The sequence below is a fragment of the Bradyrhizobium sp. BEA-2-5 genome, from assembly GCF_032918025.1.
Taxonomy (GTDB): Bacteria; Pseudomonadota; Alphaproteobacteria; order Rhizobiales; family Xanthobacteraceae; genus Bradyrhizobium; species Bradyrhizobium pachyrhizi.
Genome location: NZ_CP136629.1, coordinates 6,269,108 through 7,191,853, shown reverse-complemented (window position 1 = coordinate 7,191,853; position 922,746 = coordinate 6,269,108). Strand labels below are relative to the sequence as shown.

At 59.7% G+C, this 922,746-nt stretch carries 715 protein-coding genes, 3 tRNA genes, 74 pseudogenes and 1 riboswitch (2 of these 793 only partly in view); of the genes and pseudogenes, 481 read left to right on the top strand and 311 right to left on the bottom strand.

Annotation, left to right across the window (positions count from 1 at the left end; translation table 11 throughout):
- From RX327_RS33515 to RX327_RS33455, 13 genes and pseudogenes are all read left to right on the top strand, one after another.
- On the top strand, nucleotides 1-23 hold the final stretch of the coding sequence (locus RX327_RS33515) for an MFS transporter (protein ID WP_317248440.1). It extends 1,312 nt beyond the left edge of the window; only the last 23 of its 1,335 coding nucleotides appear in the window; its start codon lies off the left edge, out of view; it ends in the stop codon at nucleotides 21-23.
- Between the two features lie 226 nt (nucleotides 24-249).
- Nucleotides 250-1,164: a P-type conjugative transfer ATPase TrbB gene (trbB, locus tag RX327_RS33510; RefSeq protein WP_317251385.1), complete on the top strand. Its 915-nt coding sequence runs from the start codon at nucleotides 250-252 to the stop codon at nucleotides 1,162-1,164.
- A gap of 1 nt (nucleotide 1,165) precedes the next feature.
- Nucleotides 1,166-1,492: a TrbC/VirB2 family protein gene (locus RX327_RS33505; protein WP_074124994.1), complete on the top strand. Its 327-nt coding sequence runs from the start codon at nucleotides 1,166-1,168 to the stop codon at nucleotides 1,490-1,492.
- Nucleotides 1,492-1,755: a VirB3 family type IV secretion system protein gene (locus RX327_RS33500; RefSeq protein WP_317248439.1), complete on the top strand. Its 264-nt coding sequence runs from the start codon at nucleotides 1,492-1,494 to the stop codon at nucleotides 1,753-1,755. Before RX327_RS33505 ends, RX327_RS33500 begins: the two co-directional genes overlap by 1 nt.
- Before the next feature lie 10 nt (nucleotides 1,756-1,765).
- Nucleotides 1,766-4,207 carry a conjugal transfer protein TrbE gene (gene trbE, locus RX327_RS33495; RefSeq protein ID WP_317248438.1) on the top strand — a complete coding sequence of 814 codons (2,442 nt, stop codon included), beginning with the start codon at nucleotides 1,766-1,768 and terminating at the stop codon, nucleotides 4,205-4,207.
- The gene (gene trbJ, locus RX327_RS33490; RefSeq protein ID WP_317248437.1) at nucleotides 4,204-4,935 is read left to right on the top strand and encodes a P-type conjugative transfer protein TrbJ; all 732 of its coding nucleotides are present in this window, start codon (nucleotides 4,204-4,206) and stop codon (nucleotides 4,933-4,935) included. Before trbE ends, trbJ begins: the two co-directional genes overlap by 4 nt.
- Complete coding sequence (trbK-alt, locus tag RX327_RS33485; protein WP_317248436.1) at nucleotides 4,932-5,303, top strand: putative entry exclusion protein TrbK-alt; 372 nt, start codon at nucleotides 4,932-4,934, stop codon at nucleotides 5,301-5,303. Before trbJ ends, trbK-alt begins: the two co-directional genes overlap by 4 nt.
- Nucleotides 5,300-6,451, top strand: coding sequence for a P-type conjugative transfer protein TrbL (gene trbL / locus RX327_RS33480; RefSeq protein WP_317248435.1), 1,152 nt, complete (start codon nucleotides 5,300-5,302; stop codon nucleotides 6,449-6,451). The genes trbK-alt and trbL overlap by 4 nt, the downstream gene beginning before the upstream one ends.
- A gap of 182 nt (nucleotides 6,452-6,633) precedes the next feature.
- Nucleotides 6,634-7,317, top strand: coding sequence for a conjugal transfer protein TrbF (gene trbF / locus RX327_RS33475; protein WP_317248434.1), 684 nt, complete (start codon nucleotides 6,634-6,636; stop codon nucleotides 7,315-7,317).
- Nucleotides 7,314-8,348 carry a P-type conjugative transfer protein TrbG gene (gene trbG / locus RX327_RS33470; protein ID WP_317248433.1) on the top strand — a complete coding sequence of 345 codons (1,035 nt, stop codon included), beginning with the start codon at nucleotides 7,314-7,316 and terminating at the stop codon, nucleotides 8,346-8,348. The genes trbF and trbG overlap by 4 nt, the downstream gene beginning before the upstream one ends.
- Nucleotides 8,345-9,556 (top strand): TrbI/VirB10 family protein, encoded by a 1,212-nt coding sequence (locus tag RX327_RS33465; protein ID WP_317248432.1) that lies wholly within the window; start codon nucleotides 8,345-8,347, stop codon nucleotides 9,554-9,556. The genes trbG and RX327_RS33465 overlap by 4 nt, the downstream gene beginning before the upstream one ends.
- 4 nt (nucleotides 9,557-9,560) lie before the next feature.
- Nucleotides 9,561-9,800 (top strand): DUF2274 domain-containing protein, encoded by a 240-nt coding sequence (locus tag RX327_RS33460; RefSeq protein WP_283088487.1) that lies wholly within the window; start codon nucleotides 9,561-9,563, stop codon nucleotides 9,798-9,800.
- Nucleotides 9,801-11,614: 1,814 nt separating this feature from the next.
- A pseudogene (locus RX327_RS33455) lies at nucleotides 11,615-11,805 on the top strand (IS5/IS1182 family transposase); the annotation flags it as partial.
- Between the two features lie 375 nt (nucleotides 11,806-12,180).
- Here the strand turns inward: RX327_RS33455 and RX327_RS33450 are convergent.
- Complete coding sequence (locus tag RX327_RS33450) at nucleotides 12,181-13,728, bottom strand: acyl-CoA dehydrogenase family protein (protein WP_317248431.1); 1,548 nt, start codon at nucleotides 13,726-13,728, stop codon at nucleotides 12,181-12,183.
- A gap of 788 nt (nucleotides 13,729-14,516) precedes the next feature.
- Here RX327_RS33450 and RX327_RS33445 point away from each other — a divergent pair.
- Both RX327_RS33445 and RX327_RS33440 read left to right on the top strand, forming a co-directional pair.
- The gene (locus RX327_RS33445; protein WP_317248430.1) at nucleotides 14,517-15,182 is read left to right on the top strand and encodes an FkbM family methyltransferase; all 666 of its coding nucleotides are present in this window, start codon (nucleotides 14,517-14,519) and stop codon (nucleotides 15,180-15,182) included.
- A gap of 111 nt (nucleotides 15,183-15,293) precedes the next feature.
- Complete coding sequence (locus RX327_RS33440; RefSeq protein ID WP_317248429.1) at nucleotides 15,294-18,386, top strand: multidrug efflux RND transporter permease subunit; 3,093 nt, start codon at nucleotides 15,294-15,296, stop codon at nucleotides 18,384-18,386.
- A gap of 180 nt (nucleotides 18,387-18,566) precedes the next feature.
- Here RX327_RS33440 and RX327_RS33435 read toward each other — a convergent pair whose 3' ends face one another.
- The 3 genes and pseudogenes from RX327_RS33435 to RX327_RS33425 form a co-directional block, all read right to left on the bottom strand.
- Entirely contained in the window at nucleotides 18,567-19,223 is a 657-nt protein-coding gene (locus RX327_RS33435; protein ID WP_283088482.1) for an anthranilate synthase component II, read from the bottom strand.
- A pseudogene (gene pabB / locus RX327_RS33430) lies at nucleotides 19,220-20,604 on the bottom strand (aminodeoxychorismate synthase component I). Before pabB ends, RX327_RS33435 begins: the two are co-directional and overlap by 4 nt.
- A 101-nt stretch (nucleotides 20,605-20,705) precedes the next feature.
- The gene (locus RX327_RS33425; RefSeq protein ID WP_317251384.1) at nucleotides 20,706-21,065 is read right to left on the bottom strand and encodes a Dabb family protein; all 360 of its coding nucleotides are present in this window, start codon (nucleotides 21,063-21,065) and stop codon (nucleotides 20,706-20,708) included.
- A gap of 968 nt (nucleotides 21,066-22,033) precedes the next feature.
- Between RX327_RS33425 and bioD the strand changes: the two genes are divergently transcribed.
- Both bioD and RX327_RS33415 read left to right on the top strand, forming a co-directional pair.
- On the top strand, nucleotides 22,034-22,675 hold the full coding sequence (gene bioD, locus RX327_RS33420) for a dethiobiotin synthase (protein WP_317248428.1): 642 nt from the start codon (nucleotides 22,034-22,036) through the stop codon (nucleotides 22,673-22,675).
- Complete coding sequence (locus RX327_RS33415; RefSeq protein ID WP_317248427.1) at nucleotides 22,666-23,931, top strand: adenosylmethionine--8-amino-7-oxononanoate transaminase; 1,266 nt, start codon at nucleotides 22,666-22,668, stop codon at nucleotides 23,929-23,931. Before bioD ends, RX327_RS33415 begins: the two co-directional genes overlap by 10 nt.
- 210 nt (nucleotides 23,932-24,141) lie before the next feature.
- Here the strand turns inward: RX327_RS33415 and RX327_RS33410 are convergent.
- Nucleotides 24,142-25,144, bottom strand: a pseudogene (locus tag RX327_RS33410) (GDP-L-fucose synthase family protein).
- On the bottom strand, nucleotides 25,125-26,210 hold the full coding sequence (gene gmd, locus RX327_RS33405) for a GDP-mannose 4,6-dehydratase (protein WP_317248426.1): 1,086 nt from the start codon (nucleotides 26,208-26,210) through the stop codon (nucleotides 25,125-25,127). Before gmd ends, RX327_RS33410 begins: the two are co-directional and overlap by 20 nt.
- A gap of 1,070 nt (nucleotides 26,211-27,280) precedes the next feature.
- On the opposite strand from gmd, the gene RX327_RS33400 reads away from it, so the two are divergent.
- The 3 genes from RX327_RS33400 to glmS all read left to right on the top strand — a co-directional run bounded on the left by RX327_RS33400 (nucleotide 27,281) and on the right by glmS (nucleotide 32,240).
- Entirely contained in the window at nucleotides 27,281-28,597 is a 1,317-nt protein-coding gene (locus RX327_RS33400) for an MFS transporter (RefSeq protein ID WP_317248425.1), read from the top strand.
- A gap of 88 nt (nucleotides 28,598-28,685) precedes the next feature.
- Nucleotides 28,686-28,901, top strand: a complete 216-nt coding sequence (locus RX327_RS39420; protein WP_410712217.1) for an alpha/beta fold hydrolase — start codon at nucleotides 28,686-28,688, stop codon at nucleotides 28,899-28,901.
- Nucleotides 28,902-30,413: 1,512 nt separating this feature from the next.
- Nucleotides 30,414-32,240, top strand: coding sequence for a glutamine--fructose-6-phosphate transaminase (isomerizing) (glmS, locus tag RX327_RS33395; RefSeq protein ID WP_317248424.1), 1,827 nt, complete (start codon nucleotides 30,414-30,416; stop codon nucleotides 32,238-32,240).
- Nucleotides 32,241-32,348: 108 nt separating this feature from the next.
- On the opposite strand, the gene RX327_RS33390 is transcribed toward glmS, so the two are convergent.
- The 9 genes from RX327_RS33390 to RX327_RS33350 all read right to left on the bottom strand — a co-directional run bounded on the left by RX327_RS33390 (nucleotide 32,349) and on the right by RX327_RS33350 (nucleotide 44,142).
- Nucleotides 32,349-32,729: a response regulator transcription factor gene (locus RX327_RS33390; protein ID WP_283088474.1), complete on the bottom strand. Its 381-nt coding sequence runs from the start codon at nucleotides 32,727-32,729 to the stop codon at nucleotides 32,349-32,351.
- A 93-nt stretch (nucleotides 32,730-32,822) separates the two neighbouring features.
- Entirely contained in the window at nucleotides 32,823-33,500 is a 678-nt protein-coding gene (locus RX327_RS33385; protein WP_317248423.1) for a response regulator transcription factor, read from the bottom strand.
- On the bottom strand, nucleotides 33,497-36,166 hold the full coding sequence (locus tag RX327_RS33380; RefSeq protein ID WP_317248422.1) for a PAS domain S-box protein: 2,670 nt from the start codon (nucleotides 36,164-36,166) through the stop codon (nucleotides 33,497-33,499). The genes RX327_RS33385 and RX327_RS33380 overlap by 4 nt, the downstream gene beginning before the upstream one ends.
- 395 nt (nucleotides 36,167-36,561) lie before the next feature.
- On the bottom strand, nucleotides 36,562-37,644 hold the full coding sequence (nolL, locus tag RX327_RS33375; protein WP_317248421.1) for a nodulation factor fucose acetyltransferase NolL: 1,083 nt from the start codon (nucleotides 37,642-37,644) through the stop codon (nucleotides 36,562-36,564).
- A gap of 792 nt (nucleotides 37,645-38,436) precedes the next feature.
- Entirely contained in the window at nucleotides 38,437-40,320 is a 1,884-nt protein-coding gene (locus RX327_RS33370; protein WP_317248420.1) for a TRAP transporter large permease subunit, read from the bottom strand.
- 5 nt (nucleotides 40,321-40,325) lie between these two features.
- A complete protein-coding gene (locus RX327_RS33365) occupies nucleotides 40,326-41,351 on the bottom strand; it encodes a TRAP transporter substrate-binding protein (RefSeq protein ID WP_283088469.1) in 1,026 nt (341 codons plus the stop codon).
- A gap of 169 nt (nucleotides 41,352-41,520) precedes the next feature.
- Entirely contained in the window at nucleotides 41,521-42,531 is a 1,011-nt protein-coding gene (locus tag RX327_RS33360; protein ID WP_317248419.1) for a transketolase family protein, read from the bottom strand.
- The gene (locus tag RX327_RS33355; RefSeq protein ID WP_317248418.1) at nucleotides 42,528-43,373 is read right to left on the bottom strand and encodes a transketolase; all 846 of its coding nucleotides are present in this window, start codon (nucleotides 43,371-43,373) and stop codon (nucleotides 42,528-42,530) included. Before RX327_RS33355 ends, RX327_RS33360 begins: the two co-directional genes overlap by 4 nt.
- Nucleotides 43,374-43,392: 19 nt before the next feature.
- Nucleotides 43,393-44,142 (bottom strand): glucose 1-dehydrogenase, encoded by a 750-nt coding sequence (locus RX327_RS33350; protein WP_317248417.1) that lies wholly within the window; start codon nucleotides 44,140-44,142, stop codon nucleotides 43,393-43,395.
- A gap of 138 nt (nucleotides 44,143-44,280) precedes the next feature.
- Here RX327_RS33350 and RX327_RS33345 point away from each other — a divergent pair, with 138 nt between their 5' ends.
- The 3 genes from RX327_RS33345 to RX327_RS33330 all read left to right on the top strand — a co-directional run bounded on the left by RX327_RS33345 (nucleotide 44,281) and on the right by RX327_RS33330 (nucleotide 47,368).
- Nucleotides 44,281-45,171, top strand: a complete 891-nt coding sequence (locus RX327_RS33345; RefSeq protein ID WP_317251383.1) for a LysR substrate-binding domain-containing protein — start codon at nucleotides 44,281-44,283, stop codon at nucleotides 45,169-45,171.
- A gap of 624 nt (nucleotides 45,172-45,795) precedes the next feature.
- Nucleotides 45,796-46,101: a helix-turn-helix transcriptional regulator gene (locus tag RX327_RS33335; protein ID WP_317248415.1), complete on the top strand. Its 306-nt coding sequence runs from the start codon at nucleotides 45,796-45,798 to the stop codon at nucleotides 46,099-46,101.
- On the top strand, nucleotides 46,091-47,368 hold the full coding sequence (locus RX327_RS33330; RefSeq protein ID WP_410712216.1) for a type II toxin-antitoxin system HipA family toxin: 1,278 nt from the start codon (nucleotides 46,091-46,093) through the stop codon (nucleotides 47,366-47,368). The genes RX327_RS33335 and RX327_RS33330 overlap by 11 nt, the downstream gene beginning before the upstream one ends.
- Nucleotides 47,369-47,899: 531 nt before the next feature.
- On the opposite strand, the gene RX327_RS33325 is transcribed toward RX327_RS33330, so the two are convergent.
- The 5 genes and pseudogenes from RX327_RS33325 to rpoH all read right to left on the bottom strand — a co-directional run.
- On the bottom strand, nucleotides 47,900-48,472 hold the full coding sequence (locus RX327_RS33325; protein ID WP_317248413.1) for a hypothetical protein: 573 nt from the start codon (nucleotides 48,470-48,472) through the stop codon (nucleotides 47,900-47,902).
- A gap of 404 nt (nucleotides 48,473-48,876) precedes the next feature.
- Nucleotides 48,877-49,074, bottom strand: a pseudogene (gene groEL / locus RX327_RS33320) (chaperonin GroEL); the annotation flags it as partial.
- Between the two features lie 38 nt (nucleotides 49,075-49,112).
- A pseudogene (gene groES / locus RX327_RS33315) lies at nucleotides 49,113-49,425 on the bottom strand (co-chaperone GroES).
- Nucleotides 49,426-49,682: 257 nt separating this feature from the next.
- A complete protein-coding gene (locus tag RX327_RS33310; RefSeq protein WP_317248412.1) occupies nucleotides 49,683-50,798 on the bottom strand; it encodes a glycosyltransferase family 4 protein in 1,116 nt (371 codons plus the stop codon).
- A gap of 73 nt (nucleotides 50,799-50,871) precedes the next feature.
- A pseudogene (rpoH, locus tag RX327_RS33305) lies at nucleotides 50,872-51,741 on the bottom strand (RNA polymerase sigma factor RpoH); the annotation flags it as partial.
- Nucleotides 51,742-52,374: 633 nt separating this feature from the next.
- On the opposite strand from rpoH, the gene RX327_RS33300 reads away from it, so the two are divergent.
- The 5 genes from RX327_RS33300 to RX327_RS33280 all read left to right on the top strand — a co-directional run bounded on the left by RX327_RS33300 (nucleotide 52,375) and on the right by RX327_RS33280 (nucleotide 55,663).
- The gene (locus RX327_RS33300; protein ID WP_317251382.1) at nucleotides 52,375-52,827 is read left to right on the top strand and encodes an Hsp20 family protein; all 453 of its coding nucleotides are present in this window, start codon (nucleotides 52,375-52,377) and stop codon (nucleotides 52,825-52,827) included.
- A gap of 99 nt (nucleotides 52,828-52,926) precedes the next feature.
- Nucleotides 52,927-53,412, top strand: a complete 486-nt coding sequence (locus RX327_RS33295; RefSeq protein ID WP_317248411.1) for an Hsp20/alpha crystallin family protein — start codon at nucleotides 52,927-52,929, stop codon at nucleotides 53,410-53,412.
- A 115-nt stretch (nucleotides 53,413-53,527) separates the two neighbouring features.
- On the top strand, nucleotides 53,528-53,890 hold the full coding sequence (locus RX327_RS33290; RefSeq protein WP_317248410.1) for an SPW repeat protein: 363 nt from the start codon (nucleotides 53,528-53,530) through the stop codon (nucleotides 53,888-53,890).
- A gap of 775 nt (nucleotides 53,891-54,665) precedes the next feature.
- The gene (locus RX327_RS33285; protein WP_317248409.1) at nucleotides 54,666-55,304 is read left to right on the top strand and encodes a MarC family protein; all 639 of its coding nucleotides are present in this window, start codon (nucleotides 54,666-54,668) and stop codon (nucleotides 55,302-55,304) included.
- A gap of 227 nt (nucleotides 55,305-55,531) precedes the next feature.
- A complete protein-coding gene (locus RX327_RS33280; protein WP_317248408.1) occupies nucleotides 55,532-55,663 on the top strand; it encodes a hypothetical protein in 132 nt (43 codons plus the stop codon).
- Between the two features lie 244 nt (nucleotides 55,664-55,907).
- Here RX327_RS33280 and RX327_RS33275 read toward each other — a convergent pair.
- Nucleotides 55,908-56,151: pseudogene (locus RX327_RS33275) on the bottom strand (hypothetical protein).
- Between the two features lies 1 nt (nucleotide 56,152).
- Nucleotides 56,153-56,369, bottom strand: a pseudogene (locus RX327_RS33270) (hypothetical protein).
- A gap of 155 nt (nucleotides 56,370-56,524) precedes the next feature.
- Between RX327_RS33270 and RX327_RS33265 the strand changes: the two are divergent.
- Genes RX327_RS33265 through RX327_RS33255 form a run of 3 tightly spaced genes read left to right on the top strand, consistent with a single transcriptional unit; the run spans nucleotide 56,525 to nucleotide 57,923 of the window.
- Entirely contained in the window at nucleotides 56,525-57,454 is a 930-nt protein-coding gene (locus tag RX327_RS33265) for a Ku protein (RefSeq protein WP_317248407.1), read from the top strand.
- A gap of 20 nt (nucleotides 57,455-57,474) precedes the next feature.
- Nucleotides 57,475-57,729, top strand: coding sequence for a hypothetical protein (locus RX327_RS33260; RefSeq protein ID WP_283088456.1), 255 nt, complete (start codon nucleotides 57,475-57,477; stop codon nucleotides 57,727-57,729).
- Between the two features lie 47 nt (nucleotides 57,730-57,776).
- Nucleotides 57,777-57,923: a hypothetical protein gene (locus RX327_RS33255; RefSeq protein WP_317251455.1), complete on the top strand. Its 147-nt coding sequence runs from the start codon at nucleotides 57,777-57,779 to the stop codon at nucleotides 57,921-57,923.
- Nucleotides 57,924-57,998: 75 nt separating this feature from the next.
- Here RX327_RS33255 and RX327_RS33250 read toward each other — a convergent pair whose 3' ends face one another.
- On the bottom strand, nucleotides 57,999-58,226 hold the full coding sequence (locus RX327_RS33250; protein ID WP_317248406.1) for a hypothetical protein: 228 nt from the start codon (nucleotides 58,224-58,226) through the stop codon (nucleotides 57,999-58,001).
- 446 nt (nucleotides 58,227-58,672) lie between these two features.
- Here RX327_RS33250 and RX327_RS33245 point away from each other — a divergent pair, with 446 nt between their 5' ends.
- Together RX327_RS33245 and RX327_RS33240 are read left to right on the top strand one after the other, a co-directional pair.
- Nucleotides 58,673-58,894, top strand: a complete 222-nt coding sequence (locus tag RX327_RS33245; protein WP_283088455.1) for a hypothetical protein — start codon at nucleotides 58,673-58,675, stop codon at nucleotides 58,892-58,894.
- 83 nt (nucleotides 58,895-58,977) lie between these two features.
- A complete protein-coding gene (locus RX327_RS33240) occupies nucleotides 58,978-59,202 on the top strand; it encodes a PRC-barrel domain containing protein (RefSeq protein ID WP_283088454.1) in 225 nt (74 codons plus the stop codon).
- Nucleotides 59,203-62,053: 2,851 nt separating this feature from the next.
- Here RX327_RS33240 and RX327_RS33235 read toward each other — a convergent pair.
- Together RX327_RS33235 and RX327_RS33230 are read right to left on the bottom strand one after the other, a co-directional pair.
- A complete protein-coding gene (locus RX327_RS33235) occupies nucleotides 62,054-62,296 on the bottom strand; it encodes a hypothetical protein (RefSeq protein ID WP_317248405.1) in 243 nt (80 codons plus the stop codon).
- A gap of 2,163 nt (nucleotides 62,297-64,459) precedes the next feature.
- Nucleotides 64,460-64,915, bottom strand: a complete 456-nt coding sequence (locus RX327_RS33230) for a hypothetical protein (RefSeq protein WP_317248404.1) — start codon at nucleotides 64,913-64,915, stop codon at nucleotides 64,460-64,462.
- A gap of 188 nt (nucleotides 64,916-65,103) precedes the next feature.
- Here RX327_RS33230 and RX327_RS33225 point away from each other — a divergent pair, with 188 nt between their 5' ends.
- The 5 genes from RX327_RS33225 (at nucleotide 65,104) to RX327_RS33205 (ending at nucleotide 72,118) form a co-directional block, all read left to right on the top strand.
- Nucleotides 65,104-65,304 carry a hypothetical protein gene (locus tag RX327_RS33225; RefSeq protein WP_283088449.1) on the top strand — a complete coding sequence of 67 codons (201 nt, stop codon included), beginning with the start codon at nucleotides 65,104-65,106 and terminating at the stop codon, nucleotides 65,302-65,304.
- A 212-nt stretch (nucleotides 65,305-65,516) separates the two neighbouring features.
- Nucleotides 65,517-66,788 carry a Wadjet anti-phage system protein JetA family protein gene (locus RX327_RS33220; RefSeq protein ID WP_283088448.1) on the top strand — a complete coding sequence of 424 codons (1,272 nt, stop codon included), beginning with the start codon at nucleotides 65,517-65,519 and terminating at the stop codon, nucleotides 66,786-66,788.
- The gene (locus tag RX327_RS33215; protein WP_317248403.1) at nucleotides 66,778-67,419 is read left to right on the top strand and encodes a DUF4194 domain-containing protein; all 642 of its coding nucleotides are present in this window, start codon (nucleotides 66,778-66,780) and stop codon (nucleotides 67,417-67,419) included. Before RX327_RS33220 ends, RX327_RS33215 begins: the two co-directional genes overlap by 11 nt.
- Nucleotides 67,416-70,916 carry an SbcC/MukB-like Walker B domain-containing protein gene (locus tag RX327_RS33210; RefSeq protein WP_317248402.1) on the top strand — a complete coding sequence of 1,167 codons (3,501 nt, stop codon included), beginning with the start codon at nucleotides 67,416-67,418 and terminating at the stop codon, nucleotides 70,914-70,916. Before RX327_RS33215 ends, RX327_RS33210 begins: the two co-directional genes overlap by 4 nt.
- Nucleotides 70,913-72,118, top strand: a complete 1,206-nt coding sequence (locus RX327_RS33205; RefSeq protein WP_317248401.1) for a Wadjet anti-phage system protein JetD domain-containing protein — start codon at nucleotides 70,913-70,915, stop codon at nucleotides 72,116-72,118. The genes RX327_RS33210 and RX327_RS33205 overlap by 4 nt, the downstream gene beginning before the upstream one ends.
- A 121-nt stretch (nucleotides 72,119-72,239) precedes the next feature.
- Here the strand turns inward: RX327_RS33205 and RX327_RS33200 are convergent, their stop codons facing one another.
- Nucleotides 72,240-72,680 carry a metalloregulator ArsR/SmtB family transcription factor gene (locus RX327_RS33200; protein ID WP_317248400.1) on the bottom strand — a complete coding sequence of 147 codons (441 nt, stop codon included), beginning with the start codon at nucleotides 72,678-72,680 and terminating at the stop codon, nucleotides 72,240-72,242.
- 231 nt (nucleotides 72,681-72,911) lie between these two features.
- On the opposite strand from RX327_RS33200, the gene RX327_RS33195 reads away from it, so the two are divergent.
- Both RX327_RS33195 and RX327_RS33190 read left to right on the top strand, forming a co-directional pair.
- The gene (locus tag RX327_RS33195) at nucleotides 72,912-73,433 is read left to right on the top strand and encodes an arsenate reductase (azurin) small subunit (RefSeq protein WP_283088443.1); all 522 of its coding nucleotides are present in this window, start codon (nucleotides 72,912-72,914) and stop codon (nucleotides 73,431-73,433) included.
- A gap of 15 nt (nucleotides 73,434-73,448) precedes the next feature.
- Entirely contained in the window at nucleotides 73,449-76,061 is a 2,613-nt protein-coding gene (locus RX327_RS33190) for an arsenate reductase (azurin) large subunit (RefSeq protein ID WP_317248399.1), read from the top strand.
- A 38-nt stretch (nucleotides 76,062-76,099) separates the two neighbouring features.
- Here the strand turns inward: RX327_RS33190 and arsH are convergent, their stop codons facing one another.
- From arsH to RX327_RS33170, 4 genes are read right to left on the bottom strand one after another with little or no spacing between them, the layout of a single operon-like run.
- Nucleotides 76,100-76,816: an arsenical resistance protein ArsH gene (arsH, locus tag RX327_RS33185; protein WP_283088442.1), complete on the bottom strand. Its 717-nt coding sequence runs from the start codon at nucleotides 76,814-76,816 to the stop codon at nucleotides 76,100-76,102.
- Nucleotides 76,809-77,210 (bottom strand): arsenate reductase (glutaredoxin), encoded by a 402-nt coding sequence (arsC, locus tag RX327_RS33180; RefSeq protein ID WP_283088441.1) that lies wholly within the window; start codon nucleotides 77,208-77,210, stop codon nucleotides 76,809-76,811. Before arsC ends, arsH begins: the two co-directional genes overlap by 8 nt.
- On the bottom strand, nucleotides 77,207-77,908 hold the full coding sequence (locus RX327_RS33175; protein ID WP_317248398.1) for an MIP/aquaporin family protein: 702 nt from the start codon (nucleotides 77,906-77,908) through the stop codon (nucleotides 77,207-77,209). The genes arsC and RX327_RS33175 overlap by 4 nt, the downstream gene beginning before the upstream one ends.
- Nucleotides 77,908-78,435, bottom strand: coding sequence for an arsenate reductase ArsC (locus RX327_RS33170; protein ID WP_317248397.1), 528 nt, complete (start codon nucleotides 78,433-78,435; stop codon nucleotides 77,908-77,910). Before RX327_RS33170 ends, RX327_RS33175 begins: the two co-directional genes overlap by 1 nt.
- Nucleotides 78,436-78,567: 132 nt before the next feature.
- Here RX327_RS33170 and RX327_RS33165 point away from each other — a divergent pair, with 132 nt between their 5' ends.
- The 12 genes and pseudogenes from RX327_RS33165 to RX327_RS33110 all read left to right on the top strand — a co-directional run bounded on the left by RX327_RS33165 (nucleotide 78,568) and on the right by RX327_RS33110 (nucleotide 91,576).
- Nucleotides 78,568-78,885 (top strand): ArsR/SmtB family transcription factor, encoded by a 318-nt coding sequence (locus RX327_RS33165; protein ID WP_283088437.1) that lies wholly within the window; start codon nucleotides 78,568-78,570, stop codon nucleotides 78,883-78,885.
- Nucleotides 78,886-78,936: 51 nt separating this feature from the next.
- Nucleotides 78,937-80,307, top strand: coding sequence for an NAD(P)-binding domain-containing protein (locus tag RX327_RS33160; RefSeq protein ID WP_317248396.1), 1,371 nt, complete (start codon nucleotides 78,937-78,939; stop codon nucleotides 80,305-80,307).
- A gap of 64 nt (nucleotides 80,308-80,371) precedes the next feature.
- Nucleotides 80,372-81,553 carry an MFS transporter gene (locus RX327_RS33155; RefSeq protein WP_283090675.1) on the top strand — a complete coding sequence of 394 codons (1,182 nt, stop codon included), beginning with the start codon at nucleotides 80,372-80,374 and terminating at the stop codon, nucleotides 81,551-81,553.
- A 21-nt stretch (nucleotides 81,554-81,574) separates the two neighbouring features.
- Nucleotides 81,575-81,977: pseudogene (locus RX327_RS33150) on the top strand (MFS transporter); the annotation flags it as partial.
- Between the two features lie 147 nt (nucleotides 81,978-82,124).
- Nucleotides 82,125-83,168: a nucleotidyltransferase domain-containing protein gene (locus RX327_RS33145; RefSeq protein ID WP_283088435.1), complete on the top strand. Its 1,044-nt coding sequence runs from the start codon at nucleotides 82,125-82,127 to the stop codon at nucleotides 83,166-83,168.
- A gap of 426 nt (nucleotides 83,169-83,594) precedes the next feature.
- Nucleotides 83,595-83,969: a hypothetical protein gene (locus RX327_RS33140; RefSeq protein ID WP_317248395.1), complete on the top strand. Its 375-nt coding sequence runs from the start codon at nucleotides 83,595-83,597 to the stop codon at nucleotides 83,967-83,969.
- Nucleotides 83,966-85,180 (top strand): Wadjet anti-phage system protein JetD domain-containing protein, encoded by a 1,215-nt coding sequence (locus tag RX327_RS33135; protein ID WP_317248394.1) that lies wholly within the window; start codon nucleotides 83,966-83,968, stop codon nucleotides 85,178-85,180. The genes RX327_RS33140 and RX327_RS33135 overlap by 4 nt, the downstream gene beginning before the upstream one ends.
- A 190-nt stretch (nucleotides 85,181-85,370) precedes the next feature.
- On the top strand, nucleotides 85,371-86,690 hold the full coding sequence (locus RX327_RS33130; RefSeq protein WP_317248393.1) for a metallophosphoesterase: 1,320 nt from the start codon (nucleotides 85,371-85,373) through the stop codon (nucleotides 86,688-86,690).
- Nucleotides 86,690-87,766 (top strand): GTPase-associated system all-helical protein GASH, encoded by a 1,077-nt coding sequence (locus RX327_RS33125; protein ID WP_317248392.1) that lies wholly within the window; start codon nucleotides 86,690-86,692, stop codon nucleotides 87,764-87,766. Before RX327_RS33130 ends, RX327_RS33125 begins: the two co-directional genes overlap by 1 nt.
- Nucleotides 87,766-88,776, top strand: coding sequence for a TRAFAC clade GTPase domain-containing protein (locus RX327_RS33120; RefSeq protein WP_317248391.1), 1,011 nt, complete (start codon nucleotides 87,766-87,768; stop codon nucleotides 88,774-88,776). The genes RX327_RS33125 and RX327_RS33120 overlap by 1 nt, the downstream gene beginning before the upstream one ends.
- Complete coding sequence (locus RX327_RS33115) at nucleotides 88,776-89,642, top strand: hypothetical protein (RefSeq protein WP_317248390.1); 867 nt, start codon at nucleotides 88,776-88,778, stop codon at nucleotides 89,640-89,642. The genes RX327_RS33120 and RX327_RS33115 overlap by 1 nt, the downstream gene beginning before the upstream one ends.
- Entirely contained in the window at nucleotides 89,639-91,576 is a 1,938-nt protein-coding gene (locus RX327_RS33110; protein ID WP_317248388.1) for a hypothetical protein, read from the top strand. The genes RX327_RS33115 and RX327_RS33110 overlap by 4 nt, the downstream gene beginning before the upstream one ends.
- A gap of 335 nt (nucleotides 91,577-91,911) precedes the next feature.
- Here RX327_RS33110 and RX327_RS33105 read toward each other — a convergent pair.
- Nucleotides 91,912-91,987: transfer RNA gene (locus tag RX327_RS33105), tRNA-Ile, on the bottom strand.
- A gap of 378 nt (nucleotides 91,988-92,365) precedes the next feature.
- Between RX327_RS33105 and RX327_RS33100 the strand changes: the two genes are divergently transcribed.
- The 4 genes from RX327_RS33100 to RX327_RS33085 all read left to right on the top strand — a co-directional run bounded on the left by RX327_RS33100 (nucleotide 92,366) and on the right by RX327_RS33085 (nucleotide 96,029).
- Nucleotides 92,366-92,647 (top strand): helix-turn-helix domain-containing protein, encoded by a 282-nt coding sequence (locus RX327_RS33100; protein WP_317248386.1) that lies wholly within the window; start codon nucleotides 92,366-92,368, stop codon nucleotides 92,645-92,647.
- 584 nt (nucleotides 92,648-93,231) lie between these two features.
- Nucleotides 93,232-94,281, top strand: a complete 1,050-nt coding sequence (locus RX327_RS33095) for an aromatic ring-hydroxylating dioxygenase subunit alpha (RefSeq protein WP_317248385.1) — start codon at nucleotides 93,232-93,234, stop codon at nucleotides 94,279-94,281.
- 3 nt (nucleotides 94,282-94,284) lie between these two features.
- Entirely contained in the window at nucleotides 94,285-95,037 is a 753-nt protein-coding gene (locus RX327_RS33090; RefSeq protein WP_283088425.1) for a GntR family transcriptional regulator, read from the top strand.
- An 11-nt stretch (nucleotides 95,038-95,048) separates the two neighbouring features.
- Nucleotides 95,049-96,029, top strand: a complete 981-nt coding sequence (locus RX327_RS33085) for a PDR/VanB family oxidoreductase (RefSeq protein WP_317248384.1) — start codon at nucleotides 95,049-95,051, stop codon at nucleotides 96,027-96,029.
- Nucleotides 96,030-96,140: 111 nt separating this feature from the next.
- Here the strand turns inward: RX327_RS33085 and RX327_RS39415 are convergent, their stop codons facing one another.
- Nucleotides 96,141-96,245, bottom strand: a complete 105-nt coding sequence (locus RX327_RS39415; RefSeq protein WP_410712106.1) for an NEL-type E3 ubiquitin ligase domain-containing protein — start codon at nucleotides 96,243-96,245, stop codon at nucleotides 96,141-96,143.
- A gap of 676 nt (nucleotides 96,246-96,921) precedes the next feature.
- Between RX327_RS39415 and RX327_RS33080 the strand changes: the two genes are divergently transcribed.
- From RX327_RS33080 to RX327_RS33010, 14 genes and pseudogenes are all read left to right on the top strand, one after another.
- The gene (locus RX327_RS33080) at nucleotides 96,922-98,022 is read left to right on the top strand and encodes a hydrogenase small subunit (protein WP_317248383.1); all 1,101 of its coding nucleotides are present in this window, start codon (nucleotides 96,922-96,924) and stop codon (nucleotides 98,020-98,022) included.
- An 8-nt stretch (nucleotides 98,023-98,030) separates the two neighbouring features.
- Nucleotides 98,031-99,821 (top strand): nickel-dependent hydrogenase large subunit, encoded by a 1,791-nt coding sequence (locus RX327_RS33075; RefSeq protein WP_317248382.1) that lies wholly within the window; start codon nucleotides 98,031-98,033, stop codon nucleotides 99,819-99,821.
- Between the two features lie 22 nt (nucleotides 99,822-99,843).
- Nucleotides 99,844-100,563 carry a Ni/Fe-hydrogenase, b-type cytochrome subunit gene (gene cybH / locus RX327_RS33070; protein ID WP_317251381.1) on the top strand — a complete coding sequence of 240 codons (720 nt, stop codon included), beginning with the start codon at nucleotides 99,844-99,846 and terminating at the stop codon, nucleotides 100,561-100,563.
- Nucleotides 100,564-100,575: 12 nt separating this feature from the next.
- Nucleotides 100,576-101,160, top strand: a complete 585-nt coding sequence (locus RX327_RS33065; RefSeq protein WP_317251380.1) for a HyaD/HybD family hydrogenase maturation endopeptidase — start codon at nucleotides 100,576-100,578, stop codon at nucleotides 101,158-101,160.
- Nucleotides 101,161-101,190: 30 nt separating this feature from the next.
- Nucleotides 101,191-101,481: a HypC/HybG/HupF family hydrogenase formation chaperone gene (locus RX327_RS33060; protein WP_317251379.1), complete on the top strand. Its 291-nt coding sequence runs from the start codon at nucleotides 101,191-101,193 to the stop codon at nucleotides 101,479-101,481.
- Nucleotides 101,482-101,889: 408 nt separating this feature from the next.
- A pseudogene (locus RX327_RS33050) lies at nucleotides 101,890-102,751 on the top strand (hydrogenase expression/formation protein).
- Between the two features lie 109 nt (nucleotides 102,752-102,860).
- On the top strand, nucleotides 102,861-103,958 hold the full coding sequence (locus RX327_RS33045) for a nickel-dependent hydrogenase large subunit (protein WP_317248379.1): 1,098 nt from the start codon (nucleotides 102,861-102,863) through the stop codon (nucleotides 103,956-103,958).
- The gene (hypA, locus tag RX327_RS33040) at nucleotides 103,951-104,292 is read left to right on the top strand and encodes a hydrogenase maturation nickel metallochaperone HypA (RefSeq protein WP_283088418.1); all 342 of its coding nucleotides are present in this window, start codon (nucleotides 103,951-103,953) and stop codon (nucleotides 104,290-104,292) included. The genes RX327_RS33045 and hypA overlap by 8 nt, the downstream gene beginning before the upstream one ends.
- Nucleotides 104,292-105,236 carry a hydrogenase nickel incorporation protein HypB gene (gene hypB / locus RX327_RS33035; protein ID WP_317248378.1) on the top strand — a complete coding sequence of 315 codons (945 nt, stop codon included), beginning with the start codon at nucleotides 104,292-104,294 and terminating at the stop codon, nucleotides 105,234-105,236. The genes hypA and hypB overlap by 1 nt, the downstream gene beginning before the upstream one ends.
- A complete protein-coding gene (gene hypF, locus RX327_RS33030) occupies nucleotides 105,233-107,512 on the top strand; it encodes a carbamoyltransferase HypF (protein ID WP_317248377.1) in 2,280 nt (759 codons plus the stop codon). Before hypB ends, hypF begins: the two co-directional genes overlap by 4 nt.
- 49 nt (nucleotides 107,513-107,561) lie before the next feature.
- Nucleotides 107,562-107,750 carry a HypC/HybG/HupF family hydrogenase formation chaperone gene (locus tag RX327_RS33025; RefSeq protein WP_317248376.1) on the top strand — a complete coding sequence of 63 codons (189 nt, stop codon included), beginning with the start codon at nucleotides 107,562-107,564 and terminating at the stop codon, nucleotides 107,748-107,750.
- A complete protein-coding gene (gene hypD, locus RX327_RS33020; RefSeq protein ID WP_317248375.1) occupies nucleotides 107,747-108,886 on the top strand; it encodes a hydrogenase formation protein HypD in 1,140 nt (379 codons plus the stop codon). Before RX327_RS33025 ends, hypD begins: the two co-directional genes overlap by 4 nt.
- Entirely contained in the window at nucleotides 108,886-109,932 is a 1,047-nt protein-coding gene (gene hypE / locus RX327_RS33015) for a hydrogenase expression/formation protein HypE (protein ID WP_317248374.1), read from the top strand. The genes hypD and hypE overlap by 1 nt, the downstream gene beginning before the upstream one ends.
- Before the next feature lie 548 nt (nucleotides 109,933-110,480).
- A complete protein-coding gene (locus RX327_RS33010) occupies nucleotides 110,481-111,533 on the top strand; it encodes an MFS transporter (protein WP_410712215.1) in 1,053 nt (350 codons plus the stop codon).
- A 181-nt stretch (nucleotides 111,534-111,714) separates the two neighbouring features.
- Here the strand turns inward: RX327_RS33010 and RX327_RS33005 are convergent, their stop codons facing one another.
- Nucleotides 111,715-113,028 (bottom strand): DUF2130 domain-containing protein, encoded by a 1,314-nt coding sequence (locus RX327_RS33005; protein WP_317248372.1) that lies wholly within the window; start codon nucleotides 113,026-113,028, stop codon nucleotides 111,715-111,717.
- A 582-nt stretch (nucleotides 113,029-113,610) separates the two neighbouring features.
- Here RX327_RS33005 and ald point away from each other — a divergent pair.
- The 16 genes from ald (at nucleotide 113,611) to RX327_RS32925 (ending at nucleotide 130,014) form a co-directional block, all read left to right on the top strand.
- Nucleotides 113,611-114,723 (top strand): alanine dehydrogenase, encoded by a 1,113-nt coding sequence (gene ald, locus RX327_RS33000; protein ID WP_317248371.1) that lies wholly within the window; start codon nucleotides 113,611-113,613, stop codon nucleotides 114,721-114,723.
- Nucleotides 114,724-115,063: 340 nt separating this feature from the next.
- Entirely contained in the window at nucleotides 115,064-115,258 is a 195-nt protein-coding gene (locus RX327_RS32995; protein ID WP_317248370.1) for a 4Fe-4S dicluster domain-containing protein, read from the top strand.
- A gap of 201 nt (nucleotides 115,259-115,459) precedes the next feature.
- On the top strand, nucleotides 115,460-116,956 hold the full coding sequence (gene sufB, locus RX327_RS32990; protein WP_317248369.1) for a Fe-S cluster assembly protein SufB: 1,497 nt from the start codon (nucleotides 115,460-115,462) through the stop codon (nucleotides 116,954-116,956).
- A gap of 67 nt (nucleotides 116,957-117,023) precedes the next feature.
- On the top strand, nucleotides 117,024-117,776 hold the full coding sequence (gene sufC, locus RX327_RS32985; RefSeq protein ID WP_317248368.1) for a Fe-S cluster assembly ATPase SufC: 753 nt from the start codon (nucleotides 117,024-117,026) through the stop codon (nucleotides 117,774-117,776).
- 18 nt (nucleotides 117,777-117,794) lie between these two features.
- Nucleotides 117,795-119,132 (top strand): Fe-S cluster assembly protein SufD, encoded by a 1,338-nt coding sequence (gene sufD / locus RX327_RS32980; RefSeq protein ID WP_317248367.1) that lies wholly within the window; start codon nucleotides 117,795-117,797, stop codon nucleotides 119,130-119,132.
- Entirely contained in the window at nucleotides 119,129-120,376 is a 1,248-nt protein-coding gene (locus RX327_RS32975; RefSeq protein ID WP_317248366.1) for a cysteine desulfurase, read from the top strand. The genes sufD and RX327_RS32975 overlap by 4 nt, the downstream gene beginning before the upstream one ends.
- A gap of 469 nt (nucleotides 120,377-120,845) precedes the next feature.
- Nucleotides 120,846-122,348 carry a nitrogenase molybdenum-iron protein alpha chain gene (nifD, locus tag RX327_RS32970; RefSeq protein ID WP_317248365.1) on the top strand — a complete coding sequence of 501 codons (1,503 nt, stop codon included), beginning with the start codon at nucleotides 120,846-120,848 and terminating at the stop codon, nucleotides 122,346-122,348.
- A gap of 67 nt (nucleotides 122,349-122,415) precedes the next feature.
- The gene (gene nifK / locus RX327_RS32965) at nucleotides 122,416-123,972 is read left to right on the top strand and encodes a nitrogenase molybdenum-iron protein subunit beta (protein ID WP_317248364.1); all 1,557 of its coding nucleotides are present in this window, start codon (nucleotides 122,416-122,418) and stop codon (nucleotides 123,970-123,972) included.
- Between the two features lie 90 nt (nucleotides 123,973-124,062).
- Entirely contained in the window at nucleotides 124,063-125,736 is a 1,674-nt protein-coding gene (gene nifE / locus RX327_RS32960) for a nitrogenase iron-molybdenum cofactor biosynthesis protein NifE (protein WP_317248363.1), read from the top strand.
- A 9-nt stretch (nucleotides 125,737-125,745) separates the two neighbouring features.
- Nucleotides 125,746-127,152, top strand: coding sequence for a nitrogenase iron-molybdenum cofactor biosynthesis protein NifN (nifN, locus tag RX327_RS32955; RefSeq protein ID WP_317248362.1), 1,407 nt, complete (start codon nucleotides 125,746-125,748; stop codon nucleotides 127,150-127,152).
- Entirely contained in the window at nucleotides 127,149-127,544 is a 396-nt protein-coding gene (gene nifX / locus RX327_RS32950) for a nitrogen fixation protein NifX (protein WP_317248361.1), read from the top strand. The genes nifN and nifX overlap by 4 nt, the downstream gene beginning before the upstream one ends.
- A gap of 7 nt (nucleotides 127,545-127,551) precedes the next feature.
- Nucleotides 127,552-128,022, top strand: coding sequence for a NifX-associated nitrogen fixation protein (locus RX327_RS32945; RefSeq protein ID WP_317248360.1), 471 nt, complete (start codon nucleotides 127,552-127,554; stop codon nucleotides 128,020-128,022).
- A 9-nt stretch (nucleotides 128,023-128,031) separates the two neighbouring features.
- Complete coding sequence (locus tag RX327_RS32940; RefSeq protein ID WP_317248359.1) at nucleotides 128,032-128,232, top strand: CCE_0567 family metalloprotein; 201 nt, start codon at nucleotides 128,032-128,034, stop codon at nucleotides 128,230-128,232.
- A 15-nt stretch (nucleotides 128,233-128,247) separates the two neighbouring features.
- Nucleotides 128,248-128,574, top strand: a complete 327-nt coding sequence (gene fdxB / locus RX327_RS32935; RefSeq protein WP_317248358.1) for a ferredoxin III, nif-specific — start codon at nucleotides 128,248-128,250, stop codon at nucleotides 128,572-128,574.
- Between the two features lie 370 nt (nucleotides 128,575-128,944).
- Nucleotides 128,945-129,148: a hypothetical protein gene (locus RX327_RS32930; protein ID WP_317248357.1), complete on the top strand. Its 204-nt coding sequence runs from the start codon at nucleotides 128,945-128,947 to the stop codon at nucleotides 129,146-129,148.
- A gap of 449 nt (nucleotides 129,149-129,597) precedes the next feature.
- Nucleotides 129,598-130,014 carry a Rieske (2Fe-2S) protein gene (locus RX327_RS32925; protein ID WP_317248356.1) on the top strand — a complete coding sequence of 139 codons (417 nt, stop codon included), beginning with the start codon at nucleotides 129,598-129,600 and terminating at the stop codon, nucleotides 130,012-130,014.
- Nucleotides 130,015-130,024: 10 nt separating this feature from the next.
- Here the strand turns inward: RX327_RS32925 and RX327_RS32920 are convergent, their stop codons facing one another.
- Nucleotides 130,025-130,615: a hypothetical protein gene (locus tag RX327_RS32920; protein WP_317248355.1), complete on the bottom strand. Its 591-nt coding sequence runs from the start codon at nucleotides 130,613-130,615 to the stop codon at nucleotides 130,025-130,027.
- A 393-nt stretch (nucleotides 130,616-131,008) separates the two neighbouring features.
- The gene (locus tag RX327_RS32915; RefSeq protein ID WP_317248354.1) at nucleotides 131,009-132,739 is read right to left on the bottom strand and encodes an ATP-dependent Clp protease adaptor ClpS; all 1,731 of its coding nucleotides are present in this window, start codon (nucleotides 132,737-132,739) and stop codon (nucleotides 131,009-131,011) included.
- 267 nt (nucleotides 132,740-133,006) lie between these two features.
- Here RX327_RS32915 and RX327_RS32910 point away from each other — a divergent pair, with 267 nt between their 5' ends.
- The 13 genes from RX327_RS32910 (at nucleotide 133,007) to RX327_RS32850 (ending at nucleotide 141,480) form a co-directional block, all read left to right on the top strand.
- Nucleotides 133,007-133,327, top strand: coding sequence for an iron-sulfur cluster assembly accessory protein (locus tag RX327_RS32910; protein ID WP_317248353.1), 321 nt, complete (start codon nucleotides 133,007-133,009; stop codon nucleotides 133,325-133,327).
- Between the two features lie 17 nt (nucleotides 133,328-133,344).
- Nucleotides 133,345-133,632: a hypothetical protein gene (locus RX327_RS32905; RefSeq protein ID WP_317248352.1), complete on the top strand. Its 288-nt coding sequence runs from the start codon at nucleotides 133,345-133,347 to the stop codon at nucleotides 133,630-133,632.
- Nucleotides 133,633-133,643: 11 nt separating this feature from the next.
- Nucleotides 133,644-134,837: a cysteine desulfurase NifS gene (gene nifS / locus RX327_RS32900; protein WP_317248351.1), complete on the top strand. Its 1,194-nt coding sequence runs from the start codon at nucleotides 133,644-133,646 to the stop codon at nucleotides 134,835-134,837.
- On the top strand, nucleotides 134,834-135,058 hold the full coding sequence (gene nifT / locus RX327_RS32895) for a putative nitrogen fixation protein NifT (RefSeq protein ID WP_317248350.1): 225 nt from the start codon (nucleotides 134,834-134,836) through the stop codon (nucleotides 135,056-135,058). Before nifS ends, nifT begins: the two co-directional genes overlap by 4 nt.
- Entirely contained in the window at nucleotides 135,055-135,918 is an 864-nt protein-coding gene (locus tag RX327_RS32890; RefSeq protein WP_317248349.1) for an SIR2 family protein, read from the top strand. Before nifT ends, RX327_RS32890 begins: the two co-directional genes overlap by 4 nt.
- Before the next feature lie 337 nt (nucleotides 135,919-136,255).
- Nucleotides 136,256-137,803 carry a nitrogenase cofactor biosynthesis protein NifB gene (gene nifB, locus RX327_RS32885; protein ID WP_317251378.1) on the top strand — a complete coding sequence of 516 codons (1,548 nt, stop codon included), beginning with the start codon at nucleotides 136,256-136,258 and terminating at the stop codon, nucleotides 137,801-137,803.
- 11 nt (nucleotides 137,804-137,814) lie between these two features.
- Complete coding sequence (locus RX327_RS32880; RefSeq protein ID WP_317248348.1) at nucleotides 137,815-138,039, top strand: 4Fe-4S binding protein; 225 nt, start codon at nucleotides 137,815-137,817, stop codon at nucleotides 138,037-138,039.
- 428 nt (nucleotides 138,040-138,467) lie between these two features.
- Nucleotides 138,468-138,791, top strand: a complete 324-nt coding sequence (locus RX327_RS32875) for a nitrogen fixation protein NifZ (protein ID WP_317248347.1) — start codon at nucleotides 138,468-138,470, stop codon at nucleotides 138,789-138,791.
- Nucleotides 138,788-139,027: a nitrogen fixation protein NifZ gene (locus RX327_RS32870; protein ID WP_317248346.1), complete on the top strand. Its 240-nt coding sequence runs from the start codon at nucleotides 138,788-138,790 to the stop codon at nucleotides 139,025-139,027. The genes RX327_RS32875 and RX327_RS32870 overlap by 4 nt, the downstream gene beginning before the upstream one ends.
- A 15-nt stretch (nucleotides 139,028-139,042) precedes the next feature.
- Nucleotides 139,043-139,402 (top strand): DUF3024 domain-containing protein, encoded by a 360-nt coding sequence (locus RX327_RS32865; RefSeq protein WP_317248345.1) that lies wholly within the window; start codon nucleotides 139,043-139,045, stop codon nucleotides 139,400-139,402.
- Nucleotides 139,403-139,433: 31 nt separating this feature from the next.
- Nucleotides 139,434-139,703, top strand: a complete 270-nt coding sequence (locus tag RX327_RS32860) for a DUF6129 family protein (protein WP_074124719.1) — start codon at nucleotides 139,434-139,436, stop codon at nucleotides 139,701-139,703.
- Complete coding sequence (locus RX327_RS32855) at nucleotides 139,703-140,902, top strand: DegT/DnrJ/EryC1/StrS family aminotransferase (protein WP_317251377.1); 1,200 nt, start codon at nucleotides 139,703-139,705, stop codon at nucleotides 140,900-140,902. Before RX327_RS32860 ends, RX327_RS32855 begins: the two co-directional genes overlap by 1 nt.
- 356 nt (nucleotides 140,903-141,258) lie before the next feature.
- The gene (locus RX327_RS32850; RefSeq protein ID WP_317248344.1) at nucleotides 141,259-141,480 is read left to right on the top strand and encodes a hypothetical protein; all 222 of its coding nucleotides are present in this window, start codon (nucleotides 141,259-141,261) and stop codon (nucleotides 141,478-141,480) included.
- 125 nt (nucleotides 141,481-141,605) lie between these two features.
- Here RX327_RS32850 and RX327_RS32845 read toward each other — a convergent pair whose 3' ends face one another.
- The 3 genes from RX327_RS32845 to RX327_RS32835 form a co-directional block, all read right to left on the bottom strand.
- A complete protein-coding gene (locus RX327_RS32845; RefSeq protein WP_410712214.1) occupies nucleotides 141,606-142,358 on the bottom strand; it encodes an OmpW/AlkL family protein in 753 nt (250 codons plus the stop codon).
- A 355-nt stretch (nucleotides 142,359-142,713) separates the two neighbouring features.
- Entirely contained in the window at nucleotides 142,714-143,127 is a 414-nt protein-coding gene (locus tag RX327_RS32840; protein ID WP_317248343.1) for an arsenate reductase family protein, read from the bottom strand.
- 7 nt (nucleotides 143,128-143,134) lie between these two features.
- Nucleotides 143,135-143,551 (bottom strand): hypothetical protein, encoded by a 417-nt coding sequence (locus RX327_RS32835; RefSeq protein ID WP_317248342.1) that lies wholly within the window; start codon nucleotides 143,549-143,551, stop codon nucleotides 143,135-143,137.
- Between the two features lie 434 nt (nucleotides 143,552-143,985).
- Between RX327_RS32835 and nifH the strand changes: the two genes are divergently transcribed.
- The 8 genes from nifH (at nucleotide 143,986) to RX327_RS32795 (ending at nucleotide 151,643) form a co-directional block, all read left to right on the top strand.
- A complete protein-coding gene (gene nifH / locus RX327_RS32830) occupies nucleotides 143,986-144,870 on the top strand; it encodes a nitrogenase iron protein (RefSeq protein ID WP_317248340.1) in 885 nt (294 codons plus the stop codon).
- Nucleotides 144,871-145,026: 156 nt separating this feature from the next.
- Entirely contained in the window at nucleotides 145,027-145,743 is a 717-nt protein-coding gene (locus tag RX327_RS32825; protein ID WP_283088356.1) for a nitrogen fixation protein NifQ, read from the top strand.
- A 169-nt stretch (nucleotides 145,744-145,912) separates the two neighbouring features.
- Complete coding sequence (gene nifV, locus RX327_RS32820) at nucleotides 145,913-147,283, top strand: homocitrate synthase (RefSeq protein WP_317248338.1); 1,371 nt, start codon at nucleotides 145,913-145,915, stop codon at nucleotides 147,281-147,283.
- 199 nt (nucleotides 147,284-147,482) lie between these two features.
- The gene (nifW, locus tag RX327_RS32815; RefSeq protein WP_317248337.1) at nucleotides 147,483-147,839 is read left to right on the top strand and encodes a nitrogenase stabilizing/protective protein NifW; all 357 of its coding nucleotides are present in this window, start codon (nucleotides 147,483-147,485) and stop codon (nucleotides 147,837-147,839) included.
- Nucleotides 147,840-148,297: 458 nt separating this feature from the next.
- Nucleotides 148,298-148,852, top strand: a complete 555-nt coding sequence (locus tag RX327_RS32810) for a hypothetical protein (protein ID WP_317248336.1) — start codon at nucleotides 148,298-148,300, stop codon at nucleotides 148,850-148,852.
- A 14-nt stretch (nucleotides 148,853-148,866) separates the two neighbouring features.
- On the top strand, nucleotides 148,867-149,976 hold the full coding sequence (locus RX327_RS32805; protein ID WP_317248335.1) for an electron transfer flavoprotein subunit alpha/FixB family protein: 1,110 nt from the start codon (nucleotides 148,867-148,869) through the stop codon (nucleotides 149,974-149,976).
- A 9-nt stretch (nucleotides 149,977-149,985) separates the two neighbouring features.
- Nucleotides 149,986-151,293, top strand: a complete 1,308-nt coding sequence (locus tag RX327_RS32800; protein WP_317248334.1) for an FAD-dependent oxidoreductase — start codon at nucleotides 149,986-149,988, stop codon at nucleotides 151,291-151,293.
- Between the two features lie 50 nt (nucleotides 151,294-151,343).
- Nucleotides 151,344-151,643 carry a ferredoxin family protein gene (locus RX327_RS32795; protein WP_317248333.1) on the top strand — a complete coding sequence of 100 codons (300 nt, stop codon included), beginning with the start codon at nucleotides 151,344-151,346 and terminating at the stop codon, nucleotides 151,641-151,643.
- A gap of 1,362 nt (nucleotides 151,644-153,005) precedes the next feature.
- Here RX327_RS32795 and RX327_RS32790 read toward each other — a convergent pair.
- From RX327_RS32790 to RX327_RS32725, 14 genes and pseudogenes are all read right to left on the bottom strand, one after another.
- Nucleotides 153,006-153,554 (bottom strand): carboxymuconolactone decarboxylase family protein, encoded by a 549-nt coding sequence (locus tag RX327_RS32790; RefSeq protein ID WP_317248332.1) that lies wholly within the window; start codon nucleotides 153,552-153,554, stop codon nucleotides 153,006-153,008.
- Nucleotides 153,555-153,560: 6 nt separating this feature from the next.
- Nucleotides 153,561-154,115 (bottom strand): peroxiredoxin, encoded by a 555-nt coding sequence (locus tag RX327_RS32785; protein WP_283088347.1) that lies wholly within the window; start codon nucleotides 154,113-154,115, stop codon nucleotides 153,561-153,563.
- Nucleotides 154,116-155,300: 1,185 nt separating this feature from the next.
- A complete protein-coding gene (locus RX327_RS32780) occupies nucleotides 155,301-156,167 on the bottom strand; it encodes a terpene synthase family protein (RefSeq protein ID WP_283088346.1) in 867 nt (288 codons plus the stop codon).
- On the bottom strand, nucleotides 156,164-157,708 hold the full coding sequence (locus tag RX327_RS32775; RefSeq protein ID WP_317248331.1) for a hypothetical protein: 1,545 nt from the start codon (nucleotides 157,706-157,708) through the stop codon (nucleotides 156,164-156,166). Before RX327_RS32775 ends, RX327_RS32780 begins: the two co-directional genes overlap by 4 nt.
- Before the next feature lie 150 nt (nucleotides 157,709-157,858).
- On the bottom strand, nucleotides 157,859-158,860 hold the full coding sequence (locus tag RX327_RS32770) for a polyprenyl synthetase family protein (RefSeq protein WP_317251375.1): 1,002 nt from the start codon (nucleotides 158,858-158,860) through the stop codon (nucleotides 157,859-157,861).
- A gap of 99 nt (nucleotides 158,861-158,959) precedes the next feature.
- Nucleotides 158,960-160,297, bottom strand: coding sequence for a cytochrome P450 (locus RX327_RS32765; protein ID WP_317248330.1), 1,338 nt, complete (start codon nucleotides 160,295-160,297; stop codon nucleotides 158,960-158,962).
- A 5-nt stretch (nucleotides 160,298-160,302) separates the two neighbouring features.
- Entirely contained in the window at nucleotides 160,303-161,145 is an 843-nt protein-coding gene (locus tag RX327_RS32760; protein WP_317251374.1) for an SDR family oxidoreductase, read from the bottom strand.
- 168 nt (nucleotides 161,146-161,313) lie between these two features.
- A pseudogene (locus tag RX327_RS32755) lies at nucleotides 161,314-161,439 on the bottom strand (ferredoxin); the annotation flags it as partial.
- A gap of 13 nt (nucleotides 161,440-161,452) precedes the next feature.
- On the bottom strand, nucleotides 161,453-162,742 hold the full coding sequence (locus RX327_RS32750) for a cytochrome P450 (RefSeq protein ID WP_317248329.1): 1,290 nt from the start codon (nucleotides 162,740-162,742) through the stop codon (nucleotides 161,453-161,455).
- An 87-nt stretch (nucleotides 162,743-162,829) separates the two neighbouring features.
- A pseudogene (locus RX327_RS32745) lies at nucleotides 162,830-163,300 on the bottom strand (cytochrome P450); the annotation flags it as partial.
- A gap of 481 nt (nucleotides 163,301-163,781) precedes the next feature.
- Nucleotides 163,782-163,979: a hypothetical protein gene (locus RX327_RS32740; RefSeq protein ID WP_283088341.1), complete on the bottom strand. Its 198-nt coding sequence runs from the start codon at nucleotides 163,977-163,979 to the stop codon at nucleotides 163,782-163,784.
- Nucleotides 163,980-163,996: 17 nt separating this feature from the next.
- A pseudogene (metE, locus tag RX327_RS32735) lies at nucleotides 163,997-166,349 on the bottom strand (5-methyltetrahydropteroyltriglutamate--homocysteine S-methyltransferase).
- A 107-nt stretch (nucleotides 166,350-166,456) separates the two neighbouring features.
- Nucleotides 166,457-166,677: riboswitch (cobalamin riboswitch) on the bottom strand.
- A gap of 543 nt (nucleotides 166,678-167,220) precedes the next feature.
- On the bottom strand, nucleotides 167,221-168,018 hold the full coding sequence (locus tag RX327_RS32730; protein WP_283088339.1) for a glycosyl hydrolase: 798 nt from the start codon (nucleotides 168,016-168,018) through the stop codon (nucleotides 167,221-167,223).
- Nucleotides 168,019-169,248: 1,230 nt separating this feature from the next.
- Nucleotides 169,249-169,410, bottom strand: coding sequence for a hypothetical protein (locus RX327_RS32725; RefSeq protein ID WP_317248328.1), 162 nt, complete (start codon nucleotides 169,408-169,410; stop codon nucleotides 169,249-169,251).
- A 316-nt stretch (nucleotides 169,411-169,726) separates the two neighbouring features.
- On the opposite strand from RX327_RS32725, the gene RX327_RS32720 reads away from it, so the two are divergent.
- From RX327_RS32720 to RX327_RS32685, 8 genes and pseudogenes are all read left to right on the top strand, one after another.
- Entirely contained in the window at nucleotides 169,727-171,817 is a 2,091-nt protein-coding gene (locus RX327_RS32720; RefSeq protein ID WP_317248326.1) for a hypothetical protein, read from the top strand.
- Between the two features lie 868 nt (nucleotides 171,818-172,685).
- The gene (locus tag RX327_RS32715; protein ID WP_317248325.1) at nucleotides 172,686-173,075 is read left to right on the top strand and encodes a cytochrome c family protein; all 390 of its coding nucleotides are present in this window, start codon (nucleotides 172,686-172,688) and stop codon (nucleotides 173,073-173,075) included.
- A gap of 411 nt (nucleotides 173,076-173,486) precedes the next feature.
- Nucleotides 173,487-174,080: pseudogene (locus RX327_RS32710) on the top strand (inner membrane-spanning protein YciB); the annotation flags it as partial.
- 757 nt (nucleotides 174,081-174,837) lie between these two features.
- Nucleotides 174,838-175,026: a hypothetical protein gene (locus tag RX327_RS32705; RefSeq protein WP_317248324.1), complete on the top strand. Its 189-nt coding sequence runs from the start codon at nucleotides 174,838-174,840 to the stop codon at nucleotides 175,024-175,026.
- Nucleotides 175,027-175,230: 204 nt separating this feature from the next.
- Nucleotides 175,231-175,401 carry a hypothetical protein gene (locus RX327_RS32700; protein ID WP_317248323.1) on the top strand — a complete coding sequence of 57 codons (171 nt, stop codon included), beginning with the start codon at nucleotides 175,231-175,233 and terminating at the stop codon, nucleotides 175,399-175,401.
- A gap of 121 nt (nucleotides 175,402-175,522) precedes the next feature.
- Nucleotides 175,523-175,675, top strand: coding sequence for a hypothetical protein (locus RX327_RS32695; protein ID WP_317248322.1), 153 nt, complete (start codon nucleotides 175,523-175,525; stop codon nucleotides 175,673-175,675).
- Nucleotides 175,676-176,035: 360 nt separating this feature from the next.
- Nucleotides 176,036-177,049, top strand: a complete 1,014-nt coding sequence (locus tag RX327_RS32690) for a hypothetical protein (RefSeq protein WP_317248321.1) — start codon at nucleotides 176,036-176,038, stop codon at nucleotides 177,047-177,049.
- A 12-nt stretch (nucleotides 177,050-177,061) separates the two neighbouring features.
- Complete coding sequence (locus RX327_RS32685; RefSeq protein ID WP_283088329.1) at nucleotides 177,062-177,427, top strand: hypothetical protein; 366 nt, start codon at nucleotides 177,062-177,064, stop codon at nucleotides 177,425-177,427.
- Nucleotides 177,428-177,600: 173 nt separating this feature from the next.
- Here the strand turns inward: RX327_RS32685 and modC are convergent, their stop codons facing one another.
- The 3 genes from modC to RX327_RS32670 all read right to left on the bottom strand — a co-directional run bounded on the left by modC (nucleotide 177,601) and on the right by RX327_RS32670 (nucleotide 179,849).
- Nucleotides 177,601-178,767: a molybdenum ABC transporter ATP-binding protein gene (gene modC / locus RX327_RS32680; RefSeq protein WP_317248320.1), complete on the bottom strand. Its 1,167-nt coding sequence runs from the start codon at nucleotides 178,765-178,767 to the stop codon at nucleotides 177,601-177,603.
- On the bottom strand, nucleotides 178,764-178,946 hold the full coding sequence (locus RX327_RS32675; protein ID WP_317248319.1) for a hypothetical protein: 183 nt from the start codon (nucleotides 178,944-178,946) through the stop codon (nucleotides 178,764-178,766). Before RX327_RS32675 ends, modC begins: the two co-directional genes overlap by 4 nt.
- 582 nt (nucleotides 178,947-179,528) lie before the next feature.
- Complete coding sequence (locus tag RX327_RS32670; RefSeq protein WP_317248318.1) at nucleotides 179,529-179,849, bottom strand: hypothetical protein; 321 nt, start codon at nucleotides 179,847-179,849, stop codon at nucleotides 179,529-179,531.
- A gap of 1,615 nt (nucleotides 179,850-181,464) precedes the next feature.
- On the opposite strand from RX327_RS32670, the gene RX327_RS32665 reads away from it, so the two are divergent.
- From RX327_RS32665 to RX327_RS32650, 5 genes and pseudogenes are all read left to right on the top strand, one after another.
- A complete protein-coding gene (locus RX327_RS32665) occupies nucleotides 181,465-182,253 on the top strand; it encodes a nodulate formation efficiency C protein (RefSeq protein ID WP_317248317.1) in 789 nt (262 codons plus the stop codon).
- Between the two features lie 1,252 nt (nucleotides 182,254-183,505).
- A complete protein-coding gene (locus RX327_RS39410) occupies nucleotides 183,506-183,820 on the top strand; it encodes a transposase (RefSeq protein WP_128929707.1) in 315 nt (104 codons plus the stop codon).
- An 84-nt stretch (nucleotides 183,821-183,904) separates the two neighbouring features.
- A complete protein-coding gene (tnpB, locus tag RX327_RS32660; RefSeq protein ID WP_317248316.1) occupies nucleotides 183,905-184,225 on the top strand; it encodes an IS66 family insertion sequence element accessory protein TnpB in 321 nt (106 codons plus the stop codon).
- Nucleotides 184,226-184,871: 646 nt separating this feature from the next.
- Complete coding sequence (locus RX327_RS32655; protein WP_317251373.1) at nucleotides 184,872-186,023, top strand: TlpA disulfide reductase family protein; 1,152 nt, start codon at nucleotides 184,872-184,874, stop codon at nucleotides 186,021-186,023.
- 54 nt (nucleotides 186,024-186,077) lie between these two features.
- Nucleotides 186,078-186,212 (top strand): annotated as a pseudogene (locus tag RX327_RS32650) (IS5/IS1182 family transposase); the annotation flags it as partial.
- 32 nt (nucleotides 186,213-186,244) lie between these two features.
- On the opposite strand, the pseudogene RX327_RS39405 reads toward RX327_RS32650, so the two are convergent.
- Nucleotides 186,245-186,355, bottom strand: a pseudogene (locus tag RX327_RS39405) (transposase domain-containing protein); the annotation flags it as partial.
- Nucleotides 186,356-186,469: 114 nt separating this feature from the next.
- Nucleotides 186,470-186,637, bottom strand: a complete 168-nt coding sequence (locus RX327_RS32640; RefSeq protein ID WP_317248315.1) for a hypothetical protein — start codon at nucleotides 186,635-186,637, stop codon at nucleotides 186,470-186,472.
- Nucleotides 186,638-189,152: 2,515 nt separating this feature from the next.
- Between RX327_RS32640 and RX327_RS39400 the strand changes: the two are divergent.
- Together RX327_RS39400 and RX327_RS39395 are read left to right on the top strand one after the other, a co-directional pair.
- Nucleotides 189,153-189,563: pseudogene (locus tag RX327_RS39400) on the top strand (outer membrane protein); the annotation flags it as partial.
- Between the two features lie 69 nt (nucleotides 189,564-189,632).
- Complete coding sequence (locus tag RX327_RS39395) at nucleotides 189,633-190,697, top strand: omptin family outer membrane protease (RefSeq protein WP_410712213.1); 1,065 nt, start codon at nucleotides 189,633-189,635, stop codon at nucleotides 190,695-190,697.
- A 397-nt stretch (nucleotides 190,698-191,094) separates the two neighbouring features.
- On the opposite strand, the gene RX327_RS32630 is transcribed toward RX327_RS39395, so the two are convergent.
- The 5 genes from RX327_RS32630 to RX327_RS32610 form a co-directional block, all read right to left on the bottom strand.
- Entirely contained in the window at nucleotides 191,095-191,409 is a 315-nt protein-coding gene (locus tag RX327_RS32630; RefSeq protein WP_317248313.1) for a hypothetical protein, read from the bottom strand.
- Nucleotides 191,410-192,062: 653 nt separating this feature from the next.
- Complete coding sequence (dctA, locus tag RX327_RS32625; protein WP_317248312.1) at nucleotides 192,063-193,376, bottom strand: C4-dicarboxylate transporter DctA; 1,314 nt, start codon at nucleotides 193,374-193,376, stop codon at nucleotides 192,063-192,065.
- Nucleotides 193,377-194,751: 1,375 nt separating this feature from the next.
- Nucleotides 194,752-195,192, bottom strand: coding sequence for a VirK family protein (locus RX327_RS32620; protein ID WP_317248311.1), 441 nt, complete (start codon nucleotides 195,190-195,192; stop codon nucleotides 194,752-194,754).
- Nucleotides 195,193-195,828: 636 nt separating this feature from the next.
- Complete coding sequence (locus RX327_RS32615) at nucleotides 195,829-196,500, bottom strand: hypothetical protein (protein WP_317248310.1); 672 nt, start codon at nucleotides 196,498-196,500, stop codon at nucleotides 195,829-195,831.
- Between the two features lie 60 nt (nucleotides 196,501-196,560).
- A complete protein-coding gene (locus RX327_RS32610; protein ID WP_317248309.1) occupies nucleotides 196,561-197,310 on the bottom strand; it encodes a hypothetical protein in 750 nt (249 codons plus the stop codon).
- A 669-nt stretch (nucleotides 197,311-197,979) separates the two neighbouring features.
- Here RX327_RS32610 and RX327_RS32605 point away from each other — a divergent pair.
- A complete protein-coding gene (locus RX327_RS32605) occupies nucleotides 197,980-198,291 on the top strand; it encodes a hypothetical protein (RefSeq protein WP_317248308.1) in 312 nt (103 codons plus the stop codon).
- 23 nt (nucleotides 198,292-198,314) lie between these two features.
- Here the strand turns inward: RX327_RS32605 and RX327_RS32600 are convergent, their stop codons facing one another.
- The 6 genes from RX327_RS32600 to RX327_RS39385 all read right to left on the bottom strand — a co-directional run bounded on the left by RX327_RS32600 (nucleotide 198,315) and on the right by RX327_RS39385 (nucleotide 210,372).
- Nucleotides 198,315-199,688 (bottom strand): hypothetical protein, encoded by a 1,374-nt coding sequence (locus RX327_RS32600; protein ID WP_317248307.1) that lies wholly within the window; start codon nucleotides 199,686-199,688, stop codon nucleotides 198,315-198,317.
- Nucleotides 199,685-203,236 carry an AAA domain-containing protein gene (locus RX327_RS39390; RefSeq protein WP_410712212.1) on the bottom strand — a complete coding sequence of 1,184 codons (3,552 nt, stop codon included), beginning with the start codon at nucleotides 203,234-203,236 and terminating at the stop codon, nucleotides 199,685-199,687. Before RX327_RS39390 ends, RX327_RS32600 begins: the two co-directional genes overlap by 4 nt.
- 211 nt (nucleotides 203,237-203,447) lie before the next feature.
- Nucleotides 203,448-205,949, bottom strand: coding sequence for a protein kinase domain-containing protein (locus RX327_RS32590; RefSeq protein WP_317248306.1), 2,502 nt, complete (start codon nucleotides 205,947-205,949; stop codon nucleotides 203,448-203,450).
- Nucleotides 205,950-205,959: 10 nt separating this feature from the next.
- Nucleotides 205,960-206,604, bottom strand: coding sequence for a 4Fe-4S single cluster domain-containing protein (locus RX327_RS32585; RefSeq protein WP_317251370.1), 645 nt, complete (start codon nucleotides 206,602-206,604; stop codon nucleotides 205,960-205,962).
- A gap of 5 nt (nucleotides 206,605-206,609) precedes the next feature.
- Nucleotides 206,610-208,439 (bottom strand): AAA family ATPase, encoded by a 1,830-nt coding sequence (locus tag RX327_RS32580; RefSeq protein WP_317248305.1) that lies wholly within the window; start codon nucleotides 208,437-208,439, stop codon nucleotides 206,610-206,612.
- A 1,672-nt stretch (nucleotides 208,440-210,111) separates the two neighbouring features.
- Nucleotides 210,112-210,372 carry a hypothetical protein gene (locus RX327_RS39385; protein WP_410712105.1) on the bottom strand — a complete coding sequence of 87 codons (261 nt, stop codon included), beginning with the start codon at nucleotides 210,370-210,372 and terminating at the stop codon, nucleotides 210,112-210,114.
- Between the two features lie 21 nt (nucleotides 210,373-210,393).
- On the opposite strand from RX327_RS39385, the gene RX327_RS32575 reads away from it, so the two are divergent.
- On the top strand, nucleotides 210,394-212,178 hold the full coding sequence (locus tag RX327_RS32575; protein ID WP_410712104.1) for a PQQ-dependent sugar dehydrogenase: 1,785 nt from the start codon (nucleotides 210,394-210,396) through the stop codon (nucleotides 212,176-212,178).
- The gene (locus RX327_RS32570) at nucleotides 212,135-213,070 is read left to right on the top strand and encodes an SMP-30/gluconolactonase/LRE family protein (RefSeq protein ID WP_317248303.1); all 936 of its coding nucleotides are present in this window, start codon (nucleotides 212,135-212,137) and stop codon (nucleotides 213,068-213,070) included. The genes RX327_RS32575 and RX327_RS32570 overlap by 44 nt, the downstream gene beginning before the upstream one ends.
- 1,535 nt (nucleotides 213,071-214,605) lie before the next feature.
- On the opposite strand, the gene RX327_RS32565 is transcribed toward RX327_RS32570, so the two are convergent.
- A complete protein-coding gene (locus tag RX327_RS32565) occupies nucleotides 214,606-215,025 on the bottom strand; it encodes a hypothetical protein (protein ID WP_317248302.1) in 420 nt (139 codons plus the stop codon).
- Nucleotides 215,026-215,923: 898 nt separating this feature from the next.
- On the opposite strand from RX327_RS32565, the gene RX327_RS32560 reads away from it, so the two are divergent.
- The 7 genes and pseudogenes from RX327_RS32560 to RX327_RS32530 all read left to right on the top strand — a co-directional run bounded on the left by RX327_RS32560 (nucleotide 215,924) and on the right by RX327_RS32530 (nucleotide 229,428).
- Nucleotides 215,924-219,118, top strand: coding sequence for a hypothetical protein (locus tag RX327_RS32560; RefSeq protein WP_317248301.1), 3,195 nt, complete (start codon nucleotides 215,924-215,926; stop codon nucleotides 219,116-219,118).
- Between the two features lie 109 nt (nucleotides 219,119-219,227).
- Entirely contained in the window at nucleotides 219,228-220,598 is a 1,371-nt protein-coding gene (locus tag RX327_RS32555; protein ID WP_317248300.1) for a hypothetical protein, read from the top strand.
- A 72-nt stretch (nucleotides 220,599-220,670) separates the two neighbouring features.
- Complete coding sequence (locus RX327_RS32550; RefSeq protein WP_317248299.1) at nucleotides 220,671-222,920, top strand: di-heme-cytochrome C peroxidase; 2,250 nt, start codon at nucleotides 220,671-220,673, stop codon at nucleotides 222,918-222,920.
- A 550-nt stretch (nucleotides 222,921-223,470) separates the two neighbouring features.
- Nucleotides 223,471-224,614: pseudogene (locus RX327_RS32545) on the top strand (IS3 family transposase).
- A 909-nt stretch (nucleotides 224,615-225,523) separates the two neighbouring features.
- The gene (locus RX327_RS32540; RefSeq protein WP_317248298.1) at nucleotides 225,524-226,423 is read left to right on the top strand and encodes a TauD/TfdA family dioxygenase; all 900 of its coding nucleotides are present in this window, start codon (nucleotides 225,524-225,526) and stop codon (nucleotides 226,421-226,423) included.
- Nucleotides 226,424-227,131: 708 nt separating this feature from the next.
- The gene (locus RX327_RS32535; protein ID WP_317248297.1) at nucleotides 227,132-228,226 is read left to right on the top strand and encodes a KamA family radical SAM protein; all 1,095 of its coding nucleotides are present in this window, start codon (nucleotides 227,132-227,134) and stop codon (nucleotides 228,224-228,226) included.
- A 341-nt stretch (nucleotides 228,227-228,567) separates the two neighbouring features.
- Nucleotides 228,568-229,428 (top strand): MaoC/PaaZ C-terminal domain-containing protein, encoded by an 861-nt coding sequence (locus RX327_RS32530; protein WP_317248296.1) that lies wholly within the window; start codon nucleotides 228,568-228,570, stop codon nucleotides 229,426-229,428.
- A 324-nt stretch (nucleotides 229,429-229,752) separates the two neighbouring features.
- Here the strand turns inward: RX327_RS32530 and RX327_RS39380 are convergent, their stop codons facing one another.
- Complete coding sequence (locus tag RX327_RS39380; protein ID WP_410712103.1) at nucleotides 229,753-229,983, bottom strand: helix-turn-helix transcriptional regulator; 231 nt, start codon at nucleotides 229,981-229,983, stop codon at nucleotides 229,753-229,755.
- Between the two features lie 138 nt (nucleotides 229,984-230,121).
- Nucleotides 230,122-230,559, bottom strand: a complete 438-nt coding sequence (locus tag RX327_RS32525) for a hypothetical protein (RefSeq protein ID WP_317248295.1) — start codon at nucleotides 230,557-230,559, stop codon at nucleotides 230,122-230,124.
- 1,042 nt (nucleotides 230,560-231,601) lie between these two features.
- Between RX327_RS32525 and RX327_RS32520 the strand changes: the two genes are divergently transcribed.
- The 3 genes from RX327_RS32520 to RX327_RS32510 all read left to right on the top strand — a co-directional run bounded on the left by RX327_RS32520 (nucleotide 231,602) and on the right by RX327_RS32510 (nucleotide 235,705).
- Nucleotides 231,602-232,462, top strand: coding sequence for an acyl-CoA thioesterase II (locus RX327_RS32520; protein ID WP_317248294.1), 861 nt, complete (start codon nucleotides 231,602-231,604; stop codon nucleotides 232,460-232,462).
- Between the two features lie 841 nt (nucleotides 232,463-233,303).
- The gene (locus tag RX327_RS32515; protein WP_317248293.1) at nucleotides 233,304-234,521 is read left to right on the top strand and encodes a Xaa-Pro peptidase family protein; all 1,218 of its coding nucleotides are present in this window, start codon (nucleotides 233,304-233,306) and stop codon (nucleotides 234,519-234,521) included.
- Between the two features lie 20 nt (nucleotides 234,522-234,541).
- Nucleotides 234,542-235,705, top strand: a complete 1,164-nt coding sequence (locus RX327_RS32510) for a M20 aminoacylase family protein (protein WP_317248292.1) — start codon at nucleotides 234,542-234,544, stop codon at nucleotides 235,703-235,705.
- Between the two features lie 68 nt (nucleotides 235,706-235,773).
- Here the strand turns inward: RX327_RS32510 and RX327_RS32505 are convergent, their stop codons facing one another.
- Complete coding sequence (locus tag RX327_RS32505) at nucleotides 235,774-237,423, bottom strand: MFS transporter (RefSeq protein WP_317248291.1); 1,650 nt, start codon at nucleotides 237,421-237,423, stop codon at nucleotides 235,774-235,776.
- A 711-nt stretch (nucleotides 237,424-238,134) separates the two neighbouring features.
- Nucleotides 238,135-238,611 carry an Lrp/AsnC family transcriptional regulator gene (locus RX327_RS32500; RefSeq protein ID WP_317248290.1) on the bottom strand — a complete coding sequence of 159 codons (477 nt, stop codon included), beginning with the start codon at nucleotides 238,609-238,611 and terminating at the stop codon, nucleotides 238,135-238,137.
- 184 nt (nucleotides 238,612-238,795) lie between these two features.
- On the opposite strand from RX327_RS32500, the gene RX327_RS32495 reads away from it, so the two are divergent.
- From RX327_RS32495 to RX327_RS32450, 10 genes and pseudogenes are all read left to right on the top strand, one after another.
- Entirely contained in the window at nucleotides 238,796-240,274 is a 1,479-nt protein-coding gene (locus RX327_RS32495; RefSeq protein ID WP_410712211.1) for an NAD-dependent succinate-semialdehyde dehydrogenase, read from the top strand.
- A 10-nt stretch (nucleotides 240,275-240,284) separates the two neighbouring features.
- Nucleotides 240,285-241,673 carry an aminotransferase gene (locus RX327_RS32490; RefSeq protein ID WP_317248288.1) on the top strand — a complete coding sequence of 463 codons (1,389 nt, stop codon included), beginning with the start codon at nucleotides 240,285-240,287 and terminating at the stop codon, nucleotides 241,671-241,673.
- Nucleotides 241,674-242,163: 490 nt separating this feature from the next.
- Complete coding sequence (locus RX327_RS32485; RefSeq protein WP_317248287.1) at nucleotides 242,164-243,288, top strand: ABC transporter substrate-binding protein; 1,125 nt, start codon at nucleotides 242,164-242,166, stop codon at nucleotides 243,286-243,288.
- Nucleotides 243,285-245,030, top strand: a complete 1,746-nt coding sequence (locus RX327_RS32480) for an ABC transporter permease subunit (RefSeq protein WP_317248286.1) — start codon at nucleotides 243,285-243,287, stop codon at nucleotides 245,028-245,030. The genes RX327_RS32485 and RX327_RS32480 overlap by 4 nt, the downstream gene beginning before the upstream one ends.
- 51 nt (nucleotides 245,031-245,081) lie before the next feature.
- Nucleotides 245,082-246,173, top strand: coding sequence for an ABC transporter ATP-binding protein (locus RX327_RS32475; protein ID WP_317248285.1), 1,092 nt, complete (start codon nucleotides 245,082-245,084; stop codon nucleotides 246,171-246,173).
- Nucleotides 246,174-247,425: 1,252 nt separating this feature from the next.
- Nucleotides 247,426-248,187 carry a hypothetical protein gene (locus tag RX327_RS32470; protein WP_317248284.1) on the top strand — a complete coding sequence of 254 codons (762 nt, stop codon included), beginning with the start codon at nucleotides 247,426-247,428 and terminating at the stop codon, nucleotides 248,185-248,187.
- A gap of 740 nt (nucleotides 248,188-248,927) precedes the next feature.
- Nucleotides 248,928-249,707 (top strand): SDR family NAD(P)-dependent oxidoreductase, encoded by a 780-nt coding sequence (locus tag RX327_RS32465; protein WP_317248283.1) that lies wholly within the window; start codon nucleotides 248,928-248,930, stop codon nucleotides 249,705-249,707.
- Between the two features lie 1,168 nt (nucleotides 249,708-250,875).
- Nucleotides 250,876-251,241: a hypothetical protein gene (locus RX327_RS32460; protein WP_317248282.1), complete on the top strand. Its 366-nt coding sequence runs from the start codon at nucleotides 250,876-250,878 to the stop codon at nucleotides 251,239-251,241.
- A 502-nt stretch (nucleotides 251,242-251,743) separates the two neighbouring features.
- Nucleotides 251,744-252,993 (top strand): annotated as a pseudogene (gene ltrA / locus RX327_RS32455) (group II intron reverse transcriptase/maturase).
- Between the two features lie 79 nt (nucleotides 252,994-253,072).
- Nucleotides 253,073-253,553: pseudogene (locus RX327_RS32450) on the top strand (IS630 family transposase); the annotation flags it as partial.
- Between the two features lie 180 nt (nucleotides 253,554-253,733).
- On the opposite strand, the pseudogene RX327_RS32445 reads toward RX327_RS32450, so the two are convergent.
- Nucleotides 253,734-254,069 (bottom strand): annotated as a pseudogene (locus RX327_RS32445) (transposase); the annotation flags it as partial.
- A gap of 158 nt (nucleotides 254,070-254,227) precedes the next feature.
- Nucleotides 254,228-255,333, bottom strand: a pseudogene (locus RX327_RS32440) (IS630 family transposase).
- A gap of 242 nt (nucleotides 255,334-255,575) precedes the next feature.
- Between RX327_RS32440 and RX327_RS32435 the strand changes: the two are divergent.
- From RX327_RS32435 to tesB, 6 genes are all read left to right on the top strand, one after another.
- Nucleotides 255,576-256,340, top strand: coding sequence for an SDR family NAD(P)-dependent oxidoreductase (locus RX327_RS32435; RefSeq protein WP_317248281.1), 765 nt, complete (start codon nucleotides 255,576-255,578; stop codon nucleotides 256,338-256,340).
- 54 nt (nucleotides 256,341-256,394) lie between these two features.
- A complete protein-coding gene (locus RX327_RS32430) occupies nucleotides 256,395-257,498 on the top strand; it encodes an ABC transporter substrate-binding protein (RefSeq protein ID WP_317248280.1) in 1,104 nt (367 codons plus the stop codon).
- Nucleotides 257,499-257,621: 123 nt separating this feature from the next.
- Entirely contained in the window at nucleotides 257,622-258,749 is a 1,128-nt protein-coding gene (locus tag RX327_RS32425; protein ID WP_410712102.1) for an ABC transporter ATP-binding protein, read from the top strand.
- Nucleotides 258,750-258,879: 130 nt separating this feature from the next.
- On the top strand, nucleotides 258,880-259,656 hold the full coding sequence (locus RX327_RS32420; RefSeq protein ID WP_317248279.1) for an ABC transporter permease: 777 nt from the start codon (nucleotides 258,880-258,882) through the stop codon (nucleotides 259,654-259,656).
- Nucleotides 259,656-260,447 carry an ABC transporter permease gene (locus RX327_RS32415; RefSeq protein ID WP_317248278.1) on the top strand — a complete coding sequence of 264 codons (792 nt, stop codon included), beginning with the start codon at nucleotides 259,656-259,658 and terminating at the stop codon, nucleotides 260,445-260,447. Before RX327_RS32420 ends, RX327_RS32415 begins: the two co-directional genes overlap by 1 nt.
- Nucleotides 260,448-260,887: 440 nt before the next feature.
- Entirely contained in the window at nucleotides 260,888-261,799 is a 912-nt protein-coding gene (gene tesB / locus RX327_RS32410) for an acyl-CoA thioesterase II (RefSeq protein WP_317248277.1), read from the top strand.
- A gap of 124 nt (nucleotides 261,800-261,923) precedes the next feature.
- On the opposite strand, the gene RX327_RS32405 is transcribed toward tesB, so the two are convergent.
- The 11 genes and pseudogenes from RX327_RS32405 to RX327_RS32360 form a co-directional block, all read right to left on the bottom strand.
- Nucleotides 261,924-262,115 carry a hypothetical protein gene (locus RX327_RS32405; protein ID WP_317251454.1) on the bottom strand — a complete coding sequence of 64 codons (192 nt, stop codon included), beginning with the start codon at nucleotides 262,113-262,115 and terminating at the stop codon, nucleotides 261,924-261,926.
- Nucleotides 262,075-263,103 (bottom strand): annotated as a pseudogene (locus RX327_RS32400) (IS481 family transposase). The gene RX327_RS32405 and the pseudogene RX327_RS32400 overlap by 41 nt, the downstream one beginning before the upstream one ends.
- A 67-nt stretch (nucleotides 263,104-263,170) precedes the next feature.
- On the bottom strand, nucleotides 263,171-263,404 hold the full coding sequence (locus tag RX327_RS32395; protein ID WP_317251368.1) for a DUF938 domain-containing protein: 234 nt from the start codon (nucleotides 263,402-263,404) through the stop codon (nucleotides 263,171-263,173).
- 556 nt (nucleotides 263,405-263,960) lie between these two features.
- Nucleotides 263,961-264,890: a TauD/TfdA family dioxygenase gene (locus RX327_RS32390; protein ID WP_317248276.1), complete on the bottom strand. Its 930-nt coding sequence runs from the start codon at nucleotides 264,888-264,890 to the stop codon at nucleotides 263,961-263,963.
- Nucleotides 264,891-265,193: 303 nt separating this feature from the next.
- Nucleotides 265,194-265,493, bottom strand: coding sequence for an AMP-binding enzyme (locus tag RX327_RS32385; RefSeq protein WP_317248275.1), 300 nt, complete (start codon nucleotides 265,491-265,493; stop codon nucleotides 265,194-265,196).
- Nucleotides 265,490-266,068, bottom strand: coding sequence for an AMP-binding protein (locus RX327_RS32380; RefSeq protein ID WP_317248274.1), 579 nt, complete (start codon nucleotides 266,066-266,068; stop codon nucleotides 265,490-265,492). Before RX327_RS32380 ends, RX327_RS32385 begins: the two co-directional genes overlap by 4 nt.
- 697 nt (nucleotides 266,069-266,765) lie before the next feature.
- Nucleotides 266,766-267,907, bottom strand: a pseudogene (locus tag RX327_RS32375) (FAD-dependent oxidoreductase).
- A 978-nt stretch (nucleotides 267,908-268,885) separates the two neighbouring features.
- Nucleotides 268,886-269,278, bottom strand: coding sequence for a Rieske (2Fe-2S) protein (locus RX327_RS32370; protein ID WP_317248272.1), 393 nt, complete (start codon nucleotides 269,276-269,278; stop codon nucleotides 268,886-268,888).
- Entirely contained in the window at nucleotides 269,275-269,433 is a 159-nt protein-coding gene (locus RX327_RS39375) for a hypothetical protein (protein ID WP_410712210.1), read from the bottom strand. Before RX327_RS39375 ends, RX327_RS32370 begins: the two co-directional genes overlap by 4 nt.
- Before the next feature lie 72 nt (nucleotides 269,434-269,505).
- Nucleotides 269,506-270,611 (bottom strand): annotated as a pseudogene (locus RX327_RS32365) (IS630 family transposase).
- Between the two features lie 515 nt (nucleotides 270,612-271,126).
- Nucleotides 271,127-272,178 (bottom strand): annotated as a pseudogene (locus RX327_RS32360) (IS5 family transposase).
- A 1,174-nt stretch (nucleotides 272,179-273,352) separates the two neighbouring features.
- On the opposite strand from RX327_RS32360, the gene RX327_RS32355 reads away from it, so the two are divergent.
- The gene (locus RX327_RS32355; protein WP_317248271.1) at nucleotides 273,353-273,853 is read left to right on the top strand and encodes a hypothetical protein; all 501 of its coding nucleotides are present in this window, start codon (nucleotides 273,353-273,355) and stop codon (nucleotides 273,851-273,853) included.
- 184 nt (nucleotides 273,854-274,037) lie between these two features.
- Nucleotides 274,038-275,330: an NAD(P)/FAD-dependent oxidoreductase gene (locus RX327_RS32350; protein ID WP_317248270.1), complete on the top strand. Its 1,293-nt coding sequence runs from the start codon at nucleotides 274,038-274,040 to the stop codon at nucleotides 275,328-275,330.
- Nucleotides 275,331-276,558: 1,228 nt separating this feature from the next.
- Here the strand turns inward: RX327_RS32350 and RX327_RS32345 are convergent.
- From RX327_RS32345 to RX327_RS39370, 6 genes and pseudogenes are all read right to left on the bottom strand, one after another.
- Entirely contained in the window at nucleotides 276,559-276,759 is a 201-nt protein-coding gene (locus tag RX327_RS32345; protein ID WP_317248269.1) for an IS66 family transposase, read from the bottom strand.
- A gap of 130 nt (nucleotides 276,760-276,889) precedes the next feature.
- Entirely contained in the window at nucleotides 276,890-277,015 is a 126-nt protein-coding gene (locus RX327_RS32340) for an IS66 family transposase zinc-finger binding domain-containing protein (RefSeq protein WP_317248268.1), read from the bottom strand.
- The gene (locus RX327_RS32335) at nucleotides 276,996-277,349 is read right to left on the bottom strand and encodes a hypothetical protein (RefSeq protein ID WP_317248267.1); all 354 of its coding nucleotides are present in this window, start codon (nucleotides 277,347-277,349) and stop codon (nucleotides 276,996-276,998) included. The genes RX327_RS32340 and RX327_RS32335 overlap by 20 nt, the downstream gene beginning before the upstream one ends.
- A 34-nt stretch (nucleotides 277,350-277,383) precedes the next feature.
- Nucleotides 277,384-277,557 carry a hypothetical protein gene (locus tag RX327_RS32330; RefSeq protein ID WP_317248266.1) on the bottom strand — a complete coding sequence of 58 codons (174 nt, stop codon included), beginning with the start codon at nucleotides 277,555-277,557 and terminating at the stop codon, nucleotides 277,384-277,386.
- Between the two features lie 110 nt (nucleotides 277,558-277,667).
- Nucleotides 277,668-278,894, bottom strand: coding sequence for a group II intron reverse transcriptase/maturase (gene ltrA / locus RX327_RS32325; RefSeq protein ID WP_128929739.1), 1,227 nt, complete (start codon nucleotides 278,892-278,894; stop codon nucleotides 277,668-277,670).
- A gap of 611 nt (nucleotides 278,895-279,505) precedes the next feature.
- Nucleotides 279,506-279,607, bottom strand: a pseudogene (locus RX327_RS39370) (IS66 family insertion sequence element accessory protein TnpB); the annotation flags it as partial.
- Nucleotides 279,608-279,794: 187 nt separating this feature from the next.
- Here RX327_RS39370 and RX327_RS32320 point away from each other — a divergent pair.
- Genes RX327_RS32320 through RX327_RS32310 form a run of 3 tightly spaced genes read left to right on the top strand, consistent with a single transcriptional unit; the run spans nucleotide 279,795 to nucleotide 282,954 of the window.
- Complete coding sequence (locus tag RX327_RS32320) at nucleotides 279,795-281,036, top strand: tyrosine-type recombinase/integrase (RefSeq protein WP_317248196.1); 1,242 nt, start codon at nucleotides 279,795-279,797, stop codon at nucleotides 281,034-281,036.
- On the top strand, nucleotides 281,030-281,944 hold the full coding sequence (locus tag RX327_RS32315) for a tyrosine-type recombinase/integrase (protein ID WP_317248197.1): 915 nt from the start codon (nucleotides 281,030-281,032) through the stop codon (nucleotides 281,942-281,944). Before RX327_RS32320 ends, RX327_RS32315 begins: the two co-directional genes overlap by 7 nt.
- Nucleotides 281,941-282,954 carry a tyrosine-type recombinase/integrase gene (locus RX327_RS32310; RefSeq protein WP_317248265.1) on the top strand — a complete coding sequence of 338 codons (1,014 nt, stop codon included), beginning with the start codon at nucleotides 281,941-281,943 and terminating at the stop codon, nucleotides 282,952-282,954. Before RX327_RS32315 ends, RX327_RS32310 begins: the two co-directional genes overlap by 4 nt.
- Nucleotides 282,955-283,081: 127 nt before the next feature.
- On the opposite strand, the gene RX327_RS32305 is transcribed toward RX327_RS32310, so the two are convergent.
- Nucleotides 283,082-283,213: a hypothetical protein gene (locus RX327_RS32305; RefSeq protein WP_317248264.1), complete on the bottom strand. Its 132-nt coding sequence runs from the start codon at nucleotides 283,211-283,213 to the stop codon at nucleotides 283,082-283,084.
- Nucleotides 283,214-283,879: 666 nt separating this feature from the next.
- Here RX327_RS32305 and RX327_RS32300 point away from each other — a divergent pair.
- Nucleotides 283,880-284,176: a hypothetical protein gene (locus RX327_RS32300; RefSeq protein WP_317248263.1), complete on the top strand. Its 297-nt coding sequence runs from the start codon at nucleotides 283,880-283,882 to the stop codon at nucleotides 284,174-284,176.
- A 216-nt stretch (nucleotides 284,177-284,392) separates the two neighbouring features.
- On the opposite strand, the gene RX327_RS32295 is transcribed toward RX327_RS32300, so the two are convergent.
- Complete coding sequence (locus RX327_RS32295; RefSeq protein ID WP_317248262.1) at nucleotides 284,393-285,355, bottom strand: class I SAM-dependent methyltransferase; 963 nt, start codon at nucleotides 285,353-285,355, stop codon at nucleotides 284,393-284,395.
- Between the two features lie 673 nt (nucleotides 285,356-286,028).
- On the opposite strand from RX327_RS32295, the gene RX327_RS32290 reads away from it, so the two are divergent.
- Nucleotides 286,029-287,198, top strand: a complete 1,170-nt coding sequence (locus RX327_RS32290) for an alpha-hydroxy acid oxidase (RefSeq protein WP_317248261.1) — start codon at nucleotides 286,029-286,031, stop codon at nucleotides 287,196-287,198.
- Nucleotides 287,199-287,469: 271 nt separating this feature from the next.
- Here the strand turns inward: RX327_RS32290 and RX327_RS32285 are convergent.
- Nucleotides 287,470-287,945, bottom strand: a pseudogene (locus RX327_RS32285) (transposase); the annotation flags it as partial.
- Between the two features lie 73 nt (nucleotides 287,946-288,018).
- A pseudogene (locus tag RX327_RS32280) lies at nucleotides 288,019-288,135 on the bottom strand (IS110 family transposase); the annotation flags it as partial.
- Between the two features lie 342 nt (nucleotides 288,136-288,477).
- Between RX327_RS32280 and RX327_RS32275 the strand changes: the two are divergent.
- From RX327_RS32275 to istA (RX327_RS32250), 6 genes and pseudogenes are all read left to right on the top strand, one after another.
- Nucleotides 288,478-288,706 (top strand): annotated as a pseudogene (locus RX327_RS32275) (transposase); the annotation flags it as partial.
- A gap of 688 nt (nucleotides 288,707-289,394) precedes the next feature.
- Nucleotides 289,395-290,567, top strand: a complete 1,173-nt coding sequence (locus RX327_RS32270) for an amidohydrolase family protein (protein WP_317251367.1) — start codon at nucleotides 289,395-289,397, stop codon at nucleotides 290,565-290,567.
- On the top strand, nucleotides 290,564-291,001 hold the full coding sequence (locus RX327_RS32265; protein ID WP_317248260.1) for a Rieske (2Fe-2S) protein: 438 nt from the start codon (nucleotides 290,564-290,566) through the stop codon (nucleotides 290,999-291,001). Before RX327_RS32270 ends, RX327_RS32265 begins: the two co-directional genes overlap by 4 nt.
- 430 nt (nucleotides 291,002-291,431) lie before the next feature.
- A complete protein-coding gene (locus RX327_RS32260; RefSeq protein WP_317248259.1) occupies nucleotides 291,432-291,842 on the top strand; it encodes a hypothetical protein in 411 nt (136 codons plus the stop codon).
- 141 nt (nucleotides 291,843-291,983) lie between these two features.
- On the top strand, nucleotides 291,984-292,235 hold the full coding sequence (locus RX327_RS32255) for a 2Fe-2S iron-sulfur cluster-binding protein (RefSeq protein WP_317248258.1): 252 nt from the start codon (nucleotides 291,984-291,986) through the stop codon (nucleotides 292,233-292,235).
- Between the two features lie 589 nt (nucleotides 292,236-292,824).
- Nucleotides 292,825-293,567 (top strand): annotated as a pseudogene (gene istA / locus RX327_RS32250) (IS21 family transposase); the annotation flags it as partial.
- 18 nt (nucleotides 293,568-293,585) lie between these two features.
- On the opposite strand, the gene RX327_RS32245 reads toward istA (RX327_RS32250), so the two are convergent.
- From RX327_RS32245 to RX327_RS32235, 3 genes and pseudogenes are all read right to left on the bottom strand, one after another.
- Nucleotides 293,586-293,957, bottom strand: coding sequence for a hypothetical protein (locus tag RX327_RS32245; protein ID WP_317248257.1), 372 nt, complete (start codon nucleotides 293,955-293,957; stop codon nucleotides 293,586-293,588).
- A 207-nt stretch (nucleotides 293,958-294,164) separates the two neighbouring features.
- Nucleotides 294,165-294,551 carry a hypothetical protein gene (locus tag RX327_RS32240; RefSeq protein ID WP_317248256.1) on the bottom strand — a complete coding sequence of 129 codons (387 nt, stop codon included), beginning with the start codon at nucleotides 294,549-294,551 and terminating at the stop codon, nucleotides 294,165-294,167.
- A gap of 359 nt (nucleotides 294,552-294,910) precedes the next feature.
- A pseudogene (locus RX327_RS32235) lies at nucleotides 294,911-295,166 on the bottom strand (hypothetical protein); the annotation flags it as partial.
- 390 nt (nucleotides 295,167-295,556) lie between these two features.
- On the opposite strand from RX327_RS32235, the gene RX327_RS32230 reads away from it, so the two are divergent.
- The 5 genes from RX327_RS32230 to RX327_RS32210 all read left to right on the top strand — a co-directional run bounded on the left by RX327_RS32230 (nucleotide 295,557) and on the right by RX327_RS32210 (nucleotide 299,798).
- Nucleotides 295,557-296,333, top strand: a complete 777-nt coding sequence (locus RX327_RS32230) for a class II aldolase/adducin family protein (RefSeq protein ID WP_317248255.1) — start codon at nucleotides 295,557-295,559, stop codon at nucleotides 296,331-296,333.
- Between the two features lie 965 nt (nucleotides 296,334-297,298).
- Nucleotides 297,299-297,880, top strand: a complete 582-nt coding sequence (locus RX327_RS32225; protein WP_317248254.1) for an SDR family NAD(P)-dependent oxidoreductase — start codon at nucleotides 297,299-297,301, stop codon at nucleotides 297,878-297,880.
- Between the two features lie 20 nt (nucleotides 297,881-297,900).
- Entirely contained in the window at nucleotides 297,901-299,004 is a 1,104-nt protein-coding gene (locus tag RX327_RS32220) for an ABC transporter substrate-binding protein (protein ID WP_317248253.1), read from the top strand.
- Between the two features lie 60 nt (nucleotides 299,005-299,064).
- Nucleotides 299,065-299,472 carry a hypothetical protein gene (locus tag RX327_RS32215; protein ID WP_317248252.1) on the top strand — a complete coding sequence of 136 codons (408 nt, stop codon included), beginning with the start codon at nucleotides 299,065-299,067 and terminating at the stop codon, nucleotides 299,470-299,472.
- Nucleotides 299,473-299,654: 182 nt separating this feature from the next.
- Nucleotides 299,655-299,798, top strand: coding sequence for a hypothetical protein (locus tag RX327_RS32210; protein ID WP_317248251.1), 144 nt, complete (start codon nucleotides 299,655-299,657; stop codon nucleotides 299,796-299,798).
- 81 nt (nucleotides 299,799-299,879) lie between these two features.
- Here RX327_RS32210 and RX327_RS32205 read toward each other — a convergent pair whose 3' ends face one another.
- The 3 genes from RX327_RS32205 to RX327_RS32195 form a co-directional block, all read right to left on the bottom strand.
- Nucleotides 299,880-300,764 (bottom strand): 3-keto-5-aminohexanoate cleavage protein, encoded by an 885-nt coding sequence (locus RX327_RS32205; protein ID WP_317248250.1) that lies wholly within the window; start codon nucleotides 300,762-300,764, stop codon nucleotides 299,880-299,882.
- 1,098 nt (nucleotides 300,765-301,862) lie between these two features.
- Complete coding sequence (locus tag RX327_RS32200) at nucleotides 301,863-302,309, bottom strand: integrase core domain-containing protein (protein WP_317248249.1); 447 nt, start codon at nucleotides 302,307-302,309, stop codon at nucleotides 301,863-301,865.
- Entirely contained in the window at nucleotides 302,294-303,040 is a 747-nt protein-coding gene (locus tag RX327_RS32195; protein ID WP_317248248.1) for a helix-turn-helix domain-containing protein, read from the bottom strand. The genes RX327_RS32200 and RX327_RS32195 overlap by 16 nt, the downstream gene beginning before the upstream one ends.
- Nucleotides 303,041-303,664: 624 nt before the next feature.
- Between RX327_RS32195 and RX327_RS32190 the strand changes: the two genes are divergently transcribed.
- Nucleotides 303,665-306,181 carry a CoA transferase gene (locus RX327_RS32190; RefSeq protein ID WP_317248247.1) on the top strand — a complete coding sequence of 839 codons (2,517 nt, stop codon included), beginning with the start codon at nucleotides 303,665-303,667 and terminating at the stop codon, nucleotides 306,179-306,181.
- A 564-nt stretch (nucleotides 306,182-306,745) separates the two neighbouring features.
- On the opposite strand, the gene RX327_RS32185 is transcribed toward RX327_RS32190, so the two are convergent.
- From RX327_RS32185 to tnpC (RX327_RS32175), 4 genes and pseudogenes are all read right to left on the bottom strand, one after another.
- Complete coding sequence (locus tag RX327_RS32185; RefSeq protein ID WP_317251366.1) at nucleotides 306,746-308,053, bottom strand: IS5 family transposase; 1,308 nt, start codon at nucleotides 308,051-308,053, stop codon at nucleotides 306,746-306,748.
- A gap of 377 nt (nucleotides 308,054-308,430) precedes the next feature.
- Nucleotides 308,431-308,577, bottom strand: a complete 147-nt coding sequence (locus RX327_RS39365; protein ID WP_410712101.1) for a Mu transposase domain-containing protein — start codon at nucleotides 308,575-308,577, stop codon at nucleotides 308,431-308,433.
- A 380-nt stretch (nucleotides 308,578-308,957) separates the two neighbouring features.
- The gene (locus RX327_RS32180; RefSeq protein WP_317248246.1) at nucleotides 308,958-309,749 is read right to left on the bottom strand and encodes a CmcI family methyltransferase; all 792 of its coding nucleotides are present in this window, start codon (nucleotides 309,747-309,749) and stop codon (nucleotides 308,958-308,960) included.
- A 202-nt stretch (nucleotides 309,750-309,951) separates the two neighbouring features.
- A pseudogene (tnpC, locus tag RX327_RS32175) lies at nucleotides 309,952-310,914 on the bottom strand (IS66 family transposase); the annotation flags it as partial.
- A gap of 41 nt (nucleotides 310,915-310,955) precedes the next feature.
- Here tnpC (RX327_RS32175) and RX327_RS32170 point away from each other — a divergent pair.
- The 5 genes and pseudogenes from RX327_RS32170 to RX327_RS32150 form a co-directional block, all read left to right on the top strand.
- Nucleotides 310,956-311,570: pseudogene (locus RX327_RS32170) on the top strand (reverse transcriptase domain-containing protein); the annotation flags it as partial.
- 503 nt (nucleotides 311,571-312,073) lie between these two features.
- Nucleotides 312,074-312,929, top strand: a pseudogene (gene ltrA, locus RX327_RS32165) (group II intron reverse transcriptase/maturase); the annotation flags it as partial.
- Between the two features lie 180 nt (nucleotides 312,930-313,109).
- Nucleotides 313,110-313,376, top strand: coding sequence for a group II intron maturase-specific domain-containing protein (locus RX327_RS32160; RefSeq protein WP_317251365.1), 267 nt, complete (start codon nucleotides 313,110-313,112; stop codon nucleotides 313,374-313,376).
- A gap of 908 nt (nucleotides 313,377-314,284) precedes the next feature.
- Nucleotides 314,285-315,073, top strand: a complete 789-nt coding sequence (locus tag RX327_RS32155; RefSeq protein WP_317248245.1) for a hypothetical protein — start codon at nucleotides 314,285-314,287, stop codon at nucleotides 315,071-315,073.
- A 429-nt stretch (nucleotides 315,074-315,502) separates the two neighbouring features.
- Nucleotides 315,503-316,129 (top strand): hypothetical protein, encoded by a 627-nt coding sequence (locus tag RX327_RS32150; protein WP_317248244.1) that lies wholly within the window; start codon nucleotides 315,503-315,505, stop codon nucleotides 316,127-316,129.
- Between the two features lie 150 nt (nucleotides 316,130-316,279).
- Here the strand turns inward: RX327_RS32150 and RX327_RS32145 are convergent, their stop codons facing one another.
- Nucleotides 316,280-316,528 carry a hypothetical protein gene (locus tag RX327_RS32145; RefSeq protein ID WP_317248243.1) on the bottom strand — a complete coding sequence of 83 codons (249 nt, stop codon included), beginning with the start codon at nucleotides 316,526-316,528 and terminating at the stop codon, nucleotides 316,280-316,282.
- A gap of 290 nt (nucleotides 316,529-316,818) precedes the next feature.
- Between RX327_RS32145 and RX327_RS32140 the strand changes: the two are divergent.
- From RX327_RS32140 to RX327_RS32125, 3 genes and pseudogenes are all read left to right on the top strand, one after another.
- Nucleotides 316,819-316,966 (top strand): annotated as a pseudogene (locus RX327_RS32140) (IS3 family transposase); the annotation flags it as partial.
- Nucleotides 316,967-317,643: 677 nt separating this feature from the next.
- A pseudogene (locus RX327_RS32130) lies at nucleotides 317,644-318,811 on the top strand (IS3 family transposase).
- Nucleotides 318,812-319,576: 765 nt separating this feature from the next.
- Complete coding sequence (locus RX327_RS32125) at nucleotides 319,577-321,124, top strand: acetolactate synthase large subunit (protein WP_317248242.1); 1,548 nt, start codon at nucleotides 319,577-319,579, stop codon at nucleotides 321,122-321,124.
- A gap of 473 nt (nucleotides 321,125-321,597) precedes the next feature.
- Here RX327_RS32125 and RX327_RS32120 read toward each other — a convergent pair whose 3' ends face one another.
- Together RX327_RS32120 and RX327_RS32115 are read right to left on the bottom strand one after the other, a co-directional pair.
- A complete protein-coding gene (locus RX327_RS32120; RefSeq protein ID WP_317248241.1) occupies nucleotides 321,598-323,028 on the bottom strand; it encodes an aldehyde dehydrogenase family protein in 1,431 nt (476 codons plus the stop codon).
- 662 nt (nucleotides 323,029-323,690) lie between these two features.
- A complete protein-coding gene (locus tag RX327_RS32115; RefSeq protein ID WP_317248240.1) occupies nucleotides 323,691-324,845 on the bottom strand; it encodes a M14 family metallopeptidase in 1,155 nt (384 codons plus the stop codon).
- A 680-nt stretch (nucleotides 324,846-325,525) separates the two neighbouring features.
- On the opposite strand from RX327_RS32115, the gene RX327_RS32110 reads away from it, so the two are divergent.
- The 5 genes from RX327_RS32110 to RX327_RS32090 all read left to right on the top strand — a co-directional run bounded on the left by RX327_RS32110 (nucleotide 325,526) and on the right by RX327_RS32090 (nucleotide 332,594).
- Nucleotides 325,526-326,299 (top strand): hypothetical protein, encoded by a 774-nt coding sequence (locus RX327_RS32110; protein WP_317248239.1) that lies wholly within the window; start codon nucleotides 325,526-325,528, stop codon nucleotides 326,297-326,299.
- Nucleotides 326,300-326,429: 130 nt separating this feature from the next.
- A complete protein-coding gene (locus RX327_RS32105) occupies nucleotides 326,430-327,254 on the top strand; it encodes an enoyl-CoA hydratase-related protein (RefSeq protein ID WP_317248238.1) in 825 nt (274 codons plus the stop codon).
- A 611-nt stretch (nucleotides 327,255-327,865) separates the two neighbouring features.
- A complete protein-coding gene (locus RX327_RS32100) occupies nucleotides 327,866-329,065 on the top strand; it encodes an acyl-CoA dehydrogenase family protein (RefSeq protein WP_317248237.1) in 1,200 nt (399 codons plus the stop codon).
- Between the two features lie 89 nt (nucleotides 329,066-329,154).
- Nucleotides 329,155-330,318, top strand: a complete 1,164-nt coding sequence (locus RX327_RS32095) for an acyl-CoA dehydrogenase family protein (RefSeq protein ID WP_317248236.1) — start codon at nucleotides 329,155-329,157, stop codon at nucleotides 330,316-330,318.
- A gap of 65 nt (nucleotides 330,319-330,383) precedes the next feature.
- Nucleotides 330,384-332,594, top strand: coding sequence for an acetate--CoA ligase family protein (locus RX327_RS32090; RefSeq protein ID WP_317248235.1), 2,211 nt, complete (start codon nucleotides 330,384-330,386; stop codon nucleotides 332,592-332,594).
- Nucleotides 332,595-332,666: 72 nt separating this feature from the next.
- Here the strand turns inward: RX327_RS32090 and RX327_RS32085 are convergent.
- Nucleotides 332,667-333,865 (bottom strand): annotated as a pseudogene (locus RX327_RS32085) (IS256 family transposase).
- 291 nt (nucleotides 333,866-334,156) lie between these two features.
- Here RX327_RS32085 and RX327_RS32080 point away from each other — a divergent pair.
- The 4 genes and pseudogenes from RX327_RS32080 (at nucleotide 334,157) to RX327_RS32060 (ending at nucleotide 339,997) form a co-directional block, all read left to right on the top strand.
- On the top strand, nucleotides 334,157-334,342 hold the full coding sequence (locus RX327_RS32080; protein ID WP_317248234.1) for a hypothetical protein: 186 nt from the start codon (nucleotides 334,157-334,159) through the stop codon (nucleotides 334,340-334,342).
- A pseudogene (locus RX327_RS32075) lies at nucleotides 334,293-334,994 on the top strand (carbamoyltransferase C-terminal domain-containing protein); the annotation flags it as partial. The gene RX327_RS32080 and the pseudogene RX327_RS32075, both read left to right, overlap by 50 nt.
- A gap of 968 nt (nucleotides 334,995-335,962) precedes the next feature.
- The gene (locus RX327_RS32065; RefSeq protein ID WP_317248233.1) at nucleotides 335,963-336,850 is read left to right on the top strand and encodes a 3-keto-5-aminohexanoate cleavage protein; all 888 of its coding nucleotides are present in this window, start codon (nucleotides 335,963-335,965) and stop codon (nucleotides 336,848-336,850) included.
- A gap of 1,494 nt (nucleotides 336,851-338,344) precedes the next feature.
- On the top strand, nucleotides 338,345-339,997 hold the full coding sequence (locus RX327_RS32060) for a class I adenylate-forming enzyme family protein (protein WP_317248232.1): 1,653 nt from the start codon (nucleotides 338,345-338,347) through the stop codon (nucleotides 339,995-339,997).
- A gap of 1,035 nt (nucleotides 339,998-341,032) precedes the next feature.
- Here the strand turns inward: RX327_RS32060 and RX327_RS32055 are convergent.
- The 3 genes and pseudogenes from RX327_RS32055 to RX327_RS32045 all read right to left on the bottom strand — a co-directional run bounded on the left by RX327_RS32055 (nucleotide 341,033) and on the right by RX327_RS32045 (nucleotide 343,273).
- On the bottom strand, nucleotides 341,033-341,971 hold the full coding sequence (locus RX327_RS32055; RefSeq protein WP_317248231.1) for a cyclase family protein: 939 nt from the start codon (nucleotides 341,969-341,971) through the stop codon (nucleotides 341,033-341,035).
- A gap of 344 nt (nucleotides 341,972-342,315) precedes the next feature.
- Nucleotides 342,316-342,562 (bottom strand): annotated as a pseudogene (locus RX327_RS32050) (IS5/IS1182 family transposase); the annotation flags it as partial.
- Nucleotides 342,563-343,273, bottom strand: a complete 711-nt coding sequence (locus RX327_RS32045; RefSeq protein WP_317248230.1) for a hypothetical protein — start codon at nucleotides 343,271-343,273, stop codon at nucleotides 342,563-342,565.
- Between the two features lie 866 nt (nucleotides 343,274-344,139).
- Here RX327_RS32045 and RX327_RS32040 point away from each other — a divergent pair.
- From RX327_RS32040 to RX327_RS32030, 3 genes are all read left to right on the top strand, one after another.
- Nucleotides 344,140-345,309, top strand: coding sequence for a Xaa-Pro peptidase family protein (locus RX327_RS32040; protein ID WP_317248229.1), 1,170 nt, complete (start codon nucleotides 344,140-344,142; stop codon nucleotides 345,307-345,309).
- A gap of 264 nt (nucleotides 345,310-345,573) precedes the next feature.
- Complete coding sequence (locus RX327_RS32035) at nucleotides 345,574-346,431, top strand: CmcJ/NvfI family oxidoreductase (RefSeq protein ID WP_317248228.1); 858 nt, start codon at nucleotides 345,574-345,576, stop codon at nucleotides 346,429-346,431.
- An 83-nt stretch (nucleotides 346,432-346,514) separates the two neighbouring features.
- Nucleotides 346,515-347,201, top strand: coding sequence for an SDR family oxidoreductase (locus tag RX327_RS32030; protein WP_317248227.1), 687 nt, complete (start codon nucleotides 346,515-346,517; stop codon nucleotides 347,199-347,201).
- A 775-nt stretch (nucleotides 347,202-347,976) separates the two neighbouring features.
- On the opposite strand, the gene RX327_RS32025 is transcribed toward RX327_RS32030, so the two are convergent.
- A complete protein-coding gene (locus RX327_RS32025; protein ID WP_317248226.1) occupies nucleotides 347,977-348,735 on the bottom strand; it encodes an SDR family NAD(P)-dependent oxidoreductase in 759 nt (252 codons plus the stop codon).
- A 207-nt stretch (nucleotides 348,736-348,942) separates the two neighbouring features.
- On the opposite strand from RX327_RS32025, the gene RX327_RS32020 reads away from it, so the two are divergent.
- The 5 genes from RX327_RS32020 (at nucleotide 348,943) to RX327_RS32000 (ending at nucleotide 353,884) form a co-directional block, all read left to right on the top strand.
- Nucleotides 348,943-350,667, top strand: coding sequence for a thiamine pyrophosphate-binding protein (locus tag RX327_RS32020; protein WP_317248225.1), 1,725 nt, complete (start codon nucleotides 348,943-348,945; stop codon nucleotides 350,665-350,667).
- Nucleotides 350,668-350,941: 274 nt separating this feature from the next.
- Nucleotides 350,942-351,592: a GntR family transcriptional regulator gene (locus tag RX327_RS32015; protein WP_317248223.1), complete on the top strand. Its 651-nt coding sequence runs from the start codon at nucleotides 350,942-350,944 to the stop codon at nucleotides 351,590-351,592.
- A 308-nt stretch (nucleotides 351,593-351,900) separates the two neighbouring features.
- Entirely contained in the window at nucleotides 351,901-352,788 is an 888-nt protein-coding gene (locus RX327_RS32010) for a LysR family transcriptional regulator (protein ID WP_317248222.1), read from the top strand.
- Nucleotides 352,789-353,189: 401 nt separating this feature from the next.
- The gene (locus RX327_RS32005; RefSeq protein ID WP_317248221.1) at nucleotides 353,190-353,693 is read left to right on the top strand and encodes a transposase DNA-binding-containing protein; all 504 of its coding nucleotides are present in this window, start codon (nucleotides 353,190-353,192) and stop codon (nucleotides 353,691-353,693) included.
- Entirely contained in the window at nucleotides 353,690-353,884 is a 195-nt protein-coding gene (locus RX327_RS32000) for a hypothetical protein (protein ID WP_317248220.1), read from the top strand. Before RX327_RS32005 ends, RX327_RS32000 begins: the two co-directional genes overlap by 4 nt.
- Before the next feature lie 279 nt (nucleotides 353,885-354,163).
- Here RX327_RS32000 and tnpC (RX327_RS31995) read toward each other — a convergent pair whose 3' ends face one another.
- From tnpC (RX327_RS31995) to tnpA (RX327_RS31985), 3 genes are all read right to left on the bottom strand, one after another.
- Nucleotides 354,164-355,699: an IS66 family transposase gene (gene tnpC / locus RX327_RS31995; protein WP_317251364.1), complete on the bottom strand. Its 1,536-nt coding sequence runs from the start codon at nucleotides 355,697-355,699 to the stop codon at nucleotides 354,164-354,166.
- 94 nt (nucleotides 355,700-355,793) lie between these two features.
- Nucleotides 355,794-356,141: an IS66 family insertion sequence element accessory protein TnpB gene (gene tnpB / locus RX327_RS31990; RefSeq protein WP_135171112.1), complete on the bottom strand. Its 348-nt coding sequence runs from the start codon at nucleotides 356,139-356,141 to the stop codon at nucleotides 355,794-355,796.
- Nucleotides 356,138-356,533: an IS66-like element accessory protein TnpA gene (gene tnpA, locus RX327_RS31985; protein ID WP_317248219.1), complete on the bottom strand. Its 396-nt coding sequence runs from the start codon at nucleotides 356,531-356,533 to the stop codon at nucleotides 356,138-356,140. Before tnpA (RX327_RS31985) ends, tnpB (RX327_RS31990) begins: the two co-directional genes overlap by 4 nt.
- Before the next feature lie 1,428 nt (nucleotides 356,534-357,961).
- Here tnpA (RX327_RS31985) and RX327_RS31980 point away from each other — a divergent pair.
- The 5 genes from RX327_RS31980 (at nucleotide 357,962) to RX327_RS31960 (ending at nucleotide 367,507) form a co-directional block, all read left to right on the top strand.
- Nucleotides 357,962-359,497, top strand: a complete 1,536-nt coding sequence (locus tag RX327_RS31980) for a porin (RefSeq protein WP_317248218.1) — start codon at nucleotides 357,962-357,964, stop codon at nucleotides 359,495-359,497.
- Nucleotides 359,498-360,584: 1,087 nt separating this feature from the next.
- Nucleotides 360,585-361,775: a pimeloyl-CoA dehydrogenase large subunit gene (pimC, locus tag RX327_RS31975; protein ID WP_317248217.1), complete on the top strand. Its 1,191-nt coding sequence runs from the start codon at nucleotides 360,585-360,587 to the stop codon at nucleotides 361,773-361,775.
- A 168-nt stretch (nucleotides 361,776-361,943) separates the two neighbouring features.
- On the top strand, nucleotides 361,944-363,086 hold the full coding sequence (gene pimD, locus RX327_RS31970) for a pimeloyl-CoA dehydrogenase small subunit (RefSeq protein ID WP_317248216.1): 1,143 nt from the start codon (nucleotides 361,944-361,946) through the stop codon (nucleotides 363,084-363,086).
- Between the two features lie 1,022 nt (nucleotides 363,087-364,108).
- Nucleotides 364,109-365,242, top strand: coding sequence for a mandelate racemase/muconate lactonizing enzyme family protein (locus tag RX327_RS31965; RefSeq protein ID WP_317248215.1), 1,134 nt, complete (start codon nucleotides 364,109-364,111; stop codon nucleotides 365,240-365,242).
- Nucleotides 365,243-366,361: 1,119 nt separating this feature from the next.
- Nucleotides 366,362-367,507: an ABC transporter substrate-binding protein gene (locus RX327_RS31960; protein WP_317248214.1), complete on the top strand. Its 1,146-nt coding sequence runs from the start codon at nucleotides 366,362-366,364 to the stop codon at nucleotides 367,505-367,507.
- A gap of 335 nt (nucleotides 367,508-367,842) precedes the next feature.
- Here RX327_RS31960 and istB read toward each other — a convergent pair.
- Nucleotides 367,843-368,606, bottom strand: a pseudogene (istB, locus tag RX327_RS31955) (IS21-like element IS1631 family helper ATPase IstB).
- Nucleotides 368,584-370,318, bottom strand: a pseudogene (istA, locus tag RX327_RS31950) (IS21 family transposase). The pseudogenes istB and istA (RX327_RS31950) overlap by 23 nt, the downstream one beginning before the upstream one ends.
- Before the next feature lie 818 nt (nucleotides 370,319-371,136).
- Between istA (RX327_RS31950) and RX327_RS39360 the strand changes: the two are divergent.
- Nucleotides 371,137-371,460, top strand: a complete 324-nt coding sequence (locus tag RX327_RS39360; protein ID WP_410712100.1) for an aldo/keto reductase — start codon at nucleotides 371,137-371,139, stop codon at nucleotides 371,458-371,460.
- A 182-nt stretch (nucleotides 371,461-371,642) separates the two neighbouring features.
- Nucleotides 371,643-372,633, top strand: a pseudogene (locus RX327_RS31945) (IS3 family transposase); the annotation flags it as partial.
- 284 nt (nucleotides 372,634-372,917) lie between these two features.
- Here RX327_RS31945 and RX327_RS31940 read toward each other — a convergent pair.
- The 4 genes from RX327_RS31940 to RX327_RS31920 all read right to left on the bottom strand — a co-directional run bounded on the left by RX327_RS31940 (nucleotide 372,918) and on the right by RX327_RS31920 (nucleotide 376,604).
- Complete coding sequence (locus RX327_RS31940; protein ID WP_317248213.1) at nucleotides 372,918-373,238, bottom strand: 2Fe-2S iron-sulfur cluster-binding protein; 321 nt, start codon at nucleotides 373,236-373,238, stop codon at nucleotides 372,918-372,920.
- 10 nt (nucleotides 373,239-373,248) lie between these two features.
- Nucleotides 373,249-374,427 carry a cytochrome P450 gene (locus RX327_RS31935; protein WP_317248212.1) on the bottom strand — a complete coding sequence of 393 codons (1,179 nt, stop codon included), beginning with the start codon at nucleotides 374,425-374,427 and terminating at the stop codon, nucleotides 373,249-373,251.
- A 985-nt stretch (nucleotides 374,428-375,412) separates the two neighbouring features.
- Nucleotides 375,413-375,601, bottom strand: a complete 189-nt coding sequence (locus RX327_RS31925; protein ID WP_317251453.1) for a hypothetical protein — start codon at nucleotides 375,599-375,601, stop codon at nucleotides 375,413-375,415.
- 220 nt (nucleotides 375,602-375,821) lie between these two features.
- Nucleotides 375,822-376,604 (bottom strand): CmcI family methyltransferase, encoded by a 783-nt coding sequence (locus RX327_RS31920; protein ID WP_317248211.1) that lies wholly within the window; start codon nucleotides 376,602-376,604, stop codon nucleotides 375,822-375,824.
- Nucleotides 376,605-377,427: 823 nt separating this feature from the next.
- On the opposite strand from RX327_RS31920, the gene RX327_RS31915 reads away from it, so the two are divergent.
- The 3 genes from RX327_RS31915 to RX327_RS31905 all read left to right on the top strand — a co-directional run bounded on the left by RX327_RS31915 (nucleotide 377,428) and on the right by RX327_RS31905 (nucleotide 381,374).
- Complete coding sequence (locus tag RX327_RS31915; protein ID WP_317248210.1) at nucleotides 377,428-378,666, top strand: mandelate racemase/muconate lactonizing enzyme family protein; 1,239 nt, start codon at nucleotides 377,428-377,430, stop codon at nucleotides 378,664-378,666.
- 171 nt (nucleotides 378,667-378,837) lie between these two features.
- Nucleotides 378,838-380,232, top strand: a complete 1,395-nt coding sequence (locus RX327_RS31910) for an FAD-binding oxidoreductase (protein WP_317248209.1) — start codon at nucleotides 378,838-378,840, stop codon at nucleotides 380,230-380,232.
- Nucleotides 380,233-380,525: 293 nt separating this feature from the next.
- Entirely contained in the window at nucleotides 380,526-381,374 is an 849-nt protein-coding gene (locus RX327_RS31905) for an acyl-CoA thioesterase II (protein WP_317248208.1), read from the top strand.
- 353 nt (nucleotides 381,375-381,727) lie between these two features.
- On the opposite strand, the gene RX327_RS31900 is transcribed toward RX327_RS31905, so the two are convergent.
- Nucleotides 381,728-382,435 carry a hypothetical protein gene (locus RX327_RS31900; RefSeq protein ID WP_317248207.1) on the bottom strand — a complete coding sequence of 236 codons (708 nt, stop codon included), beginning with the start codon at nucleotides 382,433-382,435 and terminating at the stop codon, nucleotides 381,728-381,730.
- Between the two features lie 1,034 nt (nucleotides 382,436-383,469).
- On the opposite strand from RX327_RS31900, the gene RX327_RS31895 reads away from it, so the two are divergent.
- From RX327_RS31895 to RX327_RS31850, 10 genes and pseudogenes are all read left to right on the top strand, one after another.
- Nucleotides 383,470-385,917, top strand: a complete 2,448-nt coding sequence (locus RX327_RS31895; protein ID WP_317248206.1) for a CoA transferase — start codon at nucleotides 383,470-383,472, stop codon at nucleotides 385,915-385,917.
- A gap of 504 nt (nucleotides 385,918-386,421) precedes the next feature.
- On the top strand, nucleotides 386,422-387,711 hold the full coding sequence (gene ectB / locus RX327_RS31890; protein WP_410712099.1) for a diaminobutyrate--2-oxoglutarate transaminase: 1,290 nt from the start codon (nucleotides 386,422-386,424) through the stop codon (nucleotides 387,709-387,711).
- A gap of 42 nt (nucleotides 387,712-387,753) precedes the next feature.
- Nucleotides 387,754-388,644 carry a crotonase/enoyl-CoA hydratase family protein gene (locus RX327_RS31885; RefSeq protein WP_317248205.1) on the top strand — a complete coding sequence of 297 codons (891 nt, stop codon included), beginning with the start codon at nucleotides 387,754-387,756 and terminating at the stop codon, nucleotides 388,642-388,644.
- A 624-nt stretch (nucleotides 388,645-389,268) separates the two neighbouring features.
- The gene (locus RX327_RS31880; RefSeq protein WP_317248204.1) at nucleotides 389,269-389,979 is read left to right on the top strand and encodes a hypothetical protein; all 711 of its coding nucleotides are present in this window, start codon (nucleotides 389,269-389,271) and stop codon (nucleotides 389,977-389,979) included.
- Between the two features lie 321 nt (nucleotides 389,980-390,300).
- Entirely contained in the window at nucleotides 390,301-391,629 is a 1,329-nt protein-coding gene (locus RX327_RS31875) for an aspartate aminotransferase family protein (RefSeq protein ID WP_410712209.1), read from the top strand.
- Between the two features lie 654 nt (nucleotides 391,630-392,283).
- Entirely contained in the window at nucleotides 392,284-393,570 is a 1,287-nt protein-coding gene (locus tag RX327_RS31870; RefSeq protein ID WP_317248202.1) for an aminotransferase class I/II-fold pyridoxal phosphate-dependent enzyme, read from the top strand.
- A gap of 183 nt (nucleotides 393,571-393,753) precedes the next feature.
- Nucleotides 393,754-394,071 (top strand): annotated as a pseudogene (locus RX327_RS31865) (SDR family NAD(P)-dependent oxidoreductase); the annotation flags it as partial.
- A gap of 103 nt (nucleotides 394,072-394,174) precedes the next feature.
- Nucleotides 394,175-394,540, top strand: coding sequence for an SDR family oxidoreductase (locus RX327_RS31860; protein WP_317248201.1), 366 nt, complete (start codon nucleotides 394,175-394,177; stop codon nucleotides 394,538-394,540).
- 79 nt (nucleotides 394,541-394,619) lie between these two features.
- Nucleotides 394,620-397,085: a CoA transferase gene (locus RX327_RS31855; RefSeq protein ID WP_317248200.1), complete on the top strand. Its 2,466-nt coding sequence runs from the start codon at nucleotides 394,620-394,622 to the stop codon at nucleotides 397,083-397,085.
- Nucleotides 397,086-397,893: 808 nt separating this feature from the next.
- A complete protein-coding gene (locus RX327_RS31850) occupies nucleotides 397,894-399,237 on the top strand; it encodes an LLM class flavin-dependent oxidoreductase (RefSeq protein WP_317248199.1) in 1,344 nt (447 codons plus the stop codon).
- A 307-nt stretch (nucleotides 399,238-399,544) separates the two neighbouring features.
- Here the strand turns inward: RX327_RS31850 and tnpC (RX327_RS31845) are convergent.
- The 8 genes and pseudogenes from tnpC (RX327_RS31845) to RX327_RS31810 all read right to left on the bottom strand — a co-directional run bounded on the left by tnpC (RX327_RS31845) (nucleotide 399,545) and on the right by RX327_RS31810 (nucleotide 406,113).
- A pseudogene (tnpC, locus tag RX327_RS31845) lies at nucleotides 399,545-401,136 on the bottom strand (IS66 family transposase).
- A gap of 74 nt (nucleotides 401,137-401,210) precedes the next feature.
- Nucleotides 401,211-401,474 (bottom strand): IS66 family insertion sequence element accessory protein TnpB, encoded by a 264-nt coding sequence (tnpB, locus tag RX327_RS31840; RefSeq protein ID WP_317248198.1) that lies wholly within the window; start codon nucleotides 401,472-401,474, stop codon nucleotides 401,211-401,213.
- Between the two features lie 127 nt (nucleotides 401,475-401,601).
- The gene (locus tag RX327_RS31835; protein WP_283088156.1) at nucleotides 401,602-402,615 is read right to left on the bottom strand and encodes a tyrosine-type recombinase/integrase; all 1,014 of its coding nucleotides are present in this window, start codon (nucleotides 402,613-402,615) and stop codon (nucleotides 401,602-401,604) included.
- Complete coding sequence (locus RX327_RS31830; RefSeq protein ID WP_317248197.1) at nucleotides 402,612-403,526, bottom strand: tyrosine-type recombinase/integrase; 915 nt, start codon at nucleotides 403,524-403,526, stop codon at nucleotides 402,612-402,614. The genes RX327_RS31835 and RX327_RS31830 overlap by 4 nt, the downstream gene beginning before the upstream one ends.
- The gene (locus RX327_RS31825) at nucleotides 403,520-404,761 is read right to left on the bottom strand and encodes a tyrosine-type recombinase/integrase (protein WP_317248196.1); all 1,242 of its coding nucleotides are present in this window, start codon (nucleotides 404,759-404,761) and stop codon (nucleotides 403,520-403,522) included. Before RX327_RS31825 ends, RX327_RS31830 begins: the two co-directional genes overlap by 7 nt.
- 377 nt (nucleotides 404,762-405,138) lie before the next feature.
- Nucleotides 405,139-405,312, bottom strand: a pseudogene (locus RX327_RS31820) (transposase); the annotation flags it as partial.
- 198 nt (nucleotides 405,313-405,510) lie between these two features.
- Nucleotides 405,511-405,746, bottom strand: a pseudogene (locus RX327_RS31815) (helix-turn-helix domain-containing protein).
- Nucleotides 405,747-405,882: 136 nt separating this feature from the next.
- Nucleotides 405,883-406,113: a hypothetical protein gene (locus RX327_RS31810; protein ID WP_317248195.1), complete on the bottom strand. Its 231-nt coding sequence runs from the start codon at nucleotides 406,111-406,113 to the stop codon at nucleotides 405,883-405,885.
- 826 nt (nucleotides 406,114-406,939) lie between these two features.
- Between RX327_RS31810 and RX327_RS31805 the strand changes: the two are divergent.
- A pseudogene (locus RX327_RS31805) lies at nucleotides 406,940-407,140 on the top strand (cold-shock protein); the annotation flags it as partial.
- Nucleotides 407,141-408,088: 948 nt separating this feature from the next.
- Here the strand turns inward: RX327_RS31805 and RX327_RS31800 are convergent.
- Together RX327_RS31800 and RX327_RS31795 are read right to left on the bottom strand one after the other, a co-directional pair.
- Nucleotides 408,089-409,825 (bottom strand): ATP-binding protein, encoded by a 1,737-nt coding sequence (locus tag RX327_RS31800; protein ID WP_317248194.1) that lies wholly within the window; start codon nucleotides 409,823-409,825, stop codon nucleotides 408,089-408,091.
- Complete coding sequence (locus RX327_RS31795) at nucleotides 409,822-410,643, bottom strand: SIR2 family protein (RefSeq protein ID WP_317248193.1); 822 nt, start codon at nucleotides 410,641-410,643, stop codon at nucleotides 409,822-409,824. The genes RX327_RS31800 and RX327_RS31795 overlap by 4 nt, the downstream gene beginning before the upstream one ends.
- A gap of 421 nt (nucleotides 410,644-411,064) precedes the next feature.
- Between RX327_RS31795 and RX327_RS31790 the strand changes: the two genes are divergently transcribed.
- Nucleotides 411,065-411,334, top strand: coding sequence for a hypothetical protein (locus tag RX327_RS31790; RefSeq protein WP_317248192.1), 270 nt, complete (start codon nucleotides 411,065-411,067; stop codon nucleotides 411,332-411,334).
- 325 nt (nucleotides 411,335-411,659) lie between these two features.
- Here the strand turns inward: RX327_RS31790 and RX327_RS39355 are convergent, their stop codons facing one another.
- The gene (locus tag RX327_RS39355) at nucleotides 411,660-411,947 is read right to left on the bottom strand and encodes an ImmA/IrrE family metallo-endopeptidase (protein WP_410712208.1); all 288 of its coding nucleotides are present in this window, start codon (nucleotides 411,945-411,947) and stop codon (nucleotides 411,660-411,662) included.
- A 307-nt stretch (nucleotides 411,948-412,254) separates the two neighbouring features.
- Here RX327_RS39355 and RX327_RS31785 point away from each other — a divergent pair, with 307 nt between their 5' ends.
- From RX327_RS31785 to RX327_RS31775, 3 genes are all read left to right on the top strand, one after another.
- Nucleotides 412,255-412,773 (top strand): potassium channel family protein, encoded by a 519-nt coding sequence (locus tag RX327_RS31785; protein WP_317248191.1) that lies wholly within the window; start codon nucleotides 412,255-412,257, stop codon nucleotides 412,771-412,773.
- A gap of 914 nt (nucleotides 412,774-413,687) precedes the next feature.
- Entirely contained in the window at nucleotides 413,688-414,029 is a 342-nt protein-coding gene (locus tag RX327_RS31780; protein ID WP_317248190.1) for a helix-turn-helix transcriptional regulator, read from the top strand.
- Nucleotides 413,983-414,393, top strand: coding sequence for a HipA N-terminal domain-containing protein (locus RX327_RS31775; RefSeq protein ID WP_317248189.1), 411 nt, complete (start codon nucleotides 413,983-413,985; stop codon nucleotides 414,391-414,393). The genes RX327_RS31780 and RX327_RS31775 overlap by 47 nt, the downstream gene beginning before the upstream one ends.
- Before the next feature lie 109 nt (nucleotides 414,394-414,502).
- Here RX327_RS31775 and RX327_RS31770 read toward each other — a convergent pair whose 3' ends face one another.
- The 4 genes from RX327_RS31770 to RX327_RS31755 all read right to left on the bottom strand — a co-directional run bounded on the left by RX327_RS31770 (nucleotide 414,503) and on the right by RX327_RS31755 (nucleotide 416,960).
- Nucleotides 414,503-414,748, bottom strand: coding sequence for a hypothetical protein (locus tag RX327_RS31770; protein ID WP_317248188.1), 246 nt, complete (start codon nucleotides 414,746-414,748; stop codon nucleotides 414,503-414,505).
- Nucleotides 414,749-414,999: 251 nt separating this feature from the next.
- Nucleotides 415,000-415,506, bottom strand: coding sequence for a hypothetical protein (locus tag RX327_RS31765; protein WP_317248187.1), 507 nt, complete (start codon nucleotides 415,504-415,506; stop codon nucleotides 415,000-415,002).
- Between the two features lie 9 nt (nucleotides 415,507-415,515).
- Entirely contained in the window at nucleotides 415,516-416,664 is a 1,149-nt protein-coding gene (locus RX327_RS31760; protein ID WP_317248186.1) for a helix-turn-helix domain-containing protein, read from the bottom strand.
- The gene (locus tag RX327_RS31755) at nucleotides 416,664-416,960 is read right to left on the bottom strand and encodes a type II toxin-antitoxin system RelE/ParE family toxin (RefSeq protein WP_317248185.1); all 297 of its coding nucleotides are present in this window, start codon (nucleotides 416,958-416,960) and stop codon (nucleotides 416,664-416,666) included. Before RX327_RS31755 ends, RX327_RS31760 begins: the two co-directional genes overlap by 1 nt.
- 108 nt (nucleotides 416,961-417,068) lie before the next feature.
- Here RX327_RS31755 and RX327_RS31750 point away from each other — a divergent pair, with 108 nt between their 5' ends.
- Both RX327_RS31750 and RX327_RS31745 read left to right on the top strand, forming a co-directional pair.
- Nucleotides 417,069-417,953: an IS1 family transposase gene (locus RX327_RS31750; RefSeq protein ID WP_317248184.1), complete on the top strand. Its 885-nt coding sequence runs from the start codon at nucleotides 417,069-417,071 to the stop codon at nucleotides 417,951-417,953.
- A 59-nt stretch (nucleotides 417,954-418,012) separates the two neighbouring features.
- Nucleotides 418,013-418,333 (top strand): HipA domain-containing protein, encoded by a 321-nt coding sequence (locus RX327_RS31745; RefSeq protein WP_317248183.1) that lies wholly within the window; start codon nucleotides 418,013-418,015, stop codon nucleotides 418,331-418,333.
- Nucleotides 418,334-418,436: 103 nt separating this feature from the next.
- Here RX327_RS31745 and RX327_RS31740 read toward each other — a convergent pair whose 3' ends face one another.
- Nucleotides 418,437-419,483 carry a Glu/Leu/Phe/Val dehydrogenase gene (locus tag RX327_RS31740; RefSeq protein ID WP_317248182.1) on the bottom strand — a complete coding sequence of 349 codons (1,047 nt, stop codon included), beginning with the start codon at nucleotides 419,481-419,483 and terminating at the stop codon, nucleotides 418,437-418,439.
- Nucleotides 419,484-419,868: 385 nt separating this feature from the next.
- Nucleotides 419,869-420,651 (bottom strand): GntR family transcriptional regulator, encoded by a 783-nt coding sequence (locus RX327_RS31735; RefSeq protein WP_317248181.1) that lies wholly within the window; start codon nucleotides 420,649-420,651, stop codon nucleotides 419,869-419,871.
- Nucleotides 420,652-420,953: 302 nt separating this feature from the next.
- Here RX327_RS31735 and RX327_RS31730 point away from each other — a divergent pair, with 302 nt between their 5' ends.
- The 5 genes from RX327_RS31730 to RX327_RS31710 all read left to right on the top strand — a co-directional run bounded on the left by RX327_RS31730 (nucleotide 420,954) and on the right by RX327_RS31710 (nucleotide 425,955).
- The gene (locus tag RX327_RS31730) at nucleotides 420,954-421,601 is read left to right on the top strand and encodes an amino acid ABC transporter permease (protein WP_317248180.1); all 648 of its coding nucleotides are present in this window, start codon (nucleotides 420,954-420,956) and stop codon (nucleotides 421,599-421,601) included.
- On the top strand, nucleotides 421,601-422,263 hold the full coding sequence (locus RX327_RS31725) for an amino acid ABC transporter permease (RefSeq protein ID WP_317248179.1): 663 nt from the start codon (nucleotides 421,601-421,603) through the stop codon (nucleotides 422,261-422,263). Before RX327_RS31730 ends, RX327_RS31725 begins: the two co-directional genes overlap by 1 nt.
- 15 nt (nucleotides 422,264-422,278) lie before the next feature.
- Complete coding sequence (locus tag RX327_RS31720; protein ID WP_317248178.1) at nucleotides 422,279-423,034, top strand: amino acid ABC transporter ATP-binding protein; 756 nt, start codon at nucleotides 422,279-422,281, stop codon at nucleotides 423,032-423,034.
- 651 nt (nucleotides 423,035-423,685) lie between these two features.
- Nucleotides 423,686-424,855 carry a Xaa-Pro peptidase family protein gene (locus tag RX327_RS31715; RefSeq protein ID WP_317248177.1) on the top strand — a complete coding sequence of 390 codons (1,170 nt, stop codon included), beginning with the start codon at nucleotides 423,686-423,688 and terminating at the stop codon, nucleotides 424,853-424,855.
- A 92-nt stretch (nucleotides 424,856-424,947) separates the two neighbouring features.
- A complete protein-coding gene (locus RX327_RS31710) occupies nucleotides 424,948-425,955 on the top strand; it encodes a succinylglutamate desuccinylase/aspartoacylase family protein (RefSeq protein ID WP_317248176.1) in 1,008 nt (335 codons plus the stop codon).
- Between the two features lie 314 nt (nucleotides 425,956-426,269).
- Here the strand turns inward: RX327_RS31710 and RX327_RS31705 are convergent, their stop codons facing one another.
- Entirely contained in the window at nucleotides 426,270-426,686 is a 417-nt protein-coding gene (locus RX327_RS31705) for a ParB N-terminal domain-containing protein (RefSeq protein ID WP_317248175.1), read from the bottom strand.
- A gap of 897 nt (nucleotides 426,687-427,583) precedes the next feature.
- Between RX327_RS31705 and RX327_RS31700 the strand changes: the two genes are divergently transcribed.
- Nucleotides 427,584-429,092: an MATE family efflux transporter gene (locus RX327_RS31700; protein ID WP_317248174.1), complete on the top strand. Its 1,509-nt coding sequence runs from the start codon at nucleotides 427,584-427,586 to the stop codon at nucleotides 429,090-429,092.
- 69 nt (nucleotides 429,093-429,161) lie between these two features.
- On the opposite strand, the gene RX327_RS31695 is transcribed toward RX327_RS31700, so the two are convergent.
- The 5 genes from RX327_RS31695 to RX327_RS31675 all read right to left on the bottom strand — a co-directional run bounded on the left by RX327_RS31695 (nucleotide 429,162) and on the right by RX327_RS31675 (nucleotide 433,400).
- Nucleotides 429,162-429,878 carry a GntR family transcriptional regulator gene (locus tag RX327_RS31695; protein WP_317248173.1) on the bottom strand — a complete coding sequence of 239 codons (717 nt, stop codon included), beginning with the start codon at nucleotides 429,876-429,878 and terminating at the stop codon, nucleotides 429,162-429,164.
- A 392-nt stretch (nucleotides 429,879-430,270) separates the two neighbouring features.
- Complete coding sequence (locus RX327_RS31690) at nucleotides 430,271-431,275, bottom strand: cysteine synthase family protein (RefSeq protein ID WP_317248172.1); 1,005 nt, start codon at nucleotides 431,273-431,275, stop codon at nucleotides 430,271-430,273.
- Between the two features lie 281 nt (nucleotides 431,276-431,556).
- Complete coding sequence (locus RX327_RS31685; protein ID WP_317248171.1) at nucleotides 431,557-432,048, bottom strand: GNAT family N-acetyltransferase; 492 nt, start codon at nucleotides 432,046-432,048, stop codon at nucleotides 431,557-431,559.
- 642 nt (nucleotides 432,049-432,690) lie between these two features.
- Nucleotides 432,691-433,032, bottom strand: coding sequence for a helix-turn-helix transcriptional regulator (locus RX327_RS31680; RefSeq protein WP_317248170.1), 342 nt, complete (start codon nucleotides 433,030-433,032; stop codon nucleotides 432,691-432,693).
- Nucleotides 433,032-433,400 (bottom strand): type II toxin-antitoxin system RelE/ParE family toxin, encoded by a 369-nt coding sequence (locus RX327_RS31675; protein WP_317248169.1) that lies wholly within the window; start codon nucleotides 433,398-433,400, stop codon nucleotides 433,032-433,034. The genes RX327_RS31680 and RX327_RS31675 overlap by 1 nt, the downstream gene beginning before the upstream one ends.
- Before the next feature lie 150 nt (nucleotides 433,401-433,550).
- Between RX327_RS31675 and RX327_RS31670 the strand changes: the two genes are divergently transcribed.
- From RX327_RS31670 to RX327_RS31655, 4 genes are all read left to right on the top strand, one after another.
- Nucleotides 433,551-436,238 carry an AAA family ATPase gene (locus RX327_RS31670; protein ID WP_317248168.1) on the top strand — a complete coding sequence of 896 codons (2,688 nt, stop codon included), beginning with the start codon at nucleotides 433,551-433,553 and terminating at the stop codon, nucleotides 436,236-436,238.
- A 96-nt stretch (nucleotides 436,239-436,334) separates the two neighbouring features.
- Nucleotides 436,335-436,586 (top strand): hypothetical protein, encoded by a 252-nt coding sequence (locus RX327_RS31665; RefSeq protein WP_317248167.1) that lies wholly within the window; start codon nucleotides 436,335-436,337, stop codon nucleotides 436,584-436,586.
- A 298-nt stretch (nucleotides 436,587-436,884) separates the two neighbouring features.
- Complete coding sequence (locus tag RX327_RS31660) at nucleotides 436,885-437,073, top strand: type II toxin-antitoxin system ParD family antitoxin (RefSeq protein WP_317248166.1); 189 nt, start codon at nucleotides 436,885-436,887, stop codon at nucleotides 437,071-437,073.
- A gap of 86 nt (nucleotides 437,074-437,159) precedes the next feature.
- Nucleotides 437,160-437,282, top strand: a complete 123-nt coding sequence (locus RX327_RS31655; protein WP_317248165.1) for a type II toxin-antitoxin system RelE/ParE family toxin — start codon at nucleotides 437,160-437,162, stop codon at nucleotides 437,280-437,282.
- A 78-nt stretch (nucleotides 437,283-437,360) separates the two neighbouring features.
- Here RX327_RS31655 and RX327_RS31650 read toward each other — a convergent pair.
- Nucleotides 437,361-437,582 (bottom strand): annotated as a pseudogene (locus RX327_RS31650) (IS110 family transposase); the annotation flags it as partial.
- A gap of 156 nt (nucleotides 437,583-437,738) precedes the next feature.
- A complete protein-coding gene (locus tag RX327_RS31645) occupies nucleotides 437,739-438,848 on the bottom strand; it encodes a hypothetical protein (RefSeq protein ID WP_317248164.1) in 1,110 nt (369 codons plus the stop codon).
- 131 nt (nucleotides 438,849-438,979) lie between these two features.
- On the opposite strand from RX327_RS31645, the gene RX327_RS31640 reads away from it, so the two are divergent.
- From RX327_RS31640 to RX327_RS31630, 3 genes are all read left to right on the top strand, one after another.
- Nucleotides 438,980-440,725 (top strand): phospholipase D-like domain-containing protein, encoded by a 1,746-nt coding sequence (locus tag RX327_RS31640; protein WP_317248163.1) that lies wholly within the window; start codon nucleotides 438,980-438,982, stop codon nucleotides 440,723-440,725.
- 70 nt (nucleotides 440,726-440,795) lie between these two features.
- Nucleotides 440,796-441,731 (top strand): S1/P1 nuclease, encoded by a 936-nt coding sequence (locus tag RX327_RS31635; protein WP_317248162.1) that lies wholly within the window; start codon nucleotides 440,796-440,798, stop codon nucleotides 441,729-441,731.
- A gap of 5 nt (nucleotides 441,732-441,736) precedes the next feature.
- Nucleotides 441,737-442,705, top strand: a complete 969-nt coding sequence (locus RX327_RS31630; protein ID WP_317248161.1) for a hypothetical protein — start codon at nucleotides 441,737-441,739, stop codon at nucleotides 442,703-442,705.
- A gap of 795 nt (nucleotides 442,706-443,500) precedes the next feature.
- Here RX327_RS31630 and RX327_RS31625 read toward each other — a convergent pair.
- From RX327_RS31625 to RX327_RS31600, 6 genes are all read right to left on the bottom strand, one after another.
- Nucleotides 443,501-444,247: a Crp/Fnr family transcriptional regulator gene (locus tag RX327_RS31625; RefSeq protein ID WP_317248160.1), complete on the bottom strand. Its 747-nt coding sequence runs from the start codon at nucleotides 444,245-444,247 to the stop codon at nucleotides 443,501-443,503.
- A gap of 107 nt (nucleotides 444,248-444,354) precedes the next feature.
- Nucleotides 444,355-445,548 carry a trans-sulfuration enzyme family protein gene (locus RX327_RS31620; RefSeq protein WP_317248159.1) on the bottom strand — a complete coding sequence of 398 codons (1,194 nt, stop codon included), beginning with the start codon at nucleotides 445,546-445,548 and terminating at the stop codon, nucleotides 444,355-444,357.
- A 76-nt stretch (nucleotides 445,549-445,624) separates the two neighbouring features.
- Entirely contained in the window at nucleotides 445,625-446,503 is an 879-nt protein-coding gene (gene ehuB, locus RX327_RS31615; RefSeq protein WP_317248158.1) for an ectoine/hydroxyectoine ABC transporter substrate-binding protein EhuB, read from the bottom strand.
- Nucleotides 446,504-446,631: 128 nt separating this feature from the next.
- The gene (locus RX327_RS31610) at nucleotides 446,632-447,450 is read right to left on the bottom strand and encodes a hypothetical protein (protein WP_317248157.1); all 819 of its coding nucleotides are present in this window, start codon (nucleotides 447,448-447,450) and stop codon (nucleotides 446,632-446,634) included.
- A 997-nt stretch (nucleotides 447,451-448,447) separates the two neighbouring features.
- The gene (locus RX327_RS31605; protein ID WP_317248156.1) at nucleotides 448,448-449,038 is read right to left on the bottom strand and encodes an Lrp/AsnC family transcriptional regulator; all 591 of its coding nucleotides are present in this window, start codon (nucleotides 449,036-449,038) and stop codon (nucleotides 448,448-448,450) included.
- Nucleotides 449,039-449,331: 293 nt separating this feature from the next.
- On the bottom strand, nucleotides 449,332-450,867 hold the full coding sequence (locus tag RX327_RS31600) for a porin (protein ID WP_317248155.1): 1,536 nt from the start codon (nucleotides 450,865-450,867) through the stop codon (nucleotides 449,332-449,334).
- Nucleotides 450,868-451,918: 1,051 nt separating this feature from the next.
- Between RX327_RS31600 and RX327_RS31595 the strand changes: the two are divergent.
- The 8 genes and pseudogenes from RX327_RS31595 to RX327_RS31560 all read left to right on the top strand — a co-directional run.
- Nucleotides 451,919-452,379 (top strand): annotated as a pseudogene (locus RX327_RS31595) (IS5 family transposase); the annotation flags it as partial.
- Between the two features lie 91 nt (nucleotides 452,380-452,470).
- A complete protein-coding gene (gene tnpA, locus RX327_RS31590) occupies nucleotides 452,471-452,866 on the top strand; it encodes an IS66-like element accessory protein TnpA (RefSeq protein ID WP_317248154.1) in 396 nt (131 codons plus the stop codon).
- Nucleotides 452,863-453,210 (top strand): IS66 family insertion sequence element accessory protein TnpB, encoded by a 348-nt coding sequence (gene tnpB / locus RX327_RS31585; protein ID WP_317248153.1) that lies wholly within the window; start codon nucleotides 452,863-452,865, stop codon nucleotides 453,208-453,210. Before tnpA (RX327_RS31590) ends, tnpB (RX327_RS31585) begins: the two co-directional genes overlap by 4 nt.
- Before the next feature lie 205 nt (nucleotides 453,211-453,415).
- Complete coding sequence (locus tag RX327_RS31580; RefSeq protein WP_317248152.1) at nucleotides 453,416-454,093, top strand: IS66 family transposase; 678 nt, start codon at nucleotides 453,416-453,418, stop codon at nucleotides 454,091-454,093.
- Between the two features lie 166 nt (nucleotides 454,094-454,259).
- On the top strand, nucleotides 454,260-454,394 hold the full coding sequence (locus tag RX327_RS31575) for a hypothetical protein (protein ID WP_256436599.1): 135 nt from the start codon (nucleotides 454,260-454,262) through the stop codon (nucleotides 454,392-454,394).
- Between the two features lie 214 nt (nucleotides 454,395-454,608).
- Nucleotides 454,609-455,862, top strand: coding sequence for a group II intron reverse transcriptase/maturase (ltrA, locus tag RX327_RS31570; protein ID WP_317248151.1), 1,254 nt, complete (start codon nucleotides 454,609-454,611; stop codon nucleotides 455,860-455,862).
- 19 nt (nucleotides 455,863-455,881) lie between these two features.
- Nucleotides 455,882-456,755, top strand: a pseudogene (tnpC, locus tag RX327_RS31565) (IS66 family transposase); the annotation flags it as partial.
- A 56-nt stretch (nucleotides 456,756-456,811) separates the two neighbouring features.
- Nucleotides 456,812-457,151: pseudogene (locus RX327_RS31560) on the top strand (hypothetical protein); the annotation flags it as partial.
- 190 nt (nucleotides 457,152-457,341) lie between these two features.
- On the opposite strand, the gene RX327_RS31555 reads toward RX327_RS31560, so the two are convergent.
- From RX327_RS31555 to RX327_RS31540, 4 genes are all read right to left on the bottom strand, one after another.
- Nucleotides 457,342-458,178: a Crp/Fnr family transcriptional regulator gene (locus RX327_RS31555; protein WP_317248150.1), complete on the bottom strand. Its 837-nt coding sequence runs from the start codon at nucleotides 458,176-458,178 to the stop codon at nucleotides 457,342-457,344.
- 718 nt (nucleotides 458,179-458,896) lie between these two features.
- Nucleotides 458,897-459,373 carry an Lrp/AsnC family transcriptional regulator gene (locus RX327_RS31550; protein WP_317248149.1) on the bottom strand — a complete coding sequence of 159 codons (477 nt, stop codon included), beginning with the start codon at nucleotides 459,371-459,373 and terminating at the stop codon, nucleotides 458,897-458,899.
- 316 nt (nucleotides 459,374-459,689) lie between these two features.
- Entirely contained in the window at nucleotides 459,690-459,959 is a 270-nt protein-coding gene (locus tag RX327_RS31545; protein WP_317248148.1) for a hypothetical protein, read from the bottom strand.
- Between the two features lie 1,302 nt (nucleotides 459,960-461,261).
- Nucleotides 461,262-462,023, bottom strand: coding sequence for an amidohydrolase family protein (locus RX327_RS31540; RefSeq protein WP_317248147.1), 762 nt, complete (start codon nucleotides 462,021-462,023; stop codon nucleotides 461,262-461,264).
- A 139-nt stretch (nucleotides 462,024-462,162) separates the two neighbouring features.
- Here RX327_RS31540 and RX327_RS31535 point away from each other — a divergent pair, with 139 nt between their 5' ends.
- Nucleotides 462,163-462,315, top strand: a complete 153-nt coding sequence (locus tag RX327_RS31535; RefSeq protein ID WP_317248146.1) for a hypothetical protein — start codon at nucleotides 462,163-462,165, stop codon at nucleotides 462,313-462,315.
- A gap of 501 nt (nucleotides 462,316-462,816) precedes the next feature.
- Here the strand turns inward: RX327_RS31535 and RX327_RS31530 are convergent.
- The gene (locus RX327_RS31530; RefSeq protein ID WP_317248145.1) at nucleotides 462,817-463,098 is read right to left on the bottom strand and encodes a helix-turn-helix transcriptional regulator; all 282 of its coding nucleotides are present in this window, start codon (nucleotides 463,096-463,098) and stop codon (nucleotides 462,817-462,819) included.
- A gap of 580 nt (nucleotides 463,099-463,678) precedes the next feature.
- On the opposite strand from RX327_RS31530, the gene RX327_RS31525 reads away from it, so the two are divergent.
- The 3 genes from RX327_RS31525 to RX327_RS31520 all read left to right on the top strand — a co-directional run bounded on the left by RX327_RS31525 (nucleotide 463,679) and on the right by RX327_RS31520 (nucleotide 464,927).
- Nucleotides 463,679-463,993, top strand: a complete 315-nt coding sequence (locus RX327_RS31525) for a DNA -binding domain-containing protein (RefSeq protein ID WP_317248144.1) — start codon at nucleotides 463,679-463,681, stop codon at nucleotides 463,991-463,993.
- 168 nt (nucleotides 463,994-464,161) lie between these two features.
- A complete protein-coding gene (locus tag RX327_RS39350) occupies nucleotides 464,162-464,338 on the top strand; it encodes a transcriptional regulator domain-containing protein (RefSeq protein ID WP_410712098.1) in 177 nt (58 codons plus the stop codon).
- 58 nt (nucleotides 464,339-464,396) lie between these two features.
- Nucleotides 464,397-464,927: a DUF2285 domain-containing protein gene (locus RX327_RS31520; RefSeq protein ID WP_317248143.1), complete on the top strand. Its 531-nt coding sequence runs from the start codon at nucleotides 464,397-464,399 to the stop codon at nucleotides 464,925-464,927.
- 323 nt (nucleotides 464,928-465,250) lie between these two features.
- Here the strand turns inward: RX327_RS31520 and RX327_RS31515 are convergent, their stop codons facing one another.
- Both RX327_RS31515 and RX327_RS31510 read right to left on the bottom strand, forming a co-directional pair.
- The gene (locus RX327_RS31515) at nucleotides 465,251-466,159 is read right to left on the bottom strand and encodes a LysR family transcriptional regulator (RefSeq protein ID WP_317248142.1); all 909 of its coding nucleotides are present in this window, start codon (nucleotides 466,157-466,159) and stop codon (nucleotides 465,251-465,253) included.
- Nucleotides 466,160-466,545: 386 nt separating this feature from the next.
- Nucleotides 466,546-466,827, bottom strand: a complete 282-nt coding sequence (locus RX327_RS31510) for a helix-turn-helix transcriptional regulator (protein ID WP_317248141.1) — start codon at nucleotides 466,825-466,827, stop codon at nucleotides 466,546-466,548.
- A gap of 168 nt (nucleotides 466,828-466,995) precedes the next feature.
- Here RX327_RS31510 and RX327_RS31505 point away from each other — a divergent pair, with 168 nt between their 5' ends.
- Nucleotides 466,996-468,534, top strand: a complete 1,539-nt coding sequence (locus RX327_RS31505) for a porin (protein WP_317248140.1) — start codon at nucleotides 466,996-466,998, stop codon at nucleotides 468,532-468,534.
- Between the two features lie 264 nt (nucleotides 468,535-468,798).
- On the opposite strand, the gene RX327_RS31500 is transcribed toward RX327_RS31505, so the two are convergent.
- A complete protein-coding gene (locus RX327_RS31500) occupies nucleotides 468,799-469,641 on the bottom strand; it encodes an isocitrate lyase/phosphoenolpyruvate mutase family protein (RefSeq protein WP_317248139.1) in 843 nt (280 codons plus the stop codon).
- A gap of 1,086 nt (nucleotides 469,642-470,727) precedes the next feature.
- Here RX327_RS31500 and RX327_RS31495 point away from each other — a divergent pair.
- The 6 genes from RX327_RS31495 (at nucleotide 470,728) to RX327_RS31470 (ending at nucleotide 477,032) form a co-directional block, all read left to right on the top strand.
- On the top strand, nucleotides 470,728-471,909 hold the full coding sequence (locus RX327_RS31495; protein WP_317248138.1) for an ABC transporter ATP-binding protein: 1,182 nt from the start codon (nucleotides 470,728-470,730) through the stop codon (nucleotides 471,907-471,909).
- A gap of 107 nt (nucleotides 471,910-472,016) precedes the next feature.
- Nucleotides 472,017-472,871 (top strand): sugar ABC transporter permease, encoded by an 855-nt coding sequence (locus tag RX327_RS31490; RefSeq protein ID WP_317248137.1) that lies wholly within the window; start codon nucleotides 472,017-472,019, stop codon nucleotides 472,869-472,871.
- Nucleotides 472,871-473,713 (top strand): carbohydrate ABC transporter permease, encoded by an 843-nt coding sequence (locus RX327_RS31485; RefSeq protein ID WP_317248136.1) that lies wholly within the window; start codon nucleotides 472,871-472,873, stop codon nucleotides 473,711-473,713. The genes RX327_RS31490 and RX327_RS31485 overlap by 1 nt, the downstream gene beginning before the upstream one ends.
- Before the next feature lie 30 nt (nucleotides 473,714-473,743).
- A complete protein-coding gene (locus RX327_RS31480; protein WP_317248135.1) occupies nucleotides 473,744-475,033 on the top strand; it encodes an extracellular solute-binding protein in 1,290 nt (429 codons plus the stop codon).
- 97 nt (nucleotides 475,034-475,130) lie between these two features.
- The gene (locus RX327_RS31475) at nucleotides 475,131-475,829 is read left to right on the top strand and encodes a glycerophosphodiester phosphodiesterase (protein WP_317248134.1); all 699 of its coding nucleotides are present in this window, start codon (nucleotides 475,131-475,133) and stop codon (nucleotides 475,827-475,829) included.
- Nucleotides 475,830-475,937: 108 nt separating this feature from the next.
- Nucleotides 475,938-477,032 (top strand): PLP-dependent aminotransferase family protein, encoded by a 1,095-nt coding sequence (locus RX327_RS31470; protein WP_317248133.1) that lies wholly within the window; start codon nucleotides 475,938-475,940, stop codon nucleotides 477,030-477,032.
- A 1,352-nt stretch (nucleotides 477,033-478,384) separates the two neighbouring features.
- On the opposite strand, the gene RX327_RS31465 is transcribed toward RX327_RS31470, so the two are convergent.
- From RX327_RS31465 to aepX, 6 genes are all read right to left on the bottom strand, one after another.
- The gene (locus RX327_RS31465; protein WP_317248132.1) at nucleotides 478,385-479,566 is read right to left on the bottom strand and encodes an MFS transporter; all 1,182 of its coding nucleotides are present in this window, start codon (nucleotides 479,564-479,566) and stop codon (nucleotides 478,385-478,387) included.
- Between the two features lie 105 nt (nucleotides 479,567-479,671).
- The gene (locus RX327_RS31460; protein WP_317248131.1) at nucleotides 479,672-480,799 is read right to left on the bottom strand and encodes a PLP-dependent aminotransferase family protein; all 1,128 of its coding nucleotides are present in this window, start codon (nucleotides 480,797-480,799) and stop codon (nucleotides 479,672-479,674) included.
- Nucleotides 480,800-480,826: 27 nt separating this feature from the next.
- A complete protein-coding gene (locus tag RX327_RS31455) occupies nucleotides 480,827-481,606 on the bottom strand; it encodes a class I SAM-dependent methyltransferase (protein ID WP_317248130.1) in 780 nt (259 codons plus the stop codon).
- A gap of 19 nt (nucleotides 481,607-481,625) precedes the next feature.
- Nucleotides 481,626-482,231 (bottom strand): CDP-alcohol phosphatidyltransferase family protein, encoded by a 606-nt coding sequence (locus tag RX327_RS31450; protein ID WP_317248129.1) that lies wholly within the window; start codon nucleotides 482,229-482,231, stop codon nucleotides 481,626-481,628.
- Nucleotides 482,216-483,049: a phosphocholine cytidylyltransferase family protein gene (locus tag RX327_RS31445; protein WP_317248128.1), complete on the bottom strand. Its 834-nt coding sequence runs from the start codon at nucleotides 483,047-483,049 to the stop codon at nucleotides 482,216-482,218. The genes RX327_RS31450 and RX327_RS31445 overlap by 16 nt, the downstream gene beginning before the upstream one ends.
- Before the next feature lie 579 nt (nucleotides 483,050-483,628).
- Nucleotides 483,629-484,495 carry a phosphoenolpyruvate mutase gene (aepX, locus tag RX327_RS31440; RefSeq protein WP_317251362.1) on the bottom strand — a complete coding sequence of 289 codons (867 nt, stop codon included), beginning with the start codon at nucleotides 484,493-484,495 and terminating at the stop codon, nucleotides 483,629-483,631.
- A gap of 1,238 nt (nucleotides 484,496-485,733) precedes the next feature.
- Here aepX and RX327_RS31435 point away from each other — a divergent pair.
- On the top strand, nucleotides 485,734-487,695 hold the full coding sequence (locus RX327_RS31435) for a putative bifunctional diguanylate cyclase/phosphodiesterase (protein WP_317248127.1): 1,962 nt from the start codon (nucleotides 485,734-485,736) through the stop codon (nucleotides 487,693-487,695).
- Nucleotides 487,696-488,103: 408 nt separating this feature from the next.
- Here the strand turns inward: RX327_RS31435 and RX327_RS31430 are convergent, their stop codons facing one another.
- The 4 genes from RX327_RS31430 to RX327_RS31415 all read right to left on the bottom strand — a co-directional run bounded on the left by RX327_RS31430 (nucleotide 488,104) and on the right by RX327_RS31415 (nucleotide 492,841).
- Nucleotides 488,104-488,298 carry a hypothetical protein gene (locus RX327_RS31430; RefSeq protein WP_317248126.1) on the bottom strand — a complete coding sequence of 65 codons (195 nt, stop codon included), beginning with the start codon at nucleotides 488,296-488,298 and terminating at the stop codon, nucleotides 488,104-488,106.
- A 529-nt stretch (nucleotides 488,299-488,827) separates the two neighbouring features.
- The gene (locus RX327_RS31425; RefSeq protein WP_317251361.1) at nucleotides 488,828-489,127 is read right to left on the bottom strand and encodes an NEL-type E3 ubiquitin ligase domain-containing protein; all 300 of its coding nucleotides are present in this window, start codon (nucleotides 489,125-489,127) and stop codon (nucleotides 488,828-488,830) included.
- A 218-nt stretch (nucleotides 489,128-489,345) separates the two neighbouring features.
- A complete protein-coding gene (locus RX327_RS31420) occupies nucleotides 489,346-491,103 on the bottom strand; it encodes an MFS transporter (RefSeq protein WP_317248125.1) in 1,758 nt (585 codons plus the stop codon).
- A gap of 1,231 nt (nucleotides 491,104-492,334) precedes the next feature.
- On the bottom strand, nucleotides 492,335-492,841 hold the full coding sequence (locus RX327_RS31415; RefSeq protein ID WP_317248124.1) for an avidin/streptavidin family protein: 507 nt from the start codon (nucleotides 492,839-492,841) through the stop codon (nucleotides 492,335-492,337).
- Between the two features lie 1,239 nt (nucleotides 492,842-494,080).
- Between RX327_RS31415 and RX327_RS31410 the strand changes: the two are divergent.
- From RX327_RS31410 to RX327_RS31395, 4 genes and pseudogenes are all read left to right on the top strand, one after another.
- Nucleotides 494,081-494,396: pseudogene (locus RX327_RS31410) on the top strand (hypothetical protein).
- Nucleotides 494,393-494,828, top strand: a pseudogene (locus RX327_RS31405) (type II toxin-antitoxin system VapC family toxin). The pseudogenes RX327_RS31410 and RX327_RS31405 overlap by 4 nt, the downstream one beginning before the upstream one ends.
- Nucleotides 494,829-495,580: 752 nt before the next feature.
- Nucleotides 495,581-496,327, top strand: a complete 747-nt coding sequence (locus RX327_RS31400) for a YqcI/YcgG family protein (protein WP_317248123.1) — start codon at nucleotides 495,581-495,583, stop codon at nucleotides 496,325-496,327.
- Nucleotides 496,328-496,457: 130 nt separating this feature from the next.
- Nucleotides 496,458-498,857: an amino acid permease gene (locus tag RX327_RS31395; RefSeq protein WP_317248122.1), complete on the top strand. Its 2,400-nt coding sequence runs from the start codon at nucleotides 496,458-496,460 to the stop codon at nucleotides 498,855-498,857.
- A gap of 56 nt (nucleotides 498,858-498,913) precedes the next feature.
- On the opposite strand, the gene RX327_RS31390 is transcribed toward RX327_RS31395, so the two are convergent.
- The gene (locus RX327_RS31390) at nucleotides 498,914-499,120 is read right to left on the bottom strand and encodes a cold-shock protein (RefSeq protein ID WP_283088301.1); all 207 of its coding nucleotides are present in this window, start codon (nucleotides 499,118-499,120) and stop codon (nucleotides 498,914-498,916) included.
- An 853-nt stretch (nucleotides 499,121-499,973) separates the two neighbouring features.
- Between RX327_RS31390 and RX327_RS31385 the strand changes: the two genes are divergently transcribed.
- On the top strand, nucleotides 499,974-502,328 hold the full coding sequence (locus RX327_RS31385) for a hypothetical protein (RefSeq protein WP_317248121.1): 2,355 nt from the start codon (nucleotides 499,974-499,976) through the stop codon (nucleotides 502,326-502,328).
- A gap of 448 nt (nucleotides 502,329-502,776) precedes the next feature.
- Here RX327_RS31385 and RX327_RS31380 read toward each other — a convergent pair whose 3' ends face one another.
- The 4 genes from RX327_RS31380 to RX327_RS31365 all read right to left on the bottom strand — a co-directional run bounded on the left by RX327_RS31380 (nucleotide 502,777) and on the right by RX327_RS31365 (nucleotide 506,248).
- On the bottom strand, nucleotides 502,777-503,739 hold the full coding sequence (locus RX327_RS31380; protein ID WP_317248120.1) for a phospholipase effector Tle1 domain-containing protein: 963 nt from the start codon (nucleotides 503,737-503,739) through the stop codon (nucleotides 502,777-502,779).
- Complete coding sequence (locus RX327_RS31375; RefSeq protein ID WP_317248119.1) at nucleotides 503,625-504,200, bottom strand: DUF2235 domain-containing protein; 576 nt, start codon at nucleotides 504,198-504,200, stop codon at nucleotides 503,625-503,627. The genes RX327_RS31380 and RX327_RS31375 overlap by 115 nt, the downstream gene beginning before the upstream one ends.
- 89 nt (nucleotides 504,201-504,289) lie before the next feature.
- Nucleotides 504,290-505,666, bottom strand: a complete 1,377-nt coding sequence (locus RX327_RS31370) for a hypothetical protein (protein WP_317248118.1) — start codon at nucleotides 505,664-505,666, stop codon at nucleotides 504,290-504,292.
- Nucleotides 505,667-505,945: 279 nt separating this feature from the next.
- Nucleotides 505,946-506,248 (bottom strand): hypothetical protein, encoded by a 303-nt coding sequence (locus RX327_RS31365; RefSeq protein ID WP_317248117.1) that lies wholly within the window; start codon nucleotides 506,246-506,248, stop codon nucleotides 505,946-505,948.
- A 196-nt stretch (nucleotides 506,249-506,444) separates the two neighbouring features.
- On the opposite strand from RX327_RS31365, the gene RX327_RS31360 reads away from it, so the two are divergent.
- The gene (locus tag RX327_RS31360) at nucleotides 506,445-506,759 is read left to right on the top strand and encodes a co-chaperone GroES (protein WP_283088298.1); all 315 of its coding nucleotides are present in this window, start codon (nucleotides 506,445-506,447) and stop codon (nucleotides 506,757-506,759) included.
- A 79-nt stretch (nucleotides 506,760-506,838) separates the two neighbouring features.
- Nucleotides 506,839-508,488 (top strand): chaperonin GroEL, encoded by a 1,650-nt coding sequence (gene groL, locus RX327_RS31355; RefSeq protein WP_317248116.1) that lies wholly within the window; start codon nucleotides 506,839-506,841, stop codon nucleotides 508,486-508,488.
- 924 nt (nucleotides 508,489-509,412) lie between these two features.
- On the opposite strand, the gene RX327_RS31350 is transcribed toward groL, so the two are convergent.
- Both RX327_RS31350 and RX327_RS31345 read right to left on the bottom strand, forming a co-directional pair.
- The gene (locus tag RX327_RS31350) at nucleotides 509,413-512,094 is read right to left on the bottom strand and encodes a Ulp1 family isopeptidase (RefSeq protein ID WP_317248115.1); all 2,682 of its coding nucleotides are present in this window, start codon (nucleotides 512,092-512,094) and stop codon (nucleotides 509,413-509,415) included.
- 728 nt (nucleotides 512,095-512,822) lie between these two features.
- Complete coding sequence (locus tag RX327_RS31345) at nucleotides 512,823-514,064, bottom strand: cytochrome P450 (RefSeq protein ID WP_317248114.1); 1,242 nt, start codon at nucleotides 514,062-514,064, stop codon at nucleotides 512,823-512,825.
- 1,032 nt (nucleotides 514,065-515,096) lie between these two features.
- On the opposite strand from RX327_RS31345, the gene tssA reads away from it, so the two are divergent.
- Nucleotides 515,097-516,695, top strand: coding sequence for a type VI secretion system protein TssA (gene tssA, locus RX327_RS31340; protein WP_317248113.1), 1,599 nt, complete (start codon nucleotides 515,097-515,099; stop codon nucleotides 516,693-516,695).
- Nucleotides 516,696-517,007: 312 nt separating this feature from the next.
- Here the strand turns inward: tssA and RX327_RS39345 are convergent, their stop codons facing one another.
- Nucleotides 517,008-517,622: a hypothetical protein gene (locus tag RX327_RS39345; RefSeq protein ID WP_410712207.1), complete on the bottom strand. Its 615-nt coding sequence runs from the start codon at nucleotides 517,620-517,622 to the stop codon at nucleotides 517,008-517,010.
- Between the two features lie 179 nt (nucleotides 517,623-517,801).
- On the opposite strand from RX327_RS39345, the gene RX327_RS31335 reads away from it, so the two are divergent.
- Nucleotides 517,802-517,924 carry a hypothetical protein gene (locus RX327_RS31335; protein WP_283088293.1) on the top strand — a complete coding sequence of 41 codons (123 nt, stop codon included), beginning with the start codon at nucleotides 517,802-517,804 and terminating at the stop codon, nucleotides 517,922-517,924.
- Nucleotides 517,925-518,463: 539 nt separating this feature from the next.
- Here RX327_RS31335 and RX327_RS31330 read toward each other — a convergent pair.
- Nucleotides 518,464-518,634 carry a hypothetical protein gene (locus tag RX327_RS31330; protein WP_317248112.1) on the bottom strand — a complete coding sequence of 57 codons (171 nt, stop codon included), beginning with the start codon at nucleotides 518,632-518,634 and terminating at the stop codon, nucleotides 518,464-518,466.
- A 1,032-nt stretch (nucleotides 518,635-519,666) separates the two neighbouring features.
- Between RX327_RS31330 and RX327_RS31325 the strand changes: the two genes are divergently transcribed.
- The 4 genes from RX327_RS31325 to RX327_RS31310 all read left to right on the top strand — a co-directional run bounded on the left by RX327_RS31325 (nucleotide 519,667) and on the right by RX327_RS31310 (nucleotide 524,285).
- On the top strand, nucleotides 519,667-519,888 hold the full coding sequence (locus RX327_RS31325) for a hypothetical protein (RefSeq protein WP_317248111.1): 222 nt from the start codon (nucleotides 519,667-519,669) through the stop codon (nucleotides 519,886-519,888).
- A gap of 515 nt (nucleotides 519,889-520,403) precedes the next feature.
- A complete protein-coding gene (locus RX327_RS31320) occupies nucleotides 520,404-521,342 on the top strand; it encodes a class I SAM-dependent methyltransferase (RefSeq protein ID WP_317248110.1) in 939 nt (312 codons plus the stop codon).
- Nucleotides 521,343-521,846: 504 nt separating this feature from the next.
- Nucleotides 521,847-523,136 carry a glycoside hydrolase family 28 protein gene (locus tag RX327_RS31315; RefSeq protein WP_317248109.1) on the top strand — a complete coding sequence of 430 codons (1,290 nt, stop codon included), beginning with the start codon at nucleotides 521,847-521,849 and terminating at the stop codon, nucleotides 523,134-523,136.
- Nucleotides 523,137-523,298: 162 nt separating this feature from the next.
- The gene (locus RX327_RS31310) at nucleotides 523,299-524,285 is read left to right on the top strand and encodes a pectinesterase family protein (RefSeq protein WP_317248108.1); all 987 of its coding nucleotides are present in this window, start codon (nucleotides 523,299-523,301) and stop codon (nucleotides 524,283-524,285) included.
- 80 nt (nucleotides 524,286-524,365) lie between these two features.
- Here the strand turns inward: RX327_RS31310 and RX327_RS31305 are convergent, their stop codons facing one another.
- Nucleotides 524,366-524,653, bottom strand: a complete 288-nt coding sequence (locus RX327_RS31305) for a hypothetical protein (RefSeq protein ID WP_317248107.1) — start codon at nucleotides 524,651-524,653, stop codon at nucleotides 524,366-524,368.
- Between the two features lie 932 nt (nucleotides 524,654-525,585).
- Between RX327_RS31305 and icmH the strand changes: the two genes are divergently transcribed.
- The 9 genes from icmH to RX327_RS31260 all read left to right on the top strand — a co-directional run bounded on the left by icmH (nucleotide 525,586) and on the right by RX327_RS31260 (nucleotide 546,217).
- On the top strand, nucleotides 525,586-526,464 hold the full coding sequence (gene icmH, locus RX327_RS31300) for a type IVB secretion system protein IcmH/DotU (RefSeq protein ID WP_317248106.1): 879 nt from the start codon (nucleotides 525,586-525,588) through the stop codon (nucleotides 526,462-526,464).
- A 12-nt stretch (nucleotides 526,465-526,476) separates the two neighbouring features.
- A complete protein-coding gene (gene tssM / locus RX327_RS31295; protein WP_317248105.1) occupies nucleotides 526,477-530,034 on the top strand; it encodes a type VI secretion system membrane subunit TssM in 3,558 nt (1,185 codons plus the stop codon).
- Nucleotides 530,035-530,285: 251 nt separating this feature from the next.
- Nucleotides 530,286-531,194: a serine/threonine-protein kinase gene (locus tag RX327_RS31290; RefSeq protein WP_317248104.1), complete on the top strand. Its 909-nt coding sequence runs from the start codon at nucleotides 530,286-530,288 to the stop codon at nucleotides 531,192-531,194.
- 415 nt (nucleotides 531,195-531,609) lie between these two features.
- Nucleotides 531,610-532,344 (top strand): sulfite exporter TauE/SafE family protein, encoded by a 735-nt coding sequence (locus tag RX327_RS31285; RefSeq protein WP_317248103.1) that lies wholly within the window; start codon nucleotides 531,610-531,612, stop codon nucleotides 532,342-532,344.
- Between the two features lie 751 nt (nucleotides 532,345-533,095).
- On the top strand, nucleotides 533,096-533,302 hold the full coding sequence (locus RX327_RS31280) for a cold-shock protein (protein WP_283088281.1): 207 nt from the start codon (nucleotides 533,096-533,098) through the stop codon (nucleotides 533,300-533,302).
- Between the two features lie 2,697 nt (nucleotides 533,303-535,999).
- The gene (locus tag RX327_RS31275; protein ID WP_317248102.1) at nucleotides 536,000-536,245 is read left to right on the top strand and encodes a hypothetical protein; all 246 of its coding nucleotides are present in this window, start codon (nucleotides 536,000-536,002) and stop codon (nucleotides 536,243-536,245) included.
- 272 nt (nucleotides 536,246-536,517) lie between these two features.
- Nucleotides 536,518-542,871, top strand: coding sequence for a shikimate kinase (locus RX327_RS31270; protein ID WP_317248101.1), 6,354 nt, complete (start codon nucleotides 536,518-536,520; stop codon nucleotides 542,869-542,871).
- Between the two features lie 303 nt (nucleotides 542,872-543,174).
- On the top strand, nucleotides 543,175-544,935 hold the full coding sequence (locus RX327_RS31265) for a trehalose-6-phosphate synthase (RefSeq protein WP_317248100.1): 1,761 nt from the start codon (nucleotides 543,175-543,177) through the stop codon (nucleotides 544,933-544,935).
- 244 nt (nucleotides 544,936-545,179) lie between these two features.
- Nucleotides 545,180-546,217 carry a YopT-type cysteine protease domain-containing protein gene (locus RX327_RS31260; RefSeq protein WP_317248099.1) on the top strand — a complete coding sequence of 346 codons (1,038 nt, stop codon included), beginning with the start codon at nucleotides 545,180-545,182 and terminating at the stop codon, nucleotides 546,215-546,217.
- A gap of 359 nt (nucleotides 546,218-546,576) precedes the next feature.
- Here the strand turns inward: RX327_RS31260 and RX327_RS31255 are convergent.
- Together RX327_RS31255 and RX327_RS31250 are read right to left on the bottom strand one after the other, a co-directional pair.
- Nucleotides 546,577-547,524, bottom strand: a pseudogene (locus RX327_RS31255) (IS630 family transposase).
- Nucleotides 547,525-548,055: 531 nt separating this feature from the next.
- A complete protein-coding gene (locus tag RX327_RS31250; RefSeq protein ID WP_317248098.1) occupies nucleotides 548,056-549,897 on the bottom strand; it encodes an HrpF/NolX family T3SS translocon protein in 1,842 nt (613 codons plus the stop codon).
- Nucleotides 549,898-550,558: 661 nt separating this feature from the next.
- Here RX327_RS31250 and RX327_RS31245 point away from each other — a divergent pair.
- From RX327_RS31245 to RX327_RS31215, 7 genes are all read left to right on the top strand, one after another.
- Nucleotides 550,559-550,744 carry a hypothetical protein gene (locus RX327_RS31245; RefSeq protein WP_317248097.1) on the top strand — a complete coding sequence of 62 codons (186 nt, stop codon included), beginning with the start codon at nucleotides 550,559-550,561 and terminating at the stop codon, nucleotides 550,742-550,744.
- Between the two features lie 66 nt (nucleotides 550,745-550,810).
- Nucleotides 550,811-551,110, top strand: coding sequence for a hypothetical protein (locus RX327_RS31240; RefSeq protein ID WP_317248096.1), 300 nt, complete (start codon nucleotides 550,811-550,813; stop codon nucleotides 551,108-551,110).
- A 130-nt stretch (nucleotides 551,111-551,240) separates the two neighbouring features.
- A complete protein-coding gene (locus RX327_RS31235) occupies nucleotides 551,241-552,131 on the top strand; it encodes a hypothetical protein (RefSeq protein ID WP_317248095.1) in 891 nt (296 codons plus the stop codon).
- Between the two features lie 23 nt (nucleotides 552,132-552,154).
- Nucleotides 552,155-552,667: a hypothetical protein gene (locus RX327_RS31230; RefSeq protein ID WP_317248093.1), complete on the top strand. Its 513-nt coding sequence runs from the start codon at nucleotides 552,155-552,157 to the stop codon at nucleotides 552,665-552,667.
- Nucleotides 552,668-552,669: 2 nt separating this feature from the next.
- A complete protein-coding gene (locus RX327_RS31225; protein ID WP_317248092.1) occupies nucleotides 552,670-553,101 on the top strand; it encodes a histidine kinase in 432 nt (143 codons plus the stop codon).
- The gene (gene sctV, locus RX327_RS31220) at nucleotides 553,098-555,218 is read left to right on the top strand and encodes a type III secretion system export apparatus subunit SctV (protein ID WP_317248091.1); all 2,121 of its coding nucleotides are present in this window, start codon (nucleotides 553,098-553,100) and stop codon (nucleotides 555,216-555,218) included. Before RX327_RS31225 ends, sctV begins: the two co-directional genes overlap by 4 nt.
- A 10-nt stretch (nucleotides 555,219-555,228) precedes the next feature.
- The gene (locus RX327_RS31215) at nucleotides 555,229-555,450 is read left to right on the top strand and encodes a hypothetical protein (RefSeq protein WP_317248090.1); all 222 of its coding nucleotides are present in this window, start codon (nucleotides 555,229-555,231) and stop codon (nucleotides 555,448-555,450) included.
- Nucleotides 555,451-555,771: 321 nt separating this feature from the next.
- On the opposite strand, the gene RX327_RS31210 is transcribed toward RX327_RS31215, so the two are convergent.
- Nucleotides 555,772-558,252 (bottom strand): NEL-type E3 ubiquitin ligase domain-containing protein, encoded by a 2,481-nt coding sequence (locus RX327_RS31210; RefSeq protein WP_317248089.1) that lies wholly within the window; start codon nucleotides 558,250-558,252, stop codon nucleotides 555,772-555,774.
- A gap of 502 nt (nucleotides 558,253-558,754) precedes the next feature.
- Between RX327_RS31210 and RX327_RS31205 the strand changes: the two genes are divergently transcribed.
- Complete coding sequence (locus RX327_RS31205) at nucleotides 558,755-560,452, top strand: NEL-type E3 ubiquitin ligase domain-containing protein (protein WP_317248088.1); 1,698 nt, start codon at nucleotides 558,755-558,757, stop codon at nucleotides 560,450-560,452.
- 866 nt (nucleotides 560,453-561,318) lie between these two features.
- On the opposite strand, the gene RX327_RS31200 is transcribed toward RX327_RS31205, so the two are convergent.
- The 3 genes and pseudogenes from RX327_RS31200 to RX327_RS31190 form a co-directional block, all read right to left on the bottom strand.
- Nucleotides 561,319-561,717 carry a hypothetical protein gene (locus RX327_RS31200; RefSeq protein ID WP_317248087.1) on the bottom strand — a complete coding sequence of 133 codons (399 nt, stop codon included), beginning with the start codon at nucleotides 561,715-561,717 and terminating at the stop codon, nucleotides 561,319-561,321.
- 66 nt (nucleotides 561,718-561,783) lie between these two features.
- Nucleotides 561,784-561,921, bottom strand: a pseudogene (locus tag RX327_RS31195) (hypothetical protein); the annotation flags it as partial.
- 99 nt (nucleotides 561,922-562,020) lie between these two features.
- The gene (locus RX327_RS31190) at nucleotides 562,021-562,281 is read right to left on the bottom strand and encodes a hypothetical protein (protein WP_317251360.1); all 261 of its coding nucleotides are present in this window, start codon (nucleotides 562,279-562,281) and stop codon (nucleotides 562,021-562,023) included.
- 212 nt (nucleotides 562,282-562,493) lie between these two features.
- Between RX327_RS31190 and RX327_RS31185 the strand changes: the two genes are divergently transcribed.
- The 6 genes and pseudogenes from RX327_RS31185 to RX327_RS31155 all read left to right on the top strand — a co-directional run bounded on the left by RX327_RS31185 (nucleotide 562,494) and on the right by RX327_RS31155 (nucleotide 570,638).
- A complete protein-coding gene (locus RX327_RS31185; protein ID WP_317248086.1) occupies nucleotides 562,494-562,715 on the top strand; it encodes a hypothetical protein in 222 nt (73 codons plus the stop codon).
- Between the two features lie 1,219 nt (nucleotides 562,716-563,934).
- Entirely contained in the window at nucleotides 563,935-565,170 is a 1,236-nt protein-coding gene (locus tag RX327_RS31180) for a Fic family protein (protein ID WP_317248085.1), read from the top strand.
- Nucleotides 565,171-566,006: 836 nt separating this feature from the next.
- Nucleotides 566,007-566,404, top strand: a pseudogene (locus RX327_RS39340) (transposase); the annotation flags it as partial.
- Between the two features lie 91 nt (nucleotides 566,405-566,495).
- Complete coding sequence (locus RX327_RS31165; protein WP_317251359.1) at nucleotides 566,496-566,897, top strand: transposase; 402 nt, start codon at nucleotides 566,496-566,498, stop codon at nucleotides 566,895-566,897.
- Nucleotides 566,898-567,262: 365 nt separating this feature from the next.
- Complete coding sequence (locus RX327_RS31160; protein ID WP_317248084.1) at nucleotides 567,263-568,990, top strand: NEL-type E3 ubiquitin ligase domain-containing protein; 1,728 nt, start codon at nucleotides 567,263-567,265, stop codon at nucleotides 568,988-568,990.
- 826 nt (nucleotides 568,991-569,816) lie between these two features.
- Complete coding sequence (locus RX327_RS31155) at nucleotides 569,817-570,638, top strand: Effector protein NopP (protein ID WP_317248083.1); 822 nt, start codon at nucleotides 569,817-569,819, stop codon at nucleotides 570,636-570,638.
- 578 nt (nucleotides 570,639-571,216) lie between these two features.
- Here RX327_RS31155 and RX327_RS31150 read toward each other — a convergent pair.
- The gene (locus tag RX327_RS31150) at nucleotides 571,217-571,912 is read right to left on the bottom strand and encodes a nodulation protein NolW (RefSeq protein ID WP_317248082.1); all 696 of its coding nucleotides are present in this window, start codon (nucleotides 571,910-571,912) and stop codon (nucleotides 571,217-571,219) included.
- Nucleotides 571,913-572,117: 205 nt separating this feature from the next.
- Here RX327_RS31150 and RX327_RS31145 point away from each other — a divergent pair, with 205 nt between their 5' ends.
- From RX327_RS31145 to RX327_RS31095, 11 genes are all read left to right on the top strand, one after another.
- Nucleotides 572,118-572,630 carry a nodulation protein NolB gene (locus RX327_RS31145; RefSeq protein ID WP_317248081.1) on the top strand — a complete coding sequence of 171 codons (513 nt, stop codon included), beginning with the start codon at nucleotides 572,118-572,120 and terminating at the stop codon, nucleotides 572,628-572,630.
- Between the two features lie 9 nt (nucleotides 572,631-572,639).
- Nucleotides 572,640-573,506 (top strand): type III secretion system inner membrane ring lipoprotein SctJ, encoded by an 867-nt coding sequence (sctJ, locus tag RX327_RS31140; RefSeq protein ID WP_317248080.1) that lies wholly within the window; start codon nucleotides 572,640-572,642, stop codon nucleotides 573,504-573,506.
- Nucleotides 573,507-573,519: 13 nt separating this feature from the next.
- Complete coding sequence (locus tag RX327_RS31135; protein WP_317248079.1) at nucleotides 573,520-574,152, top strand: nodulation protein NolU; 633 nt, start codon at nucleotides 573,520-573,522, stop codon at nucleotides 574,150-574,152.
- Nucleotides 574,149-574,772: a type III secretion system stator protein SctL gene (gene sctL, locus RX327_RS31130; protein ID WP_283088260.1), complete on the top strand. Its 624-nt coding sequence runs from the start codon at nucleotides 574,149-574,151 to the stop codon at nucleotides 574,770-574,772. Before RX327_RS31135 ends, sctL begins: the two co-directional genes overlap by 4 nt.
- A gap of 44 nt (nucleotides 574,773-574,816) precedes the next feature.
- Nucleotides 574,817-576,127, top strand: coding sequence for a type III secretion system ATPase SctN (gene sctN / locus RX327_RS31125; protein WP_410712206.1), 1,311 nt, complete (start codon nucleotides 574,817-574,819; stop codon nucleotides 576,125-576,127).
- Nucleotides 576,103-576,636 carry a hypothetical protein gene (locus RX327_RS31120; protein ID WP_317248077.1) on the top strand — a complete coding sequence of 178 codons (534 nt, stop codon included), beginning with the start codon at nucleotides 576,103-576,105 and terminating at the stop codon, nucleotides 576,634-576,636. The genes sctN and RX327_RS31120 overlap by 25 nt, the downstream gene beginning before the upstream one ends.
- Before the next feature lie 233 nt (nucleotides 576,637-576,869).
- Nucleotides 576,870-577,748, top strand: coding sequence for a type III secretion system cytoplasmic ring protein SctQ (gene sctQ / locus RX327_RS31115; protein WP_317248076.1), 879 nt, complete (start codon nucleotides 576,870-576,872; stop codon nucleotides 577,746-577,748).
- Nucleotides 577,741-578,406: a type III secretion system export apparatus subunit SctR gene (sctR, locus tag RX327_RS31110; RefSeq protein WP_317248075.1), complete on the top strand. Its 666-nt coding sequence runs from the start codon at nucleotides 577,741-577,743 to the stop codon at nucleotides 578,404-578,406. The genes sctQ and sctR overlap by 8 nt, the downstream gene beginning before the upstream one ends.
- Nucleotides 578,407-578,408: 2 nt before the next feature.
- Nucleotides 578,409-578,684: an EscS/YscS/HrcS family type III secretion system export apparatus protein gene (locus tag RX327_RS31105; protein WP_283088255.1), complete on the top strand. Its 276-nt coding sequence runs from the start codon at nucleotides 578,409-578,411 to the stop codon at nucleotides 578,682-578,684.
- Between the two features lie 11 nt (nucleotides 578,685-578,695).
- Nucleotides 578,696-579,517, top strand: a complete 822-nt coding sequence (gene sctT / locus RX327_RS31100) for a type III secretion system export apparatus subunit SctT (protein WP_317248074.1) — start codon at nucleotides 578,696-578,698, stop codon at nucleotides 579,515-579,517.
- Entirely contained in the window at nucleotides 579,514-580,551 is a 1,038-nt protein-coding gene (locus tag RX327_RS31095) for an EscU/YscU/HrcU family type III secretion system export apparatus switch protein (RefSeq protein ID WP_283088253.1), read from the top strand. Before sctT ends, RX327_RS31095 begins: the two co-directional genes overlap by 4 nt.
- A gap of 332 nt (nucleotides 580,552-580,883) precedes the next feature.
- Here the strand turns inward: RX327_RS31095 and RX327_RS31090 are convergent, their stop codons facing one another.
- Entirely contained in the window at nucleotides 580,884-582,188 is a 1,305-nt protein-coding gene (locus tag RX327_RS31090) for a carbohydrate porin (RefSeq protein WP_317248073.1), read from the bottom strand.
- A gap of 1,317 nt (nucleotides 582,189-583,505) precedes the next feature.
- Nucleotides 583,506-584,840: an oxygen-independent coproporphyrinogen III oxidase gene (gene hemN / locus RX327_RS31085; RefSeq protein ID WP_283088251.1), complete on the bottom strand. Its 1,335-nt coding sequence runs from the start codon at nucleotides 584,838-584,840 to the stop codon at nucleotides 583,506-583,508.
- Between the two features lie 1,008 nt (nucleotides 584,841-585,848).
- Here hemN (RX327_RS31085) and RX327_RS31080 point away from each other — a divergent pair.
- Nucleotides 585,849-586,595, top strand: coding sequence for a hypothetical protein (locus RX327_RS31080; protein ID WP_283088250.1), 747 nt, complete (start codon nucleotides 585,849-585,851; stop codon nucleotides 586,593-586,595).
- 1,244 nt (nucleotides 586,596-587,839) lie between these two features.
- On the top strand, nucleotides 587,840-588,565 hold the full coding sequence (locus RX327_RS31075; protein WP_283090664.1) for a LuxR family transcriptional regulator: 726 nt from the start codon (nucleotides 587,840-587,842) through the stop codon (nucleotides 588,563-588,565).
- Between the two features lie 405 nt (nucleotides 588,566-588,970).
- Here the strand turns inward: RX327_RS31075 and RX327_RS31070 are convergent, their stop codons facing one another.
- Nucleotides 588,971-589,705, bottom strand: a complete 735-nt coding sequence (locus RX327_RS31070) for an outer membrane protein (protein WP_283088249.1) — start codon at nucleotides 589,703-589,705, stop codon at nucleotides 588,971-588,973.
- A 412-nt stretch (nucleotides 589,706-590,117) separates the two neighbouring features.
- Between RX327_RS31070 and RX327_RS31065 the strand changes: the two are divergent.
- A pseudogene (locus RX327_RS31065) lies at nucleotides 590,118-590,279 on the top strand (transposase); the annotation flags it as partial.
- A gap of 3 nt (nucleotides 590,280-590,282) precedes the next feature.
- Here the strand turns inward: RX327_RS31065 and RX327_RS31060 are convergent.
- From RX327_RS31060 to nodD1, 8 genes and pseudogenes are all read right to left on the bottom strand, one after another.
- Nucleotides 590,283-591,242, bottom strand: a pseudogene (locus RX327_RS31060) (IS481 family transposase); the annotation flags it as partial.
- Between the two features lie 357 nt (nucleotides 591,243-591,599).
- A complete protein-coding gene (locus RX327_RS31055) occupies nucleotides 591,600-592,073 on the bottom strand; it encodes a NolY (RefSeq protein WP_283088248.1) in 474 nt (157 codons plus the stop codon).
- 1,355 nt (nucleotides 592,074-593,428) lie between these two features.
- Entirely contained in the window at nucleotides 593,429-594,457 is a 1,029-nt protein-coding gene (locus RX327_RS31050) for an LLM class flavin-dependent oxidoreductase (protein WP_283088247.1), read from the bottom strand.
- Between the two features lie 266 nt (nucleotides 594,458-594,723).
- Nucleotides 594,724-595,827 carry a histidinol-phosphate transaminase gene (gene hisC / locus RX327_RS31045; protein WP_317248072.1) on the bottom strand — a complete coding sequence of 368 codons (1,104 nt, stop codon included), beginning with the start codon at nucleotides 595,825-595,827 and terminating at the stop codon, nucleotides 594,724-594,726.
- Nucleotides 595,828-596,524: 697 nt separating this feature from the next.
- Entirely contained in the window at nucleotides 596,525-597,238 is a 714-nt protein-coding gene (locus RX327_RS31040) for a MerR family transcriptional regulator (RefSeq protein ID WP_283088245.1), read from the bottom strand.
- A gap of 118 nt (nucleotides 597,239-597,356) precedes the next feature.
- Nucleotides 597,357-597,566, bottom strand: coding sequence for a hypothetical protein (locus tag RX327_RS31035; RefSeq protein WP_283088244.1), 210 nt, complete (start codon nucleotides 597,564-597,566; stop codon nucleotides 597,357-597,359).
- Nucleotides 597,567-598,075: 509 nt separating this feature from the next.
- Nucleotides 598,076-599,083, bottom strand: coding sequence for a LysR family transcriptional regulator (locus RX327_RS31030; RefSeq protein ID WP_283088243.1), 1,008 nt, complete (start codon nucleotides 599,081-599,083; stop codon nucleotides 598,076-598,078).
- Nucleotides 599,084-599,788: 705 nt separating this feature from the next.
- Nucleotides 599,789-600,734 (bottom strand): annotated as a pseudogene (gene nodD1 / locus RX327_RS31025) (transcriptional regulator NodD1).
- A 489-nt stretch (nucleotides 600,735-601,223) separates the two neighbouring features.
- Here nodD1 and RX327_RS31020 point away from each other — a divergent pair.
- The 12 genes and pseudogenes from RX327_RS31020 (at nucleotide 601,224) to RX327_RS30965 (ending at nucleotide 616,013) form a co-directional block, all read left to right on the top strand.
- Nucleotides 601,224-601,859 (top strand): NodA family N-acyltransferase, encoded by a 636-nt coding sequence (locus RX327_RS31020; RefSeq protein WP_317248071.1) that lies wholly within the window; start codon nucleotides 601,224-601,226, stop codon nucleotides 601,857-601,859.
- On the top strand, nucleotides 601,856-602,515 hold the full coding sequence (gene nodB, locus RX327_RS31015) for a chitooligosaccharide deacetylase NodB (protein ID WP_283088240.1): 660 nt from the start codon (nucleotides 601,856-601,858) through the stop codon (nucleotides 602,513-602,515). The genes RX327_RS31020 and nodB overlap by 4 nt, the downstream gene beginning before the upstream one ends.
- A 15-nt stretch (nucleotides 602,516-602,530) precedes the next feature.
- Entirely contained in the window at nucleotides 602,531-603,853 is a 1,323-nt protein-coding gene (nodC, locus tag RX327_RS31010; protein ID WP_317248070.1) for a chitooligosaccharide synthase NodC, read from the top strand.
- Nucleotides 603,854-603,904: 51 nt separating this feature from the next.
- Nucleotides 603,905-604,534, top strand: coding sequence for a nodulation methyltransferase NodS (gene nodS / locus RX327_RS31005; protein ID WP_283088239.1), 630 nt, complete (start codon nucleotides 603,905-603,907; stop codon nucleotides 604,532-604,534).
- Nucleotides 604,535-604,547: 13 nt separating this feature from the next.
- Nucleotides 604,548-606,258 (top strand): annotated as a pseudogene (gene nodU, locus RX327_RS31000) (nodulation protein NodU).
- Nucleotides 606,259-606,260: 2 nt separating this feature from the next.
- Nucleotides 606,261-607,181, top strand: coding sequence for a nodulation factor ABC transporter ATP-binding protein NodI (gene nodI / locus RX327_RS30995; RefSeq protein ID WP_317248069.1), 921 nt, complete (start codon nucleotides 606,261-606,263; stop codon nucleotides 607,179-607,181).
- A gap of 4 nt (nucleotides 607,182-607,185) precedes the next feature.
- Entirely contained in the window at nucleotides 607,186-607,974 is a 789-nt protein-coding gene (locus tag RX327_RS30990; protein ID WP_283088236.1) for an ABC transporter permease, read from the top strand.
- Nucleotides 607,975-608,145: 171 nt separating this feature from the next.
- Nucleotides 608,146-610,179 (top strand): carbamoyltransferase, encoded by a 2,034-nt coding sequence (locus RX327_RS30985; protein WP_317248068.1) that lies wholly within the window; start codon nucleotides 608,146-608,148, stop codon nucleotides 610,177-610,179.
- Between the two features lie 167 nt (nucleotides 610,180-610,346).
- Nucleotides 610,347-611,366, top strand: coding sequence for a nodulation protein NodZ (locus tag RX327_RS30980; RefSeq protein WP_283088234.1), 1,020 nt, complete (start codon nucleotides 610,347-610,349; stop codon nucleotides 611,364-611,366).
- A 575-nt stretch (nucleotides 611,367-611,941) separates the two neighbouring features.
- The gene (locus RX327_RS30975; RefSeq protein WP_283090663.1) at nucleotides 611,942-612,727 is read left to right on the top strand and encodes an SDR family NAD(P)-dependent oxidoreductase; all 786 of its coding nucleotides are present in this window, start codon (nucleotides 611,942-611,944) and stop codon (nucleotides 612,725-612,727) included.
- 153 nt (nucleotides 612,728-612,880) lie between these two features.
- Nucleotides 612,881-614,665 (top strand): nif-specific transcriptional activator NifA, encoded by a 1,785-nt coding sequence (gene nifA, locus RX327_RS30970; RefSeq protein WP_283088233.1) that lies wholly within the window; start codon nucleotides 612,881-612,883, stop codon nucleotides 614,663-614,665.
- Between the two features lie 505 nt (nucleotides 614,666-615,170).
- Nucleotides 615,171-616,013, top strand: a complete 843-nt coding sequence (locus RX327_RS30965) for an electron transfer flavoprotein subunit beta/FixA family protein (RefSeq protein WP_317248067.1) — start codon at nucleotides 615,171-615,173, stop codon at nucleotides 616,011-616,013.
- Nucleotides 616,014-616,178: 165 nt separating this feature from the next.
- On the opposite strand, the gene RX327_RS30960 is transcribed toward RX327_RS30965, so the two are convergent.
- On the bottom strand, nucleotides 616,179-617,525 hold the full coding sequence (locus tag RX327_RS30960) for an MFS transporter (protein ID WP_283088231.1): 1,347 nt from the start codon (nucleotides 617,523-617,525) through the stop codon (nucleotides 616,179-616,181).
- A 1,244-nt stretch (nucleotides 617,526-618,769) separates the two neighbouring features.
- Here RX327_RS30960 and RX327_RS30955 point away from each other — a divergent pair.
- Entirely contained in the window at nucleotides 618,770-619,744 is a 975-nt protein-coding gene (locus RX327_RS30955) for a GFA family protein (protein ID WP_317248066.1), read from the top strand.
- Nucleotides 619,741-620,406 (top strand): 2OG-Fe(II) oxygenase, encoded by a 666-nt coding sequence (locus RX327_RS30950; protein WP_317248065.1) that lies wholly within the window; start codon nucleotides 619,741-619,743, stop codon nucleotides 620,404-620,406. Before RX327_RS30955 ends, RX327_RS30950 begins: the two co-directional genes overlap by 4 nt.
- A 206-nt stretch (nucleotides 620,407-620,612) precedes the next feature.
- Here the strand turns inward: RX327_RS30950 and RX327_RS30945 are convergent, their stop codons facing one another.
- The 11 genes and pseudogenes from RX327_RS30945 to RX327_RS30895 all read right to left on the bottom strand — a co-directional run bounded on the left by RX327_RS30945 (nucleotide 620,613) and on the right by RX327_RS30895 (nucleotide 634,205).
- Complete coding sequence (locus RX327_RS30945) at nucleotides 620,613-621,929, bottom strand: peptide ligase PGM1-related protein (protein ID WP_317248064.1); 1,317 nt, start codon at nucleotides 621,927-621,929, stop codon at nucleotides 620,613-620,615.
- Between the two features lie 169 nt (nucleotides 621,930-622,098).
- Nucleotides 622,099-623,634, bottom strand: coding sequence for a long-chain fatty acid--CoA ligase (locus RX327_RS30940; protein ID WP_317248063.1), 1,536 nt, complete (start codon nucleotides 623,632-623,634; stop codon nucleotides 622,099-622,101).
- 180 nt (nucleotides 623,635-623,814) lie between these two features.
- On the bottom strand, nucleotides 623,815-624,084 hold the full coding sequence (locus tag RX327_RS30935; RefSeq protein ID WP_283088226.1) for a hypothetical protein: 270 nt from the start codon (nucleotides 624,082-624,084) through the stop codon (nucleotides 623,815-623,817).
- Between the two features lie 1,175 nt (nucleotides 624,085-625,259).
- On the bottom strand, nucleotides 625,260-625,715 hold the full coding sequence (locus RX327_RS30930; protein WP_283090662.1) for a flavin reductase family protein: 456 nt from the start codon (nucleotides 625,713-625,715) through the stop codon (nucleotides 625,260-625,262).
- Nucleotides 625,716-626,180: 465 nt separating this feature from the next.
- Nucleotides 626,181-626,510 (bottom strand): hypothetical protein, encoded by a 330-nt coding sequence (locus tag RX327_RS30925; protein WP_283088225.1) that lies wholly within the window; start codon nucleotides 626,508-626,510, stop codon nucleotides 626,181-626,183.
- 246 nt (nucleotides 626,511-626,756) lie between these two features.
- The gene (gene trpC / locus RX327_RS30920) at nucleotides 626,757-627,572 is read right to left on the bottom strand and encodes an indole-3-glycerol phosphate synthase TrpC (protein WP_283088224.1); all 816 of its coding nucleotides are present in this window, start codon (nucleotides 627,570-627,572) and stop codon (nucleotides 626,757-626,759) included.
- Nucleotides 627,573-627,575: 3 nt separating this feature from the next.
- Nucleotides 627,576-628,602: pseudogene (gene trpD, locus RX327_RS30915) on the bottom strand (anthranilate phosphoribosyltransferase).
- 782 nt (nucleotides 628,603-629,384) lie between these two features.
- Nucleotides 629,385-630,992, bottom strand: a complete 1,608-nt coding sequence (locus RX327_RS30910; protein ID WP_283088222.1) for an acyl-CoA carboxylase subunit beta — start codon at nucleotides 630,990-630,992, stop codon at nucleotides 629,385-629,387.
- A 4-nt stretch (nucleotides 630,993-630,996) separates the two neighbouring features.
- Complete coding sequence (locus RX327_RS30905; RefSeq protein WP_283088221.1) at nucleotides 630,997-631,497, bottom strand: acetyl-CoA carboxylase biotin carboxyl carrier protein subunit; 501 nt, start codon at nucleotides 631,495-631,497, stop codon at nucleotides 630,997-630,999.
- Nucleotide 631,498: 1 nt separating this feature from the next.
- Nucleotides 631,499-632,968 carry an acetyl/propionyl/methylcrotonyl-CoA carboxylase subunit alpha gene (locus tag RX327_RS30900; protein WP_317248061.1) on the bottom strand — a complete coding sequence of 490 codons (1,470 nt, stop codon included), beginning with the start codon at nucleotides 632,966-632,968 and terminating at the stop codon, nucleotides 631,499-631,501.
- A gap of 901 nt (nucleotides 632,969-633,869) precedes the next feature.
- Nucleotides 633,870-634,205: a hypothetical protein gene (locus RX327_RS30895; RefSeq protein WP_317248060.1), complete on the bottom strand. Its 336-nt coding sequence runs from the start codon at nucleotides 634,203-634,205 to the stop codon at nucleotides 633,870-633,872.
- A 320-nt stretch (nucleotides 634,206-634,525) separates the two neighbouring features.
- On the opposite strand from RX327_RS30895, the pseudogene RX327_RS30890 reads away from it, so the two are divergent.
- A pseudogene (locus tag RX327_RS30890) lies at nucleotides 634,526-635,724 on the top strand (IS256 family transposase).
- A gap of 1,177 nt (nucleotides 635,725-636,901) precedes the next feature.
- Here RX327_RS30890 and RX327_RS30885 read toward each other — a convergent pair.
- Nucleotides 636,902-637,786, bottom strand: coding sequence for a LysR family transcriptional regulator (locus RX327_RS30885; protein ID WP_317248059.1), 885 nt, complete (start codon nucleotides 637,784-637,786; stop codon nucleotides 636,902-636,904).
- 1,903 nt (nucleotides 637,787-639,689) lie between these two features.
- Between RX327_RS30885 and RX327_RS30880 the strand changes: the two genes are divergently transcribed.
- The 4 genes from RX327_RS30880 to RX327_RS30865 all read left to right on the top strand — a co-directional run bounded on the left by RX327_RS30880 (nucleotide 639,690) and on the right by RX327_RS30865 (nucleotide 645,673).
- Entirely contained in the window at nucleotides 639,690-641,015 is a 1,326-nt protein-coding gene (locus RX327_RS30880; protein WP_317248058.1) for a DUF3422 domain-containing protein, read from the top strand.
- 1,398 nt (nucleotides 641,016-642,413) lie between these two features.
- The gene (locus RX327_RS30875; RefSeq protein ID WP_317248057.1) at nucleotides 642,414-642,632 is read left to right on the top strand and encodes a hypothetical protein; all 219 of its coding nucleotides are present in this window, start codon (nucleotides 642,414-642,416) and stop codon (nucleotides 642,630-642,632) included.
- Nucleotides 642,633-643,446: 814 nt separating this feature from the next.
- The gene (locus RX327_RS30870; RefSeq protein WP_317248056.1) at nucleotides 643,447-644,799 is read left to right on the top strand and encodes an ISNCY family transposase; all 1,353 of its coding nucleotides are present in this window, start codon (nucleotides 643,447-643,449) and stop codon (nucleotides 644,797-644,799) included.
- A gap of 262 nt (nucleotides 644,800-645,061) precedes the next feature.
- Nucleotides 645,062-645,673, top strand: coding sequence for a hypothetical protein (locus RX327_RS30865; protein ID WP_317248055.1), 612 nt, complete (start codon nucleotides 645,062-645,064; stop codon nucleotides 645,671-645,673).
- Between the two features lie 144 nt (nucleotides 645,674-645,817).
- Here RX327_RS30865 and RX327_RS30860 read toward each other — a convergent pair whose 3' ends face one another.
- From RX327_RS30860 to RX327_RS30850, 3 genes are all read right to left on the bottom strand, one after another.
- On the bottom strand, nucleotides 645,818-646,054 hold the full coding sequence (locus RX327_RS30860; protein WP_317248054.1) for a hypothetical protein: 237 nt from the start codon (nucleotides 646,052-646,054) through the stop codon (nucleotides 645,818-645,820).
- A gap of 58 nt (nucleotides 646,055-646,112) precedes the next feature.
- Entirely contained in the window at nucleotides 646,113-647,231 is a 1,119-nt protein-coding gene (locus RX327_RS30855; protein WP_317248053.1) for a branched-chain amino acid ABC transporter substrate-binding protein, read from the bottom strand.
- 1,814 nt (nucleotides 647,232-649,045) lie between these two features.
- The gene (locus RX327_RS30850; RefSeq protein WP_317248052.1) at nucleotides 649,046-649,855 is read right to left on the bottom strand and encodes a class I SAM-dependent methyltransferase; all 810 of its coding nucleotides are present in this window, start codon (nucleotides 649,853-649,855) and stop codon (nucleotides 649,046-649,048) included.
- A 1,126-nt stretch (nucleotides 649,856-650,981) separates the two neighbouring features.
- Here RX327_RS30850 and RX327_RS30845 point away from each other — a divergent pair.
- The 3 genes and pseudogenes from RX327_RS30845 to RX327_RS30835 form a co-directional block, all read left to right on the top strand.
- Nucleotides 650,982-652,217 (top strand): annotated as a pseudogene (locus tag RX327_RS30845) (S9 family peptidase); the annotation flags it as partial.
- Nucleotides 652,197-653,096 (top strand): prolyl oligopeptidase family serine peptidase, encoded by a 900-nt coding sequence (locus RX327_RS30840; protein WP_317251358.1) that lies wholly within the window; start codon nucleotides 652,197-652,199, stop codon nucleotides 653,094-653,096. The pseudogene RX327_RS30845 and the gene RX327_RS30840, both read left to right, overlap by 21 nt.
- Before the next feature lie 598 nt (nucleotides 653,097-653,694).
- Nucleotides 653,695-654,666 carry a LysR substrate-binding domain-containing protein gene (locus RX327_RS30835; RefSeq protein ID WP_317248051.1) on the top strand — a complete coding sequence of 324 codons (972 nt, stop codon included), beginning with the start codon at nucleotides 653,695-653,697 and terminating at the stop codon, nucleotides 654,664-654,666.
- Nucleotides 654,667-654,672: 6 nt separating this feature from the next.
- Here RX327_RS30835 and RX327_RS30830 read toward each other — a convergent pair whose 3' ends face one another.
- The 12 genes and pseudogenes from RX327_RS30830 to RX327_RS30775 form a co-directional block, all read right to left on the bottom strand.
- The gene (locus RX327_RS30830) at nucleotides 654,673-655,041 is read right to left on the bottom strand and encodes a DUF3088 domain-containing protein (RefSeq protein WP_317248050.1); all 369 of its coding nucleotides are present in this window, start codon (nucleotides 655,039-655,041) and stop codon (nucleotides 654,673-654,675) included.
- A 16-nt stretch (nucleotides 655,042-655,057) separates the two neighbouring features.
- Nucleotides 655,058-656,254 (bottom strand): MFS transporter, encoded by a 1,197-nt coding sequence (locus tag RX327_RS30825; protein WP_317248049.1) that lies wholly within the window; start codon nucleotides 656,252-656,254, stop codon nucleotides 655,058-655,060.
- 310 nt (nucleotides 656,255-656,564) lie between these two features.
- The gene (locus RX327_RS30820) at nucleotides 656,565-658,805 is read right to left on the bottom strand and encodes a tetratricopeptide repeat protein (RefSeq protein ID WP_317248048.1); all 2,241 of its coding nucleotides are present in this window, start codon (nucleotides 658,803-658,805) and stop codon (nucleotides 656,565-656,567) included.
- 104 nt (nucleotides 658,806-658,909) lie between these two features.
- Nucleotides 658,910-659,065, bottom strand: coding sequence for a hypothetical protein (locus RX327_RS30815; RefSeq protein ID WP_317248047.1), 156 nt, complete (start codon nucleotides 659,063-659,065; stop codon nucleotides 658,910-658,912).
- A 1,852-nt stretch (nucleotides 659,066-660,917) separates the two neighbouring features.
- Nucleotides 660,918-662,270, bottom strand: a complete 1,353-nt coding sequence (gene hemN, locus RX327_RS30810; RefSeq protein ID WP_283088209.1) for an oxygen-independent coproporphyrinogen III oxidase — start codon at nucleotides 662,268-662,270, stop codon at nucleotides 660,918-660,920.
- 344 nt (nucleotides 662,271-662,614) lie between these two features.
- On the bottom strand, nucleotides 662,615-663,199 hold the full coding sequence (locus RX327_RS30805; RefSeq protein WP_317248046.1) for a hemerythrin domain-containing protein: 585 nt from the start codon (nucleotides 663,197-663,199) through the stop codon (nucleotides 662,615-662,617).
- A 182-nt stretch (nucleotides 663,200-663,381) separates the two neighbouring features.
- On the bottom strand, nucleotides 663,382-663,882 hold the full coding sequence (locus RX327_RS30800; protein WP_317251357.1) for a helix-turn-helix domain-containing protein: 501 nt from the start codon (nucleotides 663,880-663,882) through the stop codon (nucleotides 663,382-663,384).
- A gap of 34 nt (nucleotides 663,883-663,916) precedes the next feature.
- Nucleotides 663,917-664,519 (bottom strand): annotated as a pseudogene (gene exbB, locus RX327_RS30795) (tonB-system energizer ExbB); the annotation flags it as partial.
- A 59-nt stretch (nucleotides 664,520-664,578) separates the two neighbouring features.
- Nucleotides 664,579-665,100, bottom strand: a complete 522-nt coding sequence (hutX, locus tag RX327_RS30790) for a heme utilization cystosolic carrier protein HutX (RefSeq protein WP_317251356.1) — start codon at nucleotides 665,098-665,100, stop codon at nucleotides 664,579-664,581.
- The gene (locus RX327_RS30785) at nucleotides 665,100-665,435 is read right to left on the bottom strand and encodes an antibiotic biosynthesis monooxygenase (RefSeq protein WP_317248045.1); all 336 of its coding nucleotides are present in this window, start codon (nucleotides 665,433-665,435) and stop codon (nucleotides 665,100-665,102) included. The genes hutX and RX327_RS30785 overlap by 1 nt, the downstream gene beginning before the upstream one ends.
- 147 nt (nucleotides 665,436-665,582) lie before the next feature.
- A pseudogene (locus RX327_RS30780) lies at nucleotides 665,583-665,915 on the bottom strand (TonB-dependent receptor); the annotation flags it as partial.
- Between the two features lie 771 nt (nucleotides 665,916-666,686).
- Nucleotides 666,687-666,901 (bottom strand): annotated as a pseudogene (locus tag RX327_RS30775) (IS21 family transposase); the annotation flags it as partial.
- 226 nt (nucleotides 666,902-667,127) lie between these two features.
- Between RX327_RS30775 and RX327_RS30770 the strand changes: the two are divergent.
- Both RX327_RS30770 and RX327_RS30765 read left to right on the top strand, forming a co-directional pair.
- Complete coding sequence (locus tag RX327_RS30770; RefSeq protein WP_317248044.1) at nucleotides 667,128-667,853, top strand: thermonuclease family protein; 726 nt, start codon at nucleotides 667,128-667,130, stop codon at nucleotides 667,851-667,853.
- Nucleotides 667,854-667,864: 11 nt separating this feature from the next.
- The gene (locus tag RX327_RS30765) at nucleotides 667,865-668,608 is read left to right on the top strand and encodes a carbonic anhydrase (protein WP_410712205.1); all 744 of its coding nucleotides are present in this window, start codon (nucleotides 667,865-667,867) and stop codon (nucleotides 668,606-668,608) included.
- Nucleotides 668,609-668,713: 105 nt separating this feature from the next.
- On the opposite strand, the gene RX327_RS30760 is transcribed toward RX327_RS30765, so the two are convergent.
- Both RX327_RS30760 and nodU (RX327_RS30755) read right to left on the bottom strand, forming a co-directional pair.
- A complete protein-coding gene (locus RX327_RS30760; protein ID WP_317248042.1) occupies nucleotides 668,714-668,911 on the bottom strand; it encodes a hypothetical protein in 198 nt (65 codons plus the stop codon).
- 244 nt (nucleotides 668,912-669,155) lie between these two features.
- Nucleotides 669,156-670,847 carry a nodulation protein NodU gene (gene nodU / locus RX327_RS30755; RefSeq protein ID WP_317251355.1) on the bottom strand — a complete coding sequence of 564 codons (1,692 nt, stop codon included), beginning with the start codon at nucleotides 670,845-670,847 and terminating at the stop codon, nucleotides 669,156-669,158.
- Between the two features lie 357 nt (nucleotides 670,848-671,204).
- Here nodU (RX327_RS30755) and RX327_RS30750 point away from each other — a divergent pair, with 357 nt between their 5' ends.
- The 13 genes and pseudogenes from RX327_RS30750 to RX327_RS30690 all read left to right on the top strand — a co-directional run bounded on the left by RX327_RS30750 (nucleotide 671,205) and on the right by RX327_RS30690 (nucleotide 687,654).
- Nucleotides 671,205-672,458 (top strand): Tm-1-like ATP-binding domain-containing protein, encoded by a 1,254-nt coding sequence (locus RX327_RS30750; RefSeq protein WP_317248041.1) that lies wholly within the window; start codon nucleotides 671,205-671,207, stop codon nucleotides 672,456-672,458.
- Entirely contained in the window at nucleotides 672,445-673,275 is an 831-nt protein-coding gene (locus tag RX327_RS30745; RefSeq protein WP_317248040.1) for a phosphoenolpyruvate hydrolase family protein, read from the top strand. Before RX327_RS30750 ends, RX327_RS30745 begins: the two co-directional genes overlap by 14 nt.
- 32 nt (nucleotides 673,276-673,307) lie before the next feature.
- A complete protein-coding gene (locus tag RX327_RS30740; protein ID WP_317248039.1) occupies nucleotides 673,308-675,092 on the top strand; it encodes an FAD-dependent oxidoreductase in 1,785 nt (594 codons plus the stop codon).
- A 220-nt stretch (nucleotides 675,093-675,312) separates the two neighbouring features.
- The gene (locus RX327_RS30735; RefSeq protein ID WP_317248037.1) at nucleotides 675,313-676,938 is read left to right on the top strand and encodes an NADP-dependent glyceraldehyde-3-phosphate dehydrogenase; all 1,626 of its coding nucleotides are present in this window, start codon (nucleotides 675,313-675,315) and stop codon (nucleotides 676,936-676,938) included.
- A 16-nt stretch (nucleotides 676,939-676,954) separates the two neighbouring features.
- Nucleotides 676,955-678,367, top strand: coding sequence for a pyruvate kinase (gene pyk, locus RX327_RS30730; protein WP_317248036.1), 1,413 nt, complete (start codon nucleotides 676,955-676,957; stop codon nucleotides 678,365-678,367).
- A 572-nt stretch (nucleotides 678,368-678,939) separates the two neighbouring features.
- Nucleotides 678,940-680,325, top strand: a pseudogene (locus RX327_RS30725) (ABC transporter substrate-binding protein).
- Between the two features lie 54 nt (nucleotides 680,326-680,379).
- Nucleotides 680,380-681,336 (top strand): sugar ABC transporter permease, encoded by a 957-nt coding sequence (locus RX327_RS30720; RefSeq protein WP_317248035.1) that lies wholly within the window; start codon nucleotides 680,380-680,382, stop codon nucleotides 681,334-681,336.
- Between the two features lie 11 nt (nucleotides 681,337-681,347).
- A complete protein-coding gene (locus RX327_RS30715; RefSeq protein WP_317248034.1) occupies nucleotides 681,348-682,208 on the top strand; it encodes a carbohydrate ABC transporter permease in 861 nt (286 codons plus the stop codon).
- Complete coding sequence (locus tag RX327_RS30710) at nucleotides 682,205-683,146, top strand: ribokinase (RefSeq protein ID WP_317248033.1); 942 nt, start codon at nucleotides 682,205-682,207, stop codon at nucleotides 683,144-683,146. The genes RX327_RS30715 and RX327_RS30710 overlap by 4 nt, the downstream gene beginning before the upstream one ends.
- Nucleotides 683,143-683,913 (top strand): SDR family oxidoreductase, encoded by a 771-nt coding sequence (locus RX327_RS30705; protein ID WP_317248032.1) that lies wholly within the window; start codon nucleotides 683,143-683,145, stop codon nucleotides 683,911-683,913. Before RX327_RS30710 ends, RX327_RS30705 begins: the two co-directional genes overlap by 4 nt.
- Nucleotides 683,906-684,733, top strand: coding sequence for an HAD-IIA family hydrolase (locus RX327_RS30700; protein ID WP_317248031.1), 828 nt, complete (start codon nucleotides 683,906-683,908; stop codon nucleotides 684,731-684,733). The genes RX327_RS30705 and RX327_RS30700 overlap by 8 nt, the downstream gene beginning before the upstream one ends.
- Nucleotides 684,730-685,845, top strand: coding sequence for a sn-glycerol-3-phosphate ABC transporter ATP-binding protein UgpC (locus RX327_RS30695; protein ID WP_317251354.1), 1,116 nt, complete (start codon nucleotides 684,730-684,732; stop codon nucleotides 685,843-685,845). The genes RX327_RS30700 and RX327_RS30695 overlap by 4 nt, the downstream gene beginning before the upstream one ends.
- Before the next feature lie 129 nt (nucleotides 685,846-685,974).
- Entirely contained in the window at nucleotides 685,975-687,654 is a 1,680-nt protein-coding gene (locus RX327_RS30690) for a phosphoenolpyruvate hydrolase family protein (protein ID WP_317248030.1), read from the top strand.
- Between the two features lies 1 nt (nucleotide 687,655).
- Here RX327_RS30690 and RX327_RS30685 read toward each other — a convergent pair whose 3' ends face one another.
- Nucleotides 687,656-688,276, bottom strand: coding sequence for a hypothetical protein (locus RX327_RS30685; protein ID WP_317248029.1), 621 nt, complete (start codon nucleotides 688,274-688,276; stop codon nucleotides 687,656-687,658).
- A gap of 483 nt (nucleotides 688,277-688,759) precedes the next feature.
- Between RX327_RS30685 and RX327_RS30680 the strand changes: the two genes are divergently transcribed.
- From RX327_RS30680 to RX327_RS30655, 6 genes are all read left to right on the top strand, one after another.
- On the top strand, nucleotides 688,760-689,140 hold the full coding sequence (locus RX327_RS30680) for a nuclear transport factor 2 family protein (protein WP_317248028.1): 381 nt from the start codon (nucleotides 688,760-688,762) through the stop codon (nucleotides 689,138-689,140).
- A 616-nt stretch (nucleotides 689,141-689,756) separates the two neighbouring features.
- The gene (locus tag RX327_RS30675; protein WP_317248027.1) at nucleotides 689,757-691,271 is read left to right on the top strand and encodes an amidase; all 1,515 of its coding nucleotides are present in this window, start codon (nucleotides 689,757-689,759) and stop codon (nucleotides 691,269-691,271) included.
- A 217-nt stretch (nucleotides 691,272-691,488) separates the two neighbouring features.
- Nucleotides 691,489-692,664: a sugar ABC transporter substrate-binding protein gene (locus tag RX327_RS30670; RefSeq protein WP_317248026.1), complete on the top strand. Its 1,176-nt coding sequence runs from the start codon at nucleotides 691,489-691,491 to the stop codon at nucleotides 692,662-692,664.
- 121 nt (nucleotides 692,665-692,785) lie between these two features.
- Complete coding sequence (locus RX327_RS30665) at nucleotides 692,786-693,694, top strand: ABC transporter permease (RefSeq protein WP_317248025.1); 909 nt, start codon at nucleotides 692,786-692,788, stop codon at nucleotides 693,692-693,694.
- Entirely contained in the window at nucleotides 693,691-695,232 is a 1,542-nt protein-coding gene (locus tag RX327_RS30660; protein WP_317248024.1) for a sugar ABC transporter ATP-binding protein, read from the top strand. The genes RX327_RS30665 and RX327_RS30660 overlap by 4 nt, the downstream gene beginning before the upstream one ends.
- Entirely contained in the window at nucleotides 695,213-696,244 is a 1,032-nt protein-coding gene (locus RX327_RS30655) for an ABC transporter permease (RefSeq protein ID WP_317248023.1), read from the top strand. Before RX327_RS30660 ends, RX327_RS30655 begins: the two co-directional genes overlap by 20 nt.
- Before the next feature lie 97 nt (nucleotides 696,245-696,341).
- On the opposite strand, the gene RX327_RS30650 is transcribed toward RX327_RS30655, so the two are convergent.
- The 3 genes from RX327_RS30650 to RX327_RS30640 all read right to left on the bottom strand — a co-directional run bounded on the left by RX327_RS30650 (nucleotide 696,342) and on the right by RX327_RS30640 (nucleotide 699,538).
- Nucleotides 696,342-697,169 (bottom strand): NAD(P)-dependent oxidoreductase, encoded by an 828-nt coding sequence (locus tag RX327_RS30650; RefSeq protein ID WP_317248022.1) that lies wholly within the window; start codon nucleotides 697,167-697,169, stop codon nucleotides 696,342-696,344.
- A gap of 81 nt (nucleotides 697,170-697,250) precedes the next feature.
- A complete protein-coding gene (locus RX327_RS30645) occupies nucleotides 697,251-697,931 on the bottom strand; it encodes an HAD family hydrolase (protein WP_317248021.1) in 681 nt (226 codons plus the stop codon).
- Nucleotides 697,932-697,939: 8 nt separating this feature from the next.
- A complete protein-coding gene (locus RX327_RS30640; protein WP_317248020.1) occupies nucleotides 697,940-699,538 on the bottom strand; it encodes a hypothetical protein in 1,599 nt (532 codons plus the stop codon).
- A gap of 902 nt (nucleotides 699,539-700,440) precedes the next feature.
- Here RX327_RS30640 and RX327_RS30635 point away from each other — a divergent pair.
- Nucleotides 700,441-700,797: a hypothetical protein gene (locus tag RX327_RS30635; protein WP_317248019.1), complete on the top strand. Its 357-nt coding sequence runs from the start codon at nucleotides 700,441-700,443 to the stop codon at nucleotides 700,795-700,797.
- A 634-nt stretch (nucleotides 700,798-701,431) separates the two neighbouring features.
- On the opposite strand, the gene RX327_RS30630 is transcribed toward RX327_RS30635, so the two are convergent.
- Nucleotides 701,432-701,581, bottom strand: coding sequence for a hypothetical protein (locus RX327_RS30630; protein WP_283088201.1), 150 nt, complete (start codon nucleotides 701,579-701,581; stop codon nucleotides 701,432-701,434).
- 619 nt (nucleotides 701,582-702,200) lie between these two features.
- On the opposite strand from RX327_RS30630, the gene RX327_RS30625 reads away from it, so the two are divergent.
- Nucleotides 702,201-702,623, top strand: a complete 423-nt coding sequence (locus RX327_RS30625) for a hypothetical protein (protein ID WP_317248018.1) — start codon at nucleotides 702,201-702,203, stop codon at nucleotides 702,621-702,623.
- A 1,283-nt stretch (nucleotides 702,624-703,906) separates the two neighbouring features.
- Nucleotides 703,907-704,092, top strand: coding sequence for a hypothetical protein (locus RX327_RS30620; protein ID WP_083633112.1), 186 nt, complete (start codon nucleotides 703,907-703,909; stop codon nucleotides 704,090-704,092).
- An 831-nt stretch (nucleotides 704,093-704,923) separates the two neighbouring features.
- Here RX327_RS30620 and RX327_RS30615 read toward each other — a convergent pair.
- Nucleotides 704,924-705,400, bottom strand: a complete 477-nt coding sequence (locus RX327_RS30615; RefSeq protein WP_410712097.1) for a MarR family winged helix-turn-helix transcriptional regulator — start codon at nucleotides 705,398-705,400, stop codon at nucleotides 704,924-704,926.
- A 2,143-nt stretch (nucleotides 705,401-707,543) separates the two neighbouring features.
- On the opposite strand from RX327_RS30615, the gene RX327_RS30610 reads away from it, so the two are divergent.
- From RX327_RS30610 to RX327_RS30585, 6 genes are read left to right on the top strand one after another with little or no spacing between them, the layout of a single operon-like run.
- Entirely contained in the window at nucleotides 707,544-709,955 is a 2,412-nt protein-coding gene (locus RX327_RS30610) for a 2-aminoethylphosphonate--pyruvate transaminase (protein ID WP_410712204.1), read from the top strand.
- Nucleotides 709,956-709,984: 29 nt separating this feature from the next.
- Complete coding sequence (gene rtxC, locus RX327_RS30605; RefSeq protein ID WP_283088141.1) at nucleotides 709,985-711,043, top strand: dhydrorhizobitoxine desaturase; 1,059 nt, start codon at nucleotides 709,985-709,987, stop codon at nucleotides 711,041-711,043.
- On the top strand, nucleotides 711,040-711,858 hold the full coding sequence (locus RX327_RS30600) for a gamma-glutamyl-gamma-aminobutyrate hydrolase family protein (protein ID WP_317248017.1): 819 nt from the start codon (nucleotides 711,040-711,042) through the stop codon (nucleotides 711,856-711,858). The genes rtxC and RX327_RS30600 overlap by 4 nt, the downstream gene beginning before the upstream one ends.
- Nucleotides 711,827-712,882 carry a DMT family transporter gene (locus tag RX327_RS30595; protein WP_317248016.1) on the top strand — a complete coding sequence of 352 codons (1,056 nt, stop codon included), beginning with the start codon at nucleotides 711,827-711,829 and terminating at the stop codon, nucleotides 712,880-712,882. The genes RX327_RS30600 and RX327_RS30595 overlap by 32 nt, the downstream gene beginning before the upstream one ends.
- Nucleotides 712,879-714,165: an ATP-grasp domain-containing protein gene (locus tag RX327_RS30590; RefSeq protein WP_317248015.1), complete on the top strand. Its 1,287-nt coding sequence runs from the start codon at nucleotides 712,879-712,881 to the stop codon at nucleotides 714,163-714,165. Before RX327_RS30595 ends, RX327_RS30590 begins: the two co-directional genes overlap by 4 nt.
- The gene (locus RX327_RS30585; RefSeq protein ID WP_317248014.1) at nucleotides 714,165-715,493 is read left to right on the top strand and encodes a glutamine synthetase; all 1,329 of its coding nucleotides are present in this window, start codon (nucleotides 714,165-714,167) and stop codon (nucleotides 715,491-715,493) included. The genes RX327_RS30590 and RX327_RS30585 overlap by 1 nt, the downstream gene beginning before the upstream one ends.
- Nucleotides 715,494-716,052: 559 nt before the next feature.
- Here RX327_RS30585 and RX327_RS30580 read toward each other — a convergent pair.
- From RX327_RS30580 to RX327_RS30560, 5 genes are all read right to left on the bottom strand, one after another.
- On the bottom strand, nucleotides 716,053-716,877 hold the full coding sequence (locus tag RX327_RS30580) for a helix-turn-helix domain-containing protein (protein ID WP_317248013.1): 825 nt from the start codon (nucleotides 716,875-716,877) through the stop codon (nucleotides 716,053-716,055).
- 42 nt (nucleotides 716,878-716,919) lie between these two features.
- Nucleotides 716,920-717,078 (bottom strand): hypothetical protein, encoded by a 159-nt coding sequence (locus RX327_RS30575; protein WP_225643913.1) that lies wholly within the window; start codon nucleotides 717,076-717,078, stop codon nucleotides 716,920-716,922.
- Between the two features lie 19 nt (nucleotides 717,079-717,097).
- Nucleotides 717,098-717,820 carry a CBS domain-containing protein gene (locus RX327_RS30570; protein WP_283088134.1) on the bottom strand — a complete coding sequence of 241 codons (723 nt, stop codon included), beginning with the start codon at nucleotides 717,818-717,820 and terminating at the stop codon, nucleotides 717,098-717,100.
- A 62-nt stretch (nucleotides 717,821-717,882) separates the two neighbouring features.
- Nucleotides 717,883-718,191 (bottom strand): c-type cytochrome, encoded by a 309-nt coding sequence (locus tag RX327_RS30565; protein WP_225644107.1) that lies wholly within the window; start codon nucleotides 718,189-718,191, stop codon nucleotides 717,883-717,885.
- Between the two features lie 62 nt (nucleotides 718,192-718,253).
- Nucleotides 718,254-719,090, bottom strand: coding sequence for a universal stress protein (locus tag RX327_RS30560; RefSeq protein WP_225162992.1), 837 nt, complete (start codon nucleotides 719,088-719,090; stop codon nucleotides 718,254-718,256).
- Between the two features lie 163 nt (nucleotides 719,091-719,253).
- Between RX327_RS30560 and phbB the strand changes: the two genes are divergently transcribed.
- Nucleotides 719,254-719,979 (top strand): acetoacetyl-CoA reductase, encoded by a 726-nt coding sequence (gene phbB, locus RX327_RS30555; protein WP_317248011.1) that lies wholly within the window; start codon nucleotides 719,254-719,256, stop codon nucleotides 719,977-719,979.
- Between the two features lie 15 nt (nucleotides 719,980-719,994).
- The gene (locus RX327_RS30550; protein ID WP_317248010.1) at nucleotides 719,995-720,120 is read left to right on the top strand and encodes a hypothetical protein; all 126 of its coding nucleotides are present in this window, start codon (nucleotides 719,995-719,997) and stop codon (nucleotides 720,118-720,120) included.
- Between the two features lie 503 nt (nucleotides 720,121-720,623).
- Here the strand turns inward: RX327_RS30550 and fixJ are convergent.
- From fixJ to RX327_RS30530, 4 genes are all read right to left on the bottom strand, one after another.
- Entirely contained in the window at nucleotides 720,624-721,232 is a 609-nt protein-coding gene (gene fixJ / locus RX327_RS30545) for a response regulator FixJ (RefSeq protein ID WP_317248009.1), read from the bottom strand.
- Entirely contained in the window at nucleotides 721,229-722,662 is a 1,434-nt protein-coding gene (locus RX327_RS30540) for a PAS domain S-box protein (RefSeq protein WP_317248008.1), read from the bottom strand. Before RX327_RS30540 ends, fixJ begins: the two co-directional genes overlap by 4 nt.
- 93 nt (nucleotides 722,663-722,755) lie before the next feature.
- Entirely contained in the window at nucleotides 722,756-722,983 is a 228-nt protein-coding gene (locus tag RX327_RS30535; protein ID WP_028332746.1) for a hypothetical protein, read from the bottom strand.
- 1 nt (nucleotide 722,984) lies between these two features.
- Nucleotides 722,985-723,341, bottom strand: a complete 357-nt coding sequence (locus tag RX327_RS30530; protein ID WP_028352031.1) for a hypothetical protein — start codon at nucleotides 723,339-723,341, stop codon at nucleotides 722,985-722,987.
- Between the two features lie 343 nt (nucleotides 723,342-723,684).
- Between RX327_RS30530 and RX327_RS30525 the strand changes: the two are divergent.
- From RX327_RS30525 to RX327_RS30455, 15 genes and pseudogenes are all read left to right on the top strand, one after another.
- Nucleotides 723,685-723,877 (top strand): annotated as a pseudogene (locus tag RX327_RS30525) (BON domain-containing protein); the annotation flags it as partial.
- A complete protein-coding gene (locus RX327_RS30520) occupies nucleotides 723,874-724,074 on the top strand; it encodes a hypothetical protein (RefSeq protein ID WP_317248007.1) in 201 nt (66 codons plus the stop codon). The pseudogene RX327_RS30525 and the gene RX327_RS30520, both read left to right, overlap by 4 nt.
- Nucleotides 724,075-724,264: 190 nt before the next feature.
- Nucleotides 724,265-724,492, top strand: coding sequence for a hypothetical protein (locus tag RX327_RS30515; RefSeq protein WP_028332743.1), 228 nt, complete (start codon nucleotides 724,265-724,267; stop codon nucleotides 724,490-724,492).
- Nucleotides 724,493-724,603: 111 nt separating this feature from the next.
- Nucleotides 724,604-725,101, top strand: a complete 498-nt coding sequence (locus RX327_RS30510) for a hypothetical protein (RefSeq protein WP_283088126.1) — start codon at nucleotides 724,604-724,606, stop codon at nucleotides 725,099-725,101.
- A gap of 26 nt (nucleotides 725,102-725,127) precedes the next feature.
- Nucleotides 725,128-726,753 carry a cytochrome-c oxidase, cbb3-type subunit I gene (ccoN, locus tag RX327_RS30505; RefSeq protein WP_410712203.1) on the top strand — a complete coding sequence of 542 codons (1,626 nt, stop codon included), beginning with the start codon at nucleotides 725,128-725,130 and terminating at the stop codon, nucleotides 726,751-726,753.
- A gap of 8 nt (nucleotides 726,754-726,761) precedes the next feature.
- Nucleotides 726,762-727,496: a cytochrome-c oxidase, cbb3-type subunit II gene (ccoO, locus tag RX327_RS30500; protein WP_317248005.1), complete on the top strand. Its 735-nt coding sequence runs from the start codon at nucleotides 726,762-726,764 to the stop codon at nucleotides 727,494-727,496.
- Between the two features lie 10 nt (nucleotides 727,497-727,506).
- Entirely contained in the window at nucleotides 727,507-727,671 is a 165-nt protein-coding gene (locus RX327_RS30495) for a cbb3-type cytochrome c oxidase subunit 3 (protein ID WP_157348340.1), read from the top strand.
- A gap of 6 nt (nucleotides 727,672-727,677) precedes the next feature.
- Nucleotides 727,678-728,550: a cytochrome-c oxidase, cbb3-type subunit III gene (ccoP, locus tag RX327_RS30490; RefSeq protein WP_317248004.1), complete on the top strand. Its 873-nt coding sequence runs from the start codon at nucleotides 727,678-727,680 to the stop codon at nucleotides 728,548-728,550.
- Between the two features lie 93 nt (nucleotides 728,551-728,643).
- Nucleotides 728,644-730,101, top strand: coding sequence for a cytochrome c oxidase accessory protein CcoG (gene ccoG, locus RX327_RS30485; protein ID WP_317248003.1), 1,458 nt, complete (start codon nucleotides 728,644-728,646; stop codon nucleotides 730,099-730,101).
- A 15-nt stretch (nucleotides 730,102-730,116) separates the two neighbouring features.
- The gene (locus RX327_RS30480) at nucleotides 730,117-730,617 is read left to right on the top strand and encodes a FixH family protein (protein ID WP_317248002.1); all 501 of its coding nucleotides are present in this window, start codon (nucleotides 730,117-730,119) and stop codon (nucleotides 730,615-730,617) included.
- Between the two features lie 11 nt (nucleotides 730,618-730,628).
- Nucleotides 730,629-732,815 (top strand): heavy metal translocating P-type ATPase, encoded by a 2,187-nt coding sequence (locus RX327_RS30475; protein WP_317248001.1) that lies wholly within the window; start codon nucleotides 730,629-730,631, stop codon nucleotides 732,813-732,815.
- Complete coding sequence (gene ccoS / locus RX327_RS30470; protein WP_317248000.1) at nucleotides 732,815-732,997, top strand: cbb3-type cytochrome oxidase assembly protein CcoS; 183 nt, start codon at nucleotides 732,815-732,817, stop codon at nucleotides 732,995-732,997. The genes RX327_RS30475 and ccoS overlap by 1 nt, the downstream gene beginning before the upstream one ends.
- A gap of 1,514 nt (nucleotides 732,998-734,511) precedes the next feature.
- Entirely contained in the window at nucleotides 734,512-734,652 is a 141-nt protein-coding gene (locus tag RX327_RS30465) for a hypothetical protein (protein WP_317247999.1), read from the top strand.
- Between the two features lie 730 nt (nucleotides 734,653-735,382).
- Nucleotides 735,383-735,643, top strand: a pseudogene (locus tag RX327_RS30460) (transposase); the annotation flags it as partial.
- A 538-nt stretch (nucleotides 735,644-736,181) separates the two neighbouring features.
- Nucleotides 736,182-737,348: a sulfotransferase gene (locus RX327_RS30455; protein WP_317247998.1), complete on the top strand. Its 1,167-nt coding sequence runs from the start codon at nucleotides 736,182-736,184 to the stop codon at nucleotides 737,346-737,348.
- 254 nt (nucleotides 737,349-737,602) lie between these two features.
- Here the strand turns inward: RX327_RS30455 and RX327_RS30450 are convergent, their stop codons facing one another.
- Nucleotides 737,603-737,863, bottom strand: a complete 261-nt coding sequence (locus RX327_RS30450) for a hypothetical protein (protein WP_317247997.1) — start codon at nucleotides 737,861-737,863, stop codon at nucleotides 737,603-737,605.
- 474 nt (nucleotides 737,864-738,337) lie between these two features.
- Between RX327_RS30450 and cysD the strand changes: the two genes are divergently transcribed.
- A complete protein-coding gene (gene cysD / locus RX327_RS30445) occupies nucleotides 738,338-739,237 on the top strand; it encodes a sulfate adenylyltransferase subunit CysD (RefSeq protein ID WP_317247996.1) in 900 nt (299 codons plus the stop codon).
- Nucleotides 739,237-741,126, top strand: coding sequence for a sulfate adenylyltransferase subunit CysN (gene cysN / locus RX327_RS30440; RefSeq protein WP_317247995.1), 1,890 nt, complete (start codon nucleotides 739,237-739,239; stop codon nucleotides 741,124-741,126). Before cysD ends, cysN begins: the two co-directional genes overlap by 1 nt.
- Nucleotides 741,127-741,336: 210 nt before the next feature.
- On the opposite strand, the pseudogene RX327_RS30435 reads toward cysN, so the two are convergent.
- Both RX327_RS30435 and RX327_RS30430 read right to left on the bottom strand, forming a co-directional pair.
- Nucleotides 741,337-741,927, bottom strand: a pseudogene (locus RX327_RS30435) (DUF938 domain-containing protein); the annotation flags it as partial.
- 634 nt (nucleotides 741,928-742,561) lie between these two features.
- Nucleotides 742,562-743,491 (bottom strand): TauD/TfdA dioxygenase family protein, encoded by a 930-nt coding sequence (locus RX327_RS30430; protein ID WP_283088114.1) that lies wholly within the window; start codon nucleotides 743,489-743,491, stop codon nucleotides 742,562-742,564.
- 525 nt (nucleotides 743,492-744,016) lie between these two features.
- Between RX327_RS30430 and RX327_RS39335 the strand changes: the two genes are divergently transcribed.
- Nucleotides 744,017-744,367, top strand: coding sequence for a molybdopterin cofactor-binding domain-containing protein (locus RX327_RS39335; RefSeq protein ID WP_410712202.1), 351 nt, complete (start codon nucleotides 744,017-744,019; stop codon nucleotides 744,365-744,367).
- 317 nt (nucleotides 744,368-744,684) lie between these two features.
- Nucleotides 744,685-745,359: a 4'-phosphopantetheinyl transferase gene (locus RX327_RS30425; RefSeq protein WP_317247994.1), complete on the top strand. Its 675-nt coding sequence runs from the start codon at nucleotides 744,685-744,687 to the stop codon at nucleotides 745,357-745,359.
- Between the two features lie 437 nt (nucleotides 745,360-745,796).
- Here RX327_RS30425 and RX327_RS30420 read toward each other — a convergent pair whose 3' ends face one another.
- Nucleotides 745,797-747,209 carry an MATE family efflux transporter gene (locus RX327_RS30420; protein ID WP_317247993.1) on the bottom strand — a complete coding sequence of 471 codons (1,413 nt, stop codon included), beginning with the start codon at nucleotides 747,207-747,209 and terminating at the stop codon, nucleotides 745,797-745,799.
- Between the two features lie 5 nt (nucleotides 747,210-747,214).
- Nucleotides 747,215-753,784 (bottom strand): non-ribosomal peptide synthetase, encoded by a 6,570-nt coding sequence (locus RX327_RS30415; protein WP_317247992.1) that lies wholly within the window; start codon nucleotides 753,782-753,784, stop codon nucleotides 747,215-747,217.
- Nucleotides 753,785-754,771: 987 nt separating this feature from the next.
- Here RX327_RS30415 and RX327_RS39330 point away from each other — a divergent pair.
- Nucleotides 754,772-755,317 carry a GNAT family N-acetyltransferase gene (locus RX327_RS39330; protein ID WP_283090653.1) on the top strand — a complete coding sequence of 182 codons (546 nt, stop codon included), beginning with the start codon at nucleotides 754,772-754,774 and terminating at the stop codon, nucleotides 755,315-755,317.
- 359 nt (nucleotides 755,318-755,676) lie between these two features.
- Here the strand turns inward: RX327_RS39330 and RX327_RS30405 are convergent, their stop codons facing one another.
- From RX327_RS30405 to RX327_RS30385, 5 genes are all read right to left on the bottom strand, one after another.
- Complete coding sequence (locus tag RX327_RS30405) at nucleotides 755,677-756,987, bottom strand: type II toxin-antitoxin system HipA family toxin (protein WP_317247990.1); 1,311 nt, start codon at nucleotides 756,985-756,987, stop codon at nucleotides 755,677-755,679.
- Nucleotides 756,987-757,241, bottom strand: a complete 255-nt coding sequence (locus RX327_RS30400; protein ID WP_283090652.1) for a helix-turn-helix domain-containing protein — start codon at nucleotides 757,239-757,241, stop codon at nucleotides 756,987-756,989. Before RX327_RS30400 ends, RX327_RS30405 begins: the two co-directional genes overlap by 1 nt.
- A 765-nt stretch (nucleotides 757,242-758,006) precedes the next feature.
- Nucleotides 758,007-758,081, bottom strand: a tRNA-Val gene (locus RX327_RS30395).
- A 113-nt stretch (nucleotides 758,082-758,194) separates the two neighbouring features.
- Complete coding sequence (locus tag RX327_RS30390; protein WP_317247989.1) at nucleotides 758,195-759,478, bottom strand: hypothetical protein; 1,284 nt, start codon at nucleotides 759,476-759,478, stop codon at nucleotides 758,195-758,197.
- A 236-nt stretch (nucleotides 759,479-759,714) separates the two neighbouring features.
- Nucleotides 759,715-760,320 (bottom strand): DUF1134 domain-containing protein, encoded by a 606-nt coding sequence (locus RX327_RS30385; RefSeq protein ID WP_317247988.1) that lies wholly within the window; start codon nucleotides 760,318-760,320, stop codon nucleotides 759,715-759,717.
- 149 nt (nucleotides 760,321-760,469) lie between these two features.
- Between RX327_RS30385 and RX327_RS30380 the strand changes: the two genes are divergently transcribed.
- Nucleotides 760,470-760,934: a YHS domain-containing (seleno)protein gene (locus tag RX327_RS30380; protein ID WP_050383061.1), complete on the top strand. Its 465-nt coding sequence runs from the start codon at nucleotides 760,470-760,472 to the stop codon at nucleotides 760,932-760,934.
- Here the strand turns inward: RX327_RS30380 and cysQ are convergent, their stop codons facing one another.
- Entirely contained in the window at nucleotides 760,935-761,762 is an 828-nt protein-coding gene (gene cysQ / locus RX327_RS30375) for a 3'(2'),5'-bisphosphate nucleotidase CysQ (RefSeq protein WP_317247987.1), read from the bottom strand.
- A 256-nt stretch (nucleotides 761,763-762,018) separates the two neighbouring features.
- Between cysQ and chpT the strand changes: the two genes are divergently transcribed.
- The 6 genes from chpT to RX327_RS30345 all read left to right on the top strand — a co-directional run bounded on the left by chpT (nucleotide 762,019) and on the right by RX327_RS30345 (nucleotide 768,662).
- Entirely contained in the window at nucleotides 762,019-762,666 is a 648-nt protein-coding gene (chpT, locus tag RX327_RS30370; RefSeq protein ID WP_317247986.1) for a histidine phosphotransferase ChpT, read from the top strand.
- A gap of 202 nt (nucleotides 762,667-762,868) precedes the next feature.
- Nucleotides 762,869-765,574, top strand: a complete 2,706-nt coding sequence (locus tag RX327_RS30365; protein WP_317247985.1) for a hybrid sensor histidine kinase/response regulator — start codon at nucleotides 762,869-762,871, stop codon at nucleotides 765,572-765,574.
- Nucleotides 765,575-765,596: 22 nt separating this feature from the next.
- Nucleotides 765,597-766,067, top strand: coding sequence for a chemotaxis protein CheW (locus RX327_RS30360; protein WP_317247984.1), 471 nt, complete (start codon nucleotides 765,597-765,599; stop codon nucleotides 766,065-766,067).
- Nucleotides 766,068-766,130: 63 nt separating this feature from the next.
- Complete coding sequence (locus tag RX327_RS30355; RefSeq protein ID WP_317247983.1) at nucleotides 766,131-766,496, top strand: response regulator; 366 nt, start codon at nucleotides 766,131-766,133, stop codon at nucleotides 766,494-766,496.
- A 130-nt stretch (nucleotides 766,497-766,626) separates the two neighbouring features.
- Nucleotides 766,627-767,793 (top strand): chemotaxis response regulator protein-glutamate methylesterase, encoded by a 1,167-nt coding sequence (locus tag RX327_RS30350; RefSeq protein WP_317247982.1) that lies wholly within the window; start codon nucleotides 766,627-766,629, stop codon nucleotides 767,791-767,793.
- Nucleotides 767,790-768,662, top strand: a complete 873-nt coding sequence (locus tag RX327_RS30345; protein ID WP_317247981.1) for a protein-glutamate O-methyltransferase CheR — start codon at nucleotides 767,790-767,792, stop codon at nucleotides 768,660-768,662. The genes RX327_RS30350 and RX327_RS30345 overlap by 4 nt, the downstream gene beginning before the upstream one ends.
- A gap of 188 nt (nucleotides 768,663-768,850) precedes the next feature.
- Here the strand turns inward: RX327_RS30345 and RX327_RS30340 are convergent, their stop codons facing one another.
- Together RX327_RS30340 and RX327_RS30335 are read right to left on the bottom strand one after the other, a co-directional pair.
- Nucleotides 768,851-770,008: a glutathionylspermidine synthase family protein gene (locus RX327_RS30340; protein WP_317247980.1), complete on the bottom strand. Its 1,158-nt coding sequence runs from the start codon at nucleotides 770,006-770,008 to the stop codon at nucleotides 768,851-768,853.
- 33 nt (nucleotides 770,009-770,041) lie between these two features.
- Complete coding sequence (locus RX327_RS30335) at nucleotides 770,042-770,260, bottom strand: hypothetical protein (protein ID WP_050383755.1); 219 nt, start codon at nucleotides 770,258-770,260, stop codon at nucleotides 770,042-770,044.
- Between the two features lie 103 nt (nucleotides 770,261-770,363).
- Between RX327_RS30335 and RX327_RS30330 the strand changes: the two genes are divergently transcribed.
- Entirely contained in the window at nucleotides 770,364-770,657 is a 294-nt protein-coding gene (locus RX327_RS30330; protein WP_050383754.1) for a hypothetical protein, read from the top strand.
- Nucleotides 770,658-770,808: 151 nt separating this feature from the next.
- On the opposite strand, the gene RX327_RS30325 is transcribed toward RX327_RS30330, so the two are convergent.
- Together RX327_RS30325 and ctrA are read right to left on the bottom strand one after the other, a co-directional pair.
- Nucleotides 770,809-771,213, bottom strand: coding sequence for a DUF350 domain-containing protein (locus RX327_RS30325; RefSeq protein ID WP_317247979.1), 405 nt, complete (start codon nucleotides 771,211-771,213; stop codon nucleotides 770,809-770,811).
- A 169-nt stretch (nucleotides 771,214-771,382) separates the two neighbouring features.
- A complete protein-coding gene (gene ctrA, locus RX327_RS30320; protein WP_008138878.1) occupies nucleotides 771,383-772,084 on the bottom strand; it encodes a response regulator transcription factor CtrA in 702 nt (233 codons plus the stop codon).
- Nucleotides 772,085-772,456: 372 nt separating this feature from the next.
- Here ctrA and fliI point away from each other — a divergent pair.
- The 4 genes and pseudogenes from fliI (at nucleotide 772,457) to RX327_RS30300 (ending at nucleotide 776,041) form a co-directional block, all read left to right on the top strand.
- A pseudogene (gene fliI, locus RX327_RS30315) lies at nucleotides 772,457-773,784 on the top strand (flagellar protein export ATPase FliI).
- Nucleotides 773,785-773,892: 108 nt separating this feature from the next.
- Nucleotides 773,893-774,312: a flagellar export protein FliJ gene (fliJ, locus tag RX327_RS30310; RefSeq protein ID WP_317247978.1), complete on the top strand. Its 420-nt coding sequence runs from the start codon at nucleotides 773,893-773,895 to the stop codon at nucleotides 774,310-774,312.
- 211 nt (nucleotides 774,313-774,523) lie between these two features.
- Entirely contained in the window at nucleotides 774,524-775,069 is a 546-nt protein-coding gene (locus tag RX327_RS30305) for a sigma-70 family RNA polymerase sigma factor (RefSeq protein ID WP_317247977.1), read from the top strand.
- A gap of 3 nt (nucleotides 775,070-775,072) precedes the next feature.
- Nucleotides 775,073-776,041 (top strand): anti-sigma factor domain-containing protein, encoded by a 969-nt coding sequence (locus RX327_RS30300; RefSeq protein WP_317247976.1) that lies wholly within the window; start codon nucleotides 775,073-775,075, stop codon nucleotides 776,039-776,041.
- A 282-nt stretch (nucleotides 776,042-776,323) separates the two neighbouring features.
- Here the strand turns inward: RX327_RS30300 and RX327_RS30295 are convergent, their stop codons facing one another.
- The 4 genes from RX327_RS30295 to RX327_RS30280 form a co-directional block, all read right to left on the bottom strand.
- The gene (locus RX327_RS30295; RefSeq protein WP_016848568.1) at nucleotides 776,324-776,524 is read right to left on the bottom strand and encodes a hypothetical protein; all 201 of its coding nucleotides are present in this window, start codon (nucleotides 776,522-776,524) and stop codon (nucleotides 776,324-776,326) included.
- Between the two features lie 373 nt (nucleotides 776,525-776,897).
- A complete protein-coding gene (gene flhA / locus RX327_RS30290; RefSeq protein ID WP_317247975.1) occupies nucleotides 776,898-779,030 on the bottom strand; it encodes a flagellar biosynthesis protein FlhA in 2,133 nt (710 codons plus the stop codon).
- Between the two features lie 301 nt (nucleotides 779,031-779,331).
- Nucleotides 779,332-779,628 (bottom strand): hypothetical protein, encoded by a 297-nt coding sequence (locus RX327_RS30285; RefSeq protein WP_050383750.1) that lies wholly within the window; start codon nucleotides 779,626-779,628, stop codon nucleotides 779,332-779,334.
- Between the two features lie 101 nt (nucleotides 779,629-779,729).
- Nucleotides 779,730-779,936, bottom strand: coding sequence for a hypothetical protein (locus tag RX327_RS30280; protein ID WP_038377701.1), 207 nt, complete (start codon nucleotides 779,934-779,936; stop codon nucleotides 779,730-779,732).
- 391 nt (nucleotides 779,937-780,327) lie between these two features.
- Between RX327_RS30280 and RX327_RS30275 the strand changes: the two genes are divergently transcribed.
- Both RX327_RS30275 and RX327_RS30270 read left to right on the top strand, forming a co-directional pair.
- A complete protein-coding gene (locus RX327_RS30275; protein WP_317247974.1) occupies nucleotides 780,328-780,654 on the top strand; it encodes a hypothetical protein in 327 nt (108 codons plus the stop codon).
- Nucleotides 780,655-780,829: 175 nt separating this feature from the next.
- Nucleotides 780,830-781,999, top strand: coding sequence for an MFS transporter (locus RX327_RS30270; RefSeq protein ID WP_317251352.1), 1,170 nt, complete (start codon nucleotides 780,830-780,832; stop codon nucleotides 781,997-781,999).
- 7 nt (nucleotides 782,000-782,006) lie between these two features.
- Here RX327_RS30270 and RX327_RS30265 read toward each other — a convergent pair whose 3' ends face one another.
- Both RX327_RS30265 and RX327_RS30260 read right to left on the bottom strand, forming a co-directional pair.
- On the bottom strand, nucleotides 782,007-782,411 hold the full coding sequence (locus RX327_RS30265) for a DUF4864 domain-containing protein (protein WP_050383748.1): 405 nt from the start codon (nucleotides 782,409-782,411) through the stop codon (nucleotides 782,007-782,009).
- Between the two features lie 120 nt (nucleotides 782,412-782,531).
- Nucleotides 782,532-782,963: a hypothetical protein gene (locus tag RX327_RS30260; protein ID WP_050383747.1), complete on the bottom strand. Its 432-nt coding sequence runs from the start codon at nucleotides 782,961-782,963 to the stop codon at nucleotides 782,532-782,534.
- A gap of 139 nt (nucleotides 782,964-783,102) precedes the next feature.
- Between RX327_RS30260 and RX327_RS30255 the strand changes: the two genes are divergently transcribed.
- On the top strand, nucleotides 783,103-783,855 hold the full coding sequence (locus RX327_RS30255; protein WP_050383746.1) for a Crp/Fnr family transcriptional regulator: 753 nt from the start codon (nucleotides 783,103-783,105) through the stop codon (nucleotides 783,853-783,855).
- Here RX327_RS30255 and RX327_RS30250 read toward each other — a convergent pair.
- On the bottom strand, nucleotides 783,833-784,492 hold the full coding sequence (locus RX327_RS30250; protein WP_050383745.1) for a hypothetical protein: 660 nt from the start codon (nucleotides 784,490-784,492) through the stop codon (nucleotides 783,833-783,835). The two genes, RX327_RS30255 and RX327_RS30250, sit on opposite strands and share 23 nt — an antisense overlap.
- 54 nt (nucleotides 784,493-784,546) lie before the next feature.
- On the bottom strand, nucleotides 784,547-785,095 hold the full coding sequence (locus tag RX327_RS30245; protein ID WP_018646206.1) for a cupin domain-containing protein: 549 nt from the start codon (nucleotides 785,093-785,095) through the stop codon (nucleotides 784,547-784,549).
- Nucleotides 785,096-785,245: 150 nt separating this feature from the next.
- Here RX327_RS30245 and RX327_RS30240 point away from each other — a divergent pair, with 150 nt between their 5' ends.
- On the top strand, nucleotides 785,246-786,574 hold the full coding sequence (locus tag RX327_RS30240) for an aspartate aminotransferase family protein (protein ID WP_317247973.1): 1,329 nt from the start codon (nucleotides 785,246-785,248) through the stop codon (nucleotides 786,572-786,574).
- A 106-nt stretch (nucleotides 786,575-786,680) separates the two neighbouring features.
- Entirely contained in the window at nucleotides 786,681-787,946 is a 1,266-nt protein-coding gene (locus RX327_RS30235; RefSeq protein ID WP_317247972.1) for a D-amino acid dehydrogenase, read from the top strand.
- Nucleotides 787,947-787,969: 23 nt separating this feature from the next.
- Here RX327_RS30235 and RX327_RS30230 read toward each other — a convergent pair whose 3' ends face one another.
- Both RX327_RS30230 and RX327_RS30225 read right to left on the bottom strand, forming a co-directional pair.
- Entirely contained in the window at nucleotides 787,970-791,101 is a 3,132-nt protein-coding gene (locus RX327_RS30230) for a multidrug efflux RND transporter permease subunit (RefSeq protein ID WP_317247971.1), read from the bottom strand.
- Between the two features lie 384 nt (nucleotides 791,102-791,485).
- Nucleotides 791,486-791,689, bottom strand: coding sequence for a hypothetical protein (locus RX327_RS30225; RefSeq protein WP_016844551.1), 204 nt, complete (start codon nucleotides 791,687-791,689; stop codon nucleotides 791,486-791,488).
- Nucleotides 791,690-791,835: 146 nt separating this feature from the next.
- Here RX327_RS30225 and RX327_RS30220 point away from each other — a divergent pair, with 146 nt between their 5' ends.
- The 4 genes from RX327_RS30220 to RX327_RS30205 all read left to right on the top strand — a co-directional run bounded on the left by RX327_RS30220 (nucleotide 791,836) and on the right by RX327_RS30205 (nucleotide 793,872).
- The gene (locus RX327_RS30220; protein ID WP_050383742.1) at nucleotides 791,836-792,177 is read left to right on the top strand and encodes a hypothetical protein; all 342 of its coding nucleotides are present in this window, start codon (nucleotides 791,836-791,838) and stop codon (nucleotides 792,175-792,177) included.
- A 374-nt stretch (nucleotides 792,178-792,551) separates the two neighbouring features.
- Nucleotides 792,552-792,995, top strand: coding sequence for a hypothetical protein (locus RX327_RS30215; RefSeq protein WP_028335721.1), 444 nt, complete (start codon nucleotides 792,552-792,554; stop codon nucleotides 792,993-792,995).
- A 36-nt stretch (nucleotides 792,996-793,031) separates the two neighbouring features.
- Entirely contained in the window at nucleotides 793,032-793,220 is a 189-nt protein-coding gene (locus RX327_RS30210) for a hypothetical protein (RefSeq protein ID WP_028335720.1), read from the top strand.
- Nucleotides 793,221-793,272: 52 nt separating this feature from the next.
- Nucleotides 793,273-793,872, top strand: a complete 600-nt coding sequence (locus RX327_RS30205) for a hypothetical protein (RefSeq protein WP_050383741.1) — start codon at nucleotides 793,273-793,275, stop codon at nucleotides 793,870-793,872.
- A 15-nt stretch (nucleotides 793,873-793,887) separates the two neighbouring features.
- On the opposite strand, the gene RX327_RS30200 is transcribed toward RX327_RS30205, so the two are convergent.
- Nucleotides 793,888-794,532, bottom strand: a complete 645-nt coding sequence (locus tag RX327_RS30200) for a TetR/AcrR family transcriptional regulator (RefSeq protein WP_317247970.1) — start codon at nucleotides 794,530-794,532, stop codon at nucleotides 793,888-793,890.
- A gap of 152 nt (nucleotides 794,533-794,684) precedes the next feature.
- Between RX327_RS30200 and RX327_RS30195 the strand changes: the two genes are divergently transcribed.
- Genes RX327_RS30195 through RX327_RS30185 form a run of 3 tightly spaced genes read left to right on the top strand, consistent with a single transcriptional unit; the run spans nucleotide 794,685 to nucleotide 798,496 of the window.
- Nucleotides 794,685-795,182 carry a (2Fe-2S)-binding protein gene (locus RX327_RS30195; protein WP_317247969.1) on the top strand — a complete coding sequence of 166 codons (498 nt, stop codon included), beginning with the start codon at nucleotides 794,685-794,687 and terminating at the stop codon, nucleotides 795,180-795,182.
- Nucleotides 795,179-796,225, top strand: a complete 1,047-nt coding sequence (locus RX327_RS30190) for a xanthine dehydrogenase family protein subunit M (protein ID WP_317247968.1) — start codon at nucleotides 795,179-795,181, stop codon at nucleotides 796,223-796,225. The genes RX327_RS30195 and RX327_RS30190 overlap by 4 nt, the downstream gene beginning before the upstream one ends.
- 3 nt (nucleotides 796,226-796,228) lie before the next feature.
- Nucleotides 796,229-798,496 (top strand): xanthine dehydrogenase family protein molybdopterin-binding subunit, encoded by a 2,268-nt coding sequence (locus tag RX327_RS30185; protein ID WP_317247967.1) that lies wholly within the window; start codon nucleotides 796,229-796,231, stop codon nucleotides 798,494-798,496.
- An 80-nt stretch (nucleotides 798,497-798,576) separates the two neighbouring features.
- Here the strand turns inward: RX327_RS30185 and RX327_RS30180 are convergent, their stop codons facing one another.
- On the bottom strand, nucleotides 798,577-799,224 hold the full coding sequence (locus RX327_RS30180) for a cupin domain-containing protein (RefSeq protein ID WP_317247966.1): 648 nt from the start codon (nucleotides 799,222-799,224) through the stop codon (nucleotides 798,577-798,579).
- Nucleotides 799,225-799,406: 182 nt separating this feature from the next.
- Between RX327_RS30180 and RX327_RS30175 the strand changes: the two genes are divergently transcribed.
- The 7 genes from RX327_RS30175 (at nucleotide 799,407) to RX327_RS30145 (ending at nucleotide 807,591) form a co-directional block, all read left to right on the top strand.
- Nucleotides 799,407-800,174, top strand: coding sequence for an ABC transporter substrate-binding protein (locus RX327_RS30175; RefSeq protein ID WP_317247965.1), 768 nt, complete (start codon nucleotides 799,407-799,409; stop codon nucleotides 800,172-800,174).
- Between the two features lie 171 nt (nucleotides 800,175-800,345).
- Nucleotides 800,346-800,999 carry an amino acid ABC transporter permease gene (locus RX327_RS30170; protein WP_317247964.1) on the top strand — a complete coding sequence of 218 codons (654 nt, stop codon included), beginning with the start codon at nucleotides 800,346-800,348 and terminating at the stop codon, nucleotides 800,997-800,999.
- Nucleotides 800,996-801,727 (top strand): amino acid ABC transporter ATP-binding protein, encoded by a 732-nt coding sequence (locus RX327_RS30165; protein WP_317247963.1) that lies wholly within the window; start codon nucleotides 800,996-800,998, stop codon nucleotides 801,725-801,727. Before RX327_RS30170 ends, RX327_RS30165 begins: the two co-directional genes overlap by 4 nt.
- A gap of 14 nt (nucleotides 801,728-801,741) precedes the next feature.
- Nucleotides 801,742-803,034: an FAD-binding oxidoreductase gene (locus RX327_RS30160; RefSeq protein ID WP_317247962.1), complete on the top strand. Its 1,293-nt coding sequence runs from the start codon at nucleotides 801,742-801,744 to the stop codon at nucleotides 803,032-803,034.
- Between the two features lie 80 nt (nucleotides 803,035-803,114).
- Nucleotides 803,115-806,345, top strand: a complete 3,231-nt coding sequence (locus RX327_RS30155) for an adenylate/guanylate cyclase domain-containing protein (protein WP_050383733.1) — start codon at nucleotides 803,115-803,117, stop codon at nucleotides 806,343-806,345.
- Nucleotides 806,346-806,393: 48 nt separating this feature from the next.
- Nucleotides 806,394-806,888: a hypothetical protein gene (locus RX327_RS30150; RefSeq protein ID WP_063779892.1), complete on the top strand. Its 495-nt coding sequence runs from the start codon at nucleotides 806,394-806,396 to the stop codon at nucleotides 806,886-806,888.
- Nucleotides 806,889-806,895: 7 nt separating this feature from the next.
- Entirely contained in the window at nucleotides 806,896-807,591 is a 696-nt protein-coding gene (locus RX327_RS30145; RefSeq protein WP_082190503.1) for a class I SAM-dependent methyltransferase, read from the top strand.
- 75 nt (nucleotides 807,592-807,666) lie between these two features.
- On the opposite strand, the gene RX327_RS30140 is transcribed toward RX327_RS30145, so the two are convergent.
- Nucleotides 807,667-808,038 (bottom strand): PaaI family thioesterase, encoded by a 372-nt coding sequence (locus tag RX327_RS30140; RefSeq protein WP_050383731.1) that lies wholly within the window; start codon nucleotides 808,036-808,038, stop codon nucleotides 807,667-807,669.
- Between the two features lie 420 nt (nucleotides 808,039-808,458).
- Entirely contained in the window at nucleotides 808,459-810,048 is a 1,590-nt protein-coding gene (locus tag RX327_RS30135) for a gamma-glutamyltransferase (RefSeq protein ID WP_317247961.1), read from the bottom strand.
- Between the two features lie 105 nt (nucleotides 810,049-810,153).
- Here RX327_RS30135 and RX327_RS30130 point away from each other — a divergent pair, with 105 nt between their 5' ends.
- Nucleotides 810,154-810,927: an enoyl-CoA hydratase-related protein gene (locus RX327_RS30130; protein WP_317247960.1), complete on the top strand. Its 774-nt coding sequence runs from the start codon at nucleotides 810,154-810,156 to the stop codon at nucleotides 810,925-810,927.
- Between the two features lie 18 nt (nucleotides 810,928-810,945).
- On the opposite strand, the gene RX327_RS30125 is transcribed toward RX327_RS30130, so the two are convergent.
- Complete coding sequence (locus RX327_RS30125) at nucleotides 810,946-811,959, bottom strand: zinc-dependent alcohol dehydrogenase family protein (RefSeq protein ID WP_028335704.1); 1,014 nt, start codon at nucleotides 811,957-811,959, stop codon at nucleotides 810,946-810,948.
- A gap of 202 nt (nucleotides 811,960-812,161) precedes the next feature.
- On the opposite strand from RX327_RS30125, the gene RX327_RS30120 reads away from it, so the two are divergent.
- A complete protein-coding gene (locus RX327_RS30120; RefSeq protein ID WP_050383727.1) occupies nucleotides 812,162-813,031 on the top strand; it encodes a DUF2066 domain-containing protein in 870 nt (289 codons plus the stop codon).
- A gap of 241 nt (nucleotides 813,032-813,272) precedes the next feature.
- On the opposite strand, the gene RX327_RS30115 is transcribed toward RX327_RS30120, so the two are convergent.
- On the bottom strand, nucleotides 813,273-814,226 hold the full coding sequence (locus RX327_RS30115) for an AraC family transcriptional regulator (protein WP_050383726.1): 954 nt from the start codon (nucleotides 814,224-814,226) through the stop codon (nucleotides 813,273-813,275).
- A 455-nt stretch (nucleotides 814,227-814,681) separates the two neighbouring features.
- On the opposite strand from RX327_RS30115, the gene RX327_RS30110 reads away from it, so the two are divergent.
- The 18 genes from RX327_RS30110 to RX327_RS30020 all read left to right on the top strand — a co-directional run bounded on the left by RX327_RS30110 (nucleotide 814,682) and on the right by RX327_RS30020 (nucleotide 835,778).
- Nucleotides 814,682-815,215 (top strand): hypothetical protein, encoded by a 534-nt coding sequence (locus RX327_RS30110; RefSeq protein ID WP_050383725.1) that lies wholly within the window; start codon nucleotides 814,682-814,684, stop codon nucleotides 815,213-815,215.
- Between the two features lie 22 nt (nucleotides 815,216-815,237).
- Nucleotides 815,238-816,230, top strand: coding sequence for a formylglycine-generating enzyme family protein (locus RX327_RS30105; protein ID WP_050383724.1), 993 nt, complete (start codon nucleotides 815,238-815,240; stop codon nucleotides 816,228-816,230).
- A gap of 29 nt (nucleotides 816,231-816,259) precedes the next feature.
- Nucleotides 816,260-817,903 carry an arylsulfatase gene (locus RX327_RS30100; RefSeq protein WP_082190502.1) on the top strand — a complete coding sequence of 548 codons (1,644 nt, stop codon included), beginning with the start codon at nucleotides 816,260-816,262 and terminating at the stop codon, nucleotides 817,901-817,903.
- Nucleotides 817,904-818,096: 193 nt separating this feature from the next.
- Nucleotides 818,097-820,505, top strand: coding sequence for a fused MFS/spermidine synthase (locus RX327_RS30095; protein WP_317247959.1), 2,409 nt, complete (start codon nucleotides 818,097-818,099; stop codon nucleotides 820,503-820,505).
- Nucleotides 820,506-820,509: 4 nt separating this feature from the next.
- Nucleotides 820,510-821,544, top strand: coding sequence for an AAA family ATPase (locus tag RX327_RS30090; RefSeq protein ID WP_244481827.1), 1,035 nt, complete (start codon nucleotides 820,510-820,512; stop codon nucleotides 821,542-821,544).
- Nucleotides 821,545-821,552: 8 nt separating this feature from the next.
- Nucleotides 821,553-822,539, top strand: a complete 987-nt coding sequence (locus RX327_RS30085; RefSeq protein ID WP_050383769.1) for a DUF58 domain-containing protein — start codon at nucleotides 821,553-821,555, stop codon at nucleotides 822,537-822,539.
- Nucleotides 822,532-823,023 carry a DUF4381 domain-containing protein gene (locus RX327_RS30080; RefSeq protein ID WP_063779891.1) on the top strand — a complete coding sequence of 164 codons (492 nt, stop codon included), beginning with the start codon at nucleotides 822,532-822,534 and terminating at the stop codon, nucleotides 823,021-823,023. The genes RX327_RS30085 and RX327_RS30080 overlap by 8 nt, the downstream gene beginning before the upstream one ends.
- A complete protein-coding gene (locus tag RX327_RS30075) occupies nucleotides 823,016-824,014 on the top strand; it encodes a vWA domain-containing protein (RefSeq protein WP_050383721.1) in 999 nt (332 codons plus the stop codon). The genes RX327_RS30080 and RX327_RS30075 overlap by 8 nt, the downstream gene beginning before the upstream one ends.
- Complete coding sequence (locus tag RX327_RS30070; protein ID WP_050383720.1) at nucleotides 824,007-825,527, top strand: VWA domain-containing protein; 1,521 nt, start codon at nucleotides 824,007-824,009, stop codon at nucleotides 825,525-825,527. Before RX327_RS30075 ends, RX327_RS30070 begins: the two co-directional genes overlap by 8 nt.
- Entirely contained in the window at nucleotides 825,524-826,918 is a 1,395-nt protein-coding gene (locus RX327_RS30065; protein WP_050383719.1) for a BatD family protein, read from the top strand. The genes RX327_RS30070 and RX327_RS30065 overlap by 4 nt, the downstream gene beginning before the upstream one ends.
- 85 nt (nucleotides 826,919-827,003) lie before the next feature.
- Nucleotides 827,004-828,668: an arylsulfatase gene (locus tag RX327_RS30060; RefSeq protein ID WP_050383718.1), complete on the top strand. Its 1,665-nt coding sequence runs from the start codon at nucleotides 827,004-827,006 to the stop codon at nucleotides 828,666-828,668.
- 40 nt (nucleotides 828,669-828,708) lie between these two features.
- Complete coding sequence (locus RX327_RS30055) at nucleotides 828,709-829,731, top strand: HAD family hydrolase (protein WP_050383717.1); 1,023 nt, start codon at nucleotides 828,709-828,711, stop codon at nucleotides 829,729-829,731.
- Complete coding sequence (locus RX327_RS30050; protein WP_050383716.1) at nucleotides 829,728-829,970, top strand: DUF3302 domain-containing protein; 243 nt, start codon at nucleotides 829,728-829,730, stop codon at nucleotides 829,968-829,970. The genes RX327_RS30055 and RX327_RS30050 overlap by 4 nt, the downstream gene beginning before the upstream one ends.
- Nucleotides 829,970-830,911, top strand: coding sequence for an HlyD family secretion protein (locus tag RX327_RS30045; RefSeq protein ID WP_050383715.1), 942 nt, complete (start codon nucleotides 829,970-829,972; stop codon nucleotides 830,909-830,911). Before RX327_RS30050 ends, RX327_RS30045 begins: the two co-directional genes overlap by 1 nt.
- A gap of 15 nt (nucleotides 830,912-830,926) precedes the next feature.
- Nucleotides 830,927-831,469, top strand: a complete 543-nt coding sequence (locus RX327_RS30040) for a DUF1254 domain-containing protein (protein ID WP_082190505.1) — start codon at nucleotides 830,927-830,929, stop codon at nucleotides 831,467-831,469.
- On the top strand, nucleotides 831,466-832,482 hold the full coding sequence (locus RX327_RS30035) for a DUF1254 domain-containing protein (protein WP_082190500.1): 1,017 nt from the start codon (nucleotides 831,466-831,468) through the stop codon (nucleotides 832,480-832,482). Before RX327_RS30040 ends, RX327_RS30035 begins: the two co-directional genes overlap by 4 nt.
- 67 nt (nucleotides 832,483-832,549) lie before the next feature.
- Nucleotides 832,550-833,443, top strand: coding sequence for a DUF1254 domain-containing protein (locus RX327_RS30030; RefSeq protein ID WP_317247958.1), 894 nt, complete (start codon nucleotides 832,550-832,552; stop codon nucleotides 833,441-833,443).
- A gap of 232 nt (nucleotides 833,444-833,675) precedes the next feature.
- Entirely contained in the window at nucleotides 833,676-835,778 is a 2,103-nt protein-coding gene (locus RX327_RS30020; protein ID WP_050383713.1) for an adenylate/guanylate cyclase domain-containing protein, read from the top strand.
- 128 nt (nucleotides 835,779-835,906) lie between these two features.
- Here the strand turns inward: RX327_RS30020 and RX327_RS30015 are convergent, their stop codons facing one another.
- The 7 genes from RX327_RS30015 to RX327_RS29985 all read right to left on the bottom strand — a co-directional run bounded on the left by RX327_RS30015 (nucleotide 835,907) and on the right by RX327_RS29985 (nucleotide 841,591).
- A complete protein-coding gene (locus RX327_RS30015) occupies nucleotides 835,907-836,188 on the bottom strand; it encodes a hypothetical protein (protein WP_016846917.1) in 282 nt (93 codons plus the stop codon).
- Between the two features lie 95 nt (nucleotides 836,189-836,283).
- The gene (locus tag RX327_RS30010; protein WP_050383712.1) at nucleotides 836,284-836,877 is read right to left on the bottom strand and encodes a MarR family winged helix-turn-helix transcriptional regulator; all 594 of its coding nucleotides are present in this window, start codon (nucleotides 836,875-836,877) and stop codon (nucleotides 836,284-836,286) included.
- The gene (locus RX327_RS30005; protein ID WP_050383711.1) at nucleotides 836,874-838,187 is read right to left on the bottom strand and encodes an MFS transporter; all 1,314 of its coding nucleotides are present in this window, start codon (nucleotides 838,185-838,187) and stop codon (nucleotides 836,874-836,876) included. The genes RX327_RS30010 and RX327_RS30005 overlap by 4 nt, the downstream gene beginning before the upstream one ends.
- A gap of 38 nt (nucleotides 838,188-838,225) precedes the next feature.
- Complete coding sequence (locus tag RX327_RS30000; protein WP_028335682.1) at nucleotides 838,226-838,552, bottom strand: non-heme iron oxygenase ferredoxin subunit; 327 nt, start codon at nucleotides 838,550-838,552, stop codon at nucleotides 838,226-838,228.
- A gap of 8 nt (nucleotides 838,553-838,560) precedes the next feature.
- The gene (locus RX327_RS29995) at nucleotides 838,561-839,076 is read right to left on the bottom strand and encodes an aromatic-ring-hydroxylating dioxygenase subunit beta (RefSeq protein ID WP_050383710.1); all 516 of its coding nucleotides are present in this window, start codon (nucleotides 839,074-839,076) and stop codon (nucleotides 838,561-838,563) included.
- Complete coding sequence (locus tag RX327_RS29990; RefSeq protein ID WP_028352242.1) at nucleotides 839,076-840,449, bottom strand: aromatic ring-hydroxylating oxygenase subunit alpha; 1,374 nt, start codon at nucleotides 840,447-840,449, stop codon at nucleotides 839,076-839,078. Before RX327_RS29990 ends, RX327_RS29995 begins: the two co-directional genes overlap by 1 nt.
- A 245-nt stretch (nucleotides 840,450-840,694) precedes the next feature.
- On the bottom strand, nucleotides 840,695-841,591 hold the full coding sequence (locus RX327_RS29985; RefSeq protein WP_050383709.1) for a LysR family transcriptional regulator: 897 nt from the start codon (nucleotides 841,589-841,591) through the stop codon (nucleotides 840,695-840,697).
- A 111-nt stretch (nucleotides 841,592-841,702) separates the two neighbouring features.
- Here RX327_RS29985 and RX327_RS29980 point away from each other — a divergent pair, with 111 nt between their 5' ends.
- The 5 genes from RX327_RS29980 to ilvA all read left to right on the top strand — a co-directional run bounded on the left by RX327_RS29980 (nucleotide 841,703) and on the right by ilvA (nucleotide 848,683).
- The gene (locus RX327_RS29980; RefSeq protein WP_050383708.1) at nucleotides 841,703-843,322 is read left to right on the top strand and encodes an FAD-dependent monooxygenase; all 1,620 of its coding nucleotides are present in this window, start codon (nucleotides 841,703-841,705) and stop codon (nucleotides 843,320-843,322) included.
- An 11-nt stretch (nucleotides 843,323-843,333) separates the two neighbouring features.
- Nucleotides 843,334-844,125, top strand: a complete 792-nt coding sequence (locus RX327_RS29975; RefSeq protein WP_050383707.1) for an alpha/beta fold hydrolase — start codon at nucleotides 843,334-843,336, stop codon at nucleotides 844,123-844,125.
- An 18-nt stretch (nucleotides 844,126-844,143) separates the two neighbouring features.
- A complete protein-coding gene (locus tag RX327_RS29970; RefSeq protein ID WP_050383706.1) occupies nucleotides 844,144-845,562 on the top strand; it encodes an MFS transporter in 1,419 nt (472 codons plus the stop codon).
- A gap of 18 nt (nucleotides 845,563-845,580) precedes the next feature.
- The gene (locus RX327_RS29965) at nucleotides 845,581-846,771 is read left to right on the top strand and encodes a Xaa-Pro peptidase family protein (protein WP_317247957.1); all 1,191 of its coding nucleotides are present in this window, start codon (nucleotides 845,581-845,583) and stop codon (nucleotides 846,769-846,771) included.
- 370 nt (nucleotides 846,772-847,141) lie between these two features.
- Nucleotides 847,142-848,683, top strand: a complete 1,542-nt coding sequence (gene ilvA / locus RX327_RS29960; RefSeq protein WP_050383704.1) for a threonine ammonia-lyase, biosynthetic — start codon at nucleotides 847,142-847,144, stop codon at nucleotides 848,681-848,683.
- Between the two features lie 28 nt (nucleotides 848,684-848,711).
- Here ilvA and RX327_RS29955 read toward each other — a convergent pair whose 3' ends face one another.
- From RX327_RS29955 to RX327_RS29945, 3 genes are read right to left on the bottom strand one after another with little or no spacing between them, the layout of a single operon-like run.
- Nucleotides 848,712-849,740, bottom strand: a complete 1,029-nt coding sequence (locus RX327_RS29955) for a class II aldolase/adducin family protein (protein ID WP_050383703.1) — start codon at nucleotides 849,738-849,740, stop codon at nucleotides 848,712-848,714.
- Between the two features lie 11 nt (nucleotides 849,741-849,751).
- Nucleotides 849,752-850,621 (bottom strand): TIGR01459 family HAD-type hydrolase, encoded by an 870-nt coding sequence (locus RX327_RS29950; protein WP_317247956.1) that lies wholly within the window; start codon nucleotides 850,619-850,621, stop codon nucleotides 849,752-849,754.
- On the bottom strand, nucleotides 850,618-851,898 hold the full coding sequence (locus tag RX327_RS29945) for an FGGY-family carbohydrate kinase (RefSeq protein ID WP_317247955.1): 1,281 nt from the start codon (nucleotides 851,896-851,898) through the stop codon (nucleotides 850,618-850,620). Before RX327_RS29945 ends, RX327_RS29950 begins: the two co-directional genes overlap by 4 nt.
- A 134-nt stretch (nucleotides 851,899-852,032) precedes the next feature.
- Between RX327_RS29945 and RX327_RS29940 the strand changes: the two genes are divergently transcribed.
- From RX327_RS29940 to RX327_RS29895, 10 genes are all read left to right on the top strand, one after another.
- Complete coding sequence (locus tag RX327_RS29940) at nucleotides 852,033-853,049, top strand: sugar-binding transcriptional regulator (protein WP_050383702.1); 1,017 nt, start codon at nucleotides 852,033-852,035, stop codon at nucleotides 853,047-853,049.
- A gap of 28 nt (nucleotides 853,050-853,077) precedes the next feature.
- Nucleotides 853,078-854,517 carry an extracellular solute-binding protein gene (locus tag RX327_RS29935; RefSeq protein ID WP_028335671.1) on the top strand — a complete coding sequence of 480 codons (1,440 nt, stop codon included), beginning with the start codon at nucleotides 853,078-853,080 and terminating at the stop codon, nucleotides 854,515-854,517.
- A gap of 117 nt (nucleotides 854,518-854,634) precedes the next feature.
- The gene (locus tag RX327_RS29930; RefSeq protein WP_193395192.1) at nucleotides 854,635-855,564 is read left to right on the top strand and encodes a carbohydrate ABC transporter permease; all 930 of its coding nucleotides are present in this window, start codon (nucleotides 854,635-854,637) and stop codon (nucleotides 855,562-855,564) included.
- Nucleotides 855,565-855,578: 14 nt separating this feature from the next.
- Nucleotides 855,579-856,436: a carbohydrate ABC transporter permease gene (locus RX327_RS29925; RefSeq protein WP_018273209.1), complete on the top strand. Its 858-nt coding sequence runs from the start codon at nucleotides 855,579-855,581 to the stop codon at nucleotides 856,434-856,436.
- 4 nt (nucleotides 856,437-856,440) lie between these two features.
- A complete protein-coding gene (locus tag RX327_RS29920; protein ID WP_050383700.1) occupies nucleotides 856,441-857,544 on the top strand; it encodes an ABC transporter ATP-binding protein in 1,104 nt (367 codons plus the stop codon).
- Nucleotides 857,545-857,556: 12 nt separating this feature from the next.
- Entirely contained in the window at nucleotides 857,557-858,672 is a 1,116-nt protein-coding gene (locus RX327_RS29915; protein WP_410712096.1) for an ABC transporter ATP-binding protein, read from the top strand.
- A 2-nt stretch (nucleotides 858,673-858,674) separates the two neighbouring features.
- A complete protein-coding gene (locus tag RX327_RS29910) occupies nucleotides 858,675-860,255 on the top strand; it encodes an FGGY-family carbohydrate kinase (RefSeq protein ID WP_050383699.1) in 1,581 nt (526 codons plus the stop codon).
- On the top strand, nucleotides 860,248-861,288 hold the full coding sequence (locus RX327_RS29905) for a 2-hydroxyacid dehydrogenase (RefSeq protein ID WP_050383698.1): 1,041 nt from the start codon (nucleotides 860,248-860,250) through the stop codon (nucleotides 861,286-861,288). The genes RX327_RS29910 and RX327_RS29905 overlap by 8 nt, the downstream gene beginning before the upstream one ends.
- Nucleotides 861,289-861,305: 17 nt before the next feature.
- Nucleotides 861,306-862,034 carry a class II aldolase/adducin family protein gene (locus RX327_RS29900; protein ID WP_050383697.1) on the top strand — a complete coding sequence of 243 codons (729 nt, stop codon included), beginning with the start codon at nucleotides 861,306-861,308 and terminating at the stop codon, nucleotides 862,032-862,034.
- Entirely contained in the window at nucleotides 862,031-863,539 is a 1,509-nt protein-coding gene (locus tag RX327_RS29895) for a glycerol-3-phosphate dehydrogenase (RefSeq protein ID WP_050383696.1), read from the top strand. The genes RX327_RS29900 and RX327_RS29895 overlap by 4 nt, the downstream gene beginning before the upstream one ends.
- A 124-nt stretch (nucleotides 863,540-863,663) precedes the next feature.
- Here the strand turns inward: RX327_RS29895 and RX327_RS29890 are convergent, their stop codons facing one another.
- Genes RX327_RS29890 through RX327_RS29880 form a run of 3 tightly spaced genes read right to left on the bottom strand, consistent with a single transcriptional unit; the run spans nucleotide 863,664 to nucleotide 866,242 of the window.
- Nucleotides 863,664-864,659 carry an ABC transporter substrate-binding protein gene (locus RX327_RS29890; RefSeq protein ID WP_050383695.1) on the bottom strand — a complete coding sequence of 332 codons (996 nt, stop codon included), beginning with the start codon at nucleotides 864,657-864,659 and terminating at the stop codon, nucleotides 863,664-863,666.
- A gap of 21 nt (nucleotides 864,660-864,680) precedes the next feature.
- Nucleotides 864,681-865,490 carry an ABC transporter ATP-binding protein gene (locus tag RX327_RS29885; RefSeq protein WP_050383694.1) on the bottom strand — a complete coding sequence of 270 codons (810 nt, stop codon included), beginning with the start codon at nucleotides 865,488-865,490 and terminating at the stop codon, nucleotides 864,681-864,683.
- The gene (locus RX327_RS29880) at nucleotides 865,487-866,242 is read right to left on the bottom strand and encodes an ABC transporter permease (RefSeq protein WP_410712095.1); all 756 of its coding nucleotides are present in this window, start codon (nucleotides 866,240-866,242) and stop codon (nucleotides 865,487-865,489) included. The genes RX327_RS29885 and RX327_RS29880 overlap by 4 nt, the downstream gene beginning before the upstream one ends.
- 120 nt (nucleotides 866,243-866,362) lie before the next feature.
- Between RX327_RS29880 and RX327_RS29875 the strand changes: the two genes are divergently transcribed.
- From RX327_RS29875 to RX327_RS29865, 3 genes are read left to right on the top strand one after another with little or no spacing between them, the layout of a single operon-like run.
- A complete protein-coding gene (locus RX327_RS29875) occupies nucleotides 866,363-867,490 on the top strand; it encodes a mandelate racemase/muconate lactonizing enzyme family protein (protein ID WP_050383692.1) in 1,128 nt (375 codons plus the stop codon).
- Nucleotides 867,490-869,085 carry a GMC family oxidoreductase gene (locus RX327_RS29870; RefSeq protein ID WP_050383691.1) on the top strand — a complete coding sequence of 532 codons (1,596 nt, stop codon included), beginning with the start codon at nucleotides 867,490-867,492 and terminating at the stop codon, nucleotides 869,083-869,085. The genes RX327_RS29875 and RX327_RS29870 overlap by 1 nt, the downstream gene beginning before the upstream one ends.
- Before the next feature lie 28 nt (nucleotides 869,086-869,113).
- A complete protein-coding gene (locus tag RX327_RS29865; RefSeq protein WP_028335658.1) occupies nucleotides 869,114-869,836 on the top strand; it encodes a GntR family transcriptional regulator in 723 nt (240 codons plus the stop codon).
- 10 nt (nucleotides 869,837-869,846) lie between these two features.
- On the opposite strand, the gene RX327_RS29860 is transcribed toward RX327_RS29865, so the two are convergent.
- Genes RX327_RS29860 through RX327_RS29845 form a run of 4 tightly spaced genes read right to left on the bottom strand, consistent with a single transcriptional unit; the run spans nucleotide 869,847 to nucleotide 873,679 of the window.
- Nucleotides 869,847-871,637 (bottom strand): chloride channel protein, encoded by a 1,791-nt coding sequence (locus RX327_RS29860; RefSeq protein WP_317247954.1) that lies wholly within the window; start codon nucleotides 871,635-871,637, stop codon nucleotides 869,847-869,849.
- A gap of 1 nt (nucleotide 871,638) precedes the next feature.
- Nucleotides 871,639-871,899: an SUMF1/EgtB/PvdO family nonheme iron enzyme gene (locus tag RX327_RS29855; protein WP_050383689.1), complete on the bottom strand. Its 261-nt coding sequence runs from the start codon at nucleotides 871,897-871,899 to the stop codon at nucleotides 871,639-871,641.
- The gene (locus RX327_RS29850) at nucleotides 871,896-872,630 is read right to left on the bottom strand and encodes an SDR family NAD(P)-dependent oxidoreductase (RefSeq protein WP_317247953.1); all 735 of its coding nucleotides are present in this window, start codon (nucleotides 872,628-872,630) and stop codon (nucleotides 871,896-871,898) included. The genes RX327_RS29855 and RX327_RS29850 overlap by 4 nt, the downstream gene beginning before the upstream one ends.
- A 14-nt stretch (nucleotides 872,631-872,644) precedes the next feature.
- Nucleotides 872,645-873,679 carry a LacI family DNA-binding transcriptional regulator gene (locus RX327_RS29845; RefSeq protein ID WP_317247952.1) on the bottom strand — a complete coding sequence of 345 codons (1,035 nt, stop codon included), beginning with the start codon at nucleotides 873,677-873,679 and terminating at the stop codon, nucleotides 872,645-872,647.
- A gap of 182 nt (nucleotides 873,680-873,861) precedes the next feature.
- On the opposite strand from RX327_RS29845, the gene RX327_RS29840 reads away from it, so the two are divergent.
- The 7 genes from RX327_RS29840 to RX327_RS29810 are packed head-to-tail and all read left to right on the top strand — an operon-like array spanning nucleotide 873,862 to nucleotide 881,156.
- Nucleotides 873,862-875,160: a sugar ABC transporter substrate-binding protein gene (locus tag RX327_RS29840; RefSeq protein ID WP_317247951.1), complete on the top strand. Its 1,299-nt coding sequence runs from the start codon at nucleotides 873,862-873,864 to the stop codon at nucleotides 875,158-875,160.
- Nucleotides 875,161-875,219: 59 nt separating this feature from the next.
- Nucleotides 875,220-876,107 carry a sugar ABC transporter permease gene (locus tag RX327_RS29835; protein WP_317247950.1) on the top strand — a complete coding sequence of 296 codons (888 nt, stop codon included), beginning with the start codon at nucleotides 875,220-875,222 and terminating at the stop codon, nucleotides 876,105-876,107.
- 4 nt (nucleotides 876,108-876,111) lie between these two features.
- Nucleotides 876,112-876,939: a carbohydrate ABC transporter permease gene (locus RX327_RS29830; RefSeq protein WP_317247949.1), complete on the top strand. Its 828-nt coding sequence runs from the start codon at nucleotides 876,112-876,114 to the stop codon at nucleotides 876,937-876,939.
- Between the two features lie 7 nt (nucleotides 876,940-876,946).
- On the top strand, nucleotides 876,947-877,951 hold the full coding sequence (locus RX327_RS29825) for a zinc-binding dehydrogenase (protein ID WP_317247948.1): 1,005 nt from the start codon (nucleotides 876,947-876,949) through the stop codon (nucleotides 877,949-877,951).
- 6 nt (nucleotides 877,952-877,957) lie between these two features.
- On the top strand, nucleotides 877,958-879,031 hold the full coding sequence (locus RX327_RS29820) for a sn-glycerol-3-phosphate ABC transporter ATP-binding protein UgpC (protein WP_317247947.1): 1,074 nt from the start codon (nucleotides 877,958-877,960) through the stop codon (nucleotides 879,029-879,031).
- Nucleotides 879,028-879,987, top strand: coding sequence for a sugar kinase (locus RX327_RS29815; RefSeq protein WP_317247946.1), 960 nt, complete (start codon nucleotides 879,028-879,030; stop codon nucleotides 879,985-879,987). Before RX327_RS29820 ends, RX327_RS29815 begins: the two co-directional genes overlap by 4 nt.
- The gene (locus tag RX327_RS29810) at nucleotides 879,984-881,156 is read left to right on the top strand and encodes a tagatose 1,6-diphosphate aldolase (protein ID WP_317247945.1); all 1,173 of its coding nucleotides are present in this window, start codon (nucleotides 879,984-879,986) and stop codon (nucleotides 881,154-881,156) included. The genes RX327_RS29815 and RX327_RS29810 overlap by 4 nt, the downstream gene beginning before the upstream one ends.
- A gap of 168 nt (nucleotides 881,157-881,324) precedes the next feature.
- On the opposite strand, the gene RX327_RS29805 is transcribed toward RX327_RS29810, so the two are convergent.
- From RX327_RS29805 to RX327_RS29790, 4 genes are read right to left on the bottom strand one after another with little or no spacing between them, the layout of a single operon-like run.
- Nucleotides 881,325-881,831, bottom strand: a complete 507-nt coding sequence (locus RX327_RS29805) for a DoxX family protein (RefSeq protein ID WP_317247944.1) — start codon at nucleotides 881,829-881,831, stop codon at nucleotides 881,325-881,327.
- On the bottom strand, nucleotides 881,831-882,616 hold the full coding sequence (locus tag RX327_RS29800) for a DNA-binding domain-containing protein (RefSeq protein ID WP_317247943.1): 786 nt from the start codon (nucleotides 882,614-882,616) through the stop codon (nucleotides 881,831-881,833). Before RX327_RS29800 ends, RX327_RS29805 begins: the two co-directional genes overlap by 1 nt.
- Entirely contained in the window at nucleotides 882,603-883,514 is a 912-nt protein-coding gene (locus RX327_RS29795; RefSeq protein ID WP_317247942.1) for a DUF692 domain-containing protein, read from the bottom strand. Before RX327_RS29795 ends, RX327_RS29800 begins: the two co-directional genes overlap by 14 nt.
- 50 nt (nucleotides 883,515-883,564) lie before the next feature.
- Nucleotides 883,565-883,864, bottom strand: coding sequence for a DUF2282 domain-containing protein (locus tag RX327_RS29790; protein ID WP_317247941.1), 300 nt, complete (start codon nucleotides 883,862-883,864; stop codon nucleotides 883,565-883,567).
- 391 nt (nucleotides 883,865-884,255) lie between these two features.
- On the opposite strand from RX327_RS29790, the gene RX327_RS29785 reads away from it, so the two are divergent.
- Nucleotides 884,256-886,301 (top strand): adenylate/guanylate cyclase domain-containing protein, encoded by a 2,046-nt coding sequence (locus RX327_RS29785; protein WP_317247940.1) that lies wholly within the window; start codon nucleotides 884,256-884,258, stop codon nucleotides 886,299-886,301.
- A gap of 297 nt (nucleotides 886,302-886,598) precedes the next feature.
- Here RX327_RS29785 and RX327_RS29780 read toward each other — a convergent pair whose 3' ends face one another.
- Together RX327_RS29780 and RX327_RS29775 are read right to left on the bottom strand one after the other, a co-directional pair.
- Entirely contained in the window at nucleotides 886,599-887,753 is a 1,155-nt protein-coding gene (locus RX327_RS29780; RefSeq protein ID WP_317247939.1) for a patatin-like phospholipase family protein, read from the bottom strand.
- A 66-nt stretch (nucleotides 887,754-887,819) separates the two neighbouring features.
- Nucleotides 887,820-888,644, bottom strand: coding sequence for a 3-hydroxybutyrate dehydrogenase (locus RX327_RS29775; RefSeq protein WP_317247938.1), 825 nt, complete (start codon nucleotides 888,642-888,644; stop codon nucleotides 887,820-887,822).
- A gap of 168 nt (nucleotides 888,645-888,812) precedes the next feature.
- On the opposite strand from RX327_RS29775, the gene RX327_RS29770 reads away from it, so the two are divergent.
- On the top strand, nucleotides 888,813-889,712 hold the full coding sequence (locus RX327_RS29770) for a LysR family transcriptional regulator (RefSeq protein WP_050383676.1): 900 nt from the start codon (nucleotides 888,813-888,815) through the stop codon (nucleotides 889,710-889,712).
- Between the two features lie 33 nt (nucleotides 889,713-889,745).
- Here the strand turns inward: RX327_RS29770 and RX327_RS29765 are convergent, their stop codons facing one another.
- Nucleotides 889,746-890,453: a peroxiredoxin-like family protein gene (locus RX327_RS29765; RefSeq protein ID WP_317247937.1), complete on the bottom strand. Its 708-nt coding sequence runs from the start codon at nucleotides 890,451-890,453 to the stop codon at nucleotides 889,746-889,748.
- A 512-nt stretch (nucleotides 890,454-890,965) separates the two neighbouring features.
- Here RX327_RS29765 and RX327_RS29760 point away from each other — a divergent pair.
- The 15 genes from RX327_RS29760 to RX327_RS29690 all read left to right on the top strand — a co-directional run bounded on the left by RX327_RS29760 (nucleotide 890,966) and on the right by RX327_RS29690 (nucleotide 904,102).
- Nucleotides 890,966-891,457, top strand: coding sequence for a cupin domain-containing protein (locus tag RX327_RS29760; RefSeq protein WP_317247936.1), 492 nt, complete (start codon nucleotides 890,966-890,968; stop codon nucleotides 891,455-891,457).
- A 108-nt stretch (nucleotides 891,458-891,565) separates the two neighbouring features.
- A complete protein-coding gene (locus RX327_RS29755) occupies nucleotides 891,566-892,783 on the top strand; it encodes an MFS transporter (RefSeq protein ID WP_410712094.1) in 1,218 nt (405 codons plus the stop codon).
- Between the two features lie 659 nt (nucleotides 892,784-893,442).
- Nucleotides 893,443-894,801, top strand: coding sequence for an ABC transporter substrate-binding protein (locus RX327_RS29750; protein ID WP_028335636.1), 1,359 nt, complete (start codon nucleotides 893,443-893,445; stop codon nucleotides 894,799-894,801).
- A 71-nt stretch (nucleotides 894,802-894,872) separates the two neighbouring features.
- The gene (locus RX327_RS29745) at nucleotides 894,873-895,847 is read left to right on the top strand and encodes a carbohydrate ABC transporter permease (RefSeq protein WP_152977471.1); all 975 of its coding nucleotides are present in this window, start codon (nucleotides 894,873-894,875) and stop codon (nucleotides 895,845-895,847) included.
- Nucleotides 895,844-896,821, top strand: coding sequence for a carbohydrate ABC transporter permease (locus tag RX327_RS29740; RefSeq protein WP_038377690.1), 978 nt, complete (start codon nucleotides 895,844-895,846; stop codon nucleotides 896,819-896,821). The genes RX327_RS29745 and RX327_RS29740 overlap by 4 nt, the downstream gene beginning before the upstream one ends.
- Nucleotides 896,818-897,036: a hypothetical protein gene (locus RX327_RS29735; protein WP_028335633.1), complete on the top strand. Its 219-nt coding sequence runs from the start codon at nucleotides 896,818-896,820 to the stop codon at nucleotides 897,034-897,036. The genes RX327_RS29740 and RX327_RS29735 overlap by 4 nt, the downstream gene beginning before the upstream one ends.
- A gap of 4 nt (nucleotides 897,037-897,040) precedes the next feature.
- The gene (locus RX327_RS29730; RefSeq protein WP_028335632.1) at nucleotides 897,041-898,138 is read left to right on the top strand and encodes an ABC transporter ATP-binding protein; all 1,098 of its coding nucleotides are present in this window, start codon (nucleotides 897,041-897,043) and stop codon (nucleotides 898,136-898,138) included.
- Entirely contained in the window at nucleotides 898,131-899,156 is a 1,026-nt protein-coding gene (locus tag RX327_RS29725; protein ID WP_050383672.1) for an ABC transporter ATP-binding protein, read from the top strand. Before RX327_RS29730 ends, RX327_RS29725 begins: the two co-directional genes overlap by 8 nt.
- A gap of 21 nt (nucleotides 899,157-899,177) precedes the next feature.
- A complete protein-coding gene (gene dhaL, locus RX327_RS29720) occupies nucleotides 899,178-899,801 on the top strand; it encodes a dihydroxyacetone kinase subunit DhaL (RefSeq protein WP_028335630.1) in 624 nt (207 codons plus the stop codon).
- Nucleotides 899,798-900,190, top strand: coding sequence for a dihydroxyacetone kinase phosphoryl donor subunit DhaM (gene dhaM, locus RX327_RS29715; RefSeq protein ID WP_028163196.1), 393 nt, complete (start codon nucleotides 899,798-899,800; stop codon nucleotides 900,188-900,190). Before dhaL ends, dhaM begins: the two co-directional genes overlap by 4 nt.
- Nucleotides 900,191-900,222: 32 nt before the next feature.
- A complete protein-coding gene (locus RX327_RS29710) occupies nucleotides 900,223-900,525 on the top strand; it encodes an HPr family phosphocarrier protein (RefSeq protein ID WP_244481825.1) in 303 nt (100 codons plus the stop codon).
- A gap of 1 nt (nucleotide 900,526) precedes the next feature.
- Nucleotides 900,527-902,146 (top strand): phosphoenolpyruvate--protein phosphotransferase, encoded by a 1,620-nt coding sequence (ptsP, locus tag RX327_RS29705; RefSeq protein ID WP_050383670.1) that lies wholly within the window; start codon nucleotides 900,527-900,529, stop codon nucleotides 902,144-902,146.
- Nucleotides 902,139-902,561 carry a hypothetical protein gene (locus tag RX327_RS29700; RefSeq protein ID WP_028335628.1) on the top strand — a complete coding sequence of 141 codons (423 nt, stop codon included), beginning with the start codon at nucleotides 902,139-902,141 and terminating at the stop codon, nucleotides 902,559-902,561. Before ptsP ends, RX327_RS29700 begins: the two co-directional genes overlap by 8 nt.
- A gap of 37 nt (nucleotides 902,562-902,598) precedes the next feature.
- A complete protein-coding gene (dhaK, locus tag RX327_RS29695) occupies nucleotides 902,599-903,582 on the top strand; it encodes a dihydroxyacetone kinase subunit DhaK (protein ID WP_050383669.1) in 984 nt (327 codons plus the stop codon).
- A 334-nt stretch (nucleotides 903,583-903,916) separates the two neighbouring features.
- Nucleotides 903,917-904,102 carry a hypothetical protein gene (locus RX327_RS29690; RefSeq protein ID WP_160321714.1) on the top strand — a complete coding sequence of 62 codons (186 nt, stop codon included), beginning with the start codon at nucleotides 903,917-903,919 and terminating at the stop codon, nucleotides 904,100-904,102.
- Between the two features lie 116 nt (nucleotides 904,103-904,218).
- Here the strand turns inward: RX327_RS29690 and RX327_RS29685 are convergent, their stop codons facing one another.
- Nucleotides 904,219-904,389 (bottom strand): hypothetical protein, encoded by a 171-nt coding sequence (locus tag RX327_RS29685; protein WP_244481824.1) that lies wholly within the window; start codon nucleotides 904,387-904,389, stop codon nucleotides 904,219-904,221.
- A gap of 249 nt (nucleotides 904,390-904,638) precedes the next feature.
- Nucleotides 904,639-904,830 carry a hypothetical protein gene (locus tag RX327_RS29680; RefSeq protein WP_050383668.1) on the bottom strand — a complete coding sequence of 64 codons (192 nt, stop codon included), beginning with the start codon at nucleotides 904,828-904,830 and terminating at the stop codon, nucleotides 904,639-904,641.
- A 162-nt stretch (nucleotides 904,831-904,992) separates the two neighbouring features.
- On the opposite strand from RX327_RS29680, the gene RX327_RS29675 reads away from it, so the two are divergent.
- Nucleotides 904,993-905,790, top strand: coding sequence for a helix-turn-helix transcriptional regulator (locus RX327_RS29675; RefSeq protein ID WP_317247933.1), 798 nt, complete (start codon nucleotides 904,993-904,995; stop codon nucleotides 905,788-905,790).
- 20 nt (nucleotides 905,791-905,810) lie between these two features.
- Here the strand turns inward: RX327_RS29675 and RX327_RS29670 are convergent.
- A tRNA-Ile gene (locus RX327_RS29670) sits at nucleotides 905,811-905,886 on the bottom strand.
- Between the two features lie 192 nt (nucleotides 905,887-906,078).
- Nucleotides 906,079-907,047, bottom strand: a complete 969-nt coding sequence (locus RX327_RS29665; RefSeq protein WP_317247932.1) for a tripartite tricarboxylate transporter substrate binding protein — start codon at nucleotides 907,045-907,047, stop codon at nucleotides 906,079-906,081.
- A gap of 119 nt (nucleotides 907,048-907,166) precedes the next feature.
- On the opposite strand from RX327_RS29665, the gene RX327_RS29660 reads away from it, so the two are divergent.
- Entirely contained in the window at nucleotides 907,167-908,135 is a 969-nt protein-coding gene (locus tag RX327_RS29660) for a TAXI family TRAP transporter solute-binding subunit (RefSeq protein ID WP_317247931.1), read from the top strand.
- A gap of 83 nt (nucleotides 908,136-908,218) precedes the next feature.
- Here RX327_RS29660 and RX327_RS29655 read toward each other — a convergent pair whose 3' ends face one another.
- Nucleotides 908,219-909,430 carry an ABC transporter substrate-binding protein gene (locus RX327_RS29655; protein ID WP_410712093.1) on the bottom strand — a complete coding sequence of 404 codons (1,212 nt, stop codon included), beginning with the start codon at nucleotides 909,428-909,430 and terminating at the stop codon, nucleotides 908,219-908,221.
- Between the two features lie 185 nt (nucleotides 909,431-909,615).
- Between RX327_RS29655 and RX327_RS29650 the strand changes: the two genes are divergently transcribed.
- Complete coding sequence (locus RX327_RS29650) at nucleotides 909,616-910,737, top strand: molybdopterin-binding protein (RefSeq protein ID WP_317247930.1); 1,122 nt, start codon at nucleotides 909,616-909,618, stop codon at nucleotides 910,735-910,737.
- A 9-nt stretch (nucleotides 910,738-910,746) separates the two neighbouring features.
- Nucleotides 910,747-912,789: a molybdopterin biosynthesis protein gene (locus RX327_RS29645; protein ID WP_317247929.1), complete on the top strand. Its 2,043-nt coding sequence runs from the start codon at nucleotides 910,747-910,749 to the stop codon at nucleotides 912,787-912,789.
- Nucleotides 912,790-912,805: 16 nt separating this feature from the next.
- On the opposite strand, the gene RX327_RS29640 is transcribed toward RX327_RS29645, so the two are convergent.
- The 4 genes and pseudogenes from RX327_RS29640 to RX327_RS29630 all read right to left on the bottom strand — a co-directional run bounded on the left by RX327_RS29640 (nucleotide 912,806) and on the right by RX327_RS29630 (nucleotide 917,626).
- A complete protein-coding gene (locus RX327_RS29640) occupies nucleotides 912,806-913,651 on the bottom strand; it encodes an IS30 family transposase (protein ID WP_317247928.1) in 846 nt (281 codons plus the stop codon).
- Between the two features lie 82 nt (nucleotides 913,652-913,733).
- Nucleotides 913,734-913,823, bottom strand: a pseudogene (locus RX327_RS39325) (hypothetical protein); the annotation flags it as partial.
- Between the two features lie 744 nt (nucleotides 913,824-914,567).
- Nucleotides 914,568-917,129 (bottom strand): fused MFS/spermidine synthase, encoded by a 2,562-nt coding sequence (locus RX327_RS29635; protein ID WP_160321710.1) that lies wholly within the window; start codon nucleotides 917,127-917,129, stop codon nucleotides 914,568-914,570.
- Nucleotides 917,130-917,314: 185 nt separating this feature from the next.
- On the bottom strand, nucleotides 917,315-917,626 hold the full coding sequence (locus RX327_RS29630; protein WP_016847487.1) for a hypothetical protein: 312 nt from the start codon (nucleotides 917,624-917,626) through the stop codon (nucleotides 917,315-917,317).
- Nucleotides 917,627-918,062: 436 nt separating this feature from the next.
- Here RX327_RS29630 and RX327_RS29625 point away from each other — a divergent pair, with 436 nt between their 5' ends.
- From RX327_RS29625 to RX327_RS29605, 5 genes and pseudogenes are all read left to right on the top strand, one after another.
- The gene (locus tag RX327_RS29625) at nucleotides 918,063-918,401 is read left to right on the top strand and encodes a hypothetical protein (protein WP_317247927.1); all 339 of its coding nucleotides are present in this window, start codon (nucleotides 918,063-918,065) and stop codon (nucleotides 918,399-918,401) included.
- A 177-nt stretch (nucleotides 918,402-918,578) separates the two neighbouring features.
- Nucleotides 918,579-919,106, top strand: a complete 528-nt coding sequence (gene mobB, locus RX327_RS29620) for a molybdopterin-guanine dinucleotide biosynthesis protein B (RefSeq protein WP_317247926.1) — start codon at nucleotides 918,579-918,581, stop codon at nucleotides 919,104-919,106.
- A 54-nt stretch (nucleotides 919,107-919,160) separates the two neighbouring features.
- Nucleotides 919,161-919,430, top strand: coding sequence for a sulfurtransferase TusA family protein (locus tag RX327_RS29615; RefSeq protein WP_028332714.1), 270 nt, complete (start codon nucleotides 919,161-919,163; stop codon nucleotides 919,428-919,430).
- A 324-nt stretch (nucleotides 919,431-919,754) separates the two neighbouring features.
- A pseudogene (locus RX327_RS29610) lies at nucleotides 919,755-921,409 on the top strand (OFA family MFS transporter).
- Nucleotides 921,410-921,562: 153 nt separating this feature from the next.
- On the top strand, nucleotides 921,563-921,811 hold the full coding sequence (locus tag RX327_RS29605; protein WP_028332712.1) for a hypothetical protein: 249 nt from the start codon (nucleotides 921,563-921,565) through the stop codon (nucleotides 921,809-921,811).
- 81 nt (nucleotides 921,812-921,892) lie between these two features.
- Here the strand turns inward: RX327_RS29605 and lon are convergent, their stop codons facing one another.
- A protein-coding gene (gene lon / locus RX327_RS29600; RefSeq protein ID WP_317247925.1) for an endopeptidase La crosses the window boundary here: on the bottom strand, nucleotides 921,893-922,746 show its final stretch. It continues 1,525 nt past the right edge of the window; the window shows 854 of its 2,379 coding nt (coding positions 1,526-2,379); its start codon lies beyond the right edge, outside the window — the gene reads right to left on this strand; it ends in the stop codon at nucleotides 921,893-921,895.

Below are 922,746 nucleotides of genomic sequence, written 5' to 3'. Positions count from 1 at the left end.
TGGATGACGATGGGGAGTGGTGAGCAGCGGCTCACGGCGAGCTATCCGATCACGCAGGTCTCAAGTTTCAGCTCGCAAACTTTCTTTTTCTACGCCGGTCTACGATCGCGCGAAGCGCTCGTTGCGCCAAGCCCACGGGTGTCTTTGTAATTGTCCCCATCTGAGGGCGCTCTGTGGGGCCCTCGTTCGGTGGGGGCAGCAGTGGCAATCCATTCCATTCAATCGGAAGCGAATTCGCGCAGCGCGCGAATGCTGCGCAGCGCACTTGGCGCGGCGATCGCCGGCTACCTGGATGATGACGCGATCGTCGAGGTCATGCTCAATCCCGATGGGCGGCTTTGGATTGACCGACTGTCGAGTGGCTTGATTGACACTGGCGAAACGTTGTCTGCGGCGGACGGCGAGCGCATTGTTCGCCTGGTGGCGCATCATGTTGGGGCCGAGGTGCATACCGGCGCGCCACGGGTTTCGGCCGAACTGCCTGGCACCGGGGAGCGCTTTGAAGGTCTCTTGCCTCCGGTCGTTGCTGCACCGGCTTTTGCTATCCGCAAGCCCGCTGTCGCCGTATTTACGCTCGACGATTATGTCGCCAAGCAGATCATGACTTCCGAGCAGGCCAAGATCCTCAAGAGCGCGGTCGCCGCACGCAAGAACATCCTCGTCGCCGGGGGGACATCGACGGGCAAGACAACGTTGACAAATGCGCTCTTGGCCGAGGTCGCGAAGACTTCCGATCGGGTCGTGCTGATCGAAGATACTCGAGAACTCCAGTGCAAAGCGCCAAATCTCGTAGCTTTGCGGACAAAAGATGGTGTCGCCACACTATCGGATCTCGTTCGGTCCTCGCTGCGACTACGTCCGGATCGTATTCCGATCGGCGAGGTGCGGGGGGCTGAAGCTCTCGATCTTCTCAAGGCGTGGGGCACCGGTCACCCCGGCGGGATCGGGACCATTCACGCGGGCAGTGCGCTCGGCGCTCTGCGGCGTCTTGAGCAGCTCATCCAGGAAGCCGTCATCACGGTTCCGCGCGCCCTGATCGCCGAGACCATCAACCTCGTCGCCGTACTTGCGGGGCGCGGCGCCGATCGTCGCCTCGCCGAACTCGCCCTCGTCACGGGCCTTGGTGCCGCCGGCGACTACAGCCTTTCACCAGCAGGAGACTGACATGCGTCAGCAATTTCGAGTTCTTCAAGATACGGCTTCACTTGCCGCGTTCGGCACGATTCTCTTGGCCACGGCACCCGCATGGGCGGCCGGCTCGAACATGCCCTGGGAGCAGCCGCTCAATCAGATCTTGCAATCGGTCGAAGGCCCCGTCGCCAAGATCATCGCCGTTATCATCATCGTCGTAACCGGGCTCACCCTCGCTTTCGGCGATTCATCCGGCGGGTTTCGCAGGCTGATCCAGATCGTGTTCGGTCTGTCGATCGCTTTCGCCGCCTCGAGCTTCTTCCTGTCGTTCTTCTCGTTCGGCGGCGGCGTGGTGATCTGATGGATGAACCTGTCGTCGGCTTCCTTGTGCCCGTTCACCGTGCTCTGACCGAACCAATCCTGATGGGCGGTGCGCCGCGGGCGGTCGCCATCGTCAACGGCACGTTGGCGGCCGCCCTTGGACTCGGACTGCGGCTCTGGATCGCAGGTCTTGTCCTCTGGTTCATCGGCCACATAGCCGCCGTCTGGGCCGCCAGGCGCGATCCCGCCTTTGTGGATGTCGTGCGGCGACATCTGCGCATTCCCGGTCATCTCAACCTCTGAGTTCTCGGTCATGATGAACCTTGCCGAATATCGCCATTCCAACGCGCGTCTCGCCGATTTCCTGCCTTGGGCAGCTCTGGTGGACGAAGGCATCATCCTGAACAAGGACGGCTCCTTCCAGCGGACAGCAAAGTTCCGTGGGCCTGACCTCGACAGCGCCGTGCCGGCTGAACTCGTCGCCGTCGCCGGCCGTTTGAACAATGCTTTGCGGCGGCTAGGCTCAGGCTGGGCGGTGTTCGTTGAGGCGCAGCGCCACTTTGCGGGTGCGTACCCGCCGAACACCTTTCCGGATGTCGCCTCAGCGCTGGTCGATGCCGAACGCAAAGCTCAGTTTGAAGAGGCGGGCGCCCACTATGAGTCCAGCTATTTCCTGACCTTCCTCTATCTACCGCCCGAGGAGGGGGCCGCGAGAGCAGAAAGATTGCTCTATGAGGGCGGCGATCGCGCCGTTGGAGCCGACGCGCGCGAGCTGCTTCGTGGATTTGTCGATCAGACCAATCGCGTGCTGCAACTCGTTGAAGGATTCATGCCCGAATGTGCATGGCTCGATGATCAGGACACGTTGACCTACCTGCACTCAACGATTTCGACCAAGCGTCATCGCGTTCGAGTGCCGGAAATCCCCATGTACATCGATGCGCTGTTGGCCGATCAGCCGCTGACCGGCGGTCTCGAGCCGATGTTGGGCTCGGCCAATCTGCGCGTTCTCACCGTCGTCGGCTTTCCAGGCGCGACCACGCCTGGAATTCTGGATGACCTCAATCGCCTGCCATTCTCGTACCGGTGGTCGACGCGCGCGATCATGCTCGACAAGACCGATGCCACCAAGCTTTTGACCAAGATCCGCCGCCAATGGTTCGCCAAGCGGAAGTCGATCGGGGCCATTCTCAAGGAGGTCATGACCAATGAGGCCTCGACGCTCCTCGATACCGATGCACACAACAAGGCGCTAGACGCCGACGCTGCGCTACAGGAACTGGGTTCGGACCAGATCGGACAGGCCTTTGTCACGGCGACGATCACTGTCTGGGACGCCGATCCCAACGCTGCCGATGAAAAGCTGCGCCTAGTCGAGAAGGTCATTCAGGGCCGCGATTTCACCTGCATGATCGAGACGGTGAACGCCGTCGAAGCCTGGCTCGGCAGCCTGCCCGGCCATGTCTACGCCAATGTGCGGCAGCCGCCGGTGTCGACCCTCAACCTCGCCCATCTGATTCCGATGTCGGCTGTATGGGCGGGCGAGACGAGGGATTTGCACTTCAAGGGGGCGCCCCTCCTGTTCGGTAAGACCGAGGGATCGACCCCGTTCCGATTCTCCCTTCACGTTGGCGACGTCGGGCATACTCTTGTTGTGGGACCGACCGGCGCCGGCAAATCGGTTCTGCTCGCGTTGATGGCCCTTCAGTTCCGCCGCTATCCCGGCTCGCAGGTCTTCGCGTTCGATTTTGGCGGCTCGATCCGGGCGGCCGCGCTCGCCATGGGCGGCGACTGGCATGATCTCGGTGGTGCCTTGTCTGACGGAGGCGATCAGCCCGTCGCGTTGCAGCCGCTGGCCTGGATCGACGATCCTTCGGAGCGCGGATGGGCTACCGAATGGGTCGGCGCTATCCTGGCACGGGAAAAGGTCGAGATCACCCCGGAGGTCAAGGATCATCTGTGGTCGGCGCTCACTTCCCTCGCATCGGCGCCGAGGGAGGAGCGCACGCTCACGGGCCTCTCAGTCTTGCTGCAATCCAATTCCCTGAAAAGGGCCCTACAACCTTATTGCCTGGGCGGTCCGTCCGGACGGCTGCTCGATGCCGAATTCGAGCGCGTTGGGGAGTCCTCCGTCCAGGCGTTCGAGACCGAAGGCTTAATCGGAACGAGCGCGGCGCCGGCCGTGCTGGCTTACTTGTTCCATCGTATCGGGGACCGCCTCGACGGCCGGCCGACCCTCCTGATTGTCGATGAAGGCTGGCTTGCACTCGACGACGAGGATTTTGCGGGCCAACTCCGCGAATGGCTAAAGACGCTTCGCAAGAAGAATGCGTCCGTCATCTTCGCCACCCAATCGCTTTCCGACATCGACGGCTCGGCGATTGCGTCGGCGATCATCGAGAGCTGCCCAACACGCTTGTTGCTGCCGAACGAGCGGGCGATCGAGCCGCAGATCACCGCAATCTACCGCCGCTTCGGACTCAATGACCGCCAGATCGAGCTTCTGGCGAGGGCAACGCCCAAGCGTGACTACTACTGCCAGTCCCGCCGCGGCAACCGGATGTTCGAACTTGGACTCGGCGAAGTTGCGCTCGCATTCACAGCGGCCTCATCCAAGACAGATCAGACGGTCATCGCACAGCTCCTCTCCGAACATGGACCTGACGGCTTCGTGCCGGCCTGGTTGCAGCATCGCGGCGTCGCTTGGGCCGTAGACTTGATCCCCAATCTTGCAAATCTGGAGAAATCGCTATGAGGCGTCTTGGCCTATTGGCAGCCGCTGGCACCATTGCGCTGGTGCTTGGCGTCGCGGTGCCCGCACGGGCGCTCATCGTCTTCGATCCCAACAACTACGTCCAGAACGTGCTGACCGCCGCGCGTGAGCTGCAGCAGATCAGCAATCAGATCACCTCGTTGCAGAACGAAGCGCAGATGCTGATCAATCAGGCTAGGAATCTGGCAAGCCTGCCGTATTCTTCGTTGCAGCAACTGCAATCCTCGATCCAGCGGACGCAGCAGTTGCTGAGCCAAGCCCAGCGGATCGCCTACGACGTTCAGCAGATCGATCGCGCGTTCTCGACAAGCTACGCGCCGGTTACCGGAAGCCAGTCCAGCCAATTGCTGATCACAAACGCTCGATCGCGGTGGCAAAATACTTACGCAGCAACGCAAGACGCGCTCCGGGTCCAGGCTGGCATCGTTGGCAACCTCGATACCAATCGTATCCAAACCTCCGCGCTCGTCAGCTCAAGCCAAGGCGCCAGCGGTGCCTTGCAGGCAACGCAGGCCGGCAATCAAATTCTCGCGCTGAGCGCGCAGCAGCTCGCCGACCTCACCGCAGTCATAACCGCACAAAGTCGAGCGCAGAGTCTTGAAGCGGCGCAACGCGCCGCGGCCCAAGACCAGGGCCGAGAGCAGCTCCGACGGTTCTTGACGCCGGGCCAGGGCTATCAATCCCAAGACGTGCGGATGTTCCATCAATGACTGACGTAAACGCATTCAAGGCCTTGTCGCTGCTTACGACAATCGGCGTATTGGTCGTCGCTGCCTGCACAATTCAGCTTCGCGGTGGCAACGGTTCTCCGCCGCTGCCGGAGAAAGCGCAGACGACAGGTGCAACCAATTCCGACCTGGTACGCTGCCGCGGTGTCACCTCGGAGGAAACGGCGGGTTATCGGCATTGTAAGCAGGTTTGGGACGAGAACCGGCGTCGTTTCTTTGGCAGGAGGGATGACGCCGCAGTTGCTGGCCAGGATGATTCCGCCGCGAATTTAGTGCCCGCCCCAAAGGATCAGAGCCGCTTCGTGCATGGATATCCGCCCCTGGCAACACCTGAGGCGAGCAAGTCATGACTGGTACCGGGATTATCGACCAGTTCCTGGAAACGTTTACCCGCTACATCGACAACGGCTTCGGGCTTTTGGGTGGCGAGGTCGGGTATCTCGCGACGACCCTGGCTGCCATCGACATTACGCTTGCCGCGTTGTTCTGGAGTTGGGGCACGGACGAGGACATCATCGCGCGCCTCGTCAAGAAGACGCTCTTCGTCGGGGTCTTTGCCTACCTGATCGGGAATTGGAACAGCCTCGCACGGATCGTCTTCGAGAGCTTTGCCGGTCTTGGGCTGAAAGCCTCCGGCTCCAGCTTATCTGCGTCGGATTTCCTGCGACCAGGGAAGATCGCTCAGGTCGGACTCGACGCCGGTCGGCCGATGCTTGATTCGATCTCGAACCTGATGGGCTACATCAGCTTCTTCGAGAATTTCGTGCAGATCGTCGTTCTCCTGTTCGCGTGGGTCGTGGTGCTGCTCGCCTTCTTCATTTTGGCGATCCAGCTCTTCGTCACATTGATCGAGTTCAAGCTGACAACGCTGGCCGGCTTTGTGCTCATTCCCTTTGGCTTGTTTGGCAAGACGGCCTTCGCGGCGGAGCGGGTCTTGGGCAATGTCATGTCATCTGGAATCAAGGTGTTGGTTCTGGCCGTCATCGTCGGCATTGGCTCAACCTTGTTCTCACAGTTCACCTCGGGTTTTGGCGGCGCGCAGCCAACGATTGAAGACGCGATGACGCTGGTGCTCGCGGCCCTGTCCTTGCTGGGTCTCGGTATCTTCGGTCCGGGAATTGCGAACGGCCTGGTCTCCGGCGGGCCGCAGCTCGGCGCCGGCGCCGCGGCCAGTACGGGACTTGCCGCTGGAGGTGTTGTTGCCGTCGGTGCAGGCCTCGCCGCCGGCGGTGCTAGTCTCGCTGGCGGCGCGATTGCAGGCGCCGCGCGCGGTGGCGGTGCCGTCTTGAGTGGAGCATCCGCGGCGTATCGGAGCGGCGGCCTTGCTGGCGTCGCGGAGGCGGGCGGCTTCGGCAGCCATGAGCCCGTTGCGCCGTGCAGCGGCTACGCTCGGCGGCGGTGGGCAAGCGGGCGAGCAAGCCGCAAGCACTTCGGCAGAAGGGAAAGCGCAGCCCGATTGGGCGCGGCGCATGAAAAGTGCCCATACCATTCGGCATAGTGCGTCGACAGCCGGCCGCGCGGTCCGCTCTGGCGACCACGCTGGCAGCGGCTCCTCCGTGGACTTGTCCGAAGGAGAGCGCTGACACGCGGTAAGCGCCTTACCACACACCGCGGGCCGATGCCTCAATCCGGACACCGCACGACCCGAAACCAATCACTCGATCTCAGGGGCAACTATCCATGTTCAGACGACCTTCCGTTCACTACGGGCGCATGCCCGAGCCGGTCACGCCCTACCAAAAAGCAGCGCAGGTCTGGGACGAACGCATTGGATCGGCCCGCGTGCAGGCGAGGAACTGGCGCTTGATGGCGTTCGGCTGTTTGATGCTGTCCGCCGGCCTTGCCGGGGGCCTAGTCTGGCATTCCAGCCGAGGATCGATCACGCCTTGGGTGGTTGAAGTCGATCATCTTGGTCAGGCCCAGAGGGTTGCGCCCGCCAACATTGACTATCAGCCGACCGACGCGCAGATCGCCTACCACCTCGCGCGCTTTATCGAGGATGTCAGAGGCCTGCCCTTGGACGGTATTGTTCTGCGCCAGAACTGGCTTCGGGCCTACGATTTTACGACCGATCGTGGGGCGGCAGCACTCAATGACTATGCGCGCAACAATGACCCCTTTGCCAAGTTGGGCAAGGTGCAGATCTCCGTGGACGTCTCAAGCGTCATTCGCGCGTCGTCTGAAAGCTTTCGGATCGCATGGATCCAACGAACCTACGACAACGGCTCGTTGAGTTCGACCGAGCGCTGGACTGCAATTCTCACGATCGTGATCGAGACGCCGCGCGACGCCGAGCGCCTGCGCAAGAATCCGCTCGGCATCTACGTCCACGCCATTAACTGGTCAAAGGAGTTGAGTCAGTGACCAAGACGCCGTCCACCGCTCATTCGAAGCGTCCTATCCTGCTCAGCAGGCCCAATTCGCCTTGGTCCGAGTTCGTGACCTCGAATCGAGCAATTCTGTCCACTCTCCTGCTTTGTTCATCGGCGCTCGGCGGGTGTGCAACCTACATTCCGCCGGAGATCAGCTATGACGCGGAAGTCCCTCCGTTGCCCGCGTCTCCAGCGCCTCTCGATGAGACATCGCGACCGCTTCACGTTCCACCGCTCTGGAAACCCGTTCTCGGCGGCAAGTCGGGGGTCAAGGAAGACGTTGAACCCGTGAGCCGGGTTGAGACCGCGAACAGCGCGGCCCGCATCGAACCGCGCAAGCGGGGGTATTTCAATGCAGCGCAAATCTACGCTTACAGTCCCGGGGCACTTTATCAGATTTACGCCGCACCGGGACAGATCACGGATATTGCGCTGGAAGAGGGAGAGCAACTGACGGGATCTGGACCGATCGCGGCCGGAGATACCGTGCGCTGGGTCGTGGGAGATACCGAGAGCGGCAGCGGGGATACGCGTCGCGTCCACATTCTGGTGAAGCCAACCCGGGCCTCGATCGAGACCAATCTTGTCCTCAATACCGACCGGCGCACCTACCTGATCGAGCTCCGCTCCCGCGAGCGGCCGTACATGCCGTCTGTTGCCTGGTACTATCCGGAAACGGTCCGCGAACGGTCGCGCTCAGTCGCCCTCAGACCCGTCATTCCGGATCAGGCGCACCGCATCGCCCGTTACGCGATCGAGGGCGACAGCCCGCCGTGGCGGCCGCTCGCGGCCTATGATGACGGCCGGAAAGTTTATGTCGAATTCCCGCAAGGGATCGTCCAGGGCGAGATGCCGCCGCTGTTTGTCATCGGTCCCGACGGCAAGACCGAACTCGTCAACTATCGCGCCCACGGCAATGTGCTGATCGTGGACCGGCTGTTTGCAGCCGCAGAACTGCGGCTAGGCAGTGAGCACCAGCAGAAGGTCAGAATTGTCAGGACTGACGGGAGGCCGTCGTCATGAACACCTCAAATGGAAACGAACACGAACGAGCCATTCCGCCGCAGACACAAGACCGGCAATCCAGCAGCTTTCGGTTGAGGGCAGAGCGTCCGCGTGTGACGCGGTTGTCCCGGAAAGTCCTGGCGGGAGGGAGTGCTGTTGCATTGCTCGTTATCGGCGGAGCCGTTTTGTGGTCACTGCAGAATAATCGTCCGCGAAACCAAGCGGCCGATGAGTCCTACAGCACCGACCATCACAACGTTGCCGATGGCATTACCACGCTGCCGAAGGACTACACCGGCGTTCCACATCAACCGATACCGCAGCTTGGTCCGCCCCTTCCTGGGGACCTCGGTCGACCGATCCTCGCGGCTCAGGGGCAGTCGCCGACGATCGGCGGTGATCCGGACCAACAGCGCCGGGACCAGGAGACCGAAGCAGCCCGTATCAGCCATTTATTTGCTTCGAGCAGCGGGAGAGAAATGCGGCCGACCTCAGCTACCGCTGCGGCAAGCGACCGCGTCCTGCCACCGAGCTCAACCAGCACCAGCGGCGACGGATCTGCGCAGAGCGGTCAAGATACGAAACTCGCTTTCGTGAACGCATCCGTAGATCGTCGCACAGTGAGTCCTGACCGCATCACTAAGCCAGCTTCGCCATATCTGTTGCAGGCCGGCACTGTGATTCCCGGTGCACTGATCACGGGAATCAGATCGGACCTTCCAGGTCAGGTCACGGCGCAGGTGACAGAGAATCTCTACGATACTCCTACCGGACGGTTCTTGCTTGTGCCCCAGGGGGCCCGCTTGATCGGCATCTATGACAGCCAGGTCACCTTCGGCCAGTCCCGCGTGCTGCTGGTTTGGACCCGTCTGATCATGCCCAACGGTCGCTCGATCGTACTAGAGCGACAGCCTGGTGCGGACAACGCAGGTTATGCAGGTCTAGAAGACCAAGTCGACAATCATTGGGGCGAGTTGTTTAAGGCAGCCGCCCTATCGACCTTTCTTGCTGTCGGAACAGAGCTTGGCTCCGGCTCCGACACGAACAGCAACGACAGCGCAATTATTCAGGCGTTGCGGCACGGTGCAGGGGATTCGTTGAACCAAACTGGCCAGCAAGTCGTGCGGCGCAGTCTCAACATCCAGCCGACATTGACCATCCGTCCAGGTTTTCCGGTTCGGGTGATTGTCAACCGCGATCTTCAGCTCGAACCATACAAAGGATGATGCCGTGCCAAAGCTTAGAATCTCGGAAATTCCCAGTGACAGGCCTGTCAGAGTAACTGTCGAATTGCCCGCTGCGGTTCATCGCGATCTTCTCGCGTACGCGGAAGCGCTAGCGCGTGAGACCGCTCAGGCGATTGATCCACTTAAACTGATTGCGCCGATGCTCGGGCGCTTTATGGCCACTGATCGTGGTTTCACGAAACTAAGACGTTTATCTCAGGCACGCGATACGAGCGTTGGATAGCGTTCGGTTTGCAAGCCAATAAGTCGAGCATCGTCTTCGTTCTCTGCTCCCCAGCAAGCGAACCAGTGATTCGATTGGAGCCTGTCTCATCCGCAGCTCGCGGTAGACAAGTCCGGTGAAACTCGCTCGGTGTCTAAACCAAGCCGATCTCGAATCCTTGCTGTCGAGCCCTTTGATGGTGTCGCAGCTGATGTCATGCCGTTAGAGCGGCCGACGATCTCCTGGAAGCGAAGGTTTCCACGTCAAGAGATACTCAAGCGACGATTTGCCGACGATTCAGGTGCCCTTGATGACCCTCTCGGTGCATATCGCGCGAATTCGGTATTCGGATCGGCGAAGGCACTGGCGCGTGCGGGAGAGATCGTATCGCATTGGAGATCGGGAGATAAAGATGGCCGGAGTAGGCGGCGCCATGATCGCGGCCAATGAGGATGTTGCCGAGGCCGAGAAGACAGCGCGCCGATCGTCCCTGTCCGAACTTGAAAAGCATGCAGTCTCCACCCCACACGCATCGCAATGTATCGCTCAGGGGAGCTAGAACGCTGGGCGTCCGATTGCGAGAGCGGCAGGCGCGATGTCGTTCTCGCCCGAACCCGCCGAGAGCGCGACAAGTTTGCATATTTCCTCCACCTCGTCGTGTTTCCTACAAGCTTATCTGCCAAGCGCGGGTCTTGCGATGATCTGATGACCCATCAAGGACATTTATGGGGCCATCAGTCGAGCGAGAGAGAATTCGAACGAGGGTTCGTCGACTGCCATGGACCTATAGACAATCAAGCGAAGCCCTCTGGACGGGACCCCGGTTTCGCGCCGCGGGCGAAGGCCATTGGTATCGATACCGACAATTTTGTTCGACTCCGCCATCGCCGCACACCGCATTCCGTTACTCTGGCTCCTGCAAACAATTAGCTCCGCATTCTTGCGTGAGTCTCAATTGGTCCACGAAACCTTCAGAGAAGAAGTGTAGGAAGGCTGGCCATGACCAATGTTGAGGGATCAAGGGATGTATTTCGTTGAGTTCGCTTCGGTTACGGCAGCGGACGTTTTGCTGTCTTGTGAATTGTCGCAAGAGATGATCGAGAGGGCCGTTTTCTGCGGTCTGTCTGTTTCGTACGCCGCTCGGAGCCCGAGGCCTCCGCAGAGAGGGCAGCGGTAGCGCTTAGCTCTTCGAGGGGGAACGCCTCCCTCAAATCGAAAAAGCCATCAAACGAAAGCTTTGTTACGAATAGCGTTGAAGCCAGGACGTGTATGCTATTAAACCCTAACGCGAAAATTGTTTGCATGGTCACGTGCATATATTGGCTCGGCGTTCACCCAACCAGATTCTATCCAGCCAGCACAAGCAGATGATAGAGTTGTGAGATTGAGGGGCACTCAAATGGTCGACTCCGAATTGGCTGCCATGTTGCGTGCGGTCCTGGATGAGGTTTGTGAAGGTGTATCCCGTCACGAAATCGGCATCCGAACCCACGTCGCGTGTAAACTCCTCGAAGCAGCCACGCGTGGAGAGACATCGGTCGATGTCCTCAGGAAAATCGGCCAAGCGGCGTTGACCGGAGCGCCCACGATGTGGCGGTAACAAGTGGTTCTGATCGACGCCGCTTTCCAAGAAGTTTGTACAATGGCGTGTGGGCAACAAGGTGCATTTGTACATTCTGTGCAGAACGTTCGCCTTAAATCAGATCTCAATTCGGCCAGCTGGGCGCTTTCCTCGCCGACATGAGAGGGGCCGTGAGGCAGTGTGGATCTTAAGGAGCCTTTTTGGGCGCAAATTAGATTCAAGACGCTTCTTTTTTGGAGCGGCCTCGGGTGTGATGGATCGTTTGGTGTTGAGCGACGCGGCTCGGAAGCGAATGGCGCCGCTGATCATAGGCCGGCCGGATCAGAAAGGATCGACCGGGCGAGACAACCGAATGTTTTTGATCGCGCGTACCGTTCTCCCTGACCCGATCTTCCTGAGGCCTTCGGAGACTGGAATACTGTATTTCGGCGCTTGAGCCAATGGTGCAACCGGTCGTTTGGTAGCGGATAGAGACGCTCGCAGAAAGAACCATGACCCGGCAGTGGTCACGTTTGTCGATCGGGGCTCTAACCGTGCCAGCGATTGAGGGGTGGACGACTAGATCGTCGTTGGCGGCCTCATTTTCACCAGGGCAATCACTCCATCGACAAACGCTCTTGATCATATGGAAGTTGCCGCTGATCACACGTACTTCCTTGCCGCTCATATCCATCGAAAAATAGGACTTGATCCGCCGTCCTTGATCGTCGTTCAGCCTGAACGGGTGCATTGTATCGCCGTTGTCCGAAGCTCATCGCAGAGGAAGCAGCAAGCGATCAGCCGACAATGATCTTTCTGCGGTATCGACCGAGCAAGATGTTAGACATACTGCACCAATTTGAGGTAATCATCTGTGAGAACAGGTGAACCGATGGAAGAAGCTGCATCTTGGAGAAAGGCATTCAGAGTCCGGCTGGCGCGAATGCAACCCTCGAAAGATTGCCGTGTCGGCGCACGAGTGCGGAGAGTTGCTAACTCGGAACGGACTAGGTCAGCTGCTGCTGCGGCACAATCTGAAGGGAAGAAGCCATCAGCAGACATAATAGCTTGTGCCAGTCCTAGCGTGGTGAGCCAACCCGCATAGATTAGCACGGCGCCGTCTGTCTCGTTCAGTCCGGAAAGTTCCTCCATAATAGCAGCATGGACTTGCGCCGCACCAAGAGACAGAAAAAGATCGGCTATCTCGTCACGTGTGGCTCTAGAGAGAAGGCAACGGCCGAGATGCGACAGAAGCGCCTCGGTCGGGCCTTCGAAGATGCGTAGAATGCGAGCGTCTCGATAGATTTTAGCGACGGGTGTTCCCTCATCGTAACCACGGCCACCTAACAGTTGGACGCACTGATCTGCGACGAGGCCGCACCATTCCGAGGACAAAACCTTCGTTGCCGAAGCAAGGTGGACGTTGGGCGCACCCTGCGCTGAGACAATTCGGCAGGATGCACCCAGCATTGCCTTCACTACTTCCCGCCGGAGTACCATCCGCTCCAATAGTTGCGCGATATAGCTGTTCTCAATCATGCGCAGCTTACCTAGTCGGCGATGGCGTGCATATGAGGCTGCGACCTGGAGGGCGCGCTCAAGGGCTCCAAGGCCCATGGCAGCCACACCGATACGTCCGCGGTTCATACTAGATGTTGCTGCCCCCCAGCCATCTTGATCGCGAGAGAGCACGTAAGCGCTCGGCACCTCGACATCCTGAAACTCCAGTGTATTTTGAATGATGCCGCGTAGACCGAGTGTGCGATGCTCGTGTGTAACCTTTAGGCCCGGAGCCTGTCTATCAACTAGTACGGCAACGAGCCGGCCTTTCGCATCGGGACCAGAGGCTCGCGCAAAGCAAACGATCCAGCGAGCCCAATCGGCGAGACCTATCCAAATTTTGCGGCCAGAGATGCGAACTCTATCTTCGTGCATGAAAGCCGAAGCCTCGATATGCCGCGGGGCAGAACCAGCTTGAGGCTCCGTCAACGCGAACGCGCAAAGGTCGCCGCGTGTTGCACGGGACATGACGTGCCTCTGTTCAGGGATGTGCGGCGCCGCTTCGATGCAGGGCAAGGCCAGAAAGTTATGAATGACGAGTGTAGAGGCAGCCGAGATGTCGAAGGATGCAGTAGCGGAGATGAGGTCGATGGCCTCTTGCAAGGAAAGAGCTATTCCGCCGTGCTCTGCTGGCGTAGTGATCCCGAACAGTCCATGCCTTGCGAATATGGTGTGTAGTGTCGGAGGGAATGCTCGACGGTCATCCGCGTCTGCGAAATTCAATTGACTCAGATCATCGATTAAACTGGAATATAGGTTAGGTGCGCGACGACCGTCAGGTGTGCGTTCCCTTGCTTCCCCGAATAGGCGGTGAACTTGAGTGGACATAGCCTCGCTCGAACTATCTAGATAGTATAACGCCATATGATTGCGCTCGCGATCGTGCCAGTCATCCTCGGGGATAACTCGATTACACACCGGTATAGCGGGATGCGCGCGTAGCGTAAGGTGCGCGTCCGAGGATGGCCGCACAACGGCTCCGCGCGCATAAGGGAGGAACTATGGTCGCTGAGACGTTCAGGCGGCTGCGACGGACTTCTTATCGGAGGTTTTTTCAACCGAGCGCAGGCGTTTTCCATTCCTGGGAAGGCAACTCTGCAGGTGTAGCGCAGGCAGATCGGCGATGGGCGGCGGGGGGCTGGCTTGCGGGTCAGCGTCGTTCAAATGTGCGGTGGTGAGACGCGTCAGCAATAGCAGTGCGCTCCGCCCCGCGCCGAGGCAAGAGTCCGGTTGTGTCTTCCAACAGCGATGCCGCGCATGTTCGTTCCGTAGGGTTTCTCGTTAATGGTCAGGCAGAGTCTGCCGTCCTCAAGGAAGTGGGCGAAGTCGGCCCAGTGCTTGACATCTAGTCGATCAGCTCTCTGAACCTCAGAGGATCGCGAGAGCACTTCGCGTCGAATCCTGTATCATCCGTGCAGCTTCTTCCATCTGCAAACCTTAGTATAGGTTTTTCAACCCGTTCTATATCGCCTGCTTACCTCTGTAGAATTGAGCCACCCGTCTGGTTTTTGTATTGTCGGATTCGAAGCCGGATCTCCGAAGGCAGTCAGTGATCGGCAAAAGCCCAAGCTAACTCGATTTTGTTGCGAGCCATTGAGGCATGAGGACAGAGTTAAATGGATACACGTGAGCCCGGGTCCGCGCTGGAGGTCCATCAGCGTATTGTTTCGTTCCTTCAGAAGCCAGATCCTGTGATCTTGGACATAGGCAGCTACGACGGAACTGACTCGTTACGTTTTCTTCAGCTTTGTCCAGAAGCTCATATCTACTGCTTCGAGCCGGATCCCCGTGCGATCGCTCGCTTCAAGAAAAACATTGGTTTCAATCTCGAGAAGATTCGTCTATTCGAGGTCGCGATTAGCGACAAGAATGGTAGCGTCGACTTCCATCCAAGCAACGGAGATAGAGAAGCAAAGGATTGGGCTCTTTCTGGATCGATACGGCGACCCAAGAATCATCTTACCGAGTATGATTGGGTACGGTTCGATAGCCCGATTTTGGTTGAAACGCGACGCCTGGATGACTGGTGCGCCGAGGCCAAGCTGAACAAAATTGATTTGATCTGGATGGATGTGCAAGGAGCGGAGGCTGATGTCTTCGCTGGCGGCAGGCAGATCTTAAACAATACGCGCTTCATCTACACCGAATACAGCGACAAGGAGCTTTACGAAGGTCAGCTGACCCTTCAGGCCATGCTCAAGCTTCTACCTTCATTCGAAATGGTCGCTCAATATCCTCGCGAAGTAGAGGGTGATGTGTTGCTCAGGAACAAGAGCCTTTAGAGCAACCGAGTCCGCTTCCCTCACGCTACAGGCCTTAGCCGCAGTCCCCGCATTGATGATAGGGCGGTGACTTGCCGAATTTGCGTCTGTCTATTGAATGCGAGCGCCGCGATGGCATTTACCGAGCTTTTCATCAAACGTCCGGTGCTGTCCATCGTCGTCAGTCTGCTGATCCTGCTGATTGGCCTTCGCGCGGCCGCCGTTCTGCCGATTCGGCAGTATCCCAAGCTGTCGAATACGCTCGTCACTATCACGACGTCTTATCCTGGCGCCTCCGCGGACATGATCCAGGGGTTCATCACCACTCCACTGGAGCAGGCGGTCGCTTCGGCCGAGGGTGTCGACTACATTACGTCCTCCTCGGTTCTCGGTACCTCGACGATCCAAGTCTACATCAAGCTCAATTTCGATTCCAACGAGGCGCTCACTGAAGTGCTCTCTAAGGTCAATTCGGTCAAATATCTGATCCCGAAGGAATCGAACGATCCTGTCGTCACGAAGTCTACCGGTCAGACCACCGCTGTCATGTATATCGCCTTCTCGAGCGAAGAACTGACGGCCAGCGCGATATCCGACTATCTCTCGCGGGTGGTACAGCCCATTATGTCGACCGTAGATGGTGTCGCGGCGGCAGATATCCTGGGTGGCCAGACTTTTGCGATGCGGCTATGGCTCGATCCTGTAAGAATGGCGGGGCACGGAGTGTCGCCGGCCGAGGTTTCGGCTGCAATCGCCGCCAACAACTTCCAGGCCGCGGCCGGTCAGGCCAAGGGCTATTTCATCCTTTCTGATATAACGGTCGACACTGATCTGCGGAGTGTCGAGGACTTCAAGCGCATGATCGTCAAAGCCAATGACAGCGGCTTTGTGCGCGTGGAGGACATTGCAACGGTCGAGCTTGCCGCGCAGACCACAGACGTCAGCGTCGCCATGAATGGTGAGCACGCGATCTTCATCGGCGTGCAGCCGAGCCCGCAAGGAAATCCCCTGAACATCGTGCGAGGTGTTCGAGCGTTGTTTCCCGAACTGGAGCGCAATCTGCCGCCGTCGCTGAAGATGAAAGTGGCCTACGACTCCACCAAGTTCATTCAATCATCGATCGATGAAGTGAAGAACACGCTCATTGAGGCCGTCGTGATCGTGGTGCTGGTCATCTTCCTCTTCCTGGCCTCGTTGCGGTCGGTCATCATTCCCGTCGTCACTATTCCGCTGTCGCTTGTTGGCGTCTGCAGCATGATGCTGGCGTTGGGATTTTCATTCAATCTCCTGACCCTCCTCGCGATGGTGCTCGCGATCGGTCTCGTGGTGGACGACGCGATTGTCGTGGTGGAAAACATTCATCGCCATCTGGAAAAAGGCGCGCCGCCCATGCAGGCCGCCACGAACGGCGCGCGAGAGATTGTTGGCCCCGTCGTCTCCATGACGATTACGTTGGCCGCCGTGTATGCGCCGATCGGCTTTCTCGGCGGCCTCACCGGTGCGCTGTTCCGCGAATTCGCGCTTACGTTGGCGGGTTCGGTGATCGTGTCTGGCGTGATCGCGTTGACGCTGTCGCCGATGATGTGCTCGGTCTTCCTGAAGCGCGCTGAGGAGGGGCGCTTTGCGGCGCTTGTGAACCGTGTGTTCGGCGACATGACACGCTGGTACGGCCGTAAGCTCGACCGCTCGCTCGACTATCGCCCGATTACCGGGCTGTTTGCGCTGACCATGCTGGGCCTCGTCGGCTTTCTCTATATGCATATTTCCAAGGAACTTGCACCTGAGGAAGATCAAGGCATCGTATTCGCAATAGCCAAGGCGCCGAAATACGCCAACATCGATTACCTGGACTACTACGGCACCAAGCTCGACAACGCGTTCCAGAAATTTCCCGAGACCGATCTGCGCTTCGTTCTCAATGGCGTTAGCGGTCCGCAAGGCGGCATGGCGGGCATGTTGCTCAAGCCGTGGGACGAGCGCAAGCGGTCATCGATCGAGCTAAAGCCGTTGGTCCAGGCTGAGCTGTCAAAGATCGAAGGCATCAACTCGTTTGCCTTTAGCTTGCCGCCGCTTCCGGGTGGGTCGGGTGGTCTCCCAGTGCAGATGGTAATCAACTCGACGCGTGGTTTCCAGGTTGTTTATGAGCAGATGTCGAAGCTGAAGGATGCCGCGCGCAACAGCGGTCTGTTCATGGTCAGCGACTCCGACCTTGAATTCAACCAGCCCGTGGTACGAATCAAAGTCGATCGCTCCAAGGCTAATAATCTCGGCATCACCATGCAGAACGTCGGTAGCGCGCTCGCGACGCTACTTGGCGGAAACTACGTCAATCGCTTCAATCTGCAGGGCCGCTCTTATCAGGTGATCCCGCAGGTGACGCGCGAGAAACGCCTGACGCCGGAATCACTGGGCAGCTATTTTCTGAAGACTGCGGCAGGTTCGATGCTGCCGCTGTCAACCGTGGTTTCCATCGAGACGGCAACTGATCCGAACGTGCTCACCCATTACAACCAACTCAATTCCGCGACCTTCCAGGCTGTACCGATGCCCGGCGTCACGATCGGTCAGGCTGTTGACTTCCTGGATGGGGAGGCAAAGAAGCTACCCGCAGGCTTCAGCCACGACTTCCTTTCCGACGCCCGCCAATATGTGCAGGAGGGCAATCAACTCGCCATCACCTTTGCATTTGCACTCATCATCATCTTCCTGGTGCTTGCGGCGCAGTTCGAAAGTTTGCGCGATCCCCTCATCATCATGATCAGCGTACCGATGGCGATCGTTGGCGCGTTGATCCCGCTATTCTTTAATGCGGCGACCATGAACATTTACACCCAGGTCGGACTGTTGACATTGGTCGGGTTGATTGCCAAGCACGGTATCCTGATGGTCGAGTTCGCGAATGAGCTGCAGCTCAAGGAGAGGCTCGATCGCCGCTCGGCCATCGAGATGGCGGCGCGCGTCCGACTCCGTCCAATCTTGATGACCACGGCGGCGATGGTCATGGGCCTCTTACCCTTGTTGACCGCGACGGGGGCGGGCGCCGCGAGCCGCTTCTCGATCGGTCTGGTCGTCGTGGCCGGCATGTCGATCGGCACGCTGTTCACGCTGTTCGTGCTGCCGGCGGTCTATGTCGCGATCGCTTCCGACCACCGCGCCGACGCAAGCGCCGACCACGCCGAGCTCGCCCTCACCGGGGCAGCTGATGCCCAGCTGGCCAATCGATGACGCTGAACGCTCCAAGCGCAGGAGCCGCGAATTACGCTCCCGGTGCGCCCGCGCCACGAATTGCCGCCGTCGGTCGACCGAGGGACGCTCGATCGCGCCTCTAGAGCGATCAAGTCACTGAGGTCGCGAGCAGAACTCCTGCTAGCGGCCGGGCTGAACCAGCGGCTGCGGTGCGCGCGATCATATCCTGGATGGTGGCTCGGATGCGTCCTTTGAGAGAGTCGTTGGCAACGGTTCGCGGGCGTCGATCCTCCTGCTCGCGAAGGCGTTTGCAATTTGCAAGAAGCTCATCAGCAGCATGGAGCCATATTGGGTCAATATCGATTCCGGATGAAACTGTACGCCATAGGTTGGGTGACAGCGATGGGCGAGGGCCATGACCTCGGTTTCGTCGGAGTGCGCCGTTACCTTAAGATGTTGACTGGATGCTTCATCCAGCTCGACAACGAGCGAATGGTAGCGACCGACGCAAAGTGGGGACGGGAGTTCGCTGAACAGCCCATGACGGTCATGCGTTATGCAGGAGGACCGGCCATGCATAGGACGACGAGCGCGCACGACGCGTCCGCCGAAGACGCTGCCTATACACTGGTGTCCAAGACAAATACCGAGAATTGGGATGCGACCTGAAAGTTCGCGCACCAAGGCGGTCGATATCCCAGCCTCCAGTGGCGTGCAGGGACCGGGCGAAATGACCACTGCGCGCGGTCTAAGGCCGACAATTTCGGTAAGGCTGTGCGCATCGTTGCGGATCACCTCCGTTGCTTCACCAAGTTTACGGAAATGGCGCGCAATATTGAAGACGAACGAATCGTAATTGTCGATGATGACAATCAAGATGCACCAGGTGTTGTGGCCTGAAATGCATCAAAGATCCGCTGAGCCTTGGCGAGCGTCTCCTCGATTCGGCCTCTGGGTCCGACAGCACCGTTATTCCACCGCCGGCATGAAATACGGCCAGGTCGTCGTCGATCGTGACAGTGCGGATCGCAATGTTCGTGTCCATGTGCCCGTTGAAGCCGATCGCCCCGCAATATACCTCTCGCGCTACTTGCTCGATGTTCGCGATGATTTTCATCGCCTGCACTTTTGGAGCGCCGGTCACGGACCCGCCTGGAAAACAGGCGCGAAGCAGACTAATCGCGTCTTTGCCTGCCGCAAGTCCGCCCCTCACCATTGAGACGAGATGGTGCACTGAAGCGTAGGACTCGAGGTCGCACAACGTTGGAACCTCGACCGAATCCGCGGTGCAAACGCGCGACAGATCGTTGCGCAGGAGGTCGACGATCATGATGTTCTCGGCACGGTCTTTTTCGGATGTAAGGAGGATTTCACCGCGGCGCTGATCTTCCTTCGGGTCGGCGGAACGCGCGATCGTGCCCTTTATGGGGCGCGTTTCGACCTGTCGTCCATCAAATTTCAGGAACCGCTCCGGGGAGCTCGACGCTATGGTCAGCTCGCCATAGCGCAGGAGGGCTGCAAACGGCGCCGGGTTCAATGAGCGCAGCTGGCAGTAAAAGGTGAGCGGATCGAATAGGGGCGACACCTTTGTAATGAACCGTTGAGCAATGTTTGCCTGGAATACATCCCCTGCTAGAATCAGATCGACGATGCGTTGGACCGCCGCGATGTAGCCTTCACGGCTGAAGTTCGAATGCCATGGGCCCGCCGTGGCAGGGATTATAATCCGCGGAACCTTTGGATTGGCAAGCAGCGCCGCAAACTCGTCGGCGCGACGACGCGCGCGCTCGGCTCGTCGAGCGGGATCTTGCTCCGGCCATCCGGTTGAGACGATCCAGCACCTGCCGTGGTGGTGGTCGAAGCTGACGACCACGTCGTAGAAATGCAGAATCGAGTGGGGCAAGCGCTGACCGGGATTTGCCGGCGCCGGCAATCGCTCCAACGTCCTGTTCAGATCGTAAGCAAAAAAGCCAGCCGCACCTCCCTGGAAGGGCGGAAGATCAGGGCGATGTTCTTCCCGATATCTGGCGAGAAGGGCGCGAAGCACTATCCAAGGATCGCCGTTAACGGTCTCTCCATTCCAACTTGCATGTCCATCGGTGACCAAATAGGTACTGAACGGTTCGCACGATAGATATGAATACCGCCCAAGCGCTTCATGCCGCGCTGCGCTATCAAGAAAGGCAAGGTGTGGCCGGCGCGCAAGGCATCGCAGCGCCTTGACGGGCTCGATCCACTGCAATTCACGGACGTCCATAGTGCTAGCGATCACCGATGGTTGGCGGAGTTCGAACCGATCGTCCAGAGAAAGGTCACGTTTCGTCCGAAACGGACGAATACCTGAGTCTGATCATCAAATTAGCCCGTGTCGGCCGGTCGGCTGTACCGAGCATTTTGGCTCAACCCTCCCCTTCCAGCGAAATGGACGTCTGTTGATAGTTCATAATCGGCGGCAAAGCGCAGCTCCCGGAGTGGTCGCACGCGCTGGATCGCCTGCAGATACAGATTGTGCGCTTTGTACGCTGCGAGATCTCTCTCGCTGTCGAACTCACCATAGACAACAACATCGACATCGTTGCCGAGTTGATCGCCCTTGCGGTTACGTGCAATTTCAAGTCGGCGTGCATGGGGAATTGTAGTGAGAACTGATAGACCGTCGATGATTTGGTCGATATCGGCCTTATCCTTGGCCGTGAAGAACACGATGTGACGGATCATGGTGACCGGAAAGAGACGCTGCAACTCGGCTGCATCCTTAGCTCGGGATCAGGCTCTGCGCAATGCTGGCGCTCTTACGGCAGAAGCAAGTTTGCCGCTCGTCCGGAAGCTGGGGACCTGCGGCAGAAGCTCGCAAGAGTCTTTGATCGAAGCATTTGGACTACGAGGCGGCCAATGGTCTGAATGTGGCACGCGAGCAGGCGGAACGGCTTGATTGACGTTGCGCGCTCGCAGCGCTTTTGCACCAGGCGGCGATCCTGATTGAGCCGCGATGGCAAACCGCTAGGCGCTCGATCGCGAGTACAAATGGACGAATTTGCAAGCTGCCGTCCATCAAGGCTTGCGAGTGATCACGCCATCACGCTGGGCAGCCCTAAGGCATGGAAAAAACGTGCGACTGCTGCTGGACGCGGCAGAATGATCAACGAACGGATCGGAATCTGCAACATCGAACCGGAGCGCGGTTTGCCGCCTATGTAATGGCGCGCCCATGGAGCCGGCACGATAGGTCGGTTTTTTCACTGTTTCACTTTAGCATTGTGACGAGTCCCGGGATGTGGCAGCTCGTGCGAGAGACGATTTGCGGAAACGGCATCGTTTGCGCGCCGCTTGACCTGCAAAGAACCATGTCGGGTTGAACATTGTCCGGCGCCCCGGTTCATCTAGCATTTTTCGATAGGTCGTTCGCGGACCACTTCGAGTACGTATCGTACCGTTCTGAGACAATTAGGATACATCTTTCGGCTGCGAGCGCAGGTCAGTCCGGTTCGTACAGCGATGGCACGCCTACGGCGAGCGCGATCTGCCAGACAACCGATACGATTGACGAATGGTCGGTCGCAATTAGGTGGTTCAACACGCTAGATTGTGGGGCGCAGCCGGTCCTGCAAGTTTCAATGACGCTCTATGTCGTCGAGGATGACGTCCATGCTCGACGTTCTGTTCCAGGAGATATGAGGTGAAGCTTGATGAGGCTGCAGCAGATCGTGGTGACAGGCACGGACAGCGGAATTGGAACGACGATTTTCTGCGCGGGGCTCACCAATCTTCTCGGCGCGAGCTATTGGAAGCCGATTCAGGCGGGTCTCGCGGGAGCGACCGATACCGAGCTGGTCGCAAGGCTCGGCAGTCTCACATCCGATCGCATCGTGCCGGAAGTTTATCGCCTGCGAACTCCCGCTTCGCCCCATCATTCCGCCGAAATCGACGAGGTTCGCATCGACACGGATTCGCTCAATGTGCCCGATACCGGGGAGCGGCAGCTTGTGGTCGAGGGGGCCGGCGGGCTGATGGTACCGCTGAGTGGCAGCACACTTTACATCGACATCTTTGAGCGATGGCGGCTTCCAATCGTGCTTTGCGCGAGCACTGCGTTGGGAGCGATTAACCAGTCGCTGCTCTCCATAGAGGCTCTCCGAAGGCGTCACATCGACATTCTCGGAATAGCTTTCGTCGGTGAAAAGAACCCGGAAGCTGTGAGGGCGATTTGCGAGATGGGCAGGGTGCGTTGGTTAGGGCGGTTGCCCTGGATTGCTCCTTTGTCGGCAGACACGCTGCAGGCCGCGTTCAACGCTTCATTCCGTCGAGATGATTTCAAGCCATGGCGCTAAAGAAGAGGTCGCCGATCTGGCATCCGTTCACGCAACACGCGCTGCAAGACGAGCTGATCAAGATCGTGCGCGGAGATGGAGCTTATCTCTATACGTCAGATGGGCGCCGCATCGTAGATGCAATCTCCTCCTGGTGGGTCGTAACCCATGGCCATTGCCATCCAAATATCGTCAGAGCAATCCAGGAGCAAGCTGGCAAGCTTAATCAGATCATCTTTGCCGGATATTCCCATGATCCGGCTGAGGAGGTTGCGGCGCTGCTATTGAAAGTCGTGCCGCCTGGTCTCGACCATGTCTTTTTCTCCGATGGTGGTTCAGGCAGTGTGGAAGTCGCCTTAAAAATGGCGCTCGGCTATTGGCATAATATTGGCAAGCAGCGCATACGCATTGTCGTGATGCAACATTCCTATCACGGCGACACGGTTGGGGCGATGTCGGTTGGCGCCCGCGGCGTATTCAACGTGGCCTACGGGCCGCTGCTGTTCGACGTGACCTCGGTTCCGTTCCCAGCAAGTGGTCGTGAACAGGTGACTCTTGATGCGCTCGAAGCCGTGTGTCGAAACGAAATTCCAGCGGCGTTTATCGTCGAGCCTCTCGTGTTGGGGGCTGGCGGGATGCTAATGTACCCCGCCTGGGTGCTCAAGGAGATGAAACGGATCTGCGAAGCATCTGAAGTTCTGTTCATTGCCGATGAGGTCATGACCGGTTGGGGCCGCACCGGATCTTTATTCGCCTGTGAGCAAGCCAACATCACTCCAGATATCGTCTGCTATTCGAAGGGTATCACGGGAGGTGCGCTTCCGCTCGCGGTGACACTTTGCCGCGATGACATTTTTGAAGCACACCATTCGAAAGATCGAACGCGTACCTTCTTTCATTCGGGTTCATATGCTGCGAATCCGGTGGCCTGCGCTGCAGCGAAGGCCAACCTCGATCTTTGGCAAGACAGCGCATCTCGTGATCGTCTGGCATCGGTCGCCACTATGCAGGAGCAGGCGATCGAGCCATTCCGGAGGGATCCGCGCTTTGCAAACGTCCGCCGCACCGGGACCATCGCAGCGCTCGATCTGAAGGTGAGGGATACGGGCTATCTTGCAACCATCGGTCCGAAGCTTCAGGCTTTCTTCAAGGCGCGAAATCTGCTGCTGCGCCCGCTTGGCAACACCATCTACGTTATGCCGCCGTACTGCATTACGGCTTCAGATCTCGACGACATTTACATGGGCATTCGCGAAGCAGCCGACGCGTTGATCTGAAGGCGCCATGCGCATCGCAACGTGCGCTCTCGCAATTCCAGAGATCGCACGATGATGACGTCTTCGAATCTCATCTCGGCACTCGTTGCGGCAAATGCTCCGCGCCCGCGTCTGGACGGCTCCAAGTGCGCCAATGCAGTCAAGACGATTATGCTGGGCGGCGGATCCGCAGCGCCTTGCTGCGCTATTCCTTGATAACGCGGGATTTTGTCAAGCAATCTCGCCGCGATCGACGCAGTTGTTTTGTTCGAGACGAGCAAATCGCTTTTCGCGGCATCTCTGTTTCTCGTCGAGATACGCCCGGTAGGCGAGGGCGATGCCATCCTCGAGCGAGGTGGTGGCGCGCCAGCCGAGCCGGGCCAGCCGGCTGACATCGAGCAGCTTGCGCGGCGTGCCGTCCGGGCGCGACGTATCGAAGCTGATCTCACCACGGTAACCGACAGCAGCGGCAACCACGAGGGCAAACTCGGCGATAGTGATGTCCTCGCCGGTGCCGACATTGACCAGTTCCGGCGAGGAATAGGTCTTCATCAGATAGATGCAGGCGTCGGCGAGATCGTCGACATAGAGGAACTCGCGGCGCGGCGTGCCGGTGCCCCACACCACGACGCTGCCGGCGCCCGAAACCTTGGCCTCGTGAAAGCGCCGGATCAGCGCGGCTACGACGTGGCTGTATTCTGGGTGATAATTGTCGCCGGGACCGTAGAGATTAGTCGGCATCACGCTGATGAAGTCGCTGCCATACTGGCTGCGATAGGCCTCGGCCATCTTGATCCCGGCGATCTTTGCATGGCGTAGGGCTCATTGGTCGGCTCCAGCTGGCCTGTGAGTCCTCGCGAAGCGGCTGTGGCGCCAGCTTCGGATAGATGCAGGAGGAGCCGAAGAACATCAGCTTCTCGCAGCCATTGGCATGCGCCGCCTGGATCACATTGGTCGCGATCGCGATGTTGTCGTAGATGAATTCGGCCCGAAGCGTGTTGTTGGCGACGATGCCGCCGACCTTTGCGGCGGCAAGGAATACGGCCTGCGGGCGCTTCGCGGCAAACCAGGCGTTGACCGCGGCCTGGTCGCGCAGATCGACCTCGCTGCGTGACACGGTCAGGAGATCAGCCTGCTCACGCGCCAGCCGGCGCATCAGCGCCGAGCCGACCATGCCGCGATGGCCAGCGACGTAGACGGTTTTGCCCTTCAGCTCAAACGGAGCGCTTGCCATTCGCCGCATCCTGCCTGGCCTCGACGAGATCGCTGGCGACCATTTCCTTCACCAGCTGCGCGAACGGCGTCTTCGGCGTCCAGCCGAGCTTGGCGCGCGCCTTGCTGGCGTCGCCGATCAGAAGATCGACCTCGGTCGGGCGGAAATAGGTCGGGTCGATCTGCACCAGGGTCTTGCTGGACGCCTTGTCGACGCCGATCTCCTCGACGCCCCTGCCGCGCCATTCGATGCTGCGGCCGACCTCGGCAAATGCCAGCTCGACCATTTCGCGCACCGAGTGCGTCTCGCCGGTTGCAAGCACGAAGTCGTCGGGCTTGTCAGCCTGCAGGATCATATGCATGCCTTCGACATAGTCGCGGGCATGGCCCCAGTCGCGTTTGGCTTCGAGATTGCCAAGGTAGAGCGCATCTTCGAGGCCGACCTCGATGCGCGCGACGGCGCGGGTGATCTTGCGGGTCACGAAGGTCTCGCCACGGATCGGGCTCTCATGGTTGAACAGGATGCCGTTGGAGGCGAACATGCCATAGGCTTCACGGTAGTTCACCGTGATCCAGTAGCCGTACAGCTTTGCGACGCCGTAGGGCGAACGCGGATAGAATGCTGTGGTTTCCTTCTGCGGGATCTCTTGCACCAAGCCATAGAGTTCGGAAGTCGAGGCCTGGTAGAACCGCGTCTCTTTCTCCATGCCAAGGATGCGGATCGCTTCGAGCAGCCGCAGCACGCCGATGGCATCGGCATTGGCCGTGTATTCGGGGCTCTCAAAGCTGACGCCGACGTGGCTTTGCGCGGCAAGATTGTAGATTTCGGTCGGCCGGATCTGCTGCACCAAGCGGATCAGGTTCGTCGAATCGGTCATATCCCCGTAGTGCATCAGGAACGGCGCCTTGCCGACATGCGGATCCTGGTAAAGGTGATCGACGCGCGCTGTGTTGAACGAGGACGAGCGGCGCTTGATGCCGTGCACGGTGTAGCCGAGACCGAGCAGATATTCGGCGAGATAGGCGCCGTCCTGCCCGGTCACGCCGGTGATCAGCGCAACGCGCCGTTTTGAATCGTGAACCGTCATTGCCTTTCCAGTTTGCGCGAGCAGGCATTCTGGCAACGTCATTTGGAACTAATTTTCGAAAAGGTCCAGATAGGGCCTGCTATCACATTGAGGGGAGCGATATTTCACCTAACCATACACATCAACTAGGCAAGCACATCATATACATTGATTTATATGGCATTGCAGGGCCCGAACATCTGTTCAGGCGTTAGGAGCTAGGACATTGCGGTTAGGGCCGCAGGCAAGCATGCAACAAATGTATCTGAGTGCACATGCGTTCGAGGCCGTATCAAAGCGACGCGATCATGGCGAAGAAAGTCTCTAATACGAAGCCGGCGTGCGGCTGTGTTCCGCTGCGCCTACTGTCAGCGGTATGCCGTTCGGCAGGATATGCTGCGGGCTGCACCTCGATGCATACGGGCGTGCCGCTCTTCGATACATGCGATAGCCGTGGACCCAAGTCATTTCCGGTCATAGGCTATCATAGCCGTAGAATGTGGTCAGGGAGCTATCTGATCCGGCGTATCCGTCGTAGCGGCATTGTCGCGCGGCCAAATCCGCAGCAAACTATTCTTCAGAAGCGGGCGTGCGGCGAATTGTTTCCGCTTTTGCGACCTGCGTCTGCATTCGGTGAGGAGTGCCTTCCTGACAATTGGGGTTGGGAGTGGTGGCACGTCACGCCGGCAGTATGAGAAGTCTGCGAGACCATCAAAAAATAGCTTGAATCGGACGCAGCGTTAGGTTGTAGGCTTGAAACCATGCCTAAAGCGACGCGCGGGCGTCAACAATTCGTGGCGGATCAACACGTCTCGTTTCCCTTGCGATTCGTACCTCGAGCGCAGCAAGTGACGGCGTCGTAGCTAAGGAAAGGGGCGCGTTGCTCTCGAGCGGTTGTTGCCTGAACCGGTGGTCGGAAGCGGATTCGGACTTAACACGCGAGAAGATCTCACTAGCGAAAGAAAGCTAACGTGTTTCGTTATGTCGGGTGCCTCTGCTCGATATGCCGAACCGTTAGAATCATGGAAGCCGTCTTGGCCGACTCGGCACGAAGGTAACAATTCCACGATCAGTGAGGCAGACCGCGATGAATGCACCGTCTGTTGCGGATGAACATCTCGAAACTGTGCTGCGCTAGCTCGATGCCCATCAAGAGAAAACAGGCCTTGCTCATTCATCGCGATTCGTTCTCATGCACCTTGTTGCTGGCTCTTATGGCTTCATTGTCGGCGTTCGGCGTTGACATGATTGCCCTAAGTCTGCCGGCGACAGGAATTAGCCTCGGAGCGACGGCAGGCGACGTCGTTGTGGCGATGAGCGCCTATGTCATGAGTTTTGGAATGACGCTTCTCGTTTGCGGACCGATATCGGATTGCTTCGGCCGTAAGCCAATCGTTTTAGGCGGTTGCGTACTCCTGATATTTGCGGGTGTGGGGTGCGCTCTCTCCAACTCCCTGTCACTGTTTCTGTTCTTTCGCACGCTCCAGGGTATCGGCGCTTCTGTTGCCGGGATTGCTGCGATCGCAATTGTGAGCGACCTCTTCAACGGCGAGACCGGAAGGGCACAGATGACCAATGTCGTTTTGGCAACCTCCGTCGTTCCGATGGTGGCACCAATGGTTGACATTGTCGTTCCAGCGCATGGCTTACGGTCCCTATACGTCGTGCCTATCGCAGGAGGATTGATTTTGCTCGCGGCGATGTCCTGCTTCAGAGAAAGTGCCACAGTCCATCCAAGCGGCAGATTCGATCCTGCGACGATCGTCCGAAATTATCGTCGCGTGCTGCGTCACCCGGTCTGCTTCGGAAACATCCTTTGCAATGCGGCGGCGGCCGGAGCCGTATTCGCCTCAGTCACCGGATCATCGCTGTTCTTCTCCAACGTTTTCGGTCCCAACGCCTATGGTACGATCGTTGGTGCAAGTTCGCTGTCGATCGTGACCGGTGCCTGGCTCAACAGGAGCTTCTGTGGCCGGGGCGCATCGTCCGCGCAGCTGCTTGCGGTCGGCCTCACACTCTCGATCATCATGGGTATATCCTTGCTTCTCATGGCATTGGTGGGAGACAAATCGGCTGTTGTGGTGGTGTTGATTTTGGCGGGTGCCGGGTCGTCGTTCGGCTTGATTTCGCCGTACGTCATCAGCGAGGCAATGCGGCCAATGCCAGAAATCGCAGGATCTACGAGCGCGGCGCGAGCATTCGCGCAGATGGCAGGCGCCGCGTTGTCCAGCGCCTTGGTCGTCGAGCTCTTTGACGGGCATTCGCTGCTTTCGACCGCAGTGGTAATGCTTGCTTTCTCGCTATTGGCGGTAGCAGTCCACGTTGGTGTCGTTCTTCCCGCCAATGCGGCGCCGTGGTCGACCCAAATGCAAGCTCGCTTCAAGAGCAGAAACCGTGATCTCCCATAAGTTCATGCCGGTCTTGTTGGACCGCTACGGATGTACGTTGGGGCACGTTGAGGTCTGACCGGCCGCCGCGCAAGACCCGGCGCTCCTCCTGATCAATGGTTCGGCATCTTCTCGCCACAGCTCGTCCATTTCGTGCAGAGGCGGTGGACCGTGGCCGTCAATCTTCGGACATGGCGTCAGTGACGCCCCGAGGTGTAATACCATCGTAGGGTTTGCCGACGATATCGCTCGGCAATGCGCTGAACTTCAGCTGTTCAGGCCGGTCGTGATTGGCCACAGCACGGGAGGTCGGATCGCGCTCTAACTGTGCGGGCACTATCCCCAAGCTGGCCGCGGGTTTGTCATGATTGATGCAATTGTCAGGCCATCGCCAATCTTACGCAAATCTCGCCAGGTTAAGGCGCTCCGGGACTGTGAAGGGGATTCGTCTATCTAGCGATCTTGAGGGCGAATGCGTGAAACTGGGCTGTGATTTCCACGGGCCCGATCAGCGAAAGACGGTCTATGAGTCCCATGTGCTTCCGCGTTGCGAGAGAACGCCGTAGCATGCGGCCTATCGATGATACGGAACGCCATTTGAATTATGGCCCGATGCCGGCGGAGAAAACCTGCGGGATTCTCCTATGGCCTATATTGCCGCTGATGTTCCGCTAGTGAACATGGCGTGCTGCCTCGATCGGGGAGATCTGTCCTCAGCTGGTTACAGCGATGACGATGCTCGCTGGACGTTTCAACACGATCGAGGTTGCAGATCAGGTAAATGCCATGCTCGATCGCTTCTTTGATGTGGGTCCCCGCAGATACAGAGGTCGATTCAGAAGCCTCAAGTCCCATCTGGAAAAAGCTACGCGGTGAGGAAGCAGTGACCGTATGCCTTCAATCTCACGTCACTAGGTGAGATTGGATTTAATAGCGTCTTGCGTGTGTCTGCGAGACATACACGGCTGGCGCCTTTCCGCTAGCAACGAGAAAGAGTCCTTTGGGACGTGGCCCCTTTGCGCGGCAGCGTTGGCGTCGGTGGAAGCGGTTACAAACGCTCGTATAGTTCTTCAAACTTTTCGATATCGGGGCATTACCTCCGTACAATTGAGCGATCGTTCTCTCTTGACCTAGTCTCGCTCCTATCGAATTAACGCGGCTTGCATCGATCCTGGCATCACCCTCCTTAAGGGCCGGATCCTGCCAAAGAAGCGATTCACGATACGCATGATGAGACGCATAGCGGGTTGAGCCACGTCATTCAGTGCAGAGCATATCCGGAGATAAGATGGGACGCGGAGCGTTCTTGCGAGATCTGATGGGAGGACAATGAATGGCGCTTGACGGGGCACCAGGCAAGGTCAGGGGGCTGCGATTATGAAGTTCTACCGCAGGACAAGCGGTTCGTCGCCGTCGATCGAGTCCCGTCCATCTCAAGGGCCGGCCGACTTGCAAGATGTATCCACGCAGCCCGTTCAATGCGACCCTGGCTACCATCTTCCTTATCGCGCGAAGGGTCTGGTTACGCGCGAACTGCCTGTCACGCACGTTCGTCAGGACTTGCCTAAACGTTCGGCTCATCTGGGACCCGCTTTCGTCTGCTGTTGTACTTCCGCTTAGCCAGCGGTAGGTCGCCAAGCAGCGGTCAAGCTGATTGAGCTTAGATGGCTAGAACGTTCGATCTTGCTCGCACTTCGCGTGACGCTGATGGATGGACGCAGAACATCCAGCCCTGCTCCATCCGCGCCAGGCCTCCACAGCGAATCCGCTATCAATCAAATTGTTCTGTGGTTCTGAAATTATCGTCGTGGTTTGACGTTGGGGCGAATTGGTCGGTATGTGCGGAGTTATTGGCATCCTAGGTCGTGGTCCGGTCGCTGGACATTTGGTCGAGTCACTCCAGCGACTAGAATATCGCGGATATGACTCGGCAGGCGTCGCCACACTCGAGAACGGCGACCTCGAGTGCAGGCGTGTCGAGGGCAAGCTGAAACGCCTTGCGGAGAAGTTGCAGCACGATCCACTATCGGGTCACGCCGGCATTGGCCACACGCGCTGGGCCACCCATGGCAAGCCCACCGAGCGCAACGCACATCCACATATGGCGGATCACGTTGCAGTCGTTCATAATGGAATCATCGAGAATTTCCGTGTGCTACGTGCCGAACTGGAACAGAACGGCGCGGACTTCGCCTCCGAGACCGATACCGAGGTGGTGGCACATCTCGTCGAATCCTATTTGAAGAATGGCTATTCGCCGCAAGACGCGGTGAAGGCTTCGTTGCCGCGGCTGCGCGGTTCCTTCGCACTGGCGTTTCTGTTCAAAGGCCACGAGGACCTCATGATCGGCGCGCGCAAGGGATCGCCGCTTGCGATTGGGTATAGTGATGGCGAAGTGTATCTAGGGTCAGATGCTATTGCGCTCGCGCCATTCACCGACAGCATCATCTACCTTGAAGACGGCGATTGGGCCGTGCTTACCCGTTCGAACGGCGTCATTTATGACTCGAGCGGCAGCATTGTCCACCGCGAAGCGTCAAGCCACGGCACGTCGTCGCTCTTGGTCAATAAGGGAAATTATCGTCACTTCATGGCCAAGGAAATACACGAACAGCCGGAGGTGGTTGGGCAGACCCTGGCGCACTATGTCGATATGGCTCGTGGGCGCATTGAACTGCCTTCCAAATGGCCGTTCGACTTTAAGGCCATACAGCGCATTTGGATCACGGCTTGTGGTACGGCGAGCTACGCCGGCCAAATTGCCAAATACTGGTTCGAGCGACTGGCGCGCGTGCCGGTCGAGATCGATGTGGCCTCGGAGTTCCGCTATCGGGAGGCGCCGCTGCGCCAGGGGGATCTCGCGATCTTCATCTCTCAGTCCGGGGAGACCGCCGACACGTTAGCCGCGCTGCGCTACGCCAAGGCACAGGGGCTGCACACCATCTCTGTGGTCAACGTCCCGACGTCAACGATCGCGCGCGAGAGCGAAGTTGTGCTGCCGACCTTGGCGGGGCCGGAGATCGGCGTTGCTTCGACCAAAGCCTTTACCTGCCAGCTGATGGTGATCGCGGCGATTGCGGTCGCAGCAGGCAGGGAGCGAGGCGAACTGTCCGAAATCGATGAAATCAAGCTAGTCCGCGAGCTGATCAAAGTTCCGCCGCTGATTGCGGCAACGCTGGCTATCGAGCCGCAGATCGAGAAGCTCGCTCATGATATCGCCAAATCGCGCGATGTGGTCTATCTCGGCCGCGGCACGTCGTCTCCCCTAGCGATGGAGGGTGCGCTCAAACTGAAGGAAATCTCTTACATTCATGCAGAGGGCTATGCCGCCGGCGAGCTCAAGCATGGTCCGATCGCGCTGATTGACGAAGCCGTGCCGGTGGTGGTGATCGCGCCTTACGATCGGCTCTTCGAAAAAACGGTCTCGAACATGCAGGAAGTTGCGGCTCGAGGGGGTAACATCATCCTGATAACCGATGCGAAGGGGGCTTCGGAAGCTGCAATAGGGCCTATCGCAACCATTGTTCTGTCCGACATGGCTGCAACCTTTACGCCGATGGTCTATGCTATTCCGCTGCAGCTTTTGGCCTACCACACGGCCATCCTGATGGGCGTGGACGTCGATCAGCCACGCAATCTCGCGAAATCGGTAACGGTCGAATAAGCCGATAGTCGCCGGAAGTACTCCTGGCGGTTTGTGCATGTCGGTCGGCGTGCATGCCGGCAAACCGGCGCCCGATCAGGTGCAGCCTAGAGCGGATGGCTCGTTGGCTCAGCCGCCGCCGCGGTGCTTCTTTAGTGCGGTATCAAGGCACTTGATCAACATATGTGCGGTGAAGGGCTTCGCCAAGAACCCGACGGCTCCGGCACCCAGCGCAGCGGCACGAACCCGGTCATTGGGAAATGCCGTGATGAGGATGAAAGGCGCGTCATAATTCTGAGCTCGCATCTCCGCGACCAGATCCAAGCCGTTCATCACCGACATCTGCACATCCGTAATTACACACGACGTTTCGTCCAGCTGAGGCGACTCCAGGAACTCCTTGGCGGACGCAAATGTATGGACAATGTAGCCGCGCGACTTGAGCTGGTTCTCTATCGCAGCCCGGACTGAGGCGTCATCATCGACAACGGAAATCAAAGGCGTGGACAAGACCAGCCCTCCTGACCCTGGAAAGCGCTTGCCGTCGGCATCAGCACCTTGGACGATAAAGTGGGCATGAGGGGCGAGCTTGTAAAATCATACTTAGGTTTGTTCGCCGCGGTTGGCATTAAGTCCGAGCTTCTCAGCCATTCTGATCAAATCGGCGAGCGAGCGCGCATGCATTTTTCTCATCACGTGCCCCCGATAGATCTTGACGGTAATCTCGGCGAGCCCAAGCTCGGCAGCAATTTGCTTGTTCATCAGACCAGTAGCGACCAGCTTCAATACCGCTTGCTCGCGTGGGCTTAAGGTCTCGAACAAAGATCGCAGATTCGTGACTGTCTGCTCGGCCTCACGTCTCTTGCGATCCCGTTCGGTCGCCGCCGCCACCGCATCAAGAAGTTCCTGCTCGCGAAACGGCTTGGTGAGAAAATCGACCGCTCCTCCCTTCATGGCCCTGACGCTCATTGGAATGTCGCCGTGGCCGGTGATGAAAATAATCGGAATGCGAATATTCGACTTTGCCAGCTCAGCCTGGAACTCGAGCCCGCTCTGTCCCGGTAGTCGGATGTCAAGCACCAGACAGCTGACAACGTCCGGAACCTTGCTCTGCAGCATTTCGTGGGCTGATCCGAAAGTTACCACGTCCAGTCCAACCTGTTGAAAAAGGTTTGTGAGCGACCGACGCAGCGAGGCGTCATCCTCCACAACGAACACGGTCGCACTTGTCGGCTCCGCCACCTTCCTGTCTTCTCGCGGCGAGTCAAAGCGCCCAGTCACGATACAGCCTCCTCGTGCAATGGCAGGACAAATTGAAATGTTGCGCCCGGGCCCTGTTTGCGGACGATTGACAGGCGCCCTCCATGGGCCTCCACAATGGAACGGCAGATCGACAGGCCCATTCCAAGACCGCTCGCTTTGGTGGTGTAGAACGGATCCAAGATGTGGTTCGTATCATCCTCGGCGATCCCAATGCCGCAATCAGTCACCGAGAGTTGCACCCGGCCCATATCATCCAGGGATGACTGAATCACGAGTTCGCGCGTGCGGTCGCCAATCGTTTGCATGGCTTCGATCCCGTTCATCACGAGATTGATGATCACCTGCTGCAGTTGAACACGGTCGGCCAGAATCGCGGGAAGCGTCGGCGCCAACTCAGTCCGCAGGGCGACTTGGTGATTGGCCAACTCGCGTGTCACCAGCGCGATGGCGTCCTTGACGACATCGTTGATATCGATTGTCACCATTTCGATCTCGCCTTTCTTCGCTAGTGCCCGGATGCGGCGGATCACTTCGCTTGCCCGGATAGCGTCTTCGATGATCCACTCCACCGAGCTGCGCGCAGCAGGAAGATCAGGTGTCTTTCGACCCAGCCAACCAAGGCACGCATCGGCGTTGCTGATTATGGCCGTGAGCGGTTGGTTCACTTCGTGGGCGATAGAGGCTGTTAGTTCCCCCAGCGCCGTCAGGCGCGTCACATGCGCAAGATCCGCCTGTGCCTTCCTCAGCTCTTGTTCGGCCTGGTCTGCCCGAATCATCGCGGTGATGTCGGTGCTGACACCTCTGTAGCCAAGAAAGTTGCCGCTTCCATCAAAAAAGGGCTTGCCGCTCGTCCGGACGTAGGTCGGACAGCCGTGCCGGTTGACGGTTCGGTAGATCAGATCTCGAAATGGGAGATGTGCGTCTAGCGTCGCCTGATGTTGTCGCCACTTGTCGGGTTCTTCTTCGACGTCGCGCGCAATTTCTCGGCGGGGCAGACCGATGACCCCTTTCGCCACGACGCCCGCGGCGCTGGCGTGCTCCAAGAATTGGGTAAGCAGGTGGTCTGGTCCGGTTTCCCATAGCCAGTCGGACGCCGTTTCGGCGTAGTCGCGAAAGCGCTGCTCGCTTTCGCGCAGCGCAGCAAGGGTGTTTTCTAGACGTTCCCTGGCTGCGTGATGCTCGGTGACATCCATATGCGTTCCGATGAGCTCGACGGTGGAACCATCGCTTCCTACCACGGCGTGCGCAATGGCGTGTATGTACCTTATCGCGCCATCTGGAAGGCGGATTCGGAAGTCATATTCGAAGTTCCCTGTCTTCTGTTCGATGGCCTGACGCTGCACTTCCTGCTGCAGGGCCAAGTCGTCTGGATGGATGCGCGACCGGATGGCATCAAGCGATATAGGCTCATCCGGGTCAAAGCCAAATAGACGACTGACTTCGGCGGAGCGATAAGCAAAACAGCGACGGTTGCAGTCCCACGACCAGGTGCTCGTGCGACTGAGCTGCTGCGCGTCGACCAGATAGGCCTCGCTACGGCGCAGTTGTTGTTCCGTCTGCTTTGCTGTCGTGACGTCCGTGGCCGCCCCGACAAACTCGATATTCCCGGACGCGGTTCTCGTAGCACGTGCCACCGCGTGAATGTACTTTATCGAGCCGTCGGGCATCAGCAATCGGTATTCGTGCTCGAAATGCTCGCCTCGAAGGGCCCGATTCAAAGTGTCTTGGACAGAAGTCTTGTCTTCTGGGTGAGTGCGGTCAATGACGAACTGCGGTGTTGGTTTGGTCTCAGGGTCGTATTGGAAAAGCCGAAAAGTCTCCCTCGACCAAAAGACCTCGCCGGTGGCCACGTTCCAGCCAAAGCTGCCTGTGTGGCTCAATTCTTGCGCCTGAGCCAAATGCGCTTCGCTCCGCTGAAGAGCAAGAACCGTCCGCTTCTGTTCGGTGATATCTTCGCAGGCAATGAGGACGATGGGCTTGTCATCAGCCCACAGCATAGCTTTGGCGTTTTCGCGCACCCACAGCGCTGAGCCGTCCTTCCTCACCTTCTCGATATCCCAGGTGTGCGATTGGCCGATATTTGTAAGGCACTCTCCTATGCATTTGCGGACAACTTCGCGATCTTCGTCCCGAAAGATCTTCAGCACGGATAGGCCGACTAATTCCTCGGGCCCATAGCCGAGTTGTGTCGCACCGAAGGTGTTGACGTTGAGGACCGTTCCGGCCTCATCGAGCATGAAGTACATGACCGGATTGTGCTCAAAGATCGCGCGCCATCGTTTCTCGCGGTCACGCAAATCGGCCTCGCTGTTCCGTAGCTTGGCTGCGATATCACGCGCAGTCTCCCTCTCGCGGCGAACGTTTCGGATCAGCTGCGTTCCGACCATTGATGCGGTAAGGAAAGCGACAAGCACAAGAAGATCTTGGGGGTCGTCAATCTGGAGACTGAATGTTGGTGGTGCAAACAAGTAGGCCAAAGCCGCGACGGAGAAGATAGAGAGTGCGGACGATGCGATGAAGCTACCCATCAGCGAAAACAGCAATATCACCACCAGATAGGCAAACGCTGTCGCCGCAAAGTGGCTGTGAACGTATACGGAAGCTAGCGTCACCGTCGCCAGCGTAATGCTACCGAAAGCAAGCTGCCCTACTGAATATCCGAACTTGGTGAGCTGATTATGCATGCTTGCAGCCGTCCGCCATTCTCTGGCGGATGAGGTTAACATATTGGGCAAAAATGCGGCAATTCCTTTCGCCCCGAACAGCACTTTGGGGGCGGTGCCGAGAACGGTCGGCGGTCACTGAACTCAGCATGAGCCGAAGGAAGGCGCATCACAAACGTTCGTATAGTTCTTTTAAACCTTTCAATATCGAAGCTAGCAACCGTGCCCGAGCTATGCGCCTCAAGCTTCTTTGGCCCGCATCTCCACCCCACTCCGATCGATTGCTGGAGCGGATCGTCGTGGACTGGTCTGCTGTAAACGCGTGTTGTAGAGGCACCTAGGGCTTCGCGCAGATTGATGCGTCTGTCACAGCCGAGAAGAGTTGATCAGTTGGTCGCCGACTGGGCTTTGAGTGCTTACGAGCGTGGCGAGGTTCCGACTACAATCCGAGACAACCATCCGAAGTCCCGCACAATGAAGCAAACGGTCAGCGCGATGACAACGATTGACACCCCAAGCATTCCGGCAACGAAGAGTTTGGTCGAGATATCCCATAGTTCTCCGAACTGAACGAAGTCCATGAGGCGAAAAACGGTACCCTGGAGCAGATAAAGAAGCAGCGTGCTCTGGCCAAGATCCACCGCGATAAAACGAGCTATTCGATTTGAGGAACTGAGTTTCCAGAGCTGAGCGATTATTTCAAACGCGATCCAAGAGGCCGCTGCAGAGCCAGCGAACATCAGCAACACTTGCCCAGCCGAGGCAGTGTCGTGAATCAGGGCGAGATTGTTGTAGACGTAAGTCTCCTTGCTCCAAGCAAGAAAGCACGCGCAAGCAGTTGCAGCGAGGGGGAACATCAAGAGGAGTTTGTTGCGTGGAAGAAGGCGTGTCTGACGTTCGGTCGACTGGGAGAGCAAGAATCCGAGGCAGAAGAATGGGTAAGTGTATCTAAGCAAGGGCGCTATGGAAAACGTGACGGGCATGACTGCGACAGCAAATGCAGAGATGCCTACAATCCACATCGATAGGCGACGGAAGATCGCCAGAAGACCCTTTACGACAAGGAAAGAAGCAAATGTTGCCCATATAAACCAGTAAGAACCGACTAAATCGTTCAAAAAATCTCCGCCAACCATACTGCCCGAGGGCAAAAACACCGCAACTTTAACCGCCTCCAAAATAGTCCACCAAAACAGCGTTGGCAGCAACAATTGGCTTGCGCGCTCTTTGACGCTACGAGCGAATGATTTTCCAAGGAGGGCTCTCGAAGACAGATATCCGCTTATCGCCATAAAGAGAGGCATATGAAACATGTAGATCGATTTGAAATACGGCGAATCCCAATAGCCATTGCCTCGGTAGATGACGTATTGCAGCAAATGTCCAATGATCACCAAGATAATGAGTGTGCCTTTGGCAAAGTCAAAGCTTAGATCTCGCTTGTCTGGTCCGGCCGCGCGTGAGCCGTGGCCAGTCGATGGAGTTGCGCGATAGAGCATAAAACCTCTAGCTTCGTTGTGCCATAGCACCGTTCCGGGACTATTCGTTCCTTAAAGATGGTTGTGCGGTGCCTAGGCAGACGACCTTGCATCAAGGGGTTTACTCAGACCGTGTAGTGGTGTCCACGGCCTTGTAGGCCGGAGGGAAGCCAACGAAATCCTCGTGTGTCGCCCAAAACGTCAAGTCCGGCCGGCGCTGCGTCACGCTGCATCGTCTTAAATGATCACGCCTGGAGGCGGCGCTCGCGTCGAGCAGGCGAGGTCAATTGTGGTGGCGTGCTGATCGTCAAAGCGCGGATTACGCTTTCGTTCGTCTGCAGGTTGTCTCCCAATTCGATTGAACTAAGTTGAGCATTCCGCTCATGAAGCTGAATCGCTTCTTCCTGCCTGAATGTGCGTTCAAGGTTCCCGCGCGCCCGAGTAGGCCTATCGATCGCTTCCTCGGGCAGCAAGCTACAGGGCTCGGTAAGTCATCCACCGCGCATGAAGACAACCGCGATAGCGGCTCTACGACAGGGCTGAGGCGACCAGGCCGAGCCTTCTGAAGATCAATTTTGGTCGTGCTTCAGGAGCCGCGTGGCGATTTGATCGATGCGTGATCCATAGTCACGGATGTCCCTGAACGCGCTGCGTCGCTCCGTGCCCGGAGGAAGGCGAACCGTTGCCTCGACTAGGGTAAAGAACTGCTCTAACAGGTTGTCTAGCTCGCGAACGTTCACCTTCTATCCTTCTAAAGCTGCGGGGAACACAGAGAGGTGCGGACGACCTCCGCACCTAATGCCTTTTTTGGATTTACAAGAATCCGATGGAAATCCATGGCGCTGCAGCCACTACAATCGTGCCAAGGAGCAAGGCCAATATGTATGCAACGATCGGGCCAATGCCTTCGTCAGGATGAATCCGACTGATGGCACACGCCGCGTAGTATCCGACCCCAAATGGCGGCGCGAAAAGCCCAATTCCCATCGCCAGAACGACAACAATCGCGTAGTGGACCTCATGCACGCCGACTTGACGTGCGATGGGGAAGAGCAGTGGGCCAAAGAGCACGATGGCAGGAATGCCTTCGAGTACGCTCCCCAGGATAACGAACGCGATGATAGTGACGATCAGAAATACCGGCACACCACCCGGTAAGGAGGTCATGAACTTCGCGAGCGATGCCGAGAAGCCCGACTGGGTTAGAGCCCAGGCCATTCCTGTCGCCGCACCAATGATGAAGAGGATCGCACCGGAGAGAGCCGCGGTCTCAACCAACATCGGATAGAGGCGACGCCAGTCAAATTGGCGATAGATGAGAAGCCCAGCCAGCGCGGAATAGACAATGCCTATCGTCGAGACCTCGGTGGCGGTCGCGACCCCTTCGACAACCGCGGCGCGGATCAGAAAAGGCAGGGTGATAGCGGGAATCGCAATCAGGAAGGCACGACCAATTTCTCGGCTCGTCGCTCGCTGAACATGGGACAAGTCCTCCCCACGGTATCGCCACCACACGACCGCACACAGCCCGATTGCGAGCACGATGGCTGGTAGTAACCCGCCGGTGAACAGAGCCGCAATCGACACGCCGGTCACCGATCCGATCGTGATCAGCACCAAGGACGGGGGAATCGTCTCGGTTTGAGCGCCGGTGGCCGCCAGGAGCGCGACGAGGTCGCCACGCTTTGCGCCGCGCTTGGTCATTTCGGGGAAAAGCACGGGCGCTATTGCCGCCATGTCGGCTGCCTTGGATCCCGAGATACCCGAGACCAAGTACATTGCACCGACCAGCACATACTGGAGGCCACCCCGAACGTGGCCGAGCAGACTGGCAAGGAACCCGACCATGGCGCGGGCCATGCCGGTCATCTCGATCAGGAGGCCGAGGAACACGAACAGCGGCACCGAGAGCAGGATGAGGTGGCTCATGCCCTCGTCCATGCGACCGATCACGACCACGTCGGGCGTGCTCGTGGTAAGTGTTATGTATCCGATGGTCGCCAAGCCGAACGCGAAGGCGATCGGCACCGCCGCGAAAACCATAGCGCCGACGATGAACACGAAGAAGATCAGCAAGTTGAGATTGCCGAGCGGCTTCAAAACCGGCGCCATAAACGCGAGAATCCCGATCAGCGCCGCGACGGCGGCAACGGCTGCCACGAGATGCTTGACATTGGCCGTGGCCACCAATCTCAGAGTCGCGACGATCAGCATCAGCCCAATTCCGACGGGAAGGGCGGCGGCGCGCCAAGTGTTGACGATTCCCAGAGCGGGAGTGGTCACATACACCTCGTCGGCCGCAAACTCGTATGCCGGGTGAACGACCAGCAGCAGGAATGCCAACGATGCGGCCGTCGCGAAGACGTCCAGGAATAGCCTCGCTTCCGGGCGGATCATGCCGATGATCGCTGTCATCCGCATGTGTTCGGCTCGTTGGAAAGCAACGACCGATCCCAGCATCGCGAGCCATAGGAACAGGATGCCGGCAAGTTCGTCCGACCAGACGATCGGCGCGTGGAGCACGTAGCGGGAAATGATGCCGACAAAGACGACGATCACCTCCGCAACGACGAGGAGTGCGGCAGGGATGGCGACAACAGGTTTGAGCGCCCGGTTCACGCTCACGACAATTTTTCGCCATCCGGAGGGCGGTTCTGGCAGGGCGAGGGTCGCCCCTTCTATGTGTCCGTGTTCCATGGCGCTCACCCAAGCTTGCCAGCGGCTTTCTCGAGTTGCGCCCACGCTTCTTCACCGAATTTGGCTTTCCAGTCGGCATAGAAGCTCGTTTTAGCCAGCGCCTGGCGGAAGACCGATCGGTCGACTTCTAGGAATTGCATCCCCTTTGCGCTCAGATCGGTGCGCAGCGACTCACTGAGCTTTGCGATGTCAGCTCGCTCATTTTCGGCCGAGCGGTCGAACTCGCGCGTCACGATTGTCTGCACGTCCTTTGGAAGCTTCTCGAAGGCGCGTTTGTTGCCGAGGATCCAGTAGTTGTCCCAAACATGACCCGTCAGACTGCAGGTTTTCTGTACCTCGTACAGCCGCGCGGTTGCGATGATGGGAAGGGGATTCTCCTGACCGTCGACGACCTTGGTCTGCAACGCGGAATAGACCTCATTAAAGTTAATTGGCGCCGGTCCTGCCCTGAACGCAAGGAATAGCGAGGTCAGATTGGGTGCGGCGGGTACCCTAAGCTTGAAGCCCTTGAGGTCCTCCGGCGTCTTGATCTCTCGACCCGACGACGTGATGTGGCGGAAGCCGTTGTCCCAAGGCTTGGAGACCGTCATGATCGGTGTCTTGGCGATCTGCGCCCGGATGTAAGCACCGAGCTCACCATCCATGGCTTTCCAGACCGCATCGTAGCTCGGAAAGAGGAAGCCCAGATTCACGATCCCGGCGGCCGGCACGAGGGTGGCGAGGATTAGGGAAGACAGGTTGAAGAACTCGACGCTACCGTTGCGGACCTGCGTCAGGAGATCCGTATCCGAGCCGAGCTGATTGGCCGGAAAGAGATTGATTTCCAGGCGCCCGCCTGTCGTTTCCTTGATGCGATCGGCAGCCTCCTTGGCTCGAACGTTCACCGGATGCGTCGGATCCTGCCCGGTCGCGAGCTTGTAAGTAAACTCCGCCGCCGCAGCGGGGCGGCTGAGTACGGCGCACAACGGAACGGCAGCGCCGGCCAGGAGCAGCTTGCGACGAGTTATGGCAATCGGTTTGCGTTGGGTCATTGCTTCCTCCTTGTTGATATGAATCGGTGTGTTCACCGGCAGCGGTGTTTGTCTGCAGCTCCGGATCGGTTCTCGGGCACCGGCCGTCAGGCATTAGCCATCGTTCTCCGCAGCGATGCCGCGTAGGCGATGTTTTCCTCAGGCGAACTTAACGAATGGCGCTGCGCGCTTAGCGCAGCCAGCCCTTGACCTGCCTTGCAACTTCAGCAGTGGAAATGCCGTAGCGATCATGCAGTGTGGGGAGCGCCCCAGCGGCAAGAAACTCGTCGGGCAACGCGATCTGGCGGAAGGCCGGATGAATGCCGGAGCGCATCAACAATGCCGCAACTGCCTCTCCGAGGCCCCCGATGATGGTGTGGTTCTCTGCGACAACGACGAGGCGGGCGGGCCTGGCCGCTTCGCGTAGGATCGCTTCGTGATCGAGAGGCTTGATCGTCGGTACATGCAGCACTGCCGCATCCACGCAGTCGCCGGCGAGCTCCTTTGCGGCTTCTAACGCCCTCATGGTCATGATCCCGGAGGAGATGATCAGGACTTCCCGACCGTCGCGAATGAGGGATGCCTTGCCGAGTTTGAATTGATAGTTGTACTCGTCCAGCACAAGCGGCACCTGACCGCGCAGCAGCCGCATGTACACCGGCCCATGATGCGCCGCGATGGCAGGAACAATCTGTTCGATTTCATGAGCATCGCAGGGATCGATCACGGTCATGTTCGGCATGGCGCGAAACAGGGCGAGGTCTTCCGCCGCCTGGTGGCTCGGGCCGTAACCTGAAGTGAGGCCGGGCAAGGCGCAGACGATTTTCACGTTGCGGTCTTCCTCCGCAATGGTCTGATGAATGAAATCGTAGGCGCGCCGCGATGCGAACACGGCATATGTCGTCGCAAAGGGCATGAAGCCTTCAGCCGCCATGCCTGACGCTGCACCGTAAAGTAGCTGTTCGGCCATCCCCATCTGATAGTAGCGTTCCGGGAACTGCTTCGCGAAGATGTGCAGGTCGGTGTATTTGCCGAGATCGGCGGTCATGCCGACCACCTCTGGCCGGCTCCGTGCCAGTTCGACGAGTGCATGTCCGAACGGCGCTGGCTTCGTCTTTTGGCCCTCGGCCGCAATCGAGGCGATCATGGCAGAGGTGCTGAGCCGCGGTTTCCCGGGCGAAGCTGAGATCGTCGACTTCATGACCTGTCTCCAGCAGCAAGTTCTGCCAACGCCAGTTTCCATTCGTGCGCCTCGACTCGAATGAAATGGTTCTTTTCGCGCTGCTCCAGGAATGGAACTCCCTTTCCCATCAGCGTGTCAGCAACGATCACGCGCGGTTGCGGTTTGGTGTGCGAACTCGCCGCGTCAAAGGCCGCCACAACGGCGTCGAGGTCATTGCCGTCGACCCGGCGTACAAACCAGCCGAAAGCCTCTAGCTTTTCGACCAACGGCTCGAATCCCATCATCTGCTTCGAGGGACCGTCAGCTTGCTGGTTGTTGACGTCGATGATCGCGATCAGATTGTCCAGCTTGTGGTGTGCAGCCGACATCATCGCCTCCCACTTCGAACCCTCGTCGAGCTCTCCATCCGAGAACAGCGTGAAGACGCGGCTTTTGGAGGCCTTGCGCTTCAACCCGAGGCCCATGCCGACCGCAATACTCAGCCCAAGCCCCAGGGATCCGCCGGACATTTCCATGCCAGGCGTGTAGGACGCCATGCCGGACATCGGAAGACGGCTGTCGTCGAAGCCGTACGTCTCAAGTTCGGCTTCGGGAATAATGCCGGCCTCGATCAGCGCCGCATAAAGCGCAATAGCGTAGTGCCCGTTTGAGAGCAGGAAGCGATCGCGTTCCTCCCAGGTCGGATCCTCCGGCCGATAGCGCATCGCGTGAAAGTAAGCCACGGCGAGAACGTCGGAGATATCGAGCGCCTGAGCGATATAGCCTTGGCCCTGAACTTCCCCCATGCGCAGCGCATTGCGGCGAATGTTACGCGCGCGCTGCGAAAGGGTAGGTGCGTTAGTAAGCGTAGTCGTGGACATCCTTCTCTCCGTCGCTGCCTTAGTGAATGAGCATCCCGCCATTGACATCGATCACGGCGCCAGTGACGTAAGCGGAAAGATCCGAAGCGAGAAACGTGTAGATTCCCGCGACATCCTTCGCTTCCCCCAGCCTTCCGAGCGGAATGCCTTCCAAAATCTTCGCTTTCATTTCGTCTGTGAGCTTGCCGGACGTGATGTCGGTGCCGATCAACCCCGGTGTGACGCAGTTGACGCGAATTCCGTCGGCGCCAAATTCCCGCGCCATGGCCTTGGCAAGCCCAAGGACTCCCGCTTTTGCCGCCGAGTAGTGTGGACCGCCGAAAATGCCGCCACCGCGCTGGGCTGATACTGATGACATGCACGCAATCGATCCGGCCTTGCGCTTCTGCATATGCGGAATCACGGCCTGAGAAAGGAACAGTATGCCCTTGAGGTTGACGTCCTGGATTCGATCCCAGTCGCTCGGCTTGATGTCCAGGAGCTTCACCGGCTGGGTAATGCCGGCATTGTTGATCAAGATGTCGATCTGACCGAAGTCGCCGGCGACGATTTCGACTGCCTTCAAGCAAGAGGCCTGGTCGGCGACGTTGCAAGCCACTCCAATATGGGCGTCGCCAAGGCCTTGCGCGGCAGCTTGTGCGGCGGGCCCGTCGATATCGAGGATGGCTACCCGGGCGCCCTCTTCGGCAAACCGTCTGGCGGTCGCAAGGCCAATCCCGCGGGGCGAAGCGGCACCTGTAATAATAGCCGTTTTGCCGCGAAGCAGCATTCGATCCTCCCTGTATCTATTCTTCTAGGCGTTGCGATACGCAGCCGGTCCTCTTGACCCAATTGCTAGGTCGGAGGCGCTTCCCGGACAAACGCGCTGTTGTCTTGGATATGTGAATCTGGTTCACTTATGGGCATGATGTTGTCGAGTATCCCGATCTCGGCTATCCGAGCCTTCGAAGCGGCTGCGCGCACCGGCTCCTTCAGCAACGCGGCTAACGAATTGCATTTGACCCCGAGTGCAGTGAGCCATGCGATCCGTAAGCTGGAAAGCACGATGAGCACTACGCTGTTCGAGCGAAGTGCACGTTCTGTTCGGCTAACGCCCGCAGGCGAGAACCTGATGCGTCATGCGGGAGCGGCTTTTGACAATCTGCGGCGCGGAATCGAAGAGGTTGCCGGCCGGGGACCGCAGCTTTTGAGGGTGCATTGTGCTCCAAGTTTTGCAGCACAATGGCTAGCCCCACGCCTGACGAAGTTTCTCGCCGCCGAACCGCAGCTTGAAGTGCGGCTTGCCGCCAATACCGAATATGCTCGTTTCACCAACAACGACTTCGATCTCGACATCGTCTACGGACCGCCTCGTAGCGGGGGTGTCGATGTGATCCCGCTCGGCGAAGAGACTGTCACCCCGCTTTGCGCCCCTCAGGTTGCCAAGAGGATCCGCAAGCCAAAGGATCTATTGAGCCAGGTGCTCATCCGCTCGGACGTGAAGCAAGTGCAGTGGCATCAATGGTTCACTGCGAACGGGCTCGAGCCGCCTGCCATTCACGGGATGCGCTTTGATCGTAGTTTCCTGGCAATAGCTATGGCATGTGGCGGAGTTGGCGTAACCTTGGAATCAACTCGTTTGGCCGAACGTGAAATTGAAGCTCGTCGCTTGGTGGCGCCGCTGGTCGGTCGTTCAACTGATATCCGCTATGTCGGCCACCATCTCGTCTTTCCTCGCGCCGGGCGTCAACGTCGCGCCCTTCGCACCTTCGTGGATTGGATCACGTCAGAGCTCGCGCAGACGGACAACAAGGGTTAATTCGAATTGAGCTCCCGGTGCCGCCAGCATGCTGCGTTCGCGTTGTCCAATCCGGCGATTTCGCTTTTGGCCCGTCGAACCAATAGGCGACTCTTTCAGAGGCTCTCACGCCGAAATGAAGGGGCTGAGCGGGCGACCGCCACTAAAGCTGTCGGCCTTTATTCCGTGTCCGTATCGGCCTTTATTCCGAGTCCGTATTTGTCGATGGAATGAAATGCTTGAAGGGAAAGGTCTGTTGAGTTCCTTGAGAGCAGGTGCACCTCGACATATGGCTTTTGATCCGGCTCATTCAGCCTCGCTAGTTCTGCGTCTTCTCGGTCGAATTGCCGCGCTACGTAGATCACCATTCGGTCGGCGGCGACTATTAAAGGCAAACTAGTTCCGCAGAGGCCCGTCGGCGTACTCAGTCATGTCAGCTGGAGATACTCGGGATGGGTTCCCTGATGCCGTCGGGGGCCTTCTGGCTGCTTCGGCTTGGCGTCGGAGCCCGAGTTCAGGCAAGAGATACGTTTGGAAATCTTTTGGTGATCATATGATACGCAAACGGATCTTTGTCTTGACAAATTCGAGGAATCTTGATATCTTTAGGTATCTTTCAAGTGCTGGAAGATACGAAAACAGATCATGAAGCGGAACTCGGAAGCAACTCAACAGCTAGGACGGCTCCTCCGCGACGCAAGAAAACAAGCGGGCCTAACTCAAGAGCAAGTGGCCGAACGCGCGGGCATTTCTCGGCCCCGCTACCGGGATATAGAGCAAGGCGACGCCGCTGCACGTGCGACCACGCTGATCAACGTCGCGCGTGCGCTGGGCATGGAACTGATGTTGATCCCACAGGCAATGGTACCCGGCGTCAACGCACTACTTCGCCCGTCCGCAGACGAAGACCGGCCGGCGTTTACTACCGATATGGATGATGATGAGCGCTAGCGTCCGCGTCCCTAATACCATCCAATCCCTGGATGTGTTCCTTCATGACCTCAGGGTCGGAACGGTCGTGCGTACGCCGGGCGATTTCAATGCCTTCAGTCTCGATCCGGTCTATCGAGCCATGGTGAGACCCCCAATATTGAGTCTTTCGTTTCGCTCGGCCGATGGTGGCCTTCGCAAGGACCCGAAGCCGGCAGCGCACATGCTGCCGGCGTTCTTCGCGAACATGTTGCCCGAGGACAAGCTCCGCGAGGCAATGGAAAAGCACCACGCGGGAGCGGTGAGGCAAGGAAACGATTTCGACCTCTTGGCTGCGCTTGGCGCAGACCTGCCGGGAGCTGTGCGCGTCCTACCGAGCGACGGCAGCACCACGATTGCGGCTCAAGAAAATCCACGTGAGATCAAAGCGCGCTTTTCTTTGGCGGGAGTTCAGATGAAGCTCTCCGTAGTGAAAAACACCGGCAAGGGCGGTAGACTGACGTTGCCCATTGCCGACGAGCAAGGTCAGTACATCGCAAAATTCCCTTCGACCAATCTTGTTGGAATGTCTGAAAACGAGTTTGCCATTCTGGCACTGTCCGAAATCCTCGGAATGGACGTGCCGGAACGCGAGCTTGTCGAGAAATCTGATTTCGAGGGCATCCCCGAAGAATTTAATACCCTTTCGACTGGCAAGGTCCTGCTCGTGAAGCGCTTCGATCGGGGCCCGCAAGGCGCTCGAATTCATATCGAAGACTTCGCTCAGATCTTTGGCCGGCAGCCATCCAAAAAATACGATGACGCATCGTACCACGACATTGCATCCGCGCTGAACATGGCGGTGTCGACCGACACCGCACTCGAATTCATTCGCCGGCTGGCGCTTGCCGCGCTTGTCGGCAACGGCGATATGCACTTGAAGAATTGGTCTACGATATACCCAGGCGATGGTTGTATTCCAGCGATCGCCCCCGTTTACGATGTCCTATCGACCACCGCTTATTTTCCAAAAGACGATTTAGCCCTCTCATTTGGTGGTGAGAAGTCCTTCAAGGCGCTCACTCCGGATCGCTGGCGAAAGCTCGCCAACCGCGCACGGCTACCCGAACCCGCTGTCATCTCGACCGTCGAGGAAGTCGTTTCGTTAGTGAACGATCATTGGTTGCATCTCCCAGAAAGGGATGTCGTTCCCGCCGCCGTCCTCGAAAAGATCGATGCCAAAATCGAAGAAATGAGCTTGGTTCTAGATCCGAGTCACATTCCGAAATCTTCGGTGCCTAAACCCTAGGGTTGGCGCGTTTGGAACTAGATTCCCGCCGGCTCGTTGGTTATCGACGCTGGCCTACCTATCGAAACCGCTGCTGGCGTCGTCGCGCGCACGCTCGATGGCCAGCGACCACCTGTCACTTGGCGCGGAAGTACCGCGCCGCATTCAATTCATGACCGATTTTAATCCGTCGCATCGCTGAGCGGGTGCGCTTTAAACCTTTGCTCCGTCGAACTCGGAGAACTCGGACGATGGCTAAGTCCCCGCAACGAAAGAGTATCCCAGAGGTCAGCCCGGAATTTGCTGCTTTTGCTGATAAAATTGGCTAAGCTGCACCGGCCTCGGCATGCCGTTCATGCCGACATCCAGCGACTCAACCTGTCGAGCGCGTTTCAGCGACGCTTCCTTTTATGTATCTGTGGGCAGGCCTTTGGCCTCGGCACGAAGGCGGATTGCTTCGTCGGCAACCCGAATGGGCTTTTTCGACTTGGCGTCCTTGAGTTCATGCTTATTGCCACACAGGTGCCCATGACCTGCTACCTCTTATGTTTGTCATGCTGCGCTCTTTTCTTCCGCTTTTGCGGCTGTATTCTCGAGAACGAAGGGCGCGCGCACGCCCGCGCTGAATGCTTCTGCACATTCGAGCGCCTCTTTCACGCGCGCGGACGGGTCAGTCCATTCGCGAGTTGAGCGAAGCGAGCCGAGCGCGATCAGGTCGCCGCAGCCGCAGGCGTCAAAGCCGTGTGACGACTCCCCGACTTGAAAGTCATCAGAAATATGGAAAAGGCGGCCAGAATACCCCACCAGAAAGCTGCCGCCTTTCTCTGCCCCCTCTCTAATGCGCGCAAATCCGCCCTCTTTCATCCGCGCGCGGGCGGCGTCGATAAAGTCAGTGACCATATAGGTCATCACGTCGATACCGACGCGCCGTGCGGGCGGATGAAATTTGAATGCGAGAAGTTGGCCCATGCGGAACGACGACGTGAAGCCCATCACGAAATCGCCATTGCGAAAAACCTTGCGGTCATTGCGGACCACAAGCGCAAGACGCTCCGCGCTGACGCCAGCACTATCCCCGCCGATGAAGACTTGGCCTTTGTCAACAAGGCCGACGATGCAGGTCATTCAAAGCCCCCAGCTAGGTGTAGTGGGTGCGTGCGCTAAACGGATAAGCATGCTTGAGTTTGAGGGCTTCTTCAACCGTTTCGCTCCAATAAGCTGATCGGTCTTCGCCCGTGTACTGGACTTGAACGATCTTCCCATTCTGATTTTGTGAGCCGAAGCTCCGCGCTATCCTGTGCCACATGGTTTGGGGCTCGCCTCCCCCTTGAAATGGTAGTAGCGCGGTTCGCGTGATTGAGTATCCTGGCGTGGCGATACAACAGCGCGAGCCGTCGCCACGCCAGGCGGTTGGTAGCAAGCCACAAACGGCACAGCGCCGCCCGCTTAAAATACATACGAACGGCGCTGGCATCGCGCACCAGGAGGGAGAGCAAAATCCTGGCCCATTTGATGGGCTCAAATCACGGAAAGGATTCGGAAAGGCTACTCCGTTCAGCGACCGTGACACCGTCCTTGGGGATGCGCGGCGCGCCGAAGGATTTGTCCAGCACGACGTTGCGGCCTTTCGGCCCGAGTGTCACCTTGACGCCGTTTGCCAGCGTATCGACGCCGCGCAGCATGCGGTCGCGAGCTTCCGCAGAGAATTTTACCTCCTTGGCAGCCATGACGTTCTCTCCTTTTTCCTTCAATGACTGTCAGCACTTCAAGCGGCCTTCTTCGACGCGGAGGTCTTCTCGACCACGCCCAGCAGGTCGCTCTCCTTCACGATGAGAAGTTCTTTGCCGTCGATCTTGACCTCCGTACCGGACCATTTGCCGAACAAGACCCGATCGCCAGGCTTCGCGTCGAGCGGCACCAATTGGCCCTGTTCGTTGCGACCGCCCGGTCCACAGGCAATCACCTCGCCTTCCTGCGGCTTTTCCTTCGGTGTCCGGAATGGTGATGCCGCCGGCAGTCCTCTCCTCGGCATTGATGCGTCGCACCAGCACGGGATCGTGCAATGGATGGAAATGCACGGCACATCCTCCCTACAATTCAGCGATGTCATCAGAACCGGGGCCGTAACCGGCCCTCCGGCAAAATCGACCTAGGCGCGGCAAAGCTGAGGTCAAGAGGAGTTATGTAAATTTGTCGACAGCGCCGGCAGAAGTTTCCGCGATGACGTTGGCGCGACAACGCGGAGCCGTCGCCTGGGTGATCTCAGGCGGGACGGCGCGGATCTCCTTGCCGATTTTCCGCAGTGCCGTAGGTCCGTCCCTTCAAGTTACTCGGCTTACGCGGCCGTGGGCGATTCCGAGGCCGTGTCCGTGGAAGCCGGCCGAACACGCAGCGAGTGCCGATAGCCGGAGCTGGGCGTCGGAAGCCTGCGAACCATCCTCTGGTAGATTCGGCCGTACTCCGCCGCCATGCGGGCGGAGGAGAAACGTTCCTCGAACCGGGCGCGGACGGCCTTGCGGTCGAGCTGCAGCAACCCGGGAACGGCGCGCACCGCCTCGTTGACGTCGGACACGACGCGTCCGGTCAGTCCGTCCTCGACGATTTCCGGGACCGACCCGCAACGGAAGGCGAGCACCGGCGTGCCGCAGGCCATGGCTTCAATCATGACCAGGCCGAATGGCTCCGGCCAGTCGATTGGGAAGAGCAGCGCGGCCGCTTCGCCGAGAAATTCGCTTTTGGCTTTCTCATTGATCTCGCCGATGAACTCAATTCCTGGCTCGTTCAGCATCGGGGCGATGACGCCGCGGAAGTAGGCGTCGTCGGCCTTGTCGACCTTCGCTGCTATCTTGAGCGGAAGGCCGGCTGCCCGCGCAATCGCGATGGCACGGTCGGGACGTTTCTCCGGTGAGATCCGGCCGAGAAACGCCAGATAGCCGCCTTTCGGATTGTAGCTCGGAATGTGCAGATCGAGCGGAAGGCCATGATAGACCGTCGCTACGAAGTTCGCGCCTGGAAGCGGCGACCGTTGCGCGTCCGAGATCGAAACCAGCGGCATGTCCGCAAACCGGCGGTAGAACGGCATATGATCAGGAAGATCCTGCCTGCCGTGCAGCGTGGTCAGCGTCCTGCCGCGTTCAGATCGGAACAGCGGAAAATGCAGATAGTCGGTGTGGAAGTGGAGAATGTCGAACTCGTCGGCGCGCTCGCGCACCTTGTCGAGCATGATCATCTGGTGGGGAAGCGCGTCGCGGACGTCGGGGTCGAGGCGCAGCGCGCGAGACGTGCAGGGGTCGAGCTCGGCGGAGGTGATGGAGTCCTCGCTCGCGAACAGCGTCACTTGGTGGCCTTGTCGGACCAACTCCTCGGTCAGCCAGGAAACGACCCGCTCCGTTCCTCCATACAGCCGGGGCGGGACGCTCTCGAATAGCGGGGCTATCTGTGCAATCCTCATTTCTGTCTCTCCGCAGAAGCCGCTGCGCCAGACGGGGCCTCCATCCGCCGGGAAAGCCAGGAGGCAATCCATCCAAGTGAGCCCCGAGCGCGTCCCTGATCTTTTGTAGTGCGCGAACTTCGATCTGACGGATGCGCTCGCGTGACACGCCGAAAGTGGCGGCGAGCTCCTCCAGGGTCTTCGGCTGTTCGGCCAGGAATCGCTCGCCCACAATATGTCGCTCGCGGGGGTTAAGGAGCGCGAGCGCGTCGTTCAGTGCGCTCCATGTCCGGTTGCGATGCTCCGTTTCCGATAGCAGGGTTTCCGGGTCCGGGGCCGGATCAATCAGCCAGTCCTGGATTTCCTCGGACCCCTCCTCCCGCGTGATGGGCAAGTTGAGCGAAGTATCACCCCGAATCCGCCCGTTCATCTCGACGACCTCACGCGGAGCTACTTTCAGTTCGCCCGCGATATATTCGGCCTGCTGCGGCGATAGGTCGACTTCCTCGCTTGCAGAAATCCGATTTTTGAGTTTTCGCAGGTTGAAGAACAGCTTCTTCTGGGCTGCAGTGGTGCCTATTTTCACCAGCGACCAGGACCTGAGAATGTATTCGTGGACCGTCGCCTTGATCCACCACATCGCATACGTCGCGAGCCGAACGCCTTTCTCGGGCTGGAAGCGCTTCACCGCCAGCATCAGGCCGACATTCGCCTCAGAGATCAGGTCAGCGACGGGAAGGCCATAGCCGCGATACCGCAGCGCCAGCTTGGCGGCCAACCGGAGGTGACTTGTGACCAGGCGATACGCCGCATCGCGATCGCCGTGTTCGTGCCAGCGGCGAGCGTGCATGGCCTCGTCCGCCGCACTCAGCAGCGGAAATTTGCGAATGGTGGCGAGGTAACGGGAAAGCCCGCCGTCCGAATGGATCGCGGGCAGATTCGATAGAACCGGCAGGGTGCTCATTTCCAATTCCTCCTCAGAGCGAAGTGGGTTGAGCTACCGAGCATGGCTTGGGCCCGGAAACGGCGCCCGTCATGCCGGCGGCGTCCACAGAATGTCGAAGCCGGCGGTTTGTTCCTTCGAGATTTGAAAGTCGACGAACCAGATTGCCGGGAGCACGGGCCCTGTCGATAGGGGCGTGGACGAAGCAACTGGAGCCGCCCGGTATCGCGCGATGTTCGGCTTGTTGGCTATTGGACCGGGCGTCAGAGCGGCATCGCGGCACGACGCCCGAAGTTGTCACGGCGTGACGGTTAAAGCTTGTGCTGGCGAAGTCGTGCAGCTGTCCGCCGTAGGGAAGCCCCGCGCGGCGTCAAGAGGTGAGAGCTCGGAATGGCGGCTCGCGCGGGTTAGTTGCGCAGCGCCGAACGTGGCCACCCGCGGCCGGCGCTGATGCGGTGCGCGCGGTTCTCTCGAGGTCGGGCCAGGGCTGAGGAAAAATGCAATTCGTGCGCGGGTGTCGCCCTTGAAATCACCCGAGACCCTTCTAGTTCTTGTGGTGCCACAGGTGTGGCGCCGGATGCCGTCAGGGTCCGGCCGAGACCGCCGGAAATCCCGGCGTTGCCTCTATCCATGTTGCTCAAGGAGGATGTGGTTATGAGAACCTACGAAATGTCCCCGTTCTGGCGTTCGAGCGTCGGATTCGATCGCCTCTTCGACCTCGTCAACAACGCGACGAACGACAGCGACAATTATCCGTTTTACGATATCGCGCGTACCGGCGAGAACCAGTACCAGATCACGCTGGCGCTGGCGGGCTTCAGCCCGGAGGAGATCACCATCACCGCCGAGCCATCGACGCTGATCGTCGAGGGCCGCGAGCCCAACAAGGGTAATCGCGACTACCTGTACCAGGGAGTCTCCCTGCGGCCGTTCAGGCGCGTTTTTAACCTGGCGGACTATGTCCAGGTCAAGGATGCGACTTTCGAAAACGGCATGCTGACGATCACTCTGGTTCGGGAACTGCCGGAGGCGATGAAACCGCGTCGCATCGCGATCAAAACCGCCGGCAACAACAACCTGCAAATCGAGCAGAAGCAGACGGCCTAACGGAGTTCCGTTCGAGGTTGTCGGACCGCTTGTGCGCGGCTTGGCCGCGCGCGGCGGAGCTCTGTCCAGTGAACATGAAGAACAGAGAGGAGGACAACTATGGCACTACGCGATCTCATTCCGTGGAACGACGGCTCTCGTGATCTGAGCTTGCAGCGCAACGAGCCCAATCCGTTCCTCGCGCTTCACCGCGAGATGAACCGGCTTTTCGACGACGCGTTCCGCTCGTTCGACATCACTGCGTTCAGCTCCCAGGCGATGGGCTGGCCGAAGCTCGAGGTCAAGGAGACCGCAAAGGAAGTCAAGGTTATCGCTGAACTTCCCGGTCTCGAAGAGAAGGACGTCAACGTCGAACTGAGGAACGGCATGTTGACGATCAGCGGTGAGAGGAAGAGCGAGACCGAAGACAAGGAGCGCCGCTTCAGCGAGCGCTACTATGGGCGCTTCGAGCGTTCGATCCCGGTTGACGATATCGACCAGGATAAGGTCGGAGCGTCGTTCAAAAACGGCGTTCTCAGCGTAACGCTGCCGAAGCTACCTACCGCGCAGCCGAACGTGAAACGGATCGCCATCAACGGCAAGTAACCGCGGGGCGGGCGGGAGTCTTGTGCTCTCGCCCCGTCGAGGCCATTGCCAATCAACAATGACAGGTCAATCGAACTCGAATGAATGAGAGGAGCCAATGTAAGGAGTTGCAACCATGAACACCGCCTGGAAAAAGGACATAATCGCTGATGTGGTCGACCTTGCAATCGGCCTGGGCTTGTTCGTATCGCCATGGGCCATCGGATTCGCCGCTGAAAGTCCCACGAACTGGAATGCCTGGCTGAGCGGCATCCTGATCGCTGCGCTGGCTGTAGCAGCGCTGGCGCTCTTCGCCGAATGGCAGGAGTGGATGGCACTTGCCGCCGGCGCTTGGGTCGCCGTGTCGCCCTGGGTGCTGCTCTTCTCGGCCAAGGCAACGGTGACACCGCTCCACGTCATCGCCGGAATCCTGGTGGCGGCTGTTGCTGCCCTGCGAATCTGGCAACTGCACCAGAGCCATCCGCGTGTGATGGCCTGATGCTCGGCGAGGGAGGTCGCTGCCAGCCTCCCTTCGCATTTTATCTGCGAGACTGCGCCAATTTGCTGGCCAAGCTTGTTGCCCGCGAGATCAACCATGATGGGTGCTGCAGTGAAAGGGAACATGCCAATAGCTTCTCAGTCGGCCCTTGCGCCAAGCAGAGAAGCCGTGCCGCTGACTTCGTGCTTGTATCACGCTTGATAAGAAGCGTCGCCGAGTGCTTGTGGGCCTTACTCCCGAGGAGACGACCGAATTCGAACTGTTGGATGCTCAGCTTCCGCTCGATGGCAAGCCGGCTTGGAGGCCTTCCGATCTACCGCTCTCTCCAAAAGAGCAGCGGTGGCTGGAGCTATTCCGAAGAATGGAGGCCGCGCGGAAGCAGACCGCTGCCTGAAATCGATTGCGCGTGGAGAGTATGGAGGGTTGGCCGAAATTAGCGTCCTTCGCAAGAATGGGATCTTGGGCAAGGAGCCTGTTCGCCGGCATGAGCGAGAAATGCCGCGCACCCAGCACAGTGAACGACGGTGCGCAGCGGCAACCAGGTCCGCAGATCCTCGCGCGAAAGGCACCGCCCGGGCCCTCAAGCGACGACGGCCGGGTGGATGATTTTTCTCTTCCGGAAGGATTGAGAAGACCGCGCATGGGACCCCTCAACAAACATACTGGCCGCAGGCCCAATCGGCGATCCGAACTTCGCCGTTGAGCACGGAAACATGGCGCTCGCCGGCTTCCCAAAAGCAGGCTGCTTTGGGGGAGGATTCAGGGTAAGCCCGTCATGCTCACTGATTTCACCATCACCGCCTTTGCAACCCTGTTTGTGGCGATCGGACCCATCGATACCGCGATCGTGTTCGGCGGCCTGACGGCGGGCGTTCACCGGCCCGAGCGGTTTCGTCTGGCCTGGCAGGCCGTCCTGATCGCCGGAATTGTCCTGCTCGGGTTTGCACTGTTCGGCAATCGGGTGCTGGCCGCCCTTCGGGTTTCTCTGGATGCCTTTCGAGTTGCGGGCGGCATCCTGCTGCTGTTGCAGGCCATCCAGATGATCTTCGCCCATCCCTCAGGTCTGTCTTCGCTCACCGCGCTCGAGCGGCGTGAGGCGATGGCGCCCGGCGACATCGCGATTTTCCCCCTGGCATTTCCGGTGATCGCGGGACCGGCCGGCCTCACGGCGGTCGTTCTGCTGATGGGGCAGGCCGCCGGTGACCCCCTCGGCTCGATGATCGTACTGGTGGCCATGCTGCTGTGCCTTCTACTGACCTATCCCGGTATGATCTTCACGGACGTCTTGCACCGGGTGTTGAGGGCCACCGGCGCCAACGTGCTGGCGAGGCTCGCCGGCATCCTGCTGGCGACCCTCGCGGTCCAATTCATTTTCGACGGTATTCGAGGCGCTCGGCTCCTCGTAACCGAGTGAAAACCTGATGCGCCCCTCGCTTTTGACTTATCTCAACGTTTGACGGCTTCCTGGTCGCACCCTCGGGGGCGGGTCGACCACCCGCAACGTCTGACGTCAAGCACCCGGAAAACTTCCCATGACGCGCTTGTGCCCGTCCGGCAAACGGCGCACTACGTAGGCCGCGGCGGGAAAGTCATCTTGCTGCTGCAGCGGTCCAGAAGCCGTGCCCTCATTCCGGGCGGCCCATGAAGCTTGTGCGCGACGAGACGGCAACGAGCCCGCAGCGCTATGTCTGCCCCGATAGCGAGGACGATCCGCTGCACGATCCTGTCGCCCGGAAGTGGATCGAGAGCTCGCTGAAGCCGCCAGCGAATTAGCTGGCCCGGAATATTCGGTGCTAATCCGGATCCCGATCAATTCTCAGGGGCTCGATGGCCACTTCCGTTTCGGATGCTTCGTGCGGTCCGTTCCACCACTCGCCGTTGGCATCCAGCTTGAGCGGCCGCTCTCTCACTCCTGAAATGTCGGCTGTTCGTACCCTCGCAGCACGACTCTCCGTTCGAACGGCTGATCCTTCAACAGTTCGATCAGTTCACAGACTTTCATGTACTTCCGCGAGGCTCACAGCGCGCTCAGATCACCCGGCACGTCGCCGAATTTCCGGATCACCTTCGCCGAATTCGCCGGTGGCGGGATTTCCGCTGCGGGCTGAACGTGACCGCGCCGGCGCAGCCGGGCTTTTACGAGAGCGCCTCGGCTCGCATCACCGCGGTGTTGGCGCTCAGGCACTCCACTGCTTCGCCGGCCGCGACCCGTCGTCGGCGGCCACGAAGGGTAGGGCGATGTAGTAGGTCACCTCGGCCATCTCAGTCGTCCTTACGATCGCGCGAGAGGTCGAACCGGCCGCGCGAGTAGCCGGCAGAAACCGAAGCGCGGAGCTCCTCGACCTGCGCTTCGAGAAAACCGTTGGCCACTATCAGCGTCCGCCTCGCGGGGATCGCCGCCGCAGGCCGCAATGGCCTGGTCGGCAGCGAGCTCCAGATCTCCGGCGGAGGGCGCGGAAGGTTCGGGCGCAGCGGCTATACCACGTTCCCTTTTTGTTCACATGGAGTCAAGCCGCCCGAACGCGGATTCGGCCGCTTCGACGCCCGGTTGACGATGAATTCGCGAGGAAGCGCGGGATGTCGGAACTGCCGGCGGCCAATCGTCTTGAATCAAATCGTAACGGAGTTCTGCGTATGGCCCCGCGCGCCAACTGGAAAGGCTTCCTTCGGCTGTCGCTCGTCACCTGTCCGGTCGCGCTCTATTCGGCCACCTCGGAGTCCGAGAAGATTTCGTTCAACCAGCTCAATCGGAAGACCGGCCACCGGATCAAGTACGCCAAGGTTGACGCAGACACCGGCGAGGAGGTCGAGAACGAAGACATCGTCAAGGGCTTCAAGGTCGACACCGACACCTACATCGAGGTCTCCAAGGAAGAATTCGAGAACGTCGCGCTGGAGTCCACCCGCACCATCGAGATCGATGAGTTCGTTGACCGCAGCGAGATCGACCCGCGGTATCTGATCCGTCCCTACTACTTGGTGCCGGATGGAAAAGTTGGCCATGACGCGTTCGCGGTCATCCGCGAAACCATCCGCGAACTGAACAAGGTCGCGATCGGTCGCGTGGTGCTGACCAATCGCGAGCACATCATCGCGCTCGAGCCGCTCGACAAGGGTCTCATGGGCACGCTGTTGCGCTACCCGTACGAAGTCCGGGATCCGCAAGAATATTTTGACGAGATCCAGGACGTCAAAATCACCAAGGACATGGCCGACCTGGCGAGGCACGTCGTGAACCAGAAGGCGGGTCGGTTCGAGCCGGAGAGGTTTGAGGACCATTACGAGACCGCGCTGATCGAGCTCATCAACCAGAAGCGCGCCGGCAAGCCGATCACGCCGAAGGAGAAGCCGGACGCCGGCAACGTCGTCGATCTGATGGAGGCGCTGCGCCGGAGCGTCGGCGGCGCGGCGGCCAAGGCCGAGGCGCCGAAGAAGCCGGCCAAGAAGCCACGCAAGGTCGCAAGCGGTCAGAAGGAGATGCTGATGCCGATCGTCGGCAAGAAGCCAGCGAAGGAGGCCGCGCCGAAGAAGCCGGCCGCCAGACCGCAGCGGAAGTCCGCCTGAAGGCAGAGCAGGAGAGCCGCATGGATATGAAAGAAGCCTCGGCGATGACGGAAGCCTCTGGGCTTGTGGACGATCAGGATGGCAGCGGGCCCGCTGCCGGCGCGATGCCGAGCGCCTCGGCGCAAGCGGGAGGAAGGCCTCGGCCATTCCAGTCTCCCGCGCCGGAGGCCGCGATGCGATGGGCCGACCAGTTGCGCAAGGTGACCACTAAGGCTCCATTGCAGTCGTTGTTCGTCGCGTTCCTGCTAGGTGTTTGGGTCGCGCGCCGGCGCTAATGGCGTCGACTCATAACGCGCGGCCGGCCATAGCCGGATAGATGTGAATGGACAAAGGCGAGGTAGTTGGTGGCGAACCTGTCGCAGCGCGTCGCCACCCGACGACATTGTTTGATCTTGTTGAGAACCGTTCGACTTGCTCCCTCTCATCCTACGCAGATTTATTAGCTCTCTTTGAGTTTTTTTATTCATGACTAGGCGCCGACAAAGCGAAGACGAAGCAATTGCCATCGCCCAGATTTGAGCTTGTTTCAAGGAGCCGGGCCTCATCATGCCCGGTCGAGCGAAAGCGCTCGGCCTTGTCCGCGATCTCTGCGTGCCCTCAGAGCTCCAAAGAGCCTGGACCCCGGAGGCCGGTTCTGGTCGTCGAAAACGAGCGCCCAGATCTGCTCGCGATACTCGGTCGGCACCAGGAAGCCCTCGCCGCTGCCGCCCTGGTTCTGCTGGAAATTGGTCGGCGCTGCGCCGAGGCGCGGATCGAGACCGCCGCCCGTCATGGCGGTCCGAACCGAAACCGCCAATTCCGCGACGCTGCGGAAACCGCCGGTCCGCTCCGGATTGATATCTTTGACGACGTCGCCAGCGGCGGACCGCCGAGCGCGGTCGAAAAGCCGAACAGGGCCGTGCGGCGCAACTTCTTTTCATCGGCCGCGATCTGCTTGTCGAGCTCGGCGACCTCGGCCTCGAGCGCGTCGACCTTGGTCTCGAGCTCGCCGACCTGCGAAGTCTTGGCGTCGGTCAGGGTTGCCTTGCCCCGCAGCGTATTGAGCTGCTCGAGCGCGGTTTTGCCTCCTTTGCCTTATTGGCGCGGGCGGAGAAAGAGCCCGCGTTCCCGCTGTCCAGGCGACGGCTCGGGTCGAGCAACTCAGGAACTGAAGAAAGAGGCGTTACACACCCCGCGCGCTTTGCGCGGTACCGGCGGTGGCTCTAGCCGGAACGATTCATGATGCTGCCGCTTCTAGAAGCGGCTGGACTTGATCCGGTAGTGTGGAAACGAAGCGACCTCGGCCTCGGCGACGCCCCCTCGCGCTCAGGCCTTTATTTGGCTCGGGCGGCCGTGGTCGGGAAAAAACAGAAGAGATTCACTTTTGCTAAAGACCTGACGAGCGAATGGTCCGAACCATTGTGCCTGCTGCTGTCAGCGATGTGCTCGTCAGCGCCGTGATTAAAAGCCGCCATCTCGGCTCGAGCCCGGCTCCGGGAAGATACCGAATCTGCCTCGCTGCAACATTAAGAGCGTCGCGCAAAATGAACGAGTTTTATGACTGCTGCAAACACGCTCTCAACATTCTGTCCGAACTTCACGCTTCCGAGAAAGAATTGGTTGGCAAGGGCGTCATCTTGTCCGATGGCAAGGCCGGTACAATTGATCACGTCTTTGTAGACGACATTCACGGGCTTCGGATTGGGATTGGGGGACATGAAGGCCGATGGCCAATCGCAACGATCAAACAACTCGAAGAGGAGCGCTGAGGGAGCGGTCAGAAATTTCTCCGGGCTGTAACCGATGCTAATGACACCGACCTGGTCGGGCTGCGAAAACTGCCTTCTATCGGGAGGATAGAGCAGTGGAACAAATGAATGGAGTGGAGCGGACTTTCGCGTCGGTCACAGCGCTGAGCTTTTTGGTTCTGGTCGCGAGCATGACCGCTGACGCGCTAACCTAGTGAACGCATCGAGAACCATTGGAGGTTCTTTCTGAATCATAACAATTGTAATTCTCGGAACTGGGCGTTTCACTGATTATCAGAGTTACTGGGCGGGATACCTTTTCATTGCACGGTTTATTTAGATCCAGTGGGTCGTCACTTATTTCCGAAGGCGGCGCAAATGCATAGTGAAGCAGGCCCCAGCGAATGCGCTCGCTGGGGTCTCTCCTGCATTGGGCACGATGGCGTGCATAAGTCCGTGGGCTCATTCAAATGCTGGTGCCGACCTGCGGCGCGAGCTCGGCCGCGTCGAGCGCTGCTGCAACATGCCGCCGACGACCTCGTCGAGCGTTGCGATCCTGTCGGCCGTCGGTGGCGAGCATATCGCCACGGGATGCTTTGCACCAAGATCGAGAGGCGCAAGAACGCCTAGCTGCCTACATCGCTGAGAAGTACAGTCCGGCGCGTCGTATCTCGCGCTGACCAAAATGAACTGGAACTCAACGCAGTTCGATCAGGCATCGCCCATTCCGATTCGCGCTGCGCGCCAAGTCGGAAGGGTGCTTAAATATGTTCCATTCGGACAGATCGAACAGCCCGACTACCGCTTCTACAGCTGAGAGACGAACGGTTGATTGGCCACCACGTGCTCAGTATGAGAAACGTGTGAGGCTGATCGAGCCTATGGGCGTTCCGTGAAGGGTAATGAATTACTATGCGATCTGAGATCGTTGAAATTTGGCCCGACGAGGTGACGGTTCGTTCCATCGATGCGCTTCTGAGAGAGAATTGGCTCTTGGATTTCCAGCCTGATGTTGCGCGGATCGGCGCAAGATATCCTGAGATCGAGACGCTTCTCCCACGTTATGACAAAGCTCATGAGCGGGCCGCACAAAAGGCGGGGGGGAGCGGTAAGGTAGCGCGATAAACGAATCGCTCAACGCCAGCGACGACAAAACTGCATCGCTCCTGACATCGCGCCTCGGTGTTTCCGAAGCGGTTGCTCGCGGCTGGATGATCGCAAACAGAAAATGGTCTGCGGCAGAAGCGCTCTCCAACGGTTTTGTGTCGGAGGTGGCATCTGAGCGTGCGCGACGGCGAAATCTATATGGTCGAGATCACTGCGGAATCGTTGCTTATATGCGAGGTGAAATCGCTGACGACTACGCCACCGCCGCCTCCGCCACCAGCGGGCGGTTTCGATGGCCCTTCGCTGAACGTCACGCTATCTAACGGGAATCTGAGGGCTGACCACATCGATGCCCTCCCAAAAGAGAGCTATCCTTCAGCAACCAGAGGGAGTGCGCAAGGGGCGGCCTAATTGCCCATGGATCGCATCGCGTTATCAGTCATCTGCCGACGATAAGATGCGCGCTCGTTGAAACGGGCGGCAGCGAACGCCCCAATCGCAATGCCGACCAAAACCAGAAAAGTCACAGCGCCAATGGTTGCCACTGCCGTCTAGCTCCGGTGATCCTTCGGAGAGTCGGAATCAACCGAAGGGTGTTAGCAAGGGTGAATTTTACTCGCCTCGGCGATTGCGTGTGCTGAACATGTTTCGAAACCCTCGTGGCAGCCTTGGGATGCTGTCTTCCGGCTTCGGTCTGTTGCACTTCGGGCAGGGCGCACCAGCGCCGCCACACCGGCACGCGTGGTTGCCGGTCCAGGGTTGATCGGGTGTCGTTCACACACCCAGCCGGTATCGTCGCAAAGGATGCATGCTGGTTCGGTCATCGCATCAGTTCGAACAGTTCGAGGACATCGGCAAGTCGAAGCTTCGCGCCCTTTTCGGCATGTGCCCTAGGAGCAGGTGCCTGGTATCCGCGGCGATTTCGTCCCGCTTGAGCGGGTCGGTACTCGGCGTGGAATGCCCGCAATCTTCTCGGCGAGTTGCCGGGCGACCTCGGGCGAGATTTCCAGCGGCCTTCGAGTGATCGGCATGCCCGGAAGATAGATATCAGTGGCAGGTTTTGCGAGTTCGGCCCACCCACACCGGGGAACGTTTCCGCTCTTTCGGTCATTTTGCCTTTTTGGGGCAGCAACGTCAGCTTTGGAGAGAGGAGCCATGAAGCGACGGCGCAGAGTAAAGCAGATGTACCCCCTTGAAGAACGCCTTACCGAGGAAGCCAGAGAGCTACGCAGACGGGCTGAGGCACTCCCCCCAGGTCGAGAGCGCGAGTCGCTACTAAGACGAGCGAGGCACGACGAAACCACTGCCCATTTGGCGGAGTGGCTTCTGTCCGCAAGCCCGCGCGCGCCGATCTAAGGAGGCCACCCCATGCCGATGGATCACCATCATTTCGACGGCGTGGAAGTCGCCTTCGTGTGCGCTGCGGCGGTGTCGTTTGCGGCCCTCGTCGCCAGCATGACTTGGCTTTTCATGCGGTGAGATGTGAACGCCGGCGCTAGGAACGGCGCTTTCGAACCGTCGTTAATTGTGCGTCGCTCGCGGCAGAGCGGCATTGGACGAATGAACGTGCCCCGGCTCTTGCCCCCGAAGATTCTGGGCACATTCATAACCCGTTATGCCGGTGGCCCCGGCTGGCACCTCGCCAGGGCCGTCGACTCGGCCTCAGCGTTTCGCTGGGGCCGTTTCTGTTGCGGGAACGAGCTGTACGATGAGTGGGACCACTGCCGTGGGTTCAGCACTCTACCCCAGGGCGTTGGGGGCCTTCTTATGAGCGATCAGAGGTCACCGGTTTGCGTGTCGCCAGGCGCCCCGCGAGAACCTCAGCCTGTTCTTTTGTGAGCTTCTCGGCGAATGCCCCGTTCTTTTCTATCTGAGCTGGTCCTTTGAGCTCGCTGTCGTAGACCATCCAACCATTGCCACCTTGCCGAACGAGGAAACGGCCTCGCATCGGGCGTCCAATAAATTCCATTGCAATCACCACCTGTGAAAATAGCTCCGCAAATAACATGTACGATGCCAGCGACAGTCATATCACGACTTCGCTGGAAGCGGCCCCAACCGGGGGGCCGCCAACCCGAATCTGACACGGGTTTTCTTCTGGCAGTCGGGGGGCGGTTGGCTGACCAGAAGCGCGAAATTATACGCTTTGCCTTCTCCATGGTTCCTAGCCCGCCGGCCCCCAAAGGTGCTGGCGCCTTTTCTATGGCTGCTAGGAACGAACGTGGCTGAAGCTTGTTCGTCCGACGAATGCGGCACATCAGCCCGACCAAGCCGCATTTGGACAGTGTGAGTGGAAAGCCTATGGCCCCAGCGTGCTCCCAAGCGCTGGGGCCGTTTCCGTTCGGGAACAACCTGCAATTAACGTGGTTTAAGATCGGTACGACGAGGAGTGGGACTAACCTACCGGCCTCAGTGCTCTCCCCAGGGCGCTGGGGCCGGTTTTTCGGACGCAGGTGAAGTCCATGCTGCTCAAGCCGGATCATTTGGTCGCGTCGGACTATGGCTTCCTCGGCTTAGCCGGAGCGTCGTTTATTGCATTCGCTTTCGCCATTGGATTGTTGCTGATCGGCTGAACTGCTGGGGCCGTTTCTTGTCAGCCGAACAGGTCTTTCCCGGCCTGCGTCATCCGCACGTAGGTCCCGCTCTCGTGGTGCTCGAGCCAGCCCTGATCCTTGGCGTACTCCAAGCTGGCCCATTACTCAGCCGGCGTCGCCTTGTCCCGGTAGAGCATCGGATAGTTGATCTTCTCGATGTAGATCCGGCCATCCTGGATCGGCTGGAACGCTCGCGCGTGCTCCATGAGCCTGCGGGCTGCTTTCTCGGGGCCGAGTAGGGGCGGTCACCGACGTCTTTCATTTCTCATCTTAGGTTGCTTTGTGGGCAGAGCATCGATTCTCCATTCGTTATAGTCGTAGAGCCCAGCCCAGTGGTGAACAAGCTCTCCGCATTGCCGACAATCGAACGTGCCGGAACTATTCGTATGGGTTGCACTGCGTTCCTGGATCGCCGAATAGACGATGCCGCAGCCGGGACAGGTAAAATGAACAGTGACGGTTGGCGCCATAATGGCTGCTCAACAATCGAGGCCAGTGAGCGTTCCTCAGATCGGCCAAACCGCCCCTTAGCCACGTCCTGGGTATGGTGCCGGAATTCGATGCTTTTCGGACTCAGGTCGGAATAGAACGCTCCCAAGCTGCCTGGAAAGCAGCCCGGGCGCCCCTCCAGATCGGGCCCGCTGCCGTCGGTATAGGGCGGCATCGGCCAGGGTTATCGCCTACGAGGCGCGTCTGTCTCCGGAGTGCTCGTCAATGGTCCTCTTTGCTGCGGCAATCGCTTCTCGCGAACTTTGATAGGTCATGGTCCTAATGATTTGGCCGCTGCGGTCGAGAGGCGCGATCTCAACCAGGGATCCGCCGCCGGGTTGCTCGACGACCACTAGCCGGTGACCCGAATATTCAAGTTCGTCTGCCACTTCCGCGGCCTCCGCCGGTGCATCAAGACAACAATTGTTCTTGTGACAGGGTTCCAACGATGCGCATTCACTTTCTTGCGGCGGGGTCAACGCGGAGATATTCGTTCCCATGCCACAAGGTGGCCGCGCTTGAACGGGTATAAGAGAGGTCTTTGGGCTGCGCGATCTTGACCGACGCCTTGCGTTGGAGTGAGCGCTAATACGCAATTTGTCGTGCTATTGCGGCCTGCACCAGCAGCGCGCTGTAATTCAGCCCATGCGAGACTATCCCGCCAAATCACGTTCGGCGAGATGCGTGAAACCGGCGCGACGCGCATCATCGTGTTCTGCAAAGACTACCGCTGTTCTCACAACGTTACGATGGATGCGGCGAGGTGGCCGGACGTAATGCGTCTGTCTGATCTCGAGCCGCGCTTTACATGCACGGTGTGCGGCCAACGAGGCTCGAGCATTCGATCGGTTGACGTATCGCCAAGGATGGGGACTGGCTAATAGAAGCCGCTAGCGAACCGCGTCCTTGCACGTTGGGTTATTGTTGCCTGGTTGCTGTTTGCACAGGCGCGCTACCTCTGCCTTGAGGTCATCTAAGGTCGCCGGCGACGATCAGAACGTCGTAATCCGGACGGGCAGCGCCGGACGGCAGGTTCCAGCCCCGCGTGAGCTCGGCATGGATGTCGGACATGACCCACAAGCGCGTGGTCAGTCCTCCTCGATTTCGAGGGAGGCGGCATCGACATCCACGAACGCGTCGGTCTCGCGGTCGTAGCGACGGCCGGTGATTTGGCGCTGCGCGCCCAAGCCGTAGCGGAGGATGTGGACGTTTTCGAATCCGGGGCGGACCTCGGCGGGGGCGCGCTCCTCGGCGTGCAAGTCGCAGCGGGTCGTCAGCCAGCCGCCGGTGCGCAGGACGCCAGCCTCGCCGCAAATCTCGCAGCTGCAAACGCTGCGGGCCTCGGCCAGGTCGATCGCCTCGTCGACGAGCGCGCTCGATTCCGGAGAACGACGGCCGGTCCAATACCGGTCAATGAGATCGCGCCAGCCGGGTCCGCACTCCGGAAGGCCCTCCGCCCCGTCACCGGTGCCCGCCGACGGGCGGAAGAGGTCGGGATGGGCCCCGATGAGCTCCAGCCTCCAATCTTGCAGCACGCTAGACATCGCGACTGACCACGAATGAGAATCAAACAAGAACATTAAGAGCAGGAAGGTCAGCTCGAGTCAAGCGGTTAGCGGCTCATTCTTATATAAGAATGGAAAACATCTTATATAAGAAAGGGCGCAAACGCTGGCGTCCTGCTGTAGGGCCTCGTATGGTTAACGAGGGGTTTCTCGCAGCGGATGGGTCGATGGTCGGAAAGAAGAAGGCGCCGAAAAGGGGCAAACGAACCCCGATCGGGGACCGGGTTACGTTCATCGCGATGATGGACAAGGACGTCATCGCCGACATCAAGCAGGTGGGCATCGACGAGCATCGGGCCGCCTGGGATATTATGGAGCAGGCTGCGAGGGAGTTTCTGAAGCGGAGGAAAGCAAGGAGAACGCCCTGAAACTCCAATGTTTTTCCTTGCGGTTGAAGGAGCGCGACGGTTCAATCCATTGGCTGAAGGACCGATAGATGAAGCTTTTTGGTTATCTTCCGGAGACCCTTTTCAAGCCTCTGTCGGGGCCGAAGAAGCACGTCTATGCCCGCCTCCTGATGCGCCTCTACGAGAGGATTTATTCGGCCCGCATCCTTGAGACGCCGCTCAGGGAGGAGGTCGTGAAGCAGATCGAGATCGGTCTCTCCGAGTTCGGCATCGGGTCGATGGGGGAGCTTTCCGAGGGCGATCCTGAAGAAGATCAGACCACGAGCCAGGCCCACTACCTCGCCTACTACAGATTGCGTGACACTGGCTGGCTCGCGGAAGAGACCGAGAAATGGCGCACCTATGTCGACATGAACCCGGACGCGTTCATGGTCCTGGGCGCGATCACCGACTTCGGTAATAGCCGCGTGCGCGTCGCCGGCGCCGTGGTGGATGTCAAGAACAACCTGGAAGCTGCGTTCCGCGAGCCGGAGACGATGGCCCAAGGCCTCGCCAACGCGCACGACACGGCTTTGCGGTTCGCTCGCAGCATGCGCCGCATCCTTGCCGGTATGCGTGAGATTGAGGACCGCATTCTGGGCAATCCGAACGCGGCGGCCATCCTTCGCACGTTCTTCCAGGACTTCGTCGACGGGCTGCTGATCGCCGACTACAAGCAGCTCAAAACGTCAAACAATCCCTACCGCCACCGCCGCACGATAGCATCGCTCGCGGGCGACATGCTTGCGGACACCGAGCGCCTCGGCAAGATCGCGCGGGCGTACATCGAACAGGGTGTCATGGCCGCGGGCGCCACGATCGCTACTGCCGAGGAACGAGTCGTCGCGGAGCTCGAGAAAATCAAGAGCGTGTTCGAGGACGTCGGCCCCTTCATGGACAAGATCGAGGATTTCAGGGATCGCCTCGAACGCCGCATCCGCACCACCGTCCACTACATGGACGTCATGGGAGAAGGCTCCGCCGAGCGGATCGTCCGGCTGATCGAGCAGATCTCGAAGATCGGCAGCGACGAGGTCGAGATCCGGCTGAGGTCGCCGGATGTCGGCCTGCCGATCACGTCGCTCGCCCTGTACACCCCTCCGCCGCCGAAGGCTCCGCCCGAGCGGACGCGCTTCAAGGTGCCGAAGCAGGATCCCTATTTGCGCGCGTATGTCCAGGCCACGACCGAGTTCGACCGGATGGTGCGCGTGTCGGACCAGAAGCTGCTCGAGTTCGCTCGTCGGCAGATGCAGGGCCGCGACGCCGTGTCATCTGCCGAGATTGAGATCGAGAGCATCCCGGATCTCTTCGCCTACCGGGCCCTGCCGAACCTGGCGGCGGTCGGCCGCTCGGTTAAGTTAGGCGAATTCACGATCACGCTCGAGGAGGGCCGCACCGCCAACGACTGGATCGACGTGACCGCCTTCCGGATCGAGAGAACGAGGGCCACGGCCGATGCTGCGTGATCTTTCCAAACTCATCGACGACGCGGACTCCGAGGGACACGACGGCGACCAGCTGCAGAAGGAGCTGCGCCAAGCTGCCCAGGCGCTCTGGCGCGCCCAGTTCATCTACGAGAACGACTGGGGCATGAAGAACTCCTACGAGGCGCTCCGCCGCCACACGGGCTACTTCGAGAACCTTTTCGACGCGCTCGGCTACCGAGTCGTGGGCAGGCCGAACGACGGTTACGTCGGCCTGGTGGCGAACGAACTGCCTCCGCGTCAGAGCATGAAGCTCGACGAGAGCCTGCTCCTGCTGGTGCTGCGGCTCCACTACGAGGAAGCCTTCACGCGGTTCGAGGCCAAGGAATTCGGCGAGGTGGAGGTCGAGAGCGAGCAGATCCTGCAGATCTACGAAGATCGGACCCATCGGGAGCGGCCGAACTTCGGGCGGGTCAAGGAAATCCTGGCCGGCTTCAGGCAGCGTGGCCTAGTGCGGATCGAGGATCGGGACGACAGGAACTTCACGCTGTTCCTGCGACCGGCGTTGCCGATTGTGGTCTCCAAGGACACGCTCGGATCGCTTGAGGAGTTCGTGTCGCGCTCCACGGCAGCGACAGCAAAAACCGACGCCGCGACCGAGGTGCAGGCGTGATCGAACTTCGTCGCATCATTCTGGTCGACTGGTATCTGTTCCGGGCGCAACAGGTCGACATGCGCGGCATGACCGCGATCATCGGTCCAAACGGGGCGGGGAAATCGGCGATCATCGACGCCGTGCAGACCGTCCTTTCAGGCGCCAGCATGGCCAGCATCCGGTTCAATCCGAGCGCCCAGAGCAACGTCAGGAGCAAGCGGACATTGCGCGACTACTGCCTCGGCGTGGTCTCGCTCGACGAGAAAGGCGAACGGTCGGAGCCTACGCGACAGCATGCCTACACCTACGTCATCCTGGTCTTCGAGGACCTGGCCGACGGCTCGGCGGTGAGCCTCGGCGTGGCGTTTGCGGCATCGGCATCGCGAAGCGAGGAGTCATGCGAGGCGCGCTTCATCGCCAAGGGAGCGCTCACCAAGGACGACATTCTCGTTTCGGTCGGCGATGACGAGGTCGAGACGCTGCAGTGGCATGCCGTGCGCAACGCGTTGCGCGCCCGGAAAATCGAAGTCGACGACGCGTTCTCGAGCGCGACTGACTTCGTGGCGGAATCGCTCAGGGCCTTGTCGCCAGCGGGTTTCCCACTCGATCCGAGGCGCTTCCAGAGGGCATTCCGCAACGCCCTGCTGCTGAAGCCAGTGGACAATCCGACCGAGTTCGTACGGAACTACGTTCTGGATGTCCAGCCTCTCCAGGTCGACAGGCTTCGGCGCGGCATCGAGCATTGGCGTTCTTTGACCCGCCGCATCGAGGAGTTGAAGTCGCAAAGCGCGAGCCTTGCCGGGATCCTCCGCATCGTCGGCCGCGCCCTCGAAAACGAACGGGTCATCACCATTACGGGATGGCAGATCGTCCGCCTGGAGTGGGAGAAGTTTCGCCGAGAGGCGAGGCGGCAGGAAGAGGCTCTCGCGCAGCTTCGTAGTGCGGCGAGTAGGGCCGAGGTCGAAGCGACGGCAGCTGCAGCCCGGCACGCAACGCTCGATGCCGATCACAAGACCGTCGAGCTATCGATCAAAACGAGCGACGGCGAACAGCTCGCCCAGATGTACGAGTCCGATAGGAACTTGACCTTGGGGCAGCGCGCCAATGCCATGGCGCCCGTCAAGGAGATCGAGGGGCTCATCTCTTCGATCAGGAAGGCGGTCGAGTTGAACCTTCTGGTTCGGCGCGACGACCTCTTGCATGCGCTGCTGAGTGCAGTCGTCGTTGCTCGGGGGCGCGCCCCACTTTCAGAGTGGGACAAGCCGCCGCCCGAAGACTGGAAGGACAGCGCCTCGTACCTGGACGCGGCCCTCGTGGCTATCGATCCGGAACGGCTCGAGGCGGCTCGAAAGACGTTTTCGGATGCCCATTTCCACGCGCGAGTAGCGACCAAGGCCCTGCAGGACCGCATCGAGTTGATCGACAGCAACTTGAAGCGGATGGAACAAGGGTTAAGCCCCATCGAGGGCGGCACCCGGGATCTGATCAGGCAGCTCGCCTCGTATGGCATCGAAGCCACCCCGCTGTGTGAAGTCGTCGAGATTCGCGACGATAAATGGCGGATGGCGGCCGAGGCCGTGCTCGGTCGCTCTCGCGAAGCCTTGATCGTCGAGCCATCGAGGGCGGTGCGCGCGCTCGAGATTTTCCGGGAAGGCGGAGAGCATTCGTACAGGGACGCCGAGGTCATCAATACGACCAAGACGGACAACACCCGACCGGCCGAAAAAGGCTCCTTGGCGCAGATCATCACCACGGAAAACCGTCACGCCAGGGCCTTCCTCAACTATCGCATCGGTCACCTCATGTTGGTCGAGGAGATGGACAGGATGGTGGCTGCGGAGAACGCCATTACCCCGGACTTGATGATGCAAGGCGGGCGCACGGTCCGGCGGCTGCAGAAGCCGCGGTACCTGAAACTCGGTCGCGCCACGCAGGACCAGATGCGCCAGCAGCTTCAAGCCGAACGACAGCAGTTGCTGCAGGAGCTTGCCGAATCGGCCGGCGGAGTGCGGCGTGCGGAAGAAGACGCCCGTTTGTTTGAGGGTATGTTCGCGCAATTCCGGTCGATGCGGGAGGCCGGCCTGACATGCCTCGACAGCGGCGCATCTCTGGTTGCCTTCGATCGGAAGCTCGATGAGATCGGGAAGAACATCGAGGATGCCAGGCGGAATCGCGATCCAAAGCTTGTCGCCGAACTGCAGCGCCTCGGCATCGAGCTCAAGACGGCCGGTCGGGTGAAGTCAGAGACGCAACAATCCTTCAATCTTGCGCAAAGCGCGCGGCATCGTGCCGAGGGCGCGTACGACGATTACATGCAAAAGAACCGCGACGTCTTGGCCGCGGCACGGCGCGCCCGCGCGCGTCAGATGCGGGACGGATTCCCACAGTCGACGGACATGCGCGATTATCGGACGAAGGTGGCCGAGATGACCACCGAGTCGATGCCGGATCGTATCACGGGCCTCACCGCGGATATGGAGGCCCGGTCCACGACTCGCCGCTCCACGCTCATGCGCGAGATGACCAATGCGATGAACAAGCACGGTCAGGACTTCCACGTCGTGCCGCCGTTCACCGCGGAGGAAGGAACGCCAGCGGCCGTGGGGCAATGGGCGACGGCCGAGAAGGAACGCCTCGATGCGCACGAGCTGGTCCAGTACGAGGAGCAATGCCGTAACGCCGCGACCGAGATGACGTCGGCGTTCCGCGACGATCTTCTTCATCGCCTCGACGATGCCTTCACCGGCATCAAGTCCACCCTGAACGAGCTCAACCGCCACCTGAAGGATCGTCAGTTCCATGGGCGCGACTACTACTCGTTCAGGGCGTTGGAAGCTCCGACCCATGTCGACATGATCGAGCTCGTCGAGGAGTCCAGGAAGCCGGAGTTCAATCTGCCGCTCTTCGGGGATCGCAGCGACGACGCGAAATCCCCCATGATGCGCGCCGTCCGCCAGATCGAGGAGATCCTGTCCAATCCGGATGCGCGGACCGAGGAGATCGAGGATCCGCGCAAATATTTCAATTTCGAGCTCTACATCCAGGACGCCGAGGGCAAGATTCGCTCGTCGCTGACGAGCCGCGCGGGCACGGGATCCGGAGGCGAAGGGCAATTGCCGTTCTACATCGCCATCGGCGCCTCGCTGGCCGCCACCTACCAGAACCGTCGCACCGGCGAGAGCGGACTGTCGCTCGCCATCTTCGACGAGGCCTTCAACCGACTGGACACGAAGGCGATCGGACAGTGCTCGGAATTCATGCGGGATCTGGGGCTGCAAGTCATGCTGGCCACCCCCGACGAAAAGCGGCACGTGTTCATGGAAGTGGTCGACACCGTCGTGAACGTGAACCGGCTCGGCAACCAGGTGATGATCGACACCGAGTTCCTGACGGAGAAGGCCCGCGACGCGATCGTTGCGATCGATCCATACCGCAAAGGCTTCGATGTGTTCAAAGCCGAGCTGATCGCCGCCGAGAAGGATGAAGCCGTCCCACAAGACCAGGCCGCGGAATGACCGATCTTCGCACGGTGGATGTCGGCGTCGAGTTTCTCGAACGGCTGCTGGAGCGGAGCGAGCGCAACCCCGATCGCTCCCGACCGGCTTCCGCGGCTCCCGAGTACGACAGGCTCTCGACCGCGCAGCAGGTGAGCCGCTTCCACGATCAGATGGCGGCGGCGGAGAGGTTCGGCGCCGTCGAAGTGCAACAGGGCAAGAGGGACCGGAGCCACCTGATCGAGCGGGTCCGTGTCCTGAACCTGGAATTGCTCGCCAGTCACCTTGGTCGCCAGACCGCGCCGGCGGTCGCGCAGCGCGTCAGGGACGAATTGCTTCCGGTTGCAGCGACCGGAGAACCATGGGTTGCCAGCCTATTGGACGAGATGACAGCCAGGTGGGCGCGCGGCGAGGCCGCCTATCGCCTGACGGCCGCCCAGGCCGATGCCGCCAAGGAGTTCTTCACGCTGTTGGGGTCCATCTCGCGGCAGGAGGCCCGGGGACTGGACGCGCGAACCTTCTCCCAAAAGGCAACGAGCGACACGAAGGCCTTCGATCGGCACGCTTCGCGGCTCGCCGCCGTTCTCGGCGTCCGGATCGGACAGCCCGACGCGGCGGCGGATGTGGTCTGGGCGCACATCGGGCTGGAGCGTTTCAGCCACCCTGTTCACCTCAGGGGACCCGTTACCGTGGAGCACGCCAGCGGCCGTCTAACCGACGGCCGCGCCAAGCCGTTCACCTCCATTCATCCGGAGATGCTCTCGCAACTGTCGGTCTTGGAGCGGCCGACGTCGGTCCTGACGATCGAGAACTACGCAAGCTTCAATCGGCAGGTTCGCGAGATCGAGGACGGCGGCCTGGTCGTCTACACCGGTGGATTTCCGGCGGCCGGGGTAGTCGAGCTTCTGTCGAAGGTCCTGACGGCAGTGCCAGTGGACGTGCCGTTCCTTCACTGGGGTGACATCGACGCCGGCGGTCTGCGTATCTTCCGGTACCTGGAGGAAAAGCTGCCCCGCAGGCCACGGCCACACCTGATGAGCAGGGAACTGGCGGAAGACTACGGTCAACCGGCCGCGGCGGACCCGAGTTTGACCTCGATCGCGAGATCCGACAGCGCGGTCCGCGAACTGGCCGAATGGCTGGCGTTCGGATCGGATGTGCGTCATTTGGAGCAGGAAGCGCTGGAGCCGGAGCGGCCATCGGCGGCAATTAGCGCCTCATGAAACGTTCATATGTGTCTTCAAGGGGCTTAGCGCTGTTCGTGCGCCGCACCGGCGGCCGCATGACGCCGAAAAGCCCTGCGAGCGTCGGACCGCCAGTCCCCAGAGCGTCCAGGTCACGGGATCAGCCCTTCCGCTTGATCGCCTTCTTCGCCGGCTTCGTCTTCGCCGGCGCGCAGCAGGCCACGGCGTCCGCAGCGACGAGGTTGCAGAGCTCGGGATGGCCGTCGCAGCAGTTGTTGACCAGGAAGGCGATCAGGGACCGCATGCCGTCGACGTCAGAGCGGTAGATGATCGTGCGGCCTTCGCGGGACGAGCGCAAAAGGCCGGCCCGCACCAGAATGGCGAGGTGGCTCGAGAGGGTATTGTGCGGCGCGCCGATCGTGTCCGCGATTACACCGGCGGTGATGCCGACCGGTTCGTGCTTCACCAGAAGCCGGAAGATCGCCAGCCGCGTCGGCTGGGCGAGTGCGGCAAGAGCGGAGATCGCGTGAGGGTCCGTCAGGCTCCCTTCGGCCGACCTCATGCTGGCGTGGCTGGCGACCGCCAGCATCGATTTCCGCATTCCGTAGTCTCCGCGCGAGTCGTCTAGGTGCGTCATCTTTAACCCACGGAGCAGGTGACAAGCCAGCACGTTTCGACTATTGAATATGTCGAGACGTCTCGACACATCGTAGCCCTTCGATGTGACGGGCATGCGACAGAATAAAGAGCGCTCCGGCCGGTAGGCGTACCGGGCCGATCTCGAGGAAACACCCGCCAGTAGGCGTACTGGCGAACCCGAGGAGCATTCACCATGTCGCGTTGCGATCGTATGGTCGATGTCGGCCGCCGTCGCTTCATGAGCGGGGCGGGTCTTGCCGCTGCCGGCGTTGCCGTCAGCTCAATAACACCTTCGTCAACCCAAGCCGCGCCGGCAGCCGCACGGGTGGACTATCCCGTCAACCGCCTGGCCAACGTCGAGGATCTCAAGCTCAACGAGCCGCTGAACGTTTCCTATCCGGACGCCAACGCTCCCGGCGTGCTTCTGAAACTCGGCAAACAGGTGCCGGGCGGGGTCGGCGCCGAGGGTGACGTCGTCGGCTTCACGACGATCTGCCCGCACAAGGGCTTCAGCCTCAATTACAGCGCGGCTGATCGGACCATGAACTGTCCCGGTCATTATTCCCGCTTCGACTGCGAGGCGGGTGGCCAGCAGATCTGGGGCCAGGCCACGCAGAATCTCCCGCAATACGTGCTGCGCGTCGATGACAAGGGCGACATCTACGCCGAAGGCGTGGACGAACTGCTCTACGGCCGCCTTTCCAACGTGCTCTAAGGGGGAGGAACGACCATGGCCTACAAACGTCAAATCGACCGGCTCCCGATCATCCCCGCGGACGCCAAGGAATCCAACGTAACGTGCCACTATTGCATCGTCGGATGCGGCTACAAGGCATACACCTGGTCCACCAGCAAACAGGGCGGGACGGGGCCCGATCAGAACAAGTTCGGCGCCGATCTGAGCAAGCAGCAGGGCGCGGAGACGGTCGCCTGGTATTCGCCTTCGATGTACAACATCGTTCGTCAGAACGGGCAGGATGTGCACATCGTCATCAAGCCCGACAAAGACTGCGTCGTGAATTCGGGCTTGGGCTCGGTCCGCGGTGCCCGCATGGCGGAGATGAGCTACTCCCAACAGCGCAATACGCAACTGCAGCGCCTCACGGATCCCATGGTCTGGCGCTATGGGCAGATGCAGCCCACAAGCTGGGACGATGCGCTCGACCTCGTCGCCCGCGTGACGGTCGCAGTCATGAACGAGATGGGCGAAGATGGCGTGTTCGTCTCGGCGTTCGACCACGGCGGCGCCGGCGGCGGATATGAGAACACCTGGGGCACCGGCAAGCTCTACTTCGGCGCCATGAAGGTGAAGAATATCCGCATTCACAATCGGCCGGCGTACAACTCGGAAGTCCACGCCACCCGCGACATGGGCGTGGGCGAGCTCAACAACTGCTACGAAGATGCCGAGCTCGCCGATACGATCGTCGCGGTTGGCACCAACGCCCTCGAGACCCAGACCAACTACTTCCTGAATCACTGGGTCCCGAACCTGCGCGGAACTTCGCTCGACAAGAAGAAGGCCGAGTTTGGCTCCGAGCCGGTGGAACATGCTAAGGTCATCATCGTCGATCCGCGTCGAACGGTGACGGTCAATGCCTGCGAGGTCGAAGCCGGCAAAGACAACGTCATGCACCTGGCGATCAATTCCGGCACCGATCTCGCCCTGTTCAACGCGTGGACGACCTACATCGCGGACAAGGGCTGGCTCGACAAGGCCTTCATCGATGCCTCGACGACCAACTTCGATCAGATGAAGGCCGCCAACAAGATCAGCCTGGAAGAGGCCGCGTCGATTACAGGTCTTACCGCCGATGAAATCCGTAAATCCGCCGAGTGGATCGCGCAGCCCAAAGCGGCCAATGCACGTCGGCGAACGATGTTTGCCTATGAGAAGGGCCTGATCTGGGGCAACAACAATTACCGCACCAATGGCGCCCTGGTGAACGTCGCGCTCGCGACGGGCAATATCGGTCGGCCGGGCGGTGGTTGCGTCCGTATGGGCGGACACCAGGAAGGCTACTCGCGGCCGTCCGATGCGCATGTCGGGCGACCCGCCGCCTACGTCGACCAACTCCTGATCGAGGGCAAGGGTGGTGTCCACCACATCTGGGGATGCGACCACTACAAGACGACGCTGAACGCGTTCAAGTTCAAGCAGGCCTACAAGAAGCGCACGGACATGGTGAAGGACGCCATGATGACGGCGCCCTATGGTGACCGCCCCGCGATGATCAACGCGATCGTCGACGCGATCAAGGAGGGCGGGCTCTTTGCCGTCGACGTCGACATCGTACCGACCAAGATCGGCGAGGCGAGCCACGTTTGGCTGCCGGCGGCGACATCGGGGGAGGCCAATCTTACCTCGATGAACGGCGAGCGCCGCATGCGCCTCACCGAGAAATACATGGACCCGCCGGGGCAGGCGATGCCCGATTGCCTGATCGCAGCGCGCATCGCCAACCACATGGAACGGGTGCTGCGTGAGCAGGGCAAGGCCGACGTTGCCGACCACTTCAAGGGCTTCGACTGGCAGACCGAAGAAGACGCCTTCATGGACGGCTATCATCAGCATGAGAAGGGCGGTGAGTTCGTCACCTATGCCCGGTTGCGCACCATGGGGACGAACGGCTTCCAGGAGCCAGCGGTCGGGCTTGAGACCACAGGGCCTGTCGCCGCTGGCACGTCGACCGGCGCAACGACGGGAGAGGTCTTGAAGGGACCGGCCATCGAAGGAACTCGCGGAAAGGAGCCGGTTCAGAAAAAAGGGGCAGCAACGTCAGCGACGGTTTCGCCCGCATCGAGCGGCACCGAGCGGATCCTCGGCACCAAGCGGCTCTATGCCGACGGCAAGTTCAACAGCAAGGATGGCAAAGCCAAGTTCATAGAGACGCAGTGGCGCGGCTTGCAGGCGCCCGGCAAGGAGGCCGAGATGAAGAAATTCCCGTTCCTCATCAACAACGGCCGCGCAAACGTCACCTGGCAGAGCTCCTATCTCGACCAGGACAACGAGTTCGTCACGGATCGGATGCCTTATCCCTACCTCCAGATGAGCCCGCAAGACATGGACGAGCTGCGGCTCAAGCAAGGCGATCTGGTCGAGGTCTACAACGACAACGGCTCGACCCAGGCCATGGTCTATCCGACGCCGACCGCCAAGCCGAAGCAAACGTTCATGCTCTTCGCCCAGGCGAACGGCGTGCAGGGGAACGTGGTCTCGCCCGGGGTGAATGAATTCATCATCCCGAACTACAAGCAGACCTGGGCGAACATCCGGAAGCTCGCGGATGCGCCGGAGGGCGTGAAGCATCTCAGCTTCAAGTCCGCGGAATACAGGGCTTGAGGGCAGCGGCCCCGAACAAGCGTCGGGGCCGGCCGGCTTTACAAAGCTCTCTGCAAGGCGAGCCGTTCCTGCAGCTTGGTCGCCTCTTCCTTGCGTTCGCTGTATCGGTCGGTGAGGTAGGCCGAGCAATCGCGCGTCAGCAGCGTGAACTTCATCAGTTCTTCCATCACGTCGACGATGCGGTCGTAGTACGGGGACGGGTTCATCCGACCCGCGTCGTCGAACTGTTCGTAGGCTTTCGCTACGCTGGACTGGTTCGGAATCGTGATCATGCGCATCCAGCGGCCGAGCACGCGGAGCTGGTTGACGGCGTTGAACGATTGCGAGCCGCCGCTCACCTGCATGACGGCGAGGGTCTTGCCCTGGGTCGGGCGCACGGCCCCGATCGCCAGCGGGATCCAGTCGATCTGGGCCTTCATGATGCCAGTGATGCTGCCGTGGCGCTCCGGGCTGCTCCAGACCTGTCCCTCGGACCAGGCCGACAGTTCCCGCAATTCGGCGACCTTCGGGTGGTCCGCCGGCGCGTCGTCCGGCAGCGGCAACCCGGACGGATTGAAGATCCGGCATTCGGCGCCGAATGCCTCCAGCAGGCGCGCAGCTTCTTCGGCCGCGAAGCGGCTGAAGGAGCGTTGACGCAAGGATCCGTACAGCAGCAGGATCCGCGGTTTGTGGGTGGACGGTACCGGTCTTAGACGCGAGAGATCGGGAAGCGATACGGCGGACGAGAGGTTCGGCAGGTTTGGTAGCTCAGGCATCAATTACTTCACCGTCTTCCTTCACGAACCGGCCGATCTTCCCGTTGGGCAGGATGTCCAACACGACTTCCGACGGCCGGCACAGCTTCACGCCCTTGGGCGTCACGACGATCGGTCGGTTGATCAGAATTGGATGCTTGATCATGAAATCGAGCAGAGCGTCGTCGGTCCACTTCGGATCGTCGAGTTCCAGCTCCTTGTATGGCGTGCCTTTCTCGCGCAGCAGGGCGCGGACCGGTATGCCCATGGCCGCGATCAGCTCCACCAGCTTCTCGCGGCTCGGAGGCGTCTTCAGGTACTCGATGACGGCCGGCTGTTCGCCGCTCTGGCGGATCATGGCTAAGGTGTTGCGGGACGTGCCGCAGTCGGGATTGTGATAGATCGTGACGGTCATCGTGGTATCTCCGCGATCGGTACCGGGCCGCGCGCCTTCGGCCGCCCCAGCATCCAGTTCATCAGGAGCATGCCTGCGAAAGCGCCGACCAGCTCGGCGAGAATGAAACCCGGCAGGTCCGTCGCGCGAATGCCCGAGAAGGTGTTCGTCAGCGAGCGGGCGATCGCCACCGCCGGATTGGCGAACGAGGTCGAAGCGGTGAACCAGTACGCCGCGGTGATGTAGAGGCCGACCAGCCAGGGAACGGCCGTCCGCTGGAAACGGATGCCGGCGAGGATGGTGGCGACCAGACCGAAGGCGGCGACGGCTTCGGCGAACCATTGCGCGCCGCCCGTGCGGACCTTCAACGAGAAGTCCATCAGCGGCAGAGCGAACATCAGGTGAGCCGCCATCGTGCCGGCGATGCCGCCGGCGATCTGAGCGATCACGTAGAGCACGGCTTCCTGCGGTGGAAGCTCGCGCTTGCCGGTGAAGACCAGGGTGACGGCCGGATTGAAGTGGGCGCCGGAGATCGGTCCGAGAATGGTGATCAGCACGACGAGAATCGCGCCCGTCGGCAGCGTGTTGCAGAGGAGAGCGAGCGCGACGTCCTTGGTCAGGGTCTCGGCCATGATGCCGGATCCCACGACGGTGGCGACGAGAATGCCGGTCCCGAGGGCTTCCGCGGCCAGCCGCCGGGAGAGATCGAACTTATCCATCAGCCTGCCTTTGGGTGAGGGGTCGTAGCTCCGTCCATGCGGCCGATCTCGCGCAGCTTGGTGCCCAGGGAGAGCTTGTCGATGCCGCGCAGCGGCAGGCTGACGAAGACACCTATCCTGTTCTTCAGATACCGGAATGCTTCGAAGAATGCAGCTTCCTTCTCGATGTCCGTGCCTTCGACCGCGGCCGGGTCCTCGATGCCCCAATGTGCGGTCGTCGGTTGACCCGGCCAGACCGGACAGGATTCACCGGCGGCATTGTCGCAAACGGTGAAGACGAAATCCATCACCGGCGCATCGGGCGCGGCGAACTCGAGCCAGCTCTTCGAGCGCATCCCGTCGGTCGGGTAGTTCTCCCGCTCGAGGACCTTGAGGGCGAACGGATTGATGCGCCCCTTCGGCTGGCTACCGGCGGAGAACGAGCAGAAGCGACCTCGCCCATCTTTCCGCATGATGGACTCTGCGAGGACCGAGCGAGCGCTGTTGCCGGTGCACAGGAAGAGGACGTTGTAAACGCGGTCGTTCATGGCGCTTCCCCTCAAATTCGACCTGTCGAGACTTATCGAAGTATTGTCCGGGGGTCAACGAAAAGGGGCTTGTATTTCGAAGATTCTGGAATTATGGTAGGAGCAGCGTAACAAATCCGTCGTGAGACCGTTATGAAGCTCGACGACGCCGCAGCCCACCTCGAAGCTCTGGGCAACCCGACGCGCCTCAAGATCTACAGGACCCTTGTCCGCGCCGGCGAGCCCGGCATGCCCGTCGGCAAGCTGCAGGATCGACTGAAGATCGCCGCATCCACGCTTTCGCATCACATCAAGACCCTGGTCACGGTGGGCCTCATCACGCAGGTCCGCGAATCCACGACGCTCGTCTGCCACGCCAACTACGGGACGATGCGCGAGCTGGTCGACTTCCTCGTCGCCGAGTGCTGCGCCGACGAGGCCGCATGCAAGGAGACGAAGAGCGCCGCGTAGTCTTCGCGGGCCCCTAATTTCGATCATTCTAGTTTCATGGGAGAATACGCCATGAGCGAAGCGAAGAGGGTAGCCATCATCGGCGCGGGTCCCGTCGGGCTCGCGGCTGCGGCCCACGTGATGGAGCGAGGCATGACGCCGGTCGTGCTGGAGGCAGGACCCGAAGCCGGCCACTCGGTGCGGCGGTGGCGGCACGTCCAGCTCTTCTCGCCGTGGGAATACAACGTCGACAAGGCGGCGGCGCGCCTGCTCGCGCCGACGGGCTGGAATTCGCCGGACCCGCACGTCTACCCGACCGGGGCCGAGCTCCTCGAGCGCTACATCGAGCCGCTGGCGACCAAGACCGCGCTGCGCGACCTGATCCGGACGTCGAGCCGCGTCACGGCGATCAGCCGCGTCGGCTTCGACAAGGCGAAGACCAGGGGCCGCGAGCAGGCGCCCTTCGAACTCCGTTATCAGAACGGCAAGGGCCCGGAGACGCTGCGGGCAGACGCCGTGATCGACGCGTCCGGAACGTGGGCCTCACCCAATCCGGCCGGCGCCGGCGGCCTGGCCGCGATCGGCGAACGCGAGGCGCAGGCGAAGATCGCCTACGACATGCCCGACGTGCTCGGCAAGGACCGCGCGCGCTATGCCGGCAAGACCGTCGCCGTGCTCGGGGGTGGTCACTCGGCCATCGGCACCCTGACCGATCTGGTCACCCTCGCGCAGCAGGGGTCGGGGACACGGCCAATTTGGCTGCTTCGCAGCGGCAATCCTGAGAAAAGCTTCGGGGGCGGGGCGAACGACAAGCTGGCAGCCCGCGGCGAGCTCGGTGCCCGCTTCGCGTCACTCGTCGCCTCGGGTCAGGTGCAGGTCGAAGCCGGCTTTCCGGTCGCGGCCGTCACGCAGGCCGATGGCCGGCTTCGGGTCGCGACGTCGTCCGCCTGCTGCGGACGCAGCATCGTCGTCGACGAACTGGTGGTCGCGACCGGCTTCCGTCCCGACTTCGGCTTCTTGAGCGAGATGCGGCTTCGGCTCGACCCGGCGATCGAGGCGCCCGTCGCACTTGCGCCGCTGATCGATCCCAACGAGCATAGCTGCGGAACGGTGCGGCCTCACGGCGCTCGCGAACTGGCGCATGACGAGCCGGGCTTCTATCTGGCCGGCATGAAGGCCTATGGGCGCGCCCCGACCTTCCTGATGCTCACCGGTTACGAACAGGTCCGCTCCATCGCGGCCGACATCGCCGGCGACAGAGAGGCCGCCGAACGCGTCGAGCTCGAATTGCCGGAGACCGGCGTCTGTACGCGCGGCGGAGTCGAGGGCAGCGTCGGCGCATCCGGATGCTGCGGAGGTCCCGCGAAGCGAGACGCATCTGCCTGCTGCGCGGCTGATGAGAGCGCGAAGAAGGCCGGCGCCGCCGGATGCGGATGTTCGTAATCGGCGGGGCGCGACGATGAGTGGCCGAAGCACTGGCCTGGAAGGCCGATCGCTGATCGTCGCGATGTGCCTCGGACAGATCGGGAATCTGCTGCCGCACGTCGCTCTCTCCGCCAACCTCGCGCAGCATCTCATGCCCGCCTGGGGGCTGAGCGCTGCGGAGGGCGGCCTCATGGCGAGCGGCTATGCCTTCGGCTACATGCTCGCCGTCCCCATGCTGACGACGCTCACCGACAGGATCGATGCGCGTCTGGTGCTACTCTGTGGCTCCATCGTCAGCGGACTGGCGACGGTCGCGTTCGGTGTGCTCGCGCAAGGCTTCTGGTCCGGTACCGTCATCTGGGCTTTGGCGGGCATCGGTTTTGCTGGCGCCTACATGCCCGGCTTGAAGGCGCTCACCGATCGCTTGCCGACCGGCGACACGTCGCGGGCGGTCACGCTGTACACGTCGAGCTTCTCACTTGGAGTCGGGCTTTCCTTTCTGGTGGCGCAGGTCATCGCGGACGGATGGGGCTGGCGCTGGGCATTCGTCGTGACGGGCGTCGGACCCGTCGCGATGGTGATCGCATGCCTCCTGATGGACGAGCGTCTGCCCGAGCCGAAGCAAGGGCGCCTCCTGGATTTCAAGCCGGTTTTCGCGAACCGCGAGGCGCTCGGCTACATCCTCGGCTACGGGGCGCACTGCTTCGAGCTCTATGGCATCCGGACCTGGTTGGTCGGATTCTGGACCTTCGTGATCGGCCATCAGGGCGCTCCTTCGTGGCTTTCGCCCGTCGCGGTCAGCTTCGTCTTCGCGATCCTCTCGATGCCCGCCAGCGTTCTTGGCAACGAGGCGGCCCTGAAGTTCGGCCGTCATCGAGCGATCACGGTCGTGATGGTTATCTCCGCCGCGGTGGCACTGCTGCTCGGAGCGAGCGTGAGCGCGCCCGCTTGGGCCCTCGCAATCCTGCTCCTTGCCTACGGACTGACGGTGCCTGCGGATTCCGGCGCGCTGACCGCCGGCATGTCGGCGGCCGCCACCCGTGAGCATCGCGGCGCCACGCTGGCGCTTCATTCCACCGTCGGCTTCGGACTTTCGGCCGCGGGCGCTTGGGGAACGGGCTTGGCGCTGGATCACGCCGGTGGGCCGCAAAGCCCGACCGGATGGCTGCTGGTCTTCGTGGTGCTCGCCGCCGGAATTTCGGTGGGGCCGCTGGCGCTCCTTTGGGCTCGCAAGGGCGAACGAAAAGCAGGCGCGGTCGCGTGATAGCAGCCGCCGAACATGGGGATGTACGTGGATCGCGGTCGATTTGGTGCCATCATCTCGCTGGGCACTGCGCAGACACTGGCGTGGGGATCTAGCTACTATCTGCCCGCCCATCCTGGCCGATCCGATCGCCCGCGATCTCGGCATCTCGAGCAACTGGTTCTTCGCCGCCTTTTCGGGGTCGCTGGTGATCTCCGGACTGCTCGGCCCTCGCGTCGGTCGCCAGATCGACCGTGTCGGGGGCCGGCAGGTGCTCTGCGCGTCAAACGTCGTTCTCGCCGCAGGGCTCGCGCTTCTCGGCGCGTCGAACTCGGTCTGGACCATGTCAGTGGCCTGGCTGCTGCTCGGCGTCGGCATGGGGCTCGGCCTCTACGCCGCCGCCATCGGCACGCTCGGGCGCATCGGCGTGCGCTTGATCGGTGGTTCGATGGAGGCGGGTCGCGAGGTGACTGCGAGTTCCCGGTTTCAACAGTTCGGTGCTATTTTAGGTGGAACTGTTGAAGCTGTTGATTTGAAATGATAAAAATCGTTTCAACACCAAGGTCAAAAATCAGGTCGGATTGTTGAAACCATGGATTTTCAAGAGCTTAACAACGACCAACGTCGCGAGGTGGTCAATAGCCAGCAACGCTTCCAGGCCTTGAGGGACGCCAAGGAGGCCTACGATGCCCATCGGGGTTCCCTGACCTGGATGGTGTCGAAAGGCCGCGAATACCTCGTCCGGAGCTACTACGACAAGGCGGGCCTCAGGAAGCAAGCCTCGCTCGGCGCGCGTTCGCCCGAAACTGAAAAGATGAAGGCGGACTTCGAAGCTAAACGTGCTGCTGCAGAAGACCGTGTGAAGAACTTGCGCGATACCATGGATCGACAAGCCGCGGTCAATCGTGCGCTCGGCTTGGGCCGCGTTCCGTTGATTGGAGCCCGGATCATGCGCGCTCTCGACGGCTTCGGAATGTTGGGTTCTGGGATTCGGATTCTCGGGACCAACGCGATCTACGGTTATGAGGCCTCTTCGGGCGTCAGACTCGATCCGGGCTTGGCCACGACGGAAGACATCGATCTGCTGTTCGACGCGCGCGGCGGGCTTACGTTCGTCGCAGACGACGACGTCTCTGAGTCATCGCTCATGAAGATACTCAAGCGAGTGGACACCAGCTTCGAACGCGCCAAGCAGACGTTCCGCGCTGTAAACCGGGACGGCTATCTCGTCGATTTGATTAAGCCGATGCATAGCCCACCCTGGAAGAAGGCTCCAGACAAAATCGGCTCGGACCCGGAAGATTTGACCGCCGTGCAAATCGAAGGACTTGATTGGCTGCAGAATGCTCCCGCGTTCGAGGCGGTCGCGATCGACGAAAAGGGCGAACCGGTACGCATCGTAGCTCCGGATCCGCGGGTTTGGGCCGCCCATAAGCTCTGGCTGTCCCGTCGGGCGGACAGGGAGGCGCTCAAACGCCAACGAGATGCAGCGCAGGCTGAAGCCGTAGGCGCTCTGGTGGCGAACTATCTTACTCACCTCCCGTTCGATGCAGAGCAATTGAGGATGCTTCCGAAAGAGGTGGTGGACAGCGCGGCGCCTCTTTTCGCCAAGAAAGATGGTGCTGCGCGAGCCTAGCGGCCAGGTCGGCCACAACGGCTCCGGCATATCCGGCGCCGCCGATCATCAGCGGCACCATGATGGTGATCAGCATGCTGCTGCTCATCGATATGACGATGATGATGCCGGCATCATCAGGGGCCGCCACCCGCCTCGATGGGGAATAACTGAGCTGCACCAGTTTATGGCCCCGGTCACCCCGGGGTCCTTTGCTTTGTTGTCGTCCGTCCGCTTTGCGCCACTCGAAATCGAGCTATTGGCTCGGGGCAGGCACGGAGCGGAGCTAAGATCCTGACCGACGGGCGCTCAATAAATCCTAGCCGCAGGCTCGGTGTAGGGCGGTCCACGCACAGTGGCCCAACGGCCTGGGCGGTCGAGCACGGATGAAATGGTTCATGGCGGCTCCGTTTTGCCCATGGAGCGGTGATTTGCGATTCGCCGTCAATGATGATTGCGATGATGTTCGCGATGGTCGTTTCGACGGAAAAAAGTTATTCAATGTCAATGGCGTTGTTCGTTGATTTATTCACAGCGCAAGCCGTTGGCATTTTACCAAAAATCGGTAATCGGCAAAAAAGCAACTTTCCAAGTGGTCAAAAACCGCCCTGCATTTTTCAGGGTATAATCGTTGCATCCAGCCGAATCGGCGTGTCGAACCACCCGAATCAGGTCATGATCGACACCGAGTTCCTGACTGAGAAGGCCCGCGACGCGATCGTCGCGATCGATCCGTACCGCAAGGGCTTTGACGTTTTCAAATCCGAGTTGATGGCCGCCGAAAAGGCTGAGGCTGCCCCGCGGGACCAGGCTACGGAATGACCGACGTTCGCACAGTAGATCTCGGCGTCGAGTTCCTCGAACGGCTGCTGGAGCGGAGCGAGCGCAATCCGGATCGCACCCGGCCGGCTTCTGCGGCTCCGGAGTACGACAGGCTCTCGACCGCGCAGCAAGTGAGCCGTTTCCACGATCTGATCGCGGCAGCGGCTAGGTTCGGCGCGGTCGAGGTGCAGGGGGGCAAGAGGGATCGCAGCCACTTGATCGAGCGGGTCCGTGTTCGCGACCCTGAACTTCTCGCCAGACATCTCGGACGTCCGACTGCGCCGGCGACCGCGCAGCGCGTCAGACAGGATTTGCTTCCGGTCGCAGCGGCCGGAGAACCGTGGGTCGCCACCCTATTGGACGAGATGACGGCCAGGTGGGCGCGCGGCGAGGCTGCCTATCGCCTGGCGGCCGGCCAGGCCGATGCCGCAAGGGAGTTCTTCACACTGTTGGCGTCCATCTCGAGGCAGGAGGCCAGAGGCTTGGACGCGCGAACTTTCTCCCAAAAGGCCGCGAACGATACCAAGGCGTTCGATCGGCACGCTTCGCGGCTCGCTGCCGTTCTCGCGGTTCAAATCGGCCAGCCGGGCGCTGCAGCCGACGTCGTCTGGGCGCACATCGGACTCGAGCGATTCAGCCATCCTGTTCATCTGAAGGGGCCGGTTGCAGTTCAGGGAGCTGGTGGTCGCCTGGTCGATGGTGGCGCCAAGCCGTTCGCGTCGATTCATCCGGAGATGCTGCCGCAACTCTCGCTGCTTGAGGCGCCGACGGCTATCCTGACGATCGAGAACTACGCGAGCTTCAATCGGCAGGTTCGCGAGATCGAAGACGGCAGCCTGGTCGTGTACACCGGCGGCTTCCCCGCGGCGGGGGTCATCGAGCTTCTATCCAAGGTCCTGGCGAACGTGCCGGCCGAGGTGCCGTTCCTTCACTGGGGCGACGTGGACGCTGGCGGTGTGCGCATTTTCAGATACCTGGAGGAGAACCTGCCCCGCGGGCCTCGTCCGCACCTGATGAGTAGGGAGCTGGCCGAGAGAGCGGGCCAGCCCGCTGATGCGGATCCGAGCTTGGCGTCGATCGCGCGATCCGACAGCGCAATCCGCGAACTGGCGGACTGGTTGGCATCCGGATCCGGTGTGCGACACCTGGAACAGGAAGCAATCGATCCAAATCCGTTGGGAGCACTTGCCGCTTCATCCGGAACGGGGTAGCAGCAATAAAACCCATAATGTCAACGGTATAGCTCCACAATGTGGTGGAAACGCAGATCGGGACCTGCGATTGCGCTTGCCGCGGAGCACAACGCGTGGGACGTTCGCAAGGTAGGCTAAAGCGAGAACGCCTGTGATTGGCGCGGCGCGAGCGCCGCCAGGTCTCGCCCAAACTGGAATCCCCACCGAAATGCTCTTTGTGCACCTCTCTGACATCCATTTCAAAAAGACCGAAATCGGGCAGCCGGACGATCCGAACCTCGCGTTGCGCAGCGACATTATCCGCGACGTGCGGCGGATGCGGAAAGAGATCGGCAGGCCGGCGGATGGCATCCTGCTGACGGGAGACATCGCCTTCGCCGGTCGTGCGGAGGAGTACGCCTTTGCCTACGCATGGCTCGAAGAGAAGCTTTGTCCGGAGGCTGGATGTAAGATCGATGACGTGTTCGTGATTCCCGGCAATCACGACGTTGATAGGAACGCCGAGAAGGACATCGCGCAGAGCATGGCTCGCGAAGCCCTCCGCGGCACGCCGGCAAAGGACGTGAACGGCTATCTCAGGCAATGGTTGCGCAGCAAGCTTGCGTCAGGCGTGATTTTTGGGCCAATTCAGGAATACAACAGGTTCGCGGCAAAGTTCTTGTGCCTGCTGAAGCCCTATATTGACAACGACGGAGCAGAAGATCTTGCCGCGCGCCCGTTCGCCCGACGCGATCTACCCCTGAACGATGGTTCGACGCTGCGCCTCTGGGGGTTCAACACTGTACTGGTGTCCGACGTCACGGATGCGAAAGAACGCATGCTGATTGATCCGGCCGCCGGTCAGATCGAGGAAGAGGACGGCGTCTGCCATATGGTGATGGCGCATCACCCGTTCGAATGGCTCAAGAACGGCCGGGACTTCCAGGATCGGTGCGAGAGGATAGCGCAGATACAACTGTTCGGCCACGAACACACGCGGCGCGTTGACGAAGGAAAATATTTCCTGAGGATCCGCGCCGGCGCGATGCACCCGGACCGGGACGAGCGCGACTGGAAGCCAGGTTACAACTGGATCGACGTGACGGTCGATGGGGCCGATGATAAGCGTAAGCTTGTCGTCAAGGTGTGGGTGCGTCAATTCGAGACGAATGATTTCCTCGCCATCCCCGATCGGAATGGAAAACCGGTCTGGGAGAATTCCTACGATCTGCCGGGTTGGAAGGCGCCGAAAATCACCGCCGAGACTGCGACAACGGAAGTGAGTGCGCCAGTGCTGGAGTCCCCGACCATGACGACGTCAGCCCCGCAGCCGCCGCCGACCATTAGGAACGTGACCATCAAGCTGTTCAAGTTGAAGGAGCACGAACAGCGGCGCGTGATCACGCTGCTGAATCTGGACAGGCCGGGCGACCGGGAAATGAAGGACTACGAACTGGTCGTCGCCGCCGTAAAAAGAAGCGAAACGCTAGGCGTCCTTTCCGAAATGGACCGCCTGATCGATAGGACATTGGCAGGGGAGACGCTCTGATGACCGCGAACTTCGACTTCATCGCATCGTACCGTGATCTCGATGCCAGCGCCTCTCGTGAAGTTATCGATCTTAGATTGAAGAGCTTCGAGAAGCTTCTTGCGGCGATCAAGACCATGGGCCACATCTATGATCTCTGCCGCTTGGCTTATCAAGTGGAACCGCTTCCCACGACTGATTGGTTCGAGGCCCCCATCAAGGAGTTTGATGCGCACTTTGTGCTGAGGAAGGACGCCGTCGATGCAGCGAGGATGGCAGCGTTGCTGCTTAGGAAAAGGATTCCGGGTCCTGGATCGTACTCGCCACTTGCGGTCATCACGGCTTCGTACTGTGGGCGACGAACATCGGCGGACGACAACATTCTCACGCGCGAAGCGAACGCCGCCTTTCACGCAGCGGTGCGGCGCCATCGCGTATCGGACGGATCCAAGTTGGCCCAGGCGCCGGAGTTGAGCACGATTGCGGAAGAGGTTGAGAAAATCAATAACGGCAATCCCCTCACCGGAGCCGCCGCCAAGCCGGTGTTCGACGCCATCATCGCGTCGACCGAAGAAGCGATCGAAACGTTGTCCGAAAACGTCAGGGCTCCGCTGGATCTAACGCGTAGCGACGTCGTTCGGCTCGCGGAAGAGGTCGATATGCTCTGGTGGTGCATCGGCGACTGGCACGAAATGCTCGGGAGGTCGCGCACGGAGATGCCGGCGGGGCTGAATATGGTCGTGTCCGGCATCGAACTCGGTGCAATGGTTCGACAGTTGCCTGGTCCTTTCGGTGCACATGGCATCTTGCGGAGAATCTCGGGAGCGGAGGCCGACGGAAAATCGAGCCTGAAGGCCGCGCTGAAGTCACTCACTCAGGAAGATGCCGGAAAGCTGTTCGTCGACATCCCCGCCACTTCCAAGCCGCTATTCCCGGTTCACGCGGCGGTCCAGTTCGTGGCTCAGTTCGGCGCGAGCTGGGAGACGGAATTCTCCAGGGTGGTTCCGCAGATCGCCAACATGAAGATGTCGCCTTACGAACTCGGCATCCAGGCGTATCGCGAGCGGGCATTGATCACGTATGGCGGTTTGAACTGATGAACGCCCCAGCGCCGATCTGCAGTCACACCGGTTGCAAGGTCCAGATTGACGGAAAGTGCGCGCTCGGCCGCGATCCGGTCGAGAGCTGCGAGAATTATGCGGCCGATGCCGAGCCGATCGAAGAACTCAACGAGCCGGAAGAGCCCAGGACCGTCCCGCCGATACAAATTTGGGCCAGCAACAAGATGTCGCTTGCGGATTACTCCGCTCTGTCGAGACGACGCCGATTGAGGACGGTGGCTCTCGTCGGGGAAGAGAAGGTCGGCAAGACGACTTTGCTGTGTTCGATCTATGCGATGTTCTGCAATGGGCCATTTGCCGAACTTACGTTCGCGGGCAGCGAGACGCTGCTCGGCTTCGCCAAGCTTCAGGCGTTCGCTATGCTGAATTCCGGCCGCGCTTCGCCGACAGTGCCCCGGACGAGTAGGCGTGACCCGCTGGCGTTCTTCCACCTCGCGCTCGCGCGCAGCCGCAGGGACGTCGTCGACCTGGTCATCGCCGACCGGTCCGGAGAGACCTATGCGGCCGCCCGGACCTCCACCGATCTCATCGGAACGCTGGATGAATTCAAATTGGCCGAGCGGGTCTGCTTCCTGCTCGATGGCGGGCGACTCGCATCGAAGGACGATCGAACCGCCTACACCCGGAATTTTCGTCAAATGATCAACGCTCTTCACGACAACGGAGCCCTCGATCGCGCCGGCGCCGTCGAGATCCTCTCGACGAAGCTGGACATTACGCGCGGCAGCGATCCAGCCGCCATAGACTTCCAGAACGACTTCCAGGCTCGAGTTGTGTCCGATTTCGCCATGAAGGGACTCGCGATTTCTTCGCATGAAATCTGCGCGCTGCCGAAGGCGGAGCGATCGGTCGGAATCGTTGGCCTCGACGATCTGGTTCAGCGATGGACGGAGCCCGAAGGGCTTCCCGACGTTGCGCCGCGGCCCGTCGCCGGCGCGCCTCGGCAGATTGATCGGTTGCTGTCGAAGATCGCGGGAGTTTCGTGATGGATACGCGCTGCATGGTTTTCGGCATCCAGGAATCCGGGAAGACCACTTTCGCGGCGGCCCTGTGGCATCTGGTCGACAGTGAGGAAATCCCAACGGCACTGATCAAAGGGAAGCACGTCGGCGACTTCACCTACTTGCAGGAGATCTCGGGATCGTGGGCCGAAGGCTACGAGGTCGAACGCACGAAGCTGCAGCAGGTCGAGAACATCCGCGTGAACCTGCTGCACGCGGCGTCGGGCGGCGAAATGACATTGGAGTTCGACGATCTGTCGGGCGAGACGCTCGAGCAAGCCTTCGCGACGAGATATTGCCCCGTCAAGTTCGTTGAACTCGTCAGGAACGCCGAGGGCATGCTGCTGTTCCTCAGCGCGAGTCGGAAGAATGAGGACGCGGTCACTATCCTGGACGCATTCGACGTGGAAGAGGAAACAACTCAACCGGCGGCGGATCCGAACCATTGGGAGCCGGAGAAAGCTCCGTTGCAAGTCCAGCTAGTGGACCTACTTCAGTGTCTGCAGCGGCCGCCTTTCGAGGCGAAGCCGATGAAGGTCGCTCTGGTGATCTCCGCGTGGGATCTGGCGCCGGACGGCGGTGCGGACGCCGAGAAGTGGTTGAAGGACCGCTATCCTCTCCTTGCGCAGTACCTGGCAAATTCGGAAGGCATCCTCGATCTGAGAGTCTACGGCGTTTCGGCACAAGGGGGGCGGCTGTCGAAGAAGAAGGATGGCCCCGGTCCTGATCGCGAGAAGCTCCTTGCGATAGTGCCAGCGAGCAATCGGATCCGTATTGTTGGACCTGAGGTCGCGGAGCACGACCTTACCCGGCCGTTGCTTTGGCTGGCAGGTCTGGAGTCCGCGGCTTGAGCGCCGCCACACGCGATAGCATCGACCAGGCTCTGTTCGGCTATGCCGACGGCCACCGACAGATCGCATCGTCTGTGCGTTTGCCGCCGAAGGACCTGTACCTTCTCAGCTCCGCGAGCGATCTTGCCAGCGGAGCCCGCCTGAGTGAACGGGACAGCTACTTGTCGGGCCTCCCGCTGCCGGAATCGCGAAAATACGCCCTGTTCCGGACTTGGGCCGCCCCAGAGATGCCGCGTCCCGGTTGCGTTTGGAGCCATGTGCTTCTGTTGGGCCCGAAGATCTCGGCTTCTATCCCGTCACTTTCGGAAGTCCTGCCGTTTTTCCGTCGCCCTGTCGCGAGCGAAACGTCCTCCTATGGAGACCCGCTGGACATCTCGTTCTCATCGTTCGTTGAGCCTGCCAGCGTCCATCTGATATCGGAAATCATATCCGGCTACTATACCGGCGGGCGAGCCACGCTCTCGCCCGACAGCGGCGAACCTGACGAGATCGAGAATGCCGTTCTAGCCGTGTGGTCCCAACAATGGCCGCGTCTCAGAGCTTCATTCTCGTTCTGCACGGCATCATTGAACGAAAATCGCCGAGCGGAGCAGAACGACTACAGCGTTCAAGTCGCTCCGCTTGACGAGGCGCCTTCGATCAGCCGCGAAAGATGGGTTTCCTTCGCGGCTGCCGACGCTGCGCTTAACAAGGTGACGCCGTTACGGCGCTTTTTGTGGCGCTACGGCCGCGACATCTCGGCTTCTCGGCGTCAGTATCGGATGATCGTAGATCTATATCTGCGTTCCGACGGCGTTGACGCCATCTCGTCGGATGCAGCCTTTGACATCTTTCGGGCTCTTCCGGACCCATCAGAGGGAGCGGTGCTCAAGCGCGACATCCTCGGAATAGGCCCGAGCTCGCCACGCCTGGTCGCGCCGATCTCCGCCGTCGATCTCTTACAGCTTCTGACTTCAGAGGCACTTCCAGAAAGTCCGACACCCGCTCAGGTGGGAGCTCGGCTCGAGGAATTGTCTTCGCGGGAGATCGGAGCCGTCGCTCACTATTACGCGGCGAACAAAAAGGCCATGTCACCGTGGAAGGATGAAATCCACGGAGCCATCGTCGCGCTGGCTGACAAGTCGTCCATCATGACGGAATACCCGAATGACTTGTTCGCTGACGTTCTGCTCGCGCGCGAAGACCTGGTCGACGCGGACACTCTCACGCTTGTCTCGAACGATGTCCTAGCGCGGCTGATGAAGGGCGATTCGTCCGTCTCTTTGGCTCGCGTCGTGATGAACGAGATGCTCCGGCGCGACATGGGCGATTTGGAAGACGCAATGATCTCCTCGCGTGCCGAGTTCGTCTTTCAATGCGCAGTCGAGGCCTACTGCGAGAACAGGCTCCATACATCGTGGCCGGGTCGCCTGTCTCATCGCGTTGCAACGATCCTAGCGACAGACTGGCTGCCTCGGCTGAAGTCTACGAAGGAACTCGCCGCCGCCCTGTCGATTCTCCGTTACCCGCGCTACCTCACGAAGGGCAGCTCAGAGATCGCGCAACGACTGTCCGAGATGGTCGACGACGCTCAAGGCGACGAGCGTACGACGATGCAGGCCGCTTTGCTCAGGACCGCGATCGACGAAGGATCCGCACAGAGCTGGAACTTGATCTCGACTGTACTGCCCGAGCTTCGTGCCGTAATCATCCGTGCGGAGCTCTCGCGAACCGCTGAGTCGATGCTCGTCAGCGACCTTCCGCATTTCTATTCGGCGGGGTATTGGGATCTCAATAAACGAATCCTTTTGAGCCTATCTAAACTGCACGCAGTGGCCGCGAACAGCGAAGTTCTACACCGCCTGGCCCTCACTCCCAGCGAGATGGAGCTCGTCTTGTTCGGCGAAGACCGCCACGCCAAAAATCCCTTCTCGAAGATCTTTCCTTGGCTTTAGCGGAACGGCGGTCCTCGGGGGAAGGCGGCCCGCCTAAGCCTCAACCCTTAAACCACACTATCAGATCCGCAACGAAATCGAGATCGGTGAAGATGTGCCGTGCGGAATTCGCTCGTCTTCGCGCTGGGCGAGTATTGATGCGAATGCAGCGCCGCCCGAAGGGAAGAGACCCCCTCGGTTTTTTCGCGCTCAGAATCAGGACAAAAAAATCGAGGCGGATTTAGTGAAACATATCAGAGAGGTATGGAATCGAGTCACTCTTAAGCCGGGGAATCGAGTCACTCTTATTCGGGAATCGAGTCACTCTATCGTAGTCCGCACATTATTGACCCTCTTGGTGGGCCCGGCAGGACTCGAACCTGCAACCAGACCGTTATGAGCGGCCGGCTCTAACCATTGAGCTACAGGCCCCGCCGCCTTCCGGGCCGCGTGGCGCGGCCGGCAACGGTGGCGGGCACCGTTTACACGGTGCGCGGGGTTCCGGCAATCTCCGACCCACGGTTCAGCAACGCAGTATCACGATTTCACAAATCCTCGTTGGTAATTCGAACACCAGGCCGCGGAAGCGTCTTCCGCCAAATCGACAGTTGATGCCGCCTCCAAGTTCGCATGCCGTTTGGACCCCTCTGGCGCGGGCGGCGCCGAGACAAATAGCCCTTCCTGTTTAGGGATGTCGAAAATTGCCTCCTCAATGTTCGCTATCCCCCTCCAAGAGCGCGCTTCTCTATGATGACCGCATGCACGCTAGCGCCGTCTTTCGCAGCGCGCTGGTCACCTTGGAGGTTTCAAATGCCTAATACGATGGGCGGCCTATCACCGCGTTTCCTGCGCACATCGGAGGCCGCGCGTTATCTTGGCCTCTCGGGGCGCACGCTGGAGAAGCACCGCACCTACGGTACTGGACCGACGTATCGGAAGATCGGCGGACGTGTCGTCTACGCCCTAGACGATCTGAAAGCCTGGGCCGACCTCGGCGCCAAGACGTCGACGTCTGACCCCGGGAAGGGGACCGTGCTGCCGGCCAAGAAGCATCCGGTGCTGCGCCCATATGCGGGCCAGGAACGTCGCTGATCGCGGCGCGCAGACGATGACATCTGGCGCGAGATGGGCACGATGCGACGCGAAACCCGTACGCGCGGGCTGTAACGCAAGTGAAGCGATTCAACCTCAAAGATAAGAATCCGCAGGCCTAGTCGTATGTGACCGGAAGGCAAAGAGTAGGTCACAGTCACAGGTGAGGTGGCCGGTAGGCGGAGCGCGCGGTGCGTTCGGAAATGCGCCGATCGCAATCGAAGCGCTCGAACAGATCGCCACGCTCTACGTGATCAAAACGACGGTCGGCGAGCTGAAGTGCGAGCCAGTCCCCGGCTCGCAAAGGACCCAGCGCCCGGGTGGCGTTGCTTACCGGCTAGCGGCTCGACGAGCGGTTTGCGCGTCTTCGCGAGAGCAAAGATCGCCAAAGGGGTGGGCCAGCTTCCCGCTTCCTGAATGCGCTCGATTGCATATTCCGGATCTATGTATACAGCGTTTTTATCAGAAGTATCAATATCACCGCTAAAATTATCAATTTCAAGGCACATTATCCTCATGCTCGTTACACACTTTCGCCAATGTATACTGTGAGTATCCACGGAGAGTAAGGGAGGAGCGAGCGAATGGGTCACTGTTTTCCGATGAATGCTTGGTACGCCGCCGCTTGGGACGCCGACGTGAAACAGGCGCTATTGCCGCGCACGATTTGCGGCAAGCACATCGTGATGTACCGCCGCAGCAACGGCTCGGTGGCCGCGCTGGAGGATGCCTGCTGGCATCGCCTGGTGCCGCTGTCCAAGGGCCGGCTCGAAGGCGACACCGTCGTCTGCGGCTATCACGGCCTGAAGTACAATGCGCAGGGACGCTGCACCTTCATGCCTTCGCAGGAAACCATCAACCCTTCCGCCTGCGTGCGTGCCTATCCTGTCATCGAGCGCCATCGCTTCATCTGGCTGTGGATGGGCGATCCGGCGCTGGCTGACCCAGCGCTGGTGCCCGACATGCACTGGAACGACGATCCCGCTTGGGCTGGCGACGGCAAGACCCTTCACCTCAAATGCGACTACCGTTTGGTCGTAGACAATCTCATGGACCTGACGCACGAAACCTTCGTGCACGGCGCCAGCATCGGCAATGCCGCCATCGCTGAAGCGCCATTCGACGTCACTCATGGCGAGATGACTGCCACCGTGACACGCTGGATGAAGGGGATTAATCCGCCGCCATTCTGGGCCAAGCAACTGCAAAAGTCGGGCCCGGTGGACCGCTGGCAAATCATTCGTTTCGCGGCGCCGTGCACGATCAATATCGACGTCGGTGTTGCGCCCGCCGGCACCGGCGCGCCCGAAGGCGATCGCTCGGCCGGCGTCAACGGGATTGTTCTCAACACCGTCACGCCTGAGACGGATACGAGCTGCCACTATTTCTGGGCATTCGTGCGCAATTATCGGTTGGGCGAACAGCGCCTGACCACCGAACTGCGCGAAGGCGTTTCCAGCATCTTCCGCGAGGACGAGTTCATTCTCGAGGCGCAGCAGCGCGCGATCGACGAAAACCCCGATCGGATCTTCTACAACCTCAATATCGATGCGGGAGCGATGTGGGCGCGCCGCCTGATTGATCGCATGATCGAGGCGGAGAATCCGCCGCAACATCGGCAGGCTGCGGAGTAGGGCATGGCTGAGCGAGACAGTGATCGCTCCGTCTCACAGACCGTGCGTGCGCAGCTCTGCCTGCGCGATCTGATCCTGTCGGGCGATTTGCGGCCTGGCGAACGGATTTCCGAATTGCAGGCGGTAGAGACGACCGGCGCCTCGCGCACCCCCGTGCGAATGGCGCTGGTTCGGCTGGAGGAAGAAGGGCTTCTGGAAGCGATCCCTTCCGGCGGCTTCACGGTGAAGGCGTTCTCCGAGCGAGATGTCCTGGACTCGATCGAACTGCGCGGCACGCTGGAGGGATTGGCCGTGCGCTTTGCCGCCGAGCGCGGGGTCTCGTCGCGCGATCTCGAGCCGCTGAAAGGATGTCTCGACGAAATCGACGGCCTAGTGCAGCAGGATCGGATCTCGATCGAGGCCTTCTCCTCCTACGTCACGCTGAATGCGCGCTTTCATGCGCTGTTGACCGAATTGTCGCGCAGCCCGCCCCTGATCCGGCAGGTCGATCGCGCGTCCGCGCTGCCGTTTGCCTCACCGAGCGGCTTTGTGATGACCCAATCAGAACTGCCGCAGGCGCACGAGACGCTCTTGATTGCGCAAGATCAACACCGTGTCGTGATCGACGCTATCGAAAACCGCGAGGGTGCGCGGGCTGAGGCGATCATGCGTGAGCACGCGCGGCTAGCGTCGCGCAATTTGCGGCTGGTGCTCAAGAATAAAACGCATTTTGACCTGCTGCCGGGGCTGGCACTCATCAGGACCGCAGGCGATTAAAGGAGGAACGCATGCGTTTCATCGAGACCTGGACTCCCGCAACCCTGATTGCGACCCGCGATCTGACTTCCTCGATCCGCGAGTTCCTGATCAGGCCGGAAATTTTTGACGGTGCGGCCTACCCGGTCGGCAGTCATATTGATGTCGCCGTCACCGTCGATGGCCGCCCCGAGACGCGGTCCTACTCGCTGATCGGCGAAGCCGACCGCGCCGGCTACCGTATCGCGGTGCGCCGCGCCGAGGATTCCCGCGGCGGCTCCCGCTACATGTGGTCGCTCGCGCCCGGGGCGCGGCTGACCATCACATTGCCAACCTCGCTGCTACCGATCGACTGGTCGCGCCGGCATTATTGCCTGATCGCCGGCGGCATCGGCATTACGCCGTTGATTGGGGCAGCACAGGCGCTCGACCGCCGCAAAGCCGAATTCTCGTTGCATTACGCGATGCGTTCGCGCGAAGGTGCTGTCTATCTGGATGTTCTGGCCACCTTGCTGAACGAGCGCCTCGTCGTCCATGCAGGCAATGAAGGGCGCCGGCTCGATCTCGACACCTTGTTCGCCTCGCTGCCGCCCGATGCCATGACCCTATTTTGCGGCCCGATGCAGATGCTCGATGCCGCGCGCCGGGCCTGGACCAGCGCGGGGCGTGCGTTGGCCGACCTGCGCTACGAGACCTTCGGTTCGAGCGGCCTGCTGCCGACCGAAGGTTTCCGGGTGCGCCTCGCGGATCGGGGTATTGAGGTCGAGATTCCGCGCGATCGCTCGATGCTGGATGCGCTCAAAGCGGCTGGTTATGAGGTAATCTCGGATTGCCGGCGCGGCGAGTGTGGCGTCTGCGCCATCGACCTCGTCCATATCGACGGTGAGGTCGACCATCGTGACGTCTTCTTCAGCGAGAATCAGAAGCGCGCTAACGAGAAGATCTGCGCATGTGTCTCGCGCGCCCGCGGCACCATCACGGTCGATATGCTGCATCGCCCGGACGCGGTCTAGGCTCGTCACAATGCCTTCTACGACAATAGTCGTGGTTTCGTCTGGACCGCCGCGGCCGGAAGCAGAGCGGGGCTTATGCTTCTGGCAGTGTTCGCCTCACAGTCGCCTGGTCTACTCCTGGCCATTGCTGTAGTTTAGGGTGTGCTGCAGCCTGTCGAGGAAGCGTGCATACTCCTGGGCGCCCGGCTTATCAGTGAAGGTCTGCCAGGCGGCCACACACCTCCACCTCGCCGTCGAACCAGTCCGCGACTGCCTCGGGCAGAGGCCGCGCCGGAGCGACGCTTCTCGAGGCCGTATTCTGCAATTTTGCCTAGCTTCAACGTCGATCCGTCAGGATCAACCGAGCAAGGCTCGTGAAGTCCTGAACAGGTGAGGTGTGCGGCATCTTCAACTGCAGCTTCTTATTTCAGCAATCGGCGTGCCGCACGTGAAAGCGTTGCAGGCCGCACCGAACGATTGACAAGTCAACCCTTCGTCCCCGGGGGGCGGGATGATCATGTTGGTTGGTGCGGTTCCGCACATCGGCGTTTCAAATCAGACATAGGTTTGGCCGGTCAGTGGCGCCGCTTATCTCGTACAGGCCTTGAACATCTGCTCGAGCATGACGTGCCTTCCCCCGAGCTCACGACCGAGTGCCTCCCATGGGGGCATTACCGGGCATTCGTGCGTTTTGTGGCATTGACCTTCGTGCAGGCGTTGGCGCTGGCGGTGAGCGCTATTATCCGGATGCGAGGTCGAATGGCTCGCCGGCTCATGCTGGGTTCAGCAATCTCAACTTAACAGAAGAACGGCTTCTATCTGTCAGACGGCAGTGCGATTGGCCTGCTTCTTGCTATCCGAACGCCAGCAATTTGTCATAGCCGTCAACTGATCACAGATCACTGGAGGGACGATGGGCGCGGCAACAGAAACGTTCTACAATGTGATCAGACGTCAGGGTATAACGCGTCGCAGTTTCCTCAAATTCTGCAGTTTGACGGCCGTGAGCCTCGGCCTCGGCCCGCTGGCGGCGAGCCGCATCGCCAACGCGCTCGAGACCAAGCCGCGTGTGCCCGTGATCTGGATGCACGGCCTCGAATGCACCTGCTGCTCGGAGAGCTTCATCCGCTCCGCGCATCCGCTGGTCAAGGATGCGGTGCTGTCGATGATCTCGCTCGACTACGACGACACCATCATGGCAGCTGCGGGCCATCAGGCCGAAGCCATTCTCGAGGAGACCCGCGCCAAGCACAAAGGCCAGTATATTCTCGCGGTGGAAGGCAATCCGCCGCTGAACGAAGGCGGGATGTTCTGCATTGATGGCGGCAAGCCGTTCGTGGAAAAGCTCAGGTCGATGGCGGACGATTGCATGGCGATCATCGCTTGGGGCACGTGTGCGTCATGGGGCTGCGTGCAGGCGGCCAATCCCAACCCGACGAGGGCTGTACCAATCGATAAGGTGATAACGAACAAGCCGATCATCAAGGTGCCGGGATGCCCCCCGATCGCCGAAGTGATGACCGGCGTCGTCACCTTCATCACCACCTTCGGCAAGCTGCCCGAGCTCGACCGCCAGGGCCGGCCTAAGATGTTCTACTCGCAGCGCATCCACGACAAGTGTTACCGGCGCCCGCATTTCGACGCCGGCCAGTTTGTCGAGGAGTGGGACGACGAGTCCGCGCGCAAGGGCTATTGCCTCTACAAGATGGGCTGCAAGGGGCCGACCACCTACAACGCCTGCTCGACCGTGCGCTGGAACGGCGGCGTGTCCTTCCCGATCCAGTCGGGTCACGGCTGCATCGGCTGCTCGGAGGACGGCTTCTGGGACAAGGGCTCGTTCTACGATCGTCTCACCAACATCAAGCAGTTCGGCATCGAGAAGAACGCCGATCAGATCGGCATGGTGGCGGCCGGCGTTGCCGGTCTTGCCGTTGCTGCGCATGCGGCGGTCACGGCCGCGAAGCGGCTCACCCGTAAAGGGGATGGCGCAGCTCAGGACAATCGTCGGGGCTAGGGGGGCAGGTGGGCGTGAAGACCCCCAATGGATTCAAGCTCGATGGGTCCGGCAAGCGCGTTGTCGTCGATCCGCTAACTCGAATCGAGGGTCATCTGCGTGTCGAAGTCAACCTCGATTCGGACAATGTGATCCGCAATGCCGTCTCGAGCGGAACGATGTGGCGTGGCATCGAAACCATCCTGCGCGGCCGCGATCCGCGCGACGCCTGGGCGTTTACCGAGCGGATCTGCGGCGTCTGCACCGGCACGCACGCGCTGACCTCGGTGCGCGCGGTCGAGAACGCGCTCGGGATCACCATCCCGGAGAATGCCAATTCGATCCGCAACCTGATGCAGCTTGCCCTGCAGGTGCATGACCACGTCGTCCATTTCTATCACCTGCACGCGCTGGATTGGGTCGACGTGGTCTCAGCACTCAAGGCCGATCCCAAGGCGACCTCGAGATTGGCGCAGTCGGTCTCGTCCTGGCCGCTTTCATCACCGGGCTATTTCAAGGATCTGCAGATCAGGCTCACAAAGTTCGTCGAGTCAGGACAGCTCGGTCCGTTCAAGAATGGCTATTGGGGCAGCAAGGCCTATAGGCTGCCGCCCGAAGCCAATCTGATGGCGGTGGCGCATTATCTGGAGGCGCTCGATTTCCAGAAGGAGATCGTCAAGATCCACACCATCTTCGGCGGCAAGAACCCGCATCCCAACTGGCTCGTCGGCGGCGTGCCCTGTCCGATCAATGTCGACGGCACCGGCGCTGTCGGTGCCATCAACATGGAGCGGCTGAACCTGGTGTCCTCGATCATTGACCGTTCGATCGAGTTCGTCGAAAAGGTATACCTGCCGGACGTTGCGGCGATCGGCGCAGTCTACAAAGACTGGCTCTATGGCGGCGGTTTGTCGGCCAAGAGCGTGATGTCCTATGGCGACATCCCCGAAAACGCCAATGATTATTCCGCGACAAGTCTCAAGCTGCCGCGCGGCGTCATCCTTGATGGCAATCTCAAGGAGGTCTTGCCGATCGATCACGGTGATCCCGAGCAGATCCAGGAATTCGTCGCGCACTCCTGGTACAAATACCCCGACGATTCCAGCGGGCTTCATCCCTGGGACGGTGTCACCGAGCCGAATTACGTGCTGGGGCCCAACGCGAAGGGCACCAAGACCGCGATCGAGCAGCTCGACGAAGGCGGCAAGTATTCCTGGATCAAGGCGCCGCGCTGGCGCGGTCACGCCATGGAGGTCGGCCCGCTGGCGCGATACATCATAGGCTACGCGCAAGGCAAGGCGGAATTCAGGGATCCGACCGACAGACTGCTCAAGACACTCGATCTTCCCGTGACGGCGCTTTTCTCGACGCTCGGCCGCACTGCAGCGCGTGCGCTCGAGTGCCAGTGGGCGGCGCATCAGCTGCGCTATTTCCAGGACAAGCTGGTGGCCAGCATCAAGGCGGGGGACACCTCAACGGCCAATACCAGCAAGTGGAAGCCGGAGAGCTGGCCGAAGGAGGCCAAGGGCGTCGGCTTCACCGAGGCCCCGCGCGGCGCGCTCGCGCACTGGATCAAGATCAAGGACACCAAGATCGACAACTACCAGTGCGTGGTGCCGACGACCTGGAACGGCTCGCCGCGCGATCCCAAGGGAAATATCGGCGCCTTCGAGGCGTCGCTGATGAACACGCCGATGGTCAATCCCGAGCAGCCGCTCGAGATCCTGCGCACGATCCATTCCTTCGATCCGTGCCTGGCCTGTTCGACGCACGTCATGAGCCCGGACGGCCAGGAACTGGCTTCGGTCAAGGTTCGATAAGGAGGCTGCCGTGCTGGACAAGATGCCGCAAGCCGCTACCACACGTATTGGCAACGATGCGGCACGGCGTGATCGCAGTGTCAAGCGTGATGTCGTCTACCTCTATGAAGCGCCGCTGCAGCTGTGGCATTGGGTCAATGCGGCAACCATTCTGGTCTTGGGCATAACCGGCTACGTCATCGGAACCGGGATACCGTCAATGCCGGGAGAGGCAAGCGATAATTTCCTGTTCGGCTATCTCCGCTTTGCGCATTTTTCCGCAGGTTATGTGCTCGCCATCGGCTTCCTGCTGCGCATCTGTTTGGCCTTGGTGGGAAACTCCCATGCGAGACAGATCTTCTACGTGCCGATTTGGCGCAGATGCTTTTGGAGCGCGTTCTGGCACGCGGTGCGCTGGTACGCTTTCCTTGCGGCCAAGCCGAAGAAACATGTCGGGCACAATCCGCTAGCTCAGCTCGCGATGTTCTTCATGTTTACGCTGACGACCTCGTTCATGATCGTCACAGGCTTTGCACTTTATGCGCAGGGCTCGGGCATCGACAGCTGGCAGTACAAGCTGTTCGGCTGGGTGTTTGCGATCTGGCCGAACAGCCAGGACGTTCATACCTGGCACCGTCTTGGCATGTGGGTCATCGTGTGCTTTGCGCTCCTCCACATCTACGCGGCGGTCTGGGAGGATATCATGTCGCGCCGGAGCACCATCTCCTCCATCATTTCGGGCGAGCGCGAATTCCGCGATTGATTGAGGATGCCGATGCTGACCCCGCAGAACCCAAAACGTATCCTGGTGCTCGGCATCGGCAACATCCTGTGGGCCGATGAAGGCTTTGGCGTGCGCGCGGTGGAGGACTTCCACCGCCGCTACGCCGTGCCTGATAATGTCACGATTCTCGATGGCGGAACGCAGGGGCTCTATCTGGTCAATTTTCTCGAGGAAGCCGATTGCTTGCTCGTGTTCGATGCCATCGATTATGGTCTGCCGCCAGGCAAGCTGAAGCTCGTGCGCGGCGACGAGGTGCCACGCTTCACCGGCGCGAAGAAGATGAGTCTGCATCAAACCGGCTTCCAGGACGTCTTAAGTGCGGCCGACCTGCTTGGCCGCTGCCCGCGAGAGCTTGCTCTCATTGGCTGTCAGCCGATGGATCTGGAGAATTGGGGCGGTCCGCTGACCGCTCCGGTGCGCACCCAGATTGCGCCTGCGATCGAATTGGCTTGCGAACTGTTGATGCAGTGGGGGGCGCCGGCAAGACTTCGGACCGCGCCGTTGCCTCCCTCGGAACGCTTGCTCGCGAACGATATCGACCGAGCAAACTATGAGACGAGGACGCGGCCGATCTAGCGGCTCGCAGGCTACGATGTGTTGGTTACGATGTGCCTTGGCCTGCCAATGACGATTATCGAGACCGACGGCATCTCGGCGCTGTGCGAGTATGGCAATGAAAAGCGGTTCGTCTCGGTCATGCTGCTCTCCAAGCCGCCGGTCGGCGCCGAGGTGCTGGTCCATATCGATACCGCGGTGCGGCTCCTGGAGGACGATGAGGCACGGCTGATCGCCGAGGCGCTCGACGGCCTCGATGCGGCCATCGATGGCCACGACTGCGACCAGTTCTTTGCGGATTTGATCGGTCGCGAGCCGCAGCTGCCCGGGCACCTCCGCTAGCAAGCGTCGCTTGCCGTCCCGCCCACTTGCCATTGTTCAACTCGCCATTGTTCATGGATAACAAGTGTCGCGCCGAAACAAGCTTGACGCCGAGGAGCCCAAGCGGGGCCTTGCACTGCTGATCGGAGCGGAAAGCAGAACTGCGACAAAGCGGTGATTGGCACACACTTTGCTATCACCCGTCCCGTGAACCGCGGCGATAGAAAGGAGCCTGATGAGCTTCCAGTCGAGAAAGCATGATTTGACACGGCGCGGTCCGTCCAAGGCCGTGATCGCAAGCAACGACGCACGGGCCGGGATATGGAGAATTTGTACGGACCACATGTTCAGACTCATTGATCACCTGCGCGCCGGCGCGTCTGTCGTCAAGAATGTCACTCCTCAGCCCGCACGAGCGAACGTCGCGTCATGAAAGCAGGCATTTCCTTTGCGCAAGGCGCCGAGCATCCGCTGCGCGTGTTTCCGACCGGCGCGGAAAGCCTCGAGGCAGGCCATAGCGGGCCGACGGCTGCTGCCGGGCTTGCCAAGCTCGCTTCGCTCGATGGCGTCGAGCTGGCAAGGAATTGTCCGAATGCCGTGGCACTGTTGTCAAATCTCGCCGCTGCCGTTGCCGGCCAGAAGAGCGCTGCACAAACGCAGCAGTTCAAGCTTGCGAACTCTCAGCGATCTTGAGCGCAAGCTGATCGCCGACGTACTTGGGACGGGCGAAATCGCCGGCGTCGCTGTGCTGCCGGATGGCTCTGTGGCACGGATCGAAGAAAGTTTGCTTGCAGGAATTTGGCGCGTGTGCATCGGCAGCGACCCGGCACAAGAATATATCGAAGTCGGCGCAATACCGCAGATCGTGCGGCGCGCGGCAACCGACCTGACGTCGACTAATCTTACGATCAATGCGGCGCCGGAAGGCGCGATGAACGTGCTACCGGTGCTCGCGGAACTTCGAGAACGGGCGCTGGGTTGGCGGCCCGGCATGAGCGCGCATATCATCAATTTCACGCTCATGCCGATGAGCCCGGTCGACCAGGCGTTTCTGCAGCAAAGCGTTGGCAACGGGCCGATCCTTCTCACCTCGCGTGGCTACGGCACGTGCCGCGTGCAGGCGACCGGCGTCCGGCATGTCTGGTCGGTGCAGTTCTTCAACGCCATGGACACCATCATTCTCGATACGCTCGAAGTCGGCGGCGTGCCGACGGTTGCGCTGGCGGCGGACGAGGATTTCGAGGATTCCGCCGAGCGGCTGCAGGAAATCATCGAGGCCTACTTCAAATGACGAGCTTCGAGACTGTTGCCGTCCGGGAGAATCTCGCAGACGACGCGCGCATGGGGTGCGGCATCTGCCGGATCGTCTACGATCTCGCAGAGGGCGCGAGGGCGTGCGCATGAGCCACGCCATTAGTAACGGAATAGAGGTCACCGTATCGCTTGCTGGCGACAAGATTGCCACGGTCGAAATCCTGCCGCCCGTCCGGCCGCCACTGGCGCGGTTATTCGCCGGAAGACCCGCCAGTTCGTTGCTCAATGCGCTGCCGCGGCTGTTTTCGTTGTGTGCTGCCGCGCATCAGGTGGCATTCCTGTCCGCGATCGAGGCGGCGCGTGGCGTAGGCATCAACCTTGCGACGAGGCAGCATCGTACGACCCGCGTCGTTGCCGAGCGGCTCGCGGAACTGCTGCGGGGCCTGTTTGTCGCCCATTTCGCAAAGGATGCCACCAGTGCTTGCGCGATCCGCGCCATGATGCAGGACGTGTCGGCGCTTGTCGGCAGCGCAGAGGCCGGCTGCGGTCCCATTCCACGCGAGGCAACGGCGCGTTTGCCGGCCGCGCTGACGGCTCTCGGCATATCAAATGAAGGTGGCGCGCCATTGTGCGGCAGCCCGCTCGCTGTTCGCATCGCCGCGCTCGACGAAGTCGTATTGAAGGGTGTGCCGATGCAGCATTCGTTCCTGTCCGTTGCCGACGACCACGACATCATTGAACGGCTGCTCGCGAATGACGTGAGAGTTTGCCGTTGCCCCGACCTAGGACGCCGTGTTCCAGAGACGGGTCCGTGGGCGCGCCAAATGATGCGTGGCCGACTTTCGCCAGGCCGATCGGCCCCGGCTGAGCGGCTGAAGGCGCGGATTGCCGAAATCGTCGCTCTGTGCGCGTGGCTCAAAGCCGGGGCTCATATTGAGACCGCGAAGGATGGGATCGCGGAAAGCTACGGACTAGGACCGCGCCGTGGTGCGGCCGCGATCGAATGCGCCAGGGGACGTCTTTATCACGCGGTTGAGCTCGACCGTCATGGGCAGATATCGCGCTTCGCATGTCTTACGCCGACCGAATGGAATTTCCACCCGCGCGGACCGCTGGTCCGCAGTTTGCAGGGCGCGGTGCTGATGGCGAGGCCGCAGGCACGAGCTGCCATTCTCGCGATGATTGAATCGTTCGACCCTTGCGCCGCCTTCACCCTCAATTTTCGCGATGTCTGCGATGCATGAAATGGCGTTTTGCGAGGGCATCATCCAGATTGTCGAGGAGGAGGCGCGCCGGCGATCGTTCTCGAAGGTGAAGAGCGTGTGTCTGGAGGTCGGAGCGCTGAGTTATGTCGCTCCGGAAGCGATGAAGCTCAGCTTTGCGGTCGTTGCTGCGCGGACCATCGCCGAGGGCGCGGTTCTTAAGATCGTCGAGCAGCCTGGCCTCGCCTGGTGCATGGCCTGTTCGACAAGCGTCGAGATTGCCCGGCGCTGCGAGCCATGCCCCCGCTGCGGCAGCTACCAGCTGCAGGTGACTGCGGGTGAAGAGATGCGGGTCAAAGAGCTGGAGATCGACTGATGTGTAGCATATGCGGCTGTAGCGAAGGAGTGCCCGCCACCGAACGCACCCACGCGCAAGGTGCGCATGCCAATGATCATCGCCATGCACACGGTCACGGTCACGACCTTGATCAGTTGCATACCGGCCACGACGTGCATCATTCTCAACGCCCTCATCATCGCCGCCATCATGATCACAACCATCAGCAGGCTCGTGGCGGACGGGCGCTTTTGGATTGCGCGGCTGACCCGGCCGGCTTGACGCTCGCGGGCATGAGCAGCGAGCGGGTCATTCAGATCGGGCGCGACATCCTCGGCAGGAACGACAGGATCGCGGCCGACAACCGCGCCCGATTCCTGGCCGATGACATGCTTGTGTTCAATCTTGTTTCAAGTCCTGGCGCGGGAAAAACCTCGCTCCTCGTCCGCGCCGTCAGCGAGCTCAAGCGGAGCTGGCAGCTTGGGGTGATCGAAGGCGACCAGCAGACCTCGAACGATGCCGAGCGCATTCGCGCCACCGGCGTGCCGGCGATCCAGGTCAATACCGGCAAGGGCTGTCACCTCGATGCCGCCATGGTCGGCGAGGCCTATCGCCGCTTGCCGCCGCTCAAGCGCGGCCTGCTCTTCATCGAGAATGTCGGCAATCTGGTCTGCCCGGCGGCGTTCGATCTCGGCGAGGCCTGCAAGATCGTGGTGTTCTCGACCACTGAGGGCGAGGACAAGCCGCTGAAATACCCCGACATGTTCGCAGCCTCGTCGCTGATGCTGATCAACAAAATTGATCTGGCGCGCCTGGTCGATTTCGATTTGGGTCAGACTGTCGAGTATGCGCGACGCGTCAATCCAGCGATTGAAGTGCTGACGGCTTCAGCGCGTACCGGCGAGGGCTTTGCCGCGCTTTACGCCTGGATTGGGAAACAAGCCGCAGGTCAGACCCGTCCTGTCGCGGGCGGCACGAGATGAACGAGGCAATCGCCGGCTCGGGAACGCGTCTGCGCCTTCGCGTCAGCGGCGCCGTTCAAGGCGTCGGCTTTCGTCCGTATGTATATGGTCTCGCTGCTCGTTATGGGCTTGCCGGGTTCGTCGCCAACGATCCCGACGGCGTCATCATCGAGGTCGAGGGTGAGGGTACGTCCAAGTTCGTGGCCGCCTTGCCGCTCGAAAGGCCAGTATTGGCGCGCATCGACCAAATCTTGGTTCAGGAGATCGGCGCGCTTGGGGTCAAAGACTTTTCGATCCGCGGCAGCGAGCAGGGCAGGGTGTCGACGCGCATCGTCGCCGATGCCGCGACCTGCCAGCAATGTTTAGATGAGTTGTTCGACCCAACAAGCCGCTATTACCGCTATCCCTTCATCAACTGCACGCATTGCGGTCCGCGCTACACCATCGCCGGACAGCTACCGTATGATCGCCGCAACACTGCGATGAAGGCCTTCGCGATGTGTACTGCCTGCGCGGCCGAATATGCCGATCCTTTGAGCCGTCGTTTTCACGCCGAGGCGATCGCCTGCCCCGCATGTGGCCCTCAGCTCAGTCATGGGATCGACGACATTGCCGCGGCGATTGCCGCGGGCCAGATCGTGGCGATCAAGGGGCTCGGCGGCTATCAGCTGCTTTGCGATGCAGCCAATCATGACACGGTGCGGCGTTTGCGTAAGCGGAAGCAGCGCGACCAGAAGCCGTTCGCGGTCATGATCGGCTCCATAGAGCAGGCCAACGAGATTGCGCAGACCAACGCCGCCGAGCTCGCATTGCTGGAAACCGTAGCTCGCCCAATCGTTTTGCTGCGCTCGCGCAACCATCTTGCGCCCGCGATAGCCCCCGGCCTGTCGCGCCTCGGCGTCATGCTGCCCGTGGCGCCGCTGCATCACCTTATCTTCCATGCGCTCGGCTCGATTGGCGCAAGGCGGAGGGATGGCGGTCCGGCCGTCGAGAGCGGTGGTCCGGTCATCGTCGCAACCAGCGCCAATCTCGCAGGCGAACCGCTACCGATCGACAACGGCCAGGCGTTGCGGCGGCTTGCCGGCATCGCCGATCTTATTGTGACTCATGATCGCGATATCCTGACGCGTGCTGATGATTCCGTGGTGTCGGTCGTGGCCGGACAGCGCCAATTCATTCGCCGCGCCCGCGGCTATGTTCCCGAACCGATCCGGCTTGCGCGCTCGGTGGCGCCCCTGCTTGCCGTCGGCGGAGCGCTGAAGTCGACGGTGGCGGTGACGCGCGGCAACGAGGCCTTTGTCTCCCAGCACATCGGCGACCTCGATACGCCTGAAGGGATTCGCGTTTTCGGGGAGACGGTCCGCCATCTCACCTCGACCCTCGACGTCAGGCCTGTCATCATGGCTCATGATCTGCATCCCGACATGGCATCTACCCGCTTTGCCGAAGCAAGCGGCTGCGCCCTGATCGCTGTCCAGCACCATCACGCGCATGCCGCTGCCGTCATCGCAGAGCATGGTCTCGCCGCGCCTACGCTCGCCCTTCTGCTCGACGGCCATGGCTATGGCTACGACGGCGGCAACTGGGGTGGCGAGCTCTTGTTGTGCGACGGCGCCCGGTTTCGACGCATCGGACATCTCGCACCCTTGCAAGTGCCTGGCGGGGATCGCGCGGCCCGCGAGCCCTGGCGGATGGCGAGTGCGATGCTTCAGATTTTGGGACGGGGACATGAAATTGCTTCTCGCTTTGCGTCGCAGCCGCAGGCTGAGCATCTGCGGGCATTGCTCGATCGGCCTTGCGGGGCCACCACGACCAGCGCGGGCCGGCTGTTCGATGCAGTAGCGGCGCTGCTCGGGGTTGCGACCCTGCAGAGCTATGAGGGGGAAGCCGCGATGAAGCTCGAGGCGCGGGTGCGGCAGACTGCCGTGCTCGAAGCGGGCTGGATGATCAATGATGGCGTTCTATCATTTCGTCCACTGTTTGCGCGGTTGGTTGCAAACGATATCGGCGCCGCCGAGGGAGCCGAGCTTTTTCATGGCACGTTTGCCGCCGGCTGCGTTGATTGGGTCGCACGCTCTGCGCAGACAACTGGCGTCACAACCGTCGTTCTGAGCGGTGGTTGCTTCCTGAACGCGGTGCTCGCAGACGAAATCCAGGGCGGCTGCATTGCGGCCGGCCTCACTGCGCTGTTGCCACGGCAGGTTCCACCTAACGACGGCGGCTTGAGCCTCGGCCAAGCGTGGATCGCCGCTCTTCAGACTGCTGAGCAGCCGCAAGCTCTGGAAGGAATAGTCTGATATGTGTCTATCGGTACCGGCTGAGGTCGCCGAACTCCTTCCCGGTGACATGGCCATTGTGTCCATCGATGGCGTCAGCTTGGAAATATCGATTGCGCTGATCGATGATCTCGCCGTGGGGGATTACGTCCTTGTCCATGTCGGTTACGCCCTGGTCAAAATCGACCCCGCGGAAGCTGAGCGTACGCTGGAGCTCCTGCAGGAACTAGGTAGCGTCGGGCAGGAGCTCGGGTCATGAAATATGCCGACGAATTTCGCGACAAGACCATTGCCCAGCGTCTCGCGCAGACGATCGGCACTGAGGCCAATCCACAACGGGCCTATCGCTTCATGGAATTCTGCGGCGGCCACACGCATGCGATCTCGCGTTATGGCCTGGAGGACATGCTCCCGGCGAATGTCCGCTTGATCCACGGGCCGGGCTGTCCGGTCTGTGTTCTGCCCAGTAGCCGGATCGACATGGCGATCCGGTTAGTCGCCCGGCCGCAGGTCACTCTCTGTGTCTACGGCGACCTGATGCGTGTGCCCGGCACGCAAGGACAATCCCTGTTACGAGCCAGGGCGCTCGGCGCTGACATTCGAATGGTCTATTCGACGCTTGATGCGATCCGGATCGCCGAGCACACGCCGGATCAGGAGGTGGTCTTTTTTGCCATTGGATTTGAGACCACGGCGCCTGCGACGGCAGTGATGATCCGGCTTGCCAAGAAGAAGCGGCTGAAGAATTTCAGCGTGTTCTGCAACCACGTGCTGACGCCGCCGGCGATGCAGAACATTCTCGATAGTCCCGATCGCCACGATGTCGGTCGGGCCGAAATCGACGGCTTTATCGGGCCTGCGCATGTCAGCACCATCATCGGTACGGAGCCTTACGGGCGTTTGGCCGAAGAATTCGGCAAGCCGGTCGTGATCGCGGGCTTCGAGCCTCTCGACATGATGCAGGCGATCCTGATGCTGGTGCGGCAGGTCAATGACGGCCGATCTGAGGTGCAGAACCAATATAGCCGTGCGGTGAAGCGTGAAGGCAACCACCGCGCCATCGAAGAGATGTCTAACGTGTTTGAGCTCCGCGACCAATTCGAATGGCGCGGGCTTGGGCTCATACCCTATAGCGGGCTGAAGCTGAAGCGCGCCTACGCCAGATACGACGCCGAGGTGCGCTTCGACATGCACGAGCTGCGCGTTGCCGACAATCCGGCGTGTGAATGCGGCGCCATCCTGCGCGGCGTGAAGAAACCGGTCGACTGCAAGCTGTTCGGCACGGTCTGCACGCCGGAAACGCCCATAGGGTCCTGCATGGTCTCGTCCGAGGGCGCCTGCGCCGCGCACTGGACCTATGGCCGCTTCCGCGACCATCAGCTGCGGCGGGCATGATGCGAGTGAAGTCCTATCAGCGCAAGCTCGATATCAAGAATGGATGCATCGACCTTTCCCACGGTTCCGGGGGACGCGCCACGACGCAGCTGGTCCTCGGCCTGTTTCACGAAGCGTTCGGCAATGAATGGCTCGCCCGTTGCAACGATCAGTCGGCCTTCGGTGTCCGCTCGGGCAGGATGGTGATGACGACTGACAGCTATGTGGTTTCGCCGCTGTTCTTTCCCGGCGGCAATATTGGGTCACTCGCGGTGCACGGCACAATCAACGATGTCGCAATGGCCGGTGCGCGCCCACTCTATCTTTCGGCAAGTTTCATCCTTGAAGAGGGCTTCCGGCTCTCGGATCTGAAGACGATTGCGGATTCGATGGGTGCAGCAGCCCGTGCCGCCGGCGTTCACATCATCACCGGCGACACCAAGGTGGTCGAGCGCGGCAAGGCCGACGGCCTGTTCATCTCGACGACGGGGGTTGGCGTTCTGGCCAACGGGCTCGAGCTGTCCGCCGAGAACGCACGGATCGGCGACCGGGTACTGGTTTCTGGCTGCCTCGGCGACCATGGGGTTGCGATCATGTCGCGACGCCATAACCTCGCTTTCCAGGTCGACATTGTCTCGGATTCCGCAGCTCTGCATGATCTCGTCGCCGTAATGGTTGCGGCCGGCGGCGCCAGCATCCGAGTGATGCGTGACCCCACGCGCGGCGGTCTTGCCGCAACGCTCAACGAGATTGCGCACCAATCCAGCCTTGGATTCCGCCTGCAGGAAGAGGCGATCCCGGTAAAGCCGGCCGTTACGGCTGCCTGCGAACTCCTTGGGCTTGATCCGCTCCATGTTGCCAACGAGGGCAAACTCGTTGCAATCGTGGCGGCAGATATGGCGGATGCCGTGCTTGCCGCCATGAAGGCCCATCCGCTCGGGTCCGATGCAGCTGATATCGGCGAAGCGGTCGCTGATCGTCACCATTTCGTGCAGATGGCGACGAGCTTTGGCGGTGGCCGGATCGTCGACTGGCTGTCGGGCGAACAACTGCCGCGGATTTGTTGAGGGCGCCAGCGCCGGCACGAAGGACTGGTTCGACTTCCGGGAAGTCTCAATTGCTCCCGCCTCTGGAGCAGGCGCAGGCGTGTCATCTTGAAATACCTAGTGATGCACGCCGCATCGCGCGACTTCGACCTGGCAACTGCGGCATGGTCCTTGTCCGCTTTGCGACATGGCCGACCAGCGTTGTTGTGCCTGCGACAGTCATGAAATGATGTGCAAACGCAGCATGGTCAATTGGGCCGCACGGACCGATCCGACATGCAAGCGGCAATGCGCTATCGAGGCCTCAGCACCGCTCTGAGGCTCACACCACGGGACGTCGCGCGTCATCTTTGGCATCACACTTGCTACGAGTGGAACGTTCAGCCCGACGTATCATCGTCCAGCCGAGCATCGCCAGTAGGCAAGCGCCCAAAGGTGGTCGGCGCCACGCTTGCGGGCTTTTTTCGCCGGAGTGCCCTGTGTTATCGTCTACCGATCGGCCAGCCGGCTCGCTCGCGACCCGATTAGCATTTTTCGTTGCCGGATTCGGCTTTGCCTCATGGGCACCTCTGGTGCCGCTCGCCAAGGAGCGGCTTGCGATCGATGATGGCGAGCTTGGTCTGGTGTTGCTCTGGCTTGGCGTTGGATCCGCCGTTGCTATGCTCGTCACCGGCGCGGCGAATGCGCGTTACGGCAGCCAGACCATCATCCTTGGTGGCGGTCTTGGCCTTGCGCTCATCCTGCCGTGGCTCGCTGTGGCCAGCACATCTCTTTGGCTCGGCGCCGTGCTTCTTGCTTTCGGGGTTTCGCTTGGCTCGATCGACATAGCCATGAATGTTCACGCAACAGAAGTCGAGCGCGCTGCTGGCCGTCCGTTGATGTCCGGCTTCCACGGCCAGTTCTGCATAGGCGAAATCGCCGGCTCCGCTATTATGACCACCTCCCTCTCGCTAGGGACTGATGCGCTTGTTTCAACATTGATCTGTTCGGCGCTGATGACGATTGCACTTGCATTGGCATGGCCGCGGTTTCTCGCAACAGGTCGGACCGAGCAGCGACTTGGGTTCGTCCTGCCCGATCGCGGCGTGTTGCTCATAGCAACGCTTGCGGCCATGACCTTTCTTGTCGAAGGCGCAATGCTCGACTGGAGCGCCTTGTTTCTCGTTGATCAAGGTCTTGTCTCGAAGGCGCATGGCGGCTTCGGTTACATGCTGTTTTCCATTGCCATGACAGCAGGCCGCCTCGGCGGAGATGCCGTCGTGACGCGGCTCGGCGATCGCACCACATTGATGCTCGGAACTCTGCCGATCATGGCGGGTTTTGCGGCGCTGCTAGCGGCGCCTGTTGGACCGATTGCCATGGCGGGATGCCTGCTTATCGGATTGGGTGCTGCGAATATCGTGCCGGTGCTGTGCCGCCGGGCCGGCAAACAGAAGACAATGCCGGCCCGCCTTGCAATCGCAGTCACCACGACGGCCGGCTACACTGGTCTGTTCGTCGGTCCTGCTATCGTCGGCTTTATCTCAAATATGGCTGGCCTTCCGTGGGCATTCGCAATGCTGGGCGTGCTCCTGTGCTCGGTCACGCTCGCGGCGCCAATTGTGATGGCGGACCGGTACTGACTTGTGGTGTGGCTGTCCTTGCAAATTCGGCTTTTGATAGGTTCATCCGCCGTCTGCGCAAGCTGCCATCTTCCAAGAGGCGACGTTCCACAAGGCCGCGGCGTGACTGGCCGTTTAGGCGGCATGGGGACGGTCTGCCGCCGCAAAGGTTCGAATATGCGTCCGGCTTGCCGGCAGTCATTCATCCTGTCTTTCGCTCCGGTTCGACGCCATTCTCGAGCAGCTGGATGTCCAAACTTGAGATCTCCGGCATGGCCTTGCCCGCGATGGCTTGAAGATCTCCGACCATCCCGACTGTCGAGTCGACGACGGCCAAAATTTGCGTTTCCCGCTTGGCCCACTGCCGCCCCATGAATTTTCGTTCCTTGTCGAGGTCATCACGCATGTCGTTGAACTTCTCAACTACGGCGTCCACCCGCTGCCGGAATTTAGTCCCCGTCAGGTAATGGTAGACCTGCTCCATCTTCGATTGCTGGCCTTGCTGCACAAGGCGCGAGCCGGTGACGTCAATAAGTGCCTGACGGAGGGCCACCGCAACCGGCAGAGCGCATCGGGGGTGCGTCACCCATATCCCGTCAATCAGGTCGAAGTGTTCGACATGTTTTGGAAGCGCCTGTGATACGATGAGCGCAACATCGGCTCCGCAGCGGCGCTGATCATCCCGGAGCTTGCCAAGCCACCCGTCGCTCCAAGCCTTGGTGCGCTTGGATTCCCAGAGGATAATGCCCGCGGCCTGCCCGATAGAGCCATTGACCTGCTGCACGACGTCTGCGCCAAGTTCGCCTTTGCCCACCGGCTCAATCAGGTCAGTTGGAAAGCGGCCGCGAAGTACACCTTCCAGCTCAAGCTCCAGGACCTCGCCCTGCGATTGTTGTGACCCTTGCTCAGCCTTACGCTTGAGCTCCTCGATTGTGCGGGCCATCGACTCGATTGTCTGGTCTTTTTCCGCGACTCGCAGTCGAGCGGCTTCGTCAGCTTCCTGCCTTGCCTTTGCCTGGATCTGTTCAGCTGAAGCCTGGACACGTTTCTCAATGGTCAGATCAAGCTCGCGCTTCTCGTCATCGAGTGCTCGTTGCTTGCGGATAAGTTCGGCCTGGGCCTGCTGCGCCTCCGCCAGCTTGGTGTTGTTCGCCTCGAGAATCTGCCGGAGCTCGGCCAATTCGGTTGTACGTGCCTGCAGTTCAGCTGCGGCCGCATCGCGCGCTTTCTTGGTCTCCATCGCGACAAGTTGGCTGCGCTCGGCCGCCAACCGTCGAGCCACCTGGTCTTCGATCAGCTCGCGATCCTTTTGCAGCTGTTCGCGCTCCTGCCGCAGCGCTTCGGTCTTGCGCGCGACCTCCACGTCCTTGCTGGCGAGTTGTTCTTGGAAGCGCTGGCGGGTTTCCGCGAGAAGCGGGGCGGCGAGCGATTCGGTCAGCCGGATCTCGTGGTTGCAATTCGGACAATGAAGGGTGGGCTCGTGGGCGCTGGTGGCTGCGGTCGCACTAAATGTCATGAACCCTCCCGATCTGCGGCTAGGGCGGGATAAACCTGATCGCCCGGCTTTGCCCCGCTTCAGGTATTGGCTTTATCGCTATTTCAACGTTCCGGTCGAATGCCGTAATCCCTCGCAGCGGCTTTTCCACTAAAACCAGCTTGAAATGCCAACGAAACAGGCTTGGACGGGCCGGGTCGCTTCATGCCGACCAGCCCAGCGGGTTCAATCTGGTCTTCTTCTCCGCCATCAGCCGCTTCACTTCAGTTGAGCAAGCGACAGCGACTTTGAGATGGTCCCCTGGCATCATTCGGCACACCAAGATCAGCGAGAAATTTGCCGAACTCCCAAGAGTTGGGTTGGCAAGGTCCTCTTTGCGCTCATCATCGGACCTTCTTCGTTGCTTTATGGATCGTTCTCGGCAGTTGCTCGACGTGGCGAGCTCCGCAAGGATGTCATATGGATCCGTCCGGGACCTGTTTGTCCGAAATCCTGCGTAACAGCTTAGATGTTGCAGAATTTCTGCGCCATCTAGCCGCCTCCTCATCAGTATTGCAGCGTCCTTCCGACTAAAAGGAACGCTGAGGCAGGGAGAATTGCAAAATGAAGCTCGGTGTTCCCAAGGAAATCAAAACACACGAATATCGCGTGGGCCTGACCCCTGGAGCTGTCCGGGAATATGTGGCTGCCGGCCACCGCGTGATGGTGGAGACCAACGCCGGCGCGGGGATTGGCGCAACCGACGACAATTATCGCAACGCGGGCGCAACTATTCTGGGGTCCGCGCGTGAGGTATTCGCCTCGAGCGAGATGATCGTAAAGGTCAAAGAACCCCAGCCGTCCGAATGGGTCCAGCTCCGAGAGAATCAGATCCTCTTCACCTATCTGCATCTGGCGCCCGATCCGGAGCAGGCAAAAGGACTGCTGAAATCGGGTTGCACAGCGATCGCCTATGAAACCGTGACTGACCCGCATGGCGGCCTTCCACTGCTGGCGCCAATGAGCGAGGTCGCGGGCAGGCTTGCCATCGAAGCGGCAGGTAGCGCCCTGAAGCGGTATGCGGGCGGTCGGGGGCTGTTGATCGGTGGCGTGCCCGGTGTTCCGCCGGCTCGCATCGTGGTGATCGGTGGAGGCGTTGTCGGGACGCATGCGGCGCGCATGGCGGTCGGTTTGGGTGCTGAGGTTACGATCATCGACCGCTCGATACCGCGGCTTCGTGAGCTGGATGAACTCTTCGAGGGGCGCGTTCGTACCAGGTTCTCGACAATCGACGCCGTGGAGCAGGAGGTCTTTGCGGCGGACGTCGTCATTGGCGCGGTGCTTGTTCCGGGCGCCAGCGCACCAAAACTTGTTAGCCGCGGCATGTTGAGTTCAATGCGCAAGGGAGCGGTGATCGTGGATGTCGCTATCGATCAGGGCGGCTGTTTTGAAACATCACACCCGACAACCCACGATGATCCAACTTACGAGGTGGACGGCATCATTCATTATTGCGTAGCCAATATGCCCGGAGCTGTCCCGCTGACCTCGAGCCAGGCCTTGAACAACGCCACGCTGCCATTCGGCTTGGCGCTCGCGAAAAAGGGATTTTCGGCCGTGCTTGAAAATCCGCACTTGCGCGCTGGCCTGAACGTCTATCGGGGCCGGTTGACCTACAAGGCAGTGGCAGAGAGTCTCGGCCTACCATTTTCACCGATCGAACAGGCTGCGGCCTGATCTCCCAGGCCCCCTAGGGGCGTTTCCTCCCTAACTTGGGCCACTCATTGGAGTGGCCTTTTTTTTGACCCCATCGATCTTTTGAGCGCGAATTGAATTGCTCTGGAACGTAGAGCCAATTCGGTCAGCAATGATAGCTGCGCGGTGCGGGCGGAGCGGCTACGTCGCTGAACAAGGACAGCATCGAAATCAAGCCTTGGGATTGCGTACTGTAGGGTTTGCGACAAGCTGTCCAAGCTGCAACATGCGACGGAAAATAGCCGATACAAATCAAGGCTCGGCGTTTGGCATGAGGCTTGAAGGGATGAAGCCGTCCCGTACCTCCTGTCCAAGGAATCGCATGGCTTACAAGATAATCGCGTCCCAGTGCACCGTCTGTGGCGCTTGTGAGTTCGAATGCCCCAACGACGCAATTAGTCTCAAGAACGACATCTATGTGGTCAATCCGGTGAAGTGCACCCAATGCGATGGGCATTTCGACGCGCCACAATGCGCGGCTGTCTGCCCGGTGCCCGACACCTGTGTGCCGGCCTAGAGGTTGGTCGATGAGTGGGTCTTCGGCGTGCATCAAGGTCAAGACGCTATTGGAGTTGGCGAATTATGTGACCGGTCGCTTGGTTTGGCCGGTTTTAAGCCCCGAACTGGCGACTCACGCACGCGCCTTTGCGGCTAGCAGAGCAGGCCGCAGCTGGCGCCGGAAGTCGTCGGAATCGTCCCTGAGCGAGCGGAGCGGGCAATGGTAGCGGCACAAGAGACGGCTGAGCGCGTCGCTCGCATCGGCGTCGATCAGTATCGATATGGTTTTGAGACGCTGATCGAATCCGACAAGGCCCCGAAGGGGCTGTCGGAGGACACCGTCCGCTTCATCTCCGCAAAGAAGAGCGAGCCGGCCTGGATGCTGGAATGGCGCCTTCAGGCGTATCGCTGCTGGCTGACGATGACTGAACCGACCTGGGCCCGCGTCCACTATCCGGGCATTGATTACCAAGACATCCACTATTACGCGGCGCCGAAGCCGAAGAAGCCTCTATCCTCGATCGACGAGATCGATCCGGCAATCCTCAAGACCTATGAGAGGCTCGGCATTCCGCTGCGCGAGGTTGCGATCCTCGAGGGCGTCGAACCCACCCCGGGCGGCGAGCCGTCGGCCAATCGCAAGATCGCGGTCGATGCCGTGTTCGACTCCGTCTCGGTTGCAACCACGTTCAAGGCGGAGCTGAAGAAGGCCGGCGTGATCTTCATGCCGATCTCGGAGGCGATCCGCGAGCATCCTGAACTGGTGCAGAAATATCTGGGAACGGTGGTGCCGATTTCCGATAATTTCTACGCGACGCTGAACTCGGCGGTGTTCTCCGACGGCTCGTTCGTCTACGTGCCGCCGGGTGTGCGCTGCCCGATGGAGCTGTCGACCTATTTCCGCATCAACGAGCGCAACACCGGCCAGTTCGAGCGCACGCTGATCATCGCCGACAAGGGCGCCTACGTCTCCTATCTCGAAGGCTGCACCGCGCCGCAGCGCGACGAGAACCAGCTGCATGCGGCCGTGGTCGAGCTCGTCGCCCATGACGATGCCGAGATCAAATATTCGACGGTGCAGAACTGGTACCCGGGCAATTCGGAAGGCAAGGGCGGCATCTACAATTTCGTCACCAAGCGAGGCGACTGCCGCGGCAACAATTCCAAGATCTCCTGGACCCAGGTCGAGACCGGGTCTGCGATCACCTGGAAATATCCGAGCTGCATCCTGCGCGGCGACAATTCACGCGGCGAGTTCTACTCGATCGCGATCTCGAACGGTTTCCAGCAGGTCGATTCTGGCACCAAGATGTTCCATCTCGGCAAGAACACGTCGAGCTGGATCATCTCCAAAGGCATCGCCGCCGGCAAATCGCGGAACACTTATCGCGGTCTTGTCAGCGCAAATCGGAACGCCGCTGGCGCGCGCAACCACACCACCTGCGACTCGCTTCTGATCGGCGACAAATGCGGCGCGCTTACCGTGCCCTATGTCGAAGCCAAGAATTCCTCGGCGACGTTCGAGCATGAGGCGACGACGTCGAAGATTTCCGAGGACGTGCTGTTCTACTGCATCCAGCGGGGAATGTCGCAGGAGGAGGCTGTCAGCCTCGTCGTCAATGGCTTCATCAAAGAGGTGCTGCAGAAACTGCCGATGGAGTTCGCAGTAGAGGCGCAGAAGCTGATCTCGATCTCGCTCGAGGGATCGACCGGATAATTACAGCTTTAGCGAGCCCAACCAAAGTGGCTCGCCGGTCCGATGATGCACGTGAGGGATAGCTCGAATGCCGTTACTCGAAGTCAGAAATTTGCACGTTTGTGTCGAGGGTCGCGAGATCCTCCACGGGCTCGACCTCACGGTCAATGCGGGCGAGGTGCATGCCATCATGGGACCAAACGGCTCGGGAAAATCAACGCTCGGCCACGTCATCACAGGCAAGCCCGGCTATCAGGTCACCGCAGGTCAGATCCTGTTCATGGGCGAAGATCTGCTCGCGCTGGCGCCGGACCAGCGCGCCGCCAAGGGTATCTTCCTTGCCTTCCAATATCCGGTAGAGATTCCAGGCGTGACCACCATGAACTTCCTGCGTACCGCGCTCAACGCGCAGCGCAAGGCGCGTGGCCAAAGCGGATATTCGACGCCGCATTTCCTGAAGAAGGCTCGCACGGTCGCCAAGCAACTCAACATTCCGCAGAGCATGCTGAAGCGGGGCGTCAATGTCGGTTTCTCCGGCGGCGAGAAGAAGCGCAACGAGGTTTTGCAGATGGCGCTGTTCGAACCCAGTCTTTGCATTCTGGACGAGATAGATTCTGGTCTCGATATCGATGCGCTGCGGATCGTGGCCGAGGGCATCAACGCAATGCGCTCGCAGGACCGATCGATGATTATGATCACGCATTATCAGCGGCTTTTGAACTACGTCGTGCCCGACGTCGTGAACGTGATGTCGAAAGGGCGGGTTGTGAAGAGCGGCGACAAGCAGCTCGCGCTGGAGCTCGAGGCCTCTGGCTACGCCCAATTCGACGACGCGGCCTGACGCGCAGGGGATTTTCGGATGGATCTGGTTTTGGCTAAGGCTATGCCGGAGGATAAAGACAATGCGGAGCGGGCGAGCAATGTCTTCGCGGCTGCGCGCGGGCGCTTGCCCGGGGTGGGTCGCATCGCCGACATTCGAGCGCGAGCATTTGAGGCTTACGAGCGGGTCGGCCTGCCACACCGGCGCGTCGAGGAGTGGAAGTACACAGATCTGCGCGTATTGATGCGCGATGTGCTGCTGCTCGCTGACACGCCAGATGCGTCCGCGCTAAGGAGGGCGCAGGCTGCGGTCCAGCAAGCGGCATTCAAAGGCGCAATCAAGCTGGTGCTGGTTGATGGTGTGTTCGTACCCAGTCTGTCTGATGTCGCCAAGCTCGGAAAAGGCGTCATCGTACGGACGCTGCGCGAGGTTTTGGAAAGTTCGGCGAGCGACGCAATGGCCGGCTTGGTGCTGTCGACGACCGCTGACGCAATGATCTCGCTCAATACTGCGATGGCAACTGATGGCGTCGTGGTGACGATCACGGAAGGCACGGCGCTGAGGCGTCCTCTTCATGTCATTCACGTCGCAACCGCCTCCGCCGCATCTCACTTTACACGCTCGTATCTGCACCTCGATGATCGCGCGCAGGGAACCGTACTGGAAAGCTTTGTCGCAGCCGAAAGCGCAGGCGGCTATCAGGCCAACAATGTCAAAATCGTGCTGGTTGGCAATCAGGCTGGCCTCTCGCATCTTCGCGTGAGGGCAGATGCGCCCGACGCAGCGAATATCTCCTCGGAGATCATAGCAGTTGGTTCCAGGGCCAAACTTAATCTGTTCGACATGGCCCGCGGCGGTGCCGTCAGCCGCTATCAGGATTTCATCACGCTGGCGGGCGAAGGGGCGGAGCTTTCCGTGAACGGCGTCAACCTGCTCACGGAGGAGCAGCACGCAGACACGACACTCGTCGTCGATCACGCCGCGCCGCATTGCGTTAGCCGTCAGAATTTTCGTGCGGTCGCTGATGGGGCCGGCCGCTCGGTGTTCCAGGGGCGAATCATCGCTCGTCCCGACGCGCAGAAGACCGACGCCAAAATGACGATGCGGGTGCTGCTGCTGTCAGACCAGGCCGAGGCCGACAATAAGCCAGAGCTCGAAATCTTTGCCGACGACGTGAATTGCAGTCACGGAGCGACATCAGGCGGGTTGGATGAGAGTCTCCTGTTTTATTTGGGCGCTCGCGGTCTGTCCGAGAACGATGCTCAAGCGCTGCTGATTCGGGCGTTCCTTGGTGAGGCGATTGACGGGATGGCCAACGATAATTTGCATGATTTTGCGACCGCGCAAACCGACCGCTGGCTCAAGGCGCGGCGATGAACACGCATCCTGCGGTCAGCAATGGTGGCTACGACGTCGATCTTCTGCGCAAGGAGTTTCCCGCGCTCGCCACGATGGTCCATGGCCAGCCGCTGGTATATCTCGACAATGCCGCATCCGCGCAAAAGCCCAGGGTCGTACTCGACCGCATGATGCAGGCATACTGCAGCGAATATGCAAATGTGCATCGCGGGCTGCATTACCTGGCCAACGCCGCGACCGAGGCCTATGAGGGCGCGCGAGCCAAGGTAGCGCAGTTTGTGAACGCACATCGAACCGAAGAAGTCATCTTTACCCGTAGCGCGACCGAGGCGATTAATCTGGTTGCTCAAACCTTTGGCCGTGAGCTCATCATGCCGGGTGACGAGATCGTTCTCTCGATTATGGAGCACCACTCGAACATCGTGCCGTGGCACTTCCTGAAGGAGCGCCATGGTGCCGTGATCAAGTGGGCGCCGGTCGACGACGAGGGCAACTTCCTGATCGAGGAGTTCGAAAAGCTCCTTAACTCGCGCACCAGAATCGTCGCGATCACCCAGATGTCGAACGCGCTCGGCACGCTGGTTCCGGTAAAGGACGTGGTCCGTCTCGCGCATGCCCGCCGCATTGCGGTGCTGGTCGACGGCTCACAAGGGGGCGTCCATCTGGACGTCGATGTCCGCGACATTGATTGCGATTTCTATGTCATGACGGGCCACAAATTGTATGGGCCGACCGGCATAGGCGTGCTTTACGGCAAATATGCCAATCTGGTGACGATGCCACCGTTCAATGGGGGCGGTGAGATGATCCGCCAGGTTTCGCGCGAAGGCGTGATCTATGGTGATCCACCGCACCGGTTCGAGGCAGGCACGCCGCCGATCGTCCAGGCGATCGGTTTGGGCGCGGCTATCGACTTCATTGATTCGATCGGCAAGGCGCGGATCCGCAAGCACGAGAGCGCACTGCTGGCTTACGCGCAGGAAAAGCTGCAGAGCATCGAGTCCCTGCGCCTCATCGGAACGGCGGCAGAGAAGGGCGCGATCATGTCCTTTGACATGAAGGTCGCGCATCCGCACGATATCGCGACCGTCATTGACCGCTTCGGGGTCGCGGTGCGCGCCGGGACTCATTGCGCGATGCCGTTGCTCGCGCGCTTTGGCTTGCCTGCGACGTGCCGCGCTTCCTTTGCTCTTTATAACACATATGAAGAGATCGATACGCTCGCGCGCGCGCTGATCAAGGCGGAGCGCCTGTTCTCCTGAGCGGCCGAGCTTGCCGCGATCTGGCTCGCTGTGCGGCCCGATGAGATTGCGCGGCGAGCGGTATGACCATGCAGGATGTGCGCAGCTCCGCGACCGACGAAGCTGAGCACTTACCGGCTTTTGGCGCCTTGGTCCTGGCAAGCCGAATGGGCCGAGCTGCGGTGCGGTTTGCTCGCCTCGCGGTGGCTCCGCTCAAGTCAAGGCGGGACACATCCCGCTAGCCATCGGCGTTTTGGTGGCCCATATCACGGCCGAGCTCGCCTTGTTTTGTTTCGAACACGGCCGAACGGACACCTGGTCTGGACGGGGCGATGTCGGGTTCGCAACAACCGTCCGTCGCTGCGCGCGCCGCACGCTAAGTCATTGGAAATAATACGAATGTTTGCGTTCACGCTCAGCTGGCACACACGTTGCAAAAGTCGTGGCCAAGAGCCGCCGTTGCAACAGGAAATCTTAAAAGGACATCAGCATGAGTCTCGCCACGACCTATAGCACCGCACAGATCAGGGCGCGCAACAAAGAGCTGATCGAGGAGGTGCTGAAGGTCTACCCGGAGAAGACCGCAAAACGACGTGCCAAGCACCTCAATGTACACGAAGCCGGCAAGTCCGATTGCGGCGTCAAGTCGAACCTGAAGTCCATCCCCGGCGTGATGACCATTCGCGGCTGCGCTTATGCCGGCTCCAAGGGCGTTGTGTGGGGGCCGATCAAGGACATGATCCACATCAGCCACGGCCCGGTCGGCTGCGGCCAATATTCCTGGGCTGCACGCCGCAATTACTACATAGGCAAGACCGGAATCGACAGCTTCGTCACCATGCAGTTCACCTCCGACTTCCAGGAGAAAGACATCGTGTTTGGCGGCGACAAGAAGCTCGCCAAGATCATCGACGAGATCCAGGAGCTGTTTCCGCTCAACCACGGCATCACCATCCAGTCGGAATGCCCGATCGGCCTGATCGGCGACGATATCGAGGCCGTCTCGAAGGTGAAGTCCAAGGAGTATGACGGCAAGACCATCGTCCCGGTGCGCTGCGAGGGCTTCCGCGGCGTCTCGCAATCGCTCGGCCACCACATCGCCAACGACGCGGTGCGGGACTGGATCTTCGACAAGGGGGGCCCACAGGGCAAGCCGACGTTCGAGCCGAGCCCCTACGATGTCGCAATCATCGGCGATTACAATATTGGCGGCGACGCTTGGTCGTCTCGAATTCTGCTCGAGGAAATCGGCCTGCGCGTGATTGCCCAGTGGTCCGGCGATGGCTCGCTGGCCGAGCTCGAGGCAACCCCGAAAGCAAAGTTGAACATCCTGCACTGCTACCGCTCGATGAACTACATCTCCCGTCACATGGAGGAGAAGTTCGGCATTCCCTGGTGCGAGTACAACTTCTTCGGACCCTCCAAGATCGCGGAATCGCTGCGCAAGATCGCGAGCTTCTTCGACGACAAGATCAAGGAAGGCGCCGAGCGCGTGATCGCAAAGTACCAGCCGCTGATGGACGCGGTGATCGCCAAGTATCGCCCGCGCCTCGAGGGCAAGACGGTGATGCTGTTCGTCGGCGGCCTGCGTCCCCGCCACGTGATCGGCGCCTATGAGGACCTCGGCATGGAGGTGGTCGGCACCGGCTACGAGTTCGGCCACAATGACGACTACCAGCGCACGGCCCAGCACTACGTCAAGGACGGCACGCTGATCTATGACGACGTCACCGGCTACGAGTTCGAGCGCTTTGTCGAGACGATCCAGCCGGATCTGGTCGGCTCGGGCATCAAGGAGAAGTACGTCTTCCAGAAGATGGGCGTGCCGTTCCGGCAGATGCACTCCTGGGACTATTCCGGTCCCTATCACGGCTATGACGGGTTCGCGATCTTCGCGCGCGACATGGACATGGCGATCAACTCCCCGATCTGGAAGAAATTGAAGGCGCCCTGGAAGGACGTGCCAAGGCCAAAGCTCTTGGCCGCAGAATGACGCGAAACAACCTGGTCTCTGCCAAGAGACGGGACGACGTTAATCACGATACCTGAAAGGCTTTACCATGGCGCAGAGTGCAGAACACGTGCTCGATCACTTCGAGCTGTTCCGAGGTCCGGAATACCAGCAGATGCTGGCCAACAAGAAGATGTTCGAGAATCCGCACGATCCCGCGGAGGTCGAACGCATCAAGGAGTGGACGAAGACATCTGAATATCGCGAAAAGAACTTCGCGCGGGAGGCTCTGACGATAAATCCGGCCAAGGCCTGCCAGCCGCTGGGTGCCGTGTTCGTCGCCGTCGGGTTCGAAGGCACGCTGCCCTTCGTGCACGGCTCGCAGGGCTGCGTCGCCTATTACCGCAGCCATCTGTCGCGGCACTTCAAGGAACCGAGCTCCTGCGTTTCCTCGTCGATGACGGAAGATGCGGCTGTGTTCGGCGGCCTGAACAACATGATCGACGGGCTTGCCAACACCTACAACATGTACAAGCCGAAGATGATCGCCGTCTCCACCACCTGCATGGCGGAAGTGATCGGCGACGACCTCAATGCCTTCATCAAGACGGCGAAGGAAAAGGGCTCGGTGCCAGTGGATTTCGACGTTCCCTTCGCTCATACGCCGGCCTTCGTCGGCAGCCACGTGACCGGCTACGACAACGCCCTCAAGGGCATCCTGGAGCACTTCTGGGACGGCAAGGCCGGCACTGCGCCGAAGCTGGAGCGCAAGGAGAATGGCAAGATCAACTTCATCGGCGGTTTCGACGGCTACACCGTCGGCAACATCCGCGAGATCAAGCGCATCTTCGAACTGATGGGGATCGAATACACGATACTCGCCGACAACAGCGACGTGTTCGATACGCCGACCGACGGCGAGTTCCGCATGTATGACGGCGGTACGACGCTGGAGGACGCCGCGAACGCGATCCACGCCAAGGCGACCATCTCCATGCAGCAATGGTGCACGGAAAAGACGCTGCCGTTCATTGCCGACCATGGCCAGGAAGTCCTGGCTTTCAACTATCCAGTGGGCGTATCCGCAACCGATGAATTCCTCATGGCGTTGTCGCGCATCAGCGGCAACGAGATTCCGGAGGAGCTCGCTCGAGAGCGCGGCCGTCTCGTCGATGCCATGGCCGATTCGAGCGCGCATATCCACGGCAAGAAGTTCGCGATCTACGGCGATCCGGACCTCTGCTACGGCCTCGCCGCCTTCCTGCTCGAACTCGGCGCCGAACCGACCCATGTGCTCTCGACCAACGGCAACAAGGCCTGGGGCGAGAAAATGCAGACGCTATTTGCGAGCTCGCCTTACGGGAAAAACTGCCACGCCTATCCCGGTCGAGACCTCTGGCACATGCGCTCGCTGCTGTTCACCGAGCCGGTCGATTTCCTGATCGGCAACACCTACGGCAAGTATCTGGAGCGCGACACCGGCACGCCGCTGATCCGCATCGGCTTCCCGGTGTTCGATCGCCACCACCACCACCGCTATCCGGTGTGGGGCTATCAGGGCGGCATGAACGTTCTGGTCAAGATCCTCGACAAGATCTTCGACGAGATCGACAAGAACACCAACGTGCCTGCCAAGACCGACTACAGCTTCGACATCATTCGTTGATGAGAAAAACGCGCGCGCCATCGCCGGATATCGGCGGTGGCAGAAGCGCAGCATGGCAAGCCTTCCAGATAGCGTGAGAGGAAAAGCCGGATGAGTTCGCTACCAGCCACGATCCAGGACGTCTTCAACGAGCCGGGTTGCGGCAAGAACGCCAACAAGACGGAGGCCGAGCGCAAGAAGGGCTGTACCAAGCAATTGCAGCCGGGAGGGGCCGCAGGCGGCTGCGCCTTCGACGGTGCCAAGATTGCACTGCAGCCGTTCACCGACGTCGCGCATCTCGTCCACGGCCCGATCGCCTGTGAGGGCAATTCCTGGGACAATCGCGGCTCGGCATCATCGGGACCGAACTTGTGGCGCACTGGATTCACGACCGATCTGGCCGAGACCGACATCGTGTTCGGCGGCGAGAAGCGGCTCTACAAGGCGATCAGGGAGATCATCGAGAAATACGACCCGCCGGCGATCTTCGTTTACCAGACCTGCGTCCCTGCCATGATCGGCGACGACATCAATGCGGTCTGCAAGGCCGCGGCGACCAAGTTCGGCAAGCCGGTCATCCCCGTCAATTCGCCCGGCTTCGTCGGCCCGAAGAACCTCGGCAACAAGCTGGCCGGCGAGGCGCTGCTCGAGCACGTGATCGGTACCGCTGAGCCCGACTACACCACGCCCTACGACATCAACATGATCGGCGAGTACAACCTGTCCGGCGAGTTCTGGCAGGTCAAGCCGCTGCTGGACGAACTCGGTATCCGCATCCTGTGCTGCATCGCAGGTGATGGCAAATACCACGAAGTCGCCTCCTCGCATCGGGCGCGCGCTGCGATGATGGTGTGCTCCAAGGCGATGATCAACGTCGCCCGCAAGATGGAGGAACGCTACGGCATCCCCTACTTCGAGGGCTCCTTCTACGGCATCCAGGACTCCAGCGATTCGCTGCGCGAGATCGCCCGCCTGCTGATCGAGCGCGGCGCGCCGGAGGACTTGATCGGACGCACCGAGGCGCTGATCGTGCGGGAGGAAGCGCGGTCCAGGGCCGCAATCGAACCGTACAGGCCACGCTTCAAAGGCAAAAAGGTCTTGCTGATGACCGGCGGCGTCAAGTCCTGGTCGGTCGTTGCCGCGCTGCAGGAAGCCGGGCTCGAATTGGTCGGAACCAGCGTGAAGAAGTCCACCAAGGAGGACAAGGAGCGGATCAAGGAGCTGATGGGCCAGGACGCCCACATGATCGAGGACATGACGCCGCGCGAGATGTACAAGATGCTGAAGGACGCGCGCGCCGACATCATGCTCTCCGGCGGCAAGTCGCAGTTCGTTGCGCTGAAAGCGGCGATGCCCTGGCTCGACATCAACCAGGAGCGCTGCCACGCCTATATGGGCTACATCGGCATGGTCAAGCTGATGGAGGAGATCGAGAAGGCGCTCTACAACCCGATGTGGGAGCAATTGCGTCGACCGGCGCCGTGGGACCATGCGGCCGACGATGGGCAGACCCGCGCGATGGCGCAACACGATGTGCAGCCGATTGAGATCGTCGCCGACCGGGCACGGACGCAGAAGACCCTGCGCGCGAGAAGGATTTGCTTCTGCAATACGGTCGACCTCGGCACGATCGAAGATGCGATTCGCGCGCACAACCTGACCAGTGTCGAAGCGGTCACACAGCATACCGCCGCGGTCGGTGGCTGCTGCAGACGGCGGATCGAGGACATCCTGGCGGGCAGGCCGATCTCCTGGTGGCCGGCCGCGCTGCAGGCCACGGGATAGGGTGGCGTCATGGTCCTTGTCACCACCTCGAAGAAAGCCTGCTCGGTCAATCCGCTCAAGATGAGCCAGCCGATCGGCGGCTCTTTCGCCTTTATGGGGCTTCGCGGAGCGATGCCGCTGCTGCACGGCTCGCAGGGCTGCACCTCGTTTGGACTGACCCTATTCGTGCGGCATTTCAAGGAAGCCGTGCCGATGCAGACCACCGCGATGAGCGAGGTCGCGACCGTGCTCGGCGGCTATGAGAACGTCGAGCAGGCGATCCTCAACATCTACAATCGCACCAAGCCGGAGATCATCGGCATCAATTCGACCAGCGTCACCGAGACCAAGGGCGACGACGTCGAGGGCTTCATCCGCCTGATCCGGCAAAAGCACCCGCAGCTCGAAAAGTTCCCGCTGGTCTATGTCTCGACGCCCGATTTCAAGGACGCTTTCCAGGACGGCTGGGAGAAGACCGTCGCGCGCATGGTCGAGGTACTGGTCGAGGCGCCCGCGAGGGAGGCCGAGCGCAATCCTACGCAGCTAAATGTGCTTCCTGGATGTCATCTCACGCCAGGTGATCTCGACGAACTGAGGATCATCTTTGAGGATTTCGGCCTGCAGCCATCGTTCCTGCCCGACCTGGCGGGTTCGCTGGATGGGCATATTCCCGATCGCTTCACGTCGACGACGACCGGCGGCATTGGGGTCGATGAAGTCGCGCGCATGGGCCGAGCCGGCTGGACAATTGCGATCGGTGCGCAGATGCGGCGGGCGGCAGAGGCCATGCAAGAGAAGGCCGGGGTGCCTTTTCGGCTGTTTGAGCGGCTCTGCGGCCTGGTTCCCAATGATGACTTCATCGCCTTTTTGAGCGAGATCAGCGGCCGCCCTGTTCCAGCGAGGTATCGGCGCCAGCGCGGGCAGCTGGTCGATGCGATGCTGGACGCGCATTTCCAGATCGGCGGCCGCAGACTTGCGATCGGTGCGGAACCTGACCTGTTGCTTGACCTGTCCAGCATGCTGCACGAGATGGGCGCACGTGTAACGGCGGCCGTGACGACCACGCAGTCGGCGGTGCTGGAGCAGATCAAGACCAAAGAGGTGCAGATCGGCGATCTGGAGGACCTGGAAGAGCTTGCCAGGACCAGGAATTGCGATCTTTTGATCACGCATTCGCATGGTCGGCAAGCCGCGACACGCCTTAAGATTCCATTCTATCGGGCGGGCTTTCCGATGTTTGACCGGCTTGGGGCAGGACACCAGCTATCCGTCGGCTATCGGGGCACGCGCGATCTGATCTTCGATATCGCCAATCTGGTGATCGCCGACCGCGAGGAGAATCATGCCCCGACGCCCGATAGCTGGCGAGGCTCGACGCTGCCGTTAGGACCCGGCCGACGAAGTCCTGTCGACTCAACAGAGAGGTCGATTGCATGAAAGTTGCATTCGCTACCCAAGATCTCAGGCGTGTCGATGCACATTTTGGCTGGGCGAAGAATATCGCCGTCTACGATGTCGGGCCAGGGGGACACGTATTTCTGAAAGCGGTTCAGTTCGACGGCGAACTGAAGGAAGACGGCGACGAGGACAAGCTGACGCCGAAGATCGAAGCGATCAAGGATTGCGCTATCCTCTATGTCGGTGCCATCGGAGGATCCGGCGCTGCGCGAGTCGTGGCCAGAAACATCCATCCCATCAGAGTCAACAAGCCCGAAAGTATCCAGGTGCTGCTCGAAAAGCTCGAGCGCGTGCTGAAGGGAACGCCCCCGCCATGGCTACGAAAAGCCGTGGCCAAGGACAAGAAGCGTACATTCGATTTAGACGAATGAGGATCACATGACCGAGGCTGCAGACGTAATGCGATCCGCCGGCGGGTTCGACGCACCGTTCGTCAAAGAGCTGGTCAGGATTTGGAGGGCTGAGGACATGAGCGGGGCCTGGGCCGGCAAGAGCGATCTCGACCTACTCGAGCCTTATATCCTGGACAAGGAGAAGCGACGCGCACTGCCGGTCCTCGGCGATCCCGATCCGGATACGGTCTGGCGGCTCGAGCTGTTCTTCAACGCCGTCGCCCTTTCGATCGAGAAGGCGACCGACGTGATGATCCAGCCGATGCTGAAAATGCACCATGAGGGCTTTGGTCGCATGGTGCTGATCGCGGGACGATTGATCGCGGTGAACAAGCAGCTTCGGGATGTGCATCGCTTCGGATTCGACAATCTCGCAAAGCTTGCCAGTGAAGGCAACAAGTATGTCCGGGATGGAATCAAGATGATCAGGAAATTCCCCGAAGTTGCGAACTATTGAGGGCCGCGCATGAGCGATCGCGAGATACTAATAGCAGAATTGAAGAAGTTGTCGTCCAAAGCGCTGCAGGCCAAAATGGATCTGCACGATCTTTCGGAAGAATTGCCCGTCAACTGGACTTCGATCATGGCGGTGGCCCAGAAGGCGCACGATGCCTATGCCGAACTCGAGCGCCGGAGCCAGGACCTCAAGGCGCTGGAAAAGGCCTGAGGCGGGATTCCGATCATGTCCTACGCAACCCGCGACGGCCGCGACTGGAAGCCGGACTATCTGGTGTCGATCGATGCCCAGAAGTGCATCGGCTGTGGGCGCTGCTACAAGGTCTGCGGCCGCGAGGTCATGACGCTGAAAGGCATCAACGAGGACGGCGAACTTGTTGAACTCGACGACGATGACGAGGTCGAGAAGAAGGTGATGGTGATGAACGACGACGGCGCCTGCATCGGCTGCGGCGCCTGCGTCAGGGTTTGTCCGACCAATTGTCAGACCCACGTTTGTGCAAACGCGGCTGGAGCGCACATGTCCGCCTCTCCATTCTTAGGCCCATCGTGAACCAGATGAATGGACTACGCAACTTTGCAGCCGGAAGTGTTAGCATAGACTGGGCCAGCCCACTCGAATGGAGCTTACCTATTGCCGAATAACGGAGCGACGGAGCGTTTGCTCGTCGTTTCGCTCTATCGGCAAGACCCACCTTTAACAATTGCAATGGAGCGCCTTGCGAAAATCGCAACACGACAAACGGCCTGGATGCTGCCCTGGGTTGGCTGGTCCGATCGAGCCTCTATCTGTTCATGCCGCGCCCTCGGATACGTTCCCAGCGACCCAAATTAGGTGGACTTACGTTCTCCGGCACGGAAGAATACAACATGTAGGAGACCGCCGGTTTTACGGTCGTCGTCGATGCGCGATGGAGCGTCGTATGAAAGCTTATGAATGTCGCGCCGTCGACGTCGCTACACCGAACTATCCTGACATGCACAAGGTCGTTTTCGACTTCGTGGAGATCAGCAGTGCGCGGCAGAAGAACCTTATGGCAAACGTGCACATCTTCGCGAACCGTCGACCCTGGACGTACAACGCATTGGTCGACAAGCCTTTTCGGACGAACGTCGATACTCAATAGAGAGCCTTGATTGCATGAAAGGGCCGTCGCATACATTCTTGCCATCGAGCTGCCCATGGTTGGTCGGTGACAATACGGATCCTTCCTGATTTCCCCAACCCATCCACGAGTTGAAAGACATTCTTGCAGGAGAGAAATCACAGTCACGCGCCTCTGGTCTGCATAACATTGAAGGCCGTATCTGGATGCCGAAGTGCTGATTTAGCTTGTCCAGCACGGACTTGGAAGAATCGGCAGGCCAGAAGAAAAGCTATTTCAGTAACCGCGGAGATGGGTCAGCGGCGCGCTACAGAACCGAATGCTCGCGCAGATTCGTCGATCTTTGTCCGTCCCCAATTGCTTGCGGACGTCGGTTGCGGCGCCGTGAGTTGGATTCCTCAGAAAGGCGGGCGATCCCGTACCGCCATGATTGTTGCAGGCCTGACGCAGGGTGATCAATGAAAGGGTGGATGATGATGACCAAGCAAGAGGTGCAGTTCAATACCGTCTATGCGATTTGCGGCTTCAATGACATTCCAAGCCGCCGGGCCATGGGCTTCCATCTCATGATCGTCGGCGAAGACGGCAAGCACAGGCCGTGGTCCATCATTGTGGTGCGTTGGGGCAAAAAGTTGCTCGGCTATCTCAACAAATGTCCACACAACGACGTCAATCTGGACTGGGAGCGCAACGAATTCCTCGATCCATTCGGAACCCGGCTAATGTGCGGCAAGCATGGCTCAACCTTCGAGCTTGGCACTGGCCGCTGTGTCGACGGCCCTTGTAAGGGCAGAGAGCTCACGCCGGTCGCGTTGACGGTTCTGGACGGCGACATCTGCATCATCGGCGTGCGACTTGCCGAGGAGGATCGCGCCGGCGAGAGCTGAAGCGGCGCGCTCAGACGGGCCGGTTTTCGTTGCGGTTCTTCACAGGCGCCATTCTCTTCAGTGCGTCTTCGTAGGAGATCTCATCATAGGACGCATCGAGCTCCTTTGCCGCGTCGAGCAGGTAGTCGAGCTTGTCGCCCGCGTCCAGCTTTTTGATGTCATCCTTGTTGATCCCGACCAGGTCCATCATCTCCTTCCAGACTGTGGATTCATCGCATGGCAGCACGTGGAAGGTGACATTGCCCAGTTTGGTGCGGTATTTAGCCAACAAGTCAATGTTGTTGCAGAATATAAAATAGCGCCCCTCCGGGCCGAGCACGCCGTCCAGCACGTTTGCGACGTCAGCAAGATATGCGAGGGAGTGCAGATAGCCGGCCAGCACCGCAATAGTGCTTTCCCCTTCCTGGGCGACCGTCAGAACCTGCTCGATCGAATAATCCGGCGGCCGCTTCTCGTCCGCGACCTGCACCTGGAACTTCAGTGCGATATCGCCGCGGAAGCCAAACCGGCCCGGCCTAGTGGTCCCGCCTTTGAGTACGGCGTTGAGCAGGCGCCCCTCCTTCTCCAGGCGGCCGAGCGGGGTGTTCTCGATTGCAGTCATGAAGATCGTCCTCAATCTGAGCTGATTGCCGGACACGTTTTCGCCGGCGAGACCATCAATGCAAAGGTCTTGCCGTTGCAAGCGCAGCGGTTCATCGGGGTATTCCTGGCGAAATGCGCAAGGAGGCTGCGATCGCCGAACAAGCGCGTCAGAAACGCGACGCGGCGTTGCCGCATCAGTGCTTCCACAATGTAAGCATTGTCGGACCGCGTGGGCTGCAGCGCAAATGGATCTGCTACTTTTGTTCGGTTCGGTCGTGCCGCTGGTCGTCTTCTAATTGCAACGCTTGGTGGTTTGGTTCGCCAAGGGCCCTCTACGAACCCTATCCAGTCCTGGCGGCAGCGCTCGGTGTCCTCCTCTTGCGAGTTTGCGGACGTGCCAATGGCACTCGGCTTAATGCCGCGCTCTCCTTGACTTTCGAGGGGGTTCGATTGCGCCAGTTGCTCCGCTTCGTGCCCCCGCGGCGATCGCCTGGGGTCCGCCGAGCAGCTTCGCGTTGAGCCGACCGCTGGCGAACAACATATCATCGAGCGCTTCGTGGACATCGGCTGTGATCACAGAATGCCCGCCATCACGCGCAACGCTTGATTGTGTGACGCGCCGCATCAGTTCCTTGATGAAGATGGCACTGACCCCTTCGGTACTGCGGACGGCTTCGGCAATGATCTCCCCCTCAAGCGGCAGGCCTCCGCTGTATAGCCTGATCAGCTTGCCGCGGCTGGCTGCGTCCGGGAGCGGTATTTCGATCGCTTGGTCGATGCGGCCGTGGCAATCGGCCAGAGTGACCTCGAATTGGTCGGGGCGGTTGGTGGTGAGCACGAAGAGGATATCGGCATCCTCCTTCAAGCCGTCTATTTCATTCAGCAGCTTGCTCAGCAAGGGCGCCTCGCATGCTGTCAAAATGCTGCTATGGCTGGCGGTCCGATCGACATCGTCGATCAGGACCATTGTTGGTTGCAGCAGGCGTGCCAATGTCATATAGCTGCCCAGCAGTTCGAGCTGTTCGGTGGTGATGATCAGCGTGGTGTATCCCGGCAGGTTAGTAGCGAGATAATGGACCGTGTGGGTTTTGCCAGTGCCGGGCGGGCCATAGAGCAGAATACCCTTGCGCGTCGACTGGCGAAGACGGCGGAGTTCATCGCGGGCATCGACGAAGCCCAGCACGCTGCGATCGAGCAAGTTGAGCACCCGTTCGGGCAAGATGACGTCCTCACGTTTGACCTTCGGCAGCCGATGTAGCGTCACACCGCTGATGCGGCCGGCGCAAGCCGCACCTTCGTCGAGCGAGATGATCTTGCCACGATACGCGCATGCAGAGCGGATGGTCTTTTCCAGTTCATCAAAGCAGCACTGCGCGAAGCTGTCGCCGGTATCGCGCGCCGGAACGATTATTTCAATGCGGATCAGAGTCTCGCGGCCAAGTTCGCGATCATGCGAGAGCACGACGGCGTATGGGAACTCGCTCGCTTGGCAAAGCCACAAGCCGTTACGCAAACATTTGGCTGGCGCAAGCTCGCCCGTATCGATCTCGTCAAATTGCGGCGGCACCAGTGAAATCGCATCAGATCCACGGCGTTTCATTCGAGCGAATGAAAGCGCCTCGTCCCAATGCCGTTCATACGCGCCGAAGAAGCGGATTGGGTCAGCAAAAAGCTTGTCGATCGCGACCTGAACATCGGCGCGCATGTAGGCCGGAAAATGCCGCGTCGTGGTCGCGAGTTCTCCCGGCAAGAAATTTGCAAAGTGCCAGTCCAGCGCATCACAGGCATATTCGAATTGCACATCGGACAGGTCGGCCGTGTCCGCCTTGCCAGCGGCTTCAGTCGTGATCAGCAAGGGAAAGCCTGCGGCGCGGATGCGCGTCTGTGCTTCCACTATCAGTGCTTTCGCAACTGAGGGTGGGTATGGGCCGCAGACGGCCTTGCCCTGCTGCCAGACGAACTCGGCAAGTGCAACAGCATCCCGCTGTTGCTTTCCGAACACCTCGCGCAGCAGGCGCACGACGAAACCGACAGGCGTGTCATCGTCATTATGAAAAACAAGCCGAATGGAGTCAGTATCTACGCAGGCCGGGTCCATCAAAACCCGCGGTGAGCATTCTGGTTCTTCGGGCGTATGTTGCATGCTAGTCGTCCTCGTCGAACGGGATCGCCGGACGGGGCCGCCGGCACAAGGCGTGATGCAAATTCGTTGCCGTGACGCACCTTATGCTGGAACAGCGCAATACATAAGGAACCAGCCGCCGCGTCGCCCCACACCCTTGTCAGGAAGCCGACATGGGTTGCAAAGCAAACGGTGCGGTTGGAAAAGGCCAATATTGTCAAAGGCGGGAGTCGCTGGCATGCGAATTGCCAATTCGCAAGCGCAGCTCAGTTAAGTGGAGGGTGAGTAATGATCAATCTGACAGACAGTGCGTTGAACGCGGTCAAGAGCGTGCTCGTAAAGTCGGCTCAGCCAGCGCGCGGCCTGCGGATTATGGTTGAGACCGGTGGATGTGCCGGGTTCAAATATGCAATGGACCTGGCTGAGCAGGCGAACCCCAACGAGATGGTGATCGAGCGCGACGGCATCAAGGTCTTCGTCGACGACATGAGTCGTGATCACCTCGCCGGCACGACGATCGACTTCGTGGTGAAGCTGGAGGGATCTGGATTTATCTTTGATAATCCGAATGCCGGCTCGATCTGTTCCTGCGGAAAATCGTTCAGCTGATGACAAGGAACCAAAGCGTGCTTGTCCCCGAGCCACTGAAGTACCCGCTGTTTGCCGAAAAGGATCGGGAGCAACTCATTCGCGACGTGATCGAGAAGACCCAGCCCCATCTGCGATGCGATGGCAGCGATGGCCGTTTCGTCGGGATGGGCCGCGGAAGGAGCATCGTCAAGCCGACTAGCGTCTCGGTGCTCCGCAAGCTGTCCGGCCGGGCGCTCGAACGCATTCAGGCGCGCCTGATCGAAAGGGTCGGCAAACTCGTCGGCCTCATCCCACTCGCCGCCGCGGCCAGGGCACGGGTTTGAGCGAGGCCCTGATGCAGATTTATCTCGATAACAATGCCACCACGCGCGCGGATCCCGCTGTCGTCCAAGCCATGTTGCCATTCTTGACCGAGCAATTCGGCAATGCCTCTTCTGCGCACGCGTTTGGCAGCGAGGTCGCGAAGGCCGTGAAACAGGCGCGCCGCAGCTTGCAGGGATTGTTAGGCAGTGCCTACGATCACGAGATCGTTTTCACCTCCGGCGGAACCGAGGCAAACAACGCTGCCATCCTGTCTGCGCTTGCAACGCAGGACGGGCGCGACGAGATCGTCACGACCTCCGTTGAGCATTCGGCAATTCTTGCCCTGGTCGAGCATTTGGCGACAAACGGCGTCACGACGCATGTGATAGGCGTGGACAAGCGGGGCCGGCTCGACATCGAGGCGTTTCGAAGGGCCCTTGGACCACGCACGGCGATTGCGTCGGTCATGTGGGCCAACAACGAAACCGGCACGATTTTCCCGGTCGAGTTCCTTGCCGGGTTGACGCGCGCGGCGGGCGCCCTGTTTCACACCGATGCGGTGCAGGCCATAGGCAAGCTGGCCATCGACCTGAGTGATAGTGCTATCGACATGCTGTCGCTGTCCGCTCACAAGCTGCACGGCCCCAAAGGCGTCGGTGCGCTCTATTTGCGCAAAGACACAAACTTCAGGCCGCTGATCTGGGGCGGATCGCAGGAGCGAGGGCGCCGCGCGGGAACTGAGAATATCCCCGGCATCGTTGGCCTCGGCAAAGCTGCAGAACTTGCGGCGGAACGGCTCGAGCCGGAGCGCGCTCGCATTGGTTCCTTGCGCGATCGCCTGGAGCAGGCCATCTTGCATAACGGTGGTTGCTCGGTGCTCGGCGATCTCAGTAGCCGGCTGCCGAACACGACAAACGTCGCCTTCGACCATCTCGAGGGCGAAGCCATTGTGCATCATCTCAATCGTGCCGGCATTGCCGCTTCCGTGGCATCGGCCTGCAGCTCCGGCTCATTGGAGCCATCCCATGTTCTGCGCGCCATGGACATGCCGGCAAGCAGCATGCGCGGGGCGGTGCGATTCTCCCTGTCGCGTGAAACCACCGTCGAGGAGGTCGCTCGGGTCGCGCACGTACTGTCTGGCATCGTGGCTCAGCTGCGCGCCATGTCGCGGGAGTATTCCAGTGCACCCCGCGATGCGCCGCAGTCCAGGGAGTTGACGTCATGAAAATCATGATCCGCCGATCTCCGGACGCGGGTCTGTCGATTTACGTGCCGAAGAAGGATCTCGAGGAGCCAATCGTCGAAGCCGAGCACGAGACGCTGTGGGGCGGGTGGATCAAGATCGCCAATGGCTGGGTGCTCGACCTGCCGCAGATGGCTGCCGATACCAACCTGCCGATCACGATCAACGCCAAGAAGCGCGGCGAAAGCGGCGGCGAGCGATGAAGGCGCCTCCGCGCATCGATTTTGCCAGTGCAGCCGATACGGAGGCGATTGTCACTGAACTCGCGGCCAGACTGAGTGCGGGCAGCGTTATTCCCTACCTTGGACCTGGCCTTGCCGAATTGTCCCGGCCGGATGTCCCGACGACACCTGAGACATTGGCCGCCTTCTTTGCCACCAAGGTTGCACTGCCGCGACGGGCCAAGGGCAATGCGTGGGCGTCGGCGCAATATATCGAGAGTAACAAACATCGTCTGACCCTGACGAGGTTAATGGCTCAGGCCTTTGCTGTACCGGTCGAGCCGACGGCGCTGCATCATCATCTTGCGTCTCTATCGCCGCCGATGATCGTCGACACCTGGTACGACGGCGCCATGCGTGCGGCGCTCGGCGAGCGCGATGGATGGGGCGAGGTGCAGGGTATCAGCCGCGCCGGCCTCTATACTGACCACTTTTATCGCTTCTATGATTCGGCAGGCCAAGAGGTCGACGGCGCCGCGGCTCGCAATTGGGCGACGGTGCTGTACAAGCCGCATGGCAGCGTAGAGCCGGCAAAGAACTTTCTGATATCAGACGCCGATTATGTCGAGGTGCTGACGGAGATCGACATCCAAACGCCGATTCCCGACATTATCAAGGAAAGACGGACCCGGCGGAGCTTTCTGTTCATCGGCTGTCGCTTCAATGACCAGCTGTTGCGCACCTATGCGCGGCAAATCACCAAGCGCTCGTCCGAGGTCCATTACGTGATTGTCGATCCGCAAGCGCTTTCGCGCAACGAACTCTGCTTTCTCGTCGAGCAAGGCTTGATGCCGCTCGCAATTGAGCTCCCGCGCGCGGTGGAGCTATTGCTCGCCAGCTAGTGGCGCTGCCAAATTCAAGCCGACCGCGCCGACTGATAGGCAGAGATGGTCAGCAAATGAGGTCGTGGGTGAGAGCGGTTTCTGCTCGCCATCAGGCCGTGAATGAATAGGTGCGCGTCTATGGCAACACTCGCGGCCAGTGATATGTGTCGGTTTTCCTACATGCGGCAACATCACTGCGGTACCTGCAACAACGCGGATCGCGCGCGCCAAGCCATTGACACTGTTCAGAAATGGCATCGTTCGCCGCGATGGCACGGAGGTTGCTAACTCCCTCCTTGTGGTTCGCTCAGGGCTCGCCCTGAGGAGCTTATTTGCCGTGCAGGGAGAACTGATGATGGACGCGGTCGCGGGGCGCGGAAGACCTACCGGAGTTGCCGAGTATATCGGCGAGATCGCCGAGCATAAGGCTTGCCGCACCTCGCACGGCGGCCCCAGCACCAACTGCGGATCGCAGGCCGGCCAAGGCGACCTACCGAAAGAAATCTGGGACAAAGTGAAGACCCATCCATGCTATAGCGAGGAGGCGCATCATCACTACGCGCGCATGCATGTCGCGGTGGCACCCGCTTGCAATATTCAGTGTAACTACTGTAATCGCAAATACGACTGCGCAAACGAGTCGCGCCCTGGCGTGGTCAGCGAGAGGCTCACTCCTGAACAGGCCGTGAGGAAAGTACTTGCCGTCGCCTCCACCATTCCGCAGATGACCGTGCTCGGCATTGCCGGCCCGGGCGATCCCCTCGCCAATCCGGAAAAGACTTTCAAGACCTTCGAGCTGATCTACAACACGGCGCCGGACATCAAGCTCTGCCTGTCGACCAACGGCCTGGCACTTCCACAGTACGTCGATAGCATCGCTCGCGCCAATGTCGACCACGTCACCATCACCATCAACATGGTCGATCCCGAGATCGGCGCGAAGATCTATCCCTGGATCTTCTACAAGCACAAGCGCTACACCGGAATCGAAGCCGCCAGGATACTCATTGATCGCCAGTTGCAAGGCCTTCAGATGCTCACCGAACGGCGCATCCTATGCAAGGTCAATTCGGTGATGATTCCTGAAATCAACGACCAGCACCTCGTCGATGTCAACAAAGCGGTGAAGTCACGGGGTGCCTTCCTGCACAACATTATGCCGCTGATCTCCGCATCCGAGCATGGCACGGTATTCGGTCTGAGCGGTCAGCGGGGTCCGACGGCGCAGGAATTGAAAGCGCTGCAAGATGCTTGTGAAGCTGGGACGAAGATGATGCGGCATTGCCGCCAGTGCCGGGCCGACGCCGTCGGTCTGCTCGGCGAGGACCGCAGCGCCGAGTTCACCACCGACAAGATCATGGCGATGGAGGTCAATTATGATGCTGAAATGCGCCGGGCCTACCAAGCCAAGGTCGAGGATCAGCGCGCGGCCAAGATCGCGGCCGGGCGGCAGGAGCTTGCGGAGCTCGCTGGAGAGAAGAGCGAGATCACGCTTCTGGCTGCGGTCGCGACTAAGGGCTCTGGTCTGATCAATGAGCACTTTGGCCACGCTGCGGAGTTCCAGGTTTACGAGCTCTCGACCTCCGGCGCCAAATTCGTCGGCCACCGCAGAGCCGAGGTGTACTGCCAGGGCGGACACGCCGAGGAGGACAGGCTTTCAAACATCATCGGCGCCATCAAGGATTGCCATGCTGTGTTCGTAGCCAAGGTCGGTGACTGCCCGAAGAGAAATCTGCTCAAGGCCGGCATCGAGCCGGTCGACCAATACGCGCATGAGTTCATTGAGAAGTCGGCGATTGCCTGGTTCCGCTGCTATCTCGACAAGCTGCGAAGCGGTGAGATCTTGCACGTCAAGCGCGATGATGCGGCAATCCGCCGGAAAGCTCTGACCTCGGCGGCGTGAGGAGATAGCGAATGCCGTTCAAGATCATCGCTTCGCAATGTACGGGCTGCTCAGCCTGCGAGCCCTTATGCCCTAATGTTGCAATCTCCGAGAAGGGCGGAACTTTTACGATCGATCCGAAGAGATGTACCGAATGCGTCGGTTATTTCGACGAGCCGCAATGTGTTGCGGTTTGTCCGGTCGACAACACCTGCATCGTCGACACCTCATGGCCGCGCCGCCAGGCGTCGGCCTAAATGGGAGAGCCCCATGAACGTTACATGTGGATCGGGCGCTGAAAAGCTTACGAGTTGGCTGCTACGCCTTGCTGGCACCCAAATTCCAAATTTCGTTCGCCATCATAGAAGGCGCTCGCTTCGGATTGTTCGCCGATATCGACGTTGCGCCGGTAAGCCAAGCCTGGCGAGCAAGTCGCCGAGCGCAATGGCCGAACATTACTTCTCAATGCCGAACGCTGCGTGCTGCGCGGCGGTGTCCCCGTGGATTTGGCCGACGCTGCTCCCTGTAATCGACCTGCCGTTCCCTGATCCAGGCATTCCGTCCGGCAATCGCACAGATCGCCCATTAGAAAAGGAAAGCTGCCGATGAAGCCGGCGCAGTGGGCAATCGCTTGGCTTGCGCTCGCGTGGCAGCTCGTCCTTAAAAATCCGTAAGGGATGGCTGCATGAGCAATATCGTCCGCGACAGCGACGTGGTCGAGCTGACGGCGCCTCCTTTCTTCAGCTTCGGCGAAAAGGTGCGCGCCAAGCGCACCATCCGCAACGACGGCACCTATGCCGGCAAGGAGATCGGCGACATCCTCGCGAAGAAGGGCGAGATCGGTTACGTGGTCTCGATCGGCACCTTCCTCCAGCAATTCTACATCTACGGCGTCGCATTTCTGGAAAGCGGCTATCGCGTCGGCATGAAGCGCAAGGAACTCGATTCGGCTGGCGCGGGCGAAGAGGTCGATGATCCGCCGTTGCCGGAAGAAGAGGGCGTATCATGATCGGGCCAGTCCTTCCGAAATATCGATCAGGCCAGCGTATCAAAACCGCGATGGACCTCATTAATGACGAATCGTTTCCCAATGCGCCGCCCGATGGGATCTTGATCGGCGCTGGACGGACCGGAGAGATCATCCGGGTCGCCATGCATACGGATGAGAACGTGCCGATCTATATCGTTGATTTTGGCGAGCAGCTGATTATCGGCTGTTTTGAGGACGAAATCAAAGCGCTTTGAAGGGAGGCGTTGGCGATGAATGCCGCGGTAATGAGAAAGGTAGTGACCGGGCCGATTCCACACCCGAACGAGCTCGATCGCAAGCGGATCGAGCGCGCCCTGAGCTCGCGCATGCGCTATCGCTTTGTCTCGCCGAATGTGACGCCGGTAAGAGGGGGCTATCTCATTGAGAGTCCCTGCTGCTCGGGCAATATCGATAGGGACGGTGGTCTGATTGATGTCGCGCTGATCCTTTACGATGTCGCGAACGGGACCTGGAAGACATTCTTCAAAAATCATGCGCAGGGAATCTGGGAATTTTACAGCATTTACCACCGGCTGTCCTCAGCACTTGACGAATTGAACGCGGATCCTGAGCGGCTGTTCTGGCAATGATGCCCGTTTCGGACCTGTTATCGGAGCCATAATGGCGCTCGGCCCTGACGAACTGATCGAAATCGAACGGCTAATTGCGGCGGCTGAGGCCGATACAGGCCCGGTCGTTGAACTGCGGCGCCGCTTTCCGCAGCTCGCCTGCGTACGCTGTGATGCGTCCGACGTGACGGAGCAGCCGTTCCGCCGTTTTCCGAGTTTTGACCTGCATCTGGTCGATGGATCCGACCACTGCATGCAGATTACGGCTGACCCGGCGCGGGCAATCGGCATAGTGCTGGCCAAAAGGAATGCTGGGCGGTGATGGGCGTTGGACTAGCAAGGGATCACAACGCGGCCACGCGCGTGGCGGTGGCGGATCAATCCTTCATCTCGCTCTCCGACCCCGATATCACCTTCGCGGAACTCTCGGCCGTGGAAACGCTGCTCTGTTCGCCGCGAATTTCCAATGGGCCGGTCACCGAGGCATTCGAGCAAGCTTTCGCCAGCTATCTTGGCCGCAAATATGCCGTTGCCGTCCCGAGCGGCACGCTTGGGCTTCTGATTGCCTTGAAAGCACTTGGCATCGGCCCCGGACAGGAGGTGGTCGCATCGCCCTATTCGATGCGTGAAACAGTCCATGCCATCCGTCTTGCGGGCGCACGGGCGGTATTTGCCGACGTCGACTATTGGTCCGGCGCATTAACTCCGGCGAAGGTGGAAGAGCGTATCACCTCCAGCACAGCAGCGATCATCGCCGGCAATCCCAACGGTCACCCGGCGCCATGGTCGGAACTGCGCGCGATCGCGCAGCGCCATCAGCTGCCGCTTTTGGAGGATTCCACCGAGGCGATCGGATCAAGATACAAGGGCGAACTCGTCGGTAGTTTCGGCGATATCGCGGTGTTCGACTTTGCCCAGCCGCTGGCCTTAAGCTGTGGCGAAGGCGGCATGGTGGTGAGCGACGATATAGAGGTGGTCGTTGGCTTGCGTCGGCATCGCGCGCACCGGCTGGATGAGCGTTCGTCCGTTGTCGTCGGCAGCGTGGCACCTTACCAAGCCGGCATGAGCGATCTCACAGCAGCATTGGGACTTGCGCAGCTAATGCGCCTCGGTGACATCTTGGAGCGACGCCGGCTGATCGAGCAGCTGTACAATGCGCATATGCAATCATTTGAGGGCATCAAGCCGCCCTATATCGGCCCCGATGTGACCGAGGTAAACTTTTTCCTCTATCTCGTCCATCTCGGGACTCGCTTCACGCGATCCGGCCGCGATGCCATTATCGATGATCTGCGCCTGGAGCAGATCGAAGCCGCCGCTTATTGCCATCCATTGCATTTGCAGCGCCAATACGTTGAACTCGGCTATCGGCGTGGCGAGTTCTTGGTCACGGAGAAGATCGCCGATCGCGCCGTCGCGCTGCCGTTTCACACCCATCTCACGAGCAACCAGATCGAATTCATCGTGGAGACGATAAAGGATGCGTCGATCAACGTCGGCGCTGGCGCTGCGATCTATTGAACATTCATCGTCCCATGCACCCAAAGGGAGATTGAATGGCCATAGTGACTGCTTGCTCTTGCGCAAGACGATTGCGCTCACCAGGTGGCACATCACTTGCGACGGTGCTGTGGCGAGAAGAGCACTGTTTTGAACGCGGGGACAGACCCTAAAAAGCGTCTGCCAGCTATTCGTCTCGGAAAGCCGCAAACGACTCTCGTAAGTCACCAGCGGAGAAGATCAGACACTCGATACCAGGGTAGACGACCGCGCCTCGTCGCGGCTTGACGCCAAAAGCCATAGTCCTCGAAGCCAGTACATGACGATCGAGCTCCTCGGCCTCGGCGCAGATTCTAAAACTCAAAAAAAGGAAACTGATGGACTCGCAGCACGTCATCATTCACGTCCGCTTCGCTCCGAACGGGACTGTGGTCCAGATCAGCGCGCGGCCGGCGAAGCTCACGCCGCACCAGTGGTTTGATGTCCTCAATGCGCGTGCCAGCCATGCCTATCGTCCGCTGGCTGGCGGCCGTGGCGTATTTCGGCTGACCCGCGCCGCGGTCGATGCCTTCAGGCAGGAAGTGGTGACGGCACGATAGCCAAGGGATGCAGCGCCGGGCCCGGCTCCCGGCACTAGGTGTGATGACCTTTACCCGAGGCGTCACCTCGCTCGATCCCTCGCCTTGGCAAACCGGCCCTTACATGTGCAGGGCGTGCTCGTTCGTCAGAACTTATATGTGACGCCGCCGCTGACCAGCCACGGGTCGATATTGGCACGGCCCGTGACGGGGATCGCGCCGTTTACGGTCGCCGAATAATCCGACCGCAACCACAGCTTCTTCACGTCAAAGTTCAAGCCCCAATGACGATCGAGCATGTAGTCGAAGCCGAATTGAACCGCGGGGCTAACTGTGTTGTTGACATGCAAATCCGTCACCGCGAGGCCGGCGAACGGCGTCTTGGCCGCGGATTGGTGAAAGAACGCAGTGTAGTTGATGCCGGCGCCGATATACGGCTTGAACGGGCCGAAATCGGTGAAGTGGTATTGAAGGGTCAGCGTCGGCGGCAACAGCGAGATCTTGCCGATATCAAGCCCACTCAGCGCGCCAGTGCCGCTGATCTGATGTCTGGTCACGGCGAGAATGAGTTCAGCGGAGATGTTGGGGGTGAAGAAATAGGTGATGTCAAGCTCCGGTACGACCCGATCGCTGATCGAGAGGCCGGAATTCGGTGATGACAGAGACGGTACGGCGCCGACATTGACCGAGCTGCCTTCGGAATCCGGCAATACGCCGAGCACGCGCAGGCGGATCATCCACGGATTGAAGGGTTCGACCAGTGGAGGTCTAGCGTAGACCCGCGCCGGTGCGAGGTCTGCGGCCTGTACCGACGACATGGCAGCTCCGTCGAACATCGCCGCAAGCACGAGCAGGGTCGCCTTCGTCAGAATTGTTCTTGCTCTCATTAAAGTCTCCATTCCAAAATTCGCGTGGATAGTCACGCGGACCCTCTGTCACATGATTGGGATGGCGATGGATTTGATGCGGATCAAATCGGGTTGGCCATCGACGTAATTAAGTCGCTAAGTCACGTCGGTCATGCGCGGTTGAAGTTTCTCAAGATCGCATCGCTCCGGCCATGTCCTGCCGCATGCGCGGAAAGTGCGCTTTTGCGCAATGGAAAGAGCCACCCCGTGGAACCCTCTACCGACTGCATCGGTGGATAGACCTCTCATCTTATTCTCAAAGCGCGCGTTGCTCGTCGCGCGCCCGAAAGAACGAAGAGAGGGAGCGTCGTCTTGTCTCCCCGCATGGCCTTAGTTGTGCAACTTCTCACTCGGACGGACAGTCCATGAACGTTCCCTCGCGCGAGCATCCGTCGAGATCATCTTGCGCGGTCCGCCCAAGCAGCGACGGCACAGGCTCACGATCAAATCCCGCGCATCTTGCGCCGTCGGCGTCGATCAGGGGGCGTCGGATCAAAAGTGGATCGCCGCGCATCAGCTCAATTGCGCCCGCCGCATCGATCGCGCCGGGATTGACTTCGCCCGACTTGATGCGCGGCGCGGAGGGGTTGAACCAGGACACGACCGGGGTATGTCCGAAGAACGAGCGCAGTTCCTCCGTACGCCACGGCTCTTTCAAGATGTCCTTGGCAATCACGTGATGCCCTGCGGCCGTCAGTGCGTTGATTTGTCTGGCGTTGGTGGCGCAACCGGGCTTTTGATAGAAGATGATCGTTGCCATGGTGCACCTATTCGAGCGCGCCTGGCTGAACGATCGGTGCGATGCCGCCGCAGCCGCGAACATCGACATTTTTGCGAACTGTTGCCAAGCTCGGTGGCCTGCCGTGCACGGCAGGGGCGGCAGCCGTGATGCGGCCGGCCGTCGTGGCCCCGCCTGATGCGTCGCAGACGATCGGGATTCCAGCGCCAGGACATTGGTCCGCCATTTCGCCGACCAGCGCCGGCTGTTCCCAGTGGCCGAACGGCACCACATCCGGTACCGGCCAATCGATGCCTTGGCCAACAGCCTTTTCCGGCGTTGCAGGTTGGTGCGCCTCGATCCGATCATGGGAGATGCACCGCAGGGCCGAGTGGGCGATGTTGTCATCGATCAGGCACATCGGCCGCTTGGCCATCCCGCCTAACATTTCGCTCTCGAGCCGCATTGTCGCATTCCACCGCCAACGGTCCATCGCAAAGGTCGATTGGCAATTCCCGTTCCACGCTTGAACGCATCGAAATAACCCGCGATAACCCGGCCTTGACCCATCTGACATTTGAGAGGCCTGTTCGGTTTCCGACAGGGTGGCTTAAGTCCTGTCAGGTAAAAAACAGCGTGGATCTGCCGCCGGATAAGCAGGGATCCTCAGTCGGCGGGTGAGTTTGCAAAACGTATTCAGACCCTTAACAAGCGCGGACGAGTGCTGGCACGGCTGTTGCTATAGGGGGGACGCAACACTGAGTGAGGGCTGAGTGCACGCAGACGCGCAAGACGAGCGATGCGCTCCTTCCCTTGAACCCGTGGACCCCGTTTCTGAGAAAGAAACAATCGCGCGCAGAGCAGCGCGCAATGTTGGCCAATCGGTTGATGGAGAGCAACATGTCTTCACTGAGGCAAATCGCATTTTACGGCAAGGGTGGTATCGGAAAATCGACGACGTCGCAGAACACGCTCGCAGCGCTTGCCGAGATGGGTCACAGGATCCTGATCGTCGGCTGCGATCCCAAGGCGGACTCGACCCGCCTGATCCTGCACGCCAAGGCGCAGGACACGATCTTAAGTCTGGCAGCCAACGCCGGCAGTGTCGAGGACCTCGAGATCGAGGACGTCATGAAGGTCGGCTACAGGGACATTCGCTGCGTCGAGTCCGGTGGGCCGGAGCCGGGCGTCGGCTGCGCCGGCCGCGGCGTCATCACCTCGATCAACTTCCTGGAAGAGAACGGCGCCTATGAGGACATCGACTACGTGTCCTACGACGTGCTCGGCGACGTCGTCTGCGGCGGCTTCGCGATGCCGATCCGCGAGAACAAGGCGCAGGAGATCTACATCGTGATGTCCGGCGAGATGATGGCGATGTACGCCGCCAACAACATCTCCAAGGGCATTCTGAAATACGCCAATTCCGGCGGCGTTCGTCTCGGCGGCCTGGTCTGCAACGAGCGTCAGACCGACAAGGAGCTGGAGCTGGCGGACGCGCTGGCGAAGAAGCTCGGAACCCAGCTGATCTACTTCGTGCCGCGCGACAACATCGTCCAGCATGCGGAACTGCGCCGCATGACGGTGCTGGAGTATGCGCCGGACTCTCAGCAGGCCGATCATTATCGCAACCTTGCATCCAAGATCCACAACAACGGCGGCAAGGGTATCATCCCGACCCCGATCACGATGGACGAGCTCGAGGATATGCTGATGGAGCACGGCATCATGAAGCCGGTCGACGAGACCGTCGTCGGCAAGACCGCTGCCGAGCTCGCGGCCTCGTAAAGGTGGCGACTCGTGGCCTCGCAAGGGCGCGCGAGCGGGTGCCGGTCTCCCCTATTTCCCCCCCATCCCGGGAGACCGGCATTCCGACGAAAGACGTCTCACCAGGATGGGATGCGGCAGGCGTAGCATATTTGGACCTGCGATAGAAAGGACCACATGTTTGAAGCGAAGTTGCGTCCGCCATTAATTGGCGGTGCGACCGCCGCGCGCGAAGGCGTGCATAAAGGTATTGCAACCTACCACTTGCTCACTGGAGTGTCCCCCGCGGACGCCGAGATAGTTGCCGACAGCGACTTCGATCGCCACGTGCTGGCATCTATTCTGGCAGCGGCCTCGATGGACGATGGCCCACTTCCCGAGAAAGCTGGCCTCGCAGCTCATGAAGTTGCAGCGCTGTTGAAACAGTACTTCCCGTCGATTGAGATCAAAATCGAACAGTCGGCCGCGTGTTTTGAGCCCAATGTGACCGACGAGGTCGCAATGGTGCGTGATCTCTTGCTCTCGCGACGGTCAACGGAAGGGGATATTGGCCGCTGGCTGGCTGCAATGATCGCGCGCCGCGCCATTGAGCCGGACCACTTATGGGAAGACCTCGGATTGCGCAACCGAGCCGAACTCTCTCGGCTTCTAAGTCGCCATTTCGCGCCGCTCGCGGCGTGCAATATCAACAATATGCGATGGAAGCGGTTCTTCTATCGCACGCTATGCGAGGACGAGGGCCTCGTGATGTGTACGACGCCGGTGTGCACCCAATGTAACGATTTCGACGTCTGCTTTGGCGATGAAAGCGGCGAGAGCCGGATGGCTGAGCGCCGGCGTGATGTTCTGTTGCAGGCGGAGAGCCAGATCGTCGCCGGCGACTGGCCCATCTGAGCCGGGCGTCGTCGGTCATCTTTCCATAGGCTTCGCAATGAGCGGGCGAGCGGGCCGAATCGCTTAATTCTGGTGGGCTTTGTCCTGACGGGCTTTGTCGCAGATAGGCTGCAAGCGAGCGCAGGCTTGTTCGCGGAGATCCCACTGTCCATTTGTAACGAAAGCCGAGATGAACGAGAGCTCGGCAGGGCAGAAAGTCAATTTTGACGCGTGCGCTCTGCAACCCTGTCGCATTTGCGACAATCCAATTGGGACGAAAAATATCTGCCAATCGGTTGATGTCATTGCCGGTGTGGCATGCCGGTTGCTGGAGCACTCCGTGGTCAAACCCAGCCAGGAGATTCGCGTGATCGCTACCGTCGCAACCGTCGCCAAACCGTCGTGGTCCGAATTGGCCACGACCAAACCGATCGTGCTCAACGACACGACATTGCGCGACGGCGAGCAGGCTCCTGGCGTTGCGTTCACGGCCGACGAAAAGCTGGCGATAGCGCGTTCGCTGGCGAGGGCGGGGGTCACCGAAGTCGAGGCCGGGACGCCCGCCATGGGCAGTGAGGAGATCGCTGCCATCCGCGGCATCGTCGAAGCGGGTCTCCCGCTCACCACCATTGGCTGGTGCCGGATGCGAGAGGCCGATGTCGATGCGGCGATCGAGGCCGAGGTATCCATGGTCAACATATCGATCCCCGCCTCCGACGTGCAGATCGCGGCCAAGATTGGCGGCAACCGCGAATTAGCGCTGGAGCGAATGAAGCGAGTGGTTGGCTACGCCTGTGAGCGTGGGCTTAAGGTCGCTGTCGGCGGCGAGGACTCTTCCCGCGCGGATATCGAGTTTCTCATCACGCTGGTCGCAACTGCAAAGGCGGCAGGTGCGCGGCGCTTTCGCATTGCCGATACGCTCAGCGTCCTTGATCCAGATTCAACTTGCGCGTTGGTCGGACATCTGCGTTCGACCACCGATCTCGAGCTCGAATTCCACGGTCACGACGATCTGGGCCTCGCGACCGCCAATACGCTTGCCGCAATCAAGGCCGGCGCGACCCATGCCTCCGTCACCGTGATCGGTCTCGGCGAACGGGCGGGCAACGCGCCGCTGGAGGAGGTTGCAGTCGCGCTGAAACAACTCTACGGACGGCAGACCAGCATCATACTGTCGGAGCTCGAGAACGTCGCTGCGGTGGTCGCGGCGGCGGCCGCTCGTGCGATTCCTCTGAACAAGGCGATCGTCGGTGAGCACGTATTCACCCACGAATCCGGCATTCATGTCGACGGTCTGTTGAAGGATCAACGCACCTATCAGTGGCTTGACCCGCATTTGCTAGGCAGATCCAACCGTTTTGTGATCGGCAAACATTCTGGACTTTCGGCTATCACAACGCTGCTCGGCGAATTGCAGCTTGCCGCCAGCCCTGATGAGGCAAGACAGATTCTGTCGCGGGCGCGGAAATATGCCGTTGAGAACAAGCTGCCGGTCGAGCGCGAGACATTGGTGGCGATTTGGCGCGACATCTGTGAACGCTCATTGAGCCATCGCGCGTGAGGTCATGTCCGGCATTGCGCCCACCGGCCGTTGCCAGCGTCCAATTGGCGCGATGCGGAGCTGCTCGGCCGCTCCGCGTTTTCTGAAGCGTTGGTTGGGCGATACGTTGGGCTCTGCGAGGTTAAAAGTGCGCTGGGATGGTGCGGCTGTACCAGTTCCCGGCTGGACGCCGGGGGCTTGAGCGAAGGGAGAGTTTTCGATGAGCGACACACCGGCGAGCGGTATCATGGAGCGGCTCAACGCGGCCGCCTCAGCAGAGGAGTTTTTTTCGCTTCTTGGCGTCGACTACGACTCCAAGATTCTCCACGTCGCACGCCTGCATATCTTGGGGCGCATGGGGCAACATCTCGCCAAGGAACAATTCGTCGGCGTTTCGGAACCAGAGATCAAGGCACGGTGCAAGGCGATTCTGGAGCAGGCCTATGCCGATTTCGTGGTGTCCTCCCCAATCGACCAGAGAGTATTCAAGGTTTTGAAGGATGCGGTCGCAGAGCCCAAGAACACAGACCCCAGGAGGCCCGCCGCCTTCGTGCCATTGAGTGTCCTGATGAAGTAGCTGCGTCGCCGCCTCGGTTTGTTCCGCGCCACGTTGTTGTTACGGCGCCCAGGCGGGCCTTCGTCTTCATTTAGCTCAACTCGCTGCGCCATTGCGCAAAGCGGCGTTGTTGGATTCGCGACCACGTCGGAAGTGTCGTGTGTTGAATCTCCACCAGATCACACCAAGCCATTGCTTTGACAGTCGATTTTCGATGGCGCCGGGACTGGTACGACACTTGCTGTTCTGCTGCTACGTCTGTCGTTGACGACGCCCTGCCGACCCTTGTTCCAGATGAGATTTGGAGGAAGAACAATGACGTCGCCTTTGCTGCTCATTCCCAGCGCCGCGATCATTTCATGGCTCATGCTCACGCGAGCGGCGTTCGGAATCGCGTTCGATACGATTGAGGTCAGGGATTGACCGGAGATGGCGATCCGAAGCTAACCCAAGCATCCAAGCGAGCATCTGGAGAAGGCATGCATACTGACGTCTGCATCAAGCAGGTCAACGAGTTCGCGCTGATCTTCCAACACCCCATGACCGTCGGCCTCATGTGTCAGGAGGACATATCGTCATGCTGGTGTCGGATTTCTTTGCGCTGGAAGACGCGTACGAATTACATGACAGGTTCGGCGGCAAGAGTGCCGCGCTCGCCACAATCAGCGCCTAGCGCCACGTCGAACGCCGCGCGCGAGTGTTGCACACAAATCGAACCTGCCTGGTCAACGGTGCTGGAAGCGATAAGCCGAGCTGGCCGCGCCGGTACGGCCGACGCGGTGAGGCCGGTCCGGGCGCCGGCCGCGATATGGAGCGCGGAGAATGCTGGAGCCAAGGACATCTTCAAACAAGACCTGTCGAAACGTGACCTGTGCGGCAACCGGCCATCGGCGAGCGCTCATTTTTGCGCCGGGGCCACGCCGGGAAGGCGAAGCCGGGGGCGGCAGTCGCGAAGCCGCTCCGGCACTAATCAACCCATCTTCAAGGAGCAATCGAAGCTAGAGCGCGATGCTGTGGCGCGGCGCTGGTTCTGAGGGGATTCATAGCTATGAGCAACGTCACCAAAGCTGCCAGGCCGGCCGTGGGCGGCCGTGCCGCAGCCAAAAGAGAATTGCCGGAGCACTTCAAGGCCTACAAGCACGTCTGGGTCTTCATCGAGCAGGAGCGTGGCCAGGTTCACCCCGTCTCCTGGGAATTGATGGGCGCCGGTCGCAAGCTCGCCGACAAGCTCAAGGTCGATCTCGCTGCAATTGTAATCGGTCCGGAGGGAGAGGCGACGCGCAATGCCGCGCTTGAATCGTTCTGCTATGGCGCGGATCTGAGCTATCTCGTGGCCGACAACATTCTGTCGGAGTATCGCAATGAATCATATACCAAGGCACTGACAGAGCTGGTCAACGCCTACAAGCCAGAGATCCTGCTGCTCGGCGCCACCACGCTCGGTCGCGACCTGGCGGGATCTGTCGCGACGACGCTTCTGACGGGCCTGACCGCCGACTGCACTGAGCTCGATGTCGACGCTGATGGTTCGCTTGCGGCCACGCGTCCGACCTTTGGCGGCTCGCTGCTCTGCACGATCTACACGCTGAACTACCGGCCGCAGATGGCAACGGTCCGTCCGCGCGTGATGCCGATGCCGGATCGCGTCGAGCGCGATGCGTCCCGGATCATTATCCACCCGCTTGGTCTCATTGAGGACGATATCGTCACCAAGGTGCTGTCATTCATTCCGGACCGCGATTCCGAAACGTCCAATCTTGCCTATGCCGATGTCGTGGTCGCCGGCGGCTTGGGGCTGGGATCGCAGGACAACTTCCACCTGGTGCGAGAGCTCGCAACGGCCCTCGGCGCCGAGTATGGCTGCTCGCGGCCGCTGGTGCAGAAAGGCTGGGTCACATCCGACCGGCAGATCGGCCAGACCGGCAAGACGATCCGGCCGAAGCTCTATATCGCCGCCGGCATTTCCGGCGCGATCCAGCACCGCGTCGGCGTCGAAGGTGCCGACCTGATCGTCGCCATCAACACCGACAGGAACGCGCCGATCTTCGACTTCGCGCATATGGGCATCGTCACCGACGCCCTGCAGTTGTTGCCGGCGCTGACGGCTGCATTCCGAGCGCGGCTCTTGCCGCAATCGCGCGCCCGGATCGCGGGCTAGGAGATTGTCATGATCGATGAGAGGTTTGATGCAATTGTCGTCGGCGCCGGGATGGCAGGCAACGCGGCGGCACTGACCATGGCCAAGCGCGGCATGAAGATCCTTCAGCTCGAGCGTGGCGAATATCCCGGGTCGAAGAACGTGCAGGGTGCGATCCTCTATGCCGACATGCTGGAGAAGCTGATCCCCGATTTCCGCGAGGACGCGCCGCTGGAGCGACATCTGGTCGAGCAGCGCTTCTGGATGATGGACGACCGCTCGCACACCGGCCTGCACTACCGCTCCGACGACTTCAACGAGGAGAAGCCGAACCGCTATACCATCATCCGCGCGCAGTTCGATAAATGGTTCTCGTCAAAAGTGCGGGAGGCTGGCGCGACCGTATTATGCGAGACGACAGCCACCGACCTGGCACGAGACGACCATGGAAGAGTGATTGGCGTTCGTACAGATCGCCGCGACGGCGAGATACATGCTGACGTCGTGGTGCTGGCCGAAGGGGTTATTGGCCTGCTTGGGACGCGTGCGGGCCTTCGCCGGCGGCCGGAGCCCGACAAGGTGGCATTGGCGGTGAAGGAAATGCACTTCTTGCCGCGCGAGACGATCGAGGCTCGCTTCAATCTCAGGGGCGACGAAGGCATGGTGATCGAGGCCGCCGGCACCATCTCCCGCGGCATGACCGGCATGGGCTTCATCTACGCCAACAAGGAGTGCATCTCGCTCGGCATCGGCTGCCTCGTCGCCGATTTCCAGCGCACCGGCGAGACGCCCTATGGCTTGCTCGACCGCTTCAAGCGGCATCCCTCGGTCGCCCCGCTGATCGAAGGCTCCGAGGTGAAGGAATATGCCGCGCACCTCATTCCCGAAGGCGGCTTCAATGCGATCCCGCAGCTCTATGGCGAGGGCTGGGTCGTGGTCGGCGACGCCGCCCAGCTCAACAATGCCATTCATCGCGAAGGATCCAATCTTGCGATGACTTCAGGCCGCATCGCCGCCGAAGCAATCTTCCAGCTGAAATCGCGCGGCGATCGCATGACCGCGAAAAATCTGTCGCTCTACAAGAAGATGTTGGATGATTCCTTCGTTATCAAGGATCTGAAGAAGTATAAGGATTTGCCAACGCTGATGCACACCAATTCGCAAAACTTCTTCCTTACCTACCCGCAACTGCTCTCAAGGGCGATGCAGAACTTCGTGCGTGTCGACGGTATGCCGAAGGCCGAGAAGGAGAAGATGACATTGAAATCCTTTGTAAAAGCGCGGTCGTGGGCAGGTCTGTTCGGTGATGCATTCCGCTTCGCTCGCGCATGGCGCTGAGCAAAGTCAGTCGAACAAACAAAGTCGATCCGAAAAAAGGAAGCTAACACATGAATGCCGAGCTACCCTCAATGCGCGTCGAGGACAAACTGTACTACAATCGCTATCTAGTCGACGTCGGCCGGCCCCACGTCAAGGTTCGCGCGCACGCGACGCCTTCGCCGCAGCTCCTTGCACTGTTAAAAGCTTGTCCCGCGCGTTGCTACGAGCTCAACGACAAGGGACAGGTCGAGGTCACCGTCGACGGTTGCATAGAGTGTGGCACCTGCCGCATCATTGCCGGGCCAACCAGCGACATCGAGTGGAGCTATCCGCGAGGTGGATATGGCGTGTTATTCAAGTTTGGGTGAGTGGCGAAAGATCGCGGTCCGACCGCCTTTGAGCAAGACGATCCCGCCACGACTTTAGTTCGCGTCTCACTCATATCCGAAAGGCAGTAAGGCCGTCGCGAGACCAGGGTGGCAGAAAATCCTTGTTACCTGCGATCCATTTTGCTCAACGCACGGTCCCATAGTTCTTCCAGCCAGATAGCGGCGGAAGACGTTTCTCAACAACGACATCAGAGCAATCACAGAGTGCTGCAAATTTGCGCGGCTCAACCAGCGGCGGCCGCAGTCCGGCTTTCAATGGCCGAGATCCAGATCGGCGAACGCGATCGAAAGCCAAGCCTGACACGCCATCGGGACCTGCTGTGGCGCCCCCTGGTAACAATCTGTGAGCTAAAAACCTGACGTAACGTGAGATTTGCATTTCGCGTTGCTGCTGTTAGGTAGTGACGGCGGGGGCCAATCTAAGGAAGTGACGCGCGAATGAAAAAAATGTTGTTTGTGACTGCGACCGCCATCGCGCTTGCAGCGACGGTGCCGAATATCGTGGCTGAGGCCACGGCACCGGTCGACACCAATACGCCGGTCGCCGGTGCGTCAGATCCTTGCAGCGCCAGCCCGGAGATGGCTTGGGTATGCCAAACCTTTTTTTGCTTATGCGACCCGGAGTGCAGAAAGACAATAATGCACTAAACAACGGACAGAACAAATTGAGCGGATAGAGGATGGGCCGCCAATACCCTGGCCGTTTGCGGGCACAGCGGCTCCGTCCTCTTGGCGTGCCGATACACACCGCCAAGATGATGGAGGGGGGCGCCATCTTCAGTGTTCTCTTGGACGACCAATCCGCCCTAGCGATTTTGCCCCTGCTCACAACGTGGGGGTGGGGCAGACTCGGCGCGAGCACCGCTTACGGATCCTGCCCTCACCCTCGACTGACGAATTCGATCACGCCGTGAGCGGTTCGGCACGTGACGCCTGCCACGCCGAATTTGCTGCGCCGCGGAGCGAACCATTGCCGTAGCCGAGGTTCGAAGCCTTCGGCGTATGTGAATACGATGGGGATTACAAGCAGGGACAGATCGCGATCAGCGTTGACTGGTATCGACTGCGATACTGTCTTGTCATCGACAGAACCGCTGGCGCTATTGAATGAGGCTAATCGGGGGGCGTGAGGCGATATTGGATTTTGCGGAGGACGGCCGAGCGACAGGCCTGTGATGGCCGTTGATTGAGAGATCCCTCCGCAGCTTCAGTTCGCCGCCCGACAATTGCGCCGAAACACGACATACGGGAAGGGATGTGCTTGGGGTGAGAACCTTCCGCAAGCGGGCGGCTCGCGTGAGGTTCTCATCCCGAATGCAAAGAACCGGCAGAGAGGATAGATCACTCCGTCGTCGGCGCGGCATCATCCCCGGCCGCTTCGATCGCAACTGCGACCGACTGTACGATGGCGGCAAAACGCGCCGCAGTCTGGATTGTTTCGGCGCTGACGCCTGCCGTACGCAGTGTCTTCTCATGGGCGTCAATACAGGCGCCGCAGCCGTTTATGGCCGACACCGCCAAGGACCACAGTTCGAAATCTGACTTGTCCACGCCGGGATTGCTGATTACGTTCATGCGCAGCCGTGCCGGCATCGTCTTGTACTCCGGGTTGGTGGCGAGGTGGACGAAGCGGTAATAGACGTTGTTCATCGCCATCACGGAAGCTGCGGATCTTGCTGCCGCGATCGCGACTGGGGTCATCGCGGCGGCGGCAGCCGATTCCATTGCGGCGATCACGTTCCGATTACGGGTGGCTATCGCGCTCGCCAACAATAGCCCATACTGGCGCTGCGGCGACAGCGTCTCGTCGGCGATCATCGACATCAGGTTGAGCCTGATGTCCTTCGCGAAGTCGGGGATCTGTTCCTTCAACTGCTCGATTGACGACATGCTGCCTCAAGCAACGTCCAGAGTTTCGCCGCCGATCTCGCGGTTGCACGGGCAGAGTTCGTCGGTCTGCAGTGCGTCCAAAACGCGAAGCGTGTCCTTGGGGCTGCGGCCGACATTGAGATTGGTCGCATAGACGTGTTGGATGGTGTTGTCAGGATCAGCGATAAAGGTATATCGGTAAGCGACGCCCTCTGGCGAACGCACGCCAAGGCCATCGACCAGCGCTCCTGTGGTATCGGCAAATTGCCAGATCGGCAGATTTTTCAGGTCCTGGTGTGAGCGGCGCCAAGCGAGCTTGCAGAACTCGTTGTCGGTCGAACCACCTAATACGATCGCGTCGCGGTCGGCAAAATCCTTGGATAGCCGGGCAAACTCGGCGATTTCGGTCGGGCAGACGAAGGTGAAATCCTTCGGATAGAAGAAGATGATCTTCCATTTCCCGGAAAAGCTGTCTTCGGTCAAAGTTTCGAATGCGCTCTGTCCGTCTTCCTGTGGCGCGTGAAAGCCAGGCTTTACGCCTGTGATTTCGAACGACGGCAACTTACTTCCAATTCCAAGCATATCGTCCTCCCAAGGTCCCCGAGCTTCCGCTATGGGCGAAGCAAGGCGTGTGCCACGTAATCTCGCGATGGAGTTGGTCGAGCAGCATACGGGATGGTTGCTGTTGGGGCATCTGATGCCATTGGTATATAAGTTGGTTTCTCGAGCATCGCCGTCGCGGTGTCTTCGCCAGCTGCTTCATGCCGCTTGGCTATTGACCGGGGAGTTCATGCACCGTTAGTCGAAGCCGACGAGCACGGGCGGCCGACAAATTTTGTTGAGTGGCGGCGGTCGAGGATGCGGGCAGAGGAGCCGCCCCTGGTGTTGGTTTCGGTGCAAGCGGATGCGCTGGCCTCGCGCTTGGTTGGGCAGCACGAGGCATACGTTTGGACAGCCTAACATTGACCGCTTTGGCGGCGAGGCTTTAGCGTGACATGCCGAATGCAATACATTCAAAGCGTCTGGTAGAGACTTCCATATATTGTTTCCAGGCTCGATGCTGATTTTTGACTTCGCGCGGTCGGCCTTGCGTTGCGACCGACGACGAGCATGAAGCGCACGACGAGAGCGCCTACTATTGTCGAAAAGTTCACAACGCGCTTCTGCCGAATTTGCAAAGATGCTTGCCGCTTGGCCAAAGCAAAATGGAAGGGCGAGGCGCATGCTTCCATTCTCCAACTTAGAGCCGACAAGCGGCAAAAATGCAGCGCATTCAGTTTTGCTCGACGCAGACAGTGGACTGGCCGCAAGCAATGACAGGCGGCGAGGGTTGGTTCGCCGCTAGGCGCAAATAGAATCACGTCCTTCCGCGCGTGTAGCGATCAGCCTGGTGAGCACGACCAGCTAGTTCCTTGGCGTGTAGAAACAGTTGTACTCACGTTTTGAGACGATTGACGGGTATTACCATGATTGAGCAGAGCGCAGCTGTTGCGGAGACGACAGTCGCAGAGTGGTGGTGAAGAAACAGCAGCAAAAGAAGCAGAGAAGAAGCCGACCGAGAAGACGTCGGATATTCAAATCACGGAGCAAGCGGCATTGATGTCGTCTTAATTACTTTGAGTGTCTCAAGGGGCGGTGTCGGTCATGCTCGCTCCATCGCTCTTATCGGGCGGCGGCATTGCGTCGGATCCAACCGACGGCAGCGCGCGTACGCCGCGATTCCAGCGAGTTCAGTCCGGCGTATGCCGGCCTCACCTCGCAGCGCTGTTACCGGTAGCGGCTGGTCGAGGTCTGGTAGTACTGCACGCGGATGGCCGTCATGGCCTCGATCAATGGTCCCCACGGCGCGGGAAAGCGTTCTTCCGCCATCACGCGGTGCAGCATGCGAGTGTAGCCGGCCAGTTCGTCGTTGAGGAACTCTACCACAGGCATACCCGGATAGCGCTGCAGAAGCAGGATGGCCGCATTGTCGACCTCGCCGGCCAACCTGTCCTTGTCGCGTCCAAAAAGATCGTTCTGCAGGCGCCCTATCGCAGAGATGAGCCGCATGACCTGGCGAAACGCCGGACGCGTACGCAAGATCGCCATGTCTAGCCCCCATAGCAACGACAGGCAACAGAACACGTTCGCGTAGCCGATCGAATCGATGCCGTTATGCAGGTACTCGGCGTAGGACCAGCGTTCCGCCCCCGCCGCCTGCGCGTGTCCGGCGCGCAGCGCCGCGCAATAGCGCCTGGTATCGTCGAGAAGCTGAGCATAGTCGCGACGATCGTAGGCGAGCGTGGCCATCGAAGCGCGCAGCACGGCGCACCCCTCGAATCCGGGAAGCTCGCACGGCATGCCGAGCCCCAGCGCCTGCTCCGCCGCGGTGAGTTGCTCCGGCGCGATCAGGCCAAGGTCGTTGCAATCGTCGAGCCAGAACAGCAGCGCCAACTCGCGACAGAACGCCACGATTAGGGTTTCGTCCTGCGGATCGCGGCCGGTGCGGGCGCTGTTGTCGCGCAGGCTCGGCTGGATGCGCTGCAGGATGTACTGGCCGCCTCTAACCGCTTCCACGGCATGCTCATCGGCGAACCCGGTCAGGGAGCGCCCCCACTCCAGCACCTGCTGCAGCGCGCTTTCGGTCTGGCTCATGGCGCCGCTCCCTCGGCCGGGACGCGCCGCCCCCAATGAAGTGCCAGCCATAACCCGGCGAGTTCGGCCACACGCACGACCCGGGTGGGGCAATAAAGCTCCTTGCCGATCCACAACGGCGTCTGCGGCAATACATGCGCCCGATGGCGGGCAAGCATCCACTCCAGCGCTCGCGCCACCGCCTGCGCGATGCGCCAGCGCGTTGTCGGCTCTTCGCTCCCGTCCATCACGTGCAACGCGAACAGCGCATATGCGGTTTCCTCGAATGTGGACGCATAACCGGCGCCCCAGCTGCCATCGTCGCGCTGCGCCTGAAGTAACGCCGCCAGCGCATACTCGTCGCGCCACTGGGGCTCGCCTTGCGCCAGCGCAGCGAGGGCATGGGCGGTGGGATACAGCCACGAGACGTGCCATTTTTCGTTGTCCCATAGACCGTGCGAGTTGCGATTGGCCTCGACGTAGGCGCTCGTGCCGGCGGCGGGTTTTCCCAGTAGTCGCAACGCATGCAGGGCATGGATGTTGGTCGACACCGAGGCATTGCGCTCGCCGGGGAAGGTGACGAACAGCTCGCCGATTTCGAAGTGGCGCAACGCATTGATCGCCGGGTCGCGGCCCGCAAGGCGCAGGACGCACAACGCAACGGCGGTGTCGTCCGCATCGGCAGCGAAGTGCAAGGCCGGGCCAAAACCGCGCACGCTCAGGCGGGTGTCGAGCTGCGCGACGATCACGCGCACCGCATCGGCGAGCGCGGGATGCGCGAACAGCCTGGCCAGATGCAGGGTGTATAGCGACCAGCTTGGCTCGAACACATTGATCGGCCAGACGTTGGGAACGACGCCTTCGATGCCGCTGCGCGTCGCCCGAGAAGCCGCCTTCAGATACGCGTCGGCGCGCCCGACCTGCGGCGTGCTCCCTTGTATTGCGGCGTGCGCACGCCACGCGGCGGTGGCCGCCGGACTGATGCCGATGCTGCCGTCGTCATCCGGGCATGCGGAGGTCGGCGACGTCCCCCAGGCTTCCCAGGAGTGCAGCAACGGATGGCCGCTCGGTAACCTCGTCACCGCCCCCAGCTTGACCTGGCACGCTTGCTGCAGCGGCAACAGCGCCGGGTGGCGCGGAAACGCCACGCCGCCCAGCAAGGATGCGGCCTCGCCGCAAAGCTGCGGCAGGATCAGCTCCACGCCGATCGGCGCGTCTTCCGGCACCACATGCGCGTAAGGATCGGGCTCTCGCCGGAGGAACCGGGTTGCAGCTTGGACTGCGTTGGCAGCGCCGAAAAGAGGATCGGCACGCTGTAATGCCAGCAACGCCGCCCATGTGGGCGTATGGCGGAACAGCGGGAAGTCCGCGCTTCCCCATCCGCCATCGGCCTGTTGCTGCGCGATGAGCCACGCGTATGCATCCTGCCGACCGGTGATGTTGCCGTGGAACTGCAGAGTTCGCGCCGTGTCGTAGACGGACGGACCGACGCTGCCGCCATCGCTCATCTCGCTCAGCAGGTGGCGCAATTCGGAAAGGATCTCTTCACACAGCGCATTCACGCGGGATGTTCTTTCTGCAGACGGTTGACGAGGCAGACAGCGCGGCCGTGCTGGGCAACCGCTGCGATCGGCCCCGTGAACTCGGTCATATGCAGCATTCACCGCTGCCGATCGCAGCGGCACTGGGGGCCTCCATGCGGACGGGCGCGCTCATGCGCATGGCGTGTACTTGAACAGAAGCGCGTTCGCACGCTGCAGGATCTGCGCCAACCGTTCCGCACGCGGCCCCAGCGGGACGATGGTCTCCCCGGCGTCGCGCAACAGATCCGACGCGAACTGGCGCGCCGCCTGCAGCCCCATGATCGACGCACAGGTCGGCTTCTGCGCCGCCGCGTCCTTGCCGGGAGTCTTGCCCAGCGTTGCGGTATCCGCTGTCGCGTCGAGAATGTCGTCGATCACCTGCAACGCCAGGCCGAAACAGTCGCCGTAGCGATTGAGCGCACCGTACAGCGCTGCGTGCGCGGCATCGTCCGAGATCGCGCATAGCGCGCCCATACGAACGGACGCGCGCACGAGCGCTCCGCTCTTCATCCGGTGCATCGCCACGATCTTGTCGAGTTCGACGTGCTTTCCAACCAGCGACAGATCCATGGCCTGTCCGCCTGCGGCACCCTCGGCTGACACCGCCTGCGCTAGTTCGCGCACGAGCGCGATACGGTGGTCGCCCGGCGTTTCCAGGCTCGCCAGGATCATGAAGGCATGCGCCTGCAGCGCATCGCCGACCAGGATCGCAGTGGCTTCGCCGAACTTGACGTGCACGGTCGGAAGACCGCGGCGAAGCACGTCGTCGTCCATTGCGGGCAGGTCGTCGTGAACCAGGGTACAGGCGTGCATCATCTCGATGGCGGCGCCGACTTCGTCGAGCACGCGTGCTGATGAGGTGCCGGCCAGCGCGCCTGCGGCCATGCACAACAAGGCGCGGGTGCGCTTCCCGCCTTGCAGCGTGGCGTAGCGCATCGCCGCCATCAGCTCGGTCTCACCGTCGTATTCGGCGCAGAGACGACGCGCCAGCGCCTGTTCGACGCGCTTTGCGCCGTCCTGCATCCAGATCTCCGGCGGCGGCCTGCCGATTTCGTCGTGCACTCGCGCGCCCAATCCGCCAAGCGCGCAAACGCCAATCCGCTGGTCAAGTAGCCTGGAACCGGTCTGCATGTTGTTCATGTCCTTGTACCCGACAGGAGACGGCCACGGCGAGCCGTGAGCCGCCGACGCCGCTGCCTCGCCACACCGGGCATGTGATGCGATTCCTGCTCATGAGAATCCGATGCGGATTGACATGGACGGATGTGCGATCGGGTAGTAGCGCCGACCTTTTTCGACCCCATTCAGCAACCGCGGGCGTACCCCTGTTTTGTGCATGGTCAGCGCCAAGGCAATGCTGAACTGCACCAGTTCCAGCCATGCCAAGTGGTAGCCGATGCAGACGTGTGGGCCGGTACCGAACTGCAGCATGTCCACCGGTCGGATCGGCTCCGTGCGTTGCAACCAGCGCGCCAGGCGGAACTGATCCGGCGCCTCGTGCAGCTGCGCCGAACTCGAGAAATGCAGCAGCGGGATGCACAGATCGGTGCCCGCGGGAATGCGCCGTTGACCAAGTTGCAGATCCTGCAGCGCGCGACGCACCAGGAGCGTGGTAGCCGGATGCATGCGCAATGTCTCGCGGAACAGCGCCTCGGCGACCGGATACCGCGCCAGCTCCGCGTGCCGGGTCGGCACCGCGCCCGCACGTTGCGCCTCCTCGACCAGGGCGTCCCACAGCTCAGGCTGTCGCGCCAGTTCGATCACCATCCAGGCCATCGTCGAGGCGGCTGTGTCGTGACCCCCAAGCAGCAGCAGGCGGATATTGGCGACCAGGACATCATCGGAGAGCGCATCGTCGCTGCGATCGAAGGCGCTGACCATGTCGTTGATCAACCCGGTGCGCGGGGCATGCGCGCGCGCGTCGCAGACGAACTGGCGCAACTGCGCGTCGATCCAGTCCCTTGCGGCGCGGCCGCGCCGCAAAGGCAATCCGGGCAGGTCGACCGGGGGCGCCACGATCAACTGCAGCAATTGCTGGTACTTGCTTTGCCATTCCGGCAGGTCGTGCGCGGGGATTCCCATCAGGCTGAAGATGAGCTTGAGCATCAGGCTGCCCGTTTCGCGCAGGATGGTTACGTTGCCGCGATCCCGCCACGCCTGCACCCGCGCCCAGATGATGGGCGCGAATAGCTCGCCGATGCCGGCCTCGGCCAGCCCCTTGGGCAGGAGCGCCGCCTTAAGGGGATCGCGCGCCTGCCGGTGAGCGCGGCCGTCCTGGACAACCAACGTTCCGCTAAACAATTCGGGCGCGATCTCTTCGATCACCACCGAGGACACGTCCTTGTGCCGGAGCAGTGCGAACGCATCCAGATCCAGACAGGTCATCAGCCGTCCAGCAGGGCCGAAATCCAGCCAGAAATGGCTGCCCAGCGTCCGTTCGGCGCGGCGCAGCAGGCGCGGCAGGTCGCAGACGATGGCGGGAAGATGTCCAATCAGGGGGAAGGCGCCGGGCGCGACCGGGATGTCGTGCCGCACCCGGTGCCGACGGTTCAGTGGGTTGAGCAGCATGTCTGTCAGCCGTGCGGCACCGTGACCGCGGCGATGTGGCCGGCAGGCCGCGCTGCGGCGCTGTTGCCACCCTCGGCGTATGTCGGCACATGCGCCAGCATGCCGCCGTCGATGCACATGACCTGGCCGGTGATGAACGCAGCATCGTCGGAGAGCAGGAACGCCACCAGCGCCGCTACGTCCTCGGGGCGGCCGACGCGCGGCAGGAGCTGGTGCTGGCGCAGATGCCGTTGCATGTGCTCGTCCAGCTTGGCGAGGAGACGCTCGGTCATAATGAGACCCGGCGCAACCGCGTTGCAGCGGATCTGCACCTGACCGTACTGAGTGGCGAGCGAGGCCGATAGCATGTTCATCGCCGCCTTCGAGGCGGCGTAGGACGTCAGCGCGGTGTCACCGCTGAGCCCCTGGCACGACGACATGTTGACGATCGCGCCGCCGCCGCGGGCGATCATTCGTGGGATGGCCTCCCGGCAGCAGAGCAGCGTGCCGCGCAGATTGGTCGCCATGGTCTGATCCCAGACCGTCAGGTCCAGGTCGAGGATCGCGCGATCGCGCGGGGTCAGATGCATGGCGCTCGCGTTGTTCACCAGCAGGTCGACCCCACCGAATTGCCGCTCCGCCGTCTCGAACAGCGCTGCCACCGCCTGCGCATCGGCGATGTCCGTGGCCAGGGCCAGCGCGTGACCAGCTTCAGACGCGATCTGCGCGGTGCAAGCGATGGCCGCCGAACCATCAATGTCGGCCGCTACCACTTTGCAGCCCTCGCGCGCGATGGCTAGGGCGCATGCCTTGCCGATACCAGCGCCGGCGCCGGTCACCACGGCCACCTTGCCTTCAAATCGTCCCATCGTGTCCTCCCGGATTGCGTTGGTCTTTCGCGGCATGCCGCTCCAGCTCGGCCGGAAAGGTGCGGGGTCGGCGCTGGCGCGCTCCTCATCGCCAGCGTCGCTTTCGATGACCCGAATGGCGGCGACCGGGCACTGACTGGCCGCGAGCCGCACGTCGGCGTGCAGTGCCTGCGGGACCGTCGCCACGCACACTTCGGCTACGCCGTCCGGTTCGCGCTGGCGAAAGGTGCCCGGTAACGTCAGCACGCACTGCCCGCTTGTTCCGCACAGATCCTGGTCGATCACGACGCGCATCTCAGCCCGCATCTCAGCCCCCCTGCGCATGCAGCCGCACCGGCAGGGCGCGAAACGTTCTAAGGAACGCGGAGGGCGCCCGGATCGGCTGCTCGGCCAAAGCGAGCGTGGGAAAGCGCGCCTGGATCGGCGGCAGGCTCTCGGCCAACTGCACCCGGGCCAGTTGCGCACCGAGGCAGAAATGGATGCCGTGGCCGAAGCTGAGCATGATCTTCCCGTCGGTCGACATGCCAGGACTGGTGCCGTAGAACCGCGCGGGATCGAAGCGGTCAGGATCGGCGAAGGCGTCCGGGTCGCGATTGCCGGCCGCAAGTAGCACGCGCACGTCCGCGTTCTTCGGGATCACCACGCCGCCCAGTTCGATGTCGCGCTGGGCAATACGCGGAATGGAGCTGAACATGGCCGGCGCGTCGCAGCGCAGGACTTCTTCGACGAATGCCTTCACCCCCTCGGTGTCTCCGTTGAGCCAGTGTCGCTGTTCGGGATACGCCAGCATCGCGAGGACCGCATGGTCGATGGTCGCGGCAGTGGTAGCAAAGCCGCCCAGCAGCATGCCCCACAGCATGCTCATCAACTCCGCATCCGACAGCGTGTCGGCATCGTCGTCGTGGGCACCGACCAGCATCGATACGATATCGTCGCGGGGATCGGTGCGCTTGCTCTGTACGAGGTCGCCGAAGTAGGCCTGCACCCTGGCGCTGGCCGCGTCCGCCGCGGCGAGCTGGTGATCGCTGGCATGCGGGCTCAGGCCTTCCAAAATGGCGCCGACGCCGGCGGCGAGCCCGAACATGTCGTCCTGCGGCATGCCAAACAGCTCGGCGAAAACCAGCATCGGCAAGGTCAGCGCGAATTCCTGATGCAGGTCCACTGCCTCCCCGCGCTCCAGCGCGGGAGTCATGCCGTCCAGACACGCTGCGACGATGCGCGCGATGCTCGGCCGCAGGTTGTCGATCTGACTCATGGTGAAATCGCGCGAGATCAGCCGGCGCAGACGCGTGTGCGTCGGCGGGTCCTTCATCGCTAGCGTGGACGCCAGTAGATTGAGCGACAGGCTGGTGGCCGCACGCGGAAAATAGCGCGCGAGTTCGCCCGGCGCCGGTCCCCGAAACGCATCGCCCGTGGCCTTGAGCGCCCAGAGGATGTCGGCGTGGCGGCTCAACAGAAAGAGGCCCGACGCTGAGCGATGCACCGGATCGTGCTCACGCAACCACCGCATGAACGGATACGGGTCGTAGAGGCACGCTGGCGACGCCAGTTCGGCGAAGGCGTCCTGACATACTGCCGTGGCTTCTTGCACGTCCATTTTGGTTACCAATTGGCTGGCTGATCTGACGGGAGCGCGCGCTGGTAAATTGCATAGAAGATCGCGATACCCGGTGGCGTCCGCGCATCACCAGAGCACCGGAAACGCCTCGAACCCACCAGTGATGATGTCCTTGAGCAACTTCAGTTCTTCGGGCGCCACGGCCAGGCGCAGCGCAGGAAAACGCTGGAAGATCGAACCGAACAAGACCTTGAGTTCGAGCCTTGCCAGCGCTGCGCCGATGCAGTGGTGCGGTCCGTAAGAGAACGCCAGGTGCGGATTTTCGTCGCGTCCGATGTCGAAGTTTTCCGGGACGCCGAAATGGCGTGGATCAAACGACGTCGCCGGCAGGTCGACCAGCACTTTGCTCTCCGCGGGAATATGCATGCCCGTGATGGTCACATCGGTCCTCGGATAGCGCATGATGCCGTCCCAGCCGGCGCCCGGCGGGTACATGCGCAGGATTTCGTCCACCGCCTTGTCCACCAGGGATGGATCGCCGACCAGGCGTTTGCGCTGTTGCGGATGGCGGAACATAGCCAAAAGGCCGAATTCACTTTCTTTCGTCGATGATATGATGACAGGCGGGGAACGCGGCCGGACCCTAGGGCCTCAATTTGGCTTTAGCCATCTACCTAATCTTGTAGTAGCCCCTAAGCCAAAAGCCTGGTGGCGCAAAATGTGCGGAAAACTCTTCGCCATGCGCTGCCAAACGGAAACCTACTTCCGATGGGGATCCGCCTATGTTGGTTGGCCGCATGCGACGTATCGCGCCCCTTCGCCGGACCACGGACTTGAAGGCGCGATGCGTTGCTCGCCGCCGGTGTTGACTAGCGTCACCTGTTCGACGACAGCGCATGCGGCGCGAAAGACTACCGCACTGGCTTAGCGCGGGCGGCAACGCCCATCTCGTCCAAATGGAGCGAATAGGTTTGCCCCACGCGATGCTGGCCTCCAGCCCGGTCGGCACCTTGAATCAGAACCCACCGGGAATACCCAATCGAATCGGCCTCAGACGATCATGCTCCAGCCCTGCGAGTCAGATGCGTTGTCCGGCAGACGTACCGATGTGAAGCGCCAGAATCTCTTCTGGCGTTTCGTTCACCTCGATGGTTTGAGCGCCGACGAATTCGAGGATCGTCTTGTCGCGCTCGCGCGACATGCCGCCAACGAGCGAGATATTGACATAGTAGGGTTCCGCGTTGCCGTAGCGGGTGCATTTGATCCAGAATTGCATCGGCGGCCTCCCTGAGATCAGCCTGCTGCCCGCAGCTCGCGCGCGGCCGCAACCATATTGGCGAGCGCCGGTCGGACCTCGTCCCATTTACGAGTTTTCAGGCCGCAATCCGGATTGACCCAGAGCTGGTCGTCGGACAGGCGCTGCCGCGCCAGCTTGAGCAGCGCGGCCATCTCGGTCACCTCAGGCACACGCGGCGAGTGGATGTCGTAGACGCCGGGTCCGATCTCGTTCGGATAGCGGTAGTTGTGGAATGCGTCCAGCAACTCCATCTTCGATCGCGATGTCTCGATCGAGATCACGTCAGCATCCATCGTGCCGATCGCGTCGATGATGTTCGTTGAATTCCGAGTAGCACATATGGGTGTGGATCTGGGTCTCGTCCCGGACACCCGACGAGCAGATGCGGAAACATTCGACCGCCCAGTCGAGATAGGTCGCCCACTCCGAGCGCCGTAGCGGCAGGCCTTCGCGCAAGGCGGCCTCGTCGATCTGGATCATGCCAGCGCCGGCGCCCTCGAGGTCTGTAACCTCGTCGCGGATCGCGAGCGCGATCTGGCGGCAGGATTGACTGCGCGGAATGTCGTCGCGGACGAAGGACCAGTTCAGGATGGTGACCGGGCCGGTCAGCATCGCCTTCACCGGCTTTGTGGTGAGCGACTGCGCATACTGCCACCATTCGACCGTCATCGGTTTCGGACGGGACACGTCGCCGAACAGGATCGGCGGCCTGACATAGCGCGAGCCGTAGGACTGCACCCAGGCGTTCTCGGTGAAGACGAATCCTAAGAGCTGCTCACCGAAGTACTGCACCATGTTGTTGCGCTCGAACTCGCCATGGACGAGGACGTCGAGGCCGATGCTTTCCTGCCAGCGCACGGTGCGTGCCGTCTGGTTTTGCAGGAAAGTCTTGTAGGCGGTATCACTCAGGTCTCCCTTGGCGTGCGAGGCGCGCGCCTTCCTGATTTCCTGGGTCTGCGGGAAGGAGCCGATTGTCGTCGTGGGGAAAGCTGGCAGGTTGAAGCGCGCATGCTGCACTTCGGCTCGTTTCTCGAACCGACTGGCGCGCCGGCGCACTGCCTCGTCGATCCCGGCAATACGGCTTGCCACCTTCGCGTCGTGAATGCGCGGCGAGGTCTTGCGCGCTAACGCGGCGGCGTCGGATGCCTTCAAGTCCTTTGCGATCGACCTGCGCCCGCTTGCGAGCGACCTGCCGAGCGCGGCCAGCTCTTCGATCTTCTGCACGGAGAAGGCCAGCCAACTCTTCACCTCGGCGTCGAGCTTGACTTCCAGCGCGAGATCGATCGGTACATGCAGCAGCGAGCACGAGGGCGCGATCTGCACGCGGTTGTTGCCGAGCTTTGCGACGACTGGCTCAAGCCGGTCGAGAATTCTGCTCAGATCGGCACGCCAGATGTTGCGGCCGTCCAGCACACCGAGCGAGACGACGCGGTCGGTGGGCAGGCGAGCGAGGTCGTCGAGCTGCTCGGGCGCGCGCACCAGGTCGAAATGCAAACCGGCCACGGGAAGCGCGAACGCCGTGTCGCGGTTCTGGCCGAGGCCGCCGAAATAGCTCGTCAGCATGATCTTGATCTGCGGCACAGCCCTGGCGATTTCGGCGTAGGCACGCCGCAGCGCGTCATGAGCTGCCTCGTCGAGATCCAGCACCAGACAGGGCTCGTCAATTTGAACCCATTCCGCGCCGCTTCTGGCAAGCTCCCGCAGCACCTCGGCATAGACCGGCAGCAGTCGGTCCAGCAGCGACAGCGGCTCGAAGCCGGCATCCTTGCTCTTGGCGAGCTTGAGGAAGGTGACGGGACCGACCAGCACAGGTCGGGTCTGGTAGCCCAGCGCCTTGGCTTCCTCATATTCCTCGATCGGCTTGCGCGAGACGAGACGGAATTGCTGATCCTTCGCAAGTTCCGGAACCATATAGTGATAGTTGGTGTCGAACCACTTGGTCATTTCTTGCGCCGGCACGCTTTGGCCATGATGGGCGTTGCCGCGGGACGCATCGTGCGGGTCGCCTTGGACATCACCCTGGGTGCCACGCGCCATTGCAAAATAGGTCGCAAGCGGTATCGAGCCGCTGGTCCAGCCATAGATCGGGGCAATCGCTCCAACCATCACCGAGGTGTCGAGCACCTGGTCGTAGAACGAGAAATCGTTCGACGGGATCACCGAGACACCGAGCTTTTTCTGCCGCGCCCAGTTGGCGGTGCGCAATCCGATCCCGGCTTCGATCAATGCCTTCTCGTCCGATGTGCCGGACCAGAAGCTTTCGAGCGCAAGCTTGAGCTCGCGGCGTGGACCGATGCGCGCCGTACCAAGAGTTGCGACCGCAAGTGAGGAGATAGATGTAGAGGACATTGGCTTAACCCCAAATGGGGGCAAAGGCCGTGGTGACACGTCTGGACTCCGCAAGGCGCGTTGAGCGCAAACGGGTCGCAACCGCACCACCGGGACACCCCGCCCGTGGACGTTAATGTTGCCGAGGCAGGTCTCCTGGCTCGCGGGTCCTAGCTATCGTCCGGCCTTCCCGAAGCTTGCGCTTCAGTGGCTGAAATGGACGATGGCTCGCCGCTTACAGTTGCGGGGGCAGCGCCGGCATTGCTTCGTTCCGAAGAACCTGCGCACCGGCTTCCCTCTTAGCTCCAGGTCAATCGTGATCTGGAGAACCTCAACGGTTTCGATTACCTGCAACGGAGGGAGTGCGTCAACCCTCAGAAACTATGGTTGTTGCGGCATCCCGACGGGAATGATGCTCGGTACAACCGAAGAATAGAGTGACTTGTAGTGGTGCAAACCCAACGATCGCATAGAGTTCTGCGCGCTTCTGCATGCTTTCGACAATCTCGTGCGCGTCGCCATCACGTGAAATAGCGGCATAAAGTCTGTTGCACCCTGCTGGCACCCCCAACGCGGACACTGGCCAATGACCGTCGCGCAACCGATGGCCTCAAACTCGGCGGCCGTGCAGAAGGGCGTCTTGCGGGCGAGAGGGCCCTATCCTGCCGATGTCGGAAGCAGTGATGGAGCGCCCGCCGGTGCTGGCGGCCTTCCCACGCCTCAGTATGAAAGCCGGACCAGCTCATTCCGAGCGGAACTAAAATTCGGCTCGAAGCGCTCGGATACGCTGTCGACCCAGAGGCGGAGTATCCAGGCAGGCTTATGTTCCATAACAAGGCGTTCGAACCGTTTGCGGCTGGTGCCCTTCAGATCATCTCCGGCACGCGGATCTTCACTTCGAGGTCACGGTCCAGTTGTTGAAATTGAAGTTCATTCCCCCAGGAGAGGAGGTGATCTCGACTCCGTATTGGACGCTACCGACGTTTATGTCGCCAAAATAGCCCGTCGACTTGATCCACTGCAGGATACTCTTGATGTCTACTGTCCCGCTGTTGGTCTTCGAAGTGCACAGGAGTGAGATGACCTTGTGACCATTGAAGCCCTCAAACACGTTCCAAGTCGCCCCGCCTGCATTGATATTGCGGTAAACCGGGATCGCTGCCCCGGAAGGGGCATAGTGATATGAAATCGGCTTTACGTTGCCGCTACCGTCCGAGTTTCCGGTGTAGTTTGTCCAGAGCATGATCTCCTGCTGGTTTGAGTTGCCCCAGATATCGTAGGCGGCGTCCCAAGCGCCACCAGCAGGAACCTCCTGATTGAAGTTCGAGCTCAGAGTGTTGATTGAACTGAGCGGTTTCCCGATATTGAAGGACTCGTGCGGATAGCTCTTGATGCCTTTCGTATTCGGCTGGTTCGACCATACGCTCCACTGGTTCGAGTCACGCACCGAAATCGTTTGATGCCCAGCGCCAGCGCCCCATACATCGTTGTTCCAGGAATACCCGTTGCGCGAGAAGTTCCCGTACGGAGCGCTCGAACTCCAAATCGGAGGCTTTGCCGCTACAGGTGCGGCGGACGATGACCTGATTTCATTCACAGTCTGGCTAAATAAGTCATGATTCTCCTGTGTGCTGACGTCCCAAAATTCCGGCCCGCGCGAGCCGGCACCGTTTATCCGATTGGATTCCATGGGGCTTTCCTTGCTCTTATAAGCGACAAAGCCTCTTGCCGATCGGCTCATCGCCTACCTGGGTTCGCGACCAAGCTCAGTCATCGCCGGCATTTGCGTCTACAGACCAAGGTCGAATGTAGGCAGGTTAGCTTTCGAGAAGCTGACTAGAACCGCGGCACTGAGCAGTTGAATCGTTGAAATTGACTTGATTTGGCTGAAGGGCTTGGACGGCGCACGCCATTTTTACGCGCGCCTTCTCGGTTGTGAGCATCCAGTTGACGCGGGCGGGCTTGACATTGCGTTCGTTTCTCCGGGCGACGAGCCGGGGAAGACTATCGATGCGCCTACCAAGTCACGCGTTGGATTCCAGTCAGCTGGAAAGCCCCGCGGGGACTTTGAGGCAGGATTTGTAAAAATGAACATTTTCGGTTGGATTTTGCATATGCCGGCGATCGTTTGGCCGCCTTACATTGAAGAATAGACGCATTCGCGTTCTTTACGTTTTTGATGTCGAAACTCCGTACCAGTCTCGCGGATTGCCTCACGTTCCAGGCGGAGGGCCGGGGCAGATCCGCGTGAACCGAAGCCATCGCGGCGCTCGGTCTTGGTGCGCGAGAAGTTTGGGGAGATCGGCGAACACGATATCGCTGTCTTGTCGCATCCCGCCGGTAGAGAAGACTGCTACGCGCTTCGGATCGATTTCGGACAAGTTAGCGATCTTGGGCTTAATCCTATTCTCGTCGCATTTCGTGCCGCTTGCCGGTCCAGCATCCGCCAATACGCGCGAAGCTGGAATGGCGTGCAGGGGCCAATCAGAGGTCGCGGCCAGGACTGTGCGTCCAGTCTCGGCGCATATGTCCATTTCATCTCATCCCTGAGCCAGAGTGCCTGAAAGGCGCTGCGCGCGATGCGCGCTAGAGTTTGTGCCGACGAATCTTCGACTTCGCGCACGTTGGCGGTCGTTGCTGCCGCACGTCCTTCAGTAATCGAACGGCCCCTCAATATCTATGGTGACGTGTTCATATTCCCACTTTCTTGGCGGGCAGCCAAACCGGTTTCAATTGACATAAAAAGTGGTTGGGCTTCTTGCGTCGAGCCGGACGGTGTCTGCGCAATCTGTAACGGCACAAATAGCTGCCTAGCAGCCTCAGGCGTCGTGGTGCGCGCGAACTGCAAGACAGGTTCCTCTTTGTCCGCGAGACCAGCCGTGCAGGTGAAATCTCAACAACGATGTTGCTTGGAGAGAGTTTAATCTGATGCATGGCGGTGTGCGAGCGCGCCAACGAGCAGCTCGGAAAAGCCGATCGCTGAGATGATGTCACTTAGATCGCGGACGGTGCCGTTCAAGGCCAGATCAACAAAAACGGCTTGAATCTCACGCAGCGTCAGGTTGTAGGCTCGGAAAATCATAAGTCATCTCGCCGGAGCGCATCGTGCCATCGGCAAGCGGAATGTGAGCGGCCACGGCGTAAGTCTCGGTGTCTCCGAGCAACAAACGATCATCGGGGGAACGTGCCAAGAGATCGGCGGATGATGTGAAGGGGGAGAATGCTCGGCGACCCAACTCTCAGTCTCATTGTCTACCTTCTGGGCGTCGCGGCCACAAACAACGCGAACTGCAAATAAATGCAGCTCCGGCTGCATGGGACTTTACATGCCCTGATGCTGGACCGTGCGGATCAGCATTCCTCTTCATAGACGCGAGCGCCTGCGGCGGAACCCAGGAATGATTATGCAGATGTCGGCACTTGACGCAGCATTAACCGAGATTGATCGTTCGCATCAGATACGTGAATTCTCAATCGCCGTGCTCAAGCACGCAAAGCAGCTTCGGCAGGCGGATCAAGCAGCGTTCCTGCAAAAGGCAGCTTTGCAGTTCCAACTTAGATTTGTAGAATGCTTCGAGGAAAACATCCTCGCTGGGAAATCGTGGGACTACGCCACCACCTGCAATGCGATAAGCCGGGCGGGCGGAGGTGAGGCTGGCATAAGAGCCTGCGAGCGCATTGCTGCTCGCGTGTCGCAGCTTGATAATGCGTTGATCAAGAAGGTCGGATTTAGGGCCATTTCGCTCCTCGCATCGTCTTTCAGTCGGCACTTCAGGGTGACGGAATGCTGTAATGGAACAGTCCGGTTGGCCGAATTCTGCGGCGATCACGGGGTTGCGTTTCAGGAATTGAACAGTCAAAGTCTGGCGTCGCTGGTGAACGGTTTCAGCAAGTGGCCGAAACAAGCAGCTTGCCGTCGGGCTGCGGTCGCAATCGCAGGTGAAGTCATCCGCCGAGCGGATCGCCCCGGTCGCCTCTCGGATTTTGCTCCGCAGGGACTCGCAAACCTGGTGAATGGTTTCAGCAAATGGGAGAAAGAGGCGGTCGCGCGCGAAGCCACAGGGATGATCGCCGCTGAGATTCTCCATGGTTCCATCGAGCTCTCTGAATATACCCAACAGCATTTGGCGAACCTGGTGAATGGTTTCAGCAAGTGGTCGGAGGACGAAAGCTCTCGGCAAGCCACAATCGCAATTGCGGGTGAGATCGATCGTAGAGCCACCCGAAGCATCAATTTCAATCAGCTGGACCTCGCGAGCCTCGTGAATGGTTTTAGCAAGTGGCCAGAAGAGGCTGCCTGTCGGCAGGCCGCGGTCGCACTTGCCCGGCAAGTCCTTCACCCCCATGATGCCAGACGCTCACAATACACTCCGCAGGCACTGACCAACCTGGTGCACGGCTTCAGCAAGTGGTGGAAAGAGGCGGCTTGTTGCCAAGCGGCAGTCGCACTTGCCGGGGAAATCGTGGCCGCTCAAATGTCCCACTATACTGAGCAGGCATTGGCCAACTTGGTGAATGGTCTTAGTAAGTGGCCGCAAGAGCCGGCTGCTCGGGAAGCAACAATCGAGATTGCGCGCGAGGTCATTCGCCGTCCCCGTCTCTCTCAATTTGGTAAACAGGCGCTAACAAACCTGGTGAATGGCTTCAGCAAGTGGCCTGAAGAGGTCGAACTTCGGAAAGCCACGGTCGCGATCGCGAGCGATCTCGTTCGCCATGACGTCTGGCCTTCCAATTTCAATCAGAAAGAGCTCGCCAAATTGGTCAACGGCTTCAGCAAGTGGCCGGAAGAGGCAGTCTTGCGTGACGCGACAGTTGAGATTGCGAGTAAGGCCCTCTGCCGTACCGGTTGGCTGTCCAATCTAGCGCCGCAGGACCTTTCGAATCTGGTCAACGGTTTGAGCAAATGGCCCAACGAGGTGGCTCCTCGCCAAGGCACGATTGCGATCGCTGAGGAGGTTCTTCGCCACTCCACCAAACTATCGGATTGTACCCAGCAAGGATTGGCAAATCTGGCGAACGGGTTCAGTAAGTGGCCTGAAGAGCAAGCCTGTCGCAGAGCGACAGTCGCACTCGCGCAAGTCGTCCTTCGCTCTGATGTTGCTCAGTTCTCTGACTATGCTGAGCAGGCGCTGGCTAATCTGGTGAACGCGTTCAGCAAGTGGCCTGACGAGGCGACCTTATGCCAAGCGGCAGTCGAACTCGCTCGTGAAGTCCTTCGTCGCGCTGATCGCCTCTCTGATTGCATTCCGCAGGATCTTGCTAATCTGGTGAACGGTTTCAGCAAGTGGCCTGAAGAAGCGACCATTTGCCAGGCCGCGCTCGCACTTGCTGGAGAGGTCACGCGTCGCGCCGCTCGTCTGTCTGATTTTACCGAGCAGGGATTGGAGAATTTGGTGATCGGCTTCTGCAAGTGGTCGAGAGAGCCGGCATGTCGCCAAGCCACAGTCGCGATTGCGACGGAAGTCGTTCGCCGCGCCCATCGCAGATAGCGGCCTCCGAGTTTACTCGCCAGGATCTGAAGGAATTCGTGCACGCTTCCAGAACCTGGCTAGACGAGCACGCGAGTTACGATGGATAGCGAAAATCGCTCAAATTCATACATTAAGCAATTCCAGCTGCGTCGGGTCAATGCGGAGCTCAACTGTGTTCAGATCACAAAATCCAAGAGACAGCGATGATCCCTTAGTCGGTAATGTCGATTGGACGGCGAGCCGCCGCTACTGAGGGGGCGGGCGCAGCTGCTTGGCGACGGGCAGCGCCGATTGATGCGAGTGGGCCCGCCGAAGTCCTGAGAGCGCGGTCTCCATTCATATTCAGAAGTGATTGCCAGTTGAGAGATGCAAGGCAAATTGTGTGCGCGAGATGGATGTTTCAGAAGTTCTCTGTGCACTCCGAAACGACCGCAAGGGCCTTCGTCGACGAGTGGAACTACTTCTGCAGGAAGTGAGAGCTCCCACACGTGGTCGAACCCGGATCGATCGACCAGTGTGATCGGCTCCAGTGCGCTACTGAACGGGCTTTGTTCGCAGCCGCTTCCTGAGCTCGAGGCAACTGTGCTCCCAAAATAGCTAGGGCGTCAGCCGTCTTTCCCCGGAGGCGCGACGGCGCGGGCCGCTCATTTTCTTTTGGCTCGGCGCAGCAGCACCAAGTCGTGGGCGCTCAGGACACCCACGTCCAGCTGAGCTCGAGCCATTTATCACGCGGGATTGTCATGGCCTGCCGGTTCTCACCTCGCTTGAGCGGGCTCAAACGACTCGTGAACGGTTAGAACAGGCTTGAATCCTACGTTGCGTCAAGTTGTAGGTTTGGCGACAAACCAGCCCTCTCCATGTCAGGCCGGTGAAGAAAGGATAAGTTATGAAAGTGATCGTTCTCGCAACTCTGCTCTTTGCCGCCGGAATTGGGCAGGTGAGCGCCCAGATGATGGCGCGCGGAGAAGTGAAGTTCAATGCCTGCAAGGCATGTCACCAGGTGGGCGACAACGCTAAGAACACCATCGGTCCAACCCTTAACGGGTTGATCGGACGGAAAGCGGGATCGGTCGAGGGCTACAACTACTCGGAGGCCATGAAGAACTCTGGGATCACTTGGACCGAGATGGACCTCGCCGAATACATCTTCGATCCGAAGGCGAAGGTTCCTGGCAATAAGATGGCTTTCACTGGACTGAAGGATAAACAGGCAGCTTCCGATATAATCGACTACTTGCACACTTTCGACAAGGCGCCTGTTAAGCTTCGTCAGTGAAGCGGCCGCCCGGTCGTGAGAACAGCTCTGAGCCAGCGATAAGTCGTCAAGTTCGCGCTTCGCGGAGCGAGACAATCATGATTATACCTCCGCTGCTGCCCGATATCGCGGGTGGCAGACTGGGGCCATCTGCGAGCCGTCGAATGCGCGGCGGCTCAGTGGATGATTGGCAGTGTCCTGTGCTCTGACGATCGAGTGCATCGATGCCGAACGCGCCGAATAGACCTCTATATCATCGGGCGACTTGGTGATGCTGTTTTGAACGAAGCAAGCACCGCCCTGAACCAAGGCTGCGGCTACCGCAAGCATGCCATGAGAGGATCGGCTTCGAAGGGGGCCTGAAGCTCACGCCGCGTCAGATTGTACATCCTCAACCTTAGCGGTCCAGAAGGTGAATAGAAGGGTCAGAGAATGTCAGCCAGCGCCGGTGATGGACAAAACGAACCGAATACGATGCTCGACTTCGCAACCGAGCTCGGTCCGCTGATCGTCCTCCATGTTGTGAACGTTAAATGTCGACTTTTTGCCGCTACCGCCGCATTCATGGTCGCAACTGTCTTAGCAGGGATCGCATCCCTCGTGGTCAAGGGCCACATGCCGATCACATCGCTGATCACCAGCGTCACCGTGTTGGCGTTCGGTATGCTGACGCTGGCGTTGCATGACGATACGTACCTCAAGGTCGAGGCAACCATCGTCAGTGGACTGCTTTCGACGCTTCTCGGTGGCGGACTTTTGTTTGGTCGCTCCTTCATCGTGGTGACATTGGATCGCATCTTCAATCTGACAACGGAGGGTTGGCGTATTCTCACCTTTTGTTGGGCAATGTTCTACGCAGTCATGGCGATCTTGAACGAGGTCATCTGGCGAACTCAGACCACGGATGCCTGGATGAATTTCAGGACGTTGGGCGTGACGACGTTGAGTCTGCTCTTCGGTTCCGTTCTGATGCCGCTGACCAGGCGCTACTATGCCGGGGCTGCATCGTCGTCCGCCCAATCATCTTTTATCCAAGTCCACGAGCAACTGCCCGAACCGGATTTCAGGAGAGATGTCGAGCACGGGCCGGCCGAACAAGAATCGAGTGATCGACGCGGCGAACGTCGCAATTGAGCGGCACTCCATTTCGGCATGATCCAGAGGCTGATCGGATCTAAACGGACAAAGAGATGAGCCGGCCGACAAACAGCAATCATCGGCATTGATTTCGCGGCAAGTTCTCGCCCGGCGCGTTCCCGCAGCTCGGAGCCCTTAACGTCGAAAGCACGTTGATCAGGTAAAGCCCTCACCGGAGCTACGAACGGCGGCATCGCCAACTCGACCGGCAATCAACTGATCCACGACGTAACGATCTGATGGTCCGTCGCACTAACGCCCGATCCTGGGCCAAGCTTGTCACCTGGCCGGGCGGACAGGATCATGCCGACCGGAAGAGGCCAACTGCATGCCCCGCACCTGACATCCGTGTCGATCATCGTCAGAGGCGACGACGTGAAACACTTAGAGTGTCAATTCAAGCCGAAATCGAGGGACGTTCTCCTCCGCCTTCGGATATAACACCGGTGGAAGAATAGAATGAAGACCACGCTGCGAAAGTTGCAAGCACTCAGGTCATTGCGTGCATTCTCGAAGATCGACAACGAAGACACGCGAAAAGCCGCGCTTGAACACGTCGAGGCCGAAGCCGAGCCTTAAGAAGAATGCCAAAAAGGAGTAAGAGCGGGACCGGATTACTTGGCGCACGCTCCTAGCCATCGTCCCCATGGTCGAGATGCTTCTCGACGTTTATCGAGGGGAGCACCAGCGGTTTGGTCTTCCGGGGCTGCTCGTACCGGGACGCAAGATCCAAGAGCCGCCGCTTGATAAACGGGTCGGCCCGATCGGCAAGCTCGCGAACCAGACGAGCCCGCTGCCTGTTAAACTCATCGTCCAGCATGGGATCACCAAATAATCTCGTTTGTACCGTGGATCGTTCAAGATAGCTAGCTGTTGAATGTGTGGTTAAGCGAGCCGGGTCTCGACGGATAGGTTGCGGCTTGGAGCGAGACGTCCAGGAGCCGGCTGACGATCGTACGTTTCGGACCGTGTGTCTGATTGCACCGTCAACGTTCGATTGTTATCAACCATTACTCAATCGTCGCTATTAGAGGACGAAATGTCAAAAGTCGCTCCCTACCACACTGACTCGCTCGAGTATCCGCCGGCCCATCGTAACGTCTATCACGACCACGACAATTGTCCCGCCGGTAAGAAGATCAAGCAAGCTCACCGCAAGGCAGGTTCGGCTGGACGGCCGCGTTGCGATGACTGCAAGGATCTCGGCTAATCCAAGGCCGCTGTTCAATTTCCATGCCGACAGGCGGACTGCAGCGCTCCGACAGGCCTAACGCGTTAACAATTCGCGATAGGCGGGTCTCTCTGCCTTTTTGACGGTGAGGAGGCAATACATGGACTGGATAATCCGCGCCTCGCCGCGAGGAGAACGCGAGGCAGTTGATCTGCCCGCCACCACAGCAAGGGAGCGCGCCGGCTGGAGCATCGTGGCCGCAAATGAGCAATTTCATAGAGAGCTGTGCATTGTGAAGTCTGTCGGCGAGTGAAGGCACTGGGGAGAAAAACGCTGGCGCCGCCTCGGAGCGAGCCAAGTCCGCCGGGGCCGTTGTCCTGGATCCGAAGTGGGAGCTCTAGTCTATGGTGAGACCTCGGCTTGTCGCAAAGAACAGGTCAGATCGGTCAGCCGCATCGCGCTTTTTGCTTACCGCTCGCAGGAGAGGGCTCACGGCTTTTCGGAGCACGGGACTTAATCCGCTAGCGTGGCCCGCTCGCTGCAACCGCGCGCGCCTGCGTTTTTGAAGGCTCGATCGATAACCTGCGGAATCGAATTTCTCTATCTTCATTTCCAAGGCGATTTTTAGCTTCAGATGCTCGGAGTTTATTCTTTGATTTGTTGCGGGGGCGCGATGAGAGTCTGGACGAAGGGCAGTCGCCCATTTTTGTTTAGTGCATTGTTTCTACTGAGCGGATGCGCCATTGCGCCGGTCACGGATGACGTCGCGCATGTTTCAGCCTCCAATATTGCGAGGCAGATTCGCTGTGAAGCACGGCAGGCTGTGATTGACGCGTTACTCGGCTATCTCACGAGCGCCGATAACAACATGAACAAGAAGAAACTCGACGATCACTCATTTGCCATCGGTAACGAGCTGAGGCGAGCCTACAACGAGAATCCCGAGGCGATCAGAGCCTTCGATCCCTCTCAGGTGACTGGTTTCGCTCATACGGTGACAAAGCTGCTCTATAGCACGGGCATTGCCTACTATTACGATCTGACGGGCCTGGAGACCAATAACATAGATCCGGCGGCGAACCTCATTCGGCCGACGCCCATAACTTCACTGGTGACCCTCGGTCTCAGTGGCAGCTTCGACAGGCAGAGACAGAACGAATGGTCGTTTACGATCACGGACAACTTTGGAAACCTCGTTCAAAAGACGAGTGGGAGCTATTGCGCGAACCATCTGGTGAGAACCGAGGACTACGTCTACCCGATCGCGGGAAAAGTCGGGCTCGCCAAGTTGATCAAGGAATTCACCCTGATGAGCCTGTTTGAGAATCTTGATGAGCTCAACAAGGACGTTGCGACGGTGAAAAAAGGGCCGCCGAGCATGGTTCAGCAGCTTCAGTTCACCACCGCCCTCGGCGGCGGGGCATCACCCAAGATCGTCTTCGCGCCCTCAGGGCCGCAGCTACAAGTCACTGACGTGAGCTTTCCCGTCACCGTGTCGCGCAAGGATACGCACCAGCTGACGGTGGGCTTGTATCTGGACAAGGGCGAGGCAAAGGTCCTCGATGCCGCCCGGGGCCCGATTTACGAAGGTTCGCTCATCACCGCCTCAGGTGGAAGAGCCGAACAAGGCGCTGCGCGGGCAGTTCAGCAATTTCTGGCACTGAAGATTTTCAAGCCAGCACTATAGGGGAGTCCTCACATGGCAAAAGTCAAGAAAGCTAAGACCCGCAAACCATCGCGGGCCAAGAAGGCGCGGAAAGCTAGCAAAAAGGCTGCTCCGCCAAAGCCTGCTCCGCCAAAGCCTGCCCGTTCGGGAGGAACCCACGTCGACTTCGGAGTGCACGGCCTGGGAAAGATCATGACTGCCATACAGAACGCCGGCCTCGGTGATCAGCTCAATGCGCACCTTGCGAGTTCCGGACAGTTCGTCAAGGTGCACCGCAAAAGCCTGGCGGCAATTAAGCACTTCGTGAAAGAGAGGCCGCAACTTGCCAATTTGGCTCAGACCATCGGCGAGTGTGACTGTCCACCCGACGATCCGGGATGCGTTTACATTCCGGGGTGAGTGGCTAAGACGCTGACGACACTTGAATGTGCGTGATCGTGTCCGCCGTGTCGTCAGTACGTTTACTGAACTTCTATTCCTGACCTCCCGTCAGACGACATCCCGGCTAGAGGCGCAGCGGCGGCCGCCTTGGATGGGGCCGGCAGCCGCCGGCTTCGTCCTTTGTCATGGCATCACCTCACAGTGCTTGTGGGTCCAGCATCTGTCGGTAGGTTCGAGGTCGAAACGGCGTGCAGCGGCCGTTCAGAGGCCGAGACCAGAGAGATGCGCGCGATCTCGGCGACTACGTCCATTCCATCCCTGAGACCCATGGCATGAAAGGCGCGGCGCGTGATGCGCGCCAGGATGTGTGCGCCTATATCTCCAGTCTCGAGCGCAAGCACCAATGTGACCTCCGCCGCGCTGAATGGCAAAGCGGCCTTGATGCGCGCCGGAAAGACGTTGAGGATGGAGCTTGCGCGCGGTGCCTCGCGAGCAATGCCGACGTCGCAGGCTGCGATGCGCAGCCTTTGACGTGCGCCAGGTTTGAGCGGTGGTCCCGGCACCAACAGGCGTGCGCCTTTGAGGCGGAGTATGATGAGCCCATAACGCCCATCATAGCCGCCGACCACGGCATCGAGGCTCATGGCGGCTTCGCTACGTGCCGCAAGCCACAGCGCTGGATCGCTTTGCAAGACATGCAACGGCCCTGCCGCAGTCACCCTGCCGTGTTTCATCATGACAAGATGATCGGCAAAGTGTTCGACTTCGGCCAGGTCGGTTCCGACATAAATCATCGGCAGCGTGAGCGTTTCATGCATGCGCTCGAGGAACGGCAGAATCTCGCGCCTGGCGGAGCGATCGAGCAAGACCAGTGGCTCATCCAGCACAAGTAATCGTGGCTGAAACATTAGCGCGCGGGCCATGGCAACGCGTTGCCGCTCGCCGGCGGAGAGATGTGAGGGAGCACGGTCAAGGAACGATGCCAAGCCGAACAGTTCGACCACTTCCTCAAAGCCGATCAGCGTTGGTCCCGATTTAGGCGCCGCATAAAGCAGGTGGGACCTGACCGACAAATGAGCAAAGGTGGTCGGATGCCGAAACACATAGCTGACGGGACGCAGATGCGCCGGCCGGAACGTGGTCGCATCCTGCCACACCTCGCCGTCGATCTTGCAGTAACCGGCCGGCAGATGCTGGAAGCCTGCGATGCAACGCGCCACCGTGGTCTTGCCGCAGCCTGGTGGGCCGAAAATAGCCGTCATGCCGCTTGCTGGTACGTCAAATTCCGCATCGAGCGGAATGTTCGCGAGGGAGCCGCTGAAGGCGACTTCGATGCGGCCCGGTTTTGCTGTCTTCACGTGCGCGTGCCCGGGCCGTATCGTTCGATCAAGGCTACGAGCAAAACGACGGCAAGCCCGAGCGTCACGATGATGCCAGTAAGGCAGCTTGTTTCGCTGGAAGGCGATCCCTCCGCCGCGGCGACGCCAACAAGTGCGCCGGCGCGATTGCAGATCGACAGCCTTTCGATGTGCGGCATTTTGTTGCTTGTCCGTGCCATTCGCTTGACGTCCGCAACCGCAGCGGTTCGAACCCGTTGATATGGCCTTCGTAACGGCCACACCGAAATCGTCGCGGTTTTATTGGGAAATGCCGCGACTCTCGACCGCACGCGACAAAAATGATGATCCAGCCATGAATTGTGAACTCGCAATGGTCACACTGTGATCCTTAAACTGATCAAGGCGAACAGCAACAAGCCTCCACTGAACTATGATGGCCCTCCACCTAGATGGAGAGGCGATTTGTTGTCACTAGAAAAGCCTCGTGTTGATGTCCGACTATCCCGGCTCCACGCATGCCGTTTTTCACTTTGCAGGCGCCGATGCGACAGCGCGTCGGCAGGTTCGTTGTTTCCACAGCCACGAATCGCTTCGCCGCTTGACGAACTGGAAGCAGATGAAGCAGCTCAGGAAGCTAATTTGCGTAGCGGCTCGCTGAATCGTCGGGGACTGGCGCGGTCTAACGATATCGCGGTCAAACTGAAAGAACGCCAGCCCGCTTCGCAGGTTGCACGTGAGTACCTCGAACAACTCCGCTGCAGCCAGGGCCCAGTTGTTGTTCAAATCTGCGGTTCGACCTTTGCGAGGGCGTTTGCGGTTTCGATCGAATAGATCAGATCTTGCGCGTTCCGCTGCGTGACGCCTTTAATCCAAGCGTGAAGAATGCCGATCTGATCGGCAGCTGAAGTTGTGGAGAAAACACTTTTGAATAGCTCCGTCAGTTGCGTCGCTTCGGATTGGATTCGTTCTTGCCAGTGCCAAAATGTCTCGAAGGATCTCTTCGAGAGCTCGGTTTGCGTTGCGAGTGCTCGCTTAGTGAGGTCCTGGAGCGCGTCAGCTGCGATGCTCGTGCTGTCGTTGGTTCCGGTTCCGCTTGTCATCACGATCTCCTTTCTAACGTTGGGTGTTCTCGACGTGCCGGCAGACCTTGTCGTCGAGATAACTTTCGATGCGGCAGTTCGGCTGACCGCAAAAATTGGATGCCTTTGCTGTTTCAGCAAGCAGCGTGCCATCGGGGATGATGCTAGAGTGAACTCAAGCGCAAGGGAAAACAGTTACTTAGCAACGTTCTCAAAAAGCTCGTGCCTCTCTAGTCGGACTGGGGACATCAAAGTATCAAACCGAACACGACAGGTTGCGATAGAAGCTGAGCGCGATGGCAGTTCCTGTGCAGAGTTGGTTACGGGGCGCCTGAAGGCAAGATCGCCAGGGTCAGATCTGCAGAAGGAAGCAGGAGCGGATAGCGCGACAGTGATGCCGGTGTCCAGCGAGGCGTTCTTCATGTCCGCACCCAATTGCCCGATGGTTCATCAGGCGATACCAGGCTCTATTTGACTAAGGCGCAAGACGTTGGGGGATCGGCAGCTTGCCGGCGAGCAGGCGCCACCAATTCCGGTAGGAGCCTCGCGGTCTGCTTTTGACCATACTAGGCTGACATCGACATGCCGAATTGGGCAACACGAGTAGCAAAATGAAAATGGTTGTTTGGAGTGCGCTTGGCGTGTTTGCGGGTAGCGTTTTTGCACTCGGTGCCTTCGTCTGGTTGGCAAAGCAATTTATGACTGAGCCAGTCAGGCGGATGCTCGCGAAATTGTTGAGCAGTTCGGTAAGGAGCTAGAACGCATCGAAGCCCATCCCACTCCGTAACGATGCAATGAGGACGCGCGGGGTTAATCATGAATAGTGAAGCGCAGGAAATGGGCGGCAGGTTTATCCGCACAATTGTGCGTGCAGGAGGTCCGAACGGTCGACCGGATAATCCGCCTGCTTTGCGCCCAAAAATCCCGTCGACATCGAAACGCTGCGCCCTGAAAACCGGCTTTGCATCGTTGCGGCCCGTCAAGCGCCGTGCACGGCCGGTGAGCGCCACCCTAAACGTCAGGAATACAGCCCGCTGTGCGGAACGCCGGCGCCTGGAAGCTTGGTCGCATGTACCAGAAGGCGCGGCCGGACTTGGACGCCAACGCCATGGCAACGCAGACTCAAGCACACTCAAATGGAGTCGATGACTGCAATCCGGGCCTTACTGTCCATGTTCGGACTCCTTTGAAAACTGCTTTCGCGCGCTATCGATGATCCCAGGTGAGGATAACGTCATCAGGCCAGTCGGCTAGTTGAAAAAATGGCACGAAAGTCGAAGAGCAGACAAAGCCGACCCAAACATGTTGCGGATTTTGGGACTTTTGCCTGGCACAGACAATGCAAGCCATCGACATACGCAGGGCGCCCTTCCTTGGGCAGGTGACCATCGCAAGTGCAGGCGGTGGCTAGCCGCCAGTGGTAGCGGCGCGCGACAAAGACGCGGGACAGGGCTGGCTTCCGACCATCAGCGGCAGCCTGGGTCACCTCGCCGCTACCTTTTAATGCTCGCGAATAGCGTTCGACGGGCGGTCCGCCTCCGGAGCGACGCGTCGATTGAGATCAGATAGGCCCGTGATGCAGAAAATGGCTAAAAGACACGTACTATGGTCATATCTCGGCCTATTGCTAATATGCTTGGCTGATCTGGTCACCATGAGCAGCAGTGTTCGCGCTCTCGACAATTCCTTTGTACACAAAGTCAAATCAACCTGGCGAGCGCAAGATGGCGAGAGTGTCGAACAGATTGTCGCTAACGTGTCGAAGGTGGCACATTTTGTCCCCCGAATGTGGGGAACCACTGCGGGAGCTGATGGAACCGAACGTGTTTTCTTTTCCTGGACCAGACACCGGGACAATAGATCACACGAAGAATACGTCATCACCTGGAAGATCGCGCCCGACGGGGTGATTAAGATCGATTCACTCTATGCAAAGCCGATAGAGCTGGGCTGGCGGGCTTTCGCGCTCTTCTTGATCGCCTCTGAAATCAGAGACGGCGAAAAGGACGTGAATCTTCGTTTCCTGCGTGATCCGTCCAATTTCAACTTCGTGACGATCACGCAAGGCAAGTTGGGCGATCTCTTGCGGCGCGGCCGATGTACCGTTGTTGAGCCGGTTGACGTGGACTACTTGCCGAAGGTGAGTGAGGAGCAGACTACAAAAGGTGATCTGTGGCGCGTCCTGCTTTTGGTGAACTGCAATATTTCAGGGCCCCACATTTTTACCCGTAATGGGGTCGTCGCGTTCGAGAAGCGCGAGGGACAGGGTTGGGAGCCGCAATCCGTCTTTGCCAGGCGTATCGCGTCACGTCCCCTGGGCTCCTGGTTCGATGACATCGAACCGAACGAACGGGATGCGCAGGGGAGGGCGCGAAAGGCCTTGGCAAATGAACGCAGAGAACGACTTCGCAGCGCGGCTCCTTGACACGAGGCGACTTGCAGAAATAGCACGCACATGCGGCCTGAAGGCTGACGTATCATACTACGTTAATGAAGCGCTTAAGGAGCTTTGGCGAACCAGGTCTCCAGAAGAGGCAAGAAGGATTGCCAAGCGCTGGGTCTTATGGGACGCGGATGCAAGGCCGTGGCCACGCATGCCTCCGTTAGACAATGTGATTCAATTCCATCGCGCCGGATCGACACAGAAATTGATTGCGAATCAGCCAAAGACACCGTTGCAAGTCATTCGGAATTGGTTCGAAAAGCAGGATGAGGAGATACGACGCGAAATTGCTGGTATGGCGACGCTTTTGCTTTTCGGAGGTGGTAGACTTCTCGACTGTGGCAGCGAAGAGTGGTGTGAGCATCTCCGGCGGTGGCTCAACGAAGCAGGATTGCCAAATCATACGGTGATCGGCCGCGCTTTGACGTTCCGGACCTGTTTTGAATATTTCGCCGAGAGCAGGTTTAGCGAGTTGGCATGGAATAGATCCGAAAAGGCGGCTCTTGAAATCCTCCTAGATGCTGAGCGAGACCCGAACTGCGATACTGCGCGCCTCGCACCAATCGCCCAAAAAATGCTTGATACATTGCCCACTCGAAGAAGCCGATGGATTGAACTCCGAAAGTCTTGGAGAGAACTGGTCCGCGCCCACCTCACAGCCGGAGCGCTCAGGGTTTGGAGCGCCACCGACAAGAATCATGGGCCTTAGTCCAGGCGAGAAGGGTGGCGGTAGAGAGCCGCAGGGATTGGCCAAACTGGTGAGCGGTTTCAGCAAGTGGTGGAAAGAGGCAGCGTTTCGCCAAGCCGCAGTCGCACTTGCCCCTGGCGGCTCGACTCCCACATTATCCCGGGAAGGCATTGCCGTACTTGGTGAATGCTCTTAGCAAGTAGCCGCAGGTCGCTTGCGAAGCCCAATCGCGATTGCGAGCAATGTCATTCGTCGTCCCTAAGTTTGCACGACAGGGCCTAACAAAATTGGTGAATAGCTTTAGCAAGTGGCCTGAAAAGGTTGAGTTCTGAAAAGCCTCCGTCGCGATTGCGAGCGATCTCGTTCACCATGACGCGTTCGCTAGGGCCGATTGACAGTGAAGATTCCCAAGTGGTTTGATAACTGATTCATAGAGTTCCGTGATTCGACACACGGAGCAGATGGTGGGTATTCCTCCGTTGAGGGCCGTCTTGTTTGACGGAGGCGAACGCTGCAGGTCCTAGGGGTAATCCTAGGAGAAGCGCTATGACGATTTCGAGGGCGGAGGTGATCACATCGGTCGAGCGGCGGCGCCGGTGGTCGCGGGATGAGAAGGAACGGCTAGTTGCAGCATCGCTCGAGCCCGGAGCCAATGTTTCCGAGGTGGCTCGCACGGCCGGCCTTCATGTGAGCCAGCTGTTCCGGTGGCGCAAAGAGCTTTGTAAGCACGGTGAAGCGAGTATAGCGGCCGTTCGTGCCGGTCGAGAGTCGGCCGTCTGTGCCGCCGCGGGAGGTTGCCGAAGCCCCTTTGGCGACGACATCGGGGCGTCGACGGAAGAGCCAAGGCATCATCGAGATTGATCTTGGTACCGGACCCCGCATCCGGATCGATGGCGAGGTTGATGGAGACGCGCTGCGTCGTGTTCTCGATGCTTTGGTGCGCCGATGATTCCGGTTCCGGCGGGTGTGCGAGTGTGGCTGGCGACAGGCTACACGGATATGCGCAGAGGCTTTCCGTCGTTGGCGCTCCAAGTGCAGGAGGTGCTGCGCAAAGACCCGCTCAGCGGTCATCTGTTCGTCTTCCGCGGTCGCCGCAGCGATCTTGTGAAAGTGATCTGGCACGATGGCCAGGGAGCATGCCTGTTCACTAAGAGACTTGAGAGAGGAAGGTTCGTCTGGCCATCGGTTGCGGGCGAAGCGGTGACGATCTCATCGGCTCAGATGAGCTACCTGTTGTCCGGGATCGTGAGTGCTTCCCATAGCTAGGACGGTTGGTCTCAAGTTGCAATCATTGGAGGAGGGGACCGGCATCATGCTAAGGCTGATCTTCTCGTGTCATCCATGTCAGGTTCAAGGCGGCCAATGAAACGTGACAAGGCGGCCCACCATTTTCAGAAGGTACGCGGATTTCACTCTCCTGAACCAAGACGGCATCAGATTCGAGAGTGGCACGCGGATTGCTGGTATGAGCAACAAAGAGTCGCGCGGCCAAAACGGTGCGACGAGTCCGCCCCAGGAGGTGCACGATGAGACGCCTGATTAATCCTGATCAACGCAACTCTTATGCCGCTTATACTCGGAAATGCGGGAGCGGCGAACAACAATGTGGCCGTGACCACGCCCCGCACCGAGCCGGCGAAGATTGCAGCGGTAAAGCTGTTAGCGTCGACGCTTCCGGTAAGACGGTGTTTAACTTTACGGCGGAACGTTCTTCTGAATCGATCCAAAGGAGGAATTGGCGGTCATTTTCATGGCGCAGATCCCCCAAGGATCTACTCGCACCTACTACTGCTGCATGATCAAGGCGCTGGTCGCGCAGGCACTGATCCCGAAACAGCGTTGTCGCCTTCGTCGAGAGCAGAACGAGTTTGATAGTGTCGGGCAACCTTTAGCAATAGCTTTGGAGAGCAACATGGTACTGCGCATGGAATCCCCGGCTCCTCCTATTAAAGTGCAGAGTTGGCTGCGTGGCCAACACCTGAAGAATTTTCAGCCCGGGAAAATGTACATCGTCGAATTTTGGGCGACTTGGTGCGGGCCATGTGTGGAGGCGATGCCCCATCTGGTGCAGCTGCAAGAGCAATACAGAGACAGGGGGCTTGAGGTTATCGGAGTCGCAGCTAGCGAAAGCGCACCAACGGCGGACGAGGCCAGAACCAAGTTGGAGGCGTGGTTGACCGAAACGTCTCCGAAACTGAACTATCGGATTGCGTTCGACTTCACAGGCGAGATGAACAAGCTCTGGATGGAGCCCAGTTTTTCTGTCGGAATTCCCACCTCCTTCGTGGTCGACCGTGACGGCCAGATCGCCTTTATCGGACACCCGACGCGACTCGATGACGTTTTGCCGAAAGTTCTCGACGGCATCTGGCGAACTAGTGATGAAGCCAAAGCTGCCGATACGAACCGGATCGACGAAGAGCAACGTATTGCCCGCGAAATAGCGGTGATCAAGCCAATCTACGCCAAACTTCAGCCGGCAATGAAGGCGAAGGATTGGAAAGCCGCGTTCTCGGCCGTTGAAGAGGGCCTTGGCTTGATGCCCAATCGACTCGAATTCCGCAGGCTTCATGTCCATCTATTGCTTCACAAAATGCGCGACATTCGGACGGGCCTGCCGGCCCTGGGTCAATTGATTCGCGACGCGATCGACCAAAGATCCCAGGAGTGGATGACTATAGCTATAAGCGAACTCTTCGATCCGGCGATTGACACATCCCATCTCCCGCGAGCCGAGCGCTTTGCGATGGGTAGGGATCTCTCCGAACACATCCTGGCGCTAAATTTCCCGCAAGATGGCTACTACAAGTTCCAGGCATATGAGGCAGTCGCTGAGTACTATTACGAGAGCGGCAACAAGGAACGGGCGATCGAGTTGATCGAACTGGCACTGACATCGGTGGAGGATCCGAAGCCTATGCAGAACGACAGGAAACAGCTCTACGCACCTCGGTTGCTCCAGGCCCTAGCCAACTACAAGGGTGAAAAGGCTTGTTACGGAGAGCGTTGTTCGGCTCCGCAAGCAAAAGCAAGCAGAGAGCCTGACCGAAAGATAAGTGAGTGATTTCGATCCGGCTGTGATTCATTCGGATTTGCAAAGATTTCGAGGGAAGGCACGATGCCGTGGACCAAAATCACTCGGGTTAAGTATCCGCGCAACGGACTGCGCTACGCAACCGATCTGACCGATGCGGAATGGGCGCTGATTGGTACGCATCCGGTCAGCACCCCGGACAGGCGCGCCGGCCAGCCGTAGCGCTCAGGCGGCAGCGACCTTGGACTGTCCTTCCAATTCCACGGGAGTAGGTCGGCGACACTGTTGATGGGGTGATCTGGAAGCCTGGCCAGCACGTCAGCGAGCCAGGCTTGCGGATCAACGTTGTTCAGCTTGCAGGTTTATGCCGATTGCCGAACTATGCCGGATGGTTTTGGGAAGAACCCGTCATTTGCGCGCACTTGCAGCTGATCGAGCAGTCGTGGTCCCGGTCCCATTCGGCATAGTCTGGTCGTTCAGAGCGCCTCCAGAAAGGCGAGCAGGCGGTCGTTCGGCTGGAAGCGGGTTAGCTTGCCGCGCTCGTACGGCTTGAGCTTCGCCAGGGCAGCTTCCTTGAGGGCGAGGTGGGCGTGCAGGTACGTCTGCGTCGTCTCGATCAACTCGCGGGGCAGGATTGCGGACAATCGGTTTTGCGGATGCGCGGCATTTTGAGCGCGTCCGTGTCATTCGTCAGCGCCGCAGCCGATTTGCGCGCCGTGCGGCCGGCGATCAGACAGGCTTGTTGCTTAGCGACGGCAGGCTCGCAACATCTGAAATGGAACGGTTTGGATACTCTGGCTGTGGAACAGTCGGCTGGCGCCGTGGCTCACCAGGGCCTCACGTTGGATCTTCGGTCTAAACGGCGCTGCAATTTTCCCGGGCGGGTAGCGTAAGCCGCGCTATGATCGATCCGTTAGTGTTCAGCGCTCCAGCGCTTCCGAGCGTGAGCAGCATCAGAGCTGCAACGATCAGAATCAACTGGGCTAGTCTTAGCTTCATCGGGAACCCCAAACGAGAACTATCGCACCGCTTTCCTTGTGGCGGCTCTTAGCTCCTCATCCCAGCAATTTGCGTGCCGCTGGAGGAATGTGCGCGTGTTGCTTGATCGTGGTGAAGTGTGTACGTCCCGCCCAGCGCAGTGTCCCGCAATGGCCGGTATCCGTCTGGAGTCCGATGTTGGTATCTTCAATCGGACACGGACAGCCGACGCGAGGCGGGTTCGATGGCGACCCCTTTTGGAGGCATCTGCATCGATGCGAGGACCGGTTCGACGGGCTAATGCCACCGTCAACGAACCTCAACGCGGACGAGGTCGTCCACCTCCTCTTTGGATCGCTAGAAGTGACCAGCTGGCCTCGATCGCTGTTGAGATTGGCACGGATCATCGGTCGGATAATGGCGCCGGATAACTGACGATCAGCCAGTTGCAGCCAAGGGAGGAGACGGTCACGATTTTTAAGTCTCTCCGTACCGTCGGTTTGAACGGTGACGCGGAACCGGACGCCCTCGCCAGTGAGCAGACCGACGTCGCCGACCGTGGGCCGCCCAAGTGCTTCGAGGCTACGAGGAAAGAATATCGTCGCGACGGCACGCAATAAGGCTTGAAGCGCACGTAGCGTCAGGTTGTATGAGATAAGGCTGGCGGCTGTCTTCTCTCGAAGCCTCACATCGGGCAGTAAAGAATTCGAATGTCACCTGGAAAGCGTAATTGGCAAGGTCCTTGGTTGTGAATAGTCCAGCATGCAAAGCGGTATTGATCGGCATAGCTGGTGCGGGTCAAGCTGCGCCGAAGCGGGGCGCGCAATGCGAGATCAGAGCGGAACGTCTTAGCGTTGACACTGCTGGATTGGAGAGCGGACGCCGGCGCGAAGTGCGGTCTTCGATGTCCCGCGCGCCGCTCTTCCGCAGATAGTCGAATTTGGCATGACAGCACGTGTCATAGACGCCCAGTGCCGACTGGGTGCACGTCTTACTCTCTTTCAAACGGTTATGGCATCATCGCGCGGTGGATTTGCTTGACGCGGGATTAGCCGGGATCGCGGCCCAGAATCGATCCTCTTCTCGGAATGTCGTTTGTCCAAATCCCACCGCGGCAAAGATGGTTAGGGTCTGCCGCGAGCCAATCGGGTCATCGTGTGATGGCCGGATTATCAACAGGCCCCAGCGGCGCTCACAGGCTGATCGTGCGCTCAGACCAGCCGCAAGAGCTTCGTATGCCAGTTTCGTGCCCGCTGCTCGGCCGCAAATCAAGTTGAGTTTGGCTGCGAATATGGGGGGCGTGAACGACCCGAGAGCGTTGCTCTGATCGGGGAAGATAAGAGAGCGCGTCTCTGCCGCCTATGCTGGAAAAGCTTTGCTTGTTCTCTGCTTGACCGGCCATGTTGCTCATTTCGCAAGGCGATAGAAGGACATCTAGCTTAAGAGAAATGTGGTGAACCAAAAGCGACGCACTTATTGGATCTGCATGGCATATCGCCTTGTAGCGGCCCTCGCTGTTCTAGCGACAATTACTGTTCATACAAAACACGCTCGAGCGCGAGATCTGAGGCCGAATGCGACATTGACGTCTTGCAGGCCGGACTTGATGCGCTTCTGCGGCCACTTTACGGGGCGTGATGACCCAGACGCCGCTATGTTTTGTCTCAGAGAGAACTTTAATACTTTGCGTGACGAATGTCGTCGCGTGGTTCCAGGCGCGGTGGAGAGAAGGGCAGGTTTGCGACGAGCTGGCATCAACAAACGGCAGCGTCCGAACGTCTTCGCTCGGAAAAGAGCGTCCGAGCTACAAGATCGCAACAGTATCGCGACAAGGCGTCGAACTGGTGCGAATCAGGCTGTCATTGCACCGAGGAAATCGAAGCAAGCAGTAGGGAGGAAAGAGGCCTCGCCCCACCAAGATTGGTAGCTGGTCCACCGAAGGGCACGTGACTACGAGCGTAGCTAATTGTCATCCGGCCATCGACAGATGGCGCACGTCGCGACAGTGGAGCTACGATGCGATCTGGAGTACGTTGTTGGGCGGCCGTCACAGTTGCGATCCTTGGAGGCGGTGCAGCCAACACCGCGGACCTTGAGCCAACAGTAAAGCTGCCATCGGCGCTGTGGAGCTGGTCCGGAGGATATGTTGGCGCGCATGTCGGCGGTGGTTACGGCCGCACGTCCTTCAGTAATCCTTATGGTCCCTCAATCTATGGCGACGTCGTCGATACCCCTGCCTTCCTGGCAGGTGGCCAAATCGGCTACAATTGGCAGAACAATAGCTGGGTTTTTGGTGTCGAGCTGGACGCTAGCCGGGCTATTTCCGACGGCACAAACAGCTGCCTCGCAGCCTCCGGCATTGTTGTGAGTGCAAACTGCAAGGCAAGCCCGGCCGTCTTTGTCGCCGGGACCGGCCGTGTCGGTTACGCGTTTGGCCCGCAGGGTCGCACCGTGGCTTACCTCAAGGGAGGCGTGGCTTGGCAGAACAATCGTGGGGACGTCGTCAACAACAATGAATATTTTGGCTTCATGTCCCAGGAGACAACCCACTTCGACTATGGTCGTGTCGGAGGCATCGTCGGCCTCGGCGTCGAGCAGGCGCTAACGCCGGCATGGTCCGTCAAATTCGAGTATGACTATTTGCAATTTGGCGGGCCGAGCGTGGCGACAGCTCCGACCGTGCAGTTTCCACCGCTTGCAATTCTTCCAGCGAACACAACCAGCCTGTCCGGCAGCTATCAGATCGGAAAGCTCGCTCTCAACTACCATTTTGGCGCCGACCCTCGGGCGACGCAATGGTTCGATCCGCCGCTGTACGCAAAAGCAACCGACACCGTACGGCCAATTGCCTACACGGCTGGTTGGTCGTTCGAGGGCGGCTCACGGCTGTGGCTCAGTCGGGGACGATTCCAATGGGACAACAGCGCTGTGCCATCAATCCCCGGAGATCCCAGCATCCTTGAATCGAGGCTCACTTATCACGAACTGGACGGGCTTTCCGGGGAATTATTTGGCCGTCTTGACAGCCCGTGGGGGATATTTTTGAAGGGTTATGTTGGCACCGGGCGTTTCAACAGCGGAAAGATGAACGACGAAGACTGGGGGATCGAAGACAGACTATCCTATATCGACACGATATCAGGTCAGGCGAACGGAAGGTTCACATACTACACGGCTGACGCTGGCTATGATCTCCTGCGCGGCACCAATTACAAGGTCAGTGGATTCATCGGCTGGACATATTACGGCCAGAACTCGGACACGCCAGGCTGCGTGCAGCTCGCCAATTCCTCATCTCCATGTTTGGCGCCCGGCGACCACCGGATCGTCGGCAACCAGGATACCCATTGGAATGCTCCGCGCATCGGCCTGAGCGGAGAGACCATGTTCGCGGAGCGCTGGCGCGTCAGTGCCGACGTCGCGTACCTGCCCTGGACCGATTTCAGTGGTCGTGACAACCATCTCTTGCGCCCGACGACCACCTTCTTTGATCAACGCGGCAATGGTGGCGGGGGAGTGCAGATTCAAGGCGTGTTCTCTTACTTCCTCACTAACAACTTCAGCATGGGCATCGGCGGCCGCTATTGGGCTATGTGGACCAAAAAGGACAGCGATTTCATGTGCAGCGGCTGCGGTGGCCCGGGCACGATCGCTGGACCTGAATTTGCGAAGTACAGCATGGAGCGTTGGGGCATATTCTTCCAAGTCGCTTATAAGCTCGACTGAAGAACTCCGATCGTTGGCAAGTCCAAAGTTCCGATAGCGATGAGACGACTGCGAAAGGCGGGAGCCATTAGGTCGCAGGCCGGAATGAAACTGCAGACGTGTTCGGTTACGAAGATCAAAGCTTGCATCGATGCGACGACGTGAAAGCCAAGCGTCACCGAAACGCTGCAGTTTGGTGCAAGGAGATCTGCAAGTCGGATCGGTTCCTTTGTTCCTTCAAACTGAGACATGCCGGACGGGTAACGCTAGGGGACCGTCTTCAGGACCGCTCGAGACGATTGGTGAACCCACATTTCGAGCCATGATTCGGAACGTGCAACCTCCAGTAACAGGCTATGGCTAGAAAGCATCCAAACATTCATCACGCGGTTTGGCGGCACCGGCCTCGAACTTTATTTCAGAGCCGGAAAGTCAAAGGAAATGTTGTCGCCAACAGCCGCTCGAAGGCAGAATGTTGTTCAAGCAGGCGCCTCTCAATGAGCTTTCGATCCGCATTCGGCAATTCTGTCTGAAGCAGCTTACGGAAATGCCAAATGTGGTTGCGTACCGATCTGATTTCACTGAGCTTGTCATCAACCGAGCTCATCGCGCAGCTTCCATCCGCATTGTCGGCCAGCTCGTCGGGGAATTCCTGCGCCCTCCTAAGGTTGGGTACAGACCACATAGCAGCAAAGGCCTTGACGCGGCGGGTGGGTCGCAGCGGAAGCCGCAAGTCCTGGGGAGTTCTTTAGCAAGTCACTCGTGGGATGATAAGGGGGGCCGATGTTTTGACGCTTCAGTGCCTCGCGAACTTGCGAGTTTTGATTGGAGACGTCATGTTCCGTGAGTGGCGGAAATCACTGTATGCAGGCTTGAAGAAGTCTGTGGCTGCGAGCGGGATGCAATCTCTATCGATTGCGAAACAAGAAAGGATACTATCGTGCAGGCATTCGCGGTTATTGTCTTGCCGGTACCCGGATGAGATGAGCGCGTTTTGAATGGATCAGTTCTAAACCGCAAGATAGCCTATCCGGCATGCTCCAGGCGTGAGTGTCGAGGCGATGGATCATCGTCGCGCCGTAGGATTTGAGTTTTCACCACGTGGACTTGATATTGAAGCCGATGACCTGACGGATCTCCCGGACTGACGTTGCATTGCTTTTAGGTGCGTGGCGTTCGAGCTTACTGCAAGATCAAGGAATGGTGTTCTCACGGAGCCATCGCCATCCGAAGGAGCTCCGCTGCTGCGACCGTCTGAGCGCTACTGTCAGCACATGATCGATCAACGCATTCAGCCGACGGCGATATCGTTGATGGCAAATCGAACGCTCATGCGCGACGCCATATTCCTTCGCCGGCCGCTGAAACACTGCCACTTACCCCGTCCTATTCGGATGTCCCGACATTGGTGGGCCGGTCTTCCTGGTTGAGGCGCTTGCGCACGCTCGCCTGGTCGAGCTCGCCTTCCCACCAAGACACAAACATAGCGGCGACACCATTCCCCGTGACGTTTGTCAGCGCACGCACCTCACTCATAAACTTATCGATCGAGAAGACGATCGCGATGCCTGGTACCAACGCAGGACTGACAACCGTCAGGGTCGCTGCGAGCGTGACGAAACCGGCGCCAGTGACACCGCTTGCGCCTTTAGACGTGAGCATCGCTACAACGATGATTGTGAATTGCTGACCTAAGGTCAGTTCAATGTCGAGCGCCTGCGCGATGAACAATGTCGCCAACGTCATGTAAATGTTGGTACCGTCGAGATTGAATGAGTATCCAGTCGGCACCACGAGGCCTACCAGCGGCTTCGAGCAGCCCAACCGTTCCAGCTTTTTCATCAGCTGCGGCAGCGCGCTTTCCGAAGACGAGGTACCCAGCACGATCAGGAGCTCATCCTTGATGTAGGCAATGAACTTGAAGATGGAAAAGCCGATCAATCGCGCAATCAGGCCGAGCACAAGCACAACGAAGAGCGCAGCCGTGGCATAGAACAGGATGATCAGTCCGACCAGATTGCCGAGCGCAGCTGGTCCGAACTTCCCGATCGTGTAGGCCATGGCGCCAAAGGCGCCTATCGGCGCCGCCTTCATCACGATGGCAATGACGCCAAATACTGCGTGTGCGGCATCGTCAATGATGCCACGCAACCGCTCACCCTTTTCGCCCAGGGCCATCAGTGAAAAGCCGAGCAGAATAGCAAACAGCAGGACTTGCAGGACGTCGCCCCGCGCCAGCGCGCCGACCACGCTGTCCGGAATGATGTTGAGGACGAAATCGACCCCCTTCTGCGCTTCTGATTTGTTGACCAGGCCAGCCACAGCTGCGGCATCGGGCTTGACCGCGAGCCCATGACCGATTGGGAACAGATTGCCTATGACCAGACCGAGTAACAAAGCGAAAGTGGAAACAACCTCGAAATAGACCAGCGCCTTAATGCCGACCCGACCGACCTTTCCGGCATCTTGAATGTGCGAAATACCGGATACGACGGTGCAAAAGATGATCGGCGCGACCAGCATTTTGATCAGCTTGATGAAGCCATCACCGAGGGCCTTTATCCAGTCATTTGTCGCAACAGAGGGCCACAAGTAGCCGACCATGACGCCAATCAGGATTGCGATAAGCACCTGGACGTAGGGGATTTTATACCAGGAGCGCGAGGGCGCTGCCGGCGGAACGGCTGCGATGATTACCATGATCGTTCTTTCCCAAGCGAACAAGGACACGCGCCGCAGCCCCACGCGGTAGGTCGTCCCCTATCGGTGAGCTTACGCGAAGCTTGCCTTTTCAGTCCGGCAAATGCTGTTCGTGGTCTTATGAGACCGAGCGAGCCGGGAGTGCCGGGTCGCATCTTACCCGGCCAAGTTGCGATTGGCGTTCCGAGCAGTCGTTTTACAAAGTCAAACAAAGCTCGAATGCGACGCCGGTGGTGCCGGCATAAAGTCAGAAGGTAGCCACGGCGGCCAGGATTTCGGAGTACGATGCGGAGCAAGCTATAGGGCAGGACGCGAGTGATTTCCGGATCGTTGCACTTGACCGCCGCTATTTCTTCGCCGTCAAAAGTCGCGACGGCGCGAGCGACAGATCTTACACAAAGCTGGCCGGATTTTGCGGCTTTCGCTCGATAGTTCACCCCCCTCCGGGTCTGTCCGTAGAGGACGATTGGAAGGCGTTTGACATTTCGATTGTGGACCGCATCGAGGTTGTACGCCGATGCCACAACGTGCGAGTAGCAATGACAGGATCCCGCGCACGGCCAACGACTGCCGGCTCGCCTTCGCGGGATCAAGATCCGTCGTATCTTCCTTAGCAACCCATCTTCGACGAATCTCTTCGCCACGTCCGACCTCCCTGACTGGCGACCGCAAGCTTCATTGATCGCCGCTTATCTTGTTCTCTCCCCATCCAGCAAATGGCATGCCGTCCAAGAAGCGTGCGAGCATTGCTCAAACGGACGAAATACCACGGGCTTTGCGACGTTCGCGTGGGTGCTTGCACCTTGGTCGGACTTGCGACATTGATGCCTCCAGCGGGTCATTGCAGAAACGCGACAAAACGTTGACGGGCCGACATGCTTTTTGTGCCGGCTCGACCCACTGGATGAGCATGTCCTCCTACGGTCTCACTCGTGGGGCTCGCCTAGCGATTTCCGCGACCGAGCCCGGTCAGAGATCTTTTCAGCACCTCGAATCTGACTCAGCCAGCGACAAAGCATTACCGGAGTGGTCGCGGCCGGGTCGAACAGGGCTTTTCCAAGTCTGCCGACAAGTGTTCGATGTCGGGCAGGCCGCTGCCTCGGCTCATCTTGATTGCCACTTCACCTTGAATCTCACGCTGCCTCTGGCGCTGGATGGCAGACGTACATCGGGCGCCGGGAACTCTTGGAGAGCGCTCCTCGACTTATAATTGATGCTGCCGCCATGGCATCGGCGGAGTCCGTGGCCTGATCGTGTGGGCGCCGATGGATCGGCTTATCGCCCGGCAAAGGTCACCAGGGAGAGCGCAGAAAGCGCGCCAGCCATCAGCAGGCTGCGCGAAACTGCAACCGGCCGATGGCTACGCTGTGCCCGATTACCAGACGAACTTCGCGCCGTCCGGCAGTTCGCAGACGAATTCGCCTTGGTTCACGGCTTCCGCGGCTCCGGCTGCCAACTTGGACGCCCGCACGGTGAGCTTGCCGTCGCGGCCGAGGCTGTGGCGAATATACTCGGTTACCGGATGGCCCGAGCCGTCCAAGGTTTGATGCGCATCGGCGAAGCTGATCCCGTTCTGGGGGGACACCCTGAACGCACGGATAGCCAGCCCACCCTGCACGGCCGGACCGGGCTTGCCGCCTTCGGGGGTGGTGCAGCGGTTCAGGTCCAGTATGACCCTCACATTCTTGCCGTCCTGCAGGGCACTGAGCACCTCGGCGTATTTCGGCGAAAGCTCATCCGCCTTGGCGATCGCGTTCACACCCGCAGCCGACAGCAGTGACAACAGGATCGACAGGCATCTGCCATTGAACTGCATATGGTATTCTCCTCGATAGAGATCAAAGTGCGCGAAAGCACCAACTTGCCCGGCGTCGTATCCTTGACCAGCTTGGCAGAATCCGAACATCCGGCGCGTTTGCCTTCCGACAACACCATGCGTTGCAACCGCTGGCTAGTCATTGCGCGGGCTAATCGAACGTCACAAACTCGTATGTGAGGTTTCCGAAATGACGCGACAAGTTCCGTATCCCTCGCTCAAAACCGAATCCCATTCCGGTTCGGCCGTAACAGGTCTGCGGCATTCCCGGGCGTGCTGGCTAACGGCTATGCGGATCTCCGTGCTCCACAATTATATTCAAGTGCACGCGCCATCATGATCTGGGCGGAGTAGGACCAGGCGATACAAACTTTAATGGGAAGACCCATGGACTGGATTATGTAGGTCGAAGCGAGTTCAGCTCGTTCTGCCATGCTCTACGCCCGGCTGGTTCGACAGTCAGCGTACCGCCCGCGCGATCGCCTATGGCGGGTTCGCGCGGTGACCACATCGCGGAGGGTCTTGGCCATGGCCGACGACCGCCCTCATAATCGGACAATTGGTGCAGTCGACCCGAGTGAGTGAGTCTGGGTCCCGCAATTGTGCGATACAGACCACCGACATTGAATCCGCGAGTTAGTATGGTCTCCGCATCTGAGCAGTCATTTCCAAGTCGCGTAGAAGGGTATAGTTGCCTCGAATCCATTGATGCAGCTCGGTCGACCAATCCTTCTCGTTGCGGAGATATCCAGTGAAGGAAAAACTCAGTCGGTCTATGTAGGCCTTTAAAAATCTCGGCAACGCGGGGATCCGGAGGACAGGCCCGTCATCCATGATGTCAGGTAGTGGGCCACGCAGAACGAATTCGTTGTGGACGGTGACCAGCGCCCCTGGAGGGGTCTGTCGCCGCAGCATCTCATAACTGCGCCAGGACACACGATCAGTGCCTGCGATGAATAGGATGATCGGGACGACATAACGGCGCACCGTCTCTTTCATGAAGCGGATCTCTTCGCAGGTCTTGAAGAATTCATCAAAGGCATGAAAGCCGAGGTCAATCACCTTGGCCACCCGATCGTGGACGACAAGGGGGTCGATCAGCTGGACCTTGCCGTAGGTATCGATCACATCTGCGGTCTCCGTGATGTGAGGAAGGTAATCGAGCAATGATGGCTCCCTCAGATTAACATCGAAAGAGAGCGCTGTGCCGTTCTTCAGCACCAGGAACTCGCTTACCAGGCGAGCGACGAGGGTTTTACCGACCTGCGGGCTAGGAGAGCAGATGATGTAGATGGGCGTTGCTAACATAGCCGGCTGTATCAATCGAGTTTCGTAGGTGGCTCGGCCCGTCGCTCGCCGAGTGTGCGGCTATTCCCCGCCGCCGCGGGCCGCCGATTTGGCGCCGGTCAATTCGGTCAAGTTGATGCGGTCATACTCCCTCCAGACATTTGCGAGCCAGTGACGGACATAGCCGCGCAGCACGAAAGAGTAGTTCGCCGGCTCGTCGCGCCGCCCCTTGTTCGCGATGAAGTCAACGAAGGGCACGGAAGCGACCTCGACCTGCTCATAGGCCATCGCGTCGAGCTTGGGTATGGTAAGCTCGGTCGCATATTTGATGCGATGGAAATAGGAATTGTAGGTCGACTGGTCCCACTGGAAGAATTGGGTATCGTTGATGAAATTCTTCACCAGGAAGTATTTCGCGCCGTTCATGAAATCGGCGGTCTCGGCGATCTCGTCCAGCGAGGCGATCGAGGGCCCCAGGATATGGAACACGGCAAATGTGATTTGGCCGGAGCGCGCGGCATCCAAAAAGCCGATGTCGCGCAAGGAACCCAGCGCTGACGACAGCAAGCCGGCGCGAGCATCGATCACGGTCACGGATAGCCCAGAATTCAAGGTGTCGAAGATCTTCATCTGATCTGCGGTCGTCGTCATGTCGACGATCTCGGTGATCTCAGGATGAAAGCGCTTCAACGTTCCCCGCGGTGACTCCGTGTCGAAAGCGCGTGTTTGCACAGTATTGTTGCTGAAGTAGTCGAGAAGCGTTCGCGATACCGTCGTCTTTCCAACACCACCCTTGTCCGCGCCGACCACAATCACAACTGGCTTCACCATGGAATTCCCTTCAGACACTCGCTATCGCGCCGGCGCGACATGCGCCAGCGGCGGGCGACTGCTTTGGATGAGAAAATGGCAGAACGAGGGACAGTTGACTCGTTGGGGCGCCATCAGAGTGTTTGGTCGACGGCAATAATCACCGAGCTATCAGGATCTGGAATGCAATGGCGATGAAATAGTAAGGCGATCAGTAGTCCCTGATGGTGGCTCCAACGGCTTGCCGCGTTGGAAATAGTTCGAGTGGTCTGAGTGTTGAGAGAGATGGCGCGCGCATAACCGATAAGTCGCGCTAATATGCATCAGTATTAAGAATCGCTTGAATCGTACGTAGCGTCAGGTTGTAGAGTTGAACAAGCGGCGACGTATGATGTAGCGCGTTCGCCCATGACCAACAGGAAAATCGAGGCACGCGCTCCCGATGAGTGAGTTTACTAAGAGGCAGTCACCTCGAAGATGAGGGGCCATCCCGGTCGAGGGTCACTGCGCATTCTCTTGATGCGAAGTGTATGATTGAAATGCCGGGATGCGTTTCGACGGAATTGGAATCGAATTTTCTCGTGTCGAACCCCGAGGCGAAGCCAGGCAATGGGTCCGCAAGCACCAAAAACGTCCAGCTGCTGCTCTCGACACGTGGAGTAACCGATGTCTAGCTGGTGCCGGACGGAGATGACGACCATCCGGAAGGCGGCCGGCGCCGCACTCGCAGAGGATAATGCGTTGCTTGATGCCGCCCTGAACGAGATTGAGTTTGCGAGCCACAGCGACTTCTCGACCGCACTGGTCAAGCACAACAAGCAGTTGCGGATAATGGCGGATCGCGCAATGTTCCTTCAGAAAGCTGCGGAGGATTTCAAGCTTAGATTTGTGGCAAGCGTCGAGGCTAGTATCCAGGCGGGCAAATCGTGGGGGGAAAAGGAGTTGTCGCAAAAAGCTCTCGACCGGGCAAAGAAGATACTTCGGCTGTGTGACCTTCGTTGACACTGCGGAATCAAGTTGTTGGGCTAGTGGCTTTTGAAGCGGTTGATTGATAGTGATTGATATGATCTTTCGGCAGCCTCCGCTTGGTGGCTCACACTTGGATCTGACACGATCTTCAGAGGAAATTGACCGACCGGCCTTGCGAATTCCATCGCAACGTTACCGCCTGCTTTAGCGACCAACGTCCTCAATCGATCGAACTCCCCGCACCAGATCGTTTCCATGTCACGATCACGATTCTCGTCGCGACCGTCAGTCGAGCTACCAATACCCACGGCCCGCACTTGGAGGAGATCTGATCTCGATCCGCCCAAGAGCTCAACTCCGTAGCCCGGATTGGCCGCCTTGCGCACGACGATCTGGCCGTTCTGGACCCAGGCGGTCGCCATTCCTTCGGATACCTCGTACCCCAGGCTGGCAAGACCTTCCAGGACCGCACGCCTGCGCTCCTCGGCGGCCATCGCCTTGAATTCTTCCTCGATGAGAAAGTCTGCGCGCTTGATGATTTTTGGCCCGTCGCTGGCCGACGGTGACGCGAGGAATCCGTCAATTTCGGTCAGCAGCGAGGTTGCCTGCGGTGATTTCATCACGGAAAGTTCGGCTCGTCGCGCCCGGAGCTCGTCCGCTAGTCGCGCCCTGGCGCGGCCATCCTTCACGGCCGCTGCCAGGTCCAACAGAAGACTATCCGCGACAAGCGATCGTCGAGCCGGCGGCTCTGATTCCAGCAGCGCGACACGATCCGAGAATGGGGAGGAATCGACGCCAAGCCCGCTCAATTCGCCAAGGACAGCATCGATGCGCGCCAGAGCAGGATCCTCCGTCTCCTGAGGTTGTCGAGCAATCCATTCTTGCAGCGTGTCACGGTCTTCGCCGGCGCCCAGTCGAGTGGCAAGCTCGCGTTGGCGGTCTGTCGCGGTATCCTGGGGCACCTGAGAAGGAACCAACAACAGCGCCTTTGCCATGGCTGCTTCCAGGCGCTCGAAAGATCCGGTCGAGCTACTGAGCTCGTTTCGAATATCGGCGGGAATCTCGACCTTCAAAGCTTGCAGCCTCTGCAGCAGTGCCTCGGCTGCGGCCTTGGATCGCCGCAAATGGCGCTTCGAACGTGCCGCCATTTCGGCAGCTCTCTCGACGCGGCGTTCGGAGTCTGCCTGAAGGAAGCCGATCTCGGCGACGACTTGCTTCTGTAGTTCGACGAAACGATCGGCAGCGAGCAGGCGACGAAGCTCGTCCCGCCGGGCTATGACCTTTTCGACGTCCTTCTGCTCGATCGTTCTGTTGAGTCTGCCGGTGGAAGCCCAGCCTTCGACCGCGGCGTCGAGCCGCGCAAGGTCTCGACGGCAGATGGCGATGATTTCGGCGCGGGTAACGATCCTGAATGCTTTGGGTCCGCTCATTGCAATCCTCCCTTGCGGAGTGCGTTTTCTACGGCATTCTTGAGCCGCAGACGTTCGGCGTCTCCGGCGTGAGTCCAAGCATACGACGAAACTCTGTGAACGTATGGGACGGCTCTTCCCAGTACCTTGGGACGCCAGATCTCGCGAGCCCGAGCTCTTTCCAGCAACCGGTGCCGTGGCGCATCACATTCCACGCCTATCGCGTAAAGGCCGGTCCGGGGATCAATCACCGCGAAATCGAGGCTGAAGGCGCCCCCATCGCGCGCTCTGGTGGGCTTCCATCCGTTGGCCTCCAGGAAAGCTTCGACCGACCTGGTGAAGCCGTCGTCCTCATATTGTCGACCCTCATGGTGCGGACGCTGTTCGGTGACCATCCGGTCCAGGAGAGTCTTTCCGGAGTTTGCAAGGCCGTCGGATACCGTCCTGGCATATTCGAGGTAACCCTGCAGATAATCGCGCGGCACCCTCGGACCGCTCCGTCTCGTCAACAGGTCCGATATCTCCGATATCGGCATGGATGTGACAATGACCACCTTCTCTCTTGCACGTGTGACCGCAACGTTCAGGCGCCGTTCGCCCCCAGCGTGCCCCAGCGCGCCAAAGCTCTTGCGGAAGACCCCGTGCTCGTTGCGGCCGAACGTCGTCGAGAAAACGATGATGTCACGCTCGTCGCCTTGCACGTTCTCCACGTTCTTGACGAAGAATCCCATATCCTCGCCATGCTCCGTTCGCTCGCGCTCACGCATCAATGCTTCGCGGAACGCCGCACCCTTTTCGGCGCGGTCTTCCAAAGCATCTTCTATGGCGTCGGCCTGCTTGCGGTTGAAGGTAACGACGCCGACCGATGGCGGCGACGGATCCTCCCAAAGTTCGGCGAGGTATTCCACGACGTCGGTCGCTTCCTTCTGGTTCGTCTGGCTCTTGTACATGCCATCCGAACGCACCACTTCGATAGGCTTGAGCTTGCGGGTTATCTCTTCGGGATGGCGCACAGGGACGCTAAGGCCGTTGCCGTAGAACGATGCGTTCGAAAACGAAATCAGCTCCCGGTACTTCGAACGATAGTGCACCTGTAGGGTACGGGTCTGGAGTACGGAGCGGGAAAGTTGGAGGAGATCGGGGCAATCCTTGATCTCTCGCCGATTCCAGGTCTCGGCAAACGCGTCGCGCTCCTCCTCTGTGGCTCCTTCCTCTGGCTCTTCGCCGTCGAATATCGCAGCCTCGTCGTTCTCGACCTTGCTCGCGAAAAACGAGGTTGGTGGCATTTGCTTTTCATCGCCGCTGACGACGACGAGCTTACCGCGGAAGAGCGAGGGCAGGGCATATTCGACGGGCATTTGCGAGGCTTCGTCGAAGATAACCGTATCGAAAAGGCTGGCACGAGGTTGAAGCACGCGGCTGGCGACGTCAGGTGTCATGAGCCAGACCGGGCGAAGAGCAAAAAGACCGAGCGCCGCGGCGCGATCGATGAATTCGCGCAACCGTAGTGCTCTCGGGCCACGGAGCTTCGTGATAGCATCCCACTCAGTCGTCGGACGCACTTTTTCAGCGTCGATATCCTGGACCAGAAGATCCCTGTTGTACTGCCGGATCTGCGCGTCGGCTTCGGCGAGCGACCTTACCTTCGCTTCTACCTCATCGCCATCGAACAGGACGTCAGGATTCTCGGCCTCCATGCCGGCCTTCCATGCCAGACGGGCCTCGCGCCCAATGGTTGCGCGAATACAGGCATCGAGGTGATCCGAAGGCAGCTCCGACAGCTCGGATTCTCGGGATCTCAGAGTGGCGAAGATGGCACGTTCCTTGTCGGCCAGCCGCGCAGATCGAAGTCGGAATTCCTGGTAATTGCTCAGCATCGGCAAGGCTTCTACGATCTGCGCGACGGCCCCCGCGTTGGAGCGCCCGTTCTCGATCGCCGAGCGTCTCGATCCGAGCCACAGTTCGTCGAAGTAAGTCCTGAGCCGGTCGAACGCGGCGCGGCTTCCTTCTCTCGTCGCATTCCTTCGGAGTGCCAGGTCGGCCCGCTCAAAAAACAAGCCAAGTTCTGCGGTGTTTCCGGTTGAGAGCGCTCGATCGAGCTCGGACCGGTTAGGACACCGATCGAGGAGCGAATTGTGGCCGCTCAACCCATCGAGGAAAGAAGCAAGGCGCGCGGCCAAATCGGCGAGCTTGCCGGGCGACAGATCCAGATTGGGCGCGCGGCCGAACAGGATCACGAAATATTGCTCGAGTTCGCGCCTGGGGTGGCGCAGGGTCAGTTCGAGTTCGACCGCATAGTACAATGAGCTGATGGCGCCGGCATCTTGCGGGAGCTGCAATGATGCAAGCAGCTCGCGTACACGGCGCGTTCGCAGCCAATGTAGCGGGTTGATCCATTGTAGGGCGCTTGCCGGCAAACGAACTTGGCCCGCGAGCTCCCCGGCGGAGCGCAGCTCGTCCTCGTTGAGGGCGATGAGCTTGGTGCAAAAGTCCGGCTTGTACGATGGGCCGTCGAGCGATGAGAAGATTTCCTTGATCTGTATTAGGCCATCCAGAATGCGCGTTGCTTCAGATGTTCCACCATCGACGTTCCGAAACAGCGGCCGCAATCGAGCGAGATTGGAGCACACCGATTCGCTGAGGCAGCGGAGCTCGTCCGCTTCGACGAGCCACGGCTGGAATTCCGTCGGATCCGATATCTTCAAACAATTGGACGTCTCAGCATCGGTCTGCTCGCGGTGGGCATCGGTCTGCAAAAATGCTTGCAGATGCGTCGCGATCGCGGCCGCCGTTCCCCGATCGGGATTGAACGGCTTGAGGGCGGACAGGGGGTTGTCTTCAAATTTCGACGCCAGCCAGAATTTCGCGAGAGGGCCGCAATTCTCCTCAATCGCTGCGACATCGCCCGGATGGTGACCCGACAGCAAAGGGCGGAGTTCAGGAACGTCGATGGGTTTCGGGCTGCCTTCTTCGATCTCCAACAGTTCGCCGAGCAGAGCTCGATAGGACAATCCGGTGCGCTCGTCCACGCAATGAAGCGCGATCTGACGACGGTCCAGTTCCGTCTCGAGAGTCTCGATGCGCGCCGCAAGGCGCTCGCGCTCTCGCTTCCAGGCCGGGGACGTCCCGGGGCGTACGTTATGCAAGGCCTGCACTTGCGAACGGATCGCTCCGACGATCGATCCGCGATCACGATTGACATCCGTGATCATGATGAAGCGATCCGCCAGGCCCTCCTTTTCAAGGCGCTTTCGTACGACGTCCAGCGCGGCTTGCTTCTGGCAGATGACCAGAAGGGACTTTCCCGTGCCGATTGCGTCCGCGACCATATTGACGATCGTCTGACTCTTGCCAGTTCCGGGAGGACCTTCGATGACCAGTCCCGGAGTCTGACGCGCTTCGATGACCGCCGCCTCCTGCGACGGATCGCTGTCCGCAGTGAAATATCGGTCGACCTCCTTCACTTGCGACGGTGCAGCAGGCTCTAGTTGCTCTTCGTTCAGACGCAATGCGGCCTCAAGTGAGGTCGCCGTCGGCGGCAAGCCCCGCAGCGTCTCGAGGTCCCTCATGACGGCCTGACCCATAAACGCCAGATGGAAGAGCACGGCAGCGGGCACGAGCTGCCGTTCTTGAGCGCCGATCTTGACGTCTTTTCCGGGAAGCGCCGCCAATTCGTTGCCGACTGGCTGAGCCAATCGGCTGAAGGCGTCCATCACTGCCTGGACGGACAGGCTCGCATGCGTAAGGAGCTCGTTCGCCGCTTCTTGCCAACGTCTGGCCTCAGGGATGCCGACCATTCCTTCGAGAGCGGGATTGACAACAACATGCTCGATCTCGGTATCCGGATTTCTCTCGCGCCCATAACCCAAAGTGACATGACCGCGGTTTCCGACCTCTGGACTGACGCGCATCGGCCACAGCAGCACTGGCGCGATCCGCGGTCTGGCATTCGGTCGATGATCGCGCATGATCAGGAACGGAAATCCCATGTACAAGCCATCGATGCCGGTATCGCGCCTGTAGAGCAATGCGTGGGAGTGAAGGAGCGTAACCTTCGCTCAATGCCGTTGTCGTCGGCGAAAGCCGCCGGATCGATATTGATAGTCCGGTTCGTGCGACCAAGCAGTTGATCGAGAATTTCGCTGCCGGTACCCTGGAAGTATCGAGCTCGGTGAGGTCGATTCTGGCTGATTTTCCGATAAGCATCCGCGTCAGCGGCCCCCGCAAAACTCCTCCAGATATCCGCTTGGCGAAGAAATCCAGGATCGTCGAGACGTAGCCTTGTTTAGGAAGAGGTCGCCATGTTTCGGCGGGCAGGGAGAGAAGGGCGAGCGCGCGCCCGGTCGGCATCCGTCTGTCCAGGCGGAACTGGTCCGCCCACTCGTCAACCTGCTTGATGCCACATCTGGCAAAGTTTTGAATGCGCTCGTCGATAGCCTGATAGATCTCGCGACGCGGGCGGCCAAGCAGTGTCGCAGCTTCCTCGGCCGAAAAGTTGCCGAGCCCTGCCGTGGACGCTTCCTTTTCTGCCTCTTCGATGACCTCGGCGACAGAGCGGAACTGGTTCGACGTCGCGCTGAGCAGGATGAGCAGGTCTTCTTCCGCCGAGATGCGGCGCTCGGTGAGCGCGGCCACGCCGGCATGGTCGGTGTCGGGGAAAAGCTTTCGCCGTTCTTCCCAAAGGGCGGCCAGGCGGGCCATAGAAGTCGACAGAAGGTGGACGCGCAAAGCGTCCTCGTCGACGGCGATCTCGAGTTGATCGAGTCGCTTTCGAACCGTGTCCGAGCGGACCTTGAGGCGCCAGAGCCAGTCGTCAGGATCGATCTTCCGTAGCAGATCAGGCGCCGGGCCGGTGATCAGATTGTAACCGTCGATCGGGTGGTCGAGGAGCCATCCCGGCGTGACGATATTGCCTCTGACGATCAGGGGCATCGACGGATTCAACGTTTTGAGAGAGAGGGAGAGCTTCAAATCCTCGGAAAGATCTTGGACTCGCAGGATTTGCCGCAGATCTGCGGCTGTCGCCGCTTCGAAGCCGGCTTCGGACGCCCAACTTGCGACGGTGCCTCTGAGGACGAGGGTCTTGGCGCCGTCCCAGTTTGCAGCTTCAGCTGCCGCCAATGCGAACATGCTTGCGGATCGATATTGCTGGCCACCCAGCGAAATCGAGGTCCGGCCCTCTGTGTGTCCGGCCATATCGGCCGCTGGAGCAGATACGGCCTCTCCGCGCAGCCACGCCTGAACTTCCTTCCACTGCCAGCGCTGGCGCCTGTCACGCGCCAGCAGGCCGCGCAGCAAGGTGTTGATCCGCTCGTCCAGACTTTCGGGCAAGTGTACGCCGTTGGTAAGGATGTGGATCAGAAAGGCCTGCTCGTTAATGCCTTGGAAGCACGCGCCTTGGGTGATCTTCTCCAGCAAGATCATCCCCAAGCTCCACCAATCGGAAGCCGGGGCGACGCCGCCGGCGATCGCTTCTGGGGCCATGTAGCGAGTGGTTTCGAGGGGAGACACAATGTCCAGGTCGAATTCGGAAAGTCGCGCGGATCCGAAGCCTCCGATGACGAGGTCTAGTGGCTCTTTGGTGCGTACGAAAATGACCGAAGGCCGCAGATCCCTGTGCCGCAACCCGGCTTCGGTGAGGGCATGAACGGCCTGTGCGAGTTCGCCGACCAACCGACTAATCGCCACCTGATCGGAAGGGTCGACGGGGAAATCCGCCAGAGTACCGCCGCTGAATTCCTCCGCGACCTCATAGGCGCGCTCTTGCCAGCGACCGGTGGCGAAGAATTCCGGGACGTGATCTCGCGGGAGCTTGGAGAGCAAATCGTAGATCGCATGGTCGGGCTCCGCGCCGACAGCATAGAGCGTGAGTATTCCCCGTCGCCCGTCCGAGCAGCGCGTCGCGACAAAGCGTTCGCGGACTGTGCCGGACGAGGCGATCCGGTCCTGCAGACGCCAACCCTCCACGATCGTTTCGCCCTCGGGCGTGGGCTCCGGCTCTGGCATGGGCTCGGCCGGCGCGGGCGATTCCTCCCGTTCGATGATCGGCTCGTCGCAGACGCTGCAAATCAGGTCGCCGGGAGAGGCTTGATGACCGTTCCGGCAGGTCGGGACGCTCGGAGGAGGACTTACCGGTGGATTCGGCTTCGGTCTCGTGGCACCGGGCGGCGTGATGTCGACCGTCGACAGGTCCCAGCCGCAGTTCTGACCGTTCCACGTACCTTCGCAGAAGATCTCGGTAACAGGCCGCTCGGTGTTGCAGTTCGGACACAGTCTAATCATCAGCTAGCTTCTAAAGAGATGGAAATCGCGTATCTTCCGAAATTCGAAGCGTCGATCCGCCGCCTTCGAGAATCGCTCGCAGACGCCGGAAATCGCCGCGAGCGGGAATACCTGCCAGCCAAACGTCTCCGTTTTCGTCGAACATGACGTCGAAGGTACGGTCTTTTTCGTCAATGCGGCGATTGAGGCCCTCGAACCGAGCGCGGCCCAAGGGTGTCATCAGGTGCAGCTCCTGATTGTCGCTGCCACGAAGCGCCAGGGTCTGCGTCTCATCGATATCGAACGGTCCGGAGACGATCGCGTCGATCAGAGATGGCGAGGTCGCGAGCGCATCGCGGATCGTGGCCCAAGGGTAGCCGGTAAAGACAAGGATGTCCGCCTTCGTTCGAGCTCGCAAGCCTGCCAGAAGATCGAACAAGGCCTCGCGCTGGTCGAAAGGCTCTCCACCCGAAATCGTAATGCCGTCGGCCGCCGAAAGCCATGGTGAAACCGCCTCGACGACGGCTCCTACCTTTGTCGTTCCTCGCCCGTGCACCCATGTGTCCATCGAGATGCATCCTGGACAACGGATTGAACAGCCTTGAAACCAGATTCCTATCCTTCGGCCGGGTCCCAAGGTCGTGACCGGGAAATGGATGCGTGACAGATTGATCATCGTGCTCATGCAGACGGCTCGCTCACGAGATCGATCGTCGTCGATGGCCCTGTTTGAACCCCTTCGATCCTGTATCTGCGTCCAGCTTCCGCTCCGCTATCGAACAGACTCCGCGACAGCGGATTGATGAGGTGAGATTCGACCTGGTTGCGGATACCTCGCCCGCCATTCGACAGATCAGCCAGGCACAGCCCGCGAAGAACCTCACGCGCAGCTCCGGTCAGAGTCACGTCATGGCCGAGCGATTTGACGTCATTGAGCAGGTTGTCGACCATCTGATCGAAGATCTCGTTCGCGACGTCGGGCCGGATGAAGTCGAAGACGATTACATTCTCTCCGATACGGTTCAATATCTCCGGCCTATTGAGGACCTGCTTGAAGTGCTTCTCGATCTCGCTTCGGACTTTTCGCCGTACCCCTTCGAAAGTCTCTTCGGGCGTCACGTTGGCAATTCTCTCTCCGGACGGTCCCGGTACATAGATGCCCAAATTCGACGTGAAGACGATGAAGGCTTCGGAGAAATAGACGCGATCGCCTCGTCCGGAGGTAAGGACACCGTCGTCGAGAACCTGCAGGAATTTGTCGAGGATCCTCGGATGCGCCTTCTCGATTTCATCGAATAGCACGACGCTGAATGGCTTCTCACGGATCGCGTTCGTGAGTTCGCCTCCGACGTCGTATCCGATATAGCCGGGCGGAGCGCCGATGAGCCGTTGATCCGAATGCTCGGCACTGAACTCGGACATATCGAACCGGATATAGGCGCTCTCGTCGCCGAACAGCAGACTAGTGATCGTCTTCGCGAGTTCCGTCTTGCCGACGCCGGTCGGACCCGCGAGAAAGACGACGCCTCTTGGTCGACCACCTCTCGGCGACTGACCGATGCCGGTCACCGCGCGCTTGACGATATCAAGCATGTGGGTGACGGCGTGAGTTTGCCCCTTGACGCGGCGTCTGACGAATTCTTCACCCGAGCTGATTTTGTCGCGGCTAATCTTGCGCCAAGGATCCTCGGTCACGCCGACCTTGAACCGCCGAACGGCGTCCCCGATCCGATCGAACTGGACCCCTTCGCTCCGGGCGAGTTGCGCGACGGCGCTCACATCCAGTAGCAGAAGGCCTTCCGTCTCGTCCACGAACTTCTGCGTACACGTCTCTAATTGCGCCTGCTCCGCGTTCTGCGCACCGAGGAGACCGCGAACTAGGGAGCGGATCATGCTTCTTCTCGCGACATGATCCGGTCGTCCGATGGGGATGTGACGTATGCGCGGGTTTCCGATCAGGAACCAGTCGGGCAAATCACCTTCTTTGTCGACGATCCAGACGACCGTATTGAAGTAGGGAAGACGCTTGTCGCCAGCCGGCCGCGCACGCGCCGAATGCGAGAGGATCAGAGACCGGGAGAAAAGCAGGTGCTCCGGAGGCGATAACGCCTCGTTTCGCGCGACCAGTCTCGAGGCGAAGTCGATGACGAGGACCGAGGGCTGCCCTTCAGCCGCGACGTGCCGCTCAAGCGTCGTCGATAAAAGGTCGATCCCACCGGGCGCTGTGCCGTTCGTCGGCGTCAAGCCCAATTGAGTGAGGTAGCTTCCGTCGGCCGGCTCGATATCTCGAAATCCGTTCAGAAGGTCGAAGCATGCAACACGCGCATAGCCCGCTTCCTTCAAAACGTCCGGAAGGACCCGGGATAGTGGCGCTGCGGTCAACTCGCTAGGTACGACCTCGTGCATCTGAAGGTCGCGGGTATTGCCCGAGAGCACGAATTGGCTACGGAGCGGCAGAAAGCGCAGCAAATCGCGGAGCCATCTGGCTCTTTCCACCGAACTGTCGTGCACCGAGAAGGCCCCCTTATACCCGCCTCGCGCGATTATAAGCCATCTCACTCGCCGATTTCGAGAATATTCCCCAAGAGTTCATAGGGAAATGGGATAAGAAGACGAGGGCGGATCGATCGAGATCAGAGGCGCGCATGCAGCGCCCCGGCGGGCGCCAATCATCTGATGCCGACGATCTGGTCAGCCATGTGAACTGTCCGCATTTGACAAAAACTCGATCTGAATCGCCACCAGTCAACTTCGAAAAAGCCGGTCATATGGGATCTGGTTCCTGCGACGCTCTCCGGGCGCCGTGGGCTGCACGTTTGGCGTACGTCGATCAATCAAGGACGGCGGTCTAGCCGTCACCATAATCGACCTCGTGGTGGTCTATGCCGATCTGGTTGGCGCGAGCATATCCGCTCTGGAGCGCGGCGATGCAGGGAGCGTTCCGGGCGCGAAGATGGAACGGCCGTACGGACGTCCTGCGCGGGTCGACCGGCCTATTTGGCGCGTTGTCGTATGAAGTGACTCGTATGAAATGACAGACACCGAGCTCGCGCGGGAAAGGACAGGCAACACCGTCCTTCAGGTTTCGCTTTACCTGCTCGTGGGAAGCGCACGGGATGCAGGCGGGTATGGCCTACGTTGTCACGGCTGCGAGCCGAGTTCGTTCCGCGAGGAGTATCAGATCGCCGACTATGCAGCCTACTCCCGGCGCGTCAGGAATGGTTTCGAAGGTTGCGTCGCCTCGCCGGGCAGCGACGAGCAGGCATATCCGAATCCATCTAGCCACGAAATGTGCAGGTGGCGCAGGCATTGCGCGCAGTCGAGCCGACATCAAATGCCGCCATGGCTGGGATTTTCGAACGCGAGGTGGTGGCGATTTAATGTCAGGTCCTCGTGCGCGCAATTGCGGTGAGGACGCGAAACCGCGGTTGTGGGGAACTGGTCCATCGAGAGACGAGCGGTCGTTCGCCGCTATCGGCGCAGCGTCATAGAGGCTCGGATCCCGATTGCACTTCGGGCCGCCACTGGGCGTGGTGCAAGTTTCGCGCCGCTCACAGCTGGAAAGGCAAATTCAAATAGGCAGCTGATTGCCTAACGTGTCCGTGTCTCCGTAGGCATTGAGGCACACATCCATCGAGGATGATCTCCGACCAGGATCGATGACAACATAAATGAGCGTGGTCGAGGTGCGCGTTTCTTGCGTTGTAAGCGGATGAGTGAAGGAAAAATGCGTGAGTTGGTTGACCTGTGGTGCAAAACACCGACATCGCGGTGTTGGTCATGCGCATCGAAAATCTCTTGACCGTCCAATAGAATACATCGATAAATCGCGCCACTACTGTAGGTTAAGTTGTCAATTTTCAACGCGCTGCCCGATAGCGTCAATTTGTTGCAGGCCGTCCGTAATCTGCGGCGTCATGCTTTCGATTGGCGCTGGTATGCGTTTCTGGAATCCTGATGTGTCCCAGCAACGCAATGTCTTTACCAGGGATCTCGGCGAGGTCGACCGCGCCTTCTCAACGTTGCGGATTTCGGGCGTATCCAGGGCTTGAGCACCGCGTGACGATCGCAAAATGCCACGCGCAGAATTGTTTGAGGACGGCGGCAGGTCACTCGTAGGTCGCTTCTATGGGCAGCGCGGTGGAAGCCGCACCATCCATTGCGGCCGGCACGGGGTCGAGATTCAGAGGGGAATATGAAGATAAACCGCGGCGGAGCCGTCATCACATTCATTGCGGGTATCGTTGCGGGCTTGTCTCTGTTTTGCGGGGTGGTCCTCGGCGCCGAACCAATCCGAAAAAGCGGCTACGCCATTGGCGCCGACCGGTGCGGACCGTTTCCCCGTATTCAGATCGACATGCAGAGGGGCTTCTGTGCCGGCCTCGTCGCCAGCGAAGATGACGGCCTGCAATTTCCCCGGTCGATCATACAGATCCCAGGCCATGACCTCTTCGTCGTCGTCGACATGGGTGGATGGAATCGCACCGACGGCCGGCTGTTGCTGCTCGATCCCCACGCCGCGGACGGCAAGCGCATTAGGGAAGCGATCGGTGGTCTGGAATACCCGTTCGGACTGGCGATCGGCCCGGACCACAAGGTCTATGCCTCAACCGCGGAGATGATCTTCCGCTTCGATCCGCTGGCGGCCAATCCTCGCAGCACGATGGAAGTTGTCATTCAGGGTCTGCCGGGCCGCAGAACAACCCTGCCGGATGGGACCAAGGTTGCCGAGAGCAGCCATGCGCTGAAACATTTCATCTTCGATCGGCTGGGTCGGATATTCGTCAACGTCGGCTCGCACAGCGACGATTGCATTACACGGCCTCCGATCACGAGGCCTTGCCTGGCGGCTGAGGGAAGCTCGCCGCTTGCCGCGATCTGGATGTTCACGCCGCCCGCCGGGGGCGTCTTTCCGGCGTTGACGCCGAGCGATCCAAACCCGCCGCGCGAAATCTATGCGCGTGGCTTGCGCAATTCGATGGCGCTTGCTGTGCATCAACGGTTCCCTGAACCCGGCTATGCCTTCCTTCAGGGCGAGAACGGCCGCGACTTGCAGGATGTCTTCAAGCCGAACGAGGAGATCAACGCGATCGAGCAGGGCCGGCACTATGGCTGGCCCTATTGCTACGATCTCTCGACGGCAAGCCCGGAGTTCAAAGCCGTGCTGCAGGCCGGTCCCTACAAGAACCTCTGCAACAACACCGCACTTTATCGCCAACCCTATTCGCTGCTGCCGCCGCACGGTGCGCCGCTCGCGATGCTGTACTATCACGGCGGCAAATTCCCGGAGCTCGAAGGCAAGCTCGTAATCGGACTGCATGGCTACCGGCCGACTGGGAGCCGTGTGTTGATCTACGACGTCGACGACCACGGCTTTCCCAAGCTCAGCCCGCCGCCGGTCCGCTACCAGGTAAGCTGCGCCTCCGAACCCACTCGCGCGTTCCAGACCGACGATGGTCCGGTGAAGGCCGCGCCCTATCAAGAGCTGATCTCGGGCTGGCACCGGGTAAATGGGGCGCGCCCGCGCGGCGCGCCGGTCGGCATGACGGTTGCGAGCGACGGTGCAATCTGGCTCGTCGAAGATAAGAACAAGACGATCATAAGGCTTGACCGCGCGAGCGGCGAGGTGCCGACTCCGTTGCCTTGCGACATGCGCAGCCAGGCCCAGATCGACGAGCTGGTTCGCTTCGTCCAGCAGGACGCGCAGAAGAGCGGCTATCTCAGCTCGGTCCGCAGCAACCTCGTCGAAAAGCGCTGCGTCGGCTGTCACGCCGATTTCGGCATCAAGCAAGGCCAAAGCGACACCGAGAAGGACGGGGCCGTGCTGCGCTTCATGCTGTCGCAAGACGGCTGGATCTATCCGGGCGATCCTGACGCCGGCAAGCTGCGCACGCGCCTGCGCGGCTTGGGCGCGGAGAAGCTGATGCCGCCGGGCGGCGAGAGCCTGCCGAAGACCGAACCCGGTTACCTCAAAGTGCTCAATTATGCCGACTACTTGGTCGGCAAAATGGTTCCGGGCACCCGCATGCGGATTAAGCCGGGGCGGCCGGAGCGGGAATTTTTCAGCAAGGATGGGAAGGTGTGTGGCGAAATCCCGACCACCAAGGTCGTCGTGGTGACACAAAGGGCCGCCACCGGTAAGGCCGGCTACAGCCGCTTCTACCGGCCGGCCGATCCGTTCCTCAATGGCGAATGCACCGACGCCGATGGCTATTACATCCAAAGCAATTTCCTGGTGCCTCTGCTGTGAGGTGTTGCTGGCCAGCACAGCCGTCCTTGCCGATCTGAAACTCTTCCAAACCAGCCAGATCACGCCGACCGGCGAGTATACGTTCGGCATCGAAGGGCCCGCCGCCGACATCGACGGCAACCTCTACGTGGTCAATCTCGGCAAGCCCGGCACCATCGGCCGGCTGACCCCTGGCGATGCACGATCGGAGAAATTCGCCGACCTGCCCGACGGTAGTGTCGGCAATTCGATCCGCTTCGACCGCGACGGCAACATGTTCGTCGCCGACTACAAGAAGCACAACATTTTTGAGCTCAGGAAGGGCTCGCTTGCGCCCGCGAGCTGGTTTCACGCCGACCAGATGAACCAGCCAAACGACATGACGATCGCCCGGGAGGGCACCATCTATGCCAGCGACCCGAACTGGAAGGGACGCAACGGTCGCATCTGGCGGATCGCGCGCGCTGCCGACGGGACGGGGCATGGCGAGGTCATGACGGCGCCGCGTGCCATGGGCACCACCAATGGCATCGATCTAAGCCCCGACGAGCAGCGACTCTACGTCACGGAGTCCAACAGCGGGCAGGTGTGGTCCTACGCGATCAAAGGCGCCGAACTCACCGATGCCAAGCTGGTCAAGACCTTCGAGCCCGATACCGTCGACGGGCTTCGCACCGACGTCACCGGCAGGCTGTTCGTGGCGCGCATTCTCAGAGGTGCGATCGCTATCATGAAGCCCGATGGCGCTGTCGAAAGGGAAGTCGCGCTTGTCGGCAAGGAGCCGACCAACCTCGCCTTCGGCGGCAGCGACGGCAAGACCGTCTATGTCACGCAGCGGCAGGGCGGCTTCATCGAAGGATTCCGCAGCGACCGCGAAGGGCGCGAGCACTGCCTGCAGAGGCCTGACTGCTAGCCCCGGGCGGGCTGCAGGATGCAATCAATCACTTAGCTCAAAGTGGGACAAGCATTCGTCACAGTGTATTCCATCGTGTTTTTTGGGTTGTTGTCCCACCGCGCGACATGGATTGGCCCGGGTGTCTTAAGAGAACGAAACAAAAAGCAATATGCAATTGTGCGTCGCTGCCGGTCACCTCGATTGGACGCGGCTACACCGCTACTAAATTCTGTATATTCCGTTTGAATGGCAACGGCACGTGCGACAAGACATGGAATTTGCTCGCGCCTTGTCTCCCCGAGAGTTTGCTCTCACTCTTGAGCAACGCCATTCGCCATTCCCGTGCGAGTTGCTGCTCGAAGCTCGCTGGAAATTTAGCTACACACCTCGGGTGGCTCACCTAGGCGCGAGGACCTTGTCGAGATCTGCGACGGAAAGTGAGCCGACAAGGAAATCACCACCTCGACCCGGCTGACCTGGATCACCCGCGTCTCCTGTGCCGCCCCTTCCGCCTGAACCTCCCTGACTGCCGTTTCCGCGACACCACGGACGAGCTTCCTGCCCGCCGGGTCCACCGTCGCCGCTCGCTCCTCCTTGGCCGCCTTGCCCACCAGAACCGCCACTTCCCGGACTTAGATCCGCTCGGACGAGGCGCGATATTACCGGGTAATTGTCAGATGAGGTTACTAGCGTCAGTGTGCCACCATTACCTCCCAGTCCGCCCGTCCCGCCCTTACCTCCGACTCCTCCTGGCCCACCCGAGCCTCCGTTTCCAGCACCGCGGTTACAGTTACAACAATTCTGTGACGCCGGATGCCCCCTCCCACCAGGCCCGCCCCTTCCGCCGATTTGGCCAGGACCACCTTGTCCGCCGGATTGACCACTTACATCTATCAACAGAGGGCTCGACATCTTCCCAACAACAAAGGTCAACACCGGACCGTCGCCGCCCCTCGCTCCCGGATGACCTGGATCGCCGGTGGGACCACCTAGTCCCCCTGTATCATCGGGGCGTCCTCCAGGAGCGCCCGCCGCATTGCCGCGGTCGGGAGGGACGCCCAACTGTGGTTCCTCCCACGTAATAAGGCCGGGCGCTTCTTGCGACAACGAAGTCACCTCTTTCACTAACATAAACAGTTGACCGCGTTGCGAGAGGGCGCGCTGCGTAAATATCAGTTTAGAATTCGGTTCAAACTCCACTTTCTCGGCTGAAAGGAAAAAACCATCCCATCTCCTCTCTCCCGAGATCCTCAATACTCCAGTGGGAACGGGCAACCTAAGCTCAGTTACGTTGTAGATTACGGTATTAAGGGTTGGAGCATCCAGATTTCTTGGCTGCTGTGCGTAAGCAGACAAAGTCATTGCGAAGCTGGCCGCCAAGCTCGTAGCGTATATCTTCAGTGACGCGTGCATGGTGCTTTTCCTCCAGACAGACTTAGCTGACAGCCCAGCAACGAGTTTCCCGGGACTATCGATTGCCTGTCGCTAAAGTGCTTCGACAGGGTGCTAGTGCGTCAAACATCAAGCATTTCAGTCTCACCTAAGACACAAGGCTACCTAAGGACGTCGCCAGGGTCACAGCGTCGCCAATCTCCATGCTCGTTTTGGGTATAAAGGCCAACCGCGTCGGCCTTTGCAGCGATCGTGTCCTTCGCGCAATCGGAAAAGTGAGATGTGAAGTCACCAACCATTGAAGAAGGATTGGTAATAATTTTCACCAATCCAATCTTTCCAGCTGATACGCTGCCGCAAGATTTTACTATATTGAGGGCTTCAGTTTCAAATCTGACATTCTTCAGATCAATCTTGCTGTACGCAACGATCCGAGCGTCTCTGCAGTAGAGTTGGAAATTTTCGATTTTGGTTTGCGTGGGCAATTTTGTCCAACCGATTTCGAAAGAAGCTTCTGTTTGCGCTTTTGCCCCAACGGGCATTTGGAGCAGCCCGGCCACCACCCAGAACAGTATCGCCACTCCGCGGCGTCCGTGCATTGTCTTCCGTCCCTACTCGGAAACATACGCGGGGCTCAAAGCGCGCGCCTGAACCCGTTCAGACGAAAACGTCGAATATTCATTGCTCACTGATAGCGCGACCACCAGATCAGCAGATGCATTTCATGGCGCGCTCACCGTACGGCGTTAACGTGGTCCCGATCCAACAAACTGGGCGCTATCTTGTCGATCTTTGATAGCCGCATGCTGTGGTGCCACTTGCGCCCGAGGACCAACAATTCGGGCCAGTATACTGGCTTGTGCCTCGCTGCTGCGTATTCTGCCGATCACGTTCAGCTTGTTGCCGTCTAGACACTTCGTCGGCATTCCTCATATTTTGACAGAACTGCGAATTGCTGGTTCGGCAATCCTCGGCACGTACAGTAGACGTGGTCGCAATGAGGACTGTGATAACCACCGGTATTGTGGAGCAGATTAAATAACGGATCGTACGCATCGAAGTTCTCCCTCTCAGCGTTCGGAATCATCCATCGATGATGATCTTCCGATCAGGATCGACAACAACATAAAGCAGCATGGCGGCGGTGCGCGTTTCTTGCGTTGTAAGCGAATGAGTGAAGAAAAAATGCGTGAGTGGGTTGATCGGAGGTGCAAAACATCGACGTCACGGTTTTGGACATCCGCTTCGAAAATCTCTTGACCGTCCAACAGAATACATCGATAAATCGCTCCACTACTGTAGGTTAAGTTGTCAATTTTCGGCGCGCTGCCCGATAGCGCATGCTTGGTCAATTCGTTGCAGGCCGTCTGTAATCTTTGGCGCCATGCTGTCGATTGGAGCTGGTACGCATTGCTGGAATTCAAGCCTATTTGACTCGCTCAGGACTATGTCCGCAGACCATATGGGGGACATGACGCGATGACTGTGCGCGAGCAGCTCTTTACTTTGTTGCGCAACCTGCGGTGGATCGTTGTTCTCTCGGTAGCCATCTCAATATTGCTATACTTGCCAGATCAGATTCAGGAGCTCTACCGGATCGCCGCTGACGATATTGGATGGGTAACCGTCAGGGAGTTTATCGCCCTTGGCGTGATCGCGATAACGATTTGGGCGGCCGCTTTTCAGCTTACCACTGCAACCCTGCCTCATATCCCGCGCGCTACCGGACGGCTGGCCCTCTATATAAAACTTGCGCCCGTGGTGCTCGGAGCGCTGCCGATCGTCGCCGCGGCGGCAGGTCAACTCGCCTCGCGGCCGGCTGAAAAGATCGGTGGGGGCGATGAAGTCGGAAGTATCTCCCGCATTCAGGACCAGGCGCTCGCCTTCGAGCGGAACATGCTGCTCATCCTCGCGTTCGCCATGTTGATCCTGCTCGTCTGCTTCGTCACATTCGCGTGGCGGATGGGATCAAGAGATCGCTCTACCGAGCTCGCGAGCCGGGCGAACAACGCCGATTTCATCCGCTACAGATTTCTCGCGCTCACGGTCGGGCTCATCGCCCTTTTGACCGCGGCGTTCGTTTTGTTTCCCGATAGGCTTGCACAATTCGTCGGATCGTTTGGCGTGATCGCTCTCTTTACGATCTGCGTGGTCGGCCTCACCATCCACTTTGCACTACTGACGATCAGGTTGAATTTTCCATTTATACCGGTCGTCTTTGGAGGCTTGTTCCTCGTTGCCTCCTTGTTTGGAAGCGACGACCATGGGCTGCGCACCGTGGCCGGAGCAGCCGGCCAACCGGAACAGATGCGCATTTCTACAGTCGAAGCATTTCGTGAGTGGCTTCTGCAAAAGCCGCGGGTGGCCGAGGCCAACAGGCTCGGAGAATATCCCGTATTCATTGTGGCTGCCCAGGGCGGAGGCATCTACGCAGCCAACAACGCGGCGCGCTTCCTTGCCAGGATGCAGGATCTCTGTCCGGCATTTCGGCAGCATCTGTTTGCGATAAGCGGCGTGTCGGGGGGAAGCGTCGGTTCGGCAATCTTCGCGGCTGCGCTTCATGCCGACAATGCACCACTTGACGCCGTCGCTCCCGACGCAAAGACATGCCCGAAAATCGCAGACTTTCTGGCCGGCGTCGGCCGGGCCGAGGATATCGATGCTTCTGGACCGGTGGAACAACGAGTTGCAAGCGCCCTGGAGACGGATTTTCTCTCACCGTTGGTTGCCGGTTTTCTGTTTACCGATTTCACCCAGTTGTTTTCTCCGCTCGCTATTCCAAGTTTCGATCGCGCGCGTTTTCTGGAGTACACGCTGGAGAATGCTGCAGACAGAATGCTCAAGACCCACAAGGGCACCGGCGATCAATCCAATCTGCTAAAGGCCGACTTTCAGTCACATTGGACGCCTTCCAACAATATGCCGGCGCTGTTGTTGAATACGACAGATGCCGGGAGCGGCAAACGCGTTGTCATCTCTCCCTTCGATATCGATCCGCTACACTCGAAAGACAAAGACCTGTGTATTCTCGCGACACTTGATCGCGCCGGCATGGGGAGCGGTCAAACCGTCACGAGCCGCTCACTGCGTATTCCGCTGAGCACAGCGGCATTTACGAGCGCGCGGTTCCCGTGGGTGACGCCGGCAGCAACGATCTCCTTGAAGAATGATTGCATTACCGCCAATCCGCAGGCGCGCTTGGTGGACGGCGGATATGTCGAGAATTCCGGAATCGAGACCGCCCTCGATTTGATTGAGCGGCTCAATAGCATCAAGGGCACCTCCGACGCGCCAAAATTCCGGATCTATCTGTTGTCGCTGGTCAGCGGTCAGTTCGGAGATCACGGTTCCTTCATGTTCGGTGAACTCATGGAGCCGGTGCGCGCGCTCTTGAGCACGCGAAGCTCTCGAACCTACGTTGCTCTCAATCACGCGACCACTATCGATCGCCGGTCCGAGAACGATGTAACTCCCAGCGTGCAACGGTTCCCGACATTCGGCCGAACGGACATTACTGGCCTATTTTACAGCCTGCCGCTTGGCTGGACGCTATCCTCGAAAACCGAGGACATCATCTCGTTGAGCAGCGGTCGCTTCTGGGATTGTGTGCCAAAGGATGATTTCGATCAATCGCGCGAGAAGCAGAGCAACGCTGATTGCTTGCAAGTGAAGTTATTTCATCTTTTGAACGGATCTGTCGCGTCCGCCTTTGAAACGCTCAAGGATGCCAAGCTTGCCCAGGCTGCTTACGCCGACGAGTTGGACAAGGAGTATCGGCCAACTCCAAAGATCAAACCGCAGCCGCTACTTGCTTGTTATGAGAGCAAGTGGTTGCAGGAGCACGGCTATCAGAAATACCAGGATAAGGTTGCTGTGTACGAGCACAAGCTGGCGGAATCGATCAAGGACCATTCGCCGGCTCCGCCACCCATGCCGCCATATCGAAAGAGCTATATGGCCTATTTTCAGGCCGAGCGGGTCAAAGCCTTGTTGCAGGAATGGGACCGCGTCGAGGAGACTGATCCGCGCATCCTGGCCTACATCCTGGGGTCAATCTCCTATGACAGCGCCGATTTTACCCGCAGCAGCGAGGATTTCTCTTATAGCGCGGTCTCGCAACTGCCGAGCAAATGGCGCGATCGAATCACCAAGAACAATGCCGACCTGGCGGCCGCGAACAAACCGCCCGTCGCCATGGACGCATTGCTTAACCATCCCAAGGAACTGGCGAACTTTGTTCTCGGCTACGAGGGCAACGCATTCGGCGACCAGCCCGGAACGGATGATGGTTGGCAATTTCGTCCGCGAGGAATGTATCAACTGGTCGGACGGGAGCAATATCAGGAAGCGCAGAACCACATGCAGCAGGTCGGAGACCTGGCGGGGCTTGATCTTCTCACGCTTCCCGACGCACTGCGGGATGCGAAGATTTCAGCCAAGGTTGCGTTCGCTCACTTCCGGCTGCATCCCTATCAGAGCCGAACGCTGTTTGAGCTGCTCAAGGATCCTTCGAAGGACTGGGGCGCGGTGCGCTCGTTGCAAACGGACATGGAGCATGCGCCGGCTGATAGAGAGCATGTCAACGCAAGAAGCCAGATGTTCCTCGGCTGCATCGAAGAGGCGTTGCATCCCACTCAACTCAAAACGTTGCAGAGCAAATTTTACGGTGAGTGAGAAGCCTGATCCGCCGGTGCGCTCCGTGATGCGTAAGAGCCGGACGCTGAAGGCGACGTTCTCTACACCTGACATTCGAGCCGTGAGACGTACAGGAGATTTGCCGACGATGGCAAAAGGTGAAATACGCCAGTCGAAGCTTCGTCGATTTTTTGCAAAACTGTTCGCAGCGGGCCTGATGTTCGCCGTTGCTTCGGGGGTAGGAACGGCCCCGGCCGAGACGCCGTCAAAGCCGCTTTCGGCGAACGACGTGTCCATCCTGTTTCCTGCACCCAGATCGCCGGGTGACCTCGTCAATCTGATCGCGGTGGCCGATCTCGCCGGTCCCACGGGGACTCCGCAACGGCTGTTGTCCGACGCGGATTTCGCACGTTTTATCGCAAATGCCGAAAATCCTGAACGTCCAGGTGTGCCGGATGCCGGCGTGCGTCACATTCAGCTGCCTGATGTCGTGAAAAAGATCGATGCCTGGTTTGTTGCCGGCATCCGGATCGACCCGGGAGCGCCGGGATTATCGGCGGACGTCATCGCCCAGTTTGGTCGGCAACCGCAAATCCGCCTGATCATTCAGCCGGTGACCAATGGACCCGACGGATTCAAGGTCCATGACACGGCCGGTCACCTTATCTTCAGCTTCAACCTCGATGGCGATCCACCTCTTGATGGTTGCGCGCCATTCCCGCGATTCAAGCCTGACGACGAAGCCTTCAAGGCGATCGTTCGTGACGTTGCGTCCTTGCGTGATCAGCTTGCGGCGGGAAAGTTTGGCAATGTGAAAGTCTCGACCGCCGGTGACATGAACGTGCATCCCGGCCTTGTAGGTGCATCCGCCAAGCCGTTTCGTGATGCGGTTAAGGCCTTGCTCGAAAAGCATCTCTCGCCGCAGCGTCTCAACACCATGGCTGTCATGGCCATTTCACCGCCTGAACCCTGGGTTTTCGTCTCGATGCTAAGGGTTCCGCAGGCCGGGTTGATAGCAGTGCCTGGTCCGACGCTCGATGGTCAGCATGCCGCGCAGATGTTCAGCATCGTCGGCGGAACGCATGTCGTCCCGCGGCCTGTCACGAACAACCAAAATCCGGTGACGTGTCGTCATGCGGCGCTGCAGAATCCTCCGTTGCCTAATGCCAATCGTAAGGGTGTTGCGACAGCCGATTTTATCGATGCCAGTGTCCCCAATAGCCGCGTACGCGAGATCGTCAATATCATTGCGGATCCCAAGAAGAGCCATTTCTTCAATACGGATTGCGTGAGCTGTCACACCGAGACGGCGCAGCCACTCGCCAGGAAAGTGCAGAACTTCGCAGTGCCTGGCGTGAACCGAGCGGTCTTGCCAAAGGAAGACTGGAATGTTCGCAATTTCGGATGGTTTCCGTCGTTCTTGCATGGTGGCCCGGCGGCCGCCACCATAACGCGGCGCGCGGCAGCCGAGACAGCTGACGTGGTCGCCTTCATCAATAGCCAGTTGCTGAACAAGTAGTGAGCGCCATTGTCGGCCAGCGCGTTCGCGCGGCCGAAAGCGTTATTTGTGATAGATTCAAGGAGTTTTGTGATGGGCGCGCGTTCGTTTTCCTCTTGGGTTGGCGGCCGGGTGAGGCGGTGGCCTCACATCATCAGCCTCTTATTCGCGATTCTGTTCGTCGCGGTGGCCTTGGTAAGCATGGCGTATTTCGTGCCGGAAAAGCTTCGCGATGCGGCCCTTAAGATCAAAAATGACGCAAATCTGGTTGCTCAATTGCTGCCCGCGACACTGCCGGAGCCGTCGAAGGTCGACAGCGCGTACTGGTTGCCACAGAACTGGACGTCGCGGCAGCGTTACTGGTTTCACCATACGTCGCAGGGGACGGCGACCATTCCTGTTCCATATCGATGGTTCCTGGCTCTGGAACGTCCTGAGTTGTCCATCCATTACACGAGCTTGACAGACGACGAGTATCTGCGTCGCCTTGGTTTCATCCCAAGTCCGAGTTCAAAGGGCTTTGCCAGCAAAGCAGCGGCATACGGCTACCACGAGGACGCCTCGCAGGACGCGAGTTCCACCTGGACGCCAAGCACGCCCGACAATCCAAATGGCTTGCCTGTAGGTTTTGCGATCCTGAAGGGTGGCGTCGACCCGACGACGGGGGCTTTGTATGAAGACCAGATCGGACTAACCTGCGCCGCCTGTCATACCGGTCATCTCGAGTACAAGAATGTCAGCATCCGCTACGACGGTGGGCCGGCGATGGTCAATCTCGGCGAGGTTGAACGGGTCATTGGGCTATCGATCGGCTATACGCTGATCCTGCCGTGGCGGTTCGAACGCTTCGCCAGCCGGCTGGAAAGCATTGAAGGTCGAAGCATTGACCGCAAGAAGCTTCGAAGCGATCTGGAGCTCGCGCTCCAAAAGATCAAGACGCAAAAGGCCGCAAGCGATAGCCTTCTGACGGGGCAGGGGGTCGCGAATCTCGACGAGGGCTTCGGCCGACTGGACGCGTTGAACCGGATCGGCAACCAGGTCTTCTATATCAATTTTCTCGACCCGGCGACCGGAGAACTGCCCGATCCCCTCCTCAAGGGCAACTTCGCGCGCAACGACGCTCCTGTGAGTTTCCCGCCAATCTGGGACACGCCGTACTTCCTTTGGGCGCAGTATGACGCCTCTGTTCTCAACGAACTCGTTCGCAATTCCGGCGAGGCGCTCGGCGTCAGCGCGAAAATCAATATGAGGGCGTCCGCGCCCGGACGACCGCTTTTTGAATCATCCATCCATCTGTCCGACATCGCGCGTTTCGAGGAACTTTTGCGTGGTGCCGATCCGTTTTCGTCAGGCGAGGCAAGCGGCAGAAAATTCAGTGGGCTTGTCGCGCCACGATGGAAGGACGCGCAGGAAAAATTCCGAGGTGACCCGGCCTGGGCCATTGACGAAAAGCTCGTCGAGAAAGGCCGCGATCTTTATCGCTCGCATTGCTTTGAATGCCACCGAGGACCGGTCAATGATCCCGCGTTCGACGCAAAGTGGCCGGAAGATTCGTTCTGGAAGCCGGAGAACCCGGATCGCGCTGCCAGGAACGAGAAGAATTGGGTGGAGATCGGCGGACGCCACTATTTCAATGTCGTTCAGCTGCCACTTGACGCGATCGGCACTGATCGCCAGCAATCCAACGTCCTGACGAGCCGGCGTGTTCACTTGCCCGCCTCACTCGGTCTCAATCCGATCGACGATCTGAACAAGGCGTGGGGTTGCGGGCTTCCGGCCGATCGGGCGGCAGATCCCTTATTTGTGCTCGCGCTGATGGACGTGGTGGGCAAGACCGTCGATCAATGGAACGTCGCGAACGACTCGTCCGAAAAAGCCAAGCAGCAGATGTGGGGGCCGAGGAAAAACTGCCAGAACCCGCGCGTATATGCTCGAGCGCGGGTGAGCCGTAACGGTCAGGACGAAGAGGTCCTTGCTCTCGAGCCTCATTACCGGGCGCGTCCGTTGGACGGTGTTTGGGCAACGGCTCCGTACCTGCACAACGGGTCCGTGCCGACGCTGAAGGACATGCTATTGCCGCAGAGCCAGCGGCCGACCTCGTTCTGCGTCGGCAGCCGCAAATTCGATCCAGTCAATGTTGGGCTTGTTACGAAAACGCGATCGAGCGACGCCTGTGCGGCTGGCCTGACGGACTTCAACGTGTCGCTGCTTGGGAATAGCAATCGCGGGCATTCATTTGAGGGCAAGGAAACCGACATCACAAAGCTGCCGCCCGGGGTCATCGGACCGGAATTGACCGACACCGAACGGCGAGCACTTCTTGAGTATCTGAAGACGCTGTAAGGAAGCCGTCGTCTGGAGCTCAACGCTCAACGCGGCGGCAGGAACAAACCGGTAGGGAATACGCTGTCGACTTACACGCGCGAATGGATTGGGGAAGTATCACTCAGTGCCCTGGACGGAAGCTGCCGGCTGACATTCCGCAGGTCGGATGACGGCGCCGGCCGTTGGTCCGATTGCCAGTTGTTGCGAGCCGCACCACGCTTTCCTAATCGGTTCAGTCAGGCGAGGCGGCAGCCTTGGTCGCCTGGAGTAGAGCACTAGAGCCTTTTCCGTTCCGATCGAGCCGGAACGGGCTCTGGATTGTTGTTTGACGCGTTTTCCTCATGCGAACCGGTATCCACTTCGCTCGAAAACGCTCTAGCATTCTCCGTTCTGCTAACCCGGGAGGTGCTCCCGCGCCTGATTTGGAAGCATCGCGCCTGACGTCGAACTCGCCGATCGTTTGATCCAGGGTGATCTGCCCCTGAGTATTTCCTCCAGATGGAGTTAGAGCCCCCCGCCTGAACAAGGACGGACGGATGGACGGGCAAGGTTCACGGAAGAGCAGGTTATCGCAGTGTTGAAGGAGCATGAGGCTGGAGCGACGACAGCAGGCCTGGCTCGCAAACACGGGTCTCCGAGGCGACGATCTACAATTGGAAGGCCAAGTTCGGCGGCATGGAAGTCTCCGAAGCCAAGCGGCTGAAGCGCTCGAGGAAGAGAACGCGAAGCTGAAGAAGCTGCTGGCCGAGCAGATGCTCGATGCGGCGGCACTGCGCGAGCTTTTGTCAAAAAATACTGGTAGGGCCCGCCGCCAAGCGCGCCGCTGTGGCGCACCTGAAGGCCGTGGGACTGTCGGAGCGACGGGCCTGCGTGATCGTCGACGCGGGTCGAAGGATGATCCGCTACCGATCTCGCCGCCCTCCGGATACGGAGCTTCGTGCCCGGCTGCGCGAACTCGCCCACGAGCGCCGACGGTTTGGCTACCGTCGGCTGTTCATCCTGCTGCGGCGGGAGGGCGAACCATCAGGGATCAACCGCATTCACCGGATCTATCGGGAAGAAGGGCTTACGGTCCGCAAACGGAGAGCTCGCCGCAAGGCGATGGGGTGCCGGGCCAGGATCCTGGTGGAAGCGAAGCCGAATGCGCGCTGGTCGCTGGACTTCGTCCACGACCAGTTCGCCAATGGACGGCGCTTCCGCATCGTCAAGATAGTCGACGATGTCACAAGGAATGCCTGGGCGCCATTCCTGGCACATCGATCTCGGGCCGGCGTTTGGCGTGGGAACTGACGATTGTCGCGCGGCGCGGCAAACCCGGCTTGTCTGCGACAACGGCACCGAACTCACGTGTAGCGCCAAGCTGGCCTGGTGCAAGGAAACCGGCATCGGCTGGCACTTCATCGTACCGGGCGAACCGATGCAGAACGGCTTCGCCGAGAATTTTAACGACCGGATGCGCGATGAGCTCCTGCACGAGGCGCTGTTCTTCTATCTCGACGACGCCAGGACCAAACTTGCCGCATGGGTCGCCCACTACAATGGCGAGCGTCCTCATTCCTCGCTGCACCACCTCACACCCGCGGCCTACGCCGCCACTCTCACCGCAACGGCCGCTCGGCTGCGCAACTCCGACCAGCTCCGCCGATCGCCCGTTGCGTCCCCCGCGCCGCAAAGGCGTACAAAACTCCGAGACTCTAACTGCCGCTGGATGAACATTCAGTGGCAGGTCACGCGCTCCACTCCCTATCTGTTGGCGCAAGGCATTCCTGCTTGGTCTGCGCAGTTTCAGGTGCAATCCGCCAGGAAGCCAACAAGCTGCGCCTCGTCCGCGCTCCCGATAAAGCAAAAGACGCGAGTCACTCCCCAGATCGATAGCCGCGGCTAACGGGCGCGGATCTCGCAATTCGAGGGATTGAGTCAGTTGTTAAACTGAAATGGGAGTTGCAGCGTTTGAATTTCGCGTCGTTCTGCGGACCAACGGAATCGGAGATTGGTCCCGACATGACAAGCTGATGAAACGTGCGCGTATTGAATAATTCGAGGAGGCGAACAAACGCTTGCACGCACGCGAAAGTCGCGTTATATATGACATGCAGCTATAGATAGAATTTGCACTATCTCATCGTCTTAAGTGCAGACCGCCAATAGTTCCATTCGTTCATTATCGTCCGGATGAGGCCATGTAGATCTTGAGTTGGCGTACCCAATCGTCATTCCAAAGATCTTCCAAGGCTTAGTTCGGCAACGAAGCGAACGTTGCTCAAGATCGGAAAGAAAGCTGGTTTCGTTTCATGGACTGGACATGGATTGCCTCTATGATTTGCGATGTCAGCGTCCGGCTGTTGATCATGCCGCAAATCGATATGGCGGTGTTATCCCCGAGTGCTCTTCATTGGACCGGAAGCGATACTGGGATGTATCCGCATCGGTTCGGAGTCACATCGTAAGATGATGGTGGACTGTATCGGAGAATGTCAGGCTTGGCTCACTGTGCGGCGACTGAAGCATGCCGAAGGCAATTGGGGCGCCTTGTGACCACAATGGCTTCGTTGGCTTCCGCCGCCAGTCTCGTCACCATCAATCGCGGAGCATTTTAGAAATTCACAGAGAGAGGCGCCGTCATGAGTAATGCGATGACCGTTGGCAACGTCATTCCACGAGCAGACATCGTCAGGCATGCGGTCCGGCTTGGCGCCGAAGTCAAGAATATCAGACTATCGGACGATTTGTCCGACGAGGTCATCGCAGCCATCAACCGGCTGCTGCTCGAGCATAAGGTCATCTTCTTCCGTGATCAGGGACATCTCGATGATGCCCAGCAGCGGCGCTTTGCCGTCCGGCTCGGCTCGCTGATACCTCATCCCGCAATGGTTGACGAAAAGGACGGCTCGACGATCCGGGAAGCGCCGTCAGATCGCGCCTGCCGTCATGTCGACAAGATCAGCATCGACGACGACTTCAGGGCCGGCGGTCCAAAAATCTCGGTGCTGCGGGGCGCAGCAATTCCGCCTTTTGGCGGCGACATTGTTTGGTCGAACACTGCGGCTGCATATCTTGACCTTCCAGATCCGCTGCGGATGTTTGCCGACAACCTCTGGGCTGTGCACGAGGCCGCATTTGACTGCACTGTGAGGGCGGGCGCCACGCAGGCCAATAAGAAACGCATGAACGACGTGGCCGCCGGAACCATTTACGAAACGACGCAGCCGGTCGTTCGCGTTCATCCCGAGACCGGCGAGCGCATGCTCTCGCTCAGTCATTCCGTGAAGAACTTTGTCGGTCTGCAGCGGTATCCCAGCCAAAAGCTGTTCGAGCTTCTGCAATCCTATCTTACTGCGCCGGAAAACACCGTGTGCTGGAACTGGAAATCAGGCGACGTCGTAATCTGGGATAATCGCGCGACTGATTGCTATCCCGTCAATAAGGCCGGCGTTCATTATCGTGGGATGGGCCGCCTTACAGTTGACGGCGGCCTGCCGCCCGTGAAAAAGCTAAAATCACGGGCCGATCAGGCTGCCTAAATCGGTTTTGCATAACACGCAGGCGTGCTCAAGGCTAAGTGGCTGCCGCGTGCCGGGCCGTCAACTGTCGGACGGAGCCGCGCCTTCGGGTCTGTTGCTAATCCGCCAGGACGGTCTACTCGCAGCCGGTGATCTACCTTCTCCTCTTGTCGATACGAATGCAGGCGGCGCTATTGCCGTGTGAGAGCGCGTAAATTGCGAGTCGGTCGTTGTCACACGATCCGCAGTTGGAAACCAGAACGGTTGAGTGGATTCGAGCCCGGTGGTGGTCGAAAATGCAATTCAAAATTAAACGCCGAATTCACGCCACTGAAACACCTTATTCAATCTGGATCCCGGCACCCACAGGTTCCTGATCGTAGATGAGGCGCTGCCAAGATCGTTTCGTCGCGGTCGGGGACTGCGCTTACCTCGCTTACGAGGAGGCGGCGGTCGCCTGCTTGTATGAGGAGCAAAGGCGGTAGGGCGCGCTTGTCGCTAGCTCCGCGTGCTGCGCGCTCCGCAGCTGGCTGGCCGCTTACTTTGCTACCGGGCCGCTATCCTCGGCGCGCCGCCACCGGGTGAGAACCAGCGCGGCTTTCTCAACTCTGGAGTCCTATAGTCCTCACCACACTAGGTAGGTATCGATCCACTGTTGATGCTGTAGGGTAAACGAGGAGCTCGTTGTACCGAATTGAACGCAGCTCTCAGGACAGATGAGATGCAGCAATGAAAACTAAGGCTAATCCGCTGGATTGCGCAGCACAAGTCTTGAAGTTCATCGAAGAAACGCGCGTCGTTAGCGAGAGCGAACTGCAAGTCAACAACATCACGCCTTATCATGTCACAAAGTTCTATCGCGAACAGATTGCCAACAGCGGTTACTACGATCAGCTTAAGTACATTGTAGAGCCTTCCGTCAAGGAGTTCGAGAGTCCCGGCACCTTGGATACGAGCGGCGAGCACGACAACACGGTCGTGCCGGGACTCCAGCACAAATACGCCCAGACCGGCTTGTTGCTGGTGACGGAACGCTGCGGTTCATATTGCCGTTATTGCTTTCGCAAACGCATTGTGGGCAAGGCTTCCGATGAAATCGCGCCGGACTTCGATCAGGTCGCGCGATACATTGGACGCCATCCTGAGATGACGAACGTACTACTATCGGGAGGCGACCCGTTCGTGCTCAGCACCGCCAAACTCAACAAGATTCTTGATCACCTGCTGCCAATCAATCATTTGGATTCGATCCGTTTCGGTACAAAGATGGTCGCCTATGCGCCAAAGCGGTTTGAGGATTCCACTCTACCGGCGTTATTCCAGCGGATCCACAAAGCGGGTAAGACTCCAATAATCGTGACACATTTCGATCACGTCGGTGAGATCTCGTCCGATGCTGCGCACAACGTTCGCTCCTTGCGAGCGCAGGGCGTGCAATTCCTAAACCAATCCGTGCTTCTCGCCAAAGTCAACGACAATCCCGAGATACTGGCAGCGACATTCGCCAAATGCCACGAAATCGGAGTGCGCCCTTACTACCTCTTTCAAGCGAGGCCGGTGAAGGGCGCGTCGCACTTCCAGGTGACACTGCGTCGCGGACTAGAGATTGTACGCGGCATCAACCAGCGTCTCAGTGGCATTGAGAAGACATTCAAATATATCATGTCTCATCGCACGGGAAAGATCGAGATATTGGACTTGGGAGACGATGGCCGCCTGTATATGCGATACCATCAGAACAAGGATCCCGAGAAGCTCGGAAAGATCTTTTTCCGGCCTGACGTCGAGGCCGCCTGCTGGTTAGACGATTTGCCCGAGCAATGAGATCTAACCGCGCGCAATGCTAAGTACGAACTCGGATGGAGTGCGGCGGCGCGCCCGCCACTTCCGGGAGCCGGCCTTCTTTGTTGAACGGACAGGGCAGCGGCCGGCATGCGCATGCCGATCGGGTACGAGGCACCCGGCGGTTTGGATGACTTCGCAGGGCCGACAGACCAGTTTCTCGCGCGCGTGTCGGATCACTTTCCATGGGAGCTCCATCGTTGCGTCACCGTTCGGCAAAAGTGAGAATCGCATTGGAGCTGAATACCAATGGACCTCCGACGCTGCCGTATACGAGGGCCGCACACACACCCTGGTGCCAACTGTAATACCAAAGGGCTCAGATGCCGATCGACTATCCCGCTGTGTTGTACTTAAGGACCGATGGAGTTCACTATTCCTGGACTGAGCGCGAGGTAATGCTCTATGCGCTCGGCGTGGGCATGGGCTCGGATCCCCTGAATGAGAAGGAGCTACAGTTTGTCAACGAGGCTTTTGCAACTGCCAAGCCCTTGAAAGTGGTCCCGACGTTTGCTTCCGTCTGCGCTTGGGGGGCGCGGCCCGGGGTCATCGACCTCAATCGCGTCATGATTGTCGACGGCGAACGCGACATCACGTTTCATAGGCCAATGCCCGTCGCGGCCAATGTTACGGCAGACGCACGTGTGAGCGGCGTCTATGATAAGGGCAAGGAGAAAGGCGCGATAATTCAGAACGAGGTGGTGGTCACAGATGGTGGCGGAGACAAGATCGTCACGATCCTTTCGTCGACCGTGGCGAGGGGCGACGGCGGATTTGGCGGGCAATCAGAGGGAATGCCCGAACCGCACCAGGTGCCCCGACGAGCACCAGACAGATCAGTCGATATCCCGATCCGGCCTGATCAAGCCCTGATCTATCGTCTCTCCGGTGATCGAAATCCGTTGCATAGTGATCCGGAATTTGCGCGTCGAGCCGGTTTTCCCAAGCCCATTCTCCATGGAATGTGCACCTATGGGCTGACCTGCAGGGCCGTCTTGCAGAGCTATGCCGACTACGACCCCTCTGCCTTCCTTCGTCATCGGGCCCGCTTTTCCGCTCCGGTATTCCCGGGTGAGATTATTACGGTCAATCTTTGGAAGGATGGCAATTCGATTTCATTCGAAGCTTACGTGCGAGAGCGCCAGGTCACCGTCGTTAGGAACGGACAAACGGAGCTCCGCTGAGCGCCTCCCGGACCGTTCCTTGCGTCCATTCGGCTGCTAGCGCACCTTGTCGCTTCCGGCGACCTGCATGAAAAGTCCATTGCAAAACGGTCTGCATAAATCGGTCGGGTGGGATTAGTTCAATCAAACTGAGGAGCAAGGAGCGCTTCAACTGCTGCCTTCAAGGCGACGTTTCGGTTGATCGGGCGCGTTTGGACGCTTTCAGGGAACAGGGCGACGTCGCCTGCAAGGCCTATACGGAGTTATCCTGTTGAACTGGACAATCTGATGGAGGCCGAAAGGGACTACCTAGGTGCCCGGCGCGCTCTCTCTTGGAGATTCACTTTAGACACTTGGGGCGACGCCAAAGCGCGCTTTGAACTGTCGAGAGAAGTGGGGCAAGCTTGCAAATCCACAAGAGCATGCGATCTCGGAAATGCGTTCCCCACCGAGAGACAATCGACGAGCCGCGAGGGACAGACGGATCTCAAGAAGCAGTTTGCCGAATGTCGCACCGCTGTCAGCGCAAGTTTTATGGATCGTGCGCGTAGAGCAGGTAAATTTCTCTTGCCGCATTTTTCGGGCGAAGACCCTCCTTGTTCACATTGCAGCACATAAACTCAATGATTTGAAGCATTCGGTTTTCAGCTGTTAGCGCTACACGCTCTCTAGGCTGGACGACTTCAATTGACTGCCGCAGGAGACTAGCAAGCATTAGAATGGCCCCTTTTGATGGGCCTCGGGCAGATTTTGCGCGTATGACTGGCGCGTCAGATGGGGGATGGCGGGTGCCGCAAAGAAAGTCCTCGGAATATAGCATTCCGCAAAAGTCATAGTCGCGCTCAGGGCCTGTTTCGCGTCGCACCCATCTAAAAAATTAATGATGAAGAAAGTTGCGTCACCTGTGATCTCAGCGTCATATTGCCGCCATCGCGTGGGAATGAAGATGTCACCTGCGAAGAGGTGTCTTGAGGTTATCCATTGACTGATACGCATGCTGCCGGTTTCAACGATCAACGCACGCATCTTCAGACAGTGTGACAGGGCAGGGGCATTGCTGAGGACGCCATAGTTGATACAGTTCGACTTGACTAGATGGATGTCGGCGATTCCACGATGCACGACCGTGCATTCCAGCCCGTTAGAGATCATGCCGCCTCGTTAGCCGTCATAATAGCCGAAACTTCTTGTAATTCGGTGATGATATTGGTTTTCGTGATGCACGTGAAGCCTCGGAAAGAACTGCCATATCTGAGGCGCCAATGAATCAAGACCCGCCGTCGCGTATGTCAGCATCGATCGAGCAAGTGTCATCTGAATTCCTGGGATGGTAACTAGGCTCGTGTTGGAGTGTTCAACGTGACCTAGCAATCGGCGTGCCGTCCTGTATTGGAAGAGCGGCAGCCTGTGCATCCTGCTCCGCTTGTAATACCGCCTTCGTATTCGAATCATCGTGAGTCGGCGGAATGGCCGCACACAGCAGGCCGGCGATGATGCTTTGTGTCGCTCTTATCACTGTCCTCCAGCCGAAGCTGCTTACGACAACCAATTTTGTTGGGATGCAGCATCGCGACGCCAAGGTATCCGGCACGTGGAGTTGGCGCCCAAGCCGATCCGAAAGGGCGAGGTAGCGAGCGCCAGCACACAGCCGACGTGCTCCTCTCAAGTATTTGCTGTGTGGTCACCAGTTGACTGATCCGTCTCGAGACTCAAAAACGCGCGCATGCATAAGTAAGACCTGTTGACCGTTTTAAAGCTATTAAATGGTCAAGGTCTAGCACGTCCCCGAAAGGTCGGAACAAGGTGTCACTTCGTCGCTTCGCCCTCGGCCTTCGTATTACAACTGTCTGGTTCATGACGGGTGTCCAGGATCGAACGCCACAGTGTCGCTATCGTCAACGTGACAAGACGCAGTGATGGGTGTTTCTTCACATAGAGTCAGGTGAAAGTGTGGGCGGCATGCCGATTGCTTGGGTGGTGAAAGATTGTCATGGCGCCTTGGCGTTCGCAGTGTAACGCAAGGCGCAAATGAAGTTGCTTGTAGTGTTGGGCCGCTAGGGGCAGAGACTGTTCAATGAATGGGCTCGAAGAGCGCCGCTATCGTGTTCCGGGCGGCTATCTCGGGCGCTTAAAACGTTTTGGTTCATGATCGTACCACTCGAGCGATGGCACGGAACAAATTGAGAGCTCTTGAATGACCAAAAGCCGGATCGATCTTGCAACCATTCTCGACCTTGAATCGATTGGAAACGACCTATTTCGCGGCGATAGTCCGAACGTCAGCACGGAACGCGTGTTCGGCGGCCAAGTCATCGGACAGGCGATGCTTGCCGCATGTCGCACAGTTAAAGACCGGCTGCCGCATTCGCTGCACTGTTATTTCATCCAGACCGGCGACCCGCAGGCACCCTTGATCTATCAGGTCGAGCGCCTGCGCGACGGCAAGAGTTATTCGACGCGGCGCGTCACGACGACCCAGCACGGTAGCGCAATTGTCTCAATCATGGTGTCGTTTCACAAGGAGGAGGAAGGCGCCTTCGACCACCAGGATGGGATGCCGGACGTTCCGGGGCCGGAGCATTTCTCCGCGGAGGAGTTGTCTAAGAAGCCAGAATATCCCGACTTGCCCGAAATTGTTCGCCGCTACTATGAACCCGGTCGTCCGGTTGAACTGCGTCCGGTCGAGATCGGCCGCTACGTTGGCCAGAAGATCGACGATGGCCGGCTCCATATGTGGATGAAGGCCGCGACGAAGCTACCCGATGATCCGGCGCTGCACATGTGCGCGCTGGCCTATGCCTCAGATTTATCGCTGTTGGACGCCGTGATGGCGCGTTATGGCCGCACTCTGTTCGACGGACGCATCTTGTCCGGAAGCCTCGACCACGCAATGTGGTTTCATCGTCCGTTCCGTGCCGATGACTGGCTGCTCTACGCCAAGGAATCCCCGAGCGCGCAGAGCGGACGTGGCCTCGCCCGCGGCCTGATCTTCAAACGAGACGGGACCCTGGTAGCTTCCGCCGCTCAAGAGGGCTCGGTACGCGAGCGACGCTGAGCCTCAACGGGTGCGAACAAAATTCTCTGGCTTGGGCGGGGAGCGGCACGCAGTTCGTCGATATTGCTCGCTAGCCCGCCTCTGGCCGGTGAAGAAACGCAAAGACTGGTTCACTTGGCCCTCTGGTCCGCGCTAGGTAGGCCTCATCTTGATCACAGCAGCGATCGGCACGACGGGCCTAAAACTCAGCGCATTTGGTTTGTCGCGAAGCCCACGCAGCCTATAGTGCGGCCGTTGCACGGAGGGAACCTTAGCGCCTACGGCAATTACAGCCGAGCGCCCCAACGCACCAGGATCATATTCGAGGGGTAGTCGACCGTATACGAAGCTGCCAGGATGAGGAAATGGCGCGCCGCCGTGGATTCATCACCCACGAAGAGCTTCAGTCTGTCGCGCCGACAGCCTTGTACTGAAGTGCGGCCGAGTTGAGATTAGCTCGCATTTGCCCAATCGCGTTCCAAGATAGTGAGTCAATTCTAGTGCCTAGCCATCGTACGATAGCACGAAGGCCATCACTGCCGAAACGGAGGTGCCAACTCAATTTACGCACCAAACCGCTTGATTGCACCTCAAGCGCTTTTTGGACGCGGACATGCTTGAATGCAAGTTCGCATGGTAATCTCTTGTGGCCTCGGCCAAACCAAACCGTAGTGGTCGAGATGGCGCGACGAGTGCGATGCGCGTTGCGCTGGCCATTGACCGAATGCGCAGTGTGGTAGTTCTGAACTACTAAACTTGGCAGTTGATACCGCCGCCTCAGAACGCTTCATTGCTAGGTGGAGCTAGGACCCTCGCGGCACAGAGACGAGCTCTGCCCGATCGATGAGCTCGACCAAAAATCATGCGTGCGACAGGAGAGCGCAGGCGCGGTATCGCCGAGCAGGTGGAGATGTTCATGGTTGCGACAATAGGTTCGGGAATTCCTTGGACAGCTGTTCCATTCCCAAAGTCGGAGTACGATCGCAGGCAGCAGAAGGTACTTGAAGCGGTAGCGCGCGCCGAACTGGATGCAATCCTGGTTACCGCGCACGGTCATCTAAGATATCTGACTGGATATCATGGATTTGGTGGGTATTTCGCGCCATTCCCGCTGATCCTAGCACCGGGACACGCGCCGATTTTTGTTGCGAGAGAGTACGATGCTGAGGCTGTACGTGCGGAGGGATGCGTCGAAGAGATCGTTCCTTATACTCACCAGCACGACGTGGCCAAAGTATGTGGCGATGTCCTTCGGCGGCATGGGTTTCAGAACCGGAGAGTAGGTCTCGAACTCGACTGCTGGAACCTCACGCCTGCTGATGTGAGTGCACTGCGAGGACAGTGTCCTGATATAAGGATCGCTGACGCATCCCGTCTGGTCGCGTCGGTAGCGGCAGTGAAAAGCGAGCTCGAGCTCGATGTGATGCGTCAAGCGATGGCGATGACCGATATCGCCGTGCGCGCGTTTCAGAACTTGGTTCGCGAAGGCGTGACCGAGATGGAAGTGTACGCGAGCATCGCAGGAGAGGTCAGCAAAGCCGGCGGCGAACTTTGGCGGTCCGTTACTCTCGTGTTCGGTGATCGGGCAAAGGTGCCGCACGGCGCTCCGACGCCTCATGCAATCCGAAGCAACGAACCCGCCATGGTAGAGCTCGGCGGCGCGAAGCACGGGTACGCTGCAGGGCTGGTTCGCAGCGCCGTGCTTGGTCGGCACCCCGAGGCCGAATCTTTGCATGCGCTTTCGGTTGAGGCTCTCGAATCCGCCCTTGCTGCGATTAAATCGGGGGTAAGCGCAAGCGTGGTGGATGCCGCCGTGCGCAAGGTGGTCGAGCGATCTGGGCGCCGGCGCGTCTTTCGCCATCGGACTGGGTACCAAACCGGTATCCATTGGACGGAACGCGGTAACCTGAGTTTGGAGCCCACCGCGGACGACATTCTAGAAGCCGGTATGACCTTGCATCTTCCTATTATTTTGTTCGGTGAAACTAAGTATCTGTTTGGCTGCAGCGAGCACGTGGTCGTCACAGGTTCTGGTGCGGAATTGCTCAGCCGTACGGACCACAAGCTCTTTCATGCATAGTTGTAAATTGTGGAAGCGCCATGGGCAGTGTTGAAGCGTTCCGATATCTGCAGAGCGAAGCAACTGCTTGGCGCCGCTATCTCCATGAAAATCCCGAACTCGATTACCGACTGCACAAAACGGCTAGATTTGTGGCCGAGAAGCTGGCTTCCTTTGGTATTGATCATATCGAAACGGGGATAGCTGAAACGGGCATCGTCGCATTGATTCACGGCAAATGCGGAGCCGGACCTACGATCGGGCTGCGGGCGGACATGGATGCGCTGCCGATCCTTGAACAGTCCGACAAGAACTGGTCTTCGAAAGCATCGGGCAAGATGCACGCATGTGGACATGACGGCCACATGGCCATGCTTTTGGGGGCCGCAAAGTACCTCGCGACGACCCGAAACTTCAAGGGCTCGGTTGCCTTGATCTTTCAACCTGCTGAAGAAGATGGATTGGGGGGTCAAAGGATGGTCCAGGCAGGCATCATGGATCGTTTCTCAATAGCCAAGGTGTTCGGTCTGCACAACGTTCCTGGGATGAAAGTTGGTAGCTTCGGCATCTGCCATGGCCCGATCATGGCTGCCCTCGACGAGTTCGACTTCATCGTGAAGGGGAAGGGCGGTCACGCGGCAAAGCCACATGAGACCATCGATCCAGTTGTCATCGCCGCACAGATCATTGTCGGCCTGCAAACCTTGGTTTCTCGCAACACGAATCCAATGGAGGCGCTCGTGATCTCCGTCACTAGATTCAACGCGGCTCAGGCCTACAACGTCATTCCGGATCAAGTGGAAATGGCGGGCAGCGTCAGAACCCTTGTGCCAGGTTTGCGAGACTTCGCCGAAAGACAGATTCTGGCGGCTGCGCGAGGCATTGCCTGCGGATTTGGCGCAGATGTCGAATTCAAGTACTGCAGATCGACCCCGGTCACCGTCAATCATCAGAAGGAAACTGATCTGGCAATCAAGGCAGCACGTAATCTCGCCGGGCCGGCATCTGTCGATGAGAAGATAAGCCCGCGGATGGGATCGGAAGACTTCGCCTACATGCTTGAAGCGAGGCCGGGCGCTGTCATTTTTCTCGGGAATGGATCGACAGCTAGCTTGCATCATCCGGCATATGACTTCAATGACGACGCCTTGCCTTATGGTATAGGCTATTGGGCAACTGTGGTCGAGACGGTGCTCCCTCCGTGAATTGTCGACTGGGTTGCACCGTGCTGGACGACTGACCTTGCGCTCTCCGCGCTCGTGCAACACGCAGTCTAGAGCTCGCTAGTGGCGTGCTCGGACACATCTCCCTTGCGCACAGATCCGAAGGGTCGCTCAAGCATGCGACGGACGCGCACGGGCTCAGGGTCGATGTGGAAAGCCATGGCTTGCTCCTCTAGCGCGCGCTCCGCCTGCGTCCAGCGGTTGCGTTGGCGCAAATAATCGAGCCACGTCGGGCAGTGATAGCGCTCGGTCCACAGCTCGGGATCGGCGATGTCACGCGCAATTGACCAACCATAGGCGCCGTTGCGTTGCCGGTACAACTGGACATCCAGCATCATCTTGTGAAACGCCCGGGCGTTTTTCGAGCTCACGCGATATTCGAGCTCAACCACCAGCGGGCCACTGCGGTAGGTGAGCGGGAGGCGCACTTTGGGATCGTCAAGCATCTCGGCGCCCTCGTCGCGCTCAGTGATGCGCGGCATAGGAATCCGACACCCAAGTAGCAGCAAGAATAGCATCAGCGCGGCAGATACGAGCAGGGTGGTATCGACACCGATGATATCGGTAAGGCGGCCCCAGCCCCAACTGCCAACTGCAATGCCCCCAGAGAACGCAGCCTGCCATGCCGCAAGGGCGCGCCCTGCGACCCAACGCGGAGCGGAGAGCTGCACGCCAATATTAAACAAAGTCCATATAATCGTCGATACGGCGCCCGCTAGAACCAGAGCAGCCATTGTCAATATTGGACTTCGACTGAGCGCGACGGCCGCGATCGCGCCGCTCATCGCCAGAGTGCAGGCGCGGACCGCAGCTTCGCCGCTCATCCGCTCACGCATTTTCCCGATGTTGAGACCTCCTACGACGGCGCCAAACCCGAATGCGCCCAGCATGATGCCGTAGGTTTGCGCGCCACCGTGCAACTGGTCGCGGGCGACCAGCGGCATCAGTGCGTGCATCGCGCTGCCGATGATGCCGGTTGCCATCGAGCGGATTACGACAATCTTGATCGAAGGGGAATTGAAGATGTAACGCACGCCCGAGACAATGGCGCGACGGAAATGTTCGCGCGGCAGCCGCGACGGCTCCGTCACAGGCTTCCAGAGCAACAAAGCCAGGATTAGTGGTAGATAGAGGAGTACGTTGGCTGCAAAGGCTGCCATCGCGCCTGCCGCCGCTACGACAATGCCGCCGATCGCGGGCCCGAAGCTGCGCGCAATGTTGTAGCTGATGCCGTTCAGCGCAACAGCTGCCGGGAGCGTGTCGACCGGGACCTGCGCGCCAACAGAGGATTGCCAAGCAGGGCCCATCAATGCCATGCCACTGCCGACGACAAGGCAAAACACCAGCAACAAATCTGGGGTGGCAAGGCCGGACCACTCGATTGAAGTCAGCGCCGTTGCACCGCTGAGCGCGATCGAGAGCGCAACCAGCATCACGCTTCGGCGGTCATACATGTCGGCGATGGCGCCGGCGGGCATCGAGATCAACATGATCGGGAGCATCAGTGCGGTCTGCACCAGCGCGACTTTATCGGCTGACGAGGTCATCTCTGTCATAGCCCAGGCCGCACCGACGCCCTGGATCAGGATGCCGAAGTTCGACAGCAGACTGGCCAGCCAGATGCGCCGGAAGGCAATATAGCGTAGCGGCACAGTAATACTGCCGACGTTTGGTGTCCGTCGGTTCGACGAATGAATCATATCGACTGCCGGTTCGCTTGCGATCGGTTGAATCTGGAGAAAATCAGCAGCGGTTCGGCAAGATGGGCGCCGGCAGGCGCTTTCGCCTGGTTTGATATCTGCAGCTTACGCGCGAAAGTCTCGCGAGGTTCGATGAACTCCGACGGGGTCCCCGGGGGATTGTACTGGGCATCAGGCGCGGAAAACGCCGGCTTTAGCGCGGTGGCCGCCAAGCCCTCCGCGCGTGGAGTTGTTGACTTGATTGTCACAGCGGCGCTGTTCCGCAGATGGGGCGCCGTGATATCCCGCCTCTGAAGCGAGTTCGCCGTACCTAAGAAGGGTGCACTATGCTCGCTCGTCGCGTCAACTTCGAAGTTGGTCGGGCTATTAAGACTGGTAAACATGATATCGACATGTGGTGCGGCCAGAAGAAAATTGGTAGTGTCTCAGCCGGCCTCCCCGCGAATGTTTCAAGGCGCGGTTCTCGTGCGCCACAGTTTCATCAGAATAGATGGGGCACTCAGTTTACCAAGCATCTCGGTGCGGAGTTGCACTCTGGCTGGCGCACTTTCCGTGGCTTGATTTTGTTGACGCCGATTGGGCAGTATCTACCGCCAATGGAAATAGCATTGCGGGAAATTACACGGACGAATGTGCGGATTTTTCGCGTTGTAGCTCGATAAGCGACGGAAAACAGCGCAAAAAAGCAGGAGCCCGGGACGCGAGGGCGTATCAATCTTGGTGCGGAAGCTCGATCGGAAGCGCAAAGGCAGCTTTGACGCGATCCATGACGACCATTGTCTTGAAGCCCTTGATGTCAGGGTTCTCGTAGAAGAAGCGTCGCGTAAACACCTCATAGTCCTCCATGGTCCGCGCGGTGATGTATAAAACGAAATCAGCATCGCCGGTGACATAAAATCCGTTGACGACTTCAGCGGACGTTTTGATAGCCTTCTTGAACCTATCTATGATGTCTGCACGCTCGCGCTCCAGGCTTACGAGCACAAGCATCTGGATAGGTCGTCCCACTGCCTTCGCAGAAACAATCGAGACATCAGCCTCGATGATGCCTTCCGAGCGGAGACGCTTCAATCGCCGTTGACAAGCAGTAGCGGAGAGGCCAGCAAGTTCGCCGATCACCTCGGAAGTCAGGCGATTGTTCTTTTGCACAATCTCCAGGATACGGGCGTCTGTTCGGTCGTATTGCATAATTGGGCTCCGGGTGAATTCCGCTGCAAACCTGCAAGGTCCTGCAGGAAACCGTCCATGCGACGGTAGAAAGGGACGTAAACCCCACTGCGATATTAGTATCCTGATTGCTCGCGGAATTTCAACAAAGGGTCCCGGGGGCTGTCAAATGGGCTTACATCTCGCTCGGGACCACAATCCGAACCTGGTTGGTCTTGCTAAGGGGTACCTGAAGGAGCTGCGCCGCCGCGACTTTGTCGCGGGGGCCGCGTTGATCGACGGCCGTTGGGTTGCGGGCGATCACCGGGATATCGTCGTCGATCCTGCGACGGGCGAAGAGGTCGCCGTTGTCGCTCGTTGTCGCGCCGCAGATATGGATCTGGCGATCGCTGCGGCTGAGCGCTCTTTTGCTGAATGGCGAGAGTTGTTGCCGGAGAGGCGTGGGGCAATCCTGAAGACCTGGGCTTCATTGATGCTTGCGCATTCGGAAGAGCTGGCCATCCTGGTGACAAGCGAGCAGGGTAAACCGCTGGCTGAGGCGCGCGACGAGATTGCGTATGGCGCTGGGTTTCTTCAATGGTTTTCAGCCGAGGCCGAGCGCGCCTATGGGGAGTCGATCCCCAGTCACAAGGCAAGAAGTCTGCTTCAGGTAAAAATGCAGCCGATCGGTGTGGCAGCGGCGATTACTCCTTGGAATTTTCCAGTTGCGATGATTACGCGGAAGGCGGGCGCTGCTCTTGCCGCCGGTTGCCCGATCATTGTGAAGCCCGCGCCCGAGACGCCGCTGTCCGCTCTGGCCTTGGCGCGCTTGGCTGAAGAGGCTGGGCTCCCGCGTGGCGTGTTCCAGGTTCTGGTAGGAAATCCCATAGAGCTTTCGGCGCCGCTCTTGCGCGATGCGAGGGTGCGGGCTCTCTCGTTTACCGGCTCTACCGAGGTCGGTCGACTGCTTCTGGAGGGCTGCGCCCATACGGTCAAGAAGGTGTCGCTCGAACTCGGAGGGCATGCTCCCTTCATCGTCTTCGACGATGTCGATCTTGATAAGGCTGTGAGCGGGGCGATGGCCGCAAAGTTTGCGACCTCGGGACAGGACTGCTTGGCGGCCAACCGTATCTACGTGCAGAGGAATATTCATGGCGCCTTCGTCGAGGCGTTTGCTGCGCAGCTCGCTAAGCTCAAAGTTGGTCACGGATTGGCAGCTGCGACCGATATCGGGCCCATGACAAAGCGAACAGTCGCCGACAAGTGCAGGGCGCACATTGACGATGCGGCAGCGCAGGGAGCGCGGGTCATTTCTTCAAAGCACGACCAGGGCCTGGGTCAAAACTTTGTTCTTCCAACGCTGCTCAGCGATGTCACTGACGATATGCTGATTGTGAGAGAAGAAACGTTTGGGCCGGTCGCGGCAGTGCTTCCGTTCGAATCCGAGGAAGAGGTCATAGCCCGGGCCAATGCCACCGAAATGGGACTAGCCGCGTACGTCTACACCGACGGCTTGCGTCGAGCGCTGCGGGTCTCTGAGAAGATCGAATTCGGCATGGTTGGCGTCAATACAGCGTCCTTCACCGGCCCGCCAATTCCATTCGGAGGCTGGAAGCAATCCGGGCTCGGCCGCGAAGGATCGCGACACGGTGTCCAGGAGTATATGGAACTCAAATACGTTTGCTTCGGCGATCTGGCGGCTTAGGAGAATCGGTATGAACGATATGAAGACGATCGCCGAAAAAGATCGCGGGACTGTTCTGCACCCCTTCACCCAACTTAAGGATTTTGCTGGGGGAAAAATTGGCGATCCAACAATCATCACGGGGGGGAAGGGTATCCATATACAAGACGCGCAGGGACATAGTTACATCGACGGTTTCGCGGGTCTTTACTGCGTCAACATAGGATATGGCCGAACCGAAGTCGCCGAAGCTATTGCACGGCAGGCGTACCAATTGGCCTACTATCATACATACGCTGCGCACACGACCGAACAGCTGGCAAATCTGTCAGATCGCTTGGTGCGAATGGCGCCTGGCAAAGCCTGTAAAGTATTCTACGGATTGTCCGGTTCCGACGCCAACGAAACCCAAGCCAAGCTCGTTTGGTACTATAATAACCTACGTGGTCAACCCAGGAAGAAGAAGATCATCTCGCGCGAGCGAGGGTACCACGGCTGTTCAGTGATCTCAGGCTCGATGACGGGTATGTCATTCTACCATGATCACATGGATCTGCCTTTTGCCGGCATTTTGCATACAGGGGCGCCTCACTATTATTGGGGCGCCGAGCCGGGCGAGACGGAAGAATCGTTTTCTCGCCGGCGAGCAGGTGAGCTTGAAGAGCTGATTGTACGGGAGGGGCCGGAAACAGTCGGTGCCTTCATTGCAGAGCCGGTGTTGGGCACGGGTGGGATTACACCGCCGCCAAGCGGCTACTGGCGCGAAATCCAAGCCGTGCTGAGACGATACGACATTCTCCTCATCGCAGACGAAGTCATTTGTGGGTTTGGTCGAACCGGAGCTGACTTTGGCAGCAGGCTCTACGAGATGGAACCCGACCTCGTAACAGTGGCCAAGGGTCTGACGTCCGGTTATGTGCCGCTCTCTGCAGCTATCGTTGGTGAGAGAGTTTATGCTGTCATGGAGGAAGCAGCCGACCGTGTCGGAGCGTTCTCGCATGGATACACCTATTCTGGTCACCCCGTTGCGGCAGCTGCCGCTAATGCGGTCCTGGATATTGTGGAGAAGGAGCGGCTAAGTGAACGCGCGAGAATTGTCGGCTTGCATTTTATGAAGCGACTGAAGGAGCGGTTTGACCAACTCGAGATTGTGGGTGAAGTGAGAGGCGTAGGCTTGCTCGGTGCTGTTGAGTTCGTAGCTGATCGCGAAACCAAACGTCGCTTTGATCCGCAGCTCAAGGTTGGTGCCCGCATCTCGAAGGCGGCCCGCGATCGGGGGCTCATTGCGCGAGCCATGCCGCATGGCGACATTCTAGGTTTCGCTCCGCCGCTCGTCGTAACGGAGTCCGAGATAGACGAGATCGTTGAACGTGCTTATCGCGCGACAAGGCAAGTGATGGACGAACTTGCGAAAGAATAGCAATTTGAAAGGTCGGGTTTTCTATTCCGACTGAACCAATCGGCTCATTAATCCACCTTCGTCAGGTTTGTTACAGCCGGAAGGAGGAGCTGCTGAGATCGCATTCGAGGAAGGTCGGCCTGAGCACTCGATAGCGCATCGCACGCAGCGGAGTTATCATGATGGTCGAGGGTGCCGGATCGTCCGCGCGGTGGTCGATCGTTGCGTCAACCGCCGCGTGTCGCGGAGCGGACATGCTGGCGTCGCCGGGCAACCCGTCGTGGGCATTGCTCGTATCTTAATTCGTGAGCGGCGTGGAGTCGCCGGCACGTGTTTTGCACGGGCTGCGATGTGCCATAGCCCGATGGTGAAATTGTGAAGGATGAACTGCTAGTTGCAGTTTTTCTCCTAGGTGGGCCGTTTTTCGTAGTGTTTGTGCGTCGACACGCCGGTCGACGCATAAATGGTGCTGCCAAACGGTGTAGTGCTGCGTCAGTTAGGGAGGAGAGCCATGATCAAAAATGGCCATCTACATCATGGCTTCACGCGGCGCTCGTTTGTTGAGTCAACGGCTGCGCTGCTGAGCGTGCCGTTCGTTGCCAAGGCGACCGCGGCCTGGGCGCAGGACAAGCTTGTCGGTAGCGGTGAAGTTGTCGTCTTCAGCTATGGCGGATCTTACACGCAGGGCGCCAGAAATTACGTTTATGAGCCCTTCACGAAGGCAACAGGGATCGCCGTGGTCGATGTGGCCGCCGACGTTGCCGAGCCCCAAGTGAGAGCGATGGCCCGCGCCGGGCGGGTCGACTGGGATGTTGCCTTGGTTGACGGGCAGAACTACCCCAACATGCATGAGGCTGGTTTCTTTCAGCCTATCGACTACGGTTTGTGGGACGATGAGGCGCTCAAGGGGGTGCCGCAAAGCGCTCGCTTTAGTGACGCGGTCGTTGCATTCCGTTCGACGACGCTGCTTACTTATGATGAGCGTTCCTTTCCAAAGGCGGCACCGCAAAACTGGGCCGACTTCTGGAATGTCAAAGCCTTTCCCGGGCCGCGTGGGTTCAGTGCGATCGCCAGGCATATGGTCTTGGCGCTTGCGGCTGACGGCTTTCCAATCTCAGATCGCTGGCCTTTGACGGACGACAAGGTCGACAGAGCCCTTAAGAAGCTCGAAGAGATCAAGCCGAATATCGCGAAATGGTGGACGGCTGGAGGGGAGCCTGTTCAAGCGTTGATCAATCGGGAATTCGTGATGACCAGCTGTTACGATGGTCGCGCATTGTCGGCCATCCGTCAGGGGGCGCCTATTCGCATGGTGTGGAGCGGTGCTAACCTCGTCTACGTCTACTGGACAGTGCTCAAAGGCGGACCCAACAACGCAAACGCTCAGAAATTCGTGGCGTTCCTCAATCGCGCCCAGAGCGCTGCTGCGTTCACGCTCGGCACCAACCTGACAGGCCCGAATGTGAATCAGCTTCAGCATTTGCCGGCCGATCTCGTTCCGCTCCTCAGCATCACAGAGGGCAATGCATCCCAAGTGGTGGCTCAGGATGACGCGTGGCTCGCCGCTAAGCGACCTGACGGCAAGACCAATATAGATCACCTCCAGGAGCGTTGGCTGGCATGGCGGGCACAATGAGTTCGATCGCAATTGACAGCCGGGCGGATTCCTCGAGAACTCGTCCGACGCCTTGGGCTTGGTTGCTGTTGCCTGGAAGCATTTTTCTCGCGGTGCTTTTTGTCGTGCCGCTCGTCGGCCTTCTGCTGCTCTCATTTGGAATGCCGAACTGGACGCTGGCGAATTTCCTGCGCATCGGCGAGACCCCTGTCTATCTCGTGGTGTTGCGCAACACGCTGGAGATCAGCGTTTCGGTGACTGCACTTGCATTCATCCTTAGCTACCCCATCGCATACGCCCTTACAACGGGTGGATTGGGGCTGCGTATCTTCCTGCTCATCGCAGTCGTGCTGCCGTATTTCACCAGTACCCTGGCTCGGACCTTTGCCTGGATTGTCCTTCTTGGGCGCAATGGCGTCGTCAACCAATTCTTGCTCGAGCTCGGCTGGGTGTCGCAACCAGTCGCAATGCTCTACAACCGGTTCGGAGTGATCCTCGGCATGACCCACATCGTCATGCCAATGATGATCCTGCCGATGTATACTGTCATGTCCAGCATTGACCAGAAGCTCATGCGCGCTGCGAGGGCGAATGGCGCGAGCCCGCTCGCCGCCTTCCTCACGATCTTTCTGCCGCTCAGCCTGCCGGGCTTGATTGCGGGGGTTCTGCTCGTCTTCATCTACTGTCTCGGCTTCTACATCACACCTGCATTGATGGGTGGGTTGTCGGATGTCATGATCACCATGGCAATCAGCTCGCAGATCTTGGAGCAACTCAATTGGAACTTCGGTGCTGCGCTCTCTGTGGTCCTTTTGGTCGCTGTCCTGGGTGTTTTGTGGATAGGCTCGCGCTTCTTCCCGATTGACCAGCTCCTGGGATTCTCCGACGGCAAGGTTGGGTCAGAAACCCTCGGCCGCCGCCAAATGGGTGCCCGCTTGTTGATGCGTGTTGGCTCGGCGGCCAACGCACTAGACCGCTGGCTACCCTCAATGGGAGGTCTAAGTGTTCCGGTCCTGGCAAGCATTCTGGCCGTGCTCCTCCTGCTGCCGGTAGTTATTGTTGCCTACTTATCGTTCAGCGCTTCATCCTACTTCGTCTTCCCGCTGCCAGGCTACTCTCTGCGCAACTACGAAGCCTATCTTTTCGATGCGTTGTGGGTGCGCGCCACCTTCACCAGCATTCGCATTGCGCTGATGGCGGCCGCCATGGCGACTGCGCTGGGCGGCATGGTTGCCTTCGGCCTGTCGCGCGGCGGGATGCCCGGTCGCGGAGCGATGGTGGCCCTCGTGCTCTCGCCGATCATCATGCCAACGGTCATCGTAGCGGTCGCGACCTATTTCCTGCTGGCGCGGCTGGGGCTACAAGGCACAGAGTTTGGCTTGGCACTTGGTCACGCTGTCCATACCATTCCCTACGTGGTGGTGATTGTAGTTGCGAATCTGCGCGATCTTAATCCGAGCTACGAGCGTGCGGCCCGCAGCCTTGGCGCCGGATCCTGGGCGACCTTCCGCACGATTATCGCACCGCTCGTCATGCCAGCGCTCATCGTCGCCAGCTTCTTTGCGTTCCTAACCTCGTTTGACGACGTCGTCTACGTACTGTTCCTTGGTATCGGAAAGATCACGACCTTGCCGATGCGCATGTGGGAGGGAATCCGGCAGGATATAAGTCCCACCATTGCTGCCGTAGCCACGCTGCAGATGATGTTTGCGACGATTGTGATCGTCGTCGGTACGGTGCTGAGGCGACACAAGACCACCTGATCGGCTAGTAGGTCAACCACAACCAATGACGAATTAGCGTAGGGAGCTGAAATGTTGATGAAGGCGAGCGTGAGCGGCACTGGTGAGAAGACCGGAGGCATTGCGCTGCGTAATCTGCAGAAGCGTTACGGTAGTGCGGTGGCCGTTGACGAAGTCAGTCTCTGCGTGAAGCCCGGCGAGTTCATCTCGTTGCTGGGACCAAGCGGATCGGGAAAGACAACAACGTTGATGATGATCGCAGGTTTCGAAATGCCCGATAGCGGTCAGATTCTGCTGGATGACGAGGACATCACACGCCTGCCGCCTCATCGACGCGAACTCGGTGTGATTTTTCAGAACTATGCGCTGTTCCCGCACATGACAGTCGCCGAGAACGTTGCCTATCCGCTTCGGATGCGACGTGTGGCAAAGAGGGAGGTCGAAGCGCGGGTTCATCGCGCTCTCGATCAGGTGGATCTTGGAGCGTTGGCCTCACGCCGCCCACACCAAATGTCCGGCGGTCAGCAGCAAAGAGTAGCGATAGCACGGGCATTGGTCTTCGAGCCGCCGGTCCTTCTTCTTGACGAGCCGCTGGGGGCGCTGGACAAGAAGTTGCGCGAGCATCTCAGAAATGAGATCAAGACCCTGCACAAGGAGGTCGGTAAGACGATGATCTACGTCACGCACGACCAGGATGAGGCGCTCGCCATGTCGGATCGGGTTGCGGTGATGCACCAGGGTCGGATTCGACAGGTCTCTGCACCTCAGGATCTCTATCGCAGGCCGGCTGACTTGTTCGTCGCGGGCTTTGTCGGTGAGGTCAATCTCATCTCGGCGAAGCTCAAATCCGGCGTTGCTTATGGGCCTGCAGGCGAAAGGTTGCCGGCCGCCCCGTGGACGGACGCGGACAGAGACGCGACGCTTTGCGTGCGGCCCGAGCATCTGCATCTCGACATGAACCCCGCTGGCTCATCAGGTGGAATGCAAGGGCGCATCACGGGTATGACCTTCGTCGGAGATGCTACCATCTTCGAGTTCCGTAGCGAGTCCGGACTGCAATTAACGTCCAAGGTGCTGAACGTATCCGCCGAAGCAATGCCTGACGTCGGGGATTCATGTGTCGCCTGGTGGGCCGCAAACGACGCAACCATTCTGATAGAATAGCTGGCGGGCTAGGTTATCCTCGTCAGGGCGCTGTACTCATTTGAAAAAGGACCGGTGCCGTGCAGCGCGGAACGCAACACTTCGATCAGGGAGACACGCTCGATACCAGGGAATGACTGATGCGATCGTGATCGGAGCTCCGCTTCCAATGAAGCGTGATCTTATGGCGCGCACGCTGATGCGATTGTAGCGTTGGATAGTCCCATTCATTTTGAGAGCTCGCCCTGGTTGATCCGCGCGCTAATGTTAAACTCCACAGGAGGCGTCCAAGCAGATGGCGGCTATTCCGCGAACTGCCACCGCTCGCCCGCTCCTGCATTCGGCGCAGAACGGACGCCACAGCCACGTGGCGAATATGAGACGCGGCGACTGACCGGTCATAGAATGGAACGCGTCGGACTATCGATAGCTTCGCAAGTCCTTTGGCCCGCCCCGACCTTTCGCGCAGCATGAACAGTCGAGGTAACCGGCAACGAGATACGGTCTGGCGGAGCGGGAAGCGATGGGCTATCGGCTGCTGAGTTTGTGAGCCGATGTGAGCTTCCATGTCTGCGCCCAGTTCTGGAACCAGAACGTTCCATAGGATCGAAGCGCGCCGACATCTTACGGTAGCGCCGGGGCAACTTCGTCGACGCTGTTCGGACGAGCCAAGGTGTAAGCCCTGACGAAGACCTGTAGCCTGGCGCGACCATTTCGGCGGTCACCCGCCGAGCCGGCATTCTCGCGTCGCAACTGTTCGCCTGGCGGTGCTCGCCTATGGTCGAGAAGGTGGTCCACGCCGACGGCCCGTAAACGCCAGACGTGGCCGGCCCTGGTTGACGCCTCCGCCACGTATCCTCGTCCGACACATAAGAAGCGGACGTGCCCGCTAATCAAACATCATCCGGCAGGTGGGGTAACCTACGCGTTCCGCCGCTTCTACCGTAGCCAATACAAATACTGCCTACTCGAGCAGGTAGTACTTCAATCCTCGCTACTGATGTACGATCAAGTGTCAACTCGACGTTAGTGCATCGTAATCAAATCCGTCGCGCCTGTCTCGATTCCTTCAGGTGGTGCACGATCAACGCCTTTGGGACTACTAAAGGATCTATAGGATGTCTCGATGAAACGGATCCGATTGTACCATAAACTGTGCGTTGCATCGTCCTGCTCGCGCCGCACATGCAAATGACATTCTTGTTCGCTTGCGGTGCGGCCGACACAACTGTCGCCGTCATGCACTTGTCTATTGCGAAAAGGATACCCACAGATGATCGATTTTCGTCACTCTCACAGGAAGCGGTTCGCCTCGTTGAAGCCTGAACAGTCGATCTACGGTGCTCCTGTAGGCATCTTGCAGCTCGATCGCGACCGCTTGCCCGGCATCCGGCCTTACATTCCGGGGAGTGTTGGCAACGCCAGTACGTGGAGCGTCCCTGTCCTCTACAAGGCGGTGCCTAACCTTCAGAATGTCGCCGAAATGACGGCGACCGTGACGCAAGCCGCAGCTGGGCTAGTACTCGAAGGTGCGCAACTGATCACCTCTAACTGCGGGTACATGATCCGATATCAAGAGGCAGTGCGCGCCGCAGTTGACGTGCCCGTGCTTCTATCCAGTCTTCTCCTCGCGCCGTTCCTCGAACGAATGCTTCCGCAAAAAAAAGCGCTGGGCATCATTACAGCGAGAGCGTCCTCGTTGAGCCCGGAATTGTTTGAAGCAGCCGGGCTGCTAGTCAACTCCAAGCGTGTGGTCGTCGCTGGACTTGAAAACGCTCCGGCGTTCGCGGCCTCTTTTCTTAATCCTAGCGGTGATATGGACGTCGCCGCAATAGAGACCGAAACGGTGGATGCGGCGGTGAGGCTACTCGATGACAGGCCGGACATAGGGATTCTGTTGCTAACGTGCTCCGAGCTGCCACCTTACGCGGCCGCGGTCCAGCGGTCGATCGGCATTCCGGTCTTCGACTACACCTCTATGGTCGAGTTCTTCATTGGCGGACTAACACGCAAACCGTTCACCGGACTCCTCTAGCGGACTCTCAACGAGTCACAAGCAGCGTGAAGATGGTGCAGCCAGAGCGGACGCGGCACCGGTTCGATGGATAGCCAAGCAACGGCGCGACGCTCAGCGTTAGGTTTCTCTGGGCATGAGCAGCGCGACGCAGTTATCTGGCGGCAACCTCCTCGAACAAGGTCCTGATTCGTCCGTTCCCGCGGGCGGGCTCGTAAACAGTATCATGTCTCCTTTGCCTCCATTGGGCTGGTCGTGATCACTATCCGTCGCTGTGATATGGTGACAGCAGATGCTTGGCTGTAGAGTGTGTGTGCGCATGAGGCGCTTGATCGTTTTGTCGCTGACGGTCAATCCTGCGCTGCAGCTGGTTGGCGTATCGCGGATACGGGACGCTATGCGAATCTCATATGTAGTACGCGCGGCGGCACCTATAGAGCTCAACCAGCGTTTGCTTGCAGCGGCTCGCGCGGCGGCGCCGGCTAGAAGAAGGCGCGTCGGACGGCGTATGATGCCAAAGTTTGCAGTTTGCAGCAACCCGTTACGTCCGCTCGTGGTAAAATCCTAGGGTCGAGATGCAGCTCACGCATCTCCGAAATGTACGCCCGTCTACCGCGTCCAGGCGTTCATGCAGCCCTCATGCACAAACGAGAAGTGCTTTCACGCGATCGTCACAAAGCGCGGTGGCCACGGGGGAGCAGATTTCTGATTTATGTTAGAACACAAGTGTCTTCGTTTGCGCGATTGGGAAAGGGAAACGAATGACCAAGAGTGAATCCAAGAGCCACGGACAGCAACACCACACGCGTGGATGGTCGCTTGAGGGGCAAGTTGCGTTAGTCACCGGGGCGTCCGGCGGGCTCGGAAGGGCCATCAGCAGCGAACTGCGCGAACGCGGGGCGGACGTATACGGTGCAGGTATTGCGAGCGAGGGGGTCTTCCACGCGGATCTCGCCACTCCAAGTGGGAATCGGGACATAGTCAACTATGTCCTAGCAGCCGCTGGACGTCTCGACATCCTTGTCTTGAATGCCGGGTGTCAATTCGTCGCACCGATCGATCAGTTTCCGGACGTTGAATGGGTGCGTCTTCGAAGCGTGATGCTGGACGGACCATTCTTCGCAATGAAGGCGGCGTGGTCGGCATTGACGAGACTCCCGGGCGGCCGGGTTGTGGTCACGGCATCTACGGCGAGCTTTGGCGGGGCGGCTGGGAAAGCTGCGTACACCGCTGCAAAGCACGGGGTTATCGGTCTGGTCCGTGTGGCCGCCTTGGAGGGCGCGGCGCATGGTCTGACTGTCAATGCAGTCGCACCGGGCTGGATGGATACCAGGATGATGCGTGCTCAGCTTGAGGTTCAGGCGACAACTATGGGCGTGAGCACGAATGAGGCCGTCGCGCGCTTCGGCGCTGCGCAGCAAGTCAAGCGCTTCGTCGATGTTCGTGAGGTCGCGGCAGTCGTTGGCTTTCTTGCGAGCCCCTGTGCCTCTGGTATCAATGGTGAGTGCGTCACCATCGACCTTGGCGCCAGCGCCCGATAACAACGCTAGCGGCATCCGCATGCTCTCGGCGCAGTTGCGGGATTCACTCCAGCATCAGCACCGCTGACAAAGGTAGCAACGGTCGGCGGCAACGATAACGGGCCACTTTATGCGTAATTTCGACCATCCGTGGACGCGCGAGAGTCATCTGGTAGTGGCAAAGATAGCCATGAACAATCCAAAGCATATCGATCGTCAACTAGGTTAAATCGTGATCAGCTGGAGCGTGTGCAAGCCTAACGCGCTTCGCTCGCGCCCGGCTAAGAAGATGCAGCCGAAGACCACTCTCCCGCTGGGTCACAGCAACGATCTCGTTATTTCCAATGCACTTAGGGTGTGGGCGCGCTATCTAGGGCATGTTGTTTTTACCAGAATCGGGATTGAACGAAGCCGCTGCCGCGGCGTAGAGCTTCATGGCGAACGGCCATCGCGCTGCCAAACTCGCCCTTTGCCTCAAACTTCTCGATCGTGAGCGGACAGCGCCAAACGATGGCGAGCCGTCGCCTGTGGATTCGGACGCTCTGACGTGGGCCAAGGTTCCCGCCTGTCCTGATTGTGGTGGCGTCATGCGCATCATCGAGCGCTTTCGACACAGCTGCAGCCGGTCCAACCCTCGAACCCCACCGTTCCGATGCGACACATCGTGAGCCAGTTCGTGCCCTGCACGACGATCATCATTCCCAGCGTCTCGATCATCGCCGACGCTGTCGAAGCCGTGCGCCACACCGCGCGACGACAACCATTCAATGCAGCGGGCCATCGATCGCGACCGCCTGCAAAACGCTCCCGGTCTCAAATTGCCGCGATGCGCAACCAGCACGTCTCCGCTTCAGATACAAAGTCTGCCGATAGCTACTTGCGATCTCAGACAATCCCCATAGCCTCACCACCGTGCCCACCCTTCGGCGCCTTCGTTCAATCCGGCTTCAATGAGGTCGCGTCATAAGCGCCTGCCGCGCCCCCGCGTGAGCGCGACCTCACAGAACCCTCCAGATTCCCAGAGGGGAAGATTTTTGATTCAAGCTCCATGCTGGGGAACGGGGGCCAGCATGGATGACGCGCCCTATTCGGAAGACATTCGCGAACGCGCACCGGCTCGGGCTGATGCGGGCGAGACCGTCCGCTCGATTGCCGAAGCGCTTCGGATCAGTCCCTCCTGTGTGACGAATTGGAAGAACCTAAGGGGGAGACTGGCGGCGTTTCGCCGGGCAAGATCGGCGGTCACAAGAAGCCGGTTTTGTCGGGCAGCAATGCCACTGGTAAACGCATTCGCTCGGGGCCGTTCACCTTGCGGAAGCTGACACAGGAACTGGCGGCGCGCGGGATCAAGACAGACGTACGGGCGGTGTGGACGTTTGTTCACGCCGAAGAACTGAGTTCAAAAAAGACGATCCGGCCGGCCGAACAAGACCGCCCCGATATCGCGCGTAACCGGACGCGCTGGAAGGTCCATCGGGGCAGAATCGACGCTTCGCGCCTGGTCTTCATCGATGAGAGTGTGCTGCAGACAGCGGAAGGAGTTCAAATGAACTAAGACCGATGGTGAAGCTGCGAGAAAGATGGGGGCGGGCCCCCGAGATCAGCTTTCAGGGGCGGGTCTCAAACCAATCCGAGCTGCTGCGGTAAAGAGCTGTGGTGGTGAGCGTCGGATCAGAAGTTCGGAATATACCGAGCAGGTGAGTGTCCGAAAGACGAACGAAAGTGAACCCTCCTGAGACGCGTCGTTATTAATTCAAGTGTCGTCAAAACCAGGACCGTCTCGTCAACCTGGGACACGTCCGCCAGATGCCTGACGACTGGGCGGGCGGCGACCGGCGTAGAGGGGGCGTGAGTCGGACACAGGCTTTCGCGTGGAACTGCAGGAACCAGGCTCTTGATGCCAAGGGAGAAGCGCAAGCGGTGCCAACCGCGAGGCGGGAGTACCGATGCAAGAGACTGGGGCGGACCGATCCGTAGGAGCGTTGAGGGCCCTGTAATGGGGACGGAGCAAAGGGATCGGGTCAGGTAGTCGTACTCTTGGACCAACTGGAAACAGGATGACTTCGAACAGTGCGATAAACAAGCCGTTCTCGATTGAGAAGCGGCGAGTGTACGAAGCGTACAAGGCGGTCAAATCCAATCGCGGAGCGGCTGGAGTGGACGGACAGACCTTCGAGATGTTCGAGAAAGACCTTGCAGGGAATCTCTACAAGATCTGGAATCGGATGTCGTCGGGGGTGTACTTTCCACCTCCGGTGCTCGCCGTCTCCATTCCAAAGAAGACCTGCGGCGAAAGGACTTTAGGTGTGCCCACTATCAGCGATCGGATGGTGGTCAAACGGATGATTGAGCCGGAACTGGAATCCATCTTCCTGCCGGACTCTTACGGTCACAGGCCAGGAAAATCGGCTCTGGACGCCGTGGGCGTCACGCGTCAGCGGTGCTGGAAATATGATTGGGTCCTGGAGTTCGACATCAAAGGACTGTTTGACAATCTCCCGCATGATCTTCTTGCTGAAGGCGGTCCGGAGACACGTGAAATGCAAATGGGCGCTGCTCTACATCGAAAGATGGCTGACGGCATCAAGGGAAAAGGACGGGAAGCTCGTTGAGCGGATCCGCGGAACCCTCAAGGGGCGTGATCAGCCCAATACTGGCCAATCTGTTCCTGCATTATACGTTTGATCTCTGGATGGCGCGGACACATCCCGACCTTCCTTGGTGTCGGTATGCCGATGACGGACTGGTGCACTGCCGGACCGAGCAAGAAGCAGAAGCCATTAAGGCGGAGCTTCAAGCGAGGCTGGAAGTGTGCGGACTTCAGATGCATCCGACGAAGACGCAGATCGTTTACTGCAAGGACAACAGGCGTCGACGAAGGTATCCGAGGATCAAGTTTGACTTCCTCGGATATCAGTTCAGGCCGCGGCAGGTGGCAACGTCACAGCGGAAGGAGTTCTTCTGTGGGTACACCCCGGCGGTCAGTCCGACAGCTTTGAAGGCCATGCGAGCGACGATCCGAAGCTTGCACATTCCTCGGCAAACGCCGGGGACGCTGGCTGAGATCGCCCAACAGATCAATCCGCTCCTCCGGGGGTGGATAGGTTATTACGGCCGGTTCAGTCGTTCGGCGCTGTTCTCTCTGGTCGACTACGTCAATCAGAAGCTGAGGGCGTGGATCATGCGAAAGTACAAGCGCTTCCGGCTCCACAAAACCGGTGCTTCGCTGTTCTTGCGAAAGCTGGCTCGGAATAATGCGGAGCTGTTCGTACACTGGCAGTTGTTCGGGACGACCACGTTCACCTGATGGGAGCGGTGTGAACCGAGAGGCTCACGCACCGTTCTGCGAGAGGCCGGGGGTGAAAATCCCCCGGCCTACTCACCCGTGGATCAAGACCAACATGGCGCCGCTGCGCGGCTGGGGGCGGGCAGCGTTTCCAAGCAGCTGCGCCTTTCGGCCATTGGAAGACCATGACCTTCATCGCAGCGCTGCGCCAGACCGGATCAGCGCGCCGTGGGTCATCGACGGCCCCGTCAATGGCGAGCTGTTCACCCTGTATGTCGAACAGGTGCTGGCACCTACCCTGGCAAAGGGCGAGCTCGTCATCCTCGACAATCTCGGCTGTCGCAAGGGCAAATCGGCGCGCAACGCCATCCGCGCCACCGGTGCCCATCTGCTCTTCCTGCCGCCCTACAGTCCCGACCTCAATCCGATCGAGCAGGTCTTCGCCAAACTCAAACACCTGATGCGAGCCGCACAGCCTCGCGACGTCGAGACCTGGCGAAAGGTCGGCCGAACTCCTCGATCTCTTCTCCAGCGAGGAGTGCGCCAACTACCTCAAAAACTTAGGATATGCTTCCGTATAAAAACAGCACGCTCTAGGATTGCAGTTGCGTTCTTGTTGCTTGGGGCGCGGCCGCGATTTTTGGGGCAGTGCCCGAGTACGGATGACCACCAGTATGGCGAAAGGCAGGCATGACGAGTGAGACATGGCGATGCCAGCCATCTGGGAGCGGGTTTCGTTGTGATCAGCACCAGATCGTTCGAAGCCGTCCTCGACTTCCAAATCCGCACGACGCCTTGCCTTGCTTCAAAAAAACACACTTGTCGATAACCACAACCGTGTCCTCACGGCAAAGCGTTTGCAGCGCGCACTCTCGTACGATATCGCGGAGCGCGTCGGTATCGCATTGTCCCCGGACAAGGATCGCTTGCTGGCGCCTGGGACCCTAATCACCGGCGGCCTCCGCCCTCATCCGGCCCGTCTTGCGCGCCTCGTTGCCCAACAATCTATCAAGAGATCGCTGCGCTAAGATCGCGACCCGCTCCTGCGTGAGCAGCAGAGGAATTCGTTGGTTGGCCTCTCGCAACAAAGGAAGCACAGCATCAACGTATCTTCGACCGAGACGCCACCAATCATCAGATCCGAATGATGTTCGCCATTGATCAGAATCCTCAAGAGAACCAACTGTAAGCTACCCACCGCGATGCCGGGTGGCCATTCGAGCCAAATATCACGCGATCGCCTAGTCACGTGAATCTAAAGTTCGCCGCATAAAGTCTGCTGGGCTTTGTGGCAGAAGCGTTTGACGGAAGCCAAGATCTGGTCTGCAGACTTGGTCCATTTGAAGGGCCTCGGGTTATTGTTGTGCAGTTCGATGAAGGTACGGATGTCGGCCTCGAGCTGTCTGACGGAGGTGTGAACACCTCGCTGGATCTGCTTTCTGGTGAGTTCAGCGAACCAGCGCTCGTTCTGATTGATCCATGACGCGGAAGTCGGCGTAAAGTGGACATGGTTGTGCGGCCGGCGAGCGAGCCACGCCTTGATCTTAGGTGTCTTGTGGGTGGCGTAGTTGTCCATGACGATGTGGACCGCAAGCCCCTCGGGGATTTGAGCGTCGATTTCCTTGAGGAACTTCAAGAACTCGACCGCCCGATGACGCTTGTAGCATTTGCCAATGACAAAGCCGGAAGCGACATCGAGCGCGGCAAACAGTGTGGTCGTGCCATGTCGCACATAACTGTGCGTGCGACGTTCTGGCATCCCAGGCATCATCGGCAAGACCGGCTGCTCGCGATCGAGTGCCAGGATCTGGCTTTCTCATCAACGCTGAGGACAACGGCTCGGTTCGGTGGGGATAGATAAAGGCCGACAATGTACCTTGTCGACGAACAGTGGATCGCTCGACAACTTGAATGTCTGGCTACGGTGCGGTTGCAAGCTGAACGCCGACCACATTCGGCGGATCGTGGTGTGGGAAAAGCCAGTTTCCGCAGCCATCGAGCGGATCAACCAGTGCGTCGCGTCGGCCGGCGTCGTACGCAATGTCCGCTCGATTACCTCAGCAACCTGATCGTCGTCGATGGTGCGAGGGCGGCTCGGGCGGGCTTCATCAAGCAGGCCATCACAGCGATCCTTCTAAAAAAACCGACGGCGCCACTTGCCAACGGTGTGTTCATGGATGCCGAGTTCAGCAGCCACAGACTTGCTTGGCAGGCCATCCGCACATCGCAGGATCGCGCGGCATCGCTCAGATAGCACCGCGCGACACGATGACGACGAACTTGCCTCTCTAGGTACGTGCGCTCCTGCGGACTGAGCACTAACGGCGCGATCGGCCGGCCTCTCACACCTGCATTCCCCACAAGCGCTCTCCTCTACAAAGATTCGAGCCATCAACTAATGTGATGAACTTGCGTTCCAGATGACTAGAGTGCGATTTCATTGAAGTGGCAGCTTCTAAACTGCAGAAGTGTCTACCTTTTGCAGAAATGCCCCGATCTCAAGCCAACTTTTAGCGTATTTATACGAGAGCGGCCTTCTACGATCGTAGATGGCGCAGACAACAATCTAAATCAAGTTGCGTCTTGAGGGAGGGGAGAAACGGATGGCCGAGCTGGTTCCGAATGGCGACGAACAGAAATCTCGAGCGGGTGGATACTCGCTCGATCGTCGTGTCGCGCTGGTGACTGGAGCGGCTGGAGGGTTGGGAAAGGCCATCGTTAGGGAATTGCGCGAGCGCGGGGCTGACGTGCACGGCGCGGACGTCGCTGGCGAGGACGTCTACCACGCGGACCTTGCCACTCCGAGCGGGAATCGGGACATGATCAGCCATGTCCTTGCCTCTGCTGGGCGCCTTGACATCCTTATCTTGAATGCCGGCTGTCAGTTCGTTGCGCCGATCGATCAATACCCGGATACTGAATGGGAGCGTCTTCGTGGCGTCATGCTCGACGGACCATTCTTCGCAATAAAGGCGGCGTGGTCGACATTGACAAAATCCCCGGCGGGGCGGGTTGTGGTAACAGCATCGACTGCGAGCTTTCTTGGGTCATCGGGTAAGGCGGCGTACACGGCCGCGAAGCACGGAGTTCTTGGTCTGGTCCGAGTGGCTGCATTGGAGGGAGCGCCGCATGGCCTCACGGTTAATGCGGTCGCGCCGGGCTGGATGGATACCGGAATGATGCGTGATCAGTTGGAGGTTCAGGCGGCAAGCATGGGTGTGAGTACCGATGAAGTTGTCGCGCGCTTCCGTGCGGCGCAACCGGCGAAGCGCTTCGTCGACGTTCGTGAGGTTGCGGCCACCATTGGCTTCCTCGTCAGCCCAGATGCTTCAGGGGTCAACGGCGTGTGTGTCCCCATCACATCGTAGCGCAACAAGAAACGGATTCCATGAGTCGTACTGACGTGATGTAGGGAGGCGTCAATGGGTAAGCATACAGTCCACATCAATCGCCGCAGCGCCGTCGGCCTGATCTCCGCAGCGCTTGCGGCGCCGTTCGTCCTCCGATCGGCGAGCGCGCAGTCCGCGTTGCCCGAGCAGACTACTGTGCCCGACATCCTCAGGGGATCGGGGGAGGTCCGGATTGCGACTTACGGTGGCGCAACGCAAGAAGCACAGCAGAAGGCTTGGTACGAACCATTCGAGAAAGCGACTGGGATCAAGGTTCGCCTCTTCCCCGGCACCAACGCTGTAAAAACGAAAGCGATGGTTGATACCGGCAATATCGAATGGGACCTGATCGACACCAGTCGCCAGGGGATCCTGCAGCTAATGAAGGTCGGCGATTACTTCGAGAAGATCGATTACTCGCTGATCGACGATGGTCTCCCCAAGGAGTTTCGCTTCGAATACGGGGTGGAGGAGATGATTTGGGCCCAGGTGATGGGTTACCGCACCGACGCGTTCAAAGGCGCTGTGCCTGCAAGTTGGGCAGATTTCTGGGACCTCGACAAGTTTCCGGGCGATGGGGCCATGTACGGTAACGCTACTAACCCAGAGTTGGAGTTCGCGCTGATGGCTGCGGGGGTGCCTGCCGACAAGCTCTATCCCATCGACGTCAGCAAGGCGCTGGCCAGTTTCGATAAAATCAAGAAGCGAGTGGTCAAGTGGTGGACCACCGGCGCTCAGCCACCGCAGATGCTGATTGATCGCGAGATTGTCATGACTTCCGTCTGGAATGGCCGCATGTCGGCGTTGATCGAGCAAGGTGCGCCGGTGGCGATCAACTGGAATCAAGGTCTATTGAGGCGCAATGCCTGGGGCGTGCCCAAGGGTGCCAAGAACAAAGGCAACGCCATGAAGCTGATCGCCTATTCGCTCATGCCCATTCCCCAGGCGCGCTTCGCGATGCTAATTCCGTACGGCGCTACAAATCCGGCGGCCAATAGATACATTCCTCCACAGCGATTGGCGATGCTGCCGAGCGCGCCGGAAATCCAGAAGCAACTCGTATTCTTCAACGAAGAATGGTGGGTCGAAAATGGCAGCGCAGTCCAGGAGAAGTTCAGTAAGTGGCTATTGGGCTAGCCATTCCTCCTGAAGAAGCTACGGAGAGGCTTCGCACGTCACGGAGATCGGTATGTTAAACACATGCTGATCTCGGCAAGTTATCATCAGCAAGGCCCCCGCTGGCCGATCTAAAGATTTTTCATGGATCAAACGTTAGAGTCTTCGATGAGGCCCCGAAATGACAATCGCGACCGGGGCGCTTCAGTATCGCTCGTCAATCTGGAGAAGAGCTATGGTCCTGTCGTCGCCGTGGCGGGGGTCTCGCTCGATATTCGGTCCGGCGAGTTCCTGACCCTGCTCGGCCCTAGTGGGTCGGGAAAGACCACAACGCTCATGATGATTGCGGGTTTCGAGAGCCCGACCAGCGGCGACATCGCCATTGACGGCAGGTCGGTTGTCGCCGTACCACCTTATCGCCGTAACATAGGTATGGTCTTCCAGAATTACGCTCTCTTTCCGCACCTCACCGTGGCCGAGAACATCGGCTTCCCATTAAAGCAGCGTGGGGTCCCGAAGGCGGAGCGGACCAAGCTGGTAGGCGAAGCACTCGAGCTGGTGCGGCTGCCTGGCTATGGTGAGCGCCATCCGCGTCAGCTGTCTGGTGGGCAACAGCAACGGGTGGCGGTGGCCCGGGCCATTGTGTTCAAGCCGCGGCTGCTATTGCTGGACGAGCCCTTGGGCGCGCTCGACAAGCAGCTGCGCGAAAACCTGCAGATCGAGGTGCGGCGTTTGCACGCCGAGCTGGGTATCACCTTCGTTCTCGTTACGCACGACCAGGACGAGGCGCTCACCATGTCCGACCGCATCGCCGTGATGAACGATGGAAAGGTGGCGCAGATCGGTCGACCAGAGGATCTCTACGACAGGCCCTGCAGTCATTTTGTCGCGGGGTTCATTGGCCAGTCCAACTTCATGCCGGCGGTCGTGTGCGGCATGGAGGAGGGTGTTGTGGTGGCCAAGTGCCAGGGCATCCTGGTGCGGGCTGTTGCCTCGCAGCCTCCTGCGATCGGCGCCGAGGTTAGTGTGACGACGCGCCCCGAACGACTGCGCTTCGCCGACACCACTGTTGAAACGGGACCTTCCGTCAACCGCATGAGTGTCACTGTGGTTGAAGCCGCCTTTGCCGGAGAACGCTGCCGTTATCTGCTGAAGTCTGACTGCGGAGCGTCGATGGTGCTAAAGGAAGCGTCGAGTGCCACAATCCGCCGCCGAGCAGTCGGAGAGCGCACAGAGATTGCCTGGTCAATTGCGGACACGATCCTTGTCTAGGAAACCCATGTCCGAGGTGATCATGACAGCCCCCTTAGCTTCTCCTATGAAGCCTAGGGACTTCTCCTTAAGGAATCGCGCGCTCCCATGGATCATTCCATGGCTGCTCGCTGGGCCCCTGTTGGTCTACATGACGGTGTTCTACGCTGTCCCCGTTGTGACCATGCTGCTGCGCAGCCTCAACGATCCGACCTGGTCGCTCGGCCATTATGCATCGCTGTTCAGCGATGCAGTCTTCCTCAGGGTCTTCTGGATCACGCTCCGCACTGCGTGGGTTGTCACGCTCGGGTGTCTGGTGCTGGGATATCCGGTGGCACTCTCGTTGTCACGCGCGCGTTCGAGCGCGCCTATTATCATGATCATTGTCCTGCTACCGTTCTGGACGTCAGTGCTGGTGCGCAGCTACGCTTGGATGGTGCTGTTGGGTCGTCACGGTGTAATCAACGAGGCACTGCTGGCGCTCGGCCTACTCGAACAGCCGCTAAGGCTGCTTAACACGACAATGGCAACACACATTGCGATGATCCACATCCTGCTGCCCTATATTATTCTGCCGATTGCCAATTCCCTGCGGCAGATCGATCCCTCGCTGGAGCGAGCCGCTTCGGGCCTCGGCGCCACACCCTTGGGTACCTTTCGCCAAGTCACTCTTCCGTTGTCGATGCCCGGCGTGGCGGCCGGTGTAATGCTGGTCTTCGTGCTGGCGCTAGGCTTCTACATCACGCCGGCATTGGTGGGAGGCTCGGCCGACATCTCGCTGTCGATCCTGATCGCGCAGCAGGTGGAATTGCTCAATTGGGGATACGCGGCCACTCTCTCGGTCGTGCTGCTTGCGACCGCATTGACCCTGATCGGCATGGCTCAGCTTGTGCCCGGCGTAGGCAACGCATTCAGGATGAGCAGGTGATGACCGCGGCCCGTTTCCTTCTTCAAGCGTTAGTGGCGCTCCTCCTGCTGTTCCTGGCGCTGCCGATCGTCGTGGTGGTCGTAGTTTCCTTCTCCTCGGTGTCTTATCTCACGTTCCCGCCGCCCGGCTTTGGCTTGAGATGGTACGAGGCCTATTTCGGCAGTGCAGATTGGCTTCAATCAACTTGGCTGAGCCTCTGGGTAGCGGCGGCTGTCGTGGCGCTTTCAACCATCCTGGGAACATTTGCCGCGATTGGTATCGCGCGCCTGCCGAGAGGCATAAGGACGGTCGCGACTGGCCTGATCCTTTCGCCAATGATCGTACCGGGCATCGTCGTCGCGATTGGCATCTACTATTCCTTTTCGCGCTACGGCCTGGTGGGCAGGCCGGGAGCCGTTGTATTGGCGCACACCTGCTTTGCCGTGCCGTTTGTCGTGACGAGTGTAAGCGTAAGCTTAGCCGGAATTGACCCCAGGCTCGAGCAAGCGGCCTTGAGCCTTGGTGCGACGCCTAGCGCTACTCTGCTGCAAGTCACGTTACCGCTTATCCGGCCCGGCGTCCTTGTCGGCGCGCTATTCGCCTTCCTCACATCATTCGATGACGTGATCGTTACTCTGTTTCTCTCCGGATCCGGCGCCGTGACTCTGCCACGACGCATGTGGGATGATCTACTCTTCCAGATCGAGCCCACGATCGCGGCCGTGTCAACGCTCACGACCATCCTCACTGCTTCGATTCTCGCCGTTGCGCACCTTCTGCGCAGGCGCGCCGAGCAGCTCAGGAACCAGTGAACCGCCTGTCCCAGTGAACGTTGGTCACCTGTGTCTCGGGCAATGATTAGCTTTACCCCACGATGGCGGGAGAGAAAGTACAATTGGGATGTCCAGACTAGGATAATGCGCTGGCCTGCCACCAATGAGCGCGATCCAGGGTCGTTTGCAAGAAGTATCGGAAACAAATGGGTTTCGTCCAGGACTACTCACGGGTCGCGCCGAGACCAGATTCCGCATTGCTTACTCGCGCCAACTCGAGGATGGCTGGTCATGTGGATGGGACTTCCATTCCTGGAGAGAGTCGAACGGCTTCGGTTCGGACTAAGCTGCAAGGGCGTGCGTTCGCGGAGCGACAGTCGAGTGTCTCCCGATGGTAGGGCCGAGAGAGAGCCGAAACTCGCTTCTTTAGCTAACTCGGTGGGGCGTCAAACTCATTTCGATATTGGCTTCCGATTTACATGACCCTTCACAGTGACTCACCTGCTTCATTGAAACATGTGCTTGACGTTCTCGAGCCCGAACGTGTCGAGACAGACCGGTTCCGCGGTCGCAGTGTGGACCTGAAGTGGGGATACGTGTTCGGTGGACAGTTCGTTGCCCAGGCGCTGGCGGCTGCCGAACAGACAGTTCGTGAGGATCAGGCCGCTCATTCGGTGCACGGCTATTTCGTGCGATCGGGCGACGAGCACCAGCCGATCATTTACGAGGTGGAACGAATTCGCGACGGAATGAGCTTCTCCACGAGGCGCGTGGACGCGGTTCAGGACGGTCGTACCGTTTTTACCATGACAGCCTCATTCCAGCACAAAGAGGTCGGATTCGAGCATCAGGACCTTATGCCGCAGACGCCCGGACCTGAGGGACTCTTGTCGCAGGCACAGATTGCTCGCAAGTACATGGATAAGATGCCGGACGCGGCTCGCGAGCAATTGTTGTTGGAAGGTGCGATCGAGATCCGTCCAGTAGATCCCATCGACATCTTGAACCCACAAGCAAAGCCGCCGCAGCGCAGCGTTTGGTACCGTGCCGTGGGCGCGCTCCCGGATCGTCCGGCCCTTCACCGGGCCCTGCTCGCCTATGTATCGGATTTGAACCTCTTGTCGACGGCCATGCGGCCGCACGCCACGACATGGGTTACTCCCGGCATCCAATCCACCAGCCTCGACCACGCCATCTGGTTCCACCGTCCCTTCCGAATGGACGACTGGCTCCTGTTTGTTATGGACAGCCCATCGGCAAACGGCGCCCGCGGCTTCGCCAGCGGCCGCTTCTACACTCGGGAGGGACGTCTCGTGGCCTCGGCCGCTCAAGAAGGGCTGATACGTGTGCGACCCAAGGCGAAGTCAGCAGTGAATAACAGATCGTCCTAGCAGAAGCGACAAATTGACCAGCAACGGACAAGGGGATCGCTATCTGCGTCGGAAGGCCGCGCTAACCACCGCAACATGAGTTAGATGCGTTTCGCTGCCGCACTTGCTGAGCTGGACCGATCACTCACAGGAACTGAACGCTCATGATTTCTTCAGGTTTGAAGCCATCCACCGACATGCTCCTATTTTGTTTCAGACGAAAGGGATGGAAACGAGTCTCTGCCAGCGCCTCAGAATGTGCATGGCCGAAGTCGCATCGCCAGCGTACCAACCCGCTAACATGAGCAGCTTTGTAGGCGTACCCGCGAAGCTTCATCGATCAACCTCGCTTTCCGCGGTATCCTGTTTAGTCCCGGCATTTTCTGGAGCGGGTTGAGTTTGAATCGTTCTGGCTGGGAAGTCCAGCATTTGCAGATGTATTCGTAAGGTGTGAGGCCCTTCAGGGTCTTCAACCGCCGAGCGTAGTTGTAGGCGTTGATGAAGTCGGCAAGGTGAGCTTCGAGCTGATCGTGTCGATCGTAATGGCAGCGTTGGACGGTCGCTTCCTTGATCGTGCGGTTCATGCGCTCGACCTGGCCATTGGTTCAGGGATGCTTGATCTTAGTCAGCCGATGCTCGATGCCATTCTCTTGGCAGCGCATATCAAACATATGCGTCACGTATCTTGCCGTCGGACCATCCGCGTAACGCGGCGGGAAAGTGAACTGAATCCCATTGTCGGTGAGAACCGTGTGGATCTTGTAGGGGACGGCCACAATCAGAGCTTCGAGGAAGGCCGAGGCTGAGGTTCTTCCCGTCTTGCTGACCAATTGCACGAAGGCGAATTTACTGGTGCGATCGATCGCGACGTAGAGGTAGAGCTTGCCTTCAGCGGTCTGGAGCTCAGCGATGTCGATGTGGAAATAGCCGATCGGATAAGCCTTGAACTTTTTCTTCGAAGGCTTGCTGCCTTCGACCTCCGGCAATCGGCTGATGCCGTGGCGCTGGAGGCAGCGATGCAGAGATGATCGCGTCAGATGCGGGATGGTCGGCTGGAGCGCATAGAGGCAATCGTCAAGCGGCAGTAGCGTATGCCGTCGGAAAGCGACGATGACTGCCTCCTCCTCGATGGAAAGGGTAGTCGACTTGGCTTCCTTTGGGCCAGTCGGAAGATCAGCGACGGTGTCGCGCTGCTTCCACTTCGCGACAGTCTTCTGGTTGATCCCGTAGCGCTTGGCGAGCGCTCTCAGGCTCTCTTGACTATTTTGTATTGCTCGACGGACCGCCTCCGTCGTGGTGGCGCAGCCGTGTAAAACTTGTCCCATAGCGCATCCTTCGAATCGTGCGATAAGGATGCACCATCAAAGCTTGGGACAAAACACCTAGAGCTGCTCACCGGCATCCGGCCAGGTTGACGGGATCAATCAGAGCGGGATCAGCACTGTTATTGTTATCGCCTTCGAGGCGCTTCCTTTTGATGGTCTCGAAAGCACTTTGGTCGTAATCGGAAGGCTGAAACCGAACGGTCGGAAAATGCGGCGCGAGGTAGTTGATATGTGATCCGGCACCCGTCGCTACTTCGAGCGCGTCACCCTTCGAAGGAAAGAGCTCTTCGAATACTTTCAGGATCGCGTCCTTGTTGCGGTTGCCGGCCCAGGCGACGTAAGGCCGAGCGGATACGGATCGATATTGGGTCTATCGTCGGACAATCGCGTACTCCTTGCTTCTATAGCGAAAGACATGGCTCGGGCTCGTCTCTCAGGGCAAGTTGGAGCGCGTGCCAGGCTCGGCCTGCCCGCCACGGTCGGCCTAAAGGGACCTATGGAGCCTTATCGGCGTCGGCTGTGCGTCGGAGCGAAAGCGTGTCGCAATTGACCAGAGGAGAATCGTCCTGATGGACGAGCCCTTCCCGGTGGTCGACGTTCACACGCCTGCTGATGTACCGAATCCTGCTTGAGCTTGGGCAGCCCCTTTCCGAAAAGGGGCCCCTAACCGCAGATCCGTACGTACGGCGGAATTTAGTCTGTTCCAAGGTAGTCCAAGGCGGCTGACGAGGTCGGCGGCGGCGACTAAAGTCGAATCTTACTTCGCCGTGCGCGCCGCTTACTGTGGATTTAGAAAGCAGCGAACGTCCGCCAAGGTAGAAGCTGCACAAGTGAACTTTCCGTGGATTCGAGTGGGGCTAGGTGGCCTCCATGGGCGGCTGCTTGGTGACCTTGAGGCGCGTCACACTGCTCCGGCCGTCGACGCTAACTGGTACATCACCATCGATGGTGGCGCGGCGGACGACGCGGTGCTGATCGCCATAATCGTTGACGGCGTAGTGCTGGGTTGCCCGGTTGTCCCAGATCGCGAGGTCACCGGCCTGCCAGGTCCAGCGTACGGTGTTCTCGGGCGCGGTGATGTGGGACTGGAAAAGCTCGAACAGCTTCTGGCCATCACGTTTGCCAATGTCAACAAAGCGCTGCACCACATCGCCGAGCACCAGCGCACGTTCACCGGTCTCGGGAAGTACGCGTACGATGGGATGCTCGGTCTCAAAGATGGTTCTGGTAAAGACCTCATCAAAATGCTTCTTGTCGATTTCGCGGACACGAGCCTTTCCGGCGTATTCGAAGCCGTTGGTATGGACTGCCCAAAGTTCATCGGCTAGCCGCTGCAGCGGCAGCGGCAAATCCAGGTAAGCAGCCGTAGTGTTCGACCAGACGGTATCTCCACCAAAAGGTGGGATCACGATGGCTCGCAGCACCGAAATTTTGGGATAGGCAGCGATGAACGTCCCATCGGCGTGCCACACATCAGCCCGGCTACCTCCGCGGGCTGAATCGAATTCGATGATTGACGTCGTTCCCTCTATACTATCGATTGTCGGATGCGGTACTAGCTTTCCCAAACGAATACCAAAGCGTTCCTGCTCCGCGTCGTCGAGATGATCCTGATCGCGGAAGAAGATCACCTTGTGGACGAGTAGCAAGCTATTGATTGCAGCAATTGTGTGGCTCGGCAAATCGCCCGAGAGCTTGATATTCCTGATTTCAGCACCGATGCGCGCGGCGCGTTTCACGACGTCGCTACACGGAATGATACGATCGATCAAAGCTGCTTCGCTCATGGTAGTACCTTCAAAGCTTCGGGGTTCTCAGTCGAACAACTTTATTCATATGATGCGAATAGGTGAGCGCCACATGCTCTCAGCTCTAAATCGCTGTTGCTGAGGCTAAAGCAATGACCATGCCAGTGCTGATAAGCACACCAAACGCCTGACCATGCTTTAAAAATTCTGGCCTTTTGTGCGCACTGTGTTCTAAACCTGACAGGACATTTATGCCGATGTCAGCATTTCACCAGCTTGCGCGGCCAATACGTGTCGGCCGGCTGGCTGGTTCAACGGATGCGGGGAACCACTCGGCGATCGCTAGGCCTTTACTGAAATGAAGGCTAGCTCCTGCTTCGCTCGATCTCGGAGAAGAATGCGTTGCACTTTGCCCGAGGCAGTCATCGGGAAGGCATCGACTGGTACGACATAGTGCCGAATCTTGAAACTGGCAATCTTACCCCTGCAGCGGGCTTTCACGTCCTCGACCAAACATTCCATGCCTGGCTTGAGCACGACATAGGCGCAGGGCACTTCGATCAAACGGGGGGCAGGGACGCCGACCATCGCGATCTGCTCGATCGACGGTTCCAGGGACATGGCGATGTCGTCGACCTTCACCTCTGCGGCGCCCCCTCGAGCTCATGGGCCGAGGCCCGTCCGGCATCGTCGAGGAAGCGCCCAGACTGCGGTCCGCCGTTCGGCGTATCGCTTATGATGACGATGTGGGCTAAATGCGGGAAGGAGTCCGTGCGCTCGAAATGCTTACCGTCGAATCCGGGAAGTCCGGCCTTCAGGATATCGACATGTCCGAGGGAACCGGAGCGCTCGACGACGAACAGCAATTTGCACTCAGCGAGGCGAAGCGCATAGGCGACGTCATGTTCACGATAGCGGGTGTTCATCGGGGCTGCGATCGCGCCGATCCGCGCGGGGGTCGCATACGGCGCGATCGTGAATTCGATCCGGTTCGTGACCCACAGGCCGACGACCTCTCCCTTGCTCACGTCGCGTGCCAGCAGTGCGCGCGCCGCACGGTCGATCTCGGCGTTGAGTTCGCCGAAGGTCAGCCGACATTCCCGAAGGTGATCGGAGTTTCCTTGTCGCAGCGCTCGGCCGCGGCCCGCGGCAGGTTGCCAAATCTCGATGCCATGGGGGATATGTATTCCGCTCCCTCGACAAACCCGCTTGGTCATTAGTGGTGATCGGTTTCTCGCCGCGCAGGTCCGGTTGGCGTCGGGCGAGGCCTACGGCGATCGCGATCGTCCAGCCCAAAACCGGCAAGCGACGTCTCGCCCGGAAAACCGATTCTTGATCAACCGCTTGGATGGTTCTTCACGGACGACGGCTCAGAGTCGCGCTCAAATGTTGCATCAATGGGATCAGCGTACGGGCACTGATGCGCGGCAGATCGGCGGCGTTCGGGCGAGGCGTGATCGGCGTCTCGACAAGATCCGTCGACGCGATCCGAACTGCCCGCGGCCGGCCGTCCGGCAGCGCGACAACGACGTAGGCGGGACCGCCCCCGACCGCTCCTTCAGCACCTCAAGCCGGTGCCCAAAAAGAAAATGATGCGGGTCAGTGATCGTGACGTGAGACACGACCCGTTCCAAAATAGGGGCACTCTGTTGTGTTTGGCGACTATGACGCTCGCCGTCATTGATCGCCCGTTCACCACGCCAACATGCCCCCGGACCGCCTCACGCTGACACACACGGCATGACTATTATGGCCGCCATGGTTGAACAGACGTTTTTCTTGGACCCTGAGACCTAAAAGACATGAGAGCCGTCCTATAATTGAACATCACATCCACATCGGCAGGCAGGGTCTCGTCGTCACCCTCGATCACAGACCTAGTCGAGGTTCGCGCCCTCGCGCTCGCCGACGAGATTAACGTTGATTACGACCCTCGCGGAACCAGCAAAGCAAGCTGTGGACGATCATAACCGCGCCTTCGCGACGGTGAGGTAAAGCTACGGCCCGTCGATCAGGTGACCGACAACTCCTCACGGCCACAGCCGCAGCGGCGAATTGCTTGAAGTCTGCGCCAGTGTCGACGATCATTGCCTTGGGTACCGACAAGCCAGCAGACAAGATACGCCCTCCAAACACGTGATCGCTAGGCTTGTTGACGCTTTCAACCGCGATCAGCTCGATCTCCCCTGTAAAGGAAAACCGAGAACGCGCCGCTCGCCACGCAGCACCGCGCTGTCGGGATCAACGGTCAGTCCGGCGATCTGCAGGTGGGCGCCGCCCTGATCGAACCAGAACCACGGCAGGCTGCGGTAAGGCGCGGGCGATCCGGTCAGCCCGACGGTGCTTGGTCGATCGCGTTCTGCACAAATTCCAGCCGTACGAGGCCGCTGCGGAACGGGTTCGGATGAGCGGCGCAGTCCGCGATCGCAGAGATTGCGGGATCGCTGGTGCGCATCAACCACGATCCCATCGTTTACCTCGAGCCTGGCGGCGGCCGCCAGCGCGTCGTTGGGCAACACGCCGACCGCCATCATGATCGCCTCCGTGTTGATCGTCGTGCTGTCGGCGAGCGCGACCACCTCACGAGCCGCATCTTTGCCGACCGATCGGATAGCATTGCGAAACCGCAAGCGGACCCCGGCCTTGGTGTGAAACTGGCGGAAGTAATCACTTATCACCGGCGACAGCACGCGGCCAATCAGCCGATCGGAGGTTTCGATCACATCGACTTCGATCTTGTGGCTTCGCAGCAGAGAAGCCACCTCAAAGCCAATGAAGCCGCGCCCGGCGATGGTGATGTGGCGAATTCGACAAGCCGCGCCGCGAGGTTGTGGGCATGGGCAAGCGTGCGAAATTCCAGTGACGTGCGAACGTCGAAGCCCGGAATGGCCGGCACTCGGCTGCGCGCACCCGTGGCGAGCATGAGATGTCGCAAGGAGAGGTGTGCCGCCGGTCAGCACAACAATGCGGGCGTCGCAATCGATGCGCTCGGCAACCGTCCCGACGCGTAGCGCGATCGAATTGGCAGCATAGAAATTCTCCGCGCGCAGTAGCATCGCGGCCCCGCTCGCCGGATCGATGCCCTTCGATAGGCGGCCCCTGATAGGGCAGAGCCAACTCTTCGCCGATGGGGATCACGGAGCCTGCGAAGCTGTGCTGTCGCAACGATACTGCTAACTCGACGGCCGCTTGTTCACTGCCGACGATAATGACGCGTTCCAGCCGCCTTCGGCTGACTGCAGCATCTTCGCTCCGGTCCGCATTGTTGCTCACCTTCTGTGTTCCTAGCTAACCCATTTTGTTGTTCGGCGCGAGATAGTACTCTGTCGCGTTATCATTTTGCTTCCGCATTATCCTCATTGGTGTAGGCTTGCGCCAAACCAACGGTGCTGATGAGACATTCAATTTAGATGCCAATCAGTAATAGGAGTTGCGCTACATTTTTTTCTTTTCGCATCAAATCATGGAACACATGTTGCCGACGGGCGAGTGGCCCTGCAGAATTAATCGACTTTTGCTACAGGCTTCTTCCAAGGAACGCCCGGCCGGACTCGCGACTCGTCAGCGATGGAGTCCTGCCAACGCCTGGATACGCAGGCCGACAGAAAACGTTCGCGGGTGGCGGGCGGAATCCGACCGTCGCCAGGACCCGAGCTCCGTCGTCGACGATCAGCTCTTCCGCTCCGTTGTGTTCAAGTTGGATTAGGTTGCCGTTGCCGTCGACAGTAACGAGCACCTCGCCGCCGGCGTCCTCGTTATCAATCCGCCACCAGCGCCACGCCAAAAACAATTCGTTCGGCCAAGCCAGCATCGCCAGCGCTCGACCTTTCTAAACACCTCAAGGCCGAGTTCTTTCTCGACCGCCCCGTCGGCACTTTGTACGAGCTTAGCAAGGTAGGCAGTCCTGCCGGCGCGCCCCTCAGCATCGATCTGGGTCTCGACGAATGACCACGAACATGAACACCCCCAATGGCAATAGTCGATACGGCACTCAGCCGGCGGCGAGGCTCACGCGAACCTCCCGTCGACGACGTTCACTTGGCATTTGCGTAGGCGAATCTCCTTTGGCGCGAGCAGCGACCCGTGGCCAGATCGAACTCGAGCCCGTGCCACGGGCAGATGAGGACCTCCCCATCCCGGCTCCAGTGGAATTTCCAACCCGTCGTGGCGTTATAGCTCATCTCGCCGCCCACCGGACCAGCACACACTGGGCCGTATTGATGTGGGCAAACAGTGATCAGGGCATGCAGATCGCCATTGACGTTGAACACCCCAACTTCCTGCGAGCCAACTTGAACGATCTTGTGCGCACCGGGCGGAAATTCGCTTGCCGGCCCGACTGGATATTCGACTGGCGTCCGAGCCGACCAGAGCGCCTTCGTCTCGGGCTCGGCGGCGTGCCCGGCCACCTCGTGATTGTCGCTCATGCTCGCTGTTTCTCCTTGTTCGTGAGACTCTCGGGCATCGGGAGCTTGAAGAGGCTGAGCGCGTTCTCACCCATGATCTTGCTGCGCTGCTCCGGCGTCAGCGGCAGCCGCGCTAGGCTCCGCGGATGATCGAAGTCGTGGTGTGGCCAGTCCAAGGCGAACAATGTGCGGTCAGCGCCGCCATATCCTCACGCACGGTCTGCTCGGCAGCCGCTAGTCACGTGAATCTAAAGTTCGCCGCATAAAGTCTGCTGGGCTTTGTGGCAGAAGCGTTTGACGGAAGCCAAGATCTGGTCTGCAGACTTGGTCCATTTGAAGGGCCTCGGGTTATTGTTGTGCAGTTCGATGAAGGTACGGATGTCGGCCTCGAGCTGTCTGACGGAGGTGTGAACACCTCGCTGGATCTGCTTTCTGGTGAGTTCAGCGAACCAGCGCTCGTTCTGATTGATCCATGACGCGGAAGTCGGCGTAAAGTGGACATGGTTGTGCGGCCGGCGAGCGAGCCACGCCTTGATCTTAGGTGTCTTGTGGGTGGCGTAGTTGTCCATGACGATGTGGACCGCAAGCCCCTCGGGGATTTGAGCGTCGATTTCCTTGAGGAACTTCAAGAACTCGACCGCCCGATGACGCTTGTAGCATTTGCCAATGACAAAGCCGGAAGCGACATCGAGCGCGGCAAACAGTGTGGTCGTGCCATGTCGCACATAACTGTGCGTGCGACGTTCTGGCATCCCAGGCATCATCGGCAAGACCGGCTGCTCGCGATCGAGTGCCAGGATCTGGCTTTCTCATCAACGCTGAGGACAACGGCTCGGTTCGGTGGGGATAGATAAAGGCCGACAATGTACCTTGTCGACGAACAGTGGATCGCTCGACAACTTGAATGTCTGGCTACGGTGCGGTTGCAAGCTGAACGCCGACCACATTCGGCGGATCGTGGTGTGGGAAAAGCCAGTTTCCGCAGCCATCGAGCGGATCAACCAGTGCGTCGCGTCGGCCGGCGTCGTACGCAATGTCCGCTCGATTACCTCAGCAACCTGATCGTCGTCGATGGTGCGAGGGCGGCTCGGGCGGGCTTCATCAAGCAGGCCATCACAGCGATCCTTCTAAAAAAACCGACGGCGCCACTTGCCAACGGTGTGTTCATGGATGCCGAGTTCAGCAGCCACAGACTTGCTTGGCAGGCCATCCGCACATCGCAGGATCGCGCGGCATCGCTCAGATAGCACCGCGCGACACGATGACGACGAACTTGCCTCTCTAGGTACGTGCGCTCCTGCGGACTGAGCACTAACGGCGCGATCGGCCGGCCTCTCACACCTGCATTCCCCACAAGCGCTCTCCTCTACAAAGATTCGAGCCATCAACTAATGTGATGAACTTGCGTTCCAGATGACTAGCGCCTGGGCCACGAATTGTCCGCCGAAGACGTAGCCCCAGTTCAGATCCGCGCCGCGGCCGCGGAACCGGTTTTTCGCGACAGGTTCGAGCTCGAGAATGTCTAGCACGTGCTTCAGTGATGCGGCTGAATCACTTCGCCGGATCATGTAAATCGGAAGCCTTATGGAAATGAGTTTGAGGGGCCAGCGAGGTAGCTAAAGAAGCGAGCTTCGATACTCTTTCGATCGTAGCATGGGGAGATACACGACTGGTCGTCCACCAGCGCACGACTTTGCAGTCACGCCCGAATAAAAGCGTTTAGGACTCTTTCTAGGAATCGAAGTTCCACCGTCGAGCTGGCGCGAGTAAGAAGGGCGGCAATCCGGCCTCGGCGCGCTCCATGAGTAGGTAGTTCTGGATGAAGGACATTTGCTTCCGATACTTCTTGCAAACGACTCTGGATCGCGCTCATTGGTGGTGGGCCAGCGCATTAGGTAAAGGCCATCCGACGCGATCACGGCCACGGAAGCGGGTTTTCTCTTGCCCCGCGATCGTCTTGATCCAGCCGAATGCCTCCTCGATCCGCTTGCGGATGCGCTGACTGACAGCATAGCCGCCGTGCCGGGTCGTTCGCCCGTCAATCGTAGAGCGGCGGCCGCTGGTGTTCTGTGCCATATGCGGCGTCACTTTCACCGAGCGCCGCTCGTTGACGAAGTCTTCCGACATCGTAGGCTTTCGGCGCCAAGCGTGATCGTTGTCGGCAGGTCGGCGCTAGGCTCGATCATGTGCGGCGCGGCCACCCGCTCGGCATGCCCGTCGGCCTGCGACAGGCAGGCGTCGATCAGCAGGCCATGGCGGTTCTCCAACAGCCCGTGGCCGATGAAGCACAGCTTCGTCTCCTTGCCTTTGCCCTCGCGATACAGCCTTGCGTCTGGCTCGGTGGTCGAAGCATGGGTGTCATTCGAGCGTTTCTGGCCGTGGAAGTCCGCATCGGCATTGAGGCCGCCGCCTTACGTCAGCGGCTCGCCGGAGCCGTCCTTCGGCTTGACGCTCTTCATCGAGGCCCAAACCTCGATCAGCGTGCCATCGACCGAGAGTGATCGCTCGACAGAAGCTTCTTCACTTTGGGCTGCGCCAGCACCGCCGCCAGGAACTCGCCGCGATGTCGCCTTCCAGCAGCCGGTCGCCGTTGTTCGAGAACACCGAATGATCCCAGGCCGCGTCATCGACGCCGATTCCGACGAACCAGCGAAACAGCAGGTCGTATTCCAGCCGCTCTTCACAAGCCGTTCCGCGCGGATCAAATAAAACGCCTGCAACAGCGTCGCCCGCAGCAGCTTCACCGGCGGGATCGACAGCCGCCCAATCGGCGAATAGAGCTCGGCAAACTCGCGCTCCAGCGCCGCCAGCGCCTCGTTCACGATCGTCCGGATCGCTCGCAGCGGATGATCACGCAGCACCCGCACCTCCAGATCAACGTAGCTAAACAGCTTGCCCGTTCGATTGTCGCCGCCGCGCACCCACCACCTCCGAATCTCATCGGAGCCAATGAATCATGCTCGCCGGTGGCCGACGAGTGCCTTTTTCAACAGCCTGCTAGAACGGTTCGCAGGCCTCTGGTGTCTGGGTGGCGACAAGACGGCGGTGCTTATCGTGGCCACAGCACTGATGCCGGGGGTACACTGCCCTCGGAGGCGCGCATCATTCTGCCTGAGCGTCGGTAGCAGATTAGCGCCTTTAGCGGGACGTGCCCGCCTTGTACCGATTTGCATGCGTATTTCTTAGTATGCGCCTCCTCAGCAGAAGCTTTTGATTTTCTTCATACCTTTACCAGCGTTATTGCGCATCAGCTCAGCTTCCTTGCGCAATTTGATGACGAACGTTCGTCCTCTGGCTTTCGGCGGCCCATGATTGATGGCCGTGCAGCCGACGGCAGCTTCGGTTTTTTTTAAGTTGGCAGAGGCGAGCGCTTAACCCTATTTGACCCCCTGACCAATTTAGCGCACTAACGCCGGATGCGCAGCAAAACACACCTTTTGGAAAGGCCCGGATTCGCGGCGGTACCGACATCGGACCGCAATGCCTGTCGGCGGTTACGTCCGTTCCGTCTGAGCTGCGCAGCGGAAGGAAATTGAGTATGTCAAGACCAGCACATAACATCGGCCCCTTTGATCACGTCGCCCGATCCTGATACCGCGATGGCCACGGTCGTTGAAATTCTTCGAAGGAAGCCCTCGAATACCGAATTTCAGCGTGAGCACGCCGCTCATTGCATTACTCAATCTTTGTAATGGTCGTAGAAGCGTACCGAACGCAACCCTTGTTTGACCCGCAAAAGTGGAAAACCGCATGACTTGCGATGCGTGGGCCCAGGCCTACAAACATTCTGGGATGATCGTCTCCGAAGTGGTGGACAAAGAAAAGCCAGCATACGTAGAGCTCGTTGCCCTTGCGGCCAAGGCCCACTGACGTCTACGACTTCGAGCCACGCCGCGCAGACGCGATGTTCCGCACGGTCTTCGCGATCTATGTTGGAGAGGGCCTGATCCATGGCACAGCAACTGCGGATAGCTCGAGCTGGTGGCGCGGCTTGGCGCCGATCATGTGATCCTGCAGCCGGACGTCCGCCCACAGCGGCTCGCAGGCTGTATTCCGCTGCTGGAAGGCTGGCGCCGCCTTTTTGAATAGGCCGGCGTGGCCGTGCATGTCGAAACACATGGCGACCGTATGACGACGGACCTGTTCTTCATATTGCAGCTCCTTGACCGCTTTCCGGACCTGCGACTGACGGCCGATCTCTCGCATTTTTTTGGCGGCCGAGAATTCGCTTGGCCTGTCGACGACGTCAACCATGCGCTGATTCATCGCATTCTCGACAATGCCTGGGGCGTGCTCGGCCGTATCGCCAGCCGCGAGCAGGTGCAGATCTCTCTGGGCTTTCCGCGGCACCAGGGCTGGATGGAGTTATTCACGAGTTCGTGGGCGTACAGCATCCCGTCCTGGAGGAGGCGCGCCGGGCCGGATGCGATACTGACATTCCTCTGCAAGCTCGGGCCGCCATCCTACGCCATCACTGGTTCCGATGGCAGAGAACTCTTTGACCGCTGGCGCGAGGCGCTGGTGATGAAGGACATGATCCGGGCGTTGTGGAATCAGATCGCTGATGAGCCGGGAAGCGGACCGAACGTCAGTTGATGTAGGAAGCCCGAAGCAAGGGTTGAGCGGTTCTGCAGGGGCAACTTACCCGAAGCAACAATGTTCCATCATTGGTTCGAGAAGGACGAATGTGGCTAGATGATCATAAGGAGCAATCATAAAGCCACTAATCGTTATTTCGAGCCGACCAACGAAATAGGCCAGTGAGGAGGACAACAAAAAAGTGAGCAACGATACGGATCGCGTTAAAGGGGCTGCCTTCAGCCGAGCGAGGGCCGAACGGATCGTTATCGTCGGCAGCGGACAAGCGGCCGTCGAATTGGCAGCATCATTGCGGCAGCGCCGCTTCGCAGGTTCCGTGATCCTCGTAGGCGACGAGCCGGATCTGCCCTATCAGAGGCCGCCGCTGTCGAAAGACTTCCATCCGGCAAGCAGGGCCGTGATGCCGCTGCGCGCGGAGAGTTTCTACGCCGCTAATTCGATCGAGCTACGCCTCGGGGTGGTTGCCCAGCGCATCGACCGTGACGCCTGCGTTGTAGTGTTGGCTGACGGCACACCTCTCCCATACGACCATCTCGTCCTAGCTACGGGCGCGCGCAACAGAGTGCCGGCCATTCCGGGGCTCAATCTCGGCACGTCGTTGGAATTGCGCACGCTTGTCCACGCCCGCAATCTCGCAACGCGGCTTGTCGAACTTCGCCACGTCACCATCGTTGGTGGCGGCTTTATCGGTCTCGAGCTCGCCTGTCTACTCCGCGGTCGCGATATCGAGGTCGACGTGATCGAAGCCGGGGACCGGCTGATGGGGCGCATGCTGTCGCCGGTCATGAGCGATTACTTTCGCCAGTTTCACACCAAGGCCGGGCTCCGCTTGCGCTTTCGCAACACTGTCCGATCGGTAGGCAGGGATCCGGCGCGCGAGGTGGTCACGCTTGCTGACGGCCCGACGATTAATACGGATGCGATCGTCATGGCAGTCGGCGTTCTGCCCAACAACGCGCTGGCGCGCGCCGCAGGGCTCAAGGTCGACAACGGGATCGTAGTCGATGCGCAGCTGCGTACCGACGATCCCACAATCTCTGCGATCGGCGACTGCGCCGCTTATCCGAACCCGTTCAGCGGCGGGCTCGTGCGATTGGAATCTGTTCAGAACGCGATCGATCAGGCGCGCTGCGTCGCAGCGCGGCTGACCGGATCACCGGCGCCTTACCGGAGCCTCCCGTGGTTCTGGTCCAATCAGGGTAGCGCCCGGCTACAGATTGCCGGACTGGCCGGTGACGGGGACCGGCCGGTGCTGCGTGGCGATCCGAAGAGTGGCGAATTCTCGGTTTTCCTCTACAGGGGAGAGCGGCTGATCGCGGTAGAGAGCGTCAACAAGCCTAGCGATCACATGTTTGCGCGGCGCATCCTGTCGGCCGGGCTGTCAGTACCGAGGTCAATGGCCACCGATATCGGCGTAGACCTCAGGGGATTGGCCGGTGCAGCTGCAGTGGCCGAGTCCACTCCGATCTCCTGACCAAGGCGCGAGCGGCGGGATGTTCGAATCTGCTGTGCCCGCTCATCCGAAAGACCATTTCGCCAATTTAGTACAACGGCGATGGCGACAGCTATGCCGCGTAAGGAGGTCTCTCTGAACGCCTTGCGGGATGAGATCGTCGTCCGTGAACAAGCGCCCCAGCTATTGAGCTGGAGCCGGTTTTTGGCACGGCCGGCGGTTTTGAGATCGCAAGCTTTCGGGAATTGAGGCGTCGAAAGCTTGCAAATGCATTGTCAAAAATTCCCTCGAATCAGCAGTCGTGATTCCGTAGTCGCAGCGGAGGGGACGTTGCGGCCGAAGAAGCCCGAGACGACAGCGGGAAGGCGATCTGTTTCGCGCCAAAGCTCGATCACATCATCAATCTGAAGCGCGAGCTGGTGCAGCTCGGCGAGAAGCTCGACTGGCGCTGAATCGATCGCGAGAACGCGCCGCTATGAAGCCGTCTGCGAGCGCCGGGTCTATGACCCGTATTTCCGTGTGCCTCGTAGCTGGTTGTCGATGGCTTTCGAGAACCGCGTAAATCTGGCGACATCGGGCGCGCGGCGCGATTGAGCGAAAAGCTCTTACGGATGGCGGAAGGCAGTGTTGCCCCAACGATGGGCTGGTAGCCGAGGCGAGGCGCGGAGCTAGCCCCGGGGTTGCGCAGCGCCCCTCGGCGGATAGGAAGGGTCGCTGAAGAGACTAACAGGCGCGGCGCCGTCGTACCTTGCAGAGTGAAGCCGGAGCCGCGCCTGTACCCAGTCCACCAGCGGTCTGCGTGATCGACAGACGGCGGATTGCTTGGCGGCAGTATAGCGGCCATCGCGCATCCGTCGAGCCTCACGTCGACCTCGTCTTCGGCGTTTGCCGGGAGCCGCCGATGCAGGCTGCGGGGCGCTTGTTCCTGCGTGCCCGTTGCCGGGGCCCAGGTGCTGATCTGTGGCCGCTGCGACCGCGGTCAGCGCTATTGCACAGCTGCGTGTTCCAGGACGATGCGGCGGGCGGGCGTGCGCGACGCCGGCCGGCGCTATCAACGCACCCGTCGCGGCCGCCATCTGCATGCGGCTCGCGCCCGACGTTATCCGCTCGGGTATCCCCGACCGTTAGCTTCAACGCTCACGACCACGCCTCTTAAGCGAAGCCGCTTGAAGTGATTTGAGACCTACTCCTGAAGGTCGATCCCGAGGGGCCTACCCTCATCGCTGCCGCAGCTTGTGCGCACAGATTGTCAGATCACCGCGATCATCCTTTCTGTGTGCTTCTGCAGAACACTGTCATCGCCGTGCAGCCGCTCGGCGGCGAGGACATGGCGCTCAATCAGAGCATGAAGCGGCTGCAGGCCCGCCGTACAGGCGCCAACCTGATCGGCCAGCGTCGAGAGGCTCAGGTCGATACCCTCCCGCCGGTAGCGCTCGCTCTGCCGGTTCAAAAGGCTGATGCTGGCCGAACTTCTCGAATAGGATCATGGCCAATAGATTGGGGCCGGCAAAGCCGCGCGGCGTCACGTGGAAGGACGCGGGCGGCTGGGTGATCGTCTCGCAGTCCTGGCACGAGACTTCTCACGCACTTGTCTGGATCACCTTCCACTGCCGCGGAATGATCTCTGGCGTCTCGGTGATATCTTCGCCCAGCTTTGATGGCTTCGACGAGCCGCAGCAGGGGCAGCTATCCGACGCGGCGACCACGACCCGCTCGCGCGGCAGATGATCGGGGAACGGTTGCGCGACGGGCGCTTGCGCTGGAAGGGCTTGAAGGTCTGTGTCTGAGCCGCCGCCCACTCAGCTGCCAGTTTGTCTTCGGTTGCGGTTGCTTCCAACTCTTCGAGCTGAAGCTCATCTGCTCCAGCAACCGTGCCTTGCGCTCCGAGCGGCTGCCGTAGATCTGGCGACACAGCTTCTCGATCTCGAGCTTGAGGTAACTGATCAGTGCTTCGGCCGCCTTCGCGCTGGCGGCTTCCGCTTTGGCACTCGCCGCAACCGCCTCCGCTTCGAGCCGCGCGGCCCGTTCGGCGATGATCATCGCATGCGCGGCAGCAAGATCGGTGGGGAGCGATTCAGGACGAGTCACGAAGCGATGGAATCACATCCATCGCCAGCCGCAAACTAAAAGCTTCAGCCAACCGACGTTGCCGCCAGGTTTCCTGTGGGTGTCGCCCGTCAATGCCGGACAACAGATAACCGAGCTGTGCCGATGAGATCGCCACCACGCCGTCGGGGGGCTCGGCCACAACAACCGGTCCCTCTCAAGTCTCTTAGTGAACAGGCATGCTCCCTGGCCATGGTGAGTCGGCCCCGGGAGTTGCACCCGGAGCCGCTCTCCGAACCGTACGTGACGCTCTCACGTCATACGGCTCTCAACAAGTAACGAAGCAGAACCTAACATCGTCCAATGAGCGAACAGCTTCGGCCTACGGCAGCGGATCAGCCTGAGCCTGGTGGAGGCCCTGACTTTTCCATTCTTCAGCCCTTTGTATTTGCGTCGCGCCCAGCGGTTTAGAGATTCGTCGACGTATCGATACAGGTTATGCATTTCTGACCGCCCATATCTGCCGTAGTACTGCATCCATCCACGAAGGACGGGGTTCAGTTCCAAGGCGATTGCGTCGATTTCCGTCTGCGAGCGAAGCCTGAGCCGGAGCTGCCGGATCGTCATCCGCATAGACTTCATTGCCGCCCTGCTGACCGCTGGCGAGAACGTACAGAAGTTTTCTTTCTTCTGATGGTTTCTTGCCCTGCGCGGTCGAAAGGTAAATCCCAGAAAGTCAAATGACTGACTGGCATGGCTACCCGGGCGATTGCTATCTTTGCAGTAGACGATCTTGGTCTTGTCGGGATGCATTTCGAGTTCGCATTCCCTGAACCTCGCCTGCAGCGCCGCCTTGATGGCTTCCGCTTCAGCCTTGGTTCGGCAATGTACGAGCCCGTCGTCCGCGTATCGACACCACGGTGACTGCGGGAAGTTTCGCGCCATCCATATATCGAACGCATAATGCAAGAACAAATTGGCAAGGACGGGACTGATCACGCCGCCTTGGGGTGTACCCCGGTCGCGAGCGGTGATCGCTCCGTCTTTGCCTTGCATCGGCGCTGTTAGCCAGCGTTCGATGTAGAGCAGAGCCCATTCGTCTTGCACATGCTTCCTGACGGCTTTCATAAGCAACTGGTGGCTGATATTGTCGAACAGGCCTTTGATGTCGAACTCCAGCACCCAGTCCATCTTCCAGCACCGTTGCCGGGTGATGCCGACGGCGTCCAGCGCGGCTTTTCCGGGCCGGTAGCCGTAGGAATCGGGAAGGAAGATTTTCTCGAGTACTTGTTCAATCTGAAGCTTGACGACCGTCTGCGCCACGCGATCTGCTACTGTCGGCACGCCTAGAATGCGTTGTCCGCCGTTCTTCTTGGGAATGGGGACAGCCCGAACGGCAGGTGGAAAGTAGCTGCCAGAAGACATTCGATTCCAGACCTTGTAAAGGTTGCCCTTGAAGTCCTTCTCAAAAGCTTCGAGCGATACCTTATCCACGCCGGCCGCGCCCGCATTGGCTTTGACCAGTTTGTAGGCCTTCATCACTGTCTGCTTGTCGATATCGTACTGCTTACGTCCGGTTACACTCACATGTCCTCCTGCTCATCACAGTTGCATATGGGCGCAACCCACTTGTTTCGGCCCCTTCGCTCCAGTTCCATTACAGCACCTTCATCACTACTACGAGCCGATCCGCCCCAGTGTTGTGCTTCGGTACTCTCGTCTCGCGGTGTGTGCCGCTTGAACTTCTCCCTTGGCATCACAACGACTGGTTCCTGCAGTTCTCTACAAGAGCCTGTATCCAGATCGCGTCCCCTAAACGCCGGTCGCCATCCGCGCAGTAATCCAGGCGTCTCACGGATTGATCTCAGGGATGGCACGCGCCCCTGATTTTGGCGACGCCTTAGTAATTTTCGACGCGTCATCGGAAGATTTGCTTTCGCTCGCCTTCTGGATACTTACCTGCCCCGTAAACCCGGGACTTTTGCAACACTTGCTGATGACCGCGCCTTTTAAACGAAGCCACAGTGTCGTGGTTTTGCACCTGCGCCTGGAACGCCGATGCAGGAGGGCCGTCCTCCATCTCTCATAAAGCTGTACGCATCAAATTCGGTTATTCACCTCCTTCATGCTCTGCAGCACACCGTGCCAGATCACTTCGGCAGATTGCCGCGACGCTCACGGAAGCAAAACAGATGGCCGCTGAGCGGATCGCGTTGCAGAATCCCCTGCGCCTGCAAGGCTAGCGACGGAAAGCCCTTCCTCTTATGTGCTGCAGCACATAAGCGGAATTATGTGGAGCACATGATTATGCAGAGTTGGCTGTAAGCTGATCGCAGTTTTTCCTTGCTATCAACAGTTTACACCGAAGCCGGAGGGTTCTGACTCAACATAATTCGAGGTTTCCCTCGCTGTCTTAATGGCAACGAGAGGATGCCGCCGATGGCCAAGCCAAAGCAAAGTCGCTGCATTTGTCAGCGCAGCATGGATGCGGGCGAACTCGCCCCGCTGGTAACGGAGTTTGTGGCCGATCTAGGGGCGCAGGGACATTCCTGCCTGACAGTGGGCGGCTACGAGGCTTCTGCTCGTCACTTCGCCTGCTGGCTCGTGAAGGCAGAACTCGCGATCGGCAATATTGATGATGGTGTCCTGCATCGTTTCGCGCGACATCGTTGCCGTTGTCCCGGCATTCGACGACTAAACCGCGTGTCAGCAAAGTATGTGAGGCGGGCGCGCAGGTTTGTCGAGTTCTTGGCAAAGCGCGGGATTGTGCAGCGTGCAGCGCACGTCGCGCCACCGGCTCCCAATCGACAGGTATGCGAGTTCCAGGAGTGGCTGCGACGGCATCGCGGCATCTCGGACCGGACGATCAATCGGCACGGTCGCATGGTCATGCGGATGCTGCCGGCGCTTGGAAGCATGCCAGGACGATACAACGCTGATCTCATCCGCGCGGTGATTGTCGCGGAGACGAAGCGAGCCTCAATGGCCTACGTCAAGACGATGGCCATGGCGTTGAGAGGTTACCTGCGTTTTCTCAGTGCGTGCGGCCTCTGCCGAGCAGGGCTCGACCACGCCGTGCCGATCATTCCGCAGTGGCGTTTGTCGGCGCTACCGCGCTACATCGATTCCACCGATGTAGATCGCCTGATCGCGACGTGCGATTCGGCCACGCCGTCCAGCCTTCGGGATCGGGCCATTCTGCTCCTTTTAGCGCGCCTGGGCTTGCGAGCCGGCGATATCGTCATGCTTTGCCTCGAAGATATCGATTGGCAACAGGCAACGCTCTCGGTGTGTGGCAAGGGTCGTCGCGAGACAAGGCTTCCGTTACCCCAGGATGCGGGCGACGCCGTGCTCGACTATTTGGATCGTGGCCGATCTCGAGCTGTCTGCGACCGACTGTTTCTGACGTCGAAAGCACCATTCCAGCCGCTCAGCGGATCAACCGTTTCCAGTGTTGTCCGACGAGCGCTCGACAGGGCCGGCATCGCCGCGCCCTCGAAGGGCACCAATCTGCTCCGGCACTCGGCGGCGACTGCCATGCTGCGGGGCGGCGCGACGCTCGACATGGTCGGAACTGTGCTCCGACATCGGTCGCCCGATATGACCGCGCACTACGCCAAGGTCGACATTCTCATGCTGCAGCAGATCGCGCAGCCGTGGCCGGGAGAAGCGCGATGTTGAGCCAAGATCTTGCCAGATACGTAGACCTGCAGCGCTCACTGGGATTCAAGTTCCGCATCCAGCATATCCTGCTTAGGGGCTTCGTCGCCTTCGCCGAGGAGCACGGCGACGGGCACGTCAAGAACGCCCGCGCGCTCGCTTGGGCTGCCCGCGCCCCGTCACCGGAACAGCGCCGCAACCGCCTGCTCACCGTGCGGCGGTTTGCTCTGGCCATGCACGCGGAAGATGGACGTCACGAAGTTCCTGCACCGGATGCGCTCGGGAACGCCGTCGTCAGACGACGATCACCTTACATCTACACGCCGAACGAGATCGATGAGTTGATCCGGGCTGCGGCCGCTCTCCGACCTGCTGGGTCGATGCGGCCGCTCACCTATGTGACCTTGCTTGGCCTGCTCGCTGCAACCGGCATGCGTATCTCGGAAGCATTGGCGCTACAGCTCGATGACGTCACGGTTGACGGCCTTCTGATCCGGCAGACGAAGTTCCAGAAGAACTGGCTGTTGCCGCTGCATGCAACGACGGAGCGGGCGCTCGACAGATATCTGGCGGCTCGCGCGAAGCTTGGGTGTAGGAACCTCGCGCTCTTCGTGTCCGGCCCCGGCGGGCAGCTCCCTTACAACACCGTGAAGGGCGTCTTCCTTCAGTTGCTCACGTCAGCGGGCCTGGAAGGCGTGTCCTCCCCGAGGAAGCCGCGCATCCACGACCTGCGCCACACCTTCGCCGTCCGCTCGCTAGAACAGTGCCAGCATGATCGCGACGCGGTCGCCCGCCATATCGTGGCGCTCAGCACCTACCTTGGCCACGCGCATGTGACCGACACCTACTGGTATCTGCAGGCGACACCAATCCTGATGAAGCAAATCGCCAGAGATGGCGAGGCCTTGCTCGTTGGAGGTGACGCATGACCACGCTCGCCCCGCACTTGACCAGTTTCCTGCGCGAGCACCTGCCAAGGGAGCGCAATGCCAGCCCCCACACATGTGAGGCCTATGCGCACAGCTTCCAGCTCCTCGTATGCTTCGCTGCAGACAGGCTGAAGGTTCGACCATCGCAGCTTGAGATCGAGCGGCTCGATGCTCCGCTCATCCTGTCGTTCCTCGAGCATCTGGAGCGCAAGCGCGGCAACTCGGCGCGGACGCGCAACGCCCGGCTAGCTGCGATCAACGCGTTCTTCCGGTTCCTGGAGTACAGGCTGCCATCATGCCTCGATCAGGCGCGCCGGATTCATGCCATTCCGATGAAGAAGGCCGACCAAGCACTCGTCAGCTATCTCATCCGCGACGAGCTGCAGGCTCTGCTCGATGCCCCAGATCCGCGCACCGCTTCCGGCGTGCGGGATCGAGCCATGCTGCACCTTGCCTTCGCCGCGGGCCTGCGCGTGTCAGAGCTGGTCAGCCTTCGCATCGATCAGATCGACCGTCATAGCCTGTCCAGCGTGCACATCATCGGGAAGGGCCGTCGCGAGCGTGTCCTGCCGCTCTGGAAGGAGACCGCTATCGTCTTGAAGGCTTGGCTCAAGGTACGCCCTGAGAGCAGCGATCCGGCATTGTTTGTAAACGCCAAGGCACAAGCAATGACCCGCTCCGGCTTCGAGTATCTCCTCGCCAAGCACGTCGCCACCGCAGCACGGAGAGAGCCGTCCATCGCCGGCAAGCGGGTGACGCCGCACGTTCTGCGTCACACCTGTGCGATGCATACGCTGCGGGCGACCCGTGACGTTCGAAAGGTCTCACTTTGGCTCGGACACGCGAGCCTGCAAAGCACGGAGGTCTACCTGCGAGCCGATCCGACCGAGAAACTGGAAGCGCTGGCCGCGATGGCGCCGCCCATGCTGAAACCCGGCCGCTTCCGTGCCTCGGACAAACTCTTGGCGATGCTCAGGACGGTCGGCCGCCCGTCCAATTATGCGGAGTGAACGCGCCCAGAGAACCGCGGCGGGCGGCCTCCACCGCCGCGGACTCCACATAATCATGTGCTCCACATAATTCCGCATATCGGTGTAGCCGGTCGCAAGCCACACCGCATGCCGGACGGAAGCGGGATCATTGCTGTCGCCCATCCGCCAGCGACGCCACCGCGGCCTTCAGCGTCGCCGCATCGACCGTGCCCGTGATCCGCATCCGAGCCCCGGCCGCAAACTCGATCTCGATGACGCCGCAGCTGCCCGAGGACACCCTTGACGCTTGCTGTTCCGGCGCAACGCAGACCGCTGCAAACGGGACTTCATCGTCCGCTCGATCCGGCGGCTTGGCACCACCCGCAAAGGCCCCCTCGGCGTGCCTGCCGGCGCCAAAACCGTGAGCAGATTGGGGTGAACATCATGCCGGCGCGCAACATCGACAACACTGCCCGCGCGCCAAACTCTCCTCGACGATCCGAAGCATCTTGGCAGCGGCCACCGCCGTCGCCGCTCCGGACCGGATAGAATCGTAACCGTCGTCACGTTTGCTCATTTGCTTGCAAATTAATGAGCAAACCATCTCATGCTAGAACACGATCCTGAAGACGGTCCTCGCGGGACGCTCACTTACGTTCGCGACCTCTGGTTTGAACGCGTGGTGAAGGGCCGGTTGCGCGGCGAAGCCCGACTGGTGCGCTACATCCGACTTTGTAATCTGTTTCCAATATCGATCGAAGGCCATTCGCGTACTTGATGCCTTGCGGCTACGGTTGGGGAAGTTCCGACCAAGACCAAGTTGGTCGAGTTTGGTCGGTTCGCGCAAAAGACACGCTGGCAAACGCGGCAGGAACCGCCCCCGAAACTATCTACTTCCTGGGTCTGACGCTGTATTGAACGCGAAGCCGAAAAGATAACTTCAAGGTTGGGATGCGGCGCAGCCTTGCGTCAAGAGCTCATGCAGCGAATACCACATCAAACAATCAGTGAACAGGTCGGCGAAATCAACGCCGTCCTTCGCGGCCACTATGCTTACTACGGCGTCGCCGGAAATCTGCGGAGCCTCGTAAAACTCTATCGGGTCGTCGAGCGTTACTGGCGCATGATGTTGTGTAGCCGCAGCTGGGCAGGACGTCGCCTCACTTGGGACGCCTTCCACCAAATCAAAGAGCGAACACCGTTGCTGAAACCAAAACTGCGCCTCCCATACGGGAAGCTGCAGGCTCTAGCAGCGCTGTGAACCAATTGCCGAAGAGCGTAGTGCGGTAAATCCGCACGCTACGTTCTGTGGGAGCGAGAGGCGGGCGACGGTGAGCGACCAGCAATGGTCGCCCTTACCGCGATACCCGACCTGTTACGCACGGATTTCTGACCTTTACGATCGCTGGGGCTGCATTTCCTTGCGTTGCGCGGGATCAATTTCGCCGCGCTACGGTCGCCGTTAGCGTCCACCGGCTTAACGCCGCCCGAGGGTAAACACCATTTGCGAGAGCCGGGCGAAGGGGGTGCGCGCAAACTCGAAGGCGGCGAAGCTCGCCCGCAATAACGGATTCAGCGGATGATGGTACGGCGGACGTTGCGCCGAGATTTCGATGAGGCCCAATCGGCGCATGGCGCCGAGCACTGACACGCTCCAGTACCCTGGGCTTTGAATATATGAGAACGACACGACGCCAAGACCACTTTGTTTCGCCAAGTCCGTAAAGCTCTGGCGGTTGAACAGTACGAAATGACGCGGCGTGTGATAGCCGGCCCACGAACAATGCCGGAACAGCCGCGCATCAAGCGCGTCGAAGTTTGGTGTCTGGATCAACACGCGGCCGTGAGCCGTGAGGAGCCCTTCGATACGGCGCAATACGAGCGCGGGGTCGCGTACATGCTCGATCAACCCGAGCGCTAGCACCAGATCAAAGCGTCGATCGGTCTCGAACTGCTCGATACGGCCGAGATGATAGGCATGTCCGCGTGCAACCGCCTGAGCTTGTGCGCCCTCGTCCAGATCGACACATTGCGTGAAGCCCACCCGCGATGAACAGGACTTGATTTGGTCGAGCATCCAACCGCTGCCGCTGCCGATATCCAGGACGCTAAGCCGATCGCCGGGGATGGAGGCCAGCACTTTCAATACACGCCGGTCGAGCGACCGCTGACGGAGTACGATACCCAGTTTTTTGGGCGCGTAGGAATAATAAGTCTTCGGATAGATCTCTTCGAGACGATCCCACAGCATGGGGACGATGAACAGGACATCGCACCTCTGGCATTTGTGGAAAGAGTAGGTGCGGTCGGACGTATGATACTCGATGTCGTGGGCATCGGCGTACCAGGTCGTGTCGGTGCAGCCTTTGATCGGGCATGCCGGTGACGAGCTATCCTTCGTCACCAGCGCCCCCGACCGGTCGTCGTCGATCTTAGCCATCCCATTCATTGGCCGCCTCCAGCTCAAAGTCTTGGTGCATGCTCCGAAAAAATGTGCGGCGGTCTTCTAAAAATGCAAACTCTCGAGCTTGACCGGAGGTCCATGCTCACTCAAGGAGCTTCTAACTGACTTCAGCCTCGTCATCTCCTCCAAAAACTGGTAGAGCCCAGGTTTTTGCAGCGCGACCGAACTTGTACCACCTAGAATTAACTGTTTAGTCTCAAGCTTTGATGGTGCATTCTTATCGCACTATGGGACTAGTATTACAGTTGGTGCGCCGGGCTGGATGGACACAGGCATGATGCGTAATCAGCTGCAGGTTCAGCGGCGAGTCTGGGTGTGAGCACCGACGAGGTTGTTGCACGTCTCGGCGACAGACAGCCCGCCAAACGCTTCGTCAAAAAGGCTGGCGGATGAAGCTGACGATTTCAGCTACCTCATCGTCCGGGCTAAGATACCGTTGAAATTCATCGGAAAAGGCCATTTGAGCGCGAGATCTAGACGCCAATATGCAGCTCGTGCACTAATCGATATTTTGAAATCTCTACACTCAGGCTCAAGGACAAACATAAGGTGTTGCGGCCGGTTCGTAGCTATTTGTTGGACAACCTGCTACGATAAGACACCCGTGAACATGGAAAATTGGGTAATCGCTCGAGGGGAACGGAAAACGATGAACGAAGTGGTGAATATTGACGACCTGCGCAAACTGGCAAAGAAACGGCTGCCCAAAGCCGCCTACGATTTCATCGAGGGCGGTACCGATGACGAGATCGGGCTGATTACCAACGAGCAAGCGTTCCGCCACGCGCGCATTGTGCCGAGGTACTTGATCGATGTCAGCGTACGCGACCAGTCGGCGATGCTCTTCGGCCGCACTTATTCCACTCCAATCGGCATCGCGCCGACTGGACTGGCAGGCGTGTTCCGCCGTGGCGCTGACGTGATGCTGGCAGAGGCGGCGCGGGACGCGAACGTGCCGTTTATCATGTCTGGCGCTAGCACGGGCTCGATCGAGGACCTCGGCAGGTTGGCACCCGACCACGGCTGGTACCAACTCTACTCGGCCAAGGACCCGTCGATTTCTGACGATATGATCAAGCGGGCGGCTGACGCCGGGCTCAAGACTCTGGTTTTCACTGTCGATGTGCCGGAAAGCTCCAACCGCGAGCGCAATATCCGGAATGGCTGGGAGTGGCCGCCAAAGCCGACCTGGAAGACCCAGTTCGAAGCGCTGCGCCATCCAGCCTGGATGATGCAGTGGCTGCAGCACGGTAGTCCTCGTTTCGACAATTGGGCCAAGTACGCCGGTCCCAAGGCTAGCGCGGAAGAGGTTGCTAATCTCGTCGCCAACAACTCAAAGGCGCCTATGACCTGGAAGAATGTGGAGCGCTATCGTAAGCTGTGGAAGGGCAATTTCGTGCTCAAGGGAATAATGCACCCCGATGATGCGGTCCGCACGCACTCGCTTGGCGTGGACGGCATCATCGTGTCCAACCACGGCGCGCGGCAGCTCGACAATGCGCCGTCGCCGCTGGAGGTGCTGCCCGCGATCCGCGACGCTGTGGGCGACAAAATGACGGTGATGCTCGACGGCGGCATCCGCCGCGGCCTCGACGTGCTGATCGCCATCTGCATGGGCGCCAAGTTCGTCTTCCAAGGCCGGCCGACTCTCTACGGCGTGACCGCCGGTGGAGTGGCCGGCGCAGCCAAGGCGCTGGCGATCTTCCGTCGTGAGATCGACATCAGCATGGCCCAAATCGGAGCCACCAAGCTCAGCGATCTCGGTCCGCATTTCCTGATGTGGAAACACGAGGAGGATTTGCGCCGCAACCGGCGCTGAAGGGATTCAGTGATCGACTGCTATCTCGGCCTCGGCGGCCGCTATTGTGTAATGGGCCGAAACGGCGAGGTTTTAATTAGGCCCAAGCCCGCCTAGCGGTAGCGTGCGACACTGGGCAACAAGCTCATTGATAGTCATGCGTCGAGAGGGCTTGTGAAGAGGCAGAGCTGGCTGAAGTGTCCCTGGACGAAATCGGCGGTGATCTGAGGTTCACGAACAAAATAGTATCAGTGCAAGCAAGCCAAGATTGACTAAGAGTCTGACTCAAAATTCATGACTTGATGTCGGCCAATCTGGCGATGCGGCGTCGGCAGTTGTCGAGTTGACGCAACAAGGAGCCATGCTTCAGCCGAGGTGACGGAGGCCTCCCAATCGTTGTCAAGACGGCAGCGGTTGAGCCATGCCAACGTGCGTTCGACGACCCAGCGTCGGGCAACAATAACGAAGCCTTTTGCGTCATCCCGGCGTTTAACAATTTCAATCGTCGATTTTCCTGAGCGCGTTTTCAAACTTTTCGCCGGCATAGCCGCCGTCAGCAAACAAGTGTGAAATAGTCGGGGGCCTCCGCGCGATTTCAACCAGGGCTTCATTGATCAAATCCAGCATCCCACTGTCGCGCAGACCGTAAAAATAGTACTGGACCGTCGTGAAGGGAGGAAAATCCTTTGGCAAAAGCGCCCATTGGTATCCCGTCGTCGCAATGTACTGGATTGCATCCCATACCGATCGCATGCAAGTCTTGCGCGGGATCGTGCCCCGAGGCGTGGTGTAGCTGAGCGGAGTTCACCACGTTCGCCGGCAGGGGCCGGATAGCTCAGCTGGCGATCGCCTTCACCTGCAACGGATTGGCGATAGTCACCCGCGCCACGAATGGCGTCAGCACCCGCGACACCGCCATGCTATTTCCAGTCGCCTCGATCACCACTTCATCACTGGCCAGAAGGGTCTTGCCAAACCCTCCAGCGCAGTCCGCATCATATCAATGCGGCCCGCACGTCGGAGCTGCTCTCCTCCCAAAACACCATCACTTCGAAAGTTCGGTGGACATCGATGCCAATCACCCGTCGCATTCGCAGCTCCTGTCAGATACATGACGGAGAACTACGGATTCGCGCTCACGGCGCAACCGGGCGAGTCGCAGAGGCGGCCAGCTACTAACACGAGCTCTCGGCTCATCGTGTGTATCGGCCTGCCCGCACCTTCGTGCTCCCGGTGCCTCTGTCCCGATGGTCGCACCATACGCCACGATGTCGAACACCGCAGCGGAACGTTGGCACCGAGAACTCTCATACCGGTTACCAATCCGCTCGAACGGGTCAATGGCGAGATCAAGCGCCGCACCGAAGTGGTCGGCATCTTCCCCAATGAAGACGCCATCGACGCCTCGTCGGTGCGATCCTGCTCGACCAGAACGACGAATGGGCCGTCCAGCGCGCCCGCCCCATGACGAAACTATCGCGCCGTTGAGCGATGACCCCGCTGTCAGCTTCCCGGCTATCGGCAGCTGAGCTATCCGGCTCCTGCCGGCGAACGTGGTGAACTCCGCTCAGCTACACCACGCCACGGGGCGCGATCTTTCCCCATCTGCCGTACATGCGCTCCGTGATATATCGTTTGCCGTTTTCCAGGCATTAAATTTCTTTCAGGCATTTGATTTTCGCCTGCCGATTTGGACCCCGCACGCGCCAGAGAAATTCGCTGCCGTCCTCCACGAGCGTCATCTCGGAGACCCGCAGAAGGCAAGAGCCTTCTGCCAGGTTGGCCATGGTGGCGCGACGATTGTGCGGAGCGCTCCGAGCAGCAAAAAGTTGAGCACAACATGGGCTTCGCTCGCTCTGCTTCCCGAAGCGCAGGCATTATAGCGCTCACCGGTTTTCACGACGAAGTTCTGCGCCGACTTGGGTAAGTTTGGCGAATTTGTGCGCCCCGAAACAGAACGTGGCGCTTTTCTTTTTAAGTAGGGTGCTAAGTTTTAGCCTGTGGTCGGAGAGTGGCCGACAAATGTGACGCGATGCACGGGCAGCGAAGGAATGAGCGTGCGCCAGCGGCGCAGAACTTCTTGCGCGGCAGTTCTCGTGCGAGCGTGACGTTCAGGAGAGGCCGCAGGCGCGGTTCAGACAACGATGATCCAATTCTGGTCAGCCGGAACGCGCTTGGCTTTGTCAATATCTGGTTTGAAATCCCCCAGTGGATTCAATGATCGAGGAGTGTGAGAAAATGATCGAGGAATGTGAGAAAACGCTTGTTCAAAGCAAGCGCGTGGCGAGCGACGGAATGATAGTTGTCGATTGTGATGTCCACGTCAATGATCTTCCGGAGTTCTTGGCTCCTCATTGCGAAATGCCTTGGCGCAAGTCGCTCGAGATCCTCGGTAAGACTCCGCGGCGCTATTTGGATATTCCAGGATACGCGCCCGCCTTCAACCAGATTCCGCCGATCCCAGGCGGCCATTCGACTAAGAGCGTCAACACCCCGCGAGCAATGCGTCACGAACTTGATGCGTTGGGCATCGACTACGGCATCCTGCTGCCGGATCATCTGCTGCTTTTTGCGACACTGCCAAATATCGAATATGCGACGGCCCTCTCGCATGCCTATAATCGCTGGCTCGTGGCGGAATGGATAGGGGAAGGCAGCGGTCTCTACGGCGCGATCATGGCATGCCCGCAGAATCCCGAAGATTCGGCTAGAGAGATCGAGAGCTATGCCGGCACGCCCGGCATCTGTGCCGTTTACCTCCCCACTGCCGGGGTCGACCCGCTGTGGGGCGCTCGCCGCTACGATCCGATCCTTGCAGCGGCGGAGGCGGCTGACCTGCCAGTGATCTTGCACAGCGTCACGGTGGTATCGCCGGTGTTTCCTGCACAGCTCCACCAGTTCGAAAATCACTGGGGCCGCCAGGTGATTGGCCATGTATTCTCGATGATGGCGAACCTGGTCAGCATCATGCATACCGGTGTCCCTGTCCGTTACCCGAAGTTGAAGATCGTCTTCACCGAAGCTGGTGTTTCCTGGGTGCCTTGCGCGATGTGGCGCATGGACCGGTATCATCAGGAATTTCGTCGCACGGTGCCGTTTCTTGAGGAGCGGCCGAGCGAATACATGCGCCGCCAGATGTGGTTTGCTACACAGCCGCTGGATGAGCCGGTCAATCCGAAACATCTAGTCGAGACGATGGAGCATTATGGCGGCGCCGATCGTACGCTATTTGCCTCAGACTGGCCGCATCACGACTTCGACCATCCGCGGGGCCTAGCGAAGCTTCCTCTGACACAGGAGCAGCGCCGCAAGATCATGGGTGAGAACGCGCTCAGCCTTTTCAAGTTTCCTATGCCAAAAAGGCTTACGAAGGAGGTGCAGCCGGTATGAGCGACGGTCGAGAGATGGCTGAACGCGCAAGTGAAGCCGAGACAAAGTCGCAGCAGCCTGCGCCGACTCCGGTCGATTATCCTGTCGGGCAGGCCAGTGACTTTCCTCCCGGTTCGCACAAGATCGTTCAGGTCCGCACGCAGGAAGTCGGAGTGTTCAACGTCAAAGGCGACTTGCATGCTGTCATCAACGTTTGCCCGCATCAATACGGGCCGATATGCGATGGCCCTTTGGGCGGCGAGATGAGGTGCAATGCCAGCACGGGTTGGAAATTTCAATGGAGTCGGGATGGCGAGATTCTCGTCTGTCCGTGGCACGGTCTCGAGTTCGACTTGACCACGGGGCGTTGTCTGGCAGTAAAGGAGATGCGCCTGCGCAAATGTAAGGTAGACGTGGTCGAAGGCCAGGTGCGTGTGAGCTTGGTCAGCGGCTGACGCCGCCGCGTCCACCGCAAGTTAGATCCGGCCTACCGTCGATGGCAGGCCGTCAGCAGGGGGAGAATGACCACGGACAGAAGTCCAGCACGTGGATCCACGACGGCGCGGGTTACGAAGGCATGGTCCCGCACCGTCCAGCATGCGGATCTTCGATCTTGCTCAGTTTAGGTATGAGCGCATGCATCCAGAGATTTGGCGAACTCAGGCGCTGAGTTATCAAAAGCGAGGCTCTGCTGAACAGCAGATAGGATCAGCGCTCATCGGTAAAGGTGCCGACGCCGATTCTATGGGAATGGGGCCCGACTACCGGCGACGTGGCGCTGAAGAACAATCGCTAATGAGGCTGAATTGCCGAAACCCAGCGGCGGACACCTTTACGGCCGCGAAGAACGTCTGACCAACCTGCCGGTCGCCATTGGGAGCAATCATGTTCGTGGTCATAGTCGAGTCCCAGGTTGATGCCGAGGAGCGGTCCGGCAGGACGGCCTATCTCGCGAAGTTCGAATACGGTGCCGGCGGGGCTGTCGGCGAAGTCCCTGGTCTCGAGGTACTTAATCACGAAAATCGCCGCGCTTTGGCGATGCTGGCGAGGCCGAACGAATTGTTCTTGGCACGGCGCTGGTGGCGGATCGGCAACGAGGACGGCGGCGGCGAGGTGCTTTTCACTGTCGACCATCACGGCAACGTCATTCCGCTCGAGCACAGCGAGGCGGAGGCGCTGCTCGTCGACGGGGGAGCTCGGAGCTTGGCAACTCTCGGGCGCCGCACGCCGCCCGGGAACGTTTTCTGCCGGCCAACGTCGCTGTCAGGGCAGTATGTGCGAGCGCCTCTGAAGTGATATTGATATTGTACGCCAAGCCGCTTTCGTCGCAGGGGGCTTTCGCGACTATCCGCAAGAGATTTGAGCTAATGCCCCTCATCCACTACGTAGCCGCAGACGGGATCCGAAGCTCTCTCGATATTGAGGACGGTACCAGTGATGCACGGCGCCGTGTTCAACGGCGTCGAAGGTATAGTGGGGGAATGTGGTGGCAACGCGATGTGCGCGACTTGTCATGTTTACGTCGACGAAAAAGATCTCGACCGGATGGAAGCGATGGATGACCTAGAGAACGCGATGCTCGATTCCACAGCCCGTCCGCGACGGGCAAACAGCCGGCTATCGTGCCAGATCAAGGTGAGCGCCGAGCTCGGGGGCCTGACCATGAACATACCTGAGAACCAATATTGACACGCAGGCATGCGGACCTCGCCGGGCTACAGCGGTCAGCCGCTCGGATGTATGCGGGAGCACAGGGCGATTGTCTCGCGGCGGGAACGCGGCCCATCTGCCGCGCGACTAGCGCTGGCCACATGGTCCGCGCAGCACGCACGCCGGACGGAAGTGCCGGCACACGCTGGCGCTTCTAATGATGGCAGCAGCGGCCCCGGGCGCGACAGGGTCCAATACCTTTACTGATCGTAACGCGGGGGTTAGGTGCAACGCGAATGACTTTGCAGATGTCCCTCGCACTTGACGTCTACAACGGTCCGCACGCCCCTAGTGTCTGGGTAGCAATAACACCGCAGTGGTTATCATGGCCACAGCACTATGCCGGAGTACGCGGCCTCGGGAGGCACCCATCATTTCTGCCTGAGCGTCGGTAGCAGATTAGTCGCGTCTGCTGATTCCCGTCGAAATCGCCCACGATTCCCAATTGAAATCGCCTACCGTTCCGAGATGAAATCGCCTGGGGTGAAGCGGCCTCTTCTGGCTCCGATAGGTCCCCTCCTTTCGGCGCTTGGAAGGAGTGGATCGGATGCCGATGGGGAGGCTTGCGATGCACTATGTGCGCGAGGTGATGAGATTAAAGGCGGCGCGGCTTTCGATCCGGGAGATCGGGCGGCGGGTCGGGCCGTCCCCTCAACGGTGCGGCTGACGATCAAGCGCTTCCAGGCGGCGGGGCTGAGCTGGCCGCTTGCGGACGAGTTGCGGATACGGTTCTGGAGGAGCGGCTGTTTGCAGGCGCCGGAGCCACACCAGGCCAGAGGCGGCGCGCGGAGCCGGACTGGGCGGCCATTCACCGCGAGCTCAAGCGCAAGCATGTGACGCCGTCGATGGGAGGAATACATCGCCAGCGAGCCGCATGGCTATCGCTATAGCCGGTTCTGTGAGCTCTACCGGGCCTGGGAAGGCCGGCTGTCGGCGACGATGCGCCAGTCGCATGCAGCCGGCGACAAGCTGTTCGTCGATTATGCGGGCGACGGCGTGCCGGTGGTGATCGACCGGTTTACCGGCGAGCGGCGCACCGCGCAGATCTTCGTCGCGGTGCTCGGCGCATCGAGCTTCACCTGCGCGCAGGCGACCTGGACGCAGGGGCTCGCCGACTGGATCGATGGCCACGTCGGCGCCTTCGAGGCGATCGGCGGCGTGCCGGCACTGCTGGTGCCGGACAACACCAAGGTCGCCGTGATCAAGGCCTGCCTGTACGATCCGCAGATCAACCGCAGCTACGCCGAGATGGCGGCACATTGCGGCGCGGCCATTCTGCCGGCGCGACCGCGCCGTCCGCGCGACGAGGCGATTGCTTCATACTGCACCTCATTCTGGTGATTGCACGGTCATCGATGTTGTCCGCGGTGGGCGCGAGCGGCGGCCGCCACGGCCCTTGAGGATAATCGTATGAGAGGCGATCTCCCAGAGGCCACGGTTGAGGCTGTCGGCGAAATATTTTTTGATGAGCCCATGGCGGCCCCACGCGTGCACGGTGGTCTTGGCGACGGCGAACTTTGCGGCGACCTCGCGGGTTGTAAGCATGCCACGTCGGCGCCGGCGCTCGTATCGACTAGCCAGTTTATAGGCACCGCGAATGAAGGCGACCTTCTTCAGGTTGAAGGACTTGCCTTCCCAGGTACGCCATCCATCACGGTTCAAGATGTCGGAAATTTCGCGATCGCAATGCTGATCGAGCAATCGGTGGACAGCCGCGACAATCTCGGGCTTGAACTTGCGCAGGCGCAGTGGGCAGCGGCCCTTCGAGTTCTAATGTCCGCGGGGCCCCGCGGGAGATATGGGCGGTGATCTTTTGTACCTTGATCAAGGTCACGTCATCGATAAGCACGCAAAATTCGTTTGCGCTCACGACAGTCGATGCCGTGGGTCGCTCCAGATTTGCGGCAGCTACTCGGCAAGACCGAGTATACGTTGACGAGCCTCGACGCTGAGCGTCGAGGCCTGCTGTTTGCTGCGGCGCTCGTATTCCGCGGCAGCTTCGTTATGCAGACGCAGCTTATCGTTCCATTCGGCCTCAAACGTATCGGCGACGAGACGGTTGTCGGGATCTACCTTCATATAGTGTCGCCGGGCAATCTCGGCATCGTAGCGCAATCGCTCGACGTGCTGGCGACGCGCGGTATCTGCTTCGTGAACCCGCATCTCAAGCTCTCGCTCAACTTCCAGAGTAACAGCGAGCGTCATCGGCGTCATCATCTCGATCAGCAGCGCCGCGACGGCCGTATCGACGACCTTGCCATGCACGGTTTGAAAGGTCTTTCCAGCACGGCGCACCGCAGTCTCCTGGCAGACATAGGTCGGGACTGTGCTGCCCGTGCTCGCGGCTGTAGCGCATGCCCATGCTTTCGCCGCACAAGCCACATAGCATGCGTCCCTGGAACAACGCCGGTCCCTCGCGCGCCGGCCCGGACAGCCGTTCGCCGCCGAAGGCGCCGGCATTGTCGGCAAGGCGCATCTGCGATAAAATGCGAAGCATCCCCCTCGTCGCGCGCGGCTAAAGTGGCAGGCCCTCGGCACTCCAAGGAGCACGGGCGAAGACGCGGCGGACCATCGGCTCGAACGCCGCGAGCGGCAACGTATCGTAGTTTGGGTCGAAGGACGTTTGGTCCCATTTGGCGCAGAACTCAACCGTTTTCTCGAAGGCGGGGTGGCCGCGGAACCGGTCGCGTCATCACCTCGCGCTCCGGCAGGTGACCGTGACGGACGACGCGCTGGTGGCCGTGCGCGGTCTTCAAATCGGCATGCTTGCCGGGAAAGTCCGCGACTCCGGCCTCGACCGCCGGGGCTAAGGGCGCGTGCTCCGTTGCGCAAGACTTCTGTGAGTTGATCGGCGACGTTTCCTGGCTGAATCAGCTCTATGCGGCAAAGTGTGGGCACGCGAGCGCGCATAACGGTTGCCTTTGAGGCCGGCCGCGACGGCTTTTGGCTGGCGCATTGGCTGCGGGCGCCTAGCGTCGAGGCCTTCATCATCCACTCCACGAGCGTCGCTGTGCCATGCGAGCACCGACGGGCCAAAACCGATCGGCTCGACACTGAGCATTTGAAGCGTCGCTTTGCCGTTCGAAACAGGTCATGTGATTAACTCTTGAGGCTTTTAGGTGCTGACGCTCTGCTAGCCCGAGCTTTTCGAGAAATCCTGCGAAGTTTTGGCTTATTTGCAGTTCGGCTGCGCCGAATGAAATAAACTCGATAGCCTTGTCGATTAGTTGCTTGATAGCGTAGCCCCGGAAGTTGATCGCCAGCTCTCACCGAGGGGCCAGGCACAGAGGGAGCACGCGCATGGGGTCTAGGGTTTCGCAAAAATCTCTGCAGGAGAGCTGCAGCGCCGAGGAATGGCAGGCGCGGGTCGATCTCGCGGCCGCGCATCGGCTCGCTTTCATCCAAGGCTTCTCCGAGGGTATCTACAATCATCTTACCTTCGTGGTGCCCGGCTGCAGCGACCGCTACTATCAGATCCCGTTCGGGATGCATTGGTCGGAGGTGACGGCGTCCTCCATCATGGAGGTCGGCATCGACGACGCCGAGGTGAAGCGCGGCGAGGGCGACGTCGAGCGCTCCTGCTATTGCATCCACGCGCCGATCCACAAGGCGCTGTCACATGCGAAAGCAGTGTTCCATACTCACATGCCGTTCGCCAGTGCGCTGACCAGGCTCGAAGATCCGCGCATCAAGGAGATCGGCCAGACCGAGGTCACGCTGTCGGAAGCGATCGCCTATGATGATAGCTACACGGGTCCTGCGCTCGATCCCGCCGAAGGCGTGCGGCTCGCCAAGGTGATCGGCAACAAGACCGTACTGTTCATGGCCAATCACGGCATCTCGACCGTCGGCGAGACCATCGCTGCGGCCTACGACAAGCTCTTCTACATCGAGCGTGCCGCGATGACGCAGATCTACGCGATGTGGACGCACCAGCCGCTGAAGCAGTTGCCGCCGCACATAGTCGAAAAGACTAAGGGGGGGGGGTACCGCTACAACGGACCGACCTCGGCGCAGCGCCACTTCGATGCGCTGAAGCGGATGCTCGATCGCAAGGAGCCGGATTACGCGACCTAGCCGGGCATTGTAGATTCCATGGGGCGGTGAGCCTGGCCTTTCCGATAGGTTTGAGTACTTGAACCATCGGAGAAGTCAGATGCAAGCATCGACCAGAGGCATGCCCACCGCCGGCTGTTGTGGCACTGTTGCGATCGAACTGAGTCAGAGGACGTGGCTAGTGACGTTGCATAGCCTGGACCGGGACCGGATTTCGCGCCACAAGCTCGCAGGGGCGATCACGCCGAACTCCTGGCGTTGATCGAGTAAACCTCGACCGGGCGGCGGAGAAGCTCGGATCGGCGCCGCGTGATGAGCTGCTACGAAGACGGCTTTTGGCTGCGTCGGCGATTGGAAGTCCGATCCGCCTTGCTTGCCCCGTCCATCGGCGAGCTCTCCTCACAGGAATGGGTGTCGAGATAGAATGTGGCCGATACTGGGGCGGCAATCTGCGTGATCATCAGTACGATTCGTTCTGAAATTCCCGACCAGCGGATGGCGCTCGGGCATCGAACGAGGCAGCTCCTCCCACCCGTGGAATCAATGCAGTCGTGCAGCTCGATCCATATGCGTTCGCCCGACTGTCGGGAAGGTCTCTGCGTTTTCCCCTGCCCAGCTATTGACAGCATCTAAACGGCAGAAGTCTCCTCCTTTGGCAGAATTTCCCCGATCTCAAGCCAACTTTTAGCGTATTTATACGAGAGCGGCCTTCTACGATCGTAGATGACGCAGACAACAATCTAAATCAAGTTGCGTCTTGAGGGAGGGGAGAAAACGGATGGCCAGGCTGGTTCCGAATGGCGACGAACAGAAAGCTCGTGCGGGTGGACACTCGCTCGAGCGTCGAGTCGCGCTGATGGGTGGAGGGGTGGGAAAAGCCATCGTGACGGAATTGCGCGAACGCGGGGGTTGAGGTGCACAGCGTGGACGTTGCCGGCGAGGGTGTCTTCCACGCGGACCTTGCCACTCCGAGCGGGAATCGGGACATGATCAGCCATGTCCTTGCCTCTGCTGGGCGCCTTGACATCCTTATCTTGAATGCCGGCTGTCAGTTCGTTGCGCCGATCGATCAATACCCGGACGCTGAATGGGAGCGTCTTCGTGGCGTCATGCTCGATGGACCATTCTTCGCAATAAAGGCGGCGTGGTCGACATTGACAAAATCCCCGGCGGGGCGGGTTGTGGTAACAGCATCGACTGCGAGCTTTCTTGGGTCATCGGGTAAGGCGGCGTACACGGCCGCGAAGCACGGAGTTCTTGGTCTGGTCCGAGTGGCTGCATTGGAGGGAGCGCCGCATGGCCTCACGGTTAATGCGGTCGCGCCGGGCTGGATGGATACCGGAATGATGCGTGATCAGTTGGAGGTTCAGGCGGCAAGCGTGGGTGTGAGTACCGATGAAGTTGTAGCGCGCTTCCGTGCGGCCCAACCGGCGAAGCGCTTCGTCGATGTTCATGAGGCTGCGGCCACCATTGGCTTCCTCGTCAGCCCAGATGCTTCAGGGTCAATGGCGTGTGTGTCCCCATCACATCGTAGCGCCACAAACAACGGATTCCATGAGTCGTACTGACGTGATGTAGGGAGACGTCAATGGGTAAGCATACAGTCCACATCAATCGCCGCAGCGCCGTCGGCCTGATCTCCGCAGCGCTTGCGGCACCGTTCGTTCTCCGATCGGCGAGCGCACAGTCCGCTCTGCCCGAGCAGACCGCTGTGCCCGACATCCTGAAGGGATCGGGAGAAGTCCGGGTCGCGACTTTCGGTGGTGCAACGCAGGACGCACAGCAGAAGGCTTGGTTCGAGCCTTTCGAGAAAGCGACTGGGATCAAGGTTCGTATCTTCCCCGGCGTCGCCGCCGTAAAAACGAAAGCGATGGTTGATACCGGCAATGTCGAATGGGACCTAGTCGACACCAGTCGCCAGGGGATCCTGCAGTTAATGAAGGCCGGCGATTACTTCGAGAAGATCGACTACTCGCTGATCGACGATAGTCTTCCCAAGGAATTTCGCTTCGAATACGGGGTGGAGGAATTGATTTGGGCCCAGGTGATGGGTTATCGCACCGACGCGTTCAAAGGCGCTGCGCCTGCAAGTTGGGCAGATTTCTGGGACCTCGACAAGTTTCCGGGCGATCGGGCCATGTACGGCAACGCTAACAACCCAGAGTTGGAGTTTGCGCTGATGGCTGCGGGGGGGCCTGCCGACAAGCTCTATCCCATTGACATCGACAAGGCACTGGCCAGTTACGATAAAATAAAAAAGCGAGTGGTCAAGTGGTGGACCGCCGGTGCTCAGCCACCGCAGATGCTGACTGATCGCGAGGTCGTCATGACCACCGTCTCGAATGGTCGCATGTCGACGTTGATCGAGCAAGGTGCGCCGGTGGCGATCAACTGGAATCAAGGTCTATTGAGGCGCAATGCCTGGGGCGTTCCCAAAGGTGCCAAGAACAAAGGCAACGCCATGAAGCTGATAGCCTATTCGCTCATGCCCATTCCCCAGGCGCGCTTCGCGATGCTAATTCCGTACGGCGCTACAAACCCGGCGGCCAACAAACACATTCCTCCACAGCGGTTGGCGATGCTGCCGAGCGCGCCGGAGATCCAGAAGCAACTCGTATTCTTCAACGAAGAATGGTGGGTCGAAAATGGCAGTGCAGTCCAGGAGAAGTTCAGTAAGTGGCTATTGGGCTAGCCAATCGTCCGGAGGCGGCTAAGGAGAGGCTTCACACGCAACGAGGTGGTCGTTTGCGGCATGCAGGAGGTGTTCTGGTGGCCAAGTGCCAGGGCATCCTTGGTGCGGGCCGTTGCCTCGCAGCCTCCCGCGATCGGCGCCGAGATTACTATGACGACGCGCCCCGTGCGACTGCGCTTCGCCGACACCACTGTTGAAACGGGACCTTTCGTCAACCGCATGAGTGTCACTGTGGTTGAGGCCGCCTTTGCCGGAGAACGCTGTCGATATCTGCTGAAGTCTGACTGCGGAGCGTCGATAGTGCTAAGGGAAGCGTCGAGTGCCACAATCCGCCGCCTGATCGCCCTCGCGGAAACGACCAGCAACAGACAACGGGGTTTGCTGTCTACGTCGAAGGGGGCGCGGACCATCGCAACATGGGATAAGCGCGTTTCGTTGCCGCGTTTTCTGAGCTGGATCGATTACTGACAGGAGGCCCGAGCGCTCATGGTGTCTCCACGTCCGAAGCCGTCCGCCAACACTCCACCTCAGACGAAAGATGATGTGGTCGAGTCTTCGCCGATGCCTCAGAATGCGCATGGCCGAAGTCGAATCGTGGCGGGGCAACCCGCTGCCGAAGCCGAGCCTGGCCTTACGTAATGAACTCGGCAATGAGCGAGAAAAAGTTCGTGTACGTGGTCAGCAATTCCTTTCATGATACTCCGGCCTCCAGTGCTGACGAAGGTGCCAAAGACTATTTGAAATCAGCTGAGATTTACGAGCCGCTTGCCGAATCCAGAAACGCGGCAGCTTAAGAAGGTACTCAGGTCGCCAGCGAGTGCAACACCGGCCTGATCGAGGATGTCGCCAATCGGGCCGTCAGTTGGCGTAAGATGCTACCCGCGCTTCACAACGCCAATAATTTCGCGGGCTTCGGTCGGGGTGGCGACGTTTGCACCCATGCGCTCGATGATTCCGACCGCATTCTCGACGAGTTGGGCGTTGGATGCCAGCACGCCACGTCGCAGATAGATGTTGTCCTCCAATCCGACTCGGACATGCCCGCCCAATCCCACCAGCTGTGCGACCGCCGGCATTTCGTCGGCACTGCAGCCAAATCCAGCCCAGATGGCCCCTGAAGGCAAAATGTCTCTCATTGCATGCATAACAATCGGCACAGCAGGAGCTCCATACCCCGTGCTGAGGCAGAATTGAAAGAGCGGGGGGCTATCAACCTTGCCTTCGGAAATTAGCTTCTTAGCGATTTCAATGTGGCCCAGCTCAAAGCACTCGAGCTCGGGCTTGACCCCGGCATCTCGCATAAGCGTTGCCATCTCTCGCAGATCGGACATGCGTGCGACATAAATGCTCTCACCGGAGCTCCATGTGCCGCAGTCCAGGGTGGCGAGCTCTGGCTGAAGGTTGACTGCGTGAATGGTGCGCTCCACAGGACTCTTGAGACTTGAAGCCCTGCCGATCGTTATCGGGGCGAGCGAATCGAGTTGCAAGCTTCCTTCCATCCCGCACGTCAGGTTGATGACGACATCGGTCGCAGCGTCCCGGAGCTTCTTGACGACCTGTTCGTATAGCGCGAACCGGTTCGATGGTTCTCCGGTTTCGGGGTCGCGGACGTGGATGTGGACGATCGCAGCCCCCGCTTTCGCAGCTTCAAGTGCCGCTTCTACAATTTGTGACGGCGTCTTGGGAATGTTGGGATGCTTTGCAAGTGTAGCAGAACTTCCACCGGTGACTGCGCACGTGACGATGACTTTTCGAGACATTAAAAACTCCTCTGTTGATACGGGGTCCGCTGGGTAGTGCCTGGAGTTCACCATGAGAGCCGCGCCTGGCGTCGAAGCCGAGGGTGCACGCCGCGACAGCTACCATGCCGCTCGCACTAATCTCGCAGGCGCAGCTGATATGGTTGTCGTCAGTGAATAGGAATCGACTTTCCTGGACACAAAGGAAGGAGTCCAAAGTTTTGATAAGCGAGATGTCTTGTGTCACAAGACATCTCGAAATGTTCAACCGCAGGCGTTTGATTGTTGATATCAAGCCAAAATGTCCGACCACTGCGGCGGTAGGTGAACAAGTTCTCCATCAGAACTTTTCCGATTGGTCGCCTTCTCAGCAAAGATGACCGTTTGCCAAATCTTAAGGGAACGCTGCGGCAAGCCGTCGGGTAGCCGAAGCGTCCGAGCCAACGACGAGGCTCTCCTTTTCGAGCGGCTGCTGCCCAGCTGCAACGCAGCGATCCGAGCCTACGCATGCAATGCATGCCTCCCGCCGCTCGAGCTCGCTTGGCGGTATCCGTCCTGCAAGTAAATCGTAAGCTCATGAACGAACGTAGCCGCAGCGTCGCCCGTTTCGTGGTGATGTCGCGTTCAGGATGATCCCAAGATAGTTTGTGCACGACGATACCATTCAGGTGCCCCAACGATGGCATGTTATCAATCCACTATAGCTCCGCTTCAAGTCGGATTTCGGCGATTTGAGCGTAGCTTCGGTCGGAATTGTGTGTCCGGGCGGCGCATTGAAGCTTTGACAGCATTGAGGAGCCAGTCCTTTGATTTGGACTAGCTCAGCAAGCGTACAACTAAACTTGATTTAGTGTGAGCGTGGCCGCGCAAGAAAACTGGCCTTTGGCTAAGCATAATAAGGTGAGGGCTCTTACTGACATTGCCAAGTCAACGCTGCGCCCCCTCTGAACAAAGCAGGTTCTTCATCGTAAGGATGGCATTCATTGCTCAACTGAGATCTAAATACGGAGTGAGGTCTCAGCGAAAACACTCAGCTCGTATCGTGCGCCACGGGGGGGCTAGGTCCGATCGGGTTGATTCCTGACATTTTGGACCGGGCTGATGCCTGACAATATTCGATCATTGTTCTCCTGTCTGCGGCGTTTCCTGCGCGATGCGGAGCCGCGCGCGCGGCGGAGCAAAGCGCAGGAAACGCCGCTCGCAATTGATCAGCCCGAGATCGCGACCGCAGAAGCGCAGGATGTGGCCACCGCTGTTGTGTTCGCAGAGGCCGATCCACTCGCCAGCGAGTGCCTCACCGACGAATACGTGCTCGCCCCGCCACTTGATCTCGCCGGTGGGACGCACGCGGCGGACCTCGTGGTCGGCGTCATACCAGGGATCATCGAGACGGCCGGGCAGAGCGCGCGGCGGCGGCTGCCAGATCTTGGCGGGCGGCAGTTGCTCGAGTGCCTCGTGCGGCCGCTCCTGGTTGAAGTGGTGGCGGAAGGCATCGAAGCGGCGTTGCTGCTCGGCGACCGTTGCCGCGGGCGGCTTCGTGGTCTGGGCCTTCAGCGTGCGGTGCATGCGCTCGTGCCGGCCGTTGTCCTGCGGGCTCGCCGGGGGGATGTAGCGCGGTTCGATACCGAGCTTGAGCCACCATACCGAGAGCGCCGAAAGGCCGCCCGCCCCCGTCGATCCAAACGGTGCACCATTGTCGGAGCGGATCGCGGCGGGAAGGCCGATCTCGCTGAAAATGCGTTCCAGAGCGCCTTGACGCCAGACCAGGTCGGATCGACGATGCGCACTTCGATAAGATAGCGGCTCGCCGCATCGGTGATGGTCAGCGGATCGCAGCGGTTGCCGTCGCGGGTTCGGAACCAGCCCTTGAAGTCGATCGCCCATTCTTCGTTGGGTGCGCTTGCCGGCGCCGCCACCTCGCCTTGCGCAATCGCCCGGCGTCGGCGCCGACGCGCCTCGACCAGGCCCTCACGCTTCAGGATGTCGCCGATCGTCGAGGCTGCCGGCCAGTCGACCTCCGGCCGCTCATGCTCAAGCCATGCCTTGATCTTCTTCGGGCCGAAATGCGGAAACCGCTGCCGCGTCGCGACGATGTGCTTGGCCAACTGTCCTTCCGTCGCGTGCGGACAACTCTTGGTTGCGTGGCTTCTCTCCTCGAACCAATGCGGCCCGCCGTTCTCCCGACGCCGCTTCCAGACGTAGAACGTCTCTCGGCTGACGCCGTGCCGCGCGCACAGCTCCGTCACCGAAAATGCCCCCGTCTCGTACTCTCGAAACAACGCGACACGCTCCTCCACAGGACTGCTCTCCCTGAAAGGCATCGCCTGATCCTCCTTCGAATCAGACGAGCCTTGCCTGTCAGGAATCAACCCGGTCTAATCTGTCAGCACTCAGCCCGGTCTGTACCCTACGAGTTTCCGTTGCCCGCCTCGGCACGTTGGTCCGCTTTCTATGGCGTCGAATAGCATCAGCCGAGTACAATGATGCTCGCCAGTCTCGACGGCCGCCTGAGCATCGAGGACAACGCTTGACCTTTACGAGCCAGCATCAACGCGGGCCGGACTGATGGAGGTGACAGCAATGGAGCTGCGCTCGAATGGCGTTGAACGTCCTGCCTTATCGACGGAGGATGCGCGCCCAACAAACAAGTAGCGGCAACAACGGCTCTTTAACGCGAGTTGGAGGTCTAGGCTGCGTTTCACCAACATCGTTATAACTGCGTTGTGCTTGCGCGATCCATTCCAAAGCGTGGAGGTCTCTCGCAGCTTGGTCGCGCAAGAGCTAAGGATAGAGAGCAAAAACTCACGTTGTAGCAAACAGGCGCCGGATTTCTGCTCCGAGACGGTGCAGATTAGCGCCTGTAGCTCGATACGGTGGCCTAATACTTCCCGTCGGACCCGAACCCAACGAAGGGGGAAAGCGTGAAGACGAAAGAACCATCGGAGATCGCGCCGCTCGCAGGTGTGCGAGTTATTGATTTCGGGCAGTACATCGCTGGACCGTTGGCGGCGATGATCTTGGCGGATCTAGGTGCCGACGTTGTTCGCGTTGATCCGCCAGGCGGACCGTCGTGGGATCATCCCGCGACCAACATGCTTAACCGTAACAAGCGAAGCATCACACTCAACCTCAAGCTACGCGAAGACGTTGAGGTCGCTCACCGGCTCATCGCGACAGCGGACGTTGTGATTGAAAATTTCCGGCCGGGAATCATGGAGCGCTTGGGACTTGGTGCTCGAGAGCTGACCGACTGGAACCCTCGACTTGTTTATTTGTCGTTGCCGGGCTTCGCCAGCACCGATGTCGAGGCGCGGGACATCTCGGGATGGGAAGGAATTATTTCCGCGGCCATTGGGCAATGGATCGACATGAGCTCCACTCGCGCGCTCATGGGAGTCGAGGCCTCTTTCTCACCGTTGCCGCTCGCATCAGCGTATGGCGCTGTGCTCGGTGCGATGGCCGTGGTTCTTGCTTTGTATTGGCGTGCCGGGAGCGGACGTGGTGATATCCTCGAGGTTCCGCTCGCGGCAGCTCTTTCGGAGGGATTGGCTGTCCGCTCAATGCAGATTGAAGGGATGCCGGCACGGTATGTCGACGGGCGCCAGCGGGAAGTGGCCCGTCGACGAGAGGCCAAGGAGCCTCTCGGCGTCAATTACGACGAGCTTCAATCGTACCGTTCCCCGCTCTACCGGAGATATCGGTGCGCAGACAACCGGCACTTCTATGTGGCGGCCGGAGCTCAATTCGCCCACCATCAACGAGCACTGGCTCTGTTGGGGGTACCTGGAGGAGCCGGAGCTGATGGCCTGCCTATCATTGACGAATACTGTTCCACCCACTTGTGGCCTACGGCTGCGCGACGCACGCTCTCTTCGCAATGGAAAGAAGGGCTGTCGGCTCAAATCGCGAATGCATTCCAGCGCGAGCCGAGCAGCTATTGGGAGGCGCTGTTCGCACAAAACAAGCTGCCGGGCGCAACTGTCCGGACGACCCAGGAATGGCTCAAGGAGTCGACGCCACTCGAGGCTGGACTTCTCTTGGACGTGGAAGACCGCCGCTACGGACTAATGCGCCAGCCCGCGAACGTGGCGTGGCTCGGCGCCGCCTCCGCGATGAGACCCGCGCCACGTCCGGCGTCAGCTCTCGACGCGGATCGCGAGCAAATATTGGAGGAGTTGCGTCAGATGGAGGGCGGTCTGCACAACGAGAGGGTCGAAACGCAGGTCGGTGGGGTCGCAGCTGGCGGCTGGCTGGATGGGATCACCGTGCTCGACCTAGCCAACGTGCTGGCCGGCCCAATGGTGAGCGGCACACTTCAGCGCTTCGGCGCCGACGTAATCAGGGTCGAGCCGGTGCGGCCGTCCTTTGGTCCCTTCACCACGATGCTCTACGGCATGCACGCAAACCGCGGCAAGCGCAGCGCGGCTGTCGATCTGAGGACAAGCCGTGGCCGGCAAGTGCTCGAAGCGCTCATTAAGCGGGCGGATGTCGTGGCCATCAATGCGACCGCGCAACAGCTCACGGACCTTGGCCTCGATACGGAGTCGATCGTGGCCCTGAATCCCGACGCCGTACTCTGCCATGTGGATGCGTTGAGCGGTCCGGCGGGAGGGCCTTGGCGCAATCGACTCGGATACGACGAGATGGCGCAGGCCGTAACCGGCGTGATGGCGAGGTTTGGCGGTGGCCCGCAAACCCCTGAGGACCACATGGACGTCGGGACGGTCGACGTACTGACCGGATACGCGGGCGCCCTCGCGACCGTGGTTGCGCTTTATGCTCGTCGCCGCGGCGTCAATACGCACCTTGCGCGGACTTCGCTGGTCGCTGTGGGGCAACTGATTCAACTCCCGTTCATGTGCGACTATGATGGCCGCCCGCCATTCGACGAGCCGAGCGGCCCTAACGTGCGCGGGACCGGTCCGCTCTACCGTTGTTACCAGGCGGCGGATGGCTGGCTCTTCCTCGCCTGCAAGCCAGGCGAGCTGCCGGCGGTTACAAGTGAGCTGGGAATTGATGCTTCGGCCGAGGATCCGCATCTTGAGCAGATCTTGGAGCGGGCATTCGCGAGCGAGAGAGTCGAAGCTGTCATCGAGCGCTTACGACCGCTAGGTGTCGCGGCGCAACGGCTGGAGAGCGTCGAGAGCGTACGTGCACGCTTCATGGCTGTGGATGACGGGGGGAGCGGAAGCGCGGATACGACCCTCATTTTCGAGCGAGACGAGCTCCACCCGAGCGGGCATCCGGTCGAGATCATCGGGCGATGCGCGGTGCGCTCCGCACGCGCGTCGATCACGGCGCCCACTGCTGCACCGAAGCCCGCAGCAGACACCCGATCAGTCGTGGCCGAGCTCGGGTACTCCGACCTGGAAATTCGCGACATGCTCGAACGTCAAGAAATTAGCGAATCGTGGGGCAAGGAGTATCTGCCGTCGTGACCGGAAATCCCCGATGCAGAATAGGTAACATGGAAAGGAAATGTCACGGGATAAAACGCAGTCAGTAACCGGAGCAATATGCGCTGTCCGGCGCAGGCAGTTAGGTGACGTCGGGTGCCCGTCAGCTCTCAAATAACGGTTCTGATCAAGATTCAAGCGATCACAAGGTCATGCAGAAGGTTCGAGAGCCGTCACGGCTGATCCCGCGCAGGTGTTTGCGACCATTTCTAAGCTCATGTTTGTGTCGATTTAGTTATCGATCTATTTCTACAGGGCTTCTCGAATTTGATGAGCTGGCAAGATGATAGAGATACAGCTACTTCAATGAAGGAATTGGTTAGGATCCTTGGGCTTAAACGAATCGGGAAAGATCCGCTGAGTGTGCGCGCTCCTGCTGGTGCACGTGCAAATCTCCTGAACGGGCGTGTGACAGAACTTCGCCGTTAGAGCTGTTTTTGCTCTATGACATGCATATTCACAATGATCCTGTGCTGATAAACAGACGATGAAAGGATATTTCTATGCAGTCGAACATTGTCTTCGTCGCCGACCTCAAGGAGTCCGTTAAGAAGCCGATTGTAGCGATGAGCGGTCGCTGGCGGCCGCGATGAAGGTGGTCAGGATCAGGCACCAAAGAGCCCTCAGCCAGGCGAGGACCCGGCGGAAGTTGTGACCGACGGCGGAGAGGATGACGTTAGCCGCATCGCCGGGGCGGCCTTTGAGGTAGCATCGGCCGAGGTGACCATCGGTCTTCAGGTGTCCGATGATGGGCTCGATGGCGGAGCGGCGGCGCAACTCGCGCTTGATGACACCGAAGACGCCGCGCTTCTGGCCGGAAATGAAGACGCGACGAGGATTTTGCGCGTCATGGCCGCGGTATCCCTTGTCGACATAGGCCCGCTCGATCGCACAGCCGGTGAGTGTCTCGGTGCGGTCGATGACGTCCCGCAAGGTGTGACCGTCGTACGGGTTATCGGGTAGCGCCCTGGCGTGCAGCACGAACAGGCCGACGGGGGCAGGCCGATTGTTGGTGAAGATGGAAGGCTTTGACGCCGAACTCGTACGGCGCGGCGGCCTTCCCTTGCCGATGCACTCGACCTCTGGAGCATGGAAGGAATACAGCTTCCAGCCGCGCTGGCGCTGCTGCTGCGAGCGGATCTGCGAGGCCCTGCCGAGCGGCAGGGCGAAGGCGTTCTCGAGCACGGCCTGACCTTCGATCTTGCGGCGGATATCGCGGATGATCCGGCCCAACCGGCTGCGCAGGATGCGCAACTGCCGCTGATGCCGCTTGAATTGCTTGGCGTGGGCGTAGCGTCCCGCCATCATCGCCGCGGTCTTGGCAATGCGAAGATAGGACTGCCGCAGCTTGACCCCGTGCTTCCTCGCCAGGCGGTTGAGCCCCTTGATTGCCGCGTGCAGCAGCTTGGCATCGGTCGGGAAGGTGATGGCCTTTGGCTGCACCGTGGTGTCGACTGTGACCCGCTTGAGGTCCTGGCTGCGTAACGCGCCGGCCTCGTGCGCCACCCGCAGGCTCTCGGCCAACAGCAGCTCCAGCTTGTCGCCGAGCCGCTTGCGCCAGTGGCTCAGGTCCGAGCGCTCGTGCGGGAAGGCGTGCTGGAAGAACTCTTCGCCGGTGAAGTACTGGAAATACGGGTCGTGGACCCAGCGCTCGCACACCCCCTCATCGGACAGGCCGTAAATGTGCTTGAGCAGCAAGAGCCCGATCATGAAGCGGGTCGCGATGCCCGGCCGACCGTTCTCGCTGTAGAGCGGCGCGATCTCGCCGTCGATCCAGTCCCAGTCGACCTTGCCGGCGAGCTGAACCAGCTCGTGCTTCATGTTGATGATCTGGTCCAGCCTGGCCCGGAACAGATCGCCCGATCCCGTCGCTTTGGGCTTCTTCGGTCGTACTCCTCCGGGGCGAACAGGGAATTATGCTTCGCCCTTCGAGGGAATCCCCAAAATAATTGCAGGGTTCCGGTGCCCAAACGACCCAAACCCTGCAATCTCAAAACAGCCTGCAGGAAGAATTGCGACTCCAACTCAGTCTCTTAGCCGTCCTTCACGGACGACGAGCATAAGGATGCCGAGGCAGGCGCGGAAGCCCTGCTCGGGGGCGAGCGCTCGTCGAGAATGAGGTCGTACAATGCTCTGGTCGCCAGCACGATCGCCGCGGCGTCCTCACGAATGCGTTCGATCCTCCAGCCGGTGTAGCGCCTATGGCATGGTGGTTTGCTTGTGATTGACAGTCATGCGCTAATGCGGGGTGATCCTCTTGCCCTGCGGAAGATGTTGACCGTGGAGGCGGTGAGCCGCACTTCGACCTCGGCGCGCGCGAAGCGACGTGGGACACTGTAGTAATGCTTTTCTACCTCGACGGGATGGTGGATGCTCACCCGACGGATGCAAGCACGTAGGGTTTTCCGGCAACGGCCTGCTGACAAGCGCGAGAGCTTCGTCTCGTTGGGATAGTGGCACGACCATTCCAGGCGAGCCCTTGCGTCGCCAGGCAATCAACTATGGATCGAGCCCGTGAGCATGCGGGATCGTCGACACGTCCGCCCAGTGCGAACGTTTCCACGATACGATCCGAGTAACCGGAGTTCGAGGCTGCAATAGCACGCGTCAGACTACCAGATCCATGCATCACTCGCTCACCGCAGGCGAGTTACCCTCGGGAAGAGCCGGGCGCCGGAAAGCCGCCGCCCCGGGCTTGTGAGGGAAAGCCGAATGGCCGACCTACTCGACCTCGGTCTGGCACCCTATCGATCCTGCCTCAAGACTTTCGAAGCCAGGCATTTGGAGCGCAAGTAACATTGGTCCCGAAAGCATCGGTGTAAAAGGTATCGACTAAGAATCCCGATTGCTCGATCAGCTGAAACCCGTCGATAATTTCCTTGTTCACTTCCGCTGGATTGTCCTCAATTACATAGTAGTCTCCTGAGACAAGAAAATTATTCAGGTAAGAAAACGTCGAGAATATTTTTCCGTGCGCATCGTCGATCACCAGCCAGGGATGAGGTAGCCTCTCCAGCAAGTGCTTATCAAGGTTGGTGACGTCAGAAAGATCAACTTGATGAAAGGTAAGTAGTGGATGCTTTCTTGCATTCTCATGGACACATTTGGAGTGAATATCAAACGAGTGAACTTCGCCGGGTTTCTCACAAAGCACCGACATGTTGTCAGCAAACCACAGTCCGCTGCCACCCTGGTATGAACCGAGCTCCAAAATTGTCCTCGGCTGAAGCTCCCAAATGAGCCTTGGGTACAGAGCCAGATCAAAAGGAGTCTTGAGAAGTATCAGTCCTCTATAGGTCTTCCCTAAAGCTCCAATCTTTGTGGAGCGCTTATCAGCAATCCATGGAAAGATGGTCGACATCCATGGTCGATCAGATGGCTTTGCAAAGCGCTCGGAATCATCAGAATTTAGGACATTTCTTATTGCTTCATACATTCCTCCGAAGAACCCTTTCCAAGCCTGGTCAATAAGCCCGCCAGGCCTCATTTGATCAGGGTAGTTCTTGTGAGCGGCATCCCAAAAAGCCTTGTATCCGGAAGCGAGTTCCATAGGTCATCTCCGTGCGGTGTCTACCACCTTTTTCTAAGCAACGGGCGTGCCATTCGCGCAATGAGGTTTGTTCACACGATGAGACCGAGAATTGTATAGCCAGCGAGCACGCTGGAAGGGCCGGCGAGCTTTGTTGAGTTCGTGACATTACGTTATCAATTGGATGGATTCCGACGAAGTGTAAGCGCCAAGCTGAGGCCGCTCAGGTTTTGAAGTGCCAGGGCATGAGAGCTTCGATTTGAGAGATCGGCCAGCCCTGCGCGATCCGCTCGAGAGTTTGCGTGAGCCAGGCGTGCGGATCGACATCGTTCATCTTAGCGGTCTGCAGAAGCGTGGCGATGGTCGCTCAGGTCCGGCCGCCGCCATGGCTGCCCGCAAAGAGCGCATTTTTTCTTGTGATGGTTTGCGGCCGGATTGCCCGCTCGACGGTGTTGGAGTCGATCCCGATACGACCGTCGCTTGGAAAGCGCTCGAGGGCGGTGCGTCTGGATGTGGCATAGCGGATCGCCTCGGCGAGTTTGGATTTGCCCGATAGGCGCGGCAGCTCCTTGTTCCACAGGTCGAAGAGCGCCGCGACGATCGCGGCGGACTTTTCCTGGCGCGCTTTCACCCGCGTCTCAGGATCCTGGCCGCGGATGTCGGCCTCGATTTCCCACAGCCCGGTCATGGTGGTGACGGTCTGGGTCGCCAGGTGCGAGCTCTCGTTGACGTGAAGCTCGTAGAACCGTCTCCTGACGTGGGCAAAGCACGCTGCCAGCGTCACGCCCTCATTGGCACCCGCTGACCTGGCGAGCCGATTGTAGGCGGCATAGCCGTCGACCTGCAGGATGCCGCTAAAGCCAGCCAGATGCCGCTCGACGCATTCACCGGCGCGACTGTCCTCATAGCGATAAGCGACCATCGGTGGACCGATGCCGCCAAATGGCCGATCGTCGCGCGCATAGGCCCACAGCCAGGCCTTTTGCGTCTTGCCGGATCCGGGAGCCAGCGTCGGCAGGGTCGTCTCGTCGGCGAAGATCCGCTCGCCCTACTTGATCTTCTCCAGCACATAGTCGGCCAGCGGCTGCAATTCGAAGCCGACCTTGCCCATCCATTGCGCCATCAACGACCGGTCGAGATCGACGTCGTCACGCGCGTAGATCGCTTCCTGCCGGTACGGCGGCAGTGTACGGACGCAAGCAGTACGATATCGACAAGCAGACAGTGATGAAGGCCTACAAACTGGTCAAAGCCAATGCGGGCGCGGCCGGCGTGGATAAGGTATCGCTCGAAGCTTTTGAGAAGGACTTCAAGGGCAACCTTTACAAGGTCTGGAATCGAATGTCTTCTGGCAGCTACTTTCCACCTGCCGTTCGGGCTGTCCCCATTCCCAAGAAGAACGGCGGACAACGCATTCTAGGCGTGCCGACAGTAGCAGATCGCGTGGCGCAGACGGTCGTCAAGCTTCAGATTGAACAAGTACTCGAGAAAATCTTCCTTCCCGATTCCTACGGCTACCGGCCCGGAAAAGCCGCGCTGGACGCCGTCGGCATCACCCGGCAACGGTGCTGGAAGATGGACTGGGTGCTGGAGTTCGACATCAAAGGCCTGTTCGACAATATCAGCCACCAGTTGCTTATGAAAGCCGTCAGGAAGCATGTGCAAGACGAATGGGCTCTGCTCTACATCGAACGCTGGCTAACAGCGCCGATGCAAGGCAAAGACGGAGCGATCACCGCTCGCGACCGGGGCACACCGAATATCGACCTCCACTATGTTTACGATCTTTGGGGCCAACGCGAGGCGAGCGACGACATGATCGTCATGCGTTACGCTGATGACAGTGCGCCACGACGGCGCGAAGGAGGTGTGATGTAGAGCACCTTTGAGCAGCCTTGCTGCACAGAAGATGGGGGTTGGCCCCTCGAACTCGGGTTGCAGGATCAGGGTTCAAACCACCGGCTGCTGCTTCGGCCCAATGGTCGAGGTGGTGAACGAGACCGGAAAAGGCAGAGCAAGACTTTGTCAGGTAGGGATCGAGGAGACGAGCGCAAGCAAACCACCGATGAACTGTCGAAAGCGTAGGGAAGACGTCAAAACCAAGGGGTAGTCGTTATCTTGGGATCAGTCTGAGCGATACCTGTTTACGGCTCAGGCGGCGTCCGGCAGGCGAGGTGGCGTGACCTCGGTTCAGGCTTCTGTGCGGAACGTGGGAACCTGTATCGCGATGCCAAGAGAATGGTTCAAGTGGAAGCCCCACAAGAGTCTGAGTACCAATGCGCGATGCAGGGACGGAGCCGTGTGTAGTAGTGACGAAGGCACTGTAATGGTGGCGGAGCGAAGGCATGGCACTGTCCCGCTTGATTGGAAGAACAACCGGAAACGGGAGGACTCTTTTGGGTCAAGCAAAGCCGTATGACATCCCCAAGCGCTGGGTTTGGGAGGCGTACAAACGGGTTAAAGCAAATCGGGGCGCAGCCGGTGTGGACGAGCAGTCGATCGAGGTGTTCGAGGCAGACTTGCAGAGCAATCTGTACAAGCTCTGGAATCGAATGTCTTCGGGCAGTTACTTTCCACCGCCGGTCAAGCGTGTGCAGATCGACAAGCGCGACGGCGGGAAGAGGCCGCTAGGAATTCCTACGGTGTCGGATCGCGTTGCTCAGGCGGTTGTCAAAGGATATCTGGAGCCGGATTTGGAGAAACACTTTCATCCAGACTCGTTCGGATATCGACCCGGAAAATCGGCGCTCGATGCCGTTGGGGTTTGCTCGCCAGCGATGCTGGCGGCATCCCTTCGTGCTCGATCTCGACATTCGGGCCTATTTTGACTCGATATCGCATGAGCTTTTGCTCAAGGCGATTCGGAAGCACACGGACTGCGCTTGGGTGTTGGTGTACATTGAACGGTGGCTTAAAGCTCCCGTTCAACTGGAAGACGGCACCCCTGAACCCCGAGACAAGGGCACGCCGCAGGGCTCGGTGGTATCACCGCTGATGGCGAATCTCTTTCTCCACTATGCGTTCGACATGTGGATGCGAAGAAATCATCCGAGCATCCCGTTCGAGCGTTATGCCGATGATATTCTCTGCCATTGCGACAGTGAGCGGCAGGCACAAGAACTGAAGGAGGCGCTTGCGAAGCGCTTTGCCGAATGCGGACTGGAGCTTCATCCGGACAAGGCGAAGATCGTCTATTGTAAGGATGACGACCGGCGAGGTGATTATCCTGAACAGAAATTCGACTTTCTGGGCTACACGTTCCGCGCCCGCCGGTCGAAGAACCGTTGGGGAAAGCACTTCGTCAACTTCAGCCCCGGTGTCAGCAATGCCGCGACGAAGGCAATCCGACAGGAAATCCGTGCCTGGCAACTACGCTGCCGGGTGGATAAGAGGATCGACGACCTGGCGAGGATGTTCAACCCGATCATTCGAGGCTGGATGAACTACTATGGTCGGTACTACAAGTCGGCGCTTTACCCGACACTACGCCATCTCGACCGATGTCTCGCGCGATGGGCGATGTCGAAATACAAACGTCTGCGGCGACATCGAAGACGGGCAGAGCACTGGGTACGGGAAATTGCTTGCCGCACCCCCACGCTGTTGGCCCATTGGCCGATGTTGCACAAGACGGCGGCTGGACGGTAAGAGCCGGATGAGCGGAGACGCTCACGTCCGGATCTGTGAGCGCCTGGGGGTGAAACTCCCCCGGGCGACTCGACCCATCGTCGGCTTCCAGCACCACCATGACGCGGAGTGGTTTCTGGGTGATCTGGAAGAGCGCCTCATAAGTTTGGGCTGAGCTTGCACCCAGAAAAGAAGCGGATGATCGAGTTCGGCAGAAAGGCGCGCGGGCAACGGAGACCGGAAGCGTTCGACTTCCTAGGCTTTACCCACATCTGTGGGTTCAAGCGGAACGGACGCGGCTTCCAGCTGTGGCGCATGAAGGCAATCAACCGGCAACTGCAATGCATGCGGACACTGGAGTATAGACAAGCAGGGACGTTGGCTGGCTTCGGTACTGAACGGGTACTATGCCTACTTTGCCGTGCCTACCAAGATCGAGGCGATGCATACCGTCAGGCATCACGCCAAGGTGCGGTGGTGGTTAAACCTCCGAAGGCGAAGCCAGCGCCACCGAACGCCTTGACGCCGAAGGCCGAACGAACTTGCCGCGATCCAGGCGCTCGGCGTAGGTCCGATGGACCAAATCAGCCGATGACATCCCTGTGGTCCATCGAGCGCTGTCGATACGATGCCCAACAAAGAACAACGATGGTGATCTTACAAACTTTCTGGGCCAGGACACTAGATCCGCATCGGGGTCTGCTCTTGACACACCTAGTCTCTTGACCACGATGCTCTCGACGCGCCGATAATATGCAGCGCATCGCCGACTGTTGCAGTATTTATCACTAGGGGCCGACTTTTCGACGCAAATGCCTCGCTGAGTCGAGATTAATCTATTGATCGTTTTACCGTGAGGAGCTGCTTAGCCCAAGTTGGTGCGACTGCCGCTGCTGTACGCTTGCCCATGTGGAAAGGAAGGCCATTGGATGAATAATCCTCAGCTCGGCCAAAGTAAGCTCCGCCTCGCTTTGCGGCGGCCGAAGCTGGCGTTCTACGGTGCGCCCGTGGGCATCTTGCTCCTTGAGCGGACGAGCACCAGCGATCCCTTCGATCGTCCCTTCATTCCCGGGAGCGTCGGGAATGCCAGCACTTGGAGTGTGCCTGTTCGCTTCAAAACCATACCTGGACTCTCCTTCACCAAGCTTATCGCATCCGACGAAGATTACGCATCGGTCGTGGTTCAGGCGGCGTCCGAGCTCGTGCGTGAAGGCGCAAGAATGATTACGGCCCATTGCGGGTTCATGATCCGATATCAAGACGCTGTCCGTGCTGCCGTCGACGTACCGGTGGTCCTTTCCCCTCTTCTTCTCATTCCACTTCTCGGACAGATGCTTCCGTGCGACAAGGCAGTTGGTATCATTACGGCAAAGTCATCTTCGTTGACGCCGGAGGTCTTAAAGGCCGCCGGGGTGCCCACCAATTTTGACCGTGTGGCTGTAGCTGGCCTCGAGCATGCGCCCTGTTTCGCCGCCGCTTTTCTTACCGCCGGCGGTGACCTCGACGTCAGCGCCGTCGAGAAGGAAACCGTTGATGCGTCGGTCGCCCTCCTCAACAGTCGCCCCGACATTGGTGTACTGCTCTTCGAGTGCTCAGAGTTGCCGCCCTATGCGGCCGCGGTTCAGCGAGCCACGGGAATTCCGGTCTTCGATTTTACCTCGATGGTCGAGTTCGTCATCGGGGGGGTGATACGAAAGCCATTCACCGGAATTTGCTAAGTTGCGTTTTCCGGATTGCGAGACAAAGGTAGGATGACAGCCGCAAGGCGCGGCAGGCGTGGTGGGTGGCTCACATGTTCCGGCGGGCTCAGGACTGCAAAGCCGCGACGCATATAGACCCATTAAGAGCCCTGCTGCAGCGCCAAGGCGAGAACGTGCTGCGCCCGCTTGTAGTGATCCGATAGTTGTGCCGCGTGCATGCGGTGTCTACTCCCAAGCCGCCGCAGTAATCCTTCGGTGGCAAGGCGCACACGCAGGATTCCGCCGATCATTGCGCGATATCTTGCTTCGGCCGTTTGAGAGACTTCGCTCTATATACCCTCATGATTCTGAAAGAGGTACCTCATGACATCGCAACCGTCACCCGCCCTGGGAATTTTGCGTCTCGAGTTCGGTCGCCATGAGCAGAGTCCTACTCCCGATCGATACATGGATCCGGCTTGGATCGGCATGCCTGTGATCTCGGAGACCGCCGAAGGAGCTTGGACCGAGAGGGTCGTCCGCGGCGATCCTGAGCTCGCCGACGCTTACGTTGCTGCCGCCCGGCGGCTGGTTGACCGGGGTGCCGTTGCGATTTGCTCGGACTGCGGATTCACACTGCGTTATCAAACGGCCGTAGCTTCCGCCGTAAATGTTCCGGTTACGATGTCAAGTCTTCTCCTTATCCCAACGCTTTTGCACCAACTGCCCAAGTTCACCAAGCTCGCTATACTGACAGCCAATGCGACTCAGCTGAGTGAAGAGTTGCTCGGGGTTCGGGACCCCGAAGACCGCTCAAGGATCGTCATCGGCGGCATAGAGGAGAGTGAAGTATGGAGGATGTGGCTTGAGCGCCCGATCCGCCGGGCAAGCGCAGAGTTGCTCGAAAATGAGGTGATCGCGTGTGTCGAGCGGCTGCGCGTCGAGCATCCTCAAATCGGCGCGTTCCTATTCGAATGCACAGCTTTTCCGCGAACGGCGCCGGCAGTCCGTCGGATCACGAATCTGCCCCTTTACGGCGTAGACACCATCACTCGCATGACGGCAGCGTCCGTCTCCTCGCGACCTCATCCCTAGAGCAAACTTAACTCACATTACGCGCCGGCCGCGGGTCAGGCGGCTGTCTAGCTCGTGCGTAGGGTACACAAATGAATGCAGCTTCTGCGGATCCAGCCGATATCAAGACCAGGTCCCAGCTGCCGTCAACGTGACGTGCTTTTCTTCGATCTATTCGTCGATGCACGTCTCTTTTCGGGAGCGGTCCGTCTCACCCTCATGTTCGGTACTCCCGGCTTGCGGTTTGCTGGCTTGAGCTTCCGCTAGGTCGATAAGTCCGGCAAGAGCCGGCATCGGCGGGTAGCGGACCACCACGCAGGCGACGCCGATGCCGGCGGACCAGGCTTCGGAGATCGCCCGATTGCGCCCGGAGAACGAATGTCTAGGCCGGAGCACGATTTTTAAGAAATTGTCCAGCATCGTAGCTCGCCTGTGGGCGCCCTGAGCGGACAAAATCCAATGCCACGCTCTTGCGATCTGGCGGGTTCATCAAGATAGCAGCGGCCGCTACGGTAATCCCGGCGTTCACGCTGTCCCTCCGGATTGCTAGGTATTCGCGCCATCATGGCGCCAACGCGCCGCGTGCGCGGCACCGACAGCCGTTACCGCCTGCCCTTCGCTCCGAACCTGATCGCTCGCTATTTCCTTGCTCCAGCCCCGAACCGCGAACCGCGGCTGAATTGCTGATATCACCTACATCTGCCTAGCCCTATCTAGCGTCCGTCATAAGTCTCTTCAGCCGAAAGATTGTCGGTTGGGCCATGCGTGGATCAAATGCAGTTGAACTGGTCTACTTCGCGGTGACGATGGCGGTCGGCCAGCAGCGGTCCGTATGCCGGATTGATCCACCACTCCGATGGCGTTGTGCAGGGAGGGGACAATCGATCGTCGCAAAACGAGACGTTTTCCCTCATGGCAGAAACTCGTCAAGCGCCTCTGCCGGCGTCTTTCGCGCCTAAGGTTTCTCTGGGTCGCGCATTGAGAGTTGCCGCCCCTTGCGGCGACTTCGTCAGCGCTGTGATGCTCAGGTCAGTGCCTCCTGGGAAGTACTAACGCAGCAAACCACTGCTGTTCTCATCGGTGCCACGCTGCCACGGGCTTTGCGGATCCCAAAAGTAGACCTTGACACCGGCATCGATTTTGAGGCGAGCATGGCTGCCCATTTCCCTCGATGATCCTAGGTCAACGGACGGCGAAGCTCTTCGGGTAAGGTGATAATGGTTCGCGTAATTGCGTCGCGCGCGGCTTCGGCCCGGGCGTCCCGCAAGCGAGGCCGTTCTTGACGCCCGGATTCTCGCCATGCCGGCGAGCCGAGGAAGATAAGCAGCATCGTGAAGCGCGTGGAACGCTCCAGCAACGTACCGATTACCGAAGCGCCAAGAAGGATGGGATCCCCGTTGTGACCTAGCGCCCGCGCGATTGGCTGCTTCGGCGGGTCATTCGCTGATCATGATCCCCGGTGAGAAAAAGCCTTTGTGAACCTCCTCCGAATGAGTGGACACCTGTAGTAGGCTCGTTGAGCCCGGAGGTGTCGAATGGAACGTCAACGTCGGTCGTTTACCGAGGAGTACAAGCGCCAGGCGGCCGAACTGGTCGCGTCGAGCGGTCGCTCGATCGGGTCGGTTGCTAAGGAGCTCGGTCTGCGGGATTCGGTGCTGCGGCGCTGGGTAGATAAGCTCCGGCAGGAGCCGGCATCGGCGGCGTGGCGCCCCACCACGCAGGCGACGCCGATGTCGGCGGACCAGGCTTCGGAGATCGCCCGCCTGCGCCAGGAGAACGAACGGCTGCGCATGGAGCGCGACATTTTAAAAAAGTCGATCGCGATCTTTGCCGGAACCCGGACATGAGCTTTCGCTTCATCGAGGACCATCGCGACACCTATCCGGTGCGGCTGATGTGCGCCGTGCTCGAGGTCTCGCCGGCCGGCTACTACGCTTGGCGCGACCGCCCCGTGAGTGAGCGGACAAAATCCAATGCCACGCTGCTGGCAGCGATCCGGCTGGTCCATCAAGACAGCAGCGGACGCTACGGCAGCCCCCGCGTCCATGCCGCCCTGCGCAGGCAGGGACGCAGCGCCAGCCGCGGCCGGATCGAGCGGACGATGCGCCGGCATGGCATCCGCGCCATCATGGCAAAGCCACGCCGTGTGCGCACCACCGACAGCCGTCACAACCTGCCGATCGCACCGAACCTGATCGCGCGCGACTTCACGGCGGAAGCCCCGAACCGGGTCTGGCTCGCCGACATCACCTACATCCCGACCGCGGAGGGCTGGCTGTATCTGGCAGCCGTCATGGACCTGTTCAGCCGAAAGATCGTCGGCTGGGCCATGCGGGATCATATGCAGGTCGAACTTGCATCTGCCGCCCTGACGATGGCGATCCAGCAGCAACGGCCCCAGGCCGGACTGATCCATCACTCCGATCGCGGTGTGCAGTATGCCTCACATGCCTATCGCACCGCTCTCGCGGGGGCCGGCATGACGGCATCAATGAGCCGCAGGGCCGATTGCTACGACAATGCCCCGATGGAAAGCTTCTTCCATACCCTGAAGACCGAGCTCGTTCATCATCGCAGTACCAGACCCGCGCCGAAGCCCGGCGCGATATCTTCGCCTTCATCGAGGGCTTCTACAACCGAACCAGGCTCCATTCCGCCATCGGATATATCCCCCCGATCGAAATGGAGCTAAAAGCCGCTTAACCCGTCCACTTTTTCGAGGGAAGATCAGTTGTTTCGCCGGCGCAGGCGTGCTCCTTGCCTCTCTTCCTGACGACCCTCACCGCTACCATCAGCGATTACTCAACGCATAAATCGGCTTCTCGACGAACGACTACATAGGCCGGGGTATTCTCAATCTTCTACAGATTCCGATTCTTGAAAGGGGCAGATGCTGAATAGTGTGGTGAACCTCCAGCGCGGGTATTGATCGACGCTGCGCCGCAACGGATCATCCTTGCGAGGTTTAATCGTGGGCTCCAATTCATTCTGTTCCGGTTCTTAAAGGTAGCCGCAACGCGATACATTGTATGAGGCTCCCAGAGCGCTCAAAGGTCAGTGCGCACGAACGGCTGTCCGGTGATCGCCGACAGGCAGATACCGTTAGGCATGAAGTAGCTCGATGTGCGATGCGGGTCGCGAGGAGGATGTTTTGAACAGCAAAGCCACTATCGTGGCGCCTCCTGCAAACCAGAGCTGGTGCAATGCAGTTGCATAACAACTTCGTATTCCTGCATCCCGCGCAGATTCTCAGCAAGAGTAGCCGTCAGGTTGGGAAAACTCGGCAGACAAGCTTGGTAGATTGGTACAGGACATTGATTTCCGCCGACCGGACTTGCGGAGTTTACGGGCTCACCGAGTTTAGCTCAATCCACGCGCAGTAACTGGATCGCGCCAAGACACATCGTGCTTTGGCACAGAGCCGACGAGTTGTGGGTGTGTTTCAGCCAACATATGGAACGGATTCTAATGAACGGCGCTGAGAGTTTGGTTCGCACACTGGTCGCTGGCGGAGTGAATACCTGTTTTGCAAATCCAGGAACCTCCGAGATGCACTTTGTTGCCGCCCTAGACCGCGTCGACGGTATGCGGTGCGTGCTTGTGCTGTTCGAGGGGATTGCTACCGGCGCTGCGGATGGTTACGCGCGCATGGCGGAAAAACCGGCAGCCACCCTGCTACACCTCGGTCCCGGTTTGGCAAATGGTCTTGCCAACCTGCACAACGCCACCAAAGCGTCCACACCTATCATCAATATCGTCGGGGATCACGCAACTCACCACCGCAACTTTGATGCACCGCTCACGTCTGACATTGAGGGCGCAGCCAAGCCATTTTCCGGTTGGGTACGCACCTCGTCAAACGCAATGCGTGTCGCGGCTGATGGCGCGGCGGCCATCGCAGCCGCGCGAACCCCGCCAGGTCAGGTCGCAACTCTTATTCTTCCCGCCGATACCGCCTGGAGTGAAGGTGGTGGCCCCGCGCCCGTGCCCGTGACGCAAGAAAGGGCGCGGGTTTCGCAGCATCGCATTAAGGATGTTGCCAAGGCGCTCCGTTCCGGAGAACCAGCGATGGTGCTGCTAGGGGGGCTCGCGCTGCGGCAGCGAGGCCTTGATCTGGCGGGACGCATATGTGCCAAGACTGGTGCGAAAATTATGGCGCAAACATTTGTTGGCCGCATCGAGCGTGGCGCCGGTTGCGTCCCGGTGGATCGCCTTCCGTACCCAGTCGACCAAGCGTGTGAAGCACTTACGGGACTTAGGCACATCGTTCTGGTGGGAAGCCGGATACCGGTCGCATTCTTTGCTTACCCCGATAAGCCAAGTTTGATGGCGCCTGAGGATACAGATATTTTGACGCTTGCAGGCCGAGAAGAAGATGCATTGGATGCGCTCGAGAGGCTTGCCGATGAAGTGGGGGCTCAATCAATTCCATGTCAGGCCGCAAAGCTAGCGCCGCCGGCGCTGGCCACAGGGGCAATTACCGGCGCCGCTCTCTCGCAGTCACTTGGCGCGCTGATACCGGAAAATGCGATCGTGGTCGATGAATCAATTTCGACTGGGCACGGCTTTTTCGCTGCGACTTGGAATTCGCAGCCACACTCTTGGCTCCAGAACATGGGCGGTTCGATCGGGCTTGGCATGCCGATGGCAACGGGCGCTGCCATTGCGTGCCCGAACCGGCCCGTGCTCAACCTGCAGGCGGACGGCAGCGCGATGTACGCTATTCAGTCACTGTGGACACAAGTGCGGGAAGGCCTGAACATCACGACCGTGCTCTTCAACAACAGATCATACGCGTGCCTCCGAGACGAACTGGCCAAGGTTGGGGCGCGAAATGTCGGACGCAAGGCTCTGGATATGCTCGATCTCAGCCGTCCCGACATCGACTTTGTTGGAGTAGCAAAAAGTATGGGTGTGGCCGCCGCTCGGGCGACCACGATCGATGAATTCAACGTTGAGGTGGCACGCGGACTTGCGACGCCGGGGCCATGTCTGGTCGAAGTGCTGATCGCTTAAACCGGCCAGCGAGTTGGTCTTGGCTCACCTTGGAACCAACCGCATTGTAAGTAGCTGACAGTAGCGAGGGATCGAGTGCCTGTGAGGGACGGATGCTTCGAGTCGAGCATTCGGCAAGCGTCGTGACTTGAGAACGAAAAAAAATCTACGGAAGGATGTTGTGGCCTTCAGTGGCCCGTGTGTCGCTGGCGAATAGGCAATTCGCGGACCACGGTGCTCGAACAAGAACCCCGCAATCGACTGCCGACAGCGTTCATGCCCCGAGTGACATCTTCACGGTGTCCGAGATCAAGGCGCGCAGTCTTACTGAACCCAAGGGCCGCTATTAAGAGACCCGAACATGCAGAGTGTTCCCGACGTGCCAGCGTTGCCACTAGGCAAACTCGATCACGAAATTGAGGCTCTCGAGAGTTCTCCAAAGACTGTTTAATCGTAAATGCTTGAATGGAGCCCAACGCCACTAGTCTTGCATTTCATCGCTCAATAGAACCCGCGATCGATTTGACTTCTAAATAGTCTTCGAGTCCGAAGCGCCCCCATTCACGACCGTTGCCCGACTGTTTGTACCCACCAAAAGGTGCAGCGCGGTCAAGAGATGCGCCCTGCAGATATATGTTGCCCGCTCGAAGCGAGCGACTGACCTTGGCCGCGCGCTCGGTCGAGCCGGCGAATACGTAACCTGCTAGCCCGTATGCGGTGTCATTGGCTATCTGGATCGCTTCGTTCTCGTCCTTCGCGCCAATGATGACAAGCACGGGCCCGAAGATTTCCTCACGAGCAATAGTCATTTCGTTTTTGACGTCCGCGAAAATGGTAGGACGAACGTAAAAGCCCTTGTCCTTGCCTTTGGGTAATCCCAAACCGCCAGCAATCAACGTGGCCCCTTCATCTATGCCTTTCTGGATTAACCCTTGGATTTTCTCCCATTGGCCGCGGCTTACAACGGGACCCATTTGGGTGCCCGCGGCGCGGGGATGGCCCACCTGGTACCTGCCGGCTAGATCACTCGCGATTGCGGTGACTTTCGCCATCCGTGAGCCTGGCACGATCAAGCGCGACGGCGCGTCGCAGGATTGGCCAGAGTTCAAGAAAAGCGTTTCGATACAGCCGGCAATAGCCCTCTCGAGGTCGGCATCGTCGAGAACAATGTAAGGCGACTTGCCTCCGAGTTCCTGGCTAACACGCTTGACGGTAGGGGCCGCTCGGCTTGCAACATCGATCCCAGCACGCGTTGACCCCGTAAACGAGATCATATCGAGCTCTCGATGCTCGCTCATCGCAGCTCCCACTTCAGGGCCCAGGCCATTGATCAAATTGAATACACCTTGCGGTACGCCAGCCTCATGAAGGATTTCCGCAAACATCAGCGCGCAAGTGGGGGCAAATTCCGACGGCTTGAGAATCATCGTGCAGCCGGCAGCAAGTGCTGGCGCTACCTTGCAAGCAATTTGGCTAATTGGCCAATTCCAAGGTGTGATCATTCCCACAACGCCGATAGGCTCACGAACCACGATTGCATTGCCAATTCGATCCTCGAAAGAGTAGTTCTTGAGAACGTCGAGCGTAGTTGCGAGATGGCCGATGGCGGAGTTGGCCTGCATTTGCTCGGCCATCGCAAGCGGAGCCCCCATTTCGTCGGAGATGGCTTCGCCGATCTCTTTCACGCGGCCCTTGTAGATCTCGATGATGTTTGCGAGCAAACCCATGCGCTGCTCGCGCGTGCTCTGGGAGAACGTCGCGAATGCCCGTCTGGCCGCGATGACAGCCTTGTCGATGTCAGCTTTTGAACCAAGCGCAAGCTTGTACATTTCCTCTGCGGTCGCAGGATTGACCGTAACCATGGTTTTCGGAAAGGCGGGATTGATCCAGGCGCCATCAATGTAGAATTGCATTCGATTGACCATGTCATCCTCTTAACGTTGACTTATAATGAGCGCGAGTCGAGCTAACTCGCGACGAAAGGGTGTAGCGCTCTTCAGCTGCGCTCGGCTTGGCATAGACTTCTAAAAAGTGGCTCGCCTGTCCTTGGATCGCGCCAAGTCGGGGCGAAACACTCATCAACGCTCTTTGACAGTGGTCTCAGGAGGATGTGGCCCAAGCTCCTTGCTGGAACGAGTTTGTTGTCTCTCTGAATCCATTGGCTGCTCAGACAGAGAAAGATATACTCGCAACGACCTATGTGTTTGCTTCAGGACGCTGTGGCACACTCGACGCCAGCGATGCTCATTTAATCCCTTTGCTCCGCTGCGCGGTGCTGATTCAGGCGCCACTTTTGCGCTGTTCCTCCCAAAAGCGATGAATAAGTGCAGATTATCCTCATCGCGCTGCGAGCGGCTTCCCTCTTTAGAGACGTCAACGAGAGGGGTGGCGCCTAGTCCTCCGGGTCTTCCAGCCGCGGCACAGTTGTGAGCTACTATCTCCGTGTCGCAACTCGCTGTGAACTGGAAGCGGTACCATTGAGGTACTTAAGGGCGGTTACTCGTGAGCTCGTTCATGACGTAGAAAGGACCTGCGAGCGAATGAGGACCGAAGCGCCGGCGCGGAGCATTATCAACAAGAAGGGCACTTACGCGAAGGCGGTGTTGGATCGCGGGCAGGTGCGCGAAACGTTTTGCAATCGCATCCCTTCCATCATCTGCCGATGAACCTGGCGGCTGCGATACAGCACCATCTCCTTCCAATCGGCTCTGTCAGGATAGTAGTGCTGCTTTACGCGCCGGCGAATGTCACGGCCGAAGTCGCTTTCAATCTGAGCGCGGCCGTAAGCATATAGCCAATGGTCAGCGCGCAGCACTGGTCTAGCAGACTCTGGAGGATAGGTTCCGAATTCTAAGCAAACGTAAACGTGACGATCGTCAAGGAGACGCTGCCAGTAGTCGTCCTGCGTGCCATTGAGTACCAAGGCAGATGAGGTGCCGAGTTCTGGTGAAGTGACTGAATGACCGAATATGTCGCGTGCCCGCTGATATCCGGTCATGCCCGACGTCTGCTCGCATTGCAGCTCACCATAGCCATACGGTCCGAGGCCTGTGTGATAGTCTACGATCAACACTAGTTGGCGCGATGCGATATCGTAGTCCGACACGATCCGTTCCAGTATTTCGCGAGCCACCGTAGGGCCAAAGCCACCAAAAAACATTCCCGTCGGATGTCGGTACTGACCGCTGGTCCGTGCCGTCCGGTAGGCAATTTCACCTTGAGTTGCCCGATACGTTTCGATTGTTGCCTCGGCGGCCGTGAAAACAGGTCCATCCAAAGCACTTGGTACTAGACTATCGGCAAGGACATCGTATCCGTCGTTTTGAGGCAGTGGAGCCATGAAATCGACGAAGTTTCTGTTGAGGTCGCATCCTTCTTGAGTAACGCGACGATCCCATGCGAATCCGTATGGATTGATGGCATGGATTAGCAACATGGCCTCATCAGAGTTCAGCCCTTCGTATCCACGCTCGGTCAGCCAGTCCAACTGGGCTGCGGATCCACAATATCCCTCGACGCCGTGCGTAGCCGATATTAGCACGCCTACCTTTGAGGCACGGCGATCACCAAACCAGACAACGTCTGTTGAGAGCTCTTCTCCATCAGGCCCATAAGCGGGTGATGGATAAACTCGCACCTCACCGAGCGCGGCTTGGCAAGCATAGTGCCGAAACTTCTGGCGAGCTTCGAAGTAGTTCGATGAGAAATGCTTTTCGGTTGCATCGAGGATGAGGTCATTCATGACAGAGCCCGATCATAGTTCATGAAAAACTTAAGGCAATCGATGGTCTATCCCAATGGGCTCAGACGCACGTCAGCTGAACGGAAACCTGTCCGCTTTGTAGATCAGAGCCAGAGTTATCTGACACAGTTCGCAGTTTTCCGGCATTTTTGGCATTCAATCCAGTGAATGAATGCAGCGGCGGCTCCCGTTTCCACCGTAGTCCGGGAAAAAGGGGGGAAGCGGGGGCCTGCTTACCCCCGGAGCTTGGTCAGCCAGAACGTCGCCTCCGCAATATAAGGTCCCGCCGCAGTGCGGCTATTTGGTTTCGAATCCGTACAAATGTTGGCCTCACTTGCAGGAATCTGTCGCCATGCACGGAGTTTTCGCAATATCGACGCTCGTGACGATGCAATATATTTGCGGTCCTGGCTTCTTGCGTGAAAGCCGCGCGATACTGCCGGCAATGAAAGTGGTATCCACGCCAGACGGCGTCCCAACTCCGGGTTTGCAGAGTGCGTAGGAGGTCATGATGAAGGCGATGGAACCTGGTCACCTCAGCAGTCTCTCGTGAGTTTTACCGATGGCTGTTGTAGTGCGCAGCGCCGGTGGCGTTAGAGGGATCTCTTCGAACGGATGGATGAAAAAACGGACTATATGCCTCGCTGGGCAGACCGCTGGATCAATAGGGGACAACGATGATGACTGAAGCGCTCTATGTAAAGAGCGAGGACATGGTATTTGCGCAGATGCAGTGCGACGCCGGTGGAGCGGCGAGTGTCTGCCAATTGGTCGGCCCAGAAATTAGCAAGACAATCAATGCCGGTGTTGCCGCCTACGACGGTTGTTCGATTGAACGTAGGGTCAATTACGACGAGACCGCCGTCGTCCTTGGTGGAACATTTCGGATTCTCACCGGCGAAGACTACAGTCGTGTCATTGAAGCGAAGTTCGGCGATGTAATTTGGCTCACCAAAGGGACACGCCTGAAGTACCAGGGCGATAAGGCGAAGGTATTCTACGCGCGTAACCCAGTTGATTGGCAGGCGCGCAGTGAGTCGATCGCGGATGAGAAGCCGCTGACCGAGGTTTATCATTTCCGAAGCACCGACATGATCTATTCACAGATGCAAATCTACTCGGGCGGCTATGCATCGACGTGCAGCTTGGTGACTCCGGAGATCAGTAAGTCGCTTGGTGCGACAATCGCGACGTTTAACGGAAGCTCGGTCGACTGGACAACGGAATATGACCAGATCTCTGTCGGGCTTGGTGGAGTGATGCGGATTCGGACCGGCGAAAAATATAGCCGTGCAATAGACGCGCGGTTAGGTGATGTGATTTGGCTGCCGAAAGGGACGCCGCTGAAGTACGAAGGCGAAAGAGGAATTATGTTTTTCGTCCCCTACCCGGTTGATTGGCGTCTGCGAAGTCAACCGGTTAGGCCGAGGCCGTGGCCTGCGTCGGTCCGATAAGCCTATCCGGTTCTGTAGGAACTCAGTCTGAACTGTGCTGCTCCCATACTCCGTACCGTCCATGTGGCCTTGCGGTCACCTCTGCCATATGGGTTGCCCAAGCGTGGCGAAATACAGTCGAGCTATGAGCATGTCAAAGACGCTGCAAATCGATTCAGGAACGGATGACCTACTTGCGGAAATCCGTGATCACGTGGGCGTTATTACACTTAATCGACCACAGGCGCGGAACGCCATTTCCAAAGGAATGAAGGCCGCTTGGAGCGAGTTGATTAGGCGCTTTTCTGACGATCCACACGTAGGCGCAATCCTTATCACGGCAGCAGGGAGCGCCTTCTGTGCCGGGGGCGATGTAAAAAGCATGGGTCAAGGTGCGGCGACAATCGAAGCAACATTCGAAAAGCGGGTGGCCGATTTGCGGGCTGACCAGCGAACGCTGATCGGTGAGCTGGTCGCAGTGAGAAAGCCAACCATTGCTGCACTTCCAGGGCCTGCTGCGGGCGCGGGCCTTGCGCTCGCGCTCGCCTGTGACATCCGCATTGCTGCACAGTCGGCCATCTTGACCAGCTCATATGCGAGAGTCGCATTGTCCGGTGATTGCGGTATAGCCTGGCTGCTGACGAGGCTGGTTGGGTTCTCCCGCGCGCGGGAGCTGATGTTGTTGTCCGAACGGATCGATGCGCGGCGGGCAGAAGAGCTGGGTCTCCTCAACCGTGTGGTGGCGGACGCCGAGTTAGCCAAAGCGGCGCTTGAGCTTGCAGCGTCGCTCGCCCAGGGGCCGATGTTTGCGTTTAGCTGTATGAAGGACAATTTGGATGACGCCGTGACGTCCAGCCTTCTGGACTCGATGGACTATGAAGCCGAAAATCTGATCAAGACGGAATTGACACTCGACCACAAAGAAGGCGTGCGGGCCTTTGCGGAAAAGCGAAGGCCCATTTTTCAGGGACGCTGAGAATCGATATCACGGCGCTGAGCAAATAGCCTTCGGAAGAGATAGAAATTGAACCATCTCTGCTGCTTTCGTGATGGCACATTGAGAAAACGAGCCGGGCGGCATCTCGGACGACGCGACTTGTTGAACCGATACAGAAGCCTTCTTTGCGCATGCCTACAAGTTGTGACCCGGATCAACCAGCTTAATGCAGGGGCTCAGCTCCGAGGTGTGCAGGGATGGCAGGTCCGTCGAGAGAGTGCTTCTCTCTAACCGAGTCGATGCATCGTACTCAGTGTTGTCTTCGATCGAGATGCTTGGCGTTAAATCTAAGCGCACGGATGGCGTGCCGCTCGCGAAACTCGGCGGGCATCAGCTCGCCGGGAGCTTTCCAGGGTGGACGTTCGATCGTCGCCGAGGTCCTGTGTTGGTAGCGAGCGCCTGTCAAGTTGACGCGGATCAGGTCGGGGACCGCGACAGTTCAGCTTTGTAATGCACGAAAGCTTCATATTTGCAGATTTGGCGCAGATTTTGGGCTGCGTACTGTGAGATTGAGGAGTTTTGGCTTCAGGCGCGTGGCTATATTGCCGATACAGGATGGGCGCGCCGTATCGCGCAACTAGGAAGCAGCAATGGACCTGAATTTTACTGCCGACGAACTTGCCTTCCGCGACGAGGTCCGGGCATTCTGCCGCTCCGCAATCCCCGCAGATGTCCGCGACAAACTGATTGCGGGCAGACATCCGAGCAAAGACGACAAGGTGCGCTGGGCGCGCATTCTGGCACAGAAGGGATGGGCGGTACCGCACTGGCCAGTCGAGTACGGCGGTAAGGGATGGACGCCGGTCCAGCAGTACATCTTCGGTGAGGAAGTGAGCCAGACGCCGGCACCGGAGCCGGCGGGCAGCGGGATCAACTTGGTTGGACCGGTTATCTATACCTTTGGCAACGAAGCGCAGAAGAAGTATTTTCTGCCGCGCATTGTAAACGTCGACGATTGGTGGTGCGAAGGCTTCTCCGAGCCTGGAGCTGGTTCCGATCTCGCCTCGCTCAAAACGCGGGCCGTGCGGAGCGGCGATCACTATATCGTCACTGGCCAGAAAATCTGGACGTCCCTGGCGCAGTACTCCAATTGGATCTTCTGCCTGGTCAGGACTGATCCTGATGCGAAGAAACAGCGGGGCATCTCATTTCTCCTGATCGACCTGACGTCTCCTGGCATTGAGGTGCGTCCGATCCAGTTGTTCGACGGTTATCCCGAAGTTTGTGAGGTATTCTTCGACGATGTGCGCGTTCCTGTCGATAACCTCGTTGGTGAGGAAAATCGCGGCTGGGACTACGCCAAATTTGTCCTTGGCAACGGGCGTGTGACGATTGCTTGTGTTGGCCTTTCCAAGGAACGCATCCGGCGTATCAAGGAGCTTGCTTCACGCACCCGCATCTGCGGCGAGTGGCTGATTGATAGAGCGGATTTCCGCAAGAAGATTGCGCGGGTCGAGGTCCAGCTCAAGGCGCTTGAAATGACGCAACTTCGCGTCGTGGCGAGCCAATCGAAGCTACAGAAAGAGGTGCAGGATCCCGCGAGCTCGATCCTTAAGATCAAGGGTTCGGAGATCCAGCAGGCGACCGCTGAGCTTCTGATGGATGTGATCGGGCCTTACGCGCTGCCCTATCAATCAGAGGAGGAGTTTCAGCACGGAGAGCCGTCGATCGGTCCCGCTTGGGCTGGACCGATCGCGCCTGCCTATTTCAATGGGCGTAAGGTGCCGATCTATAGCGGCTCGGATGAGATCCAAAGGAACATCATCGCAAAGGTTGTCCTTGGCCTCTGAGGCTTGGCAGGCAACTGGAAGAAGCTGTTTGCGCTGGGTTCTCAGGGCTTTGAGGGGGACCGATAGACCCCGTTTCAGGAGGTTTTCTAGTGGATCTTGATCTTTCGGAGGAGCAGCGGCTCCTCAAGGACGGCGTCGACCGCTTGATGCGTGAGCGTTACGGCTTTGAGGATCGCCGCAAGTACCGCACGGAGAAGCTGGGATTTAGCGAGGCGATGTGGGCGCGCTATGCCGAGCTGGGGCTTCTTGGGCTGCCTTTTCCGGAGATTCACGGCGGGCTCGGCGGCGGGGCAGTCGAGACAATGATTGTCATGGAAGCGTTCGGCAAGGGGCTGATCCTCGAGCCATATTTCGCAACTGTAGTCCTCGCGGGCGGCATCCTGAGACATGGCGCGAACGAAGCGCAAAAGGCAAATCTCATTCCCGCTATTAGTGAAGGTCGTATGAAACTCGCCTTCGCTCACACCGAACCGCACTCTCGCTATGACCTGTTCGATGTGGAAACTCGGGCGCAGAAGGACGGAGAAGGGTGGGTCCTGAACGGGACCAAGGCTCTCGTGCTCCATGGCGACGTCGCGGACAAGATCGTACTTTCAGCGCGAACTACGGGAAGCGCGCGAGACAAGGATGGCATTGGTCTGTTCCTGGTCGATGCTTATTCGCCCGGGCTTGTGCGTAGGGGCTACCCCACTCAGGATGGACTCCGTGCGGCCGAGATCGCTCTTCAGGATGTGCGAATTACAGCGGATGACGTTATTGGCGATCCGGGAGGCGGTTTTCCGATTATCTCACGAGTTGCCGACGAAGCGGCTGCGAGCCTGTGCGCCGAGGCGATCGGCTGCTTCGCTGAAATGCATGCCATCACCGTCAATTACTTGAAGACGCGCAACCAGTTCGGCACAACGATCGGCTCCTTCCAAGTGCTCCAGCACCGCGCGGTCGATATGTTCGTTGAATTGGAGCAGTCGCGCTCCATGGCGATGTACGCGACCATGATGGCGGGAGAGAGCGATGTGACCGAGCGTGAGCGAGCGATCTCGGCAGCAAAGGCACAGATCGGCCAGTCATCGAAAGCGCTGGGACAGCAGGCTATCCAGCTCCATGGTGGCATCGGTATGACCATGGAATATAGCATCGGCCACTACTTTAAGCATGTGACGATGATAGACACATTGTTCGGCGATACAGACCATCATCTTCAGCGGCTCGCCGCCCTCGGAGGCCTCTTCGGCGAGCAAGCAATTCAACGATAGGGCCTGGACCTGGTTCAACAAACCAGACGCTAGCGTTACGTAATGCAAGAACCGACGGGTTGAACATGCAAGTTGATCGTGTGCTGCAACAGGACCGCCCTCAGAACGGAACGGCGGGAAAGATCAGTCAGCTTTTTCGGCCGGAATCCGTCGCTGTTGTAGGAGCGTCCCAGAAAGGTGGATTCGCAACAGAAATCCTCACGAACATCAAAAAATGGGGTTTCTCAGGAGAAATCGTCGCAGTGAACCCGCGTTACACGCAGGTCGCGGGCGTGCCGTGCTATCCGAGCTTGACGTCTATACCTCATCCGGTTGGCCTTGCCATAGTTGCCATTCCAAGTAAGGCCATTCCCGACGTACTGGAGGATTGCGAAGCCGCTGGTGTGAAAGGGATCCAGATCATCTCCAGCGGATTTGCCGAGCAGCCGGGCGAGGGGGCAAGCAAGCAACGCTGGCTTACGGAGTGGGCCGCACGAACGGGCATCCCAGTGCTCGGTCCAAATTGCTTCGGCTTGATGAACGCGGCCAATCAGCTGATGGCGGTCCCTCTGGACTTTCACACCATGAAGGCTGGCGGAATTAGTGCCATCCTGCAGAGCGGCACTCTTGTCTATAGCCTGATCGTGCCGCTGCTGGCTCGCGGAATTGGCATCGGCCGCGTGGTTACTGTTGGCAATGAGGCATGTCTCGATGTTGCAAATTTCATTGATTATTTCGTCGATGAAGAGGACACGCGGGTCATCACCTCGTACTGCGAGCAGATTAGGCGACCGTTGGAATTCATCAAGGCCTGCGAACGGGCGGCTGACAAGGGCAAGCCCATTGTGATGATCAAAGTTGGACGCTCTGAGAGGGCCCGCCAGGCAGCCTTGGCTCATACCGGCTCTCTCGTAGGTTCAGACGAGGCGATCGATGCGGTCCTGAAAAGATTGGGTGTCATCCGGGTGGATACCGTCGATGATCTGATCGAAACTGCGGTTGCGCTGTCTTCGAAGAAGCGGCCGCGTGGCCCTCGTGTGGCATTCGCATCTTTCTCGGGTACCGCCGCTGGCATTCTGTCTGACGTCGCCGATTTCTACGGCATAGAATTTCAGCCGCTGCCCGCCCCGACAAAGGCTCGGCTGGATGCGGTCTTTCCCGAGTTCGGTAATGTCGGCAATCCGCTCGATCTCACCGCGCAAGGCGGCTATGATACGCATATTATCGATGAATCGCTGAGCACGCTTGCCACCTGCGGCGCATATGACATGGTGATCTGGGGCCGTGGTTTCCCTTCGTGCCTGGATATGCGCTCGGCTCTCGGGCAAGCTTTGACGCGGGCTGCTGCGGCAGCACCAGAGGTTGTATTCCCGATACTGAGCCTTGCGGGGGGCCATTTCTACACCTCTCTCGATCCAAAGGACCCGATGATCGAGCCGAAGGCCGATTTCGAAGGCATGCCATTTCTTCAAGGGCTGGCTCCCGGGCTGAAGGCGCTCTCTGCGCTCATTGGCTATGCCGAGTTCCTGCGCGACCGCAAACCCGGCGATCGGTTATCGTCCCAGCGCGACCGGCGCAGCGCTTGCTATTCCGAGGCATTGCGCATCATGCGCCAAGCCAAGGGCGATGTTCTGACGGAGCGTGAGGGCAAGCGTCTGCTTGCGCTCTACGGAATTCCCGTCACGCGTGAAGCGCTGGCGACGCGGGCGGATGAGGCGGCGCGTATTGCGCAGAACCTTAATTGCCCGGTGGTGATGAAAATCGAGTCGACCGAGATTGTGCACAAAACGGACGTTGGCGGCGTCGTCTTAAACATCCCGTCGGCGGAAAAAGCAGCGGAGGTTTTCGACCAGGTCATGAACTCGGTCCGGTCGCGCCGCCCAGAGGCGCATATTGCCGGGGTGGTTGTGCAAGAGATGGTCAAGTCAGGCCCCGAAATCATGCTGGGCGCGACTTTCGATCCGCAATTCGGGCCCGTCGTAGCCTTCGGTTTGGGCGGAATCTGGGTTGAGGCACTAAACGATGTGCAAGTGCTGCTGCCACCCTTCGATGCGGCCGACGTGCAATCTGCAATCGGGCGACTGCGCGGTGCGGGCGTTCTACGAGGTGCGCGGGGGGAGGCAAAGGCAAACTTGGAAGGACTAGCCGACTGCATTGTCAAGTTCGGCACGCTCTGCACGGATCTTGCCGACGAGATTGGTGAGATCGACATCAATCCTGTCATCCTTTCTGCCTACGGCGCAGGAATGACTGCTGTGGACTGCCTCATTACCAAAAAGAAGCGCAGCGGACTTTGACGGAGAGATCGTGTTCCGTGGCGTGGTGTAGCTGCGGCGGGTCACCGCGTTCGCCGGCAGGAGCCGGGCAGGTCAGCTGGCGATAGCCGGAAGGCTGACGGTGGGATCATCGCTCAACGGCGCGATGGTTTCCAGCGTCATGTAGCGGTACGCTGGACAGCCCACTCGTCGTTCCGCTCGAGCAGGATCGCTCCGATGAGGCGGACGATGGCGTCTTCATTGGGGAAGATGCCGACGACCTCGGTGCGGCGCTTGATCTTGCCGTTGAGGCGCTCGATCGGATTGGTCGAGTGCAGCTTCGTCCGGTGTTGCGGCGAGAACGCCATATAGGCGAGCACGTCGGTTTCGGCCTCGTCGAGGAAGGCGGCGAGCTTCGGGAGCTTGGGGCGGAGCTGGTCGGTGATGCGCCGCCATTGCGCCCGCGCCTCCTCGGCATGGTCCTGGGCAAAGGCGGTGGCGATGAAGGAGGAGACGACGCGCCGGCCGCTCTTGCCGGCATGCGCCAGCGCGTTGCGCATGAAGTGCACGCGGCAGCGCTGCCAGGAGGCGTTGAGCACCTTGGCCACGGTCGCCTTGATCCCCTCGTGGGCGTCGGAGACCACCAGCTTGACGCCGCGCAATCCCCGCCGCGCCAGCTTGTGCAGGAACGCGGTCCAGAACGTCTCGGCCTCGGACGGGCCGATGTCCATGCCGAGCACCTCGCGCCTTCCGTCGCTGTTGACGCCGACCGCGAGGATCACCGCGACCGAGACGATGCGGCTATTCTGGTGCACCTTCAGGTGGGTGGCGTCGGTCCGCAAATACGGCCAGTCGCCTTCGATCGGGCAGGCGAGGAAAGCCTTCACACCTTGTCTTCGATGTCACCGCAGAGCCGGCTGACCCGGCTTTTGGAGATCCCGGTCATGCCCATGGCCTGCACGAGATGATCCACCGAGCGGTTCGAGACGCCCTGCACATAGGCTTCCTGAACCACGGCGGTGAGCGCCTTCTCGGCCATCCGGCGCGGCTCCAGGAAACCCGGGAAGTAGGAGCCCTTGCGCAGCTTGGGATGCGAAGCTCGACCGTGCCGGCCAGGTCTCCCAGGTCCGGTCGAAGCTCACCGTTGCGCTGGGCCAGACGCTCGGGGTTCTTCTCGCCGTAGGCCGCTCCGGTCTGGCCGGCGACCTCCAGCTCCATCAGCCGTTGGCGGCAAAGCCAATCATCTCGCGCAACAGATCAGCATCGGGGATCTTCTCTACGAGCGTGCGCAGGTTCATCATGTCGTCGGTCATCGGTGGTTCCTCGGTTGCGTTGGCGTGTCGCAACCCGATCCTACCGGAGAACTGCCGGTGACCACCGCAAAGCCGCCCGCCCGCTACGGCGCTATTTGGGGGCGCGCGTCCGGGCGGCTTTGCTCTACCGAGCTACACCACTTCCGAGGACACGACCGACGGAGAAGCCGGCGATTAGTTGCAGCTCTTAGTTCAACCAGCAATATATTTGGCAAAGATGATATGACCGCCTGCTCGAGGAGAGAGGCGGATGGACTGACCTTTCGAGCTAGGAGTGGATCAAGCCACGCGATGACGATCGTTGCCCACTGTTTCTCCGAACACGAGCCCTTGTATTTCAGCCAAGCCTGCCAGCACCTGCTGCTGAAGCGCCGGTGCGCGGTCTACCACTTGCCGTACTCGGTCGCTACCGAGCTGCACCATCACAAGGGAAGCGACCCCTCGTCCAACCGTTTGGATACCGCCCTTTCCAAATGACAGCGCCTCCGCTACCGGCTCTGCTTGTTCAGCAATGGCGGAACACAAAGACTTCGTGCCGCCGAAATGGTCGGTCTACAGGGGCGGCTCTACTAGACAGCAAAGTGCCCCCGGATGGTAGCCGTGCAGTATGGGTGAACTTGCCATCATCCTTGCGAGCGACAGGCCCCGCGATTTCTCTTACGGGCCGTGCCGAGCTTGGACCATGAGCATTGAGCGGCAGAAGCATTCTCGCGACCGCAGCTCCGTCCCGAATGAAGGATCGTCTCAATGGCATTAAGCTTAGAGAACACTTCCGGGCAGTGGCACCGATATGTTTGGAAGATCGCGCGCCGGAAAATTTTAGGCCTAGCGCACCAGATCCATATATGCTGTTCGATCACCAGACGCGAGCGGAATGGCGAGACAAGATCCCCGCCGTTGTACATCTCGATGGATCTGCACGATTGCAGACCATTCCTCGAACGTCTCAGCAAGCAAATGCACAGCTTCTCGTTGAATACAAAACAGTTGCGAGCATTCCATCGCTTTGCACTTCGAGTGCGAACCTCCGTGGTTGTAGGTTTTTCCAGATGCTGGAGTAGCCTGCCAGTGGAAACTCGTTGAACACATATGGGCGACGGCTTGCTCTGGAAGAAATGCTCCTAGCTAGCGATTGTCCGCGGACTCGCCAAGCGAGCCTATGCTCGCCGCTGCGATCGATCTTAACGGCGTAAACAAGCGAATGGCGACAAGACCTTGCCGATGAGCTATCGCTACCGCGTAGCAGGAGAGGCTGGCACTTCAATGGAACGTGCAACAGCACGATTGCAACTCGGTGGCCATCTTGTGATGTAGAGCACGGATCGTGCTGCCGCGAACGATTATTGACGGCGGAGGCTATTGTGGCGGCGGTTGGCAAGAACTCGCCGACAGTGCGCCGCTGGCCTCGGCGCGACTCGGCGAAAGGCATGGTTGGGCTCAATCTCAATCAGCCAGACAAGGCGCTGGTCCGCTGCGTCGATGAAAAGAGCCAAATCAGGCCGCGATCGTATTCAGTCCCGTCAGCCCATGAAAAAGGGGCACGGCGGCACCATGACCCACGACTACAAGCGCAACGGCGCCACAATCTTCTTCACGGCACCCAGCACGCTGGACGGCAAGGTAAGGTGATCGGGAAACGTTGCGCGTGCATCTGGTCGTTGACAACTTATCATCGCGTCGGCCGTGAGATCGACGCCACTATGAAGCCGTCGTTCAAGCTCGGCACGATAAGCGACGCGGATCACAGGTCAACATTTTGGTCATGCTGGCCGTGTCCAATTGACTGCAGCGATGTCGTAAATGCGACAACCTGAAACGCTCATTCCTAGAGCAGGTTGCTTCCCACGTTTGATTTCTATCACAGGCTAGTTAGGCAGGAGAGTCCCTGAGTGGCACGTCGATTGCTGGGATAAAAAACTGCTGCAGCTAGGACGCTCGCAGAGCTGTGACGCTCGGAGCTTCCGAGAGTCCACTCGTTGATCTGGCCAATGCGATATTGACGCCCTGAGAATGCAAAGGCGTAAAACATCATGAGATGAAACTGTCGTAGAAGCTAGGTGGGCAGAGGTCGAGCTTAGGTGAATAGGAGATCGCGCGATGATTTCAGAGGTGTTCATTACCTGTGCGGTGACTGGCGGAGGCCCTGTGCCTAGCCAAGAGACCGTTCCAGTGACTCCGCAAGAAATCGCCGATGCCGCAATTGAGGCAGCACGGGCCGGCGCATCGGCAGTTCACCTCCACGTACGTGACCTAAAGACCCGGCGGGGCGTGCTGGATCTTGGTCTTTACCAGGAACTTGTAAAACGCGTTCGCGATTCCGATGTGAACCCAGTGATTAACCTCACCACTGGGGAGGGCTGCTATCTCGCGCTCGGTAGCCCCAACGCTCCTCTGCCGCTCGAGCCGCAGACGGACATGCTGGGGGCGCTTGAGCGGCTCGTCCACGTCGAAGATCTGCGCCCGGAGATCTGTACGTTGGATTGTGGGTCCTTGGTTAGCAAGGCGGGTGAGTTTGTCATGGTCAATACTATCGGAACCCTGAGGATGATGGCCGCCCGCCTGCAGGAGCTTGGCGTGAAACCAGAGCTCGAGGCGTTCGACATTGGTCACCTGATGATAGTGCAAGACCTGGTCAAGGAAGGGCTGATTGATCGTCAGCCGCTGATCCAGATGTGCTTGGGTGTGGGCTACGGTGCACCGCCGGACTTGATGACACTTCTGGCAATGGCGCACCAGCTACCGCCGGGTGCCGTGTATTCGGCGTTTGCGGTCGGGCCAATGCAGCTTCCGTTTGTGGCCTTGGCGCCGCTCATCGGGGCGAACGTGCGGGTGGGGCTGGAGGATAACCTGTATCTTTCCCGTGGGCGGTTGGCCAACAACGCACAGCTGGTGCAGCAAGCAACTGAGATTCTTGATCGGATCGGGGTACGGGTAATGAGTCCGAATGAGATGCGCGAAAAGCTTAAGCTAAAAGTTTATGCCTAAGAGGTCGACTGATGCTTGAATTCTAGGCCTGCTGAGAAGCGGCCGCACGTAGTCGGGGCGCTCGAAGGTGGGCATCGTCGGCGGTTGGGCCGGCCCACTTCATTCTCGACGGCATCAACGTGAGGCGCCAGCCGCCACGGGCGAGCAGATGCTGCTCACGTCGACGCCGGCAGCGGAGTAGCGAACCCACGCAGGGAATGTGCGCGACGCTCGGCTGCACGTACTCCTGCTCCAACCACAATGCGCCAGCGCAAATATCCGCCTGCGCTAAGCTACGTCGGTCGCTGGTAGTGATCTTGATGACAGCGCGTAAGGATCGTGGCTGATGAGGATTTCCGCTGCGACGACTGTCGCGCAATCGTCGAGCTCTGATCGATGTGGAAAGTCAATCAGCGAGCGTGTGCGACGGCGATCGTCAGGGACGCGCTCTAGTGCAGTGCAGCGGTCATTATTTTTGACGCTCATCTTAATGATAGGTGCTCGAGTCCGTTGCTGACGGCCTCGAAGTTGACCTCGCCGCGTGCGGCTGCAGCTCCTACGCGGGTTATCTAGGCAAACGGGACAGTCATCCTTTCTCTTGCTGCCAAAGGGCCTTCCGACGGGGCGGGCTGAACAGCAGCAGATTTGGCACCACTCGCCCTGGCCTCGCGACGAGCGCAGTTGCGCGATGTCGACGGTATTTACTCTCCTCACTGACTCGTTCGTCGGGTCACGCCTTCCATCCGGATTGTCGCGCTTGTATGAGACAATTTTGCGCAGACACACGATGTTCGGCAACGCCGCCCGGGCAGGCCTCATTGTGCGACTCAGCAACTAGCGCCGCTAATCCAGACCAATCCAACTACAGAATTGCAAGCGTTCATAGTCGGTAGGTCCCAGCCGTGCCGCTATGCGCTGCAGGCTCTTGCGATCGCCGCTGAGACCAACGCCGGAAGCGTACAGGGAAGGCAAACATCACTAGGACCCATGTAAGTGTGAACAGCGGTCTTGAGCGTTAATCCTTTGATCTCAGCTGGATCTCATGCGATTCCGTCCTCGCGGACATAGCGGGTTCCAGCGTCTTGAAATTCTTTCCGCCGTGGCGGTCCTCATCCCAATCGGCGACAACCACTAGAGTAAGTAGTGCCTCGATCCTTGTTAGTGATGTACAACGCGCTCTGTCGGCTAAGACGGTTCATCACGCGTAGACAAGTAAAGATTGCAGCTGCCAGTTGATCTGCTTCGCGCCCGATCTTCTTTTCAAGGAAAAGACCAGCACGCCGCATCCTCTTGTGTTCACGCCGTTCGAGTAGGCAACCGTGCGTTTAGCTCCGATGACTGTGTCGCCTTATCAACCCTTATCACCATCTGGCTATGTTGAGAATGAGACGCCCGAGTTCTGCGGCATGATGACGGCGGTCACACCGGTGATCTACGAACCTTTCGAGCTATCAAACGTAAAGATGTGTCCATTGTGGGCCTTCTGTCTTCCTTCAAATTGAACTGCTTTGAACAATGGCTGCTACAAACCTTATACAAACGCAACTGCAAGAGCGCGTCGCTAGCGCGTTGCGTAATATCGAGACGCTAGAATCTGCATATGAGACGATCACGATCGGACAGCTGGTTTCAATGCGGGCCAGAACGCACGGGCCAACAACCGCAATCGACGTCTTTGGACGCGACGAGCACGCGACATACTCCGAGATGGATCGTTTGTCCAACAAATATGCGCATGCGCTGCGTACGTTCGGCGTACGCAAGGGTGATCGAATAGGGGTGATGCTGCCCAATCGCATTGCATTCCCGATCGTTTGGTTTGCAATCGCCAAGCTTGGTGCGGTAATGGTTCCCATCAACATGCGCTACACGCCGAGGGAAATTGAATACGTTCTCAGCGACACGCAGGCCAAGTTCGCTGTTATCGACGAGTCTGCGACGTCTGTGTTCTTGGCCATGGAGCCTTGGCCGCAAGATCTTGCTAAGGAGCAAGTAATTCTTGTTGGACAATCTTCCAACGGGATAGCTACTCCGCTGGACGAATTGCTAAAAGGGGTCGACGACTCTCTGATGGAGGAGTACGTCCAACCCGACGATCTGTTGAACATTCAATATACCTCAGGGACAACTGGCCTTCCGAAGGGTTGCATGTTGACGCACGACTACTGGGGCGTGACTTCCTACCAAGGCGCGTGCGCGGACGGTCAACAGTTCCAGCGGTACCTCTCTACGCAGCCTTTCTTCTATGGTGATCCGCAAGGACATCTTCTGAAGTCGTATCGGCAGGCTGGCACCCTCTACCTAGCTCCGTCAATGAGCCTGACGCGATTCGTCGGTTGGCTCAAGCAGCATGCCATCGAGTGGTGCTTCTTCCCTGAGCTGATCGCGCGCCAGACCGAGGCTTCCGACGAAGATGAGGCGACATGTCTGAAGCACACTCTGACGTGGGGCTGCAGTCCTGATACGCAACGCAAACTCCGGAAGCGATTTCGAGTTCGCACACAGGATGCTTATGGGATGACGGAAATCGGGTTCGGCACACAAATGCCGATCGACCTTCTCGAGATGGCGGACTCCGGTTCGGTCGGGATTCGTGCACCGTTTCGAAATCTGCGATTGATGAATCACGACGGTAGGCCCACGCCAGTGGGCGAAGTCGGTGAGCTGTGGGTGAGTGGTCGTGGAATCCTAAAGGGCTACTGGAATACGCCGGGAGCGAATAAGGCGTCGTTCCAAGGCGAGTGGTTCAAGACCGGCGACCTACTGCGGCGCGATGAGCTAGGCTTCTATTGGCTGGTAGGCCGCGCGAAAGACGTCATTCGACGCTCAGGCGAGAACATCTCCGCGCGCGAGGTGGAGGCCGTCATTCGGGAGATTTCCGAGATCGCGGATGTGGCCGCCGTGCCCGTTCGTGACGCCAAGCGCGGTGAAGAGGTCAAAATATATGTGGAGCTAAAAGAAGGTCTCACACAAGGCGATCTGCCCGTAGATCGCATTCTCGAACATGCTCGCGCTAATCTCGCCGTGTTTAAGGTGCCGCGGTACGTCGGCTTTATTCCAGAGCTCCCGAGAACCACGTCCAGCAATAAAGTGCTCAAACGTGAGCTAGTGGCGCTGAGCGATCCGCTGGCCGGCGCCTATGACGCTGAGAAGAAGCGCTGGCGCTGAAGCGTACTATTCATCCAACTGTCCGCACGCGTGCAATTGCTGGTTCCCTGTGGTCTAGGAGCACATTGACGGCCTCTGTAGGAAGCCCAGTCTGCCATGACATCGACCAGCGACGACAAGAAGAATATCGCGTGGAGGTTGCGGGAAGCGGCGGCTGGGCATTTAGGTAAGCATCAAGTCAATGCCGATGCCCGGCTATGTTGCCACACCGTTACAGTTGAATTCACGGAGAGTTCAGAGTGGCACCGGTCGGCTGATGGATGACGAGATTGTGCGTCTGCGCAAGCTGGGGGTTGAGATGATGAGATGTCGGACGAGCGCACCTGAAAACGTTGGCGGTCGAACGCGTTCGCAGATATATTGAGGAGGCGCCGACCACGGCTGCGCAGGCCGCGACTATTAGCCTTGATGGAGTCAAGGCGGAGGAATGGCGCATCCTGATTGGCGCCGATGCGCACGAAGCTCGATGAGCGCGTGCGGCGAGATCCGGAAAACGCTTACACGCCTGAGTCACTCGGTAAGATGAATAAGTTTTCTCGTGGCAAGATGTTGACGTAGCCTGGCTGCAGGATCTGAGTTCCTGAATTATCAACAGGTGACTGGAGGCAAGCATTCTGCTGTGCCACCAAGGTCTTGCGCAGATCGTATACCAATAAGACGGAGCCAGAATTAGAGCGCGTCCTGCGGGGTCTCGACGACGACCGAGCGATGATTGAGTGCTCTCATGTACCCGTGCTCGGACTGAAGATGGTGATCGTCGCGGTGGAACTTACTGGGTGGCCGTATCGGCCCGGCGCAACAGGCAGCCTTCGTTAAAAAAGCTCTCGTAATTGTTGTAACAAACACCTTGGCTCTCGATGGGCAGGACGGCGGCGAGCGTGCTTGGAGCGCCGGCGCGAGCTGTCTCTTGCTAGAGGATGACCACCTCGCCAACCTGCAGCTCGAGGTCCGTGCTGTCAGAATGTTGTTACGCGGAAACCGCGTTAATCTTCGACAGGGTCGGATTTGAGTGCGCCCGCTTCAAAATCACACAGGCTATTTCAGCGCCTGCGGATTGACCGGCGATCCAAAGCCGCCTGTAACTTCCAATGGCGGTGCCGCAAGCATGAAGCTGTACCGTCCATCGGCGTCGCAGTCGGCGGCCAGCGCCTCCAAGTTGAACATCTCACCCAGCGGCATACCCATGTCTCGCAGTGCCAGCATGTGGAAGGCGAGCGGCATGTCTGAGCCCAGCCCGTCAGCATCCATGATTTCCACAGCCATGTTGTCGGCGGCCACAGCGGCCAGCGACTTGTCATGACCCCACTCGGCGCAGGTGTAACTGAGGCCAGGTTGCATCCCCATAAAGGTGTCCCGGTCCCCATCGGCCGTGAACCGCAGCATGTGGCCGGTGCGTACCAAAAGGATGTCACCCGCGCCAACACTTACGTCCTGCTTTTCGCACGCAGCGTTCAGATCATCGACCGTGATTGCGTAATCGAGCGGAAGCCGCTCGATCCCCTTCAACCTTGCAATATCCAGAAGCACCCCGCGCGAAACAATGCCGGGGGTTGCCATATGGTTGATACCCATCTTGAGCGCGCCGTTTTCGGTGAGACATTCGCGCGCATTGCAACCGTTGTAGAGTTGGCCATCATAGTGGACGTGACCAAGTGCGTCCCATTGAGTCGAACATTGCAGCGGCATGTGGATGACGTCGTCCGAATAACAGACACCTGGTGCCGCCGCGGGGCCCATTGGCGTGAACAGGTCGGTCGCGTAAACCATCGGGTTGAATCGCTTGCGACCCAACTGAGGACCATCGCGGTCGAACCGCAGGCCGAGGTTAAACAGCTTTCCGTCGCGCACCTCGGCGGCCGCATTCTTCAACGTCTCGGGCCCAATGTGATTTAGCGCACCACGCTGATCCGCTTCGCCCCATCGCCCCCAATTGCGCAGCTTCTCGGCTAAATAGTCAAAATTGACAGGTCGCATAGCCGCCTCCTTTCGGGTTTCGGAACGTTGAGCAGTTTCCGACTGTTTGGCAGAAATACCTCTTCTGCGCTTGGCATTGTTTGTTAGCATATCGGCCAAGCCATGACTGTGTCATCGGGAAGTGGCATCTATCGCTTCGCAACAATCCTGCCCGTCTTTCACACAAGCGCAACCCGGCCTCGCTATTGATTCAGCAACGGATTAAGTGCGCGCCGTCTAGCAAAAAAGAGGAACATTTGCGCCGTGCTGCTCGACATCCGGCCGGTGCCATGCAGCGCGCGCGCATCCTTAAGGTCGAAAGGATCTACGCACCAACTCCTGTGATAGGCGCGGCAGCCGTGTCGCTTCTCGCCTGCAGTGATCATGAAACCGTACAGGCCATCCCAAGTCCCGACGGCCATACGTATCTTGGTGCTCAGGCCACCGCGCGAACGATCGATCGCCTGAGCAGTCCCCTTTTTTGGGCCCCGGCAGCATGCTGATGGGCGCTCAAACAATGGCGGAATCGACAATTAGATATTCGAAGCCCGGATCATCAGACATCGCCTCAAACATCCGCCACCAGACGCCATTGGCACTCCATCGGCTGAATCAGGTCGTCGATGCCATGGCCAGTCGGCAGAGGTCCGTGATGCTGAAGACTGGAAGTTTCGTAATGCGGCGGATGGCCGGAGCGACAACCGGAAAAGCCGCGCATTCGAACAAAATAGTCCCGATCTGCGGATGTGCTGAGCGAAGACGCGTAATGCATGCGGCAACGTCTGCCTCGATTGCGGCTACGTCCAGCGGCGGCGCCGGCCGCTTGAGTTCGTCGTGCCAGAACTTACCTCCTTCGATGCCGCCGATTACGATCCTGGCTCGCTCGGCCCGGTTTTCAATCCCGAGCAGATGTTCAGTGCAACAGGTCGAATCATAGGTCAGGACCGCGATCATGGCGCGCGCCGGCAATTGGCGGAGCAATGTCGGTAACAGCAGTAGGCTTGACATGATAACCGGTACGTTGACCGAAGTCGCCACTGCCAGTTGATGCCGAACAGAGAAGCCGCATGTCGAGCTTATGGCGACGGCCCCTCGCTGGACTAGACGCTGAGCGGCGGCGACGAAGGCCGGCTCAAGCGCCGGATCACCACGTACAACGTTCTCGACCCAAGCTCCTGCGACGGTTTCAGATATGGTTACAAAATCGAACGTCGTCGGATTCAGCATTGAGCCGACCGCTGGGGCGGGCGGCGCGGCACCGACCGGAACTCCACGTTCGAGGTTCAGTATGCCGAGAGAGCGTGGTGGTACCTGCAAGGTCATGTATACAGCATAGCAGAATCTACTGCTGATATCCTCGAAGAAAGATCGTCATATAGCCGAAATTCTACGCCCCCTTGGACAAAATCGCTGCTTCACCAGTCAACTGCTTCCGTAGCCCATAATCGAAATTGCACGCGCCATTCGCCAAGTCCATTCGATTGGTTTTGGCGATCTCTTTTGAAGCGCTAAAGCGAGCTTGGCTCTAACCATACGAAGACGTTACCGCGGATAGCGATATGAGAGTTGCAAGCCCGGCATTTGGGATCCATGGGTTCCGCTACGCAGTCGATTCTAATTTGATGGTTTCGAAGATACTAGCGATATTTGCGCGGCTACTGTCGCAAAACAGTGGATGTCGGGCAACTCTTCGGGCGAATGATTGTGCTTTTCGTTCGCGTATGAGGGCAGTCGCTAAGAAGCGCCGGATATTCGGCATCGGGGTAAGCCTATGCAGAACGCCTTAAACCGGGTCGCTCTACCTTGCGTTAAACGGTCGACCTCAGTTGGGCGCTTTCTGACGCTGTGCACAGAGTACTGGCTCATTGTTGAAGAATTTGGGCGGAGACGAGACCAATTTAACGGAATTCACATCCGCCAGCTTCTTATAGTACTGCCGTTAAGATCTTTTCGGGCCTTGGAGGTTATGTGTATGAAGCTCGAGCAGAGGCCTAACCCACGTGGGTGCCGCTTCCGTTTGTAGGCTAGCCGACTAGGCAAAGGTGCGGAGCCCTGGGCAGTTACATCTTCGGCCGACGGCAATCGACATCAGCTTCCTCTCACATAAAGTTTCGGAAGCGACCAAAATCCGTGGGCTCGAAGTCGAGCATCTGCACACCTCAGATATCCAAGAGGCGGGAGCCAAGATAATGACCATTAGCAAGGGACCGCAAGTGTTTCCTCGCACCGAGTACTTGCGAAGACTTCAGGCGGTGAAATCGGAAATGGCCAAGCGCGAGATCGAGGCGCTCGTCGTGACCTTCGACCGAAATATCAATTATCTCACGGGCTACACAGCCCGGTCCGCTTATGTCCCCCAAGCGCTTGTCATTTCGAATCACGATGAGGAGCCCTCGCTCATTCTGCGTCTTATGGATGCTCCGGCTGGCATTCATCTCACGTACCTTGAGCGGAATAAAGTAATCAGCTATCCCGAAGCGCTCGTCGGCAACCCAGAAAAAGATGGTTACGATGCCGTAATCGATTTTCTTCGGGAGGCTAACCTTTCAAACCGCGGAGTTGGACTCGAGATGGGGCAGCTTCCAGCGCGAGCGGCGGAGAACTTCAAGAAGCGCTTGCCGGATGCGAGATTTGTAGACTGCACACACGTCGTCACATGGATCCGGGCCATCAAGTCCGAGCTCGAGATAGCTCTAATGAAGGAGGCCGCTGCCATCGCCGATGCCGGCATGATGCGCGCGGCCCAAGTAATTCGACCGGGGGTGCACGAAGCTGACGCCATCGCTGAGATATTGTCCACCTTGGCGCACGGCGCAAATGGCAAGCACGGAACAGGGATCGCGAATATCTATATGTGCTCCTCGCCGCGCACCGGAACCTGTCATATCACGTGGAGCGACGACGTCTTCCGCCAGGGCTCCCAAGTCAATCTTGAACTTGGAGGTGTGCGCCACACCTACACAGCGGCGGTCATGCGAACGTTTTCCATCGGAAAGCCGTCGGACCGTTTACGTCGTCTGCACGACGCCGAGGTTGCGGGCCTCGAGGCTGCGCTTGGAACGGTCCGACCGGGAGCAACGTGTAATGATGTCGCGCAAGCGTTTAACCAGACCATCGAGAAGCACGGCTTTCAGAAAGATTCTCGATGTGGTTACGGTATCGGGATCGATTGGAACGAGGCGGTCACGAGTTTAAAGGAGGGAGATATGACAGTTCTGAAGCCAAACATGACCTTCCATCTCATGCTGGGCAATTGGCTGGATGAGGATTTTGGCTACGTCCTCAGCGAGACATTTAGGGTCACCCGATCCGGCGCCGACGTGCTAACAGGCGTGCCACGCGAAATTTTCGAAATCTAGCTGCATGCAAGCGACGACGGGCGGCGCATGGTAGGGATTGCTCGTCGTCTAGCGCTGGCCAGGCGACCTAGTAGGCTCTCAATTGTCGTCGATCCGAGGCTCTGCCTCGCCCAATTCTGGTGGCGCGGCGTCGCAGCGAGCAGGAACTGTTGACGCCGATTTGCAGAATTTCAACGCCTCGCGCTCAATTTTGCAGCAATTCGTCCGTTAGCGTCATCTAGGTTCTTTGCTTCGTAGCTGAAGAGCTTCTATGGGAGGGGCGTGATGCAGCTTTCTTCGAGAGCGCGCGTGGAGCGCTATCAGTTGGAAAGCGTGGAGGGCCGAATTGCCTTTGCTCGGCGCTCACACGGCGAAAAGGCCTCAGAGGTTCTGGTAGCCTCATCCGATGTGCCTATGGTGAGCTACGACGTAACTATCCGCAACGCGCACCCGATCGTGGACGAGTTGTCTCTCGACAAGGAGGGGTTCACTTTCATTCAGCGTAAACTGTCCTGCGCAAAGGAGCGTGACCCGCAAAAAATTCGCGAAAGATATTTGGAAGAAATGGTCCCATTCATTAAGGACTATTTCAATGCGTCGTGGGTGGTGCCCAAGCGAGACGCGGTCATCCTCCGCTCTTCTGGCGGCGACTCTGCTCCGTCAGCAACAGAGAAGGACGATGGTTTCGTCAGGGCGTATGTGGCTGGCTTTGCACACATCGACTATGCGCCCATCGCCGGCCCCGTTATGGCAGCGCGCGAGGAGCAGCTGCGGGGCAATCCAATTCGAGCATATTCTCGATTGATGATTATTCAAACCTGGCATGCCCTTTCCGAGCCCCCGCAGGATTTTCCTTTGGCCTTCTGCGATGGCAGTTCCGTCGTGGATACTGACCTCGTCGAGTCGCTCTACGACCGGTACAACGTCAGGCATAAAACTTGGCTTCTTCACTATAGCCCCCTCTATCGGTGGTACTACTTCCCTGAAATGAGCGCAGGCGAATTCCTGCTTTTTAAGGGCTACGATTCCGACGACAACCATAATCCGAGGTCGGCACACGCTGCATTTGACAATCGCCGCACATACCCGAACGCGAAGCCTCGCAAGAGTATCGAAGCGCGCTTCTTTGTGTACTGCGAGTGAGTACCTGGCGCGATCTTACAGTGTCTGAATTCCCAATCTCTGGGTGGGAATTGCAGCTGCGACAGATGGGAGGCCTTCCTTAGATGAGAACAGTGTTGATGACGGGCGCCAATCGGGGCATCGGCCTTGCGCTTGCCCGGCAGTACGCGGCCGGGGGCGCCCAAGTCTTTGCCTGCTGTCGTAATCCAGAGCGGGCTGACAAGCTCAAGGAGCTCACAGTATCGTCCTGCGGTCGCCTACGGATTGTCCAACTCGACGTCACCGACGAGGCTTCAATTGCATCTCTCACGACCGTCCTTGGGGATCTGCCGATCGACATCCTGATCAATAATGCTGGTATCAGCGGCTTGTCGGCCGATCGCATCGAGGCTGAGGGCTATATCAAGACGATGTGGGTCAATGCGCTCGCACCAATGCTTATCGCCCAGACGCTACGGGAAAACTTGACGAGGAGTGCCGAGAAAAAGCTCGTAGCGATTACCAGTATTATGGGATCGATTAGCACTGCCGGTGGTGGCAAGTACGCTTATCGTGCATCGAAGGCGGCGCTCAACAATGGCATGCGCGGGCTCTCGCGCGATTGGGCCCAGGACGGCATATTGGTGGGATTGCTAAACCCCGGTTGGGTTCAGACGGAAATGGTCAGCGGCCAGATTGCTTACATTTCGGCTGAAGAATGCGCGCAGGGTCTTATCGAGAGAATTGCTGCGCTCACGCCTGCCACCAGCGGCGTTTTTCAGGATTACCGCGGTGTGAGGAGTCGCTGGTGAACTCTCACTTGAGGCCCAACATGCGAAAGCTAGCCGCCGGGTTTATGGCACGGGCAGGCTACCGAAATATGCGTGGTCAGAATTCCCAGAGCTCGATGCGTCTCAGAACGGATCGTGCGTGGTTCGTTCCGCATCAAAAGGCAATCGTTGATAACGAGATGTCTCCTCTGCAATTGACGGTTGGTCGGGCGTTCCGATCGATGATAACCCGAGAGCATCTCACCAGCCATCCAACGGCTCATACGGCCGCGGAGTTACGCACAAGACGTAAGCCATGAATACACTGAATTCGGACAATGTGTGAGGTTACCGCCACGGACGCCAATGTAGGAGCTACATTATTTGAAGGTCGACCATTAGCTTTCGGATGAGCCAAGAACAGCGTAGCGGGTCGGACACAGCGATTGATCGCACCTATAACGACTGACTGACGTTTTCCAACGTTGAATAAGGAGGAGAGGTCGGAAACAAATAGCGACAAGGGCAGGGACTCCAAGGCCTGGATCACGGAATCCTAGCTGCGGCCGCTCAACGATGACGTCACGCTCGCGACTGTGCGCTAACCAGATTAGATTGCGAGCGATAAAGTCGCGGTTCGCACGACTTTATCGCCGTCCCATGCAGCTTACTGCAGGGGCTTTGGTGGCTCTCAAGTACGATGATCCGCCTTTTGTCCGCTGATCGGTACGCCAAGCCGCTAGAAGGTTCGAGCGTGAACTCAAATTTGTGTATGTTTCACGCTCGCAGAGGTTGGGATTGAATCGCGCCCTAGTAGCTAAAGCGTCAGACCACCATCTATGACGATAGTCTGTCCTGTGATCATTGGTGCCGCAAAGCCCAGATACACGATCGTTTCGGCAATATCCTCGGGAGCGCATCTGCGCCGCAGAGGAGTTCGCTCGATCGAGCTTTGCCGTTGCGCTTCCGTCCACTCAATCTGCCAAGTGCTATCGACCGCGCCCGGCGCCACCGCGTTGATCCGGATCTCTGGTGCGAGACCTTGAGCAAGGTGTCGCGTGATCGCAATGATACCAGCCTTACTTGCCGCATAGGCCAAACTAGATCCTCGCGAGGTCAATGCTGACACTGAGGCCAAGCTTACGATCGCGCCTCTCGATTGCCGCAAGGATGGTGCCGCCGCCCGCGTGCATCGAAAAAGCCCAATCAGGTTCGTATCCAAGACCGCCGACCACAGCTCGTCGGTAATGAGGTCGAGATCGGAGGGCGAAATGGACTTTCGTGCTCCCGGCGTGCCAGCATTGTTAACGAGGAGGTCGAGCCCTCCCATCTTGTCAACTGCGACGCTTACGAGCTCTGCCTCATTCCCATCACCTATGGCGCCGGGTACGCCGAAGACGTTGTAACCGTCTGCGCGGAGCTTGCTCACTTCCTCCGGCCCCCTTGGATCGTCGGAGAGGTGATTTAGCGCAACAGTGCACCCCGACTGTGCCAGCCGCTTTAGAGTGGCCAAGCCGATGCCTGAGGCGGCACCGGTGACGAGCGCTCTTTTTTCGGAAAGTTCGTAGCGGATCATGGTCTCTCCTTTTGCTTCTCTCACAAGCGTTCCCTTCCGGGGCGCAGCCCATGGCCAGCCGCGCGCGGCGAACTCGCGTTGACGCGATGTTTTATATCATATAAAAAATACGCACAGCGCGAAATGCTTCGCACCGATGGGCTCCGTCGGGACGATCAGTTGCCGTGCTCTGGAACCACGCCGACCTGAGAAAGGAACAGGGTAGAGATGAACAACGTGAGGTTGTCAGCGGGTAATCCCGCGTTCGTGCCAGCTCGCCGCATGACCGGAGGGCGCTTCATTGCGGAAACCATCAAGGCGAAAGGAATATCTCACGTCTTCTTCATGGATGCCGTTCTGCGGCGGGCGCTCACCGAGATGGAGGATCTCGGCATCAAGCGGATCCTCGGACACTCGGAAAAGGGAATCGCCTACATGGCTGACGGCTATGCACGCGCATTGCGACGCCCTGCTGTTTGCATGGCGCAGTCCGTCGGGGCTGCAAATCTTGCCGCCGCTCTCCAGGAGTCCTGGTTTGCCTACTCGCCGGTCATCGCGTTGACAGGTCGCCACCCGGCCGCCTACCAGTACCGAAACGCTTATCAGGAGCTTCCACACGAGGCGCTTTACGCCTCCGTTACGAAGTTCAGGGGTCGCGTTGATGAGGTGGCGCAATTGCCCCATCTCCTCCGCCAAGCATTTCGAGAGGCGACCACCGGCGCTTCCCGTCCCGTCCATCTCGACATTGCCGGCTATACGGCCGATGTTGTTGGCGCCGCCGAACTCACGGCTACCATCTGGCCCGAAGAGACCTACGCAAAAGTGCCCGCTTTCCGTCCCTCTCCGGATGCGGAATCGACTAGCCGTGCTGCGGCTGCAATCGCGGCTTCGGAGCGACCTGTTATCCTTGCCGGCGCGGGCTTAATGATGTCTGGAGCCGAGGGCGCGCTGAAAGCGTTCGTCGAAGACCATGATATTCCAGTCGTGATGTCCCTTGACGCGAAGAACGCTCTTCCGGAGTTTCATCCGCAAAACGGAGGAGTAGCCGGAACCTACTCGCGGTCCTGCGCCAACAAAATTCTGCACGATGCCGATCTTGTCATGTTCGTCGGCAGTGATACAGGCGACATGATTACGAACCACTGGAAGCTGCCGAGACCGGATGCGCGAATTGTACAAATCGATATCGATCCGGCGGAGCTTGGTCGCAACTTTCCCGAAGCTATTGGTGTACACGGTGACCCCAAAGCGGCTCTCGAGCGGCTTGCCTCGGAACTACCAACCCGTGCGCGAACTGGTTGGCTGCGAAAGGTTGCTGATTATGTCGCCGAATGGCGGGCAGAAGCGGATATCGCTCGATCGTCCGACGTGACGCCGATCAGGCCGGAGCGCCTCTGTCGGGAAATATCGGATTGGCTTCCGAAAAACGCAATGCTGGTGGCCGATACCGGATACGGATCGCACTGGAGCGGGACGCTCGTTTATCTCACCGAGCCGACTCAGGGCTATCTGCGAGCCGCTGGCTCCTTGGGCTGGGCATTTCCCGCTTCGCTTGGCGTCCAGTGTGCTTTGCCAGATCGCCCCGTTATCTGCTTAACCGGCGACGGCGGCTTTATGTATCATCTTCCCGAGCTGGAAACAGCGAGGCGGCACGGGCTTAACGTGATCACGATCGTGAACAACAATCATTGTCTTGGGCAGGGTCGAAGAAACATCGACTTTGCCTACGAAGGAAGGGAGGGCAATAAGGAGGAGATCTTCGCCTATCGAGATACCGATTTCGCCCAAATCGCGCGCGATTTCGATTGCTTCGGTGTGCGTGTCGACAGGCCCAGTGACTTAGGCAAGGCGTTCGATGATGCGCGCCGGTCCGGTAAGCCCGCAGTTATTGACGTGGTGACAGAGTTTGAGGCGCTGGCTCCATTGCCATGGACCCCGCCGTCCGGAAGCTAGGCTGGGGTTGGACTTCAAGGGGCTTGGCGGCCCCTTTTTAGGCTTTTGTGGCTTCCCGGCGCCGTGTTAAATGGTGGTGCGTATAAGGAGCAAGCCTACGGACCGTCACGCGGTCCGAGACAGGAACGAACAGAATATGAGAAGGGTAGGATCGCGAGACGCAGAGTCCCCTGCTTCCTCTTCACGGTTCGCCATGCTCACCGACTTTGATCGCCTCCACGTTGGACGTGATAACCTACACGCAAGGGCATATTTGATGCTCCGGAAAGCGCTGATGGCGGGCCGGTTCCGGCCGGGTCAGCGACTTCTCCTTAAACCATTGGCCGAGGAACTTGGAGTTAGTGTAACCCCTGTCAGGGAGGCGCTTTTGCGGTTGGCTTCCGAGCACGGCCTTGTTGCGCATCAGTCGCGTACGATGATGGTTCCGGTAATGAGCGTGGCTCGGTTCAGGGAAATTCGCGACATTCGAATTGAGTTGGAAGGCCGCGCGGCTGAAGCTGCGGCGAACAACATCTCCTCTAACGATGTCGTCGCCTTACAAGAAATGCACGAGCAGCTGATGTTCGCGAGACAACGGCGCGAGGTGCAGACCGTACTCGCAATCAACCAAGAATTTCATTTCAGGATCTACAGATCATCCGACCTACCTGTCGTGTGTGGGCTAATTGAAAGTCTGTGGGTTCAGATCGGCCCGCTTCTGACGCTTAATGACTTCAGCGAATCAGCGACCGCAAAAGATCATCCACACCGATCGATACTGGCGAGCCTGGCGGCAAGGGATGGTGCAGGTGCACGCCGTTCTTTGGCAAACGACATAATGTGGGCAAGTCACCATCTTGAGAAAGCCGTCCTTAGGCTGAATGAGTCGGCGGAAGGCAAGAAAAAACAGACGGAAGGCTCGATGTCGTCTGTCGGCGCGAATTGAATGCGGGCCACAATATGCCAGGATCCTTGCCCGCTGGCGTGGAGGAGAGTTAGTCAAGCCGGGAACCCCGGGGCGGCAGCACAACAGCTTTCGCCTCGTCCGCAGAACTGAAGCCGAGCCTTTCGGATTGTTGGCCAGTTGTCCGGATGAACGCGGGCGAACTGCTGCCGCTCTCCGCCATTGGTGAAGTTCAGAACGGTTGTTGACATGGCAGCCCCTTCAAAGCTTGATCGCATTTACTAATGAGCGCATAGATTTGCGCATCAATCATCGGAATTCGCCGGCTCCATTGTTTAGAGATTTTGTCGATGGATTGGGAAAGTGTTCGAATCTTTCTGGAAGTCGCGCGCGCCGGACAATTTCGAAAAGCGGCAAAGCATTTGCGACTGAACCATGCGACTGTCGCCAGGCAAGTCACCGGGTTGGAAAATGGTCTCAAGGTGAAGTTGCTTGAGCGTCATACATCTGGTTGCGTGCTAACCGTGGAAGGAGAAGCCCTCGCTGCGGCCGCCGAAGGCGCCGAAAGCGAGTTTCTCAAAGTTGAGGCGAGCATTGGAGGTGCTACTGGATCAATCATTGGTACGGTGCGCGTTGGTGCGCCCGATGGATTGGGTAACTATTTTCTGGCGGATCAATTGGGGAGGCTCGCAGCCATACATCCAGGTTTGGTCGTTCAACTCATGCCGCTTCCTCGTACATTTTCATTGTCGCGGCGAGAAGCTGACATCGCTATAACTCTCGACCGGCCAAAGCAGGGACGATTGATTCTCTCGAAATTGACGGATTACACGCTGAGCGTTTATGCAGCTGAGAGGTATCTCGCGCGCGAAGGCCGGATCGAAAAGGAATCAGATCTAACGGGCCGGTTGTTCGTCACGCATGTGGATGATTTCGCCTATAGCCCGGCGCTGGACTACGCCTCAGCGCTTGGCCGGCTGACGTCGCGCCGCTACGAGTGCAGCAGCGTAGTTGCCCAGATCGAGGCCGTGCGCGGCGGCCATGGTATTGGGATTTTGCATGACTATGCTGCCGGTCGCCATCCTGAGCTTCGGCGATTGCTTCCTGAGGTGCGGTTCGTGCGAAGCTACTGGCTCACCTCGCACCCGGATACTCATGAGGTGCGGCGGGTTCAGGAAGTCCACCGCTTCATAGTAGCGTCAGTAAAGTCATCGCGGGCGAGCTTCTGTTCTGATTAACCAATTGGATCCCAGATTTTCGAGCTGCGCGTAATGCAGAATCCTCTCTCACGGAAGCTCATACCAAGCGCTAGCAAGCTTGCGAGGGGCGACTTCCTTTTTGGCTCGAATCGATTCGGGATGGAACTGAATGCCATAGGTTGGTTGGCCGCGAAGATCTCGCCTTCAGATGTGTCGTAGTTGAGGCTTTGGGCTGCGCGCACGCGCTATACATGCGCCGGAACACCATTGACACTGTCGACCTAAGCAGATGCCAAGAGATGCGTAACCATCCGGTGAGTCTTTCAATTACCCACGAATGCTTTATTCGATTGCGGTAGCCCTGATCGAAAAATCTTGAATCGGATGAATCGCTTGTGATTCATTGTCGAGCACCTGAATCGCGACGGCGAGGTGCCTTGATGTGTTCAAGTGGAACGACATCTCGTTGGTCGGCCGGCCCGGATGATGGTGATGAAAGCGCCGTCGAACACTGGACGGAGCGCGAGATCGACAAGACAGCTTTCAAGGATGCTCGTCTTGGTCAACGATTTGGCGAGCTGTTGAAGCAAATTGGTGACGGTATGGGCGGGAGCATACCGTTCGCGCGTCAGGACTGGGCGAACACGAAGGCGGCCTACCGCTTCTTCGCCAACGAGCGCGTGGAGGAAGCCGACATCCTCAGCGGCCACTTCGCCGCCACACGCGCACGTTACGATGATTGTACAGGCCCAATTCTCCTCATTCAGGACACGACGGAATTCTCCTATCAACGCGCGAACACGAGCGCCATTGGCCTAACCAAGAGCGTCAACAGCGGTCGGAACAAGGACGGTCGTTGGCGCCATCACACGGTCTGCGGAATGCTGATGCATTCCAGTCTCGCTGTGACTGTCGAGGCTTGCCGCTGGGATTGGCGGCGGTGAAGTTCTGGACACGAAAAAAGTTCAAAGGCAGGGCGCAGCTCAAGAAGAAGATCAACCCGACCCGCGTTCCGATCGAGAAGAAGGAGAGCGTTCGCTGGCTCGACAATCTCAGGCAATCGATCGAGCGGCTCCGACAGCCGGAGCGTTGCATTCATATCGGTGACCGTGAAAGCGACATCGACGAATTGTAGACGACGAAGGCCGCGCTGGAAATCAAGTTCAAGCGGATCGCGGTCTTGCCTCCCATCGGGAAGCAGAAACATTATCCAGCCCTCGACCTTACTATAATCCATGCCACTGAGCGCGGTACGCCAAAGGGCCGTAAACCGATTGAGTGGAAGCTCATCACGGACCTAGCCGTCCGCAGGCGCTCGGAGGCAATCGAGAAGATCAACTGGTACGCCATGCGGTGGAAAATCGGCACGCATCCGGCCAGCACCCCTGGCAGGCGCGCCGGTGTGCCGTGGCGCTCAGGCGGTAGCCGCTTTGGACTGTCGGGTCGCCTTCCAATTCCAAGGGAGTAGGTCGGCGACTTTGTTGGCGGGATGATCTGGAAGCCTGGCCAGCACGTCAGCGAGCCAGGCTTGCGGATCAACGTCGTTCATCTTGCAGGTCTCGATCAGGGTATAGACGGCGGCGGCACGATTGCCGCCAGCATCTGAACCGGCGAAGGTCCAATTTCGTCTCCCGACAGCCACACCGCGTAACGTTCGTTCGGCAGCGTTGTTCGAGAGGCAAACCCGGCCGTCGTCCAAGAAGCGAGTGAACGCGGCCCAGCGGTTGAGCAGGTAGTTGATCGCCTTGGCAGTATCATTGCCTGAGGAGAGCAAGGTCCGCTGCTGGCGCATCCAGATCTCGAGATCAGTAACGATTGGTGCCGACTTCTCTCGACGTACCGCAAGCCGCTGTTCCGGCGTTTTGCCGTTGATGGTGCGCTCGATCTCGAACAGGATATCAATGCGTCGCACGGCCTCGCTGGCAATCGGCGCCTCTCCAGATTTCGCCAGCTCGAAGAACTTTCTGCGGCCGTGGCTCCAACAGGCCGCTTCAAGGATCGAAGCCGGCTTCCTTTGGGCCTTGTAGAGCTGGTTATATCCATCAAAGGCATCGGCCTGCATCAGGCCCACATAGCCGGCAAGATGGCTTTGCGGATGCTCTCCAGCCCGGTTGCGTGAGTAGTAGAACAGGGCCGCCGGCGGATCCGTGCCGCCAAACGGTCGGTCATCGCGAACATAGGTCCAGATCCGACCGGTCACCGTCTTAAGCTTGGCCAGTACCGGCACCGTCGTATCGTCGGCATGGATGCGTTCCGCGCTCATGACGTGGATCCGGATAGCCTCAATAATGGGATCCAGTGCTACCACGCAGGCGCCGACCCGATCCGCCAGGGTCGAGACGTCGATCTCGATCCCTTCGCGGGCATAGGTCTTGCTCTGTCGGTTCAACGGCTGATGCAGCAGAAACTTGTTGACCAGCACCATCGCCAGCAGGCTCGGCCCGGCAAAGCCTCGCGGGATCGGATGGGAGGGCGCCGGAGCCTCTGTGATCGCTTCGCAATCCCGGCAGGAGAACTTTTCGCGGACATGCTCGATAATCTTCCAGCGCCGCGGCTCGCATTCCAGGGTCTTCGATATCACCTCGCCGAGCTTGTGCAGTCGCTCGCTGCCGCACTTGCCGCATACGCAAGGCGCGGGTTCGACGACGCGCTCGATGGGCAGATTGTCCGGCAGCGGACGTCGCGGCGGCCGCGGATTTTGCGCGCGCTGCTGTTGGACGGCTTCCGGCGTTGCGAACTCGGCTTTGGTTTCCTGCTCCGCCTGGGTCTCTTCAAGATCCTCGATGGCAAATTCAAGCTGCTCGACCAGCAGCTTGCCGCGTTCAGAAGATTGCCCGAACTGTTCTCGCCGTGCCTTGGCCAGCATCAGCTTCAGCCGCTCGATTTCCAGCCGGCCGACGGTCACTTCGCTCTTCGCCAGCGTCAGCTGTTCACGCTGCACAATGATCATCGCATGCGCAGCGGCAAGGTCGGCGGGAAGCGGAACGGCAGGCGTCGTCACGAAGACGAATCAACCATATTCGTTGCAAAAAATCCCGCTCGATTTAACCGGAAGCCTGTGGACGCCAAGTTGCCTGCGGCATTCGCCAATCAATTCCGGAGAGAAGATAGGATAGCTGTGCAACGCTGATCGTCACAACGCCGCCCGCCAACGATGGCCACAAAAAACGGCCGCGCTCCAGCCGCTTCGTGAACAAACACGCGCCTTGGCCATCATGCCAGATGATCTTGACTAGGTCGCCGCGGCGGCCCCTAAAAACGTAGAGATCACCAGCGTGCGGATCACGCTTCAAACTCTCCTGGACCAACCGCGCAAGGCCTGGAAAGCCGCGGCGCATATCGGTGTGACCGGTTGCAAGCCACACCCGCACATTACCCGGAATGGCAATCATCGGCGCTCAAGCACCTCGAGGACCCGCGCCAGCGCTTCTGGATCGACGTGCGCGTCCACTCGGATGCGTCGCCGGTTGCCAAGGTCGATCTCGATCAATCCAATACGCGCAGCCACTACAGACCGCGCTCGGCTATCACTCGCAGGTAAGAGCTTCGGAGTTTCCTCCGCTTCCGTGGCGGCGATCTGCACCGGCGTAAAAGATGGTGCAACTTGTTCCGATGTCCGTGCTTGTCGACGCCAGGTAAACACCAGGCTGGCCGCTACTCCGTTGCGACGCGCAACCGCAGTCACCTTTGCGCCCGGCGCCAATGTCTCCTCGACAATCCGTGCCTTGTCATCCTGCGACCAGCGCCGACGACGCTCCAGCCCGCCCAAAACCTCGACCCGCATCGCCTGATAACCTCAAGGCTAGACCTAAGGTTACACGCTTGGCGTACGAAAATCGAGGCGTTCCACAAGATCCTGAAATCGGGTTGTAAGGCGGAAGACTCAAAACTCCGGACCGCGGAGCGACTTGCCAATCTAATGGCAGTCTTCTGCATTCTCAGCTGGCGCGTCCTCTGGCTCACCATGCTCAATCGCCTCGCCCCAAACGCGTCACCGAAGCTCGCACTGACAGACACCGAGATCGCATTGCTCGATCAACTCATCAGCGGCGCCAGCCATCGACGATGTCGGCCTGGAACCCTTGCATTTTATCTTACCAAACTTGCACGATTAGGGGGCTACTTGGCCCGGGCAGCCGATCCGCCACCGGGAAATGTTGTCATCTGGCGCTGTCTCTCGAGACTCACAGATATCAAACTCGGTGCCGAAATTGCAGCGGCTGGAAATGTGGGTAATTGAAAGCTTCACCGGAGGCTTACAGAGATGCGCTTGGCCTGATCTATAGAAACACCTGACAATGTCTCCTAACCATGCGAATGGCGATGTTCGCGTTGATTTGCGTTTGTTGCACAGCAAATTCGCGCTCAGTTATGACGAGCGGCTCGTATGGAAATCTCCGGTTACGGAATGATCACGCTGCACCCCGTATCTCACGTACCTGAGCAGATCGCTCATTCCGTTGTCGCCACGCGTACCTACCATCTCCGAATCTCGTCAGAGGCCAATGTTAGTCCGTTGTGAGCAGGTACCCTCTTTAGGGCATGCTAAGCTCTGCAGCGGCCGCCATAGGCTTCCCTCCAACCTAGTCCGCAGATCAGCAATTGCCTCGGGCTTCCGCTCTCGCTTTCTGACACAAGTTTTGAGCATGGATGGACGAGCGTCGCCTCGCTATGAGCTTCTTCGCTTCTTCAGCTAGAGGTTACGTCCTCCGCCTTAGGTCGCTTGGCGTCTCACAACTTCAGGTGACCCGTACTTGAGCTCCATCTGTCGAACTTGCCTCCAGATCCGCATGCTCGCGGCAGACAATATTAGCTGCACTTGCGTACCCGTCGGACAAAATCTCATGATCTGCTCGTCACCGAACTAGCTGGCTCATTTGTCTACCCCTTCCCAACTGACGATTAGTCTCTGCTGGAAGAGTTGTGCTGCTCACACAGCCGTACAAAGCGGGCGGTTGCGAAACATTTAAGACACTTTCGGGACGTCCGCGCGTCGATCGGTGCGTTCCGGGCGAAGTTTGCGCCCCGGTCGCGAAGGTACTCTGTCAACGTAAGAGCAAGAGCGACGCAATCGTCAATTCGGGAGGTTCGCTGATTGGTCCGTGAACTGACGCGCGAAGGTGCTCTGTTCGTCTTGGACGTGGGGGCTTGGGCGAAGCTCATCGCGAGGGCGGACCGACTATCTGGGGACATTGAATTGGAGGAGCTTTCAATGAGGAAACTGAAGAGCGTTTTGCTGGTTTCTGCGGCTGGGCTAGCGGCTGCAGGTGGAGCGCGGGCTGCGGATTTGCCCGTCAAGGTCAAAGCAATCGAGTACGTGAAGATCTGTTCGCTGTACGGCGCGGGCTTCTACTACATCCCCGGCTCTGACACGTGCATCAAGCTTGGTGGTTATGTGCGTGCCGATATGTTGGTGAAAACAGCGGTCGACTTTGATGCGGCGGGCAATGGTGTGGGCGGCGCGCAGAATCGGCTCAGCAATGGCTACACGGCTCGAGCCCGTCAAGACCTGACTATTGATACCCGCACTGCAAGTGAGTACGGAACACTGCGCACTTTCTTCGAAGGGGTATTTACCTGGACCTCGGGTACTTACACAGCGACTGGATCTGGCTCGACTGTTTATCAGTCGCTGGGTGGTATTACGGCGCCTGCCAACGCGGGACCCGGAAACGCCGCGTATGGTACCGTCGGCATCTACTACGCCTTCATTCAATTCGCTGGATTCACAATCGGCAAGGCCGAATCGCAATTCAGAACGCCTTGGGCCGAATATCCGGCGAACAACTTCGAACTGCCGGGCTCCGGCGGTTGGGATCCCATAAACCAGTTCACCTATACTGCCAGCTTCGGTCAGGGTCTTACCGCTTCGATCTCAGCACAAGATCAGGTTGTGGCCTACACCAGTAACGTCTGGAACGTCAACGCGGCCTCAGCGGCAGGTATTGCGGCAGGGGCATACGGGGGGAACGATATCGGCGGCACGCGCGCTCCGGATTTGGTCGCACAGGTTCGGCTCGATCAGTCTTGGGGGCTTTTTCAAGCCTCAATCGCCGCCCACGACAACCATGCCGCATACTATGGCGCGACCGAGCTTACGGGTCATCCCGACGATAAGTGGGGCTGGGCTGGACAGCTGGCGTTGTCAATTAAGAATCTACCAACGGGGCCCGGCGATACCGTCAACATCACGGGCGTATATACGAATGGTGCGAGCCGCTACAACTTCCAGGACTACATGTCGACTACGTTCGCAATGTACGGCGGAACGAATTTGCCGGGGGCATATCAAAGCCTCGGGATTGCTGGTGTTTCTGACTCCGTCTTTGTGGCGGGAGGTAGCCAGGAGCTAACTACGACTTACGGCTTCAACGGTGGCTATACTCACAACTGGAATGCGTATTGGAATAGTTCCATCTTCGGCGCGTGGGCTGCCGTGCGCTACAACAACACCGCGAAAAGCTATATTTGCGGGGCGGTGGTCGCAAACCTCGCGCTTTCGACCGGTCTTGCTGGCTGCAACCCCGATTTCAACTACGCAGTCGTCGGTATGAAAACGTCATGGAATCCTGTTAAGAACCTAGCCTTTACCGCTGAGATTGGGTACCTGATGCTTGACCAGAAGTATGCAACAGGGAGCACGGTGAGCCTGCCGCAGCAATCAGGTATCGCCAAGCCAGGGGCCCTCTACGAGCTGAAGGATCAGAGCAGTCTGGTGATGCTGCTCCGCGCTCAGCGCAACTGGTGATGCGAGAGGAAGGAGTTGAGTTGCTCTCAACCTGTAACTTGACCTCCATGAGGCCTCCGGCATGCCCGTCGGAGGCCTTTCACCTTCTGCCTCTCGATACGTTACGACTAGAATTCACTCGAAGCTAGGAAGAAGCTACTGCTAAGACGTGTTGGCGAGGCCGAAGTCTATTCAGCACCGATGAGAGGCTGCAGGTCTTCGGCGTTGATCTCTCGGCTGCCCCATTATCGTTGGTTGCTGCAGTCCAGATACGCTGAAACCCTATCTGCTGGAAGAGCCGTGCCTTAGAGGCCGAGCCACTGCCAAGAAATTGAGACGAGCTTCTCGATCTCGAAGTTCAAGCAGTCGACCAACGCATCTCAGCTTGGCATTAGCAGCTTCCGCTTTGGCGTGCCCAGCAGTTGCGCTTTAAAATCGCGCAGCACGCTCCGAACTTCCGTGTTTCTCGCAGCGGCGGATCAGAGCGGAGACACGATCGCCTCAAGCTTGCGTTTTGGACGTGGTTACCGTCGACACCCTGCTCAAATCTAAAATTTGCCCCTTTGGCTAGATTTGGAAACAGTCGGATCATTGAGCATTAGGTTGGCAACTCAGGTGGCCGGAACGAGCTCGCCAAGCTAATGATGCAGGCGGCTGATCACTGACAAACTTCTGACAGCGCTATGACGGCTGTCGGATTGGCTACACAGCCACGCCGTGGCGAGAACTCTCCTACAAACGAGACAGAGGCTCAATGGCTCTGCACGTCGGTGGCACGGGTGTTGCATTCCAAGTGGCCACGCCGTCGGGACACTGGTAGCGAGCTACGAGCAATGTTCATTTTTCAACGGAAGGTGAGCTCAGTAGAATGGCCGAGCAACCCGTAGAGCAGAACAGCGTGCCTTGCAGAGAAACCTCTTCTTGCAAGATCGCCATGGGTGCCTCGTACCCCTGGCATATCATTAGTACTGCTGGGCAAAACGCGGATTAACTTCAACTTCCTAGGGCCAGGTTTCGAGCTTCGCGGAAGTACGTCAGAGAAAAGGACCGTCTGTCCCGTGCTGTTACACGATCTCGATAATCAATAATTCCACGACCGGAGTGCCCCATGAATCTTTCATTTACAGCAAAAGAGCAGGCATTTCGCGAAGAAGTGCAGCAGTTCCTGCGAAACAATGTACCGCCGCAGATGCGGTGCAAGCTGCTCGAGGGCCGGAATTTGTCCAAGGACGAAATGATCGCCTGGTGGCGCACTCTCAATAGGAAAGGGTGGGCGATCAATCAATGGCCGAAGAAATATGGTGGAGCCGGCTGGAATTCGGTGCAGCAGTACATCTTCAAGGAGGAGCTTCAAATGTATCCGGCACCAGTGCCACTCGCCTTCGGAGTGTCTATGGTGGGGCCGGTTATCTACACCTTTGGCAGTGAGCCGCAGAGGAAATACTATCTACCGCGAATCGCGAATGTTGACGACTGGTGGTGTCAGGGCTTTTCTGAACCTGGCGCGGGGTCCGACCTTGCGTCGCTCAAGACCAAAGCCGAACGCAGGGGCAACAAGTGGATCATCAACGGCCAGAAGACTTGGACGACCTTGGCACAGTACGCCGACATGATCTTCTGCCTCTGCCGCACCGATCCCAGCGCAAAGCAGCAGATGGGCATCTCCTTCATCGTCTTCAGCATGAAGTCGAAGGGCGTCACGGTGCGTCCGATCCAGACTATTGACGGCGATTACGAGGTCAACGAGGTCTTCCTCGACGACGTCGAAGTGCCCATCGAGAACATCATCGGGGAGGAGAACAAGGGCTGGGATTACGCAAAATTCCTGCTCGGCAATGAGCGCACCGGCATCGCCCGCGTCGGCGTCTCCAAGGAGCGCATCCGCCGCATCAAGGAGCTCGCCTCCAAGGTCGAATCCGGCGGCAAGCCGATCATCCAGGACGCAGCGTTCCGCGAAAAGCTCACCGCTTGCGAGATCGAGCTGAAGGCCTTGGAATTGACGCAGTTGCGCTTCGTCGCTGACGAGAGCGAGGACGGCACCGGCAAGCCGAATTCTGCTTCCTCGGTGCTGAAGATCAAGGGCTCCGAGATCCAGCAGACCACCACCGAGCTGCTCATGGAAGTGATCGGCCCGTTCGCCGCGCCCTACGACGAGCATGGCGACGACGGCTCGAACGAAGCCATGGACTGGCTTGCCCAGGTTGCGCCAGGCTATTTCAATAATCGCAAGCTCTCGATCTACGGCGGCTCCAACGAAATACAGCGCAACATTATCGCCAAGGCGGTGCTGGAATTATGACCTCACTCCGCGTTCTTCGCGAAGATGGGCTAGCTTCTCTTCGCGCAAGCGTTGTTCGAGGATGCCAACAGCCTCTCGGGGGATCGCTTCACAATCGGACTATCCCGCAGGCGGCAGAGGTGATGAGCGTGCGTCCCAAGCACAGAGTTGCTACCTGAGGAAACTGGAATGGACTTTGACCTTAGTGAGGAGCAGCGGCTGCTCAAGGAAAGCCTCGAAGGTCTTCTGGCTGAGATGTACGATTTCGGGAGCCGCAAGAAGTACATGAAGGAGAACGGCGGCTGGAGCAGAGCGATCTGGACCAAGTTCGCCGAACAGGGGCTCTTGGGCCTGCCATTTGCGGAAGCTGATGGCGGGTTCGGCGGCGGTGGTCTCGAGATCATGATCGTGATGGATGCGCTAGGTAAGGCGCTCGTGCTGGAGCCGTATCTCGCAACTGTCGTGATCGGCGGCGGCTTCTTGCGCCACGCCGGCTCGGATGCGCAGAAGGCTGCGTACCTACCGGGCATTATCGAAGGTAGCAAAACCTTAGCGTTCGCCCAAGTCGAGAAGAATTCCCGCTACGACCTGTTCGACATCACGACAACTGCGAAGAGGAAGGGTGACGGGTGGGTTATCAACGGCGAAAAGTTCGTGGTCATGAACGGCCAGAGCGCAGACGCACTGATCATCACAGCGCGCATGCGTGGTGCTCGGCGCGATAAAGGCGGTATTGGTGTGTTCCTGGTTCCCTCCAACACCAAAGGCATCTCGAAGACGAGCTATCCAACTCAGGACGGCCTGCATGCTGCCGACGTTGTCCTAACCGGCCTGGAGGTTGGCCCGGACGCTGCTATCGGCGATCCCGACAATGGGCTGTCGGTGATCGAGCGCGTGGTCGATGAGGCCCGCGCCGCATTATGCGCGGAAGCAGTCGGTCTCATGGACCAATCGCTGAAGACTACTGTCGAGTACCTGAAAACGCGCAAGCAGTTCGGAGTGGCGATTGGATCCTTTCAGAGTCTGCAGCATCGTGCGGCCGACATGTTCGTTGCGCTCGAACAAGCTCGCTCAATCTCAATGTTTGCCGCCATGGCCACAAATCTCGACGATCCCGCCGAGCGGATGAAATCGATAGCCGCAGCAAAGGTACAGATCGGAAGGAGCGGAAAGTTCATTGGACAGCAATCGATCCAGCTGCATGGCGGGATAGGTATGACCATGGAAGCCACGATCGGCCACTATTTTAAGCGACTAACCATGATCGAAAACGCGTTTGGCGACGCGGACTATCACCTTCGCCGACTGAGCGAGCGCGGCGCTCTGGTCTGATCTGTGTTGATAGTGAGGCAACAGGTTGCGCTGCCTGCCACGCACCGCTCGCGCGGCTTTACGGAGCCAATCTGTTCGATCATTCATTGCCTCGGCTTTCAAGTCCCACCCATGTAGCGCAACGCGCCGCTGTATCCTCTATCCGGTAACTTGGGATGCACGTGATGTCTTCCTCCGGCGAGCGGTTACGTGATGTAGCGGGATCTCTTTCCTTCATGCATCGAGTCTCTTACGCCGTGGCGTCGAATCCTTCTTCACACTAAGCCGTGAAATCGTGAAATGAATTGGCTGGTGGTTTGACGGTTGTGAGTTGCTGAGGTCCGCAAACCTAAGAGAGTTCGTGCCCGTACGTTCGCTGTCGCAGTCGAGATCAGTCATATGTGACGCCGATGATCGGATAGCGACGTGCTATTCTGTTTGCCACGCACTGCAGTGTGATCGAGGTGTAGAAGGCAAGGTCCTGCACTTGGCACGAAGCTTGTAGGGGATTCGTCAGCCATCAATTGATCTAGGAGCGGCAGCGATGAATCACAAGAATATGCCTGTCGGTTACACCATAGGATGGCGTGAATCCGCCAGATACAGTACACTGTGTATTCGCGCAGCACGATTGAGCCGTCATGCGAGCCGCGGATACTGTTCGCGCTACTCGTGGCAGACCCCGTGATTTGTCGGCGGGGGCTATCTGCCTACTCTCCATTGTGCTTGATGCCTGAAGAAGTTAACTACTGCCGGTACGGTATTGGAAAACTGCTTTTTGCTAGGCTACGAGCATGCGCAAGGCGGAAGATCAAGAACAGATTCAAATTGTGGCGCGCGTCGCCTAGGACAATGCGGGCTGCGCGAGGTCTTCCAAAAGTCCGGACGGGGCAGCCATGTCGGTTTCAGCGGCAAGAGAGCACCTCGGCAGCAAGGTCGCTTGGCCGAGATAAGACCAGATCCTGCCCCTCTCCAACCGCGCCAAAGTGCTGATATCGGCGCTCGGATGTCGAAGTGACGCATTGAACCCAGTGGGGACATCCATGAAAATCACACGCGTTCGCACTTACATCCTTCATTCCGCGCTGTCGCAGCCTTTTGCCTCTTCACGCGCTTGGTATGACACGCGCACGGCGATGCTGGTCGAGATCGAGACGGACCAAGGTATCATTGGCTGGGGCGAATGCTACGGCCCCGCGCGGATGACGGCAGCGGTAGTCGATAGCGTTGCGTCATGGCTCATCGGCCAGGATCCGCTTCGTACCGATCATTTATGGCAAATGATCTATGCAGGCTTGCGGGATCATGGCCAAAAGGGTGTCGTCATCGAGGGCCTGAGCGGTATCGACATCGCATTATGGGACATCAAGGGCAAGCATTTTGGCGTTCCTGTGCATCAGCTGCTCGGCGGCGCGCAGCGCACGGAGCTCGTCGCTTACGCGACGGGCTTGCTCCGGCGCAGAGCGGACCACTCGAACCGCTATCTGGCCGAGGAGGCGGCCGGGTACGTCGCTGAAGGATTCTCGGCAGTGAAGCTCAAGGTTGGATTTGGTCTGGAGGACGATGTGGCCACGATCCGCCTTGTGCGTGAGGCGATCGGACCGACTGTGCAGCTGATGGTTGATGCGAACCATGCGTATGATAGCATCGCTGCAATCCGTCTGGGTCGCATGATCGAGCACCACGACATCGGCTGGTTCGAGGAGCCCGTGCCACCTGAGGATATTGCCGGCTATCGAGCAGTAAAGGCGGCACTCTCGATCCCGATCGCCGGCGGGGAATGCGAATTTACCCGCTTCGGCTTTCGGGAACTGTTCGTATCGCGCGCGCTGGATATCGCTCAGCCCGACACCTGCGCTGCAGGCGGCCTTTCTGAATGCAAGAAGATCGCCGACATGGCTGAAACATTCGGTCTTCGGTGCATTCCGCATGTGTGGGGTACCGGAATTGCAATCGCTGCGTCGCTGCATCTGCTCGCCGTTCTACCGTCAAATACGCCGCCCTCGCTTAGGCCTATTGCACCAATGTTGGAGTTCGACCGCACCGAGTACCCGCTTCGGCAAGCGATTCTCACCGAACCGATAGAGCATACCCGCGGCATCGTCCCCGTACCCGAAGGGGCGGGCCTCGGCATCGAAGTTGACCGCAAGGCATTGGTCCGGTTTGCGGCGCAGTGATCGGTCATCTCCGTGCGACCAAGATGCTGCCACTTCTCCTTCCGCACGACAGCCAACACGAGGCAGCGCTTGCGGAAGCCGACCGTCCATTCTCATCAAACGCCCACAGCGTCGTCGTCCTGATTCAGTTCCGGCCGGCGCTACGGCAGCCCGCGCTGGGCGCGTCATGGCGCGGCAGAGTCTGCGGGTAACCTCGCTCGGCATTCGGCGCGGCGAGCAGTATGGACACGATGTCAACCGCAACTGATGAGAAGGTTTGGACCGCCGTTGATACAAGACAGTGTCAGTGGTTGAGCATTAAGGCAAAGCGGCGAAACTCGGGGAAGAGCGATTCCGGCTCTCCTGTCTATGTCTTGCCAGCGGCCGCAGGCTGTTCCGCTCCCGAATAAAGCTGCGCTGCTCTGCTGTTCGCAAAGCAGATTACTTCGATTTTCCAAGCTGAGAGCCAAGAATCGAGATCGGCCGGTCTGGACTGGTGTATCTTCGGAAGAAGGCGCTCGCTGAGTTACCGGTGTCCTGAATTCGATCGGCAATGCCTACTCTGAGTGCGTGCTATCGAGAAGACCAGAGCGACCCGCGCCGGACCTTGGACTCCAACGATAGGATTTCGCGCGTGAGCCACTATGAGACGAGAAAGATCCAGGCAGGCTGGTCGCCCTACTCTACGCACCCACGCAATCTTGCAATTTAACGGTGCACCCAGCATCTTCTTTGTGTGCATTAAACTGCCGACATTAGTAGTTACCGCGAAAGCGATCCCGAAGTACCAGTCTGCCGGAAACAGTACGTAAGGTGGCATGTCTCGCGGCGTCATTGACTGCCTGCGCGAGGTGGTAGACAGCAGTTCGGTGCTGACTGGCGCCGACATCGCGCGCGCTTTTTTCCAGACTTAGAAGCGGAAGCGATGGCGGCGGCACCGAGGCTCTTGGCGAGTAGCCTGCCGCTGTCACCCCGTTGCCGTATCAACAGATCGGTGGCCGAGGTGAGGAATTTCGTCGAGTGGCCGCTGAAAATTGGTGGATTTCGGCTCCGCAGGACTTGTACGCTCACCTATCTCCAAGGTTGGACCGCCTCCTCCGACCACATAAATGTGTGCCGGCTTCTAATCGTGGACAATTCATGAATAAGCAGGCGTCTCATAAACTTTCATGTCGTCGCGTGAGCCGACGCTCAATCATCCAATCGTTGGTAGCACTGCTGAGTGCGCCGTTCGTTGCAAAAGCCACTGCTGTCTTTGGGCAGGAAAAACTCGCCGGTACCGGCGAAGTGGTCGTTTTCAGTTATGGCGGTTCGTTTACGGAAAACTTACGTAAGTATGTCTCTGAACCCTTCACAAAGGCGACGGGCATCACGGTTGTCGATGTCACAGCTGACTTAGCCGAGCCCCAGATCAAGGCGATGCACGAAGCTGGGCGTGTCGACTGGGACGTTGTTATTGTTCAACCTCATATTCCAGCCTGCTTGGATCTGCGTCAGGCCGGCGCGTTTATGCCCATCGACTACGGTCTCTGGGATGATGAATCCCTCAAGGGGGTGGCGGAATCTGTTCGCCATGCTGATGCTGTCGTCGCACATGAAAGCTCGACTCTGCTGATTTATGATGATCGCGCTTTCCCGAAGGGCGGCCCAAAGAATTGGGCCGACTTCTGGAACATTGGTCATTTCCCGGGACCGAGGGGGCTCTCTACCAACTCTTATGTTGCTGATTTAGCGTCTGCGTTGATCGCTGATGGCGTCGCGCATAAGGGTCTCTGGCGACTGACTGATGATGACGTCGATCGGGCACTGAAGAAACTCGACGAAATCAGGCCGCACGTCACGAAGTGGTGGACGGCGGGTGGTGAGCCCATACAGCTTCTCATCAACCGTGAATACGCGCTAACGAGTGCATACGATGGCCGCGCCCTCGGGGCTATCAAGCGAGGAATACCCCTTCGCATGGTATGGGACGGCGCTATGACATACGAAAGTTATTGGACTGTCCTCAAAGGCGGCCCGAACAGCGCAAATGCACAGAAATTCATCGCATTCGTGAATCGAGCGGAAGTTGCGGCAGCCTTTACGCAATGGACCGGCTATCCCAGCCCGAACCTTAATCAGCTAGGGTACCTTCCAGCCGAACTGGTGCCACTGATCAGCACATACCCCTACAACGCGGCGAAGACGATCCGCCCCGACATTTCGTGGCTTTTGGAGAAACGCGCGGATGGCAAAACCAACGCGGATCACATACACGAGCGCTGGCTGGCTTGGCGAGCACAATAGTATCGACCGCTACTGGCTGCCGCTGACGTACGCTATCTTTGACCTCGATCAAGCCCACACGATGGGTTTGGCTGCTGCTGTCCGAACCATTTGCCTTGTGGTGCTCTTCTCCTCCATGCGATTTCGGTGAGGCGCGACAGCCCGCGCCACATGACGACATTGCCGGGCGGCGGATCGATATTTGCAACATTCATCTCAGGGCCGCAAACGGTCTTTTGACCGATCAGTTCCCCTACTGTCAGCCCCATAGAGCATCCTCTTGCGGCCCCGAAGGTCACTTCAAATTCCTCCGGGTGAGGTCAGTCAAATTCCTCCGAGGCAGGACATGGTGATTGTTAGTTTGACATTGTCTCCCGGGCAAGGGCTTCAGCGGCCTCTTTGAGCCGATAGCTGCGTCCGTCGAACTCAAACAGATGGCAATGATGCATCAGGCGATCGAGGATCGTCGTACTCATGGTGTTGTCCCCCAGGTATGTCCCCCTGTCCTGCACGACGCGATTGGAGGTGACGATAACGCTGCGGCGCAGTTTGTAGCGCTGATGGATCAGGGTCTGCAGCAATGCGCCGGCGTCGTCAGGCATGGCGCGTGCGAGGAACAGATCGTCCAGCACGAGGAGATCGCAGTCGATGATGGTTCGCAGCCGGACCTCGCGTTGTGCCGGGGAGTCCATGGCGTAGCCGTGGAAGAAGTCGTCGGTCTCAAGATACTGGACCTTGTGGCTCTGCAGGATCGCCTGATAGGCAATCGCCTTGGCGATGTAGGACTTCCCGGTGCCAGGTTTGCCGACAAGCAGCGCGTTCTCGCCAGCGGCAATGAACGCCAGGGTGTGGAGCTGGAAGCAGGTTTGGCGCGGCAATTTGGGATTGAAGGACCAGTCGAACTCGGCGAGCGTCAGCTTTTCGTCGAGCCCGGATTGCTGGTAGCGGCGCTCGATGAGGCGGGACTGACGACGGTCCAGTTCGTCCTGCAGGATCAGGGAGAAGGTCTCCAGGAATGGTTGGCGCCCTGCGCCTGCAGCACGCGCGTCTGCAGCGTGTCGCGGACGCCTGACAGGCGCAGCTGTCGCAGGCAACGTTCAATTTCCGGCATGGTCATCATGTGGTTTGGTCTCCAGTTTGAGGTGAGAAGCCGCGGGAGCGCTCGTGGCGCCGGAGCTGGCCGGGGTTGCGCGGGCGACACGAGCGCGGGCTGTAGGGGCGCGGTCGTCGTGAGCCTCGGCCTCCCGGCCATTGTCGCCGGCATCGTGCCGCACGGCACGGCTGAAGAGATCGCCGTATTCGGCCGGGGCACGGATCAGCGGATGATCCTGGGTGAGCGGCGATGCCGGTTGTGGCGTCGCTCCAACCTGCTCGATCGCCTGTTCGAACAACCGCTCGACGGTCGCACGCACGTGCTTGTAGCGGTAGATGCGGTTGTCGATGGCGTGCGCGCAGGCTTGCTCGACCAGCCGTGCCGGATACTTCCGGCTCAGCCCGACAATGCCCCACATCGCGCGCTGTCCGGGGCGTCCCTCGGTGTCGAACATTTGCTGGCACAACGCCTTGGTCTGCGGCCCGATGCGCTTGGCGCTCGCCAGCAACACGGCGGTTTGCCGCGACGGATTGAACGGCCGTTCGTTGGTTGGCAGAACGACAGAACCGGGGTGCGTCATCCTGAAATGAACACGCAGCAGCGCACGGGTGTGGCGATCATGGATCTCGATCATGGAGGCGTAGATCCGCACAACGACCTGGCTGCCGATGGGCGCGGGTCGCGCGGCGTAATAGCTGTTGTCGACGCGTACGGTGGTGTCGTCGCAGACGGTCCGAACGACCTCAGTGAAGATGCGGAAGGGCGCGACAGGCAGCGGCCGCAGGTGCGGCTTCTCTTCCTGGAACATGGCCTCGACCTGACGGCGCGTGCTGCCGTGGATGCGCCTGGAAGCCCAGTTCTCCTCCCAATGCCTCAAGAACTCGTTCTGCGCTTCCAGTGTCTCGAAGAGCCGTCCAGCCAGCGCGGTGCCCTAATCGCATTCTCGACACATCCTTTCCGATTGGGATCGGCCACCCGCGCGGGATCGGCGACCACGGCGTAATGAGCCAGCATCGCGCTGTAAATCGGGTTGAGTTAGGGCTCGTACAGATCGGGCTTGAGGACACCTTCCTTCAGATTGTCGAGCACGACATATCTGACAACGCCGCCAAAATACCGGAACGCTTCTTCGTGAAGCTGCGCCCAGACTTGCTGGCTGGATTGCCAGACCACCCGCCGGAAGCTGCGCCGCGAGTAGCGCAGCGTCATCACGAACAGGCGGGGACGGCGGTACCGGCCGCTCCTGGGATCGATCGTCAGAGCGCCCTCGCCATAGTCGACTTGAGCCTCCTCGCCGGGGAGGAACTCAAGTCGATCAAACTGCTCGCGATCGCTGTGGCGCAACGTGCGGACAAACCGCTTGACGCTCTGGTAGCTGGACGGAAAGCCAAATTGATCGACCAGGTCCTGGTAGATCGCCTGCGCATTTCGCTTCAGGCGGACCTGTCCTTCGATCCACGTCCGATGCGGTTCGCAGGCCGAGCGGGCCAGGCTGCTGCTGACCGTCGCTTCCGATGCCCCAAAAGCCGGTGGTAGGGGTGGAGGAATTTGGCCGTCCTCGCTCACCGGGCCGGTGGTCACTTCCCGGGGGAATTTGCCTCCGCACCAGCCCGCAGCGCCCGGTAACGCCGGATCGTCTTGCGATCGACCCCCGTCAACCTCTGGATCTCGCGCTGGCTGGCGTTGCGATCGAGTAGCGTAAATACCGTGCTTTGCAGGTGTGGCTTCAAGACGTTCAACTCCCCGGTCCCTTGCTGGCTAAAGGACCGAAAATAAACGTCCTGCCTGACCGGCAACCGCTGTCAGCGGCGCTGACGGCGATCATCAGGAGTTTCAAGTGACCATACCCGGGGGATTTTGACCGACCCATGGGGCTTGCGGCTCAGAAGGGAATCACAAGTTGTTCTTTCGATTCAAGGTTTCGCCGGGCGGCGCGAGGATAAGATCTGTGTATTCCGAGACAGATTGCGAAGGATAGCAGATTCGACCGGCGGGCTCTCACCGCGGAGCGGGACGGCCATCCGACCGAACAGCGAATTGAGATCGAACTCGCGAGCGGACGACGGGTCATCGTCGAGGCAGGTTGTCCGCATCATCGAGCTCGTGATCGATGATAATTCCGGTCCCTACAGGGCCGCGATAGAGGCACGGCGAAAACCTGGCGCAGCGGACCTGAGCTTCTTGCTAATGGAGCTGGCGACTGGAGCTTAACCCCAGTCCGCCCATTCGGCATGCATTCAGCTACCGATTTTGCTGCCTCGATCCGAGTGCGGCAAAAGGGTAATTCTTGCTTTCGACGTGTCCCATCTGGATAAGCAGGCGAACGAACGTGCAAATGCATTCCAGATTTTATCATTGCGGAGGAATGCAGGCAAACAGTGGGCAACGCGATCGGCCAAAAATCAGGGATCCAGCTTATGCGATCGGGGCGTCGTGATCTGGGTAGCTCGCCTCATTCGCCGGATTTGCCAAGGTTTCCGCTTTCTGCCGATTTTTGAGCGTCGAGAATGTGCAATGTGCACGCTACACTTGTTAAATCTAAGCTGCCGGTTGATGAATGCTTCTACAATCACAATCACAATCGGAGGCGGTTTGCACATCGAAACCCCGCCAGGCTGATCGCCGCTCCGCTCACCTGCGCACCGCCTGCGAAGCCAGCATTAAGTGGCTGAGACTCGAGCGGATCGATGTCTATCGGCTACATGCCGTCGATCCGATATTGCCTATCGCGGGCTCGCTCGGCGCGCTCCTCGAGCTGCAACGCGACGGTAAGATTCGATTCAATTGGCGTCACAAACTTCAACTTGGAACATCCCGCGACAGCGCAACGTCAGGCACACATTGTCTCAGTTCAGTACCGGTACAATTTTGTCGACCATGAGCATGACGCCCGTAATCGAGGCCTGCACGCGCGCGGGAGTTGCTTGCGTGCCGGTTCGACCGATGCGCGAAGCCTTTGCGGACCCCTCTGGCCGGCTCGGCGCGATCGCTCAACGCCACGGAGCCACCGTAGCTCAGGCGGTGCTGACCTGGTTGCTAAGAGCCGGCCCCGGAATTCTGGCTCAGCTTGAAAGCAAGGCCGCCGATGCGTTCGGTCCCGGCGGCGGCTCCGGAGCGGAGCAAGCAGCCATCGACGTGAAGTCGCTGCACACCAAGATCGGCGAGTTGACGCTGGAGAACGAGTTTTTAGAAGGAGCGCTCACCAAGGCGGGATTGCTGAGCGCAAAGCGATGATCGACCGTGAACACGATCTGCCGATCAGCAAGCAGGCGGAAGCCCTGAGCATCAGCCGCGGCAGCGTCGATTACCTGCCGCGTCCGGTGTCGGGCGCCGACCTTGCGATCATGCAGCGCCTCCGGCTGCATCTGGAGTTCCCTTTTGCCGGCTCTCGCATGTTGCAAGGGCTTCTGGCTGCAGAGGGGTGCAAGATCGGCCGCCGGCATTTCAAACCGCTGATGCGGCGGATGGGGATAAAGGCGCTGTACCGCCGTCCGCGCACCACCCAACCCGAGCCCGGGCACAAGATCTATCCATAGCTGCTGCGCGGTATGGAGATCACGCGTCCGAACCAGGTTTGGGCGATGGACATCACCTACATCCCGATGGCACGAGGCGTCGTTTATCTGGCCGTGGTGCTGGACTGGTTCAGCCGCCGCGTGCTGTCGTGGCGCGTATCGATCATCATGGAGGCGGCGTTCTGTGTCGAGACGCTTCAGGATGCCATGGCCCGTCACGGCAAGCCGGAGATCTTCAACACCGACCAGGGCTCGCAGTTCACCGGCGCGGCGTTCACCGGAGTGCTCGCTGACAATGACATCGCCATCAGCATGGAGGCCGCGGCGCCTGGCGGGACAACGTGTTCGTCGAGCGGCTGTGGCGCAGCGTCAAATACGAGGAGGTGTATCTGCGGGCCTACGACAGCGTCAGCGAAGCTCGCGCCTCGATCGGCCGTTATTTGGACTTCTACAATTGCCGCCGTCCACATTCGAGCCTTGACGGCGGCACACCGGATCAAGCCTACTTCACCTCGCTGCCGCTTCGCACGGCAGCCTAAACCCGGCAGAGGCTCCACTTATCGACGCGCAGTTGCTGTTCAGACAACCGGGACCACTTCTCTACGCCGGACGCCGATGATACTATCCGATCCCGGGCACTGGATCGCTCAGCCATCTCGAGGATAATGAGCGGCGGCCCAATTCGCTTTGAGCAACGAAGAATTCACGGCGCTTGCTCAGCGAGCTACCTCGAAGAGCATGGCGATTCGCGATAGGTCGCTCCAAATGGCGCCTGCTCGATCCAGCGAGTGCAAGAAGGCGCGCCGCGACAGCGGGTTCCATCCTAGGAAAAGGCGGAACCAGGAGCGATGGTGACTTCGAGCCCGTCCAATTCCTTGCTCAGCTCGATCTGGCAGGATAGCCGCGATGTCTCGCGACGGTCGTCAACGACATCCAGCATTCCGCTTTCGAACTCGGTCGGCGGGATGAGCTTCGGCCACCAAGTGGGATTGACGTAGACGTGACAAGTCCCACAAGACAGACATCCACCGCACTGAGCAGTGAGGTTCAATCCCGCGTCCCGGATGGCCAGCATGAGAGTTCTCGCAGATACGCCGTCAAGCTCGCTTACTTGGCCAATCTCATTGGTGATCAGTAGTTTCATCGACTTCCCGTTAAAACAGTACATGCTGCGGACCGAACGAGCGGTGGGAGAATCCGCGGAAGCGCGGGGCCTCCGCCGCAGGGTCAAGCCTCAAGTTCGGAAGGCGGTTAATGAGCGCCTTTAGGCACTCGCGCATCTGGAGCCTAGCCAAGTGCATCCCCAAGCAGAGTCGGGTCCCAACGTTGAACGCCACATGATCTGTTGGCCGCTCGCGATGAAGGTCGAGGGCATGCGGGCAGGCGTAGTGGTCGGGATCGCGATTGGCCGCAGCGTGGAGGAGGCAAATCTTATCGTCCTTCCTGACCGCCACACCTGACAGCGACACATCCTGATTGGCCGCCCTGAAGCGCCATTGCGGGGATGGCAATAGCCGAAGTGTCTCCTCAACCAACGCATTCAAAGCATCCTGCTGATCCTTGGACACGGCCTCGCGGATCGCTGGATTCGTCACGTAGAGATATACAGCATTGGCCACCGCGTTCGTCGTGGTTTCGCCTGCGCCTTGCGTCATATCCCTGACAATCGCGATAACGTCGAGTTCGTCAACCTCGCCATAATCTTGCGGCGCATAAGTCCAAATCGCGCTGATAAGATCGTCGGCACGGTTGTCGCGACGCTCTCGCACCAAAGGCATGAACAGATTGTTCAACTGGTCCGATGCGTGCTTCGCTTTCGCCGTTAGATGCTCGGCGTACATCATGCCTACCCAAGCGACAACATCTCGTTGCCACTGCTGGATGTCAGCCAGGAGCGCGTCATCCCTCCAAGGGATGCCAAACATCGACGCCATGATCCGAGCAGGAACCGAATCCGCGAATTCAGTGACAAGTTCCGCGCGTCCGGCCTTCTCGAACCGATCGATTGCATCATTGATGACTGGAACAACATGCTCTTCGCGGTACTTCGGCATTACGTTCGGATTCAGCATCCTCCAGTAAAGGCGGCGCATCCGCATGTGAGGCGCGCCGAGCAATGATGAAACAGCCGACCTTCCACCGGTGATCTCGTACTGCAGCGGCGTCTTGTCCGCCGACAGGATCCGGTACATGTTCTCGTCGGATTCGACTGCGCGACAGAGATCGTATCCCAAAGCCAGCCAGCACTCCATGCCGGGGTCCCAGACGATCGGACCCCGCTTGCGCAAGACATCGTACGTGGAAAACGGCTCTTTCTCAGCCAGCCACAGCATCGTCCACTCTGGCGAAAGAGGCGACCGTAGAGACCCGCTCATATCAACTCTCCGTCGGGATACCAAGTTTTAGGGTGGATTTCGCGCAAAAGGAGCTCGAAAAACTGTGGCCGCCGGTCTTCACTCGGCCTCGTTTGGTTACCCCCGAAATCCGCTGAGCAGCCTATTCAGACCTTGCGCACAGAGTCGGCGAATGATCCTCAAACGAGAGGCATCGGCGGCGTGATCGGCGGCGATTGCAACGCTTTTCGGCGCCTGGGCTGGCGATCGACCCTCGGTGCTTGCCGGAGCTAAACCTGAGGGTCGCTCTGTTCCTTCAGGCCCGTGCTTCATGTAAGGCGCTCTGCATACGGCTGTGCGAGATCATCCTGATTGAGAACAAGATCGCGGTTGACGAAATCAAGGCACCGGTCCTGGATCCCAGCCATGGCCACACCAGCAGAGGCTTCTTCTGGGCGATCGCGCGCGACGGTCGGCCGTGGGGCCGCACCGGCCCGTGCTGGTGGCCTACAACTATGCGCCTAGCCGCACCGTCCACGCGCTCAAGATGCTCGACCATATCGCGCCATCGTGCAATGCGATGGCTATGCCGCCTACAGGACCATTGCCAACGCCGCATCTGACGAGACGGTCTCGCTGACGTTCTGTTAGTCTCATCTGCGGCGCCGCTTCTTCGATAACGCGGAAGGCGGCCCTGCTCAATCGCCAGCGAGGCGCTTGCACGCATCGCCGCCCTCTATGCCATCGAGGAGACGATCAGGCTGCAGCACCGTGCCTTCAGGCAGACGCGAGCCGCTCGTGCTGGCCCTGAAGGCCTGGTTCGAGTAGCAGCTCGCCCCGTCCAGAACAAGGCGACGCTCGCCGATGATATCCGCTACCCTGAACCACTGTGACGGCTCACGTGGCTCCTCGATGAGACCGCATCGCACTAGAGGCATCCGTTCTCTTGTTCTGAACCGCAAAAACTGTTGTTTGCGGGACATGATCAGGGCTTCGAGAACTGGACCTGAACCGCTTCGTTGATCGAGACCTGTAAGCTCTGCAGCGTCGAGATGCTGGTCCGTCTGACCGACATCATCGCTCCAAAGACGACATAGGGCCCGAGATTGTAACGCGTCGATACTCCGAAATCATATTGCGATCCGCCCTCTTCATCACGGAGCGCATATTGCAAGTCGGCCCGCCTAGTCGGGAAAAATAACCGCTTACCACCGAGGAGCGCAGGCGCTCGAATCTGGCTTCAGCCTGGGTGCGAGGTTTCCGAGGGAACGGTGACCGCCCGGTCCAGAGCGGCCAGATAGGGGGCAAAGATACGATATGATGCAGGGAATTTGCTCGCCGAGAGCAAACTATGGGGCAATGATTTTTCAGGCCCGACACTCGGTCGGTGCGACCTACGTCTTTCGAAGCCATGCATTTGGAGCACAAGTAACGTTGGTCCCGAACGCATCGGTATAATAAGTATCGATCAAGAATCCGGCTTGCTCAATCAACTGGAAACCCTCGATGATTTCTTTGTTTGCGAACACTGGATTGTCTTCGATCACATAATAGTCGCCTGACACCAGAAACTTATTCAGGTGAGAAAAAACAGAAAATATTTGCACGTGTGCGTCGTCGATTACAAGCCAGGGATGAGGCAGGCTCGCTAGCAAACTTTCGTCGAAGTTCGAGACGTCAGAAAGGTCAACTTGATGAAAGGTAAGAAGTGGATGCTTTCTTGCACTCTCATGAACTAGTTTAATATACAGATCGAAAGAGTGAACTTCACCGGGCTTCTCGCAAAGCGCCGACGCATTATCGGCGAGCCACAATCCGCTGCCACCCTGGCATGAGCCGAGTTCTATGATTGTCCGTGGCTGAAGCTCCCAAATGAGCCTCGGGTACAAAGCCAGATCGAAGGGAGTCTTGAGAATGATGAGTCCTTTATAAGTCTTCGCCAATGAACCAACTTTAGTGTGGCGGCGGTCACCAGTCCAAGGGTAGATGGTCGACATCCAACTTCGATCGGACGGCTTTGCAAAGCGATCAGAATGATCAGCATTCAGGACGGCCTTAATTCCATCGAGAGCCCTCGGGCTAAAAAGTTGTCCGCTGAATCCGTCAGGTCTCATCTGATCGGGATAGTTCTCGTGACCGGCGTCCCAAAAGGCTTTGTGTTCGGAAGCAACTTTCATAGATGATCTCCGTGCTGCGACTGTCGGCTTCGAAGCAACTGGCGTGCCACTCGATGAATAAGGTACACGGGCGATTAGGGAGAGTGAGAAACGCCTAAGTGACGGCGTCTCAACACGAATGGTCTGCATGCTTTGTCGGTTTCGGGACATCGGCGCTATCAATCTGACATGGGTGGTCCAAAGCTACTATCTAGTGCTACAAAGCTGGAAGCTTAAGGTAGTTGTTCTCATGGCGTCGACTTTCCTGGCCGTCATCATCACTACTCGATCGAACTTACTAACGACGGCGCTAACGACGATCATGGATGTCGTTTAAGCAGAGCTCTGATCCAGCCGCCTCTGATCCGGGATCGCGCCTTCGGGTGCGATGATTGATTGCCATCGGTGCACAAAAACGCCTGTCATCATAGCGCCTATAGCTGCTATATCTCGTTTGGCGATCGGCATGACCACGAAGCCAAGATCGGCCACTATTTTGAGCGAGTAACCATGATCGAGAGCGGCCTTTGTCGGCACCGACTATCACCTTCGCTGACTCAGCGAGCACGGCGCTCTGGTCTCATCTGTGTTGGTAGCCGAGGCAACAGCTAGAGAGACACGACTATCCGCGGCCTTCTTCCATCTCCCCGAATAACTTAAGGCGAGAGCGAAGATGTTGTACATGACCCTTGTTGAGCGTGCTGCTCAAGGTTGCGCTACCTGCCACGCACCGCTCGCGCGGCTTTACAGGAAGCACTGTTCGATCATTCATTGCGCCGGCTCTCCAATCCCCTATGTAACGCAACGCGCCGGTGTATCCTCTATCCGCTAACTTGCGATCCTCATGATGTCTTTCCCTCGGCGAGCGACCACGGCGGGATCGGTTCTCTTCACCTTCGCACTAAGCCGTGAACTATTTCTCTGGTGGTTTGGCCGTTGTGAGTTGGTGCGGTCCGCAAACCTTAGAAAGTTCGTCGCGTCATGGCTCGTCGGCCAAGATCCGTTTTGTGCCGATCATTTATGGCAAATGATCTATGCAGGCTTGCGCGATCATGGCCAAAAGGATGTCGTCATCGAGGGCCTGAGCGGTATCGACATCGCATTATGGGACATCAAGGGCAAGCATTTTGGCGTTCCTGTGCATCAGCTGCTCGGCGGCGCGCAGCGCACGGAGCTCGTCGCTTACGCGACGGGCTTGCTCCGGCGCAGAGCGGACCACTCGAACCGCTATCTGGCCGAGGAGGCGGCCGGGTACGTCGCTGAAGGATTCTCGGCAGTGAAGCTCAAGGTTGGATTTGGTCTGGAGGACGATGTGGCCACGATCCGCCTTGTGCGTGAGGCGATCGGACCGACTGTGCAGCTGATGGTTGATGCGAACCATGCGTATGATAGCATCGCTGCAATCCGTCTGGGTCGCATGATCGAGCACCACGACATCGGCTGGTTCGAGGAGCCCGTGCCACCTGAGGATATTGCCGGCTATCGAGCAGTAAAGGCGGCACTCTCGATCCCGATCGCCGGCGGGGAATGCGAATTTACCCGCTTCGGCTTTCGGGAACTGTTCGTATCGCGCGCGCTGGATATCGCTCAGCCCGACACCTGCGCTGCAGGCGGCCTTTCTGAATGCAAGAAGATCGCCGACATGGCTGAAACATTCGGTCTTCGGTGCATTCCGCATGTGTGGGGTACCGGAATTGCAATCGCTGCGTCGCTGCATCTGCTCGCCGTTCTACCGTCAAATACGCCGCCCTCGCTGCGTCGGTGGTCGAGCGTTATGGAAAAGCGGCGGAACTTGGAAAGGAGCGATACTGCAGTGCTCTTGTCTATGTCTCTGCCAGCCGCCGCGGGCTGTTCCGCTCCGGAACACTGTGCTCAGCGTTCCGGAAAGAAGATTACTTCAGCTTTCCGAGCTGAGGGACAAGAATTGAGGTCGACCGGAGGACCGGAGTGTCTTCGGAGGAGGGGCTCGCTGAGGCTACCGATATCCCGCATTCGATTGTCGTTGTCTATCGTGAGTGTTATCGAGATGACTACTAGAGCGATCCGACGGATGTTGGACGATAAGATCTCCTGGCCACTATGAGAACGGAAGGAGGCAGGCAGGCTGTTCGCCATAATCAACGCACCCACGCATTCTAGCTATTGGGCGGTTCATCCAGCATCTTCCATGTCCGGCACTCAACTGCCGACGTTAGTAGTTATTGCGAGCGCGATCTCGAAGTATCAGTTCGCGGGAAACAGTACGTAAGGTGACATGTCTCGCGGCTTCATTGACCACTTGCGCGAGGTAGTTGACACCAGTTCGGTGCTGACCAGCGCCGACATCGACGCGCGCTATTACCACGATCTGGCGGGCAAGGCAGTCGCCAAGCCGCGTGCGGTCGTCCGCCCACGGACGACGGAGCAGGTCTCGGCCGTACTTCGGCTCTGTCACCAGGAGAAAGTGCCGTTGACCACGCAGGGCGGCATGACCGGTTTGGTTCGCGGCGCACTACCAAACGAGAATGAAATCGCCCTGTCGATGGAGCGATTGAATGCGATCGAAGAGGTGGATACATCGGCAGGCGTGGTCATTGCACAAGCCGGCGTCCCGTTGCAAAGCATTCAGGAGCGCGTCGAGCAGGAAGGATATCTATTTCCGCTTGATCTCGGCGCGCGCGGTAGCTGCACCATCGGCGGGAACATTTCGACCAATGCTGGCGGTAATCGCGTAATTCGCTACGGCATGACGCGCGAACTGATACTCGGCCTAGAAGCCGTTATCGCCGATGGAACGGTCCTGCATGGCTTGCGCAGACACCTCAAGAACAACACTGGCATTGACTTGAAGCAGCTGTTTATCGGCAGTGAAGGCATTCTTGGCGTGATAACGCGAGCTGCATTGCGCATCTTTCCGGCACCGACGGAGCAGCAAGTGGCGCTTTGCGCCCTGCATTCCTTTGCGCAGGTTTCTTCATTACTCCATATGGCGCGCCGGCATTTAAACGGAGAACTGACCGCGTTCGAGGTGATGTGGAACGAGTACTACCGTCTGACCGTCGAGCGAGTGAAGGGCGTAGTGGGGCCACTGACTACCGATCATCCGTTCTATGTCTTGCTCGAGGCGTCCGGTAACAACGCTGATAGAATCCATGCCGATCTTGAGGGGCTGCTTGAGGCGGCATTGGGCGAGAACCTGATCCTTGAGGCGACGCTGTCGAACTCGAAGGCATCTGCATCGGCGATTTGGCGTATCCGCGATTCTTCACTGGAACTTGGCCGCACCTTTCCATATGCCTCTCGCATCGGATTCGACGTCAGTCTTCACAGCGACTGCATGGATCAATATGCGAAGGCGATTGATGCGTGTATCAAGACAATCGACGCCCGTGCGTTCGCGATGGTCTTCGGTCACGTAGGCGATGGCAACTTGCATCTAGATCTGCATCACGAGGACACGCCTGCCAAGCGGGAGGAGTTTGAGAGCCTCGTTTATCAGACCACCAGTGAATTCGGCGGATCAATCTCTGCCGAACATGGTATTGGCGTCTTGAAGCGGCCATATCTAAAGATGGGTCGGACGCAGGAGGAAATCGAGACCATGCGCACGCTCAAGCGCGCGCTCGACCCAAACAACATCCTTAATCCGGGGCGGATCTTCACAATGTGAGAAGGTGGGTGAATAGAGCCGTTATGTCGATCTGCGTTGGCTTCGCGATTGTCTGGTAGGTAGCACTGCTCTTGATTTAGATCTCGTCAAGCGGGACTCTGTGTTTTTTGGAGCGTCGATTGTTGAAAGAGGTTAGAACATTCGAGCGCTCGCGTGCCAGCCCTGGAGGCCGCTACTGAAGCAGTAAAACAGACGAATAAACGAGGAAGCAGGCGGATGCACTGATGACTCAATGTGACGTTCGAATGCATGGTTTGGCCATGAATTGAGAAGAAGAAGAACGAAGTCTGTCAATGTCCGAAAGTCCGATTGATCTCGCCGGTATCTTCCAGCTCGAGCCGCTCGATAGCAATCGCTATCGCGGCGACATTCCAAAAACCACCTCGCAATGGGTATTCGGTGGCCATATCATTGGGCAAGCGATGGCAGCGGCATGCCGTACCGTGACAGGGCGTCTACCGCATTCGCTGCACAGCCATTTCCTGAAGCCCGGCGATCCGCTGGTGCCGATCATCTATAGAGTTGAAGTTCTGCGCGACGGCAGGACCTATTCGTTCCGGCGCGTCACCGCCATTCAGTGTGCTAACGCGATTTGCTCTATCATGGTCTCGTTTCAAATCGAAGAGCAGGGGGCCTTCGATCATCAGGACGAGATGCCGTACGTGTCGCCACCGGAAAGGCTTGCTGCAGAGCAATTGGCCAAACAGCCCGTGTTTGTTGAAACGCCAGAATTTATCCGCCGCAATTATGGCATTGAGTTACTCATGGTTGAGACCGGTCGCTATTTCGGTCAGAAGCTCGCGGACGGCCACACCCATGTCTGGATGAAGACCGCCGCGAAGCTGCCAGACAATCCAACGCTGCATGTATGCGCCCTGGCTTATGTCTCCGATTACCCTTTACTCGACGCGGTGACTGCTCGTTATGGCAGCCCGCCATTCGACAAGTGGATGATACGGGCAAGCCTCGATCACGCAATGTGGTTTCACCGGGCGTTCCGCGCGGACGAGTGGCTCCTTTATGCGCAGGAATCGCCGAGCGCGCATGCTGGTCGTGGTCTTACGCGGGGACTGATCTTTGAACCAGGCGGCTCCCTAGTGGCAACTGTAGCTCAGGAAGGCTCCGTGCGCGAGCGACGTTGAGGCGTTACACGAGCTGAAGCGATCATAGTTGAAGACCCCTCGCCAAGGGCTGTCCTCGAGACGCGCACATCTTCCATCCACATGGCTTCGTGTTGAAGGCGAATGGTCCAGACCCAGACACGATGGCACGGCGATAGCGTAACGCTTGAGGATCGCTTGCGCCGGCCGTGCCTGAGAACCGGCTTCTGCGTTGAGCATGCGAAACTGCACGCTTCCCGGGCCAAATGACTACGGTCATTAGTCGGGAACTGCCTTGATCGCCTAGTGTGAGCGCCTCATTGCTTAGCTCAAAAGAACCAAAAGTCCCTTTGATTCTTCGGTTGGGTTTTTCGCTGACCGAACCTTAGTGAGCATCAAAGGATCGCCGCCATCGTTAGTCGGCAGAGGTCCGTGATGTCGTACACCGGCAACTTGATGGTACGACGTATCGCCGCTGCGACCACCGGGAATGCCGCGCATTCTAGTAGGATGGTCGCGATCTCCGGATGAGCGGAACGCAGTTTCACGACGCAACCGGTCAGATCCGTCTCGATGGCGGCGATATCGATCGGTGGCGCCGGACGCCTTAGCTCATCATGCCAGAACTTGCCGCCTTCGATGCCGCTAACCACAATCCTCGCCCTTTCGGTCAGATTGTGGATTGCAAGCAGGTCTTCGCCGCAGCAGGTCGAGTCGTATGTCAAAACCGCGATCTTGGCCCGTTGCGGTACTTGGCGGAGTAGGCCTGGCAGCAGAAGCAGGCTCGACAATACAACGGGCACTTTTACGGACGCTGCGACTGCAGACTGGTGACGAATGGAGAAGCCACAAGTGGAGCTTATTGCAATGGCGCCTCGCTCGACCAATCGCCGAGCAGCTGCGATGAATTCAGGCTCAAGCGCTGGATCGCCGCGGACGACGTTTTCAACCCAGGCTCCCGGGACCGTTTCCGAGATAGTTGGGAAGTCAAAGGTGTCCGAGCTCAGCATCGAACCTGGTACTGGTGTCGGCGGCGTTGCACCCTGCGGCAGTCCGCGTTCGAGCTGCAGGATTCCGAGAGAGCGTGAGGTTTGCGATGTCATGGACGAAGCACATATCACCTTGAGCGGCTTTCTAAACTGAGAGAGAGGAGAAGCGGACCTACCAATTCTCGTATTGTGATTTGGACTTGCGGAGAACCCGCTATCTTGGTGGCGATCGTCGAAAGCTAGAAGATCTCTGTCCGCCGATTCAGAACGGTCGATCGCTCGGCCGCGGATGTGCCCGAAACGGGATGCCGTTCTCTGGCGAGGCGCAGTGAGCCAGTGACCCCGACTGGAACGTCGGCTCTGATTCGCGAGCGCAGAGGTTATTTTAGGCGACCTGCGGAAATCCTGTCGCTGCCATCAGGTCGCCGAATCGATGCTCGGCCGTCTCCAGGCACCGACACGTGGTTTTCTGCCTGTGGTCAAGGCGCTGCCGCATAGCCTTGAGCTATCCGTACTCCCATGCGTAGATGATCGCTCGAACGAATAATTCCCGGCCAGTGCTGCAGCGGCGCCGAGCGCCTTGCACTTTCCTCATCTGTGTTGCGGCGACGCGGTCGCTCCCAAGCTGAACAGAGATAAACGTCTCGGGCTGGGCAAAAGGCCCCTTTCCCGAGATACCTCGGCGTAGCACCGACGAGGCGAAAAATGGTGAATGGAGAAGTGATGCCTGGCCATGCGCCCGTTTGCGTACTCTCTGAGCTGGTAGGTGTCTTGATATAGCCAGTGGCTTATTTTCGTTCGGAGTAGGCGAGCAATCGAGCCGCCGCAAGAATTCTACGTAGAACGGCCACTTCCAACGAAGGGTACGTATGGCTCGAAGGAGATGGGGCGCCCTTGATTACGAGGAGTATTACTGATTGCCAATGGTAATAGCTGTCGTTTTTGAGATAGACAACGTCATTGATCCCGGGAGGAGGCATCGGTCATCATGATGGGCCTGGCGGCAGCGCCGATGCCAAACGTCGAATTGTGCGCAACATCAACCTGGCGTCCTTAGCGGTGAGTGCCGCACGACCTTCTTGGCGGCTACGCATCATCTTGCCTACGGCGGTTCGGTGCATGAGGGCCGTCTAATAGTGGAGTTCTCGATGGGAGTGTTGTCGCATTTGCGGATCGTCGAGATCGGGAGCTCGGCCGCCACTAGCTATTGTGCGCGGCTTTTTGCCGATTTCGGCGCCGATGTGCAAAAGGTCGAGCCACCATCCGGTGATCCAGTTCGCCGTAGTGCGCCACTCACGCCCGGTGGTCAGAGTGCGTGGTTCGCATTCCTCAACGTCAACAAATCGAGTATTATCATTGATCCCGCCGACGCGAAGGCGATCGCGCAGCTTACGTCACTCATCGAGGATTGCGATATTTTGGTCGATGGTCGCGACGTTGATCCAGCTGATTGCCCGTCCATCGATATCGTTCCAATCTGCCATCGCCGCCCCGGGTTGATCCACCTCGAAGCGAGTTGGTTTGGCGGCGAAGGACCCTATGCAGGGTTCGCCGCGACCGATTCCACGGTGCGCGCACTAGCCGGTCTCGTAAAGCTGGTTGGACCAGTCGGAGGTCCGCCCTTGCACGCACCGGATTTTCAGGCGGGTCTTCTTGCCGGGCTGTGGGGCTTTATTGCCGCGGCGAGTTCCGCGGTAGCGCGAGTGCAGGGTGGGGTGGGGCGGTCGTGGTCAGTCAGCATTTTCGAATCGAGTCTCACTCCGACCGAGTATCTCATGTTCGAGGCGTTTGCGTGCGGCGACGTGATGCGTCGGATTGGCATCAACCGGTTCTGGCCAAACTTTCCAACCGGAATTTACGAAACGAAGAGCGGCTGGATCGGCGTAACGACGGCTAAGCCGGAGCAATGGCGCGCATTCTGCAATATGCTCGGCTTGTCCGAAATGCGTGATGATCCAGCTCTAGCGTTCAACGAGGGTCGTCTGCAGCATATTGAACGGATCGAAGCGAAGTTTATGCCGAAGCTAAAGGCACGGACTGCGATGGATTGGTTTGCCGAGGGGCTTACGCGCAAAATCCCGCTGGTGCCGATGCCTGGAATATCCGATCTACTCCAGGATCCGGAGAGGAGGGCCCGCGGCGCAATCGTGCCGGTCCGGGTTGGCGAAGAGGAGGGATTGACCGTCGGCTCAATGCTGCGGCTGACATCGACCCCGCCATTCAAGGGCGGAAAAGTGCCAGCCGCCGGCGAACAGCAGGTGTTCGCTGACAACCGAACACACGGGGTGCTCGCACGCCTCGAGAGATCCAGCGGCATCGACACTGATCGGCCACCGTTGCAGGGGATTCGTGTCGTCGACTTCACGATGGGTTGGGCGGGCCCCTTATGTACGCGCACTCTGGCCGATCTCGGTGCGGATGTGATCAAGATCGAGGCCATCCAATATCCGGATTGGTGGCGCGGAATAGACCGACGTTCTGGTTATGTGGCGAACCAGATGTACGAAAAGGCGCTATGCTTCTGCATGATCAATCGAAACAAGCGTGGGATCACACTTGATCTGAAGCGTCCGCAGGGGCTTGCTCTTGCCAAGCGGTTGTTGGCAAAGGCCGATATTGCCGTTGATAATTATTCGGTCGACGTGCTGCCAAGGCTCGGACTTGGCTACGACGTGCTCAGGACGCTCAACCCTCGGCTGGTCATGATGTCGATGTCAGCATTTGGAACGAACAGCGTCCATCGCGAGTGTCGGGCGTACGGGTCAACTCTCGAGCAGGGCTCGGGGCTTCCTGGTGTGATCGGAGCGGCCGGTGGATTGCCGGTCATGAGTCACATCGCTTTTGGCGATCCCGTGGGTGGATTGAACGGCTGCGCTGCAGTCCTGGTTGCATTGATTCATGCTCGCAAGACTGGGCAAGGCCAATTCATCGATCTGGCGCAAATCGAATGCATGATGCCCTTCGCAGCACCATGGATCACCGTTCAATCAATCGGCGGTATGCCATCGCCAAAATATGGCAATCGACATCCAGAGTTCGTGCCGCATGGTTGTTTCCGATGTGCAGGGGAAGATAACTGGATCGTGGTCGCGGCTACCGACGAGCACATGTGGCAGAGGCTTGCCACGCTCATCGGTCGACCAGACTGGGCGACGAACCCATCGCTGACGTCCCCAGAAGCCCGCCGCGTCATCGAGGATGAAATTGAGAGAGGCATCGAAGCCTGGACCCGTGCCCGCGAAGACGATAAGGCCATGTCCGAGATGCAAGCCGCAAGGATTGCATCCGGCGTGGCCCGCTTGCCAATTGACCTGCTCAAGGATCGGCATCTCGGCTCGCGTGCATTTCTGCAGGAAGTCGAACGCCCCTTCATCGGATTCCATCTTCAGCCGTCGATGCCGATTCGTGAGAACGCCAGTCCTCATCTGGTTCGTACAGCCGCACCAACACTCGGACAACATAATAGAGAGATATTATCAGGGCTTCTTGGGCTCTGCGACGGCGAGATCGCGGAGTTGGCGAAAGAGCGCATTATTGGGACGGTGATGCTGCCTGAAGCGGAGCTCGCAGAAGCAAGGAACGTGTCGCCGAATTGATCAGCCCTCGTCTACCAATGGCAGAGCTGTATGCGAGCTAGGCCGCGGCTTTCGCCTGCTCCGTCCCGCAGCAGACAATCTGGTCGCCACCAAAAGACGTGAGTCGGCATTATCACGTATGTTCATCCGGCTTCTCTTTCGCGTTACCAGAGCTTGGTAAACGGAGCTTGGGCGAGGTTGCAAGTCGGACGTTAGGACCATGAACAATTGCACCAGAACTATGTTAGTGGTGATACCGCCCGTAACCTCTCTAGCCAGCTGCAGTTGAACCCGAGCCGAGCACGCGCATTGTGCTGAACGCGAATTCCGAGCTTGATGTTGCGGAAGCACGTTCTAACTGAAAGTGGCATGCGCATGACGATGGTACGCAGAGCCCTACCTGTCCTAGTAGCTTCGCTATCCCGAGTCTCAGGATAGTTGAACAGTTGGAAGCGGCGAAGGAAGCGAACCTCGCGCCGAGATGATCCTCGTTCCTCTAGTCACTTGCTTTGGCGGAGCTGACATATGGCTGCGATTAGCGGGTCACGCAAGATGCAAGCGCTAGATGCGCTGGAATCAAACGTACGCACTTATTCACGCTCGTTTCCAGCCATGTTCAGTCGAGCGCGCGGCTCGATCATGTTAACGGAGGATGGTCGAAACGTAGTGGACTTCCTCTCTGGCGCTGGAACACTGAACTACGGCCACAACAATCACCGGCTCAAAGCGGCCATTGCTGATTATCTGGCGTCAGACGCTGTCGTCCACGGCCTTGATATGGCAACTCCCGCGAAGCTCAAATTTATGGAGACCTTCAACTCCATCATACTTGCGAAACGAAATCTAGAGTACCGCTTCCAATTCACAGGACCAACTGGCGCCAATGCTATCGAGGCCGCAATAAAGCTTGCGCGCAAGGTTACCGGACGCCAAAACATTATCTCATTCACGAATGGATATCATGGCATGAGCCTGGGAGCGATGGCCGCGAGCGGTAATCGCTTTTATCGCACGGCGAGCGGCGTTGGTTTGTCGGGCACAACGTTCATGCCATACGATGGATACCTTGGGCCGGACGTTGATACAGCAGACTTTCTGCAAAAAGTCCTAATGGACGAAAGCAGCGGAATCGACTGCCCGGCTGCCATCCTTGTTGAGACTGTGCAAGGGGAGGGCGGCATAAACGTCGCTAGCAAGGAATGGTTACAGTCCATTCAAGCGAAGGCGAAGTGTGCTGACGCCCTGTTCATAGTTGACGATGTCCAGATGGGCTGTGGTCGCACAGGCGAATTCTTCAGCTTCGAGTTCGCAGACCTGTCGCCAGATATCGTTGTACTGTCGAAATCACTGAGTGGGTACGGCCTGCCATTGTCAATGTTGTTGATCAAAGAGGAGTTCGACGCATGGCAGCCGGGAGAACACACAGGGACGTTCCGTGGCAACAACCTTGCGCTCGTATCTGCAACGGCAGCTATAGATCTTTACTGGCGGGACGAGACCTTTTCGCAAGAGGTGCGGCGGACGGGAGAAGCCATGCGGGGGCGACTCGAAGCCATCGCAGCCAAGCGCGGAAACAGCTTTGCGGTTCGAGGGCGGGGCATGGCCGTTGGCTTTGACTGCCAAATGCCTGAGATTGCAGCGGCTACGGCGCGTAACGCGTTTGAGAAGGGATTGATAGTCGAACGATGCGGACCTGTTGATCAGGTCGTGAAATTTTTGCCTGCGCTCACGATCGATTGTGAGACCCTCAATCAAGGTCTTGAGATATTCGAGCAAGCGTTGGACCAGGCACTGAAGCAGACTAGGTCGTCGTGATCTGACCCGAGAGCTTAGTTGTCAAGCAGCGAAGGGATCCCCGTGGCTTACGAGACGATCAAGTACGAAATTGCCGATCAAATTCTGACGATTACGTTGAACCGACCGGAGAAGCTCAATGCCTGCAACGCTCTCATGGAGCGAGAAGTCGTGGATGCGTTCGATTGCGCTGACAGGGACAATGACATCCTTGCCATTATTGTGACCGGCCAAGGCCGCGGCTTCTGCGCGGGCGCCGACCTTTCCTTGGGAGCCGATACATTTGACCGGGACGTGCGACGCGGGCCAGTGAAACGGCTGCCGGATGGCAAGGTGGATTACAGCGATCCAATGGTCAGCGACGGCGGCGGAAAAATTGCGATGCGGATCTTCAGGTGTCTCAAACCTGTAATCGCGGCTGTGAACGGAGCTGCCGTCGGCATGGGTGCGACCATGCAGCTTCCGATGGACATTCGGATCGCATCTCAGGCCGCGCGCTTCGGCTTCGTGTTTTCCCAGCGTGGCCTGGTGCCCGAGGGAGCCTCGAGTTGGTTCCTGCCCCGCGTGGTCGGCATTGCCCAGGCGCTGGACTGGTCCTTGACCGGACGGGTATTTACTGCAGAGGAAGCGCTCGCCGGCCGTCTGGTCAGCAAGATCGTGCCGCCCGACCAACTATTGCCAACGGCACGTGCGCTGGCCCGCGAGATCGCGGACAAGACAGCGCCCGTATCAATCACAATAATCCGGCAGATGATGTGGCGCATGTTGGGCGCCGACGATCCTATGGAGGCTCATAAGATCGAAAGCCGGGGCATGTATTCGCGCGGCCGCTCCGCCGACGCCAAGGAAGGGGTGATGGCCTTCCTGGAAAAGCGGCCCGCGGTTTTCAAAGACAGGGTTCCAGCCGATTTGCCAGATTACTTTCCATGGTGGACGGAAAGGGAGTACAAATGATCATGTGTACTTTCGTGATCACCAAAATCCGACTGACCATCTCCGCCCGGGACGCTTTCGACAATTGTTTGTTTCTGTCGCCGTGACCGCTCCGAGCATATCCTCGCTTTGGCGAACGCATAGCGACGCGCCGGATGCTCACGTGGCCACCGATCTGGTAGGCGCATCTCGATTTGTCAAACCGTTGCCCAGGCAGAAGCCAATGGTGCGGCTCATGATTGGCGAGATAGAACGCGGTGGCTCACCATGACGCGTTCATCCGTGGTTGCTCGAACTTAGCCGGGTTTCATCTGTCACAAATATAGGAAACTGAAGTATTACTGTGTCGAGGGTGGTCCTGGCACATCGTTTCCGATGCTCGATTGTAAAGGGCGGACGTTCCCGTTCGGGCGGGTACGCTTGAGAGTGGGAGGGACACATTGCCGGCAGCAACCTGCAGGCCGTTCGACTGGCCGGCCGCAGAATGTGTTTCTGCGCGATTGTTCATAGCCGAGTGCACTGAACCAAACACTGTATACGCCTTCCTAACCGAAGTAGGTAGTGGCTTGATCCGCTGCCAACGCTGTAAGTTGAGCTTGCACGCATCGCCCATGACGCAGCTCATCAGGAGAGGAATTTGCAGCAATGAAAAGCGCGGTCAATCCGCTGAACGTCTCACGCTTCCTTCGGGTATATGATGACGCTGCCGCTCAGAAGGGCATCAAGCTTTCGATAGGATTCGATTTTCACAAGTATGTCTCGATTACGAGAACTCTTCCGACTAAGAAGCCGACATATCCAAATTTCCGCCCAGATCGCTCGCCGATCAAATCGGGCGACGGATATTGGATGATAGGTCTCGACAAGAACAATGATGTGGCGCTCGTGGAGGCTGCTCGGCTGTATAACCTTTCGGATAGCAATTTTGCAGAGCACCTTGAGTCGCTGAAGGCGTTCTACGCTGATCCTGCCGTGCAGGCGCATCCCCAAGATCACTGCAGCTGCACCGCACCAAGCGCGAGGAGGATTACTGGAAAGGTAGCTTACCACGGAGATTTCTGGTTGCGCAAAGACTTTAGAGGACAAGGCATGCCCGAGGTCATGGCTGCCGTGCTACGCGGTGTGTCGTTCGCCTTGTGGGCACCGGATTTCGTAGTTGGACTCGCAGAGCGCTGGCTGCTGTCTAAGGGCGTCCTTGCGCAATACGGACATGCGCATTACGAGCCGGGCGGATCGGTGCTGCATCTGATCGAAGAGAATATTGTGGACGACGATCTACTCGTTTGGCTGACCGGTGAGGAGTTGCAACGGCTTGTCGATCGTCACGATGGGAGCGAGTTGAGCGTGTCCGCGTGAGTGCCGCACGCCATATCCCGGGCAACGAGGGGCGCGCAGCACTGGGGCCTATCACTGTGCCGGTATGCACACTGCAAGCGATATCAAACATGTGGATGCAAACGATGCCAGGATATGTCAGCTCTTTGTCACGAACGCCAACTGATTTTGACTTATCTGGCAAGGTGTTGCAGGCAAAAGGCACTTGTTGGATGTCGCCACGGATAGCCTCAGCTCAAGCGATAATCGCCAATGGCAATGCAAAAGGCGAAGGGCAGCCAGCGAAAGCGAGAGCCAGGCGCCAGCGGTCAAACGACGGATGAAGAGCTTTTAGGTGGCAGTATGGCTGGATCTTGGCAGGTTGGACAAAGATCTAGAGACAGCTTCGCTCGCGCGCAGCGGGTCTTTCCCGACGGAACGTCACGAGTAACCGTAGAGCGGAATCCGGTCCCGCTCTACATGGAGCGTGGACTAGGCAGTCATGTTATCGATGTCGACGGCAACCGATTTCTCGACCTCAACGGTAACTTTACGTCGCTGATCCATGGACACGCTTTTGCACCCATAGTGGAGGCGCTGACCAATCAATTGGAGCTGGGTAGCTGCTTTGCAAATCCGACGGAGAGCGAGGTCGCACTGGCGGAATTACTTTGCGAACGGATTCCGCAAGTCGAGCGTGTGCGCTTCGTCAACACTGGGACCGAAGCAGTACTATTTGCGATCAAAGCTGCGCGGGCGTTCACAGGTCGTTCGAAGATTGCAAAGCTCGAGGGCGCCTACCACGGCGCCTATGACTGGGCTGAGGTAAGTCTTGCCGCCACGCCAGACAATTGGGGTGATCCGAGCTGCCCAAGGTCTACCCCGTCTTACCGCGGGATGCCTGCGAGCGTGCTAGATGAAGTCGTGGTGCTCCGGTTCAATGATGCAGATGCTGCGCGCCAGTTATTATCCTTGCATGGACGCAACCTAGCCGCTGTCATTGTGGATCCGATGCCAAGCCGGGCGGGTCTAATTGCGCCAAAACCGGAATTCATTGCGGTAGTACAGGAAACTGCGCGTGCGAACGGCATCTTGGTGATTGCTGATGAGGTTCTAAATCTCAGGCAGAGTTTTGAAGGGGCTTGTGTCCTCTATGGCCTCGTTCCTGACCTCATCACGATGGGTAAGATCATCGGTGGCGGCCTGCCGATCGGAGCAGTCGGTGGTCGGCAGGATGTGATGAGGGTATTCGATGCATCGGAAGGCCGACCGCTGCTACCACAAGGCGGCACATTTTCAGCTAATCCTCTATCTATAACAGCCGGGCTTGTCGCCATGCAGCATCTAGACCATGCGGCCTTCGCGCACCTTGACAGCCTTGGCGACGTTGTCAGGAATGGGATTGCGCGAGCGATCTCAAAGGTTGGGGCGCCGCTCTGCGTCACGGGGGCCGCCTCGCTGTTTCGCATTCATCCGATGATTCAAGTCCCGAATGACAATCGTGAAGCCTATCCCGCGCCCCGCGCGTTGGAACTGATGAAGCAGCTTGTGCAGTTCTTTGCCGAGAACGGGATTGTCCTGCCTTATGGCGCTGCTGCGTCGCTGTCGACAGCGATGAATCGCTCTGACATAGAGTTCGTCGTGGATGTGTTCGCGGGCTTTCTAGAGAGCCATGGAGCACGCTGGATATAATAGCTGAGACGGCAGAGCGGAAAGAGTCCAGTATGCGTCAAGGCGCTTTGTTGTGCGGCGAGCCGTTGTGTTCTGCCTTTGGTATGAACGTTGAGTGCGAAGCAATCAATGATCCGCAACTAGGACACTCAATCGTATGGAATTCGAGCGGGCCAGCCGTCATAATGTCGAATCGCTAGCGACCAGGAAAGGGCTTGCGTAAGTCCGGTTGATGCAAGCTCTTGTTCATCCCGTTAGACCGCGTTCGGCTATAGTCTTCCTAGTGCACGAGTCGGTGGCGGCTGTAGACCCTCGTTGGAATGCTGGCTTGCGAAGAGGGTGCTCTCTCATAGGGTTATTTCGATAACAGGTAGACGGGACGCTACAACCGGAGGACATTCTAACTTGCTGGGGCTGATTGCAGATCTCAATTTGAGTGCCATCCAGCCGATCCGAGCCACTTCACATGTCGCGGTCCTTACGTCATTCACCGGCCCATTTGATCTAGTAGCTGTCAGAGGGACTTACCCGGTGTAAATCCGCTTGAACCAATAAGAGCCGATTAGGCTGTTCCTCAATAGATGTAGAGCTTCAACTCGGCCTGACTTCATCAAGCCGAGTGTTGCGCTTAACTCGCGATTTGGTGCGCGCGTGGCAGATGGAATGGAGGACGGAATGGGACAGCAGATCGCCGCCTCGGATGGCGGTCGGCCGAGCGGGCACTTTCGAAACACCGCGTACGTCATCAACAAAAGCAGGTCTTATTTCGACGCAGCCCACAATGCCGGTCTCATGGCTGTCCAAGGGCGCTCGACGATTGGACGCGCCTTTGCTTTAGGCGCCGGTCCACTTAATGGCCGACCAGAGATAATTGATTTCGTGCGCTGTTCATACCTAGGGCTGGATAATCATCCTGTAATTGTGGCTGCAGCGATCGAGGCAATCGAGGCGCATCGATCATTGCACTGGTCATGCGCACGAACGCGACTCAATTTCGATCTCCTGGCAGAGCTCGAAGCAACGCTGTCGGAGATGTTCAGTGCACGTGTGCTCGCCTTTTCAACTGTTATGCTCGCTAATCTGGGCGCAATGCCAATTCTTGCGTCGGGCCTGCTGACAGATGGCACGAAACCGGTAGTCGTGTTCGACCGCATCGCGCATACCTCGCTCGCCTATCACAAGCCCGTGGTTGCTGATGAAGCGCGAGTGGAAACAATCGCGCACAATGATATCGACGCCCTAGAACGCTTGTGCCGTGAACACCAAGTTGTTGCCTATGTATGCGACGGCGTCTATTCGATGGGAGGGAACTCGCCAATTAAGGAGCTGCGCGAGCTCCAAGAGCGTTATAGGCTCTTTCTCTATATCGACGACGCTCACGGCATATCGTTGTTTGGACGGCAGGGCGAAGGGTTCGCGCGCAGTCAGTTCCCTGAGTTCTTAGGTGACCGCACAATCATAGCAGCGTCGCTGGCCAAGGGATTCGGCGCATCGGGCGGCATGTTGATGCTAGGAACGGCGGAGCAGGAAGCTCTGTTTCGGCGGTACTCGATTCCCTATGCGTTTTCGGTGGCGCCGAATTTGGCTGCAGTCGGTGCGGCCCTTGGTTCTTGTAAGATACATCGCTCGGCAGAACTCGCCGAACGGCAGATGCGGCTGGCGCAACGTATCAAGGTCTTTGATCGTCGTGTGGCGAGCCTCGAGCAAGGTAATTCGCTTCCGATCAGAATGGTTGCTATCGGATCGGAAACGAACGCCATTGCATTGGCGCGAGAGCTTCTCGATGCAGGCTTTTACACGTCTGTGATATTTTTCCCAACTGTTGCCCAAGGGAAGGCTGGGGTTCGGGTATGTATTACGGCCGATCATGAGGTCGGTGACATAGAACGACTCTGTGACTGCATCCTGGAAAGGGTGCCTGACGCCACGGTTAAGCCCGACAAAGCACCAATTAGCTCCTAAAGCAATGAGTGCCATTCGCTAGCAAGAGACCATCAAGCAGGTCTGACGCGATCAAGGTATGATCTGCGAGATCTAGGCAAAGAGATGAGAGTTTAGTCAACCCTGAGCACCTTATTCGACCTCGAAAGCCACCTCCGGCTCACTGAGCCGAGCCCGACCGTCTCCTTTATGATCGTTTGAACCATGGCGACAGGAAAGCTGAAAGCTGAAGGTCATCTGCGCGTCGCACTCGTGACCGGAGGAGCACGGGGAATCGGACTTGAGATCGTACGCAGGTTTTTGGCGGATGGTTATCGGGTCGGATTCGTGGCCACACAGGCGAATAGCGTGCAGCGGGCGCTCGATAGTCTTAGCTGTACGGAAGATCAGCTTCACGCAGAGGTGCTCGACGTCACTCAGCAAAATGAGGTGACCAGATTTTTTGATCAAATCCGGAGCCGTTGGGGGGAAATTTCGGTCTTGGTAAACAATGCGGGGATCTCTCCGAAACGTGTAGACCAGAACTTACCCTGGCTTTCGCAGATGTCGACAGAGGAGTGGGCCCGAGTTCATCGATGTCAATCTAAGCGGCCCGTTTGTTTTTATACGTCTGTTGGCGCCATCAATGATTGCAAACGGCTATGGGCGTATCATCAACATCGGATCTTTGGCGGGTCGTGCTGTACCCTTAATCGCTGGACCGCATTACGCCGCATCGAAAGCGGGATTGGTCGGCTTAACCCGCGCTGCTGCGCGGGATCTGGCCCCGCATGGTATTACCGTCAATTGTATCGCCCCGGGGCGGGTTCTCAGCGACTTAACTGGGCCTGCAGAGGCAAAGGTCAACCGCTCGGCTCTTAGCCGCATTCCACTCGGCCGATTTGGAAACGCCGAAGAAGTAGCGCACGTCGCGGCTTTTTTGGCGTCCCCTATGGCGGGTTTTATTACCGGAGCGACGATCGATATCACGGGTGGCGAGTTTGGCGCCTAGCGGGCATTTCGGTCGGATAGTCTGCCCCATCCGCTAGGTAAGCATTGTTGTGCTCCCGCATCGCTAACCGAGATATTCCGTGAGCATCAATAAGGCAGAAGCAATGGAGCGGTCCAGGGAAGCATTATCGCATCTACGAGTCCTCGAAATTGGTAGCTCAGCTGCTACGAGCTATTGCGCGCGGCTGTTTGCCGATTTCGGCGCCGCGGTTTGGAAAGTCGAGCCGCCGCCAGGCGATCCACTTCGCAGCGCCGCTCCTTTGACGCCCGGTGGGCAAAGCGCATGGTTTGCATTCCTGAACTTTAACAAGTCAAGCGTTATCGTTGATCCCGCCAGCGCCGAGGCGACCACGCGACTAGCGTGTATGATCGAGGATTGCGACATTCTGGTCGATGGCCGCGCTGTTGATTCCGCGGATTGTCCGCCCATAGACGTCGCTGCCATCCGACAAGAGCACCCGGACTTGATCTACCTCGACGTGAGCTGGTTCGGTCGCGAGGGGTCCTATGCTACATTCGCTGCGGCCGACGCGACCGTCCGCGCCCTTGCTGGACTCATCAAATTGGTTGGGCCGGTCGAAGGCCCTCCTTTGTCGGCGCCGGATTTCCAAGCGGGTATCTTGGCCGGTTTGTGGGGCTTCATCGCCACGGCCTCATCGGTGATCGCACGACTGGGGAGTGGAGCAGGAAGGTCATACTCGCTCAGCATATTCGAAGCTTGTATCTCGCTCAGCGAGTATCAGATATTCGAGGCGCTCGATCGTGGCAATGTGATGCGCCGGATTGGCATCAATCGGTTCTGGCCCAACTTTCCAGCCGGCATCTACCAGACAAAAAACGGATGGCTTGGCGTCACAACAATTACGCCGACGCAATGGCGCGCGTTCTGCGACATGCTGGACCTACCCCATTTGCGCGATGATCCAGCTTTGATGATCGGCGCTGATCGTCTGAAACATATGGAACAGATCGAACGACAGTTCATCCCAAGGCTTAGGAGCCGGACGGCGCAGCAGTGGTTTGCCGAGGGACTAAAGCGCAAGATCCCAATTGCACCTGTACCGGGAATATCCGATCTACTCGAGGATAGTGAGAAGAACGAGCGCGGCGCGATCGTGCCCATCCTGATCGGCGAAGAAAGGGGGCGGACGGCGGGCTCGATGCAGCGGCTGACATTGACACCGCCGCGCCGCGGCGGAAAGGTTCCGTCTCCTGGCGAGCGGCAGGCCTTCGCGAACATCCGAACAAACATCACGCGCAGAGGGGCGGTCTCGCCGGGCTGCAACGATCCTACCAGGCAACCTTTGCAGGGGATCCGCGTCATCGACTTTTCGATGGGCTGGGCGGGCCCATTGTGCACGCGCACTCTTGCTGACCTCGGGGCGGACGTTATCAAGATCGAGGCCATCCAATACCCGGATTGGTGGCGCGGCGTTGATCGCCGCCCGGATTACGTGAACCGCCAGATGTATGAAAAGACGCTGCGCTTTTGTATGATGAATCGCAATAAACGCAGCATCACGCTTGATCTGACCAGACCGCAAGGCCTCGCTCTTGCGAAGCGCTTGATAGCAGGCGCCGATATTGTCGTCGACAATTATTCGGTCGACGTGCTGCCAAAGCTCGGGCTTGGCTACGATGTCCTTAGAACGCTCAACTCGCAGCTCGTCGTGATGTCGATGTCAGCCTTTGGCACGCATAGCGCACGTCGCGATTGCCGAGCCTACGGCTCGACCCTGGAGCAGGGTTCGGGGGTACCAAGCGTGATAGGAGGCCCGAAGGATCCGCCGGTAATGAGTCACATCGCGTTTGGCGATGCCGTAGGCGGATTGAATGGCTGCGCTGCAGTTCTGGTTGCTCTGATCCATGCCCGCAAGACTGGTCAGGGTCAGTTCATTGATCTTGCCCAAATCGAATGCATGGTGCCGTTCGCAGCGCCGTGGATCATCATCCAATCGATCTGTGGCACTTCGAAAAGGTACGGCAATCGGCATCCGCAGTTCGTGCCTCACGGCTGCTTCCGGTGCTTAGGGGAGGATAGCTGGATTACGATAGCCGCTACTGACGATAACATGTGGCAGAGACTTGCCACGATTATCGGCCGAGCAGACTGGGCGGCTGACGTCTCGCTGAGCTCCGCGGACGCTCGTCGCACTATCGAAAATGCAATCGAGAGCGTTATCGAAGCTTGGACGCGCACGCGCGATGCAGATCAGGCGATGCACGAGCTGCAGGCCGCAAGGATTGCAGCCGGGGTGGTCCGCCTGCCAATCGACCTACTGGAAGATCGGCACCTAAAGTCACGCGAATTTTTTCAGGAGATCGACCGTGCCTTCATCGGCCTGCATCCGCAGCCCTCAATTCCGATTCGTGAAAGCGCTCGAGCCCATCCAATCCGCAGAGCGGCGCCGACATTGGGAGAACAAAACACAGAAATCCTGACAGAGCTTCTCGGGCTCAGCGAGGTCGAGATCGCAGAACTAGCCAACGCGGGCATCATCGGCACCAGAATGCTGTCGGAAGTTGAGCTGAGACAAGGAAGCTGAACCTCAGGAAAAGTCGACGAGACGACCTTGCACGGAGAAGTCCCGGTCGACGAATGCCATGGGATCGCCATAATTTGCCAGTGATGCGGCAGGCCCTGTGAGTGAGAACGGCCCCTTCAGTCGCGCAAGCGAATTCCTACTCTGCAACCAGACTGTCTTATCTTGCTTCTGCTTCCTTTCTGCATCGAAGGTCGCAAAGGAATCGAGTCTGGCGAGAGTTATGAAGGGCGTTGCGATGTCACCGCAGTTGCACTCGCATTTAGATCATCGCGGGCGTGCGCTGCACTATGCCATAAGCACAACAAGAGCTCGAATCTCTGTGTTGACACGGGTTGTCGTCTTGATCGAGCTCGACGAGAGTGAGCCGCGAATGCTTATCCTGCCCGACAATTGGGTTTCCGAGGCTCAAAACATGACCTTGATGTCAGCCGTCAACTGGCCTTTATCGTGCGAATGCACGTCTTTTGTGTAACGGTTTCCAATGTTTTCGTGAAGCGTGCCTCTCTTCCAAAGCATCTCTCCACAGAGGGATACAAGTCGCGGCTTGGTCAACTACCAATGCTCGTGATTGATCCGGATGGCGGAAGCATGTCACCTATCGTTTAGGCGTTCGCCCGCCGCAAGACTGGTCGAAGGTGCGGCGCTTGCAGGGCGAAGTCTCTCTCGCTGTTCGTAGCGCATGACGTTTGAAGGTCTCTAGAATCAATTTGCCGATTCTTGTTTTTTTCTCTCAGTTAGAAGAGAGGATTCTTAGGACGAGGGAGCATTCGCTCAAAGCAAAGGTTGTTCTTGGGAAAGGAAGGGCGGCATGGCGCGCAATGGTGAAATGACGCTTGGACTATACTTCGTTCAGGCAGGATACATCGAGGGGGCTTGGCGCGATCCGAGCGTGCCAAATGCTGGCGGGATCGATATCGACCATTCCGTGCACCTTGCGGCACTTGCCGAACGCGCGGCATTTCACTTCGTCTTTCTCGCGGACAGCCCAAGCGTTGTAGAGCGAGATCACGCGAACATAGCGCGTGCAGGCCGAAACGATACATTTGAGCCGATCACGCTCTTGTCGGCTCTTTCGTCCAGAACGCAAAATATCGGCCTCGTGGCGACGGCGACGACGACGTACCATCAGCCTTATCATCTTGCGCGCATGATCGCGTCCCTTGATCACCTCTCCCGCGGACGAGCGGCCTGGAACATCGTCACCTCCGGAAACAAGTTCGAGGGAGCAAATTTTGGCGACCAGGAGATTCCAGAGCACGACGTGCGATATGATCGCGCCAGGGAGTTCGTAAACGTTGTCAAGGGGCTTTGGGACACATGGGAGGACGACGCATTCGTTCGTGACAAGCAAAGTGGTATTTTTGCCGACACGACGAAGCTTCACTTCCTGAACCACCACGAGACCTATTTCTCAGTGAGAGGCCCGCTGAATATCGCGCGGCCGCCTCAAGGATATCCGGTATTGGTCCAAGCCGGTTCATCCGATGCTGGCATAAGGTTCGCTGCCGAACTCGCTGAAGTTGTGTTCACCGCTGAACCATCGCTGGAAAGCGGTAAAAATTATTACGCAAATCTGAAAGAGAAGGCGCGGGCACTTGGACGGCAAGACGATCAAGTGCTCGTGATGCCCGGCATCGTACCGATTGTTGGAACGACCAAGCAGGAAGCGTCTGAAAAGCTCCAAAAACTACAGTCTTATACAGACATGGACGTTATGATTGAGACAGCGGATCGGTGGTTGGGCTTTGTCACCAACTTGCGTTCGATCAATCTTGACTCGCTAGTTCCAGCTACCTTGCCGCAGACGAACCTCATTCAGAGCCGCCAAAAGGTGCTCCTCGAGCTCGCTGCTCGCCAAAAACTCACGTGGAGACAGCTGATCCGCTCAATATCGGATTCCCGAGGGCATCTGATGGTTGTCGGAACGCCCGATGAAATTGCCGACGTGATGGTTAACGCGTTCGATCAACATGCGGCCGATGGATTTAATGTGATTCCGGCGCTTGTTCCTGGCGGACTCAAGGAGTTTGCGGAGCTCGTTGTGCCTGAATTGCGTCGACGCGGCAAATTCAGGTCCGCGAGCCGCGGACAAACGCTACGAGAAAACCTCGGTCTCAAGCGGCCGCTCAATCGGTTCACGCGAACAGCCTAAGCAGTTGTTTTGATCCTCAAGCGTTAATCCGGCTCTAGATGCCGCCGCTGACAACGCTGATTGCGCGGAATCGCTTGCATTGTTGGCATTGACCCGAACCTGCAACCGGGTCGTCGCCTCATGCTTTCGACAGTTATCTAGCTCGCGCCAAGTGGGTAGCGGATCAGGGCTATCGTAATCTCCTACATCGTAGCCGGCGGAGGGCGTGATTTGGGTAGGAATCGGAAAAGTGGATCATTCCATCGATGATTTTGATCCTACACGGGCGCACAGCCAGAGATTATCTGTAAGCGGCAGGGTGAGGCCGTCAGATGGCGTGGTTCCATGGCATAAGGGCGTGGATTTCGCTGCTCAGCCAGCCGTTGGCGATACGCTGAAGCGTGAGAGCAAGCCAGCGAGCGGATCGACGTTGTTCTTCTTCGCTGTCTGCAACAGTGTCGCGATGGTCGCCCAGGTTCGTCTGCCGCCGTCGCTGCCGGCAAACAGACTATTCTTTCTCGTAATTGTTTGTGGCCTGATGGCGCGCTCGACGATGTTGGAGTCGAGCTCGATGCGACCATCGGTCAGGAAGCGTTCGAAGATGGCACGGCGCGAGACGGCATAGCGGATCGCCTCGGCCAATTTTGATTTGCCGGAGATCCGCCGCAAGGTCTGCTGCCAGAGATCGAAGAGATCTGTGACGATCGCCGCGGAGGCTTGCTGGCGCGCGGCAACGCGAGCGTCGGGGCTTTGACCGCGCACGGTTTTCTCGACCTGCCAGAGCTTCGCCATCCGCTCGACCGTCGCCGTTGCCACTTCTGAGCTCCCAGCAACATGCAGCTCGTAGAACTTGCGCCTGCAGTGTGACCAGCAGCCAGCCAAGGTGATGCCATCATTGCCGCGATCGGATCGCGCGAGCTTGTTATAGGCGGCATAGCCATCCACCTGCAGGATGCCGCGATAACCATTGAGGTGTCGGACCGCGCATTCGCTGGCGCGGCTGTCTTCGAAGCGATAAGCCACCATCGGCGGACCGTTGCGGCCAAAGGTTCGGTCATCTCGGGCATAGGCCCATAAGTAGGCCGTCTTTGTCGATCCGGAGCCCGGAGCGAGCGTCGGCAAAGTGGTTTCGTCGGCAAAGACCCGTTCGGCCTTCTTGACCTCGCTGAAGATGTAGTCGGCCATGATCTCGAGCTCGAAGCCGAGCTTGCCCATCCATTGTGCCATCAGCTGGCGGTCCAACTCGACATAATCGCGGGCGTAGATAGCCTCCTGCCGGTAGAGCGGCAGGCCATCGGCATATTTGGCGACGGCGATCTGGGCCAGAAGCGCTTCCGTCGGAATGCCTCCTTCAATGATATGGGCCGGGGCCGGCGCCTGGATGACGCCGTCCGCGTTCTTGAAGGCATACTTGGGACGGCGCGTGACGATCACACGGAACTTCGCCGGCACCACATCCAGGCGCTCCGACACGTCCTCGCCGATCAGCACCTTCTGCTTGCCTGCATGCTCAGCCAGCTCGTGCGGCTCAATGACAGTTTCGATCCGTTCCAGATGGGGCGCAAAGCCCTTGCGCCGACGCGGTGCACGCGTGCCATCCGCCCGCGCACGGCCCTTGCCGACCTGGGCCTTGATCGCAGCGATGCCGGTCTCGATCTCCTCGAAGACGAAGGCCTGCTGTTCATCGTCGCCGTTCGCCGAGCCGAGCTTTTCCGATCGTCGGCCGAACCGGGCGCGGTCGAAGGCCTTCAGGATCTGCGTCAGCCGCTCGATGCGCGCATCGGCATCGGCGCTGCGGGCCTTGAGATCGGCGACCTCGCTCTCCAGAGCATCGGCGCGGGCCGCTTTCTCGGCCATGGCAAGAACCATGGCCTTCAGCGTCTCTACGTCATTCGGGAGACTAAGATCAGGCGGCGTCATTGACCCGACCAGAGCACATTTTGCTCCGTTTCTCTTGCCCTTTCAGGCCGCTGATTCACTTCGCCGCAGTGCTTTTACCCAACAATCTCCGGCCGCTTGACCGCCACGGTCCGGACCCGCTTCCAGTCCATCCCATCCACCAGTGCCATCAACTGCGCGGGGTTCATCTGTACCCGATGATGTCCGATCCGCGGCCAGCAGAACCTCGCCTTCTCGAGACGTTTTAAATAGAGGCACACGCCGGAGCCATCCCACCATACGATCTTGATTCTGTCGGCTCTTTTGGCCCGGAACACATAAAGCGCACCGTCGAACGGATCTGAGCCCGCATCGCGCACCAGCGCAACAAGCCCATCGATACCCTTCCGCTTATGTGCTGCAGCACATAACCGCAATTATGTGGAGCACATGATTATGTGGAGTCCGCGGCGGTGGAGGCCGCCCGCCGCGGTTCTCTGGGCGCGTTCACTCCGCATAATTGGACGGGCGGCCGACCGTCCTGAGCATCGCCAAGAGTTTGTCCGAGGCACGGAAGCGGCCGGGTTTCAGCATGGGCGGCGCCATCGCGGCCAGCGCTTCCAGTTTCTCGGTCGGATCGGCTCGCAGGTAGACCTCCGTGCTTTGCAGGCTCGCGTGTCCGAGCCAAAGTGAGACCTTTCGAACGTCACGGGTCGCCCGCAGCGTATGCATCGCACAGGTGTGACGCAGAACGTGCGGCGTCACCCGCTTGCCGGCGATGGACGGCTCTCTCCGTGCTGCGGTGGCGACGTGCTTGGCGAGGAGATACTCGAAGCCGGAGCGGGTCATTGCTTGTGCCTTGGCGTTTACAAACAATGCCGGATCGCTGCTCTCAGGGCGTACCTTGAGCCAAGCCTTCAAGACGATAGCGGTCTCCTTCCAGAGCGGCAGGACACGCTCGCGACGGCCCTTCCCGATGATGTGCACGCTGGACAGGCTATGACGGTCGATCTGATCGATGCGAAGGCTGACCAGCTCTGACACGCGCAGGCCCGCGGCGAAGGCAAGGTGCAGCATGGCTCGATCCCGCACGCCGGAAGCGGTGCGCGGATCTGGGGCATCGAGCAGAGCCTGCAGCTCGTCGCGGGTGAGATAGCTGACGAGTGCTTGGTCGGCCTTCTTCATCGGAATGGCATGAATCCGGCGCGCCTGATCGAGGCATGATGGCAGCCTGTACTCCAGGAACCGGAAGAACGCGTTGATCGCAGCTAGCCGGGCGTTGCGCGTCCGCGCCGAGTTGCCGCGCTTGCGCTCCAGATGCTCGAGGAACGACAGGATGAGCGGAGCATCGAGCCGCTCGATCTCAAGCTGCGATGGTCGAACCTTCAGCCTGTCTGCAGCGAAGCATACGAGGAGCTGGAAGCTGTGCGCATAGGCCTCACATGTGTGGGGGCTGGCATTGCGCTCCCTTGGCAGGTGCTCGCGCAGGAAACTGGTCAAGTGCGGGGCGAGCGTGGTCATGCGTCACCTCCAACGAGCAAGGCCTCGCCATCTCTGGCGATTTGCTTCATCAGGATTGGTGTCGCCTGCAGATACCAGTAGGTGTCGGTCACATGCGCGTGGCCAAGGTAGGTGCTGAGCGCCACGATATGGCGGGCGACCGCGTCGCGATCATGCTGGCACTGTTCTAGCGAGCGGACGGCGAAGGTGTGGCGCAGGTCGTGGATGCGCGGCTTCCTCGGGGAGGACACGCCTTCCAGGCCCGCTGACGTGAGCAACTGAAGGAAGACGCCCTTCACGGTGTTGTAAGGGAGCTGCCCGCCGGGGCCGGACACGAAGAGCGCGAGGTTCCTACACCCAAGCTTCGCGCGAGCCGCCAGATATCTGTCGAGCGCCCGCTCCGTCGTTGCATGCAGCGGCAACAGCCAGTTCTTCTGGAACTTCGTCTGCCGGATCAGAAGGCCGTCAACCGTGACGTCATCGAGCTGTAGCGCCAATGCTTCCGAGATACGCATGCCGGTTGCAGCGAGCAGGCCAAGCAAGGTCACATAGGTGAGCGGCCGCATCGACCCAGCAGGTCGGAGAGCGGCCGCAGCCCGGATCAACTCATCGATCTCGTTCGGCGTGTAGATGTAAGGTGATCGTCGTCTGACGACGGCGTTCCCGAGCGCATCCGGTGCAGGAACTTCGTGACGTCCATCTTCCGCGTGCATGGCCAGAGCAAACCGCCGCACGGTGAGCAGGCGGTTGCGGCGCTGTTCCGGTGACGGGGCGCGGGCAGCCCAAGCGAGCGCGCGGGCGTTCTTGACGTGCCCGTCGCCGTGCTCCTCGGCGAAGGCGACGAAGCCCCTAAGCAGGATATGCTGGATGCGGAACTTGAATCCCAGTGAGCGCTGCAGGTCTACGTATCTGGCAAGATCTTGGCTCAACATCGCGCTTCTCCCGGCCACGGCTGCGCGATCTGCTGCAGCATGAGAATGTCGACCTTGGCGTAGTGCGCGGTCATATCGGGCGACCGATGTCGGAGCACAGTTCCGACCATGTCGAGCGTCGCGCCGCCCCGCAGCATGGCAGTCGCCGCCGAGTGCCGGAGCAGATTGGTGCCCTTCGAGGGCGCGGCGATGCCGGCCCTGTCGAGCGCTCGTCGGACAACACTGGAAACGGTTGATCCGCTGAGCGGCTGGAATGGTGCTTTCGACGTCAGAAACAGTCGGTCGCAGACAGCTCGAGATCGGCCACGATCCAAATAGTCGAGCACGGCGTCGCCCGCATCCTGGGGTAACGGAAGCCTTGTCTCGCGACGACCCTTGCCACACACCGAGAGCGTTGCCTGTTGCCAATCGATATCTTCGAGGCAAAGCATGACGATATCGCCGGCTCGCAAGCCCAGGCGCGCTAAAAGGAGCAGAATGGCCCGATCCCGAAGGCTGGACGGCGTGGCCGAATCGCACGTCGCGATCAGGCGATCTACATCGGTGGAATCGATGTAGCGCGGTAGCGCCGACAAACGCCACTGCGGAATGATCGGCACGGCGTGGTCGAGCCCTGCTCGGCAGAGGCCGCACGCACTGAGAAAACGCAGGTAACCTCTCAACGCCATGGCCATCGTCTTGACGTAGGCCATTGAGGCTCGCTTCGTCTCCGCGACAATCACCGCGCGGATGAGATCAGCGTTGTATCGTCCTGGCATGCTTCCAAGCGCCGGCAGCATCCGCATGACCATGCGACCGTGCCGATTGATCGTCCGGTCCGAGATGCCGCGATGCCGTCGCAGCCACTCCTGGAACTCGCATACCTGTCGATTGGGAGCCGGTGGCGCGACGTGCGCTGCACGCTGCACAATCCCGCGCTTTGCCAAGAACTCGACAAACCTGCGCGCCCGCCTCACATACTTTGCTGACACGCGGTTTAGTCGTCGAATGCCGGGACAACGGCAACGATGTCGCGCGAAACGATGCAGGACACCATCATCAATATTGCCGATCGCGAGTTCTGCCTTCACGAGCCAGCAGGCGAAGTGACGAGCAGAAGCCTCGTAGCCGCCCACTGTCAGGCAGGAATGTCCCTGCGCCCCTAGATCGGCCACAAACTCCGTTACCAGCGGGGCGAGTTCGCCCGCATCCATGCTGCGCTGACAAATGCAGCGACTTTGCTTTGGCTTGGCCATCGGCGGCATCCTCTCGTTGCCATTAAGACAGCGAGGGAAACCTCGAATTATGCTGAGTCAGAACCCTCCGGCTTCGGTGTAAACTGTTGATAGCAAGGAAAAACTGCGATCAGCTTACAGCCAACTCTGCATAATCATGTGCTCCACATAATTGCGGAAGTCGACGGGATGGCTGGCCAGGAACACCTTCACGCCGGAGGGGATCATGCCGAACGTACCGCCCGGATCACCCGCTGTAGCTGCGCCTCGTCGACGTCCACGCCGGCGCGCACGATCACCTCGCCAATGGCAATTTCGATCACCGCGCCTGACACAGACGCCATCTCACCCCCGCAACTCGAGTGCCGCTCGCGATAATGTCGTTCCGCCCGAGCGTCACGGCGCCACGCGAACAGCTGCGACGGGTGAATGCCGATCCGACGAGCGATCGCCGATACGCTCGCGCCAGGCTCCAGCGCCTCTGTCACAATTTGCGCCTTGAACTCGTCCGACCAGCGTCGACGAAGCTGCCGCGGCGCTCCCTCAAGACGGTCGGCGACCGCTTCGATCATATGGAAGGTTCTAGTTCCAGAACTAGGCGCAGACATAGAAGCTCACATCGGCTCACAAACTCAGCAGCCGATAGCCGATTGCTCACCCCTTGCGCCAGACGGGGTCTCTTTTCCGCTTACGATTATCACAGTCTTCGGCGGAAATCTGCTGCAAGGAGTGTTAGCCGTTCTTGCGCTGTACGGCTTCGGCTTGCGACCTTAAGGTAAGGTGCCAAGGGGAGGGGCCCCTTTGCATGGCCGAACGAATGGTTCGGAAACAAGAACGTCTAGTGTCTCGGCAATCCGATCGAGAAGATCAATTGTCGGGTTCGCCTGGCGCTCGAGACTGCTCATATAGGAGCGATCAATCTCTGCGTCGTGCGCCAGTTTTGCGGGATGCCGCGCTCGACGCGCATCCGGCGCATATTGTAGGCCACAAGCGCACGAGCTCTCATGCGCGTAGGCAGACATTTGGATGCCCGTTAAACCACTGCCTTCGACCTGTCTATAACTTATCAGCAAAGCGGGGTCTTTCGTCCGAATTATTAAATGTCTGTCACAGATCCTCGCTCCCCCAAGCTGTTCTGCAATTCATGGCTTGGTGCAAATATCGAGTTCGATTTCACGCGTCACCTCGATGATGCTCTCAGGATGGTGGCCGGTCTGCAAACGGGCGTATTTCAGAGCTTGGGCGCGGTTGACGAACAGGCCGCCAAAGGTGCCGCGTCGTTCGCGGGCAATCCAGTTGCCGGCCCGATTCCTGCCAACAAAAACGATCCGCGGACCGGGATCATGCGAAGGCAACCCGAAGAGCTGAATCATCATCTCCTCTCAGTATGTCCCCTCAGCGATCTGAATCGCAGAATCTCCAGGTAACGTTTGAAAGCATCATCGCGGAACCAGCTTGTGACCAGCAGGTTGTCGAGCTGTGAGGCTACTCACATGCGGCCCATGGATTGGATTCAAATATCGGGTTAGCCGCAGGCCACTCCTAGGTTCTGGCTTTCGTAGCGCCGAGCGTCGATCTTGACTTGAAAGAATACCTGAAGCGCGAACGCAGTTCTCCTACCAGTTCTAGGGCGAACAGGGATTCCGCAAGGATGCTCGGCCAGAATACGCCAAACACCGAAAGTAGTGCAGGGCATGCGTGTGCATGTCCTGTAGAGTGTCAGTGCGGCGGCAGCACGCGTAAACGATGCGTTCCACGCGCAAGGCTCGCAGAATCGGCATGCATTGGATGGCGCGTCATCGGGTTCGGCACCAATCGTTTGTCCGATGGCTTTCCAGAACGTCCGCAGTTTACTGCCGCAACCCATTGGCAAGCAGGGTGTCGGAGTAAATTTAGCGATGTACTAAGCTAGAATACTGCTCCGTAAGGCAATACTCGCAGGGAATCTGCGTCCGTGGTGTGATTTGAGCAATCTCGCCCCTCAGTTGTCGTCAAAGCGACCTTCTCTTTGACGCTGAGGGTGGGGCATTCGGCACGCTGGATGCCACTGCGCTTAAGTCGTCCCGCCGACACTGCGGAATCGGAGCTACGACCGCGCTCGCGGCGCTACGCCGCAGAACATTGGCTCTCTTGCCGCGCGGCCTGATGGCTGCAAGAACTCTTCGTAAAATCACAGTCCTTCGATTTGGAGATCGGGCCGTGGCAATGGGCATTGTGAAGTGGTTTAACCCGAAGAAGGGATATGGCTTCATCAGGCCGCAAGATGGAGGGCCCGATGTCTTCGTGCACATCAGTGCAGTTGAAAAGGCAGGCTATACCGGACTCGAGGAGGGCGCTCGGGTCAGTTACGAGCCGAAGGCCAGTCGCTCGGGCAAAATGTCTGCCGAAAATCTTCAGTTGGCTAGTGTGATCCGCGCGCGGACGAGGTTGCGAGCGATGGGCTTCTCTCAACTTACCAGGTTCCGGCGCCATCCGCGCGACGGGCTCCGCGCTCCCTCCCGGCGCTATATGCGCTACATCATTCTCGGCCGAGGATGCGCGTGGACGGCCGCTGCTGGCTCCGCTCACCCCAGCGCTGAGGGCTTTCGTGATGGGCGTCGTCCTTGTGAGGTGGTCTTGAGGAGACGCAGACTTGCGAGTCTCGGACGAGAGCTGCGTTCGCTGGTTCGCTCACCCGTACATATCGCCTCCGTGCTCCCGTCATGCCGTTCTGGAGCGATAGAATGCAAGCGCAGTCCTCTCGACCGAGGACCGAATGCTTCGCAGGTTTGGTGCTCCAGCTCGGCAAAGGCTCTTGGCAACCTAGTGCTGATCGATTTCGGAGGTCGTCATGCACACCGCGCTTAGTTTGCTCGCGATTTGGCTGCTGATTAATGCGCTGTTCTTTGTCGCAATGACACCGGTCAAGTCTGGCCCGTAAGGCTCGGGTGACGGGGAGGGCCGGCGGAATGCAAGCAGGATCCGCTGCGCGCTGTCCGTTGCTTATCTTCCGGCTCGAGCCGCGGCGGGCGCTACTCCGGTTCACTCGCTCCATCGGCTCTGGATTGGCGCCCCTGCCGTCAACCAGGCGCGGTCGGCCGATGCCGCTGCGCGTAGCAGAGCGGTCCCGTCGCTGAATTGAAGGGATCGGTCAGGGCCGGTCGGGACCAGCTCATGAGGACAGCACGAACTCGTGCCTTGCACTTGCGCGCTGCTCCCCTTCGCAACTTCTGCCCCGCAATTCGCTCATGCCGAGCGCGCCGGAGGACCTCGTTGTGCGATATGCGGCTCGGAGCAGCGCACGTGAACGGCAGATCGCAGCGGCGCCATCAACGATGGCTGACCCTCGTAGCCGGTCGCACAGACTTGCTATTTGATAAGCGTCTGGCGGCGCCAGCTCTCGACCGCCTTATCGAGTGCGGCGGCAGTGCTGGGATCTGACCAGCGGTCCCAAAATTCAATCGTGCCGCTGAGTGGCTCGTTGGCGGGCTTGGCGATCCGAATCCGCGTGGGCAATAAAATCGCATCGCCCACCACCAGGGCTTCGCCCGTGTCAAGAATTGGCAGTAGATCCCCAAAACTTCCGAGGCTGTCGGGTAGCAGGCGGCGGACCACCGTTTGATCGTCGCCATTGGTCAGCCGCATGGCAATCAAATTGTTGCACTGACTGACGACGGTACGATTCACCTCCGCCGGACGCTGGCTGATCACGACCAGGCCGACGCCGTACTTGCGGCCCTCCTTGGCGATGCGCTCGAATATCGCGATCGCATTCTCAGCAGCGCCGGAACTCGCATCCTGGGGAATGTAGAGATGAGCCTCGTCACAGAAGAGCGCCACGGGGTGGCGGGCGCCCTGTGCGCTCCATTGCTGCACCTGAAAGGCCATGCGCGCGACCATTCCGACAATGAGTGGCAGAATGTCCGAGGGCACTTCCGAAAAGTCGACCACCTTTACGCCGCCGTGCCCGCCTTTGGCGGCGCGGCTGCCCAGCAGCAGTGTCACGGCTTGCTCGAGCCACGCACAGCTATCCGCAACGCCTGTGGACGGGAACAGGAACCCAAGCCGACGGTCGGTGCGCTTGCTTTGCAGGCGTTGAATCAGGCGGCTGAGCTTGCCGTGAAAGTCGCCTTGCTTCTCAGCCCTCGCCCCCGGCACCATTTCCGTGTTGAGGCGATCAAGCTCAGCAAGGACATCGTCCAGCGCGAAAGGGACAGGACTGTCGATGGTAAAGTTGGCCAGCACATCCTTGTGACCCTCTGCGGTCAAAAAGCTGGTCTTCGCATCGACGATGGCACGGGACATGACCATGGCTTGGTTGGGCGCGTTCTGGTCGGTGCGGTCAACGAACATCGAGACAAGTGCTTCGTAGCTCATGAGCCAGTACGGAAGATGAAGCACGCCATCCGACAACGCTTTGCCTGCCTCGATATCGCCCGGACCCGCCACGCGAAGATGCACGAAGCCGTCGCCGGCCATGGACGCATATTCGCCGTGCATGTCGAATACGATCGCGTTGGCGCTCTTCAGCTCAGCCACTTGCTCAAGAAGCCGGGCAGTCGTCCATGATTTGCCAGAGCCGGTACTTCCGACCACCAGCGCGTGGCGCTGAAAGAGCCTGTTGCCGTTGACATAGGCCTCGGCGTTGAGATCAAGCGTGTAGGAACCGAGTGACAGACGCTGGGTTCCGGCGGTCACCTCAGAGATCACGCCCATGAAACGGGTGAGCCGTTCGCCCTCAAGCGCAAAGCACCGGGCGTCGATCTCCGGAACGGTTTCGAGCGTGCGCCGAAACACGTTGGCGCGGACCCCGTCCCGGTCAAGCAGCGTACCAATGAGGGCGATGCGCACCAGGTTAACCTCAGGGAGAGCCTCCTCGGCTCGTTCCAAGTCGGCCACTTTCGCTTCCTCGAGGGCCGTGCGCGTGATCTTGTGGATGACCCCGATCAGCTTATGGCCTGCTAAACTGCTTTGCAGTGCCACCAGCCGATTGACTTGGAGCGCCCGCAACGCCTCAATGTCATCGACACGAACAATCACGGTGGCGGTGTCGACCGATTGAACGCGACCGAGCGCCTCTTGATCGTCAAAGTCCAGGATGCTCATGCGTGTGTTCCTATGATGTGATCGAGAAAATGCTCGAGACGCCAAATCGGCTTGTCTAGATCGAACCCTGTCGGCGCGTGGTGCATATATGCGCGTGCGCCAGCGGGGCCTTCTTCGACGGCGAGATAACGCCGGCAGCGGCCGCCGGTCAGAAAAGCCTTTGCGCTCGGCGTCAACTCCTTCGTGACAACGACCAACGGCACGGAATCACGGTCGCAGCGCTCGACGAGCTTGGTTTGGACATGCTCGTCATTGAAGCCGTAGCCGACGCAGAAGTAGGAGCGGGCATTATCCAAAGCCTTGTCGCTGCAGCTCAGGATCGTGCGGAATGGCTCGCCATGGGTTAGTCGATATTTGTCAATGCCGGGCGTGATCATGAGCGGCGTGTATTTGGCTGGAACGATGAGAGCGCTTCTGACGCCGACGATCTGGTTGGCGGCGTGCTGAAACCAATCGAGTGAGCCATGGACCTTCCAGACCGCCACGGTGCGCGATTGTCGCCCGTTTACAGTCACACGGGTGTTTGCGTCTCGTGCCCTTGTCTGCAGGTAGCCATAGTTGAAACCCGTGAACGTGCTCACGTCTGCCGCGTCGGCTGCATATTCCGCCAACCGGTCATAGTTGGGCGTCACGACGTGAAGAGTGGTATGCGTGCTGTCGAACAGGTGTCGATAGAGCCGGGTGAGCGGCAAGGCGTCGCGATCGGCTAACACCGATGCCAGGACGGCCAGATCGGAGGGCAGCAGAAACTCCCGCGTGAGGCCTGCAATGAACGTCGTTTGACGTTCGCTCGGGCGGACTGCCTGCAGCGCATTCAAGGTCGGTGCCAGCTTTAATCCGGACGAGGAACGAGGCCCATTCGGAGTTCTCTTCAGCTGTCCATCCAGCGGAGGGCGGGGCCGCGGACAATTCCGCTGCTAAGGCACCCATACCCGGCACCCCATGTGCTGCCGAGGCGCCGCTCCCAAGTATGATGACAGGGGTTAGGCTCAGCGCGCTTTGTGCGAATTCCTGCGCGATGTCCGCGTCGCTCTTCACCGCCATCGTCTCTCCGCCATCAGACCAATGATGCTGAGTGTGGCGGCCGAAGGCCTTGTTGCGTCAGGCGAGCTTGATCTGTGTGGCCTAAGGCCTGCAATAATCGCCGATATGGCACGTCAAGATGGCAGATGCACTCGTTCGGGAGCGTCCGCCAATGTCCCGAGGACGACCTCGAATGGATCCTTGACAAGCTCAATCGTGTCATCGGGCACCCAGCAAGCCGAGTTTCCGCTTCTCGATGAGCAGGTTGGCCGTGCGCGCCAGGACACCCGGTGGCCTGCGGGCCCCGTTGCTCGCGTTGTTGATTGCTTCCTCGTCAGTGCACTGCGACACCGGACATCCTCCGGCAAGATGATCGCCGCGTTGAGCAAGAATATCTCAGCGACGGAGCGGCGCGCGGCGAGGAAGCCGGAAACCGTCGTGCGGTATTTCGCCGGCTCCGCAAACGGTTGTGACTGGTATGAATGACATCCTTACTTATTTGGTCGGCCGTCAAACGCCATCTTCTGGGTGAGCGCATCGGTGATTGCTAACGGACTGTCCTGTGCCACTACTTAGGTGCTGGTAGGAACGAAGCCTCGAGAGCGAGCCGACAATTCAAAGAAACTACCGCAACAGCCGTCTACCACGTCACTCCACGTGAACTTGTCGAAAATAGCCGCGTGGGTGCAGTATTTAATCGCTGATGTGCGAGTTTTTGCGTCAATGCCCCGCACTTTGGCTCTAGGTAGTATGGCTGCCTGGCACCGAGCGGCGCAAATCCGCTGATCTGCCCCGCGCTACAGATGTCTAGTTAGAAGACGGCCCAACTCTCTTGCCGATGTGCTCGCGCCATAGTCCCAATCTCTTGATGCGGTAGTCGGCGAGTTCGCTGGAGGGTGCCAAAGGTCAGTCCGATGTCTGCCGAAGCCATTCGACGGGATAGCGCCTCAACGATGGCTGCCCGCGGAAGCAAAGTGGCAGAAGCAAGATAGAAGGCATCGTGCTCTTCGGCCTGATCGTAGGTGCGGCCGTAACCGTCGGCCACCTGCGCGATCCTGGTCAATTTGTGCCCGAGGAGAATGTGCCAATATTCCTCCATCACAGTGGCCCGCTGTCGCTCAATCGTGTGGCAATCGTTGAGGAGCACAGCCCATAGGCCATCGGTGCAGCTGAGCGGAGCGCTCATCGCGGACCATTCATCGCAAGCAATGACCGATAAACGCTCAACGAGTGCGCGAGGGGAAAATCTCGTCTCCGTCAACTTGAAGAGCCGCGTCCCGGCTACTGGCAGCGGCATTGCGACTAATGACACTATGCATTCCGGGAGTTTTATGACTACAATTTGAGGTAGTCATCACCGTCCTTCAATTGAAAACATGCATAGATACTTACGGGCAATCATTTACGTGCTCTTCCCGCTTGCAAATAACAGCGTCTTGGCGATTTCGGCTTATTGGTTCAATTTTGCTGATTTCACCGGCCATCGGTTTATTTGCTACATAACGGTAGCATGCGCGCTCGCCGGGACCGTCATCGCCTTGCGAGGATTCAAGGCGCACGACCTTGGCCCGCGCCCGTTGCTGTATGCTCTGGTAGCTCACTGTCTCACGATCATTGTTGTATTTGCCGGCATCTATCGAGGATACGGACTCATGTTCGGTGGCTTCTGCGATGAGAAGCTGTACACGAAATTAGAAAATCTATGCGTATCGAGCAGCAATGATTGGATAAGCCCGCTCTATTTTTCTGTTGTGACGTGGACAACGCTCGGATACGGCGATTTCATCCCGCCCCACGAACTGAGGCTAGTCGCAGCTATTGAAGCGCTATTTGGCTATCTGTTTTTCGGAATAGTTGTTGGCATTGCGACAGCAATCATCAGCCAACGCGCGGCTTCTAACGGAGGGCCAGCACAGCAGCCATAATCAGTGGGACAAACGCGAGCACGATAGCGAATATGCGAGCCCGCTTCTTTTCGGGACTCTTGTCGTCGAAAATCCAATGCGTCCGCTCGTAAATCCACGCAGTCATAGGACTTCTCCGTGCCGCGAAACGCTTATCTAGAATAGGGATCATCTATCCGATTCTCTCTTCGGCCCCTAAACTCGTTCAATAAGCGCCCACAACCTCCTAATAATCCGTTAGCCAACAGCTCGTCGCGCCTCCCACTGACCCGCGGGAAGCGCCTCACATGAGAAGATCGCGACAGTCTGGTCGCCGCGATCTAGACCCCAAGTTCATAACATTCGTAGGGCAGACAGCGTTTGAACACTGTGACGCTGGTCAATTCCGAGAGAGGAAAAACCTCTCATCCGGAGCTTGGTTCCTGCGCAAATTGGCTCACCGCCTGTCCTTTGCCGGAACCCAGCCTCCTCCAAAATATAGGGGCGCGCAAGCTGAGATTGCAGGGGCCCGGCCTGAATTACGCCGAATTTAGGCGGTTTGGGACGCTAATCGCCACAGCGCCGGGCTGGCCGCGCCAATCAGCTCCACGCCCTTTACCGGAGGTTGAATTCGGGGTGCGCCTGAATCGATCTCTGAATATTTTTAGGCTTGCGGTGTTTGCGCCAAAATACCGGAAATCCGAGCCTAGCCGGCCAGCATCATCAGCAACGCCCGCCCGCTTGTGCCTGGTCCGAAACAGCCGGCGGTCCTCATACCGTGAGTTTCCCCCGCTCGGTAAAGTTTACCGTCAAGGCGACCCCGCTCTATCCCAAATTTTCCCGAGCGGTAAACGGAAGGTGGGGTGTTCCAACGAAAGCTAAATTTTCCCGCTCGGGAAAGTTTGACTTGACGAGAAGCCGTAATGCACTTTAGATTCCCGCTCGGGAAATTCGCTATGACCAATATTCCTGATACCGCCACTCTTGGAACCCTGGTTCGCCAGCGGCGGAACGCACTGGGCTTACGACAGCAGGACCTTGCATTGGCTGCCAATGTCGGCGTGCGTTTCATAGTCGATATTGAGAACGGAAAGCAGACCAGCCAAATCGGATTGGTCCTCAGACTGCTCAAGGCGCTCGGGATATCGCTCCAAGCCAACATGGCGCCAGCGCCCGTGTTGCCCGTCCAAACGTCGGACGACGATAGCGGCATCTTCGATCCCGATAATCCGATAATCCGGCACCACCCCGATGAGAATCCAGGAAAACGCTCCGGCAGTCGCCGGCGACAGTCTTGAGGTCAGCTACGAGGACAGGCTGGTGGGTCCCATCCGCCGGCGAACTGAGGCCGTCCAGGATATCGAATTCGCCTACGACGAAGCGTGGATGTCGGACCCCAATGGTTTTCCGGTTTCAACTCGCATGCCGCTGTCTCGACGTCTGCACGAGCCGGACGTCGTCTATACTTGGTTCCTCAATTTGCTTCCGGAGGGCCGCACGCGCCAGACGATCGGTGCGATCCTTTGCGCATCCACGAAACCGATGTTTTCGCTCTTCTGGAAGAGATGGGCGAAGACCTTCCGGGGGCGCTCGAGAGATATCTCGCCCCGCAGACGAAAGGCCGAAGCGCAATCCGAAATACCGGAAGCTGACCGAAGCTGAGCTGGCGCAGACCATTCGAAGGCTTCCGGAGAGGCCGTTTCTCGCCGGAGAAGAGGGGATCCACATGTCCTTGGCTGGCGCTCAGGACAAGTTGCCCGTCGGTAGTGTCTCAGTTTGAATTTGGGTCGTCATAGTGCCGTGGTTCAACCAAGTCCCCGGCGATGTCGTGCCCTAGCTTTTCGAAATGACCCGCCTGATCGGTTCTAGTTAGCCACCGTTCAGCCACCATGAATTCAGCCGCGACCTCGGCCAATAAAGAAGAGGGGCTAACTCCTTCGGGAAGATCAGCTTTAGATACCTCTGTCAGGGTTGAACGGACGGCATCAGCAAGCATGTTCTTTAACGGACGTGTCATAACCGGGCTCCCTTGCGAAGCTTACCGCTAGCTCTTTTTCCACCGGGCCGCCGCCGCCGCTCTGGCGATCTCAGACCGCTCTTGGGGGGAGAGCACCCTTGCACGGGCCTTGGCACCTTTCTTACCGCCCTTGGCACGGTTGGGGGCCTTTCCCGTGGGTTCTTCAATCTCCCCGGTAGCAATTCGGCCGACCAAGATGGCGGCTCCGATCACGTCGCCGGGGCGTTTCTCACCCTTTGGTCCTCGGGGCATTAAGCCGCCTCATCCTGATCGTCTTCGCTATCCCTATTCAATAGATCGGCAGCCCGGCGCTCTGCAACGTCATCCGCAAAATCTAAGAAGAAAGATAGTTGAGGGTCGTCGGGAAACACCTTGTTCATATGCTCCATGTCGCAGATTGCCCGATAGACGTCGCTCGCAATGCCGTCACGACGCTGGCGAGTGGCCTTCTGGCGCAAATTTGGGGTTCCGCCCTTGTCGGTATCGAACCACATACGATGTTGCCGACCGTCTTTCTCCAAGAGCATTACGCATTGTTTGGCTCTGTATGAGAACCCGGCTTCATCCAAACGGGTAGCCTGCCTCAGAACTCGAGAGACTTGCTTGCGTAGAAACTTGCGCACGTCCTGCGGACGTGGGGCTAAGCGCCTGTTTTCAACGGCCCAGGTTATGAAGTCGTCCGGATCATTGGCGGCCTCACCCGTAATTTCTTCCCATTCATCCCATGCACGCAGTAACTGATCGTCGAAGTTAGCCATTCTGGCCTCCTATAGTCCGGTCGGGACCAGTCGCCCCCAACCATCCACGAATTCCCAGTCCATCAAGTGATTTCGGATGCTGTCCTGATACTTACGAAGCCAAGCGTAGTTCTGACGCTTGTGCTGAATCTGCCCAACCACAATCGCCGGATGCAGCGCCAAGCGCGCAGCGAACGCGATCACGTCCTGCTCGGAAATGAACGCGCCCTTTCTCGCCAGAAACGAACTCAACTGTGCTTTAGGGATGCAGAATTCCACGGCAGCGTCATCTGCCCTTCTTTCTTCATCCGGCTTATCAGCGTGCTCGTCAAAATGGGTGGCGTCTATTTCGTCCACCGGCGCAAACAATTCCTCTCTGCCGTCTCCCTGTAGAACGTGTTCAAGCTCATGGCGAAGAACGAAAGCAAAGTTGTCGAAGCGATCTAGGCGAGTGGTCATTCCGATAGCAGGCTGACCGTCAATCCAGACGCATACGCCGTCAATCTTTGACTTCGGTAGAGCCTCAACCAGCGCAAAGCGGACGCCACAAGCCCGAAGAATATTCGGGACGTGGATCAAGTCGTCCTTGTCTTGAAGATGCGCCCTAATGCGATCCAAGCTCTTTCTAAGGGCGCTCTCAGAATACAGCGGGGTTTCCTGCATCTTCGCAATCGTCATCACCCGATGCAGCCATGCGTATTGGATCGGCGTAGTGTTCTCGTAACCGCTGCTCTTTTTGGCCGCGTGGGCCGTGATTTCGCCCGCTCCAATAAACGGAATGTCTTCTACCCGGTTCTTGCCGAAGAACCTGAGCATTTGGAGGTCGAGCAATCCCGGCTCGGTATCCTCGATCCATCCCCGCTTAATCATTTCGCGAACCGGGAAGTGCGCGACCCACGACGCGCGGGTCCGCACCCCCGGATCAACCGGTTTGACTCGATTAAGCTCATAGAGCTTTTGCAAGTTCGCGAAGAACTCGGCGGGCATATCGAAGGCGTCACCCAGCGCGGCAGCCAAGTCCGGGGTGATGTTGGCCTTGCCGGTGAGGAGCGGGTTGAGCTGCTGCACCGACATTCCAAGGATGTACGCCAGATCCACCTGAGACCAACCACGGGCCTCAAGCTCCTCTGTGATGAATGTGCCGGGATGGTCCACGGACGCGATTTTGACCTGTGCCATCAGTGATAATCCTCGATACTGATTACCGTGACAGTGGGCGGCCTAGTGGTTTCGTCGAGCGAGAACACGATCCGGTATTTTTCGTTGATCCGGACTGACCGATAGCCATCACGATCCCCCTTTAGTTTTTCGTAGTGCAAGCTTTTCCAGTTCCTCAGTGCACGATCATCCGGCGCGGCACGAATGAGGGTCAGTTTTCGCCTTGCTGACCGAATGACGGGGACAGGAAGCCGCGTTTGTCCCGCGTCTTCCGTCTCGACCAGTTCCAGTATTGGGTCAGCGAACACAATGTCCATCTGCGCCGTATGACATTGATTCTTATATAGTTCAATGCCATTTAATGCAATGGCTTAAACTGAACTTTATGCTTGACAATATCGGATTTTTTCAGTCAAATCGGCGGCATGAACAGGCTTTCGGTCGAAACCCGCGTCCAAATCCTCTCCATGCTCTGCGAGGGCGGCAGCATGCGGTCGATTAGCCGGATTACTGGCGCATCGATCAATACGGTGACCAAGCTGCTGATTGACGCTGGCGAGGCTTGCGCAGCCTTCCACGACGCGACCGTCCGTAACGTGCCCTCGAAGGCCGTCCAGTGCGATGAAATCTGGTCGTTCAGCTACGCCAAGAACAAGAACGTCAAGTTCGCCAAGGCGGCCCCGGCCGACTCTGGCGACGTTTGGACGTGGACCGCCATCGATGCCGACTCCAAGCTGATCGTTTCTTGGCATGTTGGAGACCGTGGTGCGCGCGCCGGAACGGCCTTTATGCACGACCTGAAAGCCCGGCTCGCCAATCGCGTCCAGCTCACCACGGACGGCCACAAGGCCTATTTAAAGGCCGTTCTGGATGCGGGCTTCGATGCCGACTACGCAATGCTGAACAAGATTTTCGCGACGGACTATTCCGGTCCCGGCCGCTACGGCCCGCCCAAGTGCATTGGCGCGATCAAGAATCCGATCATGGGCAATCCAGACCCGAACCTCATCAACACGTCGTTTGCCGAGCGCCAGAACCTCATCATGCGCATGTCCATGCGCCGGTTCACTCACTTGACCAATGCGTTCTCGAAGAGGTTCGAGAACCATTGCCACGCACTGTCGCTGTACTTCTTCTTCTACAACTTCTGCAGGGTTCATAAGACGCTTGGCGCAACCCCGGCAATGGTGTCGGGCTTGGTCGATCACGTCATGAAGATGGAAGATGCCGTGACCCTAATCGACAAGCGGACTGCTCCGGGTCTGCGCGGCCCCTATAAGAAGCGGGACCCGGACCAGATTTCAAACTGAGACACTACCTGCCCGTCGTCCAATATCCGGATGGCGCATTAGGGCTTGCGCTCGACGGTATGCCGACGACCCACATCCTCAAGCCGGCCAACAAGAGATTTTACTCCGCCGTGGAGAATGAGGCCTTTTGCCTTCGCCTGGCCGCCGCGGTGAAGCTGGCAGCTGCGGAATGTTCGATAGGGAAGGCGGAGGACGTTGAATATCTTTTGGTGAAACGCTACGGTCGACCGGTCCGAAGTGGACGGGTTCGCCGGTCGAACGATACATCGCCAGCACCTGCCGCAGCATGCTGTCGAACCTCAAGACTGATCCCAAAGACGAACCGGAGGAAGACGAGCAGGCGGCTCCGGCCGGGCAAGTTTCCGGATTCTCGTGATTAACTGTCTGAACGCTTAGGAGCGCGACGGCACCCGGAGGGTTAGCTGAGAGTGTCGTGGTGTGACTAGCACATCTCGAGCTCTTGCAGGCTTGCAAACAATCTGCTCAATCTGCGCCTGCGATAATTCGACGTGCCAGATCGTCGGCAACAAGATTGGCTGCCCGCCCAGATGTCTCTGCTTCCCGCAGGACGGAGACCAATCGAGAGGGAATCGCGCGCACGCGACCTTCAACACCGCCCGCATTTTCCCCGAGGTACTCAGCACAGACGTTGATGATGCCGCCGGCGTTCACGATGTAGTCGGGTGCGTATACGATGCCCCGTTGCCTCAGCAACTCACCATGATGTTCGTTCGCGAGCTGGTTGTTGGCTCCCCCGCAGATCAGTTTGAATTTGAGATTTGGGAGCGACACATCATTGATGACGGCCCCCAGTGCGCATGGTGCGAAAATATCGGCCTCGACGCTCACGATCTCTTGGGAATCGAGCTGTTTCGCTCCAAATTTCTGTGCGAGCGCCTGTGCGCGCGCGGTGTCAACGTCAGCTACAATCAGTTTCGCACCCTCCTTTGCCAACAGATGGCATAACCTGCTGCCGACATTTCCTAGGCCTTGGACGGCGACAGTCGCTCCGCGCAGTGACAGTCCCAACATTTCCAGGGACGCAGCCTTTAGACACTCGAACACGCCCAATGCGGTCCAGGGTGAAGGATCGCCCCCGGCTGCCTCGCCTTCAGTATGCAATCCAGCAACGAAACGAGTGCGGCTTCTGACCGTGTGCATATCGGCGACAGTCGTGCCAACATCTTCTGCCGTAATATACTGGCCGCGCAGGCTGGCAACCGCGTCGCCAAATGCGCGAAACAGCGCTTCGCGGTCAAAGCTGCTGCCAGGCGGCCGTTGGATAACAGCTTTGCCTCCTCCAAAAGGCAGCCCTGCAATCGCATTCTTGTAGCTCATGCCCCGAGAAAGCCGCATGGCATCTACGACCAACTCTTCAGTGTTCGTATAGCTCCAGCATCGTGTACCGCCGGCCGCAGGTCCACGAGCTGTTGAGTGCACCGCAATAAGTCCGGTTAGTCCGGTTGCTGGATCCTTCAGGACGTGAAGCCCCTCGTGAAAGTCGAAATAGCGCGAATGAATCATCTTCATCTCCCTTTGCGGGGAGACTAGTGCCGAAGCTGCCAAAAGTTTTTGCGCAGTTTGCGCAAGTTTGCGTATTTACAGCATACTTTATGCGCGGACAGGCGGCGCGCGGCGATCCCGTATGCTCGACCAAGTAGGCAGCGCTTTTGGAGAATGCGTGACTGCGCAATCGAGATCGCAAGACTGCGGGGTTATCCCAACATCTGTCGGGTTGGTATTTAAAAGAAAGAGAGATTTGCCCGAATTGGCAATCCAATAACGACTGCGCCTGCGCCCAATAGGAAGACCCTAAAGGCAGTAGACGTTATCGCTACGGCTTTGAAGATGCGCATTTGGGGAACGTTTGCGAGATTCAAAGCCGCAGTGCGATGCTTTCTCTCGATCGGAACGTTCACGAGCGAACGCGCTGTTGGGGCTTTCGGACACCACTTCGGGCGCCCGGCTTTCGCTTCGTAGGGCCCGGGTCGGAATCGAAGCTTACCGTGCAGGCCAAGCGATCAAATGGGGCCTGGATCACGCCGTAGACGGTAATACTGGCGTCCGTTGTTGTGAATTTGTAGAATCGCCTCAGGATCGGGTAGCCGGTCGGAATGTTGAACACCTCCTCGACCTGGCCGGTCGCGGGCGCCGCATCGATAATGATGTCCGTCTTTGTGACGTTGATGTCGTGCCGGGCCAAGGCGTGCGAAACAAAGCTTTCGCTGAACTCCTCGATGATCTCCTCAGCCACGTCGGACGAAAGGTATGTTGAATCGTACAAGAACGGGAGGCCATCGGCGAAGATGGTCTTGCGGACGCAAAGCATCGGTCCCTTTGGAGGAGCGAATGTCAACATCGTTGAGTCGCTGATACGTTCTCGCGTGATCGACATCAGCTTTAGTGTTGCCCCCTCATAAGAGGGCATCGTCACATCGAGCCTTCGCAGGATCCGATCCTGCGTCTTCACATAAGTCCCTTTGCCAGCGACCGAGACGAGCATGCCAGCTGCCTGAAGGTCCCGAAGTGCGCGCTTGACCGTGATCAGGCTGACGCCGAACTCTTCGCCGAGCGCCGCCGTCGACGGGATCAAGGCATCGGGAGCATACGTACCATCCTGGATGCGCTTTAGAATCTCTTCACGAACGGTCTCGTGGAGCGACGATGTTGCTCGAAGCCGTGAGTTCAGCATGGACATGCGGTTGCTATTTCCCAACCCGGATCAGTCAGTGGCCCAAGCACTAGTACCATCGCTGTTCGCGAATGGCTCGCTATTCCAGTTGACATTGCTAGCATACCTAGTATGTAAACTCCATAATGTCAAATTTCGGGAGAGGACGTGAGGGTGCGGGAATGCCGCAGCGGCCGGGCGGGTCCTTGGTGGCTTGACGCACAAGTTCCTGAAAACAGCCGGCAAAGCCCCAACCGCTGAACGGGCGGACGGTGCGGCGGGTGCGCATCCTTGTCGCCTAGCGGAAACGCGTCAACGTGAGCGGAGCGATGAGCTTTCTAGAAATACTGCGAGGAATCTACGCGGGATTTGGGGTTACGGCGGCGGTGGCGGGCCTCGGCTTGCTGTTCGCGATACCGTTCGCCCTCATTGCGGGTGTTCTGCAGCATTCTGCAGCCGGCCCCCTGCGGTGGGCGGTGACCGCCGTGATCGAATTCTGGCGAAGCTCCCCGGTCATCGTTCTTCTTTACGCGTTTTACTACTCGCTGCCAGCCTTCGGTATCTATCTCTCTGCGCTCATGGTCGGTGCCATGGTGCTGGGCTTGAACATTGGGGGCTACGGAAGTCAGTCAGTGCGAGCCGCGCTCCAGTCGCTCAACAAGGGTCAGCGAGAGGCAGGTCTTGCGCTTGGCCTGTCGCGCTTCGATGTCCTTCGGCTGATCGAGCTGCCGCAAGCAATTACGTCGATGGTCCCAAACTTTATCAATCAGGCCATCCAGCTCATCAAAGGCACGACGCTTGTCTCGCTCATCACACTTGCTGACATGACGTTCAGAGCCAAGCAAATCTCGGAGCTGAGCTATAACCCGGTCGGCATATACTCGGCGCTCGCTCTCTCCTACATCATGATCTGCTATCCGGTTACTATTTTCGGTCGCCGCCTTGAGCGGCGCATCGCGGCTCGGAAGGCACGCTGATGAACTTCAATATTTCATTCGCGATCGAAATCATTCCGCGTGTCCTTGAGGGCATCGGGAACACTGCGATAATCGCCATGATCAGCTTCGCCGGGGCGGCCGCTCTCGGGCTGACGTGGGAATTGTTGCGCCGCTCTCATCCGGCGCCACGACCCATCGTCCAATTCGTGATCGATGCGATTCGATCGACGCCTGCGCTCGTTCAAATCTATTTTCTGTTCTTTGTGCTGCCCTATTACGGCATCACTCTTCCTCCGCTGCTCGTAGGCTCTTTGGCGCTGAGCTTCTATTACTCCGGATACATGGCCGAGGTCTTCAAGGCTGGAATTGATGCCGTTCCAGTCGGGCAGAGCGAAGCCGCTCAGAGCCTCGGCTTGAGCTGGTCCGACACCATCGGTTTTGTCATCCTGCCGCAGATGCTGCGGAACGTAGCCGCGCCGCTCGGCGCCTACTCAATCTCCATCCTGAAGTCGACGCCACTTCTGGCCGTGATCTCAGTGCCCGAAATGCTGGGCAGCGCATTGGATGTCGCCTCCGACACATACCGGTACGCCGAGCCCATGTTCGTTGCCGGTATTCTCTTTTTGGCCATGTCGTTGGTCGCTGTCTTCTGTATCAGCCAGCTTGAGCTTCGGCTCGGGCTGACAGCTCCCTCCCATTGACATCTGGAGGTCCCCATGGCTCCGCAACCGAGCACTTCTACCGCAGCAGTGACGATCGAGAAGCTGTCGAAGTGGTACGGCACCTTTCAGGTTCTTCATGATATCGATCTGTCGGTCGCCCCCGGCGAGCGGATCGTGGTATGCGGCCCATCAGGCTCCGGCAAGTCGACTCTCGTCAGGTGCATCAACCAGCTGGAGACCCACGAAATGGGTCGTCTCGTCGTCAACGGCATTGAACTGCGCAAGGGAATGAAAGGGCTCGCCGAACTGCGGCGCGAAGTGGGGATGGTCTTTCAGCAATTCAATCTCTTCCCCCACCTAACCGTGCTCGACAATTGCACGCTTGCCCTCGTGAGAGCCCGCAAGCTGTCCAAAGTTCAAGCCGAGGAGATCGCTATTGAGAACCTCACAAAGGTGCGCATTCCCGAGCAGGCGCGTAAGTTTCCGACGCAGCTCTCCGGCGGCCAGCAGCAGCGCGTCGCAATCGCGCGTGCGCTATGTATGAAGCCCAAGATGATGCTGTTTGACGAGCCTACCTCCGCCCTGGATCCCGAGATGATCAAGGAAGTTCTGGATGTTATGACCGAGCTTGCGAGAGAGGGGATGACGATGATCTGCGTCACCCACGAGATGGGGTTCGCTCGCGAGGTCGCCGACCGCGTCATTTTCATGGATGCAGGCAAGATCATCGAGCAGGCCGCACCGGCCAAGTTCTTCAAGGCTCCGGAGCATCCGCGCGCGCAGCAATTCCTCAGCCAGATGCTGCACTGACTTAAACGGGAGACCCCTGCCTCAGCAGCAAGTTCGCGCAAGAGCGCTTGGGCCGGACAATGACCGCAAACTAATCTTCGAGGCGCGAACCGCTCAAATTCCATGCGGTCCGAACAGGATCGTCGCCGGAAAGGGAGGAGGGGCGCGCGCGGTTGACATAGAACGGCACTCGGCGGGGGGCATGATCGACTCGGAGGCCGGCAACTGAGCCGCCTCTCCCATATCCTGGCGTCCGCCGCAAAGCCGAGGCGCGCCCCACATCAGCATCGAACGCTTCATCGAACTCACAATTTGGACAGAAAATCCGCAGCTGCTTTAAGCGCTGGCCAGCTGGACAATCCGATGGGGCGCGGCTTGCACCCTGCCAAAGAAAGCCGATTGCCCGGGCGTTGCCGCATCCAAGTAGCGCTCCCGCTTGCAACCGAGATGCCGGATCACCGGGGTTTAGGGAGGTGACCCGATCAACTGTGTGCGACCAAAGCCCCTCCGCCACACGGCACGATGTTGGACCATGCCGGGCGGGTGTGTCGGACAGAAAAGATATACCTACTATGTCAATATCTGCTTTTCGCGTTGACATATTAGGTATACGATGGCCCGTCGCTTGCGCGAGTTGTGGTTCAAGCCGTCATATCTTCGAGGAGTGTAGTGATGGAGATTTCGCCGCCCGTTTGGCCGGGCAACGATGAGATCGTCGAGAGGCTCGTTCGTCTGTCGACGAATATGGCCGAAGCGGAAATCGATGCTCTGGTCATTACGTCTCGCCAAAACTTCGAATATTATACGGGCTTTCAAACGCTGTTCTGGACGTCGGACACCCGCCCGGTGCTTGCTATCGTGCGAAGTGACCGCAGCGGGATTTCCATGATCTTGAATCGTGGAGAGGAGCGCAATGCTCGCACCGTCTGCAATCCGGCGGTTACAGCTGTCTATTATGATGGCTTCACAGAAGAGGCCGTCGCTGCGGCGGGACAGTTTTTGGCGGATCTTCCCACTTCGTCGGCAGTCGGTTTTGACTTCGGGACGGACATGTTCGGCCGAGGATCAATCGCCCTGATTGATTTTTTGCGCGAGTCGCCGCGCAATTTCCAGCTCTCCGATGCGGCTGATCTCATTTGGCGGCAGCGCCTCATCAAAAGCAGGCATGAACTGCAGGCAAAGCGCGATGCCTGCAAGATTGCGACTGACGGCTTTTTCGCTGGACTGTCGGAATTGCGAATGGGAATGTCCGAATACGCGTTCGGCCAAATCTTGAAGCTCAAGATGATTGGATTGGGCGCCGATAGTGTTGACTGGCTTCCTGTCCGCTTTGCGCCGGTTGGTGGGGCCTACACGCGTCCGAATCGTGATCGTAGGTTAAAGCAGGATGATTTTATCTGGGTTGATATCGGCGCGCGCCGTGCCGACCAGATCAGTGATCTCGATCGCGTCGCAAAGATAGGAAAGGCAACGGCTGAACAGTGTGATCTCTACAGCTATGTCCGCAGTGTGACTCTGCGGCTGGCGGAAAAAGTCCGTCCGGGGATGACGGGGGGTGACGTGTTCCGACATTTCGAAGAACTTTGGTCCGAACGCAACTTGGACCGCATCGCAAGTGCCGGTCGCATTGGCCACGGTTCAGGCTTGGCTTTGACAGAGCCGCCCTCGCTCATGGCCGGTTCGAGCGAAGTCATCCTCGAGGATATGGTGTTGCATTTGGAGCCCAAGATCGAGCGGGCCGGAGGCACCTTCCAGACCGAAGAGGTGTTTCGGGTCACGCCGAACGGCCCCGAATTTTTGAGCGACCTCGCGCCTGAAAAACTTCCCGTTGTGGAACTCTAGCCTGTCAATCGGGAAGGGAGGAGGCGATCCCGTTCCGCTGCTGTGCAGTCGGGTTTTGGATTTCGCATCCTCCCTGTCCCCGCGAGGACTCAATGAAAAGCCGCGTTTGGACCACTATCGACTTCGAAACCGCAGGCATCCAATCTGATTTTGCCCGGGTGCCATATTCCTCCGATACCTCCGCCTACGGCTGGCTGCCGGTCCCAATGCTCTGCTTCAAGGGCGAGGCTGGGCCGACAGCTCTTCTGACCGCCGGCACGCATGGCGACGAATATGAGGGACAGGTCGCACTTCGCAGATTGGCGCGAGATCTTTCGACGACGAAACTGAACGGCAGAGTTATTATCCTGCCGGCGTTGAACCATCCGGCTGTCAGGGCCGGGCGTCGTAATTCGCCGCTCGATGGCGGCAATCTCAATCGGCTATTCCCCGGAACATCCGAAGGGGGGCCCACCGCAATGATTGCCCATTTTGTTGCGACGGAGCTCTTCCCTCTGGCGGACCTGGTCATCGATTTGCATTCAGGTGGAAGCTCATTGGACTATCTTCCGCTTGCCTTGGCCCATCCTGGCCGGAGCGAGTCCGAGAAGCACGCTGTTCATCGTCTGCTGACGAGCTTTGCCGCTCCCTACAGCCTTCTCACCGACGGCGCCGGCGGGGGGGCAGGCACGACGCTTTACGCGGCTGCCGAACAGCGCGGGATACCAGCGATCACCACCGAGTTGGGACGCGGCGCGACGCTCTGGGAAGCGGGCCTGTCAATTGCCGAAGGCGGACTGCGGCGGGTCTTGCGCGATTACGGACTAGCTCCTGACATAGCGGTAGATGAGCCGGCACAAAGCCGCTTTTTGCAGTATCAGGGTCCGTCAGCTTCGATTTATGCACCATGCGATGGTCTTTTTGAGCCGCTGGCGAAGCCCGGCGACTGCGTCGAAGAGGGACATATAGCCGGACTGATTCACCCGCTCGATCATGCCCTGGCAACGCCTGTTGAGCTTAGATTCGCTACGCGCGGTATCGTGGCCTTTAGGCGGTTTCTGACACTCACATCCACCGGCGACGCACTTTTCGGGCTGGCAGCGGAGCCAGCGAAACAATAAACCTGCCACCCCTGACCCTGAGCTGCGCTGTTATGGCGGTCAGATGTTCTTTAGCTTCGGTTGGATATCTTTCTGGCGCCGCGGCGCCTCTCGACAGAACAGGGCTACGGACCAACTGACAATCCGTTCGCCAACACACCGGATCGAGCTGGGCTGGCCAGCGGGCCTTCATCATAGCAACCAGGAGCAGCCCGCCGAGGCCTGCGCCCAGTGCCGATGCCATAGCTCGTGGCGAGATCCAAACGGCCTCTACCAACGCCGGCACGGTTCAGATCACTTCAACTCGGCCTCCAATCCGCGGATATTGTCGTTCGTTATCTAAGGTCATCGAGTTGAACCGAACAGCTTGGCAGCTGCACTTTTAGCCGGTGCCGCGTCGTCTTGAAGCTCAGCAGGTTCCCGGAAAGGCCAGCCTGGATGATCCGGTCCACGGCAAGGGGTTCGGAATCGGACCAGGAAGTCACATGCAAATTCGGATCATCATAGGAGAGCAACACGCAGGGAATAAGCGAGAGACCCAACTGCGAAGCACAGAAATAGCGATGATGACCATCCATGATCACCCAGTGGCGGCGTTCGACCAGGATTGGCGTGGTCCACCGTCCACTTTCAGCGATCGTGTTGGCAAGGGCCCGAGCACCTTCGATGTCGATTTCCTCGCTCGGTCGGAGTTGGCCAACTTGCAGTTTGACGACGTCGTATTCTGACGTGACATTTACGCTGTCGAACATACCTGATCTTCCGCTCTTATTGATCGCATCTTGTTGGTTCCAATCACTGGACAGACATCAGCTTCCGGCGAAACCTGGATCCTGACTCCGTGACGTGTCCGCGCATAGTCTGCACGTGCTATGCCAAAAGAGCGCGAAAGCAAGCCAGGTCGCATACACCGAAATCGTTAGACATTGAGCAGCGGCGGAGCCCGTCGAAATGCACGCGACGATCAGCATGTCTAGTGCACAAGAACGGTAAGCTTGCTGGCTAGCATCGTATGAGCGGCGAAATCCGCCAGAGTCGATCCAACGCCGTCGTGCCGAGCTGCCTCCCCCAAACGGATTGCTGGCGCTGGACTTAGACAGCTCGCTTCACCATCAGGCGCACAGCGGCACAGGTAGGCTGTCGCATTTGCCACATGGTGTCAGGCCCACGACCTTCAGGTCGGAAGTTAGGCTTGAAAATAGAGCTATCCGAACTGGCATGAGCCTTGAACGGCATGTCATTCGGGTTGGCTTGATACGAGGAGCTGCGGCGGTGGATGACCGACTAATCTCTCACTTCTTGCTTCTACGGGTCGGGCCGCAATCCGTCACGGTGCGCGCTCGCCCTTGATTGCCCAGCCTCGATTCTGCCGAGACACACCCCGCCCATGTATGTTGTTGATCGACTGGCTCCGCGTTCGCCTTCTCCGCCTAAGACGCGCGAGCAGATCCGTTCGCTGCGCCGAAGCGCTGGTCAATGACGCAGCTGTGCTCGTGGGGGGCGCGCGGGCCGACAGCCGCTCAATTGTAGCTGCCGGTACGCGTCGCGTCTGTGACGCTAGCTCCGCGAGAATGCCCCGACCATCACAGAGTCACGCCTGGACACGCTTGGTGCAAGCGTGTCCCAGTCAATTTCGCAAGCATGATTTCATGGACAAAATCACCGAACCAAAACTGCTATCGCTTTTCGGGCACCGCCTCACGAGTTGGCCGCCTGCTCATCGCCTGGCTATCGAGCTCAGCGAAACCGCAAAACTAGCATTACCGATGGCGCTCATACAGATCGGGCAGATCGTCATGATGACGATCGACCTTGCCTTCATCGGGCGGATCGGACCCGAGGCGCTCGCCGCAGCAGCGCTTGCGAGCCGCATCTACCTCGTCAGTTTCGCCTTTGCCACGGGCCTGCTGGCGGCGATTGCACCATTGGTGGCGCACGGGTTTGGCGCGGCTAATCTAACCGTGGTACGGCGCTCCTTGCGTATGGGATTGTGGGCGGCGGTACTTCTCTCGCTGCCGATCGTCGTGCTCGCGCTATGTGCAGAGCAGATATTGCTCGCTCTTAAGCAGGATCCGCACGCGGCGCGGCTCGCCCAGCAATATCTCTTCGGACTGGCATGGGGGGCTGCGCCAGCCCTGTGGTTTTATGCCATCCGTACTTTCATGGGGGCGGCCAACCGGCCAGAGCCGGGCTTGTGGATCACGCTCGCCGCGACACCCGTCAACGCCCTTTTGGCCTATCTTTTGATCTATGGGAAACTCGGCCTGCCGCGACTGGACCTGTTGGGGGCGGGTCTTGCGACCTCGCTGGTAAACTGCGGGACCTGTCTCGCCGGGTTTTGGTTCATCAAAATGGGTCGCCCTGCGCGCGACTATCACATGCTTGCACATCTGTGGCGTTTCGATTGGCCCGCAATGCGGCAGCTGATCGCGATCGGAGTGCCGCTTTCAATCGGCGCCTTGATCACGTACGGCCTGCTCTCAGCGGTCGCACTGCTGGCAGGCCTGATCAGCACCAGTGCGCTCGCGGCCCATCAGATCGCGGCACACGTCGCAATGATCCTATTCATGATATCTTTCGCCATCGGCTCCGCGGCGGCGGTGCGTGTTGGCCATGCAGCGGGACGCAATGATCGCCCCTGTATTAGGTGGGCTGGTCTTGCCGCGATGCTGCTCGGTATCATGGTCGCCTCGTTACTGACGCTTGCCGTGATCACCGCGCGTTTCGCGATCGCCCAGTTCTTTCTGGGCGAGTCGGGCGGTGATGCCGAGACGACGATCAGATTGGCTACAAAGCTGCTGCTGGTCGGCGCGACGTTCTTTATCACTGATGCCGCGCAGAGCATCGCGGCAGGCGCACTGCGCGGGCTCAAGGACACGCGGGTGCCGCTTCTGTTCGCCTGCATCGCTTATTGGCCTATTGGCTTCTCGCTCAGCTACGTACTTAGCGCGAAAATGGGGCTCGGCGTCGTTGGTATCTGGATTGGCTTGTCGGTCGGGACCGCTGTCCACGCTGCACTGCTCGTGCGGCGTTTCCGCCTCTTGGCCAACGGTCGCGCTTCGAATGAAAATCATCGCAAGGACCCTGCGGACACGTGGCAGTTAAGCCTTCAGATGAAGCCTGGGCGCGGGCGGCGCCGGGTTGTCGAACGTCCGTAATGATCGTGTCGCAGATGCGATAAACGGGAGAACCGGAGCTATCAGGAAATTGAACTCAGTTGAAAGGCGTCAAATGTTCAACTCTACGGCACATGCCAGCCGGTCGAACGGGGACTCAGTAACTCCGAGGAGGGAGAAGCAAGGATCCTCGGTCGTTAATTGGTAGAGGCGTCGCAGTGTTGGATAGCCGCTGGGAATTCCGAATGCCTGCTGTGCCTCTTCGGAGGCTGGTGCAGCATCGATAAGCAACTTTGTCTTGCGAAAACAGGTTCCTTGGTCGCGGAGCGCCTCGCTTACAAACTTGTTGCAGACCTCATCAACGACCTTGTGGTTCAATGACAGCGGCAAATATGAAGTGTCAAACATGGTGGGCGTTCCGTCGATCGATATGATCTTCCTGATGCAAAGCATCGTACCGGTTGGCGCGTCGAACTCGCTAAGCACGGGGTTGCGGACCTTCTCTCTTGTCACTGATGTCAATTGAATTGGTGATTTAAGCCCGCGTTGCTGAGCTTTTGCACGAGATGGGAACGAGAAGTCGAGATCACGAATAAACCTGCGCATCTCCCTCACAAAGGTCCCAGCTCCGGGGACGGTGCGCAGGACTCCTGCGGATTGAAGATCCCGAAGCGCTCGCCTGACCGTTATCGCGCTGACACCGAACTCCTGCGCCAATGCAGCGGCTGACGGCACTCGTTCTCCTGGCTTGTACTCAGTTTCGGCCACGCGCCGCATGAGTTCTTCTCGGATCTTCTCGTGCAGCGCACCGATCGCGATCTTACTCATACAGCAGGCTCCAACGATTTGCCGAAGCATGATCTGGATTGACCACTCGAAAAACGTCAGACGTTTGCGCGAAACCCAGAGCCCGCTTTGGCAGAACGAGCATCCCTGCCGCGGCGAGGATGTTCGCAGTCTGTCGAGACCCTCTCTTTACGCACGAAAGCGAGCTTTGAACGCGATGATCCGTCACCCCTGTACAGAGGCGCCTGCGGCAGGAACTAGCAAGATAGCGATGAATCATCGAACGGGAATTGACAGTCAGTCTGCGATTGAAAAAGCGACGACTAAATATCGGTCCTGACCTCGGGCATGCACCCGCGGCTCGAAATGCTTCGACACGCCTGCAGCGCGTCGGTACCCCTTGGCGCAGGCAGCTATTGGTCGCCATCCTCATGCTAGTGTGACTTTCCACAAAGCCATCCGTCCAACCGGGCCGCGATCGCCGGATCGAGCAGGCCGCGCTTTGCCATCCATTCATCATCAAAAATGGTGCCAAGATACTTCTCACCGCCATCGGCGACCATGGCCACGACGGTCCCGCTCAGTTTGCCTGCAGCAATGAGCTCAAGGGCCTTGTAGATGGCGCCGCCGGATGATCCGCCCACCAAAAGTCCATTGTGGCAGGCGAGGTAGCGCGCCGTCTCGAAGGCCTCGGTGTCCGTCACCTGTACCGCCTGGTCGATGCAACCAAGGTCCAGCGCCCTGGCGGGCTTCACGCCATCGGGCATGCCCGTCCCCGACTGATAGTAGGGATGTCCGGCCTTGCCGAAGAGGGTGGAGCCGGCCGGCTCCACCCCGACCGTGCGCACGCTAGGATTATGTCTCTTAAGCCGGCCCGCAATACCCGTTATCGACCCGCCGGTCCCAACGCATCCGACAAAGGCATCGATCCCGTCCGAAAGCTGGTCGATCAGCTCTTCGGCTAGACCGATATAGCCTTCCGGATTGGCGGGATTATCCAATTGGTTCATAAACACCGCCCCGGGAAGCTGTGCGCCAAGTTGTGCCGCCAGACGCATCCTTTCGATAACGGCGACTTCGTCCTCGGCATAGTTGCCTTCGACATAGCGGATCTCAGCGCCGAGCGCGCGCATCATTCGGATCTTGTCGGGCGCCGCGTGGTGATCGACCACGGCGATGAAACGCAGGCCAAACTCCAACGCTGCCAGCGCGAGCCCTATGGCCGTATTTCCCGAGGAGGATTCAACGATGGTCCCGCCTGGAGCGAGCCGTCCATCCTGAAGTGCGGCCACAACCATCCTTCGAGCCATGCGATCTTTCATTGAGCCGCCCGGATTGTTCTTTTCGAGCTTCAGCACCAAGTGGCCGGCTTGGTTGGGGACTTCAATCGACATGACCGGCGTCTGTCCGATCAATTGCGTCATGGTCGTGGGCGGCATCATGTTTCTCTAATGGTATCTGGTACGGGGAGCTCGCCTGGTGCGCCCTTAGCGGGCAAAGGTGGGCTCTGTTGCGCGGTGGCGGAATTCGCTTTGAGGCGATCGATCGGACAGCCTTCGCCAATCACGAGATTTGCAAGCCAAGCAGATGTGGAGGCGTTCACCTGCCTAGAATGAACTCGTCTGTGCAGCTCAGATTCAGTGTCGCGAAAGGTGTTTTGATCTCGTGTGAGGGTATTCGCATATACCTCGGCAGCGGAAGACCAAAGCACCGTATGCGCTCATCCTCCCGAGCCGATCTTATATTCAAGGATGTTTTGGGGACCGATCGGACCGCAATGCGTAGCTTCCGTGTCCCGAAAGCCCGACTTCAGATAAGCGCCTCTAGCTCTCACATTGCGGATGTTGACCCCCAACATGAGGCGGTTCACGCATGGTCGATTTGTCAAGATCCATTGGGCAGCAAGTCCGGTCGCTGCCTTACCATATCCATTGCCCTGGTACGGTCGCCCTACGCACAGGTTATGCAAAGTGATCGCGTCTGGCGGCGCCCATTCCGGCAATGCCGCTTTTTCACGAAGGATGAAGAAGCCAACGGTCTCATCATGGACGACGATCGAGAACGGGTGCTCCAGTTCCGGCTGTGAACTCGTTCGAAGCTCTGAGAACAACAAGTCCAACGGGACTACAAACTGTTCTTGCTCGGGCTCAAGCCTTAGATGGTCGACCGTAGCATAATCAGAGTGGGACAGCGCCTTCAGCGTCGCTCGCACGGTGGATCTTCCTTTCTCCGAGCTGTTCAAGTCTCTGGCGAAAAGCGAATAAATTGCCCACCACATGAATATCAGTGGTCGGCATCCTATGGCTCTCGATGGGGGAAGATCAAAAGTCGTGCCAACTGCACGCAAGTAGCGTCACTTTTTCAACCGGCGATTCTATAGCCTACTGGAATGAGGCGGGAAGCTATCCCGAATGCCATTTTGTCGCGATGCAACAAACCGGACAGGACCTGTCAGGTTTCCGCCGCTTCGCAGGGCCACGACGAACTCGCGTGTCATCATCTTAAGGCGCGCCGCGCCAATAACCTGGAAGGTCATTAGGTTCAAATTCTATCCCCGCAACCAACACCCCCCTAGACTGGGACTAGACTGGGCCGGGGGTGCAGCAGCCTCCTCAGAAAGCCTGAGGAGCGCCGCAAGCTGACCGTAAATCTCGACGCGCACCGGCTTGTACGGGCCTTGGGGATGCACGACGACCTTTTCGACGATATCCGAATGGCCTCATTCGCCGTGGGGAGCAGCGAGCGATTCCGTTAGCCGAATCTCGTGCTTGCAGTTCGGACAATGCAGGGTGGGCTCATGGGCGGACTTGGCCGCTGTCGCATTGAATGTCATGAACCCTCCCTATTAGCCGCTCTATGCCGGAATAAACGTGATCCGGCCGACTTCGCCGCGCTTCCGATGTGGCTTTACCGTTATTTCAACGTCCTGGTCGAACGCCGTGAGCATGCGCAGCAGCTTTTCCACTGAAACCAGCTTGAAATGCCCACGAAACAGCTTGGATAGGTCGGGCTGCTTCATGTCCACCAGCTTTGCGGCTTCGATCTGGGTCATTTCCCGTTCCGCCACAAGCCGCTTCAATTGGACGACAAGGGCGGCCTTCAGTTGATGCTCCTCGGCATTTGGCAAGCCGAGATCAGCGAAAATGTTGCCTGAGCCCATGGTATGGGCCGGCAGCTTTCTTTTAGCGCTCATCATCAGTCTCCCTTTGTGGCCTTGTGGATAGCCTCGGCATCGCGCAAGCGCTGCCTAATCAGGTCTATATGCCGTTGCGGCGTGGCGATTCCGCTCGTCGATTTTTTCTGAAACGCATGCAGGACGTACAGGACGCCTTCCAGGCGCGTTGCGTAGACGGTCCTGTAGGTGTCGCCGTCAAAATTGTCGCGAATCTCTAGAACCCCGCTGAAACCTTTCAAGGGCTTCGCGTTGCGCGGGTGTTCACCGAGTTGCGCTTCGAAAAGGGACTGGCCGATCTCGCTTCGGACGGCTGCGGGGAATGCCCGCAGGTCCTTCTTGCTTGAACCCACAAAAACCGTGGGTTTAATCGCGCGCAGTAGATCATTCACGGCGTTATAGTAATATACCTATAAGGGGGCTGTCAATGACTTTCGTCGCAGAGAGCCGAAGATGCCTTGACAAGCCACGTCGTGAGACTTCCATTGCTGCAATCAATGATTTTGTGACCTGATTTATACAATTGATTGCTTGGATCACGTATGGCTGACGACAAGAGCCTATTCGAATGGTGCACCGCACGTCCAAAATGGCAACAGGAGGCCGTGAGGCTTCTGGCAACTAAGACGAAGCTTGATGAGAGTGAGCTTGGTCAACTGGAATCCGCCATCAGGGCCGAAGCCGGCTTTGCTGCGGGAAAGACCTTCGCATGGCCTGCTCTTACCAAAACCCATCTCAAGGCCGGCAACAAGTTCGCTCCGGTCACGGTGCTCGGCTCTATCGGTCCGTTGCGCAACATCGATCGTCTCGCGGCGAAGCAACCCCCGCTTAAATTTGCTATCAATGGGGTGACGCTCATTTACGGCCCGAATGGATCGGGCAAGAGCGGATATTGCCGCATCGCCAAGAAAATCTGCCACTGCCTCCATGACGTTACCTTACGAGGTAACGTGTTCGAGGCGCCATCATCCGATCCTCGCGAGGTCACGCTGACCTTTCGCGTCGACGGCGACAAGACAAAGACCGTCATCTGGAATGACCAAACTGATCCGCCGTCAGAGCTAGGGCGCATTTGCGTCTTCGACAGCGACGTCGCTGGCTTGTATGTCGATGCCGAGCGGAATATCGAGTTTCTCCCCTTTGAGCTTGCCCTGCTGACCAATTTAGCTGACACCCTGCGCATCCTCGATATCCGCTTCAAAGCCGAAGAGGCGCTGTTGATCAAGGCGCACAAGACGCCTTTGCCGCTTGGCTATGAGAAGAAGACCAAAGTGTCAGCGATGCTTGCCAATCTAAAGGCAGATGAGCATCTTCCCGCTGAAGCCGCGATGCGAACTCTGGCGGCGTGGACTGACAAGGAAGACGCCGAACTGCAGGCGATTAAGCTGGAGCTGACCCAGGACCCCGCGCAGCTGTCGAAAGTGAAACAGGCGACCAAGGCGACGGTCGAGGCGCTCGTCACGGAGGCCAATGCGATTTTTGAGACAATCGGGAATGCCGGCGTCGCGAAGTTGAAAGATGCCCAAGCGAAGGCCGCAGAAACGCGCGACGCGGCCAAGGCAGCTGCAGCCAAATTCGCGGGAACTTCCGCGATTCCTCAGCTGGGCAACGAGGCGTGGCGTCAGATGCTCACCTATGCCCGCGATTTTGCTGCCCAAGCGTATCCGACCCTCGCTAAGCCTCAATTGGTCACGGCCGATATCTGTGTGCTCTGCCATCAGCCCCTTGATGGGGAGGCGCGCGAGCGTCTGGCAGCCTTTGACGAGTACGTCGAAGGTCGGGCCAATGCCGACGCCGAGCAGGCAAAGAAGAACTTCGCGGACATCGCCCGCGCGGTGCTCGAGGTCAAGTTGACGAATGGCCCCGAAATCAGGAACAGGCTGGTCAACTTCGTCGAAGGGTCGGCTCAGCGCCAAGGGCAAGCGGACAGATTGGAGCAGTTCTATGCCGCTACCCAGGAGCGTCACAACCTGCTTTCAAAAGCCATCAAGGCCGTCGACTATTCGAGACTGGATGGCCTCGTCGATCTTGACCGCTCAGTGATTGATGAGCTGCTCGCAGAAGGCGCGGCGCTCGCCAAGGAAATCGAGGGTTTGAAGCCGGCCGCCGGCGAAGCCGCCAAACGCGCCGAGCGTCAGCAGAAGCATAACGAACTTGAGGCGCGGAAGAAGCTATCGACCGATATCGAGACGTTTGTGGCGCGGCGAAACTCTCTAGAGGTTCTTGTTAAGACCAAGGCCTGCATTGCAGCGTGCTCGGTCGCAACCATCACGTCTCATGTCACCCGGCTGAGAAGGAAGGTTCTGACGGATTCCCTTCAATCGAGCCTCCATGATGAAATCGTTGCTCTCGATCTTCAGCATCTGCCGCTGAAGCTTGCCGACCGCGGCGAGGTCGGCAAGAGCAAGGTTCACATCGGCCTTGAAGCGCAGCAGAAGATCGGAAAGAACAGCGATATCCTGAGTGAGGGAGAAAGAAGGGCGCTTGCCTTAGCGGGATTCCTGGCGGAACTGAAGGAAGTAGGGGCTAAGCACGGGATCGTGGTCGACGACCCTGTATCGTCACTTGACCACGCGCGCACCGACGCGGTGGCGAAGCGTTTGGTGAAAGAGGCGGCTGCTGGACGACAGGTGATTATCTTTACGCACAATCTTTTCTTCCACCACGCGGTCAGGGAGGCGGCGCAGGAGATGAAGGTACCCGTCCGGGAGGAGTGGATTGCCAAGCACGGCGATGGGCGGTTCGGCATTATTGATGACAATCAGCGCCCTTGGATCTCCATGGGGGTTTCAAAGCGCCTGGCGTTGATCACGGAACTTCTGCAGAAGAAAAAGACGACCTACTCGGAAGCGGATGAGACCCAGCGCTCGTTTGTCGTCGATCTGTATACGAAGATGCGTGAAACATGGGAGCATTCGATCGAGGAAATTCTTTTTGCCGGCGTCGTGGGGAGGTTCAGGCCGAACGTTTCAACCATGAAGCTGAGGGCTGCTCGGATCGAGAAGGCCGACTACGAAGCTGTGTACGCCGGCATGACGCGCTGTTCGAAATATTCCGGGCATGATCAGTCCATCGGAGTGCCAGTTGATTTACCAAAGTGGGACGCCATCAAAGCAGACCTCGATACACTCGCCGCCTTCGTTAGCGCTGCAGATAAGCGGCGCAAAGCGCTTGAAGAGGAAGGTAAAGCCTTCGAGAAGGGGCCCATGACTGCCGCTGTGCTTGAATAGCAGGTCGCCAATCGGATTTTGCGAGGCCGCTCCCCCAACAGTCCCTTGGGGGCGGGCTGTTATCGGTGACGCAGCGCCAGGCAATATACGGCGCGTATGAACAACACCGTCATCCGTCAGCGTCAGGCTGCCATCATGGATGTCGTTCTTGGTAACACGATGACCCCGGAGCCGGGCCAGCTGCGGCTCCAGGTCAACCTCGGCACCAACATGTACCTGGCTCAAACCGAACAACCAAGCGTTCCTGACGCCACCCAGCGGCCGCAATCCGACGCCCGCAGGCTCATGCACGAATGCTGCGTTTCAGGGGCTGTAGGCGTTAAGGCATCTGCCGCCCCTCTCTCCTGATTCAACGAACGCCACTCGGCCGGTAGGGTCGGGTGAATAGGCTAGCCGCGCGTCCCGGCAAGGGCATCCACGCGTATCCCAGAGGGGCCCTCGTGCGGAGCCTCCCTGTGCCTGTCCGCTAATGACGGCTAGCCTCTGAATTCTCCGACCGGCCCGATCGGCGCCTCGGATGGGCTGGGCCAAGCGATTTCGTCACTTACCAACCGTTTGCCCCCGTCCTTCTATAGCCCTACGTGGCTGGAGAACTGAGGCGCGGTATTCAGGAACCCTTGCGGGCTATGCAACCGCTAGCGAAGTAATGCGGGAGGGACTGCGCCTTGTTGAAGAACGCGAGGAACGTCGCAAGGCGAAGCTCGAAGCATTGCGTGCCGCCATACAGGAAGGCCTTGAAAGCGGTCCGGCCGAACCGTTTGAGCCCGGCGAACTGGTCGAACAAATTAAGGCGCGAGGACATGAACGGCTGAAAGCCGGGAAACGTGGCGGGTAATCTCACCAGGCGGCCCCAGGCCTAAACCGACCTGGACGAGATTTGGCTCTTCATCGCATCAGACAACGTCGCCGCTGCAACTGGGCGTGAGCATTCGGAGCTTTCCGGTCGGCAACTTCGTACTGTTCTACGAAGCATTTCGCAACGGTGTCGAGATCGTGCGGGTGCTGCATGGTGCTCGCGATATCACGCCGGAAGATCTCGACTGAACACTTCACTTTATCAGCCATTGCACAATCGCATTTGCGATCCTACGGTTATGAGGCGCGGGCTGACGTTGCACAGCGGCTGCCGACCAGTGCTGCGCGGATCGTCTCGATCGATGAGTGGCAGCGCACGTCCCGATAGGTTGCCGGGACGTCGGGATTGCGTTCGCCTGCAACAATGGCTCGGATAATCCGCATGCCGGTCGCGCCGGTGATATCCGACACAACATGATGGAGCTGCAGGTTCATCTCCATCAGAGCCTTTTGCATATGTTGGATATGGGCTGCGGCATATTTCACCAGCCCCGCAGGGATATTAAGCAATGGACAGTCGCCTTTCCGCGTTTCCGAGAGGCGCGAGCGCATACTCCGATATGGGACAGCGCCCGCCGCGCGGTTTCAGTGATCCCTGAAAGCCAAGGGGCATTCCTTTTCAAGCTGTGCCGGAAGCGAGCTTAGCTACCGGCGGTTCATTCTCAGTGTGCCGATCTTCAGCGGCTCGGCCGCGAGTGCGAAGGTAAGGTTCTGTTGAGACTTCTTCTGATGCCCGCGAAGCGCCTTGATGATCGACGTGTGGTCCGTGGTGAAGAGCAGTTTCTCATCGAGGCAGGCCTCGACCGCAGGTTTGGGCCGCTTCTCCGATACAAGACCCAGCGTCAGGATAGGGCGGATGGTGGGCTCTACATTGATGGAAGACGTCATCGCTCGGGTCTCGCCCATCACCGGATCGGTTTCCCAAAATTTGCCGGCATCGAAGAAGATCATCGGAGTAATTTCATCGAGCGTCTTTGCGTAGTAATTTCGTTCCACGTCCTGATAGATTTCCCGCATCGTTCCGCCGCCACCCCGACCATACACGATGCCAGCTCGAGAGTTGTTGACGAGAGCTTCCTCGCGCAAGCTATTCTGAAAATATTTCGCATAGTGCGTCGCGAACGGCATGGTAGGTTCCGCGCCGTAAAGCCAGGTCGGGATGGCCAGGCTGACGGGGAGGATTTCCGGCGCCTTGGCCCGCACCTCGAGCGCCGTCTTCAGCCATTTGCGTGCATCGTCGATCGCGCCAAGCTTTTCGTCCTTGACAGTCCATGTGTCCGTGAAGAGTTCGTCGAGAATGGGGGCTTTCGGTACGGCGCTTATCAGTCCAATAGCCTCGTCAAGCGGTCCAACACTGTCGAAAGACGAAAATGCCACGCCCAAATGGGCCGCCTCCATCACGCCAGGACCGCCACCCGTAACCAGGAGAAAATGCTCTCGAGCGAGGTCGCGCGCGAGATAGGCGATTGCCTTGTAGGCCAAGTGGTCGCGTGGAAGGCTGTGCCCTCCCATAATTCCCACAAGCGGCCGCTGAACGGTTTTCAGAAAAATGCGCAGCGCATCGGCGATAGCGGCATCATGCTCGGCTTGTGCGGCCCGGACGGCAAGCGAAGCGGGCAACGGGCCGCCATTGGTTGCGAACTCGCGGTAGATCGCAAAATCCCGAGAGAGCGTAAAGCCCATCGGGTCCCACGGATTGAAACCTCCGAGCAAATCTTGAGCAGTATACAGTGAGCTAGGCACAGGGACGCTCATAGCAAATCTCCAAGATGCAATATGACAAAGTATACGGCGCGAAACGTACGAACGGGCATTATATACCGCGTGCACGTATTGCGCGAGGGGCATATTCGTGCATGATGCTGCGCTAGGCGGGGGGAGCAGTCATGGTTACGGCGGTGACGGTCAAAGCTTATGCAAGCCCGAGCTGCGTACTGCTAGCCTTCGACTGGATGGATGGCGCAGAACATAAGGATTTCCTCGGGTTCGCCATCCAGCGCAATCCGGGCTACGGGCGCGACGGAAAGCCGCAATATCTATTCAACAAACTCGACTTCGTCCCTCTGGAGCACGATGCCCGGCCGAAGCGAAGTGACGAAGCGCCCATTCAGAAGTTCAACTGGTGGGACGGCGGAATCAATATCGAGGATCAGGGCAAAACCTTCGAGTATTCTGTCATCCCCGTGCTTGGCACCGGGCCGGACGATTTGAAACTTCAGCACAACGCGGCGGGCAAGAGGTCGGTTACGGTGCCAAGGCCGCTTGAGGGGCAGATCGCAACCTACTTCAATCGCGCCGTTGTAAGCGCGCAGAGTTTCGCCAAGCAAAAGGACAAGCCGCTCGATAAGCGGATGGATTGGCTGGCTAACGGCCTACAGAACGCCATTCCCCAAATCCTCGACGAAAGCGACGCATTTGAATGCGCCATTTATCATCTTTCGGATAACCGGTGGATCATTCCGGCTTTCGAGGCTTTCAGGGGCCGCGGCTCGATCATCTATTTCGACAAGGCTGACGACACCAAGTCACGCACGGCCGCGCATTTGATAGCCGAGCAGCGCCCCAATATTTCGATCCACAAGCGCGATGCGATTTCCAAGCTGATGCACGACAAGTTCATCATTTCGTACCGGAAGAAGCATGAGCAAGCGGTGCTGATGGGCTCGACTAACTTTACGCCAGAAGCTCAAACAGTGCAGGCCAATCTACTACATATCATCCATTCGCGCGAGCTCGCCGCGCTATACGCCGAACGCGCGAATCTTCTCGCGATGAACGTCGGCAAGAAGGATATGGAAGCGCCAGACTGGAATGAGGTGAGCGACGTCGGCGGCACGCAGATGCGGGTCTTCTTCTTGCCTGAGCCGGGAGAAAGCCGGAAGTTTCTCGATACGGTGACGGCTGCTGTCAAGAAGGCGAAATCATCCGTCTTGTTCTGCATGTATACGGCCTCCGACAAGCAGCTCATGGAGGCGATTTTTGCCAAGGGCGACTCGCCCAAGCATCTCATTTACGGGCTGCTCAACAGCATCGATGACCCCGACAAGCCGACCAAGAAGGGCGAGAGGCGCAAGCTTCCCGAGATTGCGGCGACCATTTTCCACCGCTCGCAATCGAACCCGGACACGCTTCCTTATGCAGCTTTTGGGGCGAACGCGCCGCGAGGGTTCCTGCCCGAACTGAAGACGATCGATACGACACCCTATGATGCGTCGGCAGCTAAAGGAAAAACAAAGCCTGCAAAGAAGGCCGCCAAGAAAAAATCGAGCGGTCCTCCGCCCATCCATGTGCACCACAAATTCATTGTGATTGACGGTGATACGGAGACTCCAACCATCTACACAGGTTCGCCCAACTTCAGCAGGTCGTCGGAAAATTCGAACGACGAGAACGTACTTGAGATCAAGGGCAATACTCGGCTCGCTGAAGCTTATGTCGCCGAACTCATGCGTCTTTACAATCATTACCGTGCTCGCGCGATTTGGAACAAGACGCACGAGAAGAACGGCAAGCAACCAAAGGCCGGTTCAGAGGCTGATCCGCTCGTGCTCAAGCGAACGCGGGACGAATGGGCAAAGGATGCCTACAAGAGCGGCACCAAGGCCTCGCTTGCGAGGGAGCGCGGCCTTTAGGATGGGCCCCTAGGCGCCGAAGTCTGTACTAGCACTTGGTATTCATCAGTCATTTCATAGAGCTATTGCGATGCGCTCACTTCCCTTCCTGGTCACGTCTATGCTGCTCTTCTGTTCGCCGGCGCAGGCCTGGTGGGATGAAGGCCATATGCAGATTGCCTACGTCGCCTACAAGCAGCTTGATCCGGCCGTCAGGGATAAGGCGGATGCGTTGCTCAAGCTCAATCCCGATTATGCGACCTGGACCGCGGGCGCGCCGAGCGGGATGGAGAACGTCTACGCGTTCGTGTGCGCTGCAACGTGGGCCGATGACATCAAGGAAAAGCAGAACTATCTCAACGGCAAGGTCACGGATGCGAACGCGGGACAGAATGTCGGGTACAGTGACCTTTCGAAGCATGATTACTGGCACTACAAGGACATTCTGTTCTCTCCGGACGGCACCAATCTGCCCGCGGCGCCGCCCGTGGACGCGGTGATTCAGCTCAAGAAGATGATCGCGGTATTACCTTCCTCATCCGGCGCAACGGATGACCTGCGATCATATGATCTGGTCTGGATGCTGCATCTGGTCGGGGACCTCCATCAGCCGCTTCATGCGGTTTCGCGCTACACTGCCCATATCGCCGGGGCAGATGGTGACAGGGGCGGCAACGAAGAACACGTCATACCAGCGACGGGAGAAACGATTGCGCTGCACGCGTACTGGGACAGGATATTCGGTGGCTATTCGTCGGTCTTTGGCGCGATCTATGACGCCACGCATAATGGGATATCCAGCATTACACCTAACGATGCGATGGCCAGGAACATTGATCCTGACGCCTGGGCGCAGGAAAGCTTTGAGCTTGCGAAGCAGAACGCCTACGCGACGCCTATCCGCACCGACAAGACCGCCGTCGAGCTCACCCGCGACTATGAAACCAAGGCGCGGAACGTGGCGCGCAGCCAGGCCGCGCTCGCCGCGGCACGGCTTGCGAACCTCCTCAATCAGATCTTGCGCTAGTTCTAATGGACCAATTTGAGGATGACATTCTGGGTGCGATCTACAGCCGCCGCCAGATCGATGAGGCGAGCGCGCCCTTGGAAGACGCATGGGAACGGACGACCTGGCGCCGTATCTTGGCCGGGTACAATGTCGATCTCGGGATCGCCGCAGTCATTTATCTGGTGGCGATAGCGATTGCCCTTTCAGTCGTCTTTGGCTCCCATCTGACCGACACCGCTCAAGGCTTCGGCACGGGACTGCAAATCATCTTCGGGACAGCGGTATTCGGCACGTTCATTGAGCTTTTGCGTCGAACATACGACGCGGCGATCAAGCGGCTGGCGACGATCGACCTCTTCACCAGCGAGATTCTCAGCATCATGCGCGTCTTCGCGTCGGCCAACATCATCGGCGATTTCATAAGGCTGTATGACAGGATAGGGTTGATGGGAAATGCACCCGTGCAAACGGCGAATGCATCCACACAAGCGATGGAAGCAACAGGCGCGTTCGGATTCGCGGACGCCGCCCGGAAAGAGGACTATTTCACGATATTCAAAGCCAACGCCGGCGATCTGGCGTCACTCGACCCCGCGGTCGTGAACGATATTACTGCCTTCTATACCTTCTTGAAGGCATCGAGGGATGCAACGGGCGCTATGCCACTCTGGACGTCCCCGCAGTACCAGGTAGCGGATAAGCAGAAAGATGTTATCGCAATCATCTTCAATTGCTTTCTGATGAGCGTTCACGGCCAGCGGGCGCTCGAAGAGCTCATCGGTTCCGAGGAAAACCGGCAGATTGCGAATGACATCTTTGCTGGCGTCATGCTGCAGTGCTTCGCCTTTCTCTACTACGTGATCCCGTCCACCGATTTCCGCTGGCCGCGCATCGAGCAGCGCCGCGCGAAGTGTGAAAGCTTGCGTCTCACGTTCAGGTACGAGATTCCCCTTGAGCGGCATTCTCCGAAGCAGGCCGATCATCCGGGATAGGTGGCTTGAGCCTTGAAATCAGTCAAGCCGCTGACATGACAATGTTAGGGCGACGGCTTTTTACGTTGCGCCGGCTAAACAGAGCTCTAGCGCGGCCTTTTGTTCAGCCGGCGTCAGCTTTGTTTTGCGCCAAATGTGACGCCGTGCTGACGAAGTCGCTCACGCCCTGCCGGGCCGATGATATCTCGCGCGTCTTGCGCGCGATGTTTCCGATCGGTTCCGCCAGGACCTCGCCGAGTCATGCGCGGTAGCGGTCCAGGGCTCGACCAGCGATCTGTAGCTGGCAACGGGTGAAGTAATATCATCAAGCGCGCTTAGCGTCTTGAAGGGGCGCGGCAGGTCAGACGATCGAGCGCGGGGACGATCACGGTATCGCCGATTAGGGGACATTTCTTCGGTGTCCGCTCGCATTTTCCTTTTACGACCACGTCCTTGGGCGCCAGCTAGAGGCGATCGCTCGTCAACCACGGATCTTTGTCTCCTGACCCATCGTGAATTGCTATGGCCGGCGCAATTGCACATGCTGCAGATAGAACTCTCCAAGATCGGTGAGTATGACAGAATCGGGCCGCTCAGCACTTTTATACAGATCAGCGCCGCCGCTTGGTCTTACGCGGCGTCGCTGTCAAGCCCCGCGCCACGCAGCGTCATTTGTCGCGACTTCGCGATCGTGCATCCCGATCATCCGGCGATGCTGTTGCGGAGAGCTCGCAGTAACAGCCGGTTCGCTGCAAGCGGATGAAGTGACGCTTGCGAACCACCGTTTGTTACAAGATGGTAGATGGCGTTGCTCCTCTATCCCTGTTGCGTTGAAGTCGCTGCTTCAGAGCAGGCATAAGCTGCTGAAATAAATCTGTAACAACAGCACGCTTTTTGTTGGAGACCCGCACGGTCATCTACCTCCAGCAAGCCGCGTGTTTTGCGGATCAACCCTTGTTCCTCGAACCGAATCAGCGTCTCGGTTACGCCGGCGCGGCGCAATCCCAGCACAGTTGAAAGATAGTCATGGGTCACGGGCAGTGCACGAGAAGCGATAGCGTCCATTGCCAGGCAAAGCCAGGATGCGAGCCGCCCTTCGGTTTCGTGGCGAACGCCACAGAGGCCTGTTTGAGCGCAATGCAAGTTCAGGGCTTGGACGTAGCGTAGAAGAGGCGCTGCGATGTCCTGGCGCTCGTTCGTCAACCGACGTAAATCCTCGACACGTGTTCTGTATGCTGTCCCGCGAAAAAGCACGACGTGCTGATGCGTCGAAACATGTCCTCCCAGCAGGATCGAAGCGCCGACCGCGCCACGATATCCAATCAGCGCCGTTTCAAGGATGCTTGCCTCTGCGACAATCCTTAAGGAAATGAGGCCGGACTCAATAAAATAGACGTGCTCAAGCTCGCCTTTGGGCTCTTGCAAGACCATCCGTTCTTGCAGGATAACTGGCTCGAGGACTGCACCTATTGCCGCGAGATCTTGGAGAGGCATCCTTGCGAGGATTGCGTTCTTGACGACAGGTTGCATCTTGAGATGCGCGTTAGCGGAATGATGAACCATCGGCGTTCTCCCTCGATCGATTGAGGAATGGCCGTGCTCTGGCAAGTGCGTCCCGCTCGGCAGGCTCTCCGCATGGGACTGGAAGTCCGCAGTCGCGTCCGCGTTGCTCAAGGCCGCTTCACTTCCTTGTCTAAAATGGTCGAAAAGCGCACAAGATCGGCCCAAAGGTCGCTCGGGTCTTCCAATCCGATGCTTATACGAATGTAGGTGGTCGTCTCTTTGGAATGCACGACGTGACGGTCTGAAGAGAGAACGATGGGCGCTATGACGCTCCGCGTTCCGCCCCAAGAAGCGCCGATTGCGAATGTTTTTAAACCATCCAATGCGCGGTCTATCGCGCCTTCCGGCACATCATCGAGCCGAAGGCTGAGAACGCCTGCGCTTCCCTTGAAATCGCGGCACCACAAAGAATGCCCTGAGCAGTGTGGCAAGCACGGATGCAACACGACGTAATTTAGTTCGCTTGCCAAGCGCTTGGCAAAATCCTCCGCAACTCGACTGACGTGCTGGAGCCGTACGCTCATCGTTTGCATGCCGCGTAGCGCGAGCGAGGCGTCGTCCGGAGATACGCCAATGCCGAGTGTCGTGAGGAGAGCGCGGGTTCGACGATACAAATTCAGATCGCGGAAAACGATTGCGCCCATTAAGAGATCGGAGTGGCCGCCGACATATTTCGTCAGCGCCTCAGCTACGATATCGACCCCAAGCGTCAGCGGCTTGCACAGGAGACCTGTCGCCCAGGTATTGTCGCATCCGAGCAGCGCTCCCGCTTTCTTGCAGAGTTGAGCGATACTTGGAACGTCACACACCTCCATGCTGGTGGATCCAGGCGACTCGACCCATACCAAGGTTGTCTGGCCAGGACGCAGGCGCTGCCGAACGTCGTCGAGCAGGGTGGGATCGAAGAATTCCGTTTGGATGCCCAATCCGTTCAGAACGGACGTTGCCATCTGTTTGACCGGCGGATAGACATTGTCGGCGAGCAAGACGTGATCGCCGGTCTTGAGCACACTCAGCCAGGCGGTGGAAATAGCGGCTTGACCAGACGGCACAACGATTGTGCGTTCAGCCATATGAAGAGCAGCAATCTGGGCTTCAAGAGTTCGCGTGGTTGGCGTGCCAGCCAGCCCATATGTGTAGCCATCAGGAGCTCTTTCGTGCCGTTTCCGGTAAGCAGCGGCAGTCGGAAAGACGATCGTCGAAGCGCGGTAAACTGGGATCGACAGACTAGCAAAGCCCTCAAGTGGCGCATCCGGCGGGATGACGCACAAGGTTGCGTCCGCTTGAGAAGCTGTCTTCATTTGGCCATCGACCGGTCGAGCAGTGGACGAGTAGGACATATCCAATCTCGTGAATCGTCTAAGCCGCGTTGCTAGCTCACCTGTAGTCTGCTCCGCAGAGTTCCTTTGATGTCACGCCGTCGGGCGTCGCCTCTCGCTCGGAAAAGCCATACTCGACGATGCTGTTCTTGACCTTGCCTTCGGCTCCAACCTGGTTCAGGCTTTTGTTGAATAGGTCGCGGAACTCTGCATCCTCAGGCCGAAACGCGAACGCGTTGTAATGGATCATCTCTGCCCCGTTTACGATCTCTCTGAACGGGTCAGCGCGTTCCAGGCCTTTCACGCTCGGATCTCGTAGGCTTCCGATGATCGCGCCTGTGCCATTGATAATCACGTCCACGCGGTCGGCCAAGAGCGCAGCCAAGGCGGTCTGATGATCCTGATAGAGTTGGATGCGCTCCTTAGGAACGCCCGCCGCAGCCATGTATTCCAGCGATGCTGCACCTCGAAGGTTTCCAACGCGGACATTCGCATTCTTTGCCATATCTTCATAACCATGGATCTTGAGCGGATTACCGGCCTTCACAAGGATTGCGTTTCCTTGCGGACCGCCGATAGGATCCGAGAATGCGACTTGCTTGCAGCGCCCGGGCGTAACGTACATTCCGCCCGCGACGACGTCGATGCGCTTGGCCATTAGGCTTGGAATCAAAGCACCAAACTCCATAACCTGAAAATCGATGTTCTTGACCCCGAGTGGTTTCGCTGCGTCCTTAAGGATTTCCGGACCAAAACCCTGGACCTTTTCATCCCTTACAAAGCCGGCCGGCCAGGCGTTGTAGACTCCGATGGTGATCTTGCCTTGGCCGGCGATCTTGTCTTTCAAGGTCTGAGCCTCCGCGCTTGAGGCGACCAGGCTCACAACGAGCGCCACTGACCAGCACGATACGGTACGAGAACCACTGAACCGCTTCATCGAGATCCCCTTAATCAATACATAGCTAAATTTTGGCGACAGACCGGTTGGAGCAAGCCACCCGGTGGTAGATCAATGCATGTGTTGCCTAGGTCAAGACACCTCGACCAGCGCGGTTGGGTCGGCGGTTACTTCGGCGAAATTGCTGCATTGAACAGCCGTCCCCAGCCATCGACCTCATCGGCACACCCAGCGAGACGGAGCGCATGCCAACAAAGTGCCTGGTTGGATGAAACAATGGCTTTTCCTGTTTCGGCCTCCAGCGCCGCGATGACTGCCGCCACACGCATCTGCGTGCACGCAACGATGACGGTGTCGACCTCGGCTTGGCTGATGACGCGACGCACGGCATCGCAAACACTTCGTTCAGAGATAAAGGGCGAGTCGAACCGAACCTCTCCAGTGTCGCTTTGAAAACCCACCGCGGCAGGGACCTCAAAGCCATTTCCTTCGATCTCGGCGATCATCTTCTCCGCAACATCGCGCGGATACGGCGAGACGAAACCCAGCCTCGCAGATCCGAGTGCGCTAAGCGCAGCGTTGATGCCAGTGAACGGGTCGGTGACGCGCGCCCCCGGATGAACGGCGTTGACGCGGCGCTCGAGAGCCTGAGGACCGATCACCATTGCGGCGGAGGTGCAACCCAAAGCGATGACGTCCGATGTCCGCCGAGAATTGATCTGCGCTAGCGCAAGGTCCAGTCCGTTGAAGGTGTTCTGGAGCAGGTCAACAGATATTTTCCGATCTTGCTGATTTTGAGAGGAAATTCGGCTCTCGTACAGAGCGACGCCCGGGAGCGCGAGCATCGCACGTGCCTCGTGAGAGAGAGTTTGGTCGCAATCAATCACGACCATGCCGATGTGGGCTCGAGCGCCAAACCCTTGATCGGTTACGTAAGGAACGTCTGCCCACTCTCGAATGGTTGGACGGGTACCCTGCTCAAGCATCGCAAACCCTCAACATGTCCAGGCTCGCCATTGATAGACTGGATATACCTACTATGTCAACAGGCAAGATTGTGCCGGACATAATAGGTATATAAGGATAGGGCGGGGACAGAGCGGTTTTGGACTGATGCGAGATTTGTCGACCACGTTTCCCGAAAATGCCCCGCGGATTGGGCCGGGCGTCGGAATTCGCGGCGCGATGGCCGCCCGCGACCCCGGAGAAAAGCGTGAGATCTGGTGCCGTTCCGTTGCGACGGAGATCTTGCTGGCTGGATCTCGTGGCCGAGCAACACTAGTATTCCTTGGATTATTTCAGATTGCCTTGGCCAACCCTGGCCGAGATCACTTCCGGGCCGTTGCCGCCGACAGGCTTTGCTGCTCGTCACGGCGTTGCAACTGATCGATGCGGGCAGGCTCGCATTGTGCGGCGCTGCCGAGCTCTCATTGTCGATGAGTAGCTAACCGCACCGCCAAGCGCGCTTCGTCTCAACGTTCGAAAGCATTTGTTCGCTGATGCGCTGCGGAGCGGCGCGAGTTCAAAAATGAAAACGACGAGGAGGGAGCACCTCGACAAACCGCCGGTCCGGCAGATTACTATGACGATAGCCCGTCGAGCGGGATGGCCGGCCAACAGAGAGACATGTACAGGTGCAGGAGTGCAGTTTTCAGCTGACCGCGTGCGCTGCGTCATAATTCGCGGCACAACGTCGACAGGACCAACCTTCGCCGTACGTCAGGCGCGAATGAAGAAGCGCGTCGCGGAGTGCCGTGGGTGCATTCGGCAAGCCGTCTGAAAGCGAGGCTTCGCTGTCGGGCAAGCTCGCAATGGCGATCCCGCTAAACGATCAGCACGCGTATTCTTCGACAGCGCAGGGATTTGTGCTGGTGGAGCGCCGCAAGCTCTATCGCACCAGCTTGGCGACACGTGAGTATGGGAGCCCAATGGGTGTCAGTCGTCTACGAAGGAGCGCTGGCGCTCGGCACGACTTGAGCGTGATCACATTTCTACGAGTGTCAGATCCAAAGTGGTTGTTGCCTTGATCTGTGACAACGCGATCGCAGAATTTGCCTCTCGTACCGCTGGTAACTGACTAAGCTTTTCGCGGAAGAAGCGTTCATATGCTTCAATACTGGGCAGAACCACTTTCAGCAGATAGTCTGTTTCACCGGTCAACGTGTAACACTCGATAACTTCCGGGAAGCGCCGGATTGAATCGTCGAAGTCCGGTAGCGTTGTTTTACCGTGTGCCTGAAGTTTGATGTGCACGAAGATCATCACCGGAAGACCGACATTCTTCGCGTTCAGCAACGTCACCCGGCGATCGATGATCCCGGCTTCCTCCATCTGCTTGATACGACGCCAGCATGGCGCTTGTGACAACCCGACACGCTCCGCAATTTGTGGTGTCGTTAGCGTCGCGTCCTCTTGTATCAGCATCAAAATCTTACGGTCAAACGAGTCCAGCTTCTTAAGCAACGAATCCTCCACCCAATAGCCTGCCGCGCATAGTTTATGCGCAAAAGACCCTTCTATCGATGGTGCCAAGCGCGGCGGAACCCGATCCGCTGCGCCCTCCTCACCCTTCATCCAGGAGGCCATCTCGTACCGGCAAGACCCATTTGCCGTTTGACGTGTCTGAAACGAGAAACCCGGACAAGTCCCGGGGCCTGGGCAATCCGAAATTCTCAGCCCCGGGCGAAGTCCGGAGGTCGGCGGTCGACACCTCCCCAGCCGACATTCGCGATCCAAGGTGCAACGGTCTAAGTTGCGATCGCCGTGAGCTTGGCCACAATTGAAAAGGCCTCTGGCGGGCATGCCAGAGGCCGTTCCGAGGTCAGCGCCGAGGACAGCAGATCTTTGCGGCGCCAGATAAGAGACACTTAAAAATTGCGCTGAACGAGGAGCTGGAATCCAATGCTGCGTTGGTCTTTCAGCTCATAGAGGGCCGGTGGCTTGCCGATACCAGCTTGGAGCGGCAGCGTCACCGTACTTCCGCTCGCGTACTTTTGGTCAACGATGCTGTAGTCGAGTTCAGCTACGAAGGTCAAATTCTTGACCGGAGTCCAAGCCGTTTTTGTACCGACAACCGCGTAGTTGAAATCGGGGTTGCAACCGGCAATTCCGGTCGAAAGCGCAACGCCGGTGACAAACGCATTGCAGATGTAGCCCTTGGCTGCGGCGTTATAACGGACCGCCCCAAGCCCGCCGAAAACACTGCTCGACCAATATGGATCCCAATTGTGATTGAACGCGCCGTTAAAGCCATACGTCGTGGTCAACTCCTGGCCAGCGCCTGCAATGAACACGGAATCTGAAATGCCGCCAAGCCCGACGCTTTGATAAGCCCCGGCTGAACTTGTGCGACCGTATCTTGCGAAGGTGGACGATAGGTAATCATTGAACGTATAGCGGCTCGCGCCGTTCGCATAGACGCCGGTGATGTTGATGGAATCGCCGACGCCGGTAGGGATGTTCTTGATTGACAGTGCCAGCTGCCCCGCCCAACCCCATTTATCGTTCGGATGGCCGGTCAGCTCGCTCGCGCCGTAGTAGGCGGCATGATTGTCGTGGGCGGCGACCGACGCTTGGAATAGGCCCCACTTTTGGTCAACACGAAGCATAGCGATAAAGTCTGGCGCTGCCGTACCCGCAATATCGTTGCCGCCATACGTGCCAGTGGCGAGACCTGCGGCCGTCGCCGCGCTCACGTTCCAGACGTTCGTCGTATCGTGCTGGACCTGATCCTGAGCGGAGAACGAGGCGGTGATCCCCTGACCGAAGTCGGCGGTGTAGGTGAACTGGTTCACCGGGTCCCAGGCGCTGCCGCCTGGCAGTTCGACATAGTTCCCGGGATATTCTCCCCAAGGCGCGGAAAACTGCGATATCGCCTTACCGAACGTAAAGCCAGCGAACTGGATGAAAGCATTCATGACCCAGACCGTACCGCCGGCGACCGCGCCAGGATTTGCGTTATTAGGCGCCGAAACCCCACCGATCGATTGATAAATCGTTGAACCGTTTCCTGCTCCGCTGTAACCGCCCGAAGTCCAGTTGAAATAGATTTCGCCGAAGGTCCGGACCAAGCCATACTCGGTTGCGGTGCGAGTATCGATACTCATGGCTTCACGAGAGCGCCACGTATATGCATTGCCAAGGCGGTTCGCAGCGCCTCCGGCGCCAAAATCCGGATTTGCGCCCATGCTATTGCTATTCACTTCAAGCCAAGCCCGCGCATAACCGCCGAGCTTAATGCAAGTGTCCGCTCCTGGAATGTAGAAAAAGCCTGGACCGTAGAGAGTGCAGGTTCTTACGTATTCGACAGCCTTCGCCTTCAGGGGAAGATCTGCGCCTTGAACCTCACTCAACGCGATCAGACCCGCAGCCGAACCGAGCAAAAGGCTTTTCGCCATCTTCATAGTAACCCCTCCGATCACGTCGCCTGCGAGTGGCCGCTCAATCGCAAAATGAGTCGCGCCACCTTCGCCCTAATCTTTGCCGATCACCAAGGGCCCCTCGAACGGCTGCTAAACTGCACCATCAAGCGTCGGGATGCGGGACCAATCCACGACCGCAAGATGACGTTGTCAGAGATCTGTACGGAGCGGGCTCGGAAAGTTCGTACGAAACGGACCGATGTAGGCTTTTCGTCGTTGCGTGTGTTCAGATTGCTTCACATCGGGGCGCTTCGTACGACGATCTGCGCTCGTTACACTCAAACGCTGCCGGCAGTGCACAATCAGTTGGCAGGCTCCTTCCTACAAACAGACTGAAACCCTCGAATATCGCCGATTGCTGATTTGCCAGCGTAATGCCAGGCTTTGAATGATCCGGCTCCTCAAAACGGGGCTACTGAGACGCCAAGCGGCTGACGGAGCGCATTCGGCACAACCTCGATATCCGCTTTCTGCGTGTTTCAGCAGCATTTTAGCCGACACGCGTGAGGTGCGCCGGTCGGATATGCTTTCCCGCTCTCTACATTACAGCTCAAGCGGCGCCCTCTCTCAAGCTTAGGCGGCGCGGCTTGCGAGTATTTGGGCCTGCTCAAGGTCACCAGATCGAGTAGCGTTAGGCCGTGTGCCCATAAAGCCAGTGTCGTGACGCGAAGCCAATGTCCGCTTTGCCCCTGTAGCGGCCGGAGTTGTGCGGCAGCGCAAAATGTCGCGATGGGCCATTAACCCCTGAAGAGTGAGCAGCCTAACGGAGTTTCTGCCAGCGTCATAGAGAGAGAGTATTGGGCTGTTCGCCTTACTTCCACAACCATGTACGCCTGTTTCAGGCTGTAGAAGATTTCGCCATTCAGCAGCTCGGACTGATGTCCGGATCGGGTCATTTTGGACGGTTTCGGTAGTGATTGTCGGCAGGTTGATGTCCGCTCCTGTCCGCGAGCGCCGTCAGGACTGAACTGGGCCAAGAGTTGCTTTCGGCCAGGCCACCGTGACTCAAACTCTCAAACTGGGGGCTCGGATCATGCGCTACGAACTCGCGGACTATGAATGGACCGCCATCAAGCCGATGCTGCCAAACAAGCCGCGTGGCGTTCCCAGGGTAAACGACCGACGTGTCCTCAATGGAATTTTCTGGGTCTTGCGATCCGAAGAGCCCTGGCGTGATCTGCCCGGGGCGTTTGGCCCTTACACCACTTGTTACAACCGCTTCGTTAGGTGGCGGCGGGCTGGTGTCTGGGGCCGCAACATAGACGTGCTTGCCGCTGCCCACGATGCCGCTGTCCAGATGATCGACACCTCCATTGTCCGCGTGCATCAGCATGGATCCGGCATCAAAAGGAACTAGCGCCAATCGAAGGGGAGGTCCCGCGGCGGCTTGACGACCAAAATCCATGCGGTGGTCGATAGCAATGTCTGCCGGTACGGCTGGCGCTGAGCCCCGGTGAGGCCCATGACGTTCGACTTGCCGGAAAACTGCTGTCTCGTAGTACGCATCCGGCGGCCGCCGCCTTGTCTGGCACGCTGTAATTCGCCAAGCGTGTGACCTTAAGTCTAGCCTTGAGGTTATCAGGCGATGCGGGTCGAGGTTTTGGGCGGGCTGGAGCGTCGTCGGCGCTGGTCGCAGGATGACAAGGCACGGATTGTCGAGGAGACATTGGCGCCGGGCGCAAAGGTGACTGCGGTTGCGCGTCGCAACGGAGTAGCGGCCAGCCTGGTGTTTACCTGGCGTCGACAAGCGCGGACATCCGAGCAGGTCTTACCATCTTTTGCGCCGGTGCAGATCGCCGCCACGGAAGCGGGGGAAGCTCCGAAGCTTTTACCTGCGAGTGATAGCCGAGCGCGGTCTGTAGTGGCTGCGCGTATTGGATTGATCGAGATCGACCTTGGCAACCGGCGACGCATCCGAGTGGACGCGCACGTCGATCCAGAAGCGCTGGCGCGGGTCCTCGAGGTGCTTGAGCGCCGATGATTGCCATTCCGGGTAATGTGCGGGTGTGGCTTGCAACCGGTCACACCGATATGCGCCGCGGCTTCCCGAGCCTCGCGCGTCTGGTCCAGGAGCATTTGAAACGTGATCCGCATGCCGGTGATCTCTACGTTTTTAGGGGCCGCCGCGGCGACCTAGTCAAGATCATCTGGCATGATGGCCAAGGCGCGTGTTTGTTCACGAAGCGGCTGGAGCGCGGCCGTTTTTTTTGGCCATCACTGGCGGACGGCGTTGTGACAATCAGCGTTGCGCAGCTCTCCTATCTGCTGTCCGGCATCGACTGGCGGATGCCACAGGCAACCTGGCGTCCACAGGCTTCCGGTTAAGCTGTGGCTCTTTGACTCACGGCAGGAATCCGGCGGGATTTTTTGCGGGGAATATGGTTGATTCGTCTTCGTGACGACACCCTCCGATCAGCTTCCCACCGACCTTGCCGCAGCACACGCGATGATCCTTGCGCAGCGCGAGCAGCTGACGCTGGCGAAGAGCGAGGTGACCGTTGGCCGGCTGGAGATCGAGCGGCTGAAGCTGATGCTGGCCAAGGCACGGCGTGAACAGTTCGGGCAATCCTCCGAACGCGGCAAGTTGCTGGTCGAACAGCTCGAGCTTGCCATCGAGGATCTTGAAGAGACGCAGGCCGAACAGGAAACCAAGGCCGAGATCGCCGCGCCAGGGGCCGCCAAGGAGAAGCGCGCGCAAGATCCGCGGCCGCCGCGACGTCCGCTGCCGGACAATCTGCCCATCGAGCGCGTCGTCGAACCCGCGCCTTGCGTATGCGGCAAGTGCGGCAGCGAGCGACTGCACAAGCTCGGCGAGGTGATATCGAAGACCCTGGAATGCGAGCCGCGGCGCTGGAAGATTATCGAGCATGTCCGCGAAAAGTTCTCCTGCCGGGATTGCGAAGCGATCACAGAGGCTCCGGCGCCCTCCCATCCGATCCCGCGAGGCTTTGCCGGGCCGAGCCTGCTGGCGATGGTGCTGGTCAACAAGTTTCTGCTGCATCAGCCGTTGAACCGACAGAGCAAGACCTATGCCCGCGAAGGGATCGAGATCGACGTCTCGACCCTGGCGGATCGGGTCGGCGCCTGCGTGGTAGCACTGGATCCCATTATTGAGGCTATCCGGATCCACGTCATGAGCGCGGAACGCATCCATGCCGACGACAGTGTTCTGCAGAAGCACACAGAAAGGATGATCAAAATGATCTGAAAATCTGTGCGCGCAAGCTGTGGCAGCGATGAGGGTAGGCCCCTCGGGATCGACTTTCAGGAGTAGGTCTCAAATCACTTCAAGCGGCTTCGCTTAAGAGGCGCGGTCGTGAGCGTTGAAGCTAACGGTCGGGGGAGACCCGAACGGATACGCGTCCGAGAGACGAATGAAAATGAACCCGCCGATGAACCGTCGTAACGTGGAAATCGTCGTCAAAACCAGAGGTGTGTCGTCCCTCTGGGATGAGCCCGCCGGGAGCCTGATGACCGGGCGGGCGGCGACCGGCGTTGAGGGGGCGTGAATCGGATGCAGGCGCTGCCGCGGAACTGCAGGAACCAGTCGCTCCGATGGAAAGGGAGAAGCACAAGCGGAGAAGACCGCGAGGCGAGATTACCGACGCGGAGCACTGGGACGGACCGATCCGTATTAGCGACGAAGGCTCGTAATGGGGCCGGAGCGAAGGGATCGGATCAGGTGGGCTGGCCATCGTCGCAACTGGCAACAGGAGGACGTCGATGAACCAGCCGAGCAAGCCGTTCAACATCGACAAGAGAGAGGTGTACGAAGCATATCTGCAGGTGCGATCCAATGGTGGCGCAGCCGGTGTCGACGGAGTGACGATTGAGCAGTTCGAGTCCGACTTGAAGGGAAATCTCTACAAGATTTGGAATCGAATGAGTTCAGGCGCTTACTTCCCGCCGCCTGTTCGGGCTGTCTCCATTCCAAAGAAGAGTGGAGGCCAGAGGATCCTCGGGGTGCCCACCGTGGCGGACCGCGTGGCACAGACAGTTGTTAAACAACTGATTGAGCCGGCTCTTGACGCAATCTTTCTGGCGGATTCCTATGGCTACAGACCCGGAAAATCGGCTCTCGATGCCGTAGGCGTCACGCGACAGCGGTGCTGGAAGTATGATTGGTTTCTAGAGTTCGACATCAAAGGATTGTTCGACAATATCGACCACGAGTTGTTGCTACGGGCCGTCCGGAAACATGTGACGTGCGCATGGGCGCTGCTCTACATCGAACGATGGCTGACAGCGCCGATGGTGCAAGAGGATGGAACGATAATCGAGCGAAGCCGCGGCACCCCACAAGGGGGCGTGGTGAGCCCGATCCTCGCCAACCTCTTCATGCACTATGCATTTGATCTCTGGATGGCGCGGACGTTCCCCGATCTCAGGTGGTGTCGGTATGCGGATGACGGGTTGGTACATTATCGGAATGAGATGGAGGCGCAAAGCGTTCGCGAAGCGCTCCAGGCTCGGCTGGCGGAGTGCCATCTGGAATTGCATCCTACGAAGACGAGGATCGTCTACTGCAAGGATGATCGACGCCGAGGTAAAAGCGAGACGGTCATGTTTGACTTTCTCGGTTATTGCTTCCGGCCACGATCGGTCCTGGGGCCGCATTCGCAGAAGATGTTCTGTGGGTTCACCCCGGCGGTCAGCAAACCAGCGCTGAACGCCATGCGGGCGAAGGTCCGAGGCTTGAAACTTCGCAGGCGAGCCGAGGTGACGCTGGACGATATTGCTCGCGAGCTAAACCCGATGGTTAGGGGGTGGATCGCTTATTATGGGCAATACACCCGCTCAGCGCTTTATCCGCTGGCGCGCTACATCAACCAGACGTTAGGTATTTGGTTGAAGCGAAAGTACAAGCGCTTCCATCACCGTTTAGGACGCGCGCGTCTCTTCCTGGAGAAGATCGCGCGTGAGAACCGCAGGCTCTTTGTGCATTGGCAACTCGGCGATGGCGGCAAGCTTGCCTGATGGGAGCCGGGTGAGGCGAGAGTCTCACGCCCGGTTCTGCGAGAGGCTGGAGGTGAAATCCCTCCGGCCTACTCACCCCACGGTGCCGGTACTGGCCAAGCTTAAGACGGTGACCGGTCGGATCTGGACCTATGTTCGCGATGACCGACCGTTTGGCGGCACGGATCCGCCGGCGGCCCTGTTCTACTACTCACGCAACCGGGCTGGAGAGCATCCGCAAAGCCATCTTGCCGGCTATGTGGGCCTGATGCAGGCCGATGCCTTTGATGGATATAACCAGCTCTACAAGGCCCAAAGGAAGCCGGCTTCGATCCTTGAAGCGGCCTGTTGGAGCCACGGCCGCAGAAAGTTCTTCGAGCTGGCGAAATCTGGAGAGGCGCCGATTGCCAGCGAGGCCGTGCGACGCATTGATATCCTGTTCGAGATCGAGCGCACCATCAACGGCAAAACGCCGGAACAGCGGCTTGCGGTACGTCGTGATAAGTCGAGGCCGATCGTCGCCGATCTCGAAATCTGGATGCGCCAGCAGCGAACCATGCTCTCATCAGGCAACGATACTGCCAAGGCGATCAACTACCTGCTCAACCGCTGGGCCGCGTTCACTCGCTTCTTGGACGACGGCCGGGTTTGCCTCTCGAACAACGCTGCCGAACGAACGTTACGCGGTGTGGCTGTCGGGAGACGAAATTGGACCTTCGCCGGTTCAGACCGGCGGCCATCGCGCCGCCGCCGTCTATACCCTCGTAGAAACTTGCAAGATGAACGATGTCGACCCGCAAGCCTGGCTCGCCGACGTGCTGGCCAGGCTTCCAGATCACCCCGTCAACAGAGTCGTCGATCTACTCCCGTGGAATTGGAAGGCGACCCGACAGTCCAACGCGGCTGCCGCCTGAGCGCCACCGCAGACCCGCAGACCGGCGCGCCTGCCCGGGGTGCTGGTCGGATGCGTACGTCTCGTCTGAAATCCGGGGCAATGCTGCTTGCGGACCGTGGCTATGACGCGGACTGGATTAGAGAGCTTGCCATGAAGAAGGGCGCGTGGGACAACGTCCCGCCGAAAAGCAACCGCAGCGATCCGATCTGCTTCAGCCCCTGTCTCTGCCGCGCTTGCAACCGGGTCGAGCGGTTCTTCAACAGGATTCAAACCATGTCGTCGGGTCGCGGCGCGCTATGACAGGCTCGCAGCCAACTACCTTGCCTTCGTTCAACTCGCGTCAATCAACGGACGGCGGACGCAAGCGTTCAGCCAATCAAAGCGAGATCAGTTCGATTCGACTGCATTCATCTGACAAGTGAAGCCAATGGCGAGGTGCGGCGCCGGTCATCGGTTTGATTCGTCGGCTAGGCGCATCCGCAAAGGCCGACAGGGAAGGCATCCTTCGAGTGGAGCGATGGCATGCGTGGGACAAGATCGGGGCGGACTTCGCAATTTGCGTCGCGAAAACCGAATCGGTGACCAAGAACTCATTTCGCGAGTGGCTAGCTCGCCTGGTTCTCGCTGCAAGTACGGAACGATGACGGAACATAGGCGGCTGAGACGAGCTTGTAGCAGCAGCATGCCTTTTCTGCGAGCGAGTTGGGGTCATCGATCTGCAAGACGCCGCGCATCTTGCGAATCAGCCCTTGCTCTTCGAATCGGATCAACGTCTCCGTTACTCCGGCGCGGCGCAGTCCAAGCACTGAGGAAAGGTAATCATGCGTAACTGGCAGCACGCGTGCGTCAATAGCTGCGCTCGCAAGACACAGCCAGCTCGCAAGCCGTTGTTCGCGATGGTGCCGAACTCCGCATAATCCTGTCTGGACGCACTGAAATGTCAGCGCTTGAACATACTCGAACAGATGTTCGCGGACCTCAGGATGCACCTTCATCACGCGACGCAAATCCTCAACCCGAATTCTGTGCGCGCTTCCTGGGAAGATCACCACGGATTGATGCGTCGAAAAATGTCCTCCCCACAAAAACGAAGCGCCGACCACGCCCCGATATCCTATGACTGCCGTTTCAAGCATGCTTCCCGCGGCAACAACTCTCAGCGAGACGAGGCCCGATTCTATAAAGTAGACGTGTTCGACCTGCCGTCTTGGCTCTTGCAGAACCATGCGCTCCTTCAAGACGATCGGCTCTAGGCACTCCCCTAATGCTGCAAGTTGTTGCACAGAAAGGCGCGCCAAGATCCCGTTCTTCACAAAGGGCCGCTTGTTAGCAGGAACCGTAAGAGACCGGTGAAGCACAGGCCGTGTGCCGGGCAGCTGCTTGAGCGCCGCATCTTCGGAGCAGGCAAGCGCTTCGAGGGCGGCGGGCACGCGATCGGTCATGGTCCCTCTCCTAGCAGGCGGCTTTTGCTCGCCTGCGCGCTGACCGTAACGAGAAGTTGATTGCAACTGTACCAACGTCATCATCTTGATGAATGCGATGAGGACCGCATCGACGCTCAAATCCCGCGTTGGGACGGCTGTCTTCGACGAATTTCAGCCAAGCCGAACGGAGGCGGTGTGCACGGCTCGGACTATCGGCGCGAAACGCTCGCTTTATACCTCGTCGCTATCGCGACGATGACGTCGCCCACAAACGCTGTCGGTACGATCGGGGCCTATGTCGGTGTACCCTCGCAGTATTGGCGCGAGCAGGCACTTTGGCTGCAAATCTTGCCAACAAGGGCCGGTGCTGAACACGCGAAGCAATCGGTTAACGAGTCGCCATGTCGCAAAAGGGGCGCGCCCGCTTGCTGGAATAGCGCGAGAAGCCATCCCGTCAAGCCCGCCTCGGCTCAAGAATGTCACGCAGGAGACGCAACATGACTAGCGAAGAACCTTCGAATAGGACTGTTGCAGCCTAGCGGTTCCTTTGACGTTCAGCGGGTCTGCGAGCATCCCTCCTCGATCTCTTTCATCGACAGAGTTCACACATAATCGCGCAATTTCCTAAATAATGCGTCCTCCGCGACAAGGTTTGATTGAGATCGTTGAAAAGCCACGTGACAGCCGACGGTCAAGCCAACGCGGTTGCCGGGGCAAGACGCCTGCATCAGCGTACTCAGTCCTCCGAGGGAAGCTCAATTGGAATAGCAAAGCCTGCCTTTACACGATCCAAGATGACCATCGTCTTGAAGCCCTTGATGTCGCGATTTTCATAGAAGAAGCGCCGCGTGAACTGCTCGTACTCCTCCATAGATGGCGAGGTAATGTACAGGACGAAGTCAGCGTCGCCGGTGACGTAGAAGCCATTCACGACATCGACTGATGATTTGATAGATTTCTTGAATCTGTCGATAATATCGGCACTTTCCCGCTCCAACGTCACAAATGCAAGCACTTGAATAGCTCTTCCGACCGCCTTCGGCGATACAATCGAGACATCCGCTTGGATGATGCCTTCCGAGCGGAGCCTCTTCAGCCGTCGTTGGCACGCGGTAGGAGAAAGCCCGGCCATCTCGCCGATCACATCTGAAGTGAGACGGTTATTCTTTTGCACGATCTCGAGGATGCGGGCATCTATCCGATCGTATTGCATGACCACCTCCAGCCTGAAGCGGATTTCGTCGCGAGACGACGGCTCAACGCCGGAAATCCTCCAGGGTGAAAAAATACGAGGAAACCTTTCGTGACAGTGCCCCAGCTCCGGTTGAGCTTGTCCCGTCGCAATATCCGAGCAATGTCCAGGGACGGCGGCGTCTTTCTTCTGCAGCGAGGAAGCTGAGCAGCCGCGCCGACTGTTCGGATGCGGCCTGGGCTTTCGTTGTCAAGGAGGGTGTGAACCCAAGCGAAGCCGAGGCACAACCAGGCACGCCGCATTGCAAATTTGTGCGGAGACGGCATCTTGATCGGGCTCAGCTGGGGTTTGGCCCGGTGACGAGCGCGAGCCTAAGCGCGCTTTTTGCCTTTGATCGGCAAACCTTCAACTTCTCGGCTTCGCGCTTCAGCTCGGTAATAGCGGAAAGAGACATCCCAAGCGGCGCTCCTACCAACCATTGACACAACGTCACCAAATCAGCGGGTTTGACGCTGGGCAGCTTCTGCTGCTCTGGTGCGGCCGCAGCAAGATTGATGCGGTGCTTGCAGTGCAGGCCGTTCTCTGCAGCCTCGCGCTCGCAGCTCATTCGTACTTGGTCGGTCTTTCGTACTGTGAGTGCCCTGTACTCCCAATCGCCCCAACTGCTCTCAACTCTAAAACGTAGCATCCGTCCTCCCGTTCGCTTCGCCGCAGGCATTTTTTTGGATTTGTCCGCTGGATGACGCGCATCTTGCGGATCTTGTTCCTTGAATCGGATTAGCGCCTCCGTTAGCGCAATGTGGCTCCTTCGCAAGAAAAAAGATGGCCTCGACTACTGGCGGGACACGAACCTCGACAGCATCACGCGCGCCACTGAATTGTTCTGACTAGGGCGAGATCGCACGGTGTGCACGCATAGGACTGCTCTCGCATGCCGTATTGGCCGCTTAAATATCACCCGAATGATCGTCCTTACTGCGTCTCCATACATTGAGGTGAACTTCGCGACCCGAAATGTTCTTTCGGAACCAATTTCGTCGGCGATGTTCGCCGCCGTGCAGACGGTTCGCTTCGGCTATCGGAACCGACACAAACGAATAGAACGAAACGACCAGTACTACAGGTCATCACCGTGATGACCTGTGGGCCAGCTGCTGCCGCTACTGTGCAACCCAGATCGCCGAGCGGCTGGCGCGCCGGCGGCCCCTTACGCGATGCAACCGTGCGCGGCGGAGGCTGAAGCTTGCTCGTAGCCCATTTTTGCTGGAGTCGCGAAGAGATGATCCCAGCAGCTCCACTTCTGAGCGACCATGTTGCTACCGACGCACAAGTGCGTACGTAGCGGACAAATGCATGTACATCCAGCATCGACTTGACCGTCGCAAGCGTACGCTTCGTACCGAGTCGTCAACGGCGCATGTCCATACGACTTGGCCAATGAGCTACAATTTCGATCGTTTGGCGCGTGCTCGGACCGAATCGCATTATTTGCGCCTTTTGGTAGAGCACGTTAAGGCGGCGACCTCGACGGGTTAGAGCTGTTGCAAAAGCTCGTTGTCCTAATGTGTCTGGTCAGCATGTTGATGGCAAAATACCAGGCGATCCGCATCCGTCGGCGGCGTCCTCGGCGCGATCTTGCCAAGCTCGCCAAGTCGTGTTTGGCCTTGTCGGCGCGAGTTCACGAACAGCCAGGAAGCTCCTGAACGGCCGCATTGTTGGCGTTGAGGAGGGGCGCTGCCGACGTATTGCCTGTTGCGGTCCACAGGTTCTAAGCGACTGCCGTGTTGGTGTTAAGAAAACTGTTGGGGGCTGGCTCGATCTGACGAAGGGAAGCTGTGCTCGCCTTGGCGCGCCCGGAACACGGGCTCGCCGTGCATGACGTATTTCGTTTGCCGGCAGGTAAACGGTCTTAGTTGCGGAAGCCATATAGGGCAGCCGGTGTCTCGCAGAGGATCCGTCGCCTCGCGTCCACGTCTGGGACGAGCTGCTCAAGCCACTCCAAGGTCTGTGCATAGGGAGGCGCATAGGCGTGGGCGGCCATCATGTGGGGCCACTCCGACCCCCAGAGCAGCTGTTCCGGCGTTAGCTCCAGCAGTTTACCCGCCGCTGCCTTAGCCCAGTCATCTGGAACGCGTCCGATCCCCGACAGCTTTACCCACACCTCAGCGCCTGCAGCGAAAGCAAGGAGCCGCTCCAAGCGCGGATCCCAGCTAGGATCGCGGGCGCTGTCCGCAAGTCCGAAGCCTCGGAACACCAGGCGATGGCCGTCGGCTAGAAGCAGCTCTGCCAGCCGCTCTCGTCCGTCGACCCCACCAGACAGCTCCAAGTGGAAGCCCAATTGAAGGGCTGCCTCGAGAGACTCGGCCAACCGATCATGATCGTCAAGGTTTACCGCCAAACCTGCCGCACCTGATCGGCTCCACTGCTCCAAGACCCCGGGCGCCACGGGTTGCACGAGAGGTGGAATTAGCCGCACCGGCATTTGAGCTTGGCTAGCCTGCGCGAAGAGCTCCGTCGGGTCGCCGTGGAGGAAGGCGGGGTGGACCAGTACGAGCCCTGTGATCGCGGAGCCGCGCACAGCGCTCTCCAGTCGGTCCAGCGAGCCATCAATGACGGGCGCCGCGCGCCGGGCCTCCTGTCGGAAGGCGTGAACCTCGCAATCGATCCTCATGACGCACTCCTGCCGTAGACCACAACTGGCAGAGCGCTAGCTAAGCCGTCGTACACTTGAAAATGCTGATCATCGACGGCTGCCTGGCGGCCGTTGGCATCGCGAGCATCCGCCCGAGCGCGGTGCGGAGGAGCCGCGCGTGGAGATCGTAGCACTGGCTCTGCACGATCTCGCCGATCGGGCTGCATTCCAGGATGGAATGCTCGCGCGCCATTGCCGTACGGGCTCGCTGCAGATGCTCATGGCGTTTTTGCCCGGGATGCGCATCCTTGGTGGTTTCTCCTTAGCTTGAACCAACAGTAGAGACAATGCAGAGCTCAAGCGGTTTGTCCGTTTCGGACGAACGTGACGCGCAAGTTCTGTGCGTCAGGTACCGTTTTTCGTAAGCGTTTGGAACCTAAAGAGGTCGAGAGCGCGCCAATGAGGCAACAAGATTCCTCCGCGCTCACGAACTGGAGGCTGACCGGACGCACCCGGCGCTAAACTTTCCGAAGCTGGAGTGTCTCGACACGCACATTGATAGGGTAATGACCGCGATGTGAGGATTTAGGGTACCATCAAGCCATTGCGAATCCATTATGTCGCTCCGGCGGCGTACGCCGATCGCGATCCAAGCTCAGAAATTCGTTACAAAACGCCCGAGCGTTCTAGATGCTTTGTTGCGCGCGAAAGCGTTCCGCTTCACAGCTCGGCAGAGCTCATGACTCTGTGACTGCGCCACGATCGGAGCGCTTTAGCCACGCCGTGCCGATAGGGGGCGCGGGCCATAAAATTGGTTCTCGTGTGCGGAGGGCTATCTCGCCTTGCGATGTGGACGCTTCGGCTTGCGACCTTTCGGCAAGGTCTGCGGAGGTGTCGCACCTCTGGTCGGCTGAACAAAGAACTCGGATACATGAACCTCCAACGTTTCAGCGATACGCTCGAGAAGATCAATCGTCGGGTTCTTCTTCTGCTGTTCAATGCCGCCCATATAGGAGCGGTCAATCGCGGCATCGTAAGCCAATTGCTCCTGCGAAATACCAAGACTCACGCGGATCCGGAGCACGTTCCAAGCCACAAGCGCACGAGCTTTCATGCGCCAAAGCAGCCATTCGATGGACCATCAAACCACTGGCTATAACCGTACTATTACGGTAAGTTAGATCAGAATGCAGATGAGCTGTCAGTGGGCGAAAGCTTCAATGAAGAAGCCAACTGGATCCGGATGTCGCCGATATCACGCCAAATGAGCGGGTGCTGGCGACCTATGACGAGCAGCATCTGGTGGCGTGTTGGCAAACTTTTTGATCCAGAAGGTGCGGCTGACGAAGGTGCCGGCTGACTGAGGCATGAACCGGCTGCATATCAGATCCAGATTGTGCGGCAGTAGCAGCTTGACGCGTGCAAAATGGATTGCCCACCAAGGTTACCTCAGTTGCTTGCCTGCGGCGCGACCAATCGCAAAAATGGCGCGTGGAGTTTGGAATTAAGAACGGCATTCTGGGTCGGCTAGGCCGCGCTGCGATATCGATCAGCGAGCGCGGATTTGGCCGCCAAACCAGAAGTCTCGACCCCTTAGCGGGCAAGAAGCAAGCAGGCACTCGCGAGGATTATCCCGCAGATCGCGACAAATCGCCGGTACCAAGATGCCACGAATACGGCTACGAACGCGTTGATTGAGAGAAAAGTTTTCAGTTTGGAAGGAGTTCCAAGTAGTGCCGGCCGGTCCGAAGATCGCAGATTTGGCGCCCAGCGCGTCCGAGCTCACGCCGTATGACGAGCAGCACGCCGTCACCTATATGCGTCTGCTCGATGCCGAATCCGATAATGCGGATTGGCGCGACGTCGCGCGCATTGTGCTTGGCATCGATCCGACACTTGAGCCAGATCGCGCGCGCCGCGCTTTCGACAGCCATCTGGCTCGCGCCAAGTGGGCGGCACACCAAGGCTATCGTGATCTCCTTCGCCGCGGTTGGCCGAGAGAAGAGTGACGGTATTCTTGAATGGACCTAAGCGCTCTCCCATCGCATATGTAGATTGTTTCATCGACTAAGTGCATAAGCATTGAGTAACTGCATCAGCGCAACCAGAAATCGTCACAATTATCAGGCTGCGTTACCTTGCGTGTGCATTCAAGAACATGCGGGGAAAACAGTACAATGCCAAGTGCCGACTGGAGATCAGAGAGCGCATACGATGGGACCAGGAAAGCAGAAACTGCAGACATAGCCTGGGAGTGGCTGCGCCGCGATCGCGAGTATCAACAAGACTTCAGCAGCGCCACCCCGACGTCGGATCATTTCCGGCGGAAGTGGGGGCTGACGTTTTGCAGCTGATCCGCAAAAGGGGTTCGACAAGCAAGCTATTTTCTGGGCACCTGAGGCGCTGTCGACCGTGTTACCCGTCCGCGCGGCGATCTGCTCGGCGGCGAACAAAGGGTACGAGCTGGAGTTCAGCAACCTGGTGGGCAGCGAACTTCGTCATTCGCAAGATGGATGGCATGCCATCCTGCCACTCGGAGGAGCGAAGCATCGCCTTTGGCTAAGAGAGCTTCCAGCAAGCGGCTCATTGGTTGCCGTGGACCTGCCGCTCGACCGCGATTTCGACATTCGTCTGCAGGCAGCACGCCGATTTTGGCTGGCGCTAGAACAGCGCGCCATTGGACCGCCTCCTCTTTCTCTATCGATCCAAGCCCGCCATCGGCTCATCCTTGCCATGCGAGCAGTCGACGGGCGCCTCGAAGGAAACAGCTATCGCAAGATCGCGCAAGCTCTGTTTGGCATGCATCGCATTCCGGATCGAGGCTGGAAAACACACGATCTGCGCAGCCGGACCATTCGCCTGGTGCAGACCGGGCTGCGTCTCATGCGAGGCGGCTATCGCGCATTGCTCCATCGCAAGAGCAACAAGAACGACGCTTCCTAAGCTCTCCGCCGATCATCGTTGCTGAAGTCCGACCATATGGATGCGGGACCAGCATCGAATCGCCGCGACGGTCAGTCGGTCTCCAGACGGGCCAATTCGGAACCGAGCCCAGGAAACCTGAGGGATCACGTTTGCGCCCCTACGAACAACGGCCCGCAGAATAGGGTGTCGGCGCGCGCCCCGCAGGCGTCAAGCTCTTCTTCGGTGGCCGGCCCGAGCACGTTCGATCAGAGATCCGCCTAATCCCATCCGCTCTAGCAAGCTGAGCTATGGTATCTGCAATCGGGCCTATTGGTTGGGGTCTGGCGTAGCCTGATCCGATGTCAGGCGGCTTCCGGAATTGCGGCCTTCTTGCAGAGCCGAGCTACCCATCGGCAAAAAGCACGAGCGACTTCGGGATTGTCACTGCGATCGACCGCATAGGCTCGATACTGCATGCCACTGGGCGTGCGCGATCCTGGTATCACCTGCAGAACGCCCCCGCGCACCAGATCGCTGACAACGATTTCAGGCGCGACCAGAAGACATTTACCGGTCATGACCGCCGGCAAGGCGAGGTAATTGTGATCATATCGCGCGCCCACCTTGATGTCTCTTGCGGCCAAGTTCATCGCCCTCGACCATGTAGGCAGGATGTCGGGGCGAGATGTGATGTTCAGAATTGGCATTGAGCGAACAACCGAGAGCGCTTTTCCCGCCACGTGAGTTGGAGAGCCAACGCATACGAGTTCTTCATTGTAGATTTCCCAATTGTCTGCCGGCTCGAGGACAGAGAGGTCACGTGTAATCAAGATGTCGAAATCATCGGAAGATGTCGGCGGAGATAGCGAGCTAATGACATCCACAATAACGCCGCCTGTTTCAGCAGAGAACGCTTGGAGATTGGGAATCAGAAGGGAGAAGGCGAAGGTGGAAAGCGACGTACGGACCACAATTCGATTGGCATCCGGTTGGCTCCGGCGCCGCATTCTCTTGGCGGTGAAGCACACCGTGTCGAGCGGTTCGGCAACAGTGTTCGCAAAAAGCCTTCCGAATTCTGTCAATTGGCTGCGCCGGCCTCGCCGTTCCACGAGGTCTGTACCAAAGTATCCCTGCAACACAGCAAGATAGCGGCTGACTGAGCTCTGTGTTGTCCCGAGCGCCGTAGCCGCGCGCGTGACGCTTCCTTCCCGGGCGATGGTCACAAACGCCCGGATCGCATTGAGGGGGACTTCATCGTGTTCGGCAGCCATCTTCCCCTCGGTTAGGATTTTGGAATGTCCGTTCGTTGCCAGGGCATGCCGTCGTCAATGTGCATCACATTACTCGATGCGCATAGCCGGATTACCACCTGTCATTAGGATCTCGCGCGAAAAATCGGATTTCGGTACGATTCGTACGGTCCGGCTCGCGACTTCGATTGCTGTCGGCAGTATCTTCAAGCGCGCGAATGTAGTCGGGCGTGACCGATGTTCTCGCAGTCGACAGCGTGAGACTTTCGAGCGAACAAGGCGGCTCTTCAAATCGTTCCAAATAGCAAGATGGCGCGGGCATCGGGAGCGCGGGCGTCGTGGCTTCTCAGGATTTAGCTGGTTACGAGGGCAATAAAGGCCATAAAGTGCCTCTCCTGCGAGGCGTGTTATCTCTTCTTGCGAGGTGAACGCACCATCTTACGACCTTTAGGCAAGGTCTTTGGCGTCGTTGCGCCTTTGGCAGGCTGAACAAATAGCTCGGACAAATGAACACCTAGCGTCTCGGCGATACGGTCGAGAAGATCAATTGTCGGATTCGCTTCTTGCCGCTCAAGACCACTCATATACGAACGATCTATTCCCGCGTCATAAGCCAATTGCTCCTGCGGAATACCGCGATCGACGCGTATCCGGCGTATATTCCAGGCTACGAGTGCGCGAGCTTTCATTTGCGCAGGCAGCCATTTGGATGGCAATCAAACCACTGGCTATAGCCGAACTATTCCATCAGCAAACCAGAGGCCTTCAATCGAATTATGTGATGTCTGTCACCGAACGTTTGTTCCCCCACGCTACTGGCTCGGCCGCACAAGTTGCGGCCAAAAAGGAGAGGGGCAATGACATTCGAAAGTATGAGCTTTGGATTACAGCGTACGATCAAGCAGGTCGTGCTGACTTTTGCTGCGGGGGCAATTGCGTGCGGTGGAGCACAAGCAGCCGACCTTCCTGTCAAGGCCAAAGCGGTCGAATATGTTAAGGTATGCTCGCTGTACGGTGCCGGTTTCTATTACGTTCCGGGCACTGACACTTGCATCAAGTTGGGCGGTTACCTGCGGGCTGAAGCGGCATTCTGGACGAACAGCGTCTACAATACGTCTGTTAGCGGGGCGGGCGGGGCGCAGAACCGCCTCAGCAACTACTATAGCGCGCGCTCTCGCGAAGACCTCACTATCGATACGCGTACAGCGAGCGAATACGGCGTGGTCCGCACGTTCTTCGAGACGACGTTCAGCTGGACCAGCGGTTCTACGGCTGCCCTAGGAGCGGGAGCTACATCGTATTCGGGTGACGGCCTCGGGCTAGGCACGGTCGGTGTCTACCTTGCCTTCATCCAGTTCGCTGGCTTTACGATGGGCAAAGCGATCTCCCAGTTCAGCACTCCGTGGACCAACTATCCGGCCAACAATTTCAGCGGTCTTCCGGGCGGCGGAGGCAATTCGACGGGCGTCAATCAGTTGAGCTATACTGCCGACTTCGGTCAGGGCATCACCGCGACAATCTCGGCGCAGGATCCGACGGCCTATTATCAGACGAACATCTGGAATACGAGCAATGCCACGGCGGCCGGCATTGTGACGGGTGCTTACGGTTCGCAGAGCTTCGGTGGTACCCGTGCTCCAGACGTCATCGCCAGGATGCGCGTTGACCAGCCTTGGGGTCTTTTCCAGGCATCGTTCGCCGCGCACAATAACCATGCAGCTTACTATGGTGGGACCGAAACGAGCGGACATGCAAGCGACAAGTGGGGATGGGCCGGTCAGTTGGCGCTGTCGATTAATAACATCCCGACTGGTGCTGGCGATTCAATCAACTTGCAGGGCGTGTATACCGACGGCGCAAGCATGTTCAATATCCAAGAAAATTTGTCGACCGCATGGGCAATATACGGAGGCAGCAGCCGAACGGGCACGTACCAAACTATCGGGATTGCTGGCGTCTCTGACGCTGTCTACTCCGGTGCGAGTGCAGCAACCGGCACAGGACTGGAGCTGACCAAAACTTACGGCTTCAATGGAGGTTACACCCACAACTGGAATCCCTATTGGAATACGGCCATCTACGGCGGGTGGGGCGCTGTTCGCTACACCGGCGCGGCTAAAGCTCGGATCTGTGGCAGCGCTGGCATGGTTGCGCTCGAGCTAACGGGTGTTTGCAATCCTGACTTCAACATCGCAGCCGTTGGCACGATCACTCGCTGGACCCCGGTCAACAACCTCACGTTCTCGGCCGATTTTGCCGCCACGTTTCTTGATCAGAAATACTCTGGCACGATTACGGCGCCGACGGTTGCCTCGGTTGCGAAGCCGGCTGCGGCATATGAACTCAAGAGCCAGAGTAGGCTAAGTTTGCTCCTGCGCGTTCAGCGCAACTGGTGAATTTTCGGGCCAAGGTCCACAATCATGGATGTCCCCGGCAAAACCAGGAAAGCCGGGGCCACTCCGTTAAGGCCGACCGCAAATTGCGACAGAGCTTTCCAACGATCCAGATTGTCAGGATCGAAGCGGGCAACAGCCTGGATTCGAAATGGGCATTAATTGACTTGCTGGTTAACGGTCGAAATCCCACCCGACGCTAGGCGGATTTTAAAAGTCGGGCCCTTCTACCGTGTGAGCTCTGGGCGGTCATGGAGATCCCGTGTTTCACCGAAGGAAGCGAGCTTCAGCTGCCTTGACCTCGTCCATCCTCTGAAGTCTGAAAATCTCCTCCACTGGCAGAATTTCCTTATGGACGTTCTGGACGCCACCGTCGGCGATAATCCGGCGAAAGGTCTCCTGAATGGCTGTTGCAGCAGCGCGAACGCCGTAGTTGCCGTAGATCACCATCCGGATATTGCGCAGCGCTTTGACACGCTCGGCATCGAGATCCGGGTAGGCATTCGGCACAATCACCAGCGGCACCGATCCAGTCCAGCCGCGCGAAAAGCTCTCGATCTCTGAAGGATCCGTCTTTTTCGAATGGATCAGGATCATGTCGGCGCCAGCCTCTGCATACGCTTGTGCGCGATGCAGAGCTTTTGCTTCGCCAAGGCCTGCGATCAACGCCTCGGTACGGGCGATGACGAGAAAGTCCCGCTTCCGTTTTGTCGTGATCGCAGCCTCGATCTTTCCCTGAAATTCCTCAATGCGAAGCAGTTCCTGGCGACCGCCGGCAACAAGGCTCGTTACCTTCGGAAAGGTCTTGTCCTCAATGACGACGGCGCTGGCGCCAGCCCGCTCGTATTCGCTGACGGCATGAATGACATTGATGGCGTTGCCATAACCGGTATCGATGTCGGCGACGATCGGCAGCGTGGTCCGTCGCGCGATCGCCCGCAGCATGTCCAAATGCTGTGTCATGGAAATCAGGCTCATGTCCGCCAGGCCGTAGAGCGCCGACAACTCGAAGCCGGAGGCCCATATCCCATCGAATCCCGCTTCTTCTGCAAGGATGGCCGAAAGCGGACTGTGGGCCGCCATGATGTGAACAAGGCCGGTCTCGGCCATGCGATCGCGGAGGCATTTGGCTGGGGACATTGGGGAGCCTTCAGGGTTTGGGCTAGCGCAGATGTCGATGGCGCGGCCACGGGCTTAGGTGAGGTCAAGCGATAGAGATGCAGGTGTAGGCGCCATTGGCCGCTGTCGGACACCAAAGTTACTGCGAACGCATCGAACGGACAGGCGGCGGATATTCGGTTTCGAATTCGATTGCCTTGCCGTTGTGTGCGTTTGTCGAAAACACTCGCGCTGGGAAAACTTAGGAGATGCCATTTGGCACGCCGCAAGAACGCCCCTCCGCTCGGTCCAGCTTTGCAACGGCGGTGTGACTCTGCGAGAAAGCGCGGGCTTGGCGGACCAGCCTGTATTTCGTCCACCCGGCGCGGATGACTGCTCGACCAGTAGCGCGTGGCACGTCGAAATCCGGCTCGCTCTGACCAAGCGTGATGAGATCCGCGCGCTGATCGCCATCTCAGCGGCTCGCACTAGCATGGACTTCGGCTTAGATGGGCGAACGACTGTGAGCCGCTCTGCAGCTAGGGACAAGGTATGAAAAACCTGCGAACTTTGACGCGTCAGGACTTCTATTCGATTACGAACGCCCCCGCGTAATCGAGGCATCGTGCCCTTATATGAAGTGATCGAAACTTGCGATGTTGGCTTGCTCGTAGAGGCAGTATGCCGTGTCGCAGAGATACTGATCCGACTCTTTGGGGCAGGGCCGCCTGTACCAGATACGGCTGGCAATTTGAAATGTTGCGTAATGCACGCGGCCTACGAGAACTCGTGTCCCTGACAGCGTGCGGGAAAGTCCGCCGGTGGAATCTGTTGGTCGTCGCCTCGAAAGCACGAGTATGCGACGCCGCATTATCGCCCACGGCATTACAGCTGCCAGCTGCTGCTGTCTGTTCTTGAGATCATGCATCCCAAGAGCGCCATCATCGCAAGACCGCAAGATCCTATCGACTTTTTCGATGGTCGTCACGCGATCGTAGCAGTTCGAGTTTTTAAGGTTCCTCACGCGTGAGCGAACGCCTCCGCGCGAGGCGCTGGAAACGGCCCGCGAACGTTTCGTGATGATCTGAAGGAACAGGTATGGCGTCCGTGTCGATTGAGGGTATCCGCAAGAGCTTCGGCCCGATCTCGGTCCTGCGCGGTGTTTCGCTGTCGATAGCAGATGGCGAGTTCCTGACACTGTTGGGGCCTTCTGGCTGCGGAAAATCGACGTTGCTGCGCATCCTGGCGGGACTCGAGATGCAGGACGCAGGCTCGATCTCGATCGGCGAACGGGTGGTGGACGGACTACGCCCGAAGCAGCGAGATGTTGCCATGGTATTTCAGTCCTATGCGCTCTACCCGCATATGTCGGTCGCCTCCAACATGGCGCTGCCGCTTCGCATGCACAGGCTCTCGGCTGTCCAGCGGCTTCCCCTTCTTGGTTGGCTGCTGCCAGGCGCGGCAAGCGCCGTTGCAAAGATCGACATGGAGGTCGCGCGCACGGCTGAGTCGCTGGGCATTGGTCACCTGCTTGCCCGTAAGCCGGGGCAGCTCTCCGGCGGCCAGCGGCAGCGGGTGGCAGTCGGCCGGGCCATGGTGCGCCATCCAGCAGTTTTTCTGATGGACGAGCCGCTGTCTAACCTCGACGCCAAGCTGCGCGTGCAAATGCGAGCCGAAATCAAGGAATTGCATCAGCGGCTCGGCTGCACCTTCGTCTATGTCACCCATGACCAAGCCGAAGCCATGACGCTATCGGATCGGGTGGCAGTGATGCTCGACGGCGAGTTATTGCAGGTCGCTCCACCGCAAGACATATACGCCGATCCTGACGAACGGCGCATCGCCGAATTCATCGGTTCGCCCAAGATCAACATGCTCAATGGTATGGTGCGTGAACGCGGCCTGATCGATGTGGCCGGTTCGACCATCGCGATTGAGGTGGATGCTCGCCCCGGCACGCCTGTCACACTCGGTATTCGGCCGGAGGCTCTTCGTCATACCGACCCCGCCGGGCACGGTGCACTGACCGGCCCAGTACGCTTGGTCGAGCATATGGGGGCCGACATCTTCGTTCACCTCGAGCTGGCGGGCATCGATCAACCGTTGATCGCAAGGCTGGCTACTGAACGCTCGACCCATGTTGCTTCTGGTCAGACGTTGCATGTCAGCGTTTCGGCGGATCGCGTGCTACTCTTTGCGGCCGACGGACGGCGCCTGCGCCGGCATGTGGCACCCAGCCGAGCATCGATGACCCCGATCCGGGAAGTTGCCGCGCGATGAGCCGACCTGTTACTCTCTTCGGATCGTTCGACAAAGCGTCCGCGGCCGGCGGCATAGCAGTGTCTCAGACCGCCTCGCCATCCCGCAGGCGAGCCTTTGCAGAAGCCATGGCAGCCTGGATCCTCGCGGGACCGGCAGTCTTCTTGCTGCTTGGCCTATTCTTCCTGCCCGTGATCAGCGTACTCCTCATTGCGCTCACGGACTGGCAGTTTGGCGCGCGTTCCATTTCCTTCGTCGGCCTTGCCAACTTCCGCGAGGTTTTTGCTGACGACGGATTTAGGGCATCCCTTCTCAACACCGTCATCTACGTTCTGATCGTTGTGCCGGCCACCGTCGTCATGGGTTTCTTCATCGCGCTTCTGATCGAAAGCGGAAAGTCGTGCCGGGCCTTTTACCGAGCCATCCACTTTCTGCCATTCATGGCGACGCTCACGGCCATGGCGATCGCTTGGGAGGCGCTGCTGCATCCCACGATCGGCCTTGTCAACCAAACGCTCGCCGCGATTGGCGTTCCAACCTCCAACTGGTTGCGCGACGAAAATACGGCGCTTGCGGCATTGGCCGTAATCGGCATCTGGCAGAACCTCGGTTACGCCATGGTTCTGTTTCTCGCCGGTCTCAAGAGCATCCCGCAGGATCTATACGATGCTGCGGACGCTGACGGAGTTGACCTTTGGTTCGATCGGGTGCGCACCGTCACCCTGCCCATGCTCGGGCCGGTCTCCATGTTCATTGTCATCGTTGTGACGCTGAGGGCATTGAATTCTTTTGACGCTGTTAAAGTGCTTACCCAGGGCGGCCCTGGTCACGCTTCGGAGGTGCTTCTGTACACGCTCTATCGCGAGAGCTTCGAGTATCTGCGCACTGGATACGGCGCGGCCGTTGCCGTCGTATTTCTCTCCATGGTCGTCGCCCTCACGCTCGTCCAGACCCGCGTCATGGACAGAAAAGTGCATTATTAATGAGCATTGCCAACAACCGGCTACCGCTGCCCGCCGGCATTCTCCGTCATGCTGTGCTGCTCATCACCGGAACTCTCATCCTCGTCCCCTTCGTGTGGATGGTGTCCTTGTCAATCAAACCGCCGGGCGAGATCTTCCGCGCATCCCTTTCCCTATGGCCTGCACAGTTCTATGGAATCGAAAACTATACGAAAGCACTAACTGACGCGCCGTTGCCGCGCTACATGGGCAACGGTCTGCTTGTGTGCGCTATTATCCTGGCGCTGCAGATTATCGTCTGCGCGCCTTGCGCCTATGCGCTCGCCAAGCTGCGATTTCCCGGCCGCGATCTGCTCTTCGGCATGGTACTCATCGGCCTGCTGCTGCCGCACCAAGTCCTGTCTTTACCACTCTTTATGTTGGGATATTTGCTCGGCATCCTCAACACCTATGCCGCCCTTATCTTTCCCTATGTGGTCTCGCCTTTCGGCATCTTCCTGTTTCGTCAGTTCTTCAAAGCGATTCCCGACGATGTCGTGCACGCGGCCCGCCTGGACGGCCTCTCTGAATTCGCCATCGTGTGGAGGATCATTGTGCCGATGGCGCTACCGGCCGTCATCGCATTCTCGATCTTCTCGGTTGTCGCTCACTGGAACGACCTCTTTTGGCCGTTGATCGCGGTACGCGACCAATCATTGATGCCGCCGCCGCTCGGCATCATGGCCTTCAAGAACGAGGAGGCAGGCAACGATTACGGACCACTGATGGCCGCTTCAACCCTGGTTGTTGCGCCGCTGCTGATCGCATTCCTGGCCGCACAAAAGTGGTTTGTGGAGGGAATGACAGGCGGCGCGGTGAAGTGAACAGCTCGCAAACTTCATAGGGATCAACTCATGTTTGAACTCACGCGGCGTTATCTTCTCGCCGGCTCATCCTCCCTGTTGCTTACAATGGAACCACGTGAAGGCGCCATGTCGGCGCCTGTCCAAACCATCAAGATTAAAGTGGCAGCTGCTCCGTCGATCTATCAGCAGGCGTTCGCATCGGTGATCGAGGCATTCAAGCAGCAAAATCCTTCGGTCGTCGTGGAATTGATTCCTGCCGTTCGCGAAGATGAAGAGTTGGTCCAGCTTACGTTGCGGTCAGCAATTGTCGGCGACGTCCCCGACGTCCTGTTCATCAGCCCGAACCTTATGCGGCTGTTGGTCGACAGAAAACTCGCTGTTCCGCTTGAAACTGTGGGAGCGACGGCGCCAAGTCTCCAATCGCTAGGCTTGATTCCAGGGGCCGAAGGTATGGGGCAAGTCGCTGGAAGGCTGTACGGAACGCCGATGGGTGTCTCCACGCCGGTTATTGCGTACAATGCTGAATTGGTACGCAAGGCGGGAGCAGATCCTGATAATTTTCCGACCAGCTGGCAAGAGGCAACTTCGCTCATCTCGCGCATTCACCAGTTGGATCGCGGTATCATTGGAGGATTCTTCGAGTACGACAATACAGGGAACTGGACTTACAAAGCGCTCGTCGCGACACTTGGTGGACGAATGATGTCAGCGGACGACAAGGTGATCATGTTCGACGACCCGAAAGGCTTGGAGGCGCTGAGAATACTTAGAGGGTTCGCGGAAGCAGGCCAAGGTGCTGTCGACATGACACGCGACCAAGCGCGGCAGGCATTCTCAGCTGGCAGAATTGGGGTGCTTGTTACCTCAAGCGGCGCCCTCCCGGGCCTTGAGAGACAGGCCAATGGTGTCTTTACGCTGAAAGCTGCCCCGTTTCCTCTCGGCTCGGAAAATGGCAAGGTTCCGGCAGCTGGTACTGTGGCCATGATACTTGCCAAAGACGATGGTAAGCGCCGCGCAGCGTGGCAGCTCATGCAATTTGTGCTCGGCGTAGAGGCGCAGACTATTATTGGCCGGGCAACAGGTCTTGTTTCCATTAACCGACAGGCCCTTGAAGATCCGAACCGTCTTGGCAGCCACATGAAAGCGCGTCCCAATCAACGGGCCGCCGTCATGCAGCTGTCGCGCCTCACCGAGTGGTATGCATTCCCTGGCGATAACGCGATTCGGATAACTGACACCATCAAGCGGCACCTTCAGGCAGTTCTGACGCTCAAGCGCACTCCCGAGGAAGCTCTTGCTTCCATGCGAGCCGAGGTTAGCGCACTACTTGGCACATAGAACCAGGATGCCGGGTAATACATCTCCTGCGCCGAATGCGGTGAATTCTATGAAATCTCTTTGGGATGCGAGCTTTCGGACGTTGGAACGACCCATCGTGATTGCGCATGGAGGCGATTCTGCAAGCTATCCAGCAAACTCGATCTGGGCGTTTCAACATGCGAGGCAAGTCGGAGCGGATGCGCTGGAGGCAGATCTCCGCGTAACTGCCGATGGGCGCATTGTCTGTCTGCATGACGAGGAGGTGTCGGTTCGATCGAAAACGACTGCGGTCGGGCAAGCTGAGTATCGAGACCTCCATGCTTGCAGTGCTGGGCTAGCAACACTTGAGGATCTCATTGGGTTTGGACTCCCGGTTTACCTTGACGTCAAGGAACTCGTTGAAGTCTCAAGAGTAGAGGTTTTGAGGACTGCCGTGGCGCATGCGAACCCAGCTCGGTTCGTAGTGGGAATCAATAGAGTGTCCGATGGCATCGCGCTTAGGAAAGCCGTGTCTGACATTCGGCAGGTTGCCTTGATGCACGACGACCACGAACTCGCAGAGTTCACCGCCCTTTTTCCCGGTCACTGGGTCCGTCTGCACGAGACGCGGACGACATTTGAAAGAGTTGAGCATTTCAGGAGGCGGAAGGCCAAGATCATGGTCACATGCGGCTCTCTTGCAAAGCCCTCAGGCCATACAGACCGGGACGCATTCATTCAACTCCTGCGTCTACGGCCCGATGGCGTCGTGCTGAATGACCCGGGCCTTGCCCTCCGTACCTTGGCGAACGCCGCAGTGCCATTGGCGAAATAGGATAAGCGAATGCAAACGCGCCCACTTGCGAACACGTCCATCGCGAATTCGGATCGCCAGAACAATCAGCCGTGCGCACTGGTTGATTTTACTCGCTCAATCCCTCCCATGTCGCAAGACATCGCGCACGGGCTAAAGAGCGCATTAACGTGCCTCGCCGCGCAGCAGACCGTAGGTTCCCTGCTCAATGGCAGCATTGCGGGTGGAACCGCAGAAGACCGGTTGAGTGGTGCGCGGTTCCTTTCGCGGAGATTCGGCGAAACGATCGATCCGAACCGAATCGTTGTGACCAACGGAACGCAGAGCGCCTTACACCTGCTATTTCGGAATTTTGTTATATCCGATGGTCCCTTGCTGACGGAGGCGTTCACCTATGGTGTGCTGACGGGGATAGCCTCCCACACGAAAGTTCGACTACAAGGGCTCGCGCTCGACCACGAAGGATTAGATCCCACTGCCGTCTCACAGGCGCTTGAGCAGTCGTCGGGCCGAATCAAGCTTCTTTATTGCAATCCGACGATTCATAACCCGACCACAGCGACGATGTCGCTCGAAAGGCGCCAAGAAATAGCAGCGGTTGCTCGCAAACATTCAATTCGTATTATTGAGGACGACGTTCTGGGACTACTTCACCCCGAGGCACCGCCTCCGATAGCCGCTTTAGCGCCCGACCTAACGTGGTATATCATGGGGCTTACGAAATGCCTGGCGCATGGAATGCGTATCGCTTATCTCCTCGCGCCATCCGTTGATGACGCACGGGATCTCCTAGAAAGAGAACGTAGATACTCGAGCTGGTTTCCCGCACCACTGCACGCAACCATCGTGCGCCAATGGATCGACGACGGCACCGCTGAGCGTGCAACCTCGGCCATTCGAAGGGAAATGGACGAGCGGCACGAACTTGCGCGCTTTGTATTGAGGGAGCATAGCTTTCGTGGGTCCCGGGGTTCGATGCACATCTGGTTAAACCTTCCGAGTCCCTGGTCCAACCTTGACTTTCAGCAGGCCGCCGAGAAACGAGGTGTCTTGGTCAGAACGGCAGACAAGTTTGCGGTTCACGAAAGCATCTCTACTCCCGCAATTCGATTGTCGCTAAGTAGTCCGCCGGACCGGCAATCACTCGCATCGGGCCTCAGTCGGCTCGCGTTGTTGCTCGACGACGGCTTGTCTGCTCGTTCGATCGCCGGGGGGGGCGCGTAATGAGCCGCCGCATCCGGCTTGTCACGACCCATGACTTCTTCGGTTCGTTTGCGGTTGTACCGACATCATATGGAGCACTATCTGGGGGTGAGGCCTTACGCTCGGCAGTTAATGAGCTGCGTTCGGGAAAGAGCGCGCTATGGCTTGACAGTGGCGACTTTTCTCAAGGTGGAGCGCTCACTGTCGCAACAAACGGAATTGGCGGAGTTCGTGCTGCTGGTGAACTGGGTATCGACGCATCGGTCGTCGGCAATCATGATCTCGACTTCGGGGCTTCCTTCCTTCGCCTCCACAGTGGAGCACTCGGCTTTCCGGTGCTATCTGCCAATGTTGACTTGGGTCTTCCTGGTACCGCAATGATTGCTACCAAGGATGGCGACGTTGGCTTGATCGGTCTAACACACCATGATCACGCCTCTATGTCCTCCTGGTCGATCTGTCCCGAACGGCCGATGCCCGGAACAGGCACGGGTCTTGCGTTCCACCTCAAGGAAGCTGCAGCTGATTTGCGCCGAGCTGGCGCCAGCGTGGTCGTGTGCATCTGCCATGATGGGGTGGACTGGGCCTTTTCTGCGGAAGGGCGTTATGGTGCCGATCCGACGGGCTTCTTTTCTCGTTGCAGGTCGTGGCACGAAGCAGTTGACCTCATCGTCGCAGGCCACACCTTGGGACGATATTTCGGTCGTATTGGAGGCACGCCCGTCGTGCAGCCGTGGCCGCTCGGAGCCGAGCTTGCGATTGTGGACTGTTGCTTATCGGGCAAGTCCATGGAGATGAGCATCGGCGCACACGCGGTCAGGAGCACAGGAAAGCAATGGCAGGGCTATGGCGCGAGTGTCATTCGCGCAGCGGAATCCGAGGTCTTGGGCCGGCTGGATCGGCCACTGATCGCGAGGTCTGGCGGGCCTGCTCCTCTCGCTACATTCTTGGCCAAAGCGGTATATGGGGCGTCAGGCGGAGCTGATATCGCCCTGGCTTATGTGACCTGCGGTCAACCGACCCTAGACGGTGTATTCGGTTGGCTCGGAGCCGGGCCCGTCTCCCGGCTACAGATTCTACAGAACGTCCCATATTCGACGTTCAGCGTAGTCGCGACAATGATATCTTCGGAGGAGCTAGACGAACTACGAAGGCTAACTGAGCCTCGCCCTCAAGATCGCACGACGGCTTGGGGGAGTTTTGGCACGCCAAGGAGTAACAAGGGTATGGTTCGGCTCGCTACTCTGTCTGGTGCGGCAGCAGATCTGTTTTGCAGATTACTCCAACGCAAACTCGATTGGACACACGTAGGTAGCACGCTGTTCGACGGGCTCAAGGAGATACTCGCGACATCGTCAGTTTCGCGAGGACCCTCAAGCGCTCGTGCATTGTTGTCGTGATCCACCTCCAACGAGGACTGCAATGATGTTTCCGACAGAGGCGGCGATGAGTGCGGCGTGCACTCCGATATGAGACGCTAGAGCGCCCCAGAGGACGCTGCCGATTGCCGTACCTAGATAGAACGTCATCAGGAATCGAGCCACTAGCTGGCTCTTAAGGGCAGATGGTGCTTCGGTTCGTACAGCGATATTCAGCGACGTGCCGAAGAGGAACCAAGAGGCACCAAACACGAGTGTGATGACAGATAAAAGCCAAAGCGGTGCCGGAAGCGCAATTCCGGCGTTCAGCACAAACACCATGCCGGCTGTCAGTTTTAAAATCGTACCGAGCCCCAAATGGCGGTGAATGATCGTTGAAGCGATGATCCCGCACAATGCGCCAAACCCCAGAAAGGAGGTCAACAGCCCAAGCGCTGTCGTTACGTCGTTCTGGTATTGGCCTTTGACCAGGGCAGGAAGCAGAGCCGGCACCGAACTACCACAGACTGACACCAGAGCGGCCTGACATGTGCGCGGAGGCAAGGAAGTGGAACGCAAATGTTCGTTTAACGACTTCCTTGCCGAAGGGATTTCTAGGTTTTTGGCCGTCAGCATAGTTGTTGTAGATTTCGGTATCGACAAAAGAATGATGGCACCCCCAACCAAGAATACGCCGAGCAGGAGAGTGGGTGTCGAGCCGAAGAGACCAATGGTTGTGGCTCCGATGAGCGGACCGATTGCTCGGGCGGCGTTAAAACTGCCTGATATCAAGATTGTGGCGGTCGAAGCCGAAGCGTGAGCGACAAAATCGGGCCCCACAATCTGCCAAAGCGTCATCGCAAACGAGGCCGTGGTGCCGAGCCCGAACAGTATGGTGATCAACAGCCACCGTGTAAGAGGTAAATGCGAGGCCGCGTACGCGTAGATTAGCAGGAGGGCCACCGTCGACATGTGCCCCGCGAGTAGTAGAGTGCGGCGATTGAACTGGCTTGCCACGATCCCGGCTGGAACAGCGACGAGCAGCAAAGGCACCTGAACTGCAGCATTGACCAAGGCGATATAAACTGGATCGTCCGTCAATTCAGTCATCAGAACGGATGTCACAAACCACGCCAGTACAAACCCTTGATAGGCAAGTAGTGCAGCTAGCGCGCTAGGCAGAAAGGGTGCAGTCACCAAGGTGGTCCAGGAGCGCTCATCGGGTGCTGACGCCGGATGCTTCCCCACAACCGGAGAGTTTTTCGTTGGTTCGCCCATAAGCGCTGCGCCTGGTGCAGGAAACTAAGGTGCCAGGTCGGTGCTGCCATAAAGGATCGATGCCAACCGCGCCAAACCGTCCTGTAACATCGCGTCCGTGGTTGGTGAGGTAAGAGCGATCCGAACGGCCTGTGGAATTGAGTCATTGGCGCTCTTCCCGAGGGTAGAAAACGCTTCGGCAGCCCGAATCTGAACGCCAAGGGCGGCCGCCTTTGCGACGCATGTGCCGCCCGAAATGCGCGATGGAAGGTTAAGCCAAATGTGCAAACCGCCCGCTTCGCTTTGAAATGAAAAATCGCGCAAAGTGTTTCGTGCGATTGCCTGTCTTTGATCCGCATGATCTGCGATCGATTGGCAGATTTCCTCAGCTCGACCACTCTGAATCAAGCGAGTGGCGATCTCAGCCGCCAAGGCGGACGGAAACCAAAAGGAATGGTTGGATACCGGACTTACGAGCTGCTGCACATTCAAGGCATTTGGTCCGACCAAAAATGCAACTTTCAACCCTAGAGCGATGCATTTAGAAAGCGACTGAATATACCAGACGACGTCCGGGCCGATAGTTGCGAGCGGGGGCGGCTCACGTTTATGCAGTGGTCCGAGAACATCATCCTCGATGATAACGACTCCATACCGCCGCGCGATCGAGACGACGCTTCTGCGGCGAGCAGCAGGTAAGACCGATGTGGTGGGATTATGTACCGTCGGATTGCAGAAGAGTGCCTTCGGTTGCCATCGTTGGCACGCGGCTTCGAATGCGTCGGGGAGCAAGCCGCTTTTGTCAATCGCAACCGCACGTATCTTGACGCCGTACCTTGCAGCCAGCGGCACAAGTACAGGATAGGTGAGCGCCTCCGCCAGAAGCGTTTGTCGTTCGCCGATGCAATGGCGCAAAAGAAGCCCGAGTAGGTTCTGGGTGCCGTGGGCCACTACAACCCTATCGAGAGACGGCTTCGCGCCAAGGCGCCGGCCAAGCCACACGGCCCCCGCCTCGCGATCTTCGTCACTACCGCCAATACGGTTGCGTCGTAGCCTTTCGCCGACATTCGGCTCGCTACCAAGCTGCGCGAGTACGTCTTGGAGACCAGAAGTCAGTTCCGGCGGTGTGGGCGGAATAGCCTTCGACAGATCTATGGACAGAGCGTTAGCCACGGATGCCTTTGATTGTCATTTAAGCCGCTAAGTAGCCTGGAACGTCCAGGCGCGGGTGATCCAGAGCGTGCGTATCAACGTTTCGCTCGGGATCATCTTTGCAGTTTTGCTCAAGATGTCTTTCCATACCTCTTTGGACACTTGACTTGGGACATCATGGCCCGCTTTCCACGTATCCAGGAAGTGTTGCGGAGTTAAGTTCTGCTCGTGTCGGGCTTCCAGGTAGCAATATTCGGAAAACAGACCTTCCGTGTCGACCGCATCCATGATGTCATCAACCGACGTGCCGGTCCTCTTGAGATCGGGCACTTCGCGTTTCACCATTTCCTCTATCTGGCGCTGAAGCCCATCGCGCTTGAAGTCTCTGAGATTCCAGACAATCGTCAGAAAGCCATGGCCCTGGAGGATGCGGTGAGCCTCTCGGAACATCTTGGATGGAGCAACGAACTGATACGCATTTCCAAGAAGCACCCAGTTCGCAGAATTATCGGGCAATTGGGACGATTCGGCGGTCCCTGACACCCACGTGAACCGAGACTTGTGGGGAGCAAGGCGATGGGCAACAGCGCGCATTGCGTCATTGGGCTCGACGGCAAAGCCGGTAACCCTTTCGCTGTCGAAAGATCGTAGCAAGTTGCCGGTGCCGGCGCCGAGCTCGGCAATCACGGCATCACCGAAGATGCTGGCAACCGTTCTCGTTAATAGGCCGAGTACAACCGGTGAATAAGGGGGGCGTTGACCGTACTCGACCGCATTCATGCTGAAATCGCCCCACTTCGTCGCAGGGCTGTTCGAAATTTCTAGCATTTGACCTCCTTGTGGTGAGTCACTGGAGCGCCCGCTGGATTAGGGCAATAGAAGCGGCCAGACAAAAAGCCGTAATGCCCAAGTACATTGTGCCTCGGGGAGCAGGAATGCGAACTGGTGCTACATGGAGGCAAGCGAGGACGCCAAACAGGCACAGAACCAAAGGGGTAAAGGCGAAATCACCGACATAAGGGCGCGTGAGCAACAATATCGCCATGATGGGAAGATCATACGAAAGCGGCAATCCGGTGAAGGCCCCTCCGCAAAGACCGAAGTTGCTAAAGTAGCTCAGCCGTAGCGCCCCCGCTAAAAGGAGCCCGGCACCTAGCACTAATGTGATGATTGAATAATCTGCAATCGTCATCAAGACGATGGTCGGGAGTACGGCGCCGTAGATGATATCGGAGAACCCATCAAGGCTTTTGCCGATCCTTCCGACGTCTTCAGGCCTGTGCTTCGTTCGCTTTGCGATTATTCCATCGAATTGGTCCGCAAGCATCGCCCATAGTCCGAATGCTGTTGCTAGTTCGACATGCCTCAAGAGGGCTGCATAGACTGCGACACTCGAGATCACGATACCTGTAGCGGTCATCGCATTCGCTGGATCCACTAGATATCTGAGCATCGTCCCCTCAAGTCAATTGTCCCGCTCGGCATATGTCCGTCGGCGCTGGATTGGACATGCTCGGAAAAAAGCTCTTCGGCAATGCGCAAGTCTTCTGCGCTGTCAATTTCGTACCATTTCAGACCATCGCAGCGTGCGGCGGCAAGTTGCATGCCGCGCCGTTCCACTAAGTAAGCAAGTAACTCTTCTGTAAACGCCTGAGTGGCACCGGAGCCGATAATGTCGTCGAGCGCTGGCACGATGATATTGCTGAGGCTGGATTCAGAGAGCCTAAGCAGATTCATAGTCTTGAAAAGCGCAGGTCCGTTCTGCGATAGGTTCGCTGAGGACTGCTTCAAGCGGAATGCCGAAATAAGTCCTTCTTTGGAGAGCAAAACCGCTGATCCTTGCATCTTCACATCGAAGGGTGCGACGGCAGCCACGTCGGCCCCCGGGTGCAGGTCGAGGTAACGGAGCGCGTTCTCCTCAAAGAAGACGTCGCCCTCCAGGAGGTAGCTGTCGCCGGACAGGAGCGCATCGCGTGCGAGCCAGAGGGAATATGCGCTGCCGGTACGATCGAATACGGAAGATTCGACATAGCTGATTTGGACCCCATTGAAATGAGTGCCGCACGCATACTGAATCGCGTCCTTGCGGTAGCCGACAACGATCGTCACTTCTTCCACGCCGACTGCTGCCAAATTTCGTAGAGCGTTATGGAGTATCGGGGTTCCATTGACTTCGACGAGCGGCTTGGGCCGCAGATCAGTCAGTGGTCTCAACCGTGAGCCGAAGCCGGCAGCGAGAATGACAGCTTTCCTTGGGGGATTAATAGTCATCCAGGTGACCTAACGCCGTATCTTCGAGAAGCCGATTCAGGTCGGTCTCGAGCTTGCCAACTAACCGAGCGCGCCAGTATAGCGGTGCATTGCAATACAGGGCGGTGATTGCATCATCTGCATTGGCTCGGTCGATGAGTCTCCCCACCGCCTGCGGCAGCAGCTGAAGCTATCCTAGGGGGCGCTGTTCGACGTTTTGAACAAGCCTGCCCCTTGCACCACCGTGAGCCCTTCTCCGTCGATCAAAAATGTCGCTGGTACTGTGACGTGAGGTTTACGGGTTCCTTGGAAAGGAGATCTCGCCATTAAAAGGGGCTGTATCACTATCCGTCTCGACCTCTCTCCGGGAGAGACATGACCTGTTAGGCCCTTCGTGACTGGTCATCGTGATATCTGGGGGAATCGAGCCGAGATACGCAGCAGTGCACAGGTCGATCACGTCGTCACGCCATTTGATTGTATGCGCAATATCAGCACAGAAAGCATGCGCTTCGCGTAAAAATCTCCCGAAACGCGATAGTAAGTCCGACGAATGCATGGTGGTGATCTTTCGATAAGCTGTTGTATGGACGAAACGCGCTATTGCCCTGGGTTAGGAGACTGGTATCGCAATTCCGCGCGAGCGAGTTCGTTGTAGTTGAACATTTCGAATATCTCATCGAGCGTCGCAATATTAGATTCAATGCCGGCGGTGTTCTCTTCCGCGAAGATACGATTGCAGACTTGTCGCATCGCCACTATTGCCGCGCGCATGGAGTGGTTGGCCCAGATTACGGTCGAGATGCCGGCTTTACGATAAACAGAGACCGGTGTTCGATAATATTTCGTTGGAACGATCAGGACGGGCAACCTGTTGTGCCAGGCGCGCATGAACGCAACGATCTCGTCCGCGGCGGTTCTTCGCGAGTGAATGAGGATCGCGTCGGCTCCCGCAGCGGCGTAAGCACTAGCGCGTACCAGTGCTTCGTCCATTCCATGGCCGGCGATCAGGGCTTCGATCCGAGCCACGAGGACCAAGTCTTCCGCCACTGTATCCTTCACTGCCCGCAGACGGCCGGAGAATTCATCGATATCTGCGAGCGGATGCCGATCGCCAATGAACGAGTTCATTTTCGGAAAGCAGCTGTCCTCAAGCGCGACGCCGGCAGCGCCGCGCTGACGGAGTTTCCGTGCCAGCAGGCGTGCATTGTTGAAGTTCCCGAAGCCGCCATCCCCATCGACCAAGACAGGCAATCTGGTCGAGTCCACGATTCGCTCGACCGCGTCGACGATTTGGCTCCATGACGCTTCGCTGGCATCGCGATATCCGAGGGAGCAGGCGATAGATAGTCCTGACGCCCATAGGCCCTTGAAGCTTGCACGCTCTGCGATCGCGGCGGAGAGCCCGTCATGCGCCTCCATAAGGAAGGAAAGTTCGTTTCTGGAGCAGATTTGATCACGCAACATTTCAGAAGGTGAGAAATCGGCGCGGAGATTGGCAAGAACGGGGCCTTGTGATTGATCTTGCATACAGAGTCCTTGCCGGTACGTGTGACTGGCCGACGTTTGTCATCGATAGTGACATCGTCTCGTCATCTGGATCAATGACTAGGATTGGTAGTTGAGCGGGTTCATCTCGCTATGAAGGTCGCAGTCGCAGTTACCTCCCGGCAGTCATGAGATAGCCATCCATCACTGGAGCCTTCGTATGCGTCTCTACCGTTCATAATTGTTGGCGCGTTCTTAGTCTTGGTCGGACTTGTATCGGGAGCGACAGCAGTCGCGCGAAACCGCCCAAAAGCAGATGTCGCCGCCCCACCAGACCTTGCGGTCGCAAAAGGCGCCATCCAGACAATTCCCAGCCTCAGCCTACAGATAATGCCTTGCCGATCTCAACAGGCACTGTGCCAAGCGCGGAGAATGTCTTCTATCGGATCTTGCGGCGTTTCCTAAGGCTGCGGCCAGCAGCCGGAGATCAATTACTGCACGGCCATCGAAACTCAGGGCAGAGCTGCGCACGCTGGAGGCAAACCTATCGTTGGTATAGCCCGCGAACCTGCAACGGGCAGATCTCGCTTACAAGAAGCCCGAGCCTCCGGATGCTTACGTGAGCGTTAAAGGCGAGAAGGCTCGAGCGAAGCAGCACGAGGCCGGCTACGGGGAATGCCAGAAAGCAGTCAGAAAACACGATCACGAGAGCGCGATCCCCCTTTTTAATGCATCGCCAGCTCCAAGAGCCACAGTGCGATTTGACGCTAGGAAAGTCGGCGCCTCTACCGATCGCTACCTGCCGTTTGTTGGCTGGCCTGTCGCGCAACAGGACAGCGAACTGCGAGGCCCAAGCAAAGACGAAGTCGGTGGAGCAAGCGCACTCCCCGACGAATGCCGCGCCTGCCAAGCCATCGTTGATCCCGATCGATCTCGCACGGTTGCAGCATCTTATTCAGCTTGGTGCTGAGGCTGTTTGCTTGCAAGTTAGCTCAAATCTGCGATCCATAAAAACAATAGATCGGTACGAAACGGACAGAATTGTTCTTTAATTCATAGCCGTTTCAGGCCTCAACCATGAGTCCAGCGCGCGATGCTGCGGACACGAGCTCATAGGTGTTGTCAGACGGCTCGTACAATCAAGAGTTTATCTTTTCTCAAAGATTTGCCGCGACGCTCCCAGTGCCAACGTCGAAGCCAGCTTGCGAGGTCGCAGAATGAGAGTAAATGTGAAATCCTATCTCTCGGAGCTGCTAGCCGGAGATCTAGCGGCATTCGGCGGGCCGACCACCGACGAAGCGGTCGCGGGCTACATTCGTGCCGAACAGGTTTCCCTCGTGTTGGGCTATTCGCTGGCCATCATGCTGGCCAACGCCTGCAATGCGAGCGTGCTCGCAATTGCCCTTTGGCATTCGCCCGACAGAAATTTCGCCTTGGTCTGGGCGGCGACCGTAGTCTGCGGCGCGCTCTCGATAGGCCTGAAGGCGCGTTCATCACGGCGGATGACGAAGCCCCAGTTCGTATCGCGCCAAGCCATGCACCGGCTGGTACGCAATGCCTTGGTTCTCGGAACCGCCTGGGCGATCGTTCCGGTGGTATTCTTCGCGAACGCCTCCAATGGCGGGCAGCTCGTCATAACATGTCTCTGCTCTGGGATGCTTGCCGGTGGCGCGTTCGCCTTCGCGACGATTCCGGTTGCGGCAGTTGCGTTCACGGCTCCGATCTTTGTGGGTACGGCAATCTGCCTCGGCAGCAACGGCGATTTCGTCTATCTGCTCGTCGCTATGCTGGTCGTGGCCTATGGCTTCGTGCTTCTAAACGGCGTTTTCGCCCATTCCTTTGAATTTACCAGACGCACCATTGCTCAACTGGAGGCCGAGAGGAGGGGCCGGCGGGATCCCCTGACCCAACTGCCGAACCGCTTCGCCTTCAATGAGAGCCTCGAAGGCGCCCTCAACAGGCTCGCCCGCTCGGGCGAAGAATTTGCTGTTCTTCTTCTCGACCTCGATCGCTTCAAGGAAGTGAACGACAGGTTTGGCCATCCGGCAGGCGATGAAGTTCTGGTGCAGGCCGCGTCGAGACTGCAGCGATGCGTACGGCAGCTTGATACTGTTGCGCGCATCGGCGGCGATGAGTTTGCGCTTGTTATGACCAATCTGACCAAGCTGGAAGACGCGTTGGAAGTTGCTGAGCGGTTCGTCGGCGCCTTCGCCGAACCATTCTCGATCGAGAAATGCGAGATCGCAGGGGCGACCAGCGTCGGAATTGCAGTGGCCCCACGCGATGGCGACGTACCTCATGAACTCCTGAGGAACGCCGACATTGCGCTCTATCGCGCCAAGCAGGCGGGGCCGGGAACGATCCGCTTCTTTGAGGCCAGCGATGACAAATCGGCGCGCGACCGCAGGGCGCTGCAGCGCGATCTAGAGCTTGCGATCGACAGAGACGAGTTGTTCCTCCTCTACCAGCCTTTCTTTGATATTCGCAAGAACCGGATCACCGGCTTTGAGGCCTTGCTGCGCTGGCGGCATCCTATCCGCGGAGTAATTTCCCCGACCGAGTTCATTCCAATCGCTGAAGAAACCGGATTGATCCACGGAATCGGCGAGTGGGTGGTCCGACGCGCCTGCTCGACGCTGTCGAACTGGCCGTCGGACCTCAGGGTCGCCGTCAATTTCTCGGCGGCTCAATTCCATAGCGCCAGCATCCTGCAGACAATCGTGCAGGCCCTCTCCCAAGCCAGAGTTGCTCCTTACCGTCTCGAGATCGAAATAACCGAGTCGATGCTTATCTCGAAGTACGCGCCGGCGTCGTCGATCCTCAACTCACTCCTGCAATTGGGAGTGACCGTTGCGCTTGACGATTTCGGAACAGGATATTCATCTCTGACCTATTTGCTGAAGCTGCCTTACACCCGCATCAAAATCGATCAGTCCTTTATACGGGACATGCTGAGGCGACCGGATAGCGCGGCGATCGTAAGGTCGATCATCACACTGGCGCAGGACCTGCAGATCGGCGTGGTCGCCGAAGGCGTCGAAACCGCCGAACAACTCGACTATTTGCGTCAAACCAATTGTGACGAAGTGCAAGGATACCTTGTCGGTCGGCCGGTCGCGGTCGAGCACGTCTTTGCTCTGCTCGATCAACACAAGGAATGGTCGACGTCCGCGGCTTGAGGACGAGGCGCTTCGCAATTCGACGGTGATGAACATCGAACATCCGAATCCTTAAGGTGAAACAATCGTTTGCCCCGCTGCACTCTGCCCGACGACTGGACAATCGGCTGCATAGCCGACTGCGTCATCTCGTGCAGCGTGGCGCCGCGATACACAATATCAATGAGGGATTGCCCGCCTTGGCGATACGCAATCCATTATCATGAAGAGCCGCGACACCCTCGACGAGCTAAGAGCGTTTTCAAGCGAAGTGGATACCGGCTCGCATCAACAAAACGCATGAATCTAGAGGCACCTTTCGATTCCATCGAAACGGAAAAGGTAAACGTTACGATGACTTAGGCTAGATCGTTGTACGAAGCGATACCAAATTGAGCCAGAGACTCCGACGAGCGCTGACTCAAGCCCTCACATTTCAGATGCTCGACATCCGTTTAAAGTACCATAATATCGTTCGAGCTCGACGAGCGCTCGCCCCTCCCATTCTTCGGCCTGCGTCAGCAATGAATTTCGTTGAACCGGTCGGAATGTCGCAGCCTGACGGCACAGGGAAGCTATTGCGCGGTAGCGGCGCACGTTTTCCATAATGGCCAGCCCAGTCATGTTCGAAATCACCCACATTATCCCGGCGGGAAAGTGTGCCAGAACGATTGTCGATTGGTTAGCGACAGCTCGGTAAGCCTGCTTGGGTTAGCAAATCCCTACGAATGTCCTGTCAAACATTAGCTAGACCAAGATCGCCTCTCGCAGCAGCCTATCCGGTGCTGCTTGCAGCGATATGAATGCGTACACTTGTGGCGGGAGTACCTCAAAACCGCCTATCCGCCATTGACGTTTCACAGTTTCGAGCCAGTGCTGCGCTTCTGCAGCCTGTGCGCACCGCTACCGATGTTCGGCGCTTGCCGAAGCAGAGTGGCGATCGACAGATCGATTGATCGATTGTGCCAGGGAACCTGTTTGACCTGCGGTTCGCGGCCGAGCGTCTCAGCCAGAAGTGGATCGCCGATTTCACCTATCTCTAAAGACCGTGGTCCCTGCGCACCTGGCGTGTCAGCTCGCCCTTGATCTCACGGGCGACTTCGTCGCGGATCAGGCTCCGATCTGTATCTCGGCTTCGTCGCCAGCTAAGCCATCAGCTATGAGCCGGTGCTGCACGCGGTAGGGGAGTTCCTCCTCCATCGCCTCGAGAAGCCGTTCCTGCATCCCTGAGTGAGCCTCGGGCTCGATGCGGCTCAGGACGATGTCCCAGGATTGCCAGCGGTTGCCGGATAGTCATCGAACCCGTTGCCTCCTCTTCCCGCACCCGCGTCTCGGCCGCTGCGCGCTCGTCCTGGATGACATAGGACGCTCTAAAGAAGCGCATGTCGGGGGCGAGGAGCTGCAACTTCAGCCGCTCGCGCAGTTTGACCTGATAGGCGAGATAGACCTCGATCTCGTCAACAAAGATTGCATAAGTCCTGCTCTTTCAAGGAGGTAAAATAATGCATTCTGCCTGAGCCATTAGGTCGGGCTTCGTCGAAGTTTGAGATTTTCCCAGAATCTACCGTCAGCCGGGATTTGGGGTGAATGCAGTAGCAGTCGTGATCGGTATTGGACCAGCTGTCACGACGCGCTGATCGATGCCGAGCCTGGCAGGTAGCTCGAGCGCCGTCATTGCGAGCCGCTGGCAGCTTTGCGGTGCCTCTCGGCACACGGGTTCACCTCGTTAGCCGATGCAGCCAAGCGCGTACGGCCCTTGCCACTTGGGATCTCCGGCAGTGTTTCGGTCGTGTGATCCGGCGTGTCGTCTTTCCAGCGTACTGAGCCGAACGGCCTCTCCAGCATGCGGCGGACGCGTACCGGGCTGGAGCCGATGTGGAAGCGAATTGCTCGCCGTTCCAGCTCACGCTCCGACTGGGTCGAGCGGTTGCGCCAGCGCAAGTAGTCTAGCCACGTTGGACAGTGGTAGCGCTCGGTCCACAGTTCGGGATTGGCAATGTCGCGCGCGATCGACCAGCCGTAGGCGCCGTTGCGCTGGCGGGATAATTGCACGTCCTGCATGACACCATGAAACGCCCGCGCATTCTCTTGCGCAACTCGGTATTCGATCTCGACGACAAGCGGACCGCTCCGGCCGGTCAAGTCGAGCCGTACCTCAGGATCGGCGAGCAACTTGGCCTCCTCACCCCGCGCGATGACGCGGGGCATGGGAAGCCAAAGACCGATCAGTGGCGAGGCGAGCATCAGGGCGGCCGATACCAGCAACGCGGCTTCAACTCCGGCCGCGTCGGTCAGATAGCCCCAACCCCCGCTGCCGACGGCAATCCCGCCGGAACTCGCCGCCTGATAGGCTGCAAGCGAGCGTCCGGCCACCCAGCGCGGCGCCGACAACTGCACGCCAATGTTGAACACCGCCCACGCCATCATCCACACGGCCCCCGCCAGGACCAGGGCTGCCGCGGTCAACACCAATTCACGGCTGAGTGCGACCGCAGCGATCGCCGCGCCCATGGACAGCGCGCACGCGCGGATCGCGGCCTCGCCGCTCATGCGCTTGCGCACCTCGCTGATGTTCAGCGCGCTTATGACTGCACCCAGGCCAAAAGCGCCGAGCATGATGCCGTAGGTCTGGGCATCGCCATGCAAAAGGTCGCGCGCGGCGAGCGGCATCAGCGCAGTGATCGCGCCGCCGACGACGCCGGTCACCAGAGTGCGGGCCAGCACGATCTTGATCGATGGTGAATTTTTGATGTAGCGCACGCCAGACACCATGGCGCGGTTCAATCCCTCACGCGGGAGCCGCGAGGGCGCACTGATGCGTTGCCACAGGAACAACGCGGCCATCAATGGCAGATAGAGGAGCGAGTTGAGTGCAAATGCTACCACTGCGCCCGCGCTCGCCACCACCATCCCGCCGATCGCCGGACCCACGCTACGCGCGATATTGTAGCTGATGCCGTTCAACGCGATGGCCGCAGGCAGCTGCGCTTCCGACTGCACTTGTTCGCCGACCGACGATTGCCAAGACGGTCCCATCAGCGCCATGCCGCCGCCAACGACGAAGCAGAGCACAAGCAAGAGGTTCGGTGTGACCAGACCCAGCCAGGCGACCACCTTCAGTGCGGTTGCGCCGGCGAACGAGATGCCAAGCGCAGCCAATGCCACGATACGTCGGTCATACATATCAGCGATCGCGCCGGCTGGTATCGAAATCAACATCACCGGCAACAGCAGCGCGGTCTGCACCAACGCGACCTTGTCGGCCGAGGACGTCATCTGCGTCATCGCCCAGGCCGCGCCCACACCTTGAATCAAGATGCCGAGGTTGGAGAGGAGGCTCGCAAGCCAAATGCGGCGGAAGGTCGCGTGCCGCAGCGGCGCCGTGATGCCGTCGGCGTTGCGCGTCTGGACTTTGGCTGGATCGATCATATCAGCTCACCATGATTTAGCACGATTCGATTCTCGTGCGAATCACAATGATGTTCATGGTGCGATATCACGTTCAAACATACGCGCGGTCACGAGAAGTGCGATCGCTCTATCGTTTTGATGCGAGCGATGATCCTGCTGCGTCGCCGTCATGCGGCTCATAACAACCGCGAGTCGCGCAATGAGGGGCCGCGAAATGGTCTCCGAGGTGATACTTGGGTGAGCGTGGAAAGCTGTCACGTCCGTGGTGATCGGCCTCTACCTAAGTAGCGGATTGGCATCCAATATTCATGCACGGCCCTGACGGCCGCTGGGACGTTGGGGTGAGCGTCAAGCCGACAACCGCTGGTCCCGCGTCTGGTTTATGGGCTCCGAGCAGCGGACGGCCATGATCGTCGGGATTGTGCAGCAGGATGGCGGCAGGCCATGATTGGCGTTGCCGGGGTCCCGCAACGGCGCCCCACGGCGACGTCTGAGCCGCATCGCGGAATAGAAGCCGTCTCGCACCAGGGGCGCGGATCGATATCGCCATTGCGGGGACCTTCGGCCCGAAGCGATCGGGCGGGGTCGAGAGGAGGCGAAGTCGTTGCGGCGGAACGGATCGCGGCGAAGTCCGGCGGGCTGCTTTCCAGTTCCGGGAGAGTAGCTCGTGGGGCTGATGGCGCTTGGCTCGCCCCGACACGATCCCCTCAAGCACGCGGGCAGGTACGCTGGCGGGTCTTCGGTTCCAAAGCTCTCAATGATACGCACCGAAAATTGCGAGTGGGGCGGTCACGCAACGGCTATCAGGGCGGAGCTCATGACGCATTCCGTACACTACGTACAGACTGATTGCGTTCCCACATACGAGATCCTCGTAGGCCGGCCCGGCCCTTCGCTTCTCTCCCGGACGACGGCCGGTGAGCCCATCGGACTTCATCGGCAATCGATGAGCGCAAGATCGATCGCAGATCGATACGAGAGGCAGCCGGGCTGGGACGCTCGTCCACGATGACCATGACGAATCCCTTCAGGGCGCGCCGCGAACGCCGGACGAATCCGAGGTGTTTCGCGTGTAGGCCATCGACGGCGATGCGACGTCTCGGGAAGCGAGTGCCTGCAACCGGCGACATGGAGAGCGGCTGTTTCGCAGACGCCGTGAGGTGCCTACTGCATTTGGCCTCCTTGCCAGCAATCGAGGAAGACTGCGTGACGAACGTCGTTCGAAACGTCGCCACGCAGACTAATTATGTCATTTGCGGTTCTTCGTGTTCGAGAGCTTTTCAACTGCGCCGCCCGTGGCGGCCTCGCCACCAGCTAATGGCAATTTCGACTTGTCGCCATTAGCGAAAGTGAAGATGTCGGCCCCGGCACTGATGCCATTCCATGCCACCGGCTCGGCGAGCGAAAGCAGCCAAAGGCCCTGGAAGCCCGACGCAGCGTTGAGCTGTCCAGTCCACACGGTAGTCGAGCCGCAGCCTGCGAAATTGACCGAAAAGCTGATCGCCGTGCCGTTATTGGTCTGGGCAAGCCAGCCTGTCATGGCTTGAGGCGCGCCCTCATCGCAGCTATTGCTCGCGTTGTTGGTATAGGTGCCGGAAATCGCGCCTGTGCTCTGGTTGTAGCTGTTGACCGCTAGGCTTGAGCCATATTGGTTGGTCCAGGTCCAGAGGGGTTGCGCGTTTGCCGGTCCCGCCAGTAGCAGCCCGAGGCAAGCCATGCCCATCAATTTCGCCAATTTCCAGTTTGTTTGAGACATACCCGACTCCATATCGCTCCAGAAGCGGAGCTGGCTGCATATAGACCGGATGGCTTGCAATTTAAACGGGTAATGCATTCTAACTTCTCTAAAGGGTAGAAGGGCTGAAGAGGCTCGCTCTCTTAGTTCAGTTTGATGAGGAGGGGGCCCCGCGGTAACCAGAACAGCGCGTGACCGCGTCGCTGCACTGGTGTTGCCGTGCTGTAGCAACTGCCGTGCCATCAATTGACCCGACGCTATCGCCTTGGTCTAGATTCCTCCAAGACCGTGAGGATCATCCATTGTGGTTGGGTAATGCCGAGCTCTCTGGCCGTGTGTGCCAGCGAGCTCGCAGAGATGTGCGTTGATGGACTGGACGTCCCAACCAACTCCGTGGAGGAAGTCGGCTCTCTGCCGAGCTTGCCCGGGACCGGAAGAGTTGTCCTTGCACGTTTCGTGGGTGGCATCGCTTCAATCTCGGCCCGAGGCTCCTTGGCTGATTTAGATTAGAGAAATTCTGTTCGAGTAGCAGATGAAGTTGGTACGGATCGGACCATCACGGGGCGACGGTTGAGCTCTTTCCGTAGAAGTGATTAAGGGATGGTGTCGTCGTTCGGCAGCGCATTTGCGTCGGATTCTTGTTTCGTGCCGAAGATTTTCTGCGTTGATCAGGTCGAGCCAGACGGCATCGTTTTGATGGACACACCAGGGCGTAGCGACATCAACTGCCGTATCCTTCAATGACCTAAGCGAGATGTGGAGTCTCGTAGGACGACTGAGCGCGCTGCACTTTTTAAGCAAATAAGCGCGAAAGGGCCGGAGGCGCACAATTTCTTTGTGAACGCACGCTAATCGTCAGTCCATTTGATACTGTTTTTGTCTCATCTCGGCAGCTTCCCATCAGTGAAGCTATCGACCACCGTCCAACCTTGCTTCTCGGCAGGGCCGCAACTGATCTTCGATCGATTCGTCGCGCTGATTGTGGGACAAGTAGCGGGCGTAAAGTTCGATCTTCATGACGCCCCCTTGGTCCGGGAGGCGGTCACGCTTATGGCTGTCAGTTTCGGCTTGAACGAAATCCCGCGCGGCTTGCCGGGTGAGCAATCGCACCTGATTGACAAGGATCAGGCTTGGACCCGACGAGGCAACAGTGGTTCTGGGCGTCGAATCGAGACCACGTGTCGTTCCTCTCGCTTCGCGCCACCGCCGCGTCTCTCCATTGCGCAGATTGTTCCGCATCCTAACAAAGGCGTCGACGCCTTGCAGCGAACCAATGTTAAGAGCGCGCAGAACAGGGCGATCCAAAATTACCGATCCCGGCTGACGAAGCGTGGCATTGTGCGGTTCGAGCTCCAAGCCCTCGAGACCGATCGCGAGCTCATCAGGGAGCTTGCGCGCAAGCTGAGCTTAGGAGGGCCGGAAGCTGGCAGTCTCCGGCGCACGGTTCAACAGGCCGTTTCTGGTGAGCCCCCCCAAGGCCGGTGGCATCTTGAATGCATTGCGTCGCTCGCCACTCGTCGGCGCCGATGTCGACCTGATGCGTCCGCGCGTAGAAGGGCGCAAGGTCGATCTGTGACGCGCTATCTTCTCGACACCAACATCATCAGGAATGTCGTCAAGCCGCAGCCGTCAGAGGCGCTACTGGCTTGGATGGCAGCACAGCGAGATGAGGATCTGTTCATCGCATCGCTTACGGTCGCGGAAATCCGGCGCGGCATCCTCGAAAAGCCACGCGGAAAGAAGCGGGATGCTCTCGATGCGTGGTTCTCCGGCCCGGAGGGGCCTCAGGCCTTGTTCGCCGGCCGCATTCTGGCATTCGACGAAAAAGCCGGGCTTATCTGGGCGCGAACTCATGGCTGAGGGCAAAACCGCCGGGCAGCCGCGCAGCGGGGGCGACATGATCATCGCAGCCGTTGCGGGAGCAAACGAATGTACTGTCGTAACGGATAACGAGAGAGATTTCGCCGGAGTTCAAATCACAAATCCGATGCGCGGAGGCGCGCCGTGAGCGGCATCCAGGTCTATCGATGAGCACCTCAATGACGACCTCGTCGACTTTGTCCGAGGTCCCGGCTTCGCCCTGGATTTATCCGACGCCAGCTTCTCTGACTTCCCTGGCTCCGAACAAATCCGACGGAGACCGTTGGCGAGCTTCCACATCTAACTGAGCGGCACAGGCCAAGACCTAAGCTGACTGACCTACTCGCTCGCGACGCGAGATGGTATCGCCGTCTCTCACCTGTGCATCCATGATCTCCACGGCGCGGATCTCCTCAAGGATCTCGATGTAAGCACCTGGAGGCGGCCGCGCCATCAGATTCGCGGATGGATGCAACGATATCTGCCGCCATCAAGTCTGTCGGGTTACGAAGCTTCTCACCGAATAGTTCCGCGGGCATCGTCGATGGTTATCAAATCGGGACGCCGACCAGCTAAGCCCTGGGCAAACTTTGCGCTCAATCCCACAGAGGTGTGGTCTCAAAGCGACCCTCACTGTCGACTTGCCGACATCAAACTTAGGGACATCACACAGGGTCATCAGAGTGATCCCATTATCCGAAGGTGACTTTCTCGTTTGGCACGCCCCCTGCAGGGCTACCCGCGAATGCTCTCCACGATAGAGGAGAAGTCGTCCATGACAGGCCCGCCCAACATCGGCCCCGGACATTGCGCTCTCCGAGGCGGCGGAACACTTTCTGGCGTACCGACCTCAGCCATCGCCGCTCAATGCTTTGTCTCCGAGATGGAAAGCGAAAGAGCATGCTGATTAACCAGGGTGAACTCGCCGACCTCACTGAACGATTCCTGTGGGGTCGCGCAGTGATTTTGTACATTCTAACGAAGTTCGAAGATGAGGCCGGGAGCCGCGCGGGCTTTCCCTGCTTCTTCGCGCAAAACGCGGTCAGGCGAGGCCGTCTACGCTTCCTTCTCGTCCCATATGACCTCGAAAATGCACGATATGAGCTAGACCATCTTGCTTGTGGATTACGCAGCTACATTGAGGAGATCGATATCGACACTCTCGATATCAGCCACCACCGTCCATTACTTGTGCTCTTTGAGCCGGTCCCCTCACTGACGACCAGGAACAACTTCAAGCAGATTTTCATCGAAGCGATGCAATATCTGCTAGATCACGATCAGCGACCCTGGCCTTCGCACGTGTCTAAGGATCCTGCGCACCATACGTGGACGATGTGCTTCCACGGCTGCGAGCTTTTCGTCAACGTAAGCCATCCAGCGCACGTTCTTCGCAGGAGCAGAAACATGGGAGCCGGGCTAGCCTTCGTCATCAACCCTCGTAAGATCTTTGACATCGCAGCTCCCGCCAATCGGCGCGGCAGAGCTGTCATGGCAAAGATCAGACGCAACATTGACGTCTACGATGACGTCTCCCACAGCCCGTTGCTGGGATCGTACCTTCTAGGCGAAGCCCAGTGGCCGCAATACATGATCGACGACAACAACGAGGATGAACCCCTGCAGTGCCCTCTACGTTTCTACTGAGTTGCGGCACGGTTTGAATTTCGCCTCGTCAAGACCATGGGTGGCGGTCCATTGGTTTAAGCGTTAAGCGAGGGATGTCTCCCGACCGTGACACAGGCAGGATCAAGAGGTTGCAAATGTGAGGTTCGCGGTGATTGCGACCTGGGGCGAGCGCCTCTCTCTTCCGAGGGCTGATGTGAAAGGTGAACTCCAGAGCGAACTCAAGGGACACCTGGGACTTATCTCAGGTCTTTTGCTCATCGTCACGGTGATCCTTGGATCCGGCATTCTTGTGATCCCGGGACTAGTATTCGAAAAGCTCGGCGAGGATGGCATCTACGCTTGGTTAGCCTGCTCGCTACTCTCGGCGCCGATCCTGGTAACAATGGTTATTCTAGGTAGTGCTTATCCGAGCACTGGTGGGGTGGCATACTATGCCAAACTTGCATTTGGTCAGTACCTGGAGTCGCTGGTCGCGCTGCTCTTTTTTGGAGCAACGGTATTGGGTTTGCCATCTATCGCGATTGTGGGGGCGACCTACCTGCAAAAATTGACCGGCTCCAGCGAGGATATCCATCTCCTTGCCGCGCTATTCATCTTGCTTGCTGCCTGCCTTGCTCTGTCGAGCAGCGAGACACTCTCCAGTGGCGTAAGGCTCGTGGGTGGCTCGTCATTATTTCTCTTAGTGGGCGTGCTCGTCGTCCTGCTCATGCTAGCGGTGCGGACTAATGGTGCCCGATTCAGTGGCCCGACAGATCTTCCGTCGATCGCAGGGCAGATTCCACTGATCTTCTTCTCTTTTGCCGGCTGGGAGATCGCGTCCCACTTGTCTGCGGACTTTCGCAATCCTCGGAGGACGTTTGGCCCAGCCATGTTCCTTGCGTTCATTCTGGTCTGCTGCGTGTACATCACCAGCGCGGCGCTCGTGCATGTCTCCGATATCAAGTCAAACTTTGATACACCAGTATTTCAGGCTGCGGTACAAGTCGCGCCGACTGCACCAGGCTGGCTGGTTCCACTGCTTGGTACATCGCTGATCGCAGCCAACCTCTTCGGATCAGTTGTGGCCGTCTCGCGGCTTGTTCTTTACCTTGCTGGGCAAGGTTTTCTTCCCGCCGGTCTTGGTTACTTGCGCAACGGCACTCCCCGAAACAGTGTATTGTTCGTGGCTGCGTGTCTGATCACGGTCGTGGTCGCCGATCAGATTCGGTTGCTGAATATTGAGATGATGTTTCGCCTGGCCGGCATGAACTTTCTCGCCATTTACGTCATTTCGGCCATCGCGCTCGCCAGGCTGCGGCGAGGACCAGCTTCGTGGTTGCTCGCTGGCTTGGTTGTGATTCCCTCAGCGCCGATCATGCTCAGCGCAAAGGCGCCGCTCCTCTACATCACATCTACTGCCTTGATCGCGTACTTTTCGAACCGCAACAACCGAACGAGAACTCTCATGAAGCAACGCCATATCAATGATGAGTTCAAAGCCGTCTCTATGAGAGAGGGGCTGCTACCTGTGAAAGTCACGCCGTTCTACGAAAAGAAGATCAAGGAAGAGGTTGCGGCGCTCGGCAATCATCTGGGGCCGCTTCACCGGGTGTCCTTTCCAACACAGGACAGAATTGCAGTGAGGGCTCCCAACGAGGTAAAGGATTTCGTCAACGACAGATCAAATGCGTGTGGGCAGGCCAACAAAACCTCGATCGTGCGAAAATACGCAGACCGTGTACTCTTCCTGACCACGTCGAAGTGCTTTGGACACTGTCAGTATTGTTTTCGGATGGACGTGTTGAGTGAGAACAAGTTTATTGACGAGCCAAATGAGCAAGGTGCGGATCTGGACCGGTTGATTGAATACCTTCGTCGCCAACCGGAAGTCACTGAGGTGATCCTGTCAGGGGGAGATCCCTTGATGTTGCCAGCATCGCGGCTGGAGACAATCATCGAAGGTATTCGATTGGTTCCATCGGTGAAGTCGATCCGAATTCATACCAGATCGATTGTATTTGCACCAAAGGCGTTCACCCCAGAGAAGATTGGTATCCTGGCAAGACACGGCCTTCGCATCACCTTCCACATCGTGCACCCGTACGAAATCTGCGAAGAGGTTTCCGAAAAGATCGCAGACCTTCGAGGCCACAAGATTAGGCTCTACAATCAATTTCCATTGCTGCGAAACACCAATGATCATCAACTCGTACTTCATCGTCTACTGGAAAAGCTCGACGGGATGGGCGTGCGCAATCTGTCAATCTTCATTCCAGATCCGATCAACTTCTCCGCGGCTTTCCGCGTGCGTTTGGGTCGTATCTGGCACATTGCAGATCAACTCAACTTGTTTTCGCCATCATGGATCAACTCGACGCGGTTTGTGCTGGATACCAGTCGCGGAAAGGTGAGGCGAGAACATCATATCGAAACGAACAGCGAGACCGATCTCGCCCTCTTCGTGCGCGACGGAAATTCAGTTCCCTTCCCGGATTTCCCTGAGCATCTCGATGTCCCAGGAGAGCTCGAAGTCATGCTATGGAAGGAATATGGCAGAGCGAAGGTGTGATGCCAGGACGGTCGAGCGCCGAGGCGTTAAATCAGCTCGACCTATCCTGATCGTACCTATCCAATTCGAAGATCTTCGGCGGAGACCTTACCCGAACGGCCGCTCTTTGGTTCATAGCTAATGCGAGCGCCCTCCGGGAGGCCGTCATGGCCGGCTTTCTCAACAGCACTAATGTGCACGAAGACGTCCGGTCCCCCATCATCGGGTTTGATAAAGCCATATCCCTTGGTCGGATTGAACCACTTCACGGTACCCATCGCCACTGCAGTATCTCCAGTTTGAAGCCATGTCTATCTAGCCGAGGTGCGAGGCCGATATCAAGACGACTGCTGGGAGCTTTTCGTTGTTGTCGCCTTCGAATCTGAGAGGGGCGTCTAGAAGATCGCGCATGGCGGCTCGGTGCGCTTCGCTTTAGTGTAGCGTTGAGGCATCGATCATCGGCCCCTCGCGGATCGCGACTATCTCGGTCCATGCGTTTCATTGCACCTGCACTCGTCGCGACGTAGACGGCCGCGCATGATCTTAAATTCGTCGCGCATCCAGCATGCCCGATGTTGCTTCAGAAGGTGCGTCGCGGGGCTGTCATTGCAGTGTACGTTTCGTGCGCAATACGTCTCTTGCCAGGAGTTGATCGTGCATGAGGTCCGGGTCTTCCCGATCAGCTCGTTGGGATGTGCCGGTTTGGCAATTGATGGTTGACGAAGCTGGTCAAAATGTAGCGCGATGAGTGAGCTGTGATTGTCGAATGCGCTGCCCATGCTCACAGCAATCGAAGTGGCCGAGGTTCAGGCCGCCATTCCCGGTTGACCTGGCTCCATGCCAGAGAGTCCACGGGCCGAAACCTCGCACTTGGCGAGATCAAATTGGAACAGCGGACGACTTCGTCGGAAATCAGCGCACTCAGACAGGCGTCGCCGGCGCGCAGACGCTTTTGACTGCATTTTTCGATGAAGTTGAGTTCGATCGCCGTTGTGATCCGGGATTTCTTACACTCGTCAGCTTTTCGACAGCTGTCTCCTATAGAGGCCTGAGTCTCGCTCTAGCCACGCCCGCGTCCCGCAATGAGGGCATAGGTGTGCGAGCGCACATGACCTTTGCTGAGAACAGGAGTGCATGATGGATCCAGTCGACCCATTCAATGCAGGAGCTTGGGTGCGGCAATACGCCGCCATGCAGCAAGGGCAGCGGGCGGGACAACGGCCCCATGGCCGGCAAAGCAGCTTTGAACAGCAGATCGAGAGGTTGCAACTCAATTCACCCGATGAAAGTACGGCAAGCTCGAATTCACCTGACGAGAGTCCTGAGGCGCGGTCTGGACAGATTCGGCCCGCTGAACTCGGCGGTTCGATGCGGTTGCCATCATGTTCGCGGCCGACGGACGATTCGTTCAGCAGTGCGCGCCACAGCGTAGATATCTCCCATGGGCGACGCGGAGGGGCGACCCAGCTATCGCCGCAGTCCAATTTGCAGGAAGATCTTTTCAGCAGCGCGCGCTACGCCTTACCAGAGGTGCAGTCGGCGATCGAACCCAAGAACAGCAAACGACGTGGACTGTGGTCGCGCATCAAGTCAGGCGTTGGCAAAGCGTTCGGGGGAAACAGCAGCGGAAATTCGTCTGGCTCCGGGGCGCATCAAGAGTTCTCTTCGATCACGTTTCGCGCGGACCCTGCCAAGCAGCCGGCGCGAACGCGAGGGCTTCGCGACGAGGACGAGGCGATCATTCAGGAGTTCGCGGCGAGGGCCACTGGCAACTTGAGCGATGGCACCTTGAGAAATGCCGTGGCCGATCTGCGCGCTTTAAGCGCCCTCCTGAGCGAGAACCGGCGGCCATCAATAGCAGCTCGAATTGACAACCCCGCGTTGACGTCTGGGCTGGACATCGATGCAGAAACCTATGCGCCGATGAAAAAACGTGCCAGTCGCATGAAGACGGCGTTGAACAAGCTCCGGGAGGCCCGCGCGGGAAGGGCCTTGTCAGGCGATATCCGCCGCCTGAATCCTTACCCCGCAGACGCTACGCTGATCGACATGTGGGCTGCGGCGGAAAAGGCGACACACAGGATCGAGCCGGAGACTGTCGATAGGCAGGCTCGGCGCCTTTCCAGGCTGAGTGATTGGCTGCAAACTCACAACAGAGGAGCCATGGCTGGCCGTCTCTTCACCAACGGGTTTGCCGGTGACGTTGAGGCGTACAAGCGTGAAACCCAGGACACGAAAATCGGCCCTGATTTGCTGAGGCTTGGCCGATACCAACAGGTTCACGATGCAAACAGAGAGTTAGGGAGGCCTCCTCCCGAAGCGCATACAGCCGGTCCGGTACCCGAGCAGCCGTATGGGGCGCCGCACGCGCTGCCCACAACACCAGCCAGCCCGAGCGAGGGAGCTTGGGATTTGCTTCGGGAGGCGATCCATGGGCCCTCTCGATCATCGAGCGTACCTTACGACGGAACCCAGCCAACCTTGTTGGGGGAGCCGAGCCGAGAACCCAGACCCTCATCATCCACGCCGTACCGTGGTCCGCAGTTCAGCGCGTTTTACGACCTTCCAGCAACGCCGGCCACCCCGAGCGAAGGAGCTTGGGATTTGTTTCGGGAGACGATCCATGGACCCTCTCGATCATCGAGCGTACCTTACGACGGGACGCCGCCGACCTTGTTGAGGGAGCCGAGCCGAGAACCCGGACCCTCATCATCCACGCCGTACCGTGGTCCCCAGCTCAGCTCGTTTTACGACCTTCCAGCAATGCCGGCCACTCCGAGCGAGGGAGCTTGGGATTTGTTGAGGGGAACGGCGGGAGGACCCGCCCCATCATCATCCGCAAGGCATCCGCCCTCAGACATATACGGCGATCTTGAGGTTAATCTGAATCCGCCGACGCCTCATGACTTGCAGCACGAAGGTCACTCGATGCCGGCATCTGGCATTGCCGGACCGCCGTCGTTCGTTGGTCCATCAGGGGCCTCTCAAGAACTGCGGGATATCGGGACTATCGTTGGGGACGGCTGGGAGCACCGCTCGCAACCGGCCTCAGACGTCCTGATTGACGTACTGGGCAATATCAATCTGCTGCCAAACCAGTTCGGGCCAAGCCAGTTTGCGATCAACGGTGAGCGCTACTCGGCTACGCTCGGACCGGGAGGGCGCCGGGACGTTCGTCTTATCCATCATCCTCGCGCCAGGCAGACAAATGAAGCAGCCGGGCCGTCGCAGCAGCCCCATCACCCGCCGCAGACAAGTGCTGCTCGTGCATCACACGAAGGCGCCGTCGACCTTGGGTATCTGATCCGCGGCGGGTGGGAGCACCGCGAACGCTTCCTTCCGCCTCACCTCGTCCGCGCACTGGAGGGCCAGCACCTGATGCCGGACGCCGAGAACCCGACGTATTTCAACATCCGCGGCGTGCCTTACAGGGGCGAATTGGACGACACGGGCGGTCGCCGACGCGTTCGCATCTACCCAGAACGTAGCTGAAGAATTACGTCAATCATCAAACGGTCCGCTCGATTTGCACGGAAGACGAACCCTGTTTCCGCGAGGGGATCATGGTGGAGTTGCTCGCGCACGCACCAGTGCGGCGAGGGCCGATGCAATCGAAGTTTCATGAACTTGTTCGGCCGCCGGGCATATCCGATCATTACGGAGATCAACGATGCCGTACACAGCCGATAGGGATTTGGCTCCCTTCTGGGTGGGTATTCAAGCGCCCATCGGTCTGGTGAGCTCCCGAATTGTCAACCGTCTCGCCGAGCAGCCGGCGATCCCTACGGGACGGCCATTAACCTCGCTCACGTTTACGGCCCTCACCACCTTCAAGAAGGCGGATAGTAGATCTTGAATTCGTCGTGATGTCTCATTGACTCAGGCCTGTATGGGCCATGTCCCGCACATTGTGTTACCTCGTCCAATTTGAACCGTTCCCTCACGGACGGATGGACGCGTGCGTCATGTGGTATTTTTCGGATCTCTTCGTCCCAATTGAGTCGGCTAAGCTGCCACGGAGCCATTTCATCCATCCCGGCAACTTCTCCACGTAGTCATCGATGGCGTCTCGCATGCCCGCAAGTTCGCAATGCTCGACGCCGTCCGCCCGGGGATAGAGGTTCAAGTGCGTGCCAGCGCCGCCGGTGTTCTCCAGCTTGTTGCCATTCACGAGCACCGGACCAAGCTTCAGGCCATTTGGTATGGAAGTAGCCTGTTCGATCATCCAGGCAAGGGCGTTGTCTGAGAGCCTCGACTCCGTCTCAGGATAGCTACCTCCGATATCGGAGTGATTGCCCGCAAACCACATCTGCACCAATTTGGGTGGTCCTTCCGCGTCCGACTTGACCGCTGGATCATCGGCAACGGTCCCCCACTGCACTCGCTGGAAATCCTTCCGGTTTTCGTCGATCGCGTTCGCCGCACGGCCGAAACGGACGTAGACGCTGAGCAGACGATCGAAGTTCTCGTCCTTCCATTCTGCATAGTGTTTGCGCGGAGGATCTCCAGCGTTGGGAAAATCTCGGATGACCTTCAGGCGAGATTGTTTCTGTGCACGCGCCCACCAACCGCCCATGCCGAGGACAGTCAGCGCGAGGAGACCCCACCAAGTGGGCCAAAATGCCGTCCACGGATTCAGGAGCAAAGCAACTGCGAGCATGGGGAAAGCCGCAGCCAAGCCGACTGTAAAGGCGAATGCCAGAGCCAATCCGGCTTGGATGACGAAACGACGGAAACCCTTGGCTCCCAGCGAGGCAACCGTGTCGAAGACGCCAATGAAGTAGGGAGCTACGTTGGAGTTAAAATCTCCATCGGATCCATACTTCTCGCGAAATCGTCGCGCTTGTTCGAGGCGTTCGGCTGCATATCGATCACGAGGATATCCGGCACCGTGCTCGAGCACACCGTGACAGCCTCTGTGGCGATGTCGCCCACCTGCTTCCGGAAGCGCATTAGCGGGCCTGTTGGTGTCCTAGTCGGCACCCCGCACAACATAAGTAGGTTCGCCAGGCTGCGGACGGTGTAGGCGCCGCGACTAAAGCCGACAAGGAAGATCCGATCACCGGGTTCGTATTGGTTGATGATGAAGGTATAGCAATCGGCGATGTTTCTAACGATGCCATTGCCAGTAACCGAACCGAGCAATTTTTGAATGAATCGCCAGGGCGCGGTTAGGGCGGTGGCCCCGATATCGGTACCGAGCCCTGGGTCGTAGAAGGCCACCTGTTCGTGAGGATCGATAGGGTTATCGGGGCTTGTCCGGGATGCGCGGTACATCTTGTAGACGTTACTGACTCGCTGCTCGGGACGCACGCCGCCATCTTGGCCGGTCCCGTCCGAATAGACCACGATATTCTTTGTCAAGATATCCTCCAGTTAACGCGTCAGTCCGTTCACAAATGTTGCTCAATCGAACGACATCAGCTTGCATCGTAAGATCGGACACCCCGCGATCACGTTGCCGGTAAGTCAGAAAACAGGTCGCGCAAAGGAAGCCCTAGGTACGCGGAGACTAGTTTTTGTTGGTCGGGAGACACCTTGTTGTTGCCGGAAAACAGCTTCTGAACATCGTCGACATCCAGCTCCAGCAGGCGTGCCATGCCAGCGATATCGCGGTTCGTGGCCTTGAGCGCCTCATCCAGATCGAGGCGACTGTAGCGCGGGCTGTAGTCGGCGCCGCCGACGCTTCGCAGCAGCGAGCTGGCGACCCCGCGGATCGCGGCCATCGAGCGATCGGACATCAATCCCGAAACAACCGCCAGCAACGAGATGAAGTAGGGGTTGAGTGGAGCGTTGCCGGCGAGCTTTCCTGTGTCGGCAAGCACAGGCACTCCGGCCTTTGCTATGATGAACATGACGATGGCCAAGACTGCGCCGAATGCAAGCCGAAGCGGGTATTCGCCGAACGAAAGTGAGTCCTGATCGTTGCTGATGAATGCGGCGAGCAAGTTCAGGGCGCTGCCGAGCACTCCCATCGAGATGAGCAACGACAAGACGACCATATCGTTCGTCCACAGCGCCACGGTGTAGACCGCTCCGCCCCAGACGCTGGAGAGCGAAGACAGTTCAGCGGTGACATTAAGGATGCGCTCGACGAGTTCGGGCGCGGTTGTCGAACTGGAATCTCCAAATAGCTTGGCAGCCGCCTGTTCGCGATCTTGCCGCTGTTCCTGGAGGCTGGCGATCCAGCTTTCTTTGCCCTTTATCTTGGCTTTATTCGTTTCAACCGTCGCACGAAGTTCTATATTCTCGATGTATCGCTTTTTCGCCTGCGCAAGTTCGCTACCGAACTGCTTTTGCAGGTCGTCGCGAGAAAGCAGTAGTTCCAGTTGGGTAAGCAGCTCAGGGACAGTCGAGGTGCTTTCTGGCGGCGAGGTCGTAGAAATCGACGTCAACTGACCTGATGCTGTAGTGATTTTTTGCTTCAGAGATCTGACGTCCTCGGCAAGCCGGGCAGCCTCGTTTAGCTGTTCGGCCGCGAGCACCAGATTATTTTGCTTGTCTTTTGCGAGGTTTATCTTGTCTTGCGCAATGCCTTCGCGCAATTTTCTGATCGCCTCGGGCCAATTTTTGAAGTCCTCCCGAAACTGATCGACCCGCCAGATCGTCAAAGACGCACCCTTCAAGCTCAATTCAGCGATCCTCGATTGGAATTGGGCTGCCGCAAAAAAGGTCACGGCGCCCGCCGCGGAGAGGACTACGAGGAGGCTCAATACAAAGCCGCCCAAAACGCGGACGGGTCGGAAGTCGCCGAGATAGCGTGTGACCCAGCTATCGCGCTTGGGCGCATTCTCTACTTGTGGCGTCGAAGTATCGGATGCATCGCTCATCGCAATTGTCCTCATCCGTGCGCATTTGGGGGCACATCCCGACGTGCAATTTGAGGGTGCTCTAATGAAAGTTCAAAACCACCATGCCTGAATGCATCGATCAGTTGCTCGGTAGGCTGTCAAGCGTCAACCTGCGTCTTCCTTAATTGACAGCCGCTCTCCGGTAGAATGTTGCCCAGGCCTCGTTCCGCCGGCTTCAGGCTCCTTGCTAACCGCCCAAAAATACGTCTCTCGCGCTTTGCCAGCACGAAGAGCTTCACAAACTATCGCTCGAATTGCTCAAGCTTCTCGCCGGGCACTGACCACGGTCGAGCGGCGATTGATCGGATTGAGCTTATGTTGAATGGCGTCGTGTTCGATGTGCGAACTTCGTACGATACGGACAAAGTTGCGCGCCACATGCGCATAACGAAGCAATAGATTGCAGTTGCGCTTCAGAGGTGATTTCGCATACGCGCCACTCATCGCTGTTGTGCTTTTCCAGCCACTGTCGGGAGCAGCGGCTAAAGACCCGTCTGCTGCGAGCACGCAAGAGATGGTCGGCGCACGGTCGTGCCGCGCCTGCGTCGCAGCTTGGGCCACACGGTCCGCGGCCGCGTTGAGGCAATGATCGCTAACGCAACTCCCAGATCAGGTGGCGAAGTATCCAATTTTTTCTGCTACGGACACTTGCTCCCGAAAAACCCTTGTCCTATTTCACTTTCGTCTGTGGCACTCATCGGCATCGAGTGCTGACAGCTTGGAGTTATCAAATCGTGCAAACACTCAGGAGGGCTGCATGAATTTCCGTCCACTTCATGACCGCGTCGTTGTCAAACGCATTGACGCAGACGAGAAGACCGCTGGCGGCATCATCATTCCAGACACCGCCAAGGAAAAACCCTCGCAGGGCGAAATCATCGCCGTCGGCCCGGGCGGTCGCGACGAGGCTGGCAAGCTGATCCCCATCGACGTCAAGATCGGCGACCGCGTCCTGTTCGGAAAATGGTCGGGCACCGAGGTCAAGATCGACGGCCATGAGTTGTTGATCATGAAGGAGAGCGACATCATGGGCGTTCTCACCGACGTGTCGTCCAGCAGGAAGGCTGCCTAATCCACCCGCTCGCCCTGAGGAGCGCCTGCCGGGCGCTCCGCCAAGGTGAGTAGACATCAAAAAACTCAGGGAACTCATCATGTCAGCCAAAGAAGTCAAATTCTCCGTCGAGGCGCGCGACCGTATGCTGCGCGGCGTCGACATCCTCGCCAACGCCGTCAAGGTCACGCTCGGTCCCAAGGGCCGCAACGTCGTTCTCGACAAGTCGTTCGGTGCCCCCCGCATCACCAAGGACGGCGTCACCGTTGCCAAGGAGATCGAGCTAGAGGACAAGTTCGAGAACATGGGCGCCCAGATGGTGCGCGAAGTCGCCTCCAAATCCGCTGACGCGGCCGGCGACGGCACCACCACCGCGACCGTGCTCGCGGCTGCGATCGTCCGTGAAGGCGCCAAGGCGGTTGCCGCCGGCATGAACCCGATGGACCTGAAGCGCGGTATCGACCTCGCCGTGGAAGCCGTCGTCGCGGACCTCGTCAAGAACTCCAAGAAGGTCACCTCGAACGACGAGATCGCCCAGGTCGGCACCATCTCGGCCAACGGCGACCAGGAGATCGGCAAGTTCCTCTCCGACGCCATGAAGAAGGTCGGCAACGAGGGCGTCATCACGGTCGAGGAAGCCAAGTCGCTCGAGACCGAGCTCGACGTCGTCGAGGGCATGCAGTTCGACCGCGGCTACATCTCGCCCTACTTCGTCACCAACGCCGACAAGATGCGCGTTGAGATGGACGACGCCTACATCCTCATCAACGAGAAGAAGCTCTCCTCGCTGAACGAGCTGCTGCCGCTGCTCGAGGCCGTGGTGCAGACCGGCAAGCCGCTGGTCATCGTCGCCGAGGACGTCGAAGGCGAAGCGCTCGCAACTCTCGTCGTCAACCGTCTGCGTGGCGGTCTCAAGGTCGCGGCCGTCAAGGCTCCGGGCTTCGGCGATCGCCGCAAGGCCATGCTGCAGGACATCGCGATCCTGACCGGCGGCCAGGCGATCTCGGAAGACCTCGGCATCAAGCTCGAGAACGTCACGCTCAACATGCTCGGTCGCGCCAAGAAGGTGATGATCGACAAGGAGAACACCACGATCGTCAACGGCGCCGGCAAGAAGGCCGACATCGAGGCGCGCGTGGCCCAGATCAAGGCGCAGATCGAGGAGACCACCTCGGACTACGACCGTGAGAAGCTCCAGGAGCGTCTCGCCAAGCTCGCCGGCGGCGTCGCGGTGATCCGCGTCGGCGGCGCGACCGAGGTCGAGGTGAAGGAGCGCAAGGATCGCGTTGATGACGCGATGCATGCGACCCGCGCGGCCGTCGAGGAAGGCATCCTGCCGGGCGGCGGCGTCGCCCTGCTGCGCGCTTCCGAGGCGCTCAAGGGCTTGCGTACCAAGAACGATGACCAGAAGACCGGCGTCGAGATCGTGCGCAAGGCGTTGTCCTGGCCGGCCCGTCAGATCGCGATCAATGCCGGTGAAGATGGCTCGGTCGTGGTCGGCAAAGTCCTGGAGAAGACGCAGTACGCATACGGCTTCGATGCGCAGACGGGTGAGTACAGCAATCTGGTCTCCAAGGGCATCATCGACCCGACCAAGGTCGTGCGAACCGCAGTCCAGAACGCCGCCTCCGTGGCGGCGCTCTTGATCACGACCGAGGCCATGGTCGCCGAATTGCCGAAGAAGCCGGCGGCCGGTCCCGCGATGCCTCCTGGCGGCGGCATGGGTGGCATGGGCGGCATGGACTTCTGATCCAGCTGCGTCACGCCGAACCACGAAATGCGAAAGCCCTGGCAGCAATGCCGGGGTTTTCTACTAGGAGGTGCACGCACCACGCGTCGCCTTGGCCTGTTCGGCCAATTCTGCATGTCGATCGTTAGCCACCGCTGTCGCCTGGATCGGCGGGCTGCGGCTGCAATTGATTGTTCGGGCCACTGATGATCTTTTGAAATAGGCGAAGTCCTGTTTACCGAGGCGCCCGTCCGCCTTGTGTCTGACATTTTGTATGCATAAAATCGCATTTATTGCGATTTATGGCATATGAAGTACTGTATGGCTGAACCGTGCCGACGCCCGGCCCGAGCGCACTTCCATTCTGATTGCCGCGCCGCAACCAGCATCGTCATCGCCCCGTATCAGTGCCGCGAGACGTCGAGAGCTCACCGGCGTTCGCAAGCTCCGGCGCATTCTCAGATGGTGAGAGAATCGCTCAGTCGGCTCATCGAGTGATGTGGGCCCTTGCTCAGGAGCCATGCACAATTGCGACGCGAGGGGGCGCCACTGCACGTTATCTCGCCCGCGCGAGCATCCGCCCCCCGGCAATACGGTCATGTGGCGCGGGCTGTCGCGCCCCTCCAACATCACCAGCTCAACTCAACGGTCGACACGGGCTTGCAGCCGAGCGACTGACCTTTGATGTGCGTCCAGGGCGACCGCGGTATCTTGCTTAGCTTAGACTTGATCGAGTTCTTGGCGTGGCGATGCTTGGGAGTCGGGGGCGAGCGTTTGCTGCGACCTGGCCGATCGTGTTGTTCCTCGTCAGCTTGCCTCGTGAGGCGCCTTGCCGGCCGACAAATCGGCAGGTCCTCCAAGCAGCGGGAGGTCATTGTCGTCCTGATCCGCTGATTGGGCGCCCCCCACAGTCTGGTGTCGGTGAGAGCCGTCCCGCCAAATTCATCAGCCCAAGCGGGGGTGAGCGCTGAGCCGGTCCTGCAGCGCCTGCCGATCGGCAACCAGGTTGTCGAGATGCAGCGGCTCGTGCTCCGGCCGCTCTCCTTGCGCCAATCGTCCGACCACCGCCCGCGTGCCGGCCACCACAAAGACGCCGCAATCAAAAAAATTCTTCTGCTGGGGAATGCGGGCCAGCTGCAGGCGAGCCCCCAGCCTTTCGGCGAGATCTGCTGCAATGGCATTGTTGGTGCCCGCCAACGAGTCGTAGTGATAGGCAATTGGCCTTGCCCGCTCTCGTCGATCAACGAGCAGCAGCGACCAATGAGTGCCACGGCGATCGGGGTCGGTCGCACTGGCATCATTCACGGGCAGGAACAGGAAGTCGGCCGTGTCGTTTCCATTCCGATCAAAGACCATGCGCTGGAAAGCGCGCAGCGCGACATCGTCGGCGCCCAAGCGCAGCTGATAATTGGCTATAAGTGGATCCCCGAACCGCGCCCGTGCGGCCAGGTCCGGATTGTCCCTCAGCAAGTCCTGTTCCAGGAGCGCATAATCCGCCGCTATATGTTCATCGCCTAGCCAGTCCTCGGCGCTGAGCTCTAGTTTGCTGTGGCCGGGCAGCGACGCTGCCGGACCTAACGCGCCGATCTGAGCATCGGATGCCGTGCGCTGGAACTCCGGGGCAGAGGGAGCACCGGCAATCGGCTCAAGAGATGTGGACGGCATAGACCAATCAAAGTCGAGCGGCTGCGCCCACCACGTGGAGGCGAACCCGACAGGTTCCTGCCATCCAGCTTTGTCGGCCTCCAGCGCCTGGTCAAGTGACGCCGGTCCGGAGCGCGGGAAATGGTCTTTAGCCATTCCCCAGGGCGAATCCTGATCATAACCTTCCGCCGGAAGGACCACCGGCGAACCAGCCACGCCACGCAACACGCGGCGCTGCGTAGCGACCTCCGGGACCGCTTGGGTGCGATGGGAAAGGTCTTCAGGAGCGGCGAATGGGACGTCAAAAGTCTCGCTGAGCTTGGCGCGCTTCGCCTCACCCGGGAAGGCCCCAGCACCGGTTTGCTCGATGGTGCGGCCAATGAACTCCCGGGCGGCGGAATTCTCCGGCCGCCAGCTTTGCTGGGGAACGCCCTCCGATTGATGTCCGAGCTGAACGAGAGCGTCTTGCGGATTGAATGGATTGCTTGGCCTTCTCACTCCTGCTGGCACCAACAGCGCCGTGTAATTGTCAGCGTTGATCACGAATCGGGTTGGTCGGTTCTCCTGGCTCGGCTCGGTGCCGCTCCTATCCAGCGCGAATATCTGCGCGGCCGGAGCGGGGTGGTGCTCGTGCGGCCGGTTTATGGGACGGGTAGCCTCAGCGAAATCCAGACCTTTCGGATCGTGCCAGGTCGGGAGAGACGACTCTGGCCTGGCCTCTTCCAACATTCCCCATAAGAGATCCTGATCATGATCTTCCGCGGAGAGGACCACTGGCGATGCAACATTGCCGCCTTCGCCGCGCGACGCTGAGACATATTCGTGCCCAGTAGCCCCTGGTATGGACGGCGCCGCCTCCGATTGCGATAGTCCGGCCTGATAGAGAGGGGTCTGCATCAGCATGCGATCGCTCGGACCACCGACCTCGCTCAGCTGCCAGCCAAAACCCGCATGAGTTGCAGCGGGTGAGTTCTCTTGCTGGGCCGCGTTGCCCGATCGTTGATGCGTGAAATGCGTTGAGGGTTGATCGAAGCGGTCGGCCGGCAGCGGTTGTCGCAGATTCGCGGCGCCGAGCTGCTGCCCGTCCTTGTCTGAATTTTGCGCGCCCCAGTAACCGGCTGAATCCATTCCCGGCCACCCCTCAGATAGATCGAATCTGACGACGACCCCCGCGCCGCACGAGTTTCCATCACGATCCAAAGGCTGCTCTTGATCGAGAAAAGACATAGGCAAATGATCGATCGGATCTGGCGGGATCCGCGAACTGTATACGTTCTCACGCGAAACGACTTGGCCGGTGCTCGCGCGGTACTCTTGAAGCCGGTTCAACGCAATGAAGAGCATCTTGTCATTTGGAAACAACCTATCAGCATGGCCGACCAGGGTCTTGTGATCGAGGCGAGCTATTGAGGAAGGCCGGAGTTCCGCGGCTAGTTTGCGAAGGCTGCTTGCATAGGTGCCGGCGCTCTTCTGGTCGATCATTCGACCAAAGCCCGCAAGGACCGCCTCCTTGAGGAGGCGCTCGTCTTCCTTCGACGCACGATATTTTGTTGAGCTGAGGCGAGCAGGGGCGTTCGGATCACGATAGCGATCGATCAGCGACAACGCCGATAGCATGAGCCTGTCGTTTGGAAATAGCTGCTGAGCGCAATCGCGCAACTTTGCATCGTCTAACGGCGCCATTGTTTTGCCGGAAAGCTTGAGCTCCTGAGCCAATTCGCGAAGACGGCGATCATAAATGCCAATGGTGACTGGGCTCGCCGGGACGCGCCGAGCGCGAGCTAAATCGGTCGCCGCCTGAATGAGGCGGTCGTCTTCCTCAGCGATATCGAAGAGCTGCTTGTGCGGATATGCGGTATCGAACTCTTGCGCCGCCGCGCTGATGTGTTGCTCAAAATCTGCTTGCAGCTGCGGAGTCTCCGCCGCAGCATCGTACGTATCCGGATGTCGATCGAATCGGTTGGTATTATTGAGCGAATCCATGTTCCTGCTCCGCTGGAGCGGTCTCGAATTGCCTCTGCGTCGCCGTTCAGCCTCTTGGTATCAGCGTCAGCTGTCAGAAACCTGACGCATCACAAGAAAACTAAATCCTCCGTGGAGGATGCAGGTCGGCATCGAAAGGGCCGGAAGTCGTCGCCACAAGGCATCGCTCTCGCCGAAAGCCAGATGCTGTGGCTCACTTCCTTGCGTTTTTGGATTTGCTTGTCGATCGATGCGCGGTAGGGGCAGCGATCAGGATGAGAGTTATCACCCTGATTACCGCCTGGTCTGGATCGACGCTACGCGTGTTGAGAGTATACCGGAACGGTCGTATGGTGTCGGCCGATTACTGTATGAGGCCTGAAAGCTTTCACCTAATGTGGTGGTTTAGCCCTGCGGCATGGAACCACTGATCGCTTGGCCGCGGCTGCCACCTTTCGGCCGAAAGGAAGCAGGCGTTCGTCGTCACGCATGCAACTCGTCTACGCCACATTTCTGTCACGCTTTTCGCAGCCGCCGGGCTTCTCGTGCGGTCTTTGTGGGTTTCCAAGCAGTTGGGAGCCCTGCGAAAGCTAGCTCGCGGACCAATGCAAGTCTTAGTCGAGAAGTACCGAGCTCGCCGCGATGACAACTTCAGTGGGGCGCGCCGGTCCCCATGCAGTGGTACAACCTCCAATGCACCGAACGGTTTTGCCGTGTAGGCCATCCCTCATTTCAGTGCATCCGATAGCCTAGGCTATAATTCGGACAGGGAGCGCGGAATAACCGTGCACGAAGTTCGATGCAATTCGCTGCGGTTTGCCCACAATCTCGACCTCCAAGCGTGCATTCAGCATCTCCTCCCAGAGGATTTTCAGCTGCAGCTGCGCAAGGTGTCGACCGACGCAACGATGGATGCCGTATCCGAACGAGAGATGTTGACGCACGTTCTTGCGATCAATCACAAATTTGTTGGCGTCCTCGATCACCTCATCGTCGCGGTTACCAGAGATGTACCACATGACGGCCTTGTCGCCGCTTCTGATTTGCTTGCCCCTCATGATGGTATCAGCCGTGGCGTTGCGGCGCATGTGTGCGATCGGTGTCTGATACCGAATAATCTCGGACACAGCGCTCGAGACCAGATTGGGGTTATCCCGTAGCTTTCGCAGCTCGGACGGGTGCTCGTTCATGAAAAGCAGGCCCCCGGTGATCGAATTGCGCGTGGTGTCGTTCCCGCCCACGATCAGGAGAATGAGATTTCCGAGGAACTCACATGGCTCCATTTGCCGGGTCGCGGATGAATGCGCCATCAACGAAATGAGATCAAGGCGCGGCTCGGCATTTATCCGCTCATTCCAAAGCCGAGTGAAATAGTCCAGGCACTCGGAAAGGACGGCGCTTCGCTTGTCCCAGCTGTCGATGGCGTGGCCAATTTTCGGAGTTGTAACGGCTATGTCCGACCAGTACGTCAGGAGACGCCGGTCCTCAAACGGAAAATCAAACAGCGTGGCCAGCATCTGCGTCGTCAACTCAATCGAAACCATGTCGACCCAGTTGAAGGTATCATTGCGCGGCAAGCCATCCAGAATCGTTCTGACGCGACGGCGGATTAATCCTTCGAGTTTCGCCAGATTGTCTGGTGCGACTATCGGACTTACTGTATTGCGCTGTTCGGCATGTTTAGGCGGGCCCATCTTAATGAAACTGGGAGTCCAATGCTCCTCGGGCACGTCGACGATCGTCACACCTTGCTCTGACGTAAATATTTTATGGTTGGTGTCGACGGACACGATATCGCGGTATTTCGTTATCGACCAATATGGACCGTATGGGCTGTCCCGGCAGTAGTGAACGGGATCCTCTCGTCGTAGCCGCTCGAAGCAGGGCCATATGCTGCCATCTTCAAAGCGCTTTGCTTCGCTTACATCAAGATTGGTCAACGGAATACCGCAGGCGTCTTTGTCTCCGCGTGCTTCCAAGATGGTTTTCATGGCCGCCTCCTTAGTCTTGGCTCTCTGGAGAGCTCATGATCTCTGCAGGACTTCAATCGTATGGTTTCGTTGCTTGGATGCTTCAGTCGGCAAGGGTTCTCGCCCAATTAGGCAAAGAATATCCAAAAGCCCGGCGCAGCCCCCCTACCATTTCCGACAGGAGCGCGTCCGCTGTTGCTTCGGACACGCAAGCGGAACGCTGTGTGATCAGGCGCCCACTTCGCTGTCCGGAACAGTTGCGATGGTGAGCTTATCGAGCCGATTCCGGTTCCTTTTTAGGCTTCGACCTCCCGGCGGCTCAAAGGTCTCGTTTCCGCCGTCGCACTGGTCGGGTAGCGGAGACAGCGCGAACGCGGTTGGGCATTGAACCGAACTATGACCTGCTTGATGCCGACGCTGCGGTCACGGTCTTGCCGAGGCGACCTCGCTTTATGATTGATGTCCGGATCGGACGGCTCAACATTTCCAGTGGAGTGCGGACCAGCCGCCACTAGGCGATTGCAAGCTCGCCACGACCGCCGTCCCTGCGGGACATCGCCAGCCCGTCAGAACAAGGCGGGAACCCCGAAAGATACGATTAGACCGCCATTTGCCTGGCCCAAAAGGACGTTCTGTCGACGCGGTTGCTAGTTTGGGTCCGGGATGGCTCGGGCGATTTCCTTTATCGTGACGTACGACTTGAGTTGTCCCAGCGACGAAATAGCAGAGGATTCGTATTGGACAAATTCGCGCCTCGGGGCGGTGATTGAGCCAGCTAATCAGGAGACCAACGTCTTTGATGTCGGACCTGCAACATGCGGTCAGGACCATGACACGGGCGACTAGGCATGTTGTTTCGGCAAACCGAGCTATCGCAATTGGCACAAGGCTTGAAGGACTCGAGAAGGAATGGGTTCCAGTAGCGCCTGCAGGAGTGGCAGCGATGGCTTACAAGATTGTCGTCTTTCGGTTTATTTTGCGCGGCGGATGCGCCGCCGACCATGCCGATGCCGCGATCCGTCGCAATCCTTTTTCTTGCATGGCTCTTTGTGCATGATCGATTACTGGATTGCGGTTCGTGGCGACATCGATGCGCGCGCGCAACTGGGCGCTGCGCCAGTGCCGGGCCCAGCACCGGCAGGCAGCAATATACGTGAGACGGCTGAATTCGAACGGCTCGAAGCTGAGGTGCGACGCATCGACGCCGACGGGCCGCTGGCGGTTGATTGGCGGACGGTTGTTGTGCTGTCGCTCGACATCCTATCGAAGCAGTCAAAAGACATTCTGGTCGCCTGTTGGGCGACCTACGGCCTGTTTCGTACTGAAGGCTATCAGGGTCTCGCCGTCGGCCTGGGCGTTCTGCGCTGCATGTTGGAGGCCTATTGGGAGGAGCTTTTTCCGCCGGTCAAGCAGGAACGCGCGCGGGCCGGCGCGGTCGATTGGCTCGTTCTTCGCGTGAGGCTGACAATAGTCGAGAATGCCCCGACTGAAGCCGATTATCCGGCTGTGCTTGACGCCTATGACGCCCTTGATGATCTTGCTGGCCAGCTCAAGCAGAAGCTCATCAACGAGCAGGTCGCATTGGACGATTTGTCAAGAGCGCTGAAATCGCATTACGATGAAGCCAAGCACGCGATTGCCGCCGCAGCAGAGCTTGCGGTTGAGGTGGCCCAAGCTGACGCGCAAGCCCTCGCTACGCCGGTGGAATCAACCCCTCCAGCCGAGGCTGCTCAACCGGCGGCGCCGAGCGCAATCGGATCGGTTGGCGCCGACGGCGACTGGGCCGGCTTGATCGACCGATTGCTCAATATGCTACGGCAAGCTGCTGCCGCCCGGCGCCTCGTCGCCCCCGCAGACCCGAAAGTGTATCTGCTCAATCGCGTTGGCTCGTGGATGCGCTTTGACGAACTGCCGCCTCATATGGAGGGCCGCACGACGATATTGCCGCCCGGCGATGACATTTGCGCATTTGAAGCAAAGGTTGCGGCAGGTCAGCACGCGGAAGTCGTGAATATGGCTGAAGAGCTGGTCTGGACACAACCGTTCTGGCTCGACGCTCACCGGCACGCAGCGAATGCTCTGGAGAAAATGGGGCCATTATTTGCGCCAGCTGCTACGGCTGTGCGCGCGGCGGTCGCCTTGCTGGTCAGATGTTATCCACGAATCCTGGATTGTCAGTTCAACGACGGCCGGCCGTACGCCGACGAGGAAACGCGCGCCTGGCTCGCCGTGGAGGAAACGGAGCGGTGTGATCCTGTCGAGGCAACGGTTGCCGAGGCTGACAGGCTCATCGATGTTGGACAGCCGCAGGCCGCATTCAAGAAGCTGTCGGGTGTGTTGGACGGGGTAACCTCGGAACGCGGGCGGTTCATCGGCCGACTTGCGCAGGCACGTTTTTGCATCGACACCGGTTTCGTCACAACAGCCATTCCACTGCTCGAACACCTGGAACAGGTTGTTGTCGAACGCAGGCTCGAAAGCTGGGAGCCTACGCTTGCGCTCGATGCTGCCGAACTGCGCTACCGTGCGATAACCCATCCCGAGGCGCCACAACTCATCGACGGACCTCCTCGTCGCGCCGCGCTTGAACAGATCCGAAGGCGGGTAGCGAGCATCGATATAGCCCGCATGAGCGAACTCGGTCGCAGCTGATTTTGTCAGGGATTAAGTCGGGCTGCCGCATATGGCGCAGCAAGGAGCGCGCGGCCGCGGCTCTTGAGCGAGCTCTCCAGTAAGCGCGAGTGAACGGATCAACGAGCTGTCTTGGGGAGAGCTGGCTCTGTGATCGATACAAGCGCGCGACCATCGGCCATCGTCGTCGCTTCGACCACCGAGGTTTCGCTCCTGGATCAGATTCTCGTCGAAACCAAGATTACCCGGCACGATGAGGGTACGACCGACTAGGCTGCATGAGATCGGCTCGTTAAGAATCCGCCAGAGGCCGCCAACTAACCGGGCCTTCTGTTAAGTGGCCCCAGCAACCTTTGGGGGCCTGTGTAGCGGCGGTTGCTGGGACCATCTACCCGCCCCGAGGGCAAGGTCGCGCAAAGAAGCGTAGGCGCCGGCCAGAAGAAATATCCCGTACTGCACATACATTGCTATGCCAATCATGACGAGTGGGCTCAGCCCAAAAGGCACAATAATCACGCTGTCAAGTATGTGACTGCCATATGGCACAACTCCTGCGTTGGCGCTGCAACCTACGACCCGGCGACTCAACAAGCTAGTGCAATTTGTGCGCGTTCGATAAGAGCTCCGTTGACCACGGAGAACGACGGCACATTCGCTCGGCGAGCGATCAGAAAGGGACCACGTCCCATAGTAATTGATGGGTCTAGAACATTTACTATGCCTCTCAGTAGACAGCGCAGCAGGGACCTCAGCTCGGCCGAATGCGGCACCAGGCGTGACTCGTGATAGTGGCTGCCATGAAGCTGCGTGCCGGACGCGCGCGAAGTCGAGCGCAAAGCCCGCAGTCTCGCCGAGCATCGCCAAAAATGCGAGTTGCGAGCGGCCATTGCCTTCACGAAAGGGATGAATGGCGTTGAGCTCGCGAGGAAACCACGTTGCTTCCGCGATGAAGTCCTCGGGCTGTCCGCGCCGACCGCCGCGGGTAGAGGGCCGAAGAGCTTGCTCATCTCGCCGTCAATATACTCAGGATAGCAGAAGGGGCTGCGGCCCTTTGCCGTGCGCACCCTGCGGTACTTGCCGGCTCAGCTGTAGACTTCCTGGAAGCGATGGCGGAGGACGCTGCAATAATGGCGTCAAGCTTGCCGCGCGGCAGCGGTTCGCGGACGCGTGGTCATTTCAAGTTCGAACGCTTCGAACTGCGCCACGTCGTGCGGGCCGAGCTGTTCTCGAAGGTGGTCGTGCCCTTGTAGACATAAGGGCCATCGTAGGCGTCGTAGCCCGGCGCCATCCGCCGCGCGACTTGGCTTCCCGATAGACCCGGATGACCTCGGAGCGCTGATCGTCGGGCGACAGCTTCCGCTTGCTCATATCGGCGAGCCGCTTGTGGCTGGCGGCGCTCATGCTGATCCCCTCAACAGCGGTGATCGCAGCGAAGGCGCGCTGGCCGAGGACATGGCCGATCGTGCTGGCCTTCAGTCCCTTGATCGTCTTTTTCATGGGTCCTCGTCGTATCGAAGCTCGCCGGGTCGACTAACATTCAAGCAATCTGCGCGCTTGGGAGATCCGGTCGTTTAAGCCCGCCTGGAACCAAGATCACGGCGGCGGATCCCGATATGGGTCGTGACCGAGGCGCGGATGACCGAAGACGGGCAGATTCTCGATACTGCGACCAACTCGAGTGCTTGCGCCTGCTCCTCGGAAAGACGGACGCTCCATCGCCTTGGCTTGCTTCATGGCAGTTTTCTGCACCATCTCAACCCTCTCCGTCAATTGGCGTGGCGTCCTGGTCTCAATATGCGGACGTACCATGAGCGGCAAACAGGCCGATGACGGCAACTAACGGCCCGACCGCCCAAAGACCTTCGAGATCAAGATCGATCGCAGAACCTACAAGGTCTTGAAGCCGGTACTCACCGGCGCGCAGCTGCGGCGTTCTCATGCGACCATTAAGCGACGCCATCGTTCGATCCGGTGTGGCGCAAATACTGAGCGCTCTATTGCCATTTGCGGTTGGGGATTGAGTCCGAACAACGGACTCTTGGATCGAACTATATGTCACTGCTGCTCTGACGCAGGGCATGCGTACGACTGCGGTATCGCGCGCCCGGTGACTTTAATGCCGACTAATTTTGAGATCTCGCCGGTGAGACCAGGGTCATCGATCAACGGCGCTGGGCGTGGGTGTTGAGCTGCTGATCGCGCGATCGTAGATGGCGAGATTAGTTTCGCCGTTCAGCCGTGACGGGTCGATGATGCCATCGACGGACCCGATAATCGCAGAAGGCAAGCGACCATGAGCGCGCGATCGTCTGCGCCCGATCGGATGGTCTGGGGAAATAACTGCTCCCGTGTCGGCCCTTACCATACTGCGGCCGTTCCCGACGTCGGGGAAACTCTCCATGCTCGCCGGATACAGCGCCGACGTTCAGCAGCAACACGAGATACGTTTGCCGTGAATTTTCGATGCTCAAGGCTGAGGAGGGCGACGTTCGATGCCGAATGCCATCTCGCCGCCCATGGTCTGCGGATGCAAGACTTCAGACATGCAGAAAGACTTCGCACATATCCCAAGTTGGGATGGGAGCATGATTGCCGAGCGGCATCCGATCCCCAGGTCGGTTCGATGGACAAAGAGGCATCCTGCCGGCGACACCTCTCCGGTCGCGGCACATTTTACATCAATGGTCGGCCTTACACGACGGAACTCAGGCAAGGGACAAAGGAGGCGACCCTAAATAATCCGCGAGGACTTAGTCACCAAAAGCCTGCCAGAACATCCGCCGGCCACCAATCGCGCAGCTGACCGAACTGCGTTCGGACGACTGGCGGATATGACGACACGACGATGCTCTCGCACGATCCCGCGTCTTACCTCATGCTGGTTAGCTACATGGCAAAGAGGCGTGGAGCGCGCCTACCCGTAGGATTCCGGAAGCCGCTTCCCCGTGCGCCGAGGTTGCGCTACGCTTGCAACCTCAAGAGGAGCGGCCGCGTGGCGAGTGAGAAGCATGTCAATATTGAGGAGCAGTCGGCGATACTGCCGCGCCTTCGCCGCGTGCAAGCGTGGCGCAGGGCTCGCTTCCAGCGCCTTCTATCTGATCCCAACATCGCTCAAAATGACCCAGGAAGGCTCAAATCCATCAAGGCCGCGCAGCTTTACACAGCCGTCTCGATGCGCGCGGAAGCCATCCTACGAGGCCTGATCGATCGCTAAAGCGCGTCCGCCCGTCTCCGTCCGGCCATGATGTGCGAGCTTTGAGCTCTGCGCGATCAAATCATCAGTAAGATGTGGCAGATATCCGCCTCGGATGTCTAAACCAAGGTATGAGTTGCTCCAACCCCCGACATCAATAGGACTCGCGCACGAAATCTGATCTTTCGCGAGGTCAGCTGCGAGACGCGCGTGACTTGGGGTTCCGTGAGCCCAGCGTTGAAAAGTATCAGGGGAGCTACCGAGTGAGCCAAGCCGCGCGGTGGCAGCACCGCCGATTGCAAGAGCGGCATGGAGTTAAGCGCGAACACGTCAGCGCAGTACGGAAATCTAGTCGTTTGCCTTGGGTTCGCGGTTGCGCATCGATGATGATGGGCCTCTTGATGGTCCTGATCGCTCGGAGTAGATCCGTATCGGCCAGATGAGATTTGAGCGTCGACTGATCTCTGCGATAAGGCGCCGGGTGACTGAAGGCCGCAACCGTCGAGCGGCCTGTAAAATGAAATGGGGATGTTGAGTTGCGAACAGATTTTTCGCGTATCAACCAGTCTAAAGCTATCTTCGATGATATTTATGCTTTGGATGATCCGAGAGCATATTTCTCTGTCCTGGGAGACTTGGATTATATGATCCCGGACGTTGCTGAGCCGGTTGTGCGCCAGATTCTGGCGGCGAAAGCGTCGGCAACCGGCCGTAAGCCGGTCGTGCTTGATGTTGGCTGTTCATACGGCATCAACGCCGCGGTGCATCGGTTTCCACTGACCTTCGGGGGCTTGCGTCATCGCTACGCCCGGCGCGAGATGAGGGCGATTAGTTCTGAGACACTGGTGCGTCTCGATCGCAATTTTTATGCAGCTTGGCCCGATGTCGGTCTGGCGCGATTTATCGGTCTCGATGTATCGGCGCCGGCGATCGGCTATGCAACGGCTGTTGGCCTGATTGAGCAGGGCATTGTCGCGGATCTTGAAACGGAGGCGCTATCGACCGACAGCGCGCCTGTTGTTAGATCCGCGGATGTCATCATGTCGACGGGCTGCATCGGCTACGTTACCGAGAAGACGTTCAGCAAGATTCTCGATGCGACGGAGAAGCGTCCATGGATCATCTCCTTCGTGCTAAGAATGTTCCCATTTGACTCCTTGGCTGCGACGTTCGCGAAGCATGGCCTTGTGTCGCAACGCCTTACCGGCGCAACGTTCATTCAGCGTCGCTTTCGCGATGCTGAAGAGTTTGAAAGTTGTTTGGCCGCCTTGACGAGGCTTGGCGTCGATGCGACCGGTCTTGAATCGGAAGGGCTATTTCACGCCGATCTGATCTTGTCCCGACCCGAGACGGATGCGCGCGCCAACCCACTGGAAGACATTGTCACCGTCGCCAGCGGCAGGGGACGACCAATCGGGCCACGTTATGTTCACGTTGAGGGGAATGAGGGCTTGCAGGTCGCGCTGGAGCCGTGATGGGTTCGTTTTTCCGATGATGGCCCTGGATGTGGCCCAGGGAATGGCGGTATCGGTGATTGCGAGCTCCGCAACCACTGCAAATTTGCAAGGAAGCACGTCGTGGCCAACGCGGTCCGTGATTTTGACGTGCCCGGCAATATTCGAGACGCAACTGGATAGCGTGCGAAAGCCAGCATTTTGCGGCCGCCAGACCCAAGGCCATTGGCAATGCCGTGGAAGGCGCGGCTGAAGACAATTCGCCTCAGGGGTGCACTCCGGACGATAGTGGCGAGAACGCTGGCTGGACCGCCGGTTCGCCGGCCGCTGCGACACTCGTCGCCAGCACCTCGAACCGTATCCGACTCACCCGCAGTCTTAAACGGGCGGGAGCGCTATCCTGGTGTTGTCTTATTAGGGACACCTTGCGCGCGCCACGGATCAGGGCGGCTCTCGCTCGAGCTCGCGTTCGGCTCGGGAACAGTTCGCGCGGCAAAGTGCCCGCAATAATGCATGAGAATGTAGATGACAAACCCTTCCCGCTACCGGGCTCTACTGTTCATCACGATCTCTATGGCTTTTTGCCTAGCCGCCCAGGCGAAAGACCGCCGCATTGTCGCTGAACCAATTGCGCCGCGCAATGTTTGCGCCCGCCCGATGGCCTCTGGAACGAACGACACCGCCTCGTTGCAGGACGCCATTGCCCATTGCCCCGCCGGTGCAGCGGTCTATTTGGCGCATGGCGAGTTCCTGTCAGGTCCACTCGAGATGAAATCGGACGTCACGCTATGGATCGAGCGAGGTGCCACGCTTTTTGCGATGTCCGACCCGAACGCGTATGACAGGGGCTCGGGACATTGCGGTCGCATCGCAGGTAAAGGTGACGGCTGCCGCCCGTTCATCAGCTTTTCTAGAACGCGCGGTGGCGGCATCTATGGCGAGGGCATCATCGATGGCCAGGGCGGCACACCCATGGTCGGCAGCGCCGAAACTTGGTGGGAGCTGGCTCGCCGGGCACAAAACGAGCGTGGCTATCAGAACGTCCCGCGCTTGATCCAGATCGACCACGCGCAGGACATTACCTTTCACGGCATCACGTTGCGCAATGCGCCCAACTTTCACGTGGCGATGAACCGCGTCGAAGGTGCTACGTTTTGGGGCGTCACCATCGAAGCACCCGCCGACGCGCGCAACACCGACGGCATCGATCCTGGCGCCAGCCAGGATGTGACCATTACCCATAGCGTGATCCGTACCGGAGACGACAATGTGGCAATCAAGGCCGGCAATAACGGTCCCACTCGCTATGTCTCCATCGTCGATAACTATTTCGGCTGGGGACATGGAATGTCGATCGGCAGTGAGGTGAGCTCCGGCGTGAGCGACATTCTCGTGCGCGGCCTAATTCTCGACGGCACGACATCGGGCTTGCGCATCAAGAGTGATGTCAGCCGGGGCGGCCTGGTGGAGCGAGTGACCTATGAGAATGTGTGCCTGCGCGGAAACCATTGGCCGATCATGTTCGATACAAGGTATGATCCTCGCGCCGAAGGTGACAGCATTCCCCTCTATCGCCAAATTGTGCTGCGCCATGTTCGTGGCGATGGAGGTTCGCTGGTGATGCGTGGGATTGACAAGACGCATGCCCTCGAGATCACGCTGGATGATGTGCGATTTGCCGATTCCGCAAGCTGGCAGGTGGAAAATGCCAACGTGACCGTTGGGCGTTCCGGCGTGTCGCCACCGCTCCCAACTCGAGCTGCGGGGTTACTATCTCGCGGATGGGAGTGCGCAAAAGTATTTCCCAATCGTTAGGTAGCCATAAGACCGGTGACGCTGACCCGGGCACCGCCAAAGTGAAGCTGCCGTGCCATGCACATTGACGGGGCCTGGATTTCGTTGCGCTTGATGGCACAAATCGCAACATCCGAGCGTGCCCGAAATACGAGCTGCACTCGGCGAGACGAAGGTAAGACGATGATGAGAGCTCTCGCGCTTTGCGCTATAGTGCTGGCTGGGTGTTTGCGCTTCTCGGAAGCGTCTGCCCAGCCACTTTTGGTCTCGCAAGCCTCTGATAAGGCCTATCACTCTCTGCAATCAGCCATAGACGCCCTACCGCCGCAGGGCGGCGCTATTCTGATCGCGCCGGGCACCTATCGTGAGAAGGTCAAAGTCTCGAAACCAAGTGTTCATATCAGAGGCACCGGCAAGCAACCGCATGACACGATTATTGTCTATGGCGACGGCGCAATCAATGTTGGGGGAACTTCTCGCTCCGCGACGCTGGACGCCTCAGGTGACGACTTTCGGCTCGATAATTTGACCGTCCAGAACGACTACTCCCTCAATCCGGCTAATCCACCTTCGCAGGCCGTGGCGCTGTCCTTGACCGGAGACAAGGACATTATCGCTCGGGTCCGCCTGCTCGGCGCACAGGATACCCTGTTCGCCAACAAAGGGCCGAATGGCCGGATGTCGCGCCAGTACTTCTTGGACTGCTACATCGAGGGGCATGTTGATTTTATATTTGGCGACGCCAAAGCCTATTTCCAGCATTGTGAGTTGCATGGTGTCGCCAACCATGCAGTCATCTATACCGCGCAAAGCAGAGCATCACCGGACGAGGATAGTGCTTACGTATTTGATCATTGCAGGTTGAGCGCCGATCCAGCCGCGCGCGATATTGCCCTCGGCCGTGCCTGGCGCCCCTATGCCGCTGTGATCTTCTTGTCGACCGATATGGATGCGGCCGTAATTCCCGACGGCTGGCGCGAATGGACACCCGGCAAGACCAATACCCTGAGGACGGCCTATTATGCCGAATACAAGTCAACCGGCATCGGGGCCAATCCCATACGCCGCGAGCCATACGCTCATCAGCTCACTGACGACGAGGCTGCCCGATGGTCTCTCAAAGCGTTCTTCGCGGGTGCTACAGACTGGCTATCGTACCAACCAAACTAGAGCGTGCTAATTAGCGTCATGTGATGCTCTTGCGCGCATCGACCTGCGAAGGGACTGACCGGCCGACGATCGGCGCACCATCAGCGGCTTCGTTTACATGCCTCAATCAGCGGCACGCCGGCGTGAGTTTCGCATAAATGTGATCCTGACAGACCATCTACGATCGCCTTAATCATTGCGCCAAGTGCGGCGATGCTGCTCAATCGTTTGAGGGCTGGAAAGATTTCGCCGCGCTCCGCTCGGTTCGACCGCGACCAAAGCTCCGCCGGGGGGGGGGGAAAGCACAATAAGGCGATCGGCAGCTCCTTTGGCCGCTCGACAAAATCCATGCGCTGAGCGATCCATTCTGCCGGCCGATCGTCCTTCATTCGAATCCCGCGCCACGATGCCGACATCGGCGCTGCATCCCATGTCCTGGCGCTCGCCCATCCATGCGCGCGCTCATCGCCGGAAGGCGCCTGCGTTCGCGCTGAACTCGTCGTTGCGCGCCAATGCCGTAATCCCCGACAGGTTCAACCGTATCGTCATCCATCGCTTCAACAAGCGTGCCTAGAACGTAACTTCTGCAGGCTCAAGGAGTTCCGCCGCATCGCACCAAACACGCCAGCATTTGGGACGTCCTGGCCGCTGTTCATCTCGGCTCAATTGAGCCTGGACATGAGGAGTGCAAGCGCGCTCGGATCTCGATGTTCGGCGGGCGACATGATGACGGGGGCGAACCGAGGAGCCGACGGTTATCTAGAGGGAGCCGAGGCGATGCTTGGCGTGCTGAACTCAGGTCTCGAACACGTCGATGCTTGTCCGCTCTCCGACAAACCACGCAGCCTTTGTACCTTTCACCTTTTGTCGAGCTCACTGTTTAGAAGCCAAATCAATGTCTTAAGCCGTTGGCACAGGCGTTGCTACCGAGATGCCGCAACACGGAGTGGTTGGTGCACGTAGATGCCGAAGACGAGCGATGCTCTCCTTTCCTTGGCCACTGCGCCTCGTTTCGCAGAGAGGAGACCAACGCGTGCGCGAATATGGACTTTGAATGCACGACAGAAGATCCGCTGGCGCATCAAACGGCCGATCGACTTTCAACAATTGCAAGCAGCGGGAGCGATATCCCGCCGCAGCCAATTCGCATGTGACGCACGACCGAGCTGATGAGCAGGGCTGAGGGTGCGGGGTACTTCTCATACTGCGAGTCGTCGGCGAGAAGACCTTGGGCTGTAACGCAAGTCAGGCGTTTTGGACCGGGGGGCGGGTCGCTTGGCCGCGGGCTTGGCTGTACGTGGCAACTTCCAGATCCGTACACATGGATGAGCTGACAGTCATTGAACGCAGGCCAGTTGGTCCAATCCGCGACAGCCAAGGTGGACAACCTTCCGGTCATGTTCAACCGAGGGGCGCAGCTCCGAGGGTCCCTTATGCGCCGGTGCCCACATCCGACGCGAGCGAAGGCCCGAGAGTCACCGATGCCGAAATCCTGGCCCACGGCCTCTTCGAGCCAAAGGCGGTGGAGGACACTTTGGTCGCGGCAGCAGCACCGCTCCTTTTGGTCGTCGCGCAGCTGCAATTCGTCAACAACGCCGATATCGGCGCGTTGCATCGTGGAATTGTCGAGCAAATCCGTCGCTTCGACGAGCGGGTCGTCGTCAAACATCAGGCGAGCGACGTCATAGCTGCTCGTTATGTGATATGCGCGCTCATCGACGAGGCCGTGATGACCACGCGCTGGGGCGCTGAAAGCGCCTGGAGCGACAATAGCCTGCTCAACCAGTTCCATAACGAGAGCTGGGGCGGCGACAAAGTCTTTCAGATACTCGAGCACATCCAAGCCGAGCCAGCCAAACACCTCGCCTTGCTTAAGCTCATCGATGTCTGCCTGTTGATGGGCTTCGAAGGAAAATATCGCGGGGTGGCAGGCGGCCGCGAGCGACTTGAAGACTTGCGCTGCGAGGTCGCACGTTGCTTGCGGAACCATACGATCAGGCCGCCCGCCGAGCTATCAAGCCAATGGCGGGGCGTCAGTGCGCGCATGGGCGTGCGCAATTACGTGCCGTTGAGGATCGTCTTTACGGCTGCCGCCCTCACCGTCCTCATCGGCTACGGCTTTTTTTGGTGGTGCCTCTCTGGAGAACTGGCGCCCGTCGAGCAGCAACTTGACTTGCTCGGCCGGTCCGGGCCGCACTAAGGAGAGGTGCAGGTGTTCGGCGCGCAATTCGCGGCACCTTTAACGGTCCGAGGCATCGTGACGCTGATCGGCTTGTCGGCGGTCGGCGCCGTCATCTGGTTCGGCGGACCTTGTCTCGACCTGTTCGGCCGGTATCCGCTCCAGTCAGTCACCGTTCGCGCCGCTACAATCGCCGGCGTCTTCTTGGCGACCATGCTCGTCATCCTTGTCCGAGGCTGGTTGGCGCGCCGCGCTAATCGACGCGCCATCAAGTCGCTGATCGAGAGCGAAGGCCTCGTCTCGTCCTCCAGCGATCGTAGTCGGGAGAAGGTCGAACTGATCCGGAGGCGCTTCGAGCATGCCTTCAAAGTTCTGCGCGATACAGTGTTCGCCGGCAAGCGGGGCCCACGCTATCTGTTCGAGCTGCCCTGGTACATCGTCATCGGTCCACCAGGCGCCGGCAAGACGACGATGCTGCGCAATTCAGGCCTTGGGTTTCCGCTTACCGAACGACTTGGCGTCGATCCGGTTGCTGGCGTCGGGGGTACGCGAAACTGTGACTGGTGGTTTACCGACGAAGCAGTCTTTATCGACACCGCAAGCCGTCATATGACCAAGGATAAGGATACCGAGGTCGATCGCGCGGCCTGGAGCGGCTTTCTCGATTTTCTCACTAAGCATCGGCGCGAGCCGCCGATCAATGGCGTCCTGGTCGCAATCAGCCTGTCCGATCTCTTGCTGAGCGACAACAATCGGCGGCGGCGGCTCGTCGGCTCTATCCGTTCGCGGATACAGGAGCTTCTGAAGAAGTGTGGCGGGCCCATTCCGGTCTATGTTCTGGTGACCAAATGCGATCTCGTGTCTGGCTTTGCCGAATACTTCGACAATCTCGACCAGGAAGGCCGCGCTCAGGTTTGGGGCAGGACCTTTCCCCTCGATGCGCCGCGCGATCACATCAGTGACGTCGTGACCCTTGAGATTCAGGAGCTTGCCGAGCGCCTCGAGAGCAAACTGGCCTTTCGCATGCAGGAAGAACGTAATCTCAGCCGCCGTTTAGTCATGTACGCGTTTCCGAAGGAATTCTGGAGCACCCGGACAGCAATCACTGGCTTTGTGAGCGAAGTGTTCCGGATGAGCCGCTTCGAGGTGCGGCCGATGCTGCGCGGGATCTACTTTACCAGCGGCGCGCAGGAAGGCGCGCCGATCGGGCGGGTCAACGGAGCGATCAGCCGAAGTTTTGGTCTGCACTCCGCGCCGCCTTCGTCTTCAATCGGGCCGGGGAAGGCGTTTTTCATCAAGCGGTTGCTGAGCGACGTCATCTTCGCTGAGCAGGGCCTGATCGGTCGCAATCTGAGGCTCGAAGGCAAGCTCGCGCTGCTGCATGGCTGCTTCTATATCGCGGCGATCACACTGGCGGTGGCTGCATTGGCCCAGTGGTATGGTGCCTTCGCCCGAAGCGAGGTACGCATCTCTGAAACCAGAATAGCCGCACAGACGTTGCAGGCGCACCTTCAAGAAATCCACGAACCGCTGGACTTGAAGAAGCTTCTGCCGATCCTTAATGCCGCGCGCCGGTTGCCTCAGGCTGCCCGAGAGGGCGCATGGTATGCGTGGCTTGAAGACTTCGGCATCTCGGCGATGCTGGCGCCGGCCGCGCAAGAGGCCTATGACCATATTCTGGTCGACCGACTGCTACCCGTTTTCGCCAGCAGGCTGGCTGTCCGCATCGAGGCGTCATTGCGTTCGGGCAACGATACTTTGCTGGACGAGGCCACGGAAGCGTTCCGCACGTATTTGATGCTGAGCAATCCGAGGCGTTTCAACCGCGGCAGGATCGAGCAGGCGGCGCTCACCGAAGTCGCACTGGCGTTCGGGCTCGATGCGACATCATCGGGCGAGCTGAAGGAGCATTTCTCGCGGCTGATTGAGTTGTTGCCGAAGCCAATCACGACTGACCAGAAATTCGTGATCGCGGTCGGCTCGCAGCTGATGGAGCGCCGCCCTCTCGTCGAGCAGGTCTACATCCGTTTGTTGCGCGAAGCAGCGCAAGACACAAAGCTCCGGCCAATCGACCTGGTCAGTCAGCTCGGATCCGGCGAGCTTGAGATGCGTGCTCCGCAGATTGTGTCTCCCGCGATTTTACAGCACGACCCTTCCAGTTCGAGCAATGGTGCTGTCATCCCTGGCATCTTCACGCGCGACGGGTTCCTCGAATTTCTGCCGCACCGCCTCCCGCTCCTCATCAAGGAAGAGCAAAGCGACGACTGGATCTTTGCCGGTGATCCCTTGGACGCGGCCGATACCCAGCAGCTCGCACTGAAGGTCATTGACCGGTATGTTGACGACTATATTCGCACCTGGACAAGTGCCCTAAGCAACATTCGCGTCGTCAAGTTTGACGACATGCAGCGCGGCGCATTGATTCTGCGTGGGCTCGCTGGCCCACGAAGCGCGCTGCTGCAGATCATTTCTCTGGCACGCGACCATACAGACCTGCCACCAAGCGGAGAGATGACCTCCGCCAAGAGCGGTGCTGCCGCGTCCGCCGTGTTCTCGGCAGCATTCGGCGAAGTGCCTTGGCCAGGAACGCGAATTACCGAAACCTTCCGGCCTCTGGCCAAACTGGCCACAGCCGAAGTCCCGGGACAGCCCGCCGGCCTGGATCAAATCCGCGATCGCATCGGTGGCCTCTATGCGACGATGGCCAACATCGCGTCAGCGCCGGACCCGGGCCGGACGGCATTGCAGCTCGTCCAGCGGCACGCCAAAGATCCAAATAGCGATTCCTTCGGCGCCTTGCATGCCGATTCGGCGCTGCGGCCGGAGCTGGTCCGCACCATCATGAATGACGTCGCGCTCTCGACATGGAGCATCTTGCTCAAACAGGCGCACGGCTATGTCAATGCAGTCTGGGTGGGCGAAGTCTTTCCGCTCTGCGCGGCTGCCATTTTCCAACGCTATCCAATGTATGCGACGGCGACTGAGGACATAACTCTGAAAGACTTTAGCGATTTGTTCCGACCCGGCGGCGTTCTCGATGACTTTTTTCGAAGATATTTGTCGCCGCTGGTCCTCCAGAGCCGAAACGGCCTTGCGCTTGCGACCATCGATGGCGCTGAGCTCCCGATCCATGCCAATGCCCTGGCTCAGTTCCAGCGCGCGCAGGAGATTCGGAAGTCGTTTTTCAGCGGCCCCGGCTCCGGACCCGCCGTTAAATTCAGCATCAAGCCTGTCTATCTCGCCTCCCATCTGCGGCGCGCGACTTTCGCCATGGATGGCAAGGAGATCTTCTGTCGTCACGAGGCGCCGCGCTCCTACGACCTCGAGTGGCCGAGCCGAACCGAAGCAAGCACTACCTCCATCACGCTCACCGCCTTGGACGGGACCGAGGAGAAGATTGAGAGCTCAGGCCCTTGGGCATTGTTCCGGCTTGTGGGTGCCCCGCGGCTGTCGTCACGTGGCAACTCCAATCGCTTCACGATCGGCGGACCTGACCGACCCAGTGTGACTTACGAGCTGCGCGCGGAAAGTAAAAGCAATCCGTTCAGCTCGAATGTCCTTCGCTCGTTCCGTTGTCCGAATAACCTGTGACGGCAATGCTGTGAGCGCGGTTCCTAACTGATTTCGGGATAAAAGGGCTAAATGCAGCCGGCTGCAAGTTGGCGGAATATTCGGTTCCACCGAGACGCCGAAACTCCGCCTCCCGATGATCGCAAGTGGCCATTTCACACGTCCACGATATGTAGCATCGGCTTCGAGATGATCCTGCATTGCCTGCTCATGCAAGAGGCAACCGACGATACCAATACGACCGTCGATCACTTGGCTGGTGGGGCTTCACAGTGAATCCAGCTGTCCCCCCGGGATACGTGCTTGGCGGTCGTTTCGACCTGCTAGAGGTGATCAATGAGGGTAGCGCCAGTACCGTCTATCGTGCGATCGATCGGATCGGTCTGTGGGCGCGCGAACAAAATCCAGAAGTGGCAGTGAAGGTCATTCACCCAGATTCGAAGATGCGCCAGAGGATTGTCGAACTGCTACATCGCCAGGCACGCCTTTTGCGTAACTTCGTGCACGGGAATTTGGTGCAAATCTACGATTCCGATTACGACGGCAAGTATCACTACCTGGTCATGGAGCTCCTAAAGGGCCGCTCGCTAGCGCGGATCCTGGCCGATCGTCAGGGACAGCCGCTATCGCCCTCGCTATCCTTTCAGATCGTCCGTGGCGTCGGGCAAGCGCTCGCCCACATGCACCGTCTAGGCATCGTCCATGGCGGCCTCAAGCCAGGCAACATCTTCATAACTTCGGCGGGCGAAATCAAAATTCTTGATGGCGGAGCAGCGCTTATGCTCGACGTTCCGGCGCACCACGATAGGGCCATGGCCATACTCGACCAAATCGGCGTGTTAACACCGGCATATGCCTCGCCAGAGTTGTTGATGGGAGAGCCGCCAACAGAGAGCGACGATGTCTATTCTCTCGCGGTGGTAACCTATCTGGCCCTGACTGGTGCGCGTCCTTATGCGCATCGAGCAGCCAATGAGGCACTCAAGTCGAACCTCATACCGGCACCGCCGCGGACCATTTCGCCAGCACAATGGCGGGTGCTCGCTTCAGGCCTTGCCCTTAAGCGCCGCGACCGTATCGAGACCGTCGACGAGTTCGTCCAGGGCCTCGGCCACCCGCCCTGGCTCTACCGGTTGTTCGGCCAGCGTATACTGTATTGGGAGTCTAATAGGCTCAGCTGAAGTTTACATTGTCGGGCAGTCAGCATCCACGGCGGCCAGGATCTCTCCTTGAGTGTTCATCGCCACTCGCGAGGGAGAATCCTCCACGCCGCTGACGGCGTGCCGACCCAGCACCCTGAAACAATTGGTCTCCTGGGTCGGTAAGATGATACGGCTTCGCGACCATCAGCATAAAAGAGACGTTTTGGATGTTGGTAGCCGACAGGAGTAGCCGGCCTTTGAACATTGCGCGATCTCATGTGAGGTGGGCTGTTGACCGCCGCTGAGCGCCAGATTTCGCAGCCCGTGGAAAGATTACAATGACGCGCAATGCGTACCAATCATGTGCTCCTCTTTGCGCAAGCTCAAGTGAGCCAACCAACAAATGGACTAGCATGGACCTTGTTCTCTCTTGTCTCCCAGGCCATTCCGGACCATGCAAACGACATTACTCGTCACCTTTTTGATCGGCTTGGTCTCATTGTTGTACTCGACCGCCGGCCAGGTCGGGGGAACAGCATTTCTCGCAGTCATGGCCTTTGCAGGCCTTTCGGCCGAGCAGATGCGCCCGACTGCACTTGTTTTAAACGTTGTTGCCGCCAGCTATGCGACTTGGAGGCTGCATCGGCACAGAAAGATTGAATGGAATCTGCTTTGGCAGATCTCAATTCCGTCAATGTTGACGGCCTTCATCGGCGGGCTGCTGGCGATCGGTGGATCGCTCTACTCTATCATGACCGGTACGCTGCTGATTGCGGCCTCGTTCTTGACGTTGCTCAAGAGTCGCGTTGGCAATGTCAAGCATCGTCAGGTGCCGCTTGGTCGCGCCGCGCTGGTCGGCGCTGCCACGGGCTTGCTATCCGGATTTACGGGAATTGGCGGTGGTGTATTTCTCGTTCCGCTGATCCTGATGTTTGGTTGGGTCTCTCCGAGGCAGGCTGCTGGGCTCTCACCGCCATTCATCCTCTGCAATTCGGTACTCGCGCTGGCGGGGATACTGCTGTCCGGTCAGTCAGTGAACCCCGAGGTTGCCTTCTACATATTCGGTGCAGTTCTAGGAGCTATGCTCGGAACCTGCATCGGGCTGCGATGGATGAACGATTGGGCCACGCGATATGTTCTTGCGATTATCCTGTTCTTTGCAGGCACCAGGCTGTTGTTATCTCGGTAGGGCAATGGCCGGATTTCCCGCTTTTCTGTCCCGCCTGCCGGCTTTCGAGGCGGTTTGAGGGTGATTGTTGCATTGCGTGTGAGCACGTCGACCTCGGGCTTCAGCGTCATTGATGTAGTATTCGCGGCAGACGTCGAAGCCCACGAATTGCAGCAGGCTGCATCACGACGTGTTCTTCTCCGAGGGTTCGCTGATCGCGTCCGGCAACAACAAGGTCACCGAGACCATCGATTCGCTCCGCGCCAAGGCGACATCTACGAGGGGCTGACGCCACCGATTCGAGGATGTCATCGTGATCATCGCCTGCCATAAGGCTGGATACGACGATAGACGTCAAAATGGCCTACGCTCCACGAGGTATTGCGCACCTGCTTTACCGTAGCCGGCGAGGCGGATCGAAGATCCGGAGGGGTTCTATGAGGAGATCTGTCGCAGGCAGCGCAGGACTACCGTGGCTGGAATCTCTCCAGGTGGAGGTGATGCCATCAGCTGTCGATAATCGGATTGCCGCTCACGGCCGATGGGTTTTGTTGCGCTTGTGCGAACGAATCCTCTGCGCTTTTCGCTGGTGACCAGCCTGATGGAGCCAAGTCCGGCGGCTAAGCGAGATGATCCGTTCCGATGCACACCTGGCTTTGCCTTAGCGCCAAGCCGCGGACGTCATAAGCCTCGCCAAGCTGGCTCAGCTCAGGGGCTTGTGCCCCTGCTAGAGTTTGGCTAGATCGCAAGGGTTCATTTTAGGAGTTCGATAATGGCAATTGGTACTGTGAAATGGTTCAACCCGAGCAAAGGTTATGGCTTCATCAAACCGGACGATGGCGGCCCCGACGTCTTCGTGCACATGCGTGCCGTTGAAAAGGCTGGCTACCCGGATCTCGCGGAGGGAGCGAAGATCAGCTACGAACTGAAGACCGGCAGTTCGGGTAAAGCCTCTGCTGAGAACCTGCGGATTGGGTGAGGTCGCCCTTATAGAGACACGCTGGAGGATACCGCCGTTGCGGACCGCGGTGTCCGATCGAGGCCTTCGGCAGCCCTGCGGACCCAGTCATTGGCCCGCGCGGAACATCTCACCCTTTGCAGAATCTCCAACGGATCGATGGCAACGCACCTGGTGGTGGGACCGATGCGATCGGCAGCTGCCAGAACATCGGCTGGGCCGATAAGACATGAGGCATTGGCGCGGTCGAGCGCAGCACTCTTTCTTGCGGTAGCAGCGCGTTGCCGCCCAGGATCAAGGACGCGAAGGGTATAAGGCGCCCTCGCATTCGAGGCGTAACTCCGGCGGTTTACCCATTGAAGCAGCAACACGCGGTGCGTTTCGAATGGCCTGCGAGGCGCCGAGCATGTTCCGCTTAGCAAGACGAGGCGCGCTTTCGCTCAGATTTGCGGACTTTCAAGGCGCGACGTTTCATCGTCGCCGTAAGCTTCTTTGTTCCTGATTTGTTGGGTGCAACGCGGAGTACGCGGCCGGTCTCCGAAACAAATTGACCGCCCTTGTCCATTCGTTTCATGCAGTTCTCCAATTAATAGCCTTGTGCCGAATCTCGATTTCGAAGTCGCCCTAAGGACCAACCGCTAGCGAAAAATCACGTCCATCGCTATCGCGTTCTGTCTTTCCATCATCGGCTTATGGCTTACCGCAAACGAAAAGCAGGAACAAGCTTTCGGGGGAAATACATCAAGCATTGTACGATCCGGACGCGGATTGCGTCATCATGTCCGAGCGCACCAGCTTCGATATGCCCCAATGTAGAATGACCTACGTAACCGGTAATTCTATTCATTACGTGCAACTCCATGATCTATGATTAAAGGAATGGTCGCATGGATTCGTATAGCAACCGGTCACTCATTGAAGCGATCTGCGCCCGCAGGGAGAATTTCGACGATGCTGGTTGTCGCAATTGTCCGTCGCGGCCAAATCAGATCTCGCGAGCGTCGCGTTTTTCGACCTTGCCGACCTGTGATCCTGCAAACGACGATAGTCCTCCTGAACTTGATCTGTGGATTCATCATCAGGCAGTCGTCAAGGCTCCCCTACAACACCTGCCAAAGCCGGCGACTGCTCGCGCGAAGGCCGGAGAATCATGCGTTCGCCGTGGGTTCCCTGGATCCTGCTGGCGTTCGTCAGCTGTTCGTAAGCAAACGCATCTAGGTATGCGTTAGGTGGGGCGGTCAACGCAAACCTTCGATCACGATGGGCTCATATCTGATTTCGACCGAGGTATTGGCCTTTCGTCGATTTTCTCAAACTGCGAGCGTCGTTGCCGTCCAACAGAGCGGAACTTGGCTCTGAGGGTTGAAGCGCGGTCTCTTCAAGGAGGCGCAATCTGAAGCCGATCGATTCAAATGCACTATTCGCCACAGACGTTTGGATGCAGGGATACGCGGCTCTGCAGGAACGGCAGCCGGCCGCCGCGTCCGCGAGATGGCCGTCGCCCCCCTCCGTGGCCTCGACGCATGACAAGATTCTGATTGTCGATTTCGGCAACCAGGTGACGCAACTGGGGACGGCACCTCACCGGCGATTGCGATGGCAGCCTCGCGACAGCCCGCCGCGTCCGGCCATTTGCTGAAACCGTTCACCAGGCTTGCCAGCGCTTGCGGGTTAAAACGCAAGAGCTGGGACGGCCGATGCAACAATCGGGCAACACGCCTACAGGTGAAGCGGGATTTGAGCAGCGGCTAAGCGATCTGCGGCTGAGTTCCTCCGATGAGAGCTCTTCAGGGGTGAGGCCAGATCCGCCGCTCTGATATCAGTGGTTCGATGCGAATGCCGCCGCAGCCGAACGGACAAAATATCCGCTTCAGCGGCACGCGCCGCAGCGTGGACCTGCCTCGCATTCACCTCGCTGGCTCGAGTGGATGGACGTCCGGTAGCTCATCAGACAACGAGGATACGCGGTCGAGCCGACAAGTGGCTGCCGCACTCGTGAGGGCAAGGCGTCCAGTACATTGGATAAAGATATGAGACGCATTGACGAGCGCGACAAATCGCCCATTTCGGAATTTGGTGCTGGTGAAGGTCGAGCCGCTGACGGTTCGAGCGCTGGACCGGCTCGTGCTCCTGGTGAAGAGGGGCGATCGTTCAGTTCGATTGTGGATCGGATGCGTTCCGAGATTCAGGATTCAGGTCCTTCGGATTCTCGCAGCATGCAGCGCGATAGCGGTGCGGGCCGATTTGCTGCTCCCTCCTCCGGCGCACATCGGCTCCTGGGCGCCGCGCTGCAGGGCGCAATCGGTGGAAGTCGTCGTCGTTTGCGCTCCCTGCCGGAATCCAGCTCGTCGCGAACTGATGGGGAATTGCGGCGCGACGATCCAGAGGCGGAAAGCTCGCTAGGACGTCGTCTCCCGTCGCACGGGGGCGATGGACCAGAAGGGGGGCGCGTCCACGATGCGCCTACTCAGAATGTCGAAACCCCGGGCCTGCAGCGGCCTTATAGAACGTACAGTGGGAGACCAAGGCGAGATGCGGGCTTCTCGCGTCCGAGTGGCGAGGAGTTCTGGCGCGACGATCGAGAGGCTGAAAGCTCGCACGCGAGCAGACGCCCACTGGATACGCAGTCCGTGTCTGAGGGAAGTGGCAGACCAGGAAGGTGGTGCGTGGCCGATGCGCCTGCGCAACCATTCCAGCCTGGGAGTTCGGAGCGAGCTCATGGAACTTATCGTGGCGCAGCCAGTCTGGAAATTACTCCATCGGCTTCGGATGGTGACCGGCGACGCGCCGATCGAGCCACTGACCGCCCGCAAACTGGCAGGCTGGCGCCGCATGGCCAATCCATCTCTGACCGAAGTGGCCAAACCGGGAGGTCGCATGTCGACAATGCTGCCCGGCAGAATGTCCAAGTTGGAATACCGCAAAGGCATTCTAGACGTTCAGATGAACTCAATGCCGCCTTAAGGGAAATCGCCAGCGCTCGCGATATCAGCGTTTTCTCACGCGCAGTTGTACGTTACAACAAGCAGCTGGGAAGGCAGGATCTTTCAGACTTTCTGCAAACCGCAGCTGCCCGTTTCGACGCTCGATTTGTGCCGCAGTTGGAGGAAAATATTCGGTCCTCCTGGGGGTACGCCACGACATGCAATGTGGTGAGCCGGGAAGCTGGAGGTGAGGCCGGCATGAGAGCTTGCCAGGCCTTAGCGGTTCGGTTGTCGCGCCTCGACAAGGCGCTTATGAAGCAAATTGATCCCATCGCACTTTCTCTGTTCGCATTATCGTTCGGCCGACATTCCTCGGCGGCGAGCTGTCGCGAGGCTGCCGTCGCAATCGCCGGTGAGGTGCCGTCCCAGCTCTCGCGTTTTGACCCGCAGGCGCTGGCGAACCTGGTGAACGGTTTCAGCAAATGGCCGGGCGCGGCGGACTGTCGCGAGGCTGCCGTCGCAATCGCCGGTGAGGTGCCGTCCCAGCTCTCGCGTTTTGCTCCGCAGGCGCTTTCGAACCTGGTGAACGGCTTCAGCAAATGGCCGGGCGCGGCGGACTGTCGCGAGGCTGCCGTCGCAATCGCAGGTCGGGTGCCGTTCCAGCTCTTGCGTTTTGCCCCGCAGGAGCTTTCGAACCTCGTGAACGGTTTCAGCAAATGGCCGGACGCGGCGAGCTGCCGCGAGGCTGCCGTCGCAATCGCCGGCGAGGTGCCGTCAAAGCTCTTGCGTTTTGAGCCGCAGCACCTGGCGAATCTGGTGAACGGTTTCAGCAAATGGCCGGACGCGGCGGGCTGTCGCGAGGCTGCCGTCGCAATCGCCGGTGAGGTGCCGGCCAAGCTCTTGCGTTTTGACCCGCAGCACCTTGCGAACCTGGTGAACGGTTTCAGCAAATGGCCGGACGCGGCGGGCTGTCGCGAGGCTGCCGTCGCAATCGCAGGTAGGGTGCCGTCGCAGCTCTCGCGTTTTGCCCCGCAGGCGCTGGCGAACCTGGTGAACGGCTTCAGCAAATGGCCGGACGCGGCGGGCTGTCGCGACGCTGCCGTCGCAATCGCCGCTGAGGTGCCGTCACAGCTCTTGCGTTTTGCCCCGCAGGAGCTGACGGACCTGGTGAACGGTTTCAGCAAATGGCCGGACGCGGCGGGCTGTCGCGAGGCTGCCGTCGCAATCGCCGCTGAGGTGCCGTCAAAGCTCTTGCGCTTTGACCCGCAGGCGCTGGCGAGCCTGGTGAACGGTTTCAGCAAATGGCCGGACGCGGCGGGCTGTCGCGAGGCTGCCGTCGCAATCGCCGGTCAGGTGCCTTCCCAGCTCTTGCGTTTTGATCCGCAGGCGCTGGCGAATCTGGTGAACGGTTTCAGCAAATGGCCGGACGCGGCGGGATGTCGCGAGGCTGCCGTCGCAATCGCCGGTCAGGTGCCGGCCAAGCTCTTGCGTTTTGTCCCGCAGCACCTGGCGAACCTGGTGAACGGTTTCAGCAAATGGCCGGAGGCGGTAGAGTGTCGCGAGGCTGCCGTCGCAATCGCAGGTCGGGTGCCATCCCAGCTCTCGCGTTTTGACCCGCAGCACCTGGCGAACCTGATGAACGGGTTCAGCAAATGGCCGGACGCGGTGGGCTGTCGCGAGGCGGCCGTCGCAATCGCAGGTAGGGTGCCGTCCCAGCTCTTGCGTTTTGACCCGCAGGAGCTGGCGAAGCTGGTGAACGGTTTCAGCAAATGGCCGGACGCGGTGGGCTGTCGCGAGGCTGCCGTCGCAATCGCCGCTGAGGTGTCGTCCCAGCTCGTGCGTTTTGACCCGCAGGCGCTGGCGAACCTGGTGAACGGTTTCAGCAAATGGCCCGAAGAAGCATTCACGGGCCAAGCGACGATCGCAATCGCTCGTGAGGTCCGTCGCCGTGGCCATCAACTCTCCCATTTTACTCAGCAGGCGCTGGCGAATCTGGTGAACGGATTCAGCAAGTGGTCGGAAGACCCGGACACTTGCCAAGCTGCGGCCGCAATCGCGGGTGAGGTCGGTCGCCGCCCGCTCTCCGATTTCACGCCGCAGCAGATGGCACATCTGCTGAATGGCTTCAGCAAGTGGCCCGACGACGCAGCGTGTCACCGGGCGCTGGTGGACGTCGCACGCGGACTAGGCCGGGCAGGCCAACGCTTCGGAGCCTTCACGACGCCTCAATTCGGCATGATCGCCAATGCGCTGGGGCGAAGCATCGTGAGAGGAGAGGAGGCGGGAGAGATCACAGAAACCGCTTTGCTGAAGGATCGCTTGCATCAGTTGGCCCATCACCTTCACTACGACAGTGATCGGCTGGAGCAGAGCGATGTTCGGACCATCGCCAGCATTTTCAAGGCCTTGGCGAAGGCTCGGCTGTTCGAGGATCTGGGCTCACTCGCCCCGACCGGGTTGGATCGGCTCAACGAACTGCATCGTGCCCCTGGTTTTGCCGCTGAGAACAACCTCGAAGCCATGGGCAATCTCTGTGCCGCGCTGGTGCCGCTGGCGCGCAGCGCGCACCTGCGCTGGCACCGCAGAGTGGCTCTCCACTTGCTGAACGATCTCCAGCCGGTCGTGGAGCAAAAGATCGAGGCACACTTCAATGCAAGCGCGGCAGAGCGAACCCGTGGGCCGCTCGCCAGTCGCGGTCCTGCGCTTTCGATCTATCAGATGATCAAGGCTCGTGCGGTCCTGGCGAACATGTTCAAGCGACCGGATATCGAGGGCAAGAAGGCCGATTTGCGCAAGAGGCAGCAAGAGCTGCGGCACGGCACCAGAGAGACCCTGGTCAGGACACGCGACCTCATCCAGGGCGATCTTTCCAACATGAGCTGGAACCTAATCGCGCAAATCGAGGCGGAGAGCCCGGTCGATGCGCTGGACGCATTCGTCGAGCAGAACGCCGCAACGATCCAGGACAAATATCCTGCGTCCATATTCGATGTTCACGAGGTATTGCGAGCCATGGATCACGAGCCGCGGCCCCCACAGGGCAAGGCTGGTCTGATGCGGTTGCCGGTGGTGGACATGCAGGGACGGCCTCTGGCCACGGAGCCCGAGACACGATACTCGATCTTTCATCGGCTGACCTCGGGGGCGATCGAGGCGGTCGCCGTTCAGCTGCCAGCAAAGCCGAGCGCCCTCATGCTGGCGCGCACGTTCACGTATAAGGGGGTGCCCTACCGCATGGACCTGTTCGGCGGCAACAAGTTAAAGGCACCAAAACCGACCGTGCTCGAAATCGCCGCCCATGCTGCAGCCAAGCCGGCAGCAGCATCTTCGGCAGGAAAGCTGCTCGCCATTCCCTATGCTGAAACCGCTCCGGGAACGTCTTTCGAGAAGCTCATGCGCGCCTGGGCGCCCTTCAAAGAGGCCTATTGGTACACTCAGCGTAGGGGATTTGCGGCGCCACCCGCAATCAAGGATCTCGGCCCTCACGACTACGCGCTAGAGGGCGCCTTCAAGCTGTTGCTTGCGCCAGACCGCCCGGCCAACGAGGCGCATCCCTTCAGACTGACCGGACCGGAAGGCCCGATTGCTCTGCGACCGCATGACGGCTGTGGCTTTATCAAGGCTTCGCTCGCCGAGCGTATGCTCGCCGTTCGCCGTGCCGGCCCGAAGCAAGGTCCCGATCGGATGCCGGCCTATGGCGAAGCAAGCAGATCGTTCGTCCCGGCCTCAGCGCTGCAACATTATCCGCGTAGTGAGCGAGTGGCGGGCGAGGCGCGCGAGAAAGCCAAGGCTTGGCTGGAGAGCAGAGGAGGGGAAAGCCTGATAGGCGAGCATCTTTTTCGTATGGTGACAGCAGGCCACATCGACGGATCCGGCGCGGTTGCCGTCCCGTCCAGTGACGATTACCTCCATGTGTCACAGCGCAAGAGCGAGACGTTGACGGGAACGGGGGGCGTGCTGATCGGGCGGTCGCCCTATGACAATCCCAACCTGCGCCCGCTTGCCTACGAACGCGTCAAGTCAGCAGCTGATGGGGATCCGACTGCGGCATTCCTCGATAGATGCGTGTCGATGCAATACAGTTTCAGCGTCGCTGAGAAGTCGCGGGAACAACTGGCGGCCGACGATCCGAGCTTCTTTGCCAAAGGCATTCTGATTGTGGTGCCGGACGAGCTGTGGCCGGCCGACTACGCCGATCGTGGCCTGGTGATGTCGGCTGAGGACGTCAAGTGCCATTCGAGCTGGACAGAGCGCAAGGACCGCGTCAAGGCGGATACGCTGGTAGACTGCGTCGGCATCCTGCAGGCGACCGAGGTGTTCGCTCCGGGCTCGTTGGTCGCCGTCCCGACCGGTGAGCAAAAAAAGCTCGACGGTGATTTCGACGGAGATACGATTGTTATCGTCGGTGACCGGCCGCAGCTTTATGAGCATGTTCGCCTGTTCGATGACAAGGAGCAAGCCCGCGGGGTCCGCTCGCTCAAGCCACCAAAGTCGCATACGCCGGCAATCGAGGGCAATGATTACAAATTCAGTCGTGCCAGCCAGATCCTCGCGGCGACGCGGGATACTTTGGAGACTTATAGCGGCCTGCAGCGGAGTTTTCTGGCGCAATCCCATCAAGCACGACGTTGGTTTGCCGAGCGCGCAGTGTTTGGAACCTACGAGGGGTTTCATCACGAACTTCAGCGCGACATCCGTCAATTACTGACCCAGGAGCAGGTGAGCGCCCAGGATGTCGAGCACATGCTCGATAGAGCGAGGCCCGAAATCAAGCTTGCAGACCATGCAGTCGCCCACGAAATTGCCGAGTTCCTCGTCACCGACCTTGAGGCATGGGCAGCAAGCATGGATGAGCAGGTGCTGCCCGAAACAGTCGAAAGCGCGCGCGATACCAAGCTGACGGTGAGCCCGGCGCTTGCAGAGCTTTTCCCAAACCTGGCGGAGACCTATCCGGCGGCCACTCACCCGCGCGAGCGTATCCAGGCCCTGCTCGACAACTATCCTCCGCGCATCAGTCCACGGCCGGATGGGTACATTGCCGATGACCTCGTGCAAAGCGCAAGCAACCTCCTGAGCCTCGGCATCAAGGTCGGAACGGACGCCTTTAAATCCGACACCAGCGTCCAGCTGTTTATGAAGAAAAGCCAAGGGCTCCAGAGCCTCCTGCAGCAGGCGCCAGGCCTGAAGTCGGTGCCCTATGTCAAGAGCATGGCGGCGACCCTCAATCACGGGATGTTCAATGTCGACACGACTTTGGAGGATCTGAAGGACAATCCCACATTGGCGGCTTCAATCATGGAGGCCTCGATCAATCTTGCTGCGGAGAAAGGGATTCTGCCTCGCCCCTTTGACCGGCAGCCTGCCGAGGATTCTGCCATCAAATTGACGCTAACTCGCGAACTGGCCTCGGAGCGCGCCCAAACCGAGGTGGCGCGCGCCGCAGTCGAAGAGAAGGCGATCACTGCAGCGGCGCTTCAGGTTGCCGAGGATCTCCGGCAAACGGGCATCGATGTGAAGATGCCCCATCTCGGCCGTCGATTGAAGACAGAACGCTCCCTCACAGACCAGCTCATGGTTGTGAATGATGTCCCCGAAGGCGCCTCACAGCTGATCAGCAACGCCGTGCGCCATGTCTTCGAAGTGCCCGATAAGGATTTTGCAAAGGCCTTCCGGAAAGCCATTCTGTCGTTTGAGAAGCAAGGCTACACCGAAATCAGCACAGCAAACTGGTTCAGGATGAGCGCTCCGACCTTTGCCGGCATCAAGACTGTGCTTGCCACGCCGGATGGTTACCGCTTCGAGGCGGAGTTTCATACGCCGGGCAGCTACAAGGCCAAAATGGCCAATCACAACACTTATAAGGAACTCCAGCGACGAAGCAGAAGCGATACACCGGATCCCGCCAAGATTGAGCAGCTCACGCAGCTCACGCGCGAGGTCTGCAAAGAAGTTGCGATCCCGGAGGGTGTCAGAAACATTCCCCACTTTTCAATCGAAGGGGCGCGTGCAGCTGGCGTCGGCGCGACCTTTGCGCTGCGATCTGGCCAACAAACAGGGACGCCCGAGCGATCACCGACTGCAAAGGACGTTGTCGCGGCCCTCGACGGCCGGCCGATCGTGCTCGTCGGCATGCCCGCCTCCGGCAAATCCACTATCGGCCCACATCTTGCGCGAAGACTAGGGCTGCCTTTCATCGACTCCGACAAAAAGATTGAGGCGATGACTCGCATGTCGATCACGGACATCTTTTCGACCAAAGGGGAGCAGTATTTCAGGGATCTCGAGGCGAGTTTGATCGCGGAGTCTCTCGAGCGGGGGCCCGTGGTGCTCGCCACCGGTGGCGGCGCGTTCATGCGTGAGGAGACGCAGCGCCGCGTGGCCAAGAAAGGGGTCTCGATCTGGCTCAATGCCGACGCGGATGAGATCAGGAAGCGCCTCGCTCGTGACACCACCCGCCCGCTGTTGCAGACCGAGGACCGGGGGGACAAGATCACGCAATTGATCCGCGAGCGCGAACCGTTCTATCAACTTGCCGATCTCACCATCGTCCCGGGACGGCGTCACAACAGGAGCGCGGATGAATGCGTGGCCGCGCTGCATGCGCATCTTTGCGGCGAGGCGAGCGCGGACCGGATACCGGCCAATGTCATGGGAGCGGTACCGTGACCTCGTCGCTCACACGGTTGATTGTCGATATCGCGGGCACCGATCGAGATCAACAGCCTCTTCGCCTCGAGTGGGCACACCGCGCGAGCCAGGCGAAGATCGCCCTACTCAGTGCTTTCCAATCAACCTCGTCCGTCAATTCAAACGGGCCGAGCCAGACCGGCCATCTCGAAACAGAGGGGGCCCACCTGAACTGGCACGGGCGACCTAGGTCTCGTCAGCTTCTCGAAAGATCGAGCTGCGAACATAAGAAAGGGGGCAGTCCCGAGCTAGCCGTTCTGATCGCTCAATCGGAGGTCTGGAATGGACCCATCTAGTGTCAGTTTCGCTGCAGCTACAGCTTCTCCTCGCACGTCGCGCGCCAGGCCGGAACAGCTGAAAGTAAACCAAGCCGCTTTTGAAGCGCATCTGAGCGAAGCCGCACAGGGTCGGCCGAGGCAGGCCGATATAGAACTATCCCGTCATAGCGTCTTTGCCGGGCACGAGGCCGGCAGCGGCATGGTGGCTCAGCAGCCGGATATGCAACTTATCCTCGTTTCCAATCGTGTATCGAGCTTCGATGCCGGCAAACCCAAGACGGGTGGTCTTGCCGCGGCCCTCGAGCCAGCCGTTGAACGCTCTGGCGCCGTTTGGATGGGAGCCTCGGGAACGCTAAGCGACGGCAGTGAGCAGCTGACGCCTCTCGAGCAGCACGGCAAAGGTCAAGTTGTAAAGGTGGATCTTCCGGCCGCCCACTACGCCGGTTTCTATCATGGATATTCAAATTCTACTCTGTGGCCCGCGCTTCATTCACTGACCGAGCGGATGTCACCTGAGTCGGAAGAGCATTATAACAGCTATTGCGAGATCAACCGTGCCATGGCACGTGCCCTGTCACGCCTTAGAAAGCGCGACGCGATCTGGGTGCATGATTATCATCTCCTTTCCCTTGGCAAGGAGCTGCGCGAGCTCACGATTGAGCAGCCGATCGGCTTTTTCCTCCATACGCCATGGCCGAACCCTGATGTGATCGAGAGGGTGCCTCACCATCTCAATCTCATGCAATCCATGTTGGCGTACGATCTTGTCGGCTTTCAGACCCGGCGGGATCTGAACAATTTCCTAAGGTGCCTCCAAGTGCATCTTGGGATGGAAAGCAGGAGCGATGTTGTGATCTCGGAGCAAGGCCTCACGCGTTGTCAGGTTTTTCCGATTGGTATCGATCCGCAGCAGTTCGCAGAATATGCCGTGGAATCGCTCGTGGAATACCGACAGGAGATCTCGTCGATCCAGGACAAGCTCAACTGCACGAAATTGGCAATCGGCGTGGATCGTCTCGACTATACAAAGGGCATCGACAACAGGATCAAGGCTCTCGACCTGCTGTTGACAAACAAACCGCACAGCATCTCGCTCCTGCAGATTGGGACGTCGTCGCGCGCCGACATTCCAGCATATAGTGAATATCAGCGCGATATCGCCAGCCTCGTCGAAGACGTCAATCGTAAGCATGGATCCGACGACGGCTGCGAGCCGATCACGTACCGGAAGGGTCACTTCCCGCAGGTGGAACTGGCCGGACATTACCGCACCGCCGACGTCGGTGTGGTGACGCTGTTGCGTGACGGTATGAATTTGGTGGCGAAAGAGTATGTTGCTGCGCAAGATCCAAACGATCCGGGCGTGCTGGTCTTGTCGAAGTTCGCGGGGGCGGCAGAGGAGCTCAACGAAAACATGGCACTGCACGTGGACCCGACCTCTCCTGACGACATCGCGGCGGCGATTTCAGCAGCGATCGAAATGCCGCGCGAGGAGCGCATCGAGCGCTACCGAGCGATGATCAACACACTTGAGGCATATACGATCCATGACTGGTCGAAGGAATTCGTTCGCGAGCTCTACCCCAGTCGAGGGGCGCTGCCAGCCGATCACTTCCGATATCTCGGCTTCGGTTGGCTCAACGAGGCCCAAGTGCCCATGTACGCAACTGTGGAGGAGTTAAATGTCGCGGTGAAGCATGTACAGGACACGCGCTGGATATTACCTGAGAGTGCTGCAGGCCGAAGCAGAGGCGGGCTCGATTGATCAATTTGGGTTCTGATCAAGAGGCCAACCACACTCGGGAGCTCATTTGTTCAGTGCTTGATCTTTCGGCAAGACAAGCGCAGCGCATCCTTGCTTCCTTCTATCTGCGACCCGCAGCGAACCTGGCCTAGCGGACATGCGCCATTGCCTAGTACGCGCAAGCACCTGCTAGAGCCAGCGGACTGCCATTTACGACGGTTCGTCGCGGTCGCAGGCCGAAAACGTTGCCGCCCCTGTCTTCGTCATGCTCGCTAAGCCGGGCAACGCCTGCCCGTCAGCTTCTCATCAGCTTGTCTGGGTATCATTCACAGCACCGTCTTACCCGCTGCGAAGAGACCCGCGCCAAAGGGAAGCGAGCATCGCCATGCATAATCGAATTGGTGGACCATCCACACGTCCGAGCCAAACTCACGAAGCTTGTGAGTCGGTGGACAGCGACAGCTTTCGACAGATTCTTGCGGGTGTGTCGTCCAGATCGATGACAGATCCACATGCGAATTCGTCTTCGGGGCCAACACGGCTGCGCTCGATCGTTTCCGAGCCATCCGTCATGGCGTTCGAAGACCTTCCGTTTGGCACAGACAAGCAAAATCTCAGGTCGCGGAGGAGGTTGCCACCTGGAGAATTGCCCGACAAAATGGGGTGTTGCGTCAGCACACCCCAGGCCACCGACCCACACAATCCCGGTACGTCCTCTCCGGCGAGGCCGAGCAACTCAGTGTTCCAATACCGGACGGCCGAATTGCATCAAGCCAATGTGGACGGCATCTGCGTCGGACTAACTGCGGAGTGGCTCGGCCTTCTCAGCCACAGTCCATCAACGCGAATGGGTGCGCTAGCACCCGGATCGCGAACGCATGACTCAGCGGCTGTGCGCCAGGAGCGGTATATAGACTTCAAGAGAGAGTTGCGAGGGCGGGGAGCAGGAGCTTCTCAGGCAGACATTGAGGCACAAAATAGCGTTTTCCGGGAAGCAAATTTGGATCCATCCGGAAAGGAGAAGGTATACGAATTCGGCGAGCGTTCGAGCCTCTTGCGCATGGTGAGGAAAATCACCGACGGCGGATCGAAATATTTGCTCAGTTTGTATTTCGCCGACGGCGGCTCACACGTCGTTGCAACGGCAACGCTGGATGGAAGGACGACACTCTTCGATCCGAACTATGGAGAGTTTACTGCTCAACCAGACGAGATGGAAGGATTGCTTGAAAGCCTCGCCAATCGTTACAGGAACCCCAACGGGCGGCAGTTGACGACCATCACCACACAGAAAATAAACTGAGGTCGGTCCTGCAGGCGGCAGGCGATCAGCTCGTTCCGTAAGGGCGAACAACCATATCCATCCCCCAGCCTTGTTGCACAAAGCGCCGGAACAGGAGATCTTCGCGCGGGCAGCAAGGCTCGAGGGCTTGTGCAAATCGCGAGCGAGCCGCTCGCATTTGCCTCGGGACAGAGCTGCACTCGTTCATCCCCACGGCTCGGATATCAGTCCAAGAGCTGGTCGCGGGGCGGTCTCATGACGAGCCGCCTCTGTCGCCTGATATGGCATCATATCTTGTCGAAACTCTAAACCGCTATCCGCTTGGCGAGATGGCTCGGTCGGGAAGACCGCTCAAGTGCTAGGTCTAGAGCATTTTCCGATCACGTTGCGTCGTAACCGGCTGCGGTGAGATAATTTTGACATTCCTCGGGTGAGAAGCGCTTGAGAGCGCTGGCGATTGCTTGCCAGAGATCGGGCATGGTGCGCGCTGCGGCGGCGCGCAAGAGCGCCTTCAATTTAGAGAAGGCCATTTCGATCGGGTTGAAGTCCGGACTGTAGGGCGGCAGATAAAGCAGGCTTGCTCCGACCGCCTGGATGGCCTCTCGAACGCCATGGACCTTGTGAGCGGGCAAGTTGTCCATGATAACGGTATCGCCCGGCCGCAGCGATGGGGCGAGCACTTGTTCGACATAGGCCAGGAAGGCGTCGCCATCCATTGGACCATCCAAGACAAGTGGCGCGATCAGACCGTCGGAGCGCAATCCGGCGGTGAATGTCGTCGTCTTCCAGTGTCCATGTGGGACAGCCGCGCGACATCGCTCGCCGCGTGGCGAGCGCCCGTAAAGTCGCGCCATTTTGGTGTTGGCGCTGGTTTCGTCGATGAAGACCAGGCGCTCAGGGTCAAGATCGATTTGCCCTTCGAACCACTCCTCACGCGCAGCGATTTATATCGCGGCGCCTTTGCTCGGCGGCGTGCGCTGTCTTTTTTTGAGTGTGATCTTTCTGCGCTGGAAGAAACGCCAGAGCGACGCGATGCCGGCTGATATGCCACGACGTTGCAACAGTTCTCGCAACTCGGCGAGCGTGATATCCGGCTTTGCCGTCACCGCGTCCAAAATCAATTGTGCATGTGCTTCGATACGCTGCGATTTGCGGTCACCGCCCTGACATTTAGGAACGATGTCGCCAACTTCCTTGAGGCGACTACGCCAGCGGATCGCGCTGGCCGCGCTGACACCAAAACGCTCCGCGGCCTGTCGACAGGACAAGCCACCGTCAATCGCGGCTACCACCCTCTGGCGAAGATCAACTGAAAGCGCCCTGGTCATACATGCTGACCTCCTTCGTCAGCATGTCCCTTGAATCTGACTCGTGCCGTTTTGGGAATCCCTACCGATTCATTCCGGTCGGAAAACGCTCTAGGCCTTCAAGATCGTCTTCGTTTCGTTCGCCGCAGACATGGCTAGCGCTCATCCAGCGCCTTGAGCGGCGCTACTTCGGGTCGCACAATCAGCGCCGGCTGTAACCGAGCGAATCGCGCGTCCAGTCAGCTTGGTCTTGAGAAGCTGCCTCTGGGCCTTTACAGAATTTGCGCATGCGATGGTGCTGTCGCCTAAGGAGATGACACGATCCTCGCAGTGGCGCCGCAAGTGCTTGGGCGACGCCTGGTGCTTCTGCGGCCCGCGAAGTGGCAACCTCGCGGTGACGAGACGAGGTCTTAAACGCGCGATCTTATGCAGTCGCGCGTTCGCTTGCAGCGCCAAACCTTGCGCGCCTCTGTCACTGCGATGGGCGAACTGCGGGCCGCAGGCTGTCAGCCCAACTGGCCTGGCAATTTTCAAGACGAGACCTCGCGCCTCCTAGCTTGGAACACCTGCGGTTTGCATGGGTCCGGTCTCAAGGCGGGCCTTCAGGTCGTCCAAATAGTTCTGGGCATAGGATTGCGCCTGCGAGATCGACAGGTCGATCCCCCTGGTCGCGGCCTCTTCCAGAACCTTCTTTGCGAGACCTTCGCGCAGCGCTAACTTGACCTCAGGTCCAGAGATACAGCCAACGGCCTGCGCCGCAAGGTTGATGCCGACCTCTTTCAGCGCCTTCTTCATATCGCCCCCGCTAACGGCCGTGTGAAGAAGGTTCGCCGCTTGCGACTCCAACTCCAGTACCATCGATACGGCATCGGCGACTTCGCCCAAGGCGGGAATGAAGCCGAGCACGCCGACTGCCGTGGCCGCCAAATCAAGTACTTTCGTGCCGACCTTGAGCACGTCGTCGACGACGTGCATTAGGGCTCCGCCATTCTTTTTCGCAGACTTGATATCGGGTTGGTCGTCTACCCCCATCATCATGTCCGCAACCGCGCGTTTATCCGCGGCGGTCGTCGGGACATGGGTCTTGGTCTGCTGAACGGTACGGTTCGCAGTCGACATGTTGTCGTAGAAGTGCGTGAAGTCGTTGTTGCTGATGTTACCCGAATCGACCGTATGCCCGCCGCCGAAGTCCGTGATCTTATGATGTGTCTTGTAGCCAGTGATCGAATTGTTCAGTAACCCAAACAACAGCGGGTCCGAAAGCAGCTGTGACGCTGCTTGGCGCACGTCCGGATCGAGACTCTTGTCGTCCGCCATGCTCGACAGCTTCTCTCGCGTCAGGTCGCCGTTCCCGAAGAATGCGGATTGATTCTTGTTGATCGTGCCGAGCGTGTCGAGTTCGCTCTGCGTGAGGTTCATCGACGATGAGGCGACTTGCAGGAAGTCCTCTTTGTGGACCTTATCAATCGCGCCACCGTACAACTGCTTCCAGGCGTCGGGATGGTCGAGAAAGTACTGAGCCGCCGCGATCACCTGCGGCGGACACTTGCCGGTCTTGGCGTTGCCGTCGACGATCCTCTTGAAATCGTCCAGACTGAGATTCTTAGGCAGGTAATCAGAATACCGGTAGAGTTCGCGCAATGCATCATTGGCGCTCATGGCCGACGGTTGTCCATTCCCGGTACCGTCGGATGGAATGTAGTTCTGCTCGTAGCTGTGCGCCTTCTGCTCCTGGAATGCCGCAACCTGTGCGTGGCTATCGGAGAACTTGGACAAATCATTCGCCTTGATCTTGCCCCCGCATCGGCCGTCGCCCTGGGAGCCGATCGCATAGAACAGCTCCGGGTCCTGCCGCAATTTGTTGATCGCTTCCTTCAGATCCGGTGGCGTCGAGGGGTCGTTGGCCTTCTCTGCCAACGAGTCCCAGCTGAGCGGGCATTGGTCCTTGTGCCGGTTCAGCACCGCGACGATCTCCAGCTCGGAATCGGTCAGCGTGCCGCCATTCCATGTGATCCTCGAGCTTGCTACCGGAGCGGTCGCCACGTCGGGTGCTGGAGCAGGCGCAGCCGGTGCCGATTCGTCGGCGGACGAAGGGTCGGCTGAGGAAGAAGGAAGCGTTTCTTTGTCCAGTGCCTCGATCGCCGCCTTCACATCCGCTGGCAGCGCGTCCAGTGGGTCCTGCGGCATCGGCAGCTCTGGCTGCAGAGGATCAGTTGACGTGGAGGGGACATCGGATTTGTCTTCCCGCGAACTGACGGACACCATCGACTCGAAGATCGAAGGTTTGCCTTCCCCAATCGGGTCGGATGGTCGCAACGTCGACGAAGCCGCCGGAACGAGTCCAAACTGGGCTGGATCCACACTGGTGGGCAGTGAAAAGCTATTGAGCTGCATTTGAGTTCATTTCCATTGCGGTCAATCGGTGACATCGGCGGTCGCAAGAACGACACGTTCGTGCTAGACTAGGGGGCCGAGCTTTCGAGAAGCTGACGAGTTTGAGAAGGCTCGCGTTGAGCCAATCGCGGTCATCTTCGATTTATCTCGGAAGAGGCGCCGGCGTGCTCATAAATGTCATCTCCGATCCAGCGCACGCAGCACGACGCTGTCCTGATGGACTTGGAGGAATATGCTCCCTCCAGTCATCGCAATAGCCGTCGTGGCGAAGCCGCGAAGCATCACCCCATCACCCCGCAGTCCCCGCAGCGGCATTGCGAACGACGGGCGGTTTTGCCTGTGCCTTGCCATCGCACGATTAAGTGTGTGATCCAACGGGTGCGATGGACGTGTGGTGGACCGAGCGCCAGGACTGTCTGGCGCTCATTCATAGGAGATGTTGTAACAACGAGGTCGCGGGGTGGTGAAACTAAGTTCGGTGCAGCCCCGCCATCCGCCCGTGAAGCCGCCTCTCAGGTTGATGTTGATCCCGGTATTGGGGTCATTGGGATCCAACCTTCGGCTTGTCAGCTTCTCGACAGCTAATCCCGCTAGCCTGAGCTACGTGGGTCGCTCGGTTGCGATGCCACCTTTCTGATGGAACTGAACTGAGAGGCAGCAGATGGCCGGCGCAATCGAAAGTGTGGTTCACACCAATCTTGATGGTGGCGCTTCGCAGTCCGTGGATCAGGGTCGAGAGCTCGAATCAGCGTTTGGTTCGGTTCTTGCCATGGCCGCGGTGCAGACTATGGAGCGAGGCATAGAAAATCTTCACGAAGCGGTTGCTGAAACAGAAGAAGATGCCTGACGCCGAATCGCGACGTCAGGGACCGTCGCCGTCAGTGGCGACAATTTAAGTGGAAGGAGAAGCGATATGGTCAACAAAGTGGGTGGCTCCGGCTCTCATGGTAGTGACACCGCAGATGTCAGTGCTGATAAGGCTGGCAACAAGGCTGATAAGGGGGCTGGCGGTGGTGGTACCACAGCGTCTACCGCCGCATCAGGAGCTGGTGCTGTAATTGATCAGGCCGGGGCGGCGGGGACTTATGAGGCGGTTATCGCGCAACTGAAGGCTGTCAGTCTGCAAACCATGGTGCAGGACATGCGCTTGCGCACGCTGTCGACCGAGCTCGCGAGTGAGAAGAAGGCGGCAAGCGAGCGTGCCAACGGGTAATGCTGGAGGCGGGGCGTGCGTTCGCCCCGCCTTCCAGTCGTGGCGGCGATGTGAGTAGTGACGTTCTGGGGGGCGGGGGCGAATTGTACGGCAATGCTTTCCTTGCTCCTCTTGGTTTGGAGGATTGTCTTTGAAGGAGGCTGCCTCCTTCCACTTCGAGGTGCTGTCGGGACTTTATGCCGGGCTGACCGGAGAAGCGGCTGCCGGAGCGAGCCTTATCGGCAGTGGCCTCGACGCGGATATGATCTTTGTCGAACAAGAGCTTGAGCCGCATCATTTTCGTGTCACTCTCGTTGGAAGCTCGATCGAGATCGAGGCCCTTGCTCCCATAGGCACGATGGGGGGCGAGGAGGGGGTTGGCGCTGGTGAGCGCGTTGTTCGTTCTCTTCCAGCCGTTGTCCACGCCGGCGCCATGTCTTTTCGTTGGTCGATGCACAATGCGGTCGAGGCCAGTCCGATAAGCCCATCGCGCGTTTCGATCTGGGCCTGGGCCATCGGGTTGTTCGGCATTGTCGGTATAGCTGCTCTCACGACCGCGCTATCCAAAGGCGGCGGAGGTGCACCAAACGCCAGTGCGGCGCCTGCAGCCGAGATTGTACAAAAGCGCATCACGAACCGGCCTGATGATCGGTACGCCCAGGACACCGCCGAAGCGTTGAAGCAGGAGGTTGATAAGGCCGGCCTGCTCGATATCAGGATCAGTTCGGGCCCGGGTTTTGTCAGTGCTGAGGGAACAGTCACTCCTGCAACGGTCGCGAAATGGCAGGAACTCCAGCAATGGTTCGATCATCGCACAAATGGTGCGCTAACCCTGGTAAACGGCGTGCAGACCAAAGAGGGCAAGCCACCTTCTCCGATCGCTCTCGAAGCTGTTTGGCACGGAAGCCAGCCTTATTTGCTTATTGGCGGACAGAAATATTTCGTCGGTGCTCTGTTGGCTGACGGATGGTTGGTTGATCGAATCGAGGATGGGCGTGTGCTGCTAAGTCGAAATGGCCGTTTTGCTGCCGTGCCCTATTAGCGCGAAGGAACATTGGAGAGGTCATGTCTAAGCTGTCCCGCCATGATATTCGGCCCGTCACCATTTCGCAGAGACGCGACGAGGACCGTGCGCCGCTAATCGACGTCAGCAAGACCAAGATCGACGGTACTCCCCCAGATGATGAGAATCAGCAGGCGTCGATCTGGCGAGAGCTGAACGCGTCGCATTTGCCGCTCGATATGACGATCGACGCCCTATCGGAGGCCAAAGACATTGATGCAGTCGGGCGCGTCAGCCTCAGCAAGATGCGCTTCCGCGGCAATGTTATCGAGGAGCTGACGCCGTTCCACGGGGGCGATATCGCGCATGATCTGTTCGCCTTCGTTACACCACGGCTGCGCCATCCGGACATGCTGCGGGCGGAGCGGTACGGTGTTCTTCTGGAACGTCTCACCCTCAAGCTCTCGGCCGTACCCGCGGAATTGATTGCGCGCGAAGGTCTCCTCGTTTTGCAGCAAGGACTGCAGTGGCTGACCCTGCTCCGGCAGAACCGGAACAGCTTGATCGAAGCCTAGCCATGCTCACCTCTGATGGAGCGCATCAGCCGACAACGGACGTTTCTGATGCCGGTGACCTGCCGCTGAGTCCCGGGCAAGAGCGCGATTTGGTCTGCGCACTTGCTTATCTCCATCTTACATGTGGACAGGGCGCAGAATGCGTTGCTCTGTTGCGGCTCATCGTCCGCGACAACTCGCAAGACGTCGATCTGCTGCGGATTTTCGCCTATGCCCTCATTGCCGAGGGCCTCGGCGACCAAGCGCTGCGGATCCTGGACAGGTTGGATACACTTGATGACGAGCCGTCTTCGCGCACCCATTTGATGCTGTTACGAAGCCATGCCCTGCGGCGCGCAGGCCGCATGGACGAGGCGCGCGCTGTTTTCCAGGGCTATGTTTCGTTGCGCAACGGCGCAGTTTTTGTCAAACAACCATCAGAAGGAACGCCATGACCAACGTCCTGCGTAACATCCTTGCGCGCGCGGCGGCCAACTCCGATCTGATGGTTGCGTTGATGCTGCTTCTGACGGTCAGCATGATGATCATGCCGATCCCGCTTGTAGCGATCGATACGCTCATTGGCTTCAATCTGGGCATCGCCATACTGCTGCTGATGGTCGCTCTTTACATCAGCACCCCGCTCGACTTCTCGTCCTTGCCGAGCGTCATTCTGATTTCCACGGTCTTCCGTCTGGCGCTCACCATCTCGACGACGCGGCTGATCCTGGCTGATGGGGATGCCGGCAGCATCATTCACACGTTCGGTGACTTTGTCATATCGGGGAATATCGTCGTCGGCATTGTCATCTTTCTGGTTGTGACCATGGTGCAGTTCATCGTGGTCGCCAAGGGCGCGGAACGCGTGGCGGAGGTGGCGGCGCGCTTCACGCTCGATGCCCTGCCGGGCAAGCAGATGGGGATCGATGCGGAGTTGCGCAACGGTCATATCGATCAGAACGAGGCCCGCAGTCGGCGCGCTGCATTGGAAAAAGAGAGCCAGCTCTACGGGGCCATGGACGGCGCCATGAAGTTCGTGAAGGGTGACGCCATCGCAGGGTTGGTGGTCATCTGCATCAATATGCTGGCCGGGATCACTATCGGCGTGCTCTCCAGGGGAATGTCGTTCGCGGAGGCGTTGCATCAATATACCCTGCTGACGATAGGTGATGCGCTAATTTCGCAAATTCCGTCGCTCCTGCTGTCGATTACAGCCGGAACGATTATCACGCGCGTGAATGGAGCGACCAAGCTCAACCTTGGTAGCGATATCGTCAACCAGCTCACCGCCAATGCTCATGCCTTGCGACTGGCCGCCTGCGTCTTGGTGGCAATGGGGATCATCCCGGGTTTCCCGTTGCCGGTCTTCTTCGTCTTGGCCGCGGTCTTTGCAGGAGCGAGCTTTGCTGACGGTGTGGTCCAAAGCGCCAAGAAAGGCGCGGATGTCTCTAGTCCAGTTCCCGCACAGCCTTACAAGCAAACCGTGCCGGCGGAAGCGCTTCCGGTTGCGTTATTCCTCGCACCCAGTCTGACACCGGCGATCGACAGGGACGAATTGCAGCAGCAAATTGCACAGGTTTCCGGATCGGTCTCAACAGATCTAGGCATCACGATTCCGCGCATCCCCGTCGAGGTCGACGAGCGCTTGCCAAAGTTGGTGTTCAGGGTGGATGTCGAGGGCGTGCCGGTCGATCAGGAGTTTATTGATCCAACGCAGCTCGTGCTTAACGATGATCTGGCCAATATCGAATTGAGCGGCATCCCATTCCGGCATGACCCGGAGACCAATAGAATCTGGATCGAACAAAGCAATCAACCGGCCCTCAAAGCGGCCGGCATCGGGTATCGCCGTCCCATTGAGATCCTGGCCTTGCACGTTAATTCGGCGTTGACTCGTCATGCGCCGTGCTTGGTGGGCATTCAGGAGACCCGACAATTGCTGGGCCGAATGGAGCAGGAATATGCCGATCTGGTGAAGGAGGTGCTGCGCACGATGCCAATCCCCAAGATAGCCGACGTCCTGCGGCGCCTGCTGGAGGAGGGAATCCCGATCCGCAATACAAGGCTGGTCTTGGAAGCATTGGCCGAATGGAGCGGACGAGAGCAAAACGTCGTCTTGCTCACTGAATATGTTCGCTCGGGTCTGAAACGGCAGATTTGCCACCGTTATGCCAACGCACACCGTGTCGTGCCCGTCTTCATCATCGAACGTCAAACCGAGGAAGTTGTTCGCAGCGCTGTGCGCGATACGGCTAAAGGACCCTACCTGGTCTTGACGGACGGGCAAAGCGAGGCGTTACTTTCAAGAATGCGTCAGATCCATTCGAACAAGGTTCCGGGGCAGGCTCCCCCAGTTATCCTTGCTTCGATGGATATCCGGCGTTTCGTCCGGGGTTTTCTCACCCGCAACGGGATCGACCTTCCTGTTCTTTCGTATCAGGATCTCGCTCCAGACTTCACGATTCAGCCCGTTGGATCGATCACATTGACTGCTGCCAAGGACAATGCTCCGTCGGAGCAATCTCGCGACAGGATCGCTGCAGCCGATTTGTCGCCCCAGCACTCGATCTGAGAAGGATCGCATGAATTCACGTCTGGATGCCGTCCGGTCGCGCTTGGGTGGATTTTGTCCGCTCTTGGGTTTGGCTCTCCTTGTTATTCTGGGGCTCGGCGGTTGCGCTCGCTGGGATAGACCTGCTCTTCAGGTGCAGGAGACGCCGCCGCCGGATTTGCTTGGCGCCAAAGATATCGATCCGGCTATGCGCGATCGCATTGAGCGCGCGATCGGCCGGAATTCTGACTAGAGGCTTTGTGCGATCTGCGGAAGCAGACACCATGAATGTCGATCGGGTAAGCCCTGTCGACACAAAAGCGCCGGCATAAGGTCGCTCGGACTACTCCTCAACGTCTTCTAGGATTCCGCACGCCGAAAACGAATGCGTTATGCTCGACAAACGGAGGAGGCACGGCCAGGTCAGAGGTGCTGTAGAGGTAAGCAATTGCGAACTAGGGGAAAAAGTCCCCCGCGGCAAATCAGGTTGCCGGCAGCGGTCGGTGTGAACGCTGCGCGGGCGAAGGCTATCGCGTAGGACCATCTGCCGTCCCTCGGCAATTTGATGGCCGGTTCACAGCTCAAGGGCATGGTCGTCGAGCACTTGGCGCATCAGAGCGCCCTTGATCTCACAGGCGATCTCGTCGCGGATCTTTGCTCCGAATTGCAGCTCGGCGTCGCTGTTTCCGGTCAGGCCTTGATCGGCGAGCCGCTGCTCGAGGCGGCTCTGGAATTGCTCGTCCATCGCCTCGATGAGCCGGTCCTGCATCTGCGCATGGGCTTCGGGAGCAATCCGGCTCACCACCGTCTCCCAGGGGTGCCAGCGAGTCGCCAGATAGTCCGCAAAGCCTGCCCCTTCCTCGTTGCGCACCTGCATCTCGGCCGCTGTGAGGTCGTCCTCGGTCACGTAGGAGACATCAAAGAACCGCATGTCCGGAGCGATGAGCTGCAGGTCAAGCCGCTCGCGCAGCTTGACTTGATAGGCGAGATAGACCTCGATCTCGTCGACGAATTGGAGCGAACCGACCTTCTGACGGGCGATCGGCTCGAGCGCGTCCAGGCGGAACAGGACCCGAGCCTGCTGGATGAGTTCGCTGAGCCGCTTGTCATAGGCCCCCTCCTCGACATCAGCGTTCAGGCGTGCGGTCTGCATGCTGTTCCAGGTCAGGGTGATCCGATCTTGGCAGGTCTCGCTCGCCCCGAAGGCGAGCTGGAAATACTGCTGGCGCAATCCCGGCCTGACCGCTGCCTGACGCAGATCCTCGGCTACGGTGTTTCGGAACTCTGGATTGGCATAATTCACCGTCTTTCGCAGCCTGTCGAGGAAGAGCGCGTATTCCGAGGCACCCGCCTCGCCGGCGAAGTTCTGCCAGGCGGCGATCACCTTAGGCTCGCCCTCGAGCCAGTCCGCTACCACATCGCTCAGCGGTCGCGCTGAATCGCCTGCCGTTGCCTCGTTCATAGAGAAGAAGACCCGCGGACCGGCATAGCCCGGCGCATTCAGAGCTGTCGCCAGATCAGTCCGGGCCTGCTCGGACAGCAAATTTTCCTCCATGTAAATCATGCACCCAGAACCGAGCCTGGTTAGCAGGGCCTCCGGAAGGCTGGTCAGCCGGTTGTCGCGTGCCTCAAGCACCTGGAGCTCAGCCGGGAGGGTCTCGGGCAAGCTCGTCAGCCTGTTACCGCTGACGTGAAGTCTCTGAAGCTCCGGGGGGAGGGCCTCGGGCAGGCTACTCAGATGGTTGTCGCGCGCGAAGAGCAACTGGAGCTCGGCGGGGAGGGTGTCAGGCAGCCTGGTCAGCCGGTTGCCATCGGCCTCGAGCTCCTGGAGTTCAGGCGGGAGGCTGGCAGGTAGGTCGGTCAGCCGGTTGCCGCCGACAGCAAGCAACTGAAGACCGCTCGGGAGGGCATCGGGCAGGCTCGTCAGCAGGTTGCCGCGGACATCGAGGTCTTGAAGCCCGGCCGGCAGGGTGTCTGGCAGGCTCGTCAGGCTGCAGCTGCCAACGGCGAGCGTCAATAGGCCCTCCGGAAGGGTTTCGGGCAGCCTGGTCAGCCGGTTGCTCCCGACTTCGAGTGATTGGAGTTGCGTCGGGAGGGCGTCTGGCAGGCTGCTCAACCGGTTGCCGCTGGCGGTGAGCATTCGGAGTCCGGCCGGGAGGGGGTCAGGCAGGTACACCAGCGCGTTGTCGCTCACATTCAGCGATTGCAGTCCGGGAGGAAAGGCGGCGGGCAATGTCGTCAGACCCAGGTCGGACAGCTCCAGCCGCGCATAGACGTCGCCGGCTTCTGCCCAGGCTCTTATTCGTCTTGCCGCCTCTTGCCGGTCCTCATCTTCCGTCTGCCGCTCCTCGCAAACCCAGCTGTCTAGGATCCGGTCAAGCAGCGCTTCCTGGAGGACTGGGTCTTCAAGGTTCGTCGGATCGCTGGCAGGACCTGCGGCAGAGATCCCCGTGCGGTGCAAGGCTTCGGTCCAATGCGCCGCGGTCGGGGGAAGCCGCCGGCCTCCTCTTGAAGTATTTCCATCGCCCGGCCAGGGCTGTTGGCCAAGGAGCGATGCTGCGAGAGTTTGCTCCCAGGGACTTGCCGGGATAGTTAGCCACTCCGGCGTCACATCATCGGCTCCCGCCCACAAATGCTGCTCTTGATCAACGTCATGCGTCGGCCAATCGGCGGCTGCATCCATGTCGTGCCAACCATCCGTCAAACTGAAGCTGCCGTTTGGCAACTGGCTATCGCGATCTACGGTCGCAAAAAGCACATGCTGATTGATCCCCTGTTCAGAGCAGGAGGGCGGATCCGAGGGCAGCCGCGAGGGGCCTTGTCCAACGCGACCCTCATGCGGCATTCCCAAATGATCCGCATCTCCGTTCGACCCGGCATAAGGGGGGCGGCGGCGATTTGAATTGTTGGGCGAAGGTGGACGCTCGCGCGGATGCAGCTCGTTCAGGTGCTGCTGAAACGCTGCTTGGTCTGCCTGCTGCTGTTGCAGGCCCTCGTGGTGCGTCCGCCCGACATCCGGGATCTCGGATGGATTGAGGCGGTTGAACGGATCCATACCCATTCTCCTGGCGTATATGAGGAGCTGACGCCTGACCTGGATAACAAGTCCTCGCTAAGAGCCTAAGCTTTCGGGAAGCTGACGAGGAATCAGAACTGATCGTAACGATCCTGAGATTTTCCGCGGGACGCCGTTCGGCCGATCAATGCCGAGCTCATGCGTTGCGCCGAGCATGAGCAAAGCGTGACGTTGAGATTTCCCGCCCGGAACCTGGCGGGCAGGAAGCTGGATGCCACTGCGCCCGCGAAGGTGCACTGAACTCGCTGACCGGCGCCAGGCTGCCAATGCGCCGCCGTCAAAACAAACCTGCCGGTTCGACACTCCTTTGACGGTCACTTGGCTTTAGTCGGACGCGGCATTGATGCCGCAGCTTCGAAACAAACTAATGTGGCTTCCATCGACGACATCGTAGGAAGACTCGTCAGCTCGTCGACAGCTAAGTAGGAGAAGTGTCTATGGAAACTGACACACTCAGCTGACCACAGGAGAACGAGCATTGATGAACACAGGACGGGCCGAGTCGAGCGCGGGCACTTCTTCCGAACGAAGCCACCGGCAAGGTTGCCTATGCGGTCTCACGCAAGCTGCGGCTCAGTGGGTCGAGGCCTTGACCGGAGCGCGGGCGCCCGCTGGTCCGCAGCAGTCGCAGGATCAGCTCCTGGACGCTTGGGCTGGCGAAGTGGATCAGGGGCAGGGCGAGAACCGGCAACAGGCGGTAAGGCGAGTGCGAGCTTGGCGAGAAAACGCCGATGTCTCTGCGCCGCTGCCGCTGAATCTGTCATCGCTGTCCCTGACGACTTTGCCCGCCCTTCCGCCGAACCTGCAGCAGCTCGACGTCAGCCGCAATCAGTTGACCCATTTGCCTGCGACTCTTCCGGCTGAGCTCTGGGATCTGAACGCCGACGAGAATCTGCTGACCAGCCTTCCCGAAAGCCTCCCGGCGGGGCTCCAGCAGCTCCACGTCAACAGCAATCGGCTAACCGGCCTGCCCGATACACTCCCGCCGAGGCTCCTGCGGCTCTACGCCAGCGGTAACCGGCTGACCAATGTGCCCGATACACTCCCGCCTGGGCTGCTGCGGCTCTACGTCAGCAACAACCAGCTGACCAGTCTGCCTGATGTCCTTCCCGCGGGGCTCCGGCAGCTCGGGGTCGCCGGCAACCGGCTGACCAGCCTGCCGGAGACGCTGCTAAGCCAGCTAGGCTCGGCCTGCAGAGTTGAGCTGGCAGGTAACCCGCTATCCGAGCGGGTGCGGACGAGTCTGGCGACAGTCCTGAACGCCCCGGGCTATAGCGGTCCGCGGGTCTTCTTTTCGATGGATGAAGGAACGGCGAGCGCTCCAGCCTGCCCCCTAAGCGAGGTGGTAGCGGACTGGATGGAGAGCGCGCCGGCATTTACCTGGCAGAACTTCGCCGGCGAGGCGGGCGCGCCGGAATATGCGGTGTTCCTCGACAGGCTGCGAAAGACCGTGAGCTATGCCAATCCAGAGTTCCGAAAATTAGTGGCCGATGATCTGCGGCAAGCAGCGATCAGGCCGGGGTTGCGCCAGCAGTACTTTCAGCTGGCGTTTGGGGCTAGCGAGACGTGCGAAGATCGCATCACCCTCACCTGGAATAGCATGCAGACAGCACGCGTGAACGCTGATGTCGAAGAGGGTGCCTATGACAATCGGCTCGGCGAGCTCGTCGACCAGGCGCGGGTCCTGTTCCGCCTGGGCACACTCGAGCGGATTGCTCGTCAGAAGGTCGCTTCGCTCCAATTCGTCGACGAGATCGAGGTCTATCTGGCCTATCAGGTCAAGCTACGCGAGCGGCTGGACCTGCGGCTCATCGCTCCGGAGATGCGCTTCTTTAAGGTCTCTTACGTCACTGAGGAAGACCTCGCCGTGGCCGAGACCCTGGTGCGCAATGAGGAAGCGGCGGGGTTCGCCGACCATCTGGCGACCCGCTGGCAACCTTGGGAGACGGTGGTGAGCCGGATCGCCCCTGAGGCCCATGCACAGATGCAGGACCGGCTGATCGAGGCGATGGACGAGGATTTCCAGAGCCGCCTCGCGCAGCGGCTCGCCGATCATGACCTGACCGGAAACAGCGATGCCGAGCTGCGGTTCGGAGCAAAGATCCGCGACGAGATCGCCTGCGAGATAAAAGGCGCGCTGATGCGCCAGGTGCTCGCCGACCACGGCCTTGAGCTGTGAAATAGACGTCCAACTGCGAGAAATTGCTAAAGCGCGTCCGCACTCAGCCAACATCTAGATCAGGAATTGATTACGACCTGCTTTGCCAGTACATTTGGAACAAATTCCACGGTTCCTCTAGAGCAAGCGGGGTTCGCCGACCTCTCCAGCTCCTCGTTGAAAATCTGCCATCGTCTCCTGGGTCGCAGCCTTAGGTCCCGTCAAGAGATGTTGCCCGGTTGATGGAGTTTGGATCCTCGAGCATTACGCCCTGTGTCGGCGCGGTCCTCCTGGGGATCGCGCCGACGCTGGGCTCGTAACTCCGGTCGGGCTACGCCCTCCCTACGTCACGAGCCCAGCGAAACTCTCTCACCTTGATTGAGCTCTTCCGCATATTTGGTGCAGGTCCCTTTTGCTTTTCATCGAGCGCATCGTCCATTGTCATGCGGCTGCGAACAGGCTGTTTCTGAGCAGTTCATATCCTGAACGGCCATACATCTGGCGCTTTATCGTCTTGAGACGGTTGATCTGTCCCTCGACGAGGCTAGTGCTCTAGGGTTGGGTGATGGCTCCGCGACAGCTGCAATGTCGCGGTCGATCTCTTGCGCAAGCGAGGCCAGTTCGCTCCTCGCAGTATCCACGATCCATTGATCGAGACCCGCGTCGTCGTCGCCCCGTATCAATGCCGCGAGCCGTCGCGCGAGCTCACCGGCGTTCGAAAGCTCCGGCGCATCCTCATAGAGATGGTGAAGGAACCGCTCGGTCCGCCCGTCGAACGATGTAGGCCCTTTGCTCGAGAGCCATGCACAGTCGCGGCGCGAGGGCAGTCGCCGCCGCACATTTGGCTCAGCCGCCGGTGAGCCCTGCTGGAGGCCAACATTCCCCCGCTATACGGTCGCTTTACGGCCCTCAAAGCTGCGGAGCTTGATTTCGGTCCACAATTGCAAACCGCGTCGTTCGCCTTCCTCCCAGCGCTTTTCCAGATAATCACGAATAAGATCAATGAGCACAGAGTCCACGGGGGGCCGCCGGTGCTCAGGCTCAACGCCCGCAGCAAGCCACCGTTCGACCGTCCTCACGCTCATGCCGATCCGCGGCGCGATCCCGCAAGGCAACAGGCCGGCAACGCACAAATCGAGGCTTTCGACATAGAGTGAACTGCGGTGGCTGCGCCGCGAGCAGCGCAGGGCATCAAGTTTCGTTGCAGGCTCTGGTTCCGGCTTGGCTTTGTCGTTTATGGTCTTTCCAGCAGCACCGACCGCCTTGCGATAACGGCCAACAGCCAAACGCAGCGCACCCAGGTTTTGGAGAAGGTGAAAATGGTCGGCGACCTGCGTTGCATCATCGGGAGCACCGCGTCGGGCACCTTCGGAATAAAAGCCGCCGCGATCGCGCGCGATTACCTCGATGCCTGGATGGCGTTCCAGCCAAGACGCGACCGTATCGGAATTTCGGTCCGGCAAAAGATCAATGACGCGATTGCGTTCCAGATCGCAGATAATGGTCCTATAGCGCAGCCCCTTGCGCCAGGCCCAGTCGTCGATGCCGATTACACGCGGCGCTTCTGGCGTTGAACTCAGCTGCGCGGATCATCCGCAGCAGCGTGTCGCCGCGGGCCGGCATGGCCAGCCTGCACGACAGACGCGCACCCGGCTCCCCGCCGATCGCGAAGCCGATCGCCAGTTGGCTTTCGCTAAGCCGGGCCGTGCGTCGCTTTCGGCTGAACCGTTTCTGGCAACCGCTCGGTGAATATGCGACTCTAGCATTGCGCTCACGCATCGAAACCGTCGCGCGTGAAGCCGGATCTCGACAACACGACCCCGCCACGGAAGATCGGATGAGCGTTGCACGTAATGGCTGTGGACGCGGCGCGTCTGGCGGCCGCAACCGGGACAGAACGAGACCGATGACTTCAACCGAGCCACGAGCACCGCTTGATCGACCTAGGGAAGAATCTGGACAATCGAAAGCTCGGGAGATACCAGCGAGCGGAATGCATGGAGCAAAGCGAATCACGGACGTCGACTGCGATTCCGACCTGATGGCCTTATTCGAGCCTTCCGTGAATCTCGCAACCTGCATCAGATATGCGGAAGAGCCCAAAACGCCGACGATTTCGTACATCTATGCGCCGCAGGGCGTCCGCGCGTCAGATCCGGAGCAACTCACCGTCCAAGCAGGCGAAATGGCGGACCGCTCGTACGACACGGACAAGCACTTCAAGGACGAGAGCCATGCCGAGCGCAAAATCTGGATTGCAGCTCTCAAATTCAGGGAGAACTGAGAGCGCAAGTTGCACGCTGCAGAAAAGCGGGCGAGATCGAAGATACCACCTTGCCAATGATCCGCGGGGCATCGTGGTCGCTGAAAAAATACGCCGTAGGGCCGAGGATCCTGGTTTGCAAGCATATGAGGATGCATATTTCGCGTACAAGGATGTCCACGAGGCGATTGGTAGACCCGAAACGCCGCTCGTTTCTCCTCGACGCAAAATGAATTGAGCCCCGCACAGCGCCTTGCGACGCGCGAACAATTTGGCAGAGCATTCATTCGCGGATAGGCTAATCGGCCTACCGTGTAGTCGGTTCTCACCCAGCTTGTAGTGAGGGCCTGCTTCTTTCTCGGACGGCTCGAAGAACATCGTCTTTGGCAAATGCAGCCAATGCCGGACTAGCTCAGAGGCCGAAAGCTCCGAAAGCCAAGAGCCAAAGTCAAAATTTGGTTGAAAGCGGAGCAAGCGCCGCGCCGGTGAGTTTGAAACGACAAGTCGGTACCGAAACGGCCTGATTGGTCAGGCGTTCCCGCTAGTCGAGGCGAGATAGAAGCTAAGTCAGATACGCAATCTACTGATTCTGAAAAGCCTTCATCTGCTTGAGGGGGAGCGAGTGTTCAAGCTTCTCAAAGGCGGCTGAGCAACGGTCAACTGACGTCCTGCGCAGCGGGCGCACGCCTCGCTGATTACCACCCAGAGCTTATGAGGCTCGCTTGAAACATTGCGATAACCAAGCCGTCGCGTAGAAGTGCGGACACATACTTGGCGCCTGTGCGGTCAGATTCCAGTCAGCTTCGCTGTCTATCAGGGAATGAGCGGCACTCGCTCAACAATTTGTAATCTTCCGATGGCGAGGAATCTGATGTTCGGTCGAACCGTTGTCTCATCCAACCAGTCTATAAGCGCTAGACAGGCTGATGAATCGAGAGACCCAGAAGATGGTCTTCGCTTTGCAGAAACGATTGCAGGCATGGAACTGGGTGATGATCAAGCGATGCAACGTCGAGAGGTCGCTCAGGACGATGCACACTCAAGTAAGTCGCAATCCAGTTCTTGCCGACAGACAGATCGAGCGGAATCGTCCGGCACATTGCGTTCTGAACTTCAAGCGTGGTGCAATCGAGCAGTCACGAAAAACAGATCATCATTCTTTCTCAGCAAAATGTGTTGTGCTCCATCGACCTCAGATGAGGCAAGCACATCGCGATCATGCGAGCAAAGGCAAGTGGCCATGGATCGCATCCTGCGCTGTTTTGACGAGGGTGGGATGGACCTAGACCTGAGGGAGCTGAATTTGTCGCAGCCGCCCCCTGGGCTCAATCGGATTCGTCACCTGCGTCGCTTGGATATTTCGGAGAACGCCGCGCTCACCCAGTTGCCCAACGAAATTTTCCAGTGCAGGCATTTGACGGAGCTCATTGCGGATGACTGCTCAATTGTCGAGTTACCTCGTAGTATCGGGGCGTTAAAGAACCTAACTACGCTTTCGCTGTCATTCAACTCATTGCGTGGATTGCCGGATGAAATAGGCGACTGTGAAGCGCTTGAGAGGCTTATCTTGGCGGGCTGCAAGCTTCGCCAGCTACCCAGCACAATGGGAAATTGTCAAAATCTTTCGGCGCTAAATTTGGCATCAAATAGTGAATTGAGCAATCTTCCCGACATGAATCTTGGAGATTTGGCGATCTACGTTACAGGGACACAGCTGGCAATTATGTCCCGGGTATTCAGGTCTCCGACGTTAGAGTATCGGGAACGCTTACCTTTATCGAAAACATGTGAGGAAATAAAGCGCAGGTGGAGTCGAGTCGGAAGCGAGTTATCCGCCGATGCAGGCTTCCGCATAGACAAGCTTCGGTATTCCGCTTCGCCAACATTGGCAGACAATCATGAAATGGCCTCTTCATGGCAGCATGCTGCAGCCATAGTTCAGGAGTGGGCGAAGAAGAATTCCCCATTTACGAGAGACGGTATTTTTGCGCTAAATCGTATAATACTGGGACACGAAAATGAGGCCACGCATACCGGCGTTCTGCGAGAGGTGGATGTGCAGGCTGCCGACGGGGATACTTGGACTGCGAAAAGATATCCGCCACCTCAAACACTTTCCAAAGAAATGGCCGCTTTCGCCGATTGGACCGCAGACAGCGAGCGCCGCCTGACGTCCAGTGATCCCATGGCCGTGGTGGAGTTCGCGGCTCAGGTCCATCAGCGGCTGGCCAGCCTGCATCCCTTTGAGGATGGTAACGGGCGAACCGCTCGCTTGGCAATGGACTGGGTGCTCTTGCGGCACGGGTTACCGCCGTCGCCGCCGATCGGACCAGCTAGCCGCACCCCGGCCGTGTTCTTAGCGTTTCGGCAAACTCAGATTGAGGATGTTGTACGAGAAACAATTCAAGGCATGGAGGCTGCGCTTCGAGAAGCGGCGCCCGAGTCCGACACCCAACTGATGTTTTCAGCCGAGTAAGCGATTTCATCTCGACAAAATCAATGACCTGCGCGGGCCGAGGAAACTTGTTGAAGAGGCAATGTATCGCAGCAGCTGAAAAACTCACGCGGTCCGCAGCTGACACATATACTGTCGAACCAGCTGACCCCAATGGATTGTCGCAATACGGCAAATTGCGAGCTCGCCGCCGTCGATTGCAAGTTCGCTCGCAAGAAATGTGAGCATAGGGCTTCAGCCAGTCACCAATCTGAGCTGAAAAGAGCTCCGTGTCCTGTTCGAACAGTTTGATCCCGTCGCTGCTGATTCCGCTCTCGATGTCGCCGGCCATTGCGGATGTCGCCTTGGGGTGACGAGGCTCTTCTGGCTCCGATACGGTCCCGCCTTTCGTTGCGAAGGGGGACCTGGATGCCGACGGAGAGGCTTGCGATGCGCCATGTGCGCGATGTGATCAGATTGAAGTCGGCTGGGATGCCGACCCGCGAGATTGCGCGGCGGTTGGGGACGGTGCGATCGAGTAACATAACGCAGATATCGCGCAGGTCCTGGTCATGTTCTTTTGGTCGAGCTACCCAGCGCCGTTGATGAACATGAGCGATGGGCATGGCTTGAGAAAACCAGGCCGTGTCATCACAATTGCTGTCGCGTGTTGCCTGTGCATCCAGTCACTCCGCCAGTACTCGCGCGCTCATCGGCCGAGCGTGCGCGCTGTGCCTTGTTTTTCTTCGTCAAGCGGTACGAATAGCCCTTCGACGATTCTGATCAGTTCGCTAGTCTGACTGAGTCGCAAAACTGCAGACATTATCCGGCCGGAATTAGCGACAGTCGAAGCGTGGACCATCAGCCGACGAGGCTACATGAGCGGGCGTGGCACCAAGATCGGCGAGATGCAATTTGCGGCGCATTTGGAGGGGCTTGCCAGCGTCATCGGTCATGCTGATCGGAAGGTACCGCTGCGCGACTATCGCGTCGGCCTCATGGCCTGTGGCGGTCGCAAGAGCGTGGGGCCGATCACGGCGGTGACGGCCCCAGAACGGGCGGCCGCCCAGCATCAATCGCTGCTGCATTTCGTCGGCAGCGGTACCTGGTCGGATGAGAGGTGCTGGGCAAGGTACGCGAGATGGTCTTGCCATCGATTGAGCGCCAAGGCCGGATCGAAGCCTGGATCATCAATGAAACCGGATTGCCCAAGCAGGGGCGACATTCGGTCGGAGTTGCACGGCAATATTGCGGAAGGCTCGGCAGGGAGGATAGTTACCAAGTGGCGGTGTCACCGTCGATTGCCAACCACCACCCAGCCTGCCTGTCGCCTATCGCCTTTATCTTCCGTAGGAACGGACTGAAGACTGCGATCGGCGGCGCAAGGTGGGGGCATTCCTGCCGAAGTCGACTTCCGGACCAAGCCGGAGGTCGCGCTGGAGCAGTTGCAGTGGGCCTATGCGACCGGCCTTCCGCGCGGTGTCGTGTTGATGGACGCGGGCTATGGCAACAACAACGATCTGCGCAGGGAGATCGCGGCGCTTTTTCGCATTGTGAGCTTCTGCAAATTGAAGAATAACAAGCGGGCGACCGTCACTGCCGCATCGCATGCCCGGCGGGCCGCCGCAGCAGAGTGGACTCGATCAAGTCGAGCAGTTGTCGTTCAGATGCCCTGCTTTCTTCTTTCGTTCGCACCGTTTGGGCTGGCGCGGGTCGAACAGCACGAGGCTGGCCGCGTCCTCCAAAGCGCACCAGCTCGCCGAACGTGAGCGCAAGCTGCGGGCGCGTCGCCGTCGCCACCTGTCAGGTCAAAGCTCTGATTGACCGTTGGCTTTCTTCGGCGGACCGCTGGCATCGAAATATTCGAGAGTTACATCCGATCTGTCAGCTTATCGACAGCAAAGCCGGTCAGATTGAGAACGTCTCGATCTGGACTGACAGGCCCTTGCCGGTGAACGCGGTCTCGCGCGGTTAGCTTCATCACGCAACTGGACACGATCTGGTTTGACAGGAGCTGATCTTTAATTGCCTGCTTCATCAGTCGTAGTGATCACCACCCACGGTGATAGCTGCGAGCTTCGAACAGCGCCGGTCCGGCGCATTCCCTAATTTGGCTACCGAAGAGACGGCATCGATGAATACAGTAGAGGTGCAGCTTGGCGCCGGCACCGCCTCGGAGACCTCCGATATCGAAACTTCCGATTCCGAAACCTCCGAACCAGGGTCCCCCGCCGCGGCGCGATGGGCCGGAGTCTTGACGAATGCGCGGGTATCGGCCGCCGACCCTGCCTCGTCTCAGAATCAGATCTCGGCGGGTTGGGTTGCCGAAGAGGGGCAGGCAGAAGGCGAGAACCGGCAAGAGGCGGTTAGTCGAACAAGTGATTGGCGGGAGGACGGCGATGTCAATGGGCGTCTGGATCTGTCTTCCTTGTCCCTGACCGCCTTGCCCGTCCCCCTTCCGGCCGGCCTCCGGCGGCTCTACGCCGTCAACAACAGGTTGAGCAGCTTGCCCGCGAACCTGCCATCCCGGCTCCGGCGCCTGATGGTTGACAATAACCAGCTAACTCATCTGCCCGCCCTTCCGGCAACGCTTCGCGAGTTGGATGCCAGCGGCAACCGGCTGACCAGTCTGCCCGACCTACCAACCAGGCTTCAGCGCCTGAACGTCGATTACAATCAGCTTACCAATCTGCCCCAGCCTCTCCCCGCAGAACTCGAATGGCTCAGCGCTAGCCACAACGAGCTGACCAGCCTGCCCGAGACGTTCCCCGCCGAGATCCTCTGGCTCGGCGCCAGCAACAATCAGCTGACCAGCGTCCCCGAGACCCTCCTGACGCAACTAGGCCGCGAGTCCAGTGTTGATTTGGAACATAATCCGCTGCCTGAACCGCTGGTGACCAACCTGTCGACAGCCACGCATCGCTGGGACTATGTGGGCCCGCAGATCTTTTTATCGATGGACGAAGGAGCGGAGGAAGTTGAGCCGCGGCCCCTGCACGAGGTTGTCGCGGACTGGCTGGAGGGCGAGCCGGCGGCGGTAGCCGCCTGGCAACGCGTCGCCCTACAGCCGGGCGCCCAGAACTACGCGCTTTTCCTCGATAGGCTCCGGGCCAGTGTGAACTATAGCAATGACTCGTTCCGGCAGGCGGTGGTCGAGGATCTGCGGCAGGCGGTGGCCAGGCCCCCATTGCGCGAGCAGTTCTTCGAACTGGCTTCTGATGCCAGCATGAGCTGCGAGGATCGCATCACTTTGACCTGGAACCGCATGCAGACCGCACGCCTAAACGCTGATGTCGAGGACGGCGCTTATGACGGGCGGCTTGACGAATTGCTGCAGCACGGCCGTGTCATGTTCCGCTTGGAAGCGCTGGACGGTATCGCGCGCCGGACGGTCGAATCGCTCCGCCTTGCCAACCCGGACGCCGACATCGACGAGATCGAGGTCTATCTTGCCTACCAGACCCAGCTGCGCGAGCAGCTGGAGCTCCGGCACATCGCCCCGGACATGCGCTTCTTGAGCGTCTCTCACGTCACCGAGGACGACATTGCCAGGGCCGAGACGTCGGTGCGGAGCCAGGAGGCGACGGGCTTCGCGGATTATCTGGCAACGAGCTGGCAACCGTGGGAGACGGTTATGAGGCGCATCGTCCCCGAAGATCATGCCGCGATGCAGGATCGGCTCTACGAGGCGACGGGAGAGGAGTTTCAAACACGCCTGAATCGAGGCCTCGCCGAACGTGGCCTGATAGGCGACCTCGATGCCGAGCGGCTGCTCGGAGCCGAGATCGTGAAAGAAATCACCCGTGAGATCAAAAGTGAGGTCATGCACCGGGTGCTCAGCGATCGCGGCATCGAGCTGTGAAGCGTTCTTTGATTGCAAAACGGCTGACAATGTTCACTTCCACGGTACTCCGTCGCAATCGTGATCTTTGGGAGGACGGCGCCGGATGAGTCTTTTGGCGAAGACATGTCGTCAATTTTGCATCGCGTGGTGCGCGTGCGAGCGATCAGGTAGCAGAGAGAAAGCTGTTCTGGTTCCGCAAACCAGATTGTACCAACGGCGGCGGCGCTTTTCCGATCACTCTCGGCGGTGCTTACTGCGTTGCTGGCCGACCGTATCTCGCGGCGAGGGAAGGGCGTGACGCGCACATCGCGGCTATCTTCCAATGCGCATCGCCAGCGAACGTCTCCGACCGGGTGCGATTTTTCAGAAATCGTTCAATTGCTCGGAAACGAGAGCTGTGACTTAAGCGCATCTTTGTCAGGCTGGAAAAAAGAGGCCGCCGCCTCTGCGAGTCACGAGATGTGCTCTGCCGGCGCGGCGGTCAGCAACATCGTCCAATACAATGCCACCGGTTCAGTCGAGCGCCAAGCCCGTGGTGAGATGAATGACGAAGCGCAAGGATCGTATCGGTAGCTCTCGCGAGAGCGCCAGGCAGTCAGAGAATGCGCAAAATTTGCGATTTGTCTTGGGCCTTCGATGGCCGACACCGCCAACGCGCTCCTGCAACTAGACGTCACGCCAGGAGCGTGCGCCGTCGTGGTCGCCGCTACCATATCGGCGATGTAGAAGCCGCTCTCACGTGCACGTCAGCTTGGCGTCAGCTGCAACAACTATGAATGTGCGCTCGTTTCGACAGCCTCAACTAAGCTGCCAACGAAACTTCACTGCTACAGAGGTAAACTACATGTACAACCGAATCAATGACTCATTCAGCCAATTCAGTAACGCCGGCGATGCCTATGAGGCCAGCTATTCGGCGGACGGCCATGGCTTTGCGGAAACGCTTGCAAACATGCACTTGGGGTCGGATGCTAGTTCCTCTTCGTCGCGGTCGTACTCGCTGGTTGGTCGGCCTCCCATCGTGGAGATCTCCAAGCGCTCATTCGCTGAAAAAGCGGAAGCCTTTTATGGCGACGAGATCAGGCATATCGCCGCGAACCCGCAAGAGTACTCGCCTCGCATATCCTCGAAGGCCAAGCTCGTAAAAAAGGTTGCTAAAAAATACGGTAACACCCGAGATACGGAACATGCGCGCTATTTCAGCTATCAGCTAGGCAACACAAGCGTCGGACTTCTAAGAACAGAAGGCGGCTGCAAGATGAGCGACGAGTTCGACGGAGATCAGTGGCGCAAAATGTTCCCGGGGCGAACCGAAGTCACATCCACTGTAGATCTTCAGATTGCCCATCCGCTCGTCGATAACGCGGGCGATATCTTGCTTGAGCATCAGCTTCGCCTCGACGGCGATCGGGCACTGCTCCGTACCCGTCCCGCAAATGCTGAAGCGGCGGCCCGCTCGCGGGAGTTGGGTTTTGCTTCCGTGGATGACGATAACATGGTGCTTGATCCCACCCAACATCCCGAAAAGTGGACGAAGAACTGTAACGATGAATGGCAACGGGCAGACAAACCCGCGCAATATTTGTCCAAAGCTGAGTCCAGCGAATCGGAGAATGAAACGGGGCACGTCTCGTATCGGTCCGACGATGACTATGACTTTATGTAGGATCCTTTTCGAGAATCCTGGCAGACAAGCCGCGGCCGACAGGACCTGACCTGAAAACGTCGGTCGCCTGCTGAAGGCGGCTCGCTGGCGGAGTTCGAAGTACCGGCGCCAGCATTGGCACTTGTTTGCCGTCACTCGGTTTCGGCCTCCATGACAAAAGGAGCTGAGCCGGTCGATAGGCCCTGTCTATCGGCCGATGAGATCAGACAGGCAGGCGCCGACTGGCGGACCGAGGCCTGCGCGCGCGTCCTTGTGTGTTCGCGCAGGCGCAACGTCCGCCTCGCTCGTACCTCATTTGTGAGCGGCAATTGCTCGCCTTGCGCGTGTCGTCATCATCTGCGGTTACACGAAGCTACAAACCATTCGTCCTGCCGGCTTTAGCGAAAGTAGATCAGGTGCGCGGAGGCCGGTGTCGCTTCCTCATCGGAAATAGCCGATTCAGCCATAACGACATCGCAGTTGTTGATCTGTTGCAGCGGCTAATCGAGCGATGTCCCGGCCGCCGATACATCTGCGCCGCAGATGCAACGGCACGACATCACCGGCGGCCGCGCTGCGACAACTGACGCTTCTCCATATCATTTTTGGCCCAGTGCGGGCGCGGGCCTGACGCCGTCCTGGTGCGGGTTGTCGAGAGAATAGGGGCCTTCCGGTTTCCCATCGCGGATGATGGTCGTCGAGGAGCCGCGAAATAATGTCAGCACCGAGTCCCGCGTCGGCGTCTCGACAGCGCGTGGTCGGGCCTGCGCCTCAGTCACGAGGCCTTTCAGGGTCTCATCCACGAGTGCGATGAAGCGTGGCGGACCAGACGCCAGGACCAGACCATTTCCGGGCGCGGCTCTTATTGTATAGCGCTCGTCGGAGATGTTGAGCGCATCGAGGGCCGCCGTGAACGCGCCGAAGCTGATCGGACCCAGTAGAAGCAAACGAGTTTGCGCCTCCTTTGCGGCAGACAGGTAAAGCACGAGCCCATCGTAATACCATTGCAGATTGTAGAGCTGAGTGAGATGGTCGAGGAACTCCCGCGGTGACAGATCCGGCATGTGTCCGCGAATCCGGCCCTTCACTTCGCTGCTGATGTTGATTCTGACGTTGAGGTTGTTGCCGAATTCCTGCAGCGCAGCGGGGAGGTCCTGGTCCAGAACCGTATAGCGATAAGGTGTTGAGGAGAGCGACAGGGGAGCGCCGAACGCCGCACGATTTCCGGTCGAAACGAATGCCCCGACACATAGAATTCCAATCAAAACGCACTGAATCATAAATGGGATGAACATTAAGGTTCTCTTCGACCTGGCCAACGGGAGTGAAGTCGCTCAAATGTAGACGGCCAAACGTGATCATTAGATGGCGCTAGGTGCGACGAACTGGTCAGCTTCTCGTCAGCTCGCTTCTCTAGGAATTCTCTGTAGGATATTGAGCCGTTCATGGGTCTGAGCGGCAAGTCCTATCACATCCCGAAGAGAGCAAGGTTCTTCCACGATGATGTTAGGTGCTGTGCCGATTTCTTCCAACCTGACCGAAGGCCTGTGCAAGACCTGCTCATCAGTAGCAGTCAGCGAGCAAGTCCAGTTCCAGCAGAGCGTTTCGCAGGCGGCCTCGACCCCAGCCGTTGCGTCGCCGGTGATGGAAGCAGCGCCAGTGTCCCCGACATCCGAAGTTTCGCGAACAACTACGCAAGCGGCTCCTTTGGGCGAGCGAATCCTGCAGAATCTATCTTCACTGTATCGGGTCAATGCTGATCCTCGCGCTGTAGCCGCGGGCGGACCCGCTCTTCCGAAGGCCGTTGAGCCCGGATCGGCATCGCAGCCCCCGTTGTTGCAGCCGAGCGGGGCGGAAACAACTTTGCCGGTTGTTCCCCAACGCGCAGATAACTTCGAGGCTATGTTGGCGAATCTGAAGGACGTTTCTGACAGCTTCATTCAGATGACGCTCGTTTCAAATGCCATTGGCAGCGTCAGTTCCTCACTGAACAAGCTGATATCGGCAGGCTGAGTGGGGCGGATGATCGGTTCAATCTGTCACGAAAGCGGCTGTCGCGCGCGCTCCGCCAAGCGGTTCCGCGTCGCGGCTTTGCTATCGCTCCTTCTTCCCCTTGTTGGTTGCAAGGCCGATCTCTACACCAAAGTGCAGGAGCGCGAGGCCAACGAGATGCTCGCGGTCCTCCTCAAGAACGGGGTTGATGCGGTCCGTGTTGCTGCCAAGGACGGGACCAGCACGATCCAGGTCGAACAGAACCAGCTGGCCTCTTCGATTGACCTGCTGAATGCCGAAGGGCTGCCACGCCACTCTTTCAAAAGTCTCGGCGAGGTGTTCAATGCGGCGGGCCTGATTGCTTCGCCGACTGAGGAGCGCGCTCGTTACGTTTATGCCCTAAGCGAAGAATTGTCGCGCACAATCAATGATATCGATGGCGTCCTCTCAGCGCGCGTCCATGTCGTTCTGCCAAAGAACGACCTGTTGCGGCGAGACACCACGCCGTCTTCGGCGTCGGTTTTCATCCGCCATGATTCCCGGGCGGATCTCTCAAGCCTGCTGCCGCAGATTAAGATGCTCGTCGTCAACAGCATCGAGGGCCTATCCTATGACAAGGTGGCAGTCGTGTTCGTGCCGGTCGAGCGGCCTGCACTCGAGCAGCGGCCTGGGTCGGCGGCTGCATCAGCCCAAGCATCCGGGTTCATTTCAACGCCATTGCTTGCGATAGGAGTGGGTCTCGGCGGCTCGGGATTAGGCGTACTATCCTATGTCTTGCTCGGCGCCCGTGTGCGTCAGCGCGGGCAAGCATCTCCCAAGGCGGCCGTGGCGACGGGACGTTCGGGTGCGTCCGCGATCGAGGCCGTGCGTAAAGCGATCAAGCCTAATGCAGCCTAGGGGAATATTCGACATGGCGACACCGAAGCCGTCTGCCGAGCGACGTCGTTCGCTCAAAGCGCCAGTTGAAGGTATTAGCGAGCTTGCCGCCTCGATTCATCCGACCCGCCTTGCCGCGTGCCTTGATGCGAACCTCTCGGCTGCGACGTTGGTACAGCTACAGAAGAGCCGCAGGCTGCAGACAAGGATGGCGGGGCTGCTGCTTGACAGCGATATTAACTTTAACGGCAGTGGCTGGACGCCGGACCTTCTGCTCGGACATGATCCGAAACGGGCTGCTGTGCTCGCCGGCTGTATTTTTCATGCCCGTTCGCTGATCAAGTTGATCTCAAAGGCCGATGTCGCTGTGCTGATCGGGCATGTCGGTGCCGAAGCGCAGGCTTTCGGTATCCGACACGCCGCGCATGCAGCTTCAACCAGAGTCATTACCGATCCGCAACAGCTCGCGCAAGAAATCGATGACGACGGGCATGCCTGTCTCGGCGCCTGGCTCGACCAAGCGTCAGCGCTTGATCGCAGCCGCGTGCTTCTACGCTTGGCTGTCGGAACTGCCGCCGACAATCCAGCGACCGAACACCGCCAAGCCGCAGACCGTTTGTTTTCCTTGGTGTTGGCTCAATTGGCGAAGGAAACCTCTGCGTTATGACAGTCGACGAGGCCGCTCCACCGATAGCTCCGCACATGCGCCCACTTGGCCCTCTCATAGCGGCAAAGGATCTCGAGATCTGGCAGGAGGCCGCCGAGGCGCGAGCCGCTGCAGAGCGGCATCTGCAGCGGGTTCGCAGCTGGGCGCGCAGGGCTTATCAGTTGGAGCGAGCGCGCGGGCATGCCGAGGGGCTGGCGGCCGGTACCGAGGAAATGGCACAGCTGGTCGCGCAGGCCGCCTCGGAAATGGCACAGAAACACGCCGTTCTGGAGGAGGAATTGCCACAGCTCGTGATGGAGATGGTAACTGATCTGCTGGGCGCCTTCGATCCCGGTGAGATGTTGGTGAGGACGGTTCGTCACGCCATCCAGCGAAAATATGGCGGGGCGGAGCTTTCTCTTCATGTGTCCTCCATGGACGCCGATGCCCTTGCCCACGAATTTGGTGGGTGCGACGGACGGGAGGGCCGTCCAACGGTCCGAATTGTTTCGGACCCGGCGCTATCCCCGCACGAATGCGTGCTGCGGAGCGAATTCGGCAATGTTGATCTCGGACTTGCCGCGCAGCTCCGCGCGATGCGTCTTGGACTCGGGTTAACTCCCGCCGCAGGCGAGCCGTGACGACGCGCGGAGCAAACCGTGGCAATGCCGTTGCCGAGGCGAACCTGCGCGGTGTGCTATCGCGTCTGCGATCGACAGCAAGGCATGTCGACACGCGTGCCGTACGCGGACGAATCACGCGGGCGATTGGCACGCTCCTTCATGCAGTCTTGCCCGATGCCCGTATTGGAGAGCTTTGTGTCGTGCAGGATCCGCGCACCGGGTGGTCACTTGAGGCCGAGGTGATCGGTCTGCGGGAGGATGGCGTGCTGCTGACGCCGATCGGAGACTTGCAGGGCTTGTCCAGCCGCGCAGAAGTCGTCGCTACCGGACGAATGCATGAGGTGCCAGTCGGACCCGATTTGCTTGGCCGGGTGATCGACAGCTTCGGCCGTCCGCTCGATGGCAAGGGTGCAGTCAAAGTCACCGAAACTCGTCCGCTGCGCGGCAAAGCGCCAAACCCAATGACGAGGCGCATCATCGAGCGGCCTTTGCCACTCGGTGTGCGCGTCCTAGATGGTCTCTTGACATGTGGCGAAGGCCAACGGATCGGAATCTATGGAGACGCTGGTTGCGGCAAGTCGACGCTGATGTCGCAGATTGTTAAAGGCGCGGACGCTGAGGTCACCGTCGTTGCGCTTATAGGAGAGCGCGGACGTGAGGTGCGTGAATTCATCGAGCGCCATATTGGGGAGGCGGCCCTTCGCCGCACGGTCGTTGTCGTTGAGACCTCCGACCGGTCGGCAATGGAGCGCGCGCAATGTGCTCATACGGCGACGGCACTCGCCGAGTACTTTCGTGATCAGGGACAGCGGGTCGTTCTCATGATGGATTCGTTGACGCGCTTCAGCCGCGCGATGCGTGAAATCGGCCTAGCCGCGGGTGAGCCGCCGACCCGGCGGGGCTTTCCTCCCTCTGTCTTTGCCATGCTGCCGGGACTGCTCGAGCGTGCGGGCATGGATGCGTGCGGCTCAATTACAGCCTTCTATACCGTGCTCGTGGAAGGTGAGGGTACCGGCGATCCAATCGCCGAGGAAACGCGCGGCATTCTCGATGGTCATATCGTTCTCTCACGCTCCATCGCCGCGCGAGCTCAATTTCCCGCTATCGATGTCCTGTCGAGCCGCAGCCGCGTCATGGATGCCGTCGTATCCGCGCAGCATCGCGAGGCAGCATCTTTCTTCCGCGATCTGCTCTCACGCCACGCGGAGGCCGAGTTCCTAGTCAAGGTCGGCGAATACAAGCAAGGTAGCGATCCCCTGACGGACCGAGCTATCGCCTCGATCGATGATCTGAACAACTTCTTGCGCCAAAGCGAAAACGATGCGTCCAGCTTTGAGGAAACCGTCACATGGATGTGCCGTCTGACCGCATGAGTTGCATTCACGCGTCCAAATTGCGGCACGTCAAGGATCTGCGTGAATGTAGTGCCCGCAGTGAACTGTCTAATATGGACGCCAAACGCAATATTGCGGTCCTGGCCGCGAAGCGCGCATGGCGCGAACTGATAATCGCAGAAGAGCATCACGCACGGGCGGAGCGGGAAGTTTACAAGCAACTGGTGTCGCTCGGGACCTTGTCCGTCATCGAACTCGATCGCAGCCAGCTTACTCTGGAGAAGCTCGCGGGTGAGATTGCATCGAAACGCCAGACGCTTGAGGATGCGCGTATCGCTCAAGGGCAGGCTGAGATAGCGGCGTCGGAAAAACGGGTGCACTGGGTCAAACGTTCCGCGGCGAGTCACAAATGGCGACAGATCGAAACCGACGTCCGACGTGCGGCCCATGATCAATCGGAGGTCACGGCCGAGATAGATGCCGATGATGAAGTCCTGCTTCGCTATGGGCAGCGGTTACTCACAAAGGTGGCAGACGGTTCAATCTGATGAGCGCTAATCATGTTGGGACGCAAACGTGCCGTCATGCAGAGCCGCCTTGCGCGCGTCGTGCAGATGAATGCACCGCGTACAGGCCATCTCTGGTTCTGACTCATGCGTTGGTCTCGTGGCTCAATGGGATCGCGCGGCCCCGCACGTCTTTGCAGACCAGCCTTGGCGATAAGCCGCTATCGGTGCGACTGGCACGAGTCGTTTGGCAGGAGGAACCCTCGGCTATATCGATGCTCGACTGCATTTGGGATGTCGGTGACGAAGCAGTCGTCCTATCGATACCCTATATCCTTGCCGAGGCGTTGATCTCGACAGTGCAGAGGGGCCTCGCTGTCCCCTCCGAGCCGAGTGGTTCGCTCATCCTCGAACTTGCACTCGAACCGTTGCTCGCTCGTCTGGAACGAAAGAGTGAGCAGAGGCTGCAACTCCTGCATGTTGGAAAGGCCGAAACGATAGGGCCTTATGTCGAATTCGACATCGCCTACGGTCCGGTCAGGAGCAAAGGTCGCCTGTTTCTTTTTTCGCCTCTCGATGGACCGATACCGCGGGCGTTCCGCGCCTTAGGCGAGCTGCTCGGTCAACTGCCGCGAGAAATGTGCGAGCTCTCCACGGAGCTACCCGTCATAGTTGCCGGAGAAATTGGCGCTCTGCGAGCTACGGCCTCGCTTCTTCGCAAAACGAATGCAGGCGACGCGTTGCTGCCGGGCGTAATGCCATTCGCCCATGGCCAGATCATCCTCACTGCGGGCCGATTATGGACCGAGGCAGATGTCGCTGGCGGTCGCCTGACCTTGCGGAGGCCATTTCGGTTGCTACCGCGCCCTCTGGAGTATGCACATATGACGACACAGCCCGAATCGCAGCAGCCGCCCTCGGAAGCCGATCTCGACGATATAGAGGTCACGCTGGTCTTCGAATGCGGCCGGTGGCAGATCACGCTGGGAGAATTGAGGAGTGCCGGCGAAGGACATGTGTTCGAACTTGGCCGGCCGGTCGACGGCCCGATCGATATCCGTGCCAACGGCCTACGTATCGGAAGCGGCGACATCGTGCGTATTGGGGATGAGCTCGGTATCAGGCTCCGTGGCAGGTTAGCAGGCAATGACTGAGGTTCAACCGGCAATCCTGGCGCTACTTGCGGTTACGGCCGGTCTCGGCTTGTTGCTCTTCGCGGTCGTCACGACCACGGCGTTCATTAAGGTATCGGTGGTTCTCTTCCTCGTCCGCAATGCTCTTGGGACCCAGTCGATACCACCGAACATCGTTCTATACGGCGCAGCTTTGATTCTCACCGCCTTCACCAGCGCCCCCGTCTTTGAACAGAGCTACAATCGAATTGCTGAACTGCAACTCCGCTATCAGACCCTCGAGGATTGGGTCAGCGCGGGGAAAGAGGGGCAGGAGCCGCTGCGAAGCTATCTTAAGAAGTTCACCAATGAAGAACAGCGAGGCTTTTTCATGTCCTCGACCGAACGTGTCTGGCCGGAGGAGATGCGCGGCAGAGCCACAGCTGATGATTTTGTCATTCTAGTCCCGTCTTTTCTAATCTCGGAGCTCAAGCGCGCTTTCGAGATTGGGTTTTTGCTCTATCTTCCATTCATCACGATTGATCTGATTGTAACGACGATTCTGATGGCCATGGGCATGTCAATGGTATCGCCCACAATGATATCTGTTCCTTTTAAGCTCTTTCTGTTCGTCACCATTGATGGCTGGTCTCGTCTCATGCACGGACTGGTACTGAGCTACGCGATGCCCGGAGGTTGAATATGGATGAGACCACCATTCTTACTCACATGACCCGATCGCTCGTGCTTTTCATGATCTGGGTCCTGCCTCCACTGATTGCGGCGGCAGTTGCCGAAACAGCCATTGGCCTCATCCAGGCGGCAACGCAGATCCAAGACCAGACGCTGCCGCTGACGGTGAAGCTTCTGGTCGTTGTTGCGGTCATCGGTCTGTTTTCTCCGGTGCTGAGCGCCCCACTTATTGAACAAGCCAAGCAGATCTTCACGGAGTTTCCCGCGCTCACGGCGGGCTACTAGCGCCTCTCGCGATGTCTGAGCTGTCAACCACCGAGACTCAAAGTCTGATCCATGCGGCCATCGAACTCGTCGTTGCTGCCGGCCTTGGTGCAGCCCGACCCGCTGGCATCATGCTCGTTCTCCCCGTATTTACGCGCGCGCAGATCGGCAGGCTGATCCGCGGCTGCCTGGCCGTTGCGATCGAGCTACCGTATTTGGGGCAAATCGGCGATGGCCTGAAGACGCTGGACCCAGAAACGCATCTGATCAGGATCACGCTACTGGGATTGAAGGAGACGTGTGTCGGTCTACTGATCGGCGCCGTGCTCAGCATTCCGTTATGGACCATCCAAGCTGTCGGGGAGATCATCGACGTCCAACGAGGCGTCACCAGCGTGGTCGCTCCCGCTGATCCCGCGACGCACAGTCAGGCTTCGGCGACAGGACTGTTTCTTGGTATCACCGCGATCACGATTTTCGTCGTATCCGGAGGCCTACAGACCATGATCAGCGGACTTTATGGCAGCTATCTGGTCTTGCCAGTGTATCAGTTTCGACCCACGCTGACCGTGCAAGGGATAGGGGAGCTGCTGGGCATGCTCGACGGTATGATACGTGGCACCGTCCTGATCGCGGGGCCCGTGGTGGTTTTCCTGCTACTGATCGATATATCAGCGATGCTGCTCCAACGCTTTGCACCGCAATTCAACAACAAGGATCTGTCTTTGACGATCAAAAATATCGGCTTTGCGATCGTCATGGTCACCTATGCGGTTTATCTGATCGAATACATGCAATCGGAATTCATCCAGTCCGGCGGCGAGTTGGAGAGGTTTGAAAGGCAACTGAAGTGAGCGACACGAGCGAAGAGAAAACGCTCGCCCCCACTGACAAGAAGCTCAACGATGCGCGCAAGAAGGGAGTGGTTCCGCACAGCAGCGATTTTGTTAGAGCCGTCAGCAGCTGCGCCGGTCTCGGCTATCTCTGGTTGGAGGCCGGTTCAATCCAGGATAGGTGCGAAGCAGCGCTAGTGCTGGCTGACAAGCTGCTGGAGGAGCCGTTCGATGTTGCGGTCCGGCTGGCGCTCGGCGTCTTGCCCGAACTTGCTCTGCGAATTGTTGGTCCGCTTCTCGGAACTATTCTCGCCGGAGCGACTCTGGCGGCAGTACTGGCGAATGGTGGAATAGTCTTCTCCTTCGAGCCGGTAAAGCTGAATTTCGAGAACATTGATCCCATAAAAGGGTTGAAGCGCGTCGCTTCCTTGCGCTCCTTAGTTGAGCTTGGGAAGACCGTCTTCAAGGTCATTGCCCTCGGCGTGATCTTTCTCCTCATCGTTGTCGGCGCGTGGAAGGCGCTGGTCTATCTGCCGGTCTGCGGCATGGGCTGCTTCGGCTTCGTCTTCATGGAAGTGAAACTGTTGATCGGGATTGCCTGCGGTGCGTTTCTGATTGGCGGACTGATCGATCTCCTCGTCCAGCGCTGGTTGTTTTTGCGCGGCATGCGCATGACACAAAGCGAAGTGAAGCGCGAGTTCAAGGAGCAGCAGGGCAATCCGGAGCTGAAACGGGAACACCGTCGTCTGCGCCGGGAGCAGGCGAATGAGTCTCCGCTCGGCGTGCGTCGCGCAACGTTGATCTTGACTGGGCGGGAGATGCTGGTCGGAGTACGCTACGTCCGTGGCGAAACCGCTGTGCCGGTCCTGGTTTGCCGCGGCGAGCGCGAAGCGGCTTCGAGACTCTCTGATGAGGCGCGGGCACTTGGGCTCAGTATTGCCGATGACCACATGTTAGTCAGTGAGCTAATCCACAACGCCAAGCTTGGTAACCCGATTCCTGCCCAGTATTTCGAGATCGTCGCAAGAGCACTCATTGCGGCCGGCCTAGTCTAGTGCGCGTTGTGAATGGCGTCGCATTTCGGGTGAAGGTTCGCTATCTGCACGGCCTGGGTGCCGGCTGACGTGGAATCTGTCGACGCCTTGTTGTTAGCTGTGCGCAAGTCGCTGTTGTTACCCTCTCGAGCAGTCGTGGTAATCTACGTGCAGACTCGTTAGTGTCGACGAGCGCGATTGACAACCCATCGGCAGAACGTTCGTGTATGGATCTGCTATATTTTGATGGGCCGACGAACACGAAAAACGATCCTGAAGAATTGGCCATAAAACCCTCACGCTAAAGGTCTGCGCAGGCTACCAAGCGTAGACTCGGGTCGGCCTGTAGGGACTTAGAAGAAGATCGATGTAGATACCAATAAATTCAGAGCATGTCCTGTTTCGCGCGTGTGTATAATGCTTGTTGGGTTGTTGATGTATGTCACTCCGACGCTTGCGTATATCCCTGGTGCCAAATGCGCCGTGTAGGTTCCCGAGATTGCTGTGCTGTCGCGGTGCACGAGATGCCCTTTAGCTAAGGCTGCATCTACTGCAAAGTTGCTCCAGGTGGTTTTCGTGGCAACGATGGCAATCTGATCGCCTGGCCGGCCGTCAAACAGACCTTTCGCATAGAGACGTGCCTCGTAATACTGACTGACTCGATTCCGGTCGGGGGGAGCATACATGACAGAGAACCCACCATAGATGCCACGTGATGGCGCACTATTAAGGTCAGATTGCCAGATCTGTCGGTCAGTAGCGACGTAGTAGACGCTGTTCGCATTGGTTCGCGGCTGCGTTGGATATTGCATATTTGTGTAGCTGCTATTGTTGAAGCCGATACCGGCTCGCAACCAAGTCTCGGGTGAGCCCGGAGCAGCTTTGCTCTTGTAGCCAATCTCATCGAGCCAAAGAACACCCGCATTGGCCGTGCTCCAGTCCAGGCCGGTCGGGTTTTCGGTTATCTGCGCATACTGACCATCTGGGCTGAGTGCGCGCTGGATTGAGACCTTGTTATATACGTGATCATCGATGTTGAGCTTCAGGTTGAGAGCTGGCGTGGGCGCTGCGTTGTTGCTCATCCCGGCTTGAAATAGGATATTTGATGAGGGCCCCAAAACACTCGCGCTTGCGTTGCCTCCCACCACCGTGCCCGCGAATTCGTTCTGATTTCTGAGATAACCCACTTTGAGTTCGAGTTTTCCGTCGAAGAAGGTCTGGTAGTAAGCGATTGTATTGATGCCAAGCCTATCGGGCCCCGCTGATTTCCATGTCCAATATTGCTGGAGAGCGCCCACGATAAGCTGACCATCTGGAATTCCAAAGCGACTGAGATCGTAGGTGGCGATCATGAAATTCACTGAACCGAATGTCGGATTCTGTCCCATGTATAGTTGATTGGCGATGCTGGTTCTGGCTGCGCCTGGTAGTTGATTATTGACGAGGCTGTTTACTGTGCCGCCAACGTAACCGATTCCGACGTCCGCAAGCGCGGATCTAATACCATCTTTGTCCTGATCTATCGTGTCGGCAGGACCAGGTATATTGAGCCACATACCTTTCTCGCGAAGATTTTCAAACTTTGCGAATGGGTCGATAGCTTTTTGAGTTCTGTTCGTTGCAGCTGCATTCGCACCGTTGCACTTGGTCGGAAGCATGCTGGAAATGCTTCCGAGGGCAGAAGGGCCGGAAGCACACATTGGTTGTTTGGGTTGGCTGCGTTGAAGTGTCAGGGCCGGATCCTTTGGGCCTCTTTTGACATCCCTATCCGCAGTGTCGTTTCTCGGGATGAGCAGGTTGTTCGCTTGTACCGGCGTCGAATTGCTTGCGAGACTCGCTGCGAGCGAAAGAGCGACCAAAAGCCCTCCTCGCTTTGGAGCTGATCGATGGATTGAAACGCGCGCTGCGATCGAGCATATCTGGATCGGAACCGCCACAACAGAGCGAGCATGCATAGTGAACTCTGCCACCGTATTTGCGGGCCTTGGCGGATTGCGCTCCGGCCTGATTACAACTGACCTTGATCTTTGACGTCCGAGGGTGGCTACCGTCACGATGCGCAACGGCCGTTCTATCCCAGCAAGATCCGCTCAGGCGTTGTCGGGTCTCCTCACCAACGGGCGCACCGCGACGTCGTCGGCGTTTATGTGTCGGACAGTGGCCCTAGACAGCTTTGAAGTCGGCACGGTCAGTGGGCGGGACCGAAAGAGCATCATGGACTTCCGTGAGAAAGGCGAGGTCGCGGTGGAGGCAGACCTGCCGTCGCAGGTGACGAGCTTGCACATGCATCAGGTCCAGTGGCGCAGCCGGATCTATCGTTCATCCCGAATTCCTTGACATTTGAGCCGCGCGACGTTCGTTGGCGACGATTGCCACGCCTCCTTCATCTCAATCAATTGCTAGGGTTGGTAGTTGACTAGGCTGTCTGAGGTTCAATCGGGACAACAGAAGGCGAGCGATCAGATCGCAGAACTAAATCGCAGTTTCGATGCTCAGGGAGCCGACTTGAAGCGACCCTCGGACCAATCGCCGCTCTGACTTTACGAATAGACTTGTCGCAGGTACCCTCAGCTTCTCCTCTTCCGGCTTCTCCTTCACCCCAACTCCGCGCCGTCTCGAATCCCGCCAAGACAGCGGCCTGCCGAACCAGCCGGGGCGGTTTCCGTTGGGGGCACGCACTCATTGGACCGAAGGCTGACGAGCCAGGTGACGTCTTTGGGGCAGTCCTGCGCCTAACGTTGCCATTCAACGGATAGGCCGCTTTCGCAAGCGGCTTTCGGTTACGGTACCCAAATCTTACGGTGGCGTTGGTGTTCGCAATAAGACTTCGCTAAGGTCGTCGCCATCATTGCGCTAGCCGACGGCAATCCGGGTTCGCAGAACCATTTCTACAAATCGAGCCGCCTGGCCTCCCGCGATTATCGGCTCGCGACAGGCGGTGATGCTTTTGAATCTTTTAAGGCCGATTGCGGGCGCTAATAAGGTTTGCGGTCGAGATAGGCGTCAAATGCAGCCGCAACGGTGCGAATCATGAAGCGGTGCTCCTGCCTCACGCGGATAGAGCCGTTCTGTATGTGAACGATCCCGTCCTCGGCGAGCATCGCCAATCGTTCAGCTGAATCGAGAATAGAGAGCGGATCGAAACCGTGGGCGGTACAGATCGCCGACACGTCGGCTTCCAAATCGCACATCAGCCGCTCGATGATTGCAGCCCGGACGCGGTCTTCGTTAGTGAGACGATATCCCTTTGACGTCGCCAAACGGCCGGTTCTAATGCGCTCCTTGTAGGACCCTCTTACAACTTCGTTCTGGACATAGCCGTCACCGAGACGGCCGATGGCCGACGTGCCCAACGGGATCACGGTGCTACAGCTGTCGGCTGAATAGCCCAAGGAGTTGCGCCGCAGGCGACCAGTTTTCTGCGCTAGCGAGAGCTCGTCGTGTGGCAAGGCGAAATGGTCGAGCCCGATTGGGTGGTAGCCGGCGGCGACCAGCGTATCGGCCACGGCCGCTGCCTGTTCGGCACGGGTCGCGTAATCCGGTAGCGCCGCCTCATCTATCAGGCGCTGACGTTTCATATACGAAGGAACGTGCGCATAGCCGAAAACCGCAAGCCGGTCGGGGCGCATGGCTACGGCCGTCGTCGCCGACTGGACACAGGACTGCACCGTCTGATGAGGGAGGCCGAAGATGAGGTCGAAGTTGATACGGTCTATTCCATGCTGGCGTAGATTTTCGACGGCGGCTGCGGTCTGCGCCTCACTCTGGACGCGGTTAATCGCCTTTTGAACGATGGGATCGAAGCTTTGCACGCCGAGGCTTGCGCGGTACACGCCGGCTTCTCCCAAGGCTTCGGCCATCTCCATCGTAAACGTGCGCGGATCGATCTCGACTGCGATCGTAGCCGTTTTCCTAAATGCAAAGCGAAGACGCAAAACGTCCATCAGGGCCAGGAACTCCTCAGGCTCGATGAGCGTCGGCGTGCCACCTCCAAAATGTACGTCACTCACAGGCAGACTTTGCGGTACTTGCTCCGCTACCAAACGAATCTCGTCACGCAGCACCGCCAAATAATCGAACATTGGCGCATTCCGGCGAGTGAAAGTCGTAGGGAAGCCGCAATACCAGCACATTGAGCGACAGAACGGAATATGGAGATAGAGCGACACAGCGCCGTCGGCCGGTAAGCTCCTCAGCCATTTCTCACAAGTCTCGGCGCCGACAACCGCGGAGAATTCCGGTACAGTTGGATAGATGGTGTACCAAGGCAGGTGGGCGTCGTAATACTTTTTCAGGAATGAGATCTGCAACGGCGCCGCCCCATGGCTTTACCAGCATGACGCTGACGGCTGCGCTCGCCTGTGTCATTGCGCTATGTCAATTGGTCCGCGTTAGCCGAGAAATCCGCCGTTCCGTCGAACTTGCTAAGGTGGCCGATATCGTTTTCGTGTGCCGTCAGAATCGATAGCGTCCGAGAAAGGACGCCGTCTAAAGCTGCATTTATCAAACGGTTAAGCTGCGCGAGGTTTTTGACCCGGTTGGTCTGGCTCTGCCGTGTGTAGGAAGAGGTCAACGACTTTTTTGATATGCCTAGCGCGAGAAGATGATAATCATGATGATCGAGAACTCTGTTGTAAGCTTTCGCTGCGGACGCCGGACCCGAAGCCGGGTATTCCATCAGTACCGATGCCGCCCTTTGCGAACAAACCGCTAGGCGTTTAGATTATCTCGTCCCTCGACTTAGAAGCGGCTGACGATAGGCCTAGACTTCGACCGGTCGGCGAGCAGATTGCAGAAATCGGGTTGAATGATCCGCAAGTAGAGCAACAATTGTCTGCCTTTTGGACTGGCTCTTTGATTCAACGGACAATCATCACAGGTCTTCAGGCACCGAATTGTGCGGCCCGCACGACACGTACCGTCGTGCAACCTGACGTTACGTCTGATTCAAGCTCGTTTTGACGACCGCACACGAAATATTCGGACTGGAAGATCAAAGGAGCGACGAGCCTCAATTCCGCCACGCTGGTTGTTTCATTCCAACCATCATCATCACGGATGTACTGATGATGGTTGGGACGACCCGGCGCACTTCCATCCCGGCAAAGTGCGTCGGGGCGCCTTGGTGATCGAGTTAATCGCTTCTGTTGACGTCGAACCGATCACTTAGGGTTGAAGGAATATCGCCAAAAAGTGTATCCCCCCAAAACAAGGGGGCGACAGCATACTCCGCGCGCCGTAAGTATGCGGTTCGAGCATCGGGCGCCAAATGCGTCTGCCGGATCGCTCACGCCTTTCGTAGTTCTCAGGGTAGTCGAATGAACACGCCGGTTCGACGGCATTGGAGTCCAAAAGAACTGTTCAATGCTCTGACGCCGGCGATGTTTACCGCTAACGCATCGGTTGTGCGGGCACGTAGGGACAGATTGTGGCCTGAGTTGTATACGGAATACGACGCAAGGCATTTAAAGAAGGAGCTGTGCATCCGTAACTTGATCAAAACCGACGAAGCGAAGGCGTTCTTCAATGCCTGGGCTGCTGACGAAGAACGCCATACCGACGGTTTCATCCAAATCATGGAACTCGTCGCTGGCGGATCCGAACCGGATCTTCGAAAAAGATTGGACGCGCGAACGCATGATTTTAGCGCAATCAGCGAGTTCTTGGAGGATGAATTCTCGCTCATCGTTATGATCGCGTTTGATGAAATGTGTACCTGCCGCGCCTATGCTGCGGAGAGGGAATTTTATGCCGGACTTGGGAGCAGTCGTTTTCTGCTTTGGCTCAGGGAGGTGATTGCCGACGAAGCAGTTCACTCAATGAATGCCGTTAATGTAATTCGCGCCCGGTACTGCAATCGCGTCAGCGAAGTTGGGCCAATCCTCGAGAGCCTGATCAGCTGCATTACAGACGATACGACTTATACTGGCACTTTCGTGCTGGATTATTTTGGCACGGCGTACACGAAGGAGTTGCTCGCCAACTGCCGCGCCACGATCCTTAGAAATGTTGCCAAGCCGCTCTCCGCGGCAGAGCAAGACGAAAGCAACCGGCGGCCAAATTGATAGCGACCCACCTGCGGAGTGCGCTAGCCCGGCGCCGACCGGTGTCGTTCGGCTGCTACGTTGTCAAGTCGCGCTCAATTGATCAACGAAGTCACTGGTAATGTCGCATTCCATCCCGATGTCGCGATTGCTCCAATGCATGTGATGCGAGCAATCCCCCTAATCCTCTCAAGCTATTGCCGCAAAACGCGTTTTTCCTGAGCGCGCCAACTGGTACGACACTTGCTGTTTCCATCCGAGGTCCTCTCCTACTGGAGATGAGCATGCAAAGTGTTCTATGCACCACGCAGGTATTGGGATGTTTTGCGTGTCCGGGTGATGTCCTTGTCCAGCCTGCTTATGCGCGTGAGAGGCGATCCCTGATCCGCACGAGGCTATGGAGCGACCTGCCGATCGTCTCCAGGCACAGCGCAATCCGCTGGCAGGAACCCGACCAGCTGCGTACTGGTGGTGATGTGAATGCGAAAACGAATATGGCCCATCCGATGTCATTTTCGCTTGCGACCGCAACGTCAGCCTTTTTAGCGCTCGGGTCGAGCTCAGTATGGAGGAACTGGTTGGCGCGCTGCACCTCACCTAATTCGCAGAAGCGCCATACCGGGGATCGCGCTGCGTTCGGCATCGCGAAGCGACGAGCGTTCGTTCCAAGCGGAGCCCGCTTTCACGAAGAGCGATCTCGCTTATGCCCCGGACAGTCAAGTCTTCGAACGCATGCCACCTTGCACTTGCTCGGATCCGAGGAGGCTGCGGCTGCCAACCTTTGCAGAAAGGTAGGATCAGATCCGAGCGGCTGACCGGACATATGGATTGTGGTCATTGCCAGTGTTTGCGGCCACGATACAGCTCGGGATGGAAGGTGCAGACCTGATGGTCGCCATCAAGGCGGAGGAGAACGCGCCGAGGTTTGATTGGGCCGACAACAGCGTCCTTGCCGGTCGCATCATCGGCGAGCCAGGTGGAGGACGAAATGATGTCCGCGCGGCGGTCGTGCCGCGCCGGTCAGCCTTTGCCCGAGGTCGACCGGGGCCGGCCCGCTGTTTAATCGACCCGCCCGCGACTAGCGGCCCATTCGCGCAGACCAAGCAGTTCGGGAAGAGCATTCGCTTTAGCCCGCGAGCGTTCATATACGAAAAGCGAAGCCAAGAGTTCAGATGATGGATTGGAAGCTAGCTCCACCCGAAACGAACTCAATCGGACAGCGCAACACCGGTCGTCTTTTGGACCGGGATCCCGTCGCGCCTAAAATGGATATCTTTAGCTTCACAGAATGCGCAAATCAAACGCAGTCCCTTAGAGCGTTGTTCCAGCTTCTTGTGAATTGCGCGACCGAGGAGGGCTTTAGTGAGGTTGCCTACGGGGCTCTCAATTTTGTGGAGCCGCTTCGCCTACCGGAGTATCCACCACCCACAGTAGCAGTGAACTGGCCGCCGGATTGGTGCGATCGATACTTTGAGCGCAAATACTACACAATCGATCCCGTGGTCCGGCGCGCACCAATGCTTTCGCGGCCGTTTCTGTGGGACCAACTCCCCAAGCAATATCAACTACAGCCGGACGAACGGCGAGTGCTCACAGAGGCCAGAGAGGCGGGTCTGAAACACGGCATGAGCGTGCCCTTGTTTGGACCCTTGGGTCGACTATCGGTGGTATCATTTGCATCTCGGTTCGATGATGCTGATCCTCAGCACCGTATAAGTCATCTCCACGCACTGGCCTGGAACTTTCACACCGCGTGTGTGGAGATATCGCGTCCCTCCGAGAGTAGCTGCAACAGGAAAGTGACGCTATCGGAGCGGGAGCTAGATTGCATGCGATGGGTTGCGGAAGGAAAATCGTCGTGGGAAATTGGCGTTATACTGCAAATCAGCGAGAATACGGTGAACTTTCATCTCAAGAACGCAATGCGAAAGTTGGGCGCGACCAGTCGGGTCCAGGCTATCGTTATGACGATTCGGCTCGATCTCATCTGAATCTCCGCAATGACGTTGAGTTGGATTGCCAAGTGGCGGCGCTGAATGATGATGGTATCGAGCGGGAAAATTGTGATCATCATCGTTCGACGAAATTCGACCTCGCAAATAGAGACCCGGTCAGGCTCGTCGTTGCAGGCGCAGCGCGTCGTCTGCGACCATGAATAATCATCTTCCCACTACACAATAGGGGCTCGGCTTTCAGTTGGCACACGGCGCTGACGAGTACCTCGTGATGGCCAGCCGAGATGGGGAACGCCCACAAAGCAGGTTTTGCGCGGTACGAAATGTAGGCTCTTGGAAGCCCAGCCGAGCGTGTCAGTGCCGCATAGGAGATTATCTGAAGAAAGAACCCCGGCCGAAGGTCGGGGCTCTCGGTTCGCGACGCGATGTGGGCCGATGTCGCTATCTGGTGAAACCCGGACCGAACTTGTAGTTGAGCCGAACAGTGACAAGATCAACGTCCTGGCGGATGCGATCGCCGGACCCACCGGTCGCGGGGAAGATGATATCATTGTCCTGCATAAAAAGGTGGTCGTACTCGACGCCAAACGACCAGCTTGGCGCAAAACCGACCTCGAGACCAGCTCCAAGCGCGCCACCCCAACGAAGATTGTCGCTTCTCGCAAACTCAGAGCCGGTGGCCACCAAGCTGATCCGATAGCTGTTGCTGGTCACCGCAGCGCCGCCTTTGGCGAAAAGCAGCACGTTGTTGAACGCGTAACCGATCTGGCCCGTGAACAATCCGAACGCATCGATTCTGGTACGATTGCTGACTGTCGGCACGACGGCGGCGCTGACATTGGAGCCGCTGAAGTTAGCCCAGTTGCCTTGAGCCTCGACGCCGTAGACTACATTGAATATCTGCCAACGATAACCCACCTGACCGCCGACGGTGGCGCCGCTCGCATCATGGCAGCCTTCGGGGGTGATTGCAGAGAGGTCCCAGCAATTGTTGCTCGACGCCCATCCACCATTGATGCCAAGATAGAGGCCGGTCCAGTCATAGATCGCTGGAGGCAGCACTAGCGGCGGTTTCGCTTTGGTGAAGACCGGCTGCGCGGCGAGATCCGCGCCGAACGCGGGCGCCGCCGCGTTAAGCGCGATGATGCTTGCAGTCAAAAGCAGCAAATTCTTCATTCGAGTATCGTTCCTTTCCATTGCCCCGGCGATTTGCGTATTAGCAACATCACTGTGAATTGCTGTAACTCCAACACAACATGTCAGCGCGAGAAATTGCCTCAATCTCACGTAGCGGGAGGTTGTGTAATCAGGATATTCGGATGAAACGCTGGGCGTTCACAGTGCGTGTTGAAGGTGTTGAGATCAAATCGCGCTATCAGAACGGCCGTGCCTAGCAGAGTTATCGCAGAGCAATGGATCGTCTCACGCGCTCGCTTGTAAATAACGAAGAGCGGCAGGCTCGGTCTATAAGGACGATTCTAGACGGAAGGAAGCATGAGCAGGTTGTCCGTAAGCGGCAGTTCTAGGGATTCCCTTTTGAGGCCAAATCAGATTCAAGGCTTCTTTTGGGAGGCGGCACTCGGGTGTGATGGATCGTTTGGTGTTGAGCGACGCGGCTTGGGAGCGCATGGCGCCGCTCATCATTGGCCGGCCCGACCAGAAAGGTTCGACCGGACGCGACAACCGGATGTTCGTGGAAGGGGTGCTCTGGATCGTTCGCACGGGCTCTCCCTGGCGTGATCTTCCGGAGGCTGTTTAGTCCCGGCATTTTCTGGAGCGGGTTGAGTTTGAATCGTTCTGGCTGGGAAGTCCAGCATTTGCAGATGTATTCGTAGGGTGTAAGGCCCTTCAGGGTCTTCAGCCGCCGAGCGTAATTGTAGGCGGTGATGAAGTCGGCAAAGTGAGCTTCGAGCTGATCATGTCGATCGTGCTGGTGGCGTTGAACGGTCGCTTCCTTGATCGTGCGGTTTATGCGCTCGACTTGGCCATTGGTCCAGGGATGCTTGATCTTGGTCAGCCGATGTTCGATGCCGTTTTCCTCGCATCGCATATCAAACATATGCGTCACGTATCTTGCCGTCGGACCATCCGCGTAACGCGGCGGGAAAGTGAACTGAATCCCATTGTCGGTGAGAACCGTGTGGATCTTGTAGGGGACGGCCACAATCAGAGCTTCGAGGAAGGCCGAGGCTGAGGTTCTTCCCGTCTTTCTGACCAGTTGTACGAAGGCGAACTTGCTGGTGCGATCGATAGCGACATAGAGGTAGAGCTTGCCTTCAGCGGTCTGGAGCTCAGCGATGTCGATGTGGAAATAGCCGATCGGATAAGCCTTGAACTTTTTCTTCGAAGGCTTGCTGCCTTCGACCTCCGGCAATCGGCTGATGCCGTGGCGCTGGAGGCAGCGATGCAGAGATGATCGCGTCAGATGCGGGATGGTCGGCTGCAGTGCATAGAGGCAATCGTCAAGCGGCAGTAGCGTATGCCGTCGGAAAGCGACGATGACTGCCTCCTCCTCGATGGAAAGCACTGTCGATTTGGCTTCCCTGGGACCTGTCGGGATATCGGCGACAGTCTCGCGCTCCTTCCACTTGGCGACAGTCTTCTGGTTGATCCCGTAGCGCTTGGCGAGCGCTCTCAGGCTCTCTTGACTATTTTGTATTGCTCGACGGACCGCCTCCGTCGTGGTGGCGCAGCCGTGTAAAACTTGTCCCATAGCGCATCCTTCGAATCGTGCGATAAGAATGCACCATCAAAGCCTGGGACTAAACACCTAGAGCGCGTTCGTATCGAGATCGGGTAGCGTCGAAGCAGGTACTGATCAAACGGACAAGCGGTGCATTGCCCTGATCGTTGTCAGACAGTGGAGGATGCAGTTGCGTCCTCTCGGCCGTGCGGTGCCTACTAGCGGGTGAATAGCAATCGGGTAACGTACCTAAGGTCTTGGCTGGCAAGGCCAACGTCATTTCGCGCCGTGAAACTGGAGGCGAGCCAGCAGCGGCGTGCATCAACTCGGCTGGCAAATTGGAAGAGAGCGCTTTGAGCAATGCCAGGCGGAGTGCCTTGTATTTATCTATGCAGAGCATAAGCGTGAACTGGCGCTCTCTTTGATCAATTGACAGAAACAAAGAGCGTCATCGACCGCATCTAAGACAGCTATTCGCCCCTCAATGACTACTGCATGTGCTAGAATGAACTTTGCGAGAGTAATCCGATTAGCAGTAGTTTGCATGGCTGCTGGTAGGGCAGCGATTGCTCGGTCAAAAAGTGTTCCCAAAACCTCAAGGTCTTCTGGATAGTAAATCGCACTGTGCCCCGCTCGTGACGGGATACTCCGCCCTCCGTCAGCCTCGCGGCGGGTAGTCGTCTTGTCTAACTGATCCTGGTCCTGTTCTGCTGCAACAAGTGCACTTGTCAGTTTGTTGAGCAACTGCATCGCGTCGAACGCGTTCTTGTCCTCGCAGATTAGTCCGGCAACTGCTTCCACTTGCCGGCCGATGCTTTGTCTGAGGTGATCGACGCGCGAATTGCAACAATCAAAGTTCATGATGTCTCTCCAGATTAACTAAATGCAGTCGAGGTGCGGATGACGGGCCGGTCCTTCATTCCCGTCTGGTAAAACTCCAGGTTGCACGAGGACCAATTGTTGTTACCCGTTGTGGACCAACGTATCGGGTGTCATAGGAAGCGAGCGAGCGCGGGATTTCTGTGTCGAGAAAAACGATGTCGAGCACGTAGTGCCGGTGAGCGCCCGCCATGCGCCACGGTGCCTGCCGCGGTTGGCAAAACTATCCGCTTTTACATTATGGCAGAGCGCACGATCGTGATGAACGCCGCTCATGACGAAAGACTGAGACACTGTCGAGCGAAGTGCCGTCAGGCGACCTTTCCCGTAAAATGGCGGGTCCGCCGGAGCTGCGGGCGCAACGTAAGCATGGCGCGGTAGAGATATACATCCTGCCGAACGACGCTGCTGCGGAGGCGCCGACGCACCAGCTCGGCAGAGCGGCCATCTCGACGACGTCGTCGGAAAGTGACGAACGTTACGTCGCCAAGCAATCAAGCGCTTGCGTGCGTCTAATGATTGTCGAAGGCAGCGCATGACATGTCGTTGCGGCGGAGCCGGTTGTGGAAAATAGGTTCATGGGGTGCTCGCTTGCTCAGTGGGGCTGAGCAAGCGAAGGCGGGAAGTGGTGATCAAGTGGCGCTGATAACGGGACGAGAAGCACGAACACATTGCGGAGCTCGGATCAAGTTTCTGGTGTGAATTCAACCGCAAACGACATTCACCTTGCAAGCGAACGATTGTATGGAGACGAACCGTGTAACGTCGCTGTGCGAGCAGCCGCTTCGACTCGGAGACGACGCCAAGGTGCTGCGAATGGCATCTGGGCGTTCCATAGGGAATTCGGATGCAAACGTACAAGGTGGAGAATTCATGGTCATGCGACGGTCCGGGAAGCTGCTCCTAGGGCAGGCAATTATGTATTGTATTCGTGTAAAAGCGGTACAATCGATTGTTTTTATGGGACACATCCAGATCGCCAATGGGCCATCCGGGATGCGTCGTGCGCGATTATCAACGTCAGAGAACGAAGCAGGTAGCTAGTAGATGTCGGTCGTTGCTATCGCGATGCCCGCGGAGTCCTCGCAGGATCTGAAATATTAACAGGGCGTGCCCGGTGCTCAAGACGGCCCATTTTTGAATGCGCCTGCCAAGCGCTGACAAGGCTCCGCGGCGTGCCGACGCGCTAAGCGGCTCGCGGAGATAGTTTGTGGACCTCCTAATGAGGGACGAGGAACGGCTGCTCGCTCGGTAGTGTACGTGCCACTTCGTGGCACGTAACGCCTGGACTGAAGAAGCTCGCCTGTTATCGAGTGAGCTCAAATAGTCAAAAGATGTCAGCAAAGCCGAGCGACAACCTCTGATTGGAGTTTGGCTGCGGTGTAAACCGAAACATCCAGCGGAAGATTGCCGAATGCAAGCTGACAAAGCAGGTAGTTGGCGCCCGCCTCTTCCATCTGATTAAGAAGATGTTGTCGGACGGAAGCGGGCGTTCCGACGACGCACAATTCGCTTTCAAGCGCCGCATCGAAAGTCAGCGGCAGATTAGGTGGGGTCGGAACGGTATTGAGCTCATAAAGGAACATAAAGCTCTCGAGCCATCGTTCGTACGCAGTTGCCGCCAGCGAATATGCTTCTTCATCAGAACGCGCAATTACAACCATGCGGAGCAATCCGGTGAATGGCTCTCGATCATCAGAATTAGGGGTGCGGGGTAAATGCGCGCGGAAGGCATCAGTAGTTTTTCGAATGATAGAGGAGGGGCCTATGCACGCGAGATTCGCGCCGTTGGTAGCTGCCCAGGCCGCCGATTCGGGCCGATTGCTGGCGACCCAGGTTGGCGGAGTTGGACGCTGAAGCGGCTTTAGCGTCAAGGGAACATCGTTCAGCTCAAAATGATGCCCATGGTAGGAAAGCGTGTGGTCTTTCATCGCGTTCGAGAGGATTTCGCTGGCTTCCTCATACCGTCCTGGAGCATCGTTGGCGCTAATGCCGAAATAACCCAATTCGATCGGCAGTGAGCCCCGTCCGATGCCGAGTTCTAGTCTACCACCGCTCAATTGGTCGAGCATACACAGCTCCTCGAATGCTCGCAGCGGGTGATAGAGGTTAAGCAACATTACCAGGGGACCGATACGCAGCCGCTGCGTGCGTTGAGCGACGCTTGACAAGAACAAATTCGGGGACGGACCCCTCCCATGCGGCGTACAATGGTGTTCGGCCAAATGATATGCATAGAAGCCAAGAGAGTCGCACGCTTCTGCCAAGGTCAGGCGATCTGCGTACTGTCGCGCGGCATCGCGGCCGTCGTCGTCCAGATGATCGAAAATTCCGCAGGTCAGTTTTGAAGGCTTGCGATTCGTCACTCGATTGTCTCCGATTGTAGAACGCGGGAAGGGCCTGTCGGCTTCAGGCCGTTGTCGACGTCTGTCATATGATCGCCGTTAGATGTCTATTCTGGGTGTATCGTTCGGCACCTGATCCCGTGCCGATCCGCAAAGGTGATCGTCAAAGTGCTGACCTCTGTTGCCCGGATCGGAGCTCAAGTCGGGGCACTATTGTTCATCGCAAGTCCATTGGGATCATCTTGCCCTCATGTCAGTTTCCTGCTGAGCGGCTGGGAAGCGCGCAGCTAGCAACTGCGGGTCTTTATGCGGGCTGAAATCGCCTTGATCGCCGCCAGAAACGCATCCATTTGATCTTTAGTGCCAATGCTAATACGGATACAGCGTTCGAGGCTCTTATCGGGGAAGGAGGCGACGAGAACCTTCTCCTTCGCCAGAGCCGCTTGCCACCAACTGCCATCTTGTCCGACAGGGGCGCGGGCTAGCACGAAGTTCGCGTGGGAAGGTGGTACGCAAAAGCCGAGCTGAGATAGCTCAGCTGCAACTCTCTGCCTTTCATCTCTGATGTGTCGATGGTTATCTTCATAAGCTGCGCGATGGGAGAGGATGCTGATGCCAACTGCGTGGCCGATAACGTTCATATTGAAAACGTTCTGGATGTTGCGCAACCTGCCAATAAGCGCGGGATGACCGAAGCCGAAGCCGACGCGTATGCCGGCGGCAGCATAGCTTTTTGAGAGCGTTCGAAGAATCAGAAGATTCGCATAGCGGCTCAGGAGCCGTAGGCCATTGTCGGGTGCAAAGTCGACATAGGCTTCGTCTAGGACGATTAGGCGGTCCGATCGTGCCAGCAGACGTTCGACATCGGCGAGCGGAACGTAGGCGCCGGTCGGATTGTTCGGATTAGCCAAAAGAACGAATTTGGCGTCTTTCGCTGGGCCCGAAACCAGCTTCTCGATTGGTAAGGAAGGGGTTTCCGCACTTTCTATCTCAACGAGCTCGGCAGCATGCAACATCGCAAGCTTGCGGTTGAATGAAAAGCCGGGTGAAAGCATTGCAACGCGATCTCCCGGGGTCAGGAAAGCTCTGTAGAGCAGCCCAAGAAGTTCGGATGAGCCATTGCCGGCAATCACCTGATCCGTCGCGATGCCATAAGCGTAGCCAGCTGCTTCCCTCAAGCTGATGTTGTCATGTTCTGGGTACAGGTACTGCCGCTCAAGAGCCGAGCGCGCGCCTTGCATGACAATGGGCGGCAACGGGAATGGATTCTCATTCGTATCCAGTTTCACATAGCTCGCGTCCGGGGCAGGCGGGCCGGATGGCAGGACATCTAACTGGCGCGCCACCGGAGAAAGAGAAGAAAGCACGTTTTGCAGTTTTTCGTCCGACATGGTGTTCTCCCTCTTGACCGCCGAGAGCTGCCGTAATGACAGCAATTGAGTGCTGTCATTTGTGGCGAGGAAAACGGCAAACCAAACTGGCTAGACGACGCGAGATCTTCAAGTGGTGGTCGAATCTCTTCCGAGCAAAATCTGCAAAAGTAGAGGAACCGTCACAGCCTCTTAGGCGGTTGAGAGCCGCGGTACCAGATCCGCGATGGTGTCAGCAGTTTGCCGTCCGGTATCGGCTGGCAATCTGGCACGTCAGCATTAGACAGTTCCGCGAGCCCCGCCACCAGCAACAACAACGTCGCGACAACTGCGAGCGCGAGAAAGAACGCGAGTATCGCAACTGCTATGTTGTCAAGGCGTCTCATTACCTAGAATCCTTTGCAGGGCGCCGCGCGAGCCAAGACAATCAGGTCCACTTGGCAACTTCACAGGATCATCGTGTCGTTGCCAGGAAGCACTGGCTATCTGCGCTGGACCGTACAATGTGACGCTACGTGCGTTTCAAGCGCTTTCTTGTCGGTCAAAGCGATCAATCACTACGCGCAAGGCGTGTGGATTGTAGAGGCCGTACCGTAAGAGGGCGCGGTAAGTTCTCAAATGACGACACGCGAGTCCGACTCGAATGTGTCGCCGACGTCTAGGGATCGCGGCTTCTAAAACCCGAGAGTGAACGTGCCCGCATCGCGCGGGCCACGCGTCAGTGCGACTGGTTCTCCAGCGCGGCAAGCGCGAGATCGAGATATTGCATTAGATTAGGATCCCAGCCCGCCAGGCTCCGAGGGGCGCTCAACCGTGCAAGAACCTTCAGGATTGTCGAGACGGTCGATTCAACTCCCGCGATTTCACTGAACAGCAAGCGCGCTTCTAGCGCTACGGCTCTCGCGCGCTCGCTGGAGGGATGCTCACTGCGATCCATGCAATCGCGCAATTCGTCGCGGATTCGTCGCCATCGCTCCTCTCGCTCGGCGGCTAGCTTGCATGTGCATCGATGGGACTGGGCACGTTTCTCGACCCTCGACATGGCATTCAAGGTGGCAGGCAACTCGTCTACGCTCACCTGTACATCACCATCGGTCGTCATGTTGCGCAAGCGATCCCGCAGCAGCGTCGTACGCGTCACTTGCAGCTCGATCCGCTCCAAATGGGAGCGCAATAGATCCGTAAGCGAAGTGCGCCCCTCCATGGCCTTACGTATCTCGTGAAGGGAGAAGCCAAGCTCACGCAGCGCTAGAATTTGATGAACTCGCTGTACGCTTTCACGATCGTACATCCGGTGACCGCCGTCGGTGCGCTCCGACGCAGCAAGCAGACCCGTGTGCTCATAGTGATGCAGGGTGCGTACCGTCACTCCGGTAGCATCTGCAAGTTCTCCGATGCGCCATCGACGCCTTCGTGGTGTAGCTTTGGTCATGTGTTTCAATTCAAAGCCTACAACCTGACGTCACGTAAGATTCAAGCTATTTCAAGGGGCTAGCTGAACCTTCTTCCATTCCGGCGCAAGCATGGTGGATATTTTGGATCGTCTTCGATCAAGCTGCGGGAGAAATCAGGTTCAGCAAACTCACTAATGACGCCAATTGTGGCTCGCCTGCACCTGCACGCATCAGCACAAGCTTAGCGATTGCCGTTCGATTCTCGGGGGTGCGCATAGACGCTGGCAGAGCCGTGACGGCATTATCAAAGATCCTACCCAATACCGAAAGATCCTCCGGCCCCAAGAAATCATAGTAGCGCTGCACGTTCAGCTCCCGATATCATTGCGCGAGACGAGCGCGCGTGGGCAAGGCGTGTGGCCGCGGTAGGGCCAAAACGGGACGTACCGGCGGTGCAGAACGTCACTGATGCCGTGCGCGCTCGAGTGATGCGGTTGGGCAACACAGGAGCGCGCGATCCAGGCCCTGCGATAGATCTGAGCTAACCGTGCTACCGCCAATCCTCTAGCGGGGCACGGGTGCGCGGGAGAGATTGAGCCAAGCGAAGATCGCACTTTGTTTCTGCTGTCGATTACTGGACTCTACATCTACCGCGAGTCCAACTGCCGGCTTGAGCCGTTGCTCGCGCGGCCGGCTCGATAGCAATTTGCAGCGGTGTGCACAATAGCGTGAGAACAGAGTCAAAGGGGACGAGCTGCTGTGTGCGTCTGGAGCGCAGGCGCGGGCCGGACGGCGAGAGTACAACGCAAGCCAAGGAGGTGGCTGGAACATAAGCGGTTCGAGAAACGACAATTACAAGAGATAGCAATGGGTTCTCATGGAGAATCCAGGGAGATCGGATCACAAGGTGGGGGAGCTGACGCGACGACTTGACCTAATTTTGAGACGCCAGAGGCTTGCGTGGACTCGTCGGGCGGGGGCATGCAGAAAGCCTCCTGCATGATTAGCTCTCGCATCCATGTGCTTGCCGGATCGCTGTTGTGAAAAGCTGGCCACTGGATTGTTTCGGTGAATGCGGGAAGTGAGAACGGTAGGTCGACTATACGTAGTGGTGTCGTGTTCTCAAAATGCCGCACCAGCCTTAAGGGCAGCATCCCGATACGGTCCGTGCCCAATAGCATGGCTGGGATCATACTGAAGCTCTGCACGCTAACATCGATGCGCCGCTTGAGGCCTTGCTCAACGAAAAAGCATTCTTCGACCGCGGACTTTCGCGCAAGCGCAGACCTAACTGCGACCTGTCCGATAGACATATATCTCTCGAATGTGAGCCGGCGAGATAGCTGCTTGTTTGTGCAGCAGCCGACGCACACGAGCCGGTCCTCGAATAGCTTCGCCTTAGGATGCGCGCTGGACATCAATATGTCGGGCAAGATGACAAAATCTGCTTCACCGCGGCGGAGGAGCTCGTCGTGATCGTCGGCGGGGGGCTGCAGCTCAAGCCTGACGTTGGGAGCATCCCGCGAAACGCGCGCCACGACCCGTCGGAAAAACACAAGGGTACTGCAATCCGAGAGACGAATCACGAACCGGCGATGTGATTCGGTCGGGTTGAACTCATAATGCGAGATAATGGAAAGCTGGATCTGCAGCAGAGCCTCGCGAACAGGCGTAGCGAGGCGTTCCGCACGCAATGTCGGGACGAGTCTGCGGCCTCTCATCGCAAATAGTTCATCCCCGAAGTAGGCGCGTAACCGGGAAACGGCGGCACTCATGGCGGGTTGGCTGAGATTGATTCGACGGGCGGCCTCGGTGAGTGTCCGCTCGGTCAGCAGAGAATCAAGTGCAACGAGAAGATTAAGATCCAGGCCCTTGAAGCGCATACTCACTCTTCGAAGTGTGCGCTTGTGCTGTGCAAACCAGCAATAGCGCCTGTGACAGTCTCAATCGCGCGGCTGTGCCAGAATCGTTTTGGCCTATCGCGCGAAGGATGCGCCCGCGATTGATCGCAGCAAGCGGGTTTGCCGCGCCCCTGAGACCGCCAAAGATCCAAAGGGCTCAGTGCTGCGTCCGACTACCGGATTGCCATACCACGTCAATCACCTCGGAGATCGTTAGCGACGAGCCCGGACGCCTGCGCAAAGGATCGCAAGAGCGATCCGGAACGCGCAGAGCTGCGGTCCCTCCTGTGGGGTGCTGTTTGCAACTCTACAACCTGACGCTACGTCGGGTTCAAGCGGGTTGCGCTAGAAAGCGCCGGTCACGAAACGGTATGCAGCGTCAGTGCGGCACGGACGCCTACTCTACTTTTCCTTGATGTTGCCGTGGGCATTGATGACGGACGCTGCGCAAAGACCGTTGGCCGCAGCGCCGCAAACGAGGAGGAGCTGGCCACTCACGAGCAGCACTTAACGTGGGACTCGAGCACGTTGCGACAAATGTCGAATCGCGGCTCGCCTTCCGTAATGTAGCCTGGGCCCTGCAAGCAGCTCATGAGACGGTCCAGGGCATAGGAATAAGAACTGCTCCAGGGTAAGGAGCCGAACAAATCTATTTCGGTAAGAGTGCTAAGAGAGCTACGAGAGAAACTAGCAGCGTCTGCGACTTGAGGAAATCTTAGCGAGGAGAGCCATGTTGGATGCCTCCTCCAACAACAGTCGCCGCATCCAAATGCTGGCCGGATCAGTATTATGAAAGGCCGGCCATTGGATAGCCTCGGTAAACGCGGGAAGTGGGAGCGGGGGTTCGACGATCCGTAAGGGCATCAGTTTCTCGAAATGCTTAGCCAGTCTTAAAGGCATCGTCCCGATTTCGAACGGTGTCCAACACGACTGGAGGGATCATGCTAAAACCCTGCACGACGATCTCGATTCGTCGCTTGAGGCCGTGCTCCAGCAAAAACCATTCTTCGATATTGGGCCTTAGCGATCGCCCGAATTTGGCGGCAACATGTCCCATCGACATGTACCCTTCAATTGTAAGCTGGCGTGATAGCTCCTTGTTTGATCGGCAGCCTACGCAGGCAAGTGTCTCCTCAAATAGTGTCGCCTTGGGGTGCGCACCCGACATGAACAGCTCCGGGGCGATCAGAAAATCGATTTCACCGCGCCGTAGGAGTTCGTCAGGTTCATCTGAAAACGGCAGCAGATCAAACCGGACTGCGGGGGCCTCCCGCGCGATGCGGTCTATAATCTTTCGAAAGAAAATGATCGTCATGAAGTCCGAAAGGATCACCCTGAAGCGGCGAGTCGATTGTTCTGGATCGAACGTGTCGCGCGAAATAATAGAGAGCTGGATGTGCAGCAGAGCCTCGCGAATCGGGGCAGCAAGTCCTTCCGCCCGCGATGTTGGGACGAGTTCCCGGCCTCTCATCGTAAATAGTTCATCACGAAAATAGGTGCGCAGCCGTGCAACGGCGGCGCTCATGGCGGGCTGGCTCAGATTGATCTTGCGCGCGGCTGCAGTGAGATTGCGCTCGGTCATCAGCGCATCGAGCGCGACGAGAAGATTTAGATCAAGGCCCTTGAACCGCATGCTGTGAGTCTATCCATCGTGTGGATGAGTTAAATCGATACAATCGATTTTACCAAATTGGGGAATGTTGGATAGCAAACATCAGTTTGTAGAAATCGAGACGAGGCACATCAAGATGGCTGGCGGTCTTCGCACGGGCTCTGGCAAGAAGCCTCAGTTATACGCCGAGCAGACACACGGACATCCTGGCCGGCACGCTCTTCAAGCCGCGCAAGACGCATCACGCAGGCGTGCGGCGACATCCACGTGCCTGCTCAAGAAGGCGTCCGATAAACCTTCGTATAGCGTTTCCAACCCTTTCCATATCGGCCGCTTACCTCCGTAGACTGGAGGTAATGTCGAGTTGCTCCTACTTTCGCGGCCAAGCGAGTTGCCGATTGTAGGTGTCAGATGCCTCTGCGAGGACGCCCAAACGATCAACTCTAGGCAGTCAAATCGTCTTGAAAGCAAGTTTACTCTCGAACGCCCGGCCGCACGTCGGAGGCACCGATGAATATGTCTGTATCCAGCTCTACAGGCGATCTCCTAGCGCACTCTCAGGTGCGGTGGAGATTGTGTTGGGAAAATGAGTTAACGCTCGCTGATCATACTGAACTCGCCGAGTTCTTCCGAAAAGCATACGGGGCAAACGGTGAGTTTAATGCGGCGCCGTTTGAAGGCAGTCGAAGTTGGGCTGGTGCAAGACCTGAACTGCGCATAATCGCTTACGACTCAAGCGGCGTAGCTGGCCATGCGGGCATCCTACGACGCTTCATCAAGGTCGGGGAGACTGATCTCCTGGTAGCCGAAATAGGGCTTTACGCAGTACGCCGAGACGTGGAAGGGCACGGGGTCACCTATCAGGGAGCGATGCGCGTTGGATATCCGATGCTGCGGAAGCTCGATGCTCCGTTTGGTTTCGCCGCGGTGCGGCCCGCGATGCGTAAGCATATCGAGCGGATTGGCCGGAACGGGATGGCCAATGTGTTGACGGGAGTTCGCGTGCGGTCGACCCATCGGGATGTATATCTCAACATGTCACCCACGCTCGTCGAGGAAGCACTCCTGGTAGTTTTGCCGATTAGCCGGCCAATGAGTGAATGGCCGAGCGGTACGATGATTGAGCGGAACGGGCCAGAGCTGTGAGAAATGTCGACCGCGGACTAGAAGTGCGCAGCGAGTACGTTGACGCTAACGGGGGTCGAAGTGTCTATTTGACGTTCGACGACGGTCCTCACTCCATTTGCACTCCGGATGTGCTGGATGTGCTGGCGGAGCACAATGTGCCCGCCACGTTCTTTGTCATCGGCGTCTACGCGGGCGATCAGCCGGAATTAATCCGACGAATAATCGCAGAGGGACACGAAGTCGCCAATCACACGATGAGTCATCCGTATCTGTCCGAATGCGAGCCCGCCGAAGTGCAGCACGAGATACTAGCTGCTAGCGGGGCGATCAAAAGTGCGTGCCCCGGCGCCTCCCTGCGATACATGCGCGCCCCGTATGGGGCGTGGACCCAGGAAGTGGTGAAGACATCTGCGATGGCCGGACTCGCTGCCGTGCACTGGTCGGTCGACCCGCGGGACTGGTCGCGTCCCGGTGCCGATACAATTGTCGACACGGTTATGGCCTCCGTTCGACCGGGAGCAATTGTTCTCCTCCATGACGGATGTCCTCCTGGCGAGCTGCAACGGGACAATCCCAGAGGTCCACGCGAGCAGACCGTGAAGGCGCTTTCCCGCCTGATTCCAGCTATGCGCGGCCGCGGATTTACAATTCGCCCGCTTCCTCAACCCCACTGAATAGCTCCGGGCCCCATGAACCTGCTTGCCACAACTAGCACTGTTGCGATCTCATGTTATGCGCTGCTTTCGGCAGTCTACAAAAGCGCGCAAGCGATTTATGCAATGAAGGGCGACGACCCAGCGTTACCGGACGATGTGCCGGACGCTGGCGTGTTGCCGAGCGTGGATATCATCGTTCCTTGCTTTAATGAGACCCCACAGACGTTGTCCGCGTGCCTCGAGGCCATCGCAAGGCAGAGCTACTCGGGAAAGCTGCAGGTATACGTTGTTGATGACGGGTCTTCAAACCGTGATGCTGTCCGACCTGTCTATGACGCCTACGCGCGCGACCCGAGGTTCCATATTATTCTGGAACGCAAGAACGTTGGAAAGCGCAAGGCGCAGATTACCGCGATACGTCGCTCGCGCGGAGATCTCGTGCTGAACGTCGATTCCGACACGATGATTGCTGACGACGTGGTCACAAAACTTGCAATGAAAATGCGGGATCCGGCGATCGGTGCCGCTATGGGCCAGCTGACTGCCAGCAATCGGGACGACAGCTGGTTAACCAGGCTGATCGATATGGAGTATTGGCTGGCTTGTAACGAGGAGCGCGCGGCACAGGCCCGCTTCGGCGCTGTTATGTGTTGCTGTGGCCCATGTGCAATGTACCGCCGGTCCGCGCTTCTTTCGCTGCTGGATCAGTATGAGACGCAGTTGTTCCGTGGGAAGCCAAGCGACTTCGGCGAAGATCGTCACCTCACGATTCTCATGCTGCAAGCCGGCTTTCGAACCGAGTACGTGCCGGACGCAATCGCCGCAACGGTAGTGCCTGATCGCCTAGGACCCTATCTGCGGCAGCAGCTTCGTTGGGCAAGGAGCACATTCCGGGATACGTTGCTTTCGCTCCACCTGCTGCCGGGGCTCGGGCGCTATCTCACGCTGGATGTGGTCGGACAGAATCTCGGTCCGCTGTTGCTCGCCCTGTCATTGTTGACAGGACTCGCGCAACTTGCATTCACCGTGACTGTGCCTTGGTTCACCGGTGTGACGATCGCAGCGATGACCATGGTGCGCTGCTGTGTCGCCGCGTTCCGAGCCCGAGATATTCGCTTTCTCGGCTTTTCGCTGCACACCCCGATCAACCTCTTTCTCCTGCTTCCCGTAAAAGCGTATGCCTTGTGCACACTGAGCAACAGCGATTGGTTGTCGCGCAAGTCCACGAACCCGGCGGACAAGGCGAAAGAGCAGGTCATTTCCTTAAATCCGATCGTTGAAGCAAACGCGACAAGTGTCACAGGGTCGATCAGAAAGGCAAGTGTCACGCGACTCGTCGACGTTGATGACGTCTGAGAGTATGTGCTGTGGCGAGTTTAAGCCGCATCTGGCGAAAAGGAACAACTCGTGAGCCTGGACAAGATTTATCAATTGCTGGACCGGGAATTAGCCGTCGATGATCCGTGGCGGCTTGATAGTAACCCCTTCGAGCGGGAGCGCCACGCACAAATGCTCAGGCTGTCGCGTTCAAGTGGAGCTATAGGGAATGCTCTTGAGGTCGGATGTGCGGCCGGCGCTTTCACGACACAGCTCGCGCCCTATTGCAAACGGCTCACCGTCGTCGATGTAGCTTCGCGAGCAATTGATCGCGCGCGGCAACGGATGCAGCTATGCTCGCACATTACCTGGACAATCTCCGACATTGAACGATTCTCGACCGCGGAGCGCTTCGATCTGATCGTCGTGGCCGAGGTTCTTTATTACCTCGACGATGTGGCCAGAATGCGTACGGCGGTCCGTAACTTCGTGCAGATGCTTGCGCCAGAAGGGCGTCTGGTGTTCGGGTCCGCGCGTGATGCGATATGCCGACGCTGGGGGCATGCGGCTGGCGCCGAGACGGTGATGGCCATGCTGAATGAATCGTTGACCGAGGTCGAGAGGCTGGAATGTCATGGCGAGTCGGCTGACGAAGATTGCCTGCTCGCAAGCTTCATAAATGCCGGACAAACGTCGAATCAATTGAATTTGCAGCATTAGGCACGGAGATACGATGCGCATCTGCGGTATCAAGCTGACACATGACGGCGGGATTGCTCTTGTTGAGGACGGACGGCTTATCTTTTGTATCGAGCAGGAGAAGCGTGGAAATAACCCGCGGTATCAAGTTATCGACAACCTCGACATAGTTGTCGCCACCTTGGCGGAACATGGTCTTACCCCGCAGGACGTTGATCGCTTTGTCATCGACGGTTGGGACGGGGAGATCGAAGTCGCAGTTTAAAGTCCTCAGCGGCGGGGCATCGGTCACGCTCAAAGGAGCACCATATGTTGAGCGCCATGCCGATGGCGTTCTCAATTCACGTGACGGTCTTGGCCTGATGCTCGACGGAAGCGACTTCCCTTATAGCAGCTATCCGCACATCGCAGGCCATGTGGCCTCGGCCTATTGCACCAGTCCGTTTGTCAAGGCCGGACAGCCGGCGTTCTGCCTTGTGTGGGACGGGTCAATTACACCGCGCCTGTACCATGTACAGCGCCGAGGCGCGCGGTTCATCGAATGTCTCTTTCCGATGATTGGGCATGCTTATGCGGCCGCAGGTCATCACTTCGGACCCTATAAGAAGTCAGATCGCAGCAACTGGGACCTGGGTGTCGCAGGAAAGTTGATGGCGTACATTGCGCTTGGGTCTATTGATGAAGACATCATTGCGGTATTTCAAGAGCTTTATGAAAGGCATTTTGCAGGCGACACGCAGTCAGCCCGTCGTTACCGCGCCGATATCAATAGCGCGGAATCGTCACTTGCCGCTATGCATGAGTTCTTCGAGGTAAGCGCGTTGCGATTGACAGACAAGCGGCATGAAGATGTACTTGCGTCGTTTCATTGTTTCCTCGAGCGTCTTCTGGTCCGAGAAATCGCGATGGCGTTGCTGCGGCATTCGTCGCTTCCGGGAGCGCGCAATCTGTGCGTAGCAGGTGGCTGCGGTCTCAATATCAAATGGAACAGCGCACTACGTGCGACAGGCCTGTTCGATGCCGTCTGGGTGCCCCCGTTTCCGAATGACAGTGGCTCGGCAATCGGTGCCGCTTGCTGCGCGATGGCAGCCCAGAATGGCTTCGTGCCGCTGGAATGGTCGGTCTATAGTGGTCCGGCGCTGCAAGCTCATGAGAGTCCGGCTGAATGGGAGGTCGTGTCGTGCAGTATGCGCGAGCTCGCGGCGCTTCTTGCCGACAACAAGCCCGTGATCTTCCTCGCGGGGCGCGCCGAGCTCGGACCGCGCGCCTTGGGGGGCAGAAGCATTCTCGCAGCGGCGACGTCCCCCGGAATGAAGGATTATCTCAACGACATCAAACTTCGCGAACACTTCCGGCCAGTGGCTCCGATATGCCTAGAGGATCGTGCGCCGGATATATTTAGTCCCGGAACACCGGACCCTTACATGCTTTTCGATCACCAGACACGACCAGAATGGCGGGACAAAATCCCCGCTGTTGTACATCTCGATGGATCGGCGCGATTGCAGACGATTTGCAGGACCTCTCAGCACAAAGTCGCCGAGCTTCTCATTGAGTATGAGCGGCTCACGGGCATTCCGCTGCTCTGCAATACAAGTGCCAACCACCTCGGACGTGGCTTTTTCCCGGATGTGGCCGCGGCCTGTCAATGGGGACGTGTTGAGCATATCTGGTGCGACGGGCGGCTCTGGACCAAGACAGCGGTAGGGGAGTCGTCGCCGGCTGGGCGACTTCTTTCAGCCTAAAAATGAACATGTCTACCCTAGCGATCAACCTTGCTGGCGTAACGAAGGCCTTTGGCGACAAGATCGTTGTCAACGAGCTGTCGTTCTCGGTCGCGCGGGGGGAGTGCTTCGGTCTACTGGGACCGAACGGCGCGGGCAAGAGCACGATCGCGCGTATGCTGCTCGGGATGGTATCGCCGGACCTGGGCGAGATCACCGTGCTCGGCCAGCCCGTACCCGCACGCGCCCGCCTGGCGCGAGTGGGGATCGGTGTCGTCCCACAGTTCGACAACCTTGAACTCAATTTTACCGTACGCGAGAACCTGCTCGTATTCGGGCGCTACTTTAATAAGAGCGTACGTGAGATCGAAGCGCTCACGCCGTCACTGCTTGAGTTCGCCCGCCTCGAGCATAAGGCGGAGGCGCGCGTTGCGGAGCTGTCCGGCGGCATGAAGCGGCGGTTGACGCTGGCCCGTGCACTGATCAACGACCCACATCTATTGATAATGGACGAGCCAACAACCGGTTTAGACCCCCACGCTCGGCACCTGATATGGGAGCGCTTGCGTGTGTTGCTGGCGCGCGGCAAGACGATCCTCTTGACCACCCATTTCATGGAAGAAGCCGAGCGATTATGCGACCGGTTGTGCGTGCTGGAGCAGGGCCGCAAGATCGCTGAAGGCAAGCCTCAAGAATTGATTGACGCGCATATCGGATGCGACGTGGTCGAGATCTATGGCGGAAACCCTCATGATCTGTGTACGCAGGTGAGACCGTATGTGCGACACATGGAAGTGAGCGGCGAGACCCTCTTTTGCTACGCGCGAGATCCGGAGCGGGTGCGCGCGCAACTGCGTGGGTACGCGGGTCTACGGCTTCTGCAGCGGCCTCCGAATCTCGAAGACGTGTTCCTTAGAGTGACCGGACGGGAGTTGGAGAATTGAAGCGATGAGGGAAGGCTATTCACCGGTCATGCCCGCCAACGCGTACAATTGGATCGCGGTGTGGCATCGCAACTTTCTGGCATGGCGGAAGGTCGCGCTCGCATCCGTTCTCGGGAACCTCGCCGATCCGATGACCAACCTGTTGGGCCTTGGTTTTGGTCTCGGAATAATTGTGGGTCGCGTTGACGGAACTTCGTATATCGCGTTTCTCGCAGCTGGCATGGTCGCAACTAGCGCGATGACCGCAGCGACGTTCGAAACTCTGTATGCGGTTTTCGCCCGCATGGATAGTCAGCGCACTTGGGACGCTATCCTGTCCACGCAGCTAACACTTGGCGACATCGTGTTAGGTGAGTTGGTTTGGGCAGCTAGCAAGGCCGTTTTGGCAGGAACGGCAATTTGGACCGTTGCAGCCATCCTAGGCTATGCGGAGTGGCCGTCCATTCTCTATTCGATGCCGGCGATCGCGCTGACGGGCGTCGTTTTCGCAAGCTTGGCCATGGTCGTGATATCTCTTGCGCCTAGCTACGATTATTTCGTGTTCTACCAAACGCTTGTCATGACACCCATGGTGTTCTTGTGCGGCGCCGTGTTTCCTTCGGATCAATTGCCAAGCACAGTGCAGCACATAGCGAGCTTTCTGCCTCTAGCACATTCGGTTGACCTGATCCGCCCTACGATGCTCGGACGGCCAGCGGGCAGCGCCGGCCTGCATATCAGTGCACTTTGCGTTTACGCGGTCCTGCCGTTCTTCCTGTCCACGGCGATGTTGCGTCGGCGCCTAATGCGTTGACGCCTGCGCGACGGGACGAAGGAGACGAATATGGTGCTGTTGCGAACTCGGCTTGCGGCCAACCCCAATTCGACGAGCCTCGGCTGGGCGCGCGTTTAGCACCTTACGCATAAATAGAAATGTTGTGTGACAGGCCACCGCGGCCTCGCTGTCAAGTGAATGGAGAGAAAAATGCTGTGTCTTGGAATGAGCGGCGGTCTAGACAAGGTCCACGAAAATCCACTGGAATTGCCTCACACATTTCTCCACGATGGAGCCGCCGTACTGGTCCGCGACGGACGTGTGATAGCAGCGGTCGAGGAAGAGCGACTCAATCGGATCAAGCATTCGAACAAGTTTCCACGCAGTGCAATACAACACTGCCTGGTATCGGCCGGAGTGCAGCTCTGCGACATCGATCGCATCGCATTCTATGCAACCGAGTCCTATTGCAACGCGATGCTTGAACGTTTGTTCATTTCGCAGCCGGAGCTCTCGATCCCGTTGGATGCCAAACTCTTGCTGCAAAAGCTGCTAATGCAGGAGTTCGGCACCGAGGTTGATCCGTCACGCATCTCATTCGTGGATCACCATCTGACCCATTCCGTTAGCGCGTTCGCCATGTCTGGCTTTGAGCAAAGCCTGATCCTCTCGATTGACGGAGGCGGCGACTTTCTATCTGGCCTCGTGGCGGTGGGGTCTGGCGGTCAAATTGCGCGACTCACAACCTTCCCGGAGAATAACTCTCTGGGACTGTTTTATCTCGAGGCAATTCGATATCTCGGTTACGGTCTATTCGACGAATATAAGGTGATGGGGTTGGCCCCTTACGGTAATCCTGCAATTTATCGCAAGCTCTTCGAACAATTCTACGAACTCTTAGACGATGGTGGCTACCGCGTCCATCTGGACCGAATCGGACCGGCGTTGCTCCGCAACATCGAGGTTCGGAGAAAGGGAATGCCATTCACGCAGCAGCATCGAGATGTGAGTGCTTCATTGCAGGAGGCTCTGGAGCGGATTGTTTTTCATATCGTAAGGCACTATCGCGAGCTCACTGGGATGAAGCGGTTGTGCCTGGCTGGGGGCGTAGCACACAATTGCACTGTGAACGGTAAGCTACTGTATTCGGGGCTTTTCGAAGATATCTTCGTGCAACCTGCGGCGCACGACGCCGGTTGTGCATTAGGCGCCGCCCTTATGGTGTCCGACGAGCTGGGGCGGCCCGCTCCCCGTGAGCGCCTTGAGGCGGTTTATTGGGGTCCCCACCTCGGAAGCGATAGCGCCGTGGAGCAGGAACTGAATGCATGGGCCAGTCACCTCGACATCGAACGCAGTGATGACGTCGCAGGCAGTGCGGCAGAATGGATGGCCAACGGCGCCGTGATTGGCTGGGTTCAGGGTCGTTCAGAGTTCGGGCCACGTGCTCTTGGTAACCGTAGCATTCTTGCCGATCCGCGGCCGGCCGCCAACAAGGACCGAATCAATGCGATGGTCAAGAAGCGTGAGGGCTATCGACCGTTTGCGCCGTCAGTGCTCGAGGAGGATGCGGACGAATTCTTTGAACTTCCTGATGGCACGCGCCATTTCCCCTTTATGAACTTTGTCGTTCGCGTCCGCAACGATAAGCGCGGCTTGCTGGGTGCCGTCACTCACGTCGACGGCACAGCGCGGCTGCAAACGGTGTCGCAGAGGACAAATGCGGCCTACTGGGATGTCATCAATGCGTTCAAGCGGAAGACCGGCATTCCGGTCCTGCTCAATACTTCATTTAACAATAATGCCGAGCCGATCGTGGATTCGGTTGGAGACGCGATCGCAACCTTTCTGACAACAGACCTGGATGGACTTGTGGTTGGGCCGTTCCTAGTCAAAAAACGGGCGACAAAGCTTGAGGACTGGACAGCGTTCTCGATCTCGTTGCCGCCTTATGCGTCTCTCTATCAAGTTCGTGCGCATACCTCGCCAGATCGCCAGGAGACCGTGTGCGAAATCCGTACTGGCCACTCCAGTCGTAACAGTGTGCGGCTCTCACATGACGTGTTCGATCTGCTGACGCGGATCAAAGGCGAGGGCGTTATCGGAGACCTCCTTGACGCAGTGACGCTCGATCAGGCGAGGCGTGAAGCTCTCGTGAACGAACTGCGGCGTCTGTGGGAGCAGCGCCGCGTCAACCTGTATCCTTCACACGCCGCACGCACGCATCCAGGCACCGCTCAAACGTAAGGCGACGAATGCGGCGCTTTCTGCGTCGTCCTGACAAGTCAGCGCGCCATGCTGTGAAGCGTTAGCAGCGGAACTGATCTGGATTATGTTCGACGACGATAGCATTGGGAAGAGTCTAACGTAAATGCGCCGCCATCCAGGCGGTAACCGGGAACGAGGCAGGGCTAATGCAGATTAGTGGCTCGATGAATCAGCGATTCGTGGTTTCTCGCCGACGTACGGGGTTCGGCGATTGCCTGTGGTCACTGGCGGCGGCTTGGAGTTATGCGAAGCGAACTCATCGGACACTCGCTATCGACTGGCGGGGCTCCTGTTATCTCGATCAGCCATTCGTGAATGCCTTTTCGGTGTTCTTTGAACCGATTCAAGACATTGCTGGCGTACGGGTCATCTGCGATGATCAGATCAATCAATTCTCGTTCCCCGGCCCATTCTTCCCACGGTGGTGGAATAAGCCATCGATCGACAGCATCTTCCGTCCAGATGAACAAATTTTCCGAGAGCGCGACGAGCTGCGTCAGCTGTTCGAAAGCCAAGCTGATTGCGACGCCAACACGGTCGTGTGTGACGCCTGCTTGATGTGGGGGTGCGGTGAAGATGCCGAACGGCAGATCTTTCGGAGCGTCCGGCCTCGGTCTGAAATCCAGAGGCGGATCGACGCCATCTATCGAGATCAGTTTGCGGGACATAGCATAATCGGCGTTCATGTGCGGCACGGCAACGGCGAAGATATCATGGGGCATACTCCATACTGGGCCGATCCGGAATTCGCGTTGCAGCAAGTATGCATGGCCATTCACAAGGTAAAGGAATCTCCGCATCCCAAGCCCGTGAAGGTGCTTTTGTGCACGGACAGCGCGCAAGTGCTTGAGCGGCTCACGGCCGCGTTTCCTGAACTCATGACTATCCCAAAGCACTTTCTCACCCAGCAGGCCGGCCCCTTGCACAGTCCGGCGCTCGGGGTCGATGGTGGCGTCTCCGCTCTCGTCGAGATGTATCTCCTCGCGCGCTGCGACACCGTGATCCGCTTCCCGCCAACGAGCGCGTTTACACGTTATGCCCGCCTTTTTGTGCCGCGGATTGTTGAGTTCGATTTGAACGATCCGAGCCGGATAACCGTGATTGAGGAACTGCCCGGAGATCTCGAGCTCCGTGAAAGCCTAAATTTGGTCGATTCCTCCCGCTGAAGCAGACGATGAAGGCCTATAACAGTTGTGGCCCGTTGCGGACGAACCTCACCTAGCAAGTGCGTCACGTCAGGTTTGCCTTTCACGTCAACTGATGCCCCATTTGAAGGACAGCATGCTGTTTCCCGGTGGAGTTCTTGACTGGAATTTTATTCCGCACATTGTTTAGTGATATGAGGGTAGCTTAAAGCTAACGCCGAGATCAGAGGCTGCAGCCATCCGACCCACTCATTCGTTGAGATCGTGCGTGGACGATGCGGAGGAAGCAACCAGCATCGCGGCTCGGTTGGTTAGTTCTTGAGGATCCACGACACGCGGTGTCCCAACCCATGTTCACGGTTGAGTGCACTCTAGGCCAGGCTCGCCAGATCAAGCGTTGCTGCTGTCGGAAAGCAAGCAAACAGGGTCTCGAATCCGACAGAACAAGACATTTGGCCGTGAAATTGCCGAGCATTCCGCGTCATCGCTGTGGCCCAAATCCTGCAGCGCGCACGTGGGCGCGACTAGAGGATGGGAGGTGCCCCTTGCTTATCGATCTACCAAACGGCAACACGGTCGCCGGTGCGGGGTCGGCGGTGGACGTAGGCCGTCGGTTTCACGTCGAGAGGGCGTGCGTCCAGCACGAACAACGGAAGACACTGTTTCTGACCGGGGCGTCCCGCGGTATCGGTCACGCTACCGCCAAGCTGTTTTCGGAAGCGGGATGGCGCATCATTTCATGCGCTCGTCAACCGTTCGATGGCGGGCGCTGTCCTTGGGAGTCAGGGGCCGACGACCATCTGCAGGTTGACCTCAGTGACCATCGAATACTGCCCCGCGCGATCGCCGAGGTGAAAAGGCGGCTCGCGGGTGCGCCGTTGAACGCATTGATCAATAACGCTGGAACTTCACCGAAAACGTCAGACGGCGCCCGGCTGACCTCGTTGACCACATCAATCGAAACGTGGATGAGGGTATTCCACCTCAATCTCGTGGCGCCGATCCTGCTGGCGCAAGGTTTGTTGGACGAACTGAAGGCCGCGTCAGGATCGATTGTCAACGTCACCTCGATCGCGGGCTCGCGGGTCCATCCGTTTGCCGGCAGCGCCTATGCGACTTCGAAGGCCGCGCTCGCGAGCCTCACCCGCGAAATGGCACATGATTATGCACCGCATGGCATTCGTGTGAATGCAATCGCGCCCGGAGAGATCAGGACAGACATGCTGTCGCCGGACACGGAAGCGCGTCTTGTGCCAAATATCCCCCTGCGCCGCGTCGGCACACCTGAGGAAGTGGCCAAGGTCATCTTCTTTCTCTGCTCGGATGCTGCAAGCTATGTCACGGGTACCGAAATGCCGATCAATGGTGGGCAACACCTCTAGTCGGCGAGACTTGGCAATTCGCAGTTGATTTGAGCCACGTCAATGAAACTCCTGCTTGCCGCCAGATCCGCGTATGCAATTGATTGCCGTGCAGGAAAAGATGCCATCTTTCTATGTCATCTCGTCAAAACTTGACGCTAGATCGACAATGACATGCAACGCGAAGCTCGCAAACCCGAACAAGGTGTCATGCTGCATATCCCTTCCGCACGCGAAAAGCTCATCTCACAGTCCGAGGGCGGCCGTGAAGTCTCTATTGAGTCGTCACGCGAGAGCGCGCTAACCGGAATTGCCGAAATATCGAAGGTACTGGCGGCGCCAGGCCGGCTCGAAGTTACGTTGACCAATGTCGTCAATCTTCTTCAATCGTTTGTGAAAATGCGAAACGGCATTGTCTTGCTCTTCGACGATAATGGAATGCCGGACATGACTGTGGGCGCGGGCTGGAGCGAAGATAGCGATGAGCGCTACCGAATGAGCCTGCCGAAGAAGGCCATTGACCATATCGTAGCGACCGATAAACCGCTGATTGCGGAGAACGTAACAACGGAGGCGGCTTTCAGTGCTGCGGATGTAAATGCGCTCGGAGCCGGCGACAACATATCAGTGTCGTTCATCGGCGTTCCTATTCGGATTGATGCGAAAGTCGCGGGTACTCTGACTATCGACCGCATCTTCGATGAAAGCTTGAGCGGACGGCTCGATTACGACGTGCGCTTCCTCGCCATGATCGCCAATCTGGTGGGCCAGGCGGTGAAGCTACATCGCATGTCTGCGGGCGACCGCGAACGGTTGGTGACCGAGAAGGATCGGTTGCAGAAGCCAGAGCTCAAACAACCTCCGCGAGAACGCAAAAAGGTCCATATCGACGGGATCATTGGCGACAGCCCGCCATTGCGTGCGTTGCTGGAGAAGATCGCGGTGATAGCCAAATCGAATAGCACGGTCTTGGTACGGGGCGAATCCGGTACTGGCAAGGAACTCGTCGCCAAGGCTATTCACGAGCTCTCGCCGCGTGCCAAACGACCCTTCGTTAAACTTAATTGTGCGGCCCTTCCTGAGACAGTCTTGGAATCCGAACTGTTCGGGCATGAGAAGGGTGCCTTTACCAGCGCGTTCAATTCCCGCAAGGGACGCTTCGAGCTCGCCGACAAAGGGACGTTGTTCTTGGACGAAATCGGCGAGATCTCAGCGTCGTTCCAAGCGAAGTTGCTGCGGGTGCTACAAGAGCGGGAATTCGAACGTGTCGGTAGTAACCAGACAATCAAGGTCGATGTTCGCGTGATTGCCGCGACCAACAAGAACCTTGAAGAGGCCGTGGCAAGAAATGAGTTCCGCGCCGACCTCTATTATCGGGTCAGCGTGGTTCCTTTGCTGCTGCCGCCACTGCGTGAGCGGCGCAGTGATATTCCGCTTCTCGCCGCCGAGTTTCTCAAAAAATTCAATCGCGAGAACGGCCGTGAACTGACCTTCGATGTGAGTGCTATTGAAGTACTGATGAAGTGCGGCTTTCCCGGCAATATCCGCGAGCTCGATAATTGCGTCGCGCGTACTGCGACTCTAGCGCCCGGTCCATCGATCGGCAGAAATGACTTTGCATGCTGCCATGGCCAGTGTCTGTCTGCGGTGCTATGGAAGAGCAGATCGGACGAGATAGCGCACGAGCCGGGACCGAGAGCATCTATGGCCGCGAGCGTCGCAGCGCCGCTAGCAGAAGCTGCTGCACCAGCCTCGCCTGTCGGGGGCGATCTCGCTCCGCCGGCACCTGCTGGCACAGCCTTGGTAGGTGGCGCGAAGATAACTGATCGTGAGCGGGTCATTGCGGCCATGGAACGATCCGGGTGGGTACAGGCCAAGGCGGCGCGCCTGCTTGGATTAACGCCGCGCCAGATCGGCTACGCGCTGAGAAAATACGGCATCGAGATCAAGCGGTTTTGACCAGGCTATTGGACGCGAGGCCTATCCTAATCGCAGCGATCCTGACGATGCCAATCGGGTGCAAGATCGGATACGCCCGGTGCCGAATTTGGTCATGATCGACGATGCCGTGCTAATCAGGCGTACAGGAGAAGTGCACCATGCTCCACGAGTGATCGACTTGCTCCTCGCCGTGCAAGGCGCCATTCGCTGAAAATTGGGTGCGGATCCAGGCCGCCCTAGGCGCTGAACCAGCTGCGGCGGGTTGATTCTGCGTCCGGATTGACTCGGGATAGAGGCGCCTTTCGTTCGGTTAAGCGTTCCTCGATCATATTGGCTGCACACCATGTCGTTGCGAGAAGCTGTCGCAGCAACGACGAATGTCGAGTTTATTTCGTCGGCGAGCGCGAGGCGGCAGTACCGGTGTTTCGTTTAGGTCATTGCCTTTGATGTCGAGTATGAGCCGTCGCGCGTTGGTATGACACTTGCTGTTCTCTTCGCCAGGCTAGCAGCTTCTGGAGGAGCAATGCACATCGTCGTCTGCATCAAGCAGGTCCCCGACTCCGCACAGATCCGCGTGCATCCCGTGACCAATACCATCATGCGTCAGGGCGTGCCGACCATCATCAACCCGTACGACCTCTTCGCGCTGGAAGCGGCACTCGAGCTGCGCGATCAGTTCGGCGGCGAGGTCACGGTGCTGACCATGGGTCCGCCGTCGGCCGAGGATTCCCTGCGCAAGGCGCTGACCTTCGGCGCCGATCGTGCCGTTCTTCTCACCGACCGCTGCTTCGCGGGCTCCGACACGCTGGCAACAACTTACGCACTGGCAACTGCCATCCGAAAGATCGCCAAGGAATATGGTATGCCAGACCTCATCTTTACCGGCAAGCAGACGATCGACGGGGACACCGCGCAGGTTGGCCCCGGCATCGCTAAACGGCTCAGCGTGCTGCAGTTGACCTATGTCGCCAAGGTCAAAGCCCTGGATCTTACCGCGCGTACGATTGAAGCGGAACGGCGCTCCGAGGGCGGCGTGCAGCTCCTGCGCACCAGGCTGCCGTGCCTCGTCACCATGCTGGAGGCGACCAACCAGATCCGCCGCGGTGCGATGGCCGACGCCTTGCGTGCGGCGCGCGCGCCGATCGTGAAATGGAGCGCGCAGGAGGCCGGTGTCGAGGACATCTCCAGGTGCGGTCTCAAGGGCTCCCCGACCGTCGTCAAGCGGGTGTTTGCCCCCTCTGCGCGAGCGGAGAAGGCGGCGCTGGTGGAGGCCGCCGAGCAGCCGGCGCAAGCGTTGATCGATGCCATCTTCAAGCATCAACCAAAACTTGAAACCGACCTTGCGACACTGGCACGAGATGCCTGATCTTGAGGAGCTTGGCGATGAGCAAATGTTATCAGAGCACACGGCTCGCCCGCTGAGGGGACACCACTGCCAGGAATGAGAGGGCCTGATCGAAACCAAGAGGTCGATAGCAATGGTCGGGGCCAGATTGCGCCGGAAACCAGGAAGGCGTCGACCATGGCGATGCTAGCCTGGTGTGGCGTGTACGCTTAAAGCCCTGCCCGGCCGTTCAGACCGGGATGGTTTCGCAACTTTCGATGGCTTAGCGGTCCCTGGATAGACAGTAAGTGCTGCGATGATGCCGAGCAGGGCGGCGAACATCAGCCAGAAGCCGGGCGAGGCCTTGTCATCCGTTCGGTCGATTAACCAAGTCGAGGCGAGTGGCGTAAAAGTGCCGAACAATGCGGCCGCGAGTGCGAAAGCCAGAGAGAAGCAGGTTGTGCGCACATGCGATGGCACAATCTCAACAAGAGCGCCCAGCATGGTGCCGCTATAGATGCCGAAATAGAACGAGAACATCATTGCTACTGCCAGCATCTTGCCGAAAGTGGGGACGCTCACCAACCAGTGCAAGGCCGGGTAGGTGGTCACCAACGCAAGGCCGGCAATGGTTAGCAAAACCGGCTTGCGACCAATTCGATCGGAGACGGCGCCGCCAATTGGATTCCAGATGAAGTTGCTGACAGCAACCAAAAGCGTCACCAAGAGAGCGTCCTGGCTGGATAGCTTCAAGACGTTCCTGCCGAATGTGGGCGTGTAGACTGTAACGAAATAAAACGTTGTGGTAGTCAAGATCGCGATCATCATGCCGAGAATGATGACGCGCCAATTGGTGAGGGCCGAGGTAAAGACCTCGCGGGCCGTAGGGTGCTTCTTCATGGTCAGAAATTCTGGCGTCTCCTCGAGCGTCCGGCGCAGGAAGAAGATAAGGGGAATAATGAGGCAACCCATAAAGAACGGGATGCGCCAGCCCCAGGCAGCTACTGTTTCCGCCGCCATCGATTCGTTCAGCACATAGCCGACGATCGCCGCGACAAAGATCGCAACCTGCTGGCTGGAAGACTGGAACGAGGTGTAGAAACCACGCTTGCCCGGAGCTGCAATTTCCGACAGATAGACCGAGACGCCGCCAACTTCGACGCCAGCTGAAAAGCCCTGCAGCAGCCGTCCGATTAGCACGATGATGGGGGCGGCAATGCCGATCGTCGCGTAACTGGGACAAAAGGCGATGATCACAGTGCCGATTGCCATGATTGAGAGCGTGACGATCAGACCTTTCCGACGGCCGATCTTGTCAATATAGGCTCCGAGCACGATCGCGCCGAACGGACGCATCAAGGCGCCCAGCCAGAACACGCCGAAGGTGTTGAGTAGCGAAGCCGTTTCGCTCTCGGACGGGAAGAATGCCTTCCCAATGGCGCTGGCGTAAAAGCCGAACAGAAAAAAGTCGAACTGCTCCAGAAAATTGCCGCTAGTCGCACGCAAGATTGCGCCGATGCGCGATTTTACCCTAGCTCCCTGAGCGATGGTCATTTGTGGCACTGCGAGTTCCTCCCCGTCTGAAATGGCCGGTTGCGGAAATCTTCACGCCAGCCCAACTGCAACTTAGGCCGGAATGTCTCATCATAGACACTACGACCGACCCGAAAGCGCCCGATCTTTTCGGCATATTTTCGGCAAATGCCGCACGGGCGCACAGGTTTTTTGAAGGTTGTTGCATGTTGTTGCGAGGAACCGGCCGGGGACCGAGCGGAGCATAAGCTGATCTTCATTATAGGCCGATGCGCCATCAGACCAACCCTCATGGCTAAGCGGGCCACGAAGAAAGAATGCCAACAGTCGTTGCGATCGTTGTTCGGTTTCTAGCATTGCACAATCCTGTCAGGCGCAAAACGCCTGGCGTATCGGTCGGCCGCAAGTTCTCGGCGTAGACTTAAGGAGCAAAGGGCAACGCTGGCACGGCGGTTGCTAAGTGCATGGAGCCACCCGGAGCGGGGATGAGTGTACGCAGGCTTGCAAGATGAGCGATGCTCTCCTTTCCTTGAATCCGTGCCGCAACACGCGCAACTGCTTTCAAGTCGATGAGGAAAAGATACATGTCGTCACTCAGACAATCCGCGACGGGCGGCATCGGAGCAGACTATCTTGGAGATTATGCCAGCGGTGATGGCTACCCTGATCTGGAGCAAGCCGCAGTCTGGCAAGGAAGCTCGAACTAGCGATGGTGGACATGCCTGCTCAGTGCAGACTGCCGGTGAAGGTGGTCGTGTTCAACAATGGAGCATTGCACTTCATCGAACTCGAGCAAAAGTCTTCTCGTTTCTCACTTTACAAAGCCGTCATCGACGATCGAATGGACGGAATCGTTATATCATTGGCGCTGATACAAGACGAAACGGAAGCCACGCTTGCAGACATTCAGCGCTGGCGGGGCTGTTGGGAAAACGTTAGCGCATGTCAGTTCGCTACTATTAGCTCCTTTCGTCCAACGAACGTTCTCCCAGCATAGCCGGTGTTAAATGACTTCCTCCCATGTTTCTCGTTTTAAACTGCATAAGCGTTCAGAGAGACCGGTCGACCAGTACTTGGGTGACCGAGTCCGGGTTGCGTTTGGCCCGCATCCCTTCGCTGCGGAGATCTCAAAAGATAAGTTAGTCAAGCTATTACCTGAATATTTCGCGATGTCACAAGCATTCCCGTACTTGCTAGCGGGATCGCAAAAAGAGTTCATATTTGACGCAATTCAGCAGAATCGAGGCCTTCCGCGGGACGTCGAGATGACCAGTGTGGTCGCGAATTTCATCTGCTGGGATGAGACGGGAGGCCATAGTCGGATTCTTGAAGGCGGCAACGCTGCGCTACCGCATATTCTGGACACAGAAAACTTTCACTCAAAGCTGTTTAGAAGAGATGCGTCGCGGCTACTTGGTCGAGCAATACAGCCAAACTACAGCACCACAACCAAAAGGTACCTGCGCACGCTGTATCATGGTTTGGCGTCGAGGGATCCCATAGCGCGTTGCGCTCATATGGTCGCGTTCGAGCTACATGCTGCAGAAATGATCCAGTCGCTATGGACGACCTTAGTCAATGCCTTTGACGTGCGGCCCGAGGATCTCGATTATTTCCGGATCCATGTGGGTGGCTACGATCCCGCAGAGAAATATCATGCAGAGATGACGAGCAGGCTCGTTAGCGAACTGGTCCCGGCCGACGACAATGATCGTTTCTTGGATGTATTCGATCGTGCTTATAGCGTCAGCTTGGAGTGGTGCCGCGATCTGATCGGAATTCGTCAACTTGACGGAGATAGTCGTCCGCAGATCCTGCACCGTGGCCGCTGTCATTGTGGATCTGTCAAGTTTAGCGTCAGAGCGCCAGAAAAGATCTCCGCGGTGAAGTGCAATTGTTCAATCTGCCGAATGTCCGGATTCTTGCACATGCTCGTTCCTGGCGACAACCTGAGCATAGAGTGCGGTGAAGAAATCCTCACTACGTACCGGTTCAACAAGAATATCGCTCAGCACACATTTTGTCGGGTTTGTGGTGTAAAGCCATTTTATCGGCCGCGATCAAATCCTTCAGGATTCAGCGTAAATGTTCAATGCCTAGATGGAACGACCATTGAAAGCGTAAGCGTAGAGGTTTTCGACGGCGAAGAGTGGGAACAGGCGATCTGCCGGATGCCAGGAGCATTAGGCAGCTCCCTGAAGTATGAGGTTTCGAATGAACCTGAAAGGCCTCCACAATGAGTGATAAATCTGGTCTGCTTTCAGAAGAGGTCCTCGCCAAATACCGCGTAGAGCTGAGAGATAAAGGTACGGTCCTGGTTGCCCCAGGAACGCTGTTCACCCAAAATGACTTGGCGGAGATCGATCGGCTGCAGTTAGACATTCCGGAAGCGGAGGTCCGGAAGGGAGATGCTGGCGATTCCCACAGGGTCTTTGTAAAACGACTGCGCGAAGATCGCCCCGGCCGTTGTCCTAGCAACGTGAATGGTACAGCTTCAGCGCAGATCGTCGAATTGCTCGAAAGGAATGACCGGGCCTTCGCGCTTAGAAACATCTTCGGAGCGTCGTCAGACTACATCATTCGCCGATGCCAAATGCATCGCATGCCGCCTGGGTCTTTTGTTGGCGTCCATTTGGATGCTGAGAGCGACCCTGACTTCGAGTATTCGGTGATCGTTCAGCTCGCCGAAGGTTTCGAGGGCGGTGAATTTGTGGTATATCCAACAGAGCGCGACGCCCAAGTATTTCGTCCCCTGTTGGGGACCGTAGTTATCACTACATGCAGGTTCCGCCATGAAGTAAAGCCGGTGCACGCCGGGGAGCGCCGGTCACTGGTCTATTTTTGTTCGAAGCGCGGTGGTGCGAACCGCCGCATCATCACGAACTCCGCCCATGACGGTTGAGCTTGGCGGCCGGCGCGCCGCAGCTGTGCATAGCTTGATCGTACCGTGTCTAAAATAGATGGCGTAGATCCGTAAGCTTGGCTGGCCTCTGCGCATCACTGCTCACCCAGCAGTCGCAAGCACCGGATTTCAAGCGCGCTGGTTGGGCATGGGGGAGGACCGCTCGAGACAATTGAAGGACTTAAAACAGCGCGCAATGATTCCGATCAGGTCATCCTCAGCAGCCGATGTTCCAAATCGCGGCACGCCAGCCTGCTTCGCGCTATCACGATACACTCTACCGTGCCTGCCTCTTGGTCCGCGGCAAGCGGAATCACCCCTTCCTTCCGTGTGCTGTCGAATAGACATCCATCATTGGCGAAATGATCAACGGCTGTTTGGAGGGAGTTTGATCGAACGTTTCGCACAGACGAAATCACGTAAGAATCGGAATAATCGGGGCCAAGCAGTCGGGCAGCAATGCTATGTAACACCGAGCCTCCGCCCCATCGGCCGTTTGCTTCATTAAACAGCAACCGCCCGTCGGTTGTGAAGATGGCGTCGATGTTGATCATTCCGCGATATCCCAAGATTCGCGCAAGCTCTACAAATCGATTGGCATGCGCCCGAGCGGTCGAGCATTGCTCATTGCTCAGATCGCTTGGAAGCTCGAGTCCAGTCCACACAAGAGCCCTTTCGGATCTATCTTTGCTTTGACGCAGACGTATGCTCCCAGTATTGACGTACGCAATTGAGCCGTTTGCCTCGATTTCGAACTCAAGGTAAAATATAGAGCGAGCCAAGTGATACGATTCGACGACCGCTGTCCTGCAGGACGGAGTTGTCATCTCTGTCCAAATTGTGTTCGGATCAAACGACGGCCAAAGGACTTGCCGGGTTTCTCTTGCCCCCGGTAATGGATCGCTTTCGGTGCCGGTTAGTATGACATTTCCAAGCCCGCCGGCCCCATTATCTAGCTTTACAATCACGCTTCCGGTCTCACACCTCAGGGAGGTGACCGCTCTGAAAAGCTCGTCTGGGCTTGTTATTGCGCAACCACTGGGTACCGGAAGTGAGGCGCTTGCTGCCAATTGACGGAAGTGGCTCTTGCGATTCAATAGATCAGGCCCCCGCTGCAGAGTGAAGTCGTCCCCGTTTTGAAGTATGCCGAGCGCTGCGGCCAAGCGCGCAACACCTTCGGAAGGGTAGCAAGCAGATATTCTCCAAGGTGTGGTCCGACGAATGTGGCGGTTGATTCGTTCGACGATGGGATCGGACTGCAGGGTGGAATCGCTAAGGATCGACGCTTCGCCCGCGCTTTCGGGCACAAGCACCGACAGGGTCGAAACATCGAAGTTGAGCGTCGCGCCAACCAAGGATAGCAGTTCCGTTGGGATAGCTATGGGGGAGACTATTAGGTCGTCCTCTTGTGCAAACCAAACGGAACGCAAAGCCGACTTGGCGGCAAGCGAAAGCTGAGTTTTTGTCAGGTCCGCGCCCGACATTTGCGCGGTACCGGCATTCATAATCAGGATCCGTGGCATCAACAATCTCCGGAGCGTTTGGCGCTAATGGACACAGCCCAATGCTCCGTCACGAGAAGCTCGCAGCAGCGCCCTCGCGTAAAGGAGCTGGCAAGTGTTTGAACTCTTGAGACGTAAGGTCACCTTGCGGTTGGCAATTGAAGTCTTGCCAGGCGACGTTCCGCGATATTTAAGTGCGGTGTTCCTGCCGACTCGATCGAGTATCGAGCTCCTTCAGCATGAAATGCTGGACCTTACCTAACGCCGTTCGCGGGAGCTTTTCCGTGAAGATAATTTCGCGCGGCGTCTTAAAGCGGGCGAGCTGCGATTGGACATGCGCTGTCAGTGCGTCCGCTTCGATACGAGCTCCCGGCCGCCTGACCACAAAAGCGATAGGCACTTCACCCCAGCGCTGATCGGGCCGACCAATGACGGCACATTCGAAGACATCGGGATGTTCGATCAGCACACGCTCGATTTCCGCCACGTAGATATTTTCTCCGCCAGAAATGATCAGATTCTTCTTCCGATCAAGGACTGAGAAATACCCATCGGCATCGCGGTGGCCGATATCACCGGTACGATACCAGTCGTTGTGAAACGCCTCGCGCGTTGCCTGTTCATTGCCCCAATATCCCCAGAAGACGCTAGGGCCGCGCACTGCGATCTCGCCTGGGGTGCCTGGCTGCAAGGCATTGCCTGCTTCGTCAATGATCGTCGCCTCACAGCATAGACCCTGTAAGCCGGTCGACCCGCTACGCGCAAGGTCGCCGCCGAGTTTCGTATACACTGCAATGGGGCAAGTCTCTGTCGAGCCGTAAACCTGCAGAACTGGCACCCCGCGTACGACAAAGCGTTCGATAAGGTGTTGCGGCACCATTGCTGAACCAGTGCAAATGGCCTTCACAGAGGATAAATCCGTCATCGGCCAGCGAGGATGGTTGGTTAGTGCTTGCATCGTGGCGGGTACCAAAACGACCAGCGTAGGCCGGTCGCGCTCAACCGCGGCAAGCGTCGCCTCTGGCGTAAAGCGTGAGTGAATGGTTACCGTCGCGCCGTGATGCAACGCAGGCGTGGTCTGAATATTCAGCCCGCCAACGTGAAACAAAGGCAAAACTGTCAAGACATGATCGGCCGAGCTGAGGTCATGCATGTGCTGACTCATCACTCCATTCCAGAGCAACGCTTCCTGACGCAGCACGGCCCCTTTCGGTCGCCCTGTAGTCCCAGACGTATAGACAAGCAGCAAAGGGCAGGGCAGGTCTGCCCCGGGATTGCGGCCGTCGCCGCAGCCTCGCTCCAGCAGCCTGTCCCACTTGCTCCCGCTGGAAGGCGCAAAATCCAGGCCGACAACGAGCGTGTCGGGCAGTTGCTCCTTCAAAGCTGGCAGGAGTGCCGCGAAGACGTGTTCAAGCACGAGCACCTTGGCGCCGGCGTCGGACAGGATGAAGAGCTGCTCGCCGACCGCAAGTCGCCAGTTCAGCGGCACGAGGATTGCGCCCAGCCGTGCGCAAGCATAAAGCAGGGCCAGATAGTCAGGGCAGTTCTGGCTTAGGATCGCGACGCGGTCACCTTTGTCGATGCCGAGTTCGCTTTGCAGGGCGCGGGCGATATATTCTATCCTTTGATTGAAGGCGGCATAGCTTAAAGTCTGGCCATCGAAACGGATCGCAGGTTTGTCGGGAGCGAACGCTGCGTTACGCTCAATCAGTGTGCAGAGATTCACCTCAGTTCTTCTCCGTCGTTGAGATCTCCGCAATAAGTCTGCCTCGAGGCGTCAGCTCGCTGCGCCCATGAATTTCATCGCGAGATCCCAATCGCGAGCGCTTGCGTCGAGAGTCTCTCAGGCGCGCACGATCGTCAGGCGGTCTCAGTGGAAAGGTGGAGCTTTTGACGATGTTGCTTGTCATGGACCTTGCCTCGATGGATCTCTCTTGAGAATTGAAAGTCTCGGCACCTGGTTCACGGCCGAGTTTTGCTCGGCATTGTTTGCATGCATCTGCCAGTGGTGATACTCGCACCACGACGATTGTTTCTTGCCCGGTCGTCGAATGACCGGTTCGCCGCACATATAGGCGGCTCGGAGATCTCCATCTTTGAATCCGACAACGGCTCGGCATTGTCCCTCGGTGTGGTCGGTCAATAGAACCTTCTTGGTGCCATCGGGTTTTTTCACCGTGCCGCTCCGAGATGCCCGGCAATCTCTTCCAATGTCACACCAGTCATTTCGGGCGACACTTACAACCCAAGCCCGTTGAGAAGGCCGGCGATTGAATTGATCCTCGTGCATTTGAGAGATACTGGCGCTATATCAGCACCGCCCGCCAGCTGTGACGAACAGAACGAAAAGGCTCGTTCGCCGAACCGACTTGGGGACGTGTTCCAGCCAGCCAAAAAGCTCGGCTTCGAGCGCGCAAAGCTCTGGAAGCGCGCGGGAGAGTAAGATGGATTTTGACGACGCCCGTCATCAGTAGGCAGGATTGAAGTGAACTCTTGCGTGATTCTGAGACGTTGAGACATTCGCAATCCTTACCTCGGCCTGTCCCGAGACTGATGACACCTCCCTGAAACCGTACAACTTAACGTTACGTCCGATTCAAGCCCTTTGGCTCCGCATTGTGAATATGTCCGAAGCTCCGGCTTATTGACTGAACGCAGCCCCGGCGTCTGGCACGAATTGGAAGCCCGGCATTTGCGTGGGCGCTGATGAGCAAGGCGACTAGGCCAAGGCGGCAACGAGCAAGGCTTCTTTTCACGAACTTGCGACCTTAGAAGATTACGTTCGCCGCACGAAAGTGGAAAGATCCACCAACCTACCAATTGTGGTGGGTTGGCTGTGAGCGCTGAGTTTGGTCTTCTCGCAAAAAACTGTCGCTGGCTATCGACATTATTCGGCGCTGCCGAGCTAAGGGGTATCGAGGCTAATGCTGAGTCCACAACGTGGACAATCGGTCGGCTGGAACGACCCCGATCAGGGGCCGCTTGCAGTAAGCGCGAATGGGATTGGGCGTCGGGGTCAATCCAGCCGTGTTCCCAGGCGCTTGCAACCATCTGGGCGTACGCCGATCTCAGGTCTCATAGTTCTTGGGGCCACCGGGCAACATGGCCACTAGATCAAACAGCCGACCAATGCATTGTCTTAGTCAACGAGCGTGATCTCTCTCAGAGCTAGAATGTCACGGCAAACCGGATCTTTCAATACAACCTCGAAGTTGCAAGAATACAGACGAATCGTCAACTTGAGCCCCGCTTGTAGCGAATACTTCTATCCCCTTTGCGCGGCTCCTCGTTGGGCCTTCGAATTAGCTCGGCCGATGTTTGGTCCCGATAGAAAGTACACAGAGGCTGCGTTCAATCATGCGATAGGGTTCGAAGCGCACCTTGCAAGTTGATCAATGGTTCGCCATGACCGGGAAGGGTCGCGACAACCCGGCCAATAAAGATGCTATGCGTGCTAATTGTCTTGTGATCGTACAAAATGCACTCGAGCGTGCACATTGCGCCCTGCAAAAGTGGCACATCGATAACGCCCTGATTCCACTGCGCCGTATCGAAGCGATGGGCACCTTTAGCAGCATCAAGGCCGCCAAATCGTAGCGCCAGGTCCTCCTGATCGCCCCGGAGAAGGCTCACTCCAAAACGTCTGTTGGCGAGTATCGCGTCATGAGTCTCGGATCTGGAATTGATGGCGGCCAGCAAGCAGGGCGGGTCAATGCACATTGAGGTGACAGAACTTACCGTTAGCCCTCGTCGGCAGACGGTTTTTCCGGTCGTCACAATGGCGACGCCACTCGCCAGGTTTCGCATGGCCTGACGGAACTCGCTCGCTTGGATGGATGGAATGTCCCACATGGGGAACGGAAACTGAGAGCTCATAACCTGCCTATAGAGTTGAGTACGCGGTTTCCAGTGCATCGCTATGCGCACCCTTGGTTGCTTTAATCTGGCGTCTCGTGCTTGTTGTTCGAGGTGACCATGGCCAGAGTGCAGCTGGGCACGACTATCCCGTGTGTCGGTAGCGAAGATGAACCTAGAAGGCCGGGAACGGCTCGTCGCATGGCGCCGAACTGCACTCGACAACCGCAGTCTCAAGGACCAGACCAGTTCGGCTGATTGCAGCGAAACTCTAGTGGTAAGATGCTTTGAGAAGCCGAGGTCGCGATCGGTGCCTGGTTGCTCTGAACGACGTCGGTAGGCGCTGGGATGCCGACTGACGTCGAGTCCCGTAGCAGTGGGATTCCGCATTCTCACTGTTGTGAAGCATCAGCACCTCTATTGAGTTCTGACAACGTTGAGAACGCGCTTTTTAGCAGCGATAAGATGGTGATCGAGCGTTGCGTGCAGCACACCGCGCAGCTCTGCCGGGATCGATGCGTCTGTGTCGATCAGTTCTCGAAACTTCCGCACAATGTATTCGATCTGTGCGATTAAATCGAAGGCGGCCGTCATTGGCGGGGGCGTCATTGATTGTCTCCTTGGCCGCGCGGCGCGCACGATGCTGAGAATCTTGATCTCGCCAACAGCGTGTTGGTTGTTCGGTGAGAGCGTCGCACCTGATATTGCGAGCTGGTAGTGGTCCGTCGTCAGTAGAGCCTCGCCCAATGCGCCAAGCTCGTCGCTGCATCCCGCCTTCGGCGGTGCGATGACGCATGTAGCAATTCCATCTTCCGCGCCCGTCTACTGGAGCGCGCAGCTGGAATGACAGCCCGTGGCGTTTCAGAGCTGGCTTAACTCGGTGCCATGAACTGACAAGTTCTGAGTTGCTTATCGAACTACCGCGACGCCTTGATGCCGTTTGCGATGAGAATTCGAAGCGAATTCGGCCTCCTTGAGTGGCTTTTCCGGTCATTAGTGCAATCCGGTCCCCATCGCCGTTCCGCGCAGCAGCCGCTGGCTCGCCGCGGTCACATCGGCTTGTCTCATTAGGCTCTCGCCGATGAGGAAGGTCGATATGCCAACGCGCGAAAGCCTGACGAGATCGTTTGGCCCGAGAATGCCGCTTTCGCCGACAATCAGACGATCCTTCGGAATCAGGGGAGCTAGTGCCTCGCTGGTTGCGAGCGTGGTCTCGAATGTGCGCAAATTGCGGTTGTTGATGCCGATCATCGGTGAGCGGAGGGTGAGGGCACGCTGGAGTTCCGCACCGTCATGGACTTCGACCAGCACGTCCATGCCATGGGCCAGGGCGGCAGCCTCGATCTCGCGGGCAGCCCCGTCATCTAGCGCGGCCATGATGATCAGGATGCAGTCAGCGCCATGGGCGCGCGCCTCGACAACCTGGTAGGTATCGAACATAAAATCCTTCCGCAGCACCGGAAGGCTGGTCTGCGCGCGCGCCGCCACCATGAAGTCGAGATGTCCCTGGAAGGACGGTGTGTCCGTCAAAACCGAGAGGCAGGCCGCGCCTCCCGCCTCATAGGCGCTCGCAAGCGAGGGCACATCGAAGTCGGCGCGAATGCAGCCCTTGGACGGGGAGGCTCTCTTAATCTCAGCAATCAGAGCGTACTCACGCGCGGCGTGTTTAGCACGAATCGCGCTGACGAAGCCGCGCGGAGGCGGCGCAAGACACGCGAGTGCCTCGACGTCCGGCAGCGGCAACGCACGCTTAGCAGCCGCAATTTCCTCGCGCTTGTAGGCTTCGATCTTGGTCAGAGTGTCAGACATAGGTCAGCTCGGCAGTCGAGCGTTGGAGACTGCGATTAGGTGCGCCAATCGCGCCGCCGCGGCACCGCTATCGAGCGATTTCTGCCCAAGCATGACGCCATCTTTCAATGTCGAGGCTCGGCCAGCCACAATTAATGCCGCGGCCGCATTCACAAGCGCGACATCGCGGTAGGGGCCTGGCGCGCCGTCAAGCACGCTTCGCAGTGCCACTGCATTGGCGTCGGCATTGCCGCCCTTCAGCGCCCCGGGGTCGCAACGAGCCAGTCCAGCTTCTTCCGGGGTCACTTCGAACGTACGGATCGTACCCGCCTCAAGTGCGGCAACGAAGGTATTCCCCGTGAGGGTGATCTCGTCGAGGCCGTCCGAGCCATGCACGACCCACGCCGAATTCGGCATCAAGGTTCTTCAACACCTGCGCCAAGGGCTGCACCCATTGGGGTGAAAACACTCCGACGATCTGCCGCTTGACTCCGGCGGGATTGGAGAGCGGTCCGATTAGATTGAAGATGGTGCGAGCGCCAAGTGCGGTTCGGATCCGGCCGACGCGCTGCATCGCCGGATGATGAGTTGGCGCAAACATGAAACCGATGCCGGCTTCGTGCACACAGCGACCAACGTCTTCAGGGGCGAGGTCAATATTCACGCCGAGGCAGGCCAAGACGTCCGCGGCGCCTGATCGTGAGGATACCGCGCGGTTGCCGTGCTTGGCGACGGGGACGCCTGCGCCGGCAACAATGAAGGATGCGCACGTCGATACGTTGACCGAGCATGAGGCGTCGCCGCCCGTGCCGACAATGTCTACAGGGTCGGATGGCGCACTCACTCGCAGCATTTTGCTCCGCATCGCGGAAGCTGCGCCGGTGACTTCTTCTACCGTTTCGCCACGCACCCGCATCGCCATCAACAGCCCGCCGATCTGCGAGGGCGTCGCCTGACCCGACATCATGCTGTCGAAGGCAATAGCGGTTTCCTCACGGGTCAACGTGGCGCCGGTAGCAACTTTGCTAATGATCGATCTAAGGACGTCCATCGCGCGCTATAGTGCTCCTTTTCGTTGACAATCTCAGCCGAGGTGGTGCGGATAGGAGAGATCGACGGCCGATATCCCATACATTCAGCTCTACGACTGCCGATGACCTTGCATCATGAGTCGCTCCGACCAGTGTCAAAATCTCCTTCTCGTCCCGGGTTCGAATACATGCGGTAACTTGATCACGTCTTCAGCCATATTCTTCTCAACCTCAGCGGGACTTCGTGGACTCGCCTCCGCCTTGTTCTGATCCTCAGCGGATCGCCTTGCCGGACCGCAGGCTCGCCATGAAATGCCAAGATCCTCGGCTCGGCCATCGAGCCGAACGGGCGTCATCCATATCGGCATTGCCAACGGAGCCACCGTCCCCTGGCGTAGCAGCCCCCGCTGTGAGCTCTTGGCTTGATCCTAGGTTTGCTTTGCAAGCCTACAACTTGACGTTACGTAAGATTCAAGCCCCCATTCCACTCGGGTCCGACAAGCGTGATCCATCCGCTCCAATCCAATTCAGGCGGGGCGATGCAATACCAACTCATCGCGTTGCGAGAAACCGATGCTGGACCAACTGTGAAATCTGATCCGGCTAAGAGAAGTTGAAAACAATTCAACATGAGGAGAACGCCGGCCCAAATGGCATAAGCCGCGTCTACAAAGTTGGCGGCACGTTGCGTCAGATTCGGTGCTGAGGTTTCGAGCAGCATCGTCCAAGTGCATGGCAGAACTTGTCATCAGTTATCTCTGGTTCCAAGGGAGCGGAGGACGGATCCATGTGACGTCTGCTCCTACATTCGGAATACGCCGTAATGCGGGGCTGCGATCGGAGCGTTTAGTGATACACTCAGCGCGATTGCGAGGGCGCTTCTGGTGTCGACCGGATCAAGAATGCCGTCGTCCCAGATTTCGGAAGTAGCATAGTAAGCGCTGGATCGCTCCCGATACTCCTCGAGAATCGGCTCGCGTATGGTTGCCAATTCCATGTCGGACAAGCGGCCGCCTTCGCGGGCCAATTGTCTTGCCTTGACGTGAGTGAGCACGCCGGCAGCTTGCTCGGCGCCCATCGCTGAAATCGTAGACTGCGGCCAGCTGAAGACAAAGCGAGGATCAAAAGCGCGTCCCGCCATAGCGTAAGTTCCTGCGCCATGAGAGCCGTTGCAAACGACGGTGAACTTGGGCACCGATGCACTGGATACGGCCATGATCAACTTGGCGCCATGCTTGGTGATGCCTTGCCGCTCGTATTCGCGACCCACCATGAATCCTGTGACGTTCTGCAGGAAGAGAAGGGGCGTCCGGTTCTTGTCGCACAATTGGATAAAATGAGCGCCTTTAAGGGCACTATCGCCGAACAGCACACCATTGTTCGCAAGAATCCCGACTTGGTATCCATAAAGCCGCGCAAAGCCGCACACCAGAGAGGTGCCATAGCGATGTTGGTATTCGTGGAAGCGACTGCCATCGACAAGGCGGGCGATGATCTCTCGCATATCAAACTGCACTCGGGTGTCTTTGGGAATGATACCGTACAGCTGAGATTCATCGTAGGCTGGCGGCTCCGGAGCGGCTTGGTCGATCCAGGTCTTCTCAGGACGATGGAAACGCGCGACGATATCTCGGGCGATTGCAATCGCATGCATCTCGGAGCTTGCGAAATAATCGCTCGTGCCTGATACGGCGGTATGCATATTGGCGCCGCCAAGCTCCTCGACCGACACATTCTCGCCGGTGGCGGCCTTTACGACCGGTGGACCGCCAAGAAAAATCGCTCCTGTGCCTTCGACAACTATGTTGTACTCGCTAAGTGCAGGCACGTAGGCGCCGCCAGCCGTGCAATGGCCCATGGCAATTGCGACTTGCGGAACTCCCATCTTGGAAAGAACGGATTGATTGCGGAGAATTCGACCCGCGTAGTAACGATCCGCGAAGAACTCCGCTTGCAAAGGGAGGAAGCCACCCGCACAATCACACAGATGAACGACCGGCAGACGGTTCTCGATCGCTATGTCCAGCGCTCGCACGATCTTCTTGACAGAGAGCGGATACCATGCGCCGCTTTTTACACTAGCGTCATCTGCGTGAACAATCACCTCGCGCCCCGCGACGATGCCGATGCCGACGACCTGCGCTGCGCCAGGCACCTCGCCGTCGTAGGCCTTGTTAGCGGCCAAGGTCGAAAGCTCGAGGAACGGGGTCTGTGGGTCGAGCAAGGCCTCAATCCGGTCCCGGACAAATAGCTTGTTTTGACGCCGCAATCGCTCCAGCTCTCGCTCGGCTCGGTGGAATCGAACAGCACGCTGTCGATTCTTCAAATCGGCCGCAAGCCGCTTGTTGTGCAGCTCGTTGTGACGGAAATCCTGCGAGTTGACGTCGACCACTGAAGCGATTCGCAGCATGTCATCATCCTTCCTTCGAAAGCGTGACCAGCGCGACGTCTCGCTCGAAGCTCTCGCCTTCATTGAAGTGAATTCGGTCGACCACGCCGTCCTGCGGAGAGCGTATAATGGTCTCCAGCTTCATGCTCTCGATCATCATAAGCGCCATGCCGGCGGTGACTGGTTGGCCGGGTGAGACCCTGGTCGTGACGACCACACCCGGCATGGGTGCGCGGGCCACGAGGGAGCTTGCTTCTTGACTTGCGGAAGCCAACGTTTGCAACGGATCGCGGTAGCGCAACGTGCGTGTCCTGCCACGGATATGCACGTGAATCATGTCGCCGTCGATGACGAACCTGACCGGCTCGCTCTCGCCGGCAATAGTCAAGATGCCGCTACTATTGCTGTGATGGGCGAACGCGACCGGAGCAATCACTTGATCGCGCAAGTGAAGACGGTAGCCCTGCTGGGACGCTGAAAGCCATACCTGATGATCTACACCATCAAGCTCGAAGGAATGATACACGTCAATTCCTCCAGTTACCCAGCACCGCGTGAAGCGGGGGCACGGCGTCGGCCAATTCGCGAACTGGCCTCGTCAGTAGAGCGGCTGAAGCGAGAAACGCGGATAAGCCGAAAGCAAAATTGTCCGTTGCGATGTGCGGATTGTCCTCAAGATATCCGCTATGGATCTCTCCTCCGAGGAATGCTTCGTCGGCAAGTATACGTGCGAGAAAGTTTACATTTGTCTGGCAGCCGAGGAGAATCGTCTCCCGGATTGCGCGATGCGCCTTCAGCGCCGCCTCGGTCCGCGTCGGCGCGTGCGCGATGATCTTGGCGAGCATGGGATCGAACGCTGCCGTAATTCTCTGGCCTTGCAAGATGCCGCTGTCGATCCGTACTCCATCGGGGTACTCAAGAAGTAGGACTTTGCCCGTGGTCGGAGCGTATCCACGTTCGGGTGCTTCCGCGTACAGTCTGATCTCAATTGCATGCCCATTCGACACGATATCTGACTGCGAAAATCCAAGCGCTCGGCCGGCGGCGGCATAGACCTGTTCGGCAACAAGATCTACGCCGGTAATCATCTCGGTCACGGGATGCTCAACCTGTAAGCGAGTGTTCATCTCAAGAAAATAGAACTCTCCGGCGCTGAAGATGAATTCTACGGTACCGGCATTCTGATAATTGGCGGCACGGGCGATGCCAACGGCAGTCTCGCAGATCCGTTTACGCAATTGGGGTGACAGTGCTGGCGAGGGCGTCTCCTCGATTATCTTCTGGAAGCGGCGTTGCACTGAGCACTCCCGCTCAAAGAGGTGGACGACGTTTCCAAGGGAGTCGCCGAGCACCTGCACCTCGATATGGCGCGGCTTTTCAATATAGCGTTCGACGTAAACGCGGCTATCCCCAAAATGCCGCTGGCCTTCACGGCGTGCTTGCTCAATCGCGTCTTCCAGATGATCAAGGTCGCGTACAATCCGCATGCCCTTGCCCCCACCGCCCCCTGATGGTTTCACAAGCAGGGGGGTACCGATAGCCCGCGCCCTAACAACAAACTTCTCATGGTCATCTTCGTCGACCGCCGATGGAGCGACCGGAAAGCCGTTGGACTGAACGAATTTGCGGGCCCGGATCTTATCGCCCATCAGTTCTATAGTTTCGGGTGCCGGCCCGATGAATGTAATGCCGGCTTTCGTTACAGCCCTGGCAAACTCCGCATTCTCGGAGAGAAATCCGTAACCCGGATGCAGCGCGCCAGCGCGAACCTTGTGCGCGGCAGCTATCATTTGCGCGATGTCCAGATAGGCTGCGACGGGTGAACGACCGCTGATCTCAATTGCAGTATCCGCCATGGAGATGGCAGGAGTGTGTGCATCGGCCTCGTGGTAGATAACTGCAGAACGAAGCCCCATCTTGCGTAGTGTCTTGACGATTCGTACGGCAATCTCGCCCCTGTTGGCGACTAAAACAGTATCAAAGGGTAGTGTGTACATCTGCTTCTGTCCGAGCAACACTTGAAGAAGGCGTTCCCTAAGTGGCTATCGGTTTTGTGCGCCCCGACCGCCTCCGTTAGCTCACCTGCTGGCATCCGAGATCCGGCATCTCCGCTCTGCGCTTCGGGCCGGGGAATAGGCCCAGCCCTTACCGCTTAAGGAACAGCTGGTTGTCTTATTTCAAATCGGCTTTGCCTTTGTCACTATCTCGGACTGATATTACGTACCGACATTGCTTACTCAAGCTCGCCTGATTGGCTCTGAGGCAGGCGGTGATCGCGGCCCGATCAGGTATGTGGCCGCTACACAGGCGAAATACGTCGTCTATGCAGGCCTCCTTTTCCTCGGTTGTAGGAGCTTGGTCGCGCGCAAGCGCCCACTCGGAACATAGTACTATCGTCGCAACAACGAAAACAGTTGCTAGTTGGTGGACCTTGAACAGCGAAGACCAATGTGCTCGTTGCGTTTGATTCATGATGTCCTCTGTGCGTTCTGTTATGCGGTGTTTTTATTCCTGCGCAGGGGCGATATGATCCGCCCACCGGAAACAGGTCGGAACCGAAAGATCAGTGGCAGTTTGAAGCGCCTTTTGTATCTGCTAACTCAACAACGCGCTGCGTTAGTGGCCTCCATGCGACAATGTCGGCATCAGCCGTTGTTAAAGCCGGACCGCACTACCGAGCGTCCTGCAGCACCGCAGCTGAAATGACCGAGCAATTGAGTCGTTAGCTCCAAATGACTGTGCAGTTGGCGTTCTCATTGCTGGGAATCTCAAGCTCTGGGCCTAGGTTTGTGACATGCCCGCAGCCTCCGGCCGGCAGTCAGTGGTTCGGCAAACGGCCGATGAGCCCGTAGTCGCCTATACGAAATGATGCTTGGAGGCGTAGTAGCGGCGAGGCGATCAAAAGCGGACGACGTTAGGTGTGTCGCCGAGATCGTACCCGACCGGGAATAGCAAACCATGGAGGGGCGATGCGTCCGAACGATGGTCGGTGAAGAACTCTGGCTTATCATCCGGCTCGTTTGAAGAGCCGCAGAGGCCGTCTGCAATACGACGTGTTCCATCCGTCATTGCAGCCCCGGAGGCGCTGAGGAGCGAACGGCATACCTCGAGTGTGACGCGTTCGTGGTCGTTCAGTGGAGACTTGCCGGTCGTGTTATCCAGCGCGCAGCGCAGTCCGAGTTCGGTAGAAGGTGTGAGAAACGAAACTGATTGTCGCGTGGAACTGTGAGACATTTGCAATTTCCATTACCTGTCAGGAAGCGTCTCGAGTGTCCGAGGTGCTTCTCACTTGTCGAGGATCGTACAATCTCACGCTACGTACGATTCAAGTCCCTCGTCGAAGGAGCCTGTGAATATATATCAATCTTGCAGATCCGAGCGCAGGCGCACGAAAATACAGGTCGTGTCCCCGGTGATGGTGTAGCTCGGTAGAGCAAAGCCGTCCGCACGCGCCCTCCCATGGCGCCGTAGCGGGCGGGCGACTTTGCGGTGGTCACCGGCAGTTCGCCGGTAGGGTCGGGTTGCTGACACACACCTGATTCGAGGAACCACCGATGACCGATGAGATGATGAACCTCCGCACGCTCGTGGAGAAGATCCCCGATGCTGATCTGTTGCGCGAGATGATCGGCTTTGCTGCCCAGCGGCTGATGGAGCTGGAAGTCGAAGGCCAGGTCGGTGCAGCCTACGGCGAGAAGAACCCCGAGCGTCTGGCCCAGCGTAACGGCTACCGCGATCGGAGCTGGGAGACCCGCGCCGGCACCGTCGAGCTGCGCATTCCCAAGCTGCGCAAAGGCTCCTACTTCCCCGGCTTCCTGGAGCCGCGGCGGATGGCCGAGAAGGCGCTCACCGCGGTGGTGCAGGAGGCCTATGTCCACGGCGTCTCGACTCGCTCGGTCGACGACCAGATGCAGGCGAAGGGCATGAGCGGCATCTCCAAGAGCCAGGTGTCGCGGCTGTGCGGTGAGATCGACGACAAGGTGAAGGCCTTCCTCAACCGCCCGATCGAGGGCAATTGGCCCTATCTGTGGATCGACGCCACCTATGTGAAGGTGCGCCAGAACGGGCGCATCATCTCGGTCGCGGTGATCATCGCGGTCGGCGTCAACAGCGACGGAAGGCGCGAGGTGCTCGGCATGGACATCGGCCCGTCCGAGGCCGAGACATTCTGGACGGCGTTCCTGCGCAAGCTCGCCTGCCGCGGCCTGCGCGGCGTCAAGCTGGTGGTCTCCGACGCCCACGAGGGGATCAAGGCGACCGTGGCCAAGGTGCTCAACGCCAGTTGGCAGCGTTGCCGCGTACACTTCATGCGCAACGCGCTGGCCCATGCCGGCAAAAGCGGACGGCGTGTCGTCTCCGCCTTCATCGCCACTGCGTTTGCCCAGGACGATGCCGAGGCCGCACGAGCGCAATGGCGGAAGGTCGCCGATCAGCTCCGCCCCAAGCTACCCAAGCTCGCCGGCTTCCTCGACGAGGCCGAGACCGATGTGCTGGCCTACATGACGTTCCCGCCGCAGCACCGCACCAAGCTGCACTCGACCAACCCGATCGAGCGCCTCAACGGCGAGATCAAGCGCCGGACCGAGGTCGTTGGCATCTTCCCCAATGAAGACGCCATCGACGCCTCGTCGGTGCGATCCTGCTCGACCAGAACGACGAGTGGGCGGTCCAGCGCGGCCGCTACATGACACTGGAAACCATCGCCCCGTTGGGCGATGATCCCGCCGTCAGCTTCCCGGCAATCGCCAGCTGACCTGCCCAGCTCCTGCCGGCGAACGCGGTGCCCCACCGCCAGTTACACCACGCTCGGGGACACGATCCGAATACAAGGCGATATCTAGCTGACTGCGGATCTCCGTTCACGTTGATCGAGCCGCAAGTACGCATGATCTGCGGCAGCGCAGGCGTGCACTCGTTTGTGCGGGTAGGTCGGAATACTTGTTTGACCCGCAATCGATTGCGCGTAGCGAGACCTGCCGCCAAGCCTTCGTCTTCGAAAAATGCAAGCGCAAATTGTCAAGTAGATCAGCGGTTTGGCCAAACGAGGCGGACTTGAACTTGGCGAGGCCTGCATGCGGCGTCCCCTGGTCTGTGCATATGCGTCGGGTGCTGGATCGCTGATGAAAGCAAAGCGATATTGGGACCCTGGCGCAACAATTGACAGTGTGGTCGATTTGCGGAGGCGGGGTTACGTACATATACGGAGAGCCGGTGTCGCATTACTTTGGTCTATGGATTGCATGCTGGCGCCATGAACTGGAAAAGTAGACTTTACGATGCCAACCATTGGCGGAGTCGCGCGGAAGCAACGCGATCCAAGGCGGAATCCCTCGCGTTCGGCAAGTCAAGAGATAGGCTTCTCAAGGTTGCCGTGGAATATGACAAGCTCGCTCGACGTGCCCAAGAGTGGCAATCGAGCGGAAGCGACGACGAGCCAGAGTCTAGTCAACACTTTTAATGATTTTTGCTTCTTATGAAGGCAACTCGCCGCAAGAGATATGTACGTCCCTTGGTGAAGACCTGCTGGTTCGGTCAGATATCGGAGTTCCGGGGATGCGCAACGAACTCGTGCCCGCCGTTGGAGTCCGGTCGGGCCGCCCATCGGTCAGATGACAGTGATCAGCAGCTTTAGTCAGGCATGACACTTGCTTGAGTACTAAGGAGCGTTGAGGCGATCCGTTGCTGCGAGTGTCGAGACAGTCCGTTGTCGAACCAACGCTCCAACTGACCCGGCGCACATTGTCCCCCAGCAAGGTGCGTCGGGTTTCGATCTTCCGAGCTGTGGAGAAGCAAGTGTCGCTTGGAAACCGCCATGTTGGGGAATATCGACGAAGCCCAGGCAGTCTTGGCGCCGCCGCTGCCACCAAGTGCAATGCGCTCTGCTCGTTGTTGCCCGCTGGTTGCCATGATGCATCCGGTCATCGACAATCTTAGAGCCCCTTACCCAGTGCGCATTTGTCCGGTGGGTCGGGAATGTGGTCGTCAAATATTCCCTTGATCCGTTTCACAAGCCTCGTCGCAACGTCCCCTCGCAGTCCTGACCTAGCACATATGACAGCTCGGAGATCAGGTAATCGAGGCAAATAGTAGTCGGGCGCGTCAATCAGGTCGTCCGGCACGGAGAAGGAAGGCAGTGCGGTCAGACCGATGCCAAGACGTACGGCCGTCAGCCTCACCAAGTAGTCAGAGGTGTGAAGAACAACCTTGTAAGCCGATCCCATCCTGTCCAACGGGCCAGTCATCCAATCCTGGCCAGGAAGCGTTATTATTGGGATGGGAGCGCCCGGACTGAGAACAAAGTCGCGCGAGCGAACCCAGGTAGAAGGGAATACTCGCTGCTCACACACAGTCTTTGCAAGTTCAGCATCGGCATAAGGAGCGAAAATGACGGCTACATCTATGTAGCCTTCGATCAAACCCTTACGGATGGCGGCAGATTGATCAACATGTATAGACAGATCTGAAAAAGCGCTCCTCCCGGCGCGCTCGAAAAGCCTTTGAGCAAAAAGGCCGCTTAAGCCGATGCGATAAACGGGTGCGGTCCCATTACCTCCCAGCCTGAGCATCTGGTCGTTTGCGTTAAGTATTATCCGTGCCTGCTGGAGGGCAAGTTCGCCCAGGTCGGTGAAGGTGGTGCCGTTCGCGGTTTTGACAAACATTTGCCCGCCAATTAGGCCCTGTAATCGTTTAACTTGGGCGCTGACGGCAGGCTGACTAAGTCCGAGCTTGGTTGCGGCTTTCGACAAGCTACCCGTCTCAGCGATGGCTACAATAGTGCGGATCGCCTCAATTGGAATGTTTAGTGCTCGGAGCATTATCTCGCGCGACGTGAAGACGAACCGTATCAGCCTCTAAAGTTGTCGCTTCAGTATCATACGGGGCCAACAAAGCACGACCAGATTTCGAGTAGAGTGGCTGCTGACAGAAAAAGATATGTCCGTAACGTACAGATCGCGTCTTCAATCCGCCCGTTGGATAATACTGCTTCGTTTCGTCCGGATAGGACAAACATCACGCCTGCCTTCCGGTTATCAAATCGAGCCGGGTCTTGGCCAAGCGAGAGGACCTAATAATGCCGCCGCGGGATGACGGCTGTTATCGCGCAACAGCTGGTCGCCGGGAGAATCGAACGTGAATCGCGGATTGTCTGCGCCGTGATAAGGGCAAACGTGGTGCACCAGTTGAACGTAGACGACTGCCATGCAGGAGCCTGGTGGCGGACTCGCGCAAGAGCTCCGCAGATTGAACTCTTGAGCTTGATGCTCGGTGCTCTGCCAGCTACCAAATCAGGGGCGGGGCGCTGACTGCTCCTGATTGCGTAACGATCCCGGATCTGCTCCGCATTGGACGTCGCCAAGCTCGACGGGGCGTCATAAGTCGTCTTGCCCTGGATTGATTCAGCCGCACGTTACCAAGTGACCGGTTTCAGATTCGCCTTCCTGCCGGACCTTCTGTGGCGCCTGCCGTGCGCCGCCTGTCTTTTCGATGGCACCATATTCGATCACGATAATACAACGACGAGCCAGCAGATCCCGGCCCAAAGGAGCGCATTAAGGAGAAGCGCAGCAAGCGGCCAGAAGTTCCAGGCTCTCTGCGGCTGTGGAGCGCCAGGGCCTGGCGAGCCAGGGGCTTTGTCATTCTCGAACATAGCTTGTTTTGAAGCGCGCCAATGTGTCATCCATGCACCTTCTTGCACTGCGCTAGTCGGGAGAGCCGTGGCTAGGGTCACTGCGAATGAAGTCATCAAGCCGGACGAACATCTGCTAGATGCCGGCGATCATTGCTAAAGGACAGCGGCATACCGCCGCTCGGCTCGAACGTTTTCCATCCTGAGCAATCGGCATGCCACCAGCGAGAACTGCTGCGCGGCGCCTAAGATGGGAAAGCCATGTTTGCCGGCGATGGTTTAGCGGGACGTCGGGTTCCTTACATCGAGGTCCTTAGCTGGTCATGGTCGGTACAAGGCAGCCGGCTTCAACAGCCGTACGGGGCGTTGCTTGAAAAGTGCTTATCTGCCGGTACGCTGTTTCGCGCCCCATCACGCGCGAGGTCCCCAAACGTTGAGGAGACGTCGTCTAGCCCGTCCGTCATCGAGCTGTCTGCTCGATTGGTTTGCAATCATCAGACGCTGCGACTTTTGCCGGCTCGCGCCGGGGACAGTCGGCGGACATCGCAGCGCGCGGCGTTGCTCCAAACCTCACGTCAGCTATTCTTTCGTCAGATATTTCAGCATCCCGTTGCAAGCCTCCTCGACCTTGTCGGAATTTCCGAGGCCTTGGCAAAGGGCTAGACGCGGTTAGCTTGCTCAAGCAGGCAGCAGCTCCGTATGCTGTATACGGCCGTGCGCGCCGCGGTCAAAAGCAGCGCGACGTCATGCCGGAAATCACGCCGCCGACATCTAAGAAATCCACAGAGCAAAGAAACGCGTTCCGCTGCTTCAGCACTGGCCCAAATCCTGCACCGCGTTCGCGCGCCACCAGGATGGCGCTGTAACAAGATGGGGGTCGTATGAGCCTCGACGAGCCAATTGGCAATGCAGTATGCGGGGCGGTCTCAAATTTCCAGCCTTGACCGTGCTCTCGCAAGGCTTCGTCATGAGCGGAGTCGCCTCTGTATTGATCTTTGCGTCATTTCGATCTGCGACCCGCGCGCGCATTTCCCACCGCTCGTGTTGAGGCTCGCTGTTGCTTGTCATTCCTGAAGCGAGGGCGCCAGTGCATGCTCAATGAATTGAACTTGCGAAGCTTCGCGCTGCATCCGCAACGCGATGCTGTGCTCAATGAAGTGCACGCGCGGCCTTTCACGCGTCTTGTCTCGCCGTTCAGCGTGATTCACTTCGCCTTTCTAGCGCAGGGCGAAGCGGCCGCCAGCGATCGCCAACGCTTTGTCGATTTCTGCCAGCAGCACAACCTCCCACCGCCCGAAGCGCCAGCGAAACATCATCAGGTCGTGGTCGGGCCCGCTATGTTACGATGGGAGCAGCATTCGGAATTTACGACATTCACCTGGATCTGGAGTGCAGCAAATGGTCCCGAGGCTCGCCAATTCGATGATGTCGATGATACGGTTCAATCGCTGATCCGGGCCTTGCGGCAGGCCGGACCACTGCTGGTCGCAAACAAGTTGGAAGCGGAGCGGGGAACCTCGCCGATCAAACGTGCTGAACAGCTTTTTGACAAGAGCAGCCTTGCCATGGTCGCTACAAAGGGGGCCACGGGCGTTGTGGCCTCAGACTTTCGCGTGGACGCAAACGGCTTCTCCAGGATCCTTGTCTGCGACCTCGGGTTGACGCCGCATGATCTCGGCGCGTTGGTCCAGCGGGTCCTCGAAATCGAGACCTACCGTCCCTTGGCGCTGCTTGGCCTTTCGGCTGCCCTTGAGCTTGCGCCGTCCGTCGATCGCATCGATCGCCGTCTTGTAGAGGCACTGGAGGAAATGCAGGGCTCAGAGGGGCTGCAATTCAACAACCATCTGCTTGCCGAACTGACGGCGCTGGCCGCTTCATTCGAAAGAGGCGCGACGGGCAGCCTGTTTCGCTTTGGCGCCAGTAGGGCTTACAATGAGCTGGTCCAATCGCGACTGTCCATCATTGAAGGCAGCGATGTCGCGGGGTATCCGACCTGGTCATCCTTTTTGGCGCGCCGCATGGCGCCAGCGATGCGGACCTGCGCGACTGTGGAGGACCGTCAGGCGAGCCTGTCGGTCAAGCTGGCACGGGCCGCCGATCTGTTGCGAACCCGCGTCGATGTCGAGATCGAGCAGCAGAATCGTGACCTTCTGCACGCAATTAGCGAGCGTACGAGACAGCAACTGCGGCTACAGTGCACGGTCGAGGGATTATCGGTCGCGGCGATAGGATACTATGTAGTCAGCCTGTTCGGTTACCTCGCCAAGGGGGCGCAAGACGTCGGACTGCGTGTGGATCCCTCTTTTCTGACCGCAATCTCCGTGCCCATTGCGGTCGGCGTGATCTGGATTGTGAGTTACAATGTTCGAAGGCGACACCTCAAGCACGACAACGTGTCCTCTGTTGCCGGCGAGTGAATAGCGACGGTACGGCGACCTCACGAAGTTCTCAGACTCGTTTCAACAATCGCGCTCATTGAATCGTGTCCAAACTTGACAACGTAGCGACGGGGAACTGTCGAGCACGACGGAGCTCACGGCGTTTGTTAGGTTAGATGGCCGGCGTCTCTAACGTACCGGCGCACTGTCCCGGCGCAGCGCGCCGCCGAGCGACCTGTTAACCAGAGACCGGTCGCGGCGGCGAATGCGAGTTCGATCCACTACGCAAACATGACTCATGTGGCCACACAGATAACTCATTGGCGTTGTTACAGGCTGCAGCGAATAGCAAGGGCTGAAGTGCCAGGTAGAGATCCAATATCCGACAACGTCGTCTTTGGGGGGCATCAATCGTTGAAGGCGCTGGTTCACCAGCAATAGTGGAGTACACACTGACGGAAAATCGTCGATACAATCATCAACGATCAGCAAATCTGGTGACGCAGCGACCTCATGGGCTGAAGCATTTCCACGAGCATGAACGCGTGCAGAAATAAGCGGCGGTTAGCAAGCGGCGCGAGTGACCGGCCGCGCTCGCCCGCTGCCGCGCCCGAGCGGAGGCTCGCTTTCACGCCAGCCTAGCCGTCATCGATGAACAATAATCAATTGCTCCGAGCAATTCGCATGAGGCGCGCTCATGACCGAGACGTTAGGGTTCATTCGAACTCGCTGGCAGAGTAACGGGAGAAGCTCTCTTCGGTCCGCGGTTCTTCGAGGCGGTTGAGCAATCCGTGCCAATCGCGGGGACCAAGTCATGCGTCGTGCGGCAGGCTGGGACGAATCACGCGGGGCGAAAGAGAGGAGAGGCTGGATGCTGAAACCAAGAAGGACAGGCCGACGAGGCTCTCGCGCCCAGATGCGAGCTGATGCGGGGGGCCTGATGCGTGCGATCCGGCGATGATGGAATGCGCATGCGCTGCCCAGCCGTGCCGCTGACACCGCTTAGTGGATCGCCGAAAAGAAGGGCATGGATAGTTCGAAGGGGTGCAGTGGAGGACAAGGGATGATCGACATCTGCGGCTTGCTCAGCAGATTGTTCGAAATGCAGCAGATAATTCAGGCTAGAGAATGGTGCCGGAACGCTGTGTCGGGCGCACATCCGCCGCCGCTTAATGAGTCGTTTGACAACGTCATTTGCGTCGATTTCAAGGCAATTCGTGAGGCAAAGGAGGGGGAGTGCGTTCGCAGATATTAGAGAAACTGGAGGCGGGTCGAGTGCGACATGGGCGGTTCGCTAGCGCTCCGGGATCAGGTCCTTGTGGCCTATTCTTCGTACAAGGGCCTTGCGGCTGTGAGCTCAAGATCAGCGGACTTGTACGCCCCGGCTGGGAGCAAGTGTCCGTCTCGACCCCGCGGCGCTGCCCGAACTGGGAAGAGATGTCCTTTGTCAAAGACCTGTTCTGGGATGAAGAGGAATGCGCGATGCAGCTGCATCCGCCTCATTCACGGTACGTGAACAACAGCCGGTACTGCCTGCATCTCTGGAAGCCAACTCATCAAGACATTCCGATGCCGCCGCCGAGCTTTGTAGGCGTCATTGGCCTTGGGCCATCTGAAGCTGCAATGTTGTTTGCGCGGATGGGCGCAATTTCGTGATAGCCGAGACTGACGCCGCGTCAGTGGAAGAATATCCGTGATCACTCAGGCCGCCGCCGCTCGCCTTTCGGCCTGGCGGTCGGAAAGGCAAGAGCAGCAACATGGCACGGCGGGCGGGTCACATGACGATGCTCAAGCTGTGCCGACGGCGGATGTCCCTGGGCCATCGTCTCCGACCGTGTACGGCACTCGGGCAGCGACCAGCGCGTCGTCAAACGCTTCGGGATCATCAGATGCCTTGAACTTGAGTGAGGAGGACTATGAACTGGTGAGGCCATTTTTGGCAGCCCGCGAAGGCCTCCACAGTGCGGTGCATTGCGGATATTGCCCCCATCCGAAGGACGTCGCCGCCTATGGGGCTTCGCGTAGCCCATTAGAGGTGCGTCCGCTCCGCGCCACTTCGTCTTTTGCTGGGCTTACTCTCGGAGGCGACGGAGCGACGCAATAGGAGAGGCCAGCGAGCTGCGGCGATGGCAAGACAATGGGGACATCGCTGGTGCCCTAACGTGAATGGGGCAGCTCGATCAGCCCGGCGTGCCATTCTGCTCGCGGGCGACGATCGCACCAGCGCAGGTCTAGTTTACCCCTTCTGACCGCAATGTCGTTCGTGGTTATCGGCAACGCGTCGCCGCGACCCGCTGGCATGTACTGCTAAACAGTCTCTCCCCTCTACCAACACGGCCGATCGAGCATATCAGCTGCAGCGTAGGCCGCCAAGCCACCCGGTCGCAACGTGTCAGTAGCACGTGATCTGTCGCCTGTTTGTAGCTCGTGAAGTGTCGTGTTTTCGGTGCCTCGGAACAAGGGGGGCACGATGGGCACGGCATCCATTCACGAGGGTGTACGACGGATGCGGTTTTCAAGTTTGTTGGAGCGGACGGAGGCCAAGGAACTGACGCAGGAGGCGGCTTCGGAGGTTCTGGGGATCAGCGTGCGGACATTTCAACGTTGGGCAGAACGCTACGAGGCAGAGGGCGATGACGGGCTTGTCGACCGACGGATGGGTCGGCGCTCGCCACGGCGAGCGCCGGAGGAAGAACTTGAGCGGATGCTGGGGCTGTTCCGGGACAAGTACGCGGACTTCACGGTGAAGCATTTCCACGAGCAGCTGCAAAAGCGGCATGGCTACATGCTGGGCTATACGGTGACCAAGCTAGCCCTGCACGCGGCAGGCTTGGTGCGGAAGGCGCCGAAGCGTTCGGCGCACCGCAAGAAGCGCCCACGCCGGCCGCTTCGGGGCATGCTGCTGCACCAGGACGGATCGCGCCACGTTTGGATCGAAGGTCTGCCCGCGAAGGACCTGATCGTCACGATGGACGATGCGACCAGCGAGGTCTACTCGATGGTCCTGGTCGAGGAAGAAGGAACGGCCTCGACCTTGCAGACCTTGCGCGAAGTGATTGGCGAGCATGGCCTGTTCTGCGCGCTCTACACCGACCGCGGCAGCCATTATTTCCTTACCCCAAAAGCTGGCGAGAAGGTCTCGAAGACGCAACAAACCCAGGTGGGACGGGCTTTGTCGCATCTTGGGATCGAGCATATCGCAGCCTATTCGCCGCAGGCCCGCGGGCGCTCCGAGCGGGTGTTCGGCACCTTGCAGGATCGGCTGCCGAAGGAGCTGCGGCTTGCCGGGATCACGACGCTCGAAGCTGCCAACGCGTGGCTGAAGGCGCATTACATCCCCGGGCACAACGCCGCGTTTGCGATCAAGCCCGAACAGGAAGGCACGGCATTCGTGGCCGACCGGCATGAGGCCTGGCGCGAGGCGCTGTGCGTGATCGAGGAGCGAACCGTCGCCAACGATAATACCGTTGCATGGAACGGTCGGCGGCTGCAGCTGCCGCAGAGCCGGCTCAGGCCTCACTTCGTCAAGGCTGTGGTGCGGGTACATGAGTATCCCGATGGCACCGTCAGCGTGTTCCTCGGACCGCATCGGTTGGCGATGTTTAGCGCCAACGGACAGCAGATCAGCCCCGACGCGCCTCAGCCTGGCAGCGTGCTCGGAGCCGTCAAGGACAAGCCCTTGCGGGCGCGCAAGCGCGCGTCCTTGACCGCTCCTGTGCGCGCCGCCGTCAAGATCGTGCCGGTCGGGGCGGAGAAACGGGCTTCAAGTCGAACAAAGAAACTCTCCCGAAGGGCTAAAACCGACGCAACAGCCGTGGCATGATCATTCAGGGAAAGCCGTCCCCGCCTTCCGGCTCCCCTGCAAATCAGAAACGAAGGCGACAGATCACAAGCTACAAAAACACGACATCTTCACCCGCTACGGACAGCCACCCGGTCGCAACGCAGGGCGCGAAAGCAAGGCGTACCTCGCCGGCTCACTCGCGGCCGACATTGAGATCATCGACTGTGGTCTACCTATTGTTCGGCCCCTCTGAGCGGACATATGTCCAAACTCCAGGCTTACGGAAGCGACGAAGCAATTCGTGCGCAAACGTAGAGGCTTCAGCTCCATTCCGTCTGCGTTCATGGACGGGCTTGTCCCGCGCGAGCGCTTCAGGCACATTGTTCGTCATATTTTATGTGTGATGTTGCATGCGCTGGCCTTCTCCAGAAGCTCGCCTACTTTTAATTCGAGCGCGGTGACCATGAATCTTCAGGTCACTATCTTAAAGCTTCTCGTTAGCTATCCGAATGGCGTAGCCTCTCTCGACGCTCTCAAGCGCGACATGGCCATTCTGGCCAAGAGCGGTGAGGACTGGTCCGAGCGCACCAGGCGACTTGCCGCGCGGGTGCCTGATCTGAACATTTTTGCGATGAGGCTTGTCGAACGCGACGCGTTCGGCTGGCACCTCACGGAGAAGGGACGTGCCGTACTGGAATACATGGAGTGCCAGGCCAGTGTGGCCGAGCCATTGTCAGCCATCGGTGCGGATGCGCCGGAGTTAGCAAGCGCAGCTCGCGAAGTCCCACCGATTACGCCGAACGCGCGTCGGCGAACATCGCGGCAGCGGCGTCACCAGCAGTCCGCACACGAGCTGTCATTTTGTCAGTCTGATCTGAACCACGGTCGTGGATCCGAAACGGAGCGATCCTAAAGAGCCGGCTCAATCGCACATGACGCCAGGTTCGAGTTTATTGCGCTCCGCCAATCCTATCAGATTCTACGCGCAGCTGGTCCGTGCCGATTTGAGAGCGTCCCCGGGAAAACCAAACCTATGCGCGAGCCCGCCGCGGTGGCTTTACAGCGATGGCGGTCTAACGATGCCAAGCTGCTCGACGGCGAGTTTGGAAATCTCTGCTGGTTCGCGAACACCTGCGGCCGCGATCTTGAGAATCTTCTTTGCGACGAGTTCGGCGATAGGGTCGTTACGATCTACCAAACCAAGCGAGCGCAGAGTCTGTACGTAGGCCGAGTTTAGACGCTCAATTTCTTCCGAGTTCGGCTTGTTGCCCTGGAGAAATCGCCTGATCGGCATTTGATCACCGTCCCAACTCCGCCGTCACACACCAAGGCCTTTGGTGGAGTTGAGTGCGTCAGGAACCCTTTGGGTTCACCTCAGCATAGCTGCCCTTATCGTCCCACTTATAAATGACATAGTCGAGTTGCCTGATGTCGCCCTTGGCGTCATATTCCAGCTTGCCGATCACAGTGTCCCAGGAACCTGCCTTGATCGCATCCATCACCTTCTTCGAGTCGGTGGTGTCAGCCTTGGCCGCCGCCTGCGTCCACACCTGTATAGCAGCGTAGGTGTAGAGCGTGTAGCCTTCAGGGTCGATGTTCCTGGCCCTGAATTTTTCGACGATCGCAGCCGCCGTCGGCTTTTTGCGTGGGTCGGGTCCGAATGTGAAGAGCGTGCCCGCGCCGGCGGTGCCGGTGATCGACGCATACTCCTTGTCAGCCAATGCGTCGCCTGACATCAACACGGTCTTCACGCCTTGATCGCGCATCTGCCGCAGGATTAGCCCCGCTTCCTGATGATAGCCGCCGACATAGACAAGCTCGATATTGTCGCGCTTGAGACGCGAGACGATCGCGTTGAAGTCTTTGTCTCCCTTATTGTACGACTCGTACATTTTCTCGATGATGCCGGCCTTGTTAAGGGCCTTCTTTGTCTCGTCGGCAAGGCCTTTGCCGTAGGTGGTCTTATCGTTGAGGATCGCGATATTCTTGCCCTTGAAGTTCTTCGTGATGTACTGGGCAGCGACCAGACCTTGCTGGTCGTCGCGGCCGCAAACACGCGCCACGTTCCACAGCTTCCGGTCAGTGAACAGTGGGTTGGTTGAAGCCGGCGTAATCTGCAGCACGCCGCCGTCGGCATAGGCTTCCGATGCTGGGATCGACGACGAAGAGCAAAAGTGCCCGGCGACGAACGGGATTTTGGCGTTGGCAATCTTTTCCGCGACCGAGCGCGCCTGCTTGGGGTCGCAGGCATCGTCCTCGACGTCGAGTGCGAGCCTCTTGCCGAGCAGACCGCCGGAAGCATTGATCTGGTCCACCGCCATCTCGGCGCCATTCTTCATCTGCCGGCCGAATGCGGATTCGCCGCCAGTAATTGGCCCGGCTACGGCAATGGTGATGTCGTCCGCGAATGCCGCTGTGGAGAGCACGAAAGATGCGCCTAGCGCCAGGCCGATCAGCTTGAATGATTTCATGGGATGGTCCTCACAAAGTGAAGGAAAAGGCGAGCAGGCTCAAGCCGAGCAGCACAAGCCCCGCCGCGATCAGTGCCAAAAAGCTATTGGAGACAAGGTCACGATGGCGCATCTAACCAGACTCGATGTGCCGAAGATTGGGCCCCCTTTGAGTCGACGCGAGAGCGGTGTGGCCTACGCCGCGTGACGCCTGAAAAACACGGAATCGAGATGCACGCGCAAGGGAGAGCGGCACCCGTGCAAGGGGTGGTCGCTTACAATGCGTTCGACTTGTTTCTCCCTTGTTGAGCACGATCGATCCTCGCAAGCTAACGCGCATGGTTGCCCACTCTGAACACTAGACGAATTGCGGGCTTCTAACAGCAATACGTCTGTCCGCACCGTACAAAGCTTGTCGTTTCCTAGTTGCCCGAAAACCTTGTAGGAGTTGCCTTATGCCCCTTAGCTCGAGGTGCGTTCTTCGAGAGAGCGTGCCAGCAATCCAGACGTTAGGGTGTGAATAGCGCGATTGCCAGTTGCACACGGGCAGAGAATTCAGAAGAAGTGTTCGTTGTCTTGAATGAGAGACGTTGAGGGAGAATTACTTTGAAGCGAATAGCACTCCTCGTATTGGTCCTGATCTGTTCGACATCCTTTGCGCAGGCGAGAGGCGGGGGCCACGGCGGGCGGGTCTCTTACGGAGGAGGTCACCACACTTCCAGCCACGGCGGTTCCTACTTGGGCGGAATGGGATCGTCTCACAGAGGAGGCACATATCGGAACCCAAGCACGGGAAATCAGTACGGCACGCACAAATAGGTCTCGTCTAACCCGGCACCGGATTTCACTGCTGGGTAGGTTGGCGGGGCGGACGAGACACTATCGATCTAGGCGGAACTCTGGCCACCAACAGCGTTGCGCTCAGCCATCGCTGGTACTCCGGGGTAGCGGCTTGCTGAAGGCCGCTTTGCAATCGCGGCGATGGCGTCTGGCGGGCAAGGGACACTTGGATGTGTCGCTATCGCAACGTCATTGGCTTTCGAACCATTTCTGACTTCACAGGGGAATGCATCCTGGGTTATGGGAGACCCACGGCACAGGGTTTCATATTGAGTAAGCTACGAAGCCGCTGTTGGCGTGCCATTCGATTGCTTCATACAGGAGATGCCGCCCAATGCCGACGCGCGTAACAGCTTACGCAACGGTAGCCGGCTGGACGGCCGTCGCAGCCGTGATCCTGCTATATCTGATCTTTAGCCCCAGCTAACCAGGACAACTGATTGGATCGATCCGATTTGGCATGCGCTCACCGCGTGCCTTCGGGTGCAATGCCCTTACCCCCAATGCACTGATTCCCCTAGGAGGCGCGTCTTTCCATCCGGCTGCCGCATAATAGTGCGACTGAGGAGAATTCATTCCACGCGTAAGCTTCCGGCGAAGGCCGCTCCCGGAGCGTGCCTTTGCAAGCAAATGAGCGACGTGATGACGGTTACCGTTCTATCCGGTCCAGAGAGGCGAGCCGGTGAACGACAGCCGAGCAGCTTCGGATCGTGGTGGAGAATCTTGCGCCTGGGGCAGTGTTGTCGAGGTTTAGCGACGATATGATGTTCGCCGCAACTTGGTTACGGCTTGGGGGCGGCAAGCCCGCTCGGGCGTCCTCGCTTTCGGACTTGGGGCCGATGCAGAGGCAAGCTGACGAAGTCGGTCTTGCGGCGGTCTCCATGGTGCCAGACCGGCAACCGCTGACCGCGAGCCAGACCGCTTCATGAAATCCATAAGACAACTTTTGCTAGTTGCGCTCTTCGCCCGAAACGCGTTCGACGACAACCAGCTCTTTAGTCAGTTCGACGGAAGTGCCCCTCGGCCCCGCTCGTCAGTAGACAGGCGGCCTGTTGCCCCGAATAAGATATCCAATCGACACCATAGTTGGTCTCACGGATGAATTCGTCGAAAGCTAATCTTTCATGCTTCTCGAACCCTACGTAGTTGAAATATTCGTCAAACACGATAATGCATCCCGGACGAATCTGAGACTTAAGACCCGTAAAGATGCTTTTTGTACTGGAATATATGTCGCAATCGACGTGGATGAACGCAACGGGAAGCTCGCGCTGAGCAAACACTGGAATCGTCTCGTCAAACAGGCCAACAATAAGCTCTACGTTCTCCGGAACGTCAGGGGCTTTGCCTTCACGATCAAAGTCCACTGGAAGGTATCCGTTCCAGCGCTCCGGAAGGCCATTAAAGCTATCGAAGCCATAAAACTGCCGCTCTGGAAATCGCTCGGCCATGGCGCCGATAGTGTAACCGCTGTAGACGCCGAACTCGAGGGCAGCACCCGTACCTGCTTTTGACAAGGCATCAAACCTGAACTCATCATGATCGGCAAAAAACACAGCGCCCGCCATTTCTGTGCGGATTATCTCGATGGCTTGTTCCTGCGCAATCGCAGACAGAGTTCGAAACAAGCTATGGTTTGTTCTGGGTAGCCCGTACATTTCTGCAGCGGTTACAAGTTTGCGCAGGTGTTCATTTGCAATGTCCTGCTTGCTAAGCATTGTCGACAAAGCATTGGCGACTTCGCTGGAGGAACGTGCAAGCCGATCAATTGCGGCTAGTAAGCGATCATCAACCGCTTTTTTCATTGCGTCATTCCGTTTGACTATACAAAGGTCAATTGCTCGCGCCGATTACCCGACAAATTCTATTTCACGAAGTTGCATCTGCGCGGGAGTCTGAATAAGCAGCACAAACGGCAAAGAGCTAATCGTCGAAGTGTTCCGTATCCTGGCCTTTCATCGATTAGCGGGCGACATTAAGAAGCTTCTTTCCCACGTCTGGACGTGTCCCCTTATCTCAAACGACCACTCGGGCTTGAGACGGCTCCGCGAGAGGAGCGGGCACGGAACTGAACCTGCTGGGTGTGCCGTTCACGGCGATCGTGCATGACAGCTAGCCGCAATGTGCGAGCGAAACGCGCCAAGGATCGAGCTTGATTCTGATCGGAGAAGATGTGCCAAGCGGATCTGCTGTTCGAGATGGAGGTGTCGAAACGATCGTGCATGAAGGTCGTTGCATTGGAACTATTAGCCCCATTTGAGCTCTGCTATCGCATCCAGCTTGTTAGGGACCCTCCATCTCAGTCAACTACTAGACATACTAGTTGACGAGGGCGCTGCGGCGCATTCGGGTGGCCGGTAGATTAGGGCTTGTGGTCGCTCGCAGATCTTAACGCGCCGAGAGACGGAGAGGAAATACAAGCTCTTTCTCCTGGCCAAGAGGAGCCGAGCCGTCCGATGATTATTTGGAGCACCTCTTCGGATGACTTGGACTATCGCCGTGTACATCACACTTTGCTTGACCGCGATCTGGCCGCTGATCAACGCGCTGTTCTTTGTCATGGTGACCGCCGCCGACAAATCTGCCCGATAGAGTCGAAGCTTCGGGGAACCTACAGATATGGGGATAGGAATTGTGCTGGCGCCGGTGCATCGTTGTGTCCCTTCCTGACCAATGAAGATCAAAAATACTGGCGGTGTCTGACAGGCGATCTCGTCGACACGCTGCCCGTGTTTGCTTGCCAACCAATGTCGGGAATCGGACATGGTCGGTGCAGCCACGCGGCTGAAACTTTCGGCTCGTTAGTCGGCACGCAGTTTGCAATGAATAGTTCGGCAAGATGCGCTATTCCATGCGCTTCGTGCTTTCCGCCGCTTTCGTTTGGCGCGCCAGGCGTGTTCTTGGCCCGTCGATCTCATCGGGAGAAAGTCCATGAACAAATCACTCCTCTCCGCCGCGCTGCCATCGGTAACCCGCGCCACGGCACTTGCGCAAGAGCGAGCTGCGTCGGTGGAAGCTGACGATCCATTCCTCTGGCTCGAGGACATCGAAGGACGAAGCCAATTGGCTTGGGCTCGCGTCGAAAACGAGAAGACACTCGCGGTCCTCCAGGCCGATCCCCGCTATCGGGGCTTCTACGAACAGGCGCTCACCATCCTGCAGTCCAAGGACCGGATTGCAGACGTTTCGTTCGGACGGCGCGGCTTAGAAAATTTTTGGAAAGATGAGGACCATGTGCGCGGCGTCTGGCGACGCACCACGCTAGAAAGCTAGCGTAGCCAAGATCCACAGTGGGAAACCATCCTCGATGTGGACGCATTGGCGAGTGCCGAGAACAAGAATTGGGTCTTTCAAGGTGGCAGTCGCCTTCCACCTGAAGAGCGCCTCTGCCTGATTAGTCTTTCCGATGGCGGCAAGGATGCCGCGTCTATACGTGAGTTCGACAGCGAGACCAAGTCCTTTGTTGTGGACGGCTTTTATCTTCCAGAGGGCAAGCAGGACGTCAGCTGGGTCGATGGTGACACACTCCTGGTTGCACGGGACTGGGGCGGGGGGTCTTTGACGCAGGCCGGCTACCCCTTTGTGGTGAAGGAGCTCAAACGCGCTCAGCCGCTCGGTGAGGCTCGCGAGATCTTTCGTGGCGAGCCTACCGACGTTCAGACGCTGCCGTTGGTGCTTCGAGACAGTGAAGGACGCACACATGCGACCGGCGCCATCCGTGTCATCAGCTCTGTCGAGCGTGAGTACGTGATCTTCCGCCCCGATGGGCCCATCAAGCTCAATCTGCCGAAGAAGGCCGCGATAGTCGGGCTCGTGAGCGGTCGCCTGCTTGTGAAGCTTGACGAAGAATGCGAGCCTGATGACGTCAGATTTGGGACCGGCTCGCTGATTTCGTATGACTTAGCCGAATGGAAGCAGGATCCGCTGCGCGCGAAAGCCTCGCTCGTCTTCCAGCCTGGGTCCCGCCAGGCTCTGAGCGGGCTCAGTAGCACAAAGAATTTCTTGATCCTGACAATCCTTGAGAACGTTCAGAGCAAAGCGTTCCTTTATCAGTACGATAAGAAAGCTTGGTCGTCGACGCCGATCGCGCTGCCGCAACATACAAATGTCAACGTGTCAGCCGCGTCCGAGCAAGCGGACGAGGCGATGTTCACGGTCTCGGACTACCTTAGGCCAACATCAATCTGGTATTTTGATGCCGAAACCCAAAACCTTGAGGAATTGAAGACGACACCTACCGCCTTTGATGCGTCCAATCACGTCGTAGACCAGTACGAAGCGACTTCGTGTGATGGCACGTCAATTCCCTATTTTCTGGTACGGGCGAAGAATGCGAGGTTTGACGGTGCCACGCCAACGCTTCTTTATGGCTATGGCGGGTTCCAGGTTTCGCTTCTGCCCTCCTATCTCGGACCCGTGGGACGGCTTTGGCTTGAACAGGGCAATGCCTATGTTGTTGCGAATCTGCGCGGGGGCGGCGAGTTTGGTCCACAATGGCATCAGGCAGCCCAAGGGGCAACGAAGCAAACGACATGGGATGATTTCCTTGCCGTTGCCGAAGACCTGATCCGCCGCAAGGTCACAAGTCCGCGCCGGCTAGGAGTAATTGGCGGCAGCCAGGGTGGCCTACTCGTTGGCGCCGCAATCACCCAACGTCCTGAGCTCTTCAATGCGGCGATCATGCAGGTGCCGCTGTTTGATATGCTTCGATACACCAGCCTGGGCGCGGGCGCTTCCTGGATTGCCGAATACGGTGATCCCTCCATCGCCGAGCAGCGCTCGTGGATTGAAGCCTACTCGCCCTATCAGAAGCTGGCTCCGGGCAAGACCTACCCCGCTCCCTTAATTGTCACCTCAACCAAGGATGACCGCGTGCATCCATCGCACGGGCGCAAAGCTGCCGCGAAACTCGCCGCTTTGGGCCAGCCTTACTTCTACTACGAGAACACCGATGGGGGACACGCCGCCGCGGCCAATCTCATCGAATACGCACGTCGACTAGCGCTCGAATACACCTATGCATCGAAACGACTTTGTTCGGAGTAAATTCGGCGGAGATTTATCGAAGCAGGTAAATCCAGGACCATAGCTTATCTCGACATGACAACGTCCCTTGGCTGATTTGCTCGAGGCGGACGCGAGGCAATAGCTGCGAACCACCCAATCGACGGGCAAGATGCTATGCCGGATCTTGAGATTGATTGGAGGAATTCCATGAGCGCGAGAAACGTTCGAACTCAAGCCCGTCAACTAGCTGCTCGTGTTGAAGCGTGGCTAGCCGGCGCTCTCTCCGTCGGTGGGCAAAGTGTTGCAGAGCCTGATTGGTCCAGAACTTGCCATTCCAAACCTCAAATTCGGTTGCATCCTTCTCGAGGAGATCGCACGGCATGAACGTTGGACCGAGCAGGCTTCTCAACCCGTGCCTCAAGGACAGCAAGTTGGGAAGCGTCCGTGTGTCTCGACCGAACTGGGCAGCGAATTTGATCGGTGAACTCCGCGTTGATAGGCCTAGCACCGAAGAGGTCTCAGCAGTCAGCTGTGTCCATCCAGTGAGCTATAGCGGTCGTTGGTGCTGGGAAGAACCAGGCGCATGAGAGCTCAATAATAGCTCATCGCAGTTAGCGGCGCCCATTAGGTAAGTCGGATGCGCAAGCTACCTATTCTGAAAAGCCTTCATTTGTTTGAGGCAGTCAGCGAGTTTCCAAGCTTCTCAAGGGCGGCCGAGCGGCTAAACATGACTTCCGGCGCGGTAAGCTACCAGATGCGCCTTCTCGAGGATTGGTTCGGCAGGAGGCTATTCGTTCGCCATAGTGCGGGCGTGCGGCTGACTTCTGACGGCGAACAGCTAAAGAGCAGCTGTGCGAGCGCGTTCACAATGCTCGAGAAGGGATGCTATCAGCTACGAAGGAACGATGCAGGACGTTCCGTGGTGGTGGGGTGCTCAACCACATTTTTGTCGCACGGCCTGTTGCCTCGTCTTGGTGCGTTCCGGCAACGCTATCAGGACATTGATTTTGTCTTTGAGACCGAGGCCGATCTAGATGCGCTGGCTGTTGGTGCATTGGATGTATTGTTCGTTTCCGACCTGTTGAAGCGGCCGCTTCCCGTCCGTGAGGTTCACGTAGCGAACGAGATGATTGGCCCTGTCTGTGCGCCCGCTACGTTCAAGGCGATCAAAAGTCCGCAGGACATTTTGTCTATTCCTCTGCTGCACGAGGCCAATGGACTGAACGCCTGGAGCGAATGGGCCAGCGCGGCTGCAATATGCTTGCAGGAGCCGCGCCGCGTCGTATTCGACACTTTTACTTTGGCTGTGGAGGCGGCAAAAAGTGGGCTTGGAGCCGCCATTTCCTCGCAAATTCTGGTCCAAAGTAACCTTGAGAAGGGAGAGCTTGTGGCTCCGTTTGGCTTTGTGCCGGTCAATCGCTCAATCTACATGTTTGTCAATGGGCACAGGCGAAATATTGCGGCTGTTAGCGAGTTTGAACGCTGGGTACTGTCGGAAGTACTAGGCCGGAGTCATCAGCCATCGCCTGTCCCAGGCCGCAACTCGCAAGATCAAGCAGACCGTTCAATCGAAGCGTCCTCTTGGCCAATGCTGTCGCCAACCCGGTGATGACCGTCATGGCCAAGGCGCCACTCTTCCAGGATAAAGCGCCGGAAAGCCGTGACGCACAGCTAAACAATGAAGGATTGCAAATGGATCGTCGACATAGGCGAGGCCGTTCGCGTACTTCGCCTTCTCCGGTGTAGGGGCTCCCTTCTCGAGAATGAGAACCGGCGCGGACTGATGATCCTGGCCAAGCCTCTCGATGAGTGCGGTCCGTGGCTTGGCCCAGGCAATCCGACGAACGTCGAGCATCGCAGCGTGCCTTGGAAACGCGGACAGCACCCCGTCCAATAGCAAGCATTGCCAGCAATAGAATTCTCGTCCTGGCAAGGACGGATCTGCAAACGAGCGTTCTAATAAGAACAACTGATCCCATGGCATCGTGTGGATCCCTGAATTACCGATCGACCGGACATGATCCTTGAGAGTGCCTTGATCTCACGACTGCAAAGGTCGCAACAGCGAAAGCAACAAATGCGCTTGCTGCGCATAGAAGCATGATCGTGCCGAAAGGAAGCCGGTCACCTAAAAGCGAAACAGCAATGCCGTTTCCCGCAACTCCGCTATAGGTACAACATTGAAATAACCCCGAAAGGCGGCCGGCTCGATCCGGAGCAAGTGCAGAGACCATGTGCGTGTGGGCGGCAGCCGCAAATATTTGGCCAAAGCCGAGCATTGCGCTGCTGGACGCGATGACCACAGTCAGGCCAGCATCGAGCGACATGATCGCAAGGCATGCCGCAAGCAGCATCGCGGCCCCGGCGACCGTCGGCAAGGCGCCCAACAGGTCGAAAATGGGCTTGACGGCTAGCGTCCCCATCAGGGCCAAAACGCCGTTGGTCATGACGATAGCCAACAGAAGGCCTTTGTCGAGAACGCCTTCAGTTGTGGCGCGTATTGCGGGATAGACATTGATGATGCCCGCGCCGAGATTGAGCAGAAAGACCGCAAGGAATGCGGGATAGAGCGGTGCCAAATCCAGGACAGTTCCGGAAGGCTGCTTCTCAAGGATTGTCGGTGTGTTTCTCAACTGCAGCTTAATGCCAAGAAGAGCGATCAAGGACAGAATGATCGCCGATAAGTTGAACGCCAGAACGCCACGTAAATGCAACTGCCCGGAGAGCATGGCACCTGCAAACATTCCGATCAGATAGGTTAGCCAGTCGATATTGGCAATGTTGCGCAGCACCGAGATCATGCCGTCTTTCGATGTAATACGACGGAAGAAAGAAACTTCTGCAGACAAGTAAACGGGCTGGACCAGACTTAGGATGGCCATTGAGGCATAGCTCAGAAAGGAATCGGCTCCGTCGGTGCCGAAGATGGCGAGCAGCGCGCATATGCGAATCACATTGACGATCATCATGGCAGAGATCGGGTCACGTCTGTCGACCAGCGGCGACAAGAAAAGGCTCCCAAGCAGGATAGGCGCAAAAGTGAGGGCAACACCGAAACCCGCGGCGCTCATGCCGGATTGGAGTAGGCCGATCAGGATGCCAATTCGAAACGCCCAGCCGCCGCTCTGAACGATCAAATGCGACAGATAGACGACTTGCCGCGTGCTCGACCCGCTCATTTCTGGCTCGTCGAACATGTCATCGGGTTCGCTTGATGTGGAGGCGAAGATGACGCCGGTCTTGTTCCGCCACGTTGGTGTGATGAGCCCGCAAGAGTATGACGAACGGTCTCGCAACAGGACGAATGGTCAGAAGGGACCATATTTACTTCCCCGCCAGTGACGTGCGGTCGTTCGGTACAAGGTGCCCGCCAACCGGGGTCCCGTTGCCTAGTCAGTCCCTGAATTTGCGGCGCCGCTGGTCGCGCGACAGGGTTCGCTAGACCTTGCCTTAATTCTGCCGCAGGCCGATCGACTTCGACGGCAAGGAATGCCATGAGCCGCCAGCTCATGAAGGCCTGGCGGAAGACGCAGAAGCTCGTTCCTGCCGCGAAGCCAAGTCAGCGTGCAGACTTGTCCGGATGTGCTCACGAGTGAGGAGGTAATCTGGATCTCCTCCAATCTCGACAGCGACCGTGGCGTGGTTCAGTGATGTATCTGGCCGGCCCTCGTTGAAGTACTCGATAGCGAGATTGTTGTGGGTGGGCGCATGCCGAGGGTTAAGCTCAAGAGCTCGAAGATAGTACGCGATGCTCTCGTTCGCGTTACCAAGCTCGGAATAGGCGAGACCTAGGTTGCTCAGCAAATCGGGATTCTTGGAGTTGATATTGACTGCTGCCAGATAGGATTCCAGAGCAGATTTCGGCCTATCTTGCCGCATCAAGATGTTGCCTTTCTCGAAGTGAGCTCGCCATTCGTTTGGCTTGATGACAAGGGTTCTGTCGAGATCGGCTAGAGCACCTGCGGCATCTCCCATTCTGTTGCGAAGTGCGGCCCTGTTCAGATGAGCTTCGTAATAGGGGGGACAGAGCTCAATAGCGTGCGCATATGCCTCTAGAGCCTCAGCTTCCCTTCCGGGTACTTTAGAAAGCAGGTTCCCCAGGTCATTCTGATACTCTCCATAATAGGGATCGTAGGCAATGGCTTCACGCAGCTGCTTCTCAGCCCGAGGAAGATCGTCGAGGAGTTCATAGACCTGACTGGTGTTGTAGATAAGAATCGACTGGTGAAGCTTGAAGCGCTCGCCGCCATACGCCTTAAGCATCTTACCGTGGCCTTCCGCGCAAAGGCTGAGGGCTTCCTCATATTTCTCCTGCTTGGCCTTGATGTAAGCATAGGCATTCTCTGCAAACACCTTGATATAATCGTACTTGTCGTGACCCTTGAAATCCCGATCGATGGTCTCAAGATTTCGGACGGCGTACTCTTCGGCCACCGTGAGGTTGACCGGCTGCTGATAGCGTCCATACGTCATTGATTGGGCATAGAGGACGGTTGGCGTGTATCGGCTCTTCGGGAATGTCTTGTAGAATTCATTCAAATAGGGAACGGACACCAGCCCGCAACCGAGCGAATACAGCACAAAAGCCGCGTTGATGAAGGCGGCGTTCACCGGGGCATCTCCCGGGCCGTAGGTGCGAAGCGCAGGATCGGCGAAAAGTTCCCCGAAGTAGCCAAACCAGAGGTCATACAGGCCGATGCTTTGGAGGATCAGACTCGGTTCTGCAACCAATTCCAGACGCTTGTATTTGTCCCTTATTGATAGCGCATGAAGCATGTTGAGCGGCGCCTCACCCGTCAGATAGCGGTCGAGGGAGGCGCGGTGCACCTGCTCGTGCAGATGATCTGCGGTCGCCTGCTCGAAGGTCGCGTAGTTTCGTTGCGCGATGAGATCAGGCGTCGTGCAATCGGATTCAATGTACGATTTGAGAAGGCTGTGCCGTTCCCCGGTGTTGAGGCTGGCCAGATGGAGATCCACGATCGCGATCGGCTCGAGATAGCCGATGACCGGCAATCCGGCTGCCGCGCATTTGCTCAAGGTCTCGGCGATCAGCGGATTCCCGCCACTTGCCTCATAGATCTGCCGCTGTTTCTCCGAAGCGAGATTGCGATCAAGGACCGGCTCCAGTTCCTGCATGCTATATCTGCCGAAGTGAACTTCGCTGGCGTCCTGGAAAAAGAGGCATTGTTCATAATCGATCAGGAGAAACCGAAACAGACGCGTACCGTCGTCCAGCCTGACGAGCAGCTTGATCAGGTTCTTCGCCGGGGCGGACAGCGTAGCCGCCCGGTCGATGACGAGGATGTGACGTTCGTTGCGCTCTCGAGCACACGTGATCAGAAATTCGGCTAGTCCGACCAAGAGTTTATTTTGATATTCGTGATGATAGAAGCGTGTGCGCTCCTCCTTGCTCGAGGTATTGGTGAGATCCTTCGGCACGCTAAAGGCATCGCTGACCAGGAGAGGGAATAGCCGCTTCAAGGATTGTTGTGCCGCCTCAATCAGTTGTGGGCGATTTTCAGCCGCCCACGTCAGTTCGGCGTCGATGAGCGCTTGCAGCCCCGCAAGGTAGCCGCCGGTCCGCCAGTCGCCGTCGGTGATTGAGATGTCCCAGCCGGAGCTCGCGAGTGCCGATTTGATCGTCGGAACCGGTGCCATGCCCCCTTCTGCCTTCAAGATGGTGATTGGACTGATCTCGACGGAAGACGATATGGCCGGGGCAACGCGCTGCTGGATCAGATCAACCATTGTACTCTCCGCAACTGTCACAAAGAAGGGGGGCGAAAGGACCCCCCTCCGATGCCGCTATGCTCTCATCAGGTAGATGCATTCAAGGCACTCATCGAACCAACCTAAAGCGTACCCGTGTACGGAGTGGTGGTGCGGATGGTGGTCTTGATCTCAGCGATCTTCTTCTTCATCACGTTTTTCCTTCCTTTTCTGACACGCCAGACCAAGCGAAAGCGCGGCCGGTCGTGCAGGAAAAGAATAGTGAGTTGCTGCGCCAATCCGCAGTGAGATTCCTTGACTGTCGCTGTCAAAAAAATTGGAGGTGCGGCTCAGATTGGCGCTAGCAAAGGACCCGATCTGGCGCCTGGACCTTGTGACTGGAGGCTCGGCTTTGTCGAGTGGCGCCAGTCTCTTTCTGACTTTGATCCGGCACCTTCGGCGTCCCAACCTGTGCCTCGCGCAGTGAGCAAATTGGCTTGCAATTGCTTGCCACTCGGGAAGCGTTCCGGGGAGGATGCGCGGTTCAATGGGTATGGCGGTGCTTGGTTAAGCGACGTGCCTTGCGCCTGAGCGGATGAGCGCCGGATATGAGGCCTCGAATCCGCGCGGCCCTACCAGAAGTCGCAGTTTCAGCCCTCATCGGCTATCAGAAAGCTGCGCGGGTGCTCTCATCAGGATTGAGCTATTCCCAGCGTGGCGATTGAAGCGACTGTTTGCCAACTGACCGTTGCGATGTGTGCTTCGAGCGAAGAGAATTCATTCCACGCTCGGGCTCGCGAACAAGCGAAGAAGCAGCCTGATGCCTTCCGATGGGCGGGACTGAGGAGCGGGCAGACGAGCCGACGTTTTCGAAGGGGCTCATGCCTCCATGACGAGACGGCCCAAGACTTGCGAAGGGACGAGCCTCTCCTGACGGCCGTCGTCCTCTCCCGCTACAACTTCGCAGGCCGAGTTCGCCAACCACGACGGCACTTCGAATGCCCAATACGAGAGGAAGCAGCATCGGTTTGTGTTTCCCTGCTTACCTACCGAGATTGCACGGCAATGGTGCACGAATGTGCGTCTAAGGGATCCGTCGTTGATGCAATCGGCACAAAAAGGAAGCCCGGTCTCCTTTCGGCGACCGGGCGGAAGTCTCAGTCCGGGAGGAGCGACGCTACTAGGCATCGCACCGACCTCCATTGGCAGAAGGAGAGGCTGCCAACGGTTCGATTGCGGCGAGGGCATGCGCCGCAAACTCTGAAAACGAATATACTTCTTATCTGACGCTCCTTGGGCTGGTACAATCGATTATCTTGATGGAGAGCATCTAAAGTATGGATGTGTTTGAACATTCGAGTCCGGGAGCCTTGATTAATAGCTCCTAGTTGGCTTGGCGCGCTCCATTCAAACTCTCTGTGCTAATCGCTCGCATCTCAAGCTGCTCGCAACCATCGGAGCCATTTATGGTCGGCCTCTCGCCGCGTCTTGAAGCACTCGACGCACTTCTTGGAGCAAAAGGCCGTTCGCCAATAGTAATAGCGGATCAGCCCGAACCGTCCTCCGCATACCGCGCAGCACCTAACTGAACCGTGGCTGGATCGATGGTCGCCGTTGCGCATTTCTCGCCTCCTGTCGGCATTAGGTGGCAGCCTCTCTTTGCGTTTTCCTTGGCGCAGCACCACGCATGCGCGTGAAGTGCGGCGTCGACGCTGCTGAATCGCGGCATGTAAGGGCACGGGGCGCAGACTTGATTCTTATGTGTGCTTGCTCGGCGAATTGTCGTTCGTCAGAACTGCTTCACCGAGATCGCTTACTATAGCGATGTTTTCGTCCTTATTAATGCAATTTTGCGCTTGCGGATGATCGAATACTGCGCTGGGGCACGTTTGCTCGACGAATTTGAGCTGATCCGATGAACACGGCTTCCTTCGGAACTTCTGTTCGAAAAGCTCCATAAAGAGGCTGGCGGCTGTTAGCGGAATTGGAACGGGATGCCAAATCGGCTTCCGGCTCAATGGTCGTGATTGTGCTACGCGAGCATAGGTCCGTCCGGTTACTGTTTCTTGACGCCGATATGCCCGATCTTCCGGTTACAACAACTCCATTCGTCTTCCGGACACGCTATTTCCTCCATTTTAGTGAATCGGTTCAAACCGCCCGACTATGTGTAGCCTCGCACCGCGCAAGATGAGCGTCGAACGCCGCGGCGACGCTCCGGACCAGAAACTGAGCGTCGCTACTTACGTAAAGCCTGCCACCGTCCATAGTCACGACGCCATCCGCGATAAGGCCGTCGATCCGAGGCCGATCGACGATGGCCAGCGTCGGGTCCCTGCCGTGACGGCGAGATATGTCGGCAAGGTCAACGGCCATGTCGCACATGAGACGCTCGATGATCTCGGCTCGGAAACGATCTTCCTCTGTGAGCGAGTAACCCTTGACGGTGGCAAACCGGTCATCGGTGATGCGCGCGAGATAGTCCTTGGTCGCCGCAGCGTTCTGGACGAATCCTTGGGGCGTGCGACCAATGGCGCTGGCGCCGAGACCAACGAGGGCATCTGCGGAATCGTCCGTATAGCCCTGGAAGTTGCGCCTCAGCGTTCCTTCCTGACTTGCAAACGCCAGGGCGTCGTCTGGGAGAGCGAAGTGATCGAGGCCAATACGTACGTATCCCGCATCAATCAAGGCTTCGGCGATCGTTTCGGATTGGAGATATCGCTCGACGCTGTCGGGCAGGGAAGCTTCGGCGATCTTGCGCTGATGCTTCTTGAATGAAGGAATATGGGCGTAGCCGAATACCGAAAAACGGTCCGGACGGAGCTGGACGCACTTCGCCACGGTGTCTAAGCACGAACCGACCGTCTGCAGGGGCAGGCCGTAAATCAGGTCGAAATTGATCCTCCCAACTCCGGCGCGTCGCAGCCGCTCGACCGAAGTCAGTGTCTGTTCGACGCTCTGCAGACGATTGATGGCGCGCTGGACAGCAGGATCGAAACTCTGGATGCCAAGGCTCGCTCGGTTAACGCCGCAATAGCCGAGCGCCTCCGCCATCGGCTCGGTCAATGTGCGGGGATCGATTTCGACGGCGAGCTCGGCATCAGGCCGCACCAGGAACGAATAGCGCAACGTGCCGACGAGATCAGCGAACGTTTCGGGTGTCATGACCGTAGGAGTGCCGCCACCAAAGTGGATATGGGAAATTGATAGTCGTTGGCCAATCGTCTCTGCGACGAGGTAAGCCTCAGTACGCAGTCCTGCGGCGTAGATCGCGATGGGTTCGTTGCGCTTTGTGACAGACGTGTGGCAGCCGCAGTGCCAACACAAGGATCGACAAAACGGCACGTGAAGGTAGATCGACGCGCGCTGCTGGACCCGCAGCGATTTGAGCCACGTTCGGTAGTCCGTTTCGCGCACTGACGATGAGAAATGCGGAGCTGTCGGATAGCTGGTATAGCGCGGCAGCCGATCTTGCCCGTAGGATTTTGCTAAGTCCGATCGCATGCGGAATCCTCTCACTCCCTTAAGCGAGTATTGGACTCGCGGCGGACACGCTTTGCGCTGCCTCAAAATCTCCGATCTAGCTGGCTGCTAAACGTCGACTCTGAAGCCGAAATTGGTAGGGGATGCCCGCGGCGCATACGTCTGGGATCGAAACCACTGACGAATGGTCATGTACGGGCAATGGGGCGCCGTCCACGAGGCGGAAACCAGCAAGCTTTGCTGGAGATCCGGCGCATTCATCATCGAGTGAGTCAGAATGGATATAACATCGGGTTATCTTCAGGAGGCCGACGCGAGGTCAAAATAGCTGGCCGTCCGTCTTGGCACCCCCCGCTGGACGCCCGTCATCCCTGATGAAAATTGAACGGCTGCCGTTCGGCTTCAGCCTCTTGTGCCAATTGCACAATGTGCGCTCTCAGCGCGCCGGAACTCGCTTCGCCTGCCTCGCTGAAAAGCGGGTCCTTACGATCGGTGAGAGCCGAACCGATTTCCATCCAATCCTGAGGAGACAGAGCCTTCAACGCCGCCGGGAAGAACTCATGTTCTTCCCACATCATGTGATCCCGTTCGCCCACGATAAAGTTGCGCACGATGTTGCCAACCTCCTGCCGGAGGATATCGCGATCCGCGAGGACGGCATCGATCGCTCGTGCGAAGTGACGCAAACGATCAGCTCCTTCGTGGTGCTCGCGCGCGAGGTCTCCGAGACTTGCCGCTGCATCCGGGTTGCGTATCCTTAGCTTAGAGAAGATAAGGTCTTCCTGCGGATGATGGTACACCTCAGGGTAAACCTGGAAATAGCTGATAATCGCGCGAATTACCTCGTAATCAGGACGATCACCACGCTCAAAAATCTCCAGCTCGCGCTGAAGTACGGCGAGAAGCAGTTCCATATTGCGATGCTCTCGACGCAAAAGATCGACGATCATGCGCTGCTCCGTTGAGGGACCCTTTGTGGAACGAAAGTAAGGCGAAAGAGATAGCGTCAACCGAACTGAACAGACCTCGGCGTCCCATTGCCGCGCACGTGAATAGCGGCGGCGCTGCTTCTGCAGGCGCAAGGGCCGCAGGCCGACCGCCACGCAAATCGCATGAGTGTGCGCGCATCGACTCAGCCCAGGTTCCGCGTAACGTCATGGAACAGTATGTGGTCGCGCAGCTCGACACGCCGTGAGCTGGGCAGCGAGATGATGCCCTTCTGTTCGAGTTGAGTGAAGGTTCGCGATACGGTCTCGATGGTCAGGCCAAGATAGTCGGCGATATCCTGTCGTGACATGGGAAGTTCGATGGCTGCATTCTTCGGGGCGCGGCGAGCCATATCGCGCAGGAAGCCCATGACCCTCTGTTCGGCGCTGCTGATCAGCAGCATCACATGGTCTTGAAAGCGGCGTAGCTCTAGCGCAGTCGCGTTCCAGAGCTGCGGTGCCAGATCCTTTTCTTGGATTGCGCAGATCATGAGCGCGCTGCGCCTCACCATCAATACCTGTGATTCGCAGATCGCCTCGGCTGAAGCGATATAAGTATCGCCGGCCTCGAAGCCGAAGATATCTCCGGATAGGTAAAAAGCACCGATCTGACGACGTCCGTCCTCCAGGATCCTGTAGGTTCGCACGGCACCGGACGTCACTTGATAAAGGTGTTCTGCTGGGTGCGACCACCGCGAGATTGGTGGTGTGGGCCTCGGAGATGCCGATGAAGGAATTCATGATGCCCCAGACGGTGCCGAACAGGCCGACGAACGGCGCGGTGGCGCCGATGGTCGCGAGCACGCCGGTACCGCGCGCGATCTGACGCGACATCGCCGCCTCGACCCGCTCCAGCCGTAGCGCGATGCGCTCCTTGAAGCCGTCGTCGAACATCCCGCCGGACAGCGCAGCCTCGCGCGAGGCCGATTGCACGATCTGCGCCACCGCATCGTTGCCGTCGCGGCTCGCCTGCTCGACCTCGGCAAGCTGGGTGTCGCGCTCAAGGAGGCCGATCCGCTGCCGGGCGAGCGCGGTCTTGCGGCGGATCTCGATGGTCTTGGCGAGCCACACCGTCCACGTCACCAGCGAGGCGAAGGCGAGCCCGATCATCACCGCCTTCACGATGATGTCGGCGCTGACGAACATGCCCCAGGGCGACAGATTGCGCGGCAGCACTGCGGCGTCGGCTGCGGCAAGGCTCGCATTTGGGAGAAGCACAGCGGTCGTCGCAATAGTCTCGATTACGATCGACAGCCGTCTGCTTTTATCAAACGTGCCAGGCATCTTCACCTCCAACTGCGTCTCACCTCTCCCCGCACGCGGGGAGAGGAAAAGAAAAACTGTCAGCCCGCCTGCGGCGCGAGGCGGTCCGCCAGCGCACGAAAGCGCACCAGCTGATCGCCGCGCAGCGCGCGCGTCTCGTCGCGGCCGACGAACACCTTGAGCATGATGCCGCCGTCGCGATTGATGAAGGCGATGAACGCCGAAACCTTGCCCATGAAGGGACGCTCGACGAAGGCAACGGCCGCGCACCGCTCGTGGCGGAGATGGCCGTGCAATCCCTTCGGCTGCATCAGGTTGAAATAGCCGCGGCCGATCTCGCCCGCGGGAATTGGGCCCGTGAACTCGAAGATCGCATCATCCGTATGCACGATCAGCGTGACCTCGCCCCATTCCGCGATGTCCTGCATGACGGCCGCAAACTCGCCGGGGCCAATCCGCACCATGCTCTCGGGCAGCGCCTCGAGCACCGCGCGCGGCGTCACCCCGCGCTCGCGCGCAACGTCCTCGATCACCGCGCCGGGATTGTCGGCCATATACGCCTTCAGCCCTGCAAACTCCGCATCAGGCACGACCGCCTCCATCACGCCGCCGCGCTCTTCGCCCGCTCGGTGATCAGCACCTCGAAGCCCTCGAATTTCGGGTGCCCGAGATAGAGGCTGCCGCCGGTCTCGTTGCCGGCGCGGGAATGGGCGCGGCGGAACGCATCGGATTTGGTCCAGTCCTCGAACGCCGCCTTGCTGGCCCACACCGTGTGGGTCGCGTAGAGCGTGTGATCCTCGGCCTCGGGGCCCTTCACCAGGTGAAACTCGATGAATCCAGCCAGATCGCCGAGATAGGATTCGCGCGTCTTCCAGACCGTCTCGAACGCCTGCTCCTTGCCCTTGATCACCTGGAACCGGTTCATTGCGATGAACATGAAAACTCTCTCCTGTATGACGGCGGATGCCTGGATCCTGCCGGTTGATCTCGTTAATAACATGAACGCGCCAAGGAATACGCCAAGGCCGCGCCGGGGGCACCAGCGCGGCCGGAGCAACCTGGATGGAATGATCGGCGTCTCGCGTTACGCTCCACCTAGGTGAATCCTGAGTCCGGCCTTGTAGACCCTGCCCGGACCCGGGCTCGACCACAGCACGTCGTTCTGCGACGTGCCGTCGGTCGAGCTGCCCGGAATGGCGTAAGGCCGGTAGTACTGGTTCAAGAGATTGTCGATCGACGCCGTGAAGGTGATGTCCTTGGTGGCGTTCCAGGTCAGATAGAGGTTGACGAGCTCGTAGCCGGTCGAGGGCAGATAGCCCGCCGGCAGGTTGTTGTTGGCGCCGAACGAGGACCATTGCGCGGCAATGATCAGCGAACGGTCGAGCAGCCGCACGCCGCCGGTGGTCGTCACCTTGCGCCTCTTCCTCGCCGTAGATCTCGCTATTGCGCGCGAAACGCATCGGCGCCCCGATCATGCCAAACGGTCCCTCCGTGCGAGCAGGGCCTCGCACGACGCTGGTCAGATGACGCCTCATCTGGGCAGAAACGTCAGCGTGAAGCTGCATGTCGGCACCCCATCGTGAGAAGATAGATGGACGCAGATTGGCCGCTACGGACGAAGCGCGACATTTGGATGTTTCCCCTAAGTAGAAGCCACTAGGTATTTGTACGTAGGCTTTGGTCGGAGGGCCTTGCCAAGGACGTGACGTACTTTGTTTGGTACCCCCATCACCGAGCGAGAGGTAAGAATCAAACCCGCTAAGAGGTGGCTTTAGACTTCAGAAGGTCGCGGCCCGTTAATGCGAATCACCGAGGGGGCATGGCCAAAGCTGGCGCCGGCGCAATCTGCCACTCGTCTGCGCTGAGTTTTTTCATGGGAAGGGCACGACGAGAATGACCCAACGGCGGCTGACCAGCCGGCCGATGTTATGGAGAATGCTACTCGCATCGACGTCGGACGGTCTCCTTCATCAGACAACGATGAGACCGCCAGCGTCGGAAAGGCCGCCTCGTTGGATCCGTCTTGAACTGTGCTCTTCAAAAAGCGCATGGACCTGCGAACGACATCGCGTTCACCGGCAGAGGCAACGAGAACTCTTCTGCACTCTCACCGCAATCCAGCAACCTGGCGGTCAATCGCCGAGACCTCTTGAGGTACCATAAGAGCGCTTTAGCTCCGCAAGGGGGGCAGCTTGCCGATCGCCGCGTTGACCTCGGCGAGGCTGTGGAAGGTCCGATGGCGCAGCCGTCCGAGCAGCCAGCGCTCGACCATGAGGACCGCCTGCTCGACCTTGGCCTTGTCACGCGGCTTGCCAGCTGCGCCGGCAATATGGCGGTGCGGTAACGTGCCGCCGTCTCCGCATAGGTACGATTGGTCTGCGGGTCGTACAGGCTCGCCTTAAGTGGGCTTAGAGAGAGATGCCACAAGCACATCGCAAATGCATTCAAAAGAAATCGCTTGAACCTCACGCTGCGTCAGATCGTAAGCTGAAAACCCTCCAGCTTTCACAGAGCAAGCGTCTACGATGCCGGCTAGATGGACGGACCGGTGCAGTCAAGCATTCGAACGTGGCGGCGCCGGATCGTACGATTTCCCGAGCCGATCAATCAAGAGCGAAAGGTTGCAAGAATGAAACACCGCGTAATGATGGCAGCGTTGTTCGCTATCATCACATCTCCGGTTTGCGCGGCCAAACTCAGCGGCTCTCCGCACATCCTCGATGCAAATACAATCGAGATCGAGCAAACCAGGATTCGGCTCTCGGGTATCGAGGCGCCTGAGACTGACCAGATTTGCCTCGACGCCCATGGCCACAAGTGGGCTTGCGGGGTAGCTGCTCGCGACGCGCTTATCAGGTACTCGAATGGGCGAACGTGGGATTGTCAAACCGCTGGAGTCGATAAGTACGGCAGGTCACTCGGCAGTTGCTTCATCGAAGGCCAGGACATGAACGCCTGGATGGTCAGCTCGGGCTGGGCACTGTCATCCGCTTCATCTACCAACATCTACGTTATCCATGAGGTGAGGGCGAGCAACGCTTATGCGGGCCTGTGGTCTGGAGCGTTCATCGCGCCCTGGGACTGGCGGCGCCGCAACAAGGGAACGATCATCGTCGGCGTGAGGTCGGTGCCAAACGACGCTCAGGAACTCCTGCTCGGATCCGCTCTGCTATCGGAGCCGCCTTCGCCCGAGTGTCTGATAAAGGGCACCGTGGATCGCAACGGCAAGCGCATTTATCACTTGCCCGAGCAACTCAGTTACGGACAAATCGACATGACGAAGAAGCCGGCCGAACGCTGGTTCTGCAGCGAGCCGGAGGCCGAAGCCGCCGGATGGCGTAGGGCCACGCGATGAATGTGATACACATGCATGCAGGCCATTCCCGGATCATGTCCTCTCCAATCACCGTCGCGCCGTCGCGCCGCTCCCTGTTGCTATTCGCTTTATCGGCAATCATCCTGCCGTTCGACGCCAGTACTGTGGATGCGAAGCATGCAAGTTCGCCGCCCAAGCCTGATAACCTGCTCTCGCCAGATCTTGCGCTGAAGCGCCTCATGGAGGGTAACGATCGCTATGTGCAGGGCGCATCGCGAGTGCGCGATCTGAAGCGCGAACGCCAACTTTTAGTCGATGGTCAAAATCCATATGCGGCGGTTTTGAGCTGCGCTGATTCTCGTGTAGTTCCCGAAATTGCCTTCGACAGCGGACTTGGTGATTTGTTTGTGTGCCGCCTTGCCGGCAACTTCGCCGACGATAACGCGCTCGCTAGCATGGAGTATGCAGTCGCCGCACTAAGCACGCCGTTGATCTTGGTACTTGGTCACGATCATTGCGGCGCGATAGACGCCACGATCAAGTGGCTTGACGAGGGTAAGCCGGCGCCAGGGCATATTCCGTCTCTCGTTGCCGCGCTTGATCCTGCAGTAAGAAGATCTCGGCAGCAAACCGGTGATTCGCCCGCCGATGCGATCCGGCAGAATGTGATCGATAACGTCAATAAGCTCAAATCGGCCAGCCCGATTTTGAGCTCGGCCATTGAGCAGAACACCCTGAAGATAGTCGGGGGCCTATACCGGCTCGAAACCGGCAGGATCGACCTGCTGGGCTGATGCTGGACGCGGTAGGAGCCCCAAGAAAGTTTTGAAACCCTGCCCGGTCTATGGAGGAGGGATGTATTGGACAATTCAACGAAGTCGGTCTTGAAAGGATACCTTTCACTCAATTCGCAGCAGCGTAAGGAAATCGCCGACATTATCGAGAATGAACGCAGCCGAAAAATCGAAGAAGGAAGAATCATCAAAGACGCTGGGATCAGCATGGGCCCGACGGGCCAGGGCTGTCCCTGCTGCGATGGGTAAGCGCAAAGGTGCCAGTGCGTCCTGCGCGCGAGCCGCAGTGACTTCAGCGCGCAAGATCCCGGACCCCCAAAGATGCCGGACTTTGAATGAGGGTAGTCAAATCGCGAATCCGATCCATGGGCCATTTTAGATCAGCGAATGCTCTAGCCACGATCCGCCGTCGCTCTGGTCCGCACGTTTAGGCACAGCTGGCCTGGCCCTCTCGGTGACGGCGAGCCGGGACGGTCAAAAAATCCATCCAGCAGCTTAGATTGATTGCTACGCTGACCATGAACGGACGCGGATGGGGCGCCGACACTCAGCTGTCAGCCTTCTTGGTCCAGATGTGGCCATCACACCACACGTTATCGACGCGTCCCCACTCGCAGGCTGCTGCGACATGCGGGAAGAACCCACGTCCATGGTGGTTTGCACTCGTATTGCAAAGCAGCGGAATGCCTGTGAGCTTTTCGTATTCGACGAGAAGCTCGGCGACTTTGTGCTGAGAGGTCCTGCAAATCGTCTGCAATCGCGCCGATCCATCGAGATGTACAACAGCGGGGATTTTGTCCCGCCATTCTGGTCGTGTCTGGTGATCGAAAAGCATGTAAGGATCCGGCGTTCCGGGACTAAAAATCTCCGGCGCACGATCTTCCAGGCATATGGGCGCGACTGGGCGGAAGTGCTCGCGAAGCTTGATCTCGTTGAGGTAGTCCTTCATTCCCGGCGACGTCGCAGCTGCCAGAATACTGCGGCTGCCCAACGCTCGTGGCCCGAGCTCGGCGCGCCCGGCTAGAAAAATGGCCGACTTGTTGCCGGCAAGCACCGTCGCAAGTTCGAGCATACTGCACGGGGCGTCCTCCCATTTGGTCGGGATCTCACCACGGCGCAGCGCCGGCCCACTGTAGACCGACCATTCCAGAGCCATGAAACCTTTCCGCGCCGCGATTGCGCAGCAGGCAGTTCCAATTGCAGAGCCGCTGTCGTTCGGAAACGGCGGCACCCAAACTGAATCGAAAAGACCGGATGCGCGTAAGGCACTGTTCCACTTGATATTGAGACCGCAGCCGCCGGCTATACACAGATTCCGTGACCCCGGAACGTGCGAATGCCGCTGCAGGACGATCGTCATCTCGCTGACGAGCAGGCGCTCGAGGAAGCAATGAAATGATGCAAGTACATCTTCCGGTCGCTTGGATTTCAAGCGGAGCGCCATGGTATCGAAGAAATCGTGAACAATTGCGCGCAAATCGAGGTGGTCCTGCAGAGCCCCGCGGGAGGCTGCGGCCCTGTAATGCTTGGCAAACTCGGTATCGGCCGCAAAGCTGTCCGCGTAAAGCTCCTGAAACTCTGCCACGATGTCCTCGTCGACAGACCCGAGCGCAATGTAGGCCATCAGCTTGCCAGCAACACCCAGATCCCACTTGGTGCGGTCAGCCCGCTTATACGGTCCGAAGTGATGGCCGGCCGATGCATAAGCATGGCCAGTGATCGGAAATAGGCATTCGAGAAATCGGGCGCCTTCGTGCCCAACATGATAAAGGCGTGGAAAGGTGCTGCCATCCCATGCCAGGCAAAACGAGGGCTCTGCTGATTTAGCAAAGGGACTCGTGCAGTATGCGGAGGCCACGTGGCTTGCGACATGGGGATAGCTTGTATAGTGGAAGGCCTTGCCGCCGAGAATTAGCCCGGAGCCATCGCGTGAAGTGAGGAGGCCATCGGCATGGCGTTCAAGATACGGCCCTCCTTTGAGGAGGACAGGCGCCACACCACTGAGGACTTCGAACTGCGACTCTACGTCCCCAATCCAGCCATCAATGACGAACTGATCAATATCTCGCGGATCCAAACCGTGCTCCGCCAAAGCGGAGCCAATTGCATCGAGGTTGTCAATGGCTTGATAGCGCGGGTTGTTGCCTCGCTTCTCCTGCTCAATGCAAAAAACAAGTCGTCCATCCTCGACAAGGGCGATCGCTCCGTCATGCGTAAGTTTGATACCGCAGATGCGCATGAGCGCGCCTCCTATCCAGTCGATCTCGGCAGTGCCGTGCAGAAATCGAGCCAGCGCAAACCAGAGGATTAGGTTGCTGTCCTGTGGGCGAATGTCGCGTACATGCCCTGCTTGATGCGTTCCGGACATCCGGCGCGTTTGGTTCCGGACCGCAGCAGGGACACGATCGAGCCGCGCCTTCTGAAGGCGCACGGACGGTGTGTAGATTTGCAGGAAGATGCCTGAGGCGTGCTAGACGTTGTCGGCACCGACGCATCTACCCAATCTTACCCAATTGCACCCTTCGCCAAGCTTATATCCCGTTTCAGCCCGGCCTAAGACGATTGGTGCTTGGAATGATGATTTGGGAGGAACGTGGTGTCTCACCATTACGCGGACGGCCAGAGGTTGGTCCGGGATGGTAACTCGTCCGAGCTTGCGGGCGCCGTCGCGATTGTGGCGACCTTGGATACCAAGGGACGCGAAGCGTCTTGCCTCGCGGGCATTATCGAAGCGTGCGGCCGCAAGACCCTCTTAATCGACGTCGGTACATCAAGCTTCATTGTCGGGGACAATCAAACCGATAGTAACGGTGCTCGTGTACACTCGCCTGCGGAGCTCTTGAAAGAGATCGCCACCAGCACGCGCAGCAAAGTTGTTGACCTTCTGCAATCAGGCGCGATCGGCGCGATCGTCGGGGTCGCCGGTGGGAAGGGGAGTGCGGTGTTCGGCGAAGTCGTATCTGATTTGCCTTATGGCTTCCCCAAGCTGCTCGTGAGCAGCGCCAGGCCAGCACTTCTCGCCGAATTGGCGGTCCACAACGACATCATCCTCTATCCGACATTGGTCGATCTCTTCGGGATCAACGCGTTTACCGAAAGAGTCCTCGAAAATGCAGGTCGCGCGATCGCGGCGATGCAGTATGCGCCAACCGAGCATCGGCGGAAAAGGAAGACTGTTGCGATCACGGCGTTCGGCGTAACGACTGCCGCGGCAAATTGGTGCGTGGCGCGTCTTGGTGAGGCAGGCCTCGATGCGATCGTCTTTCCGGCCAACGGAGCTGGCGGCCGCAAAATGGAGCAGCTGGTCGATGCCGGTGAGTTCGATGCTGTCCTCGATCTGACCACAACAGAGCTCGCAGATGAACTCCTCGGCGGCACGGCTAGCGCCGGTCCGGATCGGCTCAAGGCGGCTTCGCGCCGCCTGGTCCCGCAAGTGATCGCGCCCGGGGCAGTCGATATGGTCAATTTTGGTTCGCCCTCAAGCGTCCCTGCGCAGTTTCGGGGGCGCCAATTCTATTCTCACACTCCGTACACGACGCTCATGCGCACGACGGCGTCGGAGAACAAAAGCATCGGCCGGCTTACGGCCGAGCGTCTGTACGGCGCGAAGGGCCCCGCCATCGTACTTTGGCCAGCGAAGGGCGTATCCGATTACGACCGCGACGGCGGCATTTTTCGCAATCCCGGTGCCGACAGGGCTTGGTTCGATGCGGTCAGGCACAATCTGCCGCCGTCGATCATCGCCCGCGAGTTGAACTGCCACATCAATGATCCCGAGTTCGCCGAGGCTGCCGTGACGTGGATCCTGGAACAGTTGCGGGAAGGAGGCTCATCCAATGCGGATGTTTGATCGGACCGAAATTCTTACCAGGATCGCAGGACAGCTAGCCGAACGGAAGGCGGTTCTTGCCGCAGGCAGCAGCTGCGGCCTGGTGGCCAAATGCGCTGTCCTCGGGGGCGCGGACATGCTGGTGGTCTACTCTACCGGGCTGTCGCGCCTGATGGGGCTTCCGACCAGCCGGATCGGAGACTCCAACGCGCGCACGCTCGAGCTTGCCGCAGAAATCCGCAACGTTGTCTCTTCCATCCCCGTGATCGGCGGCGTTGAGGCCTGGGATCCCGTTCGGCTCGATCTCGATGCGTTGCTCGACAAATTCTGGGCGGCCGGCTTCTCCGGCGTGATCAACTATCCGACCATCTCCACCATGGGCGACAAATGGCGCGACCGCCGCGGCCGCGTCGGGCTCGGCTTCGAACGCGAAGTCGAGATGATCGCGGCTGCGCGCAAGAAGAACATCTTCTCGCTTGCCTATGTCGCAAGCCCTGACGACGCCAAAGCGATGGCGGGTAGTGGAGCCGACTGCATCGTCCCGCATGTCGGCGCGACCCGGGGTGGCCTGGTGGGCCATGAGGAGGGACAGCCAATACAAGATGCGATCAGACGTATCAACGAAATCAATGCAGCTGCCAAGGCGGTCCGGCCGGACGTGATCCTGCTTTGCCATGGCGGTGCAATCGCGGAGCCGGAGGATACGATCGTGGTGTACCGATCAACGCAATGCGTGGGTTTCGTTGGCGCCTCGTCCATCGAAAGAATCCCGATCGAACGGGCAGTGAAGGCGGCGGCTGAGGAGTTCAAAGCCGTGCCGCTCGGTCGCAATCATTGACCTCCCATCATATCACGTGCAGCGAGGCTGGCATGGCAACGCAGACTAACAAGTCAGGCAAGCATAACACGATCGCATTCCCCGTCCGAGACGGATCGAGGATGGATCGGGATTGGGAAATAGACGTCCTGGTGATCGGCAGCGGTGCAGCCGGGCTGTCGGCTGCCCTCTACGCCGCAAAGGCCGGGCTGCGAGTGATGATCTGCGAAAAATCCGCGCGGCTGGGCGGCACGACCGCCCTGTCCAATGGGATGATCTGGGTTCCTTGTTCAGCCCAGGCACGGTCTGCAAAGATCGATGATTCCATAGCCAAAGCAAAGACCTATCTCCAGCATGAGCTAGGCCAATACTATCGGGCAGATTTTGTCGACGCCTATCTTGAGGATGGCCCAACGGCCCTGCGCGAACTCGAGAACGACACAGAGGTCAACTTCACGCTGGCCTCGGCGCCCGATTATCATTCGAGCCAGATCGGCGGCGTCGACAAGGGCCGGGCACTGAGCCCGGCTCCCTATGATGGGCGCCTTCTCGGAGCCGACTTCGATCTGATCGGCGATCCCATCCGCGTTGTGCTCGGCGGAATGATGATCTCATCCAGCGAGGTGAGAAGCTTCCTCAATCCCTTCCAATCCTTTGCCTCGCTCAGACTCGTTCTGCGTCGCATCAGTCGCTATGCGCAGGATCGGCTATCTTACAGGCGCGGTACTGAGTTGAGCGGGGGCAATGCCTTGATCGCCCGGTTGCTGGTCAGCCTGCGCCGCTACGGCGCAGAAGTATGGCCGAGCTCACCCTTGCTCGACCTCATCAAAGAAGAAGGACGAATCACAGGCGCAATCATCAGGCAAAATGGCTCTGGCGTTCATGTGCGGGCTTTGCATGGCGTAATCCTGGCTACCGGCGGCTTTGCTCGGAATTCTCGCCTAAGAGCCGAGCTAAGCGGCGCGCACCAGCACGAGGATACGCTGGCCCATTCCGACGTAACGGGTGACGGTATTGGCCTTGCGACAAAGGTCGGGGCCGGGATTGACAACCATGTCGCCTCTGCCGGCTTCTGGACGCCGGTGTCGATTTTAAAGACTCGCCGTGGTTCCCAGGTGGTCCCGTACGGCTGGCTTGACCGCGGTCGCCCGGGGGTTATCGCCGTTGGTCCAAATGCCAAGCGTTTTGTCAACGAATCCAATTCCTATCACGACATCTGCTTGGCGATGTTCGCAAACGGATACCCTGCGGATAACCGCTTCTATTTCGTCTGCGACCGCGATTTCGTCCGCTTGAGAGGTATGGGTTACTTGCTCCCCTGGCCCTGGACCTTGAGCATTGGGAAATATGCGCGTCTCGGCTATATCAAAGTCGGGCGAACAATCCCGGAGCTGGCGAAGCAGTTGGGAGTGGACCCGGGTGCGCTCCAAAGCACGGTCGAGGAACACAACGCACACGCCGCCTCCGGCATCGATCCACTCTTCAAACGTGGTGAGTCGGCTTTCAACCGTACCCTAGGTGATTCATCTGTCGGGACGAAAAATCCAAATCTCGGACCTATAAGAAAAGGTCCGTTCGTAGCGCTGCGCATCGTGCCTGCAACGCTCGGAACAGCGACAGGACTGGCAACCGATACTGTAGGAAGGGTTCTGGACGCACAGCGGAAACCAATTCCAGGACTCTATGCTTGCGGCAATGACATGACCTCCCCGATGCGTGGGATCTATCCCGGAGCAGGCATCACCATTGGTCCTGCGATCGTCTTCGCCCATCGTGCGGTAGCCAACATCCTTGCGTCGTCGCCTCGCGAGCAAAAAAACGTCGCTTCTGGAACTTGAGCATGGAGGCCGCAGGGCATGCCTCGAGTTGCTCGGAGGCGCCGCTACCGGACGCAACGGTTCAAAGGCTGTTCTAAGTCCCTTACCGATAAGATGGCCTTGCTCGGTGCATAGTCCCCACGCTCGTCATGCGGACAATCGAAGAGCTCGCGGCAAGCATCGCGATCTGCCTTATTTTGCGTTTGTCTTCCGCGGATGGGCTCTTGATTTTGGGAATGTGATGACTCGTGACGATCTGACCCTACTTTTCCCGTCCGAAAACGACGCGGATTTGCGCGAGTTTGCTATCGCGTCGATTGAACAGCGGACCGTTCTGATCAACGGGAAAATCTGCAACTGGACGGGACCGATCAAGGACGTGCTCTCGCCCGTGATGGTACGCGGGCGTGACGGAAGTTTGAGCCAGATGCGGATCGGCAGCCATCCCTTCGGTAATGTCGAGGCGGCCATGGTTGCTCTCAACGCCGCCGTGGCCGCCTACGACAATGGGCGCGGTACTTGGCCGACCATGCCCGTTCCTGAACGCATCAAGGCGATGCAGAGATTTCTTGCCCGGATGCGTGCACGCCGCGCCGAGGTCACACGTCTCATCATGTGGGAAATCGGCAAGTCGCTCGCGGATTCGGAAAAGGAGTTCGACCGCACAGTCGACTATATCCAACAAACAATCGAAGCGTTCCGCAACCTTGACAACACCAGCTCTCAGTTCGAGATCGTCGATGGAGTGATTGGCCTTATCCGTCGGACCCCGTTGGGCGTCGTGCTCTGCTTGGGACCTTACAATTATCCACTCAACGAAACGTTCGCGACGCTGATTCCCGCCCTAGTGATGGGTAATTGCGTTGTTTTCAAGCCGCCGCGCAATGGCGTGCTCCTGTTCGAACCGCTCCAGGAAGCCTTTCGCAATGCGTTTCCGCCGGGAGTGGTCAATTTCGCTTATGGTGACGGTGCTGAAATCGTACCGGCGCTGGTCGAGACCGGCAAAGTCAATGTCCTCACGCTTATCGGTTCGAGCCGAGTGGCGGACCATCTCAAGAAGGTTCACCCGAAAAGCAACCGCCTGCGCGCCATTCTCGGGCTCGATGCAAAGAACGCGGCCATCATCATGCCAGACGCCGACCTGTCCCTTGCAGCAAGCGAATGTCTGTCAGGTGCACTTTCCTTCAACGGCCAGCGCTGCACGGCCTTGAAGATGCTGCTCGTCCACCACGATGTCATCGACTCCTTCATATCGGAGTTCCTGGCGCTGATGAACAAACTGACGATCGGCATGCCATGGGCTCCGGGTATCACTTTGACACCTTTGCCCAGCCTCCAGAAGGTCACGCAGATGACCGCGCTCTTGGAGGACGCGTTAGCCAAAGGCGCCGGCATCCTCAACCCTGGCGGCGGTACGGCGGCAGGTACTCTGTTCTATCCCGCGGTCGTCTATCCTGTGATCCCGGCCATGCGGCTTTTCCGGGAAGAGCAGTTCGGTCCGCTCATCCCCATCGCGAGTTTCGACGACGTCGATGTAGCGCTCGACTACGTGACAACCTCCGAACATGGCCAGCAAGTGAGCCTATTCGCTCGCGATCCGTACGCGATCGCTCGCATAGCGGATTCGCTCGTAAACCAGGTTTGTCGCGTCAATTTGAATTGCCAGTGCCAGCGCGGTCCGGATGTGTTCCCGTTCACCGGGAGGAAGGATTCCGCCGAAGGGACGTTGTCGGTCGCAGATGCGCTGCGTTCGTTTTCCATCCGATCCATGGTGGCAGCGAAGTATACGGACCCCTCACGAGAAATTCTCAACGCCATCGTCGAGGGGCGGCATTCGAACTTCATTCACACGGGTTCTATCCTCTGAAGTTGGAGCGTCCAAGATGCGTCGCTCGCGCCTTGCTAAGATCGTCGCAACCGTTGGCCCAGCGACTGCCGCACCCGACAGGATCCGCGCTCTTTACCTCTCGGGTGCCGATACGTTCCGGCTAAATTTTAGTCACGGATCCCGCGACGATCATGCAAAGGTCTATGCCGCGATTCGGGATCTGGAGCGAGAATTCAGCACGCCAATCGGCGTGCTGCAAGATCTACAAGGACCAAAAATCCGCATCGGCTCCCTTCAAGGTGGCAAGCTGGCTCTGCATGCCGGTGAAACGGTTCGATTTGTGATCGAGCGCAGGGCAGGCGGAAAGCAATCGATTCCGCTGCCTCATCCGGAAATATTCGCGGCCGCACACCCTGGCCAAGACCTTCTCATTGATGATGGTCGCGTGCGCCTGAGTGTCGAAAGACCCGGGGACGACGAGATCGTTGCGCGAGTCGTTGCCGGAGGTGTGATCAGCGATCATAAGGGCGTAAACCTGCCGGGGGCGTCGCTCGATATCTCGCCCCTCACCAAGAAAGATCGCGCCGATCTCGCCTTCGGCCTGGAGCTCGGTGTCGACTGGGTTGCGCTGTCATTTGTTCAGAAGCCTTCAGACCTGATCGAGGCGCGGGCCCTCATTGGTGAAGCAGCGGGCCTCGTCGCCAAAATCGAGACGCCCATGGCGCTTGATCGCATCGACGATATCATTCAGTTGTCAGACGCTCTCATGGTCGGGCGCGGTGATCTCGGCGTCGAAATCCCGCCTGAACAGGTCCCTGGTCGACAAAAGGAACTCGTCCGCGCCTGTCGGCGAACTGGAAAGCCCGTAATCGTCGCAACGCAGATGCTGGATTCGATGGTGGCCGCCCCGACGCCCACGCGTGCCGAAGCGTCCGATGTAGCGACCGCTGTCTATGACGGTGCAGATGCACTCATGCTGTCTGCTGAAACGGCAAGCGGTGCCTATCCGATCGAAGCGGTCGCCATGATGGATAGAATCATTAGAAGTACGGAGCGGCATCACCTCTATCGTTCGATCCTCCAAGCCTCCCAGGCTGACGTCGAGATTACGCCACCGCATGCAGTCGCTGCCGCTGGAGCAGACCTTGCGGCCGCCATCGATGCAAGGGCGATCATCGGGTTCACTGCGAGCGGGACCACAGCCGCGCGGATCGCTCGCAAGCGACCGCCGGTGTCAATTCTTGCTCTCACTCCGGATGCAAGGGTCGCAAGGCGGATGTGTCTCTTGTGGGGCGTGCAGAGTGTCGTTTCTGATGACCCCTCCAACTATGAGGATATGACGAGGATGGCCGCTGCGGCAGCACGCCATGAAGGCTACGTGCAAGCTGGTGACTTGGCCGTCGTGGTCTCTGGCGTACCGTTTGGACAAATAGGTGCGACCAACAACCTCCGCGTTGCAATCTGCTAGCAAAAGACGGGCTGCGACTATCCTAAGAACCAAGCTCCGACCGAGCAATGCTCGGTTTCCCGATCCTAATCATTCATCGGGCGGACCAGGAGCGCCGCGATTTTGAATGCGACAGTGTCAATTGCTATCGGCGGTTCCCGTTGTCATTGCGCGCGCCGTCAAAGAAGACCCGGCGAAATGCGGGTACTCAGGGCCGCGCCTCTAGAGGCCCCGATAAACGTTCGCACACCAGCTCAAGAAACGGGCGTAGGGATCGATGGCTGTTTGCCTGCAGCCAATGGCGCGGACGTTCAATCGCATCGGCCGCTCGGCATCGTGCACCTGGCGAAAGAGACACCGGATATCTAGCGCCCGTCCCAGCAGTTTGTTGGAGCGGTCTGGCTTGAGCAACGCTTGCTCCAAGCTACGATCGCATTCTGATTTACAGATTATTCCAGTTACCCAACCTTACCCAATCAGAATGTGAAATGCCGCTTACGCCGGGATAATGAGGGTTAGCCTTCCGATACTGCGACCTCTGAATAGAGGAGGGGCGCGTGGTTTGCGGGCCAAAGAGCCCATCGGAGGGAATCATGCCAAGGACGCTAGCCGTTGTTTGCGGTCATTCCGCTAGTTCTACCAGAAGAGTTCTGATCTGCTCCACGCTTTTGGCCGGAACGGCCATGGCGCTTACCCACGCCAAGGCAGACGACATCAACTGGCGCCAGTTCGAAGGCACGTCGATCGTCTGGGCCTCCGATATTCATCCATATGCTGACGCGGTTGCAGCCCAGCTGCCGGAATTCGAGAAGCTCACCGGCATCAAGGTGACGCCGGAGCTTTATCCGGACGATGCCTATTGGAATAAGCTGACGATCCAGCTCAGCACGAAATCGCCAAGCTGGGACGTTGTCGGTACGGGCATTCAGCCCGCCTGGGATCTTGCACCTGGCCAGTTGCTTGAGCCGCTCGACCGCTACCTGAGCGATCCGAAACTCACGGCAGCCGGCTACGACTACAAGGATTTCTTCCCTGCATTGCGCGAGGCGCTGACTTGGAAGGTCAAGGAAGGCCAGATCGAGCCGGGAAGCGGGCAGGTGTGGGCCATTCCGCATGGCTTCGAGAATATCCAACTGTTCTAACGGAAGGACATCCTCGACAAGTATGGCATCAAGGTCCCTACGACCCCGCCGGAGATGTCCGCGGCATGCGAAAAGCTGAAGGCTGCCGATCCGACGATTACGCCCCTTGGCGTCCGCGGTGTGCGGTTCTGGAGCAGCATCCACACGGCTGCGATCTCGATTGCCAGGTCCTATGGCGTGCACGATTTCATCGTCAAGGACGGCAAGCTCGACACGGGCCTCGACTCACCCGAGTCGATCGCTTTCCACAAGGACTATGTGGACATGATCAAGAAGTGCGCGGCGCCCTCCTTTGCTAACGACAATTGGTACCAGGTGGTCGAAGGCATCAATTCAGGGCGGACCGCCATGGCGATCGATTCCAACATGTTCGGTTTCTGGAACGACGTCGCCGGCAAGCCCGCCTCCGGCAAGATCGCCTTTGCACCACCGTTGCGCGCACCGAACGGCAAGAACTTCGAATCCAACATCTGGATCTGGTCTCTGGCGATGAATGCCGCCTCCCAGAAGAAGGGCGCGGCCTGGCTCTTCATCCAATGGGCGACCTCCAAGCAAGTCGAGCTGAACGGTGCCGTTGCCGGCAAGCTCGTCAACTCTCCGCGCGCCTCGACCTGGAGCGACAAGGCCTGGCTCGAATACGCGGCAAAGCCTGAATTCAACAACTTCGTCGACACGTTCAAGAGCGTGCAGGACCAGGCGCAACTGGCCTTTACAGCTCGCGTCGGCTTTGCCGAAGCAATGAATGCCTGGGCGGTGGCGATGCAGAAGATGGTCAATGGAGCGGATGTGAAGGCAACGCTGACCGACCTTGCCTCCGAGATCCGTTCGTCGATGTGAAGCGCCCGGGGGGGGGGGCGAGCATCAACGCTGCCTATGCATTCAGAGAGTGAGATGGATTTTCAAAGATCCGATGCAATCGTGACGCTCCAGTCCTCGACCGGTCAGCTTGCCTCGTCGAAAGATGAGGCAGTCACCGTGGGGTCCCGCCTTGACTGGTGGAGCATCGCCGCGATCGCGCCGGCGGTCTTGATCCTTCTTGGCTTTCTGTTCCTGTTCTTCTACGGCGTATTTCAGTCCCTGACGGATCTCAAGTTCGGCCGGCCACTGGTCCACTTTATTGGCCTTACCAATTACGCCGCGCTGATCAAGACGGACGATTTTTGGAACAGCGTTCGTGCCACCCTCGTCTACGCTGGATCGGCGGTACTTGCGCAGGCTGTATTCGGACTCGTACTTGCGAAGCTGTTCGCAACCGAAATCATCCTTGCGCGTGTGATGCGGCCCGTCATTCTCCTGCCACTCGTCCTGCCTCCAATGAGCGTTGCGCTCATGTGGACAACGATGATGGACCCGCAGAACGGCATCATGAACTACTTGCTGTCCCTTGCAGGAATTGGCCGCTTTGCTTGGATCTCGGATCCAAACACTGCAATGTTCTCCCTGGTCCTGATCGACGTATGGACCTACACGCCCTTCTTCGCACTCATCATCTTCGCCGGCCTTCAGGGCATCAATGAAGAGGTGAGAGAAGCCGCGCGCGTTAACGGTGCGAAGGGCTTGGCGACCTTTCTGCACATCGAGCAGCCTCTGATTGCTCCCTACATTCTGATCGCGGCGGTGTTTCGGCTGATCGAGTCTCTCAACCAGTTCGACATCATCTTCGGGACAACCCAAGGCGGGCCCGGCAACAGCACCTCCGTTCTTTCGGTACGCGCCTACATCACCGCGTTCCAGAATCTCGCTTTTGGGCGTGGCGCCGCACTGATGGTGGTCAATTGGCTGATCGTGCTAGTCGGGACGTTCGCCATGGTCAAGCTCTGGCGCTTTGTTCGCCAGCGCGTCAGCTGAAGAGCCAGCGTATGCGAATTAAACGCGCGACCTCCACCAATTTGATCCTCAACCTGTTGGTCGGCATTTGCGCATTGATCCTGGTCTTTCCACTAGTCTGGATATTGATGATGTCGCTGAAGCAGCAGGCCGAAGTCATGACCTGGCCACCGACCTTTCTGTTCTCGCCGACCCTGGAGAATTTTCGCGTGCTGTTTGATGTCGCCCAGGCGGGGGCGACCAGCTATGGCACCATCAAAGTCGATTTCTTGACGCCGATCACCAACAGCGTCGTCATAGCGCTGGGCTCGGTCATCGTGTCTCTGCTCGTGGGCGTGCCGGCCGGCTACGTGCTGGCGCGGCGCGACATACCTCTCAAAGAGGACATTGCGTTCTTCATTCTTGGATTCCGCTTTGCCCCGGTTCTCCTGGTCGTCATCCCGCTCTTCAGCGTATTCCAGACCATCGGACTATATGACACCTATCTCGGCATGATCTGGGTCTACCAGGTCGTCACACTGCCGATGATCGTCTGGCTGAGCCGCTCCTACATCGAGGACATTCCCAAGGACATCGAGGAGGCGGCTGCCATGGACGGCGCCAAACCCGTTCGCGTCGTGCTGCACATCGTGCTGCCACTGTTGAAGCCAGGACTGATCGGAGCCTCATTGCTCATCTTTCTGCTGGCCTGGCACAACTTCGCGCTCGGCTTGATCCTGAGCTCGACCAAGGCGCCGGTGACCGTCGCGCTACTCAAGCTGCTCAATCCGGGCGTGCAGTTCTATCCCGTCATGGCGGCCGGGCTCGTCGTGACGATGATCATTCCCGTCATCCTGATCGTCATTGGCCAGCGTCACCTCGAACGCGGCCTCACCTTCGGTGCCGTAAAATGAACACCAGGCCATTGATGTTCTTCGGAACGACGAATCTCGATCTCTGCTTCAATGTCGAGCGGCTGCCGACTCCGGGTGAAAGCCTGATGGGCGGCTTGACCCGTTACCCCGGAGGCAAGGGCGCCAATCAGGCCGTTGCTGCCGCCCGGCTTGGCCTCAAGCCACATTTCTACACGCGTCTCGGCGATGACGATGTTGGTCGCTCCCTGCTCCAGTCGCTGCGAGAGGCCGGCGTTTGCACGGAGGCAATCGGGATCGCGCGGGGGGAAGTCTCGGGCTCGGCGCTGGTCATGGTCGGAGACGATGGCTCCAACATGATCGTCATAGATCCTGGTGCCAATCTGAACGTGACGGCGGACATGGTCCAGAGCGCGGCCGAATTCATCGAGCCCGACGCAATCGTCGTCGCTGAAATGGGTTTGCCGATCTCGGCCCTTAATCGGCTCTTCGAGATGAAGGCGGACAAGGGTTTTGAACTCATCTTCAAGCCGGCGCCGGTCAGGCCCGGGCTTTCACCGGCCGCGTGGGCAAGCGTTGACTTCGTCACGCCGAACCAGACGGAAGCCTTTGAGCTCACAGGGATCGAAGTCACTGACTTCGATAGTGCCGTCCACGCGGCCGTGAGGCTTCTTGATCTCGGGCCAGCTGCCGCGCTGATCACCCTCGGTGCAAAAGGGGCTTATTATGCCGATGCAAAACGCTCTTTTGCCCTGCCTGCCTTTCCGGTCAAGGTCGTTGATACCACGGCCGCAGGAGATGCTTTTAACGGTGCTTTCGCAGCGTCCCTCGCCCAAGGGCTGCCTTTAAGGGATGCGGTGAAGAGAGCGCTGGCCGTAGCGGCACTGTGCGTGACGCGGCGCGGAGCTCAAAGTTCCATGCCGACCGCGGGGGCGGTTGACGAGTTTCTGAAGTCACAAACGATCTTGGAGTTGGAATGACCGAACAGTTCTCAGTCTCAGACAGAACGGTGCTCGTGACAGGGGCAGGGGGCGGCATCGGATCTGCCATTGTGAATGCGTTTCGGGCAGGAGGGGCCAACGTCGTTGCCACCGACGCCAATCTCGAAAGCCTTAGAGACACACTGGCAAGCCTGCGTTTTGGCAATGGCGTATTGCCGATGGCGATGGACGTCGCGCGCGAGGAAGATGTTGCCAGAGTCCTCGACGAAATTGCCACGCGCTTCGGCCGGCTCGACGTGCTCGTCAACAATGCCGGCGTTAAATCTGCCCAGCCGCTCCTGAACGGCAGTGCGGAGAAGATTGAGCGCACAATCCAGATCAACTCGGTCGCAATCCTCCGCTGCTCGAAGCTCGCGATCGAGCGCTTCATGACAACCAAGGGCGGCCGCATCGTCAATGTCGGCTCCTCGCTGTCCTCGCAAGGTGCAGTCTTCAACTATCAGGCTGGCGGCGCCGACTACTGCTTGTCCAAGGCGATCGTCCACGATCTCACCAAGCTGCTCGCCTACGAATGCGCGCCGCTCAAGATCAATGTCAACGCAATCGCCCCTGGCATTATCGACACGCCCATGCACGGGCGTCCCCGGGAGGAGACCGAAGCCCGCCATAGTGGCCGGATCCCTTTGGGCCGGGTAGGCGTGCCGGATGATATCGCGGGGTTAGCCGTGTTTCTCGCAAGCCCTGCGGCCTCCTACATGACCGGGCAGATCGTTCACGTGAACGGCGGGATGCTGATGAATGGCTAAGGCAGGTGGATTCCTCAACTGGCCGCCGGTCGAAGGGATCATCTCGGATCTCGATGGTGTCGCCTATCGCGGAAACGATGCGATTGTCGATGCCATCCAGGCATTTGCAGCTTGGCAAGCGGCCGGTGTGCCGTTGTGCTTCGTGACGAACAATTCCACCCATACGCCGGAGGATATTGTTCGCAAACTCGAGAGTTTTGGGCTTTCCATCGCACCGAAAGACGTGGTCACGAGCGCCATTACGGCCGCCGAACTCATCCGCACGAGATACCCGGACTTCATGCGCGTGTTTGTCATCGGCGCGCCATCTCTTGTCAGGGCTGTAACCGGGATGGGGTTCGAGGTGACCGATCGAAAGCCTCAAGCTGTGGTCATGGGGCTCGACCGTCAGATCACCCATGAAAAGATGCGGATTGCAGTCGACGCCATCCTGAATGGAGCAGCATTCATCGGCACCAATCCCGACCTCCTCTTGCCGACAGCAGGTGGATTCGAGCCAGGGGCGGGAGCTACGATCACCGCTGTGGCTGCTGCTACGAAGGTTGAGCCTCTCATTGTCGGTAAGCCCGAGCCGCACATGATCGAAACCGCAATCGCGCGTCTTGGGACCGCGCGCAGCGCCACGATGATGATCGGAGACCAGATTGCGACGGATATTCAGGCTGGCAAGCGAGCTGGTCTTTCGACGGTGCTGGTCACGACCGGCGTGCCGCCCCGCGAAGACCCATCCCTGGTGCCACCTGATTTTATCGTCTCCAGCCTGGCAGAGATTGGAATGTGGCCGGCGCTGGCTGGACGCCAACGAGAGAGGAGAGGCTGATGGCCGATGTTCGTTTGGAAGGCGTCAACAAGGCCTATGGGACAATCCAGATCCTGCGGAACATTGATCTCACCATCGATCACGGCGAGTTCGTCGTGTTCGTCGGACCTTCGGGATCGGGCAAGTCGACGCTGTTGCGAATGATTGGAGGCCTGGAGCGTATCAGTGGCGGGCGGCTCTTGATCGACAACGAAGTCGTCAACGACGTTGATGCGGCTGACAGAAACCTTGGCATGGTGTTTCAGAGCGACGCACTTTATCCGCACATGAGCGTGCGCGAAAACCTCGCGTTCCCTCTGCGTATGGCCAAAGTAGCGAGAGCCAGGATTGATATCAGGGTCGCGGAGATCGCATCGCTGCTGCAGATCGCTCACCTGCTCGACCGCAAGCCTCGACAACTCTCGGGCGGGCAGAGGCAGCGTGTGGCGATTGGACGTGCCATTATGCGCGAGCCCAAGGTGTTTCTGTTTGACGAGCCGCTGTCCAACCTCGACACCGAGCTGCGGGTGCAGATGCGGGTCCAGATTGCCAAGCTCCACAAGCAGCTTGGAAACACCATGATCTACGTCACTCACGACCAGGTCGAGGCCATGACCATGGCCGACAAGATCGTCGTGCTCAAGGACGGCAATATCGAGCAGGTGGGAAGCCCGCACGATCTCTATCACAATCCGGCATCCCGGTTTGTGGCCGGATTCATCGGCTCACCCAAGATGAATTTCCTGGGCGGCCACATCGAGGCGGCGCACGAGGCGGGCATGGACGTCAGGCTCGACGCCGGGGCGACAGTCTCCGTCCCCGTGCAGCCGGATCAATTGCTCGTCGGCAAGCCGATCACACTCGGAATTCGCCCCGATGACTTCTCTCCATCTGCGGCGGAGAGGAAAGAGATCGCGATCGAGCTCGACGTCGATTTCGTCGAGCATCTTGGCAGCGTCACCTACATCTACGGAAACGCTGGCAAGGAATCGGTGGTCGCAAAGGCGCCAAAGCCGGAGTCACAGAAGAGGTCTGGCAAGGTTCGTCTTGCGGCGTCGCCGGCGGACTGCCACCTGTTCGTGACGAACGGAAAGGCGCTGCGCCGGTTGCACGCGCCCGCAAATTGGAGCTAGCCTTCAGACCTGCCCTGCAGGAGGCGGGCCGGCATGCACACGCGGGCGGACCAGGTAAGGGGCGGCGGGATCAAGCAGTTCTTCCGGAACTCCCGCTCCTTTATGCTTGGGGCTGGAATAGGATCGGGCATGACCGCGCGAGCGGCCGAACGGGCGGGCGCGGATTTCGTTCTCGCCCTTAACGCCGGCCGATTTCGCGCGATGGGGGGCTCTTCGCCAGCCTCAATTCTTCCAATCCGCAATACAAACGAATTCGTGGCGGGCTTCGGCCGGACCGAGATCCTGCCCTCAACGAAATTGCCGGTATTTTTTGGCGCTTGTACCTTCGATCCGCAGCTGGATATCGACCGCTTTCTCGACCGCATCATCAGATGGGGATTTTCCGGCGTCACGAACTTCCCCTCGGTAATCCACATCGATGACTACAGGAGGTTGTTGCTTGAGAACGGTGGTCTTGGCTACGAGCGGGAAATCGAACTCCTGGTCAAAGCCGCAAAACGCGGCCTAATGACCATCGCTTATACTCGCACCCAGTCCGAAGCAAGGCGCATGGTTGAAGCTGGAGCTGAAGCCATCTGTATCAACTTCAATCTCAACCGCGCTGTCGAAAGCGGATGCGACTTGTCGATCAGCCTGTCGGAGCTTGCCGCGCGAACGAGCGCTGTTGCGCGTGTCGCTCAATCCATCGACCGAAACGCGATCTGCTTGCTCGGCGGCGGACCGATCACGAAACCTGATGAACTCTTGGATATTTGCCGCGAAACAGGCATCCAGGGCTTCATTGGCGGCTCTTCGCTGGACCGGGTCCCGTTGGAGATGTCGGTCCTCGAGGTCACATCCGGGTTCAAGACGATTCATCTCTTGCGAGAGAAGGTCGATCTCCTCGAGCGTCAGCTCCAGTTGAGCGGATTCAGGCACGGCGTCATTGCGCAGTCCTCAATCATGAAGCGCGTGCTCGAGACTGCAAAGCGGCTGGCTGCTAATCCCAACCCTGTTCTTGTTTGGGGCGAGGCAGGATCAGGCAAACGAAGGGTGGCCAGTCTGGTTCATTCCTTTAGTGATCGCAAGCACGTGAAAGCAGTGCTTTTCAATTGCCGCTCGGGACCGGCAATGGATACGATCGGGGCGCTGTTTGGAGCCGAGCGTGATGAGAACCGGAGACGCCAACTGTCGCTGCTGGAATCGGCAAGCGATACTGCCGTCTTGCTGCTGCGTGTCGACCAGCTTTCGCGGGACGGGCAGGAGCGACTTGCCGATTATATTGAGACTGGCAGTTACACGCCCCTCAATGGCGCATCCGTTGCTCGGTCGAGCGCCCGGATCATTGCGACCGCAACCGTGGCTCGCGGCGCGGGTCTAGAAAGTGTTTTAAGTCCGCGACTTCTCGCCTCGTTCGCAGGCCTCGATATAGAGCTTCCCGCCCTGCCAAACCGGCTCGAGGACCTTCCACAGCTCATTCAGCATTTTGCCGTCGAAGCCAAGGGGGATTCGAATGCACAAACGCTGGCAATAGAGAAGTCCGCGTTCTTGGCGTTAGCGGGCCACCATTGGCCCGGAAATTTGAGAGAATTGCGCCAGATCGTCAATCAACTGGTGATGGTGAAAGACGCGCATATAACTGCTGACGTCCTCAAGCCGCTTCTGAACTCGACGTCGCCCGCTCGGCCCAAAGGAGCATTCTCCGAGCGCGAGTGGATCATCGAAGGGCTGAAACGAAACAGGCTCCACCGCGGAAAGACTGCACAATCTCTTGGGCTTTCAAGGAAGACGCTCTACAACAAGATCAAGAAGCTGCGGATCCTGGAGTAGCCTACCCTCGCTTCCTGCGCACAGCTCGTTTTGAAGCCGTCGCATGCAAAAACGAGAACCTTGGCATCGACGATGCCTGTTGGCCAAGGCTGATCAACCCCATTTCGTCGCAAATCCTACGCGCAAGAGCCTCTTCGGGCAAATACACAATACCTTCGAGATGCGAACCAAGTCGCCTCTCCACAGTTGTGATTTCACAATCCTCAGCGGCGGCGAACAAGATCTTGAACCCTAGGCTTGCGAACCATTCCATACGCCGCAGTTCGAGCTCCAGCCCTGTATTAACGGGCATGCCGGCCATAGGCCGCTCAATAATGGATGCAGGCGGGAAATTGACGACTCCTGAAATTCCTGCCTCTTTCAGCAAGTCGGCAAAATCCTCCCAACAGGCAAAGGGATCGATCATGACCATCGCCGCGTAAATATGAATTGATGTTTGCCTGTCGAGCCTGCGCAAGTCCTGCAAAAGGCGGGCATTCCAGTCGATGACAGGTAAGGTTGCCATGACAAGCATGGAGCCTTCGGGAAGATCTCGCAGGGACGGCGCGTAAATTTTCAAGTGCGCGCGGTCAGCTGCGGCCGTTAGATGTGTGGCAAGCTTGCAGATGACCGTGGTCTTCACCGCTTCTACCCAATTCTACCCATCCGGACGTTTGGTCGATCTTATACCTCGTTTTAGCCCGGTCTAGACCATCTGCTGTTAAGGATGGTTCGGGAGGGGGCGGTGTCTCAGCATTGTACGGATGGGCCATGGGGCGCTCCTGGATGGCAGCTTGCCGGAGCTTGTACCACGCGCAAATGTCTTGATCCGTGCGTAATCTGGCCGGCGTGACCGTTACCGACTGTCGGTCGAGGCCTTGCAAGCTGAAGCAGAAATCCCCGCTCATAGTCTGCGGTGCACCGTCTGGTAACGGCAGTCTTTCGATCCGCTGGCAGACCGGTCGTCTGCTTTCCTCCCTAGACTTAAGCCGCTGTTAGAGAAATCTGGCAGCGGTCTTTTTTTGAGGGACACCGGCCGTACCATTCACGCAGTATGAGCCGGCACTAACGAACTGACCCACTGCCGCTCCGAAAACAGGCGCTCACTGTGAACCACGACCAAGTCATGCACGATGTACGCGCTTTCCTGGAGCTTTGGGCGCAAACCTTCAACTCTCACAAGGAGTATCTTGTTGCGTTATACGCAGATGATGCCTTGCTTCACGGTACGTCTAGTTCCACGCTCTACATCGGTGTCGCAGAAATACGCACCTACTTCCAGGGCGCTGCGATCGTAAAATTCGACGAATGGTATTGCGTCAGGCTGGTAATCGACATTGTTATGATAGTGGGGAAATACGTTTTCTCTCAAACGCGGGATGGTGAGCATGTGGCGACGCCGGCTCGCTTCACTTTTGTGCTGCGCCACCAAGACGGCGCTTGGAAAATTTTGCACCATCATTCATCCGTCTCTCCCCTTGCTCATAGTGTGGCTGGATCAACGTAGAACCTGTTTGCACGAGCCCTTGCGGGCTCGTACCGAAGGCGCTTTGACTGCGACGATGTCGACGCGACAAAAGCGGTCTTTTGGTGCACGTGTCACTTGTTTGGCTCTGGGCCGAAGTCCCGCGAACGGCTCGTTCCAGATCCGGCCCCGGTGCCACGCATCGCCAGTTCAGCAATGGCTGATCTTGCGCGGCCGGGGCTGAGAAACTGACATGCCGGCGCCAACCTTAGCCACGGACACCGTTGCGCCATCCTGCTTCTCTCGCTGAGAGGCATTCGGCGAGATGCCATCAGCCAGACGGGCCACCTAACGGCCGGCCCGGGCTTGCATCTTGCTTGATCAGTCTTGAGACCCATGCGCGGCATCGGACGGCTGCTTGCCATCGTTACACGTAGAACCGTGGGAGCGTATGGCCGCGAAGTGCGCCTTCAAGGCGCGCCCTCAAGTATGCCATCCAGAGAGTTGTCACGATCTTCCGCATCTTTCTTGGCCGAATTACCCAAACTTACCCAGTTCAGATGACGAGCCGTAGCTTCGACCAAACTGCACTCACTACTCTTGTGCGAATGAGCCACCGAAGAGTGGGTTCCACCTTAGGAAACGACAGGAGAGCCAAGTGTCAGTTGTCCCGCCCACACCAGCGCAGCTGCAAGCTGTTGCAGCGCAATGCGGCCTTTCACTTACCGACGCGGACATTGTCTCTTTCCGCGGCCTCATCGAGAAATCGCTTGAAGCCTACAAATACATTGAAGCCGTCCCCGACGAGTTGCCGCCGGTGAAATATCCGCGCACCCCGGGCTATCAACCTCTACCCGAGGAAAACTTGCACGGCGCGTGGTACCGCAAGGCCAAGGTCGAGGGAGCGCCGACCGGGAAACTCAAGGGCAAGACCGTCGCCCTGAAAGATAACATCATGTTGGCCGGGGTGCCAATGATGAACGGTTCGGCGACGCTTCAAGGCTATCTACCGGACTACGATGCAACCATTGTTGCGCGCATGCTTGATGCCGGCGCGCAGATCTCCGGCAAAGTGCATTGCGAATACTTTTGCACATCGGGCGGCAGTCATACCAACGCGTTAGGACCGGTGCACAATCCGCACAAAATGGGCTACTCGGCGGGCGGGTCATCCTCCGGCTCCGGTGTTGTCGTTGCGCTCGGTGAAGTAGATATGGCGATTGGCGGTGACCAGGGTGGCTCCATACGCATGCCATCTTCCTTTTGCGGCGTCTACGGCATGAAGCCGACCTGGGGGCTCGTTCCTTATACAGGGATTATGCCCATGGAAATCGTCATCGATCACACGGGGCCGATGACCTCAACCGTGGCGGACAACGCCCTGCTATTGGAAGTGATAGCTGGAGACGATGGCTACGATCCACGCATCAAAGCGCCCATAGTCGGCGAATACACCAAGGCGCTTGGCTTAGGCGTGCGCGGAATGAGGATCGGCATTCTGAAGGAGGGCTTTGAGCAGGCGGGGGCGGAAGCTGCAGTAAACGAGAGCGTCCGGGAAGCGGCCAAGCGCCTCAAGGACCTCGGGGCTACTGTTGAGACAGTCTCGATTCCAATGCACCTGCGTGGTGCCGCGATCTGGACGCCCATCGGCATCGAAGGCGTTACCCAAACGATGATGTACGGCGATGGGTGCGGTATCAGCCGATCCGACCTTTATTCTCTGTCGCTCATGGACTGTCATCGAAGCTGGCGTCGGAAAGCGGATGCGCTGTCGGAAAACACCAAGTTGTTCCTACTGCTCGGCACGTACGTCAACAACACATATGGGCCACGCTATTATGGCAAAGCCGTCAACGTCGCGCGCCGACTAACCGCGGCTTACGACAGGGCTCTTCAGAACTACGATCTCCTTCTGATGCCGACAACGCCGATGAAGGCAACGCAGCTCCCGCCCCACGATGTCAGCCGCGAAGAATCCATCGCCCGCTCGACCGAGATGTTCACGAACACCGCGCCGTTCAACATAACGCACCATCCGGCCATGTCGCTGCCCTGCGGGATGGTTGATGGCTTACCGGTCGGCCTCATGCTCATCGGGCGTCATTTTGAGGAAGCGACTATCTACAGGGCGGCACACGCGTTCGAATGCATCGGCGACTGGAAGAAGATGTAGCCGAGCAACGATGTCTGAGTTTAGGAAATCGCCGTTTCAGTAGCGCAACTCGTGAAGTCAGCGCTTCGGCGAGAAGAACGTTGCAACTCGTCTGTAATGAAAACGCGCTTGCGTGCTTCAAGCCGGCTGGCTCGCGCAACTTAGCAAGAAGAAGACGGTCCCAAGCCGTCCACGTTAGAGGCGTCGATCAAAGGATCAAACACGAGGAGGGTGAAACATGCGCAAGCTATCGACTTACCTTTTTGCAGCTGCCGCATCTCTGGGATTTGCGGGCGCTGCGAACGCTGAGGATGTTTTGTCCGAAGTGTCCACATTAGAGAACGAATACTTCAATAACTGGTCGCAAGGCGCTGAACAGGCTGCCAAAGCCTTAGGCCTGAACTATCGCATCCTTTCTGGCAAAGGTGATGCCGCGAAGCAAATCGAGATCTATGAGGCGCAGTTCGGCGCAGGCGTCAAAATTACGTTTGGCGAAAACCTTGTCGCAGCGAACATAAAGCCCATCGTTGAGATGGCGAAGAAGGCGGGCGCGGTGCACGTTGCTGTTTGGGAGTCGTTGCCTGGCTTCCATCCCTTGGACGCCGGTTCTGATAACTATGCCTTTGCGACGTTTTTTACGCCGGACGATGTCGATAACAGCTACAGAATTGCCAGATTGCTTTTTGACAAGATCGGCGGAAGGGGCAATGTCGTTCACATTACCGGCTTCCCCGGCGTCGATGCAGACATCTCCAGAACCGCCGGTTTCGAAAAAGCGCTAGCTGAATACCCGAATATCAAGCTCATTGCTCGCCAGCCGGGAAAATGGAATCAAGTGGACTCCCGTAAGGTCATGGAGGACCTGATAGTGGCACACTCCAAGATCGACGCTGTCTTCGGTCAAAATGACTCTATTGCATTGGGAGCAATGCAAGCTGTCGAAGACGCCGGCTTGCATATTCCGATCGTCGGCCTTGATGGTAATCAAGAAACGCTCAAACTGGTGAAGGAAGGCCGAATTCTTGCAACTATGGGTTTTACTCCGCAGTGGCAAGCCGGTTTCGCGCTCGTGCGAGCTTACGACGTTGCGAAGGGGTTTAAACCAAGCCCATGTGAACGCATGATGTACACCGGAGCTACCCTCATAACGGCGGGAAATGTGGATAAATACCAGTCGTTCCTCGCCGGCGAAAAGCTTCCTTTTGACTGGAGGAAAATGTCGCGGGTTCTTCACCCCAACGATTGGGATGCTCAGAACTCGGTTTGGCCGATTGACGTCAAGACGTATTGGGGAAGTCGCTCGCCAGCTGGGTACAAGTTTCCCAAGGCTTACCAAGATGCGTTTGACGCCGGCTGCGTCAATCAATTGAGGGCGGAATATAACGATCACTACAAACAACACATCCCTGAGTGATTGTCTTTATGGTGCCTCTCTCTTGAGAGAGGCACCATTCTTTATTCGTATTCGATGGGATCGCCCAATGCCGGGAGCATCGCTCACTAGCCGCAGAGATAGCGAGCCATGGCGGCGCGCCATGACAATTGTGGGTTTTACAATCGCATGCGTCGCTTTTGGCGTCGCTGCTCCGTCCTTCCTTACCATAGCAAATATGAGGGCGATTGAGCTTTCCAGTTCTGTCCTCCTCATCGCATCCATCGGCGCAACCTTCGTGATCCTGATGGGCTCTATTGACCTCTCCATCGGTGCGATTGCGAGCTTCTGTGGCATGTTGGTTGCGCGGATGGCGCCAGATCTGGGATTATGGTCGATTCCCGTGGCTTGCTTCGTCGGGCTGGTGTTCGGTTTGATCAACGGGCTTGTTTACGTCTACCTCAGAATCCCCTCGATCTTGGTCACGCTTGGAACCGCAACGACGCTTTCAGGCGCGGTACTCTTCATTTCAGATGGCCGGTCCTTAACCGTATCGAGCCCCGCCGTCATCGATCTAGCCCAAGCTGCATTGATCAATCTGGTCCCGAATGCGGTCCTAATTTCGATGATGATTTTCGTCGTTGCGATGTTCGTGGGCGATCGCACGCGCTTCGGACGAATGACGCTGGCCATCGGAAGCGACGAGCAAACGGCCGCCCTAATTGGGGTCAGGGTCAATACGATCAAGATCCAGGCTTTTGCCTTGTCTGGCGTTCTTGCGGGCTTTGCCGGGGCGCTGTTGGCCGCGCGTCTTGGATCCGCCACTGTAACGATGGGGGGGTATATGACGCTTGATACGATCACTGCGGTGGTCGTAGGCGGGACCGCTATCACGGGAGGGATGGGCAACGTACGCTTAACAGTAATCGGCGTCCTTTTCATAACGACACTGTCTAACGGCATGAACATCCTTGCCCTGCCGCCTTATCTGCAAACAATCATTCAAGGGATCGTTATCCTGCTCGCTGTGCTTCTAAACACAAAGCGTGCGGGTGCGGAGGACGTGAAATGAGGGAGGGGCGCGCTTCCATCTTCTCGATGCGCAACGGATCGAAGCGCTTCAATGGGACATCCGTCATCGAAGGCATCGATCTCGACATCTTTCCGAACGAGATCGTGGGAATCGCTGGTGAAAACGGCGCCGGCAAGTCCACAACCCTCAAAATGATCGCCGGCATCTATCCCCCGAGCGCGGGAAGCATGACGCTCTCTGCCAAGAGCTTTAGGCCGCTAAGCTATACTCAGGCCGTTGAGGCCGGAATTTCAATGGTATTCCAGGAGCAGGCCCTTATTCCGAGTTTGGCCGTCTACGAGAATATCTTCCTCTCCTTGGAAGCCAATTTCAGCAATCGGGCGGGTATTGTCGACAGAAGCGCGATGATAGCCTTCAGCGAGAGACACCTGAAGGACCTCGAGCTCGACTACATCGATCCCCGCCGCCGCACGGGTGACTACGCCTTTCACCATCGACAGATGATCGAGATCGTCAAGGCGTTCGCGCTGGCCGAGTACTTCCATATTGATCACCCGATCATCCTGCTTGATGAACCGACAGCGGCAATCGGTGAGCGAGAGGTACAGATTCTCTTTGAATCGATTCGGCGATTTCGTCACCGCGCATCATTCGTCCTCATCACCCACCGCCTTGCCGAGTACGTAGCGCTCTGTGACCGCATCTATGTCTTTAAGGACGGCCGGAACGTAGGTGAATTCGTAGGAGAACAGATCTCCGAACAAAGCCTCCATAAAGCGATGGTAGGACGGTTTCGCGAAGATGAATACTACATGGAGAAGCGTCAGTTGAATCCCGTGGAGGCGCCCCTTGCGGTCTCAGCTAAAGGCCTAAGCGGTCCTAACGTTAAGAATGTCAGCTTTGATATCCGAAGAGGTGAGATCCTTGGAATTGGCGGCCTGGTCGGATGCGGCAAGGAGGCTGTGGCCAGGACGATCGTCGGATTCGATCCCTTCCCCTCGGCCGGCACCGTCGAGGTAAATGGCGAGATCCTGCCTCTGCGCGGACGCGGAAAGGCTGCAATCATGCGCGGGGTTGGATTCGTTCCCAAGGAACGCAAGACTGAAGGCATCGTGCCTTATTTGTCAGTTCAAGCAAATATCTCATTGGCCTCGCTTCCGCTCGTGTCGCGACCGGCAGGCGTCATTTCCCGCTCCAGAGAACGGGCTCTGGCCGAAAAGTACATCAATGGGCTACGCGTCCGATGCGCTGGGCCAACCCAGCTCTGCCAATTTCTTTCCGGGGGTAATCAACAGAAAGTCGTGATAGCCAAATGGCTCGCGCGGGGGGTCCAAGTGCTCGTACTCGACAATCCGACACGCGGCGTCGATGTCGGTGCGAAGCAAGAGATCTACGGTCTGCTGAGGGATTTGGTCGAACGCGGAGTATCTATACTGCTCGTAACAGACGATCTCCCCGAACTCATCGGAATGTCGAACCGTATCCTCGTCATGCGAGATGGACAGATCCAATTCGAGTGCAACGCGCCTGCTGATCACAAGCCAACGGAGCAGGAACTTGTTCAACACATGGTATGAGCCCCAAATCGCCGAGCCGAGATCAGGTCTGAAGGCCAGAGTGCGGATTGCAGAACAGTTCCATGCCCGTTACCGCCCGATCATAAATGCCGCCGGGCCGTTGTTGCTGCTGGTGGCTATGGTCATTGTGTTTGCCCTTATCAACCCGCGCTTTTTGAGTTGGGTGAATCTCTTCAATCTGATGCGGCAATCGTCGATCCTGCTGATTGTCTCAACGGGCATCACTTTTGTGATTCTCATGGGGGCGCTTGACCTTTCCGTGGGAGCCATCGTGACCCTTGTAGCAATTTCATCGGCAGTTCTAATCCGTGACTTTGACTTCGGTGCAACCGGAATAGCTTTTGCAGCAGCAGCCGTCGGTGCTCTTTGTGGCCTGATGAACGCAGTGCTCGTCCTCCGTCTACGACTGCCGTCCTTTGTGGCCACACTCGGTACAATGACCATCCTTGGTGGGATTTCGACCTGGATTAGTGGTGGAGTAAACGTGTTCTTTCGGAGTCCTGATCTCACATGGTTTGCGTCTGGTTCAATCATCGGGCGGATTCCAAACTCGGGAGTATTGGCGCTCTTGATTTTTGCTGCAGCGTCCTTCATCGGCGCGAGAAGCCACTTCGGAAGATCCTTGTTCGCGATCGGCGCCGGAGGGGTAGCTGCTCGACTTTCCGGCATTGATGTCCTTCGCACCAAGGCTATCGCGTTTGTGGTATGCGGGATGCTCTGTGGAACTGCGGGCTTACTTCTTGTCGCACGAACATCAACCGGTACCGCCCGCATGGGCGATGATCTGCTGCTCCAAGCCATTGCCGCCGTTGTAATGGGCGGAACCGCGCTTTCAGGTGGTTCAGGGGGCGTGCATCGAACGCTCATCGGCGTGCTGGTGATTGCCGTACTTCAAAATGGCCTGAACATCGCAGGAGTGCATACATACATCCAAATTATGGTGACCGGGCTCATTGTAATCTTATCTGTTACGGTAACCCTCGATCGATCACGGCTGGCCTTCATCAAGTAAAAGCGAAAACTCCTGCGGCAGCATCGCCAGCTCCTGAGTGGGGGGGCCGGCTGCGCGGGTCGTGATTGCCTGGATCGCTCTCAATATGGCTAAGAATCTATGGACGGGACAAATGAGGTAGCGTCAGCCCGCCTTGGCCGGCGTCAACTGAGACATTTAATTTGTGTGCGGCGGCAGCCAAGACCGGCACCGGAACTGCGCTCTCGCCTGCCAGGCGCACAGCGCACTCAATATCCTTTGCGGAATTCGCGATTGAGATTGCCAGAACATCGGGTTTCTCGCCTAACAAAAAGGACACGAAGGCTTGAAATATTCCGCTATTAGTAGACCCACGACCGACCAAGGACCGGAGTGTTACGAGATCGACGTCAAGGCCGCACGCAAACTGGCAGACCTCCGCGGCGACCGCCGCTATGCCCATAGTCATGCTGTTGTAAACAAGCTTGAGCTTGTGACCTTGTCCGACATCTCCGACATGAAGAACGGTCTCACAAAATGCAGCAAGAATGCCCTCAGCGACAGGAAAGAGCGTTTCATTCGATCCAACGATCGCGTTGAGAAGGCCGAGCTCTGCTTGTTCGGGGCTCCGCGTTACTGGAGCGTCCATAAAGCTTAGGCCGCATTTTTGCGCCTGCTCAGCCAGTGCGACCGTTGAAGCAGGATAAGACGTCGAGCAGTCAATTATCAACCCTCCTCGGGGCATATGGACGAACAGCCCATCTTGCCCAAGGCATACTGCCTCAACCTCGCGGCTTGAAGGCAGGGATAACACGACGGCGCTTACATGCCGCGCCAACTCAGCGATCGAAGGATGTTCATGGGCACCTGCACCAGTCAAGCGATCCGCACCGAAGCGAGTTTTGTTCGCTTTGATATGCAGCTCGATTTGGTGACGCAATAGGCTGATACCGATACCGGTTCCCATGCGCCCGAGTCCAATAAGGCCTACTCTGTGCTTCGCAGCGTGTGGGGCGACGTTGAGTGAGCGCTGTTCGGCAATCATGACTTATGCATTCCGAAAATAGCCGTGTCTTTGTAAGATCGGCAACAGTTCATGATGGTTGTTGATCGTGTAGTCGGGACTTGCCGCTCGCAAGCGCGACTCCGAAACAAATCCACCGGTAATGGATATGCTTACGAGTCCGAGATTGCGCGCGATATCCGTTTCGACCGGCATATCGCCGATGATGAAGGTTGACGCCGGCTTCAGGTTGTTTTTCTGCATGTATAGACGAAGCCGCTCTCCCTTGCTCATCGATTTATATTGGGTAGTGCGGTTTTCAAAGGCGAGCACATCGTTGATGTAGTCGTCGATCCCAAGTCTTCTCAATTGGGAGCGCAGAGGATCGACTATATGGTTGCTCACGATGATGGACGAAGCTGCTTCTTGGTGCGCTAACTCCAACACCCTGCGCGCGCCCTCGCGCAGATCGGAGTTGTCCGCAAGTGGTTCGTAGATGTCGTGAAAGAGTGCGTTTCCATCGCGATCAAGCGCGGTAACTTCGTCTTCCGACATTCCGAGACGTCGATAGAGAAGAGATAGTGGAACGTCGCAATGTTCCCGAAAGGTGTTCATGTCGATCGTCGCATGGCCAAAGTGAGTTAGTATGGCATTGGTCGTCTGCAGCAGTGCGTACGAATCATCGAGCAGCGTTCCGTTCCAATCAAAGACGAGGACGGGCTTCATGATCGACCTCAGGCAGGGATTGATTCGGAATAAGGAAGAGCGGCTAAAAATTCGCGCAAGTTTTGATTTGCGCGCTTCTGTCCCGCTGGGGTGGGCATCTCGAACGTAAATGGTGATAGATCGAAGCCGTCTTGCCGGCAGGGAAGCGACGATACTAGAAGAGGAAACGGCAGATACGTTATCGTGGCCGCGTTGATGGATGCCGCGATATTGCTTTCGATGATTTTGAGATCTTGCGGCTCCATCTTGTGAAAGCGAAGGCTTTGCGTGCGCTGTTCGGGCGGCAATTGTTTCCATATCTGCCAGAATGCCAACTCATCTAGTGTGTCGATACCCATGCCGTAGTAGTTAGGAGCCACTATGGGCGGCGAACCGATCGCCCAATGTACGGCTTTGGCCCCAGCGGCAAGCAGCATATTCGTGACAGCCTGACTGGTATCGCCACGAATGAGGGCCTCGTCGACGATTACAATCGTGGTGTTGCCAAGGTGAGTACCCGACACACGGTACTTCTGAGAAATGCGAGACTTTCGCTCGCTGGGTGTACCGATTAGAGTTCGCTGAAAAAATTGCGTTGAGACTACTTCCCGACGCTGGGCGAACACGCCGTATTCGACGAGAGATGCAAACAGACCATCAGCGTACGGCCCGCCAGTATGCGGCATGGAGGAAACGATTGTGAGTGTGGAGCCTAGTTCTCCTTGCAGTCGCTGCGCAACAAGGCCACCAAGGGCGGCTCCGATGTTGTAACGGGTTTCGAAATGTGATTGGCCTTCGACCGATGTGTTCGGATTTCCTAAGTAAAGAGCTTCGTAGGCGCAGAGTTTGGCTTTGTATTGCCCGTTGCTCACGGAACGATCAACGCAACGGCCCGTTGTTCCATCTACATACTTGATGTGGCCCGGCATGATTTGTTTTGTCTTGCCCTGTAGTCCGGCGAAAGCACAATTTTCCGAAGCAACCAGCAAGAACCCGTCATCTGTTTGCATAGTTTCCAATGGACGCAAACCACATCGATTACGGTATGCAACCAGATTTCCTTCTCCGTCCAGGAGAATCGCGCTAATAGCGCCATCAATTCGGTCATCAATGTCGCGAAAGATGTTTTCGTAATTGACGGGCAGACCGTGCCGCCAATAGTCTCTTTCACAAGAGCCTTCAATCCACTTGAGCAAGAGCTCAGCATCTGTGTTGCTGCCCAACCTATAGCCCTGGGCAAGCAATTCTCCCCTGAGTTCACGGCCATTGACCAGAGCGCCATCAAAAGAAATTGTCAGATGGCGGCTGGTACCCGCATTGATGTGAATCGGCTGAAGGAGTCCGTCGCCGCTAGGTTCGCGGCATCGGCTACGGATATGGGCGATTGCAACATGGGGCCTAAAATTCGGATCCTGTTCATCGTGCTCAATGCGCACTGAGTCGCATGAGGACTGAAGCGCTCTCGCATATCGAACACCTTCCTTGTGCATGAAAGCTGCAATGCCGACCCCCGCCTGACCGCGAAATGCAAGTTTCGGAACCATGTGCTTGAGCCGATCATAAACCGTCGCCCGTGACTTGCTTGAAGAGCATAGAAACGCAGCAGCAACACCGGACATGCTGATCATTCCCCTGTCGCACGACCGATGTCTCGGTCGATCACCGGCGAACGCATTTAGCCGCCATGGTGAGGAGACGCGGACGCGGCTCTCTTTAAGCAAGCGCCGTACCAGTCCTTGGCGACTTCGCTCGCGCTGCCAGGGCGACGGAATTCAAAGACCTTAACCACTTCGTCTACGATGGTCTCGCATCGTCCGCTTCTCGACATGTTGTCTAAAGCGCGACAAGTTAGTACGAAGCGGGCCAACCGCCGAGAGTGGGCCGGCGGCTAACATTGCTGGTCCCAAATGTAAAAGACCTCTGGCTATCCCGGGCATGGGCCGGCCTGCGGAATGCAACGTGACCTGCCAAATACGTCATTGTTGATTCTATTTTTGAGCGAGATCAATCCGGGCGCGGCGCGATTGGCGCAATGGTCTAATTCCAAATAGAGAGGCATCTGTATGATGAGTGTCACAGTTATAGCGGGCGAGAGCACGGGGATCATGCCGCGCTGCTGCTCAGGTGTAGCGCTCGTTCGCCACGAACTAGCCGAATGCGGGAGCGTTCCAAACCCGCCTAGCGTTGCTGGAGGTCGATCAGCCGGGCTCGCTGGTAATCGACGATCATGGCGACTGGTCAATAAGATTTCGGAGAGCGAGTTACATCATCAGAAGCAACTGAACTGGAAACTGGTTGAAGCGGCTTTGGAAACCTGACCAGAACAACCTGAGCGTGAATGCATGCGCACATGCTCTCATAAGCCCCTCCCATACATCACTTGGTGAAATTGTCGCGCAGACAAGCGTATACAAAGATCCCGAACGCGTTTGGTACCGCAGTCTCCTTGGCTTCGTCGGCCGCAGTGAATTGCTTGGGTCATGACACTATGGCTGATAGGGGAGACGGGAAGGAAAGGCAGCGCCCATTTATGACCGAGAGGACAGTTCAAGCACAAGCGCACGCCGTTATTTGGATCGACTACCGCGTTGCCAAAATCTTCTCGGTAGGGCTGACTGGCGTGAGCGCCTCGGCTGTACGCGCGCATTCGTCATTCCCTCATCACAAAGCGAGTGCGCGCGGAGACTTGACATTCCTCGCCAGGGTCAGTGAAGCCCTGGGTAACTGCACCGATCTGCTCATCATCGGGCCAGGCAACGAGAAAACCGAGCTCATGCAATTTCTGAAAACGACCAGGTCAACGCTCACGGTGCACGTCGAATCCAGCGATCACCCTACGGAGCGCGAAATCGTTGCGCTGGGACGAAAGCGCTTCCACCTCGATTGAATGAGGAACAGGACCGTGCAACGCGAAGGACTGAGCATGTCCTCTGACCGCAGCGAGGGCAGGTAATTTCCGCATACCACGGCTTCCGGTAAGTTAAGCTAGGCGGCTGCAGTGTTCGCAGCGCGGTCGCCCGCCAGTGCCGGAGGCGAGATATTGCCGTTCGAGGTTGTTGCCCTCAGTGCATTTGTCGTTGTCGTGATAGACGTTTCTCGCCTGGTAGTACCGAACAGTATCGACGGCAACACAATACAGGACGCCGGTACTATCTGGGCCAGCTGCGCCAATGGGTGGGCCGTACAGTCACGCGTTCTCCGGTCTTAGCCCCGATCCAGCCGCCGATTATGCGGCGGCAGGGGAAGACCAGCCGGTGAATGGTGCTGCCCTCGATCACGGCAATTTCCAGGTCGCGATCAAAGGGGGCGGTCTCGATCCGTTCCCAGGTAATCCGATCGTTAGCACCGGAATGCCGTTCATAGTTGCAGATTGACAAGTTACGCATCCTTCTGAATAGGCCCGACGAGCTCCCCAGTCTGCCGCGCGAGCAGTTCTGCGTCCAATCTGCCCGCGGTCTCGATCGAGCAAGTGGTCTGCCGGTTGCCCCCGCCGTGACGCTATTGCCATGCGGGGGCGGGAATTAGTCGGCAGCCCAGATCACGGCTGCGGAATAATGCCAAGCTTCAGCAGGATCGATCCCGACCAGCCCCAGTCCGTGTCGGTTGGCATCTTCGACGCCGCCCTGAATGAAGCTTGCGCCCGGCGCGCCCGCGCTGGCCATCGCTGTCATGTTGCACATTCTCTGTTGGTTGGAGTCTTCTTAACGCTCGTGAGGCGCCTGTTGGTTGATTGATATGCCTCCACTGGCGCGTTCCAGAGCTTCGCATTACCGAAGCGAGTTCCAGAAAGGGGACGCCCGCACGCCAATTGGGCCTAGCGGCTTTCCCCGATCATGGCGCCGGTCCGCAGGTTGATGAAGTGGGCTCCGCCGCAGGCTGCGCACGTTACAGGGTGCAGGACGTCGGTTCCCGGCTCGGTGCTTTCGTCCGGCAGGAGGCCCTGGACCCGATCGCCCGTATTTGGGCACGAAAAGATGATGGGGCGCCAAGTTTTCCTGTCTGCCATGTACCTGACCTTGATGGGAAGGTGATCTCTATCGGCAGGCCGCAACCGACGTATTGATGCTGGTCAAAAAAGCCGGCGCGCGTCTAGAACGACTTATTGCGTTGTATCGTCACGCGGCGCGTGAGCGGCTGGCTTTCTCGGATTGTCGCCGGGGGCTGCCCCTAGCAACCTGTCTTGGCGCTGAAGCCGTGGCCTTCAGGCTCATCGCAGCGCCGGTCCTATTTGATGCGCGTCAAAAGCCGACGTGTCTCTATGAGCTAAGGGTGGCGAGATGGACGTGAAACATGGTTACTCGACCCGAACACAGCGGTAGTTTCTTCGGAAATCTGATCAGCCGGTTACGGACTATTCTGTCTCGACAGTCCGAGCTGGCTTATTTGAGCCATCAGGATATCGACGTAATCGCCCGTGAGCTCAGACTCTCCACGGCCGAGTTTCGAACATTGGCGCAACGTCCTGGCGTACCCGAGCTTTTAAGTAAGCGGCTCGCACTTGCGGGGCTTCCAGAGCAAGCGTTCGCCGTGCATCATGGCGACGTATTACACGATCTGCAGCGCGTGTGCGGCCTATGTCAGGCCAAACGCAGCTGTGCCGCTGAGCTCAATCAAGAGAACCATGCAAGCCCTCCGAAATGGTGTCCGAATGAACAAACGCTGCGTGCGCTCAATCGCGAAGCCGCCAGCCACGCACAGCGCTTCCTCGATTGATGCCACTCATTCACCCGTCGCTGGCCACAGCGCGGCCCGCGGCTTCCGTGATCCTCGACCGCATGATGGATCGTCCTCAATGACGTAGATCAGCCGACCGAATTGCGAGCTCGCTTGGGGCAAATTCGCCTCGATCGACCCGCTCGGCCAGCTTATCGGGCTACCGGCATTCTATGGTCATTGAAGAGCGGCCATTATGACGATCTCGGTGGCTCGGCCGTGGGCGTGCCGTCGCCGCCGACGAGCCCGGACACGGCCATTTCGATCCAAACTGTCAAAATGAAACCGTGCGACCGCGGTCCGATCGTCAACGCGCTTCGCCGGCGAGCGCCAACGCGAACGTCCGGTTGGCGCCGCCGCGGTTTGAGTGACGCGGACCTAGGACGAATGATCGGCTTGTCATTGATGGTAGCAAGTCGTTACGGTCGTCGACAGTTCAGCTCGTTCGAGTTGGCAGTCGCGTCGCGCTGTGACAGCAACCGGCTCCATAGTCGCGGCATCGAGTAACACGTCGCCATGGCAAAGGAAAAGCCGACACAATTCCGCTCGTTATCGGTCACCGCAAGTCAGATCGTGCGGTCGCGGGGGACACAGAAATATCTCGCCGTCCAAAGGAGTAGCTGGCTAATAACGAGGTGAATGTTCGGCGCATGAGGCAAGCACCTGGCATCGGCGAGGCTAAGCATCACACGTCGCATCGCTGAGCGCGACTGACATCGCTCAACGGGGCGCCTGTTAATTCGCGGTGCAATGGCTCGGTCAAGAAGCGCGTAATCTCTACTCGTAATCGCAGCGATCCGCTCCATTGTAGACCGTTGAGCAGACTGTTGTCGATACTGTTACTGCAACTTCTCGCTTACGGTTTCGCCCGATCTAGGTTGTCGCGAGTGTTCTCTTCCCAATCGTTGCTCACATGCGAGCAGCCATGGCAGTGATGTGTCGCATGTCGCCAACTTTTTGAATGGTGGACGTGGTTCTTCCGCCATACGGAAAAAATGTCAAACCAAGTCGCATTGGTTATCTGATATACGTTTGCAATCCAATCATCTGCAAAGTCTAGAAACATGTGCGGCTTCCTCAGCCAAGCCTCGCCTTAATCACGTATGATTGTCGATAGTTTGCTTGATTATTACATTCGAGAACTAATAGCGAGGCCGTGTCAGAGTCACTTACCCAAGTACGTCACCTTGTAAGTCTGCACGAGTTCCTGTGAGTGGCACTTTTAAGGTCGTCGCTCCGAAAAAACTGTGTTACAAGCCGCCCTCTCACAAGGAGCATTCAGGGTGAAGAAAGTAACGAAGAAACGCATCAAGCGGCGCGAGTGGACCAAAGAAGATATCAAGGAGCTCAAGGCCCATTCGAAGGCCCGGACTCCGGTCATAAAAATATCAAAGGTGACCAAACGCACGATCGGTGCGCTGCGTCAGAAGGCCTTACATCTCGGGATCGGCCTCGGTCATCAGCGATAGCTTACTAAAGCGGTACCAAAACTCGCAGAGTAGGGCGGCTGACAGGCCGCCCTTGAACGCTCTTCGAGCTTTGCAATTGCCGGTGAGATGGTCCCCGACCCCAATTCTGCCAGGTCCTGCGCACCGTTTGTTTAGGCGTAGTGATGTCGGGCTTCATGCCGCTTGCCAGCGACTCTGATCCGCTTGGATATGGAGCGGTATGGGGCGGTTATCGTACCGTCCCTTTCGTCGCGGCCTAGAAATCGTCTGGCTCGTCGGTCGCCTAACAGTGCATATGCCGAATCCGCTGTACACGTTCTTGGCCCGAAGCGTCGCAACGCGTCGACATTCTTTCTCTATCGACGAAGGCCTTCTACGTGAACTGGTCGTGTTAGGGGAATGTCGGTGCAGATTTGGCGGGCCCGGTGGACGTGCTGAGCCATGTGCTGGGCGCGGTGGCCTTCTGACAAGTGCCGAACGCTGACCATCCCGCGGTCCTCCAGACGGGAACGACTTTCAAGCAGGTCGTTCGCCGCTGATCGTGATAGCTTTAGAGCTCGGTAGAAAGCGGGCGCCTAGAAACGAGCCTGCGGATTAGCTCAGACTTGTTCCAGTCGAAAGTCCCGAGCGATATGGCGCGCTCAGCAGCAACAGAAAAAGCGCTCTGTTGGCTCCATAGCTTGCGGCAGATCGGCTGTTTCCTGAGCCCGTCATAACCACGGTGCCATCGGTTGCGCATACCGACCACAACCACCTTCGCCCACGCTGCTTCAATAAAACTTCGAAGGTTGGCAGATCAGACATTGCCGCAGTCCAACGTCATTTCCGAGGACCATGCATTGATTCTCAGAATCAGAGAGCGGCTTTCAAGCAAGCGCTCTCCAGGCGATGCCTGACTGCAGCTAGCTTGCTAACTAGCTCGAGGGAGTCCGGAATGCCGAACTCGGCTAAAACGAACTCGTCCAGTGCTTCCAGTTTTGGAGAGACGCTCATGAGATGCTTGCAAGTCTTGTCCGTTAGCGACAATTGTACGACCCGAGCATCGCGTTTGGAGGGTCTACGTCGAAGCAATCCCTTTTTCTCCAGCAGCTTTGATTGAGTCGTCACGAATGAAGCGTCTACGCGCATCAACTTTGACACCACATTGACCGGAATTCCGTCTTCGCCTTCCAAATCCGCTAAGGCCGTCAAGATCGTCCATTGTGGCCCAGTAACGCCAAGCATATTGGCCCGAAACTGGCGAAGCTCCTCCAAACGCGCATTGATGGATCTGATCTCCCACGTGAAACGGCAGACCATCTCCTGCCCGTCGGCCAAATTTGTACCCATCGCGCTTGCTGGACTAGACAAATCTGGCGGCATCGTGTGTCAGGGTTTCCATCCTTGGTTTGCTTCCCCTTACCGCGAATCAAGAATGCGGACAATCTCAAGCGGTCGAATACTTGGTACGATTCGAACGAACGGGGCGCCCCGGGGATGCAGCGACGGAATTCTAGACTCCTCCATGCGCACTGACATTCCGAGCTGCATTGGCTTCGCGGCGGCCATTGGACACACATCGACGAGATCTGCATTATCGAGCATCCGATCGAGGCGCAGGAATTGTCGTCAGCGAGGAGTGCGCCTAGGTTGAGAGGCTCCTGGTCGCCTGTCGTGAAGAACGAAATTACAAAGGCCATCCAGAATCCACCAGGCAACTGCCGCGGCTCGGCAGGGCTATCGAGCGTGAAGTAAAAGCGCCCAGCCACGGGGCTGCTGGGTTATCCGTTGGAGAACGCCAGTGAACGGGAGGTCGCGTGACGCAGCGCGAGACTGCTGAGCTGGCGCACGTCTCGCGCGCAACGCACTATGTCGCTCTAGGTTTCTCCGATTAGAAGGGCGCCTAAGGAATCGGCCGAGAAGTGGATTGATGCCGAAACTCGCAAATAGGCAAATTGCTCAATACCATCCGCGAATGCCGGCGGGCTCCTTGGTTGTGAGATGTGGCAGACGTGGCACCGCGCTTCCGCGGGCTGCCTGGCGCCGGTCTCGAGCTATCGCCTTAAGGTCGAAAGACAGACACCTGGCCGAAGGCCGCCGAACGGCTCTTCATAATGTCGCGGCCGTTGCCGAAAACTCGCTGAGCCCCGTTTGTGCAATCGCGGCATTCTATTCTGCGCGAAGATGCTGCGCTTCCACCGCGCTGCTGCTGCCGCCCCGATAACGCGTGCCGACTGATATCTGGCCTGCATCGATCGCCAGTAAGGGGAAAAGTTCATCGTCAGGGTGCATGGCTCGATCCTAACGGCATCGATCCCGCGCGTCGCGGCAACAGGCGAGTAGACACACCGCGACCGTCGGTGACCTTGTCCATGTCGCGGCTCGAACCGACACGATCGGTGGGGTGCCCGCGCCGGGCGAGGCGATCTAAAGCGTGCTCTCGATCCGCTGCGTAGCTCCAAGCCTGCCAATGGCGGCAGCGCTTTCAGCCAACCGTCTTGCCTCTACGGCCCTTCGCGGCTTGGCCGACGTTACCCGCGCACAATGGACGGTTCTGGCCGGAAATTGCTGGCCATGGACTTAAAAGAAAGGCGCCGCTGGAGCGGAGCCCGAGTGAATTCATCGGTTAGCATGCCCTCCTGACCGGTCCCTTGGCTTGAGCCTTGCGGGTGGAGCGGGCTCTTAGAGGGGCATCGGAGGGTAAATCGGGGACGATCCGACATGGCATCGGTCGGGGCCATTCTTTTCTGTCGGCGCGTGTCCAGCGCCCCGCATCACGAAGAAAACAGCCGCACCTCTGTCGTTCTCCGCCAGCGCTGCAGCCCTGAATTGATCGCCGCAGAACGGAAGAGAAATCGCAGGCGCTGCGACTTGCCGTCAAATCCGAGTTGCCGGGGCAGCTGCGTTTAGGCGCAAAGGCGTCATGCTGGCCGACTTTGGCAGCGGTAGGCGTGGGCTAGTGAAGCGCGGGGCCGCACGTCATGCAAATTCGGAAATATTCGTCCCACGCGCGCTGAAAGGGGGGTTGAATCGCACGTGGCGTCAAGTTGTACGATCTCAAACATAGCCGGTTAACGAGTGACAAAAAGTGCGAATGTCCCAATTCTTAGGCTCTTGTAAGATGAGCGCGGTCAGCAGCGGCAGTTGTGGGTTCGCTGGCTGGCTCAGTGCCCTCGCGCGATGGTCCGGCGAAGACCGCTGGCGAACTTCCATTTTTCACTGAACGGCAGCGGCCAGACCCAGTCAAATTGGCTGACTGTCTCGTTCGCGACTCGAGATGGTGGCGCCGTCTTGACCTGTGCTTCCGTCATGATCTCCGCGGTGCAGATCGCTTCAAGGATCTCGATGTCAAAGCCAGGAAGAGCCGGGCGCCTCGCGCGGCGGTGCTCCAGAGTCGCGGATTAATACAACTATAGGGGAGGATGGGGTGACAAGGCAGCGTTCTTTGTTAACGCCTGGTCCGCTTGCACTCGCGCCAGCGGTCAAAACGCAGATGCAGTTCGACCTTGCATCGCGTGATTTCGAGTTCAAGGAAGTGACCGCCCGTATGAGGCGGTTGATGCTCAATCTGTCGGGAAATCCAAAAGGATACTCGGTTGTCCCTATTCAGGGAGGTGGCTCTTTTGCAATGGAAGCCGCTCTCTCGTCATTTGTGTCGCAGGGTGACCGACCGCTCGTTTGCATAAACGGCATCTATGGTGAGCGCATACTCAAGATTCTCCGGCTCTGGGGTGTTCAAGCAGTTCAGCTTGTCAAGCGAGCCACCGATGCTTTGGACCCTCAGGAAATCGCCGCCTGTCTGAACCAAGATCCAGCCATCACTCACCTATGCTTTGTCCATTGCGAGACCACGACGGGGATCGTCAATCCGCTCGAGGCAATCGTAGACGGTGCAAGGCAGCGAGGGATCAAGACCATCGTCGACGCAATGAGTTCGTTCGGCGGCATCCACATCGACCTAAATCGTGGCGGGCCAGACGTCTTGGTCACGTCGAGCAACAAGTGCATAGAAGGCCCTCCAGGGCTCGCTTATGTCATTGCGTCTCACGAAATTCTGGAGAATGCGGTTCAAGAACCGAAATCATTTGTGCTCGACGTTAGAGATCAATGGCGCTCGTTTGAGGACACAGGTGAATGGCGATCGACTCCGCCCACACATATCGTTCAGGCAGCCACGAAGGCGCTCGAGATCTTGGGAGACGAAGGCATCGACGTTAGGCGCCGCAGGTACGAAAAGATAAAAGATCGCGTCATCAACGAACTCGACGGTTTGGCTACCCCGCTTCTCGCGACGAACTTACAGTCTCCCATCTGCGTGGCGTTCGCTGCGCCGGCCGGGATTTCGGATCAGGTCGCGTTCGATCGGTTGTATTGTCACTTGGCGGCCCACAATCTGTACGTCTATTCGAAGCTCCATCTTCCGACCCGGAGTTTTCGCATTGGCTGTATTGGAGAAATTCAACCCAGTTGGATCGAGCAGTTGGGGTGCGCCTTTCGCACATATTTTCGGTCTGGTCGCACCGGGCTTGCGGGACGGACGTCACCCCGGGAGACTAGCGAGAGTCGTGCCGACACATCGCATTCAATCGCGACCGCCTCGCGGTACCCATTTTCCACGGAAACTGCTGTTCTGCACGCCGGATATCGTCGCGACCCCACAACTAAGGCCGTGGCAGTGCCGATCTACCAGAATACGGCTTACGAACTCGACGGTGATCTCAACCATATTGCGGACGTCTACAACGTAAAGGCCGATGGTTTCACTTATACGCGGATTATCAATCCGACGACCCGTGCCCTGGAAAGGAGATATGCCGCTGTGGACATGGGAAGCGACTCACTCGCCGTTGCATCAGGCCAAGCGGCGACGTTCCTTGCAATCGTCAACTTGTCGAGTGGCGAAGTGGGGGACAATGTCGTCGCATCTCCGTACCTATATGGCAATACGTGGAACCTGCTCCACAACACGTTGAGGCGTCTCGGTATCAGCGTTAAGACGGCAGATCCTCGATACCCAGAGACCTTCGAACGTGCCATTGATGATCGCACAATATGCCTGTTCGGAGAGGTGATCTCGAATCCATGTCTTATTCCGCTTCCCGTCAAGCAGCTGGCAGAAATCGGCAGAAAGCACGGCGTGCCCCTGGTCGTAGACAATACGACAACGCCGCTCGTGTGCCGTCCATCAGCGCTCGGTGCCGCGATTACGACGTACTCCGCGACCAAATACATTTGCGGCCATGGCACGACCCTGGGCGGACTAATCGTTGACAACGGCGCTTTCGATTATAGGGGGAGCTCACGCTTTCCCTTGTTCAACAACCCTGACGACGCCCACGGTGGCATCATCTGGCGCAACGCGTTGCAGGATATCGAGGATCTCGCTCGGAGCGAGTTTCTCTTAAAAGCCCGGATGACTTGGCTGCGCGATACCGGTGCGGCCATCGCCCCCTTTGCAAGCTTTCAACTGATCCAAGGGCTTGAAACACTGCACCTTCGCATGAAGCAGCATTGCGCAAACGCGAAGATCGTAGCCGAGGCTCTTAACGAACATCCAAAAGTATGTCGCGTCTTTTACCCAGGCCTATTTGAAGGAGCTGATCGAGAAACCATCGATCAAACACTCAACGCAGAGTATGGGCACGGGGCGATGGTCATGTTTGAGGTCGAGAACGAACAAGCCGGACGCAAGTTCATCCAGAACGTCGACTTGATGTACCACGTTTCAAACGTGGGGGATGCCCGCACGCTTGTGACACATCCTGTTTCAACGACCCACACCACCGTCCCACGGGAAAAGCGCGAAGCCGCCGGCATATTTGGTGGCTCGATCCGGCTTTGTGTCGGCATCGAAGATGTCAACGACATCATCAAGGACTTGAACAAGGCACTTTCGGCAATCTGACAACCTGAAGCTGTCAGGAAGGGGTTCGCATGAAACAGGCAGATGCTTGGAAACTGAGGTCGTCACGTTATGAGGCGGTTCAATTCAGCCGCGAGATCAACAAGCAGCTCTCCGAGCTGAGACCAGATAACATAACGGGAGCTGCTTATATCGCCAAGGACTATGCTGTAATCGCAGCCTGCGTGGTCGCGACGATCTCTTTCTCCTGGTGGCTCTATCCGCTCGCTGTTCTACTGATAGGTGCCTATCAACGTGGATTGACGACAATCGCTCACGATGCGGCCCATCGTACCCTCGCCAGAAACACCACCTGGAACTATGTCCTGGGGATTCTGTTCGCGGCTTATCCTCTGTTCCAGCGCCATTGGGCATACCGGATCTCACACGTCTATCTGCATCACCCGTTTTTGGGCGACCCGGAGAAGGATCCTGATCTAAAATTCTTTTTGGCCCGCGGTGTTTACGACGTCCAGCCTCCTGGGCGGTACGCCTTCAATATGATCTGGAAGCCGATACTGGGTGGCGCGACGGTCGCGTATATGAAGTACCTTTGGACGAACCGGTTTTCGATAGCAGATAGCGAGGACCAGGATCGGTCGGGCATTCTTGTCGATAAGTATGGCTTCTATCTGTTCTGGTTCGCCATACTGGGCGGGTCATATCTTCTTGGTATCCTCCACTTCGTCATCCTGTTCTGGATCGTGCCCTATCTCACCACGTTTCAGGTCCTCGGCTGGTTTATCGAGCTCGCCGAGCACTCGCCCATGTGCGAGACCGAAACCAAGAACGTCTATCTAACTCGCAACCGAAAGGGGAATTTTCTGGAAAGAGCGATCTTCGGGCAGAATTTGGATGAATACCACCTAGAGCATCATCTGTCGCCCGGCATCCCTTTCTGGCTCTTGCGCAAAGCTCAGAAAATTCGAATGCAGGATCCTCAGTACGCAAGCGTTGCTTCAACTTGGGGAGGGCTATTCGTCAAGGGACCTCAAGGTCAGCCGAGCGTAATCTCCCAGTTAAAGCAGCGAAATCGACGCCTGTATGAGCAGTCCCTGGCTGGCGCAAATGCGCGGGAGAACCTGGCTTGATCTCGCAACAGGCAGAATTAGTCCGAGCCGTGGTTGGCATCACCTCAAACCGTCTTTTGGCTGATGGCGTGCACCGCGATTGGTTGCGGCGCAAATACGTGCATGCCCTCGTTCGTTACGCGGGGGTGACGAACGTGATACTACCGACTATCGATGCCGAAGATGCGGGGATCGATGGCGTTCTTCCAATCATGTCCAGGCTGGACGGTCTGGTGCTGACTGGAGATGAATCGAATATTGATGCTCCCGTCGTGCGGTCGCCTGCTTCCACTACACCGACGAATCAACCCGATGTTGAAGTTGGCATCCGCGACCGTCCACGGGACAGGCTGTCCGCGGCAGCCATTGGCGCGGCCGTTGCATTCGGGATGCCCATATTGGGCATTTGCCGTGGCCTCCAGGAGCTTAACGTCTATTTCGGTGGCACGCTTCATGCGTCTCTGTCGGAATGGAGGCCGGAGAGTGGAGCGATGCACGCCGAGAAGCCATCTCTCCCAAGGGATCGCCAGTACGATGTGGCGCACTGCGTAACAATACCGTCTGATGGTGTGCTCTTCCCGATAGCGGGCGCGACCGAGGCGCAAGTCAACTCGTTGCATAACCAGGGCATAGAAAAAATTGCCTCTGCGCTGAAGCCCGAAGCCTGGACGGCCGACGGCTTGGTCGAAGCCGTTTCCGTAATTGGCGCGCCGACCCTGCAGATTGGTGTGCAATGGCATCCGGAGTGGCACGTGGCTACCGATCTTTTGAGCAGGCGAATCTTCAAGGCATTCGGAGAGGCTTGTGTCGCGTACTGCCAGAGAAATAAGCGATAGGGATATTGTGAAACGCCAAGGGAAATGTCCTCCTTGTAAATCGGAACAAGAGTCTCTCGAACTCGGTTCGAGAAAGGCTCTTGGATCGCTCGATTCCACGCGCGTGCAGACGGAACAAACGGGGGCGCATCGTTTCGCCGTGGGAGTTCTCTTTGTCGTCCTCTATGTCATCGTTAGTGCGGCAGGCGACATCTATGCGGCATCGTATTTTCAGCAGGCAGATATTTATAGCACTCTCCTGCTGTCCTTTGCTCTGGTATGCCTGACGTTCAACCTTTTGGCTCGGCGCGAAAGCGGTCGGCCAAGGATCACGAAGTCCTCGCTTACAGCCCTGGCGTCGCTCAACGTCGTCACCGCAATCAGCTGGGTTGGGCTTTTCATCGGACTGAAATACGCCGAACCCGCTATCATCGTCACGTTCATGGTCGCGTTGGGGCCTGCTGCGACGGTGTGGCTGAACGCCCTGATCAGAAAGCAGGGCCTTCCCCCGAAATCGGACGTCGCCGTAAGTGCGTTGGTTGCGCTCATCGGGGGTTACATGATTTGGATTTCGGCAAGCGGCAATGCCGGCGTCGAATGGGGGCCTCGGTCATCCTTCGGCATTTTTGTGGCTATCATGGCCGGCCTATCGCTCGCCCTTACCAATGTCCTCATGAAATTGCTGTTCGACCGTGGATTGTCGGGCCGACAAGTGCTTGCTCATCGTTTCTATGGCACGATTTTGTTGCTGCTGCTTTTCGTCGATCGCTCCTCAATCGAACTTGAGGTCTCGCAGCGTTGGTATGCGATCGCGATCGTTGCATTATCGACGATCATTGTTCCTTTGCTTCTGATTCAGGAGGGCATCCGCCGCGTAGAACCAATGACGGTAAACATGGTCCTATCCGCGGCTCCGATCATCTCGTTTCTGTTTCAGTATTGCGATGCTCGTATTGCGCCCTCTTCATACACCTTCATTGGAAATATTCTCATTACGGCTGTCGCCCTTTGCGCCATTTATGTCCAGTATCGGAGGTCCAGATGAACAAGCGCCATTGTGCAATAGTCGATGCGTACTCGACAGGCCGTTACCTGCCGGAGGAGTTCAGACGTTACGGGATTGGAACGGTGCATGTGATGTCGGCTGCGCAGGTTCCTCCGATCTTTCGCTCGCATTTCGACGCTGCTTCATATGATGAGCTAATTCGTCCGGACGAGCACATGAGGGACGAGGAGCTTATCGAATATCATCTGGCGGCGCTTCGATGCCGAGAGACGGAATTCATTATAGCCGGATGCGAGACCGGAGTTGAGCTGGCGGACTCGTTGTCCGAGCGGCTCGGCTTACCTTCGAATGGAACCGCCCGGTCAGCTGCAAGACGCGACAAATCGCGCTTGTCTGAAGCGTTGTCCTCCGCAGGAGTGCGATCGATCAGGCAGGTGGTGTCAAGTAATGCTGAAGACTTCACAAGCTGGAAGCGACAAGCAAGCTTCGACGAAATCGTAATCAAGCCGCTGAATAGCACCGGTACGGAGGATGTGTTTTTCTGCGCGACTGATGCTGACGTGCAGCGGGCTACGAGTGCCATTGTAGGAAAGACGAATCGTGTCGGAGCCTTGAATCACCTTGCTCTTGGGCAGGAGAAGATAAGGGGACAACAATACACTGTAAATGCCGTATCGATCGACGGAGAAAGTTTCGTCACGGAGGTCTGGACCTACGACACCGTTCCCGTAAAGGGCGCAGCAACGGTCTGCTCGCTCGAGCGCTTGCTGGATGGAGAGGATCCAGTCGTGGAACAGCTGTCCAACTATTTGATGCGTGCGCTGCAAGCGCTCGAGATCGTCAACGGACCCGCTCATGCGGAGATCATCGTCGACAAGGCGGGGCCGGTTCTGGTGGACTTTGGTGCGAGGCTCCAAGGGACAATGTCCAGAAAAGCCCGGACGATGGCATTGGGTCACAATCACATGACCCTAACGGCGTGGCGCTACGCAGATCCTGCTGGCTTTCTTGCACATATGAGGCAGCGCGGCCCGTACGGTCGGAAGGCTCACGCGCTATGCGTCTCGCTCATCTCTGACGTAGGCGGTCTTGTCCGCGGTTATCCGGGGCTCGAAACAATCCGTAAGCTGCCAAGTTTCGCGGATGCAATTGCGTTCGTTCCAGTGGGACAAAATCTGGTTCCGACGACCGATTTGGCGTCAACACCGGGTATCGTGTACCTCGTGAACAACGACTTGAACCAGCTTGAGAGTGACTATCGCAAGTTGCGAGCAATGCGGATGGACGAGGTATTCGATCTGGCGAGCCTAGGTCAGAACTAATGCCAAGCGAAATCGGGATTGGCGTGAACACGGCTCGCGTCGCGGTGGCTGGAGTGTGCGACTTTGACGGTGTCCTTCGAGGGAAGCATGTCGCGGCTGAGGATCTTTCGAATGGAGACAAAATCGTCAGATTCTCTGAAGCCGTGCTTGCCTGGGATTGTTCGGACCGAGTGATACCAGCGAGTTTTACCAAGAGGCCGCCATCAGCGTTCGGGGATGCGGACCTGCGCATTCTGTCGCGCACCGGTCGTCCCGTGTCCAATCGTCGGGATCTGTACCTAGCTGAGTTTGTGGGCGCCCATGAGAGCATCTGCCCGCGTGGTGTTCTGCGTAAGGTCCTAAGAAGAGCAGCTGACCATGGATATAGCTGTACTGCTGCGTTCGAGTTTGAGTTTATGCTTTTCAAGGAGAGCGCCGAGACCATCAATAATAAGCCCTTTGATGAATGGGCTCCTTTCACGCTTGGGCCATTCGGTTACTCACTGACGCGGGCCATTGCGAACGAAGAGCTGTTCGACGAGATCCTAGCGTTGTGCGAAAACGCTAGGACGCCTCTCAGTGGGCTTCATTTTGAAACCGGGCCCGGCGTGATTGAGGCGTCGCTGCGTCATTGTGATGCCCTGGATGCAGCTGATCGAGCAGTCATATTCAAGTCGATGATAAAATCGTGGGCGCAGACGAAAGGGATGACGGCCTCGTTTATGGCCAAAGTGTCTGAGAATTGGCCGGGTCAGTCGGGACATATTCACATCTCAATGTCATCTGATGGCAACAGTGCGTTCTACGACAGCGAGACGAGGTGGAACATCTCGGAAACTATGAGCCAATTCATTGGCGGACAGCTGAAGTACATGACGGAGTTTTGTGTGCTGGTTGCGCCTAACGTGAATAGCTATAAGAGATTGGTCGCCGGCTTTTGGGCTCCAATCTGCCCAAGCTGGGGGGTCGACAATCGCTCCTGTGCGGTGCGGGTCATCCCCGGAGGCTCGGAAGCGCACCACCTTGAGTACAGACTGAGTGGCGCAGATGTGAATCCATATCTCGCTCTCGCGAGTGCCCTCGGCTCCGGCATTCTAGGAATTGAGGAGGATGCTGACTTAGCAGCTCCGTTTGTTGGTGATGCAAGCGAGGAAAATGAACGTTCCCTCGAGCGGCTTCCCCAAAATTTATTAGAGGCCACAAGCCGGTTTGCGCGATCGCGAAAAGCCATCGATCTATTTGGAGATAGGTTTGTCGAAGCCTTCTCGTGCTCCCGCCGTTGGGAGTGGGAAGCCATTCAACATCGAGTTACTGACTTTGAGCGCCAACGATACTTCGAGATTATTTAGCGTGCGCAAACTCTTGCGGCCGCGCTCTTGGGTAGCATCGGTGACGCCGCCGCGGATGCTGACGAAGAACTCGAGTAGGCGGTCGCCTACCTCCGGTGCTGATCTCCAACGCGCTACGCTACTCGTTTTTCGTGCAGCCCGACGACGAGGTCGGCAAAGGTTTCGGGCGTCATGATCGTCGGAGTGCCGCAGCCGAAATGGATGTGGGAGACGGGTAATCGCCCACCGACCGCTTCCGCAACGAGATGCGCTTCGGTGCGAAGGCCGGCGGCGTAAATGGCGACGGGTTCGTCGCGCCTGGTAATAGAGGTGTGGCACCCGCAGTACCAGCACATTGATCGGCAAAACGGAACATGCAGGTAGATCGAGGCCGGCCGCTGAGTTGGAATCGACCTGAGCCATGTCCGGTAATCAGGCTCGCCGACCGCCGCAGAAAAATGCGGAGTCGTGGGGTAGCTGGTAGCGCGGCAGTTTGTCCTGCCCAAAGGTGATCGCCAGGGCCGACCGCATCTCCTTGCCTCTCACTTGCGGCTAATTATCGGAGCCTGGCGCGCCCTTCTCACGCCGCCATGATCCGGTTCGACATCGCGCGGTTGCGCAGTTCCACCCGACGCGAGTTCGGAAGGGAGATCACGCCATTCCGCTCGAGCTGGGTAAAGGTGCGTGATACCGTTTCGATCGTCAGACCGAGATAGTCGGCGATATCCTGCCGCGACATCGGAAGCTCGATCGCCGCATTCTTGACGGCGCGGTGCGCCATGTCGTGGAGGAAACCGACGACACGATCTTCGGCGCTGCAGATCAGCAGCATCAGATGCTTCTGGAAGCGACGCAGTTCCTGGGCCGTCGCATCCCAGAGTTGGCGTGCCAGATCCTTTTCGTGGGTCGCACGGACCATGAGCGCGGCGCGCTTGACCACGATGACCCGCGTCTCGGAGACGGCCTCGGCCGAGGAGATATGGGTCTCGCCGGCCTCGAAGCCGAAAATATCCCCGGGCAGATAGAATGCGCCGATCTGGCGACGTCCGTCTTCCAGAATCTTGTAGGTTCGGACCGCGCCGGAAACGACCTGATAGAGGTATTCCGCGGCCTCGTCCTCGCCGTAAATTTCGCTGTTGCGGGCGAACCGCATCGGCGTCCCAACCATGCCGAAGGGTCCTTCAACGCGCGCCTGCCGGCTGAGGATGCTGGTCGGGTGACGGCTGTTCTCGAAAGAAATGGCGTTCTGGGTCTGCATGGCGACGCTCCATGGATTGGGAAGATCGATGGAGGCAGATTGATCGCATCTTCTGGATCGGGAAATTTGGATATTTCCCCTAAGTAGAAGCCACTTACGTATTTGTACGTAGCTCCGAGAATGCAGAGCAATAAACGGTGGCCGCACGGCGAGACATCAGTGTCTCGGCGCGCGAGGCAAAAAGCGCTGCTAGGTCCCGTTCTTATCGGGATAGGCAGCGCGTGTGCTGGCTCGGTCCTGTTCCTGACGCCAGCGCGTCGTGCTGCGATCGGTCAAGACGAGCACGAGCGCAAAGATCGCGAAGATGAGACAGACGGCCGTGACGACAAGCAGTGTACTCATTGCCATGTTGGCCTCCTCGATCTGATCAGCTAGCCGCCTTGACGTCTTCCGGCGATTCCACGTAGTAGCCGGAGTAGCCGTCGACGAAGCAGAGATGATCGTGGACTTCCCTGACGCCCGAGGTGTTCTCGGCGAGCACGATTGCGGCCTGGCGGGCTCGTTCATCGAAAATCAGGCCGTGCAGATGCACGGCGCCGTTGCGCACCCAGACCTGGAAGCCGGCGGGACGCCAGCCGGTGGCGTTGATTTCGCGCAGGATCCGTTCACGGATATGGCTGTCGTCGGCGGTCGGATCGGGAACTTCGCGCGCCAGCGAAGCGACGGCCTGCAGGATGTCCGCCCGGGTGACGATTCCGACCATGGTCTTGCCCTTCACAACCGGCACCCGCTTCACGGCGTGCTTGTGCATCAGATGCACGATCTCGTCGAGCGGCGCCTGCTCATCGACTGTGATCGGGGTCGTGGTCATGACGTCCTCAACCTTGCGGCCGCGCTCGTGCACGAAATCGGTCGCAGCGCGACCCACGCCGGTGAACAGTTCCAGCCATGCCGAGCGCTTGTGTCCTGTGCCGATCTCGGCGCGGTCCAGGAAATCTCCCTCGGACACCATGCCCCTGAGCGTGCCGTCTTCGTCCATCACCGGCAGACCACTGAGGTGACATCGCAGCATGATATTGGCCGCATCCAGGATCTTCGTGTGCGGACTGACGGCGATGATATGCTTGGTCATTATCTGATGCGCACGCATGTCGGACCTCCGTGTTGAAGCTTGAACAATGAGGCTTTGTGCGTTCCGCGCATTGACCTGGCTCAACGGTCCGCTTGGCCCCGCTCGAGAGATTTCAAGAACAGAATGAAGTCGCCCACTTGGTCCGGCTCGAAGCTGAACTGGGGCATGGTCGGATGGCCGGTGACGATCCCTTCCGCCAGCGATTCCTGCAGCATCTCGACCGGATAGCGTTCGTGCAATGTCCGGAACGGAGGTGCTATCCTCAGCGGGCTCGGGCTCACCCGATCGATTGCATGGCAGCGGGCGCAGTAGAGCTGCGCAAGGCGACGGCCTTGCTCCTGGTCCGCAGCGGCTGGAGTCAGCGCGGCGCAGATCGCGCTGATGACCACGAAGCCACGAGCGATATGGCTCTGAAATGTCCCGGCTGGATGCTTCACAGTTCGGCTCGCGCTTAGTGAGACATCAGGACCGGGACGGTCATCGCGCGCAGCATGTCGCGCGTCACGCCGCCGAGCAGGGTTTCCTGCAGGCGGGAGTGGCCGTATCCGCCCATCACCAGAAGGTCAAGGCTCTCATCCGCCGCGATCGACAGCAGGATCGACTGAACCTCGGACTTGGACGCCGGCAACGACGTGATCTTGGCCGGAAGCCCTTCCTTTGCAAGGTAGCGCACCAAGTGGTCGCTGGAGCTTTCTGAGGGGATCGGATCGGCGCCATCGATGGTGATGACGGTGAGAGCATCGGCTGCGCGCAGCAGCGGCATTGCGTCGTGCAGGGCGCGGGCGGCAAGCCGGCTGCCATCCCAGCAGATCCCGATACGCTTCGCCGAGAACGCGCCGTGGAATGTATAGGGCATGAACAGAACAGGACCCCCGGCTTGGAACAAGAGCTCGCGCGGGATCACGTTGTCGTAGCTGTTGTATTCGCCCAGCGGCTGCACCACCACGGTCAGGTCATGCAGTCGCGCGTTCGCGCAGATCATCTCGCGAGCATCGATGGGGAGCGCACCCACGGCGCGGCTCGCGTAGGATATCCCCGCATTCCGTGCCTCGATATCGAAGACGCGCAGCGCAACCTCGGCGCGTTCGAGGGCCTGCTCATGTTCAGCCTCGAACAGGGAGGCGACCGCCGCGCCGCCTTCAACGACGAGCGGTACGCTGGCGGTCTCGTAGCCGATCGCCATTGCGTCGAGATGCGCGCCGGTGCCGAGCGCGAGCGAAACCGATCCGTCGACCGCGGGACGTGGCGACAACTCCGTCGGAATGTGGACCAGGATGTTCTTGAACATGGGCCGTTCTCCAAAGGGGTGGAAGAGCAAGTGCTATCAAAGCACGGGTCGAGGTGAACAAATTTGATCTGCCTCATGCGCGGTCGTGGATTCTGATTGAGCGAGATCAATTCATCGAGCGTGTACTTCGCGCAAATGTTGTACCCAGCTTGGAGGAGCCGACATGGCGCGCGTCGCATTGGTTACGGGTGGAAGCAGGGGAATTGGCGCCGCGATTTCGCGTGCCCTCGCTGCCGCCGGATGCCGGGTTGCGGCCTGCTATGCTGGAAATGCGGGAGCCGCGTGGTCGTTTCAGGATCAGACGGGAATTCCCGTATTCCAGTGGGATGTCGCGAACTTCCAGGCCTGTGCAGCTGGCATCCGCGAGGTGGAGGCGGCGTTGGGCCCGATCGACATCCTGGTCAACAACGCCGGTATCGTGCGCGACGCCACACTGCATCGAATGACCAAGCCGCAATGGGACGCGGTCATCCGGACCGATCTCGATTCGCTGTTCAACATGTGCCGGCCACTCATCGAGGGCATGCGGGCCCGCAGGTTCGGCCGGATCATCAACATCTCGTCGATCAATGGGCAGAAGGGCCAGATCGGCCAGACGAACTATGCCGCGGCGAAGGCCGCCGAGCTCGGCTTCACCCGTGCACTGGCGCTCGAAAGCGCGCGGTTCGGCATCACGGTCAATGCGATCTGCCCGGGCTACATCAACACCGAGATGGTGGCCGCGGTGCCGGCTGATGTCATGCAGAATTCCATTCTGCCGCAGATCCCGGTCGGGCGGTTGGGGCAGCCGGAGGAGATTGCCCGTGCCGTCGCGTTTCTTGCTGCCGACGAAGCAGGGTTCATCACCGGATCGACGCTGTCGATCAATGGCGGCCAACACATGTGTTGAATAGGAGAGATGACAATGCTCGCCACCGATGTGATGCGCGGTTCGTTCGCGACGATCAAGCCGACTGTCACCGTGCTCGATGCCGTCGAGCTGCTGCTTGAGACCGATCAGCGCGGCCTGCCGGCCTGTGCGCAAATTTAATTGGAGGGCGATGGTGCGTGTGCGTGAATTGCCCGAATCCAGTGGCGGCAAATGCTCTTCAATGCGCTCTCCGCGTCGCCCCCGCTCGACGATGCGCTGCGCAAGAGAGATCTTGAAATTCATCGCGTTTCACCAACCGGTTTGTCGCAAACGGGTTGCCCGGTCTGACTTGGGCACGGGCAAAGCAATATGGGCTCGCGTGCAAGCCGGCACAGACTATTGGAGCGCGAGTTTTAACTCGCGATAAAGCCCTATCGGAATTTTGCAGCAAGGTTCTTTCTTTCGCATGGCAACGAGCAGGGCGATCTATCGTCAATCCGATGCAATGTTGCGTTCTGGCGGCAGGCGACGCCCGCAATGAATAATTACTAATGCCTTTGCGTGCGGCGGTACATGGCTCGAAATTCTAGGATACGCTTGCCCATGTGCTGCCTCACCAGCGTGGCTTGGCGCGTCTTGATTTCCATGGAGACCAGCCTTGAATAATCGCTTTCTTGGGACGTCTAGAGCCCAGCAGCGATCGCGATCCGCATCAATTCCGACATGCTGCGCACATTGGTCTTGGCCATCAGGTTAGCCCGGTAGACCTCGACTGTTCGAGGGCTGATGCCCAGGTCGTGGGCGATCACCTTGTTGATCTTGCCCGCCACGAGCCCCCGCAGAACGTCACGTTCGCGCGGCGAGAGATCCACCAGGCGAGCCTCGGCCTCGCGCTTGACCGTACAGTCGGCCTGGGCCGCCGACTGTGTTTGCAAGGCTTCGCCGATTGCACGCAACAGCGCCTCGTCCTCGAACGGCTTTTCGATGAAGTCAACCGCGCCTGCCTTCATCGCCTCGACCGCGAGTGCGACGTCTCCATGGCCAGTCATCAGAATGACGGGACATGCGACCGCGTCGGCCTTGAGCTTGCGGACCAATTCGAGGCCGCTCATGCCGGGCATGCGGATGTCAGATACAATGCAGTCGACTGTGCTGCCGGCAAGATGATCGAGAAAATCGGTTGCCGTCTCATAAGACGTTACGGCAAACCCGTTGACGTCGAGAAGGAAGGCCAGTGAGTCCCGCATCGCGGGATCATCGTCGATCACGAGAATTGTGCGCCGCGTAGTCATGCTTCTTCTTCCCCGTCCTCCGCGAACGGGAGGATGAACTGAAAAACCGTGCCGCCACCAGCGTTTGGCATCACATCGATGCGTCCGCCATGGGATTCGATGATGGTCCGGCAGATCGAGAGGCCGACGCCCATGCCATGCTCCTTGGTCGTGATAAAGGGCTGAAATAAACGGTCGGCGATATCGGGGCTGATGCCCGGGCCGGTATCGGCAATGGTAAACGTCGCAACACCGCTAGTCTTGGTGACGCCGACGGTCAATTCGCGGCGCGGGCCCGACGCCATCGCCTCGATCGCGTTGCGAACCAGGTTGAGCACTACCTGCTGAATCTGGATTTTGTCGACGATGATCGGGGGCATGTCCCGGTCGCTGCGGATCGCTACCCGGACGCCCTGCTCCTTGGCGCCGAGCAGCGCCAGTGCAACGGCCTCTTCGAGCAAGGTGGCCGGGCTCTCCGGAGACTGTTGGGTCTCGCCCTTCGCGACAAACTCGCGCAGGCGCTTGATGATGTCGCCGGCCCGTAGCGCTTGCTGCGCGGCCCGCTCGAGCGCGTCCCGAATGCGGCTAGCATCCGGTTTCTCCGATGCCAGCAGCGCCTTCGCACCGCGCATGTAGTTCGTGATGGCTGACAGCGGCTGGTTGATCTCATGCGCGATTGAGGATGCCATCTCACCCATGGCGGTCAATCGCGACACATGGACCAGCTCGGACTGCAGCTCCTGAAGCCGCCGTTCCTGCGCTCGACGCTCGGTGAGATCGCGGATAAAGCCGGTGAAGAAGCGCTCTCCGCTTACCTTGGCCTCGCCGACGGCGAGCTCCATCGGAAACGTCGAGCCGTCACTCCGTTCTCCGACAACGATGCGGCCGATGCCGATGATGCGCCGTTCGCCGGTCGTAAGGTATCGCTCGAGATACCGGTCGTGCTCGCCGCGATACGGCTGGGGCATCAGGTTCGAAACGTTCTGTCCGACGACCTGGTCCGCCTTCCAGCCAAACAGGCGCTCGGCTGCAGCGCTGAAGGAGCGAATAATGCCGTGGTCGTCGATGACGATCATCGCATCAGGGACCGTGTCGAGGATCGACTGCAGATGGGCCTGGCGATTTCGCGCCTGATCGCTCTCCTTCAGTAGCCGGTCACCCATAAAGCCGAGGATCGGGCCGAGGACAGCGAAACAGGCGATATCGATCAGATTCGCAGGTTCAGTGACCAGGCTCCTGCCGAGGAATTTGGCGCTGATGACGAGGCAGAGCAGGGTGGTGAGGATCGCCGGACCGCGGCCTCCGGTGAAAGCGGCAAAAAGCACGGCCGGGACAAAGATGATCGTGAAGGTCCGGTCCTCGAAATAGTTATCTAGTCCCGCGCGCACAGCAAATACGAGTGCGGCCGCTGCCGCGGCAGTGCCATAGCGGTACCAGATGCGGTCGGACATATTTCCCCGGCAAAGCCCTCAACCTATTTGATGTTACAACGTTCGGAGGCGTGCTGCTACTAGCTGCACTGTTCAAGACAGTGGGCGGACGACCTATTTGACCCAGGCACGCCAATGCGTCGGCTGCACCAGGATGCGGTCGATGGTCCCCGCCTTCATCCAGCCGCCCAGGATGCGGCGGCAGGGGAAGACGAGCTTGTGAATCGTGTTACCTTCGATGACGGCGAGCTCAAGGTCTCGATCGAAGGGGGCCGTCGCAACCCCCTCCCATGTCTCGCTGACGCCGGCCCCTGGGCGCTCTGGAGCGTCGCGTGCCGGCATATCAGGCGGCCTTCTGAGTAGCCTCGTCGACACCGCTGGTCTTTCGTGCAAACAGGTTCAGCTCGATCGTGCCCAGCGAACGCGCGGTCTCGATCGCGTACGTCGCGTCGTTCGCGCCGCGCGCGGTAGCGCCCTTGGCCCAGTCCTGCAGCGCTGTGATCTTCTCGGCGACCGAGGCGGTGGAATTGAACCTTCGGAAGAGCTCCCAGGCCTCGTTCGATTCGACCTGGATCTGCTCGAACCAGTGCCGGTTCGCCTCGATCAGCTTCTCCGAAAATTCCGACTGGACAGCCATCGCCCGCTTTGCGTAGCTCTGGATGGCGTCGGAGACGGGACCGACTTCACTTTGGTCTGTCATGTTCAAAATCCTTCGTTTGGGGAGGCCCCTGCTTTCCCATATGGGCGGCACTTGCGTGTTGATGTGCGTCAACTCAATCTTCCAGCGCCCCACATCGATTCTGGCGATCAACCTAGCCGCGCTTGGGATCGACGACTGCGCCGGTACGCAGGTTGATGAAGTGGACGCCATCACAAGCGGCCCAGGAGATCGAATGCAGATCGTCAGTCAGAGGTCCGGACGCGTCATCGGGAAGCAGGCCTTGGACGCGATCACCAGTAGTCGGACACGAGAAGATAATGGGGCGCCAAGCCGTTCTGTCTGCCATTTGCACAATCCTGACGGAGCGGCATCGTCTGGCAGGCGCAACGGCGTGGTGCACCTTCGGGGATCATCATGGACGAGCGGGCGAGGCAGGCGGCCATTGTCGCCGCGGAGAATGTCGCCGGCGTCAAGGAAGTGCACGATCATCTGTGCTACGTCGACACTATTCCGGCTTCTATATCCAATCCGCGGAAGACGAACGAGCAGCGAAAGCAAAGGAGACGGCAGGATGATCGTTCGCCCCGTAATCATTCTGATCCCGTTGACCGCAACTGCGGTGGTTGGCGCCGGTGTCGTGGGATTCGCCGCAACATTGATTACGATCTTGGTGATCGTGGACTTTCGCGGTCGTTGCCTCCGGATGGACCGTGAGCGGCAAAACAACGTCAATACCGGCAGTCCGGCCGTCGTCCACAGGCTGGACATCTGACCACAAATAGTACCTCGTCCGGTCCGCTCGTAGTTCCTGACCATGTGAGCCACACGTGGCGAATAGCGCGTCGCTCGTGTTCCTGGCGGTAAGATAGTCCGCGCCTTAGAGCATTCCGTTGCGGCAGATCAATACGGGCGTCTCGTACCAATGAGAGCATAACCAAGGAATCAGCCCATGCGAGGGTGCCATGACATCATTTGACGTTCGTTTCATCAAGACGGTTTGCGACGATACCGGCCACGAACATCGCGCCTGCCAGGCAGCATTCAAGGTCGACGCGGTCTCGCTTTCCGCGGCTGCACAGCTGGCCGAGGCCGACTTCTGCAGACAGAAGGGCGTCCGCGACTGGACGATCTTTGCCGATTCCATGGAGCTTCGAACGCCGCCAGCTTTGCCGTCGGCGTGGGGCGGCTAGCGACCCATAGACGGCCGTCGCGATCGATTGCCGCGATATCGCGCGCTTGATCAAGATCAAATCGACAATCGGGTCCTTCGGCTAGAGGTGGAGAGCCAAAAGGGGTGAGAAATGACCGACCGATCAGCTGGCAATAGCTCGCCGCAATTCGAGAATCTTCTCGCTCGCTTGCGCGCATTTCTTGTGCGTCGACACGAATTCGATCTGTTGACCGCCAGGGAGGTCGACGAGATCGCTCACGAGCTCAATCTCTCGACGTCGGACCTTCGTGCGCTTGCCCGCGAGCAAGGTTCGCCGGAGTTGCTCAGCAAGCGCCTCGAGCATGCAGGTCTGTCCGCGCAGATGCTCGCTTCGTCCCATTGCGATGTGTTGCGTGATCTGCAGCGGGTGTGCGGTCTATGCCATGAGAAGGCTCGCTGCGCCGCGGATCTCGCGCGGGAAAGGCGGGCCAGTCCGGCAAAATACTGTCCGAATGAACTGACCCTGACGGCGCTGAGCCGCGGCGCCGGCGGCGCGCGGCATGGCGCAGGCGTTGATGCCGATCAAGTGGCTGGCGGCGAGATTGTGGTTGCCATGACGCCACCGCATCCAAGGAAAGCTTCCATATGACTGGTCCATCTTCCGTTTCAAAGTCGATGACGATGGGCGAAGCCGGCTTGACATCGGCACTTGCGGTTTTTGCCTTCGTTAGCTTTCTGGGCGCGGCGATGGGGCACGATGCGGCGTTCAGTTTTCACGCGTCGCTTGCTTGTGCCGCCAGCCTGATCTCCGTGGTCATGATCGGCAATCGCTACCTTGACCGTCCGGCCCAACTGCCTCCAGCGGAGATCGGCGGGCGTCCCAATTACAACTTCGGCCCGATCAAGTTCGCGTCCGCCATGGCGATGTTCTGGGGCATTGCCGGATTCCTCGTCGGCCTCATCATCGCCTCGCAGCTGGCCTGGCCCGCACTGAACTTCGATCTGCCCTGGATCAGCTTCGGCCGCCTGCGGCCGCTGCACACCTCCGCCGTGATCTTCGCCTTCGGCGGGAACGTCTTGATCGCGACCTCCCTCTACGTGGTGCAGAAGTCCTGCCGCGCGCGCCTCGCCGGCGACCTCGCGCCGTGGTTCGTCGTGCTGGGCTACAACTTCTTCATTCTGATCGCCGGCACGGGCTATCTGCTCGGCGTCACCCAGTCGAAGGAATATGCCGAGCCGGAATGGTACGCCGATTTGTGGCTGACCATCGTCTGGATGACGTATCTGCTCGTGTTCCTGATGACGCTGGTGAAGCGCAAGGAGCCGCATATCTTCGTCGCGAACTGGTTCTATCTCGCCTTCATCGTGACGATCGCGGTCCTGCATCTCGGCAACAACCCGGCGCTCCCCGTCTCGGTGTTCGGCTCGAAGTCCTACGTCGCCTGGGGCGGCATCCAGGACGCCATGTTCCAGTGGTGGTACGGCCACAACGCGGTCGGCTTCTTCCTGACCGCCGGTTTCCTCGCCATCATGTACTACTTCATCCCGAAGCGGGCCGAGCGGCCGATCTATTCCTACCGGCTCTCGATCATCCACTTCTGGGCGCTGATCTTCCTCTACATCTGGGCCGGCCCGCACCATCTGCACTACACGGCGCTGCCGGACTGGACGCAGACGCTGGGCATGACCTTCTCGATCATGCTGTGGATGCCCTCCTGGGGCGGCATGATCAACGGCCTGATGACGCTGTCGGGCGCCTGGGACAAGCTGCGCACCGATCCCGTGCTGCGCATGCTCGTGGTCTCCGTCGCCTTCTACGGCATGTCGACCTTCGAAGGCCCGATGATGTCGATCAAGGTGGTCAACTCGCTCAGCCACTACACCGACTGGACCATCGGTCACGTGCACTCCGGCGCGCTCGGCTGGGTCGGCTTCGTCTCCTTCGGTGCGCTCTACTGCCTGGTGCCGTGGGCCTGGAATCGCAAGGGCCTCTACAGCCTGAAGCTCGTCAACTGGCACTTCTGGATCGCGACCCTCGGCATCGTTCTCTACATCTCGGCGATGTGGGTGTCCGGCATCCTCCAGGGCCTGATGTGGCGCGCCTACACCTCGCTCGGCTTCCTCGAATATTCCTTCATCGAGACCGTCGAGGCGATGCATCCCTTCTACATCATCCGCGCCGCCGGCGGCGGGCTGTTCCTGATCGGCGCGCTGATCATGGCCTACAATCTCTGGATGACGGTCAATGCCGGCCGAGCCAGTGAAACCGAGGGCGCCGGCACTCTCCAGCCTGCCGAATAGGTCACGCAATGTCCCTCTGGAATCGACACAAGATTTTTGAGAAGAACTCGATCATCCTGGTCGTCGGCATCCTGCTGGTGATCGCGATCGGCGGTCTCGTCGAGATCACGCCGCTGTTCTACCTCAAGAGCACGATCGAGAAGGTCGACGGGGTCAGGCCCTACACGCCGCTGGAGCTCGCCGGACGCAACATCTATGTCCGCGAGGGCTGCTATCTCTGCCATTCGCAGATGGTCCGGCCCTTGCGCGACGAGGTCGAGCGCTACGGTCACTTCTCGCTCGCCGCCGAGAGCATGTTCGACCATCCGTTCCAGTGGGGCTCCAAGCGCACCGGTCCGGACCTCGCCCGCGTCGGCGCCAAGTATTCCGACGACTGGCACGTGACCCATCTGACCAACCCGCGCGCGATCGTGCCGCAGTCGGTGATGCCGGGCTACCCCTCGCTCGCCAAGACGGAACTCGACCCGTCCGACGCCATAGCTCATCTGCGGACCAATCGCGCGGTCGGCGTACCCTATACCGACGAGCAGATTGCCAACGCGGTCGCCGATATCAAGGCGCAGGTCGATCCCGACAGCCCCGGCTCTGATGCTTTTCAGAAGCGCTATCCGAAGGCCTTGGTCCGCAACTTCGACGGCAAGGGCGGCAATCCGACCGAGCTCGACGCGCTGATCGCGTACCTGCAGATGCTCGGCACGCTGGTCGACTTCAAGATCTACAACGAGAAAGCCAATCTTCGCTGAGGGCACGAGCATGAAAGCGATCATTCAAGCCGAGAATTTTGCGTCGAGCCTGGTCGGCACACTCTGGACCCCGATCTTCGTTGGAATTTTCATAGTCATCGTCGTCTACGCACTCTGGCCCCGCAACAAATCTCTCTTCGATGCTGCAGCCCGGATGCCGCTGCGGGAGGACTGACCGATCATGAGCGAGCACAATGAGATCGACCGCGTTTCCGGCCGCACCACGACCGGACATGAGTGGGACGGCATCAAGGAGCTCAACACGCCGCTGCCGCGCTGGTGGGTGATCACCTTCTATCTCACCATCGTCTGGTCGATCGGCTACTGGATCGTCTATCCGGCCTGGCCGCTGGTGTCGGGCTACACCACTGGTCTGTTTCAGTATTCCACCCGCGCCAGTGTCGCGACCGACCTTGCCGATCTCGAAAAGCTGCGCGGCGAGAAGATGGCGGTGCTCGGCAACGCGTCGCTCGCCGACATCGAGAAGGACCCGGCTCTGCTGGCGCTCGCCCGCGCCAAGGGCAAAACCGTGTTCGGCGACAATTGCGCGCCGTGCCACGGCTCCGGTGCCGCCGGCGCCAAGGGCTATCCCAACCTGAACGACGACGACTGGCTGTGGGGCGGCACGCTCGACCAGATCATGCAGACCATCCAGTTCGGCGCACGGTCCGGCCATGCCAAGACGCATGAAGGGCAGATGTTGGCATTCGGCCGCGACGGCGTTCTCAAGAAAGAGGAGATCGTCACGGTCGCCAACTATGTGCGCTCGCTTTCCGGCCTTTCCACAGCGCCGAAGTTCGACGCCACGGCCGGAAAGAAGCTGTTCACTGAGAATTGCACCAGCTGCCACGGTGACAACGGCAAGGGCAACGCGGAGCTCGGTGCGCCGAACCTGACCGACCAGATCTGGCTCTATGGATCCGACGAGGAGACCCTGGTTGAGACCATCGCCAACGGCCGCGCCGGGGTCATGCCGGCCTGGGTCGGCCGGCTGGACCCTGTCACCGTCAAGGCGCTGGCGGTCTATGTGCACTCATTAGGCGGCGGCAAGTAGCCCGCCGGGTGGGGGCCGGGATCATTGACCGAGGTCAAACCCGGACATGGAGCGAGGATGTAAGTTTCGACGAGTGCCTCATTCGAGCAACCCGTGAACAAGCCCGTGCCGTCTGATGAACTCATAGCCGACGAAGACGGGCCGCTTTACGCGCCTCGCAAGAAGGTTTTCCCGCAGAGCGTCTCCGGCCGATTCCGCTCGATCAAATGGCGACTGATGGCTATCTGCCTCGGCGTCTACTATTTCCTGCCGTTCGTACGGTGGAATCGTGGCCTCGGCGCCCCCAGCCAGGCGGTGCTGATCGATCTTCCCAACAGCCGCTTCTATTTCTTCTTCATCGAGCTGTGGCCGCAGGAGGTCTACTACTTCACCGGCCTGTTGGTGCTCGCAGCTCTCGCCTTGTTTCTGATGAACGCACTGGGTGGCCGGATTTGGTGCGGCTATCTCTGCCCGCAGACGGTCTGGACGGATCTTTTCTATGCGGTCGAGCGTCTGGTCGAAGGCGACCGCCGCGCCCAGATCAAGGCCGATGCGGGCCCGATGACCGCAAAGCGCGCCGGTCGCCGTGCATTGAAGCACGCAATCTGGCTGATGATCGCCTGGTGGACCGGTGGCGCCTGGGTGCTCTACTTCGCCGATGCGCCGACCCTGGTGCGCGATCTTGCGACTTTTCAAGCGCCGGCGGTGGCCTATATCTGGATCGGCATTCTCACCGCGACGACCTACGTGCTCGCCGGCTTCATGCGCGAGCAGGTCTGCACCTATATGTGCCCGTGGCCGCGCATCCAGGCCGCGCTCACGGATGAATGGGCGCTCAACGTCACCTACAAATACGATCGCGGTGAGCCGCGTTGCTCCGTCAAGAAGGCGTTCGACACTCGCTCGCTCGGCGAGAAGGCCGGCGATTGTATCGATTGCAACCAGTGTGTTGCCGTGTGCCCGACCGGGATCGACATTCGCGATGGCGCGCAGCTCGGCTGCATCCAGTGCGGCCTGTGCATCGATGCCTGCGACGCTGTTATGACCAAGGTCAGCCGCAAGACCGGTCTGATCGGATACGATAACGATATCAACGTTCAGCGGCGCGTCGCCGGCAAGCAGGAGATTTTCAAGCCCGTTCGCGCCCGTACCGTCGTCTACGCCAGCCTAATTACCGTAGTCTGCGCCGTGATGCTTTACGCGTTGATGTCGCGAACCCTGCTCAACATCAACGTGCTGCACGACCGCAACCCGATCGCGGTGCGTCTCAGCGACGGCGCGATCCGCAATGGATACACGCTGCGCTTTCTCAACAAGCGCGGTTTTGATCGTGTGATCGCGATCGATGTCGATGGACCGGCCGAAGCGAAGCTACACGTCATCGGTGCGGACTCCGTGACGCCAGATCGGCCGATGATCGTTCTTGCGCGCGACACCACCACCGAACTGCGCGTGCTGGTGACGGCGCCGTTCGATGAAAAAGCGGAAAAGTCGGTGCCGGTCACATTCCGCGTCACTGATATCGGTCTCGGGGAGGTCGCCTCCGCGACCGACCACTTCGTCCTTCCCTAAGCGCGGAATTTCATCATGGCAGTCTCAAGTCAAGCCGCGCGACCCATCACCGGACGTTTCGTCCTGGTCACGACGATCGCGTTCTTTGCCGTCGTCATCAGTGTGAACATGGTCATGATGCGCCTTGCCATTACGACTCTTCCGGGCACCGAGGTCGACAGCGCATACAGCGCCAGCCTCGCTTATCAGCGCGAGATCGACGCAGCCAGACAGCAGAACGAGCGCGACTGGCAAGTCCAGGCCCATATCGATCGGCGGCCTGACGGCAGTGCCGCAATTGCACTGGAGGCGCGCGACCACGCCGGAGCGCCGCTGACGGGAATGAGTTTCCTCGCTCGGCTCGAGCGGCCGATCGATCGTCGCGCAGACCGGGCGATCGAGATCGGCGAGGCTGGGGGTGGGAGCTATAGCGGCCGCGCCGAGGGCGTCGCCGCCGGGCAGTGGGACCTCGTCATCGAGGGCGACGCTGACGGCCGCCGCATGTTCCTGTCGAAGAATCGAATCCTGCTGAACTGAAGGTGCATCCTATGCAGGCGGATATCGATTTCTCTCACTATCTGAAGAGCACGGGCGCCGGGCTCATCCATCTCGATCTCGCAGTCGAGGGCATCAATTGCGCGGGCTGCATGGCCAAGATCGAACGCAATTTGTCAACCATACCGGACGTCACCTCGGCCCGCGTGAACCTGACGGACAGTCGCCTTGCACTGGAATGGAAAGCGGGTGCTCTCGACCCGGCGCTGTTCGTAAGCCGTCTCGCGGAGCTCGGCTACAAGGCCTATCCCTTCGAGCGGAATGATGCCGAAACCCAGGAGGCCCGGCGTGCGCAAGGCCTGTTGCGCCGGTTGGGTGTCGCCGCCTTTGCGGCCATGAACGTGATGATGCTGTCGATCCCGGTGTGGTCAGGCAACGTCTCGGACATGCTGCCCGAGCAGCGCGACTTCTTCCATTGGCTCTCGGCGCTGATCGCGCTGCCGGCGGCCGCTTACTCCGCGCAGCCCTTCTTCTCGTCGGCGTTGTCAGCGCTGCGGGCGCGCGGCGTCAACATGGACGTGCCGATCAGCATCGGCATCGTGCTCGCCCTGGCGACTTCGGTGGTCGAGACCATCAATCACGCCGAGCACGCCTATTTCGATGCCGCGATCATGCTGCTGACCTTCCTGCTGGTCGGCCGCTTCCTCGACCAGAACATGCGGCGGCGGACCCGCGCGGTCGCCGGCAATCTCGCGGCGCTGAAGGCGGAGACGGCTGCGAAGTTCGTCAGTCCGACCGAGATCAAGACGGTCCCGGCAGCCGCAATCCGGCCCGGCGACATCGTGCTGCTGCGGCCGGGCGAGCGCTGCGCGGTCGATGGCACCGTGATCGAGGGGCGTTCCGAGATCGACCAGAGCCTGATCACCGGCGAAACCTTGCCGACAATGGCGGCGCCCGGCAGCGCGGTGTTCGCGGGCACGGTGATCCGTTCCGGCACGTTGCGTGTCCGCGCGTCGGCGGCCTCGGGCGGAACGTTGCTCGACGAGATAAGCCGGCTGCTCGATCACGCGCTGCAGGCGCGCTCGCGCTATCTGCGGCTTGCGGAGCGGGCCTCGAGGCTCTACGCCCCGGTCGTACACGCGACCGCGTTGCTCACGATGCTCGGCTGGCTGGCCTATGGCGCAAGTTTTCATAATTCGATCGTGACCGCGATTGCAGTCCTGATCATCACCTGTCCATGCGCGCTGGGGCTTGCCATTCCCGCCGTGCAGACCGTTGCATCCGGTGCGCTGTTTGGCTCTGGCGTGCTGCTCAACGCCAGCGATGCGATCGAACGGATCGCCGAGATTGACCGGGTGATCTTCGACAAGACCGGCACGTTGACGTTGCCCGAGCTCGATGTCGCCAATCTAGCAGAGATCCCGGACGATGTCGTCAGGCTCGCGGGCCGGATGGCACTTTCGAGCCGGCATCCAGTGGCTGCCGCAGTCGCGCGCCATGCGGGAGCGGCCTCACCACTCCCGGATATCCAGGAGGAACCGGGCCAAGGCGTTCACGGTCTTCACGAGGGCCGTCCGATACGTCTGGGCCGTCCGTCATTCTGCGGCGCGGACGACCTCGCCAACGAGATTCTGTGCCGCGATCCGGAGGCCTCCGTCGTCGCATTCAGCCACGGCGAGAGCAGGTATGCGTTCGCGGTTCGGCAGCGGCTGCGGCCGGACGCGGCCGAGGTGGTGGGAAGGTTGGCGCGCATGGGCGTCGCTGTCGAGATCGTGTCCGGGGATCGCGAGCCTGCGGTCCGGCTCGCGGCCGAGACGCTCGACGTGCATGAATGGCGCGCCGAGGTGTCTCCGCTCGATAAGATCGACAGGATCGGGCAACTGGCGCGTCAAGGCTGCAGGGTGTTGATGATCGGCGACGGTTTGAATGATGCGCCGGCTCTGGCTGCGGCGCACGCTTCGATGTCGCCCGTTACGGCCACGCACATGAGTCAAGCAGTCGCGGATGCGGTCTTTCTCGGCGAGCGTCTTGCGCCGGTGCTGGCGGCGGTCAAGGTGTCCCGCAAGGCGTTGCGGCTGATGCGGCAAAATCTCTGGCTTGCTATTGTCTACAATGTGCTGGCGGTGCCGATCGCGATCGCGGGCCTGGTCACGCCCCTGATCGCCGCGGCGGCGATGTCGGGCTCGTCGGTGATCGTGATGCTCAATGCGCTGAGGGCGCGAGCGAGGGAGATAATCTGATGGAGGTTCTGGTCATTCTGGTGCCGCTTGCCCTCTCGCTGGGCTTTGTCGGTTTGCTCGGCTTCCTCTGGTCACTCAAGAGCGGACAGTATGACGACCTCGACGGCGCAGCCTGGCGCGCCATCGCCGATGACCAGCCAGTCAGTGATCGCGGCCACGACGTAGTGGAAACACACCAGTGAAACCGCGGATGCGATGGTCAGCGTCGCAAAACCAGGAGAGACCAACCTGCTGATGGGTCAATCCGCGTCACAGTCAGCAGCAGCTCTTCGGCAGCACGTCTGGCTGCCAGTAGCGCCAGTGTGTCGGCGCTGCTGCTACGGGTTGCATCGTGTCTAAATCGAACCATCCCTCCGCGCGCCGGACACAGGGGAAGCCTAGTGGATGTCGCTTGTCATCGATCACGGCAAGCTCGATCGCGCAGTCGAACGGTGCCGACGCGATATCACGCCATCCCAAAAGGGCTAGCCGGCGAAGCCATGAGGTGAATGCGCGACGCATGCGGTTCGGATTGCTCGATGAGCGACGGCCCGATCGTCGCACAAAGGGAGGTCGACACCGTTGATGTAGCTCAACCTTGCACACATTGGTTCGTCGTGGTGACTATTGGTCATCCTTTCGAGAAGGGTGGCACTCAGCCGAACCCCCTACAGTGGCTGACCAAAGACAAAAGCGCCTCGTAGTCTTTCTCGCGCGCACCGGCGTCGATGGCAATGCAATCGTCTGACACGAATGCGGGCGTTCTGCGCCGCTAAAGCGCCAATGGCAAGCCTCAGCTCGTCTACTATTCGGTCGGCGCAAATGGTTTCCCAGGCCGGTGTTTGTACGAATTCTGACCGGACTTCCGACATCGGCATTCCCCTGCATCTCCGACCTTGCAGAAGATGCCAGTCTCCGACTTGCTGGCTCGGTCCGGGCGACTCAGGTTAAGCAGTGGTCATCGATCAGACTAACCCGCGAAAGGAACAAAATGGTCGCCCCCACACGTGGACTGCCTGCTTCTGGCTATGCGCTCGAGGTTGATGGCCGATTGAAAACCGAATTTGCGAGCAGAGATGCAGCTTGGGCAGGAGCGGAGGAGCTAAAGAAACGCTTTCCTATGCTTCAGATCAGAATCTACGATGCTCTGGCAAAGACCAGAGATGAGGTCCAGCTTCCACGAGCTTGAGCTGCGTCGATTGATGCTCTTTTGCGCGTGCGCCTGGCGCCGCACCGGAGCTCTTGTCGAACCGAGCCGAGCAGCGTCTCGGTTGTCTCCGGCGTCGATCCCTCGCGCACCATCAAGGCCGATCGGGACCCCCGGCCGGATTCGGCTGCATGGCTATGCCATCAAGCGATGCTGATTGAGCCGAAGACCAAGGGTCGTGGCCTTGAGCAAACGCGCTGCGGAGGCCGTAGTCAACCACCGAACGTTCAGTGCAGCTATGATCTTCGCGAGACTTCTCGTCGTGAGGCCCCGCCGAGGCCGAGGTGATACTGCCGCCAGGCCCAAAGATCGCGCTCACGGGCGGACTCGAGTTCAACAACGTTTCGTCATCCGGGATCGGTTCGACAAGGTCTACGCGAAACATTACGACGCGATTCTGCTCCACGGCGCCTCGCTGAAAAGCGCTCAATCGAGGGCTGGGGATGCCGCGGATTGCCTCCAAACCGACCGGGTAACCAACGCCCCTCCGTTCAATTTGGACATGCCCTATTGGCAGCCATGCCGATCGGCATCGTGCAGTTCCTCGATACCGGAATCCCGGACAACCTCGCCGACAAGACGAAGGAACTCGGCGTCCGGTCTGGACGCTCGGCAATGTTAGGCGTGAGCAAGCTGTCCGCCCGCATATGACAGGCGAATCTAGAAATATATACGCGAGGAGATCTCAAAAGGGTTGAATCGCACGTAGCGTCAAGTTGTAGGCTCTCGAGCCGGCGGCCAACGAGCAGCAAAAGAGTACAAATGTTTGAAGTCTTAGGCTCAGTAAAATGAGTGGTCTCATCAGGAGCTTTTGTAAAGTCGCGGCTCAGTATCCACACGCGATGCCCGCCGGACCGTCGGCGAACTCCATCTGGCTGAAAGGCACCGACCAAACCTAAGCAGATTGCCAGATCGGTTTCGCTTATGACGTGAGAGGCGACGCCCCGCTAACCTGTGCGTCCGTCATGATCTCCGTGGAGCAGAATCCTCAAAGGATCTCAATGTCAAGTGTCAGGAACCCGCCGCGCGGCCACGCGTCAGATTCGCGGATGGATGCAACTATACGGGAGGACGAGGTGACCAAGCCGAGCTCTTTGCCGACGCTTGGTCCAATTTCGCTGACGTATCGGCGGTTCTTAATCAAGGTGAGACTTTGGAGTGAAAGCCATTCTCTCGTCATTTGTCCTGCTGATATACCAGAATTCGACTTACGACGCGACGGCGACCTAAACCATATTGCTGAGGTCTGCAGCGGAGAGGCTCATGATTTCACTTGTACTCGGATTATCAATCCGACGACCCGCGCACTGGAAAGAAGGTACCTGACCTTGCGCGGGCTTAATCCACTATGAAGTTCGTTTTGGCCCAAAACGAGCATCAGATGAAGCGTAGCCGCTTTTCGGCAGAGCAGATCATCGGGATTTTGAAGGAGCATGAGGCCGGGGTTTCGGTTGCCGATCTGTGCCGCAAGCGCGGCGTCAGCGACCCCAGCATCTACAAATGGAAGGCCAGGTTCGGTGAGATTGAAATGTCAGAAGCCAAGGAGTTGAAGAAGCTGGAGGATGAAAACACGCGGTTGCGGCGGCTGCTGGCCGATACCATGCTGGAGTATACGGCGCTGAAAGACCTGTTGGAAAAGAAATGGTGATTGCGTCGAAAGCGGACCAGCGCGACGGTTTTCGGGGCCGCTTCGCGGCGCACTCGTGGTTGTTGTTAGAGCGGACTTTAACCATTTGCCTTGCGTCAGTATTTGATTGGTCGGCGCGCAACCCAAGTGAGTGCCTCTGCGTGACCAGTGCGATATGTCGGTTAGGCGACCTGCTGCTTCGTTAGGACATTCAACCCGCGCCCCATCGGCTCGTGAGGTCACCAGAACGTGCGCCAATATGGTGATGATGTATGCTCCGGCAAACCTTCGTATAGTGTCCGCAAGCCTTTCTATAATGATCGCCTATCTTCGTACAAATTGCGCCGGCCCTCAACTTCACTTGTGATCTGGAGCGCAAACCGCAGTGTCGAAAGCTTCGTAGGTAAGTGGATCGAACTTCATTGTGCAGCCAAAGGGTGCAGGTGACGCCCTTTCCATGTGACGATGTCGGGAGGAACGACGCCGCCGCATTTCTTCGAGTGATGTCTCTCGGGCTGCTAATCACCTTGTGCAGGCAAAGGGGCCTAGTATCATGAGTAGGGATTTTAACCGTTCGCCTCCGGTCGGCTTTCTTCTTGGCCTTCCTCGGTCGGGTACGACGCTGCTGGCGCACCTGCTCCAGCGACATCCAGATATTATGTCTCCGCCTGAGCCCTGGCTGATGCTGGCACTTGAGGCATTTGGCACGGTGGACCACCGACACCCAGCGGGAAGCTCACTGGTCGGGGCCGCCACTTCCGAATTCCTGGACCGGATAGATCGCGCTGTCGTTAGCCGGGCTCTTGCCGATGCCGCTTACGGCCAATATTTGGCAGCTGCGGGCAAGCGCATGTTCATCGACAAGACTCCGCGCTATTGGATGGTGCTCGATTTCTTGAGTTCGCTTTACCCGGAAGCGCCACGAATCCTCATAACGCGTAATCCCTACGCGATTGCCGCATCACTGAAATCGACATGGGGCATTTCGCTCGCATCCGCAGGCTGCCCGTCTGCCATCGCATCCTGTCTTACCGATCTCGCGCGGGAAGTGCCAACGCCTGCCGTCGTATCCTGCCTGGCTGATCTCGTGCTGGGCTTGCCGACGCTCGCTGCACTGCGTGGCCGCCCGCGGACACAAGTGGTGCAGTACGAAATCCTGGTGGTGCACCCCGACGAGGAAATCCGGCGTGTAATCGCAGGACTAGGCTATGATCCTGCGGACGTGACATCGGCCACCGTGGAGCAAGCCGACGTTTTCTCGTCAAGTACTTTTGGGGATCGAAAGATCTTCGAGAAAAAGACAATCGATGATCGGTCGGTCCAGGCTTGGCGAACCGCATTGAGCACCGAAGAGATGCAGGTGGTAACCGATCTGGTCGGCACCGAGCTCTTGATAGAGCTTGGTTATGAGCAGGACCTTCGGTACGCACAGCAAGTCGGAATTGTCGATCGGGGCCCAGTAGTAACCGAGTCGTATCGTCAACTATTTCGAACCTGCTGGGATCTGCGCGGCGGTACGGGAGGCTCGTCGTTCGGCGTCTCCACTCACACGCGTGAGCTAAATGGCATTGTTCGACAAGCTGGAGGCGGCTCCTCAGTTTCCGAGGCGCAACGTGAGAAGACGGAAGAGCATTTGCGGTTGATGAACTCCATGGTGGCGCAGTTGGAGCAGGTATTGAGAGCTGCGAAAGGCGGTCACGGCTCGTGGCTTGGACGCTAATCGCGTGACGAACGTCTCAACGTCGCTGGTGACGTCGTGAGCAGGCCTCGTCGAGCTGGTGCGATGCTGCCGAAGAACGTGGCCGCAATGGGCGTGCGGCTCGAGTCTTCATTCGAGCCAGAACGTCGGTAGCGGGGCCTCCTTTTCACTTATTACGGTTAGCTGGGCCGATGCGGTTTGCTTCCAAACGCTATGCTGCAAAGGCAGGCGTTCCACCACGAGCACCCGACTGCCGCGCGGCACGCTTGCACTTGTTAGATGGAATCTTTCGTTCGAGACCTTTGAGACAGGAAACGGTCGATGATGAGATCGATCGCCGCGCCGATCAAATAACACAACTGCATAGCAGTGGAACTTGAGACGAAGGCCCGAATTGCGCCCGTCAGACCGTCTTTGTGCCCGAAAAAATAGGCTGCCGGGATCAAAATCAAGATTGTAGGGAAGCATACATAGACTTTGAAATAGCGTCCCAGCAGCAATCCGCCGATACCGCTTGCCAAAATGAACGCCAACATCGCGCCTTCCAGTGATGCTCGGTATACACTAGGGAATTCTTTTCGAAGTTGTCAGAGTGAAGGGCGGTCGTCATTCGGATATCCTGAGCCGTCTAAACTGACGTTTACTATCCGTTATTCGCCAAACCTGGTAAAATCGATTATCATGATAAGCACATTCTTGAACTGGATGAGTCTTGATCATCCTTTGGCATGTCGCATGATTAAGATCGTCGCGGTCGCTCAAAGCCTTGATGAACGAGCAACCTCATCGCAGCGGAGCGGGGCAAGCTGCGTGTCGAGTCCGGCCGTCATGCGCCAGAACGATGCTGCCAATCCTTGTGGGCTGGCCGCACTTTCGTGGTGGGGCTCGGCGTGCGTCTAGATTGTTGACGAGCCATTGCAAACCTCGCACCTCAACGGTCACTTCGGCGATCAGGAGATGCTGCATCAAATGGCACCTGACGAACTTAAACACAATCTGCATCGAAGAACATGTTACCAAAACATCTTCGCCGCCTCGAAGCCGAATCGATCGCGATAATGCGTGACGTAGTCGCCGAGTTTAGAAAACCGGTCATGCTCTATTCGATCGGAAAAGACTCAAGCGTCATGCTGCACATTGCAATGAAGGCGTTCTTCCCGGCCAAGTTGCCCTTTCCCTTGCTTCACGTCGACACGACGTGGAAGTTCCGCGAGATGATCAGCTTCCGGGATGAAACAGCCAAGCGGCTCGACGTTGACCTGATCGTGCACGTGAACAGGGAAGGCATCGAGCGCGGGATCAATCCGGTCAATTCCGGTTCACTTCTTCATACGCAGGTTATGAAGACCGACTCTCTGAAACAGGCACTCGACCTCTATCGGTTCGACGCCGCCTTCGGTGGGGCACGACGTGACGAGGAAAAGAGCCGTGCAAAAGAACGGATTTTCTCTTTCCGTACGGCCGGCCATGTGTGGGATCCGCGGGACCAGCGGCCGGAGCTATGGAATCTGTTCAATACGCGAATCCGCCAAGGCGAAACCATGCGCGTGTTCGCTATGTCGAATTGGACCGAGCTCGATGTTTGGGAATACATCATGCTCGAGAAGATCCCGGTCGTCCCGCTCTACTTTGCAAAGCAAAGGCCTGTGGTCCTCCGAAATGGCGCAACCATTATGGTCGACGACAAGCGACTGCCGCTTAAGTCCGACGAGACGCCACAAATGCGGATGATCCGTTTTCGAACCTTGGGATGCTATCCATTGAGCGGGGCCATCAACTCCAACGCGGCTACGATCGAGGACGTCGTCGCTGAGATGCAGACCGCGACGGTATCGGAGCGCCAGGGACGCTTGATTGATAGTGATGAAGCCGCTTCGATGGAAAAGAAGAAGCGGGAAGGTTACTTCTGATGGCGCCCGAAGCGGCTGTCGAGCTTGTCCAGGCCAGAACGAAGGACCAGCTGCGTTTCATCACTTGCGGTTCGGTGGACGACGGGAAATCGACGCTGATTGGCCGGCTGCTGCATGACAGCAGAATGATTTACGAGGATCAGCTGACGGCGCTGGCACACGATAGCGCCAAGCACGGCACGAACGGTAATGACGTCGATTTTGCGTTGCTAGTCGACGGGCTCGAGGCAGAGCGAGAGCAAGGCATCACGATCGATGTGGCCCATCGCTTCTTTACCACGCCGCGCCGCTCGTTCATGGTGCTCGACACGCCCGGCCACGAGCAATACACCCGTAACATGGCAACCGGTGCCTCGAACGCCCAGCTCGCCATCATCCTGGTTGACGCCCGCAAGGGCGTGCTGGTGCAGACCAAGCGTCACTCTTTCATTTGTTCGCTGCTCGGTATCCGTAATATCGTGCTGGCTGTGAACAAGATCGACCTCATCAATTACAAGAAGGAGATTTTCGACCGGATCGTCGGGGACTATATCGCCTTTGCTGCCGATCTTCGCTTTACCTCGATCATTCCGATTCCGATCTCCGCCCGCTACGGCGACAACGTCGCTAGCCGCTCTGGCAACATTCAGTGGTATGATGGTCCCTGCGTGCTCGATTACTTGGAGAGCATCGATATCCAGTCTAACGCCGTGATCCAGCCGTTCCGCTTTCCGGTCCAGTGGGTGAACCGACCCAATTTGGACTTCCGCGGCTACGCCGGATCGGTTGTTACCGGAAGTATCTCAGCAGGGGACGAGGTTGTTGTCGCAACGTCTGGACAGACCGCGCGCATCAAGCGGATCGTGACCCATGACGGCGACCTTACCCGCGCTGAGGCGGGCGATGCCATTACCATTTCGCTCGAAGACGAGATCGATATCAGCCGTGGTGCTCTCCTGACGCGCCCGACCGAGCCGCCAGAGGTCTCCGACCAGTTCGCCGCGCATCTGATCTGGATGGACGAGGACCCCCTCGTTGCCGAACGCAAGTACATCCTGCGCATTGGAACGCAGACTGTACCCGCAGGAAGTATAACGGCAATCAGGCATCGGATCGACGTCAACACCGGTGAGCATCTCACAGCTAAAACACTTGGCCTGAACGAGATCGGCTTCTGCCATGTTTCGACGGCGCTGCCGATAGCGTTCGATCCTTACGAGATCAATCGCGAGACCGGCTCGTTCATCGTCATTGACCGCTATACGAATCGGACGATCGGCGCCGGGATGATTGCATATCCTCTGCGGCGGGCCACCAATATCGCTTGGCACCCCCTTTCAGTGAGCAAGAACGAGCGCGCCGCACTCAAAAATCAAAAGGCTTGCATCATCTGGTTCACGGGCCTATCCGGCTCGGGAAAGTCGACAATAGCCAACATAGTCGACCAAAAGCTGTTTACTATGGCGTACCACACCATGCTGCTGGATGGCGACAACGTGCGGCACGGACTAAGCGCGGACCTCGGTTTCAGCGAGGCTGACCGTGTCGAAAATATTCGACGGGTCGGTGAAGTCGCCAAATTGATGGTGGACAGCGGCCTTATCGTGATTTGCTCGTTCATCTCGCCCTACGCGGCCCAGCGAGACATGGTGCGCAACCTGGTTGGTAAGGACGAGTTCCTCGAGATCTTTGTTGACACGCCGATCGGAGAATGCGCGCGGCGCGATCCCAAGGGCCTCTACTCCAAAGCGAAGTCTGGAGAGATCAAGAATCTCACCGGCATCGATGCGCCCTACGAAACACCGCTAAGACCCGAAATTCATCTCAGGACAACAGATAAGACGCCGGAGCAACTAGCGGAAGTCGTGATCGAGGTCTTGATCGCGCGTGCAATCGTCGACAGCCATTAGCATCTGCCGATTACCATCATTGTCGCAGCTGCAGTGCAATCGTTCAAGCCTTGCGCACAGCCGCCGCCGATTTGCTGAACCGAACTTGACAGCAGGCGGGTGGTCCTTGCCAATGAAGTGCCAACATGGGCATTGAGTTTGGTCGGCACGATAGGCACGCCTTGGCCTTGCAGGCCCTGTGCTTGTCACGAATTCTCAGCCGTTAGTCACTCATCGCCAAGCGTCTGGGCACTCGGTAGGTCTGGAAGGCGCCATGAGTGCGAAATAGCCGGAATCGCCGCGCCATACACTGCAGATGCTGATCGGCCGTTCAGGATCTACCGAGGAGCAGAATGAAATTACTGGCGGGCAAATCCAATTGCCGTTGAGCGCCAGTCCATGCTTTCGAGCCTCCCTTTCAATATCCCGCACGTCTTTGAGACCCCATTCAGGCACGTCGGTCGCCCGAATCTCCCTGTCGAATGCCTCGTTCGACGACGTGGTGTATTTCCCGTCAATTTTGAAGGGACCATAGATTGCGATGAAGCCGGTTGGTTTCAGGAGCTTTGCGCCAAGCGCAGCAATGCCGTCGGCGATTGAGACGGGGGCAACATGGAAGACGTTGATGACGAAGATGACGTCGTAGAGCTGCTCACGGGCGTCTGGCCAAGTTGACGGGACCGTGAGATCGACCAAAACGGGACCAGCAATGTTATTGTTATCGCCTTCGAGGCGCTTCCTTTTGATGGTCTCGAAGACATCTTGATCGTAATCGGAAGGCTGAAACCGAATGCGCGGGAAATGGGACGCAAGGTAGTTGACATGTAATCCGGCCCCAGTCGCTACTTCAAGCGCGTCACCCTCAGTAGGAAAGAGTTCTTTGAAGCTTTAGGATCGCGTCCTTATTGCGGTTGCCCGCCCAGGCGACATAAGGGCTGAGCGGATAAGCATCGATGTTGGGTCTGTCGTCGGACAATCGCGTACGCCTTGCTTCGATGGCGAAGACATGGCCCGGACTCGTCTTTCGGGGCAAATTACGAAGCGGTGCTAGCCTCGGTTTGCCCGTCCGGTATCGGCATGAAGCGGATCTATGGAGCCTCGGCGTCCGCTGTCGGGCGGAGCGAAAGCGTATCGCGATGGAGCGTGGGAGAATCGTCTGATGGACCAAACCTTCTCGGTGGTCGACGTTCACACCTGCCGGCTGAGACCGGATCCCGCGTGACCTCGGGCAGACCAAACTTCCCCTCTCGAACGGGTTCCTGCGCCGCCAAGCTCCGTACACGCGGCGAAATTCAATCTGTTGCGAGCTGGCTGATCCAAAGCGGTCGACGAGGGCGGCGGCGACTAAAGGTAGAATCTTGCTTCGCCGCGTGGGCCGTTTGGTCTGCGGATCCAGAAAGAGGCGAACGCGCAATGGAAAAATCTGCACCAGCGAACTTCCGTGAATTTGAGTGGGCTAGGTGACCACCATGGGTGGTTGCTTGGAGATCTTGTGGCGCGTTACACTGACCCGGCCGTCGACGCTGACGGGCACATCGCCATCGATCGTGGCGCGACGCATGACACGATGCTGGTCGCCGTAGTCATTGACCGCGTAATGCTGTGTTGCGCGGTTGTCCCAGATCGCGACATCGCCCACCTTCCAGTTCCAACGCACGGTGTTCTCGGGTGCCGTGATATGGGACTGGAATAGGTCGAACAGCTTCTGGCCATCGCGTTTGGGGATGGCAACAAAACGCTGTACCACATCGCCGAGCACCAGCGCGCGATCGCCGGTTTCGGGATGGACGCGCACGACGGGATGCTCGGTCTCAAAGATGGTTCTGGTAAAGACCTCATCAAAATGCTTCATGTCGACCTCGCGGACACGAGCCGTTCCGGCGTAATCGAAGGCGTTGGTATGAACTGCCCAGAGTTCATCGGCGAGCCGCTGCAGCGGCGGCGGCAGATCCAGGTAAGCAGCCGCTGTGTTCGACCACACCGTATCCCCACCAAAGGGTGGGATCACAATGGCTCGCAGCACCGAGATTTTGGGATAGGCCGCGGTGAACGTCCCATCTGCGTGCCAGACGTCAGCCCGACTACCTCCGCGGGCTGAATCGAGCTCGATGATTGACGTCGTTCCCTTGGTGGTAGCGAGCGTCGGATGCGGTACAAGCTTTCCCAAACGAATAGCAAAGCGTTCCTGCTCCGGATCGTCGAGATGATCCTGTTCGCGGAAGAAGATCACCTTGTGTGCGAGTAGCAAGCTGTTGATTGCAGTAATCGTGTGGCTCGGCAAATCGCCCGATAGTTTGATATTTCTGATTTCAGCGCCGATGCGCGCGGCGCGTTTGACGACGTCGCTACACGGAATGATACTATCGATCAAAGCTTCTTCGCTCATGGTGGTCTTCCGAGCCTCGAGGTCCTTAACTGCTGCATTCGGTCTGTTGATCTGCTTCGAGCGAGGTATGCTTCCCGAAGCACGGATCGCGCTGGGCATTTCTGGTTTCGTGCCTCTGCATGCTCTTAGCTCTAAGCTGCTGTTGCTGGGGCAAAGCAATGGCCATGCCAGTGCTGCTAAGGCATGCCAAGCCTCTGGCTTTGCCTCAAAGTTTATCGGGCCTTTTGTGCGGGCTGTGTTTTAAACCTGACAGACATTTTATACCGCTGTCAGCACATGGACGTCGGTATCCAAAGAGGCTCCTCGAGCTTCAAGCTGAAAAACGGCTTCTATTATTGCCCTCATTCGACCGTTGGAGGGGTCTAAGCGATGAGATATAGATCTCAGTGCCAGAGGCGTCGTCGATGGTGACGCGGAGCAAGGGGCGATTGCGGTCAAACCGCTTCGGCACGTTCCATTGGTCATAGTTCGAGCGTGTGATAATCGCGACCCGCGCCGCACCGGCACCGGGCCAGGGGGACGTCGATTTACAGTAATGGTGGCGGGGGCACGGCACAGGGAATCGGTTCAGCGATCTATGAAGAGTACAAGTATGCCGACGACGGCCAACTACTGACCGCAAACTTCGCCGACTATCTCCTGCCCAGTGTCAACGGAGTGCCTCCGAACCTCCGGGGCGGGCACGTCGTAACGCCGTCACTCTTTACCGAATACGGGATCAAAGGCTGTGGCGAGAGTGGTAGGCTGGGCGCTCCGCCCGCCATAGCCAGCGCAATCGAGGACGCGTTGAAGCCTTTCAGAGTCAAGGCGGACTTCTTGCCCTTGACGTCGGCGAAGCTGCGCGGCCAAATTCGTGAAGCGACGGCGAACCAGTAGCACTTCCTGAGCAGTGCGAGTTTCGTGCCGGAACCTCACACACATATCTCCGAGCTTTAAAACGGCGGCTGCTGTGCGCTCAACCTGACCGACAACTGCAGGACGCGATGTCTTCCGCTCGACGAAAGAGCATTGCCACGAAGAACTGGAGTTCTGGGCAACCAAGGCGGTGGGCATAGTCATCCTAGTCCGCCTGGATGACAGGGACCGCACTGGCGGGCGAATAAAATCCAGACAAAGTCGGCGATGACCCAATCTAGCCGCTTCTTGAAATTTCAAAGTTGTGGGCGTAACGCTCATTATGAAGAGCCCTAGCTATGAAAATGCTCGAGATCTTAGAGGCGGCTATCGGCGCAGTGTTGACCCACGGCATCTGTTTTTCGGGCGGGCCAATACGTGATCCGATTCCCCTGCCACTCCCGGCTGAAGCTGAAATGTTGGGGAGCGTCTCAGTTCGGCGTCAGCGTGAATTTGCCTGGGGGCGGTATCACGCGCGCCAGGCCTTGCGTCAACTGGGTTTTGCGCCTGTTCCCATTCTGAGGAAGGTAGATCGGGCTCCTCTGTGGCCCTCGGGCGTCATCGGCAGCATTTCGCATTCTTCGTCTCATGGCGGAGCTGTTGTCGGGCGCTCGAATACTGTGCTCGCTCTGGGGCTGGACATTGAGGACCAAGAACCGCTAGGAGCGGACCTTGCGCCGATTATATGCACCCCTGCCGAATTGGAGCGTGCCGAGTGGTGTAGCGGTCGCTCCGGACCAGGATTAATCTTCGCAATAAAGGAAGCCGTATACAAATCATATGCGCCGGCAACTGGTGAATTCTTGGATTTTCACGATGTCTGCGTCCGGATTAGTGACCAGAGTAGCTCCTTCGAGGCCGAGATTATCAATTCGGAAAAACCGGCAATCTTTGGTAGTCGAACAATAAATGGAGTTTACTTTCCCTTCGCCGGAGGAGTTGTTGCATTGGCTGCTCGATTTCGGCACATGTAGAGCAGCCTTGGTTGCGTGCCGACCATCTGTTTTCGCAAAGCGAGCTGCGAGGTCGAGGAGGGGGCGCTCGCAACTAAAATATGTAGAATTTCGAGTCCGATGGCGAAATCTGCAGTGATGCTGCATCACACTTCTAGGCAGCCGGATCTATGGGCGGTATCCTCGCCACAACGCATGACAATGCGTCCGCTTGCCGAGTCTTGGCCCGAAGGTCCCCACCGGACATCATCCTTGAACAAATACATTCGACTTCGGACGAGAGGCGATCGGCGCCAACTGGCGGTCGTCGTAACTGTGGACGACGCGAGTGCGGGGCAAGGATCGGTGATCTGCCGCTGCTCGCCAATGTTTACCTGCACTTCAATGCTTTATCACGAGATGTACAACAAACGTGAATTGCATTCAGCCCGATGCTCTGGGCTCCGATGATTGTCGGGTCAACCCGCGATCTCGACCGCTCTTGAAGCAGATTGCCCGATCGCTTGTCTGAGCTCGGCGAACTGGTGCAACATGACAAACAGCGCGATAATGCCGGCTCCCAGCTCAGCGATTGCTTGACTGGCCAACAGTCCATTGAAACCCGATATGACGGGGAATAACATTACGGCCGGTATGAAGAGATAGCCTTGCCTCGCCAAGGATACAACCGCACTGAGGCGCGCTCTTCCGAACGACTGAAGCATCGCCGTCACGAAACTCTGAATACCAAAAAGTCCGAAAAAGAGATGGAATACGATGCAGGTCGAGACGGCAATTTCCGTGACCTTCTCGCTATCGCTGAACAGCCTGACCAAAGGCCGCGCAAAAATCACAACCGCCGCAGAATAGGCGACGGAAAGAGCGACGGTCATGGAGAGTATGAACTTCGCGGTCTTCAATACGCGAGCAAAGTCGCGTGAGCCCCAACCAAAACCCAGGACTGCTTGCGAGCCTAGACAGAAGCCGGTGATAGGCAGCGCGCCGATCGTCAGCAATCGCACAGCTATTCCCACGGCCGCGATGAAATCGTCGCCGAACGGCGCAGCAGCTCTGTACAAGAGCATGAAGGCGATGGCTGCTAGAATGCTGCTCATGGTCGCCGGCGCCCCTATCAGCGCGAGCCGTCTGATGCGCTCTGCTCGCAATGAGATGCGCGACACTCTGAGGACGACTATCCCGCGAAGGTTTGCAAAATACGCGATATAGAGGCTCATAGCAGCGATCTGAGATGCCAGCGTTGCGAGAGCTGCGCCTCGCACACCGAGGTCAAGCAAGAATATGAAGGCGGGATCGAGCACAGCGTTCAGTACGAAGGCGGTAATCATCGTCCACATGCTGAATCGTGTGTTGCCCTCGGCTCTGACGATGAAGCCGTTCACGATGTTTAGAAGCATCAAAGTGTATCCGAATAAAAGCGTCGCCGCGTAGTCGAGTGCTACTGGCATGATGGTTGACGTTGCCCCGAGCGCAACAAAAATCCCTCGCAGGTTAAGAAGCAGAGCGACCGTAAGCATGATACCGATCGGAGCGGCCACCGCGAGTGCAGTACTCGCGCCTCGACTGGCCTCCAGGTACTCACCAGCGCCAAGATGACGAGATATGAACGAGGCTGTTCCAACACCGATCCCCTGTCCGACTGCCGTGAGCAGGACCACGATCGGCAAAGTCATGCCGACAGCTGCGATCGCCTGCGCACCAAGTGAGCCAACAAAGATCGCATTGACGGCCTGCTGTAACGCGTTGGTCGACAAGCCAACAACAGACGGAAGGGCGAGCCGCAAGATGAGGCCCAAGAGATCGGGGTCCGATAGATCGACGCGCGTTTCTCTCACGGACATCACATTGGGATCTCTTCCCGGCGAATTCGCCATCCGGCTCATTCACGGATGAAAGTGTCGCCAGCTCTTCCGAACTCGCCGATGGTCTGCAACAGCTCCTGTTGCAACACCGTGCAAAGATTGCGAGTCATCTCATAACCGGACTGAGTTGGATTATACCTCGTTTCGATCTCTAGGTGGCCATCTTGATATCCGACACTGAACCAGAAGAGGTAATTCACGCCCGCTTCATCCATGTCTTTGCCAATCCACAGCGGAGAAGGTTCGTTGCCTAGAAAGTGGCGTGGAAAATTGCGCTGCAAGCCCACTCGATAATTCAATCCAATTCTGGGTAAGGGCAGGCGATCGATCCTGCTGCGCACGGATGGATCTCGGTTCAGAAATTTCATGGCTCGAAAGCCAATTCCCCCGCGTGGTAGGGCGTTGCGTTGGCGGAATATTGAACGAGCACGATCGGGACGAGCCTCCGTTTCTGTGAGACTCAAGGGAAGCGGGATGATCTCGCTTATAACGCCGATAATCTGAGATGGATCGAAATCGTCAAACAGCCGACCTCGGGTCGAGGTAAGGCTATCAATCCAGAGGGAATAGTTGCCGAAAACACGTCCAAATGCGCCGGATATCGCTGCAACAAATACGTCAAAGTGCTGGCAATGCGCCCATCGAGCGGCAATATTGAGGAGATCAGCCGTCGCGTCTTTGTCAATCTCCAGGTGGTGCTTGGCCTGATCTTCCCAAAGAGATCGGCAATTGGCTTTATCCATGCGACCTTCAAGGCGTGCATAGTGAAGCTCTCTCGCGGTCACTTCCGAGAAGCTCGCGGCGCTCGATGCAGTGTTACTGATGTTGAAATTGAGTTCATGGTAGTTGATCCTCTCCCAAAAGTTAAGTTCGGCTGGTGCTTCGCTGTTCGCGTAATGCTCAAGGCGGTTCAGCCATGGAGAGAGCATTTGTCTGTTCTCGCCATCATTCACGGCTTGGCCTGAAGCAAGGGAGTGGTACTCCGCATCCAATGCTTCCAGGAATAGTCGATAACCTATCCCGTCGACTACAAAATGATGTAACAACAGCAGCAGATAGTAATCGCCACTTTCTGATGTGCGGAACACCGTGACTTTGACAAGAGGCATCTGACCGTCAAACCGAAACATATGTTGACGTCTTGTTGAGATGCTCTCGATTGCTTGGCGCTGCCGTCGATCGCTTGTCCCGACAAGGTCGATCTGCTCCACAGGGCATTCGGCTAAAGGAGGTCCGATAGTCAAGAGTAGGCCGTCATCAGTTCTGGTGATACGGAGCCGGAGGCCTTCGTGCCTATCCATGACACGTGCAAGGGCGCGCTCCAGTATGGCGATATTCAGGGTGCCCGCCGGCAAAAAGAACAGATCGCCAATGTTGAAATGCTCATCGAAGCCGGCAAGGCGGTTCCAAGAAGAGATTGCGGGGCAAACTGGCAATCGACCCTCCGCGGAAGAGAAGGATGGAGCCGCGGCTTCGTCTGCCGCCAAGTCCCTGATAGTCGGTGTCTGATAGATTTGGCGGACCGTGAAATTCAGCCCCGCTTTGCGCGCCAACGTGACGCACCGTACGCTCAGTAGAGAGTCTCCGCCGATATCGAAGAAGCTCTGATCGATGCCGACCCGCTTGACTCCCAATAGATCCCGCCAGATCCCGGCAAGAATGCGCTCCTTTCTGGTGCGAGGCTCAGCGGATTGACCAGGCCCGGCCTGGCGGTAGGGAACAGACGATAGACGAGCACGATCGATCTTTCCACTCGCCGTAAGGGGGATACCGTCAACCAAATGGAAGGCGAAGGGAATCATGTAAGACACTAATGTGCGGCGCAGGTGGGCGACAATATCTTCAGAGCTTAGATCGTCCCGCGTCGAAACCACGCTAGCGATCAAGCGACGATCGTCATCTATGCCTTCTAATACGACCGTGGACTTTTTGATCGCCGGATGAGTGTCAAGGGCCGCTTCGATCTCCTCCAGTTCGATTCGAAATCCCCGCACCTTGACCTGGTTGTCCAATCGGCCGCAAATCTCGACAAGGCCGCTCGTCGAGATACGTGCGATATCGCCACTTCGATAAAGAACGCTGTATTCTCCGTCATCATACGGATTCGCCACGAAGCAGCGGTTCGTCCGATCTTGATCCCGCCAGTACCCGGCGCTCATGCAGCGTCCCGCGATACAGAGTTCGCCGGCAGCCCCGACAGGGAGTCGCTTCAACCGGGCATCGAGTACGTAGAGTTTGACGTTATCGATTGGCCGACCAACGGGGACGAAGGACAAGTCGTCGCAGGTATTCGACGCATCGTGGACTGCTGCATTGGAAGCGCATTCCGTGGCACCATAGAAATTCCAAAGTGGCACGCCCGGGAAAGACCGACGCCAGCGCACAGGGAGTGAGGAAGGCATCGGCTCGGCGCTGCTTGTGACCAACCGCAATGCGGTCGGTAACGGGCGCCGTTGCTGCGAAGCAATGAGGCCGGACAGGAGTGGCGGCGAGCCAAATAGGTGTGTCGCGCGATGTCTCGCCAACGTGCACAACAACAGATCCGGATCCAACAACTGCGCTTGGGTAAGGATCAGGGTTGGCACACCTCTCAGAAGGCCCCCAAAGTACTCCCAAGCGGACGCAACGAGTGATGCGGATTTTTGAACAACCATCACGTCCGTACCGTCGAAGGGAAAGCTTCGCCACATCCAATTCAACCGATTGAGAACTGCCGATTCCGGTACGAGGACCCCTTTCGCCTTCCCGGTGGAGGACGACGTGTATATTAGGCTCGCAATTTCCCGATCTGATGGTTTGTTTCTCCGCTCGACAGCGTACGAGGGGGCGCCGCGCCTTTCCAGCGTCGAAAGACAAATTGACGGCATGTCAAAGCCAAGGTCAGTGGTACTTGCGTGAACCAAAAGCTTTGCCTGGCTATCTCGCAGGATATGTTCGATCCGATCACGCGGATAATCCGGCGATATAGGGATAACAATGGACTGCAATGTTCGCGCCGCAAGAATAACAGCGGTCACATCAGGCGACCGGTCGACCAACATGGCGACCATATCACCAGCGCCCACGTCAGAAGCCTGCAGCAACGACCTTATAGCTGTTACGCGCTCACGCAGGTGGCCGAATGTCACCTCACCGAAATCACCAAAGTATGCCAGCTGGTTCCGATTAGAGAGGCTGATTTGCTCGAACGCTTCGACAAGCGGACATTCAGCCTCGTATGGTGGCGCTGAGCCATCTAGCGCGTCCAGCATAGCGACGTCTGAGGAGCTGAGGCAGCTCAGATCTTCAATGGGCGCAAGCGGGTTCTCAACGCAGGCGGCAATCAGACAGCGCAGGTTGTCAGCCATGCGGACAATCAGATCGCTGGGGAATATGTCTTCCGAATATGCTAGCTGGAGGGCAATCTTATCGTCCTGTTCTTGTGCGTACAATGTCAGGTCGAATTTGACGTAGCCGGTGTCGTATTCCCGGAATGTCATGTCCAACTCGTGCCGCCGAACTGGGTCCGCGGCCTCGGAGTACATGTTGAACATGACTTGGAAGATCGGTGATCGTCCCGTTTCGCGATGGAGGCGGGTATCCCTCACCATCCAGCCGAACGGATATGCCGAATTTGCGATGCCGTCGCTGACCAGGCCCTGGACGTGCAAGGCATGAACCGCAAAGGACTGGCCGACATCGATAGCCGTGCGGATTGGCAGCATATTCAGGAAAAAGCCAACGATGTCGGCGGTACCAGATTGATCCCGCACGACGTGCGGTATGCCGACGATAATGTCATCCTGACCGCTATACATTCGCAGCAGCAGCTTGAAGCAAGCAAGGAGTGTTGTCGAGGTGGTGCACTTATGTCGGCGCGCAAAGCCCCGTAGCTGATCTGAGAGCTCGCTGCCAAGCAGCACCGCATGCGAGGCGCCGCGGTAGGAGTTTGTCTGCGGCCGCGCTCGTTTCGTTCCAAGGGAAAGCACTGGCGGATCATCACCAATCTGACGACGCCAATAGCTGCGTTGGTTGGCCAGCGCCTCTGGATTAACGTGTTCTTTTTCCCAGACTGCGTAGGTCGAGAGTGACATGCGGTTCTCTGGCAAAAGCGTCGAGGCATCGGCGTACCGTTGTCGAAGGTCTCTGAGCAGAACAGAGATCGACCAAGCATCGATGATAACCTCGTGAGCGGTGATCAGTATGAGATGATTGTCAGGGCCAAGACGGATCATGTGCGCGCGGAACAGGTGGCCTTGGCTGAGATCAAAGTTGCCGTTCAGCTCTGTTCGCCGTAACTGTGCGATCAGTTCCTCACTTTCCTGCGTCGTGAGATGAGATGCATCCGTCAATTCAAGACTTGCGCATTGCGGGGCATCAAAAAGCTGAACCGGACCGTCCTCGTCGACAAAGCGTGCAGATAGTGCCTGATGGGAATGAAAAACATCGGTCCAGGCGCGATTGAACGCTACCGTATCAATAACGCCCTTTATTTGCAGGCCGCCTTGAATGATGTAGTTCCTGGCAGACGGATCGAGCCGCCAGAGAAACCATAGGTGCTCCTGAACTCGCGTCAAAGGCGACCGGGTGAGTCTTCCGCACGTGGGGGCCGTGTAGGGTTTGGAGTCGAGCCGGGCCGAGATCGAATCCGCAAGAGAACGGATCGTTCCATTCAGGACCAGCCTGAAATCCGCTCTTACTCCGAGCTGGGCCTGCAACTGGCCCAGTATGAGCATTGACCTGAGCGAGTCTCCGCCCAGGCTTATGAACTGGTCATTCACGCCAATGTTATTAACACGGAGAACGCCGGACCAAATCTTGCACAACTGAACTTCGAGCTCGGTTTGCGGCTCTTCGAATGGCGTCGACAGTTGAGGGCGAACACTGGTCGGGTCTGGCAATGCTCCAAAATCGACCTTTCCGTTTCTGGTCAGTGGAATACCGCCGATGTGGATAATCCTCTCTGGGAGCATGTAGGTGGGAAGCGCTTCGGCAAGAAAGTTCTGAAGCTCACCTTCCGTAACTTCAACTGGAGCTGACACATACGCGATGAGGCGTCTCGATCCAGTTACCCCCTCGGCCCGGGTTATGTCTCTCGCCGTAAGCTTTACGCCTGCGCAAACGGAGGCGACCGCGACGGCGCCACATACCAAATGATGAGCGGTGAGGCGGGCCTCGATTTCTCCGAGTTCAATTCTGTGTCCGCGGATTTTGACCTGACGATCTCGCCGACCTAGACATTCCAAAAGGCCATCGGAACGAACGCGCCCCAGATCACCCGTCCTGTATAGGCGCTGGAACGACGGGTCGTTTGAGAACGGGTTTGGCCGAAAGGCGTCCTTGGTGCGGACATAGTCATTGACGTAGCCAGCAGCGACACCAACGCCGCTAACACAGAGTTCGCCGACTTCTCCCGGTTTGCACAGGGTCGATCCGTCGGCGACATAAACCTCAAGGTTAGGAATCGGCTCGCCGATTGGCACGTAAGCGTCGGCCAGCGAAGGTGGTTCGGAAACCAGATAGTGCGTAACACCGTCTGCACACTCGGTTGGGCCATAATGATTAAGAATGGGGATGTGGGGATATAAGGTGAGCCACTCGCGCGCCAGTCCGGGTGTTAGAGGTTCTCCGACCGTAGAAATAAACCGCAAACTATCCATAGCTCGCTCTGCGGCCGTAATCGATTTCAGATATTCAACGAATACTGCAAGCATCGACGGAACGAATTGAATAATCGTCGCGCCGGATCCTTGAATTGCTTTGAGAAGGGATGCTGGCGATTTCAGTGTTACATCGTCGATGATCGCGATACAGCCTCCGACGCTAAGCCCCGCGAGGAGCTGCCATAGCGAGATGTCAAAGCACTGCGATGCCGTCTGCGCGATGCAATCGGCGCGAGTGAGATTTAGGGCATCAATCTTTGCCGTCAAATGATTGTTTAGGGCAGCGCTCGCGATCATTACGCCCTTAGGCTGACCCGTCGAACCAGAAGTAAACAGAATGTAGGCGAGTTCGTCCTCGCTCGATAATGGCGAGATAGGCGAGGTCAGGCCTCCGCGCAACGCCGCCTCTAACGTCATGAATTGCATGGTGCCTTTACTGCTCGCCTGGAACTGGCTGAGCCGATCCAGCTTGTCGGAGCCGATAATCAGAGCGCAACGACTTTGGTCGATCATGAATGACGTGCGCGAAGAAGGTAACGATGGATCGAGTGGCAGGTAGGTTGATCCGGCCTTCAAGATTGCAACGACAGTCGTCGCCCAGTCGAGGCCTCGTTCACCCCAATAGCCAACGACTGCCTCCTGAGCGCCATGGTCTCGCAACGTCCTTGCGAGGGCATCCGATCTTAATCGCAGCGCTCCGTAGGTGAGTTCAGCTGCGCCGTGCTTCAGCGCAAGCCTGTCTGGATCCGAGTGAGCAAGACGATCGATCGCCGCGATCGCGTCGATCGGCTGGCGTTCTACAAACTGAGTTTCTATGGATCGAGTTTCCATAGGCATTAGGCCCTGCCAATCGTCGCGTCGTGCGATCTTTAGCAACGGACGTGCCAACCTTTGACAAAGAGACCGATCCGCAAGCCTCGCCGCAAGCCGGGGCACCTCGCGCATTTGGTGTCTGGCTCCTGACATAAGTCGTCTTTGACCGACAAAGTCATGTCAGATAACAGCCGATCAATCTCGCTGGATAAAGCGATGGTGCGATCGGCGCCCAGAAATTGAATATGGTCAACCCAGATAACGCGAGTCGTCCTCACCGCGATGACAACTGCCGTATTGCTTCAGTTTGCCTGTTCATGGCGGCCCTCGGTGGGCGAGAGCTCAAGTGTGGAAGCGGCGCAGTGGCGTTCAGCATATGATTCTGAAGCTGTCTTGGGCTCTACGCCTGCTTCTCGAAGAGCGACTGCACCCTCGATCTATGGACGGCGCGCCGAACCGTGGAGGTTGTTTCGCGGTGCTTGGCGCGAGAAGATGGGGGGCACCATCGGCTCCGAACAATGGTGTCCGTACTACCTAGCAAAACTGCATTCGGTTCGTAGTTGGCACGTGTTTTGAAACAAGAGACCTTATCCGGAGCCGCTCAGTGAGAGAGGAAGTGATACCTCATAAGATCGTTGCCTATCTGCGACCTCGACGTGTGACGCGTGCTTGCCGACTTGGTCGTGCCTGGACCTGGTTTAAAGCGCAGTCATCGCACGATGTTGTTTCGAGCGCCTGCTACGACTTCTTCACAACTGCAAGACTCGAGAATGTTCTTGTGTCACTTCGTTCGAGGTTGTTGCAGCCGGTCGAACGGTCTCGACGCCGAGAAAGTCGAAGTGTCCTTTAGGAAGGGCAGGCTCCAGATGATGCCAGAAGCTCGCGAGGAGGTCAGGTCAAGGATCATTCGCTGAGCAGCCTTCGTTGACAGCCGCCTTCTGAGGTAGGAGGAGGGCCGAACGAAAGCCAAGCGCATCTGGTGAAGCTCCGTAGGTGCCATCACTTCTGCTTTCGTTCAGAGGCATATGCATGCTCTACCCTTGCGGCTCTTACGTAGAAACAGAGACTCAGAAACGACATCATGACGCGGAGGCTGACATCGAATCTGCGCGCGCAAAAATGCGGGCAAGCACCGTCTGGACACTTGTGCTCGGCTTTGCCGCCGATCCACTGATGCGTTGGAGTTGGCCTGCCCCAAGGCAATATCTTAGGAACATGCCTCAGTACATTAACGCCTGTGGCGGACGAGCATTCGAGCATGGCACAGCATACGTCGCGGAGGGGATTCGGGCCGCGGCCCTATGGCTGCCTCCCGGCGTACAGCAAGATGAGGAGGCGCTGGATGCAATCATGGCGCAGTCTCTGCGCCCGGAGATCGCCAGAGATATGGCGGATCTACGGCAGGGAATGGCCAAACATCGTCCCCCTGAGCCGCATTGGTATCTGCCTCTCATTGCCGCCGATCCGAACTGGGTCGGACAAGGGCTTGGTACATTGCTGATGAAGTGCGCTCTTCGACGATGTGACGAAGAGGGCCTTGCTGCCTACCTCGAAAGTTCGAATCCGGAAAACATTTTGTTTTACCAACATCACGGCTTCAAGGTAATTGGAGAGATACAACACGGTTCTTCGCCGCCGCTCACGCCAATGTTGCGGACTGCTTAGTGAGCGGAGTTTGGAGGAGCATCGCACGCTCCTGCTCAACGCCTCTGACTCATCGCGAAAGCGTTTGATGGCCGCTCCGCTTTTGGATCGACGTGTTGATAGAAATCAGAGACGGGCCAAGGTGATGGACCAAATGGTTGGACGACATGTACTTCTGTTCTGCCTTGAGTACGCGCGCCATCACGGCGCAGCGGTCGCTGATGTTCTCATCCTTTCGTGCGAAGAAGACATGTAGCGGTACTAGCCGGCCGCACCAGCTCACGTGATGGATAGGCATTACGCTGTCCTTCGTTTCGGCTTTGCGAGCGCTGGCCGACCGCCATCCGATAGAACTGTTGGTTCCACCACGGTCGGCCAGCCTAATTTAACTCGTTGATCAGCTTGATGCGGTGGAGAGCAGCGGTCCGTATCGACTCCGTGATGTTTTTCGGGAAGCCTTTGGGCAAGGCTTTTGCGACCTTCTCGTAATTCGCCTCGAATGTCGCGGTCAGATCATCAAAGATCGAGCGCACGACAGGAATGCCGATGCCTGACATCTCGGCCGTCTGGACGAAATGGCGCGGCAGGATCTCATTCACTGTGTAGTGGCGGCTCTTCCCGACGGACATAGCCAGCTTGAACGACTTGGGCTGAATTTGCTTTGCATCCAGACTGGGTTGCGCGCTTAGCACATCATAAAGCGGCGTGAGGCGGAAGCGTCCTCCGGGGTTGAGGAAGATGCTGAAGTTCTTGGCATGGCCATCCGTGGCACCGATCAGCCAAAATACGACACCTGATCGCATGAAGATCGCGGTATCATCAGCGGGGGCATCGCTGCCCTTAAGCAGCTCGAGAATTTCTTTCATGCCGGGACCGCCATCCGATTGATATTTTCGTGTAGGCGGAATCGATAGGGCTTGGCAGCAATCCTCTTGTGGCAGCCGGAGTAGACGCTTGTCTTTTGTCCAGCGGCGGTCAAAACGCTCAACGACAAGCGTGCGACGGCCGCCGAAGTCCGCGATTTCGGCATTAGCCGCCGGCACGCCAAGAGCTGCAATCAGCTTGAGACAAAAATACTCGTTCTCGACGCTGTTTGAGAGGTCGACGCCGTTAGGCAAGCGCCCAATTTGTGGTTTCAGAATATGGGTGGTCGCAGTTGTTCCGGACGGCTTGTACCATTTGCTATCGCGGCGCAGTAGGGCTGTCTTTTCCTGAGCGCCGGCCAGCGAGATGCGGAAATCGTCGTCTTCGCCCATGCCAAGCGGCGCAGCGGCGAGGTTTTGAATGATGTCCGTAATTTCCTTGTCGCTGACCGGTTTCCCGTCGATCTTTCCCGTTGGAGCTGGATTGATGCCCTCCGGCAAAAATTGGAGCGCCCCGACACAGTCGTGGCCGACTGTCGAAAGCATGCTGTAGGCGTCGGTGCCATTTGCTCCGACGCGCTCGGCGACGCGCCTCCGTATCGTCTCACTATCGGGCAAGAGATTGTCGAAGACATTGATCACAGGCGCCCCAATGTACCGATCCTCGCGAAGCGGCAAGGAGAGCGAAATCGGGAACGTGGAGTTCCAGGCGAGCCAGTTGGCATCGTACCGGAAATCGATCGCCCCACTGGACTCGCGCTTGAGCATTCCCGCGTGACGGCCGTTCACGAATACGTTTAGTCGTGAATTAGCTCGCGAGCGGGCCATCAGAAGATATCCTCAATGTCGGCAGCGCTGGCTTTGCTTCGCGGACGAATGACGAGCTCGAGATCGAGCGCGGCCAAAGCCTCCATCACGGTGTGAAGCTGCATGGCCGGTGCCCCTCCTTCCAGCCGGGATACAGTTCCCTGCCGAAGATGGATGCTTTTCCCGAGGTCGGACTGTGTCAGGCCGGCCTTCTTACGAGCTCGGCGCAGGATCGCTCCGAGCTGCTTTTCTGTTCTCGCGATTTGCTGGGTCATGGTCTTCCTGCGGAATAAAATATACGCGATCGCGCATAAAAAGTAGATATACGCGATCCTGTATAAATTTTCTGTATACGAGATCGCGTATAAATTACCCGTATACGCGATCGCGGATAAGCTCCGAGCCGGGCATACCGCCGGCATGAAGGACAGTTCAAGTTGCAGGCCCATCTCAAGGCTGCGATAGGCGGCGAACGGCTGCTGTCCAGGGTAAACCACGATCTCGACGTTCCAGCAGGGGAACCCCACCGCGTCCGAACAGCAACGCTCATTAGAGCGGCTCGTCATGACCGTTCCGTCATGGCCCGTGGCACGCGGCGCCCCGTATGCCGGACCGGCAACAAGCCGCCTTCTTCATCAGCCGGTAGACGCGCTTGGCATTGGCGGGACCGTGGCCGGCGGATCGCCGCTCGTCGCTTTAGAGAGCAGCGATCCACCGGTATTCATAGTTCGGGCGGCCATTCACAAGGCGCGGATATCGGAAGTGAGCTCCGACTCCGCGGCACGGGTCTGGTGACCGCGCTTTGGCGGCATACCGACCCTTCGGCGCCGATTCGCGAAAAATCTACGCCGAGAGACCTATTCCGGCCCGCCACGGAAGACCCTGAAATGACAAAAGCCGCAATGGCAGATCTGACGGAACACAAAGTAATTTTTTGCAAGCGGCCGCAATATTTGATGTATGCCCAGGCTGTGCCCCAGTTATCTCGGGGCACATTCTAAGGGAGTCTGGTTTGTAAGTCGTTGATTCTGAAGGTTTAATGGTGGGCGCACAAGGGATCGAACCTTGGACCTCTCCCGTGTGAAGGGAACGCTCTCCCGCTGAGCTATGCGCCCGGGATGTGACGTGCCAAAAGCCGCTGGTCGGCGGCCGGTCGAGTGCGGCGCTTCGTCAGAGCGTGCGATTTACGAAGTGCCGGGTAGGGGTGTCAAGCCAAACCCTGCGGGAATTAAGCCCCTTGCTGGCGGGCGCGGGAGGCGTGGGCCTGGAGCGCACGGATGCGCTCGGCGAGCGTTCCGCCGCCTTCGGGCATCCCGCTGCCCGGCGAGACGCCGTTGGCGGGCTTGGCCGCCGCCTTGCCCGGCACCGTCGGCTCGGCCGCGAGCAGGGCCTCGATCGGCGAGTTCGGGCCTTCGAGCTGCATCGCGAGCTTTGCGACTTCCGCCGCGATGTCGTTGATGCGCTCGCGCAACAGCGCGTTCTCCATGCGCTCGGTGGCCCAGGAGCTCTCCGCCTGCTGCTGGATCGCGTTGATGTCGCGCTGAAGCTTGGCGCGCTCGTCGCGTGCGGTGCGCAGCTGCTCCTCCACTTGAGTCTTCTCCTGGCGCAGCTTGTCGAGCGCGGAGGATTTGCCGCCGCCCACTGCTGCGATCTCCTCGCGCAGCTCCTGCACAGTCCGCTCGGCGGCGGCGTTGGCCTGCTTCAACTGGCCGTTCTCGAATTCACGCTCGGCAAGCAGCTTGCCCTGGGTCGCAAGCCGCGTCTCGAGGTCGTTGACGCGGTTGCCGAGCATCTCGGCCTCCTTGACCTGCACGATGAGCTGGCGATCGAGCTCGGTGACGCGCTGGCTCAGATTCTCGACGCGGCCGCGGGCCTCGCTGAGATCGCGCGTCGCGGTTTCCGACTGGTTGCGCTCCTGGGCGAGGCGGGCTTCGGTTGCCGCGAATTCCCTGGCGGCATCGCCGACCCGGTTCTTCAGCTCCTCGACCTGGGTCCGCACCGCGACCAGTTCGATCTGGCGGCTGTCGGCGGCCATCGCGCGGTCGTTGAGCTCGGCGTTGATCTTGCCAAGCTCGCCCTGCTTGTCGGTCAGCGCCTGCTCGGCGTTGCGCAACAGCTCGGTCTTGGCTGAGAACTCCTCCTCCGTGGCGCGCAGCTGCTCCTTCACCGCCCTCTCGCGCGCCTCCAGCGCGAAGATCGTGGCGTTCTTCTCGCCGAGCTCGATCTTCATGCGGTTGATGGCGTCGCTCTTCTTGCCGAGCTCGGCGAGCTGGCTCGTGGTCTTGTTCTTGAGCTGATCGACGCTCATCTCGAGCCGCCGCGCCGACATAGCGAATTCGGCGCGGAGCTGGTCCTTGTCGGCCTGGATCTCGGCCATCGACAGCGGGGTGGCGGCCTCGAGCCGGCGCGTGGTCAGGCGCACGGCGCGGTTATGAACCAGCGGCACGATCGCGAGCCCGCACAGCATCGAAAGCAGGAAACCGATCGCCAGGTACATGATCGGTTCGATCATGAAGGGTCACTCCAAGAAAAGAAGGAATTTGTTAATCACAATGCCACGGCGGGCCGGCCAAAGGCCAGCCCGATTGCCGCGTTAACCTGAATTGCTAACCGTGCCGGAGCGCCGGCCTCATCGTCCGATCAGGGCTGCGACCTCGCGCTTCGTTCCGATGAATCGGAACGAGGCTCTGGATTTTGTCTTGACGCGCTTTCTTGATGCGAACCGCCGTCCAATGCGCTGGAAACGCTCTAGAACGGGTTCCAGGTCGCCCGCGGGGTGAATTTGAGATAGCCGATATTGGCGCCCAGCCGCAGGCCGAGGCCGGAGCGGATCGGCACCAGCACGATGTTGTTGGCGGTGAGCGCCGTCATGCCGAAGCCGCCGATGATATAGGCCGAGCCGTCGATGCCGCCGAAGCGCTGGTAGATCGCGTTGGTGGCGGGCAGGTTGTAGACCAGCGTCATGGTGCGGGCGCCGTCGCCGCCCCAGTCGAAGCCGAGCGAGGGGCCCTGCCAGTAGACTCGGAGGTCGCCGGCATTCTTGGTGTAGAGCGTGCCTTCACCGTAGCGCAGGCCGGCGACGAAAGCGCCGGAGCCTTCCTCACCCAGGATGTAGCCGTTGGGCAGGCCCCATTGGCTGACCGCCTTCTCGATGATCGAGGCGAGCCCGCGCGAGACGTTGCCGAAGAACTTGTGTCCGGCATTGACCAGTTCATCGGGCCCGTAAGTATACGGGGTCGGTTCACGCTGTGGCGGCGGATATTGCGGTGGCGGGCCCTGCTGCGCGGACGCCCCTGCGCTCCAGCACATCATCGCGGCAAGCGCGAGCGCAGCAAGGCGTGATGCGAAAGTCATAAAGAACCCCTGGTACCGAATCCGGTCGCTTCCTTAACCTGACGCCAACAGGCACGGCTCTAGGTTGCGCCGGATGTCCCCTCGACTCGGATGTTATCCGCAGCAACTATGACGGCACAACGGCAGGAAGATATGGATCGTGCCGCGGGATGGCGTTTTTCGGCCTGTTGGCGGGCATTTTGGCGGCCATCTGGCCCTCCTTGCCTGTTCAGGCCACCACAACCGAGCGCGTGGTGACGAACCGCTACTCCGGATTGGCGATCGAAGGATTCGATCCCGTCGCTTATTTCACCGATGCCGCCGCCACCCAGGGGCGGCCGGAATTCGAGGCCGCAGAGAACGGCGTGGTCTGGCGTTTCCGCAACGAGGGCAACCGCGCTTCGTTCGTGGCGCATCCCGAAATCTATGGCCCGCAATTCGGCGGCTACGATCCGACCGATCTGGTGCGGGGCGTCACCTGCGCGGGCAATCCGCGCTTCTGGGCCGTCGTCGGGAACAGGCTTTACCTGTTCAACCGGGAACGCAGCCGTGACGCGTTCGCCGCCGATCCCGCGCGCTTTTTGAAGGAAGCCGCAGTGCGTTGGCCGGAGCTGGAAGACAATCTCGCGCAGTGATCACGGCGCCGCGGCCGGGTCGCCCCAGGCAATGAATTCCGGCACCAGAAAGTCTTCGCGGCCCAGCCCGAAATGCAACGGGCTTCCGTTCGAATCGGTGACCTTGCCGCCGGCCGCAACGACGACCGCGTGACCGGCCGCCACATCCCACTCCGATGTCGGCGACAGGCGGGGATAGATATCGACCTCGCCCTCGGCGACGCGGCCGAATTTGACGGCCGAGCCCAGCACGGCGCGGACCGCGCCGCCGCGTGCGTCGATGAAGGCTTCGGTGCGTGCATCGCCATGCGAGCGGCTCACTGCCACCGTCCATGGGGCACCGCGCGGCGGGCAGGGACGGGTCTTGATCGGCACCGCCTGCGAAACCGCGCCGGCCTGCGACGTCAGCCGCTCCGCGCCCTTGCCGACGATGCCGCGCCAGAGCAGGCCGAGCGCGGGCGCGCTGACGATGCCGAGCAGCGGCTCGCCCGCTGTCACGAGGGCGAGGTTGACGGTGAACTCGTCGCGGCCGGCGACGAACTCCTTGGTACCGTCGAGCGGATCGATCAGGAAGAAGCTGTCCTTATAAGGCGGCGTCGCCAGATGGACGCGCTCCTCCGATAGCAGCGACACCTGCGGCGCGAGCCGCGTCAGCCCTTCGACGATGATGTGGTCGGCGGCGAGATCGGCCTCGGTGACCGGCGACCCGTCGCTCTTGCCGGTCACCTTCATCGCGGAACGATTGACGGCAAGAATTGCCTCGCCGGCGCGGATCACCAGTTCGGTCAGCGATTCGAGCAGCGTCGCGGCGGCCTCGCAGCCGATCAGGGACGGCTTTGCCCTATTCATGTGCGGGTCTCATATCAGCGGATCGCATATCCTGTTTGTGTTCCCTGAGATCATGATGCGATGACGGAGCATCGCATCATGATCTCATCTCCTTGTTTGAGCATGACCTTTTCGGAAAACCGGTTTCCACTTTTCCGGATCATGCTTTATCAGCCCCGTCGCAAGCTGGCAGCATCCGTCTGCGCAGTGTATCAAGCCCACAGGCATGCGTGATTCGCACTCCTCGGTCGGCGTGCGGCTTTCCAGGAAACAATTGATGTCTGGCACTTCGTCTCCCGGTCCCGCTCCCGATATGCTCGAACTCGCAGCGCTCCTGTGCTCGCGGGTCTGCCACGATCTCATCAGCCCCGTTGGTGCCATCGTCAACGGGCTCGAAGTGCTCGACGACGATCCCAAGCCCGAAGACCGCGAGTTCGCGCTCGATCTGATTCGCAAGAGCGCCAAGACCGCCTCGGCCCGGCTCCAGTTCTGCCGCCTTGCCTTCGGCGCCGCCGGCTCCTCCGGCGCGCAGATCGATCTCGGCGATGCCCAGACCATGGCGCGGGGCCACATCGAGGACGGCAAGTGCGCGATCACCTGGAATTTGCCGCGGCTGCTGCTGCCGAAGAATCGCGTCAAGCTGCTGCTCAACATGCTGGTCGTCGCCCAGCATACGATCCCGCGCGGCGGCATGCTGACGATCGACCCGATCGGCGAGGGCGAGACGATGAGCTTTCGCATCACTGCGACAGGACACAATGCGCGTTTGCCGCAGAACATCGCCGAGCTCCTGAATGCGACCTCGCCGAACACGGTCGATGCGCATGCGGTGCAACCGCACTACACCCGCCTGCTGGCGGAAGCCTGCGGGCTGAAGGTGACGCTCGCGCTCGACGGCGACAAGGTCATCATTGCCGCGTCCTGACCGCGGCCGCGCCGATATCATTAATCAAAGGTTACGACCGGCCGCGCGATTCGATCGCGCGGCCTTATCTCTTTGTTGATCCCGTTCCTTTCCATTTGCTCAACCAAACTTAAACGCTTTGCGGAGAAGCTGACCTGAGTTCCGTCAGGCGCGTCGATGTTGCGCGCCGCTGCGTTTTCGGCGTTTTTCGAAGGTTGGTTTCATGGATGATCTGTTGCGGGAGTTTCTGACGGAGACCAGCGAGAGCCTGGACACCGTGGACAATCAGCTGGTGAAGTTCGAGCAGGAGCCGAACAACGCCAAGATCCTGGATAACATCTTCCGCCTGGTCCACACCATCAAGGGCACCTGCGGCTTCCTCGGGCTGCCGCGGCTGGAAGCGCTGGCGCATGCCGGCGAGACCTTGATGGGCAAGTTCCGTGACGGCATGCCGGTGACCGGGCAGGCGGTGACGGTGATCCTGTCCTCGATCGACCGCATCAAGGAGATCCTGGCCGGGCTGGAGGCGACCGAAGCCGAGCCGGAGGGCAACGACCGCGACCTCATCGACAAGCTGGAAGCGATGGTCGAGCAGGGCATGGCGGCGATGGCAGTTGCTGCTGAAGAAGACGTGCCGGTCGTCGAAGCCCCGTCCGTGCAGGCGGCCGAAGGCACGCTGGTGGTGCAGACGCTGGAGCGCCCGTTGCGTCCGGGCGAGGTCTCGCTCGACGAGCTCGAGCGCGCCTTCCGCGAGACCGCGATCGAAGTCGCCGCGCCCGCGCCGGCCGCCAAGCCTGCCGCTGCGGCTCCCGCCGCCGAGCCGGCTGAGCCTGCGAAGAAGCCGGCCCGCAAGGCCGCCGGTGAGGATGTCCAGGAAGGCGACAAGATCGCCAACCAGTCGATCCGCGTCAACGTGGATACGCTGGAGCACCTGATGACCATGGTCTCCGAGCTGGTCTTGACCCGCAACCAGCTGCTGGAGATCTCAAGGCGCAACGAGGACACCGAGTTCAAGGTGCCGCTGCAGCGCCTCTCCAACGTCACCGCCGAGCTGCAGGAAGGCGTCATGAAGACGCGCATGCAGCCGATCGGCAATGCCTGGCAGAAGCTGCCCCGCATCGTCCGCGATCTGTCGAGCGAACTCGGCAAGCAGATCGAGCTGGAGATGCACGGCGCCGACACCGAGCTCGACCGCCAGGTGCTCGATCTGATCAAGGACCCGCTCACCCACATGGTGCGCAACTCCGCCGATCATGGCCTCGAGACCCCCGCCGAGCGGCTGGCTGCCGGCAAGGGCGAGCAGGGCACCATTCGCCTGTCCGCCTATCACGAGGGCGGCCACATCATCATCTGCATCGCCGACAACGGGCGCGGCCTCAACACCGAGAAGATCAAGGCCAAGGCGATCTCCTCGGGTCTCGTCACCGAGGCCGAGCTCGAGAAGATGAGCGAAGCCCAGATCCACAAGTTCATCTTCGCGCCGGGCTTCTCGACCGCGGCCGCCATCACCTCGGTGTCGGGGCGCGGCGTCGGCATGGACGTGGTGCGCACCAATATCGACCAGATCGGCGGCACCATCGACATCAAGAGCGTGGCCGGCGAAGGCTCCTCGGTCACCATCAAGATCCCGCTGACGCTCGCCATCGTCTCCGCCCTGATCGTGGAAGCCGCCGGCGACCGCTTCGCCATCCCGCAGCTCTCGGTGGTCGAGCTGGTGCGTGCCCGCGCCAACTCCGAGCACCGCATCGAGCGCATCAAGGACACCGCGGTCTTGCGCCTGCGCAACAAGCTGCTGCCGCTGATCCACCTGAAGAAGCTCTTGAAGATCGACGACGGCGCGGCCTCGGATCCCGAGAACGGCTTCATCGTGGTGACCCAGGTCGGCAGCCAGACCTTCGGCATCGTGGTCGACGGCGTGTTCCACACCGAGGAGATCGTGGTCAAGCCGATGTCGACCAAGCTGCGCCACATCGACATGTTCTCCGGCAACACCATTCTGGGCGATGGCGCGGTGATCATGATCATCGATCCCAACGGCATTGCGAAGGCGCTCGGCGCCGCCGGCTCCTCGGCCCATGACATGGGCGAGGACAATGCGAACGCCCATGCGGCAAGCGGCGAGCAGCTCACCTCGCTGCTGGTGTTCCGCGCCGGCTCGTCCCAGCCCAAGGCGGTCCCGCTCGGGCTCGTCACCCGCCTGGAAGAGCTCGCAACCGACAAGATCGAGTTCAGCAACGGCCGCTACATGGTGCAGTACCGCGAGCAGCTGATGCCGCTGGTGGCCATGGAAGGCGTCACCATTGCCAGCCAGGGCGTCCAGCCGATCCTGGTGTTCGCCGACGACGGCCGCTCCATGGGCCTCGTCGTCGACGAGATCATCGACATCGTCGAGGAACGGCTCAACATCGAGGTCGGCGGTTCAAGTTCGGGCATCCTGGGCTCGGCCGTGATCAAGGGCCAGGCCACCGAGGTGATCGACGTCGGCCACTTCCTGCCGATGGCGTTCTCCGACTGGTTCACCCGCAAGGAGATGAAGCCGTCGATGCACTCGCAGTCGGTGCTGCTGGTCGACGACAGTGCCTTCTTCCGCAACATGCTGGCTCCGGTGCTCAAGGCCGCCGGCTACAAGGTCAGGACCGCGGGCGGCGCGCAGGAAGGGCTCGCCGCGCTGCGTTCGGGACAGGCCTTCGACGTGGTGCTGACCGACATCGAGATGCCCGACATGAACGGGTTCGAGTTCGCCGAGAACATCCGAAGCGACCACAATCTGATCGGGACGCCGATCATCGGCCTGTCGGCGCTGGTGTCGCCGGCGGCGATCGAGCGCGGCCGTCAGGCCGGCTTCCACGACTATGTCGCCAAGTTCGACCGTCCCGGCCTGATCGCGGCGCTGAAGGAGCAGACCGCGGAACTGCGCCGGGCGGCATGACACGGGATAAGGACAAGGATTGATGACCAGCAAGACCGAGACAAGCGAAGGCGCGATGGCCGAATACGTCACCGCCGTGATCGGCGGGCAGCTGTTCGGCCTGCCGATCTCGCGGGTGCAGGACGTGTTCATGCCGGAGCGGCTGACGCGGGTGCCGCTGGCCTCCAGCGAGATCGCCGGCGTGCTCAATCTGCGCGGCCGCATCGTCACCGTGGTCGACATGCGCGCCCGTCTCGGCCTGCCCAAGGCCGAGGACGGCAAGGTGCCGATGGCGGTCGGCGTCGACCTGCGCGGCGAATCCTATGGCCTGCTGATCGACCAGATCGGCGAGGTGCTGCGCCTGCCCGACGACAGCCGCGAGGACAACCCGGTCAACCTCGATCCCCGCATGGCCAAGCTCGCCGGCGGCGTCCACCGCCTCGACGGCCAGCTCATGGTCGTCCTCGACGTCGATCGCGTCCTCGAACTGGTGCCCGATGCCAAAGCGGCGTGAACAGGGCCGCCCGAACTGAAGAACTGAAACATCCCACCGGGGATGAGGAAGTAGAGGTCGCAGATGAGAACCTGTCTTGTCGTCGATGATTCCAGCGTCATCCGCAAGGTTGCGCGGCGGATCCTGGAGGGCCTCGACTTCCAGATCCTCGAAGCCGAGGACGGTGAGAAGGCGCTGGAGGCCTGCAAGCGCGGCCTGCCCGATGCGGTGCTGCTCGACTGGAACATGCCCGTCATGGACGGCTACGAGTTCCTCGGCCATCTCCGCCGCATGCCCGGCGGCGACCAGCCCAAGGTGGTGTTCTGCACCACCGAGAACGACGTCGCTCATATCGCGCGCGCCCTGCATGCCGGCGCCAACGAGTACATCATGAAGCCGTTCGACCGGGACATCGTCACCGCGAAGTTCCAGGAAGTCGGGCTGATCTAGAGCATGATCCGGAAAAGTGGGAACCGGCTTTCCGAGAAGATCATGCTGACTTAGATTCTCCGTTCGATCCGGCGGCAGAAGCCTTCGGCTCAACGGTTGTTGTGCGTCGTGTTGCGTCGCTGGTGAAGCCATGAGTGTTGCGTTGACAAGTACTGCGGTCCCGACATCGACCCGATCCGACAAGGTGCGAGTGATGATCGTCGACGACTCCGTCGTCATCCGCGGTCTGATCTCGCGCTGGATCGGCGCCGAGCACGACATGGAGGTCGCGGCCTCGCTGCGCACCGGGCTCGAGGCGGTCAACCAGATCGAACGCATCAACCCCGACGTTGCCGTGCTCGACATCGAAATGCCCGAGCTCGACGGCCTCTCGGCGCTGCCGCAACTGCTGGCGAAGAAGCGCGATCTCGTCATCATCATGGCTTCGACGCTGACCCGCCGCAACGCGGAGATCAGCTTCAAGGCGCTGTCGCTCGGCGCGGCCGACTACATCCCGAAGCCGGAAAGCACGCGCGAGGCCACCGCCGCGGAAACCTTCCGCCACGACCTGATCCAGAAGATCCGCCATCTCGGCGCCAAGGCGCGGCGCAGCCCGGTGCACACGACGGCAAGCCCGCCGCTTGCGCCCGGTCATGACAGACCGCGGCCGTCTATTCCCGCTGCCGCGCACACGGCGCCGGCCCAGGCCACGCGCCGTTCGTTCGGCCTGCTGTCGCCGAAGGTGCTGCTGATCGGCTCGTCGACCGGCGGTCCTCAGGCGCTGATGTCGCTCGTCACCGAACTCGGCCCGGTGATCGACCGCTTCCCGGTGCTGATCACCCAGCACATGCCGCCGACCTTCACCACCATCCTTGCCGAGCATCTGGCGCGCACCAGCAAGCGGCCGGCGCATGAGGGGATCGACGGCGAGAGCGTCAAGCCGGGCCAGATCTATCTGGCGCCCGGCGGGCGCCACATGCGCGTCGCCCGCCACGGCGTCGATGCCGCGATCTCGCTCGATGACGGGCCGGCGGTCAATTTCTGCAAACCCGCGGTCGATCCGCTCTTCACCTCGGCCATCGACGTCTGGCATGGCAATATCCTCTCCGTGATCCTGACGGGCATGGGCTCGGACGGCATGCGCGGCGGCAAGGACATCGTCGCCGCCGGCGGCAGCGTCATTGCACAGGACGAAGCCTCCAGCGTGGTCTGGGGCATGCCGGGGGCGGCGGCCAATGCCGGCATCTGCGCGGCGATCCTGCCGCTCAATCAGATCGCATCGAAGCTTGTTCGGGTATTTGCGGGAGACCGTTCGTGACGCCGCTGGACTACGAGTATCTGCGTAAGCTGCTGAAGGAGCGTTCCGGCCTCGATCTCTCCGTCGATAAGCAGTATCTCGTCGAGAGCCGCCTGCTGCCGTTGGCGCGCCGGTCGAACCTCGCCGGGATTCCCGAGCTGGTGCAGCGGATGAAGGGCGGCGCGGAGCTGCTGACATCGGACGTGGTCGAAGCGATGACCACCAACGAGACTTTCTTCTACCGCGACAAGATTCCGTTCGACCATCTGAAGGAAGCGGTGCTGCCCGCGCTCGCGCAGGCGCGCGCGGCGCGCAAGAGCTTGCGTATCTGGTCGGCGGCCTCGTCGACCGGGCAGGAGCCCTATTCGATCGCGATGTGCGTGAAGGAGATGGGCGCGGCCTTCGCCGGCTGGCGCATCGAGATCGTCGCCACCGACCTGTCGCAGGAGGTGCTGGAGAAATCCAAGGCCGGCGTCTACAGCCAGTTCGAGGTGCAGCGCGGCCTGCCGATCCAGCACCTGATGAAGTACTTCACGCAAGTCGGCGAACTCTGGCAGCTCAATACCGACATTCGCGCGATGGTGCAGTTCCGCCAGCTCAACCTGTTGCAGGACTTCTCGCATCTCGGCACGTTCGACGTCATCTTCTGCCGCAACGTGCTGATCTATTTCGATCAGGACACCAAGGCCGGTATCTTCGGCAAGGTGGCCAGGATGCTCGAGCCCGACGGCGTGCTGGCGCTTGGCGCGGCGGAATCCGTGGTCGGCATCACCAACCTGTTCAGGCCCTATCCCGACCGGCGCGGGCTCTATCAGCCGAGCGTCGCCCCGGTCGCGCGCGCCGGCGCCGCGCTGCATGTGCTGAAGGCGGTTGCGTCCGCTGCGCGGTGAGGCGAGACATCTCGTTTTAACTCCGTCACCCTGAGAAGCCGCGAAGCAGCGTCTCGAAGGGTCGGGGGCCACCAGCGGGGGCCGTGCATCCTTCGAGGCTCGCAAGGGCTCGTACCTCCAGCGACAAAAGCGAAGCCTTTGCGCGGGGATGACGGCGACAGAGCCGCGTTCGTTTCAACGTTCATGAGCTACAAAATCGCGTGCGGCAGGAAGCGCGAGGTGTTGCCGGTGATCGGATTCTCGTCTTCCCGAATCGAGAGTCCGCAGGGCGTGCCATCGACCACCCAGCTGCCGAGTACCGGATACTGCCCGGAAAAATTCGGCAGTGGCGCCAGTGCCTGGCGGATGAAACCTTCGGTGCCGTAGGGGCCTTGCTCGGCGACCAGCGTGACGCCGGCGCTGACCAGCTCGACATTGGCGCCCTCGCGCGAATAGATCGGCTTGCGCACGAACGACGTGCCGAGCCGGGCGGCGCGCGGATCGTCCTCGAAGAAGGCCGGCAGCAGATTGGGATGGTTCGGAAACATCTCCCAGAGCAGCGGCAGGATGCCCTTGTTGGAGAGCACCGCCTTCCACGGCGGCTCGATCCATTGCGTCGGCGCGGTCGAGAGGTTCTTGCCGAACGCGTCCTGGAACATCCACTCCCAGGGATAGAGCTTGAAGGCCAGCGCGATCGGGCGTTCGTCGAGGTCGACGAACTGACCGTCGTCGCGCAGTCCGATCTCCTCGATGTCGAGCAGCGTGGTCTTCAGCCCGGCCTGCGCTGCGGCGTCCTCGAGATAGGCGAGCGTGCCGGCGTCCTCGGGATTTCCGGTCAGTCCGGTGAGATGCAGCGGGTGGGTCGCGCCGATCTCCTTCCACGCCGCGATCAGCCGCTCATGGATGGAGTTGAACTGATCGGCGCGCGACGGGATGATGCGCCGCTCGATCGCCTGTTCGAGCCAGGTCCATTGAAACACCGCGGCCTCGAAGATCGAGGTCGGCGTATCCGCGTTGTATTCGAGCAGCTTCGCCGGGCCGCGCCCGTCGAAGGTGAGATCGAGCCGGCCGTACAGGCTCGGGTTCTTGCGGCGCGAGCTTGCCGCGATCAGATCCCAGTACGCCTCCGGTATCTTCAGCCGGCGCAGATAGCGTTCGTCCTTGACAGCGCGGCCGGCGAGCTCCAGGCACATCGCGTCGATCTCGCCGGTCGGCGTCTCGATGCCGCGCTCGATCTCGTCGAGCGTGAAGCCGTAATAGGCGCTCTCGTCCCAATAGCGTTCGCCGTCGATGGTGTGGAAGGTGAAGCCGGCATTCTCGGCAGTCGTCCGCCAATCGTCGCGTTCGGGACATGCGATGCGTTGCATGAGGGGAAACCGCGCTCGCTCGTCAGCCTGGTGTCAGCTTCCGCCATGCGACGGATCGTCGTCGCCGTAGCGGGCGATGGTGCGCGGCGCGCCGCCGAAGCCGCCGGAGGGCGAGCGTTCGGCGGGCTTTCGCTTCGCGTCGTGCCCTGCATGGTGGTGGCTGCGGGCATGGCTTGGCGTCAGGCCGATCGACGCCGCGCCGATCGCGATACTCCCCATCAATTTCAGCCATACGCGGCGCGAGCGTTTCATGGACGCAATCCCTGCCTTGCCGTCTGCGGAGCCATGCCGAGTTTCCATCAGCTGCGTTCGCCGGGCAAGCGAAAGCGCGATGACACGGCGATGACACGGCAACATGCATCAGCCACCGCTGAAGCCGAACGCATGCGCGAATGAACCGAAGCCGCCGCGGCTCACCGACGAGCTTGACGACGAGCTCGCGGACGAGGAGGTGCCGCTCGACGACGAGCTGCTGTTGAAGAAGCTGCTGCGTGACGAGCCGCCGCTGCCGCCCGATCCGGACGACGAACTGCGCGCCGTGCAGTCGACGCCGGGTTGTGGCTGGACCGGTGTGGCGACGCCCGGTGCGGTGACGCCCGGCGGCGTCGGCGGCACCGGCTGGCAATTCGGCCGCGGCATCAGCGCGTAGGCACTGCCGCCGACCGCGAGCGTGCCCATCAAGAGCAGCGCGACATGGTTGGAGCGCTTGGATGGCGCATCCGGCCGCGGCGGCGTCGGCACGACCGGTCGCCGTTTGCCGAAGTCCGGGTTCGGTTCGCGCGCCATGGTGGCTCAACGGCTCAGTAGATCATGCAGGCCGCGTTCAGCGCGCCTGCGGCCAGCGAGGACAGTCCGAGCCAGATCGCCGGCGCCATTTCGCCGGAGGCGATCCGCCCCGACAGGTTCGGCACCGGGATCTTCACGATGTAATAGACGATGATCTGCACGATCAGCGCGATGAGGCTCCAGATCAGGCAGTCCACCACATTGGCGGAATGGGCGATGGCGCTGACCACCGGCAGCACGAAGCCGAGCAGGCTGAGCCCGAGCGCGATCGCCGCCGCCGGCTCGTTGTCGCGGATGAGCTGGAATTCGTTATGGGCCGTGATGCGGGTGTAGACGAACAGATAGGCCACGATCGCGATCAGTCCGGTGCAGAAATAGACCAGGAAGGCGGGCAGGCCGGAGAGTGATTGCAGGATCATGTCGGGGCGGTCCGGGAGTTCGTCAGGATTCGCGCGAGGCAGGATTGCACGTTCCCTTGGTCGGCGCATGCCGACAGCCGGTTCAATCCCAAACAAAAACCCCGCCATTTGCGGCGGGGTCCAGGTCGAAAGGAGCGAACCTTGCGGTTCTCTGCGGGCGCCCGGAAGGTCAGGCGGGAATGCGCTCTTCGTGCTCGTGCGGCTCGCGCAGCACGTAGCCGCGGCCCCACACGGTCTCGATGAAGTTGCGGCCTTCGGAGGCATTGGCGAGCTTCTTGCGCAGCTTGCAGATGAAGACGTCGATGATCTTCAGCTCGGGCTCGTCCATGCCGCCATAGAGGTGGTTGAGGAACATTTCCTTGGTGAGGGTCGTGCCCTTGCGGAGCGAGAGCAGCTCCAGCATCTGGTATTCCTTGCCGGTCAGATGCACGCGCTGGCCGCCGACTTCCACCGTCTTGGTGTCGAGGTTGACGACGAGGTCGCCGGTCTGGATGACCGATTGGGCATGACCCTTGGAGCGGCGCACGATCGCGTGGATGCGGGCCACCAGCTCGTCCTTGTGGAAGGGCTTGGTCATGTAGTCGTCGGCGCCGACGCCGAGACCCTTGACCTTGTCCTCGATGCCGGCGAGGCCGGAGAGGATCAGAATCGGTGTCTTGATTTTGGAGACCCGGAGCTGCTTGAGCACGTCGTAGCCGGACATGTCGGGCAGATTGAGGTCGAGGAGAATAATGTCGTAATCGTATAATTTACCGAGATCGACGCCTTCTTCCCCCAAATCGGTCGTGTAGACGTTGAAGCTCTCCGACTTCAGCATCAACTCGATCGACTGCGCGACGGCGCTGTCATCTTCAATCAGCAAAACGCGCATGCCAGTTCCCCATAGTCGCCGCTCCTGGGCGTCAGGTCGGCCGCATTCGCGGCACTCAACAAAACGCCTTTGAACAACTGATTCGGATCCTGACGACAGATGGTTAACAAAAACTGATTCCTCCACGCAAGCTCTAACCGTGCAATTTTTGTCGAATCGCCCTAAGATATTGCGTAGAAGAAGCTTTTCCTAACCGCGTCCGTTCAGTTTCCACTTTAAGAGACGGGTTTAACCGACTCCCGCGACTCAGCCTTCTTCTGAAGGGGAGTCACGCGACCTCAGTCACAAAGACAGTGACGCAATGATTAATGATGCGGGTAAACACGAGGTTAAGCGGCCGGAGCAAAAAAGCGGAAACTTAAGGTTTTCGCAATGAAGGCGCTCGCGGAACAGATCGGCGACATCGACGGCGTCAATATTTACGGCCGCGTGGTCGGGGTCCGCGGCCTGATGGTCGAGGTGGCCGGTCCGATTCACTCAATGTCGGTCGGCGCACGGCTCGTGATCGACGTCGGCGCGGGCCGCTTCATCCCCGCCGAGGTGATCGGCTTCTCCGGCGAGAACGCGGTGGTGATGCCGTTCGGCGGACTAGATGGCGTGAGGCGCGGTTGCCGCGCGGTGATCGCCAACGCGGCGAGCCAGGTGCGGCCGTCCGCAGCCTGGCTCGGCCGTGTCGTCAACGCGTTGGGCGAGCCGATCGACGGCAAGGGGCCGCTGCCGCAGGGCCCTTCGCCGATGCCGTTCCGCAACACGCCGCCGCCGGCGCATTCGCGCAAGCGCGTCGGCGCACCGCTCGATCTCGGCGTGCGCGCGATGAACACCTTTCTCACCTGCTGCCGCGGCCAGCGCATCGGCATCTTCGCCGGCTCCGGCGTCGGCAAGTCGGTGCTGCTCTCGATGCTCGCGCGCAACGTCGATGCCGCTGTCAGTGTCATCGGGCTGATCGGCGAACGCGGGCGCGAGGTTCAGGAATTCCTGCAGGACGATCTCGGCGAGGAGGGCCTCGCGCGTTCGGTCGTGGTGGTCGCCACCTCCGACGAGCCCGCGCTGATGCGCCGCCAGGCGGCGTATCTGACGCTCGCGATCGCCGAATATTTTCGCGACGAGGACAAGGACGTGCTCTGCCTGATGGACTCGGTGACGCGCTTTGCCATGGCCCAGCGCGAGATCGGCCTGTCCGCCGGCGAGCCGCCGACAGCCAAGGGCTATACGCCGACCGTCTTCACGGAGTTGCCGAAGCTGCTGGAGCGGGCCGGGCCGGGCCTGGGGGAGGGGGCCATCACCGCGATCTTCACGGTGCTGGTCGACGGCGACGATCACAATGAGCCGATCGCGGATGCGGTCCGCGGCATCCTCGACGGCCACATCGTGATGCAGCGCTCGATCGCCGAGCGCGGCCGCTACCCCGCGATCAACATCCTCAAATCCGTCTCGCGCACCATGCCGCGGTCGGCCGACCCCAACTTCCTGCCCTACATCAACAAGGCACGCCAGGTGATGGCGACCTATGCCGACATGGAGGAATTGATCCGGCTCGGCGCCTACCGCGCCGGCTCCAGCCCGGAGGTCGACGAGGCGATCCGGCTGCACGAGCCGCTCGAGGCCTTCCTGCGCCAGCGCAAGGACGAGAATCCACCAGCCTTCCCGACGGCTACCGGCAACTGGCTCAAATCCTGTCGGGTTTGGAAACGGAACGCTAACTTTGTCAGGTCATCATCGCCGGCACACCATAGCTATGCCGGCGGGGCCCAGCGGGGAGCCGGCTCTGTCCCGCGTTCAGATTTGGGACTTCTGGGGAGTACGAGTCGATGAAGTCACGAGATACGCTTATCCGCCTGAAAAAGTTTCAGGTCGACGAGAAGCGCCGCCGGGTCACCCAGATCGAGACCATGATCGCCGATTTCCAGCGGATGTCGGTCGATCTCGAACGCGAGATCCAGACCGAGCAGGAGCGTGCCGGGATCAACGATCCCTCGCACTTCGCCTATCCGACCTATGCCAAGGCCGCGATCCAGCGCCGCGAGAACCTGACCCGTTCAGCCGACGAGCTGAAGGGCCAGCTCGACGAAGCCAAGGCCGCACTGGCCGAGGCTTTCGAAGAGTTGAAGAAGGTCGAGCTCCTGGACGAGCGCGACCAGGCCCGCGAGCGCGCCGAGGAGAGCGCTCGCGAACAAGCCGACATGGATTCGATCGGCCTGATGCGGGCCCGTCTCGGCGTCATCGCCTGAACCCTCGCTCCCTCCGCTGACCAGATTGAGAGCCCGGGCCGATCGCCCGGGCTTTTTGCTGGGCGCTGTCCACAAGCCGCCGGCCTGCCGGCCACTTGTTAGCCCCTTGGCGGATCGTGGTGTCCCAAAATATGCTACCACCGGTCAGGACGGATGATCGGCGGCACGGTGGCAATGAGGCGATGGGGGGTCGGGGCTTGGAGGGCGCAAGATGCTGACGCCGGCTGAGCTGGTCTGGCTGATCGCCGCCGTCGCCAAGGGCGATCAGGCCGCATTCGAGCGCCTCTACGCCGCCACGCGCGCGAAACTCTATGGCGTCGTGCTCCGTATCTTGCGCCGACAGGATCTCGCAGAGGAGGTCCTCCAGGAGACTTACGTCAAGATCTGGAACAGCGCCGGCCAGTTCAATTCGGCCTTGTCGTCGCCGATCACGTGGATGGCCTCGATCGCGCGCAACCGTGCAATCGACATCGTGCGCAAGCGCGGCGAGGCCTCGCTGGAGGAAGAGCCGGCGGCGATGGAGGTCGCAGCCGACCAGCCCGATCCGCTGGCGCGACGGGAGATGACGGAAGAGTTGAAGCGATTGCTGGAGTGCGTCGGCCGGCTCGAGCCGGACCGTCAGAGGCTCGTGCTTCTCGCCTATTACAACGGCTGGAGCCGCGAGCAATTCGCCGCAAAGTTCGAGACGCCGGTGAACACGGTGAAGACCTGGCTGCGCCGCAGCCTGATGGATATCCGGGAGTGTCTTGGACTCTGATTGATGGCCTACACGGAGGATCATATCGCGCTCGCCGCGGAATACGCGCTCGGTACGCTCGACGCCGATGAGCGTGCGCAGGTCGAGGCCATGATGGCCGTCGACAGCGAGTTCGCAGTGCTGGTGCAGGCCTGGCAGTTCAGACTCGGGCCGCTGAACCAGATGGTCGGCCTGGTCGAGCCGCGTCCGGTGGTCTGGGACAACATCAAGGCGGCGATCGGCCCCACGAGCGCGCCGCAGGCGCCGTTGGGGCTGCCGGAGACGCCGGCCACGACGGTGACGCCGCCGCCTTCGCCAGTCACAGACGATCCCGAATTCGGCTCGGCGTTCGATCCGGAGCCTGCGCAGTCGCCCGAGCCCCGGAGGCTGCCCGAGGCCCGACCGCCGCGGGTCATCTTCGACGAACGCAACGTGACCGCGCTGACGGGCCGCGTGAAACGCTGGCGCGGCATCGCGTCGGCCGCGACCGCGATCGCGGCCGCGCTGCTCGTCACGCTCGGTCTGCAGATCTATCGGCCCGACTCTCTGCCGAATGCGATCCGGCCGAAGCCGCGCATCCAGACCGTCGAAGTGAAGACGCCGGCGCCGGCGTTGACGCCGTCGGCGCAATATGTCGCGCTGCTGCAGGGGCCGAATGGCGGGCCGGCCTTCATCATGACCATCGACGGCGCCACCAAGAACTTCACCGTCCGCAAGGTCGGCGCCCCGTCGGAGCCCGGCAAGAGTTTCGAGCTCTGGCTGATCTCGGACAAGCTGCCGCGCCCGCGCTCGCTCGGCGTCATCGGGGCCAGCGATTTCACCGCGCGTCCGCTGCTGTCGGGCTACGATCCCGACGTGATCAACGGCGCCACCTTCGCCGTCACCGTCGAGCAGGCCGGTGGATCGCCGAACGGCGAGCCTACCTCGGCCCCGGTGTTTTCCGGCAAGCTGATCGAGACCGTGCCGGGCGCGTCGGGTTCGCCGCCGCGATAGGCCAGCCGCCCATCGTCATAGGTTGCCGATGGTGGTGCTCCGTCATTGCGAGCGGAGCGAAGCAATCCATCCTTCCGCATGAGCGGTGACAGTGGATTGCTTGGCTGCGCTCGCCAATGACCTGGATAAGATGTCGCGTCGACCACCCGCAAAAAAAGAAAACGCCCGTGGGGAGCGGGCGTTTTCGATAGTCAACTTGGGGGTAGTTGGGGGTCTTAAATATCCACGCAGCGACTTTGGGGGGCTGTAAAGAACACTACGTGAATTCGTGAAACTCTCCTGTTAGCGGACCAGCGAGTTGCTGGAGCTGGTGATCGCGACGGGCTTGCCGGCCTTCATGACCCGCGCCGTCTGCGTGTATCCCTCATCCGACGAATTATGTGCCGCGATGCCGAAGCCCGCGACCAGGATACCGGCGAACAACGCCACAACCACAATCTTCAGGTGCGTCATACGATCAGCGCTGTAGATCGAGTGGTTCATGGAAGCCTCCTGCCGCCTTCCTGCTCTCGGTAATCTGTCGGTTCGGTCTGTTGTCCGGTTCAACGTCTCGTGCCCCGCTAACGTAGGATTTGCCGATTCCGTTCCCTAGAGGTCATCACAAGGCCGTGATGAGACGTGATCGGCCGCGATCAAAAATGACCCTTTGGTAATTAAAGCTATTTAATATCAGTATCTTGAACTTGCACTGGAATGCTGCATCCCAGATAGGGCCGTTCCGGCCTGTTCCCCATAAATCAGTTGCCTGTGGCGAGAAAACACAGACGAAAACGCAAGTGATTTGCGGCCGCTAGCGCGTTTTCGCGCGAAGTGGACACCCGGCTCGCGTGCAGAAAACGCTTCCGGACAACAGGCTCTAAACGCTGCCGACCGTCTTCAGCCGGGCCCTGGGATGGATCTCGGCTTGCGACAGGACGGTGGTCTGCGAGCGGAACCGTTCCACCAGCGAACGAACGAACGGCCGGATCGCGGCCGACGTCACCAAGACCGGCGCCTCGCCCTCGCGCGCCGCCTGCTCGAACGCCTCGCGCACAGCGGTCATGAACTCCGACAGTTTCGAGGGCTGCATCGCGAGGCTGCGCTCCTCGCCCTGGCCGATGATGGATTCGGCAAAGGCCTGCTCCCACCGTGCCGACAGCGCGATCAGCGGCAGATAGCCGTTGTAGGAGGTGTTCTGCGCGCAGATCTGCCGCGCCAGACGCGCGCGGACGTGCTCGACCATGGTGGCGGGGTTGCGCGAGAAGGCGAGCGAATCGGCGATGCCTTCGAGGATGGTCGAGAGATCGCGGATCGAGATGCGTTCGGCGAGCAGCAGTTGCAGCACGCGCTGGATGCCGGAGACCGTGACCTGTCCGGGGACGATGTCCTTGACCAGCTCGCTCTGCTCCTTCGGCAACTCCTTGAGAAGCTTCTGCACCTCGCCATACGAGAGCAGGTCCGACATGTTGGCCTTGAGCAGCTCGGTGAGGTGGGTCGAGAGCACGGTTGCGGCGTCGACGACGGTGTAGCCCTTGAGAGAGGCTTCTTCCTTGAGGCTGGCGTCGACCCAGGTCGCGGGCAGGCCGAAGGTCGGCTCGGTGGTGTGGATGCCGGGCACCTGCACCTGGCCGCCGCCGGGATCCATGACCATGAACTGGTTGGGCCAGATCTTGCCGGTGCCGGCGTCGACCTCCTTGATCTTGATGATGTAGGTGTTGGCCTCGAGCTGGACGTTGTCGAGGATGCGCACCGCCGGCATCACGAAACCCATCTCGATCGCGAGCGAACGGCGCAGCGCCTTGATCTGCTCGGTGAGGCGATCGGTGCCGTCGGGACCGTTGACCAGCGGCAGCAGCGCATAGCCGAGCTCGATCTTGAGGTCGTCGATCTTGAGTGCGGCCGCGATTGGCTCCTCCGCGGCTGCAGCGGCGGCGGCCGCGGCCGCAGCAGGGGCAGCGGCTGCTGCCGTTTCGGCCGCCTTCGCGGCCCGCTTCTGCTTGCGTGCGTTCCAGGCCAGCACCGCGGCGCCAGCGCCGAGCGCCAGGAACGGGAGGGTCGGAATGCCCGGCAGGGCCGCCAGCACCAGCATCACTGCCGAGGACATCGCCAGCGCCTGCGGATAGCCGGAGAACTGCTTCATCAGCGCCTTGTCGGCGGCGCCGGACACGCCGGCCTTGGAGACGAGCAGACCGGCCGCGGTCGAGACGATCAGCGCCGGCACCTGGGTGACGAGACCGTCACCGACGGTCAGGAGCGTGTAGCTGCGGCCGGCGTCGGCGAAGGACATGCCCTGCTGTGCCACGCCGATGATGATACCGCCGACGACGTTGATGAAGACGACCAGGAGGCCGGCGATGGCATCGCCGCGGACGAACTTGGAGGCACCGTCCATGGCGCCGAAGAAGCCGCTCTCGTCCTCCAGCTCCTTGCGCCGCTCCTTGGCGACCTTCTCGTCGATCAGGCCGGCGGAGAGGTCGGCGTCGATCGCCATCTGCTTGCCGGGCATGGCGTCGAGGTGGAAGCGCGCGGCGACCTCGGCGATACGGCCCGAACCCTTGGTGATGACGACGAAGTTGACGATGATCAGGATGGCGAAGACGATGATGCCGATGACGAAATTGCCGCCCATCACGAAGTTGCCGAAGGCCTCGATGACGTGACCGGCGGCGGCCGTGCCCTCGTGCCCGTGCGACAGGATCAGGCGGGTCGAGGCCATGTTGAGCGACAGCCGCAGCATGGTCGAGATCAAGAGGATGGTCGGGAAGGCCGAGAATTCGAGCGGCGCCTGGATGAACAGCGACGTCATCAGGATCAGGATCGAGAGCGTGATCGAGATCGCCAGGAACAGGTCCAGCACGATCGCGGGCAGGGGGAGGATCAGCACCACCAGGATGGTGAGGACGCCGAGCGCCAGCGCGATGTCGCCGCGCTTGAAGATGTCGCCGATCTCGCCGAGGCTCGGCAATCCGCTCTTGCCTGCCGTGCCCTGTCCCGCCGTGACGTCGACCATGGTAGCTGCCTCCCCGCGCGACTGCCGTCCGCGCGCCCCAAACGTCTGCGCGGCGGCCGACGGGCCGCCGTTCCGAAAGTGAGGCACCGCACTGGCGTCCACGGGAGCTCCCGTTCTACGCGGCTGACGACACTCGACTTCACCCGGCAATTCTTGCCGGGTGTATGGTTAGCAAAGGGTTAATAAGTGTCGTCCAGGGGCCGTGCGGGGAGGGGGAGCGCGGACGTCGCAGGCCCGAGGCGTCAGGAGGTCGGTCGGGTAGGCTGGATCGTCCGGCCGTTCGGGGATGGCCTCGCGGCCTCTATTTGAGCGCACCAAGCACGACGCCCGATGCGGCGATGATGCAGAGCGTGATGACACTGGCGCGCCACAAGAACTGCTGCCGGGCGGCGCGCCGGTCATGAAAGGTCAGCCAGTCGCGAACGAAGCCGGCGGGAATGTCGAACACCACCGCAAGCTCGTCGCGATGGTGCGTCTCATGTTCGCAATACATCGTCCGGACCGTCGGCACGCCCAGCCGCTCGAGCTCGCAATGCCACTCCCAGGCATGCTTGCCGTTGGTCCAGCGATTTTCGAAAGGGACCACGTGTGATTCCATGACGAGCCTCCTGGCCCACCCTGAACCCACGTCGCCATTGTAGCTCAAGGTGAGGACCGGCGCGAGATCGGCGCCGGTCGCCTCGGCCGATCACAGCGGCGCTAGTTGGCCGACTGCGTCCATCTGCGCCAATGCGTCGGCTGGATGTCGAGGTGCTTGCTGCCGGCATGGTCGACCCATTCGGCGCCGTCGCGGTGGCACGGGAACATGAGCGCGTGGACCATGCCATCATAATCGAGGACACAGACTTCGAGCTCGCGGTCCGACGGCGCTGATGCAACGGGTAACCACTCTGCTGACGAATGCATGATGACCCTCCGACAGTTAAGCGCTTCGATCCTTCAACCTTGCGAACTGCGCGCCGTCCAGCGGGATGATAGGTCCGGATGGCGGGCCGCCAGTGTGAACCGGTTCGCATTGTAGCAGTTTCTTCGTAAGCATGGATCACAGTTCGACGGCCGTTATTCCCGGGTTCGCCAGGAACCGCGCCGGAGTTGAACTTGCCTGGCCCGGCGTCCGACCAAACGCAAATTGAACGTCTTTGCTCAGGGATGCCGGATGTCAAAACCGATGCGCCGTACCGTTGCAGTGCCTGACGGATATGCGTTGGTGCGACGCGGCCTCGTCGCAGCTATTTCCGTTTGCTGCATTTGCGGTGCGACCGCCGTAGCCGCCAAGCCGCCCGGCGCCGAGGCGGTGATGATCCGCATGATCACCTGCGACGGCGAGGGCGTCCGGATGGAGGTGTATCTGCCACTCTCGGTCGACCGCCATATGCGGGGCGGACAATCCGTCATCGGCTATTACACGCTCGATCTGACCGACGTGAACAAGGGCAAGCCGCTTGAGCCGGTGCGTGTCACGTTGAGCACCGACCAGAAGACCGTGACCGTCGATCAATACCTCCGGGGCCTGCCGCCCACCCGCATACCGGTCACTGGCGGCACCGTCGATTTCGACCAGCGGTTCGCAAAGCACGCGAAGTGCCGCCCGTTCCAGTCGCAGGATCCCAATTTCGGCAATTGATCCGGCTCACTTTCTCGTCGCAGGACGCGCGTCCCGTTGTTCGCGCATGCCTAATCTCTCGGCAATGTGGCTTGACCCGGAGGCAAATGCCGACGAAGTTCCGCCTGCCGTGGTAATTTCTTCTGAATATTCCCCTGAAGTCGCTACGTTCATTCCCGACTCGCGCCGGGCATGGCTGCGCCTCGTCGTGGCCGTGGTGATCGGCTCGCTCGGCAGCGTCGGCATGTGGTCGGTCGTGGTGGCGTTGCCGGTGGTGCAGACCGATTTCGGCGCGACCCGCGGAACGGCCTCGCTCGCCTTCACCATGGTGATGCTCGGCTTCGGCCTCGGCCAGGTCGTCACCGGCAAGATCAGCGACCGCTACGGTATCGTCGCGGCGATCGGCGCCGGGATCGGCATCCTCGGCCTCGGCTATGTCGGCGCCGGCTACGCGCCGTCGATCTGGGCCTTCATCCTGCTGCATTTTGCCATCGGCCTGTCGTCGGCGGCGACCTTCGCCCCGCTGATGGCGGAGGCCTCGCACTGGTTCGAGCGCTATCGCGGGCTGGCGGTGACGATCGTCGCCAGCGGCAATTATGTCGGCGGTACGGTGTGGCCGCCGCTGGTCAATTTCGGCATGCAGAGTGTCGGCTGGCGCACCACCCATGTTGCGATCGGCATCTTCACCGCGGTCTCGATGCTGCTTGCGCTCATGGTGCTGCGCGTGTTGATGGGCGCAGCGACCAGGCGCAGTCATGTCAACGCGGCACCGCCCCGGGTCGACCTCAAGCTTTCCACCAACGCGCTGACCGCGATCCTGTCGCTCGCGTCGATTTCCTGCTGCGTGGCGATGTCGATGCCGCAGGTCCATATCGTCGCCTATTGCGGCGATCTCGGCTACGGCGTGGCGCGCGGCGCCGAGATGCTGTCCTTGATGCTCGGCTTCGGTATCGTCAGCCGGATCGGCTCCGGCTATCTCGCCGACAAGATCGGCGGCATCCGCACGCTCCTGGTCGGATCGCTGGCGCAGGGTTTTGCGCTGGTGTTCTATCTGTTCTTCGACAGCCTGACCTCGCTGTATCTGATCTCGGCGATGTTCGGCCTGTTCCAGGGTGGCATCGTGCCGAGCTACGCCATCATCGTGCGTGAGGCGATGCCGGCGAGCGAGGCGGCGACGCGCGTCGGCATCGTGATCTTTGCCTCCGTGTTCGGCATGTCCTTCGGCGGCTGGGTGTCGGGCGTCATCTTCGACGCCACCGGATCCTACGCCGCGGCGTTCGCGAACGGCCTCGCCTGGAACCTGCTCAATGTCAGCATCATCCTGCTGCTCATGATGCGGGCGCGGCAGCGGGTGGCGCTGGCATGATTCTCGATCACACCGACTGGCCGGCCTTGAGCAATGAGCAGCCGGTGATCTTCAGGCTGCCGTCGGCCTGCCGCACCAGCGTGTAGAGCGCCTCCCACGCCTCGCCATTGGCGTCGACGATATGGACGCGCTGCGCGATCCGGTCGCCGTCGCTGCGCGCCTCGCCGAACTCGAAGCTTCTGTGCCGATAGACCGGCGCATATTGATTCTGCACCATCGACATGAAGATGTCGGCTTGCGGAAAGATCTGGCGGATCGCCGGCGCGGCATGCGAATAGGCCGCCGCGGCGTCGTCGCGGCCGAACGCCTGCTCCTGGGCGCGGATCACAGCCTGCGCGGCGCCGACGTCGTCGGCCGCTGCGGGAGCGAGCGAGCCAAGCAGAATAGCGACGAACATCAGGATGATGCGCATGCGGTGGCACCGTCGACAGTCGGACCTTCCAGTCGCCGCAAGGCTACTCCCGCACGACCACGGCGGCAACGGAGCAGGGGGCCTGCGGCGGCTGGCTCCGAACGACCGAGCAGCGCGATGTCAGTTGACGCGCCGATGGCGGCGCAGCGCCTCAGCAGTCGGGCATCCGGCGTGCCGCGCATGACGCGTTGCGAATGGCTGCTCGATGGTGACGATCTGGCAACCGTATTGCGCCGAAACCTCGGCGATGACGTTCGACACCGCGTCGTCGATCCGCGAGCCGGGCAGATGCGCGACGATCAGGTCGCCGATGCTGAGGCGCTTGCGGACGCGCATGTCGTTGTCGATGCGGTAACTGAACAGGGCATGGATCACGCCGCGGCGATCGCGGATCGCGATCAGCCCGGTCTCGGGCGAGCTGCCGCGGCAGCGCCGGCGCACGAACCGCAGCCACTGATCCGTGGTAATACTTGCATCATGCATGAACACCAGCGGATAGGCCACGATCGCATGCTGATGGTCGATCGGAAGTGCCTGGAATTGCTCGTTCATCGCCGGATTCCCCGATGATGGCGAAACTGCTGGGGAAAGCGCGGCGCAGCATTGATCTGCATCAATGCCGCCGGCGGTTGATCCAGATCAAATCGGGGTTGATAGTGTCAAGCACCCAACCAAGCGGACACCCGAAGCCATGAGCATTGCCGAGCCACTGCAGGATTCGTGTGCAGGCGCGACGCGTTCCGACTGCAGGCACGGCCGCGCCACGAATGGCTGCGAGGACTGCAAGGTCAGGCTGTTCAGCGTCTGCGCTGCGCTGGAGCCGTCCGAGCTCGAGGAGCTCGACCGGATCAGCCAGGCAAAGCAGGTTCCGGCGCGAACGACGCTGTTCGAGCAGAGTGCGCTGGCGGGCAGCGTGTTCAATGTCACCGACGGGGTCGTGCGGCTTTACAAATCATTGCCCGACGGCCGCCGCCAGATCGTGGGTTTCGCGCTGCCGGGCGACTTCCTCGGACTTGCGCTGCAGGACCGCTACGGCGTCACCGCGGAGGCGGTCAACGAGGTCGCGGTTTGCCGTTTCGTGCGATCGGCGTTCCTCGCCTATGTCGACGGCAAGCCGCATCTGCTGCGCCGCCTGCATGAGTTCGCGGGGCACGAGTTGAGCCTGGCGCAGGACCAGATGTTGCTGCTCGGACGGCGCAGTGCCGAGGAAAAGATCGCTGCATTCTTGCTCAACATGCAGACGCGATACGCCCGGATCGGAAGCGTGTCCGTCACCGTGCCGCTGCCGATGAGCCGGCAGGACATCGCCGACTATCTCGGTCTCACCATCGAGACAGTGAGCCGCACGCTGACCCGCCTTGCGCGCGAGAAGGTGGTGTTGATCGTGCCCGATGGCGTGCGGCTGCTCGACCTCGAACGGCTCAAGCTGAGCGGCGCGAGCTGACGCTTCGGCGTCGGCTTTTTGATCCAGCACAAGGCGATGCGCGCGCAGGCGCGCTAGGTCTCTCCATGATATGCAGGAGACGACCCATGCCTCTCGACACTATCCTTGTCATGATCGCGGTCACAGCGATGTTCGCCACAATTGCCGCCGTTATTGCGTGGGGCGACCGGCAGACGCGCGATCTGTGATACTGTCGTGTGATCAGAGCCTTTCCGGTCCGATTGATGTAGCGCTTCGTCGCGAACAGATCGTCCTGCCGGTTGACGATCAGCATGGCGTGGTCGCGCTCTAGCGTGTCGGGATTCTTGCGCTGCTCGTCGGAGCGGAACGTGCCGCCGACGATCTTGCCCGTCATCTCGTAGTCGCAGCCGGCCTTCCAGTCGCCCTGGTCCCACTTCCATCCCATCGCCTTCACGGCGCCGTTGCTCTCGGTGGTGATCTTGATGATGGCGTTATGGGCGAGCCAGATGCCGGCAAGCCCGCCGCGTTTGTCGTCAAAGCCTTCGAGCAGCGCCAGGCGTTCGCGCTGCAATCCGTCGACGTGGTCGCGCGCATCGACGGTGAAGTGAACCTGGGAGCTCTGCTTGTTCCAGGCCGGGTGCAGGAATTCCGGATATTGCTGCGTCTGGCTCTTCACCCAGCCGCGCCATGCGGCCCCTGCGGCTTGGGTCGCCCGCTGCGCGCGCCGGGTTCAAAATGTCGGCGGTGTGCAGGCCGAGATCACTTCGCAGGGCTTGCCGCCGACGCAGCGGAAGCGATGCGGCCGGCGGCTCTCGAAATAATAGGCATCGCCGGGATTGAGGATGCGGCGCTCGTCCTCGACGGTGACCTCGAGCTTGCCCGAGATCACGATGCCGCCTTCCTCGCCATCGTGGACGAGGTGGACGCGCCCGGTGTCGCTGCCGGGCTCGTAGCGCTCCTTCAGGATCTGCAGGCTGCGGCCGAACAGATTGTCGCCGACCTGCCGATAGGAGATCGGCTTCTTGCCGACCTCGGTCAGTTCCTCGGCACGGTAGAAGATCTTGCGCCTCGACTCCGGCTCCAGCGCGAAGAACTCGGCGAGCCCCATCGGGATGCCGTCGAGGATGCGCTTGAGCGCGCCGACCGAAGGGTTCATCTGGTTGGATTCGATCAGCGAGATCGTCGAATTGGTGACGCCGGCGCGCTTGGCGAGCTCGCGCTGCGACAGCTTGTGGCGCGCCCGGATGAATCGCAGCCGTCCACCGATGTCGACGCTCATGCCCCTGGCCCCTGTTGCAGGTGTTGCGGATCGCGCAAATCTTGGCAGACCGCCTCAACAAGATCAATGGCTTGCGCTGCGGCAGAAAAGGACTTGTTGAGTGCCTGGAAGAGTGGTCCGACTAGCGTCAGTCAGCAAAGGAGCGCGGCCGTGACCCTTCATCAGATTCCGAACACCATCAAGACCGATTCGTACTGGATGCCGTTCACGGCCAACCGGCAGTTCAAGAAGTCGCCGCGTCTGTTCTCCTCGGCCGAGGGCATGTACTACACCAGCGTCGACGGCCGCCAGGTGATCGACGGCTCCGCCGGCCTCTGGTGCGTCAATGCCGGCCATGGCCGCAAGCAGATCGCCGCCGCCGTCGAGCGCCAGCTGATGACGCTGGACTTCGCGCCGTCGTTCCAGATGGGCCATCCGCTGGCGTTCGATTTCGCTGAGCGGCTCGCCGAGGTCGCGCCGAAGGGCCTCGACCGCGTCTTTTTCACCAACTCCGGCTCCGAGTCGGTCGACACCGCGCTGAAGATCGCGCTCGCCTATCACCGCGCCAACGGCCAGGCGAGCCGCACCCGCCTGATCGGCCGCGAGCGCGGCTATCACGGCGTCGGCTTCGGCGGCACCTCGGTCGGCGGCATGGTCGCCAACCGCCGTGCCTTCACCACCCTGCTGCCGGGCGTCGACCACATCCGCCACACCCATGATCTCACCCGCAACGCCTTCGCCAAGGACCTGCCCGAGCATGGCGCCGAGCTCGCCGACGATCTCGAGCGTCTGGTCGCCCTGCACGGCGCGGATACGATCGCCGCCGTCATCGTCGAGCCGGTGCCGGGCTCGACCGCGGTGCTGCCGCCGCCGAAGAACTATCTGCAGCGCCTGCGCGCGATCTGCGACAAGCACGGCATCCTGCTGATCTTCGACGAGGTCATCACCGGCTTCGGCCGCCTCGGAACGCCGTTCGCCGCCAACTTCTTCGGCGTCACTCCGGACCTGATGACGACCGCCAAGGGCATCACCAACGGCACCGTGCCCTGCGGCGCGGTGTTCGCGAGCCGCAAGGTATACGACGGCATGATGAACGGCCCGGAGAACCAGATCGAGCTGTTCCACGGCTACACCTATTCGGCGCATCCGGTGGCGTGCGCCGCGGGCATCGCGACCCTCGACATCTACAAGGACGAAGGCCTGCTCACGCGCGGTGCCTCGCTCGCCGAATACTGGCGCGATGCGCTGCATTCGCTGAAGGGCCTGCCGAACGTCGTCGACATCCGCAATTGCGGCCTGATGGGTGCGGTCGAGCTGGCACCGCGTGACGGCGTGGTCGGCGCGCGCGGCTACGACATGCTGGTCGATTGCTTCAATCGCGGCCTCTACTTCCGCATGAGCGGCGACTCGCTGGCGTTGTCGCCGCCCCTGATCGTCGAGAAGTCGCATATCGACGACATCGTCTCGATCCTTGGCGACTCCATCAAGCGCGTGGCCTGATAATTGCTAGCTAGATATTAGCTAGCTCTACAAATTGCTGTCGCCGTTGCGAAGCAGAGTGGTTTCGCAGCGGCGATTGCGTTTTCGCTGCAGGATGTGAGGAAAAGTGAAGGTCCTTGTTCTCGGCAGTGGCGTGATCGGTGTCACCTCTGCCTACTACCTCGCTCGTGCCGGCCATGACGTGACGGTCGTCGACCGCCAGCCGGAGCCGGCACTGGAGACCTCTTTCGCCAATGCCGGCGAGGTGTCGCCCGGCTATTCCTCGCCCTGGGCCGGCCCCGGCGTGCCGGTGAAGGCGGTCAAGTGGCTCTTGATGAAGCACGGCCCGCTGGTGATCCGGCCGAAGCTCGATCCCGTGATGTGGGTCTGGCTGCTCAAGATGCTGCGCAACTGCACCAGCGAGCGCTACGCCGTCAACAAGAGCCGGATGATTCCGATCGCGGAATACAGCCGCGATTGCCTGCGCGACCTGCGCCGCGACATCGGCATCCAATATGACGATCGCGCGCAGGGCACGCTGCAGCTGTTCCGCTACCAGGCGCAGCTCGACGGCACCGGCGAAGACATCGCGGTGCTCAAGCAATACGGCGTGCCCTTCGAGGTGCTGAGCCGAGAGGGCTGCATTGCGGTCGAGCCGGCGCTCGGCGGCGTGAAGGAGAAGTTCGTCGGCGGCCTTCGCCTGCCGCAGGACGAGACCGGCGACTGCCACATGTTCACGCAGGCCCTGGCGCTGGAAGCCGAGAAGCTCGGCGTGCGCTTCAACTTCAATGTCGGCATCGACGGACTGAATGCGGACACCACCCGGATCACCGGCGTCGCGACCAGCGCCGGAATGATGACGGCGGACGCCTATGTGCTGGCGCTCGGCAGCTATTCGCCGATCCTGCTGCGGCCGCTGGGCATCTCGCTGCCGGTCTATCCGGTGAAGGGCTATTCGATCACGGTACCGATCAAGGACGCCTCCGGCGCGCCGGAATCGACCGTGATGGACGAGAGCTACAAGGTCGCGATCACCCGTCTCGGCAATCGCATCCGCGTCGGCGGCACCGCCGAAATCTCGGGCTTCTCGGACAAGCTCTACGATGCGCGCCGCGCCACGCTCGATCATTCCCTGACGGACCTGTTCCCGCGCGGCGGCGATCTCGCCAAGGCGACGTTCTGGAGCGGCCTGCGTCCGATGACGCCGGACGGCCCGCCCGTGATCGGCCCGACCCAATACGCCAATCTCCACCTCAACACCGGCCACGGCACGCTGGGCTGGACCATGTCCTGCGGCTCGGGACGCGTGCTCGCCGACATGCTGTCGGGCAAGAAGCCGGAGATCGACGCCAAGGAGCTGTCGATCAAGCGCTACGATGTCAGGTTCGGGTAGGCCTCATCGCCGCACGCGAGCCACTATTCGGCGGCGTGCTTCACGGGCGGTTCGGCATCGTCGTCTTTCTTCGTTGCCGTCCAGTTCGACAGCGCATTCGAGAATCGGTCGAGATAGAGATACACGACCGGCGTTGTGAACAGCGTGAGCGCCTGGCTCACGATCAGGCCCCCCACCATCGCATAGCCGAGCGGCTGACGGATTTCCGATCCCGTTCCGGTGCCAATCATCAGCGGCACGCCGCCGAGCAGCGCAGCCATGGTCGTCATCAGGATCGGGCGGAAGCGCAGCAGGGCCGCTTTCCGGATCGATTCACGCGGCGATAGATGCTCCTCGCGTTCGGCGGCGATCGCGAAGTCGACCATCATAATGCCGTTCTTCTTCACGATCCCGATCAGGAGGATGATGCCGATCAGCGCGATCAGGCTGAAATCGAACCCGAACGCCATCAGGATCGCCAGCGCACCGACGCCGGCCGAGGGTAGCGTCGAGAGGATCGTGATCGGATGGATGTAGCTCTCATAGAGCACGCCGAGGATCAGGTAGACCACGACCAGCGCGGCCAGGATCAGCAGCGGCACCGAGCTCAGTGACTGCTGGAAGGCCTGCGCGGTACCCTGGAAACTCGAGCTGAGCGTGGCTGGAGCACCGAGATCGGCGACCGCGTTCTGGATCGCATCGGTGGCCTGGCCGAGCGCCACGCCTTGCGCCAGGTTGAAGCTGATCGTGATGGCCGGAAACTGCCCCTGGTGTGCGATCGCGAGCGGGCGCACCGGAATGGTGGTCCATTTGCAGAACACGGAGAGCGGTACCTCGTCCCCCGTGGTCGGCGACCTGATGTAGATCTTGTTGAGCGTGTCGAGCTTGCCCTGCAATTCCGGGAGGATCTCCAGGATGACGTGGTAGCTGTTGAGCTGGGTGAAGTATTGGGTCACCTGGCGCTGGCCGAACGCGTCGTACAGCGTGTCGTCGATCAGTTGTGGCTGGATGCCGAAGCGCGACGCGGTGTCGCGATCGATGGTCAGTGTCAGCGTCGTTCCCTCGGTCTGCTGGTCGGTGGCGACGTCGCGCAGTTCGGGCAGCGTCTTCATTCTGGCCAGAATCTTCGGCGCCCATTCGTTCAGCTCGTCGAGTTTTGCATCCTGCAGCGTGTATTCGAATTGGGTCCGCGTCGCGCGGCCGCCGAGCCGGACGTCCTGGGAGGCCTGCATGTAGAGCCGCGCGCCCTCGACCGCCTCGAGCTTCGGCCGCAACCGTTCGATGATCTGCTGCGCGCTCGCGTCGCGCTCCTCGCGCGGCTTCAGCGTGATGTACATGCGGCCCGAATTGAGCGCGGTACCGCCGCCGCCGATGAACTCGGCCATGCTGTCGACCGCGGGATCGGCCCGGACGATGCTGCTGAGCTCTTCCTGATGCCGCTTCATGTCGGCAAACGAGATATCTTGCGCCATCTGCGACACGGCGATCAGGAAGCCGTTGTCCTGTTGCGGGAAGAATCCCTTGGGAATGATCACGAACAGGTAGACCGACAGGGCCACCGTCGCGAAGAAGATGCAGAGTGTGGTGCGGCTCCAGCTCAGCGCCAGATCAAGGCCGCGTTGATAGCCATGCAGCATCCTGTCGAATGCCGCCTCGCTCCATTGGTAGAGCCGGCCGTGCCTGGTTTCGCCATGCGCGCGCAGGAAGCGCGATGCCATCATCGGCGTCAGCGTCAGCGACACCACCAGCGAGACGAAGATCGCCATCGCGAGCGTCACCGCGAACTCGCGAAATAGCCGGCCGATCACGCCGCCCATCAGGAGCAGCGGGATCAGCACCGCGACCAGTGAGATGCTGATCGACAGGATGGTAAATCCGATCTCGCCGGCGCCTTGCAGTGCCGCTGCGAGCGGCCGCGCACCCTGCTCGACATATCGCGTGATGTTTTCCAGCATCACGATGGCATCGTCGACCACGAAGCCGACCGCAATGGTGAGTGCCATCAGCGACAGATTGTCGAGCGAATAGCCGACCGGCCACATCAGGGCGCACGCGCCCAGCAGCGCCAGCGGAACCGTGACGGTGGGAATGACCGTCGCCCAGAAGCTGCGTAGGAAAATGAAAATGACCATGACCACCAGCCCGATGGTCAGTAACAGCGTGAACTGGACGTCCTCGACCGCGGCGCGGATGGTCAATGTCCGGTCGCTGATGATCTTGATCTTGATGGCGTGCGGAATGGCGGTAACGAGCCTTGGAAGCTGCTCCTTGATCCTGTCGACCGTCCCGATGACGTTGGCGCCGGGCTGCTTGAAGATCACCAGGAAGACGCCGCGTTTGCCATTGGCCCAGGCCGCCTGCTTGGCGTCTTCAGCGGCGCTGACCGCTCGGCCGATGTCGCGAATCCGCAACGGACCGCCGTTGCGATAGGCGATGATGACGTCGTTCCAGTCCTTCGCCTGGGTGAGCTGGTCGTTGGCGTAGATCGTGTAGGCGCGTTTTTCGCCGTCGATGTTGCCCTTGGGGCTGTCTGTCGTCGTGATGGCGATCTGGCCGCGGATATCTTCCAGCGACAATCCCTTGGCGACCAGCTTGGCGGGATCGATCTGCACGCGAATTGCGGGTTTCTGCTGGCCGCCGATGAAGACCTGGGCGACGCCCGAGAGCTGGCTGATCTGCTGGGCAAGCTGGGCGTCGACCGCGTCGCTGACGCTGGTCAGCGGCAGCGTCTCTGATGTCGCCGACAATAGCAGGATCGGCGCGTCGGCCGGGTTGACCTTGCGATAGGTCGGCGGCGACGGCAGGTTCTTGGGCAACTGGCCGCCGGCGGCATTGATCGCGGCCTGGACATCGTTGGCGGCGCCGTCGATGCTGCGGTTCAGATCGAACTGGATGGTGACCGCGGTCGACCCCAGCGAACTCGTCGAGGTCATCTGCGCGATGCCGGGGATCTGAGCGAACTGCCGCTCCAGCGGCTGCGCCACCGAGGAGGCCATCGTCTCGGGGCTGCCGCCGGGCAGGTTGGCGGTGATCTGGATGGTCGGAAAGTCCACCTGCGGCAGCGGTGCGACCGGAAGCAGCGGATAGGCGACCATTCCGACGAACAGAATGCCGGCCATCAGCAGCGAGGTGCCGATCGGGTAGCGGATAAACCGAGATGAGATGCTCTCGTTCATTTCTGCGATCCAAATGAACGGCAGGCGCATCTTTTCCCGAAGGTCGGGAGTCGTGCTCGAAAGCTCGAGCGCGAACGCGCGTTTTCCTCGCCATGGCCAATCGGCAGATCGCGGAGTTTGCCTCCGCGTCTACCTGTTTTTTGCCAGCATAATCATTCCGGGGGGCGCCGCGCGAATGGAAACGTCGGACCGGCCATTCGACGTTCGTTCAATGGCCGGAATTTCGTGCCGCTATCGCCGTTTCGGAAGCGTCAAAAATGTCGCTGGCGCAAAATATATCGTGGAACGACATAGAATTGCGCGCGCGGTTGGCTCGACGCCACGAGAGAGCGTCACGATTGTTCAGGCGCAGCCTGTCCGGTGCAACTTGCTCGTGCGGCGGTCCTAGGCGATGTCGAACTCGTCCTGCATCCTGGTCACGATGTCGCGAAGCTCTTTTTCCTTCGCCTCGTCCAGCGCGGTCTCGCGGGTGCCGCCGAGATCCCAGCTCGGCGTATAGCCCTTGAGCCGGATCAGCTTCAGGCCCGTGACACCGGATCGTCTTTCGAGTTCGGCCGTGATCTCGTGCTGCATTTGAAGTGTCTTCATCATGCATCTCCGGGAACGCTATTCCGCTCAACAGGACAGCCAGCGTCATGTTCCTCGCGAGCGCGCGTCGGATGCGTGTCCTGCCGTCCAGGAACGTCCGCCTTGCGGTCCACGTTGCTTCCGGTCGAACCAGGAAAGGACCTCACATGAAGAAACTGGCAACGATCGGATTGGCTGCGGCCATGATGCTGGCCACCTCGCTCGCCTTTGCGCAGGGTGGCGGCGGCGCCGGTGGAGGATCGGCCGGCGGCGCGAGTGCAGGGGCGGGGACCGGAAACTCCGGCACAGGAACCGGCACCGGCGGCACCACCGGGATGGGAACAGGCTCGGGAATGAGCAATCCGCCCGGCAGCACGACCGGCAACATGAACAACCCAGGCACCTCGACGCCGAACTACTCGACCGACCCGAACAACAATCCCGCGACCGGGACCGGGACATCGAACCTGCCCGGCAACAACAGCGGAACGCGGACCAATCCGCGGTGATCGCGAAAGCCCCGCCTCAGTGCGGGGCTTTTCGTTACGGCGCGATGGGCAACGAAAAAGCCCGGCACGATGGCCGGGCCGGATCGCGAATATAAACAGATATGTATGTACGAGGCTTGGCAATGCGACGATCTAACCGAATGCCAATCTGATCGTCTGTGCACTTTAGCACACTTGCGCGGCCTCCATGCCTAGCGACCGCCGCCATCGCATCCGGCCGCGGGCTTATGCGGCTCATATGCCGCGGAGCCCGCGGCGCTCTCGAATTCATATCCCGCCCTGAAGATATTGAGCCCAATGCAAGCGCTCCCGCGGACGCCAGGCCGCCGAGGCCCGGCCGCACGCGCGTGAGCGAACGGGAAACAGGTGATGTCATGTCTTCGCTTCAGATTGCTATCGGCGACCGGATCATCGAGCCGATGATCGCGCTTGCCGGCTGCACGACGCAACAGCGCATCGTCGTGGCCGGCACGAGGAGCATGGAATTGATGTTCGAGCTGCAGCGGCGCGGCTATGCGCGCGCGGCGGCGTCGGGCAATTGCGGCCGCCCGGCAGGTCAGTACGACGTTGCGCTGGTCGATTGGCGGCGGCGCACGCTTCTCGCACTCGAGCCGACGCTGGACTGGTTGACGAATGTCCTCAGCGCGCGTGCGGTGCTGGTGGTGTGGGTCGATGCCCAGAAGGCCTCGGCCAACCAAAGCCTGCGGGCGTCGCTGGAGCGGCGCGGCTTCGTCGTCGAGCAGGGCATCGTGCATGAATGCGGCTGCGCGCTGTCGGCACGGAGGTCGCAAACCCATCCGCTGCAGCTGGCGGCCTGACGCGCTGAACGCGGCTTATCGCGAAGGGAAATCGCCATGTCCAAGGTGCGACGCGCCGTGATCCGCGAATGGATGCTGCTGGCGCGCGAGAAACGGCAATCCAGCGAGCAGGCGGCTGCCTTTGCAAGGGCGGCGCTGCAGCGGCACGACCTGCCGCGCAGCAGCCGGCGAACACCGCATGAAATCATCATGCGGTGGCTGCGGCCACGCACCGGACGTCCTTGAGCGGTGGCCGCCACCGTCGTGGGGCGGGAGGCAATCAACAGCAGAGCAATCGATGCGTGTCCATGAGTTAGAGCTGTCCCCGCATGCGCCTCGCGACGCGGAGGATCTTGTTGCCGAAATCGCGAGGTCAACGTCCGACGCTGCGGCGTGCAGCGCCGCGGCGCTCGCGCTGGTATGTTGCGACATCATCGCGGGCGAGGGACCAACGGTGGCCGGCCGGGCGCATTTCTCGCGAACGATCGACGCCGCCGACGCCGCGCTATGCGCCCGCATCCTCTGTGCCGCCGGTCGCGCCGGGCATTCGGTCAGTCGCGCCGAAGCCGACGCGCTGTTCGCGATCGATGCGGTCGGGAGCGAACGGGTCGATGACGGACGTTTCGACGACCTGCTTGCCAAGGCGGTGCTGCATCATCTGATGGGCGCTGCCGGCACAACCATTCCCGGCCGCGAGCAGGCGCTGGCCCGCGACAATCCGCTGGATAGCTGGGGGTCGGCGATCGTGCTGGCTGCGGAGCCGCGATCCTGGCTCGCCGGTCATCTTGACTGGATGAAGCCGTCATCCTCCGCCGCGCGCACCATCGATGCGGTGCTTCATGTCAATCCGGCAGGACCCCGGCTGCCGCTCGGCATTCTCTTCAACATGGCGGCCTGAACAGGCCTCGCCGGGTCAGCGCGACGGCTTGGCTTTCTGCCGCGCCGGCCTTGGGCTCTCCGACTTCGTCATCGTGACCGCCGGCTGCACCCGCAGGCCGTCCACGAATACGTCCAACAGCCTGAGCGCGGTGGTCTGCCAGCCGGGCTGGTCGTGCATGTAGCACATGCCGACGAGCGTCCGCAGCAGGTCCTCCGCGCTGATATCGTTGCGGATCGCGCCGGCCGCGACTGCGCGCGCGAGCAACGTGCCGATCGCCCCGGTCAGACGGTCGAACGAATAGGCGTGCAATTCGGTCGAGCCGTGGGCGACCAGCGCCAGTGCTGCGACCATGCCTTTCTTGGTGGCGACGAATTCGACGTTGGAGCGCAGCCAGCGACGCAGCGCGTCCACCGGGTCCTTGGCGTACTTCAATTGCTCGGCGAGCTCGCTGAGCTGCTCGACCTCGCGCCGGTACACCGCCTCGAACAGATCCTCGCGCGTCGGGAAATGCCGGTAGAGCGTGCCGATGCCGACGCCGGCATGGCGCGCCACCGCCTCGAGACTCGCCTCGCTGCCGCCGGCCGAGAACACGGCCTTGGCCGATTCCAGCACGCGCTCGCGATTGCGGACGGCGTCGGCGCGGGGCTTGCGTGCAATTTCTGGTGATCGACCGGCCATCGCTTTTTCTTTTCACCCTCCCTTGTAAACGGAGGATGCCTCCGTATATGGCGACCAGCACCGGACCTGACAAGGCGCGCCGATCCTGCATCGGTGGCCACGGGCTTCCGTTGCCTCGATTCAACCCGACCATACACGGATCGGAGCCCTGCATGAATCTCCCACTCAGCCTCACCATCAACGGTGTCCGCCGGGAAATTGCCCTCGACGATCCACGCGTCACGCTGCTCGATCTCCTGCGTGAGCGCCTCCATCTGACCGGAACCAAGAAGGGATGCGACCGCGGTCAGTGCGGCGCCTGCACCATCCTCGTCGACGGCAAGCGCATCAATTCCTGCCTCGCGCTCGCCATCAGCCACGACGGTGCCGATATTCTCACCATCGAAGGCGTCGCGCGCGGCGACCAGCTTCATCCCGTGCAGGCCGCCTTCATCGCCCATGACGGCTTTCAATGCGGCTTCTGCACGCCCGGCCAGATCATGAGCGCCATCGGCATGATGAGCGAGGCGCAGGCCGGCAACGATCCTGAACGCATCCGCGAATGCATGAGCGGCAATCTCTGCCGCTGTGGCGCCTATCAAGGAATCACCGAGGCCGTGCTCGAGGCGCAGGCCAGCATCACCGCGACCAAGCAGAGGCGCTCCGCATGATGAACTTCGATTATGTCAGGCCGGCCAGCGTCGCGGACGCGATCGCGGCGGCATCCGAAAAGGGCGCAAGCTATCTCGCTGCCGGCACCAACCTGCTCGATCTGATGAAGGGCGGCGTCAGCCGGCCGAGCCTTCTCGTTGACGTCACGCGTCTGCCGGGGCTCGACCGCATCGAGCATCTGGCCGACGGCGGCCTGCGGATCGGCGCGCTGGTGCGCAATGCCGATCTCGCGCATGACGCGGAGTTCGCGCGCAACTATCCGGCGGTCGCCGAGGCGTTGCTGTCGGGCGCATCCGCCCAGCTGCGCAATGCCGCGACCGTCGGCGGCAATCTGATGCAGCGAACGCGCTGTGCGTATTTCTACGACGCCGGCAGCGCCTGCAACCGGCGCTGGCCGGGCGCCGGCTGCGACGCGCTCAAGGGCGAGAACCGCAGCCATGCCGTGCTCGGCTGGAGCGAGGACTGCATCGCCACGCATCCGTCCGACTTCGGCGTGCCGCTGGTCGCGCTCGACGCCGTCGTCGAGATCGAGGGCAGGGGCGGCCGGCGCGAGATGCCGCTGGAGGCGCTGCACCGTCTGCCGGGCGAGACGCCGGAGCGCGAGACCGCGCTGGAGCGCGGCGACCTGATCGTCGCGCTGCGGCTGCCGGCCGAAGCGCAAGGCTTCTCCGGGCACGCGCGCTACCTCAAGGTCCGCGAGCGCACGTCCTATGCTTTCGCCGTGGTATCGGCCGCAGCTGCGTTGCGGATCGAGAATGGCAAGATCGCGGAGGCGCGGCTTGCGCTCGGCGGCGTCGCCGCAAAGCCCTGGCGCGCGCGCGAGGCCGAGCAGGTGCTTGCGGGCGCCGCGCCGGACGCGGCGACCTACCGCGAGGCGGCGCGTGCCGCGCTCGCCGACGCAAAACCGTCCGGCGACAATGCCTTCAAGATCGAGCTCGCGCGCCGCATCGTCGTGCGCGCGCTCACCCTTGCTGCCGCAGGCACGCCGGATCGCATTCCCGCGCTGCCGGGCTCTCCCTTCTCATCCGTTGCAGGAGCGTAACGCATGACGGCTGAACTCAACCTGACCAGCGCGCCCGCCCATCTGCGGCACGGCTCGAATATCGGCCAGCCGCTGACCCGCACCGACGGCACGCTGAAGGTGACGGGCAAGGCCCGCTATGCCGCCGACAATCATCCGCCCGGCATGGTCTATGCCGTGATCGCGACCAACTGCATCGCGCGCGGCCGCGTCACCGCGCTCGACGTCGCTGCCGCCAAGCGCCACCCCGGCGTCATCGACGTGATGACGCCGGCGCACAAGCCGGAGCTCGCGGAGGACCCGGACGCCAAGGGCAATCCGTTCGCCTTCCGCATGGAGCTGCTGCAGAGCGACGAGGTGCGTTACGCCAACCAGGCGATCGCGGTCGTGATTGCCGAGACGCTGGAAGCCGCCACCGAAGGCGCCGCGCTGCTGTCGCCGCGCTATCAGGTCGAGATCGCGCGTGTCGGCCTCGACGCCGGGGAGGCCTATGCGCCGCCGGTGGTCGGCATCGGCAATCCCGCCGAGGTCCACCATGGCGATATCGATGCGGGCCTTGCCGCTGCATCGAAGCGGATCGACGCAACTTACGAGACCCCGCCGCAATATCACAACGCGATGGAGCCGCATGCGATCGTCGCGTCGTGGGACGGCGACAGCCTGTTCCTCGACACGCCGAGCCAGGGCATGGCGATGGCGCAGATGCGGATCGGCGGCCTGTTCGGCATTCCGCCCGACAAGATCCACATCCGCAGCCCGTTCCTCGGCGGCGGCTTCGGCTCCAAGGGGCTGATGGCCGGCCCGCAGGTGCTCGGAATCATGGCCGCAAAGCTGGTCGGCAAGCCGGTCAAGCTGGTACTGCGCCGTGAGCAGATGTACGGCCCGGTCGGCCATCGTCCGCAGACCCGCCAGCGCATCCGGATCGGCACCGGTGACGACGGCCTGCTGACCGCGCTCGATCACGAGGCGCGCGTCACGACGTCGAGCTTCGACGATTTCTACGAGCCCGCCGCCGATGCCTCGCACACGCTCTATGCGGCGCCGGCGATCCGCACCTCGCATGACGCCGTGCGCGTCAATACCGGCACGCCGCTGTTCATGCGTGCGCCGGGCGAGGCGACCGGCTCGATTGCGCTGGAGAGCGCGATCGACGAGATGGCGTGGGCCTGCGGCATGGATCCGCTGGCCTTCCGCCTGAAGAACTACGCCGAGATCGAGCCGATCACCGGCAAGCCGTTTTCCTCCAAGGCGCTGCGGCAGTGCTACGCCAAGGCGGCCGAACGTTTCGGCTGGGCGGGGCGTCCGCTACAGCCAAGGCAGATGCGCGACGATGCCGGCCTCCTGGTCGGTTGGGGCATGGGCACGGCGACCTTCCCGGCGCTGATGTTCCAGGCCGAAGCCCGCGCGGCGATCCGCCGCGACGGCTCCGGCGTGATGGAGATCGGCGCGCACGACATGGGGCAGGGCGCCTGGACGGCGCTCGCCCAGATCGCGGCCGACGCGCTCGCGCTCGATCTCGAGCAGATCTCGTTCCTGTCCGGCACGTCCGACCTGCCGGATGCCGGCATTGCCGGTGGTTCGGCGCACACGGCCACCGCCGGTGCCGCGATCCATAGTGCCGGAGCGGCCGTGATTGCCAGGCTTGCCGATCTTGCCACCAATGACGAACGCTCGCCGCTGTTCGGCGCCGGCAATGCCGGCGTGATGGCGCGGGCCGGGCGGCTCTATCGCCGCGACGACGACACGCGCAGCGAAGGCTATGCCGAGATCCTGGCGCGCGCCGGTGTTGCCGAGGTCGAGGCCACCGGCACGGGTGCGGCCGATCCGGCGGCGCAATCGCAATATGCGATGCACGCGCATGGCGCTGTCTTTGCGGAGGTGAAGGTCGATCCCGATCTCGGCCAGATCCGCGTCACCCGCATGGTCGGCGCCTTCGCGGCCGGGCGCATCGTCAATCCGCGCATGGTGCAGAGCCAGCTGTTCGGCGGCATGATCTGGGGCATGTCGTTCGCGCTGCACGAGGAGGCGGTGATGGACAAGAGGTCCGGCCGCATCCTGAATGCGAACCTCGCCGAGTATCATGTGCCGGTGAATGCCGACGTGCCGCCACTCGACGTCATCACGGTCGAGGAGCACGATCCGCATGTGAACGCGCTCGGCATCAAGGGCGTCGGCGAGATCGGCATCACCGGCAGCGCCGGCGCGGTCGCCAACGCGGTCTGGCACGCGACCGGCATCCGCGTGCGGAATTTCCCGATCAAGATCGAGGAAGTGGTGATGGGGTTGAAGTGATGCGGCCTGACGTGAGGGCTCCGTAATAACAGGTGTCGTCCCGGCTTTCGCCGGGACGACGAGTGGAGAGAGTGGGGCCGTCACCCCGCCGCCGTCACGCAGTTCACCCAGAGCACCACGGCCTTGGCATCGCGCGCTGGATTGGAGAAGCGGTGCGGACGCCGGCTGGCGAAGCGGAAGCTGTCGCCTTCTTTCAGCGTCCAGGTCTCCGTGTCCACCGTCAGCGTCATCTCGCCCTGGAGCACGAGGCCGGCCTCTTCGCCGTCATGGGTATAGAACTCGTCGCCGGTGTTGCCGCCGGGCTCGAGATGCACCAGGAACAGATTGAGCCGGCTCTCGCTGCCGGCTGGGCTCAGCAGCTGCTTTGAAATTCCGGTGCGCCACAGCTTCAGCTCGGCGCGCTGCACCTCGCGGGTCACGACGCCGCCGGCGCCGTCATCCTTGGGCGTCGCGCCGAACAGCGCGGCGATGCCGACGCCGAGCACGTCGGCGAGCGTTGCCAGCACGCGCAGCGACGGCGACGACAGCCCGCGCTCGATCTGGCTGAGGAAACCGATCGAAAGCTCGGTGCGCGCCGCGACCGTCTCCAGCGACATCTCCTTGCTGCGGCGCAGGTCGCGGATGCGGCGCCCGACCGCGAGATCCATCGCGGGCTCGGCCGGCTTGCTGGCCGGCTTTCTGGCGGCGCGGCGTGCCGTTGCGGGCTTCGCTGCCGCGCCTTTACGCATTCTTTTGCCACCGCTCACGTCAAACCGCTTCCTTCATGTGCATGAAAACCGCTTGCATCGGCCGCGGTTTCGTGACCACAATTTCATATTGGTGAAAATAGGCCGGAACGGCGTCGACCGCAACCAAAAGCGCGAAACGCGCGGGCGATGCGGCGCCAAGGCCAGCTTCGGGAGGTGTTGCGATGTCGTTTCAGCGTCTCGTCCAGGCCGCGGTGGCGGCGCTTGCCCTTGCCTTGACCTCGCCGTCAGTGGCGCAACAGGTGCTGAAGGTCGGCTCGACGCCGACCGGCATTCCCTTCACCTTCCTCGACACCAAGACCAACACCATCCAGGGCATCATGGTCGATCTCATCACCGAGGTCGGCAAGGATGCCGGCTTCAACGTGCAGATCGAGCCGATGCAGTTCTCGGCCCTGATCCCGTCGCTGACCTCGAGCAAGATCGACATCATTGCGGCTGCGATGTTCATCACGCCGCCGCGCAAGGAGGTCGTCGACTTTTCCGACCCGATCTACAGCTACGGCGAGGGCCTCGTGGTGCCGAAGACCGACACCAAGGCTTACGCCACGCAGGACGATCTGAAAGGCGCGACGGTCGGCGCCCAGGTCGGCACCGCCTTCGTCGACGCGCTGAAAAAATCCGGCCTGTTCGCCGAGGTGAAGGCCTACGACACCATTCCCGACATCCTGCGTGACGTGAACACCGGGCGCCTCAAGGCCGGCTACGCCGACTATCCGATCCTCGCCTACAATCTGAAGCAGGGCGGCTTCCCCGAGGTGCGCCTCGTCGACGGCTACAAGCCGGTCACGGTCGGCTCGGTCGGCATCGGCGTGCGCAAGGGCGAGACCGCGCTGCTCGGCAAAATCAATGCCTCGCTCGCGAAGCTGAAAGCCAACGGCACCATCGACAAGATCCTCGATAAATGGGGCCTGAAGGCCGGCGCGTCGTGAGTATTTATGTCCCGAAGTGATCCGTCACCCTGAGGTGCGAGCGAAGCGAGCCTCGAAGGGGCGACGGCCACCAGCCGGGCCGTACATCCTTCGAGACGCGGCGAAGACGCCGCTCGTCAGGATGACGGAGGTAATGTTCGAATAGTGTCGGGACGGGATACGTTTGAGCCGATGCAAAAATTCTTCCATGACGCCGTCGAGTTCGTGCCGATCCTGCTGCAGGGTGTCTGGCTGACCATCGTCGTCACCGTCGGCTCACTGTTGCTGTCGACGGTGCTCGGGCTGATATGGGCCTTGATGCGGGTGTCCGGGATCGGCGTCCTGGTCGGCCTCAGCGCCAGCCTGATCAACGTGATCCGCGGCATCCCGATCATCGTGCTGTTGTTCTACCTCTACTTCGTGATGCCCGATCTCGGCGTCACGCTGTCGGCCTTGCAGGCCGCGATCCTCGGGCTCGGCATCGCCTATTCGGCCTACCAGGCGGAAAACTTCCGCGCCGGCATCGAGGCGATCGACAAGGGACAGATCGAGGCGGCGCAATCGATCGGCATGGGCTGGTGGCTCACCATGCGGCGCGTGGTGCTGCCGCAGGCCGTGCGCATTGTGCTTCCTCCTTACGGCAACGTCATGATCATGATGCTGAAGGACTCGTCGCAGGCCTCGACCATCACGGTCGCCGAGCTCGCGCTGCAAGGCAAGCTGATCGCCTCGTCGACCTTCAAGAACACCAGCGTGTTCACGCTGGTGGCGCTGATGTATCTCACCATGAGCATCCCGCTGATCCTGCTGGTCCGTCACTTCGAGAAGCGGGCCGGCAAGCGATGATCGAGCTGAGCGACGTCCACAAGAGCTTCGGCAAGGTCGAGGTGCTCAAGGGCATCACGGCCTCCGTCCAGAAGGGCGAGGTGGTCTGCATCATCGGTCCGTCCGGCTCCGGCAAGTCCACCATCCTGCGCTGCATCAACGGCCTCGAAAGCTACGACCGCGGCGAGATCAGCGTCGAGGGTGCGCGCGTCGACCGCGACGCGCCGTCGATCGTGGACATTCGCACCCAGGTCTCGATGGTGTTTCAGCGCTTCAATCTGTTTCCGCACCGTACGGCGCTGGAGAACGTGGTCGAGGGACCACTCTATGTGAAGAAAGAGTCGCGTGCGCAGGCGTTCGAGCGCGGCCGCGCGCTGCTCGCCCAGGTCGGGCTCGCCGAGAAGGCCGATGCGCATCCGCCGCAACTCTCCGGCGGCCAGCAGCAGCGCGTCGCGATCGCGCGGGCGCTCGCGATGCAGCCGAAGGCGATCCTGTTCGACGAGCCGACCTCCGCGCTCGATCCCGAGCTCGTCGGCGAGGTGCTCGGCGTCATGCGCAAGCTCGCCGACGACGGCATGACCATGGTCGTCGTCACCCACGAGATGGGTTTTGCCCGCGACGTCGCCGATCGCGTGCTGTTCATCGACGGCGGCGTCATCGTCGAGCAGGGGCCGGCCAAGGCGCTGCTCAACCAACCCCAGCATCCGCGCACGCAGGATTTCCTGCGCCGCGTGCTGCATCCGCTCTGATCGGGTCGCCTGCAATGAACGCGCCTATTCGCCTGCCGCTGCCACCGAGCCTCTACGCCGACACCGCGGTGCAGGCGACGCCGACGCCTCTGCTGACGTCGGACAAGAGCGTCTCGGTCGCGATCATCGGCGGCGGCTACACTGGCCTGTCCACCGCGTTGCATCTGGCCGAGCAGGGCGTCGAGGCGCTGGTGCTGGAGGCGCAGGAGCCGGGCTGGGGCGCGTCCGGCAACAATGGCGGCCACACCAATCCCGGGCTGAAGCACGATCCCGATCAGATCGAAGCGGATTTCGGCGCGGACCTCGGTCGCCGCATGATCGAGTTCTCCTACGGCACCACGAATTTTACCCACGACCTGATCCGCCGTTATCAAATTCCTTGCGAGGCGCGGCAGAACGGCACGCTGCGCGCGGCCTACAACGAAGCCAGCGCCGCTGCGATCGAGAAGACCGCGCAGCAATGCATCCGCCGCGGCATGCCGGTTAAGCTGCTCGACGCCGCCGAGATGCGGCAGATGACCGGCAGCGACCGTTACCTCTGCGCCATGCTGGATGCGCGCGGCGGCGACCTGCATCCGCTGAGCTATGCGCGGGGTCTTGCGCGCGCTGCGATCGGGGCCGGCGTTGCCGTCCATGGCGAGACACCGGCATTGTCGCTGCGCCGCGACGGCTCGCGCTGGCGCATCGAAACGCCACGCGCGGTGGTGCACGCAGAAAAAGTGCTGCTCGCCACCAACGGCTTCACCGATGATCTCTGGCCGGCGCTCCGCCGCACCATCGTGCCCGTGTTCTCCTCGATCGCCGCCACCGCGCCGCTCTCCGACGAGGTCGCCCGTTCGATCATGCCGACGCGTCCCGTCCTCTACGAGAGCGGCCACATCACCGTCTACTACCGCATCGACCAGCAGAACCGTCTCTTGATGGGCGGCCGCGGCCCGATGCGCTGGATCAAGTCGCCGTATGACGTCGCCTATCTCATCCGTTATGCCGAGCGGCTTTGGCCGCAGCTCAAGGGCGCTTCCTGGACCCATGGCTGGAACAGCCGGCTCGCCATCACCAAGGATCATTATCCGCACGTGCACGAGCCTGCGGAAAGCGTGCTGATCTCGCTCGGCTGCAACGGTCGTGGCGTCGCGCTCTCGACCGCGATGGGTGCGCAGCTGGCCCACCGGCTGATCGGCGGACCGAAGGTGGAGATCGACATGCCGATCACGGGCATCAAGCCGATCCCGATGCATGCGTTCTGGCCGGTCGGCGTGACCGCGACCGTGCTGACCGGCCGGGTGCTGGACCGCCTCGGTGTGTGAGGCATTTAACACAATTACAGAATGTGCTGGGCTAATCTCGTGCGTCGGATATATTCGCAGTCTTTACTGGAAGGCTGTTCATGCAATGCGAGCGATGCGGTCACGCAAACCGGGCTGGCAACGATTATTGTGAAGATTGCGGTGCGCCATTAGGCCTCAAATGTGACTCCTGTCAGCATGTGAACGGGCCCTCCAGCCGCTTCTGCGGCCGCTGCGGGACCGTGCTCGCCGCGGGCAGCGTCCGTCCCGACGCGCCCTCGCAGCGCCTGCTGCGTTCGCTCAGCACCAAGGGCGGCGAACGCAAGAACCTCACTCTGCTGTTTGCCGATATCCGCAACTCGACCAATCTGATCGACAGCCTCGGCGATCCCGAACTCGGCATGCGGCGCCTCGAGCCGGTGCTCGACCTGATGAAGGAAGCGGTCCACCGCTACGACGGCATCGTCAACAAGATCCAGGGCGACGGCGTCATGGCGCTGTTCGGCGCGCCGCCGCGCCCGCATGAAGATCATGCGGTCCGCGGCTGTCTCGCCGCGCTCGCCATGCAGGATTCGGTGGCCAGGCTCGCCGATCCCGGCATGCAGATCCGGGTCGGGCTGCACACCGGCGAAGTCGTCGTTCAGACGGTGGAAAACACCATCTACCAGACCTACGACGCCGCCGGCGCCAACGTCCATATCGCCAACCGGATGGAGCAGATGGCGGATGAGGGCGCGATCCTCATCACGCGCGACACCTATCTCGGCGCCAGGCAATTCGTCGAGGTGACGCCGCTCGGTATGCAGACCATTCGCGGCATCTCGATGCCGGTGGAGGTCTTCAGACTGACGGGGCTGCTCAGCGCGCCCGCCAGCGACGTTTTCCGCAGCGGCCGCCGCCTGACCTCGATGGTCAACCGGACCGAGCAGATGGCGGCGTTGGAGCATGAGCTGTCGCGTGCAGTTGGCGGCGACGGCCGGGTCGTCGGCATGGTCGGCGACGCCGGCATCGGCAAGAGCCGGCTTTGCTTCGAGTTCGCCGAAAATTGCCGCCGCAAGGGCATTCGCGTCTACGAGGCCCGCGTGCTGGCGCATGGCCGCGCAACACCGTTCCAGCCCGTGCTCGAGCTGTTGCGCGATATCTTCGGCATCCGCGCCAAGGAGCCGATCGAGACATCCCGGCGTCGCGTCATCGACCGTTTCGCCGAGATGGCCTCATCGGAGCAGGAACTGCTGGTGCTGCTCGAATTCCTCGGGCTCGCCGATCCGGCGTATCCGGCCCCGAAGCTCGATCCGCGTGCGCTGCGGCTGCAACTCCTCGAGCTGGTTCGAACGCTGGTGCGCGCGCGCCCCGGGGACGCGCCGGCGGTCGTCATGATCGAGGACCTGCACTGGATCGACGCCGCGAGCGAAGAGTTCGTCGAGACGCTGGTCGATGCCATCGTCGGCACCGCGACGTTGCTGGTGGTCAATTTCAGGCCGGGCTTCACGGCACCTTTCATGCAACGGTCTCACTACCGTCAGATCGCAATTCCGCCGCTGCCGTGGTCCGATTCGAACGAGCTGCTCCGCGAGCATTTCGGCAGGCATCCCTCGCTGGCCTCGCTGAGCAGCAATGTCATCGAACGCGCGCAGGGCAATCCGTTCTTCATCGAGGAGCTCGCCAACACCGTCGTGGAGCGCGGCAATGTCGAGGGCGAACGCGGCAACTACCGGCTCAAGCATGGCGTCGATGCGGTGCCGCTGCCTGCGACGGTGCAGGCCGTCGTGGCCGCCCGCATCGATCACCTCGAGGATATCGCCAAGCAGGTGCTCGAGACGGCGGCGGTGATCGGCCGGCTGGTCGCGATGTCGGTGCTGCGCCCGGTCGCGGCGCTGCCGAACGACGATTTGCAGAACGCCATCGCGCAGCTGCGCCAGGCCGAGCTGTTGTACGACCTGCCGCCCTACGACAAGGGATTGCTGGCGTTTCGCCATCCATTGATCCAGGAGGTCGCCTATGCAACTCAGTTGCGGTCGCGGCTGACCACGCTGCATGCGACCGTCGCCAAGGCGATCGAGGGCTTCGACTGGGGCAAGCTCGACGAGTTTGCCGGGCTGCTCGCCTATCACTACGAGGCCGCGGGCCAGCCGCTGGAGGCGGTCACCCATTTGCAGCGGGCGGCGCGCTGGATCGGCAAGACCAACTCCGCCGAGGCAATGAAGAGCTGGAAAAAGGTTCGCGCCCTGCTGCAGGACCAGCCCCCGTCCGAATATGTCGACCGGCTGCGGGCGATGTCGAGCGGCCAGATCCTCAACTTCGGCTGGCGTGAGGGGATGTCCGCCGAAGAGGTCAAGCCCTACGCCGAAGAGGCGATCAAATACGCACGCGCGGCGGACCCGGTGCACGAGCCGATCCTGCTCGGCGCCTACGGCAGGATTCTGGCCGCGACCGCGGCTGCCGACGACTATGTCAAGCTCGTGCAGGACGCCTTGAAGCTCACCTCCGGCACCGGGGACGTCGGACGGTTTGCGACGGTCAATGCCATGCTGAGCCAGGCGTTCTTCCTGTCGGGCCGTCTAGCCGAGGCGCTCGACGCCGGGCAGGTGGCGGTTGCCGCGATTGCCGAGCAGGGCGGTTTTCACAACAACGTCACACTCGGTCTCAACCCGAACCAGATTCTCGGCTTCGACGTCGAGCACTGGATCAGGTGTCTCGGCACCAGAATTCTGGTGCGGCTGGGCCGGTTCGACGAAGCCGAACGGCGGATCGCCGAGGTGCTGCGGGCCGAGCCGGAGCGCTTCGCCGCCGTCGTGCAGTTCATTCCGCATTTTGCGATGGTGGAGATGGGCTGGAGCCGCGGCCGGCCGGAACTCGCCAAGCCGCATGCGGCGAGGATCGCCGAACTGGCCGAGCAGTCCGGCACGCCCTATCTGCGGGTCGCGGCGCTCGCCGGCGCCGGCCTCGCCAGCGGCGCCGCAGGCGACTTCAAGATTGCCGCCGCCCAGCTTCAGGAAGCGATCGACTTTGCGCGCTCTGCGCGAGCCGGCCTCGAATTCGAGGCGCGCATGCTGGCCGATCTGGCCGAAGCGCTCTATCGCGCCGCTGACCACCATGCGGCCCTGCAAGCGGTCGACGAGGCGCTGACGGTCGCGCGGCGAAGGACCGATCGCATCGCCGAGCTGCACGCGACCGTGTTGCGCGGCCTGATCGTTTGCGCCTTGGGCAGCACGTCACATGAGGAGCTTGACGAGATTGTCGGCGGCGCTCAGAATCTGCTCGATGTCTCGGGGGCAGTCTACTTCACACCACAACTCGATCAGCTTCGATTGCATCTTGAGCGACGCCGCTAGACGCGACGATTTTTTCATTTCTGGAAACAAGGTATTGAGGGGATTTCAATGGGACGGATGATTCAAGACGATACGACGCGCGATGTCCTGGATCTGCTGAACAGGCGGTTTGGTCCCGGCGGGATCATGGAGATGGTGGAGCTGCAAAAGGAGTTCGACATCTTCTCCCCCAATCATCCGCTCGAGCAGTCGTTCCGCCTGATCGGGATCGAGCCGGCCGACCGGATCGAGCGGAAGCGCTGGTATACCTTCCTCGGCACGCTGAAGGACTATCCTTCCGATCAACCCAATGTGAGCGGATACAAACGGGTGGTCCAGGCGTTCCGGCAGGCGCTCACGCAGAGTCCGTATCTGCCGGTGCTCGTTAGCGTTCACGCCATGAAGGAAAATCCGAAGGTGACGTTTGCAGCCGATGGCCACACGCCGCTGATCTACTCGACCCAGTCGTATCGGGTTCTGTCGATCCCGACCAAGCCAAGCCAGGTCGCCCGCAAGGAGCTTGCGGCGATGGCGAAGCAGCGGCGGGCCAAAGCCAAGAAATGAGCAAGACGTGAGCATCGCAGCGGAGACCGCAGCTTTCGGCGCCGGAGGCGACCGGGCGCGGTTCTCCGACCTCTATGCCGATGTCGAATCCTACTACAGCGCGCGGGTCGCCAAATACGGCGCCACCCCGCGCGGGGTGGACTGGTCCTGCCAGGCCACCCAGGACCTGCGCTTCGTCCAGTTGCTGAAGCTCTGCGACTTCTCCGCACCGTTCAGCCTGAACGACATCGGCTGCGGATACGGCGCGCTGTGCGCCTATCTCGCAAGGCGCCATCCGCAAGCGGAGATCGACTATCTCGGGATCGACCTGTCGCTGGCCATGATCAGCCGCGCGCGCCGCCGTTTCTCGGCGCCGGGGCGCCGCTTCAAGGTCGGCAAAGGCAGCCTGCGTCGCGCGACCTATTCGGTCGCGAGCGGCATCATGAATGTCGATGTCGGCGGCTGCCGCCGATCCTGGGAGGCATTTGTCGCCGGGATGCTGGCCGACCTGCGCCGCGCCAGCCTGCGCGGCTTCAGCGTCAACTTCGTCACTGGCGGAACGGAAGGCACGGCGGCCGACGATGCATCGCCGGTGCAGCTCTATTGCACCAGCCCCGAGCCGTGGATCGATTATTGCGAACGCGAGCTTGGCTGCACCGTCGAGACCGTCGACGGCTACGGAATGAACGAAGTCACCCTGCTGGCGCGATGTAGGGATTGCTGATCGATCGGACCTGCGTCAGCCCAGGCAGATGAGAGCAGGTCGAGAGGCGTGACGCGATCGAAGCCTGCCGCACGGCTATCGCTTGTCCAGAATCCGCAACTCGGCCGTGGCGCTGGCGACCGTCACGTCGTTGGCGTCGATCAGATCGGCTTCGACGATCATGTCGCGGTCGGTCTGCGAGATGACCTTCGCCTTGGCCGTGATCGGGCCGATGCGCGCCGGTTTGAGAAACCGCGTGGTGAGAGTCCTGGTCACGACGGTTCGCGTTGCGGGCAGCGCTGCGAGCGCGCCGAGGCCCGTGGCTGAATCCAGCATCGCGGCAAGGAAACCGCCCTGGATCGTTCCGTGGCGATTGGTGAACAAGGGTTTCGCCTCGAAGCGGACGGTGGCGATTTCACCGTCGAAGCCCAGCCACTCGCGTCCAAGAAGTTGCGCGCCGGGCGGCACGTCTGCGCTTGCTTCACTCAAGCCGGTCACCGCAATTGTTGTCGGTCCAAATGTATCAGCCCGTTCGGGTCATGCAATGTCCGCGGGCGCGGGTCGCGAAGAGCGCCAAATCACTGAGTTGCCCGACCTTTTGCACGAGGCCCATGGGTGCGATCGGCACCCGGCTTTCCTGCGCCCTCTGCAAGCAAGAGGGCGGAAGGAAGAGCAAGCTCGGGCAGATCATGGCGCGGGAATGCGGGCGTATGACTCACAGGTCGCGCAACACCTTCACTGTCGTCCCGGCGAAGGCCGGGACCCATAACCACCGATGCTCGTTGTTTCGCGATGCTGGAACGACCAGCGCGATCCACAATTCTCGCTGCGGCGTATGGGTCCCGGCCTGCGCCGGGACGACGGTGGAGAAGGAGTCGTGCGTATAACTCACCCCTCCGCGACTGCGTCGCCCCAGGGCTGGAACGGCTCGGTGACGCCGCTGTTGGTGGTGCCGTCGCGCAGCACGACGCTCGGGCAGGCGAACTTCATCGGCAGGGTCTGGATGCGGGCCTCCTCGAAGTCGAAGCGGCCGCGCAGCGCCTCGCGCACGCTGGCGGGCAGGCGCTTATCGCCGATCACGACCGCGCCTTCGCTGGCGTCGATGCGCGGCTGGTGGATGGCGGCTTCCAGGTCCATGCCGAAATCCATCGCAAAGGACACGAGCTGCGTCACCGCCGGCAGGATGCGGCGGCCGCCGGATGCGCCCGCGGCGAGCGTGCGGCCGTCGGCGGCCTGCGCCACGACCGGCGTGTAGTTGGTGAGGCAGCGCTTGCCGGGGGCGAGCGAGTTGGTGGTGCCAGGCGTCGGGTCGAACCACATGATGCCGTTGTTCATGGGAATGCCGGTGTGCGGCGTCACGTATTTCGAGCCGAAGGTGGAGAGCAGCGTCTGCGTCACCGCGGCCATGTTGCCGTGACGGTCCACCACCGAGAAATGCGTGGTGCAGGTTGGCGCGATCGCTTCGGCGCCGAGCGCGCGCCGGCCGTCGACGTCGCCCATGTCCTTCAGCCGTTCGCGATAGGCGGCTTGCAGCGCCTCCGCATAGGCAGCGTAGGCCGCCGCATCCGGACCGCCCTGCGCGGGCGCCAGCGACTTTTGCAAAAGGCCGAGCGTGCGCGCCATGGTCGGACCCGCGGTCAGCTCCGGCGTCGCATAGACCGTGCCGCCGCGATAGGAAATTTTCAGCGGCTCGCGCAGATGGGCGCGGAAGGCGGCGAGGTCGCGCACCGACAGCGCGCCGCCGGCGGCCTGGATGTCGTCGGCTATGCTGCGCGCCAGATCGCCCTCGTAGAAATCGCGCGGACCGGCCGCGGCGAGCTGCGCCATCGTGGCTTTCAGCCTGTCCTGCGGCATGCGGACCACCGACCTGATGCCCCATTGCGCGTTCGGCGGCAGGCCGTCCTGCAGATACGCCGCGGCGCTGGCGGGATAGCGCCGCAGATCGGCCGCGGAGCTTGCGATCATCGCGGTGGTCCACCAATCGACCAGAAGGCCGTCGCCGGCGAGCTTGACGCTCGGCGCCAGCAGGTCCTTCCACGGCATTTTGGCGTGGCGGCGATGCGCCTCCTCCATGCCGGCCACGACCCCGGGCACCGCGATCGAGCCTGGCCCATGGATGTTGCGATCGTCCTTCACTCGCGGCCAGGGAAACAGGTCGGAAGCCGCGCCGCCGGTCAGCGGATAATCCTCGATGCGCAGGCCGTCGGGCGCGCGCATGCCGTAGTCGATCACCTCGACGCGGTTCTCCTTGGCGCGATACAGCACCATCGCGCCGCCGCCGCCGGCGCCGCTCATCCACGGCTCCACGACGCCAAGCGCGAAGGTGGTTGCGATCACGGCATCGACGCAGTCGCCGCCCGCCGCCAGCACCTCGGCGCCGACCTCGGCCGCCCGCCGCGATTGCGCGGCGACGATGCCGCCCTTGGATCTGACGGCGGGTTTGCGGATCACTTGCGAGTTGGAGAACTGGTCGGACATGGCGTTGCTTTCGCTGTTCTTGTTGCGGGTGGGGCACGTTGGCGTAGCATGCCAAGCATGGCACTGTCAGTGCAACAACAAGAACCAATTTCAGGGAGCGGAAAAATGACTGGTGTGAAGCGTGAACGGGACGGCAAGGTCGGCATCCTGACGCTCAACGATCCCGCGAGCCTGAACGCCATGACGCCGGAACTGCTCGGCGATCTCGCGCGCGCCGTCGGCGAGATGAGCCTCGACCCGGACATCCGCGCGCTGGTCCTGACCGGGGAGGGACGCGGCTTCTGCTCCGGGCAGAACCTCAAGGCGTTCCAGTCGCTCGGCGACAACATCTACACCGGCGTGATGAGGCATTATTGGCCGGCGATGCAGGCCTTGCGCGAGTGCCGCGTGCCCGTCGTGGTCGCCGTCAATGGCGTGGCGGCCGGCGGTGGCTTCAGTCTGGCGATGGCCGGCGACATGATCGTCGCGGCGCGGTCAGCAAGCTTCATCCAGGTGTTCAGCCGAATCGCGCTGGTGCCCGATCTCGGCTCGACCTGGCTGCTGCCGCGGCTGGTCGGCCGGCAGCGCGCGCTCGAGCTGATGCTGCTGAACGAGCCGCTGACGGCGGAACGCGCCGAGGAGAGGGGGTTGGTGCGCGACGTGGTCGACGATGCCAAACTGCTCGACGAGGCGAAGGCGCTCGCCGGCCGTCTCGCGGACGGACCGACGCGCGCGCTGGTCGCGACGCGGCAGCTGCTCGAGGAGAGCGAGCACGCCAGCTACGCCGATCAGTTCCGCCGCGAGATCGAGCTGCAGCAGGTGATCCGCGAAAGCGCCGACGCGAGGGAAGGCCGCCAGGCCTTCGTCGAGAAACGCAAGGCCCAGTTCACGGGAAGGTAATCCTTGATCGCAGGCACGCTAGCCGATCGCAATCGCGATCTTGCCGAAATGCGCGCCGCTCGCCATGTGGGCGAACGCGGCCTTGACCTGGTCGAAGGCGAACACCTTGTCGATCACGGGCTTGACGCCGTGCAGGCTGATGCCGTCGCACAGCGCCTGCAGGTCCTCGATCGAGCCGACGGTGACGCCTTGCAGCCGCTGCTGCTGCATCACCATCAGCGGCAGCCGCGTGTCGGACGCGGCGGGACCTGCGAGCACGCCGATGAAGGCGATGGTGCCGCCGATCCTGGTGGCGCGGATCGATTCGTTCAGCGTGCCGACGCCGCCGACCTCGACGACGAGATCGACGCCGCGCCCGGTCAGCTCGCGCGCCTTCTTGCCCCAATCGGGCGTGGACTTGTAGTTGAGCGTGACATCGGCGCCAAGTTGTTTCAGCCGCGCGATCTTGGCGTCGCTGGAGGATGTCGCGATGACGCGGGCGCCGCACATCTTGGCGAATTGCAACGCGAACAGCGAGACGCCGCCGGTGCCCTGGGTCAGCACCGTCTGCCCCGGCTTGAGGTCGCCGAGCTTGACCACCGCACTCCACGCCGTGAGGCCGGCGCATGGCAGTGCCGCGGCCTCGATGTCGTTCAGATGATCCGGCGTGCGCACCAGCGCATGCGCGGGGAAGACCCGGTACTCGGTCAGTACACCGTCGACGCTGCCGCCGAGCGCCGCGCGCATCCGCGCCTCGCTCGGCTCGCCGGCGAGCCAGCTTTCGAAGAAGCTGCCGATCACGCGATCGCCGGGTGCGAAGCTCCTGACGCCGACGCCGACCGCCTCGACCGTGCCGGCGCCGTCGGAGACCGGCACCAGCGGAAATTTCTGGCGCGAGCCGTAACCGCCCTTGACCGTGAGCAGGTCGCGATAGTTCAGCGTCGCCGCCTTCAGCCGCACCAGGACCTCGCCCGGGCCGGCTTGCGGAACCGGCTTGTCGACCAGCGCCAGCGCGTCGACGCCGCCGGGGCCTTGCAACTCATAGCATTTCACGGAACGTCTCCTGCTCGGTGCTCTTGTGTTGGGCAGCGCTCGCGGCGCCGCCGCGCATGTGCCGAGCATATGTCAGGCCCGCCGCGCGTGGCCAGAGCGCGCAGTGAAGCCGATGGAATGGCGCCCATGTCCGAACGCGTTGGCGGTGCCCGAAAATACCGCCAATCCGTGCCGTCAATGAAGGGACCGAGCGGAGGTGACGATGGCTGCCTTGCTTGAGACCAACGGCGATCTGATCGCAACGCTCGCACGCGGCGCGGTCCGCGTGCTGCTTGCCGCTGCATGGATCGCTTGCGGTGGTGCGATGGCCGCAGCAGACGACAGCCTCTACCGCGCGCAGACCGTCGTCACCGGCCAGGGCGAGCCGAACCGCATCATAGGCTTCGGGGCATGTCTGGAGGACGTCCTGATCAAGGTTTCCGGTCAGCCAATGCTGGCAGGCGACCGCCGGCTTGCCGTCTACAAATCGAAGGCCGGGGAGTTCGTCAGCAGTTTCGACTATCACGATCAGTATGTCGGCAAGCCGCATCATGACGAGCAGGGCACCCGCGACCGGCCGTACGACCTGACGGTGGATTTCGACGAGAAGAAGATCGACGGCATTCTCGCCAGGCTCGGTCTCAAGCCGTGGCGGTCGCAGCGGCCGGTGCTCGGCGTCTTCGCCGAGATGCAGCACGGTCCGAAGGACTACATCGTCACATCCGACGGGACGCAGTCCGACCTGCAGCGCGACGCGCTTGCGGCTGCCGCCCGCAAGCGCGGCATGGGCTTCGTGCTGCCTGATACAACCGGGTTGACGAGCGCCAACCTCACCGCCGCCGAACTGTTGAAGACGCCGTCGGCGAAGCTGAGTGCGATCGTCGCGCCGCATGGCGGCGAGGCCACCCTGCTCGGTCGGCTGGTCTGGGACGACAAGGATCTCGGCTGGGCCACGCAATGGCGGATGGCCTGGCACGGCAAGGATTACAAATGGCAGTTTCGCGGCGTCACCTTCGATGAAGCCTTCCGCCGCGGCATCGGCGGCGCCGCGCAGGTGCTGTCGGGCAATGGCGATCCGGGGCGACCGAAATGAGCTTGCGCGCGTAGCGGCTGGTTTTGCGCTATGGCGGGATGAAGTGAGGTTGAATCGGTTTGGCCTCGGGTTCGGCTCACCTCTCCCCAGCGGGGAGAGGTCGATTTGCGCAGCAAATCGGGTGAGGGGCCGCAGCTCAAACGAGGGACCGTAGCCCCTCACCCGGCGCTGCGCGCCGACCTCTCCCAAGGGAGAGGTGAACCTCCGACGCCGCTCCAATTCAACTTGATCTCATCATGCTCTACCCGGCGTAGCCAAGCGTTTGCGACGGATATTCCCCGAACATCGCGCGGTAATATTGCGAGAAGCGCCCGAGCTCGATGAAGCCCTGTTCGATCGCAACCTTGGAGACGGTGGTCTGGTCCGGGGTGCTTTCGCGCAGGATCGAACGGATCATGCAGAGCCGCTTGTAGCGCAGGAACGTCACCGGGCCGACCCCGAACACCTCGTGGAAGGCGCGGTGCAGGCTGCGTCGCGACAGCCGAAGCTCGGTGCAGATTTCCGAGACGTGGACCGGGCGCGTGCCCGCGGCGTGCAGATAGTCCTCGACGTGGCGCACCAAGCGCATCGCCGACGGCAGATAGCTCGTTCCGTCGGGGGGCAGCGATGTCACGACCGTCGCGGTCACGCAGTCGACGATCGCGCGCTTCCAGAAGCCGGCCGACGCGTCCGTCAAGGCGTCCGGATAGCGCGCGAGATGCGCGACGATCCGCGGCAGTTTGTCCGCCGCGCCCATGCCGATCGTGGGGTCGGCGCGAAAGTGGTTCTTCGCCTGCCAGGTTTCGGCGTCGGCGAGCCGCGGCTCGCCGCCGAATATATCGGGCAGGTCGGCGAGGTCGAAGCGGATGGCGGCGTAGGACGAGGCGCTGTGAAAGACCCCGTCATGCTCGACCGACGGAGGAATCACCAGCACATCGGCCGGCTGCATGTCGAATGCCCAATGCGTGACGCGGTCGGTCGCGCGCAGCAGCATCCCGATGATCAGCTTGGGGTCGGTCGAGATGCGCTGGGTACGGACCCCGACATTGAATGCGCCGATGCTGAGCGAAAAATCACCGATCCCGACGTGAGACAATGTGCCGCGCAGCTTGCCGCGCTCAAGCTGCATGACTTCGACATGCGAGCCTTTGACGGCATCGTGGAGACCCTCGAAGCCGTCAAGCTCGCCGGTGCTAACCGTCAGGTGTTGGCCCATATCCACGTTCACAACTGCAGCGCGATTAATCTACTAAATCCAAATGCTTGAAGTCAGTACAAACAGTTTGCCCCGCGACAATGCTCCTACGTTAGCTTGAGTTGCATGGCGAGATCGTGATGTGGATTTGCAAACCTGCAGATTTTCGCTTGTTTTTCCGAGAAAGCAATAAGGCCGGCCGGGCCGGATTGATCGAATTGGAGCATCTTTCGTTAAGCCTGCACGGCTCGGGGTTGAGATTGGCACAAAGTGCACATCACTTGTATAGTGCGTTCCGCTATCGTTTGAACTGACAGCAGAATTCGCTCGTGACAACGTCCAGTGGAACGAGTCACGACGGAGAACATTGTGCACGCAAGTGTGCACACGGATTAGCGACGGAGGAGAAAGGGAAGAAGGCCTGACGGATCAACGCTGCCGAAAAGTGCAGCACAGAAAAATGGAAGGGCGCGACAATGCACTCAGGCACGACGCAATCATGCACGACGTTCGGTCACCGAGATCATAAGCCTGCGATCTTCAACAAGATTTTCCGTCTGGCAGTCATTGGAGCAGCCGCGATCGTCGCGCAAGCAGGCCCGGCGTCGGCGGTCAGCATCGGCTCTTCCGCTTCATTCCCGATCATCAAACAGCAGGAAGGCAGCGGTAACGTTGTGCAGGTGCGCGCTGTCGCGCGCCGCGGCGGCGTTGCCGTCGGACCGCGCGGCGGTGCGGTTGCCTATCGCAGCCGGACGGTGGTGCGCCCAGGAGTGAGGCCCGGCTGGCACGGCGCCGGCACGCGCTGGGTTGGACCGCGGCCGGGAGGTTGGGCGCGGCCCGGCTGGTACGGCTGGCCGATCGGGGGCGCGGTTGCGGCCGGCGCAGCGATCGGTTTCGTCAGCGCGGCGAGCGCAGCCGCCTGGGCGGGACCGCCGCCGGCAGCGGGCATGTGCTGGTACTACACCGACCCGTCGCGAACACAGGGCTTCTGGGACTACTGCTCACGGTAAATGCGCGAAGGGGTGCATCGCCATGTCCCGGGTAGAGATCACCTCCGCCGAAACAGAGCGCGACGACCGCGTCCAGACCGACGACATGGTCTGGATTCCCGGCGGCACATTCCGCATGGGCTCCGACCATCACTATCCCGAGGAGGCGCCGGCGCATCGGGCGTCAGTCGATGGCTTCTGGATCGACCGCACCCCGGTGACCAACGCTCAATTCCGCGAATTCGTGCGTGAGACCGGGCACATCACGGTCGCCGAGCGACCGCCGGATCCTGCGCAATATCCGGGTGCGCTGCCGCATATGCTCTACGCCGGCTCGCTGGTGTTTCAGCCGCCGCGCCGCGTCACGACCCTGCGCGACTGGAGCCAATGGTGGACCTTGATGAAGGGCGCGAACTGGCGCCGCCCCTACGGCCCGCGCAGCAACATCAACGTGCTCGGCAGCCATCCGGTGGTCCACGTCGCCTATGCCGATGCGCTCGCCTACGCCAAATGGGCCGGCAAGGACCTTCCGACCGAAGCCGAGTGGGAGTTCGCGGCGCGCGGCGGGCTCGAGGCCGAGGAGTTCGCCTGGGGCAATGCCTTGACGCCCGGCGGCAGGCACATGGCCAACACGTGGCAGGGCAATTTCCCGATTCAGAACCTCTGCGAGGACGGCTTCGACCGGACCTCGCCGGTGACCGCGTTTCCGCCCAACGGCTACGGCGTCCACGACATGATCGGCAATGTCTGGGAGTGGACCGCCGACTGGTGGTCCGCCCGTCATGAGGCCGACGCTACGAAGCCCTGCTGCATCCCGCAGAATCCGCGCGGCGGTCGCGAGGATGCGAGCTACGACCCCGCCCAGCCCGCCATCAAGATTCCGCGCAAGGTCCTCAAGGGCGGCTCGCATCTGTGCGCCCCGAATTACTGCCGCCGGTATCGCCCTGCCGCCCGCCATGCCGAACCGGTCGACACCTCGACCAGCCATGTCGGCTTTCGCTGCGTGGTGCGGCGAGCCGATTCTCAATCGTCATAAAAACCGTTCGACAAGCAAGGAGCGTCAGAATGAGCGATGAGAGCAATATCGTTGCCAGGCCGTCCGGTAGTCGCGGAGGGTTGCTTCGTGGCTTGTTCGCGGCGGCGTTGGTCGCGACAAGCCTGGCGCCATTTGCCGGGTCTCCCGCGTCAGCGCAGCAGACGAACGCGGCAAAGCCGAACATCCTCGTCATCTTCGGCGACGATGTGGGCCAATCCAATCTGAGCGCCTATACGCGCGGTGTGGTCGGCTACAAGACGCCGAACATCGACCGCATCGCCAATGAAGGGATGATCTTCACGGATTATTATGCCGAAAATAGCTGCACGGCCGGCCGTTCGACTTTCATTACCGGTCAGGCCTGCCTTCGGACGGGACTCTGCAAGGTCGGCATTCCAGGCGCGACGGTCGGCCTGCAGAAGGGCGACATCACCATAGCGCAGGCCTTGAAGCCGCTCGGCTATGCCACGGGCCAGTTCGGCAAGAACCATCTTGGCGATCGGGACGAATATCTGCCGACCAATCACGGCTTCGACGAGTTCTTCGGCAATCTTTATCACCTCAACGCCGAGGAAGAGCCCGAGCGGCCGTACTTCCCGAAAGACGACCCGGCTTTCGTCAAGGCCTATTCGCCGCGCGGGGTGCTCAAGGCGTCCGCTGACGGAAAGATCGAGGATACCGGCCCACTCACCAGGAAGCGGATGGAGACCGTCGACGACGAGACCACCAGCGCTGCGATCGATTTTGTCACGCGACAGGCAAAGGCGAACAAGCCGTTCTTCACCTGGATGAACTTCACGCGCATGCACATCTTCACCCATGTTCGTCCCTCGATGCGCGGGCAAAGCGGCATGCCGGGCAATGAGTACGCCGACGGCATGGTCGAGATGGACATGAACGTCGGAAAGCTGCTCAAGACGCTCGAGGACCTGAAGATCGCGGACAACACGATCGTCGTCTTCAGCACGGACAATGGCCCGAACGCGTTCACCTGGCCGGATGCTGCGACGACACCCTTCCGATCGGAGAAGGACACCAATTGGGAAGGCGCGTTCCGCGTGCCGGCGATGATCCGTTGGCCTGGCCACATCAAGGCAGGCGAGACTGCCAACGGAATCATGTCAGGCCTCGACTGGTTCCCGACGCTGCTTGCCGCCGCCGGCGATCCCGGGGTGAAGGACCGCCTGCTCAACGGCTGGCAGCCGCAGGGCAGCCCGACCACCTTCCGCGACCACCTCGACGGGTTCAATCAACTCGACTACATCACCGGCAAGGCGGACAAGAGCGCACGCGACGAGTTCTTCTACTTCAATGACGACGGCGATCTGGTTGCGGTGCGTTTCGACAACTGGAAGTTCGTCTTTGAGAAGCAGGAGCAGCCCGGACAGTTCGACGTCTGGGCGAATCCCTTCAAGAAGCTGCGCGTTCCGAAAATGTTCAACCTGCGCATGGATCCGTATGAGCATGCTGAAATTTCCGGCAGTGGTTACGACCAGTGGCGTGTGGAAAACGCGTACCTGTTTGCCAAGGCGGTCATGAAGTCGGCCGCGTTCCTCCAGACGTTTGTTGACTATCCCCCGAGCCAACGGCCAGCCAGCTTCAGCATCGACCAGGTTCGTAGCCAGGTCGACAAGAAGATCGACGAGTCGTTCAAGAAGCGCGGTCTCGAATAGTCGCGGGGCCCTGCGAGACAGGCCAGTGGTATCGGCCTGTCTCGCGCTTATCCAAGGGGACTAGCGGATGGATGCTCGATCGAGCATAGGGTCTGCATCGACCGCGACCCGAGCACACCGAAAGAGACTGGACGCCGGTGCGAGCCGGAGGCTTGTCGCAGCGGCGCTGGCGTTCGTCTCGGGTACCGCCGGCTTGATCTACCAGGTGATCTGGATCAAGCAGCTCTCGCTTGTCGTCGGCGCTGATGTCTACGCCATCACGACCGCCGTGAGTGCCTTCTTTACCGGCCTGGCGTTGGGCGGCCTGATCTTCGGTGGAAGGGCCGACCGGGCCAGCCAGCCGGCGAAAGTCTACATCGCGATCGAGATCGGCATCGGCATAACCGGCGTCGCCACCACATTGATCCTGGCGAATATTGCGCCGGTCTTCGTGGCGATCGAGAGCGCGAGCGGTTTGCTTGCATGGGCCATGGTGTTCGTTCTGGTCGGCATCGCCCCGCTTCTGATGGGTGGGACGCTACCGGTCCTTGTGCGTGCGGTGCTGCATAACTCTCGCGATGCCGGCCGCATCGGCGGCCGGCTATACGCCGCCAACACGGCCGGCGCGATTCTTGGCGCTCTGCTGCCGATGTTTGTCCTCATTCCGCTGTTCGGAGTGCAGGGGACTTCGATCGCGGCGGCGACACTCAATGCCCTCGCGGCGGCGGGGGCGACGGTGCTCGGCCGGAATCCCCTGGCGTCGGCGAGCATCAGGCCTGCCGGCCGCGCGGCGGCGCATCAACCGCGCCGGGTCGGATTGGCCGTCGCTCTCTATGCCGCCGCCGGCGCAATTGCCCTCGGCTATGAGGTCATCTGGTCCCAGTCTATCGTTCAGTTCATGAGTACGCGCAGTTTCGCGTTTTCCGTGGTGCTTGCGACGTACCTCGCGGGACTTGCGGCGGGCGCCGCGATCGTTGTGCGCGTGATCGACCGGATCCGCGATCCCTGGAGTGTCTTTGGCCTTCTGATCGCCGCTGCCGGGTTCCTGGCCTTGATCGAGATCGCGGCACTTGGCCATTGGCTCGTGGTCGCACAGACGGCGACCGAGGCGTTCGTGCTCCGCCTTACCGAAAACCAGTTCGCCGGCATGTGCGCCCGCTTCGCGGTGGCAGCGTTCTGTATCGTATTCCTGCCGACCTTGCTGCTCGGGGCGGCCTTTCCGGTGGCGCTGCGTCTGGTGGTGCGGGATGCGCACATCGGGCAGGACGTTGGCGCGGTCGTGGCGGTCAATACGCTGGGCGGTGTGGGGGGCGCGCTTCTCACCGGCTTCGTGCTTCTGCCCTGGCTTGGGCTTGTCCACACCCTGGCATTGCTCGCAATCGGCGCCGGCCTCCTGGGTGTCATTGCCTGCTGGGGCGGTCGCTCGAGCCGCACCGGTCTTGGACTGGCATTTGCGGTCGGCGCAGCCTGCATCATCGCTGCGGTCGTCACGCCGTCCGACCGATTTGCCCAATTGCTGCCGGCAGCGCGGTCGGGAAAAATCATGTTCTATGAGGAGAGCCCGGGTGGGACGGTTGCGGTGGTCAACACCGGGCGCTTCCGCCGGCTCTATATCCAGGGCGTATCCAACTCCGGCGATGCGATGCCGTTGTTGCGATACATGCGGCTCCAGGCGCTGTTGCCTCTCATCATTCACAATGGCGAGCCGAAATCAGCCTTGGTGATCGGCTACGGCACGGGCATTACGGCCGGCGCTCTCTCGCAATTCCCTGCTCTCGACAGGAGGGTGGTGGGTGAACTGCTCCCGGCGGTCCTTCGTGCGGCTCCGATATTCGACGGCACCTTCAACGCCGCGTCCGACCCGGGATTGCAGAAGCGCTTGGGCGACGGCCGTCGCCTCCTGCAGCGCGAGAGCCAGACCTACGACCTGATCACGCTGGAGCCGCCGCCGCCATCGGCGGTGGGCGTCGTCAATCTCTATTCTCGCGATTTTTATCGCTTGGCATCGTCGCGGCTGAACGACGACGGGATCGTCGCGCAGTGGTTGCCGCTGCCAACACAGAACGATGAGGACACGCGCTCACTGGTTCGTAGCTTCATCGATGTGTTTCCGTACGCGTCTCTGTGGACATCGGAGCTGCATGAGATGTTGCTTGTCGGGTCGCATCGTCCGATTCAGTTGGATGCGGAGCGCATCAGCGCGAGATTCCACCAGCCCGAGACGTCTGCGGCGCTTTCCGCGGTCGGCGTCAATTCGGTCGCGGCGCTGATCGCAACCTGGATCACCGACCGCGACGGGCTCGTGCGCTACGCGGCGGACGCGCCGGCAGTGACGGACGACAGGCCGCGGATCGAATACGCGACATGGGTGCGTCCCGACGAGTTCAGCCGAACGATTTCGCACATCTGGCAGTACCGAAGCGAGCCGCCGCTCAAGGGAGCAGACGAGCAATTCACCACTTCGCTGCTGAGCGAAAGGCGAGATCTTGATGCGTTCTATCGTGCCGGCCTCAGCGCCTATGCGGGCAACCGGCAAGCCTACGCGCGCGAGATGGCGAGCCTCAGCCAAGCGGCGAGACGAAACCCCTATTACAGGTGGTTTACGGGGTCCAAGGAGCCGTAGTGCAATGTCAGATCACGCCGCAACACCGTTAGCGGCCGCCCCGGCGCGGCGAACTGCCAAGGACTCCGCGGCCCGCGACGCCGTGCTCGATCTCAAGGCGCGCATCGGCAGATCGGTGCTCGGGCAGGATCATCTGGTCGAGAGCATGCTGATCGGCTTGCTGGCCAACGGCAATCTCCTGATCGAAAGCCTGCCGGGGCTTGCCAAGACACGCGCGGTGAAGACGCTGGCGAAGAATCTTGCCGCGGACCTGTCGCGCGTGCAGTTCACGCCGGACCTGCTGCCGTCGGACGTGACCGGCGCGGAAATCTACCTGCAGACCGAGAAGGGCGGCCAGTTCCAATTCCAGAAGGGGCCGATCTTCGCCAACCTCGTGCTCGCGGACGAGATCAACCGCGCGCCGGCCAAGGTGCAGTCGGCGCTGCTGGAAGCGATGGAGGAACGTCAGGTCACCGTTGCCGGCAAGACCTACAAGATGCCCGACCTGTTCATGGTGCTCGCGACCGAGAATCCGATCGAGCAGGAAGGCACCTATCCGCTTCCCGAGGCGCAGCTCGACCGTTTCCTGATGCATGTCGTGATCACCTATCCCGACGAGGCGACCGAAGGCGAGATCATCAAGCTCAATCGCGCCGAGAATGCGCAGAAACCGCAAGCCGGCTCCGCCCCGCCGCCGGCGGTGCCGCAGCAGGCGATCCTCGATGCGCGCGGCGAGCTCGACGGCATCTTCGTCTCCGACCTCGCACAGAAATATATCGTCGACCTGATCTACGCGACGCGGTTTCCCGGCCGTTACGGCGAACCCTTGGGCAAATGGATCCAGATCGGCGCCAGCCCGCGCGGCAGCCTTGCCATCGACCGCTGCGCGCGGGCGCGGGCATGGCTCGACGGGCAGGACTTCGTCACGCCTGACCACATCCGCGCCGTCATCCACGACTGCCTGCGGCACCGGTTGATCCTGAGCTACGAGGCCGTGTCGCAGGGCATCAGCCCCGACCAGGTAATCGACAAGATCACCGAGCTTGTCGCTGCAGCGTGAGGGCCGTGATGACGGAGACATCAGCCAGAATGCCCGGTGTCTACGTCAGTCTCGACGATCTGATCGCGCTCGAATTCAGGGATCGCAGGGTTTCGTTCCTGCCGCGCCAGCCGGTACATAGTCTGCTGTCGGGCCGGTTCGCCTCGCGCATGCGTGGCCGCGGGCTGAACTTCGAGGAGATCAGGGACTATCGCCCGGGCGACGATGTCCGGGAGATCGACTGGAAGGTCACGGCGCGGCTGCAGAAGCCGCATGTGCGCGTCTTCAACGAGGAGCGCGACCGTCAGGCCCTGCTCGTGGTCGATCAGCGGCTGTCGATGTTCTTCGGCAGCCGGCGCGCCATGAAGTCGGTCACCGCAGCCGAGACCGCCGCGATCGGCGCCTGGCGTGTGCTCGGCGTCGGCGACCGGGTCGGCGCCATCGTGTTCAATGACAGCGATGTCGTCGAGCTGGCGGCGCGGCGCAGTCGCGCGACGGTGTTGCAGATATTGTCCACCATCGTCGCGCAGAACCAGGCGCTCGGCGTCGGCCGCGGCATCGTCCCGGCGTCAGGCATGCTCAACCGGGCGCTCGAACATGCCGAGCGGCGGACGATGCATGACGCCACGGTGATCCTGATCAGCGATTTCGATGGCGCGGATACCGCAACGCGCCGGATGATCGGGACGATCGCCCGGCATAACAACGTGGTCGCGGTGCTGGTCCACGATCCCTTGCAAAGCGATTTGCCGGCCTCGAGCCGGATGACCGTCACCGATGGCGAGCTGCAGATCCAGCTCGAAGTCGGCCGCGAGAGTATCCGCAAAAGTATCGCGCAGGCGTCGCAGGAGCGGCTGCGCGGCGTATTCGCGTGGACGCGCGAGCTTGGCATTCCGGTGCTGCCGCTGAGCACAGCCGAGGAAACGGCGCCGCAACTCCGGCGTCTCCTGGGCGGGCTGCCGGCCCGGCACGGACGCGGTGGCGGTCACGCCAGAGCGGAGGCGGCTCTTGGCTGACACCCGACCTGTCATTGTGGATCCCGTCGCGGGCCTGATCGATATCCCGCTGCCACCGTCGGTGAGCCTGCTTCCGGCGACCTGGGCGTCGCGGATCGTGATCGTGCTGGTCGCCGCGGGGGTCGCCGTTGCGGCGTGGCGCCTGCTGCGGCGTTTCCGCGCCAACCGCTATCGGCGCGCGGCGCTCGCGGAGCTCGACCGGCTGCTGCAGACACAACGCGGCGCCCCGGAGGGAATGGCCGCGAGCCTCGCGCTGCTCGTGCGGCAGACTGCGCTCGATGCCTTTCCGCGCGAAACCATCGCGCCACTTGCCGGCGCGGGCTGGCTTGCGTTCCTCGACCGCAGCTATGGCGGGGACGAATTCTCGCAAGGCGCGGGACGGCTGCTCGCGACCGCGCCGTACGGGCGGACGACGGCGGATGCCGGCGATCTAACGGCGCTGCAGGATCTGGTGCGGCGCTGGATCAGGGGGCACCATGTTTGAGTTCGCATGGCCCTGGATGCTCGCGCTCCTGCCGCTGCCGATCCTCGTGTGGTGGCTGTTGCCGCCGTATCGCGCGCGGCAGGCCTCGGTGATGGTGCCGTTCTTCGACCGCCTTGCGGCGGCAACCGGACAGACCCCGCAGCGCGGCGCCGTCGTGCTGCAGCGCCGGCGCATCCAGATGGTGACGGCCGCATTGATCTGGGCGCTCGTCGTCGCGGCGCTGGCGCGGCCGCAATGGGTCGGCGACCCCGTCACGCGCGAGGTTTCGGCGCGCGATCTCATGCTCGCGATCGACATCTCCGGCTCGATGGACCAGCGCGATTTCCGAGGTAGCGACGGCGCGATGCTGACGCGGCTCGACGGCGTCAAGCGCGTGGTCGCGGATTTCATCGCGCACCGGAACGGCGACCGCGTCGCGCTGGTGCTGTTCGGCACCAGGCCCTATGTGCAGGTGCCGTTCACACAGGATCTGCAGACCGCGACCGCGCTGCTGGTACAGACCGAGGTCGGCATGGCCGGACAGCAGACCGCGATCGGCGACACCATCGGGCTTGCGATCAAGACCTTCGAGACAAGCAAGGCGCGCGAGAAGCTTCTCGTCCTGCTCACCGATGGCAACGATACGGCGAGCCGCGTCCCTCCCGAGCATGCCGCCGACATCGCGCACCAGAATGGCGTCGTGATCGACACGATCGGCGTCGGTGATCCGGCCGCGACCGGCGAGAACCGCGTCGATCTCGGCGTCCTGCGGTCGGTCGCCGCCACGACGGGCGGCCATTTCTACCGTGCCGAGGACGGTGCGCAGTTGCAGGCGATCTACGCGGACATCGACCGTCTCGCGCCGGCCAAGCTCGATACACTGTCTTGGCGCCCGAAGCAGCCGCTGTTCCAGTGGCCGCTCGGCGCCGCCGTGGTGCTGTCGCTGCTGCTGTGGCTCGGCCTTTCGCTGGAAAGCGGGCTGGGACGAAGGGGAGCGCCCGGCCATGCATGACGCGGCCGCCATCCCGTTCCATCTGCTGCGGCCGCTGTGGCTGCTCGCGCTGATTCCTGTCGCTGCCGTCTTCGCGTGGGTGCGGTGGCGACAGAGCCCGCTAGCGCAATGGGGCGGGGTGATCGCGCCGCATCTGCTCAACCATCTCATCGTGCAACCGGGGACGGGACGCGGCGTCAGCCCGCTTTATCTGGTCGCCGCCGCGATGTCGCTCGGCATCGTCGCGTCGTCGGGCCCGACCTGGCGGCGTGAGCTGCCGCCCTTCGTCGAGGACAAGGCGCCGCTGATGATCGCGCTGTCGCTTGATGCAACGATGGGGCAGAGCGACGTCGCGCCGACGCGGCTCGAACGCGCCAAACAGAAGATCAGGGATCTGCTCGCGGCGCGCGCCGGCGCGCGCACGGGGCTGATCGCCTATGCGGGCAGCGCGCATTTGGTGATGCCGCTGACCGACGATCGAGCCGTCATCGAACCCTTCCTTGCCGCGCTTGCCCCGGGCCTGATGCCGTCGCCCGGAAAGAACGCCGTCGCGGCCGCGGCGCTCGCTGCGGAGGCGCTCGCGGCCGAAACGGTGCCTGGCACGATCCTGCTCGTCGCCGACGATCCCGGTGACGCGGAAGGCGCGGTTCGTCAGGCTGCCGGACGGAACGGCCTGGTCAAGCTGAGCGTCACGCCGAGCAAGGCCGAAAGGTTCGCGCTCGGTTCGGACGTCGTCCAGGTCAGCATCGATGGCGCCGACATCGCGGCGCTCGAGCGCCGGATCGAAACCCGCTATCAGGCCGCGCAGGGTGACGCGTTCGGTACGCAATGGCGCGACGAGGGCTTTTGGCTGCTGCTGCCGATTGCCCTGCTCAGCCTGCTCTGGTTCCGGCGCGGCACCACGGTGGCCTGGGTTGTCGCTTTCGTCTGCCTGTCGCACGTGTCGTCCGCGAGGGCGGAGGAGCCGCGCCGTTTTGCCGACCTGTGGCTGACGCCGGACCAGCAAGGACGCATCGCCTTCGATCGCGGCGACTATCCGACCGCGGCCAAGCGCTTCTCCGATCCGATGTGGCGCGGCATCGCCGCCTATCGTGCGTTCGACTTCCTGACTGCCGCGCAGGAATTCGCCCATGTCGATACGCTCGAGGGACACTTCGCGCTCGGCAACGCCCAGGCGCAGAACCACGCCTATGAGAAGGCGATCGCCGCCTATGATGAGGTCCTGAAGATCGCGCCCGGCCATGTCGCCGCGAAGACCAACCGTGCCATCGTGGTGGCGGCGCTGCAGGCGAAGGAAGAAAAGCGAAGGAAGCAGGAGCAGGATGACAGCGCGCCGCCGGACATGAAGGCCGACGAGACGCGTGTCGATCCGAACCAGAAGGGCGGCAAGAAGATCCAGGTGACGCCACAGGATCTGACCACCGCCGGCGCCGCCGAAGCCTGGATGCGTCAGGTCCAGACCACGCCGGCCGACTTCCTCAAGCTGAAATTTGCGATTCAGGACGCGGCGCGGCCGGCGGGGGCGAAGCCATGAGGCAGCCGCTCGCCGCCGCAGCCCTGATGCTCGGACTGCTCATGCCCTGCGCAGCACTCGCGCAGCAAAGCGCGCCGGAGCCGATCCTGCGGGTGACGATCGATCCGCCGCGCGTCGTGGTGGGGCAGGCGGCCGCGCTGCGGATCGACGTGCTGGCGCCGAACTACATGACGGCGCCGCCCGAGCTGCCCGACTTCCAGGTCCGCAACGCCGTGACCCGTCAGTTGCGGAGCATCAACGAGAACGAGCAGCGGGACGGCGTCACCTATGCCGGCGTCCGGTTCGAATTTGCCATCCATCCGCAGGAGCCGGGCAGCTACGCGATCGCCGGCCAGGCGATCACCATCAAATACGCCGCCGAGCCGCCGGCGACGCGCGAGGCCACGCTTGCGCTGCCGCCGATCGCATTTGAGGCCTTCATCCCGGACGCGGCCTCCGCCCTGCAGCCGTTCCTGGCCGCGCGCAATCTATCGATCGAGCAGACCGTCAACCGTTCGTCGGATCAGCTCAAGACCGGCGATGCCGTGACGCGGACCGTCACCATCAAGGCCGAGGGCATTCCGGCGATGCTGCTGCCGCCGGTGAAGTTCACCGCGTTCGACGGGCTCAAGCTCTACCCCGCGCAGCCGTCGCTCCAGGACAAGACAGACGGGCGCACCGATGTGCTGTCCTCGGCGCGCACCGACAGCGGCGTCTACATGCTCGAGAAGGCCGGTGACTATGTGCTGCCGCCGATCGACCTGCGCTGGTGGAACATCGACGCGCAACGCATCGATGTGGCGCATCTCGACCCGGTGACGCTGCAGGTGGAGGCGAACCCCGCAGCCGGCGCCGCGTCGTCAATCGGCACCTCCGGCCCGCACCGGTCATGGGGCGCGCTGCGCGATGTCGTCGCCGATCACTGGAAGTCGACCGCGGCCGTGCTGCTGGCGCTTGCCGGGCTCGGCTGGCTGACGCCGCGGATGGTGCGGACGATAGCGGCACGTCTTCGCCGGCATCGCGAGGCCTATCGGCGCTCGGAACCGTTCGCCTTCAGGGAGCTGCGGCGTGCCGCGCGCCATGGCGACGCCAAGGCGGTCTACTTCGCGCTGCTCGACTGGCTGCAGCGGTTCGAGCCGGTCGCGCCGCAGCATACGGTCGAGGCGTTCAAGGCCGCCGCGCATGATGCCGCGCTCGATGACGAGATCGGCGCGGTCGAGCGCGAGCTGTTCGCGCCGTCTGCCGGCGCGGCGCGCTGGTCACCGCACCGGCTGCTGCGCCAGGTCGGCGGCGCCCGACGCAATCTGCGTCGGCGCGCGAGACGCCGCGAAGACACGCGCCTACTTCAGAACCTGAATCCGGTCGGGCTTTCCTCCACCACGTCCTTTGGTCGACCAAAGCCCGCCAGATGAACGAAGCACATTGAGACCGATCGAGCAGAACGCATGATTCGTAATCACCGGAGCGAGCAACCCCAGAGTAACTCAGGAGTATCGAATGAGTGAGACGAAGAAACATGACGCCGGCGCCGATTCCACTTGCGGTGCCTCGAACATTGATCGCCGGGCCGTGCTGCTCGGCACATCGTCGCTTGCTGCCACCGCGGCGTTGACGTCACAGGCTCTCGCGCAAGCCCAGAAAGCCGCGCCAGCCGCGGCGCCGGCCGGCGGCGGCAAGCCGAATATCCTCGTCATCTTCGGCGACGACATCGGTGTTCCACAGATCAGCGCCTACACCATGGGCTTGATGGGATACCGCACGCCCAACATCGACCGGATCGCCCAGGAAGGAGCCATCTTCACTGATGCTTACGGTCAACAGAGCTGCACGGCGGGACGCGCGTCGTTCATCCTGGGGCAGGAGCCGTTCCGCACCGGCCTTCTGACCATCGGTATGCCTGGGGACCCTCATGGTATTCAGGATTGGATGCCGACCATTGCCGACGCCCTCAAAACGCAGGGCTATGCCACGGGACAGTTCGGCAAGAACCACCTTGGCGATCGCGATGAACATCTGCCGACCAAGCACGGCTTCGACGAGTTCTTCGGCAATCTCTATCACCTCAATGCCGAAGAGGAGCCGGAAGGTTACTTCTATCCAAAGGATCCGGCTTTCCGGAGGCAATACGGACCGCGCGGGGTCATCAAATCCACGGCCGATGGAAAGATCGAGGACACAGGTCCCTTGAACATCGCGCGCATGCCGACAGTCGACGAGGAGTTCCTTGGGGCGGCCAAGGATTTCATCGGCCGCCAGGCCAGGGCCAAACGACCATTCTTCTGCTGGTTCAACAGCACGCGCATGCACGTCTTCACGCATCTCAAGGCATCGTCGCTAGGCAAGACCGGCAAAGGCATTCACGCAGACGGCATGGTGGAGCACGACGCCATGGTCGGCGAGTTGCTCAAGCAGCTCGACGAACTCGGGATCACCGAGAACACCATCGTGGTCTACACCACGGACAATGGCGCCGAAATCGCGCTTTGGCCCGACGGTGCGATGACCATGTTCCATGGCGAAAAAGGGACGACATGGGAAGGCGGCTTCCGCATCCCGATGATGGTGCGATGGCCGGGTGTGGTCAAACCCGGCACTCAGTACAACGACGTCATCTCACTGATGGATTGGTTTCCGACGTTGTTGGCGGCTGCAGGTGTGCCCGACATCAAGGAAAAGATGAAGACCGGCTTTGCCGGTGCGGGAGGGAAGACCTTCAAGGTCCACCTCGATGGCTACAATTTCCTGCCCTACTTCAAAGGCGAGGAGAAGCAGGGGCCTCGCGACGCGATCTACTATTTCGACCAGGGCGGGAATCTCAACGCCATCCGCTGGAACGACTGGAAGCTCAGCTTCGCGACCACCAAGGGTAACATCGCAACGGGGGTTCGCGAAACGTCGGCCTGGGCGTTGATCGCGAATCTGCGCATGGATCCGTACGAAAAGGGTCTCGAGGAAGGTGGCGGCGCTATCGAGTTCCTGGCGCGCAATATCTGGCTGCTCGTGCCTATCCAGGGAAAGGTCAAGGAGTTCTTCAGTGACTTCGATCAATTCCCGTATCAAACCGGCAGCTCGCTGAATGCGGGTGGTATCAACTATGCGTTGCTGCGGCAACAAGATGCGCTGAAGCGGCTCAATGACCTGGAACGGATGAAGCCACAGTGAGGCGGAGACGAAGCAACGGGTAAGAGGAAGGACAAGTGCGATGATGGTTCGGTTCGCCGCTGTGCTGCTTGCGTATCTTGCATCCATCTCCGTTGCGATGGCGCAGCCGGCGGATCCCCTGCCATCCTGGAACGACGGCGCGGCGAAAACGGCGATCTCCGATTTCGTCGCGCGCGTCACGGCGCAAGGCGGACGGGACTTCGTGCCGCCCGCCGAGCGCATCGCGACGTTCGACAATGACGGCACGCTGTGGACCGAGCAGCCGTTCTACTTCCAGCTCGCCTTCGCGTTCGACCGCGTCAAGGCGATGGCGCCGGAGCATCCGGACTGGAAAACGCGGCAACCCTTCAAGGCGCTTCTCGAGAAGGACAGCAAGGCGCTGGCCGCGAGCGGCGAGAAGGGCCTCTTGCAGATCGTGATGGCGACGCATGCCGGCATGACCACCGATGCGTTCGCAAATCTGGTGCGCGACTGGCTCGCGACCGCCAGGCATCCGCGCTTCAACCGGCCGTACGACAGTCTGGTCTATCAGCCGATGCTGGAGCTACTGGCCTATCTCAGGGCCAACGGCTTCAAGACCTTTGTCGTCTCCGGTGGCGGGGTCGAATTCATGCGGCCATGGATGGAGCGGGTCTACGGCATCCCGCCGGAGCAGGTGGTCGGCTCGTCCGGCGTGGTGAAATTCCAGATCGGCGCCGACGGCAAGCCGGTGCTGATGAAGGAAGCCAAGGTCGAGTTCATCGATGACGGCCCGGGCAAGCCGGTCGGCATCAACCGGTTCATCGGCCGCCGTCCGATCTTCGCGTTCGGCAACTCGGATGGTGATCTGCAAATGCTGCAATGGACCACAGCAGGATCGGGCGCGCGCTTCGCCGGCATCGTGCATCACACGGACGAGGTTCGTGAATATGCCTACGACCGGCAATCGAAGGTCGGCAAGCTCGACAAGGCGCTCGATGCAGCCGCCGCGAGCGGCTGGACCGTCGTCGACATGAAGCGGGACTGGAAGGAGGTCTTTCCGTCCCTGACCGCGGCCGGCGCCGCGAAGGAGGTGAAGCCATGAGCGGCTACGACGTCTTCGCCTGGATCGTGCTCGTCATCGTGGTTGCCAGCGCGATCGGCGTGTTCTGCATCGCGGGCTGGCTGCCCGGGCATATCGCCAAAACCCGTGGTCATCCTTGGGCGCAGGCCGTCGCGGTGGCCGGCTGGATCACGTTGATCTGCGGCTTCGCGCTCTGGCCGCTCGCCTTCATCTGGGCCTATGTCGACGTGCCGGCGCCGCGCCGATCGGGAGATGCGTGATGGCTGTCGCGATCATCAACATTTATCTCGTGCTGCTGTTCCTTCTGGTGCACTTCAAGATCGTGCCGTTCAACATGTTCTGGAAGCTTTCGCCGTTCCTGGTGATCGTGCTGACACTGTTCGGCCTGATGGTGCCGATGGGCTGGGGCGCGCCGCAGGGCTCCGCGCTGGTCGTGCGCAACGCGGTGTCGATCGTGCCCGACGTGGCGGGCGAGGTGACCGAGGTGCCCGTCGTCGCCAACGCGCCGCTGAAGGCCGGCGACGTTCTGTTCAAGATCGATCCGACGCCCTACGACGCGCAAGTCAAGGCGATCACGGCGCAGCTCAAGCTGTCGAAGACACGGCTTGCGCAGATGACGACGCTCTATGAGCGCGATGCGGGGCGTGGCTTCGACGTCGAGCAGCGGCAGTCCGAGGTCGACCAGCTCAGCGGCCAGCTCGAGGCCGCGCAGTGGAACAGCGACAAGACCGTGGTCCGCGCGCCGGCCGACGGCTACGTCACCAACGTTGCGCTGCGCAAGGGCGCGCGGGTGTCGAACTTGCCGTTGTCTCCGGTGATGGCGTTCATCGATACCTCGAACACGATCATCGGCGTCGAGATCAACCAGATCGATGCGCGCTACGTCGCGCCGGGGCAGGAGGTCGAGGTGACCTTCAAATTCGCGCCCGGGCAGATTTATTCGGGGAAGGTCGAAAGCGTGCTGCAGGCCGTGGCGACCGGACAGGCCACGACCTCGGGCACAGCCGTTGCGCCGAAGGCGATCGAGGCGGTACCCTTCGTGGTGCGCGTTAAGCTCGACGATGCCGCCTTCGCCGATCGATTGCCGGCGGGCGCGACCGGTACGGCCGCCATCTACACCGATCGCATGAAGCCGACCCACATCGTGCGTCGCGTGATCCTGCGCCAGCTCGCGATCGTCAATTATGTCAATCCGTTTTGAATGACGGAGATTGTCATGAAGCCATTGATCGCCGGAGGACTTGCGCTGATGGCGATCGCATCAACGCATGCCCAAACGCCGTCTAGCGACGATCTCAACCGCCGCATGATCGAGCGCCGCGCTGTCGAGGCCGTGATCTGGGGCATTTCCGCGGTCCATACCGATCTGATGCGGCATGAGATGCTGATCAGGACGCCGGGCAAGGTGGGGCAGGTGAACTATTGGGGGCGGCCGCTTGATTGGCACAACCAGACGCTGACGCCGAATCCGGACGCGCTGTACTTCATGACGTTCTTCGACACGAGGAATGGTCCGATCGTGCTCGATCTCCCGCCTGGCGATACGAACGGATCGTTCAACGGCAATATCGTCACGGTCTGGCAGATGCCGCTCGAGGATGCCGGCCTGCTCGGCGTCGACAAGGGTGCCGGCGGCAAGTTCCTGATTCTGCCGCCGGGCCACTACGACCCAAAGCCCGACGGCTACATGCTTCTGCGCTCCAACCTCAAGAGCCACGGCGATGCCAATGTTACGGTTGGAAATGGAGTGAAGCAGTGAAATTCAGATATCTGTTGACTGGTGTCCTTTGCCTCGCGGGCCAGAGCGCATCGCTCGCGCAATCGCCGGTCCCCGTCACGGTCGACACTTTTACCCGTGCCGAGTCCGATCTCTATATCGGTAATCTGTCCAAGGAGGGCGGCCTCGGAAAGCTCAACCATCGTCGCGAGCCGGCGCGCATCGACAACCAGACCGTCATCAGGCTCAACCGCGATACGCTCTATACATCAGGGGTGTTCGACCTCGAAGCCGGGCCGGTGACGATCACGATGCCGGACCCTGGCAAGCGCTATATGGCACTGCAGGTGATCAGCGAGGATCATTATGTGCCCGCGGTCTATTACGGTGCCGGCAAGCGTACGCTGACGCGCGAGAACGTCGGCACGCGCTATGTGGTGGTCGGGATTCGCACGCTGGTCGATCCGAACGATCCCAAGGACATCGCGCAGGTGCACGCGCTGCAGGATGCCATCAAGGTCAGCCAGAAAGGCACCGGCAAGCTCGAACTTCCGATTTGGGACCCCGCCAGCCAGAAAGCCATTCGCGAAGCGCTGCTTGCGCTGAATGATTACACCGGCGGCTTCGCCCATGCGTTCGGACCCAAGGGATACGTCGATCCTGTCAGGCATCTGATCGGCACGGCCGCCGGCTGGGGCGGCAATCCCGACAAGGACGCGACCTATCTGAGCATCACGCCTATGAAAAATGACGGCACGACGGTCTACAAGCTGACCGTCCGTGACGTTCCCGTCGACGCGTTCTGGTCGATCAGTGTCTACAACGCCAAGGGATATTTCGAAAAGAATCCCTATGACGCCTACACGCTGAACAACGTCACCGGCGTGAAGGGCCCTGACGGCTCCATCGCGGTTCAGTTCGGCGGCTGCGACGGCAAGATCCAAAACTGCCTGCCGATCACCAAGGGTTGGAACTACACCGTCCGGCTCTATCGGCCGCGTGCGGAAATCCTGAACGGCAAATGGAAGTTTCCGGAGGCGCAGGTGGCGAATTGACGGTTCGACGACAAACATCGTCGATGCGGAGTGAGACTCTGGATTAGTGGGCAGAAGGATGCCGTAGATGATCAGATCAGCGATTGCATTGATTGTCCTGGGACTGGGATTGATGCCGGGCCTGCCGGTTTCGGCGCAAAGCATCTCCGAGCAGCAGGCGTACGAGATCGCGCGCGACGCCTATGTCTTCGCCTATCCGATCGTCACCATGGACATCTCGATGCGTCAGTCGACCAATGTGCCCAACGCGAACACGGTCCCGTTGCGTGCCCCGATCAACCAGTTCGCACATGCGCGGACCTATCCGCGCGCCGAGGACAGGGATGTCGTGCGCTACAATTTCGACACGCTCTACTCGCCCGTGTGGCTCGATATTTCGCCGGAGCCGATCATCCTGTCGGTTCCCGATACGGGCGGACGCTACTATCTGCTGCCGATGCTCGACATGTGGACTGATGTGTTCAGTGTCGTGGGCTCGCGCACGACCGGAACCAGGGCGGGGAGTTTCGCCATCGTCGCGCCGGGCTGGAATGGGACGCTGCCCGAAGGCCTGACCAAGATCGTGGCGCCAACGCCGACCATCTGGATTCTTGGCCGCACGCAGACTAACGGTCCGGCCGACTACGATAACGTGCACAAGGTTCAGGACGGCTACAAGCTGACGCCGCTCAGCCAATGGGGCAAGGCCATTCCGCCCCAGGCCAACATGCCGACCGATCCGGCGATCGACAACAAGACACCGCCGCTTGTGCAGGTCAACAAGATGGACGGCGTCGCGGTGCTCGGGCGATTGGCCGAGCTGATGGCGAAACATCCACCGCACGCCAACGATTATCCGATCCTGTTCCGGATGCGGCAGATCGGTCTCGAGTTCCGGCAAGCCGTTCGACGCCGCGAAGCTCGACCCGGCGCTGGTCAAGACGATCAATGCCGCCGCCAAGGATGCGCTTGCGGATCTTGAGCAGTCCGGCAAGAGCGGCGCCGGCATCGGCCCGCAGGTAGGCTTCATCTTCCCGGTCGCCGACGGCTACCAGGGCTATCTGAACCTTCGTGGCTACAAGGATTTCGCCGCAGAGAACCGGCCGGAAGGGTGGACGGCGTGGGTGACGTTCCAGCTCTCGCCGGCCGCGCCGGCTGCTACACCGACCAAGCCGATCGTGCGCAAATATTAGCGGAGGCGAACGACGAGCTCGATGAGTGATGCGCGCGAGACCGACCGGGGGCCGGTTCGTATCGGCTTTCGTGCCTCCATCATCACGGCATTCATCGCCGCGGTGCTGGTGGTCGGACTGACGCTGGTCTATCTCAGCTTCAGGCGGGTCTCGTCCATCACCCAGATGGCTGCGAGCACCTTCATCGACAAGGTGGGGCAAATCGGCGCCGATCGCATCGACGCGCAGTTCAAGAATGTACGCGACAGCCTCGAGATCCTGGCAGGCATACCGGCCATCCAGGAGGCCGACGTCGCCGATAATGTCAGGCTCTACGCCCTGCTGGCCTCGATGCTGCGCAACAATCCGCAGATCTTCAATCTCTATGTCGGATACGAAGACGGCTCCTTCCTGGAGATGGACGTCATCGATCGCGCCAAGCCGCAATTCCGCACGGCGCTGAATGTCGCCGCTGACGCTGTCTACCGCGTCGTCGTGATTGCCCGCTCCGGGGCGGCCGCCCCGGCGCCGGTGACGCTGTTCCTGTCGGAAAACCTGACCCAGGTCGCCGAGGTGGCGGGGCCGCATAGCTACGACCCGCGGCGGCGTCCCTGGTATGTCGATGCCTTAAAGGATCGCAAGACGCTGCTCACCGGGCCCTATGTGTTCTACGCGACCGGGGAGCCCGGCTACACGCTGCGCACGCCGCTCAGGGAAGGCCGCCGCGGGGTGGTGGCCGCCGACCTGCTGCTCAATCGCCTCGAGGAGATGCTGAGCCGGCAAAAGCTCGGAAAATCCGGGCTGGCCTTCCTGTTCAACGACGCCGACCGTATCGTCGGCCATCCCGAGATGCGCGGTCTGATGGCGGAACGCAGCGACGCATTGCCCCGGATCGATGCCATCAAGCTTCCCGGCCTGTCCGCGGCGATCCAGGCCTGGCGCACCGACGGACTCGCCCAGCAGTTCTTCACGGACGCCGACGGACGGACCCTTGTGGCGGCCTTTCACCGCATCGAGACGGCCGGCGCGGCCAACATCCACCTCGCGGTGGTCGCCCCGCTCGACGAGTTTTTCGCCAAGATCATCTCGGAGCGGCGCGCGCTGTTCGCCATCGCGCTCGGCTTTGTGATCGCGATGCTCCCCTTCGCGTTCTGGCTCGGCTCGCTGCTCGCCCGATCGCTGCGCGAGTTGGCGCGGCAGACCGACGAGATCCAGCGCTTTCAGCTCGCCGACCGGCCGCGGATGCAATCGGCCATCGACGAGATCGATGAACTGGGGCGCTCGGTGTTTACGATGCGCACCGTCGTACGCAACTCCTCAAGCTTCATTCCGCAGCCGATCGTCCGTCAGCTGATGGAATCCGGAGCCTCCCTGCAGCTCGGCGGCATCAGGCGCGAGGTCACGGTTCTCTTCACCGACGTCGCCGACTTCACCGCGAAGACCGAGAAGGCGGACCCCTCCCAGGTCATGATCTACACCTCGCGTTATTTCGCCGCGATGTCGGAGGCGATCATGAGACACCATGGCACCATCGACAAGTTCATCGGCGATGCCGTGATGGCACTATGGAACGCGCCGGACGAGGATCCCGATCACGTCGTTCATGCCTGCGAGGCCGTGCTTGACTGCGTTCAGCGCAATGCCGAGCTCAACCGGGCCTTCCGCAGCGAAGGCTGGCCGGCCTATGGCACGCGGTTCGGCCTGCATCTCGGCGATGCCGTGGTCGGCAATGTCGGCTCCGCCGCCCGCATGAGCTACACCGCGCTCGGCGCCACCATCAATCTGGCCTCGCGTCTCGAAGGCCTCAACAAGAACTACGGCACGCAGGTCCTGGTGAGCGCAGCCGTGAAGGCGCGTGCCGAACACAGATTCGCGTTCCGCAGCGTCGACCAGATCCGGCCGAAGGGCTTTGCCGACGCGATCACGGTCTACGAGCTGTGCGGCGAACGCGGCGACTCGGAGCTGACGTTCTGCGCGCGCTGGGAAGCTGTCTACAGTTCGATCCGGTACGCGGAGCCCGCCGTGGCGGCGCTGCGCATTGCCGATTTCCTGGTCGAGTACCCCCGGGATGGCGTCGCGCAATACCATGCTGAACGACTGCGCAATGCCGTTCGGCAACCGCTGCTTGATCTGCCGGCGCACTGAGAAGCGGGGTGAGGAATTTTGATCCGACCCTCGATCTTCCAGGACCGCTTCGGTCATCGATCGGGTCGCGCGATCGCCGATGCGATCGTTTCAACCGCCCCCGCAACGCGGGCGCGCAACGCCGGTGGCTAGGCCGCCATCAGTTGCTGAAGCGCAACAGCCTGCTCACGGGTCTGGAATGCGATGGCGGTGTGGGTAAAGCCCGACGAGGCCTGGGTTTGCGCGATGTGGTTGAGGACCTCGGTGCCCTTGACCACGTGAAGATCCATTCCCTGGCCGGCCGGAAAAATCCCGAGAACGACGTCGTAGGCCTCGATGATGGCCTTCAAGGCGCCACCCTTGTCTTCCGACGCGTCGATAAAGATACGAACATCCGCGGCGATACTACGAAGTTCGTCAAAGTCGATCACTGGAAGTCTCCCATACGCAACTCACTGGTCGATCCTAGCTACAACTTGCTTACTGAAACATAAATTACGCGGGGTTCCTCACCCGACAAGTGTCGCTAGGCGCCGGTCGGCGGCCTCCGCTTCGCAATGCGTTTGACCGGCGCGTGGGCCGGCACGGCATTCGAGGTCTGGTCGGCCATGCGGGGAATGCGGTGCTCGATATGCGCCACGACCCGGAAGAAGCTCTCCAGTGCCTTGGCGTCGAGACCGGCCGTGAGGTTGCTGTGCCGGCGCAGGATTTCATCCAGACTGCGGTCGAGCAGCGCCACGCCCTGCGATGTCAGCCGGATCTCGGTCCGGTTCCGGGCGCTGCCTCGCACCGGCGTCAGCTCGATCAGGCCCTTTTTCTTCAGCGAGGTCGTCTCGCGGCTGACGACGGCCTTGTCCAGTTGCGCATTGGTCCAGATATCGTAGGCGCTTGCCGGTTCATGCTCCCTGAGAAAGGACAGCACCCGCCATTCCGCGAGCGACACGCCGTAGGCCTGCGGGAAGAAGGCGTTGGCATTGGCGCGCAACCTCGCGACCAGGCTGGACAGCACCGTGGGCACATAGCGCTCGAAATCGATCACCAGTTCCGAGCGCGCATCCTCTTGCGCGGCGCGGCGCGGGGCAGGGGTCTTGGTACGGTTTGTGGCGGTCCGACTGCTCATTCTTTCACGAGTTGGGTGCGTGCGATCAAGACCAACGTCGCCGCGACCAGGAGAACGCCTGTTACCACGAGGAATCCGATGGTGAAACTGCCCGAGGCGTCCTTGGCGCGTCCGATCACGATCGGGATGGTGGCGCCTCCGATGCTGCCGATGGTGCTGACCAGGCCGATCGCGCCCGGCGCGCTCTGCCGCGACATGTAGGACTGCGGAATGGTCCAGAACACGGCCTGCGTACCATAGACACCGACATTGGCAACCATGAATCCGATGATGATCCAAACCGGCGATGTTGAAAAGGCCGCTATCGCGAATCCGGCCGCCGCGATCACGAAGGTCATGGCAGCATAATAGAAGCGCTCACCGACATGGTCGGAGTGCCGCGACAACGCGATCATGCCGATCAGGCCGGCGACAGGCGGGATCGCGGTCACGAAACCGACCTGTGAATTCGGCAGCCCGAACGACTTGATGATTTGCGGCAGCCAGGGAAACAGCGAAGCCAGGCCACAGAACAGGCCGAAATTGCACAGGCCGAACAGCAGCACCATCGGCTTGGTGATGGTCCGGAGCACGCCTTCGGCATGCACCACCCCGGTCGCCTTGGCGTCGCGCTCGAGCGCGCTGGTCAGCCAGTTGCGCTGCGCCGTCGACAGCCAGCTCGCCTGCTGCGGGCGATCGGTCAGATAGAAGATGCCGACGATCCCGAGAATGACGGGCGGCAGGCCCTCGAGGATGAACAGCCATTTCCAGCCCGAGATGCCGAACGTTCCGTTCAGCTCGAGGATCGCGCCGGAGATCAGCGAGGCGAAGATATAGGAGATCGGCACCGCATAGTTGAACATCGCGTTGTAGCGGGCGCGGTACTTGAACGGAAACCAGAGGCTCAGCAGCAGCATCACGCCGGGAAACAGGCCGGACTCGGCAAATCCGAGGAAGCCGCGGAATGCATAGAGGCTGAGCGGGCCTTGCGTGAATGCCATCAGCATCGTGGCGATGCCCCACAGGATCGCGATCCGCGTCAGCGTGACGCGCGCGCCGTATTTGCTGAGGATGAGATTGCTCGGAATCTCGAAGATGGAATAGGTGAAGTACATGATGCCGACCGCGATGCCGAACATCTCGGCATTGAGCCCGAGCTCCTTGTTCATCTGCAGCGCGGCAAAGGAGATGTTTCCGCGGTCGAGAATGGCGAGGAAGTACATCGCCATGACGAACCACATCAGGCGCAGCGCGACCTTGCGGATTGTGGTGCGTTCGATCTGCGGATCGGCGGTCGTTATCGCCGCCTTGTCCATCACGACTTCGGTCATCCCTGTTTCCCCCGAATTATTGATTTTTGATGGTTCTCTTATGCGGGCAGGCAGACTTCGAGCCTGTCACCCACCACGCGTACCGGATAGGTCCGGATATCGATCTCGACCGGACTGGTCAGCGCCTCGCCGGTCCGGATATCGAAGCGGCCCATGTGCAGCGGGCATTCGATCTCGCAACCCTCCAGAATGCCGTCGGACAGCAGCGCCTCCGCATGCGTGCAGATGTTGCTCGTGGCGTAGTACTCATTGCCGATGCGATAGAGCGCGACATGGTGACGGCCGATTTCGATGCCGTACGGCTCGCCTTCGTTCAGCGCGCTGAGCGCGGCCGCTTCGTGCCAGGTTCCCTGATCGTCCGTCATGTGCCCTCTCAAATGCTGTAGAAATCGAGCACGGTCGGGACGCGGTCGTTGACCAGCGTGATGACCTTGCGCGCGATCTTCCAGGTCTCGCCGTCACGCCGCAGCGTGTGCTCATAGCGCCCGTGCCGCAGATGCTCCTTGGCCACGCGCGGGTCGTAGACGTGGACCGAGAACACCGAATGGCAGGTGATCTGTTCAGCGCCGGTTTCCGACGCTTCCAGGTTCGAGATCTGGTGCACGGTGCGCGGCAGCGGCAGCGCGGTGATCGATTTGCGCGACTCGATGCGTGCGATCCGCTCTTCCAGCCCGCGCCGCGCATCGTGGTAGAGCAACGAGACCTGCGTGTCGGGATCGTTGGTGGTGGTGTACTCGTCGAGCCATGCCGGCACCCAATAGACGGCATCCTCGCTGTACATCGCGACCCAGTCGGCCCATTCGCCGGCGTCGAGCAGGCGCGCCTCGCGAAAGATGACCGCGGCTGCGACCGCGCGCGCATCGGCTTCCCTGATTGCGTCGGCCGCCATCACGCCGTCTCCCCGGCGGCGTGCTGCAACAGCCTGCGCCACTCGCGATACCCGGGATGGAAATTCGTCTCGCCGCCGAAGCTGGCGGGGCCGAACGACCATTCGGTTGGGGTGATGCCGAGTTCGCGCGTGTGCGCGCTCTCGCCATGGCCGACTTCCGCGACGCCGCGCAGATAACCTTGCGTGGGCGCGGCGGTTGTCGCGTCGTAGCCGGTCTGGCAGAACTCATACATGACGTTGTCGTCCGAGCTTGCCAGCCCGGAGGCATTGAAGAAGTCTTCGTAGTTGCGAATACGAAGCGTGCGCGCCGCGGCGCTTTCGCCGACCGGAGCAAGGCAATGCGACACCATCTCGGTCTTGTCGGGTGCCAGCGGCCGCCAGGTTCGCACCTGCGCCGACAGGATGTCGATGACCTGCAGGTTCGGAAAAATCGTGAGGTTGCGCTGGCGCAGCATCCATTTGGCACGGGTGCTGCCGACGCGCTGCCGCACGGCATCGAGACGCGCCGGATCCATGCCGAGCGGCCGGCCATAGAGCTGCGTGCGCTTGATCGACCAGTTGACGGCGTGACCGTAATCGAAGCTGAAGCTGCCTTGCCCTTCCTGCTCGCCTTCCGGCTCCGCAGTGAATCCGGCATCCGGTCCGGCGCTTGCATTGCGCTTCTTCAGGATATCGACGTAGGAGCTGTGCGTGGTCGCGAAGTGATAGTAATCGAGACCGTTCTCGAACTGCAGCTTCCAGTTTCCATCGAACGTGTAGGTGCTGGCGCCCGGCACGAATTCGACCTCACCGCTGTCGCTCTGATCGATGATGAGGTCGAGGAACGCGCGGGTGTCGCCGAGAAATTCTTCCAGCGGTGGAACGTCGGCCGAGAGGCTCGCGAACAGGAATCCGCGATACGAACCCAGCCGCGCGACCGGAAGAAGGTCGTGATTGCTGTTCGAGAAGGACGGCGGATACTGTCCGCTCGCTTCCTCCGTCACGGAGATGTTGCGCCCGCCCGAATCGTAGGCCCAGCCGTGATAGCGGCAGACATGGAATTTCTGCCGGCCCTGCTTGAACGGACAGACGATCGTTCCGCGATGCCGGCAGGTGTTGAGGAAGGCGCCGACTTTTCCCTCAGCGCTCCGCATCACCAGAATGGGATGCCGGCCGATATGGGTGGTGACGAAGTCGTTGGGCCGGGCGACCTGAGATTCCAGGCCGATGAAATTCCACGTGGCCTCGAAGATATATCGCAGCTCGGCGTCGAACACGGCCGGATCGGTGAAGATCCGGCGATCGACTTCAAAGATGCGTTCGCCGGGGCGGTCATCGATGAGCCGGGAAATCTCGCTCAGCCTTGCCGCATGGATCTGCGAAGCAGCGTTCATAACGTCCTCCCTTCGACTAACCGCCGGCCGTGAAAAGTCGCCCGCAGAGCCGCGTCACGGCTCGCGTCTTTTCACGGCGGGAACAGCCGGCTTGATCGCCAATCTTGGAATGACTCTATAGTTGTCATGACAACTATGGTCAAGACGGATTGGTCGATCGGAACCTGGAGCCGGACGCAACGGATACGGCCCGTGCGTCGGGCTACAGGGAGGAATGAGCAGACCGCTTGCGTGGAGCGGCGGGTTCAGCTCTTGCGCGCCGGCGAGGTCAGGATGATTCCCTCGTCGATCAGGGCGCGGCAGATCTTCTTCAGCGCGGCAATCGCTTCACGCGTGGCCCGGCTCACGGGCCGTCCGCGCGGCAGCGCCAGCACGCGCTCGGCGCGCATCCACGGCAACAGCGCCGCCGACAGCACGCCGGCAGCCACCTCCTGGTGAATGCCGGAGAATGGTAGCAGCGCGTAGCCGAGGCCAGATGCCACCATGCGCTTCATCGGTGTGCTGTTATCGACCCGCACCGCGCAGAGCATGGTCGACGGGAACGGGTTGCGGCTGAGCGGGGCCACCGCGGATGGCAGGGCGTCGAATTCCTTGCGGGTCAGCCGGCCGCGCTTCAGCAGCGGGTCGCGCGACGGCCCGATCAGGAACACCTGCTCGATGACCAGCAGTTCGTAGTCGAGGTGATCGTTGGGGGATGGCGTCGTCACGATCGCCAGATCGAGTTCACCGCGTAGTAGGCGTTCGGATGCGCTTTCCGTCAGGCCCTCGCTCAGTTCGAGTCGCACGCGTGGAAATTGCTTCACGAAGGTCTGGGCCAGCGGCGGGTAGAGGATATCGCCGAGGCTCGGCGGCGCGCCGATCCGCACCGTTCCGCTGGGCTCGCGATTTTCCGTGCGCACCTCGGCCTTGATGTCGTCGATTGTGCCGAGCAGCCAGCGTCCGCGCGCGAGCAGCACCTTGCCGGATTCCGTGACCGAGACCCCGCGCGCGCCGCGTTCGAGCAAGGCGCCGCCCAATTCGTCCTCGAGTTCCTTGACGTGGCGGCTGAGTGCCGACTGGGCGACGTTCAGCGTGCTCGCTGCAGCGGCAAAGCCGCCCCGCTCGGCGACGGCGACGAAATAGCGGATCTGCCGCAGGTCCATGGCGGGCACACTCCATCTCAAATCGAGATGGATACCATATCAAACATATTCTTGTGAGATACCAAAAAAGGAGCAGTCTCCTCGCAACGATCAAACGGAGGAGAGACGAGGATGGGCATCGCCACCGATGAGGCACGCCAGACGTCCATATTCATCGCCGGCGGCGGGCCGGTCGGCCTTGCGATGTCGCTGCTGCTCGATCGCTTCGGCATCGACTGCGTGGTGGTCGAGAAGAGCCCGACGACGACGGATCATCCGAAGTCGCGCGGCTGCTGGGTCCGCACCATGGAGATCTTCCGGCAGTGGGGGATCGAGCAGGCGATCCGCGACCGCGGCCTGCAGGACAATTCCGACATGTTCGTGTTCCTCGACAGCATCGCGGGCCACGAGTTCGGCCGCACCCGCCCCGAACCGAATGTCGGTCATACCCCCGCCTGGAAGAGCCTGGTCGCCCAGGACGCCGTCGAGGAGGAAATCCTGCGGGTGGTCGAAAAGTCCAGGCACGCCACAGTCCTGTTCAACACGGCCTGTGAATCGTTCGAGGAGACCAACAGCGGCGTCAACGTCACGACACGTTGCGAAAAGACCGGCGAAGTGACGCAGTGGACGGCGACATATTTGATCGCGGCCGATGGCGCGGGCAGCCAGACGCGGCGCAGCGCGGGGATCGAGATGGTTGGGCCCTCGACGCTGGCGGTGATGTCGAACGAGTATTGGCGTGCCGATCTGTCGCGGCTGCCGATCGCGCGCGAGGCCGCCGGTTTCATCATCGTCCCGGACAGGCCCGATCTGCCGCGCGCCGGTATCCTGAACACCAATGGCCGCGATCGCTGGCTGACGGTGACGCAAATCGGCCTGACCAAGGACGATCGCGAGCGGCCTTGGACCGACCAGGAGTTCATCGAGATCGCGCGCGGCCATGTCGGCATTCCCGATCTCGATGTCACGCTTTTGAACCGCTCGATCTGGCGCGTCAGCATGCAGGTGGCCGAGACCTTTCGAAAGGGCCGGGTGTTTCTGGTCGGCGACTGCGCGCACCGTTTTCCGCCGACCGGCGGATTCGGCCTGAACTCCGGCGTTCAGGACGCGCATAACCTCGCGTGGAAGCTGGCCTTCGTGCTGAAGGGCCTTGCGGACGAAAAGCTGCTCGAGAGCTATTCCAGCGAGCGACGTCCGATCGCGCAATCCAATGCCAATTTCAGCTACGGCAATCGGCTGAGATTCGGGCTGACCGATGATGCCGTGCGATCGCGCAATCCGGACCGGATCAGGTTCTGGATCAACGACATGGACAATCACCTGCACAGCATCGGGCAGAACCTCGGCCACAATTACGAGGAGGGCGCGGTGATCCCCGATGGCACCGTCGCGAAGGCCTTGAACTCCCGCTACTACACGCCGACGGATCGTCCCGGCGCGCGATTTCCGCACATGTGGCTGGAGCCTTCGCGCAAGAAATCGACGCTCGACTGGTTCGACAAGCAGTTCACCGTCGTCGCGGGCCCACTCGGCAGTGAGTGGCTGGAAGCGGGAAAACAGGTATCCGAGAAGACCGCCTTGCCGTTGTCGCTGAAGCAGTTGCCCTCAGCCGATCCGGCGGATGGATTCCAGCTCGGCATGCGCGGCGCCGTGTTGGTGCGCCCCGATGGACATGTGGCGTGGCGGATGCCGTGGCTGCCATCGGATCCTGCGAAGGAATTGGCCGGCGCGCTTTCAACGCTGCTGCATTAGCGGGGACCCCGATGCAATCGTTCGAATCCAACGGCGTCGTCACGGCGTTTGAGAAAACCGGGCGCGGCGATCCGATCGTCCTGTTGCATGGCGGCGAGGCTGATCATGCGATGTTTGACGGCCTTGCGCCTGTCCTTGCGGAGAACTTCACGGTGATCGCCTATGACCAGCGCGACTCCGGTGCCACCCGAAACCCTCCGTCATCCTATTCGCTGGCCGATTTGGCCGACGACACCGCGGCCTTGATCGGAGGGCTCGGTTACGATCGTGCCCATGTCTTCGGAACCTCGCTGGGTGGGCAGATCGCGCAGGTGCTGGCGGCCCGTCATCCCGACCGCATCGACCGCCTGATCCTGAGCAGCACCTGGAAGGTCAACAGAAGCCCGCTCGACGTCAATGCGGATGCCTTCCGCAAGCTCGCTTCCTGGCGCGCGGATACCATCGCCAATGCGTCGAAGATTGCCGAGTTCTTCTTCCCGCCAGCATACCTGCGCACGCGGCCTGAGCTGATCGAGATCTTCCGCGGCTCCAGCCGCGACGAGGGCCAGAAGGCGCGCCGCGGCGCCTTGCTTGCGCAGCCTGTCGCCTCCGATCTGACCGGCTTTGATCGCCCGACGCTCTTGCTGGCGGGCGGTGATGACCGGCTGATCCCGAACGCGGAAACATTTGCGCTCGCCCGCGATCTTGCGCGCGTCGAGACGAAGATCATCGCAGGCGTCGGCCATGTCGCGTCGATCCAGGCCACCGAACGTGTGGCGGAGGCGGTGACGGCATTTCTGAATTCAAACAAGAAGGCGGCTTGACAACAACAGGGGGAGACCATGGCGGAACAAACGAGCGCAGTGCCGTTCGACGAAGCGCCGGTAACGACGCGCTATTGGCTATCGATCATCATCTTCGCCGTCACCGGCGTGGTCGATTTCTTCGATTTCTTTGTGGTCGGATTCCTGGTCTCGGTGCTGGCGCCGAAATGGCACCTGACGTTTGGGCAGACGTCGATCATGCTGATGAGCGCCGGCATCGGAGCGATGCTGGGAGCGTTCGTCGCGGGCATCCTCGCGGATCGTTTCGGGCGCAAGCCGCTGGCGATATCAGGTGTTCTGCTCTGCGGCCTGACCTCGGGCGCGATCGCGTTCATTCCGGAAGACGGCTGGGTTGCGTTTGCGATCCTGCGCTTCTTCGTCGGCTTCGGCCTTGCCGCCGGCGCGGCGGCGGCGGTTCCTGCTATCGTCGAATTCGCACCGACCCGCCATCGCACGTTGGTCACGAGTCTCGTGGTCGTCCCGGTCGCCTTTGGCGTGCTGTCGGCGTCGGTGACGGCGAGCTTCCTGCTGCCGCTGGTTGGCTGGCGCGGATTGGCGGCAGTCGGCTTCCTGCCGATCCTCCTCGGAATTCTGACCATGATCGTCATGCCGGAATCGCCGCGCTGGCTGATCAGCAAGGGCCGCGTGCGCGAGGCGCAGGCGAGCATCCGGAAACTCTACCGGGTCGGTGGCGAGTCCTTCGTGCTGCCTGCGCTGCCGCCGGCGAGCCCGGCGACATTTGCCGATCTCTTTGCCGAGCAGCGGCGCTTCTGGCTGACAGTCCTGATCTGGTTCGGCGCCAGCACGGCGAATTACGGCGTGTTCTTGTGGGGACCGACGATCGTGGCGCTGCTGCTTGGCGTCGCGCCCCAGGATGCGGCCAAGATGTTCATCTATGTCAGCCTCGCCGGCGTGTTCGGCCGGACCGGCTTCGCCTTCCTCGCCCATCGGATCGGCCGCAAGCCCTGTGGCCAGTTGATGGGATATGGCACCGCGGTGTCGCTTGCGCTCGCCGCCTATTTTCACAACGACTTTGCCGGCTCGGTGCCGCTGTTCCTGGTCTTCCTGATCGTCGGCGCCGTGTTCTTCGATGGCGGATTTTCGAACGTCGGACCCTATCCGGCGGAAATCTTCCCGGTTCAGCTGTCGGGACGCGCGGTCGGCCTTGCCCAGCTCTCGAACGGGATTGGCAAGATCGTAGGTCCCCTGTGTCTCGCATTGATCGCCGGTGCGGATAATCTCGTGCATCCAAGTGCGACCGCCGCGGCGGTGATGCCGGCGTTCTGCTTTCTTGCCGGCGCGGGCCTCCTGATCGGCCTTGCCTTCACGTTCCTCGGCGTTGAGCCGCACGGGCGCCCGGTGGTTCTGTTTGGCGAAAACGCGGGCGCGAGCGCCGCACCGAAATCGCTGGCCGCAAAACCGGCCGCGGGACAGTGAAAGACGAAAGGTCATACCATGGACAACGCTTTCGACACGATCGCAACGGCGGCGCCGTTCGATACTGCAAAGCTCGATCGGCTGATGGATGAAGCGGGGCTCGACGTCCTGATCGTCACCTCGCGTCACAATGTGCAGTATCTGCTCGGTGGATATCGCTTCTTCTTCTTCGACGTCATGGAGGCAATCGGCACCAGTCGCTATCTGCCGGTGTTCGTCTATCAGAAAGGACACCCGGAAAATTCCGCCTACATCGGCAACCGCATGGAAAAGTTCGAGCACGAGCTCGGACGGATATGGACGCCGACCGTCAGAGCGGAGGCGTGGGGAACGATCGATGCGATCGGCCTTGCGATCGATCATGCGAGGAAGCTCGCGGGCTCCACCAAGCGCATCGGCATCGAGGCAGCCTTCCTGCCGGCCGATGCCAGGGATCATCTGCGCACCGGCCTTGGCGACGTCGAGTTCCGCGAGGCCCATTTCACGCTGGAACGGCTTCGTGCCGTAAAATCTCCCGCCGAACTGGACCTGATCAGGGAGGCTTCCGAACGGGTCGTCGATGCGATGATGGCCACGTTCAAGGGCTGCGCACTGGGCATGACCAAGAGCGACGTCGTCGCCCGTCTGCGCCGCGAGGAGCAGGAGCGCGATCTCGTCTTCGAATACTGCCTGATTGCCGCGGGCAAGAGCCATAACCGCGCGCCTTCCAGCCAGCGTCTCGAGCAAGGCGACGTGATCTCGATCGATTCCGGCGGAAACTACCGGGGCTACATCGGTGACCTCAGCCGCATGGGCATCCTGGGTGAGCCCGACAGCGAGCTGCGCGAGTTGCTGCAACAGGTCGAGGACATCCAGCAGGTGGCCCGGCGCGCGATCCGGCCGGGCGCCATGGGTGGCGACATCATCGCGGCGGGCGAGGCGGCCGTCAAAGCCTCGCCGCATCGCGCCGTGCTCGATTTCACCGCACACGGCATTGGGCTCGTCAGCCACGAAGCGCCGCGCCTGACTGCAACAGGTCCGGTGCCTTATTCGCCGTATGACGCTGATCGGCCGCTGGAACACGGGATGGTGATCTCGATCGAGACCGCGCTGCTGCATCCAACGCGCGGCTACATCAAGCTCGAGGACACCCTGATCGTCTCCGAATTGGGCTGGGAAGCGCCCGGTGACCATGGCAGGGAATGGAATTCATCGCGTCTCATGGCGTGAAGCGGTCAACGCCAGGGCGGCATTTTGGGCTGGGACACCGATTCATCTGCGGGGTCAAGTTCGGAATATTAGAAATATATCCCTGAATTGCCCGACGTGTCAAGTTGCCCGGTCGACGCCGGCCGCCGCCGGCTACTTTGCATGGGGTTGTTTTCGATATTTTGGCGGCGCCCATGCGACGGCCCAGATGACTTCATATGCGCTCGGCCAGGCGATTGATCCGGCGGTCTTGGCTTCACTCGAGCCTTCGGCCGTGCGATGCTTCGAGCTGGATGTAGCGGCGGCTCCGTGCCGTCTGCTCGCCAGGTCGGCGCCGACGATGGGCAGGTGCAACCGATAAGGATTGCCTCCCATCGGCAGAAGCGACCCGATGACCTCTAATGCGCTCCGCGACTACGCCCAAAGCATCCTGACCGCACGGGTCTACGACGTGGCGGTCGAAACGCCGCTCGATCCCATGCCGCGGCTCTCCGAACGATTGTCGCGCACGGTGTTGCTGAAGCGGGAAGACTTCCAGCCGATCTTCTCGTTCAAGCTTCGCGGCGCCTACAACAAGATCGTCAGGCTGCCGGACGCGCAGCGCAGGCTGGGCGTCATTTGCGCTTCGGCGGGCAATCATGCGCAGGGCGTGGCGCTGTCGGCGCGCAAGCTTGGGATTCCGGCGACGATCGTCATGCCGAGGACGACGCCCGCCATCAAGGTCGAGGCCGTCCGGCGCTTGGGCGGTGACGTTGTCCTGCATGGCGATACGTTCGACGACGCACAGACCAAGGCCAGGGAGATCGAGGCCGCGCGTGGTTTGACCTTTGTGCATCCGTTCGACGATCCCGATGTGATCGCCGGCCAGGGAACGGTCGGGATGGAGATCCTGCGCCAGCATCCCGATACGATCGAGGCGATCTTCGTGCCGATCGGCGGAGGCGGACTGGCGGCCGGCGTGGCTGCCTTCGTGAAGTTCCTCAACCCGTCGATCAAGGTCGTCGGCGTCGAGCCGGCGGACGCCGCGTCGATGGCGGCCGCGCTCGCCAAGGGCAATGTCGTCGCGCTGGATCAGGTCGGACTGTTCGCCGACGGTGTCGCCGTCCGCAAGGTGGGAACCGAGACCTTCCGGCTCTGCCGCGACCTGCTCGACGAGGTTGTCACGGTGGACACCGATGCCATGTGCGCCGCCATCAAGGACATCTTCGACGACGTGCGATCGGTCGCCGAACCTTCCGGGGCATTGGCGCTCGCCGGCCTCAAGCTCTATGCCGAGCGCGGCGCGCTGAGCGACGGAAGCCTGATTGCCGTCAACAGCGGCGCCAATCTGAATTTCGACCGGCTGCGCACCATTGCCGACCGCGCCGAGGTCGGCGAACATCGCGAGGCGCTGCTTGCCGTGACCGTGCCGGAGAAGCCGGGCAGCTATCGGCACTTCATCCGCATCCTCGGCTCGCGCGCGATCACGGAATTCAACTACCGCTTTGCCGAGACCACCGCGCCGGCGCAACTGTTCGTCGGCATCGCGCTGAGCCGCGGCGAGGTCGAGAAGCGGGAAGTCATGGAGCTGCTTCGGCGCGAAGGCTATCCGATCCTCGATCTGAGCGAGAATGAGATGGCCAAGGACCATGTGCGCTACATGGTGGGCGGTCGCGCTCCGCTGCTCAAGGACGAGGTCATCTACCGCTTCGAGTTTCCAGAGCGTCCCGGCGCGTTGCTGAAATTCCTCGAGAGCCTGGCGCCGGACTGGAATATTTCGCTGTTCCACTATCGCAATCACGGCGCCGACTACGGACGCATTCTGGCGGGGATCGAGGTCAAGCCTCACGAGCGCGCCCGGTTCGTTCAGGCGCTGGATGCGCTCGGCTATCCCTACTGGAACGAGAGCGAAAATCCGGCCTATCGCCTGTTTCTCTCCGCCGAGAAGGGATGAAGCGGCGAGCGTCTCTGTTGGCCAACGGTCAGCGATCGGCCGTCAGTTGCTGGCGATAGCGCTCGGCGTCCCAGTTCAGCAGCGCATGCTCATTCTCTGCTGTCAGATAGTTGACCCGTGCGGTCAGGGGCAGGCGGCAGGTGACCAATGCGAGACAGCTCAGCATGGCTTCCGCGCCGTCACTCGCATCCTCGCGGATGAGGCTGCCGAGGTCAGGGACAAGAAGCGCAACCGGCGGCGGCAGTCCGTTCGCGGTGGTCTGCGCGATCATGCCGCTCAGCTTCTCGCGATGCTCCAGGACCGGCAGGCCCGGGCCAAGGAAGACGACGTGATCGGGATACAACGAGCCGCTGGTCGCGATCGCGCGGCTGTAACGGTCGGTGGCGATGTCGTGGCCGCGAGGATCCTGCGGCAGGCGATAATTGGTGCCTGCACTGATCGTCCGGAGCGCGTCATGATCTGCCGACGGCGCGCTGCGCTGCTCCAGCGCGAGGCGTCTCTCGACGTCGGCCACCAACGCCTCCGCCGCGTCGCAAGTGTCTGCACCGACCACCAGGCCGTGATTGCCAAGGATCAGGACGTCGACCGCATCCCGCGCGATCGCCGCGCTGACGGCGCGCGCGAGCGGCAGCCCCGGGTGATGATAGTCGAGGTAACGCCACGCCAATCCATCCAGGCGCCGGGCAAATTCGTCGCGGGCGTCGATGCGCACCGCCCATGCGATGGTGTTGACGGAATGGACGTGCAGCACGATCCGCTGCGGCATCAACGCATGCAGCGAGGTCTCGATCGAGGCGCGCAGCGTCGTCCCGGCGTTCGGCGCCAGCGGCACGCGTTCGTCGCCATGCATCAGCGCCGCGCGCGCGGCCGATAAGGCGACCGGCACGAAAATCTCCTTGTCCTCGGCATCGGCGAGCCAGGTACCTGACGCCTTCACCCACAGCACGTCGCCATCCTTGACCGACGAATTGCCGCCGGCGCCTTGCACCAGCAGGATATTCCTGCCGACGCGTGCCGACATGCGGCGCAGTTCATCCATCATTTGAGGCCGTCGCATCGGGGCTGTTCTCACCAGGTCAGATGGTCCATCGTCCAGTGCGGCATCCGCGCCGCTGTGCCGGCTACGGTCTTGATCGCCCGCGGCAGATCGCTCGCCTGCGCAAGCGTCGCGCGGTGGGCGCCGGAGCCGATCAGCAGGGTCAGCATGCCGGCGGTGCGTCCACCGGCGATATCGTGATCGAGGGAGTCGCCGATGACGAGGATCCGTTCCGGCGGCGGATGCCCCAATTGATCGAGCGCGGCGGCAAACATCGGCGGATGCGGTTTGCCGACGAACAGCACGGTGCCGCCAAGCGAATGATAGAATGCAGCGAGCGCGCCCGGCGCGGGGATCAGGCCCGCGACGCCGAACATCACGAGATCAGGATTGGCGCACAGCATCGGCAACTGGCGTGCGGCAGCGGTTGCCAGCGGCTCACGCCATCGCTCGGGCTCGGCCGCGTCATCGTCGAGACCGCCGAGCAGGATGAAATCGGCCTCGCGCATGTTCGAGACCACCACAAGGTCGGTGCCGTCGACGATCGAGCGGTCACCGTCGCGCGAGATCAGGAAGCAGGCGCGTCCGAGCTCGGCAAAGGGCGCCTGCTCGCGCGCATGCAGGCCGCGCCAGGTGACCTCGCCCGAGGACAGCACGCCGTCATAGGCGTCGGACGGCAAGCCGAGCGTCGCGAGCCGCCGCTGGTTGCTGCCGGCGCGCTTGCCGGAATTGGACAGGATCAGGATCCGCTTGCCGGCTTCGCGCAGCCGCGCCACGCACTCCAGCGCCGCGGGGAACACCGCCAGTCCCTCATGCAGCGTGCCCCACTGGTCGAGCAGCACATGATCGAAGCGGTCGGCGATGGCGTGAAGGCCGGCGATCGCGGTCGCGTCGGCCTTCATGGCGGGCCTCCGTTCAGCGCGAGCAGCGCGGCGCCGTAGCTTGCTTCGGTCTGCTCGGCGACCGAAACGGGAACGCCGAGCACGCGGTGCCGGATCCGGATCCATGCGTCGTTCTTCGCGCCGCCGCCGATGCCGATGACGCGGCGCAGGCGCGGCGCACCGAGCTGCGCCAGCTGGCGGTAGGCGAGGGCTTCCACCGAGGCGATGCCCTCGAGCAGGCCCTGGAAGAAGCGGCAATCTTCCGCCGGACGCGGCGTGACCCGCGCGGCCAGCGCTGGATCGGCGATCGGAAAGCGTTCGCCGGGTTTTGGCAGCGGATAATAGTCGAGCCCCGTCGGCTGGTCCGGCGTCAGCTGAGGTGTCAGCCGCTCCATCTCGGCGGCGGTGAAATGCATCAGCAGCGCCGCGCCGCCCGAGTTCGAGGCGCCGCCGGCGAGCCAGCGTTCGCCGAGCCGGTGCGAATAGACGCCCTGATCGGCCGCGAAGATCGGCTGGGTCGCAAGCTGCTTCACCACCAGCGTGGTGCCGAGCGAGGTGACGGCATCGCCAGGCTGGTCGGCGCGCGTTGCGATGAAGGCCGCAACGCCATCGGTGGTGCCGGCGGCGACCTGCGCTGTAGGGGGCAGCCCCAGCGACCGCGCGATCTGCGGATCCATCTCGGAAAATGGCGTGCCCGGCACCAGCACTTCGGGGAGCAGATCGTCGCGCACGCCGAGCTGTTCGAGCCAGGATGGCCAGGTGCGCGCGACCGGGTCGTAACCGAGCTTCAGCGCGTTGTTCTCGTCGCTGATGCCGTGATGGTTCGCGAGCCGGCCGGCGATCCAGTCCGCTTGGTGAACGGCGTGGCGGGCATCGCCGACATAGCCGTCATTCTGCAGATAGAGCAGCTTGGCGAGCGCGCTGCTCGCGCCATGCGCGCCGCTCTCGCGCGGGGCGACCGCCGCGACGCGCGTCGCCTCACGCGTGGCGCGGGCATCATTGTACATCAGCCCCGGCGAGCAGGGGCGGCCGGCGGCGTCGACCAGCAGCAGCGTGCCCGACGTGCCGTCGACGACGATGCGGGTGACGTCGCCGAGAGCCACGGTCTCGCCCAGCTTGCGGATGGCCGCCGTCGCGGCTTGCCACCACAGCTCCGGTGTTTGGTCGATGGCGTTGCCGTCGACGCGCGGTGCCGGCAGCGCGACGGACGCGACGCCGCGGATGCCGCCGTGCGGATCGATTGCGCAGGCGCGCACGCCTCCGGTTCCGACATCGATGCCGAGATACAGACCTCCCATGCGACCTCATCGCTCTCTGGTGCGCGCGCGACGACATTGGTTGCGCTGCAGCACGTTTGGGGGATTGACGCCCCGTTCGGCCTCTGCAATTTTTTGCAGGACGTGAAGAAATTTGCAAGCGGACTTTTCCTGATATGGCACCCCCGCCCGACAGGTTGCCGGTGATCGACGGCGAGGCGTCGCTCGCGACGCGCGCGGCGTGGCTGTATTTCGCGGCGGGGCTCACCCAGTCGGAGGTCGCCGATCGCCTCAACATCCAGAGCACCAAGGCGCATCGCCTGATCGCGCGCGCCAGCCGCGAGGGCATGATCCGCGTGTTCGTCGAGGGACCGGTCGCCGAATGCGTCGCGCTCGAGAACGATATCGCGCAGCGCTTCGGCCTTTCGTTCTGCCGCGTCGCGCCTGATCTCGGCGAGGGCGATCTGCCGCTGAAGGCGCTGGCGCTGGAAGGCGCGAGCTTCCTGCGCCAGATCCTGGAGCGCGGCCAGGACAAGGTGATCGGCGTCGGTCATGGCCGCACGCTTGCAGCCGTCGTCGAGCAGATGCCGCAGACGCCTGCGCGCGACGCGCAGTTCGTGTCGCTGCTCGGCGGACTGACGCGGAAATTTGCCGCCAATCCGTTCGACGTGATTCACAAGCTCGCCGAGCGCACCGGCGCGGAAGCCTATCTGCTGCCGGTGCCGGTGTTCGCCAATTCGGTCGCCGACCGCGCCGTTCTGATGCAGCAATTCGGCATCGCCGACGTGTTCGCTCTGGCGCGCAAGGCCTCGCTGCTGTTCGTCGGCATCGGCCAGGTCAGCCGCGACGGCTTCCTGGTGTCGAGCGGCATGATCAAGCCCGACGAGGTCGTCGAGCTGAAGCGCGTCGGCGCCTGCGCCGACCTGCTCGGGCATTTCTTCAGCGCCGACGGAACGGTGCTGGACACCGACCTGTCGGCCCGCGCCACCTCAATGAGCATGCCCGATCTCAGGAAGCACCGGATCGTCGCCATCGCCGGCGGGCCGGCCAAGGTGACCGCGCTGCGCGGCGTGCTGCGCAGCGGCGTTCTGCACGGCCTCATCATCGACGAAGCGACCGCAAAGGCGCTCGCCACCGACAAGCCGGAGACCACATCCGGCAAGACAAGAAGCAAGACCCGGAAGGACACATAAAACAAGCGTCAACAAGGAGAGGAAATACATGTTCGATCGCGAGAAGAATCTGTTCGACTCCTACGCTGCCAAACGCATCAGCCGCCGCGATCTCCTGGACGGCGCCGCCAAGCTCGGCATCGCGGGCATCGCCGCCAACGCCGCTTTCGCCTCCTCGATGTCGAAGGCGATGGCCGCCGACTTCAACTGGAAGGCCCAGAGCGGCAAGAGCGTCAAGCTGCTGCTCAACAAGCACCCCTATGTCGATGCGATGATCGGCGACATCGAGGCGTTCAAGACGCTCACCGGCATGAACGTCACCTACGACATCTTCCCGGAGGACGTCTATTTCGACAAGGTGACGGCGGCGCTGTCGTCGAAGTCGGACCAGTACGATGCCTTCATGACCGGCGCCTACATGACCTGGACCTATGGTCCGGCGGGCTGGATCGAAGACCTCAACACCTACATCAAGGATCCGGCCAAGACCAACCCGGCCTTCGCCTGGGACGACGTGCTGCCGGGCCTGCGCGCCTCGACCGCGTGGGACGGCGTCGCCGGCTCCGAGCTCGGCTCGGGCAAGGCCAAGCAGTGGTGCATCCCCTGGGGCTATGAGCTCAACAACATCACCTACAACCGCAACGTCTTCGACAAGGTGGGCGTCAAGCCGCCCAAGAACCTCGACGAGATGCTGGAGGTCGCGGCCAAGATCACCAAGGACGCCGGCGGTCCCTACGGCGTCGGCGTGCGGGGCTCGCGCTCCTGGGCGACCATCCATCCCGGCTTCCTGTCGGCCTATTCGAACTTCGGCCAGAAGGATTTCGTGATGGAGGGCGGCAAGCTGAAGGCCGCGATGAACACCAAGGCCTCGAAGGATTTCCACGACAAATGGGTCAAGATGATCCAGACCTCGGGCCCGAAGAACTGGTCGACTTACACCTGGTACCAGGTCGGCACCGATCTCGGCGCCGGCGCCTCGGGCATGATCTTCGACGCCGACATTCTCGGCTATTTCATGAACGGCGGCGACAACAAGGAGAAGGGGCATCTCGGCTATGCGCCGTTCGCGGCCAATCCGGCCGCCAAGGCGCCGACCCCGAATGTCTGGATCTGGTCGCTCGCGATGTCGAGCTTCTCCAAGCAGAAGGAGGCGGCCTGGCTGTTCATGCAGTGGGCGGCATCCGTCGAGCACGACCTGTTCGGCGCGCGCAAGATGGACTTCGTCAACCCGGTTCGCGCATCGGTGTGGAAGGACAGCGAATTCCGCGACCGCATCGCGAAATCCTATCCCGGCTATCTCGAGCAGCACGACATGTCGTCGCCCGGCGCCAAGATCTACTTCACGGCGCAGCCGCTGTTCTTCGACCTGACGACGGAATGGGCCGCCTCGCTGCAGAAGATGGTGGCCAAGGAGGTCAGCGTCGACGAGGGGCTCGACAAGCTCGCCGACAGCATCAACCGCCAGCTCAAGCAGGCCGGTCTCGGCTGACGGATCAACTGTGCGGTGCCTGATCCCCCGCACCGCACCCATCCGCCGGCTCGGACCCTTGTCCCATCCGAGCCGGCGGCGTTTGCCAGCCGAACGCGATCTCTTATCATCATGAGCATGGTCCAACTTCTCCAGACGAACGCGCAGGCAACGCCGGCCAAACCAAGGCCGCGCGTGCGCCTCTTGCCTTATCTGCTCAGCCTGCCGGCGCTGCTCGTCTGCGTGGCGATCCTGGTTCCGTTCGTGACCGCGGCGGTCTACTCGCTGCAGCGCTACCGGCTGAACCTGCCTCATCTGCGCGGCTTTATCGGCGCCGGAAACTACATCGACTTCCTGTCCGACCCGGCGTTCTGGAATACGTTCCGCGTCTCGATCACCTATACCGTGGTCACGGTCGTGCTCGAGCTGCTGCTCGGTCTTGGCATCGCGCTGCTGCTGCGCCGGCCGACCCGCTTCCACAATGCGGTGTCGATCATGCTGCTGCTGCCGCTGATGACGGCGCCGGCGATCGCCGCGCTGATGTGGAAGCTGATGACCAATCCGAGCTTCGGCATCCTGTCCTATCTGGTCGGCCTGTTCGGCGTCACCGATTTCAAATGGGCCTCCGATCCATCGAGTGCGCTGTTCACGGTCGTGCTGGTCGATGTCTGGGTCTACACGCCCTTCATCATGATCCTGCTGCTGGCGGGGCTGCGCTCGCTGCCGCGGCAGCCGTTCGAGGCCGCAGCACTCGACGGCGTGCCGGCGAGCTTTGTGTTCTTCCGCATCACCCTGCCGATGCTGGCGCCCTACATCATCACGGCGTCGCTGTTCCGGCTGCTCGATTCGATCCAGCAGTTCGACATCATCTATGCGATGACGCAGGGCGGGCCGGGTGACCGGCTGATGGTGTTCCAGGTGCAGGCCTATCTGGAGTTCTTCCAGTACACCAATGTCGGCAGATCGGCGGCGCTGTTGATGATCCTATGGCTGATCACCAACATCCTGTCGAACATCTTCATCAAGAACTGGCTGCGGCTGCGCGCGCGTGCGCACGGCCACACGTGACGGGGAGAGGAGCGATGGAACATTCCAGCCTTGCCGGTCGCATCTTCCGCGGCGTGGCGCTCACGCTGATCCTGATCTTCTTCATGTTTCCGATCGTCTGGATCTTCCTGATGTCGTTCCAGACCAACGAGCAGATCCTGCGGATCCCGCCGCGGATCCTGTTCGAGCCGACGCTTGCCAATTACGAGGCGCTGATCTCCGGCCAGCTGCGCACCGCGGCCGGCAATCTGCAGATCTCCTTCATGCGCAATTTGTTTAACAGCGTCGTGTTGTCGAGCGCGGCGGTGCTGCTGGCGCTGCTGCTCGGCGTGCCGGCCGCCTACGCCTTTGCGCGCTTCAAATTCCGCCTCGGCGAGAGCATTGCGTTCACGCTGCTGTCGTTCCGCTTTGCGCCGCCGCTGCTCGTGCTCCTGCCGCTGTCGCTGTACTACCAGGAGCTCGGGTTGAACGACACCTACTTCGGGATCGTCTGGGTCTATCAGTTGATCGCGCTGCCGTTGATCCTGTGGATCGTGCGCGGCTATTTCGAGGATATCAGCCCCGATATCGAGCATGCCTACCGACTGGCCGGGCATTCCTGGCGCGAGGCCTTCACGAGAATCGCGGTGCCGCTGGCTGGGCCGGGGATCGCCGCGGCGGGGCTGCTGTCGTTCATCTTCTGCTGGAACAATTTCGTCTTCGCTCTGATCCTGGCCTCCGCCGACAAGCAGCCGGTGACGGTCGGCGCGCTCGCCTTCGTCACCGCATCGGGAATCCAGTACGGCCAGATCGCGGCGGCGATCGTGCTGTCGGTGACGCCGACCCTGTTGCTCGCGCTCTATGCGCAGCGCTATCTGGTCGAGGGTCTCTCGCTCGGCGCGGTGAAAGGCTGATCCGATGGCGCGTCTCGAGATCAACTCGGTGAGCAAGGCATTCGGTGCGGCACGGCCCGCCGACGGATTGTCGCTGGCCGTCGAACCCGGCGAGATCGTGGCGGTGTTCGGACCGTCCGGCAGCGGCAAGACGGTGCTGCTGCGCATGATCGCGGGCATGTTCGAGCCCGACGACGGCGATATCCTCGTCGGCGGCCGCTCGGTGGTCGGTGCTCCGCCGGAGCGGCGCGGGATCGGCATGGCATTCCAGAACTTTGCCTTGTTCCCGCACATGACCGCCCGCGACAATATCGCAAGCGGCCTGCGCGCCAGGGCCGGCGGCGGCGATGTCGCCGGCCGCGTTGCCGCGATCAGCAGGCTGCTCAAGATCGAGCACGTGCTCGGTCACGCGCCGCGCGAATTGTCGAACGGACAGAAGCAGCGCACGGCGCTGGCGCGGGCGCTGATCGGCAATCCGGATGTCCTGCTGCTGGATGATCCCTTGCGCAATGTCGACGCCAAGCTGCGCTACGAGATGCGGCTCGAGCTGCCGAATCTGCTGCGGCGCGGCACTGCCGCCGTGCTTTACGTGACCCAGGACTATCGTGAGGCGATGGCGATCGCCGACCGCATCGCAGTCTTGATCGACGGCCGGCTCGCGCAGGTCGCGACGCCTGCCGATATCTATGCCCAACCCGCGTCGGTAGCGATCGCGCGCCTGTTCGGCGATCCGACCATCAACCTCGCCGAGGTATCGCCGGTGGCGGAACACGGCATGTTGTTGGCCACGGTCGCCGGCGCCAGGATGCGGCTCGGGGCGGCCGATGGCGCAGCGCCGGCCGGTGCATGTTGGCTGGGCGTCCGGCCGGAGGATCTCGCGGTTTCGTCCGCGTCCACCGACGACGCCATCCCGGCGCGCATTCTCGCGATCACGCCGATGCACGAGAAGGCGGTGCTGCTGCTCCGTCTTGCCGACGGAACGGAATGGCTGGCGGCGCTGCCGCCGGATGCACCGCAAGGCGCGGCTGACGATGCCGTTTTCGTTCGCTTCGCGCCCGACGCCGCGATGCTGTTCGATCGCGCGACGGGGCTGCGGATCGGGGCGTCGCACCGGCTCAAGGCGGCATAGGAGCGGATGGTCATGGACATGCTCGAGCTTCGAGGCATCGACAAGGTCTACCGCAGCCGCGGAAAAGAGCCGGTGCATGCGGTGCGCGCACTCGACATGGCGGTCGAGAAGGGAGAGATCGTCGCACTGTTGGGATCATCGGGCTGCGGCAAGACATCGACGTTGCGCATGATCGCAGGCTTCGAGGACGTCTCCGCCGGATCGATCGCGCTCGGCGGGCGGCGGATCCACGAGCTGCCGCCGGCGCGGCGCAAGGTCGCGATGGCGTTCGAGGGCTACTCGCTCTATCCGCCGCTCACGGTCCGCGAGAACATTGCGTTCGCGCTGAAATCCGCCCAGCTGCCGCGCGCGGAGGTAACGCGCCGCGTCGACGAGATCGCCCGCCTGGTCGAGATCGAGGACATCCTTGACAGCTATCCGCGCGCGATCTCCGGCGGCCAGCAGCAGCGCGTGTCGCTGGCGCGGGCGCTGGTGCGCGACGCCGATCTTTATCTGCTCGATGAGCCGATGGGGCAGCTCGAACCGCAGCTGCGCGCGGTGCTGCGTGGCCGGATCAAGAGCCTGCTTGCCGAGCGCGGCATGACCGCGATCTTCGTCACCCACGACCAGACCGAAGCGAGTGCGCTGGCCGACCGCATCGCCGTCATGGAAGGCGGCGTGCTGCAGCAATTCGCCAGCGAGAAGGAGCTGAAGGGCCGGCCCGCCAATCTGTTCGTCGCAAGCTTCATTGGCGAGCCGCCGATGAACCTGCTCGACGCGGAGGTGATGCGGTCGGATAGCGGCTTCCGCCTGTCGGTCGGAACCGACATGCGTTTCGATATCGCCGGCGCCGGACTCGACGTTGAGGCGGCGAAGACGCTCGCGGCCACGCCGCAGGTGCGGATCGGCATTCGTCCGCAGAAGATCGTGGTCGGGACCGGTGACGTCAGGGTCAAGGTCGTCTCCAACCAGTGGCTCGGCGATCAATCGCATGTCGCCGGCGATTGCGGCGGCCGCATGCTGATCGCGGTCACGCCGGGCCGCGTCGCCGCGCGGCCGGGAGAGATCGTCTCGTTCGCGCTGGAGCCGCGTCACCTGCACATCTTCGGCGGCGACGGGACCTGCATTCGCCATGCGGAGGGAGCGTGACGATGACCGCTTCGGCCAGCCGCGACGTCATCATCGGCATTGACGCCGGCACCTCCCTGATCAAGGCCGTGGCGTTCACGCTGACCGGCGAGCAGCTTGCCGATGTCTCGCGGCCGAACGCGTACGTTAGCCCGGCCAGCGGCCACGTCGAGCAGGACATGGCGCAAACCTGGAGCGATACGGTCGCGGTGATTCGTGCGCTGGCGAAGTCAGTGCCTGACCTGTCGGCGCGGATCGCGGCCGTCGCGGTCACCGGGCAGGGCGACGGCACCTGGCTGATCGACGACGACGGCCGGCCGGTTGCGCCGGCGCTGCTGTGGCTGGATTCGCGCGCCGGCCGGCTGGTCGAGGAGATTCGCGCCGGCGAGCGCAACGCGGCCCTCTACCGCCGCACCGGCTCCGGGCTCAATGCCTGCCAGCAGGGGCCGCAACTGGCGTGGCTGCAGGCCCATATGCCTGACACGATCGCTCGCGCGACAACGGCCTTCCACTGCAAGGACTGGCTCTATTTCCTGCTTACCGGTGAACGCGCAACCGATCCGTCGGAAGCCACGTTCTCCTGCGGTGATTTCCGCAAGCGTGCCTTCGATGCGGAGACCGCGCGGTTGATCGGTATCGCCGACCTGACGCGCCTGTTCCCGCCGGTCGTTGACGGCGCGGTCATGACGCATCCGCTGACAGCGGCCGCCGCCATCGAGATCGGCCTGCCGGAAGGAGTTCCGGTGTGCCTCGGCTATGTGGACGTGATCTGCAATGCGCTCGGGGCCGGGCTCTACGATCCGTCACCCGATGTCGGCTGCACCATCATAGGCTCGACCGGCATGCATATGCGGCTGGTGCCGAGCGCCGACGCGGTGACGCTGAACCGGGAGGCCACCGGCTACACCATGCCGTTCCCGGTGCCGGGTCATTATGCTCAGATGCAGTCCAACATGGCGGCGACGCTGAATATCGACTGGATGCTCGATCTCGCCTGCGACATGCTGGCGGCGGAAGGCGTGACGCGCACGCGCGCCGAGCTGATCCGCCGGCTCGACGATCAGGTGCTGCGGGCCAGGCCCGGCGAGGTGCTGTTCCATCCGTTCATTTCCGATGCCGGTGAGCGCGGTCCGTTCGTGGCGCATGAGGCCAGCGCGCAATTCTTCGGCCTGCGCTCGCGTCACCGCTATGGCGACTTGATGCGCGGCGTGATGGAGGGCTTGGCCTTCGCCGCGCGGGATTGCTATGCGGCGATGGGCTCGCTGCCGCGCGACGTCAGGATCACGGGCGGCGCGGCGAAGAGCCGTGCGCTTGGTGCCATCCTCGGGGCCGCACTGGATTGCGACGTCCGCATCTGCAGCCGCGCCGAGGCCGGCGCCGCGGGCGCTGCGATGATCGCGGCGGTCGCGATCGATGCCTATCCCGACATGCGCGCCTGTGCCGGGCAGTGGGTCGCGCCGCATCTCAGTAGCCCGCAATCGCCGGACGCTGCGCTGGCGAAGCGCTATGCCAGCATCTTCCCGACCTATCTCGAGGCAAGGCTGGCGTCGCGGCCGGTCTGGAAGCAACTCGCCGCGCTGCGCGCCGGAGGCGATCATGTCTAAGTCCATCGCCATCGTCGGCGACCGCTTCATGCTGCCCTCGGTGTTCGCCGAGCACATCCGATCGGCCTGCGGCGATGGCGTCGACATTCGCACCCTGGAGCAGCCCTGGCCGGACGAGCCGATGGAGCACGGTTACGCCGGCTCGAAGCTCGACGGCCTGAAGGAATTCATGGGGCAGCCCGACGAGATCATCGGTTTCATCGGCGATGCCGAACTGCTCGTCACCCATCTGGCGCCGATCTCGCGGTCGATGCTGGAACGGCTGCCGAAGCTGAAGTTCATCGCGGTGTCGCGCGGCGGCCCGGTCAACATCGACATGCAGGCGGCGCGCGACCACAACGTGCTGGTGGTCAATACGCCCGGCCGCAATGCAGGTGCGGTCGCGGAGTTCACGATCGGCGCCATTCTGGCCGAGACACGCCTGATCCGCAGCGGTCACGAGGCGCTGCGAGGCGGGGAATGGCGCGGCGATCTCTATCGCGCCGACCGTACCGGGCGCGAGCTCGGCGAGATGACGGTCGGCATTGTCGGCTACGGCGCGATCGGCAGCCGCGTGGTCAAGCTGCTGAAGGCCTTCGGCTGCAAGATCCTGGTCGCCGACCCCTATGTCCAGCTCAGCGCCCAGGACCGCAATGACGGCGTCGAGCATGTCGCGCTCGGCGAATTGCTCGGCCGCGCCGACGTCGTCACGCTGCACGCCCGGGTGACGCCGGAGACCACCCGTTTCATCGGGCGCGAGGCGCTGGCGCGGATCAAGCCGGGCGCGTTCCTGATCAACACCGCGCGCGGTCCGCTGGTCGACTACGAAGCGCTGCATGATGCGCTGGCGTCGGGGCATCTCGGCGGCGCTATGCTCGACACCTTCGCGGTCGAGCCGGTTCCGGCGGACTGGCCGCTCTTGCAACTCCCCAACGTCACGCTGACGCCGCACATCGCCGGCGCCTCCGTGCGTACCGTCACCGTGGCCGCCGTGCAGGCGGCCGAAGAGGTTCGCCGCTTCCTGGCCGGCGAGCCGCCACGCAATCCGTGCTGAAGAGAAAGGCAGTTCGTATGACCCGTGAGGAACGACAATTGCGCGAGGCGATCATCGCCAAGTGCCGGTGGATGAATGCGTCGGGTCTCAACCAGGGGACATCGGGCAACATCTCCGCCCGCTACAAGGACCGGATGCTGATCACGCCGTCGGCGACCCCCTACGATTCGATGAAGCCGGAGATGATCGCCTCGATGCCGCTGGAGGGCGACTACGGCGCGTGGGAGGGGCCGCTGCAGCCGTCCACCGAATGGCGCTTCCATCTCGACATCACGCGCGCCCGGCCCGACGTCGGCGCCATCGTCCATACCCATTCGACCTACGCGACCGTGCTCGCGATCGCGCGCAAGCCGATCCCGGCCTGCCATTACATGATGGCGGCGTTCGGCGGCACCGAGGTCCGCTGCGCCGGCTATGCGCGCTACGGCACCAAGGAATTGTCCGATCATGCGATCGCGGCGCTCGAAGGACGCAATGGCTGCCTGCTCGCCAATCACGGCATGATCGCGCTCGGCGCCAATCTCGACAAGGCAATGTGGCTCGCGGTCGAGCTCGAGACCATCGCGCGGCAGTACTACCTCTCGCTCGCGCTCGATTCGCGCGTCATCCTGACCGACGAGGAGATTGCCGACACTGCGAAGGGGTTCTCCACCTACGGTTTGCAGGCGCCGAAGCCGAACAAGACCCGCGCGACGGCAAAGGCGGCGCCGCGCCGCGCCGAGAAACGGCGCAGCAGCAAGCGATGACGGGCACTGCGCCGGTCGCAGGTACAGATCACGGGCTGGTCGATATCGCGGTCATCGGTGGCGGCATCAACGGTGCCGGCATCGCCCGCGACGCCGCCGGCCGCGGACTGAAAGTGCTGCTCTGCGAGAAGGATGATTTCGCCGAGGGCACCTCGTCGCGCTCGGGCAAGCTGATCCATGGCGGGCTGCGCTATCTCGAATATTACGAGTTCCGACTGGTGCGCGAGGCGCTGATCGAGCGCGAGGTGCTGCTCGCGTCGGCGCCGCACATCATCTGGCCGATGCGCTTCGTGCTGCCGCATTCGCCGGAGCAGCGGCCGGCGTGGCTGGTCCGCACCGGGCTGTTGCTCTACGACCATCTCGGTGGCCGCAAGCAGCTGCCGGCGAGCCGCAGCCTGGATCTGTCGCGCGCTCCGGAGGGCGCGCCGCTGCGTCAGGAGTTCCGGCGAGGCTTCGAATATTCGGACTGCTGGGTCGATGACAGCAGGCTGGTGATCCTCAATTTGATCGATGCCGCGCAGAACGGCGCCAGCATCCTGCCGCGCACGCGGGCGGTGCGCGCGCGCCGCGACGGCGAGACCTGGCTGCTCGAAATGCACGGCGACGACGGCGCGGCGCAGGTGGTGCGGGCGCGCGCGCTGGTCAACGCCGCCGGGCCGTGGGTTCAGGATGTCATCCAGGGCGTGGCCGGACTGAATTCGGCCCAGAGCTTGCGGCTGGTGAAGGGCAGCCATATCGTGGTGCCAAAATTCTGGAACGGGCCGCAGGCCTATCTGCTGCAGAACAGCGATCGCCGGGTGATCTTCGTCAACCCCTACGAGGATGATCTCGCCTTGATCGGCACAACGGACATTCCCTATCACGGCCGCGCCGAGGACGTCGCGATCGGCGAGGACGAGATCGATTACCTGTTGCAGGTCTTGCGCCGCTATTTCCAGACGCCGCCGCAGGCGAGCGAGATCGTGCACGCGTTCTCCGGGGTCCGGCCGCTCTACGACGACAACGCCGACAATCCGTCGGCCGTGACGCGCGACTATGTGTTCGAGGTTCACGGCGCGCAGAATGCACCGCCGCTGCTGTCGATCTTCGGCGGCAAGATCACGACCTACCGCCGGCTGGCGGAGCAGGCGCTGCAGCGCTTCGCGCCGTGGTTTCCGAAGTTGTCGTCGGCCTGGACCGCGCACCGGCCGTTACCGGGCGGCGACATCGGCGGCAGCTTCGATGAATTCGCAAATCGGCTGGCACGCGACTATCCCGACCTGCCGCGAACCCTCGTCGATCACTATGCCCGTCTCTATGGGACGCGCGCGCGCCAACTGCTGGGTCGGGTCCGCAGCACCGTCGACCTGGGTCGTCATTTCGGCGGCGAGTTCTATGAATGCGAAGCGGTGTATCTCCGCGAGAATGAGTGGGCGAGGCAGCCCGCCGACTTCCTGGACCGGCGCACCAAGCACGGCTTGCACTTGACGCCCGCGCAGCGAGTTGCGTTCGAAAACTACCTCTAAAGCATGATCCGGAAAAGTGTGCAGCGGTTTTCCGAAAAGATCATGCTTAAACAACAACCTAAGGCGCGATGACGATTCATCCTAATCGTATCGCGCTTTAGGACGCGATTCGCGTCCAGGTGCGTCACGCAATCGTTTTCAGATACAGGCTCGGATCGAAATATTTGCTTGCCGGCGTAAAGTTCTTGATGCCGGCATTGGCCATGAAGAAGTCGGTCGATTGCTGCAGCCAGTTGGTGACCGTGCCGTCGGAATACATCCGCTTCCAGTCCCGAGACGAGAACATCTTCTGCGCCTTGAACGATTCGTCGATGTCGGCCATCGGCGTCTGGCTGTAATGGCCCTTCTGCAGCTTTTCCATCGCTTCGGTGCTGTTCGCGATGATGTAGTCATTGGCATCGGCCCAGCCACGGATCAGCTTCGCCAGCGTTTCCTTGTTGGGCTCGTAATAATCGTTGGCCGCCGCCCAGCCGCCGATGATCGCGGCCTTCGGATAATAGGCTGAGGCGTCGGCGAGCTTGACCGCGCCCGGCACCTTGTCGCGAACCGTCACGTTGAAAGGCACCCAGAGCGCGACGGCAGGTACCGCGCCTGAAATGAACGCGGTTACGGCGGCCGGCATGGTCTGGTTGACGAGTTCGACCTGTTTGGGATCGACCTTGTTCGCGCGCAACGCGGTGTCCAGGAACACATGCGCGGTAGTGCCGGTCGCGGTTGCGATTCGCTTGCCCTTCAGATCCTCGAATGACTTGATGCCTTGATCGCCGCGCACCCAGAGCTGTGCGGTCGCGACCTCGATGTCGTTAATGAGGAAGACTTTGCCCTGGCCGCGGGCGGGGAAGTTCGAGAGCACGGCGCCCGTCGCCAGCACGTCGAGGCTGCCGCCGATCAGCGCCTGGAAGATTTCGAGGCCGGTATTGAACTGCCGCAGCTCGAGATCCAGTCCCTGCTTTTCGAAGGAGCCGCGGTCCATGCCGGTCCAGATCTGGCCGTCGACGGCAACGGTGTGCAGATAGCCGACCCGAACTTTTGTTTTTGCCTGCGCAATCGCAGGGGCTGCGGCGGTGAAGGACCCCAGGGCAAGCCCGGCCGTCGTGGTCAGAAATTGTCGCCGATCCATAGGTCGTCCTCCGCTGTGTTGTTATTCCGAGAATGAGACCGGACGCATCTGCGCCTGCTGGGCGCGATACTCGTCCATCACCAGATGCTTGATATAGCTTCGCAGCTCGCCGAATTCGGGCCGTTCCTGGATCGATTCATCGCGCGGATAGGCGAACGGCACGTCGATGATCTGCCTGATCCGCGCCGGCCGCGCGGTTACCACCACGATACGGGACGCGAGATAGATCGCCTCCTCCACGGAGTGGGTGATCAGCATGACCGTCTTGCCTTCGGTCTGGAGCACCTTGAGCAGCAGGTTCTGCATGTTGGAACGGGTCTGGGCGTCGAGCGCACCGAACGGCTCGTCCATCAGCAGGAACTGCGGCTTGACCGCGTAAGCCCGCGCGATCGCGAGCCGCTGACGCATGCCGCCGGACAAATGCTTCGGATAGGAGTTGGCGAAGTCGGACAGCCCCATTAGGCCGAGATAGTGATCGCAGATCAAATCGCGCTCACCGGCCGCAACGTGATTGGCCCGGAGCGTCAGGCCGAAAGCGATGTTCTGTTTCACCGTCAGCCACGGGAAGACGCCATATTCCTGGAAGATGACGCCGCGCTCGGGACCGGGACCAGCGACGGGCTGTCCGTCGAACAACACGCTTCCGGTCGTCGGCTTCTGGAAGCCGGCGAGCATGCTCATCATCGTGGTCTTGCCGCAGCCTGACGGGCCGATCACCGCGATGAAATCGCCATCGTTGATATCGTAGCTGACATCCTCGACGACGTTGAGGCGTCCCTTCGGGGTCTCGAAGGCAAGCGAAACCTTGTCGAACTGCGCGCGCGTGGTCATGCGATGGCCCGATCCTGCCAGACCAGCAACCGGGCCGTGATCTTGCGCAGGATCATGTCCATGATCAGCGCGATCAGGCCGATGCAGATGATGCCGACATAGATGACGTCGAGCAGGAAATAGGTCGATGCATTCTGGATCATGGCGCCAAGCCCACGCTGGGCGGCGATCAGTTCGGATGCCACCAGCGTCGCCCAGGCTACCCCAAGCGCGACCCGCAGCGCGGTGAGGATGTGCGGAACGGTGAGGGGAATGATCACCTTGCGAAAGATTTCCGTTTGATTGGCGCCGAGCGTCTGCGCCACGCGGATATAGAGCGGCGTGATCTGAGAGACCCCCTCATACATGACGATCACGCCGGAGAAGAACGAGGCGTAGAACAGGATGACGAGCTTTGCGAGCTCGTCCACGCCGAAATAGACGATGACGAGCGGGATCAGCGCGATCGGCGGCAGCGCGCGGAAGAAGTTGATCATGGGGTCGGCGAAGGTGCGGGCCGGGCGATACCATCCGAGCAGAAAGCCGACGGGCACCGCGACGAGAATTCCAAGCGAGACGCCGAAGAAGACGCGCCTGGTCGAGGCGAAGATGTCGATCAGGAGGCCTTCCTTGGTGAGAAGCTCGACGAACTTCGCGGCGACCTGGTGCGGGGCGGGGATCAGCGATGTGTTGACGAAGCCGCTCCAGCGCACGGCATACCAGAGCAGGATCGCACCGACCCACGGTATCAACCCGAGACCAAAGCGTCTCACGCCAGCTCCGTCCATTCGACGCGTCCACCCAGATTGCAGTTGATGTTTGCCCAAGTCATATTATAAATAGGATGACCATACAAGCGCCGCTTTGGTCGTAGGCGCCGCAGGCTTCCGCGCATGACATCGCCGCCTTTCACCATCCGGAGCGTCCAGGCCTTTGGCTTTCGCTATCCTCTGACGATACCGGTCATCACCTCGTTCGGGCGGATGGGGGACCGGCCTGCCGTGTTCGTTCGGGTCGAGGACACGGACGGTTACGTGGGCTGGGGCGAGGTCTGGTGCAACTTTCCCGCGCCGGGCGCCGAGCATCGTGTCCGGCTGGTCAACGAGGTCTTGGCACCGGCGCTTGTCGGATTCAGGGCAAGCGAACCTGATGCCGCATTCGAGCGATTGACGCAGGGGACGTCGGTGCTCGCGTTGCAATCCGGCGAAGCAGGTCCATTCGCGCAATCGATCGCCGGCATCGATCTCGCCGTCTGGGATCTCCATGCGCGCCGCCGGAACGTAGCGTTGTGGAAACTGCTCGGCGGATCGCGGAGCCGCATCAAGGTCTATGCCAGCGGCATCAATCCGGTCGGATCGGAGCGAGCGGCGGAAGCAGCGCTCGGCCGCGGCTACCGCGCCTTGAAGCTGAAGATCGGCTTCGATCCGGCAGGCGACCGGGCCAATCTCGCCGCGCTGCGCCGCCTCGTCGGCGATGGCATGCTTGCGGCCGATGTCAACCAGGGTTGGACCATTGCGCAGGCGCTCGAGCGTGCGCCGCAGCTCGAGCCGTTCGGCCTTGCCTGGCTCGAGGAGCCCATCCGCGCGGACCGTCCGCGGCAGGAATGGAAGCAGCTGCACGAGACGATCCGTTTTCCGCTCGCGGCCGGTGAGAACATCGCGAGCCACGCTGGCTTTGCCGAGATGCTTAGCGAGCCGGTTCTCGGTGTCGTCCAGCCTGACATCGCCAAGTGGGGCGGGCTTTCGGCTTGCGCCGGCATCGCCCGCGACATCCTGACGTCAGGCAAGATGTTCTGCCCGCACTATCTCGGCGCCGGCATCGGCCTGTTGACGTCGGCGCATCTTCTGGCGGGCGTCGGCGGCGAGGGACTGCTGGAGGTCGACAGCAATGAGAACCCGCTGCGGGATCAATTCTGCGGCCCCGTGCTTCACGTCAGCGATGGAATGATCGAGCTCGGCGACGAGGCAGGTCTCGGCATCGCGCCCGATCTTGCCTCGATCGAACAATACCGGACCGCGTGATGTCGGGGCTTGGCTACGATTACATCATCGTCGGTGCGGGGTCGGCGGGCTGTTTGGTCGCAAACAGACTGTCAGCCGATCCTGCCTGCCGCGTGCTGCTGCTCGAAGCCGGCGGATCGGACCGGAATTTCTGGCTCAAGCTGCCGGTCGGGTATTACCGGACCATCTACAACGAGCGCTTCTCGCGCCTGTTCAACACCGAGCCGTCGGAAGGAAGCGGCGGCCGCGCCATTGTCTGGCCGCGCGGCCGCGTGCTCGGCGGATCGTCGTCGATCAATGGCCTGATCTTCATCCGCGGCCAGCACGAGGATTTTGACGACTGGGAACGTCTCGGCGCCGACGGCTGGAGCTATCGCGACGTCCTGCCCTATTTCCGGCGCTACGAGCGCTATCGCGGCGGCGAGAGCCAGTATCACGGCGGCCTCGGTGAGTTCGAGGTCTCCGACCTCCGGAACGACAATCCGGCGTCGAGTGCCTGGGTGGAGGCGGGCGTACAGTTCGGCCTGCCGCGCAATCCCGACTTCAACGGCGCGACGACGCTTGGCGTCGGTTCCTATCAGCTTGGCATCGGACGGCATTGGCGGACCAGCTCGGCATCCGCCTTTCTTCGACCGATTGCCGACCGGCGCAACCTCACCATCATCACGCACGCGCAGGTGAGCAAAGTCACTTTCAACGGCCGCGTCGCGACTGGCGTCGAGTGGATCAGCAAGGGGCAGGTTCATCGCGCGACAGCCGATCGCGAGGTCATCCTGTCCGGCGGCGCGCTGCAATCGCCGCAAATCCTCCAGCTTTCCGGGATCGGTCCGGCCGACCTGCTTCGCAAGCACGGTATTGCCGTCGTCACCGACTCGCCCGAAGTCGGCTCCAATCTGCAGGACCATTACCAGGCACGGCTGATCGTGCGCCTGAAGGAGCGGATCTCGCTCAATGACCAGGTCCGTCATCCCGTCGCGCTCGCGAAGATGGGGTTGCAGTGGATGCTGGCCGGGCGGGGGCCGTTGACGGTGGGGGCGGGACAGGTGGGCGGAGCGGCCTGTACCGAATATGCGGTCGGTGGCCGTCCGGACGTGCAGTTCAACGTGATGCCGCTCTCTGTCGACAAGCCCGGCGAACCCCTCCACAGCTATTCCGGCTTCACGGCCTCGGTCTGGCAATGCCACGGCCGGTCGCGCGGACAGCTTGCGATCCGTTCGGCCGATCCGTTCGAGCAGCCGCTGATCGCGCCCAATTATTTCGCCGAGGAGATCGACCGCAAGACCATTGTTGCCGGCCTGAAGATCTTGCGCGAGATCTATCGGCAAGAGGCGTTCCGCCCGCTCTGGGACGTCGAAATGGTGCCGGGCGAGGCCGCACGCAACGATGCCGGGCTATGGGATTTCGCGCGCAACACCGGCGGCACGGTGTTTCACTGCGTCGGCACCTGCCGCATGGGCAGCGACGAGCGGGCAGTGCTCGATCCGCAGCTGCGGGTGCGCGGCGTTGAGCGGCTGCGCGTGATCGACGCCTCGGTGATGCCGCAGATCACCTCGGCCAACACCAACGCGACCAGCCTGATGATCGGGGAACGCGGTGCAGCCCTTGTCATGCCGTGATTGGGTCGCTTGATTTCCGGAGGGCGAGATGGAATTGAGTTCCGACAGTCACGTCCCCAAATACGCGCAGATTGCCGATATCTTTCGCCAGCGGATTGCGCGCGGTGTCTGGAGTCAAGGTTTTCGCCTGCCGGCCAACGAGGATCTGGCGGCCGAGTTCGGCGTCTCGCGCGTCACCATCAGGCAGGCCGTCGAACTGCTCGCCCGCGACGGTGTCATCGAGGCGCAGCAGGGCCGCGGCACCTTCGTCACCGGGACTGTACGACAGGACCGCTGGCTCAAGGTCGAGACCACCCTGTCCGACCTCGCGGACATGTACCGCGACACCTCGCCGGAAATCATCAACATCTCGGAAAGCCGGAGCGATGCGCCGTTGCTTCCCGAAGACGGCAAGCCGGCCGAGAAATATGTCTTCATGCGCCGTCTGCACTCGCGCCAGAAGCAGCCTTACTGCGTCATTTCCATCTATCTCGATGAGAAGATCTTTCGCAGGTCTCCCAAGCGCTTTCGCAACGAGACGGTGATCCCGATCCTCAACGATCTCAGGGATCCGGCGATTGCCAGCGCCCGACAGACATTGACCATCGGAACCGCGGATATCGAGGCGGCGCGGCTGCTGCGCGTACCTCTGAACTCGCCGGTTGCCGAAGTCCGCCGTGTCTTCACGGCGAGCGATCGCACCGTGATCTATCTCGGTGAAGTCACCTATCGCGGCGATTTTGTGCGGATCGATATGGATCTAAGGCCATAGCGCGCAAGGTTCACCGCGAAAACAGCTCCTGGTTCCGGCGTTCGAGCTCTTCCCCATAGGTGCGCAGCACATGGGATTTGCTTAAGGTGCCAATCGTGACGCGATGGTCGGCACGGTCAATGACCGCGAGGACGTCGGCTTCGCTCCGTTCAAAGGCTTTCAGGATCTCGCGAACCGACGTGGTCGGAAGCAGGTACTCATCCTGCTGCTGCGCCAGCGATCCGAGCGCATCGTCGTCCCGATTGGTAACGGAATGCAGCGTCGCCGCCGCAACGATGCCGGCATAGCTGCCGTTCGGATCGCGCAGCACGACCTGCCGGACCTGGGCCGGCGAGAACAGCTTCTGCGCCTCGCCGATCGGCATGGTCGTCAGTGCATTCTCGAAGTCGGCGCGCATCAGGGAAGCCGCGCTCATCTGACGGACCCAGCCGATGTCCTGCGGACCGCGGATCACCTCGCCGCGCAGGTGGAAGCGCCATGTCGCAAAGCTGTAGCCGAACAACTCGCGGACGATGAGCGCGCAGACCGATGATGCGACCACCGCCCCGACGGTCACGGAGAAATCGCCGGTGATCTCGAGTGCGAGACAAACCATGCTGAACGGTGCACCCAGCACGCCGGTCCCAAGCGCGGCGAGAGCCGCGATGGCGGCGGTGCCGGGCTGAAGCGCGAGCGTGGGGAAGGGGCCGGTCAGCACGACGCTGTAGAGCTGCCCGATCAGCGCGCCGAGCAGCAGCGAGGCGAAGAACAGGCCGCCGCGGAAACCCGAGGCGAGCGAGATGGCCGATGCCAGGATCTTGAGCACGATGGTCGTCGTGAGCAGGAGCCAGGTCGGGTTGCTGACCAGCAGGATCTGCATTGCGCCGTGGCCGGCGCCGAGCACGGTCGGCGTCAGCAAAGCGAGGCCGCCGAGCAGCAGGCCGCCGATGATCGGACGCACGAAGCCGCTGAAAAGCGTGACGCGCTGAAAGCAGCGTTCGGAAAATGCGACCGCGAGCATGACGAGGATGCTGATGAATGCGCAAATGATGCCGATCAGCACGGTCTGTCCGATCATCTCGACGGACACGGGCGATGGGAAGCCCGGCACCATCAGAAAGGACTGATGCGTCAACTCCCGCGCCACCAGCCAGGCCGTGACGGCGCTGGCGATGACGGGCACGAGAGCGGCTGAGGTGTAGGCTCCCAGCACGACCTCGAAGGCATAGAAGGCGCCGGCCAGCGGAGCCGAAAACGCCGCGCTGATCGCCCCCGCCGCGCCGCAGGCCACCAACAGCCGCATGTCGTTACGGCGGGCGGCGAGGCGCTGGCCGACATGGGAGCCAAACATCGAACAGATCTGCGTGTATCCCGCTTCCAGTCCGACCGATCCACCGAACCCGTTGGACAGCAGCGTCTGGATCGAGATCAGCAGGCTGCCGCGGAAGGACACCCGGCCACCATAGAGCGCGTTGGCTTCGATCGCGTCAGCGAGCTGCTGTCCCTTCACGCGCCGCGCGAAGTACAGCCCGATCAGCGCCAGGACCAGGCCGCCAACTGCCGGGATCAGCAGCGTGCGCTGCCAGGAAATTACGCCGGTGGCGCTCAGATGTGCGTCGAGGGGAATGTCGAACAGCAGCGCGTGCGAAGCCTGGCTGAGGCCCGAGATCGCGGCAACGAGGACGCCGCTCAGCAACCCGACGACAATGCCGACCAGCACGAGGCCGGTCTCGCGATTGCGCACGAAATTGCGCAAGAACTGCGGCAACAGACGGGTGCCGGGAGCAGGTGCCGGCTTCGCGGCATTTGTCGCCAGCGTCATCCTATGCCGGATCCCGCAGCTGCTCGGTGCGCACGACGGGGAAGCCGGTCTTGCCCGACGAGCCGACCGATGCGTTCGGGTTTCGCGCTGCGAAGCGGTGGCGGCTGCCGCGGGACTCGAGGCAGGATTCACCGCGCGTCGAGCGGTTCGGTGCAGGCTCGCGATTCAAGGGGACTCCCGACGGTGCGAGGCGGTCCTCGTACCATTCCCAAACATTTCCGGCGACATTATGCAGGCCGTATCCGTTGGTTTCCTGGCTCATCCGGCGAGGAACCCGCCATCCACGGCAACGACGGTTCCGGTCGCATATCGCGACGCTGGCATGCAGAGGAAGGCCACTGCGCCGGCGATCTCCTCCGGCTGTCCCCAGCGCTTGAACGCGGTGCGATCGGCGATGCGCTGATAATGCGCGAGATCAGTACGGCCGGCGGCGTTGATCGCCGTTTCGATATATCCGGGCGCCACCGCATTGACGCGGATGCCGTCTTCGGCCCACTTCAAGGCCAGCGCCTTGGTCAGCATCACGACGCCGCCTTTGCTGGCGCAATAGGCGGGAATGCGCGGCAGCGCCAGCGTCGCATTCATCGAGGCGATGTTGACGATCGAGCCTTTGCTCTCGGCGAGAAGCGGGCGGAACGCCATGCAGGTTCGAAAAGTGCCCGTGAGATTGACGTCGAGCACTTTCATGAAGGTCTCGATCTCGTATTCCTTGTCGCGAGCGAGGATTCCCGCGCAGTTGACCAGCGCGTCGACGCGCTTTTGTTGTCGGGCAAGGGAAGCGACAGCGTCGTCGTTCGTGACGTCGAGCGTCGCCAGTGTAAGTCCGGCGCGCGATTTCAGCAAAGTGCGCGCCAGATCGGTCTCGTTGGCCGCCGTTGCGGTCACCGTCGCGCCGAGGTCGCAAAACTGATTGCTGATTGCGGCGCCAATGTCGCCGGCGCCGCCGATCACCACGGCATGGAAGTCGGGCGCAAGAGAAAAGTTTGAGCGCATTGGAGGGTCTCGCTTCAGGATTTGAGTGGGGGAGCCGTCGATTCACGCACCACCAGCGAGAAATCGATCTCGCGATGCATGATGGTCTGCTCGCCGGCAAGGCTCCGCACCAGATATTCGCCGGCGCGCTGCCAGGTTTCTCCGGTCGGAACGTGGATCGTGGTCAGGCTCGGCCGCAAATGGCGGCTCCAGTCGAGGTCGTCGAAGCCGATCACGGACAAGTCGCGCGGCACGGAGAAGCCGTCGCGCTCCGCCTCGAGCAGGACGCCGTAGGCGATGACGTCGTTGCCGCACACCACCGCCGTCGGACGGTCCTTGAGATTGAGGAGATAGCGCGCCGCCTCGCGCGCGTCGTCCAGCGTATAGGGCACCTCGACATGCCATTGCGAGGGAAGCTCGATGCCGTTCTCGGCGAGCGCCCGGCGAAAGCCGGCGACGCGGGCGCTGGCGCGGTCGTTGTTGCGCTGGAGCGCCGAGACGATCCCGATGCGGCGATGGCCGAGCTCGATCACATGCGCGGCGGCGCGATGGGCGGCGGCTTCGTTGTCGGTGCCGACGCAGGGGTAGGGCCGGTCCGGTTGATAGATGCCGACGTTGATAAAGGGGACTGCATTGTCCGCGAGCAGCTTGCGCAGTCCGTCGTGATGACAATCGCCCCGCAGCACCAGGCCGTCGACGCCGCGGCTGATCAGATTGCGCGCCTGCTGCAATTCGACGTCGAGGTCGTAGCCGCTCGTGGTGAGAAACAGCATGTATCCGACCGAGGAGAGATATTGCTGCAGCGAGGCGATGCCGCGCGCGAACATCGTGTTGTCGATCGTCGGCACGATCGCGCCGAGTGTGCGCGAACGCCGCGACGACAGGATCCGCGCCGGCGCATGCGGGATGTAGCCGAGCGCGTCAATGGCCTTTTCGATGCGCGCGCGCAAGGACGGGCTCACCGCATCGGGATTGTTGAGCGCGCGCGACACCGATGCCGTCGAGACGCCGGCGCGCGCCGCCACGGCGCGGATACCCTGTTTCGCAGATTTGGCGTTGGTCAATCGCATCAATGTAACGTTACATTCGATGAGGCAAACCGCATGGCAGCGGTAACCTCGTAAATTTGCCGCAGAATATCCGGTTTGTCCATTGCTTGACACAACCGATGTGAGGTTTAGATTGTAACCGTTTTCAAGTTGCGTTCAAAATGGTCCGCCAGCTTAAGGCGGCCAGCCGGGAGGAGAGTTCGATGAAGGCCAGGATGCTCGCGACCCATGTCGCGTTGCCCGTTTTCGCGATTGCCGCCAGCGCGCCAGCACACGCGGCCGATTTCGACTGGATGAAATTCAAGGGCAAGACCGTCACCTTTCTTGCCAACAACAATCCAGTCGCGCAGGCGCTGCTGACCTACAAGGCCGATTTCGAGAAGCTGACCGGCATGACCCTGAAGGTCGACGCCTATCAGGAACAGCAGATGCGCCAGCGCCTGGTCACCGTCATGAACGCGAACAGCGACGAGGTCGACGTGTTCATGACGCTGCCCTCGCGCGAAGGCGAGCAGTTCGCCGCTGCCGGCTGGTACGGCGATCTCACCGCGATGGCCAGGAACGAGGTTGCCAAGGACTATGATCCGAATGGATTGAGCCAGGCCTTGCTCAAGGCCGCGACCTTCAACGGCAAGCTCACCAGCATGCCGATGAACATCGAAGGTCCGATCTTCTATTACCGCACCGACATCTTCAAGAAGTGCGGCCTCGAGGCGCCGAAGACCATCAAGGACGTCGAGGCTGCCGCCGAGAAGATCAAGACCTGCGATGGCGCGGTGACGCCGTTCGTCTCGCGTGGCCTCAAGCCCGCGATCGCCTACACCTTCAGCAACATGCTGCACAATATCGGCGGCACCTACATCGCAAGCGGCAAGTCGAACCTCTGCTCCGCCAAGGGCAAGGAGGCGCTCGATACCTATAGCCGGCTGTTGCGCGATTTCGGCCCGCCGGGCGTCGTCAATTACAGCTTTCAGCAGATCTCCGCGCTCTACCGCAGCGGCCGTGCGGCGATGGCGTTCGAATCCTCGAACGAACTGCGCACAGTGATGGAAGGCGGCGCGCGCCTGAAGGACACCGGACTGCTGCCGTTCCCGGCAGGCGAGGCCGGCCAGGTGCCGACCACGATCGGCTGGGGCATGGCGGTGTCCTCGCACAGCAAGCAGCCCGAGGCAGCCTGGTACTTCGTGCAGTGGGCGACCAGCCCCGAGGTGCAGAAGAAGATGGCGCTGCAGGGCATTGCCCCGCCGCGTCCGTCGGTCGCCAAGGACCCCGAATATCGCAAGTGGATCGACGAGGAGCCGGTCCGCAAGGAATGGCAGGCCGCGCTCGACGTGCTCGCCACCAAGGGCTCCTCCGAGGTCGGCTATCCCATCGTTGCCAACCCGGAATCGCGCGAGTTCATCGGCCAGGCGGTGCAGGATCTGATCCTGAAGCAGAAGCCGGTCGAGCAGGCCTGCGCGGATGCCGACAAGGCGCTCGATGCGCTGATCGCCCGGAAGTAACGGCTTCATGCCGGCAGGCTCGCTGCCTGCCGGCACCTCATTCTCAAGGAAACGGACGGATGTCTGACACGGCTGCGACACTCACGCAGGACCGGCAGAGGCTGGAAATGGCGGCGCTTTCGGCGCCGGCCGTGATCTTCACGGTCGCGATGATCGCGTTTCCGGTCGTCTATACGATCTGGCTCGGCTTCCAGACGTTCTCCTCGACCGGCAAGCAATCCTTTGCGGGCCTCGCCAATTATTCGAAGCTGATCTCGGATGTCGAATTCTGGCACGGGCTGTGGATCACCATCGCGCTGTTCGTGCTGTCGCTGGTGCTGCAGCTCGTGTTCGGCGTCTGGCTGGCGCTGGTGCTGTTCCACGCCAAGCGTCTGCCGGGCATCGTGCGCTCGCTGTTCATCTCGCCCTTCATGATGCCGCCGGTGGTCGCGGGCATGATGTGGCTGGTGATCCTCGATCCCTCGCTGGGCGCCGCCAACTACATCCTGCAATCCTTCGGCCTGCCGCCGTCGGATTGGCTGGCGTCGCCGAGATGGGTGATTCCGACCGTCGCGCTGATCGACAGCTGGCAGTGGACGCCCTACGTCGCCCTGATCGTGCTGGGCGGCCTGCAATCGCTTCCGCCGAGCGTCTACGAGGCCGCGCAGATCGACGGCGCGTCCCCGTTCAAGACCTTCCACCGCATCACGTTGCCGCTGCTGCTGCCGACCATCGTCACCGCGGCGATCCTGCGCAGCGTCGATCTCTTGCGCTTCTTCGACATCATCTACATCACCACCCAGGGCGGCCCGGGCAACGCCTCGAACACGCTCAACATCTACGGCTTCCGGGTCGGCTTCGAGTTCTTCAACATCGGCTATGCCAGCGCCCTGATGCTGACGTTGACGGCGATCGTGTTCGGCGCCGTGCTCGCCTTCAACCGCCTGCGCGGCGCAGTGGCGTGGTGATGTCATGACCGATGCCGCCAACACCGATCGCTGGATCCGCCGGCTCAACCTGGTGCAACTCGTGCTGGCCGGCGTGCTCATCATGGCGCCGACGGTCTGGATGGTGCTGTCCTCGTTCAAGCCCTCCTTCGAGGTCACCGCCTATCCGCCGACGCTGGTCTTCACGCCGACATTGGAGAACTATGTCGAGCTGACGAGGACCACGCCGTTCCTGAGCTATGCGCTCAATAGCCTCATCGTCACCGTGGGCTCGACCGCGCTCGGACTGCTGTTCGGCATTCCCGCCGCCTTCGCCGTCTCCTGGACGCGGATTTCCTGGCCCGCGATCCTGACGCTGGCGGCGCGCATGGCGCCGGGTACGCTGTTCCTGCTGCCATGGTACGTCATGTTCCGGCAGGTCGGTATGATCGGCTCCTATACCGCGTTGATCCTCAGCCACGCCGTGATCACGCTGCCGATCGTGATCTGGGTCCTGCTGCCGTCCTTCGACGGCATCCCGCGCAGCGTCTTTGAAGCGGCGCAGGTGGACGGATGCAGTGTCACGCGCATCCTCTGGCGCATCGCGCTGCCGCTGGTGGCGTCGGGCGTCGCGGTCTCGGCGATCCTCGCCTTCGTGTTCTCGTGGAACTACTTCCTGTTTGCGCTGGTGCTTTCCAATGGCGACACCAAGACGCTGATCGCGGCGGCCTTCAACTTCATCGGCGAGGGTTCGACGCAGTGGGGTGCGCTCATGGCGGCGGCGACGTTGATCGCATTGCCGCCGCTGGTGCTGGCGGCCCTGGTTCAGCGCTGGCTCGTGTCCGGACTGACGCTCGGCGCGGTGAAAGGCTAGGTCTCTGATGAATGTATTATCCCGTTCGAATTCGATCATGCAGGCCGCGGTCTTCCACGGCAACGATCGCATCACCATCGAACGCGTGCCGATGCCCGACGTCGGCAAGGGCGAGGTGCTGGTGCGCGTCTCGCGCACCGCGCTGTGTGGCTCGGACTTCAAGCTCTGGCACAAGGGTGCCGAGTTCACCGCGGGCCACGAGATCTTCGGCGTGGTCGAGCAGCCGGGTCATCGCCTGCATGGCCGGCGCTGCGCCGTCTATATCCCCTTGCACTGCGACCGCTGCGCCGCCTGTCAGCGCGGCGACACCCAGATGTGCCTGGAGGTTTCCAGCCTGATCGGCTGGAACAGGCCGGGCGGCTATGCCGAATACGTGCCGGTGCCCGAAAACTGCCTGCTCCCGGTCCCCGACGACATCGAGGACAGCCTCGCGCCGTTGCTGCTCGACACCATCGGCACCTCGGGCCATGCCGTGCGCTTCGTCAGCCGCGTGGTGTCGCCGGCCGAGGCCGGACCGGTGCTCGTGATGGGGGCGGGGCCCGTCGGTCTCGGCGTCGTACTGGCGCTCCGCGCGCTCGGCTACGATGACGTCCATGTCGCCGACCCCAACGCCGCGCGCCTCAGGATCGCGCAATCCTTCGGCGCGAAGGCGCACCCGGTCGGCGATACCTCCAAGCGCTTTGCTCTCATCATGGAATGCTCGGGCGCGCATGCGGCGCGCAATCTCGGCATCGAGCTGGTCCTGCCGCGCGGCGCCTTGGTGCTGGTCGGCGAAAACGCGGCGCCCTGGACCATCGAGGAAGGCAAGGTGTTCCGCCGCAAGGATTTCTACATGATCCGGACCTTCTATTTCCCGGTCTCGGATTTCGAGCCGAATGTCGAGCTGCTGCGCAAGTACAAGGACGAGTATCGCGTCCTCGTCGACGGCGAGTTCTGCCTCTCGACACTCCCTGAGAATTTCGCCCGCTTCGCCAAAGGCGAGCTGATCAAGCCTGTGCTGGCGCTGGACTGAGCGATCATGGCCTCGATCTCGATCCGCAACCTCACCAAACGTTACGGCAATTTCACCGTGATCCCCGATCTCAATCTGGAGATCGCGGACCACGAGTTCGTCGTGTTCGTCGGCCCGTCCGGCTGCGGCAAGTCGACCTTGCTGCGCATCATCGCGGGCCTCGAGCCGATCTCGTCAGGCGACCTCTATATCGGCGACAAGCGCGTCAACGGCGTGCAGGCCGCGCAGCGTGACATCGCGATGGTGTTCCAGGACTACGCGCTCTATCCGCATATGCGCGTCTACGACAACATGTCGTTCGCGCTGGAGCTGCGGGGAGTGTCCAAGGCGGAAATTGATGCGCGCGTGAGGCGCGCCGCCGCGCTCTTGCACATCGAGCCTTATCTCGACCGCAAGCCGAAGGAGCTCTCAGGCGGCCAGCGCCAGCGCGTCGCCATGGGCCGCGCCATCGTGCGCAATCCCAAGGCGTTCCTGTTCGACGAGCCGCTCTCCAACCTCGACGCCAAGCTGCGCGGGCAGGTCCGCGCCGAGATCAAGGCGCTGTCGCAGGAGCTGAAGACCACCATGGTCTTCGTCACCCACGACCAGATCGAGGCCATGACCATGGCGGACCGGATCGTGGTGCTCCAGAGCGGGACGATCCAGCAATACGACACGCCCGAGACGGTCTACGAACGGCCCGCCAACCAATTCGTCGCCGGCTTCATCGGCTCGCCCGCGATGAATTTCTTCCCGGTCGAGTGGCGCCAGGAGCGGGCAGTCCTTTCGCAAGGTGGAACGGTGGTGGCGCTGGACGGCGAGACCGCTGGCCGCCTGCAGCGGGCAGGAAACGCCGTGCTCGGCATTCGTCCCGAACATTTCGCCGTCGCGACCGATGCCGCCGATGGCATCGCCATCGACGTCAAGCTGGTCGAGCCGCTCGGTTCGGACACGCTGATCCATTTCGACCTCGCTGGCGGCCCCGCCATTGCGCGGGTCGATCCAGCGTTGCGGCCGAAGGTCGGCGATCGCATCAGCCTGCGCCCGCAGCCGGGCAAGACGCATCTGTTCGATGCAGCGAACGGGCAGGTCTTGCGGTGAGCGCATCGGCGAACATAGCAGCTCTTTCGGCGCTCGCGGATGTAGCGTCGGGAACCAGGGGCGTCCAGGTGATCTGCCTTGGGCTATCCGCGCTCGATCAGGTCTGGCGTGTCGATCGGCTCTTTGCGGGCAACAGCGAGAAGATAAAGGCCATCGACTACGGTACCCTTGGCGGCGGAATGGCCGCTAATGCCGCGGTTGCGGCCGCACGGCTCGGCGCGTCTGTCGCGTTCTGGGGGCGGGCAGGGAACGATGCTGCCGGCCATGAGATGAAGTCGGCCTTCACCGCCGAAGGCGTCGACGTCGAGAACTTCCGGCTGTTTCCCGATGGCCGTTCGTCGGTCTCCGGAATCATCGTCGACAGCTCCGGCGAGCGCCAGATCGTCAACTTCCGCGGCCTGTATCCGGAGGCAGCCGATTGGATTCCGCTCGAAATCGTCGCGCACGCGTCCGCCGTGCTGGCCGATCCGCGCTGGGTCGAGGGCGCGGCCGCGCTGTTCCGCGCAGCGCGTGCGCGCGGCATTCCGACCGTGCTGGACGGCGACATGGCCGACGCCGAGGTGTTCGAGCGGCTGCTGCCGCTGACTGATCACGCCATCTTCTCCGAGCCCGCGCTCACAGCCTTTGCCGGATCGGCCGATGATAAATCCCTCGCAACGCTGGCGCGCTTCGGATGCGGCGTCATCGCCGTCACGCGCGGCGAGGGCGGCGTGAGCTGGTACGAAAACGGCCAGCTGCATCGGCAGGTCGCCTATGCCGTCGACGTCGTCGATACCACGGGCGCGGGCGACGTCTTCCACGGCGCCTATACGCTTGCGATCGGCACCGGCATCGACGTGCGCGCCGCCATGGCGTTTTCGGCGGCCACGGCCGCCATGAAATGCCGCCACGCCGGCGGCCGCAACGGAATCCCCACCATCAACGAGTGTCTTGCATTCATGAGGACGAAGCCATGAGAACGATTGGAAAGAACCGCGGCCTGGCACGGCTTGCTGATGCGGACGGCCACTTTCGCATGGTCGCGCTGGATCAGCGACCGCCATTGTTCGATGCCATCGCGAGGGCGAAGGGCATCACGCGGGATCAGGTCGAATATTCCGACGTCACGGCGGCCAAGCGCCTCCTCGTCGAGAACCTCGCGCCGCATTGCAGCTCGATGCTGTTCGACCCGAACTTTGCCGTGCCCGCCGCGATCGATCTGTTGCCGCCGCGCTGCGGCCTGATCATGACGCTGGAAGAGCACCGCGTCGAGGAGACCGCGGGCGGCCGCAAGTCGCGCGCGATCACCAATTGGAGCGTGGAGAAGATCCGCGCCATGGGCGGCGACGCCGTCAAGGTGCTGGCCTGGTACCGGCCGGATGCCGATGCCGCGGTGAACGAGCACCAGAAGAAGTTCGTGCGCGAGATCGGCGAGGACTGCGCCCGCCACGACATTCCCTATGTGCTCGAATTGCTGGTCTATCCGTTCCTCGGCAGCGCCAATCACACTGCCGATTACGTGGAATCGCCGGGCAAGCTGCCGGGCCTCGTCATCGACAGCGTGCGCGAGTTCGCGAAGCCCGAATACGGCGTCGATCTCCTCAAGCTGGAGAGCCCGCTTGCGGCCAACAGCCTGCCGGCCCGTGACGGCAGCGCCGAGGCGAAAGCCGCGCAGAAGGAGTTCGATATGATCGGCGATATCTGCCGCGCGCGCAACATTCCCTGGGTGCTGCTCTCGGGCGGCGCCGCGCCGGAGAAATTCGAGCGCGTGCTCGACTATTCCTATGCCGCAGGCGCAAGCGGCTTCCTGGCCGGTCGGACCATCTGGCTCGATGCCGTCCTGAAGAATTTCCCGGACCGCGCGGCGGTTTCGGCGAGCCTGCGCAAGGATGGCCTCGGCGTGCTGGAGCGGCTCAACAAGCTGACCACGGCCAAGGGCACGCCCTGGAAGCCGCGCCTTCCGGTGTTTACTGAGATCAAGGAAGAAGGTGACTTTGCGCGCGCCTATTGTAATGGTGACGCCTCAGCGTGTCTTGGTGGGCCCGCCAGGACTCGGACCTGCAGAGGAAAGCCTGCGACTGCCGTTATCCCAGGTGTTCTGCCGGACAAAAACGGTCTGTGTGCACGTGAGCGAAGCGATGCGTGAACTGGACCCGGTTCGCTGTAATGGAAGGTTCAAGCTTCCTTCCTTAGGCCGTCGACATAGGCGTTTCCGGCTGATGATTCCGGCAACACGGTCTGGATATGTCAGAGCCAGATCCCAGCCGACGGACGCGCCACAGTCAAAGACGTACAGGACGTAAGCTTGATGTGCTCAGTTCGCTTGCCGAGGGAATCCGTGTATCAGATGATCCGCCGAGATGCGTCCTGGTCCCCACGCCATGATACCGAACGCCATTGCAGCCCAGGTGAGATGGATAGGCCAGCCGCCCGGCACGGTGAGCTCCACGATCAGTGTCATGAACAACAGCCCGAGTGCGGCGAAGCGGGTGCCGAAGCCGAGCACCAGCAGCATCGGAAACATGACCTCGCCGCAGCCGGAGAGGAACGCCATCACCGCAGGTACCGGAAAGTGATAGGGCCCGCCCGGCAAATGCAGCATGAACTCGTCGGTGAACAGCGTCACCGCGGTGTCGCTGAGCTTGAGGAAGCCGGCCCATTTCAGGATGCCGGACTTCCAGAACGGCACCGCCAGCGCCACGCGCATCACGAACTGCACCAAAGACGGCAAGGCCATTGTCTGGATCAGGTGCTCGGCCCTGTCAGCGAGGTGGCTCAGCCGGTAGCGTTCACTGGCGCCAAAATGCTGATCGATGACCATCATGCTTCTCCGAAATTGATTGATGTGAAAGCGCCCGCCTCGATCATGCCCGCGATGTTCGCCGCGATGTCGAAGCCGGGCGAGGACTGAAGTGCCGACGCTGCTGCGTCGCCAAGCGGCCGTCCCGACATCAGGTTTGTCAGAAACACCGCGCCGGCCTCGGGCAGATGGCGCACGACGACGTCCATCTCGGGCCGGGTGATCAGAGCATCCTCCGGGGTTCCCGCGTCGATCCGACCTGGCATCTCTCCGCTGCGATTGGCGGCGAAGATCGTCACTGCCGCGAAAGGCGAGCGGACAATTCCTGCCGCGGGATGTGCGGTGAACACCACATCCGCCAGCCGCTCCGGTGGAACCAGAGCGAGCGCATCCCGTGACAGTGGCGCGGCATCGGCGGCATGATAGGCATCGAGCCAGGCCCGCTCGATCCGCGCGACATCCGCTAGCCAGGGCATGGCACAGGCATATTCGTAGGTTTCGATGAACGCGGGAAAATCGCGGCCATAGTCGAGCAAGAGTAGCGATGTTGGCGGAGAGGCCCGGACATGGGAACGCGCCATGGCGCGGAAGAAGTCGGCGCCGGTGATGCGCTGCACTGCCGGATAGATCGCGGCCAGCGCATCGATCAGGCTGACCGTGACGTTGTTGCGGTAGACGTCGTAGCGCCGGCCGGCGGCCTTGCCGTTCGGGCCGGTCACGAGTGAGGGCGTCGCGCGCCCGGGGTCGATCAGCGCAGCCGCGAAGCGCGCCGCGTAGGACGAGAGCTCCTGCTCAAGCGGCAGCATAGCGCATCTCCCGCTGGTGGCTGTCGAGGATTGCTTGCGCCGCCGCCGCTTCCGCCCTCAGGTCCGGCCAATCCGGAATCTTGCTGTCCCATTCGATCAGCGTCGGAATCGGGCCGCAGCGCGCGATGACGGTCTCGTACAGCTTCCATACGGCGTCGGCGACCGGCCCGTCATGGCTGTCGATCAGGAGTGGGGCGCCCTCGTCATCGGCCTGCTCGGCATGACCGGCGAGATGGATTTCGCCGACGCGTGACAACGGAAAGTCGGAGAGATAGTCGAGCGCGGAGAAGCCGTGATTGTTTGCCGAGACAAACACATTGTTGATGTCGAGCAGCAGTCCGCATCCGGTGCGCTCCGCGACGCCGCGGATGAATTCGGTCTCGCTCATCGACGACTCGCGAAACGCGATATAGGTCGACGGGTTTTCCAGCAGCAGCGGACGGCGGATCGCCTCCTGCACCTGGTCGATGTGATCGCAAACGCAAGCCAGCGTCGCCTCGGTATAGGGCAGCGGCAACAGATCGTTGAAGAAGGTGGTCTCGTGTGTCGACCAGGCGAGATGTTCCGAGACCAGCGCGGGCTCGTAGCGCTCGACGAGATGGCGGAAGCGCGCAAGATGCGCCTTGTCGAGCGCCTGCGGGCCGCCGATCGACATGCAGACGCCATGCAGCGATATGGGATGGTCGCGGCGCATAGCCTCAAGCGCGCGATGCGGCGGACCGCCGGCACACATGTAATTCTCTGCATGCACCTCGAAAAAGCCACGCTGCCGTCCGGCGCCAAGGATCGCAGCAAGGTGCTCGGGCTTGAAGCTGGTACCAGCCAGGCCATGTATGGCAAGCGCGGGAAAGCGGGCAGGCTCGGCTGCGAGCAACCGGGACAAGATCGCAGCGTTCATGTCGTCTCTCCGCTTTCCCTATGATCGTGAACGTCTGCCGTGCGGTGCGACTAGACTGGCTTGAGCGAACCCTTCTTGCCGTTCGGCAGCTCGATGCTGGTGCAGGTGCCGCCCTGCACGAATTTCCAGGCGTTGCCCTGGAAGTCGATGGTCGAGGTGCCCTGGCAGGTCGTGCCGGGACCCGCCGCGCAATCGTTCTGGCCCTTCAGCGCAACGCCGAAGCACTTCTCCTTCTTGGCGGCGATCGCAGCATCGGCTTCCGCCTTGCTCAGGGGAGCGGCGGCGGCAACGGTCGCAAGCGCAGTCGACACGGCGCCGGCAAGGACAAGCGAGCTGATGACATTCTTCATAGATCTCTCCACATCGTTATTTTGCGTCGCCTCCTGAGGCGTCGGGGGCGCATCGACAGGTTCGTTCCGTTCGCTGCTGCCATTACGGTTTTGGCGGCTCACGAATCCGTGACTTCGCTGCGGGGTGTCACGCAAATGGCTCTTGTGCCGTCTGCGTGCCAATCAAATACGCCGACATCGACCGGAGCCTCCAATGCCTTGTCGCTATGGAAACCGGGCGGGTCGAGCATTGGCGATGGCGACGCTCCGCCTGTCATAATTCCGAGACGTAACAATCTGCCGGACGCAAGCGTATCGCCATCAAGCCCTCCGACCGCCGGCGAAGGCCAACATGAACGCCTTTGAACGCTCAAGCGCCCTCGAACGACCGCGGTCACCGTCTTCGGCGAGGATGCTGACGATCAGCATTCGTCTTGCCGTCTCGGCGCTGGTCCTTACGGCGATCCTGCTCACCGCCGCAGCCTCGAGCCTGCTCTGGTGGCGCACGGCCGAATCGATCAGCCGGCAGCTCGCCTCGACCATCAACGAGCAGATCGTGGCGGCCGTGCGCAAGGAGGTCTCGGCCATCGTCGACGAGGCGCGCGCCGCGCACACGGCGATCCGCACGCTCTTCCTCCAGAACGTGCTCGACACCCGCGAGGCCGACAAGCGCGAGTTCGTCTTTCTCTCGCAATTGCAGTCGCAGGCGACGATTTCCTGGGTCGCGTTCGGCTGGCCCGACGGCTCCTTCTTCGCCGCGCACAAGCTCGGTGATCGCCGCCTGGAGATGATGGAGATCTCGAAGATCGACCATGTCGGCCAGCGCCGCATCGACGAATATCAGGTTATCCCCGGCGACATCGAATTTGAATCCCGCCGTTTCGAACCCACAGACTTTAGCGTCACTATGCAGGACTGGTTCAAGATCGGCATGGAGGCCAATGGCCCGCAGTGGTTCGGGGTCGTCGACCATCCGATCGGCCCGCGGCCGTCGATCGCCTTCGCGGGGCCGATCGACGTCTATCAGGAGCGGCAAGGCGTTCTGGCCGTCGTCATCGAATACACCAGGCTCGCGCGTTTCCTGTCGCAGCTCGAGGTCGGGCGCACCGGGACCGCCTTCATCCTCGGTGCCGGCGACGAATTGATCGCGGCTCCCGACAAGAACGCCGACGAACTGCATCCCGCGCACAGCCGGATCGATCTGTTGCCGTTGGCGCGCATGGCTCGGACACTGGCCGGCGAGGACGGTCGCAAGGAAGCATGGCGGCGGCGGCTTACCCTCGATGGCGCAGCCTATGAGGTTGGGCTGACGCCCCTACCATTTACCGGCTGGTGCCTGGCGACCGTGATCCCTGAGGCTGAGTTTCTTGGCCCGGTCGAAACCACGTTGCGACGGCTCATCATCGGTCTTGCCATCGGTGCGCTCCTCGCCGCCCTGTTCTCTGCGATGCTGGCGCGGTCGGTGATCGCCACGCCGCTCGCCCGTGTGGTCGGCGAAATCCGACATGTGGAAAGCTTTGCATTGGACCAGGTGCGCCGCCACCCGTCGCGGCTCGCCGAGATTTCGAGCCTTTCGGGCGCGATAGCCGAGATGGCGCAGGGCTTGTCTGCTTTCCGCAAATTCATCCCGGCCGATCTGGTCCGGTCGCTCCTTCGCCAGGGCATCGAGGCGAAACCTGGCGGCTCGATCCAGGAGCTGACGGTAATGTTTATCGATGTGGCCGGCTTCACCGGGCTTTCCGAGCGCATGGGGGATCGCGTTGTGCCGCTGTTGTCGCGATATCTCGACGTCGCCTCCGAAGTCATCGTCGCCCACGGCGGCACCATCGACAAATTCATTGGCGACGCTGTGATGGCATTCTGGGGCGCGCCGACAGCGCAGGCCGAACATGCCCTGCTCTGTTGCCGTGCAGCACTCGTCTGCCGCCAGGGCATTGAGGCCGCGGGCGTCAGGGACGACCAGGGCCATCCCCTGCAGATCCGCATCGGCATCAATTCCGGCCGCATGCTGGTCGGCAATATCGGCTCGGAGCTGCGGCTGAACTACACCGTGATCGGCGATGCCGTAAACGTCGCCAGCCGCCTCGAAGGCGCCAACAAGCGCTATGAGACGCAAATTCTGATCGGCGCCGAGACCAAGCGCCTGGTTGAGGGGGCCATGGTCACACGCGAGATCGATCGCATAGCCGTCTACGGCAAGACAGAAGGCCTCGCCGTGCATGAACTGATCGGTTCGGCTACAGGCGACGCTTACCCGGCCTGGATCATCGATTACGAGCAGGGACTGCTTGAATATCGCAAGCGCGACTTCGCCAGCGCCATATGCTGCTTCGAGGCTGTCTTGCGCCAGCGTCCTCACGACAGGCCAACTGAACTGATGCTCGACCGCTGCAAGCTCCTCGAGCAGTCGGGTGTTGACGACACGTGGTCACCTGTCGTGACACTTCAATCAAAATAGCCGACCCGCCGGTACCAGGCAGACGACTGGATGCTGGCTATGTGCGAAAGCGGCAGCATTCGATATCGAAGAAGGACGTTGTTGCCGGCCCGCTGGTCAATCCTGAGTTCTGGCGGGAAGTAAGCCTGACCACGGTCAAGGGGACGCCCTATTCGTGGGCTGTCGGTTCGCTCGTCCGCGAGGCTGAGGTAGACGTGGCTAGGTGACATCCCTCTTGCCGTCAAGGACCTCTCCGCTAAGGAAGCTGGATCGGACGAGTAATTCTCCCATCGCGCAATCCTGTTCCTGGATCGCACCTTATTCCGCCGCCACCGGCATCAATTCCATCTGCTCATGCAGGATCACGCCCGACAGCGGATCAAACTCGCCAACCCACGGCGCGTGTTCAAGGGCTGCTCTCGTGTGCGAGTAACCAGCGTCCCACCGCTGCATGATGCCGCGCGGACTGAAATCGATGTCCTTGGTATGCGTCTCGCGCTCGAGCTGCGGCGCCAGCAGCCGCACCACATGCATGCGTGTCTGACAGCCATAACCGGCCAGTTCGCGCACCTCTGGAGTGTTGCGTTCGCTGTCGGGCAGCCGTTTGGCCAATTGGTTGATGATGTGACGCAACCGATGCGCCTGCTGCTGTCGCACGATCTGGCTCGCGATGCGGCTGGAATATTGCACGTCCTTGTGCCGGTTCAGCACCTCCGCCATCGTGGTCGGCTCGGGCCCGACGGGATTCCACAGATGCACGGAGAAGATCAGCGAATCCTTGCGGGGATTGTCGTCGAACACCGCTTCCGTCGGCGTGTTCGACAGGATGCCTCCGTCCCAATAGAGCTCACCGTCGATGCGGACGGCGGGAAAGGCCGGTGGCAACGCGCCGGAGGCCATAATATGCCTGATGGTGAGTTCGCCGTCGCGGCTATCGAAATAGCGCATCTGGCTGGTCCGCACGTGGGCGGCCCCGACCGTCAGACGCGGCGAACAGCTATTGAGCAGCTTGACGTCGACGAGTTCGCACAGGGTCTGCTCCAGTGGCGCGGTCGAGTAATAGCCGGCCCGTTCGGCACCCAGCGGGTAGCCGTCACCCGCATGCGCAAGGGCATTTGGACGAAAAAAGCCAGGAATTCCGTGGGTGATGGTCGCCCAGTAGGATAGCCGGTCATTGAAGCCGGGAAAGGCCGTCCGGATGTTCCAGACCGGATTTTGCTCCATCCGCTTCCAGAACTCTTTCAGGCGTGACAGCCGGTTCTCGACCGGATTGCCCGCGATCAGGCTCGCATTGATGGCGCCGATCGAGGTGCCGATCACCCAGTCCGGCTCTATGCCGGCCTCGTGCAAGGCTTGATAGACACCTGCCTGGTACGAGCCCAAGGCGCCGCCGCCTTGCAACACCAGAACGACCTGGCCGGGGAGATCCTTGGCCAGCGATCTGATATTTCGCGACGAAGTTCTGTCCTGCATGTTGTGCTCCCATTTCGGCCTGGTCTAATATTCGCAAGCGCGCCCGGCTCTGTTACGAGCGTCGTCTCAATGCGCTGTCCAACCGCCATCGACCGGCAAAGCAATTCCGGTAATCGACGCGGCTGCTTCGCTCGCCAGGAACACCGTGAGCGCGCCGAGCTCTTCGACTGTCGCAAAGCGCTTGTTCGGCTGCTGTGCCAGAAGCACGTCGCGGATCACCTCGTCGCGGGAGATGCCATGCGCCTTGGCCTGACCGTCGATCTGCGCTTCGACCAGCGGGGTATAGACGTAGCCGGGGCAGACGGCGTTGCACGTAATACCTTCCTCGGCGATTTCGAGCGCCGCTACCTTTGTCAAACCGACAATGCCGTGTTTGGCGGCGACATAGGTCCCCTTGAACGGCGAGGCGACCAGCCCATGCGCAGATGCCACATTGATGATGCGGCCGAATCCTTGTTTGCGCATCGCCGGCAGTGCCAGCCGCGTGGTGTGGAACGCGGACGATAGGTTGATCGCGAGAATCTGATCCCATTTTTCGACTGGAAACTGGTCGAGCGGCGCGACATGCTGGATGCCGGCATTGTTGACGAGAATGTCGAGCCGACCAAGGTCGGCCAGCGTCACCGCGACCATCTCGGCGATCGCATCCGGCGACGCCATATCGGCCGCTGAATAGCCGACCTTGACGCCATGATCGGCTTCTATCGCGTCCTTCGTCCAGGCGATCTCGGCCGCGGCTCCGAAGCCATTCAGCATCACGTTTGCGCCAGCCGCGGCAAGCGCGCGGGCGATGCCAAGCCCGATCCCGCTGGTTGAGCCGGTCACGACGGCGGCCCTGCCATCGAGCAATTTTGCGTCAACGTCGGCATGCGATTTGATCTGGACATTCATCTTGTGAAATCCCGCTTGCATCGTCGGCGGTATCCGACGGTCGCCAAAATCTGCATCGCAAAATGGACTTACGGAAATACCCTTTGACTTCCAAAACCATAGGTGCGCGCTATGGCCGCCTTGGCCCTCAATCGGCTAGACTGTGAGCCGGATCAGGGGAGTTCGGCCATGGAAATGCATCAGGTTCGGTACTTCCTCGCGGTCGCGCGGACGCTCAATTTCACGCGTGCTGCTGATGAGTGCAATGTCACCCAGCCATCGCTGACGCGGGCAATCAAGCAGCTCGAGGCTGAGCTTGGCGGCGACCTGTTTCGCCGCGAGCGTCCGGCCGGATTGACCGAGCTTGGTCAGCGCATGCACCCCTTGCTGAAGCAATGCTACGAGGCCGCCGCCGGCGCGCGCTCGCTCGCCTCGTCATTCAAAAGCGGCGAAATCGGCGCGCTGAGAATCGCGCTCACCCACTCGATCGATCTGTGTCTGCTGATTCCCTTCCTCGATCAGATCAAGCGCCAGTTCAATCGGTTGGAATTCCGTTTTCTCCGTGGCAATGGCCGCGAAGTCGGAGACATGCTGAGGAAAGGTGAGGCGGAGCTTGGAATCGCAGCTGAACTCGACCCGAATTGGGAGCGGCTCGACACTTGGCCGCTATTTACGGAGGACTTTCAGCTCGTCGTCAACGCTGACCACCGGCTTGCCGATCAGGACAGCATCGACCTCGATGATCTGCGTTCCGAACAGCTTTTGTCGCGTGGGTACTGCGAGTATGGCCTGCGTTTGAACACCGTCTTGCGAGAGCACGGCATAGACGTCGGTCATTGCCACGAGATCTCGAGCGAGCGCGATCTCATTGAACTGCTTGAGGCCGGTATCGGCATCGCCGTGGTTCCTGACACCTCGCGGATACCGCAGACGCTCAAACGTACCTCGGTAGAGGGACTCGATGCCCGACGCACGGTCAATCTCTACGGCATCGCCGGTCGCGAACGAACTGCGGTCGCATCTGCCGTCATGCGCATGCTGCGTGGCACGGATTGGCGGCAGTTTTTGGAGAAGAGCCGAGCCGCGTGAGAGTACCAATGCACGCGGGTCGTCCGGAAGTGCCTACCTCGCGTCCTTCAGAGCTCCGAGTAGATCCTCGATCGCCATGCGGCGCCGGAAGTCGGGATCAACAAAACGCGTTTTGACGATGCCATCGCATCCGATCACAAAGGCCGCAGGAATTGGCAACACCCAACCGTTGTTGCCGTGAAAGCTCGGCATGTCGAGATAAGAGAGAAGCCGCTCAATCTCTGCACCAAGCCAGATCGCCAGGTTGAGGGACAGCGCATAGCCATTGTCGAGATCGGTCAGCACTGGAAACGGTGCTCCGGCTTCGGACTTGAATTCTGCCGCATATTCCTGTGTCTCGGGCATGATGGCGACGACGTCCGCCCCCAGAGCCTTGATGCGGTCATAGGCCTTGATCACCGCCCTGACATTGAGCCGGCAATACGGGCACCAATGGCCGCGGAAAAACATCACCGCCACCGGGCCTCGCTCGAGCAGAGAAGGCAAGGCGATTAGGCGACCGCTTTCGTCGGGTAGCACGAAGGGTGGCATCGGTTCGCCAGGGCGCGGCGCGTTTTCGCCGCCGCCATTTTCGTTGACCCTGATAACGAGGCGATCGACTGCGTCGCCGTAGGCCGGAAAGATTTCCCGGCCTGCTGCCGCATAAGCTTGGAGCTGCTCGTTGAGAGTGCCTTCCATCTCCCGGCAGCGCTGAAAGGCGACCTTGAGCCGCTCGGCGTCGGCTGGGGAAAGCGATGTCATCCCTTGCTCCCGTATGTTTGACCTTCAGATGGCAATCCTGCGCGGACCGCCCACCACAGGCGCCTTTGTCTCCGCCAGGAGCATTGCACAAAGCACGATAGCATTGGGCTATCGATATCAGAGCGCGCCCGCATTTCATGTTGGACGCCTGAGCGAGGATGGCCGTCCCCCGAGGGGTTTTCTATGTCCCGCTATAACGTACTGTGATTTGGCAAATTCGCTACCTTTCCTTTCCTGATTTCCACCTCGTGGGCCATGGCGGTTATAAGCTTGGAGATATGTTCGGCCTTGCAATGAATCTCGACATTCGCGCGAGCGAGCTTCGTGACCACATTTCCGCCTGTCGGACCTTCGCGTCCGGACATCGAGCACATGCCCGGCAACGCTTGAGTCGCATAGCTCGCCGCTATCGACTCAACAGCCAACGGGCATTTCCCGAAGCAAAGGCCTTGCGCGATGCTCCTGACACGCCGGCCAGCCTTTCGGGGCCGCGACATCGAGGAGACAACAACATGTTCAATGACATCGCAACCGCGCGCAAGATCTGGCAAGCTCTCGGCGTCGCAAGCGCCATTGCCATTTCGCTCGCGACAGCATCCGCGACATTCGCCGGTGAATGTCCCGCCGACAAGATGAAGGCCAATGCCCGCTCGATGGTGGACTACAAGCCGGTTGGCGTTACCGACGTCACGCTCGGCGCGATCGACCTCGGCAAGCAACCGGCGCATATCGAGGGCCGCGAACTGCGCTTCCGCAGGCTGACCATCGCGCCCGGCGGCATCGTGCCCTGGCACAGCCATGACGATCGCCCCGCCCTGATCTTCGTGCAGCAGGGCGAGATCGTCGAATACGCCTCCAATTGCGTCGATCCGATCGTGCACAAGGCCGGCGACATCCGCCCCGAAGTCTACGGCACCTCGCATTGGTGGAAGAATCTCGGCAAGGAGACTGTCATCCTCTACGTCGGCGACGTCCGCAAGGATCCCAACGACCATCACATGTAACGAGCGCTCCGCCCCACGCCTCGTTACCGGATGTGACGACCCGGGAGCCCGTGTTGGCCCCGCACGCCCGGCGTCACATCCCCTCTTTCGATTACAGGAGCTGCCGCGATGGCCGACATGCCGATGGGAGTCACGGCAGAACCGATGCAAGAGCACGGTCATTCAACCGGCGTGGCGCTGCGATCCCTGGTGATCGGCCTCACCGCCTTCCTGACCGTCGTCGATCTCTTCGCGACGCAGGCGATCCTGCCCTCGCTGACGCGGCACTACGGCGTCACGCCCGCAGCAATGGGCTTTGCCGTCAATGCCAGCACCTTCGGCATGGCGGTCGCCGGCCTCGTCGTCGGCTTCTTCAGCCCGCATATCGACCGGCGGACCGGCATCCTGGCAAGCCTGCTTCTGCTCGCAATTCCGACGAGCTTGCTTGCCATCGCACCGAACCTTACCGTCTTCACCATTCTTCGCGTCATGCAGGGCCTCTGCATGGCGTCAGCCTTTACGCTCACCCTTGCCCATTTGGGCGAACAGTGCAGCGCGATGGATGCTGGCGGCGCCTTCGCTGCCTATATCACCGGGAACGTCGCAAGCAATCTGATCGGGCGTCTCATCTCGGCGTCCGTGTCCGACAATCTGGGCCTGGCGACGAATTTCTATTTCTTTGCCGTGCTCAATCTCGCAGGCGCGCTGCTGGTCCACTTCACAATCAAGCGCGTCCAGCCCATGCACTCCATCGACCCGGCGCAATCGCCACTTTCGGCAATGATAGAGCATTGGCACGATCCGGCCCTGCGCGCGGCCTACGGCATCGGCTTTTGCATCCTGTTCGCCTTCATCGGCACCTTCACCTTCGTCAATTTCGTTCTGGTCCGGCCGCCGCTGTCGCTCGGCATGATGGGGGTGGGTTTTGTCTATTTCGTGTTTCTCCCCTCCGTCGTCACGACGCTGCTGGCTGGCAAAGCGGTGGCACTGTTCGGCATGCGCCTATCACTTTGGGGCGGTCTCGCAATCGCCGCTCTGGGCCTGCCACTGATGCTCTCATCGCACCTTGCGGAGGTGCTCGCGGGGATGGTGCTGATCGGGGTCGGCACGTTCTTTGCGCAAGCCTGCGCCACGGGCTTCGTCGGGCAAGCGGCGCGAACAAACCGCGGGGTTGCCAGCGGCACCTACCTTGCCTGCTATTTCTTCGGCGGCCTGGTCGGCAGCGCGGTGCTTGGTCAATTGTTCGACCATTTCGGATGGGCCGCCTGTGTCGCAGGCGTGGGTGTGGCGTTGGCATTGGGGTGCATTTTGACCGCAAGCCTCAGGATCCCGGTGTCCGGTCGATAACACGAGTGGTGGGCCCGCCAGGACTCGGACCTGCAACCAGACCGGTTATGAGCGGTGGAGCAAGATCAGCTTCGTTGATCTTGCTGCACCATGCTTGAGTTCGATTGCGCTCGTCGCGCTTTGGTGAGGTCGTGTTCTGGCGCGAAACTGGTGCGGTTCGCGGCAATGGCGGATTTCGGCCGACGCTGAGGCTGCTCGCGCGCTCAATCGCTTTGTTGAACGTTCAGTAAAGTCGCATACTAAACATTCTGGCTGTGGCTGACCTTCTGGCTTTCCTGTTATCGGGACGGGCCGAATTGCGTCCGCCGGACCAGGTCGGCAATCGTTGTTCGCCGCATTCGCTGCAATCCTTGGGCAATTTGTTGCATTGCGAACGTCGACGCTTGCGCGTGCGAGCGTCGGGAATATTTTCGCCAAGGTCGCGAGAACCGGCTTGACGGGCCAAAAAATTTAGTACTACGTTTAGTAATACAAAAAACTAAACATCGCGCATCGAGCGCTGATGTGCAGGAGGAGCCCAAGCCATGCCGGAGCCGTCTCCGGCAGCGGTCCGTCTCGTCCTTCACTCATCGCTCCTCAAACTCGGTTTCAGGGTCTTGGCGTCGCTCCGGCAGGGCGCGCTGAGCGGGTTGGACGCTTCAACGAGAGAGGAAACGGATATGCGGACATTCAATTGGCTGAGAAGCTCAGCGGCCACCACGGTTCTCGGGGCGGCGCTGCTGGGGATATTTGGCGGAGGCGAAGCTGCGGCCCAGGGTAAGCAGCTCACGCTGTGCTGGGCGGCATGGGATCCGGCCAACGCGCTGGTCGAACTCGGCAAGGATTTCACCAAGCAATCCGGCATCGAGATGAAGTACGAGTTTGTCCCCTGGACGAGCTACGCGGATCGCTTCCTCAACGAGCTCAACTCCCACGGCAAGCTCTGCGACCTGATCATCGGCGACAGCCAGTGGATCGGCGGCGCCGCCGAGAACAAGTGGTACGTCAAGCTCAACGATTTCTTCGACAAAGAGCACATCTCGATGGACGACTTCGTCCCGGCGACCGTTGTCGGCTATTCGCAGTGGCCAAAGAATTCGGCGAACTACTGGGCGCTGCCGGCGATGGCCGACGCCGTGGGCTGGACCTATCGCAAGGACTGGTTCTCGCGGCCCGACATTCAGTCGGCTTTCAAGGCCAAGTACGGTCGTGATCTGGCACCGCCGAAAACCTATGACGAGTTGAAGCAGATCGCGGAGTTCTTCCAGGGCCGCGAGATCGACGGCAAGAAGGTCTATGGCGCCTACATCTTCACCGAGCGCGGCTCCGAAGGCATCACGATGGGCGTGACCAACGTGCTCTACAATTACGGCTTCAGTTACGACAATCCGAAGAAGCCGTACCAGATGCAAGGCATCGTCAATTCCGCCGAGGCGGCCAAGGGGCTCGAGTTCTACAAGGAACTCTACAAGTGCTGCACCGCGCCGGGCATGACCAATGCCTACATGCAGGAAGGGCTCGATGCCTTCAAGTCGGGCCAGGTGGCGATGCAAATGAACTGGTTCGCCTTCTTCCCCGGCCTCTACAAGGATCCGAATGTCGGTGGCGACAAGATCGGCTTCTTCGTCAATCCGGCCGGCCCGAACGGGCACTTCACCCAGCTCGGCGGACAGGGCATCTCGGTGGTTGCGACCTCCGACCGCAAGGACGACGCGCTCGCCTACATCAAGTGGTTCGCGCAGCCCGCCGTGCAGCAGAAATGGTGGCAGATCGGCGGCTACTCGGCGCTCAAGGCGGTGGTCGACGCGCCGGACTTCCCGAAGAGCGCGGCGTTCGCGCCGCAATTCCTGGAGTCGATGGGCATTGTCAAGGACTTCTGGGCCGAGCCGTCCTACGCCCAGCTGCTGCTTGATATGCAGAAGCGGGTGCATGACTACGTCGTCGCCGACAAGGGTACCGCGCAGCAGGCGCTCGATCTCCTGGTCAAGGACTGGACCAAGGTGTTCAAGGAACAGGGCAAGCAAGTCGCCTCGCAATAGCTCGAACGCCGCGTCCCAACTGAACTGGCTTCCCCGAGGTCAGCCTCGGGGAAGCCGAACCAGCCCAGCCGATGGACAAGATGACGACGATCCTGCAACCCGACCATGCTACGATCCCGGGCGTGAGCGAGCCAGCCAAATCCCGCGCCGCGCGCCGCGTCCATGGTCTGTCCGACCGGACCATTGCGTGGCTGTTCGTCGCGCCGACGATTGCGCTGCTGCTCGCGATCAACATCTTTCCGCTGGTCTGGATGATCCGGCTGTCCTTCACCAGCCTCAACCTCAGCATGTCCTATCTGCCGCTGCGGTTTGTAGGGCTCGACAATTTCAGCGACATACTCAACGACGAGGACGTCTGGTTCCGGCTCCAGACCACCGCGCAATTCGTGATCTGCTCGGTCGCCATGCAGGTCGTGATCGGCTTTGGGCTCGCGCTTCTGATCAACCGTCAATTCCGCGGCCACAGTTTCTGGACCACGATCATCCTGCTGCCGATGATGCTGTCGCCGGCGGTTGTCGGCAATTTCTGGACGCTGCTGCTGCAGCCGCAGATCGGCCCGTTCAACTATCTGATCAGCATGTTCACCGGTGTGCCGCCGAGCTCCTTCAGCATGACAGGGCAGGTCGCGCTCGCGCCATGGACCATCGTGCTCGTCGACACCTGGATGTGGGCGCCCTACGTGATGCTGATCTGTCTCGCGGGGCTGCGCTCGATCCCGGATTACATCTACGAGGCCGCCGAAGTCGATCGTGCCTCGGCCTGGCGGCAGTTCTGGTCGATCACGCTGCCGATGACGGTACCGTTCCTGATGCTGGCGGTGCTGTTTCGCGCGATCGAGAACTTCAAGATGTTCGACATGGTCAACCTGCTGACGTCGGGAGGCCCGGGGTCAACCACCGAGCTCGTATCGATCACACTGAAGCGCGCGGCATTCGAGAAGTGGCGCACCGGTTATTCGTCCGCGCTCGCCATCATCCTGTTCGTGGCCGTGTTCGGGGCCGCCAACATCTACGTCAAAGCGCTCAACAAGGTGAAGCAACGATGACCGCTGCCGTAGCCAAACCTGTCCTGGCCAGATCCAGCGCACACTCGATCGTCGAGGCCTCGCCGCGCACCAAGGCATTCGCTGGTGCTCTCGTCATCCTCTATGCGTTGATCACGATCCTGCCGCTGCTCTGGATCGTCGCCACCGCCTTCAAGTCGCAAAGCGATGCGATCGCCTATCCGCCCAAGGTAATCTTCGAGCCGACGCTCGAAGGTTATGTCAACCTGTTCACGGTGCGCACCCGCCAGACACCTGATTTCATCGCCAAGTTGCCGCCCCCGGAGACCTGGTATGACAAGCTGGTCCGCAAGCATGACATGGTCATTGCCGGACCGTCCAAAGTCGTCCCGCGCTTCGTCAACTCGCTGATCATCGGGTTCGGTTCGACCTTCCTCGCCGTCTTCCTCGGTACGCTCGCGGCCTACGCATTCTCGCGCTTCCGCATTCCGTTGGCCGACGATCTCTTGTTCTTCATTCTGTCGACGCGGATGATGCCGCCGGTCGCGGTCGCGATCCCGATCTATCTGATGTACCGGCAGCTCAACCTGACCGACACCAGGCTCGGAATGATCCTGCTCTATACCGCCGTGAACGTCTCGCTCGCAGTCTGGTTACTCAAGGGGTTCATCGACGAGATCCCACGCGAGTACGAAGAGGCGGCCCTCGTCGACGGCTACACGCGGCTGCAGGCGCTGCGCAAGGTGGTGCTGCCGCAGGCCGTCACCGGAATTGCGGCGACCGCGATCTTCTGCCTGATCTTCTCCTGGAATGAATACGCCTTCGCGGTTCTGCTGACCAGCGGCGAGGCGCAGACCATGCCGCCCTTCATTCCTTTCATCATCGGTGAGGGCGGGCAGGACTGGCCGGCGGTTGCCGCCGCGACCACGCTGTTCGTCGTCCCGATCGTCATGTTCACCGTGCTGCTCCGCAAGCATCTGTTGCGCGGCATCACCTTCGGAGCGGTGCGCAAATGAGCGGTTCTGCTGTTATTAGGGGTGCCAAGGGAACCAAGGGGGCATTGCCCTGCTTCTTCAGTCGCGGGCGCTGGGAGGCCGTTGCGATGACCCTGATCGGGGGCGGCATCTTCATGCTGGTGCAGCCCTTCTCGATCGATCTCTACAGCTATTCATTCGTGACGATTCTGGCCGGCACGGTAGGCTTCGTCGTCGTCAGCCATTTTCCGGAATAGGGTCATGGCTCAGATCCGCATCGAAAATCTTCGCAAGTCGTTCGATCAGTTCACCGCGGTGGAAGGGTCGACCTTCACCATCGACGATGGCACTTTCTTTGCGTTGCTCGGCCCTTCCGGCTGCGGCAAGACCACCACCTTACGCATGATCGCCGGCCTCGAGCTGCCGACCGAGGGCAAGATCCTGCTCGACGGGGAGGACGTCACGTTCCACCGTGCCGCCGCCCGCGATATCGCGTTCGTGTTCCAGCTGTTCGCGCTCTATCCGCATATGGATGTCGGGCAGAATATCGGCTTCCCCCTGAAGTGCCAGGGCATGGCGCGGCGCGAGATTCGCGAGCGGGTGCAGGAGACCGCGCGGATGCTGCGGATCGAGCATCTGCTGTCGAGCAAGACATCGAAGCTCTCGGGCGGCGACCGCCAGCGTGTCGCGCTCGGCCGAGCCATGGTGCGGCGCCCGAAGGCCTTCCTGATGGACGAGCCGCTGGGCGCGCTCGACGCCGAGTTTCGTCATCTGATGTGCGGCGAGCTGCGCGATTTGCACGATCGCATCAAGGCGACCACGGTCTATGTCACCCACGACCAGCTCGAAGCGATGTCGATGGCCGACCAGATCGCGATCATGAACAAGGGGCGCGTGGAACAGATCGGCACGCCGCAGGAGGTTTATGACCGGCCTGCCAGCATGTTCGTCGCGGACTTCATCGGCTCGCCACCGATGAACTTCCTGCGCTTCGAGGGCGGCCTGCGATCTGGTGACCGGGCGATCAAGTTTCACGACACCAGGCTCGTGGTGCCCGAGATCCGCGAGGACCGGGCCAGCGCTGCGCTGGCCCTCGGGATTCGTCCGGAGCATATTCGCTTCAGCGACGCCGGATCCGTTCGTGGCGAGGTGTTCGGCGCGGAATATCTCGGCACGACGCAGATCGTCACAATCGACACCGCCTATGGACGGGTCGCGGCGCGGCTGCCGTCGAGCGCCTCGGTGCGGGTCGGAGAGACCGTCGGCCTCGAATTCAACTCCGTTCGGCTCTCACTGTTCGATGCCGGCAGCGGCCTTGCAATCAGGACCGCCGGCGAGGAGGGGGGGCGCCATGGTTGACGTCAGCTTGCGCAATATCAGCAAGCGCTTCGGCGCGGTAGAGGCGGTGCGCGACCTCTCACTGACGGTGAACGACGGTGAGTTCCTCGTCCTGCTCGGGCCGAGCGGCGCCGGCAAGACCACGACGCTGCGGCTGATCACCGGGCTCGAGAGCCCCGACGCCGGTTCGGTCATGATCGGCGGGCGCGACGTGACGCATGATCCGCCGGGTTCACGGGACATCGCATTCGTGTTCCAGCAATATTCGCTGTATCCGCATCTGTCGGTCTATGACAACCTCGCGTTCCCGCTGCGCTCTCCGGCGCGGCGCGTGCCGGAGCCACAGATCCGCAAGCGGGTCGAGCAGACCGCGGAGCTCCTGCATATCGCCAGCAAGCTGAATAATCGCGCCACTCGCCTGTCGGGAGGTGAGATGCAGCGGGTCGCGATCGGCCGCGCGCTGGTGCGCGATCCCTCGATCTATCTGATGGACGAGCCGCTGTCGTCGCTGGATGCAAAGCTTCGCGCCGAGCTTCGCCTCGAATTGAAACGGATCCAGCTCGAGCTCGGCGCGACCATCCTTTATGTGACCCACGACCAGGTCGAAGCCATGACGATGGCGTCAAGGATCGGCGTGATCAAGGACGGTCGGCTGCTTCAGCTCGGCACGCCGAGGGAGATCTACGAAAATCCATCCAGCAGCTACGTCGCATCGCGGCTCGGGACGCCCCAGATCAATTTCCTCCCCGCACGGTTGCTGTCCGATGTGGCGATACCGCCGGAAACGGAGACGGTCGGCATCCGCACCGAGCACCTTCAGATCGCCGCGCGCAACGGCGGGCAGATGGTCGGCCGGGTGCATCGCGTCGAGCACCTCGGCGAGCAGAATCACGTTCACCTCGACTATAAGGGCGAAACGCTGGTGACGCTGGCGGATCCGCATCAACCGTTGCGGGCCGGCCAGGAGGTTGAATTGCAACTGCTGCGTCCGCTGTGTTTCGACCGTGCGGGGCAACGCATCGGCGCGATGGTCCAATAGGGGAGCGAGAGGTTCAGATAGATGTCTGTGCAACCGGAGACATTCAAGTCGCTGCTCAAGGCGGCCGCCGAGCAGGTCATCGCCAGCGCGCCTGAGCTCACGAGCCTGGACCAGGCGATCGGCGACGGCGACCACGGGACCAACATGAAGCGCGGCTTCGAAGCCGTGCTCGGCAAGCTCGATGCCATCTCGGCGCAGCCGCTCAACGAGGCATTCAAGGCGATCGGCAAGACCCTTGTCATGACGGTCGGCGGCGCCTCCGGCCCGCTTTATGGCAGTTTCTTTCTCGCCGCGGGCGAAGCGCTGTCGCAAGACAAACACCTGCCTGACGATCTCGCCGACGTGTTCGGCAGCGGAGTGGACGCGGTGAGCGCGCGCGGTCGCTCGCAGGCCGGCGAGAAGACAATGCTCGATGTGCTCGTTCCGGTGCTGGAGACACTGAAAGCGGGCGCCGGCCAGCCCGATTTGATCGCGCGGGTGCGCATCACCGCAGCTGAAGCGGTCGAGCGCACAGTGCCGATGCAAGCCACCAAGGGCCGGGCGTCGTTCCTCGGTGCGCGCAGCGTCGGTCATGTCGATCCCGGGGCGCGATCGAGCTGCGTTCTGCTGCACGCTGTGTGCGCTGGCCTGGAGGCGCGGCAATGACCGATACCGTAGGGATCGTGATCGTCTCGCATTCCCGGGATATCGCCAAGGGAACCGCGGACATGGTGCGGCAGATGGTCGGCAGCGAGGTCAAGGTCGCCTTCTGCGGCGGCAATCCCGATGGTGGTCTCGGCACCAGCGTGCCGCTGATCATCGACGCCATCAACGATGCCTGGTCGTCGAAAGGCGTTGCTGTACTTGTCGACCTCGGCGGCGCCGAGACGAACAGCGAAATGGCGGTCGAAATGCTGGAGCCGGCGAGGCGTGATCTCGTTGTCGTCTGCAACGCGCCGATCGTCGAGGGCGCCGTCATGGCGGCGACCGAAGCTGCGGGCGGCAGCTCGCTGGCCCAGGTCAGAGCCGTGGCCGAGGAACTCTCTGCCGATTGAGATGTCGGCGATGCGATTAATGGATGATGAGCATGCTTGATAGAGCGGACGGACAGATCTTCACCGGCAATGTGCGGCTGGTGCATGCAGTCGGCATGCACGCGCGCCCCGCGGTCAAGCTGACCAAGCTCGCCAAGAAGTTCCAGGCTCAGATCTCCGTGCGGGTCGCGGGCGCGCCGGAATGGATCAATGCCAAGAGCGTGGCCAAGATCATGGCAATGCGCGCGGCACATGGCAGCACGATCGAGATCAAGGCCTCCGGTAGCGACGCCGAGGCCGCGGTCGCGGCGCTGGTCGATCTGATCGCAAGCGATTTTCCGGATGGAGCACCATAGCATGCAGGGCGGCGCTGCAGGTCTGGCCTACCGCGGCAGGACCGCCTCGATCGGCTTTGCCCATGGCCCGTTTGTCCGTGTCGATGCGGGCGCGGCCGGCGAGCGCGTGGCCGGCACACTGGTCGAGGAGGCGCTGGCCTTGCGCAATGCGATCGACGTCGCGAGTGGCCAGATCGCCGATCTTGCCGCCAGCGCCGGCGGCGAAGCTGCGCAGATTCTCGAATTCCAGGTTGCGCTGCTGGAGGACGAGGATTTGATCGAGGCGATCTTCGCGTCGGTCGGCGAGGGACGTCCGGCCGATATCGCGTGGCGTTCGACGCTCGACGCGCACATCGCCGACTACAATTCCGCACCGGACGACTATCTGAAAGCGCGTTCCTCCGATCTTGCGGATTTGCGCGACCGCGTGGTCCACATTCTGCGTGGCGACGAGGGGCAGCCGCTGAAGGTCCCGAGCGGGGGCGTGGTCTGCGCCGACGATCTGCCGCCATCGCGATTCCTCGAGATCGACTGGTCCGGCGGCGGTGGCCTGGCGCTGTTGCGCGGCAGCCCGACCAGCCATGTCGCGATGCTGGCGCGCGCGCGCGGCATCCCGATGGTGGTGCAGCTCGGTTCGATTCCAGACGTCGGCACCACGGCGTTGCTCGACGGCGAAGGCGCGACGCTGGAGCTCGATCCCAATGCCGAACAGGTCCGTACTTTCGAGAAGCGGCGCGACAGCCATCTCAAGAGCAGGGCATCCGCGCGCGCGATCCTGCGGCGGCCGACAGCCTCCTGGCGCGGCGAGCGGATCAAGCTCTTCATCAATATCCAGCGCGTCGAGGATCTCGAGCATGCCGACGCGCAATATGCCGACGGCATCGGCCTGATGCGCACCGAGTTCCTGCTGACGGAGCGTGGTGGCCTGCCCGACGAGGAGACACAGTTTCAGGCCTACGATGCGGTGTTGCGTTGGGCAGACCGGCGACCGGTCACCATTCGCACGTTTGACGCGGGCGGCGACAAGCCGGTGCCGGGCTTCACGGTGGACGGCGAAGCCAATCCGTTCCTCGGGGTGCGCGGCCTGCGCCTGTGCCTCGCCCGGCCCGAGATCTTTGCGGTTCAGCTCCGCGCGCTGGCGCGGGCCGCGGTGCGCGGCAATCTCAAGGTCATGTTCCCGATGGTCACCTCGGCGGACGAGCTCGAGGCGGGGCGGAAGCTGTTCGCAGATGTCGTGCAGCGCTTGCAGGCGGACGGCATTGCCGCGATGCTGCCCGAACTTGGAATCATGGTCGAGGTTCCGGCGGCGGCCCTGGCAATCGCGAGCTTCAAGACGTCCTTTTTCTCGATCGGCTCGAACGATCTCGCGCAATATGTGCTGGCCTGCGACCGTTCCAACGGAGCTCTCGCCCCCCTGATGGACCCGCTGCATCCGGCAGTGCTCGAACTGATCGCGCGGACTGCGGAGCATGGGCGCCGCGCCGCCATCAGCGTCAGCCTGTGCGGCGACATGGCGGGTGATCCGCGCTGCCTGCCCGCCCTGCTGAATTGTGGCCTGCGCGAACTCTCCGTCAATGCATCGGCGCTGGCGCAGATCAAGCAGACCATCGACCGGCTGAGCAGCGGAGGCGGCCTTGGCTGACACGGCGGCCGATGACGCGCCCGAAGCCGGCGCGGTGGCAGTCTACAAGCGCATCTTCAAGGAGGTGCTGGAGAGCCGTCCCTCCGGCATGCGGCTTCGGCTGGCCCATGCCATGGGCAAGAACCGCAGCTTCGTCAGCCAGATCAGCAATCCCGCATATCCGGTGCCGATACCGGTGCAGCATCTCAACACGATCTTCGATGTCTGCCACTTTCCGCCACAGGCGAAGGCAGCCTTCCTTCGCGCCTATGCGCGCGCACATCCGCGCCGCGTCGGCCGGTTGAGCGAAGGCTCGCACGAGCGGGCGCTGACGCTGCATCTGCCGGACCTCGGCAGCGCCAAGCGCAACGCCGAGCTCGACACGTTGCTCCAGGAGTTCACGCGGCGACTGATTGGCATCATGCGGGAAAAATAGGCGAGAAACGCCAAACGGACGAAGCGGGGAGGACACAATGAAGAAGTTCATCAATGCGGTCGATAACATGCTCGCAGAGAGCCTCGACGGCTTTGCCGCCGCGCATGCCGACCTCGTCATGCTCGGCGCTGAGCGGAAATTCGTCCGTCGCCGCGAGCTGAACTCGAAGAAAGTCGCGCTGTTGTCGGGGGGCGGCAGCGGGCATGAGCCGCTGCATGCGGGCTTCGTCGGCTACGGCATGCTGGATGCCGCCTGTCCCGGCCAGGTGTTCACTTCGCCGACGCCGGACCAGATCGTCGAGGCCGCCCAGGCGGTCGCGGGCGATGCCGGCGTCCTGTTCATCGTCAAGAACTATGCCGGCGACCGCATGAACTTCGAGATGGCAGCCGAGATCGCCGAGGGTCGCATCGCCACCATCGTGACCGATGACGATGTCGCGGTCGAGAAGTCGACCTACAGTATCGGGCGGCGCGGCGTCGCCGGCACGTTGATTGTCGAGAAGATCGTCGGCGCCGCCGCCGAGGGAGGCGCCGATCTCAAGACCTGCGTGGCGCTCGGCGAGCGCGTCAACGCGCGAACACGTTCGATAGGCGTGGCGCTGACCAGCTGCACCGTTCCGGCCGCGGGCACGCCGACCTTCGCGCTCGGCGTGGACGAGATGGAGATGGGCGTTGGCATCCACGGCGAGCCGGGCCGCCGCCGCGTCAAGCTTGCAGAGGCCGATGCGATCGCATCGGAGATGACGGCAGCGATCGCCGGCGATCTCGCGGCGCCCGCGGGCTCCGAGGCGCTGCTGCTCGTCAACGGCTTCGGCGGCACGCCGACGATCGAGCTCTATCTGATGTACAACGCGGCGCGCCGGATGCTCGAGGAGCGAGGTCTGCGCATCGCCCGTTCGCTGGTCGGCAGCTACGTCACATCGCTGGACATGGCGGGTTGCTCGCTCACCGTAAGCCTGCTCGACAGCGAGACCACCGCGCTCTGGGATCATCCCGTGCGTACGGCCGCATTGAAATGGTGACCGCCTTGGTGGGCGGCCGCTGATTTTCAGATTGCGCCCTGACTGACGATGGGCCGGGGTCGCAGGCATGCACCGGAAGTCTGCCGGTTCACCCTCCCTGAAACTTGCCGTGTCCTTCGGGCGCGGCATCTTTTTTGCGTGGAGTAGACAGGACCTCCGGCGATCGTGAGTGCCGAGCCATTGATTTACTGGTGGGCCCGGCAGGACTCGAACCAGCAACCATGAGCGGGCATAGCGGTTCGGTTGTGAATTCGCCCTTGGATGCTTGCTCCACAATTCGCCTGACGCGGAGCATTTGGACTGTTCGGACGGCGTTAAGAGGCAGCAGAACCGAGTGAAGGACGAGGATTGGATACAAGTCGTCGAAGAACGCGTATGCGATGAACGCGACATTGCTCAAGATGGCCGTGATCCTGAGCTGGAGCATCGTCTTCATGCAAAACGTGGCGAAGACGAGAAGAGATGCGAGATAGCCGGCGGCTTCAACCCAGGACTTCGAGCTGCAGAACAAAACGTCTGAGCAGCGCATTTCCGCGTCCTTCTATGAACTTGCCCCTGAAGAGCGCGACGACCCCTGTACATGTGGGTCAACGGGCTTGGATACCGAAGAAAACGCAAAAATCAGATGCTGATCGGCTAGAAGAATCCGGCACTGAGATCCAGCCCATAAGTCACCGACAGCAGCCACACCAAGAGGGCGGCTCCACAGAACAACGCGGTCTGCTTGAGGACGTTTGCCTGCAATGAGGATGCGGGGAATACCCGGACAAAAGCGTTTGCAATCGCAGCAACTGCAACGGCGCGCATGATGATCTCCAGAAGTTGGCTAATGACTGGGCGTTAGCGAGCGTCGTGCTTCACGCATGAGCTCGCGATTCCGCTCTCGGCGACGGAGGGTTTCTTCGATCTTCTAGAACGCCCAGACAAAGCAGGCCCCCAAGGCAAACTGAAATCAGCATGGGCAAAGATGCCCGATCGCTAACGGTCTGGATCACACAATTTCCAATGCAAATGAAATCTCGGCTCCAGGCAAGTGGCGCGCCAACAGCGCCTCGATCAGGGAATGTTGATCGCCGGCAGCGGGCCAGTGGGGCGGATCAACGCTTTAGCGGGTTGCTCCTGCGCGAAGACCGCGAGTGCAATCAAAACGGCGCATAATAGGGCGATGAAAAAGCCGAGACGCCACCGCCGCTCCGTCCAGTCGTCGTCGGGTGTGTCAAGTCGGCGCGCGCCCGTTGCTGTGCGCATCGTTAATCTCCGAATATCGTGACGGTGAGAAGGCCAGTCTTCCCAACACCGCACTGAATATCTCGCCACTTGATGCGTCTGGGAACCACCTAGAAAGGTGGTCCGGTGTCTCCTATGCTTGCTCGAAGGTCGGTGACCTGCGCACTCGTTTCGGGGGGGGACATGTATCTATCCACGGATTCCACCGATCCGCAAAACCAAGAAGTCTATGCACTCTGGGATCAGCTGGCCGACTTCTCGGTCGCCGACGGTGACGCCGCGCTGACGCACCTGCTGTCCACACTGCGGACCATGTTGTCGGCACGCAATGTGCTGTGGGGGGCGGTCGTGCGATTGCCTTCGCGCAAGCGGACCGATCCCTTACTTGGCTGGCGTCCGCGCCTTGTCCGGGTGCTGGACCCGATACCGGCTGTGGCGGCATCCGTGCAGAAGCAGTACGATACGCTCTGGTCCGGCAACGTCGACCTGTCTCAGATTCTTTCCACGTCGGGAGATGAGCCGTTCCGCGTTCGCCTGCTGTTCGAAACGCTGCCGCCGGAATGGTTCGAGGGCGAGCATTATCGTCGTCACTATTTGGATGTCGGATTCGCCGACAGCATTTCAGTGCGCATTGCGCTCAATGAGGACGTGAGAATCCGCCTGTTCGTATTTCGCGATGCGCAGGCACCCCGCTTCTCGGCGCAGGACGGCCAGCTTCTGGGCTTCACGATGCGGGGGTTGAGATGGTTTCACCGTCAACAACTGCTCAGTCACGGTCTGCTCATAGCTAACGCGGCCCTGACACCCGCTGAGCGCAGGGTATTGCTCTCGCTGCTCGACGGGCAGGCGGAAAAGGAGATTGCGCAGAAGCTTGGCCAAAGTCCGAACACCACGCACTTCCACGTCAAGTCGATCTACGCCAAGTTCGGCGTGCGCAACCGCGCGGCGCTCGCCGCGCTCTGGCTCGGCAAGCTGCGATAACGAACTTGCAGTTGATTTGCTGGTGGGCCCGGCAGGACTCGAACCTGCAACCAGACCGTTATGAGCGGCCGGCTCTAACCATTGAGCTACAGGCCCCGCCGCCTTGCGGGCCGCGGGGCGCGGCCGGCAACGGTGCGGGCTCCGTTTACAGGCTGACTGCGGTTTCGGCAATGCCGCCCGCACCCTGTGCCATCGCCGTCGGGCCGGCCACGTCTCGCGGCTGGCATCGCTGGAACAGTGGCAGGCAGCCATCTTGCCCGGCCCTCCGTTTCCCCGGCGACCGGCGCCTCAATCCACCGAGACCCCGGCGAACTCGACCACCTTGCGCCATTTCTCGGTCTCGCTTGCGACCAGCTTGCCGAACTCAGCCGGCGTCATCGGCTTGGGGATGCCGCCGGTCTCGGCGAGCTTTGCCACCAGCTTCGGGTCCTTCAGCGCTTCGCCGACGGCCTTGTTGAGGGTCTCGATCACCTCGGGCGGCGTGCCCTTCGGCGCGGAGATGCCGTAGAAGCCGACCGATTCGAAGCCCGGCACGGTCTCGGCGATCGCGGGCACGTCGGGCACGCTCGGCCAGCGCTGCGGCGAGGTCACGCCGAGCGCGCGGACGGTGCCGCCCTTCACCTGCTCCATGGCCGAGGGCAGATTGTCGAAGATCAGCTGCACCTTGTTGGAGATGATGTCGGGAAAGGCGATGGCCGAGCCGCGATAGGGCACGTGCACCATGTCGCACTTCGTCATCACCTTGAACAGCTCGGCCGACATGTGCACCGAGGTGCCGTTGCCGGAGGAGGCATAGGAGATCTTGCCGGGATTGGCCTTGCAATAGTCGATGAACTCCTTGACCGTCTTCGGCGGGAACGCGTTGGAGACGACCAGCATGTTGGTGAGCTGCATGATGCTCGCGACAGGCACGGTGTCGCGCAGGAAGTCGAACGGCAGCTTCTTGTAGAGCGAGGTCGAGATCGCGTTGTTGGGCGCGACGAACAGCAGCGTGTAGCCGTCCGGCGGCGAATTGATCGCGGCGGCGGCGGCGATGTTGCCGCCGGAGCCGGTGCGGTTCTCGACGATGACCTGCTGGCCGAGCCGCTCCGACAGCCACTGCGCCATGATCCGCGCCACGATGTCGACCGGGCCGCCGGCGGCAAACCCGATCACCCACCGCACCGGGCGGTTCGGATAGTCGGATGCGGATGAGGGGGCAATCGAGGCGAGGCAGCAAATCAAACCAAGCAAAGCGACACGCGCGAACCGGATCATCGTCTCTCCCGTCATTTTCTTGTGACTGTTGCCGGCATGGTTTCACAAAACGCTGGCTTTGCCTACGACGTCGCCCGTGCGACGATAGTCAGGCTGGTGTGGAATGCTTGAGGCTCGGGATGAAATTCGCTGTTATGATATGCGCCGGCGCGCTGCTGCTCGCGGGCGGGGCGGCGGCGCAAGAGGGGAGCAAGACCATTTCCAAAACCACGATCAGTTTCGCCACGGCGACGCCGGGCGGCGGCTTTCCGCTGTACGGCAACGCCTTTGCCGAGGTGATGAACGCGGCCGATCCGACGCTGTCGATCGAGCCGCGCAACACCAAGGGCTCCAATGAGAACATCCCGCTGCTCGAGGCCGGCAACGTCGATATCGCGACCGTGGCAGGCGAGCCGTCCTATGAAGCCTTCATGGGCATCGGCCGGCCGAAGGCCACGAAGCTGAAGATCCTCACGGCGATCTATTCCAACCCCGGCATGTTCGTGGTGCGCGCGGACAGTCCCTACAGGACGATCCGCGATCTCGTCGGCCAGCCCGTCGCGTTCGGCGCAAAAGGCTCGGGCCTGCCGATCCTGGCGCGCTACGTGCTGGATGGGCTCGGCCTGAAGCAGGACGGTGACTTCAAGGCCGTCTATCTCGACCGCGCCGGCGATGGCCCGGCGATGGTCGAGGACGGCCGCGTTGCCGCGCTGTGGGGCGCCGGCATCGGCTGGCCCGGCTTTACCAAGATGGCCGAGAGTGCCACCGGCGCGCGCTTCATCGCGCCGACCACGGACGAGATCGCCCGCATCCGCGCCAAGCATGCTTTCCTCAAGCCGCTGACGATCCCCGCCGGCAGCTATCCAAAGCAGGCCGCGGCAATCGCCTCGGTCGGCTCCTGGAGCTACATCCTGGTGCGCGAGACCTTGCCCGACGATGTCGCCTACCGGCTGGCGAAGACGCTGCACGGTATCGAGGCGACCTTCTGCAACAAGCTCGCCCAGGCGTGCGAGACCACGGCGGCGAACACGCTCGCTGCCGCGCCTGATATCAACCTGATCCACCCCGGCGTGCTCAGATATTTCCGCGAGATCGGGGTGGCGAAATGATGAGGGCGAATAGCCAGTAGCGAATGGCGAATGGAAATTCTGATCTATCGCCATCGCTACTCTCTATCCGCCATTCGTCTATCCTATTTCTTCGCCATCGCGCAGGCGGGGTCCGGCGGGCCGAACGCCTTGTCGCCGGAGATCGTGGTGAGGATCTTGTAATAGTCCCACGGATATTTGCTCTCCTCCGGCGTCTTCACCTGCACCAGCCAGAGGTCGTGCACCATCAGATTGTCCTCGCGCAGGCGGCCGTTGCGGGCGAAGAAATCCTCGATCGGCTTTTCCCGCATCTTCGCCGCGACCTTGAGCGGATCGTCGGTGCCGGTCTCCTTGATGGCGTTGAGATAGTGCATCACGCTGGAATAGACGCCGGCCTGCCACATCGACGGCATCTTGTTCATTTTGGCGAAGTAGCGCTTCGACCATGCGCGGGTCTTGTCGTCCATGTCCCAGTAGAACGACGTGGTCAGGAGCAGGCCTTGCGCGGCCTGCAGGCCGAGGCCGTGGATGTCGGTGATCAACGCGAGCAGCGCCGCCATCTGCTGGCCGCCCTTGAACACGCCGAACTCGGCGCCGGTCTTGATCTCGTTCATGTTGTTGGGGGGACCGGCGGCAATGCCGATGATCTTGGCCTTGGAGGCCTGGGCCTGGAGCACGAAGGAGGAGAGGTCGGGCGTTGCCAGCGGCGGCCGCACCGAGCCCAGCACCTTGCCGCCATTCTTGGTCACGATCGCGGAGGCGTCGCGCTCCAGCGAGTGGCCGAAGGCGTAGTCGTCGGTGATGAAGAACCAGCTGTCGCCGCCGCGCTTGACCACCGCATCCGCGGTTCCAACCGCGAGCGCGCGAGTGTCGAACACCCATTGGATCGCGTAAGGCGAGCAGAACTTGCCGTGGAAATCCGCGGTGCCGGTGGAGTGGGTGATGAACAGCCGCTTCTTCTCGTTGGCGATGTTCTGCACCGCGAGCCCGACCGCGGAGACCGGAACGTCGACGATCAGATCGACCTGCTCGACGTCGTACCAGCGCCGCGCGAGCGAGGCGCCGATATCGGCCTTGAGTTGGTGGTCGCCGATCACGACGCTGATCGGCTTGCCGAGCACGGTGCCGCCGAAATCGTCGATCGCCATCTGCGCCGCGGTCACCGAGCCCTGGCCGGTCGGCGCGGAGGCGGGGCCGTTCATGTCGGTGAGCACGCCGATCTTGACGACGTCGTCGGAGACCTGCGCCGATACGGTCGGGGAGGCCAGCAGCGCGGCTGCGAGCGTCCCGAACATGGCTAGTCTGGTGGCCTTCATTCTGTCTCCCTCCTGAATTGGCGCATTGGCCATTATTGGTTGTGCCGGGCCTTCAGGGACCCGGTCATATTGGTTTCTTTTGCAACTATATTGGGGACCGCGTCAACGCGCCATCGGTCTAATGACGCAGCCCCGGTCGGGCGAGAGGCAGTTTCCTTCGGGGCCGATTCAGTCCATAGCGGGCCATGGTCACCGCCCAGCGCCTTCCGCCTTCGCTCACCCCGCTCGATGCGGCACTGGCCGCCGTGCTGCGCGACGTCGGGCCGGTCCAGCCGATCGCGTTGCCGCCGGCCGACGCCTTGCGCTGCATTGCAGCCGAGATGCCGGCCTTGCGCGCCTACCCGCCGCACGATATCGCGGTCAGCGACGGGTGGGCGATGCGCGCCAATGACCTGGTCGGCGCGTCTTCCTATGCGCCGTTGCCGCTGGCCGAACCTCCGGTCTGGGTGGCGGCAGGCGCCGCGATGCCTGATGGCACCGACTGCGTCGTCGATGCCGATGCCGTCGATACCTCCGGTCCGCTTCCGCAGGTGCTCGCCGAAGCAATCCCGGGGCAGGGCGTCAGGCGTGCCGGCAGCGACATCGCCGTCGGGCGCACCGTGATCGCAGCAGGGGAGCCGCTGCTGCCGCGCGGCCTGCTGCTCGCGCGCGCGGCCGGACTGCAGATGTTGCGCGCGCGACGGCCGCGGCTTTGCATCGTCAACATCGCCAATGGTGAGCTGACCGCACAACTGATCGCTGATACCGCGCGCCTCGCGGGCGCTGAGGTCGTCGGCATCGAGGCGGCGCCCGATGCGGCGACGATTGCAAACGCACTCGATACCGACGGCTGCGATCTGATCATCACGATCGGCGGCACCGGCGTTGGTCACACCGATGCTGCGGTGAATGCGCTGGCGTCGCGCGGCACGCTGATCGCGCACGGCATTGCCCTGCAGCCCGGGCGCACCACGGCGGTCGGCCGGATTCATACAACGCCCGTCGTGGCCTTGCCCGGCGCGCCGGATCAGGCTTTCGCAGCCTGGTGGGCGATTGCGCTTCCGGTGCTCGACCGCCTGTCGGGCCGGCGCGCTCGCAAAACGCTGGCGCTGCCGCTGGAACGCAAGATCGCTTCCGGCGTCGGCGTTGCCGAGGTCGCGCTGCTGACACGCGAGCAAGGTACTCAACAGGATTCCTGGGCGGCGCTTGCGACCGGCGACCTGTCGCTCGATGCCATCGCGCGCGCCGAAGCCCTGCTGATCGTGCCCGGCGCCGCCGAGGGCTTCGCTGCGGGCACGGTGGTCGATGCCTATATGTTGCGGGAGTGAGTTCCCGAGATGAGCAAGATGCCCGCATCGAACGAGGGTAAGCAGCAACGTCATTCCGGGGCGCGCGATAGCGCGAACACGGAATCTCGAGATTCCGGGTCTGGTGCTGGCGCACCATCCCGGAATGACACCTCCCGCTTCGAGCAGGACCAGTTCCTGACCATCCTGTCGCGCGAGGAGGCGCTCGCACGTTTCGAGGCGGCGCTGTTCCCGCGCCAATTGCCGTCCGAGAGATGGCTGCTCGCCGATGCGCTCGGCCGTGCGCTGGCGGAGGACGTGGTGGCGCCGATCGACGTGCCGCCGTTCGACAGGTCCAATGTCGACGGCTTTGCCGTGCGCGCCGCGGATCTTGCGGCGGCCGGCGAGGGCGCGCCCGTGCGCCTCGCGCTGAATGGCGAGACCATTCATTGCGGCACCGCGCCCACCCTGCCGGCTCTTCCGGGCACCGCGACCGCGATTGCGACCGGCGGTCCGGTGCCGCGCGGCGCTGATGCGATCGTGATGGTCGAGCACACCCAGCCCGCCGGCCACGGCACCATCGAGGTCCGGCGTGCGGCGTCGCCCGGCCAGTTCGTCTCGTACGCCGGATCCGACATCGCGCGCGGCGAGGCGCTGCTGCGCGCCGGCACCCTCATCGGCTCGCGTGAGATCGGCATGCTGGCGGCTTGCGGCATTGCCGAGGTTCGGGTGGTGCGCCGTCCGCGGGTCGCAATCCTCTCGACCGGCGACGAACTGGTGCAGCCGGGCGAGAAGCTGCGGCCGGCCGCGATCTACGACACCAATGGTGCGATCGTCACCGCGGCGATTGCCGAGAACGGCGGCGACGCGTCGTTCCTCGGCGCGATCGCCGACAATGAGGCGATGCTCGAGGCCGTGATGCGCAAGGCGCTCGCGGACTCCGACATGCTGGTGCTGTCGGGCGGTACGTCGAAAGGCGCGGGCGATCTCTCCCATCGCATCATCGGCCGGCTCGGAGCACCCGGCATCGTCGCGCATGGTGTTGCGCTCAAGCCCGGCAAGCCGCTGTGCCTTGCGGTGTGCGACGGCAAGCCGGTGGTGATCCTGCCGGGCTTTCCGACCTCGGCGATGTTCACCTTCCACGACATGATCGTGCCGGTGCTGCGCAAGATGGCCGGCCTGCCGCCGCGCTCCGATGCGAAGGTGAACGCGACCGTGCCGGTGCGCATAGCCTCCGAGCTCGGCCGCACCGAATTCATCATGGTCTCGCTGGTCCGGGGCAGGGATGGCCTGATCGCCTATCCCTCCGGCAAGGGGTCCGGCGCGATCACGTCATTTGCGCAGGCGGACGGTTTCTTGCGCATCGATGCGCTGGCGGACCAGATGCCGGCCGGGACTGAAGCCGACGTGACGCTGTTCACGCCGCATGTGCGCGTGCCCGATCTCGTCATCGTCGGCAGCCATTGCACCGGCCTCGATCTCGTCACCGCACCGCTCGCGCATGCCGGCCTGACGGTGCGCTCAATCGCGGTCGGCAGCCTCGGCGGGCTTGCGGCGGCCAGGCGCGGCGAATGTGACCTCGCGCCGATCCACCTGTTCGACGAAAAAAGCGAGACCTACAACACACCTTATCTCGTCGAGGGACTCGAGCTCGTCCAAGGCTGGCGGCGGATGCAGGGCATTGTGTTCCGCAAGGGCGACACGCGCTTCGCCGGATTGAGCGCAGAGCAGGCGGTGCGCGCCGCGCTCGCCGATCCCGCCTGCATCATGGTCAACCGCAACCAGGGCGCCGGCACACGCATCCTGATCGACCGGCTGCTCGGCGGCGTGCGGCCAGAGGGCTATTGGAACCAGCCGCGTTCGCACAACGCGGTTGCGGCGGCCGTCGCCCAGCACCGCGCCGACTGGGGCATGACCATCGCGCCGGTCGCCCATGCAGTCGGCCTCGGTTTCATTCCGCTGGCGGAAGAACATTACGACTTCGCACTGGTGACGGCGCGCAAAGACCGGCCGGCCGTGCGGGCCTTTCTCGACGCACTGGCATCGAATGAGGGGCGGGCTGCGTTGACGAAGGCGGGATTCAGGCCGGCGTAGCCGAGATTTGCGACATTCACCGCTGTCGTCCTGGCGAAAGCCAGGAGGTAGATTCACATTCGAAGTGCAACACTTGAGCAAAGGCCTCGGCAGGCGTGCGGTAGTCAAGGCATTTGCGCGGGGTGTTGTTGTAGGCGGCGATGAACTGGCGGAATCTGGCGGTCGAGAGGGTTACGAGATCGGTCTTGCGGGGAATAAAGCGGCGCATCCTGCCGATAGCGTTCTCGATGCCGCCCTTCTGCCAGGGGGCGTGGGGATCGCAGAAGAAGGTCTCGATCGAGAGGCGGTGCAGCGCCAGGTGACCGGCGAACTCGGTGCCGTTGTCGAAGGTCACGGTCTGGCGCAGCTCCTGTGGCAGGGTCGCGAAGAAGCCCACGAGATGGCGGGCGACACCGCGCGCGACCTTGCTGGCAAGGCGGATGCCGAGCAGCAGACGCGAGGTGCGCTCGTGCACGGTCAGCACGGCCTGACCGTATTTCGAGAACATCATCAGGTCGGCCTCCCAGTGTCCGGGCACGCTGCGGTCGGCCACTTCGATCGGCCGATTTGCCAAGGAAACACGGCCTTCGATGAAGCTTGCGGGGCTGCCGCCCCTCTTGCCGCGGCGGCCGCGCTTGCTCTTGGCGCGCGGCAGATAGCGCCGCCAGTTGAAATCCGTGGTGCGCCTGAGTTGGGCATAGATGAAGCGGTAGATGGTCTCGTGCGAGATCACCTTGCGCCCGGACTTCGCGGGCCAGCCGGCCGGCGACCTGCTCGGGCGACCAGCCCCGGCGAAGGCGTTCCAACACCGCGCGGCGCAGGCCGGGCTCCCGTTCGAGGCGTCCGCCCGTCCAGCGCCGCGCTCGCATCTGGTGCTGGGCATAGTTTGGCTTGTAGCCGACCTGGCTCCCCCGATTGCGCCTCAGTTCCCGAGAGACCGTTGATGGCGAGCGATCCAGAGCTGCCGCGATTTGCCGGACCGAGCTGCCATTGGCCGATAGGCAGGCAATCTCGCATCGGTCGTCCAGAGAGAGCTGCTTGTAAGTCCGCCCCATGGCAACACCTCCTCAAGGAAGTGTTGCACTTCGTTTGCGAACTCAGGGGACCCATAACCACCGAATTTGCTTGTGAACGGGAAAACGGCCCCCGGCGTCGCGCGACAACCGACAGTTGGGATAATGGGTCCTGGCTTTCGCCAGGACGACGCTGAGTGTGTTGCGCTGCTTGTGAGTCATGCATCCGCATTCTCGCGACATGATCTGCCCGAGTTTTGCATCTCATTCCGCCCTCTTCGAACAGAGGGCGCAGGGAAAGCCGGGTGCCGATCGCACCCATGGGCCCCGTGCAAGAGGTAGAAAGCACGGGGGTAGGACCACAGGTGTAACCGGAGCAACCCGGCTTTCCCTGCGCGATGGTTTACGGCTTACTTCGTGCTCTCCCCGGCGAGACTGGGCTTGTTTGTCACCGCCTTCGCAACGACGCTTGCGCATCGCGCGAAAAGACACCTGCCGCTAGGGCGTCAGGACCACACGACTTCACCGTCCGCTTCATGCGCACTCGTCAGTTGCGCAATCGGCGTCCACCGCATCTCACCGCAACACCCGTGACGATGCGCAGCGCCCCTCGATCGGGTGAGACGTACATATTGAACATCTGAGTTGGGTCGAATGCCAAGCGGAATATTTTCTTATCGCGGGATTGACAGGTTTTGCTGAGTTGCCCGTCGGGCTGTCTTGCCGCACCAAACTAACCATCGACGTCATTCCGGGGCGACGCCACCGGAATGACGGGGGACTTCATCACTCGCTTAGCTTGCGGTCCAGGAAGTCGACATAGGAATTGTCCGGGTCCAGTTTGACGGCCAGGCGAAGCGCTGCCCGGGCGGCGGACTTGTCGCCGTCGGCCGTGGCCTTGTGCTCGTCCAGGATCGCATTGGCCACCGTGCGCGCGGTGTCGAGACGGGCCTCGTCGATGGAACGGTCGGCAAGATAGTTTTCCACCGGCTCGCGGAGGCGCTTCAGTTCGTCCACGCTGACCGAACCCAGCGGATACCAGTTGTAATATTCGAGACGTGGCCGATCATCCGTGAGGCTCGGCACGTCCCCGACAAAGGCCGCGAGTTTTTCATCGGCGGCGATGAACGTCGCCAGGAATTCCTCGGGCGAGCCGAGGCCGTTTGCCGTCAGGTCTTCAGCCACCGCGGGCTTCGACATGCGCATGGCGAGCTCGCGCGGATCGATGTTCAACGGTTCATCGGAGGCGATCGCCACGCCTTCCATTCTGGACGGCAGCCACAGCGAGACATGCTTGAACTGGCCCATCATGGCCTTGAGTATCATCTTCGGAAGAATGCCGCGGTTGAAATCCAGCGGCACCCATTGCGCGAGAACGCCGCCGGGACGCATCTTCTGCTTTGCCAGCGCATAGAATTCCTCCGTGTAGAGGTTGATGACGCCGGCATCATGGGGCGGTGGCGGCTCGAGCGTGATGACGTCAAATGTCTCCTTGGTCCCCAGCAGGAAGTGGCGCCCGTCCGCGACGATCTGATGGACTTTGGGATTTTGATAGAACTGCTTGTTGATCGGCACGAAGTGGGGCGCAAATTCGAACACGGTCGATGCCAGATCGACCGCGTCGATCGATTGCAATTCCTCGTGGGTGCTCACCGCTCCCACCGTGGTTCCGGTCCCGATGCAAATGACGACAGCCGCTTCAACCGGGCCCTGGTGCAGCAGAATGGGATAGTGCCCCATCGCGGCCATGTAGCGTCTGCCCTCGGGACGGTTGTTGGCATAGCTCTTCGAATTCACCACCAACTGCTGATAGGTGCCCGCCGCCTTCTCGCGATACTCGACCACCGCAAACGTCGCTTGCCGGGTTTCCCGCAACTCGAGCACATTGGCGCCTTCGATCGCGGTCAGGACCCGCTCCAGATAGTGCGGGGTGAAGAGCAGCAGCGCTACGGCGATGACGCTCGCGGCGATCGTCCCTTGCCGCCACAGGCTCCGTTCTCTCAGAAGATCCGGCTGCGACATGGTCGTCGCGACGAACAGCAGGACGTTCACGGCAATCAGCGCGGTGAGCGCGCCCTGGCTACCCAGATACGGGATCAGCAGAAACCCCGCCGCCAGCGAGCCCACGACGCCGCCAATCGTGTTCAGGGCGTAGAGCGTGCCGATCCTGCGGCCGAGCGCGCTCATCTGCATCACGGTCAATTCGCTGGCCAGCGGAAAGCTGATGCCGATCAGCGTGGTCGGCAGCAACAGGGCAACAGCGCAGACCAGGAAGAATGAAACGTCACCTCCCAACAGCTCCTGCACCGGGACTGGAAGCAGGCCCGATACGACGGGAGACAGCGCTACTCCCATGGTCCGAGCCTTGCCGAGTATTCCGACGGTCAGCGTGGCCGCAACCGCGATCAGCAGCTGCGTCACGGCGAAGTATCGCAGCAATTGATCCTTGCGGGGGGCGAGCAGCCTGGCGCAGATCAGGGCGCCGATCACGAGCCCCAGCAAGTAAACGCCGAGCATGCCCGAGAAGGCGTAGACACTCGAGGTGCTGACATTGGTCAGGAATCGGAACCAGACGACCTCATAGGCGATCGATACAAAACCGGAGCACGCGAAAATCCAGATCAGGATCGACGTCCTGTCACTCGCGGTCGTGGCGGTTTGCACCGGTGCCTGTGCCGCGACCGGCAAGAGCGGGCTTGCGCCGCGCGCAACTAACAGGGCAACGACGCCGACGCAGACATACAACGCTGCCGCAACCAGGCTCGATCCCGCGATGCCCCAAAGGCCCATCAGCACAAAGCCGACCGCCAGGGTGCCGATGGCGGCGCCCAGGGTGTTGAACCCGTAGAGCAGACCGATGCGATTGGCGAGATCGGTTTGTGTGCGGGTCAGGAATTTCACCAGGAAGGGCAGGGTCGCGCCCATCAACATCGTTGGCAGCGACAGGATGGCGAGCGACACGGCGACCATGAGAGGCAGCCGGAAGGAAGACTCCAGGTCCAGCATCGGTGACAGCCAGCCCACCCATGTCGGCCAATGCGACAGGAACGCGGTGACCGCGAGAGAAACGAGGGCGAGGGCGAGTTCGAGCAACCCGTAGATTTTCAGGGGGTGGCTGACGACGTCGGCGATCCGGCCTCCCAGGGCGCTGCCCAGCGAGAGGCCGAAAAAGAAGCTTGCCACCGTGACGCTGACGGAGACGGTCGCGCTTCCCAGCACGAATTGCAGTTGCTTGAACCAGAGGACCTGCAGGATCAGCGATGCCGCGCCCGATGCCAAAAAGATCGCCGTGACCAGAACCCGGCTTTTCAGGCTTACGGCATCTCGAACGCCACCACGATTGTGCACTGGACCGGTCTCCCGTTGAACGGGAGAACAGGTAAGGCAAATGCTCTTAATTATTGCCTTATGGCGGAGCGGCGCTGCGAGGCAGCCGGATCGCGTTGAGATTGCTAGAAAAATTGCCGTTTGGCGGATTCTTGCCGGGCCGAACGATCGCGCTGTGAGAGGGCCTTCTGCGTTGCCGATCCAGCTCAGTGCCGCATGGCCGTCTCCACGAACTCCAGCACGGAGCGCGGGACCTCTTCGTATTCGACGAAACGGCGCCGAAGCTCGTCGGCAATGTCGGTCGTGACGTCGCGCGACCATCCTTCGTTGGTATTGAAGGCCACGATGCGGACCGGGCGGCTGTACTGGTCATCCAGGAGACGCCGGATCAGCGTTTTCCGGTCAGTGCCTTCTTCGTCGGTTTCGCTCCAGGCACGGCCCAGTCGGCCAAAATCGTTCAGCACCAGATAGGTGTCGTGATCGATTGAATGCGGCACAATCGAAGGCGAGCGAGGCATACACAGTCCTCCATGGTGCACATTATCGTGTTCCGATCGCCCTGCGTATTGGAAATTTCGAGGTAAATCCGCTGGATAGCGGGATTGCGCGTGACGTGAGCGGGGGCTGCAACATGCATAGGAGCAAACCGTCCCGTCGCTGGTTATCTCCCATCACCGACATGGGCCCTGTTGTGGATGTCGGTGGTTGAACGACCGATGGGGCTCCCACCCGCTCGAGGAGCGGAGCGATGTTAAGAAGGCTTCGTTTTAGGAATACAACGCTGGAAGAAGTGCTGGCAGTCGATACGCAGCGGCCGCGGAAGAGGCTACGGATGCGTGACCAGCCCCCGAGAGAGAGCCGATCGGCAAGGCTGGCCAAGCCGGGGCGGGCGGTCGGTCAACGAACCGACTGACCCTGCGGATAGCGAGCCGAGCGCAACTTGCGCGGCGGCCCGTGAACTGGTTCGCCGATTGCGGCGACCAATCGATCATGGCACTCGACACCGTCAGTTTCCGCAAGATTGCTGCACTCGTCGCAGCGGCCGGCACGCTGTTCTGGCTCTACACCTTCTACTTCATCGCTCATGTCCCGCCCGGGGACGGCACCGGCTTTCAATGGCTCGCGGTGTTTCCGCTGGGTATGATCTTCATGCTGTTCTTCGTGCCGGCCTGGCTGCTGATCGCGATCGGCCGCTTGCCGAGATTCACCGCGGCGCTTGCGGTCTGCGGCCTGATCGCGTTCGCGGTGCTTTGGGCACAGCTGCTGCAGGAGTTTCCGAGGGCGGTCCTCTAGCGAGCCAGTCGATCCTCATCCGCCGGCAAGCCTGGCATGACATTGCTTCAAGGCTGATATAAGCAGCGTTGGGCGCAAGTCGCGGCTTTCCGTCGTCACGGCTGGTCCCGGCCATCCATGTCGGGCGGAACCGCAGGCGTGGATACCCTAACGATTGGCATGTCTTCGGAGACGCGTATGAAAGTGATTGGCCTCGCGGGCTGGAGCGGTGCCGGCAAGACCACCCTGCTGTCGCGGGTGATCCCCTGCCTGCTGGGCCGCGGCCTGCGTGTCTCCGTGATCAAGCACGCCCACCATGAATTCGATGTCGACGTGCCCGGCAAGGACTCCTGGGTGCACCGGCAGTCCGGTGCGATTGAGGTGCTGGTGTCCTCGACGCGGCGCTGGGCGCTGATGCACGAGCTGCGCGGCGCCGATGAGCCGAGGCTGCCGGAGCTGCTCGCCAAGATGGCGCAGGTCGACCTGGTGGTGGTCGAAGGCTTCAAGCGCGAGCCGGTCAACAAGATCGAGGTGCACCGCGCCGGCAACGGCAAGCCGCTGCTGTTTCCCGACGACCCGCGCGTGGTCGGGATTGCCAGCGACGTCGCCGTTGCAACCACGCTGCCGGTCGCGCATCTCGACGACATCGAGGACGTTGCCGAATTGATGCTGCGCGCCGCGATCCCCGTCGACGACGTGCTCGGGTCGGCTCCGGCCGAAGGCTGAAGCGGATGAGGAGGCGGCGTTGACGACGCAGGACGGCTTCGCCATGGTCGAACCATGACGACGACGAAGCTCGATCTCACCGGCCTGAAATGCCCGCTGCCGGCGCTGAAGACGCGCAAGGCCCTCAGGAGCGTGACGGCGGGAGATTTCCTCGAGGTGCATTGCACCGATCCGCTTTCGGTGATCGATATCCCGGCTCTCATCCAGGAGACCGGCGACAAGGTCGAGATCACCGAACGAAGCGACGCCCGGATCGTTTTCTTGATCGAGAAGATCAATGGAGCGATAGGCAATTCGAATGCTGCGTTGCCGCGTACCAGCTAGATGCAGCTTGATATCTACCTTTTGCCTATCGACACCTATTTTCCATTCTGCGCGAATTGATAATGTCCGCCGGGTTGTGGTGATGGAGTTGTGCTCGAGTGTGGGCGCATCGACGGACAACAACTGGGCCTGTGTCCAGATCACGGGCTGCACGGCCGGCATATCCGGTCGTATTGGGGGTTAGCATTTCCGGAATGTGCGTGGTTGGTCCCGACGCATTGAGGAAATGTGCGGAGCTGCCGGCTGACGCTGGCCGCAAGGGGCTGAGACGGGATCGAAGACGCAGATGCGCCTGTCGTAATGGCGGCTGCAGGGGAGGTGTCAATGACCACAGTGAGCAGCGCCGGACGCGTATCCGCGTCAGGTGCAGGTTTCCTCGACAAGGAACATACGATCGCGACGGCCGGCTTCAATCGCTGGCTGGTGCCGCCGGCGGCGCTGTGCATCCATCTCTGCATCGGCATGGCCTACGGCTTCTCGGTGTTCTGGCTGCCGCTGTCGCGCGCGATCGGCATCGCGGCGCCGAAGGCCTGTCCGGACATGTCGCTGTGGCAGGAGCTGTTCACCACGAGCTGCGACTGGAAGGTCGCAAGCCTGGGCTGGATGTACACGCTGTTCTTCGTGCTGCTCGGCGTCTCCGCCGCGATCTGGGGCGGCTGGCTCGAGCGCGTCGGTCCGCGCAAGGCCGGCTTCGTCGCGGCTCTGTGCTGGTGCGGCGGCCTGTTTCTCGGCGCGATCGGCATCTACACCCACCAGCTCTGGCTGATGTGGCTGGGCTCGGGTGTGATCGGCGGCGTCGGTCTTGGCCTCGGCTACATCTCGCCGGTGTCGACGCTGGTGAAATGGTTCCCGGATCGCCGCGGCATGGCGACCGGCATGGCCATCATGGGCTTTGGCGGCGGTGCCATGATCGGCGCGCCGCTGGCAAATCTCCTGATGAACTACTTCAAGGGCCCGTCCTCGGTCGGCGTCTGGGAGACGTTCGTTGCGATGGGCGTCATCTACTTCGTGTTCATGATGATCGGCGCGTTCCGCTATCGCATTCCGCCGACCGGCTGGCAGCCCGAGGGCTGGACGGCGCCGGTCAAGGCCAATGCGATGATCTCCAAGAACAACGTCCACTTGACAACGCGCACAAGACACCGCAGTTCTGGCTGATCTGGTGGGTGCTGTGCCTCAACGTCTCAGCCGGTATCGGCGTGATCGGCATGGCCTCGCCGATGCTTCAGGAGATCTTCGCCGGCAAATTGATCGGCCTGCCCGACGTCGGCTTCAACCAGCTCGATGCCGGACAGAAGGCGCAGATCGCGGCGATCGCCGCGGGCTTCGCTGGCCTGCTGTCGCTGTTCAACATCGGGGGCCGGTTCTTCTGGGCCTCGCTGTCGGACAAGATCGGACGCAAGAACACCTACTACACCTTCTTCATCCTCGGCATCGTGCTTTACGCGCTGGCGCCGACCTTCGCGGCGATGGGCTCGAAGCTGCTCTTCGTGCTCGGCTTCGGCATCATCCTGTCGATGTATGGCGGCGGCTTCGCCACCGTGCCGGCCTATCTCGCCGACATGTTCGGCACCCAGTTCGTCGGTGCCATCCACGGCCGGTTGCTGACGGCATGGTCGACCGCGGGCATCATCGGCCCGGTCGTGGTGAACTACATTCGCGAGTTCCAGCTCGCCGCCGGCGTTCCTCGCGACCAGCTCTACAACACCACCATGTACATCCTCTGCGCCATGCTGGTCGCGGGCCTGATCTGCAACTACCTGATCAAGCCCGTCGATTCGAAGTGGCACATGCGCGATGCCGACGTCGCCAAGCTCCAGGCCGCGAGCGCCAGCGCCGCCGCTGCAGGACCGCACGGCTCCTACGGCATCGGCTTCGGCGGGCTCGACGCCAAGGCGGCGCTGTTCTGGGCCTTCGTCGGCATTCCGCTCGCCTGGGGTGTCTACATGACGCTGCTCAGCGCGGTCAAAATCCTCTGATCGCAGTTCAGGCCGCGCGCGGGACATCTGGCATCCCGCGCGCGGCCTGAAGCGTTTTCGAGCGAAGTGGATGCCGGTTCGCGCGAAGAAGACGCGTCAAACAAGAAGCTCTACGCCGTTCAATTCAACAGATAATCAAGGAACTTTTCAGTCATGTTTCGTACCGCAAGCTGTCTTGTGGCCGCCCTGCTTCTCGCCGGCTCGCTGCACACCGCGTCAGCCCAGACCACCGAGGCCAAGCCGTCGAAGGTCAAGCTCACCATGCAGAAGCTGAAGGACATGAAGGCGAAGTGGAAGGCCAACAAGCCAAAGCTGAAGGTCTGCCGCGCCGAGGTGAAGTCGAAGGGCCTGACCGGCGACGACCGCTGGTTCTACATCGAAGAATGCATGGGCAAGAGCTGAGCGGCACCGCTCCGCTATCTGCAACGCAAGAGGGCGTGACGGCGATCGCTGTCATGCCCTCTTGTTGCGTTCGAGACGCGATCACTCCGCGGCGGCGGGCGTCGTCTTGGCGGCCTCCAGCGCGGCTGCGATCGCTTCGTCGACCCGTTCGAGCCAGATGAACTCCAGCTTGGCGCGGGCGCCGGCGGGGATGTCGTCGTAGTCCCGCTTGTTGCGGGCCGGCAGCATCACCCGCTTCAATCCGGCGGCGGCCGCAGCCACCACCTTCTCCTTGATGCCGCCGACCGGCAGCACCAGGCCGCGCAGCGAGATCTCGCCGGTCATCGCGGTGTCGCTGCGCACGGTGCGGTTGGTGAGCAGGGACGTCAGCGCCGTGAACATCGCGACGCCGGCGCTCGGCCCGTCCTTCGGGGTTGCGCCCGCGGGGACGTGAACGTGGATGTCGCTCTTCTCGAACGCTTGCGGATCGATGCCGAGCTGCGAGGCACGGCTCTTCACCAGCGTCATCGCAGCCTGCACGCTCTCGCGCATGACGTCGCCGAGCTGACCGGTCAGGATCATGCCGCCCTTGCCGGGCACCCGCGACGCCTCGATGAACAGGATGTCGCCGCCGACCGGCGTCCAGGCAAGGCCGGTGGCCACGCCCGGAATGCTGGTGCGCTGGGCGATCTCGCCTTCGAAGCGCGGCTGGCCGAGCACGGTGGCGATGTCCTTCGGCGCGATGGTGACGTGGCTGGTGCTGCCCTCGGCGATCTGTACCGCGACGTTGCGCAGCACCTTGCCGATCTCGCGCTCGAGGTTGCGCACGCCGGCCTCGCGGGTATAGCTGCGGATGATCAGCCGCAGCGCCTCCGGCTCGATCTCGGCCTGCTCGGTCGAGAGGCCATTGGCCTCGAGCTGCCGCCGCACCAGATAGCGCTGCGCGATCTCGAGCT

Excerpts from the sequence above, each read along its gene's own strand:
- trbB (WP_317251385.1), top strand. The coding sequence starts at position 250 with ATGCTGCGCAGCGCACTTGGCGCGGCGATCGCCGGCTACCTGGATGAT.
- RX327_RS33505 (WP_074124994.1), top strand. The coding sequence starts at position 1,166 with ATGCGTCAGCAATTTCGAGTTCTTCAAGATACGGCTTCACTTGCCGCG.
- RX327_RS33500 (WP_317248439.1), top strand. The coding sequence starts at position 1,492 with ATGGATGAACCTGTCGTCGGCTTCCTTGTGCCCGTTCACCGTGCTCTG.
- trbE (WP_317248438.1), top strand. The coding sequence starts at position 1,766 with ATGATGAACCTTGCCGAATATCGCCATTCCAACGCGCGTCTCGCCGAT.
- trbJ (WP_317248437.1), top strand. The coding sequence starts at position 4,204 with ATGAGGCGTCTTGGCCTATTGGCAGCCGCTGGCACCATTGCGCTGGTG.
- trbK-alt (WP_317248436.1), top strand. The coding sequence starts at position 4,932 with ATGACTGACGTAAACGCATTCAAGGCCTTGTCGCTGCTTACGACAATC.
- trbL (WP_317248435.1), top strand. The coding sequence starts at position 5,300 with ATGACTGGTACCGGGATTATCGACCAGTTCCTGGAAACGTTTACCCGC.
- trbF (WP_317248434.1), top strand. The coding sequence starts at position 6,634 with ATGTTCAGACGACCTTCCGTTCACTACGGGCGCATGCCCGAGCCGGTC.
- RX327_RS33465 (WP_317248432.1), top strand. The coding sequence starts at position 8,345 with ATGAACACCTCAAATGGAAACGAACACGAACGAGCCATTCCGCCGCAG.
- RX327_RS33450 (WP_317248431.1), bottom strand. The coding sequence starts at position 13,728 with ATGTCCACTCAAGTTCACCGCCTATTCGGGGAAGCAAGGGAACGCACA.
- RX327_RS33445 (WP_317248430.1), top strand. The coding sequence starts at position 14,517 with ATGGATACACGTGAGCCCGGGTCCGCGCTGGAGGTCCATCAGCGTATT.
- RX327_RS33440 (WP_317248429.1), top strand. The coding sequence starts at position 15,294 with ATGGCATTTACCGAGCTTTTCATCAAACGTCCGGTGCTGTCCATCGTC.
- RX327_RS33425 (WP_317251384.1), bottom strand. The coding sequence starts at position 21,065 with ATGATCCGTCACATCGTGTTCTTCACGGCCAAGGATAAGGCCGATATC.
- bioD (WP_317248428.1), top strand. The coding sequence starts at position 22,034 with ATGAGGCTGCAGCAGATCGTGGTGACAGGCACGGACAGCGGAATTGGA.
- RX327_RS33415 (WP_317248427.1), top strand. The coding sequence starts at position 22,666 with ATGGCGCTAAAGAAGAGGTCGCCGATCTGGCATCCGTTCACGCAACAC.
- gmd (WP_317248426.1), bottom strand. The coding sequence starts at position 26,210 with ATGACGGTTCACGATTCAAAACGGCGCGTTGCGCTGATCACCGGCGTG.
- RX327_RS33400 (WP_317248425.1), top strand. The coding sequence starts at position 27,281 with ATGCACCGTCTGTTGCGGATGAACATCTCGAAACTGTGCTGCGCTAGC.
- glmS (WP_317248424.1), top strand. The coding sequence starts at position 30,414 with ATGTGCGGAGTTATTGGCATCCTAGGTCGTGGTCCGGTCGCTGGACAT.
- RX327_RS33380 (WP_317248422.1), bottom strand. The coding sequence starts at position 36,166 with ATGCATAATCAGCTCACCAAGTTCGGATATTCAGTAGGGCAGCTTGCT.
- nolL (WP_317248421.1), bottom strand. The coding sequence starts at position 37,644 with ATGCTCTATCGCGCAACTCCATCGACTGGCCACGGCTCACGCGCGGCC.
- RX327_RS33370 (WP_317248420.1), bottom strand. The coding sequence starts at position 40,320 with ATGGAACACGGACACATAGAAGGGGCGACCCTCGCCCTGCCAGAACCG.
- RX327_RS33365 (WP_283088469.1), bottom strand. The coding sequence starts at position 41,351 with ATGACCCAACGCAAACCGATTGCCATAACTCGTCGCAAGCTGCTCCTG.
- RX327_RS33360 (WP_317248419.1), bottom strand. The coding sequence starts at position 42,531 with ATGAAGTCGACGATCTCAGCTTCGCCCGGGAAACCGCGGCTCAGCACC.
- RX327_RS33355 (WP_317248418.1), bottom strand. The coding sequence starts at position 43,373 with ATGTCCACGACTACGCTTACTAACGCACCTACCCTTTCGCAGCGCGCG.
- RX327_RS33350 (WP_317248417.1), bottom strand. The coding sequence starts at position 44,142 with ATGCTGCTTCGCGGCAAAACGGCTATTATTACAGGTGCCGCTTCGCCC.
- RX327_RS33345 (WP_317251383.1), top strand. The coding sequence starts at position 44,281 with ATGTTGTCGAGTATCCCGATCTCGGCTATCCGAGCCTTCGAAGCGGCT.
- RX327_RS33335 (WP_317248415.1), top strand. The coding sequence starts at position 45,796 with ATGAAGCGGAACTCGGAAGCAACTCAACAGCTAGGACGGCTCCTCCGC.
- RX327_RS33330 (WP_410712216.1), top strand. The coding sequence starts at position 46,091 with ATGAGCGCTAGCGTCCGCGTCCCTAATACCATCCAATCCCTGGATGTG.
- RX327_RS33325 (WP_317248413.1), bottom strand. The coding sequence starts at position 48,472 with ATGACCTGCATCGTCGGCCTTGTTGACAAAGGCCAAGTCTTCATCGGC.
- RX327_RS33310 (WP_317248412.1), bottom strand. The coding sequence starts at position 50,798 with ATGAGGATTGCACAGATAGCCCCGCTATTCGAGAGCGTCCCGCCCCGG.
- RX327_RS33300 (WP_317251382.1), top strand. The coding sequence starts at position 52,375 with ATGAGAACCTACGAAATGTCCCCGTTCTGGCGTTCGAGCGTCGGATTC.
- RX327_RS33295 (WP_317248411.1), top strand. The coding sequence starts at position 52,927 with ATGGCACTACGCGATCTCATTCCGTGGAACGACGGCTCTCGTGATCTG.
- RX327_RS33290 (WP_317248410.1), top strand. The coding sequence starts at position 53,528 with ATGAACACCGCCTGGAAAAAGGACATAATCGCTGATGTGGTCGACCTT.
- RX327_RS33285 (WP_317248409.1), top strand. The coding sequence starts at position 54,666 with ATGCTCACTGATTTCACCATCACCGCCTTTGCAACCCTGTTTGTGGCG.
- RX327_RS33280 (WP_317248408.1), top strand. The coding sequence starts at position 55,532 with ATGAAGCTTGTGCGCGACGAGACGGCAACGAGCCCGCAGCGCTATGTC.
- RX327_RS33265 (WP_317248407.1), top strand. The coding sequence starts at position 56,525 with ATGGCCCCGCGCGCCAACTGGAAAGGCTTCCTTCGGCTGTCGCTCGTC.
- RX327_RS33260 (WP_283088456.1), top strand. The coding sequence starts at position 57,475 with ATGGATATGAAAGAAGCCTCGGCGATGACGGAAGCCTCTGGGCTTGTG.
- RX327_RS33255 (WP_317251455.1), top strand. The coding sequence starts at position 57,777 with ATGGACAAAGGCGAGGTAGTTGGTGGCGAACCTGTCGCAGCGCGTCGC.
- RX327_RS33250 (WP_317248406.1), bottom strand. The coding sequence starts at position 58,226 with ATGACGGGCGGCGGTCTCGATCCGCGCCTCGGCGCAGCGCCGACCAAT.
- RX327_RS33245 (WP_283088455.1), top strand. The coding sequence starts at position 58,673 with ATGATGCTGCCGCTTCTAGAAGCGGCTGGACTTGATCCGGTAGTGTGG.
- RX327_RS33240 (WP_283088454.1), top strand. The coding sequence starts at position 58,978 with ATGAACGAGTTTTATGACTGCTGCAAACACGCTCTCAACATTCTGTCC.
- RX327_RS33235 (WP_317248405.1), bottom strand. The coding sequence starts at position 62,296 with ATGTTATTTGCGGAGCTATTTTCACAGGTGGTGATTGCAATGGAATTT.
- RX327_RS33230 (WP_317248404.1), bottom strand. The coding sequence starts at position 64,915 with ATGTCTAGCGTGCTGCAAGATTGGAGGCTGGAGCTCATCGGGGCCCAT.
- RX327_RS33225 (WP_283088449.1), top strand. The coding sequence starts at position 65,104 with ATGGTCGGAAAGAAGAAGGCGCCGAAAAGGGGCAAACGAACCCCGATC.
- RX327_RS33215 (WP_317248403.1), top strand. The coding sequence starts at position 66,778 with ATGCTGCGTGATCTTTCCAAACTCATCGACGACGCGGACTCCGAGGGA.
- RX327_RS33205 (WP_317248401.1), top strand. The coding sequence starts at position 70,913 with ATGACCGATCTTCGCACGGTGGATGTCGGCGTCGAGTTTCTCGAACGG.
- RX327_RS33200 (WP_317248400.1), bottom strand. The coding sequence starts at position 72,680 with ATGCGGAAATCGATGCTGGCGGTCGCCAGCCACGCCAGCATGAGGTCG.
- RX327_RS33195 (WP_283088443.1), top strand. The coding sequence starts at position 72,912 with ATGTCGCGTTGCGATCGTATGGTCGATGTCGGCCGCCGTCGCTTCATG.
- RX327_RS33190 (WP_317248399.1), top strand. The coding sequence starts at position 73,449 with ATGGCCTACAAACGTCAAATCGACCGGCTCCCGATCATCCCCGCGGAC.
- arsH (WP_283088442.1), bottom strand. The coding sequence starts at position 76,816 with ATGCCTGAGCTACCAAACCTGCCGAACCTCTCGTCCGCCGTATCGCTT.
- arsC (WP_283088441.1), bottom strand. The coding sequence starts at position 77,210 with ATGACCGTCACGATCTATCACAATCCCGACTGCGGCACGTCCCGCAAC.
- RX327_RS33175 (WP_317248398.1), bottom strand. The coding sequence starts at position 77,908 with ATGGATAAGTTCGATCTCTCCCGGCGGCTGGCCGCGGAAGCCCTCGGG.
- RX327_RS33170 (WP_317248397.1), bottom strand. The coding sequence starts at position 78,435 with ATGAACGACCGCGTTTACAACGTCCTCTTCCTGTGCACCGGCAACAGC.
- RX327_RS33165 (WP_283088437.1), top strand. The coding sequence starts at position 78,568 with ATGAAGCTCGACGACGCCGCAGCCCACCTCGAAGCTCTGGGCAACCCG.
- RX327_RS33160 (WP_317248396.1), top strand. The coding sequence starts at position 78,937 with ATGAGCGAAGCGAAGAGGGTAGCCATCATCGGCGCGGGTCCCGTCGGG.
- RX327_RS33155 (WP_283090675.1), top strand. The coding sequence starts at position 80,372 with ATGTGCCTCGGACAGATCGGGAATCTGCTGCCGCACGTCGCTCTCTCC.
- RX327_RS33145 (WP_283088435.1), top strand. The coding sequence starts at position 82,125 with ATGGATTTTCAAGAGCTTAACAACGACCAACGTCGCGAGGTGGTCAAT.
- RX327_RS33140 (WP_317248395.1), top strand. The coding sequence starts at position 83,595 with ATGATGATTGCGATGATGTTCGCGATGGTCGTTTCGACGGAAAAAAGT.
- RX327_RS33135 (WP_317248394.1), top strand. The coding sequence starts at position 83,966 with ATGACCGACGTTCGCACAGTAGATCTCGGCGTCGAGTTCCTCGAACGG.
- RX327_RS33130 (WP_317248393.1), top strand. The coding sequence starts at position 85,371 with ATGCTCTTTGTGCACCTCTCTGACATCCATTTCAAAAAGACCGAAATC.
- RX327_RS33125 (WP_317248392.1), top strand. The coding sequence starts at position 86,690 with ATGACCGCGAACTTCGACTTCATCGCATCGTACCGTGATCTCGATGCC.
- RX327_RS33120 (WP_317248391.1), top strand. The coding sequence starts at position 87,766 with ATGAACGCCCCAGCGCCGATCTGCAGTCACACCGGTTGCAAGGTCCAG.
- RX327_RS33115 (WP_317248390.1), top strand. The coding sequence starts at position 88,776 with ATGGATACGCGCTGCATGGTTTTCGGCATCCAGGAATCCGGGAAGACC.
- RX327_RS33100 (WP_317248386.1), top strand. The coding sequence starts at position 92,366 with ATGCCTAATACGATGGGCGGCCTATCACCGCGTTTCCTGCGCACATCG.
- RX327_RS33095 (WP_317248385.1), top strand. The coding sequence starts at position 93,232 with ATGGGTCACTGTTTTCCGATGAATGCTTGGTACGCCGCCGCTTGGGAC.
- RX327_RS33090 (WP_283088425.1), top strand. The coding sequence starts at position 94,285 with ATGGCTGAGCGAGACAGTGATCGCTCCGTCTCACAGACCGTGCGTGCG.
- RX327_RS33085 (WP_317248384.1), top strand. The coding sequence starts at position 95,049 with ATGCGTTTCATCGAGACCTGGACTCCCGCAACCCTGATTGCGACCCGC.
- RX327_RS33080 (WP_317248383.1), top strand. The coding sequence starts at position 96,922 with ATGGGCGCGGCAACAGAAACGTTCTACAATGTGATCAGACGTCAGGGT.
- cybH (WP_317251381.1), top strand. The coding sequence starts at position 99,844 with ATGCCGCAAGCCGCTACCACACGTATTGGCAACGATGCGGCACGGCGT.
- RX327_RS33065 (WP_317251380.1), top strand. The coding sequence starts at position 100,576 with ATGCTGACCCCGCAGAACCCAAAACGTATCCTGGTGCTCGGCATCGGC.
- RX327_RS33060 (WP_317251379.1), top strand. The coding sequence starts at position 101,191 with ATGTGCCTTGGCCTGCCAATGACGATTATCGAGACCGACGGCATCTCG.
- RX327_RS33045 (WP_317248379.1), top strand. The coding sequence starts at position 102,861 with ATGAGCCACGCCATTAGTAACGGAATAGAGGTCACCGTATCGCTTGCT.
- hypA (WP_283088418.1), top strand. The coding sequence starts at position 103,951 with ATGCATGAAATGGCGTTTTGCGAGGGCATCATCCAGATTGTCGAGGAG.
- hypB (WP_317248378.1), top strand. The coding sequence starts at position 104,292 with ATGTGTAGCATATGCGGCTGTAGCGAAGGAGTGCCCGCCACCGAACGC.
- hypF (WP_317248377.1), top strand. The coding sequence starts at position 105,233 with ATGAACGAGGCAATCGCCGGCTCGGGAACGCGTCTGCGCCTTCGCGTC.
- RX327_RS33025 (WP_317248376.1), top strand. The coding sequence starts at position 107,562 with ATGGCCATTGTGTCCATCGATGGCGTCAGCTTGGAAATATCGATTGCG.
- hypD (WP_317248375.1), top strand. The coding sequence starts at position 107,747 with ATGAAATATGCCGACGAATTTCGCGACAAGACCATTGCCCAGCGTCTC.
- hypE (WP_317248374.1), top strand. The coding sequence starts at position 108,886 with ATGCGAGTGAAGTCCTATCAGCGCAAGCTCGATATCAAGAATGGATGC.
- RX327_RS33005 (WP_317248372.1), bottom strand. The coding sequence starts at position 113,028 with ATGACATTTAGTGCGACCGCAGCCACCAGCGCCCACGAGCCCACCCTT.
- ald (WP_317248371.1), top strand. The coding sequence starts at position 113,611 with ATGAAGCTCGGTGTTCCCAAGGAAATCAAAACACACGAATATCGCGTG.
- RX327_RS32995 (WP_317248370.1), top strand. The coding sequence starts at position 115,064 with ATGGCTTACAAGATAATCGCGTCCCAGTGCACCGTCTGTGGCGCTTGT.
- sufB (WP_317248369.1), top strand. The coding sequence starts at position 115,460 with ATGGTAGCGGCACAAGAGACGGCTGAGCGCGTCGCTCGCATCGGCGTC.
- sufC (WP_317248368.1), top strand. The coding sequence starts at position 117,024 with ATGCCGTTACTCGAAGTCAGAAATTTGCACGTTTGTGTCGAGGGTCGC.
- sufD (WP_317248367.1), top strand. The coding sequence starts at position 117,795 with ATGGATCTGGTTTTGGCTAAGGCTATGCCGGAGGATAAAGACAATGCG.
- RX327_RS32975 (WP_317248366.1), top strand. The coding sequence starts at position 119,129 with ATGAACACGCATCCTGCGGTCAGCAATGGTGGCTACGACGTCGATCTT.
- nifD (WP_317248365.1), top strand. The coding sequence starts at position 120,846 with ATGAGTCTCGCCACGACCTATAGCACCGCACAGATCAGGGCGCGCAAC.
- nifK (WP_317248364.1), top strand. The coding sequence starts at position 122,416 with ATGGCGCAGAGTGCAGAACACGTGCTCGATCACTTCGAGCTGTTCCGA.
- nifE (WP_317248363.1), top strand. The coding sequence starts at position 124,063 with ATGAGTTCGCTACCAGCCACGATCCAGGACGTCTTCAACGAGCCGGGT.
- nifN (WP_317248362.1), top strand. The coding sequence starts at position 125,746 with ATGGTCCTTGTCACCACCTCGAAGAAAGCCTGCTCGGTCAATCCGCTC.
- nifX (WP_317248361.1), top strand. The coding sequence starts at position 127,149 with ATGAAAGTTGCATTCGCTACCCAAGATCTCAGGCGTGTCGATGCACAT.
- RX327_RS32945 (WP_317248360.1), top strand. The coding sequence starts at position 127,552 with ATGACCGAGGCTGCAGACGTAATGCGATCCGCCGGCGGGTTCGACGCA.
- RX327_RS32940 (WP_317248359.1), top strand. The coding sequence starts at position 128,032 with ATGAGCGATCGCGAGATACTAATAGCAGAATTGAAGAAGTTGTCGTCC.
- fdxB (WP_317248358.1), top strand. The coding sequence starts at position 128,248 with ATGTCCTACGCAACCCGCGACGGCCGCGACTGGAAGCCGGACTATCTG.
- RX327_RS32930 (WP_317248357.1), top strand. The coding sequence starts at position 128,945 with ATGAAAGCTTATGAATGTCGCGCCGTCGACGTCGCTACACCGAACTAT.
- RX327_RS32925 (WP_317248356.1), top strand. The coding sequence starts at position 129,598 with ATGATGATGACCAAGCAAGAGGTGCAGTTCAATACCGTCTATGCGATT.
- RX327_RS32920 (WP_317248355.1), bottom strand. The coding sequence starts at position 130,615 with ATGACTGCAATCGAGAACACCCCGCTCGGCCGCCTGGAGAAGGAGGGG.
- RX327_RS32915 (WP_317248354.1), bottom strand. The coding sequence starts at position 132,739 with ATGCAACATACGCCCGAAGAACCAGAATGCTCACCGCGGGTTTTGATG.
- RX327_RS32910 (WP_317248353.1), top strand. The coding sequence starts at position 133,007 with ATGATCAATCTGACAGACAGTGCGTTGAACGCGGTCAAGAGCGTGCTC.
- nifS (WP_317248351.1), top strand. The coding sequence starts at position 133,644 with ATGCAGATTTATCTCGATAACAATGCCACCACGCGCGCGGATCCCGCT.
- nifT (WP_317248350.1), top strand. The coding sequence starts at position 134,834 with ATGAAAATCATGATCCGCCGATCTCCGGACGCGGGTCTGTCGATTTAC.
- RX327_RS32890 (WP_317248349.1), top strand. The coding sequence starts at position 135,055 with ATGAAGGCGCCTCCGCGCATCGATTTTGCCAGTGCAGCCGATACGGAG.
- nifB (WP_317251378.1), top strand. The coding sequence starts at position 136,256 with ATGGACGCGGTCGCGGGGCGCGGAAGACCTACCGGAGTTGCCGAGTAT.
- RX327_RS32880 (WP_317248348.1), top strand. The coding sequence starts at position 137,815 with ATGCCGTTCAAGATCATCGCTTCGCAATGTACGGGCTGCTCAGCCTGC.
- RX327_RS32875 (WP_317248347.1), top strand. The coding sequence starts at position 138,468 with ATGAGCAATATCGTCCGCGACAGCGACGTGGTCGAGCTGACGGCGCCT.
- RX327_RS32870 (WP_317248346.1), top strand. The coding sequence starts at position 138,788 with ATGATCGGGCCAGTCCTTCCGAAATATCGATCAGGCCAGCGTATCAAA.
- RX327_RS32865 (WP_317248345.1), top strand. The coding sequence starts at position 139,043 with ATGAATGCCGCGGTAATGAGAAAGGTAGTGACCGGGCCGATTCCACAC.
- RX327_RS32860 (WP_074124719.1), top strand. The coding sequence starts at position 139,434 with ATGGCGCTCGGCCCTGACGAACTGATCGAAATCGAACGGCTAATTGCG.
- RX327_RS32855 (WP_317251377.1), top strand. The coding sequence starts at position 139,703 with ATGGGCGTTGGACTAGCAAGGGATCACAACGCGGCCACGCGCGTGGCG.
- RX327_RS32850 (WP_317248344.1), top strand. The coding sequence starts at position 141,259 with ATGGACTCGCAGCACGTCATCATTCACGTCCGCTTCGCTCCGAACGGG.
- RX327_RS32845 (WP_410712214.1), bottom strand. The coding sequence starts at position 142,358 with ATGGAGACTTTAATGAGAGCAAGAACAATTCTGACGAAGGCGACCCTG.
- RX327_RS32840 (WP_317248343.1), bottom strand. The coding sequence starts at position 143,127 with ATGGCAACGATCATCTTCTATCAAAAGCCCGGTTGCGCCACCAACGCC.
- RX327_RS32835 (WP_317248342.1), bottom strand. The coding sequence starts at position 143,551 with ATGCGGCTCGAGAGCGAAATGTTAGGCGGGATGGCCAAGCGGCCGATG.
- nifH (WP_317248340.1), top strand. The coding sequence starts at position 143,986 with ATGTCTTCACTGAGGCAAATCGCATTTTACGGCAAGGGTGGTATCGGA.
- RX327_RS32825 (WP_283088356.1), top strand. The coding sequence starts at position 145,027 with ATGTTTGAAGCGAAGTTGCGTCCGCCATTAATTGGCGGTGCGACCGCC.
- nifV (WP_317248338.1), top strand. The coding sequence starts at position 145,913 with ATGAACGAGAGCTCGGCAGGGCAGAAAGTCAATTTTGACGCGTGCGCT.
- nifW (WP_317248337.1), top strand. The coding sequence starts at position 147,483 with ATGAGCGACACACCGGCGAGCGGTATCATGGAGCGGCTCAACGCGGCC.
- RX327_RS32810 (WP_317248336.1), top strand. The coding sequence starts at position 148,298 with ATGCATACTGACGTCTGCATCAAGCAGGTCAACGAGTTCGCGCTGATC.
- RX327_RS32805 (WP_317248335.1), top strand. The coding sequence starts at position 148,867 with ATGAGCAACGTCACCAAAGCTGCCAGGCCGGCCGTGGGCGGCCGTGCC.
- RX327_RS32800 (WP_317248334.1), top strand. The coding sequence starts at position 149,986 with ATGATCGATGAGAGGTTTGATGCAATTGTCGTCGGCGCCGGGATGGCA.
- RX327_RS32795 (WP_317248333.1), top strand. The coding sequence starts at position 151,344 with ATGAATGCCGAGCTACCCTCAATGCGCGTCGAGGACAAACTGTACTAC.
- RX327_RS32790 (WP_317248332.1), bottom strand. The coding sequence starts at position 153,554 with ATGTCGTCAATCGAGCAGTTGAAGGAACAGATCCCCGACTTCGCGAAG.
- RX327_RS32785 (WP_283088347.1), bottom strand. The coding sequence starts at position 154,115 with ATGCTTGGAATTGGAAGTAAGTTGCCGTCGTTCGAAATCACAGGCGTA.
- RX327_RS32780 (WP_283088346.1), bottom strand. The coding sequence starts at position 156,167 with ATGAGCCAGACCGAAAGCGCGCTGCAGCAGGTGCTGGAGTGGGGGCGC.
- RX327_RS32770 (WP_317251375.1), bottom strand. The coding sequence starts at position 158,860 with ATGCAGACCGGTTCCAGGCTACTTGACCAGCGGATTGGCGTTTGCGCG.
- RX327_RS32765 (WP_317248330.1), bottom strand. The coding sequence starts at position 160,297 with ATGCTGCTCAACCCACTGAACCGTCGGCACCGGGTGCGGCACGACATC.
- RX327_RS32760 (WP_317251374.1), bottom strand. The coding sequence starts at position 161,145 with ATGGGACGATTTGAAGGCAAGGTGGCCGTGGTGACCGGCGCCGGCGCT.
- RX327_RS32750 (WP_317248329.1), bottom strand. The coding sequence starts at position 162,742 with ATGGACGTGCAAGAAGCCACGGCAGTATGTCAGGACGCCTTCGCCGAA.
- RX327_RS32740 (WP_283088341.1), bottom strand. The coding sequence starts at position 163,979 with ATGCAATTCTGGATCAAATGCACCCGCTACGGCAACGCGGAACCCTAC.
- RX327_RS32730 (WP_283088339.1), bottom strand. The coding sequence starts at position 168,018 with ATGGAATCCAATCGGATAAACGGTGCCGGCTCGCGCGGGCCGGAATTT.
- RX327_RS32725 (WP_317248328.1), bottom strand. The coding sequence starts at position 169,410 with ATGATTTTCCGAGCCTACAACCTGACGCTGCGTGAGATTCAAGCCGTT.
- RX327_RS32720 (WP_317248326.1), top strand. The coding sequence starts at position 169,727 with ATGATTATGCAGATGTCGGCACTTGACGCAGCATTAACCGAGATTGAT.
- RX327_RS32715 (WP_317248325.1), top strand. The coding sequence starts at position 172,686 with ATGAAAGTGATCGTTCTCGCAACTCTGCTCTTTGCCGCCGGAATTGGG.
- RX327_RS32705 (WP_317248324.1), top strand. The coding sequence starts at position 174,838 with ATGGTCGAGATGCTTCTCGACGTTTATCGAGGGGAGCACCAGCGGTTT.
- RX327_RS32700 (WP_317248323.1), top strand. The coding sequence starts at position 175,231 with ATGTCAAAAGTCGCTCCCTACCACACTGACTCGCTCGAGTATCCGCCG.
- RX327_RS32695 (WP_317248322.1), top strand. The coding sequence starts at position 175,523 with ATGGACTGGATAATCCGCGCCTCGCCGCGAGGAGAACGCGAGGCAGTT.
- RX327_RS32690 (WP_317248321.1), top strand. The coding sequence starts at position 176,036 with ATGAGAGTCTGGACGAAGGGCAGTCGCCCATTTTTGTTTAGTGCATTG.
- RX327_RS32685 (WP_283088329.1), top strand. The coding sequence starts at position 177,062 with ATGGCAAAAGTCAAGAAAGCTAAGACCCGCAAACCATCGCGGGCCAAG.
- RX327_RS32675 (WP_317248319.1), bottom strand. The coding sequence starts at position 178,946 with ATGCCGCACATCGAAAGGCTGTCGATCTGCAATCGCGCCGGCGCACTT.
- RX327_RS32670 (WP_317248318.1), bottom strand. The coding sequence starts at position 179,849 with ATGACAAGCGGAACCGGAACCAACGACAGCACGAGCATCGCAGCTGAC.
- RX327_RS39410 (WP_128929707.1), top strand. The coding sequence starts at position 183,506 with ATGACGATTTCGAGGGCGGAGGTGATCACATCGGTCGAGCGGCGGCGC.
- tnpB (WP_317248316.1), top strand. The coding sequence starts at position 183,905 with ATGATTCCGGTTCCGGCGGGTGTGCGAGTGTGGCTGGCGACAGGCTAC.
- RX327_RS32655 (WP_317251373.1), top strand. The coding sequence starts at position 184,872 with ATGGTACTGCGCATGGAATCCCCGGCTCCTCCTATTAAAGTGCAGAGT.
- dctA (WP_317248312.1), bottom strand. The coding sequence starts at position 193,376 with ATGGTAATCATCGCAGCCGTTCCGCCGGCAGCGCCCTCGCGCTCCTGG.
- RX327_RS32620 (WP_317248311.1), bottom strand. The coding sequence starts at position 195,192 with ATGCAGTTCAATGGCAGATGCCTGTCGATCCTGTTGTCACTGCTGTCG.
- RX327_RS32615 (WP_317248310.1), bottom strand. The coding sequence starts at position 196,500 with ATGTTAGCAACGCCCATCTACATCATCTGCTCTCCTAGCCCGCAGGTC.
- RX327_RS32610 (WP_317248309.1), bottom strand. The coding sequence starts at position 197,310 with ATGGTGAAGCCAGTTGTGATTGTGGTCGGCGCGGACAAGGGTGGTGTT.
- RX327_RS32605 (WP_317248308.1), top strand. The coding sequence starts at position 197,980 with ATGACGACCATCCGGAAGGCGGCCGGCGCCGCACTCGCAGAGGATAAT.
- RX327_RS32600 (WP_317248307.1), bottom strand. The coding sequence starts at position 199,688 with ATGAGCGGACCCAAAGCATTCAGGATCGTTACCCGCGCCGAAATCATC.
- RX327_RS39390 (WP_410712212.1), bottom strand. The coding sequence starts at position 203,236 with ATGAGGGACCTCGAGACGCTGCGGGGCTTGCCGCCGACGGCGACCTCA.
- RX327_RS32590 (WP_317248306.1), bottom strand. The coding sequence starts at position 205,949 with ATGATTAGACTGTGTCCGAACTGCAACACCGAGCGGCCTGTTACCGAG.
- RX327_RS32585 (WP_317251370.1), bottom strand. The coding sequence starts at position 206,604 with ATGATCAATCTGTCACGCATCCATTTCCCGGTCACGACCTTGGGACCC.
- RX327_RS39385 (WP_410712105.1), bottom strand. The coding sequence starts at position 210,372 with ATGGCCTGGGATCTGTATGATCGACCGGGGAAATTGCAGGCCGTCATC.
- RX327_RS32575 (WP_410712104.1), top strand. The coding sequence starts at position 210,394 with ATGGGTGGATGGAATCGCACCGACGGCCGGCTGTTGCTGCTCGATCCC.
- RX327_RS32570 (WP_317248303.1), top strand. The coding sequence starts at position 212,135 with ATGGCTATTACATCCAAAGCAATTTCCTGGTGCCTCTGCTGTGAGGTG.
- RX327_RS32560 (WP_317248301.1), top strand. The coding sequence starts at position 215,924 with ATGACTGTGCGCGAGCAGCTCTTTACTTTGTTGCGCAACCTGCGGTGG.
- RX327_RS32555 (WP_317248300.1), top strand. The coding sequence starts at position 219,228 with ATGGCAAAAGGTGAAATACGCCAGTCGAAGCTTCGTCGATTTTTTGCA.
- RX327_RS32550 (WP_317248299.1), top strand. The coding sequence starts at position 220,671 with ATGGGCGCGCGTTCGTTTTCCTCTTGGGTTGGCGGCCGGGTGAGGCGG.
- RX327_RS32540 (WP_317248298.1), top strand. The coding sequence starts at position 225,524 with ATGAGTAATGCGATGACCGTTGGCAACGTCATTCCACGAGCAGACATC.
- RX327_RS32535 (WP_317248297.1), top strand. The coding sequence starts at position 227,132 with ATGAAAACTAAGGCTAATCCGCTGGATTGCGCAGCACAAGTCTTGAAG.
- RX327_RS32530 (WP_317248296.1), top strand. The coding sequence starts at position 228,568 with ATGCCGATCGACTATCCCGCTGTGTTGTACTTAAGGACCGATGGAGTT.
- RX327_RS39380 (WP_410712103.1), bottom strand. The coding sequence starts at position 229,983 with ATGCGGCAAGAGAAATTTACCTGCTCTACGCGCACGATCCATAAAACT.
- RX327_RS32525 (WP_317248295.1), bottom strand. The coding sequence starts at position 230,559 with ATGATCTCTAACGGGCTGGAATGCACGGTCGTGCATCGTGGAATCGCC.
- RX327_RS32520 (WP_317248294.1), top strand. The coding sequence starts at position 231,602 with ATGACCAAAAGCCGGATCGATCTTGCAACCATTCTCGACCTTGAATCG.
- RX327_RS32515 (WP_317248293.1), top strand. The coding sequence starts at position 233,304 with ATGCGTGCGACAGGAGAGCGCAGGCGCGGTATCGCCGAGCAGGTGGAG.
- RX327_RS32510 (WP_317248292.1), top strand. The coding sequence starts at position 234,542 with ATGGGCAGTGTTGAAGCGTTCCGATATCTGCAGAGCGAAGCAACTGCT.
- RX327_RS32505 (WP_317248291.1), bottom strand. The coding sequence starts at position 237,423 with ATGATTCATTCGTCGAACCGACGGACACCAAACGTCGGCAGTATTACT.
- RX327_RS32500 (WP_317248290.1), bottom strand. The coding sequence starts at position 238,611 with ATGCAATACGACCGAACAGACGCCCGTATCCTGGAGATTGTGCAAAAG.
- RX327_RS32490 (WP_317248288.1), top strand. The coding sequence starts at position 240,285 with ATGAACGATATGAAGACGATCGCCGAAAAAGATCGCGGGACTGTTCTG.
- RX327_RS32485 (WP_317248287.1), top strand. The coding sequence starts at position 242,164 with ATGATCAAAAATGGCCATCTACATCATGGCTTCACGCGGCGCTCGTTT.
- RX327_RS32480 (WP_317248286.1), top strand. The coding sequence starts at position 243,285 with ATGAGTTCGATCGCAATTGACAGCCGGGCGGATTCCTCGAGAACTCGT.
- RX327_RS32475 (WP_317248285.1), top strand. The coding sequence starts at position 245,082 with ATGTTGATGAAGGCGAGCGTGAGCGGCACTGGTGAGAAGACCGGAGGC.
- RX327_RS32470 (WP_317248284.1), top strand. The coding sequence starts at position 247,426 with ATGATCGATTTTCGTCACTCTCACAGGAAGCGGTTCGCCTCGTTGAAG.
- RX327_RS32465 (WP_317248283.1), top strand. The coding sequence starts at position 248,928 with ATGACCAAGAGTGAATCCAAGAGCCACGGACAGCAACACCACACGCGT.
- RX327_RS32435 (WP_317248281.1), top strand. The coding sequence starts at position 255,576 with ATGGCCGAGCTGGTTCCGAATGGCGACGAACAGAAATCTCGAGCGGGT.
- RX327_RS32430 (WP_317248280.1), top strand. The coding sequence starts at position 256,395 with ATGGGTAAGCATACAGTCCACATCAATCGCCGCAGCGCCGTCGGCCTG.
- RX327_RS32425 (WP_410712102.1), top strand. The coding sequence starts at position 257,622 with ATGGATCAAACGTTAGAGTCTTCGATGAGGCCCCGAAATGACAATCGC.
- RX327_RS32420 (WP_317248279.1), top strand. The coding sequence starts at position 258,880 with ATGACGGTGTTCTACGCTGTCCCCGTTGTGACCATGCTGCTGCGCAGC.
- RX327_RS32415 (WP_317248278.1), top strand. The coding sequence starts at position 259,656 with ATGACCGCGGCCCGTTTCCTTCTTCAAGCGTTAGTGGCGCTCCTCCTG.
- tesB (WP_317248277.1), top strand. The coding sequence starts at position 260,888 with ATGACCCTTCACAGTGACTCACCTGCTTCATTGAAACATGTGCTTGAC.
- RX327_RS32405 (WP_317251454.1), bottom strand. The coding sequence starts at position 262,115 with ATGAAGCTTCGCGGGTACGCCTACAAAGCTGCTCATGTTAGCGGGTTG.
- RX327_RS32390 (WP_317248276.1), bottom strand. The coding sequence starts at position 264,890 with ATGAGCGAAGCAGCTTTGATCGATCGTATCATTCCGTGTAGCGACGTC.
- RX327_RS32380 (WP_317248274.1), bottom strand. The coding sequence starts at position 266,068 with ATGACCAAGCGGGTTTGTCGAGGGAGCGGAATACATATCCCCCATGGC.
- RX327_RS32370 (WP_317248272.1), bottom strand. The coding sequence starts at position 269,278 with ATGAGCGACAATCACGAGGTGGCCGGGCACGCCGCCGAGCCCGAGACG.
- RX327_RS32335 (WP_317248267.1), bottom strand. The coding sequence starts at position 277,349 with ATGATCATCGCCGAACGGGCCGCGCGGCTCGAAGCGGAGGCGGTTGCG.
- ltrA (WP_128929739.1), bottom strand. The coding sequence starts at position 278,894 with ATGAAGGCCTACAAACTGGTCAAAGCCAATGCGGGCGCGGCCGGCGTG.
- RX327_RS32320 (WP_317248196.1), top strand. The coding sequence starts at position 279,795 with ATGGCCAAGCCAAAGCAAAGTCGCTGCATTTGTCAGCGCAGCATGGAT.
- RX327_RS32315 (WP_317248197.1), top strand. The coding sequence starts at position 281,030 with ATGTTGAGCCAAGATCTTGCCAGATACGTAGACCTGCAGCGCTCACTG.
- RX327_RS32310 (WP_317248265.1), top strand. The coding sequence starts at position 281,941 with ATGACCACGCTCGCCCCGCACTTGACCAGTTTCCTGCGCGAGCACCTG.
- RX327_RS32295 (WP_317248262.1), bottom strand. The coding sequence starts at position 285,355 with ATGGCTAAGATCGACGACGACCGGTCGGGGGCGCTGGTGACGAAGGAT.
- RX327_RS32290 (WP_317248261.1), top strand. The coding sequence starts at position 286,029 with ATGAACGAAGTGGTGAATATTGACGACCTGCGCAAACTGGCAAAGAAA.
- RX327_RS32270 (WP_317251367.1), top strand. The coding sequence starts at position 289,395 with ATGATCGAGGAGTGTGAGAAAATGATCGAGGAATGTGAGAAAACGCTT.
- RX327_RS32265 (WP_317248260.1), top strand. The coding sequence starts at position 290,564 with ATGAGCGACGGTCGAGAGATGGCTGAACGCGCAAGTGAAGCCGAGACA.
- RX327_RS32260 (WP_317248259.1), top strand. The coding sequence starts at position 291,432 with ATGTTCGTGGTCATAGTCGAGTCCCAGGTTGATGCCGAGGAGCGGTCC.
- RX327_RS32255 (WP_317248258.1), top strand. The coding sequence starts at position 291,984 with ATGCACGGCGCCGTGTTCAACGGCGTCGAAGGTATAGTGGGGGAATGT.
- RX327_RS32230 (WP_317248255.1), top strand. The coding sequence starts at position 295,557 with ATGGGGTCTAGGGTTTCGCAAAAATCTCTGCAGGAGAGCTGCAGCGCC.
- RX327_RS32225 (WP_317248254.1), top strand. The coding sequence starts at position 297,299 with ATGATCAGCCATGTCCTTGCCTCTGCTGGGCGCCTTGACATCCTTATC.
- RX327_RS32220 (WP_317248253.1), top strand. The coding sequence starts at position 297,901 with ATGGGTAAGCATACAGTCCACATCAATCGCCGCAGCGCCGTCGGCCTG.
- RX327_RS32215 (WP_317248252.1), top strand. The coding sequence starts at position 299,065 with ATGCAGGAGGTGTTCTGGTGGCCAAGTGCCAGGGCATCCTTGGTGCGG.
- RX327_RS32210 (WP_317248251.1), top strand. The coding sequence starts at position 299,655 with ATGAGCGAGAAAAAGTTCGTGTACGTGGTCAGCAATTCCTTTCATGAT.
- RX327_RS32205 (WP_317248250.1), bottom strand. The coding sequence starts at position 300,764 with ATGTCTCGAAAAGTCATCGTCACGTGCGCAGTCACCGGTGGAAGTTCT.
- RX327_RS32200 (WP_317248249.1), bottom strand. The coding sequence starts at position 302,309 with ATGCACCGCACGCTGAAGGCCCAGACCACGAAGCCGCCCGCGGCAACG.
- RX327_RS32180 (WP_317248246.1), bottom strand. The coding sequence starts at position 309,749 with ATGGAACTCGCTTCCGGATACAAGGCTTTTTGGGATGCCGCTCACAAG.
- RX327_RS32155 (WP_317248245.1), top strand. The coding sequence starts at position 314,285 with ATGAATAATCCTCAGCTCGGCCAAAGTAAGCTCCGCCTCGCTTTGCGG.
- RX327_RS32150 (WP_317248244.1), top strand. The coding sequence starts at position 315,503 with ATGGATCCGGCTTGGATCGGCATGCCTGTGATCTCGGAGACCGCCGAA.
- RX327_RS32145 (WP_317248243.1), bottom strand. The coding sequence starts at position 316,528 with ATGCTGGACAATTTCTTAAAAATCGTGCTCCGGCCTAGACATTCGTTC.
- RX327_RS32125 (WP_317248242.1), top strand. The coding sequence starts at position 319,577 with ATGAACGGCGCTGAGAGTTTGGTTCGCACACTGGTCGCTGGCGGAGTG.
- RX327_RS32120 (WP_317248241.1), bottom strand. The coding sequence starts at position 323,028 with ATGGTCAATCGAATGCAATTCTACATTGATGGCGCCTGGATCAATCCC.
- RX327_RS32115 (WP_317248240.1), bottom strand. The coding sequence starts at position 324,845 with ATGAATGACCTCATCCTCGATGCAACCGAAAAGCATTTCTCATCGAAC.
- RX327_RS32110 (WP_317248239.1), top strand. The coding sequence starts at position 325,526 with ATGACTGAAGCGCTCTATGTAAAGAGCGAGGACATGGTATTTGCGCAG.
- RX327_RS32105 (WP_317248238.1), top strand. The coding sequence starts at position 326,430 with ATGTCAAAGACGCTGCAAATCGATTCAGGAACGGATGACCTACTTGCG.
- RX327_RS32100 (WP_317248237.1), top strand. The coding sequence starts at position 327,866 with ATGGACCTGAATTTTACTGCCGACGAACTTGCCTTCCGCGACGAGGTC.
- RX327_RS32090 (WP_317248235.1), top strand. The coding sequence starts at position 330,384 with ATGCAAGTTGATCGTGTGCTGCAACAGGACCGCCCTCAGAACGGAACG.
- RX327_RS32080 (WP_317248234.1), top strand. The coding sequence starts at position 334,157 with ATGACGATCGTTGCCCACTGTTTCTCCGAACACGAGCCCTTGTATTTC.
- RX327_RS32065 (WP_317248233.1), top strand. The coding sequence starts at position 335,963 with ATGATTTCAGAGGTGTTCATTACCTGTGCGGTGACTGGCGGAGGCCCT.
- RX327_RS32060 (WP_317248232.1), top strand. The coding sequence starts at position 338,345 with ATGGCTGCTACAAACCTTATACAAACGCAACTGCAAGAGCGCGTCGCT.
- RX327_RS32055 (WP_317248231.1), bottom strand. The coding sequence starts at position 341,971 with ATGCGACCTGTCAATTTTGACTATTTAGCCGAGAAGCTGCGCAATTGG.
- RX327_RS32045 (WP_317248230.1), bottom strand. The coding sequence starts at position 343,273 with ATGACCTTGCAGGTACCACCACGCTCTCTCGGCATACTGAACCTCGAA.
- RX327_RS32040 (WP_317248229.1), top strand. The coding sequence starts at position 344,140 with ATGACCATTAGCAAGGGACCGCAAGTGTTTCCTCGCACCGAGTACTTG.
- RX327_RS32035 (WP_317248228.1), top strand. The coding sequence starts at position 345,574 with ATGCAGCTTTCTTCGAGAGCGCGCGTGGAGCGCTATCAGTTGGAAAGC.
- RX327_RS32030 (WP_317248227.1), top strand. The coding sequence starts at position 346,515 with ATGAGAACAGTGTTGATGACGGGCGCCAATCGGGGCATCGGCCTTGCG.
- RX327_RS32025 (WP_317248226.1), bottom strand. The coding sequence starts at position 348,735 with ATGATCCGCTACGAACTTTCCGAAAAAAGAGCGCTCGTCACCGGTGCC.
- RX327_RS32020 (WP_317248225.1), top strand. The coding sequence starts at position 348,943 with ATGAACAACGTGAGGTTGTCAGCGGGTAATCCCGCGTTCGTGCCAGCT.
- RX327_RS32015 (WP_317248223.1), top strand. The coding sequence starts at position 350,942 with ATGGCGGGCCGGTTCCGGCCGGGTCAGCGACTTCTCCTTAAACCATTG.
- RX327_RS32010 (WP_317248222.1), top strand. The coding sequence starts at position 351,901 with ATGGATTGGGAAAGTGTTCGAATCTTTCTGGAAGTCGCGCGCGCCGGA.
- RX327_RS32005 (WP_317248221.1), top strand. The coding sequence starts at position 353,190 with ATGTGTTCAAGTGGAACGACATCTCGTTGGTCGGCCGGCCCGGATGAT.
- tnpC (WP_317251364.1), bottom strand. The coding sequence starts at position 355,699 with ATGATCATTGTGCAGCGTGAACAGCTGACGCTGGCGAAGAGCGAAGTG.
- tnpB (WP_135171112.1), bottom strand. The coding sequence starts at position 356,141 with ATGATTGCCATTCCGGGTAATGTGCGGGTGTGGCTTGCAACCGGTCAC.
- tnpA (WP_317248219.1), bottom strand. The coding sequence starts at position 356,533 with ATGCGGGTCGAGGTTTTGGGCGGGCTGGAGCGTCGTCGGCGCTGGTCG.
- RX327_RS31980 (WP_317248218.1), top strand. The coding sequence starts at position 357,962 with ATGAGGAAACTGAAGAGCGTTTTGCTGGTTTCTGCGGCTGGGCTAGCG.
- pimC (WP_317248217.1), top strand. The coding sequence starts at position 360,585 with ATGAATCTTTCATTTACAGCAAAAGAGCAGGCATTTCGCGAAGAAGTG.
- pimD (WP_317248216.1), top strand. The coding sequence starts at position 361,944 with ATGGACTTTGACCTTAGTGAGGAGCAGCGGCTGCTCAAGGAAAGCCTC.
- RX327_RS31965 (WP_317248215.1), top strand. The coding sequence starts at position 364,109 with ATGAAAATCACACGCGTTCGCACTTACATCCTTCATTCCGCGCTGTCG.
- RX327_RS31960 (WP_317248214.1), top strand. The coding sequence starts at position 366,362 with ATGAATAAGCAGGCGTCTCATAAACTTTCATGTCGTCGCGTGAGCCGA.
- RX327_RS39360 (WP_410712100.1), top strand. The coding sequence starts at position 371,137 with ATGCTTCTACAATCACAATCACAATCGGAGGCGGTTTGCACATCGAAA.
- RX327_RS31940 (WP_317248213.1), bottom strand. The coding sequence starts at position 373,238 with ATGAAACTACTGATCACCAATGAGATTGGCCAAGTAAGCGAGCTTGAC.
- RX327_RS31935 (WP_317248212.1), bottom strand. The coding sequence starts at position 374,427 with ATGCTGTGGCTGGCTGAGAAAGAGCCGTTTTCCACGTACGATGTCTTG.
- RX327_RS31920 (WP_317248211.1), bottom strand. The coding sequence starts at position 376,604 with ATGAAAGTTGCTTCCGAACACAAAGCCTTTTGGGACGCCGGTCACGAG.
- RX327_RS31915 (WP_317248210.1), top strand. The coding sequence starts at position 377,428 with ATGATGTCTTTCCCTCGGCGAGCGACCACGGCGGGATCGGTTCTCTTC.
- RX327_RS31910 (WP_317248209.1), top strand. The coding sequence starts at position 378,838 with ATGTCTCGCGGCTTCATTGACCACTTGCGCGAGGTAGTTGACACCAGT.
- RX327_RS31905 (WP_317248208.1), top strand. The coding sequence starts at position 380,526 with ATGTCCGAAAGTCCGATTGATCTCGCCGGTATCTTCCAGCTCGAGCCG.
- RX327_RS31900 (WP_317248207.1), bottom strand. The coding sequence starts at position 382,435 with ATGACATCGCAAACCTCACGCTCTCTCGGAATCCTGCAGCTCGAACGC.
- RX327_RS31895 (WP_317248206.1), top strand. The coding sequence starts at position 383,470 with ATGGGAGTGTTGTCGCATTTGCGGATCGTCGAGATCGGGAGCTCGGCC.
- ectB (WP_410712099.1), top strand. The coding sequence starts at position 386,422 with ATGGCTGCGATTAGCGGGTCACGCAAGATGCAAGCGCTAGATGCGCTG.
- RX327_RS31880 (WP_317248204.1), top strand. The coding sequence starts at position 389,269 with ATGAAAAGCGCGGTCAATCCGCTGAACGTCTCACGCTTCCTTCGGGTA.
- RX327_RS31875 (WP_410712209.1), top strand. The coding sequence starts at position 390,301 with ATGGCTGGATCTTGGCAGGTTGGACAAAGATCTAGAGACAGCTTCGCT.
- RX327_RS31870 (WP_317248202.1), top strand. The coding sequence starts at position 392,284 with ATGGGACAGCAGATCGCCGCCTCGGATGGCGGTCGGCCGAGCGGGCAC.
- RX327_RS31860 (WP_317248201.1), top strand. The coding sequence starts at position 394,175 with ATGATTGCAAACGGCTATGGGCGTATCATCAACATCGGATCTTTGGCG.
- RX327_RS31850 (WP_317248199.1), top strand. The coding sequence starts at position 397,894 with ATGGCGCGCAATGGTGAAATGACGCTTGGACTATACTTCGTTCAGGCA.
- RX327_RS31835 (WP_283088156.1), bottom strand. The coding sequence starts at position 402,615 with ATGACCACGCTCGCCCCGCACTTGACCAGTTTCCTGCGCGAGCACCTG.
- RX327_RS31830 (WP_317248197.1), bottom strand. The coding sequence starts at position 403,526 with ATGTTGAGCCAAGATCTTGCCAGATACGTAGACCTGCAGCGCTCACTG.
- RX327_RS31825 (WP_317248196.1), bottom strand. The coding sequence starts at position 404,761 with ATGGCCAAGCCAAAGCAAAGTCGCTGCATTTGTCAGCGCAGCATGGAT.
- RX327_RS31810 (WP_317248195.1), bottom strand. The coding sequence starts at position 406,113 with ATGATTCAGCTCTTCGGGTTGCCTTCGCATGATCCCGGTCCGCGGATC.
- RX327_RS31800 (WP_317248194.1), bottom strand. The coding sequence starts at position 409,825 with ATGAGCATCCTGGACTTTGACGATCAAGAGGCGCTCGGTCGCGTTCAA.
- RX327_RS39355 (WP_410712208.1), bottom strand. The coding sequence starts at position 411,947 with ATGGAGGAATATTGGCACATTCTCCTCGGGCACAAATTGACCAGGATC.
- RX327_RS31780 (WP_317248190.1), top strand. The coding sequence starts at position 413,688 with ATGACCAATATTCCTGATACCGCCACTCTTGGAACCCTGGTTCGCCAG.
- RX327_RS31775 (WP_317248189.1), top strand. The coding sequence starts at position 413,983 with ATGAGAATCCAGGAAAACGCTCCGGCAGTCGCCGGCGACAGTCTTGAG.
- RX327_RS31770 (WP_317248188.1), bottom strand. The coding sequence starts at position 414,748 with ATGACACGTCCGTTAAAGAACATGCTTGCTGATGCCGTCCGTTCAACC.
- RX327_RS31765 (WP_317248187.1), bottom strand. The coding sequence starts at position 415,506 with ATGGCTAACTTCGACGATCAGTTACTGCGTGCATGGGATGAATGGGAA.
- RX327_RS31760 (WP_317248186.1), bottom strand. The coding sequence starts at position 416,664 with ATGGCACAGGTCAAAATCGCGTCCGTGGACCATCCCGGCACATTCATC.
- RX327_RS31755 (WP_317248185.1), bottom strand. The coding sequence starts at position 416,960 with ATGGACATTGTGTTCGCTGACCCAATACTGGAACTGGTCGAGACGGAA.
- RX327_RS31750 (WP_317248184.1), top strand. The coding sequence starts at position 417,069 with ATGAACAGGCTTTCGGTCGAAACCCGCGTCCAAATCCTCTCCATGCTC.
- RX327_RS31745 (WP_317248183.1), top strand. The coding sequence starts at position 418,013 with ATGCCGACGACCCACATCCTCAAGCCGGCCAACAAGAGATTTTACTCC.
- RX327_RS31740 (WP_317248182.1), bottom strand. The coding sequence starts at position 419,483 with ATGAAGATGATTCATTCGCGCTATTTCGACTTTCACGAGGGGCTTCAC.
- RX327_RS31735 (WP_317248181.1), bottom strand. The coding sequence starts at position 420,651 with ATGTCCATGCTGAACTCACGGCTTCGAGCAACATCGTCGCTCCACGAG.
- RX327_RS31730 (WP_317248180.1), top strand. The coding sequence starts at position 420,954 with ATGAGCTTTCTAGAAATACTGCGAGGAATCTACGCGGGATTTGGGGTT.
- RX327_RS31725 (WP_317248179.1), top strand. The coding sequence starts at position 421,601 with ATGAACTTCAATATTTCATTCGCGATCGAAATCATTCCGCGTGTCCTT.
- RX327_RS31720 (WP_317248178.1), top strand. The coding sequence starts at position 422,279 with ATGGCTCCGCAACCGAGCACTTCTACCGCAGCAGTGACGATCGAGAAG.
- RX327_RS31715 (WP_317248177.1), top strand. The coding sequence starts at position 423,686 with ATGGAGATTTCGCCGCCCGTTTGGCCGGGCAACGATGAGATCGTCGAG.
- RX327_RS31710 (WP_317248176.1), top strand. The coding sequence starts at position 424,948 with ATGAAAAGCCGCGTTTGGACCACTATCGACTTCGAAACCGCAGGCATC.
- RX327_RS31705 (WP_317248175.1), bottom strand. The coding sequence starts at position 426,686 with ATGTTCGACAGCGTAAATGTCACGTCAGAATACGACGTCGTCAAACTG.
- RX327_RS31700 (WP_317248174.1), top strand. The coding sequence starts at position 427,584 with ATGGACAAAATCACCGAACCAAAACTGCTATCGCTTTTCGGGCACCGC.
- RX327_RS31695 (WP_317248173.1), bottom strand. The coding sequence starts at position 429,878 with ATGAGTAAGATCGCGATCGGTGCGCTGCACGAGAAGATCCGAGAAGAA.
- RX327_RS31690 (WP_317248172.1), bottom strand. The coding sequence starts at position 431,275 with ATGCCGCCCACGACCATGACGCAATTGATCGGACAGACGCCGGTCATG.
- RX327_RS31680 (WP_317248170.1), bottom strand. The coding sequence starts at position 433,032 with ATGATGAGCGCTAAAAGAAAGCTGCCGGCCCATACCATGGGCTCAGGC.
- RX327_RS31670 (WP_317248168.1), top strand. The coding sequence starts at position 433,551 with ATGGCTGACGACAAGAGCCTATTCGAATGGTGCACCGCACGTCCAAAA.
- RX327_RS31665 (WP_317248167.1), top strand. The coding sequence starts at position 436,335 with ATGAACAACACCGTCATCCGTCAGCGTCAGGCTGCCATCATGGATGTC.
- RX327_RS31660 (WP_317248166.1), top strand. The coding sequence starts at position 436,885 with ATGCGGGAGGGACTGCGCCTTGTTGAAGAACGCGAGGAACGTCGCAAG.
- RX327_RS31645 (WP_317248164.1), bottom strand. The coding sequence starts at position 438,848 with ATGAGCGTCCCTGTGCCTAGCTCACTGTATACTGCTCAAGATTTGCTC.
- RX327_RS31640 (WP_317248163.1), top strand. The coding sequence starts at position 438,980 with ATGGTTACGGCGGTGACGGTCAAAGCTTATGCAAGCCCGAGCTGCGTA.
- RX327_RS31635 (WP_317248162.1), top strand. The coding sequence starts at position 440,796 with ATGCGCTCACTTCCCTTCCTGGTCACGTCTATGCTGCTCTTCTGTTCG.
- RX327_RS31630 (WP_317248161.1), top strand. The coding sequence starts at position 441,737 with ATGGACCAATTTGAGGATGACATTCTGGGTGCGATCTACAGCCGCCGC.
- RX327_RS31625 (WP_317248160.1), bottom strand. The coding sequence starts at position 444,247 with ATGGTTCATCATTCCGCTAACGCGCATCTCAAGATGCAACCTGTCGTC.
- RX327_RS31620 (WP_317248159.1), bottom strand. The coding sequence starts at position 445,548 with ATGAAGACAGCTTCTCAAGCGGACGCAACCTTGTGCGTCATCCCGCCG.
- ehuB (WP_317248158.1), bottom strand. The coding sequence starts at position 446,503 with ATGAAGCGGTTCAGTGGTTCTCGTACCGTATCGTGCTGGTCAGTGGCG.
- RX327_RS31610 (WP_317248157.1), bottom strand. The coding sequence starts at position 447,450 with ATGCTTGAGCAGGGTACCCGTCCAACCATTCGAGAGTGGGCAGACGTT.
- RX327_RS31605 (WP_317248156.1), bottom strand. The coding sequence starts at position 449,038 with ATGAAGGGTGAGGAGGGCGCAGCGGATCGGGTTCCGCCGCGCTTGGCA.
- RX327_RS31600 (WP_317248155.1), bottom strand. The coding sequence starts at position 450,867 with ATGAAGATGGCGAAAAGCCTTTTGCTCGGTTCGGCTGCGGGTCTGATC.
- tnpA (WP_317248154.1), top strand. The coding sequence starts at position 452,471 with ATGCGGGTCGAGGTTTTGGGCGGGCTGGAGCGTCGTCGGCGCTGGTCG.
- tnpB (WP_317248153.1), top strand. The coding sequence starts at position 452,863 with ATGATTGCCATTCCGGGTAATGTGCGGGTGTGGCTTGCAACCGGTCAC.
- RX327_RS31580 (WP_317248152.1), top strand. The coding sequence starts at position 453,416 with ATGCTGGCCAAGGCACGGCGTGAACAGTTCGGGCAATCCTCCGAACGC.
- RX327_RS31575 (WP_256436599.1), top strand. The coding sequence starts at position 454,260 with ATGAAAATGAACCCGCCGATGAACCGTCGTAACGTGGAAATCGTCGTC.
- ltrA (WP_317248151.1), top strand. The coding sequence starts at position 454,609 with ATGAACCAGCCGAGCAAGCCGTTCAACATCGACAAGAGAGAGGTGTAC.
- RX327_RS31555 (WP_317248150.1), bottom strand. The coding sequence starts at position 458,178 with ATGACCGATCGCGTGCCCGCCGCCCTCGAAGCGCTTGCCTGCTCCGAA.
- RX327_RS31550 (WP_317248149.1), bottom strand. The coding sequence starts at position 459,373 with ATGCAATACGATCGGATAGATGCCCGCATCCTCGAGATCGTGCAAAAG.
- RX327_RS31545 (WP_317248148.1), bottom strand. The coding sequence starts at position 459,959 with ATGAGCTGCGAGCGCGAGGCTGCAGAGAACGGCCTGCACTGCAAGCAC.
- RX327_RS31540 (WP_317248147.1), bottom strand. The coding sequence starts at position 462,023 with ATGAGGATCGATTGCGAGGTTCACGCCTTCCGACAGGAGGCCCGGCGC.
- RX327_RS31530 (WP_317248145.1), bottom strand. The coding sequence starts at position 463,098 with ATGAAAGCTCGTGCGCTTGTGGCTTGGAACGTGCTCCGGATCCGCGTG.
- RX327_RS39350 (WP_410712098.1), top strand. The coding sequence starts at position 464,162 with ATGCCAAGTGCCGACTGGAGATCAGAGAGCGCATACGATGGGACCAGG.
- RX327_RS31515 (WP_317248142.1), bottom strand. The coding sequence starts at position 466,159 with ATGGCTGCCGAACACGATGAAGTCCCCCTCAATGCGATCCGGGCGTTT.
- RX327_RS31510 (WP_317248141.1), bottom strand. The coding sequence starts at position 466,827 with ATGAAAGCTCGCGCACTCGTAGCCTGGAATATACGCCGGATACGCGTC.
- RX327_RS31505 (WP_317248140.1), top strand. The coding sequence starts at position 466,996 with ATGACATTCGAAAGTATGAGCTTTGGATTACAGCGTACGATCAAGCAG.
- RX327_RS31500 (WP_317248139.1), bottom strand. The coding sequence starts at position 469,641 with ATGGCCGAGACCGGCCTTGTTCACATCATGGCGGCCCACAGTCCGCTT.
- RX327_RS31495 (WP_317248138.1), top strand. The coding sequence starts at position 470,728 with ATGGCGTCCGTGTCGATTGAGGGTATCCGCAAGAGCTTCGGCCCGATC.
- RX327_RS31490 (WP_317248137.1), top strand. The coding sequence starts at position 472,017 with ATGGCAGCCTGGATCCTCGCGGGACCGGCAGTCTTCTTGCTGCTTGGC.
- RX327_RS31485 (WP_317248136.1), top strand. The coding sequence starts at position 472,871 with ATGAGCATTGCCAACAACCGGCTACCGCTGCCCGCCGGCATTCTCCGT.
- RX327_RS31480 (WP_317248135.1), top strand. The coding sequence starts at position 473,744 with ATGTTTGAACTCACGCGGCGTTATCTTCTCGCCGGCTCATCCTCCCTG.
- RX327_RS31470 (WP_317248133.1), top strand. The coding sequence starts at position 475,938 with ATGTCGCAAGACATCGCGCACGGGCTAAAGAGCGCATTAACGTGCCTC.
- RX327_RS31455 (WP_317248130.1), bottom strand. The coding sequence starts at position 481,606 with ATGCTAGAAATTTCGAACAGCCCTGCGACGAAGTGGGGCGATTTCAGC.
- RX327_RS31450 (WP_317248129.1), bottom strand. The coding sequence starts at position 482,231 with ATGCTCAGATATCTAGTGGATCCAGCGAATGCGATGACCGCTACAGGT.
- RX327_RS31445 (WP_317248128.1), bottom strand. The coding sequence starts at position 483,049 with ATGACTATTAATCCCCCAAGGAAAGCTGTCATTCTCGCTGCCGGCTTC.
- aepX (WP_317251362.1), bottom strand. The coding sequence starts at position 484,495 with ATGTTGCGTGATCAAATCTGCTCCAGAAACGAACTTTCCTTCCTTATG.
- RX327_RS31435 (WP_317248127.1), top strand. The coding sequence starts at position 485,734 with ATGAGAGTAAATGTGAAATCCTATCTCTCGGAGCTGCTAGCCGGAGAT.
- RX327_RS31430 (WP_317248126.1), bottom strand. The coding sequence starts at position 488,298 with ATGACTGGGCTGGCCATTATGGAAAACGTGCGCCGCTACCGCGCAATA.
- RX327_RS31420 (WP_317248125.1), bottom strand. The coding sequence starts at position 491,103 with ATGATCGATCCAGCCAAAGTCCAGACGCGCAACGCCGACGGCATCACG.
- RX327_RS31415 (WP_317248124.1), bottom strand. The coding sequence starts at position 492,841 with ATGTCTCAAACAAACTGGAAATTGGCGAAATTGATGGGCATGGCTTGC.
- RX327_RS31400 (WP_317248123.1), top strand. The coding sequence starts at position 495,581 with ATGCTGATTAACCAGGGTGAACTCGCCGACCTCACTGAACGATTCCTG.
- RX327_RS31385 (WP_317248121.1), top strand. The coding sequence starts at position 499,974 with ATGGATCCAGTCGACCCATTCAATGCAGGAGCTTGGGTGCGGCAATAC.
- RX327_RS31370 (WP_317248118.1), bottom strand. The coding sequence starts at position 505,666 with ATGAGCGATGCATCCGATACTTCGACGCCACAAGTAGAGAATGCGCCC.
- RX327_RS31360 (WP_283088298.1), top strand. The coding sequence starts at position 506,445 with ATGAATTTCCGTCCACTTCATGACCGCGTCGTTGTCAAACGCATTGAC.
- groL (WP_317248116.1), top strand. The coding sequence starts at position 506,839 with ATGTCAGCCAAAGAAGTCAAATTCTCCGTCGAGGCGCGCGACCGTATG.
- RX327_RS31350 (WP_317248115.1), bottom strand. The coding sequence starts at position 512,094 with ATGGATTCGCTCAATAATACCAACCGATTCGATCGACATCCGGATACG.
- RX327_RS31345 (WP_317248114.1), bottom strand. The coding sequence starts at position 514,064 with ATGAAAACCATCTTGGAAGCACGCGGAGACAAAGACGCCTGCGGTATT.
- tssA (WP_317248113.1), top strand. The coding sequence starts at position 515,097 with ATGATCGATTACTGGATTGCGGTTCGTGGCGACATCGATGCGCGCGCG.
- RX327_RS31335 (WP_283088293.1), top strand. The coding sequence starts at position 517,802 with ATGGCGTCAAGCTTGCCGCGCGGCAGCGGTTCGCGGACGCGTGGTCAT.
- RX327_RS31330 (WP_317248112.1), bottom strand. The coding sequence starts at position 518,634 with ATGGCGTCGCTTAATGGTCGCATGAGAACGCCGCAGCTGCGCGCCGGT.
- RX327_RS31315 (WP_317248109.1), top strand. The coding sequence starts at position 521,847 with ATGACAAACCCTTCCCGCTACCGGGCTCTACTGTTCATCACGATCTCT.
- RX327_RS31310 (WP_317248108.1), top strand. The coding sequence starts at position 523,299 with ATGATGAGAGCTCTCGCGCTTTGCGCTATAGTGCTGGCTGGGTGTTTG.
- RX327_RS31305 (WP_317248107.1), bottom strand. The coding sequence starts at position 524,653 with ATGAAGGACGATCGGCCGGCAGAATGGATCGCTCAGCGCATGGATTTT.
- icmH (WP_317248106.1), top strand. The coding sequence starts at position 525,586 with ATGGATGAGCTGACAGTCATTGAACGCAGGCCAGTTGGTCCAATCCGC.
- RX327_RS31285 (WP_317248103.1), top strand. The coding sequence starts at position 531,610 with ATGCAAACGACATTACTCGTCACCTTTTTGATCGGCTTGGTCTCATTG.
- RX327_RS31280 (WP_283088281.1), top strand. The coding sequence starts at position 533,096 with ATGGCAATTGGTACTGTGAAATGGTTCAACCCGAGCAAAGGTTATGGC.
- RX327_RS31275 (WP_317248102.1), top strand. The coding sequence starts at position 536,000 with ATGGAACTTATCGTGGCGCAGCCAGTCTGGAAATTACTCCATCGGCTT.
- RX327_RS31270 (WP_317248101.1), top strand. The coding sequence starts at position 536,518 with ATGAAGCAAATTGATCCCATCGCACTTTCTCTGTTCGCATTATCGTTC.
- RX327_RS31265 (WP_317248100.1), top strand. The coding sequence starts at position 543,175 with ATGGACCCATCTAGTGTCAGTTTCGCTGCAGCTACAGCTTCTCCTCGC.
- RX327_RS31260 (WP_317248099.1), top strand. The coding sequence starts at position 545,180 with ATGCTCGCTAAGCCGGGCAACGCCTGCCCGTCAGCTTCTCATCAGCTT.
- RX327_RS31250 (WP_317248098.1), bottom strand. The coding sequence starts at position 549,897 with ATGCAGCTCAATAGCTTTTCACTGCCCACCAGTGTGGATCCAGCCCAG.
- RX327_RS31245 (WP_317248097.1), top strand. The coding sequence starts at position 550,559 with ATGGCCGGCGCAATCGAAAGTGTGGTTCACACCAATCTTGATGGTGGC.
- RX327_RS31240 (WP_317248096.1), top strand. The coding sequence starts at position 550,811 with ATGGTCAACAAAGTGGGTGGCTCCGGCTCTCATGGTAGTGACACCGCA.
- RX327_RS31230 (WP_317248093.1), top strand. The coding sequence starts at position 552,155 with ATGTCTAAGCTGTCCCGCCATGATATTCGGCCCGTCACCATTTCGCAG.
- RX327_RS31225 (WP_317248092.1), top strand. The coding sequence starts at position 552,670 with ATGCTCACCTCTGATGGAGCGCATCAGCCGACAACGGACGTTTCTGAT.
- sctV (WP_317248091.1), top strand. The coding sequence starts at position 553,098 with ATGACCAACGTCCTGCGTAACATCCTTGCGCGCGCGGCGGCCAACTCC.
- RX327_RS31215 (WP_317248090.1), top strand. The coding sequence starts at position 555,229 with ATGAATTCACGTCTGGATGCCGTCCGGTCGCGCTTGGGTGGATTTTGT.
- RX327_RS31210 (WP_317248089.1), bottom strand. The coding sequence starts at position 558,252 with ATGGATCCGTTCAACCGCCTCAATCCATCCGAGATCCCGGATGTCGGG.
- RX327_RS31205 (WP_317248088.1), top strand. The coding sequence starts at position 558,755 with ATGAACACAGGACGGGCCGAGTCGAGCGCGGGCACTTCTTCCGAACGA.
- RX327_RS31180 (WP_317248085.1), top strand. The coding sequence starts at position 563,935 with ATGGATCGCATCCTGCGCTGTTTTGACGAGGGTGGGATGGACCTAGAC.
- RX327_RS31160 (WP_317248084.1), top strand. The coding sequence starts at position 567,263 with ATGAATACAGTAGAGGTGCAGCTTGGCGCCGGCACCGCCTCGGAGACC.
- RX327_RS31155 (WP_317248083.1), top strand. The coding sequence starts at position 569,817 with ATGTACAACCGAATCAATGACTCATTCAGCCAATTCAGTAACGCCGGC.
- RX327_RS31150 (WP_317248082.1), bottom strand. The coding sequence starts at position 571,912 with ATGTTCATCCCATTTATGATTCAGTGCGTTTTGATTGGAATTCTATGT.
- RX327_RS31145 (WP_317248081.1), top strand. The coding sequence starts at position 572,118 with ATGATGTTAGGTGCTGTGCCGATTTCTTCCAACCTGACCGAAGGCCTG.
- sctJ (WP_317248080.1), top strand. The coding sequence starts at position 572,640 with ATGATCGGTTCAATCTGTCACGAAAGCGGCTGTCGCGCGCGCTCCGCC.
- RX327_RS31135 (WP_317248079.1), top strand. The coding sequence starts at position 573,520 with ATGGCGACACCGAAGCCGTCTGCCGAGCGACGTCGTTCGCTCAAAGCG.
- sctL (WP_283088260.1), top strand. The coding sequence starts at position 574,149 with ATGACAGTCGACGAGGCCGCTCCACCGATAGCTCCGCACATGCGCCCA.
- RX327_RS31120 (WP_317248077.1), top strand. The coding sequence starts at position 576,103 with ATGGATGTGCCGTCTGACCGCATGAGTTGCATTCACGCGTCCAAATTG.
- sctQ (WP_317248076.1), top strand. The coding sequence starts at position 576,870 with ATGCTCGACTGCATTTGGGATGTCGGTGACGAAGCAGTCGTCCTATCG.
- sctR (WP_317248075.1), top strand. The coding sequence starts at position 577,741 with ATGACTGAGGTTCAACCGGCAATCCTGGCGCTACTTGCGGTTACGGCC.
- RX327_RS31105 (WP_283088255.1), top strand. The coding sequence starts at position 578,409 with ATGGATGAGACCACCATTCTTACTCACATGACCCGATCGCTCGTGCTT.
- sctT (WP_317248074.1), top strand. The coding sequence starts at position 578,696 with ATGTCTGAGCTGTCAACCACCGAGACTCAAAGTCTGATCCATGCGGCC.
- RX327_RS31090 (WP_317248073.1), bottom strand. The coding sequence starts at position 582,188 with ATGCTTCCGACCAAGTGCAACGGTGCGAATGCAGCTGCAACGAACAGA.
- RX327_RS31080 (WP_283088250.1), top strand. The coding sequence starts at position 585,849 with ATGAACACGCCGGTTCGACGGCATTGGAGTCCAAAAGAACTGTTCAAT.
- RX327_RS31075 (WP_283090664.1), top strand. The coding sequence starts at position 587,840 with ATGGATATCTTTAGCTTCACAGAATGCGCAAATCAAACGCAGTCCCTT.
- RX327_RS31070 (WP_283088249.1), bottom strand. The coding sequence starts at position 589,705 with ATGAAGAATTTGCTGCTTTTGACTGCAAGCATCATCGCGCTTAACGCG.
- RX327_RS31055 (WP_283088248.1), bottom strand. The coding sequence starts at position 592,073 with ATGAACTTTGATTGTTGCAATTCGCGCGTCGATCACCTCAGACAAAGC.
- hisC (WP_317248072.1), bottom strand. The coding sequence starts at position 595,827 with ATGTCGGACGAAAAACTGCAAAACGTGCTTTCTTCTCTTTCTCCGGTG.
- RX327_RS31040 (WP_283088245.1), bottom strand. The coding sequence starts at position 597,238 with ATGACCAAAGCTACACCACGAAGGCGTCGATGGCGCATCGGAGAACTT.
- RX327_RS31030 (WP_283088243.1), bottom strand. The coding sequence starts at position 599,083 with ATGCGCTTCAAGGGCCTGGATCTTAATCTTCTCGTTGCACTTGATTCT.
- RX327_RS31020 (WP_317248071.1), top strand. The coding sequence starts at position 601,224 with ATGAATATGTCTGTATCCAGCTCTACAGGCGATCTCCTAGCGCACTCT.
- nodC (WP_317248070.1), top strand. The coding sequence starts at position 602,531 with ATGAACCTGCTTGCCACAACTAGCACTGTTGCGATCTCATGTTATGCG.
- nodI (WP_317248069.1), top strand. The coding sequence starts at position 606,261 with ATGAACATGTCTACCCTAGCGATCAACCTTGCTGGCGTAACGAAGGCC.
- RX327_RS30990 (WP_283088236.1), top strand. The coding sequence starts at position 607,186 with ATGAGGGAAGGCTATTCACCGGTCATGCCCGCCAACGCGTACAATTGG.
- RX327_RS30985 (WP_317248068.1), top strand. The coding sequence starts at position 608,146 with ATGCTGTGTCTTGGAATGAGCGGCGGTCTAGACAAGGTCCACGAAAAT.
- RX327_RS30980 (WP_283088234.1), top strand. The coding sequence starts at position 610,347 with ATGCAGATTAGTGGCTCGATGAATCAGCGATTCGTGGTTTCTCGCCGA.
- nifA (WP_283088233.1), top strand. The coding sequence starts at position 612,881 with ATGCAACGCGAAGCTCGCAAACCCGAACAAGGTGTCATGCTGCATATC.
- RX327_RS30965 (WP_317248067.1), top strand. The coding sequence starts at position 615,171 with ATGCACATCGTCGTCTGCATCAAGCAGGTCCCCGACTCCGCACAGATC.
- RX327_RS30960 (WP_283088231.1), bottom strand. The coding sequence starts at position 617,525 with ATGACCATCGCTCAGGGAGCTAGGGTAAAATCGCGCATCGGCGCAATC.
- RX327_RS30955 (WP_317248066.1), top strand. The coding sequence starts at position 618,770 with ATGACCAGTGTGGTCGCGAATTTCATCTGCTGGGATGAGACGGGAGGC.
- RX327_RS30950 (WP_317248065.1), top strand. The coding sequence starts at position 619,741 with ATGAGTGATAAATCTGGTCTGCTTTCAGAAGAGGTCCTCGCCAAATAC.
- RX327_RS30945 (WP_317248064.1), bottom strand. The coding sequence starts at position 621,929 with ATGCCACGGATCCTGATTATGAATGCCGGTACCGCGCAAATGTCGGGC.
- RX327_RS30930 (WP_283090662.1), bottom strand. The coding sequence starts at position 625,715 with ATGCGAAACCTGGCGAGTGGCGTCGCCATTGTGACGACCGGAAAAACC.
- trpC (WP_283088224.1), bottom strand. The coding sequence starts at position 627,572 with ATGTCTGACACTCTGACCAAGATCGAAGCCTACAAGCGCGAGGAAATT.
- RX327_RS30910 (WP_283088222.1), bottom strand. The coding sequence starts at position 630,992 with ATGCTGCGAATCGCTTCAGTGGTCGACGTCAACTCGCAGGATTTCCGT.
- RX327_RS30900 (WP_317248061.1), bottom strand. The coding sequence starts at position 632,968 with ATGTACACACTACCCTTTGATACTGTTTTAGTCGCCAACAGGGGCGAG.
- RX327_RS30895 (WP_317248060.1), bottom strand. The coding sequence starts at position 634,205 with ATGTCTCACAGTTCCACGCGACAATCAGTTTCGTTTCTCACACCTTCT.
- RX327_RS30885 (WP_317248059.1), bottom strand. The coding sequence starts at position 637,786 with ATGCTCCGAGCACTAAACATTCCAATTGAGGCGATCCGCACTATTGTA.
- RX327_RS30880 (WP_317248058.1), top strand. The coding sequence starts at position 639,690 with ATGCTCAATGAATTGAACTTGCGAAGCTTCGCGCTGCATCCGCAACGC.
- RX327_RS30875 (WP_317248057.1), top strand. The coding sequence starts at position 642,414 with ATGTCCTTTGTCAAAGACCTGTTCTGGGATGAAGAGGAATGCGCGATG.
- RX327_RS30870 (WP_317248056.1), top strand. The coding sequence starts at position 643,447 with ATGGGCACGGCATCCATTCACGAGGGTGTACGACGGATGCGGTTTTCA.
- RX327_RS30860 (WP_317248054.1), bottom strand. The coding sequence starts at position 646,054 with ATGCCGATCAGGCGATTTCTCCAGGGCAACAAGCCGAACTCGGAAGAA.
- RX327_RS30855 (WP_317248053.1), bottom strand. The coding sequence starts at position 647,231 with ATGAAATCATTCAAGCTGATCGGCCTGGCGCTAGGCGCATCTTTCGTG.
- RX327_RS30850 (WP_317248052.1), bottom strand. The coding sequence starts at position 649,855 with ATGAAAAAAGCGGTTGATGATCGCTTACTAGCCGCAATTGATCGGCTT.
- RX327_RS30840 (WP_317251358.1), top strand. The coding sequence starts at position 652,197 with ATGTTCACGGTCTCGGACTACCTTAGGCCAACATCAATCTGGTATTTT.
- RX327_RS30835 (WP_317248051.1), top strand. The coding sequence starts at position 653,695 with ATGCGCAAGCTACCTATTCTGAAAAGCCTTCATTTGTTTGAGGCAGTC.
- RX327_RS30830 (WP_317248050.1), bottom strand. The coding sequence starts at position 655,041 with ATGCCATGGGATCAGTTGTTCTTATTAGAACGCTCGTTTGCAGATCCG.
- RX327_RS30825 (WP_317248049.1), bottom strand. The coding sequence starts at position 656,254 with ATGTTCGACGAGCCAGAAATGAGCGGGTCGAGCACGCGGCAAGTCGTC.
- RX327_RS30820 (WP_317248048.1), bottom strand. The coding sequence starts at position 658,805 with ATGGTTGATCTGATCCAGCAGCGCGTTGCCCCGGCCATATCGTCTTCC.
- hemN (WP_283088209.1), bottom strand. The coding sequence starts at position 662,270 with ATGCGATCGGACTTAGCAAAATCCTACGGGCAAGATCGGCTGCCGCGC.
- RX327_RS30805 (WP_317248046.1), bottom strand. The coding sequence starts at position 663,199 with ATGATCGTCGATCTTTTGCGTCGAGAGCATCGCAATATGGAACTGCTT.
- hutX (WP_317251356.1), bottom strand. The coding sequence starts at position 665,100 with ATGGAGGCGGTCGTGCCTGATGCGGAGTTTGCAGGGCTGAAGGCGTAT.
- RX327_RS30785 (WP_317248045.1), bottom strand. The coding sequence starts at position 665,435 with ATGTTCATCGCAATGAACCGGTTCCAGGTGATCAAGGGCAAGGAGCAG.
- RX327_RS30770 (WP_317248044.1), top strand. The coding sequence starts at position 667,128 with ATGAAACACCGCGTAATGATGGCAGCGTTGTTCGCTATCATCACATCT.
- RX327_RS30765 (WP_410712205.1), top strand. The coding sequence starts at position 667,865 with ATGCATGCAGGCCATTCCCGGATCATGTCCTCTCCAATCACCGTCGCG.
- nodU (WP_317251355.1), bottom strand. The coding sequence starts at position 670,847 with ATGCGCATCTGCGGTATCAAACTTACGCATGACGGAGCGATCGCCCTT.
- RX327_RS30745 (WP_317248040.1), top strand. The coding sequence starts at position 672,445 with ATGCGGATGTTTGATCGGACCGAAATTCTTACCAGGATCGCAGGACAG.
- RX327_RS30740 (WP_317248039.1), top strand. The coding sequence starts at position 673,308 with ATGGCAACGCAGACTAACAAGTCAGGCAAGCATAACACGATCGCATTC.
- RX327_RS30735 (WP_317248037.1), top strand. The coding sequence starts at position 675,313 with ATGACTCGTGACGATCTGACCCTACTTTTCCCGTCCGAAAACGACGCG.
- pyk (WP_317248036.1), top strand. The coding sequence starts at position 676,955 with ATGCGTCGCTCGCGCCTTGCTAAGATCGTCGCAACCGTTGGCCCAGCG.
- RX327_RS30720 (WP_317248035.1), top strand. The coding sequence starts at position 680,380 with ATGGATTTTCAAAGATCCGATGCAATCGTGACGCTCCAGTCCTCGACC.
- RX327_RS30715 (WP_317248034.1), top strand. The coding sequence starts at position 681,348 with ATGCGAATTAAACGCGCGACCTCCACCAATTTGATCCTCAACCTGTTG.
- RX327_RS30710 (WP_317248033.1), top strand. The coding sequence starts at position 682,205 with ATGAACACCAGGCCATTGATGTTCTTCGGAACGACGAATCTCGATCTC.
- RX327_RS30705 (WP_317248032.1), top strand. The coding sequence starts at position 683,143 with ATGACCGAACAGTTCTCAGTCTCAGACAGAACGGTGCTCGTGACAGGG.
- RX327_RS30700 (WP_317248031.1), top strand. The coding sequence starts at position 683,906 with ATGGCTAAGGCAGGTGGATTCCTCAACTGGCCGCCGGTCGAAGGGATC.
- RX327_RS30690 (WP_317248030.1), top strand. The coding sequence starts at position 685,975 with ATGACCGCGCGAGCGGCCGAACGGGCGGGCGCGGATTTCGTTCTCGCC.
- RX327_RS30680 (WP_317248028.1), top strand. The coding sequence starts at position 688,760 with ATGCACGATGTACGCGCTTTCCTGGAGCTTTGGGCGCAAACCTTCAAC.
- RX327_RS30670 (WP_317248026.1), top strand. The coding sequence starts at position 691,489 with ATGCGCAAGCTATCGACTTACCTTTTTGCAGCTGCCGCATCTCTGGGA.
- RX327_RS30665 (WP_317248025.1), top strand. The coding sequence starts at position 692,786 with ATGACAATTGTGGGTTTTACAATCGCATGCGTCGCTTTTGGCGTCGCT.
- RX327_RS30660 (WP_317248024.1), top strand. The coding sequence starts at position 693,691 with ATGAGGGAGGGGCGCGCTTCCATCTTCTCGATGCGCAACGGATCGAAG.
- RX327_RS30650 (WP_317248022.1), bottom strand. The coding sequence starts at position 697,169 with ATGGGAACCGGTATCGGTATCAGCCTATTGCGTCACCAAATCGAGCTG.
- RX327_RS30645 (WP_317248021.1), bottom strand. The coding sequence starts at position 697,931 with ATGAAGCCCGTCCTCGTCTTTGATTGGAACGGAACGCTGCTCGATGAT.
- RX327_RS30640 (WP_317248020.1), bottom strand. The coding sequence starts at position 699,538 with ATGATCAGCATGTCCGGTGTTGCTGCTGCGTTTCTATGCTCTTCAAGC.
- RX327_RS30635 (WP_317248019.1), top strand. The coding sequence starts at position 700,441 with ATGACCGAGAGGACAGTTCAAGCACAAGCGCACGCCGTTATTTGGATC.
- RX327_RS30630 (WP_283088201.1), bottom strand. The coding sequence starts at position 701,581 with ATGACAGCGATGGCCAGCGCGGGCGCGCCGGGCGCAAGCTTCATTCAG.
- RX327_RS30625 (WP_317248018.1), top strand. The coding sequence starts at position 702,201 with ATGGTTACTCGACCCGAACACAGCGGTAGTTTCTTCGGAAATCTGATC.
- RX327_RS30615 (WP_410712097.1), bottom strand. The coding sequence starts at position 705,400 with ATGGGTACAAATTTGGCCGACGGGCAGGAGATGGTCTGCCGTTTCACG.
- RX327_RS30610 (WP_410712204.1), top strand. The coding sequence starts at position 707,544 with ATGCAGTTCGACCTTGCATCGCGTGATTTCGAGTTCAAGGAAGTGACC.
- rtxC (WP_283088141.1), top strand. The coding sequence starts at position 709,985 with ATGAAACAGGCAGATGCTTGGAAACTGAGGTCGTCACGTTATGAGGCG.
- RX327_RS30590 (WP_317248015.1), top strand. The coding sequence starts at position 712,879 with ATGAACAAGCGCCATTGTGCAATAGTCGATGCGTACTCGACAGGCCGT.
- RX327_RS30585 (WP_317248014.1), top strand. The coding sequence starts at position 714,165 with ATGCCAAGCGAAATCGGGATTGGCGTGAACACGGCTCGCGTCGCGGTG.
- RX327_RS30575 (WP_225643913.1), bottom strand. The coding sequence starts at position 717,078 with ATGGCAATGAGTACACTGCTTGTCGTCACGGCCGTCTGTCTCATCTTC.
- RX327_RS30570 (WP_283088134.1), bottom strand. The coding sequence starts at position 717,820 with ATGCGTGCGCATCAGATAATGACCAAGCATATCATCGCCGTCAGTCCG.
- RX327_RS30560 (WP_225162992.1), bottom strand. The coding sequence starts at position 719,090 with ATGTTCAAGAACATCCTGGTCCACATTCCGACGGAGTTGTCGCCACGT.
- phbB (WP_317248011.1), top strand. The coding sequence starts at position 719,254 with ATGGCGCGCGTCGCATTGGTTACGGGTGGAAGCAGGGGAATTGGCGCC.
- RX327_RS30550 (WP_317248010.1), top strand. The coding sequence starts at position 719,995 with ATGCTCGCCACCGATGTGATGCGCGGTTCGTTCGCGACGATCAAGCCG.
- fixJ (WP_317248009.1), bottom strand. The coding sequence starts at position 721,232 with ATGACTACGCGGCGCACAATTCTCGTGATCGACGATGATCCCGCGATG.
- RX327_RS30540 (WP_317248008.1), bottom strand. The coding sequence starts at position 722,662 with ATGTCCGACCGCATCTGGTACCGCTATGGCACTGCCGCGGCAGCGGCC.
- RX327_RS30535 (WP_028332746.1), bottom strand. The coding sequence starts at position 722,983 with ATGCCGGCACGCGACGCTCCAGAGCGCCCAGGGGCCGGCGTCAGCGAG.
- RX327_RS30530 (WP_028352031.1), bottom strand. The coding sequence starts at position 723,341 with ATGACAGACCAAAGTGAAGTCGGTCCCGTCTCCGACGCCATCCAGAGC.
- RX327_RS30520 (WP_317248007.1), top strand. The coding sequence starts at position 723,874 with ATGATCGTTCGCCCCGTAATCATTCTGATCCCGTTGACCGCAACTGCG.
- RX327_RS30515 (WP_028332743.1), top strand. The coding sequence starts at position 724,265 with ATGACATCATTTGACGTTCGTTTCATCAAGACGGTTTGCGACGATACC.
- RX327_RS30510 (WP_283088126.1), top strand. The coding sequence starts at position 724,604 with ATGACCGACCGATCAGCTGGCAATAGCTCGCCGCAATTCGAGAATCTT.
- ccoN (WP_410712203.1), top strand. The coding sequence starts at position 725,128 with ATGACGATGGGCGAAGCCGGCTTGACATCGGCACTTGCGGTTTTTGCC.
- ccoO (WP_317248005.1), top strand. The coding sequence starts at position 726,762 with ATGTCCCTCTGGAATCGACACAAGATTTTTGAGAAGAACTCGATCATC.
- RX327_RS30495 (WP_157348340.1), top strand. The coding sequence starts at position 727,507 with ATGAAAGCGATCATTCAAGCCGAGAATTTTGCGTCGAGCCTGGTCGGC.
- ccoP (WP_317248004.1), top strand. The coding sequence starts at position 727,678 with ATGAGCGAGCACAATGAGATCGACCGCGTTTCCGGCCGCACCACGACC.
- RX327_RS30480 (WP_317248002.1), top strand. The coding sequence starts at position 730,117 with ATGGCAGTCTCAAGTCAAGCCGCGCGACCCATCACCGGACGTTTCGTC.
- RX327_RS30475 (WP_317248001.1), top strand. The coding sequence starts at position 730,629 with ATGCAGGCGGATATCGATTTCTCTCACTATCTGAAGAGCACGGGCGCC.
- ccoS (WP_317248000.1), top strand. The coding sequence starts at position 732,815 with ATGGAGGTTCTGGTCATTCTGGTGCCGCTTGCCCTCTCGCTGGGCTTT.
- RX327_RS30455 (WP_317247998.1), top strand. The coding sequence starts at position 736,182 with ATGAGTAGGGATTTTAACCGTTCGCCTCCGGTCGGCTTTCTTCTTGGC.
- RX327_RS30450 (WP_317247997.1), bottom strand. The coding sequence starts at position 737,863 with ATGTTGGCGTTCATTTTGGCAAGCGGTATCGGCGGATTGCTGCTGGGA.
- cysD (WP_317247996.1), top strand. The coding sequence starts at position 738,338 with ATGTTACCAAAACATCTTCGCCGCCTCGAAGCCGAATCGATCGCGATA.
- cysN (WP_317247995.1), top strand. The coding sequence starts at position 739,237 with ATGGCGCCCGAAGCGGCTGTCGAGCTTGTCCAGGCCAGAACGAAGGAC.
- RX327_RS30430 (WP_283088114.1), bottom strand. The coding sequence starts at position 743,491 with ATGAGCGAAGAAGCTTTGATCGATAGTATCATTCCGTGTAGCGACGTC.
- RX327_RS30425 (WP_317247994.1), top strand. The coding sequence starts at position 744,685 with ATGAAAATGCTCGAGATCTTAGAGGCGGCTATCGGCGCAGTGTTGACC.
- RX327_RS30420 (WP_317247993.1), bottom strand. The coding sequence starts at position 747,209 with ATGGCGAATTCGCCGGGAAGAGATCCCAATGTGATGTCCGTGAGAGAA.
- RX327_RS30415 (WP_317247992.1), bottom strand. The coding sequence starts at position 753,784 with ATGCGCGAGGTGCCCCGGCTTGCGGCGAGGCTTGCGGATCGGTCTCTT.
- RX327_RS39330 (WP_283090653.1), top strand. The coding sequence starts at position 754,772 with ATGCGGGCAAGCACCGTCTGGACACTTGTGCTCGGCTTTGCCGCCGAT.
- RX327_RS30405 (WP_317247990.1), bottom strand. The coding sequence starts at position 756,987 with ATGGCCCGCTCGCGAGCTAATTCACGACTAAACGTATTCGTGAACGGC.
- RX327_RS30400 (WP_283090652.1), bottom strand. The coding sequence starts at position 757,241 with ATGACCCAGCAAATCGCGAGAACAGAAAAGCAGCTCGGAGCGATCCTG.
- RX327_RS30390 (WP_317247989.1), bottom strand. The coding sequence starts at position 759,478 with ATGATCGAACCGATCATGTACCTGGCGATCGGTTTCCTGCTTTCGATG.
- RX327_RS30385 (WP_317247988.1), bottom strand. The coding sequence starts at position 760,320 with ATGACTTTCGCATCACGCCTTGCTGCGCTCGCGCTTGCCGCGATGATG.
- RX327_RS30380 (WP_050383061.1), top strand. The coding sequence starts at position 760,470 with ATGGCGTTTTTCGGCCTGTTGGCGGGCATTTTGGCGGCCATCTGGCCC.
- cysQ (WP_317247987.1), bottom strand. The coding sequence starts at position 761,762 with ATGAATAGGGCAAAGCCGTCCCTGATCGGCTGCGAGGCCGCCGCGACG.
- chpT (WP_317247986.1), top strand. The coding sequence starts at position 762,019 with ATGTCTGGCACTTCGTCTCCCGGTCCCGCTCCCGATATGCTCGAACTC.
- RX327_RS30365 (WP_317247985.1), top strand. The coding sequence starts at position 762,869 with ATGGATGATCTGTTGCGGGAGTTTCTGACGGAGACCAGCGAGAGCCTG.
- RX327_RS30360 (WP_317247984.1), top strand. The coding sequence starts at position 765,597 with ATGACCAGCAAGACCGAGACAAGCGAAGGCGCGATGGCCGAATACGTC.
- RX327_RS30355 (WP_317247983.1), top strand. The coding sequence starts at position 766,131 with ATGAGAACCTGTCTTGTCGTCGATGATTCCAGCGTCATCCGCAAGGTT.
- RX327_RS30350 (WP_317247982.1), top strand. The coding sequence starts at position 766,627 with ATGAGTGTTGCGTTGACAAGTACTGCGGTCCCGACATCGACCCGATCC.
- RX327_RS30340 (WP_317247980.1), bottom strand. The coding sequence starts at position 770,008 with ATGCAACGCATCGCATGTCCCGAACGCGACGATTGGCGGACGACTGCC.
- RX327_RS30335 (WP_050383755.1), bottom strand. The coding sequence starts at position 770,260 with ATGAAACGCTCGCGCCGCGTATGGCTGAAATTGATGGGGAGTATCGCG.
- RX327_RS30330 (WP_050383754.1), top strand. The coding sequence starts at position 770,364 with ATGCATCAGCCACCGCTGAAGCCGAACGCATGCGCGAATGAACCGAAG.
- RX327_RS30325 (WP_317247979.1), bottom strand. The coding sequence starts at position 771,213 with ATGATCCTGCAATCACTCTCCGGCCTGCCCGCCTTCCTGGTCTATTTC.
- ctrA (WP_008138878.1), bottom strand. The coding sequence starts at position 772,084 with ATGCGCGTTTTGCTGATTGAAGATGACAGCGCCGTCGCGCAGTCGATC.
- fliJ (WP_317247978.1), top strand. The coding sequence starts at position 773,893 with ATGAAGTCACGAGATACGCTTATCCGCCTGAAAAAGTTTCAGGTCGAC.
- RX327_RS30305 (WP_317247977.1), top strand. The coding sequence starts at position 774,524 with ATGCTGACGCCGGCTGAGCTGGTCTGGCTGATCGCCGCCGTCGCCAAG.
- RX327_RS30300 (WP_317247976.1), top strand. The coding sequence starts at position 775,073 with ATGGCCTACACGGAGGATCATATCGCGCTCGCCGCGGAATACGCGCTC.
- RX327_RS30295 (WP_016848568.1), bottom strand. The coding sequence starts at position 776,524 with ATGAACCACTCGATCTACAGCGCTGATCGTATGACGCACCTGAAGATT.
- flhA (WP_317247975.1), bottom strand. The coding sequence starts at position 779,030 with ATGGTCGACGTCACGGCGGGACAGGGCACGGCAGGCAAGAGCGGATTG.
- RX327_RS30285 (WP_050383750.1), bottom strand. The coding sequence starts at position 779,628 with ATGGAATCACACGTGGTCCCTTTCGAAAATCGCTGGACCAACGGCAAG.
- RX327_RS30280 (WP_038377701.1), bottom strand. The coding sequence starts at position 779,936 with ATGCATTCGTCAGCAGAGTGGTTACCCGTTGCATCAGCGCCGTCGGAC.
- RX327_RS30275 (WP_317247974.1), top strand. The coding sequence starts at position 780,328 with ATGATCCGCATGATCACCTGCGACGGCGAGGGCGTCCGGATGGAGGTG.
- RX327_RS30265 (WP_050383748.1), bottom strand. The coding sequence starts at position 782,411 with ATGCGCATCATCCTGATGTTCGTCGCTATTCTGCTTGGCTCGCTCGCT.
- RX327_RS30260 (WP_050383747.1), bottom strand. The coding sequence starts at position 782,963 with ATGAACGAGCAATTCCAGGCACTTCCGATCGACCATCAGCATGCGATC.
- RX327_RS30255 (WP_050383746.1), top strand. The coding sequence starts at position 783,103 with ATGAGCATTGCCGAGCCACTGCAGGATTCGTGTGCAGGCGCGACGCGT.
- RX327_RS30245 (WP_018646206.1), bottom strand. The coding sequence starts at position 785,095 with ATGAGCGTCGACATCGGTGGACGGCTGCGATTCATCCGGGCGCGCCAC.
- RX327_RS30230 (WP_317247971.1), bottom strand. The coding sequence starts at position 791,101 with ATGAACGAGAGCATCTCATCTCGGTTTATCCGCTACCCGATCGGCACC.
- RX327_RS30225 (WP_016844551.1), bottom strand. The coding sequence starts at position 791,689 with ATGAAGACACTTCAAATGCAGCACGAGATCACGGCCGAACTCGAAAGA.
- RX327_RS30220 (WP_050383742.1), top strand. The coding sequence starts at position 791,836 with ATGAAGAAACTGGCAACGATCGGATTGGCTGCGGCCATGATGCTGGCC.
- RX327_RS30215 (WP_028335721.1), top strand. The coding sequence starts at position 792,552 with ATGTCTTCGCTTCAGATTGCTATCGGCGACCGGATCATCGAGCCGATG.
- RX327_RS30210 (WP_028335720.1), top strand. The coding sequence starts at position 793,032 with ATGTCCAAGGTGCGACGCGCCGTGATCCGCGAATGGATGCTGCTGGCG.
- RX327_RS30205 (WP_050383741.1), top strand. The coding sequence starts at position 793,273 with ATGCGTGTCCATGAGTTAGAGCTGTCCCCGCATGCGCCTCGCGACGCG.
- RX327_RS30200 (WP_317247970.1), bottom strand. The coding sequence starts at position 794,532 with ATGGCCGGTCGATCACCAGAAATTGCACGCAAGCCCCGCGCCGACGCC.
- RX327_RS30195 (WP_317247969.1), top strand. The coding sequence starts at position 794,685 with ATGAATCTCCCACTCAGCCTCACCATCAACGGTGTCCGCCGGGAAATT.
- RX327_RS30190 (WP_317247968.1), top strand. The coding sequence starts at position 795,179 with ATGATGAACTTCGATTATGTCAGGCCGGCCAGCGTCGCGGACGCGATC.
- RX327_RS30185 (WP_317247967.1), top strand. The coding sequence starts at position 796,229 with ATGACGGCTGAACTCAACCTGACCAGCGCGCCCGCCCATCTGCGGCAC.
- RX327_RS30180 (WP_317247966.1), bottom strand. The coding sequence starts at position 799,224 with ATGCGTAAAGGCGCGGCAGCGAAGCCCGCAACGGCACGCCGCGCCGCC.
- RX327_RS30175 (WP_317247965.1), top strand. The coding sequence starts at position 799,407 with ATGTCGTTTCAGCGTCTCGTCCAGGCCGCGGTGGCGGCGCTTGCCCTT.
- RX327_RS30170 (WP_317247964.1), top strand. The coding sequence starts at position 800,346 with ATGCAAAAATTCTTCCATGACGCCGTCGAGTTCGTGCCGATCCTGCTG.
- RX327_RS30165 (WP_317247963.1), top strand. The coding sequence starts at position 800,996 with ATGATCGAGCTGAGCGACGTCCACAAGAGCTTCGGCAAGGTCGAGGTG.
- RX327_RS30160 (WP_317247962.1), top strand. The coding sequence starts at position 801,742 with ATGAACGCGCCTATTCGCCTGCCGCTGCCACCGAGCCTCTACGCCGAC.
- RX327_RS30155 (WP_050383733.1), top strand. The coding sequence starts at position 803,115 with ATGCAATGCGAGCGATGCGGTCACGCAAACCGGGCTGGCAACGATTAT.
- RX327_RS30150 (WP_063779892.1), top strand. The coding sequence starts at position 806,394 with ATGGGACGGATGATTCAAGACGATACGACGCGCGATGTCCTGGATCTG.
- RX327_RS30135 (WP_317247961.1), bottom strand. The coding sequence starts at position 810,048 with ATGTCCGACCAGTTCTCCAACTCGCAAGTGATCCGCAAACCCGCCGTC.
- RX327_RS30130 (WP_317247960.1), top strand. The coding sequence starts at position 810,154 with ATGACTGGTGTGAAGCGTGAACGGGACGGCAAGGTCGGCATCCTGACG.
- RX327_RS30120 (WP_050383727.1), top strand. The coding sequence starts at position 812,162 with ATGGCTGCCTTGCTTGAGACCAACGGCGATCTGATCGCAACGCTCGCA.
- RX327_RS30115 (WP_050383726.1), bottom strand. The coding sequence starts at position 814,226 with ATGGGCCAACACCTGACGGTTAGCACCGGCGAGCTTGACGGCTTCGAG.
- RX327_RS30110 (WP_050383725.1), top strand. The coding sequence starts at position 814,682 with ATGCACTCAGGCACGACGCAATCATGCACGACGTTCGGTCACCGAGAT.
- RX327_RS30105 (WP_050383724.1), top strand. The coding sequence starts at position 815,238 with ATGTCCCGGGTAGAGATCACCTCCGCCGAAACAGAGCGCGACGACCGC.
- RX327_RS30100 (WP_082190502.1), top strand. The coding sequence starts at position 816,260 with ATGAGCGATGAGAGCAATATCGTTGCCAGGCCGTCCGGTAGTCGCGGA.
- RX327_RS30090 (WP_244481827.1), top strand. The coding sequence starts at position 820,510 with ATGTCAGATCACGCCGCAACACCGTTAGCGGCCGCCCCGGCGCGGCGA.
- RX327_RS30085 (WP_050383769.1), top strand. The coding sequence starts at position 821,553 with ATGACGGAGACATCAGCCAGAATGCCCGGTGTCTACGTCAGTCTCGAC.
- RX327_RS30075 (WP_050383721.1), top strand. The coding sequence starts at position 823,016 with ATGTTTGAGTTCGCATGGCCCTGGATGCTCGCGCTCCTGCCGCTGCCG.
- RX327_RS30070 (WP_050383720.1), top strand. The coding sequence starts at position 824,007 with ATGCATGACGCGGCCGCCATCCCGTTCCATCTGCTGCGGCCGCTGTGG.
- RX327_RS30065 (WP_050383719.1), top strand. The coding sequence starts at position 825,524 with ATGAGGCAGCCGCTCGCCGCCGCAGCCCTGATGCTCGGACTGCTCATG.
- RX327_RS30060 (WP_050383718.1), top strand. The coding sequence starts at position 827,004 with ATGAGTGAGACGAAGAAACATGACGCCGGCGCCGATTCCACTTGCGGT.
- RX327_RS30055 (WP_050383717.1), top strand. The coding sequence starts at position 828,709 with ATGATGGTTCGGTTCGCCGCTGTGCTGCTTGCGTATCTTGCATCCATC.
- RX327_RS30050 (WP_050383716.1), top strand. The coding sequence starts at position 829,728 with ATGAGCGGCTACGACGTCTTCGCCTGGATCGTGCTCGTCATCGTGGTT.
- RX327_RS30045 (WP_050383715.1), top strand. The coding sequence starts at position 829,970 with ATGGCTGTCGCGATCATCAACATTTATCTCGTGCTGCTGTTCCTTCTG.
- RX327_RS30040 (WP_082190505.1), top strand. The coding sequence starts at position 830,927 with ATGAAGCCATTGATCGCCGGAGGACTTGCGCTGATGGCGATCGCATCA.
- RX327_RS30030 (WP_317247958.1), top strand. The coding sequence starts at position 832,550 with ATGATCAGATCAGCGATTGCATTGATTGTCCTGGGACTGGGATTGATG.
- RX327_RS30020 (WP_050383713.1), top strand. The coding sequence starts at position 833,676 with ATGAGTGATGCGCGCGAGACCGACCGGGGGCCGGTTCGTATCGGCTTT.
- RX327_RS30010 (WP_050383712.1), bottom strand. The coding sequence starts at position 836,877 with ATGAGCAGTCGGACCGCCACAAACCGTACCAAGACCCCTGCCCCGCGC.
- RX327_RS30005 (WP_050383711.1), bottom strand. The coding sequence starts at position 838,187 with ATGACCGAAGTCGTGATGGACAAGGCGGCGATAACGACCGCCGATCCG.
- RX327_RS30000 (WP_028335682.1), bottom strand. The coding sequence starts at position 838,552 with ATGACGGACGATCAGGGAACCTGGCACGAAGCGGCCGCGCTCAGCGCG.
- RX327_RS29995 (WP_050383710.1), bottom strand. The coding sequence starts at position 839,076 with ATGGCGGCCGACGCAATCAGGGAAGCCGATGCGCGCGCGGTCGCAGCC.
- RX327_RS29990 (WP_028352242.1), bottom strand. The coding sequence starts at position 840,449 with ATGAACGCTGCTTCGCAGATCCATGCGGCAAGGCTGAGCGAGATTTCC.
- RX327_RS29985 (WP_050383709.1), bottom strand. The coding sequence starts at position 841,591 with ATGGACCTGCGGCAGATCCGCTATTTCGTCGCCGTCGCCGAGCGGGGC.
- RX327_RS29980 (WP_050383708.1), top strand. The coding sequence starts at position 841,703 with ATGGGCATCGCCACCGATGAGGCACGCCAGACGTCCATATTCATCGCC.
- RX327_RS29975 (WP_050383707.1), top strand. The coding sequence starts at position 843,334 with ATGCAATCGTTCGAATCCAACGGCGTCGTCACGGCGTTTGAGAAAACC.
- RX327_RS29970 (WP_050383706.1), top strand. The coding sequence starts at position 844,144 with ATGGCGGAACAAACGAGCGCAGTGCCGTTCGACGAAGCGCCGGTAACG.
- RX327_RS29965 (WP_317247957.1), top strand. The coding sequence starts at position 845,581 with ATGGACAACGCTTTCGACACGATCGCAACGGCGGCGCCGTTCGATACT.
- ilvA (WP_050383704.1), top strand. The coding sequence starts at position 847,142 with ATGACCTCTAATGCGCTCCGCGACTACGCCCAAAGCATCCTGACCGCA.
- RX327_RS29955 (WP_050383703.1), bottom strand. The coding sequence starts at position 849,740 with ATGCGACGGCCTCAAATGATGGATGAACTGCGCCGCATGTCGGCACGC.
- RX327_RS29950 (WP_317247956.1), bottom strand. The coding sequence starts at position 850,621 with ATGAAGGCCGACGCGACCGCGATCGCCGGCCTTCACGCCATCGCCGAC.
- RX327_RS29945 (WP_317247955.1), bottom strand. The coding sequence starts at position 851,898 with ATGGGAGGTCTGTATCTCGGCATCGATGTCGGAACCGGAGGCGTGCGC.
- RX327_RS29940 (WP_050383702.1), top strand. The coding sequence starts at position 852,033 with ATGGCACCCCCGCCCGACAGGTTGCCGGTGATCGACGGCGAGGCGTCG.
- RX327_RS29935 (WP_028335671.1), top strand. The coding sequence starts at position 853,078 with ATGTTCGATCGCGAGAAGAATCTGTTCGACTCCTACGCTGCCAAACGC.
- RX327_RS29930 (WP_193395192.1), top strand. The coding sequence starts at position 854,635 with ATGGTCCAACTTCTCCAGACGAACGCGCAGGCAACGCCGGCCAAACCA.
- RX327_RS29925 (WP_018273209.1), top strand. The coding sequence starts at position 855,579 with ATGGAACATTCCAGCCTTGCCGGTCGCATCTTCCGCGGCGTGGCGCTC.
- RX327_RS29920 (WP_050383700.1), top strand. The coding sequence starts at position 856,441 with ATGGCGCGTCTCGAGATCAACTCGGTGAGCAAGGCATTCGGTGCGGCA.
- RX327_RS29915 (WP_410712096.1), top strand. The coding sequence starts at position 857,557 with ATGGACATGCTCGAGCTTCGAGGCATCGACAAGGTCTACCGCAGCCGC.
- RX327_RS29910 (WP_050383699.1), top strand. The coding sequence starts at position 858,675 with ATGACCGCTTCGGCCAGCCGCGACGTCATCATCGGCATTGACGCCGGC.
- RX327_RS29905 (WP_050383698.1), top strand. The coding sequence starts at position 860,248 with ATGTCTAAGTCCATCGCCATCGTCGGCGACCGCTTCATGCTGCCCTCG.
- RX327_RS29900 (WP_050383697.1), top strand. The coding sequence starts at position 861,306 with ATGACCCGTGAGGAACGACAATTGCGCGAGGCGATCATCGCCAAGTGC.
- RX327_RS29895 (WP_050383696.1), top strand. The coding sequence starts at position 862,031 with ATGACGGGCACTGCGCCGGTCGCAGGTACAGATCACGGGCTGGTCGAT.
- RX327_RS29890 (WP_050383695.1), bottom strand. The coding sequence starts at position 864,659 with ATGGATCGGCGACAATTTCTGACCACGACGGCCGGGCTTGCCCTGGGG.
- RX327_RS29885 (WP_050383694.1), bottom strand. The coding sequence starts at position 865,490 with ATGACCACGCGCGCGCAGTTCGACAAGGTTTCGCTTGCCTTCGAGACC.
- RX327_RS29875 (WP_050383692.1), top strand. The coding sequence starts at position 866,363 with ATGACATCGCCGCCTTTCACCATCCGGAGCGTCCAGGCCTTTGGCTTT.
- RX327_RS29870 (WP_050383691.1), top strand. The coding sequence starts at position 867,490 with ATGTCGGGGCTTGGCTACGATTACATCATCGTCGGTGCGGGGTCGGCG.
- RX327_RS29865 (WP_028335658.1), top strand. The coding sequence starts at position 869,114 with ATGGAATTGAGTTCCGACAGTCACGTCCCCAAATACGCGCAGATTGCC.
- RX327_RS29860 (WP_317247954.1), bottom strand. The coding sequence starts at position 871,637 with ATGACGCTGGCGACAAATGCCGCGAAGCCGGCACCTGCTCCCGGCACC.
- RX327_RS29855 (WP_050383689.1), bottom strand. The coding sequence starts at position 871,899 with ATGAGCCAGGAAACCAACGGATACGGCCTGCATAATGTCGCCGGAAAT.
- RX327_RS29850 (WP_317247953.1), bottom strand. The coding sequence starts at position 872,630 with ATGCGCTCAAACTTTTCTCTTGCGCCCGACTTCCATGCCGTGGTGATC.
- RX327_RS29845 (WP_317247952.1), bottom strand. The coding sequence starts at position 873,679 with ATGCGATTGACCAACGCCAAATCTGCGAAACAGGGTATCCGCGCCGTG.
- RX327_RS29840 (WP_317247951.1), top strand. The coding sequence starts at position 873,862 with ATGAAGGCCAGGATGCTCGCGACCCATGTCGCGTTGCCCGTTTTCGCG.
- RX327_RS29835 (WP_317247950.1), top strand. The coding sequence starts at position 875,220 with ATGTCTGACACGGCTGCGACACTCACGCAGGACCGGCAGAGGCTGGAA.
- RX327_RS29830 (WP_317247949.1), top strand. The coding sequence starts at position 876,112 with ATGACCGATGCCGCCAACACCGATCGCTGGATCCGCCGGCTCAACCTG.
- RX327_RS29825 (WP_317247948.1), top strand. The coding sequence starts at position 876,947 with ATGAATGTATTATCCCGTTCGAATTCGATCATGCAGGCCGCGGTCTTC.
- RX327_RS29820 (WP_317247947.1), top strand. The coding sequence starts at position 877,958 with ATGGCCTCGATCTCGATCCGCAACCTCACCAAACGTTACGGCAATTTC.
- RX327_RS29810 (WP_317247945.1), top strand. The coding sequence starts at position 879,984 with ATGAGAACGATTGGAAAGAACCGCGGCCTGGCACGGCTTGCTGATGCG.
- RX327_RS29805 (WP_317247944.1), bottom strand. The coding sequence starts at position 881,831 with ATGGTCATCGATCAGCATTTTGGCGCCAGTGAACGCTACCGGCTGAGC.
- RX327_RS29800 (WP_317247943.1), bottom strand. The coding sequence starts at position 882,616 with ATGCTGCCGCTTGAGCAGGAGCTCTCGTCCTACGCGGCGCGCTTCGCG.
- RX327_RS29795 (WP_317247942.1), bottom strand. The coding sequence starts at position 883,514 with ATGAACGCTGCGATCTTGTCCCGGTTGCTCGCAGCCGAGCCTGCCCGC.
- RX327_RS29790 (WP_317247941.1), bottom strand. The coding sequence starts at position 883,864 with ATGAAGAATGTCATCAGCTCGCTTGTCCTTGCCGGCGCCGTGTCGACT.
- RX327_RS29785 (WP_317247940.1), top strand. The coding sequence starts at position 884,256 with ATGCTGACGATCAGCATTCGTCTTGCCGTCTCGGCGCTGGTCCTTACG.
- RX327_RS29780 (WP_317247939.1), bottom strand. The coding sequence starts at position 887,753 with ATGCAGGACAGAACTTCGTCGCGAAATATCAGATCGCTGGCCAAGGAT.
- RX327_RS29775 (WP_317247938.1), bottom strand. The coding sequence starts at position 888,644 with ATGAATGTCCAGATCAAATCGCATGCCGACGTTGACGCAAAATTGCTC.
- RX327_RS29770 (WP_050383676.1), top strand. The coding sequence starts at position 888,813 with ATGGAAATGCATCAGGTTCGGTACTTCCTCGCGGTCGCGCGGACGCTC.
- RX327_RS29765 (WP_317247937.1), bottom strand. The coding sequence starts at position 890,453 with ATGACATCGCTTTCCCCAGCCGACGCCGAGCGGCTCAAGGTCGCCTTT.
- RX327_RS29760 (WP_317247936.1), top strand. The coding sequence starts at position 890,966 with ATGTTCAATGACATCGCAACCGCGCGCAAGATCTGGCAAGCTCTCGGC.
- RX327_RS29755 (WP_410712094.1), top strand. The coding sequence starts at position 891,566 with ATGGCCGACATGCCGATGGGAGTCACGGCAGAACCGATGCAAGAGCAC.
- RX327_RS29750 (WP_028335636.1), top strand. The coding sequence starts at position 893,443 with ATGCGGACATTCAATTGGCTGAGAAGCTCAGCGGCCACCACGGTTCTC.
- RX327_RS29745 (WP_152977471.1), top strand. The coding sequence starts at position 894,873 with ATGGACAAGATGACGACGATCCTGCAACCCGACCATGCTACGATCCCG.
- RX327_RS29740 (WP_038377690.1), top strand. The coding sequence starts at position 895,844 with ATGACCGCTGCCGTAGCCAAACCTGTCCTGGCCAGATCCAGCGCACAC.
- RX327_RS29735 (WP_028335633.1), top strand. The coding sequence starts at position 896,818 with ATGAGCGGTTCTGCTGTTATTAGGGGTGCCAAGGGAACCAAGGGGGCA.
- RX327_RS29730 (WP_028335632.1), top strand. The coding sequence starts at position 897,041 with ATGGCTCAGATCCGCATCGAAAATCTTCGCAAGTCGTTCGATCAGTTC.
- RX327_RS29725 (WP_050383672.1), top strand. The coding sequence starts at position 898,131 with ATGGTTGACGTCAGCTTGCGCAATATCAGCAAGCGCTTCGGCGCGGTA.
- dhaL (WP_028335630.1), top strand. The coding sequence starts at position 899,178 with ATGTCTGTGCAACCGGAGACATTCAAGTCGCTGCTCAAGGCGGCCGCC.
- dhaM (WP_028163196.1), top strand. The coding sequence starts at position 899,798 with ATGACCGATACCGTAGGGATCGTGATCGTCTCGCATTCCCGGGATATC.
- RX327_RS29710 (WP_244481825.1), top strand. The coding sequence starts at position 900,223 with ATGCTTGATAGAGCGGACGGACAGATCTTCACCGGCAATGTGCGGCTG.
- ptsP (WP_050383670.1), top strand. The coding sequence starts at position 900,527 with ATGCAGGGCGGCGCTGCAGGTCTGGCCTACCGCGGCAGGACCGCCTCG.
- dhaK (WP_050383669.1), top strand. The coding sequence starts at position 902,599 with ATGAAGAAGTTCATCAATGCGGTCGATAACATGCTCGCAGAGAGCCTC.
- RX327_RS29685 (WP_244481824.1), bottom strand. The coding sequence starts at position 904,389 with ATGCGCGCCGTTGCAGTTGCTGCGATTGCAAACGCTTTTGTCCGGGTA.
- RX327_RS29680 (WP_050383668.1), bottom strand. The coding sequence starts at position 904,830 with ATGCGCACAGCAACGGGCGCGCGCCGACTTGACACACCCGACGACGAC.
- RX327_RS29675 (WP_317247933.1), top strand. The coding sequence starts at position 904,993 with ATGTATCTATCCACGGATTCCACCGATCCGCAAAACCAAGAAGTCTAT.
- RX327_RS29665 (WP_317247932.1), bottom strand. The coding sequence starts at position 907,047 with ATGATCCGGTTCGCGCGTGTCGCTTTGCTTGGTTTGATTTGCTGCCTC.
- RX327_RS29660 (WP_317247931.1), top strand. The coding sequence starts at position 907,167 with ATGAAATTCGCTGTTATGATATGCGCCGGCGCGCTGCTGCTCGCGGGC.
- RX327_RS29655 (WP_410712093.1), bottom strand. The coding sequence starts at position 909,430 with ATGAAGGCCACCAGACTAGCCATGTTCGGGACGCTCGCAGCCGCGCTG.
- RX327_RS29650 (WP_317247930.1), top strand. The coding sequence starts at position 909,616 with ATGGTCACCGCCCAGCGCCTTCCGCCTTCGCTCACCCCGCTCGATGCG.
- RX327_RS29645 (WP_317247929.1), top strand. The coding sequence starts at position 910,747 with ATGAGCAAGATGCCCGCATCGAACGAGGGTAAGCAGCAACGTCATTCC.
- RX327_RS29640 (WP_317247928.1), bottom strand. The coding sequence starts at position 913,651 with ATGCCCAGCACCAGATGCGAGCGCGGCGCTGGACGGGCGGACGCCTCG.
- RX327_RS29630 (WP_016847487.1), bottom strand. The coding sequence starts at position 917,626 with ATGCCTCGCTCGCCTTCGATTGTGCCGCATTCAATCGATCACGACACC.
- mobB (WP_317247926.1), top strand. The coding sequence starts at position 918,579 with ATGAAAGTGATTGGCCTCGCGGGCTGGAGCGGTGCCGGCAAGACCACC.
- RX327_RS29615 (WP_028332714.1), top strand. The coding sequence starts at position 919,161 with ATGACGACGACGAAGCTCGATCTCACCGGCCTGAAATGCCCGCTGCCG.
- RX327_RS29605 (WP_028332712.1), top strand. The coding sequence starts at position 921,563 with ATGTTTCGTACCGCAAGCTGTCTTGTGGCCGCCCTGCTTCTCGCCGGC.